877 protein-coding genes, 2 tRNA genes, 34 pseudogenes and 1 riboswitch (2 of these 914 running past the window's edge) are annotated in these 907898 nt (G+C 60.9%); of the genes and pseudogenes, 416 read left to right on the top strand and 497 right to left on the bottom strand.

Annotated elements, in window-relative coordinates; all coding sequences use genetic code 11:
* From REH59_RS14580 to REH59_RS14550, 7 genes and pseudogenes are all read left to right on the top strand, one after another.
* Window positions 1-303, top strand: the end of a protein-coding gene (locus REH59_RS14580; RefSeq protein WP_014861729.1) for a histidine phosphatase family protein. The gene continues 387 nt to the left of window position 1, outside the view; 303 of the gene's 690 nt are visible here — the last part of the coding sequence; its start codon lies off the left edge, out of view; its stop codon occupies window positions 301-303.
* A 2-nt stretch (window positions 304-305) separates the two neighbouring features.
* Window positions 306-1142, top strand: coding sequence for a phosphatase PAP2 family protein (locus tag REH59_RS14575; RefSeq protein ID WP_014861730.1), 837 nt, complete (start codon window positions 306-308; stop codon window positions 1140-1142).
* A gap of 217 nt (window positions 1143-1359) precedes the next feature.
* Window positions 1360-2206 (top strand): annotated as a pseudogene (icmH, locus tag REH59_RS14570) (type IVB secretion system protein IcmH/DotU).
* A 13-nt stretch (window positions 2207-2219) separates the two neighbouring features.
* Window positions 2220-4397 carry a type VI secretion system Vgr family protein gene (locus REH59_RS14565; protein WP_014861732.1) on the top strand — a complete coding sequence of 726 codons (2178 nt, stop codon included), beginning with the start codon at window positions 2220-2222 and terminating at the stop codon, window positions 4395-4397.
* The gene (locus REH59_RS14560) at window positions 4397-5275 is read left to right on the top strand and encodes a DUF4123 domain-containing protein (protein WP_014861733.1); all 879 of its coding nucleotides are present in this window, start codon (window positions 4397-4399) and stop codon (window positions 5273-5275) included. Before REH59_RS14565 ends, REH59_RS14560 begins: the two co-directional genes overlap by 1 nt.
* A 14-nt stretch (window positions 5276-5289) precedes the next feature.
* On the top strand, window positions 5290-7950 hold the full coding sequence (locus REH59_RS14555) for a T6SS effector BTH_I2691 family protein (RefSeq protein WP_265536650.1): 2661 nt from the start codon (window positions 5290-5292) through the stop codon (window positions 7948-7950).
* Window positions 7950-9098, top strand: a complete 1149-nt coding sequence (locus tag REH59_RS14550; RefSeq protein WP_128573873.1) for a DUF6708 domain-containing protein — start codon at window positions 7950-7952, stop codon at window positions 9096-9098. Before REH59_RS14555 ends, REH59_RS14550 begins: the two co-directional genes overlap by 1 nt.
* Before the next feature lie 12 nt (window positions 9099-9110).
* On the opposite strand, the gene REH59_RS14545 is transcribed toward REH59_RS14550, so the two are convergent.
* The 6 genes from REH59_RS14545 to REH59_RS14520 form a co-directional block, all read right to left on the bottom strand.
* Window positions 9111-10391 carry an OprD family porin gene (locus tag REH59_RS14545; protein ID WP_014861743.1) on the bottom strand — a complete coding sequence of 427 codons (1281 nt, stop codon included), beginning with the start codon at window positions 10389-10391 and terminating at the stop codon, window positions 9111-9113.
* Between the two features lie 49 nt (window positions 10392-10440).
* Entirely contained in the window at window positions 10441-11757 is a 1317-nt protein-coding gene (locus REH59_RS14540; protein WP_014756894.1) for an MFS transporter, read from the bottom strand.
* A gap of 68 nt (window positions 11758-11825) precedes the next feature.
* Window positions 11826-12350, bottom strand: a complete 525-nt coding sequence (locus REH59_RS14535) for a gamma carbonic anhydrase family protein (protein WP_014861744.1) — start codon at window positions 12348-12350, stop codon at window positions 11826-11828.
* A 12-nt stretch (window positions 12351-12362) separates the two neighbouring features.
* Window positions 12363-13553, bottom strand: coding sequence for a CaiB/BaiF CoA transferase family protein (locus REH59_RS14530; RefSeq protein ID WP_088512677.1), 1191 nt, complete (start codon window positions 13551-13553; stop codon window positions 12363-12365).
* 24 nt (window positions 13554-13577) lie between these two features.
* Complete coding sequence (locus REH59_RS14525; protein ID WP_014861746.1) at window positions 13578-14507, bottom strand: hydroxymethylglutaryl-CoA lyase; 930 nt, start codon at window positions 14505-14507, stop codon at window positions 13578-13580.
* A 98-nt stretch (window positions 14508-14605) separates the two neighbouring features.
* Window positions 14606-15517 carry a LysR family transcriptional regulator gene (locus REH59_RS14520; protein ID WP_014756898.1) on the bottom strand — a complete coding sequence of 304 codons (912 nt, stop codon included), beginning with the start codon at window positions 15515-15517 and terminating at the stop codon, window positions 14606-14608.
* 268 nt (window positions 15518-15785) lie between these two features.
* Here REH59_RS14520 and REH59_RS14515 point away from each other — a divergent pair, with 268 nt between their 5' ends.
* From REH59_RS14515 to REH59_RS14490, 6 genes are all read left to right on the top strand, one after another.
* Window positions 15786-17114 (top strand): hypothetical protein, encoded by a 1329-nt coding sequence (locus REH59_RS14515; RefSeq protein ID WP_014861747.1) that lies wholly within the window; start codon window positions 15786-15788, stop codon window positions 17112-17114.
* Between the two features lie 32 nt (window positions 17115-17146).
* Complete coding sequence (locus REH59_RS14510) at window positions 17147-19378, top strand: Ig-like domain-containing protein (RefSeq protein WP_014861748.1); 2232 nt, start codon at window positions 17147-17149, stop codon at window positions 19376-19378.
* Between the two features lie 15 nt (window positions 19379-19393).
* Window positions 19394-19867, top strand: coding sequence for a curlin (locus REH59_RS14505; RefSeq protein ID WP_014861749.1), 474 nt, complete (start codon window positions 19394-19396; stop codon window positions 19865-19867).
* 16 nt (window positions 19868-19883) lie between these two features.
* Window positions 19884-21329 carry a curlin gene (locus REH59_RS14500; RefSeq protein WP_003253796.1) on the top strand — a complete coding sequence of 482 codons (1446 nt, stop codon included), beginning with the start codon at window positions 19884-19886 and terminating at the stop codon, window positions 21327-21329.
* 146 nt (window positions 21330-21475) lie between these two features.
* On the top strand, window positions 21476-22135 hold the full coding sequence (alkB, locus tag REH59_RS14495) for a DNA oxidative demethylase AlkB (protein ID WP_019751428.1): 660 nt from the start codon (window positions 21476-21478) through the stop codon (window positions 22133-22135).
* 169 nt (window positions 22136-22304) lie between these two features.
* Window positions 22305-22592, top strand: a complete 288-nt coding sequence (locus tag REH59_RS14490; RefSeq protein WP_003253801.1) for a hypothetical protein — start codon at window positions 22305-22307, stop codon at window positions 22590-22592.
* A 105-nt stretch (window positions 22593-22697) separates the two neighbouring features.
* Here the strand turns inward: REH59_RS14490 and REH59_RS14485 are convergent, their stop codons facing one another.
* The 4 genes from REH59_RS14485 to REH59_RS14470 form a co-directional block, all read right to left on the bottom strand.
* Window positions 22698-22958: a DUF1652 domain-containing protein gene (locus REH59_RS14485; protein WP_033725899.1), complete on the bottom strand. Its 261-nt coding sequence runs from the start codon at window positions 22956-22958 to the stop codon at window positions 22698-22700.
* Between the two features lie 297 nt (window positions 22959-23255).
* Window positions 23256-24143 carry a pirin family protein gene (locus REH59_RS14480; RefSeq protein ID WP_014861752.1) on the bottom strand — a complete coding sequence of 296 codons (888 nt, stop codon included), beginning with the start codon at window positions 24141-24143 and terminating at the stop codon, window positions 23256-23258.
* A gap of 96 nt (window positions 24144-24239) precedes the next feature.
* Window positions 24240-25112, bottom strand: a complete 873-nt coding sequence (locus REH59_RS14475; RefSeq protein ID WP_014861753.1) for an alpha/beta fold hydrolase — start codon at window positions 25110-25112, stop codon at window positions 24240-24242.
* Window positions 25113-25133: 21 nt separating this feature from the next.
* Window positions 25134-25763 (bottom strand): LysE family translocator, encoded by a 630-nt coding sequence (locus REH59_RS14470; protein WP_012052198.1) that lies wholly within the window; start codon window positions 25761-25763, stop codon window positions 25134-25136.
* Between the two features lie 123 nt (window positions 25764-25886).
* Between REH59_RS14470 and REH59_RS14465 the strand changes: the two genes are divergently transcribed.
* From REH59_RS14465 to REH59_RS14430, 8 genes are all read left to right on the top strand, one after another.
* Window positions 25887-26366: a GNAT family N-acetyltransferase gene (locus tag REH59_RS14465; protein WP_003253811.1), complete on the top strand. Its 480-nt coding sequence runs from the start codon at window positions 25887-25889 to the stop codon at window positions 26364-26366.
* Window positions 26367-26485: 119 nt separating this feature from the next.
* Window positions 26486-26709: riboswitch (cobalamin riboswitch) on the top strand.
* Between the two features lie 92 nt (window positions 26710-26801).
* Complete coding sequence (locus REH59_RS14460; protein ID WP_003253813.1) at window positions 26802-26990, top strand: CbtB domain-containing protein; 189 nt, start codon at window positions 26802-26804, stop codon at window positions 26988-26990.
* Window positions 26991-26999: 9 nt separating this feature from the next.
* Complete coding sequence (locus REH59_RS14455; RefSeq protein WP_003253815.1) at window positions 27000-27686, top strand: CbtA family protein; 687 nt, start codon at window positions 27000-27002, stop codon at window positions 27684-27686.
* Window positions 27686-28072: a cobalamin biosynthesis protein gene (locus REH59_RS14450; RefSeq protein ID WP_014861754.1), complete on the top strand. Its 387-nt coding sequence runs from the start codon at window positions 27686-27688 to the stop codon at window positions 28070-28072. The genes REH59_RS14455 and REH59_RS14450 overlap by 1 nt, the downstream gene beginning before the upstream one ends.
* A 34-nt stretch (window positions 28073-28106) precedes the next feature.
* On the top strand, window positions 28107-28859 hold the full coding sequence (gene cobM, locus REH59_RS14445; protein ID WP_014590839.1) for a precorrin-4 C(11)-methyltransferase: 753 nt from the start codon (window positions 28107-28109) through the stop codon (window positions 28857-28859).
* 66 nt (window positions 28860-28925) lie between these two features.
* Window positions 28926-29168 (top strand): DUF1272 domain-containing protein, encoded by a 243-nt coding sequence (locus REH59_RS14440; protein WP_003253822.1) that lies wholly within the window; start codon window positions 28926-28928, stop codon window positions 29166-29168.
* 221 nt (window positions 29169-29389) lie between these two features.
* Window positions 29390-30004 (top strand): response regulator transcription factor, encoded by a 615-nt coding sequence (locus tag REH59_RS14435; protein ID WP_003253824.1) that lies wholly within the window; start codon window positions 29390-29392, stop codon window positions 30002-30004.
* Window positions 30005-30017: 13 nt separating this feature from the next.
* On the top strand, window positions 30018-33290 hold the full coding sequence (locus REH59_RS14430; protein ID WP_014861755.1) for a transporter substrate-binding domain-containing protein: 3273 nt from the start codon (window positions 30018-30020) through the stop codon (window positions 33288-33290).
* Here REH59_RS14430 and REH59_RS28790 read toward each other — a convergent pair.
* The 3 genes and pseudogenes from REH59_RS28790 to REH59_RS14420 form a co-directional block, all read right to left on the bottom strand.
* Window positions 33265-33696, bottom strand: a pseudogene (locus REH59_RS28790) (methyl-accepting chemotaxis protein); the annotation flags it as partial. The gene REH59_RS14430 and the pseudogene REH59_RS28790 overlap by 26 nt on opposite strands.
* A gap of 153 nt (window positions 33697-33849) precedes the next feature.
* Window positions 33850-34479, bottom strand: a pseudogene (locus REH59_RS28785) (PAS domain-containing protein); the annotation flags it as partial.
* A 317-nt stretch (window positions 34480-34796) separates the two neighbouring features.
* Window positions 34797-35816, bottom strand: coding sequence for a LacI family DNA-binding transcriptional regulator (locus REH59_RS14420; RefSeq protein WP_003253830.1), 1020 nt, complete (start codon window positions 35814-35816; stop codon window positions 34797-34799).
* Window positions 35817-36022: 206 nt separating this feature from the next.
* Here REH59_RS14420 and REH59_RS14415 point away from each other — a divergent pair, with 206 nt between their 5' ends.
* The 3 genes from REH59_RS14415 to REH59_RS14405 all read left to right on the top strand — a co-directional run bounded on the left by REH59_RS14415 (window position 36023) and on the right by REH59_RS14405 (window position 38415).
* On the top strand, window positions 36023-36562 hold the full coding sequence (locus tag REH59_RS14415) for a gluconokinase (protein ID WP_003253831.1): 540 nt from the start codon (window positions 36023-36025) through the stop codon (window positions 36560-36562).
* 111 nt (window positions 36563-36673) lie between these two features.
* Window positions 36674-38026 (top strand): GntP family permease, encoded by a 1353-nt coding sequence (locus REH59_RS14410; RefSeq protein ID WP_003253832.1) that lies wholly within the window; start codon window positions 36674-36676, stop codon window positions 38024-38026.
* A gap of 86 nt (window positions 38027-38112) precedes the next feature.
* Window positions 38113-38415 carry a hypothetical protein gene (locus REH59_RS14405; protein WP_012052189.1) on the top strand — a complete coding sequence of 101 codons (303 nt, stop codon included), beginning with the start codon at window positions 38113-38115 and terminating at the stop codon, window positions 38413-38415.
* Between the two features lie 14 nt (window positions 38416-38429).
* Here the strand turns inward: REH59_RS14405 and REH59_RS14400 are convergent, their stop codons facing one another.
* From REH59_RS14400 to REH59_RS14385, 4 genes are all read right to left on the bottom strand, one after another.
* Window positions 38430-39857, bottom strand: coding sequence for a sigma-54-dependent transcriptional regulator (locus tag REH59_RS14400; protein WP_014861758.1), 1428 nt, complete (start codon window positions 39855-39857; stop codon window positions 38430-38432).
* A complete protein-coding gene (locus REH59_RS14395) occupies window positions 39826-41319 on the bottom strand; it encodes a sensor histidine kinase (protein ID WP_014861759.1) in 1494 nt (497 codons plus the stop codon). Before REH59_RS14395 ends, REH59_RS14400 begins: the two co-directional genes overlap by 32 nt.
* Before the next feature lie 307 nt (window positions 41320-41626).
* Window positions 41627-43078, bottom strand: a complete 1452-nt coding sequence (locus REH59_RS14390) for a sensor histidine kinase (protein ID WP_014861761.1) — start codon at window positions 43076-43078, stop codon at window positions 41627-41629.
* Window positions 43079-43251: 173 nt separating this feature from the next.
* Complete coding sequence (locus tag REH59_RS14385; protein ID WP_004576566.1) at window positions 43252-43845, bottom strand: lytic transglycosylase domain-containing protein; 594 nt, start codon at window positions 43843-43845, stop codon at window positions 43252-43254.
* Window positions 43846-44030: 185 nt separating this feature from the next.
* Here REH59_RS14385 and gspG point away from each other — a divergent pair, with 185 nt between their 5' ends.
* The 7 genes from gspG (at window position 44031) to REH59_RS14350 (ending at window position 54669) form a co-directional block, all read left to right on the top strand.
* Window positions 44031-44456: a type II secretion system major pseudopilin GspG gene (gspG, locus tag REH59_RS14380; protein WP_014861762.1), complete on the top strand. Its 426-nt coding sequence runs from the start codon at window positions 44031-44033 to the stop codon at window positions 44454-44456.
* An 11-nt stretch (window positions 44457-44467) separates the two neighbouring features.
* Window positions 44468-45658 (top strand): type II secretion system F family protein, encoded by a 1191-nt coding sequence (locus tag REH59_RS14375; protein WP_014861763.1) that lies wholly within the window; start codon window positions 44468-44470, stop codon window positions 45656-45658.
* Between the two features lie 191 nt (window positions 45659-45849).
* Window positions 45850-47091, top strand: a complete 1242-nt coding sequence (gene mexE, locus REH59_RS14370) for a multidrug efflux RND transporter periplasmic adaptor subunit MexE (RefSeq protein WP_014861764.1) — start codon at window positions 45850-45852, stop codon at window positions 47089-47091.
* 12 nt (window positions 47092-47103) lie between these two features.
* Window positions 47104-50283, top strand: coding sequence for an efflux RND transporter permease subunit (locus REH59_RS14365; protein WP_014861765.1), 3180 nt, complete (start codon window positions 47104-47106; stop codon window positions 50281-50283).
* On the top strand, window positions 50280-51695 hold the full coding sequence (locus REH59_RS14360) for an efflux transporter outer membrane subunit (RefSeq protein WP_003253851.1): 1416 nt from the start codon (window positions 50280-50282) through the stop codon (window positions 51693-51695). Before REH59_RS14365 ends, REH59_RS14360 begins: the two co-directional genes overlap by 4 nt.
* Window positions 51696-51918: 223 nt before the next feature.
* The gene (locus tag REH59_RS14355) at window positions 51919-52974 is read left to right on the top strand and encodes a HEAT repeat domain-containing protein (RefSeq protein WP_004576565.1); all 1056 of its coding nucleotides are present in this window, start codon (window positions 51919-51921) and stop codon (window positions 52972-52974) included.
* A 78-nt stretch (window positions 52975-53052) separates the two neighbouring features.
* A complete protein-coding gene (locus REH59_RS14350; RefSeq protein ID WP_014859088.1) occupies window positions 53053-54669 on the top strand; it encodes a response regulator in 1617 nt (538 codons plus the stop codon).
* A gap of 6 nt (window positions 54670-54675) precedes the next feature.
* Here the strand turns inward: REH59_RS14350 and REH59_RS14345 are convergent, their stop codons facing one another.
* Window positions 54676-56739, bottom strand: a complete 2064-nt coding sequence (locus tag REH59_RS14345; protein WP_128573552.1) for a hybrid sensor histidine kinase/response regulator — start codon at window positions 56737-56739, stop codon at window positions 54676-54678.
* A 193-nt stretch (window positions 56740-56932) separates the two neighbouring features.
* Here REH59_RS14345 and REH59_RS14340 point away from each other — a divergent pair, with 193 nt between their 5' ends.
* Together REH59_RS14340 and REH59_RS14335 are read left to right on the top strand one after the other, a co-directional pair.
* Window positions 56933-57619, top strand: coding sequence for a type 1 glutamine amidotransferase domain-containing protein (locus REH59_RS14340; RefSeq protein WP_014859086.1), 687 nt, complete (start codon window positions 56933-56935; stop codon window positions 57617-57619).
* Window positions 57620-57748: 129 nt separating this feature from the next.
* Window positions 57749-58555, top strand: a complete 807-nt coding sequence (locus REH59_RS14335) for a CSS-motif domain-containing protein (RefSeq protein ID WP_003253863.1) — start codon at window positions 57749-57751, stop codon at window positions 58553-58555.
* Between the two features lie 23 nt (window positions 58556-58578).
* On the opposite strand, the gene hppD is transcribed toward REH59_RS14335, so the two are convergent.
* Window positions 58579-59655, bottom strand: a complete 1077-nt coding sequence (gene hppD, locus REH59_RS14330; RefSeq protein ID WP_003253865.1) for a 4-hydroxyphenylpyruvate dioxygenase — start codon at window positions 59653-59655, stop codon at window positions 58579-58581.
* Window positions 59656-59953: 298 nt separating this feature from the next.
* On the opposite strand from hppD, the gene REH59_RS14325 reads away from it, so the two are divergent.
* Together REH59_RS14325 and rarD are read left to right on the top strand one after the other, a co-directional pair.
* Window positions 59954-61540, top strand: coding sequence for an EAL domain-containing protein (locus REH59_RS14325; protein WP_014859085.1), 1587 nt, complete (start codon window positions 59954-59956; stop codon window positions 61538-61540).
* A gap of 33 nt (window positions 61541-61573) precedes the next feature.
* Window positions 61574-62461 carry an EamA family transporter RarD gene (gene rarD / locus REH59_RS14320; protein ID WP_047605198.1) on the top strand — a complete coding sequence of 296 codons (888 nt, stop codon included), beginning with the start codon at window positions 61574-61576 and terminating at the stop codon, window positions 62459-62461.
* Here the strand turns inward: rarD and REH59_RS14315 are convergent.
* Window positions 62424-63995 (bottom strand): TerC family protein, encoded by a 1572-nt coding sequence (locus REH59_RS14315; RefSeq protein WP_014859084.1) that lies wholly within the window; start codon window positions 63993-63995, stop codon window positions 62424-62426. The genes rarD and REH59_RS14315 overlap by 38 nt on opposite strands.
* Window positions 63996-64287: 292 nt before the next feature.
* Between REH59_RS14315 and REH59_RS14310 the strand changes: the two genes are divergently transcribed.
* Window positions 64288-64869 carry a LysE family translocator gene (locus REH59_RS14310; RefSeq protein WP_047605196.1) on the top strand — a complete coding sequence of 194 codons (582 nt, stop codon included), beginning with the start codon at window positions 64288-64290 and terminating at the stop codon, window positions 64867-64869.
* Here the strand turns inward: REH59_RS14310 and REH59_RS14305 are convergent.
* The 3 genes from REH59_RS14305 to REH59_RS14295 all read right to left on the bottom strand — a co-directional run bounded on the left by REH59_RS14305 (window position 64834) and on the right by REH59_RS14295 (window position 68232).
* Window positions 64834-65682 carry a helix-turn-helix transcriptional regulator gene (locus REH59_RS14305; RefSeq protein WP_003253877.1) on the bottom strand — a complete coding sequence of 283 codons (849 nt, stop codon included), beginning with the start codon at window positions 65680-65682 and terminating at the stop codon, window positions 64834-64836. The two genes, REH59_RS14310 and REH59_RS14305, sit on opposite strands and share 36 nt — an antisense overlap.
* A 47-nt stretch (window positions 65683-65729) precedes the next feature.
* Window positions 65730-66848, bottom strand: a complete 1119-nt coding sequence (locus tag REH59_RS14300) for a glycosyltransferase 61 family protein (RefSeq protein WP_014859082.1) — start codon at window positions 66846-66848, stop codon at window positions 65730-65732.
* A gap of 229 nt (window positions 66849-67077) precedes the next feature.
* Complete coding sequence (locus REH59_RS14295) at window positions 67078-68232, bottom strand: hypothetical protein (protein WP_003253880.1); 1155 nt, start codon at window positions 68230-68232, stop codon at window positions 67078-67080.
* Window positions 68233-68684: 452 nt separating this feature from the next.
* On the opposite strand from REH59_RS14295, the gene REH59_RS14290 reads away from it, so the two are divergent.
* The 3 genes from REH59_RS14290 to REH59_RS14280 all read left to right on the top strand — a co-directional run bounded on the left by REH59_RS14290 (window position 68685) and on the right by REH59_RS14280 (window position 72127).
* On the top strand, window positions 68685-70304 hold the full coding sequence (locus REH59_RS14290; RefSeq protein WP_014859081.1) for an NADP-dependent glyceraldehyde-3-phosphate dehydrogenase: 1620 nt from the start codon (window positions 68685-68687) through the stop codon (window positions 70302-70304).
* Window positions 70305-70414: 110 nt separating this feature from the next.
* Entirely contained in the window at window positions 70415-70894 is a 480-nt protein-coding gene (locus tag REH59_RS14285) for a VOC family protein (protein ID WP_003253883.1), read from the top strand.
* 51 nt (window positions 70895-70945) lie between these two features.
* Window positions 70946-72127: a hypothetical protein gene (locus REH59_RS14280; RefSeq protein WP_014859080.1), complete on the top strand. Its 1182-nt coding sequence runs from the start codon at window positions 70946-70948 to the stop codon at window positions 72125-72127.
* A 126-nt stretch (window positions 72128-72253) separates the two neighbouring features.
* Here REH59_RS14280 and ilvA read toward each other — a convergent pair whose 3' ends face one another.
* From ilvA to REH59_RS14260, 4 genes are all read right to left on the bottom strand, one after another.
* Window positions 72254-73813, bottom strand: coding sequence for a threonine ammonia-lyase, biosynthetic (gene ilvA / locus REH59_RS14275; RefSeq protein WP_003253886.1), 1560 nt, complete (start codon window positions 73811-73813; stop codon window positions 72254-72256).
* Between the two features lie 180 nt (window positions 73814-73993).
* Window positions 73994-74425, bottom strand: coding sequence for a PACE efflux transporter (locus REH59_RS14270; RefSeq protein WP_003253887.1), 432 nt, complete (start codon window positions 74423-74425; stop codon window positions 73994-73996).
* A 243-nt stretch (window positions 74426-74668) separates the two neighbouring features.
* Window positions 74669-75967, bottom strand: a complete 1299-nt coding sequence (locus REH59_RS14265; RefSeq protein ID WP_004577476.1) for an ATP-binding protein — start codon at window positions 75965-75967, stop codon at window positions 74669-74671.
* A 6-nt stretch (window positions 75968-75973) separates the two neighbouring features.
* On the bottom strand, window positions 75974-76675 hold the full coding sequence (locus REH59_RS14260) for a response regulator transcription factor (protein ID WP_019437505.1): 702 nt from the start codon (window positions 76673-76675) through the stop codon (window positions 75974-75976).
* A gap of 245 nt (window positions 76676-76920) precedes the next feature.
* On the opposite strand from REH59_RS14260, the gene REH59_RS14255 reads away from it, so the two are divergent.
* The 3 genes from REH59_RS14255 to mobA all read left to right on the top strand — a co-directional run bounded on the left by REH59_RS14255 (window position 76921) and on the right by mobA (window position 81873).
* A complete protein-coding gene (locus REH59_RS14255; RefSeq protein WP_128573550.1) occupies window positions 76921-78096 on the top strand; it encodes an efflux RND transporter periplasmic adaptor subunit in 1176 nt (391 codons plus the stop codon).
* Window positions 78097-78107: 11 nt separating this feature from the next.
* Window positions 78108-81236 (top strand): efflux RND transporter permease subunit, encoded by a 3129-nt coding sequence (locus tag REH59_RS14250; protein ID WP_121783386.1) that lies wholly within the window; start codon window positions 78108-78110, stop codon window positions 81234-81236.
* Window positions 81237-81297: 61 nt separating this feature from the next.
* The gene (mobA, locus tag REH59_RS14245) at window positions 81298-81873 is read left to right on the top strand and encodes a molybdenum cofactor guanylyltransferase MobA (RefSeq protein ID WP_004577474.1); all 576 of its coding nucleotides are present in this window, start codon (window positions 81298-81300) and stop codon (window positions 81871-81873) included.
* A 238-nt stretch (window positions 81874-82111) separates the two neighbouring features.
* On the opposite strand, the gene REH59_RS14240 is transcribed toward mobA, so the two are convergent.
* Entirely contained in the window at window positions 82112-83113 is a 1002-nt protein-coding gene (locus REH59_RS14240) for a bile acid:sodium symporter family protein (RefSeq protein WP_121783385.1), read from the bottom strand.
* A 107-nt stretch (window positions 83114-83220) separates the two neighbouring features.
* On the opposite strand from REH59_RS14240, the gene ampC reads away from it, so the two are divergent.
* Together ampC and REH59_RS14230 are read left to right on the top strand one after the other, a co-directional pair.
* Entirely contained in the window at window positions 83221-84363 is a 1143-nt protein-coding gene (ampC, locus tag REH59_RS14235) for a class C beta-lactamase (RefSeq protein WP_004577472.1), read from the top strand.
* 300 nt (window positions 84364-84663) lie between these two features.
* Window positions 84664-84996: a hypothetical protein gene (locus tag REH59_RS14230; RefSeq protein ID WP_003253895.1), complete on the top strand. Its 333-nt coding sequence runs from the start codon at window positions 84664-84666 to the stop codon at window positions 84994-84996.
* A 46-nt stretch (window positions 84997-85042) separates the two neighbouring features.
* Here the strand turns inward: REH59_RS14230 and REH59_RS14225 are convergent, their stop codons facing one another.
* The 6 genes from REH59_RS14225 to REH59_RS14200 all read right to left on the bottom strand — a co-directional run bounded on the left by REH59_RS14225 (window position 85043) and on the right by REH59_RS14200 (window position 89082).
* Complete coding sequence (locus REH59_RS14225) at window positions 85043-85354, bottom strand: hypothetical protein (RefSeq protein ID WP_014591259.1); 312 nt, start codon at window positions 85352-85354, stop codon at window positions 85043-85045.
* Window positions 85355-85495: 141 nt separating this feature from the next.
* Complete coding sequence (locus REH59_RS14220; protein ID WP_003253897.1) at window positions 85496-85684, bottom strand: hypothetical protein; 189 nt, start codon at window positions 85682-85684, stop codon at window positions 85496-85498.
* 138 nt (window positions 85685-85822) lie between these two features.
* Window positions 85823-86143 carry a YbjQ family protein gene (locus REH59_RS14215; RefSeq protein WP_003253898.1) on the bottom strand — a complete coding sequence of 107 codons (321 nt, stop codon included), beginning with the start codon at window positions 86141-86143 and terminating at the stop codon, window positions 85823-85825.
* 70 nt (window positions 86144-86213) lie between these two features.
* On the bottom strand, window positions 86214-87098 hold the full coding sequence (locus tag REH59_RS14210; RefSeq protein WP_003253899.1) for an EamA family transporter: 885 nt from the start codon (window positions 87096-87098) through the stop codon (window positions 86214-86216).
* Between the two features lie 162 nt (window positions 87099-87260).
* The gene (locus tag REH59_RS14205; RefSeq protein ID WP_014756422.1) at window positions 87261-88016 is read right to left on the bottom strand and encodes a class II aldolase/adducin family protein; all 756 of its coding nucleotides are present in this window, start codon (window positions 88014-88016) and stop codon (window positions 87261-87263) included.
* 22 nt (window positions 88017-88038) lie between these two features.
* Complete coding sequence (locus REH59_RS14200; protein ID WP_017147666.1) at window positions 88039-89082, bottom strand: ABC transporter substrate-binding protein; 1044 nt, start codon at window positions 89080-89082, stop codon at window positions 88039-88041.
* Between the two features lie 173 nt (window positions 89083-89255).
* Here REH59_RS14200 and REH59_RS14195 point away from each other — a divergent pair, with 173 nt between their 5' ends.
* From REH59_RS14195 to REH59_RS14185, 3 genes are all read left to right on the top strand, one after another.
* Window positions 89256-91208 (top strand): FAD-dependent oxidoreductase, encoded by a 1953-nt coding sequence (locus REH59_RS14195; RefSeq protein ID WP_320450585.1) that lies wholly within the window; start codon window positions 89256-89258, stop codon window positions 91206-91208.
* Window positions 91209-91247: 39 nt separating this feature from the next.
* Window positions 91248-91847, top strand: a complete 600-nt coding sequence (locus REH59_RS14190) for a helix-turn-helix domain-containing protein (RefSeq protein WP_014861425.1) — start codon at window positions 91248-91250, stop codon at window positions 91845-91847.
* Window positions 91848-91927: 80 nt separating this feature from the next.
* Entirely contained in the window at window positions 91928-93130 is a 1203-nt protein-coding gene (locus REH59_RS14185) for an NAD(P)/FAD-dependent oxidoreductase (protein WP_014861424.1), read from the top strand.
* 68 nt (window positions 93131-93198) lie between these two features.
* Here REH59_RS14185 and REH59_RS14180 read toward each other — a convergent pair whose 3' ends face one another.
* The gene (locus REH59_RS14180) at window positions 93199-93810 is read right to left on the bottom strand and encodes an FMN-dependent NADH-azoreductase (RefSeq protein ID WP_003253906.1); all 612 of its coding nucleotides are present in this window, start codon (window positions 93808-93810) and stop codon (window positions 93199-93201) included.
* A 133-nt stretch (window positions 93811-93943) separates the two neighbouring features.
* On the opposite strand from REH59_RS14180, the gene REH59_RS14175 reads away from it, so the two are divergent.
* Together REH59_RS14175 and REH59_RS14170 are read left to right on the top strand one after the other, a co-directional pair.
* Complete coding sequence (locus REH59_RS14175; protein WP_003253907.1) at window positions 93944-94846, top strand: LysR substrate-binding domain-containing protein; 903 nt, start codon at window positions 93944-93946, stop codon at window positions 94844-94846.
* Window positions 94839-95198: an MmcQ/YjbR family DNA-binding protein gene (locus tag REH59_RS14170; protein WP_012052560.1), complete on the top strand. Its 360-nt coding sequence runs from the start codon at window positions 94839-94841 to the stop codon at window positions 95196-95198. The genes REH59_RS14175 and REH59_RS14170 overlap by 8 nt, the downstream gene beginning before the upstream one ends.
* A 58-nt stretch (window positions 95199-95256) precedes the next feature.
* On the opposite strand, the gene REH59_RS14165 is transcribed toward REH59_RS14170, so the two are convergent.
* Entirely contained in the window at window positions 95257-95670 is a 414-nt protein-coding gene (locus tag REH59_RS14165; RefSeq protein WP_003253909.1) for a DUF1294 domain-containing protein, read from the bottom strand.
* Window positions 95663-96493: an undecaprenyl-diphosphate phosphatase gene (locus tag REH59_RS14160; protein WP_003253910.1), complete on the bottom strand. Its 831-nt coding sequence runs from the start codon at window positions 96491-96493 to the stop codon at window positions 95663-95665. The genes REH59_RS14165 and REH59_RS14160 overlap by 8 nt, the downstream gene beginning before the upstream one ends.
* A gap of 300 nt (window positions 96494-96793) precedes the next feature.
* On the opposite strand from REH59_RS14160, the pseudogene mcpP reads away from it, so the two are divergent.
* The 12 genes and pseudogenes from mcpP to REH59_RS14105 all read left to right on the top strand — a co-directional run.
* Window positions 96794-97507: pseudogene (gene mcpP, locus REH59_RS28780) on the top strand (methyl-accepting chemotaxis protein McpP); the annotation flags it as partial.
* 186 nt (window positions 97508-97693) lie between these two features.
* Complete coding sequence (locus tag REH59_RS28775; RefSeq protein ID WP_404940839.1) at window positions 97694-98428, top strand: methyl-accepting chemotaxis protein; 735 nt, start codon at window positions 97694-97696, stop codon at window positions 98426-98428.
* A gap of 548 nt (window positions 98429-98976) precedes the next feature.
* Window positions 98977-99543: a nicotinamide riboside transporter PnuC gene (pnuC, locus tag REH59_RS14150; protein WP_003253912.1), complete on the top strand. Its 567-nt coding sequence runs from the start codon at window positions 98977-98979 to the stop codon at window positions 99541-99543.
* Window positions 99540-100109 (top strand): AAA family ATPase, encoded by a 570-nt coding sequence (locus REH59_RS14145; protein ID WP_014861402.1) that lies wholly within the window; start codon window positions 99540-99542, stop codon window positions 100107-100109. Before pnuC ends, REH59_RS14145 begins: the two co-directional genes overlap by 4 nt.
* A gap of 297 nt (window positions 100110-100406) precedes the next feature.
* Window positions 100407-100844, top strand: coding sequence for a hypothetical protein (locus REH59_RS14140; protein WP_003253914.1), 438 nt, complete (start codon window positions 100407-100409; stop codon window positions 100842-100844).
* 1 nt (window position 100845) lies between these two features.
* Window positions 100846-101424, top strand: coding sequence for a hypothetical protein (locus REH59_RS14135; RefSeq protein WP_010953763.1), 579 nt, complete (start codon window positions 100846-100848; stop codon window positions 101422-101424).
* A gap of 49 nt (window positions 101425-101473) precedes the next feature.
* Window positions 101474-102925: a hypothetical protein gene (locus tag REH59_RS14130; RefSeq protein WP_014861401.1), complete on the top strand. Its 1452-nt coding sequence runs from the start codon at window positions 101474-101476 to the stop codon at window positions 102923-102925.
* Window positions 102926-102986: 61 nt separating this feature from the next.
* The gene (locus REH59_RS14125) at window positions 102987-103667 is read left to right on the top strand and encodes a C39 family peptidase (protein WP_003253917.1); all 681 of its coding nucleotides are present in this window, start codon (window positions 102987-102989) and stop codon (window positions 103665-103667) included.
* A 45-nt stretch (window positions 103668-103712) separates the two neighbouring features.
* Window positions 103713-104465 (top strand): hypothetical protein, encoded by a 753-nt coding sequence (locus REH59_RS14120; RefSeq protein ID WP_003253918.1) that lies wholly within the window; start codon window positions 103713-103715, stop codon window positions 104463-104465.
* 46 nt (window positions 104466-104511) lie between these two features.
* A complete protein-coding gene (locus tag REH59_RS14115) occupies window positions 104512-105792 on the top strand; it encodes a hypothetical protein (protein WP_004577464.1) in 1281 nt (426 codons plus the stop codon).
* 135 nt (window positions 105793-105927) lie between these two features.
* The gene (locus REH59_RS14110) at window positions 105928-108129 is read left to right on the top strand and encodes an LTA synthase family protein (RefSeq protein ID WP_014861399.1); all 2202 of its coding nucleotides are present in this window, start codon (window positions 105928-105930) and stop codon (window positions 108127-108129) included.
* Between the two features lie 94 nt (window positions 108130-108223).
* Window positions 108224-108952, top strand: a complete 729-nt coding sequence (locus REH59_RS14105; protein ID WP_014861398.1) for a DUF899 domain-containing protein — start codon at window positions 108224-108226, stop codon at window positions 108950-108952.
* 764 nt (window positions 108953-109716) lie between these two features.
* Here REH59_RS14105 and ureG read toward each other — a convergent pair.
* The 9 genes from ureG to REH59_RS14060 form a co-directional block, all read right to left on the bottom strand.
* Window positions 109717-110340, bottom strand: coding sequence for an urease accessory protein UreG (gene ureG, locus REH59_RS14100; protein ID WP_003253923.1), 624 nt, complete (start codon window positions 110338-110340; stop codon window positions 109717-109719).
* A gap of 11 nt (window positions 110341-110351) precedes the next feature.
* Complete coding sequence (locus REH59_RS14095) at window positions 110352-111026, bottom strand: urease accessory protein UreF (protein WP_014861316.1); 675 nt, start codon at window positions 111024-111026, stop codon at window positions 110352-110354.
* Window positions 111026-111571, bottom strand: coding sequence for a HupE/UreJ family protein (locus REH59_RS14090; RefSeq protein ID WP_003253925.1), 546 nt, complete (start codon window positions 111569-111571; stop codon window positions 111026-111028). The genes REH59_RS14095 and REH59_RS14090 overlap by 1 nt, the downstream gene beginning before the upstream one ends.
* A gap of 18 nt (window positions 111572-111589) precedes the next feature.
* Complete coding sequence (gene ureE / locus REH59_RS14085) at window positions 111590-112093, bottom strand: urease accessory protein UreE (RefSeq protein ID WP_003253926.1); 504 nt, start codon at window positions 112091-112093, stop codon at window positions 111590-111592.
* Between the two features lie 9 nt (window positions 112094-112102).
* Window positions 112103-113806: an urease subunit alpha gene (ureC, locus tag REH59_RS14080; RefSeq protein WP_014861315.1), complete on the bottom strand. Its 1704-nt coding sequence runs from the start codon at window positions 113804-113806 to the stop codon at window positions 112103-112105.
* A complete protein-coding gene (locus REH59_RS14075; protein ID WP_010953752.1) occupies window positions 113803-114120 on the bottom strand; it encodes an urease subunit beta in 318 nt (105 codons plus the stop codon). The genes ureC and REH59_RS14075 overlap by 4 nt, the downstream gene beginning before the upstream one ends.
* 19 nt (window positions 114121-114139) lie before the next feature.
* Window positions 114140-114442 (bottom strand): urease subunit gamma, encoded by a 303-nt coding sequence (locus REH59_RS14070; protein ID WP_003253929.1) that lies wholly within the window; start codon window positions 114440-114442, stop codon window positions 114140-114142.
* A gap of 9 nt (window positions 114443-114451) precedes the next feature.
* Window positions 114452-115285 (bottom strand): urease accessory protein UreD, encoded by an 834-nt coding sequence (locus REH59_RS14065; RefSeq protein WP_014861314.1) that lies wholly within the window; start codon window positions 115283-115285, stop codon window positions 114452-114454.
* 277 nt (window positions 115286-115562) lie between these two features.
* Entirely contained in the window at window positions 115563-116477 is a 915-nt protein-coding gene (locus REH59_RS14060; RefSeq protein WP_014861313.1) for a site-specific integrase, read from the bottom strand.
* 215 nt (window positions 116478-116692) lie between these two features.
* Between REH59_RS14060 and REH59_RS14055 the strand changes: the two genes are divergently transcribed.
* Window positions 116693-117874 carry an NnrS family protein gene (locus tag REH59_RS14055; protein WP_014861312.1) on the top strand — a complete coding sequence of 394 codons (1182 nt, stop codon included), beginning with the start codon at window positions 116693-116695 and terminating at the stop codon, window positions 117872-117874.
* 99 nt (window positions 117875-117973) lie between these two features.
* Here the strand turns inward: REH59_RS14055 and REH59_RS14050 are convergent, their stop codons facing one another.
* From REH59_RS14050 to REH59_RS14015, 8 genes are all read right to left on the bottom strand, one after another.
* Window positions 117974-120235 (bottom strand): ATP-dependent DNA helicase, encoded by a 2262-nt coding sequence (locus REH59_RS14050; protein WP_014861311.1) that lies wholly within the window; start codon window positions 120233-120235, stop codon window positions 117974-117976.
* Window positions 120232-121881: a VRR-NUC domain-containing protein gene (locus tag REH59_RS14045; protein WP_014861310.1), complete on the bottom strand. Its 1650-nt coding sequence runs from the start codon at window positions 121879-121881 to the stop codon at window positions 120232-120234. The genes REH59_RS14050 and REH59_RS14045 overlap by 4 nt, the downstream gene beginning before the upstream one ends.
* 125 nt (window positions 121882-122006) lie before the next feature.
* Complete coding sequence (locus REH59_RS14040) at window positions 122007-123314, bottom strand: MFS transporter (RefSeq protein WP_014861309.1); 1308 nt, start codon at window positions 123312-123314, stop codon at window positions 122007-122009.
* Window positions 123315-123413: 99 nt separating this feature from the next.
* Window positions 123414-124631, bottom strand: a complete 1218-nt coding sequence (locus REH59_RS14035) for a fumarylacetoacetate hydrolase family protein (RefSeq protein ID WP_014861308.1) — start codon at window positions 124629-124631, stop codon at window positions 123414-123416.
* A gap of 20 nt (window positions 124632-124651) precedes the next feature.
* Complete coding sequence (locus REH59_RS14030) at window positions 124652-125710, bottom strand: Ldh family oxidoreductase (RefSeq protein ID WP_012052581.1); 1059 nt, start codon at window positions 125708-125710, stop codon at window positions 124652-124654.
* Between the two features lie 35 nt (window positions 125711-125745).
* Entirely contained in the window at window positions 125746-127287 is a 1542-nt protein-coding gene (locus tag REH59_RS14025; protein WP_014861307.1) for a UxaA family hydrolase, read from the bottom strand.
* Between the two features lie 146 nt (window positions 127288-127433).
* Entirely contained in the window at window positions 127434-128405 is a 972-nt protein-coding gene (locus REH59_RS14020; RefSeq protein WP_014861306.1) for a LysR family transcriptional regulator, read from the bottom strand.
* A gap of 27 nt (window positions 128406-128432) precedes the next feature.
* Window positions 128433-129380: a LysR family transcriptional regulator gene (locus REH59_RS14015; RefSeq protein WP_014861305.1), complete on the bottom strand. Its 948-nt coding sequence runs from the start codon at window positions 129378-129380 to the stop codon at window positions 128433-128435.
* A 101-nt stretch (window positions 129381-129481) separates the two neighbouring features.
* On the opposite strand from REH59_RS14015, the gene REH59_RS14010 reads away from it, so the two are divergent.
* Together REH59_RS14010 and REH59_RS14005 are read left to right on the top strand one after the other, a co-directional pair.
* Window positions 129482-130795 carry an L-fuconate dehydratase gene (locus tag REH59_RS14010; protein ID WP_014861304.1) on the top strand — a complete coding sequence of 438 codons (1314 nt, stop codon included), beginning with the start codon at window positions 129482-129484 and terminating at the stop codon, window positions 130793-130795.
* A gap of 66 nt (window positions 130796-130861) precedes the next feature.
* A complete protein-coding gene (locus REH59_RS14005) occupies window positions 130862-132163 on the top strand; it encodes an MFS transporter (RefSeq protein ID WP_128573787.1) in 1302 nt (433 codons plus the stop codon).
* 127 nt (window positions 132164-132290) lie between these two features.
* Here REH59_RS14005 and REH59_RS14000 read toward each other — a convergent pair whose 3' ends face one another.
* From REH59_RS14000 to REH59_RS13990, 3 genes are all read right to left on the bottom strand, one after another.
* Window positions 132291-133646 carry a GntR family transcriptional regulator gene (locus REH59_RS14000; protein ID WP_003253943.1) on the bottom strand — a complete coding sequence of 452 codons (1356 nt, stop codon included), beginning with the start codon at window positions 133644-133646 and terminating at the stop codon, window positions 132291-132293.
* A complete protein-coding gene (locus REH59_RS13995; RefSeq protein WP_014861302.1) occupies window positions 133646-135031 on the bottom strand; it encodes a hypothetical protein in 1386 nt (461 codons plus the stop codon). The genes REH59_RS14000 and REH59_RS13995 overlap by 1 nt, the downstream gene beginning before the upstream one ends.
* Before the next feature lie 517 nt (window positions 135032-135548).
* Window positions 135549-136571, bottom strand: a complete 1023-nt coding sequence (locus tag REH59_RS13990; RefSeq protein WP_003253945.1) for a zinc-dependent alcohol dehydrogenase family protein — start codon at window positions 136569-136571, stop codon at window positions 135549-135551.
* A 206-nt stretch (window positions 136572-136777) separates the two neighbouring features.
* Between REH59_RS13990 and REH59_RS13985 the strand changes: the two genes are divergently transcribed.
* Window positions 136778-137692, top strand: a complete 915-nt coding sequence (locus REH59_RS13985) for a LysR family transcriptional regulator (protein ID WP_003253946.1) — start codon at window positions 136778-136780, stop codon at window positions 137690-137692.
* 153 nt (window positions 137693-137845) lie between these two features.
* The gene (locus REH59_RS13980; protein WP_014861300.1) at window positions 137846-139117 is read left to right on the top strand and encodes a tyrosine-type recombinase/integrase; all 1272 of its coding nucleotides are present in this window, start codon (window positions 137846-137848) and stop codon (window positions 139115-139117) included.
* A gap of 1107 nt (window positions 139118-140224) precedes the next feature.
* Here the strand turns inward: REH59_RS13980 and ttgT are convergent.
* Entirely contained in the window at window positions 140225-141007 is a 783-nt protein-coding gene (gene ttgT, locus REH59_RS13975) for an efflux transport transcriptional regulator TtgT (protein WP_012052586.1), read from the bottom strand.
* 242 nt (window positions 141008-141249) lie between these two features.
* Between ttgT and ttgD the strand changes: the two genes are divergently transcribed.
* The 4 genes from ttgD to REH59_RS13955 all read left to right on the top strand — a co-directional run bounded on the left by ttgD (window position 141250) and on the right by REH59_RS13955 (window position 147248).
* Entirely contained in the window at window positions 141250-142398 is a 1149-nt protein-coding gene (ttgD, locus tag REH59_RS13970; RefSeq protein WP_024086925.1) for a toluene efflux RND transporter periplasmic adaptor subunit TtgD, read from the top strand.
* A gap of 14 nt (window positions 142399-142412) precedes the next feature.
* Window positions 142413-145553 (top strand): multidrug efflux RND transporter permease subunit TtgE, encoded by a 3141-nt coding sequence (gene ttgE, locus REH59_RS13965; protein ID WP_012052588.1) that lies wholly within the window; start codon window positions 142413-142415, stop codon window positions 145551-145553.
* Window positions 145550-146992: an efflux transporter outer membrane subunit gene (locus tag REH59_RS13960; protein WP_012052589.1), complete on the top strand. Its 1443-nt coding sequence runs from the start codon at window positions 145550-145552 to the stop codon at window positions 146990-146992. The genes ttgE and REH59_RS13960 overlap by 4 nt, the downstream gene beginning before the upstream one ends.
* A 79-nt stretch (window positions 146993-147071) precedes the next feature.
* Window positions 147072-147248, top strand: a complete 177-nt coding sequence (locus REH59_RS13955; RefSeq protein ID WP_012052590.1) for a hypothetical protein — start codon at window positions 147072-147074, stop codon at window positions 147246-147248.
* A gap of 128 nt (window positions 147249-147376) precedes the next feature.
* Here the strand turns inward: REH59_RS13955 and REH59_RS13950 are convergent, their stop codons facing one another.
* The 13 genes from REH59_RS13950 to REH59_RS13890 all read right to left on the bottom strand — a co-directional run bounded on the left by REH59_RS13950 (window position 147377) and on the right by REH59_RS13890 (window position 161818).
* Window positions 147377-147997 carry a response regulator transcription factor gene (locus tag REH59_RS13950; RefSeq protein WP_012052591.1) on the bottom strand — a complete coding sequence of 207 codons (621 nt, stop codon included), beginning with the start codon at window positions 147995-147997 and terminating at the stop codon, window positions 147377-147379.
* The gene (locus REH59_RS13945) at window positions 147994-150921 is read right to left on the bottom strand and encodes an ATP-binding protein (protein ID WP_261755449.1); all 2928 of its coding nucleotides are present in this window, start codon (window positions 150919-150921) and stop codon (window positions 147994-147996) included. The genes REH59_RS13950 and REH59_RS13945 overlap by 4 nt, the downstream gene beginning before the upstream one ends.
* A 222-nt stretch (window positions 150922-151143) precedes the next feature.
* Window positions 151144-152202, bottom strand: a complete 1059-nt coding sequence (dmpG, locus tag REH59_RS13940) for a 4-hydroxy-2-oxovalerate aldolase (protein WP_012052593.1) — start codon at window positions 152200-152202, stop codon at window positions 151144-151146.
* Between the two features lie 10 nt (window positions 152203-152212).
* Complete coding sequence (locus REH59_RS13935) at window positions 152213-153163, bottom strand: acetaldehyde dehydrogenase (acetylating) (protein WP_012052594.1); 951 nt, start codon at window positions 153161-153163, stop codon at window positions 152213-152215.
* 107 nt (window positions 153164-153270) lie between these two features.
* Window positions 153271-154077: a toluene degradation hydratase TodJ gene (gene todJ, locus REH59_RS13930; RefSeq protein WP_012052595.1), complete on the bottom strand. Its 807-nt coding sequence runs from the start codon at window positions 154075-154077 to the stop codon at window positions 153271-153273.
* 121 nt (window positions 154078-154198) lie between these two features.
* Window positions 154199-155074: a biphenyl-2,3-diol 1,2-dioxygenase gene (gene bphC, locus REH59_RS13925; RefSeq protein WP_012052596.1), complete on the bottom strand. Its 876-nt coding sequence runs from the start codon at window positions 155072-155074 to the stop codon at window positions 154199-154201.
* A 15-nt stretch (window positions 155075-155089) separates the two neighbouring features.
* Complete coding sequence (bphB, locus tag REH59_RS13920) at window positions 155090-155917, bottom strand: cis-2,3-dihydrobiphenyl-2,3-diol dehydrogenase (protein ID WP_012052597.1); 828 nt, start codon at window positions 155915-155917, stop codon at window positions 155090-155092.
* Complete coding sequence (locus REH59_RS13915) at window positions 155914-157146, bottom strand: NAD(P)/FAD-dependent oxidoreductase (protein WP_012052598.1); 1233 nt, start codon at window positions 157144-157146, stop codon at window positions 155914-155916. The genes bphB and REH59_RS13915 overlap by 4 nt, the downstream gene beginning before the upstream one ends.
* Window positions 157146-157469 carry a non-heme iron oxygenase ferredoxin subunit gene (locus tag REH59_RS13910; RefSeq protein ID WP_012052599.1) on the bottom strand — a complete coding sequence of 108 codons (324 nt, stop codon included), beginning with the start codon at window positions 157467-157469 and terminating at the stop codon, window positions 157146-157148. Before REH59_RS13910 ends, REH59_RS13915 begins: the two co-directional genes overlap by 1 nt.
* Window positions 157470-157477: 8 nt before the next feature.
* Entirely contained in the window at window positions 157478-158041 is a 564-nt protein-coding gene (locus REH59_RS13905) for an aromatic-ring-hydroxylating dioxygenase subunit beta (RefSeq protein WP_012052600.1), read from the bottom strand.
* A gap of 110 nt (window positions 158042-158151) precedes the next feature.
* Window positions 158152-159504: an aromatic ring-hydroxylating dioxygenase subunit alpha gene (locus REH59_RS13900; RefSeq protein ID WP_012052601.1), complete on the bottom strand. Its 1353-nt coding sequence runs from the start codon at window positions 159502-159504 to the stop codon at window positions 158152-158154.
* A 96-nt stretch (window positions 159505-159600) separates the two neighbouring features.
* On the bottom strand, window positions 159601-160431 hold the full coding sequence (gene todF / locus REH59_RS13895) for a 2-hydroxy-6-oxo-2,4-heptadienoate hydrolase (RefSeq protein ID WP_012052602.1): 831 nt from the start codon (window positions 160429-160431) through the stop codon (window positions 159601-159603).
* A 25-nt stretch (window positions 160432-160456) separates the two neighbouring features.
* Window positions 160457-161818, bottom strand: coding sequence for an OmpP1/FadL family transporter (locus REH59_RS13890; protein ID WP_320450584.1), 1362 nt, complete (start codon window positions 161816-161818; stop codon window positions 160457-160459).
* Between the two features lie 314 nt (window positions 161819-162132).
* Here REH59_RS13890 and REH59_RS13885 point away from each other — a divergent pair, with 314 nt between their 5' ends.
* Together REH59_RS13885 and REH59_RS28770 are read left to right on the top strand one after the other, a co-directional pair.
* Window positions 162133-162435 carry a LysR family transcriptional regulator gene (locus REH59_RS13885; protein ID WP_012052604.1) on the top strand — a complete coding sequence of 101 codons (303 nt, stop codon included), beginning with the start codon at window positions 162133-162135 and terminating at the stop codon, window positions 162433-162435.
* A gap of 539 nt (window positions 162436-162974) precedes the next feature.
* A complete protein-coding gene (locus REH59_RS28770; RefSeq protein WP_014861288.1) occupies window positions 162975-163283 on the top strand; it encodes a hypothetical protein in 309 nt (102 codons plus the stop codon).
* 370 nt (window positions 163284-163653) lie between these two features.
* Here REH59_RS28770 and REH59_RS13875 read toward each other — a convergent pair whose 3' ends face one another.
* From REH59_RS13875 to REH59_RS13785, 19 genes are all read right to left on the bottom strand, one after another.
* Window positions 163654-164721 (bottom strand): enoyl-CoA hydratase/isomerase family protein, encoded by a 1068-nt coding sequence (locus REH59_RS13875; RefSeq protein ID WP_012052606.1) that lies wholly within the window; start codon window positions 164719-164721, stop codon window positions 163654-163656.
* A 391-nt stretch (window positions 164722-165112) separates the two neighbouring features.
* Window positions 165113-166165, bottom strand: coding sequence for a 4-hydroxy-2-oxovalerate aldolase (dmpG, locus tag REH59_RS13870; RefSeq protein WP_012052607.1), 1053 nt, complete (start codon window positions 166163-166165; stop codon window positions 165113-165115).
* A 12-nt stretch (window positions 166166-166177) separates the two neighbouring features.
* On the bottom strand, window positions 166178-167122 hold the full coding sequence (locus REH59_RS13865) for an acetaldehyde dehydrogenase (acetylating) (protein ID WP_012052608.1): 945 nt from the start codon (window positions 167120-167122) through the stop codon (window positions 166178-166180).
* A gap of 13 nt (window positions 167123-167135) precedes the next feature.
* On the bottom strand, window positions 167136-167924 hold the full coding sequence (locus REH59_RS13860) for a 2-keto-4-pentenoate hydratase (RefSeq protein ID WP_012052609.1): 789 nt from the start codon (window positions 167922-167924) through the stop codon (window positions 167136-167138).
* Between the two features lie 10 nt (window positions 167925-167934).
* Complete coding sequence (locus REH59_RS13855) at window positions 167935-168801, bottom strand: alpha/beta fold hydrolase (protein WP_012052610.1); 867 nt, start codon at window positions 168799-168801, stop codon at window positions 167935-167937.
* Window positions 168802-168918: 117 nt separating this feature from the next.
* The gene (locus REH59_RS13850) at window positions 168919-169542 is read right to left on the bottom strand and encodes a TetR/AcrR family transcriptional regulator (RefSeq protein WP_012052611.1); all 624 of its coding nucleotides are present in this window, start codon (window positions 169540-169542) and stop codon (window positions 168919-168921) included.
* Between the two features lie 120 nt (window positions 169543-169662).
* On the bottom strand, window positions 169663-170394 hold the full coding sequence (locus tag REH59_RS13845; RefSeq protein WP_012052612.1) for a class II aldolase/adducin family protein: 732 nt from the start codon (window positions 170392-170394) through the stop codon (window positions 169663-169665).
* A complete protein-coding gene (locus REH59_RS13840; RefSeq protein ID WP_012052613.1) occupies window positions 170391-170747 on the bottom strand; it encodes a non-heme iron oxygenase ferredoxin subunit in 357 nt (118 codons plus the stop codon). The genes REH59_RS13845 and REH59_RS13840 overlap by 4 nt, the downstream gene beginning before the upstream one ends.
* 10 nt (window positions 170748-170757) lie before the next feature.
* Window positions 170758-171537, bottom strand: a complete 780-nt coding sequence (locus REH59_RS13835; RefSeq protein ID WP_012052614.1) for an SDR family oxidoreductase — start codon at window positions 171535-171537, stop codon at window positions 170758-170760.
* Entirely contained in the window at window positions 171534-172472 is a 939-nt protein-coding gene (locus REH59_RS13830; protein WP_012052615.1) for a VOC family protein, read from the bottom strand. The genes REH59_RS13835 and REH59_RS13830 overlap by 4 nt, the downstream gene beginning before the upstream one ends.
* Before the next feature lie 12 nt (window positions 172473-172484).
* Window positions 172485-173027 (bottom strand): aromatic-ring-hydroxylating dioxygenase subunit beta, encoded by a 543-nt coding sequence (locus tag REH59_RS13825; RefSeq protein ID WP_012052616.1) that lies wholly within the window; start codon window positions 173025-173027, stop codon window positions 172485-172487.
* Window positions 173028-173037: 10 nt separating this feature from the next.
* Complete coding sequence (locus tag REH59_RS13820; protein WP_012052617.1) at window positions 173038-174342, bottom strand: aromatic ring-hydroxylating oxygenase subunit alpha; 1305 nt, start codon at window positions 174340-174342, stop codon at window positions 173038-173040.
* 32 nt (window positions 174343-174374) lie between these two features.
* Window positions 174375-175583 carry an NAD(P)/FAD-dependent oxidoreductase gene (locus tag REH59_RS13815; protein WP_012052618.1) on the bottom strand — a complete coding sequence of 403 codons (1209 nt, stop codon included), beginning with the start codon at window positions 175581-175583 and terminating at the stop codon, window positions 174375-174377.
* A gap of 206 nt (window positions 175584-175789) precedes the next feature.
* Complete coding sequence (gene prpE, locus REH59_RS13810; protein ID WP_012052619.1) at window positions 175790-177739, bottom strand: propionate--CoA ligase; 1950 nt, start codon at window positions 177737-177739, stop codon at window positions 175790-175792.
* 47 nt (window positions 177740-177786) lie between these two features.
* On the bottom strand, window positions 177787-179169 hold the full coding sequence (locus tag REH59_RS13805; RefSeq protein ID WP_012052620.1) for an OmpP1/FadL family transporter: 1383 nt from the start codon (window positions 179167-179169) through the stop codon (window positions 177787-177789).
* Window positions 179170-179205: 36 nt separating this feature from the next.
* Window positions 179206-180255 carry a 2Fe-2S iron-sulfur cluster-binding protein gene (locus REH59_RS13800; protein WP_012052621.1) on the bottom strand — a complete coding sequence of 350 codons (1050 nt, stop codon included), beginning with the start codon at window positions 180253-180255 and terminating at the stop codon, window positions 179206-179208.
* Window positions 180256-180598: 343 nt separating this feature from the next.
* Window positions 180599-181729, bottom strand: coding sequence for an alkane 1-monooxygenase (locus REH59_RS13795; protein WP_012052622.1), 1131 nt, complete (start codon window positions 181727-181729; stop codon window positions 180599-180601).
* Window positions 181730-181783: 54 nt separating this feature from the next.
* Window positions 181784-183268: an aldehyde dehydrogenase family protein gene (locus REH59_RS13790; protein ID WP_012052623.1), complete on the bottom strand. Its 1485-nt coding sequence runs from the start codon at window positions 183266-183268 to the stop codon at window positions 181784-181786.
* 50 nt (window positions 183269-183318) lie between these two features.
* Window positions 183319-184077: an SDR family NAD(P)-dependent oxidoreductase gene (locus REH59_RS13785; RefSeq protein WP_012052624.1), complete on the bottom strand. Its 759-nt coding sequence runs from the start codon at window positions 184075-184077 to the stop codon at window positions 183319-183321.
* Between the two features lie 269 nt (window positions 184078-184346).
* Between REH59_RS13785 and REH59_RS13780 the strand changes: the two genes are divergently transcribed.
* Together REH59_RS13780 and REH59_RS13775 are read left to right on the top strand one after the other, a co-directional pair.
* Window positions 184347-185009 carry a dienelactone hydrolase family protein gene (locus REH59_RS13780; protein WP_012052625.1) on the top strand — a complete coding sequence of 221 codons (663 nt, stop codon included), beginning with the start codon at window positions 184347-184349 and terminating at the stop codon, window positions 185007-185009.
* A gap of 273 nt (window positions 185010-185282) precedes the next feature.
* Window positions 185283-185553: pseudogene (locus tag REH59_RS13775) on the top strand (IS66 family transposase); the annotation flags it as partial.
* Between the two features lie 367 nt (window positions 185554-185920).
* Here REH59_RS13775 and REH59_RS13770 read toward each other — a convergent pair.
* Both REH59_RS13770 and REH59_RS13765 read right to left on the bottom strand, forming a co-directional pair.
* Complete coding sequence (locus REH59_RS13770; RefSeq protein WP_158491109.1) at window positions 185921-186532, bottom strand: TetR/AcrR family transcriptional regulator; 612 nt, start codon at window positions 186530-186532, stop codon at window positions 185921-185923.
* Window positions 186533-186748: 216 nt separating this feature from the next.
* Window positions 186749-186982: pseudogene (locus tag REH59_RS13765) on the bottom strand (ankyrin repeat domain-containing protein); the annotation flags it as partial.
* A 131-nt stretch (window positions 186983-187113) separates the two neighbouring features.
* On the opposite strand from REH59_RS13765, the pseudogene REH59_RS13760 reads away from it, so the two are divergent.
* From REH59_RS13760 to REH59_RS13710, 11 genes and pseudogenes are all read left to right on the top strand, one after another.
* Window positions 187114-187295, top strand: a pseudogene (locus REH59_RS13760) (hypothetical protein).
* A gap of 52 nt (window positions 187296-187347) precedes the next feature.
* Window positions 187348-187560 (top strand): hypothetical protein, encoded by a 213-nt coding sequence (locus tag REH59_RS13755; RefSeq protein ID WP_012052629.1) that lies wholly within the window; start codon window positions 187348-187350, stop codon window positions 187558-187560.
* Between the two features lie 501 nt (window positions 187561-188061).
* Complete coding sequence (locus tag REH59_RS13750; protein ID WP_012052630.1) at window positions 188062-188799, top strand: hypothetical protein; 738 nt, start codon at window positions 188062-188064, stop codon at window positions 188797-188799.
* Between the two features lie 113 nt (window positions 188800-188912).
* Entirely contained in the window at window positions 188913-189128 is a 216-nt protein-coding gene (locus REH59_RS13745; RefSeq protein ID WP_012052631.1) for an AlpA family transcriptional regulator, read from the top strand.
* Between the two features lie 3 nt (window positions 189129-189131).
* On the top strand, window positions 189132-190010 hold the full coding sequence (locus tag REH59_RS13740; protein ID WP_012052632.1) for a ParA family protein: 879 nt from the start codon (window positions 189132-189134) through the stop codon (window positions 190008-190010).
* A gap of 14 nt (window positions 190011-190024) precedes the next feature.
* Window positions 190025-191563, top strand: coding sequence for a ParB family protein (locus REH59_RS13735; protein ID WP_012052633.1), 1539 nt, complete (start codon window positions 190025-190027; stop codon window positions 191561-191563).
* 16 nt (window positions 191564-191579) lie between these two features.
* Window positions 191580-192131 carry a DUF2857 domain-containing protein gene (locus REH59_RS13730; RefSeq protein ID WP_012052634.1) on the top strand — a complete coding sequence of 184 codons (552 nt, stop codon included), beginning with the start codon at window positions 191580-191582 and terminating at the stop codon, window positions 192129-192131.
* Entirely contained in the window at window positions 192125-193342 is a 1218-nt protein-coding gene (locus REH59_RS13725; protein WP_012052635.1) for an STY4528 family pathogenicity island replication protein, read from the top strand. Before REH59_RS13730 ends, REH59_RS13725 begins: the two co-directional genes overlap by 7 nt.
* A 151-nt stretch (window positions 193343-193493) precedes the next feature.
* Window positions 193494-194249 carry a PFL_4669 family integrating conjugative element protein gene (locus REH59_RS13720; RefSeq protein WP_012052636.1) on the top strand — a complete coding sequence of 252 codons (756 nt, stop codon included), beginning with the start codon at window positions 193494-193496 and terminating at the stop codon, window positions 194247-194249.
* Complete coding sequence (locus REH59_RS13715; protein ID WP_012052637.1) at window positions 194246-194740, top strand: DUF3158 family protein; 495 nt, start codon at window positions 194246-194248, stop codon at window positions 194738-194740. The genes REH59_RS13720 and REH59_RS13715 overlap by 4 nt, the downstream gene beginning before the upstream one ends.
* 5 nt (window positions 194741-194745) lie before the next feature.
* Window positions 194746-195174 carry a single-stranded DNA-binding protein gene (locus REH59_RS13710; RefSeq protein ID WP_012052638.1) on the top strand — a complete coding sequence of 143 codons (429 nt, stop codon included), beginning with the start codon at window positions 194746-194748 and terminating at the stop codon, window positions 195172-195174.
* A gap of 94 nt (window positions 195175-195268) precedes the next feature.
* Here REH59_RS13710 and REH59_RS13705 read toward each other — a convergent pair whose 3' ends face one another.
* Entirely contained in the window at window positions 195269-195496 is a 228-nt protein-coding gene (locus tag REH59_RS13705) for a hypothetical protein (protein ID WP_014861283.1), read from the bottom strand.
* A 142-nt stretch (window positions 195497-195638) separates the two neighbouring features.
* On the opposite strand from REH59_RS13705, the gene REH59_RS13700 reads away from it, so the two are divergent.
* From REH59_RS13700 to REH59_RS13640, 13 genes are all read left to right on the top strand, one after another.
* Window positions 195639-195983: a helix-turn-helix domain-containing protein gene (locus REH59_RS13700; protein ID WP_012052640.1), complete on the top strand. Its 345-nt coding sequence runs from the start codon at window positions 195639-195641 to the stop codon at window positions 195981-195983.
* Window positions 195984-196080: 97 nt separating this feature from the next.
* Window positions 196081-198045 (top strand): DNA topoisomerase III, encoded by a 1965-nt coding sequence (locus REH59_RS13695; protein WP_012052641.1) that lies wholly within the window; start codon window positions 196081-196083, stop codon window positions 198043-198045.
* A gap of 741 nt (window positions 198046-198786) precedes the next feature.
* The gene (locus tag REH59_RS13690; protein WP_012052642.1) at window positions 198787-199320 is read left to right on the top strand and encodes an STY4534 family ICE replication protein; all 534 of its coding nucleotides are present in this window, start codon (window positions 198787-198789) and stop codon (window positions 199318-199320) included.
* A 67-nt stretch (window positions 199321-199387) separates the two neighbouring features.
* A complete protein-coding gene (locus REH59_RS13685; protein ID WP_012052643.1) occupies window positions 199388-199645 on the top strand; it encodes a hypothetical protein in 258 nt (85 codons plus the stop codon).
* A 66-nt stretch (window positions 199646-199711) separates the two neighbouring features.
* A complete protein-coding gene (locus tag REH59_RS13680; RefSeq protein ID WP_012052644.1) occupies window positions 199712-200206 on the top strand; it encodes a JAB domain-containing protein in 495 nt (164 codons plus the stop codon).
* 65 nt (window positions 200207-200271) lie between these two features.
* Window positions 200272-200988 (top strand): hypothetical protein, encoded by a 717-nt coding sequence (locus tag REH59_RS13675; protein ID WP_012052645.1) that lies wholly within the window; start codon window positions 200272-200274, stop codon window positions 200986-200988.
* Between the two features lie 130 nt (window positions 200989-201118).
* Window positions 201119-201634: a PilL N-terminal domain-containing protein gene (locus REH59_RS13670; protein ID WP_012052646.1), complete on the top strand. Its 516-nt coding sequence runs from the start codon at window positions 201119-201121 to the stop codon at window positions 201632-201634.
* Window positions 201631-202302, top strand: coding sequence for a hypothetical protein (locus REH59_RS13665; protein ID WP_012052647.1), 672 nt, complete (start codon window positions 201631-201633; stop codon window positions 202300-202302). The genes REH59_RS13670 and REH59_RS13665 overlap by 4 nt, the downstream gene beginning before the upstream one ends.
* Before the next feature lie 10 nt (window positions 202303-202312).
* Window positions 202313-203032, top strand: a complete 720-nt coding sequence (locus REH59_RS13660) for a TIGR03759 family integrating conjugative element protein (protein WP_012052648.1) — start codon at window positions 202313-202315, stop codon at window positions 203030-203032.
* On the top strand, window positions 203014-203568 hold the full coding sequence (locus tag REH59_RS13655; protein ID WP_012052649.1) for a lytic transglycosylase: 555 nt from the start codon (window positions 203014-203016) through the stop codon (window positions 203566-203568). Before REH59_RS13660 ends, REH59_RS13655 begins: the two co-directional genes overlap by 19 nt.
* Window positions 203565-203984 (top strand): integrating conjugative element protein, encoded by a 420-nt coding sequence (locus REH59_RS13650; protein ID WP_012052650.1) that lies wholly within the window; start codon window positions 203565-203567, stop codon window positions 203982-203984. Before REH59_RS13655 ends, REH59_RS13650 begins: the two co-directional genes overlap by 4 nt.
* A 9-nt stretch (window positions 203985-203993) precedes the next feature.
* Window positions 203994-206120 carry a type IV conjugative transfer system coupling protein TraD gene (gene traD, locus REH59_RS13645; protein WP_012052651.1) on the top strand — a complete coding sequence of 709 codons (2127 nt, stop codon included), beginning with the start codon at window positions 203994-203996 and terminating at the stop codon, window positions 206118-206120.
* A 34-nt stretch (window positions 206121-206154) separates the two neighbouring features.
* Window positions 206155-206883, top strand: a complete 729-nt coding sequence (locus REH59_RS13640; protein WP_012052652.1) for a TIGR03747 family integrating conjugative element membrane protein — start codon at window positions 206155-206157, stop codon at window positions 206881-206883.
* Window positions 206884-206974: 91 nt separating this feature from the next.
* Here REH59_RS13640 and REH59_RS13635 read toward each other — a convergent pair whose 3' ends face one another.
* Entirely contained in the window at window positions 206975-207406 is a 432-nt protein-coding gene (locus tag REH59_RS13635; protein ID WP_014861278.1) for a GFA family protein, read from the bottom strand.
* Window positions 207407-207447: 41 nt separating this feature from the next.
* Between REH59_RS13635 and REH59_RS13630 the strand changes: the two genes are divergently transcribed.
* Entirely contained in the window at window positions 207448-208404 is a 957-nt protein-coding gene (locus REH59_RS13630) for a LysR family transcriptional regulator (RefSeq protein ID WP_012052654.1), read from the top strand.
* Between the two features lie 232 nt (window positions 208405-208636).
* On the opposite strand, the gene REH59_RS13625 is transcribed toward REH59_RS13630, so the two are convergent.
* Window positions 208637-208927, bottom strand: a complete 291-nt coding sequence (locus REH59_RS13625) for a hypothetical protein (RefSeq protein ID WP_012052655.1) — start codon at window positions 208925-208927, stop codon at window positions 208637-208639.
* A gap of 290 nt (window positions 208928-209217) precedes the next feature.
* Here REH59_RS13625 and REH59_RS13620 point away from each other — a divergent pair, with 290 nt between their 5' ends.
* A complete protein-coding gene (locus REH59_RS13620; RefSeq protein ID WP_230491502.1) occupies window positions 209218-209631 on the top strand; it encodes a hypothetical protein in 414 nt (137 codons plus the stop codon).
* On the opposite strand, the pseudogene REH59_RS13615 reads toward REH59_RS13620, so the two are convergent.
* Window positions 209569-209853 (bottom strand): annotated as a pseudogene (locus tag REH59_RS13615) (NUDIX domain-containing protein); the annotation flags it as partial. The gene REH59_RS13620 and the pseudogene REH59_RS13615 overlap by 63 nt on opposite strands.
* Window positions 209854-210098: 245 nt before the next feature.
* Here REH59_RS13615 and REH59_RS13610 point away from each other — a divergent pair.
* The 9 genes from REH59_RS13610 to REH59_RS13570 are packed head-to-tail and all read left to right on the top strand — an operon-like array spanning window position 210099 to window position 217548.
* Window positions 210099-210458, top strand: coding sequence for an RAQPRD family integrative conjugative element protein (locus REH59_RS13610; protein ID WP_012052657.1), 360 nt, complete (start codon window positions 210099-210101; stop codon window positions 210456-210458).
* Window positions 210445-210684, top strand: coding sequence for a TIGR03758 family integrating conjugative element protein (locus tag REH59_RS13605; protein WP_012052658.1), 240 nt, complete (start codon window positions 210445-210447; stop codon window positions 210682-210684). Before REH59_RS13610 ends, REH59_RS13605 begins: the two co-directional genes overlap by 14 nt.
* 15 nt (window positions 210685-210699) lie before the next feature.
* Window positions 210700-211077, top strand: coding sequence for a TIGR03745 family integrating conjugative element membrane protein (locus tag REH59_RS13600; protein ID WP_012052659.1), 378 nt, complete (start codon window positions 210700-210702; stop codon window positions 211075-211077).
* A gap of 7 nt (window positions 211078-211084) precedes the next feature.
* Complete coding sequence (locus REH59_RS13595; RefSeq protein ID WP_012052660.1) at window positions 211085-211486, top strand: TIGR03750 family conjugal transfer protein; 402 nt, start codon at window positions 211085-211087, stop codon at window positions 211484-211486.
* Entirely contained in the window at window positions 211483-212124 is a 642-nt protein-coding gene (locus REH59_RS13590; protein ID WP_012052661.1) for a PFL_4703 family integrating conjugative element protein, read from the top strand. Before REH59_RS13595 ends, REH59_RS13590 begins: the two co-directional genes overlap by 4 nt.
* A complete protein-coding gene (locus tag REH59_RS13585; protein ID WP_012052662.1) occupies window positions 212121-212927 on the top strand; it encodes a TIGR03749 family integrating conjugative element protein in 807 nt (268 codons plus the stop codon). The genes REH59_RS13590 and REH59_RS13585 overlap by 4 nt, the downstream gene beginning before the upstream one ends.
* Window positions 212917-214425, top strand: a complete 1509-nt coding sequence (locus REH59_RS13580) for a TIGR03752 family integrating conjugative element protein (RefSeq protein WP_012052663.1) — start codon at window positions 212917-212919, stop codon at window positions 214423-214425. The genes REH59_RS13585 and REH59_RS13580 overlap by 11 nt, the downstream gene beginning before the upstream one ends.
* On the top strand, window positions 214388-214807 hold the full coding sequence (locus REH59_RS13575; protein WP_012052664.1) for a TIGR03751 family conjugal transfer lipoprotein: 420 nt from the start codon (window positions 214388-214390) through the stop codon (window positions 214805-214807). Before REH59_RS13580 ends, REH59_RS13575 begins: the two co-directional genes overlap by 38 nt.
* Window positions 214807-217548, top strand: coding sequence for a conjugative transfer ATPase (locus tag REH59_RS13570; protein WP_012052665.1), 2742 nt, complete (start codon window positions 214807-214809; stop codon window positions 217546-217548). Before REH59_RS13575 ends, REH59_RS13570 begins: the two co-directional genes overlap by 1 nt.
* 137 nt (window positions 217549-217685) lie before the next feature.
* Here REH59_RS13570 and REH59_RS13565 read toward each other — a convergent pair whose 3' ends face one another.
* The 3 genes from REH59_RS13565 to REH59_RS13555 are packed head-to-tail and all read right to left on the bottom strand — an operon-like array spanning window position 217686 to window position 219569.
* A complete protein-coding gene (locus REH59_RS13565; protein WP_014861272.1) occupies window positions 217686-217883 on the bottom strand; it encodes a hypothetical protein in 198 nt (65 codons plus the stop codon).
* The gene (locus tag REH59_RS13560; protein WP_012052667.1) at window positions 217877-219151 is read right to left on the bottom strand and encodes a Y-family DNA polymerase; all 1275 of its coding nucleotides are present in this window, start codon (window positions 219149-219151) and stop codon (window positions 217877-217879) included. The genes REH59_RS13565 and REH59_RS13560 overlap by 7 nt, the downstream gene beginning before the upstream one ends.
* Complete coding sequence (locus REH59_RS13555; RefSeq protein WP_014861271.1) at window positions 219141-219569, bottom strand: LexA family protein; 429 nt, start codon at window positions 219567-219569, stop codon at window positions 219141-219143. Before REH59_RS13555 ends, REH59_RS13560 begins: the two co-directional genes overlap by 11 nt.
* A gap of 102 nt (window positions 219570-219671) precedes the next feature.
* On the opposite strand from REH59_RS13555, the gene REH59_RS13550 reads away from it, so the two are divergent.
* Complete coding sequence (locus REH59_RS13550; RefSeq protein ID WP_012052669.1) at window positions 219672-220400, top strand: SOS response-associated peptidase family protein; 729 nt, start codon at window positions 219672-219674, stop codon at window positions 220398-220400.
* On the opposite strand, the gene REH59_RS13545 is transcribed toward REH59_RS13550, so the two are convergent.
* Window positions 220354-220569: a hypothetical protein gene (locus REH59_RS13545; RefSeq protein ID WP_024086918.1), complete on the bottom strand. Its 216-nt coding sequence runs from the start codon at window positions 220567-220569 to the stop codon at window positions 220354-220356. The two genes, REH59_RS13550 and REH59_RS13545, sit on opposite strands and share 47 nt — an antisense overlap.
* A gap of 478 nt (window positions 220570-221047) precedes the next feature.
* Here REH59_RS13545 and REH59_RS13540 point away from each other — a divergent pair, with 478 nt between their 5' ends.
* The 4 genes from REH59_RS13540 to REH59_RS13525 are packed head-to-tail and all read left to right on the top strand — an operon-like array spanning window position 221048 to window position 225230.
* Window positions 221048-222025, top strand: a complete 978-nt coding sequence (locus REH59_RS13540; RefSeq protein WP_024086916.1) for a TIGR03756 family integrating conjugative element protein — start codon at window positions 221048-221050, stop codon at window positions 222023-222025.
* A complete protein-coding gene (locus REH59_RS13535; protein WP_012052671.1) occupies window positions 222025-223380 on the top strand; it encodes an integrating conjugative element protein in 1356 nt (451 codons plus the stop codon). Before REH59_RS13540 ends, REH59_RS13535 begins: the two co-directional genes overlap by 1 nt.
* Window positions 223377-223682, top strand: a complete 306-nt coding sequence (locus REH59_RS13530; RefSeq protein WP_012052672.1) for a hypothetical protein — start codon at window positions 223377-223379, stop codon at window positions 223680-223682. Before REH59_RS13535 ends, REH59_RS13530 begins: the two co-directional genes overlap by 4 nt.
* Window positions 223683-223691: 9 nt before the next feature.
* Window positions 223692-225230, top strand: a complete 1539-nt coding sequence (locus tag REH59_RS13525; protein ID WP_012052673.1) for a conjugal transfer protein TraG N-terminal domain-containing protein — start codon at window positions 223692-223694, stop codon at window positions 225228-225230.
* A 4-nt stretch (window positions 225231-225234) separates the two neighbouring features.
* On the opposite strand, the gene REH59_RS13520 is transcribed toward REH59_RS13525, so the two are convergent.
* A complete protein-coding gene (locus REH59_RS13520; protein WP_041168446.1) occupies window positions 225235-225597 on the bottom strand; it encodes a hypothetical protein in 363 nt (120 codons plus the stop codon).
* A 465-nt stretch (window positions 225598-226062) separates the two neighbouring features.
* Here REH59_RS13520 and REH59_RS13515 point away from each other — a divergent pair, with 465 nt between their 5' ends.
* From REH59_RS13515 to REH59_RS13505, 3 genes are all read left to right on the top strand, one after another.
* Complete coding sequence (locus tag REH59_RS13515; RefSeq protein WP_012052674.1) at window positions 226063-226428, top strand: DUF3085 domain-containing protein; 366 nt, start codon at window positions 226063-226065, stop codon at window positions 226426-226428.
* Window positions 226429-226631: 203 nt separating this feature from the next.
* Window positions 226632-227048: a hypothetical protein gene (locus tag REH59_RS13510; protein ID WP_012052675.1), complete on the top strand. Its 417-nt coding sequence runs from the start codon at window positions 226632-226634 to the stop codon at window positions 227046-227048.
* A gap of 85 nt (window positions 227049-227133) precedes the next feature.
* Window positions 227134-228072 (top strand): ArdC family protein, encoded by a 939-nt coding sequence (locus tag REH59_RS13505; protein WP_012052676.1) that lies wholly within the window; start codon window positions 227134-227136, stop codon window positions 228070-228072.
* An 86-nt stretch (window positions 228073-228158) separates the two neighbouring features.
* Here the strand turns inward: REH59_RS13505 and REH59_RS13500 are convergent, their stop codons facing one another.
* A complete protein-coding gene (locus REH59_RS13500; protein ID WP_004575622.1) occupies window positions 228159-228524 on the bottom strand; it encodes a histone-like nucleoid-structuring protein, MvaT/MvaU family in 366 nt (121 codons plus the stop codon).
* A 124-nt stretch (window positions 228525-228648) separates the two neighbouring features.
* Window positions 228649-228843: a hypothetical protein gene (locus REH59_RS13495; protein ID WP_024086914.1), complete on the bottom strand. Its 195-nt coding sequence runs from the start codon at window positions 228841-228843 to the stop codon at window positions 228649-228651.
* 224 nt (window positions 228844-229067) lie between these two features.
* Between REH59_RS13495 and mobH the strand changes: the two genes are divergently transcribed.
* Window positions 229068-230780, top strand: a complete 1713-nt coding sequence (gene mobH, locus REH59_RS13490; protein WP_014861265.1) for a MobH family relaxase — start codon at window positions 229068-229070, stop codon at window positions 230778-230780.
* Between the two features lie 87 nt (window positions 230781-230867).
* Here mobH and REH59_RS13485 read toward each other — a convergent pair whose 3' ends face one another.
* From REH59_RS13485 to REH59_RS13475, 3 genes are read right to left on the bottom strand one after another with little or no spacing between them, the layout of a single operon-like run.
* Entirely contained in the window at window positions 230868-233657 is a 2790-nt protein-coding gene (locus REH59_RS13485) for an AAA family ATPase (protein WP_012052679.1), read from the bottom strand.
* A complete protein-coding gene (locus REH59_RS13480) occupies window positions 233650-234219 on the bottom strand; it encodes a hypothetical protein (protein ID WP_012052680.1) in 570 nt (189 codons plus the stop codon). The genes REH59_RS13485 and REH59_RS13480 overlap by 8 nt, the downstream gene beginning before the upstream one ends.
* Complete coding sequence (locus REH59_RS13475; RefSeq protein WP_014861263.1) at window positions 234209-236593, bottom strand: ABC-three component system protein; 2385 nt, start codon at window positions 236591-236593, stop codon at window positions 234209-234211. Before REH59_RS13475 ends, REH59_RS13480 begins: the two co-directional genes overlap by 11 nt.
* Before the next feature lie 1768 nt (window positions 236594-238361).
* Between REH59_RS13475 and REH59_RS13470 the strand changes: the two genes are divergently transcribed.
* The 3 genes and pseudogenes from REH59_RS13470 to REH59_RS13460 all read left to right on the top strand — a co-directional run.
* Window positions 238362-239342 carry an IS5-like element ISPa41 family transposase gene (locus tag REH59_RS13470; RefSeq protein WP_003117291.1) on the top strand — a complete coding sequence of 327 codons (981 nt, stop codon included), beginning with the start codon at window positions 238362-238364 and terminating at the stop codon, window positions 239340-239342.
* Between the two features lie 667 nt (window positions 239343-240009).
* On the top strand, window positions 240010-240225 hold the full coding sequence (locus REH59_RS13465; protein WP_080676043.1) for a hypothetical protein: 216 nt from the start codon (window positions 240010-240012) through the stop codon (window positions 240223-240225).
* Between the two features lie 62 nt (window positions 240226-240287).
* Window positions 240288-240413, top strand: a pseudogene (locus REH59_RS13460) (effector protein); the annotation flags it as partial.
* Window positions 240414-240498: 85 nt separating this feature from the next.
* On the opposite strand, the gene REH59_RS13455 reads toward REH59_RS13460, so the two are convergent.
* Both REH59_RS13455 and REH59_RS13450 read right to left on the bottom strand, forming a co-directional pair.
* Entirely contained in the window at window positions 240499-240789 is a 291-nt protein-coding gene (locus REH59_RS13455) for a hypothetical protein (protein WP_024086912.1), read from the bottom strand.
* A gap of 646 nt (window positions 240790-241435) precedes the next feature.
* Window positions 241436-241789: a hypothetical protein gene (locus tag REH59_RS13450; protein ID WP_080676042.1), complete on the bottom strand. Its 354-nt coding sequence runs from the start codon at window positions 241787-241789 to the stop codon at window positions 241436-241438.
* Window positions 241790-242551: 762 nt separating this feature from the next.
* On the opposite strand from REH59_RS13450, the gene REH59_RS13445 reads away from it, so the two are divergent.
* Window positions 242552-242932: a hypothetical protein gene (locus tag REH59_RS13445; protein WP_024086911.1), complete on the top strand. Its 381-nt coding sequence runs from the start codon at window positions 242552-242554 to the stop codon at window positions 242930-242932.
* Window positions 242933-242973: 41 nt separating this feature from the next.
* Here REH59_RS13445 and REH59_RS13440 read toward each other — a convergent pair whose 3' ends face one another.
* Window positions 242974-243498 (bottom strand): cupin domain-containing protein, encoded by a 525-nt coding sequence (locus REH59_RS13440; protein ID WP_014859173.1) that lies wholly within the window; start codon window positions 243496-243498, stop codon window positions 242974-242976.
* Between the two features lie 147 nt (window positions 243499-243645).
* Here REH59_RS13440 and REH59_RS13435 point away from each other — a divergent pair, with 147 nt between their 5' ends.
* The 4 genes from REH59_RS13435 (at window position 243646) to REH59_RS13420 (ending at window position 249252) form a co-directional block, all read left to right on the top strand.
* Entirely contained in the window at window positions 243646-245433 is a 1788-nt protein-coding gene (locus REH59_RS13435) for a thiamine pyrophosphate-requiring protein (protein WP_014859174.1), read from the top strand.
* 98 nt (window positions 245434-245531) lie between these two features.
* A complete protein-coding gene (locus REH59_RS13430; RefSeq protein ID WP_024086910.1) occupies window positions 245532-246059 on the top strand; it encodes a (2Fe-2S)-binding protein in 528 nt (175 codons plus the stop codon).
* Window positions 246056-247057 carry an FAD binding domain-containing protein gene (locus REH59_RS13425; RefSeq protein ID WP_014859176.1) on the top strand — a complete coding sequence of 334 codons (1002 nt, stop codon included), beginning with the start codon at window positions 246056-246058 and terminating at the stop codon, window positions 247055-247057. The genes REH59_RS13430 and REH59_RS13425 overlap by 4 nt, the downstream gene beginning before the upstream one ends.
* Complete coding sequence (locus tag REH59_RS13420) at window positions 247054-249252, top strand: xanthine dehydrogenase family protein molybdopterin-binding subunit (protein ID WP_024086909.1); 2199 nt, start codon at window positions 247054-247056, stop codon at window positions 249250-249252. The genes REH59_RS13425 and REH59_RS13420 overlap by 4 nt, the downstream gene beginning before the upstream one ends.
* Before the next feature lie 33 nt (window positions 249253-249285).
* Here REH59_RS13420 and cydB read toward each other — a convergent pair whose 3' ends face one another.
* From cydB to REH59_RS13405, 3 genes are all read right to left on the bottom strand, one after another.
* On the bottom strand, window positions 249286-250284 hold the full coding sequence (gene cydB, locus REH59_RS13415) for a cytochrome d ubiquinol oxidase subunit II (RefSeq protein WP_014859179.1): 999 nt from the start codon (window positions 250282-250284) through the stop codon (window positions 249286-249288).
* Window positions 250281-251657, bottom strand: coding sequence for a cytochrome ubiquinol oxidase subunit I (locus REH59_RS13410; protein WP_014859180.1), 1377 nt, complete (start codon window positions 251655-251657; stop codon window positions 250281-250283). Before REH59_RS13410 ends, cydB begins: the two co-directional genes overlap by 4 nt.
* A gap of 142 nt (window positions 251658-251799) precedes the next feature.
* The gene (locus tag REH59_RS13405) at window positions 251800-252189 is read right to left on the bottom strand and encodes an NUDIX hydrolase (protein ID WP_014859181.1); all 390 of its coding nucleotides are present in this window, start codon (window positions 252187-252189) and stop codon (window positions 251800-251802) included.
* Window positions 252190-252437: 248 nt separating this feature from the next.
* Between REH59_RS13405 and REH59_RS13400 the strand changes: the two genes are divergently transcribed.
* Genes REH59_RS13400 through REH59_RS13390 form a run of 3 tightly spaced genes read left to right on the top strand, consistent with a single transcriptional unit; the run spans window position 252438 to window position 255245 of the window.
* Window positions 252438-253640: a zinc-dependent alcohol dehydrogenase gene (locus REH59_RS13400; RefSeq protein ID WP_014859182.1), complete on the top strand. Its 1203-nt coding sequence runs from the start codon at window positions 252438-252440 to the stop codon at window positions 253638-253640.
* 13 nt (window positions 253641-253653) lie between these two features.
* Window positions 253654-253887 (top strand): PLD nuclease N-terminal domain-containing protein, encoded by a 234-nt coding sequence (locus REH59_RS13395; RefSeq protein WP_014859183.1) that lies wholly within the window; start codon window positions 253654-253656, stop codon window positions 253885-253887.
* 32 nt (window positions 253888-253919) lie between these two features.
* Window positions 253920-255245 (top strand): SDR family oxidoreductase, encoded by a 1326-nt coding sequence (locus REH59_RS13390; protein WP_014859184.1) that lies wholly within the window; start codon window positions 253920-253922, stop codon window positions 255243-255245.
* A 57-nt stretch (window positions 255246-255302) separates the two neighbouring features.
* Here the strand turns inward: REH59_RS13390 and REH59_RS13385 are convergent, their stop codons facing one another.
* A complete protein-coding gene (locus tag REH59_RS13385) occupies window positions 255303-255581 on the bottom strand; it encodes a hypothetical protein (RefSeq protein WP_024086907.1) in 279 nt (92 codons plus the stop codon).
* A gap of 268 nt (window positions 255582-255849) precedes the next feature.
* Between REH59_RS13385 and REH59_RS13380 the strand changes: the two genes are divergently transcribed.
* Window positions 255850-256194, top strand: coding sequence for a response regulator (locus REH59_RS13380; protein WP_230491501.1), 345 nt, complete (start codon window positions 255850-255852; stop codon window positions 256192-256194).
* 432 nt (window positions 256195-256626) lie between these two features.
* Here the strand turns inward: REH59_RS13380 and REH59_RS13375 are convergent, their stop codons facing one another.
* Window positions 256627-258174, bottom strand: a complete 1548-nt coding sequence (locus tag REH59_RS13375) for a sensor histidine kinase (protein ID WP_014859186.1) — start codon at window positions 258172-258174, stop codon at window positions 256627-256629.
* 182 nt (window positions 258175-258356) lie between these two features.
* Here REH59_RS13375 and REH59_RS13370 point away from each other — a divergent pair, with 182 nt between their 5' ends.
* Complete coding sequence (locus REH59_RS13370) at window positions 258357-258737, top strand: response regulator (protein WP_049866934.1); 381 nt, start codon at window positions 258357-258359, stop codon at window positions 258735-258737.
* A gap of 15 nt (window positions 258738-258752) precedes the next feature.
* Here REH59_RS13370 and REH59_RS13365 read toward each other — a convergent pair whose 3' ends face one another.
* Entirely contained in the window at window positions 258753-260087 is a 1335-nt protein-coding gene (locus REH59_RS13365) for a cation:proton antiporter (RefSeq protein ID WP_024086904.1), read from the bottom strand.
* A 165-nt stretch (window positions 260088-260252) separates the two neighbouring features.
* On the opposite strand from REH59_RS13365, the gene REH59_RS13360 reads away from it, so the two are divergent.
* Window positions 260253-260669 carry a low affinity iron permease family protein gene (locus tag REH59_RS13360; RefSeq protein WP_014859188.1) on the top strand — a complete coding sequence of 139 codons (417 nt, stop codon included), beginning with the start codon at window positions 260253-260255 and terminating at the stop codon, window positions 260667-260669.
* On the opposite strand, the gene REH59_RS13355 is transcribed toward REH59_RS13360, so the two are convergent.
* The 7 genes from REH59_RS13355 to REH59_RS13325 form a co-directional block, all read right to left on the bottom strand.
* Window positions 260666-261103 (bottom strand): response regulator, encoded by a 438-nt coding sequence (locus REH59_RS13355; RefSeq protein ID WP_014859189.1) that lies wholly within the window; start codon window positions 261101-261103, stop codon window positions 260666-260668. The two genes, REH59_RS13360 and REH59_RS13355, sit on opposite strands and share 4 nt — an antisense overlap.
* Window positions 261104-261186: 83 nt before the next feature.
* Window positions 261187-261621 (bottom strand): DNA methylase, encoded by a 435-nt coding sequence (locus tag REH59_RS13350; RefSeq protein WP_024086903.1) that lies wholly within the window; start codon window positions 261619-261621, stop codon window positions 261187-261189.
* The gene (locus REH59_RS13345; RefSeq protein ID WP_024086902.1) at window positions 261618-261842 is read right to left on the bottom strand and encodes a DUF2188 domain-containing protein; all 225 of its coding nucleotides are present in this window, start codon (window positions 261840-261842) and stop codon (window positions 261618-261620) included. The genes REH59_RS13350 and REH59_RS13345 overlap by 4 nt, the downstream gene beginning before the upstream one ends.
* Window positions 261843-261859: 17 nt before the next feature.
* Window positions 261860-262018: a hypothetical protein gene (locus REH59_RS13340; protein WP_014859190.1), complete on the bottom strand. Its 159-nt coding sequence runs from the start codon at window positions 262016-262018 to the stop codon at window positions 261860-261862.
* Between the two features lie 45 nt (window positions 262019-262063).
* The gene (locus REH59_RS13335; protein WP_014859191.1) at window positions 262064-262348 is read right to left on the bottom strand and encodes a DUF6555 family protein; all 285 of its coding nucleotides are present in this window, start codon (window positions 262346-262348) and stop codon (window positions 262064-262066) included.
* Between the two features lie 96 nt (window positions 262349-262444).
* Entirely contained in the window at window positions 262445-263500 is a 1056-nt protein-coding gene (locus tag REH59_RS13330; RefSeq protein WP_014859192.1) for a peptidase M42, read from the bottom strand.
* Window positions 263501-263532: 32 nt separating this feature from the next.
* Window positions 263533-264057, bottom strand: a complete 525-nt coding sequence (locus tag REH59_RS13325) for a hypothetical protein (protein ID WP_004573937.1) — start codon at window positions 264055-264057, stop codon at window positions 263533-263535.
* A 196-nt stretch (window positions 264058-264253) separates the two neighbouring features.
* On the opposite strand from REH59_RS13325, the gene REH59_RS13320 reads away from it, so the two are divergent.
* Window positions 264254-265111 carry an SDR family oxidoreductase gene (locus REH59_RS13320; protein WP_024086901.1) on the top strand — a complete coding sequence of 286 codons (858 nt, stop codon included), beginning with the start codon at window positions 264254-264256 and terminating at the stop codon, window positions 265109-265111.
* A gap of 52 nt (window positions 265112-265163) precedes the next feature.
* Here REH59_RS13320 and REH59_RS13315 read toward each other — a convergent pair whose 3' ends face one another.
* Entirely contained in the window at window positions 265164-265325 is a 162-nt protein-coding gene (locus tag REH59_RS13315) for a hypothetical protein (protein WP_167551131.1), read from the bottom strand.
* 153 nt (window positions 265326-265478) lie between these two features.
* Between REH59_RS13315 and REH59_RS13310 the strand changes: the two genes are divergently transcribed.
* The 6 genes from REH59_RS13310 (at window position 265479) to REH59_RS13285 (ending at window position 269824) form a co-directional block, all read left to right on the top strand.
* Window positions 265479-265982: a CinA family protein gene (locus REH59_RS13310; protein WP_320450583.1), complete on the top strand. Its 504-nt coding sequence runs from the start codon at window positions 265479-265481 to the stop codon at window positions 265980-265982.
* A gap of 11 nt (window positions 265983-265993) precedes the next feature.
* Window positions 265994-266500: a hypothetical protein gene (locus REH59_RS13305; RefSeq protein WP_014859195.1), complete on the top strand. Its 507-nt coding sequence runs from the start codon at window positions 265994-265996 to the stop codon at window positions 266498-266500.
* Window positions 266501-266509: 9 nt separating this feature from the next.
* On the top strand, window positions 266510-266953 hold the full coding sequence (locus REH59_RS13300; protein WP_014859196.1) for a DUF421 domain-containing protein: 444 nt from the start codon (window positions 266510-266512) through the stop codon (window positions 266951-266953).
* Between the two features lie 231 nt (window positions 266954-267184).
* Window positions 267185-268939 carry a glycoside hydrolase family 15 protein gene (locus tag REH59_RS13295; protein WP_014859197.1) on the top strand — a complete coding sequence of 585 codons (1755 nt, stop codon included), beginning with the start codon at window positions 267185-267187 and terminating at the stop codon, window positions 268937-268939.
* 93 nt (window positions 268940-269032) lie between these two features.
* Window positions 269033-269497, top strand: coding sequence for a hemerythrin domain-containing protein (locus tag REH59_RS13290; protein WP_014859198.1), 465 nt, complete (start codon window positions 269033-269035; stop codon window positions 269495-269497).
* 78 nt (window positions 269498-269575) lie between these two features.
* The gene (locus REH59_RS13285) at window positions 269576-269824 is read left to right on the top strand and encodes a hypothetical protein (RefSeq protein WP_014859199.1); all 249 of its coding nucleotides are present in this window, start codon (window positions 269576-269578) and stop codon (window positions 269822-269824) included.
* Window positions 269825-269915: 91 nt separating this feature from the next.
* Here REH59_RS13285 and REH59_RS13280 read toward each other — a convergent pair whose 3' ends face one another.
* The 3 genes from REH59_RS13280 to REH59_RS13270 all read right to left on the bottom strand — a co-directional run bounded on the left by REH59_RS13280 (window position 269916) and on the right by REH59_RS13270 (window position 272272).
* On the bottom strand, window positions 269916-271055 hold the full coding sequence (locus REH59_RS13280) for a glutathione-independent formaldehyde dehydrogenase (RefSeq protein ID WP_014859200.1): 1140 nt from the start codon (window positions 271053-271055) through the stop codon (window positions 269916-269918).
* Window positions 271056-271235: 180 nt separating this feature from the next.
* A complete protein-coding gene (gene xth, locus REH59_RS13275; protein WP_014859201.1) occupies window positions 271236-272033 on the bottom strand; it encodes an exodeoxyribonuclease III in 798 nt (265 codons plus the stop codon).
* Window positions 272030-272272, bottom strand: coding sequence for a hypothetical protein (locus tag REH59_RS13270; protein ID WP_014859202.1), 243 nt, complete (start codon window positions 272270-272272; stop codon window positions 272030-272032). The genes xth (REH59_RS13275) and REH59_RS13270 overlap by 4 nt, the downstream gene beginning before the upstream one ends.
* A gap of 166 nt (window positions 272273-272438) precedes the next feature.
* On the opposite strand from REH59_RS13270, the gene REH59_RS13265 reads away from it, so the two are divergent.
* Complete coding sequence (locus REH59_RS13265; RefSeq protein ID WP_014859203.1) at window positions 272439-272978, top strand: type 1 glutamine amidotransferase domain-containing protein; 540 nt, start codon at window positions 272439-272441, stop codon at window positions 272976-272978.
* 70 nt (window positions 272979-273048) lie between these two features.
* On the opposite strand, the gene REH59_RS13260 is transcribed toward REH59_RS13265, so the two are convergent.
* From REH59_RS13260 to REH59_RS13235, 6 genes are all read right to left on the bottom strand, one after another.
* Window positions 273049-273213, bottom strand: coding sequence for a DUF6021 family protein (locus tag REH59_RS13260; RefSeq protein ID WP_014859204.1), 165 nt, complete (start codon window positions 273211-273213; stop codon window positions 273049-273051).
* Window positions 273214-273487: 274 nt separating this feature from the next.
* The gene (locus REH59_RS13255; protein ID WP_024086900.1) at window positions 273488-273718 is read right to left on the bottom strand and encodes a metallothionein; all 231 of its coding nucleotides are present in this window, start codon (window positions 273716-273718) and stop codon (window positions 273488-273490) included.
* A gap of 186 nt (window positions 273719-273904) precedes the next feature.
* On the bottom strand, window positions 273905-275011 hold the full coding sequence (locus tag REH59_RS13250; RefSeq protein ID WP_024086899.1) for a carboxylate-amine ligase: 1107 nt from the start codon (window positions 275009-275011) through the stop codon (window positions 273905-273907).
* A gap of 7 nt (window positions 275012-275018) precedes the next feature.
* The gene (locus REH59_RS13245; protein ID WP_014861617.1) at window positions 275019-275972 is read right to left on the bottom strand and encodes a methyltransferase; all 954 of its coding nucleotides are present in this window, start codon (window positions 275970-275972) and stop codon (window positions 275019-275021) included.
* Window positions 275972-277297, bottom strand: a complete 1326-nt coding sequence (locus REH59_RS13240; protein ID WP_014861616.1) for an iron-containing redox enzyme family protein — start codon at window positions 277295-277297, stop codon at window positions 275972-275974. Before REH59_RS13240 ends, REH59_RS13245 begins: the two co-directional genes overlap by 1 nt.
* Before the next feature lie 14 nt (window positions 277298-277311).
* The gene (locus REH59_RS13235) at window positions 277312-277497 is read right to left on the bottom strand and encodes a hypothetical protein (protein WP_014861615.1); all 186 of its coding nucleotides are present in this window, start codon (window positions 277495-277497) and stop codon (window positions 277312-277314) included.
* Window positions 277498-277869: 372 nt separating this feature from the next.
* Between REH59_RS13235 and REH59_RS13230 the strand changes: the two genes are divergently transcribed.
* Window positions 277870-281979 carry a CheR family methyltransferase gene (locus REH59_RS13230; RefSeq protein ID WP_014861614.1) on the top strand — a complete coding sequence of 1370 codons (4110 nt, stop codon included), beginning with the start codon at window positions 277870-277872 and terminating at the stop codon, window positions 281977-281979.
* Window positions 281980-282016: 37 nt separating this feature from the next.
* On the opposite strand, the gene REH59_RS13225 is transcribed toward REH59_RS13230, so the two are convergent.
* Entirely contained in the window at window positions 282017-282532 is a 516-nt protein-coding gene (locus tag REH59_RS13225; protein ID WP_014861613.1) for an MgtC/SapB family protein, read from the bottom strand.
* Between the two features lie 556 nt (window positions 282533-283088).
* Here REH59_RS13225 and REH59_RS13220 point away from each other — a divergent pair.
* Window positions 283089-283523, top strand: a complete 435-nt coding sequence (locus REH59_RS13220) for a PRC-barrel domain-containing protein (RefSeq protein WP_014861612.1) — start codon at window positions 283089-283091, stop codon at window positions 283521-283523.
* A 176-nt stretch (window positions 283524-283699) separates the two neighbouring features.
* On the opposite strand, the gene REH59_RS13215 is transcribed toward REH59_RS13220, so the two are convergent.
* Together REH59_RS13215 and REH59_RS13210 are read right to left on the bottom strand one after the other, a co-directional pair.
* Window positions 283700-284419 (bottom strand): glutamine amidotransferase, encoded by a 720-nt coding sequence (locus tag REH59_RS13215; protein ID WP_054830797.1) that lies wholly within the window; start codon window positions 284417-284419, stop codon window positions 283700-283702.
* Between the two features lie 51 nt (window positions 284420-284470).
* Complete coding sequence (locus REH59_RS13210; protein WP_230491500.1) at window positions 284471-285298, bottom strand: aspartate/glutamate racemase family protein; 828 nt, start codon at window positions 285296-285298, stop codon at window positions 284471-284473.
* Between REH59_RS13210 and REH59_RS13205 the strand changes: the two genes are divergently transcribed.
* Window positions 285297-286163, top strand: coding sequence for a LysR family transcriptional regulator (locus REH59_RS13205; protein ID WP_014861609.1), 867 nt, complete (start codon window positions 285297-285299; stop codon window positions 286161-286163). The genes REH59_RS13210 and REH59_RS13205 overlap by 2 nt on opposite strands.
* A gap of 925 nt (window positions 286164-287088) precedes the next feature.
* Window positions 287089-288295, top strand: a pseudogene (locus tag REH59_RS13195) (DUF3422 domain-containing protein).
* A 147-nt stretch (window positions 288296-288442) separates the two neighbouring features.
* Here the strand turns inward: REH59_RS13195 and REH59_RS13190 are convergent.
* From REH59_RS13190 to REH59_RS13160, 7 genes are all read right to left on the bottom strand, one after another.
* Window positions 288443-289834: an amino acid permease gene (locus REH59_RS13190; protein WP_014861606.1), complete on the bottom strand. Its 1392-nt coding sequence runs from the start codon at window positions 289832-289834 to the stop codon at window positions 288443-288445.
* Window positions 289835-289897: 63 nt separating this feature from the next.
* Window positions 289898-290245 (bottom strand): RidA family protein, encoded by a 348-nt coding sequence (locus tag REH59_RS13185; protein WP_014861605.1) that lies wholly within the window; start codon window positions 290243-290245, stop codon window positions 289898-289900.
* Window positions 290246-290304: 59 nt separating this feature from the next.
* On the bottom strand, window positions 290305-291021 hold the full coding sequence (locus tag REH59_RS13180; RefSeq protein WP_014861604.1) for an ABC transporter ATP-binding protein: 717 nt from the start codon (window positions 291019-291021) through the stop codon (window positions 290305-290307).
* Window positions 291018-291791, bottom strand: coding sequence for an ABC transporter ATP-binding protein (locus REH59_RS13175; protein WP_014861603.1), 774 nt, complete (start codon window positions 291789-291791; stop codon window positions 291018-291020). The genes REH59_RS13180 and REH59_RS13175 overlap by 4 nt, the downstream gene beginning before the upstream one ends.
* A complete protein-coding gene (locus REH59_RS13170) occupies window positions 291788-293035 on the bottom strand; it encodes an ABC transporter permease subunit (protein ID WP_121783374.1) in 1248 nt (415 codons plus the stop codon). Before REH59_RS13170 ends, REH59_RS13175 begins: the two co-directional genes overlap by 4 nt.
* Window positions 293036-293046: 11 nt before the next feature.
* Window positions 293047-293985, bottom strand: coding sequence for a branched-chain amino acid ABC transporter permease (locus REH59_RS13165; RefSeq protein ID WP_014861600.1), 939 nt, complete (start codon window positions 293983-293985; stop codon window positions 293047-293049).
* 131 nt (window positions 293986-294116) lie between these two features.
* Window positions 294117-295265, bottom strand: a complete 1149-nt coding sequence (locus tag REH59_RS13160; RefSeq protein ID WP_014861599.1) for a branched-chain amino acid ABC transporter substrate-binding protein — start codon at window positions 295263-295265, stop codon at window positions 294117-294119.
* Between the two features lie 327 nt (window positions 295266-295592).
* Here REH59_RS13160 and REH59_RS13155 point away from each other — a divergent pair, with 327 nt between their 5' ends.
* Window positions 295593-296318 (top strand): FadR/GntR family transcriptional regulator, encoded by a 726-nt coding sequence (locus tag REH59_RS13155; RefSeq protein ID WP_014861598.1) that lies wholly within the window; start codon window positions 295593-295595, stop codon window positions 296316-296318.
* A gap of 109 nt (window positions 296319-296427) precedes the next feature.
* Here the strand turns inward: REH59_RS13155 and REH59_RS13150 are convergent, their stop codons facing one another.
* The 9 genes from REH59_RS13150 to REH59_RS13110 all read right to left on the bottom strand — a co-directional run bounded on the left by REH59_RS13150 (window position 296428) and on the right by REH59_RS13110 (window position 308364).
* Window positions 296428-297876 carry an NAD-dependent succinate-semialdehyde dehydrogenase gene (locus REH59_RS13150; RefSeq protein WP_320450582.1) on the bottom strand — a complete coding sequence of 483 codons (1449 nt, stop codon included), beginning with the start codon at window positions 297874-297876 and terminating at the stop codon, window positions 296428-296430.
* A gap of 65 nt (window positions 297877-297941) precedes the next feature.
* A complete protein-coding gene (locus REH59_RS13145) occupies window positions 297942-299627 on the bottom strand; it encodes a thiamine pyrophosphate-binding protein (protein WP_014861596.1) in 1686 nt (561 codons plus the stop codon).
* Window positions 299628-299652: 25 nt separating this feature from the next.
* Entirely contained in the window at window positions 299653-300849 is a 1197-nt protein-coding gene (locus REH59_RS13140; RefSeq protein WP_014861595.1) for an NAD(P)/FAD-dependent oxidoreductase, read from the bottom strand.
* A 24-nt stretch (window positions 300850-300873) separates the two neighbouring features.
* Entirely contained in the window at window positions 300874-301686 is an 813-nt protein-coding gene (locus tag REH59_RS13135; RefSeq protein ID WP_014861594.1) for an NAD-dependent epimerase/dehydratase family protein, read from the bottom strand.
* A gap of 26 nt (window positions 301687-301712) precedes the next feature.
* A complete protein-coding gene (locus tag REH59_RS13130; RefSeq protein WP_014861593.1) occupies window positions 301713-302915 on the bottom strand; it encodes a pyridoxal phosphate-dependent aminotransferase in 1203 nt (400 codons plus the stop codon).
* Between the two features lie 3 nt (window positions 302916-302918).
* Window positions 302919-304583 carry a hydantoinase B/oxoprolinase family protein gene (locus tag REH59_RS13125; protein ID WP_014861592.1) on the bottom strand — a complete coding sequence of 555 codons (1665 nt, stop codon included), beginning with the start codon at window positions 304581-304583 and terminating at the stop codon, window positions 302919-302921.
* A 24-nt stretch (window positions 304584-304607) separates the two neighbouring features.
* Window positions 304608-306683 (bottom strand): hydantoinase/oxoprolinase family protein, encoded by a 2076-nt coding sequence (locus REH59_RS13120; protein WP_014861591.1) that lies wholly within the window; start codon window positions 306681-306683, stop codon window positions 304608-304610.
* A gap of 183 nt (window positions 306684-306866) precedes the next feature.
* Window positions 306867-307622: an SDR family oxidoreductase gene (locus REH59_RS13115; RefSeq protein ID WP_014861590.1), complete on the bottom strand. Its 756-nt coding sequence runs from the start codon at window positions 307620-307622 to the stop codon at window positions 306867-306869.
* Complete coding sequence (locus tag REH59_RS13110; RefSeq protein WP_014861589.1) at window positions 307615-308364, bottom strand: SDR family NAD(P)-dependent oxidoreductase; 750 nt, start codon at window positions 308362-308364, stop codon at window positions 307615-307617. The genes REH59_RS13115 and REH59_RS13110 overlap by 8 nt, the downstream gene beginning before the upstream one ends.
* 84 nt (window positions 308365-308448) lie before the next feature.
* Between REH59_RS13110 and REH59_RS13105 the strand changes: the two genes are divergently transcribed.
* A complete protein-coding gene (locus REH59_RS13105; protein ID WP_014861588.1) occupies window positions 308449-309042 on the top strand; it encodes a TetR/AcrR family transcriptional regulator in 594 nt (197 codons plus the stop codon).
* 194 nt (window positions 309043-309236) lie between these two features.
* Window positions 309237-309703 (top strand): annotated as a pseudogene (locus REH59_RS13100) (transposase); the annotation flags it as partial.
* Between the two features lie 189 nt (window positions 309704-309892).
* On the opposite strand, the gene REH59_RS13095 reads toward REH59_RS13100, so the two are convergent.
* Window positions 309893-310525 carry a TetR/AcrR family transcriptional regulator gene (locus REH59_RS13095; RefSeq protein WP_014861586.1) on the bottom strand — a complete coding sequence of 211 codons (633 nt, stop codon included), beginning with the start codon at window positions 310523-310525 and terminating at the stop codon, window positions 309893-309895.
* 143 nt (window positions 310526-310668) lie between these two features.
* On the opposite strand from REH59_RS13095, the gene REH59_RS13090 reads away from it, so the two are divergent.
* The 9 genes and pseudogenes from REH59_RS13090 (at window position 310669) to REH59_RS13055 (ending at window position 317755) form a co-directional block, all read left to right on the top strand.
* Window positions 310669-311763 carry a polyamine ABC transporter substrate-binding protein gene (locus REH59_RS13090; RefSeq protein ID WP_121783370.1) on the top strand — a complete coding sequence of 365 codons (1095 nt, stop codon included), beginning with the start codon at window positions 310669-310671 and terminating at the stop codon, window positions 311761-311763.
* Between the two features lie 63 nt (window positions 311764-311826).
* Window positions 311827-313413: a carboxylesterase/lipase family protein gene (locus tag REH59_RS13085; RefSeq protein ID WP_014861584.1), complete on the top strand. Its 1587-nt coding sequence runs from the start codon at window positions 311827-311829 to the stop codon at window positions 313411-313413.
* Between the two features lie 104 nt (window positions 313414-313517).
* Window positions 313518-314171, top strand: a pseudogene (locus REH59_RS13080) (TorF family putative porin); the annotation flags it as partial.
* 151 nt (window positions 314172-314322) lie between these two features.
* Window positions 314323-314643 carry an IS66-like element accessory protein TnpA gene (gene tnpA / locus REH59_RS28765; RefSeq protein ID WP_209019160.1) on the top strand — a complete coding sequence of 107 codons (321 nt, stop codon included), beginning with the start codon at window positions 314323-314325 and terminating at the stop codon, window positions 314641-314643.
* Complete coding sequence (tnpB, locus tag REH59_RS13075; protein ID WP_014861582.1) at window positions 314640-314975, top strand: IS66 family insertion sequence element accessory protein TnpB; 336 nt, start codon at window positions 314640-314642, stop codon at window positions 314973-314975. Before tnpA ends, tnpB begins: the two co-directional genes overlap by 4 nt.
* Before the next feature lie 63 nt (window positions 314976-315038).
* Window positions 315039-316574 carry an IS66 family transposase gene (gene tnpC, locus REH59_RS13070; protein WP_014861581.1) on the top strand — a complete coding sequence of 512 codons (1536 nt, stop codon included), beginning with the start codon at window positions 315039-315041 and terminating at the stop codon, window positions 316572-316574.
* A gap of 21 nt (window positions 316575-316595) precedes the next feature.
* Complete coding sequence (locus tag REH59_RS13065; RefSeq protein WP_128573844.1) at window positions 316596-317180, top strand: nucleotidyltransferase family protein; 585 nt, start codon at window positions 316596-316598, stop codon at window positions 317178-317180.
* 33 nt (window positions 317181-317213) lie between these two features.
* Window positions 317214-317573: an ASCH domain-containing protein gene (locus REH59_RS13060; RefSeq protein WP_080580377.1), complete on the top strand. Its 360-nt coding sequence runs from the start codon at window positions 317214-317216 to the stop codon at window positions 317571-317573.
* A 35-nt stretch (window positions 317574-317608) separates the two neighbouring features.
* Window positions 317609-317755: a hypothetical protein gene (locus REH59_RS13055; protein WP_014861580.1), complete on the top strand. Its 147-nt coding sequence runs from the start codon at window positions 317609-317611 to the stop codon at window positions 317753-317755.
* A gap of 386 nt (window positions 317756-318141) precedes the next feature.
* Here the strand turns inward: REH59_RS13055 and REH59_RS13050 are convergent, their stop codons facing one another.
* Window positions 318142-319578 carry an IS1182 family transposase gene (locus tag REH59_RS13050; RefSeq protein ID WP_121784251.1) on the bottom strand — a complete coding sequence of 479 codons (1437 nt, stop codon included), beginning with the start codon at window positions 319576-319578 and terminating at the stop codon, window positions 318142-318144.
* 465 nt (window positions 319579-320043) lie between these two features.
* On the opposite strand from REH59_RS13050, the pseudogene REH59_RS13045 reads away from it, so the two are divergent.
* The 3 genes and pseudogenes from REH59_RS13045 to REH59_RS13035 all read left to right on the top strand — a co-directional run.
* Window positions 320044-320376: pseudogene (locus tag REH59_RS13045) on the top strand (Arm DNA-binding domain-containing protein); the annotation flags it as partial.
* A 171-nt stretch (window positions 320377-320547) separates the two neighbouring features.
* Window positions 320548-321318: an NAD(P)H-dependent oxidoreductase gene (locus REH59_RS13040; RefSeq protein WP_219912739.1), complete on the top strand. Its 771-nt coding sequence runs from the start codon at window positions 320548-320550 to the stop codon at window positions 321316-321318.
* Window positions 321319-321387: 69 nt separating this feature from the next.
* The gene (locus tag REH59_RS13035; RefSeq protein ID WP_014861576.1) at window positions 321388-322068 is read left to right on the top strand and encodes a hypothetical protein; all 681 of its coding nucleotides are present in this window, start codon (window positions 321388-321390) and stop codon (window positions 322066-322068) included.
* Between the two features lie 18 nt (window positions 322069-322086).
* On the opposite strand, the gene dapB is transcribed toward REH59_RS13035, so the two are convergent.
* The gene (gene dapB / locus REH59_RS13030) at window positions 322087-323007 is read right to left on the bottom strand and encodes a 4-hydroxy-tetrahydrodipicolinate reductase (RefSeq protein WP_014861575.1); all 921 of its coding nucleotides are present in this window, start codon (window positions 323005-323007) and stop codon (window positions 322087-322089) included.
* A gap of 495 nt (window positions 323008-323502) precedes the next feature.
* Here dapB and REH59_RS13025 point away from each other — a divergent pair.
* The 3 genes and pseudogenes from REH59_RS13025 to REH59_RS13015 all read left to right on the top strand — a co-directional run.
* Window positions 323503-323718: pseudogene (locus tag REH59_RS13025) on the top strand (LysR family transcriptional regulator); the annotation flags it as partial.
* A gap of 54 nt (window positions 323719-323772) precedes the next feature.
* On the top strand, window positions 323773-324351 hold the full coding sequence (locus REH59_RS13020) for an NAD(P)H-dependent oxidoreductase (protein ID WP_014861574.1): 579 nt from the start codon (window positions 323773-323775) through the stop codon (window positions 324349-324351).
* A gap of 166 nt (window positions 324352-324517) precedes the next feature.
* The gene (locus REH59_RS13015) at window positions 324518-324901 is read left to right on the top strand and encodes a MerR family transcriptional regulator (RefSeq protein ID WP_014861573.1); all 384 of its coding nucleotides are present in this window, start codon (window positions 324518-324520) and stop codon (window positions 324899-324901) included.
* Between the two features lie 129 nt (window positions 324902-325030).
* On the opposite strand, the pseudogene REH59_RS13010 reads toward REH59_RS13015, so the two are convergent.
* The 3 pseudogenes from REH59_RS13010 to REH59_RS13000 form a co-directional block, all read right to left on the bottom strand.
* Window positions 325031-325339, bottom strand: a pseudogene (locus tag REH59_RS13010) (beta-ketoacyl synthase); the annotation flags it as partial.
* 1 nt (window position 325340) lies between these two features.
* Window positions 325341-326456 (bottom strand): annotated as a pseudogene (locus tag REH59_RS13005) (beta-ketoacyl-[acyl-carrier-protein] synthase family protein); the annotation flags it as partial.
* Window positions 326457-326701: 245 nt separating this feature from the next.
* Window positions 326702-327211 (bottom strand): annotated as a pseudogene (locus REH59_RS13000) (ATP-binding cassette domain-containing protein); the annotation flags it as partial.
* 189 nt (window positions 327212-327400) lie between these two features.
* Between REH59_RS13000 and REH59_RS12995 the strand changes: the two are divergent.
* The 4 genes and pseudogenes from REH59_RS12995 to REH59_RS12980 all read left to right on the top strand — a co-directional run.
* Entirely contained in the window at window positions 327401-327796 is a 396-nt protein-coding gene (locus tag REH59_RS12995; protein ID WP_135007197.1) for a hypothetical protein, read from the top strand.
* A 46-nt stretch (window positions 327797-327842) separates the two neighbouring features.
* A complete protein-coding gene (locus REH59_RS12990; protein WP_004576530.1) occupies window positions 327843-329030 on the top strand; it encodes an acyl-CoA dehydrogenase family protein in 1188 nt (395 codons plus the stop codon).
* An 8-nt stretch (window positions 329031-329038) separates the two neighbouring features.
* Complete coding sequence (locus REH59_RS12985; RefSeq protein ID WP_003253968.1) at window positions 329039-330142, top strand: sigma-54 interaction domain-containing protein; 1104 nt, start codon at window positions 329039-329041, stop codon at window positions 330140-330142.
* Window positions 330143-330195: 53 nt separating this feature from the next.
* Window positions 330196-330264 (top strand): annotated as a pseudogene (locus tag REH59_RS12980) (hypothetical protein); the annotation flags it as partial.
* Window positions 330265-330354: 90 nt separating this feature from the next.
* Here the strand turns inward: REH59_RS12980 and REH59_RS12975 are convergent.
* The 7 genes from REH59_RS12975 to msuE form a co-directional block, all read right to left on the bottom strand.
* Window positions 330355-331680 carry an ABC transporter substrate-binding protein gene (locus tag REH59_RS12975; protein ID WP_004576529.1) on the bottom strand — a complete coding sequence of 442 codons (1326 nt, stop codon included), beginning with the start codon at window positions 331678-331680 and terminating at the stop codon, window positions 330355-330357.
* Between the two features lie 67 nt (window positions 331681-331747).
* Entirely contained in the window at window positions 331748-332815 is a 1068-nt protein-coding gene (locus REH59_RS12970; RefSeq protein ID WP_003253970.1) for a branched-chain amino acid ABC transporter permease, read from the bottom strand.
* Window positions 332816-332827: 12 nt separating this feature from the next.
* Window positions 332828-333709, bottom strand: coding sequence for a branched-chain amino acid ABC transporter permease (locus tag REH59_RS12965; RefSeq protein WP_014861567.1), 882 nt, complete (start codon window positions 333707-333709; stop codon window positions 332828-332830).
* Window positions 333685-334518, bottom strand: coding sequence for an ABC transporter ATP-binding protein (locus tag REH59_RS12960; RefSeq protein ID WP_014861566.1), 834 nt, complete (start codon window positions 334516-334518; stop codon window positions 333685-333687). The genes REH59_RS12965 and REH59_RS12960 overlap by 25 nt, the downstream gene beginning before the upstream one ends.
* A gap of 9 nt (window positions 334519-334527) precedes the next feature.
* Entirely contained in the window at window positions 334528-335658 is a 1131-nt protein-coding gene (locus tag REH59_RS12955) for an AMP-binding protein (protein ID WP_014861565.1), read from the bottom strand.
* Between the two features lie 11 nt (window positions 335659-335669).
* Window positions 335670-336761, bottom strand: coding sequence for a dimethylsulfone monooxygenase SfnG (sfnG, locus tag REH59_RS12950; protein WP_014861564.1), 1092 nt, complete (start codon window positions 336759-336761; stop codon window positions 335670-335672).
* Between the two features lie 26 nt (window positions 336762-336787).
* A complete protein-coding gene (msuE, locus tag REH59_RS12945) occupies window positions 336788-337348 on the bottom strand; it encodes an FMN reductase (RefSeq protein WP_003253975.1) in 561 nt (186 codons plus the stop codon).
* A 338-nt stretch (window positions 337349-337686) separates the two neighbouring features.
* Between msuE and REH59_RS12940 the strand changes: the two genes are divergently transcribed.
* Entirely contained in the window at window positions 337687-338925 is a 1239-nt protein-coding gene (locus tag REH59_RS12940) for an acyl-CoA dehydrogenase family protein (RefSeq protein ID WP_320450580.1), read from the top strand.
* Between the two features lie 66 nt (window positions 338926-338991).
* On the opposite strand, the gene REH59_RS12935 is transcribed toward REH59_RS12940, so the two are convergent.
* The 16 genes and pseudogenes from REH59_RS12935 to REH59_RS12860 form a co-directional block, all read right to left on the bottom strand.
* Window positions 338992-339978, bottom strand: a complete 987-nt coding sequence (locus REH59_RS12935; RefSeq protein ID WP_014861562.1) for an ABC transporter permease — start codon at window positions 339976-339978, stop codon at window positions 338992-338994.
* Window position 339979: 1 nt separating this feature from the next.
* Window positions 339980-340957 (bottom strand): ABC transporter permease, encoded by a 978-nt coding sequence (locus REH59_RS12930; RefSeq protein ID WP_128573841.1) that lies wholly within the window; start codon window positions 340955-340957, stop codon window positions 339980-339982.
* Entirely contained in the window at window positions 340941-342479 is a 1539-nt protein-coding gene (locus REH59_RS12925; RefSeq protein ID WP_014861560.1) for a sugar ABC transporter ATP-binding protein, read from the bottom strand. Before REH59_RS12925 ends, REH59_RS12930 begins: the two co-directional genes overlap by 17 nt.
* Window positions 342476-343504, bottom strand: a complete 1029-nt coding sequence (locus REH59_RS12920; protein ID WP_014861559.1) for a sugar ABC transporter substrate-binding protein — start codon at window positions 343502-343504, stop codon at window positions 342476-342478. Before REH59_RS12920 ends, REH59_RS12925 begins: the two co-directional genes overlap by 4 nt.
* On the bottom strand, window positions 343501-344472 hold the full coding sequence (locus tag REH59_RS12915; protein ID WP_003253981.1) for a sugar ABC transporter substrate-binding protein: 972 nt from the start codon (window positions 344470-344472) through the stop codon (window positions 343501-343503). The genes REH59_RS12920 and REH59_RS12915 overlap by 4 nt, the downstream gene beginning before the upstream one ends.
* Window positions 344469-344855 carry a hypothetical protein gene (locus tag REH59_RS12910; protein WP_003253982.1) on the bottom strand — a complete coding sequence of 129 codons (387 nt, stop codon included), beginning with the start codon at window positions 344853-344855 and terminating at the stop codon, window positions 344469-344471. The genes REH59_RS12915 and REH59_RS12910 overlap by 4 nt, the downstream gene beginning before the upstream one ends.
* A gap of 9 nt (window positions 344856-344864) precedes the next feature.
* The gene (locus REH59_RS12905) at window positions 344865-346097 is read right to left on the bottom strand and encodes an SfnB family sulfur acquisition oxidoreductase (RefSeq protein WP_014861557.1); all 1233 of its coding nucleotides are present in this window, start codon (window positions 346095-346097) and stop codon (window positions 344865-344867) included.
* 345 nt (window positions 346098-346442) lie between these two features.
* On the bottom strand, window positions 346443-347792 hold the full coding sequence (locus REH59_RS12900; RefSeq protein ID WP_004576521.1) for an OprD family porin: 1350 nt from the start codon (window positions 347790-347792) through the stop codon (window positions 346443-346445).
* A gap of 283 nt (window positions 347793-348075) precedes the next feature.
* Entirely contained in the window at window positions 348076-348852 is a 777-nt protein-coding gene (locus REH59_RS12895) for an ABC transporter ATP-binding protein (protein WP_320450579.1), read from the bottom strand.
* Between the two features lie 116 nt (window positions 348853-348968).
* Window positions 348969-350303, bottom strand: a complete 1335-nt coding sequence (locus tag REH59_RS12890; protein WP_014860493.1) for an ABC transporter substrate-binding protein — start codon at window positions 350301-350303, stop codon at window positions 348969-348971.
* A 59-nt stretch (window positions 350304-350362) separates the two neighbouring features.
* A pseudogene (locus tag REH59_RS12885) lies at window positions 350363-351703 on the bottom strand (ABC transporter substrate-binding protein).
* Between the two features lie 78 nt (window positions 351704-351781).
* The gene (locus REH59_RS12880) at window positions 351782-352846 is read right to left on the bottom strand and encodes a branched-chain amino acid ABC transporter permease (RefSeq protein ID WP_003253989.1); all 1065 of its coding nucleotides are present in this window, start codon (window positions 352844-352846) and stop codon (window positions 351782-351784) included.
* A 4-nt stretch (window positions 352847-352850) separates the two neighbouring features.
* A complete protein-coding gene (locus tag REH59_RS12875; RefSeq protein ID WP_003253990.1) occupies window positions 352851-353732 on the bottom strand; it encodes a branched-chain amino acid ABC transporter permease in 882 nt (293 codons plus the stop codon).
* Window positions 353729-354499, bottom strand: a complete 771-nt coding sequence (locus tag REH59_RS12870; protein WP_003253991.1) for an ABC transporter ATP-binding protein — start codon at window positions 354497-354499, stop codon at window positions 353729-353731. Before REH59_RS12870 ends, REH59_RS12875 begins: the two co-directional genes overlap by 4 nt.
* Window positions 354496-355467, bottom strand: coding sequence for an AMP-binding protein (locus REH59_RS12865; RefSeq protein WP_014860490.1), 972 nt, complete (start codon window positions 355465-355467; stop codon window positions 354496-354498). The genes REH59_RS12870 and REH59_RS12865 overlap by 4 nt, the downstream gene beginning before the upstream one ends.
* A 20-nt stretch (window positions 355468-355487) precedes the next feature.
* A complete protein-coding gene (locus REH59_RS12860) occupies window positions 355488-356897 on the bottom strand; it encodes an LLM class flavin-dependent oxidoreductase (RefSeq protein WP_003253993.1) in 1410 nt (469 codons plus the stop codon).
* A gap of 243 nt (window positions 356898-357140) precedes the next feature.
* Here REH59_RS12860 and REH59_RS12855 point away from each other — a divergent pair, with 243 nt between their 5' ends.
* The 5 genes and pseudogenes from REH59_RS12855 (at window position 357141) to REH59_RS12835 (ending at window position 362027) form a co-directional block, all read left to right on the top strand.
* Window positions 357141-358130, top strand: coding sequence for a universal stress protein (locus REH59_RS12855; RefSeq protein ID WP_014860489.1), 990 nt, complete (start codon window positions 357141-357143; stop codon window positions 358128-358130).
* Window positions 358131-358225: 95 nt separating this feature from the next.
* Window positions 358226-359185, top strand: coding sequence for a ribose-phosphate diphosphokinase (locus REH59_RS12850; protein ID WP_014860488.1), 960 nt, complete (start codon window positions 358226-358228; stop codon window positions 359183-359185).
* 188 nt (window positions 359186-359373) lie between these two features.
* Window positions 359374-359967 (top strand): GNAT family N-acetyltransferase, encoded by a 594-nt coding sequence (locus REH59_RS12845; protein ID WP_234410154.1) that lies wholly within the window; start codon window positions 359374-359376, stop codon window positions 359965-359967.
* Complete coding sequence (locus REH59_RS12840) at window positions 359964-360323, top strand: cupin domain-containing protein (protein ID WP_014860486.1); 360 nt, start codon at window positions 359964-359966, stop codon at window positions 360321-360323. Before REH59_RS12845 ends, REH59_RS12840 begins: the two co-directional genes overlap by 4 nt.
* 67 nt (window positions 360324-360390) lie before the next feature.
* Window positions 360391-362027: pseudogene (locus tag REH59_RS12835) on the top strand (mechanosensitive ion channel family protein).
* A gap of 165 nt (window positions 362028-362192) precedes the next feature.
* On the opposite strand, the gene REH59_RS12830 reads toward REH59_RS12835, so the two are convergent.
* The gene (locus tag REH59_RS12830) at window positions 362193-363080 is read right to left on the bottom strand and encodes a MerR family transcriptional regulator (protein WP_014860484.1); all 888 of its coding nucleotides are present in this window, start codon (window positions 363078-363080) and stop codon (window positions 362193-362195) included.
* Window positions 363081-363233: 153 nt separating this feature from the next.
* Between REH59_RS12830 and REH59_RS12825 the strand changes: the two genes are divergently transcribed.
* The 7 genes from REH59_RS12825 to REH59_RS12795 all read left to right on the top strand — a co-directional run bounded on the left by REH59_RS12825 (window position 363234) and on the right by REH59_RS12795 (window position 368740).
* On the top strand, window positions 363234-363680 hold the full coding sequence (locus tag REH59_RS12825) for a PAS domain S-box protein (protein WP_012052718.1): 447 nt from the start codon (window positions 363234-363236) through the stop codon (window positions 363678-363680).
* Window positions 363681-363783: 103 nt separating this feature from the next.
* Entirely contained in the window at window positions 363784-364206 is a 423-nt protein-coding gene (locus REH59_RS12820) for a nuclear transport factor 2 family protein (protein ID WP_003254001.1), read from the top strand.
* Window positions 364203-364955, top strand: coding sequence for an SDR family NAD(P)-dependent oxidoreductase (locus tag REH59_RS12815; protein ID WP_014860483.1), 753 nt, complete (start codon window positions 364203-364205; stop codon window positions 364953-364955). The genes REH59_RS12820 and REH59_RS12815 overlap by 4 nt, the downstream gene beginning before the upstream one ends.
* A gap of 6 nt (window positions 364956-364961) precedes the next feature.
* Entirely contained in the window at window positions 364962-366209 is a 1248-nt protein-coding gene (locus REH59_RS12810; protein WP_014860482.1) for an NAD(P)/FAD-dependent oxidoreductase, read from the top strand.
* Complete coding sequence (locus REH59_RS12805; RefSeq protein ID WP_014860481.1) at window positions 366206-367015, top strand: DUF1365 domain-containing protein; 810 nt, start codon at window positions 366206-366208, stop codon at window positions 367013-367015. Before REH59_RS12810 ends, REH59_RS12805 begins: the two co-directional genes overlap by 4 nt.
* Complete coding sequence (locus REH59_RS12800; RefSeq protein WP_003254005.1) at window positions 366990-368252, top strand: SAM-dependent methyltransferase; 1263 nt, start codon at window positions 366990-366992, stop codon at window positions 368250-368252. Before REH59_RS12805 ends, REH59_RS12800 begins: the two co-directional genes overlap by 26 nt.
* Window positions 368252-368740, top strand: coding sequence for a DUF2878 domain-containing protein (locus REH59_RS12795; protein ID WP_014860480.1), 489 nt, complete (start codon window positions 368252-368254; stop codon window positions 368738-368740). Before REH59_RS12800 ends, REH59_RS12795 begins: the two co-directional genes overlap by 1 nt.
* Here the strand turns inward: REH59_RS12795 and REH59_RS12790 are convergent.
* The 5 genes from REH59_RS12790 to REH59_RS12770 are packed head-to-tail and all read right to left on the bottom strand — an operon-like array spanning window position 368678 to window position 371769.
* Window positions 368678-368860 (bottom strand): DUF2256 domain-containing protein, encoded by a 183-nt coding sequence (locus tag REH59_RS12790; RefSeq protein WP_003254007.1) that lies wholly within the window; start codon window positions 368858-368860, stop codon window positions 368678-368680. The two genes, REH59_RS12795 and REH59_RS12790, sit on opposite strands and share 63 nt — an antisense overlap.
* A complete protein-coding gene (locus REH59_RS12785) occupies window positions 368857-370383 on the bottom strand; it encodes a cryptochrome/photolyase family protein (protein ID WP_014860479.1) in 1527 nt (508 codons plus the stop codon). Before REH59_RS12785 ends, REH59_RS12790 begins: the two co-directional genes overlap by 4 nt.
* An 8-nt stretch (window positions 370384-370391) precedes the next feature.
* Window positions 370392-370697, bottom strand: a complete 306-nt coding sequence (locus REH59_RS12780) for a DUF6482 family protein (protein ID WP_012052724.1) — start codon at window positions 370695-370697, stop codon at window positions 370392-370394.
* Window positions 370694-371230, bottom strand: a complete 537-nt coding sequence (locus REH59_RS12775) for a DUF3833 domain-containing protein (protein WP_003254010.1) — start codon at window positions 371228-371230, stop codon at window positions 370694-370696. Before REH59_RS12775 ends, REH59_RS12780 begins: the two co-directional genes overlap by 4 nt.
* 2 nt (window positions 371231-371232) lie before the next feature.
* Entirely contained in the window at window positions 371233-371769 is a 537-nt protein-coding gene (locus REH59_RS12770) for a chalcone isomerase family protein (RefSeq protein ID WP_014860478.1), read from the bottom strand.
* A gap of 158 nt (window positions 371770-371927) precedes the next feature.
* On the opposite strand from REH59_RS12770, the gene REH59_RS12765 reads away from it, so the two are divergent.
* From REH59_RS12765 to REH59_RS12750, 4 genes and pseudogenes are all read left to right on the top strand, one after another.
* On the top strand, window positions 371928-372419 hold the full coding sequence (locus tag REH59_RS12765) for a DUF1543 domain-containing protein (protein WP_014860477.1): 492 nt from the start codon (window positions 371928-371930) through the stop codon (window positions 372417-372419).
* A 78-nt stretch (window positions 372420-372497) separates the two neighbouring features.
* Window positions 372498-373268, top strand: a complete 771-nt coding sequence (locus tag REH59_RS12760) for an SDR family NAD(P)-dependent oxidoreductase (RefSeq protein ID WP_014860476.1) — start codon at window positions 372498-372500, stop codon at window positions 373266-373268.
* 95 nt (window positions 373269-373363) lie between these two features.
* Window positions 373364-374056 (top strand): DUF421 domain-containing protein, encoded by a 693-nt coding sequence (locus REH59_RS12755; RefSeq protein ID WP_320450578.1) that lies wholly within the window; start codon window positions 373364-373366, stop codon window positions 374054-374056.
* Window positions 374057-374149: 93 nt separating this feature from the next.
* A pseudogene (locus REH59_RS12750) lies at window positions 374150-374274 on the top strand (protease); the annotation flags it as partial.
* Between the two features lie 71 nt (window positions 374275-374345).
* Here REH59_RS12750 and REH59_RS12745 read toward each other — a convergent pair.
* A complete protein-coding gene (locus REH59_RS12745; protein WP_047602983.1) occupies window positions 374346-374870 on the bottom strand; it encodes a hypothetical protein in 525 nt (174 codons plus the stop codon).
* A gap of 194 nt (window positions 374871-375064) precedes the next feature.
* Here REH59_RS12745 and REH59_RS12740 point away from each other — a divergent pair, with 194 nt between their 5' ends.
* Complete coding sequence (locus REH59_RS12740; protein WP_014860473.1) at window positions 375065-375922, top strand: glucose 1-dehydrogenase; 858 nt, start codon at window positions 375065-375067, stop codon at window positions 375920-375922.
* Window positions 375923-376091: 169 nt separating this feature from the next.
* A pseudogene (locus tag REH59_RS12735) lies at window positions 376092-376190 on the top strand (hemerythrin domain-containing protein); the annotation flags it as partial.
* 19 nt (window positions 376191-376209) lie between these two features.
* Here the strand turns inward: REH59_RS12735 and REH59_RS12730 are convergent.
* Both REH59_RS12730 and REH59_RS12725 read right to left on the bottom strand, forming a co-directional pair.
* Window positions 376210-376437, bottom strand: a complete 228-nt coding sequence (locus REH59_RS12730) for a hypothetical protein (protein WP_003254020.1) — start codon at window positions 376435-376437, stop codon at window positions 376210-376212.
* A gap of 79 nt (window positions 376438-376516) precedes the next feature.
* Complete coding sequence (locus REH59_RS12725) at window positions 376517-376690, bottom strand: hypothetical protein (protein WP_019751183.1); 174 nt, start codon at window positions 376688-376690, stop codon at window positions 376517-376519.
* 212 nt (window positions 376691-376902) lie between these two features.
* Between REH59_RS12725 and REH59_RS12720 the strand changes: the two genes are divergently transcribed.
* From REH59_RS12720 to arsH, 4 genes are read left to right on the top strand one after another with little or no spacing between them, the layout of a single operon-like run.
* Window positions 376903-377250: a metalloregulator ArsR/SmtB family transcription factor gene (locus tag REH59_RS12720; protein ID WP_003254021.1), complete on the top strand. Its 348-nt coding sequence runs from the start codon at window positions 376903-376905 to the stop codon at window positions 377248-377250.
* 21 nt (window positions 377251-377271) lie between these two features.
* Window positions 377272-378555: an arsenic transporter gene (locus REH59_RS12715; protein WP_014860472.1), complete on the top strand. Its 1284-nt coding sequence runs from the start codon at window positions 377272-377274 to the stop codon at window positions 378553-378555.
* Window positions 378556-378583: 28 nt separating this feature from the next.
* Window positions 378584-379054, top strand: a complete 471-nt coding sequence (locus REH59_RS12710; RefSeq protein WP_003254026.1) for an arsenate reductase ArsC — start codon at window positions 378584-378586, stop codon at window positions 379052-379054.
* A gap of 13 nt (window positions 379055-379067) precedes the next feature.
* Entirely contained in the window at window positions 379068-379769 is a 702-nt protein-coding gene (gene arsH / locus REH59_RS12705) for an arsenical resistance protein ArsH (protein WP_003254027.1), read from the top strand.
* A 12-nt stretch (window positions 379770-379781) separates the two neighbouring features.
* Here arsH and REH59_RS12700 read toward each other — a convergent pair whose 3' ends face one another.
* The 12 genes from REH59_RS12700 to REH59_RS12645 form a co-directional block, all read right to left on the bottom strand.
* Complete coding sequence (locus REH59_RS12700; RefSeq protein WP_014860471.1) at window positions 379782-381146, bottom strand: sensor histidine kinase; 1365 nt, start codon at window positions 381144-381146, stop codon at window positions 379782-379784.
* Window positions 381143-381805: a response regulator gene (locus tag REH59_RS12695; RefSeq protein ID WP_014860470.1), complete on the bottom strand. Its 663-nt coding sequence runs from the start codon at window positions 381803-381805 to the stop codon at window positions 381143-381145. The genes REH59_RS12700 and REH59_RS12695 overlap by 4 nt, the downstream gene beginning before the upstream one ends.
* 2 nt (window positions 381806-381807) lie before the next feature.
* A complete protein-coding gene (locus tag REH59_RS12690; protein WP_003254032.1) occupies window positions 381808-382449 on the bottom strand; it encodes a hypothetical protein in 642 nt (213 codons plus the stop codon).
* Window positions 382446-383252: an SDR family oxidoreductase gene (locus REH59_RS12685; RefSeq protein ID WP_004576501.1), complete on the bottom strand. Its 807-nt coding sequence runs from the start codon at window positions 383250-383252 to the stop codon at window positions 382446-382448. The genes REH59_RS12690 and REH59_RS12685 overlap by 4 nt, the downstream gene beginning before the upstream one ends.
* Window positions 383239-383919 carry a TenA family transcriptional regulator gene (locus REH59_RS12680; protein ID WP_014860469.1) on the bottom strand — a complete coding sequence of 227 codons (681 nt, stop codon included), beginning with the start codon at window positions 383917-383919 and terminating at the stop codon, window positions 383239-383241. The genes REH59_RS12685 and REH59_RS12680 overlap by 14 nt, the downstream gene beginning before the upstream one ends.
* 8 nt (window positions 383920-383927) lie before the next feature.
* The gene (locus REH59_RS12675) at window positions 383928-385397 is read right to left on the bottom strand and encodes an AMP-binding protein (protein ID WP_014860468.1); all 1470 of its coding nucleotides are present in this window, start codon (window positions 385395-385397) and stop codon (window positions 383928-383930) included.
* Entirely contained in the window at window positions 385387-386067 is a 681-nt protein-coding gene (locus REH59_RS12670) for a thermostable hemolysin (protein ID WP_014860467.1), read from the bottom strand. Before REH59_RS12670 ends, REH59_RS12675 begins: the two co-directional genes overlap by 11 nt.
* A 116-nt stretch (window positions 386068-386183) precedes the next feature.
* The gene (gene xth / locus REH59_RS12665) at window positions 386184-386981 is read right to left on the bottom strand and encodes an exodeoxyribonuclease III (RefSeq protein ID WP_014860466.1); all 798 of its coding nucleotides are present in this window, start codon (window positions 386979-386981) and stop codon (window positions 386184-386186) included.
* Complete coding sequence (locus REH59_RS12660) at window positions 386978-387220, bottom strand: hypothetical protein (protein WP_003254042.1); 243 nt, start codon at window positions 387218-387220, stop codon at window positions 386978-386980. The genes xth (REH59_RS12665) and REH59_RS12660 overlap by 4 nt, the downstream gene beginning before the upstream one ends.
* 66 nt (window positions 387221-387286) lie before the next feature.
* Window positions 387287-387544, bottom strand: a complete 258-nt coding sequence (locus REH59_RS12655; RefSeq protein WP_014756338.1) for a hypothetical protein — start codon at window positions 387542-387544, stop codon at window positions 387287-387289.
* A gap of 268 nt (window positions 387545-387812) precedes the next feature.
* Window positions 387813-388997, bottom strand: a complete 1185-nt coding sequence (locus REH59_RS12650; RefSeq protein ID WP_014860465.1) for a M20 aminoacylase family protein — start codon at window positions 388995-388997, stop codon at window positions 387813-387815.
* Between the two features lies 1 nt (window position 388998).
* The gene (locus REH59_RS12645) at window positions 388999-390300 is read right to left on the bottom strand and encodes an MFS transporter (protein ID WP_014860464.1); all 1302 of its coding nucleotides are present in this window, start codon (window positions 390298-390300) and stop codon (window positions 388999-389001) included.
* A 373-nt stretch (window positions 390301-390673) separates the two neighbouring features.
* Here REH59_RS12645 and REH59_RS12640 point away from each other — a divergent pair, with 373 nt between their 5' ends.
* The gene (locus tag REH59_RS12640; protein WP_014860463.1) at window positions 390674-391804 is read left to right on the top strand and encodes a porin; all 1131 of its coding nucleotides are present in this window, start codon (window positions 390674-390676) and stop codon (window positions 391802-391804) included.
* Here the strand turns inward: REH59_RS12640 and REH59_RS12635 are convergent.
* Both REH59_RS12635 and REH59_RS12630 read right to left on the bottom strand, forming a co-directional pair.
* Complete coding sequence (locus REH59_RS12635; RefSeq protein WP_004576494.1) at window positions 391781-392719, bottom strand: LysR family transcriptional regulator; 939 nt, start codon at window positions 392717-392719, stop codon at window positions 391781-391783. The two genes, REH59_RS12640 and REH59_RS12635, sit on opposite strands and share 24 nt — an antisense overlap.
* 86 nt (window positions 392720-392805) lie before the next feature.
* Window positions 392806-393306: a peroxiredoxin gene (locus tag REH59_RS12630; RefSeq protein WP_004576493.1), complete on the bottom strand. Its 501-nt coding sequence runs from the start codon at window positions 393304-393306 to the stop codon at window positions 392806-392808.
* A 231-nt stretch (window positions 393307-393537) separates the two neighbouring features.
* On the opposite strand from REH59_RS12630, the gene REH59_RS12625 reads away from it, so the two are divergent.
* The 4 genes from REH59_RS12625 (at window position 393538) to REH59_RS12610 (ending at window position 397145) form a co-directional block, all read left to right on the top strand.
* Complete coding sequence (locus REH59_RS12625; RefSeq protein ID WP_014860462.1) at window positions 393538-394521, top strand: DUF1852 domain-containing protein; 984 nt, start codon at window positions 393538-393540, stop codon at window positions 394519-394521.
* 26 nt (window positions 394522-394547) lie between these two features.
* Complete coding sequence (locus REH59_RS12620) at window positions 394548-395582, top strand: methionine synthase (RefSeq protein WP_128573680.1); 1035 nt, start codon at window positions 394548-394550, stop codon at window positions 395580-395582.
* A 25-nt stretch (window positions 395583-395607) separates the two neighbouring features.
* Window positions 395608-396117, top strand: a complete 510-nt coding sequence (locus tag REH59_RS12615) for a flavin reductase family protein (protein ID WP_014860460.1) — start codon at window positions 395608-395610, stop codon at window positions 396115-396117.
* A 98-nt stretch (window positions 396118-396215) separates the two neighbouring features.
* A complete protein-coding gene (locus tag REH59_RS12610) occupies window positions 396216-397145 on the top strand; it encodes a LysR family transcriptional regulator (RefSeq protein ID WP_014860459.1) in 930 nt (309 codons plus the stop codon).
* Window positions 397146-397211: 66 nt separating this feature from the next.
* Here REH59_RS12610 and REH59_RS12605 read toward each other — a convergent pair whose 3' ends face one another.
* Window positions 397212-398099, bottom strand: coding sequence for a LysR substrate-binding domain-containing protein (locus REH59_RS12605; RefSeq protein ID WP_014860458.1), 888 nt, complete (start codon window positions 398097-398099; stop codon window positions 397212-397214).
* A 95-nt stretch (window positions 398100-398194) separates the two neighbouring features.
* Here REH59_RS12605 and REH59_RS12600 point away from each other — a divergent pair, with 95 nt between their 5' ends.
* From REH59_RS12600 to REH59_RS12550, 11 genes are all read left to right on the top strand, one after another.
* Entirely contained in the window at window positions 398195-399637 is a 1443-nt protein-coding gene (locus REH59_RS12600) for an aldehyde dehydrogenase family protein (RefSeq protein WP_012052756.1), read from the top strand.
* Window positions 399638-399650: 13 nt separating this feature from the next.
* Window positions 399651-400637, top strand: coding sequence for a dipeptidase (locus REH59_RS12595; RefSeq protein ID WP_003254063.1), 987 nt, complete (start codon window positions 399651-399653; stop codon window positions 400635-400637).
* 55 nt (window positions 400638-400692) lie between these two features.
* Window positions 400693-402243 (top strand): BCCT family transporter, encoded by a 1551-nt coding sequence (locus tag REH59_RS12590; protein WP_320450577.1) that lies wholly within the window; start codon window positions 400693-400695, stop codon window positions 402241-402243.
* A gap of 26 nt (window positions 402244-402269) precedes the next feature.
* Window positions 402270-403964 carry a hypothetical protein gene (locus REH59_RS12585; protein WP_014860456.1) on the top strand — a complete coding sequence of 565 codons (1695 nt, stop codon included), beginning with the start codon at window positions 402270-402272 and terminating at the stop codon, window positions 403962-403964.
* Between the two features lie 2 nt (window positions 403965-403966).
* A complete protein-coding gene (locus REH59_RS12580) occupies window positions 403967-404662 on the top strand; it encodes a DUF3726 domain-containing protein (protein ID WP_014860455.1) in 696 nt (231 codons plus the stop codon).
* A gap of 27 nt (window positions 404663-404689) precedes the next feature.
* A complete protein-coding gene (locus tag REH59_RS12575; protein WP_003254071.1) occupies window positions 404690-405061 on the top strand; it encodes a RidA family protein in 372 nt (123 codons plus the stop codon).
* Between the two features lie 433 nt (window positions 405062-405494).
* A complete protein-coding gene (locus REH59_RS12570) occupies window positions 405495-406904 on the top strand; it encodes a circularly permuted type 2 ATP-grasp protein (protein ID WP_010953605.1) in 1410 nt (469 codons plus the stop codon).
* A gap of 3 nt (window positions 406905-406907) precedes the next feature.
* Complete coding sequence (locus tag REH59_RS12565) at window positions 406908-407858, top strand: alpha-E domain-containing protein (protein WP_003254074.1); 951 nt, start codon at window positions 406908-406910, stop codon at window positions 407856-407858.
* The gene (locus tag REH59_RS12560; RefSeq protein ID WP_014860454.1) at window positions 407855-408634 is read left to right on the top strand and encodes a transglutaminase family protein; all 780 of its coding nucleotides are present in this window, start codon (window positions 407855-407857) and stop codon (window positions 408632-408634) included. The genes REH59_RS12565 and REH59_RS12560 overlap by 4 nt, the downstream gene beginning before the upstream one ends.
* A 73-nt stretch (window positions 408635-408707) precedes the next feature.
* Window positions 408708-409430 (top strand): proteasome-type protease, encoded by a 723-nt coding sequence (locus REH59_RS12555; RefSeq protein WP_014756324.1) that lies wholly within the window; start codon window positions 408708-408710, stop codon window positions 409428-409430.
* Between the two features lie 252 nt (window positions 409431-409682).
* Window positions 409683-411032 (top strand): D-serine ammonia-lyase, encoded by a 1350-nt coding sequence (locus tag REH59_RS12550; RefSeq protein ID WP_180688269.1) that lies wholly within the window; start codon window positions 409683-409685, stop codon window positions 411030-411032.
* Window positions 411033-411168: 136 nt separating this feature from the next.
* Here the strand turns inward: REH59_RS12550 and REH59_RS12545 are convergent, their stop codons facing one another.
* The 11 genes from REH59_RS12545 to pedF all read right to left on the bottom strand — a co-directional run bounded on the left by REH59_RS12545 (window position 411169) and on the right by pedF (window position 422692).
* Window positions 411169-411783 (bottom strand): hypothetical protein, encoded by a 615-nt coding sequence (locus REH59_RS12545; protein ID WP_121783333.1) that lies wholly within the window; start codon window positions 411781-411783, stop codon window positions 411169-411171.
* Between the two features lie 634 nt (window positions 411784-412417).
* Window positions 412418-414088: a PAS domain-containing hybrid sensor histidine kinase/response regulator gene (locus REH59_RS12540; RefSeq protein ID WP_014860452.1), complete on the bottom strand. Its 1671-nt coding sequence runs from the start codon at window positions 414086-414088 to the stop codon at window positions 412418-412420.
* Complete coding sequence (gene ercA / locus REH59_RS12535; RefSeq protein WP_004576476.1) at window positions 414072-415235, bottom strand: alcohol dehydrogenase-like regulatory protein ErcA; 1164 nt, start codon at window positions 415233-415235, stop codon at window positions 414072-414074. Before ercA ends, REH59_RS12540 begins: the two co-directional genes overlap by 17 nt.
* 89 nt (window positions 415236-415324) lie before the next feature.
* Window positions 415325-415597, bottom strand: a complete 273-nt coding sequence (gene pqqD, locus REH59_RS12530) for a pyrroloquinoline quinone biosynthesis peptide chaperone PqqD (RefSeq protein ID WP_003254087.1) — start codon at window positions 415595-415597, stop codon at window positions 415325-415327.
* 51 nt (window positions 415598-415648) lie between these two features.
* Complete coding sequence (pqqA, locus tag REH59_RS12525) at window positions 415649-415720, bottom strand: pyrroloquinoline quinone precursor peptide PqqA (RefSeq protein ID WP_003243383.1); 72 nt, start codon at window positions 415718-415720, stop codon at window positions 415649-415651.
* Between the two features lie 231 nt (window positions 415721-415951).
* On the bottom strand, window positions 415952-417472 hold the full coding sequence (locus tag REH59_RS12520; RefSeq protein ID WP_014860451.1) for an aldehyde dehydrogenase family protein: 1521 nt from the start codon (window positions 417470-417472) through the stop codon (window positions 415952-415954).
* Window positions 417473-417634: 162 nt separating this feature from the next.
* Window positions 417635-419422, bottom strand: coding sequence for a PQQ-dependent alcohol dehydrogenase PedH (gene pedH, locus REH59_RS12515; protein ID WP_004576475.1), 1788 nt, complete (start codon window positions 419420-419422; stop codon window positions 417635-417637).
* A 195-nt stretch (window positions 419423-419617) separates the two neighbouring features.
* Window positions 419618-420541: a quinoprotein relay system zinc metallohydrolase 1 gene (locus tag REH59_RS12510; RefSeq protein WP_128573679.1), complete on the bottom strand. Its 924-nt coding sequence runs from the start codon at window positions 420539-420541 to the stop codon at window positions 419618-419620.
* A 38-nt stretch (window positions 420542-420579) separates the two neighbouring features.
* Window positions 420580-421341 (bottom strand): quinoprotein dehydrogenase-associated SoxYZ-like carrier, encoded by a 762-nt coding sequence (locus REH59_RS12505; protein ID WP_014860449.1) that lies wholly within the window; start codon window positions 421339-421341, stop codon window positions 420580-420582.
* Between the two features lie 8 nt (window positions 421342-421349).
* On the bottom strand, window positions 421350-422225 hold the full coding sequence (locus tag REH59_RS12500; RefSeq protein WP_012052781.1) for a substrate-binding periplasmic protein: 876 nt from the start codon (window positions 422223-422225) through the stop codon (window positions 421350-421352).
* A 5-nt stretch (window positions 422226-422230) separates the two neighbouring features.
* Complete coding sequence (gene pedF / locus REH59_RS12495; protein WP_014860448.1) at window positions 422231-422692, bottom strand: cytochrome c-550 PedF; 462 nt, start codon at window positions 422690-422692, stop codon at window positions 422231-422233.
* A gap of 254 nt (window positions 422693-422946) precedes the next feature.
* Here pedF and exaA point away from each other — a divergent pair, with 254 nt between their 5' ends.
* Complete coding sequence (exaA, locus tag REH59_RS12490) at window positions 422947-424842, top strand: quinoprotein ethanol dehydrogenase (protein WP_012052783.1); 1896 nt, start codon at window positions 422947-422949, stop codon at window positions 424840-424842.
* A gap of 66 nt (window positions 424843-424908) precedes the next feature.
* Window positions 424909-425568 (top strand): pentapeptide repeat-containing protein, encoded by a 660-nt coding sequence (locus REH59_RS12485; RefSeq protein WP_003254096.1) that lies wholly within the window; start codon window positions 424909-424911, stop codon window positions 425566-425568.
* Between the two features lie 205 nt (window positions 425569-425773).
* Here REH59_RS12485 and REH59_RS12480 read toward each other — a convergent pair whose 3' ends face one another.
* Window positions 425774-426412 carry a response regulator gene (locus REH59_RS12480; RefSeq protein WP_003254098.1) on the bottom strand — a complete coding sequence of 213 codons (639 nt, stop codon included), beginning with the start codon at window positions 426410-426412 and terminating at the stop codon, window positions 425774-425776.
* On the bottom strand, window positions 426409-427686 hold the full coding sequence (locus REH59_RS12475) for a HAMP domain-containing sensor histidine kinase (RefSeq protein WP_014860447.1): 1278 nt from the start codon (window positions 427684-427686) through the stop codon (window positions 426409-426411). Before REH59_RS12475 ends, REH59_RS12480 begins: the two co-directional genes overlap by 4 nt.
* 150 nt (window positions 427687-427836) lie before the next feature.
* Here REH59_RS12475 and REH59_RS12470 point away from each other — a divergent pair, with 150 nt between their 5' ends.
* The 6 genes from REH59_RS12470 to REH59_RS12445 all read left to right on the top strand — a co-directional run bounded on the left by REH59_RS12470 (window position 427837) and on the right by REH59_RS12445 (window position 433123).
* Window positions 427837-429030: an ABC transporter substrate-binding protein gene (locus tag REH59_RS12470; RefSeq protein ID WP_014860446.1), complete on the top strand. Its 1194-nt coding sequence runs from the start codon at window positions 427837-427839 to the stop codon at window positions 429028-429030.
* Between the two features lie 30 nt (window positions 429031-429060).
* Window positions 429061-430050, top strand: coding sequence for a YVTN family beta-propeller repeat protein (locus REH59_RS12465; RefSeq protein WP_003254102.1), 990 nt, complete (start codon window positions 429061-429063; stop codon window positions 430048-430050).
* Window positions 430047-430787, top strand: a complete 741-nt coding sequence (locus tag REH59_RS12460; RefSeq protein WP_003254104.1) for an ABC transporter ATP-binding protein — start codon at window positions 430047-430049, stop codon at window positions 430785-430787. Before REH59_RS12465 ends, REH59_RS12460 begins: the two co-directional genes overlap by 4 nt.
* Window positions 430784-431575: an ABC transporter permease gene (locus REH59_RS12455; RefSeq protein ID WP_014860445.1), complete on the top strand. Its 792-nt coding sequence runs from the start codon at window positions 430784-430786 to the stop codon at window positions 431573-431575. The genes REH59_RS12460 and REH59_RS12455 overlap by 4 nt, the downstream gene beginning before the upstream one ends.
* Window positions 431576-431842: 267 nt before the next feature.
* Window positions 431843-432403, top strand: a complete 561-nt coding sequence (locus REH59_RS12450; protein ID WP_014860444.1) for a PQQ-dependent catabolism-associated CXXCW motif protein — start codon at window positions 431843-431845, stop codon at window positions 432401-432403.
* 54 nt (window positions 432404-432457) lie between these two features.
* Window positions 432458-433123: a response regulator gene (locus REH59_RS12445; protein ID WP_003254108.1), complete on the top strand. Its 666-nt coding sequence runs from the start codon at window positions 432458-432460 to the stop codon at window positions 433121-433123.
* Between the two features lie 45 nt (window positions 433124-433168).
* Here the strand turns inward: REH59_RS12445 and REH59_RS12440 are convergent, their stop codons facing one another.
* From REH59_RS12440 to REH59_RS12385, 12 genes are all read right to left on the bottom strand, one after another.
* Window positions 433169-435067: a PAS domain-containing hybrid sensor histidine kinase/response regulator gene (locus tag REH59_RS12440; RefSeq protein WP_014860443.1), complete on the bottom strand. Its 1899-nt coding sequence runs from the start codon at window positions 435065-435067 to the stop codon at window positions 433169-433171.
* Window positions 435036-436199 (bottom strand): nitric oxide-sensing protein NosP, encoded by a 1164-nt coding sequence (nosP, locus tag REH59_RS12435; protein WP_003254110.1) that lies wholly within the window; start codon window positions 436197-436199, stop codon window positions 435036-435038. The genes REH59_RS12440 and nosP overlap by 32 nt, the downstream gene beginning before the upstream one ends.
* Window positions 436200-436339: 140 nt before the next feature.
* Window positions 436340-437527: a porin gene (locus REH59_RS12430; protein WP_003254111.1), complete on the bottom strand. Its 1188-nt coding sequence runs from the start codon at window positions 437525-437527 to the stop codon at window positions 436340-436342.
* A 345-nt stretch (window positions 437528-437872) separates the two neighbouring features.
* Window positions 437873-438472 carry a hypothetical protein gene (locus tag REH59_RS12425; protein WP_003254112.1) on the bottom strand — a complete coding sequence of 200 codons (600 nt, stop codon included), beginning with the start codon at window positions 438470-438472 and terminating at the stop codon, window positions 437873-437875.
* A complete protein-coding gene (locus REH59_RS12420; protein ID WP_004574211.1) occupies window positions 438472-439170 on the bottom strand; it encodes a hypothetical protein in 699 nt (232 codons plus the stop codon). Before REH59_RS12420 ends, REH59_RS12425 begins: the two co-directional genes overlap by 1 nt.
* A gap of 94 nt (window positions 439171-439264) precedes the next feature.
* Entirely contained in the window at window positions 439265-440050 is a 786-nt protein-coding gene (pstB, locus tag REH59_RS12415) for a phosphate ABC transporter ATP-binding protein PstB (protein WP_003254117.1), read from the bottom strand.
* A gap of 50 nt (window positions 440051-440100) precedes the next feature.
* A complete protein-coding gene (gene pstA / locus REH59_RS12410) occupies window positions 440101-440994 on the bottom strand; it encodes a phosphate ABC transporter permease PstA (RefSeq protein ID WP_003254119.1) in 894 nt (297 codons plus the stop codon).
* Entirely contained in the window at window positions 440991-441959 is a 969-nt protein-coding gene (gene pstC, locus REH59_RS12405; protein ID WP_003254121.1) for a phosphate ABC transporter permease subunit PstC, read from the bottom strand. Before pstC ends, pstA begins: the two co-directional genes overlap by 4 nt.
* Window positions 441960-442029: 70 nt before the next feature.
* Complete coding sequence (gene pstS / locus REH59_RS12400) at window positions 442030-443061, bottom strand: phosphate ABC transporter substrate-binding protein PstS (RefSeq protein WP_003254123.1); 1032 nt, start codon at window positions 443059-443061, stop codon at window positions 442030-442032.
* Window positions 443062-443377: 316 nt separating this feature from the next.
* Entirely contained in the window at window positions 443378-443611 is a 234-nt protein-coding gene (locus REH59_RS12395; RefSeq protein WP_014753437.1) for a hypothetical protein, read from the bottom strand.
* Between the two features lie 71 nt (window positions 443612-443682).
* Entirely contained in the window at window positions 443683-444108 is a 426-nt protein-coding gene (locus REH59_RS12390; protein ID WP_014860442.1) for an MAPEG family protein, read from the bottom strand.
* Window positions 444105-444419 (bottom strand): hypothetical protein, encoded by a 315-nt coding sequence (locus tag REH59_RS12385; RefSeq protein ID WP_014860441.1) that lies wholly within the window; start codon window positions 444417-444419, stop codon window positions 444105-444107. Before REH59_RS12385 ends, REH59_RS12390 begins: the two co-directional genes overlap by 4 nt.
* Window positions 444420-444525: 106 nt before the next feature.
* Between REH59_RS12385 and REH59_RS12380 the strand changes: the two genes are divergently transcribed.
* Window positions 444526-445344, top strand: a complete 819-nt coding sequence (locus REH59_RS12380; protein ID WP_003254128.1) for a helix-turn-helix domain-containing protein — start codon at window positions 444526-444528, stop codon at window positions 445342-445344.
* On the opposite strand, the gene REH59_RS12375 is transcribed toward REH59_RS12380, so the two are convergent.
* The 3 genes from REH59_RS12375 to REH59_RS12365 all read right to left on the bottom strand — a co-directional run bounded on the left by REH59_RS12375 (window position 445334) and on the right by REH59_RS12365 (window position 448788).
* Window positions 445334-446119, bottom strand: coding sequence for a 2-keto-4-pentenoate hydratase (locus REH59_RS12375; RefSeq protein WP_003254129.1), 786 nt, complete (start codon window positions 446117-446119; stop codon window positions 445334-445336). The two genes, REH59_RS12380 and REH59_RS12375, sit on opposite strands and share 11 nt — an antisense overlap.
* A gap of 138 nt (window positions 446120-446257) precedes the next feature.
* A complete protein-coding gene (locus tag REH59_RS12370; protein WP_014860440.1) occupies window positions 446258-447601 on the bottom strand; it encodes an MFS transporter in 1344 nt (447 codons plus the stop codon).
* Window positions 447602-447645: 44 nt separating this feature from the next.
* A complete protein-coding gene (locus tag REH59_RS12365; protein WP_014860439.1) occupies window positions 447646-448788 on the bottom strand; it encodes an iron-containing alcohol dehydrogenase in 1143 nt (380 codons plus the stop codon).
* 142 nt (window positions 448789-448930) lie between these two features.
* On the opposite strand from REH59_RS12365, the gene REH59_RS12360 reads away from it, so the two are divergent.
* From REH59_RS12360 to REH59_RS12350, 3 genes are all read left to right on the top strand, one after another.
* Window positions 448931-449872 carry a LysR family transcriptional regulator gene (locus tag REH59_RS12360; RefSeq protein WP_014860438.1) on the top strand — a complete coding sequence of 314 codons (942 nt, stop codon included), beginning with the start codon at window positions 448931-448933 and terminating at the stop codon, window positions 449870-449872.
* A gap of 290 nt (window positions 449873-450162) precedes the next feature.
* Window positions 450163-451038, top strand: coding sequence for a universal stress protein (locus REH59_RS12355; protein ID WP_004574222.1), 876 nt, complete (start codon window positions 450163-450165; stop codon window positions 451036-451038).
* A 292-nt stretch (window positions 451039-451330) separates the two neighbouring features.
* Window positions 451331-452557 carry an MFS transporter gene (locus REH59_RS12350; protein WP_003254145.1) on the top strand — a complete coding sequence of 409 codons (1227 nt, stop codon included), beginning with the start codon at window positions 451331-451333 and terminating at the stop codon, window positions 452555-452557.
* A gap of 100 nt (window positions 452558-452657) precedes the next feature.
* Here the strand turns inward: REH59_RS12350 and REH59_RS12345 are convergent, their stop codons facing one another.
* The 4 genes from REH59_RS12345 to REH59_RS12330 form a co-directional block, all read right to left on the bottom strand.
* Entirely contained in the window at window positions 452658-453035 is a 378-nt protein-coding gene (locus REH59_RS12345) for a DUF2493 domain-containing protein (protein ID WP_014859235.1), read from the bottom strand.
* 21 nt (window positions 453036-453056) lie between these two features.
* Window positions 453057-455771 carry a magnesium-translocating P-type ATPase gene (mgtA, locus tag REH59_RS12340; RefSeq protein WP_014859236.1) on the bottom strand — a complete coding sequence of 905 codons (2715 nt, stop codon included), beginning with the start codon at window positions 455769-455771 and terminating at the stop codon, window positions 453057-453059.
* A gap of 742 nt (window positions 455772-456513) precedes the next feature.
* Entirely contained in the window at window positions 456514-458139 is a 1626-nt protein-coding gene (locus REH59_RS12335; protein ID WP_014859237.1) for a methyl-accepting chemotaxis protein, read from the bottom strand.
* A 270-nt stretch (window positions 458140-458409) separates the two neighbouring features.
* Entirely contained in the window at window positions 458410-459906 is a 1497-nt protein-coding gene (locus REH59_RS12330; protein ID WP_014859238.1) for a PLP-dependent aminotransferase family protein, read from the bottom strand.
* Between REH59_RS12330 and REH59_RS12325 the strand changes: the two genes are divergently transcribed.
* Both REH59_RS12325 and REH59_RS12320 read left to right on the top strand, forming a co-directional pair.
* On the top strand, window positions 459907-461673 hold the full coding sequence (locus tag REH59_RS12325) for an NAD(P)H dependent flavin oxidoreductase family protein (RefSeq protein WP_014859239.1): 1767 nt from the start codon (window positions 459907-459909) through the stop codon (window positions 461671-461673).
* A gap of 72 nt (window positions 461674-461745) precedes the next feature.
* Window positions 461746-462204, top strand: coding sequence for a GNAT family N-acetyltransferase (locus tag REH59_RS12320; RefSeq protein ID WP_014859240.1), 459 nt, complete (start codon window positions 461746-461748; stop codon window positions 462202-462204).
* A gap of 153 nt (window positions 462205-462357) precedes the next feature.
* Here the strand turns inward: REH59_RS12320 and dapA are convergent, their stop codons facing one another.
* From dapA to REH59_RS12265, 11 genes and pseudogenes are all read right to left on the bottom strand, one after another.
* On the bottom strand, window positions 462358-463224 hold the full coding sequence (gene dapA, locus REH59_RS12315; protein WP_014859241.1) for a 4-hydroxy-tetrahydrodipicolinate synthase: 867 nt from the start codon (window positions 463222-463224) through the stop codon (window positions 462358-462360).
* A 337-nt stretch (window positions 463225-463561) separates the two neighbouring features.
* Complete coding sequence (bcsC, locus tag REH59_RS12310; protein WP_014859242.1) at window positions 463562-467080, bottom strand: cellulose synthase complex outer membrane protein BcsC; 3519 nt, start codon at window positions 467078-467080, stop codon at window positions 463562-463564.
* The gene (gene bcsZ / locus REH59_RS12305; RefSeq protein ID WP_014859243.1) at window positions 467068-468183 is read right to left on the bottom strand and encodes a cellulose synthase complex periplasmic endoglucanase BcsZ; all 1116 of its coding nucleotides are present in this window, start codon (window positions 468181-468183) and stop codon (window positions 467068-467070) included. The genes bcsC and bcsZ overlap by 13 nt, the downstream gene beginning before the upstream one ends.
* The gene (gene bcsB, locus REH59_RS12300) at window positions 468183-470471 is read right to left on the bottom strand and encodes a cellulose biosynthesis cyclic di-GMP-binding regulatory protein BcsB (protein ID WP_014859244.1); all 2289 of its coding nucleotides are present in this window, start codon (window positions 470469-470471) and stop codon (window positions 468183-468185) included. Before bcsB ends, bcsZ begins: the two co-directional genes overlap by 1 nt.
* Window positions 470468-473077, bottom strand: a pseudogene (gene bcsA / locus REH59_RS12295) (UDP-forming cellulose synthase catalytic subunit). Before bcsA ends, bcsB begins: the two are co-directional and overlap by 4 nt.
* Window positions 473074-473781, bottom strand: a complete 708-nt coding sequence (gene bcsQ / locus REH59_RS12290; RefSeq protein WP_012052046.1) for a cellulose biosynthesis protein BcsQ — start codon at window positions 473779-473781, stop codon at window positions 473074-473076. Before bcsQ ends, bcsA begins: the two are co-directional and overlap by 4 nt.
* Entirely contained in the window at window positions 473778-473996 is a 219-nt protein-coding gene (bcsR, locus tag REH59_RS12285) for a cellulose biosynthesis protein BcsR (RefSeq protein ID WP_014859246.1), read from the bottom strand. Before bcsR ends, bcsQ begins: the two co-directional genes overlap by 4 nt.
* Window positions 473993-475606 (bottom strand): cellulose biosynthesis protein BcsG, encoded by a 1614-nt coding sequence (gene bcsG, locus REH59_RS12280; RefSeq protein ID WP_320450576.1) that lies wholly within the window; start codon window positions 475604-475606, stop codon window positions 473993-473995. The genes bcsR and bcsG overlap by 4 nt, the downstream gene beginning before the upstream one ends.
* On the bottom strand, window positions 475599-475784 hold the full coding sequence (gene bcsF, locus REH59_RS12275) for a cellulose biosynthesis protein BcsF (RefSeq protein WP_010953551.1): 186 nt from the start codon (window positions 475782-475784) through the stop codon (window positions 475599-475601). Before bcsF ends, bcsG begins: the two co-directional genes overlap by 8 nt.
* On the bottom strand, window positions 475781-477271 hold the full coding sequence (locus tag REH59_RS12270) for a BcsE family c-di-GMP-binding protein (protein WP_014859249.1): 1491 nt from the start codon (window positions 477269-477271) through the stop codon (window positions 475781-475783). Before REH59_RS12270 ends, bcsF begins: the two co-directional genes overlap by 4 nt.
* A 148-nt stretch (window positions 477272-477419) precedes the next feature.
* Window positions 477420-477575: a hypothetical protein gene (locus REH59_RS12265; protein WP_162996129.1), complete on the bottom strand. Its 156-nt coding sequence runs from the start codon at window positions 477573-477575 to the stop codon at window positions 477420-477422.
* On the opposite strand from REH59_RS12265, the gene REH59_RS12260 reads away from it, so the two are divergent.
* Window positions 477574-479427, top strand: coding sequence for an ABC transporter ATP-binding protein (locus tag REH59_RS12260; RefSeq protein ID WP_014859251.1), 1854 nt, complete (start codon window positions 477574-477576; stop codon window positions 479425-479427). The two genes, REH59_RS12265 and REH59_RS12260, sit on opposite strands and share 2 nt — an antisense overlap.
* Before the next feature lie 77 nt (window positions 479428-479504).
* Here the strand turns inward: REH59_RS12260 and tssM are convergent, their stop codons facing one another.
* The 3 genes from tssM to vasI are packed head-to-tail and all read right to left on the bottom strand — an operon-like array spanning window position 479505 to window position 485223.
* Window positions 479505-483125: a type VI secretion system membrane subunit TssM gene (gene tssM / locus REH59_RS12255; protein ID WP_014859252.1), complete on the bottom strand. Its 3621-nt coding sequence runs from the start codon at window positions 483123-483125 to the stop codon at window positions 479505-479507.
* Window positions 483122-484585, bottom strand: coding sequence for a type VI secretion system protein TssA (gene tssA, locus REH59_RS12250; RefSeq protein ID WP_014859253.1), 1464 nt, complete (start codon window positions 484583-484585; stop codon window positions 483122-483124). The genes tssM and tssA overlap by 4 nt, the downstream gene beginning before the upstream one ends.
* Window positions 484573-485223 carry a type VI secretion system-associated protein VasI gene (vasI, locus tag REH59_RS12245; RefSeq protein ID WP_175442706.1) on the bottom strand — a complete coding sequence of 217 codons (651 nt, stop codon included), beginning with the start codon at window positions 485221-485223 and terminating at the stop codon, window positions 484573-484575. Before vasI ends, tssA begins: the two co-directional genes overlap by 13 nt.
* 326 nt (window positions 485224-485549) lie before the next feature.
* Here vasI and tssB point away from each other — a divergent pair, with 326 nt between their 5' ends.
* From tssB to REH59_RS12160, 17 genes and pseudogenes are all read left to right on the top strand, one after another.
* Entirely contained in the window at window positions 485550-486053 is a 504-nt protein-coding gene (gene tssB, locus REH59_RS12240) for a type VI secretion system contractile sheath small subunit (RefSeq protein ID WP_014753478.1), read from the top strand.
* A gap of 17 nt (window positions 486054-486070) precedes the next feature.
* On the top strand, window positions 486071-487561 hold the full coding sequence (tssC, locus tag REH59_RS12235) for a type VI secretion system contractile sheath large subunit (protein ID WP_003254167.1): 1491 nt from the start codon (window positions 486071-486073) through the stop codon (window positions 487559-487561).
* Window positions 487558-487968, top strand: coding sequence for a type VI secretion system baseplate subunit TssE (gene tssE / locus REH59_RS12230; protein ID WP_014753480.1), 411 nt, complete (start codon window positions 487558-487560; stop codon window positions 487966-487968). Before tssC ends, tssE begins: the two co-directional genes overlap by 4 nt.
* 3 nt (window positions 487969-487971) lie before the next feature.
* Window positions 487972-489738 carry a type VI secretion system baseplate subunit TssF gene (tssF, locus tag REH59_RS12225; protein WP_014859254.1) on the top strand — a complete coding sequence of 589 codons (1767 nt, stop codon included), beginning with the start codon at window positions 487972-487974 and terminating at the stop codon, window positions 489736-489738.
* Window positions 489702-490718 (top strand): type VI secretion system baseplate subunit TssG, encoded by a 1017-nt coding sequence (gene tssG / locus REH59_RS12220; RefSeq protein WP_003254170.1) that lies wholly within the window; start codon window positions 489702-489704, stop codon window positions 490716-490718. Before tssF ends, tssG begins: the two co-directional genes overlap by 37 nt.
* A complete protein-coding gene (locus tag REH59_RS12215; RefSeq protein WP_003254171.1) occupies window positions 490715-491284 on the top strand; it encodes an FHA domain-containing protein in 570 nt (189 codons plus the stop codon). Before tssG ends, REH59_RS12215 begins: the two co-directional genes overlap by 4 nt.
* The gene (gene tssJ / locus REH59_RS12210) at window positions 491281-492078 is read left to right on the top strand and encodes a type VI secretion system lipoprotein TssJ (protein WP_014859256.1); all 798 of its coding nucleotides are present in this window, start codon (window positions 491281-491283) and stop codon (window positions 492076-492078) included. The genes REH59_RS12215 and tssJ overlap by 4 nt, the downstream gene beginning before the upstream one ends.
* 55 nt (window positions 492079-492133) lie before the next feature.
* Complete coding sequence (tssK, locus tag REH59_RS12205; protein WP_320450575.1) at window positions 492134-493471, top strand: type VI secretion system baseplate subunit TssK; 1338 nt, start codon at window positions 492134-492136, stop codon at window positions 493469-493471.
* Window position 493472: 1 nt separating this feature from the next.
* Window positions 493473-494342, top strand: coding sequence for a type IVB secretion system protein IcmH/DotU (gene icmH / locus REH59_RS12200; RefSeq protein ID WP_121783308.1), 870 nt, complete (start codon window positions 493473-493475; stop codon window positions 494340-494342).
* A gap of 133 nt (window positions 494343-494475) precedes the next feature.
* Window positions 494476-494991 carry an Hcp family type VI secretion system effector gene (locus REH59_RS12195; RefSeq protein ID WP_003251355.1) on the top strand — a complete coding sequence of 172 codons (516 nt, stop codon included), beginning with the start codon at window positions 494476-494478 and terminating at the stop codon, window positions 494989-494991.
* 74 nt (window positions 494992-495065) lie between these two features.
* The gene (locus tag REH59_RS12190) at window positions 495066-497234 is read left to right on the top strand and encodes a type VI secretion system Vgr family protein (RefSeq protein WP_320450574.1); all 2169 of its coding nucleotides are present in this window, start codon (window positions 495066-495068) and stop codon (window positions 497232-497234) included.
* Window positions 497231-498154 carry a DUF4123 domain-containing protein gene (locus REH59_RS12185; protein WP_014861428.1) on the top strand — a complete coding sequence of 308 codons (924 nt, stop codon included), beginning with the start codon at window positions 497231-497233 and terminating at the stop codon, window positions 498152-498154. Before REH59_RS12190 ends, REH59_RS12185 begins: the two co-directional genes overlap by 4 nt.
* Window positions 498147-501140 carry a T6SS effector BTH_I2691 family protein gene (locus REH59_RS12180; protein ID WP_265536639.1) on the top strand — a complete coding sequence of 998 codons (2994 nt, stop codon included), beginning with the start codon at window positions 498147-498149 and terminating at the stop codon, window positions 501138-501140. The genes REH59_RS12185 and REH59_RS12180 overlap by 8 nt, the downstream gene beginning before the upstream one ends.
* A complete protein-coding gene (locus REH59_RS12175) occupies window positions 501140-502036 on the top strand; it encodes a DUF6708 domain-containing protein (RefSeq protein ID WP_128573640.1) in 897 nt (298 codons plus the stop codon). The genes REH59_RS12180 and REH59_RS12175 overlap by 1 nt, the downstream gene beginning before the upstream one ends.
* Before the next feature lie 99 nt (window positions 502037-502135).
* Window positions 502136-503602, top strand: a pseudogene (locus REH59_RS12170) (T6SS effector BTH_I2691 family protein); the annotation flags it as partial.
* Window positions 503603-503606: 4 nt separating this feature from the next.
* Window positions 503607-504503, top strand: a complete 897-nt coding sequence (locus REH59_RS12165) for a DUF6708 domain-containing protein (protein ID WP_167551133.1) — start codon at window positions 503607-503609, stop codon at window positions 504501-504503.
* Window positions 504504-504652: 149 nt separating this feature from the next.
* Window positions 504653-505531 (top strand): DUF6708 domain-containing protein, encoded by an 879-nt coding sequence (locus REH59_RS12160; protein WP_128573638.1) that lies wholly within the window; start codon window positions 504653-504655, stop codon window positions 505529-505531.
* Window positions 505532-505738: 207 nt separating this feature from the next.
* Here REH59_RS12160 and REH59_RS12155 read toward each other — a convergent pair whose 3' ends face one another.
* On the bottom strand, window positions 505739-507925 hold the full coding sequence (locus REH59_RS12155; RefSeq protein ID WP_012052024.1) for an OsmC domain/YcaO domain-containing protein: 2187 nt from the start codon (window positions 507923-507925) through the stop codon (window positions 505739-505741).
* A gap of 270 nt (window positions 507926-508195) precedes the next feature.
* Here REH59_RS12155 and REH59_RS12150 point away from each other — a divergent pair, with 270 nt between their 5' ends.
* Genes REH59_RS12150 through REH59_RS12140 form a run of 3 tightly spaced genes read left to right on the top strand, consistent with a single transcriptional unit; the run spans window position 508196 to window position 512268 of the window.
* A complete protein-coding gene (locus REH59_RS12150) occupies window positions 508196-508651 on the top strand; it encodes a (2Fe-2S)-binding protein (RefSeq protein ID WP_003256023.1) in 456 nt (151 codons plus the stop codon).
* Entirely contained in the window at window positions 508651-510906 is a 2256-nt protein-coding gene (locus REH59_RS12145; protein ID WP_014860048.1) for a xanthine dehydrogenase family protein molybdopterin-binding subunit, read from the top strand. Before REH59_RS12150 ends, REH59_RS12145 begins: the two co-directional genes overlap by 1 nt.
* An 18-nt stretch (window positions 510907-510924) precedes the next feature.
* The gene (locus REH59_RS12140; RefSeq protein ID WP_003256026.1) at window positions 510925-512268 is read left to right on the top strand and encodes a c-type cytochrome; all 1344 of its coding nucleotides are present in this window, start codon (window positions 510925-510927) and stop codon (window positions 512266-512268) included.
* A gap of 69 nt (window positions 512269-512337) precedes the next feature.
* On the opposite strand, the gene REH59_RS12135 is transcribed toward REH59_RS12140, so the two are convergent.
* The 4 genes from REH59_RS12135 to REH59_RS12120 all read right to left on the bottom strand — a co-directional run bounded on the left by REH59_RS12135 (window position 512338) and on the right by REH59_RS12120 (window position 514551).
* Complete coding sequence (locus REH59_RS12135; protein ID WP_003256028.1) at window positions 512338-513126, bottom strand: substrate-binding periplasmic protein; 789 nt, start codon at window positions 513124-513126, stop codon at window positions 512338-512340.
* Between the two features lie 207 nt (window positions 513127-513333).
* Window positions 513334-513975, bottom strand: coding sequence for a LysE family translocator (locus REH59_RS12130; RefSeq protein ID WP_003256031.1), 642 nt, complete (start codon window positions 513973-513975; stop codon window positions 513334-513336).
* 49 nt (window positions 513976-514024) lie between these two features.
* Window positions 514025-514225, bottom strand: coding sequence for a DUF1289 domain-containing protein (locus REH59_RS12125; protein WP_003256032.1), 201 nt, complete (start codon window positions 514223-514225; stop codon window positions 514025-514027).
* 8 nt (window positions 514226-514233) lie between these two features.
* Window positions 514234-514551: a hypothetical protein gene (locus REH59_RS12120; RefSeq protein WP_003256033.1), complete on the bottom strand. Its 318-nt coding sequence runs from the start codon at window positions 514549-514551 to the stop codon at window positions 514234-514236.
* Between the two features lie 315 nt (window positions 514552-514866).
* Here REH59_RS12120 and REH59_RS12115 point away from each other — a divergent pair, with 315 nt between their 5' ends.
* The gene (locus tag REH59_RS12115) at window positions 514867-516612 is read left to right on the top strand and encodes a BCCT family transporter (RefSeq protein WP_003256034.1); all 1746 of its coding nucleotides are present in this window, start codon (window positions 514867-514869) and stop codon (window positions 516610-516612) included.
* 80 nt (window positions 516613-516692) lie between these two features.
* Here REH59_RS12115 and REH59_RS12110 read toward each other — a convergent pair whose 3' ends face one another.
* Together REH59_RS12110 and REH59_RS12105 are read right to left on the bottom strand one after the other, a co-directional pair.
* On the bottom strand, window positions 516693-517172 hold the full coding sequence (locus REH59_RS12110) for a VOC family protein (RefSeq protein WP_014860047.1): 480 nt from the start codon (window positions 517170-517172) through the stop codon (window positions 516693-516695).
* 185 nt (window positions 517173-517357) lie between these two features.
* Entirely contained in the window at window positions 517358-518701 is a 1344-nt protein-coding gene (locus REH59_RS12105) for an OprD family porin (protein WP_014860046.1), read from the bottom strand.
* A gap of 271 nt (window positions 518702-518972) precedes the next feature.
* On the opposite strand from REH59_RS12105, the gene REH59_RS12100 reads away from it, so the two are divergent.
* Complete coding sequence (locus tag REH59_RS12100; protein ID WP_014860045.1) at window positions 518973-519623, top strand: TIGR04211 family SH3 domain-containing protein; 651 nt, start codon at window positions 518973-518975, stop codon at window positions 519621-519623.
* A gap of 66 nt (window positions 519624-519689) precedes the next feature.
* Here the strand turns inward: REH59_RS12100 and REH59_RS12095 are convergent, their stop codons facing one another.
* Window positions 519690-520568 (bottom strand): LysR family transcriptional regulator, encoded by an 879-nt coding sequence (locus REH59_RS12095; RefSeq protein WP_003256039.1) that lies wholly within the window; start codon window positions 520566-520568, stop codon window positions 519690-519692.
* A 156-nt stretch (window positions 520569-520724) separates the two neighbouring features.
* Between REH59_RS12095 and argC the strand changes: the two genes are divergently transcribed.
* Window positions 520725-521666 carry an N-acetyl-gamma-glutamyl-phosphate reductase gene (gene argC / locus REH59_RS12090; RefSeq protein WP_014860043.1) on the top strand — a complete coding sequence of 314 codons (942 nt, stop codon included), beginning with the start codon at window positions 520725-520727 and terminating at the stop codon, window positions 521664-521666.
* A 75-nt stretch (window positions 521667-521741) separates the two neighbouring features.
* Window positions 521742-522428, top strand: a complete 687-nt coding sequence (locus REH59_RS12085; RefSeq protein WP_014860042.1) for a GNAT family N-acetyltransferase — start codon at window positions 521742-521744, stop codon at window positions 522426-522428.
* 111 nt (window positions 522429-522539) lie between these two features.
* Here REH59_RS12085 and REH59_RS12080 read toward each other — a convergent pair whose 3' ends face one another.
* From REH59_RS12080 to REH59_RS12060, 5 genes are all read right to left on the bottom strand, one after another.
* Window positions 522540-523295, bottom strand: a complete 756-nt coding sequence (locus REH59_RS12080; protein WP_014860041.1) for an ABC transporter permease — start codon at window positions 523293-523295, stop codon at window positions 522540-522542.
* Window positions 523295-524500, bottom strand: a complete 1206-nt coding sequence (locus REH59_RS12075; RefSeq protein ID WP_014860040.1) for an ABC transporter substrate-binding protein — start codon at window positions 524498-524500, stop codon at window positions 523295-523297. Before REH59_RS12075 ends, REH59_RS12080 begins: the two co-directional genes overlap by 1 nt.
* Window positions 524487-525308: an ABC transporter ATP-binding protein gene (locus REH59_RS12070; protein WP_014590651.1), complete on the bottom strand. Its 822-nt coding sequence runs from the start codon at window positions 525306-525308 to the stop codon at window positions 524487-524489. The genes REH59_RS12075 and REH59_RS12070 overlap by 14 nt, the downstream gene beginning before the upstream one ends.
* On the bottom strand, window positions 525305-526369 hold the full coding sequence (locus tag REH59_RS12065; RefSeq protein ID WP_014860039.1) for an acyl-CoA dehydrogenase family protein: 1065 nt from the start codon (window positions 526367-526369) through the stop codon (window positions 525305-525307). The genes REH59_RS12070 and REH59_RS12065 overlap by 4 nt, the downstream gene beginning before the upstream one ends.
* A gap of 99 nt (window positions 526370-526468) precedes the next feature.
* Window positions 526469-527029, bottom strand: a complete 561-nt coding sequence (locus REH59_RS12060; protein ID WP_003256052.1) for a carboxymuconolactone decarboxylase family protein — start codon at window positions 527027-527029, stop codon at window positions 526469-526471.
* A gap of 102 nt (window positions 527030-527131) precedes the next feature.
* Here REH59_RS12060 and REH59_RS12055 point away from each other — a divergent pair, with 102 nt between their 5' ends.
* Complete coding sequence (locus REH59_RS12055) at window positions 527132-528043, top strand: AraC family transcriptional regulator (protein ID WP_004577487.1); 912 nt, start codon at window positions 527132-527134, stop codon at window positions 528041-528043.
* A gap of 46 nt (window positions 528044-528089) precedes the next feature.
* On the opposite strand, the gene REH59_RS12050 is transcribed toward REH59_RS12055, so the two are convergent.
* Window positions 528090-528629, bottom strand: coding sequence for an RrF2 family transcriptional regulator (locus tag REH59_RS12050; RefSeq protein ID WP_011805352.1), 540 nt, complete (start codon window positions 528627-528629; stop codon window positions 528090-528092).
* Window positions 528630-528822: 193 nt separating this feature from the next.
* Between REH59_RS12050 and REH59_RS12045 the strand changes: the two genes are divergently transcribed.
* Both REH59_RS12045 and REH59_RS12040 read left to right on the top strand, forming a co-directional pair.
* Window positions 528823-530025, top strand: a complete 1203-nt coding sequence (locus tag REH59_RS12045; RefSeq protein ID WP_003256056.1) for an NAD(P)/FAD-dependent oxidoreductase — start codon at window positions 528823-528825, stop codon at window positions 530023-530025.
* A gap of 230 nt (window positions 530026-530255) precedes the next feature.
* Window positions 530256-531881: a methyl-accepting chemotaxis protein gene (locus REH59_RS12040; RefSeq protein ID WP_014860038.1), complete on the top strand. Its 1626-nt coding sequence runs from the start codon at window positions 530256-530258 to the stop codon at window positions 531879-531881.
* Between the two features lie 52 nt (window positions 531882-531933).
* Here the strand turns inward: REH59_RS12040 and REH59_RS12035 are convergent, their stop codons facing one another.
* Window positions 531934-533340, bottom strand: a complete 1407-nt coding sequence (locus REH59_RS12035; protein WP_003256059.1) for a purine-cytosine permease family protein — start codon at window positions 533338-533340, stop codon at window positions 531934-531936.
* A gap of 316 nt (window positions 533341-533656) precedes the next feature.
* On the opposite strand from REH59_RS12035, the gene REH59_RS12030 reads away from it, so the two are divergent.
* The 10 genes from REH59_RS12030 (at window position 533657) to REH59_RS11985 (ending at window position 543320) form a co-directional block, all read left to right on the top strand.
* The gene (locus REH59_RS12030; protein ID WP_003256061.1) at window positions 533657-534142 is read left to right on the top strand and encodes a flavin reductase family protein; all 486 of its coding nucleotides are present in this window, start codon (window positions 533657-533659) and stop codon (window positions 534140-534142) included.
* An 80-nt stretch (window positions 534143-534222) separates the two neighbouring features.
* Window positions 534223-535263 (top strand): LLM class flavin-dependent oxidoreductase, encoded by a 1041-nt coding sequence (locus REH59_RS12025; RefSeq protein WP_003256063.1) that lies wholly within the window; start codon window positions 534223-534225, stop codon window positions 535261-535263.
* A gap of 264 nt (window positions 535264-535527) precedes the next feature.
* Window positions 535528-536124, top strand: a complete 597-nt coding sequence (locus REH59_RS12020; RefSeq protein ID WP_003256068.1) for an amino acid synthesis family protein — start codon at window positions 535528-535530, stop codon at window positions 536122-536124.
* 68 nt (window positions 536125-536192) lie between these two features.
* A complete protein-coding gene (locus tag REH59_RS12015) occupies window positions 536193-537026 on the top strand; it encodes an alpha/beta fold hydrolase (protein ID WP_003256070.1) in 834 nt (277 codons plus the stop codon).
* The gene (locus tag REH59_RS12010; protein ID WP_003256071.1) at window positions 537023-538504 is read left to right on the top strand and encodes an aldehyde dehydrogenase; all 1482 of its coding nucleotides are present in this window, start codon (window positions 537023-537025) and stop codon (window positions 538502-538504) included. Before REH59_RS12015 ends, REH59_RS12010 begins: the two co-directional genes overlap by 4 nt.
* A 12-nt stretch (window positions 538505-538516) precedes the next feature.
* Entirely contained in the window at window positions 538517-539002 is a 486-nt protein-coding gene (locus REH59_RS12005) for a flavin reductase family protein (protein WP_003256072.1), read from the top strand.
* Between the two features lie 186 nt (window positions 539003-539188).
* A complete protein-coding gene (locus tag REH59_RS12000; RefSeq protein ID WP_003256073.1) occupies window positions 539189-539578 on the top strand; it encodes a carboxymuconolactone decarboxylase family protein in 390 nt (129 codons plus the stop codon).
* Between the two features lie 88 nt (window positions 539579-539666).
* On the top strand, window positions 539667-540419 hold the full coding sequence (locus tag REH59_RS11995; protein ID WP_012052005.1) for a GntR family transcriptional regulator: 753 nt from the start codon (window positions 539667-539669) through the stop codon (window positions 540417-540419).
* Window positions 540420-540421: 2 nt separating this feature from the next.
* Window positions 540422-540985: an NUDIX hydrolase gene (locus tag REH59_RS11990; RefSeq protein WP_010954491.1), complete on the top strand. Its 564-nt coding sequence runs from the start codon at window positions 540422-540424 to the stop codon at window positions 540983-540985.
* A gap of 151 nt (window positions 540986-541136) precedes the next feature.
* Window positions 541137-543320, top strand: a complete 2184-nt coding sequence (locus REH59_RS11985) for an ATP-binding protein (protein ID WP_128573637.1) — start codon at window positions 541137-541139, stop codon at window positions 543318-543320.
* Window positions 543321-543342: 22 nt separating this feature from the next.
* On the opposite strand, the gene REH59_RS11980 is transcribed toward REH59_RS11985, so the two are convergent.
* Both REH59_RS11980 and REH59_RS11975 read right to left on the bottom strand, forming a co-directional pair.
* Complete coding sequence (locus tag REH59_RS11980) at window positions 543343-543975, bottom strand: LysE family translocator (RefSeq protein WP_003256077.1); 633 nt, start codon at window positions 543973-543975, stop codon at window positions 543343-543345.
* A 66-nt stretch (window positions 543976-544041) separates the two neighbouring features.
* Window positions 544042-544656, bottom strand: a complete 615-nt coding sequence (locus REH59_RS11975; RefSeq protein ID WP_003256078.1) for a LysE family translocator — start codon at window positions 544654-544656, stop codon at window positions 544042-544044.
* A gap of 111 nt (window positions 544657-544767) precedes the next feature.
* On the opposite strand from REH59_RS11975, the gene REH59_RS11970 reads away from it, so the two are divergent.
* Together REH59_RS11970 and REH59_RS11965 are read left to right on the top strand one after the other, a co-directional pair.
* Complete coding sequence (locus REH59_RS11970) at window positions 544768-545220, top strand: Lrp/AsnC family transcriptional regulator (RefSeq protein ID WP_003256079.1); 453 nt, start codon at window positions 544768-544770, stop codon at window positions 545218-545220.
* A 378-nt stretch (window positions 545221-545598) separates the two neighbouring features.
* A complete protein-coding gene (locus REH59_RS11965) occupies window positions 545599-547011 on the top strand; it encodes a purine-cytosine permease family protein (RefSeq protein ID WP_014860036.1) in 1413 nt (470 codons plus the stop codon).
* A 150-nt stretch (window positions 547012-547161) separates the two neighbouring features.
* Here the strand turns inward: REH59_RS11965 and REH59_RS11960 are convergent, their stop codons facing one another.
* From REH59_RS11960 to REH59_RS11945, 4 genes are all read right to left on the bottom strand, one after another.
* Window positions 547162-548481, bottom strand: coding sequence for an OprD family porin (locus tag REH59_RS11960; RefSeq protein WP_014860035.1), 1320 nt, complete (start codon window positions 548479-548481; stop codon window positions 547162-547164).
* Between the two features lie 104 nt (window positions 548482-548585).
* Window positions 548586-549314: a nitroreductase gene (locus REH59_RS11955; RefSeq protein WP_012051997.1), complete on the bottom strand. Its 729-nt coding sequence runs from the start codon at window positions 549312-549314 to the stop codon at window positions 548586-548588.
* Window positions 549315-549342: 28 nt separating this feature from the next.
* The gene (locus REH59_RS11950; protein WP_265536638.1) at window positions 549343-550695 is read right to left on the bottom strand and encodes an MFS transporter; all 1353 of its coding nucleotides are present in this window, start codon (window positions 550693-550695) and stop codon (window positions 549343-549345) included.
* A gap of 266 nt (window positions 550696-550961) precedes the next feature.
* Complete coding sequence (locus tag REH59_RS11945; protein ID WP_128573636.1) at window positions 550962-551987, bottom strand: AraC family transcriptional regulator; 1026 nt, start codon at window positions 551985-551987, stop codon at window positions 550962-550964.
* A gap of 231 nt (window positions 551988-552218) precedes the next feature.
* On the opposite strand from REH59_RS11945, the gene REH59_RS11940 reads away from it, so the two are divergent.
* Window positions 552219-552674: a MaoC family dehydratase gene (locus REH59_RS11940; protein ID WP_004577493.1), complete on the top strand. Its 456-nt coding sequence runs from the start codon at window positions 552219-552221 to the stop codon at window positions 552672-552674.
* 217 nt (window positions 552675-552891) lie between these two features.
* Here the strand turns inward: REH59_RS11940 and REH59_RS11935 are convergent, their stop codons facing one another.
* The gene (locus tag REH59_RS11935; RefSeq protein ID WP_003256092.1) at window positions 552892-553779 is read right to left on the bottom strand and encodes a LysR family transcriptional regulator; all 888 of its coding nucleotides are present in this window, start codon (window positions 553777-553779) and stop codon (window positions 552892-552894) included.
* Between the two features lie 112 nt (window positions 553780-553891).
* On the opposite strand from REH59_RS11935, the gene REH59_RS11930 reads away from it, so the two are divergent.
* Both REH59_RS11930 and ppnN read left to right on the top strand, forming a co-directional pair.
* Complete coding sequence (locus REH59_RS11930) at window positions 553892-554953, top strand: YeiH family protein (RefSeq protein WP_003256093.1); 1062 nt, start codon at window positions 553892-553894, stop codon at window positions 554951-554953.
* A gap of 213 nt (window positions 554954-555166) precedes the next feature.
* The gene (gene ppnN, locus REH59_RS11925; protein WP_014590577.1) at window positions 555167-556540 is read left to right on the top strand and encodes a nucleotide 5'-monophosphate nucleosidase PpnN; all 1374 of its coding nucleotides are present in this window, start codon (window positions 555167-555169) and stop codon (window positions 556538-556540) included.
* Window positions 556541-556661: 121 nt separating this feature from the next.
* Here the strand turns inward: ppnN and REH59_RS11920 are convergent, their stop codons facing one another.
* Window positions 556662-557807, bottom strand: a complete 1146-nt coding sequence (locus REH59_RS11920; protein WP_014860030.1) for a GGDEF domain-containing protein — start codon at window positions 557805-557807, stop codon at window positions 556662-556664.
* 232 nt (window positions 557808-558039) lie between these two features.
* Complete coding sequence (gene pssA, locus REH59_RS11915) at window positions 558040-559368, bottom strand: CDP-diacylglycerol--serine O-phosphatidyltransferase (protein ID WP_014860029.1); 1329 nt, start codon at window positions 559366-559368, stop codon at window positions 558040-558042.
* Window positions 559369-559549: 181 nt separating this feature from the next.
* Between pssA and REH59_RS11910 the strand changes: the two genes are divergently transcribed.
* Window positions 559550-560557 (top strand): GlxA family transcriptional regulator, encoded by a 1008-nt coding sequence (locus REH59_RS11910; RefSeq protein WP_014860028.1) that lies wholly within the window; start codon window positions 559550-559552, stop codon window positions 560555-560557.
* 124 nt (window positions 560558-560681) lie between these two features.
* On the opposite strand, the gene REH59_RS11905 is transcribed toward REH59_RS11910, so the two are convergent.
* The 3 genes from REH59_RS11905 to katG form a co-directional block, all read right to left on the bottom strand.
* Window positions 560682-562016 carry an MFS transporter gene (locus REH59_RS11905; protein WP_003256101.1) on the bottom strand — a complete coding sequence of 445 codons (1335 nt, stop codon included), beginning with the start codon at window positions 562014-562016 and terminating at the stop codon, window positions 560682-560684.
* 162 nt (window positions 562017-562178) lie between these two features.
* Window positions 562179-563390 carry a M24 family metallopeptidase gene (locus REH59_RS11900; RefSeq protein WP_014860027.1) on the bottom strand — a complete coding sequence of 404 codons (1212 nt, stop codon included), beginning with the start codon at window positions 563388-563390 and terminating at the stop codon, window positions 562179-562181.
* Window positions 563391-563548: 158 nt separating this feature from the next.
* Window positions 563549-565804 (bottom strand): catalase/peroxidase HPI, encoded by a 2256-nt coding sequence (gene katG, locus REH59_RS11895; RefSeq protein ID WP_014860026.1) that lies wholly within the window; start codon window positions 565802-565804, stop codon window positions 563549-563551.
* Between the two features lie 387 nt (window positions 565805-566191).
* Here katG and REH59_RS11890 point away from each other — a divergent pair, with 387 nt between their 5' ends.
* Entirely contained in the window at window positions 566192-567097 is a 906-nt protein-coding gene (locus REH59_RS11890; RefSeq protein ID WP_003256105.1) for a LysR family transcriptional regulator, read from the top strand.
* Window positions 567098-567156: 59 nt separating this feature from the next.
* On the opposite strand, the gene REH59_RS11885 is transcribed toward REH59_RS11890, so the two are convergent.
* On the bottom strand, window positions 567157-568035 hold the full coding sequence (locus REH59_RS11885) for a DMT family transporter (RefSeq protein ID WP_003256106.1): 879 nt from the start codon (window positions 568033-568035) through the stop codon (window positions 567157-567159).
* A gap of 245 nt (window positions 568036-568280) precedes the next feature.
* On the opposite strand from REH59_RS11885, the gene REH59_RS11880 reads away from it, so the two are divergent.
* Window positions 568281-569105, top strand: a complete 825-nt coding sequence (locus REH59_RS11880) for an aldo/keto reductase (RefSeq protein WP_003256107.1) — start codon at window positions 568281-568283, stop codon at window positions 569103-569105.
* Window positions 569106-569135: 30 nt separating this feature from the next.
* Here REH59_RS11880 and REH59_RS11875 read toward each other — a convergent pair whose 3' ends face one another.
* From REH59_RS11875 to REH59_RS11855, 5 genes are all read right to left on the bottom strand, one after another.
* Window positions 569136-571232 carry a putative bifunctional diguanylate cyclase/phosphodiesterase gene (locus REH59_RS11875; RefSeq protein ID WP_014860024.1) on the bottom strand — a complete coding sequence of 699 codons (2097 nt, stop codon included), beginning with the start codon at window positions 571230-571232 and terminating at the stop codon, window positions 569136-569138.
* A 162-nt stretch (window positions 571233-571394) separates the two neighbouring features.
* Complete coding sequence (locus REH59_RS11870) at window positions 571395-571889, bottom strand: GNAT family N-acetyltransferase (RefSeq protein ID WP_014860023.1); 495 nt, start codon at window positions 571887-571889, stop codon at window positions 571395-571397.
* A gap of 117 nt (window positions 571890-572006) precedes the next feature.
* Window positions 572007-572942 (bottom strand): catechol 1,2-dioxygenase, encoded by a 936-nt coding sequence (catA, locus tag REH59_RS11865; RefSeq protein WP_014860022.1) that lies wholly within the window; start codon window positions 572940-572942, stop codon window positions 572007-572009.
* A gap of 43 nt (window positions 572943-572985) precedes the next feature.
* Window positions 572986-573276 carry a muconolactone Delta-isomerase gene (catC, locus tag REH59_RS11860; protein ID WP_003256111.1) on the bottom strand — a complete coding sequence of 97 codons (291 nt, stop codon included), beginning with the start codon at window positions 573274-573276 and terminating at the stop codon, window positions 572986-572988.
* A 17-nt stretch (window positions 573277-573293) separates the two neighbouring features.
* Window positions 573294-574415 carry a muconate cycloisomerase family protein gene (locus REH59_RS11855; protein ID WP_003256112.1) on the bottom strand — a complete coding sequence of 374 codons (1122 nt, stop codon included), beginning with the start codon at window positions 574413-574415 and terminating at the stop codon, window positions 573294-573296.
* A 135-nt stretch (window positions 574416-574550) separates the two neighbouring features.
* Here REH59_RS11855 and catR point away from each other — a divergent pair, with 135 nt between their 5' ends.
* The 3 genes from catR to REH59_RS11840 all read left to right on the top strand — a co-directional run bounded on the left by catR (window position 574551) and on the right by REH59_RS11840 (window position 577736).
* Window positions 574551-575423, top strand: coding sequence for an HTH-type transcriptional regulator CatR (gene catR / locus REH59_RS11850; protein WP_014860020.1), 873 nt, complete (start codon window positions 574551-574553; stop codon window positions 575421-575423).
* Between the two features lie 245 nt (window positions 575424-575668).
* Window positions 575669-576436 carry an SDR family NAD(P)-dependent oxidoreductase gene (locus REH59_RS11845; RefSeq protein ID WP_012051983.1) on the top strand — a complete coding sequence of 256 codons (768 nt, stop codon included), beginning with the start codon at window positions 575669-575671 and terminating at the stop codon, window positions 576434-576436.
* Between the two features lie 28 nt (window positions 576437-576464).
* Complete coding sequence (locus REH59_RS11840; protein ID WP_014860019.1) at window positions 576465-577736, top strand: D-arabinono-1,4-lactone oxidase; 1272 nt, start codon at window positions 576465-576467, stop codon at window positions 577734-577736.
* A 46-nt stretch (window positions 577737-577782) separates the two neighbouring features.
* Here the strand turns inward: REH59_RS11840 and REH59_RS11835 are convergent, their stop codons facing one another.
* From REH59_RS11835 to REH59_RS11750, 18 genes are all read right to left on the bottom strand, one after another.
* Window positions 577783-578580, bottom strand: coding sequence for a helix-turn-helix transcriptional regulator (locus REH59_RS11835; protein ID WP_004577507.1), 798 nt, complete (start codon window positions 578578-578580; stop codon window positions 577783-577785).
* A gap of 115 nt (window positions 578581-578695) precedes the next feature.
* Window positions 578696-579928, bottom strand: coding sequence for an ethanolamine utilization protein EutH (eutH, locus tag REH59_RS11830; protein ID WP_014860018.1), 1233 nt, complete (start codon window positions 579926-579928; stop codon window positions 578696-578698).
* Between the two features lie 153 nt (window positions 579929-580081).
* Entirely contained in the window at window positions 580082-580930 is an 849-nt protein-coding gene (locus REH59_RS11825; protein ID WP_004577509.1) for a helix-turn-helix domain-containing protein, read from the bottom strand.
* A gap of 53 nt (window positions 580931-580983) precedes the next feature.
* Window positions 580984-582396, bottom strand: coding sequence for an aminotransferase (locus REH59_RS11820; RefSeq protein ID WP_320450573.1), 1413 nt, complete (start codon window positions 582394-582396; stop codon window positions 580984-580986).
* Between the two features lie 34 nt (window positions 582397-582430).
* Window positions 582431-583534 (bottom strand): polyamine ABC transporter substrate-binding protein, encoded by a 1104-nt coding sequence (locus REH59_RS11815; RefSeq protein ID WP_014860015.1) that lies wholly within the window; start codon window positions 583532-583534, stop codon window positions 582431-582433.
* A 336-nt stretch (window positions 583535-583870) separates the two neighbouring features.
* Window positions 583871-584572 (bottom strand): NAD(P)H-dependent oxidoreductase, encoded by a 702-nt coding sequence (locus tag REH59_RS11810; RefSeq protein WP_004576441.1) that lies wholly within the window; start codon window positions 584570-584572, stop codon window positions 583871-583873.
* Between the two features lie 43 nt (window positions 584573-584615).
* Entirely contained in the window at window positions 584616-586028 is a 1413-nt protein-coding gene (locus REH59_RS11805) for an aldehyde dehydrogenase family protein (RefSeq protein ID WP_014860014.1), read from the bottom strand.
* On the bottom strand, window positions 586021-587211 hold the full coding sequence (locus REH59_RS11800) for a pyridoxal phosphate-dependent aminotransferase (RefSeq protein ID WP_014860013.1): 1191 nt from the start codon (window positions 587209-587211) through the stop codon (window positions 586021-586023). Before REH59_RS11800 ends, REH59_RS11805 begins: the two co-directional genes overlap by 8 nt.
* Window positions 587212-587235: 24 nt before the next feature.
* Window positions 587236-588465: an alanine racemase gene (alr, locus tag REH59_RS11795; RefSeq protein ID WP_014860012.1), complete on the bottom strand. Its 1230-nt coding sequence runs from the start codon at window positions 588463-588465 to the stop codon at window positions 587236-587238.
* A gap of 34 nt (window positions 588466-588499) precedes the next feature.
* The gene (locus tag REH59_RS11790) at window positions 588500-590107 is read right to left on the bottom strand and encodes a 5-guanidino-2-oxopentanoate decarboxylase (RefSeq protein WP_014860011.1); all 1608 of its coding nucleotides are present in this window, start codon (window positions 590105-590107) and stop codon (window positions 588500-588502) included.
* Window positions 590100-592217, bottom strand: a complete 2118-nt coding sequence (locus REH59_RS11785; protein WP_014860010.1) for an acetate--CoA ligase family protein — start codon at window positions 592215-592217, stop codon at window positions 590100-590102. Before REH59_RS11785 ends, REH59_RS11790 begins: the two co-directional genes overlap by 8 nt.
* Before the next feature lie 17 nt (window positions 592218-592234).
* Complete coding sequence (locus REH59_RS11780) at window positions 592235-593395, bottom strand: acyl-CoA dehydrogenase family protein (RefSeq protein ID WP_014860009.1); 1161 nt, start codon at window positions 593393-593395, stop codon at window positions 592235-592237.
* A gap of 33 nt (window positions 593396-593428) precedes the next feature.
* A complete protein-coding gene (locus tag REH59_RS11775; RefSeq protein WP_004576437.1) occupies window positions 593429-594223 on the bottom strand; it encodes an enoyl-CoA hydratase/isomerase family protein in 795 nt (264 codons plus the stop codon).
* A 238-nt stretch (window positions 594224-594461) separates the two neighbouring features.
* The gene (locus REH59_RS11770; RefSeq protein WP_003256132.1) at window positions 594462-595868 is read right to left on the bottom strand and encodes an amino acid permease; all 1407 of its coding nucleotides are present in this window, start codon (window positions 595866-595868) and stop codon (window positions 594462-594464) included.
* Between the two features lie 196 nt (window positions 595869-596064).
* Window positions 596065-598317 (bottom strand): hybrid sensor histidine kinase/response regulator, encoded by a 2253-nt coding sequence (locus REH59_RS11765; RefSeq protein ID WP_014860007.1) that lies wholly within the window; start codon window positions 598315-598317, stop codon window positions 596065-596067.
* Window positions 598314-599096: a substrate-binding periplasmic protein gene (locus tag REH59_RS11760; protein ID WP_108190630.1), complete on the bottom strand. Its 783-nt coding sequence runs from the start codon at window positions 599094-599096 to the stop codon at window positions 598314-598316. Before REH59_RS11760 ends, REH59_RS11765 begins: the two co-directional genes overlap by 4 nt.
* Window positions 599093-599809, bottom strand: coding sequence for a response regulator (locus tag REH59_RS11755; protein ID WP_003256139.1), 717 nt, complete (start codon window positions 599807-599809; stop codon window positions 599093-599095). The genes REH59_RS11760 and REH59_RS11755 overlap by 4 nt, the downstream gene beginning before the upstream one ends.
* Window positions 599810-599882: 73 nt before the next feature.
* On the bottom strand, window positions 599883-600527 hold the full coding sequence (locus REH59_RS11750) for a TetR family transcriptional regulator C-terminal domain-containing protein (RefSeq protein WP_010954566.1): 645 nt from the start codon (window positions 600525-600527) through the stop codon (window positions 599883-599885).
* A 116-nt stretch (window positions 600528-600643) separates the two neighbouring features.
* Here REH59_RS11750 and REH59_RS11745 point away from each other — a divergent pair, with 116 nt between their 5' ends.
* Window positions 600644-601390: an enoyl-CoA hydratase-related protein gene (locus tag REH59_RS11745; protein WP_003256141.1), complete on the top strand. Its 747-nt coding sequence runs from the start codon at window positions 600644-600646 to the stop codon at window positions 601388-601390.
* Between the two features lie 53 nt (window positions 601391-601443).
* On the opposite strand, the gene REH59_RS11740 is transcribed toward REH59_RS11745, so the two are convergent.
* Genes REH59_RS11740 through REH59_RS11730 form a run of 3 tightly spaced genes read right to left on the bottom strand, consistent with a single transcriptional unit; the run spans window position 601444 to window position 605613 of the window.
* Entirely contained in the window at window positions 601444-602499 is a 1056-nt protein-coding gene (locus tag REH59_RS11740) for a lipocalin-like domain-containing protein (RefSeq protein ID WP_014860005.1), read from the bottom strand.
* A complete protein-coding gene (locus tag REH59_RS11735; RefSeq protein ID WP_014860004.1) occupies window positions 602489-604948 on the bottom strand; it encodes an ABC transporter permease in 2460 nt (819 codons plus the stop codon). The genes REH59_RS11740 and REH59_RS11735 overlap by 11 nt, the downstream gene beginning before the upstream one ends.
* The gene (locus REH59_RS11730; RefSeq protein WP_320450572.1) at window positions 604948-605613 is read right to left on the bottom strand and encodes an ABC transporter ATP-binding protein; all 666 of its coding nucleotides are present in this window, start codon (window positions 605611-605613) and stop codon (window positions 604948-604950) included. The genes REH59_RS11735 and REH59_RS11730 overlap by 1 nt, the downstream gene beginning before the upstream one ends.
* Window positions 605614-605893: 280 nt before the next feature.
* On the opposite strand from REH59_RS11730, the gene REH59_RS11725 reads away from it, so the two are divergent.
* Entirely contained in the window at window positions 605894-606961 is a 1068-nt protein-coding gene (locus REH59_RS11725; RefSeq protein ID WP_014860002.1) for an aromatic ring-hydroxylating oxygenase subunit alpha, read from the top strand.
* A gap of 12 nt (window positions 606962-606973) precedes the next feature.
* Entirely contained in the window at window positions 606974-607924 is a 951-nt protein-coding gene (locus REH59_RS11720) for a PDR/VanB family oxidoreductase (protein ID WP_004576417.1), read from the top strand.
* A gap of 6 nt (window positions 607925-607930) precedes the next feature.
* On the opposite strand, the gene REH59_RS11715 is transcribed toward REH59_RS11720, so the two are convergent.
* From REH59_RS11715 to REH59_RS11700, 4 genes are all read right to left on the bottom strand, one after another.
* Complete coding sequence (locus REH59_RS11715; RefSeq protein ID WP_003256147.1) at window positions 607931-608644, bottom strand: GntR family transcriptional regulator; 714 nt, start codon at window positions 608642-608644, stop codon at window positions 607931-607933.
* Between the two features lie 129 nt (window positions 608645-608773).
* Window positions 608774-610143 (bottom strand): IS3 family transposase gene (locus REH59_RS11710; protein WP_128573916.1). Its coding sequence is split into 2 segments (ribosomal slippage): window positions 608774-609661 and window positions 609664-610143, totalling 1368 coding nucleotides; the frame shifts between segments, so codons are not numbered across the junction.
* Window positions 610144-610510: 367 nt separating this feature from the next.
* The gene (locus REH59_RS11705) at window positions 610511-611764 is read right to left on the bottom strand and encodes an OprD family porin (RefSeq protein ID WP_014859091.1); all 1254 of its coding nucleotides are present in this window, start codon (window positions 611762-611764) and stop codon (window positions 610511-610513) included.
* Window positions 611765-611866: 102 nt separating this feature from the next.
* Complete coding sequence (locus REH59_RS11700) at window positions 611867-613207, bottom strand: MFS transporter (RefSeq protein WP_014859092.1); 1341 nt, start codon at window positions 613205-613207, stop codon at window positions 611867-611869.
* A gap of 561 nt (window positions 613208-613768) precedes the next feature.
* Between REH59_RS11700 and mrdA the strand changes: the two genes are divergently transcribed.
* Complete coding sequence (mrdA, locus tag REH59_RS11695) at window positions 613769-615664, top strand: penicillin-binding protein 2 (protein ID WP_003256152.1); 1896 nt, start codon at window positions 613769-613771, stop codon at window positions 615662-615664.
* 42 nt (window positions 615665-615706) lie between these two features.
* On the opposite strand, the gene REH59_RS11690 is transcribed toward mrdA, so the two are convergent.
* Entirely contained in the window at window positions 615707-616333 is a 627-nt protein-coding gene (locus tag REH59_RS11690) for a glutathione S-transferase family protein (protein WP_014859093.1), read from the bottom strand.
* A 281-nt stretch (window positions 616334-616614) separates the two neighbouring features.
* On the opposite strand from REH59_RS11690, the gene REH59_RS11685 reads away from it, so the two are divergent.
* A complete protein-coding gene (locus REH59_RS11685; protein ID WP_003256154.1) occupies window positions 616615-616932 on the top strand; it encodes a DUF2388 domain-containing protein in 318 nt (105 codons plus the stop codon).
* A gap of 60 nt (window positions 616933-616992) precedes the next feature.
* Here the strand turns inward: REH59_RS11685 and glcC are convergent, their stop codons facing one another.
* Entirely contained in the window at window positions 616993-617757 is a 765-nt protein-coding gene (glcC, locus tag REH59_RS11680) for a transcriptional regulator GlcC (RefSeq protein ID WP_003256156.1), read from the bottom strand.
* Between the two features lie 194 nt (window positions 617758-617951).
* On the opposite strand from glcC, the gene glcD reads away from it, so the two are divergent.
* The 6 genes from glcD to REH59_RS11650 all read left to right on the top strand — a co-directional run bounded on the left by glcD (window position 617952) and on the right by REH59_RS11650 (window position 624142).
* Window positions 617952-619451, top strand: a complete 1500-nt coding sequence (gene glcD / locus REH59_RS11675; protein WP_003256158.1) for a glycolate oxidase subunit GlcD — start codon at window positions 617952-617954, stop codon at window positions 619449-619451.
* Window positions 619451-620503: a glycolate oxidase subunit GlcE gene (gene glcE, locus REH59_RS11670; RefSeq protein WP_014859094.1), complete on the top strand. Its 1053-nt coding sequence runs from the start codon at window positions 619451-619453 to the stop codon at window positions 620501-620503. Before glcD ends, glcE begins: the two co-directional genes overlap by 1 nt.
* Before the next feature lie 9 nt (window positions 620504-620512).
* On the top strand, window positions 620513-621748 hold the full coding sequence (gene glcF, locus REH59_RS11665; protein ID WP_014859095.1) for a glycolate oxidase subunit GlcF: 1236 nt from the start codon (window positions 620513-620515) through the stop codon (window positions 621746-621748).
* A complete protein-coding gene (locus REH59_RS11660) occupies window positions 621741-622139 on the top strand; it encodes a heme-binding protein (protein ID WP_012051956.1) in 399 nt (132 codons plus the stop codon). The genes glcF and REH59_RS11660 overlap by 8 nt, the downstream gene beginning before the upstream one ends.
* Before the next feature lie 139 nt (window positions 622140-622278).
* Window positions 622279-622617, top strand: a complete 339-nt coding sequence (locus tag REH59_RS11655; protein ID WP_004576022.1) for a hypothetical protein — start codon at window positions 622279-622281, stop codon at window positions 622615-622617.
* Between the two features lie 91 nt (window positions 622618-622708).
* Window positions 622709-624142: a PLP-dependent aminotransferase family protein gene (locus REH59_RS11650; protein ID WP_014756217.1), complete on the top strand. Its 1434-nt coding sequence runs from the start codon at window positions 622709-622711 to the stop codon at window positions 624140-624142.
* Here REH59_RS11650 and REH59_RS11645 read toward each other — a convergent pair.
* Window positions 624135-625331, bottom strand: a complete 1197-nt coding sequence (locus tag REH59_RS11645; RefSeq protein ID WP_014859096.1) for a CynX/NimT family MFS transporter — start codon at window positions 625329-625331, stop codon at window positions 624135-624137. The genes REH59_RS11650 and REH59_RS11645 overlap by 8 nt on opposite strands.
* A gap of 201 nt (window positions 625332-625532) precedes the next feature.
* Between REH59_RS11645 and REH59_RS11640 the strand changes: the two genes are divergently transcribed.
* Entirely contained in the window at window positions 625533-625970 is a 438-nt protein-coding gene (locus REH59_RS11640) for a carboxymuconolactone decarboxylase family protein (protein ID WP_014859097.1), read from the top strand.
* A 174-nt stretch (window positions 625971-626144) separates the two neighbouring features.
* Here REH59_RS11640 and REH59_RS11635 read toward each other — a convergent pair whose 3' ends face one another.
* Entirely contained in the window at window positions 626145-627233 is a 1089-nt protein-coding gene (locus REH59_RS11635) for an AraC family transcriptional regulator (protein WP_004576025.1), read from the bottom strand.
* Between the two features lie 168 nt (window positions 627234-627401).
* Here REH59_RS11635 and REH59_RS11630 point away from each other — a divergent pair, with 168 nt between their 5' ends.
* From REH59_RS11630 to REH59_RS11620, 3 genes are read left to right on the top strand one after another with little or no spacing between them, the layout of a single operon-like run.
* Entirely contained in the window at window positions 627402-628586 is a 1185-nt protein-coding gene (locus tag REH59_RS11630) for an acetyl-CoA C-acyltransferase family protein (RefSeq protein WP_014859098.1), read from the top strand.
* A gap of 13 nt (window positions 628587-628599) precedes the next feature.
* Window positions 628600-629448 (top strand): 3-hydroxybutyryl-CoA dehydrogenase, encoded by an 849-nt coding sequence (locus tag REH59_RS11625; RefSeq protein ID WP_003256174.1) that lies wholly within the window; start codon window positions 628600-628602, stop codon window positions 629446-629448.
* 12 nt (window positions 629449-629460) lie between these two features.
* Window positions 629461-630042 (top strand): TetR/AcrR family transcriptional regulator, encoded by a 582-nt coding sequence (locus tag REH59_RS11620; protein WP_014859099.1) that lies wholly within the window; start codon window positions 629461-629463, stop codon window positions 630040-630042.
* Window positions 630043-630090: 48 nt separating this feature from the next.
* Here the strand turns inward: REH59_RS11620 and REH59_RS11615 are convergent, their stop codons facing one another.
* The 5 genes from REH59_RS11615 to REH59_RS11595 are packed head-to-tail and all read right to left on the bottom strand — an operon-like array spanning window position 630091 to window position 636590.
* Entirely contained in the window at window positions 630091-630468 is a 378-nt protein-coding gene (locus tag REH59_RS11615) for a response regulator (protein WP_003256176.1), read from the bottom strand.
* A 44-nt stretch (window positions 630469-630512) separates the two neighbouring features.
* Window positions 630513-631739 (bottom strand): hybrid sensor histidine kinase/response regulator, encoded by a 1227-nt coding sequence (locus tag REH59_RS11610; protein WP_014859100.1) that lies wholly within the window; start codon window positions 631737-631739, stop codon window positions 630513-630515.
* On the bottom strand, window positions 631733-632308 hold the full coding sequence (locus REH59_RS11605) for a chemotaxis protein CheB (RefSeq protein WP_014859101.1): 576 nt from the start codon (window positions 632306-632308) through the stop codon (window positions 631733-631735). The genes REH59_RS11610 and REH59_RS11605 overlap by 7 nt, the downstream gene beginning before the upstream one ends.
* Entirely contained in the window at window positions 632305-633126 is an 822-nt protein-coding gene (locus tag REH59_RS11600; RefSeq protein ID WP_003256179.1) for a CheR family methyltransferase, read from the bottom strand. The genes REH59_RS11605 and REH59_RS11600 overlap by 4 nt, the downstream gene beginning before the upstream one ends.
* Window positions 633123-636590 (bottom strand): response regulator, encoded by a 3468-nt coding sequence (locus REH59_RS11595; RefSeq protein WP_265536636.1) that lies wholly within the window; start codon window positions 636588-636590, stop codon window positions 633123-633125. Before REH59_RS11595 ends, REH59_RS11600 begins: the two co-directional genes overlap by 4 nt.
* Before the next feature lie 248 nt (window positions 636591-636838).
* Between REH59_RS11595 and REH59_RS11590 the strand changes: the two genes are divergently transcribed.
* On the top strand, window positions 636839-637189 hold the full coding sequence (locus tag REH59_RS11590; protein ID WP_003256181.1) for a response regulator: 351 nt from the start codon (window positions 636839-636841) through the stop codon (window positions 637187-637189).
* Between the two features lie 69 nt (window positions 637190-637258).
* Here the strand turns inward: REH59_RS11590 and cobF are convergent, their stop codons facing one another.
* A complete protein-coding gene (gene cobF, locus REH59_RS11585) occupies window positions 637259-638008 on the bottom strand; it encodes a precorrin-6A synthase (deacetylating) (protein ID WP_014861146.1) in 750 nt (249 codons plus the stop codon).
* Window positions 638009-638075: 67 nt separating this feature from the next.
* The gene (locus tag REH59_RS11580) at window positions 638076-639365 is read right to left on the bottom strand and encodes an OprD family porin (RefSeq protein WP_014861145.1); all 1290 of its coding nucleotides are present in this window, start codon (window positions 639363-639365) and stop codon (window positions 638076-638078) included.
* Between the two features lie 361 nt (window positions 639366-639726).
* On the opposite strand from REH59_RS11580, the gene REH59_RS11575 reads away from it, so the two are divergent.
* From REH59_RS11575 to REH59_RS11565, 3 genes are all read left to right on the top strand, one after another.
* Entirely contained in the window at window positions 639727-640086 is a 360-nt protein-coding gene (locus REH59_RS11575) for a histone-like nucleoid-structuring protein, MvaT/MvaU family (protein WP_010954596.1), read from the top strand.
* Window positions 640087-640310: 224 nt separating this feature from the next.
* Entirely contained in the window at window positions 640311-640838 is a 528-nt protein-coding gene (gloA, locus tag REH59_RS11570) for a lactoylglutathione lyase (RefSeq protein WP_014861144.1), read from the top strand.
* A gap of 97 nt (window positions 640839-640935) precedes the next feature.
* The gene (locus tag REH59_RS11565; RefSeq protein WP_003256190.1) at window positions 640936-641178 is read left to right on the top strand and encodes a hypothetical protein; all 243 of its coding nucleotides are present in this window, start codon (window positions 640936-640938) and stop codon (window positions 641176-641178) included.
* Window positions 641179-641234: 56 nt separating this feature from the next.
* Here REH59_RS11565 and REH59_RS11560 read toward each other — a convergent pair whose 3' ends face one another.
* Window positions 641235-642056, bottom strand: coding sequence for a shikimate 5-dehydrogenase (locus tag REH59_RS11560; protein WP_128573775.1), 822 nt, complete (start codon window positions 642054-642056; stop codon window positions 641235-641237).
* A 161-nt stretch (window positions 642057-642217) separates the two neighbouring features.
* Between REH59_RS11560 and REH59_RS11555 the strand changes: the two genes are divergently transcribed.
* Both REH59_RS11555 and REH59_RS11550 read left to right on the top strand, forming a co-directional pair.
* Window positions 642218-642571, top strand: coding sequence for a hypothetical protein (locus REH59_RS11555; RefSeq protein WP_003256193.1), 354 nt, complete (start codon window positions 642218-642220; stop codon window positions 642569-642571).
* Between the two features lie 94 nt (window positions 642572-642665).
* Entirely contained in the window at window positions 642666-642848 is a 183-nt protein-coding gene (locus tag REH59_RS11550; RefSeq protein ID WP_003256194.1) for a hypothetical protein, read from the top strand.
* 89 nt (window positions 642849-642937) lie between these two features.
* Here the strand turns inward: REH59_RS11550 and REH59_RS11545 are convergent, their stop codons facing one another.
* Window positions 642938-643252 carry a hypothetical protein gene (locus tag REH59_RS11545; protein ID WP_014861142.1) on the bottom strand — a complete coding sequence of 105 codons (315 nt, stop codon included), beginning with the start codon at window positions 643250-643252 and terminating at the stop codon, window positions 642938-642940.
* Window positions 643253-643416: 164 nt separating this feature from the next.
* Between REH59_RS11545 and REH59_RS11540 the strand changes: the two genes are divergently transcribed.
* Entirely contained in the window at window positions 643417-644241 is an 825-nt protein-coding gene (locus REH59_RS11540; protein WP_014861141.1) for a S24 family peptidase, read from the top strand.
* A gap of 38 nt (window positions 644242-644279) precedes the next feature.
* Here REH59_RS11540 and REH59_RS11535 read toward each other — a convergent pair whose 3' ends face one another.
* The gene (locus tag REH59_RS11535) at window positions 644280-644603 is read right to left on the bottom strand and encodes a DUF1654 domain-containing protein (protein WP_014861140.1); all 324 of its coding nucleotides are present in this window, start codon (window positions 644601-644603) and stop codon (window positions 644280-644282) included.
* Window positions 644604-644837: 234 nt separating this feature from the next.
* Between REH59_RS11535 and REH59_RS11530 the strand changes: the two genes are divergently transcribed.
* Window positions 644838-645512 carry a polysaccharide lyase family 7 protein gene (locus tag REH59_RS11530; protein WP_320450571.1) on the top strand — a complete coding sequence of 225 codons (675 nt, stop codon included), beginning with the start codon at window positions 644838-644840 and terminating at the stop codon, window positions 645510-645512.
* Window positions 645513-646366: 854 nt separating this feature from the next.
* On the opposite strand, the pseudogene REH59_RS11525 reads toward REH59_RS11530, so the two are convergent.
* The 3 genes and pseudogenes from REH59_RS11525 to REH59_RS11515 form a co-directional block, all read right to left on the bottom strand.
* Window positions 646367-646608, bottom strand: a pseudogene (locus tag REH59_RS11525) (IS5/IS1182 family transposase); the annotation flags it as partial.
* 62 nt (window positions 646609-646670) lie between these two features.
* Entirely contained in the window at window positions 646671-647759 is a 1089-nt protein-coding gene (locus tag REH59_RS11520) for a hypothetical protein (protein ID WP_014861138.1), read from the bottom strand.
* 598 nt (window positions 647760-648357) lie between these two features.
* Window positions 648358-648789, bottom strand: a complete 432-nt coding sequence (locus REH59_RS11515) for a GFA family protein (protein ID WP_012051932.1) — start codon at window positions 648787-648789, stop codon at window positions 648358-648360.
* A 41-nt stretch (window positions 648790-648830) separates the two neighbouring features.
* On the opposite strand from REH59_RS11515, the gene REH59_RS11510 reads away from it, so the two are divergent.
* The gene (locus tag REH59_RS11510) at window positions 648831-649787 is read left to right on the top strand and encodes a LysR family transcriptional regulator (RefSeq protein ID WP_012051931.1); all 957 of its coding nucleotides are present in this window, start codon (window positions 648831-648833) and stop codon (window positions 649785-649787) included.
* 90 nt (window positions 649788-649877) lie between these two features.
* Here REH59_RS11510 and REH59_RS11505 read toward each other — a convergent pair whose 3' ends face one another.
* Entirely contained in the window at window positions 649878-650498 is a 621-nt protein-coding gene (locus tag REH59_RS11505) for a tyrosine-type recombinase/integrase (protein ID WP_047603503.1), read from the bottom strand.
* A 418-nt stretch (window positions 650499-650916) separates the two neighbouring features.
* Here REH59_RS11505 and REH59_RS11500 point away from each other — a divergent pair, with 418 nt between their 5' ends.
* Window positions 650917-651486 carry a DJ-1/PfpI family protein gene (locus tag REH59_RS11500; protein WP_128573774.1) on the top strand — a complete coding sequence of 190 codons (570 nt, stop codon included), beginning with the start codon at window positions 650917-650919 and terminating at the stop codon, window positions 651484-651486.
* 107 nt (window positions 651487-651593) lie between these two features.
* On the opposite strand, the pseudogene REH59_RS11495 reads toward REH59_RS11500, so the two are convergent.
* A pseudogene (locus REH59_RS11495) lies at window positions 651594-651749 on the bottom strand (DNA polymerase V subunit UmuC); the annotation flags it as partial.
* A gap of 17 nt (window positions 651750-651766) precedes the next feature.
* Here REH59_RS11495 and REH59_RS11490 point away from each other — a divergent pair.
* On the top strand, window positions 651767-652264 hold the full coding sequence (locus tag REH59_RS11490) for a hypothetical protein (RefSeq protein ID WP_245150101.1): 498 nt from the start codon (window positions 651767-651769) through the stop codon (window positions 652262-652264).
* 11 nt (window positions 652265-652275) lie between these two features.
* Window positions 652276-653202, top strand: coding sequence for a D-alanyl-D-alanine endopeptidase (gene pbpG / locus REH59_RS11485; RefSeq protein ID WP_012051929.1), 927 nt, complete (start codon window positions 652276-652278; stop codon window positions 653200-653202).
* Between the two features lie 418 nt (window positions 653203-653620).
* On the opposite strand, the gene REH59_RS11480 is transcribed toward pbpG, so the two are convergent.
* Window positions 653621-654067, bottom strand: coding sequence for a DUF4140 domain-containing protein (locus REH59_RS11480; protein WP_014859348.1), 447 nt, complete (start codon window positions 654065-654067; stop codon window positions 653621-653623).
* A 174-nt stretch (window positions 654068-654241) separates the two neighbouring features.
* Between REH59_RS11480 and REH59_RS11475 the strand changes: the two genes are divergently transcribed.
* The 10 genes from REH59_RS11475 to REH59_RS11430 all read left to right on the top strand — a co-directional run bounded on the left by REH59_RS11475 (window position 654242) and on the right by REH59_RS11430 (window position 662090).
* Entirely contained in the window at window positions 654242-655576 is a 1335-nt protein-coding gene (locus REH59_RS11475; protein WP_014859349.1) for a lysine N(6)-hydroxylase/L-ornithine N(5)-oxygenase family protein, read from the top strand.
* 177 nt (window positions 655577-655753) lie between these two features.
* Window positions 655754-656947 (top strand): PepSY-associated TM helix domain-containing protein, encoded by a 1194-nt coding sequence (locus REH59_RS11470; protein WP_014859350.1) that lies wholly within the window; start codon window positions 655754-655756, stop codon window positions 656945-656947.
* The gene (locus tag REH59_RS11465; RefSeq protein WP_014859351.1) at window positions 656944-657483 is read left to right on the top strand and encodes a hypothetical protein; all 540 of its coding nucleotides are present in this window, start codon (window positions 656944-656946) and stop codon (window positions 657481-657483) included. The genes REH59_RS11470 and REH59_RS11465 overlap by 4 nt, the downstream gene beginning before the upstream one ends.
* The gene (locus REH59_RS11460; RefSeq protein ID WP_003256211.1) at window positions 657480-657800 is read left to right on the top strand and encodes a hypothetical protein; all 321 of its coding nucleotides are present in this window, start codon (window positions 657480-657482) and stop codon (window positions 657798-657800) included. Before REH59_RS11465 ends, REH59_RS11460 begins: the two co-directional genes overlap by 4 nt.
* Complete coding sequence (locus REH59_RS11455; protein WP_003256212.1) at window positions 657797-658366, top strand: DUF6162 family protein; 570 nt, start codon at window positions 657797-657799, stop codon at window positions 658364-658366. Before REH59_RS11460 ends, REH59_RS11455 begins: the two co-directional genes overlap by 4 nt.
* Before the next feature lie 16 nt (window positions 658367-658382).
* Window positions 658383-659285 carry a metal ABC transporter substrate-binding protein gene (locus tag REH59_RS11450; protein ID WP_003256213.1) on the top strand — a complete coding sequence of 301 codons (903 nt, stop codon included), beginning with the start codon at window positions 658383-658385 and terminating at the stop codon, window positions 659283-659285.
* On the top strand, window positions 659282-660028 hold the full coding sequence (locus REH59_RS11445) for a metal ABC transporter ATP-binding protein (RefSeq protein ID WP_012051924.1): 747 nt from the start codon (window positions 659282-659284) through the stop codon (window positions 660026-660028). The genes REH59_RS11450 and REH59_RS11445 overlap by 4 nt, the downstream gene beginning before the upstream one ends.
* On the top strand, window positions 660028-660927 hold the full coding sequence (locus tag REH59_RS11440; RefSeq protein ID WP_003256215.1) for a metal ABC transporter permease: 900 nt from the start codon (window positions 660028-660030) through the stop codon (window positions 660925-660927). Before REH59_RS11445 ends, REH59_RS11440 begins: the two co-directional genes overlap by 1 nt.
* A complete protein-coding gene (locus REH59_RS11435) occupies window positions 660924-661787 on the top strand; it encodes a metal ABC transporter substrate-binding protein (protein WP_014860404.1) in 864 nt (287 codons plus the stop codon). The genes REH59_RS11440 and REH59_RS11435 overlap by 4 nt, the downstream gene beginning before the upstream one ends.
* Before the next feature lie 21 nt (window positions 661788-661808).
* Window positions 661809-662090 carry a hypothetical protein gene (locus REH59_RS11430; RefSeq protein WP_014860405.1) on the top strand — a complete coding sequence of 94 codons (282 nt, stop codon included), beginning with the start codon at window positions 661809-661811 and terminating at the stop codon, window positions 662088-662090.
* Here REH59_RS11430 and REH59_RS11425 read toward each other — a convergent pair.
* The 6 genes from REH59_RS11425 to REH59_RS11400 all read right to left on the bottom strand — a co-directional run bounded on the left by REH59_RS11425 (window position 662087) and on the right by REH59_RS11400 (window position 666159).
* Window positions 662087-663142, bottom strand: coding sequence for a DUF1615 domain-containing protein (locus REH59_RS11425; protein WP_014860406.1), 1056 nt, complete (start codon window positions 663140-663142; stop codon window positions 662087-662089). The genes REH59_RS11430 and REH59_RS11425 overlap by 4 nt on opposite strands.
* A 23-nt stretch (window positions 663143-663165) precedes the next feature.
* Window positions 663166-663717, bottom strand: a complete 552-nt coding sequence (locus REH59_RS11420; RefSeq protein ID WP_003256219.1) for an isochorismatase family protein — start codon at window positions 663715-663717, stop codon at window positions 663166-663168.
* 57 nt (window positions 663718-663774) lie between these two features.
* Window positions 663775-664494: a thioesterase II family protein gene (locus tag REH59_RS11415; protein WP_265536635.1), complete on the bottom strand. Its 720-nt coding sequence runs from the start codon at window positions 664492-664494 to the stop codon at window positions 663775-663777.
* A complete protein-coding gene (locus REH59_RS11410) occupies window positions 664491-664712 on the bottom strand; it encodes an MbtH family protein (protein ID WP_003256222.1) in 222 nt (73 codons plus the stop codon). Before REH59_RS11410 ends, REH59_RS11415 begins: the two co-directional genes overlap by 4 nt.
* Window positions 664713-664846: 134 nt before the next feature.
* Complete coding sequence (locus REH59_RS11405; protein ID WP_060538000.1) at window positions 664847-665248, bottom strand: hypothetical protein; 402 nt, start codon at window positions 665246-665248, stop codon at window positions 664847-664849.
* A gap of 26 nt (window positions 665249-665274) precedes the next feature.
* Window positions 665275-666159 (bottom strand): LysR family transcriptional regulator, encoded by an 885-nt coding sequence (locus tag REH59_RS11400; protein WP_014860410.1) that lies wholly within the window; start codon window positions 666157-666159, stop codon window positions 665275-665277.
* Between the two features lie 146 nt (window positions 666160-666305).
* Here REH59_RS11400 and REH59_RS11395 point away from each other — a divergent pair, with 146 nt between their 5' ends.
* Entirely contained in the window at window positions 666306-667325 is a 1020-nt protein-coding gene (locus REH59_RS11395) for an alpha/beta hydrolase (RefSeq protein ID WP_014860411.1), read from the top strand.
* Window positions 667326-667529: 204 nt separating this feature from the next.
* Here REH59_RS11395 and REH59_RS11390 read toward each other — a convergent pair whose 3' ends face one another.
* On the bottom strand, window positions 667530-667823 hold the full coding sequence (locus REH59_RS11390; protein WP_003256229.1) for a DUF1330 domain-containing protein: 294 nt from the start codon (window positions 667821-667823) through the stop codon (window positions 667530-667532).
* Window positions 667824-667901: 78 nt separating this feature from the next.
* Between REH59_RS11390 and ribBA the strand changes: the two genes are divergently transcribed.
* The 6 genes from ribBA to REH59_RS11360 all read left to right on the top strand — a co-directional run bounded on the left by ribBA (window position 667902) and on the right by REH59_RS11360 (window position 674774).
* The gene (gene ribBA / locus REH59_RS11385; protein ID WP_014859209.1) at window positions 667902-669023 is read left to right on the top strand and encodes a bifunctional 3,4-dihydroxy-2-butanone-4-phosphate synthase/GTP cyclohydrolase II; all 1122 of its coding nucleotides are present in this window, start codon (window positions 667902-667904) and stop codon (window positions 669021-669023) included.
* 369 nt (window positions 669024-669392) lie between these two features.
* Window positions 669393-670418, top strand: a complete 1026-nt coding sequence (locus tag REH59_RS11380) for a polyamine ABC transporter substrate-binding protein (RefSeq protein WP_014859208.1) — start codon at window positions 669393-669395, stop codon at window positions 670416-670418.
* Complete coding sequence (locus REH59_RS11375; RefSeq protein WP_014590488.1) at window positions 670415-671332, top strand: ABC transporter permease; 918 nt, start codon at window positions 670415-670417, stop codon at window positions 671330-671332. Before REH59_RS11380 ends, REH59_RS11375 begins: the two co-directional genes overlap by 4 nt.
* A 6-nt stretch (window positions 671333-671338) precedes the next feature.
* The gene (locus REH59_RS11370; RefSeq protein ID WP_003256236.1) at window positions 671339-672145 is read left to right on the top strand and encodes an ABC transporter permease; all 807 of its coding nucleotides are present in this window, start codon (window positions 671339-671341) and stop codon (window positions 672143-672145) included.
* A 17-nt stretch (window positions 672146-672162) separates the two neighbouring features.
* Entirely contained in the window at window positions 672163-673311 is a 1149-nt protein-coding gene (locus tag REH59_RS11365; protein ID WP_003256238.1) for an ABC transporter ATP-binding protein, read from the top strand.
* A gap of 155 nt (window positions 673312-673466) precedes the next feature.
* The gene (locus REH59_RS11360; protein ID WP_014859207.1) at window positions 673467-674774 is read left to right on the top strand and encodes a substrate-binding domain-containing protein; all 1308 of its coding nucleotides are present in this window, start codon (window positions 673467-673469) and stop codon (window positions 674772-674774) included.
* A gap of 134 nt (window positions 674775-674908) precedes the next feature.
* On the opposite strand, the gene gorA is transcribed toward REH59_RS11360, so the two are convergent.
* From gorA to REH59_RS11330, 6 genes are all read right to left on the bottom strand, one after another.
* Window positions 674909-676264, bottom strand: coding sequence for a glutathione-disulfide reductase (gene gorA / locus REH59_RS11355; protein WP_320450570.1), 1356 nt, complete (start codon window positions 676262-676264; stop codon window positions 674909-674911).
* A gap of 121 nt (window positions 676265-676385) precedes the next feature.
* Window positions 676386-677807, bottom strand: coding sequence for a group II intron reverse transcriptase/maturase (gene ltrA / locus REH59_RS11350; RefSeq protein WP_265536532.1), 1422 nt, complete (start codon window positions 677805-677807; stop codon window positions 676386-676388).
* A 473-nt stretch (window positions 677808-678280) separates the two neighbouring features.
* The gene (gene galU / locus REH59_RS11345) at window positions 678281-679120 is read right to left on the bottom strand and encodes a UTP--glucose-1-phosphate uridylyltransferase GalU (RefSeq protein WP_010954649.1); all 840 of its coding nucleotides are present in this window, start codon (window positions 679118-679120) and stop codon (window positions 678281-678283) included.
* 236 nt (window positions 679121-679356) lie between these two features.
* Window positions 679357-680271 carry a c-type cytochrome gene (locus tag REH59_RS11340; RefSeq protein ID WP_014859860.1) on the bottom strand — a complete coding sequence of 305 codons (915 nt, stop codon included), beginning with the start codon at window positions 680269-680271 and terminating at the stop codon, window positions 679357-679359.
* Window positions 680268-680918 (bottom strand): c-type cytochrome, encoded by a 651-nt coding sequence (locus REH59_RS11335; RefSeq protein ID WP_004576587.1) that lies wholly within the window; start codon window positions 680916-680918, stop codon window positions 680268-680270. Before REH59_RS11335 ends, REH59_RS11340 begins: the two co-directional genes overlap by 4 nt.
* A gap of 77 nt (window positions 680919-680995) precedes the next feature.
* A complete protein-coding gene (locus REH59_RS11330) occupies window positions 680996-681355 on the bottom strand; it encodes a hypothetical protein (protein WP_003250915.1) in 360 nt (119 codons plus the stop codon).
* A gap of 159 nt (window positions 681356-681514) precedes the next feature.
* On the opposite strand from REH59_RS11330, the gene REH59_RS11325 reads away from it, so the two are divergent.
* From REH59_RS11325 to csrA, 8 genes are all read left to right on the top strand, one after another.
* The gene (locus tag REH59_RS11325) at window positions 681515-681817 is read left to right on the top strand and encodes a DUF1883 domain-containing protein (protein WP_003250918.1); all 303 of its coding nucleotides are present in this window, start codon (window positions 681515-681517) and stop codon (window positions 681815-681817) included.
* Between the two features lie 7 nt (window positions 681818-681824).
* The gene (locus REH59_RS11320) at window positions 681825-681995 is read left to right on the top strand and encodes a hypothetical protein (protein WP_003250919.1); all 171 of its coding nucleotides are present in this window, start codon (window positions 681825-681827) and stop codon (window positions 681993-681995) included.
* Window positions 681996-682046: 51 nt separating this feature from the next.
* A complete protein-coding gene (locus tag REH59_RS11315) occupies window positions 682047-683132 on the top strand; it encodes an NAD(P)H-dependent flavin oxidoreductase (protein ID WP_012051909.1) in 1086 nt (361 codons plus the stop codon).
* 82 nt (window positions 683133-683214) lie between these two features.
* Window positions 683215-683973, top strand: a complete 759-nt coding sequence (gene modA / locus REH59_RS11310; protein ID WP_014859858.1) for a molybdate ABC transporter substrate-binding protein — start codon at window positions 683215-683217, stop codon at window positions 683971-683973.
* The gene (modB, locus tag REH59_RS11305; protein ID WP_003250923.1) at window positions 683973-684653 is read left to right on the top strand and encodes a molybdate ABC transporter permease subunit; all 681 of its coding nucleotides are present in this window, start codon (window positions 683973-683975) and stop codon (window positions 684651-684653) included. The genes modA and modB overlap by 1 nt, the downstream gene beginning before the upstream one ends.
* A 1-nt stretch (window position 684654) precedes the next feature.
* Window positions 684655-685746, top strand: coding sequence for a molybdenum ABC transporter ATP-binding protein (gene modC / locus REH59_RS11300; protein WP_014859857.1), 1092 nt, complete (start codon window positions 684655-684657; stop codon window positions 685744-685746).
* A 57-nt stretch (window positions 685747-685803) separates the two neighbouring features.
* On the top strand, window positions 685804-686826 hold the full coding sequence (locus REH59_RS11295; RefSeq protein ID WP_014859856.1) for a DNA topoisomerase IB: 1023 nt from the start codon (window positions 685804-685806) through the stop codon (window positions 686824-686826).
* A gap of 253 nt (window positions 686827-687079) precedes the next feature.
* Window positions 687080-687277 carry a carbon storage regulator CsrA gene (gene csrA, locus REH59_RS11290; protein WP_003250926.1) on the top strand — a complete coding sequence of 66 codons (198 nt, stop codon included), beginning with the start codon at window positions 687080-687082 and terminating at the stop codon, window positions 687275-687277.
* A 38-nt stretch (window positions 687278-687315) separates the two neighbouring features.
* Here csrA and REH59_RS11285 read toward each other — a convergent pair whose 3' ends face one another.
* The 3 genes from REH59_RS11285 to REH59_RS11275 are packed head-to-tail and all read right to left on the bottom strand — an operon-like array spanning window position 687316 to window position 690292.
* Window positions 687316-687669, bottom strand: a complete 354-nt coding sequence (locus tag REH59_RS11285) for a response regulator (RefSeq protein WP_003250927.1) — start codon at window positions 687667-687669, stop codon at window positions 687316-687318.
* A gap of 11 nt (window positions 687670-687680) precedes the next feature.
* Entirely contained in the window at window positions 687681-689126 is a 1446-nt protein-coding gene (locus REH59_RS11280) for an ATPase domain-containing protein (protein ID WP_003250928.1), read from the bottom strand.
* Window positions 689127-689131: 5 nt separating this feature from the next.
* Window positions 689132-690292, bottom strand: coding sequence for a two-component system sensor histidine kinase NtrB (locus REH59_RS11275; protein ID WP_014859855.1), 1161 nt, complete (start codon window positions 690290-690292; stop codon window positions 689132-689134).
* A 467-nt stretch (window positions 690293-690759) separates the two neighbouring features.
* Here REH59_RS11275 and REH59_RS11270 point away from each other — a divergent pair.
* Both REH59_RS11270 and REH59_RS11265 read left to right on the top strand, forming a co-directional pair.
* A tRNA-Leu gene (locus REH59_RS11270) sits at window positions 690760-690844 on the top strand.
* 104 nt (window positions 690845-690948) lie between these two features.
* The gene (locus tag REH59_RS11265; protein WP_014859854.1) at window positions 690949-691362 is read left to right on the top strand and encodes a DoxX family protein; all 414 of its coding nucleotides are present in this window, start codon (window positions 690949-690951) and stop codon (window positions 691360-691362) included.
* A 1-nt stretch (window position 691363) separates the two neighbouring features.
* Here REH59_RS11265 and REH59_RS11260 read toward each other — a convergent pair whose 3' ends face one another.
* Window positions 691364-691558, bottom strand: a complete 195-nt coding sequence (locus REH59_RS11260; RefSeq protein WP_014859853.1) for a hypothetical protein — start codon at window positions 691556-691558, stop codon at window positions 691364-691366.
* A 435-nt stretch (window positions 691559-691993) separates the two neighbouring features.
* On the opposite strand from REH59_RS11260, the gene adhP reads away from it, so the two are divergent.
* From adhP to REH59_RS11245, 3 genes are all read left to right on the top strand, one after another.
* The gene (gene adhP, locus REH59_RS11255; RefSeq protein ID WP_003250933.1) at window positions 691994-693004 is read left to right on the top strand and encodes an alcohol dehydrogenase AdhP; all 1011 of its coding nucleotides are present in this window, start codon (window positions 691994-691996) and stop codon (window positions 693002-693004) included.
* Between the two features lie 91 nt (window positions 693005-693095).
* The gene (locus REH59_RS11250) at window positions 693096-693302 is read left to right on the top strand and encodes a DUF6434 domain-containing protein (RefSeq protein WP_014859852.1); all 207 of its coding nucleotides are present in this window, start codon (window positions 693096-693098) and stop codon (window positions 693300-693302) included.
* A gap of 276 nt (window positions 693303-693578) precedes the next feature.
* Window positions 693579-693815 (top strand): hypothetical protein, encoded by a 237-nt coding sequence (locus REH59_RS11245; protein ID WP_047603475.1) that lies wholly within the window; start codon window positions 693579-693581, stop codon window positions 693813-693815.
* Window positions 693816-693846: 31 nt separating this feature from the next.
* Here REH59_RS11245 and REH59_RS11240 read toward each other — a convergent pair whose 3' ends face one another.
* The gene (locus REH59_RS11240; protein WP_003250937.1) at window positions 693847-694218 is read right to left on the bottom strand and encodes a MerR family transcriptional regulator; all 372 of its coding nucleotides are present in this window, start codon (window positions 694216-694218) and stop codon (window positions 693847-693849) included.
* 72 nt (window positions 694219-694290) lie between these two features.
* Between REH59_RS11240 and REH59_RS11235 the strand changes: the two genes are divergently transcribed.
* The gene (locus REH59_RS11235) at window positions 694291-695388 is read left to right on the top strand and encodes an SDR family oxidoreductase (protein ID WP_014859850.1); all 1098 of its coding nucleotides are present in this window, start codon (window positions 694291-694293) and stop codon (window positions 695386-695388) included.
* Window positions 695389-695518: 130 nt separating this feature from the next.
* Here the strand turns inward: REH59_RS11235 and REH59_RS11230 are convergent, their stop codons facing one another.
* Window positions 695519-695818 carry a hypothetical protein gene (locus REH59_RS11230; protein WP_012051896.1) on the bottom strand — a complete coding sequence of 100 codons (300 nt, stop codon included), beginning with the start codon at window positions 695816-695818 and terminating at the stop codon, window positions 695519-695521.
* 962 nt (window positions 695819-696780) lie between these two features.
* Here REH59_RS11230 and REH59_RS28760 point away from each other — a divergent pair.
* A complete protein-coding gene (locus REH59_RS28760) occupies window positions 696781-697233 on the top strand; it encodes a topoisomerase DNA-binding C4 zinc finger domain-containing protein (protein WP_128573619.1) in 453 nt (150 codons plus the stop codon).
* 162 nt (window positions 697234-697395) lie between these two features.
* Here the strand turns inward: REH59_RS28760 and REH59_RS11225 are convergent, their stop codons facing one another.
* The 6 genes from REH59_RS11225 to REH59_RS11200 form a co-directional block, all read right to left on the bottom strand.
* The gene (locus REH59_RS11225; RefSeq protein WP_014859848.1) at window positions 697396-697701 is read right to left on the bottom strand and encodes a hypothetical protein; all 306 of its coding nucleotides are present in this window, start codon (window positions 697699-697701) and stop codon (window positions 697396-697398) included.
* Window positions 697698-697991 carry a hypothetical protein gene (locus tag REH59_RS11220; RefSeq protein ID WP_012052974.1) on the bottom strand — a complete coding sequence of 98 codons (294 nt, stop codon included), beginning with the start codon at window positions 697989-697991 and terminating at the stop codon, window positions 697698-697700. The genes REH59_RS11225 and REH59_RS11220 overlap by 4 nt, the downstream gene beginning before the upstream one ends.
* Window positions 697992-698064: 73 nt before the next feature.
* Window positions 698065-698289, bottom strand: coding sequence for a hypothetical protein (locus REH59_RS11215; RefSeq protein WP_014859847.1), 225 nt, complete (start codon window positions 698287-698289; stop codon window positions 698065-698067).
* 141 nt (window positions 698290-698430) lie between these two features.
* Window positions 698431-699486, bottom strand: a complete 1056-nt coding sequence (locus REH59_RS11210) for an acyltransferase family protein (protein ID WP_128573618.1) — start codon at window positions 699484-699486, stop codon at window positions 698431-698433.
* Between the two features lie 95 nt (window positions 699487-699581).
* On the bottom strand, window positions 699582-700118 hold the full coding sequence (locus tag REH59_RS11205; RefSeq protein ID WP_014859846.1) for a DUF2514 domain-containing protein: 537 nt from the start codon (window positions 700116-700118) through the stop codon (window positions 699582-699584).
* A complete protein-coding gene (locus REH59_RS11200; protein ID WP_128573617.1) occupies window positions 700115-700603 on the bottom strand; it encodes a glycoside hydrolase family protein in 489 nt (162 codons plus the stop codon). Before REH59_RS11200 ends, REH59_RS11205 begins: the two co-directional genes overlap by 4 nt.
* Before the next feature lie 153 nt (window positions 700604-700756).
* Here REH59_RS11200 and REH59_RS11195 point away from each other — a divergent pair, with 153 nt between their 5' ends.
* Complete coding sequence (locus REH59_RS11195; protein ID WP_020189967.1) at window positions 700757-701110, top strand: YceK/YidQ family lipoprotein; 354 nt, start codon at window positions 700757-700759, stop codon at window positions 701108-701110.
* 81 nt (window positions 701111-701191) lie between these two features.
* On the opposite strand, the pseudogene REH59_RS11190 reads toward REH59_RS11195, so the two are convergent.
* The 21 genes and pseudogenes from REH59_RS11190 to REH59_RS11090 form a co-directional block, all read right to left on the bottom strand.
* A pseudogene (locus tag REH59_RS11190) lies at window positions 701192-701401 on the bottom strand (glycoside hydrolase); the annotation flags it as partial.
* 450 nt (window positions 701402-701851) lie between these two features.
* Entirely contained in the window at window positions 701852-702073 is a 222-nt protein-coding gene (locus REH59_RS11185) for a hypothetical protein (protein WP_014859842.1), read from the bottom strand.
* 60 nt (window positions 702074-702133) lie between these two features.
* The gene (locus REH59_RS11180; protein ID WP_014859841.1) at window positions 702134-702304 is read right to left on the bottom strand and encodes a hypothetical protein; all 171 of its coding nucleotides are present in this window, start codon (window positions 702302-702304) and stop codon (window positions 702134-702136) included.
* Window positions 702288-702668 carry a hypothetical protein gene (locus REH59_RS11175; protein WP_014859840.1) on the bottom strand — a complete coding sequence of 127 codons (381 nt, stop codon included), beginning with the start codon at window positions 702666-702668 and terminating at the stop codon, window positions 702288-702290. Before REH59_RS11175 ends, REH59_RS11180 begins: the two co-directional genes overlap by 17 nt.
* Window positions 702665-711484, bottom strand: coding sequence for a phage tail protein (locus tag REH59_RS11170; RefSeq protein ID WP_014859839.1), 8820 nt, complete (start codon window positions 711482-711484; stop codon window positions 702665-702667). The genes REH59_RS11175 and REH59_RS11170 overlap by 4 nt, the downstream gene beginning before the upstream one ends.
* 56 nt (window positions 711485-711540) lie before the next feature.
* Complete coding sequence (locus REH59_RS11165) at window positions 711541-712131, bottom strand: tail assembly protein (protein ID WP_114942659.1); 591 nt, start codon at window positions 712129-712131, stop codon at window positions 711541-711543.
* A 42-nt stretch (window positions 712132-712173) separates the two neighbouring features.
* On the bottom strand, window positions 712174-712596 hold the full coding sequence (locus tag REH59_RS11160; protein WP_128573616.1) for a hypothetical protein: 423 nt from the start codon (window positions 712594-712596) through the stop codon (window positions 712174-712176).
* 30 nt (window positions 712597-712626) lie between these two features.
* Window positions 712627-713382 carry a C40 family peptidase gene (locus REH59_RS11155; protein WP_014859836.1) on the bottom strand — a complete coding sequence of 252 codons (756 nt, stop codon included), beginning with the start codon at window positions 713380-713382 and terminating at the stop codon, window positions 712627-712629.
* 2 nt (window positions 713383-713384) lie between these two features.
* Window positions 713385-714134, bottom strand: a complete 750-nt coding sequence (locus REH59_RS11150; protein ID WP_014859835.1) for a phage minor tail protein L — start codon at window positions 714132-714134, stop codon at window positions 713385-713387.
* A gap of 9 nt (window positions 714135-714143) precedes the next feature.
* Window positions 714144-714482, bottom strand: a complete 339-nt coding sequence (locus REH59_RS11145; protein ID WP_014859834.1) for a phage tail protein — start codon at window positions 714480-714482, stop codon at window positions 714144-714146.
* Window positions 714482-717943 carry a phage tail tape measure protein gene (locus REH59_RS11140; RefSeq protein ID WP_014859833.1) on the bottom strand — a complete coding sequence of 1154 codons (3462 nt, stop codon included), beginning with the start codon at window positions 717941-717943 and terminating at the stop codon, window positions 714482-714484. Before REH59_RS11140 ends, REH59_RS11145 begins: the two co-directional genes overlap by 1 nt.
* A gap of 3 nt (window positions 717944-717946) precedes the next feature.
* Window positions 717947-718198 (bottom strand): DUF1799 domain-containing protein, encoded by a 252-nt coding sequence (locus REH59_RS11135; protein ID WP_128573615.1) that lies wholly within the window; start codon window positions 718196-718198, stop codon window positions 717947-717949.
* A gap of 62 nt (window positions 718199-718260) precedes the next feature.
* Window positions 718261-718644 carry a phage tail assembly chaperone gene (locus REH59_RS11130; RefSeq protein ID WP_014859831.1) on the bottom strand — a complete coding sequence of 128 codons (384 nt, stop codon included), beginning with the start codon at window positions 718642-718644 and terminating at the stop codon, window positions 718261-718263.
* A gap of 9 nt (window positions 718645-718653) precedes the next feature.
* Entirely contained in the window at window positions 718654-719313 is a 660-nt protein-coding gene (locus REH59_RS11125; RefSeq protein WP_014859830.1) for a phage tail protein, read from the bottom strand.
* Between the two features lie 39 nt (window positions 719314-719352).
* Window positions 719353-719781: a phage tail terminator-like protein gene (locus REH59_RS11120; RefSeq protein ID WP_014859829.1), complete on the bottom strand. Its 429-nt coding sequence runs from the start codon at window positions 719779-719781 to the stop codon at window positions 719353-719355.
* Window positions 719778-720452, bottom strand: coding sequence for a hypothetical protein (locus REH59_RS11115; protein WP_014859828.1), 675 nt, complete (start codon window positions 720450-720452; stop codon window positions 719778-719780). Before REH59_RS11115 ends, REH59_RS11120 begins: the two co-directional genes overlap by 4 nt.
* A gap of 1 nt (window position 720453) precedes the next feature.
* Window positions 720454-720846 (bottom strand): hypothetical protein, encoded by a 393-nt coding sequence (locus tag REH59_RS11110; protein WP_014859827.1) that lies wholly within the window; start codon window positions 720844-720846, stop codon window positions 720454-720456.
* 3 nt (window positions 720847-720849) lie between these two features.
* The gene (locus tag REH59_RS11105; RefSeq protein WP_014859826.1) at window positions 720850-721227 is read right to left on the bottom strand and encodes a hypothetical protein; all 378 of its coding nucleotides are present in this window, start codon (window positions 721225-721227) and stop codon (window positions 720850-720852) included.
* Window positions 721228-721230: 3 nt separating this feature from the next.
* The gene (locus REH59_RS11100) at window positions 721231-721671 is read right to left on the bottom strand and encodes a hypothetical protein (RefSeq protein WP_014859825.1); all 441 of its coding nucleotides are present in this window, start codon (window positions 721669-721671) and stop codon (window positions 721231-721233) included.
* 47 nt (window positions 721672-721718) lie between these two features.
* Window positions 721719-722696, bottom strand: a complete 978-nt coding sequence (locus tag REH59_RS11095; protein ID WP_014859824.1) for a major capsid protein — start codon at window positions 722694-722696, stop codon at window positions 721719-721721.
* 3 nt (window positions 722697-722699) lie between these two features.
* A complete protein-coding gene (locus REH59_RS11090) occupies window positions 722700-723473 on the bottom strand; it encodes a hypothetical protein (RefSeq protein WP_014859823.1) in 774 nt (257 codons plus the stop codon).
* Between the two features lie 152 nt (window positions 723474-723625).
* Here REH59_RS11090 and REH59_RS11085 point away from each other — a divergent pair, with 152 nt between their 5' ends.
* Window positions 723626-724216, top strand: a complete 591-nt coding sequence (locus REH59_RS11085) for a hypothetical protein (protein WP_014859821.1) — start codon at window positions 723626-723628, stop codon at window positions 724214-724216.
* Here the strand turns inward: REH59_RS11085 and REH59_RS11080 are convergent.
* The 7 genes and pseudogenes from REH59_RS11080 to REH59_RS11050 form a co-directional block, all read right to left on the bottom strand.
* Window positions 724213-725307, bottom strand: a complete 1095-nt coding sequence (locus REH59_RS11080; protein WP_128573614.1) for a minor capsid protein — start codon at window positions 725305-725307, stop codon at window positions 724213-724215. The genes REH59_RS11085 and REH59_RS11080 overlap by 4 nt on opposite strands.
* Entirely contained in the window at window positions 725234-726685 is a 1452-nt protein-coding gene (locus tag REH59_RS11075) for a DUF4055 domain-containing protein (protein ID WP_014859819.1), read from the bottom strand. The genes REH59_RS11080 and REH59_RS11075 overlap by 74 nt, the downstream gene beginning before the upstream one ends.
* The gene (locus REH59_RS11070) at window positions 726685-728175 is read right to left on the bottom strand and encodes a hypothetical protein (protein ID WP_014859818.1); all 1491 of its coding nucleotides are present in this window, start codon (window positions 728173-728175) and stop codon (window positions 726685-726687) included. Before REH59_RS11070 ends, REH59_RS11075 begins: the two co-directional genes overlap by 1 nt.
* A 2-nt stretch (window positions 728176-728177) precedes the next feature.
* Complete coding sequence (locus REH59_RS11065; RefSeq protein ID WP_014859817.1) at window positions 728178-728774, bottom strand: hypothetical protein; 597 nt, start codon at window positions 728772-728774, stop codon at window positions 728178-728180.
* A 532-nt stretch (window positions 728775-729306) separates the two neighbouring features.
* Window positions 729307-729735, bottom strand: a complete 429-nt coding sequence (locus REH59_RS11060) for a proteasome subunit beta (RefSeq protein ID WP_014859816.1) — start codon at window positions 729733-729735, stop codon at window positions 729307-729309.
* Window positions 729732-729971 carry a hypothetical protein gene (locus REH59_RS11055; protein WP_014859815.1) on the bottom strand — a complete coding sequence of 80 codons (240 nt, stop codon included), beginning with the start codon at window positions 729969-729971 and terminating at the stop codon, window positions 729732-729734. Before REH59_RS11055 ends, REH59_RS11060 begins: the two co-directional genes overlap by 4 nt.
* A 47-nt stretch (window positions 729972-730018) precedes the next feature.
* Window positions 730019-730249: pseudogene (locus REH59_RS11050) on the bottom strand (DUF7681 family protein).
* A gap of 196 nt (window positions 730250-730445) precedes the next feature.
* Here REH59_RS11050 and REH59_RS11045 point away from each other — a divergent pair.
* On the top strand, window positions 730446-730682 hold the full coding sequence (locus tag REH59_RS11045; protein ID WP_012053004.1) for a hypothetical protein: 237 nt from the start codon (window positions 730446-730448) through the stop codon (window positions 730680-730682).
* Window positions 730683-730688: 6 nt separating this feature from the next.
* Here REH59_RS11045 and REH59_RS11040 read toward each other — a convergent pair whose 3' ends face one another.
* From REH59_RS11040 to REH59_RS10975, 14 genes are all read right to left on the bottom strand, one after another.
* The gene (locus REH59_RS11040; protein ID WP_128573613.1) at window positions 730689-730958 is read right to left on the bottom strand and encodes a hypothetical protein; all 270 of its coding nucleotides are present in this window, start codon (window positions 730956-730958) and stop codon (window positions 730689-730691) included.
* Window positions 730958-731269, bottom strand: a complete 312-nt coding sequence (locus REH59_RS11035; protein WP_014859812.1) for a hypothetical protein — start codon at window positions 731267-731269, stop codon at window positions 730958-730960. Before REH59_RS11035 ends, REH59_RS11040 begins: the two co-directional genes overlap by 1 nt.
* A 1161-nt stretch (window positions 731270-732430) precedes the next feature.
* Entirely contained in the window at window positions 732431-733120 is a 690-nt protein-coding gene (locus tag REH59_RS11030) for a hypothetical protein (protein WP_014859811.1), read from the bottom strand.
* The gene (locus REH59_RS11025) at window positions 733117-733263 is read right to left on the bottom strand and encodes a hypothetical protein (protein WP_014859810.1); all 147 of its coding nucleotides are present in this window, start codon (window positions 733261-733263) and stop codon (window positions 733117-733119) included. Before REH59_RS11025 ends, REH59_RS11030 begins: the two co-directional genes overlap by 4 nt.
* Window positions 733260-733865, bottom strand: a complete 606-nt coding sequence (locus tag REH59_RS11020) for a recombination protein NinG (protein WP_014859809.1) — start codon at window positions 733863-733865, stop codon at window positions 733260-733262. Before REH59_RS11020 ends, REH59_RS11025 begins: the two co-directional genes overlap by 4 nt.
* Window positions 733862-734332, bottom strand: coding sequence for a hypothetical protein (locus REH59_RS11015; RefSeq protein ID WP_014859808.1), 471 nt, complete (start codon window positions 734330-734332; stop codon window positions 733862-733864). The genes REH59_RS11020 and REH59_RS11015 overlap by 4 nt, the downstream gene beginning before the upstream one ends.
* The gene (locus tag REH59_RS11010) at window positions 734329-734484 is read right to left on the bottom strand and encodes a hypothetical protein (RefSeq protein WP_014859807.1); all 156 of its coding nucleotides are present in this window, start codon (window positions 734482-734484) and stop codon (window positions 734329-734331) included. Before REH59_RS11010 ends, REH59_RS11015 begins: the two co-directional genes overlap by 4 nt.
* Window positions 734484-735290 carry a hypothetical protein gene (locus REH59_RS11005; RefSeq protein ID WP_014859806.1) on the bottom strand — a complete coding sequence of 269 codons (807 nt, stop codon included), beginning with the start codon at window positions 735288-735290 and terminating at the stop codon, window positions 734484-734486. The genes REH59_RS11010 and REH59_RS11005 overlap by 1 nt, the downstream gene beginning before the upstream one ends.
* Window positions 735274-736182, bottom strand: coding sequence for a helix-turn-helix domain-containing protein (locus REH59_RS11000; RefSeq protein WP_014859805.1), 909 nt, complete (start codon window positions 736180-736182; stop codon window positions 735274-735276). The genes REH59_RS11005 and REH59_RS11000 overlap by 17 nt, the downstream gene beginning before the upstream one ends.
* Window positions 736179-736379, bottom strand: coding sequence for a hypothetical protein (locus REH59_RS10995; RefSeq protein ID WP_014859804.1), 201 nt, complete (start codon window positions 736377-736379; stop codon window positions 736179-736181). The genes REH59_RS11000 and REH59_RS10995 overlap by 4 nt, the downstream gene beginning before the upstream one ends.
* Complete coding sequence (locus REH59_RS10990; RefSeq protein WP_014859803.1) at window positions 736376-737170, bottom strand: Rha family transcriptional regulator; 795 nt, start codon at window positions 737168-737170, stop codon at window positions 736376-736378. The genes REH59_RS10995 and REH59_RS10990 overlap by 4 nt, the downstream gene beginning before the upstream one ends.
* A 94-nt stretch (window positions 737171-737264) precedes the next feature.
* A complete protein-coding gene (locus tag REH59_RS10985; RefSeq protein ID WP_128573611.1) occupies window positions 737265-737444 on the bottom strand; it encodes a hypothetical protein in 180 nt (59 codons plus the stop codon).
* Window positions 737445-737462: 18 nt separating this feature from the next.
* A complete protein-coding gene (locus tag REH59_RS10980; protein WP_027919780.1) occupies window positions 737463-737651 on the bottom strand; it encodes a hypothetical protein in 189 nt (62 codons plus the stop codon).
* 30 nt (window positions 737652-737681) lie between these two features.
* Window positions 737682-737897, bottom strand: coding sequence for a helix-turn-helix transcriptional regulator (locus REH59_RS10975; RefSeq protein WP_004573831.1), 216 nt, complete (start codon window positions 737895-737897; stop codon window positions 737682-737684).
* Between the two features lie 104 nt (window positions 737898-738001).
* On the opposite strand from REH59_RS10975, the gene REH59_RS10970 reads away from it, so the two are divergent.
* From REH59_RS10970 to REH59_RS10920, 11 genes are all read left to right on the top strand, one after another.
* Window positions 738002-738808, top strand: a complete 807-nt coding sequence (locus REH59_RS10970; RefSeq protein ID WP_014859801.1) for an XRE family transcriptional regulator — start codon at window positions 738002-738004, stop codon at window positions 738806-738808.
* Window positions 738809-738810: 2 nt separating this feature from the next.
* Window positions 738811-739086 (top strand): hypothetical protein, encoded by a 276-nt coding sequence (locus tag REH59_RS10965; protein ID WP_128573610.1) that lies wholly within the window; start codon window positions 738811-738813, stop codon window positions 739084-739086.
* Window positions 739087-739362: 276 nt separating this feature from the next.
* A complete protein-coding gene (locus REH59_RS10960; RefSeq protein WP_245150117.1) occupies window positions 739363-740184 on the top strand; it encodes a lipopolysaccharide biosynthesis protein in 822 nt (273 codons plus the stop codon).
* Between the two features lie 1208 nt (window positions 740185-741392).
* Window positions 741393-741809, top strand: coding sequence for a hypothetical protein (locus REH59_RS10955; RefSeq protein ID WP_014859799.1), 417 nt, complete (start codon window positions 741393-741395; stop codon window positions 741807-741809).
* Window positions 741806-742000 (top strand): hypothetical protein, encoded by a 195-nt coding sequence (locus REH59_RS10950; RefSeq protein WP_014859727.1) that lies wholly within the window; start codon window positions 741806-741808, stop codon window positions 741998-742000. The genes REH59_RS10955 and REH59_RS10950 overlap by 4 nt, the downstream gene beginning before the upstream one ends.
* The gene (locus tag REH59_RS10945; protein WP_014859798.1) at window positions 741997-742218 is read left to right on the top strand and encodes a hypothetical protein; all 222 of its coding nucleotides are present in this window, start codon (window positions 741997-741999) and stop codon (window positions 742216-742218) included. Before REH59_RS10950 ends, REH59_RS10945 begins: the two co-directional genes overlap by 4 nt.
* Window positions 742219-742662: 444 nt before the next feature.
* Complete coding sequence (locus REH59_RS10940; RefSeq protein ID WP_014859797.1) at window positions 742663-743787, top strand: hypothetical protein; 1125 nt, start codon at window positions 742663-742665, stop codon at window positions 743785-743787.
* A gap of 7 nt (window positions 743788-743794) precedes the next feature.
* Complete coding sequence (locus tag REH59_RS10935; RefSeq protein ID WP_014859796.1) at window positions 743795-744553, top strand: ERF family protein; 759 nt, start codon at window positions 743795-743797, stop codon at window positions 744551-744553.
* A 3-nt stretch (window positions 744554-744556) separates the two neighbouring features.
* Window positions 744557-745174, top strand: coding sequence for a lambda exonuclease family protein (locus tag REH59_RS10930; protein WP_014859795.1), 618 nt, complete (start codon window positions 744557-744559; stop codon window positions 745172-745174).
* 7 nt (window positions 745175-745181) lie between these two features.
* Window positions 745182-745694 (top strand): hypothetical protein, encoded by a 513-nt coding sequence (locus REH59_RS10925; protein WP_014859794.1) that lies wholly within the window; start codon window positions 745182-745184, stop codon window positions 745692-745694.
* Between the two features lie 249 nt (window positions 745695-745943).
* Window positions 745944-746474 carry a hypothetical protein gene (locus REH59_RS10920; RefSeq protein WP_014859793.1) on the top strand — a complete coding sequence of 177 codons (531 nt, stop codon included), beginning with the start codon at window positions 745944-745946 and terminating at the stop codon, window positions 746472-746474.
* A 372-nt stretch (window positions 746475-746846) separates the two neighbouring features.
* Here REH59_RS10920 and REH59_RS10915 read toward each other — a convergent pair whose 3' ends face one another.
* Window positions 746847-747245 (bottom strand): hypothetical protein, encoded by a 399-nt coding sequence (locus tag REH59_RS10915; RefSeq protein WP_128573608.1) that lies wholly within the window; start codon window positions 747243-747245, stop codon window positions 746847-746849.
* Between the two features lie 104 nt (window positions 747246-747349).
* Here REH59_RS10915 and REH59_RS10910 point away from each other — a divergent pair, with 104 nt between their 5' ends.
* On the top strand, window positions 747350-747934 hold the full coding sequence (locus tag REH59_RS10910) for a hypothetical protein (protein WP_128573607.1): 585 nt from the start codon (window positions 747350-747352) through the stop codon (window positions 747932-747934).
* 55 nt (window positions 747935-747989) lie between these two features.
* Here REH59_RS10910 and REH59_RS10905 read toward each other — a convergent pair whose 3' ends face one another.
* The 4 genes from REH59_RS10905 to REH59_RS10890 all read right to left on the bottom strand — a co-directional run bounded on the left by REH59_RS10905 (window position 747990) and on the right by REH59_RS10890 (window position 749803).
* A complete protein-coding gene (locus REH59_RS10905; protein WP_128573606.1) occupies window positions 747990-748397 on the bottom strand; it encodes a hypothetical protein in 408 nt (135 codons plus the stop codon).
* A 196-nt stretch (window positions 748398-748593) separates the two neighbouring features.
* Window positions 748594-748848, bottom strand: coding sequence for a hypothetical protein (locus tag REH59_RS10900; protein WP_014859790.1), 255 nt, complete (start codon window positions 748846-748848; stop codon window positions 748594-748596).
* A gap of 308 nt (window positions 748849-749156) precedes the next feature.
* Window positions 749157-749354, bottom strand: coding sequence for a hypothetical protein (locus tag REH59_RS10895; protein ID WP_128573605.1), 198 nt, complete (start codon window positions 749352-749354; stop codon window positions 749157-749159).
* A gap of 65 nt (window positions 749355-749419) precedes the next feature.
* Window positions 749420-749803, bottom strand: coding sequence for a hypothetical protein (locus REH59_RS10890; RefSeq protein ID WP_014859789.1), 384 nt, complete (start codon window positions 749801-749803; stop codon window positions 749420-749422).
* Between the two features lie 89 nt (window positions 749804-749892).
* On the opposite strand from REH59_RS10890, the gene REH59_RS10885 reads away from it, so the two are divergent.
* The 3 genes from REH59_RS10885 to REH59_RS10875 all read left to right on the top strand — a co-directional run bounded on the left by REH59_RS10885 (window position 749893) and on the right by REH59_RS10875 (window position 752935).
* Window positions 749893-750843: a phosphoadenosine phosphosulfate reductase family protein gene (locus tag REH59_RS10885; protein ID WP_014859788.1), complete on the top strand. Its 951-nt coding sequence runs from the start codon at window positions 749893-749895 to the stop codon at window positions 750841-750843.
* Window positions 750844-750858: 15 nt separating this feature from the next.
* Window positions 750859-752205, top strand: a complete 1347-nt coding sequence (locus REH59_RS10880) for a DNA cytosine methyltransferase (protein WP_014859787.1) — start codon at window positions 750859-750861, stop codon at window positions 752203-752205.
* A gap of 370 nt (window positions 752206-752575) precedes the next feature.
* Window positions 752576-752935: a hypothetical protein gene (locus tag REH59_RS10875; RefSeq protein ID WP_014859786.1), complete on the top strand. Its 360-nt coding sequence runs from the start codon at window positions 752576-752578 to the stop codon at window positions 752933-752935.
* Here the strand turns inward: REH59_RS10875 and REH59_RS10870 are convergent.
* Window positions 752932-753093: a hypothetical protein gene (locus REH59_RS10870; protein ID WP_014859785.1), complete on the bottom strand. Its 162-nt coding sequence runs from the start codon at window positions 753091-753093 to the stop codon at window positions 752932-752934. The genes REH59_RS10875 and REH59_RS10870 overlap by 4 nt on opposite strands.
* A 160-nt stretch (window positions 753094-753253) precedes the next feature.
* Here REH59_RS10870 and REH59_RS10865 point away from each other — a divergent pair, with 160 nt between their 5' ends.
* The 9 genes from REH59_RS10865 to REH59_RS10825 all read left to right on the top strand — a co-directional run bounded on the left by REH59_RS10865 (window position 753254) and on the right by REH59_RS10825 (window position 757004).
* The gene (locus tag REH59_RS10865; protein ID WP_135007139.1) at window positions 753254-753676 is read left to right on the top strand and encodes a hypothetical protein; all 423 of its coding nucleotides are present in this window, start codon (window positions 753254-753256) and stop codon (window positions 753674-753676) included.
* On the top strand, window positions 753676-753927 hold the full coding sequence (locus REH59_RS10860) for a hypothetical protein (RefSeq protein ID WP_014859783.1): 252 nt from the start codon (window positions 753676-753678) through the stop codon (window positions 753925-753927). Before REH59_RS10865 ends, REH59_RS10860 begins: the two co-directional genes overlap by 1 nt.
* Window positions 753924-754316 (top strand): hypothetical protein, encoded by a 393-nt coding sequence (locus REH59_RS10855; RefSeq protein WP_135007138.1) that lies wholly within the window; start codon window positions 753924-753926, stop codon window positions 754314-754316. The genes REH59_RS10860 and REH59_RS10855 overlap by 4 nt, the downstream gene beginning before the upstream one ends.
* Window positions 754316-754711 carry a phage protein NinX family protein gene (locus tag REH59_RS10850; protein WP_128573604.1) on the top strand — a complete coding sequence of 132 codons (396 nt, stop codon included), beginning with the start codon at window positions 754316-754318 and terminating at the stop codon, window positions 754709-754711. Before REH59_RS10855 ends, REH59_RS10850 begins: the two co-directional genes overlap by 1 nt.
* Window positions 754708-754893 carry a hypothetical protein gene (locus REH59_RS10845; RefSeq protein WP_014859780.1) on the top strand — a complete coding sequence of 62 codons (186 nt, stop codon included), beginning with the start codon at window positions 754708-754710 and terminating at the stop codon, window positions 754891-754893. The genes REH59_RS10850 and REH59_RS10845 overlap by 4 nt, the downstream gene beginning before the upstream one ends.
* 46 nt (window positions 754894-754939) lie before the next feature.
* Window positions 754940-755281 (top strand): hypothetical protein, encoded by a 342-nt coding sequence (locus REH59_RS10840; RefSeq protein ID WP_014756060.1) that lies wholly within the window; start codon window positions 754940-754942, stop codon window positions 755279-755281.
* A 55-nt stretch (window positions 755282-755336) separates the two neighbouring features.
* Complete coding sequence (locus tag REH59_RS10835; RefSeq protein WP_014859778.1) at window positions 755337-755660, top strand: hypothetical protein; 324 nt, start codon at window positions 755337-755339, stop codon at window positions 755658-755660.
* Window positions 755661-755699: 39 nt separating this feature from the next.
* Entirely contained in the window at window positions 755700-755936 is a 237-nt protein-coding gene (locus REH59_RS10830; protein WP_128573603.1) for a DUF4224 domain-containing protein, read from the top strand.
* An 81-nt stretch (window positions 755937-756017) separates the two neighbouring features.
* Window positions 756018-757004 (top strand): tyrosine-type recombinase/integrase, encoded by a 987-nt coding sequence (locus REH59_RS10825; RefSeq protein WP_245150130.1) that lies wholly within the window; start codon window positions 756018-756020, stop codon window positions 757002-757004.
* A 444-nt stretch (window positions 757005-757448) separates the two neighbouring features.
* On the opposite strand, the gene REH59_RS10820 is transcribed toward REH59_RS10825, so the two are convergent.
* Window positions 757449-757742 carry a hypothetical protein gene (locus tag REH59_RS10820; RefSeq protein ID WP_320450569.1) on the bottom strand — a complete coding sequence of 98 codons (294 nt, stop codon included), beginning with the start codon at window positions 757740-757742 and terminating at the stop codon, window positions 757449-757451.
* Window positions 757743-757895: 153 nt separating this feature from the next.
* Here REH59_RS10820 and REH59_RS10815 point away from each other — a divergent pair, with 153 nt between their 5' ends.
* A complete protein-coding gene (locus tag REH59_RS10815; protein ID WP_320450568.1) occupies window positions 757896-758702 on the top strand; it encodes a toll/interleukin-1 receptor domain-containing protein in 807 nt (268 codons plus the stop codon).
* Between the two features lie 171 nt (window positions 758703-758873).
* Here the strand turns inward: REH59_RS10815 and REH59_RS10810 are convergent, their stop codons facing one another.
* From REH59_RS10810 to REH59_RS10620, 39 genes are all read right to left on the bottom strand, one after another.
* Window positions 758874-759407 carry a DUF2514 family protein gene (locus REH59_RS10810; RefSeq protein WP_320450567.1) on the bottom strand — a complete coding sequence of 178 codons (534 nt, stop codon included), beginning with the start codon at window positions 759405-759407 and terminating at the stop codon, window positions 758874-758876.
* The gene (locus REH59_RS10805) at window positions 759404-759892 is read right to left on the bottom strand and encodes a glycoside hydrolase family 104 protein (protein WP_320450566.1); all 489 of its coding nucleotides are present in this window, start codon (window positions 759890-759892) and stop codon (window positions 759404-759406) included. Before REH59_RS10805 ends, REH59_RS10810 begins: the two co-directional genes overlap by 4 nt.
* A gap of 64 nt (window positions 759893-759956) precedes the next feature.
* Window positions 759957-761597: a hypothetical protein gene (locus REH59_RS10800; RefSeq protein ID WP_320450565.1), complete on the bottom strand. Its 1641-nt coding sequence runs from the start codon at window positions 761595-761597 to the stop codon at window positions 759957-759959.
* A gap of 182 nt (window positions 761598-761779) precedes the next feature.
* Window positions 761780-764458 carry a hypothetical protein gene (locus REH59_RS10795; RefSeq protein ID WP_320450564.1) on the bottom strand — a complete coding sequence of 893 codons (2679 nt, stop codon included), beginning with the start codon at window positions 764456-764458 and terminating at the stop codon, window positions 761780-761782.
* A 674-nt stretch (window positions 764459-765132) separates the two neighbouring features.
* Window positions 765133-765861: a hypothetical protein gene (locus tag REH59_RS10790; protein ID WP_320450563.1), complete on the bottom strand. Its 729-nt coding sequence runs from the start codon at window positions 765859-765861 to the stop codon at window positions 765133-765135.
* Entirely contained in the window at window positions 765861-766832 is a 972-nt protein-coding gene (locus REH59_RS10785) for a hypothetical protein (protein WP_320450562.1), read from the bottom strand. The genes REH59_RS10790 and REH59_RS10785 overlap by 1 nt, the downstream gene beginning before the upstream one ends.
* Window positions 766829-772486, bottom strand: a complete 5658-nt coding sequence (locus REH59_RS10780) for a tape measure protein (RefSeq protein WP_320450561.1) — start codon at window positions 772484-772486, stop codon at window positions 766829-766831. Before REH59_RS10780 ends, REH59_RS10785 begins: the two co-directional genes overlap by 4 nt.
* A gap of 245 nt (window positions 772487-772731) precedes the next feature.
* Entirely contained in the window at window positions 772732-773121 is a 390-nt protein-coding gene (locus tag REH59_RS10775) for a hypothetical protein (RefSeq protein ID WP_320450560.1), read from the bottom strand.
* A 68-nt stretch (window positions 773122-773189) separates the two neighbouring features.
* Entirely contained in the window at window positions 773190-773663 is a 474-nt protein-coding gene (locus REH59_RS10770) for a phage tail tube protein (RefSeq protein WP_084966358.1), read from the bottom strand.
* Window positions 773664-773718: 55 nt separating this feature from the next.
* Window positions 773719-774102: a DUF3168 domain-containing protein gene (locus REH59_RS10765; protein WP_320450559.1), complete on the bottom strand. Its 384-nt coding sequence runs from the start codon at window positions 774100-774102 to the stop codon at window positions 773719-773721.
* Window positions 774103-774669 (bottom strand): HK97-gp10 family putative phage morphogenesis protein, encoded by a 567-nt coding sequence (locus REH59_RS10760; RefSeq protein ID WP_320450558.1) that lies wholly within the window; start codon window positions 774667-774669, stop codon window positions 774103-774105. It abuts the gene before it with no gap.
* Window position 774670: 1 nt separating this feature from the next.
* Entirely contained in the window at window positions 774671-774853 is a 183-nt protein-coding gene (locus REH59_RS10755; RefSeq protein ID WP_320450557.1) for a hypothetical protein, read from the bottom strand.
* A gap of 10 nt (window positions 774854-774863) precedes the next feature.
* Window positions 774864-775142 carry a head-tail adaptor protein gene (locus tag REH59_RS10750; protein ID WP_320450556.1) on the bottom strand — a complete coding sequence of 93 codons (279 nt, stop codon included), beginning with the start codon at window positions 775140-775142 and terminating at the stop codon, window positions 774864-774866.
* A gap of 47 nt (window positions 775143-775189) precedes the next feature.
* On the bottom strand, window positions 775190-775531 hold the full coding sequence (locus REH59_RS10745) for a head-tail connector protein (protein ID WP_320450555.1): 342 nt from the start codon (window positions 775529-775531) through the stop codon (window positions 775190-775192).
* 4 nt (window positions 775532-775535) lie between these two features.
* Window positions 775536-776036 (bottom strand): hypothetical protein, encoded by a 501-nt coding sequence (locus REH59_RS10740; RefSeq protein WP_320450554.1) that lies wholly within the window; start codon window positions 776034-776036, stop codon window positions 775536-775538.
* Window positions 776037-776084: 48 nt separating this feature from the next.
* Complete coding sequence (locus tag REH59_RS10735) at window positions 776085-777266, bottom strand: phage major capsid protein (RefSeq protein ID WP_320450553.1); 1182 nt, start codon at window positions 777264-777266, stop codon at window positions 776085-776087.
* Between the two features lie 2 nt (window positions 777267-777268).
* Complete coding sequence (locus REH59_RS10730) at window positions 777269-778126, bottom strand: head maturation protease, ClpP-related (protein WP_320450552.1); 858 nt, start codon at window positions 778124-778126, stop codon at window positions 777269-777271.
* 16 nt (window positions 778127-778142) lie between these two features.
* Entirely contained in the window at window positions 778143-779441 is a 1299-nt protein-coding gene (locus tag REH59_RS10725) for a phage portal protein (RefSeq protein WP_320450551.1), read from the bottom strand.
* A complete protein-coding gene (locus REH59_RS10720) occupies window positions 779434-779595 on the bottom strand; it encodes a hypothetical protein (protein WP_320450550.1) in 162 nt (53 codons plus the stop codon). Before REH59_RS10720 ends, REH59_RS10725 begins: the two co-directional genes overlap by 8 nt.
* Window positions 779592-781271: a terminase large subunit gene (locus tag REH59_RS10715; RefSeq protein WP_020190892.1), complete on the bottom strand. Its 1680-nt coding sequence runs from the start codon at window positions 781269-781271 to the stop codon at window positions 779592-779594. Before REH59_RS10715 ends, REH59_RS10720 begins: the two co-directional genes overlap by 4 nt.
* Window positions 781272-781274: 3 nt before the next feature.
* Window positions 781275-781775 (bottom strand): terminase small subunit, encoded by a 501-nt coding sequence (locus tag REH59_RS10710; protein WP_320450549.1) that lies wholly within the window; start codon window positions 781773-781775, stop codon window positions 781275-781277.
* 238 nt (window positions 781776-782013) lie between these two features.
* Window positions 782014-782349 (bottom strand): HNH endonuclease, encoded by a 336-nt coding sequence (locus REH59_RS10705; RefSeq protein ID WP_320450548.1) that lies wholly within the window; start codon window positions 782347-782349, stop codon window positions 782014-782016.
* On the bottom strand, window positions 782349-782507 hold the full coding sequence (locus REH59_RS10700; protein ID WP_172901748.1) for a hypothetical protein: 159 nt from the start codon (window positions 782505-782507) through the stop codon (window positions 782349-782351). Before REH59_RS10700 ends, REH59_RS10705 begins: the two co-directional genes overlap by 1 nt.
* Window positions 782508-782519: 12 nt before the next feature.
* A complete protein-coding gene (locus REH59_RS10695; protein WP_320450547.1) occupies window positions 782520-782744 on the bottom strand; it encodes a hypothetical protein in 225 nt (74 codons plus the stop codon).
* Window positions 782744-783160 carry a hypothetical protein gene (locus REH59_RS10690; protein ID WP_320450546.1) on the bottom strand — a complete coding sequence of 139 codons (417 nt, stop codon included), beginning with the start codon at window positions 783158-783160 and terminating at the stop codon, window positions 782744-782746. Before REH59_RS10690 ends, REH59_RS10695 begins: the two co-directional genes overlap by 1 nt.
* A gap of 27 nt (window positions 783161-783187) precedes the next feature.
* Window positions 783188-783406, bottom strand: a complete 219-nt coding sequence (locus tag REH59_RS10685; protein WP_320450545.1) for a hypothetical protein — start codon at window positions 783404-783406, stop codon at window positions 783188-783190.
* Window positions 783403-783594, bottom strand: coding sequence for a hypothetical protein (locus REH59_RS10680; protein WP_096426478.1), 192 nt, complete (start codon window positions 783592-783594; stop codon window positions 783403-783405). Before REH59_RS10680 ends, REH59_RS10685 begins: the two co-directional genes overlap by 4 nt.
* Window positions 783591-783920 carry a hypothetical protein gene (locus tag REH59_RS10675; protein ID WP_320450544.1) on the bottom strand — a complete coding sequence of 110 codons (330 nt, stop codon included), beginning with the start codon at window positions 783918-783920 and terminating at the stop codon, window positions 783591-783593. Before REH59_RS10675 ends, REH59_RS10680 begins: the two co-directional genes overlap by 4 nt.
* On the bottom strand, window positions 783920-784291 hold the full coding sequence (locus REH59_RS10670) for a hypothetical protein (protein ID WP_014756102.1): 372 nt from the start codon (window positions 784289-784291) through the stop codon (window positions 783920-783922). The genes REH59_RS10675 and REH59_RS10670 overlap by 1 nt, the downstream gene beginning before the upstream one ends.
* A gap of 339 nt (window positions 784292-784630) precedes the next feature.
* Entirely contained in the window at window positions 784631-784906 is a 276-nt protein-coding gene (locus REH59_RS10665) for a hypothetical protein (protein ID WP_320450543.1), read from the bottom strand.
* A gap of 158 nt (window positions 784907-785064) precedes the next feature.
* A complete protein-coding gene (locus REH59_RS10660; RefSeq protein ID WP_019471606.1) occupies window positions 785065-785454 on the bottom strand; it encodes an antiterminator Q family protein in 390 nt (129 codons plus the stop codon).
* A gap of 11 nt (window positions 785455-785465) precedes the next feature.
* Window positions 785466-785783: a hypothetical protein gene (locus REH59_RS10655; RefSeq protein ID WP_320450542.1), complete on the bottom strand. Its 318-nt coding sequence runs from the start codon at window positions 785781-785783 to the stop codon at window positions 785466-785468.
* Window positions 785780-786100: a hypothetical protein gene (locus REH59_RS10650; RefSeq protein WP_320450541.1), complete on the bottom strand. Its 321-nt coding sequence runs from the start codon at window positions 786098-786100 to the stop codon at window positions 785780-785782. Before REH59_RS10650 ends, REH59_RS10655 begins: the two co-directional genes overlap by 4 nt.
* Window positions 786097-787386 carry a site-specific integrase gene (locus REH59_RS10645; protein WP_320450540.1) on the bottom strand — a complete coding sequence of 430 codons (1290 nt, stop codon included), beginning with the start codon at window positions 787384-787386 and terminating at the stop codon, window positions 786097-786099. Before REH59_RS10645 ends, REH59_RS10650 begins: the two co-directional genes overlap by 4 nt.
* On the bottom strand, window positions 787383-787820 hold the full coding sequence (locus REH59_RS10640; protein ID WP_016487852.1) for a VRR-NUC domain-containing protein: 438 nt from the start codon (window positions 787818-787820) through the stop codon (window positions 787383-787385). The genes REH59_RS10645 and REH59_RS10640 overlap by 4 nt, the downstream gene beginning before the upstream one ends.
* The gene (locus tag REH59_RS10635; RefSeq protein ID WP_320450539.1) at window positions 787817-788113 is read right to left on the bottom strand and encodes a DUF1364 domain-containing protein; all 297 of its coding nucleotides are present in this window, start codon (window positions 788111-788113) and stop codon (window positions 787817-787819) included. Before REH59_RS10635 ends, REH59_RS10640 begins: the two co-directional genes overlap by 4 nt.
* 24 nt (window positions 788114-788137) lie before the next feature.
* A complete protein-coding gene (locus tag REH59_RS10630) occupies window positions 788138-788821 on the bottom strand; it encodes a replication protein P (RefSeq protein WP_320450538.1) in 684 nt (227 codons plus the stop codon).
* On the bottom strand, window positions 788818-789546 hold the full coding sequence (locus REH59_RS10625) for a helix-turn-helix domain-containing protein (protein ID WP_320450537.1): 729 nt from the start codon (window positions 789544-789546) through the stop codon (window positions 788818-788820). Before REH59_RS10625 ends, REH59_RS10630 begins: the two co-directional genes overlap by 4 nt.
* Window positions 789547-789557: 11 nt before the next feature.
* Window positions 789558-790223 carry a phage regulatory protein/antirepressor Ant gene (locus REH59_RS10620; RefSeq protein ID WP_320450591.1) on the bottom strand — a complete coding sequence of 222 codons (666 nt, stop codon included), beginning with the start codon at window positions 790221-790223 and terminating at the stop codon, window positions 789558-789560.
* A 516-nt stretch (window positions 790224-790739) separates the two neighbouring features.
* Here REH59_RS10620 and REH59_RS10615 point away from each other — a divergent pair.
* On the top strand, window positions 790740-791564 hold the full coding sequence (locus tag REH59_RS10615) for a S24 family peptidase (RefSeq protein ID WP_320450536.1): 825 nt from the start codon (window positions 790740-790742) through the stop codon (window positions 791562-791564).
* 50 nt (window positions 791565-791614) lie between these two features.
* On the opposite strand, the gene REH59_RS10610 is transcribed toward REH59_RS10615, so the two are convergent.
* On the bottom strand, window positions 791615-791932 hold the full coding sequence (locus REH59_RS10610) for a DUF1654 domain-containing protein (RefSeq protein ID WP_320450535.1): 318 nt from the start codon (window positions 791930-791932) through the stop codon (window positions 791615-791617).
* Window positions 791933-792429: 497 nt separating this feature from the next.
* Between REH59_RS10610 and REH59_RS10605 the strand changes: the two genes are divergently transcribed.
* The 7 genes from REH59_RS10605 (at window position 792430) to REH59_RS10575 (ending at window position 796458) form a co-directional block, all read left to right on the top strand.
* Entirely contained in the window at window positions 792430-792651 is a 222-nt protein-coding gene (locus REH59_RS10605) for a hypothetical protein (protein ID WP_320450534.1), read from the top strand.
* Window positions 792652-792714: 63 nt separating this feature from the next.
* On the top strand, window positions 792715-793359 hold the full coding sequence (locus REH59_RS10600) for a hypothetical protein (RefSeq protein WP_320450533.1): 645 nt from the start codon (window positions 792715-792717) through the stop codon (window positions 793357-793359).
* 422 nt (window positions 793360-793781) lie between these two features.
* Window positions 793782-794165, top strand: a complete 384-nt coding sequence (locus REH59_RS10595) for a response regulator transcription factor (RefSeq protein WP_102689478.1) — start codon at window positions 793782-793784, stop codon at window positions 794163-794165.
* Between the two features lie 19 nt (window positions 794166-794184).
* Window positions 794185-794523, top strand: coding sequence for a hypothetical protein (locus REH59_RS10590; protein WP_070086588.1), 339 nt, complete (start codon window positions 794185-794187; stop codon window positions 794521-794523).
* Window positions 794520-795017, top strand: coding sequence for a single-stranded DNA-binding protein (locus REH59_RS10585; protein WP_320450532.1), 498 nt, complete (start codon window positions 794520-794522; stop codon window positions 795015-795017). Before REH59_RS10590 ends, REH59_RS10585 begins: the two co-directional genes overlap by 4 nt.
* A 251-nt stretch (window positions 795018-795268) precedes the next feature.
* Entirely contained in the window at window positions 795269-795616 is a 348-nt protein-coding gene (locus tag REH59_RS10580) for a hypothetical protein (RefSeq protein ID WP_320450531.1), read from the top strand.
* Between the two features lie 26 nt (window positions 795617-795642).
* On the top strand, window positions 795643-796458 hold the full coding sequence (locus tag REH59_RS10575) for a DUF2303 family protein (protein ID WP_320450530.1): 816 nt from the start codon (window positions 795643-795645) through the stop codon (window positions 796456-796458).
* A gap of 94 nt (window positions 796459-796552) precedes the next feature.
* Here REH59_RS10575 and REH59_RS10570 read toward each other — a convergent pair whose 3' ends face one another.
* The gene (locus tag REH59_RS10570) at window positions 796553-796930 is read right to left on the bottom strand and encodes a hypothetical protein (protein WP_320450529.1); all 378 of its coding nucleotides are present in this window, start codon (window positions 796928-796930) and stop codon (window positions 796553-796555) included.
* A gap of 107 nt (window positions 796931-797037) precedes the next feature.
* Here REH59_RS10570 and REH59_RS10565 point away from each other — a divergent pair, with 107 nt between their 5' ends.
* The gene (locus tag REH59_RS10565) at window positions 797038-797583 is read left to right on the top strand and encodes a hypothetical protein (protein WP_320450528.1); all 546 of its coding nucleotides are present in this window, start codon (window positions 797038-797040) and stop codon (window positions 797581-797583) included.
* 22 nt (window positions 797584-797605) lie between these two features.
* On the opposite strand, the gene REH59_RS10560 is transcribed toward REH59_RS10565, so the two are convergent.
* Window positions 797606-797938 (bottom strand): hypothetical protein, encoded by a 333-nt coding sequence (locus REH59_RS10560; protein ID WP_320450527.1) that lies wholly within the window; start codon window positions 797936-797938, stop codon window positions 797606-797608.
* Between REH59_RS10560 and REH59_RS10555 the strand changes: the two are divergent.
* From REH59_RS10555 to REH59_RS10540, 4 genes and pseudogenes are all read left to right on the top strand, one after another.
* Window positions 797937-798948: pseudogene (locus REH59_RS10555) on the top strand (DNA-methyltransferase). The gene REH59_RS10560 and the pseudogene REH59_RS10555 overlap by 2 nt on opposite strands.
* Before the next feature lie 46 nt (window positions 798949-798994).
* The gene (locus REH59_RS10550) at window positions 798995-800938 is read left to right on the top strand and encodes a DNA cytosine methyltransferase (protein ID WP_320450526.1); all 1944 of its coding nucleotides are present in this window, start codon (window positions 798995-798997) and stop codon (window positions 800936-800938) included.
* A gap of 116 nt (window positions 800939-801054) precedes the next feature.
* Window positions 801055-801291 carry a hypothetical protein gene (locus tag REH59_RS10545; protein WP_252824943.1) on the top strand — a complete coding sequence of 79 codons (237 nt, stop codon included), beginning with the start codon at window positions 801055-801057 and terminating at the stop codon, window positions 801289-801291.
* 146 nt (window positions 801292-801437) lie between these two features.
* Window positions 801438-802172: a Lar family restriction alleviation protein gene (locus REH59_RS10540; RefSeq protein WP_320450525.1), complete on the top strand. Its 735-nt coding sequence runs from the start codon at window positions 801438-801440 to the stop codon at window positions 802170-802172.
* A gap of 43 nt (window positions 802173-802215) precedes the next feature.
* On the opposite strand, the gene REH59_RS10535 is transcribed toward REH59_RS10540, so the two are convergent.
* Entirely contained in the window at window positions 802216-802515 is a 300-nt protein-coding gene (locus tag REH59_RS10535) for a hypothetical protein (RefSeq protein ID WP_019471588.1), read from the bottom strand.
* 172 nt (window positions 802516-802687) lie between these two features.
* On the opposite strand from REH59_RS10535, the gene REH59_RS10530 reads away from it, so the two are divergent.
* Genes REH59_RS10530 through REH59_RS10515 form a run of 4 tightly spaced genes read left to right on the top strand, consistent with a single transcriptional unit; the run spans window position 802688 to window position 804190 of the window.
* Window positions 802688-803170: a hypothetical protein gene (locus tag REH59_RS10530; RefSeq protein ID WP_320450524.1), complete on the top strand. Its 483-nt coding sequence runs from the start codon at window positions 802688-802690 to the stop codon at window positions 803168-803170.
* Complete coding sequence (locus REH59_RS10525; protein ID WP_320450523.1) at window positions 803167-803493, top strand: hypothetical protein; 327 nt, start codon at window positions 803167-803169, stop codon at window positions 803491-803493. Before REH59_RS10530 ends, REH59_RS10525 begins: the two co-directional genes overlap by 4 nt.
* On the top strand, window positions 803490-803789 hold the full coding sequence (locus REH59_RS10520; protein WP_320450522.1) for a hypothetical protein: 300 nt from the start codon (window positions 803490-803492) through the stop codon (window positions 803787-803789). Before REH59_RS10525 ends, REH59_RS10520 begins: the two co-directional genes overlap by 4 nt.
* The gene (locus REH59_RS10515) at window positions 803786-804190 is read left to right on the top strand and encodes a DUF2591 domain-containing protein (protein WP_320450521.1); all 405 of its coding nucleotides are present in this window, start codon (window positions 803786-803788) and stop codon (window positions 804188-804190) included. The genes REH59_RS10520 and REH59_RS10515 overlap by 4 nt, the downstream gene beginning before the upstream one ends.
* Before the next feature lie 62 nt (window positions 804191-804252).
* On the opposite strand, the gene REH59_RS10510 is transcribed toward REH59_RS10515, so the two are convergent.
* Together REH59_RS10510 and REH59_RS10505 are read right to left on the bottom strand one after the other, a co-directional pair.
* Window positions 804253-804843 (bottom strand): hypothetical protein, encoded by a 591-nt coding sequence (locus REH59_RS10510; RefSeq protein WP_320450520.1) that lies wholly within the window; start codon window positions 804841-804843, stop codon window positions 804253-804255.
* 126 nt (window positions 804844-804969) lie between these two features.
* Window positions 804970-805155, bottom strand: coding sequence for a hypothetical protein (locus REH59_RS10505; RefSeq protein ID WP_320450519.1), 186 nt, complete (start codon window positions 805153-805155; stop codon window positions 804970-804972).
* A 73-nt stretch (window positions 805156-805228) separates the two neighbouring features.
* On the opposite strand from REH59_RS10505, the gene REH59_RS10500 reads away from it, so the two are divergent.
* Together REH59_RS10500 and REH59_RS10495 are read left to right on the top strand one after the other, a co-directional pair.
* Window positions 805229-806149, top strand: a complete 921-nt coding sequence (locus tag REH59_RS10500; RefSeq protein ID WP_320450518.1) for a phosphohydrolase — start codon at window positions 805229-805231, stop codon at window positions 806147-806149.
* A 53-nt stretch (window positions 806150-806202) separates the two neighbouring features.
* Window positions 806203-806700: a hypothetical protein gene (locus REH59_RS10495; RefSeq protein WP_320450517.1), complete on the top strand. Its 498-nt coding sequence runs from the start codon at window positions 806203-806205 to the stop codon at window positions 806698-806700.
* A gap of 241 nt (window positions 806701-806941) precedes the next feature.
* Here REH59_RS10495 and REH59_RS10490 read toward each other — a convergent pair whose 3' ends face one another.
* Complete coding sequence (locus REH59_RS10490; RefSeq protein ID WP_320450516.1) at window positions 806942-808729, bottom strand: type I secretion system permease/ATPase; 1788 nt, start codon at window positions 808727-808729, stop codon at window positions 806942-806944.
* Window positions 808730-808866: 137 nt separating this feature from the next.
* On the opposite strand from REH59_RS10490, the gene REH59_RS10485 reads away from it, so the two are divergent.
* Window positions 808867-809109, top strand: a complete 243-nt coding sequence (locus REH59_RS10485; RefSeq protein WP_320450515.1) for a hypothetical protein — start codon at window positions 808867-808869, stop codon at window positions 809107-809109.
* Between the two features lie 28 nt (window positions 809110-809137).
* A complete protein-coding gene (locus tag REH59_RS10480; protein ID WP_320450514.1) occupies window positions 809138-809383 on the top strand; it encodes a hypothetical protein in 246 nt (81 codons plus the stop codon).
* Here REH59_RS10480 and REH59_RS10475 read toward each other — a convergent pair.
* The 3 genes from REH59_RS10475 to sohB all read right to left on the bottom strand — a co-directional run bounded on the left by REH59_RS10475 (window position 809380) and on the right by sohB (window position 811743).
* Window positions 809380-810357, bottom strand: a complete 978-nt coding sequence (locus REH59_RS10475; protein ID WP_320450513.1) for a site-specific integrase — start codon at window positions 810355-810357, stop codon at window positions 809380-809382. The genes REH59_RS10480 and REH59_RS10475 overlap by 4 nt on opposite strands.
* 138 nt (window positions 810358-810495) lie before the next feature.
* Window positions 810496-810569: transfer RNA gene (locus tag REH59_RS10470), tRNA-Cys, on the bottom strand.
* Window positions 810570-810723: 154 nt separating this feature from the next.
* Window positions 810724-811743, bottom strand: coding sequence for a protease SohB (gene sohB / locus REH59_RS10465; RefSeq protein ID WP_004577258.1), 1020 nt, complete (start codon window positions 811741-811743; stop codon window positions 810724-810726).
* Between the two features lie 197 nt (window positions 811744-811940).
* Between sohB and REH59_RS10460 the strand changes: the two genes are divergently transcribed.
* The 4 genes from REH59_RS10460 to REH59_RS10445 all read left to right on the top strand — a co-directional run bounded on the left by REH59_RS10460 (window position 811941) and on the right by REH59_RS10445 (window position 815080).
* Window positions 811941-812651: a histidine phosphatase family protein gene (locus REH59_RS10460; RefSeq protein ID WP_014859701.1), complete on the top strand. Its 711-nt coding sequence runs from the start codon at window positions 811941-811943 to the stop codon at window positions 812649-812651.
* A 56-nt stretch (window positions 812652-812707) separates the two neighbouring features.
* Window positions 812708-813025, top strand: coding sequence for an SCP2 sterol-binding domain-containing protein (locus REH59_RS10455; protein WP_003251077.1), 318 nt, complete (start codon window positions 812708-812710; stop codon window positions 813023-813025).
* 183 nt (window positions 813026-813208) lie between these two features.
* The gene (locus REH59_RS10450) at window positions 813209-814276 is read left to right on the top strand and encodes a phosphotransferase family protein (protein ID WP_014859700.1); all 1068 of its coding nucleotides are present in this window, start codon (window positions 813209-813211) and stop codon (window positions 814274-814276) included.
* 36 nt (window positions 814277-814312) lie between these two features.
* Window positions 814313-815080: an SDR family oxidoreductase gene (locus tag REH59_RS10445; RefSeq protein WP_003251082.1), complete on the top strand. Its 768-nt coding sequence runs from the start codon at window positions 814313-814315 to the stop codon at window positions 815078-815080.
* Here REH59_RS10445 and REH59_RS10440 read toward each other — a convergent pair whose 3' ends face one another.
* The gene (locus REH59_RS10440) at window positions 815081-815902 is read right to left on the bottom strand and encodes a class I SAM-dependent methyltransferase (protein WP_012051883.1); all 822 of its coding nucleotides are present in this window, start codon (window positions 815900-815902) and stop codon (window positions 815081-815083) included. It abuts the gene before it with no gap.
* A 169-nt stretch (window positions 815903-816071) separates the two neighbouring features.
* Window positions 816072-816422, bottom strand: coding sequence for a hypothetical protein (locus REH59_RS10435; protein WP_012051882.1), 351 nt, complete (start codon window positions 816420-816422; stop codon window positions 816072-816074).
* A 117-nt stretch (window positions 816423-816539) separates the two neighbouring features.
* On the opposite strand from REH59_RS10435, the gene REH59_RS10430 reads away from it, so the two are divergent.
* From REH59_RS10430 to REH59_RS10410, 5 genes are all read left to right on the top strand, one after another.
* A complete protein-coding gene (locus REH59_RS10430; RefSeq protein ID WP_003251088.1) occupies window positions 816540-816830 on the top strand; it encodes an RcnB family protein in 291 nt (96 codons plus the stop codon).
* A 189-nt stretch (window positions 816831-817019) separates the two neighbouring features.
* On the top strand, window positions 817020-817211 hold the full coding sequence (locus REH59_RS10425) for a hypothetical protein (protein ID WP_080580367.1): 192 nt from the start codon (window positions 817020-817022) through the stop codon (window positions 817209-817211).
* A 73-nt stretch (window positions 817212-817284) separates the two neighbouring features.
* Window positions 817285-817677, top strand: coding sequence for a glycine zipper domain-containing protein (locus REH59_RS10420; protein ID WP_003251091.1), 393 nt, complete (start codon window positions 817285-817287; stop codon window positions 817675-817677).
* 124 nt (window positions 817678-817801) lie between these two features.
* A complete protein-coding gene (locus tag REH59_RS10415) occupies window positions 817802-819631 on the top strand; it encodes an SLC13 family permease (protein WP_014861713.1) in 1830 nt (609 codons plus the stop codon).
* Window positions 819632-819768: 137 nt separating this feature from the next.
* The gene (locus REH59_RS10410) at window positions 819769-821193 is read left to right on the top strand and encodes a GGDEF domain-containing protein (RefSeq protein ID WP_014861712.1); all 1425 of its coding nucleotides are present in this window, start codon (window positions 819769-819771) and stop codon (window positions 821191-821193) included.
* Between the two features lies 1 nt (window position 821194).
* Here the strand turns inward: REH59_RS10410 and REH59_RS10405 are convergent, their stop codons facing one another.
* The gene (locus REH59_RS10405; RefSeq protein WP_320450512.1) at window positions 821195-821956 is read right to left on the bottom strand and encodes a sulfite exporter TauE/SafE family protein; all 762 of its coding nucleotides are present in this window, start codon (window positions 821954-821956) and stop codon (window positions 821195-821197) included.
* 98 nt (window positions 821957-822054) lie between these two features.
* Between REH59_RS10405 and REH59_RS10400 the strand changes: the two genes are divergently transcribed.
* Together REH59_RS10400 and REH59_RS10395 are read left to right on the top strand one after the other, a co-directional pair.
* Window positions 822055-822960, top strand: coding sequence for a LysR family transcriptional regulator (locus REH59_RS10400; RefSeq protein ID WP_014861711.1), 906 nt, complete (start codon window positions 822055-822057; stop codon window positions 822958-822960).
* 911 nt (window positions 822961-823871) lie between these two features.
* A complete protein-coding gene (locus REH59_RS10395) occupies window positions 823872-824057 on the top strand; it encodes a hypothetical protein (protein WP_014861710.1) in 186 nt (61 codons plus the stop codon).
* A 170-nt stretch (window positions 824058-824227) separates the two neighbouring features.
* Here REH59_RS10395 and REH59_RS10390 read toward each other — a convergent pair whose 3' ends face one another.
* From REH59_RS10390 to nicC, 6 genes are all read right to left on the bottom strand, one after another.
* Entirely contained in the window at window positions 824228-825520 is a 1293-nt protein-coding gene (locus REH59_RS10390; RefSeq protein WP_014861709.1) for an OprD family porin, read from the bottom strand.
* Between the two features lie 137 nt (window positions 825521-825657).
* The gene (locus REH59_RS10385) at window positions 825658-826971 is read right to left on the bottom strand and encodes an MFS transporter (protein WP_003251108.1); all 1314 of its coding nucleotides are present in this window, start codon (window positions 826969-826971) and stop codon (window positions 825658-825660) included.
* 208 nt (window positions 826972-827179) lie between these two features.
* Window positions 827180-827821: an N-carbamoylsarcosine amidohydrolase gene (locus REH59_RS10380; RefSeq protein ID WP_003251109.1), complete on the bottom strand. Its 642-nt coding sequence runs from the start codon at window positions 827819-827821 to the stop codon at window positions 827180-827182.
* 15 nt (window positions 827822-827836) lie between these two features.
* Window positions 827837-828589 (bottom strand): maleate isomerase, encoded by a 753-nt coding sequence (locus REH59_RS10375; protein ID WP_003251112.1) that lies wholly within the window; start codon window positions 828587-828589, stop codon window positions 827837-827839.
* A gap of 13 nt (window positions 828590-828602) precedes the next feature.
* The gene (nicD, locus tag REH59_RS10370) at window positions 828603-829409 is read right to left on the bottom strand and encodes an N-formylmaleamate deformylase (protein WP_014861707.1); all 807 of its coding nucleotides are present in this window, start codon (window positions 829407-829409) and stop codon (window positions 828603-828605) included.
* Entirely contained in the window at window positions 829406-830554 is a 1149-nt protein-coding gene (gene nicC, locus REH59_RS10365) for a 6-hydroxynicotinate 3-monooxygenase (protein ID WP_014861706.1), read from the bottom strand. The genes nicD and nicC overlap by 4 nt, the downstream gene beginning before the upstream one ends.
* A gap of 320 nt (window positions 830555-830874) precedes the next feature.
* Between nicC and REH59_RS10360 the strand changes: the two genes are divergently transcribed.
* The 4 genes from REH59_RS10360 to REH59_RS10345 all read left to right on the top strand — a co-directional run bounded on the left by REH59_RS10360 (window position 830875) and on the right by REH59_RS10345 (window position 837497).
* Window positions 830875-831927, top strand: a complete 1053-nt coding sequence (locus REH59_RS10360) for a 2,5-dihydroxypyridine 5,6-dioxygenase (RefSeq protein WP_014861705.1) — start codon at window positions 830875-830877, stop codon at window positions 831925-831927.
* A 70-nt stretch (window positions 831928-831997) separates the two neighbouring features.
* Complete coding sequence (locus REH59_RS10355) at window positions 831998-832474, top strand: MarR family winged helix-turn-helix transcriptional regulator (protein ID WP_003251120.1); 477 nt, start codon at window positions 831998-832000, stop codon at window positions 832472-832474.
* A gap of 989 nt (window positions 832475-833463) precedes the next feature.
* Window positions 833464-833937 carry a (2Fe-2S)-binding protein gene (locus tag REH59_RS10350; protein ID WP_004577303.1) on the top strand — a complete coding sequence of 158 codons (474 nt, stop codon included), beginning with the start codon at window positions 833464-833466 and terminating at the stop codon, window positions 833935-833937.
* Window positions 833934-837497, top strand: coding sequence for a molybdopterin cofactor-binding domain-containing protein (locus tag REH59_RS10345; RefSeq protein WP_014860170.1), 3564 nt, complete (start codon window positions 833934-833936; stop codon window positions 837495-837497). Before REH59_RS10350 ends, REH59_RS10345 begins: the two co-directional genes overlap by 4 nt.
* A gap of 3 nt (window positions 837498-837500) precedes the next feature.
* Here the strand turns inward: REH59_RS10345 and REH59_RS10340 are convergent, their stop codons facing one another.
* The gene (locus REH59_RS10340; protein ID WP_014860169.1) at window positions 837501-838139 is read right to left on the bottom strand and encodes a TetR family transcriptional regulator; all 639 of its coding nucleotides are present in this window, start codon (window positions 838137-838139) and stop codon (window positions 837501-837503) included.
* A 71-nt stretch (window positions 838140-838210) separates the two neighbouring features.
* On the opposite strand from REH59_RS10340, the pseudogene REH59_RS10335 reads away from it, so the two are divergent.
* Window positions 838211-838618: pseudogene (locus REH59_RS10335) on the top strand (XdhC family protein); the annotation flags it as partial.
* Window positions 838619-838708: 90 nt separating this feature from the next.
* Window positions 838709-838834, top strand: a pseudogene (locus REH59_RS10330) (LysR family transcriptional regulator); the annotation flags it as partial.
* Here REH59_RS10330 and REH59_RS10325 read toward each other — a convergent pair.
* The gene (locus tag REH59_RS10325) at window positions 838794-839522 is read right to left on the bottom strand and encodes a FadR/GntR family transcriptional regulator (RefSeq protein WP_014860166.1); all 729 of its coding nucleotides are present in this window, start codon (window positions 839520-839522) and stop codon (window positions 838794-838796) included. The pseudogene REH59_RS10330 and the gene REH59_RS10325 overlap by 41 nt on opposite strands.
* 96 nt (window positions 839523-839618) lie before the next feature.
* On the opposite strand from REH59_RS10325, the gene REH59_RS10320 reads away from it, so the two are divergent.
* Window positions 839619-840365 carry a FadR/GntR family transcriptional regulator gene (locus REH59_RS10320; protein ID WP_012051868.1) on the top strand — a complete coding sequence of 249 codons (747 nt, stop codon included), beginning with the start codon at window positions 839619-839621 and terminating at the stop codon, window positions 840363-840365.
* Here the strand turns inward: REH59_RS10320 and REH59_RS10315 are convergent.
* From REH59_RS10315 to REH59_RS10280, 8 genes are all read right to left on the bottom strand, one after another.
* The gene (locus REH59_RS10315; RefSeq protein ID WP_014860165.1) at window positions 840350-842170 is read right to left on the bottom strand and encodes a glycosyl hydrolase family 28 protein; all 1821 of its coding nucleotides are present in this window, start codon (window positions 842168-842170) and stop codon (window positions 840350-840352) included. The two genes, REH59_RS10320 and REH59_RS10315, sit on opposite strands and share 16 nt — an antisense overlap.
* A gap of 28 nt (window positions 842171-842198) precedes the next feature.
* The gene (locus REH59_RS10310; RefSeq protein WP_014590407.1) at window positions 842199-842975 is read right to left on the bottom strand and encodes an ABC transporter ATP-binding protein; all 777 of its coding nucleotides are present in this window, start codon (window positions 842973-842975) and stop codon (window positions 842199-842201) included.
* A gap of 11 nt (window positions 842976-842986) precedes the next feature.
* The gene (locus tag REH59_RS10305; RefSeq protein ID WP_012051865.1) at window positions 842987-843826 is read right to left on the bottom strand and encodes an ABC transporter ATP-binding protein; all 840 of its coding nucleotides are present in this window, start codon (window positions 843824-843826) and stop codon (window positions 842987-842989) included.
* Between the two features lie 11 nt (window positions 843827-843837).
* A complete protein-coding gene (locus REH59_RS10300) occupies window positions 843838-844752 on the bottom strand; it encodes an ABC transporter permease (RefSeq protein WP_012051864.1) in 915 nt (304 codons plus the stop codon).
* A gap of 61 nt (window positions 844753-844813) precedes the next feature.
* Window positions 844814-846424 (bottom strand): ABC transporter substrate-binding protein, encoded by a 1611-nt coding sequence (locus tag REH59_RS10295; RefSeq protein WP_014860164.1) that lies wholly within the window; start codon window positions 846422-846424, stop codon window positions 844814-844816.
* Window positions 846425-846472: 48 nt separating this feature from the next.
* Window positions 846473-847486, bottom strand: coding sequence for an ABC transporter permease (locus REH59_RS10290; protein ID WP_017148229.1), 1014 nt, complete (start codon window positions 847484-847486; stop codon window positions 846473-846475).
* Window positions 847487-847554: 68 nt separating this feature from the next.
* Window positions 847555-849165, bottom strand: coding sequence for an ABC transporter substrate-binding protein (locus tag REH59_RS10285; protein ID WP_014860161.1), 1611 nt, complete (start codon window positions 849163-849165; stop codon window positions 847555-847557).
* 69 nt (window positions 849166-849234) lie between these two features.
* Window positions 849235-850389 (bottom strand): mandelate racemase family protein, encoded by a 1155-nt coding sequence (locus tag REH59_RS10280; RefSeq protein ID WP_014590404.1) that lies wholly within the window; start codon window positions 850387-850389, stop codon window positions 849235-849237.
* A 341-nt stretch (window positions 850390-850730) separates the two neighbouring features.
* Between REH59_RS10280 and REH59_RS10275 the strand changes: the two genes are divergently transcribed.
* The 3 genes from REH59_RS10275 (at window position 850731) to REH59_RS10265 (ending at window position 853270) form a co-directional block, all read left to right on the top strand.
* Entirely contained in the window at window positions 850731-851456 is a 726-nt protein-coding gene (locus tag REH59_RS10275; RefSeq protein ID WP_012051859.1) for an oligogalacturonate-specific porin KdgM family protein, read from the top strand.
* A gap of 75 nt (window positions 851457-851531) precedes the next feature.
* Complete coding sequence (locus REH59_RS10270; protein WP_014860160.1) at window positions 851532-852350, top strand: NAD-dependent epimerase/dehydratase family protein; 819 nt, start codon at window positions 851532-851534, stop codon at window positions 852348-852350.
* Between the two features lie 26 nt (window positions 852351-852376).
* Entirely contained in the window at window positions 852377-853270 is an 894-nt protein-coding gene (locus tag REH59_RS10265; RefSeq protein ID WP_014860159.1) for an SMP-30/gluconolactonase/LRE family protein, read from the top strand.
* 214 nt (window positions 853271-853484) lie between these two features.
* Here REH59_RS10265 and REH59_RS28755 read toward each other — a convergent pair whose 3' ends face one another.
* Window positions 853485-854135 (bottom strand): methyl-accepting chemotaxis protein, encoded by a 651-nt coding sequence (locus tag REH59_RS28755; RefSeq protein WP_370626975.1) that lies wholly within the window; start codon window positions 854133-854135, stop codon window positions 853485-853487.
* Between the two features lie 1906 nt (window positions 854136-856041).
* Between REH59_RS28755 and REH59_RS10255 the strand changes: the two genes are divergently transcribed.
* The 4 genes and pseudogenes from REH59_RS10255 to REH59_RS10240 form a co-directional block, all read left to right on the top strand.
* Window positions 856042-856737 carry a 3-oxoacid CoA-transferase subunit A gene (locus REH59_RS10255; protein ID WP_003251128.1) on the top strand — a complete coding sequence of 232 codons (696 nt, stop codon included), beginning with the start codon at window positions 856042-856044 and terminating at the stop codon, window positions 856735-856737.
* 8 nt (window positions 856738-856745) lie between these two features.
* A complete protein-coding gene (locus tag REH59_RS10250) occupies window positions 856746-857387 on the top strand; it encodes a 3-oxoacid CoA-transferase subunit B (RefSeq protein WP_003251131.1) in 642 nt (213 codons plus the stop codon).
* A 367-nt stretch (window positions 857388-857754) separates the two neighbouring features.
* Window positions 857755-859209: a TrkH family potassium uptake protein gene (locus REH59_RS10245; RefSeq protein ID WP_003251133.1), complete on the top strand. Its 1455-nt coding sequence runs from the start codon at window positions 857755-857757 to the stop codon at window positions 859207-859209.
* 48 nt (window positions 859210-859257) lie between these two features.
* Window positions 859258-859350, top strand: a pseudogene (locus tag REH59_RS10240) (DUF1850 domain-containing protein); the annotation flags it as partial.
* Between the two features lie 55 nt (window positions 859351-859405).
* Here REH59_RS10240 and REH59_RS28750 read toward each other — a convergent pair.
* Window positions 859406-859499 (bottom strand): annotated as a pseudogene (locus tag REH59_RS28750) (hypothetical protein); the annotation flags it as partial.
* Entirely contained in the window at window positions 859498-859647 is a 150-nt protein-coding gene (locus REH59_RS10235) for a hypothetical protein (RefSeq protein WP_014756020.1), read from the bottom strand. The pseudogene REH59_RS28750 and the gene REH59_RS10235, both read right to left, overlap by 2 nt.
* Window positions 859648-859756: 109 nt before the next feature.
* On the opposite strand from REH59_RS10235, the gene nhaA reads away from it, so the two are divergent.
* Window positions 859757-861118, top strand: a complete 1362-nt coding sequence (gene nhaA, locus REH59_RS10230; protein WP_003251136.1) for a Na+/H+ antiporter NhaA — start codon at window positions 859757-859759, stop codon at window positions 861116-861118.
* Between the two features lie 225 nt (window positions 861119-861343).
* Here nhaA and REH59_RS10225 read toward each other — a convergent pair whose 3' ends face one another.
* From REH59_RS10225 to glnT, 6 genes are all read right to left on the bottom strand, one after another.
* A complete protein-coding gene (locus tag REH59_RS10225) occupies window positions 861344-861700 on the bottom strand; it encodes a hypothetical protein (RefSeq protein WP_128573652.1) in 357 nt (118 codons plus the stop codon).
* Between the two features lie 71 nt (window positions 861701-861771).
* Window positions 861772-863097: an ammonium transporter gene (locus tag REH59_RS10220; protein WP_004577297.1), complete on the bottom strand. Its 1326-nt coding sequence runs from the start codon at window positions 863095-863097 to the stop codon at window positions 861772-861774.
* Window positions 863098-863303: 206 nt separating this feature from the next.
* Window positions 863304-864626: an FMN-binding glutamate synthase family protein gene (locus tag REH59_RS10215; RefSeq protein WP_003251143.1), complete on the bottom strand. Its 1323-nt coding sequence runs from the start codon at window positions 864624-864626 to the stop codon at window positions 863304-863306.
* Window positions 864627-864641: 15 nt separating this feature from the next.
* Entirely contained in the window at window positions 864642-865325 is a 684-nt protein-coding gene (locus REH59_RS10210) for a protein glxC (RefSeq protein WP_003251145.1), read from the bottom strand.
* An 11-nt stretch (window positions 865326-865336) separates the two neighbouring features.
* Window positions 865337-866242, bottom strand: a complete 906-nt coding sequence (locus REH59_RS10205) for a class II glutamine amidotransferase (protein ID WP_014860154.1) — start codon at window positions 866240-866242, stop codon at window positions 865337-865339.
* A gap of 73 nt (window positions 866243-866315) precedes the next feature.
* The gene (glnT, locus tag REH59_RS10200) at window positions 866316-867650 is read right to left on the bottom strand and encodes a type III glutamate--ammonia ligase (RefSeq protein WP_003251148.1); all 1335 of its coding nucleotides are present in this window, start codon (window positions 867648-867650) and stop codon (window positions 866316-866318) included.
* A 279-nt stretch (window positions 867651-867929) separates the two neighbouring features.
* On the opposite strand from glnT, the gene REH59_RS10195 reads away from it, so the two are divergent.
* The 8 genes from REH59_RS10195 (at window position 867930) to REH59_RS10160 (ending at window position 876447) form a co-directional block, all read left to right on the top strand.
* Window positions 867930-868532 (top strand): helix-turn-helix domain-containing protein, encoded by a 603-nt coding sequence (locus REH59_RS10195; RefSeq protein WP_003251150.1) that lies wholly within the window; start codon window positions 867930-867932, stop codon window positions 868530-868532.
* 247 nt (window positions 868533-868779) lie between these two features.
* Window positions 868780-869646 carry a formyltetrahydrofolate deformylase gene (purU, locus tag REH59_RS10190; RefSeq protein ID WP_014860152.1) on the top strand — a complete coding sequence of 289 codons (867 nt, stop codon included), beginning with the start codon at window positions 868780-868782 and terminating at the stop codon, window positions 869644-869646.
* On the top strand, window positions 869643-870548 hold the full coding sequence (folD, locus tag REH59_RS10185) for a bifunctional methylenetetrahydrofolate dehydrogenase/methenyltetrahydrofolate cyclohydrolase FolD (protein ID WP_003251154.1): 906 nt from the start codon (window positions 869643-869645) through the stop codon (window positions 870546-870548). Before purU ends, folD begins: the two co-directional genes overlap by 4 nt.
* Complete coding sequence (locus REH59_RS10180; protein ID WP_003251155.1) at window positions 870530-871771, top strand: FAD-dependent oxidoreductase; 1242 nt, start codon at window positions 870530-870532, stop codon at window positions 871769-871771. Before folD ends, REH59_RS10180 begins: the two co-directional genes overlap by 19 nt.
* A 10-nt stretch (window positions 871772-871781) precedes the next feature.
* The gene (locus tag REH59_RS10175; RefSeq protein ID WP_003251157.1) at window positions 871782-872081 is read left to right on the top strand and encodes a sarcosine oxidase subunit delta; all 300 of its coding nucleotides are present in this window, start codon (window positions 871782-871784) and stop codon (window positions 872079-872081) included.
* Window positions 872078-874975, top strand: coding sequence for a 2Fe-2S iron-sulfur cluster-binding protein (locus tag REH59_RS10170; RefSeq protein WP_014860151.1), 2898 nt, complete (start codon window positions 872078-872080; stop codon window positions 874973-874975). Before REH59_RS10175 ends, REH59_RS10170 begins: the two co-directional genes overlap by 4 nt.
* Before the next feature lies 1 nt (window position 874976).
* Entirely contained in the window at window positions 874977-875558 is a 582-nt protein-coding gene (locus tag REH59_RS10165) for a sarcosine oxidase subunit gamma (RefSeq protein WP_004577292.1), read from the top strand.
* A gap of 109 nt (window positions 875559-875667) precedes the next feature.
* On the top strand, window positions 875668-876447 hold the full coding sequence (locus REH59_RS10160) for an IclR family transcriptional regulator (RefSeq protein ID WP_265536673.1): 780 nt from the start codon (window positions 875668-875670) through the stop codon (window positions 876445-876447).
* Between the two features lie 116 nt (window positions 876448-876563).
* Here the strand turns inward: REH59_RS10160 and REH59_RS10155 are convergent, their stop codons facing one another.
* The 8 genes from REH59_RS10155 to REH59_RS10120 form a co-directional block, all read right to left on the bottom strand.
* Window positions 876564-877787, bottom strand: a complete 1224-nt coding sequence (locus REH59_RS10155; protein ID WP_003251164.1) for an ABC transporter substrate-binding protein — start codon at window positions 877785-877787, stop codon at window positions 876564-876566.
* Complete coding sequence (locus tag REH59_RS10150; protein WP_320450511.1) at window positions 877784-878773, bottom strand: GTP-binding protein; 990 nt, start codon at window positions 878771-878773, stop codon at window positions 877784-877786. Before REH59_RS10150 ends, REH59_RS10155 begins: the two co-directional genes overlap by 4 nt.
* Complete coding sequence (locus REH59_RS10145; RefSeq protein WP_003251167.1) at window positions 878770-879069, bottom strand: hypothetical protein; 300 nt, start codon at window positions 879067-879069, stop codon at window positions 878770-878772. Before REH59_RS10145 ends, REH59_RS10150 begins: the two co-directional genes overlap by 4 nt.
* A gap of 8 nt (window positions 879070-879077) precedes the next feature.
* Complete coding sequence (locus REH59_RS10140; protein WP_003251169.1) at window positions 879078-879827, bottom strand: SDR family NAD(P)-dependent oxidoreductase; 750 nt, start codon at window positions 879825-879827, stop codon at window positions 879078-879080.
* 49 nt (window positions 879828-879876) lie between these two features.
* Window positions 879877-880638: an SDR family NAD(P)-dependent oxidoreductase gene (locus tag REH59_RS10135; RefSeq protein WP_128573649.1), complete on the bottom strand. Its 762-nt coding sequence runs from the start codon at window positions 880636-880638 to the stop codon at window positions 879877-879879.
* A 15-nt stretch (window positions 880639-880653) separates the two neighbouring features.
* Entirely contained in the window at window positions 880654-882012 is a 1359-nt protein-coding gene (locus tag REH59_RS10130; RefSeq protein ID WP_004576120.1) for an MFS transporter, read from the bottom strand.
* A gap of 56 nt (window positions 882013-882068) precedes the next feature.
* On the bottom strand, window positions 882069-882950 hold the full coding sequence (locus tag REH59_RS10125) for a polysaccharide deacetylase family protein (RefSeq protein WP_003251175.1): 882 nt from the start codon (window positions 882948-882950) through the stop codon (window positions 882069-882071).
* Window positions 882951-883014: 64 nt separating this feature from the next.
* On the bottom strand, window positions 883015-884373 hold the full coding sequence (locus tag REH59_RS10120) for an amidase (RefSeq protein ID WP_014860147.1): 1359 nt from the start codon (window positions 884371-884373) through the stop codon (window positions 883015-883017).
* Between the two features lie 298 nt (window positions 884374-884671).
* Between REH59_RS10120 and REH59_RS10115 the strand changes: the two genes are divergently transcribed.
* From REH59_RS10115 to REH59_RS10105, 3 genes and pseudogenes are all read left to right on the top strand, one after another.
* On the top strand, window positions 884672-885676 hold the full coding sequence (locus tag REH59_RS10115; protein ID WP_003251179.1) for a GntR family transcriptional regulator: 1005 nt from the start codon (window positions 884672-884674) through the stop codon (window positions 885674-885676).
* A 276-nt stretch (window positions 885677-885952) separates the two neighbouring features.
* On the top strand, window positions 885953-886267 hold the full coding sequence (locus REH59_RS10110; RefSeq protein WP_014860145.1) for a hypothetical protein: 315 nt from the start codon (window positions 885953-885955) through the stop codon (window positions 886265-886267).
* A 662-nt stretch (window positions 886268-886929) separates the two neighbouring features.
* A pseudogene (locus REH59_RS10105) lies at window positions 886930-887899 on the top strand (IS5 family transposase).
* Between the two features lie 323 nt (window positions 887900-888222).
* Here the strand turns inward: REH59_RS10105 and REH59_RS10100 are convergent.
* On the bottom strand, window positions 888223-888765 hold the full coding sequence (locus REH59_RS10100) for a hypothetical protein (protein WP_320450510.1): 543 nt from the start codon (window positions 888763-888765) through the stop codon (window positions 888223-888225).
* Between the two features lie 144 nt (window positions 888766-888909).
* Window positions 888910-889407 carry a hypothetical protein gene (locus REH59_RS10095; RefSeq protein WP_320450509.1) on the bottom strand — a complete coding sequence of 166 codons (498 nt, stop codon included), beginning with the start codon at window positions 889405-889407 and terminating at the stop codon, window positions 888910-888912.
* A 101-nt stretch (window positions 889408-889508) separates the two neighbouring features.
* Here REH59_RS10095 and REH59_RS10090 point away from each other — a divergent pair, with 101 nt between their 5' ends.
* A complete protein-coding gene (locus REH59_RS10090; RefSeq protein WP_014851864.1) occupies window positions 889509-890489 on the top strand; it encodes an IS5-like element ISPst5 family transposase in 981 nt (326 codons plus the stop codon).
* A 134-nt stretch (window positions 890490-890623) separates the two neighbouring features.
* Here REH59_RS10090 and REH59_RS10085 read toward each other — a convergent pair whose 3' ends face one another.
* The gene (locus REH59_RS10085; RefSeq protein WP_320450508.1) at window positions 890624-893512 is read right to left on the bottom strand and encodes a hypothetical protein; all 2889 of its coding nucleotides are present in this window, start codon (window positions 893510-893512) and stop codon (window positions 890624-890626) included.
* Entirely contained in the window at window positions 893509-894960 is a 1452-nt protein-coding gene (locus REH59_RS10080; protein WP_320450507.1) for a site-specific integrase, read from the bottom strand. The genes REH59_RS10085 and REH59_RS10080 overlap by 4 nt, the downstream gene beginning before the upstream one ends.
* A gap of 415 nt (window positions 894961-895375) precedes the next feature.
* Here REH59_RS10080 and REH59_RS10075 point away from each other — a divergent pair, with 415 nt between their 5' ends.
* A complete protein-coding gene (locus tag REH59_RS10075; RefSeq protein WP_320450506.1) occupies window positions 895376-896359 on the top strand; it encodes an IS5 family transposase in 984 nt (327 codons plus the stop codon).
* Between the two features lie 721 nt (window positions 896360-897080).
* Window positions 897081-898094, top strand: a complete 1014-nt coding sequence (locus REH59_RS10070) for a DUF3800 domain-containing protein (RefSeq protein WP_320450505.1) — start codon at window positions 897081-897083, stop codon at window positions 898092-898094.
* A 397-nt stretch (window positions 898095-898491) separates the two neighbouring features.
* Here the strand turns inward: REH59_RS10070 and REH59_RS10065 are convergent, their stop codons facing one another.
* The 6 genes from REH59_RS10065 to REH59_RS10040 form a co-directional block, all read right to left on the bottom strand.
* Window positions 898492-899175, bottom strand: a complete 684-nt coding sequence (locus REH59_RS10065) for a metallophosphoesterase (protein ID WP_320450504.1) — start codon at window positions 899173-899175, stop codon at window positions 898492-898494.
* 58 nt (window positions 899176-899233) lie between these two features.
* On the bottom strand, window positions 899234-901417 hold the full coding sequence (locus REH59_RS10060; protein ID WP_320450503.1) for a DEAD/DEAH box helicase: 2184 nt from the start codon (window positions 901415-901417) through the stop codon (window positions 899234-899236).
* Window positions 901414-903030 (bottom strand): dsDNA nuclease domain-containing protein, encoded by a 1617-nt coding sequence (locus REH59_RS10055; RefSeq protein WP_320450502.1) that lies wholly within the window; start codon window positions 903028-903030, stop codon window positions 901414-901416. Before REH59_RS10055 ends, REH59_RS10060 begins: the two co-directional genes overlap by 4 nt.
* A gap of 238 nt (window positions 903031-903268) precedes the next feature.
* Entirely contained in the window at window positions 903269-906082 is a 2814-nt protein-coding gene (locus tag REH59_RS10050; RefSeq protein ID WP_320450501.1) for a metallophosphoesterase, read from the bottom strand.
* A gap of 680 nt (window positions 906083-906762) precedes the next feature.
* Window positions 906763-907584: a hypothetical protein gene (locus tag REH59_RS10045; protein ID WP_320450500.1), complete on the bottom strand. Its 822-nt coding sequence runs from the start codon at window positions 907582-907584 to the stop codon at window positions 906763-906765.
* Between the two features lie 115 nt (window positions 907585-907699).
* Window positions 907700-907898, bottom strand: the 3' end of a protein-coding gene (locus tag REH59_RS10040; RefSeq protein ID WP_320450499.1) for a restriction endonuclease. Its footprint extends 977 nt past the window's final position; the window shows 199 of its 1176 coding nt (coding positions 978-1176); its start codon lies beyond the right edge, outside the window — the gene reads right to left on this strand; its stop codon occupies window positions 907700-907702.

Raw genomic sequence — 907898 nt, 5'->3', positions numbered from 1 at the left:
CGGCAGACCGCACAAGCCATGTTCGGTAAAACCATTGCCACACAAGACTGGCTTAATCAGTGTGACGGCCACTTTGCCGAAAATGCCTTTGCCCTCAAGCGAAAAGGCCACAACCTCGTGCTGGTCAGCCACAGCGGCTGCATGGAGCAACTGGAGCAGGCACTCAAAGCGCCTTCTAGCGCAACAGCGAACAGCTATGCCAGCGCCCTGTTCATCACGCGTGGCAACGATGGCAAGACGAAGGTGCTGGGCCAAATGGCGGCCAGTGAATGGCACACACTCATTGATGCCAAGGAACTCTGAACATGCCCTCCCGCGCCACCTTCTACCGCAACAACCTGCTGCTGCCGCTATTGCTGGCCGCCATTGTGTTCATGGCCTTCGACCTCACAGACTTCGATCGCTGGATCAGCAACCTGCTGCTTGACCCGGCCACTGGCCAGTTCCCGCTGCTGCACAACCCGTTATTCGAGAAAGTCACTCACAAATGGCCACGCATCCTGCCGGACTGGACCGGTGAACTGGCCGTCATAGGCAGCTTGCTGTCGTTCATCTGGCCGCGCTTGGCCAACCGCCCCCAACTGGGCCTTGCCCGGGCGCTGGAAAAGGTCCGTATTGCACCGGTGCTGCGCTTTACCACCCAACACCGACGCGACCTGTTGTTCGTGGTGGTAGCGTTCGCGCTGAGCACCACCGTGATTCACTACCTGAAAAGCCATACCAGCGTGTATTGCCCTGTGGAAACCACGCTGTATGGCGGTTCGCAGCCCCGGGTCGAATGGTTCGAAAACTTCTCTTTATGGAGCAAGCCCGGCGATGGCCGTTGCTGGCCGGGTGGCCATGCATCCAGCGGGTTTACGCTGTTGGCGCTGTATTTCGTGGCCCTGCGCCATCGGTGGGCACATGCTCGCAAGTTGTTGGTGGCCATTCTGCTGATCGGGTTCGTGTACGGCACTACCCGAGTATTACAGGGCTGGCACTACATGTCTCATACGTTCTGGGCCGGGATCTTTGTCTGGCTTACAACCTGGGCAACAGCCTTGCTCTTCTATGGACGCATCGCGCTGCAGGCGGCTGAACTTAGCCCAGTCCTATCTGATGCTGCGCCGCAGCACGTGCAGACGTGGTCACAACAGTCATGAGAAAAATCCGCCCTCTATAAAACATCACTCATTTCTTGACAGAAATAATTAGACAACAACTTCCAAAGAAACTTCCTACAATGCTTTAGGAAGTTTCAATCTCCCACAAAAATTGATTCCTAGTTACTCTTCAGGCTTTCGCAACTGCTAATGCCCGACCGCATGGACGCGGGGGGCCACCGCGAGTGTTTGAGCTGCCAAGAGACGAGGATCAAGGATGCCCAAAGAGTCCGACCGCACTGGCAAACCAGTGCCCCCCCAAAAAGCCAATCCTGCTCGAAGACATAAACGAAACCCCACCGCCTCCTGACGGCGCGGGTCCTGAATACGCAACCGATCTACCCGGCTACCCGGCCGATCCAGACTTTCAGCTACGCGGCGGCTACGACAACCTCATGCTCGACGCGGCAAGTCAGCTGTTCGGCCTGGTCATTCGCCTGCGCACGCTGGATGACCTGCCCAACATCCAGTTCGTGCACAAGACCGTGCAAACACAGGTCAGTACTATTCGCGAAGAAATGCGACAGCACGGCTATTGCGCGGTCCATCAGGAAGTCTATTCCTACGCCCTGTGCCTGCACCTGGACGAGGCCGTGATGACCCGCCCCTGGGGCCAGAACTCGTGCTGGAGCCACGAACCGCTGCTGAGCATCTTCCACGACGAAACCCAGGGCGGCGAAAAGATCTTCGTGCTGCTCGAGCGCATCATGCAATCGCTAAAGGAATTCCAGGATGTGCTGGAGTTCCTGTACTTCTGCTTTTGCCTGGGCCTGCAAGGCAAATACGCCCTTGACCCCAAGGGCGATGAAATCCTCAGCGCGCTGATCAGCCGGATGCACAAGGTCATTCGCCAACTGCGTGGCCCCACGCCGCAAACAGTGAGCGACCCCTATAGCAACGTCGTCCATTGCCCCCACCGTATGCGCCGCTGGCAGTGGCCCTGGTGGACCCCGCTGGTCATTTCGGTCATCGCCATGGTCTGCGCGTACAGCTACTACAGCTACCGCCTCGACCTGCTAACCGCCGAAGTCCTCGAATCGCTCAACGCCATTCTGCAGCAGTAAAGGGGGACGCCACATGCCCAGCCAATCCGATTTGCGCTTCACTTTCCAGCCGCTGGTTGGCCGAAGCGAGTTTGAGGTGGTGTCGTTCGAACTGGACGAAGCCATCAGCTCACCGTTCCAGCTGCAGCTGGAGCTGATCAGTTTCGAAGACGATGTCGACTTCGGCCAGCTCCTCGACAAACCGGTGCTGTTCACCCTCTGGCAGGGTGAGCGCCCGGTGCGCTACGTGCACGGACTGATCAGCACCTTCAGCCAAGGTGAAACAGGCTTCCATCGCACCCGTTACCGCGCACTGGTCGAGCCCATGCTGGCCCGCGCCGGGCTGCGCTCGAACTGGCGCATCTTCCAGCAGAAAACCGTGCCGCAGATTCTCGAGATCATGCTCAAACGCCAGGGCGTGAATGCCTACGAGCTCAAGTGTCTCGACCCGCATCAGGTGCGCGAATTTTGCGTGCAGGCCGGTGAAACAGACCTCGACTTCATGGCCCGCCTGGCCGCCGAGGAAGGCATTGTCTACCGCTTCGAACACACGCCGAAACAGCACTTGCTGGTCATCACTGACCGGCTGCTGGCGCTGGGCCAGATCAGCCGGGGGGCCATCAAGACCGATGATGAGGATGAAGGGTTTCACAATGACGACGTGGGCCCCGATCAGGTGCTGTACCGATCCGTTGGAGGCGGCGATCAGGCCAGGCCTTGCCTGCGGCGCTTGCGTTACAGCGAACAGGTGCGAACAGCGCGGCAGGTGCAACGGGACTACACCTTCACTCATCCGCAATACCGTCAGGAACACCAGGCGTACGACAATAGCAACACCCATCAATCGCTGAACTATGAGCGCTTCGACTACCCCGGCCGATACAAGCGTGATGCGGTTGGGGTTCCGTTCACTGCCACCCGCCTTACGGCCCTGCGCCATGATGCGCGCATTGCCGAAGTGGAAGGCGACGATGTGCGCCTGCAACCGGGGCTGAGCTTCACCCTCATCGAGCACCCGCGTGAAGACCTCAACGTGCACTGGCGCACGGTCAGCGTGCATCACGAAGGCACCCAGTTCACCAGCCTGCAGGAAGAGGCCGCCGGCTCGCAGCAAGGCACCCGCTACAAACAGGACGCATTGCTGGTTCCCGGCAGGGCCGAATGGCGCCCGGCCCCCCTGCCCAAGCCACGCATTGACGGCCCGCACATGGCGACGGTGGTCGGGCCCAAGGGCGAGGAAATCTATTGCGACCAATGGGGCCGCGTGAAAGTGAGCTTTCCTTGGGACCGGGAAAGCGAAAACAACGAGTTCAGCTCCTGCTGGGTGCGCGTGTCGCAAGGTTGGGCGGGGGGCAGCTGGGGTTCGATGGCCATCCCGCGCATCGGCCAGGATGTGATCATCCAGTACGTCAACGCCGACCCGGACCAGCCGATGATCACCGGGCGCACCTATTGCGGTAACCAGTTGCCGCCCTATGACCTGCCCGAGCACAAGACGCGCATGACCATCAAGAGCCAGACCCATAAAGGCGAAGGCTTCAACGAGCTGCGCTTCGAGGATGAACTGGGTCGGCAGGAGGTGTTCATTCATGCCGAGCGGGACCAGAACAACATCGTCAAGCACGACGAAACCACACGCGTGGGTAACGATCGTACCGAACGCGTCGAACGAGACGAGACGATTTCGATCGGTCAGGACCGTCGCGAAGACATCGCCCGTGACGAATCTGTTGGCATCGGCCAGAACCGGGTACACGAAATCGGCAACGACGACAGCCTGAGGATTGGTCGCAACCACAGGATCACCACAGGCAAGGACCGAATCGAACAGGTAGGGAACCACCGGCAGGACATCACCAAGGCAAACCACACAGTAGAAATCGGCGGCCACCTCGAACAGGTCGTTGCCGGTCACAGCACGTTGCAAACGGGCGAAGCCATCCGGCACACCACCAAGGTTTATGACATCCAGGTCAGCGAAAGCCTGACGATCCGCAGCCCCGCGGGGCTTCTGAGGGTCGACGGCGCCGGTATCACGCTGGACGGCTTGGCGCTGGCCTTCAAAGGGCCTGTCAGCCAGCAGGCTACGGGTAGCAATCGCGTCACTTCAACGTCTGGCGTACCAGCGCCGGGCGAACCCATTTGCCTCAGCTGCCTGCTCAAAGCGATCGCCGACGGCCACACCATCATTCGCATGGAAGGAGCAAGCTGATGCCCAGCCCATTTGTCAGAGCAATGGTCGATGTGCTGCGGGCATCCGATCACTATCGCCTCAGCGCCATCGTGGAAATGGCCAACTTGACACCCAAGGTGCAGGAACAACTGACCGGGCACTACACGGGCCGCTGCTGGCCACTGCTGCAGCAAGCCCAGTTCAGCAACCTGCGGACAGCAGGCCCTTGGTTGTTCGGTTCGCGCCTCGGTTCCGATGTCTCGGCCCAGTACGACTTCCAATGGCAACTTGAACAAGGTGCTGCTGGCGCCGTGTGCGGCTGGATAGTCAGCGCGCTTCCCGCTGCCCGGCTCGCCGGACACCTGAGCCACGCCAACATCGTCACGGGCACGGACGGCCACTCGTACCTGTTGCGCTTCCACACCGCCGCGGCTCTGCTAGTGCTGGACAGGCACCGTGAGCTGCCTGGGGTTAGCGAATGGCTGGCCCCCATCCATCACTGGTGGGCACCCGTGGCACACCCGAGCAAGCGGTTGTGGATGCAGATATCCGGCGGTAATCAGCCTCAATCCACGCACTGTCCGCCAATCACGTTGAACGAAGCGTGTTGGGCCGAACTGGCGGGTGACCCGCTGAGCTATCAACTTGCCGAGTTGCTCAAGAACGAGCAGTCCTGCCCGACCTTGCACGCTGCCTGCCACGGCACACGGGTTGGCTTGATTCAGCACTATCTGGATCAGGCGCGCGCGCAAGGCCTGGGGCGTGAAGAAGACCTTATCAGCTATGTGCTGATGCTGGCTCGCGGTGGCGAACAGCTCAGTAACTCGCCAGCCTGGCAGGAGGCGATTGCCGCCACGCGCGAGCAGCAGACATCCCTGATGGACAACGTGCAGCGCTGCCTGCGCACCAAGGACTGAGGCACAACACAACCATGGACTCACTCAACGAAACCCTCGAACTGTGCAGGCGCATCACCTCCGGCTACCGCCCTGCCCTGCGCAACAGCCCCGTCGCCGACTGCACCCGCCGCTTCGAACTGCTGCCCCTGCGCTACGCCGCCGTCGGCGGCAACCCGGCACAACGTGCCCGCCTGCCCAAATTGCCAGGCTATCTCAGCCCGTTCCAGGAGGTCGGCGAGCTGACCCATTCCAGCTACGCCATCCGCCCTTTGCGCGAGGGCTTTCTCTACTTGCTGATCAAGCGCCATAGCGCGCCGGCCTACGAATGGCACAGCCAATACCGCGTGGCGCCCAATGGCTCGCTGCTGTACATCAGCAGCGACGCCCCCTGGGCGCCTGCCCCCAGCGCCGGCAATCTGGATGAGATCCTTCGCGGTTTCGGCTGGACCATCACCCTCTACGACCTGGATGACATCCAGGAGCTGCGCCCATTGTTCAGCCCTTCCCCGCTGACCCCGCGTATGCTCGACAACTACCGCCTGCTCGACGAGGAATACCGCAGCAGCCTGCCCACGATTGATATCGCCCGCTTCATCCAGCCTTCCGACGCCCCGCCACAGCCCCACGTCCTCAAGCATGACCAACTGAACTGGGTGGCCGACTTCAAGGCCCAAAACGATGCAGACCTGCAGGCACTGCTGGACCTGCAGCCGTTCAACAACGACCAGATCGTCTCGCCGCACGCATCACGCCAAGCGCTGGCACCGCTGGTGAACCACAGCAAACCCCGTGGCGCCGCCATCGTCATCGAAGACGCCATCGGGATCACCCAGGAGCTCAACGCCTGGCGCAACGCCGCTGTCGAGGATGTGAAGACCCAGTGGCTGGCGCGCACCGTGGAACCCGGGGTGGACAACGAACGCAAGCTGCTGGTCGCGCAGTCGTTCCTGGAAATCGAAAAACTCTACCCGCAGATGGTGGCCGAGCAGATCGTCAAGCGCGAAGTCATGGCCGAAAAAGTCCGCAACCAGCCCCACCTGCATCCCGAGATCTACTTGTTCTCCGAACGGGCCAATCAACAGGCCGATGCCCATGATGAACGCATGAAGCCCCACCTGGCGCAGTTCGAGCGCGAGGTCCGCAGCAAAGTCCAGGCCCGCCAGGATGCCGGCGAGTTCCGCAAGCGGTTCGACCAGAAATACGGCCACCTGGTCGACCGCCAGGCCATGCACGATCAGCTCGACGGTTTCGAGCAGGCCATGCAACACGCCCAGCAAGCCGCCGAGGACCGCGCCAAGGACCATACCCGCTGGGTGGTCAGCGAACGCTTGTTGCAGGCGCTGGACCGCTACGACAACGCCGACCTCATCAACGGCCTGGCCTTTGCCGAACAGACCGGCCAGTGCGTGATCGGCATGGAGTTGAGTGAAGGGGGTACGAAGGTGCTGGACCACTGGTGGCGAAGTGACGTGGCGGACCGGCGTAATCTGGCGATGCGCGGCATCAGCTACAACCAGGACGACATCCGGGAAGAGCTGGCGGCACTGATTGAGGCCGCCAAGGCCGAACCGCCCTCGGAATTCAACTACACGCTGGCCGAAGGCCTTGCCAAGCGAGCACATGCGGCAGCGAATGCCTTCGGGCGTATGAACGCGCTGTACGAGGAACTGCAGAAGCGGAACAACAGCGCCAGCATCGGCTTGTATGGATGGTTCGTCGCGCTTGGGCGACAGGTGCTGCGTAGCGGAGCCCCAAACAGTGCAGACCGAGCATTGCACCATGGACTGCGCCTGGCGTTGTTTGCTTCGGTACATGAAACAGCTGTCGACGTACGCCTGAGTGAAGCTGCACGTAGCGGGCAACCGGTTAATTCACTACGCAGTGGTGGCCAGATTGCGCGCTATCTGGATCAGGCGTGGGCTGAAGGCTTGATGCAGGCGGACAGTCAGAAGAGTGACTTCTATAAAGTGCGTGCCGCCGGTCTGGTCTGCCTGCTGGAAGGCATGCTGATGGCGTTCAAGGCGCGGGAGCTGCCCGACAGTGATGCGCGAGTGAAGACCGAACTCCTGGCAGCCGCGATGACCACGGCAGCGGCGGGCTTTGAAGTTGGCGCCAGCTATGTGGATCAGGTGGCAATCCGATATGGCGCGAAAAGTGTGACCGGCAGAGGGGCTGCGGCAACCTTGGGTAGGTTGAAGCTGTGGGGAGCTGCGTTAGCTGGTACGGGAGGATTCGTCTTGGCGTGGTGGGACTTCGCTGACGGAGCGGAAAACTTCAAAGCAGCAAGCGCTTCAACAAAATCATGGACATTGGCCGGAGCCTACCACACGCGCGCGATGGCAACATTGACGTTATCTATAGGCGAACTGGGAACTGCCATTGCCATAGCGAAGCCTTTTTTTGATTATCTATCCCATAACGCCAAGACTAAATTTGCAAGAATGTTGGCATCCTCTATGGGTGAGCTTGCAAAAAAATTAGGAACCCAAGCTGCGCGCCTTCTGCTCGCACGATTGGTAGTCGGAGCTTTCTGGATAGGGCTCATCCTGACGATCGCAATTTACCTCCTTGAAGATGATGCATTGGAAAAGTGGTGTAGGCGCTGCTGTTTCCGAATCAGAAAAACAGCTAAGCCTTATGAAGAACATGAAGAATTAAAGGAGCTTCATTCCGCTTTCAGCGAGGTCTTATAGTGCATCTAATCGAATGGGGTTTCTGGCGGATGGCAATCGAGTCCGAAGCTGCGCGCAAGGCGTACGTAGCCGAAATGACGCCAGCAGAAAATCGCGCAATGCGTGACTTTTACGAAGGTGACCTAGAAGAGGAAGTCCATTTTCGGAAGGTAAGCGAAAACCCTCGTGCACGCGCCCCTGTTTATTCCTTCAATGAAAATTTCCTAGAGATGCGATGCGGTGGCTCGGAAGAGAAGCGCGGCATCATCACCTTAATGACCTTGGGCAGCTTGGGACCAATGACCTACTCATGGCTAAACATAACCCTTGGCTCAATCTATATAAATGCAACCCAGCCTGAGTTCCTTTCCGTATTTTCAGTTTTATTTAGCACTTACATGATCTTGCTAGGGGGTGCCGCCTATTATATATATGCAAAATATGGATTCAGACTTTCAAGGCTGGAAATGCTAACCAGCCGCCATCTGCTCATTCGATTCAATCGAAAAACTCAACAGGTCCACCTCCACCGCCCCGGCTACTGCGGCGGCATCGTAACCTTCCCATGGAAAACAACAGGAAGTACAGCCATCGACCCAGAAGATGACCCACTCAGCGTGGGCATGCGACTCGGTCTTGTCTGGCACCCCAGCCGCACCGGCCTCCCACACATGGAAATGGCCCTGCTCGGCAAACAAGGCCAAGGCGGCAGCGAACTGCGTGATGAGTGGGAATTCATCCGCCGTTACATGGAAGAAGGCCCACACGCCGTCCCCCGCCCCCGCCTGAGCACCCAGCTACCCTCACCCATCCAGGCATTCAGCGCACAGTTCGAAGGCCTTGGGCGTTTCTTCCGCAAAAGCAGCTGGCTGTTCAAAGTTGCGCTGCTGTTTGTCTGGCCCGCGTTCGTCATCATCGGTACCGGCCACTGGCTCAGCCTGCTGCTGTGCTGGCGACCGCGCTGGCCGAAGGTCATCCGCGAGGCCGGCCTGCCCGGCAAGCCAGTCCCACCCGTGACAACCCTGAGCGACTACCCACCCGCAATCCAGGCACGCCTGCTCGCCAACGCCGACCGCTGGCAGCTCAAGCCCGGCAAGCGGCCGGCGAAAAAGCCACGCAAACCGCGCAGATCCAAAGCGCAAGAGAAACCGGCTGCGCCCAACGAATGATTGTGTCTGAATTCAGAATTCGAACGTGTACCCCACGATCACCCGGTTCTCATCCGCTGCATCGGCAAAATTCGAGCGCATGCTCGCATTGCGCCAACGCAGCGACACATTCCTGAGCGCCCCCGACTGCACCACATAGGTGATATCCGTAGTCCGCTCCCATTCCCGCCCCTCTCCGCCGCCAGCGGCCAATGTCCTGCCCTTGACGCTGGCAATGCGTTGCGGGTCCACCTGATCGCCCTTTACATAACGCACGTTGAACGTCAGCCCGGGGATGCCCACGGCAGCAAAGTTGAAGTCGTAGCGCAGCATCCACGCCCGTTCGTTGGCCAAGGCAAATGTGCTGACCTGCTGTTCGCTGAACAGGTAGGTATCGGTGCCCCCCACGTAGGCATAGGCCGTATCCCCACGCACTTTCTGATAGCCGCCACTGAACGTGTGGCCCTGAACGCTGTACCCGAAGTTGGTACTGAGGGTCTGATTGTCGACTCCGCCCAGCAATGCCCGGCCCTGCTCCCTTGCATTGAACCAGCGCCACTCGGTGAACACATCCCCCGGCCCAAGGCGGGTCTTGAACTTGAAACCGGCAAAATCACGCCGGAACAGGTCTTCGAGCACACTGGTGTGAAGGCTGAGGGTCAAGTTGTTCAACGGCTGGTAATCGACACCGGCGTAGCGCAGACGATCACTGGTGACCGTCGCCAAATAGGCCCCTTGCTGCGCCATGGCGGTCAGGTCCTCATAGTCGGTGGAGTCACGCAATTTGGTGGCATTCACCTGCAGCAGGGTGAACGTAAACCGGTCCAAGTCTTTGCTCACCAGTTGCACACCGTTGAACCACTGGGGGAACAAGCGACTGCTGTTGGACGCCAGCAATGGCAGTTGCGGGCTCAGGCCCCCCGCTTTCAATTCGCTCTGCGCCAGCCTGGCCTTGAAGGTAGCCACGGCCTTGGCGTAGTCATCCGCGGCGCGTTTGTCGCTGCCTCGCGGCAACAGGCCGGAACCGCTACGGTCAGGCGATGAGTCCAGCTTGAGCCCCAGCATGCCGGCTGCGTCCAGGCCAAAGCCAACCACGCCGTCGGTATAGCCAGACTGCAAGCGCAGCATGAAGCCTTGGGCCCATTCACTGCGCCGCGATTGCGTGGCGCTGTCACCGTGAAAGTCGCGGTCGAAATAGAAATTGCGTAGTTCCAGGTTGCCACTGCCGTCATGGATAAAGGCAGCCTGGGCGGTTTGACAGGCGCAGTAAAGCGCCGAGAGCACCAGCGATGCTCGCCGAAAGATCACGATCATTGGTATGCCTTGTGCTTATTCTTGTTGTTGTTCGAAGACTCAGCGCCAATCAGCTTTTGGGGTTGCGCACGCAACGCATCACCACCAGGCATGCGACCAGGATCAGCGGCGCGATTGACAGCATGCCCATGTAGGTGCTGTCGGTAAGGTCATTGATCTTGCCCACCATCACTGGTGCAACGATGCCGCTCAGCTGTCCCACCGAGTTGATCGCGGCGGTGCCGGTGGCAATGGCCAGCCCCGAGAACGTCGACTGTGGAATGGTCCAGAAGATCGGGATAGCGATAAAGGTGCCCGCGGTGGCCAGCACCAGCGCGGTCATCATCGCGAAGGGAGAGTCGGAGAACAGGCACGCCAGCAGGTAACCGGCGGCGGCCGCCAGCAGGCAGTACACCAGATAGCGCTTGCGCTCGCCGGTGCGGTCGGAGTGACGAGTCAGCAACACCATGCCGATGCACGCTACCGCATAGGGCAATGCCGACAGCACGCCAACCCAGAGCATGTCTTGCACCCCCGAGGACTTGATCAGGTGCGGCATCCAGAAATTAAGCCCGTAGGACGCGGTTTTTACCACGTAGTAGATAAACGCCATGATCGCCACTTCACGGGTCAGCAACACCCGCCAGATCGAGCCGAGTATCGGTTTTGCGGTGCGTTTGTCCTGGGCAAGGTTCTCCGCCAGCAGGTCCTTCTCCTCGCGGCTCAACCATTTCGCCGCCTCGATATCACGGTCCAGCTTCCATAGCACCAGCAGGCCCAGCAGCACACACGGCAGCCCGGACATCAGGAACAACCAGTGCCAGCCAGCGAGGCCCAGCACGCCGTCCATTGTCCCCAGCAAAAAGCCCGCAGCCGGGCCACCCACCGCACCGGCCAGCGGCACCGCCAGGAACCACAGGCCATTCATCTTCGCCAGGTGCTTGCGGGGGAACCAGCATGCCAGGTAAAACAGGATCGCCGGGCCGAAACCGGCCTCCATGACGCCGATCAGAAAGCGCAGGAAGTACAGCGTGTACTGGGTATAGGCAAATACCAGCGCAGCCGTCGCCAGGCCCCAGGACACCATGATCCGGCAGATCCAGGCCGGAGCCCCGTAGCGTTTCAGGCCAAGACTGCTGGGCACTTCGAACAGCACGTAGCCGACGAAGAACATGCTCGCGGCCAGGCCGTAGGCGGCATCGCTGAGGCCCAGTTCCTGCTGCATTTGTGTCTTCGCAAAACTGATGTTGATGCGGTCGAAGTAGGAGAACAGGAAGCAGATGATAGCCAGCGGCATGATGCGCCAGGCCACACGGCGGTATAGCAGTAGCTCATTGATGTGACTGTCGTTGCGCTCACGCGCCAGTTCGCCGGTCAAAGCAACCATGGTGAATCTCCATTCTTGTAATTATTGGAGAGCAGCGACGTCTCGAAGGGCGCCACCAGCAGGTTTTTTTAGCGAATACGGATCAGCTTTTCCTTGAAGCTCTGGCCTTTTGCGACGTACTCGGTCGCATTGCGCTGCATACTGGCGATGGCATCGGCAGTGAGCTCGCGCACTACCTTGGCAGGTGCGCCCAGAATCAACGAGTTGTCGGGAAACACCTTGCCTTCGGTGACGATGGCGCCGGCACCCACCAGGCAGTTGTTGCCGATGACCGCGCCATTGAGCACCACCGCCTGAATGCCGATCAGCGCGCCATCGCCGATGGTGCAGCCGTGCAGCATGGCCTGGTGGCCGATGGTGACACCTTGCCCCACTGTCAACGCAAAGCCGGGGTCGGCATGCAAGACAGCACCCTCCTGCACGTTGCTGTGCTGGCCGATACGGATCGCTTCGTTGTCGCCCCGTAGCACGGCCTGCGGCCATACACTGACGCCTTGTTCCAGGGTAACGTCGCCGATGACGCTGGCATCCTCGGCGATGAACGTTTCCGGGTGCAGGTTGGGCGCAAGGTTGTCATATTGGTAGATCGCCATCTCAAGCCCTCCTCACGCCGCGTCGTCTGTTTTCAGCACGCCCGCCGCACACAGCTGGGCAATGTGCGCGTCGCTGTAACCCAGTTCACGCATCACTTGGCGGGTGTGCTCACCAATCCGCGCGATCGCCCGCCGTGGCTGCAGGCGCTGGCCGTCCAGTGACAGCGGCAATAACGGCATCGGTGTGTGGCTGCCGTCTTCCAGTTGCAGCTCGGCCATGCCACCGCTCTGTAGCAGGTGGGGGTCCTCGAACAGCTCTTCAGGGCGGCGGATCGGCGCGAAAGGAATGCCGTTGGCTTCCAGCTGCACCGCCAACTGCCCGGCGTCCAGCGGCGCAAACACCTCGGCCAGGTGCGCCAGCAGCCGTGGCCGCTGCAACACGCGGTCGTTATTGCTACCAAGGGTCGGGTCATCAAGCAAAGCGGTTTGCCCCAGTACCCGGCATAACGCGTGCCACTGGCCTTCCCCTGTGGCGGCGACAAACATCTGCTCGCCACCGGCAAAAGTGAACACGTCATAGATGGCCCAGGCACTGATGCGGTTCGGCATCGGCGCTGCGGCTTCACCGGTGACCACGTACTGCTGCATATGCTGGGCAGCCAGCAGCACGCAATTCTCGTACAGGGCACTTTGCACCTCACGGCCCCTGCCGGTGCTGTGGCGCTCGTTGAGTGCGGCCAGCACGCCAATGGCGCCGAACATGCCACCCATGATGTCGTTCACCGAGCTGCCTGCGCGCAGCGGGCGCCCCACTGGCCCTGTCATGTAGGCCAGACCGGCCATCATCTGTACCACTTCATCCAGCGCCAGGCGGTTATCGTATGGCCCGCTGAGGAACCCCTTGTGCGAGGCATAGATCAGCCCTGGATTGCGCTGGCACAGTGCGTCGTAGCCCAGACCCAGCTTTTGCATACGCCCGGGCTTGAAGTTCTCGATGAAGACGTCGGCGGTGTCGATCAGTTGCAGCACCGCCTCACGGCCCTCGGGCGTTTCAACATCGACAGCGATGCATTGTTTGTTGCGGTTGAAGGTGCGGAAAAAGCCCGCCCCTGCGCCCAGCAAACGGCGTGTGCCGTCGCCGCGTACCGGCTCGATCTTGATGACCTCGGCGCCAAGGTCGCCGAGGATCATGCCGCACGTCGGGCCCATGACCATATGCGAAATCTCAACGACACGGATGCCGTCCAAGGGAAGTCTGGACATTGTGATGCTCCTCTTACGGGCAATTCAGGCGTGGCGGTGTGTGTTGGCGAAGTTGAGCGGCAATCCGGCCCGGGCGATGAAGCCGTAAAGTGGCTCGCCCGGTAGCGCTTCGCTTAGTACCTGCCGGGTTTCGATCAGTGCAGGCAAGTCGATGCCGGTGTCGTAACCCATGCTTTGCAGCATGAACACCAGGTCTTCGGTCACGGTATTTCCAGACGCGCCAGGGGCGAACGGGCATCCTCCCAGGCCCGCCAGGGAGGCATCCAGTTCCCCAATGCCCTGCTGCACCGCCACCAGGCTGTTGGCCAAGGCCAGGCCCCGGGTGTCATGGAAGTGCGCGGCCTTGAGACGGTCGCCTGCAATCTCCCGTACGGCCTGAAGCACCGTTGCCACCTGGCCCGGATTGGCATAGCCAGTGGTGTCTCCCAGGGAGACCAGGTCGCAACCGGCTTCGATCACCTGGCGGGTCAACGCACACAGGTCAGCCAGCGGCACCTCGCCCTGGCGGGTGCAGCCAAAGGCCACCGACATGCCGGCCACGACTTGCACCCCATGCAGGCCCATTTCAGTACGCAGCTGGCACATGCGCCCCAGTTCCTCGACCATCTCCACTGGCGTGCGGCGCACGTTGGCCAGGCTGTGCGCCGTGCTCACCGATACCGGGGCGACGATGCGGTGTGCACCCGATTCAAGTGCGTCCCTTGCGCCACGAAGGTTCGGAGCCAGCACGGTTACTTGCAGGTCCGGGTACGTGAGGGCGTGGGCCACCACTTCGCGGGCATCGGCCATCTGCGGTAGCAAGCGTGCCGGCACGAACGAAGCGACTTCCATATGACGCACACCGGCGCCGTAAGCGGCATCGATCCAGCGGCGTTTGGCTGCTGTCGGCATGATCACTTGCAGGCTCTGCAAGCCATCGCGCAGGCCGACTTCATTGATTGTTATTGTTGTCATCACGGTCTCTCTGTCTGAAGCGTTGCGCCAGACTAAGAGCTGGATGACGGGCAGAAAAGACGTGTTTCGCGGGCTGATCCATCGTCAGCCACGATGGATCAGCCCGCGACCTGCCAGGCCGGTGCACGCAGCAACAGGTGGTCAAGCAGGCGCCGAGCCGACAGCGAGAGCGTGTGCCGGTCGCGCATGCAGATGACGAATTCGCCAAGCGCCCAGTCGTCAGTCAGCGCAATGACCCGCAGGTCGAACAACGCCGCATAGCGGGACACGGCCTCTTGCGGAAACACCGCCAGGCCAAGGCCGAACTGCACCAGACGGTATGCCGCGTCGAACGACGACACGTACGAACGAAAATGCAGCGCCTTGCCTGACTGTTCGGCGCTTTTACGCATAAAAGCGTTCAATGTGGCAAAGGCCGAGAGCCCCAGGTGGTCGTAACCCAGGGTTTCCTCGAAGGCAATCTGGCTGCGGCCGGCCAACGGGTGGTCAGCAGCAACGACCACGGCCAGGTGATCCTGCCGATACGGTACGAAATCCAGGTCACCCACCGCCATGGATTTGCGGCAGATGCCGAGGTCTGCAGTGCCCTCGGCCACACCACGAACGACATCGGCGCTGAAGCGCTCTTCGATATCGGCCTGGATGAGTGGGTATTCCAGCATGAACGCTGACAGTTCTTCGGGCAGAAACTCCATGATCGACGATACATTGGCCAGCACCCGCACATGACCACGCGCGCCGTGTGCGTATTCGCTCAGCTCGCTGTCCAGGCGTTCCATGGCGCGGGTCATTTCCCTGGCATGGCGCAGCAGTGCAAGCCCCGCCGGGGTGGGCTCCACGCCGCGCTTGCTACGTTTGAGCAAGGCGGTGCCAAAGCGCGCCTCGATGTCTGAAATACGTTTGCTGACGGCGGACGGCGCCATGAACGCGCGCTCGCCTGCGCGGGCGATGGTGCCTTCTTCGCAGACGACGATGAACAGGTTCAGGGAAAGGTGGTCGAGGGGCTGCATCGCTTGGCTCGGCTTGGGGAAGGGACCGCCGTAGCACTTTAGCAAAAACCGCATTGGCTTCTAAAACCGGGTTTGAATTACCGGCCCCCAATCCCCAACCTTGGGGGAACGCTGCCCACCGCCAGCCGCTGGCATAAAGCCCTACTGAAAATCTGAACCCCCTGCCCCACAAGGCCTGCACAGCATTTTTCAGGGTTTGGCACAGGTCTTGCCGATCTCCTCCCAGACGCCCCAAGTCCATGGGCCCGTTTGCAGGAGGAATTGACTCATGCACCGACCGATACCCCACCCGCTGGCAGTGGCGATTTTCGCCGGCATGCTCCAGCTTCCCGCGCAAGCCGCCTTGAACGCTGTCGATCCAGGCGCTTACGTCCCAGCCAATGGCGGCTTCCCCGCCTGGTACCAGGACAGCCACGGTCGTACCCTCGACCTGTGCCTGACCAAGGCGGTCAGCTCCCGGGTCGCCGGCGCGCCCGGCGCACCTTCATACATGTGCACGCTGCTACCCACGCCTGGTGTGTTCGACGATACCCAACCCATCGTCTTCCCCACCAACTTCCCTGACGAAGCGTTCTGGTTCACTGCTGACGCTGCCATCGTCGACGCCGCCAGTGGCATCGACCTCAGCTACGGTACCGCGATCGAAGCGGCATTCGCCGCCGAAGAACCTGTCGAGGGTGACCAGGTCAGCTTCGCCCGGGTCCGTATCCGGGTCGACGTACCCACCGCGGGCACCTACGTGGTCACCCACCCCTATGGCGTTGAAGTGTTCGATGTGCCCGTTGCAGGGCGCCGGGCGATCAACATGACCCGTGACATCGGCATCGCCGGGGCAGGCGACTTCACCGGCGCACTCAAGGGTGATGTCGGGCCGTTTCTGCGCAGTGTCAACGGCCCCTACACCGAAGGCAACGAGCGCTTCATCGGCGACCCGAACCTGGAAGAGCGGGTCACCGGCAGCCCATTCAACACCAACTACGTACGCATTGAGGGCCCTGGTGGCATCGACCTGCGCACCGAGCTGTTCGCTGTCTCGGGCAAACTTTCCGAAGTGGCCCTGCCAACCCCGCTGATGCCACAACGCAGCACGTACTCACGCCATACCGAAAACGGCGACCTGATCGCCCAGCAAGACATCTTCGTGTTGGCCCCGCCGCCACCGGCAAGCGTCACCCTGACCAGTCAGACCCCCAACCTGAGCCTCACCGAGGCCAACGGCACCGGCGCCTGGTACGCCCAGTCAGCCCTCAACCCGGCGGCCGGAACCCTCGTGACGCTGTCCGCTGACAACAGCGTGGCAATCCCGACCAGCAGCCTGACCACCAGCAACGTTCCCCTGACCGACCTGGTCACCATCACGCAGGCCCAGTACCGCCTGTCCACTGGCGAGCTGACCCTGGTGGCCAGCACCAGTGACGAAACAACACCTCCAGTACTTACCGCACATACCGGCAACGGCACGCTGATCGGCAACCTGGGCGGTACCGGCGCCGTGAAGACGTTGAGCATGACCCTCTCGCCCATTCCGCCGGCCAAGGTGCAGGTCACCAGCGCCAACGGTGGTAGCGACTCCGAAGACGTGGTGCTGGTGCCATGAACAGACAAAGGCTCAGCCTTCAAGGAGGCAGCATGAACACTTGGTCGCGCCGTGCGCTGTTGGCCGCCGGTTTCTCTCTTACCGTTACCAGCGCCGCGTTCGCCGCGCTGTCTGATGTCGATCCGGGGCCCTACACCTTCGCCACAGGTGGCTATCCGATGTGGTACAAGGACAGCCTCGACCAATCCCTGGAGCTGTGCCAGTCGCGTGCCACCAGCACCCGTGCGCCAGGCGCACCAGGGGCGCCCGCCTACATGTGCACCTTGTTGCCCGAGCCCGGGATCTATGACGATGCCCTGCCGCTGGTATTTCCAGATAACTGGCCACCCGAGATGTTCTGGTTCCTGGCCGAAACCTCGATACCACAAGTGGGTAACAGCGGATATGAACTGGAGGTCTACGTTGCCGGTATAGAGGCAGCCTTCGCGGCTGAAAACCCGGTAGACGGTGATCAGCAAAGCTTCGCCCGCATCCGTATCCGCGCATCGGTCCCACGCACCGGTACCTACACCATCACGCACCCTTACGGGGTGGAGACGGTCAACGTCACCACGGCAGGTCGTCGCGCGATCAATATCACTCGGGACATAGGCATTGGCGCTCCGGGCAACTTCCAGGGGGCGCTGGGGGGGGCGATCGGCCCTTGGCTGAAGGGGGTTGGCGGGCCGTATACAGAGGTCAATCCTGACACTGGCACCACCGAAACCTACATCGGCGACCCCAATATCACCGAAGCGGTAACCGGTAGCCCCTTCAATACCAACTTCGTGCGCATCGAAGGGCCCGCGGGCGCCATTCAGACCAACACGTTCACAGTGTCTGGCAAGGTGCTGGACCCGCGAGCACAAACCCCGGTCACGCTGGAGCGCGCCACCTACTCGCGCAACGGCAGCGGTACCCGCGTGGAAGTGTTCGCCAAGGCCCCGAGTGAGGCCAGCCTGTGTATGCGCAATGGCCTGGCACTGATCGGCACGCCGCCTTCGCCTTGTCAGTTCACCCTGACTTCGGACAACAACGGTTTGTTCTTCAGCCAGCAGTTCAACCAGTCGGCGCCGCCAGAGGTGGTGGTTGTCACCGCCAGCAACGCAGTCGGCGGCACCCAGCCGACTGCGCTCTCGAGCAAGCTCAGCGACGTGGTCAAAGTCAGCACCGCACGCTACGACTGGGCCAACAAACGTCTGTTGATCGAGGCCAGTTCCAGCGACGAAGTAGCGGTCCCCGACCTGCTCGCCCAAGGCTACGGCCGCCTGTCGAAATCGGGCACACTGCAAAGCATCACGGTCAACGACTTGGCGCAACCGCCCGCCACCGTTACGGTCAAGTCTGCCCGCGGCGGTAGTGATGTAGAGCCAGTGATCGTGGTCGGCAACGCCCCGGTCGAGGCCGCCAACCAGCCACCGCTCGCCCAGGCCGATGTCGGCAGCACCAGTGTCGGTGTACCGATCACACTTAACCTGCTGCTGAACGACAGCGACCCGGATGGCAACGTGCCGCTGACCATCAGCGACCTGACCCAACCCGGGACCGGCCTTGGCGGCGTCGTGATGAATGGCACCACCTCGGTTACCTACACGCCGCCGACCGGGGCCACACAACCGCTGGTAGCCAACTTCAGCTACCGGGCGGTGGATGCCAAGGGGCTGAAATCGGAACCGGCCACGGTCACGATCAACGTCGCACCTAACCAGGCACCGACTGCCAACCCGGAAACCGTCGCCACCTTGGGCGTGCCATTGACCATCAACGTACTGGCCAACGACACCGATCCAGAAGGCAACGTACCGCTGAGCGTGACCAACATCACCCAGCCGGCCGCCGGCCGCGGCACGGTCAGCACCGACGGCACAACCGTCACCTATACCCCACCAGCCACTGTAACCACAGCCTTCACCACCACCTTCACCTACCAGGCACGTGACTCGCTGGGGGGGCTGTCCACCCCAGGTACGGTCACCGTCAACGTGTCGCCTCGGCCTGCCGCTGAAACCTTCGCCGTCACGGCAGCCACGGTCACGGCGCGCTCCAACAACCGTTACAACTGGGACATCAGTGGCACCTCGTCGGTGACCACCGGCAATACCGTAACCGTGCGGGTAACCACGACTACCGGCGTCCAGACCTTGGGTACGGCCACGGTAGCGCTGACCGGCCGCTGGCGCCTGGCGGTGAGCAATAGCACCACGATCATCCCGACTGCGGCACCGACGGCGACGATCACAACCAGCCAAGGCACCACGCGCACCGTCAACGTAGTCGTGCAGTAAAAGCCGGAGGCTTCGATGAAACGGCTGTACTCCCTGTTGCTCTGCCTGGCCCTGGCGGGCCAGGCCTGCTGGGCAGAGGACCTGATGGACAATGCCGACCTCGCACCCGGCAACGACCTCGGTGAACCCGTGATCATCCGCCTGCTGCCGGCCGGTGCCGGCCAGGCTGCGGTGATCGAGCAACAGGGGTCAGGCAACCGCGCCGCCCTCGACCAGAACGGTCAGGCCCTGCTGGGCCGTATCGTCCAGTCCGGCGGTGCCCAGGAAGCGTACATCTTGCAGGAAGGCAGTGACCTGATGGCCATCATCCGCCAACAGGGAAATGGCAACAGCGCGTCGATTCGCCAGAGTGGCAGCAGCAACAACGCTGCCATCGAGCAGATCGGCAACGACAACAGCGCCAGCATCGTGCAGTCCGGCTCAGGGCTCAACAGCTCCGTGACCCAGGCTGGCAATGGCCAGCATGTTCAGATCACCCAATACCGATAGACCTGGAGGCACCACCATGTACAAGCTCGCTCCGTTAAGTGCCGCTATCGTCCTGGCCCTCGCAGGTCAGGCCATGGCAGCTGACAGCACCTCGTCCCAGACCCAGGACGGCAAGGAAAACATCGCCGAAGTCTCTCAGACCCAGGCATCCTTCGCCTCGGCCACCCAGAACCAGACTGGCAAGGGCCACAACCACCTCGCCGTGCAGACCGAAAGCACCAGCGATATTCAGCAGAGCGCCACCGGCCAGTACAACGCCGGCTACGCTGAGCAACTGTTCGAGAACGGCAGCCAGATTACCCAGCACGCCGGAGGCAGCTACAACGATGCCTTCGCCAGCCAGTCGATAGGGTCGAACAACGAATCGCTGCAAACCCAACAAGGCGTCGGCAATAAATCCACCGTGTGGCAGGACAGCCAGGAAGGCAGCAAAGCCACCAGCTGGCAATCCGGCCAGCGCAACGAAGCGTTCATCGAGCAGACCTTCGGTGGCAGCAACAACCGCAGCACCGTCAACCAGACCGGCCAGGACAACTACGCCGCCGCCGAGCACCTGAACCATATCGATGGCGATATCCAGGTCTATCAGGATGGCCACGACAACTGGGCCTATGGCGACCAGCGCGAAGGCACCGGTGGCACCATTGCCATTGGCCAGTACGGGGGCGGCAACTCCGTGGAAGTGTGGCAGGACACACAGATCGGTAGCCAGGCCTCCGTAGTCCAGACCGGCCAGTCGAACGAAGGCTATATCGACCAGAGCTTCGGCGTCAGCAACAAGGTCAGCCTGTCGCAGCAAGGCAATGCCAACGCCAGTTGGTCGGACCAGTTCGAGACCAACAACTCGACCACCACCATTACCCAAACCGGCAACAACAACCTGCATTTCACCTATCAGAATGGTGAGAACCTCAACCTGACCATCAACACCCAAGGCAATGGCAACAGCATCACCGCCAGTAACTGGAAAGGCGCCAAGATGGGTGGCCAGTTCGGCACCAACCAGAACGCCACCATCAACCAGACGGGCAACGGCAACGGTGTCAATCTGACCCAGAAGGGCGCTGACCAGCAGGCCACGCTGACCCAGACGGGTAAAGGCAACCAGATGTCGACCAAGCAGGATGACGTCAGCAACGAGCTGTACTTCGAACAGAACGGCACTGACAACATTCTGATCGCCGACCAGCGTGGGACCGACAACTATGCCTACGGCAGCAGCCAGGGCACCGGCAACACCATCACGCTCGACCAGTCCGGCTATAGCAACCAGAGCTACACCAACCAACTCTACGGAAGCGGAAACGAAGCCACCATCAAACAGACTGACAGCATCAACGTCGCCTACGTGACCCAGGGAGGCCAAAGCAACAAGGCGTTCGTCGACCAAAGTGGCGTCGCCCAATCCGCCACCATCACCCAGCTGGGCAGCGCGAACCTGGCCACTGTGACCCAGCAGTAAACCGCTCCCCCTTGAACCGCGGTGCTCCTCTCCCTGGTGCCGCGGTTCCTTTTTCTGTTATCCCGCCCTCTGCAATCGTTCGATCCGATCGGCGTGTGCGATCCCTTGACGTGTATCGGTCGGGTACAATGGCAAACCGCTCGAAAATGTGCAGCCGCATGATCCAGTCCGACCTCGACCTGTTCGGCGCCCAGCCGCAACGCCTGGCCAGCCACACTGTGCTGCTGCCCGGCTTCGCCCTGGCCGAAACCGAGGCGCTGCTCGATGCCCTGCGTCCGGTGCTGCGTGCTGCGCCGTTCCGGCACATGTACACCCCAGGAGGCCTGCGCATGGCAGTGGGCCTGACCAACTGCGGTACGCTGGGGTGGGTGAGTGATCAACATGGCTACCGGTACAGCCCCAGCGACCCACTCAGTGGCCAGCCCTGGCCCGCCCTGCCCCCGGTTCTGCTCGCCTTGGCCTCCCGCGCGGCAGCCATGGCCGGGTTTGACGGTTTTGTGCCGGATGCCTGCCTGGTCAACCATTACCTGCCAGGCACACGCCTGAGTCTGCACCAGGACCGCGACGAGCAGGATTTCGGCCAGCCGATCGTGTCGGTGTCGTTGGGCTTACCGGCAGTGTTCCTGTTCGGCGGCCTGCAGCGTGCCGACAAGGCCCAGCGCATTGCGCTGAGCCACGGCGATGTGCTGGTTTGGGGCGGCGAAGACCGCTTGCGCTTCCACGGCGTGCTACCGATCAAACCCGGTGTGCATCCGCGCCTGGGCGAACGGCGGATCAACCTGACCTTGCGCAAGGCGGGTGCCTGAACAGGGGCCGTCATCTGCCACCCCGCGCAAAACAAGATGAACGCACATGAAACACATTGAACATCTTGGCCAGGCAAGCTTCGAATGATAAGCCGCCTTTCTTTTGTCTGGAGCCTGCCATGCCCAACCCGCCTGGTTCTTCGAGCCGTTGCAACGGAGCCATGTCCCGATGAAGATGCCTGGCCGCGCACCCAATGCTTCGCTGCAGCTCGATTACGTACGCGACACCCTGTTCGGCCCGGTGGCGCAACGCGTGGAATGCCAATGCCAGCTCGCCGCCCTCAACCTGCAGGGTCGCCCAGGGCTGCGCCTGCACGTTTGCCCCCCATTGCCTGACAAGATCGACCGAGCTCACAGTGTGGCCTTCGTCTGGGATGGGCGGAGTTACCACGGCGTGGTTCGCGAGAAGGGAAAGTGCGGCGACGGTGGATTGAACCTGCTGCTGGAACTGCAATAAGCCGATCAACGAGGGTTGTGGCTGCCTGGGCGCATGCCAGCGCGTTGCTTTCGGCCGCCACCTATGCCCGGCCAGCCTTGGCTGACCGGGGCACGACAGGCGCGCTCAGGCAATCGCCTTGAGTGGCGCCGGGTGGTTGTCACGCAGCGCATGCAGCTGCTCCACCAGGTTGACCAGGTCACGGCAACTGTTGAGGTTTTGCAGCGCGACCCCGCTGAGGGTCACGCCCTGATCGAGATCCTGGCCCTGGCCCAGGCGGATGGTCAGGTTGGCGCCGTCCGGGCAGCTGACTTCACAGCGGTCTGGCAAGCAGGCCTGCTCGATCAGTTGCCGCATCTCTAGTATCGAAACGCCTATCAACGACATGGTACGACCCTCTCTGTGGGATGGCCTGTTGTTTGGGAGTACGCCTTTGTCGGGCGGGGCGCCAATTGATATTGCGCATGCTCGGCCAGCTGTCCATGCGCCCGGGCAATGAGCTTGCGGGGGATCCTTTAGCACCTTAGTGGAAGATTCTCCGCGAGGGCCGAGTGTTCGACTGCATTAGCAGACTTGACGACGAGTGGTCTTGGTCAGCAACGCGCTGACCAATGTCCAGCCGGGTGGCCGTGGGAAGATGGCCTGCCAGCGACAGGGCCGGGACAGGCCACCCAATCAACAGGATCAGTGCGCGGCACCTCCCCTCTCATCCTGCATCTGCCCAAACCGCCCGGCATGGAAATCATCGAACGACTCGGCAATCTCCGCCTGGCTGTTCATCACGAACGGGCCGTAGCCGACGATCGGCTCATCGATTGGCTCACCGCTGAGCAGCAGCACACTTGCGCCGTCCAGCGCCTCGACAGCTACGTCTACACCCTCCCGGTCGAGCAGCACCAGGCTCGACGGGCCTGCTTCGCGCTCGCTATTGATTCGAACGTTACCACGCAACACCACCAGCGCTGCATTGCGCCCGGCAGCAACCGGCAACTGCAAGGCCGCGCCGGCGTTGAGCCGCAAATCCCACACGTCCATCGCGGTGAAGGTTCTGGCCGGCCCGTGGTGGCCATGGTAGTCACCGGCAATCACCCGCAAGCGCCCGGCATCACCGTCAAGCGCTACCACCGGAATGTCGCCGGCCAGCAGCGTCTGGTAGCCGGCCGCTGCACGCTTGTCCCGCGCCGGCAGGTTCACCCACAGCTGGACCATTTCCAGCGTGCCGCCACTGCGTGCAAAGTCCGGGGAATGAAACTCTTCATGAATGATGCCGTTGGCCGCCGTCATCCACTGCACGTCACCTGGACCGATCAAGCCTCCAGCACCGGTGGAATCACGGTGCTCCAGTTCACCTTGGTAGACGATGGTCACAGTCTCGAAGCCGCGATGCGGATGCTGGCCTACACCGCGTCGTGCTTGGGTCGGGGCGAAATCATGCGGGCCGGCGTAATCCAGCAGCAGGAACGGGCTGATCCGGCTGGCCAGGTTGTCGTAGGTGAACAGGCTGCGCACCGGGAAACCATCCCCCACCCAATGGGCGTGAGGGCTGCGGTGAATACCCAGAATTTTTTTCATGAGAAGGCTCCTCTCTTGGTTGAGGTAACCTTATCAATGATGCCAATCAAGCGGTAGACGGCTGAAATGGCATGCATCGTCCCATCTGCAGAACAGTCAATCTTGCAAAAAATCGAGCACTTGCTCGGCCGCCATGGCCGGGTCTTCCTGCATGAAACAGTGCCCACCGGGAACTTGCCGTGCGGTCACATTGCGGTTTAGCAGCGCCAGGCGATTTACCGAATGTGGCACGAAGGGATAGGTGTCTTCGCCATACAACACCCGTGTCGGCGTCGTGATTGCGGCCAGACTGGCCCACATGCGTTTAGGGAATGAGCTGAAGATCTCCACTTCACGGCTGGGCCGGCACTTGAGCACCACGGCCTCGCCACACTCACCGATGGCATGCTCGACATAGGCCTGCAGTGCCGCATGGGTCCAGCCTTTGAAGATACCGCGCCCTTCCAGCGAGGCCAACGCCGACTCGCGATCGGGCCAGTGGCTGCGGCGGCTGGCGGCCTTACGGGCCAGGGCGTGACGCTGATGCAGGCCGACCAGGGCTGCCGCCCCCATCACACCGATCATGCGTCGGCTGAACAGTACCGGGTCGAGCAACACGGCACGGGCGAACAGTTGCGGCTCACTGCCCAGGATCAGCCCCGTAAGCACGCCACCAAAGCTGTGGCCTACGGCAAACCGCTGTACGTCGCCATACTCGCCACGTCCGCCCTGAAAGGCCTCCACCGCCAAGGCAGCGGTGCGGTTCCAGCCGCGAAACACCCCACCATGGTCACTGTCCCCATGGCCCTGAACGTCGCAAAGCCACAGGTCGAAATGCTCGCCCAGGCGCATCAGCAACGGTTGGTAAGCCAGACAACAGAAGCCGTTGCCATGCAGGAAGTGCAGCAGCGGTTTGCCACTGGCCGGGGTTCGCCAGCCACGCAGGGTGAAACCTTCGGCGCATTCGTGGGACCAGGGAATCAACTGCATCGGCTTACTGTACTCTCGGGGTCAGGAAAACGCTGATTCTACAAACAGCAGCGGGTACAGTGAAATCACCAGCAACAAGGCCATCACGACATTGAACAGCATCAGCCAGCGCGAGTTTTGCAACAGGTTGCGCAGGGCGCTGCCGAACATCACCCATACCCCCACGCTGGGCAAGTTGACCAACGCGAACAAGGCCGCAATGACGATCACGTTGGTTACATAGCCTTGCGCTGGCGTGTAGGTGGTAATCGCCCCTACCGCCATCACCCAAGCCTTGGGGTTGACCCACTGGAACGCCGCCGCCCCCCAGAAGCCCAGCGGTTTACGGGCACTGGACGCGGCCGTGCCGACCGGCCCGGAAGTGGCGATCTTCCAGGCCAGGTACAGCAGATAGGCGGCGCCAGCGTAGCGCAGCACCGTGTACAGGGGTGGCCAGGCCTTGAATACTTCACCCAGCCCCAGGCCGACGGCCAGCACCATCATCATGAAACCAAAACTGATACCCAAGGCATGAGGGACCGAGCGGCGCACGCCGAAGTTCACCCCCGAGGCCAGCAACATGGTGTTGTTGGGACCCGGGGTGATGGAAGACACGAAGGCAAACAGCACAAAGGCGGTCAGCAGGTCGGCAGAGGCAAGCATGGCGGGCATTCCACTTTCTTTATGGGTGCTGTCACACTAACGGAGCGCCACTCCCAGCAACCGGTACAGTTCAATTAAATTACGCAGATACACATCACTGTACCGACAACCCGGATCAAGGAAGCCGTCACCATGAGCCTTACCATTCGCCCTGCCGTTCGTACCGATGCCGAGCAGATCCTCACCTTCATCACCGAACTGGCCGAGTACGAACGCGCGCGCCACGAGGTGGTCGCCACCCTTGCCGATATCGAGCACAGCCTGTTCGACGAAGGCAGCACTGTGCACACCCTGATGTGCGAGCGTGATGGCCGTGCAATTGGCTTTGCCGTGTACTTCTACAGCTACTCGACCTGGCTCGGGCGCAATGGCATCTATCTGGAAGACCTGTACGTAACCCCCGAGCAACGCGGCGATGGCGCCGGCCGGCAGTTGTTGCAGCACATTGCCCGCGAAGCGCTGGCGAACAACTGCGGGCGCCTGGAATGGAGCGTGCTGGACTGGAACGAGCCAGCGATCGGCTTCTACCAGAAGCTGGGGGCCGAGGCGCAGGATGAGTGGGTGCGCTACCGCCTGGATGGCGACAAGCTGGCGGCATTCGCCCGCGGGTGATCGCCCGGTTTCTGCACTTCTGCCTGCTGGAAGAACACGGCAGGCCTGAGCCTGTCCTACCTGCTGCTCGGCAGCCTCGCGCGCTGTATGACATTGACGCCAAGCCCGCCCCATGCTCTCCTTATGCCTCACGTTCAGGTGCCCCTCAGGGGGTGAAACGGGAAACCGGTGCGTCCCAGGCCCTTCAGCAGGACTGGACAATGCCGGTGCTGCCCCCGCAACGGTAAGCGAGTGAAGCGTCTGTACCACTGTGCCTTGTAGTGCGGCATGGGAAGGTGACGCGTTCCAGGAGCCCAGCTCTTCCTCGCAAGCCCGGAGACCGGCCTGGCGTTCATGAACACCCCGCGGTGGGCGGGCGCTGTTGCATTCCCTTGGGCGACCACGTCCGGGGCTGCCGCGCTCGCCCATTGCCCACAAAAAGCAGAGGATCGCGTCATGCCCGTCACAAGCGCCAAACAACACAGCCTTGCTACCCCCGTTACCCTCAGCCAGCGTGTAATCATCGCCGTCGGTGCCAGCTTGCTGGGTTTGTGCCTGGTGTACTTTGCCGGGTTCTCGCACATCGAGGCTGTGCACAACGCCGCCCACGACACCCGCCACAGCGCCGCCTTCCCCTGCCACTGAGTACGCCTGATGATCACGCGCATTGCCCGTACTGCGGGTTTCAGCGGGCTCCTTGCAGCCCTGTTGCTGACCTTGCTGCAAAGCTTCTGGGTGGCTCCGCTGATTCTGGAGGCGGAAACCTACGAGTCCTCGGCCCCGGCCGCACACCACGAACACGGTAGCGAAGTGGCCGCTCATGAACACAGCGCCGAAGCCTGGTCGCCGGAAGACGGCTGGCAGCGCGTGCTGTCCACCACAGGCGGCAACCTGGTGGTCGCAGTCGGCTTCGCCCTGATCCTCGCCGCCCTGTACAGCCTTCGCGAGCCCAAACGCGCTACCACTGGCGCATTGTGGGGGTTGGCTGGCTTCGCCGTGTTCTGCCTGGCTCCCACCCTGGGCTTGCCACCAGAACTGCCGGGGACTGCGGCCGCCGACCTGGGGCAACGCCAAACCTGGTGGGTTGGTACAGCCAGTGCCACAGCGCTGGGCCTGGCCTTGCTGGTGTTCGCCCGCCACTGGCTGCTGAAGGCGCTGGGCGCCGTGCTGCTGGTCATTCCCCATGTAATCGGTGCACCGCAACCCGAGGTGCACGAAAGCCTGGCCCCTGAAGCATTGGAAACCCAGTTCAAAGTCGCCTCCTGGCTGACCAACGCCGCCTTCTGGCTGGCCTTGGGCCTGCTCAGCGCCTGGCTGTTCCGCCGTTCCAGCCAGGCTTGATGCCTGCCTTCTATGCCGGTTTTGGCTGCCGCCGGGGTTGCCCGGCAGATGCCTTGCAACGCTTGCTGCGCCAGGCCCTGGACAACCAGGGCCTGGCGCTGGCCGACCTGCGCGGCATCGCAAGCATCAGCCTGAAGGCCGACGAGCCCGGCTTGCAGCAATTGGCAGAGCGCCTCGGTTTGCCCTTGGTGCTGTACCATGGCGCGCAACTGCAACCCTATGAACCACTGCTCAGCCACCGTTCCGCCGCTGCCCACCAGCACAGTGGCTGTTGGGGCGTAGCCGAGAGCGCGGCACTGGCCTTGGCCAGCCAGCGGCAGGGTAAGGCCAGGCTGCTGCTGACGCGCCAGGTACTGGGCCCGGCGACGCTCGCCCTGGCCTGCTGAGCGTTTCGTACCCTCTTTCTTGCCAGGACTTTGCATGACCATCTACTTTATCGGTGCCGGCCCCGGCGACCCGGAGCTGATCACGGTCAAGGGCCAACGGCTGATTCGTCAGTGCCCGGTGATCATTTATGCCGGTTCACTGGTACCCGCCGCCGTGCTCGAAGGCCACCAGGCCGAAACCGTGATCAACAGCGCCGAACTGCATCTGGAACAGATCATCGCTGCCATGCGCAGCGCACACGAAAAAGGTCAGGATGTGGCCCGGGTGCACAGCGGCGACCCCAGCCTGTACGGCGCCATCGGTGAACAGATTCGCCACCTGCAGGCGCTGGGCATCGATTACCAGATCATCCCCGGCGTTACCGCCACGGCAGCGAGCGCCGCCCTGCTCGGCTGCGAGCTGACCTTGCCTCAAGTGGCGCAGACGGTGATCCTTACTCGCTACGGCGACAGCTCGCCCATGCCGCCGGGTGAGCAGTTAGGGGACCTGGCGCGCCATGGCAGCACCCTGGCAATTCATCTGGGGGTCAAGCACCTGTCGCGCATTGTCGATGAGTTGATGCCGCACTACGGCGCGCACTGCCCGGTTGCGGTGGTGCATCGGGCCACCTGGCCAGACCAGGATTGGGTGCGCGGCAACCTCGGTGATATCGTCGAACGCGTAGCGGCCAAGGATTTCCGGCGCACGGCGCTGATCCTGGTAGGCCACGTACTGGGGGATACGCCGTTCGCCGAATCGGCCTTGTACCGTGCCGGGCATGCCCACCTGTACCGCCCTGGCGACTGAACATTGCCAGCCTTGCCTCGGGCGTAGCAGACTCCGGGTTCCCGCCTGCGAACAGGAGCCATGCCCATGCTGGAATTACGCCCCAACTGCGAGTGCTGTGATGCCGATCTGCCGGGTGACAGCCCCGACGTTATGATCTGCTCCTTCGAATGCACGTTCTGCCGTGCCTGTGCCGAAACCCGCTTCCAAGGCCGCTGCCCAAATTGTACCGGGCAGTTGGTAGCCCGCCCGACGCGGGTCGGCCAGGCATTGGCCAACAACCCTGCCTCCACACTGCGTATACACAAACCGCACGCTGCCTGCGCCTGAACAACTGCAAAGAAGCGGCATCACCGCTTTCTCAGGGTGATGTCTTTCCTGTTTCTTGTAGGACTTTTCAACAAAAAGCACTGGGGTTTTCAACACTTCTATACTCGGCATTACCAAACTTCGGGAATGGTCGTATCGTGCAGCGCTTCCGATAACCCCACTTGCAGACGTATTCCTGAGTGTTCCAGGAAGCGGACCACATCCCTACAGGAGTTTTCCTCATGACAACCGTGCTGATCGTCGACGACCACCCTATTGTCCGGCTGTCGTTGCGCCTACTGCTCGAGCGCGAGCGCTTCCATGTCATCGGCGAGGTCGGCAATGGCAGTGAAGTGGCTCAGGTAGCCCGCGAACTGCGCCCGGACGTAGTCATTCTCGACATCGGCCTGCCCGGCCTGGACGGCATGGAAGTCATCAAGCGATTGCAGAGCCTGGAGCCGGTACCGAAGATCATGGTGCTGACCGGCCAGGCCACTGACCTGTATGTACGCCGCTGCCTGGATGCCGGGATAGGTGCCTTCGTCACCAAGGAAGAGGACCACGAGGCCCTGCTGTTCGCCCTCAAGGCCCTGACCAAAGGTTATTCGACCTTTCCGCAAATGTCGGTCAACAGCAACTCGCTGGAGAGCGAGCCAGTGCGCCTGGCCAGTCTCTCCAACCGAGAAATGGAAGTGCTGCGGCGCCTTGCGCGCGGCGAGAACAACAAGAACATCGGCACGTGCATGAACCTCAGCGCCAAGACCATCAGCACCTACCGGGGCCGTATCATGGAAAAGCTCAAGACTGAGTCTCTCGTGGAAATGGTCGACCTGGCCAAGCGCAACAGCGTCTATTGAGCGCTCGGCTACCATGAAACAGTTGCTGGCGAGCGTCCTTCTGGCTATCGGTCTGGCCAACTCCACGGTGCTGCAGGCCAGCAGCGAACCACGCCATCTGCTGGCGCGCTCAATCAGTGCCGCTGCCCCACTGACGTTATCCGGCGATGATCGCCACTGGCTGAAAAATCGCCAACGCCTGATACTGGGTAGCGCGCGCCCCGACTACCCCCCGTTCGAAATCAATGTCAGTCAGCATGACTATGAGGGGTTAAGCGCAGACTACGCCGGCATCATCGGCGAACAGCTTGACATACCCATTGAAGTACGCCGTTTTGACAGCCGTCACGAGGCCATCACTGCCCTGCGTGATGGCCATATCGACTTGCTAGGTAGCTCCAACGCCTTCGAAGCGGCAGACGCCCAGCTTAGCCTGAGCACCCCCTATGCCGACGACCTGCCAGTGATCGTCACCCGTGAGGGGCACAGCTTGAAAAGCACGCCCGACCTCGCCGGCCTGCGCCTGGCGATGGTCGATCACTACCTGCCGGCCGTCAGCGTTCGCACCCTGTACCCGAAGGCGCAACTGAGCCTGTACCGCTCGACCCTGGCCGGGCTCGCCGCTGTGGTACTGGGCGAGGCAGACGCCTATCTGGGCGATGCGATCAGCACCGACTACATGATCGGCAAAAGTTTTCAGGGCACGTTGAAAATCGACCATTTCTCCCAACTGGCTCCAGAGGCTTTTGCCTTCGCCATCGCCAGCGACAACCCGCGCCTGCATCGGCTGGTGGACAAGGCGCTGTCACGCATTAGCGAAAGTGAACGCCTGAACATTCTGCGCCGCTGGAGCAGTGGTAACACCAGCCTGCTGCTGCAGCGCCACCTCACTGCCTTGAGCGAAGAAGAAGAAGCCTGGATCACCGCCCACCCCACTATCAGCGTACTGGTCAATACCTCGCTGGCACCTTTGACGTTCAACGATGCTCAGCACCGCCCTAGCGGTATCACCCTGGACCTGCTCAAGCAGATCTCGCTGCGCACGGGGCTGCAGTTCACACCCGTCGAGAGTGCTTCATCGCAGGCCATGATCGACCGCCTGGTGCACGGCGAGGCACAGATGATCGGGGCGCTGGGCTATGGTGCCGACCGCTTGAAGCAACTGCGCTACACCCGCCCCTACCTGGTCAGCCCGCGCGTGCTTGTCACCCGCAACGACGGTGAATCACCTGCACAGACCAAGGCCCTGGATGACAAGCGCATCGCCTTGGTGCGCGGCTCACCGCTGCAGGCCGTTTTGCAACAGCGATACCCGCAGGCCAAGATCGTCGAAGTTGACAACCCACTGGGCCAGATGGAGGCCGTGGCCAACGGTGTTGCCGACGTGGCCCTGAGCAGCCATATCAATGCGGCCTATTACATCAGCCATGTGTTCAAGGACCGTTTGCGCATTGCCAGCGTGCTCGACGACGCCCCGGCCATTGCCGCCTTTGCCGTAGCCGCCGACCAGCCACAGCTGCAGGCCATTCTCGACAAGGCGCTGCTAAGCATTCCACCTGAAGAACTGGACCAGTTGATCAACCGCTGGCGCACCAGCACACTGGTGAGCGACAGCCCATGGCGCGACTACCGCACCTTGGCTTTGCAGGTGCTGGTGCTGTCGGCCCTGCTGCTGGCCGGGGTGGTGTTCTGGAACAGCTACCTGCGCAAGCTGATCAACCAGCGAACCGAGGCACAGCACGCACTGCAGGCACAGCTCGCGCTGAGCCGTGGGCTGCTGGAACAGTTACGCCAGGCCAAAGACGATGCCGAACAGGCCAGCCAGACCAAAAGCACCTTCCTGGCCACCATGAGCCATGAGATCCGTACCCCGATGAATGCGGTGATCGGTCTGCTGGAACTGGCCCTGGAAGATAGCCGCAGCGGCCGCAGCGACGCCCAGACCTTGCAGACCGCCCATGATTCGGCCATTGGCCTGCTTGAGCTGATTGGCGATATTCTCGACATTTCCCGCATCGAATCCGGCCATATCAGCCTGCAACCGGTGCCTACCAATCTGGTCGAACTGGTGCGCGCCACGCTGCGGGTGTTCGAAGGCAATGCCCGGGCCAAAGGGTTGCATCTGCAGGGCGAGCTGCCTGCAGAGCCGGTATGGGTGCTGGCTGACCCACTGCGACTCAAGCAAATTCTGTCCAACCTGATCAGCAACGCCATCAAGTTCACCGACCGTGGTGAAGTGCAGGCATGCCTGCTGCTGCCCAAAGTTGCCGGCCACGGCGTTCTGGCTATCGAGCTGAATGTGCGTGACACCGGCATCGGCATCAGCCCCGCCGACCAGGCCAGGCTGTTCAGTGCCTTCGTTCAGGTCGATGGCCCAAGGGCACGTCAAGGGGCAGGCCTGGGGTTGGTCATCAGCCGTACCCTGGCCGAACTGATGGGCGGCGCCCTGAGCCTTCAGAGCGTCGAGGGCGTTGGTACCCGGGTACAAGTCAGCCTGCGGTTACCCGTCTGCGAAGCACCGGCACAAGCGGACCCTCAACTCACGACACATGAAAGCAACAGCGGCCCGCTCAATATTCTGGTGGTCGACGACTACCCAGCCAACCTGCTATTGCTGGAACGGCAACTGCAAACCCTGGGGCACCACGTGACACTGGCGGAGAATGGCGAGATCGCCCTTGCTCGCTGGCAGGAAGCACGCTTTGACCTGGTGATCACCGATTGCAGCATGCCGGTCATGGACGGGCATGAACTCACCCGACGCATTCGTAGCCTGGAGGGCGAACACGGCCTGCCAGCAGGCCGTATTCTTGGCGTGACCGCCAACGCCCAGGCCGAGGAGCGTACTCGCTGCCTGGCCAGCGGCATGGACGAATGCCTGTTCAAGCCGATTGGTCTGCGCACGCTCAAGACCCATCTGCCCCAGGTGCGCCCTCAGCAGCCGTCGCCGGAGCCTTCCCATGATGGGTTCGACCTGGCCGAATTGCGCCACCTGACCCAGGACGACGAACAGTTGACGCGGCATTTGCTGGAGCAGTTGTCGATAAGCGTCAGTGAAGACCTGGCCGCCCTGCGTGCCTTGGCCACAGACGCCCCTGATGAAGCGGTACGCGCCTTGGCCCACCGCATCAAGGGTGGCGCCAAAATGATCAGGGTGCGCGTCGTGGTCAAAGACTGTGAAGCCATCGAACACGCCCACGCACAAGGGCTGCCAACCGTTGAACAGCGCAGGCAACTGCAAGTCAGCCTGCAGGCACTGCTTGACGAGATGCGCGAGGCGCTCAATGCAATTGCAGCGTCGAGCTGATCTGGCTGATGGCGTCCACGACGTGCCGTGAACCTTGCTGAATTTCCATGATCACTGTCCCCGCCTCATTGGCCAGTGCCACGCCGTGACCGGTACGGTTGAGGCTCGATTGCATGCTGGCCACCGCCAATAGCGACAGGTCGTGGTTCTGCCGCACCACATCGACGATTTCCAGGGTGGCCTTGCTGGTTCGCGCGGCCAGGTTGCGCACCTCATCGGCCACCACGGCAAAGCCTCGCCCGTGCTCGCCGGCACGCGCGGCCTCGATGGCTGCATTAAGGGCCAACAGGTTGGTCTGGTCGGCGATGCCACGAATGGTCAGCACAATCTGCCCGATCACATCCGACTGCTTGTTTACCGCATCGATGCTGCGCGCTGCGTCGTTAAGCTCCTGGGAAATCTGCTCGATTACCTGCACGGTCTGCTGCACCACTTCGGTACCCTTGCGCGCGCAGGCATCGGTCTGCACCGAACTGGCATGGGCGGCATGTGCGGCGCTTTGCTGGGTGCAGACTTGATGGGTGATGTCGCTGGCAAACTTGACCACTTTGCACAGGCGGCCCTTGCTGTCGAAGATCGGGTTGTAGGAGGCCTCCAGGAAAACAGTCTGGCCTTGCTTGTTGACGCGTTCGAAGCGGTGCGAGTGGTATTCGCCACGGTTCAGCGAAGCCCAGAACTCCCGGTACTGGGCCGATTCGCGTTCAGGCGCCAGGCAGAACAGCCCGTGATGGCGGCCAACCACTTCATCAAGGCGGTAGCCCATGGTGTCGAGAAAGTTCTGGTTGGCCTTGATCACCCGGCCTTGCGGGGTGAACTCGATCACCGCCATGGAGCGGCTGATGGCCTTGAGCAGGCTTTCGCTCTCGTGCTCCAGCACCACCCGCTGGGTGATGTCCGAGGCCACCTTGATTACGCTGGTGACTTGCCGGTGCTCGTCCAGCACGGGCATGTAGCTGGCTTCCAGCCAGACCTCGCGCCCCGCCTTGTCGATACGCTCGAACGTACCGCTGATAGCCTTGCCCTGCCCCAACTCGCGCCACAGTTGCTGGTACTCGGCGCTTTTTGCATAGTCCGGCTCACAGAACAGCCGGTGGTGCTTGCCACGCAGCTCGTCGGCGCTGTAGCCCATGGCCTGGCAGAAGCGCTCGTTGGCGTCGAGGATAGTGCCGTCAGGGGCGAACTCGATCATCGCCATGGAACGGCCGATAGCGGCCAGTTTGGCTTGCGCATTGACTAACGCCTGGCGGCTGCGCTGGATTTCTGCCAAATCAGACTTGCGGTGGAAATCGAACATGACGCGGGGCTCCCTATGCGCGGTTTTCTGAGCATAGATCGCCGTTGGCAAGTCGTGGCATCGACAGCGCCTGTAGGAGCGGGTTCACCCGCGAACACCGGCGCAGCCGGTGCCATGCCCCCGTCGCCCGCTTCGCAGGTAAACCCGCTGCACATTCGTTTCGGGCCAATCATTCCTGTGGCATTCGCGCGAGAACGCCTTGGCGGGCACTCTCAGGTGCTCTCGCGCACCATCAGCTCAAAGCCCAGATCCTGCTGCGCATTCGTCACCCGCTTGCCATCCAGCAACGCCAGCAACGCCTGCGCTGCGCCCCGCCCCACCGCAGCCCGTGGTGTGCGAATCGAGGTCAGCCGTGGCACCATATGCGCCGAGGCCGGTAGATCGTTGAAACCGACCATCGCCACCTGGCGTGGCACCTCCACCCCTTGACGCAAGGCCTGCAGCACCGCGCCCTGAGCCAGGTCGTCGTTACAGAAGAAGATACCGTCGACATCCGGCGCCTGCTGCATCAGCTGGCTGAACAGCACACTGCCCAGGGCAATCGACGATGGCTCCGGGGCCAACACCTCCAGCTCGGCAGCCTGCAAACCGGCCTCTGCCAACGCCTGACGGAAACCCTCGGCACGCTGCATCACCCTCGGGTCCAGCTGCGCGGCAATGAATGCAAGGCGCTTGCGCCCGCGCTCGATCAGGTGCCGTGCAGCAGCACGCCCGGCCTGATGCTGCGAGAAGCCGACTGACAAAGCCCCTGGCTCACCATTGAGTTCCATCATGTGCACACACGGCACGCCGCTGGCAGCCAGCATCTGCCGCGCAGCATCGCTACGCTCGAAGCCGGTCAGCAAAATGCCGCAGGGCTGATAGGCCAGGTAATTGCGGATCAGGTTCTCTTCTTCGGCAAGGTCGTAGTGATAGTTGCCGATCAGCACCTCTAGCCCACGAGGGCGCATGACCTCATGAATGGCCTCCAAGGTGTCGATGAACAGTTGGTTGGACAACGACGGGATCAACACCACCACCGACTGACTGCGTGCCGAGGCCAGCGCCCGGGCGGCCGGGTTGGCCACATAGCCAAGGTTCGCCGCTGCGGCGATGACCTTTTCCACCAGGTCAGGCGCAACGGTGCTGACCCCACGCAAGGCGCGCGAAGCGGTAATCGGGGAAACCCCGGAAAGCCTGGCAACTTCAGCCAGGGTGGGACGACCTGTAGTTCGGGAGCCGGTGCGGGACATGAATGTTGTAATTTTACTACTTGCAAGGAGAGGGAACGGCCACTAAGGTAGCGCTGTCTCAGGATGCAGGCAATGTAATCTTTGGTAGCAGCCACCACGCGCTCGCCACCAGGCGTCCATACTGCGTAAGGACAAGACCAATAACACCGGGGAGGTGGCTGTTCGTCAACGGCGAGACAGCGCTATCTCACCCGCAGGAGGTACTGATGAATTCTCCCCTGTCCGCCATTGTGGTGATGGGCGTGGCCGGTTGCGGCAAAAGCTGCATCGGCGCTGCCATCGCTGCCAGAAGCGGCGGCCGCCTGATCGAAGGCGACGCTTTCCACCCTGCCGAAAACATCCGCAAGATGAGCGCTGGCATCCCGCTGGACGACAGCGACCGTGCCGGCTGGCTGGTCCGCCTTGGTGAAGAGTTGCAAGCCACCACCCAGGCCGGTGAACGCCCGATCCTGACCTGCTCGGCACTCAAGCGCCGCTACCGCGACACCCTGCGCGATGCCATGCCCGGGCTGGTGTTCGTGTTCCTCGAACTGTCGCCTGCCGAGGCCGAAAAACGCGTGCTGGCTCGCCCAGGGCACTTCATGCCGGCCAGCCTCATCGACAGCCAGTTCGCGGCCCTGGAATCGCCACGCGGCGAGCCATTGACGCTGGCACTGGACGCCACCCAACCGATCGAAGCACTGGCCGAAGCGGTGGACCACTGGCTAAAGCGCTGCGGTGAGCCGGGCCTGGCGCAAACCGCCTGACCTCGGCGGCTTTTCCGTCTCACCAAAGACAGCGCTACCCCAACCCGTAAACGCGGCAAAGACTCCAAAAAGCTACGCCCAAAACAACGATAAGACCGAGGCCTTCAAACCATGTTCGGACTGGCTACTGATACCTTCCTGCTGCTCGACGCGCTGGTTACCATCGTCGGGCTGATCCTGCTGATCACCCACTTCAAGGTTCACCCCTTCGTCGCCCTCACCCTCGCGGCCGGCTTCCTGGGCCTTACCTCCGGCATGCCGGTGGCCAAGGTCATGAAATCGTTCCAGGACGGTTTTGGCGGCGTACTCGGCTTCGTCGGTATCGTGCTCGCCCTGGGCACCATGCTCGGCAAGCTGATGGCCGACTCCGGGGGTGCCGACCAGATCGCGCAAACCCTCATCCGCGCCTTCGGCAAGAAGAACGTGCATTGGGCGATGATGTTCGCCGCCTTCCTGGTGGGCATCCCGCTGTTCTTCGAAATCGGCTTTGTGCTGCTGATTCCCCTGGTGTTCATCGTCGCCCGGCGCTCGGGCGTCTCGTTGGTGAAAATCGGCATTCCGCTGCTGGCCGGCCTGTCGGTGGTGCACGGTCTGGTGCCACCACACCCGGGCCCCTTGCTGGCGATCGGCATTTTCCACGCTGACATTGGCAAGACCATCTTCTACGGCCTGATCGTCGCACTGCCCACCGCGATCATCGCCGGCCCTCTGTTCGGTAACTTCATTTCCCGCTACATCCCGGGCAACCCGTCCCAGGAGCTGATGGACCAGATCGCCAAGGAGTCCGATCAGGGCAACCTGCCAAGTTTCAGCATCACCCTGATCACCGTACTGCTGCCGGTCGCGTTGATGCTGCTGAAAACGTTCGCCGACGTGGTGCTGCCTGCCGAGCACATCGTGCGCCAGTGGATGGACCTGATCGGCCACCCGATCACTGCCCTGCTCGCCGCCCTGCTACTGGCCTTCTACACCTTCGGTTCGGCCCGCGGCTTCAACCGCCAGCAGATCATGAAGATGCTCGACCAGAGCCTGGCACCGACTGCCGCCATCGTGCTGATCGTCGGCGCTGGCGGTGGCTTCAAGCAAATGCTGGTGGACACCGGCGTAGGCAACGTGATCGGGCAGATGGCTGTGCAGGCAGAAATTTCGCCGATCATGCTGGCATGGCTGGTGGCGGCGGTGATTCGCATCGCGACCGGCTCCGCCACGGTCGCCACCATCACCGGCGCGGGTATCGTGGCGCCGGTGATCGACCTGGTGCCGGGGGTGAACCGTGAGCTATTGGTACTGGCCACCGGTGCCGGCTCGCTGATCCTGTCGCATGTGAACGACGCCGGCTTCTGGCTGGTGAAGCAGTACTTCAACATGACCGTGGCAGAAACCTTCAAGACCTGGAGCATGATGGAGACGATCCTGTCCATCGTCGGCATCATTTTCATCATGTTGCTGTCGCTGGTGGTGTGACCGTTGATCGGGGTAATGGCACCTTGACGGTTCGGGTAAGGCCAAAGGGAAGTATGAGCCTTACCCGTACAGCAAAGGAGCCTGCCATGCCCCGCTCAATCATCCTGTCGATTGCCCTGCTCGCCTCGCCGCTGGCCTTTGCTGTCGGCACCGGTCCGACCTACCCCGACGACCCGCACAATACGGCGCCACAGCCAGGCGTGGACAGCACCCTCAACCCGATCGAGAAGCCTTTGCCGCGGGACACCGACCCGCGCATACAGGGCAACGAACCGCAAAGCCCACCGGCGCAGCAAAATGACAACCGCGATCTGCCGGGGATGGATGGCAGTGGGTCGGAAGGTACCGGCCGGCAAGGAGAAGGCAGCTCGGGCACAGGTAACCCCTGACGCCACGGTCTGTACTACCACTGACGCTTGTCAGGCCGGGTCAGCCCCAACTTCTCGATCCGGTAACGCAGCATATCCCGCGACAACCCAAGCATCCGCGCCGATTTGGTCACGTTCCAATCGGTGCGGTCCAGGGTCTTGCAGACAAGGTCACGCTCCATGTCAGGCAGGCTTGTACCCGGTTCTGGCTCGTGCCGCGGTATTTCGAACATGGCCGCCATCGGCTGTTGCACCAACGGCTCGTCAACCAAGGTCATGCACAGGTTCAACTGATGCGCTTGCACCACCTCGTTCGGCGCCAGCAACACCGTCTGCTCCAGCATGTTGCGCAATTCACGCACATTGCCAGGCCAGCTATAACCGAGCAGCAGGCTTTCGGCCTCGGCCGAAAAGCGCAGGTTCGGCTTGCCGTAACGCCGGCTATGGTGGGCAAGGAAATGCCGCGCCAGTAGCAGAATGTCCTGCCCACGCGAATACAGGCGCGGCACCTTCAGGGCGATAATGCGAAGGCGGAAGAACAGGTCACGCCTGAATTTGCCCTGCTGCACCATTTGCTCCAGGTTACAGTTGGTGGCGCTGATCACCCGCAGATCCACCTTGCGTTCCTTCACCGCACCAATCCGGCGGATGCTGCGGTCCTCCAGCAACTTGAGCAGCTTGGCCTGCAGCACCAGGTCCATTTCGCCGATCTCGTCAAGGAACAGGGTGCCGCCATCGGCAGCCTCCACCAGCCCCACCCGGCGCTCCTTGGCATCGGTGAACGCGCCCTTCTCGTGGCCAAACAGTTCAGCCTCAAGCAGGTTGGCAGGGATCGAAGCGCAATTGAACTCGATGAACGGCCCTTTACTGCGCGAACCATCAAAATGCAGGGCACGGGCCACCAGTTCCTTGCCCGTACCGGTCTCGCCTTCGATCAGCACCGGTGGCAGGTCGTCACTGGCCATGCGCCGCTCGGCATCGAGCACCTGGCGCAGGGTGTGCTTGAGGGTGAGCATCACCGGCGACTCGCCGATCAATGCCTGCAACCCGGACTTCTGCGCCTCACGCTCCTGGTAGAACGACAGCGTGCGCTCCATGCGCTCGGTAGCCAGGGCCTTGTCCAGGGTCAGTTTGAGCTCGGCCAGTACCACCGGCTTGGTCAGGTAATGAAAGGCGCCCTCCTTCATCGCCTGCACGGCATCTTCGACATTGCCGTAGCCGGTCATCATGATCACTTTAAGGTCTGGCGCCTGGGCCACCAGGGTACGTAGCAGGTCGTGCCCGCTCATGCCTGGCAACGAGTTGTCGGTCAGCACCGCGTCAGGTTGCGCCCGCTTGATCTGCTCCAGCGCCAGCTCCGCGCTGTGGCACACGATGACTTCGTAGCCCTTGAGGCTGAGGTAGGTGCGAATGTTGTCGGCAAGGATTTCATCATCCTCGACGACCAGGATGCTGTGCTCCATGTTCCCCTCCCGCTGCAATATTGAATGTAAGGCTGACGCGGGTTCCTTCCTCTTCGCGGCTGCTCAGGCTGACCGAGCCGCCAAAACGTTCCATGATGCGTTTGACCAGGGCCAGGCCTACACCGAGGCCTCCCTGCTTGGTCGTGAAGAACGGTTTGAACACCATCCGTTCCTGCTGTTGGCTCATGCCTTTGCCGGTGTCGGTCAGCACGAACTCGGCACGCACGCCTTCTTGCACATTGACCTGGGCATTGAGCAACCCGCCAGCGGGCATGGCCTCCAGGGCGTTGGAAAACAGGCTGTTGAGAATCTGCGTGAGCTGCAGCGGCTGGCTGACCACCCATTGCACGTCAGGTCCTTCGAAATGGAAGCGCACGCCGTTGCGTTCGATCTGCTGGGCAAAGGCCAGGTGGGTGTCCTCGATGGCCGCCACCAGGTCCACGGCCTCGGCTTCGTCACTGGCCGGACGCAACGACACCAGCAGGTCGCGCACCCAGCGCGACATGCGGTCGACCTGGCTGATGATGTCAGTGATGTTCTTCTGCGCAGCAGGGTTGGCGGTTTCCTGGGCCAGTTCGGCGCTGGAGCGTATGTTGGCCAGCGGGTTACGCATGCTGTGAGCCACTGCCGACGACATTTCACCCAGCGCCACGTAGGTTTCGCTAGCCACCAGCCTGTCCTGCTGCAGGTGCAGCATGTGTGCCGCCCGGCGCACGATCCAGAACAGGCCGAAGTAGATCAACGCCCCACCCACCAGTGTCGAGGCCCAGATCAGCACATAGCCGCGCTGGATGCGCCGGATGAGGTCTTGCGGCTCCTTGTAGATTTCCACCATGGCCAGTACCTGCTCACCCTGGCTGCCGAACAGCGGGATGTAGTTCTCGATGAACAGGTAGCGTGGTGCGCGCTGAAACTTCTGCTCCTCACGATCGTCCGCAACCTTGTGATAGCTGGCCGACACCGCCTTGCGCGAGCGGAAGGCGCGCTCAAGATCGCCATCAGCCTCTATCCGCTTGCCAATCAGCTCCACGTTGGTGGACCAGACAATGGTGCGGTCGCGGGCATAGACATTGGCCAGCAAGGTGTCCGGCAGGTGCTCGACATGATCGAGGAACTCGATGCGGGTCGATTCGGCCAGGGCCGGGGTGAACTGCAAGTGCTGCAGGTCCAGCCGCGGGTCCAGCAACTCGCCCATGGTGGTGCCAGGCGGCAATTGCGAATGCCGCACTTCTGCCTGGGCCATTGCCTGAATGAACTGCGCAGTAAGCATGGCATCGCGCTCCACGCTGTCGCGCACCACGAAGCGCGTCGAAACATAACCCAGCCCACCTGCCACCGAGGTAATGATCAACAGGCTGATCACCGAAAACCAGCGCAGCAGGTTGAATTCACGCAAGGGTACGGCCCGTCCGCTGGCGGTCGCATTGGCCTTGTCGGGCACTTCGTCTTCCAGCATCTGCATCCCGTGGTTCCCGCGCAGGGCGTACGTTCAGAACTGCATCAAGGCCAATGGCAGCAGCCACTGGGTAGCAATCCACCTGGGCAGTCGCAGCTGCCATTTGTCGCGTGTCGCGCTTCACAAACTTCGCTGCAAAAACTTGGCCAGCAGAAACATGCAAAATTAAAAATGTTATTTTTCAGTAGCTTGCCAGAACTTATTAAGAGTAATTAGAGGATTAACCCCCACATTTGGGTGATTATCACCCAAAAAACATAAATCCTTTTCATATCAACATCTTACTGAACCATCTTGATGTCATTTGACGAATTCACGCCAGTCGGAAACTTAGCGAAACCCTTGTGCCATGGCCTTCGCTGCTGCTGAGCCGGACCGTACCGCCGAAACGTTCCATGATGCGTTTCACCAGCACCAGCCCCACCCCCAGCCCACCCTGTTTGGTGGTGAAGAACGGCCGAAAAGCCATACGCTGCTGCTCTTCGTTCATGCCCTTACCATTGTCGGCCAGGCGCAAAGTCAGGCTGCGCCGGTTGTGACGTACCACCTCGATACGCAACCGCCCGCCCTGCTCCATCGACTCCAAGGCATTGGCAATCAGGCTACTGAATACCTGGCGCAGCAATACCGGGTGCCCCAACACCTGCACGGCCGGTAACGGTTGCAGGTCCAGGCTTACCCCGCTGCGCGCCAGCGGCACAGCGTAGGTCTGCAGGCTTTCCTGCAACGCCTGCGGCAAGTCCACCGCCAATACCTCGTCGTTCAGCGGGCGCAGTGACTGCAGCATCTGGCGGATCCACTGCGACATGCGATCGACCTGGCTGATGATATCGTTGACCTGGCGTTGCGCCGGGCCTTCGTCGAACGCCAGGGCCAGTTCCGCACTTGAGCGGATACTGGCCAGCGGGTTGCGCAAGCTATGGGCCACCGCCGAAGACACCTCACCCAGTGCCACGTAGGTTTCGCTGCTGATCAGGCGTTTCTGCTGTACCGCCAGCAGCCGTGCGGCGCGGTGCATGATGCCGTAAAGGCCGACATAGACCAGTGCAGCGCCGACCGTGATGGCCAACCAGATCAGGATCAGGCCACGCTCGATGCGTGCGATCAGGTCGTGGGGCTCCTTGTAAATCTCGACCATCGCTGTGACCCGATCGCCATCGGCATCGAACAGCGGAATGTAGTTCTCGATGAACAACTGCTTGGGCGGGGTGATGAACTTCTGCTCGGCGCGGGCCTGTTCGAAATTGTGGTAGCTGGCCGAGACCCGTATCTTGTACTCGAAAGCCTGATCCAGGTCTTCGTCGCCTTCGATCAGCTTGCCGATCAGCGCCGGGTTGCTGGACCAGATCACTGTGCGGTCCAAGGCGTAAATATTGGCCAGCAGCATATCGGGCAGGTGAGCGATATGGTCAAGGAACTCGCCACGGGCCTTGCGCCGGGCTTGCGGGTCGACGTCGGGCAAGTTATTGCGGTCGGTGCGCGGGTCGAGCAGTTCGCCCATGGTCCGCACATTGGGGATCGACACATGGCGCACTTCGGCATCGGCAATGGAGGTGATGAACTGTGCGGTGAGTAACGCATCACGCTCGACGCTCTCGTCGATGATGAAGCGGCTGGAAATCAGCCCCAGCCCGGCAGCCACCGAGAGAATGATGGCTAGACTGACCCAGGCATACCAGCGCAGCAGGTTGAATGGCTTGCGCGGGGCGGCCAGCTCGCTACCGGCTGGCACGTCAAGAGTGACGGAACGAGGGGCGGCGTCCATAACGGACTCCTCAGCTGGGCACCTTCAGAAGGTTATAGCCCAGACTTGGGGAAACTATAGTATTAAATTGATGGCATCCGCCGAAGGGTATTTATTCGCCCTGACTTCACCTACCCAAAACAGCTTGAGGGTGGCGCGGCCCCTGCGGGAATGCTTGAGCTGCACGCCCGCTGTTACAAAGACGAATCATCCGTCAACCCTTGCAACTTTCGATACTCGCGCAGCACCGTGGGCACATAGCGCCGGGTCTCGGCAAACGGCGGTACGGCACCGCGCCGCAGTACAGCATCCGGGCCAGCGTTGTAGGCCGCCACGGCCAAGGTGATGTCGTTGTCGAACAGGGTGAGCATCTGCTTGAGGTAGCGTGCCCCGCCCTGCACATTGTCTTCCGGGTCCAGGCGGTCTTGCACCCCCATCTCGCGGGCGGTGTCCGGCATCAGTTGCATCAACCCCACTGCACCCGCCCGCGAACGGGCTTTGGGGTTGTAGCCGGACTCGGCCTTGATCACCGCGTGCAGCAGCGCCGGCGGCAGGTTGTGGAGGCGCGCAGCCGTGGCGACTACCTCGGCGTAAGGGCGGCCGGTGATCATCTGCGCTTTGACCGGCCCGCCCTGGGCCAGCGGCTCGCTGATCACCTTCTCATAGTGTCGCCCTGGTCGATGGACATTGGTCAGTACGTAGCCACCCTTGGCATCGATTGAGATGTACACATCGGCCTGGGCAGCACCTGCCGCCAGCCAGATCAAACCGAGGATGAGTCCACGCATGCCGGTCGCCTCTTCGTCGTGGCCCCCGATGTGGGGGAAATGCCCCGGAAAACCCGAGTACATTCACCACGACGCAAGCACTGTGCCGCTTCCTGTGCCGCATGGCGCAAGGCCCCGAGGCAGACGTGCACGGCTGTTGCATGGCGCATGTCAACGCTTGTCCCCATGCAGTGGAGGGTTTCACCATGCAGCGCAGAACCAACCCGCAACGTGGCTTCACTCTGCTTGAACTCCTGGTGGTACTGGTAGTACTCGGCCTGCTGGCCGGCATCGTCGCCCCCAAATACTTCAGTCAGCTAGGCCGCTCCGAGGCCAAGGTAGCGCGGGCGCAGATCGAGGGGCTGAGCAAGGCCCTGGACTTGTACCGTCTGGAGGTCGGCCACTACCCCAACAGCGAACAAGGTTTGCAGGCGCTGGTGGTCGCGCCCAGTGGCGAGGCTCGCTGGACCGGTCCGTACCTGCAGAAGGCCGTGCCGCAAGACCCGTGGGGCCGCGCTTACATCTACCGGCAACCTGGCGAGAACGGCGGTGAGTACGACCTGCTGTCGATGGGCAAGGACGGCCAGCCGGGTGGTGATGGGGAAAACGCCGAAATCACCAGTTGGCAGTAAGGAGAGCGGCCATGCGCTACAGCCTCAAGGCCCTGGGTAGGCAGGGTGTGGTGCAGTTGCAGATCGACGCCGAGGACGCCGACCAGGCCCGCCGCCAGGCCGAAGACCAAGGCCTGCGTGTGCTCAGCCTGCGCAGCAGCGGCGGCACCCTGCGCGGCATGGCCTGGCGCCGTGAAGCGGCGTTCGACCTGGTGCTGTTCAGCCAGGAACTGTCAACCTTGCTCAATGCCGGCCTGCCGCTGATTGACGCACTGGAAAGCCTGGCGGAGAAGAGCCCCGCAGCGACAGCGCGCAAGGTGCTCGCCGAGCTGGTGCGCCAGCTGTACGAGGGCCGCTCGCTGTCCCAGGCGCTGGGCCAGCAACCGCGGGTATTCCCGCCGCTGTATGTAGCGCTGGTGCAGTCCAGCGAACGCACCGGTGCTCTGGGCGACGCCCTCACCCGCTACATCAGCTATCGCCAGCGCCTGGACCTGGTCCGGCAGAAGCTGGTGGGTGCCTCGGTCTACCCATTACTGCTGTTGCTGGTGGGAGGCGGTGTGGTGCTGTTCCTGCTCGGCTATGTGGTGCCGCGGTTCAGCCAGGTGTTCGAGGGCATGGGCACCGAGCTCCCCTGGCTGTCACGGGTGCTGATGCAGGTCGGCCTGTTTCTGCATGCCCAGCAAGCGCCACTGGCGCTGGGCACCATCGGTGGGGTCGCGGCGCTTTGGCTGCTGCGCCGGCACCCGCGTGTACGGTACTGGGCCTCCTGCCAACTGCGGCGCCTGCCCGCGCTGCACCAACGCCTGATGATGTACGAGCTGGCGCGTTTCTATCGCTCGCTGGGCATCCTGCTGCAAGGCGGCATCCCCATCCTCACCGCCATGGGCATGGCCCGCGGCCTGCTCGGCAACGCAGCAGCGCAGGGCCTGGAGCAGGCCAGCCAGCGGGTGGGCGAAGGGCTGCCCCTCTCCGATGCACTCGCGGCCGGGCACCTGGTGACACCGGTGTCACTGCGCCTGCTGCGCGCTGGCGAGCAGTCTGGCAACCTGGGCGAGATGCTGGAGCGCTGCGCCGACTTCCATGATCAGGAAATCGGCCGCTGGGTGGAATGGTTCGTCAAACTGTTCGAGCCGCTGTTGATGACCTTCATCGGCCTGCTGATCGGCCTGATCGTGATCCTCATGTACATGCCAATCTTCGAGCTGGCCTCAAGTATTCACTGAATGGCCAGGCCCAGGCTCTCGCGTAACGTGGTGCCCGCACAGGCGGTGCCCTGCGCCCAACCCTGGCAGCCATCGATAGTTGATCCCCACTTATCATTCAGCGTGATATTAACCTTCGTCCCGTTCGATTCGTGCCTCGCGCGCAACACACTCACACTCCGCCCACTACTAATACATTGGCGGAGTTCTCCATGGAACAATCACTCAAACCCTTGCGCTTCCCCCTCGCTGCCCTGGCAGTGGTGGTGATCAGCGCTTGCGGTCGAACCCCCGACGCCGTGCAGGCTCCCGCCGCGCCGAAGGTAAGTGTGGCCAAGGTGATCGAACAACCGATCACCGAATGGGACGAGTTCACCGGCCGCCTCGAAGCCCCGGAAACCGTCGAAGTGCGCCCGCGGGTCTCCGGCCAGATCGACCAGGTCGCCTTCACCGAAGGCGCCCAGGTCAAGAAAGGCGACCTGCTGTTCCAGATCGACCCGCGCCCGTTCCAGGCTGAAGTCCGCCGCCTTGAAGCCCAGCTGCAACAGGCCAAGGCCACCGCCATCCGCAGCGCCAACGAAGCCCGCCGTGGCGAGCGCCTGCGTGACAGCAACGCCATCTCCGCCGAACTGGCCGAATCGCGCAGCAGTGCCGCCGCCGAAGCCCGTGCCGGCGTCGATGCGATCCAGGCCCAGCTCGACCTGGCACGCCTGAACCTCAGCTTCACCCGCGTCACCGCGCCCATCAGTGGCCGTGTCAGCCGCGCCGAGTTCACCGCCGGCAACATCGTCACCGCCGATGTCACCCCGCTGACCAGTGTGGTGTCCACCGACAAGGTCTACGCCTACTTCGACGCCGACGAGCGCGTGTACCTCAAGTACACCCAGCTGGCCCGTGAAGGCCAGCGTAGCCAGAGCACCCCGGTATACCTGGGCCTGACCAACGAAAGCGGCAACCCGCACCTGGGCCAGATGAACTTCGTCGACAACCAGGTCAACCCGCGCACCGGCACCATCCGCGGCCGCGCGGTATTCGACAACAGCAACGGCCAGTTTACCCCGGGCCTGTATGCGCGCCTGAAGCTGGTCGGCAGCGCCCAGTACGACGCCATGCTCATCAACGACGAAGCCGTGGGCACCGACCTTGGCAAGAAGTTTGTGCTGGTCATGGACAAGGACAACAAAGCCACCTACCGCACCGTGGAACTGGGGCCAAAACTGGAAGGCTTGCGCATCGTGCGCAGCGGCCTGGGCAAGGACGACCGCATCGTGGTCAAGGGCTTGCAGCGCGTGCGCCCTGGTTCGCCGGTAACCCCGGAAGAAACACAGATGGCCAGCGAGCAAACCCTCGCCGCCCTCGCCCAGCAGCGGCAGGCCCTGGAGGCCAGCAACCCGGCGCCGAAGGTGGCGGGCAACAACGTGAAAGTCGCCAGCGCCCAGGCGCCACGCGGTTAAGGGACCCTACCGATGAACTTCTCGAAATTCTTCATTACCCGGCCGATCTTCGCCGCGGTGCTGTCGCTGGTGCTGCTGATCGCGGGTTCTATCTCGCTGTTCCAGCTGCCGATCAGCGAATACCCCGAAGTGGTGCCGCCCACCGTGGTGGTGCGCGCCAACTTCCCCGGCGCCAACCCCAAGGTCATCGGCGAAACCGTTGCCGCGCCGCTGGAGCAGGCCATTACCGGTGTCGAGAACATGCTGTACATGTCCTCCCAGTCCACTGCGGACGGCAAGCTGACGCTGACCATCACCTTCGCCCTGGGTACCGACCTGGACAACGCCCAGGTGCAGGTGCAGAACCGCGTCACCCGCACCCAGCCCAAGCTGCCCGAGGAAGTGACCCGTATCGGTATCACCGTCGACAAGGCCTCGCCTGACCTGACCATGGTCGTGCACCTGACCTCGCCGGACAACCGCTACGACATGCTCTATCTGTCCAACTACGCCATCCTCAACATCAAGGACGAGCTGGCGCGTCTGGGCGGCGTAGGCGATGTGCAGCTGTTTGGCATGGGCGACTACTCGCTGCGCGTCTGGCTGGACCCGAACAAGACCGCTTCGCGCAACCTGACGGCCAGTGATGTGGTCGCGGCAATCCGCGAGCAGAACCGCCAGGTGGCCGCCGGCCAGCTGGGCGCGCCGCCTGCCCCAGGCTCGACCAGCTTCCAACTGTCGATCAATACCCAAGGCCGTCTGGTCAACGAGGAAGAATTCGAGAACATCATCATCCGCGCCGGTGCCGATGGCGAGATCACCCGCCTGAAAGACATCGCCCGGGTTGAACTCGGCTCCAGCCAGTACGCCCTGCGCTCACTGCTGAACAACCAGCCGGCGGTGGCCATCCCGATTTTCCAGCGCCCAGGCTCCAACGCCATCGAGATCTCGGACGAAGTGCGGGCGAAAATGGCCGAGCTGAAAAAGGACTTCCCGGAGGGGATGGACTACAGCATCGTCTATGACCCGACCATCTTCGTGCGCGGCTCCATCGAAGCAGTGGTGCACACCCTGTTCGAAGCCCTGGTGCTGGTGGTGCTGGTGGTGATCCTGTTCCTGCAGACCTGGCGCGCCTCGATCATCCCGCTGCTGGCGGTGCCGGTCTCGCTGATCGGTACCTTCGCGGTCATGCACCTGTTCGGTTTTTCACTCAACGCGCTGTCGTTATTCGGGCTGGTGCTCGCCATCGGTATCGTGGTGGACGATGCCATCGTCGTGGTGGAGAACGTCGAACGTAACATCGGGCTGGGCCTGAAGCCGCTGGAAGCCACGCAAAAAGCCATGAGCGAAGTGACCGGGCCGATCATCGCCACCGCCCTGGTGCTGTGCGCGGTGTTCGTACCTGCAGCGTTCATTTCCGGCCTGACCGGGCAGTTCTACAAGCAGTTCGCCTTGACCATCGCCATCTCGACCGTCATTTCGGCGTTCAACTCGCTGACCCTGTCGCCAGCCTTGGCCGCGGTGCTGCTCAAGGACCATCACGCACCCAAGGACCGTTTCTCGCGGTTCCTCGACAAGCTGCTGAGCAGCTGGCTGTTCTCCCCTTTCAACCGGTTCTTCGACCGGGCCAGCCACAGCTACGTCGGTGGCGTGCGCCGGGTCATCCGCTCCAGCGGCATCGCCCTGTTCGTGTATGCCGGCCTGATGGGCCTGACCTACCTCGGCTTCTCGTCCACGCCGACCGGTTTCGTGCCGGCCCAGGACAAGCAGTACCTGGTGGCCTTCGCCCAACTGCCGGACGCGGCCAGCCTCGACCGTACCGAAGCGGTGATCAAGCGCATGAGCGAAATCGCCCTCAAGCAGCCTGGCGTGGCCGACTCGGTAGCCTTCCCGGGCCTGTCGATCAACGGTTTCACCAACAGCCCTAACAGCGGCATCGTGTTCACCCCGCTCAAGCCATTCGATGAGCGCAAGGACCCGAGCCAGTCAGCGGCGGCCATCGCAGCCGCGCTGAATGCCCAGTTCGCCGACATCCAGGACGCCTACATCGCCATCTTCCCACCGCCGCCGGTACAGGGCCTGGGCACGATTGGCGGCTTCCGTCTGCAAATCGAAGACCGTGGCAACCTGGGTTACGAAGCGCTGTACAAGGAAACCCAGAACATCATCGCCAAGAGCCACAATGTCCCAGAGCTGGCAGGCCTGTTCACCAGCTACCAGGTCAACGTGCCGCAAGTCGATGCCGCCATCGACCGGGAAAAGGCCAAGACCCACGGTGTGGCGATTACCGACATCTTCGACACCCTGCAGGTTTACCTGGGCTCGCTGTACACCAACGACTTCAACCGCTTTGGCCGCACTTACCAGGTCAACGTCCAGGCCGAGCAGCAGTTCCGCCTTGATGCCGAGCAGATCGGCCAACTGAAAGTGCGCAACAACCTTGGTGAGATGATCCCGCTGGCGACCTTCCTCAAGGTCAGCGACACCTCCGGGCCGGACCGGGTCATGCACTACAACGGCTTCATCACTGCCGAGATCAACGGCGCTGCTGCCCCGGGCTACAGCTCTGGTCAGGCGGAAGCTGCGATCGAGAAGCTGCTGAAAGAGGAACTGCCCAACGGCATGACCTTCGAGTGGACCGACCTGACCTACCAGCAGATCCTCTCGGGCAATACCGCATTGCTGGTGTTCCCGCTGTGCGTACTGCTGGCGTTCCTGGTGCTGGCCGCCCAGTACGAAAGCTGGAGCCTGCCGCTGGCGGTAATCCTGATCGTGCCGATGACCCTGCTGTCGGCCATCACCGGTGTGATCGTCTCGGGTGGCGACAACAACATCTTCACCCAGATCGGCCTGATCGTACTGGTGGGCCTGGCGTGCAAGAACGCGATCCTGATCGTCGAGTTCGCCAAGGACGAACAGGCCAAGGGCCTCGACCCGCTGGCTGCAGTGCTGGAAGCCTGCCGCCTGCGTCTGCGGCCGATCCTGATGACCTCGATCGCCTTCATCATGGGTGTGGTGCCCCTGGTGTTCAGCTCCGGTGCAGGTTCGGAAATGCGCCATGCCATGGGGGTGGCGGTGTTCTCGGGGATGATCGGCGTAACGGTGTTCGGCCTGTTCCTGACCCCGGTGTTCTTCTTCCTGATCCGCCGTTTCGTCGAGCGTCGCCAGGCCCGCAAGGCTGAACACGCTCAAGTGCTGGAGAACCACGCATGAACCTGCTCAAACCCTTGACCCCAAGCCTGCTGGCACTGGCCTTGGCGGCCTGTGCGGTAGGCCCGGACTATCAGGCGCCAGCCACCGAACCTGCTCAACTTGGCAGCGATGTGCAGGCCAAGGCCTACGACCGTAGCCGCTTCGAGAGCCTGTGGTGGAAGCAGTTCGACGACCCGGTGCTGAACCAGCTGGTGCAGGCTTCGCTGGACGGCAACCGTGACTTGCGCGTGGCTTTCGCCCGCCTGAAGTCTGCCCGCTCGATCCGCGAAGACGCCGAAAACGACCCGTTCCCGGTGGTCACCAGCCGTGCCAGCAGCGATCTCGGCAAAGGCCAGATCCCCGGCCAGACCACCGAGCGGGTGAACAGCGAGCGCTACGACCTGGGCCTGGACATGGCCTGGGAGCTTGACCTGTTCGGGCGCATCCAGCGCCAGATCGAAGCCAGCGAAGCCCAGGAAGCGGTAGCCGCCGCCGACCTGCAACAGCTGCAGGTCAGCCTGATCGCCGAGCTGGTGGATGCTTATGGGCAGCTGCGTGGCGCGCAATTGCGCGAGAAAATCGCCCTGGCCAACCTCAAGACCCAGCAGGAATCGCGCACCATCACCGAAACCCTGCGCGATGCCGGCGTGGGCAACGACCTCGACGTGGTGCGTGCCGATGCCCGCCTGGCCGGGGTCGAAGCCACCGTGCCGCAACTGCAAGCCGAACAGGCACGGGCGCGGCATCGCATCGCCACCCTGCTCGGCCAGCGCCCTGACGCGCTCAGCGTAGACCTGTCGCCCAAGGCCCTGCCGGCCATCGCCAAGGCGCTGCCGGTCGGTGACCCGGGTGAGCTGTTGCGCCGCCGCCCGGACATCCGCAGCGCCGAGCGCCAACTGGCGGCCGCCACCGCCAACGTTGGCGTGGCCACCGCCGACCTGTTCCCGCGCGTCAGCCTTAGTGGCTTCCTCGGCTTTACCGCCGCCCGCGGCTCGCAGATCGGCTCTTCGGCGGCAAACGCCTGGGCACTGGGCCCGAGCATTACCTGGGCGGCCTTCGACCTGGGCAGCGTGCGGGCCCGCCTGCGTGGCGCCAAGGCCGATGCCGAAGGGGCTCTGGCCAACTACGAACAGCAGGTGCTGCTGGCGCTTGAAGAGTCGGCCAACGCCTTCAGCGATTACGACAAGACCCAGCAGCGTCTGCTGTCGCTGATGCGCCAGAGCGACGCCAGCCGCAAGGCTGCAGAACTGGCCTCGATTCGCTATCGCGAGGGTACCGTGGACTACCTGGTACTGCTCGATGCCGAACGTGAGCGGCTAAGTGCTGAAGATGCACAAGCTCAGGGTGAAGTCGACCTTTATCGCGGCATCGTCTCGATCTACAAGGCCCTGGGTGGCGGCTGGCAACCGGAGACAGTGGCCAGCGCACACTGATTCCACTGCTCAACGACTCCTTTGGTTGGCTCCTCCCCCAACCGTTTGCCCCGCAGGCCTTGGCCCGCGGGGCTTTTTTATGTTTGCCATCGTATTCACCCCAATACGCAGTGCATGGAATGCCACCTCAGGCCTGGCGCCTGGCGAGCGGCGTGCCCGGTTCGGTTGCATTTACCCCCCGGCTGGCCCAAGCTCTGCCCTTCCCGCCGCCACGGATCGTCCGATGCCCAGACGCAACCGCTACCTGATCGCCCTGCTGTTGTCGATTCTGGTATCGGCCCTGTTCGGCTACCTGTGGCGCGACGCCCCGCCAACCCCGCCGACCTTGCCAGCACACAGCTACGCCAAGGCGCTGCGCCAGGCCCACGATGGCCAGCCCGGTGCCGCACGGGTGCTGTACCAGCAATTGCAACGTAACGACCTGCCTGCGATCCGCCGTGCGGCGCTCTACGATGAGTTGCCCAACTACCCCTCGCCGCAGGCATTGAAACTGGCCCGCCAGGACCTGGAAAATGCCGAGCCGCTGGTGCGTCGAGCGGCCATTGCCAGTATCCGCCGCCTGCTACCGCCAGCGCAGCGCAGCCTGGTACTCGGCCCGCTGCTGGACGACAGTGAGCAAAGCGTGCGTTTTGCCGCCGTGGATGCCCTGCTGGGCCTCGATCCCGACGCCATCGGCCTCTATTTCGGCCCCCTGCAGTCAGCCCTGGAGCAATACCAGCAAGCCCTGGAGCAACAGCCTGAAGATGCCGACGCCCAAGTGCACCTGGCGCGCCTGTACCTGCACGAAAACGACTACACGCAGGCCGCTGCGGCCTTGCAACGTGCGCTCGCGGTTGCCCCCGGCAACCTCGATGCCCTGGCAACTCAGGTACGCCTGCTCGAGCGCCAGGGCCACCACGACGCCTCCCGCCAGGTGCTGGGCAAAGCCCTGGCGCTGAGCCCCGACTCGGCCTTTCTGCAGTATGAGCTAGGGCTTTGGCTGAAGCGCCACGAACAGCACGAGTATGCCTTGCTGGCCCTGTCCCGCGCCGTGGAACTGGACCCGGACAACGCCGATTACCGCTATACCCTGGCGGTCACTCTGCATGAGCTGGACCAGCCCGACGCCGCCCAGAAGCAACTGGAAACCGTGCTCAATCGCCAGCCAGCCAATCGCCGGGTACGGGTGCTGCTGATCCAGTACTGGAAAGAGTCCGGCCAACTGCAGAACGTGCAAGTTTCGCTCGCCGAGCTGGAGCGCCAGAACCCGGACGACCCTGCGCTGCAACAGGGCCTGTAGGCAGTGCCTGAATTCAGTTGAACCCTGAGCCTGCGCCAGGGTCCAGTGGGTATCAGGCCACCCTAAAGGAGAGTCGTTTTGGCCAGTTCGTTGGCGCTGGATGAACGTGCCTTGATCCTCGCACCGCCACAACTGGCGGCGGATACCTCACGTCTGTTGACTTCCGCCGGCATCAACAGCCTCTGCGCGGTCGACCTGGCCAACCTGCAGGCGCGTCTGGCCGAAGGCGCAGGCTTGGCGATTATTGCCGAGCAAGTGTTCAGCCAAGGCCCAAGCGCCTTGCTGCAGGCATTCATCGACCAGCAACCGAGCTGGTCGGATTTGCCCATTGTGCTGCTGACCCAGAGCGCCTGGTCGGCCGCTGGCGTGAGTCATCATCCGGTGGGCAATCTGCTATGGCTGGGCGCGCCCTACGAAAATGCCCAGTTACTGCACATGACCCGGTCCGCGCTGCGCAACCGCCGGCGACAGTACGTTACACGTGATGAACTCTATGGTATGCAGCAGCGCCTGGACAGCCGGCCTTCAACGCCGGAAGAAGAGCAGGACCGCGGTGAATTCGCCCGCTGCCAGGCACGCAAGATGGAGGCCATCGGCCAACTGGCCGGCGGCGTCGCTCATGACTTCAACAACCTGCTCACCAGCATCAGCGGCAGCTTCGAACTCATCCAGCGGCGGCTGCGCCAAGGCCGCGGCGAGGGACTGGATGGCGTTCTGTGCATGGGCCGCGAGGCCGTTTCACGCGCCGCCCGCCTGACCCACCGCCTGCTTGCCTTCTCTTCCCGCCAATCGCTGCACAGCCAACGTATAGACCTGCCTACCTTGCTCAAGACAGAACGCCTGGAAGCTTGCCTGAGCCCGTCAATAACCCTGCAAGTGCACGCGGCCAAAGACCTGTGGCCCGTGGAGGCGGATGACCAGCAGTTGCAAGAGGCCCTCGACAACCTGCTGCTCAATGCCAGCGAGGCCATGCCCAACGGTGGCCTGCTACGCATCGAGGCGAACAATCATCACATCGCCACCGAGCAAGCTGCGGACGGCGCTTTGCGCACTGGCGACTATGTGCGCCTGCGAATCATCGACAGCGGCCAAGGCATGGCGCAAAGCACGCTGGAGCACGCCTTCGAACCCTTCTTCAGCACCAAGGCGACCGGCCAGGGCATTGGCCTGGGGTTGTCGATGGTGTACGGCTTCAGCAAGCAGTCCCATGGGCATATCACCCTCAGCAGCGAGATTGGCCAGGGAACCCAGGTGGAGCTGTATTTGCCACGCCATGTCGACCAGGCCCTGCCATCCAGCAAGCCTGTGCCGGCCAGACAAGACGGCTGCAGCCGACACGTGCTGATTGTCGAGGACGATCCCCATGTGCGCCAACTGCTTTGCCAGGCACTGGGCGAAAACGGCTTCCCCTGCCAAAGCGCAGCCGACGCCAACGAGGGACTGAAGGTGCTGCGCTCGGCACAACCGGTGGATTTGCTGATCACCGATGTGGGCTTGCCCGGCATGAACGGCCGGCAACTGGCAGAAATTGCCCGCAGCCTGCGGCCACAATTACCGGTGCTGTTCATCACTGGCTACGCGGAAACGGCCATGGCCCGCGAAGGCTTCCTGGGCGCAGGCATGCAGCTGATCTGCAAGCCGTTCGAGTTGCAGCAGTTACAGACGCGAGTGGCACAGATTCTAGGCAAGCCTTGAAGCGCCTTACACGTCAAGCATGCGTAGCGCCTCATCGGCAAGCAGCGCCAGCGAAAACGGCTTGTTCAACAATGCCGTGCCCGGCTGATCGAGCAATTGCGGTTCAATGGACTGATCCGCATATCCGGTAATAAACAGAATTTTCTGCTGTGCAAGCTGCATGCGCATGGCCTTGGCCACTTGCCGGCCACTGAACCCACCCGGCAAGCCGATATCGGTGATGACCAGATCGAAAGGGCCGCCATGGCGAAAGCGCTCCAGTGCACTATTGGCATCGCCCACATCCGTGACGTCAAAACCACGCTCAGTCAGGTATTCACGCATGACCGCGCGCAGATCAAGCTCGTCATCCACCAGCAGCAGGCGCTCGCCCCGGGCCATGCGCTGCGACAGCAGTACCGGCGCGGGCTCATCCGGAACCGGCTCATGGCACCTGGGGAAAAGCATGGAAACCCTGGTGCCCTGCTCCGGCGCCGACTCGATCCAGGCATACCCGCCCGACTGACGGACGAAGCCATACACCATCGACAGACCCAGCCCCGCCCCACGCCCGAGAGGTTTGGTTGTGTAAAACGGTTCAAAAGCCCTGGCGATATCCACCACTGCCATGCCATGGCCATCATCCTCGACATGCAACGCCACATAGTCGCCTGGCGGCAAGCCACTTTCATCCGGGAAAAACGCAGTCAGCCGTTCGTTGACGCTGCTGATGGTGACATTCCCTTGTTCCAGGCACGCTTCACGCGCATTGGCACACAAGTTGATCAAGGCATTCTCGAGCTGGGGCACGTCCAGGCTCACTGCCCAAGGTGCAACGTCCAGTTGCCAGTGCAAACGCATCTCTGCCCCCAACGCCTGCAGCAACAGGGGTTCGCTCAAACGTAACTGCCGCTTGAAGTCCAGTGGCCGAGGGACCAATGGCTGATGGCGGGAAAATGCGATCAACCGATGGGTCAGGTCCATGGCCCGCTGCACCGCGTCGCGCGCAACGTCCACGTAGGCCTCCACACGTTCCAGCCGCCCCTCCTGCAGGCGCCGCTGCAGCAGTTCGAGGCTGCCACCAATACCGGACAGCAAGTTGTTCATTTCATGGCCCATGCCGCCTGCCAACTGGCCAACCACCTCCATACGCTCGCTGTTGTGCATCAGCATCTCCGCCTGACGCGCAGCCTCTTCACGGTCTGCGGTGATGTCGCGGCCAACCGCAGTCAGCAGGCTGCCGTCAAACCGCGCACTCCAACGAAACCAGTGGTAGTGACCATCACGGTGTCGCAGGCGGATCTCCAACTGCTCCGCGTGGCTGCATTGCAGCAGCTCGGACACTGCCAATTGCACTTCGGCACGCTCTGTCGGGTGCACCAGCTGCATCACCGACTTCGCCTGCACTTGTTCTTCTGTCCAGCCCAGAATGCGGTACCAGGCCGGGTTGGCAGCATGCAGTTTCAATTCAGGGGTGAGCATCATCATCGCTTCGCGCGACAGCAACCAGAACTGCTCTCGCTCGGCCACATGCTGCTCAACCTGGCGTTCAAAGCTCTGCACCTGCTCACGCCAATGGCGGTGGGCCTCGACGCTGGCCGTGGTCTCGATCACCGTATGCAGAAACCCCGCCACATTACCGAGTTCGTCGTGCAGGGGGGCATAACCGAATGCGCACCATAGTGGTTCGGCGCCTTCACTGCGGACGATACGCAGGGGTGGGTCCTCGACAAAATTCGAGTGGCCTTCCAGTGCCTTGAACACCCAGGGTCCCACTGCAGGCCAGATATCACTCCACAGGGTATCGAACGCCATGCCCAGCGCATCCGGTAATGCCCGCAACGCACGGTAGCCATCGTTATGCACCACACACAGGTCCGCCCCCCAGACCACCGCACATGGGAAAGGTGACAAATGCATCATGTCCACGGCTATGCGCAACGAAGCCGGCCAGCGCGACAATGGCCCAAGCGAGGTACGCCACCAGTCGAACTGGGCTATCCGCTCCCCCATCGGCGCGATCAATGGCAAAACAGGCGACTGCAGGATGACCTGCGACGCAGGCTCGCGTGGCGTACCGTTTGCGACCAATACCGTGACTCCAGCAATGCTAAGGGTTGACCACAGCGCCGCCAAGCCTGGCAGGCTCGCCTGTGGATTTGTTCAAATTAGCACAGCATGTCCCGCACACCATGGCGCACTTGCAGGTGGCAGCTATGCTATTTAGGTTTTCCCTCGGGCCAGGGAGCACCGGCCCATTCAGGTTGGCGACGGGAGCAGGGTCATGAGCAAGAAAATTTTGGTGGTGTTGACCAATACAGCGAAGTATCCAACCCTCAAACGGGCGACCGGGTTGTGGCTGGGTGAAGCCGTTCACTTTGTCGAGAAAGTCGAAAAGGCCGGCTACACCGTCGACTATGTCAGCCCACAGGGCGGTTACGTTCCCGTCGACCCGAAAAGCCTGCATATGGCCCCTGACCTGGACTGGCAGTGGTACGACGACAAGCGCTTCATGACGCGCCTGGGCAGTACCTTGGCCCCAGGGCAGGTGAAGGCCGATGAATACAGCGTCATCTATTACACCGGTGGCCATGGGGTGATGTATGACTTCGCGGAAAACCAGGCTCTGCAAGAACTGGCACGCAAAATCTACGAAAAAGGTGGCATTGTCGCAGCAGTCTGTCACGGCGTTGTCGGCCTGCTGAACATCAAGCTGAGTAACAACTGCCTGCTCCTCAAAGACCGCAAGGTGACCGGCTTTTCCAACATAGAGGAAAAACTGGTCGAATTGAACGACGTAGTGCCTTTCTTGACGGAGATCGAGCTTGTAGGTCGCGGCGGTGATTACAGCAAACATGATGAGCCGTGGAAGCCGTACGTGGTCGACGATGATAGGCTGATCACCGGGCAGAACCCCGCTTCTACCGCCATGCTGGCCGAGGCAGTGCTGAAAAAACTCAAGGGCAGTTAGCTACATCAAGGCGCTCGATTTCCTACCGCTTCAACTGCAGCCGGACTACAGCAGCCCGGTCAGCAAATACATAGGCTCAGGGCTCAGCTGTTCACCACGGACAGTTTCAGAGCGGAGAACTATTAGCCTATGTCGAAAATCATGCACGCGGGGCGCAGCATGGTGGAGCTGCTGCTGCTCATTGCAGTGGCGCTGGTGCCTGTGGTTTCCGGTTTGCTGGTGATGGCTTTCCAGCTGGAAGCGAAACTTGCGGAAAACGCCAGCATTTCCGTTCAGGAGGCGGTTTTCAGCGTCGACAATGCACTGGACAGAATGCACGAGACGGCCCTGCGCACCCTGCCATTTGCAGGGGAATCTTGCGATAACGTCAAAAGTGCCTTGCAGGACCAGGTTGCCATTCGCTCAATGGTCAGGTCGCTGACCTTGCTCAAAGACAATCAACCCTACTGCAGCACGGCTTCAGGTTCGCTGGAGCATTATTCATCCTTCGCGTCGTCCGGCCAGCGAGTCGCACTGTCCTACGGCCCTCCTGATACGCGTCAGAAGCTGCTGGTCGACTTTCACCAGAAGGGCAAAAGCAATAGCGTAATCGTCACCGCCTATGCCATGCAGATTCGCAACGAGCTGGATGGCTTTCTGGATGGGCTGACACTGCTGGTCGAATTTGGCGACCGCTACATATGGAGCAACGGTGACAGCCGTGACCTTGAGCGCCCTTCACAGTCCGAGTTCTTTACAAGCGCAATGTCGGCCAAGTATGGATACACGGTCAAAGGTGGCTACCCAGAGGGTTTCACCGCTCAGGAAATCCGCCAGTCGGTGCTGCAGATCGTCCCCTCGCTGATGCTGGTGGGGATCGTGACCGGCTCGATCGTCTACCTGGCCCTGTTCAGGGCACGTGCAAACAGACGGGGTACCGCCGCCGAACGAACATGACGACGACGGTACTCCAGGGGCGATCAGTCTGTGCTCAGCACGCCACGGCGTACCTGGTCACGTTCGATGGATTCGAACAGCGCCTTGAAGTTGCCCTCACCGAAGCCATCGTCACCTTTGCGCTGGATGAACTCGAAGAAGACCGGGCCAAGCAGGGTTTCCGAGAAAATCTGCAGCAGCAGGCGCTTGTCTTCGGGCTGCGAGGCGCCATCGAGCAGGATGCCACGCGCTTGCAGTTGGTCGACCGGCTCACCATGGCCAGGCAGGCGCTCTTCCAGCATTTCGTAGTAGGTTTGCGGTGGCGCGGTCATGAAGCGCATGCCCAGCCCCTTCAGGGCATCCCAGGTCTTGAGCAGGTCATCGGTCAGGAAGGCCACGTGCTGGATACCTTCACCGTTGAACTGCATCAGGAACTCTTCGATCTGCCCTGCGCCCTTGGACGACTCTTCGTTGAGCGGGATGCGGATCATGCCATCAGGCGCAGTCATGGCCTTGGAGGTGAGGCCGGTGTATTCGCCCTTGATGTCGAAGTAGCGGATTTCACGGAAGTTGAACAGCTTCTCGTAGAACCCGGCCCAGTAGGCCATGCGCCCACGGTAGACGTTATGGGTGAGGTGGTCGATGATTTTCAGGCCAGCACCCACCGGGTTGCGATCCACGCCTTCGATGAAGTTGAAATCGATGTCGTAGATCGAACTGCCTTCCTCGAAGCGGTCGATCAGGTAGAGCGGTGCCCCCCCGATACCCTTGATCGCAGGCAGGCGCAATTCCATCGGGCCGGTTTCGATTTCTACCGGCTGGGCGCCCAGTTCCAGGGCGCGGGCATAAGCCTCATGGGCATTGCGCACGCGAAAGGCCATGCCACATACCGACGGGCCGTGTTCAGCGGCGAAGTACGAGGCGATGCTTTTGGGTTCATTGTTCAGGATCAGGTTGATGCCACCCTGGCGATACAGGTGCACATCCTTGGAGCGGTGGGTGGCCACTTTGGTGAAACCCAGTATCTGGAATACAGGCTCAAGTACGCCAGGGGTCGGCGAAGCCAGTTCGATGAACTCGAAGCCCATCAGGCCCATTGGATTGTCGAAGATATCAGCCATGTTCGTGTCCTCATCTGCTGCGAAAATTATAGATTGCGTAGGATGTGGAACAGAAACGGCGGTGAGCACGGGATACCGCGCACGCTGCGGGCGAGGAAGTCACCTATGATCAGCTTGAACCCATGGTATGTCATATGGACCCATTCTCGGCGGGCTTGATCCTTCGGAGGTGAAGGACCTTATTGTTGTATTCGTAAATCGATTCTACATTGCGTAAAATGGTTTGTCGCGTTTTAGTTGCTCGTACGCGGCGACAAACGGCTATCCTCTCGTTTTACGCCATGATAGTCAGGTCAGCATGCCCCTTACCGCCAAACGCCGCGCCGCACTCAGCTGGCGCACGCTCTTGCCTTGGGTCGTCGGCGTGCTGCCGGTCATGTGCGGCCTGGCCGTGATGAACTGGCAGGTCGAGCGTGAAATGCAGGCCAGCAGCCACGCCACCACCCGCCAGGCGTTGGAGCACGTCGAACACATCCTCGACAACCTGTCCCGTGCCGCCAATTCGCTACTTCCACTGACTGACAGCCCATGCGAGCAGGTCAAGCTTATGCTACGGGCCCAGGTTACCCGCAATGCCTTCGTGCGCTCGACCAACCTGTTCAGGCACAACAACCTTTATTGCACCTCGCTGTTCGGCGAGTTCGACGAACCGGTCAATCCTGGGGATTACGTCGACGGCAAGTTATGGCTGATGGACGGCAACTCGGTTACGCCGGGCCACCCGCTGCTGGTCTACCGTGCCAGCGACGGCGACCACGGCGCAATCACCACGGTGGACGGCGACCACCTGCTAACAGCACTGCGCCTGATCGGCCCCGATGAAGAACTGCAAATCCGCGTGGGCGACGCCTGGATGGGCAAGGACGGCGTGGTCCACAAAGGTGTCTCCCCTGCCGCCCCCAGTGCCAACGTGCTGATAGGCTCAACGCGTTACCCTTTCAGCGTGCAGGGCGGCTACAGTGCCGACAAGCAAGGCCAACTGTTGCGCAGCCACTACCCTGGCCTGCTCAGTCTGTTGCTGGTACTGGGTGCCCTGGCAGCGCTGGCGTGCCGCTGGCAGATTCGCCGCGCCACCTCACCGCGTGCCGAACTGGACCGTGCCCTGCAGGCCGATGAATTCCTGCCGTATTTTCAGCCGGTGGTGCGCAAGGGCGATTACCGCTGGGCCGGTGCGGAAGTGCTGATGCGCTGGCACCACCCACGAGAAGGCCTGGTTCGCCCCGACCTGTTCATCCCCTATGCCGAACACAGCGGGCAGATTGTCGCCATGACCCGCGCGCTGCTGACACATACCGCGCAAAGCCTGGCGCCCTATGCCGGCCTGTTGGAAGACGGCTTCCATATTGGTGTCAACATCACCGCTGACCACTGCCGCGATCTCAGCCTGCTGGATGACTGCCGCACGTTCCTGCAGCACTTTCCGCCCGGCCGGGTGGTGCTGACCCTGGAACTGACAGAGCGCAAGCTGATCGAGCCCACGCCGGTCACCCTTGAGTTGTTCGAAAAGCTGCATGCCATGGGCGTGATGATCGCCCTCGACGACTTCGGCACCGGCCAGTCGAGCCTCAACTACCTGCGGCAATTCAAGGTCGACTACCTGAAGATCGACCAGAGCTTCGTTGCCATGATCGGCGCCGATGCGCTGTCTGTGCACATACTCGAGACCATCATCGAGCTGTCGGGAAAGCTGGACCTGGGCATCGTCGCCGAGGGTGTGGAAACCGACCTGCAGCGCGACTACCTGGCCAAGCATGGGGTGGACTTCCAGCAGGGTTACCTGTTCGCCAGGCCCATGCCAGCCGCCCAGTTCCTCGCAGCCTTGGCCACCCGCCCGGGCGCAACGCAGTTGCCGCAAGATGCGCCCCCTGAGATCATGCGCGGCTGATCAACCCGCTCAATTCCCGTATTCGAGGCATTCGTGTCAAAAGGCATTGTTTCATCGGTCATGGCGTCCTGCCTGTTCGCTGTGATGTACTTCTATACCTCCCTGCTCAAGCCACTCGATGGCGAAGAAATCTTTGGCTGGCGTACCCTGCTGACACTGCCCTGCCTCACCTTGTTCATGCTTGTCTCGAAAGACTGGAAGCGGGTGGGCGAACTGATGGGCCGGGTAAAACGCACGCCGGTGCTGTTGCTCGGCATGGTCGGCACGTCCTGGCTGATGGGGGTGCAACTGTGGCTGTTTCTCTGGGCGCCCCTGCATGGGCGCAGCCTGGAAGTGTCGATGGGTTACTTCCTGCTGCCACTGGCCATGGTCCTGACCGGGCGGCTGGTCTATGGCGAGCGGCTGTCACGCCTGCAGACGGTAGCCGTGGCCTGCGCCGCACTGGGCGTAGGCCATGAGCTGTACCAAAACGGCAGTTTTGCCTGGGAAACCCTGCTGGTAACGATCGGCTACCCGATCTACTTCGTGCTGCGCCGACGCTGCCGCACCGACCACCTGGGCGGCCTGTGGTGCGACATGTGCCTGCTGCTACCGTGGGCGCTGTACTTCGTGATCCAGAGCCCACTTTCCAGCGCTGACCTGCAAGCACACCCCGGGCTGTATGTGTTGGTGCCGATCCTTGGCGCGATCAGCGCTTCGGCGCTTATCGCCTACGTGCTGGCCAGCCGCATGCTGCCATTCAGCCTGTTCGGCCTGCTCAGCTACGTCGAACCCGTGCTGCTGGTGGGCGTGGCGTTGCTGCTGGGCGAAACCATCGGCCCGGATCAGTGGCTGACCTACCTGCCAATCTGGGCCGCAGTACTGGTGCTGGTGCTAGAGGGCTTCAAGCACCTGCTACGTCAGCGTCGCCGTTCGGTGTAAGCCGAACCTGGCGTACCCGTCGCTCTTCAACCGCCTCCACGGTCAGCATCCAGCCATTCCAGGCTAGCCGGTCACCGACCATCGGCAGGCGGTCGAGCAAGCTCATCACCAGGCCCGCAAGGGTCTGGTAATCCTCGGTAGCACGGGCGCTGAAGCCAGTACGCGCCTGCACCTGGCTGAGGTTCAGCGCGCCGCTGACCACAAAGCCTTCGCCCTCCTGAACGATGCCCGGGCCTTCAACTTCACTGGCATCCGGCAGCTCACCGGCAATCGACTCAAGGATGTCGGTCATGGTCAACAGCCCGGTGAAGTCACCGAACTCGTTGACCACGAAGGCAATGTGGGTCGACTGACCGCGCATTTGCTCCAGGGCATTGAGGATGCTGAAGCTCTCCAGCAGGTTCAACGGCGCCCGGGCCATGCTTTCCAGATCGGGCTGGCTGCCCGAGAGCAGTTCCTTCAGCAGTTCCTTCTTGTGCACAAAGCCCAAGGGCTCGTCCACGCGACCATCGCGGATCAGCGGCAGGCGCGAGTACGGCGAATTGGCCAGGCCCTGGGCAATGGCGTCGGCCGGTTGCGCCAGGTCGATCACATCAACCTCGGCACGGGCAGTCATCACCGTACGAATCGGCCGCTCGGCCAGGTTCAGCACGCCGCTGATCATGACCCGCTCACGGCGGTCGAACAGCACCTGCTCGCCGCCACCTTCGACCAGATCGGCAATCTCCTCGCCGACCTCGTCAGCCTCGACCCGGCGGCCGCCCAGCAGGCGCAGCACGGCATGGGCAGTGCGTTCACGCAACGGCTTGTGCTGTTGCAGGCTGCGCTTGCGACGGGCGCGCGCCAGCTGGTTGAACAGCTCGATCAGGATCGAGAAGCCGATGGCCGCGTACAGGTAGCCTTTCGGGATATGGAAGCCCAGGCCTTCGGCGGTGAGGCTGAAACCGATCATCATCAGGAAGCCCAGACACAGCATGATCACCGTGGGGTGGGCGTTGACGAAGCGGGTCAGCGGCTTGCTGGCAACGATCATGATACCGATCGAGAAGATCACCGCGATCATCATCACGGACAGCTCATCGACCATGCCCACCGCCGTGATCACGGCATCCAGCGAGAATACCGCGTCCAGTACCACGATCTGGGCAACGATCGGCCAGAACGCGGCATGGCGCAGCGTGCCACTGGCCTGGCTCACGTGACCTTCCAGGCGTTCGTGCAGCTCCATGGTGGCCTTGAACAGCAGGAACACACCACCGAACAGCATGATCAGGTCACGGCCAGAGAAGCTCTTGCCGAACACTTCGAACAGCGGTGCGGTAAGGGTGACCATCCACGAAATGCTGGCCAACAGGCCCAGGCGCATGATGAGCGCCAGGCTCAGGCCAATGACCCGCGCGCGGTCGCGCTGATGGGGCGGCAACTTGTCGGCAAGGATGGCGATGAACACCAGGTTGTCGATACCCAGCACCAGCTCGAGGACGATAAGCGTCAACAGGCCTAGCCAGGCCGTGGGGTCGGCTAGCCATTCCATTAGCGGGTACTCACGTGGGACACGTCACAAGGACGGGAGAAGGATGGCCAGAAAGGCCGAAGACTGGGGGGCTCCGCGAAGGTGCTCATATAGACCTTGATAACAAATTGGGAGAACGATGCTACAAGCACAGCAGGTTTCTGTTGTAGCGCAAAACTATTACAAAACCTGTAACGACCCTGCAACGCCCTATCGCCCCGCGGGAGCGAGTCGTGCGCGGGTACTTTTGTTCAATACATCAGACCGTCGGCGACGCGAGGATGACGCCTCTCCAACCACGTGGATCTTCCTCATGAGCCTATCCCTGTCCATGGCCGCCTTCGCCCTTGCGGCCTCGATCTCTCCCGGCCCGGTCAACATCGTCGCCCTTGGTAGCGGTGCCCGCCATGGCCTGCGCGCCAGCGTTGCACATGTCGCCGGCGCCACGCTGGGGTTCTGCCTGTTGCTGGTGCTGGTCGGGCTGGGCCTGCATCAACTGCTGCTTCGCTGGCCTTTGCTGGGCCTGATGTTGCACTGGGGCGGTGTGGCGTTTCTGCTGTACATGGCGTGGAAGCTGGCCAGTGACGACGGTAACCTGAACAGCGCACAGCCTACCCAAGCCCCTTCAGCCTGGCACGGCGCAGCAATGCAGTGGCTGAACCCCAAAGCCTGGTTGGCAGCCGTTGCCGGGGTGGGTGCCTACACCGGTGGTGAACAGCACTTGCTGTGGCTGTTTACCTGGATCTACGGGCCGATCTGTTTCATCTCAGTGGCCTGCTGGGCCTGGGCCGGCAGCGTGATTCGCCGGTACCTGGACAACCCACGTCACCTGCGCATGCTCAATCGGAGCCTGGCCGTGTTACTGGTTGCCAGTGCGGTTTACCTGATCCTTTAAGGCATGCACGGCTCCTGCAGGAGCACCGAGGCTAGCGACAGCATTTCTGTAATGCCCCGGTGTCGCCGCCAGGTGCTGTTTGAATGCCCGCTGCAGGTGTGCCTGATCAGCGAACCCGGCCTCCTGTGCAACTTCAGCAATTGAGCGGCCCTGGCGCAACTGCGCCCGGGCCAGCTGTACACGCTGGTCTAGCAGGTAACCATGCGGCGTCAGGCCGAAGCGTTGGCGAAACGCACGAATCAGGTAGGAGCGGGACAGGCCGCAAGCCCCGCAGATGTCTTCGAGGCTGAGCGGGTCACTGCGGTGGGCGCGTATGAAAGCAGCCGCTGCATCCAGCCGTGGATTGCCCTGGTCAATCTCGCTGGCATTACGGGCAAGCATGCCCGGCAGCTCGCTGAACAGGGCCGCCAGGCGGGTTTCCCGATCAGGCAGCCTGGCGTCGAACAGGTCGGCAAAGGCCTGCAACAGCCGCCCGTACAACACAGGTGAGCGGCTCCAGGTCTGCGTTGGCAGGGTAAAACCCACTGCCTGCAACCAAGGCTGATCGACGAACAGCATCAGGTAAGACCAGGGTTCCCCGGCAACAGGGTTGCAGGTATGCACCACGCCCGGGTTCATCAACACCGTGGTACCCGCCCCCACCTCAACGCACTGGTCACTGTTGATGTAAGTGCTACGTCCCCCCGTGATCACCCCGATGGAGAAGCTCTCGTGAGAGTGCGCGGCGTAGCACACCTTGCGCCCGTCCCCTACCCGTCGGGCTTCGACGAACGGCAAGGCAGGGTCGCGCCAAAACCGTGATACCTCGATCATCCTCTACTGCCCTGCCCGCCGCGGATCCATGCACCGATACTACACACTTATCGTGGGAACAGATCCAACGTGCGCTCCACTTCGTCAATATCGATCCTGAAACCATCGCCTTCCGGCAGGCCCACCACAAAGCCAAAATGCTGCTGGTCACGATCCGTCAGGTATTTGTAGTAACTGACGAAACGGTTCGGCGGCTGCAAAGTCAGCAGGCAGCCTCCAGCCTGCAGCACATTCACGCCATGCACCAACTGGCTACCCTCCACCCCGATGACCACTTTAGCCCCGGCGCATGCCGCGATAATGCTCGGTACATCGGACTTCAGCGGGTTGACGATGCGAAAACCGCGGGTAGTACGCAAGTGTTCGGCAAGCTCCAGCTCGTTGCGCAACAGGCGCAGGTCACCATCACCGCCCCGCAACAGGAAAACCCCCGGGTGCTGCGTGTACGACACATGCGAGAGCAGCTTGTCACCCATGGCTCGGTAGCGAGCATGCCGGCTGCGGTTGTTGCTCTGGTCATCGAACAGCACCAGCTCACGGAAGAACGCACTGCGCAGGCGCAAAGGCTTCATGTCCAGCCAGTCTTCATAGGCCGGTGCCTGGGTAAACAGCGGATACCTGGCAGAGGGGGCGGTGGTCACCGGGATGCCCTCGTTGCAGGCCAGCGCATAGGTCGGACAATCTTCCATCAACCAGGTGCCGAACCAGGCGTTACCGTTTTGTGTGCAGTAGATTGCAGCGCGGTCGATTTCATTGTCGATGAGGATGGTCGGGAAGGTACTCGGCTTCTGTGACAGCCAATGGCTGGCCTTGCCCTTGTACAACGCCCCCTCGACCAGCCATACATCCTTGATCAAGTAGCCGCGGGTTGGCCCTTGCAATGTGTTGACGCCTCCCTGCATGGTCTGCGCCGGGTGCACGTAGGGGTAAAACCGCTTGCCTTCCCAGCCCGTTACCCGCTCCAGCTGGCCAGGCAGGAAAATGGCCGGTGGCGAAACCGTGGCTTCGCCCGGGGCGATGTCCCAGCACTTGGTGGCGACGCTCTTGAGATCGGTCGCCGCTTTTCCACCCAGCCGTTTGCGCGCCATGTGGCGGTAGGCGGCCAAGGTCCAGCTGTGTTGCCTGGCTGCGGGCGATGCACTGAACTGCGAGATGTCGCTTCCCATGAAGCGTCCTCCCTTGATGGCGAAGTGTGGAGCCCGGCGCTAGGCGCTGTACGAAAAGTCTTGAGACGCGGGTCAGGCAAGGCGAAAACAGCCGAGGAACGGCCGGGGTCGCGCCCGACTGTACTGGAGTACATGAGCATTCCGAGGCTGTTTTCAACGCAGCATGAACAAGTATCAAGGCTTTTCTTACAGCGCCTAGGCGCCAGATCAAAGCATCCCTGGCAGTTACTCAATTGCTCGTGACTCTTTCCATGGTGGGCGGTGATTGCAAGCTGGCGTAACGGCTGCGCAACGTTTGCACAAACGGTTCGCCTGCCCCGCTGCCGCCATAGAGATAAATCTTGTGCAGGCCACCAAACACCATTTCGTGATAGCGACTGGCAACTTCCTCATCGCTTGGGCCATCCGGGAGCCCCAGATGCAACGTCAGCTTGTCGCCTTCGACCGCGAACATCGGCGTATCCCACAAGAACTTTGCCGTACCGGTCTTGGGCAGGCGGACAAACAGGTACGCATGGTTACCCAGCGAATCGATATCACCACCGCGGCGGCGCTTCCACTTCAGCAGGCCGTCGTCCGGGCGCGCCAGACACAGGCCGATGTCGTAATAATCGAAGCCCTGCTCCAGTGCCCATTCAAGCGCCATGAAGGTGGTGATCGAATTCACCTCGCGCAGTTTCTTCGCATCGGAAAACACCGCCTCGCAATAGCCAAAGCGCAACGTGCTCCAGTAACGCTTGCCGCCGCGTACCACTTCACACCCCAGGTGACAGCCGATCACTTCATCGCCCAACATGATCAAGTCAAGCCGGCCGACACTCTTGGCAATACGGAACACCTCTTCGGTAGGAAACTGCGCGGCATGAATGCCCTGCCGGGCCGAAGCATAAGGGCGCAGCAGATCCCGGTCGGCCATGGCGATTTCTTCGTCCGAAAGAGCTTGGCGCATGTGATACAGCGGCCGGTTCTTGCGAATGCTGCGCCGCAGTTCGCTGTCGTAGCGGGCCGTGATGTCTTCCAGAGGGCGCCCCAAGGGCACCACGGCGCTCAGGTAGTGCGGCACTGACAGCGCCCCCGACGTGGGCATTTCGCTGATGACCACGACGTGGCTGGCAGCCGCCGTGGCACTTGCACCGTCCACGATCGATGCGCTGCCCTGGCCCTTGCCCCCAATCAGCAGCTTGGCCATTTCCCGTTGCTGCTTGCGGCCGATGTAGAGGATTTCGTACGGGCTCTCCTGTTGCGGGCGAAACCTGGCGACTTCCCAACGCCAGAGACAGGCACGCGCCATCATTTCTCGCATTTTGCTGGCCAGCAGCCTGATTTCGTAGCGCATGGAGGGCGACAGGAGCTTGCGCGCCACAGTCGTCAAGGTCTTTTTCATTTCTTCTTCGACGTCCTTTTGAAGTGCACTATTGGCCAATCGGAAAAAGAGAAAAATCCAGCAAAAACACTTAACACTTTGATTTTTATAGTATGGCTTGCAACTTTCTTATCACATTCAGTAACAATTTAAGATGCCTGCAACCGCTTTGGCAAGCGGCTTCTGGCTGACTTTAGATCAAGTTTCATGGCGTCAAATTCCCCGCATCAAACCGACGCTCAACAACACATTTGCTATAACCGTGCCCATCAAGCTCCGCTGGCCACTTCGCTATCCATGAATAACCTTTTACGACTTTGCATCAACGCCTCTCAGGCCGCTGTCTGCTTGCCGGGCGGGCATGGGCGGCCATGTTGAGCCAGACTGGTGTTTTTCCGACAGCCAGTGCATGCTCCCAGCTGAAACGATTCAACTGACTTGAAAACCGCCCTTTGATGTGAGGTGCAGTACCCATGGACCGTTTGCTCGATTCACTCTTCCCCAGCGCCGAGAACATCCCGGAAACCTGGCGCCTGGAAGCCCCACTGGAACAACGCGACTACCTGGTCAACGGTGAACTCAGGCGCTGGGACGGCCCGTTGGCCACGGTGCGCAGCCCGGTGTGGCTCAAGCAAGGCGACGAAGAGCATCAGGTCATACTGGGCAGCGCCCCGCTGCTGGATGCCGATACCGCGTTGACCGCCCTCGATGCCGCCGTGCAGGCCTATGACAAAGGTCGTGGCGCCTGGCCGAACATGCGCGTGGCCGAGCGTATCCAGCATGTCGAATCCTTCCTTGCCCGCATGCGTGAACAGCGCCAGGCCGTGGTCAAGCTGCTGATGTGGGAGATCGGCAAGAACCTGAAGGATTCGGAAAAGGAATTCGACCGCACCTGCGACTACATCGTCGACACCATCAACGCCCTCAAGGACCTGGACCGCCGCTCCAGCCGCTTCGAGCTGGAACAAGGCACCCTCGGCCAGATCCGTCGCGTCCCGCTGGGCGTGGCCCTGTGCATGGGGCCCTACAACTATCCGCTGAACGAGACCTTTACCACGCTGATCCCGGCGCTGATCATGGGCAACACCGTGGTGTTCAAGCCGGCCAAGTTCGGCGTACTGCTGATTCGCCCCTTGCTCGAAGCGTTCCGCGACAGCTTCCCGGCAGGTGTGATCAATGTCATCTATGGACGCGGCCGGGAAACGGTGAGCGCGCTGATGGCCAGCGGCAAGGTCGATGTATTCGCCTTCATCGGCACCCACAAGGCCGCCAGCGACCTGAAGAAACTGCACCCACGCCCGCATCGTCTGCGCGCCGCACTGGGCCTGGACGCCAAGAATCCGGGCATCGTGCTACCCCAGGTCGACCTCGACAACGCTGTCGAAGAGGCCGTCACCGGGGCGTTGTCGTTCAACGGCCAGCGCTGCACGGCACTGAAGATCCTGTTCGTGCACGAGGATGTGGTCGAGGCCTTCCTCGACAAGTTTCAGCGCAAGCTGGCAGCGCTCAAGCCCGGCATGCCGTGGGAACCTGGCGTGGCGCTGACACCGTTGCCCGAGCCTGGCAAGGTCGACTACCTCGATGGCCTGGTTGCCGATGCGACGGAAAAGGGCGCGCGCGTGCTCAACGAAAATGGTGGGCACAGCCGCGGTTCATTCTTCTACCCGGCCTTGCTGTACCCGGTCAGCCGGGAAATGCGCGTGTACCACGAGGAGCAGTTCGGCCCGCTGGTACCGGTGGTGCCCTACCGCGACCTGCAGACCGTGATCGACTATGTGCTGGACTCCGACTACGGCCAGCAACTGAGCCTGTTCGGCAACGACCCGGCCACCATCGGCAGCCTCGTCGACATCTTCGCCAACCAGGTCGGGCGCATCAACATCAATGCTCAGTGCCAACGCGGCCCTGACACCTACCCGTTCAACGGCCGCAAGAACAGCGCCGAGGGCACGCTCTCGGTGGATGACGCTTTGCGTGTGTTCTCCATCCGGACGCTGGTCGCCACCCGCTTCCAGGAGGCCAACAAAGCGCTGATCAGCGAGATCATTCGCAACCGCCAGTCGAGCTTCCTGACGACCGACTACATCTTCTGACCGCCGCGCTTATAGACAATCGATCTAGCGTCACTGTCGATTTTCCATCTGGGCGAACGACTCTAAGCAACAGGGCGCCTTTCGGCGCCCATTGCACAGGAGAGTCGAACATGGCAGTCAAACCCATCCCCGAAGGCCAGCACAGCATCACGCCCTACCTGGCCATCAACGACGCCGCCAAGGCCATCGAGTTCTACAAGCAAGCCTTTGGTGCGAAGGAAATGTTCCGCCTCGATGCCCCGGGCGGTCGCGTTGGCCATGCCGAACTGAGAATCGGCGATTCGTCGCTGATGCTGGGCGACCCCTGCGACATGGAAGGCGGCCTCACCGCCAGCCAGAAGCTCAGCGGTGCGGGTGTTGGCCTGCACTTGTATGTTGAAGACTGCGACAAGGTCTACGCCCAGGCCCTGGCCGCCGGGGGCATCCAGTTACATCCCTTGACCGACCAGTTTTACGGTGACCGCAGCGGCACCCTGAAAGATCCGTTTGGCAACATCTGGTTCGTGTCCACCCACAAAGAGGACCTGACCCCCGACGAGATTCGCGCCCGCGCCGCGAAGATGTTCGGCGGCAGCCAAGCGACGAGTTGAAAGCCGCGCGACTTTGCTTGAAGCTTGAGGCTCGTAGCTTGGAGCTGCTTCATGCGAATCATCGACAAAACCGCCACCCAGGTGCGCAGCCTGACCCCCGCTGAAGAGGAACTGCTGGTCGGCTTTGCCACCGGCAGCCTCGCCGGCCCGCGCCTGCTACAGGCCAACCAGCTACTGATGAAAGTGCGCAACGCCAACCAGTGGCTGGCTTGCGACTGCCGCAACGATGCCTTGCCGGTGCTCAACGTCACCCTCAACGGCAGCACCGGTACGCTCTTCCTCAAGAACAACCCGGGCACTGCCGAGCACGCGCCAGGCTGCCCGTTCACCAAGGACGAGCGGGAGGCCGCCGAACGCGAAAATGACCCTGTCCCCCCCGCCGCCTGGCTGCCACCCGACACACCCTTGCGCCTGATCAGCGACTTCCGTACTGGCACGGCCGGTGGCGCCGGCGACGGCAACGACAGACGCGAACAGCAGCGCCTGCTGTCACTGCTGCTAACCTGGATTGAAACCAGCGGGCTCAACCTCTACGCCACCCACTTGAAAAAAGACCTGACCACGCAGTTTGCCGAGTTGCGCAGCGTGGCCAGCCGCTATCCGCTGCTGGAGCGGGTGCCCGCCAGCAACTACCTGGAAACCCGCCTGGACATGAAGCACATGATGATGCTCAAGTCCCGCCTGCGCGAAGCCTCTGTGTTCGGCAACCATCGCCGCCATGGCCTGCTGCTGGACTGCGTCGACCAGATCAAAGGGCGCAAGTTGTTCAACAACCGCAGCGAAGACGGCTTCGACTTCCAGGGGCATCACCTGTACTGGGGCGGGAGCCGCACCACCGGGCCGTTGCTGGCGCTGATGATCTACTCGCCGACCAGCGCCGGTAGCCATTTCTATGAGCTGATTCATGTGGCCAGTGTGCCCGTGCTGTCGCGCGCGCACCTGTTCCCGGTGTACCGCGATGAAGAACGCGAGCCGCTCAAGGCATTGGTGTCGCTGATCGACTGGATGGCCAGTAAAGGGGTGAAAGTGCAGATGCGTCGCCCCGTGATCGGTGGGCAGGTGATGGATGAACTGGTGCTGACCTCGGACCAGGACCGGGTGTTGTCAGTGTCGCTGCTGGAACAGCCCATCGGCCCCGAGCCGGATACCGAGAACTTCAAGCGCTACGCCGACTTCAAAAGCCTGGAAACATTCCGCAAGTTCGTTGCCGGCTTTTTCATGCGCGAGCGTTGAAACCCACGCGTTGGCTCGCGCAGTTTCTTGCAGGAGATCGCCCTGCCCTTTGGACCGGGCGATCACGCTGCGAACAAAGGCGGCAAGCAAGCGGCTATACACGCCTGCATTGGCCACACAGGTGCCTCAGCCCAGGAACAGCTTGTACGCCGGGTTGTCAGTCTCGTCCCAATACCGGTACCCCATCTCGTCCAGCGTCAACGGCAAGCTCGCCAATTCGTCCGCTGGCACTTCCAAAGCAGCGAACACCCGCGCCTCCGCCGCACCATGGTTGCGGTAATGGAACAGGCTGATGTTCCAACGTTTGCCCAACCGCTCCAGAAATCCCAGCAACGCCCCTGGCCGTTCGGGAAACTCGAAGCGCAGTACCCGCTCATCAGCCCCCGACGCGGCATGCCCGCCCACGGTATGGCGCACATGCAGCTTGGCCAGCTCGTTGTCGGTCAGGTCCAGCACGCTGTACCCCTGCTCCCGCAAGCTGGCCAGCAACTGCTCACGCGGGTCGTGCACCGGGTGGGTCTGCACGCCCACGAACAGGCGCGCCTCCTTGCCAGGGTAGAAGCGGTAGTTGAATTCGGTGATCTGCCGCTTGCCCAGTGCCTGGCAAAAGGCCCGGAAGCTGCCCGGCTGTTCCGGAATTGTCACGGCAATGATCGCCTCACGCTGCTCACCCAGCTCGGCCCGCTCGGCCACGTGGCGCAAGCGGTCGAAATTGACGTTGGCCCCGGAGTCGATGGCCACCAGGGTCTGCCCCTGCACACCTTCACGCGCCACGTACTTCTTGATCCCGGCAACGGCCAAGGCCCCGGACGGCTCGGTGATCGAACGGGTGTCGTCGTAGATATCCTTGATCGCCGCGCACAGCTCGTCACTGCTCACCGTCACCACCTCGTCGACGAAGTGGCGGCACAGCTCGAAGCAATGGGCGCCGATCTGCGCCACCGCCACGCCATCGGCAAAGGTGCCGACCTGCGGCAGGATCACGCGTTCGCCGACGGCCATGGCAGCCTGCAGGCAGTTGGAATCCACCGGTTCGACGCCGATCACCTTCACGTCAGGGCGCAGGTACTTCACATAGGCGGCGATCCCGGCGATCAACCCACCACCGCCCACGGGCACAAAGATCGCGTCCAGCGCCCCCGGGCGCTGACGGAGGATTTCCATGGCCACGGTACCCTGCCCGGCGATCACATCCGGGTCATCGAACGGTGGCACGAAGGTGGCGCCTTCGCTGTCGGCCAGCTTCAGTGCATGGGCCAGCGCATGCGGGAAGCTCTCGCCATGCAGCACCACATGCCCGCCGCGCGAACGCACGCCTTCCACTTTCAACGATGGCGTGGTGGTGGGCATGACGATCGTTGCTTTGATACCCAGATGCGATGCCGCCAAGGCCACGCCCTGGGCATGGTTGCCCGCCGAAGCGGTGATCACCCCGCGCTCACGCTGCACATCGGTCAGACGCGACAGGCGGGTGTAGGCACCGCGGATCTTGAACGAAAACGTAGGCTGCAGGTCTTCGCGCTTGAGCAACACCTGGTTGCCCAGGGCGGCAGACAAGGCCGGGGCCGCTTGCAGGGGCGTTTCGATGGCCAGGTCGTACACCGGCGCGGCAAGAATGCGCCGCACCTGCTCCGACAGCAGTTGCTGGGGGGTGACGGTAGTACGAGGGACACTGAAGCTGGTCATCGATGACTCCTTGGCTGTTTTTACGTTGCCCAGGAGTCAGAGAGAAAAAACCCGCCTCCAGGGCGGGTTCGGTGCACGTACGCGCTAGCCCGCCAAGCTGATAATGGCGGTAATAATAATGGCGTTCACGTGCGGGAATGTGTTCATGGGTAGGAACTTAGCCTGCCTCGCAGCCAGAAGTCAACACTTGGCCTGCTGCGCCGAAAGCGGCACATCGAACACCTTGTCGAAGCCCCACTGGAAGACAAAGGCGTAAACGAAGAAGAACACGAACAGCGCCAGGTTGGTCAGCAGTGCCGCCCACAGGCTCACGTCCAGCCAGTACGCCACCAGCGGCAGCAGAATCACCACCAGCCCACCCTCGAAACCCAGCGCATGCAGCAGGCGCCGCAAGAAGGTGCGCTCACGCTTGTGCTGGCGCGCTTCCCAACGTTCGAACACCCAGTTGTAGCCCATGTTCCAGCTCATCGCGATACCCGACATCAGCACCGAGAGCACGGTCGACTGCGCCATGCCGGCGCCGAACGCCAGCTCCAGCGCAGGCGCCACACAGGCGACGGCGATGGCCTCATAGAGAATGGCCTGGACGATCTTGCGGGCCTTGCCTTGCATGTTCAGCTCCCTGAATAAACGACCTGTAAAGCTACAAGATGTAGCCCCCAAGAAAAAGCCCGAACGCTGGACAACTTCGCGCTTGGCTGCCCGGCTGTGAGGTGAAGCGTTCGCGATAGGCGTTGAAGGGCTGGACCCGCTGGGGCCGAGCAGCGCGTGGCGGCGCCGTCCCTGCCCAGGTGTTGCAGGAAGCCAAGACCGCTTTGCGTTGTGATCAAGCCAGCTGGCAGAACAGGCGAAACATCATCCGGCGGGCAAACGAATCCTGAACTGCGCCCCACCCAGCGCCGACTGCGCCAGGGTCAAGGTGCCACCCTGCCCCTCGATTGCCCGACGGCTGATGGCCAACCCCAGGCCAAAACCACCGGTGTTGCGATCGCGACTGCGGTCCAGACGGTAGAACGGCTGGAACACCCGCTCGCGCTCCTCCACAGGGACGCCAATCCCGTCATCCTCCACCGTCAGCAAGCAGGCGCCATCGGCTTCCAGGCGCAAGCGCAGCAACAGGCTTTCATCGCAATAGCGCATGGCATTGCGCACCAGGTTCTGCACCGCGCGCGCCGTCAGCCGCGGGTCCAGTACAAAGCGCGGCAACTCACCCTCGGCCCGCACTTCCCAATGGATACCCCGGCCATCGAGCTCCTCGGCAAAGCCGCCAAGCACACTGTCGACCAGCTCCAGCAGCGATACCTCCACCCGCTCCCGCGCCTGATCGGCGTTGTACAACCGGCTGTAGGACAGCAGCTCCAGCACCAGTTCATCCAGCTCGCGCACATGCCCGACCAGCTCCAGCAGGCGCTTGCGGCTGGCTGGCGGCACTTCGTCGAACAGCAGCACCAGGCCGAAGTCCAGCCGGGTCAGTGGCGTGCGTAACTCGTGCGATACCGCATTGAGCAGTTCACGCTGCTGGTTGACATGGCGTTCCAGGTCACTGGCCATGGTGTCGAATACCCCGGCCAGCTCACCAATATTGGAGTGAGGCGAAATGTGCGTACGCTCAGCCATCTGCCCCTGGCCCAGGCGCCGAGCGGTCTCCTTGAGGCGCTCCAGATCACGCCAGTGCGGCCATACCCACAGCAGCAGGCAGCCCAGCATGGCTGCACCAATCAATACGGTCACGCCCCACGACAGCACGTTGATGTCCAGCGGGTCCGGCGGGGAATGCAGGCGTACCAGCCACTCCTTGTCCAGCGGCGCCAGCACCGTCTCGTAATAGCCCCACTCGGCAATGCGCACTGCGTACAGCCCCTGCGCCAGGCGCGCCTGCTCCTCATCGCTCAAACCGGCCTGATCCCTGCGCAGCAGCTGCAGCTCCAGCGGCGCGAAATCACTGGCCAGTTCCTGCTCCACCGCTGGCCACTGCTCGCGCGGGGCCTGGCGGAACTGGCGCACGATCAACGCCTGTACGCCCTTGGCCTGGTCCAGGTTGTAGGCCATGAACCGGTCGCGGAACAGGCCGACAATGGTGTCAGGGATGAACAGCAATGCGCCGGCGTAGGCGACGATGATCACCAGGTACAACCGCACCAGGATCTTGAGCATGGCCGATCAGCACTCCCACTCGACACGGCTGAACAGGTAGCCCTTGCCCCATACGGTCTTGATCTTGCGCGCTTCGCCGGCGTTGTCGTCGAACTTGCGCCGCAGTTTGGAAATGGCCACGTCAACGGAGCGATCGGTGCCATTGAACTCGATGCCACGCAGTTGTTGCAGGATACGGTCGCGGTTCATCACCTCACCGGCATTGCGCGCCAACACCACCAGCAGGTTGTACTCGCCGCTGGACAGCTCCACCTCCTCGCCGCGCCAACTCACCGTGCGCTCGGCCAGGTCGATGCGCAGGCCACCAATCAGGATCAGGTCGTTGTCCAGGCGCGGTTCGTTGACACTGCTGCGGCGCAGCAGCGTGCGCACGCGGGCCAGCAGCACGCGTGGTTCACAGGGTTTGGTCACGTAGTCGTCGGCCCCCATTTCCAGGCCAAGCACCTGGTCATGGCTGTCGTCGCGGGCCGTCAGCATGAGGATTGGCAGGGTCTGCGACTCCTGGCGCAGCAGCCGGCACAGCTGCAGGCCATCGATGCCCGGCAGCATCAGGTCAAGGATGACCAGGTCAGGCCTTTGCCGACGGTACTCGTCCAGTACATGATCGCCCCGGGCGATCACCTGGACATGGAAGTCGTTACGTTGCAGGTAGCTGGCGATCAGCTCGGACAGGGCGCTGTCGTCCTCGACCAGGAAAATGTTCGGCATAGGTGCTTGGGCGTCTGGGTTGAAGTAAGCCTGTGGCGAGCACTTCGCGGGTAAACCCGCTGCTGCAGGTCCCCGTAGGAGCGGGTTCACCCGCGAAGAGGCCAGCACAGGCCCATGCAGAATATAGAACCCAACCACTCGACAGGATCATTCTTCACACTTTTTCACACTCGTCCTACAGGTATTAACAGCCGCCCAGCCAGCGTCTGCCTTAGCATATACACGGTCATCATCGGAAGATCCGCATGCCTACTACCCTCTCCCCGTGCCTGCGCCCGTTGGCGCTCATGGCATTGCTGAGCCTGTCCCTGGCCGGTTGCAGCGACAGCGCCGAGCCGGACGAACAGGCACCCACTGCGCAAGTGCGCGTGGAAACCCTGCAACTGCAGCCACTGGCCATCAGCAGCGAACTCAGCGGCCGTATCCTCGCGCCACGCACCGCCGAAGTGCGTGCGCGGGTCGCAGGCGTGGTGCTCAAGCGGGTGTACCGCGAAGGCAGCGACGTCAAGCAGGGTGATGTACTGTTCCTGATCGACCCGGCACCGTTCAAGGCCGACCACGACAGCGCCCGCGCCACGCTGGCCAAGGCCGAGGCCACCCGGTATCAGGCGCGCCTGCAAGAGCAGCGCTACCGCGAGCTGGTCGACGACAAAGCCGTCAGCCGCCAGGAATACGACAACGCCAAGGCCAGTTTCCTGCAGGCCGATGCCGAAGTGGCCGAAGCCAGGGCGGCGCTGGAGCGCGCCCGGCTGAACCTCGGCTATGCCACCGTGACCGCGCCGATCTCCGGCCGTATCGGCCGCGCCCAGGTCACCGAAGGCGCGCTGGTCGGGCAAAACGAAACCACCCCGCTGGCGACCATCCAGCAGCTGGACCCGATCCATGCCGATGTCACCCAGTCTACCCGTGAGCTCAACGCGCTGCGCCGCGCCCTGCGCGCTGGCGAATTGCACCAGGTGGGCGACGGCCAGGCACGCGCCACGCTGATCCAGGATGACGGCAGCGCCTACCCGCTGCCGGGCAAGCTGCTGTTCTCCGACATCAGCGTCGACCCCAGCACCAACCAGATCACCCTGCGCAGCGAGTTCCCCAACCCGGACCTCGACCTGTTGCCTGGCAGCTACGTGCGGGTACGCCTGGAGCAAGCGGTGCAACCCAAGGGCCTGAGCGTGCCGCAACGCGCCATCCTGCGTGACAGCGCCGGTGTGCCGAAGGTGCTGGTGGTAGACCAGCACGCCCGGGTCAGCGACCGCCAGGTTGTACTGGGCAGCGCCCAGGGCGACCGCTGGGTCGTCAGTGAGGGCCTGGCGGCCGGCGAGCGGGTGGTGGTCGAAGGGCTGCAGCACATCAAGGCCGGTGACCAGGTGCAGGTCGACAACGCACCCGCTGCCCCGCCCATCGCACAGCATACCCGCCAGTGAGGGCCTGATTCATGCCGCAATTCTTCATCGATCGCCCGGTATTCGCCTGGGTGGTCGCACTGTTCATCCTGCTGGCCGGCGCGCTGGCCATCCCGCAGCTGCCGGTGGCCCAGTACCCCAACGTGGCACCGCCGCAGGTGGAAATCTACGCCGTGTACCCAGGCGCCTCGGCGGCGACCATGGACGAAAGCGTGGTCAGCCTGATCGAGCAAGAGCTCAATGGCGCCGACAACCTGCTGTACTTCGAGTCGCAGAGCAGCCTGGGCAGCGCCACCATCACCGCCACCTTCGCCCCGGGCACCCACCCGGACCTGGCCCAGGTCGACGTGCAGAACCGCCTGAAGGTGGTCGAGTCGCGCCTGCCACGCCCGGTCACCCAGCAAGGCCTGCAGGTGGAGAAAGTGTCCACCGGCTTCCTGCTGTTGGCCACCCTCACTTCCGAAGACGGCAAGCTCGATGAAACCGCGCTGTCGGACATCCTTGCACGTAACGTGATGGACGAAATCCGCCGCCTCAAGGGCGTCGGCAAGGCCCAGTTGTATGGTTCCGAACGGGCCATGCGCATCTGGATCGACCCGCGCAAGCTGATCGGTTTCAACCTCACGCCCAACGATGTAGCCGAAGCCATCGCCGCGCAGAACGCCCAGGTCGCCCCTGGCAGCATCGGCGATCTGCCCAGCCGCAGCACCCAGGAAATCACCGCCAACGTGGTGGTCAAAGGCCAGTTGAGCAGCCCCGAAGCGTTTGCTGCCATTGTCCTGCGTGCCAACCCGGACGGCTCCACGGTCACCATCGGGGATGTCGCCCGGGTTGAAATCGGCGCCCAGGAATACCAGTACGGCACGCGCCTGAACGGCAAACCGGCCACGGCCTTCAGCGTGCAGTTGTCACCCGGCGCCAACGCCATGGAAACCGCTACCCTGGTGCGGGCTAAGATGCAGGACCTGGCGCGCTACTTCCCGGAAGGCGTCAAGTACGACATCCCCTACGACACCTCGCCGTTCGTCAAGGTGTCGATCGAGCAGGTCATCAACACCCTGTTCGAAGCCATGCTGCTGGTGTTCGCAGTCATGTTCCTGTTCCTGCAGAACCTGCGCTACACACTGATCCCGACCCTGGTCGTGCCAGTGGCATTGATGGGCACCTTCGCCGTGATGCTGGCCATGGGCTTCTCGGTCAATGTGCTGACGCTGTTCGGCATGGTACTGGCCATCGGCATTCTGGTCGACGATGCCATTGTGGTGGTGGAGAACGTCGAACGCATCATGGCCGAAGAAGGCTTGCCGCCCAAGGACGCCACACGCAAGGCCATGGGCCAGATCAGCGGTGCAATCGTCGGCATCACGCTGGTGCTGGTGGCGGTATTCCTGCCCATGGCCTTCATGCAAGGCTCGGTGGGGGTGATCTACCAGCAGTTCTCGCTGTCGATGGCGGTGTCGATCCTGTTCTCGGCGTTTCTCGCCCTCAGCCTGACCCCGGCATTGTGCGCCACCCTGCTCAAGCCCGTGGCCAAGGGCGAGCACCATGAACGCAAAGGCTTTTTCGGCTGGTTCAATCGCCGCTTCGAACGCATGAGCAACGGCTACCAGCGCTGGGTGGTGCAGGCGCTCAAGCGCAGCGGCCGCTACCTGCTGGTGTACGCGGTGCTGCTGGCGGTGCTGGGCTACGGTTTCAGCCAGCTGCCTACGGCGTTCCTGCCCACCGAAGACCAGGGCTACACCATTACCGACATTCAACTGCCGCCGGGCGCCAGCCGCATGCGCACCGAACAGGTAGCCGCGCAGATCGAGGCGCACAACGCCGAAGAACCAGGCGTGGGCAACACCACCTTGATCCTCGGCTTCAGCTTCTCCGGTAGCGGGCAGAACGCGGCGCTGGCCTTCACCACCCTCAAGGACTGGTCCGAGCGCAGCGCCGACGACAGCGCCCAGTCGATCGCCGACCGCGCGACCATGGCCTTCACCCAGCTCAAGGACGCGATAGCCTATTCGGTGCTGCCGCCCCCCATCGACGGGCTCGGTGAGTCTACCGGTTTCGAATTTCGCCTTCAGGACCGTGGCGGCATGGGCCACGCCGAGCTGATGGCAGCCCGTGACCAGTTGCTCGAAAGCGCCAGCAAAAGCAAGGTGCTGACCAACGTGCGCGAAGCCTCGCTGGCGGAAAGCCCGCAGGTGCAACTGGAAATCGACCGCCGCCAGGCTAATGCACTGGGCGTGTCGTTTGCCGATATCGGCACGGTGCTGGACGTGGCCGTAGGCTCCAGCTACGTCAACGATTTCCCCAACCAGGGCCGTATGCAGCGGGTGGTGGTGCAGGCCGAAGGTGACCAGCGCAGCCAGGTTGAAGACTTGCTGAACATTCACGTGCGCAACGACAGCGGCAAGATGGTGCCACTGGGTGCGTTCGTTCAGGCCAGGTGGGTCAGCGGCCCGGTGCAACTGACCCGCTACAACGGTTACCCGGCGGTGTCGATCTCTGGCGAGCCCGCCGCCGGCTACAGCTCGGGCGAAGCCATGGCCGAAGTCGAGCGGCTGGTGGCGCAGCTACCGGCCGGTACCGGCCTGGAATGGACCGGCCTGTCATTGCAGGAGCGGCTGTCCGGTAGCCAGGCCCCCCTGCTGATGGCGCTGTCGCTGCTGGTGGTGTTCCTGTGCCTGGCTGCGCTGTACGAAAGCTGGTCTATCCCGACTGCGGTGCTGCTGGTCGTTCCGCTCGGCGTGCTCGGTGCGGTGCTGGCGGTGACCTTGCGCGGCATGCCCAACGACGTGTTCTTCAAGGTTGGCCTGATCACGCTGATCGGCCTGTCGGCGAAGAACGCCATCCTGATCATCGAGTTTGCCAAGCATCTGGTAGACCAGGGCGTGGACGCCGTCGACGCCGCCGTGCAAGCGGCCCGCCTGCGCCTGCGGCCGATCGTGATGACTTCGCTGGCGTTCATTCTCGGCGTGGTTCCACTGGCCATCGCCAGCGGCGCAAGCTCTGCCAGCCAGCAGGCGATTGGCACCGGGGTGATCGGCGGCATGCTCAGCGCCACGCTGGCGGTGGTGTTCGTGCCGGTGTTCTTCGTGGTGGTGATGCGCCTGTCACAGCGACGCCAGGCGCATGACAGCGACGGGCAACCCGTGCCCCGCGAAAGCTGACTGGACAAGCCCCGCGTGAAATGGGAGGGTTCCCGGCAATGACTGCCCGGAACCCTTTTTCATGCCTGATGCACTCCCCCCCTGCTCAATCCTCGTTCTCGCGGGTGGCCGCGGCCAGCGCATGGGCGGCCGTGACAAGGGCCTGGTGGACTGGCAAGGCGAGCCGTTAATTGCACATGTTCATCGCGCGGTGCGGCCACTGAGCGACGACTTGGTGATTTCCTGCAATCGCAACCAGGCGGCTTACCGAGCATACGCCGACCAGTGGGTGGGCGATGCAGAAGCCGACTTCCCCGGGCCGCTGGCGGGGGTGATTGCCGGGCTCAAGGTGGCACGTCATGCGTGGGTGGTGTTGCTGGCCTGCGATGCACCCCTGGTTGATCGCGACTTGATCGAAGACCTGCTGCGGCTGGCAGTGGCCGGTAACAGCGCGGCAATGGTGCGTCAGGGTGGTTTTTGGCAGCCGATGTTCAGCGTGCTGCCCAAGCGGGTGTTGCCGGTGCTGGAGCAGGCCTGGGCAGCGGGTGAGCGGAGTTTGCAGAAGGCCTTGCTGCGCGAGGCGGTGCAAGGGCTGGAGTGCGCCGAGAGCGATCGCCGGCTAAGCAACTTCAACAGCCCGGAACGGCTGCAAGACTGAGGGCATGACACCGCCCCCACAGGTAAGCCACAACACTTCAGAACTGTGGTGACTTTGTAGGAGCGGGTTTACCCGCGAATACGGCGGCGGCTGCAACGGTGAACGGCGGGTGGAAACTGGCCAGCAGGCACGGCCTCTTCGCGGCCATCAACCATTTAATACGACCAAGCTTTTCAGCGCTGAGCTCCGCAGAAAAGCTTGACCGCCAACAGTGTATCTAATCGGAACGCAAAGGCGCTCACGACACCGCCGAAGCCTCCACCTCCTGCTCGCGGCTGGCATAACGCTGCGCCAGCACAGCACACACCATCAGCTGTATCTGGTGGAACAGCATTAGCGGCAAGATCATCGCGCCAATGCCACTGCCCACGAACAACACCTGGGCCATGGGCACCCCCGTGGCCAGGCTTTTCTTGGAGCCGGCAAACAGGATGGTGATGCGATCCTCAAGGTCGAAGCCCAGCGCCTTGCCAAGCATGCGTGTGCCAAACAGCACCACTGCCAGCAGAATTGCGCACACTACGAACAACCCCGCCAGGTGCTGCGGCGATACGGTGTGCCACAGCCCGGTAACCACGGCCTCACTGAAGGCGGTGTACACCACCAGCAGGATCGAACCCTGGTCCACCACCTTGAGCCAGCGCGCATTGCGCTTGACCCAGGCACCGATCCAGCGCCGCGCGATCTGCCCGGCAACGAACGGCACCAGCAGCTGCAACGTGATCTTCAACACCGCATCCAGGCCGGAACCTGTATCACCACTGGCACCCAGCAGCAGCATCACCAGCAACGGGGTGAGGAAGATACCCAGCAGGCTGGAGGCCGCCGCGCTGCAGATGGCGGCCGGCACGTTACCGCGGGCCAGCGAGGTAAAGGCAATGGCCGACTGCACGGTTGCAGGCAAGGCACACAGGTACAGGATGCCCAGGTAAAGCTCGTTACCCACCAGCGGTACGAACAGAGGTTTGAACGCCAGGCCCAGCAGTGGGAACAATACGAAAGTACAGGAGAACACCAGTAGGTGCAGGCGCCAGTGCCCGGCACCGGCAATGATGGCTTCACGGGACAGTTTGGCGCCATGCAGGAAGAACAACAGGCCGATGGCCAGGTTGGTCAGCCAGCCGAAATACACCGCGCCATCGCCCGCGCAAGGCAGCACGGTGGCGATGAGTACTACACCGAGCAAGGCCAAGGTGAAATTGTCAAATAACATGCGCAAATACTTCATCACTGTATCCATCTTGTCATGGTGGCTGGGCAGACGATAAGGTCTTTGGCTCTCCGTCGCTAACGCCGGAACCCCGAGCGGTATCGCTCAACGGACACGTTCCACAAAAAGGACTCACCATGCTCCGCCCACGTCTGGCTGCACTTGCAGCCGCCATTACCCTTGCCTTGGGCCATGCCAGCGTCCAGGCCGACGACCAGTTACAGGCCAAGGTCGACCAGATCATCCGCCCGCTCATGCAGGAACAAGGCATCACCGGCATGGCTGTGGCCATCTATGCACGCGACCACGCGCATTACTTCAGTTACGGTGTGGCCAGCAAGGCCGACAACGTACCGGTCAGCCGCGATACGCTGTTCGAAATCGGTTCGCTGAGCAAGACCTACACTGCCACCCTGGCCGCGCTTGCCAGCGCCGAGGGCAAGCTTGACCTCGAGGCCCCGGCCAAGCGCTATCACCCGGCACTGGCCGGCGTCCCCATCGGCGACGCGACGGTGCTGGAACTGGGCGCTTATAGCGCCGACTGCCTGCCACTGCAGTTCCCCGACACCGTGCAAACACCGCAGCAGGTAGTCGATTTCTTCCGCCACTGGCAACCTCGCGCCAAACCCGGCACCCAGCGCTGCTACTCCAACCCCAGCCTGGGGTTGTTCGGTGACCTGGCTGCCCGTGCGCAGCATGAACCGTTTTCCACGCTGATGAGTGAGGGCCTGCTGACGAAGATGGGCCTGAAAAATACCTACCTTCAGGTTCCGGCCAGCGCCCAGGGGCTTTATGCCCAAGGGTATGACGCCGACGACAAGCCGGTGCGTGTAGGGCCCGGCCCCTACGCCGATGAGGCCTACGGCATCAAAACCAGCGCCAGCGACCTGCTGCGCTATGTGCGGTTGCACATGCAGCCACAGGGCCTGCCACCGGCCCTGGTGAAAGCCACCGCCATTACCCAGCAGGGCTATTTCCAGGTTGGCGGCATGACGCAAGGCCTGGGCTGGGAACGCTACCCCTACCCGGTCACGCTGAGCACATTGATCGATGGCAACAGCCCACGGCTGATCCGCGAACCGCAGGCCACCACTCGCTTGCAGCCGGCCCTGCCCGCGCTACCGGCAGCCTGGTACAACAAGACCGGCGCCACCAACGGCTTCGGCGCGTACGCCGCGTTCGTGCCGGCAGAACAGCTGGCAGTCGTGCTGCTGGCCAATCGGAATTACCCCAACCAGGCGCGGGTGCAAGCCGCCTTCGACATCCTTTCCGGCTTATAACGCTCGCGTTGATTGTCGGACAAAACGACAGAATGTAGTGAGCAAAAATATTCACTACAAAATGGTTGACGCCGTTCATCGCGCTTGGGCATGATGAAGCCGTCTCCCCGATCGGGAGCGGTGGCAAGGGTGTTCCAGACGGCCTGCGCGGTAACGCAGGCCGTCCGTGGAGAGGGAAACTGTCCAAAAGGCAGCGTGAGAAAGCCCCTGTTGCGATGCTGCTGTAGCAGCCTTGGTAGTGCGCTACACCGTGATAGCGCCAACTGTGAAAATCACCTATGAATGGGTAATGGGGGCTTTATGATGAACTTGAACAACAATCCGACTATCGACCAATTGGCCCAGCTGTTCGCCGTGCGCAAGGACAGCCTTGACGACCATTTGCTGTGGGTTAGCCAAACCGGTGAAGTGCGCCTCGACCGCCTGCCACCGAACACCGTCGAAGATGAATTTGAAGAGCACCTGCCCAGCATGCGTGCCCGCTTCAAGGTCTACCGCCGTGGCCAAGGCTACGTCGGCAAGAAAGCCGCCGCCGACACCGAATTCGTTGGCCGCGTGCTGCAGACCCTGCAACAAGAATGGCCCGCTGCCCGTGAGCAGCAGGCAGTCAAGGTGATCGAACCGCTGAATTGAGGGTTCGCACCCTTACCAGAGCCCGGCCCGCATAGGCCGGGCTTTTTCATGCCTGGCGCCGCTGCAGACGGGTTTCCGGCAGAGGCAAGGCGCCTGTTGCCATCGCCCGGGCGCGGTCGACACCCCACACCAGCGCACGGGTCATGGTCTCGCCCGGCAGCGCGGGGTAATACTCTTCCAGCAACGCCCGCCCATCCCCGGCGTACAACCCCAGAAACAGCTGCGTCGCCCCCAGGCGCGACAAGCGCACCTGCACGTCCAGTGTGGTGCCGTCGCTGAGTGCTTCGTCGTGGCAGCGGCTGTGCAAATGTGCGTCGGCCCACTGCCAATAGGTTTCTTCCCTGACTCGCATGAGCATTCAATCCTCCGTTGCTGGAATGCCGCGTCAGAAAACCACAGGCCGGGCCATCCGGCGAGCGCTACCGGGCAATACCATGAGGCGGATCAACGAATGGCAATAAAAACCCCGCCGTTGGGCGGGGTGTGTGCAGACGCGGGATCACTTCTTGAGCGGTACCCGCGGCATGAAGCGGCCCTTTTTGCTGCGCTGCAAATGTGCAGGCTGGAGCTGTTCGGAATCATCCAGCGTCATGTGGGCGAAACCCAGGCGAAATGCCGCCTGGCCGCAACGCACCTGGCTGTTGATCGGGAACGCGTCGTTCAGGTCTTCGAAAAAGGATTCGCTCATGCCCAGTCTCCCTCCAGTGGCGGTCGCGTCGGCAACCAGACAAGTTGCCCAGGAAACGCGGCCTGTGAAAGTGAGACTAGCTGGTCATTTGCGGACCGACCGGACAAGAACCCTGCAGCCGACCAATGGCAAAAGGCTTTACTTCAGGCGTACTGCCGTGCCGGTGGCAAATACCACGACCATGCCGCCCTGTACCGACGGCATGCTGATCTCAAAATCCACCCCCACTACCGCATCGGCTTGCAACTGTCGTGCCCGGGCCTTGAGTTCTTCAGTGGCCTGCTCCCGGGCCTCGCGCAGCGCGCTTTCCAGGGTTTGTGAGCGGCCACCGAAAAAGTCGCGAAACCGTGTAAAGAAATCGCGCACGAAGTTGATGCCCTGCACCGATTCGGAACTGACCACGCCCAGGTATTCGGCAATCGGGCGGCCTTCGAGCTGGCTGGTGGTGGAAATGATCATGGATGCGCTCCGTTGGCCTGGCAGAAAGAGGCCGATTCTAACAGAGCGCAGATCGGCGGATTTAAGCGCTTTACGCGTTGGCAGCCCGCAAACGCTGACCGATGCGCGCACCGAATACATTCACCAGCAGGCCGGCCATCACCAGCAATGCGCCCCAGCCCTGCGTAGCGGTCAGGCGCTCTCCCAGCAGCAACGCCGACGAACTCAGGCCAATTACCGGTACCAGCAGCGAGAATGGCGCCACTTTGCCTGCCGGGTGACGCGACAGCAACTTGCTCCACAGGCTGTAGCCGAGCATGGTGGCCACAAAGGCCAAATACGCCAGGGCCAGCACCGAACTCCAACTGATATTGGCCAAGGCATGGCCAATGCGCTCGGGGCCTTCCAGCCACCAGGACAGTGCCAGGAATGGCAGTGGTGGGATCAGCCCACCCCAGATCACCAACGCGACCAAGTCGACCGAGCCGAACCGCCGGGTAATGATGTTGCCCAGGCCCCACATTGCCCCGCCACACAGGGTCAGCACCAACGCCAGCATGGGCACATGGCCGCCGTCTTCGCTGCCGATCAGTGCCAGGCCGCCGGCCGCCACCAGCAGCCCCAGCACGCTGGCCAGGCGCAGCCGCTCACCGAGAAACAACGCCGCAAAACCGAGGGTGAAGAAGGCTTGCGACTGCAGGATCAACGAAGCCAACCCTGGCGGCATGCCGCTGTACATGGCCTGAAACAGGAACGCGAACTGGCCCAGTGAAATGGTCGCACCGTAAGCGATCAGCCAGCGCCACGGCAGTTTGGGCCGCCTGACCAGCAAGATTGCCGGGAACGCCACCAGCAAGAAACGCAATGCCCCTAGCAACATCGGTGGCAGCCCGTCGAGGCCAACCTTGATGACCACAAAGTTGACGCCCCAGGCGACAATCACCACCAGGGCGATAAGCAGGTCCTTGAGTGGCATTGCGACTTCCTTCTGCAGGCTTTTTAGACATATTTCGTTACAGCATAACGGTATTCCTTGAGAAGGGACCAGCACAGTTGAAAGCAATGGTTGCACTACAGTGACTGTTCCGTCCGCCCGCTGTCGTTTGCACGACTAACTGCCAAATCAGCAAGCGCAGGTTCAATCCTGATAACCAGGCGCCACCTTTTCCAACATTCGCAACAATGCCGCCCACGCCAATTGCAGCGCATCCGGGTCGGTCAGTTCCCCTTGCTTCAACCCTCTCCCCGGCGCGTTGAACTGCCGTTCGGTACGCACGCACACTTCGGTCGTCGGCAATACCAGCTGCCCAGCACTTTGCGCCGCCAACTGGATCTCGCAAGCCTTCTCCAGGTAGTACATGCGCAAGAAGGCTTCAGCCACACTGCGCCCCGTGGTCAACAGGCCATGGTTGCGCAGCATCATCACCGGCTTGTTGCCCAGGTCGGCCACCAGCCGTTGCTGTTCATCCATGTCCAGCGCGACGCCCTCGTAGGCGTGGTAAGCCACATTGCCGTAAAACTCCATGGACATCTGGTTGACCGGCAGCAGGCCACATTCCAGTGCGGCCACCGCGCAGCCTGCGCGGGTGTGGGTGTGCAGCACGCACCGGGCATCCTCGCGGGCAGCGTGAATGGCACTGTGAATGACGAACCCGGCCGGGTTGACCGGGTGACGGGCAGCCCCCACCGGCCGCCCCTGCAGGTCGATCTTCACCAGGCTGGACGCTGTGATCTCCTCGAAGAGCAGGCCATACGGGTTGATCAGGAAATGGTGCTCCGGCCCAGGCAGGCGCAGGGAGATATGCGTGAAGATGAGATCGCTCATGCGAAAGTGCGCGATCAGCCGGTAGCAGGCAGCCAGCTCCCGACGCAGGCTTAGTTCCGTTGAAGTCATCTTGTTGCCCCTTTACTGAATGCTATTTGCTGGCCCAGGCGTTGAAGCGTTGCTCCAGTTCTTCGCCATGATCGACCCAGAATTCCACGTTCATGGCCAGCGCCCCTTGCAGGTTCTGTGGCGAAGTGGGTACCCAGTTGGCCAGCGCCGGGTCAAGCCTGGCCGCGGCTTGGGTATTGGTTGGCCCATAGGGGATCTGTTGTACATACCGCACCTGGGTATCCGGCTGATTGGCATAGGCAATCAGCCGCTTGGCCTGGTCGACATGCCGCGAGCCTTTGATGATCGCCCAATAGTCCATACCGTACAGGCTGCCAGGCCATACCACGGCCAACGGGCTGCCCTGCTGCGCCGCCACCGCAATTCGTCCGCTGTAGGTGGAGGTCATCACCACGTCACCGGCTGCCAGCCATTGCGCGGGTTGAGCGCCGGCGTCCCACCACTGGATATGGGGTTTGAGTTCGCTGAGTTTGGCGAAGGCCCGCTCGACACCTGCCGGCGTGGACAATACCCGGTATACGTCCTCGACCTTGACCCCGTCAGCCAACAGCGCGAATTCCAGGTTGTACACCGCACGTTTGCGCAGGCCGCGCTTGCCAGGGTACTTGTCGACGTCCCAGAAGTCGGCCCACGACGCCGGCGCCTGGGCCAGCTTGCTGCGGTCGTAGGCAATAGCCACGCTCCAGACCAGCGCGGCCGACCCACAATCCTGTGCGGCTGCCGGGATCAGTTCGGCGGCATGGCCCAGGCGCTGCCAGTCCAGGTGCTCGTAGATCCCCTCGTCGCAGCCGCGCATCAAGTCAGGGCCTTCGATCTGCACCACATCCCAATCGACGTTGCCGGTGTCTGCCATGACCTGGATCCGCGCCATTTCACCGTTGTATTCACTCTGGATCAGCTGGCTGCCGTCCTGGGCAATGAAGGGCTTGAAAATCGCCTCATCCTGGGCCTTCTGGCCCGCGCCGCCATAACCGACCACAACCATCTGCTGCGCAGCTTGCGCAGTGCCCAGGCCAAGGGCCAGCAAGGCTGCACAAAGGCCGGTCACACGTGGATATAGCTGCATCGTAGTTTCCTACTGGCGGTGCCCGACGGGCCCGTTTTCTTGTTGTTTTGAGGTCACACCCTCGCCATGCGAGTGAGGAAAACCTAGACAGACGCCAGTAAAAAAACAAGTTGATTTTTTACTATCGCTACACTTTGATAGAAAAATAACAACACCGTACCGGAGCCGCCTGTATGCAGACCGCCTTCCCACACTTGTTCGAGCCCTTGCAGATCCGCGGCAAACGTTTGAAAAACCGCATCATGTCCAGCGGGCACGACACCTGCCTGCCCACCGACAACCTGGTCAACGACAAACTGATCGCCTACCAGCGCGACCGCGCTGCCGGCGGCGTTGGCCTGATCGTGCTGCAGGTCGCCGGGGTGCACGACAGTGCCCGCTACACCTCGCATGTGCTAATGGCCACGGACGATGCCTGCATCGACGGCTACCGCCAGCTTGCCGAGGCCTGCCACGCGCACGGCACCGTGGTGCTGTCGCAACTGTTTCACCCCGGGCGGGAGATCATGGAATCGGCAGACGGCCTGTTGGCGGTAGCCTACTCGGCCTCTGCGGTGCCCAATGAGCGCTTCCGGGTGATGCCACGGGCGCTGGACCAGGCAATGATCGACGAAATCGTCCAGGGCTATGCCGGCGCCGCACGCCGCCTGCACCAGGCCGGCCTGGATGGCGTCGAGGTGGTGGCCAGCCATGGCTACCTGCCCGCGCAGTTTCTCAACCCCCGGGTGAACGTACGCAGTGATGGCTACAACGGTGGCCTGGATCAGCGCCTGAGGTTCTTGCGCGAAGTGCTGGCCGCGGTGCGCGCCGCCACCGATGAGCAGTTCATCATTGGCCTGCGCATCAGCGCTGACGAGCGCGACAGCCAGGGCCTGAGTGAAGACGAGTCACTGGCTGCTGCCGTGGCCTTGCAGGGCCAACTCGACTACCTGCATATCGTCGCCGGTACCTCGGCCTCGCTGGGTGGCGCGGTCCATATCGTGCCGCCGATGGCCATCGAACCGGCGTACCTGGCCCGCGAGGCTGGCACCTTCAAGCAACAGCTGGCTATCCCCCTGTTCGTCACCGGGCGCATCAACCAGCCCCAGGAAGCCGAGCTGATCCTGGCCCGCGGCCAGGCTGATGTGTGCGGCATGACCCGGGCGCTGATCTGCGATCCGTCGATGCCAGGCAAGACCGAACGCGGCCAGGTCGAAGACGTGCGCGCCTGCATCGCCTGCAACCAGGCATGCATCGGCCATTTCCATCGTGGCTTGGCCATTTCCTGCATCCAGCGCCCGGAAACCGGGCGTGAGTTGCAGTATGGGCACCTCACGCCCACTTCCTCGCCCAAGCGCATAATGGTCGCCGGCGGCGGGCCTGCCGGCATGAAGGCCGCCGCCGTGGCCGCCGCGCGCGGGCACCAGGTCACGCTGTACGAGGCGGGCCCGCAGCTCGGTGGGCAGGTGCTGCTGGCCCAGCTACTGCCACGGCGTAGCGAGTTCGGGGGTGCCAGCACCAACCTTCAACGGGAAATGGCCCTGGCAGGTGTAGAAGTGGTGCGCAGCACCCGGGTCGACCGCGCGCTGGTCGAACGTGAGCGCCCTGATCTGGTCATTGCTGCTACCGGCGCCACCCCCTACTGGCCGGCGTTCGAGCGTACCGGCGAGCTTCAGGTAGTGGACGCCTGGCAAGTGCTGCGCAATGAGGTGAAACCGGGGCGTTCGGTGCTGGTGATCGACTGGCGCTGTGACTGGATCGGCCCCGGTATCGCCGAACGCCTGGTGCGCGAAGGTCATCAGGTCCAGTTGGCGGTCAACGGTACTCATTGCGGCGAGAGCCTGCCGCTTTATGTACGTGACCAACTGGCCGGCGAGCTGCATCGCCTGGGTATCCCTGTCACCCCATACGCACGCCTGTATGGCAGCGACGACAACACGGTGTACCTGCAGCACACCGCCAGCGGCGATCCGATGATCTTCGAAGGCATCGACACCCTGGTGCTGTGCATGGGGCATCAACCGCAAGACCGCCTGGCCACTGAACTGGCAGGTGTGGTGGAGGTACGGCGGATTGGCGACTGCCTGGCGCCGCGCACAGCCGAAGAAGCGATTCACGATGGCCTGACGGTTGCCTGGGCACTCTGAGGCTGTACATACTGCGGCTTTTGCGATGGACCGACGCGCATGAGCCAACCCTCCCAGCCCACCGCCAGCGAACCCGGGGGCGCCGCGCCGCATTTCCTCGGCACCCGCATCCGCGGCCTGCGCAAGCGCCGCGGCATGACCTTGGCGGAGCTGGCCGCACACAGTGAACTGACCGCAGGCTACATCAGCCAGCTGGAGCGCAACCTCTCCTACCCGTCGATCCCGGCGCTGTTCAATATCGCCCGCAGCCTGGGCGTGACCATCCAGTGGTTCTTCGCCAGCGAAGCCACCACCGCGCCCGAAGACCAAGGCTATGTGGTGCGGCGCAACAGCCGCCTGAGCGTGCATTACGAAGATGGCATCGTTGATCAACTGCTCACTCCCCAGCCCAACCGCCAGCTGGAGATGCTGCACTCACGTTTCCCGCCAGGTACCTACAGCCAGCAAAGCTACAGCCATGACGGCGAAGAAGCCGGTTACCTGCTCAGCGGCACGTTTGAGCTGTGGGTAGGCGAGCGGCATTTCCAGCTGAGTGAAGGCGACAGCTTCAGCTTCTCGAGCCAGGAGCCCCATCGCTACGGCAACCCCGGTGAAGTGGATGCCGTGGTGATCTGGGTGATCACACCGCCAACATTCTGAAGCACTCCGGCAAGCACTGGTAACACCGTTGACCGGCGATACGGTCTACCTTGTCCACCGAACTTCAAAGGAGCACAACCATGAAGCAGATCCTGATCATTGGTGCGGGCTTTGCCGGCCTGTGGAGCGCACTCAGCGCCATCCGCCAGCTTGACCTCAACGGCAGCAAGGGCGTCGAGGTCACCTTGCTCGCGCCCCAGGCTGAACTGCATGTGCGTCCGCGCTTCTACGAGCCAGACGTGCATACCCTGGCGGCACCCCTGCAGGCGCTGTTCGACGCTGTCAATGTCCGTTTCGTGCAGGGCACGGCATACCACATCGATGAAGCGGCCCGCCGCGTGGGCTATCGCACCCGCAGCGGCACTCGCTGCACCCTGCCCTATGACCGTCTGATCATGGCCTGCGGCAGTGAGCTTGAGCGCCCTGACATGGACGGCATCGAGCATGCCTTCGACGTCGACAAGCTCGACAGCGCCGCACGCCTGGAAACCCACCTGAAGTCACTGGCCAGCCTGCCGAACACGCCGGCACGCAATACTGTGGTAGTAGCCGGGGGCGGTTTTACCGGCATCGAGACGGCCACCGAATTGCCGGCCCGCTTGCGCGCGATACTGGGTGAAGACGCCGCGTTGCGCGTAGTGGTAATCGACCGCGGCGCCAGGATTGGCGCAGCCCTGGGTGACGGCATCCGCCCAGCCATCGAGCAGGCATGCGAGGCCCTAGGCGTGGAGTGGGTTTGCGGTGCCACGGTGGTTTCGGTAGGCCCTGCCGGTGTGCAGCTGGACAACGGCCAGCGTATCGACGCCAGCACGGTGGTCTGGACGGTTGGCTTCAAGGCCAACCCGCTCACCGAACAGATCAGCGGCGAGCGCGACAACCGCGGCCGCTTGCATGTCGATGGCAACCTGAAGGTCAAGGGCAATGATGCCGTGTATGCCGCGGGAGACGTGGCTTACGCCACCTGTGACGCGCTTGGCAACCCTGCAATGATGTCGTGCCAGCATGCGATTCCGCTGGGGCGCCACGCAGGCAACAATGCCGCGGCCGAGCTGATTGGCGTGCCACCGATGGCTTACAGCCAGCCCAAGTACGTGACCTGCCTGGACCTGGGGGCTTGGGGTGCGGTGTATACCGAAGGATGGGACCGTGAGGTGTCGCCACCGGAGGACAAGGCCGAAGCCAAAGCGCTGAAGCGCCAGATCAATTCAGTGTGGATTTATCCGCCAGCGGCTGACCGTGCAGCAGCCTTGGCAGCCGCTGATCCGCTTATTCCGGTAGCCTGAACGCTTCTACGGGTTGGGGTGGCCTTGTCCCTCGACAGGGCCACGCTTGCAACCAACCGCTGCCTTGATCAGGCGGCCGCAAACAGCTCGTTGGCAATCTGCGCCTGTGCAGCATCGATCGCCTGGCTGCGCTGCTCCGGGCCATAGGCCAGGCCGTGGGCCCGGACAATTTCCAGGTCGGTAATACCAATGAAGCCCAGGAACACTTTCAGGAAGTCTTCATGCCCGGCGCCAGTCGGCTGGCCAGCGTGCAGGCCACCCGCAGTGGAAACCAGCACCACTTTCTTGTTGCCGCACAGGCCTTGCGGGCCGGCTTCGGTGTAGCTGAAGGTCTTGCCGGCGACGGCCACACGGTCAATCCAGGCTTTTAGCTGGGTCGGCACGGTGAAGTTGTACATTGGCGCGCCAATCACCACGGCATCGGCAGCCAGAAACTCTTCGAGCGTCTCGGCGCTCAGCTTGGCTTCGAAAGCCTGGGCCGCGTCGCGTACGTCTTCAGGGGTGCCTGCAGCGACCAGGGTGGCGGCGGAGAAGTGGGCAATGGCATCGGCAGCCAGGTCGCGGTAAACCACCTCAACGCTTGGGTCTGCAGCCTTCCAGGCTTCGACCACTTCGCGGCTCAGCTGACGCGAGGCGGAATTGTCGCCCAGGATGCTCGAATCGATGTGCAACAGTTTCATGGGACTCTCCTGTGAGTGAAGACCGCATCTGTGGGCGATCACGATGGGGAGAATCCTATCGAAGTGATCAATAGCTGATAAGTCAGCAAAAATGCGTTAGTTTGTCCCACAGATGGAACAGTGAGACATGCCCATGCAAGACCTCAACGACCTCTTCTACTTCGCGCGCGTCGTCGAAGCCGGCGGATTCGCCGCCGCCGGGCGCCAGCTGGGTATCCCCAAGTCGCGCCTGTCGCGGCGTATCGCCGAGCTTGAAGAACGCCTGGGCACACGCCTGTTGCAGCGCACCACACGGCAACTCAAGCTCACCGCAGTAGGTGAACGTTACTTGCATCATTGTCAGGCCATGCTGCTGGAGGCCGAAGCCGCCGACGAAACCGTGGCCAGCATGAGCAGTGAACCGCGCGGGCGTTTGCGGGTTTCCTGCCCGGTGGCACTGGCACACGCCTTCCTGCCGGATGTGATCAGCCGCTTTCTCGAGCAGTACCCGCTGGTGCAACTGGACATGGTATTGCTCAACCGCCGGGTCGACCTGATTTCCGAAGGCATTGACGTAGCGTTGCGCGTACGCGACCTGGGCGACGAAGACCCGGCCCTGGTCACCCGCCGCCTGCGCCAGGCACAAATGCAACTGGTGGCTGCACCCGGTTTTGCCGACCACATTCGCGAACCGGGCGAGCTGGCATCTTTGCCCGTGCTGGGCGCAGCCGAAGCGGACCGGCTGGTACACTTCCGCCTGTTCGGCCCCCATGGCAAGCAGCAGGAAATAGCGCTGGAGCCACGCTTGGCGATCGATGATTTCGTAGTACGTAACGCTGCTGTACGTGCCGGGCTGGGGTTCACTGCGCTGCCCAGCATGTTCTGTGAAGAGGAACTGGAACGCGGCGAACTGGTGCGCCTGCTGCCAGACTGGTCGCTGCCGGGTGGCTACCTGCAGGCGGTTTACCCACACCGGCGCGGCCTGCTGCCTGCGGTCCGAGTGTGGATCGATCACCTGGCGGCGTCATTCGAGGCTTGTGGAGAGCGGTATGTCTGAACGGAAGATGAGCGAGGCCCAGGTGGCGGCATTTTGCCTGAGCCTGCCGGGGGCGCGGGAAGACTACAAATGGGGCGGCATTCGAGTGTTTTCGGTGGCCGAAAACAAGATGTTCGCGGTGCTCGACCTGGCGGGTGCCGGGTTGTCGTTCAAGGTAGCCGACGAGCTGTTTCTGGGTTATTGCGATCGCCCCGGGATACGGCCGGCGCCTTACCTGGCGCGGGCGCGATGGGTCAGCATGGCGCCGCCCTACCCCATGGGGCGTGATGAACTGTGTGATGTGTTGCAGCGGTCGCACCAGCTGGTCGTGCGTCGGTTGCCCAAGCGGTTGCAGGTGGGGTTGGTCATGTGATCTACCTGTACCGGCCCTTTCGCGGCATTACCCGCAAAGAGGCCGGCACAACTGCACATCAACCAAGGGGCAGATAACGCCCGTCAAGAAACAGCCAGTCTGCCCAGAACACCTGGTGCAGCAGCACAATCCCCCAGCACACCAACTGGAACGACACCTTGCGGGTCTTGTGCCGAAACAGCTGCTGCGCCAACAGCGCCCCCGGCCAACCACCGAGCAACTCGCTGGCATGCAGCACTTTCTCGGGTGTACGCCAGGCCTGGTTACGTGCCTGCTGCTTGTCCTGCCAATACAGCAACAGGCTGATCAGGCTCATGGCCGGGTACAACGCCAACGGCCACCAGGCCTGATCGTTCCAGGCCATGCGTGCCGCCCCCAGGCCGGGCAACAGGCAAAGCACGCCCAACAGCAGCAGCTTCAGGCGCACATTGCGCACGCCTTCAGCCCGTTGCCCACGCAGCGCCTCAGCCATGTGCCGTGGACCAGTCGACCCAACCGAACTGCCAGGTCGCCAGAATGAACAGGCCGAACACAATGCGATACCAGGCAAATGCCGCGTAGCTATGGTTGGCAATGAACTTGAGCAACGCCCGTACGGCAATCATGGCGAAGATGAACGAAGTCACGAAGCCGAGCGCGAACACCGGCAGATCGCCGGGCTGGAACAAGTCACGGTATTTGTAGCCCGAATATACCGCCGCACCGACCATGGTCGGCATTGCCAGGAAGAACGAGAACTCGGTCGCTGCCTTGCGCGACAGGCCGAACAGCAGGCCACCGATAATGGTCGAACCGGAGCGCGACGTGCCCGGGATCATCGCCAGGCACTGGATGAAGCCTATTTTCAGCGCATGGCTCCAGCGCATGTCGTCCACATGGTCCACCTCCACACGGTGCTCACGGCGCTCGGCCCAGAGCATGATGACGCCCCCCACCACCAAAGCCGCCGCCACAGTGACGGGGTTGAACAGGTATTCGTGAATAAGGTCGGCGAACAGCACACCCAGGACCACCGCCGGCATGAACGCCAGCAGCAGGTTGCCCGTGAAGCGGCGCGCCTTGGGCTGGTGGGTCAGGCCGAAGACCACTTCGAAAATCTTGCTGCGAAACTCCCACACCACCGCCAGGATTGCCGCCAGCTGAATGATGATGTTGAAAGCCATGGCCCGTTCGCCGCCAAAACCGATCAGGTCGGCGACGATAATCTGGTGACCGGTACTGGAGATCGGCAGAAACTCCGTCAGCCCTTCGACCACGCCTAAGATGATTGCCTGGAAGGCAGTCCAAAAATCCATCATTCCCCCGGATGGAGCTCTGCTTGTCGCAGGCCCCTTGTTCTTGATTTGCTTGAAATTGCCTTACACGGCCCGGCTGTTTTACAGCGACTGTTGGGCGCAACGCCAGCGGAAAAGTTCATGCCTGTTAAAGGTTTCATCTTGCGCGGCCGAAATCCTGACAGAGCCCCTTGGCAATCGCTTTACCCGACCCGTTGCAGACTATCACCAACATAGCACTTAGCCATTAGTCGAGTGTGGGCTCGCTGCAAAGCATGCTTCGATGCACCTTAATAAAAAGAACAATGCGGGAGCTGATGGATGAACACTTTGAGATCGATGTCAATCAGTCAGCGCCTGTGGCTGATCCTTGTGGTGGCGGTGGCCATGCTTGTGGTACTGGGCCTGCTGATGCTGCGGCAGATCCATGGCGACCTGTACCAGGCCAAGGCAGAGAAAACCCGCCATGTGGTGCAAACCGCCGCGGGTGTGCTGGCCTATTACCAAGGCCTGGAAGCTGCCGGCACGCTCAGCCGCGAAGCCGCCCAGCAACAGGCGCTGCAAGTAGTGCGCGCGCTGCGCTACGACCATGACGACTATTTCTGGATCAATGACCTGGGGCCGAAGATGATCATGCATCCGGCCAACCCCAAGCTCGACGGCCAGGACCTTTCAGCCATCCGCGACCCCGATGGTTTCGCCGTGTTCAACGAAATGGTCGCCCTTGCCCGCCAGCAGGACGCCGGCCCGGTCAACTATCGCTGGCCCAAGCCCGGCGCCAGTGAGCCGGTAGCCAAGACCTCGTATATTCAGTTGTTCAAGCCGTGGGGCTGGATCATCGGTTCGGGCGTGTACGTCGATGACGTGCAGGCCGAATTCGCTCGCCAGTTGCGCGACGCTTCGCTGGTTGGTGTGGGCATTGCCCTGCTGATGGCGCTGGTGGTCATGCTGATCGCCCGCAGCATCGCCCGCCCGCTGCAGGAAGCGGTGCAGGCGATGGGCAACATCGCCAGCGGCGAAAGCGACCTGACCCGGCGCCTGGACACCCATGGCAGCGACGAGATCACCCACCTGGGCGAGCACTTCAACCGTTTCAACGGCAAACTGCAAGGTGTCGTCGGCCAGCTGCAAGGCGCGGCCCACGCATTGGCCCAGTCCGCCGGGCACGTCGGTGACAATGCGGGTGCCGCACAACAGCGCAGTGCCCAGCAATCGTTGCAGATGGACCAGGTGGCCACAGCAGTCAATGAGGTGACCTACGCCGTGCAGGACGTGGCCAAGACGGCTGAACAGGCCGCCGGAGAAATGCGGACGGCACAACAACAGGTGACGCACGGCCAGCAGGCCATCCACGGCAGCCTGGCGCAGATCGACCGCCTGTCGCTGACCATCGATGAGGCCGTACAGGTAATCCGCGACCTGGCCGGCCACAGCACGCGCATCGGCGGCGTGCTGGACGTGATTCGTTCCATTGCCGAACAGACCAACCTGCTGGCGCTGAATGCCGCCATCGAGGCTGCACGGGCTGGCGAGCAAGGCCGAGGCTTTGCCGTGGTCGCCGACGAGGTGCGCCTGCTGGCCCAGCGTACAGCACAATCGACGGCCGAGATTCATACCATGATCGAGCACCTGCAGAGTCAGTCGGACGCTGCGGTCAAGGCCATAGACACCAGCAGCGAGGCATCGCGCCAGACTGTCGAACAAGCCCGCGAGGCCGGCGCCAGCCTGGACGCCATCAACCAGGTGCTGAACAACCTCACCGCATTGAATGCCTCCATTGCCAGCGCCACCTTGCAGCAGTCGCATGTGGTCGAAGAGATCAACCGCAATGTGCTGGATACTGCCGGGTTGTCGCAGCAGACCGCCGATGCGGCGCGTCAGTCCAGCGATGCCGGGGTGGCATTGGGGCGGTTGAGCGAAGAGCTGGAGCAGTTGTTGCGGCAGTTCCGGGTCTGAGAACAAGCCCTTTGTGGGAGCGGGCATGCCTGCTCCTGCAGGTATCGCGTGACCTTGAAGCCTGCGCTGCACCTGTGAGAGCTCTGTCTTGCTCAATTTCTGAAAGCTGGCGTGATTGGAGTGGGAGCGGCCTTGTGTCGCGAAAGGGCCGCGTAGCGGCCCCCGACAATCTGCGCATCAAAGCCGAAATCCCGGGGCCGCTTTGCGGCCCAATCGCGACACAAGGCCGCTCCCACAGGGCGCGTGTAGCCCGCTGAAGGTCAGTGATGATACGCGTCATCTTCACCGGCAAAGCTGATTGACACACCACTGGATGGGTGGAGGGGAAGCAGAGTGACCAGGATGCGGCGGGGCGCTGGTAATCAAGGCGCCGCCGATCCTTTGTGGGCATGCCCGCGAAGGAAGCAACGCGGTGGATGGCACCGGCGCTGCCGGTGTTCGCGGGTAAACCCGCTCCTACAACCGGGTATCCCACCGCTGCGCCCTACACCTTCACCGGCTGACCCGCTACAATCTCGCCCCTTCCCCGTAGCCTCCAAGGATCGCCGATGTCCGGCCTTGAACTCATTGCCGCCCTCCTCGGCGTAACCGCTGTCTGGCTCACGGTCAAGCAGAACGCCTGGTGCTGGCCAATCGGCCTGGTCATGGTGCTGATTTATGGCTGGCTGTTCTACGAGGTAAAGCTGTACTCGGGCATGTTGCTGCAAGTGGCCTACGCCATCCTGCAACTGTACGGCTGGTGGCAATGGAAGCGCCCCGGCCACGCTGAAGACGCCCGTCAGGTCTCCCGCCTGCAACGCCCGGCACTGTTCACCGGCCTGGCCACCGGGGTGCTGCTGAGCGCCGCCCTGGGCGCGGCCATGGCCAACTGGACCGATGCCGCCCTGCCCTGGCTGGATGCCACCCTGACCGGATTCAGCCTGGTGGCGCAACTGTGGATGGCGCAGAAACGCCTGCAGTGCTGGCCCCTGTGGGTCGTGGTCGACATCATCTATGTGGGCCAATACCTGCATCAGCAGTTGTATTTCACCGCCGGCTTCTTCGCCGTGCTCACCCTGATTGCTGTACGCGGCTGGCTGGAATGGCGCCGCGACCCGGCGTTGGTACAGCCATGAGTGCGCCACAAGCAATGAAAGTGCTGGTACTGTGCGGCCCAGAATCCAGTGGCAAAAGCTGGCTTAGCGGGGTGATCCAGGCACATTTTGGTGGCGTGGTGGTGGGCGAGTACGTGCGCCATTTCATCGACCAGCAATGCCGTGACACCTGCTACGCCGATATTCCCGCCATCGCCCGCGGGCAACTGGCATGGGAGGACCGTGCGCGCGAGCTGGCGCCCCCACTGCTAATTCTGGACACCCACCTGCTGAGCAACATGCTCTGGAGCCAGGCACTGTTCGACGACTGCCCAACCTGGCTGGAAGAGGCACTGCTGACACGGCGTTACGACCTGCACCTGTTGCTCAGCCCGCAAGGGGTGGACTGGATTGCCGATGGTCAGCGTTGCCAACCCGATCTCAGCGATCGTCAGCGCTTTTTCGACGACAGCCAGGCGTGGCTGAGGCGGCACAAACAGCCGCACCGAATACTCGATGGCAATTGGCCGCAACGCCAATTGCTGGCCTTGCAATCGGTTGCTATGCTGCTTGGTAGCGATGCGCCATCATGCCCAACCGAGTGTTAAACCACTGACACACTCCGGTGGGGCAAAGCCCCCGAAATTGCGGGGCTTCCCCCTGTCCTGGGTGCAGTGTCAAGCCCGTGAAACACACTTGCAAAAACCCTTCCAATCAAGGCCACAGCTGACTTTGCCGGCAACGCGCAGGGCAAGCTGTTTCAAGCCTGAGACAACATGCGCCGCATTTTGTCAGCCTCTTGCCCTAACTATCTGATCTAAAAAAGATTCTAAAAAGCGGCACACCTTCTGCTCTGTCGTTCGCATCGCTGAACAGGGCCAGCGCTCAAAGAAGGAGTTGCCGTCGTGAGGAAACGTGACAAACGCCTCTATCACCTATTACTGGTGGGTTGTGTACTGGGGTCACTCAGCCTGACGGCTCAGGCGGACAAGGGGATCATCATCATCAAGCGCGATGTGCAGGTGCGCAACGCGACCATCCCCCCTCTGATCCCAGACCCGAGCCCTACCACCGTCAATGCCAACCCTTCTGCCCACGTGCTCAAGCAAACCAACGAGCTGAGCGATGGCGACTTCGCCGGCATCAGCAGCGGTGCAGGCATCAGCAACCTGGTCACCCAGCAGACCAACAACCTGGGTGGCAACCTCGGCAACCAGAACCAGCTTCCCAACTTGGCGGGCGGACGCGGCACGGGGTCGGGTAACGGTATCTCGAACATGGTCAACTCGAGCGTGCAGCGTGGCCTCGCGCCGCTGCAGATTCTGACCGGCGGGGGCAAGTGAGATGAAGCGCACACTGCTGATGCTGGCCGCCCTTTGCACTGCGCCGGCCTTTGCGCAATCCCTGGTTCCCGTCATCAACAACGCCGATATCGACAGTTCAGGCAGCCGCTATCAGGGCAACCTCTCTGTCAACCAGGCCGCTGGCGACAAACAGCAGCAAGTCAATGCGCGCGCCATCGCCGTCGGCCCCGAAGCCAATGCAAGCACCCAGATCCGGCAACGGCTCGACACGCCCGCCGACCCCGCGATGGACGCCCGCTCAACCATCCAAGGCAACGCTTTCAGCAACGGCAGCGGCGCCCTGGGGGTCAACCAGAGCGCAGGTGCCAACACCCAGCAAGCCAACGCACTGAGCATCAGCATTGGTGCACAACCGCAAAGCATCGACGACAGCGTCCTCATGCAGCAGAACGTGGCGCTGATCAACAACTCAGGAGCAACTGACATTCCAGCAGGCTATCGCCAGGTCACTACCAGTGACCAGGCCTTCACCGGTAGCCGAGGGGTGATCCAGTTGAACCAGAGTGCCGGGGTGGGAAACCGAATGGCCAACACCTTGAGCATCCGGGTCGCGGATTGACCCTGCAGTTAAGAACGACACTTAACCTAATAGCGTACGGAGAATCACCATGAAACCCTCGATGGCAATCAAGCCTCTGGTTTTCGCAATTGCTGCGGTCATGGCTGTTGCTGTACAAGCTGGGCAAAATGATCGGCGTAATGACCACCATAACGGCCACCACAACAATGGTCATCACACGCCTCCACCCACCAAGATCCCTGTGTATGCAACGGCCAATGCCTGGGACACCCAAACCAGCACTCGCAACCGCATCTCCAATGAAGGCACCATCAACGAAGCCGAGATGAGTGACTCTGGCACCGGCTCCAGCGGCAACGTTGGCATAAACGTGGCGGCCGGTAACGGCAACCAGCAAGATAACGCCGCTGCCATTGCCAACGCAGGCTCCGACTCGAGCCTGGACAACAGCTTCGTGTTCGGCATGGCCAGTGCCACGGCTGACGTTGTGCAAACCAGCAGAAACAACCGGGTCGACAACTATTCGACCCAGTCTTCGGCTGTGATGAGCGGCTCAGCCAGCGGGGCTGAGGGCAACATTGGCATCAACGTTGCCGGTGGCGACCTGAACCAGCAGAAAAACACCATGGCCATCGCCAACACCGGTGCCCCGCTGGGTAACGCCACTGCCACGGCTTCAGCCAATCAGGACGGCCCAGGCCTGATTGTAAACAACAGCGCCGACCGCACCTATCGGGTGGATACGATTACCATCACCAAATCGGCCAGCGGTTCAAGCTCGAAGGAAGGTAGCTTCAACTCGACCGACGACCGCAGCTCGTCTTCGAGCTTCAGCGTCGCCGGTGCGCAAAGCGCCAGTTCCAGCGGCTCCAGTGGCTGGAACTCCAGCGGCTCGCAATCCAGCAATGCCAGCGGCTCCCACAACTCGAGCGCAAGTGGCTCGTTCGGCTGGGATGCCAGTGGCTCTGCCAGCGGCAGCCACAGCGCGTCGAGCAGCGCCAGCCTGGCAGCTTCGCTGGACGCTGACGTTAGCGCCTCGCGTACCCGGACCACCGACTATGGCCGTCACGAGCGTACCGACTCCAGCTCCTTCGATGGCTCGCTGAGTGCGTCGCTGGATGTGTCGGTCGACAAGTCGCACGAAAGTGCATACGACTCGTCGTTCGAGAAAGCATTCGACTCCAACTACGACAAGGCGCATCAGTCGTCGTACGACAAGTCCAAAGAGTCTTCGTACACCAAGTCTCACGACTCTTCGTACGAGAATGCTTCGGCGTCTGAGTTCTCGAAGTCTGGCGAGCAATCAAAACAATCCTCGAACGACGTTTCGAAGAGCTACAGCGAAAGCAGCGCCTACGACTTGAGCAATACTGTGTCCTTCCAAGTGCTGACCCCGACCGGCTGGGCCAACCCAGTTACCAACACTGCAACCCTTAGCGGTTCGGTGAACGGTGGCAGCGGTAACCTGGGCGTGAACGTAGCAGCCGGTGTGGGCAACCAGCAAAGCAACTCGCTGGCCATCTCCAACACTTCGTTCTAACCGCTGTGCTTGAGGCCCCCTTCGGGGGGCCTTTCTTCAACACACCCTAAGGCATCCGATCATGCGTATTTTCGCCTTGGCGTTTTTGCTGTGCCTGGCCAGCGTGAGCGAAGCTGCACAAATGCCGCTGTCCGTCCTGCCGGGCGGCGCTGTGGTGTTCAAACCGATCCAGAGCTTGCGTGAACGCAAGTTCGCCGACCTGGTGCAACAAAAGACCGACTTCAGCTGCGGCGCCGCCGCGCTGGCGACCATCCTGCGCCAGGCGTACTGGCTGGATGTGGACGAACATCAGATCATCGAAGGCATGCTGGCCCACGCCGACCAGGACCTTGTGCGTACGCAAGGCTTCTCGATGCTCGACATGAAGCGCTACGTCGAAAGCCTCGGGATGCGTGCCCGCGGTTACCGGGTGGCGCCTGAAACCCTGCACAGCGTACGCATTCCTGTCGTGGTGCTGATGGATGTGCGCGGCTACAAGCACTTCGTGGTCATGCAGAAAGTCGACAAAGGTTGGGTGTACATCGGTGATCCGGTGCTGGGCCACAGGCGATACAAGGTCGACGATTTCCTCAAGGGTTGGAACGGCATCATCTTCGCGGTGATCGGCCAGGGTTACGACAAGAACAACATCCTGCTCGACCCGCCCCTGCCACTGACCGCCAAGGGCCGGGTGAACAACTTCACCCCCGTGCAGGACTCAGAGCTGCTGGACTTCGGCTTCATCAGAAGCGACTTCTTCTAACGACTGTTCTAATGACAAGGAGCATGAGGCTCCAGGGAGCATTTCATGAAGACTTCATTGTGGTTGGCCATCGCCTGCCTGGCAGCCAGCCTGCCCAGTCACGCAGAGGCGTTGAAACCCATCGAACTGAAGGACCAGGAGCTGGCCAACCTGCGGGGCCGCTATGTGATGCCCGGACGAATCGTGAGCTTCGGCATTGTCATGTCCAGCACCTGGCAAAATGCAAAAGGGGATGTGATCGGAGCAACGTCCACGCTGCAAGTTCAGCAATCGACCATCAAACCCCAGTTCTATGTATCGATGATCGATAGAAAAGGCGCAGGTACGGCGCCGAGCAGCGCGTCTGCGGCCGGGACTGGCGTGGTAACGGGCGGCAACGGCCTGACCACCACCGAAGGTGTGACCCAGGTGGTCCGTGCAGCCGGTGACAACAACGCCGCTTACAACAACGTCGACATCAACGTGACCAAAGCCAACCAGGCCCCCGCTGCACAACAGCAAGGCCAGGTACTGGCCGCCGGCCAGACCCTGGTCGGGGAAAATGGCGCCGGCGCGCTCAGTGTCTCCTCAAGCGGTGTGGGCGTGCAGCTCAACATCAATGCCAGCAATAACCAGGGCAGCAGCGTACAACGCCTGGCCCAAGGTGGCCTGTTGCAGAACTCGACGCTGCTTGGCAACGGCAACCTGGTCAACAACGTCACCACCCTGAACGTTGTCATGCGCGAGAGCGTGCCGACAGCGGCTTCCCTCAACGGTAGCCTCGACCAGCTCAAAGGTCTTCGCACCTTCGGATACTGATCTACGCTCAGTCTCATCAAAAGTAGTTGGAAGGGACGGCAACTCCATGTACCGATCTTTTACGCTCAGAGCTTTTGTGTGCTTGACTACCTTGGCCCCCGCCACCGCACTTTACGCAGCCGCCGACCCACAAGTCGAAGCGCTGAAACAGGAACTGATTGAACTCAAACGCCGCTATGAGGCACAGCAACAGGCACTGATGGTGCTGGAGCAACGTGTGCGCCAGGTCGAGGAGGCCCCTGCTGCCGCGCAACCCAAACGCTTGGTCAAGTCTCCGGCCGAAGGGGTGAAAGGTGCGCAGACCGTCGCCTCTGGCGCACCGGGCACTACAGGGAGCTCCTACGGCCAGGCGCTGACAGCCGATTCCGAGCCGGCGCAAAGCGTTTCCAACCTGTATGACGAAGCCAGCGGATTCTTTGGCGGGGGCAAGTTCAGCTTCGAAACCGGCGTTACCTATACCCATTACGATACCCGTGCGCTGACCCTCAATGGCTTTCTGGCACTGGACTCGATCTTCCTCGGCAGCATCAACCTTGACCGGATCAAGGCTGACAACTGGACCCTGGACATGACCGCGCGCTACAACCTGGCGCAGCGCTGGCAGTTCGATATCAACGTCCCCGTGGTTTACCGCGAGTCCACCTACTCGTCTGGCGGTGCGGGGGGAGCCGGGGCAACCACTTCCGATGCCAGCGTGACCCGCGACCCGGAAATCGGCGATATCAACGTCGGGGTGGCCTACAAGTTCCTCGACGAGGACGAAACCTGGCCTGACGCAGTGGCCACCCTGCGAATCAAGGCACCGACCGGCAAAGACCCCTATGGCATCAAACTGCGCGAGGTGGACGGCAACAACAACCTCGCGGTACCGGAAAGCCTACCGACCGGCAACGGTGTATGGTCGATCACACCGGGCATCTCGCTGGTCAAGACCTTCGACCCGGCCGTGCTGTTCGGCAGCCTGTCCTACACCTACAACATGCAAGACTCGTTCAGCGACATCAGTCCGCAGGTGAACAGCAAGGTGCCGGGTGACGTCAAGCTTGGCGACTCGTGGCAGATCGGCGGTGGCATCGCCTTTGCCCTTAACGAAAAGATGAGTATGTCGTTCTCGGTATCCGACCAGTTCGCCCGCAAGAGCAAGATCAAACCTGATGGCGGCGACTGGCAATCGATCTCCAACAGTGACTACAACGCCGCCAACTTCAACATTGGCCTGACCTTCGCCGCCACCGACAACCTGACCATCGTGCCCAACCTGTCCATTGGTCTGACCGATGACGCACCTGACTTTTCTTTCAGCCTGAAATTCCCTTATTACTTCTGATAGTTGCCATCGGCCGGGCCTGTGCGAACGGGCCCGGCTTTGGTTACAAGCCTTGTAACCGGCCGCCTTCCCTGCCCAGGCCTGATATCATCAATCACAGATGCATGACGATTTAATGGCAAAAGGGAAGTTTTTGTGAAGAACCTGTCCGACCACCCAAGCACCCGGCTTGCCGCTTTGGCGGCCCTGGTGCTGGTGATCCCACTGGGTACGCGCGCCATGCTGGGTTGGTCCAACCCGTTCGGTTACCTGTCCGATCTCGCCCTCGGCAGCCTGTTGATAGTGCTGCTACACCGCAGGCCGTGGTGGCTGGCGCTGCCCGTGCTGCTGGCCTGGGCGGCGCTGTGGGTGGCCTCGGCCGAGCTGGTAAGCGCAGTGGGCCGACTGCCCACCAGCGCCGACCTTAATTACCTGACCGACCCGCAATTCATGGAGAATTCGACCGGTGGCGGCCTGGCCCATGCCTGGCTGCCCTGGGCCCTGGGTGGCGGCCTGCTGGCCTGGCTGGCCTTTGCGTGGCGCAGCCGTGCACGGCGTAGCCAGCCACTGCCGCGCAAAGCCTGGGCCATACCCATACTGCTGTTCGGCGCGCATTGGGGCAGCCAGCAGTTGCTACCTTCCGATGCCGACCAGTGGCGGCAATACAACCTCCCCCACCAGTTGATGTCTGCCGGGGTCGGTAACCTGCAACGCCAGGTCGAAGGCTGGATGGGCCGCACGCAACCCTTCACCCCGCTGGCCAGCAGCGGCCTGACTCAATCCGACCTGCATGGGCAAAGGCTGCTTGCCGGCCCGGGAAGCGCCCGCAACTTGCTGGTGATTACCCTGGAAGGCATCCCGGGCGCCTACCTGCAGCCTAACCGCCAGGCGCTGAACAGCCGTTTCAACGACGACTTGATGCCCAAGCTCAGCAAGTGGGCCGAGCGCGGCATGAACACCCCAGACTACGTGCTGCACACCCACCAGACCATCCGTGGCCTGTATGCGATGCTGTGCGGCGATTACGACAAGCTGGCCAACGGCACGCCCAAAGGCGTAGAACTGCTGACCCAGAACGAACGCAACCAGGCCTGCCTGCCGGCGCAATTGCGCCAGGCCGGCTTCACCACCCACTATCTGCAAGGCGCGGGGCTGCGCTTCATGGCCAAGGACCGCATCATGCCGCACATCGGTTTCGATGCGGTGCATGGCCAGGAGTGGTTCGCCAACAAGAACTACCTGGACTTCCCGTGGGGCAAGGATGACCGCGCCTTCTTCGAAGGTGCCCTGGGCTATGTGGGCCAGTTGCAGAAGCAGGACAAGCCATGGATGCTGACGTTGCTCACCGTGGGCACCCACCAGCCCTATTCGGCGCCGGCCGAGTACCTCGAGCGCTTCGACACACCGAAACAGGCAGCGGTCGCCTACCTGGATGACGCAGTCGGGGCATTTCTTGACAATCTCGAGCACCAGGGCGTCCTCAAGGACACACTGGTGGTGGTGACTTCCGACGAGTCCCACGGCATCGATGGCGTGCGCCTGGCCTCGTCCTGGGGCTTCAACCTTACCCTGGCGCCAGAGCAGGCCCAGCTGCCAACCATCAAGCGCGGCACCTACGGCCATATCGACCTGGCCACCTCGCTGCTCGACTACTTCGCACTGCCCATTCCCGTCGCGCTTGGCGGTCGCTCGCTGTACCGCGACTACGACAGCGGCCGCGAGATGATCTCCTACACCAACGGCATGCTGCGCTACCACAACGGCCAGGGCCTGTTCACCGAATGTGACTTCCAACAGCGCTGCCGGCGTTATGCCAGTGAGGGCTTTATCGCCGACCAGGCCCGCTACCTCGGTCCGGCCGACAGCCTGCTGGGCCAACAGATCGGCGCCTTGGCCGGGGTGCTCGACCAATCCTTGCTGCAAACCCCGCTCAACCTGCGCTACCAGTTCGGCGGCCCTTCGCCGATCAAGTTGCGCAAGCGCATTGACGATGACTGGGCCGACAACCTCATTGGCGCCCAGTATCTGGAAATGCCCGGAGGCTCGCATACCCGCGTGCGGGTCAAGGTCCGCTCGCTGGACCCTGAACGTGCGGCTTATATCCGGCTCAAGGCCAAGCAGTTGGAACAGGACGTGCCGCTGGGCCTGCCAGAAGAGGTAAAGGTCACTGCCGACGCGCCACTGGAGATGGAGTTCAGCTTCGACAACCCGACCGAGCGCAAGGCGTTTTCCTTCCACTTGCTGGGCTATGGCGGCGGCAAGGTAGAAGTCAGCGACTTCAGCGTGATCACCGCCCTGCCGGGTGAGGATGACGGCGCCGATGAGCTGGCCGAGGGGCATATCGCTCATTCGGGCTAAGCAGGTACCGCTCATCGCCCGGTCACCGGTGCTTGTCGAATCGACCTGGTCGTACTCGACCAAGGTGTGAATCCCCCAGCGAGGAGACAGCACCATGAGCACCCGCGAAAGCAGGCACCCGGTGGTTTCCCGCAGCCAGTGGCTGGCAGCTCGCCAGCAACTGTGGCTGCACGAAAAGGCGTTTACCCACCACCGCGACGCGCTAGCTGCAGCCCGTCGCGCCCTGCCTTGGGTAAAGGTCGAGCAGGATTACCGCTTCTTCGGCCCGAACGGCGCGTTGAGCCTGGCCGACCTGTTCGCAGGCCGCAGCCAGTTGTTGCTTTACCACTTCATGTTCGCCGAGGGTTGGAGCGAGGGCTGCCCCGGCTGCTCTTTTCTGGCCGACCACTTTGACGGCGCCAACCTGCACTTGGCCCACCACGATGTGTCGCTGGTGACGGTGTCACGGGCCCCGTATGCTGAATTTCAGGCATTTCGCCAGCGCATGGGCTGGCAGTTCCCGTGGTATTCGTCGCATGGCAGCCCCTTCAACGAGGACTTTGGCGTCAGTGTCGGCAGTGAAGGCCAGCGGCAGTACAACTATGAGCCGTATGAGGGCAATGAAAGCGAGCTGCCCGGCTTGAGTGCGTTTTTCCGCGAAGGCGACGGCAGCGTGTACCACACCTACTCAACCTACGCCCGCGGGCTGGACATTCTGGTCAACACCTACAACTTCCTCGACATTGCGCCACTGGGGCGCAATGAAGGTGGGACCATGGACTGGGTGCGGCACCATGACCGCTATGAAGGGCAACCGGACAAGCCTCACTGTTGTCACAAATGATGCAGGCAACACACACCTGTGGGGCAACTGTCTTGATCAACATTCGAAGGCTTGCGCGGTCGCCCCGTAGGAGCGGGTTCACCCGCGAAAGGGCCGGGCCTGCTGGCCAATCTCCACCAGCCGTTCACCGTCGCCGCCGCTACCGTATTCGCGGGTAAACCCGCTCCTACACCTGATCGGGGTGGACACACATCGGTGATTGGACACAGCCCGTCGTGTAGGAGCGGGTTCACCCGCGAAAGGGCCGGGCCTGCTGGCCAATTTCGACCCGCCGTTCACCGTTGCCGCCGCTACCGTATTCGCGGGTAAACCCGCTCCTACACCTGATCGGGGGTGGACACACATCGGTGATTGGACACAGCCCGTCGTGTAGGAGCGGGTTCACCCGCGAAAGGGCCGGGCCTGCTGGCCAATCTCGACCCGCCGTTCACCGTTGCCGCCGCTACCGTATTCGCGGGTAAACCCGCTCCTACACCTGATCGGGGTGGACACACATCGGTGATTGGAAACAGCCCGTCGTGTAGGAGCGGGTTCACCCGCGAAAGGGCCGGGCCTGCTGGCCAATCTCCACCCACCGTTCACCGTTGCCGCCGCTACCGTATTCGCGGGTAAACCCGCTCCTACACCTGATCGGGGGTGGACACACCTCGGTGATTGGACACAGCCCGTCGTAGGAGCGGGTTCACCCGCGAACACCGGCAGAGCCGGTGCCATCCACCGCGTTGGTCTCTGTGCGGACATGCCCGCACAGAGACCTCGATCTGTCAGGCTCGCACACCCAGCATCCCGCGCTCGACGATAAAGTCGATCACCGCCTGCAACCCCTCGCCCTTCTTCAGGTTGCTGAAGGTCCAGGGCCGCTGCGGCCGCATGCGCTGGGTGTCGCGCTCCATCACCTCCAGTGAAGCCCCTACATAAGGCGCCAGGTCGGTCTTGTTGATCACCAGGAAGTCGGACTTGGTAATGCCTGGGCCGCCCTTGCGCGGGATCTTCTCGCCCTCAGCCACGTCGATCACATAAATGGTCAAGTCAGCCAGCTCCGGGCTGAACGTGGCGCTGAGGTTGTCACCGCCGCTTTCCACGAAAATGACTTCGAGGTTACCGAACTTGCGCGCCAGCGCTTCGACCGCCGCCAGGTTCATCGAGGCGTCTTCACGAATGGCCGTGTGCGGGCAGCCGCCGGTTTCAACGCCAACGATGCGCTCCGGCTCAAGGGCGCCGGCCTCGGTGAGGATGCGCTGGTCTTCCTTGGTATAGATGTCGTTGGTAACCACGGCAATCTGGTAGTGATCGCGCATGGCCTTGCACAGTGCTTCCAGCAGAGCGGTCTTGCCAGAGCCGACCGGGCCGCCGACACCGACGCGCAGGGGTTGTTGATAGCTTTGCATGCAGGCAGTCCTCAGGAACGGAACAAACGGGTGTATTGGGTTTCGTGACGCGATGAAGCGATGGCCAGCAGCGGCAGGCCGCCGCCAAGCTGGTCATCGCCCAGGGCCAGTGCCTGGTCCAGTGCAGCGGGCAAGTCGGCGCCAAGGTCGCGCAGCAAGGTCTGGGCAGCCTGCTGGCCGAACGGCACCAGCTTGACCCCGGCCATGACTGCACCCTCCAGCCAGGCAAAGCCATGGCCCAATGCCAGCTGGCGCAGCGGGATGGCCCAGTGTGCAGCCAGCCAGGCCATGCCGCCCAACTGGGTCAGCTCAAGGCTGGTGCGCCAGGCGGGTGCCTGGCCCAGTTGCCAGCCGTCGAGCAACCGCGCCAGCGCTGCGCCGCGCTGCTGTTCTTCCAGGCGCAGCTCGGCGGTTTCGCGGTTGGCCAGCAAGAACCGGCTCCAGTGACCGAACGCTTCGGCGTCCTCAGCCTGGCAGGCGTGGTACAGACGCGCCAGCACCGGCCAGTCGAGGCAGGCCAGGGTGTCGTGAACCTGCTCACGCTGCCAGCCGGCAAAACTGTCCACGCCCCGAACCCAGCCGGCCTCGACCGCCCACTCCAGGCCTTGCGAATAGGTAAAACCACCCACCGGCAAGCCGGGGCTGGCCAACTGCAGCAGGCGCAGCAGCGCCAGGTCGCTGTTCATCAACCGGCCAGCACCAGCGCGGCGCCGGCCAACAGGCCACCGCCAAAGGCCTTCTGCAGGCCGCTGTGGCGGCGCAGCAGGCAACCGACTGCAAAGCCCGCCGCCAGCAGCAAGCCGCTGACCACGACAAACCCCGCGCTGAATTGCCAGAACGCGCTCGGCGTGGCTTCTACGCCATGTGCCCAACCATGGAACAAGGCGAACACCGGCATGGCCATGGCCAGCAGCGACTGGCGGCTCGGCAGCAGCACCGCCCCGGCAGCCACCAGCAGCGACACGGCAATCAGGGTTTCCATGCCCAGCACATCGCCGAACAGGTGACCGCACACGGCGCCACCGAACATGGCCGCCAGGGTCGCCAGGGGCAATGTCAGGTTGCGCCGGGTCAACGCGGCGAGCACGCCGGTGCCCAGCAGCATCAGCAGGTGATCAAGCCCGGTCAGCGGGTGCAGCAGGCCGTCCTGCAGCGGGTTGCTGTCATGGCCCGGATGGGCGAAGGCTGGCAGTGCCAGCATCAACAGAAACAGGGCGAAAGTCTTTTTCATCGGTTGCTCCAGGGCAGTTCAGGAATGGGCAGGCAAGCGTACGAACGGGTGATCGTGGCCATGGGCATGGCTGTGGCTGTGGCCATGCGGTGCACTTTGGTAAGCGCCCGCTTCAGGCTCGAACGGGGCCTGTTCGGCCTCTACCGTCAGGCCCAGCCCCCGCAGCATGTCGTCCAGCACATGGTCGTGTTGGAAGCGCAACAGCCCGGGTTCGATCTGCAGCGGCACATGGCGGTTACCCAGGTGGTAGGCGGCGCGGGCCAACAGGTGTGGATCGGCACAGCGCACCGTCGACACCGCCTCGGGCGCCGCCAGCACGCGGATCAGCTGGGTGCCCTCGGCATCGGCCAGCAGTTCACCTCCGCGCAGCAGGTGGCCGCGCTCCAGCATCAGCCCGGCTTCGCGGCCATCGTCCAGGGTTACTCGCAGGCGGCTCTTGATACGGCTGTCCACGTCGAGGGTGACAGTGCCACTGACAACCCGCGTACCGGGTTCGGAGATACGGCGGCTCAAGACAATCATTTGTGCTCCTCAGAACAGGAAATAGCGCTGGGCCAGCGGCAGTTCGCTGGCCGGCTCGCAGACCAACAGCTCGCCATCAGCACGCACCTGATAGGTCTGCGCATCGACTTCGATCAGCGGCTGCAGGGTGTTGTGGACCATGTCCGGCTTGCGTACCCGCCGGCAGCCGTTGACCACGCCAATCAGGCTGCGCAGGTTAAGCTCCTCTGCCAGCCCGCGGTCCATTGCCGCCTGAGGCAGGAATGTCATGCGTGTGGCATGCCGCGCCGCGCCCAGCGCGCCGAACATCGGCCGATAGTGCACCGGCTGGGGGGTGGGTATGGAGCCGTTGATGTCGCCCATGGGCGCGGTGACGATCATCCCGCCCTTGAGCACCAAAGCCGGCTTGACCGCAAAGAACGCTGGCGACCACAGCACCAGGTCGGCCAGCTTGCCGACCTCCACCGAGCCCACTTCGTGACCGATGCCGTGGGTGAGTGCCGGGTTGATGGTGTACTTGGCGATGTAGCGCTTGACCCGGAAGTTGTCGCTGTACGGGGTGTCCGGTGCCAGCGGCCCGCGACGCAGCTTCATCTGGTGCGCCACCTGCCAGGTGCGCAGCACCACCTCGCCAACCCGGCCCATGGCCTGGGAGTCGGACGAGGTCATGGCAAAGGCGCCCATGTCGTGGAGGATGTCCTCGGCAGCGATGGTTTCGCGGCGAATGCGCGACTCGGCGAAGGCCACGTCCTCGGCGATGCTCGGGTCCAGGTGGTGGCAGACCATGAGCATGTCCAGGTGCTCGTCCACGGTGTTGATCGTGTACGGCAGGGTCGGGTTGGTCGAGGATGGCAGCACGTTGGCCTGCCCCGCCGCACGGATGATGTCCGGGGCATGGCCGCCACCGGCACCTTCGGTATGGAAGGTGTGGATGGTGCGGTCGCCGATGGCCGTCAACGTGTCTTCGATACAGCCCGACTCGTTGAGGGTGTCGGTGTGAATCGCCACCTGGATATCCATTTCCTCGGCCACGCCCAGGCAACAGTCGATGGCTGCTGGCGTAGAGCCCCAGTCTTCATGCAGTTTGAGCCCGACAGCACCTGCGGCAATCTGCTCGCGCAGCGCGTCCGGCCGCGAGGCATTGCCCTTGCCCAGCAGCCCGATGTTGATCGGCAAGCTGTCGGCGGCCTGCAACATGCGCGCAAGGTACCAAGGGCCGGGCGTGCAGGTGGTGGCATTGGTGCCAGTGGCCGGCCCGGTTCCACCGCCGATGAACGTGGTGACACCGCTGTTCAATGCCTCGTCCACCTGCTGCGGGCAAATGAAGTGGATATGCGAATCGACCCCCCCGGCGGTGACGATCTTGCCCTCGGCCGCGATCACCTCGGTCCCCGGCCCAACCGGCACGTTCACGCCCGGCTGCACATCGGGGTTGCCGGCCTTGCCGATCACCGCAATGCGTCCATGCTTGATGCCGATGTCGGCTTTGACGATGCCCCAGTGGTCGATGATCAGCGCATTGGTCAACACCAGGTCCATGGCCTCGGCCGCCAGCATCTGGCCCTGCCCCATGCCATCGCGAATGACCTTGCCGCCGCCGAACTTCACCTCTTCGCCGTAGATCGTGAAGTCTTTCTCGACCTCCACCCACAGCGCAGTGTCGGCCAGGCGCACGCGGTCGCCAACCGTGGGGCCGAACATGTCGGCATAGGCCTGACGGGAAATACGGCTCATGCCCTGCCCTCCAGCGCGCCCATCACCTTGCCCTGAAAACCATAGACCTCACGCTTGCCGGCGTAAGCCACCAGTTGCACGGTACGCGCCTGACCCGGCTCGAAGCGCACGGCAGTGCCGGCCGGGATGTCCAGGCGAAAGCCCAGGGTGGGCGCACGGTCGAATACCAGCGCGTCGTTGACCTCGTAGAAGTGGTAGTGCGAGCCGACCTGCACCGGCCGGTCGCCATGGTTGGCCACACTGACGCTGACCGTTTCTCGGCCACTGTTCAACTCGATGTCGCCCGCGGCGACCTGGATTTCACCTGGGATCATGCGACGCTCCTTGGCGGTTTCAGACGATGGGGTCATGCACGGTCACCAACTTGGTGCCATCCGGGAAGGTCGCTTCGACCTGCACGTCGTGAAGCATCTCAGCGATACCGGGCATCACTTGCTCACGGGTCAGCACTTCACGCCCCAGGCTCATCAGTTCGGCGACTGTGCGGCCATCGCGGGCGCCTTCGAGCACCGCGGCACTGATCAGCGCCACGGCCTCCGGGTAGTTGAGCTTCAGGCCACGGGCCAGCCGCCGCTCCGCCAGCAGCGCGGCAGTGAACAGCAGCAGTTTGTCTTTCTCTCTCGGGGTAAGCTCCATGGTGCTCTCTCAGGTAGCCCAGATACGCGGCGGGCAGGCTGGCAGGCCAAGGATGGCCGGGCGCAGCACATGCCACAGGCGTTGCAGGGTGCGTTGCAGGTGTTGGTTGTCATGGTCGAGCACGCGGATCACCAGCAACGACCCGAGCAGGGTCGCACCGGCCGGGTTGCCCAGTTCATCGAGTAGCGGGCGCACCTGCTCCAGCACGGCCTGATCGGCAGGTGCGGCGCAGAAGGTGGCGAGTAGCGGATGCCCACCCAGCTTGCCCAGGTGCCCGCCTGCGAGCCGCAGGCGCTCATGCAGGCCAACCTCGTCAGGCAGTTCGATGTGCAAAAGGCTGTCGAGGGCGCCGTGGTCGAAACGCTCGTTCATGACCGGACGGCCCAGGCACAGGGTTTCCCAGGCCAGCAGGCGGGCGCCCGGCTCGAGGGTAAAACGGCTGGCGAGGCTGGCGCGGGTGCCGGAGAAGAAGATGCTGTCCTGCGGCAGCCACTCCAGGGTGCTGCCCGCGGCCAGATGAAAGCGTTGGGTCAACCGCGCGGTCGGGCCAATGCTGCGGTAGAACTTGCTGGCGCCGGGCATGGTCAGCAGCGCGTGGCTACCCGGCTCCAGGTGAATGTCCAGTTCCAGGCGGTCGCCGGCGACGATACCGCCTGGCGGGTGCAGGACATAGACATGGCACGGCGCACCTTCAGGATAGAACGGCCGCTGCACCAAAAGAGGTCCGAAATGCTTCCACGCACCAAGGCGGGTCACGCCGTCACGCTGGACAAAGCGCAACTGCAGGTGAGCACTCCAGCCTGCATCGTCTTGCTGTTGTTCGATCTGCTCCGCGAGCGACATCCTGCGGCCCCTGAAATCCGTGGCCTGCTGGCCGTTTAGAGGGTCCGGCGCGGGCGCCTGCTAGCGCGCACGGCCTGACCACTCGATCAAATTCGCAGGCTGGATATAGCAGGTTGCGGGCCAACTTCGCAGGTGAACGATGATGAAACCTGTGCGGTGCCCGCTCTGGCATCGGGCATGCGGGGCAATGGCGCACAAAGCAGGGGCGTATGTCGGCCCTGTTTCGGTGCCGGCATACGTGAAAAGGGGGCTGCTTTGAGCCCCACAATTTCAAGCCTCAGTAATCGAAGCGGTCCACAGCACGCCGACGCTCGTTGTCATCACGCCGGTCATAGATGGCCGTGGTCTGTATATTGGCGTGGTGCGCCAGCTTCTGCGCAATCGACAGGTCGTGCTCTTCGATCACCCGGGTAATGAATGCCCGGCGAAAATCGTGCGGCATGATCTTCACCCCCACCTGCGCGCCGCGCTGGCGGGCAATGTAGTAGATCGCATGCTTGGTAATGCGCGCCCGGGTAATGTGGTTGCCGCGACGGATGCGGTTGAACAGGAACGGGTCATCTTCCGCCCCGGCAGGCAGCTCCTGGCGGCGCAGTTCAAGCCAGGCCTGCAGCTTCTCGAACGCCCACGGCGGTGCGTACTTGACCAGCTGGTGGTTGCCCTTGCCCACTACCTGCAGGCTGCGCGCCTCGAAGTCGACCTGGTCGAGGTCGATGTCGACCGACTCCGACTTGCGCATGCCGGTGCCGTACAGCAAGGCAATGATCGCCGCATCACGTACCCCCTGTGGCCGCGGGTCGGCGGCGCACACATCCATCAGCTCGCGGATCAGGCTGCGGCGCAGGTTGCGCCCTGGCGGCAGGCGGCTGCCCGTGGCGGGCTTGACCTCGCGAATACGCAACAGCTGCTCGTGGTCGATCAGGCCCTGACGCCAGGCCTCGTTCATCACCCCGCGAATCGCGTTGACGTACAGCGACGAGCTGTTGGGCGCGAAGCCATCGGCACGCAGGGCAGCCACCAGTGCAATCACATGGCCCGGCTCAAGCCGATGCCAAGGCACATCGACAATGTTGCAGTCGACAAAACCTAGCCGGTCGGCGGCGTCCTGAAGAATGTAGCGCATGGTTTGCTGACTGGATGGGGCCAGACGGGCCATGTACTGCAGCAGCGGATTTTTCGAGAGGTCGGACAAAACGTGAATCCTGTAGCGAAGCGTCAGCCGGCACTGAACCAGGCAAACCCTGAAGCAAGTCAAAACGACATACAAGCCAGTCTGAATGACCGCAACACACGCGTGTCATTCGGACCCTGAGAAGTGCCATCACCTTGATATTCAAGGGCTTTGCAACTGGCACGGATCGTGATCTTACCCCAATTGAAGCCTACTGAACGAACCAAGGACTGCCCATGCTCTTGCAACCCACTGCTTCACGCCCACGCCAAGCCGTCTGGAGCCTGGGTTTTCGCCCGTTCTTCCTGGGTGGCAGTTTGTTTGCGCTGACCGCCCTGCTGTTGTGGGCTGGCGTACTGGCTGGGGCACCGGCCCCTGCACCGCCCGGGGGTATGCTCGCCTGGCACCGCCACGAGATGCTTTTCGGCTTCGCCGCCGCCATTATCGCGGGTTTTCTGCTGACCGCCGTGCAGAACTGGAGCGGCATCCCAGGCTTGAGCGGGCGGGCGCTGCAGGGTGTGTTCCTGCTTTGGCTGCTGGGGCGGGTAAGCTGGTTTATGCCACTACCGGGTAGCTTGCTGGTACTGGTCGAGGGCAGCTTCCTGCCATTGGTGGCATTGAGCCTGGCACGACCGGTCCTGCAACGGCGCCTGCGCAACAACTACCCGATCGTCGTACTGGTGCTGTTGATTGCCGCCTGCCAGTGGCTGACCTTGGCCGGCTGGTTGCACCAGGACGAACTGTGGCAGCGTCGTGGAATATTTGCCGGGCTGTGGCTGGTGACGGCGATGATGACCGTACTCGGCGGCCGGGTCATACCATTCTTTACCCGCCGTGGTCTGGGTCACCTTGACGCGGCCCCTGCCCGCCCATGGCTGGACCGAGCCTGCCTGTTGCTCGGCGTCGCAGTACCGCTGGCGTTTGCCACCGGCCTGGCCGATACGCCGCAAGCAAGCCTGGCGGTGCTGTTTTTTGCCTTGTTCGCGCTGCATGCGACCCGACTGGTGCTGTGGCACGACCGTGGCCTGTGGCGCGTACCGTTGCTATGGTCGCTACACCTGGCCTACGCCTGGCTCGCCCTGGCCTGCCTGGGCATGGCGTTGTGGCATAGCCGGGTGGCCCTGAGCCCGAGCCTGGTGACCCACGCGCTGACCGTTGGCGCCATGACCGGGCTGATCCTGGCTATGATGGCGCGGGTCAGCCTGGGCCACACCGGCAGGCGATTGCAGGTGCCGACCAGCATTGCCTGGGCCTTTGCCCTGATGCAACTGGCGACCTTGGCCCGGGTGATTCTGCCGCTGTTCACATCGCTGGGGGTAAGCGTTTCGGCACTGTGCTGGAGCCTGGCGCTGTTGCTGTTCCTGCACCATTACCTGCCCATCCTGCTGCGGCCCCGGGCAGACGGAATGCCCGGTTGACGTGCTTGGGCCGCCGTGCGGCGGTGTGCCATGAGGGGAACTTGGTGGGTGGTTTGCTCACCCTCCTGATTGCGTCTGATCGCCAAAGGCGAAAGACCGCTAGACAATAGCCGCCGCCCACCACCCTGGAAACATCTGCTGCACCCGGGGCTCGGCGAAGCGTTCGTCAATCAGCACCAGTACGCCGCGGTCCTGGTCACCTCGAATAACCCGGCCCGCCGCCTGGACCACCTTGCGCACGCCCGGGTAGAGGTACGCGTAATCGAAACCCGCGCCAAATTGCCGCCCCAGGCGCTGTTTGAACTGCTCGTTGACCGGGTTGACCTGAGGCAGCCCCAGGGTAGCGACAAACGCACCAATCAGCCGCGTGCCGGGCAAATCCACCCCTTCGCCGAAAGCGCCGCCCAATACGGCAAAGCCCACACCTCGGCCATCGGCGACAAAGCGATCGAGAAATGCCTGGCGAGCTGCCTCGTCCATGCCCGGCTCCTGTGACCACAGCGGAATCTGCCCATGCTGCTCGGCCAACAGCCCTGCCACCTGTTGCAGGTATTCGAAGCTGCTGAAGAACGCCAGGTAGTTACCCGGCATGCGCTCATACTGCCGGGCAATCAGGTCAACGATCGGCGCCAGGGAGGCTTGGCGCTGCTGGTAACGGGTGGACACCTGGCTGGCAATGCGCACCTCCAGCTGTTCGGCACGGAACGGCGCGGCCACGTCCAGCCAGGCGGTATCGGCTGGCATGCCCAGCAGGTCGCTGTAGAAGTGCCGTGGGCTCAACGTGGCGGAAAACAGCGTCACACTGCGCGCCGCCTGCATGCGTGGTGCCAGCAGCCGCGCCGGGGTGACATTGCGCAGGCACAGCGTGGCCAGCCGCCGCTTGCGCGGGCCCTGGCGCTGGCTGATGTCGAACAGAAAGTGCTCGTCGAACAGCTCGGCAACCCGGCAGAACTGCAAGGCCTGATAGTAGAACTGCAACACCTGGGGGTCCATGTGCGTGGGGGCCTGGTTCATCTGCTCCTGAATCACCCCGACGCACTGCTGCAGGGCGCGCAGCAGGCCTTCAGGCAGCGACTCACTGGCCTGGTACGGCGCACGCTGCTCTTTATACAGCGCGTTCCACTGCCTGTTCAGGCGGTCCAGCGCACTGACCAGCCCAGGCGGTTTGCTCTGGCGCAACGCCAGCAGCTGGCCCTGGTCAAGGCTGGCGCTATACATGCCGCGCCCCCGCTCGACCAGGTTATGCGCTTCGTCCACCAGTACTGCCACTCGCCACTGGTTGAGCTGGGTCAGGCCGAACAGCAAAGCATGCGCATCGAAGTAGTAGTTGTAGTCGGCGACCAGCACGTCGGCCCAGCGCGCCATCTCCTGGCCCAGGTAGTACGGGCACACCTGGTGCGCCAAGGCTACTTCACGCAGGTTGGCGCGGTCGAGCAACGGCAGTGCTGCCGCAGCCTCGCGCGCAGCCGGCAAACGGTCGTAGAAACCTGCGGCCAATGGGCAGGACTCACCATGACAGGCCTTGTCCGGGTACTCACAGGCTTTGTCGCGGGCGATCAACTCCAATGTGCGCAGGGCAGGTTGGGCCGTGGCATCGGTGATCTGGCGCAGGGCATCCAGTGCGAGTGCCCGGCCTGGTGTCTTGGCGGTGAGAAAAAACAGCTTGTCCAGCTGCTGCGGCACCATGGCCTTCAGCAGCGGGAACAAGGTACCAAGGGTTTTGCCAATGCCGGTGCTGGCCTGGGCCATCAGGCAACGGCCGGTGCTCACCGCTTTGTACAAGGTTTCAGCCAACTGCCGCTGGCCCTTTCGGAACTGTGGGTAGGGGAAACTCAGCGCCAGCAGGCCTTGGTCACGGTCGGCCAGGCGTCGTTGCTGCGATCGGGCCCAGCCCAGAAAGCGCTGGCACTGGGTTTCGAAGAAGGCCTGCAACTCGGCAGCCGAACAGTGCTCCGTGAACAGCGTCTGGCTGTCGCTGTCCACGTCGAGGTACACCAGCGCCACCTCGATGGCGGGCAGTTGTCGTGCCTGGCACATCAACCAGCCATAGACCTTGGCCTGCGCCCAGTGCAACTGACGGTGATTGGCCGGTTGACGCGCCAGATCGCCACGGTGCGTCTTGATCTCTTCCAGGCGATTGCTGCCAGGGTCATAGCCATCGGCGCGGCCCCGCACCCTGAGGGTTTCGAACTGGCCTTCAAGGGCGATTTCCGACTCGTAGCCAGCAGCCCGCCGTGCCACCACCCGCTGATGCCCTTCGATACCCTCCTGGGCGGTGGGCGATGGCGTGAAGCGCAGGTCCAGGTCGCCGACCTTGGCGCTGAACTCACACAAGGCGCGCACCGCTACGCTGTAGCTCAAGGCGTTTCGCTCCAGCGCACGTGGCACACCGCGACCGGCAGGCCGTGCTGCCTGCAGAACTCCAGCCAGCGCAGCTGATTGTCCTGCAGGCGGTCACCGGGCCCCTTGACCTCGACCATGCGATAACGGCCCTGCTCGGGCCAGAACTGAATCAGGTCGGGCATGCCGGTACGGTTGTTGCGAATGTCCTGCAACAGGCGCAGGAAACATTGCTTGAGCGCCGCGGCCGGCAGGCAAGCCAAGGCCTGCTCCAGCAGTTCCTCGCTGAGCATGGACCAGAACACGAACGGCGACTGCAGCCCCTGTTTGGCCACGTAGCAGTCGAGAATCGCCTGCCGATGGCTACCCTCGTCGAGCCTCCCGAGGCAGCGTTCGAACAGTGCACTGCGCCGTTGCTGGAAGTCGCTGTCGTGCAGGTCCTGTGGCGCGGCCTGGAACGGGTTGAAGAATGCGCCGGGCACCGGGGCGAAGATGGCCTCCCAGCACAATAGGCCAAACAGGCTGTTGAACAGCGTGTTTTCCACGTAATGCGCCTGCCCCCCCTCTTGCATCAGGTGCTGACGCACGGCTTCTTCAACGCCCAGTGCAGCGTCCCCGCGGGGCAGTTCGAGCTCGATCAGTTCCAGCGGCGTGGTGCGCTGGCGCCGCTGTGGCGGGCCGCCGAGTTTGCGCGCCAGGCGTGGCAGCATGCGCTGCAGCGCCTGCACCTCCAGCGCGTTGGCAGGTGCCGCAGCCAGTTGCACCGCCAGTGCATGGGCCTGGTGCCACTGTTCGCTGCGCTCCAGCACCCTCACCTGGCGAATGCGCGCCTGGGGATGGTTGCATTGCGCATACACCGCCGTGGCCAGGTCCCATTCACCCAGGCGTTCGCATTGTTGGCCCACGGCGAATTGCAGCCGCGCATGGCGCCGGGCCAGCCAGGGGTTGCTGCTGTGCAGGCCCTGCAGGGTGGCAAGGATCGGCAGGGGGTCGCCGCCCTGCTCCAGGCGCTCGGCGCACTGGTGCAGCGCCATGGCCAGGTCGACATCGTCACGTTGCTGCAAGGCACGCGAATCGGAGCTGAACGGCACCTGCTCGTAACGCAGCAAGCCCAGGTCGGCAAGGACGAAGTCTGACCAGTCCTGGTACAGGTTGCCGAAGAACAGCAGGCGCATGCGGTCGCACAGAGGTTGCAGGCACCACTGGAGGATGCGCACCTCGCTGTCAGGAAACCACTCGACCAGTGACCGGGCCGCCAGCGCCAGGGGTTGCAGCTGTGCCAACAACTCATGCTTGGCCGCGCGCGGGCGGTTCAGTTGCCGGGCGAAGCAGCGGGCCAGTTCTTCCTTGCGCAGCAACGCGAACAGCTGTTCAAGGTCCAGTTGCTCGGGCTCCCGTACCCAGCCGAGGGCCAGCAACGGCTGCAGCGCCAGTGCAGTATCGCCGATTTCGGCGTAGTCGAGCCGATCGCTGCGAAACAACTCGCCTTTGCGCATCACCATGCGCACCATCAAGGCCTGGGCTGGCGCTTGCAGTTGACTGAAGGCACGGATGAAGGCCAGTTCCTGGTCATCGAGCAGGTCCTGGTAGCGCTGTTCGACCCACAGCACGACCTGGCGGAAGTTATGCAGGTAGTAGAACGGGTCGTCGACGGAATGGGCGATCACGGGCGGAAGTCAGATGGCGGCAACAGGTACTGTTTATACATACAGATACCCCTCCATGACAAGCGCCGCGGGTCGCGTCACAATCAACCAAGGGTTCAGGGGCTGCACTGCAGCCCCCGTAGCGTTCACGCCTGTTCAGTTGCGCCAGCCATCCCGCCCGCCTCGACCTTGGCACTGCCAATGGGTGCCTGTAGCAGCAGGAAATACGCCACCGCCGAGCACAGCGCCACCACCGCGCTGATCATGAACGCCGTGGTGAACGAGCCCGAGTACTGGATGCTGAAGCCCGTCGCGATCGGTGCCACCGAGCCTGCGATGTAACCGCCGAAGTTCTGGATCGAGCCAAACGAGGCCACGCGCTGGCTGTCGACAATGGTGTTGACGATCATCCAGGCGGTGGCACTGGCCATATTGATGCTGAACAGCGCCAGGCAAAGCAGCATGATGCACCCCGTCAGGCCGGTGACGAACGACAGTGGCAAGGTGAACAGCGCTGCCAGCACCAGGCCAGTGATGACACTGAACTTGCGGCTGCCCAGCACGCTCATGCCACGCCTTACCAGCCAGTCACAGAAGCGCCCGGCAACGATGGTACCTGCCGCACCGAAGCCATACGCCAGCGACACCACCCAGGCGGTCTTGTACAGGTCCAGGCCATGCTCGCGCTCGAAGTAGCCCGGCAGCCAGGTCAAGTGCAGCCAGAGCATGTAGATCACCCCCATGAAACCCAACACCGCGCCCCAGGTACTGCGGTGCTTGAACAGATCAAGCCAGCCGGCAAAGTACGAAGCCTTCGGCGCGGTTGCCGTGGCGGCCGCAGCCTGGCGCTCACTCGGCAGCGGTTTGCCCTCGGCGGCAAGCTCTGCCAGAAAACGGGCCTTGCTCTTGTAGAAGGTCAGCCAGCACAGCGCCAGCACCACGCCGATCACGCCGGTGATGATGAACATGCCGCGCCAGCCAAAGTTGACCATGAACAGCGTCAGCAACGGCGGCGCCAGGCAGGGGCCAAGACAGGTCGCCGACCAGACCACACCGGTCGGGGTGCCGCGCTCGTTGGCGTCGAACCACTCCGACAATGCCTTGGCCGCCGATGGGAACATCGGCGCTTCGCCAATCCCCAGCAACACCCGCAGGCCCATGAAACCGGCAAAACTGTTGACCATGCCAAACGCCGCCTGGGCAACCGACCAGCCCAGCAACGAGGCGCCGAGGGCGATCTTGCTGCCCAGGCGGTCGATGATCATGCCCATTGGCAACTGGGCAAAGGCATAGGCAATGGAAAACGCCGACAACAGGATGCCCATCTGCGACGGGCTGATCATCATGTCTTTCTGGATGGAGGTGTTGGCGATCGACAGCGCACTACGGTCCAGGTAGTTGACGATGCCGATCAGCAGCAGGAACACGACGGTAATGCGCTGGTACTTCTTCATTGGGTTCATGTGATGACCTTTATTATTATTGTTGCCGCGCTGTCAGCGCCTTGACGATCCCTCGATGATGCTGCGCCCCTCCCTGACGCAGCGAGCCGTTCAAAGCGGGCGGGCGGTGGCCGCAACCTCCAGCAGGCCACGCCGGCCGAGGTTGTCGATCAACGCGCGCAGACCGAAGTCCCACTGCGGTGCCAGATCGCTGGTGGTCACGCGGTTGCACAGGGTACCCAGTTGCGGGTTGCTGATGCTCACCACGTCACCCGGTTTGTGGGTAAAGCCGTTACCCGGCTGATCGCGGTCCTGCTTGGGGGCGAACAGGGTACCGAGGAACAGCACCAGGCCGTCAGGGTACTGGTGGTTTTCGTTGAGGGTTTGCTGCACCAGGTCTTGCGGGTCACGGCTGATCTGGCGCATGGAACTGCGCCCGGCGAGGATAAAGCCGTCCTCGCCTTCCACCCGCAGGTCCACCTCGGCAGCACGCACATCGTCCAGGCCGAAGCTTTCGTCAAACAACCGCAGCAGCGGGCCCAGTGCAGTGGAGGCGTTGTTGTCCTTGGCCTTGGACAGCAGCAACGCGCTACGCCCTTCGAAGTCACGCAGGTTGACGTCGTTGCCGAGCATGGCGCCCTTGATGCTGCCATTGCTCGACACGGCCAGCACCACTTCCGGTTCTGGATTGTTCCAGCTGGACTTGGGGTGGATGCCGATGTCGGCGCCGTGGCCAACCGCGGACAGCGGTTGGGCCTTGGTGAACACTTCGGCATCCGGGCCTATACCCACCTCCAGGTACTGCGACCACAGGCCCTGCTCTACCAGCACCTTGCGCAGCGCTTCGGCCTGAGCCGAGCCGGGCACGATCTGCGACAGGTCGGCGCCGATGCGGCTGGCCAGGGTGTCACGGATGGCGTCGGCCTTGGCCGGGTCGCCCTTGGCTTGTTCTTCTACCACACGCTCCAGCAGGCTGGTGGCGAAGGTCACACCAGCGGCCTTCACCGCTTGCAGGTCGATCGGCGCCAGCAGCCACGGCTGGTGCGGGGTGCGCCGTGCGGGATCGCTGTTGCCCAGCAATGCCGGCAGCGCAATCAAGGGTTCGGCCAGCGGCAAGGCACGCAGGTAGGCCACCGGATCGTCCACTTCCAGCAGCGCCGAGACGGTCGCCACGTGGGTGCTGATGTCGTAGACAGCGCCGGCTTTCACCAGCACCACCGCCGGCCCCTGCTCCGGCAACCAGACGCGCCCTACCCAGCTGCCGCTGTCAAAAACGCTGGCATCATGGTTCAGTGGCAGCGGTTGATTGGCGTTCGTTCGATCAGTCATCTGTGTTCCCTTGCTGTGCATCATTGGAAAAGTCCCGGCAGTTGCAACTGCCCAGCCACGCGCTCAAGGTCGGCTATCAACTGCGGCGAAAGGCTCACGCCCTGCTCCACGGCCTGGCGACGCAGGGCAAGGCCTGCTTGCCCGGGCAGGCGTACCGGGCGTTCGGGGTCGAGCGGGCGGCTTGCCAGAACCAATCCCCCCAGGAAGCTGGTTTCGTCGAGGAACGCCTCCAGGCCGCCGAACATGCGCGGGTCAATCACCAGCGCAGTGGCCGAGGCGCCCCACTGGTCCGGTGCATCCTTGCGCCCATGGCCGGCCAGCCCCGAGGTCAGGGCTTCGACCAACAGCGCAAGGGCAAACCCTTTATGGCCAAAGGCCTGGCCGCCGAGCGGCAGGATGCTACCTTGCGGGCGGGTAAAGAAATCGCCCGGGTCATCGCTGAGCTGCCCGTCATTGCTCACCAGCACCGGGTGCGGCAGACGTCGGCCGGCATCGCGGCATTGGCCGACCAGGCCGAGGGTGACGGTGGACATGCTGACGTCCAGCAGGATCGGCTCACCCTGGGTCGGGATACCGGCAGCAATCGGGTTGGGGGTGTACACCGGGTCGATGCCACCATGAGCACAGACCAACCCCACCGACGGATCCGACGAGTAGACGATGGCCAGCAACCCTTGGTCGGTGTATGGCTTGAGGTAGGCGGCCAGGCAACCGATATGGGCAGCGCGGCGTACTACCGCAATACCGATGCCCTGCTTGGTCGCGCCCGCGGCCGCGCAATCCAGTGCCCGGCTGACGCAATAGGGCCCCAACACGTAGTGGCCGTCGAACAGGCTGGAAACACCACTGTCGGCGACCTGTTCCAGCGCCTGCGCGCGGGCCTTGACCTGCCCGCTGAGCACACCGTCGATGTAGCGGCTGACCAGGTTGAGGCCATGGGTACGGTGGCCGAGCAGTTCGCCTTCGAGCAGCACCCGGGTCACCACCTGGGCGACCTCCACGTCGGCTCCGGCTTTCATGAACAGTTGCTCGACAAACGTGGTAAGCGTTTGCACGTTGTACCGTGTGGTTTGAATCATTGCAGTTGCCTCGCAAATGGGACGGGAGCGGTCAATCAGGTCACGGCGCCGATCTGCCACGGGACGAACTCGTTTTGCCCGTAGCCGTGCTGTTCGCTCTTGCTGCGTTCCCCGGAGGCAATGCGCAGCATCTGCTCGAAGATGAATGCGCCGCGCTCTTCGATGCTGGTGGAGCCATCGGCGATGCCGCCACAATTGACGTCCATGTCCTCTTGCTGGTGCTCGAACACCCGGTTGTTGGTTGCCAGCTTGATCGATGGCGCCGGGGCACAGCCGTAGGCCGAGCCGCGGCCGGTGGTGAAGGCGATCAGGTTGGCCCCGCCGGCCACCTGACCGGTGGCCGAGACCGGGTCGTAGCCGGGGGTGTCCATGAACACCAGGCCCTGGGCACGCACGGCTTGCGCGTACTGATACACATCGACCAGGTTGCTGGAACCTGCCTTGGCCGCTGCGCCCAGGGATTTCTCGAGGATAGTGGTCAGCCCCCCTGCCTTGTTGCCGGCCGAGGGGTTGTTGTTCAATTCGGCGTTCATACGCTGGCAGTAGTCTTCCCACCAGCGAATGCGCGCCACCAGCTTCTCCCCCACCTCACGGCTTACCGCGCGGCGCGTGAGCAAGTGCTCGGCACCATAGATTTCCGGGGTTTCGGAGAGAATGGCGGTACCACCGGCGGCCACCAGGCGGTCAACGGCATTGCCCAGTGCCGGGTTGGCGGTGATCCCCGAATAGCCATCTGAGCCGCCGCACTGCAGGCCGACCACCAGGTGGCGGGCACTGACCGGCTGGCGCCGTACCTGATTGGCCTCGGCCAACAGCGCCTTGACCTGGGCGATACCGGCAGCGATGGTTTTCGAGGTGCCCCCGATCCCTTGGATGGTAAAGGCGCGCAGTTGCGCACTCGCCTGCAGGCCCTGGGTTTCCAGCAGGGTTTCGATCTGGTTGGTTTCGCAGCCCAGGCCGATGATCAGCACGGCAGCGAAGTTGGGGTGGACGGCGTACCCGGCCAGGGTGCGGCGCAGCAGGCCCAAGGCTTCACCGCTCGGGTCCACTGCGCAGCCGGCACCGTGGGTCAGGGCGACCACACCGTCGACATTCGGGTAGTCGGCCAGCACCTCGGGGTGAATGTCACGGCGGAAATGGTCGGCCACGGCCCGGGCCACGGTTGCCGAACAGTTCACCGAGGTGAGAATGCCGATGTAGTTGCGGGTAGCGACACGGCCATCGGCGCGCACGATGCCCTGGAACTGCGCGGCGCAGCCTGGCAGGCTGCGGGTATCGACACCAAACGCGTAGTCGCGGGCAAAATCGCCCATCTGCACGTTGTGCACGTGCACATGGTCGCCAGCGTCGATCGCCTGGGACGCAAACCCGATGATCTGCCCGTAACGGCGCAACGGCTGGCCTTGCGCCACAGGCTCGGTGGCGAGCTTGTGGCCTGAAGGGATGGGCTGGCGCACGGTAATCGCCTCGGCATCCAGGCGCACGCCCGGCGCCAGGGCCTGGCGGGCGATGACGACGTTGTCCAAAGGGTTGAGGCGGATGACGGCGGGGTCACCGGATTTGGCAATCAGTTGCATGGGACCTCTCAGGGCGGAGCGGCTGACTTCTTGTTATGGCTGTCGCCACTGTAAGAAGCCTGGTGCCGCATTCCCAATGAGATGATCCGATCGAGCGATAACCTGGAGTTATCGCAAGGGTATTTGGGTGCGTGATCTTAAATCGGCTAGGGGTGGAACGCAGCATCTGCCGGAGATTGCCGCCGTCGCTGCGCGCCCTCCAGCAGAATCTCGACAAACGCCCTGGCGGAGGCGCTCAGCGGTTCATCCTTGCGGGTGACCACACCATACTCCAGCGCGGGCACCTGCAAAGGGCTGCGCAGCTCCTTGAACTGCCCGCTGGCCAACTGCGCGGCCACCATCGAGCGCGGCAGCATGGCAATCATCGGTGCCGATTGCAGCAACTGCAGGAACATGGGCATGGAGATGGTCTCCACGCAGTCGGCAGGCGTGGCGATTCCGGCCACTCGGAACGCCTGCTCCAGGCGGTTGCGGATCGGCGTACCCACCGGGTACAGCACCCACGGCCAATCGCCTAGTGCTTCCAGCGGTGTGTTGTCGAGCCGGTTGAGCGGATGCTCACTGTTCACCACCAGGCTGAAGGGTTCAGGCTCCAGCGGCTGGAAGTCGAACAGCTGACCGAAGCGTTCCTCGGTGAAGCGGCCAATCATGATGTCCAGCTTGTTCTGCTCGAGCATGGTCAGCAGGTGATCGCTGGAATGCTCCACCACTTCAATCGACAGTAACGGGCTTCGCGCCTTGATGGCGGCGATGGCCTGCGGCAATACCAATGCGGTCGCGGCAAAGATCCCGCCAACGCGGATGAAACCGTGCCCGCCGTTGCGCAGGCGGTTGACCTGGTCGACGAACTGTTGCGACTCGGCCAGGGCACCCTGGGCGTACCGCACCACGTATTCACCCAGCTCGGTGGGTGGCATGCTGCGCGGCAGGCGCTCGAACAGGGCGAAGCCGAACTGCTCCTCAAGGTCACGCAGCATTTTGCTGAGCGCCGGCTGGCTGAGGTTCATGCGCGTGGCGGTGGCGTGCATGTTGCGCGTGCGCGCCAGCGTGTCGATCAACACCAGGTGCTTGTAGCGGATCCAGTTGCAAAAGCTGGAATGGGTCATGTCCGGCGGCATAGACGCAGGGCCTCATGCAGGTGAAAGTTATTGTGCCCGCAGGTAACGCAGCAAGGTATCAAGGGCAACCGAGTTGGGCCGCGAGCGCAGGGTCAGCACGCCGAGGTTGGCCATCGCCAGTGGCAACTCCACCGGCAGGACGGCGACCATGCCATAGCGGGCATAATGCTGGGCCACGTCATTGGGCACCACCGCAATCATTTCGGACGCTTCGAGCATGGCAGTGGTCGCCAGGATCGAAGCGGTTTCGACGATATCCAGCGACTGCACCATGCCACCGGCCTGCAATGCGCTTTCGACGCGACGGCGCATCGGGCTGCCGATGGGGTGCAAGATCCACGTCAAGCTCACCAGGTCGGCCAGCTGCAGCCCTGTGGCTGTCGCCAAGGGATGACCTGCGCGAGCAATTACACGCATCTGCTCACCGCCGTCGAACAGCTCGATATTCAGTTCCTGGCTGTCGCTCTGGTCCGGCAGGCGCCCCACCACCATATCGAAATCACCGCGTAGCAAGGCCGGCAGCAAGGTGTCGCTGGTGCCCACCTCCAGCGAGATACGCACCTTGGGCTGGTCGCGCTTGTAGGCCAGCACCGCCTTGGTCAGCACGCCCGGTACCGGGCCCATGACGCTGCCCACCCGCACCAGGCCCAACGCCCCGCGCGCCAGTTCGGCGATTTGCGCCTGGGCATGATCGAACTCATGCAATGCGTTTTGCGCATAGCGAATCATCACCTCGCCATACAGCGTCGCTTGCATCCCCCGGGGCAGGCGCTCGAACAAACGTACCCCCAGGCGCTCCTCAAGCTGCTGTAGCAACAGGCTGGCGGCCGGTTGCGTGGTGTGCATCGCGGCGGCGGCGCGGCGCAGGTTGCCGAATTCGCCCAGGGCATTGAGCAACGTGATCTGACGGCTGGAAATCTTCAAGGCACCGAGGCCGGCAGGCGCCTGGGCCTTGTCAGGTGGCAAGCGAGACATATCGAATCCGGTATCACTGATTAAGATTTGGCGATTATGCCTGTATCGCTCGACAACCTACAGTCAGCTCTCCCTGTGCCTGAACACAACAAGAGTCGACCATGAGCATACGCATTACCCACCTGAGCGTTCGCGATATCCGTTTCCCCACTTCGCTGTCGCTGGATGGCTCCGACGCCATGAACAGTGCCCCCGACTATTCGGCGGCCTACGTGGTGCTGCACACCGGCGCTGCAGCCCTCGAAGGCCACGGCCTGACCTTCACCATTGGCCGTGGCAACGAGATATGCGCGGCAGCGGTGCAGTCGCTGGCCCCCTTGATCGTCGGCCTTACGCTCGAAGAAATCAGCGCCGACATGGGCGCTTTCTGGCATCGCTTTACCGTCAGCGACAGCCAGTTGCGCTGGCTGGGCCCGGAAAAGGGCGTGATCCACCTGGCCACCGCCGCCATCATCAACGCGGTGTGGGACCTGTGGGCCAAGCACGAGGGCAAGCCCGTGTGGAAACTGCTGGCCGACATGACGCCAGAGCAGCTGGTGCGCTGCCTGGACTTCAGCTACGTCACCGACGTGCTCACCCCCGAAGAGGCCATCGCCCTGCTGCGCCGCCAGGCGCCGGGCAAAGCCCAGCGCGAAGCACACATGCTGCGTGAAGGCTACCCCGGGTACACCACTGCCCCGGGCTGGCTGGGCTACAGCGAAGAGAAAATGCGCAAACTGGCCCGCAAGGCCGTGGCAGACGGCTGGACCCACATCAAACAGAAGATCGGGGCCGACCTGGAAGAAGACATCCGCCGCGCCAGCATCCTGCGCGACGAAATCGGCTGGGAACGCACCCTGATGATGGATGCCAACCAAGTGTGGGGCGTCGAAGAGTCGGTGGCCAACATGCGCCGCCTGGCCGCCTTCGAACCGCTTTGGATCGAAGAACCGACCAGCCCCGATGACATTCTCGGCCACGCCACCATTCGCCAGCGCATTGCGCCAATCGGTGTCGCCACCGGTGAGCACTGCCACAACCGGGTGATGTTCAAGCAGATGTTCCAGGCCGGTGCACTGGACTTCTGCCAGCTGGACGCAGCCCGCCTGGGCGGCCTTAACGAGGTCCTGATCGTGCTGCTGATGGCCGCCAAGTACGACGTGCCGGTCTGCCCGCACGGCGGTGGCGTCGGGCTGTGCGAGTATGTGCAGAACATCGCGCTTTTCGACTACATCGCGGTGTCTGCCTCGCTGCACAACCGGGTGCTGGAGTATGTCGACCACCTGCACGAGCACTTCATCGACCCGGTGGTGATCCATCGCGGGCGCTACATGCCGCCACAACGCCCTGGCTACAGCATCGAGATGCACGCTGAGACCCTGGAACGTTATCAGTACCCCAACGGCGCAGTGTGGCTCGACATCAACCGTTCCTGACCCACAGACCTGAGTGTGCCGCTGCTGCGCGGCACACCACCAGCACTTTTCACGGGGAAAAAAACAATGACAACCCTCACCCGCGCAGCGGCTTGCGCCCCTGCCACCACCCATGAGCAGCGCTTGAACGGCCTGCTGCTACGCAAATTGATGCCACTGCTCATCGTCGTCTACGTGATGAGCTTTCTTGACCGCACCAACATCGCCCTGGCGAAAGCCAGTATGGGCATTGACCTGGGCCTTTCGGCAGCCGCCTATGGCCTGGGCGCGGGCTTGTTCTTCCTTACCTATGCCTTGGCCGAAGTGCCCAGCAACCTGATCATGCACCGGGTGGGCGCGCGCTTCTGGATCACCCGTATCATGATTACCTGGGGTTTGCTCTCGGCAGGCATGGCCTTCGTTCAGGGTGAAACCTCGTTCTACATCATGCGCCTGCTGCTGGGGGTCGCCGAAGCTGGCCTGTTCCCCGGGGTAATGCTGTACCTGACCTACTGGTTCGACCGCGAACAACGCGCCCGTGCCACGGGGTACTTCCTGCTGGGTGTGTGCCTGGCCAACATCCTTAGCGGCCCGCTGGGCGGTGCCCTGCTGGAGCTGGACGGTGTACTGGGCTGGCATGGCTGGCAATGGCTGTTCGTGCTCGAAGGCCTGCCCGCCGTAGCCCTGGCCTATGTGGTGTGGAGGAAGCTGCCGGACGGTCCAGCCTCGGCGCCTTGGCTGACGGCTGCCGACGCCCAGGACATCGAGCGCCGCCTGGCCGCAGAGCAGGCGGCCGCACCGCAGCAGAGCAAGCTGGGGCAGATGTTCCGCGACCGGCAGATCTGGCTGGCGATCGTGGTCTACTTCGTGCACCAGATCACCATCTACACGGTGATTTTCTTCCTGCCGGGCATTATCGGCACCTACGCTGCGCTTTCGCCCTTCCAGGTCGGCCTGTTGACAGCAGTGCCGTGGATTGCAGCAGCCATGGGTGCAGCGACCTTCCCACGCCTGGCCACCTCGCCGCGCCGCTGCCGCACCCTGCTGTTCTTTGGCCTGCTCACCATGGCGGCCGGATTGCTGCTGGCATCGCTGGCCAACTCGTTCATCGGCCTGATCGGGTTTTCCCTGACCGCGCTGATGCTGTTCGTGGTGCAGTCGATCATCTTCGTCTTCCCCTCCAGCCGACTGAGCGGCAGCGCGTTGGCGGCGGGCCTGGCCTTCGTCACCACTTGCGGTCTGTTTGGCGGCTTCGTCGGGCCGTCGGTGATGGGCCTGATCGAGCAGACCACCGGCAGCACCCGCAACGGGTTGTGGATCATTGCAGCGTTGCTGGTATGTGCGGCGCTGGTCAGTACCCGTTTGCGTCAAGGGCAAGAGCAACCCTGAGGCGTACTCAATTTACACCCCCTGCAGGTGGCTCTTTGTGCTGCGAGTGAGCCTTGAGATCTTCAGGCCGTCATTTCACTTGTCGGCCCTCTCGCAGCACTTGGCGGCGCCTGCAAGCGTCTTGATTTCAACTTGAGAAGCGGGTGTTTCGCCCGCAGCGCACCTCAAGCGCCTGCGCCAGTCGCCTTACCGCCAGTTGCAGTTCATCCGGGCGCCCCCCCAGCCAGATCAGCGCAAGGTGTTGAGGGTAATGCCCCGGCAGGCCGAACTGCTCGCCCGGCAGTGCGTGCAATGCAGAGCCTGCCAACGCTGCGGCAATACCGTCCCACGCCAGCGGCTGGCAAAAGCTCACCCACAGCATTTGCCCACCTTGCGGCATGTCGAAGACCACCCGTTGGCCGAATTGCGACTGCAGTACATGCGCCAGGTATTGCGTACGCCTTTGCAAGTCTGTGCGTTGCTGTACCAGCTGCGTTTCGATTTCCCCCTTGCCGAGCATGTGAGCAAGCGCCTGCAAACGTAGCGGCGCAAGCCGAAACGCCCGTTCAGCGAATGCCTTGGCCAACACGGTGTCACGGCTCAGTAAATAGGCATACGGCGCCTCTGCCCCCACTGCGGCCTCGAACGTGCCCATCACCAGAAGCCAGCGCGGGTCGATCCAGTCACGCAGGCGTGTGCTCGGCGGCCCGTCGTAACAGAGCTCGCTGTCCAGGTCGTTTTCCAGCAGCCATACAGGGTGCTGGCCAAGCAAAAGACCAAGCTGCTGCTGGTAATACGGTGAAACCAGCCGACCTTGTGGCATGCCCAGGCAAGACGGCATGACCAGCAGGCTTACCGGCTCGCTACCCAGCAGCTTGGCCAACGCGTGCAGCTCGGGGTTGCCACGGGCATCCAGTGGTGTTTCCAGCACGCGCATGCCGGCACGCGCCAGGGCGCGCAACACTTGCCAGCAACAAGGCGAATGCACCAATGCGGTACCACCTTGCAGGGCCAGCGCCGCTAGCAGCGTCTCCAGCACCGCCAGCACATCGGGAGCTAGCTGGACATCATCGGCATGCCAGTACTGATTGGAGCAGCGGGTGTATCGCTCAGCCACAGCATTGCGCAAACGGGCGCTACCCAGCGCTTCCCAGGACGCAACGCTGCGATCACGCTGACGGGCCAAACGCCGTTCGTGACCAAGCAGCATGCGCTCCAACAGTGGCTGCGTCGGCAAGGGAGGCTGCCGGGCCACGGCCACGGCCTGATCTTTGCCACCGCTCTGTACGTAATAGCCCGACCTCGGCAGGCAGTGTACACGGCCCTCCTCTTCCAGCAGGCTGTAGGCACTTTGTACCGTGGCCAACGACACCCGCAGCCGCCGGGACAGCTCACGCAATGACGGCAACCGGCATGTGCCAACGCCTGCAGCTTGTTCGATCAACGCTTCCAGGTAGCGATACACCTTGCGATACGCGAACTCGCCTGGGGCCGCTCGCCCCATCAAGGCAGCCCCGCAACACCACGCCGCCGCCCCAACGCCAGCTGCGGCAGCAGCCTCAGGTGTACATCGCGGCGGGCCAGGTTGTTAAGCAGGCGCCATCCCGCCAGCGGCAACTGCCCATCATAAATTTGCCGCAGTTGCCCCAACGGCAAGCCACTGGTATTCACCAGCCAGGCTTTGACTGCATCGGGGCAGGGTTTGCCTTGCAAGGCCCTGTGCAGGTACGGCAACGCCACCACCATGTCGGCGTGCCGACACTGCAAGAACCGCTCGAGGTTTTTCCCCTGCCTGGCAAACGGGCTGAACAGCAGGCACACCAGTTGGGCCTGATTGATGCCGTAGGCTTTGCCCAATAGCAACGACGCGGCGTCACGCTGCTTGCTGCCGCCCGCCTGCCCTGCCAGCCTCAGCGCTGGGCGCCCGGCCAGCGGCTCCAGACTGCGGGCGCGCAGTTCATGCAGCTGGGCCGTGGCTAGCGAGTCAACGAATTCGGACAGCGGCAAAGCATCCGCAGCCGTCTCGAAGTGACAACCCAGCATCGCGTCAAGCTGCGGCTCTTCAAGCAAGTGCGGCAACAGGTCATCAATAGCAATCAGCCGCACCGGCGCGCGCTCCGGTACGGCGCCTGGAACCGGCTCGTGCTGACCACCCGGTGCGCCCCCAACAGCACCGTGCAATCGGCTCAGCCCTTGGGCCAGCGCCGCCAGGCACTGGTGCACTGCATGCGAGCCACGCACGCCGGCCAGGCGCAGGCTACGCCGGGCCCACGCCAGGTATCGGCGCCGCTGCAGCCCGGGCATGGCGGTGACCAACGCATCGGGAGGCACCGCTGCCTGCAGCGCCTGACCCACGGCCCCGGCCAGCTCCAGGTGCAGGCGGCAGCCCAGCAGGGCTTCAGGCCTGGCATCGATCATGTGGCCGAACATCAACATCGCGTCCCTCGCCAGCAGCCAGCGCTCAGGCATTACCGAGAGCCGACGACTGAACGGCACCACTGCGCGCCCCTCGATCATCTGCAATTGCACCCGCGGGTCATCCTGCATGAACAACGCGCTAAAACTGCGCTCGTGAGCTTCCAGCGTGGCGCTATCGGCAACCGGCAGGCTGACCACCAATACCCGCAACTGGAAGGTTACCGGCGAACGCAGGGCAATGCTCAGTTGCGCGGCACGCAACATGGCCAGCAGCCGGCTGCTATGGCGGTCGCTCCCTTGCAATACCTGCAAGCTGAAAGTACCGATGTACTCCGGCCCGCCTGCAGCGACCAACAGGCGTTGTATCAGCAACTGCAAGGAAGCGCGCTGGGCCTGGGACATGTGGTTCAACAAGCGCTCGAGTACTTGCTGGTAGACATAATGCATCGCCTGGTCGTGAATAGCAGTCACGCAATCACCTCATCAACTTCATGCAGCCAGCGCATGCGGTACCCAACACTTGAACGTGAACATGCGCCGAACTTACCTAGAAGAAATTTCTTACAACAAAATGAAAGTAATGACGTAACCCTTCACTGTCGCCAAGCCATCGAGAAGAAACCACCCCTGCGATGGCCTGTCGCTGTCACATGCTGCTCTATATCAGGCATAGCCATGCTCATCCCACGTTCCTTGCACAAACTATCATTGGGCCATTATCGAGAGGGAGGCAGCATGAATTGAAGATACAGTTCAGGGTAAAAAAACCATTCAGCATCCGTGTCAGTTCACAGTGACTCGCAAGGCAAAAGCGTTCAAGGCTGATTATTTGCCGGAATATTTCTGACAGCCCGAAAGCTACGGACTTATATGTAGTCCACATCTGGGTTTATTGTAGGAACAGTCCTACTTTAAGTGTTGAAACACTTTACTCCGCGCATAAAAAACCCGGGACATTGCCCGGGTTTTCTGCTTGCGCCATCCACCGTCAGTGTTGCGCCATGTCCAGCACGACGCGCCCGCCGCACGGGCATTGGTCCATGTAGCGATGCGCCTCGACCACCTGCTCGAACGGGTACACCTTGATGATCTGCGGTGTCAGCAGCTGATCGGCGGTGAACTGGTTGATATCGCGCAAGGCACGCTGCAGTGCCACCTGGTCCTGGCTGATGCCAAGCTCTGGCTTGCCGGTGAAATTACCGATGCAGTGCACATAGAACTGAATGTTCTTCTGGAATGCCGCGCAGGCCGGGAACGGCGTCTGGTTGCCGCCTTGCAGACCGTACAGCACCAGGCTGCCACGCGGCGCCAGCACATCACCCAACAGCGACATCTGCGGGCCGCCCATGCCGTCGAGCACCATGTCCACACCACGGCCATCGGTGTACTTGCCAATCTGCAGCAGCAGGTCCTGCTCTTCGGTGACGATCACTTTGTCTGCGCCCAAGCCCAGCAGGTAGTCACGCTGCGCCGCATCCTTGGTGGCGGCGAACACTTTCAGCCCCAGGGCCCTGCCCAGCTGCACGAAGGCAGGCCCGGCGCAATGGCTGGCATCGGTGACCAGTGCTGTCTGCCCGGCCTTGGCCCGTGCCAGGTCGACGTAGGCGAAGTAGGCGATCAGCAGCGGGGTGTAGTGCACGCTGGCCTCGATCGGGGTGAGCACATTCGGGTAGCGCGTGATGGCTGTACGGGGCAGTACGATGACATCGCCGTACACCGGGTGGTCGTTGGCACTGGTGGCCGGGAAGCTGGCGACCCGATCACCGACGGCAATGTCATCGACCCCTTCCCCGACCGCAGTCACCACCCCGGCCATTTCGTGACCGATCCCCGCTGGCAGACGCGCCTGGGACGGTGCCAGATTCTGGCGCCAAAGCACGTCATACCAGCTGACGCCAACCGCTTCGACGCGGATCTGCACCTCGTCGGCAGCGGGTGACGGTTCGGCCTGCTCTTCGCAACGGAGCACGTCGGCAGCACCGAACTTGTGGAAACGGATCATGCGGGACATCGCATACCTCGCCTTTGTGAACCTCTAATTACCACTGACTCTATCCGGGCTTTGCCCGTTAGACCATCAGTGGGCATTAATAGTCGACATGCTTGTCATCGATTGGGCACCTGACTTTCCCTGCGATTGGTCCCCCTAAACCCGTGCAGGGTAACAGCCTTTGGCCTTAAGATTCACCTCTGCCCCACATTAGGCGAAGCGCACCGATGAATCGAAACGACCTGCGTCGTGTAGACCTCAACCTGCTGATCGTGTTCGAAACGCTGATGCACGAGCGCAGCGTGACCCGTGCCGCAGAAAAACTGTTTCTCGGCCAACCGGCCATCAGCGCGGCGCTGTCGCGCCTGCGTAACCTGTTCGATGACCCGTTGTTCGTGCGCACAGGGCGCAGCATGGAGCCGTCGGCACGGGCCCACGAGATCTTCGCCCTGCTGTCACCGGCACTGGATTCGATTTCCACGGCAGTCAGCCGCGCCGCCGAATTCGACCCGGCCACCAGCAATGCGGTGTTCCGCATCGGCCTGTCGGACGACGCCGAGTTCGCCTTGCTGCCGCAACTGCTCAAGCGCATTCGCGCCGAGGCGCCCGGTATCGTGCTGGTGGTGCGACGGGTCAACTACTTGCTGATGCCAACCCTGCTGGCCTCGGGCGAGATTTCGGTGGGGGTCAGCTACACCAGCGAACTGCCGGCCAACGCCAAGCGCAAGGTGCTGCGCCGCAGCATGCCGAAACTGCTGCGCGCCGACAGCGTACCCGGCAGCATCACCCTGGATGACTTCTGCGCCCGCCCCCATGCGCTGGTGTCGTTTGCCGGGGACTTGTCCGGGTTCATCGACGAAGCCCTGGAAGAAATCGGCCGCAAGCGCCACGTGGTGCTGGCGGTACCGCAGTTCAACGGGCTGGGGAGCTTGCTGGCAGGTACCGATATCGTGGCGACGGTACCGGACTACACGGCGGATGCACTGACGGCCGCCGGCGGCTTGCGGGCCGAGGATCTGCCGATACCCGTGCGCAGTTTCGAACTGCACATGGCCTGGCGGGGGGCACAGGACAATGACCCGGCGGAGCGGTGGCTGCGGTCGCGGATACAGATGTTCTTCGGGGATCCCGATAGTCTTTGACTGAGTTCCACTGAGCACCACAAAACCTTTAAATACATAGAGTTAGCAAGATTTTTCGTCCATAACCGCCCGTCAGAATCCACTCAATTCCAGCTTGACTGGGGGTATCTTTGGGGTACATCAAGCCCAGATTAAAAAAGATACCCCCACACCATGCCCGCCGAAAAACCGCCACCCTTCCGCCAAAAGCTCAGCGATGCCTTCATACGTTCGCTAACCACATCAGGCAAGTACGCCGATGGCGACGTACCGGGTCTGTATCTACAGGTGCGTGCCTCACTTAAACCTGGCAAATCAGCCTCACGGTACTGGCGACTGAAATACCGTCTTCGCGGCAAGGAAAACGTGTTCGTGATCGGCAGGTATCCGGATGTGGGCTTGAAAGAAGCCCGTGAACTCGCCCGGGCAGCGCGCAATAGCGTGGCCAATCACATCGATCCACTCAAAGCAAAAAAGGCCAAGATCGAGGCGCAATGGCTCAACGAGGAACGTACATTCGCTTACGTGGCTGAAGAGTGGATGAATTTCAAATCTCCGGATTTGGTCAACAAGTCCATTGCAGGGTTTCGCGGTGCGCTGCGCAATCACATCTTGCCGGCCATCGGCGAAAAACCTGTCACAGAAATCAGACTTGAACACCTCACCTCGATCATCAGTACGCTGCGCCGTGCCCGCACGATGGCCATGGCCAAACGCGTGCGCACCATCATTCGCGCCGTGCTCGGCTTCGCTGAAGGCCGCGGCTGGGTAGAACGCAACGTGGCGCTGAGCAACATCGAGGAACTCAAAATCCGCCACGTGGTCACCAGCAATCCCGCGATCGAACGACCGGCCGACTTGGGTCAGTTCCTGTTGCGTCTGGATGAACTCGACGCGAGCAGCGTGACCACCGCAATGCGCCTGCTGGTGATGCTGCCGGTGCGCCCGGGCGAACTGGTGAAAATGCGCTGGGAGGATGTTGATCTGATCAGCGCCGACTGGCGTTACGTTGTCAGTAAAACTCGGTATCTGGACAAGAGCAAACACATCGTACCGCTGCCAGAGCAGGCACTCGTGCTGCTACGTGAACTGTACAAATGCCGGGTGGTGGATGAGGCCGGCAACGGCTGGGTGTTCGTCTCGCCGATCTATCCTGGCCGCCCAATCGACGCCACCTCTTTGGCCAAGTCCTACCAGCGGATCTGGCCGGAGTACGCCATTACTGCCCACGGCTTTCGCGCCACCTACCGCACCATAGCCCACGAGCATTTAGGGATCGATCCGATCGTGCTCGAGTTGTCACTTTCCCATCGCATGCCAGGAACGTTGGGCGCGGTATATGCGCGCGCACAGCTGCTGCCGCAGCGTCGGGAGGCCGCGCAGCAATGGACGGATTATTTGGATCGGTTACGTAAGAATGCAGCGCTGGCGATGCAGACTGACTGAATCAAACAAAGGAAGTGCTAACTTGTAAATCTAGGAAATAGAATCTGTGCTGTATGAACACACCAGGGTTTGTAACTACAACCTCCAGAACTCTTATTACAAGCAATCTAATTAACGACCAATAAGCCCAAAAAACCCTTAACCCCCCACAATTGCTAGAACCTGATAGTTAAATCTTATCCGACCTCACAAGATTAAACTCGAACTTATAATACGCTAAACGTAATAAATAATACAGTTTCATTTATACACCTCGCGAAGCGCCGTTTGCGCTCAGTTTTCTTGCGCAAAACACACCTGCCATCGCAGACCGCCTATTTATCTGCCTGGCTGCAACTGCGCTATGGTCCTGCGCTCAGTAAAGGCGTTCTAACGCCAAGAGTTGCCGTGCAGTTCATTGTCGAGCATTAGGCCCGCCCCAACGGCGCTGGCGGGTGAGCCATTCACTGCCAATTGAGGTTGATACCGCCCTGGTCGCCGCTGGCTACAAAGGCAAACCTGGTCAGCCATCGCCTCGCCGTCCTCGCCAAGTGGCATCGAATAGGTGGGCACCATCGCCCTTAATACAGGGACCAGGTAGATACCTTGCGGAACGCTTACCGATCCCCATCGGGATCGAGCGCTTGCGCGCCCGAGCGGCCAGAAAGTCCGCCACGTGATGACCAGCAACCCAACGATTGAACGCACCGCCGACTTCGGTCGGCTTCTGGAACCTGGACGACTGTCGCTTGGGCAGCGTGCCCGCCGCCATGCGCCAGCAAGCCCTCGTGCTGCTGTGCAAATTGCGCAAGAGCCACATCGTCGATGATAGCGGCGGCGGCAGGCTGTTCGTGTCGTCGGCATACCGGCCGACCGATCCACCCCGCTTCCAAATTCAAGTCCCTCCAGCGGATTTGACTGGAGTACAACATCACCGCTCACGGCTTTCACGCCACATACCGGACTATTACCACGAACACTTGGCCATCGACCCAATAGTCATTGAGCTGTCCTTGTCGCATTGCATTCCCGACCCCCTGAGCGTCCTGCCACCGCGACCAGAACGTCTGCGCGATAAGGAGAACTCTCACGGGATAGGTAGGCCTGCGCCGAGCAAAAGTCCTCTAATCAACCCGCAAACTCCCGAGGCGCTCGACCAATCGTCACCTCAATATTCTGCTTGCATGCCTGAAGCGCCTGCTGGAATTCCGCCACCCTAGTGGTTGCTCGTGAATTGGGGGCCACAATGGATACCGAGTAATGCCCAAGATATGTGTCCAATAGCACGGAGTAGGAGCACAGCCCTTCGATGTATTCGTCATGGTCGTCCGCCACACCACCGGACTTGATCGTCTTCAATTGTTCAAGCAAGGCCTCCCGCGCCACGCTTCTGGGCGTACACACAGGTAGAGGATCGGGCAACAAAGCTTGTTGCGCTTCTTCCGACAATTCGGCCAGTAATACCTTGCCGCCGGAAACGGCGGTCGCCGGGACATGAATACCAATGGGAAAGACGACGCGTAGTTCTCGTTCAGCAACAACACGATCCAGCACATAAATTTTTTCGCCAGACAGAGACAACAGGCAAGTCGACTCATACACCTGCTCCGAAAGCGCAATCAGGTGAGGCCTGACCAGGGAGATGATGTCCGTCTGCGCCTGAGTGATGAGCCGCCCGAATGCCGGCCCAAGACGAAACCCTCCACTGGGCCCCAGAGCCTCCACAAGGTGCTCCGCGCCCAACGCATTGATAATGCGTTGTACCGTCGAGCGCGGCAGATCGACGACCTGAGCGATGGCCGCAAGACTCAAGCCCTGCGGATGACTTCCCAAAGCCCGCATGATCGATGCAGCCCGCGCGATGACCTGTATACCGCCATGCCTGGCGCTGCTTTCTTCCGAATCGCTCATACCGTTTCCTTCTGATCCAGGCCACCGTGCCTGCTCATGATTGGCCACCACTCTAATGGCAAGTGAACGATCAGGCCAGCCGAGCGACTGATCTCTCTTGTCTCTGCATTTTCTGGGTGCAGGTCAGTCACGCATGGCATGAACGGCTGTTTCGCAAAAACCACATAGTGATACACTATTCTGCAATGCGGGCCATGCATTGTGATTCCCAAAAGATCAGTTCTACAACCAGGAGACGAACGGTGAGACTCGAGCGAGCTTTGCGTGCGAGACAGTTAATTCCGCTAGCAGCCATCTGGTTGCTGGTGGGTTGCGGTAAGCAGGAAACGGTGGAAAGCACTGCGGTGCCTCCCGAAGTTGGGGTCTATACCGTGAAGGCCCAAGCACTGACCCTGACCACGGACCTGCCCGGACGCACCTCGGCCTACCGAGTCTCCGAAGTGCGTCCTCAGGCCTCCGGCATTCTGCAGAAACGCATGTTCGTAGAGGGCGCAGAGGTGAAGCAGGGTGAGCAGTTGTACCAGATCGACCCGCGCACCTACGAGGCGCTGTTGGCCCGTGCCGAGGCGAGCCTGTTGACCGCGCAGAATCTCGCCCGCCGTTATGAGCGCCTGCTCGACACCAACGCGATCAGCCAGCAGCAGTACGACGACGCAATGGCCACCTGGAAGCAGGCGCAGGCCGAGGCCCAGATGGCGCGTATCAACATGCAGTACACCAAGGTGCTGGCACCGATTACCGGCCGCATCGGGCGTTCGGCCGTCACTGAAGGCGCACTGGTGACCAATGGGCAAGCGCAGGAGTTGGCCACCGTTACCCAACTCGATCCGATCTATGTTGACGTCAATCAGCCTATCACCAGGCTGCTGGGCCTCAAACGTGCCTTGGAGTCAGGACGCCTGCAGCGCGTTGGGGATAATCAGGCTCAAGTCAGCCTTACCCTCGATGACGGCACACCCTACCCGCTCAAAGGAGTACTCAAGTTCTCCGAGGTTAGCGTCGCCCCCTCCACCGGCTCGGTCACCCTGCGTGCCGAGTTCCCCAATCCTGATCACAAACTGCTACCGGGCATGTTCGTCCATGCACTGCTCAATGAGGGCGAGCAACAGGCAGCCATTCTGGTTCCCCATCAGGCCGTGGGCCGTGATGCGCGGGGAGTGCCTACCGTATGGGTGGTTAAGCCAGATAACACCGTGGAATCGCGTGAAGTGCAAACCTTGCAGACCGTAGGCAACGCCTGGTTACTAGGTGCGGGTATCAATGATGGCGAGCGGGTGATTACCGAGGGCGTCCAGCTGGCCCGCTCAGGTATCACGGTTAAGCCTGTTGCCGCCAAGAACGTCAAGCTGATGAGCGAATTCGGCTCACAGGTGCAAGCCCAGGCCCATTGAGGAGTTATTGATTCATGTCTCGCTTCTTCATTGACCGGCCAATATTCGCCTGGGTCTTAGCGATCATCGCAATGCTCGCCGGGGCACTGTCGCTGACCAAGATGCCGATCAGCCAGTATCCCAACATTGCTGCCCCCGCGGTTTCGATCCAGGTCGTCTACCCTGGGGCCTCGGCCAAGACCGTACAGGATACGGTGGTCCAGGTTATCGAGCAGCAACTCAACGGACTTGATGGTTTCCGTTACATGGCTGCGGAAAGTGCGTCCGATGGCAGCATGAATATCATCGTGACCTTCGAGCAAGGCACGAACCCAGATATTGCGCAGGTCCAGGTGCAGAACAAGCTGCAACTGGCCACTCCTCGTCTGCCCGAAGAGGTACAGCGCCAGGGACTGCGGGTGGTCAAGTACCAGATGAACTTCTTCATGGTCGTCGGTCTGGTGGACAAAACCGGCAAGATGACCAACTTCGACCTTGGCAACCTGATTGCCTCGCAGTTGCAGGATCCCATCTCACGGATCAACGGTGTGGGCGACTTCCTCTTGTTTGGCTCGCCCTACGCCATGCGTATCTGGCTTGATCCCGGCAAACTCAATAGTTATCAGCTGACCCCTGGTGATGTGGCCCAAGCTATCCGCGAGCAAAACGTGCAGGTCTCCTCTGGCCAGCTCGGCGGCCTGCCGACCCGCTCGGGTGTACAGCTAAACGCCACAGTAGTGGGCAAGACGCGCATGACCACCCCTGCCGAATTTGAGGAAATTCTCGTAAAGGTCAAGGCGGATGGTTCACAGGTGCGCGTCAAGGATCTTGGCCGCGTCGTCCTGGCTTCTGAAAACTTCGCGATTTCCGCCAAATACCGAGGTCAGGATTCAGCGGGCCTGGGCCTGCGTCTGGCCAGCGGTGGCAACCTGCTGGAGACGGTGAAAGCGGTCAAGGCAGAGCTTGAGAAACAGAAGGCCTACCTGCCAGAAGGCGTTGAAGTCATCTATCCATACGATACCTCGCCGGTAGTGGAAGCCTCGATCGACTCCGTGGTGCACACCATCCTAGAAGCCGTGGTCCTAGTGTTCCTGGTGATGTTCCTGTTCCTGCAGAGCCTACGTGCCACCATCATTCCAACCTTGGCAGTGCCGGTGGTCTTGCTGGCGGCGTTTGCATTGCTGCCGTACTTTGGTATCAGCATCAACGTACTGACCATGTATGCCATGGTGCTCGCGATCGGCCTGCTGGTGGATGATGCGATCGTAGTCGTGGAGAACGTCGAACGCCTGATGCATGACGAGGGGCTATCGCCTCTGGAGGCGACCCGCAAGTCGATGGGGCAGATCTCCGGGGCATTGGTCGGCATCGGTATGGTGCTCTCGGCAGTATTTGTGCCGATGGCATTCTTCGGCGGTTCCGCGGGCATCATCTACAAACAGTTCGCTGTCACCATCGTTATCTGCATGTCGCTGTCAGTATTGGTGGCGCTGATTTTCACGCCAGCGCTGTGCGCGACCATTCTCAAGGCACCAGAAAATGATGCTCACCACGAGAAGAAAGGCTTCTTCGGCTGGTTCAACCGTAGCTTTGACCGCAACAGCGCACGCTTCGAGCGGGGTGTGGGCGGCATACTCAAGCATCGCGGGCGCTACCTGCTGATCTTCGCACTGATCACCGCCGGTACTGGTTACCTGTTCACCCAAATTCCCAAGGCTTTCCTGCCAAGCGAAGACCAGGGGTTGATGATGACAGAGGTGCGCATGCCACTGAACGCATCCGCCGAGCGCACCGAGGTTGTTCTACAGGAGGTCAAGGACTACCTGCTCAAGGAGGAAGGGCAACTCGTCGACCACGTCATGACCGTCAACGGCTTCAACTTCGCCGGACGCGGACAGAACTCGGGCCTGGTGCTGGTGGTGCTCAAGGACTGGGCCGCCCGCCAGGCTGCCGGAGAGGACGTGCTCAGCGTGGCCGAGCGGGCCAACGCTCGCTTTGCCAGGATCAAGGACGCTACGGTTATGGCCTTCGTGCCACCCGCGGTCCTGGAAATGGGTAATGCGATGGGCTTCGACCTTTACTTGCAGGACAATTTGGGGCTTGGTCACGAATCACTCATGGCAGCGCGGAACCAGTTCCTGGAACTGGCTGCCGAGAACCCCAGTCTGCGTGCAGTACGCCCCAACGGCAAGGACGATGAACCGCAGTTTCAAGTCAAGATCGACGACGAGAAAGCGCGTGCGCTGCAAGTCAGCATCGCTTCGATCAACGACACCATGAGCGCTGCCTGGGGCTCGATGTATGTCAATGACTTCATTGACCTGGGTCGGGTCAAGCGTGTGTACATTCAGGGGGTGGACAGCTCGCGGATCGCTCCGGAAGATTTCGACAAATGGTACGTGCGCAATGCCTTGGGCGAGATGGTGCCGTTCTCCGCCTTCGCCACTGGCGAATGGATCCATGGCTCGCCAAAGCTTGAACGTTACGGCGGTATCTCGGCCGTGAATATCCTCGGTGAGCCTGCTCCTGGCTTCAGCACTGGCGACGCCATGATCGCGATCGCACAAATCATGCAGCAGCTACCATCCGGTATCGGCCTGAGCTACAACGGCCTGTCCTACGAGGAGATCCGAACAGGTGACCAGGCGCCAATGCTCTATGCCTTGACCGTCCTGATCGTGTTCCTGTGCCTAGCGGCGCTCTACGAAAGCTGGTCGGTACCGATGTCGGTGATACTCGTGGTCCCACTCGGTATCTTTGGTGCGGTGCTCGCCACCTTGTGGCGCGGCCTGGAAGCCGATGTGTACTTCCAGGTGGGCCTGATGACCACTGTCGGGTTGTCAGCGAAAAACGCGATCCTGATCATCGAGTTCGCCAAGGAACTGTACGAGAAAGAAGGCGTACCGCTGGTCAAGGCTGCCATCGAAGCGGCCAGGCTGCGTCTGCGTCCGATCATAATGACCTCTCTCGCTTTCACCTTTGGCGTACTGCCAATGGCCCGTGCCACCGGCGCAGGTGCAGGCAGTCAGCACTCGATTGCCACCGGCGTGGTAGGCGGCATGATCACCGCCACGGTACTTGCCGTGTTCTTCGTACCTTTGTTCTATGTAGTGGTTGTGAAAGTGTTCGAACGCAACAAGAAACCAGCTGCGCTCGCGGAAGAAGAATTGGCATGAAGACTCACTATCTTTCGATCGCACTGAGCGTAGCGCTAAGCGGCTGTAGTCTCATCCCTGACTACCAGCGCCCGCCTGCCCCCATCCAAGCCGGCTGGCCCCAGGGCGAAGCCTACGCCAAGCTCAAGGCAGGTACTCATCGTCCCTCTCAGACGCGCGATGCAGAGCTGAATTGGCAAGTATTCTTTCGCGATCCAGTCATGCGCGAACTGATCGCCACAGCCCTGAACAACAACCGTGACCTGCGCCAGACCGCACTCAACGTCGAGGCCTACCGCGCCCTGCACAGGATCGAGCGGTCTGCTCTGCTCCCGAGGGCCAATACCGGTGTTGGCGCTACGCGCCAGCGCTTGCCCGCCGATCTATCCCCCACAGGTGAGGCCGGTATCCAGAGTCAGTACGATACGACGCTGAGCATGTCCTACGAGCTGGATATGTTCGGTCGCCTGCGCAGCCTTGAACGTGCGGCATTGCAAGAATACCTAGCCGCCGCCGAAACCCAGCGCAGCATGCAGATCGCGTTGATCGCAGATGTCGCCATCGCCTATCTGAGCTGGCGCAGCGACCAGGCTCAACTCGATCTGGCGCGCTCGACGCTCGCCAGCTACGAGAACAGCCTGAACCTGATCAAGTCGAGTCGCGAGGTCGGTACTGCCTCGGCACTCGATGTACGCCAGGCACGCAGCCTTGTGGAAACCGCACGCGTGCAACAGACGCTGTATACCCGCCAGGTCGCGCAGGACATGAATGCCCTGCAATTGCTGCTCGGTACCAAGCTGCCGGCCGACTTGCCAATCAGCGACGTCCTCGACCAACCGCTGGCCGCACTCTCCACCGGCCTTCCGGCCGATCTGCTGTTGCACCGTCCAGACATCCGCGCTGCCGAACACCGACTGCTAGCCGCCAACGCCAATATCGGCGCGGCGCGGGCGGCCTTTTTCCCTAGCATCACGCTGACCGCAGCGGCTGGCACGGCCAGCCATGAATTGGATGGTTTGTTCGAGGGAGGCTCGGGGCTGTGGGCCTTCATGCCGCGGATCAATCTGCCGATCTTCACCGCAGGGCGCCTGCGCGGCAACCTCGACTACCGCAATGTCATCAAGGACATCAACGTAGCCGAGTACGAGAAAAGCATCCAGACCGCCTTCCGCGAGGTAGCCGATGGCCTGGCAGCGCGCGGCACTTTTGGCGAACAACTGCAGGCCCAGCGCGACTTGGTCGATAACAACCAAGCTTACTACAAATTGGCCTATCAACGCTACGACGAGGGCGTGGACAATTATCTGGCGGTGCTCGATGCACAGCGTGAGCTGTTCGCCGCACAACAACAGTTCCTTTCGGACCGCCTCAATCAGCTCAGCAGCGAGGTGAGACTGTTCAAGGCCCTGGGTGGTGGCTGGGATAACATTTCCTCCCAGCCACTTACCGCTCAGAACTGAGCAAAACAGGCCGCGTCTCTAGGACGCGGCCCTTCATCGCAACAGTGGAAACCACAGTCAGACCATAAGGAATGCTTTTTTGGAGACCCGTATTATCCGGGTCTCCGTCCACGGCAATTTCGGCGATCTGCTCAATTACCAGAATATCAAGAAATCGATCATGGAGGCCAAGTTCATGTCGCCGGGCCACATGCTATACACCACCAAGCAAGCGTTCGACGCCATCCACGACAACTTCCGCAAAAAGGATTTTTGAGCCTGAACGTGAAGGAGATAAGCAATCCAACATTTGGTTGACCACGAAACCATGCCAGAGTAGCCACTCTGGCATGGTATTGGCCTATTCTTCATGGCATGCTTTTCACATGCCATGAAGAACTACGACTATTCCAGGCTATCCTTGAGCCGCTCAGTTACTCGAACCAGATCCTGGATTGAAGATACTTTCATTTTCCTCATGATATTATGGCGGTGCACTTTCACTGTTGCTTCCGATATATCAAGCTCTAGAGCCGTCTGCTTGTTTAGATATCCTCGCAAGACGAACTTAAGCACCTGTTGCTCGCGTTTGCTGAGGCTTTCGTAATTCTCTTTAAGCTCGCTGACTCGGGGAGCGTTTGATCTCTGCTGGGGCGCCAACTTCAGCGCGGCGCGAATAGCGCCAAGCAGCTCCTCTTCTCGAAAAGGTTTAGTGAAGAAGTCTACCGCACCCGCCTTGATCGCTTTGACTGCCATCGGAATATCACCGTGGCCGCTGATAAAAATAATGGGGATTTGCTCGCCAAGCTCTTTCAGTTGTCGTTGCACATCCAACCCGCTCATCTCGGGCATACGGACATCCAAAATTAGACAGCCACAGGCAGAGCGATTGACATCGTTCAGGAATACGCTAGCGGATGAAAAACACTCGACACTCAGGCCGATTGAACGCACCAAGCTGCTCAGTGCTTCCAGTACTGCATTGTCGTCATCGAGGATATAGATAACAGATGCCCGATCACTCATGTGCCGGAGCCCTGTCTGGCAGGGATACTTACCAGGAAACAAGCACCCCCAGCGGGCGGGCACTCAACCCATATTTTACCGTTATGCACTTCCGTGATTGTAAGACAGATTGCCAATCCCATACCAAGCCCTTCTTTTTTTGTGGTGTAGAATGCGTTGAACAACTGCGCCATCTGCCTCTCTGAAATACCTGGACCTGTATCTTTCACTGAGATAACAAGCGCATCACCTGTATCATTGCCTGAGAATGACAGGGTTAGCTGCCTGGTTTCACAGTCGGCTTGGCTGATCGCTTCAATAGCGTTCATAGCCAGATTTATTATCAACTGCTGGATCTGTACACCATCCCCCCATATCTCAGGGAGTTCATCATCCGCAACAACATCCAAATTGACACTGTTATTCTGACTAGGGGCCTTAAGTATCAGGCTTGTATCAGTTACCAGTGCTTTTAGATCAATCGGTTTCAGCACCGTTTCTTGACGCTTCAGGAAGGAGCGTACCATACGGATAATTTCTGCAGCGCGGTCGGAATCTCGGATAATGCGAGCCAGTGCCTCTTTAGCCTCTGGGATGTTAGATGGCTCATTACCTAACCAACGTGTGCCAGCATTGGCATTGGTCATGATCGCCGAGAGCGGTTGGTTTATCTCGTGTGCAATATAGGCTGCAAATTCACCCATCGTAGCTGATCGGGAAACGTACACAAGTTGTTGCTGCAATTGGTTAAGATTTTCCTGTGCTTGTTTCTTCTCAGTGATGTCATCGATGATCTGCAGTATAACTGGAGATTCACCGACACGTTGAGGCATCAGCGAGACACTCGCATTGGCCCAAATCGTAGAACCATTTTTGCATAGATAGGAGCGCTCCACACTGTATTCCGCTCCCCCACCCTGAAGCAAATTGGCCAGACGCTGCTTTATCTGTGGGCTTTCGTCAGATGGAGTCAATTGCTCCATGGAAAGTCCCTCCAAATCCTTTTCCCCATATCCGGTAATGCGTTGAAATGCAGGATTGGCGTTGAGTATTCGGTTTTCCGGGTCGGTCAGTACAATACCGGCCGCAGAGTTTTCATACACTGCTTTCCAACGCGCTTCCGAGGCGGATAATGCGATGTTACTCTGCTGAAGACGATGGCGACTTTTGATCAGACGGTGAGTAAGTATCGCAATATCATCCCCCTGATCGGAAAGCTCCTTACGCAACGCATCGCCTGCCACCTTCATGGATACCAGATTGCTTACACGCGCTCGTAGCTCATGAGCAGAAAATGGCTTAAGAAGAAAGTCCTGCACCGACTCGGAGAGCAATTTCACACGCAGTTCTGCGTCTGACTTGGCCGACAGCACCATGATCGGGATATGTGAAAGTTCATTTTTCTTACGCACTTGGTGAACCAGCATATCGCCGCTCATAACAGGCATCATCAGGTCTGTAATCAACAGGTCTGGCGGCATGTTTGACATCAACTCCAATGCCTTTGCACCGTCGGGTGCAACATAAACTTGATAGTCGCTACTGAGACAGTCCTTTATAAAACCACGCATATCAGGGTTATCTTCAACGATTAGCACCCGAGGCTGGTCGGATTGAAATGGAAGCACCTCGGCTTCATTTTCCGCATTGGGCGCCAGCAAAAGGTACTCATCCGTATCCACGACCTGAGGATTATCTCTTCGCGGCGCGGTGTTACTCGCAACATAAGCACCTTCAGGAGCATTCAGCGGCAGCTTTACCTGAAAAAGCGCCCCCCCGCCCGGGGCATCACTTACAGAAATTGTTCCACGGTGCAATTCAACGAATTCTTTCACAATGGAAAGCCCCAAGCCTGTACCCCGCGTAGCTTGTTGACCTTCCTGGCTTAGCTGGTGGAAACGTTCAAATATTTCTTTACGCAGTGCAGGAGGAATACCCGGCCCGCTATCAGATACAGTAACCAAGGCATAATTTGGTCGACTCAAACTAAGACAGCAACGGATAAGCCCCCCGTCAGGGGTGAATTTAAACGCATTGGAAAGCAAGTTAAGGATAATGCGTTCGTATTTCTCACAATCCACCTCAGCGACCATCTGTACAGGCAGTTTTGTATCGAACGTTATTGATTTTTGCTGGGCTATTCCTTCAAAATTCGAGCTAATAGTACGGGTGAGCTGACTAAGATTGGCTCGCCGATAGGAAAGCCCCATCTGCCGGGCGTCCATTTTCGCCAAGTCAAGCAGCGTGTTAACCTGTTTCAACAGGGTCATTGCATTACGCTGAATGACCTCAAACTGCTTCCAATACGGCGATTCACGCCCAGCCTCTGCCGCCATAACGGCTTCCAGTGGCCCTAGAATCAAAGACAGCGGAGTGCGCAACTCATGGCTCACCTTGGCAAAGAAATCACTCTTCGCATTATCGAGTTTTCGGATACACTCAACCGACTGCTCCAATTCCTGGTTCTTCAACGCCAGCATGGCCTCGGCTTTCTTCTTATCGGTAATATTGCGCCCTTCCGCAAGAAGGTAAACAATGCTCCCTTCTTCATTGCAAATTGGCAGCAATGAAAAATCGACGGCTATTACCTCTCTTCCACCTGATTTTCCAAGAATCTCAACATCACAGCGAACAAATTCACCGGATGATGCAGTTTCAACAAGTCGCTTTTGGGTCGCCTCGGTTTTTTTTGAAATTTGCCACCAACGCGCCTTCCAGAATGGCTTCCCTCGTATTTCTTCCAGAGTAATCCCGGCCCCCTCCAATGCGACCTGGTTCACTTCAAGCACATTTCCATGAGCATCAAGAAGGCCCACAAACTCGTAGAGCCCATCAAATATGATGCGTGCATGTTCTTCACACGTCAGCTCTTCAGATCCTTTCTCCTTGAGGCAGATATTATAATAATTATTTTTCGATCTATTTTGAGGCTTTTTTCTATCCAAGGAGCTCATCTTTAATGACTCACAAGATTCTGACGGATTCATTATAGATCATACGCCCTCGTATCATCCTGAGAATACTTTTTTGATGAGCAACTACGGACGACCTGAAATAGTACTGGGCTCGTTTCTCGAGGGGGCGGTGAACGCGAAATAGGCAAGCCAATGGAGCTACGCTACATTGGCTTCGGGCTGATGCGTATCAATAGTGATGTGATGCTCCGTTCAGTTCGCCTCGCTGGATACCGGCTCGGAACGGATACGCTCGTGCTCCTGCTGCTTGAGCAGATCGAGTGCCACGTCAATGATCATGTCTTCCTGGCCGCCAACCATCCGCCGACGTCCGAGTTCGACAAGAATATCCACCGTCTTGAGCCCATATTTACTGGCCGCCATCTCGCTATGGCGCAGGAAGCTGCTGTAAACGCCCGCATACCCCAGGGCCAGCGTCTCGCGGTCCACGCGCACAGGGCGGTCCTGCAGCGGGCGCACCAAGTCGTCGGCCGCGTCCATTAGCTTGTACAGGTCGGTGCCGTGGTTCCATCCCATGCGCTCGGCCGCGGCAATGAACACCTCCAACGGTGCGTTGCCAGCGCCAGCGCCCATGCCGGCGAGGCTCGCGTCCACGCGGTCGCAGCCGTTCTCTACAGCAACGATGCTGTTGGCCACACCCAGGCTCAGGTTGTGGTGAGCATGCATTCCTGTTTGCGTCTCGGGCTTGAGCACGTCCTTGAAGGCGCGGAAGCGGTCACGCACGTCGTTCATGCTCAGCGCGCCACCGGAATCGACCACGTAACAGACAGTAGCACCGTAGCTTTCCATCAGCTTGGCCTGCTGGGCCAGGTGCTGCGGTGTAGTCATGTGGCTCATCATCAGGAAGCCTACGGCCTCCATGCCCAAATGGCGCGCGTACTCGATGTGTTGCCTGGAGATGTCGGCCTCGGTGCAGTGCGTAGCGACACGCACCACGCGCACGCCGGCCTCATAGACTGCCTTGAGGTCATGCACAGTACCGATGCCGGGCAAAAGCAGCGTGGCGATCTTCGCATGCTTGACCACGCTCGCGGCTGCTTCAATCCACTCCAGATCCGTATGCGCGCCAAAGCCGTAGTTGAAGCTGCCTCCCTGCAGGCCATCGCCGTGGGCAACCTCGATGGAGTCGACCTTGGCGTCATCTAGCGCCCGGGCAATCTGCTTTACCTGCTCCACCGTGTACTGGTGGCGGATCGCGTGGCTGCCGTCGCGCAGCGTCACATCAGAGATGTAGAGTTTCTGTTGAGTCATGGCTATGTCCTCAGGCGACCAGGGAGGCGAGCAAACGCTCAGCCAACTTCTCGGCGGTGCGCAGCGCGGCACTGGTCATGATGTCCAGGTTGCCGGCATAAGCTGGCAGGTAGTGTGCAGCGCCCTCGACTTCCAGGAAGATCGAAGTCTTGAGCCCGTTCATGCGGTCTCCGACGCCAGGAATGCGGATCGGACAATCGGCCTCGATGCGGTCGAACTGCACGCGCTGCTTCAGGCGATAGCCGGGTACGTATGCCTGCACTGCGTCGGCCATGCGCTGCACCGACTCTTCGATCTGGTCGATGTCAGCGAAGTCGCTCAGCGTGTAAACCGTATCTCGCATCATCAGCGGCGGCTCGGCCGGGTTCAGGACGATGATCGCCTTGCCCTTCGCCGCCCCGCCAACCACCTCGATGGCCTTGGACGTGGTCTCGGTGAACTCATCGATGTTGGCGCGCGTGCCGGGGCCGGCGCTCTTGCTGGAGATGCTGGCGATGATTTCGGCGTAATGCACCTTGGCTACGCGCGATACCGCAGCCACCATGGGGATGGTGGCCTGGCCGCCACAGGTGACCATATTGACGTTCGTCGCATCCAGGTGGTCGTCACCATTGACCACCGGGATGCAATAGGGGCCGATCGCGGCGGGTGTCAGGTCGATCATGCGCAGTCCTGGCTTGCGCTCACGCAGTAGGGCCTCGTTCTTCACATGCGCACCAGCACTAGTAGCGTCGAACACGACGTCGATCTCATTGAACACCGGCAGGCGCGTCAGCCCCTCGACACCTTCATGAGTGATAGCCACCCCCATGCGTTGGGCGCGTGCCAGACCGTCAGAAGCGGGGTCGATGCCGACCATCGCTCCCATTTCAATGTGTTGACCATGCCTGAGTATCTTGATCATCAGGTCGGTGCCGATATTACCGCTACCAATGATGGCAGCCTTGACTTTGCGGGTCATGGTGATACTCCTTGAATCAGTAGGCCATCGCGTCCGGTTGCATAACCGGCAGCTGTTCACGCAAGGCCCGGAAGGTTGCGACAGTGGATGGGATCGTTTTTACGGGCTTATGCCTTTGCAAAAGCGGCGGTCACCGATCCAAGCCCGGCTATCCGCACATCGAATACATCTCCTCCTGCCACTGGCACCATGGGGCCCAGCGCACCGGAAAGCACCGTGTCGCCAGTGCGCAACGGACGGCCCGCTCGAGCCATGACCCTGGCCAACCAAAGGACTGCGTTGAGAGGCGCTCCAAGGCAGGCGGCCCCTACCCCGGAAGACACCGGTATGCCTTGCCGCTCCATCACCATGCCTGCCTGGCGCGAGTCAAAATCGCACAAGCGCTTCGGCGTGGAGCCCAGCACATACAGGCCAGACGAAGCATTGTCAGCAATGGTGTCCGTGATACGGATATCCCAATTGGTTATCCGCGAACCCACGATCTCGATCGCCGGAACGGCGAACTCGATGGCGCGAAAGAGGTCGGCCACCGTCAATTGATCGCCATCGAGGTCACGTCCCAGGACAAAGGCGATCTCGGCTTCGACTTTAGGTTGGAGCACGTCATCAAGGGCGATTTCCTCCCCCTCGGTACGCGCCATGTCTGCGAACAACATGCCATAGTCGGGCTGTTCCACTCCGAGCTGCTTCTGTACAGCGACAGAGGTCAGCCCAATCTTGCGTCCAACCAGGCGCCGCCCGGCAACCAATGCTCTCTGTGTATTAACCTCCTGTACTGCATAGGCTGCCTCCAAATCCGTCTCGCCGATCAGATTGCGCACCGGCACCACGGCCACACCGGACCGGGTGGCTTCGTACAGCAGGTCGGCAGCTTTACGCACGGCACCTGTCCGCGCGGTATCTAGTTCGCTCATGCTGATATCTCTCCTCGATTAACACCTTCCAGGATTTTTGCGTGTGCTGCCCTGCCGTCCAGCACGTTCTGGCATATGGGCATGCAGGTAGAAGCAGGACTAGCACCGCCAGGCTGGCCGGTCAGGCGGGCGCCTGGAACTTGTGTCCCCAGATGCTGATACGGTCGTAGCGCACCACCGACCAGTGGCGGGTCACCTCACGTGCGCCCCAGCCGTACTCGACCGCGAAGCCCGAGGGCGTGGCACCGTAGAACGAAATCATGTGGTCGTTCGTGTGTCGACCAAGTGACATAACGACCGCACGCTCCGCATCAAATTTGTCGTATGCCAGGCCCACGTCATCCATGCCATTAGCTTGCAGCATGAAGTGATGGAGCCGCTTCGATCCCGGCAACTTGGCAAAGGCGAAGGAGTGGTGACGGCCATTGCAGTACAGGAAGTAGAGGGTCACGGATAACCCGTCACCAATGGTCCAGTCGATGACATCGGCAAGCTGAAAGCCCAATGCCTTGGTATAGAAGGCGAGCGCTGCGTCCACATCTGCGACGCTCAACACATAGTGACCTAAGCCCTGGTCTCCAGTTTGAAATCCAGAAACACCGGTGGGCGAAGCGAATGGTCGCTCGAACAGTTCGGTGGCACCGTAGTAGATCTCGACGCGATTGCCGAACGGATCGGTGCATGAAATCAACCCAAGCACACCGCGTTTGGCAATCAGCTCCCCTCCTTCGACCTTGACGGTAACGCCGTGGGCCTGCAGGCTTTCCTTGACCTCCTGTAGCCCCTGTTCACTATCCACCTCGAAACCGGCAAACAGGTAGTCGTCTGCGGGGCCTCTGCTGACCGACAGTCGCCAGGCACGTGAGTCGATTCGAAACGTCGCCTCCGTCTCGCTGGCTGAGGCTTCCATCATCCCCAGCCTGGTAGTGGCGAAGGTACGCCATGAACGCACATCTGCGACTTCGAAGCCGAGGTAGCCCAATCTTTGAATGCTCATGACACTTCTCCTGTCTCAACCGAAGTGCTTGTCGAGCTGTGCGCCTAGGCTGGCTTCGAACAAGCCACGCACGCCCATGCCGCCATCGAAGTTCAACACGCTACCGGTGAGCGGAACCGTGTCGCCGCGCGTCGCGAAGAAGACATAGGCGCCGGCGTATTCCTCGGCAGTGGCGGCCCGCCCGGTCGGAAGAACGGATTTCAGCATGTCGTCCAATGGAAAGGTCGAAATGCTCTTGTCTTGTAAATCAAGGCTCTTCAGCCCGCGCAGATCGCTCCCCAAAATGCCACCGGGGGCGATGCCGTTGACGCGGATACGCGGCCCCCATTCGTGCGCGAGCTGCTTGATCAATCCAATCACGGCATGTTTGCCAGCTGTATACAGAACACCGCCACCGCCCGGGTAGAAACCGGCATTCGACACAGTGAATATCGCGCTGCCTTTGCTCTGATAAAGCGCAGGTAGCGCAGCCTTTGCCGCCAGGATGTAGCCCTTGACATTGACCTCGAACATTTCCTCGAATGCCTCCGATATGAGGTCGTCGGGAATATCCACCAGTTGGGTCAGGTAGTCCCAAACGCCAGCATTGCCAACCAGGCAGTCCAGCTTGCCGAACGCTTCGACGCAGCGGGCCACAGCCTCACGATGGCTGTCGAGCGAGCGAACATCCCCCTCCACGCCCACGATTGCATCGCCATGGAGTTTCCTGAGCGCTTCCAGGCCTGCCGCGGATTTATCCAGCACCGCGACACGCGCACCTTCCGCGACATAACGATCCACGATCGCTCTGCCCAGGCCTGCGCCACCGCCTGTCACCAAGGCCACTTCGCCTTCAAGTCTCACGTTAGGTCTCCTTCATTCGCACGAACAAAATCGCGCATACTGTTTGAAAGATCTGCCAGCCGTGCTGGCTCGATTGCCGCGCGGGCTTCTACCAATCGGGTTGCAAGCGCGAAGTCACGGGGTGCATCGACCGCGACGACCGCCTGAATCCTTCGCTCCTGCAGGCGGAACAACAGGGCAGCGCCACTACCGGGCATGCCGCGCGAGACGAAATCACCAGGTCCTTCGATATCGCCCGCCATCTGCATGCGATGCCCAGCGATCTCCGTCCAGGACACGGGCAGTTGCGGTGCCGATACGTTTTTCCCCAGAATGGCCGCAGCCACCGCGGCGGCTTGGCGCTGCGCGTTCATATAGGTTTCGAGCGAACGCCGGCCGCCGGCGCGCAGCGGCCAACTGGCCACATCTCCGACGGCGAATACGCCTTTGGCAAGCGTCGCACCGCAGTGATCGACAATGACGCCGCGGTCACATGCCAAGCCCGCTTGACGCGCAAGTTGATCCGCGGGCTCCGCGCCGACGCAAATGAGTGCGCTATCGGCTACGAAGCTGCGCCCATCGCTGGCCATGACTTGTTCGAGCTGGCCCTCACCAGAAAAACCTACGACACCCGTTCCCAACTCGACCTGCACACCAAGTTCTGTCAGCAGGCCGCGCAGCCAGGCACCGATACGCCGCCCAAGTACTCGGACCAGCAGTTCATCACCTGCCTCCAGGATCGTGACCGACAGGCCGAGCTTGCGCGCCGTCGTCGCGACCTCGCAGCCGATCAATCCGCCACCCACAATCAGCAGCCGCGTCGCGGAAGTCCAACTATCGCGCAATACCTGCACGTCACCGTAGGTGCGCAGCGTTACGACGCCGGGCAGTTGGCTGCCGGGCAACGCCATCGTCCGCGCTCGACTGCCCGTCGCGATGACGATGGCGTCCGCAGAGAGCGTGGTGCCATCATCCAGACTGATCGTCCTTGTCTGCACATCAAGGGCAGTGACTTCCGGGCCGGTCAGCATGTCGATGCGGGCCTCGCCGTACCAATCGGCCTCGGCCAGTATGGGCGGCCGCTCAAGGCTGCCGTCGAGAACCGCCTTGGACAAGGATGGTCGGTCATAGGGGAGATGCGGTTCGTCCCCAATCAGCGAGATTCTCCCCTCGAAGCCCTCGGCACGTAGGGCCTGCGCGGTCGTGAAGCCACCCACGCCATTGCCGATGATCGCCACATGGGTAGCCATCACTTCAACTCCCCGTTGTCGAGATCGACGTGCACTTCATCGCCTTCGACCTTGATTGGGAATACCTTGATAGGTTTGCAAGCAGGCAGCGCCTTCACCTTCCCGGTCCGCACGCAGAACTTGCCGAAATGCAACGTGCATTCGACAATATCACCGTCCAGGTAACCATCCGACAACGCCCAGTCCCCATGCGTGCAGGTATCCTGCACCGCGAAGAACTCGCCATCGACGTTGCAGACCATCACAGGTTCCGGGCCGCCTTCGTAACGCTGCATCTCACCGGGTGGCAGGTCACCCTGCCGCAATATGTATGTCCAAGTCATGACATCACCTAGAAGAAGAAACTGAGGTTATTGGCCAGGATGGTGCTCTGGTCGATCAGGATGGTCCGATTGACGATCTCGAACCCGGCCTCGCTCGTGTTACGGCGCAACGTATCGCGACGCTCACCGGCAAAGATGTCGAGCTGCCGCTCCAGACGATTGCGGTACACAATGAAGGCGCTTGAGATTTCGTACTCCCCTTCTGCCTCTGCGCCGACGATCATCACGTTGCTCACGAGATGCCGGGTCCGCGATGCGGGGTTCTCGGACCAGCTCACGTCGGACGTGATCTTGCGCAAGCGTCCCTTCATCATCGTGGCGTCGTCATCGAAGTGCGCGTACTCTCGGGAGCCTGAGTATTCAAGGCGCGAGTCCCGCATGATCCGCGTGGTGCGAATGGGCATGAAGTAGTGAATGTCTTCCGCGAGCAGCGCGAACCACTCCTCGAAGCGGCGATCGTTGAGAAGCTTGGCCTCCCAATAGTAGAACTGCTCGACTTCGTGCTGCAGTTCGGGCGCTACGGGTGCCGGCTTGCGGAGAAAGACGTCGGCTCTGTTGGCTGAATCAATCATGGTCGTTCCTTGTAGATTTCAAATGGACAAGGTCCACCGCATCCAACCTGGGTCGAAGTCAAATGCGGCCTCTGGCCGGCGCCACTGCGTGGCGCAAGCTGTCTCTGGATTCAGCGTGTCGCCTTCAGCGCGTCCCAGTCGGGGGATGTCATCATCCGCAGCCAATGGGCATAGAGCCCGCGGGCAGCTTCCTCGCTGTAGACGTTGTTGCTGATCCGCCCGGGGTAAACCGGGTCGTTGTCGACGGTCTGGTCCATGCTCATCTCGGCATTGAAAGGGCGGCTCCGCGCCTTGTGGCCTCGCAGGATGTGCTGGATCTCGACCCAGTTCTCCCCGTCGTCCTGCTCGAACACGCCACCGGCAGAGAAGGTGCGCAGCGTCTGGCGCCGGAACTCTTCCTTGATATCGTCAGGAGCATCAGCATCGACCACCGTAAACGCCCATACCTCGACCTCGTTCGGCCCGCGCGGATGCCATGTCCGGACCGTATTGATACCTGGGAGGAAGGAACACGTGGGGAAGACGGTCATGTGCTCGACCATGAGTTTCGAGCCGCGCTCCACGCTACCCAGACGTTCGGCCGCCTTTTCCGACGCGGGGCCTTCGGTCCAGTAGCTGGTGACCTTTGGCCCCATGATGGCAAGCATCAGATTGGGGTCGCCGACATAGAAGCCACTTCCATGTCCGCCCCATGACGCACGGTACTGCTTGCCAACTGTCGGCGGAGCAAGGTCGGCCATTTCAAGGTCTTCTGGCAGGCCTGCCAGGATGCCAGACAGATGCGAGGTCGTCCCGGCATGGTACATGTCGCTGCAAAACTGCTCTGCGGCGAATTTCCAGTTACAGGGAATGACCCACTTCTGCACGCCCGGGATCGCTTCGGTGCCGGCCTCGGTGCGGTCGAGCATGTGGTCCATGTAGAACTTCGCCTCGCCCAGATACGTGTCGAGGTCTACAGCGTTCTCATCCCAGTTGGCGAAAATCAGGCCCTTGTAGGTTTCTACCCGGGCCTTCAGCGGGCTCCATTCCTTCTTGTTCAGGCACGCGAAGGATTCGGCCTCGTAAGGCACATTGACAAGATTGCCGGCGGTGTCGTAAGCCCACCCGTGGTAGCTGCAAGTGAACGCCTTCGCGTTTCCGGCATCCGCGCGGCAGATGCGCATGCCACGGTGGCGGCACTGGTTCAGGAACACGGCAATGCTGGCGTCTTTCTGCCGGACGACCACGACAGGGTCTTCACCCATGTAGGTCGTGATGTAATCGCCCGGCTTGCGAATCTGGGTTTCATGCCCCAACAGCAGCCAGGACCGGGCGAAGACACGCTCCAGTTCGAGTTGGTACAGATCCTCATCGGTATAAATGCGCGGATCGATACGTCCGGCATGCTCGTCAAAGAGCGCTTCTATCTCGCTGGTGTTCCAGCTCCTGCGCAGCCTGATAGGTGATGTGTCGGTCTGATTCATTGTCTTCTCACTTTTCAAGGTAGTGGATGGCGGGTACTTGGCAGGCAATTGCCGATGACGTGCTTTCAGAACGGATGGTCATTCCCGTTTTTGCGATCAGTCCTCCGCGGCAAGAAAATCGTTGACCAAGCGGATAAAGCCCCGGTTTTGCTCGATCTGCACCCAATGGCCACACCTGCCAAAGACATGTAACTGGGAGGGTTCGATCAGCTGGTTCAGCCGCAACGAGGTTTCGAGGGGAATCACGCGATCGTCGCGGCCATGCAGGATCAGCGTTTCATGCCGGATGTCCCGGATGTCCTGATCGGAACTGGCCAGCGCATCTACCCAGCGCTGCCGCGGAGCAGGGAACATGGAAGCGAAGGCCTCCTGAAAACCGGGCCGGGTGCTCGCCTTGTAGCGCAGTTCCGCCAGTTCGTCGGAAACGAGACTTCGGTCGTAGGCGAAGTAGTCCATGACCTTGCGCATGTTCGGCACGGACGGCTCATAACCCCAAACTGCATCCAGTCCATCCGTGAGCTCGAAGCTCACGCCAACGGCACCCATCAGCACCAGGCGGCGAACCCGATGCGGAAATCGGATAGCAAAGGCCAGAGACAAGGCACCGCCGAACGAATTCCCCACGAGATCGACACGGTCGAGTTCCAGGGCATCAAGGATCCCAGCCAGATGTGCAACCCAGGACTCGACGCCGTAGTGAATCCCGTGCGGCCGCTGTGTGAAACCGAAGCCCACCATGTCCGGCGCAATGACGCGGCGATGCCTGGATAACTCAGGCATGACCGTCCTCCAGTTCGCCCAGGCGGTCACACCTGGGCCTGAACCATGAACGAGTACCACAGGGTTGCCGGCGCCAACATCATGGAGATTGGTCTCGATTCCACCAGCCAGCACCATGCGGCCGATCTCTGCGTTTACATTCGTCATCACTTACGCTCCGTGCCCTTGGGATTTAAAAATTTTTGCTATAGGAAACCACTGCATTTATTTGACTGTGGCTTTGCCGCAACATCTCGGTGCCTGCCAAGTACGATGGCGTCTGCACGCGCTCTCTCAGGCCAAAAGAAATTGCCAAATTGATCCTGGAGTCCTTGTCAAAGTCATACTCGCCACCGAAAGTAACGTGCCGCTTCAAATAAGCAGGAATCACTGGCAATATCAGTTCGCTGTCTAGCGCCTGTTGTGCATAGCTATATCCAGCACGAAGCGTTAAATCATTGTTATATTTGTAAGCAGTGCCGATTGAGGCCACCGTTATATCCTGATAGCGGTGTGGCAATGCGACATCGATCCCGCCCAACTGCGAGATGAAAGCCACATTCATGCTATCCATTACATCACCCCAGTAGGCACGCTTGATATCAGCAGCAACTACCCAACGCTCATTGAACTGATGAGCGAGGCCAAGCGTCAGACTGGCGGGCATCTCAAAGTTTTTTACACGGATATCGCCATCCAATGGAAGCACCGCTCCATCACCACTGATAGCAGAAAGTGTCGCCTTCCCCTCGAGATCGCCCACCGAAGTCTTGAAGTTGTACATCGCACCTAGGACAGTGTTATCCGTGAGTTTGTAGGTAAGTCCCAAGCGCCCGCCCCAACCGACCGCATCCACGGCGCCACCAGCGGTACTGTTGCGACTTAGACTGAAATGGGCGGCACCACCTGTCCCGACGAATCCAGCCAGCGAGGGAACTAAACCGCCTGAAAGATTCCCCTGCGCAGTCAGGGCTCCCACCTGAGATGATGGAAGTAGAAGTTCAAGGTTGAGTGAAGTCCAGACCAGATCGACACTAGCGCCGAAGGTGAGCTTTGATGTGGCTTGATAACTAAAGCCAATAGGAGCGCGCAATACGATCAGACGGCTGGAATTATCAAAGCTGGTCTGGATTCCGTTTTCTGTCTGTGATAGAAAACTTTTACTTCCATACTCTGTACCCAACCCGCTACTGACAAACAATCCAGCACCGAAACGCCAGTCATCCAACTGAGCAACATAGCTCAATTGTGGACCCACATAGGGGCCTCGATTATTGGATCTCGTGCTGCTTTTTGCCTCTGCTCCGTGGCTGTCGTGAACCTTGATATCGGTAGTCACCACGTCCAGCCCGAGCTCAAACTGATTTCCGTCCGGAGCAAAACTCAATGTAGCGGGATTACTAATCAGCGCAGCATTACCGGTATAATACGATGAACTGGTGCCACCCATGGCACGAGAGATCGCTCCATAACCTTCCAGGTCGAAAACCTGTGTAGCATGCACACTGAAAGCATATCCACTCAAAGGCAGTCCGAGCACGCTGGCAATCTTCATAATTACAATCCTTCCACATCTTATTTTTTTTATAAAGTGAAGTAGGCAAACACCGCCTTACAGCACGCACAGTATTACAATCACGCCCTGGGAAATATTGTTTTTTGGCTTATGGGTTTATATGGCTATCGCAACTTAGAAAACCAAAGTTTAACTGTGATAAACGATGGTTTATGCCGCTTCTGATGGATATGCACCCAAACCTAAGCACTTTGCGGCTTTCGAACAGGCTGGTCGTATAGCGGGGGCTTACGCGCAAGCCCCGTCGCCGCCACGGCAGTTTCCCTCAGGTCCACGAGCAGGTTGATAACCTGATGTCGATGAAAACCTCAGACCTGAACATGCTGGTGGCGCTCAATGCGTTGATCGAGGAGCGTTCTGTCACGGGAGCCACGCGGCGCCTGCACCTGAGCTCCCCGGTGATGAGCCGGCCCCTCGCGCGCCTGCGCGAAACCCTGGACGACCCGATTCTGGTCCGTGCCTATCGGAGCATGGTGCCGACGCCAAAGGCCCTGCAGATGCAGGAGCAGGTGCGCGGCATCGTCGAGCTGGCCGAGGGCTACTTTGCCCAGCGCCAGGGCTTCGACCTTGACCGCCTAAGCAGGACGTTCAAATGATCTGTTCGTGGGTGCGTATGGCGTGAGGCTCGCCGAGATCCTGAAGAAGCATTCGCCGGATTCCGTACTGCGGTTCGTCCCGGAAAGCGACATCGACCTGAACGCCATGGCGGCAGGGCCGAAAACTCGCCCCTTCACCCTACCTGTCGCAACTGACGATGTAAGGCCTGGCACCTGCGGGGCGACCATGACGAGGCCCATCGCTGGCTCAGGCGGGTGTTGAAAGAGTTGACGTCGAACGCATGACTGCTAGAGCACGCCGTTGAGCGCTCCGCGGCACAGGCTGTCGACGCTGTTGCCCAAGGCGTCCCGGGCTTGCAGGTCAGCACCTGCCGCAGTTCGCCACACTTGAACAGCCCGCGTACATGGCCACGATCTGGCTGCTGGCGTTGCGTTATTCGGGGTTGTAGCGGACACCGGGCAATGCGCCGTCGCCCTTGAGGATCGCCTCCATCAGCACCGTACGTGTTACCACGCTGGTCCTGAGCGCAGGGATCCCCCACCGCCGCAAGCAACTGCTCCACCGTCTGGTCCTGGTCATGCTAAGCGGTAAGGATCAGGCCAGTGTAGCCCTTGGCGTCCTGCACGTTGAGGTCAAAGCCGGCCTGGATGAATTGTGCGAGCATGGCCTGATCGCCCTGGCGTGCCGCTTCGAAATACTAATCGCTCAGGCGTTGCTCGACCGGCAGTTCGTCCTCAGCGTGAGCCGTTATGGCCAACAGGCCCAGCACGGCCGCGAGCATCAATCTGTACATGACAGCCTCATAGAGAAAAATGACCAGACTGTGGAAGCCAGTCCTAGACACCGCGGTGCCTGGTACCGGCAAGGCCGGCTGCTACCGGGCTAATCCTGCCGCTTCGCCGCCAGCTGCTGGACGCGCTTCAGATCGGCCTTGGCCAAGAGCTCACAGCAGATACTCATCTGCCCTCCCAGGCGCGCGATGCAACACTGAGATGGCAAGTATTCTTTCGTAATCCAGACTGATCGCCACGGCCCTGAGCAGCAAGCGCGACCTGAGCTAGACGGCACTCAACATTCGAGACCTGCTGTGCCCTGCACAGAATCAAGCGGCCTGCCCTGTTCCCGAAGGTCGATGCAGGTATCGGCGTTAAGCGTCAACACTTACCTGCCGATCTACCTTCCACAGGATTCGCGCCTAAAATCGGAACAACACACCAGTATTGAAGCGGACTAAGGAATACCGAAGAGTCGGCTCTTCATGTAGCTGGCTGGAAACCATCAAAGAACTCATTCACGCGATTAGTATCCAACTGTTCCAAAGTCGGCGGATTCCAGCGTGGCGTCTTATCCTTGTCGATGAGGAGGGCACGCACGCCTTCTATGAGATCGCCTTTGGCGAACCACTGCCGCTCAAGGTGGAGCTCTAACTCGAAGCAGTTGGCCAGGGACAAAGTGCGGCCTAGACGTAGGAGTTTCAGGGTCGCACTCATGGCGAGCGGCGAGCGATTATTGAGCAACTCGACGGTCTGCTCTGCCCAATCTTGATATTCGGGGCGCCTTTCTGCCTGCAGTGAGGCGCGGATGGCCGACAAGTCGGGTTGCGTGAAATGTTCATCAATGGCGGGATGCAGGCTCTTGAGCTCCGCCCCCAGCAGCCGATTGCTGGCCAGGCTGGAAAGTAGGCCGGCTAGAATTTCGCGCGGCGCATAGCCCCAACTAATCTGGTCCAAGCGTCGATCGAACTCCGAGATCCTTTCGCTGGGTAAACACCAATCTGCTAGGCGTGCATATAAGGCGTCGGCAGCACGGATCTGGATACCGGTAATTCCGAGGTAGAGGCCCAGTTCACCTGGCAGACGAGGAAGGAAATAGCTACCACCGACATCCGGGAAATAGCCAATGCTGGTTTCAGGCATACCCATCTTCACGCGCTCAGTGACAACTCGCAGCGCTGTACCTTGAACCAGGCCCATGCCGCCACCGAGGACGAAGCCGTCCATCAGTGCAACGATAGGTTTTGGATAGCCGTGGATGTACTGATCGAGGGAATACTTCTCCTCAAGGAAGACGTGGTGTAGGTCGTCACCTGCCTGGTAACTGTCGTACAGTGAACGGATGTCACCACCGGCGCAGAATGCCTTTTCGCCATTGGCGCGCAGCACCACGGCGACGATCTCTGGATCACTCTCCCAAGCATGCAACTGTCGCCAAGTGATGCGAATCATTTGCAGTGTTAGCGCGTTAAGCCCGACCGGACGATTCAGTGCCAAGTGACCCACACGGTTGCGTACTTCGGCCAATACAGGTACTTCGGTATCACTCATGCTAAGACCTCTTACTTGCGATAGACGCAAGTGATTTAAAACGGAAATTTTTATCCGCCTTTTGGGCGCTACATAGGAGGCGACTGTAATAAAGGAAAACTGGAAATGACCATCAAAATTTAAAGGGCTATATGCTACCCCTTAGCGATATTGGGATCGCGCCTGCTTACTTCCATTGCAACGCAGATACAGTGCACATTTGTGGAGTGCTTGCACTAGACCGGGCGCATGATAAGCGCTCACCACAGAATAATTACAGAACCTAGCCACACTACCCAGTGCTTTCACCCCCACTAAACCCACACGAGAGACACATAAGCTCTTTGGTAATTAAGTCAGGTGCCTCGAAGAAGTATCCGCGAAGCACCAAACATCGAGAACGGCAATCGACCTAGTGGGAGATCACGTCACGCATAGTTCCCTGTGGTTTTCTAGACATCATATCCAGTGCAACATCCACGATCATGTCTTCCTGACCGCCGACCATGCGACGCCTACCCAGCTCAACCAGAATCTCGAAAGCATCCAAGCCATACTTATGTGCCGCCGCCTCGGTATGGCGGAGGAAGCTCGAATAGACCCCAGCATAACCCAGCGCAAGTGTTTCCCTGTCTACACGAACTGGCCGCTCCTGCAGGGGGCGCACAATTTCCTCGGCAGCATCGATCAATTTGCGCACATCACAACCGTGCTTCAGCCCCATACGGTCTACCGCGGCAATGAAGACCTCCAGAGGTGCGTTCCCTGCTCCCGCTCCCATACCCGTCAAACTGGCATCAATACGGTCGCAACCATACTCCAGGGCAACGATCGAGTTGGCTACGCCCAGACTCAGGTTATGGTGCGCGTGCATACCAGTTTGAGTCGAGGGATCCAGCACATCCTTGAGTGCTTTGAAGCGGTCAGCGATGTCGTACATGTTCATCGCACCACCGGAGTCGACCACATAGATGCACTGAGCGCCGTAGCTCTCCATCTTCTTTGCCTCGACAGCCAGTGCCGTCGGAGTTGTCATGTGGCTCATCATCAAAAAGCCCACCGTATCCATACCCAGCTTGCGGGCATACTCGATGTGCTGCTGGGAAATGTCGGCCTCGGTGCAATGCGTGGCTACGCGCACAACACTTGCCCCGGCCGCATTCGCGTTCTTCAGGTCATGGACAGTACCGATTCCAGGGAGCAATAGCGTGGCGATCTTCGCCCGCCTCACTGTAGCGGCAACGCGCTCAATCCATTCAAGATCAGTGTGTGCACCGAACCCATAGTTGAACGACGACCCTTGCAGCCCATCGCCATGAGCGACCTCAATGCTGTCCACGCCTGCCTCATCCAGCGCCCTGGCGATGCGTTCGGCATCGGCCAGGCTGTACTGATGGCGGACGGCATGCATGCCGTCACGTAGGGTCACGTCTGAGACATATATTTTCTTTCTGGTGTCGAACATATCGTTTCCTCCTTACGCAGCCACCGGCTGACGGGCAGCGATGCGCTCGGCCGTCGCCAGCGCAGCGCTGGTCATGATGTCCAGATTCCCGGCATAGCTCGGCAGGTAATGTCCGGCGCCCTCGACTTCGAGGAACACTGAGACCTTGAGACGGGGTGCTTGTGCGCTTCCAGTTTCCTGCGGCATGCGGCCCTTGAACTCATCGAACTGCACGGTCTGCTTGAGCCGATATCCAGGCACGTATGCCGCCACTGCGGAAGCCATACGCTCGACCGACTCGACGATCGCTTGCCGATCCGCATGGCCCGGCACCAGGCAGTAGACGGTGTCGCGCATGATCAGCGGAGGCTCTGCCGGATTGAGGATGATGATTGCCTTGCCACGCTGGGCCCCACCTACGCGAACGATGGCGTTGGAGGTGGTCTCGGTGAACTCGTCAATGTTCGCCCGCGTGCCCGGTCCGGCCGAACGACTGGAAATGGAAGCGACAATCTCGGCGTACTCGACTGGCACGACGCGCGAAACAGCAGCAACCATAGGAATCGTCGCCTGGCCACCACAGGTCACCATGTTGACGTTCGGCGCATCCAGATGCTGTTCGATATTCACTGCGGGCACCACGAACGGCCCGATCGCCGCCGGTGTCAGATCGATCACGCGTACGCCGTGCGGCCGCAGCAGTTGCTCGTGACGTGCATGCGCGCCGGCACTGGTGGCATCGAATACGAAGCCGATGGAGCCGAAATCGGGGTGGGACAATAATCCTTCGATGCCGGTGCTCACCGTGGGCACGCCCATCCGTTCGGCGCGCTTGAGACCATCGGACTCCGGATCGATGCCGACGAAGGCCCCCATTCTCAGGTGTTTGCCATGGCGAAGGATTTTCACCATTAGATCGGTGCCGATGTTGCCCGAACCGATAATGGCCACTGCGGTCTTACCATCATGTGTTTGCATGAGAGGAACTCCTTCAGGAGAAAATTGCTCGTACCGGGGCGAAGCCATCGATCCATGCCGTATAGGTGTGACCGGACTCGACCGCGACCATTGGCCCCAGAGCGCCGGTCAGAACCACATCGCCGGCACGCAATGGCGTGCCCACTTGGACCAACGTGTCAGCAAGCCAACGCGCTGCGTTCAACGGGTTGCCAAGGCAGGCAGCTCCAGCCCCTTGCGATACAAGCTCTTCGCCACGCGCCATGCGCATCGACATACCGGCCAGATCAAGCTTCGACAGGCCAACAGGCTGAGTACCGAGTACGAACAAGCCCGATGAGGCGTTGTCTGCCACGGTGTCAACAAAGCGGATGTTCCAACCGGTGATACGGCTATCCACCACCTCGATTGCAGCAAGTGCATACGCTGTCGCGTCGATCAGGTCGGCGACTGTATGACGCTCCCGATCGAGGTCACGCTCGAGTACCAGGGCGATCTCAGCTTCGACCTTGGGCTGCAGAAGACGCGCAGTGTTGATCGGCTCGCCATCGACGATCGCCATGTCGTCCAGCAACGTGCCGAAGTCCGGCCGATCTACACCCAATTGCTTCTGCACTGCCGGAGAGGTAAGGCCGATCTTGCGACCGACGATACGTCGGCCGCCCTCCACCTGGCGCTGAACATTCACCTGCTGTACGGCATAGGCCAATAGCGCCTGGTCAACCTCGCTCTTCCCCTCGAAATATTCCCGCACCGGTGCACAGGGCAGCTTTTGCCGCTGCGCATCCCATAACAGGTTCGCAATCACGTTGGCTTCATTCATGAGGTGCTCCTCACTCCACCTGGCCGGACTTGAAGAACCGCAGCGCCAGAGTGTTGAACTCGTCGATCGACTCGTACTGCGGCCAATGCGCCGATTCGCCCTTGACGAAGTAGAGACTGCTGCCCGGCACCCTGGCCTGCGCCGCCTTGACCGACTCGGTGTCATGGATTGGGTTGTCATGCGTCCACAGGAACAGCGTGCCGGCCGGAAGCTTTTCCAGCGGGATCAGGTAGTCATCGTGATGCACAAGGATTTCGTTCAGCTTCGGCAGCATCGCTCGACTCTCCGGCTGCAAGTAGATGCGCAGACGCAGATTGATGAGCTCATCGTTCACCAGATGACGATTGTTGGGATGAATCAGCCATTGCAAGCGTGCCTGCACCGATTCATAAGTTGGAGTGTTGTCGATGTTGCGCCTGTTCAACGCGATGAAGTGCTCCAGGTCCGCTCGCCCCTTTTCGGTCACGATCGGGATACCAGCAGAAGTATTCAGCATTAGCCGCCCCACGCGCTGCGGGTACCTGGCGGCGAAATGACCGGAGACCCAACCACCCAGCGACTCGCCCGACAGGTGCGCTTTCTCGATACCGAGCGCATCCATCAGCTCGCCGAGTTGCTCGGCCAGCATGAGCGGGTCGTAGTCACGAACGGGTTTGCTGGACAGACCGTGCCCCACATAGTCGTACGCAATGACATGGAAATCCTTCGACAGCGGAATCAGGTTCTTTGCGTAGGCCTCCAGGTGGCCGTTGATGCCATGCAGGAAAATGATAGTTTCGGGGTTCCCCTTGCCCGCCTCGGCAATCCGGATCGTGCCGAAGCTTTTGGTGTCGACGAAACGGATTTCCGCGCCAAGCAGATCAAGCCAAAGACTCATAAATACCTCTCTATAGAAATTAAACGCACGACGACACAGCCACTGCTGACGGCGCAGCAGCGGTGTGAATGGCTGTTGAGATGGAGTGCCGGCGTAGCCGGAAGGAGGGTGTAGCCGTTAACGTTTGAGGGAGTGCTGGTTCATGAACGCACGCGCTATCTTCGACCACTGCTCGAATGTAAAGCTCGCGTATTCCGGATCGTTGCGCAAGAAGCGCCGGGTGGTCATGCCGCGATAGACACTCTGAGTGATGCTCAACACTGTGCGTGCAGGCTCTTCGTCCAGACCGGAGCGAGTCAACGCATCCAGCCATGCCTTCTCGATGGGCAGGCGGTACTTGCGGGCCATGATGCGCACCTTCTTCCGCAGCTCGGGATTGCTGTCGCCCAAGTTCAAGAGTGACATGGCAATAGTAAAGTTCGGCCCCAGATAGAACTTGGCCGACTCCTGCATCAGCGCATCCAGCACATCCTCCGAAGCCAGGTTGTCGATGACCTTCATGCTGACCTCCGTCGAGGCCTGGTACAGCGTCTCCAGTGCCGCAAGGACGAGGCTTTCCTTGGTCGGAAAATGATGCGATTGAGCCCCGCGCGACACCTTGGCGGCAATCGCCACCTTGTCGACACGGATTCCTGCGTAGCCGTTGTGCAACAGCTCGCTGATGGCGGCTTCGATTATCCGGGAGCGTGTTTCTTCGCGTCTCTCGGCCTGGGTTCTGCGTTGCGCGGGATATTTTGCCATCGAAGCTCGAGATATCCAGGGAGATTGATGGAGTCACGATTCGCTCACCCTTAATTGCGCGGCAAGCACGAGTCTCCGCTCCAGTCCTCGCCATGATTGCGTAACAGCGCATACCGAAAGTCATGGCCGTCCCCACTGTGGAACTGGGAATGCGGCCCCGCTGCCCAGGCTCTCCGGGTCATCCGCCGTCAGGTAATCCCACAGTCGCTCGAAGACCGCGCCCGAACTGACTTGTCTCGCATCGATCTCTTCAGCAGTCAGGCAAGCATCATCACGCTCGGCCACATCGACCATGGAGCGCACCAGCGTTTCGATGCGGGCGGCATCCTCCAGGCACCAAGCGAACCCGGTGGCCAGTTCGATGTTAGGCCCAACGGTCACCGCGCCATTGGCGCGCATGACCAGGGATGGGGCTTGTCCAAGGTGCGCCGCCAGCTCCGCCGCCAAAGCGTCGTCCCGCAATAAACGCGGATCGTCCCAGAAGCGGCACGCCGCATTGAATGCACCTACACCATGACGCGGCTTCGGCACGCTGCGCAGTGTGGAGAGTGCTACGACATGTGGCGGCATGAAGCGACAAATACCGCCCACGTCCGGACGTCGCCGGTAGATTTGCTGGTGGATGCGAACCTCGCCCAGCACACCGGGCGGTAGCGCCCCTTCGATCGGCACTATCGTCCCCGGCTCACCGACTTCGATACGGCCCATGGGGCGGGCCGCGCAGACCACGAAGGACTCTGCATCGATCCGGGCGCTGCAGTGCCCCCAGGCCTGAACCAGGCCATGTCGGCCCAACGCGCGCGCAGCCACGCGCACGCGCTGTTCAAGAGTGGAAATATCGACGCCGCTCATACAGGGTGCGCCCCCACATCGACGAAGATCTGCCCACCCTCGACTGTGACCGGCCAGCTTCGCAACGGGTGCTCACATGGCATCGCGCAGGCATGCCCTGTACGAATGTCGAAACGTCCGAAGTGCCAACTGCACTCGACCTCGTAGCCATCGAGCGAACCATCCTCCGACAAGGATGCCTCGCCGTGGGAGCAGATGTCGTCGGTGGCGAAGAACTCCCCGTTGACGCAGTAGATTGCCAGAGCGTGACCGGATGGCAGCTTGACGCGAAGAATCTCACCCTCAGCTACGTCATCGGTCGCGCACAGGCCCACGAGGTCAGTCAGGTCAACTGTCTCGATGATGTTAGTCATATCACTGTCCTCACAGCATTGTGCTGCCGCCGTTGACGCTGATTACCTGACCGGTGACGAAGGCCGCCTCCGGCTGAGCCAGGTAGCCAACCATCGACGCAACCTCTTCGATCTCGCCCACCCGGCCCATCGGAATGACATCCAGAAATCGCTGGGCGAGCTCGGGGTTGGCGTTCTTGATTCTGACCCACACTTCGGTGTTCACCGCGCACGGCGCAACCGTGTTCACCGTAACGCCCTGGCGGGCGAACTCGCGCGCCAGGCCGGTGGTCAGTCCGTGCATACCGCCCTTGGCTGCGTTGTAGGCCGCATGGTCCGGCAGACCGTTGCGTACCGAGTCGGCGCCGATGTTGATGATCCGACCGTACTGCCGAGCAAGCATGTCCGGCAGGAATACCCGGCTGCACCACAACGCAGTCCACAGGTTACGATCGATGGTGGCCTTCAAGGTCTCGGGTGTATGCTCCAGGAAAGGCCGGATCACACCGCCCCCCGCGCAGTTCACCAGTATCTGTACCGAACCGAAGCGCTCGACCGCAGCCCGGTGCAGTCCCTGGGCACCTTGCTCTTCAGAGAGATCGGCGGCATGCACCGCTATAGCGTCCGCATGCTTGGCGGCCAGACGCTCGCAAAGCAACGAGAGGCCCGACTCATCGATATCCGAGGCGGTGACCCGGGCCCCCAACCCCAGCAGCCGCTCGACGATCCCCAGACCGATACCGTGGGCTCCGCCCGTAACTACTGCGACCTGTCCCTCCAAGGGCAAGGCGTTTCTGCTCAGCGTGCTCATGCCAGTACCCCCTTTGCATGGGGTGTGGGCATCCGCTCGCGTTCGATCGGTCCGCTGCGACCGAACTGGCCGTCCGGCACTGCTCCCCATGCATCCAGCGACTCGGGCACAGGTTCCATGTAGCGCGGCGGACGAGCGCCGTGCTCAGCGAACTCCTCCATGCCGAAGCTGTACTCCACGGTGATGCCGTCGGGGTCGAGGAAGTAGAAAAAGACGCTGTCCGACGGCGGATGCCGACCGGGACCGAAGACCACCTTGATATCGTGCTGCTTGATGCGATACAGCGCCTTGCCGATATCGTCGATGTCCGTGACCATGAAATTGACATGATGGAAATGACTGCTGCTCGCTGGACCAACTGCGAACGTGTGGTGGAACGGATTGGGATGGCAACGCATGAAGACGATGCGGTCTTCGATCAGGTCCGAAACCCGAAAGCCGAAGTCATCAACCAGGGAATCGCGAGATCCTTCGAAGTTCTCGCTGCCAATCACCACATGGCCGATACGCGCGATCTTGGCCACTGTCGGAACGAACGGATTGCTGAGGTGCATGTTCCCGACAAACAGTTCGAACAGCAGTCCGCTGTGGCGTTCACGCACGCGGAAACCTAGTCCCTGCCTAAGCTGCTTGGCCTCCTCCGCCGATACCCAAGTGGGTTGCATGCCGCGCTGGTCGAAATGCTCGAAGGCGGCGCGCACGTCACTCTCTTGCTCCAGCTCGAAGCCCACACGCTTGAGACCGTGTCCGGGCGCCTGGTAGAGAACAATGTTGTGGTGGTCGCGACTGCAGCGAAAATAGGCGATGTCGCCATCCTGCTTCACAAGGTCGAGCCCGACGATGTCACGATAGAACGGCACTGACCTGGACAGATCGGTCACGTTGATCGCGGCATAGGCCAACTTCTTGTAGCGGAAGGGAAGTGTGATATCCATCGTTGTGCTCCGTTACAGAATGATGCTGACCCGGCCATGCGGGCGCAGCGCTTCGAGGTCCAGGAAACAGCGCTTCTCAACGATGCGCAGTTGCCCATCGATTCGACGCAACCGATAGTGCGTGCTACCGACATAGGCATCACTGTTGCCGAGCTTCATGCGGTAGGTCACGAAGGCGGAGGCCACCTGAATCTCTTCGGCATTGGCAGCCAGAATGCGGATATTGCTGACCAAGTGGCGCGTCCGTGAGCGCGGGTACTCGGCGTGAGCCGTCTTCTTCATCAGCCGAATCACCCGCTCGCGCAAGCGCACGGCGTCATCGGCGATATAAAACAGGCTGTCGTCGGCGCTGGCGGTGCGCGGCAGGTCGGTCGACGGCACGAAGTAGCTGCAGTCCTCGGTGAACAGGGCCAGCCAGTCGTGCAAATGCCAGGTATCCAGCAGTTCAGCCTCGTGATAAAGCAGGTCCTCCACTTCGCTGCGGGTGACGAAGGCGGCGAAGTCCTGGGACGATGGGATACGCAGAGGTTCTTTTTCTAGGGCAACGGCACTCATCGGCTTATCCTCAGGCCAAAGCGATGGTAGGTATGTATTGAACGCCGGAGTCGGGCGTGGGCGCGCCACCGATGAATTGGTTCCATCGCGTCCAGAAAGCACGCATCTGCAGCTCATCGTCGTAGTTGGCCGTTTCCTTGCCCATTCCCTTGGAAATGTCGCTCCACGGCACCAGTCGGTAGTTGCTGAAGCCGTTCTGGCAGGACTCCAGCGCTTCGACATCGTCCGGCGTTGCGAAACCGCCTGGGCCAAGGAACTCCAGGAAGTTGCTGAGGCGGTACTTGCGCGCCCAGTCGGACTCCTCGTTCGGCGCCAATGACCAACCGTTGACATGCATGTAGTTCGGCGCCTGCGGATAGAAGGTCCGCACCGTAATTGCCATGATGTCGTTGATGATGAGATTCGGGAAAATCAGCAGGTTGCGGTTCTTGTACGCCATGCGGTCGGCCATCTCCGCACCATGCAGTTCGACCAACCGTGCATAGATCTGGTCGATCTCTTGCTTGCCCTCCTCCCCCCAGATCGGAACCCAGGAGGCAATCGGCCGTCCCCAAGGAGCACTGAATTCAATTACCGCATGACCATTACCGAGGTCAGTGCTCTTGCCTTCGAGCTTGGCGCCCGAAAAGCCATCATTGATGTTTTTCAGGTAGTCGAGATAACTCGCGTGGGTGCTGACAGCGTGATAGCCGTCAATACTGTTCTCAACGAGCAATTTCCAGTTTGCACGGATGGCGTATTCCTGGGTGCCGGTGGTGATACCCATGCCGCTCTCGGAATACTTGGAAACCAGTTCGAGGTACTCCTTGGCTCCTGCCAAATAGTCGGGCAGTGGTTCCACCTCGGCATTGAAGCTGACGAAGCAAAAGCCGGCGTAGATGTCGAAGCGCGGCACCGGCACTAGGTTGCCCGCGCCGCCAGTAATGAAGTCAGCGCAATAGCGCTCCTTGCCAGGCTGACTCTTCAGGTTGCCATCGCAACCGAATACCCAGCCATGGTAGAAGCACTGGAAGTTCTTGGAGTTGCCTGATCGCTCACGGCAAACAGTGGCGCCACGGTGCGGGCAGGTATTGAAGAAAGCATTGATCGTCCGATCCGTTCCCATTGTCACCAGCAGGTTGCGGCGCGCGACAGTGCGAGTGACGAAATCGCCAGGCTTTTTGAACTCGGATGTGTGGCCAACATAAAGCCAGCAGCGGTCGAAGATCTTCTCGTACTCCTCGGCCAGGACCTCTTCGCTCACGAACGACTCGCGAGCCACACGGAACAAGAGGTTTTCATCGTCGATCTCTACCAGATTCTTGTCATTATTCATGGTGGTTTCCTCGTAGTTCAGACTGCATGCATTCAGACGGCACAGTCGCGTAATGGGATGGTTGGGTCAGCCAGCCGTTGCGGATCGACGCTACTGCGTTGCTTCACCCAACGACGTGCCACAGCCATGTCTTTTGGTGAGTTGACCGTCGCGCAACCGATGACCTGCTGATTGGCGTCGAGTCGAAAAACGCTGAAGACGTCTCCATGCTCATCCCCGCGGACAATCCGCCGGCCATTAGCCGCGTCCCCAACGACCTGCAAGTTGATCGGTCCTTGGTCAGACCAGAACCACACCGGGGCTTCGTAGGGCACCGCTTCGCCCATCAGGTTCTTGACCAGATTCAGTGCATGGTCCTGGGCGTTGGCCCAGGTCTCGATGCGCCCGAAACCTCCGCCATTGGGCTGTGAGGCGATATCGCCGGTGGCAAAGATGCCGGGAACGACAGTCTGGCTGTACGCATCGACCCGCACCCCAGTGGCATCGGTGATATCCAGGTGTTCAAAGCCCTCGATGTTCGGCGTTACACCGATACCGACCAGCACAGCCTCTGCGGGCACGGTGCCGCCGTCGGAAAGCCTGAGACGCCCATCGTCCAGCAACTCGGTGGCCGCCACGCCGTAGCGAATGTCCACCCCGTTTCGCCGGTGCGCCCGATCCAGATAAGCGGAAACCACCTCGTCCACGCTGCGCGACATGAGCCGGTCAGCAGCTTCGATCAGGGTCACCGGACAGTTCAGCGCACGCGCTGCAGCGGCAACCTCGAGTCCAATCACGCCTCCGCCAACGATCGCTAGTGACTTCCCTGCTTCAAGGTCGGCGCGCAAGCGCGCTGCATCTTCGAGCGTGCGCAGGTAGTGGACCCGATGTGCACCCTGAAATGCCGAGGACAGTCGGCGTGGCTGCACACCCGTGGCGATCACCAGCCGGTCAAAGGCAAGCTGGCGACCGTCATCCAAGACGATGCTGTGCGCCTGAGCGTCAGCACGGACCACTTTGCAACCGAGCTCCAAGAGAATGCTCTGCTCCTCGTAGTCAGCCCGTGTCTTGATCGACTTGTGAGCGCTTGCCTCTGGCCGCAGCATTTCCTTGGATAGCTGCGGCCTTTCATACGGCAAGTGGCTCTCCTCTCCCACTAGGGTGATTTCACCGGCGAATCCGTTGCGGCGCAGGCCGAAGGCCACCGTCGCCCCGGCCTGACCGGCACCGATAATCACGATCTTGCTGATGTCTTCGCCCATCGGATTGACCATCCTCTCTCGCTTGTATCGCACCCACGTACGTGGGTGTTTTTACTTATAATACAAACAGACCAGATTGTCTGTTTGTTTTCAAAAAAAATCATCCGCCTCGAATTCACCTGTCAAGTTGCTAGGGCCTTCTTGCCGCTTGACGGCGATTTACAACCGGATCCCTCACTAATTTCGAGCTAGCAGAGCCGTACCTCTCAGTTCCCCGCGTCCGGTCCACGTCTCAGGGCATGGCGAATCTCATCGAGTGCACTAGGGTCGTCAAGGGTGGACAAGTCCCCTGGATCCGCCTGCAGCGCCAGGGCTTGCAATGACCGACGAAGTAATTTGCCTGAACGCGTTTTCGGCAGGAGATTGACGATATACACCCGAGCAGGTCGCGCCACCGCCCCCAGACGGCTCTCTACCGCCTGGCGTATCTCTGCCGCAGCCTCTCGGCGCTGGAGTTCATCGGAAGCAGTCTTACGGAGCGTGACAAAGGCAACTGGTACCTGCCCCTTGATCTCGTCGGGGACACCGATAACTGCCGCCTCGGCAACGCGGGAAGCTTCCGCAGCGGACTCCTCGATTTCGCGAGTCCCCAGACGATGCCCAGCAACGTTGATGACATCATCGGTACGCCCAAGAATGTAGGTGTAACCGTCCTCATCCTGGACCGCCCAATCAAGCGAGCTGTAGACCTGCTCCTTGAAGTGCCCAAAGTAGCTACTACAGAAGCGATCATCATCACGCCAGATCGTCGTCATGAAGCCCGGTGGTAACGGCGGCTCAACGACAAGCATGCCTTTTTGATGCGCCGCGACAGGCGCCCCGCTGAGCTCATCAATCACCTTGATCCTGTAGCCCAAATTCGGCAGGCCAGCCGAGCCTAACTTCACAGGTTTCATTTCCAAGCCAGGATGAAGGGTAATCGCCGGCCAGCCAGTCTCGGTCTGCCAGTAGTTGTCGATGACTGGCTTGCCGAGTGCCCGACTGATCCAGTTAGCTGTCGGCTCGTCCAGGGGTTCCCCGGCCAGGAAGAGGTAGCGCAAGGCATTCAAGTCGTGCCGAGCAATGGCGTCGGTATTGAACCTCTTCAACACACGGACGGCCGTCGGTGAGGAAAACATGGTACGCACGGCATACCTTTCACATAGCGACCACCAGATGCCGGCATCCGGATGGGTAGGCAAGCCCTCATACAACAACGAAGTCGCACCGACGATTAGCGGCCCATAGACATTGTAAGAATGCCCGACCGCCCAACCGACATCCGAGGTCGAGAACATCACCTGCCCAGGAGCAACGTCAAAAACCGTCTCCATTGACAGCGCCAGGGCAACCGCATAGCCACCGACATCGCGTTGTACCCCCTTGGGTTTTCCGGTAGTGCCCGATGTGTAAAGCAGGTAGCTGGGATCGTTCGACTCCAGCCACTCCACTGACACCTGCGCATCACCAACAGCGGCGCGCAAAGTCGCGTAGTCTTCGTCACGCCCCGGTACCCAGGTCAGCTCTGGCTGCAAACCACGAGACACTATCAGCACCTTGGGTGGCGGTGACTCCGACTCCGCACAGGCTTGGTCCACCAGTGGTTTGTACGGAATGACCCGGCCACCGCGCATCCCTGCATCGGCAGTAATCAGCAACTTAGGCTGCGAGTCGTCGATGCGCGCCGATAAGTTACGCGCAGCGAAGCCGCCAAAGACTACGGAGTGGATCGCCCCGATCCTCGCACAAGCAAGCATGGCGAAAACTGCCTCAGCCATGTTCGGCATGTAGATGACGACTCGGTCACCCTTTTCTACGTTGAGTCGCTTGAGTACTGCGGCGAAGGTATTAACTTCCCGATACAGCTGCGCATAGGTGATCTCCTGGGTAACTCCTGTTTCCGAGGAAACAGCTACCAACGCCAACTGTTCGGCACGCTCTGGCAAGTGGCGATCGAGGGCGTTGAAGCAGAGGTTGGTCTGACCACCAACAAACCATTGTCGGAAGGGTGGGTTCGACGCCTCAAGGATTCTCTGCGGCTGAACGTGCCAATGGATGCGCTGCGCTTGTTCGGCCCAGAAACTCTCAGGATCGTCCACGGAATGACGATAGAGATTAAGATAGCGATCCTCCTTCTTTGCTCCGTCCGGACGGATCAATCCACTCGAATAGCTCATATTCTTCTTTCCTTCACATGAATGAAGAGAGTTTCTATGGCTACGACCTAGAAACTCTTGGTATAGGAAATCGATGTAACTATCTGCGAATGCGATACTTCGATGGGCTTGTCGGTGATCGGCAGGCTGTCATTGGATACTTTCTTCTTGAATCCGTAGGCCAGAGAAAAATCGACTACATCCTCAGGGCTGAAGGCATATGAAAAGCCTCCCGAGAGACTGGTAGTCGGTGTCGAAGGAATGATTGGCATTGTACCACTTGAAGGGTTGGCCAGTTGGGCATAGTGCACGCCCGCTCGAAACACCCAGTTCGCACCGTAGCGGTATTGCGCTCCCAACGAATACACGTTGGTGTCCCGATAATTGAAAGGCAGTTTCAGATTGATAGTGTCGCCCGTGGCTTTCTGCTTGAAGTTGACTTCTATGTCATCCATGACATCGCTCCAGTAGACACGCTTGTAGTCGAACGCAACAGCAAACTGATCACTGAATTCGTGACTGATGCCCGCAACGAGAGATGCTGGCATCTCGAAGTTATGTAGCTTGAGTTCACCCGAGAGAGGGATATTACCCGCGACAGCGCTTACTGCCGTCAAATCGGCATTGCCAGACAGGTCTCCAACATGGGTCTTGAAGTTGTATACAATCCCCACCCGTGTTTTTGGGGTCAACTGATAGGTCAGACCAAGCCGGCCACCTATGCCCCAGGAGTCCACGCCACCACCGCTGGCACGGTGATTGTCCGCGGATAGATAACCTGCCGACAGCTCCGGCACGCTCAGCAACGCTGGCATCAATGAGCCGGACACCTGGCCTTGTCCAACCAATGTACCAATCTGTGTGGTATCCAGTAGGAGTCCCAAGTTCACCGACGTCCACACAGCATCCAACGATGCCCCGACGGACAACTTCTCGTTCACCTGGTAAGCCGCAGAGAACGGTATCCGCAAAACTATCAGACGGGAGTAGTTTTCCAGCCCTGTATTAAGATTATTGGTCGTGGTACGCGAGAGAAAGCTGGTGTCTCCAAACTGGGTTCCAACCCCATCGGAAGCAAAAGCACCGACTCCCAGCGCATATCGCTCACCACGCCACACCAAAGAAAGCTCAGGCGCCACGTAAGGCCCGTTGTTGCGCCCACGACTATGGGAGTCGGCTTTTTCGCCGGTAGCGGTATTCTTGACTTCCAATTCCGCAGTAATGATGTCCATTCCCAGCCCCAGATGCATACCTTCTTGCATCTGAGTAAGCGTTGCCGGGTTCAGCATCATACCTTGTGCCCCGATATTGAAGGCTGCACCAATCCCCCCCATACCTTGGGAAACCGGTCCAACCCCGACGAGGTTGAAAGCATCTGTTGCAGACGCAATACCACAGTACAAGCACGTCAAAATGCCGCAGGCACTTAAGCTGTATATTGTTTTTTTCATCAGCTAGTCCTTATTTTATTATATTGCAATTAGCCTTTAGGAGTTCCGGCCGTCCGTAAACTTGTCATAAAAGACTCTTTCCAACGGTATGCCTTGCTCCGCAAGACGAGAGATGGCGGCATCTATCATCGGTGGAGGTCCACAGAGATAACCCTCTGCCCCCTCGCAGAAATCAGCAGCAATATGCTCGGTCACAAGGCCACGTGCGCCGGTCCAGTTACTGCATTCCTGTTCATGCGAAAGCACCGGAATAAAACGAAAATCACCTTGCCAGTTGGCAGCGATATTGCTGATTATATCGAGTTGATATAGATCATCCTGAGTGCGTGCGCCAAACAACAACGTACAGTCTCGCTTGATACGATTTGCTCGCGCGTGCTGTAGGATACTTATCAGTGGTGCCAAACCACTGCCTCCAGCGATACACACCATCGGCGCATCACCGCCATGCAAGTGGAAGGTACCTTGGGGAGCCTCCATTTCCAGTGGCCGACCATCCAACTCGCCACGGAACAAGGCTTCGGTGAATTCGCCTCCTGGCACCTTGCGGATATAGAACTCAAGGGTGCTCTGCCCCTTGCGTTGCGGTGCATTGGCGAATGAATAAGAGCGGAAGCGAGAGGAACCCGGGACACGCAAGTTCGCATACTGGCCGGCCAGATAGTGCACTGGTCGATCCGACTGGATCACTACCTTGAGAATGTCGTGAGTGAGCGGCTCCGTCGCTACAATAGTGGCAGCGAACTGCTCGGTTGCCGGCTGATCGGCCGACGGCGGGTCAATCTCAACTACGGTGAGTTCATCACGCGGAAACGCTTGGCAGGCCAGAATGTAGCCCGCATCCAGCTCAGCCTTTGACAAGGTGTAACCAAACGGAGTTGCCTCTCGAACACGCCCCTGCTTCAGGCGCGTCTTGCAAGAGGCGCAGGTACCAACCGTACAGTCGTGAGGATAGGCAATACCATTGGCCAACACAGCCTCCAGCAGCGTTTGCCCCGGATTAAGCGAGATCGTTATGTCCTGAGGCAGGATTCGCAGTTGTTTCTGCACTGCCTTGCCGAAGATGGATTGAAAGAAACTTCTCATTGAAACCTCGCGAGAGAGACATCAGTCAAATTGGGCGGAAGAAGGTGTGCCTATACAGCCCCCATGAGGCTGCCAAGGCCGGTGCCACGCCGATTAACGATGCCAGGTTGGCGCCCTTTGGGCGCTTTCCGCCAAGATCAGTGCTCGACTCGGTGCAAACTGCACAACCGCGCAGCGCCAAGTGTTCACTCAACCGATCCCGATAACTCATCTACCTCGGAGACTGACACTCCAGGAGTCAGCCTCCAAGACCAACAGAGATGGGACATCAGACAGTCGACGGGCTGTGGCCAATCACTCATTTCTGGATTTTCCAGCGTGGGACAACACTTACTCCATGTGATCAGCCGCGAGCCAAGGAAGGACCATCAGGCTGACTGCCACGCCCTCCCTGATCATTGAACCAATCATCCCATCCCGCCTCACGATTCTGCTCCTGCGCAAGGCGCCGCTCGGCCGGTGATGCATATTCGTTGTCCCAGCGTTTGAGCGCAGGTTTGATGATCGCTCGATACCAAAGGGGTGGAATGAAGCCCGACAGGAAGCATGCGATGATGCTTGGTATGATGATCGCCTCACGATCCGGCACCAGCTTGTAATATGGGATGTAGGAGTTGAGATGGTGGTCTGCGTGGTTGGTGATTTCAAACGCATACAAGCGTGAGAGCGTTCCAAAGTGATTCCAGACGTGCCGCTTTTCGATGGGCATGCCGACCAAACGGACTTGGCCGTAATGCTGGTAGTAGTTGAATGCCTCAACCCAAAAACGAGCGATGATCATCGAGATCGAACAAAGACCCACCGCCATCCCACCGCCAATGGCATAGATGCACCCCAGGAACACTACAATGGCCAGCAGCGCGCGCCAGACCGAGTGACGGATCGAATAGCGACCGTAACCGCGTTTCTCCAGATTGTCTGCATCCAGCTTCAGCTCCCAGCGGACGGACTCCACCACTGCACGAACGACGAATCTGTACAGATTCATACCGCGTGCCGCAGTATCAATGTCCTCAGCCGTCCCCACGTCGCGGTGGTGGCCGACTACGTGCACTTCCATGCGCATGACATCGAGAAATACGATCTGGCCATAGCGCCCAACAAAGCGAGCCAACCGCCCGCGCGAGTGATACAACTCGTGGGTTGCAGGAACGCCAGGCACAACCGAAAGCCATGCCAACCCCAGCACACCGGCTGCCATTTGCAATCCGGTCAGATCGTTATTTGCTACCGACCACGCGAAGCCGAAGTACATGAACGGCAATAACAGCGTCGAAGCCCAGATCGGCAAGTAAGCCCAGAAATGGTTCTTCATTCGGCGCTCAGATAGATCGAGCGGCAGCAGCATGTCAAGGATGGCAATGGCCGGAAAAGCCCCAATTGCAATCCAAGTGTAATGACCACCCCAATAGAACCCCAGAATCGCAAAGACTTGTACCAGGGGTGCGAAGTAGTACTTGATGTATTCCCACATGATCGGTCTCCTTAAGCGGACGTGACGTCCTCGCACGCGAGGGCAGGATTTCGTTCAGTCATCGAGTAGTGCGCAGACCGTCTTAGTCTCTGTATAGGCAGACAGCCCTTCCTCCGAGACCTCGCGCCCCCAGCCTGACTGCTTGAATCCTCCAAATGGTGCAGCTGGATCGATCACACCGTGACAGTTGATCCACACCGAACCCGCCTGCAAGCGGTGCGCGACCCGGTGGGCCTTCTTGATGTCCCGCGTCCAAATATTGGCGGCCAAGCCATAAGCTGTGTCGTTGGCCATCCGGATCGCCTCGGCTTCATCTTTAAATCGGATGACACTGACTACAGGCCCGAAAATCTCTTCTTGAGCGATCCGCATTGATGGGGCTGCGTCGGCAAAAACAGTGGGCTGGAGGAAATAGCCTTTCTCTCCGACTGACTTCCCGCCACAGACCAGCCTTGCGCCCTGCTCTATCCCAGACTGCACATAGCCCATCACCCGCTCTTGCTGTTTGCGAGACACCAACGGCCCCAACAGAGTGTCCGGATCCAAGCCATTGCCGACCTTGAACTGTGCCGCCGCCGCCGCCACAGCTTCGACCACTTGGTCATACACGCTGTCCTGGACGAACAGCCGACTGGCGGCGAAACAGATCTGTCCCGAGTTGAAGAAGACTGCGAGTGCAGCCCCCAGACCGACTTGGTCCAGATCCGCGTCGGCAAATACGATGCTCGGCGATTTGCCGCCAAGCTCAAGGGTGACACGCTTCATATTGCCCAGCGCGTACTCGACAATCTTCTTGCCAACTACTGTCGAGCCTGTGAAGGTGATCTTGTCGACCCCCGGATGACGCGCCAACGCTTCGCCCGCTTCGTGCCCATGACCATTGACGATGTTGAGCGCGCCTTCTGGCAGCCCCGCCTCAAGGCACAGCTCTGCAAGCCGGAGAGTGCTCAGAGGCGTGAGTTCTGTGGGCTTCAGCACCATGGTGCAGCCGGCAGCCAGCGCCGAAGCGATCTTCCACGAGCCCAGCGCAAGCGGGTAGTTCCAAGGCGTAATGGCACCAACTACACCAATCGGCTCACGTCGGGTATAGGTGTGGTATTCACGCCCATCGAATGAAATTGGAGGGGTCGTCCCTCCAAGTTTGGAACACCAACCACCCATATAGCGGAAGACGTCGATTGTCGAAGGCAGGTCGATGGCCTTGGCGAACGTCAAGGCCTTGCCGGTATCCAGTGACTCCAGATACGCCAATTCGTCAGCATGCTCTTCAATCTTGCGTGCGACGTTCTCCAGGATCCGACCACGATCGATCGGACGAATTTTCCGCCAGGCTGGCGACTCGAATGTAGCGCGCGCGACCCGTACCGCTTCGTCGATATCTTCGTGTCGGCCCTGCGGAATATGGGCGATGATTTCCTCGGTAGCGGGATTTTCGACAGTAATGGTCTCGCCGGAAATCGAGCCCTTCCACTGCCCGCCGATAAGATTACGATTGCGGAACCCGGCCGGATCCACATTGAATTTCGAGCTAGCGCTCATAAGCTGACTCCCAAATCACAACTAAGGATGAATGTCGTGGCGAATGACGCTCAGAGGCTCATGTAAATGCCGCCATCCACCACAATGTTCTGCCCGTTTACGTAGGAGGCTTCGTCGCTAGCCAACCAAAGCGCCACTCCCGCAATATCTGCCGGCACTTGCGGTCGATCGATTGCCCGCATGGACGCAGAAACGCCCTCGAACTGCTCATGCTGCTGAGCGTTTGCGAGCGCATTTTCCGAATGGGTGTAGCCGGGAGAGATGGAGTTGACGCTGATCCCTGCCTTGGTCGTCGCAAATTCGCGCGCCATGGCACGTGTCATCGCCGCAACAGCGCCCTTGCTGGAAACGTAGTGCAACATGAAGGGCGCTCCGATGTGAGCGATTACTGAGGCGATGTTGATGATCTTGCCACCACCACCCTCGCGCATCGCGGCCGACACCGCACTGGCGCACAGCCAGGGCCCCTTGACATTGACACTGTAGAGCTTGTCCCAATCCGCAACCGAGATCGATTCCATCGGGACATAGTTGAGACCGGTGAAGATACCGGCATTGTTGACGAGCACGTCGATCTTGCCGAAGCGATCCAGTGCTGCCTTTGCCATCTGCTTGGTGCTATCAGGATCCGAAACGTCGGCAAAGACACCCAACGCTAGGTCTTCACCCAGTTCCGCCGCGGCTGCCTCAGCACCTTTCACATCAGCAATGACCACCTTCGCACCCTCAGCAAGGTAAGAGCGCACGATAGCGTTGCCAATCCCGGTTGCCGCACCAGTCACGATTGCGACTTTGTCTTTCAGTCTCATGGCAGTCTCCTTTGATTGTTTTTGTACCCTGCTGTGGAGATAATACAGACAGGTTGGTTTGTTTCTTTCTTGTCGCGATCATCCGGCTGAAAAACTCCTGAGTCAATGATTTTTTTTGGAGGACGGAGGTACCGTCCCTGCGAGGCACGAGACCCACTCCGTGTGCTAGGTAGTAGACAACCGGAAGGTAGAGCAACCCGGACGATGAACCGCCGCGATGGTCTGCGATTCATCAACGAAACCGTAATAGTCAAGAGAGCGAGGTTCCGATGAGTCACTGGATTACGATGGTAACTCCCCACGGCCCCATGAATGGATGGTCTGCCGAGCCTGACGACAAGCCCGTAGGTGGCGTGGTTCTGGTCCACGAATTCTTCGGCGTCAACGGCGACATGCGTCAAATTGCCGAACGATATGCCGAGGATGGCTACCTGACGGTGGTGCCCGCACTTTTCGATAAAATCCAACGTGAGGTCGAACTCGGCTACGCCCCAGAGGACATCCTGCTAGGCAGCAGGTTGGCAACTGAGATCGGTCTGGAGACAGCCGCAGAACTGGTTGCGACTACCGTCGACGCGATAGCTCACGCTGGAAATGTGGCGATCGTGGGCTACGGCTGGGGCGGAGCTGTAGCTCTGCGAGCAGCACAAACGCTATCAGCACCCTGTATCGTTTATGGCGGTGTACACGACGTCTTTTGGCCCTGCGAGCAATCGAGCATTCCGATACTCGTCCATTCCAGTAACGATGCCCTTGGTAGAGAGTCCCTTCTCCGCGAAAAAGTGCTGAATCTGAATGTGCTGACCTACCCTGTGGAGAGTGGTTTCTACCGAGTAAGCGATGCGCAGCGCCATCAATCCGAATGCGCAGATTTGGCGTTACGGAAATCACTGGAGTTTCTACGAGCCCACATCCGTGGAAAAGCACACTGATCGGCTGATCTGGAGTATCCGCCGGGGTAATGGCTCGCTGCCCAGCGATTGCTCCAAGGGGCCTCATCTGGCCGGGGCTCCAGCACGGAACTGAAATGGAGCTGGGCGCCGAGCAACCTCAGGCTTTGTACTGGGTCTCCCCTGTCAACGCGTGGATTCAGGTAGCGCGATCACAGTGCTGTAGCACCTGCAATTAGCCCATCGATGCGTCGCCTTTGCTTGCCCACCCAGGCACAATTACCAGCATGACTGCCTCGCCCTACCCCCGACCAGATGACTCCTGACCAAGTGCGGACACTAGCCGCGCTGTTGATGTCGCAAGGGCCAGCAGGTCGATACGATGGGCAAGAAGATCCAGCGCATCGAAGCGGTCAACGAACAGCTGCCACACGAGATCGCGCTGCTCAAGCGTCACAAGTTTGCCAAGCGCAGCAAACAGCTGAGCCTTGCCCTAGGCCGCTTGCTGAAAGACCTGATCGACACCAACATCGCCGCCATTGAAGCCGAGCTGAGGGCGTTCAACCCGCCGACAGCCCCGGCTGAGCTCTCAGGAGAAGAGATCAGTTGGGCGCCTTTGCGGAACGCACCATGTTCTCTTTAGACCATAGCGATAGCCAAAAAGAACATCAGGATTTGCATGCCCGCCTCGATCACGTGCGCTGACCGGAGAAAGAGGCCAGTCTCGGGCTGCTTCCAGAGAGTGCCACTCGTCTGCATGACACGTATCAAACAGGCCACTCATCCGCTTCATCAGCGAGCGGATTACCCGCTGGCACGAATAGTCTGAGATGATACTAAGCAGTGCTTCCACTGGGTGATATCGGCTCCGTGCATGGCAATCGAGAGTTCTCGTTAGCTGGAACTGATATCGTAAACCTCGCGCTGCCACACTAGACATTTCAACAAAGCTGCTAGCGCTTGAATTTCGCGTACCGCTCTCGCGCAATTTCGAGTGTCGAGTTCCTGACACGCTCAAAGCGTTCTTTGTCCTTCTGCCATAGGCTACGAACAGCAAGCCCACGCACCGAATTGAATATCAACCAAAGGATATCTTCTGCATCATCACGCGAAAGACCACGGCTCACCAGAACACCAAGCCACATATCCTCGACGACAAACCGATTCCTCTCTACCGTGCGCTGAATACCCTCGCGTAACGCTGGATCCCGGTCGGCAGCCACAATCAAATCAAGGCTGATAGAGAAGTCATCGTCGAGGAAAAATTCGGCGGCGTCGTCCAGCATTTGCTGGATGACGTCATCCTCTGGCTTCAATTTCGCTAATCGAGCCCGACTGCGTTCGGTGATCTGTTCGTAAAGCCATTCAAAAGTGGCAAGCAGAAGCTCAAGCTTTGTCGGGAAATGATGGCTCTGCGCTCCTCTCGAGACACCTGCAGCACCGGGCACATCTGCGATCCGGAATCCCGCGTAACCTTTTTCCCGTAAAACCCCCAGGGCCGCTGCAATCAACTTGCCCTGGGTCTCCATTGCGCGCTCTGCCTGTGTTCTTCTCTTTGGACTCATGATCACCATCTTTCTGTACTAATCGTCGTCGAGATTGAAGTCTGCTTGACACCCTCGACCTGAAAGCCCTCTGCCAAGCAAGGCACTACAATACTGCACTGGCTCAATTTATGCTCAAGACCTGCTCGTTGATAATGAGGATGCCGATCAGGTCACATCGATAACATGCTTCGCGAACGGCAGATCAATTTCCTGTTCCCCGCTCAAGTGCAGCGGTCTGGACAGGACAGCAGCATACCAATTCCGCACTAAGCCGCTGGCATTGCGTTGGCCAGGGTTGCAGTAGGCATCGAGCAAGCGCCGGGCAATGCGCAGCTCGCCCTTGAAGTTCTACCCCATTAGCGCAGTATTGCCCCGCTGGTCCTGAGCGCAGGGATCGGCGCCCGCCGTAAGCAGTTGCTCCACCGCCTAGCCCTGGCCATGATAGGCGGCAAGGATCAGGCTAACCCACATCAATTCCTATTCGATGTACTCAGGGCGTTTTCACACAGCCAGGGTCGATAGCGGCCGTTACAAATTCTCGATCTGCTCAAGTCTTGGCTCTAGCGACCTATAATGCGTCATCAACTGATCGGAGCATCGTGGTTGTAAAACGCACCTTCATTGGATTGGTCGAGGCTGGCGAGCCGCTGAGAGAGCTGAGGCTTCTGGTTTGCCCGAGCATGAAGTAGAACGTCTTCACCTATTGGCGGACTCGCTTTACCAAGCCGTCATTGACTTCCAGCTTGTCAAAGCCGGCAAGCCACCGTCGACCATTCACTGAGGCGCCGTCACTAAATGACGCACAAAACGGCAGTCCTTTACCCTGACCACCCATGTATACCGAGGCTGTGGACGCGTTGAAGCGGTACCACGAGGCGCAGGCTTCTGACTGTCCCGCCGAAGAGATCGAGCATCTGCCTCAAATTGCAGAATCACGGTTTCAAGCTGTGAACGAAATCAGCTCAACGCCCTGGGTTGCCATTCTCGAAGGCCCCATTGATGAACTCGGCAGACGGGTTTTCCCGAGGAGCCATCCGTTCATCTGAACCAATCACTGATCGAACAATGCGCCAGCGCGCTAATGATTGTCCGTCCCTGTTCCAAGCAGATCCGCTAACCGCCGACTGATCATCGCGCCCTGACACTGAGGGTGCCCCGCGAACTCGTCCGTTTCAGGAGGGCTTACCGTCACGGCCTGCCCTACACTACATTAGGTCAGATAAGCCACAGGTTATCCGACCCTATGATCGAACTGCATTGAGCGCGATGGTTGCAACAACGTTGCTGCAAATCCTCACTGATCTCTCAGACTTCCTCGCCCCCAGACACATCTGAATACATTTTATTGCGGAATGTTATTATTCCAGATTTCTCAGCGGCAAAACCTGTCGCGCCCAAAACAACCGCACTGAACATACCGAATGGTTGCAGGTCATCACCATTGGATCGTAAAACGATCCAATGAAATCAGGCTCGCTCGACAGGGCCCCCCAAACAGCAGCCCTCGCCAGCGATTCCAGGACGAACGCAGCAGGAGGCTGTGTGCCATGATCTCGATAAGAAGCTCTTACCATCCCATTGACGCCGCGATACTGTGGTGTGGCCTTTCCGAGCACGAAAACGAAATTCTTCAGATAGACCTCTCCCAGCCAGGCAGCCTGCGAAAGCATTTTCCGCAGTGGCCAAATCTACACGACCACGTCGAGTGCATCTGCGATGCCATTCTCAGCGGCGAATTGCCTGCGACTTACTTAGGACATCCGATTACGTCAGATAGCCACGTAAATCGAGTTTACTACTCCATTCGGCGAGCCGATCTCCTGGTCTGGTTCGTACGCAACCACCCCGATCAGAAGCCAGCCTTTTTGTTTTCGCAAAACGTGGATCACTCAGAATGCGTCAGCCTGGATGCGCATTTGGCCAAGCAAGCCGAGCTCGACTTTGCCATGCATACGCTTGAGCAACTGCAGCAAACCTATGCTGTCGCCGCTGATGAAATGGCTGCCCTCTCCACGCTCAACGACAAGCTGAAAGCGCGACTCGACTCACTTGGCATTCCGTCCGAGACTTCTGAAGCCATGCACGACAAGTTGATCGGCGCAATGCTCGCGACCACGCTCGGAAAAGACCAGTACGGCAAGATGCAATCGATCTATCCCAGCCAGGCTGCTCTGGTCCAAGCCATTCTGCTGCGATTTCCTGGGGTGGATGGCCTGAGCAAAAGTACCATTGATCGGCGATTTGCCGACGCACGCCGTCTTATAGCCCTGGTAGAACGGGGCTGACGCCGCATTGTCAGGCAATGCCCGGCATTGCCTGACAATGTTTTTCACCCTCTCTCGACCTTCACTAACTGTCACATCCCACCACGCGCCACTCGGCGCTACGGAGTGACATCATGCAAGCAACCACCGCTACCCCTCTGCCCACCGACCGCCACATCATGCGCCGCGATGAAGTGGAGCAGAAAACCGGCTTCAAGCGCTCGCACATCTACAACCTGATGAAAGCCGGCCAGTTCCCACAATGCCGACGCATCGGCACACGCGCCGTTGGCTGGGATTCACTGGAGATTGAACAGTGGGTCCAGGACCGACTGTCCACGGGGGACTAAGTCATGGACGTCCTCTCGTTGATTTCGACCAAGGGCGGCGCGGGCAAGACTACCGTCGCCGCCAATCTGGGCGGTGTGCTCGCCGATGCCGGCCTTCGCGTCCTGTTGCTGGACCTGGACAGCCAACCGACGCTGTCCAGCTATTACGCCTTGTGCGAGTCCCGTGAGGCCGGCAGCTATGAACTGATCGCGCATCGGCTCACGGAGCCCGAGCAGGTGGTCTCTACAACCGTCATCCAGCACCTCGATCTGATCGTCTCCAACGACCGCGCCGGGCACATCAGCACCCTGCTGCTGCACGCCGCCGATGGCCGTCTGCGCCTGCGCAACCTGCTGCCCGCCTTCGAGGATCACTACGATGTGCTGATCATCGACACCCAGGGCGCACGCAGCGTGGTCGTGGAGATGGTCATCCTCGCCTCCGCTTGCGCGCTGTGCCCGGTGCCGCCGGAAATGCTCGTCGCGCGCGAGCTGCGCCGGGGCACGTTGAGCCTGTTCGAAGAGCTGGAACCCTATCGCTACCTAGGCGTAGCCCTGCCATCGGTGAAGCTGCTGCTTAACCAGGTCAACACCAATCGCCGCGATACGCGCCTGATCATGCAAAGCCTGCAAGCCTCTTTTCAGTCTGATCCGCATGTCAGTGTCTGCAACACGGTAATCCCCGACCGTGTGGCGTATCCCAATGCCGCCTCGCTCGGCCTGCCTGTGCACCGCGTGGAGGCAACCTCTCCGCCCGGCAGTCGCAGCCCTTGCGCCGCTGAGGTCATGTGCGGCTTGGCCATAGAGCTGTTACCACAATGGGCCGAGCAGCTTGGTGCTCTCCCCACGCCTACGTCTCGGCTCTCGGGTGCTGCCGAACACCAACTAATTCGTCGCGGCTGAGCGGAGGGAGAGTGATGAAGCCGCCAACCTCCGAAGACATCACGCGTCGACTGCAGCAGGCGCACTTTCCGCAGAAACATGGCCGCGACCTCGCAGCAGCCCCCGCCGGCGACACACCGATGGTGGTCAGCCTTGAGCAACTGCGGCCCTACGAGCTTAACCCGCGAGTGGTGCGCAACCCGCTGTATGGCGACATAAAGGCCTCGATCCGCGAGCGCGGTCTGGATCAGCCGCCCGCCATCACCCGCAGGCCCGATGAATCGCATTTCATCATCCGTAACGGCGGTAACACCCGTCTGAGCATCCTCGGTGAGCTGTGGCAGGAAACGCGCGAAGAGCGGTTCTTCCGTATCCATTGCCTGTTCCGCCCTTGGCAGTCGGAGTCACATGCCTTGCTCGGGCATTTGGCCGAGAGTGATTTGCATGGCCAGTTGACGTTTATCGAGCGGGCTCTGGCCGTGGCGAAACTCCAGGAAATGTTCCAGTACGCGCATACCCATCTCACCCAGCGCGAGCTCGCGACGCGCTTGAGTGAGGGTGGCTATCCCATCTCGCAGTCACACATCAGCCGCATGTTCGACACGCTCGAGCACCTGCTTCCTGCCATCCCGCAGATGCTGTACGCCGGGCTGGGCAAATCTGCCATCGTGCGTCTCATTAGTCTGCGGCGGCGGGCGGAGTCGATTTGGAACCGGTACTTCGGTGCTCCCGAGCAGTTCCCGCTGTTGTGGTTCGAGGTTCTGTCAGCGTTCGACGGTGAAAAAGCGGATCTGGATTCGAGTGAGCTGCAGGACGAATTGATTGCCAAAATGGCGGTGAGCCTGAGGCAAACACCTCGTCTGTTGACGCTGGAGCTGCACCAGGAGCAACGTCCCTCATTGCCTCCAGCGGACAGTATGCATGCTCCTTCAAACAATCCAGCTGCCGAGCCTCCTGTACCTTCGTCATTACCGGAACATCCACCTGAGACGTCGACCGGGGTGTCCAACCCCGAGCCCGAGCACGCTGATGGAACGCTCCTGCCACCGCAAGCTCCACGCTTGCCCGATATACGCCAGGCGCTGGGTAACGAACCATTGCCAGATAAGCCCGTGGAAAAGCTCGAGGATGCTCCGAGCCCGGTCGGCGCGCCACCCTCACGCCCCGAGTTACTGGACGATATCAGCGACTTGCGCGCGAGCTGCGCCGCGCTGGCTGCCGACCTCGCCGCTTACGCAGACGCCAGCGGCATGATCAACCCGCTCGCAGACGACTTGGGTTTCACGCTTACACCGGATCATGGCGAGCACATTAGCCCGCGGCACACCGGTATCCAGCTACTGCTCTCCGCCGTTCTGCGCCTGCAGGACGACGTGAGCTGGAAGGAACGCCAGCAGTTGCCGGCTGCCCTGTTTGGTCAGCTGCTGATCGGCGTCTACGACCTGCCCTTCACCGACCGCCCAGCCCTGACGGTGGGCCTTGAACGCCTTCCTGATGCCCAGCTGGAGCAGCTGTTCACGCTGATCCGCCACGCCCGTCAGTTGATCGAACTGACGCTGTCGTCCACTCGATAACGTGAGGAACCACCTCATGAGCACGACTTTCAATCTGTTGAACCATGCCATGTTGAACCAGGTGCTGCATGAGCTGCGCCATGGCAGGTTACAGCGCTGCAAAGCCTTGGGCCTGGCCGATGAAGACATTGAGGTGCTGCAGTCGCTGCCGCCGACCACCTTGTCTCACCTGGCGCACTCTTCGATCGCCTGGGTCGAAGTGAAGGTCGACATCACCGTGTTGCGCCGTCTGATCGTTCAGGCCGAGCGCGACGAACAGAACGAGCGGTTGATCAACCGGGCGCTCAAGTTGGGCGCGAGCTCCAACATCATGTACCGCTGCTTCGGCCTGGACCATTCGGAGACAGCGTTGCGCCGCCGTGTGCTGAAGATCGAGACGCACCGCGGTCGGCCGGTCCAACTCAGTGAAGCGCAGGAGCATGCCGTGTGGAATCGCTGGAGCCAGCTGCGCACAGAGGATCCGGACAACGATCCGCTGGACACCATGATGATGCTGGCCGAGGAGCAACACATCAGTCTGACCCTGGTCTGGCAACAGGTCGAACTGTACGGAGGCACACCATGCTGAGCTTTTACGAGGTCGACTGGCAGGACGTGGTGCGTCAGTGCTACGACGCCCTTCGGCGCCGAAATGAGTGGTACGCGGCGAACGGCAAACTGGTTGTCCCCACCCAGGAGCCCGCGGTGCGGACGATCTACTACGGCGACAACAACCCGCTGCCGCAGACCTTGCTGCTGGATCGCCGGCTGACGCCACTGGAACGCAACACTTGGCAAGTGCTGCGCTGGCTGATCACCGAACGTAAGGTCAAGACGCCACGCTACCAGGACCTGCAGCCCTACCTGGCGACCAGTCCCTGCGGTAGCCAGGCCTCGCGGGAAACCATCGCCCGGGCGCTCAATGTCCTGCGCACCACCCGCTGGCTCAGTTTGGTGGAGCGCTCACGCGATGCCAACGGCTGCCTGCGTGGTTGCGTCTATGTGCTGCACGGCGATCCGTTGACCGCAGCCGAGCAGTTGGAACTGGACAGCGGCTACGCGGCGCTGCTGCAACAAAACCTCTCCCATGCCACCAAAGGCGTCCGTGACGTGGCGCAGCATGTGATCGCCGAGATCCAGGCCGACCCGCAGGTGGCCCAGCTCGACAAGGACAGGCTCGGCTCGCTGCCGCCAGCCCAACAGCAAACGCTGCCGCTGATGGGCGCAGAAGCAGACCCACAGAATTCCGAACCTGGCGCAGTCGACCTCGTTCGGAATTCTCCGGCTGGCGCAACAGATCCCGAACCCTGCGGCAATGCACCGGATTTGCCTGTGGTTCGGAATACCGACGCTGGCCGTACAGTACAGAAAGACAAAAGCAAAAAAAGTACGGTACTGGGTCAGGTGGAGTTTGGTCGAGCACGGTGGCCTGAGGATTTACCGCTGAACCCGAACGAGCGGCGCATGGCCTCCCAGGCGATGCGTCAGCTCGAGCCGGAACAGCAACAAGCGGTGATCAATGAAGCGGCGGTTCGCTGCGCCCGCGGTGAGATCCGAAAACCCGTCGCGTATTTGATGGGATTGATCAAGCGCGCCTGCCAGGGCGAGTTCACCCTCTGGGCCGCGCGTACCGAGGATGAAAAATCTTCAACCCATCCTTCACGCACAGCCAAGCCTGCGTCGGAAGATCCGCCCCGCGAGCGATCCAAGCGCAGCGGTCAGCGCACCGCGTCGCCACTTGCCCTCTCCTGCCTGGAGGAATTGAAACAACGCTGCCGAGGGATCACTACGGCTACATAGGGCTGGAACTCGGTGGATCTAATGTCGATGCCATCGTTTCCAGGGGGATCCACTCTCGGGAAAATGCGAGCAATCCATCTTCAGGTAGATCCGCATCGCCAGCCAAGGATCGGCCCATCGTCGGCGTCATTCCGACGGCGAGGTACTGGCGATGGTCGATCACTACCAACTCAACCTGGGCTCCCTGCGCAGCAGCATCACCCTAACCCTGCACACCCACCATGCGGCACGGCTGTGGCAGGGGCGCAGCGGTCGCGACGGTGTGCACCCGATCCTGGGCATGCCCGGTTACATCAGCGTCACCAACCTGCTCAAGCACGCCAGCAGCCAGGGTGATCCATATGCGGACTGGTTCATGCTGCAACTGGAGGAAAAGCTGCTGCAGGCCAGGTTAGATATGGCCACGCTGACGCAGCAAATGAGCCGAGTGGAACGGGCTCTGCCCACGCAAGTCGATGTCGGCGACAACCTGAACATCCACCCCGTCACCCTGCCGCTGTTCATCGGCAGCCAGCTGGGCTTTCTCGCGATCTACCTACTCACCGACTACGACACCCTGGTCAGGCGGGTGCTGCTTGCCCACCATACGGCGCTGATCGGCCGGGGCGACATGGAGTCCTGGATCGATGGCGGCGCGCATCTGCTGCGCAGCCTGTTTGGCCTGGCGCAGCGTTACCGCCTGGCCGGGGTGAGCCGCGACGACATGGCCGCCAACAACGCCCGTGCCCGCGAAGCCATCGACAAGTTCGGCACCCTGCCGCAGGACATTCTCGAAGGTACGCGCCGCTCCCAGTTCGCCCCGCCAATCGCCCGCAGTAACGCGCACGCCGAGATCGAAGGCCCGAATCCGGCCGAAGCCGAGGAACAGCCCACGGCTGACACCTCGAACGACGGGGGTGAGGCATGACCCTGGCCGAAGCCATTGCCCGGCGTTTGTCAGCCGATGCCTATCGCGAGTTCGCACAAGGTGCCTCCCTAAAAGGCCTTTTAAAGCCTTTTAAGGGTAAGGGGGAGCTGCAGCAGTTCGCCGAGACGATCCTGCGCCTGCGTGCACAGGTCGCCGAGTTGATGGCGGTGATGCTGGCGATCATGGCCCAGCCACCCTTCTCGTTGCTGGACCTGCGACTGGTCGTCCAGCACAGCGCGACGGGCACTGATTTCCTGCGCTGGCGCAGCCCGGACTTTCAGCGCATGGGCGTGCAGGTGTGGCAGGAGGCGGTGATTCAGCCGCGGCTGCACCCGGAGCTGCGGCAGGCGTTGTATCAGCTGGAGACCAACCGCGTGGTGCTGAACCTGCAGATGAGCAGCCTGCAGTCGCTGTATCGCCAGGCCATCACCGGTGCCAGCAAGCTCGAGGCCGCCGAGCTCGCCCTAACCCGTTCCCCCACCGAGGAGTAACCCGCATGAGTACTTTGTTTGTTGGTGAAGGCAACATCGGCAGCGTTCCGGAGTATCAGGAGTTCAACACCAACCCGGATGAGCCGCGGCGCCTGCTGCGGCTGAATGTCTACTTCGACAACCCGGTACCACGGGAAGGCGGCTACGAAGATCGCGGCGGCTACTGGGCGCCCGTCGAGCTCTGGAACCGCGACGCCGAACACTGGGCCACGCTGTACCAGAAAGGCATGCGCGTCCTGGTCGAGGGGCGCACGGTCAAGGAGGAATGGGAGGACAGCGAGGACAACGCGCGCGTGACGTTCAAGGTGGAGGCGCGGCGCATCGGTATTCTGCCGCACCGCCTGGCCTCGGTGACCATGCGCGAGAAAGCCAGCGACAACGCCAGCTCATCGCGCAAGGGGGGAGGCAAGAAAGCGCCACGCAAGTCCGGGTAAGTGGGTGGTACTCAGTGGAATTGCCGCCCGCAGCGCGATATCACTGGAACCATAAAGTCAGCTCAGCGGGCAACATTGGCTACTGTCGTTTGATTTACTCTCGCCGGGCGCTCTTACGCCGCTCACTTTCCAGCATTTGCTTCACTTCCGCCAAGTACTGGTCCAGGGCAAGGAATGCCCGCCAGTGCAGCGGACTCTCCTGAACCCAGGCAATCAGCCGGGCGCGAGCCTGCTCCTTGTCCGGTTCCAGATGGGTGGCCATGAACAGCTCATAGGCCTTGATCGCTAACGCATCTACCTCACTCTGGTGGGTTCCGTGCAAGTTTGTTGCCTCCGTGGTGACGGTCGAGTCATCCATCTTATTCTCGGTGATACGCCTCGTAAGTTTGTTAGTCAACCTTCTGAGTCGTTCATATCTTTGAGGTGCTGTTCGACCATATAGGTCGAATTGGAGAGCGCACCCATTGCCCGTGAAAGAGCCTAGCCCACATCACATTGGTCGCCAGTTGGCGAAGTATCGCCTTGCCCGGCACTTGACCCAGACACAGGTCGGCGAGCATCTGCAGATTTCTGGCGAAGCGGTGTCGCGCCTGGAGCGAGGCTTCGTTGAACTCTCGGTTTCCAAGCTGCTGCAATTGGCCGACTTGTACGGCTGCCCCGCCGATGAACTGCTGCTCGCGATCAGTCCTCGGCCGCAGGACTTAGGCGTGCAGATCAACTCCATTATCAAGGAGCTCGATGAGGCGGATAAGCAGTTCGCCCTGGAGTCGTTGAAAACGCTGGCGAACCACCTCGCACAGCGCAAGTAACACCCGCCCGCCGATATGAACCCGGCACCTTCGGATTTACCCTGGCGCCTCGCGACCATACCCCCACCCTGTCGGTACCCACCGAGAGGGCACGTTTATGCGCCTGTTCATCTGCGAGAAACCATCCCAAGCCCGCGATATCGCCCGGGTGCTGCAGGCCAGCCACCGCGCTGATGGCTGTCTGAAGGGGCAGAACGTCACCATCACCTGGTGCGTCGGCCATCTGCTGGAGACCGCTCCGCCTGAAACCTATGGCGACTACAAGCGCTGGTCGCTGGACGATCTGCCGATCATTCCCAGTCAATGGAAATTGGTGGCCAAGCCCAAGGTCGCTGGCCAGCTCAAGGTGATCAGTCAACTGCTGCGCACCTGCAGCGAGGTGGTCATCGCTACCGATGCCGACCGCGAAGGCGAGATGATCGCCAGGGAGATTCTCGAGCGCTGCCAGTATCAGGGGCCTATTTTGCGCCTGTGGCTCTCCGCGCTGGACGAGGCGTCGATCCGCCGAGCCCTGGGCGCCTTGCGTCCAGGGGAGGAAACCTTGCCGCTGTATCACTGTGCGCTGGCCCGCTCCCGTGCCGACTGGCTGGTCGGCATCAACCTGAGCCGGCTGTTCACGCTGCTCGGCCGCCGCTCCGGTTTCGATGGACTGCTGCCGGTGGGACGCGTACAGACGCCCACCCTGCGCTTGGTGGTCGAGCGCGACCGGGCGATCGCCAGCTTTGTGCCGCTACCGTTCTGGACCGTCGATGTGCACCTGGAGCAGGACGGGATCCGCTTTCAAGCGCGCTGGCAGGCCCCGACCGCGGTCAGCGATGCGGTTGGACGCTGTATTGACGAAACCGCCGCACAGCAGGCGCAGAGACGCTTCATTCAAGCCGGCACCGCCGAGATCGATAATGCCGAAGTCGAGCACGTGCGCGAAGGCCCGCCGCTACCGTTCGACCTGGGCACGTTGCAGGAAATCTGCTCGGCCAAGCTCGGATTGGGTGCACAGGAAACCTTGGCCACCGCCCAGGCCCTGTATGAAACCCACAAGGCGACGACGTACCCGCGGACCGATTGCGGCTATTTGCCGGAGAGTATGCTCGATGAGGTGCCTCGCGTGCTTCACGCCCTGGCCGCTGCACCATCGCTGGGGGCAGTGCTCAAGGAAGTCGACCCCAGCCGCCGCTCCCGTGCCTGGAACAGCAGCAAGATCACCGCGCACCACGGCATCATCCCCACCGCCGTCACGCTGGATCTGGCGCAGCTCTCCGAACGCGAGCGGGCGGTTTACACGCTGATCCGCGCACGCTACCTCGCGCAGTTCATGCCCGAGCACGAATACCTCAAAACCCAGGCGCTGCTGCACAGCCAGGCAGATCAACTGGTGGCGCGCGGCAAACAGATCCTGGTCCGCGGCTGGAAGGCAGTGATCAACGAGGCCGACGGTAACGAGCCGGCCGAACAGGCGCAGCGACTACCCACGTTGCGTGAATCCGCGACGGTGGCGCTGATCGACGCCACGCTCAATGCACAGCGCACACAACCGCCCAAGGCCTACACCGAAGGCACGCTGGTCAAAGCCATGAAAACCATCGCCAACCAGGTGGCCGATCCGCGGCTGAAGCAGAAGCTCAAGGACAGTTGCGGGCTCGGTACCGAGGCCACCCGCGCGGCCATCATCCAGGGCCTGATCGATCACGGTTACCTGACCAAGAAGAAACGCAGCCTGGCTGCCTCAGCGGCGGCGCATACCTTGATCGAAGCGGTGCCACCAGAGGTGGCCGACCCGGTCATGACTGCGCTGTGGGAGCAGGCGCTGGATCGCATCGAATCGGGCCAGCTGAGTGTCGATACCTTTCTCGCCAAGCAGGCAGAGTGGCTGACCCGCTTGGTGCGCAGTAACGCCACGCTCACCCTGCGCCCGCCCCCCAGCAAGGGGCCCTTCTGCCCGGTGTGCCGCAGCACCATGCGCCAGCGTAAAGGTCGCACCGGCAGCTTCTGGTCGTGCATCCGCTACCCCGAGTGCAAGGGCACCAAACCGGTGGCGAAAGCCAAGCGGGCGAAAAACGCATGACTTGACGGCACACCACAGCGCTGGTGTAGTGAGCTGGCCCCTCGCCGCTTGGCGACCAAGACCGATTCGCTCCGGGTAGCTCGGTCAGACTCCTAGAGTTCGGAGCCACACTTCAGCACATCTGCGGATGACTTCTCAGCGTTCCAAGTCTCCTAGGTGGATGACCCGTGCGGCTTGTACCAGGCCGTAGGGGTCATCCGCTTCGGCGACGATGCTCAGCTCCGGTGCCCGCCGGCGAAACACTGGGCACCTTTTGTGCGCGGATGCGTGCCAGTTGATTCCGACCCAGGCCACGACAAGGGTCGGTTGATCCAGGTGGATCGGCAGTGGAGCTCTGCGACGGACTCCGGTGCCACATCGCCGGGTCAAGGGTGGTCCAACTCCTCCTAGCCTGATGACCGTCGGGCTATTTTTTCGCCAACGACAATCCACCGAAAGCCACCCGATTCCGCGCGTTCAGACCGCCTGAAGACCATGGTTGACGGGCCTTTCGCGGCGTTCTATAGATGAGCTGCACACCGCTGTCGTTGACAGCACCCAGGTAGCCAGGACCTTCAAGGCTACGCCCGTTTCGGGTGGTTCTCCCCCAAAGTGCGACTCGCGCTCGGCAGCTCGCACGGTCACCGTCCCATCGGTGATGAGCGCCTTCTCGACCGATCAGGTGTTTGCACCTCCCCTTGCGGAACTCACCAGCCGCCAGGGCCGGTGGATGTCCGCGTTCTGCTGAACAGGAGCTCCATCATGACTACTGCAAGCAATAACGCCCCCACCACCTACTTCAACCTGCACACCCAAGGCATCGGTTACCTGAACCGTGTTCGCGAAGTCCCGGTTCGCCGCGGCCAAGCGTTCATGGCCTGTGACATCGCTGCCTTGCACGGTGCCTCGGACGACGTCGAGTACACCCGCTTCGACTGCAAGGTCGCCAGCGGTGAAGCCGACCGGCTGATCCGTGAACACCTGGAAGACGTCCGCGCGGAACGCAAGGTCCTTATCGCGTTTCGCATCGGCGACCTCTGGGTCGATCCGTTCATGTACGAGAAAGGCGAACGCAAGGGGCAACCCGGCGCCAGCCTCAAAGGCCGACTGATCTTCATCGAGTGGATCAAGGTCGACGGTCAGTTCAGCTACCGTGCGCCGGCTCGCACCGACGCTGCCGCCGCCCCTGAGGGTGCTGAAGCAGCAGAGCCGGAACAGGCGGACGATGACGCTGACCAAGGCCAGCCAACCCCACCCGCTGCACGTGAATCCACCGCCGCACGTCAATCTGCCTAAGCCAGTTTGGCCGCTCGCAGCAGGCGCTCTTAGGAGCGCCTGTTGTTCATTCACGTCGGAGGTTGCCATGGAAAGCTTCTGGCTCTGTGAGGACTGCCTGCAGGCGGTCGCCTACGACGACTTCAGTGCACTGTCGCTGTACTACAGCGAGGCTGAAGTCGAGCAACGCATCACCCACATGCGCGCCCAACTGCAGGCCCTGCTACCCCTGAGCGCCGACTTCGATCCGCAGACCGGCGTCGGTATCGAGGCCTTTTCCACGCAACCATGCGAGGGCTGCCAAAGCCCGCTGCACGGCACTCGACATCGCTTCACGCGCCTTTGATCACACACTTAAACCAGCCTGGGGCACGCCCTCAGGGGGCGCTCCATCTCTCACGAGGAATTGCCCATGAACACCGCCTTGAACCTGGTCGACCCGCTCGACTCCGTACTGGCCCAGCGCGCCCGTGAGGATGCGCTGATCTCCGAGGCCCTGCAGCTGCTGGACCAGCGTCACTTCCAGCGCGGCGAGGCGCTGATAACCCCCGCCGATGCCGCAGCCTACTTGAAACTGCAACTCGCCCCCTACCACCACGAAGTGTTTGCCCTGCTCTGCCTCGACTCGCGCCACCGTGTGCTGAGCTTCGACATCCTGTTCACCGGTAGCATTGACGGTGCCTCCGTGTATCCCCGCCAGGTGGTCATCAAGGCCCTCGAACACAATGCCGCCGCCGTGATCTTCAGCCACAACCACCCCTCAGGCTGCTCGGAACCGAGCGGCGCCGATCGGGTGCTCACCAACCGCCTGACCGAGGCTTTGGCCTTGGTCGAGGTATGCGTCCTGGACCACATCATCGTCGGCGAAGGCACTCCGCTTTCGTTGGCCGAGTACGGCTGGATCTAACAGCCCACCTTGCCCTGGAGGTCACCGCCCGTTCGGGGTGGCCTCGGCGTTTTCGGAGAACCACCATGCGCCCTTCTCTTACCAATCCGTTTCTTCGCGGCTTCCAAGGCCTGCGCTACGAGCGTGTCCTGCAAATCAGCTATGCCGACGATTGCCCACCGTGCTACCGCGCGCTGCACCCAGCTCAGAACGAGCTGTCCGATGAGGTCATTAGCCTGCAACCGTGCCTGTTCGATGACGACGTCGCGGTGATCACCGACGGTGTGTGCGTACCCGAGTTTCTGCGCATGCGCTGCCCGGCCAACGGCTTCGTGAACACGGTGCTCTACCAGATCATGGGCGATCAGCTCGGACGCCCGATGCATATCGGCGACCTCGGCAACGTCGAGGCTGCGCGTCACCTGATCGAGCAGTTGTCGTTTGCCACCGGACACTACAGCCGCAGTTGGGAGATCAGCAGCGCGCACCTGCCCGCAGACGAGTTCGAGTTCCTGCAGGTGTTCACCTGGTGCAACTCGCCAGCGGGCTTCTTCGAGTGCTTCGAGCTCAACAGCAACCATGCTGTGGGGTGCAAGCTGTACTCGACACCCTGGGTAGCGGCACATGAAGCCAGCAGGATCGGCTGGAGCGCCAGCGAAGTCTGTGCGCGCATGCGCGATGACCATGTCACGCCGGTGCTGCTCCAGCTGCTGATGCTGGCAGGCCAGGCAGGCACCCGCTTGCTGATCTTTGACCCTGACGCCGCACCACTGGCGGAGCTACCGCTGTTTACCGAAGACTGACCAAAGCGCCCTCCCGGGCGCCTTTTTTGTGGTAGCCGACTGAAAAGCTGGCTGGCCAGATTCGGTTTTCCAGTGGGGACTTGCCTCGCGCCTTCGCCATGGTATCGGCAACATTTGTCGAGACACGGTCATGCACACACCCACACTCTCCACCCTCGGACTGATGATCGCCCTGGCGGGCTGTAGCACGCCGCCACCGGCTCCGGCCCCGGCTCCCGCAGCGCCACCCGCGTTGCCGGCGGCATTGCCCAAGCCGAAAGCCCAGCTGCCGGCCTGGGTGCGCCAGGACCGTTACACCCTGGTCACGACCCGGCCCACGCTGGAGCAGCGCCAGCCGCTGTATCAATTGGTCAACGTACAAATTGCGCCAGCCCTGCATGCCACCGTCGGTGAAGCCCTGCGTCACCTGCTGCAACGCTCAGGCTACGCGTTGTGTGCCGATAGCGCAGCGGTGGATCGCTTGTTCCGTCGCCCTCTGCCTGCAGTACAGCACCAATTCGGCCCCATCTCACTGCTGGACGCCCTGACCATCATCGCCGGCCCGGCTTGGCGACTCGAGATCGATCCAGTTGATCGGACCGTGTGCTATGCCCTGCGCGTGCCGTCGCCTGCACCTCCTTTCTCGACACTGGAGATTGCGCCATGAAGGTTCTCCATTTTCAGGCCTTGGTGGTCGGTGCCCTGTGCCTGGGCGCCGCCGTGCTCGCCGCCGAAACGCACAACCATCATCAGCAACTGGCCGAACTTCAGGCTGCGGCCCGCAACGCCCCGGCCGACCCAGCGCCGGCCCTGCGCCGCGATATCGATGCATTGGCCGCCCGGCTCACGACGCCGCAGCCGCAGGTCGTGGCGTTGGACGAGGCACAAGGTAGACACACTGCGGCGCTGGCCGCCCTCGGCCAGCAGCAGGATGAGCTGGCCGTCTCGCTCAAGGCGCTCCAGGCAGCACCGCCAGGACCAAGCAGCAACGATCTGACGGCTTTGGGACAACGGTTGGCCACGGCAGAGGCCACGCTCGAGAAACTGTCGACCCGCCCTTCTGCGCCTGCAACCGCCAATACGCAACCGCAGGCCTCCAGCGGTGAGAAAGCCAAGGCCAAGCCTCTGGCCCCACCCTTCACCCTGCTGGGTATCGAGACCCGAGGAGACATCAGGTTCGTGGCTGCCCTGCCCGCCGGCGCCCATTCGCTCACGACCGTGCACCTGCTACAGCCTGGCGACAGCTTGAACAGCTGGCAGCTGCGCGCAATCCGCGCGGACCAGGTGGTGTTCCATGTCCCGGGGCATGGCGACTGCACACTGCCCCTGCCTTGACGAGGTGCTTATGGCTCGGTTCTCTATCCTCTCGCTTGTCCTGGTTCCCGGCTGCCTGTCCGCAGGAGTGGCGTGGACCGCGCCAAAACTGGTCGACTCGGCCCCGCAGTTCAGCGAACAGACACCGCTGGAATGGCAGGCATCCGATGCGACTCGGGCCAAGGCCTGGGGGCTGACGGAGGATGAGTGGGTTAAGTTCGAGCACCTGCAGGCTGGGCCCCGCCACTATTGGTCGCCGCAGCTCGACCCACTCACCACCCTCGGGGTGGAAGCCGACTCGGACCAGGAACGGCAACGCTACGCCGAGCTGCAGGTCCGTCTCGAGGCCAAGCGCGCCGAGCGCGAACTGGCCTACCAGAAGGCCTACACCTCCGCCTGGGCGCGGCTGTTCCCGGAAATGCTGCCCGTGCAGGGCATGGCCGATGATCCAGCAGCCACCCCTGCTAGCCGCTTTGCCCTGTTTGTGGAAGAACGCTGCCCGCGCTGCGTCATCAACACTCAGCAATGGCTGCATGGTGGCGCGCGCCTCGATGTGTACTTGGTCGGCAGCCAGGGTGACGATGGGCGTCTCCGCCAGTGGGCACAGGGCGCGGGCATTACCCCCACCCAGATCAGCAGTGGCCAAGTCACTCTCAACCATGACCGTGGCCGCTGGTTCGCTCTGGGCGCCAGCCGCCCCTTACCGGCGCGCTACCAGCAGATGGACGGCAAATGGCAGCGCATCGACTGATCCTCGCGCTGGCCTTGGCCTGCGCCACGGCCGTTCACGCCGACGCGCTGCCGCCTCCGGCGTATCAACTGGCCGCCGCACGCGCCGGCATCCCTGCCTCCGTGCTGTTCGCCATCGCCCTCCAAGAGAGCGGCACGCCGCTGCGAGGTCACCTCATGCCCTGGCCTTGGACCTTGAATGTTGCTGGTACGCCGCAGCGTTTCGCCCGCCGTGATGAAGCGTGTGCCGCACTCAAACAGGCCTTGATCCGTCACGATCCCAAGCGTATCGACGTCGGGCTGGGCCAGACCAACCTCGGCTACCACCCTGATCGGTACCGCAGCGCCTGCGAAGCTCTGGATCCGCGCGCCAACTTGGCTGTGACTGCCGAGCTGCTACGCGCCCACTATGCCGACAGCGGTGACTGGGTCGTGGCGGCGGGCCGCTATCATCGCCCTGCCGGCGGGAAGCCTGCAGCGCAGTACCGCCGCCAGTTCAGCCAGCACTGGCAGCGTGTCCAAGCGCTCGTGGCATCTCCGAGAGGGCCGCAGCCATGAACCGTCGGTGCTGGGTAACGCTGTGTATTTGTCTGTGGTGGACGGTTGGCACGCCCGCGCCCCCCAGCCAGCGGCCCGATCCCCGCGCGCTGACCTGGGCCCTGCCCGTACACAGCACACGCCTTTCACCCGGTGCCGTGTCGCCAAGGGCATTGAGCCTGCCAGGGTTCACGCCACTGTTCCTGGTCGGGCACGACGTCGCCTCTCTGGAATGGTTGGCCCAGCATGCACAGAGGCTGCAGGACCTGGGCGCCAGCGGCCTGGCGGTTGAAGTGGCCGACGCCCCGGCGTTGCGCCGCATCCAGGCGGCAGCCCCTGGAGTGGACATCTGGCCGGTGAGCGGCGACGACATCGCCGAGCGCCTGGAACTGCAGCACTACCCGGTGCTGATCACGCCCACCGGCCTGGAACAGTGAGGGTGCATCATGGGCGAACATGCGATGGAGTCCCTGCTGCGCCCTGCGGTGGAGCTGTACACCGTGGGCATCTGCGCCGGTGCCGGCGCCCTGTGTCTGCACTCACCTTGGGCGGTGGCGCTATCGCCAGAGGTGGGGGCAGGCATGGCCCTGGCCTATACCGCATTCGGCCTGAAGCGGCTCAACGAGGCACGGATCGTCCTGCGCTATCGGCGCAATATCCGCCGCCTGCCGCGCTACTCGCTGACCAGCCGACAGATTCCGGTGAGCGGCAAGCGCCTGTTCATGGGCCGTGGCTTTCGCTGGACCCGCCTGCACACCCAGCGTCTGCTCGAGGCGCAGGACCCGGCGTTGGCCCGCTACGTCAATCAGTCGGCCGCCCACCAGTGGGCGCGACGGATGGAACATCTGCTGGAGAAGGCCCCGCCAGGGTTGTCGCTGTTGCCCCGCCTGACCGCCTGGGACAGCCCATTTAACCCGGTACGGCCCCTGCCGCCGGTGGGCGGCTCGCCACTGCTGCACGGCGTCGAACCAAAGGAACAGGAAGCCAGCTTGCCGCTGGGCGAGCGCGTCGGCCACACCCTGGTGCTGGGCACCACGCGAGTCGGCAAGACACGCTTGGCCGAGGTGTACATCACCCAGGACATACACCGACCCAGCCAGGAAGTGGTGATCGTCTTCGACCCCAAGGGCGATGCCGACCTGCTCAAGCGTATGTACGTGGAAGCGCGGCGCGCCGGCCGTGAGCATGAATTCTATGTGTTCCACCTGGGCTGGCCGGAGATCTCCGCGCGCTACAACGCCATCGGCCGCTTCGGCCGCATCTCCGAAGTCGCCTCCCGCATCGCTGGCCAACTGAGCGGCGAAGGCAATTCGGCCGCATTTCGCGAGTTCGCTTGGCGCTTTGTCAACATCATCGCCCGGGCCCTGATCGAGCTCGGCCGGCGCCCCGACTACCTGCAAATCCAGCGGCATGTGGTGAACATCGATGCGCTGTTCATCGAGTACGCCCAGCACTTCTTCGCCCGCCATGATCCTCAGGCCTGGGAAGCGATCGTGCAAATCGAAGGCCGGCTGAACGAGAAGAACATCCCGCGCCACATGGTTGGCCGGGAAAAGCGCGTGGTCGCCATCGAGCAGTACCTGAGCGCCAAGCGCATCTTCGATCCGGTGATGGACGGCCTTCGCTCAGCCGTACGCTACGACCGTACCTACTTCGACAAGATCGTGGCTTCACTGCTGCCACTCCTGGAAAAACTCACCAGCGGCAAGACCGCACAACTGCTCGCCCCCAACTACACCGACCTCGACGATCCACGGCCGATCTTCGACTGGCTGCAGGTCATCCGCAAACGCGGCATCGTCTACGTCGGCCTGGATGCGCTGTGCGATGCTGAGGTCGCCGCCGCTGTCGGTAACTCGATGTTTGCCGACCTGGTCTCCGTCGCTGGCCATATCTACAAACACGGTATCGATCATGGCCTGCCAGGCTCCTCCAGCGCCGCGGACAAGGTGCCGATCAACCTGCACGCCGACGAGTTCAACGAACTGATGGGCGACGAGTTCATTCCACTGATCAACAAGGGTGGTGGCGCCGGTATCCAGGTCACCGCCTACACCCAGACCTTGAGCGACATTGAAGCGCGTATCGGCAACCGGGCCAAGGCCGGCCAGGTCATCGGCAACTTCAACACCCTGCAGATGCTACGGGTACGGGAGACCGCCACCGCCGAACTGCTGACCAACCAACTGCCCAAGGTCAACGTACAGACCCGCACCCTGGTCTCTGGCGCGACGGACACCGCCGATCCGGATGCCCGAACCGACTTCACCTCCTCCTCGCAGGATCGGGTTACCACCACTTCGGTACCGCTGATCGAGCCGGCGCACATTATCGCCTTGCCCAAGGGACAGATGTTCTCGTTCCAGGAAGGCGGACAATTGTGGAAGGTGCGCATGCCGCTACCGAAGCCGGCCAGCGACGACGCAATGCCGGCAGACCTGCAGACCCTAGCAGAGCGCATGCGCGATTCCTACAACGCCAATGCGGGGAGTTGGTGGAGCACCACCGGCGGCGCTCCGACGGTCGATTTCGATCCAGAGCAGCCTCCACCCGGGCGCAGACACACACCGTAAGCGCGCCGTCAGCAACCGAGTATGTGGAGCCCGTATGCCTACGACCCCAGCCAGCCCACCACCTCCACAACGAAGTTCGGGGCTCATCTTCGGCACGCTCGAGCTGTGTCTGCGGCTACTCGGCCTGCTGCTCGCTTCGCTGATTTTCTCAATCGCCCTGGAATTCGTGGGCATGCTGTGGTTCTGGCCCGAGCAGGGCTGGCATCACAGCCATGCGATGTGGCTGAGTGAGCTCGGCTGGCTCAGTAATCACTTCAAGAACTCTTTGCTCGTGCAAGAGCCGGCGCAAGCGACCGCCAAGATACTCGAACACTTGAACGACTGGGCCGCAGTGCGCTCTGGATGGGCGCAATCTGACACCCAGCTGAAACTGCTCAGTCGAGAAGCGTCATTCCAGGGGAAGTTCGCGCAGGTCTATGTTGTGATACAGGACTACCTGCTGGCGGCTCTGTTCACGGTCTTTACTTTCGTAGTGCGGCTGGCCGTTCTCACACTGGCGATGCCGTTGTTCCTGCTTGCGGTGGTCACCGGCGCCGTCGACGGCTTGATGCGTCGTGACCTCCGCAAGTTCGGGGCGGGTCGGGAGAGCAGCTTTGTCTACCATCGAGCGAAGCGGACGTTGCTGCCGCTGATGGTAAGCCCTTGGGTGATCTACCTCTCCCTTCCCTTAACGGTGAATCCCATTTGGGTCCTACTGCCATGCGCTGCAGTGCTTGGATGGATGGTTGCAGTCACGGCTGCGACTTTCAAAAAATACCTTTGACTGTACGCTGTCGACCCAAAGCGGACGAAGTCAGCCCTGACAATTTGCCGTTCGACAAGCCACACATTCACTCATGAAAGAGCAAACTCATTTACCCTAGCGCTGCGGCGAATGCTTCTGGCGTTGGGCCCTCCTGCCATTGCGCAATAGTCCTCGGCAGCACCAGCCATGGCTGCTTGCGCCGTGTCCAGATATGCGCAACCGGCTCGAAACGCTCAGCGCCTTCCAGGATGCCGGCCCGTACCACTCGCATTCCAGGCGCTGCCGTGGTCTCGTTGAACATCCGGGTATGACATTTACCGCAGGCATGTTGGGTAGACGTTTGACCTTGGTATTCATGGTCGAAGATGGCCGTTTCGCCACATACCTGAACAGCTGACGCCGCGCTCAGCATGTGCAGACCAAACGCACTGCCACTCCAGCGCTGGCAGTTCAAACAGTGGCAGGCATACAGCGGCGGCAATTGCTGCGCCACGATCTCGAGGGTGACTTGGCCACATCGGCACTGACCGGTGATTCTCATGCGTTGGTTCCTTACAATGACGCCCGGAAAAATGTGGGCGTATGATCGCCTTTCACGGGTTCGGGCAGAAGATCAAATTAGGAGCAACTGTTGGCCAAGAATGTATGAGCGGCATTGAATGGGAAAGCCAGCGTGTATTTCTCGCGGTGCTGCGCTCTGGCAGCCTAAGCGGCGCGGCGAAATTGCTAGGTATCGCTCAGGCCACTGCGCGCCGGCGCCTCGACCATCTTGAGCACGCTCTCGGTGTAAATCTGTTCACCCGCACACATCAAGGACTGACGCCTACTGCCGGAGCGCAGCGCCTGATCGAACATGTGGAGGTAATGGATCTGGCCGCGCAAACCTTCACTCGCATGGCCAGCTCTGAAGCGTCGATAGATCACGGTACAGTCCGGCTGACCTGTGGCGAGTTGCTTGGCGTCGAAGTATTGCCCGACCTGCTGCGCCCTTTCCATTACGAACACGCCGGGCTCAAACTTGAGTTGAGCATAAGCGATGACCTTGAAGACATCGCCAGGCTGCAATCGGATATTGCGGTGCGGCTGATGCGGCCCAATGAAGCGGATATCACCGTGCGGCGTGTCGGCAGTTTGCGGATTGGCATCCATGCCAGTGCCGGGTGCCTGGAGCGCTACGGTAACCCAGCCTCCCTGCTGTCGCTGCGCAATGGGCCGCTGATCGGGCCGGACAGACGCTCAGCGGATTTGCGTCGGTTTGTCGACGCCGGTCTGTGCAATGCCGATCAGCACTTCGCCATTGCCTCTGATCATCACCTCGCTCAGCTGGCCGCGCTGAAAGCGGGCTTGGGCTTCGGACTTTGCCCGACGCAAATCGCAAAATCGCACGGCCTGGTACATGTACTACCACACCATTTTGGCTTTGAGGTAGACGTGTGGATCGCAATGCACAATGACCTGCGCAAAATAAACAGGATCGCTCAAGTGTTCGAGGTTCTTGGAGAGCAGTTGCATCAATATCTATGCTTGGCCGATCAGTGAGCAGCGTAGGCCGTGGCATGAAGTGTTTGGGGAAAGCCATTCTCCTCCAATAGTCTTCACAGCTTTTTCACATGCAGCGTGGGAAAGTTAAACAATCCCTACGTGTGATAGATCTTGCCCGCCTAGCAGCGGCCTTTCTTTTGCCCGCAATTACCGTCACTGCAGGACATTCCAAGACTGCGTGATCGCTGGCATCTGAGCACAGCGACCACCAAAATGCTGATTTTGACGTCTATGCCACCCGCTGCACGGTAAGCCGCTGATCGGTCGCGAGGCGTCTTGCACATCCTACACCCCAAGCCAATGCCCTAGTCATTGACTCACCTGGTCGAGAATCGAAAGCTTCTTCGTGAAGGGCCATGCCACAGCCCGCGTACACGCCGATGAACATTTGCGTCTGACCGGTGCGCGAGAGCCTGACCTGAACATCGATGGTCGTGCCGTCATCGAGCTCCTCGTCATGGGTACGATGATGAAGCACTGGATCCGCCCAATTCCAAAAAACGTCACCTCGAATACGCATGCCGCCCTCCTACGACTTTAGTCTTATACGGAAACCTAACCATAGCAAAGCGAAGCGGCAGTTCAATGACAGCATGATGATCGCCCTGGAATATCAGACAGCTGGCTTTAATAGCGATACAGAACAGTTTTTTATATGAGCTTGAGGCCGAAATCGGTGTGTAACGAAGCTGAATCGCTTAGTTACCGGGAGTGGGATATGAAGCGTGGTGCGGATCGCCGATCACCTCTGAGTCTTACAGGCTATGCTGATTTCGGCTCAATGCCGGTGCTCGTCCAACGGAAAGGATTATGGTCTCGCGCATTCGAACCCACATGCTGTTGCTCGCCTGCTTTGCAGTGTTGTTCAACCTGCTGATGATGCCGCTCGAACGTGTTTTGCGTAACGCTCCAGTTGAAGAGTCTCTGATCCTCGGAAGCTTTTGCAGCGTTCATGGCCTGCAGAGCTTGCCGAAATCCTTCTTGGCGCAGAACAAGGCCGATCAGTCAGATGTAACCGGTCATGCGCTCGGCGGCGCCAGGCTAGGCCGGACGCTAAGCGATCAAGGCTGGCAGCTGAGTCGCTATCAAGCCTGCTGCCGTGGCCTTGAGAATGGAAGGGGTCAGCTTGTCGCGCGGCAACCATTTACAGGCCGCGATCTCATTGCAGGCTACGACCTTGTCGCCGTCGTGAAAGTGGGTGATGAAAATGTGGTGGATGGTTGATTCCACGGTGATGGTGGACAAGTAAAGTAAGCCATGGCCGTTGATGCTCGTTTCTTCCCGAAGCTCTCGCGCCGCAGCGGCAAGTGGAGTTTCGCCCGCCTCGATCGCCCCGCCTGGGAAATTCCACTTTCCCCCTTTCTTGCGCACCAGCAGCACCTTGCCGCTGTGCAGACAGATGATTGTGGCTCTCGCTTTTAACTTTCTTATGTTCCTGTCTGGCATCCGCAGGCTCAACTGTTCACATCAGGGTTTAGCCGACTCGCTGGGAAATTGAGAAGGCGTTCTTCCCAAGAGACTTATGGGTAAGACGACTCGTTCAACGAAATGGGCACAGGAGAGCCAGTTCGTAGCCGACCAATAGAGAGCTGCATCAGGCACACGACACATTCGCTATTGCCTCAGGTTTAAACCGAGGGCTCGCAGATCCCTTTAATCCATGTCAAAAACTGCCTGAGTCCTCAGGGTGGATGCCAGATACCCGTCTGGATTTCACCATGAACGCTTCTTTCGCCCTGTTACTTTCCTGTGTGGTGTCGCTCGGTGCCGTCGCCCAAGACGCGCCGGAGCGCTCAGATCTCGGCCTAGTGCAGCGGCAGCTCAAAGCCATCGAACTGTTGGCCGACCGCGCAAGCAGCGGCTCAGTCGATTCCGCAGGGGCCCGCTTTCGCTTCGATTATTCGAGGTTCGCTGCGGACCTCAAGCTTATGCGTCAAGGCATCCAACAATACCTGTCACCTTCGCGTGCGCAGCCAGCCGATCTGGTCGAGCTGACCGGTAATTACCGTGCTGAAGCGCCTCACTCGAGCCCAAACGATGAGCATGACTGACGCCCAACTCACCGCGTTTTCGGCCGTGGCCGGATTTACCCCGCAGCTCAGTTCGGTGCTGTGGCGGTCATTGGTGCTGGTGCTCGCTTTGCTCTGGTGTACCTGGGTCCTGTGGACCGGCTATCGCGGCTGGGCGGCCGGCAACCTCAATTTCGGTGCGCTCGGCGGCAGCACGCTGCGCCTGGCCCTCGCCGTGATCGTGTTGATGTTTTTCATGCTGTCGTAATCAGGAGAGCTTGCCATGAACCTTTCCCGTCGTTGCCATCGCCCGCTCGGTCTGTTGCGGGAGTCCTGTTCCCGAGGCCTGTTCGGTGGCCAGGTGCTGCTGAGCTCGACACTGGCCTGGGCTGACCTGCCGACCATGGAAGCGCCCTCCCGCGGTGAAGGTTCGGGGCTGATCGACACCATCAAGAACTATGCCTACGACGGCGGCATCCTGCTCGGCCTGCTGATCGCCACCCTCGCCTTCCTCGGCGTGGCCTGGCATTCGCTGACCGTCTACGCCGACGTGCAGAACCAGCGCAAGACCTGGAAGGACCTCGGCGCCGTGGTCGGCGTCGGCGCGCTGCTGGTGGTAGTGATCCTGTGGTTTCTCACCAAAGCCGCGACGATCCTGTGAGGTCACCATGTCCGACGCCCCTGCCACCCTGCCTGACGGCACGCTGACCTTTCTTCCTGAGCGCCTCAACCGTGACCCGGCCGTTCTTCGTGGGCTCACCAACGACGAGATGTGGGTCGCGCTGATCATCGGCGCAGGGCTAGGTGTGATTCTCGGCGCGCCGCTGGCCGTGGCCACCGTCTCCATCGCGACCCTCCCCACCTGCATGTTCATCTGCATGGCGCTGGTGCTGCTCGGTGGCGGCAAGCTACTGCGCCGAGCCAAGCGCGCCCGCCCCGAAACCTGGCTTTATCGGCGCCTGCAATGGCATCTGGCAGTGCACTGGAGTGTCGGCACTCACCAGTTGATCCTGCACTCGGGGCCTTGGACAGTGCGCCGCACGCGTCGACATGCGAGGGCGACGCCATGAGCCGCTTTCGCAACAAGGTGGATGCGCAGCAGGCGCATATCTTCAGTCTGCGTCTGGCCGTTTCGATCCTGGCACTGCTGTCCTGCGGGCTTTGGTACGGCTGGCAGTCCGCGCCTTCCGAGCTGACCATTCACGTGCCGCCCGATCTGCGCTCTGGCAGTACGCGCAAGTGGTGGGATGTACCCCCGGAAAACATCTACGCCTTCGCGCTGTACATCTTCGGCCAGCTCAACCGCTGGCCCACCGACGGCGAGGTCGACTACCACCGCGCCATCTTTGCCCTTCAACCCTACCTGACCCCGGCGTGCAAGACCTTCTTCGACGGAGACTTCGAGTACCGCAAGGCCGCCGGCGAACTGCGCGGTCGGGTGCGCGGCGTATACGAGGTGCTGGGCCGCGGCTACAGCGACGACCCCGACCTGCGGGTGAAGCAGCTGGATAGGCACAGCTGGCTGGTGAAGCTCGACCTCAACGCCGACGAGTACTACGCCGCTGAGCCGGTGAAGCGCGTGGTGGTGCGCTATCCGCTACGGGTGGTGCGCTTCGACGTCGATCCCGAGCACAACAAGTGGGGCTTGGCCCTGGACTGCTACGAAGGCACGCCGCAGAAGCTGACGCTGCCAGGAGGTGCGGGATGATGCGAGTCTTGATCATGATGCTGGCGGTAGCCGCAGGCTGGTGTTCTGCAGTCGGTGCGGTCGAGGTCAAATACTGGGATCGCCTGCCGCTGGCCGTTCCACTCACGGTGGGCCAAGAGCGCATCCTGATGCTGGATGAGGATGTTCGCGTGGGGGTACCGGGCACGATCGCCGGCAAGCTGCGTGTGCAGTCCGTCGGCGGCACCGTGTATCTGCGCGCCGCGGAAGCCCTTCCCCCTACCCGGCTGCAACTGCAGTCGGTGAAGTCAGGCGACATCATCCTGATCGACATCGAAGCGCTTGAGGGCAGTGAGGCCCTGGAGCCGGTCAAGATCGTGGCCCAGGCTTCGGCACCGGACGTGGAAGCGGCGAAAGATGCAGCACCTGCCGCGACGCCGGTACCGGTGGTGCTCACCCGCTATGCGGCGCAGAACCTCTATGCGCCCCTGCGCACCGTGGGACCGCTGCCCGGTGTGCGACGGGTGCCGCTGAGCGACGCCGTTGCGTTCAGTTCGTTGCTGCCCACCGAGCGGGTCTCGATCAAGGCACTCGCCGCCTGGCGGCTGGGCGACTACTGGGTGACCGCGGTGAAGATCGTGAACCGTGGCCCCGGCAAGATCACGCTTGACCCGCGTCACCTGCAGGCCACGCTGTACGCCGCAACCTTCCAGCACGCGGACCTCGGCCTTGCCGGTACGCCTGAAGACACCACCGTGGCCTATCTCGTCACCCGCGGCGGCGACCTGAGGCATGCGCTGCTGTTGCCCCCGCCAAAGCCGGAGGCTGACGCTCATGAAAGCTAACGGCCTGCTGAAATGGTTGGTGCCTGCGGTCCTGCTGGGCATCGTGCTGATCATCATCAAGTCCTGGGTGACCGCCCCGGATGGCCAGCCAACTCACGATCCGGAGAATGCCACGCTCAGCGCGGAACAGGCCAAAGCCTTGGGCATCGCCGGCGACACCCCGCGCGACACCGTGGCCACGCTGATCGGCCAGGTAAAAGCGATGCGCAGCGAAATGCAGACGTTGAAGAAAGGCAACGATACGCTGCAGACCGAAAACAACCGGCTGCGCACGCGCGAAGGAAACACCGACACGCGCATCCAGAGCACGCTGAGCAGCGTCACCCAACAGGTCACCGAGCAGCGCCAGCAGGCCAACGATGCTCGGCAGAAAGCTGAGCAGCAACACCGCGAGACCCAGGGACTGCTCTCCAGGCTCAAGGACCAGCTCACCGGCAAGCCAGCCGCGAAGTCAGATGTTCCCGCAGGCTTCGGTCTTGAACAAGGCGACGAGCAGCAATTGGCAGGGGCTCAAGCGCCGGCAGATGCGGTGCAGTGGATCGAACCGTCGAATGCACGCGCTGGGCAAGAGGATACCGACAAAGCTGATGGTCCCCTGTCGTCGTTGACCTCTAAGTTCAAGGACCTGCACGCCCTGGATAACAACGCCATTGATCGTGGCCAGGACCGCCTGCGTGCCGTCGCCAAAGGCGAGCGTGATCTGGAGAACGCCCAGGACCGTACCGAAGGTGCCCGTCCCGTCTACACCATCCCCGAGAATTCGACGCTGATGGGCTCGATCGCCATGACCGCGCTCATTGGCCGGGTGCCGGTGGACGGCACAGTGAACGATCCCTATCCGTTCAAGGTGCTGGTGGGGCCAGACAACCTCACTGCCAACGGCATCGACCTGCCGGACGTGGTCGGCGCGGTCATGAGCGGGACTGCCGCCGGTGACTGGACGTTGTCCTGCGTGCGCGGCCAGGTCGAGTCGATCACCTTCGTCTTCAGCGACGGTACCGTCCGCACGGTGCCGCAGCCGCAGAAGGTCGTCAGCCGCAATCGCAGTAGTAATCAAACCTCGGACACCGAGAAGATCCGCGGCGGCCTGGGCTACATCTCCGACCCGTACGGCATTCCGTGCATTTCCGGCGAGCGCCGCTCCAACGCCCAGCAGTACCTGGGCAGCCAGAGCCTGATCACCGCAGCCGGCGCCGGCTTTGCCGCGGCCTTGGGCAGCGAGCAGACCAACACCTCATTCATCAATTCGGCCAGCGGCAGCCTGGGCCTGTCCCAGAACAGCGGCAACAGCGCGCTCAACTCAGTGATCAGCGGGGGCATTGGCGACATTCGTGAGTGGATCAACAAGCTCTACGGTGAAGCCTTCGCCGCCATCTACGTGCCACCCGGGGCCAAGGTGGCTTTGCACCTGGACCACGAAATCAGCATCGACTACGAACCTAAAGGCCGGAGAGTGAACCATGAAAGCCCATCCGTCTCGGTACTGGATCTGGATTAGCCTGCTGCTCGGCCTGCACCTGGCCGGCTGCTCCACCAGCAAGGAAGAAATGCTGCCCCACGGCGATCACACCATGCTGGATATCTGGAACGGCGGTGGCTCGGTCGGTACGCAGCAACAGCTGTTGGAGGCGCGTGGCGAACTGCGTCGCCCGGTGCAGGACCCCGAGCGCCTGATCAACGCCCAGAGCGCCTACACTCGCACCGCCGCGAACGAGATCCGTGCCCAGTTCCCACGCCTGCCCAATCCAGACCTGGTCATGTACGTCTACCCGCATCTGGCAGGTACCCAACAAACGCCGGTGCCTGGCTACTCGACCGTGTTCCCGTTGTACGAGAAGGTCCAGTACGCCCTGCCCGGCGAGCGCCTGGACGATCTGTGATGGCTGATGACGCGAGTCGCGATCCGTCCCGCTGGAAGCCCTGGCGCGCGGCACAGCGCCGGCGCGCCACCCTGGCCGACGAAACCGCCCAGTACGCGCACAACCCCAGCTTCACCGACCACCTGCCCTGGGTCGAGTATCTGGAAGAGGGACAGTGCTTTCTGCTTGATGACAACCGTTCTGTGGGTGCCGTATTCGAGCTGCAACCGATCGGCACGGAGGGTCGCGAGCCCGAATGGTTGATGGCCGCACGCGACGCCCTGGAAGATGCGCTGCAGGACAGCTTCGACGAGCTCGATCAGGCGCCCTGGGTGGTGCAGTTCTTCTGCCAGGACGACAGTGATTTTGCCCCGTACCTTGAACGCCTGGAGCGCTACATCGCGCCGCGCGCGCGAGGTAGGCCGTTCACCGAGGCCTTCCTCGCCTCGATGCGCCGCCATCTTGAAGCCGTCGGCAAACCGGGTGGGCTGTTCGACGACCATGTGGTGTCTCACCTTCCGTGGCGCGGTAGCAATCGGCGTATTCGCCTGGTGGTCTACCGCTGGCTCGGGGAGCAGGCTGACGAGGATGGGCAGAGCCCGGTCCAGCTGTTGAACCGCACCTGCGACCGCTTGGTGGCCTCGCTGCAGGCCTGCGGGGTCAGCCCTCGGCGGCTGACCGGGCGCGACTTTTACGCCTGGTTGTTGCCTTGGTTCAACCCGGCACCAGCCCTCACTGGCGAATCCCCCGCCGCGTTCTATCGACGTGTGCCCTACCCGGAAGTGGATGACGGTGAGGAGCTGCCGCTGCCGTTCGACCACGATTTCGCCGAGCGGCTGTTCTTTCAGGAACCACGCTCAAATAGCGAGCAAGGTCTGTGGTACTTCGATCAGCAACCGCACGCCGTGATGGTGGTCGACAAGCTGCGCAGGCCGCCGCATATCGGCCAGCTGACCGGTGAAACGCGCAAAGGCGAAGCGTTGAACGCCTTGTTCGATCAGTTGCCCGAGCAGTCGGTCATGAGCCTGACCTTGGTGATCACGCCCCAGGATGTGCTCGAGGAGCAGCTCAATCGCCTGGCGCGCAAAGCCATCGGCGAGAACCTCGCCTCGACCCAGACCCGCCAGGACGTGGAGGAGGCCCGCGCGCTGATTGGCCGCCAACACAAACTGTACCGCGGCACGTTGGCGCTGTACCTGCGCGGTGCCGATGAGCAGCAGCTGCGCCAACGTTCGGTCCAGGCAGCTAACGTCCTGCTCGGCGCCGGCCTGCAGCCGGTGCGCGAGGGCGATGAAGTGGCCGCGTGCAACAGCTATCTGCGCTGGTTGCCGATGGTCTACAACCCGGCGCGGGACACACGCAACTGGTACACCCGGCTGCTGTTTGCTCAGCACGTCGCCAATCTGCTGCCCCTCTGGGGGCGCAGCATCGGTACCGGCAACCCGGGTATTACCTTCTTCAACCGCGGTGGTGCGCCGCTGTCATTCGACCCGCTGTCGCGCTTCGACCGCTCCATGAACGGCCACCTGCTGCTATTTGGCCCTACCGGCGCCGGCAAGTCGGCCACCCTGGTTTCAATCCTGATGCAGGTCATGGCCGTGTACCGACCGCGGCTGTTCATCGTCGAAGCGGGCAACTCCTTTGGCCTGCAGGGCGACTACTTCGCCACGCTCGGGCTAACCGTCAACAAGGTTCAGCTCAAACCAGGCAGCGATGTGAGCCTGGCGCCGTTCGCCCATGCCCGGCGCCTGATAGAGCATCCGGACCAGGTCGCCAGTCTGTCAACCGAAGAACTGGATGAGGCCGCGCCGGACAGTGGCGAGCAGCGCGATGTACTGGGCGAGCTGGAGATCACCGCGCGGCTGATGATCACCGGCGGCGAAGCCAAGGAAGAGGCGCGCCTGACTCGCGCAGACCGCAGTCTGATCCGCGAGTGCATCCTCGACGCCGCCCGGCACTGCGCGACGACTGAGCAGCAGGTGCTGACCCGCCATGTCCGCGATGCCCTGCGTAAGGTCGCCAGCGACACCCACCTGCCTGACAAACGCCGCGAGCGTGCGCAGGAGATGGCCGAGTCGATCGACCTGTTCTGCCAGGGCTTTGAAGGTGCCTTGTTCGACCGCGCCGGCACACCCTGGCCGGAGAGCGACGTGACGATCGTCGACCTCGCCACGTACGCCCGTGAGGGTTACGAGGCGCAGATGTCGATCAGCTACATCAGCCTGATGAACACCGTGAACAACATTGCCGAGCGCGACCAGTACCTCGGCCGCCCGATCATCATGGTCACCGACGAAGGCCACATCATCACCAAGAACCCGCTGCTGGCCCCCTTTGTGGTCAAGGGCACGAAGATGTGGCGCAAGCTCGGCGCCTGGTTCTGGCTGGCAACGCAGAACATGGCCGACTTGCCCGATGCCGCGCAGACCATGCTCAACATGATTGAGTGGTGGATCTGCTTGAACATGCCGCCAGCGGAAATCGAGGAGATCGCCCGCTTCAAGAAACTCACGCCGGCGCAGAAGGTACTGCTGCTCTCCGCGAGCAAGGCCTCGGGCAAGTACACCGAGGGCGTGGTCCTGTCGAAGAACCTGGAGACGCTGTTCCGCGCAGTGCCGCCGAGCCTGTACCTCGCTTTGGCCATGACCGAGCCCGAGGAGAAAGCCCAGCGCTGGCGATTGATGGAAGAGCACCAGCAGCCTGAGCTGGAAGCCGCCCTGCAGGTCGCGGCGGAGATTGATCGCCTGCGTGGCATGTCATAATTACTTCCGCACCACCAGTAAGATGATGGCCTGCGCCATGCATCTGAGTGCGAGTTCCACGCGCTGATATGAGCGCCCTCCTACCTTAATGCTGACTGCCACCTCCACTCTCCCCAGGCCGTCCCGAGCCAATCTTCCTAATCCTCGAGCAATGCCCACTCCCTGCCTGCGTCCGCAAGCTCGAGCATCTCCGTCAAATCCTCATCGCTGATCTCCTGCCGCCGATGGGCGGCATACGCCATCTCGTTCAGCACCAACGCACGGCCGTACGGATCAGCTTGAAGTTCCGTCTGATCATTCAGTTCGGCCAGCCACGCCGCAGGAAGGTTCAGCATTTGACCGTCCACAACTGATCGATCCTGGTCGTAAAGGATTGGCTCATCATTTCCCTTCTCATCCCCCACTCTGGCGCCACCGGTACACTACCGGCGCGCATCGTTCCCCTTCCCCAGCGCTCGTTGATGTCGTCCATCACCTGCATCAACCGGTCACATGCAACTGACTGCTTGAGCGCAAACAAATCCTCTGAAAACTCGCCGGGCTGCCGCAGATCCATCAGCAGGACCTCTGCTTTGCTGTACCGGAACCCTTGCCGAAAGACCCGCGCGACTGCGTCGGTGGCCAATCTGGTCATCAATAGCGTGTCGCAGGTTGGGTACGGCAGCTCCACCAGAGCGCCCTGGGCGTGGTGGGCCTCGTCCGGATTGAACATCCCCGTGCGGATGCTCACGCGCATGCGCTTGCATACCGAACCTTGGGAGCGGAGCTTCTCCGCCGCTCGCCCGACGTAGGTGGCCACGGCTTGCTTAATTGGCGCCAGCTCGGTTAGCCGCTTGCCAAACATCCGGCTGCAGCAGATCTCTTGTTTAGGCGGTTCGACCTCATCAAGTTCAAGGCAGGGCGTGCCGGCCAGCTCGCGGGCAGTCTTTTCCACCACGACGCTGAACTTCTGCCGAAGTGTCCAAGCGTCGGCCTTGGCCAAGTCCATGGCCGTCCGGATGCCCATCGCCTCGAGGTGAGCCGTCATCCGCCGGCCAATGCCCCACACCTCTTTCACCTCGGTATTGCGCAGCACCCAATCGCGCTTGAACGGAACAGTGATGTCCACCACTCCGCCGGTCTGCGCCTGGAGGCGTTTAGCCGTATGGTTAGCCAGCTTGGCGAGCGTCTTTGTGCTGGCGATACCTACACCGACCGGGATGCCCGTGCACTGGAAAATTCTCGATCGAACCTTGCGCCCGAACTCGGTTAGGTTTTCAGGAATGCCGGAGAGGTCAGCGAAGCATTCATCGATGCTATAGACCTCAGTCGCCGGCACCATTGATTCGATCAGCGTCATAACCCGTTCGCTCATGTCGCCGTACAAGGCGTAGTTGCTGCTGAACGCCACGACGCCATGCCGACTGAGCTTGTCCTTCGCCTGAAAATAAGGCTCCCCCATCTTCACGTAGGGCTTAGCGTCGTAAGACCTGGCGATCACACAGCCGTCGTTGTTGCTCAGTACGACAATCGGCGTTTTGGCCAGATCCGGCCGGAACACGCGCTCACAGCTTGCGTAAAAGCTGTTGCAATCAATGAGCGCGAACACCGGGTCACTGCGCATGATCACGGACGCTGTACCGGACCACACCCCAAACGACCAGGTCGTCACCTTCCATGATGTAGCGTGGGGGATACGCTGTGTTTTCCGACTTGAGGATTACCACCCCGTCACGACGGTGAAGCCGTTTGCATACCGGTTCGCTGTTGACGGCCGCAATGACGATATCGCCGTGCTCCGCTTCTCGCCCCCGGTCTACGATGACGATATCCCCGGAATAGATACCGGCGCCCTGCATGCTATCGCCCTCCACTTTCACCAGATACACATGCGGCGCGCGGAGGTCGAATAGCTCATCGAGGGAAATATGGCTTTCCAGGTGATCCGCTGCAGGCGACGGGAAGCCGGCAGGGACGTGAAACGAATACAGGGGTAAGGGTTCAGTGCCGCCGGTGGGCACGCCCAAGAATGTGATGGTCATGATGGAAGGTCCAATGCAAACTGTATGCATATACAGTAGATATGGCATTGGGTGCCCGGTCAATCCTGGGCGGTGAAAATTCTGACAAGCGAGAGGCGGGTTATGTGCGGACGGTACTCGATGTATGAGTCGATGGATCACTACCTGCGCCAGCTATCGCTGGACCTGGTGGTGATCAATGGATATGACCACGAGCCACTCAGCCGCTTCAACGTGGCGCCTTCGACGCGTGTCGAAATCATTCGCCAGATCGGAGAAGGCCTGAGTGTGGAACGCGTCAAATGGGGATGGTCGCCATTTTGGGCGAAGGGGAAGCGTCCCGACCCGATCAATGCTCGAGCAGAAACGGTGATGACGGGGAGGTTTTTCAAGGGGTTGTGGCCAGACGGCAGAGCGCTAGCCCCTGCAAATGGCTGGTTCGAGTGGATCCCGGACCCAGCAGACCCCAAGCGAAAGCAGCCGTACTACATCACGAGCGCCGACGGCGGCCCGCTTTTCTTCGGCGCACTTGCGCAGGTGCACCAGGGAATCGAACCGGACGACCGCGATGGATTCGTGGTTATCACTGCAGCTGCAGATCAAGGCTTGGTCGACATCCACGACAGAAAACCTCTGGTGCTTGCACCTGATGTGGCAAGGGAATGGTTGGACCCAGGCACATCGCCCGAACGCGCTGCGGCGATCATAGAGACGGGATGCCGCCCGGCAGAGAATTTTCGATGGTACCCGGTCGGCAAGGCTGTCGGTAACGTGCGCAATCAAGGGCCAGAGCTGATTGAGCCGGTTAGTGAGCAGGACCGCCACGGCCGCCAAGGCGACCTAGAGCTTTGAGTTGGTATTCATTTACAGCCTGATACTGCGACTCGGCGATCTGGCGGAGCCGTTCGACCTCAAGGGGCGGTTCGCCAGCGGCCAGGGCCTCGTGATAGTTCTTCAGCGCTTCTGCCGCATCGGTATACATTGGATGGTCTGGATACAGAATCGGCGGTCTATTCCCCATCACAAAGCATCCTCAGTTTTGGCTGTTCAATGAACGGTATGGACGGCTTGGCCTGACTTGATCAGCTGAAAGTCCACAGCTGCATGATAGAGGGTATCAGCCAATAATCGCTGCCGGACAACTTCCTCCTCAGATGCCGGGCCTACCTCAGCGGCGCGGAACTCTCGCCAAACGTCAACTGCCTGCGGGGTGAGCGCTCCACCGGCGTCTAGCATCCCCAAAGAGTGCGCTCGTCCATACCCTGCTCCTATTACTAACGCCAAACGACCACCTCGGCCCCATCGCGCACAACATTCGATAGCGCGACACATGAGTACATTTGTACTCCTGCCATACTGCCTTATCAGCCCCCTTTAGCCGGCTACCTCCTAAAACGATCGTCCTGGCCGCAGTTTGTCCGCCCACCAACTGCCTCGGATACGGGATGCTGAAACTTGGCGCATGGATGCACACCGCTGCCACCTGCCGAGCGTTGCCCATGAACGTCACCGTCTTCACTCGAAGCAAAGCGCCGAAATCCAGAAAGGCTCGCCGTGGCCGTGCCTTCACCGCCACTGCTCTGCTGGTGGCCGCCGAGCAGTGCCTAGCATTGACCACTCCTACCGTCATCGCCTCCGTCACTTCGCTGCAGTGCCTGGAGTACCGGGTCGTCGGCATCTGCTATTGGCTGCTGTGCACACCGTTCGGCTGCACGGTGCGAACCTCACCGAAGATCCGTCACTTCATTCCCGAGCTGGTGGTATCGAGCTATGCCGACACCGGCGCCAATCCCTGGAGCGAGATGTCGGCGCTGTCGACGCCGACGCCGGCGTCACAAGGGGGGGGCAACCTGATTACGCCTTCGCCGCAGCGCGATAACCTGCCCAGGTTCAAGAATGTCGACGGCATTGGCCATCCCGGCGGTGCAGCCCTCACAGCTCTCGCGCATACATTAGGTTATGCGTGCCCAAGCGGAGCCGTACCGTTTGCGCCCTACTACCTCAGCACGCTCGACCCGTTGGCGTGGCGCCAGGCGATCCCCGAGTCCGTCTACCCACAGGCACTGGTCCCGGGGATGCGCGAGATCGGCAACCAGGCACTCGGAGACATGTGGGGCAGCGTGTATCCGCGACACGGCTTTCTGGTGCAGCCCGATGATTTCAAGGCGGCTGCCGTGATGGCCCAGCGCGCCAGCGACTTCATTACCCGTGTCGGCCAGCCGCACGTTTATCTACCGCTGCAGCCGATGCCGGCTCCCGGCTACTGGCCGCCGCAGCCGGTGATGGAGAACAACGTCAACAACCACCGCTGGCAGTTGCTGGTCCCGGTAATCCAGAACACCTGCGCCATCTTCCCCAGCCCAACGATCCAGAGCGCCGACGGCGCCTATGCCTGGTCGCTGTGGCGGCCCTACCGCTGCTGCCAGCGCATGGGTCAGACGTTTCTGTTCAGCATTGACTTTGATGGAGGCCAGTGATGAAAAACCTCGCGCTCGGGTTGGTGTGCTTCCTTGTGTCTACCGCAGGCCATGCCGCAGAGAACGGCTACCACCTCGGTGACCAAGCCCAGGTCCTGGATGACCGCGTGATGTACACCATCGGCGGCGGCTCCGCGGCAGGAGCGCCCTCCTCGCTTTACCGTCCAAACGGCCTCGGCGTCGGCATGTCCTGGCGGGCCAACATGATGTGCGGAAACATGAACCTCTCGAACACCCTGCAGAACCAGCTCAATGGTGCCACCCAGGGCTTCCAGCAGATCATGGGCAACGTCATCCAGAACGCCACACAAGCGGTGATGTCGCTGCCGGCGATGATCATCCAGCGCGCCAACCCTGGGCTGTATGAGCTGCTGAGTAATGGCGTGCTGCAGGGACGCATCGACTTCGATCGTTCCAAGCTCACCTGCCAGGCGATGGCGGCAAAAATGGCCGACAAGGTCGACCAGGCCGGATGGGGTGCGCTGGCCCAGAACCAGGAGATGCAGCACAACCTTGAGCAGTCCGGCGGCGATGCCGTAATGGCGGTGAAGGATACCGAGTCGAACAACGGCAACAACGGCGTCAGCTGGGTCGGTGGGCAGAAAGCCGGGGGTAATGGACAGCAACCCATCCGGGTGACTTCGGATGTGGTAAAGGCCGGCTACAACCTGCTGCACAACCGATCCGTCGAGGACACCTCGGCCGTTGGTTCGGGCTGCCAGAATGGCGCCATCTGCCAAGCCTGGTCGAGCCCCGAGGAGGCCTCGGAATGGGCGACACGGGTGCTCGGTGAAACTGAGGTGGAGACCTGTGACGACTGCGAGACGCTGCGTGTAACCGCCGGTACGGGCCTGTCGCCGCTGATCCAGGAAACCTACACGGAACACCTGGAAGGCCTGCAGCACATGGTCTCGCGCGCCGACCAGCCTACCCCAGAGAACCTCAGCAAGGTCTCCAGCCCCTTGTTGCAGGTCTCCCGCGGCGTCATCGAGGGGCTGCGCGATGACCCCGACCAGAACTTGCTGGCCCGGCGCCTGGCCAGTGAGACCGCGCTGTCCAGCGTGATCTACAAGGCGATGCTGCTACAGCGCACGCTGTTCGCCGGCAGCCACGAACCGAACGTGGCATCGGCGCAGCCCGCCACTACCGCCCTCAACAGCAACGTCGAAACCCTGGAACGGGAGATCCGCTTGCTGCAAACCGAGCTGCAGGTACGCCAGTCGCTGGCCACTAATACCGCCAGCCTGGTCCTCGATCGCCACGCCGGTGGTGCCGACGCCTCGCGCAGCATCGATCAGCGCGACCCGATGCCGGACCGACTGCGCCGGGCTGAACAGGAGAGGAGCACGCCATGATCACGTCATCTATGAGATCACTGATCGTCCACATGCTGCTGATCATCGGCGCCATGCTGATCATGTTGCTGATTGCCTGGATGGCACTACAACTGCCCGCCGCCCAACTGGATTGGCTCGCACCAACCCGGGCAACTGCCGCCTACTTCGCGTGGTGGCGCGCCCTGCTGTACACCCTGATCTTCACCGGTTGGGCCGCAGCGTTGCGTATGCGAGCTACGCCTGTGGACCAGCAACGGCTAAAGCGTCTGGGGTTGATCGGCTTCAGTTCGATCATCCTGGTCGAGCTGTCTCGCCTGTGAGGTGCAGCCATGAACATGAGCACCAACAGCTACCTTGAGTACTACCTGTCGCTGCTGGCCTGGATCATCAACAACGGCATCTGGAATACGCTGGTGGATACCGGGCTGTTCGCCGCTCCCTTCGGTGCGGTCATCCTGCAGGAATGGCTGTCGGCCCGCCAACAGGGTGCTGACGAAGGCAACAAGGGCCTACTGTCGATCCCTCGCGTCGAGAACCGGCTGTGGATGAGCTACGTGGTCATTATGTTCGGCTGCATGCCGTTCTTCCCGCTGAACCTGTCCTCCGTGACGTTTGACGATGCCGCGAGCCAGCGCTGTGGGGTCACAATGGCCAGGCCCGCCGACACGGCCTGGGCCACGACTTTCAACACCATCGGCGAGAAGTCAGCGAACGTGCCGGTGTGGTGGTTCCTAGTGCATGCCATGAGCAAAGGCATCACCGCCGCTGCCACCGCGGCGATTCCCTGCGCGCCCGACATCCGGGCGATGCGCATGGAGATCGATAGTTCGCGGATCAACGACCAGGTGCTGCTACAGGAAGTCGCCGACTTCACCCGGGACTGCTACGGTTTTTCGCGCTCGCGGCTGTTCACCAATCGCCCCGAGCTGGACGAGTCGCAGAGCTACGACGCGTCCTGGATTGGCTCGACTTACCTACTCAACACACCGGGCTACTACGATACCGATCGCTCGCGAATGCCCAGAGTCGATTGGCCGTACGACGAGACCCGGGACACCTCTCTGCCTCAGCTCGACAGCGGCGCCGGCTACCCCACCTGCAAACAGTGGTGGAGCGACGGCACGATCGGACTGCGCGACCGCTTGGTGGCCGCTGTTGATCCTTCATTGCTATCGCAGCTGCGGGGCTGGCTCACCGGGCGCACCTCTACGGAGGTCGAAGACGCCACCTTGCGCGAGCTGGTGAGCCCACGGCAGCAATCATTGAGCATGGCACCTGGGCAGGTGTTCCAGGACTATGGCAGTAGCGCGAGGGGCGGATCGCTGACGCAAGGGCTAAACAACCTGGCCACCAATACCGGTTTGGCCCTAGGCTCGTTCAGTAACTTCCCGGCGATGAATGCGCTGCGCGCGGCCTTGCCGATGATCCAAGCCTTTCTGATCATGGGCACGATCATCAGTCTGCCACTGGTGCTGCTGATCAGCACCTACCAGCTCAAGGCGCTCATGACGATCACATTCGCGCTGTTCACCCTGCACATGCTCACCTTCTGGTGGGAGCTCGCACGCTGGATCGACTCAAGCATGCTGGAAACGCTGTACAATCAGGTATCGGTCTCAGACCAGGCGCTGTTGTCGTTGCCGACAGCAGGCTTCATGGACGGAACGGTCACCGCGCAGGTGATCGAGTACGTCATGGGCGCAATGTTTGTTTTGCTACCCATGATCTTTATCGGTGCAATGAGTTGGGCGGGATACAACGTGGGAAGTGCTATCCAGACCCTTCTTACTCGTGGAACAGAGGCCGCTCAGACACAAGCAGGAAGAGGCTCATCACAGCTAATGACAGGTGTCCAGAAACTCAAATAAGACTCTACTTGAGCGACCCGTACTCGTCATACAGCTCTGGATACTTGTGTTGATGTTGAGGGTGACTGACCTGATGCACGCCAGGTTCCTCATCATCGGACGTCGTAATGGGCAGTGCCGCCATAGCCCAGAGAGCGACCATTCCGATCGCAAGGAAAAGTGCAACTGACGCAACCGCAAGGACGAGGAGCAACTTGATAACCTGCAAGCCAAATCGCCGATACTCGCAAGGTACTGAAACCAATATGCGAGACTGCAGCACTTTCGTTTCGAGTCGTTGCATCATTCGACCAGCACCAACCGCAGTGCGAATGAGAAACCTGCCGAGACCGGTCCGGCCGGAATTGGCAGAAGCTGGAGTCGACATTTGATTACCTCCCTTACCCATCACCGCGCTTGCGGCCAAACCACTATCGTTAATTTGGATCCAAGCTTTAGCTTACTCCTCTGTCGCTGAATTCCATGACCGTTGATCACTTGGACAAACTGGATTATCGCCGGTGGTGCTCATTGGATAGGGAACATTGCCTCCACTGAAAAGCGCCATTGACGCAATATCGGTTCGCTTGGTAAACCACTTGTGCAATCGCTGGTTTTTCCGGCATCCCAGGTAGCCATAACCTTTGAGGCTACGTCACGCATGTGATGGTTACCCCGAAATGCGATTCGCGTTCGGCAGCTCGCATGGTCACCGTTCCCCGGTGATGAACGCTCTTTAATCCCCCAGGTTCACTGAACCTGCGTCTTCGTTGCACCCTACTCACATCCATTCCAGTGCTGGGAACTCTCCCACACGGGTGGCGTTCCTCCGCACCCTCTGGAGGATCTCATCATGCTGCGTTTCACAGGCACTGAACTTCACGCCGTGTTAGCCGAGGCCGGTATCAATGGTTGCAGACTGATACTGGTCAAGGACCACGGTGTTTACCTCATGTCCGAGATCGGCGAAAGCAAACCGGACGGTGGCGGCCGCAAACGCGTGGCCTATGCCACTGGCTGCAACCCCAACGTCGACGACTTCGACACCTGGTGGAATCGGGCCCACGAAGAATTCGGCGGCGATGATTTTGCCGAGTACTTCGACATCGATGATCCTGTCCTCGCCAGCCTTCGCGGCACTGCAGGATCGTTGGTGGTAGAGGCCACCTCCACCCACCTGTACCTCGCCGCCGAGGTTGATCCCGCAGGCAAATCTTGAACGCAGAGGCGAGTTCCACGCGGACCCAGGGCGGCACCTTAACCGGGCCTCTCTGGGCGCCCTTCGCATCATTCTTCAGTCGGTTGAAGATCACCGTTTGTCAGGAACACAAGGTCGGATGTCTTCGCTGGAACACCCTGGATAGAGAGCTCCATTGGAGGCACGGCCGGAAATTGACCTCACGTCCAAACGCGGTTTAATACATGGACACCCTGCTCAATGTCTTGTTCGGATTGAGCCAATCCATGCACAAACCTCACATGAGGTGGCGCGGGATCAGTTACGCGGAGGTCCCAATGTCCAGGATGAAGCACTTTTCCGATGCGGTGGTACTGAGCCCAGGCGTTTGGCAGCAGTTCATTGAACCTGCCACAGGGGAGGAACCGATTGGACAGTCAGGCCTGCGCCTGGCAGACCTGCTCAACAGCGTGCTGACTTCAGCACCGCGTGCTTCACACTGCCCCATCGAGCTGCAACTCGACCGCTTGCAGCACAACGGCACTTCAGTATCTGCTCACCTGCCGCAGTTTCAGCTGGCTCGCATCACGCCACACAGGGGCCCGGCTTTTCTGCTCATCCGGCTACCCGGTGAGATCGTAGTAGATATCGCAGCCCTCTAACCCTGTAGCACCGCTACTGCCTGACTACCCCACCGGGAACCCTTCCCGGCTGGGCAGCGTTCCCCCTACACGCCAGGAGAACGCCATGTCAGATGTCTATCTGGATGTCACCAACAAGATCGTCAGCGCCTTGAGCCAAGGCGTGATTCCCTGGATCAAACCCTGGACCACCACCGGTTCCAGTGCTGACTCCCCTTTTCCCATCAACGCCATCACCCGGCGGCCCTACGCCGGGATCAACATTCCACTGCTGTGGGCCGAGGCGCGCCTGCGAGGTTTCACCCAGGATCGCTGGCTGACCTTCAACCAGGCACGCAAAGCTGGTGGCCATGTACGCAAGGGGGAGCAATCCACCCTCGCGGTGCTGTACAAACCGATGAGCAAGGAGGCGCACGACGAGGACGGTCAGGTCGTTCGCGATGACCAGGGCAATATCAAGATGGTGCAATTCGCCCTCTTGCGCACGCACTGCCTGTTCAACATCGAGCAGACCGAAGGTCTGCCTGACGAGGAGCCAGGCCTCACTGAACACACCGAGCCGCTCGCATTTATCGACCATGCCCCAGCCGAGCAGTTGCTGCTAGCCAGTGGCGCACAGATCGAACATTGCTACGGCGACAGCGCATTCTATCAACCCCTGCGTGATCGCATCCAGCTGCCAACCAAGGCCCAGTTCGAAGACGTCGGCAGCTACTATGCGACGGCCCTGCATGAGCTGACTCACTGGTCGGGTCATCGATCGCGCCTGAACCGCGATGGCATCACCGGCGGGCACGCGTTTGGCTCCGCAGCCTATGCCTTCGAGGAACTGGTTGCAGAGATGGGGGCAGCGTTTCTCTGCGCGCTGACCGCCACCCAGGGAGAGTTACGCCACGAGGAGTACCTGGCCTCCTGGCTGAAGATCCTCAAGGAAGACAAGCGTGCGATCTTCCGCGCCAGTGGCCAGGCCCGTGAGGCCTCGGAGTTCCTGCTGGCACTGCAGGCCGAGCGCACCACAGAAGCGCCGGAGCGACTCACGGCGTAATTTCCATCAACTAGCAAAAAGGCCCCGATTTGGGGCCTTTGTTTTTCGGCAGCGCCGTGTATCGGCCGTTGCAAATGCGCAGTCGATTACTGCAGCCAGCTCTCGACGGTATCCGAGCCGTGTTCCTGCTTCCACTGCTTGAGGATCTTGTGATTGCCACCCTTGGTTTCCACGACCTCGCCGCTGTGCGGGTTCTTGTAGCGCTTGACCTCGCGTGGCTTGCGCTGAGCGCCACTCGACGCGCTTGCGGCGCTCACGCTTACGCCTTTGGACGGATCCAGAATGGTGATCACCTGACGCAGGCTCATGCCGTATTCTTCCAGCAAAGCCTTCAGCTTCTGTTCAAACTCAATTTCCTGCTTCAGGCCAGAATCGTTTTTCATCGCATCCAGCTGTTGAAGTTGCGCGGCCAGTTGCGCTTCCAGTGCTTTAAATTCGGCAAGTTTGGACATGAGAAATCTTTCCTAGGTATGAGACACGTGAAGGCATACTAACTGAGACACACTCAATATCCGAGTACTAATTCCCAATCTAAGAGTCACTTCAAGCTTATCAATTGCAAAACTCTGTGACAGATCAGTCAGCCAAGTTCTGGCAGAGATGCGCCACCACTTCGCGAGGCGCCGCGCTGTTGCCAACCTTGAACAAGATGTCGCGCTGGCTGCGCGGCAACTTTTTCGCACAGCGCTTGGCAGCAGACCGAATGGCAGCATCAGTGCCATGAATCCGGTCCGCCAGCAGCACGATCAATACAGCATCACTCAGCGTCATCAGCGCCACAGCTCAGAAAAATGATGCTGGGCAGTCTACCCCCACTCTAAAGTGGTCGGCCACGCCGATCGGCCGGCTAACCCGACGCGCCAGACTTCGGATTATCGCACTCGCGAAAAAGGCCAAGGCGGTAAAGGGTAATGGTGTCAATGGAAGGGGGCGCAAGGGTAAGAGGCTTATCCGAAAAGGCAAAAGGACCTTTTGAACGCAAGACAGGTACTGCGATGAAACGCTGGTGGTTCAAACCGCAAAAAGGCCTTCCCGAAGAGTCCACCCCCGCCGCCGTGGGCTTTCATCAACCACTGTCGGCGGAATCACTGCTCGCTGCCAGCCATCGAAAAAAGCTGCTTGCTCGCATCTGGCAGTACACGGCCCTCTCCCCGCCACAGTTCGAACAACTCTACCTCGAACCGATTCGTCGCTACGCCACCTATGTACAGCAACTACCGGCCAGTGAGAGCCATCACCATGCCTACCCAGGTGGCATGCTCGACCACGGCTTGGAGCTGGTGGCATGCAGCCTGAAGTTGCGCCAGTCCTACCTGCTCCCCGGTGGTGCCGCTCCGGAAGACCAGGCTGCGCAGGCTGATGCCTGGAGCGCCGCCATTGCCTATGGCGCCCTGCTCCATGACGTGGGTAAAATCGCCGTCGATCTCCAGGTGGAGTACCAGAATGGTGACCGCTGGCACCCCTGGCACGGCCCTTTGAATCAGCCCTACCGCTTCCGCTACGTCCCCGACCGGGATTACCAACTGCACGGTGCCGCCGCTGGGCTGCTGTATACGCAGATCTTGACGCCCACGCTGCTTGACTGGCTCAGCAGCTACCCAGAATTGTGGAGACAATTGCTGTCCTTGCTGGCCGACCACTACGAGCAGGCCGGCACACTCGGGGAGTTGGTGCTGCAAGCAGACCGGGTATCCACGGCACAGAACATTGGGGCCAACCCCACCAAAGCACTGCAGGCACCTAAACATTCGCTGCAGCATCACCTGCTCATGGGGCTACGCCACCTGGTCAAAAACGAGTTCAAGCTCAACCAGCCCGGTGCTGCCGGCTGGCTCACTGTTGACCACCTGTGGTTGGTCAGCAAAACCGCGACCGACAGGCTGCGTGCCTACCTGTTGGCCCAATCGGTGGACGGTATTCCCTCCTCCAACATCGCCATGTTCGATGAACTGCAATCACATGGATTGGTGGATGAGACAGATAAAGGGAAAGCGGTGTGGAGCGCCGCCGTCACAGACGGGGACTGGCAGCATCGCTTTACCTTTCTCCGCCTGAAACCGAGCCTGATTTGGGCCGATGAACCTCGGCCAGACTGCTTCAACGGAACGATTGAGTCGATGATGGGCGATTCCCTGCCACCTCATGAAGCCCGCGAGTCAGCCCCAGATCGGCCGCACGTAGCCCCGAAACCAAAACAGCACGACCCCGAGCTTTTGAATCAGGATTTCGACTACCTCGACGATTTGATGGAAATGTTGCAAGTGCCAGGCGAGCTCGAAACTGGATCAAGCACGGGAAGCCTGCAATCAACCGCTGCGCCACCTCAGAATTCCGTGGGCCTTGCCTTTCTCGAGTGGCTGCGCGACGGAATCCACACACATCGCTTACTGGTCAACGACAGCAAAGCAAAGGTCCACACCGTGGATGGCACTTTTTTCCTGGTCACTCCGGGCATTTTCCAGCGTTACGCAGCCGAGCATCTAGAGCAGCCTGACGGCGCGGCTCAGAAAGAACCTTGGCGACGTATTCAACGCGAATTTGAAAAGCTGGATGCTCATCTGAGAAAGCCCAATAGCCAGAACATTTGGACTTGCACTGTACGAGGCCCGCGGAAAACCACATCCCTTAATGGCTACATCCTGCAAAATGTCAATCTCGTTGGTCTGACGCCACCTCCAGACAACCCCTTCCTAAAGTTACAGTTTTGAAGATTGAGAGCGTGGCTAGGGCAAACCTACTCTATGACGAGGAAATCCTAAAGGTCACCACGCTTCATCGGCTTGGATCCGCTAAGGCTACTCCCTCAAGCTCTCGGTTTGACCGGGGTTATTTGGCACCGCCGCATTGCCCTGAACTGTCATTTTAACTCCGGTGCGGGGGTTCCCCTCCAAATGAATCATGTTCAACAGGTGCCGGTCGGTGATGCTCGAAAACTTCTGAGCCATGTGCCGGGCCAGCGAATCACTGGCAGTGGTCAAGATCAAGTTCATATCCGGCATCGAGGTGGCCACCAGCCGGAAAATGTCCAGCATTGCCACGCGATTCAGGTCATCCAAATGCGCGATTGGCTCATCGAGGAAGAAGCTTCCCCCGGTATTCCGAGCCCTGGCTAGGTATAGCGACAATGCCAGATCCTGGCGCTGGCCTTGGCTAAGCTTCCCTTCTGCGTCCAATGCAGGCTCATGGCCCTCGGCGAAGACTGTCCATTTCAATGCGTCTTCGCCTTCTGAAACGCCCAGCCCCTTGTAGACCTCGTTGGCATGCATCCTGGAAAACAGCTCAGCTGCAGGACTCAACAGGGGCTTCAGGCTAGAGGCAGTGAAGTCCTTTACATGCAAGGCATACTGCTCAATCGCCAGGTCTGCATCAGCAATATAGCCTGTGCCGATTCTGAGCTTGCTGGTCAATTGAACCAGTTCCTGCTCCAGCTTTTTCAACTTCGCCGAGTCGGCATCAACGCTCACCACAGCTTTGCATTGATCAAGCATGCTGGTGTATGTCGTTGCATCAATTCCTCGCTGACCCAGCTGCTGACGCATGATGTCGTAGGACTCTACTGACACGGGTTGATCACCAAAAAGCTCACGCCAATGGGAATCGAAGCTGCTGGAGATCTCTACCGCCGCAGCGATGTTCGCGTTGAGACCAGCGATCTCGCCTGCCTTGGACTGAACGGCCTGTAAAAGTCCTTGTACAGCCAGAACGAGGCGAGCTCTCGCCGGCTCGTATTGGTCGAATTGATCCTGAAAATGTTTCTTGTAGCTTCCCAAGCTTGCGACGGCGCTCGATACCCGTGTTGCCGCACCGCTCGCCGGAGTAATGGCGAAAAACTTCTCTACTTCGGAAAGCTTTTCAAAAATTCCGCTGATTTGAATTGCAGAGGTTACCCTGCGATTCATATTAGCAAGGCCGTCCATGTTCATTCCGGAGAAGTCTTGAACATTCATCGTTTCGAAGTACGTACTCCTGATTGCAAACGACTGCAGCTCTTGATACACGGAATTAGATCGAGCCAAATAAGTTTCATACGCCGATTTCTGCGACGTAGCTAACTCCAGGGCTTTAATGGCGTCCTGCTCATCTTTACGAGCCAACGTCAGTGCACTTGAGGCAGCTTCAAGAGCCGGTGCAAGCACTTCCATATTCGAGGATATTTCTTCCCGAAGCCTAGCAGTGGTGGGCCAATTATAATTACAGAGCGGACAGTGAGGGTCATCATGAGCATGAGCGAACTCACTGCCCATAACCTTTAACTTACCCAAAACGTTAGTATATGCGTCAAAGTCTGCTTCTGCTCGAATGCGTATATTCTTTGCCGCATCAGCCAGGCGTGCCTTTTCGTCGAAGTCGATAGCAGGCGCTACAGGATTCGCCTTCAGGTCACTTTTCTGACGCTCAAGCTCCATAATTTTTTGGAAGTTAGCGGACAGAAGAGCAATTGCCTTTTTCCACTCCGTTTGCCGATCAGAACTCCATCCCAGCTCTACAAAACCCGCCGCCTCAAGTTCCGCTTGGCTTCGGTCAATCTGCTCAAAATACCCTCCCACACCCTGAGCGCTAGTAGCTGTTTGCCACCCATGGAAGGTTAGCAGGCTGTCATCAGCCCATTTTAATGACCGCTGAGCGTCAGACACTTTCTGTTGGGCGTCGGACAATTCTGATGCTCGAACACTGTGATCTTCGCTCGCCTTTTTCTGCTCCTGCGTCAGGGCATCAACTGACTGACGAAGAGTTTCAATTTGCTGCAAAGAACCGTGGTACGGCGTCCACTGCTGATACACGGTGTTCAGCACTGCCATTTCTCGCTGTTGCTTCTGGCTGAACGAGTTAACACGCAGCTGAGCTGCCTCTAGCCGCTCAGGAATGGTTCCCTCGACTGCTGGTGGAAACGCCGTAAAAATAGCTTCAAGGTTGTCTAGCGCGGCCTCCTTGGCCGGAGAACTAAGGGCCAAGGAGGCTTTGAGCGTTTCAATTTCAGCCTTCACGCCCGAAACTTTGTCCGCTAGCCCTTTCGTATTGGGAAGTGCCTTCCTGTAATCGCGCAGATCTCGCAAGGTACTGGTGAGATGACCAAAACCAAGTATGTCAGCGAAGATTTGCTGACGCTCGTCGGCCTTATTATTATCAATCAACAATGCTAGCGAGTTCGAGTAAAGCCACCGACTATTGCGCAACCATCCACGCTTGGCCTTTCGCAATGCGATGGTACTTTTCCCCGAAACCGACGTAGGCGTGAGCATCCCCAGAAGAAACTCATCGTTAATTTTTTTCTTTTTCTCGCCGTCGGGGGTTATCCACAGGGAGGTATTGGTTCGGGTAAGTACGTGAAGCTTTCCGTCAATCAAACAGTTTGCCGAGACTGTAGTAGCACCCTTACCCCATTGACATTCCAGTGCTGCCCCGTTCAGATCATCGACCTTACCGGTAACCAACCACTCCAAGGCATAACAAATGGTGCTTTTACCTGTGCCGTTGGCCGCATGGATGACGGTTAAAGGTGCATCCAACGGCACCACCAACTCATCCGGAATGCCCCGAAAATTCTGGATGGTAACGGCAAGGAATTTGATGGGCAGGTTATTCATTGAGATTCCATTCTTTACCATGAATTTGGGCAAGCTCTTGACTGTCCACCTCCGCCAGTAACTCTACAAGCTGAAGATAGTCGGTATTCTCGGAAGAAAAGACTACCGCACCCCCTTGATCTTCAATACGCTCCAGGCCTAACGGAGTGATTCGCTCATAGCGTTCCCAACCTTCATCACCCCGGGTAACAACATGCTTTCTGACAAATCTGATATCTCTCTCGATATCAAGGATGAACGCCTTGAACTGATCATTCACCTCGGTAGCGGCGATCACCAGGTAGCCGTCAATAACGAGACCTGAGCGCTCGCGCTGGACAATCGCGGCATCCAAGAACGTCTCTGCAATCTTGGCCTGGCGCATCGCATCGACACCGGTCTCAGTGGTGATGTTGACCAATAAAATAGAGGCGAAGGACGACTCCCAATACCCGAGTTCATTCCCTATCGCACCATCCTGCCAGTTCTGATTACTGCCCGATAAGTACTGCTGAGTGGAGGCTCTGGAGAAGCCGGCATCCTCAGCTCGACGCCCTATGATTTCAGTCAATTCATTGAGCATCTAACTTCCCCTTCCGAACAAAAATATCTTGCATGAACTGATTGGGTGAAGGAGCTGACGGGTCGTCATACACCGATTCAATGTCGCCCAAACTGAACATATAAACGTTTCTTGCAATCGCGGGTTCAGTGATTGATCCCTTGGGGGCAGGCGGACTGGTGTAATCGTAACGCCCATCGCTGGGCTTTTTGTCCGCGACGTTCCCCCTACCCTGCGCGAAGACGATGAGGCTCGGATGCACAATCGGCTGTCGAGCCCAGTCGAACAGGTCACCTTCCATTTGTCTGACGGGATAGTTCCTGTTTGCCCAAGCCATAAGGTTGACCTCGCCATGCACAGGGTCGTCATGCCGGATATGTCCCTGCAGGTCGGGCGAGCAGACCCATTGGCTGGCGGGTGGTACATTGAGATAGCTCAGTGCCTGGACGGTTCTCATAACGCTTTCACCAGATGCGCAGAGCGCCTCCAGTGGAAAATCCTCCCCCGCTTTGACACCAAACCAAGTTCTGTAGGTGAAACCCGAGTAGTCAGGCAGGCCTGCGCCTTGCACCAACGTATCGAGCAGATCCAGCTCTGCTTTCACTGCAGGCAGGTAGCCTGGGTATGGGGGATACCGATTGAAGAGCTCATGAAATTCAAGCGACATCGGATGCATATCGTCTGTAACTATCCCCGCAACCAAGCGATGCGCCTTTACTGCAGCCAGGGTCACATCTGCATTCCAGTCGAGAGTGAATGTAAGAGCACCACTGGTGCTCCGACGCATAACACGTCCAGAGGGGTTAACGGTTGCAGGGGTTGGTCGGGTCGCGAACTCGACGTCGATCGCTGGAAAGATGCCAGTGGCACTGTACAGCTCTGTAGGACACGCTTCGACACGGTTACTGTTGGCAATCGCCGTGGCAATTGTCGAGTGTATGCGCTGGCCATAGTGATCTGAGGCCGAGGTCAATACTTTTTCGAGGCTGGTGACGCTAATGGATGCGAGGACAAGATTAGGCCGCTTCGAACTGTCCTCATTTTGGCTAGCCATTATCCGACGCAACTGAGACCTGGCATTGGATATCGGGTTCGTAAAATCGTTACCCAAGGTCGGCCAGACGACAACGTCGTCAAATGCTAGACGGAGCGACACTTTACCGTGCCCGTACTCAGCCAGGCCTGTCTCGTTTTCCACGAGCACATAGCAGTTGAAAATACCCTGTGTAGGATCTTTGACCCAACACCAACCGGCCCTGTAGTTCTGGAGCGGAGCCGGATCCCACTCTGGATCAATCCAAATCATGTCATCTGAATTTTTCCAGGCAGCAAGCTGAGCCCCAGTCACGCCACCGCAACCTACGAATACCACCGCTTGGCTATCGTATGTTTCGACAAGCTGGTGAAGTTCTGCCCAGTCGCCCGGATCTGCCGCCTCGGCTCCGCCGGTAAAAATCACGGGAAGCGAGCCAAAGTTATTGAACAGCGTGCCTGCCTTGGGCAAGAGCATGGTTCGCATGAAAGGCAGAAGCTCTACGCCTTGCAACAGCCCCAGATTGAAACGCTGATTGCGACCCAGCTTTAACTTGATGTATTCAGTCCGGATTCCGGAAATGAGCTCCTCGTCCTCCTGACTCACCATCAGATTCCGTGATTGGAGGAACGCTTTCAGCTCACCAACGACCTGTGCCGAATCGGACTCAAGCTTGAAATAGGTCGACTTGATGCGAGGATAGGCGCCTACCAACCGTGAAAGGTCATCTTTCTTGTGCAGGGTGGTTTGCAGGTTGTCGATCCTGGCCCAGACCAAATCACACAGCTGCTCCTGTGTCAGATCTTTCAGGTCAGGATGCTTTCTAAGGGTGGCGGATCCTTTGCGAGCGGCTAGCGCCTTCTCTTCGAATTCTGCTCTAAGGTCTACGAAACGTTGCCTGCCGCTCCCTTGCAGGAATTCGAAAAGCTTACCAGCTGCCCGATCAGATACTGCAACGTAATAGCGAAATGGCTCACCTGGAGCGGAGGCGATGCCAGGCTTAATGGTCGCATAAAGGAAGAATTTGCAAATTTCCTGAATGACCATGGGAAGAGAGACGATGCCGTTGTAGCGCTTGCACTGAATGACGCCAACCGGACGGCCATCCTCGAGCAGGATGACATCGCGCCCCTGATCGGCCCCGTCATTTAGGCGGCGGGCAGTGTCATACCAGTCCTCTGAACCATCGTCTGCTCGTGCAGCGTAGAGGTCTGCCAGGAGAAGCTCAAAATGGGCGTCCCCCATTCGCTCGAAAGGCAGCTGGCCGCAGTCAAACGCGAAGAGTTCAGGGGTACTTGGGTTTTCTTCCCGCAGCTTGCGGTCCTCTTCATCGCTATGAAATTGCACATCAATAGTCGTCAAACTCTTGCTCCTAGGAATGACTCGACCACACGGAAGCAGATGCCGGAGAGACGTAGCGATGCTTTCGCAAGCAACTCATTAGCGAATGGTAAGCCCGTTTCCTATAGGGCTAGGGCTGGCTAATCGCTTCTCCACGAAATCCTGCGGCGCAGGTATGCTTAAAGCGTGACCTCCTGCGATAGCGCAACCGGGCACATCTCACTGATAGCAAAAAAACATCATTTTAAAGGGACCACCTGTTCGCTGCCAACCACTAAAGTCCATGCGATCTGCGGAAAGCCACTAAGCACCACGCCTTCGCCAGCGTTATGTGCAAGAGGATGGCAAGTACGTATGGCGCCGCCTACAACATCCCTGGCTAGCTAATGATCAACCAAGCGCGATTTTCGGGCGGGCGTTCAACGGCTGCCAAGTAGGCAGCGTGACTTCAAGTAGGCCTATGCCGACTCGGCTCATAGGAAGATTGTGCCGCCCCCCGCTGTATGAGTTCAGCAGGACAACTGCACAGTAGACCTATGGGGGCCCATTAAGAGCAGAAGCAAATGGACCTCAGATAGCAACAGCACTACGCGTGAATTGGAATACTGCTCCCAACCTACGGATCTCATGAGCCCAGTAGCCTGAAACGTGCGGCTAAATCCACTGGATAAAGAAGACCGAGGACTAAATTTTCGCAAAAAACCAGCGCCCCTTATGTGGTCGGTTTTGCGATTTTTTGAAAGGACTGCATGATCGCACCCCCCCCCCTCCTGCACCTGATTCCAAAGCTTAGCCCTTGATGTTCGCCGGCTCATTTCCCCGGGAAGGGAAATGCACGGCGCAGCAGGTTCTTAACCGTTGGGCAGAAAATTCCGAGGAAGCCCAATGAAAGCCAGCGCCCAAAGTATGGGCTAGGGTATGGGCTAAAACCGATCAGACACAAAAAAGCCCTGAATAATCAGGGCTTTAATGAGGAATAATGGCGGAAGCGTAGGGATTCGAACTATCAAGTCGCTCCCCCGCTGTCGGCTAGAGGCCATTCTGCATGAGTAGGTGCGAGTGCCTAATTTTCTGCCGACTCAGAATCTTCGAAAAAGGGGCAACTGAAATTCGGTGGGGCAAAAAGTGGGGCAAAATTGCTAACCACAAAAAACGAACAGCCATAAAAAAATCCAGTCACCGCTAAGTGACTGGATTTTCTGGAGTATTTTGGTCGGGACGGAGTGATTCGAACATTCGACCCCTTGCACCCCATGCAAGGGGCGGTCCCTGAGAATAGAGTTCGACGCATTTTTCGATCAGCTGGTACAACGAGTCCGAAGGCTGCACACCAAAGCGCTGTCGAGCTGCACGGCCGACAGTCCAGCCAGCTTCAGCTTGTGCAAAGCAGGCATCAGGCTTTCCCGGGCGACCAATTTAATAGATAGAGCGGCCCGCGAAGGACGGACGCAGCTAAATCTCACGAGGCCCTTGGCGCACTGCCCAGGCAACCAATCATCCAGGCAACCTCCTAGTGAGTCGGGTCTGACGTACACTAAAAGCCGCCGACGACCATCCTGATCCGTGTCAGAAATCGCCATTCTCGATCGCGTATCCAGCTGGGGTATCGAGGGTATTTTTGGGGGTACATTTCTTCTTTTTCCACCCGCAAAACCCGCGCTAGAGCCCTATCCAAATGTTCTTTGGCGACTCTGAGAGTCTTTAGTGGCTTCGCGCATGCTTGTTAGGGAATCTCCGAACAAGCCTTCAGTTATGCGAGAATCCCCGCAACACCTGATCCGAGCCGCCCATGAGCCAGATGAGCTTTTCCGACTTTGAGTACGCCGGCAAGCGCAAGCAAACCCGCCGAGAGCGCTTCCTCGCCGAAATGGATCAGGTGGTGCCCTGGGCAGGCCTGCTGGAGCTGATCGAACCGTTCTACCCCAAGGCCGGCGGCGGTAGAAAACCCTATCCTCTGGAAACCATGCTGCGCATCCATCTGTTGCAGAACTGGTTCTCCCTGAGCGACCCGGCCATGGAGGAAGCGCTCTACGAAATCACGCCCATGCGCCAGTTCGCACGCCTGACGCTGAGCGCGCCAATCCCCGAAGACACCACGATCATGAACTTCCGGCACTTGCTGGAGAAGCATCAGCTCGCACCGGCAATCCTTGCGGTCATCAATGGTTATCTGCAGGAAAAAGGCCTGTCGCTGCGCCAAGGCACCATCGTCGATGCCACCATTATTCATGCCCCCAGCTCGACCAAAAATAAAGAAGGCAAGCGTGATCCCGAGATGCACCAGACCAAGAAAGGCGGTCAGTATTTCTTCGGGATGAAGGCGCACATCGGTGCCGATGTCGAGTCCGGCCTGGTGCATCACGTCCATGGCACCGCTGCCAATGTGGCCGATGTCACGCAGGTGGCTGAACTGCTGCATGGCGAAGAAAACGCCGTGTATGCAGATGCCGGTTACACCGGTGTCGAAAGGCGCGAAGAGCATGAAAATCGGGGGGTGATCTGGCAGATTGCAGCGCGTCGCAGCACCTATTCCAAGCTGAACCAGCGCAGCGTACTGTACAAAGCCAAGCGCAAGATCGAGTTCTGCAAGGCTCAGACACGGGCCAAGGTCGAGCATCCGTTTCGCGTGATCAAGCGGCAGTTTGGTTACGTGAAAATACGTTTTCGTGGGCTGATGAAAAACACGGCTCAGTTGACCACGCTGTTCGCCCTGGCAAACCTGTGGAGGGTTCGAAAACAGCTCATGGGTATGGGTGAGGTTCGCGTTTAACACGGAGAACCGGTCGAAAAAGCTCTCCGTACATGATTTTTCGGTCACTTTTCGTCCAATGACGCTGTAGGTGCCTGGAAAATTGCAACTTGCCGCGGCTGCACGACAAGTTGATCGGAGCATCCCTAGCGGATCATTTTTGCGTTTTTCCAGCCTCAAATTGCCATTTACTTCCAGCTAATTGTTACATTTGGGGCATATTTGAGGGCATGCTTTTGGTGGTTTGAAAAGGATGCCCCCAACCGAAGATGCCCAGCGCTTTCGGGGATCCCGATAGCTTGTGACTGCGGGAAGACAGTCGCGAACTCAGGCTGACATCGTTGGCAACTTCGTGCTCCACCTAGCTTCCCGCCGCAGCACTGCTCCCCACTGCAATTTGAAGTACCTTTCGATGGTCCCGTGCTAGCACTTAGGAGATAGCAGGTCGCCCATCAGGGTCCGCTATTGACCCTAAGATATCTTTCGTGGAAAAGCAGCCAATCTCAGAGCTGACGTTCAACACTGATAGCTGTTGCAATCACCCGATCGTTCTTCCCCGAGTGTGTTGGGCCCGCCCCTTGAGTAAGGCATTTTGTTGCCCATTCATCTGCTCGAGCGCACCGCGATGAATTAGGTAGTTTCCAAAGAGTACGGCCCGGAAAAACTGGACTCTATCGGAGAGGTCCCTATGTCTATTGACTCGAGTTTTCAAGATCAACCGCAAGGCTCAGATCCATCGATGCCTGGTCCTGATGTGAATAATCCTACCCTGAACCCCGATGACCCTAAGAAGTACGATCCGCTAAGGAAGCCAAGCCTGGATCGTCCAGAGGATTGGGAGGACCAAGAACGGTTGCCTCCGGAAGCGGATGAACAGACGCCACTTTCTGATGACCGCCGTTGAGCTGAAAAGCCCGGCTTCGGCCGGGCTGCAACACCACCCTTCTAATCCAGGCACTACTGATGCCTCGCATGTTTACGGTGGTAGGTTGCATGCTGCTGGCCATGGAGCGAATCGGCACCGACCTGCAAGCACCCTTCGGGCGTAGCCAATACAGCATTCGTACCGATGACCTCTGCCGAAATATCGACTCTCTCAAAGCGGGTTATGCCGCCTGGACGCATAAAGCCGTGGATCGCTGAACGGAAACTGCAACCCACGGTTTCCAGCGATGTTTTAAGCAATCCGTTGTTTAGGCTGGTGACGCTCGGTTGCGAGGCACCTCGCACGGCAAACGCCCCAGGCCAAGGCACGCGTCATCGATTCTCCGGGGCGCGTGTCGAAGGCTTCTTCGTGCAGTGCCATACCGGTGCCGGCATACACGCCTATGAACATCTGCGTGTCACCTGTGCGAGAAAGGCGCACTTGGATATCCATCATGGTGCCGTCATCCAGGGTCTCATCGTGCGTCCTGTGATGTAGCGCCGGGTCTGCCCATTTCCAGAAAATATCACCGCGTATCCGCATGCCGCCCTCCTACGACTTTAGTCTTATATATGGGTCTCTGCACCTTAGCGCAGCGAAGCAGAAGAGACAGCCCCGCCGAGCGGATTATGGACACTTACTGTGACGGGATGTGACGTGGGAGGTCTTCCAAATGCGTCAACGGAATTCAGGATGTCCCAGGATTCTAAAGGCCCTTTGAAGATTGCTTCTCAGCGCTGATCTGCACCAGCGGCCCATGGTCATGAATGCACAATGAGATTGAAGGCGAGCCCGATCCAGCACGACTTGCCGTCCGCGCTTCCTCATCACAACTCTCCAATCGGCGCCCGGATCTGCGATAGCTACCCTGTCGCTCGGAAGCTGGAACTCCAGCACTCCCACTTGACTGTGCACTGAGATGTGCCGAGAGCGAAGTGCTTCAAAGGCACAACGCAGTAAATGTCGTATAACATTGCGATCATTCGCTGAGCCTGCATCATTTTCGATGGCCAGGCAGGCCGCAGCGAGCACCTCAGCCACCAACTGCTCGGCTTGATCCTTGTTTTGATTTGGCATCTCGTCCTCGACCTGACCGACAAAAAATACCTTGCGTGGCTGGAATCAGCGTAGCGAGGGTCCCACGCCCGCAATCAGCGGGGAGGTTGGCTTCCCGGAATTTCCAGGCATGCTACGCCCCTGATTCAGGGTCGCTCGCCGGAACTCCAGGGGAACGCTGGCTTTCCTTGTCATTGCCAAGACCCGGGTTGGTACCCGGATCATCAGGTATGGGAGCCCCTTCCTTTAGTTGACTATCCCGGCGCACATCCCGCCGACTACTCGCACCGCTAGGGTTTGGGTGTTCACTGGATACTGAGTTCTTTGCATCCACATCATCCATCTCTTCTTCTACGGGTGACTCATCCTCAGGCGGCAATGGGACCTCAACCTCTTTGGTCCCGTGACGCTGCGATGTTTCATCACCGTGTTTATCGCAGATGACCTGCTGCGATACCTCACCGGGAGCATTGTCATCAATGACCATGTCCTTTCTCCGTTCAGAGGCAGATGGTATCTGCACCTAAACTTGAGAAGCGGGCGATGCTTGAGAGTGCCTGCAGCTAGACGAGTGGCGTAGCAGCCTGTCGAAGCCGGACCTTCGGTTGAACGCCTTTCCTCAGAAAAGGGCGTCGGTTCATCCACTTCGACAGGTAAGCGCTCTTGATCCTCCCAATGCCCTCGATCGCGATCGGCCAGACCGTGACAGCCGGCCTTTTTGCATCAAAACCTTCCGTCGCTCTGCGGGCACCCTTCGGTAAACAGCAGGCCGAACACAGGGTGAACAACCAGAGAGGGAGTTTCACCATGAAAGCAGAGAAACCGTGCGCGTTGCTGCTCGCAATGTGCTTGGGTTGCGCGGCGCCACTTGCCCTGGCCGCCACAGACCTGAACGATCAGCGCGCCCCGGGCACGCAACCTCACAGCAATGGGTCCATGAACGGCCAAGGCGATGCGACAGGCTCTGGAACACCAGCCGATGGAATGGGTACGGGTAATGGCGGTACCCATGACAATGGAACGGACAACACGGGAGGTGATGGCACCGATACTGACTCGGGCTCCGGCGATAATGGGGGGGATGGTAGCGGTGCAGGTCCGGCGAATGGTAGTGGTGGCTCAACCGGTAGTGGATCAGGTTCAGGATCGGGCAGCTAGGTGGAATGGCCAAATGGCGGAGGATCTCCCGTCCATGGCCCAGCGCTTCAGTTTCGCCATTGTTCAAGAAACACACTCAGGAGTGAATGCCATGCCACGCGGTGACAAGGACACATATACGGACAAGCAGAAACGCAAGGCCGAGCACATCGAGCAATCGTACGAGGACAAGGGCGTGGGCAAGGACGAAGCCGAAGCGCGCGCCTGGGCCACCGTGAACAAACAATCCGGTGGCGGTGAAAAGCCGGGGGGATCGGGCAGCAGAACGCCATCGCGCGAGAAGAAGACCGCACGCACTGATTCAGCCAAACGCGCCGCTGAGTCTCGCAAGGGGCATTCACGCACTTCGCACACGTCGCTGGAATCGCAAAGCAAGGAAAGCCTTATGAAGGAGGCGCGCAGCAAAGACATCAAGGGGCGCTCGAGCATGAACAAAGCTCAGTTGGTCGAAGCCCTGCAAAAACAGGGGTGATCGGAGAAGGTCGGCGCAGCGTAAGGCTCACTAACTCACACTCAACGCCATTGCGTCATCAACATGCCCCGAATACCGCAGACCGGGTCTTGTTCAGGGCATGGCACCTGGGCGATGCGCGCGAGATTGCGCGGGTGCGCTGCTCTGTCGGGCCGCTGAATGTCGTAGTCTTCCTGCCCATGAGGATAGGCGCCGACCACCAGGAAGTTATCGCTGCACTCGATGCAGCGATGGCCCGTGCCCGCTGGCAGCACCAGCACATCACCCCGCTCCACGCTCACGCTCTGCCCGTATTCACCGCCAAGCGTCAATCGCGCCCGCCCACAGGCAATGCCGAGCGCCTCGTGAGCGTTAGGGTGAAAGTGGTGATAGTCGAAGATCCCTGAGCGCCAGAGCGGGGTCCATTGGTGAGCCGCAAACATCGCTTCGAATGCGCTGGCATTGTCCCCCGACAGATCAAGCTTCAACCGGTAGAGCAGTACGGGAAAACGGCTGTTCGGCGTCGCGCCATCGTCTTCGAAATACAAGGCCCGCACGCTGGCATCTTGTGTATTCATGCGCGTCATGATGCGCTCCCTGAGGGGTTATCGGTTCAACTTCGAACCCGTCGGCTGTTGTCAGGTTCCAGCCGGCAGACGGGTGCACAGACTGTTGAAACTTTCCTGACACGTGCCAAGTCCAGAACCCTATCGATAACAGAACGGGAGCAGGCAATGACCGGCACGGTAGGCGACTTTCTGGTGGAGCGTTTGTATCAATGGGGCGTACGGCGCATTTTCGGTTACCCCGGCGACGGCATCAATGGCGTGTTCGGCGCGCTGAGCCGGGCCAACGGCAAGATTGAATTCATCCAGGCCCGCCATGAGGAAATGGCCGCCTTCATGGCCAGCGCCCATGCCAAGTTCACCGGCGAGCTCGGTGTTTGCATCGCGACCTCCGGCCCGGGCGCTTCGCACTTGCTGACCGGGCTGTACGATGCACGCATGGACCATCAGCCAGTGCTGGCCATCGTCGGTCAACAGGCCCGTGCAGCACTGGGCGGCCACTACCAGCAGGAGTTGGACCTGCTGTCGATGTTCAAGGATGTCGCCGGCGCGTTCGTCCAGCAGGCCTCTACGCCGGAGCAGGTGCGCCACCTGCTCGATCGTGCGGTGCGTACGGCCGTGGGCGAACGCCGGGTCACCGCTGTTATTCTGCCCAACGACTTGCAGGACCTGCCCTACAACGCCCCCCCGAGGGCTCACGGTACGGTGCATTCAGGCATCGGCTACAGCAAGCCGAGGGTGTTGCCGTTCGACGAAGACCTGCAGCGCGCCGCCGCTGTACTCAACGCCGGGCGCAAAGTGGCGATACTGGTGGGTGCCGGCGCCCTGCAGGCGACTGAGCAGGTAATGGCGGTCGCCGAACAACTCGGCGCTGGCGTGGCCAAAGCGTTGCTGGGCAAGGCTGTGCTACCGGATGATCTGCCGTGGGTCACCGGGTCGATCGGCCTGCTCGGCACCGAACCCAGTTATCAGCTGATGACCGAATGCGACACCTTGCTGATGATCGGCTCCGGCTTCCCCTATTCCGAGTTTCTGCCCAAGGAAGGCCAGGCACGGGGCGTGCAGATCGACCTGCAACCCGACATGCTCAGCCTGCGCTACCCGATGGAGGTCAACCTGGTCGGCGATGCCAGCGAAACATTGCGCGCACTGTTGCCGTTGCTTGAGCACAAGACCGACCGGCGCTGGCGCGACAAGGTAGAGACCTGGCGTGCGCAGTGGGACAAGACCGTGGCCAAGCGCGCGCTGGTCAAGGCCGACCCGATCAACCCGCAACGCGTGGTCCATGAGCTGTCCCCTCGCCTGCCCGACCACGCCATCATCACCAGCGACTCTGGCTCCTGTGCCAACTGGTTTGCCCGCGACCTGCAAATTCGCCAGGGTATGCAGTGTTCGCTGTCCGGTGGCCTGGCTTGCATGGGCGCAGCTGTGCCCTATGCGATTGCAGCCAAATTCGCCCATCCGCAACGGGCTGTGGTTGCCTTGGTGGGCGATGGGGCGATGCAGATGAACAACCTCGCCGAACTGATCACCGTGGCCAAATACTGGCAGCAGTGGGACAACCCACAATGGATCTGTGCCGTGTTCAACAATGAGGACCTTAACCAGGTAACGTGGGAGCAACGGGTGATGGAGGGTGACCCCAAGTTCGAAGCTTCGCAGTCGATCCCTGACGTGCCCTACCACCTGTTCGCCATTTCCATTGGCCTGCAAGGTATCTACGTAGATCGCGAAGAGGACGTTGCCGCTGCGTGGGAGCGCGCGCTGGCTGCTGATCGGCCAGTACTGATCGAGTTCAAGACCGACCCGAACGTGCCGCCTCTGCCACCCCACATCAAGCTGGAGCAGGCGAAGAAGTTTGCCAGTACCTTGCTAAAGGGCGACCCCGACCAAGCGGGCATCATCGTGCAGACAGCCAAGCAGGTGCTCAGCTCGGTGCTGCCTGGCAAGAAGTGATCGGCACCTCGGCGAGCCGGCTGAACGTTTGATCAGCCGGCCCGGTCGCACAACAGAGACGCAGCAGACTGCGCGAACCCTGACCGTGAGGACCTACCATGAGCGCGATCGCTTCCAACGGGGCTGCAGAGCACCCCATCTGTCTGACCCTCAATGGTCAGCCCCGCACACTGCAGGTGCATCCTTGGGTGACTTTGCTCGACCTGCTGCGTGAGCAATTGGACCTGGTCGGTACCAAGAACGGTTGCGACCATGGCCAGTGTGGCGCCTGCACGGTGCTGCGCGATGGTAAGCGCGTCAATGCCTGCCTGACCTTGGCCATCATGTGCGACGGGGCCGACTTGGTGACCATCGAAGGGCTGGCCAGCGGCGACGTTTTGCATCCCATGCAGCGCGCCTTCATAACCCACGATGCGTTCCAGTGCGGCTACTGCACCCCGGGGCAGATCTGCTCTGCGGTCGGGCTTGCTCACGAGGGACGTGCAGACACCCGGGAGGCTATTCGCGAGCAGATGAGCGGTAATCTTTGCCGCTGCGGTGCCTACGGCAACATCGTCGCAGCGGTGGAAGAAGCCTTACCGTTGATGACGGACGGGGCCCAGCCACAACGAGGGAAGAATCCATGACGCCCTTCAGCTACCACAAGCCCGCCTCAGTCAGCGAAGCGGTGAACCTAGCTGACGCCTGCTCGCACTTCATCGCCGGGGGCACCAACCTGGTCGACCTGATGAAGGAAAATGTGGTGCGCCCCCAGCGCCTGATCGACATCTCCGGCCTGGGGCTGAACGGTATTCACTCCACCCGGAACGGCGGCGTACTGATCGGTGCACGGGTGAGCAATGCCGACCTGGCCTGGCACCCGATGATCGAGCAGCATTATCCACTGCTGTCAGACGCGATCCTGGCGGGGGCATCGCCGCAGTTGAGGAATATGGCCAGTACCGGTGGCAACTTGCTGCAACGTACCCGCTGCTACTACTTCTACGACACAGGCACCCCGTGCAACAAGCGTGAACCGGGCAGCGGATGCCCTGCGCGTACAGGCATGAACCGCATCCATGCCATTCTCGGTGGCAGCGATGCCTGTGTCGCGACCCATCCCTCGGACATGTGCGTGGCATTGGCAGCGCTCGAAGCGGTGGTGCATCTAGAAGGGCCGTCGGGTAAACGGCAGATACCATTTGCGGATTTCCATCGCCTGCCCGGGGACACCCCCGAGCGCGACAATCAACTGGCAGTCGCTGAGCTGGTAACTGGCATCGAGCTGCCGCCCCCGGTGTTCGAACACCATTACCGATATCTGAAAATACGCGACCGCGCCTCCTATGCGTTCGCACTGGTGTCGGTCGCTGCCGCCTTGAACTTCGATGGCGAGGTGATCCAACAAGCGCGCTTGGCGCTGGGCGGCGTTGCCCACAAACCCTGGCGGGACCCGGTTGTGGAGCGCATGCTGGCCGGCCAGGTGCCTTGCGAAGCGCTCTTCACCCGCGCCGCGCAAACATTGCTGCAAGGTGCACAACCTCTGAGCCATAACGGTTTCAAGGTAACGCTCGCCCAGCGCGCAATCGTGCGTGCATTGGATGACGCGGCGCGCGGCGCCGCTGACAGAGGGCCGCGACCATGACCAACAGCACACCGGTAGTCGGCACACCCCTGGACCGCGTGGACGGTGTGGCGAAAGTCACCGGGCAGGCGCGCTATGCGGGCGAATACCCCCAGACGGGCCTGCTGCACGGCAGCGTCGTGTCCAGTACCATCGCCCGCGGTCGGGTTCTCGACATCGACAGCACGCAGGCCATGCGCGTGCCCGGGGTAATCGCCGTGCTCGACCATGGCCATCGTCCGCCTATCTCCAGTTATGACGACGACTACAGCGATGCCGACTCTGCCGAGGGCTCGCCGTTTCGGCCCTTGTTCAATGATCGAGTGCTCTACAGCGGGCAACCGTTGGCGCTGGTGATCGCCGAAACCCTGGAACTGGCCCGCTATGCAGGCTCGCTGATCAAAATCGACTATGCCGAGGAGGTTCACCAGACAGACCTGGGCGCATCCCAAAAATCGCATGCCGCCCCCGCCGAAACACCGGCGCCGCGTGGCGACTTCGCCGGGCAGTTTGCCGGGGCGCCTCTGCAGGTGGATGCCACCTACCTGACGGCCAACGAGCACCACAACCCGATGGAACCTCATGCGTCGACGGTGCACTACAAGGCCGACGGAACCCTGGAAATCCACGACAAGACCCAAGGCACGCAGAACTGCCAGGACTACCTGCACAAGGTGTTCGGCCTGCCCAAGGCAAACATTCGTGTGCACGCGGCGTTCGTCGGCGGTGCCTTCGGCTCGGCCTTGCGCCCGCAGTACCAGTTGCCGCTGGCAGTGATGGCGGCGTTGCACCTGAAGCGCTCGGTCCGCGTCACCCTGACCCGCCAGCAGATGTTCACCTTTGGCTACCGGCCCCGCACCGAGCAACGCTTGCGCCTGGGCGCAGACGCAGATGGGCGCTTGCTAGCGATCGCTCACGATGCGCTTGGCCAGACCTCCCGCTTCGAGGACTTCACCGAGCACCTGGTGGAATGGAGCGGCATGCTTTACCAGTGCGATAACGTTGCGCTCAGTTATCGCCTGGCCTCGCTCGATGTGTACACCCCGCTGGATATGCGGGCGCCTGGGGCCGCGTCCGGGATGATTGCACTGGAATGCGCCATGGATGAGCTCGCCTGTGCAGCGCAGGTCGACCCGGTAGACCTGCGCCTGCGCAACTTCGCCGCCCACAACGCCAACGAGGGCAAGCCCTACTCCAGCAAGGAGTTACTGGCGTGCTATCAGCAAGGTGCCGAACGCTTTGGCTGGCATGGCCGTAATCCGCAACCGCGCAGCATGCGCAGTGGCCACCGGTTAATCGGCTGGGGGATGGCTGGCGGCGTCTGGGAAGCCATGCAGATGAAGGCCAGCGCCAAAGCGCGCATCGATGGCCGGGGCCACCTTACCGTCAGCAGTGCCACCACCGATATCGGGACCGGCACCTATACCGTCATGACTCAGATCGCCGCCGACGCAGCTGGCGTCAAGGTGCAGGATGTCACCTTCATGCTGGGTGACTCCTCACTGCCCACCGCCCCGCTTCAGGGCGGATCGTTCACGGTGTCGTCGGTGGGCTCGGCCGTGCGCCAAGCCTGCCATGTCCTGCGCACCCAGGTGCTGGAACATGCGCGCACCCTGTACCCCCAGTTGGCCAACACACCCCGGCAGCAGATCGTTTTCACCGATGGCTACCTGCACGCAGGCAGCCATCGCTGGGCCTTGGCGGACATCGTGGCGAGCGCCCCCGACGGTAAGTTCGAAGTGCAGATCGACGCCGAGCCCGGCGCCAGGCGCCAACCGTTCTCCACCGCCACCCATTCGGCGGTATTCGTAGAAGTCCACGTCGACGAGGACCTTGGCACGATCAATGTAACCCGGGTGCTCAGCGCTGTGGCGGCAGGACGTGTGATCAACCCGAAAACCGCACGCAGTCAGATTCTGGGAGGCGTGGTCTGGGGGGTTGGCATGGCCCTGCACGAAGCGGCGTTGACCGACCACCGGCTGGGCCGCATCGTCAATCACAACCTTGCGGAGTACCACATCCCGGTCAATGCAGATTGTGGGGATATCGAGGTGATCTTCGTTGACGAGCACGATGACATTGTCAACGAACTGGGGTCCAAGGGTGTGGGTGAAATCGGCGTCGTCGGGGTGGCCGCGGCGGTGGCCAACGCGGTCTACCATGCCACGGGCAAGCGTGTAAGGGAGTTTCCGATCACGCTCGACAAAGTGCTCTGATCGGGCGGGGACCAATTCCCCACCCGCTTTGCGCTAACGACGACGCGCTCGGACCTTGCCGGCGAACACCCGGAAGCCCCAGGTGTTATAAGCCAGCGTCAGCGGCACCACGGCTGCAAAGCCGATCAGCATGAACAGCTGGGTGGCTCTTGAGGCGCTGGCCTCGACAAGGGTCAGTGCCGGCGGAACTGCCAAGGGGAAGAGCGCGATCAGCATGAGCGTGAACGCGAAGCAGATGACGCCCAGGGCAAACGACAACGGCAACCAATCCCGCGTCCTGCCCCAGGCCAGGGAGAATCCCGCGAGTAGCACTGCCAAGGCCGCCCCGGCCGTCAGCACAACCCAGCCCTGGCTCAGCCGCTGCCAGTAGAGTGCATCCAGCGCCATGGTCAGGAGCAGCACAGCGACCAGCATCAGTACGGCAACCCCGCATAACAGCCGAGCCTGGTGCTTTGCGCGCACTTGCAGTGTTCCATCAGTTCGCCAGTACAGCCAGCAAGCGCCCAGCCACAGATAGCCGACAACCAGCGCCAACGCGCAAAACAAAGGAAAAGGCGCCAGCCATTCTTTGCCGTCGCCACTGTATTGGCCCTGATAGTGTGGGACACCCTGAATCAACGTGCCCAACACCAGCCCCTGGCACAGCGTGGCAAGCAGCGAGCCACCCAGCGTTGCGGCATCCGACCAGCGTTTGTGGGTCAAGTGCTCACGAAACTCAAGGCCTGCCGCACGCAGGATCAAGCCCATGAACATCAACAGCAACGGCACATAAAGCGCTGGCAGCAACACCGCGTAGGCTGTCGGGAATAGCGCCAGCAGCCCTCCACCGCCCAATACCAGCCAAGTCTCATTGGCATCCCAGATCGGCAGAATCGTCAGCACCAGCACCTCGCGCTCTTCGGCGCGACGATGAGCAGCCATGAGCATGCCCACACCCAGATCGGTACCATCGAGCAACACATAGACAAGGACCGAGAACGCCAGCGCTGCGGCGCTCAACAGGGTCAGCAGGTCGACACCCAGGATGCTCATGATTGTTCCCCGACTCGCGGCTCAGGGCCCGCCTCGTCCAGCGCGGGCGCCCGGCGCAGCACATGCAACAACAACCACAACCCGATACCGAAGGTGATCACGTAGAACGCCAGGATCGCCACCGTGGCAGCCAAAACGGTCGAGGTGGCCACCGGCGACACGCTGTCGGCCGTGCGCAACAGGCCATAAACGGTAAACGGTTGACGGCCGACTTCGGTCACTACCCAGCCACTGAGCATGGCGACAAATCCCGCAGGCGCCAACCCTACACTGACGCGTTGCAGCCACCGTGCACTCGTTAGCCGCCCGCGCCAGCGCACCACCAAGCCAGCAATGCCCTGCATGACCATCAGCAACCCCAAGCCAACCATGATGCGAAAGGCAAAGAACACTACCGGGACCGGTGGCAGGTCTTCGCGTGCAAATTCATCGAGCGCCGCGATGGTGCCAACCAGGTCGTGAGTCAGGTACAGCGACCCCGCCCGCGGGATCGACACTTCAAGGCGGTTTTGTTGCAACGCCATGTCAGGCACGGCGAAGAGCCTCATCGGCTCACCGGCACCTTTCGCCGGACGGTGCCAAGAGCCCTCGATGGCCGCGACCTTGATCGGTTGCGTCTCGAGCGTGTGCTGTCCATGCAGGTCGCCAATCGCCACCTGCAAGGGCGCCAGCACTGCAATGGCCCACAGCGCCATCGAATACTGCTGCCGTGCGCGCAGGTTTGAAGGCGCGCGCAGCAGTTGCCAACCGCCCGCTCCCGCAACCATTGTGGCGGTACCCAGCAACGCGGCCACCAGCATATGCGCCAGACGGTAAGGAAATGACGGATTGAAAATGATCGCCCACCAGTCTTCGGCGACGAAGCGCCCGTGGGCATCGATCGAGTAGCCTGCGGGGGTCTGCATCCATGAGTTGGCACTGAGGATCCAGAAAGCGCTGACCAATGCCCCGACAGCCACTGCGCAGGTGGCCATGAAGTGCAGCCTCGGCCCGACCTTGTTGAGGCCGAACAGCATGACCCCAAGGAATCCCGCTTCCAGGAAAAACGCTACCAGTACTTCATAGAACATCAAGGGCCCGATCACCTCCCCGGCCGCCAAGGACAACCCCGACCAGTTGAGCCCGAACTGATACTCCATCACCAGCCCCGATGCGGTACCGACAGCCACCGTCAGCGCAAACACCTTCAGCCAGAAACCGTAGATGGCCATCAGCTGCTGATCACGACGGTACAACCATAGCGCTTCAAGCACCATCAGCCACTGGGCCAGCCCAATGCTGAACGCCGCCAGGACGATATGAAAGCTGATGGTGATGGCGAACTGAAGCCGCGCAGCCAGAAGCGCCGTCGTCGCATCGCCGAAGTCAACCAAGCTGACCTTCCGTCTGCACTTTACTGTGCGCGTCAGGGTGCAAGGACGGTCTCCACGGGTTGCATTGCAGGTAGCACGCCGCCGGGCAGCCTTCGGGGAGGATATCAATGTGCGGCATCTTCAAAAGCATAGCGTGGGCTGATCAGGCGCAGCGTTTCAGGATGGTCTTGATCGGGCGCCTTACTCGGCGCTTCGACACATCCCTCGCCTTGATCCAACGGCAAGCCTCGATCTCGTTTCGAGGGTGTGGCTTGTCGTCTGCCTTTCGGGCTTCGAACAGATAATGGATGACCTTGTCCTCCCGGTACATCGTGAGGTAACGAAGCTCGTCGAATGCGAGGCCAGTTTCCTCGGCCATCTCCCGCATAGCCGCCTCAAGCGGCGTTTCGTGCCGCTCGACACGTCCACCCGGCAGGTTCCACTTGGCGTTGCGCTTGCGAACGAACAAAACCTCACCAGCCTTGCGGTAGATGATGGTGGCGCGCAGCTTGATGCCTTTGCGTTTCGCTGTTGCAGTGTCCATTGCCTTCATGTGTTGCCCTTGAAGTTGGCTGGCCAGGATCCGGCAGGTTCCTTGCCGAGCGTAAATCGTCCGTGCATTTGTCAGATGACCGGCATAACGGTGGCAACGTTCAAGTTAAATCCCGATAAACACCTCCGAGGCTCCGGTTTGGGGCTGCAGCAAATCAGTACCGCCTGACATGTTGGTCTGAACTTTGCCATCTGTCCTGGCTTCCCCTGCATACCTATCACGGAAAAACGCCTGCAGGAGCTGACCTTATGCGAGCACTGACCTACCACGGAGCACACGACGTCAGGGTCGATAACGTCCCCGATCCCATTATTGAGCAGGAAGACGACATTATCCTCAGGGTCACCGCCACAGCCATCTGCGGCTCTGACCTGCACCTTTACCGAGGCAAAATTCCACAAACCGAAGCGGGCGATATCTTCGGCCATGAGTTCATGGGCATCGTCGAAGATACTGGCAGTGCCGTCACCAACCTGCAGATCGGCGACCGCGTAGTGATTCCCTTCGTGATCGCTTGCGGCAGCTGTTTCTTCTGCCAGCACGACCTGTTCGCTGCCTGTGAAACCACCAACACAGGTCGGGGTGCGATCATCAACAAGAAGGGTATTCCCCCAGGCGCCGCGCTGTTTGGATATAGCCATCTCTATGGCGGTATCCCTGGCGGCCAGGCGGATTACGTGAGGGTACCCAAGGGCAACGTCGGACCGTTCAAAGTGCCCACCGAGCTGGCCGATGACAAGGTACTGTTTCTCTCGGACATCCTGCCGACCGCTTGGCAGGCGGTCATCAATGCCGAAATAGGCCAGGGGTCATCTGTGGCGATCTACGGCGCCGGGCCGGTCGGCTTGCTGAGTGCCGCTTGTGCGCGAATGCTCGGCGCCCAGACCATTTTCATGGTTGATGACAACGACCACCGCCTGGCCTACGCAAAAGAGGCCTACGGCGCCGTAGCCATCAATTTTGAGCAGGACGACGACCCCGCTGATAGCATCATCCGCCAGTCACCAGGCATGCGCGGGGTCGATGCAGTGATCGATGCAGTCGGCTTTGAAGCCAAAGGCAGCACTGCCGAAACGGTGATGACGGCGCTGAAGATAGAAGGCAGCAGTGGCAAGGCACTGCGCCAGAGTATTGCTGCGGTGCGTCGCGGAGGCGTTGTCAGTGTCCCCGGTGTGTACGCCGGCTTCATCCATGCCTTCATGTTTGGCGATGCCTTCGACAAGGGCCTTACCTTCAAGATGGGCCAGACCCATGTGCAGAAATACCTGCCGGAACTCCTTGAGCACATCGAAGCAGGACGCCTGCAACCGGAACTGATCGTCACTCACCGCCTCGCCCTCGAGGAAGCGGCCATGGGCTACGAGATGTTCGATCAGAAGCAGGATAACTGCCGCAAGGTCATCCTCGTGCCAGGCGCTGCACCCGGCACCCTGGGCCCTGACTACGTATAAAGGAAGTAAAGTCATGAACGGGCTCGCCAGCTATTTCTGGATTGCCGTGGCGGCAATCCTTTTACTCATCGATCTGTGGGCCATCGTCAGCGTCTTCAGAAGCGACAAGTCAGATGCAGTCAAAGCGGCCTGGGCCCTGCTGATCGTCGCGCTACCGCTGGTTGGCCTCGGTATCTGGGGCGTTGCTGGCCCACGCGGCATCAAGCGAGGTACCGGGCCCACTTCCGACGAGCACAGCAAAGGCTGACATTTCCCAGCTCCACTTACAGAGGTTTCAACATGATCGATCAAGCGACAGGCATGAAATCAGGCGAACGCTATCGCGTGGAAAACGTGGAGCGCGCTCATCAGTTTCCAGGCTTCTTTCAAGACGGGAAATATTACCTGGGCCCTGAGCTTCTCACCGCCGTGGGCTGGCTCGAAGGTACGCGCTTCATCTACGACAGCCTGGATGCCGAAGGTGAGCCCGTATTTCCAAACCGAGCGGCAGGCACGGTCGAAGGGCTGACGTTGACCCTGGTCGATGGCACCTCCCTTGAGCTCTCGCGGATCGAGGCCTGCGACCCCATTGCACCCCTTGACCCCAGCGCCTCAGCTGCGAAACGAGAAGCGCCTGACCGTGGCGCTCCGCTGAAAGGGCCTCTGCGCGGCAAGGTCGTGGTCATCACCGGCGCATCCAGCGGCATAGGCCGAGCCGCCGCGCATGCCTTTGCGTGCAAAGGTGCTCGCCTGGTACTCGCCGCACGCGACGAAGAGGCGTTGTTCGACGTCCTGGATGAATGCACCGATTGCGGTACGGATGCCATAGCGATCACCACCGACGTCACCCACCGCGACCAGGTTCAAGCCCTGGCGGCGCAGGCCGCCGAATTTGGCCATGGCCGAATCGATGTTTGGGTCAACAACGCCGGAGTTGGCGCGGTCGGCCACTTCGAAGACACTCCACTGGAGGCACACGAACAGGTCATCCAGACCGACCTGATCGGTTACCTGCGGGGGGCCTACGTTGCCCTTCCCTTCTTCAAGGCACAGGGCAGCGGCATTCTGATCAACACGCTGTCGCTGGGCAGCTGGGTGGCCCAGCCCTACGCCGCCGCTTATTCGGCGAGCAAATTCGGCTTGCGTGGACTGACCGAGGCATTGCGGGGCGAATTGACTGAGTTTCCCAACATCCATGTTTGCGATATATATCCAGCAGTCATGGACACACCAGGCTTCCGAGACGGCGGCAACTATACCGGGCACGCGCTGACGCCGCCAGGCCCCGTATACGATCCCGAAATAGTGGCGAAGGCTATGGTGGCCTGCGCAATCTCGCCTCGTGCTCACACCACGGTTGGCGCTGCGGCGCGCCTCGCGCATTTGGCCAGCTACCTGATACCAGGGCTGCCTCTGTTGTCAGGAAGGCTGTCGCGCTGGGGGATAAATTGCAGCCCCATAGCCGAAACATCGTCAGGCAACCTCTTTGAGCCTCCGAGTGGCAGGAGGGGTATCGACGGAGGTTGGAGGAAGCCAAAAGATAAAACGCCCCTGCTGATCGGCGCAGCGGCGCTGGGAATCCTTTTGGGTTTTAGCCTCACACATTCACGACGCAGGGATAGATAGAGAAGGTCTGCTTACAGAGGAATGACCGTGGTTTCATTGCGAGATCACGTTCAATCCCTACTTGGCTAACGAGCTTGTGGGATTAACATGGCGATAGTCCTCCCCTGCTACCGCTCTCAGGTAAGCAGCGTCAGCCTCCAGACGAAGATCGCGCCACTCCTGCCAGCAGATAATCCCTCGACGATCCATCTCATCGGCCTGGCGAAGCAGTTCCTCGTGATAGTCGTCAGGCGAGTCCATGCGCAATGCCCTGTCTTCAAGCACCCGATACCAAACCGCCAAACAAGTAAGCTTCAGCAATTGGGCGGCAGACAGGTTTTTCTCGAGCGTTCGCATCAGGAGGCCTCATACGCTGATGGAGGGTTGAGTCACCCTTGCTCCCAGAGGTTCAGCAGAGCGGTGTCAGCGGCATGGATACGTCCCGAGGATCGCCCCCGCTAGGGATCCGCTCACGGATGCGAATTAATGGCACTGACTCAAGTTGGAGTGAATTTCTTGAACGCTGGCAATGTCGTAGTGATGGCGCGCTGCTACGGCTTGCTGGAAGAAAGCAAGCAGACCTGGATGTCCCTCCCTTCCTGCAGCCGCATGTCCGAGTACCCGTATGAAAGAGCTGCTTTCCGCTGCGAAGATAATTCGCCCAACTGTTCTCATCGTTGAGGACGAACCCATGATTCGAGAGCTTTTGACCCTGTACCTGGAAGAATGGGGGGCCATGGTGACAGCAGTGGCGACTGCCGATGGCGGCAATGAGGCGTTGAGGAAGCAAGATTGGACGCTGCTGATAACGGATGTACAAACGCCTGGTTTACTCAATGGGGTTGATCTTGCCTGGATGGCAAGCCAGCAAAAACCTCAGACGCGCATCATTGTCATGAGCGGATACTACGAATTTGCAGGGAGAGTGTTGCCGCCAGGTGCGGAGTTCCTTCCTAGCCGTGGCCAATAACCCAGCTCCAGGAACTGCTCTACGCTCAGCTTAACCACGCCGACGGTGCTGGAAGGTGTGGCCAGGGTGCGTGGCACTCTGGCCACTTGTGAGAAAATGACAAAGCGGTCTTAAGTAGACAGCGAAATGGGCAACAAGGGCTTGTGCCTCTAGCTCGAACACGACCACCGACGAACACCAGCGCCAATGATGCTGCCGCTAACAATAGGCTCACCCCTAGCATCTGGCGGTGAGGTTATGAAACCCTAAAGCCGCAGCGCCGATCATGGCCAACATTCCTGAAAGCCCAGCGTAGCCTACAGCAGTCATAAGCCATCCCAAGGTTCGCATCCCCGACTCCTCAAGTTTGATTTTCGAGATCAATTCGACTTGATACGAGACCATACCCATTTGGCAAAGTGCCATCGGCGCGTAGACGCGCCCCTCTCGCGTCTAGAGCTTAAAGCGGACATGGATGCAGCTTTTACTATCTTGGCGATCAACCACTACTGCCGCGCTGCCGTAACCGGAATAGCTTTTGACCAATCGCATTCCAAGCCCCGTTCCTGTCGGCTTAGGGTAATGATCAGGAAAGCCGTCGCCCTCATCCCTGACGGTGAGCTGAGCATGATCGCCGGCATGCTTGACGATCACGTCTATAGAGCCTTTGCCGTACTTAAGGGCGTTGGTGATCAACTCGGAGATCACTAATCCCAAAGGCGCCATTCTTTCAGGTGGTAGGACGAAGTCGTCAGCCTCCAACAGAATTTGTCGGTCGGCCAACGCCTTGCCTAGATCACCCAACAGGGCACTCAGATAATCGCGAGCGCGTACCTCTTGGTCTTCGGCGGCCTGGTATAGTCTCTCGTGAACACTGGCAATGGTCACCACTCGCCCTGCGGCAGTTTCGAGCTGCAACTTAACAGCCGCATCTGGCGTGAGATTGGCTTGAAGTAACAGCAGGGTGTTTACAAGGTGGAGGCTATTTTTGACGCGATGATGGATTTCTTCGAGATAAAGGTCGCTTCGATTTTGCCTGCTGTTCTGTGCCTCAATGAGAGAGAGCAGCTGAGCTTCGTAATGGTGCCGTTCAGTGATATCCCGTGATACCGCTATGATCCGTTCGACCTGGCCATCCGTGGCTATGATTGGCGCCACAGTCACGTCCCACCATTTGGGTTCGTCGGGAGCGATTGGGCAGTACGATTCGAACCTCATGGTTTCGCCAGCGCTAACTTTAGCTACCGCCTCCCAAACAAGTGATCGCGACTCCTCAGGCCACAAGTCATACCATCGCTGACCTTTAACACTGGTCAGTTGGGTATTTAGGAATGTCAGCCCGGCTTCATTCATGAACTCGATCTCGCCGCTCGGGGCCAGGATATCCACCCAGTCAGGGCTTGCGTTCAGGATAGTCTCGGAATAAGGGTCGGGAACTGGAACATCCACGCCTGCAGATATTCTTTCGACAGCCATGGAAATGACGTTCGAGATGCCTTCTAGAAATACCAGATCGCTCTCTACAAAATCGTCCCCGTTGCTGCTGTCGGCTTCCAGTACACCAAACGGGCTGAGCACACCCCGGATCGGGACATTGATGGCCCGCTCGATTCCATATTTTTTCAGCAGTTCCGGCGTTCGAAAGCGATTTTCCATACCCAAATGATTCGAGAGTACGGGCCTGTAGGTGGCCAATGCATAGCCAGCCGGACTAGCCACATCGCCGCCCACGGTTGCCCGCCCGATGTCAGAAGCATCCCAGCCAACGCCGTGGGTCAGAACAAACCCTTCCCCGTCCTCCGCTGGCTGGAGCACCTTGGAAAAACGAGTGCTCATCCCTTCAGCGACTACTTCACATGCACGGGTCAGCAACAGATCCAAGTCCGCAGCCTTCAGGGACATTACGCCAAACTCGACCACGAGCTCATGTTGGCGATGCAAGCGCGCATGAGTCTTCTTCAAGGCCGCTCGGATTGTTTCATCGACTGGTAGCTGCTGCATAGTCTTCCCTTCCGGATTAACGGGAAACGCCCAGAATCCTTTCAGGGCGTACAGGCGGTTCGCTTACCGCTTTCCTACCATAGCCGCTAATCCATGACGGCGCCTAGCGCACCACTCATCGCCCAGGAGCAACGGCGTAGAGGCCCAGAGCCCTAATACATATGACCCGCGAGCAACCCTACATGCCGAAAACCATCCTCATTGTGGAAGACGACGACCTCCTAAGAGACCTAACTGCCGAGAGCCTCTCGTCACTCTACGCCGTTGCTGTGACGTGCTGCGCAAATGCTGACGAGGCGTTGCATTACCTTTGCAATAAGGAAGTCCCTAGCTTGGTGATGACCGATATCCATATGCCTGGAAGCATGGACGGTTTAGGCCTTGCACACGAGATTTGGCGTCGATGGCCTACTCTGCCAGTGATTCTGACTTCGGGCGACGCAGTAATCGACACCGGTTTGCTGCCTGCTCGGACAGCATTTCTCCCCAAACCTTGGGAGATTTCTGATCTCGCCTCGCTGATCAACAAATTAGTAACGCTCCCGCCGCAAGTAGAAGCTTGATCCAAAGAACACTGCCTACCCCTTCCATGCTTCATATTTGGCTAGCAGCGGTTGAACGCTCAATCCATGTAGCAGAATGCTCAACGCCACCACCGACAGAACCAGGCTGATGCTCTGCGCGGCCAAGGCGGGAAGCAGCCCATGATTGAGGGCATAGAACAGGTAGTAGAAGCTGCCGATACCTCGGATGCCAAACCAACCCAAAAGCCCTCGCTGCCGGACATTAAGCATTCCCCGAACCGGAAACAGGAAGACACTCAAGGGTCGCATCAGCAGGAACAGCGCTCCGGCGACCGGCAATGCCCGCCAGTCCCAATGCTCAATCAGCACTACCCCTAGCATGGTGACGAGGAAAACTTCCATTGCCCGTTCGATCAAGCTGCCGAATGCCAACATGTCACCCAACATGATCCCCGCTGCCACCTGCGAGTCATCGAGCCCTTCCACATCACCTCTGACAGCCTGCTCCGGCGCGACATGCTGGTGTCCTACCACGGGCTGTACCAGATGTTCTGCAGCTGGATCCTCGGGGCTATTTGAGGTCTGAACCTCGGCCTGGCGCAAACCGAGGCCCGCAGCGAAAACCGCGAGAAACCCATAGGCCTGAATAGTCTCGGCGCTTACATAAGCCAGCGCGATTAGGGCAAGGGCGAGATAGTCGTTGGGCGACACGGTGCTGTCATCGTTGCGCAAACGCAAGAAAAGCGTGAGTTTGCCCAAGCCACGCCCCATCCAATAGCCCAGCAGCAGACCTGCAGTGACTGCCCACAGCATGTCCTTGGGGAGCCAGCTAGAGAACCAAGCTTGCCCGGTATCCTGTTGCAGGAACAGGCCGAGGATGACGAAGGGAAAAGCCACTCCATCGTTAAGCCCTGCCTCACCGGACAGGCTGAAACGTACAGGATCATCGTCCTGGGCATCAACCACCTGTACCAGGGTTGCCAGCACCGGGTCTGTGGGTGCCAGGATAGCTCCAATCAGAACGGACACTCCCCACCCCAGGCTGAGGCCGTAATGCAGCACCAGCGTTACCCCACCGATGCAGAGCAACATCACCGGCCCCGCCAGATAGAAAGCGCTCAACCAGCTGCGGTTGCGCAAGGGCAAGCGCAACTTCAGGCCACTGAAGAACAGCGAAAACAACACCGCGACTTCGGTGAGGTGCTCCATCCAGCCACTCGACTTGCTCAAGTCGAGCTGTAGGAAACCCAGGCCCGATGTTCCCAGAGCCATACCTAACCCAAGGCACACAACGGACGTTGTAACTGGAATCCAGCGCAGGTACGAGGATGAAAGCGAGAGCAGCAGGAGCACTGCACCCAGCATGGCGAACCAGACGATGAAGGTCATCTGCGCAGAAGCCTTGGGAGAATTTTCGATTACTTTTTGACTTTCTGGCTAAACACGTCGTTCCGCTGCACTTACTGCGTTCGTCCATCATCACGGCGAAATGTAAAAAAAGATTTCAGCGCTCCTCTGCTGTCAAAACCGATAGGTCGCATTGGAGTTATCGTCATGAAATTCGCCCACTTCTGCCAATTGCTCGCTGACCACGCCGGTAAACCGAGTACCTTCTTGATCGCCGTGGTACTGATTGCCACATGGGCTGCATCCGGGCCCTGGTTTCACTACAACGACACCTGGCAACTCATCGTTAATACGTCGACCACCATCATCACATTCCTGATGGTCTTCCTGATCCAGAATACCCAGAACCGGGACAACGACATCATCCACGTGAAGCTCGACGAGCTTATCCGTGCTACGAAATCCGCAGAGCAGTCGGTGCTCGATCTTGAAGCACTCGACAATCGAGAAATCCATAAACTTCGCAAGGAATATCAGGCGATGGGCAGCCACTGCGAGACGCCCCATCAAATGTCTAGCGAGCAGCGGGCGGACGATGCAGCTCGAGACAACCTGCAGCGCTAAAGAGCGTTACGGTCGGACGATGCGGGCAGAGCTGGCGGAACACTTGCAGAGCTGAGCGCTTGGTTAATAGCTTCAGCGAGCTCGTCAATTGACCATGGTTTGAACAGGTAAGTGACAGGTGGGGTGACCTGCGATGGATCAAGCTGGTAACCAGAGGTCAGGATGGCGGGCAGCCCAGGCCACCTTTCGTGGGCCATGGAGATGAACTCCATGCCTTTGATACTTCCAGGAACACCGTGATCGACAACGATCAACGAACAGTCGCTCTTGAGCGCCATCAAGTGAATCAAGGCGTCTTCGGCGTTATCGAACGCATCGCATACAGCGCCCAACTCGATCAGGATATCCACCAGCAGGGTTTGAAGCGTTGGATCATCTTCCACGACAACTACTGTCTTCCCTGACAGCGACAAACCCTCGATGTCGAGCTTCATCACCCTCTCCAGTCCATAATTGATTTTTCGAGTGTTCCACTCATCTGGACGCGTGTCGACGGAGGCTAATGGCCATTATTTGCTCAATGGCTGCCAGACACAGACAAATAGACAAGTGCCTCTCGCATGAAAATCTCCACCGTCTTAGGGCCTATACCCTCGAAGCTTAGCAGCCAGCGCTTGAAGCCCTCACAACCTGGATCGTCCCGCAGCGCCTCAAGTTGAACATCCAATTCCGCGTCGGCCTTCTTACCAAGGGAATGCAATCGTCGGGCAGTGGATTCATCGTATCGCGCATACCCAGCCTGCCCGAGCAGCCTGACAAGGGTCGCATGTGTAGCCTGCGAAAGCTTATACGGCGTATCTAGTCCCTGCTCATTGGCAAGTATCCGGTACGCCCTCAGGGCGACTGTAGATCGGATGCGCTTGCCCATGAGAAAGCTGGCCAGCAACCACCTAAACACTCCCCCGACATCCGTCACTTCGATGCCGAGGTCAGAGGCAGTTACGGTCTTCAACCTTCACTACGGCGCGGGTCAGCAGATCGGGGGTAAGTGCGCTCCTCTTCGATAGTGCCATCCGCCTTATGGATCTTCACCGATGCCGTCTTGCCATCAAAGAAATCTGCGAGGGCGCTGACCAATTCATGCTTAGTCGCTGCTCGCTTGGAGGCGGGTTCAGCACCGGCTTTCTTCAATTCCCATCCATTTGCTGTAGGGCTGAGCTGGTAGTTGTCCATCGTGTGCTCCTCCTAGCTTAAAGGGATTGGCCGTCATCCTCGATGTCTTCCTCTGCCTCGGCTGCCTCAGTGGCATCAGCGTCATTCAAAGGAGGCGACGTGGGCTTTTCCGGATCATTAATGAAAGGTAAGTCGCTTGGGCCTTTCTCTTCAGAGCCTTCGGTTTTAGGCTGCATGGCAACACCTCCAGGCACGTTGACGGAATGCAGGTCTCAGGCCCCTTAGGTAGCACCTGAGAATTTGCCGACATCGATAGGTTGCGGAACGAATTCGGGGCCCTCGCCAGCCAGCCTCCACTTCACCTTGGCAACGCCATAACGCTCAGCCATCGGGCGACTGACCAGCTTGATGTTCTGCTGACTGAATCGCGGGATGATGCCAACACCGGCATCGCAACTGGCCCAGTGCCACGCGACGCCGTTGTCCATCTTCTCCAGACGGATGATGAATGTCCGAGGCTCACCGTGAAGCTCGTACTCAATGACATAGAGTTGCTGTCCGACCACCAGAATTCCCTCCCTAGCTCATGCGTTATTGAGCAAGCACGGGAGAAAAAAATTCCATCGAAATCGCTCGTGGGTAAGGGATGCTTGCGATTCGGGCTATGTGTCTTGTGTACCTGTAAGGAATTCGAACAAGGTCTCAGCGCAGGCCGTAATCCCCTCCAGGAGCACCATCTCGAAGCCATGGGTATTTTCGGTCGGGATCGCAATGCAACCGGCCAGGGCATCGATCCCCGCACTCAATACCGCACTTGCATCCGACGCAAAATCGACGAGCAATGCCGACTGGGGCTTAAAACCGGCCTTTAGGCCAGCGGCGATCAGGCCCTGCACCACGGTGCGGCTGTAGTATCCCTTCTGGTCGCCGGTATTGATGATCGGGTTGGCCGAAAGCTCCGTGCCATACTCCTCAAGTACAGGGCCGACCTCGACCGCGATTGTGGTGTCGCCGGGCAGCCGGGAAGCTGCGTACATGGCGCCGGCATTCGACTCTTCCTCCAGCGTCGTAAGCACGAACCAAACGTCCTGCTTCAGTTTTTCTCGACGTTCACTCAGCAGCTTCGCACAGAGAATGACAGCGCTCAGCGGAGCTCGGTCGTCGAGGAAGTGAGCGGCAATACAGTCATGTACCTTGAAGGGCTTACGCCAGTGCTGACTGAGCACGACTCGAGTACCAGGCCGAACTCCAAGTTTCTGGAGCTCTGACTTGCTCTTGCGCGTGACGATATAGACATCTTTCCACTGAACATTTCCTGCCAGCACGTCTCTTCCCTTCGAAGTTCGACCGCTGTTGTGCATTGAACCGTAGGACAAAACACCCGGCAGGATGTGTTCATCACCCAGGATATCGACAGGGCAGACGCCGAAGCTTATCGGTTGCGAACCCCCTAGAGCGAGCACCTCCAGGGTGCCGTTCTCCAGCACATTTTTGACGATCATCGCGATCTCATCGAGGTGGGCCATAACGCGTATGGCTGCCTCTGGGCTACCAGTGCGGCCCCCACGAATCACCCCCACCACATTGCCAGCAGGGTCGGTGTGCGTGTCATCACAGAACAGGCGCAGCTCGCGCAGACAAATGGCCCGTACTTCATCTTCTTGTCCGCCCGGCCCTCGGGCGTTGAGGAGCTCGGTCAGTAATGCCTCAGTCTTCAAAATGTTACCTCCCTGTTTGCACGCAAACGTGTTCAGGCCAGCTGGATGTACACCGAGTAGCTACCCAATAGCACCCAGAACACCAGAAAGATCCACGGCGTCCGTAGCGAAAACAGCAATGACTTTCGATGCCCTGCACGCGAGGTTTCCGCCTCACAAAACAGCGGCGACTCGTCGTAAGCCAACCCCATCAACGGCTCGCTGCGCAGCAGGTGGCTCTGCTTGAGCTGCCAGTGATCGATGATGTTGTATGCCGCCCGGATGCCAGGCCAGGCGTTGAGCGAGCTCAGCACCCCGAGCAAGGCGAGGAACGCTGGCACGATCAGGGTGAACATCTCGCCCCATCCTTGATTGAGGTTGCCCATGGAGGAGACGAAGGCAATGACCAGGAATGACTGAGCCGCCAGGTAGGCGTCCGTGCGGTTCGCGAGGATGCTGGTTTCGTACTGGATCTCACGCCGGTAAAAATCCAGACGCTCCTTGGGAGAGCCAAACATCCTGGCATTGTGCTCGCTGATCTCATGCTCAGGGGTCGCAGGGGTAATGATTCGAGGCACTCGCTACTCCGGGAATTGGGCTCCGAGCGAAGAGATGAGACTGGAGCTGAATCCGGTAGAACAGGCGATGGGGCATGGAATTCAATTGGATTGATATCCCGCACCGCTCGTCGTACCAACCGCAGATTGAAACCAACACGAGGAGGCAGGGCCTTTCGAACCGGTATGAACGTTCTCAACTGCAGGAGTTTCTACCATGCGAGACTTCCCTACCCCGCCCTTCCCTTCGCAGCCTCAAAATGTCCCTGGCTCACAGCGCAAGATGGAGCCCTACCCGGATTGTGGTGAGCAGTCGTATACCGGCCACAATCGCCTCGAAGGCAAGGTTGCACTCATCACCGGAGCAGACAGCGGCATCGGGCGGGCAGTTGCGATTGCCTATGCCCGTGAAGGCGCCGACGTCGCCATCGCTTATCTGAATGAGCATGAGGACGCGCAGGAAACCGCGCGCTGGGTCGAGGCCGCAGGCCGCCAATGCCTGCTGTTGCCCGGAGACCTGGCGCAGAAACAGCACTGCTACGACATTGTCGAAAAGACCGTTAGCCAGTTCGGGCGTATCGACATCCTGGTCAACAACGCGGCGTTCCAGATGTCCCACGAGACCCTGGAAGAAATCGACGATGACGAATGGGTGAAGACTTTCGATACCAACATCACCGCGATCTTCCGGATTTGCCAGGCGGCGCTGCCTTCTATGCCCAAGGGCAGTTCGATTATCAATACGAGCTCGGTCAATTCCGACGATCCATCCCCCAGCCTGCTGGCCTATGCCACGACCAAGGGGGCCATTGCCAACTTCACTGCTGGCTTGGCTCAGTTGCTAGCCAAGAAAGGCATCAGGGTCAACAGCGTCGCGCCAGGCCCTATCTGGACGCCTTTGATTCCGGCAACCATGCCGGACGAGGCCGTCAAGAACTTTGGTTCCAGCTACCCGATGGGGCGCCCGGGGCAACCGGTCGAGGTCGCGCCAATCTACGTGCTGCTGGGCTCCGACGAAGCCAGTTACATCAGTGGCTCACGTTACGCAGTGACTGGCGGCAAACCGATCCTTTAGCGAAAAGAGGCTCGCCGAGTTGGCGAGCCTCAAACCCTTTTCGTGGGCAGTTTCAGCGTTTTTGCTGGTCGTAATCACGGGCTGTTTTTTGCGCCGTGGAGTCGTGGTCTGTCCCCGTTGATCCATCCGGACGATGAGCATCGTTATCTCGCTCCTCTTCCCCCTGCGGCCTCGTCTGCGCACCTGCCTTTTGCCTATCGCTCTCTTTCTTCATCTTGCTCTCCTACCCTTGCCTTTGAATAAAAGAAGCTAATGTACGAGGCAAAGTTCAGGTCAGGTTCACTCCTCGAGATAGCCGGGCGTTAGGTGCGATGAACCAAATACCCCAGCATCGCGTCCACCGCAAAACAAGCGAGTCGACTCTGAAATGGAAAACGACCCTGTACTGGCCGCCCTCGGCTACCTCAAAAACAACAAACTGATTTTGAGCACAGCAGAATCGTGCACTGCAGGCTGCCTTGTGGCTTTATTGGCGGCGGTACCGGGTACCGGAGAGGTGCTGGAAAGCGGCTATGTCGTCTACTCGCCCAGCGCCAAGAAGCGGCTGCTGGGGGTCAGCGCCGAAACCATCGAACGATACGGCCTGACCAGCGAAGCAGTAGCCTGGGAAATGGCCTTGGGTGCATTGAGAGACAGCTATGCGAGTGTGGTGATCGCCACCACCGGGGTAGCCGGGCCGGCGCCCGAATCAGGGATACCACCGGGGACGATGTGCTTTGCGTGGGCTTTCGCCGGCGAGCCAATTGCCGTTTTCACGCGCACTCAACGTTTCTTCGGCGAGCGGTCTGAAGTTATGCGCCAAGGCGCCCTGTTCGGGTTGACCCGGCTTTCCCACTATCACCAGCGCTGGTTACGCGGTGAGCGCGCCTGAGGGGTGTGATCATGTCGGAAGATGAACTGCTATCCAGGCGTCATCCTGTTCAAGAAGACATGCCGATGCAGCAGCGTGTTTGGCGCTTCGAGCGCGTGGGGTGGTACGTGCTTGTGGCCATCGTATTGCTTGCCTTGGCAGGCCTGTTCGGTAATGGCCCATTGAGCGATGCGGAGGTGGTGAGCCAGGATGGACGGGTACGGGTTGAGTACCAGCGTCTCAGCCGAAGCGGCACGACAGACAGCCTTTTCATCACCATTCAGGGTATCCCTGGTCGGCCGGTGGAGGTGCAACTCGAGGGATCATTGCTCCGTGACGCCAGTATCGAGACGTTACAGCCGCAGCCGCAACGGTCGATGTCGCATGGCCAGGCCATGCTGTTCCAATTGGGTACTGGGCAAGATGGCTTGGCCACCTTGTACTTGACCCTTCGAAGTGAGCACGTGGGGACTCTGAAGGGCAGCGTCAAGGCTGGCCCTGAAAGCGCCGTTCACTTCTCCACATTCCTTTACCCCTAGGAGTGCGTCATGGATTCGATCCTCCGCGCAGCCGGAATGTATGTCGCCCTCATGCTGCTGTTTCGCGTGGCCGGGCGGCGCTCGCTGGCCGATTTGACGACCTTCGACTTCGTGTTGTTGCTGATCATAGGGGAAGCCACCCAGCAGGCGCTTCTGGGTGACGATTTTTCATTCACCAACGCCATGTTGGTAATCGCCACGCTGATCGTACTGGACGTCGGCCTTTCACTCGCGAAGCTGAACTCCAAGCCCTTGGCCCGACTTCTGGACGGGCACGCTACCCTGGTTGTCGAGAATGGGCGCTTTCTGCACCACCGCATGCGTCGGGCACGACTCACGGAGGCCGATATCCTTGAATCAGCGCGGGACAGCCAAGGCATAGAGAGCATTGAGCAGGTGAAATTCGCTATCGTCGAACGCAATGGAAAGATTTCGATCATTCCTACCGAGTAAGGCACGGCGCTTCTCACCGTGGAGCCAAGGCCCGCTTAACGTGCCAATCTCGCCTGGCTATGGTCGATGGTAGGGAGAGGCATCAGTTCTTTTGCGCAGCGCTCACATAAGACGAACCAGACGCCAGATAGCCATGTCGGAATCAGAACACGTGATCTCGAAGGCATATCAATGGAAAGAGAACCGGTAGAAGCTCAACGGGGTGCACCTCAGCGAGATGAGGGTGGATGGTTGCCCCTGGAGCAGTATGGTGCGCTCGGCGATGGGCGCTCTGTGGCACTGATTGGTTTGGACGGTTCCATCGACTGGTGGTGTGTGCCGCACATGGATTCACCTCCCCTATTCGACAAGCTGCTGGCCCCTCAGACTGGAGGCTTCTTTTCCATTACCCCTAGCGAGCCATTCGTTGCTGAGCGCCGCTACCTGCCAGGCAGCAACATCCTTGAGACAATTTTCATCACCCGTCAGGGTCGTGCCCGGCTGACGGAATCCTTGAACAGTGGCCCTGCCGGGCGCCTGCCTTGGGCCGAACTTGGCAGACGCATCGAAGGTATCGAGGGTAAGGTCAATTTCGAGATTGCCATCGACTTCGGAACCCAAGCCGACACGGTAAGCCCCTACGTGGCGCCGAATGACAATGCCTGTGTTTTTCATGCGGGCCGAATTCTCGGCATGTTCCTGCACGACCATCATGTGCACATCGAACGCAAAGACGACATGGGCGTCCGTGCTGTCCTTAGCCTTGCAGCAGGACAACGCTCAGTGGTCGCAATCATCGCAGGGCGTGATGAGCCCCTGGTGGCACCGCCATTGGCCCTGATCGACGAACGCATCGACGGCTCGCACCGGGAGTGGTGCCAGTGGTCGAAAGGGCTCGTCTACGATGGCCCACACCAGACCCAGGTATTGCGCAATGCGCTGGCCCTCAAGCTACTGCTGTCCTCTCTAAGTGGCTCGATCATGGCGGCAGCGACCTCATCCCTGCCCGAACGGATTGGCGGCAGTAAGAACTACGACTACCGCTTCGCCTGGATACGCGATGCCGGCTACACCATCGAGGCGTTTCTGGGCATCGGCGCTCAGCCAGAGGCCAAGGCTGCATTTACCTGGCTACTGCGCCGGTTGGATGAATATGGGCCACGGGTGTTTTATACCCTGGACGGTGCAATCGGTGATTGCGTGCGCCCGGTCGATCTGCCTGGCTATAAGAACTCCCCTCCAGTCGTCGGCAATGATGCCCGCGACCAACTCCAACACGGGGTGTTCGGCGATATCTTCGAAACAGCGCGCTGCTTCATCGACAGCGGCAACATTCTTGATTCCCCGAGCGCCATGCTCCTCTCAGGCCTTGCCGACCAGTGCGCCGACTGTTGGCGCCAGCAAGATGCCGGTATCTGGGAGTTGCCGGAAAAACAGCACTACACGATGTCCAAGATCAGTTGCTGGCAAGCCTTGAGCCGAGCCATCGAACTGGCAGATGGTGGCCATCTTCCCACCACCTGCCGGGAACGCTGGGATCGCGAGCGGCAGCGCATCCAGGCATGGATCGAGGGGCACTGCTGGAGCGAGGAGCGCCAGGCCTACCTGTTCTATCCAGACAGCGACCGACTGGACGCTTCACTGACATTGGCCGTCAGGTTCGGCTACCCAAGCAAGAAACGTCTACGCAGCACGCTGGAAGCCATTGACCATGATCTGGGAGCCGGCGCTTTCCATTATCGCTACACCGATGCACAGGAAGAGGAAGGTTGCTTCTTAGCCTGCACATTCTGGTTAATCGAAGCCTGGGCCATTCTGGATAACCAGGATCGCGCCGAAGCCGCCTATGCAGATGCTTTGGAAGGGCTGTCACACGGTGTAGGCATCTACTCGGAGATGATCGATCCGCAAACGGGACACTATCTGGGCAACCTTCCGCAGGGCCTGACTCACCTGGCAGCCCTCAAAGCCGCGATGGCCATCGGGGGCTGCCATCCTGAACGATGAGGCCAGTCATCATCTGCGTTGAACCGTCTCGCTTGGCGGCTACTCAACCACAGGCAAGTTCTCCATTCTTTCAATCCGTGATGAGGTAACGCCATGAACGCTATCGACTTGCTGATTCAAGACCACAAGCTGGTAAAGAAGCTGCTTGAGGAGCTATCTACCACCACCGAAAGGGCTGTGAAAAAACGCGCTGAACTGCTGTACCGCATCGAGCAAGAGCTGCAGATACACACCGCGCTCGAAGAAGAAATTCTCTACCCGGCCATCAAGGAAGCGGGAGGCAAGGAAGAAGCGAAGATGTACTACGAGGCCAAGGAAGAACACCGGACTGTTGACGCCCTCGTCCTACCCGACCTTCTGCATACCGAAACTGGCACCGTCGAATTCGCCGGGCGGGTCAAGGTCATGAAAGAGTTGTTGGAGCATCACATCGAGGAAGAAGAAGGCGAGCTGTTCCCCACGGCGAAGAAGCTGCTCAGCAAGGACACCCTCGAGGAGCTGGGGCGAACGATGGAAGTGCAGAAAAAGATGCTCAAGGGCGAGCAGCGAGCGGCTTAGTCGAGCGATCACCTGCCAGCGCTCAGGACGCTTGCAGGTGATCAGCTTCAAATACCCCATCATCAGTTGGAAGGTTTCATGGAATATTGGATTGGATTACTTGAATGGCCCGCCATGGTGATGACCGTACTGGCAGCCTGGTGCATTGGTTCGCGCCGTCCGGGTAGAAGGAAGATAGGATTCTGCTGCTTCATCGCAAGCAACGTGCTGTGGGCTGTGTGGGGCTGGCAAGCACATGCCTGGGCTCTGATCATCCTGCAGTTCTGCCTCTGCGCCATGAATCTGCGAGGGTGGCGCAAGAACACGCAACTGGAAATTACCGGGTGATAACGCACTGACAAGCCGGTAAAGGTTGCTTCTAAAACATACAGGTTGCACTCTTCACCAAGCTTCCGTCCCTGGAAGCAGTGAGAGCGGATCAGGCCGCAGGCTTGAGCACCACTTTCGTCCAGCCATCATCCCGCGCATCAAAGTGCTTGTAGGCATCTGGGCCTTCGGCCAGTTTCAAACGATGGGAAATGATCTGCGAGGGCTTGGCGCGCCCATGATGGATAAGCTCTGCCAGGCGGCGATTGTAGGCTTTAACATTCGCTTGGCCTGTCCGGATCTGTTGGCCCTTGAACCAGAACGCACCGAAGTCGAAGGCCATCTTACCCTCCTTCGCCAGTTCGTTTTTCGCTCCAGGATCTTCTGGAACGAACACCCCAACCACGCCTATGCCGCCTGTGGCCTTGGTGGAAGCGACAAGGTTGTTCATGGTGAGGTAGTTCGCTTCATGGCCATGCTTGTCGCAACACTGGTAACCCACGCACTCACAGCCCCGGTCAGTACCTTTGCCATGGGTCAGGTTCATGATCTCTTCCACGGCCTTCTGCTCGACTGCATTGATAGGGGTTGCGCCAAGCTGCGCGGCGAGTTGCAGGCGATCCGGTTGGTTGTCGATGACAAACACCTGGGACGCGCCTTTGATGATTGCCGAATGGGCCGCCATCAGGCCGACAGGCCCTGCGCCGTAAATCGCAATGCTTTCACCCGGCAGCAAACCGGCAAGCTCTGTTGCATGCCAGCCTGTAGGGAAGATATCCGAGAGCATGACATAGTCATCCTCACGCTCCTGGGCATCTTCCGGCAGTACCAGGCAGTTGAAATCCGCATAGGGCACACGCAGCAGCTCGGCCTGCCCGCCCTGATACGGGCCCATCTCGGCAAAACCGTAAGCAGCGCCCGCAGCACCAGGATTCGCTGTAAGGCAGAATCCAGTGAGGCCTTTCTCACAGTTCTCACAGAACCCGCAGCCGATATTGAAAGGTAGACAGACTCGGTCACCGACTTTGACCCGGTCGACCCCTGCCCCTACCTCGATTACCTCACCGAGATTTTCGTGACCAAAAACTCTCCCGGCTTCGAACGAGGTTCGGCCCTCGTACATGTGCAAATCAGAACCGCAGATGTTGGTCGTAGTAATGCGTACCAGCACGTCCGTAGGCTTTTCAATTTTTGCGTCCGGTACATCCTTCACCGCGACGTCACGTGGGCCGTTGTACACGATTGCTTTCATGCTGAACTCCCGATAGTCAGGGGCGATTGAAATGCGCCCTACTCTGTTCAGGCGAACGCAGCGTCCGTACGTTCAGCGTGTTAACTGTAGAGGCAGACCGGTGGCGCTAATTGCTGTCGCTCCCACCGGAACAGGGATCGTGAGCCATGAGGTTGGAAGCGAGGGATTGCGCCCTGACAGCTAGCGTTGCTGTCGGCGCCCGCCCAACTGGATCCAGACCGGCGCATGATCACTGGCCTTGGCTTCGTTGCGCACCCAGGCATCCACGCCCGCCCCCTTCAGATAAGGGCTGAGACCCGGGTTGAGCAGCAGGTGATCGATACGAAGCCCGGCATTACGCGCCCAGTGATTGCGAAAATAGTCCCAGAACGTGTAAATGCGCTGCTCGGGATACAGGTGACGAACAGCATCCACCCAGCCCTGGGCCATCAACACTTCAAAACACGACCGCGACTCAGGCTGCAGCAGCGCGTCCTTGAGCCATGAGCGCGGGCTATAGATGTCCAGATCGGTCGGCACAACATTGAAATCCCCTGCTAACACCGTAGGATGGCTGCTGACATGAAGTGTTTGGGCGTGCTTGATCAGGCACTCGAACCAGCGCAGTTTGTAATCGAACTTCGGGCCGGGTTGCGGGTTGCCATTGGGCAAGTACAAACAGCCCACCAGCACGCCGTGCACCGCAGCTTCCAGATAGCGGCTTTGCTGATCGTCCTGCATGCCAGGCAGCCCACGACGTACCTCCAGCGGCTCGCTATCACGCGCCAGGATCGCCACGCCGTTCCATGAGGGTTGCCCCTGGTAAAGGCAACCATAACCTGCCGCTTCGATGGCCTCGCGAGGAAACCGCTGGTTGGCCGCCTTCAGTTCCTGCAAGCAGGCAATGTCCGGCTGCTCCCGTTCCAGCCAGGCCAACAGTGCGGGCAGCCGGCTGCGGATACCATTGATATTGAAGGTGGCGATCTTCAGCGCTTTCATGCGTCAGGGTCATTCACGTGGGCCTGCACGGCATCTTCCAGTGCCCAGATATGTGCTTGGTCGGCCAGTGACTTCAGCGCCAGCCAGTCATCCCAGTCAATGGCACCATCGTCCCTGAGCGCCTCAGCCGTGCGCACCAGCTCATGGTGGTAGGCGTCCGGCGCTTCACTCCGGTAACTGATGTCGTCGTACTGCGCGTACCAGGCTTCAAGTTGAGGAATGCTGCGTTCGATGCTCATGACGGCCGCCTCGTTCTATTCCTGCAAGTGAGAACCCAACCGCCTTGGAATGTTCAACCGCAATGGTCAGCCGGTCAGCACCCCTACCGCTGAAGTATTGCATTGGAACTTCCAACCCCGTCCGGGACGTCCCACATCCACACCTGACGAAAACGGAGATTGAACGATGAGTGCAAAATTGAGTGGTAAGCGGGTAGCCTTTCTGGTCACCGATGGCTTCGAACAATTCGAGTTGACGGGGCCTCGTGAAGCCTTGCAGAAAAACGGGGCCGTGGTCGACATCCTGAGTGACAAGGAAGGCACTGTCCGCGGCTGGAACCATGACAAGCCGGCCGACGAATTTGCGGTAGACGCGACGTTCGACAGCGCCCTCCTCGATCTTTACGATGCCATCGTGCTACCGGGCGGGGTACAAAATTCCGACACTATTCGCCTGATACCTGGCGCCCAGAAACTGGTGAAAAGCCACAACTCGGCCAGCAAGCCACTGGCGGTAATCTGCCACGGCGCCTGGCTGCTGGTATCGAGTGGATTGGCCAAGGGCAAACGCATGACCAGCTTCAAGACGTTGCAGGATGATATCCGCAATGCAGGTGGCCACTGGGTAGATGAAGAGGTGGTGGTGGACGGCAATCTGATCACCAGCCGCAAGCCGGATGATATCCCCGCCTTCAACGAGCAGTTGATCAGAGCCCTTGCTGGTTAATTTGCTGACCGTGGGCGAGCAAACACCTCAACCTCCTGTTCTGCTCAGGCAGGGTTCACGGTAGGCAAGCTCACGGTTTCTTCTCCACGTCCTTGGGCGCTTTCGCCGGGCCTTGTGGGTCCACCTGAGGATCGCTCAGGTCTGGAGAGTCCGGGTCGAACCCCAAGTCCTGATCAGTCGTTGCATGATCGGAAGAATGGGGGCCTTTCTGCTGCTGATCGTCGGGTTTGTTCATGTTTTGGTCTCCGAAGTGTGATGTATTCACCGTCACGGTCTGGCCGCTATCTGAATAGGCTGTTCATAAAATACCTCGGTAGAATGTTGGCGTCCGGTGGAGAATTGCAACACCGGTAAAGTTGCTTTTTTGCATGCCATCCACTCGTCAATCCTGCACTGACGCAGGAGACACTGACCAACCGTGACCTGAACCAGATGAGTGACGGGTGAGCTTGCACATGATCTCAACGACGTCCTGTCTCCCCCCGTCTTACATCTCAAAGCAACGGGCCTCACGGCGAAATCGGATCACTGGCCGGGAACGTTTCATCCAACGCATTACCGACGCTGCTCTCCTTCGGCTGACTCAACTGGCCGCATTTGCAGTCGTTCATACGACAAGGCTCCCCATTGCGGTGCCCCGTCGCACACGCTTCGCAGCAATAAGCCTTGCCATCCTGGAGCACAGCATTGGCATCCACGGTGCATGAACAGTGGTTGCAGGAACAGCGTTGCTCGCTCATCACGGTCTCTCCTGTCATCTTCTTCGGGCACCACTTCGTCACTCCACGGCTCACCGGCCAGTGACGCTAGATGGGTCCCTGACCCTCTGGGGTATCCGGGGCCGTACTGAAACTGACTGCGCAGGGCCGCGAAGGTTTATCCGGATTTTCCGGTCGGGCCATCAGGGCAGCGGCTTGCCACCGGCCCTAACGATGGTCGTTCATCACCTGCCCGGCCACTGCGCGCAACGCCTGGCGGTTATCCAGGCCCTGTTCACGGGCCAGCGCGAAGGCTTGGCGCTGGCGATCGGCACTGCTGCCCTCGCGCAGGATGTGCCGGGCCTGAATGAATGAACGCTCGGCATCAACGGTGTCAGCCGGGCACTGCTGCTGCAGCTGCGTCAACCAGCCCTCGGCGCTGACCGGCTGTTGACCGTGGACACCGATGAAGGTGGCCAGGCGCCCCTGACGCAGGGCGCGCCAGTAGTTTTCCTGGGTGACCCAGCGCAACTCGCGGCTGGCGGGGTCATCGTGGCGGGCCAGCGCCTGCTCGACCAGGTGGCGAAACAGGCCTGCGACAGCCAGGGCATCCTCCAGCCGCGGGCAGCCGTCGCAGATACGCAGCTCGACCGTTGGAAACCGCCGCGAGGGCCTGATCGCCCACCAGAAGTCGCCGTTCTCGGCCAGGCTGCCGGTGCGTTGCAGCAATGCCCGGTATCGCTGGTACGCGCTCCAGTCCGGCAACGGCTCTGGCAGCCCCATGTGCGGCCATTCCCCGCACACTGCGCGGCGATAGCTCATGTAGCCGGTATCCTCACCGCCCCAATACGCAGACGAGGTACTGAGCGCCAACAACAAAGGCAACCAGTACAACACCCGATTGATCACCCGCATGCGATCAATGCCCACCGGTACTCCGACGTGCACGTGCAGGCCATTCAACAGGCTGCGCCGCGCCACCAGTTGGTAATCGTTGAACAACTGGCGATAGTGCGGGGTGCCACGTGGGCGCTGGCGCAGCCACTGGGCGCTTGGGTGGCTCGCCGCGCCGTACAGGCCGGCGCCCTCGTCGGCCAGCGCCCGGGCCAGGCGCTGACGCCGCTCGCCAAAGAAATCACGCGCTTGGTGCAGTGCGTCGAATACGGGCGAAGCGATCTCTATCTGGCTGTGGAACATTTCCTCGGCGAACCACGGGCCCGCCGCGTCCCAACAACAGCGGGCCACGGCTGCTGACGGAACAGCCATGACCTGCCCGGTGGCCAGCTTCACCAGCAGGTATTCTTCCTCGATGCCAAACGTGCAATGCCGCGTCACGACGCTATCAGCCGCGACGGGTGACGGTCAGGGCCACGGCGGCAATGCGCTCGACCTGCTCGTAACCGGGGTCAAGCAATTGCTCGCCGAATACGTCCGGGTCCAGCTCGCGATAGAACCAACTGAACCCAGGCCCCGCCAGGCGCAACCGCATGGCTTCGAGCAGCGCGTCGCGCCCCTCGACGATGGCGACACCGGTGTACAGCAGCAACGTCCCCCCGGGCGACAGGCGCTCACGGGCTTGCTCGACGATGTGCAGCGACAGCTCGGCACCCAGTGCGCCGCCGCCATGGCGGTAGGCGCGCTGGCCGGCGTCGAGCATGTACGGCGGGTTGGCGACGATCAGGTCGAATGTACCCGCGATATCATCGAGCAGGTCACTGCGCTCTACCGAAACATTCGCCACACCGGCCAAGGCAGCATTGATGGCAGTATGGCGCAAGGCCATGGGGTTGATGTCCACCGCGCAGACCTGCGCATGCTGCACGGCGCGCGCGATCAGCAATGCCCCGACACCACTGCCGCAGCCTATGTCGACGGCATGCTGCACGCGCTCGGGCGTGCTGCTGAGGTGATCGTGGATCAACTGGGCGAACCGGTAACTGTCCGGGCCAAAGAACACGGCATCGCGGCTGTTCGTAGGCCAGGCGGAATGCAGCAGCAGCAGATCGTCCAGGCTGGACCAGCGCACGTTGCTGCGCCACAGCGCCCCTTGAGCCTCCAGCACGCCAGCGAGGCTAAGTTGCTCCAGTTCGTCGGGGCTGAGCAGTGAAGCGGCGAACGGCCTACTCCAGCCGAACACATCACGCAAGGTACGCGCCTGCTGCGCCTCGGCTCGGGCATTGACCGTGGCGTGGGTCGCCGGCGTCACGCAGGTGAAACGATAGCCGTCGGCACGCAAGCGGTTCCCCAATTGCAGCAAGGCCTCATCGGCGCGAATCTGGTCTTGGTCGAGCAGCATCAATGAAGCCCTCCGTGCATCAAACCGGTGGTCTGGATGAACGCACGCGTGGCGTGCAGGCCCTGAGGGGTGGCGTGCCGATTGCCGGCCATTGCATCGATCAGGGTCGGTATGTCCGATACCTGGGACGCGATGGAGACATCATTGTCCAGTTGCAAGGCGTGCTCCCACTGCCCTGGCGGCACCCGACGAATTCCCGCGCCTTGCCAGGAGCCGGCGATCCAGTCATGCCAAAGCTGCTTTTCATAGGCATCGAACACACCGAACATGGCAGCGACCGGGCCCTCGATCAGCGACCAGAAGCGGCTTTGCTTAGGATCGCTGTCACGCTTGATCCAGCCTTGGGCCTGTAATGCTTCAAGAAACCCGGGCATTGCGCCGGGCTCAGCTAGCCACTGGTTGATGGTGCGTCCTTGCAGGCGACAGCGGTCCGAATGCATGCACTGCCCGTAGATGCGCTTGCGTTCCAAGGTACCTAGCAACTCGGCCTGCAAGTCGAACGAAGCAATCAATGAGGGCGTGTCGCCCCCCAGGTCATTGAGCCGGTAACCGTGCCTCACGCGCTCATAGAACGCCGGCCCCTGATCGCGCACTAGCTCGGTGACGCTTTCCACAGCGCGTCGCGCATGGCCGCTGGCGGCATTGTCGATGGTCACATGCAGCTGGAAGTAATAGGCATCGATACCCAGCTCGGCCAGCTCATGGGTGGTGATCAGCAGGTGCAAAGGCGGTTGCTCGTAACCCAGGTTGTAACCGATTACTTCCGGCAAGAATCGCTGGCAGTGCTGCCCCAGAGCCAGTTGCAGCGTGCCCTGCAGGTAACGAGCGGGGTCAAGCGGCCGCTCCTGCGAGCAACCCAGACGGCTGAGCAAGCGCTGGTAGATCAACACGTGATTGCAGCGTGGGTCGCCGTCCCCGAGCTCTTCCAGGAAGGTGCGGATCAGCCCGTGGAATCGCGGGTCCTGCCAGTGCCACAGGGCCCCGTGAAGCCAGGCGCCGTCAACCGCCTTGGTCGGCGCGACTTGCTGCAGGAACCACAAGGCGTGGGAACGGTTGGCAAAATAACGACGCGCCCCGCCCTGACGCCGGTGCTCCAGATAGGCCGCATGCGCTTTGGCGACACAACCTGCATGGGCATCGGCCCATTGAGGGAGTAGCCTCGGGTCATCTGGCAGATCATCGCAAAGCAGACGGGCATGGCGCAATTGCTCCGTCAACCAGCCCTCACTGGTCGGCTCAGGGCCCTCAAGTAGCGCCCGATAGCGATGTTCCAGTCCTGCGTTGGTCTTTTGGGTCGCGGTACCTGCCTGTGTCATTGCCACCATGCCTTGTACCTCGCTCAGGGATTCTGCGGTTTGGTCTCAGGTGATGGGGTAGTTGCGGGAGGAATGGGTTGCTGCATCTGAAGCGAGGGTTTACTTGGGTCAGCATCCTTCGCCGGGTGATCCTTGTCGCGGTCGAAGCAACCTCCGAGCAGCGAGAAACTGGCAGTCAACAGCAGCACGACAAACTGGTTGTTTTTCATCTGATGGGCTCTCGTTTTCGTCAAGACCTACATCAACGAGTCCGACCGGTTGCCGTGAATTCGTTCTGATTCCGACATAGCGGATGAGCGGTGACCGAAACGCCGGTTTGCTCTCCATGAATGATCGAATTTCTGAGCATTTTGGACCTGCCCAAGCGCTGGTTGGGCCGGCCAGTAGCTTATGGTTCGTGATCGCCGCCTATCAAGGTCTGCGCGCTAACGCATTCACCCGCTGAGCCTCAGGCCCACTAACAACTAGCGGCACTTGGGCCAGCGAGGGCTGTCTACCTTTAACCCTGCTCGTCGTCTGAAGGATGTCGGGCCTATAATCGCTGGCTAAGCTCACTCCCGGTTCGCACAAGGCTCGTGCCCATGAAATCGTCCAGCAAGACTTCCCTCGCCTCGCCGCACAACCCTTCGCTCAGCCCCAGCCATCTGGACTTTCCAGTGGTGGGCATCGGGGCATCGGCCGGCGGGCTGGAGGCGGTGCAGGCGTTTTTCCAGCACGCCCCCGAAAACTGCGGCATGGCGTTCGTCGTGGTGCTGCACTTGTCGCCGGACCACCAGAGCCAGGCCGACCGCTTGATCCAGCGCGTCACGCGCATGCCGGTGCGCCAGGTAAGCGAGCCAGTACCGATCGAGCGTGACCACGTTTATGTCATTTCGCCGGCCAACCGCCTGTCCACCAATGACGGTTACCTGCGGGTCAGTCCGGCCAGACGCAGCCGCGGCGACCACGTCGCCATCGACCTGTTCTTCCGCGACCTTGCTGATGTGCACAAGGACCATGCGTTCTGCGTGATACTTTCGGGCAGCGGTAGCGATGGCGCAGTGGGCCTGTCGCGCATCAAGGAACAAGGTGGCGTGACCCTCGTGCAGTCGCCCGATGACGCCCAGTACCTCGACATGCCCAAGGCCGCCATCGCCACTGGCATGGTCGACCTGATCCTGCCGGTAACCGAGATCCCGGGCAAGCTGCTGGAACTGTGGCGCTCGGCAAAGAAGGTGAAACTTCCGGAAATAGAGGATGACAGCCTGCCCCCGCCCCTGGGCGAACGTTCAGGCGACCCAGCCCAATCCGACCCCCTGCTCGACGACATCCTCACCCGCCTGCATGCCGGTACCGGCCACGATTTCCAGCACTACAAGCGCGCGACGATCCTGCGCCGACTTGAACGGCGCCTGCATGTCACCGCACAGACCGACCTGGCCGGTTACCGCGATTACCTTGAGCGGCATCCTGAGGAATGCCGTGCATTGCTGGCTGACATGTTGATAGGGGTCACCAATTTCTTCCGGGACCGCGAAGCTTTCGAAGCATTGCAGCAGCATGTGATGCCGGGTCTTGCCAACGACGACAGCGAAGATCTTCAGCGCGAAGTACGCATCTGGTCGGCAGGTTGTTCATCCGGCGAGGAAGCCTACAGCCTGGCGATGATGGCGACCGAACAATTGGCAATGGAGCAGCGCAGTGCCAAAGTCCAAGTGTTCGCCACAGACCTCGACGAACGCGCGATCAATGTCGGCCGGCTAGGCGTCTATCCCGATGCCATCGCCACCGATGTGCCCACGGCCAGGTTGCGTCAGTTTTTCATCAAGGAAGACCAGCATTACCGGGTACGCAAGGACATTCGCGAAAAAGTCCTGTTCGCCCGACATAACCTGTTGTCCGATCCTCCGTTCTCACAGTTGGACCTGGTGGTCTGCCGTAATCTGCTCATCTACCTGGATCGGGAAGTGCAACGGGAAATATTGCGCCTGTTCCACTTCGCCCTGCGCAAAGGGGGTTATTTGTTCCTGGGCAGTTCGGAATCGGCGGACGTGGCTGCCGACCTGTTTATTGCCGTAGACAAGCACCATCGCATCTTCCGGGCTCGGGAAGTGGAGCCGGCACGCCGCCCGGGGCGGCTTCATACGCCCGACGCGCAAGCCATACGCGCTAAACCCAAACCCCTGCGCAAGCTGTCCTATGCTGAAATCCATCACCGTGCATTGTCCAGACGCACACCGCCCAGCCTGATCGTCGATGGTGATGGCAACATTTTGCACATGAGTGATAGCGTCGGCCGATTCCTACGCCACGCCGGTGGCGAAGTCAGCCCCAGCCTGCTGAACCTGGTACTCACACCGCTGCGCCCTGCCCTGCGCAGTAGCTTGTTGCAGGCTCATAACACCGGCCAGCCGGTCAGCTCGGGCGCCGTGATCACCACCATCGACGATCAGCGCGTCGAAGTCCAGGTACAGGTCCTGCCCCACCAGGACGAACCCAGTGGCAGCGAATGCCTGCTGGTGACGTTCCAGGTTCGCGAAGCTGATCCCCAGAGCCTGCCTGCTATCCAGCAAACCGAAGGCATGGTGTTGAACACCTTGGAGCGGGAACTGCAGCGGACCCGTCAGCAGTTACAGGAAACCATCGAGCAGTCGGATATCTCCAGCCAGGAGCTGATGGCCTCGAACGAAGAAATGCAAGCGATCAACGAGGAATTGCGCCTGGCCAGCGAAGAGCTGGAAACCAGCAAGGAAGAGCTGCAATCCATCAACGAAGAACTGCTGACGGTCAACTACGAGCTCAAGACCAAGGTTGATGAAACCGACAAGATAAACGACTACCTGAGCAATCTGATCGCCTCCACCCAGATCGCCACCGTGTTCGTCGACCGCAACTTGCACATTCGCTGGTTCACGCCCGGGGCCACCGCCATTTTCAGCATACTGCCGGTCGACACCGGCCGCTCACTGCTCGACATCACCCATCGCCTGGAGTATCCGGGGCTGGCAGACGATGCGCGCGCGGTGATCGAGCGCGAAACCACGATCGAGCGTGAAGTCATCGGGCAGGACCAACATTGGTACTTGGCACGTCTACTACCGTACCGGGCCAGTGAGCAGAACGTTGACGGCACGGTGCTAACGTTCATCGACATCACCGAGAGTCGTGCGGCCGAGGAACGCTTGCGCCAGGGTGAAGAGCGCATGCGCCTGGTTGCCGAGAGTACCCATGACTTCGCCATCATCCTGCTTGACGAACAAGGCCTGATCATCGACTGGAACACCGGCGCTGCGCTGGTATTCGGCTACGCCAAGGATGAAGTCATCGGCCAGCATTATGCGCTGATCTTCACCGAGCAAGACCGCGAAAATGACGAGCCGGCGCGCGAGCTGCGCGCTGCCCGTCTGCATGGCCGTGGCCAGGACGAACGCTGGCATGTGCGCAAGGACGGCAGCCGCTTCTATTGCAGTGGCGAAGTCTCGCGCCTCAAGGGCAGCAGCTTGCGGGGTTACGTGAAGATCGCCCGTGACCTGACCGGCCACAAGCGCTTGCAGGACGAACAAAGCAAGCGCCTGGCCGAGTCGCAAAGCTCCAGCCACATGAAGGACGAGTTCTTCGCGGTGATGTCCCACGAGCTCAAGCACCCGCTGAACCTGATCCAGCTCAATGCCGATATCTTGCGACGCATACCATCGGTCACAAGCACCGGCATGGCGAGCAAAGCGGTCAACGTCATTCGCGAAGCAGTCACCAGCCAGGCACGCATCATCGATGACTTGCTTGATGTGGCGCGCATCCGCACGGGCAAGCTCAAGCTGAAGACCCAACCCGTCGATTTGTGTGCCGTGCTGCAAGGTATCTACGCTGTAGCCTGCAATGAACAGCGCGGCCGCAGTGTTCGGCTGACGCTGCCGGCCGATGGCGAACCGGTCTATGTGGAGGCCGACAGCACCCGTGTCGAGCAGATCATCTGGAACCTGCTGAACAACGCACTGAAGTTCAGCCCTGCCGATGGCGAGATTCTGTTGAGACTTGCTCGCCAGGATGAGCAGGCGCGACTTGAAGTCATTGATCAGGGCATAGGCCTCGCCAAAAACTCCCTGGAAGATATTTTTGAGCTGTTCAACCAGGCTGCACCCACCGGCCATGGGCGAGAGGGGCTAGGTATTGGCCTTTCCCTGGTTCGTCAATTGGTAGAAGCCCATGGCGGAGCGGTCAGCGTAGAGTCTCCCGGCATAGGCCAGGGCTGTACGTTCATCATCACCCTGCCTTTGTGCGCGTACGCCCAGCAACCCCAGGTGCAGGGCGAAGTCCTGCTATCAGAAGGTCGGCTGAAAGGGGTTCGCATCCTGCTGGTGGATGACTCGGTCGATGTGCTGGAAGTGATGGAACAATTGCTGTTGATGGAAGATGCCGACGTCGATGCCTACAGCGACCCGAAACTGGCGCTGCAGTCGGCGGCAGATGCGCGTTACGACGTGATCATTTCCGACATCGGCATGCCTGGCATGGATGGCCATGCTCTGATCCGGGCGCTGCGCGGCCTGGAGCATCTGCGCTACATCCCTGCCATCGCGTTGACTGGCTATGGGGCAAGCGCGGACCAATACAAGTCTCGCCAGTCCGGTTTTGACCGCCACTTGAACAAGCCGGTGGGTTATGACGACTTGATTGACGCGATCGAGCGCCTGAATGGCTCAGCGTCGGTTTGAATAGAGGAGGTAGGCTTTGCGGGGCGACCCACGCCCCTCAGTGCTTCCTGCCCTCCTCCTTCTGTTTTTCTTCGTCCTGCCCTTCAACCTTGTCCATCAGCAAAGGCATCGTGCCCAGCACCAACAGCGCCAGCACCGTGCTGACCAGCGCCGTGGCTTCGCGTCCCATCCCCGCTGCCGTACCGATGGCAGCCGTCATCCATAACCCGGCAGCTGTGGTCAGACCTTTGACATGACTGGTGTCCTGGCCATTTCCTTTGAGAATGGTGCCCGCGCCCAGAAATCCGATACCGGCAACGATGCCCTGAATCACCCGGCTGAGCGCCTGCGCATCGGCACCTGCCATGCTCGGTGCCAGCACGAACAGCGCCGCGCCCAACGAAACCAGCATGTGCGTGCGCACCCCGGCGGACTTGCCCTTGTGCTCTCGCTCGAAGCCTAGAACAGCGCCCAGTACGGCAGCCATCACCAGCCGTACGAGGATTCGCACGATCTCGCGCTCATCGCCAATATCGGCGAATTCGGCCTGGATTGTTTGCCAGATCAGATCCATGGAGGGGGCCCGGGCCGTTTACACGTTCGGCCTCTGCTGGCGCGTACGCGGATAGGCGTTTTTATGATCTCGATGGGCATGGCCGGGACCTCCGGAGGCAGTTACAGTGTATGACTGCGAGCACTGCACGTTTGCTGCATCGCACGCTCAAGTGGTCGCCTCTGCAATTGACAGTCAGCATCAAATTTTCGCCGTAGATGCTCTCGGCGCTTGCTGTGTTGTCGGTAAGGCGTCCAGACCCAATTGACGGCCATCCGCAGCCGCTTCAGTCGACTCCATGTCCCGCCGCTGGTCGCAAATAGCGAACGGCTGGTTATGCTGACCACTCTCCTATTCTGAGCGCCGCAGAACACATCCAGGCTGTCGTAGCTTAGTGTCCTATTCCGTCGCTCGCTGTACCGCCCGTTTCTCGTACGAGCCTTGCTGAATGCTCGAGGGATATCGCGCGGTTAAAAAACGTCTGATTACGCCGACATTCCCGCCGGCGTCGCCCGAGCAGCCTTGAACCAATAGTCGAGATGCTCTACTGCCTGTGGCCTCTTGCCAGGAGCGTACTATGAACTTCGAAGAACGCGACAAGTACGGTATGTACAAGGGACGGACCGATTTCACTGCCGAGGGAGACCGCGGCCCGGGGCCGCGGCTGATGGGCGCGGATACCCTCATCGGCAACGACGTGTATAACACGCAAAACGAAGACTTGGGTGACATCAAGGAAATCATGCTGGACACCGCCAGCGGCAAGGTGGCCTACGCTGTACTGTCGTTCGGCGGTTTCCTGGGGATGGGTGAAAAATTGTTCGCCGTGCCGTGGGCTGCTTTGCGCCTGGATACGGTGAACAAGCGCTTCGTCCTTGATGCCGACAAGGACCGCCTGAAGAACGCCCCAGGCTTCGATAAGGACAACTGGCCAAACATGAGCGATCCGACTTGGGGCAGAGGTATCCACGACTACTATGGCACCACGTGGGAAAGCGATCCCCGGCTGTGATGTGCCAACCTGCTTGGCCGGGCTCCCGGCCAAGCCTATCCTGAGCAAGAGGGTCGTGACAGGCGGCTTTGGGTCGGTAGGTGCCCTTCGCGAGTGACCGCTTTCGACCCATAGCGGCCTGTCGGCATGACGTAAGACCCAGAAGGGAATTCTGGTCTATGGCGCATGCTCGGCGGTTACTCCAAACGGCTCCATACGAAGTGGCACATTACCGCTTGGGCACTTGGTGTCTTCTGAAGAGCATTGAGCATTTGGGCGGGGTCGTGTTGCTCAGCGACCAGTAGGGCATGACGTCGTCGGATCATGGCTTCAAGGTGACCAGGCGTGAACTCCGGATGATACTGGGTGGAGATCGCGTGGCGGCCATATCGGATGATCTGGTGAGGATCATGAGTCGAGCGGGCCAACGCGACAGCGCCTTCAGGGAGCGTGATAACTGTCTGTTCATGCGTGAGATGGGCCGGGAACTGAGCAGGCCACTGCTTCAGCATTTCATCGGCTATGGCCGCAGGTAGCAGTTGGATCATCTCGCAGCCCACTTCACGCCCGGCAGGGTGGTAGTCGACAACCCCACCTAGCGCGTGAGCCATGAGCTGATGCCCATAGCACACGCCGAACAGTGGCATCTCGATCCTCATGGCTTCACGAATCCACTGCGCTACGTACTCGCTCCAGGGCTCGCGGTCGGTAACCATTGCCCATGAACCAGTAATGATGGCAACAAGATCCTTGGACGGATCAGGCAGCAGTTCTCCCCCGAAAGCTCGTACAACGGTCATCTCACTGGGTGAAAGCTCCAAGGCCGCTGCAAACCATGACGGCAGGTCCCCAAGTTGATCGCGAATGTCTGCCGGTGGCGTACCTACCTGAACGATGAGGAGCGTGGGTGAGTTCAATGACGTGTATCGCTATTTCAAAGGAACATGGCTGGGACGACTGTGGAGCGATCAGCTACCCAGCGCAAAATTGATTCCAGCCTCGATATGAATCGCGGTTGAATCGAAACCAGGTAGAGCAAGCTTGTCACTCTCCAGGATCAGGCAGATTTCCGTACAACCAAAAATGACAGAGTCCGCGCCTTCGGCTTTGGCCTGCTCGATCAGAGATAAAAGCACTGCCCGCGATTCGTCGCGTACGATCCCCAGGCTGAGTTCGTTGAAAATGATGTCGTGTATCTGACTCCGACCCGCACTGTCGGGAACGAGCACATCAATACCATGATTCTGCATGCGGGCTGGGTAGAAGCCATTCTCCATGGTGTATCGGGTCGCGATCAGCAACGGTTTCTTGTGCCCGACGAGCTTGAGGCGATCCGCTACGACATCAACGATGTGGATGAAGGGGAGCGAGGTGGCTGCCATGACAGCATCCGCTACCAGATGCATGGTCACAGCACAGATCATCACGCAGTCAGCGCCTGCGTTTTCCAAGCTCTGAGCCACTTCAGCAAGTTGGCTCCCGGCCTGCGCCCATTCGCCAGCTTTCTGCTTGTCGACAATGGTCTGAAAATCTACCGAGTGCAGCAGTATCTGAGCCGAGTGCAGACCGCCCAGGCGTTGGTTGATACCTCGATTCAGCTCCCGGTAGTACACCGCAGAGCCCTCGTAGCTCATTCCACCGATAAGACCAATCTTGCGCACATTACACCTCTCAGGAAGCTGCTCTCGACGACCAGATGGCAGGCACTGCCCGCTCGGATCATCTGGAGTGTATGCTGCGTGCAAATTCTTCAATAATGAATAATCAGCATAGTTGAATCTCAAAATGAGAAACATGGACCTCGATTCACTGCAAATATTCAAAGCCGTGGTGGACTACGGCAGCATCACGAACGCGGCAGCCCAGCTTCATCGCGTGCAATCGAATATCACCACCAGGGTAAAGAACCTAGAGGAGCGCTTGGGTGTGGCGCTCTTCCATCGCCAGGGTGGGAAGCTGACGCCTTCCGATGAAGGGCTACTGCTGTATCAATATGCTGAGAAGTTGCTTCGCCTTTCCATAGAAGCAGAAACCGCTCTCAAGCGCGGCACCCTGCAAGGCGTGCTTCGGATCGGTACGCTTGAAAGTACCGCTGCCGCCAGGCTTGCTCCGCTGCTGTCCAGCTATCACGAACGCTTTCCGGATGTTCAAATCGAGTTGATATCCGGCTCAACGGACGCACTGATTGCACAGGTTCATCGCGGTGATATCGAGGCTGCATTTATCTCGGACCCATTCACCGTTGCCGGGCTAGATTGCCAAGAGGTCTTCGTTGAGGAACTGGCACTCGTCGTGGCCAAGAACAGCCCCATCGCTAATGCGCGTGCACTCCAAGGAGCGACCATCATCGCGTTTTCCAGGGGCTGTTCGTTCAGGCGCATTCTGGAAAGCTGGCTTCAGACCTGCGAAATCGTGCCCACCAGGGTGCTGGAACTTGCGTCCTATCATGCGATAGCAGTCTGCGTTGCAGCCGGAACTGGGGTGGCAATCATGCCGCAGTCCGTGCTCAAGGCTGTAAACGTGGAAAGCTTGGTCAGATCGCTCCCCTTGCCCCCAAAGGTTGCTCGGGTTCGCACTCACCTGGTCTGGCGCAACGGGCATGAATCGCGCGTATTGCAGTCTGTTCGGGATGAGTTGGCCAGGCACCGCAGGGCCTCATAGCAGGAAACCGTTTCACTCCGGTCGAATGCCCTTCGATCAGTGTCAGCTTTGGGTCGATAGCGGCCATCCAGGATCCACAATTCGCAAAGCAGTTGGATGCGGACATCTGGCGATTAGTCAGCCGCTTGACGAGCAGTAGTGCGAACCTGGCCTAATTCGGACGCGGTGAAGTCCTACCACGCGCTTGGCGCCGTGCACTAGGCAACCAATCATCAGGCATGCTCCGAAAAAGCCGAGACTGGCGTACACTGAGGGCCGCTGAAGATCACCCTGGTCCGTGTCAGAAATCGCCAGTCGCGATCGCCTACGCTCCCGCTGAGACTGGGGGCAAAATTGGGGGCATAGCTTTAAAATCCCATCCTGTAACTACCGTCCTAGAGCCTAGTCAAAATGTTTTTCGGGGATCCTGATAGCTTGTGACTGAGCTGCACTGACATCCACAAATATCAATACAATCAGTATTTTACTTGATTTTTTAGTGCAGGACCGTCCGTCGCATATAGTTGAGTATCCGGGAGCTACATCGCACGACATGCTGACGCTGTTTGCACAGACCATGATGGGAACCGTTGAAACCGCCGACCCTGCCACCCGGTTAAAGGCGTAATCCTGAAAAACCAACCACCCGATCCCATGAAAGCACCCATCCGTTTTTTAACACGATGAACAGCAAAGTCGTATTTACAGTGAATGGGAAGCGAGAACCAGAGCGTGGCGCATCGACTACACAGTTTGGGGCTCTGTCATGTCCTGAGTGGACTCTGCGTCATGGGGTAGCCCGGTGTCGCGATGCGCTAAGCAGCAGCACCGAATAAAGCCCTGCGTTTTTTAAGCCGGCCGCACTGCAAGCAATGTGACTTCCCGCTTCTACAGCAAAGTCCCACTACCTGGCACTCCAACAATCACAACGCCAAAGCGGACGACCATGCACCCTCAACGCACTGTCTTGCACAACGAATTGCACACCCGCCCGTCGCTGTACTTCGACGGCCCGGCCCATGTCCATCACCTGGCCGTGCTCGGCGGCGATGCAGCCTGCGCGGCGCTGCTGCCCGGATGCACTCGATGCGCAGCAGGCTCAGGGCATCACGCTGCTGGAAGGGCACCCGTTCAAGTGGGAACGGCACACTGAATTCTTCACCCTGACGCTGGTGGTGCCTTGCAGCGTTGCCGACAGCGATTGGCAGCCGCTGCCCAAAGTGCTGGCTGACGCGTTAGCGCCACAGACTGCCGAGATCATCAACGCCGTGCAGATTCTGGTGCGCGACGAGACAGACCTCGAGCTGCCCCGCTACGGCTTCAAAGACCCCTGTGGCTACTGCGTGGGCGGTGGCGATGCGGTGGTCTGGAGCGACTTTCGCCTGGACAGCGAAGGCACCAACCGCTTCCTGTTCATCAACCGTCGCCTTAATGCCTACCGCCAGGGACGCATGATCCGCCGCCTGCTGGAAATCGAAACCTACCGCATGATGGCATCGCTGGCCCTGAGCACCGCCAAGGCCTTGAGCCAAGAACTGGACGCCTTCGACAAGACGCTGGTGCAGTTGTCCGAACGCAGCGCCAGCGGCGATGGCCATGACTCCAAGGCCTTGCTCGAAGCCATCGCCCACTTGTCGCGCCAGGTGGTCAGCCGCACGGTGAAAAACCGCCACCGTTTCGGCGCCACCCAGGCCTATGCGCAGCTGGTGTTCGAGCGCCTTGGAGAGCTGCGCGAAAGCCATGTGGGCGACTGCCAGCGGCTGGGGGTGTTCATCGAGCGGCGTTTCAAACCCACCGTGCGCTACTGCGCCGCCACCGAGCAACGCCTCGACCAGTTGGCCAAGAACGTGGCCAACCTCGGCGACCTGCTGCAGGCGCGGGTACAGGTGGAAATGGAGGAGCAGAACGCCGGTATCCTGCGCAGCCTCAACACCCGCGCCGATGCCCAGGTGAAGATTTAGCGGGCGGTCGAGGGGCTGTCGATCATCGCCATCACCTATTACCTGCTGAACCTGTTCAAGCTGCTGTATGGCGGGTTGAATGTGCTGGGTGCGGGGCTGGCGCCGCGCGATGCACTGCTGGCGATGGCGCCGCCGGTGCTGCTGGCCTTGCTGGTGATTCTGCTGCGCATTCACCGGGCCAAGCAGCATTGAGGGCCGGATAACCTGCAGGAGCGGCCTTGTGCCGCGAAAGGGCCGCAACGCGGCCCCAGGATATCCATGCGAATGCAAATATCGCCGGGGCTGCTCTGCAGCCCTTTTGCGGCACAAGGCCGCTCCAAAGAGCGCGGCAATCCTGAGCTAACGTTGCCCAACCGCCCGCAACAACCTCGGCACGCGCTGACGGGTAAAGCAGACCAGCAGGATGAACAGCGTCACCCCTGCTGTCATCAGTGCCTCGTACCGATAGGCATCGTTGACCAGCATGTACCCCAACACCAGCAAAATGGCGCCGATCACCAACCAGGTGAGCCACGGGAACAGCCACATTTTGAAAGCAAGCTCGGCACCCTCGCGCTCAGCCCGGGCGCGCATGCGCAGCTGCGAAATGGCAATCACCAGGTACACCAACAACGCAATGGACCCCGTGGTCGACAGTAAAAAACTGAACACCTGCCCCGGGAACCAGTAATTGACCACGCAGCCGGCAAACCCGGCCAGGGTCGACAGCAGCACCGCCACCACCGGCACGCCACTGCGCGACACCCGCCGGGTAACGGGCAGTGCCTCGCCGCGCGCTCCCAGTGAATAGAGCATGCGCGAGGCTGTATACAGCCCCGAGTTCATGCAACTGGTCACCGCCACCAGCACCACGATGTCCACAACAAGCTTCGCACCCGGCACGTTGAGTACGTCCAGCACCCGCTGGAACGAGCCCACCGCCTTAAGCGCCGGGTCGTTCCAGGCCACCAGCGACACCACCAGGAAAATCGACACCAGGTAGAAGATTGCAATGCGGTACACCACCAGATTGGTGGCACGGCGGATCTTCTCCTTGGGCTTGTCGGTCTCTCCCGCCGCAATGGTCACCACTTCGGCGCCAAAGAAGCAGAAGATGGTGATCAACACGCCGCCAAGCACCGCACCCCAACCGTTGGGCGCGAACCCGCCGTTGGCCCAGAGGTGGCTCACGCCCGACGTTTCGGTCAACGGCCAGACCCCGGCCACCGCCATACCCCCGACCACGATGAAGGCAATGATCGCCACCACCTTGACCAGTGCGAACCAGAATTCGAACTCACCGAAGTTCTTCACGCTGACCAGGTTGCTGCACGCCAGCAAGCCCATGATCAAAAAGGCGAACAGCGACGACGGCACTGAAGGAAACCAGGCGTGCAGGATATCGGCACCGGCAATCGCCTCGACCGGAATGATCAGCACCCAGAACCACCAGTACAGCCAGCCGATGGTAAAGCCTGCCCACGGCCCGATGGCCTGGCCGGCATAGGTGGAAAACGACCCGCTGTCGGGGTTGGCCACCGCCATCTCGCCGAGCATGCGCATCACCAGCAGCACCAGCAGGCCGGTCATTGCGTAGGACACCAGAATGGCCGGACCTGCCGAGGCGATGGCGTTTGAGGAACCAATGAACAGCCCGGCGCCAATGATGCCGGCAATGGAGATCATCGAGACCTGACGCGAGGTCAGGCCATGTTGCAGTGAACGCTGTTGTTCTTGTTGAATCGACGTCATCTGAAACCTTCGTGCGGCTTCGCCGTCGCGCAGGCAACGGCGAGATTAAGCAGGCACTGCCCGTCAGGTAGCGGCAGTGATGATCAGTTCAACCAGCATGCCGGGCTTGGCCATGCGAGCCTGGCCGGTGGAGCGTGCCGGGGCGTGCTCTTTGTCCACCCAGGCATCCCATACGCTGTTCACTTCGTCGAAGTCGCGCAGGTCGTCCAGCCACAGGATCACGTTGAGGATCTTGCGCTTGTCGGTGCCGGCCAGGGCCAGCAAGTGGTCAACCTTGGCCAGCACTTCGCGGGTCTGCTCGGCGGCAGAGGTGCCGGGGGTGCCGACCTGGCCGGTGAGGTACACCACACCGTTGTGTTTCACGGCGTGGTGAACACGGGTATCGAATTGGTAACGCTGAATATCAGTCACAGCACACACTCTTTTGATGGAAAACACGATGATTGGGGCTGCTTTGCAGCCCCCAGGCGTCACTCGCCCAGGTAGGCCTTCTGCACCTGCTTGTCGTGCAACAGGTCCTGGCAACTGCCGGTCAGGGCGATACGCCCGGAGTCGATCACGTAGGCGCGGTCGCAAGTCTGCAGGGCCAGCCGGGCGTTCTGCTCCACCAGCAGCAGGGTCACCCCGCCCTTGACCACATCACGGATGGTTTCGAAGATTTTCTGCACGATGATCGGCGCCAGGCCCATTGACGGCTCGTCCAGCAGCAGCAGCTTGGGCTTGCCCATCAGCGCCCGGGAAATCGCCAGCATTTGCTGCTCACCGCCGGACATGGTTCCGGCCAGCTGGAACGCACGCTCCTTGAGCCGCGGAAACACCCCGTACATGCGCTCGATGTCGGCATCGATGGCGTCCTTTCCGTCACGCCGCGAATACGCGCCCATTTCCAGGTTTTCGTGCACAGTCAGCTTGGGGAAAATGCCGCGCCCCTCCGGTACCAGCGCCAGCCCTTCGCGGATCAAATTGAAACCCTTGATCGCCGCGTGGGCCTTGCCGTCAAAAGTGATCTGCCCGGCAGTGGGCTTGAGCAGCCCGGCCAGGGTCTTGAGGGTGGTGGTCTTGCCGGCGCCGTTGGCACCTATCAGCGCCACCATCTCGCCCTGGGCCACGTTCAGGTCGATGCCCTTGATCGCCTGGATGGCGCCATAGGCCACCTGCAGGTCTTGCACTTGCAGAATGTTGTTCATGCCACTGCCTCCGAGCCCAGATACGCCTCGATCACCTTGGGGTCCTTGCGCACGTCGGCAGGCAACCCGTCGGCGATCTTGCGGCCGAATTCCAGCACGGTGATGTGGTCGCACAGTCCCATCACCAGCTTTACGTCATGTTCGATCAACAGCACCGTCTTGCCGTCCGCCTGCATCTTGCACATCAGTTGGCGCAGGCCTTCGGTTTCTGAGGCATTCATGCCCGCCGCCGGCTCGTCGAGGGCGATCAGCTTGGGCTCGGTGGCTAGCGCGCGGGCGATTTCCAGGCGGCGCTGGTCGCCATAGGAGAGGTTCTTGGCCAACTCCCCGGCCAGGTGGCCAACGCCCACATATTCCAGCCAATGCCGCGCGGCCTGGCGGATTTCGCGCTCTTCACGCACGCAGGCCGGGGTACGCAGGATGGCGCCGAACACGCCGCTGCGGGTACGTACATGGCGGCCAATCATCACGTTTTCCAGGGCGGTCATGTTGTGGAACAGGCGGATGTTCTGGAAGGTGCGGGAGATCCCGGCCTCCACCACCTTGTGCGGTTTGCTGATCAGCAGCGGCTTGCCGTCGAACACCACCCGCCCCTGCTCCGCCTGGTACAGCCCGGTGAGCACGTTGAACAAGGTGGTCTTGCCGGCGCCGTTGGGCCCCAGCAGGCCCCGGATTTCGCCGCGACGGATGCTCAGGTCGATGCCATGCAGCGCCTGCAGGCCGCCAAAGAACTTGCTGACCTGGTGCAGCTCAAGAAGGACGTCGCTCATGCCTTGTCTGCCTCTTTGATCGGAAGGTCGAAGGATGCTTCGCTGGCTGGTGAGTGCACCGTGGTGGCCAGGGCCGCCCCTGGCCGTGCAGGCTCCGGGTCGCCGTCGTGCAGTTCGGCGCGGCGGCGGTTGGACGGCCACAGGCCCTCGGGGCGAAAACGCATCACCAGAATCAGCGCCAGGCCAAACACCAGCATGCGCAGGGTGGAGGCATCCAGCACGTTGCGCAGGATGTCGCGACTGATGAAGGTGACGTTGTCCATCACCCACGGCTGAATCCAGTTGACCAGGTCGCGGAACAGCTCAGGCATCACCGACAGGATCAGCGCACCCAGCACCACGCCACGGATCGAACCCATGCCGCCAAGTACCACCATGGCCAGCACCATGATTGATTCCATCAAGGTGAACGACTCGGGGCTGACAAAGCCCTGGTAGCTGGAGAACAGCACCCCCGATACGCCGCCAAAGGTGGCGCCCATGGCAAACGCCAGCAGCTTGAGGTTGCGCTTGTTCAGGCCCATGGCCTCAGCGGCCACTTCGTCCTCGCGCAGCGCCATCCAGGCGCGGCCGATGCGTGATACTTCAAGGCGCTTGGACAGCACGATGCACAGGATCACGATGAGCAGGAAGAACAGGTAGTAGCTGATCACCGGCGACACCTGCAGGCCGAACAGGCTCCAGCTCTGCTGCAGTGACAGCACCGGCACCGCGCCCTCGCCTGCCGCGTGCATCCACGGCCCACCGTCGATGTGAAGTGGGGCGATGTTGCTGATGCCCTGCGGCCCGTTGGTGAGGTTCACCGGCTGGTCGAGGTTGTTCATGAAGATGCGGATGATCTCGCCAAAGCCCAGGGTGACGATGGCCAGGTAGTCGCCGCGCAGCTTGAGCACCGGCGCGCCGATCAGCACCCCGCAGATCGCCGCAGCCACCGCCGCCAGCGGGATGATCACCCACAGCGGCCAGTCCATCACCCCGCTGGCAAGCCCTGCCAGGTTCAGGTGCGGCGAGGCGAGCAAGGCGTAGAGGTAGGCGCCGATGGCGTAGAAACCGATGTAGCCCATGTCCAGCAGGCCGGCATAACCGATGACGATGTTCAGGCCCAGTGCCAGCAGTACGTAGAGCATGGCAAAGCCAAGGATGCGCACCCAGGTGGGGCCAAGCATCGGGATGGCTTCGATCAGGAACGGCAAGGCAATGAAGGCAACAATCAGCAACAGGTACTGCGTCTTGAGGTTTTTCATGACGGTTTACCTCAGGCCCGGTCGGCCTGGCGTTCGCCAAGCAGGCCGTTGGGACGGAACAACAGCACCAGGATCAGCACTGCGAAGGCAAAGATGTCCTGGTAGTTGGCCCCCAGGAAACCGCCAGTGAGCTGCCCGGTGTAACCGGCGGCCAGCGACTCGATCAGCCCCAGCAGCAAACCGCCGGCCATGGCCCCGAACAGGTTGCCGATACCACCCAGCACCGCAGCGGAGAACGCCTTTAGGCCAAGCAACAGGCCCATGTAGGCGTCGGCCTGGCCGTAGTTGACCGCGCGCATCACCCCGGCGATGGCGCCCAGGCTTGCGCCGATCAGAAAGGTGGCGCTGATGACGCGATTGATGTTGATGCCCATCAGCCCCGCCACTTCCTGGTTTTGCGCCGTTGCGCGCATGGCTTTGCCCAGGCGGGTCTTGTCCACCAGCAGCCACAGGCCAAACATGATCACCACGGCAATCAACATGATCGACAGCTGCACGTTGGTGATGGTGGCGCCAAATACGTCCACCGGCTGGGTTTCAACCACTTCCGGGAAGGTTTTGTAGCCACGGCCCCAAATCATCATCGCCAGGTTCTGCAGGGCAATGGAAATACCGATGGCCAGAATCAGCGGGGTCAGCCGCGGCGCCTTGCGCAGCGGCCGGTAGGCGTATTTTTCCATGCCCTGGGCCAGCAGCATGCACACCACCACTGCGGCCATGATCGCCAGCAGCAAGGTGATGATGCCGGGAGCAAAACCTGCGCCGGCAAGCATCGTCAGTACCGAAATAGTCACCATAGCGCCGACCATGACGATTTCGCCGTGGGCGAAGTTGATCAGGCCGATGATGCCGTAAACCATGGTGTAGCCCAGAGCGACCAGGGCATAGATGCTGCCCAGTACCAGGCCATTGAGCACCTGTTGCAACAAGATATCGAATGTACCGTCCACGCGCTGAATCCTCGAAACTGCATTGCGTCGCCGCGCGGCGCCAAGGCGCCACGCGGCCGACTGGCTTGGCAGGTGGGAAAAGTCTTCTTGTTATGTGCAGGCTCAAGCCTGCTTGTTATGGGTGCTGCGGGTCAGTCGCGCTCGACCGACAGGGTCTTCCAGCCCCCATCGGCGAACTGGAATACGGTCGCGGCCGGGCTTTTCAGGTTGCCCTGGTCGTCAAAGGCGATGGTGCCGGTGACACCTTCATAGCTCTCTTTCTTGAGAACCGGCAGGTAGACCTTGGGGTCGTCGGAGCCGGCCTTGACCATGGCGTTGATCGCAGCCCAGGTGGCGTCGTAGGCTGCCGGCGAAGACTGCACCACGCCAACCCCGAACTTGTCCTTGAGCTTTTGCTCGAAGGCCGCGCCCTTGGGCATCTCCAGCAGCGGCGTGCCGTAGTTCCAGGCGTAGGTGCCTTCGGCGGCGCTGCCGGCCATCTGCTTGAATGAATCGTTGGGCAGGTTGCCGATGTTCATGAAGCGGGCTTTCAGGCCCAGGTTCTTCATTTGCTTGGCCATTGGTGCGGCCTGGTAGTCCAGGGCTGCAAAGAACACCGCGTCGGCCTTTTGCGCCTTGGCGGTGGTGAGGATGGCGTTGAAATCGGTGGACTTGTCGTTGGTGTACTCGCGCACTACTACGTTGCCGCCGGCGGCCTTGACGGCCTTGGTGACTTCATCGGCCAGGCCTTGGCCATAGGCGGTGCGGTCATCGAAGATGGCGATGCGCTTGGCTTCAAGCTTGCCGACCAGGTAATTGCCGGCATAGCGGCCCAGGGTGGCGTCGTCGTTGACCACGCGGAACACAGACGGGATGCCCTGACGGGTCAGCGCGGGGTTGGTGGCCGACGGCGAGATTTGCGGAATACCCGCTGCGGCGTAGATTTTCGACGCTGGGATGCTGGTGCCGGAGTTGTAATGGCCGATCACCACGGCCACTTTCGAGTCCACCAGGCGCTGCGCTACGGCGGTGCCGGTGCGCGGGTCGGCAACGTCATCTTCGGACACCAGTTTAAACTGCACCACTTTGTCGCCGATCTTCAGTTGTTGCTGGTTGGCCTCTTCCACGGCAATCTGAATGCCATGTTCAACGTCCTGTCCCTGGTGTGCCGAAGGCCCGGTCAGGGGGCCTGCGAAACCGATCTTGACGGTTTCGGTCTCTGCTGCCTGAGCCGTCCCCATGGCCATCAGCAAGGTTACCGCGGTGGCGAGGGCTGTACGCCCTCCATTGTTCTTATACATGCTCAGCTCCCAGTATGATTGGACGAACCTCGACATCACTTACCGCATACGAACTGGCAGGATCGCCGTCGCACTTGTAAGATAACAGTCAGCAGGCAACTGTCAATGGGTGTATGCTGTGAGTGTCGTTAAAAAACCGGCGAGCGACGAAAGGAGTCCCAGCAAAAAACAGGTCGTCATACAAGCTGTGTCAGATGTTTGATAACCTATGCCGACAACATCACCGCTGGTTGGCTACGGATCCCGCCGCAAAGGGGCTTACGGGCTGCGCACAACCTGCCGGAGAACAACCGTGATGAGCCAATCAGTTTCAGGAGCCACTTTTCTATGAATGCGTCCATAGGCACGCGCCGCGCCAACCTGGCGGAAACCGTCATCCAGGAGCTGTCCAGCCGGATCGACAACGGCACCTACGGGCCCGGCGACAAGCTGCCGTCCGAGCAGGAGCTGTGCAAGGAGTTCAGCGTCAGCCGCCCGGTCATCCGTGAGGCCGTGGCTTCCCTGCGCCTGGGCGGGCGCCTGATCGCCCGCCAGGGCGTGGGCGTGTTCGTGGTCGAGCAGGACGTCAAGCGCATCGGCTTTGCCATCGATAGCGTGGTCGACGATGTGCGCGCTGCGGCGCAGATCCTCGAATTGCGCCTGGGCATCGAAGCCGAGTCGGTGGCCCGCGCCGCCGAACGCCGCAGCCCTGCCAGCATGGCGGCGATCACCGAAGCCTTCGACCGCTTCAACTCCCTCGATGGCGCCACCCAGGAAGAAGAAGCCAAGGCCGATTTCGAATTTCACCTGGCCATTGCCCGCGCCACCAACAACCCGCACTTCACCCAACTGCTCGAAGCACTTGGGCCGGACATCATCCTTGACCTGAACCTCAAGCACGGCCAGGTGACCGGCAAGAACCGCCAGGCGCACATCAAGAAGATCGGCCGCGAGCACGGGGCGATCCTCTCGGCGATCAGCATGGGCGATGTGAGCAGTGCGCGTACCGCGCTGCGCAAGCACCTGGAAGAGAGCCTGTCGCGGTATCAGCGGTTGCTGGACAGCAAGGCCTGAAAACGGCGCAGGCGCTGGCGAGGGCTTTGCCCTCGATCGCGACACAAGGCCCACACAGGTGATGCAGTCTCCTGTGGGCCTTGTGTCGCGATAGGCCGCAAAGCGCCCCCTAGAGGCCCAGGCACACGTACTTGATCTCTAGGTAATCCTCGATCCCGTACCGCGACCCTTCCCGACCCAACCCGGACGCCTTCACCCCACCAAACGGCGCCACTTCGGTGGCCACAACGCCAACGTTGATGCCCACCATGCCGTACTCCAGCGCCTCGGACACCCGCCACACGCGCCCCACATCCTGGGTATAGGCGTAGCACGCCAGGCCGAATTCGGTGTCGTTGGCCTGGGCGATCACTTCCTGCTCGGTGCTGAAGCGGAAAATCGGCGCCACCGGCCCGAAAATCTCTTCACGCGCCACGCGCATGCCTGCCGTCACATCGGCCAGCAAGGTCGGTTCGAAGAACGCCTCCCCCAGCGCATGCCGACGCCCACCACTCACCACTCGCGCACCGGCCTCAATCGCCTCACCCACCAACTGCTCGACGCCACGCGCAGCACGCCCGTCGATCATCGGCCCAACCTGGGTGCCAGCAGCATCGCCCTGCCCCACCACCAACTCGTTCACCCGCTCGGCAAAGCGCGCCACAAAGCGCTCATAGATACCGTCCTGGATGTAGAAGCGGTTGGCGCACACGCAGGTTTGCCCACTGTTGCGAAACTTCGCGATCAGCGCACCGTCCACGGCCTTTTCCAGGTCGGCGTCGTCGAACACGATGAACGGCGCGTTGCCGCCCAGCTCCATGGTCACCTTCTTTACCGTGGCCGCCGACTGCTGCAGCAGCTGGATACCGATGGGCGTGGATCCAGTGAACGACAGCTTGCGCACCACCAGGCTTGCGGTCAGCTCGCCGCCGATTGCTGCCGAATCGCCGGTCACCACGCTCAGCACGCCCGCAGGAATGCCTGCGCGCTCTGCCAGCACACACAGTGCCAGGGCGCTGAACGGCGTCTGCGAAGCCGGCTTGAGCACCAGGGTGCAGCCTGCGGCCAGTGCCGGCGCGGCCTTGCGGGTGATCATCGCCGCCGGGAAGTTCCACGGCGTGATCGCCGCGCACACGCCAATCGGCTCTTTGGTTACCAGCAGGCGGCGGTCGGCGTTCGGCGACGGGATCACATCCCCGTAAATGCGCTTGCCTTCCTCTGCGTAGAACTCCACGTAGGCTGCGGCAAAGGCGATTTCGCCACGGGACTCGGCCAGCGGCTTGCCCTGCTCGGCGGTCATGATGCGCGCCAGGTCTTCCTGGTGGGCAAGGATCTCACGGAACCAGGCTTGCAGCTTCGCGGCGCGCTCCTTGGCGGTAAGCGCACGCCAGGCCGGCAAAGCGCGCTCGGCGGCAGCGATGGCACGGCGGGTTTCCTCGGCGCCCATGCGCGGAACATGGCCCAGCACCTCACCGGTGGCTGGGTCTGTCACGGCAATGCGCTGGCCGCTGTCGGCCTGCTGCCATTTACCGTCGATGTAGCAAACTTCACGCAGCAGATCGTGATCGGCAAGATTCATGTCGATTGGCTCGTCTGAAGAAATGAAAAAAGGTGGGGCCAGACCGCGCCCCACCTGAGGTGAAATCAGCGCTGGGCCTGCAAGGCCTTGTCGCGGATCTGGCTGAGGGTCATGCGCGGGGTCAGGGCTTCGGGGTCGACCTGGATTTCGATCAGCGCCGGCCTGCCGGACGCCTGGCAGCGCTCGAAGGCCGCGACGAAGTCCTCGGTACGGGTGACCGTTTCACCGTGCAGCCCATAGGCACGAGCCAGGGCGGCGAAATCCGGGTTGTGCAGCTCGGTGCCCGAGACACGACCTGGGTAGGTCTTTTCCTGGTGCATGCGAATGGTGCCGTACATGCCATTGTTGACCACGATGGTGATCAGCCGGGCATCGTAGTGTGCGGCGGTGGCCAGCTCCTGGCCATTCATCATGAAGCAGCCGTCACCGGCAAACGCCACCACGGTACGTTGCGGGTAGGTGAGTTTGGCCGCCACCGCCGCTGGCACGCCGTAGCCCATCGAGCCGTTGGTCGGGCCCAACAGGGTGCGGAACACCCGATGCTGGTAACCACGGTGCACCCAGCCGGTGTAGTTGCCGGCGCCGCAGGTGAGGATGCTGTCGGCCGGCAGGTTGCTGTTCAGCCAGGCGATCACTTCGCTCATCTGCACGTCACCCGGCGAGCGCGGGATGTCGAAGTTGCCGCGGTAGCCACTGTTCAGGCTGGCAGTCCAGTCTTCGAAGGCCTGCGGGCGCACCGGACCGAGGATGTTGGCCTGGCGCAGGAAGCTGCCGGGGCCGGCGTTGATGCCCAGGGCCGGCTGATAGACGCGGCCGATTTCCTCGGCGCTGGCATGCACATGCACCAGGGCCTGTTTCGGCGTCGGGATGTCGACCAGGGCATAACCACCGGTGGTCATTTCACCCAGCCGCGCGCCCACCACGACCAGCAGATCGGACTGCTTCACCGCATCCACCAATACCGGGCCGGCCGCCAGGCCAAGGTCGCCGGCGTAGTGCGGATCGGTGTTGTCGAACAGGTCCTGGCAGCGGAACGAGGCCGCCAGCGGCAGGTTCTGGGTGTGCACGAAGGTTTTCAGGTCGGCCACCGCCTCGGCGGTCCAGCCGCCGCCACCGACGATCACCAGCGGGCGCTGAGCCCCGGCCAGCAGCTGCTGCAGCTCGCCCAGCGCTTCCGGCGCTGGCGCCGCTTCCACACGCTTGGCCGGGCGGGCATCGGCCACACTCACCAAGTCGGTGAGCATGTCTTCGGGCAGCGCCACCACCACCGGGCCCGGGCGGCCACTGATGGCACGCTGGAAGGCCTGATTGACCAGTTCAGGGATGCGCGCGGCATCGTCGATCTGCACCACCCACTTGGCCATCTGGCCGAACATGCGGCGGTAGTCCACTTCCTGGAAGGCTTCGCGCTCGATCTGGTCGCGCGCCACCTGGCCGATGAACAGAATCATTGGCGTGGAGTCCTGGAACGCGGTGTGCACGCCCACCGAGGCGTTGGTCGCGCCCGGGCCGCGGGTGACCATGCAGATGCCCGGCTTGCCGGTGAGCTTGCCATAGGCTTCGGCCATGTAGGCCGCGCCGCCTTCCTGGCGGCAGACGATCAGGTCGATCTCATCCTGCACATCGTGCAGGGCATCTAGGACTGCCAGGTAGCTTTCGCCCGGCACGCAGAAGGCACGGTCGACACCATTGACCCGCAGGGCATCGACCAGTACCTGGCCGCCGCTGCGTTTGATTTCGGAGTTGCTCATTGTTGTTCTCCCTCAGGCCGTGCGATCAGATGACCGAATCTTCCAGGAACGGCTTGTTGTCGATGACGCGCTGATAGGACAGCGCGCCCAGATCCAGCGAGCGGTAGCCGCCGTAAGTGATCAGTTCGGACAGGCCACGGCCGATGGCCGGCGCCTGCTGCAGGCCGTGGCCGCTGAAGCCGTTGCAGAACAGGAAGTTCTTGACCTCGTTGTGCGGGCCGACGATAGCGTTGTGGTCGAGCACGCAGAAGTCATAGTGCCCGGCCCAGAAGTTGACCACCTTGATACCCTCGAACGCCGGCACGCGCTCGGCGAGGATCGGCCATACCTCTTCGTCGAACTCGTCGTGCATCACGTCGAAGTCCTCGAAGTCCACTTCCGGGTCGTGCTTGGGGTAAGTGCCGCCCAGGTAGAACTTGCCCTCGGGGCGGAAGAACACGCCGGTCGGGTCGATGGTCAGCGGCACGGTGCCTTCCAGCGGCGTGCGGCAGTCGAACACGAACAGCGAACGGCGGCGTGGCTCGACCGGGATGTCCAGGCCACCCATGCGCGCGACCTTGGTACCGCGGGTACCGGCGCAGTTAACCAGCAGGCCACAGCCGATACGCTCGCCACTGGCCAGTTGCACGCCGGTGATGCGATCGCCTTCACGCTGGATGCTGACCACTTCGTTTTCGATGTACTCGATGCCCATCGAGCGTGCCTTGCGGCGGAAACCGTTGAGCATGCCGAGGCTGTCGAACCACCCTTCGCCGGTCTGGCCATAGCTGGCACCGGCCAGGGTGTCGATGTTCACCCAGGGGAACTTGCGCTGCAGTTGCTCGGGGTCGAGCAGGTGCACGTCGGCGCCGTGGGACACCTGGGTGTCGTGCAGGCGGCGCAGCACTTCATAGCCCTTGGTGTCCCCCAGGAACAGGTAGCCATTCTCGTGGAATGCCAGGTCCGGGCGGTCGCCGTCGACTTCCATCAGGTCGGGGAAGTTGCGCACGAATTCGGCGCCGAACTTCGAGATCTCGATGTTGATGGGGTTGGAGAACTGCTGGCGGATCGAGCTGCTCGACAGCGCCGTGGCCGACTTGTTGTAGGTCCAGTCGCGCTCGATGACCAGCAGCGAGCCTTTGAAATCCGGGTTGCTGGCCAGAAAATAGGCCGTGGCGCTGCCGTTGACCGCGCCGCCGACGATCACCACATCGTAGTTCTGTTGTTTTGCCGTAGAAGCCATGTTGAGCGCTCTCGTGATGTGGATTTATTTCGGGTCTTCAAAGTGGCCAGCGCCGGCAAAGTTGCCGCCGTGGTAGCGTGCGGCAGGCTCGTTCGGGTCCAGCGGCGGGTGCTCGGCCAATACCTTTTTCCGGTAGTCGTCGGCACTGTCCTGCGGCACATAGCCAATCGACGAAGCCAGGCGGTTGTCCCACAGGCTTTCGCGGTTATCGGACATGCCGTACACCACCATGTGCCCGACCCGCGGCGCCAGCAGTGAGCGCTCGGTGAGCTGGGCGAAGTCGTCGAACGACAGCCAGGTGGCGAGCATGCGCCGGTCCAGCGGCTCGGGGAACGACGAACCGATGCGCAGGTTCACCGACTCGATGGCGAACTTGTCCCAGTAGTAACGGCCCAGGTCCTCGGCAAAGCACTTGCTCACGCCGTACAGGCTATCCGGGCGATGGGCGGCGGTGGCATCGATGGTCTCGGTACGGTCGTAGAAGCCGATGGCGTGGTTGGAGCTGGTGTACACCACCCGCTTCACGCCGTTGCGACGGGCTGCTTCGTAGATGTTGTAGGTGCCGACGATGTTGCCGTTGAGGATCTTCTGGAAGGTGTCTTCAACCGGCACGCCACCGGCATGCACGATGGCGTCGACGCCCTCGGTCAGCGGCAGCACGTCATCGAAGTTGCCCAGGTCGCAACGAATCAGCTCTTCGTGCGGCGCGGCATGGCCCAGGTCGACGATGTCGGTCAGGCGCAATTCGTCGGCGAACTGCGCCAGGTGCTTGCGCAGCACGCTACCCAGGCGCCCGGCGGCGCCGGTGATCAGCAGACGTTTGAATGGCTTGCTCATGGTTTACCTCTGTTCGATTCGTGTGTTCAGGCCAGCGCCGCGAAGGCTTCGCGCAACTGCCCCAGCGCCTGTTCCAGCTCCTGGCGCGAAGTGGCGAAGGACAGGCGCACATAAGGCTCCACGCCAAAGGCCGAACCCGGCACCGTGGCCACCTTGCCGACCCGCAGCAGGTAGGCCGACAGCTCGGTGTCGTTGTTGATCACCTGGCCGTCCGGTGTGCGCTTACCAATGAAGGCGCTGACTTCAGGGAAGGCGTAGAACGCGCCCTGGGGCATCTGCAGCTTGAGCCCGGGGATCTGCGCCAGGCCCTCGACCACCAGCGCGCCACGCGCCTTGTACTCGCGGTTTGCGTCGCGCACGAAGTCCTGCGGGCCGTTCAGCGCTGCCACCGCTGCCAGCTGCGAGATGCTCGACGGGCAGGTGGTGGTCTGTGACTGGGTCTTGTTCATCGCAACCACCAGGCCCTTTGGCCCGGCCGCGTAGCCCAGGCGGTAGCCGGTCATGGCGTAGGCCTTGGACACCCCGTTGATCAACAGGGTGCGCTCGCGCAGTTGCGGGCAGGCAGTGACGAACGAAACGAACGGCTGGTCGCCCAGCACGATGTGCTCATAGATCTCGTCAGAGATGATCAGTACCTTCGGGTGGCGCTCCAGCACCTTGCCCAAGGCGGCGAACTCTTCACGGGTAAAGATCGCCCCGCTAGGGTTGTTCGGCGAGTTGAGCATCACCCAGCGGGTACGCGGGGTAATGGCCGCTTCCAGCTGCTCGGCAGTGACCTTGAAGCCCTGCTCGGCACCGCACGGGATGACCACCGGCACACCGCCGTTGAGCATCGCCATGTCGGTGTACGACACCCAGTACGGCGCCGGGGTGATGACTTCATCGCCCTCTTCCAGGGTAGCCAGGAAGGCGTTGAACAACAGCTGCTTGGCGCCGTTGCCCACACAGATTTCGTCCAGGCCGTAGTGCAGGTCGTTTTCCCGGGCGAACTTGTCTACGATCGCCTGGCGCAGGCTGTCCATGCCATTGGGCGGCGTGTAGTGGTTGTTGCCGGCCAGCATCGCCTGGTGTGCCGCCTCGATCACGTGGGCCGGGACGTTGTAGTCCGGCTCGCCGAGGGCCAGGTTGATCACAGGCTCCCCTTTGGCCAGCATTTGCTTGGCCAGCACCGACACGGCCATGCTCGGCGAGCTTTTTACCGCTTTGACGCGGCTGCTTTGCATGTCCATTGCTCAACGCTCCTTGGCGGCTTCGAAGCCGTAGTCGTCACGCGCCTGCTCGGCACTGATGTAGCCGTAGCGCAGGTCGCGCTCGACCAACTGGCGGTCACGCTGACGCGGGTCGCCATAACCACCGCCGCCCGGCAAACGCAACACCAGGCGACGGTCCGCCGGCACAAACTGCTGGCCCTTGCCGCGCAGCAGGCTGCCGTCATCCAGGCCAACGAAGCCTTGTGCACCCTCCTGGCCGCCTTCGAGGCCGCGAGCCGGGTACTGGATACGGTCGAACATGGCGCTGAAGCGGAAGCTGTAGCCTTCGCTGGCCGACACTTCGATTTCCTGGCCCAGGCCACCGCGCAGTTGGCCGGCACCGCCAGAGCCTTCACGCAGTTCTTTGCGCCAGACCACCACGGGGCCGGCGTGCTCGGTGGCTTCCACCGGCATGGTGTGCACGCCGCTTGGGAAGGCGGTGGCACTCAGGCCGTCCATCGCCGAACGGGCGCCCATGCCGCCGCTGTTGAACATCAGCATTTCGGCGTTGCGGCCATTGCGGTTGCTTTCCAGCGGGCGAACGCTCAGGTGCAGATTCCACAGGGCGCTGGCGCCCTCGGCTGGCACTTTGCCTGGCAGGCATTTGTGCAGCGCACCGAGTACCAGGTCAGGCACGAAGTGACCGAGCACATGGCGCACAGACACCGGCGCCGGGTGCTTGGCATTGAGGATGCAGCCTTCAGGCGCAGTCACTTCGAACGGTGCCAGCGACGCAGTGTTGTTCGGGATCTCTGGCGCAACGATGCACTTGAGGCCGTAGCAGGCATAGGCCTTGGCGTAGCCCAACGGCACGTTGATGCCGAACTGGCTCATGCCCGACGTACCGGTGAAGTCGCTCTGGATGCCGTCCGGGCCAACGGTGATGGTCACCGCCAGGGTGACCGGGACGTCGTAGCCGTCGAGGGTCATGCTGTTGCTGTAGGTGCCGTGCGGCAGCGACTTGAAGCATTCCAGGGTGGCGCGGCGGCTGTGCTCGAGGATGAACCCGCCGATGTGCTCCAGGTCGTCCAGCTGGAACTCTTCTAGCATGTCCAACAGGCGCTTGTGGCCGGTTTCATTGCAGGCCGACAGGGCATAGAAGTCACCCACTACCCGGTCATTCTCGCGCACGTTGTTGCGCAGGATGTTGATCAGGTCGCGGTTGACGTTGCCACGCTCGAACAGCTTCATGATCGGGATGAACAGGCCTTCTTCGTACACTTCACGAGCGTCGGGGCCAAAGCCGCGGCCGCCGATGTCGACCACGTGGGCGGTACTGGCGAAGTAGCCGATCAGCTTGCCCTTGTAGAAGGACGGCGAAACGATGGTGATGTCGTGCAGGTGGCCGGTACCCTTCCACGGGTCGTTGGTCACGTACACATCGCCTTCGAAGATGTTGTCTTCGCCGATGTCCTTGATGAAGTGCACCACCGCTTCAGCCATGGTGTTGACGTGGCCAGGGGTGCCGGTGACCGCCTGGGCGAGCATGTTGCCGGCACGGTCGAAGACGCCGGCCGACAGGTCGCCGGCCTCGCGCACGCTTGTGGAGAACGCGGTGCGGATCAGGGTCAGGGCCTGCTCTTCGACCACCGAAACCAGGCGGTTCCACATCACCTGCATTTGAATGTCGATCAAGGTATCGCTCATGTTCAGGTCTTCCGAATTCAGGCGTTAGCGGCGCACAACCAGCAGGCAGCCGTCTGGCTGGACCGTGGCGGTGAAGTTGGAGGTGACGAAGGTCGAGGTCTCGCGCTCGACGATGATTGCCGGGCCGTCGACCCGGGCACCGACCTGCAGCTCTTCGCGCGGATGGATGCCAGCTTCGACGAAGCCACCGGCGGCCACATCGAACACCTGACGGCGATCGACTTCCTGGGCACGGTAGGAGGCGCCCACGGTCTCGATGCGCTCCACGGGCGGCAGCGGCGAGCTGGCGCGTACCGACCAGCTGACGATCTCGATGTCCGGGCCGTCGATCGGGCGACCGAAGAAGCGCGTGTAGGCTTCTTCGAACAGCGTCTTGAACTGCACGGTATCGGCAGCGCTGAACGCCTTGAACGGCAGCGCCACGGGGATTTCCCATCCCTGGCCGACATAACGCATGAACGCCGTGCATTCCATTTCCGGCTCACCCTCGGGCATGCCCTGGCGCAGGAAGCCCAGCGATTCGGTTTTCATTTCCGCGATCAGGCCATTGATGGCGACTACATCGAATTCGGACAGGCGCACAAACGAACTGCGTACCGCTTCGTAGCCAAAGGGTGCGCGCAGGAAGCCGATGGCCGAGCCCACGCCGGCACCGGCCGGAACGATGAAACGGGCAACGCCCATTTTTTCGCACAGGCGCGCGGCATGTAGCGGGCCGCCGCCGCCGAAGGTGATCATGGTGTAGTCGGCGATGTCTTTGCCGCTTTCCACTGCGTGCACGCGGCCGGCGTTTGCCATGTTCTCGTCGACCACTTCGCAGACGCCGAAGGCGGCGGTTTCGGGCTTCATCCCCAAGGGCTGACCAATCACCCGCGCCATGGCGTTACCGGCAGCCAAGGTAGACAAGCGCAAGGCGCCACCGGCGAAGTTGTCGGCGTCCAGGCGGCCAAGCAGCAGGTTGGCGTCGGTGATGGTCGGCTCCAGGCCGCCACGGCCGTAGCACGCCGGGCCCGGCTCGGAAGCGGCGCTGTGCGGGCCGACGCGGATCTGGCGCATGCTGTCGATGCTGGCGATGGAACCGCCGCCGGCGCCAATTTCAACCATTTCCACCACCGGAATGGAAATCGGCATGCCGCTGCCCTTCTTGAAGCGGTAGGTACGCGCCACTTCGAAGGTTTTGGCGGTTTTCGGCACCTGGTCTTCGATCAGGCAAATCTTGGCCGTGGTGCCGCCCATGTCAAACGACAGCACATTCTCAAGCGCATAACGGCGGGCGATGTCGGCGGCAAAGATCGCACCGCCGGCCGGGCCCGATTCAACCAGGCGCACCGGAAACTCGGCAGCGCTCTGCACCGAAATGATGCCGCCACCTGAGTGAATCATGAACACCGGGCAGTCGGCGCCTTCCTGCTTGAGGGTGACCACCAGGCGGTCCAGGTAGGACTTGATCAGTGGTTTTACGTAGGCGTTGGCGCAAACGGTGTTGAAGCGTTCGAACTCGCGCATCTGCGGCGAGACTTCGCTGGAAATCGAGATCGACAGCTGCGGCAGGCGCGACTGCAGGGCATCGCGCAGTTGGCGCTCGTGGGCGCCGTTGACATAGCTGTGGATGAAGCCAATGGCGACGCTGTCGTAGTTGCCTTCGGCGATGCGCTCGACCAGCGCGTCGATCTCTGCCTGTACCGGGGCGATCAGCACCTGGCCTTTGACGCCCAGGCGCTCGCGCAGGGTGTAGCGGTGTTCACGGTCGATCAGCGGTGGCGGCAGGACGATGTTGATGTCGTACTGCTCGAAGCGGTTTTCGGTGCGCATTTCGAGGGTGTCACGGAAACCCTCGGTGGTGATGAAGGCCGTGCGCGCACCGCGGCGCTCAATCAGGGCATTGGTAGCCAGGGTGGTGCCGTGGATCAACTGGTCAATATCCGAAAGTGCAAGGCCGGCCTGCTCCACCACCTGGCGCACGCCGGTGAGGATGGCCCGCTCGGGCAGCTCGTAGTCGGTCAGGATCTTGGTCGAATGCAGCACGCCGTCCACGTCCAGCGCGATATCGGTGAAGGTCCCGCCTATGTCCACGCCGACCCGGCATGATGTCGCAGTCATCGTCATATCCCCTGCTGTTGCTTTGTAGTTGTATCGATCCGCTTAAGCGGTCTTCATGTAAGTTATATGTTGTCTTACATGTGGTCAAGCAGTGATTCGTCTGTTTTCAGTGTTGTGGCACTATCGCCGGCAAGCCGGCACCTACAGGGGTTTTCTGTAGGCGCCGGCGACAGGGCCAGCGGCTCAGGCGCTGGTCTTGACCATCCGCCCGCCACCCACTGCCTGGGCGGTAGGGAACACTTCAAGGCGCGACACATCCACCTGGCGCGGCATTCTCAGCGCGGCAAGCAGCAGCTCGGCGATGTCTTCAGGCTGGATCGATTCATAGCCTTCGTACAGCTCGTTGCCCGCCGCCTGCATGCCCATGGCCGTTTTGTACAGCTGGGTCTGCACCCGGCCCGGGGCGATCTCGGTCACGCGCACGCCGCTGCCCAGCAGGTCGCAGCGCAAGGCATCGCAAAACAGGCTGACGCCAGCCTTGGACGCACCGTACACCGCAGCACCCGGGTGCGGGGCGCGGCCGGCGCTGGAGCCGATGAAGAACAGGTGCCCCCTGCCCCGCCCGACCATGCCCGGCAATACCTGGCGCGCCAGGTGCAGCGGCGCCTTGAGGTTGATATCGAGCATGTTGTCGATTTCGGCCTCGTCGATTTCCTGGAACGCCGCGCGGGTGGACAGAATGCCGGCGTTATTGACCAGTACATCCACCGAGCGGCCCTCCAGCGCCCGGCTCAACCCGCGGTAGTCGCGCACGTCGGCCTGCAAGGTGCTCACCCCTGGCTCGCGTGCCAGCTCCGCCAACGCCTCGGCGCTGCGACCAACGGCAATCACTTCAAGGCCAGCATCGCGCAGCGCCAGCACGATGGCCTTGCCGATACCGCTGGTGGCCCCGGTCACCAGCGCGCGCTGGTAGCCCTCGGGAAATGCGACTTCAGGCATAGATGTAGCCTCCGCTGACAATGACGTTTTCACCCGTGGCATAGCTGTTGCGGCTGCTGCCCATCATCACGATCCACTCGGCGATTTCGGCAGGTTCTGCGGCGCGGCCCAGCGGGTTGGCTGCCGCCAGTTCGCCAAGGAAGCCCAGTTGCTTGGCGCGCTCGGTGGCAAAGCCGGCAGGCGCTACCGAGTTGACCAGGATCTGGTCCTTGGCGCAGGCCTGGGCGAAGGATTTGGTCAGGCTGACAACCGCAGCTTTGGTGGCAGCGTAGTGGGCATTCTGCGGGTGGGCTTTGAAAGCGTCCACGGAGGTGACGTTGACGATGCGACCGGTCACCGCAGGCGCCGCGACAAACTGCTGCATGTGTCGCACTGCCGCCACCATCATGTGATAGGTACCTTTGATGTTGACGGCGTTTTCCAGGTCCCACTCTTCGTCGCTGATCTCGAAGATGTCCTGGCGCGGGTAGATGGCCGCGCTGTTGACCAGGCAGTGAACCCGACCCAGTGCGCTGACGATTTCGCCAAAGGCGGCATGGGCGGTATCTTTGCGAGCGATGTCGCCGACCGCGATGGCCACCTCTGCACCTTGTGTGCGCAGCACTTCGGCAGCTTGTACCAACAATTGCTCGTTACGGTCGATCAGGCCAATCTTGCCAGCCCCACGCTTGACCATCAGGCGAGCTGTTTCCAGCCCCAGACCCGACGCGCCACCTACGATCACCACTGTCTGATTTTCCACAACACACCTCCGTGATTGAGTCTTTACGTAAGATGCCTGTTGTCTTACATTTGGTCAAACATCAAATCACTGACAGGTCCCATTATGCCCGCCGCCAACCGCCTGCCTGTTCCCTCCCCCGATGCCCGAGACCGCTTGCTGGAGACCGCCAGCAACCTATTCGCCCGGCGTGGCTACCAAGCCATCGGCCTGCGTGACCTGGCTAGCCATCTAGGCCTGCATCCAGGCTCGCTGTACCACCATATCGAAAGCAAGCAGGGGCTGCTGTTCGAACTAATCGAGTCAAGCCTGACCGACCTGCTGTATGAAACCCGCAAATCGCTCAAGGCTAGCCGCTCCACCGACGAGCGCCTGCGTTGTTTCGTGCAGGCATTTATCGCCTTCAGCCAGGCCCACCCCGACCGCCTGGTACTGCTGACCCGCGAGGCGATGAACCTGACCGACGACCAGGCGCTGCAGGTCGAGCAGCTCAAGGCGGTCTATAGTGCGTTGCTGGCCGAAATCATCATCGCCGACTGCAACTTGTGTGGACCCGCGTCCGGATCACGGGCGCACGCCATCGCGCAAGCAGTGCTGAGCCTGCTGTGCGGACGGGCACACTGGGGCAATGTCGAGGTCGCCAACGAACAGATCGTGGCGTATGTGCAAGGTATCGTGCGCACCGGCAAAATGGAATGAAAGCAAAATGCGGGGCATCAGGGCCGGCGACCCTGCCAGGGAGGTTCACTGATGTCCAGCGTGCACCACCTGGCAGCGCTGCGGTGTGCATTTCATGCGCGATGCCATGGCCCACGTCGGCTGTGTGAAAACCTGGCAGTCCAGGGCCGAGCTGAAGACAATGCCCGTATCGATCAATATGGGCATTGTCGTTTATGGGCTACATTCAGGGAGAGGGGCGCCAGCAGAGCAGCCTGTTTCCACCGACGCTGGACGAACTGGTTCCGGAAGACCATCTGGTGCGGGTGATTGAGGCCTACGTGGCCCGACTGGATCCACAGGTCTTGGGCTTCAGCAAAGCCCAGCCGCAGAGGACGGGGCGGCCAGCCTACGATCCGGCGGACCTGCTCAAGCTTTACCTGTATGGCTACTTCCAGCGCATCCGCTCCTCGCGCCGGCTGGAGGCCGAGTGCCAGCGCAATGTCGAGGTGATGTGGCCGCTCGGTCGCCTGGCACCGGACTTCAAGACTATCGCCGACTTCCGCAAGGACAATGGCGCGGCCTTCCAGGCGACCTGCCGGGCCTTCGTGCAGTTCTGCCGCCAGGTGGGGTGATCAGTGGCCAGTTGGCGGCCATCGATGGCAGCAAGTTCCAGGCGGTGGCCTCGCAGCGCACTTACTTGACCACTTGGTTGCATTCTACTTGACCAAGTATTTGCATCGGATTTGACCAACCACTGCATGGCTATGACCGGTAGAGAACGACCCAAAGCTGCCGGTGGGAACTGGCAGAAACCGGCCAAAAGCTGCCTCTCAGGGATAGCAACTACTCGGCCAGAAGCAGGCCAATATTATAGTGCAGTAAAGCGACGTCATTTCAGCGTATCGACAAACAACAAGCTGATGTCGCGCTGAACGAGCTGTAGTACGCCCGCTGTGAGGGAGCCCTGCGAGCACACCAGGTTGCGAAAGTGGAATGCGTAAATCGCATAGATGATGTCGACTAGGGCATCTGGGTCATGACTACCTTGCAGCGTGCCATTTCCTGCATACACCTCAATGGCCCGCTTCAATGACGTACGGAAACGACGCCGGGCCTGCTCAATGTCAGGCTGCTCATCCACCGCCAGCACCATCACCGCTAAAAGCTCGCGCCAGAAGCGTTTGTCCTCGACGGTATCGATGTCCCCGTAGTCTGCGGCAATCATCGCGAGGATGCCCTGCTGAGGGTCTGTCGGCAGATCTCTGAGCACCTCATGCACCCGTTCCTGCGCCAATAACACTTGGTTCTCAATGATTGCTATCAGCAGCGAATGCTTGTTCGGGAAATAGTTGTAAACCGTCGTCACCGCAGCCTCAGCCTGCGCCGCAATGTCCTCCATGCGCGTACTACTGACCGTGCCTTCGCGGAACAGCTTGGTCGCGGTATTCACGAGGTTCTGGCGAAACTTCTCCTTCTTCCGTTCGCGAAGCGATGGCGTCTGCTGTGGCTGGCTAACGGGCATATTCATTCCATAGGTGGTGGCACAACGAGGCATTCTAGCGGCTGACAGCCATTCTGTGTAGTCGGCAGTTAAAATGTAGTTGACTACATAAATGACATTGAATAGCTTTTTCCCCACAAGAAAAAAACGAGGGCATCAGCGCCATGAGCAGGCTCGGTTTGGTTATCGGATTCACCGCGTCAGTCGCAGCGTCCATCGGCGCGGCAATCGCGGCTCCCCAGCAAGTTCGGGTCTACAACTGGTCGGATCTGATCGGTGAACACACCATCAAAGACTTTCAGGACAGGACCGGCATCCAGGTGCTGTACGACACCTTCGACAGTGAGGCGACGCTTCAAGTGAAGCTGCTCACAGGTAACAGTGGATACGACGTCGCAGCACCCTCGAATACCTCGCTGAGTCAACTGATCAAGGCTGGCGCATTGACTGAGCTGGATCGCAGCAAGATTCCCAACTGGAAGAATCTTGATCCGGAGCTGATGAAGTTCGTAGAGAGCAAAGACCCTGACAATCGCCATGCACTCATCTACGACTGGGGCACCACCGGCATAGGAATGAATCGGAGCCTGCTTGAGGCAAAAATGCCCGATGCGCCATTCGACTCGCTCGATCTGCTGTTCAAGCCGGAGATCGTTAGTCGATTTAAATCTTGCGGTGTCGCAATGCTCGACAGCCCAGAGGACGTGTATCCCATCGTCCTGAACTACCTTGGGCTTGATCCGCAGCAGCCGACACCGCAGAACTTGGAGAAGGCCAACGAGCTTCTAAAAGCAGTCCTTCCCAATCTGCGTTATATCGCATCGGGCACCTACATTAACGACTTAGCCAACGGCAACGTCTGCCTCGTGCTGGGCTGGTCAGGCGATGTGGAGATCGCACGAGCACGGGCTCAAGAAGCAGGCATCACCGACAAGATCCAATACGTTGCACCGCGTGAAGGCGCTCTAGCCTGGTTTGGATTCCTTGTCATCCCCCAAGGCGCTCCTAACTTGGATGCGGCATATCGCTTCCTAAACGAAACCCTGGAGCCAAAGGTTAGCGCGGATTTCACGGCAACCGTTGGCTATGCCAATGCTGTGCCAGCCAGCCTTGCCTTGCTTCCTGAAGAGGTCACCAAAAACCCAGCAATTTTCCCGCCTGAGGATGTCCGCAAGAAGATGTTCTGGCAAACCGATCCAAGCCCCAGGCAGCTACGTGACATGAGCCGAGCGTGGAACCGATTCAAGAACTCCATGTGATCACCAAACCCCTTCTATTTGTTATTGGGGCTGCATCAGGCCCCATCGCTCAAGGATTTCGCAATGTGTTCTAAATCCACTCAATCTGCGGTTGTTCAGACTGAGCAAGGCGCTATCCGCGGTACTTTCGATATCGCCGCTGGCCTGCACACTTTCTTCGGTATTCCCTACGCTAAAGCCCCGGTGGGTGCTCTGCGCTTCCGGCCACCACAGCCGTACGAAGGTTGGAGCGGCGTTCGTGACGCTAGCCGGTTTGGCTCTGCCTCTGCGCAGTTGTTCGACTCTACTGAGGGCGAGTTTTCAGAGTTCACTGATGAGCCTCAGGTTGAAGGACAACCCTGGGTCGGGTCAGAAGACTGCCTGACTCTTAACGTGTGGACTCCAGCTGTTGCGCCACACAAGAAGCCTGTAGTCATCTGGATTCACGGAGGCGCGAACTGGTTAGAGAGCAGTCGGCTGGAGGGTTACCACGGTGATCAGTTGGCAAAGAACGGCGACTTGGTCTTTGTCTCTATCAACTATCGCCTTGGAGTGTTCGGCTTCCTTGATGTCAGCGTTTTGGGAGGCACGGAATACTCTGGCTCGCACTCTCACGGACTGCTTGATCAACTCCAAGCCGTACGTTGGGTGTGCAGTAACATCGCACAGTTCGGTGGTGACCCAGAGAACATCACGCTCATGGGAGAGTCTGCCGGCAGCATCGATATCAGCTGGCATCTGGCAGGCGGGCATCTGAACGGCCTGGTCAGGCGCGTAGTGATGATGAGCGGTTACGCAGGGCTGCCCGGCCTGAGTGGCGATCTAACTTATGGGCTATCCGATGCGTCAGCAGGCGATGTGGCTCGTGAGTTTTTTGCTGACTGCGGTATCGACAGCTTCCAGCAGCTAAATGAGATGACAACCGCCGACCTGATGATGAAGGTTCACCAGCTCAGCGAAAGCAGGGACATGCTTTTCCATATGGATTCGCTGTTCTGGCCAAAATCCCATGCCAAGAGTTCTCTCGTAGACCCTATCGCTTTTGCTGCCAAAGGGGAGGCTACAGGCATAGACATCATCATCGGATTCACCAACTACGAGATGGGATTGTGGTTGAACTGGGATGAGCAAATTGACCAGCTGGGAATGGACTCCGTCATCGAGAACATTGGCATTCCGGCAAGGTTGGCGGAGTCGGTTAAAAACCTGTACTGCGAGACATTCCCCGATGAAAACGACGGACAGCGGGCAATGCATCTGCTCGGTGACAGCGCTTTTGTAATGCCTTCGCTATGGGCTGCCGAGGGGCTGGCTCGAAACAATCGGGTAAAGGTCTATCGATTTGATCGTGAAACCGACCCGCGTCGCCGCGCTCAGCACGCTGCGGATCAGGTGTACTTCTTCGACAAGCTGGACACCTATGTAGGTAAGCGCCTTGCTGGGTTGCCCGCCAACAGTACCGACAGCAAGGAGCGTGAGTCCCTGGTAAGGCTGATGCAGGGCTTGATCTTCAACTACGCAGAGACCAGTCAACCGGATTATCCCGCCTGGGCTGATTACGACACGGAAAATCGTCCGCTGCTCGCTCTGGATGCCGACCCCAGCATCAAATCAGACCCATACGGCAAACGCCGAGAATGGTGGTTCCAGAACATCTACCCCAGGCCATGAGCAACAGGATATAGGGCCCACGCGGAACGATGTCGAGCTGAGGCAACACCTGATCCAGCCCCACAGTCATCAAGGAAAAGCCCAACAAGAGCAGGCAGGTACTCATGCCTGCCCTGGTTTCTCTCGCCCTGAATTTCGTCGGAGCTATCAGTTTGCGCAGGCGAGATCAGTTGAGCTTCTACCACTCCAAAACACAAGAAAGAAACGAGGAGTTAATGATGAAACGTGCGCTGCAAATGGCCCTTATGGGTGCGACACTCGCCCCTTGGATGGTGTGCCAGGCCATCACGCTAAACGACGATTTCAGTCTCGATCTAACTGTTGGTGCCTACAGCGACTACCACTCGCGAGGCATGTCTCAAACTCAGGGCGACCCGGCCATCCAGGGCTCCGCCAGGTTGTCCCACTCCAGTGGGCTGTACGCAGGCATCTGGAGTTCAAACGTGGACTACGGCTATGACAGCAAGACCCGACAGGAGATTGATTACTACGTCGGCTACTTCTGGCAGGCCACCGATGACATCAGCCTGGATCTGACGTACTACCAGTACGAGTACCCCAAAGAAGGGGCACTGAACAACAGTGAAACCTACGCCAAGCTGACCGCCTACGGCGCCTATGTCGGCGGCTACTACTCCAACGACCTGTATGGCGATCAGAGCTACTTCTACAGCTTCGTGGGCTATGAGACCACGCTCCCAATGGAGGTGGGCTTGGATCTTCGCTATGGCAAGGTGGACTTCAAGGACGACACCTTCTTCAGCCGCGACGAGAAGGCTCGATCCAGCTACAACGAGTGGCAAGTGACCGTAAGCGTCCGGCGAATTCACCTTCCGAACTCCAGCTTTAAGGGCGATGGTGTCCGCGTATTTTTAAGCGGACGCAATCACCCTTATCGCCAGGATTTCCATGCGCCAACGAAGCTCTTATCCGAAACCCTTCAAAGCCCAGGTCGTTCAGGAATGCCTGCAACCTGGGGCGACCGTATCCAGTGTCGCCATCGGCCACGGCATCAACGCCAATGTCATCCGCAAATGGATGCCGCTCTATCGAGACCAGCCTGCAACAACCTCGCTGCCAGCCTTCGTCCCGTTAAAAGCCGCACCTAAACGGCCAGCCGAAGCGTCAGCGATCATCGAGTTGCCCATGGCCGGGCAAGTGATGACCGTCAAATGGCCAACCTCAGATCCCGAGGGCTGCGCGCAATTTATCCGGGCTGTCGCTCGATGATCCGCATCGATGCGATCTGGCTGGCCACCGAGCCGATGGACATGCGCGCCGGCACCGAAACGGCATTGGCCCGGGTGATTGCGGTGTTCGGTGCGGCGAAGCCGCACTGCGCTTATCTGTTCGCCAATCGCCGGGCTAACCGGATGAAAGTGCTGGTGCACGATGGCGTCGGCGTCTGGCTTGCCGCGCGTCGACTGAATCAAGGCAAGTTTCACTGGCCCAGCATTCGCCATGGTTGCGAGGTCGAACTCGACAGTGAACAACTCCAGGCGTTGGTACTGGGCCTGCCGTGGCAACGAGTCGGCGCAGGTGGTGTGATCAGCATGCTGTAATCGCCGGCCATTTGACTGGTCTGCTTGTCGTCGTCCTGCGCCTGCTCTGGCACAATCGGCAGCATGACTTTCTCGCCCAATCTCGATCAGATGACCCCGGAACAGCTTCGTGCCTTGGCGGCACAGGCGTTGCAGTTGCAGTCTCAGGTCGAGGCGATGAGCAGGAAGATCCAGAACGATGAAATCCTCATCGAACAGTTCAAGTTCGAAATCGCCCTGCTCAAACGCCACAAGTTTGCCAAGCGCAGCGAGCAAATCAGCCCGGCACAAGGCAGCTTGCTGGATGACCTGCTCGATACAGACCTTGAAGCTATCGAGGCAGAACTAAAACAGCTTCTTCCCGCTTCGTCACAGGCCGAGCCACGGCAATCACCCAAACGTGCACTATTGCCGCCGCAATTTCCGCGTACCGTGATTCGCCACGAGCCAGAAAACACTCTGTGCGCCTGTGGCTGCCAACTTCAGCGTATTGGGGAAGACGTCAGCGAGAAGCTGGATTACACGCCGGGCGTGTTTGCCGTCGAGCAACATGTGCGTGGCAAATGGGCCTGCCGTCAGTGCGAAACTCTGATTCAGGCGCCGGTGCCCGCGCAGGTCATCGACAAAGGTATTCCAACCGCAGGCCTGTTGGCCCATGTGATGGTGGCCAAGTTTTCCGATCACTTGCCGCTCTACCGGCAGGAGAAAATCTTTGGCCGCGCCGGGCTGGCGATTGCTCGCTCGACTTTGGCCCAGTGGGTTGGACAGACCGGCGTGCGACTCCAGCCGCTGGTCGATGCGCTGCGTGAAGCTGTCCTGAAACAGGGTGTGATTCACGCTGACGAAACACCGGTGCAAATGCTTGCGCCGGGCGAGAAGAAAACCCACCGGGCTTACGTCTGGGCCTACAGCACTACGCCGTTTTCGGCACTCAAAGCTGTGGTTTACGATTTCAGCCCCAGTCGTGCAGGCGAACATGCGCGCAACTTCCTGGGCGACTGGAACGGCAAGTTGGTCTGCGATGACTTCGCTGGCTACAAAGCTGGTTTTGAGCAAGGCATCACTGAAATCGGCTGCATGGCCCACGCCCGTCGCAAGTTTTTCGATCTGCATGTTGCGAACAAAAGCCAGTTAGCCGAACAAGCGCTGCACTCGATCAGCGGCTTGTACGAGATCGAACGCCAGGCGCGGGACATGAGTGATGAAGATCGCTGGCGAATACGTCAGGAACTGGCGGTACCGATCAGCAAAACACTGCATGACTGGATGTTGGCCCAGCGCGACCTGGTGCCCAACGGATCAGCCACAGCTAAAGCCCTCGATTACAGCCTGAAACGCTGGGTAGCGCTGACGCGCTACCTGGACGATGGGGCTGTGCCCATCGACAACAACCAGGTCGAGAACCAGATACGGCCGTGGGCACTCGGACGCTCGAACTGGCTGTTTGCCGGGTCACTGCGCAGTGGCAAGCGGGCGGCTGCAATCATGAGCCTGATCCAGTCAGCGCGCATGAATGGGCATGATCCGTATGCCTACCTTAAAGATGTGCTGACGCGGTTGCCGACGCAACGGGCCAGTGAGATCGGGCAGCTACTTCCGCATCAGTGGGTATCGGCCTAGCTGCAACAAGGTGATTTCTGAATGGACAATAGTTCGAAAATCCAAACGATTATCTCAGATGACCCCATTCGGTGGCGGTTACTCGAAATAGTGCGCTCCTTGGGATTGCCAGACTGCTGGATCGGAGCAGGCTTTGTACGAAACGCGGTTTGGGATTATCTGCACGGGCGCGATTCATCCCCGATTTCAACAGACGTTGATGTCATCTGGTTTGATGCACAACGCTGCACACCAGAGCAAGATGAAGCCCTGGAAGCAGTTCTCAGAGGTCTAGAGCCGAACGTATTATGGTCTGTGAAAAATCAAGCGAGAATGCATGCTCAGAACGGCGATAAGCCATATCTCTCAGCGACCGACGCAATGCGCTACTGGCCAGAAACCGCAACGGCGGTAGCCGTAGCACTGCGAGAGAAAGGCTCATGCGAGGTCGCGGCGCCCTTGGGGCTTGATGATCTTTTTGACTTGATTATCAGGCCAGCGGGGAGGTTCGCCACGGAGAAAACTGCGATCTATCAAAGCCGCCTCAATTCCAAAAATTGGGTGAAAATCTGGCCGCAGCTCAAGCTTGCGCTCGTAGCGGTACCTCCCATCCCTCCGACAAAGTAACTTAGCCGGACGCATATCTTTTAGGAGAGAACCATCAAGGCTTTATCAATTGTACGGCCCAGTGGCAGTCGAATCGCTTCTGGCCAGAAAACACTCGAAGTCCGTCGTTGGCATCCAGACTTACAACCTACCGAGGATCTTCTGATTGTCGAAAATGGGCGTTTTCTTCATGCCGACGGGGAGGAAGATGATGACGGTATTGCGGTCGCGATTGTGCGCGTAAAAGCCGTGCGTCCGTTCATCCTGGCTGACATGGAAGCAGCCTGCGCAAGTTATTTTGAAGACGGCTGGCTCGCATGGGAGTTGAGTGACATAAGACCAATATCCCCTGTTACCATCCGCGCGGCGCGGGGTATCTACGAGGTAGATTTCCTGCATACAGAAGAACCCTGAACATTGAGCAAGATGTGTTGGGCAGACGCTTACAAGTGACCCTCAGCAAGACCCTGTTCACTGCCGACTGGTCACTGTCGTATGCAGATAGCGATTTGTCTGACTCCGAGTGCTACAGCTACAACGGCTTCGACGATGTCTGCGCACCAACCGTGATTGCAGGGGTCAGCAAGTCGTTTTGAGGCCTGAGCCTATTACAGGCCCTGATATCGACAACAACCCGGCCAACACTCGGCCTTTAGGTCGGCTGAATGCCTGGGCAGGCTGATAGTTGCTCCAGAGGTATTTCATTGGTGTTTGGGCGGGTAACCGCACTTTTTTAAAAGTCACTGACCGAGCGAATGGCCGCTTCTGGCCGGTTTCTGCCGATCCCCAACGGCGGCTTCGGGTCCAGGCTGTGTGAAAACGCAAGTAAGTACCTCGAGTAGCGAAAGAAGCTGGGGCAGCCTGTAAATTCAACAGATGTAAGTGCAGATCTACCTCAGTCGGACGCCAGGCGCGACATGGGCTATCTGGGCCGCGGCAGCGGCCCAGATAGCCGTATACGGACGCAAAGAAACGGTTGGACTCAAGTCCTGATCGCTTCAATCAGTCCAGCCATGCCAAGGATGCTCATCATTCGTTTGAGATTGTAGGCAAGCACGTGAAAGCTCATCTCGGTGCTTACCCTCGGTAGGGTTTTGGTCAGGAAGTAAGTGCTTCCCATCCAGTATTTGAGCGTTCCGAAGGGATGCTCCACCGTCTGCCGGCGAACCTTCATCTTTCCTGGGTCATGCTCCAATCGGATCTGCACGGCTTCGACTACCGTTTCATGCTCCCAGCGCTTCAACCGGCGTTCCTTACCCGTCGTACACTGCTTCTGCATGGAGCAACTTTGGCAGCCTGAGAACCAGTAGGAGTGCAGCAACATGCCGTCCTCCATCGAAGAGTGCCTGCGGATCAGTAGCCGACCCGCAGGGCATCGGTATTCATCCGATGCAGCAATGTAGATGAAGTCCTGCTTACCGAATCGGCCTTCCGCTTTGCTGCTTGATGTCAGCGGCTTCGGGACAAAAGTGGTGATCCCGGCCTGCTCGCAAGCAAGGATTTCCGGACCTTTGTAATAGCCTCGGTCGGCAACCACTGTCAGCGACTCAGCGCCGATCTCTTCGCGTGCCAGGTTCGCCATATTGCTTAGCTGCGTTCGGTCATTGCCAACATTGGTGACTTCATGGGCAATGATCAGATGGTGCTTGTCATCGACTGCTGTTTGTACGTTGTAACCAACCGTGCCAGTACCTCGGCCACTCGTGGCCATTGAGCGCGCATCAGGATCGGTAAGAGAGATTTGCTGATCTGGGCTGGCGTGAAGCTGCGCTTCAATCTCCTTGAGCTTCGTCATCTGCTGTTTCAGCTTTTCTATTTTTTCGCTCAGCCGTTCAGCCTTGGCCTCGGCGACCTCGGGCGCTGCCCGATCCGCCGAATCCATCGCCGCAAGATAGCGGTCAATGCTCTGCTCGATCTGCTGCATGCGCGCCTTGATCTTGCCCTGGGTGAAGTTGCGGTCGCGGTTATTCACGGCTTTGAATTTGCTGCCGTCAATGGCGATGATCGACTGGGTGAAGAGATTGAGGTTGCGGCAAAGCACTAGGAATTGCCGGCAGACGCTGCGAATGGCTTTACCGTTGTCTCGGCGAAAGTCGGCAATCGTTTTGAAGTCAGGAGCCAACCGGCCCGTTAACCACATCAGCTCGACATTGCGCTCTGCCTCGCGCTCAAGCCGGCGGCTGGACTGAACCCGGTTGAGATAGCCGTAGATGTAGATTTTCAGCAGCACTGCTGGATGGTACGCCGGACGACCCGTTGCCGCAGGATCGACACCCTCGAAACCGAGTGTTCCAAGGTCAAGTTCATCGACAAAAACATCGACTACCCGAACTGGGTTTTCTTCGGTGATGTAGTCGTCCAGGCACTCCGGCAGCAACGTGACTTGCGTCCGAGACTCACCTTCTATGAATCGCTTCATGATCGTCCCCGCCACGATCTCGACGATCAGAAGGTTAGACAATCGCAGGCGTTTTCACACAGCCTGGGTCGAAAGCTGCCATTCGTGACATACGACCCATGTAGATGCAGCCCCGCCCTGCTTACGTCGATCCGGCCATGGAGATACAGTCCAGAGTGCGCCACCCCGACAGCTATCAGAAATCGCCATTCGCGATCGCGCATCCTGCTGGGGGTATCGAGGGCATTTTTTGGGGGACATTTCTGCTTTTGCACGCCAGAAATGCCGCGCTAGAGGCCCTTCCAAATGTTCTTCGACGACCTGACAGTCTTGACTGAGTTCCACTAAGCGCCACAAAACCTTTAAATACATAGCGTTATAAAGACTTTCCGTCCATTGCGTCCGTAGGAATCCACTAAATTCCAGCTTGACTGGGGGTATCTTGGGGGTACATCGAGCCCAGATCAAAAAAGCTACCCCCACACCATGTCCCCCGAAAAACCACCTCCATTCCGCTCAAAGCTCAGCGATGCCTTCATACGTTCGCTGACCCCATCAGGTAAGTACGCCGATGGCGACGTGCCGGGTCTGTATCTACAGGTACGTGCCTCGCTCAAGCCTGGCAAATCACCCTCCCGGCACTGGCGACTGAAGTACCGTCTTCGCGGCAAGGAAAACGTGTTCGTGATTGGCAGGTATCCGGATGTAGGCTTGAAAGAAGCCCGTGAGCTCGCACGGACAGCGCGCAATAGCGTGACCAATCACATCGACCCACTCAAAGCCAAAAAAGCCAAGATCGAGGCTCAATGGCGCAACGAAGCTGGCGAAGTCATCACCCTGCATGGGGTGCACGATCCGGCGCAGAAACCCACTGACGCACCGCTGGGCGCCCCCCTACCTGAGATAGTTCGCAGCTAGCCGAAATGCCCCCGTTTGGCCAGAGTTTGCGGGCGAACGGCGTGAGCCTGCCCTGCATGAGATGGGCTGAGTATGCACCGTTCGTTTACTTCCATCAGCGAACGACTCCCGGGAACACACATGAAAGTACACATCGTCCATGCCCACCCTGAAGCCAAGAGCTTCAACGCTGCACTCACAGCCCAAGCCCGCAGTCACCTCACTCAGCAAGGTCATGAAGTCACGGTTTCAGACCTCTACGCGATGAACTGGCAGGCACTGTCCGGGCGTGGCAACTTCACAACCTGTGCCGACCCTGACTATTTCAAGCAACAGGTCGAGGAGGCGCACGCTACCGAAAACTCAGGCTTTGCCCCGGACATTCAAGCAGAGATCGACAAGCTCTTTGCTTGCGACGCGCTGATTCTGCAGTTCCCACTTTGGTGGTTCTCGATGCCTGCGATTCTGAAGGGCTGGGTAGATCGCGTGCTGGCTTACGGTGCGGTCTATGGCGCCGGGGCCTGGTATGACAACGGCAAGTTCGCCGGCAAGAAAGCCATGGTTTCGCTTACCACCGGGGGTGGCGCCTCGATGTACGGCCATGACGGCATCAACGGCAACATCAATACGCTGCTGTTTCCCATTCAGCACGGTGTACTGCGTCTGACCGGCTTCGATGTGCTCGAACCCTTCATCTGCTGGCAACCAGCAAGTGTCTCCGCCGAGGTTCGTGCGGACTACCTACAAGCCTACCGTGATCGCCTGGACCATTTGTTCACAGCCGAAGCGCTGCCTTTCGCCAGCCTCCACGACTATGACCCCAGCACGTTCCGCCTTCGCCAAGCCGCGACGCAAAACACCTAATCCCCCGCGTTGAGAAGCAGCCCGCGCTGCTTCTCGTCGGCTATGCGCCCATTTGAGATGGAATCCAGAATGAACAAGCTCGAAAAAATTCGCCATTTCGCGATAGACACCAATGGTGTATTGCTGAGCGATGTCTATAGCACTCCAATTCGTACCTTCGTCGAACGCCATGGCGGCCACTACACGGCCGATCTAGAACGCCAGATACTAGGCTCGCCGCATATGGCCGGGGGGCACATCATGGCGCTGGCCTGCAACCTGCCCTGGACAGCCATGGAAACCATAGATGCCTTCCTCGCAGAACAAGCCCAGTACGCCGCACGCCACCCTGTACAGCTGGCACCGGGAGCCGTTGCCTTGCTCGCCCGGCTCAAAGAAACAGGCGCTCGTATCACCGCATATGGGGGAAGCACCAAGGCAGCGATCTTCGACCGCTACCTGGCGCCGGTAAGTGAGTACTTCGATGCCGACCTGCCTTACATCGACATGGGCCACGCACGCCCGGGCATGGCTGAAATCCACCGTCAAACAGCTACCAGTGCCGGCGAGCTGGTGTTCATCGATGACCTGAACCGGGTCGCCCAAGTGAGCAAAACGCTCGGTTGTGGCTTTATCGGCAAACCCGCAACCCTGTACCAGAAACAGCAGATGCAGGCATCGGGTGTGCGGTTCATCTGCAAGGATCTGGACGAGATCGACCAGACACTCTTGCAAGCGCTGGACCAATCCTTGCGACTAGAGCACCACTAGCCCGCATCGCACGCACGCTCAACTCACTGCCAAGCCAAGCACCGCCTGCATGGAATATACCCCGGCAGGCTGATGCCAAGCCCAGCGTGCCGCCCGCAGCGCCCCTCGGGTGAATACCTGCCGATCTAGTGCCTGGTGGCTAAGGGTAAATACTTCTCCTTCGCCCGCAAAGATGAGTGAGTGATCCCCCACCACTGAGCCCCCCCGAAGGGTGGCGAAACCAATGGTGCCCACTTCACGCGGGCCGGTCAGCCCATCCCGCACGCGCACCGCCTGGCTGCCTAGGTCCACCTGCCGGCCCTTGGCGACCGCTTCCCCCATCATCAACGCCGTGCCGGACGGTGCATCTACCTTATGACGGTGATGCATTTCCAGCACCTCAGCATCCCAATCCTCCGCAGGTAGCACTCGACCGGCAATTTCAGCGAGGACACTGAGCAACTGCACCCCTACGCTCATGTTGCCAGACTTGACAATGCGCGCCCCTTGGCTGCCAGCAATCGCCGCTTCCTGCTCGGGGTTGAAACCAGTCGTACCAATAATGTGAACCAACCCTCGGGCCGAGGTGTACTCCAAGCATTGCAACGTGACTTCGGGCTGGGTGAAATCAAGCACGCCATCAGCCCCGTCGAGCGATCGCAACATATCGTCAGTGAAATGCACCCCAGTCGGGTCACTCCCCACCACTTCAGCGCAGTCCTTGCCAACCAAGCTGGAACCGGGCCGTACCACCGCAGCATGCAGGCACGCACCCTGGGCATGAAGCAAGCTTCGCACCAGTCTCTGACCCATGCGCCCCGACGCGCCCAATACCACCAGTCTTATTGGTCTATCCATAGGTATCAAAACGTCTCCTTTAAAAAAAGCGGCCGCCGTCATGCTTATGGCAACCGCGAATTGAAAGCTGCCGACCACGTTGGTATCGAGAATCTGTTCCACGGTTGCCAGTGCCGGCTATAACTTTGAAAACACTGTTCACGCGGCAAGATCGAACGGTGACAACGTAGAGGGTTGTGCGCAAACGCCTGGCAGGCACTTTCACGCTATGAATGCCATTGAGCCGGGCCCACCTGATCCAGCAACAGCCGCACGCACTCGACCCTCTGTATAGACAGCGGTTCGAGTAAGCCCATCGCTGTTTCCGAAAGAGCCATGGTGACCTCCTGAACCTGCCAGAAGCCAAATGCTCATCTGTCCACGATCCCGCTCCATCGAAAAACCGAACTGGGGTCTATCCCATTCTGGTCTCAAATCTGGCCTTGAATGACTTTCCCGGCAATCCGTGAAGAACCCCAAAAAAACGGTCTGCACGACCGGTATGAGGTACGAGACCTCTAAACGCACACCCTCAACGGAACCTGTGCGGCCGGCTCATCTCGCGCCGGTAAGGCTTCATAGACGCTTTGGCTGTAGGTCGGCATGCCCCCAGCGCGATCGCGACCCCTCAGCCACGCTTATGTCGCCCTCAACGCCAACAGTGCCCTCGCCGTCTATCTGGAGGCGCAAGCCCTTCAAGCCGGTTGGCGCTTGCAGGTGCGAGTGCGGGCTCAACGCACATTGCGTTTCTGCGCCCGCTCATTCGACGGTTTACCGGGCTCCACCCGAGCGCTGCTGGACTGTTTGTCTCTACCGCTAACCGGCAAGGCTTGACTCTACCGTAAGGGGCAGACTTTACCCTTGGCACTTCATTACCTGGAGTTTGTCATGAAGCGCAAACGCATGCTCGTAATCCTCGGCCACCCTTCGAACGACACCTTTTGCGGCGCTGTGTCCGAACGTTATGTCGAGGCTGCCACGCAAGCAGGCCATGAGGTGCGCCTGCTGCGCCTGGACACCCTGGATTTCGATCCGGTCTTGCACGATGGCTATAACCAGATCCAGTTGCTTGAGCCCGACTTGATCAACGCACAGAACGACATTACCTGGGCCGAACACCTGACATTGGTGTACCCGATCTGGTGGGGCGGCATTCCGGCGTTGCTCAAGGGGTTCTTCGACCGCGTGTTTCTGCCCGGTTTTGCCTTCAAGTACCGCAAGGGCTCGCCCTTCCCGGATAAGCTGCTCAAGGGCCGCACGGCTCACCTTTTGGTGACCATGGACACGCCGCCGTGGTACTACCGGTGGGTGTATCGCATGCCGGGCCTGCACCAGATGCGCAAGACCACCCTGGAGTTCTGCGGCATAAAACCCCTGAAAACCCTGACCTTCGGTCCGGTATTGGGCTCCAAGCCGGAACAGCGTGAAGCCTGGCTCAAACAAGTCCAGGCAGTCGCCAGCCGCTGATCGGCCCCGGTCGGGCCGTGCCCCTGCGCCGCCCAGCCGGGCCTCCCTGCTGTGACACCTTGTCCAACTTGGCTTCCCACACCCTGACGCTTGTGCAAAGATGTCGCGCGCCTGTACGAGCACGCGACATCTTTTTGCTTCTGATGCGTCATAAAAAGGGATTTTCATGTACATCGGCAAAGCTGCCCAGCTGTCGGGCACCACCGTCAAAAGCATTCGACATTACGAAGAAATCGGCCTGTTGCCACCCCCGCAACGCGAAGGCAAGTACCGCATCTACAGCCAGCAAAGCGTAGAGCTGCTGACCTTCATCAAATGCGCTCAGCAACTCGGCTTCAAGCTCAAGGAAATGCAGGCCATTCTGCAGGATCATCGCGGCCAGGAGCTGCCCTGGGATCTGGCCATGCAGGCCATCGATAACAAAAAGCAGGAATTGATGGGGCAGATCCAGGCCTTGCAGCAAGTGCATGACGGCTTGGTTGAGTTTGAGCTGAGCCTCAAATATGCTCAGATGCAATGCCAGTTCGAACACCTGGAAAAGGCCCGCTGAATCCGCTCCGCCGCCCCTGACCGGCCATGGCGCCCCGTGCCGTTTTCAGCACGCAGGCGCCCCGGCGATTTAGCCTGGCACAGCCCCACCCCCCGGCTGCTCGCCCTCTTGCACGGCTGGCTGCGGCACAATCGAGGCAAAGGCAGCGGTCAATGCGATCCGCTCGTCGGGCAGTTCCAGCCCACGCAAGGTCTCGGCGAGACGGCCGGCGCAATACAGCAGGCGCGCGCCCTGAGGCTCGAGGCTGCGGGACAGTCTGCGGTCGTACACACCCGCCGGCAAGGCGGGCGCTGCCACACAATGGGCCAGACGTGCCGGGTCGAAATCCAGCGGTTGCGCGGCCTGAGGTTGACTGTCACGAGGCGCACATTCAGTACCGGCGGCGTTGAGTACCGACGCCGCAGTGATATAAACAGCGGTTGAATTGGATCTGGTCATGTCATGCCCTGCCCAGCACCAACGAACTGTTCACGCCACCAAACCCGAAGGAGTTGGAGAGCACGACATTGATCGGTTGCTGCAACGGTTCGCAAAGGAATTTCAACGCCGGAAATTCGGATTTTTCCGGCTGAAAATTGAGGGTCGGCAAGGCCACGCCCAACTGAATGCTCATCAACGACAGCACCGCCTCAATGGCACCACTGCCGGCCAACGAATGCCCTACGGCAGACTTGTTGGCGGTGAACGTCATCTGCTCCAGGGTTTCGCCGAAGACCTGCGCCAGGCCCAGGGCCTCGCAACGGTCATTGGCCTGTGTCGACGTACCGTGAACATTCACATGGTCCACAGCCGCACTGGTCAGTTCGGCATCGGCCAGGGCGGCCGTCATGCAGGCGGCATACTTGCTGCCGTCGCGGCTGCTGGAGGTAATTTTCTCTGCCTCGCACAGATTCGCGTAACCCAGCACCCGGCCCAGCGAACAGGCCTGACGACGCTCGGCATGCTCGCGGGATTCCAGCACCAACAGCGCCGCCCCTTCACTCAGCACAAAGCCGCAGCGGTCCGGCATGAACGGCCGGCTCTGTTCTTGTGGGGAAAAGTCCACGCGCTGGCAGAGTGCGCCCAGCCCATCAAAGCTGTAGTAGGACAATTCATGGGCCATCAACTCCACCGCGCCACACAACGCCAGGTCGATCTCGCCACGGGCGATCGCTCGATAGGCGCTGCCGATGGCCATGGTGCCGGCGGCACAGGCATCGGAATGTGTGGAGATATGGTCACGGACGCCCAGCCATTCGGCGAGATGGCGGGTTTGCTGATCAACCCGCCGGACAAACGCCCCACCGCTGAGGGTGTGGTTATCCAGGAACTGGTCGAGATCGACCCGCCCCTGATCGTCCATGTAACGGCTGGCGTCCCGCAAATCACCGCTCACGCAATGTTTGTTGGCCCCGACGAAAATACCGCTGGCGACTCGGGCAAATGCGCCGTCGGCCAAGCCGGCATGGGCCAGCGCCTGACGGGCCACGTAATGCGCCAGCCATTCCTGGCGGGAGGTGGTCTGCAGGTCGCCCGGAAAGGCCGCCGCGATGACCTGCCATTGTTGCTCATCGATAAGGAGAGGAATCGTAAGATGACAAAATCGATGGCTTGAAACAGCACGAGAGTTCCAGAAATGGGGTGTCACCGTACCCGCAAGCACCAGAGGTACCCTGCGCAGCGGAACGGTTTTCGTCGGGCCGTGAATCTCGTTGATCAGTAGGTTATTGCCGCGTTCACCGGCTTGCCGATCAGGTGATAAACCAGCCCCGCCGCAAAGCCGGCCATAGGCAACAGCCAGATGACCCAGCGGTGGGTGGTTGCCCGCGCAAGCCCGACACGTTGCTGCATGCCACCAGACAACTCGTGGGGAAAACACTCGCCCCACGCTTTCAGCCCCACCGCCTGCAACTGCCGTTGTGCCGCTGCGCGTCGTGTACGCTCCGGCTCACCGCGCAATCCCAGGGGCAAGGCCACGTTGTCGAGCACGCTTCGATGCGGCAGCAAACCGAAATGCTGGAACACCATGCCGATGCGCTGCGACCGCAGTTGGCGCAGCGCAGGCTGCGTCAAGTCGCTCAGGGCCTCACCGTCGATGAGCACCTCGCCGCTGCTCGGTTCTATCAACCGGTTGACGTGGCGCAGCAAAGTCGACTTGCCGCTGCCGGATGTACCCATCAAGCAAAGCACTTCGCCACGCCGCACCGCGAGGTTCACTTGCTCAACCGCGTTGCTGGAGCCTGACCGGCTCCCCTCGTAGCGTTTGGTGACCGCGCGAAATTCCAGCGCGACAGCAGGAATCGATGCAGAGCCAAGGGAGTCTGCGCTGATCCGCGCAGGGGTTTCCAAAGGGTCGTTGGCAATCAGTGGATATTTATCAGCGATCACGTCGCCCCCTGGAGTTCAGTGGATTCCAGGGCAACGACGCAGACGCCATGCCAATCGGCCAAACCCCGCGTACTCAAGCGCGAGAAGGGTTTTTGTCATGCCGGCATGGTGTTGAAGAGGCAGCAACGTTGCATGGCTGCTGTTGTGTGGGAAACAGCGAGGAACACGCCTGCGGTCTTAGTTGAACGAAAGCTTTGGCAGCCTTGTGCTGCCATTGCATTTGCAATGACTAAGTATTCCATGTGGGAATATAAATATTATTTTTTATTATTTTTAGAGATATTAATCGACTTTTATACTTTCATCAGGCCTGCGATGAATCGGGGTAACCGTGCTGGAGGGTTGAAGTTTCTGATGCCAACGTCATTGCCTACCTCCGGCCAATCCCAGGTGCTGTTGCAGCTGCACCCGCTGTTCAGTTTCTTCCAGCCTCTGCAGGCCCGCATCCCGCTAGCCGCAGAACGCACCGCAGCCCTCTTCCACCGCCAAGCGCATGTGCTGAGCAAATTGCCTGAGGAGCCGCTATGAAACGCCCCCCAATCCGCCCTCCCCACCCGCCAGCGAGGAATGCCGAGTGACAACCCCTCTACGACCTGCCGTGCTCAGCCCCTTGCAGACTGCACGTCGCCTAGCGACGGCGTTCGCCGAAACCGCCGTCGAGCGCGACGAGGCCGGCGGCACACCCAAGGCCCAGCGCGACGCTATCCGCCAGAGCGGCTTGTTGGCGCTGAGCATACCCACCCAGTTCGGCGGCCTCGGCGCTAGCTGGAGCGAAACCCTGGAGGTGGTGCGCGAATTCGCCCGGGTCGACAGTTCCATCGCCCACGTCTTCGGCTTTCAGCACCTGATGCTGGCTACCGTACGCCTGTTCTCCCGCCGCGATCAGTGGCAACCCTGGTTCGAGCAGACCGCGCGCAAGAACTGGTTCTGGGGCAATGCGCTCAACCCCCTGGACAGCCGCACCGTACTCACACGCTTCGACGGTTGGTACGAGTTTTCCGGCAAGAAGAGTTTCTGCTCAGGCGCCAGCGACTCGGAAATGCTGATTGCCTCGGCGGTCGATGAAAGTGCTGGCGGCAAGCTGCTGATCGCTGCCATCCCCAGCGGCCGGACCGGTATCACACTGCATGATGACTGGAACAACATGGGCCAGCGCCAGACCGACAGCGGCAGCGCTACTTTCGAGCGCGTGCGCGTCGAAGAGAACGAGATGCTTCTCGACCCCGGCCCGCTGAGCACACCCTTCGCCAGCCTGCGCCCGCTGATCGCCCAGTTGCATTTCGCCAACGTATTCCTTGGTATCACCGAAGGCGCTCTGGAAGAGGCTCGCCATTACACGTTGAAGGAAGGCCGCCCGTGGTTCCGCTCCAAAGCCCGACATGTCAGCGAAGACCCTTACATCCTGCGCCACTACGGCGAGTTCTGGGTCGGTCTGGAAGGCGTGCGCCTGCTGGTGGAGCGCGCCGCTACGCAACTCGACGCGGCCTGGCACAAGGAGCACGCGCTCGGCGCCGAAGAGCGTGCGCAACTGGCGCTGGCCATCGCCACGGCCAAGGTGGCGGCGGCACGCACTGGCCTGGACATCTGCAACCGCCTGTTCGAGGTCACTGGCGCACGCGCGACCCACGCCTCGCTACGCCTCGATCGCTACTGGCGCAACCTGCGTACCCAGAGCCTGCACGACCCGCTGGACTACAAACTCCACGAGCTGGGTGAGTGGGCACTGAGCCAGACGCGACCCACCCCATCTTTCTACTCATAGGAATCGCCATGCAGTTGCTGACCCTCCCCCCTTCGCCGTCACTGGCCACCTCGATCCGGGCGACCGCACAGGTCTTCGAAGACGCTAGATCGCAGGCGCTGCTCGCCCACCTGCAACAGGTCGCCCCCAGCGAGGCCAGCGTCCTGATCATCGGCGAGACCGGCACGGGCAAGGAGCTGGTCGCACGCCACATACACAACCTCAGCGGACGGCGCAACGGCCCCTTCGTCGCGGTGAACTGTGGCGCCTTTTCGGAGTCGCTGGTGGAAGCCGAGCTGTTCGGCCACGAGAAAGGCGCCTTCACCGGCGCCCTGGCGGCCAAGGCCGGCTGGTTCGAGGAGGGCAACGGCGGCACACTGTTCCTCGACGAAATCGGCGACCTGCCCATGGCCATCCAGGTCAAGCTGTTGCGCGTGCTGCAAGAGCGTGAAGTGGTGCGCCTGGGCTCGCGCAAGAGCATCCCCATCGACGTGCGCGTGGTCGCCGCCACCAACGTGCAACTGGACAAGGCCATCGCTGCCGGCAACTTCCGCGAAGACCTGTACTACCGCCTCAACGTGGTCAGCCTGCAACTCTACCCGCTGCGAGAACGCCCGGGCGACATCCTGCCGCTGACCCGACACTTCATCAAGACCTACTGCAACCGCCTGGGTTACGGCGAAGTGCGCCTGTCCCCCGAGGCCGAACGCAAGCTGGTGAGCTACGACTGGCCCGGCAACATCCGCGAGCTGGAAAACGTCATCCACCACACCCTGCTGGTGTGCCGCAATGGCCTGGTGCAGGACGACGACCTGCGCCTGTCGCACCTGCGTATCGAGCGCCAGGACAAGTCGCCGGTGAGCACCGCCGAAAGCGCCGAAGAGCAGTTGCTGCGTGCCTTTCAGCGCCTGTTCGAGGAGCAGGCCGGCAGCCTGCACGAGAAGGTCGAGGACACCCTGCTACGCAGTGCCTATCGTTTCTGCCACTGCAACCAGGTGCACACGGCCAGCCTGCTGGGTCTGAGCCGCAACATCACCCGCGCCCGACTGATCGCCATCGGCGAACTGGTGGTCAATCGGCGCCGGCCAGAGCCCCAGATGCGCCCTGAGCGGGCGATACAACTATCAATCTGAGAGGCCGCCACGAACGATTGCGCCCCCCTTGCCAACTGCGCGAGGAGGGTTGCGAAGGACAGAAGCGCATGGCCGCGACAAATGGCGGCAATCGCAACAGACTGGAAGCAGCCCCCAACCTTTGAGCCGGTGTGGGCCTGGTGCGCGGCGGCGCCCGAACTGCGCAGGGCTGAAGACAGGCCGGGGGGACGCCACCGGCCCTGCCCGCGCGATCAGCCTTCCTGGCTGCAATCACGCGGGGTGATACCCTTCTCTTTGGCATATTGATGCGACGAGGCCTCGATGATCGGCCGCAAAAACGCGCGGTCGGCCTGTACCCAGTCGCTGATCAGTTTCCACTTCTGCCCGTCCCACTGCTGGAAGCGCACCGCGCCACCGCCTTCATGGTCGGAGCAGGACAGTTTAAGCGGCTGCACCAGCCCCTTGGCACCGAGTGCCTGCAGGCGGGTATCGTCCAGGTTCAGGTGTTCGAAGCCCCAACGCACCTGCTCGCCACTCAGCGGTTGCCTGCCGAACTTCTCCTGAGCCAGACGCAATGCCTCGACGTTGAGGATGCCGTTGACCACGCCGAGGTTGTAGTACACGGTGCCAAAGCGCTTCGGATCGGCCAGGTCGCCTTGGCCCTTGTCCACCACCGCCTGTTCGATGCCCTGCAGCACCGGGAACTCGGTACCGGACGGATGCGTGGTGATGGCGATGAAGCCCTTGGCCGCGGCACCGGCAGGCGCCGCGTCTTCCTCGGAATTGCTCCAGATATTGCCGATGATGCGGTCGGCAGGGAAACCGACCTTTTGCGCGGTCTTCAGCGCCACCGGGTTCATCACGCCCCAGCCGCGCAGGATGACCCAGTCCGGCTTCAGGCGGCGGATGTTCAGCCATTGCGATTGTTGCTCGTTACCGGGGTGCGGCACCTCCAGCAGGGTCAACTCGAAACCGTACTTGTCCGCCAGGGCCTGCAGCACCCCGTTGGTTTCCTTGCCATAGGGCGAACCGTGAAAGAGCGTGACGATCTTCTTGCCCTTGAGGCCCTGCTCGCCGCCTGCCTGCTGAGCGATCCAGTTGACGATGGCCGATACCTCGGAATAGGGATTGAGCTGTAGCGGGAAGACGTAAGGGAACACGCTGCCATCGGTGGAGTCGGTACGCCCGTGGTTGATGGTGATCAGCGGCAGCTTGTCGGCCGTGGAGCGTTCCAGGGTGGCATACGCGATACCCACCGACAGCGGATTGGTGGCGGCAGCCGGTGCGCCGTTGAGCCCACCCTTGAGGCGCTCGTAGCACTCCACCCCCTTCTCCACGACGTATTCAGTCTCGCACTCGCTCCAGGTCAGCTTGACACCATTCACGCCGCCTTGGGCGTTGACGTACTTGAGGTAATCGATAAAACCACCGAAGAAACCAGTACCACCTGCGGCATAGGGGCCAACGCGGTAGCTCTGCAGGGGGAAATACTGTTCATTGGCCGCGTGCACGTTGAGTGCACCGGCCGCTAGGCTCACGGCCAGCGCCAGGCGGCCGAGGACGGATCGGGTCGACATCGTGGTTATCCTTTACAAATCAGTGGGCAGTGGCATAAGGCGGGCGAAGCCCGGTGCGAAGGTTCGCTCAGTGGCGCAACGGCCAACGCCGAGTGCGCTCGCGAAAGCGTTGCCAGAGGCGCGCCAGGCCCTCCGGTTCCTTGATCAGGAAGATGATGATCAGCGTGCCGAAGGCCATCTTCTGCAGGTTCTCTATCTGTCCGGCATCGATCAGCCCGGTCGGCAGCAACCCGGCCAGGTTCGACAGCAGCACCGGGAACAGCACGATGAAGGCGGCGCCGAGGAAGTTCCCGAGGATGCTGCCCAGGCCGCCGATAATGATGATGAACAGGATCTGGAACGAGCGGTTCAGGTCGAAGCCGTGTGGCTCCACCGTGCCCAGGTAGGTGAAGGCCCAGAGCGAACCGGCCACGCCGAGGTAGAAGCCGCTGATGGCAAAAGCCAGCAGTTTGGTCTTCAACAGGGGGATGCCGATCACTGCGGCGGCGGTGTCCATGTCGCGCACCGCCATCCAGTTGCGCCCCAGTTCGCTGCGCACCAGGTTGGCGCCCAGCCAGAACAGCGCGCTGACCACCGCCAGGGTCAGCAGGTAGCGCCCGGCCGGCGACGAAAAGTCATACCCGGCCATCAGCAGCGGCGGCGCGCTGATCACCCCCGAGGCACTGTCGTTGCTGAACCAACTGAAGCGGGTCAGCGCCCATGGCACGAAGAACTGCGCCGCCAGTGTCGACACCAGCAGATAGAAGCCCTTGATGCGCAGGCTTGGCAGGCCGAACACCACGGCCACCAGCGCCGCCACCAGGCCGCCGAGCAGCAGGCTGGCCAGCAGCGGCAGCCACGCCACGCGCAGCTCGAAATTATAGGCCGCGAAGGCACCTACTGCCATGAACGCCGCCGAACCCAGGGACAGTTGCCCGGCATAACCGGTCAGCAGGTTCAGCCCTAGGCCGGCCAGCGACAGCAGTAGAAATGGGATCAGGATGGCACTGAACCAGTAATCGTTGCCCAGCAGTGGCACGCCGATGAAGGCGAACAGGACCAAGGCCGCCAGGCCCAGCCGATCCTGGCGCAGGCGGAAGAATCGTCGGTCGTCGGCGTAACGCACGCTGAACTGACCCGCTTCTCGATACAGCATGATCGACGCTCCTCAGACTCGCTCGATGGCGCGCTCGCCGAACAGCCCAGCCGGACGCACCAGCAGGAACAGCAGGGCCAGCACATAGGGAAACCAGTTTTCGATGCCGCCGCCGATGAGCGGCCCGAGGTACACCTCGGCGAGCTTCTCCGAAGCGCCGATGATCAGGCCGCCGACGATCGCCCCGCTGATCGAGGTGAAGCCGCCGATGATCAGCACCGGCAGGGCCTTGAGCACCACCAGCGAGAGCGAGAACTGCACCCCCAGGCGCGCGCCCCAGAGCAGCCCGGCGACCAGCCCGACGAACCCGGCCACCGCCCAGACCACCGCCCACACCCTCGGCAGGCGGATACCGACGCTCATCGCCGCGCGGGGATCGTCGGCCACCGCACGCAGCGCCAGGCCGATGCGCGTGCGGTTGAACAGCAAGGACAGTAGCACCACCAGGGCCGCCGCCGTTGCGGCGGCGAACAGGTCGAACTGCGACAGCAGCAAGCCACCCAGTTCCAGCGGCGCGTCGCTGATGGCCAGCTCCAGGCCGTGAACCTGGGCGCCCCACAGGGCCTGGGCGGCGCCCTCGATGATGTAGGCCAGGCCGAGCGTGGCCATGAACAGGGTAATCGGCGAACGCCCGACCAATGGCCGCAGTACCGCCCGTTCGATCAGCAGCGCCAGGGCGATCATCGTCGCCAGGGTGACGAGAAAGGACAGCCAGAACGGCACGCCGCGCTGCAGCAGGCTGACGAAGGTCAGCGCGGCGAACAGTACCATCGCCCCCTGGGCGAAGTTGAACACACCGCTGGCTTTGTAGATCAGTACGAAACCGATGGCCACCAGGGAGTACATCACCCCGGCCAGCAGGCCACCGATCAGCACTTCGAAAAAGAATGCCATGTCGCGCTCCTGTGTGGGAACAGCCCCGAAGCCGCCGCCGGGCGGACACCCAGATAGGCCGCGATCACGTCGGGGTTGCGGCGAACCTGCTCGGGGGAGCCGTCGCCGATCTTGCGGCCGTAATCGAGCACCACCACATGGTGGGAAATGCCCATGACCACGCCGATGTCGTGCTCGATCAGCACCACCGTCGTGCCGAACTCGCGGTTGATCTCGACGATGAAGCGGCTCATTTCGCGCTTCTCCTCGGCATTCATCCCGGCCATCGGCTCGTCGAGCAGCAGCAAGCGAGGCTCGGCGGCCAGCGCACGGGCCAGCTCGACCCGCTTCTGCAGGCCATAGGGCAAGGTGCCAACGATTTCGTCACGCCACGGCTGGATGCGCAGAAACTCGATGACCCGCTCGGCGGCGGCGCGTTGGCGATCGTCCTCGCCCGGCGCGCGGCCGATGCGCAACGCCTGCTCCAGCCAGGAACTGCGGCGCTTGAGGTTGCGCCCGGTGAGCACGTTGTCGAGCACGCTCATGCCCTTGAACAGCGCGATGTTCTGGAAGGTGCGAGCGATGCCGTCGCGTGCCGCTGCATGTGGGTGCATCACCCGACGCTGCTGCCCGGCAAAACGAATACGCCCCTGCTGCGCCCGGTAGACGCCATTGATGATGTTCAGCAGCGAGCTCTTGCCCGCGCCATTGGGCCCGATCAGCGCACAGATCTCGCCTTCGGCGACGCTGAAGCCGATGTCGCTGATGGCCTTCACACCCTTGAACGACAGGCTGATGCCCTCCAGTTCCAGCAACGGGGAATTCGACATGAACACTCCTCAGACGGGCTGAACCCGGCTTTGCGACCGAGCAGCGAGGGATGAACGGGGGCTGCGCACGGCCTGCCAGCGGGGCGCCTCCCGCCAGATACGCGGCGCCACCCCAAGGGCGGCGAAGAACGCCTGCACCTCGCCCGGCAGGGCCTCACCGACCAGTAGCGGCACCCGGGTGCGGCTCAGGCCCAGCACATCGCCCAGCGGCCGACGCAGCAACACGTGGCCAAGGCCGTTGCGCAGCAACCCACCGCGCGCGTCAAGCGCCCAGTCCAGCCAGCGCCGCAGCAGGCTGCCCGGCAGCGGTAGACGCTGCTGCGCCAGTGCATACAGGCGGCCGTAGCTGTCGTGGGTGCCGAGTACCAGGGTCGGGCCGAGTTCACGGCGGTCGGTGTCGCGGGTCGCCAGGCTCTCCGGAAAATTCATCCGAAAGCCTGCCAGCAGCCAAGGCGCCAGCAGGTAGCGGGCCTGGCCGCTGGTGGCGAAGTTGCGGGAGGCCAAGGCTTCCTCGGCCGCCGTCAGGCGCTCCTGTTCGACCAGCCGACGCCCCTCGCCCAGCACCTCGGCATGGCTGAGCCCGTGCTGCTGAAGTTGGCCATCGGCATCCAGCCGGTGAAAGCTGAACGCTGGGCGCTCGCTCTGCGCCTGCACCGCCAAGGCAGGATCGGGCAGCTGCGCGGCCAGGCGAGCGTAATTCGGCAACCCGGAATCCGCCAGGCCACGGCCATCGGCGTAGAACAGCAATGCCGGTACATGACCGCTCGCCAGCACCCGCTCGACCTCCTCCTGACCTTCGGCAAAGACGAAACCGGCCTGCAGTTCACGCAACAGCGTCAGTTGCTCCGCGTCGGGCATCAGCGGATCGAGCAGTGCCGCGACGCCGCCCAGCCACTGCGCCGCCAGGCTTGCCAGCAGCGCCTCAGGGCGCGGCCGGCTGACGATCAGCAGACTGTCGCCGGCCGCGAAGCCGGCCTCGCGCAGCCCGGTGGCCAGGCTCTGCACCTCGGCCAGCAGTTGCACCCAGCTGCGCGCCTGCCACAGGCCTAGACGCTTGTGGCGCAACGCAACGTTCGCCCCACGTTGATGTGCCCGGGCCAGCAAGCTGGCCGGCAGGTTGTCCGCGAGCGCCTCATGCATGGCCACGCACCTCAGGCCACAGCGAGGGAGGCATGCTTCTCCTGCTCCAGTTCGCGCACCAGCGGCAACACATGCTTGCCGAAGTACTCGACCTCTTCCTGGAAGTGCAGGAAGCCGGAGAGGATCAGGTCGACGCCGACCGCCTTGAGCGCGACGATGCGTTCGGCGATCTGCCGTGGCGTACCGATCAGGTTGGTCTTGAAGCCGTCGTTGTACTGCACCAGGTCTTCGAAGGTCGACTTGGCCCAGTTGCCCTCGCCTTCCGGGCTGGCCGCACCGGCGTTCTTCACTTCACTGCCAAAGCCGTTGACCGCCTCCGGGTCGGCCTTGGCGATGATCTCTGCCAGCACCGCGCGGGCCTCTTCCTCGGTGTCGCGGGCGATGATGAAAGCGTTTACCCCGACCTTCACCGAATGCCCGTTGGCCGCTGCCTTGGTGCGGATATCGTCGACCTGGGTCTTGATGCCCTCGACACTGTTGCCATTGGTGAAGTACCAGTCGGAGACCCTCGAGGCCATGTCGCGCGCGGCCCGCGAGCTCCCGCCCTGGAAGATTTCCGGGTGCGGGTGCTGCAGCGGCTTGGGCTTGAGGGTGTAGTCGTTGAAACGGTAGAAATCGCCGTGGAAGCTGAAATTGTCCTGCGTCCAGATGCCCTTCAGGGCACGAATGAACTCCTCGGATCGGCGATAGCGCTCATCATGGTCCAGCCATGGCTCGCCGATGGCGCGAAACTCGCCCTTGAACCAGCCGGACACCACGTTGATGGCGATGCGGCCCGCGGTGAACTGGTCGATGCTTGCCAATTGCTTGGCTGCCAATACCGGCGTCCAGGGTCCGGGCAGGATCGCGGCGATCACCTTGAGTTTTTCGGTGGCGGCCAGCAGCGCGTGGCTGATGGTTACCGACTCGTGCTGGTTGTCAGCGCCATAGCCGGCGGTGAAGCGGATCTGCGAAAGCGCGTACTCGAACCCGGAACGCTCGGCAATCTGCGCCAGCTTGCGGTTGTAATCGATGTCCCAGCTGGTGCGTTGTTCGATCTTGCTGACAACGAGGCCACCGCTGACGTTAGGAACCCAGTAGGCGAATTTGATCGGTTGGCTCATGGCGATGTCTCCTGTAACTCGGAAAGTCAGGCCGCGCGGGCGACCGGGATATGAAAGAAGGCGCCGACGGTATCGAGTACCCGCTCGATCCGTTCGAACTGCGCAGGGTCAGCCAGGCGCTGATCGTCGAAAGACTCGACACTGGCGTACAGGCCGTACGGCAGGGTGTGGGCCTGGAAGAAAGCGAATAGCGGGCGCAACTGGTGATCGATCATCAAGGCATGTCGCTCGCTACCACCGGTGGCGGCAAGCACCACGGGCACGCCCTTGAGCGACTGGTAATCGACCAGGTCGAACAGGTGCTTGAACAAACCGGTGTAGGACGCGCGATACACCGGGCTGCCGACCAGTAGCAGGTCGGCTTGCTCGATGGCCTGCAAATGCGGTTGCAGGTCAGCCGAGGCGCTATCGCGCTCCAGCGAACCGGCCAGGCTGGCGGACAACTCGGCGATGCGCACCCAGTGCACCTCCAGCTTCGGCAACACGGCCGGCAGCCGCTCCACCAGGGCCTGCAGCAGACCATGGGTGCGTGATGGAGCCCGCAGGCTGCCGGACACCACCACGACCCTGATAACACGTGCGTTCATGCTCATCCTTCCTTGCCCAGCGGGCATTACCTGAGGGAGCTTGAGCAGCAACCGTGCCAACCCATTAAAACCTTTAAATTCAAGTACTTGAACGCTAGCGCTAGCAGCCTGAACTGTCTTTTGGCCAACAAGCTGTTGAACCACTGACCCTCGGCCAACAGTTGCCCCGGAAAACGCAATTGACCGCCCACCAACAGTCATTCAGCAAGCTGTCGGCGAGCGAACAGCCCGCCCCACCAGAATGATCACAACCCGTTGATTTAAAAGGCATTCACTGCAAGGCACGAAGTTTGCGAGAGCGTCACCGTCAGCAATCGCATCAATCGAGGAGAACTGCGATGACCGCCCAAGCCCCACTGCCCCACCTGTCTACCGGTACCCACTACGAATCCCTTGCCGCCCGCTTCCGCCCCATCTTTGCCCGCATCGCCGAATCCAGCGTGGCACGCGAGCGCAACCGCACCCTGCCCCATGAGCCCATCCAGTGGCTCAAGGAAGCCGGCTTCGGCGCCGCGCGTGTACCCGTCGAACAGGGCGGTGCCGGCGCTTCCCTGCCACAGTTGTTCCAGCTGCTGATCGAACTGGCCGAAGCCGACTCCAATGTGCCGCAGGCACTGCGCGGGCATTTTGCTTTTGTCGAGGACCGCCTCAACGCCCATGCCAGCACCCCACAGGACGTCTGGTTCAAACGCTTCGTCGACGGCGATCTGGTGGGCTGCGCCTGGACGGAGGTGGGCGCAGTGAAGATCGGCGACGTCAGCACCCGGGTGTCGCGCCAGGGTGATCAGTGGGTGGTCAATGGCACCAAGTACTACAGCACCGGCAGCCTCTTCTCCGACTGGATCGACCTGTTCGCCCGCCGAGACGACACCGGTGGCGACGTGATCGCAGCGATCCGTACCCACCAACCCGGGATCACCCAGAGCGACGACTGGGATGGTTTTGGCCAGCGCACCACCGGCAGCGGCACCTCGGTGTTCGAGAACGCGGTGGTCGAGGAAGAGAACATCATCGACTTCGCCACCCGCTTCAAATACCAGACGGCCTTCTACCAACTGGTGCTGCTCGCCGTCATCGTCGGTTCCGGCCGCGCCGCCGTGCGTGACTTCAGCCAGGAAACCAGCAAGCGCACGCGCGTGTTCAGCCATGGCAATGGCGCAGCGGTAAGCGAGGATCCACAGGTATTGCAGGTTATCGGCAAGGCCTCCGGCCTGATCTACGCCGCCGAGGCAGGTACCCTGCGCGCCAGCGAGGCCGCGCAGCAAGCCTACCTGGCGCGTTTCGGCAATGACGAGAACGCCGAGCGCAAGGCCAACATCGCCGCCGAACTGGAATCGGCCCAGGCCCAGGTGGCGGCCATCGAATGGGTGCTGCGTGCCACCAGCGACCTGTTCAACACCCTCGGCGCCTCCGGTACCAGCACCACCAAACAGCTCGATCGCCACTGGCGCAACGCCCGTACTGCCGCCTCGCACAACCCGGTGATCTACAAGGAACGCATCATCGGCGACTGGCACGTCAATGGCAGCGAACCGCCCTATGTCTGGCAGATCGGTGGCGGTGCCAAGCAGTCCTGAAAGCATGGCCTGGGGCACACCCCCAGGCCTCGTCACGGCACTGGCGTTTCGCCCGAAACGCCAGAACTAGCCAGCGCCGAGCCGCCGACTGGCAAAACTGAACAGCAGAACCGAGAGAATCAGAACGCCGGTGGCCACCTGCTGCCAGAAGAAATTCCAGCCGATCAGCAGCAGACCGTTGGCCGTGACGTTGAGAAATAGCACACCGAGCAGTGTACCGGGTACGTTGACCCGGTTGTGCAGGCTCAGCGTGGCACCGATGAAGACCGCACCGATGGCATTCATCAGGAAGGCATTGCCGGACATCGGCGCGTAGGCGTTCACCGTGGCCGGCAGCAGGATGCCCGCCAGCGCGCTGGCAAAGGCACTGGCGATGAACACCAGGGCAGCGATACGTCGCTGCGCCAGGCCCGAATAACGCGCCACCAGTGGCTGGCTGCCAAGGACGATGATCTCCCGGCCTAAGCGGCCACGCGCCAATACCACGCCATACATCAGCGCCAACAGTGCCACCAGCAGCAAGGGTAGCGGCACGCCGAGCAAGCGCTCACTGGCCAAGCCGCTGCGCACCTGCGCCTCCAGGTAGATCGGTTGTCCGCCATCGGAAAGCAGCTTTTGCACGCTGCTGCCAATGAATAGCGTGCCAAGGGTGGCCAGAAAAGGGGAAATACGCAGCCCGGCGATCAGCCCGGCATTGAACAACCCGGCCAGGCTGCCAGCCAGCAGCCCACCGGGAATCGCGACATAGAGCCCGAAGCCGGCATTGAGCAGCAGGACGAAGGTCAGCGCCGAGAAGTCCAGCGCAGTGCCGACTGACAGGTCGATGCCACCCGCGGCGATGGCGTAGGTCATGCCGATGGAGACGATGGCCAGCAACACAAAATTGTTCAATAACAGGCTGGACAGGTTGCCGACGGTGAGAAAGCCGGGTGCCTTCAACGCGAAGAACAGTAGAACGGCGGCGAACAGCGTCGGCATGACCAGGCGCAGCAACGCCTGGCCAGAGAGCCCGGTCAGACCGGCAGGCTGCGGGGCGGATAACGAATCGGACATCTCAGGCCTCCTTGTTGCGCAAACCGGACAGGGCCACCACCAGCAGGATCAGGACACCCTGCACGCCGTCGACCCAGAAGCTGGAAATATTCAGAAGCTGGAAGCCGTTGATCAGCACCCCGACCAGCATCGTTGCCAGCAGCGTGCCGCCGATGCTCGGCTGCAGACGCTGGGAGAAGATCACCCCAAGAAAAGCGATGGCCACCACCGACAACAGCATCTCGCCGGAACCGGTGGTGCTGCCGCTGAACCAGGCCGCTGAACAAAACGCGGCCAGGCTGCCGCACAGACCGCTGATCAGGTAGCTGGCGAACACGTAGCCACGCACCGACAGGCCAGCGGCATTAGCCGCCTCCGGGTATTCGCCGATGGCGTACAGGCGCAGGCCGAATGGCGTGTACTGCATCAACATGATCAGCACGCCACCGACCGCCAGCAGCACCCAGGCCAGGGCTGGCACGCCGAGCCAACTACCGAAGGCCAGCCCTTCCAGCAACGGCGAAGTGCTGGGCAGCACGGTGTTTTCGGTCAGCACCAGTTCCAGCCCGGCCACCAGGTTCATCGTGGCCAGGGTTGCCAGCAGCGGCGGCAAACGGAAACCGACCACCACCAGCGCATTCAGCGTGCCGATGGCCAGGCCAGTGCCAAGCGTCGCGGCGATGCTGACAACATCGCCGAAACCGGCGTTGTTCAGGCTGGCATAGACCGCAGCGGACAACCCGAGGTTGGCCGCCAGCGACAGATCAAGCCCACCGGACACCACGTTCGAGCCGCCGCCGATGATCACCGTGGTCAGGCCGAAGGCAAGGCTGCCGAGGATCGCCGACTGGGCCAGCACATTGACCAGGTTGCTCGGGGTGAGGAAGTTCGGCGCACTGAGGGCGAAGGCCAACAGGATCGCGGCGAAGGCCAGCAGCGCGCCACGGCGCAGCAGCCACTGCGCGAATCGCGGGTGGAAGGCATCAGATAGCAATGGCATAGGCATAAAAAGGTCGTTCCTCGTTCTGCGCGCGTTGCGCGCCGGTAGCCACCGCCAGCAGGCGGTCACTGTTCGCCTCGCCAGCGGCGAAACGTGCGGCGATGGCGCCGCGGTGCATGACATGAATGCGGTCGCAGAGGCCGATCAACTCCGGCAGGTCGGACGAGAGGATCAACACCCCGGCGCCCTCCTTCACCAGTTCACCGATCAGCCGATAGATCTCCACCTTGGCGCCAACATCGATGCCAACGCTGGGCTCGTCCAGCAGGTACAGGCTGGAACACCGCGCGAACCACTTGGCCAGCGCCACCTTCTGCTGATTGCCGCCGCTGAGCTGACGCACCTTGGCATGCGCGCCAGGGGCCTTGATCCTCAGGCGCTCGATCAGCTCCAGGGTGGTATGCCGCTCGCGCGCCAGCGACAGCAGCCCCAGGCGGACGAAGCGCGACAGTGCCGCCAGGGTGGTGTTCTCCTGCACGCTCAGGTCGAGCGCCACGCCTTGCCGACGGCGCTCCTCGGGCATCAGCGCGACGCCCTGGGCGACAGCCTCGCGCGGGCTGCGCAAGGACAACGGTTGCCCGTCCAGGCGCACCTCGCCGCTGTCCGGTGGCGCCAGGCCGAACAGGCTGCGTAGCAACTCCTTGGCGCCCGAGCCCACCAGCCCGGTGAGGCCGACGATCTCGCCACGGCGCACCTGCAGGTCGATGCCCTGGTAGGCCCGTGCCCGACCCAGCCCGCGCACGTCGAGCAACAGCGCACCGGCAGGCACCGCTACCTTGGGGTACAGCTCGCCGACTTCGCGGTTGACCATCAGCCGGGTGATCTGCTCCAGCGACGTGTTGCGCGGGGAGACTTCAGCGACATCGCGACCGTTGCGCAGTACCGTCACGCGGTCGCACAGGGCCTCGATTTCCTGCAGGTAATGGGAGATGTAGACGATCGCCAGGCCATCGTCACGCAGGCGCTGGACGATCCGCAGCAAACGCTCCACCTCACGCTGCACCAGGGCCACGCTGGGTTCGTCGAACACCAGCACACGCGGTTTGATCAGCAGCGCGCGGACGATCTGCACCATCTGTTGCTCGGCGCTGCTCAGTTCACCGATCAGCGCATTCGCCGGCAGTCGCAGGCCGAAGTAGTCGTCCAGCAGACGCGCGGCCTCGCGCTGCTGGGAGCGGCGATCGAGCAAGGGCCCGAATCGCCGTTCGTGGCCGAAGAACAAGGCTTCACCCACGGTGAAACGGGCCGGCAACAAGCGTTCCTGGTGGATGAAGCCAATGCCCAGGCGCTCCACCTGGCGCGGGCTGAAATGCCCGTGCGGCTGGCCGTCGAGCAGCAGGCTGCCGGCGTCCGGGCGGTGGATGCCGGCCAGCACCTTGATCAGCGTAGACTTGCCGGCGCCGTTCTCGCCCACCAGACCGTGCACGCTGCCCGCCGCCACCCGCAGGCTGGCGCCGTCGAGCGCCCGGGTGGCACCGAAGGTCTTGACGATGCCACGCAGCTCCAGCACCGGCGTACTCATGCGTCGCCTCGGATGCGTTTGACGTCATCGACGTTGCCCGCCGTGGTCAGCAGGGTCTCGACGAAGGTTTCGGGCGGCAGATCGTGCTCGCCGGCCAGGTAGCGGGCGACGTTATGCACCGCCGTCCGGCCAATCAACGCAGGCTGCTGCGCCACCACTGCAGCCACCGGGCTGCCGGGCTGGCGCAGCAGTTCCAGCACCTCGGGCGTACCGTCGACGCCATAGGTGCGCACTTCATTGCGCCCGGCTTCGATCAGCGCCTGGCTGGCACCGAGCTGCGGCAGATCCCAGGCCGCCCAGATCGCGTCGAGCTCACCCTTGGGGTACTTGTTGAGCAAGGCGGCAACCTGACTGCGGGCATCCTGCACGGTGTTGGGAATCACGTCGCGCAACTCCGGCTGGATGAACTCGATCTGCGGGTAGAACTTGCTCACCAGCTTCAACTGGTCATAGCGAATGCCGCAGCTCGGCACGCCATAGAAGCCATTGAACAGCAGCACCCTGCCCTTGCCGCGCAGATCGGCCACCAACTGCTTGGCCAGCAGCAAACCCGTGCTCCAGTTGTCTGCGGAAATCGTATTGACCGCGTACTGCGACGGCACCTCGATGGTGAACAGCGGGATGCCGGCGGCGCTGATGCGCTTGAACCAGGGCTCGATGATGCTCAGCGTGCCGAGGGTGTGAATCACTGCATCGGGCTTCTGCGTCACCAGATTCTGCAACTGGGTCACCATGGCCTTGTCGTTGCGCCCGGCATCCAGGGTGATCGGCGTGCCGCCCAGGCGCTGTACCTCCTCGACCTGCGCCTTGAAGGCCCGGCTGTCGAAGTAGATGCTGGTGCCCACGGTGCTGATGGCGATGCGCTTGCCCTTGAGCGAAGGCACTGTGGCACTGGCCTCGGCACCGCTGTCGGCTCCAGCCGCCATGGTGCGGGTCAATGGTGCGGCAAGCCCGAGAGCGAGCATCGCCGAAGACGCGCCGAGCAGGCCGCGCCGGGAAATGCCGGAGCAGTCGTTGTCACTCATTGGTCACCTCGCAGGTGCTTGACCTGAGCCAGGTTGTCGCGGGTCGTCAATAGCGCGGCGACATGGGTTTCCTTCGGCAGATCACGCTGGCCGGCCAGGTAGCGGGCAACGTTGCGCACGGCGGTGCGGCCGATCAGGTCGGGCTGCTGCGCAACCACCGCGCCGATGGGCGAGTTGTCAGGGGCGAGCAGCTCCAGTACCTCCGGCGTGCCGTCCACACCATAGGTGCGGATCTCACTGCGCCCGGCGTCGATCAGCGCCTGGCTGGCGCCGAGCTGAGGGATGTCCCAGGCCGACCAGATGGCAGCGATATCGCCCTTGGGGTACTTGTTCAGGAGCGCGGCGATCTGGCTGCGGGCGTCCTGCACGGTGTTGGGAATCACGTCACGCAGCTCCGGCTGGACGATCTGCAATTGCGGATGATCGGCCAGTACCTTCTTCAACTCGTCGTAGCGGATCGCACAGACCGGCACCCCGTAGAAGCCGTTGAACACCAGGATGCGGCCCTTGCCGCCGGTGTCGCGCACCAGCTGTTCGGCCAACGCGCGGCCGGCCGCAACGTTGTCCGAGGTGGTGTTGTTGAGGCTGTACTGCGATGGCACATCAATGGTGAACAGCGGGATGCCTGCTGCCTGGATGCGCTTGAGCCAGGGGTCGATCACGCTCAGGGTGCCGAGGGTCTGAATCACCGCATCGGGCTTTTGCGTGACCACCGTGTTCAGTTGTGTGACCAGATTGCGGTCGTTGCGCCCGGCGTCGAGGGTGATCGGCGTGCCGCCCAGGCGCTTGATCTCATTGACCTGCGCCTGGAACGCCTTGATGTCGAAGTAATGACTGGTGCCAGTCATGCTCACGGCAATGCGCTTGCCGGCCAGCGACGGCACGGCCTCGCCCTCCTCCTCGGCTTGTGTCAGGCCGCCCGCCAATGCCAGCACCAGGGCGGTGAGCAACGTCAGGATTCGACTCATGCTTGCACCCTTTGCTGATCTGCCAAGGCGGCGCCGTTGAGGTAGTGGTCGCCAAGCAGTCGCCGTTGAGTGGGCAGTGCCGGTTCGGCGCTGCCCGGCTGCGGACGCGGCAGACTACTGCCCACCAGTTCGAAATGCGTCTGCGCGGCCAGGCGCGCGGCCTCGGCGGCGCCCAAACGAAAAGCGATGGCGGCCGACTGCGAGGCGTCGGCGCGTGCCAGCAACGCGTCGGCGGCGTCGATACGGATGCGCAACTCGCCGACTGCAGCGATGACCAGCGCTTCATGGCGAGCACTCTGCCCGCGCAGGTAGTCAAGCAGAGCTGCCTCGACATGACGGGCGTGGGCCAGGTCACCCCGGCCTTGGGAATGGGTGTTGGACATGGCGTGACCTCAGTTCCAGGAATGACGTTGCGGCTTGATGCCGTTGAGCAGTTGATTGCCGACCAGGTGGTACTTCCAGCGCACCGGGTCATGCAGCGTGTGGGTGCGCGCATTGCGCCAGAAGCGGTCCAGCCCCTGGCTGGCCGAGACGCTGCGCGTGCCGCCCAGCTCCAGCAGGCGACTGGACGCCTCAAGGGAAATCTCGGTAGACAGCACCTTGGCCTGGCCGACCACCACTGAGGCTTCAGCAACGTGCTCTTCGCCAGGCTCGGCGATGGCGCGATCGACCGCCTCGGCAGCGCGCTGCAAGATCGCCTCGGCCGCCTGCAGGCGCCAGGCCAGCTCGCCGATTAGCGCCTGGCCAAGTGGATCCTGCCAGCCGTGCTGCAAGCCGCTGTCGACCCAGGGGCGTGCCTGACGCGCCACGCGCAGGGTTTCGGCAAAGGCGCCACGGGCGATGCCGGTGTCCACGGCGGCCTGGATGATCTGCGAGATCGGGCCATCAGCGGTTGGCTGGTCGTAGGCCTTCCAGGCCGGTATCACCTCGCTCGCTGGCACTCGCACGCCTTCGATACGCACCTGGCCGCTGGCTGTGATGCGCTGGCCGAAGCCATCCCAACTGTCGATCACCGTCAGGCCAGCTGCATCGCGTGGCACGAAGGCGATGTGCGGGCGGCCCTCCTCGTCGACACCCGCGACCGGGACGATGTGGGCGAACAGTGCCCCCGTGCAGTAGGCCTTCTCGCCATTGAGCACGGCGCTGTCGCCGTCGAAGCGGATCTGCGTCTGGAAGGTGGTGACGTACTGGCTGCGCGCTTCGGAAAAGGCGTTACCGAAACGGTAGCCTTGCAGCACCTTGGCGTAGTAGCGGCGCTTCTGCGCCTCGCTGCCGGTCAGGCCGAGGTTGCTGAGCACACCAAAGTGGTTCTGCGGCAACTGGCCGAGCGATGAATCGGCGGCGGAGATGGTCGCGATCACCTCGCTGAGGGTGACATAAGATACCCCGGCGCCGCCGTGCGCCTTGGGCACGCTGATTGCCCACAGACCGCTTTCGGAGAAGCGATCCAGTTCCTCCCAGGGCAGGCGCCGCTCGCGATCACGCCAGGCTGCCTCACGGGCAAAATCCTCGGCCAAGCGCTGCGCCACCTCGATGGCTTCGGCGTCGCTACGGATGATCTGTGCCGGGCGCCGAGGCGCCGAGCTGACCTGCTCGCGCAGATCGGCGGGTTCTGACTGAGTCATGTGTTGCTCCAAGCGTGATGGATTCTCCAGGGCTACTGCACAGCCCGTACCAACCTGGAAAATCCTTTATATTCAATGACTTGATTCGCAATCCAGATAATTGGAAAAGCACCTGTGGCGGCAAACTGTGGATTGGCTGTTGCCGGGCGGACACTTGCCTCAGACCTGTTCACGACCTGCTGCGCGTCGGCCCTCCTGCGTTAAAAAAGGCTGGAGCGCCAGCGTGGTCGGACTGCTCATTTACAGCGGATGAAGTCGAGCGCGACTCCGACCGCGCCGCGCCTGTTTTTGCGGGGCCGCCATCGGTGTTGCATGGCGTTATCTCGCGAGATCGTGAGCAGGTTCTCAGAGGCTGATATCCAGCGGGTACTGGACGATCAGGCGCAGTTCGTCGACGTTGGACTCGGCGACGTGATCGCCACCGACGCGGTGGGTGGCCTGCATCAGGTTGAACGAGAGGTCCTTGGCCGGCCCACTCTGCAGCACGTACTTCAGCCACAGGTTGCGCTCCCAGTGGCGGCCGTCCTCGGTACCATTGAAGTAGCTGTAAGCGCCCCCCGCGCGCGTACCGTCGATGTCGGTACCGCGCACGTAGCGGGCCGTCAGGCTCAGCCCAGGCACGCCAAGCGTGGCGAAGTCATAGTCGTAACGGGCTTCCCAGGCTCGCTCATTGGGGTTGTTGAAGTCGGAAACCTGCGAGGCGGCATCCAGTTGCAGGTCATAGGTGTTCCACACGTAGTCGAACGGCGTGTCGCCATCGATGCGTGTGTAGGACAGCTTGAAGCCATGAGCGCCGGCAGCCACACCGGCATGCACGCTCCATGAGTCGTTGTCGATCTGGCCGGCCAGCGCCTGGCCGCTGTCACGGGTGCGGTAATAATTGAGGCCGGTCTTCAGGCTCAGCTCGCTACCCAGCGGCTGCACATGGTCGACGCTGAAGAACGACTGGTTCCAAACGTCGTCGAGGCGGCTGCTGTGCAGGCGCAAGGTGAGCTGGTCGTTGAACAGGTAATCGCCACCCAGGTACACCACATCGTTGGCGCCCTTGATACGCCCGGCATAGACGGTGCCGAGATCACCACGGTGGTTGCTGGCGTTGCGGTCACTGCTCGACTCCAGCTTGCCGCCCTGCAGGCTCAGGCCATCCAGCGAGTTGTTGTTGAAGATGAAGCCGCGCAGTGTCTGCGGCAGCAGGCGAATGTCGCTGGCGTGCAGCACCGGGCTGGTCGGGCTGACGTCGCCATAGCGCAGTTCGGTGTCGAAGGCGCGCACCTTGAGCGCGGCGCCAACCTTGCCGTAGCTGTCCTTGGGCTCGCCATCGAAGTTGCTCCCCGAGCGCGACACGATGCCGGGCACGCCGACACCATTGCCGACTGCCCCATTGCCGCCATCGAGCTTGAGCCCGACCAGCCCCTGCACATCCACGCCGAAGCCGACAGTGCCACGGGTGAAACCGGATTGCAGATTGGCGATGATGCCGTGGCCCCATTCACGATGCAGGCTCTGCCGCTCACCCTTGTTGGGGTTGAGGGTGAAGTCGCCGTTGCGATAGTCCTGGCTGAAGAAGAAGTTGCGGTTGAGCACATGGATCTGCGTGCCGTCGATGAAGCCTTCATCATCGCTGTCGGCAAACGCGGGGCCGGCCAGCAGGATGGCCAGAGAAAGAGCTGTTCTGTAGCAAGCGGTAGAGCGCATGGCAGTGATCCTTGGAATGACGAGGTAGGCGCCTTTCCAGGCGCTGCAAATCCAGTTGTTCCAACAACCATGCCAACAGAAATAATCATTGTTATTCAATCACTTGAACAATCTACTCAACAATATGATGCACCGTCTGCGGAGCAATCTGCACAACTGCTGTTGCCGGCGCCACAGCGCTTTCGTCAGGACAAAAAAACGCGGCCTGGGCCGCGTTGAATGGAACATCACCTACTCAGTAAAAGGCGGTATGACCACAGCGTCCCACAGCCGTCGCCACCGCTCAGTCAGCCTTGCCGCCCAGGTAGAAATGCTGAATATCTTCCCGCGCGGCCAGCTCGGCAGCACTGCCCTCACCCACCACCCGGCCGTTCTCCAGGATGTAGGCATGGCTAGCATGGCGCAGGGCAACGTTGATGTTCTGCTCGGCCACCAGAAAGCTCACGCCCTCCTGCGCATTGAGCTGGGCGACGATGGCGAAGATCTCCTCGACGAGGATCGGCGCCAAGCCCATTGAGGGCTCGTCGAGCAGCACCAGGCGCGGTTTGGTCATCAGCGCGCGGCCGATGGCGAGCATCTGCTGCTCACCGCCGGAAGTCAGCCCAGCCTGAGTCTTGCGCTTGGTCTTCAAGCGCGGGAACCAGGCATAGATGCGCTCCAGATCCTGCTCCAGTTGGCGCCGCGTCGGGTTACGCAGGAAGCCGCCACTGCGCAGGTTTTCCTCGATGGTCAGGTGGGCGAACACATGCCGTCCTTCCAACACATGGACGATACCCTGGCGTGCCAGCAGGTTGGCCGCGACACCGGCGGTGTCCTGCCCCTGGAAGCGGATATGGCCACGGCTGACCTGCGCCCGGTCGGCCTGCACCAGGCCGGAAATAGCCTTGAGTGTGGTGCTCTTGCCAGCACCGTTGGCGCCTAGCAAGGCGACGATATCGCCCTGCCCGACCCGCAGGGATACACGGGCCACGGCGAGGATTGCGCCGTCGTAGATCACTTCGATGTCCTCCACTGCCAGCAGCTCGCTGCTGACGGCGGCTGGAAGAGTCGCACTGGTCATGGATTGTTGCCCTCTGGTCGTCGTTCAGCGGGCGGCGCCTGCCGCCCCAAAGCCTTGAAATGCGTTGCCCGTGCCGGTCGCGGTTAAAGCCCCTGCCACAGGTGAAAAGCGAGCGCTCACGGCGCGTCACACGCACGGGGGGTCACGCCTTTCTCTTTCGCGTACTCGGCAGCCTTGGCGTCAATCAGGGGGCGCAGGGTGACATGATCGGCCTGCACCCAATCGGTGATCAGCTTCCACTGCTGGCCATCCCACTGCTGCACCTTGACGGCACCGCCCCCCTCGTGGTCGCTGCACGACAGCTTCAGCGGCTGCATCAGCCCCAGGAAACCGATCGCCTTGAGCCGCGCATCGTCGAGATCGAGGTGTTCCAAGCCCCAGCGACCTTCCTCGCCATTGAGCGGCCGCGCTCCGAAGTGCTTCTGCGCGGCGCGGATCGCCTCGACGGCGATGGCGGCATTCACCAGGCCGGAGTTGTAGTAGACGCTGCCGAAGCTCTTCGGATCCTTGAGGTCGCTCTTGCCCTTGTCGAGGATGTGTGCCTTGATGCGCTGGTGGATGTCGAAGTCGGCACCGCCCGGATAGGGCGTCAGGGCCAGATAACCCTTGCCCGCCTCGCCGGCCGGCAGCACGTCTTCATTGGAGCTGGCCCAGATGTCGCCAACGATGCGATCGACCGGAAAGCCGAAGCGCGCCGCAGTCTTGATCGCCACCGGGGTGGACACGCCCCAGGTGCGCAGGAATACCCAGTCCGGCTTGAGCTGGCGCACCTGGCGCCACTGCGAGGCCTGCTCGTTACCCGGGTCGGCGACGGGAATCTGGATGTTCTCGAAGCCGTACTTCTCCGCCAGTAGCTTCAGCGGCCCCTGGGTTTCCCGGCCATAGGCGGAGTCGTGGTAGACGGTTGCGATCTTCTTGCCCTTGAGCTTGTCCAGCCCACCCTCGCGCTCGGCCACGTAGTTGATGAATGCCGAAGCCTCGCTGTAGAAGGTCAGCATCACCGGGAAGTTGTAGGGAAAGACGCGGCCATCGGTGGCCTCGGTACGACCATAGCCGAGGGTGATCAGCGGGATCCGGTCGGCCTCGGCCTTGTCCGCCAGGGCATAGGCAGCCGGCGCACCATTGGGCTGGTAGACCGCTACCGGAGCGCCATTGAGGCCGTTCTTGAAGCGCTCGTAGCACTCGATGCCCTTCTCCGCCGTCCACTCGGTCTCACACTCCTGCCAGACCAGCTTGACGCCATTGATGCCGCCTTCGACGTCGTTGATGTAGCGCAGGTAGTCGATCATCCCGGCCCACACCGGAATGCCGCTGGAGGCATAGGCACCGACTCGGTAGGTGGCTAGCGGGAAGAATTGTTCATTGGCCGCCTGGGCCGCCGACGGCATCGCGGCGTAGCTCGCGAGCGCCAGGCCAAAGGCGGCGACACCGCGTTTCAGCGTTGCATACATGGTCTTTCTCCTCAGGCGCCCGGCCCACGCGACGGTGGCCGGGCGCAGGTCATGGGGGTTTATTGCTCGTTGGCGCAATTACGCGGGGTGATGCCCTTCTCCTGGGCATAGGCGGCGGACTTGGCCTCGATCAGCGGACGCAAGGTGGTGCGGTCAGCCTGGATCCAGTCGGTCACCAGCACCCATTTCTCGCCGTCCCACTGCTGAACGCGGGCCGCACCACCGCCCTCGTGATCAGAGCAGGACAGCTGCAGCGGTGGCAGCAGCCCTTCGAAGCCACTGGCCTTGAGGCGCGCGGCGTCGATATTCAGGTGCTCGAAGCCCCAGCGCGCTTCCTCACCATTGAGCGGGCGGTTGCCAAATTTGCCCTGGGCGGTGCGCAGCGCCTCGACGGCAATCGCGGCATTGATCAGGCCGATGTTTTAGTACACCTTGCCGAAGTAGCGCTTATCCTTCAGGTCGCTCTTGCCAACATCGAGGATGTGCTGGCGTAGGCGCTGGTGAATCTCGAAACCGTCGCCACCGGGGAACGGCGCCAGGGCCTGGTAGCCCTTGGCCGCCGTGCCGGCAGGGAGCACGTCGGCCTCGGAGCCGGCCCAGACGTCGCCGATGATGCGCTCCACCGGGATGCCGAAGCGTGCGGCCGTCTTTATGCCAACCGGAGTGGACACCCCCCAGGTACGCAGGAACACCCAATCTGGCTTGATCTGCCGCACCTGGCGCCACTGCGCCGACTGCTCATTGCCCGGATCGGCCACCGGGATCTGGATGTTCTCGAAGCCGTATGTTTCCGCCAGTAGCTTCATCGGCGCTTGGGTTTCCCGGCCATACGCCGAGTCGTGGTAGACGGTGACGATCTTTTTGCCCTTGAGCTTGTCGAAGCCGCCCTCGCGCTCGGCGATGTAGTTGATGCCCACCGAGGCCTGCCCGTAGTAGTTCAGCAGCAGTGGGAAGGCATAGGGGAACACGCTGCCGTCGGTAGACTCGGTGCGCCCGCCGGCACCATCGATCAGCGGGATGCGGTCGGCCGCGCCCTTCTCCATCAGCGCATAGGAGCCCGGAGTGCTGTGGGTGAAGAAGAACGCCGTCGGCGCGCCATCCTTGCCATCTTTGTAGCGCTCGTAGCACTCGACGATACGGTCGACGTTCCACTCGGTCTCGCACTCCTGCCAGACCAGCTTGACGCCGTTGATGCCGCCTTCCACCTCGTTGATGTAACGGAAGTAGTCGATCTCTCCGGCCCACCAGGGAATCCCGCTGGAGGCATAGGCGCCGACCCGGTAGGTGGCCATGGGAATGAACTGCTGGTTGTCGGCGGCCTGGGTGACGACCGGAGACAGGGCCTGGGCGCCGAGCACAAAGAGGCTGACGAGCAGGTGACGATGCAAGGGTTTGCGCATGGTGTGAACTTCTTGTGCTGGGGTGAAAACCTCCTTTCCCGCGGTCGGGTCAAGGTTCATGGAAAGAGGCGGTCGTGCTCAGAATCGCAGCGGCCAGACCCTGATGCGTTCGCGCAGGTCGCCGAGCAGGCGTACCAGGCCTTCCGGCTCCTTGATCAGGAACCAGATGATCAGGCTGCCGAAGAGGATCTTCTGCAGGTTCTGCAATTGCCCGGCATCGACGTTGCCGCCGAACAGCCACTGCCCGGCATGGCTGAGCAGAATCGGTGTGAGGCTGATGAAAGCCGCGCCGATGAAATTGCCGGCGATGCTGCCCATGCCACCGATGATGATGATGAAGAGGATCTGGAACGAGCGGTTGATATCGAAGCTGCCGGCACTGGACGTGCCCAGGTAGGCGAAGGCCCAGAGCGCCCCGGCGATGCCCAGGTAGAAAGAGCTGACGGCAAAGGCCAGGCGTTTGTAGCGCTCCACCGGAATGCCGATCACCGAGGCGGCGGTGTCCATGTCGCGGATCGCCATCCAGTTGCGCCCGACCTGGCTGCGCACCAGGTTGACCGCGACCCAGGTCAGCAGCACCACGCAGCTCAGGGTCAGCAGGTAGCGACCTACCGGCGAGGCCAGGCTGTGGCCGAACAACTCCAGGCGCGGTGCGCTTATGGTGCCGGACGAGGCATGGTTGTAGAACCAGGGAAACTTGGCGAACACCCATTCGAGGAAGAACTGCGCAGCCAGGGTGGTGACCATCAGGTAGAAACCCTTGATCCGCGAACTGGGTATGCCGAACAGCAAGCCGACCAGGCCGGCAATCAGCCCGCCGCCGATCAGCGCCAGCGGCAACGGGAGCCCAGGCACACGCAGCAGCAGGCCGTAGGTGGCGAAGGCGCCCACCGCCATAAAGCCGGCGGCACCGACCGAGGTCTGCCCGGTGTAGCCGGTCAGCAAGTTCAGCCCCAGCCCGGCCAGCGACAGCACCAGGAAGGGAATCAGGATCGCGTTGAGCCAGTAGTCGTTGCCCAGCCAGGGCAAGCCGACGAAGGCCACCAGCAGCAACAACGGCAGGCCCACTGGCCAGCGACGGCGCACCAGGGTCAGCGGCGCCTCGTCGAAGCCGGCGCCCAGGCGTGAAACGGTAGCGGTCATTGCGTCATACCCGTTCGGTGGCCCGGTCGCCGAACAGGCCGGCCGGACGGATGTAGAGGAAGATCAGGGCAAGGAAATAAGCGAACCAGGGCGTGATGCCGCCGCCGATCAGCGGGCCTATGTAGGCTTCGGCGAGGTTCTCGGCGGCACCGACGATCAGCCCGCCGACGATGGCTCCGCCAATCGAGGTGAAGCCGCCGATGATCAGCACCGGCAGCGCCTTGAGCACGACCAGCGAGAGCGAGAACTGCACGCCCTGACGCGCCCCCCAGAGCAGCCCGGCCACCAGCCCGACCATTCCGGCCACGGCCCAGACGATCTGCCAGATGCGGTTGAGGTTGATGCCCAGCGACAGCGCCGCGCGGGTATCGTCGGCCACCGCCCGCAAGGCCACACCGATGCGGGTCTTGTTGAACAGCAGCGCCAGCACCGCCACCAACAAGGCGGAAACGCCGGAGGCAACCAGGTCGAACTGGCTGATCATCAGTTCGCCGACGAACAGCGGGACGTCCTCGATGCCCAGATCCAGCGCGCGTACCTGGGCGCCCATCAAGCCCTGGGCCAGGCCCTCGATGATGAACGACAGGCCAAGGGTGGCCATGAACAGGGTGATCTGCGAGCGATTGACCAGGGGCCGCAGCACCAGGCGCTCGATCAGCAGCGCGCCGACGATCATCACCAGTACGGTCAGGGCCAACGCCAGGGCGAACGGCAGGCCCTGCTCGTGCAGGCTGACGAAGGTCAGCGCAGCAAACAGCAGCATCGCGCCCTGGGCGAAGTTGAACACGCCGCTGGCCTTGTAGATCAGCACGAAGCCGATGGCCACCAGCGAATACAGGGTGCCGGCGAGCAAGCCGCCGATCAAGGTTTCCAGGAAGAAGTTCATCCGTGTGGCGCTCCCAGGTAGGCGGCGATCACATCGGGATTGGCCTGCACTTCGGCCGGTGTGCCATCGCCGACCTTGCGCCCGTAGTCCAGCACCACCACGTGGCTGGACAGCCCCATGACCACCTGAATGTCGTGTTCGATGAGAATCACCGTGGTGCCGAGATCACGGTTGATATCGGCGATGAAGCGGCTCATGTCCTGTTTCTCTTCGGCGTTCATCCCCGCCATCGGCTCGTCGAGCAGCAGCAGGGTCGGCTGCGCGATCAGCGCACGCCCCAGCTCCACGCGTTTCTGCAGGCCATAGGCCAGGCTGCCCACGGCAACGTCGCGCCAGGGCTGCAGCTCGAGGAACTCCAGCACCTGCTCGGCGCGCTCGGCGAAAGCCCGGGCCTCGCGCCGGGCACGTGGCAGGCCCAGTGCCTGTTCGAGAAAGAAACTGCGCTGGAAACGCGACAGACCGGTAAGCAGGTTGTCCAGCACACTCATCTTCTTGAACAGCGCATTGTTCTGGAAGGTACGGCCGATCCCCAGCCGCGCCGCCTGCAGCGGGTGCGGCCGGCGCAACGGCTCGGTGGCGAAGAACAGCTGGCCGGCATCGGCCCGGTAGACGCCATTGAGGATGTTCAGCAGCGAGCTCTTGCCGGCGCCATTCGGCCCGATCAGGGCGCAGATCTCGCCGCGCCTGACGCTGAAGGACAAGTCGGAAATCGCCTTCACGCCCTTGAACGACAGCGACACGTTGCGCACCTCCAGCAAAGCACTCATGCCGCGCGCTCCAGATATTCGTGCAGCCATGACAAGCGTGCCGGGCCTTGTAGCGCCACGCTGGCAGACGCACTTGGCACCTCGATCCGGCGCAAGCGATGGAAGCCGAGCAGACGCCGCACCCGCTGCTTCAGCCAGCGACGCAAGCCCTGGTGTGGATTCTCCAGCGTCCAGTCACACAGACGCCGTCGCCAACTGTCTGGTGGCGCCAGGCGGGCATCGATTTCGCCCGCCAGCGCCTCGACCCCCGCAGCGGACAACAACAACCCGGTCGGGGCGATTTCGCGACGGTCGCGACCAGCAGACTCGCTCGTTTCCGGGAAGGCTAGACTTTCGCCATGGTGCAACCAACGGCTCAGCAAATGCCCCAGTCCCTCACGCCATTCGGTGCCCTCATCGACCCACAGCACGTCATCTTCGGCGCCCTGCGCCCAACCCTGGCGCTGCGCCACCGGCGCCTCGCCGACAAACACCGTCGACAGCGGCTGCACCTGCCACAAGCCGTTGCTCACGACAGTGGCCTGGGCGGAAAACAAACGCAGTGGCCACAGCTCGGCAAGGCCGCTGCCCAACCAGTGCGACACGTCTTCACGGCGTTGGACGAAGGCGAACGTCGGACGCGCCTGGCGCAGTTGCCGTTGCAGCTCATCGCCACGGCTGTCGCGGCCAATCACCAGACTGTGGCCGCCAAGCGGGTGGGCAGCCAACGCCAGAATCAGCAGGCTCGGCTCGAAGGCGCCACTCAATGCCAGGCGCTGCCCGGGGCCGAACCCCTGCTGGCGCAAGCCGTTGGCAACCCGCTCGACCTCGTGCTGCACATCGATCCAGCGCCAGGCCTTCCACGCACCAAGACGGCGATGACGCAGGGCGATTTGTGTCGGCCGTTCTCTGGCCCAACGCTGCAGCGCCGTCAGGGCGCTGTCGGCCACTACGTCGGGCAACGGCGGATAGCGTTCATGAATGCTCATGCGATGACTCCTCTGCCGATTCAGGCCGGCTCGGCCAGGTTGACATCGACGTTTTCGCGCTGCTGGCTGAGGTCGCGATAGCCAGCGCCAGGATGGTTGGCGGGCAGTCGCGGGCCATCGCCGAACAGCTTCTCGCGCAGGGTTCCGGAACGATATTCGGTCTTGTACACACCGCGTTTCTGCAACTCGGGCACCAACAGCTCGACCACATCGCGAAAGGTTTCGTGGGCCAGGACGTAAGCCAGGTTGAAGCCGTCCACGTCGGTTTCCTCGACCCAGGCCTGCAGCTCGTCGGCGACGGTCTGCGCACTGCCGACGATCAGCGGGCCGAAGCCGCCAATACCAACCCAATCGGCCAGTTCCTGCACCGTCCATTGCTTATTGGGGTCGGCGGTGGAAAAGGTTTCCACTGCCGACTGAATGGCATTGGTATGGATATGCTTGAGCACCTGGTCGGGCCGGTACTGGCCGAAGTCGATACCCGTCCATCCCGAGATCAGCGCCAGCGCACCTTCGTAGCTGGTATATGACGTGAGCTCCTGCCACTTGGCCTGAGCCTTGGCGTCGGTCTCGTCGACGATCACTGTCTGCAGGTTGAAGATCAGCACCTTGCGTGGATCACGCCCGGCCTCGGCAGCGCGACGGCGGATGTCGGCCACGGTTTTCTTCAGGATCACCTTGGACGGTGCGGCGACGAACACGCACTCGGCGTGTCCGGCTGCGAAGTCCTTGCCACGGCTCGACGCCCCCGCCTGATAGAGCACCGGCGTGCGCTGCGGCGAAGGCTCGCAGAGGTGGATGCCGGGCACCTGGAAGTGCTTGCCCTGGTGGCGGATCTCATGAACCTTGCTGGGATCGCTGAAAATGCCGCGCTCGCGATCACGCAGCACAGCGCCCTCTTCCCAGCTCCCCTCGAACAGCTTGTAGAGCACTTCAAGATATTCGTCGGCGTAGTCGTAGCGCGCATCGTGGTCGCTCAGCGCCTTCTGCCCGAGGTTGCGCGCGCCGCTGTCGAGGTACGAGGTAACGATGTTCCAGCCGATGCGCCCCTTGGTCAGGTGATCCAGGGTCGACAGGCGCCGGGCGAAAGGATACGGGTGCTCGAACGTCAGCGAGGCGGTGAGGCCAAAACCGAGGTGTTCGGTAACCAGCGCCATCGGGGTGATCAGCGCCAGCGGATCATTGACCGGAACCTGGGTCGCCTGGCGGATGGCCGCATCGCCATTGCCACCCAGCACGTCGTAGATGCCGATCACGTCGGCGATGAAGATGCCGTCAAACTTACCGCGCTCAAGCAACTTGGCCAGATCCGTCCAGTACTCCAGATCCTTGTATTGCCAGGCGCGATCCTTGGGGTGCCTCCAGAGTCCGGGCGACTGATGGCCGACACAGTTCATCTCGAAGGCGTTCAAACGAATTTCACGTGGCATGGGGGCTCCTGATCGATAGGCTCGGCACCCTGTTTCGGCGCCTCTCAATGCTCTCTCAACACAATCCATGCCAATAAATATTTTCTTTATTTACAATTACATAGAGATTACTCGAAGCAGCTTTAATGCCTGCAGGACGACATCACTGCTGATCAGCTGTACAACAGCGAACAGTGTTGATGCGCAGCGAGAAACATGCCGAGCTCTGCGACCCGGTCATGAGTACACCGCATTCAGCCAATCTTGATAAATATCAAGGTCATCGAGCCCCACTGCGTCACGCTTGGCCTGAACCGGTGGGCCTTCATCGAGGCTGCCACCGCGGTGGAGGCCATCATGAATACTTACTCAAGACTGCTGCTGATCTGCCATCCAGACCTGCACCCTTCGCCTGCCCTGACGCGTGCTCAAGCGCTGAGCAGTGCGGCAGGTGCTACCTTGCACCTGGTGGCGCTCAGTCAATTGCCCTCGCGCCTGGCAACCCTGGACCAGGTGCTACGCAAAAACGCCCGCAAGCAGGACGCCGAGCATCGCAAGGCTTGGCTCGCTGAGCAGGTCAAGGCGCTGGGCGAGCTGGGCATTACCGCCTACGCCGAGACACTGGACGATCAAGACCCGCTCAAGGACTTGATCCGGCTGGCCCAACTGCACCGGGTCGGGATGGTGATCAAGGACATCCAGCACGAAACCGCCTTGAGCCGTGCCCTGCTCACGCCATTGGACTGGCAATTGCTACGCCGCTGCCCGATCCCGCTGCACCTGGTAGCCCAGGCTGAAACGACGCTGCCAGCGCGCATACTGGTCGCCGTTGATCTGGTCGAGCACGACCCGGTGATCGACAAGCTCAACGACCACATCCTGCAATCGGCACAGGCACTGGCACAACGCTGCAAGGCGCAGCTGCATTTGCTGCAGGCCTACGAACCCAGCGCCAGTTTCGTCGCCTATGCCGCCGCACCCGTGGCCTGGACAGACAAACTGGTCGAGGAAATGTCCGGTCGTGCGCGCGAGCGCATGGCGACGTTCGGCGGCCACTATGGCATCAAGCCAGACCACCTGCACCTGGTGCGGGGCGCTGCCCGTAACGTGGTCAGCGAGTACGCGAACCAGCAAGGCTTCGATGTGGTGGTGATGGGCACGCTCTACCACGAGGGGGTGAGCAAGGTCGTCGGCAGTACTACCGAGCAAACCCTGTACAAGGTTCACTCCAGTATTCTGGCGATTCACGGTTGAACGGTCGCCCACTGGCTATGCTCGACTGGATACTCATCAAACCGCACAGTGCCATGCAGCTCATGTCGCTGTGAACGACCTCTGGAGCGCAGGGCATGAATGACACACCGCCGTTGCTGTTCGCCCTGCAAGGCAGCCAGGCCTATGGGAATGCCGTGGCGCAACGCCTGGGCAGGACACTGTCTGCACATGAAGAGCGCGACTACGAGGACGGAGAGCACAAGTGCTGGCCCGGCGAATCGGTGGACGGTCGATCGGTCATCGTCTTCCACTCGCTGTATGGTGACGCGCACCACAGCGCGCATGACAAGCTATGCCGGTTGTTGTTCTTCTGTGGCGCGCTCAAGGACGCTGCTGCCCGCCAGGTGACGGCAGTCACGCCTTACCTCTGTTATGGTCGCAAGGACCGCAAGGTGGAGTTTCAGGACGCTATCATCACTCGCCATGTGGCTCGGCTGATGGAAAGCTGCGGCGTGGACCGCATTGTGGCGCTGGACGTGCACAACCCCAGCGCCTTCGACAACGCCTACCGAATCCCGAGCTGGAACCTGCAATGCACCCCACTGTTCGCCCAACGCCTGGCCCCGCTCCTCGGTGAGCAGGCGGTCACGGTGGTGTCGCCGGATATCGGTGGCGTCAAACGCGCGGAGCAGTTTCGCCAGGTCCTGGCGCACCTGCTGGCGCGCCCGGTCTCGGTGGCCATGATGGAAAAACACCGCCAGCAGGCAGGCCTGAGCGGCGAACACCTGGTCGGTAACGTGGCAGGCAGCACCGTCATTGTGTTCGACGACCTGATCAGCACGGGGCAGACGCTGCTGCGCGCTGCCCAGGCCTGCCGGCAGGCCGGAGCCAGCCGCCTACTGGCCGCGGCCACCCACGGCCTGTTCACCACCGGTGGCGAGCTGTTCGACAGCGGCGCGTTCGAACGGGTACTGGTGGCCGACAGCATCGCCCCCTTTCGCCTGCCCGTGCGATGCCTGGAGCAACTGGATATCGTCGATACCAGCGCCTTGGTCGCCGAGTTGCTTGCCAACCGCCCGGGCACTGGCGCATGACCCCGGCGCAGGTGGCGACGGCGGAGCGTCCCTGCTCCTGAAATCGGTCGGGCCATGAGGCGTGTCGCAGGCCATGCTGATGGTGTTCGCGCAGAGCATCATGGGAACCGCTATAACCGTCTACCCTGCCTCCCTGCCAAAGGCGTAGCCCTTGAAAACTGACCCCCGGCACCATGGGAGCACTGTGCATGCCTATCGACTTCAGACCCGCTCGAGTCTCGGACGCGCATGATATTGCGCGCTTCTTTCAACTGACATCGGAGGGCATGGCCGATTACATATGGAGCAAGCTCGCCGCACCTGGAGAAGCCTTGCTGAGTGTCGGTGCGTCTCGCTATGCCAGAGAACAGGGCGACTTTTCATACAAGAACTGCCTGATGGCCACTTTTGAAGGGCGCGTCATCGGCATGATGCATAGCTATGCCTTGCGCGCAACGCCTGACAGGCCAGTCGAGACCGACCCCGTCCTCGCGCCTTATTCCGACATGGAAATACCCGATACCTTGTACATATCCAGCCTGGCGCTGGATGAGGACTGGCGGAGCCAGGGGCTGGGCGCCCAGTTTCTTCGCCACGCCCAGCAGCGCGCTGACGACGCGGGCCTTGATGGGTTGTGCCTGATCGATTACGCAGAAAACCACGGTGCACGCCGCTTCTACGAACGTCATGGTTTTCAAATTGTTAAAACCTGCCAGATCGTTCCGCACCCGATGCTGGGCGTCACCGGTGAAGCCTATTTAATGTATCGCCCTACTCATAACGTGCTCGAGAAACAGCCATGAACCAGAAACTGACCGTGTTCCGCGAACTGGATATCCAACCGCTGCGCGACCTTCCGTTCTTTGAAGAAGTCCTGGAAGGCAGCCCTCACACGCTGACGTCCAAGTACTATCACGATGAACAGCAAGGTCGCATTTCCGGAGAATGGGAAGCCAGCACCGGGGCGTGGCGCATTGACTACAAAGTCTGGGAGTTCTGCCATGTCCTGAGTGGATGCTGCGTCATCGAGCTTGAGGGTTGCGCCCCGGTCACACTGGCCGCTGGCGACACGTTCATTATCGAACCGGGCGCCAAGGGCAAATGGACCGTAGTGGAAGACATGAAGAAGAACTTCGTGATCCTCGTGCCCGCGAACTAAGCCACTGAATGCTGGCTGAAGCCGACTATGCTGGTAGCAATCCACACGCCGGCACAGGGGCTGTTAAATGGGCAACAAGCGCAGGTTCGGACGGGCTGCTGGGCTGATGCTACTGATCCACTTGCTGTTCTCGCCCCTGCTCCATGCCGACACCCCTCAGCCTGGGCCAGAGATAGAGGGTGTGATTGCCGAACCCGCACCGTTGACCGTCATCAACCGCACGGTGCTGGTCTTTCGTGCGACGCTGCTGGGCGAAACACCCACGGTGCGTGCCCAGCGCGCCAAGAAGGTCATCGAGGATACGCTTCAGGAAACAAACGATCTGGAGGTTCGCGTCGACCCTATCCTGCACAGCTACCTGGTGCTGCTGGGCGGGCGCCGGGCATTCATCGTGACGCCACTGGATGCTGCGGCCGATACCATTACAACAGGCGAAGCCGCCGAGCAGGCCGCCGAGAACCTGCGCCTTGTCGTCGAGGAAACCCGCCAGGCGCGAAGCCTGCGGTTCTTGCTCACCGCGGTAGGCTACAGCGCTGCTGCAACCTTGGTCTTTTTCATGCTGGTAAAGGCCGCAGGCTACTGTCGACGCAAGCTCCTGGGACTGCTGCCTAAACTGATGGGCAAACACTCCGAGCGCCTCAAGGTCGGCCACACGCAACTGTTCGACCTGCAGAACCTGTACTACCTGATCGACCGCTCTCTCTGGCTGCTGTACTGGTTGCTCGTGTTGTTGTTCTGCTACCAGTGGCTGGGCTTCGTGCTGTCTCAGTTCCCCTACACAAGGTCTTGGGGGGAAAGCCTCAATATCCACCTGATGGCGCTGCTCAACTACCTGATCAGCGGTATTTTGCGTGCCATGCCCGGCCTGGCCGTTGCATTGTCGATCTTCTTCATCGCCCGGGGCATCAGCGCTTTCTCCAAACGTGTGCTAAGGCGCATGGCACGCCCGGGCACATTGAAATGGCTGACCGCCGAAACCTTGCAACCGACCATGCGCCTGACGTCGCTGGCGATCTGGCTCTTCGCCCTGGTGATGGCCTACCCCTATCTACCCGGCTCGGGTACCGATGCCTTCAAGGGGTTGTCAGTGTTGCTCGGTCTGATGGTTTCACTGGGGGCGACCAGTGTCATCGGCCAAGGCGCCGCCGGACTGATTCTCACCTACACGCGCACGCTGCGCGTCGGTGAATTTGTACGTGTGGGTGATTACGAGGGCACGGTGACCGAAGTGGGTATGTTCACCACGACCATTCGCACCGGGCTTGGCGAGGTGCTGACACTTCCCAACTCGATGATTACCGGCTCGGTGACCAAGAACTACTCACGAATCGTGCAAGGGCCAGGCTATGTGGTCGACACCGTGGTGACCATTGGCTACGACACCCCGTGGCGTCAGGTCGAGGCGATGTTGCTGGAAGCGGCTCGGCGCACCGACGGCGTGCTGCAAACGCCCATGCCCCAGGTATTCCAGACGGCACTGTCGGACTTCTACCCCGAGTATCGATTAGTGGCCCAGGCCATTCCGTCAGAGCCCAGGCCACGCGCGCAGCTTTGAGCCTGTTGCACGCCAATATCCAGGACGTGTTCAACGAGTATGGAGTGCAAATCATGTCGCCTCACTACCTGGGCGATCCCGAGCAACCTAAATGGGTGCCCAAGGAGCAGTGGCACGCGGCCCCGTCCAAACCTGAAAACACCGCGTGAGCAATGAGGCCTCAGGTGCCGGTCAGCGCAATGATCACCGGCCCACAGACCGCCAGCAGGACATTGGAGACGGTGAGGCCGATTGGGTCCAAAGCATGCCGAGCAGCGCCCCCATCCCCAACCCGCTATGCACCCAACCACTTTGAGTACGGCGCAGAACCAAGCTCAAACGTCCAGCGCCCCCCTGAGCAAGGCCTCAAGCACACGCGCGACGTCAGCACCCTGCTCGTCCAGCAGGCATACCGGCAGCCCGTGCAAGGCCGCTTGCACACCGGCCAGCCCCTCGCCCGTCAAGGCCAGCGGACAATCAATTTCCATCTGCAGCGAGCGCAGGCGCTTGGCCAAGGCAGGGCTCACCGGCGGCTGCAGCGCGATCACCAGTGCCGCAGGCTGCATCGCCGCACACAGCAGCGGGAGCTCTTCCAGCGGCTGCCCGCAGCCGAGCACTTCGATGCGTTGTTGCTCACTGCTCAACAGCAGCCCGGCGCACAATACCTGGCACTCGGCTTGCCCCTCGGTACCCGCCAGCAGCACCCGTGGCGCATCGGCCTGGTTCATCTGCAAGCGCAGCAACAGCCGGGCGCGCAAGAACGTATCGAGAAACAACCATTGGCTACGCTGGCCTGGTGCAGTGCCTGAAGCCAGCTCATGCCAAACCGGCATCAGCACGTCCCGCAGCACCGTGGCCTTTGGCAAGAGTGTGAACAGCTGCCCATGGATAGCTTCCAGCGCCTGCGCATCGAATGCCCTGGAGGCGCGTGCAACGGCGGCGCGCCAATCGTCAAAGGCCGAGGGCTGCTGCACAGGCACCTCAGGCTGGCCGGCGAGCCTGTCGCTAACCTTGCTGATGGGCAGGCCGTTGGCGGTCCAGCGCAAGATGTCGCGTATGCGCTGCACATCCTGGGCCGTGTACAAGCGATGGCCGCCCTCGGTGCGCTGCGGGCGTATCAACCCATGACGCCGCTCCCAGGCACGCAAGGTCACCGGATTGATGCCGGTCAGGCTGACCACATCGCGCATGGGTAGCAATTCGGGTGGGGTGGCGTCGGTCATAACGAGGTGTCATTCAAGGGGTGATACATTCTAAACCCAGATGCACCTTCTGCGGCGAGCCTCCTTGGTTCATCATGCAACAAACGGCGCCAAAAGCTTCTGCACGGAAGCCTTCGGTGCACATCGCATACGAAGTGTCTGTAGGTGAGCCCCATGATCAACGCAAAACTCCTGCAACTGATGGTCGAACATTCCAACGATGGCATCGTTGTCGCCGAGCAGGAAGGCAATGAGAGCATCCTTATCTACGTCAACCCGGCCTTCGAGCGCCTGACCGGCTATTGCGCCGACGATATCCTCTATCAGGACTGCCGTTTTCTTCAGGGCGAGGATCACGACCAGCCGGGCATCGCAATTATCCGCGAGGCGATCCGCGAAGGCCGCCCTTGCTGCCAGGTGCTGCGCAACTACCGCAAGGACGGCAGCCTGTTCTGGAACGAGTTGTCCATCACACCCGTGCACAACGAGGCGGACCAGCTAACCTACTACATCGGCATCCAGCGCGATGTCACAGCGCAGATATTCGCCGAGGAAAGGGTTCGCGAGCTGGAGGCTGAAGTGGCAGAACTGCGCCGGCAGCAGGGCCAGGCCAAGCGCTGACAAAAAACCTATACAAGGACGTTGACTTGTATAGATAAAAGCTTAGGCTTCAGTTATACCTGTACAACAATTCAATGTTGTACAGGATTGCCTGGAGCCCAGTATGTCAGCGTACCTACAGCAGTTCGCCGAGCGCTTCGCCCGCCTTGATGGGGCGAGCCTCGACACGCTGGATAAACTGTACAGCGACGATGTCACCTTCCGTGATCCCCTGCACCAGATACAGGGGCTGCAGGCCCTGCGCGCCTACTTCGAGCAGTTGTACGCCAACGCCACCGATATCCGCTACGCCTTCACCAGCGCCGACGAGGTAAAGCCCGGGCAAGGTTACCTGCGTTGGACACTGCAGTTTTGCCACCCGCGCCTGGCGGGGGGCCAGCCGATCACGTTGCAAGGGTGCAGCTGCCTGCATTGGCGCGACCGTGTGCATTTTCACCAGGACTATTTCGACGCCGGTGCCCTGCTTTATGAGCACCTTCCCGTCATGGGCACTGCGATCCGCTGGCTCAAAGGCAGGCTGGCATGAGCCGCTGTTGGCTGACCGGCGCCAGCAGCGGTATCGGTGCCGCGCTCGCGCAAATCCTCCTGGAACAAGGTCACCAGGTCGCCTTGGGCGGGCGCCACGCCGACCGCCTTGCCCCGCTGGCCGAACGGTTTCCTGGGCAGGTATTGCTGGCCATTGGCGATCTTGACAACCCGGAGCAGGTCGCCGGCATCGCTGCGCATATCGAGCAGGCCTGGGGGGGCCTGGACATGGCCATTTTCAATGCCGGCACCTGCGAATACCTGGAGCCGGGGCATTTCGACCCGGCGTTGGTCGAGCGCGTCATGCGCACCAACCTGCTGGGCGTCAGCTACTGCCTGGCGGCGGCACTGCCCTTGCTTCGCGCAGGCAAACGCCCCCACCTGGTGGTGATGGGCAGTTCGGTGACCTGGCTGGCCTTGCCCCGCGCTGGCGCCTATGGCGCGTCCAAGGCCGCAGTGCGCTATCTGGTGGAGTCACAGCGAATCGACCTGGCTCGCGAAGGCATCGCGGTCACCCTGGTGAGCCCAGGCTTCGTGGACACGCCACTGACCCGTCGCAACGATTTCCCCATGCCACAGCTGTGGTCTGCGCAGCGTGCCGCCCGGCATATCGCCAAGCGCCTGCCCGGCCGCCCCCTGGAAATCAACTTCCCCGGTCTTTTCACCTGGGTGTTGCGCCTGCTCGGGGCGCTGCCCGCGCGCCTGCGCCTGGCGCTGGGCCAACGCCTCGCCCGTCATGAACAGGAATGATGATCCATGCGTATAGCAATCATCGGCAGTGGCATCGCGGGGCTGACCTGCGCCCATTTGCTGTCACGCAAACACGAAGTCACGGTTTTCGAGGCCGAGCAATGGGTCGGGGGCCACACGCACACCCTTGATGTGGTCTGGAAAGGCCAGCGCCATGCAATAGATACCGGTTTCATCGTCTTCAACGACTGGACGTACCCGAACTTCATCCGCTTGCTCGACCAGCTCAAGGTCCCTTCACAGCCGACCGAGATGAGTTTTTCCGTGCATGACCCGATGACGGGCCTGGAATATAACGGCCACGACCTGAACACCCTGTTCGCCCAACGCAGCAACCTGGTGTCCCCAGGGTTCTGGGGGATGATCCGGGACATTCTGCGTTTCAACCGTCAGGCACTGGCCGACCTGGACAACCGGCGTATCGATGCCAGCACCACGCTGGGCGACTACCTTCAAGCGAACCGCTATGGGCAACGCTTCATCGATCATTACATCGTGCCAATGGGGTCGGCGATCTGGTCGATGTCTCGCGCAGACATGCTCCACTTCCCGCTTGAGTTCTTTGTGCGCTTCTGTCGCAACCACGGCTTGCTATCGGTCAACCAACGCCCACAGTGGCGGGTGATCAAAGGCGGCTCGCGCAGCTATGTCGCGCCGCTGTGCCGACCGTTTGCTGAGCGCATCCGCCTCAACTGCAAGGTTTACCGCGTCAGCCGCGACGAAGGTGGCGTTACCCTCGTGAGCGCGGCCGGCACCGAACGCTTCGACAATGTGGTGTTCGCTTGCCACAGCGATCAGGCCCTGGCGCTGCTGGAAAGCCCCAGCAACCAGGAGCGCGCCGTACTCAGCGCCATCGATTACGCCAGCAACGACGTGGTGCTGCACACCGATACCCGCCTGCTGCCACGCCGCCAGCGCGCCTGGGCCAGTTGGAACTACCGCCTGGGCGGCCCTGAGCGGGCTCCCGCCGCGCTGACCTACAACATGAACATTCTGCAGGGTATCCAGGCACCGACAACCTTCTGCGTGAGCCTCAACCAGACCGCACTGATAGACCCGGCGCAGGTCATCGCCCGCTTCCAGTACGCCCATCCCCAGTACAGCGTTGCAGCGTCCGCCGCGCAAGCGTGCCAAGAGCAACTGCAAGGGCAACAGCACAGTTACTTCTGCGGCGCCTACTGGGGCAATGGCTTTCATGAAGACGGGGTGGTCAGCGCACTGAAGGTGGCCGCGCACTTCGGAGAGCAACTGTGAACAGCAGCCTCTGCCTGGGCTGGATCAGCCACCGACGGCTGACGCCGCGGGTCCACGCGTTCCGCTACCGGATCGGCATGTTCTACCTGGACCTGGACGAACAAACCTGGCTGATGGGCCTGTCACGCTGGCTGGGGCGCTGGCGCCTGGCGCCGTTGTGCTGGCGCGAGACCGACTACCTGCCCGCCCAAACCCGCCAAGGCGAATCGCTGGCCCAGGCTGCACGCTTGCTGGTCCGGCAGGCGACAGGGCATCTGCCCGAAGGCCGGGTACAGCTGCTCACGCAACTGCGTTGCTGGGGGCTGTCGTTCAACCCGGTGAGCTTCTATTTCTGCCATGACCGCGACGGGTGCCTGAGCGCGATCCTGATGGAAGTGCGCAACACGCCCTGGCGTGAACGCTTTCATTACGTGCTCCCGGTGCAAGGCAACCTTGCCAGGCCCTTCAGCGTCGGAAAGGCCTTCCATGTGTCACCGTTCATGCCGCTGGACATGGACTATCGCCTGCGCTTCTTCCTGGACACGGACCATGTACGCATTCAGATGCAGAACTGGCAAGGCGGCACAAAGGTGTTCGAGGCCGACCTCGCCCTGCGCCGCACGCCACTGGATGGAGCAGCGCTACGGCGGTATGTCCTGAACTTCCCATGGATGAGCCTGCGCACCGTCTCGGCCATCTACTGGCAAGCGCTTCGCCTGTTACTCAAACGCACCCCCGTGCACGACCACACCACCTGCCAGGGTGACCTGGCACTCGGCCAACCTTGCGAGGACCTTGATGATGTCAAATCCCACCCTGAGCGTTAGCAAGTTCGCAGGCCTTGCGCCCCTGCTCGGCGGGCTGGCACGAAGCGCCGTGCTCGCCCAGTTGGGCAAGCTGCGTCACGGCCACCTGCGCCTGCTCAGCCACGGGCAGCAGTGGAGTTTCGGTGATGCCGACAGCCCGTTGCAGGCCGAGGTGGAGATCCTCGATGACGCCACCTGGAGCCTGATCGCCGGCAATGGCTCGATCGGTGCTGGCGAAGCCTACATTCACGGCTATTGGCGCAGCCCCGACCTGGCGCTGGTGACCCGCCTGTTCGTCGCCAACCTCGAAGTGCTCGACGCGCTCGAGGGCGGCCTGGCCCGCCTGGGCCGCCCTGCCCTGCGCCTGCTGCACCGGCTCAACCGCAACGACAAGCGTGGAGCCCGGCGCAACATTCTGGCCCACTACGACCTGGGCAATGCCCTGTTCGAGCGGCTGCTGGACCCCACCATGATGTATTCGGCTGCGCAATTCGAACACCCGGGGCAAACACTGGAGCAGGCCCAGCTGCACAAGCTGGAGCGCATCTGCCAGAAGCTCGAACTGAGCCCTGACGATCACCTGCTGGAAATTGGCAGCGGCTGGGGCAGCCTCGCTATCCACGCAGCCACCCGTTACGGCTGCAGGGTCACCACCACGACGCTCTCCGAGGCGCAGTACAGCCATACCCTGGAGCGCGTCAAGGCCTTGGGGCTGGGGCAGCGCGTGCAAGTGCTCCGCGAAGACTACCGCGACCTTCAAGGCACGTTCGACAAACTGGTTTCGATCGAGATGATCGAAGCGGTTGGCCATCGCTACCTGCCGGTGTATTTCCGCCAGTGTGCTTCGCTCATCAAACCTGAAGGCCTGATGCTATTGCAGGCGATCACCATCCGCGACCAGCGCTATGCCCAGGCGCAGCGCTCGGTCGACTTTATCCAGCGGTACATCTTCCCCGGTGGCGCCCTGCCTTCGCTGAGCGTGTTGCTCGACACCGCCAGCCGGCACACTGGCCTCAACCTTGTGCACATGGAAGATTTTGGCCTGGACTACGCCCACACCCTGCGACACTGGCGCGAAAACCTGCGTCAGGCACGCACTGCGCTGACGGACCTTGGCTACGATGACATGTTCCAGCGCTTGTGGGAGTTTTACCTCTGCTACTGCCAAGGCGGTTTCGAGGAACGCGCCATCGGTGTTGCGCACCTGCTCTGGGCAGCACCCCAGGCACGCCGCGCGCCCTTGCCTGGCAGTGCCTGATGCGCAGCCGCTGGCTGATCGCCAATGCCCTCTGGCTGCAAGCCGGCTGGTGGGTCTGCGTGCTGGGGGCCGAGCGGCCTTTGCTGTTGCTGCTGGTGATTCCGGGCGTGGCAGTGCACCTGCGCCTGTGCCCGGACATCCATGCCGAGGTCAAGGCGCTGTTGCGCGTCACCTTTATCGGCTGTGTGCTCGACAGCGTGCTGGGAGCACTGGGGGTGTTCGGTTTCGACGCCTGGCCCCTGCCACTGTGGCTAGCGCTGCTGTGGTTGGTGCTGGCCAGCGGGATGCGTCACAGCCTGGCATGGGCCGGCAGGCACTGGCGAATCGGCGCACTGCTGGGGGCGATTGGCGGCCCTCTGGCCTACGTAGGCGGCGCCAGGCTGGCAGGTGTCGCCTTGCCCTTGGGCGCGCTGGAAACCGGCCTGCTACTGATGCCGATATGGGCGTTGGCCCTGCCCCTGCTGGCGCGCATCGCGGCGCGGCGCTGACCGGCGACATCGCTCGGAACAGTAGCGCACCTGCTCCCAACAGCGTGCCCAGCGCTTGCGCCAGGTGAACGGCCGGCCACACACCACGCAAACCTTGCTGGGCAGAAGGCTCTTTTTCATAACGCCTGCCCCGCATCGAGCCGCGCCAGCAATGACTGGCCACGTTGCCACACAGCATCGCGACGGCCAGCGGGCATGCCATCGAGGCTGCGATAGACCAGGGCCAGGCGCGGGTTAGCCGAGAGCTGGGGGCGATGGCGAATGAGAAAATGCCAATACAAGGCATTGAACGGGCAGGCCTCCTCTTCGGTTACCTGGTCGACCCTGTAACTGCAAGCCTTGCAATGATCGGACATGCGCTGGATATAACGACCACTGGCGCAGTACGGCTTGGACCCCAGGTAGCCGCCATCGGCGTGCATCACCATGCCAAGCGTGTTGGGCAGTTCGACCCACTCGAAGGCATCCATGTAGACCGCCAGGTACCACTCACAAATCGCGGTTGGCACGATACCGGCCAGCAAGGCGAAGTTGCCGGTAACCATCAAGCGCTGGATATGGTGAGCGTAGCCCAACCGCAGGGTCTGCCCGATGGCTTGGGCCATGCAGCGCATGCGGGTGTGCCCGGTCCAGTAGAATTCTGGCAGCGCCCGGTCGTTGTTCAGGTGATTGAGCCCGGCATACGCCGGCATGCGCTGCCAATAGATGCCACGCACATATTCACGCCAGCCGATCAACTGGCGAATGAAGCCTTCGGCTGCATTGAGCGGCACCCGCCCCTCGCGCCAGGCTTTGTCGACGTCGTCGCACAAACGACGCACATCCAGAAGCCCGATGTTGAGCGCCGCACTGATGCGCGCATGAAACAGGTACGGCTCGCCTTCGGCCATCGCATCCTGGTAGTCACCGAAAGCCGCCAGGCCGAAATCCAGAAAATGCTGCCACAGCTGTTGTGCCTCGGCGTGGGTCACGGGGTAGTCGAAACCGTCGACGCCCCCGTAGTGGTCGCTGAAGCGCTGACGCACCAAGGCCACCACCGCTGCCGTGATGTCGTCTTGCGCGAAATGCGCAGCGAACGGGCCACGCAGCTGCCGTGGCAATGGCTTGCGATTGTCGCCATCGAAATTCCAGGCCCCACCTGCCGGGCTGCCGTCAGGCTCCATGAGCAGGCCGGTTCGCTTGCGCATGCCACGGTAGAAGTGCTCCATACGCAGTTGGCGAGGTTCTGTGGCCCAGCGCCCGAAGGCTTCACGGGAGCACAGAAAACGCGTGTCGCGAAACCATACAAGCGGCAGCTCGGCATCACGCAAGGCCTGCTCCAGGCGCCACTCACCGCACTCGGTCAAGTGAATGTGGGTAGCGCCCAAGGCTTGTTGCCATCGACGCAACTCCCCCACGATGCTGCCGCTGTTACCCTCGGCATCCAGCTCGACATAGTGCACCTGCCAACCCCGTTCACGCAGGGCCTGGGCAAAATGCCGCATGGCGCTGAAGATGAGAATGATCTTCAGCGGATGATGCGGTACGTATCGGGCCTCCCCCTCCACTTCCGCCATCAGGACCGCATCGCGAGCAGGGTCAAGGGACGCCAGACTTGCCAGGTCGAACGACAGTTGGTCACCCAGCACCAGGCCCAGGCGCATCGTCCGGGCTACCACTGGCTGGTGAGCGTTACCGGTACGCGCAGCGGCGCGATGGGGCCGTCGCGTTGCCCGCACATCTCATCATGCACCACCTGCTGCACCAGCATGCAGGGCACCGGCGGCAGGTCGACCAGCAACTGCCGCAGTTCGGTCGTGGAGCGCACGCGCACGGGCTGCCCCTGGGCATCGCTCAATGTCACAGGGCCGGCGTCGGTCAGGGCGCGCAGGAGGTAGAAGCCCCCCTCCAGCGACAGCAGTTCAAGTTCCTTGGCTTCGCCGGTCGAAACCAGCTGGGTCAGCGCGATCAGGTTCATGGTGTGCCCTCTGGCAGGCGGCGGAAGAACAAGGTGATCTGGCCAATCTCAACGCCCAGCTTGCTCATGCTCGAGCGGTTGATCAGGGTGTCGTCATCCATGAGGTACATCCAGTCGTCCAGGTCTACCTGCCAGTGCCGCCCATCGACCGGCAGGTCCAGTTGGTAACGCCATCGCAGCGCGTTGCCCGCCACTTCGCCACGCGCCTCGCCGATCACGTCCCCCGCGGTTCCCCGCCAGCGCCCGGGGCCGTCCGGCACCAGCGTCCAGGTACGCTGCTGGCGTGTGCCATCGCTATAAAGAAAATGTTCGTCGAGGATCAGCCGTTCACCTTCGCGGCGGCTGTCGATGCGCACGTGGAAGCGCTTGACCACCTCCCCGGAACGCTTCTGGAACATCCCCCACGCCTGAACCGGGCGCGAGAAGAACGCCGCCAGGTCCAGCTTCGGCTGCTCCTGGGCATAGTGCTCGATACCGACATTGCCACAACTGCCCAGAAGCAGGCAGGCAGCCAGCAACAGCGCTTTGTACATGTTCAGGCTCCTCGGTCATCGCCAGCCAGCCCAAGCAGCCGCTGACGCAATTGGGGGTCTCTGGCCCGCGGGTCAAGCCAGATGGCGAAGAAGGCCCGGGCGAACACCGGATCGTCGATCGCGTGGCTCAGTTTGCCGTCGACGTAAAAGCGGCAACCCTGCCCCGGCAGGTACAAGCCCGTGATGCGCATGCCAGGGCTCACGTCCACGAATGCCTGCTCAATCGCCCTGGTCCATGCCGCGCGTTGCTGTGCCGTCATGCTGCCGCCACCCAGGCGTTGCATTTCCTCGAGGCTGGCATTGACCAGCGTGTCCCTGGACAATGAACGGTGATAAAGCAGCTCAAGGGCGAACGGCTGGCTCCAGTCCTGAACCGGGCCAACTGCCCATAACCGGGCGGTATACAGCCGCAGGCCGAACCAGGTGAAATCACCGGCGCCCAGCCGTTGCGCCGCAGGCAGCTCCGCGCGCCAGTCTGCCGCCGACGACATGGCGGCTAGCAGCAGGCACAGACAGGTCCAACGTGCAGGGTGCGCCATTCTGACCTCGAGCACTTTGTTAAATACTATACAATAGTAGACTCTTGTACAGATATTTGACGAGCCATGTATAGTTTTTAATGCCCAGCATGCACATTCTGCAAGCCTCGCGCCCCGTTATCGAACACCCATGAAAGTCGAGATAGAAGGAATTGCCCATGCTGTACGTCGTCATGCTCGGTGGACGCCACCCACGGGCCAATATCGAGGTCCACGACGTGTTGTTCGCGCAGGCGGACTCACTTGAACAGGCCTACCCACATCTGCGCCAAGCCTGGTTCGGAAGCCGAACGGGCCTGCACATCGACGCATGGATGGAAGTCGACGGTATTGACCGCTACCGCGTCGCGTTCAGTCAGGTAGCGCCTGGCCCACACGATCCCAGGTTGTTCTTCATCAACCTTGGCGGCTACGAGCCCGGGGTGTTTGGCGAGGCACACCGCTACCTGCTGGTGGTGGCCAGGGACAAGGCCGAGGCCAGGCAACTGGGCAAGCAGCGCTTGCAGGCAGACTGGCTCAAGCCGCATACCGACGCGGTACTGGACGTCGACGATTGCCTGCCGATCGACTGGGTGAACGGCCATTACGTGCACTTGATCGAAGGGCCCCATGACGGCTTACGGCAGTACAGCGACTATATCCTGCTGTGAGCTCACCCCTGCCAGGTGCAAGAACGTTGGCAGGCATCACAGGACGAAGCACCAGCGCCCAGCCAAGAGGACACTCCGATGAGCCTGATAAACGACCTTCACACACCCGCCAACGTGCTGGTCTGCGGGGCCAGTGAAGGGATTGGCCTGGCATTGTGCACGCAGTTGCTGGCGCGCGATGACATCGGGCTGGTGTTCGCCGTTTCGCGACGAGCCACCACCAGCCCTGCGCTGGATACCTTGTTCACAGAGCACGGGCGACGGTTGGTTCGCCTCGACTGCGACGCCCGGTCCGAGCAGGCACTGAACACTCTGGCAGCACAGGTGGGCGCCTGCTGCGACCAGCTGAACCTGGTCTTCAGCACGCTTGGCGTGCTGCAAGAAGGCCCGGCACGGGCTGAAAAAGCGCTGAACCAGCTTGATATGGCGGGGTTGCTGAGCAGTTTCACAACCAACTGTTTCGCCCCTGTTCTGCTGCTCAAGCATTTGCTGCCGCTGCTGCGTCGGCAACCGATGGCCTTCGTCGCCTTGTCGGCGCGGGTCGGGTCGATCGGCGACAATCACCTGGGTGGGTGGTACAGCTACCGTGCCAGCAAAGCCGCGCTCAATCAGCTTCTGCGCACTGCAAGCATCGAGCTGAAGCGACTGAACCCCGCGTCAACGGTACTTGCACTGCATCCCGGCACCACCGACACCCAGCTTTCCCGCCCCTTTCAGGGCAATGTGCCGCCGGGCAAACTGTTCTCGCCCGCGTTTGCCGCCACCTGCATCCTGGCACTTGTGAGCCGTCACGGCCCGGCGCAGAGCGGAACGTTCTGGGCGTGGGATGGCACGCCGATTCCCTGGTGACGCGGGCGGAGAGCTCCAGGCCAAGTCGATGAACCAGCCCTGAGCGAGAACGGTCAACCCTTTATCTGACAACGGCAGAAGGAAGGGTGGAGCGAATGGTTTCGTTTGATCTGCAACGGATGCTGATAGGCGACTTTCCTTTTACCTTTCTGCTGGAAGTTGCTGTGCGTGTTTCAGCGGCCTTCCTGGCCGTGTTCTTCTTTCTGAAATTCAGTGGCCGGCGCGGTATCAGACAGCTGTCCCGGTTCGAGCTCGTGGTCATTCTCACCCTGGGCTCAGCGGCCGGCGATGTAACCTTTTATGAAGATGTACCGCTGCTGCCGGTGGCCTTGGTTTTCCTCACGCTGTTCATGCTTTACCGAGGAACGGTCTACCTCATGAGGCGAGACAGAACCTGCGAGGCCTGGATCGACGGGCTGCCGGTTACGGTAGTGAAAGAGGGCATGTACGAAGTCCATTCGCTGCGTCACATGAACATTTCACCGAATGAGCTGTTCATGGAGCTACGCCAGCAAGGTGTCGAGCACCTGGGCCAGGTTCGACTGGGCCTTCTGGAAACCGATGGCGATCTCAGTTTGTATTTCTATGACCAGCAAGACACACGCCCCGGCCTGTCAGTGCTGCCGGTCGAGCATCGCCCAGAGTACACATCGCCGCCCGGCGCAGGTTTGCATTGCTGCGTGGGCTGTGGTTGTCCGGCCTACCATGAGCCTCACGACACCCTGGCGTGTTCACGTTGCGGTCATACGGTGTGGTCGCCTGCATTGGAGACTGTACGCAACCGTTAGCCTGTTTTCCCTCTACCGCCAAGCATCGAGCAGGAACTCTGCTTGCTGTTTGCAGGCCCTTATGAGAGTCCTGTCAGTACGAGGAGCACAATGATGAGTGCACAATTGAACGGCAATCGCGTGCCTTTCTGGTCACCAATGGCTTTGAACAGGTGGAACTGACCGGCCCGCGTGATGCCTTGGAAAACAGCGGCGCGGTGGTCGATATCCTGAGCGAGGCACTGGCAGACTGACCCTGCTTCTGTTCAGCGCGTGCTGGTCGCCCATGGTGCCGACCAGCACGCACTGATCACGCCAGCTGGATGAAAACTGAATAGCCGCCCAGCAACACCCAGAAGCACAGGAAAATCCAGGGCGTGCGCAAGGAAAACAGCAGCGATTTGCGGTGCCCCGCCTGAGAGGTTTCGGCCTCGCAGAACAGCGGCGACTCGTCATAGGCCAGGCCCATCATCGGCTCGCTGCGCAGCAGGTGGCTCTGCTTCATCTGCCAGTGCTCGATAATCCGGAAGGCCGCGCGGATGCCAGGCCAGGCATTCAGTGTACTGAGCACGCCGAGCAGTGCGAGAAAAGCCGGGACCATCAGGGTGAACATTTCGCCCCAGCTTTGGTTCAGGTTACCCATCGATGACACGTAGGCGATCACCAGGAACGACTGGGCCGCAAGATAAGCGTCGGTACGGTTGGCCAGGATGGTGGTCTCATACTGAATTTCGCGTCGATAGAAATCCAGCCTCTCCTTGGGCGTACCGAACATCCTCTCGTTCGTCTGATCGATCTCATGTTCCGGCGTGGAAGGCGTGATGATTCGAGGCACCGCAGACTCCTTGATAACGTGGGCCTCACCCATGCCAGCAAGCCCCGTCAGCGGTAGAGCCATGCGGTGGGTAAAAATTCACTGGGAATGGGTGCATCAACCGCTCGTCGCTCAGCACGAAGATCCACTTCAACACCGGCCTGGCGCGCCTTTCGAATGGGAATGAGCGTTCCAAACCTGCAGGAGCTTCCAGCATGAGCGACTACCCTACCCCGCCATTCCCTTCCCAACCGCAAAGCGTTCCCGGTTCCCAGCGCAGGATGGATCCTTATCCGGACTGCGGTGAGCAGAGCTACACCGGCAACAATCGCCTCGCAGGCAAGATCGCCTTGATAACCGGTGCTGACAGCGGCATCGGGCGTGCGGTGGCCATTGCCTATGCCCGAGAAGGCGCTGACGTTGCCATTGCCTATCTGAATGAACACGACGATGCGCAGGAAACCGCGCGCTGGGTCAAAGCGGCGGGCCGCCAGTGCCTGCTGCTACCCGGCGACCTGGCACAGAAACAGCACTGCCATGACATCGTCGACAAGACCGTGGCGCAGTTTGGTCGCATCGATATCCTGGTCAACAACGCCGCGTTCCAGATGGCCCATGAAAGCCTGGACGACATTGACGACGATGAATGGGTGAAGACCTTCGATACCAACATCACCGCCATTTTCCGCATTTGCCAGCGCGCTTTGCCCTCGATGCCAAAAGGCGGTTCGATCATCAACACCAGCTCGGTCAACTCGGACGACCCGTCACCCAGCCTGTTGGCCTATGCCGCGACCAAAGGTGCCATTGCCAATTTCACTGCAGGCCTTGCGCAATTGCTGGGCAAGCAGGGCATTCGCGTCAACAGCGTCGCACCCGGCCCGATCTGGACCCCGCTGATCCCGGCCACCATGCCTGATGAGGCCGTGAGGAACTTCGGTTCCGGTTACCCGATGGGGCGGCCGGGTCAACCTGTGGAGGTGGCGCCAATCTATGTCTTGCTGGGGTCCGATGAAGCCAGCTACATCTCGGGTTCGCGGTACGCCGTGACGGGGGGCAAACCTATCCTTTGAATGTGCTGCCGAGGCCTGCATACGCGGGCTTTGGGGCTTCTGGCAGCGCGTAATCGCAGCGTGACCTCGAAGCGCGCTTTGCCAGCCATCATCGACGTTGAACCCTGCCGCCCACTGTCACTCAATTCCATGCAAGCCATTGTTCATTCGCCCGCGACGAGGTGACACCATGAATGCTATCGATTTGCTGATTCAAGACCATAAGTTGGTCAAGAAACTGCTGGAAGAGCTCTGCGCGACCACCCAGGGTTCAGCAGTGAAAACGCGCAGGCACCCCGCTACGCTGTTCAAGCTTCATCGGTCCAACGAGCGTCACCGAACGCTCGCGGGGCTTTCAACAACAATGTGAAGCTGCCGGTCAGTTGCTGACGCAGCTCTTTGGGCATGGAGAACGCGAAATGCACAAGCCATGAACCATCACCTAAATGGAACGTTTCACGGCGGTACAACGTGACTTGCTGTTCGGAAATACCGATGCACACGGCTACCGAAAAATCGCTTGGTTCTTCGTCCACGGGAGAGCCCCTGGCAAGCAAGCGCGCGCGGCGCTCTGATGGTGTGGCCCCTACTGGCAGATAAACACTGCCGGCATCCTCAAGGCTTGGCCGTTCGCTCTTTTTTCCACTGCGCCCTGGAGACACCATCAGCGTAGCCGGTGACACCGATCGCTACCTGCTGAATGCGGCCGCCATGCTGAAGGAAAGCTTCGACCTGCTCGCAGATGCGCACATGGGCTTTTTGGGCCGCGCTGGGGTACGTCTGGGACATGTTGGCCTCTCGGTTATGAGCCACTGAACGACAGTCACCCGAGCAGGCACTATACACCCTGCAGTGCCATCAGCGTCTGAAGCCTGCCAAAACCCTGCTTTTGTCGACCGAAGGGCGTGGCCATGGTGAGCTGCAAGCGCACAAGCCCAGGAATGCTTGCTCGAACATATGGAAATACGTATATTCGGCTTTCCGTATGTACAGGCACCCCCATGATCACACCGCCCGATGTCTTCAAGAGCCTCTCTGACGAAACCCGCGCTCGCGCCACGCTGCTTATCGCCAGCCTGGGCGAACTGTGCGTCTGCGAACTGATGTGCGCGCTGGACGACAGCCAACCCAAGATCAGTCGCCATCTGGCACAACTGCGCAGCACTGGCATGCTGCTGGACCGCCGTCAGGGCCAATGGGTGTATTACCGCCTGAATCCGGAACTGCCTTCCTGGGTTCACGAAATGCTTCAGGTCACCTTGCACGCCAATTCGCAATGGCTGGCTGACAATGCCCTTCGGCTGAAGAACATGGACGGTCGCCCCGTGCGTGATTCCGTCTGCTGCTGATCATCACCAAGCGAGATTTTCATGCTGCCCGCCATTGCTGTCTTCGTCTTCACCCTCATACTGGTCATCTGGCAGCCCAAGGGGCTCGGTGTTGGCTGGAGCGCCGCGCTAGGCGCCATCATCGCCCTGGCTACAGGCGCCGTTTCACTGCATGACATCCCTGCCGTATGGGCCATTGTCTGGAACGCCACCGCCACGTTCATCGCGGTCATCATCATCAGCTTGCTGCTGGATGAGGCCGGTTTCTTCGAATGGGCCGCATTGCATGTGGCGCGTTGGGCAAACGGCAGCGGCTACCGCCTGTTCGCCTTCTGCATACTGCTCGGCGCCGCTGTATCGGCGCTGTTCGCCAACGACGGTGCGGCGCTGATCCTCACCCCCATCGTCATGTCGATGCTGCTCGCGCTGCGCTTCTCACCTGCAGCGACACTGGCCTTTGTCATGGCCGCAGGCTTCATTGCCGACACGGCCAGCCTGCCGCTGGTGGTCTCCAACCTGGTCAATATCGTCTCGGCCGACTACTTCGGCCTGGGCTTCGCCGAATACGCATCGGTGATGGTGCCGGTGAATATCGCCAGCGTGGCGGCCACCCTGCTGGTGCTGTTTCTGTACTTCCGTCGTGATATCCCCAGGCAGTACGCGCTCGATGCGCTGAAGGCGCCAAGCGAGGCAATTCATGACCACGCCACCTTCAAAGTCGGTGGGTGGGTGCTGCTGGTGTTGCTTGCAGGCCTGTTCGTACTGGAACCTCTGGGCATCCCGATCAGTGCGGTGGCCGCCGTCTGTGCCGCAATCCTCTTTGCCGTGGCCGCTCGCGGTCACCGCATCTCAACCCGTCGCGTGCTGCGGGAAGCGCCGTGGCAGGTGGTGATTTTTTCTCTGGGCATGTATCTGGTGGTGTACGGCCTGAAGAACGCCGGCCTCACGGACATGCTCACCCACCTGCTGGACAGGCTTGCCGAGCAGGGCCTGTGGAGCGCGGCCATTGGCACCGGGTTGATCTCCGCGCTGCTGTCCTCAGTCATGAACAACATGCCCAGCGTGCTGATCGGCGCCTTGTCGATCCAGGCCAGCGGCGCAGAGGGCGTGGTACGTGAGGCGATGATCTACGCCAACGTCATCGGCTGCGACCTCGGCCCGAAGATCACCCCGATTGGCAGCCTCGCCACACTGCTTTGGCTGCATGTGCTGGCGCGTAAAGGCATGCGCATCACCTGGGGTTACTACTTCAAGGTCGGCCTGCTGCTCACCGTACCGGTTTTGCTGATCACCCTTTCTGCTCTGGCAATGCGCCTGAGTCTCTGACATTCGCCCCCCAGCGGAGGAGCCCTCCATGCGAGTCCTGTTCATGTGCACGGCCAACAGCTGCCGCAGCATCCTTTCCGAAGCAATGTTCAACCACCTGGCACCGCCCGGTTTCGAGGCAGTCAGCGCTGGCAGTTTCCCCAAGGGCCAGGTGTTGCCACGCAGCCTGAGCACGTTGCAGCAGGCCAATATCTCGACCCAGGGCTTGAGCAGCAAAGGCAACAATGCGTTCGAGGGCAACCCACCCGACATCGTCATCACCGTCTGCGACAAGGCTGCGGGCGAAGCCTGCCCGGTGTATTTCGGCCCTGCGCTGAAGTCGCATTGGGGGCTGGAAGACCCGTCCGATGTCGTGGGTGACGAAGCTTCGGTCGATGCGGCGTTCCGCGCCACACTGGCCCGCATCGAATCTCGCTGCCAGGCCTTCTTCGCACTGCCGTTCGATCAACTCGACCGCGAGCAGCTCAAGCACGCGCTGGATCGCATCGGCTCGCTTTGAACAGGAAGAAAACATGTCCGAGCAACTGCCTAACCTCGACCTCACGCTGTTCGACCTGCCGCCTTCGGCAACCCCGACCAGCGAACACAAACCACGCATCCTGCTGCTGTACGGGTCTACCCGAGAACGCTCCTTCAGTCGCTTGCTGGTAGAAGAAGCCGCGCGCCTCCTGGAGCACTTCGGTGCCGAAACCCGCACCTTCGACCCGTCGGGCCTGCCGCTGCCTGACGATGTCCCCGTGGAGCATCCCAAGGTGCAGGAGCTGCGAGAACTGGTGCAATGGTCAGAAGGCCAGGTGTGGTGCTCGCCGGAGCGCCATGGGGCGATGTCTGCGGTGTTCAAGGCACAGATCGACTGGATTCCGTTGGCGCTGGGGGCATTGCGCCCCACCCAAGGCAAGACCCTGGCCGTGATGCAGGTATGCGGCGGATCGCAGTCGTTCAACGTGGTCAACCAGTTGCGTGTGCTGGGCCGCTGGATGCGGATGTTCACCATCCCGAACCAGTCTTCGGTACCCAAGGCTTATCTGGAGTTCGACGACACCGGGCGGATGAAGCCATCGCCGTACTACGATCGCGTGGTTGATGTCATGGAGGAGCTGGTGAAGTTCACCGTGCTGCTGCGCGACCGCCAGGCATTCCTGGTGGATCGCTATTCGGAGCGCAAGGAAAGCGCCGAGCAGCTGTCTGAGCGGGTCAATCAGCGATCCATCTGACGCAAACGTGATTCAAGACAGTGGAAACGACAGGGTAGCGGCCAGCCCGCCACCCGCTCTGTTTTCAAGGCGTACCTGCCCCCCCATACGGTCGATGATGGTCGTGACGATGGAGAGCCCGAGGCCAGCACCATTTGGGCTGTTTCGGCTATAGAAGCGTTCGAATACACGGGATAGGCTCTCCTCGTCGATACCCGTCCCTTCATCCTCGACGACCAGTTCGATACGGCTGGCCAGGCGCCTCAGTGACACGGCTATGCGCCCCCCAGGCGGTGAATGTTCTACCGCGTTGGACACAAGATTTTGTAGCGCAATGCCCAGCGCGCCAGCGTCGACCTGCAGATGAAGGCCCCCTTCGCCTATGTCCAGCGAGGGTTCCAGGCCACGGTCCAGTATCCATGGGGTCAATTCAGCCAGGGTTTCGGTGACGACCTCGGCCAGGTCGATACGGGCGCTGGCTCGCTGCCCCAGTTTTGGCTCAACGCGGGCCAATGTCAGCAACTGGTTGACCACCCGTGTCAGCCGATCGACCCCGCCCACAAGAAAGCCCAGGGCTTTCTCGCGCTCGGCATCATTGCTGGCGGCCAGCGCGTTCTGCGCGTGCAGCCGCAGTACGGCCAGAGGCGTACGCATTTCGTGGGCAGCATCGGCAATGAAGCGATGCTCACGCCGCAGCAGATCGTCGATCTGCGCCAGCAAGCGATTGATGGCCGCCTGCATGGGCTCCAGTTCAGTGGGAAGCGGTACCAGTTGCAGCGGCTCCAGCGAATCGGCATGGCGCCTGCGGATGACATTGGCCATGTTCTGCAGTGGCCGCAGCCCCCAGCCGATCGCAGCCCACACCAGCAGTGCCAACGCCAGGCTGCCAAGCAGGAACGGGAACAGCGTGTGGCGAACGATGCGGTCGATCAGGTCGTAGCGCACATCATCACGCTCACCCACCCAGATAAGCCAGTGCTTTTCCGGCACCGGCAAAACGAAACCGCGCCATTGTTCACCGCCACTGGAAAAGTCGTAGAACCCTGGAGCAGTGGGTGGTGGGTCGATGGGTGGCGCACTGGGTGTATGCACCAGCAACGCCATGCCTTCTCCCCAGACCTGGAACGCCAGCTTGCTTTCGTAAGGGTGGCCCACCTGATGCCGCCCTGCTTTGCCCAAGGCATCGTTGAAGGCCTGATACAGCGCCTCACGCGAGCCCTCTTGTACCGGCATGCTCATGACGCCTTGCAGCAAACGCGCGTTCTGGGCCAGGTGCGCGTCATACACCTCGTTAATTTCGTGGCTGCTGTCGTGGTAGTTATAGAGCGCGAGCAAGCCGGTACCGAGTAGCAGCAAGAGCATCACGCGCCACAGCGTGCGCTGGCGAAGCGAGGTCATGCCTTGACCTCGACCAGATAGCCAATGCCACGCACCGTGCGAATCAGGCCGTTGAACAGCTTCTTGCGCAGGTGGTAGATGTTCACCTCCAGCGTGTTGCTCTCCGGTTCTTCATCCCAGCCATACAGCAGTTGAGTGAGGCGCTCACGCGTGAATACCTTGCCGGGATGTGCCAGCAACTCATGCAACAGCACATACTCTTTGGGGGTGAGCACAACTTCGACGCCATTGTAGTGCACTTGCTGGGTGGCCGGGTCCAGGCTGACCCCGGCATGCTCGATCAGCACCTTGGCGCGCCCTACGCTGCGCCGCAGCAAGGCGCGCAAGCGCGCCTTGAGCTCGTTGAGGTCGAAAGGCTTGACCAGGTAATCATCGGCGCCGGCATCCAGGCCGGCAATGCGATCATCAAGGGCATCCCGCGCGGTGAGGATCAGCACCGGCAAGCTGTCGCCGCCGGCGCGTAATCGCCTGAGTAGCTCGAGGCCATCCATACGGGGCAATCCAAGATCCAGGATCAGCAGGTCGAAGGTCTCGTGTTGCAGCGCATGCAAGCCACTGACACCGTCACACAACCAGTCGAGGGTGTACCCCTCCTGGCGCAAGCCGTCGCAGATCCCTTCCCCCAGTGCAATGTCATCCTCAACCAGCAACAGCCGCATGTTCAGTCCTGTTTGTCCTTGATGGCCTTGAGTAAAGCATCGATATCGGCACGCCGGCCCTGGTCAGCCAACTCACGCCCCGGCCGGGGCGGTGCCTGCAAGGCTTTCTGCAGGGCGGCGGTAGCTTCAGGGTAGCGCTTTTGCCGATACAGATGATCAGCCCAGAAATAGTTGCTGTCGATACCGTTGGGGTTGATCTGCAAGGCTTTGCGCAGCATCTTGTCGGCCATTTCGGCATCACCGAAACCGATAGGCCAGCCGGGCACCTGGTCATACAGCGTGCCCAGGCTGGTGTAGGCCGAACCTTGCAGGGCGTTGGGGTCCAGCTTCATGGCCTGCTCCAGGCTGGCTTTCGCCGCCTTGACCTTGCCCAGTGCACCGAGGCCACCCGTCGCCCCCGCCCAACTGCTGTTGATGATGCCCTCCCAGATCAAGGGTTCAGGTGTGCCCGGATACTGATGAACAAACGTTGCTGCATCGCCTGCCAGCTTTTCGAAGGCGTCGGCACGCGTGTCCTTGGGCATTTGGTACTGAATCTGCGCCCAGCGCTGCTGCAGATCACTCAGGCGCTGGCTGCCTGCCTGGTCCAATGCCCAGGTGAAGGGTGCAAATGCCAGCAAGCTGGCAATGAACAGACGCTTCATTTGTTCGACTCCTTGGAGTGGCTACCGATATAGCGGCGAATGACTGGCAGTTGCTTGCGCAGTGCGCGATCGACTATGCCCGGCAACATCCCGTTGATACGCACGAAGAGCTTTTCCGGCCACCCCAGATAAAGCTCGGTGCGCTCGGATTGCACCGCCTCGAGCACAGCACGGGCGACGTCCGCAGGGTCGTCCATGCCAACTTTCAGCGCTTGATTGAGCGCAGTCGCAGCACTGCTGTTCATCGTTGTGCGGGTCGCCCGGGGGGCGGCATACAGCACGTTCACCGTGGTGTCGGCCAACTCGCGGCGCAGCGCTTCCGAAAAACCACGCAGCGCAAACTTGCTGGCGCAGTAGGTGGCGTAGCCGGGGTAGCCGATCGAGCCATAGGTCGACCCGACATTGACCACCAACGCCTTGGGCTGAGCACGCAGCAACGGCAGGCAGGCCCGGGTCAGTTGCAAGGGTGCCTTCAGGTTGATGTCCAATAGCTCGTCCAGCGCATACTCATCCAGCTGGTCGAGCAGAGCGAAGCGATTCACGCCAGCCGCGTTGATCAGCACATTGACAGCCCCCATCTCGCGTGCCCGCTCGATGACATGTTCGCGCCCTGACGGGCTGCGCAGGTCGGCCTCCTGCCAGCGCAGACGATCAGGGTACCGGTTCATCAGGCCAGCCAGCTTGCCCATATGCCGACTGACGGCCAACACCTGGGCACCGGCAGCACAGAGCTGTTCAGCCAGCTCCAGGCCTATGCCCCCACTGGCGCCGGTGAGGATCACCACGGACTCAGCCAAACGCATGGTGCACCTCTTGCTGCCCGGCATGCGGCAAGCCCTGGAACATCTCGGTGTACAAGCGGTAGACGACCTTGGCCGCGTGGAGGACGGCCTGCTGGTCACCGGCATCGTCGAGGCGGTCCATCAACTGTTTGTAGGTCACCATGTGCTCCTGGTCGAGCGCACCGTGCGAGCTGAGGTAGCTGAACGCCTGGTCTGGCAGTGCCAATGTGTTCTGGATAACGCCCGCCGCCTGGGTGGCCAGGGCGATGCTGGTGCCTTCAAGCACGTTGACCATGCCGAACAACCCAACCGGGTTGCCACGGGCGATAAGGTCGTACAGGTAGGCGACCATCAGCTCGATGGATTGCACCGGCTGGCCATCGCGCACGGCCTCCCAGTCACCGCCGCACGCTTTGATGTCGTTGAGGATCCACTGCTCGTGGCCGTATTCCTCTTCAATGTATTCGCAGACCGCGCCGCGCAGCCACTCCAGCCGCAGCGGCAATCGAGCCCCACAGGCCATCATCAGCGGCACGGTATGGCGCACGTGGTAATAGGCCTGGGTCAGGAAGGCGACGTAGCTGTCCAGGCTGACCTGGCCGGCCAGCGCTTCGCGGATCACCGGTACGGCGAACAGCGCCTGACGCTCTTGGGCGGTTTGTACTTGCAGGGTGTCGAAAAAGGACATTGTGAACCTCACAACGAGATGTCGGACAACAGGGTGTGGTAACGCTGCAAGATCGCCTCACGTCGCGGGCGGCCATTGGCAGTCAGGGTTTCGTCAAGCGTGCTCAGAGGCACTGGCAAGCGGCGCCAGGTGTGCACCCTGGCGTAATCGGGCAATCGCGCGTTGCATTGCTGTACGGCCTGTTCGATGGCCTCGTCGCTGATGCCGGGATCCAGCGGCCAGAGCAAGGCAAGGTTGCGTGGCAAGGCCTCGCCATGCACGAAAGCCTGGGCGATCACGCCACTTTGGCTCAGCTCGGCTTCTACCCACTCCGGGTTGACGTTGCGCCCGAAGCTGGTGATGAACTGATGCTTCTTGCGGCCATCCAGGTAGAGGTAGCCCTCCTCATCGAGGTGCCCTACATCGCCTGTTGCCCACCACTGCCCGGTTACCGGCGGCTCTCCCAGGTAGCCCAGCAATATCGAGCCGGCCACCAAAACTTCGCCATCGTCGGCAATGCGCACCTGCACATGCGGCAATGGCTTGCCGACGCTCCCAGGGCGCACAGCCCCTGTGCGGTTGAGCGCCACTACCGAGGCGCACTCAGACAAGCCGTAACCTTCGAACACCGGCAAACCGACCGCCTCGGCCCGCGCGAGCAGGCTTGGCGATACCCGAGCGCCGCCTACCGCCACCAAACGCAGAGGGCCGACCCGCATCAGCCCGCGTTCGATCGCTGTCACCAGCCCCATCAGCAGTTGCGGCACAAGGATCAGGCTCTGCGCACCACTGAGGGCGATTGCGCCCAGCAGGCGCTTGAAATCGACCTGGCTCGCGCCTCCCATCCCCAACTGCTGCTGCGGATAGAGCTGCACACAAGCGCCAGCCATGAGCGCGGCGTAGACGCCCAGGTTTTCCAGCAGAACACCCAGTGGCAGTACCGCCAGGTATCGCTGCGGCTCGGTTGGGCGGCTGGCGGCCTCCAGCTCATGCGCCACACGCAGCAGGGTTTCAGCGCTCAGGCACACGCCTTTGGGCGTGCCGGTGCTACCGGAGGTGTAAGTGATCTTGGCAGTGCCCTCAGGCAGCGCCGGGGCGACAAAACTGTCACGCTGCCACACGCCAGCTGGCGCCTGCCGGGCAAAGCCAAGCGCAACGAGCTGTTCGGCCCACTGCGCCTCGCACACGACCGCCGTGACCCCGCTTTGCTGCAAGCAGTGCTGGAACTGGGTCGCGCTGAAAAACGACGGCACTGTCACAGTGGCGCGTTCGGCGAACAGCGCCGCCAAATCCCAGAATAGCGCCTCGGGCCCGTTATCCAGCACCACGGCGAAGGTTCCCGGTGGTTGGCTACGCAGGCAGCCCGCACGAGATTCGACTTCGTCGAGCAGTTGCCGGTAGGTGTAACGCTGCGCATCGCCCTGGACGGCCACGGCGTCAGGATGTTCCAGGGCATGCTGGCGCAACAGTGCCTGAAAGGCAGTCAGTTCATGCCGCATGGCCGGTCTCCAGGGTTAGCATGGGAAACCCAAGCCGCTCGAACATGCCCGCCTGCTTCAGGGCATCGAAGCCAAAGCCTATGTTGCCGGCAAATACCTGGGGTCGCTGGTCGTAGTAGGTCCCCCATTGGTCCACTTGGCCCTGCAAGCGCGCAGGATCCGCTGAGGCCAGCACAGTGGGCACCAGCCCCAGTCGCTGGAAACTGTTGAACAGTGTCGCGGCGCCCGTGAATGCGACCCACTCCAAACCGCGCATGGCCAGCAACCACGTCACGGCAATGATCATTATTCGAGCGCTGCCGGCGCTGAGCGAGGCCAGGTTGCCTACTTCTACTATGCAGTTGCGATCCGGTGAGGCACCGGTTACCCGTGAAACAGCGGATTCCAGAGGCTCGTCCAGGTACCGCTCAAGAAAGAGCGGCCCTTCGCTGGCCGGTCGCATGCCCGCCGCCGCGATCAGGCGACCGTGGCTACCCTGCAAGGCAAGCAGTTCCGGCAGGTAATGCTGCACATCCGCCTGGTGCACGCAGGCAAAGCGCTCGTGTATGAAGTGCTCCAGCTCGCCTCGCCCATGATCGCCGCTGAGGTGAAGAGAAAGATGCGCCTGATGATCGGCATGGCTACCGATGGGTAACGGAAGCAAACTGTGCCATTGATGAGTCTGAGTCATGAAATTTCCCCGCCTGGGTGCGACGGAGGGAATTATCGGGGCCGAATCTGAATGCAATCTGAAGTCGGCTACTGTCGGAGCGCCTCAGCCCGGTGCTCGTTCATGTGCTGAATTGACTATGACCGGGCACGACGCGTGCCCAGCTCGATCCAGACGGGTGCATGGTCGCTGGCCTTGGCCTCGTTACGCACCCACGCATCGACACCCGCCCGCTTCAGATAAGGCGCAAGCTCGAGGTTGAGCAACAGATGATCGATCCGCAACCCGGCATTGCGGACCCAGTGGTTACGGAAATAGTCCCAGAAGGTGTAGACACGCTCGTCCGGGTACAAATGGCGTATGGCATCGAGCCAGCCCTGATCAAGCAGTCGTTGGTAACACGCTCGCGACTCAGGCTGCAGCAGTGCATCCTTCAGCCAGGAACGCGGGTTATAGATGTCCATGTCGGTGGGCACGACATTGAAATCCCCTGCCAGCAGCGTGGGGTGGCCACTTCCATAGAGGCTGCGCGCATGCTGGATCAGGCATTCGAACCAGTGCAGCTTGTAATCGAACTTGGGCCCGGGCTGCGGGTTGCCGTTCGGCAGGTAGAGGCAAGCGACCAACACCCCGTGTGCCGCAGCTTCCAGATAGCGGCTCTGGCTGTCCTCTTCCAGGCCGGGCAAGCCGCGGCGAACCTCGAGCGGATCGCTGCCCCGCACCAGAATGGCCACGCCGTTCCATGACGGTTGCCCATGATGAAGGCTGCCATAGCCTGCTGCCTCCAGCTCCGCGCGAGGGAACTGCTGATCGGCCGCCTTCAGCTCCTGCAGGCAGGCAATGTCGGGCTGCTCCCGCTCCAGCCAGGCCAGCAGCGCCGGCAAACGGCTGCGGATGCCATTGATGTTGAAGGTGGCAATCTTCAGCGCTTTCATGCGTCCGGGTCGCTCACATGGGCCTGCACTGCATCTTCCAGCGCGCGGATATGCGCCTCATCGGCCAGCGCCTTGAGCGCCAACCAGTCGTCCCAGTCGATGGCACCGTCGTCGCGCAGGGCCTCGGCTGTGCGAAGCAGTTCATGGTGGTAGGCATCCGGTGACGCGCGCCGGTAACTGATGTCGTCGTACTGGGCGTACCAGGCTTCAAGCTCGGGAATGTTGCGTTCGATGCTCATGAAAGCGTCCTCGCTGTACCCTTTGCTTGTCAGAACCCGGGCACAGCGCGACGTTCAATCAGGGCGTCACTGAAAGTAATGGGGATACCGTGCCATGTCGCTCTCCAGCTTGTCCGCATCCGCGGCCCTCTTGCGCACTTCGGCATAAAAAAGCTGGCACTGGTTCTGAAACCTGGTGAAATCACGGTTGGCTGTTTCAATGGCACTGCTCAGGTCGCACCCTTCAAGGCCCTCAATAAGTCGCTGTGAGGAGGTATACGCCTGCCAGCAGGCTTCAACCTGCTGCAGCCCCTTTGCAAGGTTCTCGGTGTCGATAGTCGCCATTGCAGCACCCTCTTTGGACCAAGCCTGGTCCGTCGGTGTGAATCGCCAGAGCGACGATAACGGGATGAAGCCTGTCACGACGCGCTTCGGCTGGAAGCGTAGACTATTTCGACGCAGATGCCCCAGGGTCAAAAGGCAGTCCAGCCTGCAGCCGTGGGCTTGCCCGCGAACACCGGCGAAGCCGGTGCCCTGCACCGCAGGGCATTCTCCACGGCAAAGGCGGCACTTGCCGGAGCTGTGCAAGCCCCGGCAAGCCCCGACAAAGGGGTCAACGCAGATAGTCCTGAACCCACTTCACCCAACAATCAGCGCCAATTTTCACCAACGCATCATTGAAATCGTAGTGGGGGTTATGCACCGAGCACCCATGGAACTCGCCCGTGCCATTGCCCAGCATGAAGTAACAGCCAGGCCGCGCCTGTAACATGTAGGCAAAGTCTTCGGTGCCCATGACCTTCTTCGGCATCTTGTCCAGCAGCGCGCCGTCGGCGAACAACGGCCTCAGGCTGTCACGCAGCAACGCGCTTTCGTGATCGCTGTTGCACAAGGCGGGCGCCAGTTGGGTGAATTGCACCTCGATCTCCACGCCATAGCTTTCTGCGTGCCCCTTGGCCAGGGCGTCAATGCGGCTGTTGATCTTCTGCTGGGTCTGGGCCGTGTCGGTGCGCACGCTCAGCAACATGCAGGCCTCGTCAGGGATGATGTTGTAGACGGTGCCGGCCTGGATCATGCCGATGCTGATCACGGCGTAGTCCTCGACGCTCAGGTTGCGCGACTTGATGGTCTGGATGCCACTGATCAGGCTGTTCAACGCCATCACCGGGTCTACCGACAGCTCCGGCATCGCACCGTGCCCGCCTTTGCCGGTAATCCGAATGCTGACGCGTTCGGAAGACGCCATGGTGGGCCCCGCCTGCACCACGCACGTGCCCACCGGCAGGCCGGGCATGTTATGCAGCGCATACACCGAGTCGCACGGAAAACGCTCGAACAGGCCGTCGTCGATCATCGCCTTGGCCCCCGCCAGGCCTTCCTCGTCGGGCTGGAATATCACGTTCAACGTCCCGTTGAACTGGCGTGTAGCCGCCAGTTGCGCAGCGGCTGCCAGCAGGATCGCGGTATGCCCGTCATGGCCACAGGCATGCATCCGGCCGGGGATCTTGCTGGCATGCGCAAACGCATTCTTTTCGCCCATGGGCAGTGCGTCCATGTCTGCACGCAAACCGATGCTGCGCGGGCTGTCCCCCACTTTCAGCACGCCGACCACACCATGCCCACCTACATTGCGATGCACTTCATAGCCCAACGCTTGCAGCTTGTCGGCTACCAGGGCCGCTGTATCGGGGGTGTCGCCGCCAATTTCCGGCGCAGCGTGGATCTGCCGGCGCAGCATGACGAACTCATCCAGCTCGGCAGCTGAGCTCGGTGTTTGATTGCTCTGCAAAATACCCATATCACTCGCATCCTTTGTTTTCGGGGAAGTACCTGAGGCAGGCTAGGCTGACGATGCCGCCGGCCAGCAGGAAGTAAGCTGGCGCCAACGGCGTGTCCAGCGCTGCAATCAGCCAGGTGGCCACCAATGGCGAGAAACCACCGAACAGGGTCACCCCCAGGCTGTAGCTGACCGAGGTGCCGAACGAGCGCCTGGCCTTCGGAAAGCCCTCCATGATCAGCGCGAAGAACGCACCGGCACCGATACAGGTCGGCAAGATCAGGATCGCCACGCCCATCATGGCCAGGCCCATGTGCTGCACTTGCCCAAGCAGATAGAACACGGGCAGGGTCAACACCACCGGTGCGGCGACCGTCCACACCAGCAGGCGTTTTCTGAGCTGATACTTGTCGGCGAATTTGCCGGCCAACGGGCAGATGACGGCCATGCAACCGCTACTGATGCAGGCAATCGCCATCGCGCTGCCGGGTGGATAATGCAAGGCGGTGGTCAGGTAGGTCGGCATGTAGAACACGAACAGGTACATGCCAATGGTCGAGCTGGCCATCAGGCCGATGCCTTGGGCGATGCGTTTGAGCAGTTCGGCATCCAGCCCCTGCTCTGCCTTCTGCGCCGGTGCCGCCTCATGGGTCTCCGGCAACCGCGTGCGTATGTACCAACCGACCGGCCCGATCAGCAGGCCAAAAATGAACGGTATGCGCCATCCCCAGCTTTCCAGCGCGGAAGGGTCGAGCAACTGGCTGAGGGCCAGGCCAAAGCCGGCCCCCACCAAGGCGGCATAGCCTTGGCTGGCGGCCTGCCAGCTGACGCTCTGGCAGCGATTGCCGACTGCACTGGATTCCATCAGGAACACCGACGCGGTACCGACCTCCCCGCCTGCCGACATGCCCTGGATGAGCCGGCCGGTCACCAGCAGCAAGGTGGCGAAAATCCCGATCTGTGAATACGTGGGCGCAAAGGCAATCATTGCGGTGCCCAGGGTCATCAGCCCGATGGTCAGGCTCAAAGCGGCCTTGCGTCCATGCCGGTCAGCATAGCGGCCGATGACCATCGCCCCGACCGGGCGCATCAGGAAACCGACGCCAAAGGTGGCCAGCGACATCAACAACGACGCCATGGCCGAGTCAGAGGGGAAGAAGTGCTTGCCGATCAGTACAGCGAAGAAGCTGTAGATCGTGAAGTCGTACATTTCCAGCGCATTGCCCAACGAGCAGGCGACCAAGGTTTTACGGGAGGACGATACCTGCGCGGCTGAATGCGCACCTTTTTGCAGGCTCGGCGATGTGGGTAGCGGTCTGATCATTGTTGTCTCCGTTGGCAAATCGCGGCGTGCAGCGAATATCAGCCAATCGGGCACCCAATACACTTGCAGTTTCGGCATAGGGATAACCAATGATTAATTAGCTGGCGCGATCGTTGGCCAAATTGCCCTGAGCTGGCGCACAGTCCGCCCTCGCTCCGCGCGCGGCCCCAATAACGCCCACAGATCAGCATCCGTAGCGCAGCGTTGACGCGGGTACCAAGCCTGTCTAACGCGGATGCGCTCGCCAATCCACACGCCGCGCCAGCCCTTGATTAACCAAACGGCATGACCTGACCGAATAAGCAATCACGCTGCAACGTTCTGTTCACCGACGCTAAAGCCACCCCATCACCGTGCTGGCCTGGAGTCGTGAATGAACACTCGCATTACGTCGTTGCTGTTGATGATCCAAGGGGCTTGCCTTGCTGCGCAGGCACAGGCAGAGGGTTTTCCGACGCTCGCGCGGATTGCGCCGGGTTTTGGTTATTACGGGCTGGATTACGGCTTCGATGACACGCTCAAGGTGTACGGCACCGTGGATGCATTCGCCAGCTATCACGACTCACAGCACCACTCGGGTTTCAGGCTGGCCGGTGGCGGCGCCTGGACCAACAAGCTCGGGCTGTACGCACGCAAGGCGCTTGACCCCGATACCGTGGTGGAGCTTGACGTCGAGGAGGGTTTCAACCTCAATGGCGAGGCCCTGGAGGGCACCTGGGACACCGTCGGTACCCTGCGCCTGGCGACAGTCGCGCTGCGCTCGCGCACCCTGGGCAAGCTCGAGTTCGGCAAGACCTACGGCATGGCCACGCCCACCTACGCCGACCCGTTCCTGGCCACCTATGGCTCGCCCTACACCTACCTGGCCCTGCCTGCCGCCGGCAAGGGGGCCTATTACCTTGACCTGCGCCCCAAGCACACCCTGGCCTACACCAGCCCGACCTTCAGCGGCTTCAGCCTCGGTACCGCGCTGAGCTTCGGCTTCGACGATGCCGCCAGCGCTGGGCGCACCGTGCGTGGCGGTGGCGCCCGGCTGCAGTACCACAACAGCCGGGTGATGTTGCTGGCCTCCTACAACCGTTACTACAGCGACCCATGGGACGACGGCGGCGTTTCACGCCAGACCGCCAACGATTTCAAGAGCCTGTCGGCGTTCTACGATTTCGGCCCGCTGGCCACCAGCCTCACCTGGCAGCGTCAGGATGTGGACCAGGCCGGCACGCCCAGCACCACGCTGTACACTTTCGGCATGATGGCGCCAGTGGGCGAACTGGACGTGCTGCGCCTGGCGGTGATGCAACGCCAGGTCAGCGCCCGCGACAAGGACGCGTGGGGTGTGATGATCGGCTATGACCATTTCATCAACCCCCGCTGGGCCCTCTATGGACGCCTCGGCATGATCGCCAACCAGCGCGCCTCGTCGGTCACCTACGCCGGGACCCCGGTGGACCAGGCGGGCGATAACCCAAGCAACGTCTCGCTAGGCATGTACTACCACTTCTGACCCCACGGGGCGGGTCTGCTTGAGCACCTGCCCGCGCAAGCTGTGGAACAGCTCCTGGGCAGGCGCCGTGAGGCTGTGGCGGTCAATGCAGACCAGGTTGATGGGGTAATCCGGAATCAACTCCTGCACCGCCATGGCTACGAACTCGCAATCGATACCGTAGGTAGACCCTTGGTCCACCGCCAGCTCGCTGATGGTCATCAACGATTCCGTGTTCTTCAACAGCTTCAGCGCCATCATCACTGAAGTGCATTCAACAGTGTTCTGTGGCACTCGAAGGCCATTGGCTTCGAACAGTTGGTGAAACTGCGAAGCCTGGTCCGACAACTCGTCCAGGCTGATCCAGGGGGCGTATTGCAAGGTGCGCAGTGACTGGCTGAACTTCTGCCGATTCGAGGCGTGGCAAATCACCCTGCCCTTGATACTGCCCAGCGCCTCCCAGTCCAGGCTCAGCCGACTCAGCGGTTGCTGCGAAGTAATGGCAAAGTCCAGGCTGCCATCGCGCAAGCGCTGCAGGATCTGGCTGGGACGCAGGTCGGTGATGGTGATCTTCACCCGCGGGTACTTGCGCCGAAAGGCCAGGATACTTTCATCGACGCCATCGAGCATCGCCGTCAACGACGTAACCCCGATCGACACGGCGCCCAGCGCCGCATCCTGAATGCTCGCCGCTTCGATCTGCAGGCGGCGTATGCTCTCTACCACGAGGTTGGCATGGCGGATGACACGCTTGCCTTCCTCGGTAAGGGCCATGCCTTTGTGCGACCGCTGCAACAGGGTAAACCCCACCTCCCGCTCCAGCTCCTTGATCGAACGGCTCAGCGCGGGCTGAGTAATGTGCATGAGCTTGGAGGCTTCGAGGATGCTGCCTGCGTTATGAATGGCGACCAGCGCCCTGAGTTGGTGAAGTTTCAACCGTTTATACCTTGTTGTTAGCGGCCGGTTCGAAAAGTGTTCTGGCAGCCCTGACAGCCGTTGTCGGCAAGGCCTGAAAGGTATGGCTAGCGCAACACAGCCAGCAGGCTGGCCGCATCGCTGACCTCGAACTTGCCGGGGCTTTCAACCGCGATGTACTGGACTACCTGATCGTCGACCAACATTGCATACCGCTGCGAGCGCCGCCCCAAACCGCGTGCCGAAAGGTCCTGGGTCAGGCCCAGCGCCTCGCTGAATTCGCCATTGCCATCGCCGATCATCTTGACCGCATCCCCGACCTGCATGCTGTTGCCCCAGGCGTTCATGACAAAGGCATCGTTCACCGAGACGCACAGGATTTCGTCAATGCCAGCCGCACACAACGCAGGGGCCGCCGCGACATAACCGGGAACGTGACGTTCAGAGCACGTCGGCGTGAATGCGCCCGGCAACGCGAAGATCAGCACCTTCTTGTGCTTGCAACGCTCGCGAATGGAAAAGGCCATCGGGCCGATCGCGCAGGCGCCTGCGTCGCTGTTGTATTGATAAAGGGTAACGTCGGGCAGTTGATCGCCGGTTTTGATCATCGCTGTCTCCTGGGTGAGGTGAGGGCCAGGCGGCCATGATGCCGCAGTCGTCCAGGCAACGCATCATGAACAGGGCTAAAAAACCTGTGAAATAACTTCAATATCATTCATGCAGCGCCCCGCCTAGGATACGCCTCAATCAAACACATCAAGATTACGGTGTGAACGACTCAGCCTACGCAACTGACCAGCACTGAGTTGCTCACACTCAGGCATCTGGAAGCCGTCACCATGAATAAAGCGCCAACATTCACCGTCAAGCGCATTGCGTTCGACGAACATTATCACCCCGCCGAAAACACCCGCATCACGACCAATTTCGCCAATTTGGCACGGGGTGCAAACCGCCAGCAAAACCTGCGCAATACCTTGACGATGATCAATAACCGTTTCAATGCGCTGGCGCACTGGGACAACCCCGAACATGATCGCTACCGCGTAGAGCTGGACATCATATCGGTGGAAATGAATATTGAAAATGCGCAGCACGGCCATGCACTGCCGCTGATCGAAATATTGAAAACCCATATTGTCGACCGCCAAAACAATACGCGCCTCGAAGGCATGGTAGGCAACAACTTCTCTTCGTACGTGCGCGATTACGACTTCAGCGTGCTGTTACTGGAGCATAACAAGCATCGGTCGACCTTCAGCACACCCGATCATTTCGGCGAGCTGCATGGCAACCTGTTCAAATGCTTCGTCAACTCGCACACCTACCAGGAGCATTTCAGCAAACCACCGGTTATCTGCCTGAGCGTATCCAGCAGCAGGACTTACCTGCGCACCGAAAATCAGCACCCTGTGCTAGGGGTTGAGTACCAGCAGGATGAATACTCCCTGACGGATGAATACTTCAAGAAAATGGGCTTGAAGGTGCGCTATTTCATGCCGCCGAACAGCGTCGCCCCGTTGGCGTTTTATTTTGCCGGCGACTTGCTGGCTGACTACACCGACCTTGAACTGATCAGCACCATCAGCACCATGGACACCTTTCAGAAAATCTACCGACCCGAGATCTACAACGCCAATTCTCCCGCAGGCAAGGCCTACCAGCCCAGCCTGCAAAACCAGGATTACTCGCTCACGCGCATTGTCTACGACCGGGAAGAGCGCAGCCGCCTGGCGATCGAGCAGGGCAAGTTTGCCGAGGAGCAATTTGTCAAACCCTACCAGGCCACGCTAGCGCAATGGTCCGCTCAATACGCACGTTGAACATTCAAAGCACAAGGTCACTGTTCATGAACACATTGCTACCCACCTCCACGGCCGGCAGCCTGCCTAAACCCGCCTGGCTTGCTCAACCCGAAACACTCTGGTCACCGTGGAAGTTGCAAGACGCGCAACTGGTCGAAGGCAAACAGGATGCCTTGCGCCTGGCCTTGCAAGAACAACAACACGCCGGTATCGACATCGTCAGTGACGGCGAGCAAACCCGGCAGCACTTTGTCACCACGTTTATCGAGCACCTCAGCGGCGTTGATTTCGAACAACGGAAAACTGTTAGAATCCGTGATCGCTACGATGCGAGCGTACCGACGGTGGTGGGTGCTGTCGCTCGACAAAAACCGGTGTTTGTCGAAGATGCCAAGTTCCTCCGCCAGCACACCACACAGCCGATAAAGTGGGCGCTACCCGGCCCCATGACCATGATCGACACACTGTATGACAACCACTACAAAAGCCGCGAGAAACTGGCCTGGGAATTCGCCAAGATTCTCAACCAGGAAGCCAGAGAACTGGAAGCCGCGGGCGTGGACATCATTCAGTTCGACGAACCGGCATTCAATGTTTTCTTTGACGACGTGAATGACTGGGGCGTGGCTACCCTGGAAAGGGCCATCGAGGGCCTCAAGTGCGAAACGGCCATCCATATTTGCTATGGCTATGGCATCAAAGCCAACACCGACTGGAAAAAGACCCTCGGTTCAGAATGGCGGCAATATGAACAGGCCTTCCCCAAACTGCAGCAGTCCAGCATCGATATCATTTCGCTGGAATGCCATAACTCGCATGTTCCGATGGACCTGCTCGAGCTGATTCGCGGCAAGAAAGTCATGGTCGGCGCCATCGATGTGGCCACCCATGTCATTGAAACACCCGAACAGGTCGCCGCCACCCTGCGCAAGGCACTGCAATTCGTCGATGCCGACAAGCTCTACCCTTGCACCAATTGCGGCATGGCACCCCTGCCTCGCCAGGTAGCCAGCGGCAAGCTCAAGGCGTTGAGTGCAGGCGCAGCCATCGTCCGTCAGGAACTCGCTAACGCACGCTGAAATGAATGCAGCCACAGGACCTACCATGTTGCTTTCCGGTACGGCGATCGAGCCGTCGACTTTTCGCCAGGCACTCGGGCACTACGCCTCCGGCATCACGGTGATTACATCGCACCACGAAGGTGAGCCGATCGGCTTCACCTGCCAGTCGTTCTACAGCGTATCGATGAGCCCGCCGCTGGTGTCATTCAGTGTGATGTCCCGTTCGGCCAGCTACCCGAAAATTCGCCAGGCTGGGCGCTTCACGGTCAACATCCTGTCAGGTGAACAGGTCGGCATTTCCAACCAGTTTGCCCGGCGCGGCGCCAACAAGTGGCAGGGCGTCGAATGGCAAGCATCGCCGTTGGGCAACCCGATCATTGCCGGCAGCCTGCATTGGCTTGATTGCGAAATTCACGCCGAACATGCCGCCGGGGACCACCTGATCGTGATTGGCGAAGTCAAAGCGTTGAACCTGCAGGCCACTGCTGCCACGCAGCCGCTGCTGTATTTCAAGGGGCAGTACTGCAACCTCGCCGCGCCTCACGCGGTTTGAGCCTCACCCCACTCACGGAAAACCCAGCAAAGGAATTGTCAGGATCACGCAGCAGTGAAGAAAACCCGCCATTACTGCGTTGATCCGCCATTTAACTCATGATCGATTTACGCCACCTGCGAACCCTCCACGCGCTGCGTGAAACCGACAGCCTGCACGAGGCCGCCGAGCGCCTGCACCTGACACAATCAGCCCTGTCGCACCAGTTCCGCGATATGGAAGAGCGCATCGGCATGCCACTGTTCGTGCGCAAATCCAGGCCGGTGCGCTTCACCAGCGCCGGGCTGAAGCTGCTGCAGCTGGCCGATCAGGTGCTGCCTCAGATCCGCAATACCGAACGGGACCTGGGCAAGCTGGCCGGGGGCTGCGCCGGACGGTTGCACATCGCCATCGAGTGCCACAGCTGCTACCAGTGGCTGATGCCTTCAGTGGATGAGTTCCGCGGCGCCTGGCCTGAGGTGGAACTGGACCTCGCCTCGGGTTTTTCCTTCGCGCCACTGCCAGCCCTGGAGCGCGGCGACCTGGACCTGGTGGTGACCTCCGACCCGGTGACATTGCCGGGTATCAGCTACGTGCCTCTGTTCAGCTACGAGGCGCTGCTGGCCATCGACAACCACCACGCCATGCGCCACAAGCCGTACCTGGAGCCCGCCGATATCGCCAGCCAGACACTGATCACCTACCCGATCGAACGCACCCGCCTGGACATCTTCACCCGCTTCTTAGACCCCGCCGACGTCGAGCCCGCACAGGTCCGCACCTCAGAACTTACCGTGATGATGATGCAACTGGTTGCGTCCGGGCGCGGCGTCTGTTGCCTGCCCAACTGGGCCGTGCACGAATACAGTTCGCGCGGCTATGTAACCGCCAAGCGCCTTGGCGAACACGGCCTGCAGGCAAACCTCTATGCGGCACTGCGCAGTGACATGCTGGAGGTGCCGTACGTGCGTGATTTTCTGCTGACGGCCAAGGATATTTCGTTCACCACGCTGGCAGGTGTCAGCGTGCCTTCAGGCCCGGTTATCTGAAAGCCGGGCGTGCGTTTGCGAACCTCAGTGCCGGCGATGGCGCGCCATGCCCCTACCGCCAACGAATCAGCCAGCCTTCGCCAACTGCACTTGCAGAAACGCCATCAGTGCCCCCGCGACAGGTGACAAGCTGCGCCCTTTGCGGGTGAGCATGCCGATGTGCCGTTCTACCTTGGGCTCCACAAGGGGTACGAACGCCAGTTTTTCGTTCTCCTGCGGAAAAGCGAGGTACGGCAAGGTACTGATCCCTACCCCCTCCTCCAGCATGGCGATCAACGAAATCATGTTGGAAATGAACAGCCGGCTATCGGCCAGCAAACCCTCGGCCTCGGTACCCGCCAGTAATTGCGAGGTACCGTTGCGGATCATCGGCACGCCCAGCAACTGCGCCCAATGCAGCTGCCCCCCCGCCTGCGCCAGCGGGTGGTCGCTGCGGCACACCACGCCAACCTGATCATTCACGATGGGGGCGAATTCGAGCTGGTCATCGTCCACCCACAGGCTGCTGATGCCGAAATCCACTTGCCCTTGAGCGAGCAACTGCTGCACGCGTTCGGCCGTGCCGTCCTGAATGCTGACCTGCACATTGGGGTGCGCGGCCACAAAGCGGGCCAGCGGCCCTGGCAGCATTCGGCTGGCCACAGAAGGCACGGTGGCGATGCTGACCTGGCCGATTTCATGCCGGGCAAACAGCATGGCTTCACGGGCAATACGGTCATGGTGCTCAATCAAGCCCCGAAACAACGGGAGGCAATGCTCGCCATATGGCGTCAGCTCCACCCGGCCACCGCCCTTTTCGACCAGTGCCTGCCCCAGCTTCTGCTCCAGTTCACGCAGGGCCAGGGATATCGCAGGCTGGGTGCGAAAGGCCTGGCGGGCGGCCGCGTGGAAGCTCTTGTGTTCGGCGACCAGTACGAAGTAACGCAACTGCGCGATTTTCAGCTCGGGCAACATGGTTAGCATTCCTTATCAAAGCATTTTTTTTATTAATTTTTATTTGCTGCATATTGCTCGCATGATGAATGCCATGCAAACGGAGGCGTTCATCCATGTCACACAAGACCTACAACAACTACATCGATGGCCAGTGGTGTGAAGGCCACGCCACTTTGGGCAACTACAGCCCCTCGGACACTGGCGACCTGATCGGCCAGTACCATCAGGCCAGCGCCGAACAGGCCCGCCAGGCCATCCAGGCCGCCCGCGCCGCTCAACCCCTGTGGGCCGCCAGTGGCCTGGAAAGCCGCCAACAAGTGCTGATGGCCATCGGCGACGAGCTGATCGCCCGCAAGGAAGAACTCGGCGAACTGCTGTCGCGAGAAGAAGGCAAACCCTTGGCCGAAGGCATCGGCGAGGTCAACCGCAGTGGCCAGTTCTTCCATTACTACGCCGCCGAAGTGCTGCGTCAGATGGGCGAGACTGCCGCCTCGGTGCGCCCAGGGGTCGACATCGAAGTGCATCGCGAACCGGTGGGTGTGGTGGGCATCATTACCCCATGGAACTTCCCCATGGCCACCGCCGCCTGGAAAATCGCCCCGGCCTTGGCCTTCGGCAACGCCGTGGTGTTCAAGCCGGCCAACCTGGTGCCGGCCAGTGCCTGGGCGCTCACCGAGATCATCAGCCGCCAGGGCCTGCCCAGCGGTACCTTCAACCTGGTGATGGGCAGCGGTGCCGACGTCGGCGAGGCCCTGATCCAGTCCGCCGAGATCGATGCCCTGACGTTCACCGGTTCTCTGCAGACGGGCCGACGCGTAGCGGTGGCCACCGCCGGTAACCTGGTGCGCTGCCAGCTGGAAATGGGTAGCAAGAATGCCTTGGTGGTCATGGACGACGCCGACCTCGAACTGGCCGTGGAATGCGCGCTCAACGGGGCCTTCTTTGGCACTGGGCAGAAATGCACTGCGTCATCACGGCTGATCGTCTGCGACGGCATCCACGACCGCTTCGTCGAGGCGCTGCGCCTGCGCATGCGCCAGCTCAAGGTCGGCCATGCACTGGAGGCTGGCGTCCAGATCGGCCCGGTCGCTGACGCGCGCCAGCTGGAACAGAACCTGGCCTACCTGCAACTGGCCCAGGCCGAAGGCGCCACCCTGATAGAAGGCGGCGAGCGCCTGCAATTGGCCTCCGATGGCTACTACATGCGCCCGGCCTTGTTCATCAACAGCCGCAACGACATGCGCATCAATCGCGAGGAAGTGTTCGGCCCCATCGCCTGCGTGATCCGCGTGCGCGATTTTGAAGAGGCGCTGGCCACGCTCAATGATACCGAGTACGGCCTCACAGCCGGGATCATCACCCAGTCGCTGCGCCACGCCAGCCACTTCAAGCGCCGCGCCCAGACCGGCTGCGTGATGGTCAATCTGCCCACCGCCGGGACCGACTACCACGTGCCATTCGGGGGCCGCAAAGCCTCGAGTTTCGGCCCCCGGGAACAGGGGCAATACGCTCGCGACTTCTACACCGTGGTCAAGACCACCTACCTGCGGCCCTGAAGGAATACATGCCATGCACGACCTCTTGATGATCGACGGCCTGCAGTACTCCAACTGGAGCCAGGAAATATTCCAGCAGATGCAGGCCGGTGGCCTGAGCGCGGTGCACGCCACCATCGCCTACCACGAAAACGCCCGCGAAACCCTGTCGCGCCTGGGCGAGTGGAACCGCCGCTTCGAGACATGGCCCGAGCTGATCCGCCCGGTGCGCACGGCCAGCGACATCCGCCTGGCCCACGAGGAGGGCCGGGTGGGTATCTTCTTCGGCTTCCAGAACTGCTCGCCGATCGAGGACGACATTGCCCTGGTGGAGGTTTTCCGCCAGCTCGGGGTGTTCGTCATGCAGCTGACCTACAACAACCAAAGCCTGCTGGCCAGCGGCTGCTACGAGCGCGAGGACAACGGCATCAGCCGCTTTGGCCGCCAGGTGATCGCCGAAATGAACCGCGTCGGCATGCTCATCGACATGTCTCACAGCGCCGAGCGAAGCACGCTTGAGGCCATCGAACTGTCGAGCCGACCGGTGATCATCTCCCATGCCAACCCTGCCAGCTTCCACGCCGCCAAGCGCAACAAATCCGATGCGGTGCTACGCGGGATTGCAGAGTCCGGCGGGCTACTGGGGTTCAGCACCTACCCGTTCCACCTCAAGGGTGCCTCGGACTGTAGCCTGGAAAGTTTCTGCGACATGGTCGCGCGCACCGCCGACCTGATGGGTGTGGAGCACATCGGCATCGGCACCGACCTGTGCCAGGCGCAACCCTTGTCTGTGCTGGAATGGATGCGCAACGGCCGCTGGAGCAAGGACAAGGACTACGGCGAAGGCTCCAGGGACAACGCCAACTGGCCGGCGCCCTTGCAGTGGTTCCGCGACAGCCGCGACTTCCGCAACATTGCCCAGGGCCTGCGCGCCCGCGGCTTTGCCGAGCACGACGTGGGCAACATCATGGGGCTGAACTGGTTGCGCTTGCTGGAGACCGCCACCACGGCACAGGCCTGAACCCCTTGCACGGACAGCATCAACAATAAAAAGAATCGCAGGTTCCGGAGGTTTCATGAAAAACCCAACTACCTTGCAGGCCGACGGCCAGGCCATGGGCCTGCCTATGGCACGCGATATCGACTGGCCGTTGTTCCTGATCAGCGGCGGATTCCTCGGCGCCTTCCTGCTGGCGGCGCTGATCGACATCGACACCGTGTCGGCGCTGGTCAATACCCTGTTCGCCTGGTCGACAAAGGCCTTTGGCCTCTATTGGCAAGTGCTGATGCTGGCAACCTTCGCCGTCAGCCTGTTCATCGGTTTTTCCAAGTGCGGGCGTGTACGCCTGGGCGGGGTCACCCAGCGCCCGGACGTCAGCACCTTCAACTGGATCGCCGTGATCATGTGCGCCCTGCTGGCAGGTGGTGGCGCCTTCTGGGCCGCTGCCGAACCCTTGATGCACTTTGCCAGCCCACCGCCCTTCTTCGCCGGCCTGCAACCGCACAGCGAAGCGGCGGCCACCGCGGCACTGGCGCAATCGTTCGTGCACTGGGGCTTCCTGGCCTGGGCCGTGCTGGGCAGCCTGCTGGCGATCGTGCTGATGCACCTGCATTACGATAAAGGCCTTCTGCTGGCGCCGCGCACCCTGCTTTACCCCCTGTTCGGCCAGCGAGCGCTCAAGGGCCCGATCGGCACCTTGGCCGACGCTGCCTCGATCATCGCGGTAGTGGCCGGCACCATCGGTCCGATCGGTTTCCTTGGCCTGCAGATCAGCAGCGCCATGCACGCCGTGTGGGGGTTGCCCAACACTATCGTCACCCAGTCGCTGACCATTGTCCTGGTGACCGCGATGTACACTGTCTCGTGTCTGGTGGGCCTCAAAGGCATCCGCTTTGTCAGCGAGATCAACGTCTGGTTGATGATCGGCCTGGCCCTGTTCATGGTGGTATTCGGACCGACGCTGTTCATCCTCGGCGGTTTCCCGGCGGCCTTTGCCCTGCACGTGCAGCACTTCATCCCCCTGACGATGTTCCGCGCCGACCCCAAATGGCTCGACTGGTGGACGGTGTTCTACTGGGGCTGGTTCATCGGCTACGCGCCCATGGTGGCTCTGTATGTCGCGCGGATCTCGCGGGGCCGCACCATCCGCGAGATCATCATGACGCTGTCGATCATCGCACCGCTGGTGACCATGTTCTGGTTCACTGTGGTGGGCGGTACCGGGATCGGCCTGGAGCTGCAAACGCCAGGCATCGTCACCGCCCATGGCGCCAAGCCTGAAGACCTGTTGCTGGGAGTGACGCAGAACCTGCCACTGGGTGGCCTTGTCAGCGCGCTGTTCCTGTTCCTGAGTTTCATCTCGGTGGCCACCAATGGCGACGCCATGGCCTTCACCGTGGCGCTGGCGATGTCCAGCGACGATAAACCGAAGAAGTGGTTGCGCGGTTTCTGGGCAATCGGCATGGGCCTGGCGGCGGTGGTGCTGATCACCATTGGCGCAGGCGGTGTGACGGCCCTGCAATCCTTCATTGTCATCACCGCGGTGCCGGTGTCGCTGGTGATCCTGCCAGCGCTGTGGGATGCCGTGCGCATCGCTCGACACATGGCCCGTGAACAAGGCGTCTGAACATGATCCATCCAGGTACAACAACAATGCCCAACAGCGTGCCTGCAATACCCGCGTTGCGCCCTGCCAGCCAAGTCATGGACCTGGCCCGGCTGGGTAGCCACTTCCAGAGCCCGCTAAGCTTCGTGCGCAGCAGCATGCGGCGGATGATGCAGCAGCGCTGGCAAATCCGGCGCAGCTGTTTCGACCTCGATGGCCAAGGCTTCGGCACTGCGATCTACCGCATCGAAACGCCAAACGGCCATTACCACTGCGTGATCTTCTCGGCCTACCTGCCGCCGGAAAAGCGCAGCGATCGGGTCATCGCCGACCAGTGGGACGTCAGCTTCGTGCTGGTGGCCGGCGATGTCGACTCGGCACAACTGGCCGACCTGCAACGCAACGTGCCGCTGCAGGAAGCCGGCCGCTTCGATGCACGCGTGCTGGTGTTGTCGCGGGCCAACCGTAGCTTGCGCAATTTCGACCGGTTTCTGGCGGCGCTGGCAGAAGGACGCCAGCCCGATCCACAGCAACTGGCTGAAGTCGGCTACCTGTATCGCACCACCGCGGTTTACGGTAACGGCAAGTTTGGCATCGCCGATTTTGGTTGCCTGCAAGATAACCCGGACTTCAACCAGCCGTTCAGCGCGCAGATGTTCACCGTCTACCTGCTGCGTCACTTCAGCATCGAGCAGATCAACCACATGGCCCGGGCACTCGCCCCGCAGCGGGCAGTGCAACTGGCCCCGGCGCTACAGCGCTACCTGGGGGTAGGCAACGCGACCGGGCTGGGAATGGCCCCTTTTCTGATCAACCACCCTCAACTGGTGGAGCACTGGATCAGTACGCGGGAAACGGCCCTGGCACTGGTACTGGCGCAGTCGGCGGAGCCCGACCAATTGGCACGCCTGCAGCAATTGCTGGCGCGCGCCCAGTTGCACCTGAGCCAGTCCCGGACCGAAGACCAGCGCCAGCATGAGCAGAACCTGCAAACCTTGGCCGAGCTTGCTTTACTGGCCACCTGGCTTGGCACGCAAGCCGACGGCGCGGGCCTTTGGCCGCGCCTGCTGGCCTGGGCGCAATTACACACGGGGGTGGGCTGCCAGGAGCTTCTGGTCAGCCTGCTGCTGGAGCTGTACCCCGAGCAGGTCACGCCCCTGGCCGAGCACATGGGGGTCAACGAAAGCTGGCAGCTGGACGCCCAGATGCCCCTTGGGCAACTGCGCCAGCTCATCGAGCAGCAATATGGCTGGGCGTTGCGCTACGACTTCAGTGCTGTCGATGCGGAGCACTTCTTCTGGTACCGCTCAGCTGAAAAAGAAGAGCCGCGCCTGGGCATTCGCGCAGAGGAGCCAGGGGCCGAAAAAGAAATGCAACTGGGTATTGCCCGCAATATCCAGCAGTGCCATAGCGCGCTACTGGAGCACCTGCAACTGCAGCCTCAGGCGCTGACCGCTCACTTCCTGATCGCCCAACCGAGGTTCAAGGGCGCGGTACGCCGCCTGCAAGGCATGGCAAAAACAAACTACGGTGAAATCCGTGCCAATCTGCTGGCCCGGGACATGCTGCCGATTCACCTGCTGCGCTGCAAACTGGCATTTTTCGGCGCGGGGAAATTCGACCCCAAGTCAAGCCGCTGGGTGCGTATCACGCTGTTCCAGGGCGCGCCGCTGGTCAGCGACATCGGTCAGCCGTTCGCAGACGACTGGAATTTCGCAGTCATGCCGCAAAGGGAGCTTTGACCATGCGCGTATCGCTTAACGAAATACAGGTGATGTGCCGCAAGGCATTCGAAGGCATGGGCTTCGCCCCGGGCGACTGCGAGGATGCCGCCGAACTCGTGGGCTGGTTGCAACTGCAGGGGCTCGATGGCGTCGGTGCACTGGAAAAGGCGTTGCGTTATCTGCAAGCCGAAGCTGCACGGCCATACGCCTTGTGCCATGAGGATAACGCCCTGCTGGTGATCGACGCCAAGGGCCAGAGCGTGTTGCGCTGCGCCGCCACGGTGGTGGAACTGGCGGCAGCCAAGGCCATGCGCTGTGGTCAGGCTGAACTGCGCATACGCCACTGCCACAACCGTTTGCTGTTGCTGGGCTACCTGAGCCGGGCAGCGGTGCAGGGGCTGCACGTGCAAGCCCGCTGGGAGGACGCCCGCCAATGCCACCTGGCCGATTTTACCGCCGGCATGCCGCGCCCGGAACTGAGCAGTGAAACCCGGCCCCAGGCCATTGAAGCGGCCGCGCAAGACGTAACGGTGCTGTTCACCCGAGCAGGCCAGACCGCCCAGGCAATAAGCGACCCGCAGCGCCCACTGCAGCAAGGTTTTACCGTCAACGAACATACCTGGCAAAGGCTCAGGCAGCTGGCCGAACACATCCTTGTCGAGAGCACCGATGCCTCACGCCGCCACGGTGCAGGCGGCGGCAGCGACGCCGACTGAACACCCTTGCCACTGAGGAAAAAACCCATGAAGCATGCGATAAAGACCGAGCTGTTCGCCTCCAGGGCGCCACTGGAATGGGCGGTCGTCGGCAACGGTACGTTGTACACGGCCCAGATCCCAATCGATACGCAGGGCCAGGTGGTTGCCGGCGGCATCGAGGCCCAGGCCCGCCAGACACTGGACAACCTGCGCCACACCCTGGAAGCCGCTGGCAGCTCGCTGGATGCCGTGACCCAGGTACTGATCTACGTGACCGACCGCCGTTATCTGGCGACTGTGAATGCCGTGTACGCCGAGTATTTCCAGGCACCCTACCCCAACCGTGCGGCCGTAGTGGTGGCTGGCCTCGCCCGGGAAGAAATGCTGGTGGAGCTGGTGGTCTACGCCTGCCTCTGACGCCCTGAAGGCGCCCGTCTCACGATATTCAGCGTTCGCGCAATCGAGTGCCGCCCGCGCGGCGCTCGATGCATGCACCCTCCACCCCACGTCATGCACCCGGAATACTCCCTTTTTCTCCCGCCAGGCACCGGCCTGCGCCCCATTTCGGTTCAAAACCCGCGCCCGGATCAAAAGCGCCCTTTTTTGATGCGCCGGCCCTTGCGGCCAGGCAGCACACATCGGGTGTGCCCCTCACATTTCCTGCATCGCCAGAACCGCCAGGCGTATTCGGCACTTTTATTGCACAGACTGGTTGTACTCAACGCACAGGCAATCTACCGAAACCGAGGTTAACGCGAGACACAGCTCCCACTTACCCCAGCAAGGCAGCACCCTGAAAGACGCAGATGAACCGCAATGAAGCTGCCGGCAACGGCGGCAAGGAGTGGGTATGTCCCGGGCTTTTTTCAATGAAATGTACGAAGCGGACGGCAACTGCCGCCCGCATTACCAGGAGTTCGCCCGCTGGCTGGCCAACACCCCGCTGGAGTTGCTGGAACAGCGCCGGCGCGAGGCCGACCTGCTGTTTCACCGCGCAGGCATCACCTTCACTTTGTATGGCGACAAGCAGGATACCGAGCGCCTGATCCCCTTCGATATCATCCCGCGCAGCATCCGCGCCAGCGAATGGCGCACGGTCGAGCGTGGCTGCATTCAACGGGTACAGGCGCTGAACCTGTTCCTGGAGGACATCTACCACGACCAGCGCATTCTCAAGGCCGGCATCATCCCGCCAGAGCAAGTGCTGGCCAACGAGGGCTACCAGATCGCCATGCAGGGCCTGGACCTTCACCGTGGGCTGTATGCGCATATTGCCGGTGTCGACCTGGTACGTGACGGCGATGGCAGCTACTTCGTGCTGGAAGACAACCTGCGTACCCCCAGCGGCGTCAGCTACATGCTCGAAGACCGCAAGATGATGATGCGCCTGTTCCCCGAACTGTTTGCCGCCCAGCGCATCGCGCCCATCGATCACTACCCCAACCTGCTGCTGGACACGCTCAAGAGCGCCAGCCCACTGGACAACCCCACCGCGGTGCTGCTCACGCCCGGCCGTTTCAACAGCGCCTATTTCGAGCATGCCTTCCTGGCCCGGGAAATGGGCATCGAGTTGGTCGAAGGCGCCGACCTGTTCGTACGTGATGAGCATGTCTACATGCGCACCACGGCCGGCCCCCAACAGGTGGACGTGATCTATCGTCGCCTGGACGACGACTACCTCGACCCGCTGTCCTTCAACCCTGACTCCATGCTGGGCGTGCCGGGGCTGATCTCGGTTTACCGCGCCGGCAATGTGGTACTGGCCAACGCCGTCGGCACTGGCGTGGCCGATGACAAATCCATCTACCCCTTCGTCGACGACATGATCCGCTTTTACCTGAGCGAAGAACCGATCCTGAACAACGTGCCGACCTGGCAGTGCCGCAAGCCGGCGGACCTGTCCCATGTACTGGCCCACCTGCCCGAACTGGTGGTCAAGGAAACCCAGGGCTCCGGCGGTTATGGCATGTTGGTCGGGCCCGCCTCGACCAAAGCCCAGATCGAGGACTTCCGCGCGCGCATCAAAGCCCGCCCGCACGCCTATATCGCTCAACCGACGCTGTGCCTGTCAACCTGCCCGACCTTCGTCGACAGCGGCATCGCACCGCGTCACATCGACCTGCGCCCGTTCGTGTTGTCGGGCAGTGAAACCCGCCTGGTGCCCGGTGGCCTGACGCGCGTGGCGCTCAAGGAAGGCTCGCTGGTGGTCAACTCGTCGCAAGGCGGCGGTACCAAGGACACCTGGGTGGTGGAGGACTGAGCCATGCTTTCGCGAACCGCTTCCGACCTGTACTGGATGTCCCGCTACCTGGAGCGTGCAGAAAACCTCGCGCGCATGCTCGAGGTCAGCTACTCGCTGTCGCTGATGCCCCAGGCCGGGCGCAGCGACGGCCATGCCGAACTGGCAATGTCGCTGATGGCCTCGGGCATGCTGGACGACTACCTGCGTCGGCACAAGGAACTCGACACCGAGCGCATGCTGCACTTCTTCGCCCTCGACGCCACCAACCCCAGCAGCATCTACTGCTGCCTGCAGGCCGCCAGGACCAATGCCCATGCAGTGCGCGGCCGTATCACCGCCGACATGTGGGAGAACATCAACGCCACCTGGATCGAAATGCGCAACATTGCCAGCAATGGCCTGGGTCGCTATGGCATCAGCCAGTTCTGCGACTGGGTCAAGGAACGATCGCACCTGTTCCGCGGTGCGACCTCCGGCACCATCATGCGCAACGATGCCTACAGCTTCATTCGCCTGGGGACCTTTCTGGAGCGGGCGGACAACACCCTGCGCCTGCTCGATTCGCGCTATGAAATGTTCGGCGAGGCCTCCGAAGAGGTCAGCGACGACTCCGCCCGCGGCTATTACCAATGGAGCGCCCTGCTGCGCGCGCTGACCTCGTACGAGGCCTTCAACGAGCTCTATCGCGCCGCGCCCAGCGCCCGGCCGGTGTCCGAGCTGTTGCTGTTGCGGGTGGACGTGCCGCGCTCGCTGCATGCCTGCATCGAGGAACTGGACCTGATCCTGGCAGGCCTGCCGGGCAGTACCGGGCGTGCCGCCCAGCGCATGGCCGCCGAACTGAACGCGCGCCTGCGCTACACCGCCATCGACGAAATCCTTGATGCAGGGTTGCATCCCTGGCTAAGCGACTTCATCGGCCGCATCAACCAACTGGGCCAGGCCGTCCATCACTCCTACCTGGAGGTTGTATGAAACTGTCCATTCGCCACGACACAACCTATAGCTACGCCAGCGACGTGTGCAACAGTATCCAGTTCCTGCGCCTGACGCCGCGCAGCAGCGAACGCCAGCGTATCAATCAATGGCAACTGGACCTGCCCTGCAAGGTCAAGGGCCAGATCGACCCTTACGGCAACATCCTGCATGTGCTGACACTGGACAAACCCCATGGCCACCTGGCGCTTACCGCACACGGCCAGGTCGAGATCGACCCGGATTGCGAGCACGAAACCGAGAGCCAGTCGCCCCTGCCGTTTCTGCGCGGTAGCCACCTGACGCTGGCCGACAACACCCTGACTGCTTTCGCCGCCCGGCAATGTGGCAGTCACCGCGACCGGGCAGCACTGATCGGGCTGATGCAAGGCCTGGCCGAGCACATGCCCTACAGCCCTGGGGCCACGTCGGTGGGCACCACGGCCATCGAAGCCTTCAACGGTGGCGCAGGCGTGTGTCAGGACCACACCCACGCCTTCCTGGCCTGCGCACGCAGCCTGGGGGTGCCGGCACGCTATGTGTCCGGCTACCTGTGCACCGAGGACGAACAACACCTGGCCAGCCACGCCTGGGCCGAAGCCTGGGTCGACGATGCCTGGTACAGCTTCGACATTACCAACCGCCTGACCCGGCCAGAGCGTCACCTGAAGCTGGCGGTGGGCCTGGACTACCTCGATGCCTGTCCGGTCAGGGGCGTACGCCGCGGCGGCGGCGCCGAATCGATGCAGGCCAGCGTCCACGTGCATCGCCAGTGACAGGCTGGCTTCAGACCGGTCTTGCCGCGCGAGTGCGGCAAGACCCTTCCACACGCAACACAAGGGAAACCGCATGACTTACTGTGTCGCCATGCACCTGGAGGACGGGCTTGTCTTCATCAGCGACTCACGCACCAACGCCGGCATCGACCAGATCTCCACGTTCACCAAGTTGTTCGTCTTCAGCGTACCGGGCGAGCGGCTGATCGTGCTGCAGACCGCCGGCAATCTGGCGACCTCGCAGTCGGTGGTAAACCTGCTGCAGCAACGCACCCAGGGCAACGGCCCCCACCTGCTGAACGTTGCCACGCTCTACGATGCAACGGTGCTGGTCGCCGACACCCTGCGCGAGGTGGTCAAAAGAGACCGCAGCAAGCTCACGGCCGATATCGACCTTAGCAGTTCATTCATCGTCGGCGGCCAGATAGCCGGCGGCCCCATGGCCATCTACAACGTGTATGCACAAGGCAATTTCTTCCAGGCCACACCGGACACCCCGTTTCTGCAACTGGGTGAAAGCAAGTACGGCAGGCCAATACTCGACCGCAACCTGGATTACCGCACACCGCTCGATGAAGCGCTGCGCTGCGGCCTGATCTCGTTCGACTCCACCATCCGCAGCAACCTGTCGGTGGGCATGCCGCTGGACTTGCTGGTGTACCGCAATAACAGCCTGGAAAGCATGACGCGCAAGCGCATTACCAGCGACGATGCCTATTACCAGCAGATTCGCAGGCAGTGGAGCGACGGCTTGAAAACCCTGCTGGCCGAACTGCCAGCGCCGCCTTATGGCTGAGTCAGCGAACTGTCCAGATCCTTTGGTGCCTGGACAGGCACTTTCGCGGTCTGGCCCGCGCCCACAGGTACTGTGCAAGCCTTGAAGGCTGTGATGGCCTGTGGGAGCGGGCGAGCCCGCGAACAGGCCGGTACAGGCAACACCTCAGTAAAACCAATGTGTAATGTTCGAAACTCCGTGGGTTATCCTGCGCCTTCCCCCCTGTCACGAGACTGCTGCTGGCGGCCTACAGACTGCACTGCAGGTGAAATCATGATTCACGGAAAAACCCTGGAAGCCTGGCAACAAAGCCACCCGATCATCGCCGAGCTGGTTGCCCTGAAGCAGACCAGCTGGTTCAACCCTGGTATCGCCAAGGCTGCAGAAGCCCTGCACGACGTGGGCCTGACGGCGGCCGACGTGCAAGCGGCCAGCGCGCGGCTGCAGCGGTTCGCGCCTTACCTGGCCACTGTGTTCCCCGAAACAGCCGCTGCCGGCGGGGTCATCGAGTCGCCTGTCATCCCGCTGCCACAGCTGCGCCGGGTGCTTGTCGAAGAAGGATCACTGCAGAACGCAGGCAGCCTGTGGCTCAAGGCGGACAGTGACCTACCCATCTCCGGTTCGATCAAGGCCCGGGGCGGTATCCATGAAGTGCTCAAGCATGCCGAAGACCTGGCCCTGGCGGCCGGATTGATCACGCCAACGGATGACTACACCAAACTGGCGAGCGACCAGGCCCGCGCATTCTTCAGCCAGTACACGATCGCCGTGGGTTCAACCGGCAACCTGGGGCTGTCGATTGGCATCATGAGCGCCAAGCTGGGTTTTAAGGTGAGCGTGCACATGTCGTCAGACGCCCGGCAATGGAAGAAGGACAAGCTGCGGGCCAACGGCGTGACCGTGGTAGAACACGCGTGCGACTACAGCGTAGCGGTCGAGCAGGGTCGCCAGCAGGCGGCTTCAGACCCCAATTGTTATTTTGTCGACGACGAAAACTCCCCACAGCTGTTTCTCGGCTATGCCGTCGCCGCCGAACGGTTGGCGCGGCAATTCGACCAGGCTGGCATCCAGGTGAACGCAGATCACCCGTTGTTCGTCTACCTGCCGTGCGGCGTAGGGGGCGGCCCGGGCGGTGTCGCATTCGGGCTGAAGCTGGTGTTCGGCGATGCGGTGCACTGCATCTTTGCCGAACCCACCCACTCCCCCTGCATGCTGCTGGGTGTCTATACCGGCCTGCATGATGAAACCTGCGTGCAGGACTTCGGCATCGACAACATCACCGCAGCAGACGGCCTGGCGGTCGGCCGCCCATCAGGGTTTGTCGGCAAAGCCATGCAGCGGCTGATCGATGGTTACTACACCGTGACCGACGAAGAGCTGTACCGCTTGATGGTCATCGCCCATGAGCAGGACAAGGTCAAACTGGAACCCTCTGCCCTGGCCGGCGTACCCGGTATGCTACGGGTGCTGCAAGCCGGCGAGTACCTGGCTCGCCAGGGCTTCACCCCAACCCAGCTGCAGCAGGCTACACACCTCGTCTGGGGAACGGGGGGCAGCATGGTGCCGGAAGATGAGTTCAACGCCTATCTGGCCAAAGGGCGCAGCGTGCAGGCAAACCTGTAACCGCGATCGCCGGTTCGCAGTCATGCAACGGATCATGGAAGCGTTGCACGCTTGCCGTGCTGAATCACATCAGGCACTGCAACGGCGCCGCAAACCAGGTTTGCGGTTCGTGGCGCCGTCGCAGTGCCTCAGGCCATCAGCAAGGAATGCCCGCCAGCGGCCAGACAGGTGCTGGCGTCGCTTTGGCCATGGTGCGTTTTCGCGCCCACTGGGTCAGTGCGGCCATCAGGGCAAAGCCAAGCAGGATCATCACCGGATAGGCCAACAGCAACTCGGTCAGCGAATACTTCCAGGCCAGTGGCCGACCGACGCCCAGCATCGCTGCATATAACCAGGAAACACCTGACAGTGCACCAGAAAACAGGGCAAACATCCGCACGCCTATATTCAGGTCAAGCAAAGAACCGGCCTTGAGCAAGGCAGGTAATACATAACGATGCAACAACATGCCATTGAAGGTCAGGAGCAAGACAATAATGACCTTGGCGTGAAGTTTGGGATTGGCAAAATAACTCATGCCCTTTTCAAGGTAATCGATACCAATGACCGCGGCACCGGTAAGCCACAAGAATATCAAGGCATTGGCAACAGACGCCTGCAATCGCGCCATGTGCTTACCGTCATGGCAGGCCTTTTGATGCCCCTTCAACAAGTCCCTGACCATCTCGGCATCACTGGTAAATACCAGGCCGATGGCGATACAACAGGCCAGTAAATGAACATAAATGACCGACAACCGCACCAACTCCATGGATTCTTTCTGCCCGAACAGGCTAATAATTGTATTAAACTCCACGTCGAATTCTCCACGTAATGCATCAGCGCTAGATGGCCTTGCAACAAGCATGCGTACGGCCTGATCGCACTGGGAAGACCAAATTCATATCGTTAATTGAAACAGCGAATGGTTACTCGATTGCGCACAGTGGCTCAACCGTTGAGCCCCGGTTGGGCATGGCGTTACTCCATTGTCAGAGGTAAGAAGCCCCGTGAGCATCCCTGCCATGCAGATCAAGTTGAACGTCCATACGTTCTGGGGAGAGGTGCGAAGTGCGGTGCTGGAAGAACACACTTGCTGGCAAATAGGAACGACTCGCTGGCAAATCGTTCATTTCTTGAGCAAAAGCACCGACCAGCGGTATTTAAAGCCGTATTAGTTAGTTTGCTAACTGCTTGCATTCTGACCGAATGGTAAGTTTTAAAGGCCCGTGGATCCAAACTTCGCGACAGGCCATTTAAGTGCTCTATTTCAATGTTCGCAGTTTGTTGGCTGCCACCCCCGAGGCCATTCGGCAGCTAAAGAGGGTGGTTAAAACAGGACCATCGCACAGTCGATGCTCATCGACTAGCTGGCATTGTCTGTTCAGCGGTGAACCGCTACCCAATCAATGCACCAAGAGCAACTGGCTCAACACCGCCCGCAGTTTCCCGGGTTTCACAGGTTTGTTCAGTAGCGGCGCCCCCAATTTCTGCAAGCCCCGCCGGCATTGATCGCTGCGGTCGGCGGTGATGATCACCGCCGGTATGGCAACCGCAAAATGCTCACGCAAATACCTGACCACCTCGCAACCCACCACGCCATGGTCCAGGTGGTAGTCGGCCAGGATCAGTTCCGGGGCCTGCCCCTGCAAGGCCAGCAAGGCACCTGCCTGGTCGGTCGCGGTCACCACTTCGCAGCCCCACTGCCCAAGCAGCGCGCCCATGCTCTCGAGGATGCTCACTTCGTTGTCCAGTACCAATAGGCGGCGGCCCGGTAGCGGGTTGCCGACGCTTGGCAGCGGCACAACCTGGTGAGCGGCCAGCGGCACCTCTTTACCCAGCGGGACCTCGATGCTGAACACCGAACCACGCCCCGGCCACGAACGTACCTCAATCCGGTAACCGAGAATCTTGGCGATCCGCTCGACGATGGCCAGCCCCAGGCCAACGCCCTTGCGATCCGCTGCGCGGCCAACGTCCAGCTGGTTGAACTCGAGAAATATGGCCTGCAGCCGATCCTGCGCTATGCCCCGCCCGGTATCCCACACCTCCAGCCGCAAATGACCACCGCGGCGCCTCGCCCCCAGCAAGATCCGGCCTTCGTCGGTGTAGCGGCAGGCGTTGCTGAGGAAGTTGCGCAGGATACGTGTCATCAGTCGCAGGTCAGTGCTGATGGCACAGTCCGGGATGCGCGCATGCAGCTTCAGGCCCGCCGCATCGGCCACTGAGCTGAACTCCGAGACCAGCGGCGCGAACAGCTCGTCCAGGCGGTACACGGCCACATCCGGCTTTACCGCCGCCTGGTCGAGCCGGGAAATGTCCAGCAGGTCGGTCAGCAGGTCTTCCGCGCCCTCCAGGGCCTGGTGGGTCCGCTCCACCAGCACATGCTCGGCCTCTGGCAATGGCCGCTCGCGCAAGGTCGAGATCAGCAAGCGGGCGGCGTTCAGCGGTTGCAGCAGGTCATGGCTGGCGGCGGCGAGGTATTTGTCCTTGCTGCGGTTGGCAGCTTCAGCAGCATCGCGCGCCTCCAGCAATTCATCGGTACGCGCAGCGACCCGTTGCTCCAGTTCGTCATTGAGCTGTTGCAGGCGTTGCTGGGCCAGCTTGCGTTCGGTGATGTCGGCAACGAACCCCTCCACCAGCCCTTCATGGCCGGGTTTTAGCAGCAGGTTCATGAGCACATCGAGATGGCTGCCGTCCTTGCGCCGCAAACGGGTTTCGTAGCCGTGCAGGCTGTGCTCACGGGCAAGCACTGCGGTAATGGCCTGTAACTCCTCGGCACCGCCGTCAAACAGGTTGGCGGCCAGGTCCGTCAGGGAAAACAGCACCGATTGCGGGTCGTCATAGCCGAGCATGCGCGCCAACGCCGGGTTGGCGGCACGCATGCCGTCCTGAAGGCTGGCCTGGAAAATACCGTGCACGGCGTTTTCGAACAGCCATTTGTAACGGTTGCGTTCGGCTTCCAGTTCGTCCAGGCGGGCGGACAGCTCCGGGTAATGGCTTTTGCGCGCCGAGTGGTCACCCAGCCCCAGCAGCCCGGCCAACGCCCGCTGCTGCTCGTCAGAGGGCCTCGCCATAAACGACCTCGACATCACGCTGGCTCGACGCACGGGGGTTGGTGAGGATGCACGGGTCATCCATCGCGTGTTGCGACAGGAACGGGATATCGGACGTGCGCACCCCGTGCAGGCCCAGGGTTTCATGGAAGCCGATGGCACGCTTCAGGGCAATCAGGTGCTCTACCAACCGACCGCAGATCTGCCGGTGATTGAGACCGCGGCAGTCGATACCAAACACTTCGGCGATCACTTTGAAACGCTCCGGCGCCGAGCTGTAGTTGAACGCCACCACGTGCTCCACCAGCACCGCGTTGCACAAGCCATGGGGCAAGTCGAGGAAGCCGCCCAGGCTGTGCGACATGGCGTGCACTGCGCCCAGGATCGCATTGGAGAACGCCAGCCCCGCCTGCATGCTGCCGAGCATGATCTTTTCACGCAGTGCAATATCGGTGGGGTTGGCGATCATCTCCACCAGGTTGCCATTGATAAGGCGCATGGCTTCCAGCGCATGGGGATCGGTCAGCGGCCCGTGGCCGGTAGACACGAAGGCCTCGATGGCATGCACCAACGCATCGATGCCGGTACAGGCCGACAGGAACGGGTCCATGCTCAGGGTGGTCTGCGGGTCGATCAGCGACACGTCCGGCACCACCGCCTTGCTGACGATGGAGAACTTCATGCGTTCCTGCTGGTTGGAAATGATCACGAACTGCGACACGTCCGCCGAGGTGCCGGCGGTGGTCGGGATCAGGATCAGCGGCGGGCTGGGCACGCGGATCATGTCCACGCCCTCGAATTCGAGGATGCTGCGCCCATGGGCCACCACGATGCCGATGGCCTTGCCGCAATCCATCGGGCTGCCGCCACCGACGGCGACGATCACGTCACAGTGGTTCTGCCGATAGATTTCGGCGCCGAGCATCACCTCTTCGACCCGCGGGTTGGGTGACACCGCTGTGTACAGGCAGTAGTCGATACCCTGGGCCTGCAGGCTGGCCTCCACATCCGCCACCCAGCCGGCCGCGATCACGCCAGGGTCGCTGACCACCAGTACCTTGCGCGCACCGAAGGTTTTGGCGTAATTGGCCACATTGTGCCGGCAGCCGGCACCAAAGATGATTTCAGGCGATACGAACTTGCGAAGGGGGCTGAAACTCTGGCTCATCGGTAAGCCTGTTCTTATTGTTCTGGAAGATAACCGCCAGCGTAAAGCATCCCACCACGAAAGCAACCAGACCAAAGCGGGGCTACCGGTCATTCTATCCAGGATTTGGCGCGGGCCACCTCCAGAAACGCCAGTACGTCCTCCTCGAGCCCCGGTACATCGGGGAAGCGTTGTGCCAGGCGGTCGATGACCGTTGCCACGGTACTGTGGCCGTCCAGCAGCGCCAGGACCCAGCCGGCACTGGCATTGAGCTCGATGATGCCCCCGGCGTACAACAGCACGTGGCAAGCCTTCTGTGGCTCCCAGTCCAGGCGCAAGCCTCGCCCCAAGGCAAGGGCTTGCTGGCGATCAATCAGGTTCACAGGCACATGCTCCAGGAGGATCCGGCCACCGTGGCGATGGCCGGGCCGTCATCAACGGTTGGCGAAATACATCGTCACTTCGAAGCCAATGCGCAGGTCGGTATAGGCGGGTTTAGTCCACATAGGGCAAGTCCTCTTCTTGTGCCGGAGGATTCCGGTAGAAGCATTAATGCACGGGGGCGGACCGGACCGAATGCTACTTTGGAACGAGCTGGCGGGGTGCGTTGGTACGGGTAGGCCGTTACGTGTGCCGGCCTCTTCGCGGGCAAACCCGCGCCCACAGGCTCTGCACCGGTTCTGGAACCAGCGGTGAACCTGTGGGAGCGGGCGAGTCCGCGAAGGCCGCGACGCGGTTTAGAAGAAGCCCAGCGGATTGATGTCGTAGCTCACCAGCAAGTTCTTGGTCTGCTGATAATGGTCAAGCATCATCTTGTGGGTCTCACGGCCAACACCGGACTTCTTGTACCCCCCGAACGCCGCATGCGCCGGGTACAGGTGGTAGCAGTTGGTCCACACGCGCCCGGCCTTGATCCCGCGGCCCATGCGGTAAGCGCGGTTGATGTCGCGGGTCCACAGGCCGGCGCCCAGGCCGAATTCACTGTCGTTGGCGATCGCCAACGCTTCGGCTTCGTCCTTGAAGGTGGTCACGCCCACCACTGGCCCGAAGATTTCTTCCTGGAACACGCGCATCTTGTTGTTGCCCTTGAGCAGGGTTGGCTGAATGTAGTAACCGCTGGCCAGGTCACCCTGCAGCCGCTCGGCACCACCGCCGGTGAGCAGCTGCGCGCCCTCCTCCCGGGCAATCTCCAGGTACGAAAGGATCTTGTCGTACTGTTGCTCGGACGCCTGGGCACCCACCATGGTTTCGGTATCCAGCGGGTTGCCGCGGGTGATCTTGGCGATCTTCTTCATCACCTCGGCCATGAACGGTTCGTAGATCGACTCCTGGATCAGCGCCCGTGACGGGCAGGTGCACACCTCGCCCTGGTTGAAGAACGCCAGCACCAGGCCTTCGGCAGCCTTCTCGATAAATGCCGGCTCGGCCTGCATGATGTCTTCGAAGAAAATGTTCGGCGACTTGCCACCCAGTTCGACGGTGGACGGGATGATGTTCTCGGCCGCGCACTTCATGATGTGCGAGCCCACCGGGGTGGACCCGGTGAACGCGATCTTGGCAATGCGCTTGCTGGTGGCCAGCGCCTCGCCGGCCTCACGGCCAAAGCCCTGGACGATGTTCAGTACGCCTGCCGGCAACAGGTCGGCGATCAGTTCGGCAAAGACGGTAATCGACAGCGGCGTCTGTTCCGCGGGCTTGAGCACCACGCAGTTGCCAGCGGCCAAGGCCGGGGCGAGCTTCCAGGCGGCCATCAGCAGCGGGAAGTTCCACGGGATGATCTGCCCCACCACACCCAGCGGCTCGTGGATGTGATAAGCCACGGTACCTTCGTTGATTTCGCCTACGCTACCCTCCTGGGCGCGGATGCAACCGGCAAAATAGCGGAAGTGGTCCGCTGCCAGCGGCACGTCGGCATTCAAGGTTTCGCGTATGGCCTTGCCGTTGTCCCAGCTTTCGGTAACCGCCAGCACTTCCAGGTTCTGTTCGATGCGGTCGGCAATTTTGAGCAGTACCCGCGCACGGTCTTGCACCGAGGTCTTGCCCCAGGCTTCGGCGGCGGCATGCGCGGCGTCCAGGGCGCGCTCGACGTCCTGGGCCGTGGAGCGCGGGAATTCGGCAATCGGCTGGCCATTGACCGGCGAGCTGTTGGTGAAGTACTGGCCAGCCAACGGCTGCACGAACTCGCCACCGATGAAGTTGCCATAACGGGGTTTGAAGGATACGACGGCGCCTGGAGTTCCGGGTTGTGCGTAGATCATGCTGAGCCTCTGCGGGTCGGTGCCTGTCCCACGACAGGCGATGCACCGATGGTAAGAAGCCCCGCGTGCCGGGCGAATGCATCGTTGGCAGCGGGGCTCTCGTCATTTGGTAGTAGGGCCGCTTGCCACCGATCAGCGGCAGCAAGCGGCAGTAGGCAGGCGTTATGGCTTGGCGCTTGCCGTTTGTTGCAACTGCTTGGGCAACTTGAAGGTCCAGAGCATGCCGCCCTGGTTGAAGTCCTTGACCCGTTTGGCCACTTCGCCGCCCCACAGCGGCACCGCGCCGCCCCAGCCGGAGACCACCGAAACGTATTGCTCACCGTCCATTTCCCAGGTGACGGGCGAGCCAAGCACGCCTGAGCCGGTCTGGAATTCCCAGACCTTGTCGCCGGTCTTGGCGTTGAATGCCTGCAGGAAGCCCTCTGGCGTGCCCGTGAACACCAGGTTGCCCTTGGTGGTCAGCACACCGCCCCACAGCGGCGCGTAGTTCTTGTGGCGCCACACTTCCTTGCCGCTGATCGGGTCGATGGCGCGCAGCACGCCGATGTAGTCTTCATTGAGCGGCTTGATGGTGAAACCGGCGCCGAGGAACGCCGCACCTTTCTTGTAGGCGATGCCTTCGTTCCAGATGTCCATGCCCCACTCGTTGGACGGCACGTAGAACAGCCCTGTGTCCTTGTTGTAGGCCATCGGCATCCAGTTCTTGGCGCCGAGGAAGGCCGGCGCGACAAACACCGAGCTGCCCTTGGCCTCGCTGCCGGGTGCGCCCGGGCGGCTGGCGTCGTTGTAGATCGGCCGGCCGTCCTTGTCCAGGCCCGTGGCCCAGGTGATCTTGTCAACGAAGGGGAAGCCGCGGATGAACTTGCCGTTGGTGCGATCGAGCACGTAGAAGAAACCGTTGCGGTCGGCCGTGGCGGCAGCCTTGATCTCCTTGCCGCCGTCCTTGTAGTTGAACGAGATCAGCTCGTTGACGCCGTCGAAGTCCCAGCCGTCATGCGGCGTGCTCTGGAAGTGCCACTTGATGGTGCCGTCGTCCGGGTTCAGTGCCAGGCGTGAGGAGGAGTACAGGTTGTCACCGGGGCGCAGGTGCGAGTTCCACGGGGCCGGGTTACCGGTACCAAACAGGATCAGGTTGGTTTCAGGGTCGTAGTAACCGCCCAGCCACGGCGCGGCGCCGCCGGTCTTCCACAGGTCGCCAGGCCAGGTCTTGCCCGCCTCACCGCCGGAAATACCGTTCTCGATCGCCTTGCCGTCCTTGTACACATAGCCCATGTGCCCTTCCACGGTGGGGCGCATCCACAGCAGCTCGCCGTTCTCCGGGTTGTACGCCTGGATCTTGCCCACCACGCCGAACTCGCCGCCGGCAACGCCGGTAATCAGCTTGCCATTGACGATCATCGGCGCGGCACTGATGGAGTAGCCTTCTTTGTGGTCGGCGACCTTCTTGCTCCAGACCACCTTGCCGGTGTCCTTGTTCAGGGCCACCAGCTTGGCGTCCAGCGTGCCGAAGAACACCAGGTTGCCGTACAGTGCGACGCCGCGGTTGATCACGTCGCAGCAAGGGCGGATGTCATCCGGCAGACGTGCATCGTATTGCCACAGTTTCTTGCCGGTGCGGGCGTCCACGGCGAACACCCGCGAGTAGGAGCCGGTCAGGTACATCACCCCGTCCTTGATCAGCGGCTGGGCCTGCTGGCCGCGCTGCTTCTCCCCGCCGAAGGAAAACGCCCAGACCGGGCGCAGCTCCTTGACGTTATTGACGTTGAGCAGATCCAGCGGGCTGTAGCGCTGGCCCTGGACGCCCAGGCCATTGGTCACGATCTGCTGCGGGTTCTTCGGGTCCTGGAGGATTTCTTCATTGCTGACAGCGGCGTGCGCCGCGCCGGCAAGCAGCATGGCGCTGAGCACCAGGCTCACGGCGAACAAGGGGCGACGTGGGGATCGGGTCATGACGGCTACCTTTGGTTTTTTTGTTGTGCCCGGGAAAATTTCCCGGTGTGCCGGGAATTCTTGGTCCCGACCCGATTGCCAACAATTGCCCGCAGTGCGGAGTTTTCTAGTTCCTTGGTAGGGGCCTGAGCGATGGACGGGGGCAGCCATAGAGCGCGGCACGGACGGCGCAGGGGCTCACAGGCACCGTAAATGTCATGGCAAGCGCTGCAACTGCTGGCGCTCGTAACGCGGGTACAGGTGGCTGACACTGCGGATCAGCTCATAACGCGTCAGGCTGATCCCGGCAAACCGTTCGGGAATGGGGCTGCGGATCATCTCAGCCATGTCGTCACCGCGCGCCGCGCCATCACGCATCAGGCCATCGAGCCAGCCCAGGTAGTCACGCATCTGCACGAACGGCTGCGCATCACTGGCCAAGGGGCCATGCCCGGGTACAAGCTGTTTCCAGGGCAGTGCCTGCAGGGTATCCAGGTCCTTGAGCCACACGTCCAGCCCCGGGCTGTTGGGCGTGGTCAGGGCGCGTTCGTAGAACACCAGATCGCCGGCAAACAGCACGCCGGTCTTTTCATCGAAAATCGCCAGGTCGGCCCCCGTATGCCCGCCCAGGCCCAGCAACCTCAGGCGGTGCCCACCCACCTCATGCACGCCCGGCTGCAGCACCTGGGTCGGCAGCACCACCTCGGTACCGCGCATCCAGTCGCCGACCAGGCGATACATGTTCTCGGCCATGGCATCGCCTTGCTGGCGCAGCAGGTCGCGGGTGCCGGCCAGGGCACCGATCGGCACATCGGCAAAGGCTTGGTTGCCCAGCACATGGTCAGGATGATGATGGGTCAGCAGCACCTCCACTACCGGCTTGTCGGTGAGGGTGGCAATTGCCTTGCGCAATGCCTCGCCATAGCCCTTCGACGGCCCGCTGTCGATCACCACCACACCGCTGTCGGTGACGATGAACGCGGTGTTGACCACATTGCCGCCATTGGCCTTGGCGAAATTGTCGGTGCTGCCTTCCAGCAACCAGGTGCCCTCGGCGATCTGCCGGGGGGTAAGCCGGTACGCCAGATCAGCCTGGGCCGGCAGCCCCAGGCACAGCAGCAACAGCAGGATCCAACGCATGGCGGTGCCTCGGGTCAGGGTGAAATCAGACAACGCGCTCAGGGCAGCGCCGCCTCGAACTGGTTGCCGCTGTTGTCCTGCAACAGCAGCCGTGTTGGCCCGGGGCCCTGAATGTCAAAGCCCAGGTTGGGGTTTTCGCTGACCGCCGGGTACAGCTCCAGGCTGGCCAGGCGCTGGCCATCTGCACCTTGCAACTCGGCATGGTTGAGAAAGAACTCAGGAATGCCGCTGACCAGGCCGTTATCCATGGGGTGGGCCACCTGCAGGCGCAGGCGGCTGCTGTCGCCACGCGGGTAGCGCCCGCCCAGCACCTCCCCGAGGTGCTCCTCCCAGCCGGGCTGGGTGCGCACCACGCTGGGTGCGGTACAACCGCCGCCGGCAGCATCGATCAGGGTTGAACCGACGTGCCACAGGCCATCGCGTGTCAGTACGGCGGCGCGCAACGGTGTGGCCTGTTCGATGCGGATGCGGATCGACAACCAGGGCAATACGCGCTCGCCGGGCTGAAAGTCGACGATGCGCGGCAGAGGGTTGAGTTCGGCCCAGGCGATTATCCGCACCACCTCGCCAGCGAATGCCCGGGCGTCGATCTCCAGCGGCACCTGCCGTGCGTCCTCGGCAAAGGGCGGCGCCAGCAGCTTCACACGGTCATCGAACACGAACGCCGCCTGCCCCAGCAACTGCTTGTGGTAGAAGTCCCACATCACAGAAGGCACCGGGTCTGTGTGGGTGCCTTGTGTCGCAGCCTGGGCGGCCCAGGGCATCCAGCAGGCCAGCAGGAAAGTTGCTCGCCAGTTCATGGCCACTCCTATTGATACATCTCCGGGACCTCGTAACGCAGGCCGTATGCGGCATACATCGCCTTGAGCCGGCCATCGCGAATCATCGCTTCCATGGCCTCCTCCACGGCATAGGCCAGCTGCCGGTTGCTTTCATGCACAGCCATGCCGATTTCCCAGGCCTGTTTGCCAAGGTTCGGGTAGGCGTTTTCTGCCAAGGCCAGTTGCGGGTCGGCGGCCTGGTGCAGCTGCCAGTCAACCTCGCCGCGCATCGCCATCACTGCGTCCACCTGGCCGGCCTGCATGGCAGCGAAAGCTTGCTGCACGCTGGGGTAATGGTGGGTCCTGGCGCTGAGCATGCCGTTGAACACCGATGTCAGGTAAAACGACGGCACGCTGTCCACCTCGACCCCGATAGGATGCTGCTGGAATACCGCGACACTGGCCACCGAGGCCAGGCGACGGCGATCGTAGGCCACCTGCCAACGCTCCTGCTGATAGGGGCCGAACATCACCACCTGGGCGTTTTCCAGCTCCCCCAGCTCGTTGCGCCGCTGGGCGTAGGCGCGATCGTAAGGCACCCGCATCATCAGGTCGGCCAATTGCTGATGACGCAGCGGGCTGCCACGCCAGATGTAGTCGCGCAGGTCATCGTCGAGCTTTTCTCCGGGTGGCGCCCAGATCAGTTGCAGGCGTACCCCCAAGGCCGTGGCCAGGGCCTGCGCCAGCTCCACATCGACACCACGCGGCTGGCCGTGGTCCTGGAAACTGTAGGGGGCGAAATCCTTGTACACTGCCACCTTGAGCTCGCCGGCGGCGATGATCGCGTCATAGTTGCGCACCTGCGCCTGGGCCGCCGCGCAACACAGCAGCAGGCCACTCAACAGCACCGCCCACAGACGCATGGCCGTCACTCCTCGACGTGCACGCTGTCGAGGTAGGTGCGCACCGCCCACAGGGCTTCCTGGCTGAGGTAGTCGGCCATCTTCGGCATGTACACGCGGCCGTCGCGAACCGCGCCGTGGCGTACCCGCTCGACGAACCATTCATCGCCAGCATCACCCGCATCGAGCATGCGCAAGTCAGGGGCGATACCACCCGACTTGGCCTCCAGGCCATGACAGGCAGCGCAGTTCTGGTTGTAGGCCGAGGCGCCGATTTCCACGGCCTTTTCGTGCTCGGGCGAGCTGCGGTACGGATTGACCGCGGCCCAGCCGTCGCCGTCCAGGCTCACGCCAGTGTCCTTGATCGGGGTCAGGCCCTTGGTCTCCACTGCCTGGGGCACCACGTTGCCATGGGCCCAGGCTGTACCGGTCAGCACGGCTGCGGCCAGCAACCCAGCAGCCAGCAACACATTGCATTTTGTTGTCATTGTTATGCCCTCACCATTGCACACAAAGCCTCAACCACAGAGGCCGTGCCGCCATCTTAGAAACAGCCCGCGGGCGGCCGAATGCTGCTTTGGTGGCCGGGCCTTAATCCCTTGGTAGTAGGGCTTGTGGCGAAGGGCCAATTGAGGTGCCGTGCGGGAACTATTCCCGGCAAGGGCGGGACTTTTTCCGTATCCCGCGATGGCCGCTGCGCCCCACCCTGTGCAGGCCAAAACCTCCACTGGGAACTGCAACCATGACAATAAGATCGCTACCCGCCCTTTCCCCTCTGGCCCTGAGCGTGCGCGTCCTGCTGATAGCCGGTAGCCTGGCCCTGGGCAATGTGGCAACAGCGGCCAGCACACCCGCTGCACCTGCCGGCAAGAACGTCACCTGGGAAGACATCGCCAATGACCACCTGACCACCCAGGACGTGCTGCAGTACGGCATGGGCACCAATGCCCAGCGCTGGAGCCCGCTGGCCCAGGTCAATGACAAGAACGTGTTCAAGCTGACCCCGGCCTGGTCCTACTCCTTCGGCGACGAGAAGCAGCGCGGCCAGGAATCCCAGGCCATCGTCAGCGATGGCGTGGTCTACGTCACCGGCTCGTACTCACGGGTATTCGCCCTCGATGCCAAGACCGGCAAACGCCTGTGGACCTACAACCACCGCCTGCCCGACAACATTCGTCCCTGCTGCGACGTGGTCAACCGCGGGGCGGCGATCTACGGCGACAAGATCTACTTCGGCACCCTCGATGCGCGTGTCATCGCCCTCGACAAGCGCACCGGCAAAGTGGTGTGGAACAAGAAGTTCGGCGACCACAGCGCCGGCTACACCATGACCGGTGCGCCAGTGCTGATCAAGGACAAGACCAGCGGCAAGGTGCTGCTGATCCACGGCAGCTCCGGCGATGAATTCGGCGTGGTCGGCCAGCTGTTCGCACGCGACCCGGACACCGGCGAAGAAGTGTGGATGCGGCCCTTCGTCGAGGGCCACATGGGCCGCCTGAACGGCAAGGACAGCACCCCGACCGGTGACGTCAAGGCGCCGTCCTGGCCAGACGACCCTACCACCGAAACCGGCAAGGTCGAAGCCTGGAGCCACGGCGGCGGAGCCCCTTGGCAAAGCGCGAGCTTCGACCCCGAAACCAACACCATCATTGTCGGCGCTGGCAACCCCGGCCCTTGGAATACCTGGGCGCGCACGTCGAAAGACGGCAACCCGCATGACTTCGACAGCCTGTACACCTCCGGCCAGGTCGGCGTCGACCCGAGTACCGGCGAGGTCAAGTGGTTCTACCAGCACACCCCCAACGATGCCTGGGACTTCTCCGGCAACAACGAGCTGGTGCTGTTCGACTACAAGGACAAGAACGGCAACGTGGTCAAGGCCACCGCCCACGCCGACCGCAACGGCTTCTTCTATGTGGTCGACCGCAACAACGGCAAGCTGCAGAACGCCTTCCCCTTCGTCGACAACATCACCTGGGCCAGCCATATCGACCTGAAGACCGGCCGCCCGGTGGAAAACCCCGGCCAACGCCCGGCCAAGCCGCTGCCGGGTGAAACCAAGGGCAAGCCGGTGGAAGTCTCGCCACCGTTCCTGGGCGGCAAGAACTGGAACCCCATGGCCTACAGCCAGGACACCGGGCTGTTCTACATCCCCGGCAACCAGTGGAAAGAGGAATACTGGACCGAGGAAGTGAACTACAAGAAGGGCTCGGCTTATCTGGGCATGGGCTTCCGTATCAAGCGCATGTACGACGACCACGTCGGCACGTTGCGCGCCATGGACCCGACCACCGGCAAGCTGGTCTGGGAACACAAGGAGCACCTGCCGTTATGGGCCGGGGTGTTGGCGACCAAGGGCAACCTGGTGTTCACCGGTACCGGCGACGGCTTCTTCAAGGCCTTCGACGCCAAGACGGGCAAAGAGCTGTGGAAGTTCCAGACCGGCAGCGGCATCGTCTCGCCGCCCATCACCTGGGAGCAGGACGGCGAGCAGTACATCGGCGTGACCGTGGGCTACGGCGGTGCAGTACCGCTGTGGGGCGGCGACATGGCCGAGCTGACCAAACCGGTGGCTCAGGGTGGCTCGTTCTGGGTGTTCAAGATCCCGAGCTGGGACAACAAGACTGCACAGCGTTGACCTGCAGCGGGGAGCGGCCTGCGCCCCTCCCCGTTTCTGCCCTTCTCCTGCCCAGAGGCTTTTGCCATGAATTACCTGCCCTTTACCTTGCTGCTGGCGCTATCCCCTGCCTTGGCAGTGAGCGCCGACGACGCCGGCAACGATACCCCCTTGACCATCAACGGCTGTGTGATTGCCGAAGCCAGCCAGTGCCCGGGGGCCAACCTGCGCGGCGCCAACCTGGCCAACCAGGACCTGCGCAAGATGAACCTGGCCGGTGCCGACCTGCGCGATGCCGACCTGCGTCATGCCCAGCTGGACCTGGCAAATCTGGAAAAAGCCCGCCTGCAAGGTGCCAACCTGACCCGCGCCAGCCTGCAACAGAGCAATCTGCGCCTGGCTGACCTGAGCAACAGCAGGCTGGTGGCCATTCAAGGCTGGGGCTTGTTCGCCCAGGGTGCACAGTTTGAAAAGGCGGACCTGCGCGCAGCCTACCTGCAGTTCGCCAGGCTGTCCGGGGCAAAGCTGCAGCAGGCCAACTTGCAGGCGGCGGACCTGGAGATGGCCTGGTTGAGCAAGGCCGACCTGCAAGCGGCCAACCTGGGCGATGCCAACCTGCAGGAGGCCAAGTTTGGCCAGAGCAACCTGGCACACGCCGATTTGCGCGGGGCGCGGCAGCATTACGGGAATTTTCAGGAGGCTAACATGGAGGGGTGCAAGGGGTGCCCTGAAACCTGGGACAAATGAGCGGCCTGTAGGCGCGGGTTCACCCGTGAAAAGGCCGGGCCTGCTGGCCAATTTCCACCTGCCGTTCACTGTTGCTGCCGCTACCGTATTCGCGGGTAAACCCGCTCCTACGCCTGATTCGGGGGTGGACACATGTCGGGGGCTGGACACATTCCGTTGTGCGCGGAGGGCTGCGACGCAGCCCCAACAGGTGCAATGAAATACCTCACCCCGCCACCCGCACCACCCCCAGGTCAATCCCCAGATGCACCAGCTCGGCATGCGAGCTGACCTGCAACTTGCTCTTGAGCAAGGTCAGGTGGTTGGACACGGTCTTGGCACTGATACACAACTGCTCGGCAATCACCCGCGCCGGGGTGCCCTTGGCCAGCATCGTGAATATCTCCAGTTCGCGCTGGGTCATGCGCTGCAACCGGGGGTCACTGGTGCTTTGCTGTGACAGGCAAGCCAGCTGGGTGGCCAGGGGCTGCTCGATGTAGGCATGCCCGGCCAACACCCGCTGCACCGCCTCGATCAGCACCTCGGGCGCCGAGTTCTTGGTCAGATAGCCCGAGGCCCCCGCATCCAGCGCCTGGCGCACCAGCGGCAGCTCATCGTGCATGCTGAAAAACAGCACTCGCAACTGCGGCAGGCGCTGGCGCAGGCGGCGGGTGGTTTCCAGGCCACTGATACCGGGCAGGCCAAAGTCCATGATCACCAGGTTGGGCACCTGCTCCTGTACCCTGGCCAGCGCCTCTTCACCACTGGCGGCCTCACGCACCTGCACCAATGGCAGCACCGCCCGCAGCAAGCTGGCGTAGCCTTGGCGGACCACGGCGTGGTCATCGACCAACACGATATTCATCGCACCTCCTCGGGAATGTTAAGGGCCAGCGCCCAGCCACCGCCCGGGCGACTGAAAATGCGTAACTCCCCCCCAAGGCTGCGGGCGCGCTCGGCCATCGAGTGCAGGCCTACCCCTGGGCGCTGGGGCTGGCACCCGCCGCAGCCGTTGTCGCGAATGAACAGGCGCAAGCCCTTGGTACTGCGCTGCAGGCGCACCCGCACCTGGCTGGCACCGGCATGCCGGGCGACGTTGGTCAACGCCTCCTGCAGCAAGCGGTACAAATGCGTTCTGCTCGCCCCAGGCAGCGCCGGCAAGTGCTCGCCAACCCGCAGCCGGCATTCGATGCCCTGGCTGGCCTGCCACTGGCTCACCAACAGCCCGAAGGCCTCGGCCAACGGCATGTAGTGCAGCGCCACCGGATACAAGTTGTGCACCAGCGCGCGAAAACCCTGCTGCAGGCGCTCGCAATTGAATTCAAGGGCCTGCGCCGTCTGCGTCACCACTTCAGGCTGTTCGGCCACCATACGCAGCAGGCATAGCTGGGCACGCATGCCTGCCAGGTATTGCCCCAGATCATCGTGCAGGGTCTGCGCCAGCTGGGTACGTTCCTGCTCCTGCACCGCCAGCAGGGCCTGGGTCAGGTGGGCATTGTCGGCCTGGGCCTGCTCCAGGGCTGCGGCCATGCGGTTGAAGTGTTTGGCCAGCTGGCGCGCTTCCGGCAGGCCGGCTTCGCGCAGGCGTGCCGTCAATTGCCCGCCTGAAACCTGATGCAAGGCGCCCAGCAGCTCATCCAGCAGGCCCATGGCCCGCCGTACCGCCCAGCGGATGGTCAACAAGCTCAGCAACAACGCCAGGCCACAAACGACAAGCAGTTGTTGCAGGGAGTCCCAGACTTCATCGATTTCATCCCGCGCATCCACGGCAATCAACACGCGGCGGCCATCACTCAAGTCCAGCAGCCGGCTGCTGTGGTAGCGCTCGCCGAACAACTGGCGGCCGAGCCAGGCATCCATACCGGCCTCTTGCGGCAGCCTTGGCACCTCACCCGCTGCCAGCCAATGCACCCGCACATGGCGCAGGTTCTTGGTCAAGCCGGGCTGCAGGTTTGCCGGGTCGCGTTCGGCGGTGTCGCCCAGGTATGCCACCACGGCTTCGGCTGACTGCAACTCACGCTCGACGTCGGCCACCGCCTGGTGCAACAGCACCCCGGCACAAGCCAGCGTCACCAAGGCGAAGCATAACGTGACCCAGAGGTTGACTCGCCACAGGGCCGACAAGTTGACAAGGCGCACAAGCGGTTCTCCTCAGGCCGTTGTGGACCATCGTAAAACTGCGGCCCCCGCACTGAATTACTACCTTGGTACCGGCCGAGCGCTACTTTCTGCATATTCCCCCCTCCCGGCGGGCTTCCTATGCTGGCGCCATCTGCCGTGGAGTGTGTTATGCGCCAGCCTGCCCACCTTGCCTTGACCTGCCTGCTGGCCTTGGCCGCAACGCTGGCTACGCCCCAGGCGCCCGCCGCTCAGGGCCAGGCCGCAGCCCCGTTGCACATACGCATCGGCTACCTGGGCTATCGCCCCGCCGCTGGCCCGCTGCTGTCCAACGTCATCCCCGAACCCGGCGATGCCGGGCTCCAAGGTGCCGAACTGGCCATTGTCGACAGCAACAGCACCGGGCGCTTCCTGAAGCAGCAGTTTCAGCTGACCAGCGCCAATGTCGACAGCCCCGAGGCCCTGCTGCAAGCCGCCAGGGCCCAGCATGAACAAGGCCTGCGCCTGTTCGTGGTGAATGCCCCGGCCGCCAGCCTGCGCGCGCTGTCTGCCGCCCTGCCCGACAGCCTGTTGTTCAACGCCGGCAGCCCCGACGACAGCCTGCGCAGCAGCCAGTGCCTGGGCAATGTCCTGCACAGCCTGCCGAGCCGGGCCATGCTGGCCGATGCCTTGGCGCAGTTTCTGGTGCTGCGCAAATGGCAACGGGCATTGCTGGTGGTCGGCCAGACCCCGGACGATCAGGCGTACGCCGCTGCCCTGCGGCGGTCGGTGAAGCGTTTTGGCGTGCAACTGGTCGCGGAAAAAACCTGGACGTTCGACAACGACCAGCGCCGCAGCGCCCAGGCCGACATGCCGCTGTTCACCCAGACTGCCGAATACGACGTGGTACTGGTGGCCGACGAGCGCGGTGACTTCGGCGAGTACCTGCCCTACCAGACGTGGTATCCACGCCCGGTGGCCGGTACCCAGGGCCTGACCCCCACGGGCTGGCACAAGACGGTGGAAACCTTCGGGGCGGCGCAGTTGCAAAAACGCTTCGAGGCCCAGGCCGGGCGCTGGATGAATGACCGTGACTTCGCCGCCTGGATGGCTGTGCGCAGTGTCGCCAGTGCGGCCAGCAAGCTGCGCCTGGCCGAACCTCGCGCGCTGCAGCAACTGCTGCTCAGCGAGCAGTTGCCGCTGGACGGCTTCAAGGGGCGCAAGCTCAGTTACCGCCCGTGGAACGGCGAACTGCGCCAGCCGATCCCGTTGGTTCAGCCCCGCGCCCTGGTCAGCACCTCGCCGCAGGAGGGCTTCCTGCATCCCTTCAACGAAATGGACAGCCTGGGCTATGACAAGCCCGAAGTGACGTGTAGCTACCCCTGACCCGACAACCACAACAATAAGGAATCCGCCATGCGCCGCCCCCTCTTCCACCGGGCCCTGCTTTACCCCAGCCTGCTGTCGGGCGCCCTGGCGCTGGCCAGCAGTCACGCCATGGCTGCCACCGCCTGGGTCTCCAACGAGAAGGACAACAGCCTCAGCCTGATCGACCTGCAAACGCTGGAAGTCACCGAAACCCTGCCGGTGGGCCAGCGCCCGCGTGGCTTGCTGCTGTCACACGACAGCAAGCTGCTGTACATCTGCGCCAGCGATTCGGACCGGGTGCAGGTGATGGACGTGGCCACACGCAAGATCATCAAGGAGCTGCCTTCCGGCAAGGACCCCGAGCAGTTCGCCCTGCACCCCAACGACCGCTGGCTGTATGTGTCCAACGAGGACGATGCGCTGGTGACAGTGATCGACACCGTCACCGACAAGGTGCTCGGGCAGATCGAAGTCGGCATCGAACCCGAAGGCATGGCGGTCAGCCCTGACGGCAAGTGGGCGGTCAACACCAGTGAAACCACCAACATGCTGCACTGGATCGACACCAGCACCCAGACCCTGGCCGACAGCACGCTGGTCGACCAGCGCCCGCGCTTCGTCGAGTTCAGCAAAGACGGTTCGCGCCTGTGGGCCTCGGCAGAAATCGGCGGCACGGTGACCATACTTGACGTGGCCACGCGCCAGGTGCTGAAAACCCTGAACTTCCAGATCAAGGGCGTGCACCCGGACAAAGTCCAGCCAGTGGGCATCAAGCTCAGCGCCGATGGCAAGTACGCCTTCGTCGCCTTGGGCCCGGCCAACCACGTGGCGGTGATCGATGCCAAGACCTTTGATGTGCTCGACTACCTGCTGGTCGGGCGGCGGGTCTGGCAGCTGGCATTCACCCCGGACCAGCGCCAGTTGCTGGCCACCAACGGTGTCAGCGGTGACGTTTCGGTCATCGATGTGAAGCAGCTCAAAGTGCTCAAGTCGGTGAAGGTCGGGCGCTACCCCTGGGGCGTGGTGGTGACACCATGAATGCCCTCGACGTCAGTGACGTGAGCTTTGCCTATGGCCAGCGCGAGGCACTCAGGCAGGTCGGTTTCAGCCTGGCACCTGGGCGCTTCGCCGCATTGCTGGGCCCCAATGGTGCCGGCAAATCGACCTTGATCGCCCTGCTCACGCGCCTGTACGACCTGCAGCATGGCGACATCCGCGTGTGTGGCTGCTCGCTACGCAACGCTGCACGCCCGGCCTTGCGCCAACTGGGCGTGGTGTTTCAGCAAAGCACCCTGGACCTGGACCTGAGCGTTGAGCAGAACCTGCGCTACCACGCCGCCTTGCATGGCCTGTCGCGGCGTCAGAGCCACCTGCGGGTCGAAGCCGAACTGGCCCGCCAAGGCCTTGGTGAACGCCGGCGCGATCGTGTGCGTGAGCTGAACATCGGCCATCGGCGGCGGGTGGAAATTGCCCGCGCGCTGCTGCATGAACCGCGCCTGCTGCTGCTGGACGAAGCCAGCGTCGGCCTCGATCCGGCCAGCCGCCTGGCGCTTAACCAGCACCTGCGCCGGTTGTGCCGCGAGCAGCAGCTCAGTGTGCTGTGGGCCACTCATCTGCTGGACGAAGTGCAGCCCAGCGATGATTTGTTGATTCTGCATCAGGGGCGCCTGGTGGCCAGTGGCACCGCCGATGCGCTGAGCCTTGAGCACGGCGGTGACCTCGATCACGCCTTTGCCCGCTTGACCAACGCCCCCTCAGGAGCCAACGCCCGATGAACGCTTACTGGCAATGTTTCAACGGCATCATGCTGCGCGAATGGCTGCGCTTCGTGCTGCAGCGTACACGTCTGCTCAGCGCGCTGGTACGCCCGCTGCTGTGGTTGCTGGTGTTCGCTGCCGGCTTTCGCGCAGCGCTGGGCATTGCCATCATCGAGCCCTACGACACCTACATCCCCTACGAGGTGTACATCATCCCCGGCCTGGCCTGCATGATTCTGCTGTTCAACGGCATGCAGGGCTCATTGTCGATGGTCTACGACCGCGAGATGGGCAGCATGCGCGTGTTGCTGACCAGCCCGCTGCCACGCCCGTTCCTGCTGGGCAGCAAACTGCTGGCAACTTCATTGATTTCCCTGCTGCAAGTCTATGCCTTCCTCGCCATCGCCTGGTTATACGGGGTACAGCCACCGGCTGCAGGCCTGCTGATGGCGCTGCCAGCGTTGCTGCTGGTGGCCTTCATGCTCAGTGCCTTGGGGCTATTGCTGTCGAACGCCATCCGCCAGCTGGAGAACTTCGCCGGGGTGATGAACTTCGTGATCTTCCCGCTGTTCTTCCTGTCGTCGGCGCTGTACCCGTTGTGGAAAATGCGCGAGGCCAGCCAGTGGTTGTACTGGCTGTGTGCTGGGAACCCGTTCACCCATGCCGTAGAGCTGGTGCGGTTTGCACTTTATGAACGGCTGAACCTGCTGGCGCTGGCGGTGTGCCTGGGCTTGACCGGGCTGTTCACCCTGCTGGCGATCCTCACCTTCAACCCCCAGCATGCAGCGCTGCGCAAGCCGCGCTGAAAACCTGGCGTGTAACGCGTGTGGGAGCGGCCTTGTGTCGCGATTGGGCCGCAAAGCGACCCCTAGATTTCAGCTGCACCGCACCCATTGCCGGGGCTGCTGCGCAGCCCTTTCGCGACACAAGGCCGCTCCCACACCTTGGGCGTCTCCCTGCCTTCAGGCGCCCGGTCATCTACTACTTTAGTACTGCATTTACTGTCTATCGTCGCATTCACAAAGCACCGCCACTGGCATGTAATGAGTCCATAACAAAAAGGAAAAACCTCCATGCCACGTGCCCTGCCCCGGCTGCCACGCCCTTTGCTGGCGGTACTTTCGCTGAGCCTGACGCTAGGCATTGCCCAGGCTGACACGGCGCCGCTGTTCTCCGCCGACGGCTATCGCAGCATGCACTATCGCAGCCCGACCCCGCAACAGGTCGAAGGCGGCCAGGTCGTCGACACCGCCACTTTGCAAAGCCTGCTGGGCCAGACGCCCAGACCGGTGCTGATCGACGTCTATCGCCGCCAATGGCTGCAAGGTCGTTTCATCGAAGACGAACCACACAGCAACCTCCCCGGCAGCCTGTGGCTGGCCAACACCGGCGACGGCGAACTGAGCCCGGCATGGCAGGACTACTTCGTGCGTAACCTGCAAAAAGCCACGGCCGGGCACCCGGACCAACCACTGGTCTTTTACTGCCGCTCCGATTGCTGGTTAAGCTGGAACGCGGTAAAACGCGCGAAAGCCTTGGGCTATAACAACCTGTATTGGTACCGCGACGGCCTGGATGCCTGGCAGCAAGCCAACCTGCCATTGCAGCCGGCACAACCGGTGCCGTTCCCCTGAAATGCCTGTGTATGCGTGCCCCGCTCCATCCAATAAAAACAAGGTGAAAAGGCCATGTACAAAATTCTGATTGCCGACGATCACCCCCTGTTTCGCGAAGCCATCCACAATGTCATCAGCGATGGTTTCCAGGGCAGCGAGGTCATGGAGACCGCCGACCTTGAAAGCGCCCTGGCCCTGACCCAGGCGCATGACGACCTCGACCTGATCCTGCTCGACCTGAACATGCCCGGCATGCACGGCCTCAATGGCCTGATCACCCTGCGCAACGAGGCGCCGACCACGCCGGTGGTCATCGTTTCGGCCGAGCAGGAAAAGCAGATCGTGCTGCAGGCCATTACCTACGGTGCCGTGGGCTTCATCACCAAGTCGTCGCCACGCTCACAGATGATCGAAGCGATCGAGCAGATCCTCAATGGCAATGTCTACCTGCCGCCAGACATCATCCGCGCGCAAAAAAGCAGTACCAGCCGGCGCCATAACGATGCCCCGAGCTTCCCGCCGGAAATGCTCCAGGCCCTGACCCGCAAGCAACTGCTGGTGCTCGAGCGCATGACCAAAGGTGAATCGAACAAGCAGATCGCCTACACGCTGGACATCGCCGAAACCACAGTCAAGGCCCACGTTTCGGCGATCTTGCGCAAACTCAATGTGCACAACCGGGTACAAGCCATCCTCAGTGCTGGCGATATCGATTTTGCTGACTATCTGCGCCGTTGACCTGTTCCGGCCGCTTCGCGGGTAAACCCGCGAAGCGGCCAACCGCTATGCCACGCCACTGGCCAGCAGATGGCTCATCGCCGTCTTGAGTTTCATCGGCCTTACGGGCTTGTGCATCAGCGTGTGACCCAGCTCGCGGATCTGCTGCTTGAGATCGTTGCTGTAGTTGGCCGTGATCATCAGCGCCGGTAGCGGCTGGGCGCGGCGGGCATTGATCCGCGCTACGGCGTCGACACCATTGCAGTCATTGTCCAGGTGGTAGTCGGCAATCAGCAGGTCGGCCTCGGCGTGGTAGTTGTCCACCTGGCGCGCCAGGTCTTCCTCCGACAGCGCAGTGACCACCCGGCAGCCCCAACCTTCCAGCAAGGTGCGCATGCCCGCGCAAATCGCCGCATCGTTATCCAGCACCCATACCCGTGCCCCGCGCAGGCGTTCGAGCATTGGCTCGCAGATCGCCTGGCTCGGCTGGGCCTTGGGTGCAGTGGCGCTCAGCGGCACCTCGACAGCGAACACCGAGCCTTTGCCCAGCCATGAACGCACGCGGATCCGGTGGCCGAGGATGCCGGCGATCTTCTCCACGATTGCCAGGCCCAGGCCCAGCCCGCGGTCCTGGTCCGGGCGCTGCACATCACCCCGTTTGAACTCCAGGAACATGTCTTCCAGGTGTTCTTCGGCAATGCCGATGCCGCTGTCCCACACTTCAATCCGCACGCCACCGCGCTGGCGCCGACACCCCAGCACCACGCGCCCGCTGCGGGTGTAGCGGATAGCATTGCTGAGCAGGTTGCGCAGGATGCGCGCCAGCAGCTGGATGTCACTGCGCACGACGGCAGAACACCCCACAAAATGCAGCTCTAACCCTTCGCTACGCGCCACCTGGGCGTATTCGGCAGCCAGGTTGTCCATCAGTTCGTGGAGGGCAAACGGGGCGACATCGGCCTTGATCACCCCGGCATCGAGCTTGGAAATATCCACCAGGGTACCCAACAGGTTTTCCACATCCTCCAGTGAATTGCTGACATTTCGCACCAGGTGGGCAGCGTTTTGCGGCTCGTCGCGCTCAAGCAATGCACTGGTGAACAGCCGCGCCGCGTTCAGCGGTTGCAGCAGGTCATGGCTGACCGCAGCCAGGAACTTGGTTTTCGACAGGTTGGCCTGCTCGGCCTCGCGCTTGGCCTCGCGCAGACGCGACTCGGCCTGGCTGCGCTCTTCGATCTCGCGCAGCAACTGGTCGTTGAGGCTGGTCAGTTCGGCAGTGCGCTCGCGCACCCGTTGCTCCAGGTGCTGATACGCCTGGTGCAACGCCTGTGCGGTGTTGCGGCGCTCGGTGATGTCGCGGATCAGCACGAAGATACCCACTACTTCGCCACTGGCCAGGCGGTTCGGCACGTAGGAACGCAGCATGTAGCGTTCCTGGCCGTTGATATTGGTCTCGGCGAACTCGAACGTTACGCTCTCCCCCGCCAGCGCCCGCGCCACGTAGCCTTCCAGGCGCTGGTAATGCTGCTCGCTGTGGGCCTCGCGCAGGCTCTGGCCCAGCATCACGCCATGCGGCCAGCAATACCACTCCTCGTAAACCTTGTTGGTGAATTCGTAGACCAGATCGGCGTTCAGGTAGGCGATCAGCGCCGGGACGTTGTCGGTAATCAGGCGAATCTGGTGCTGATGGGCCGTCTCAGCCCGCTGCCGGGCCTCGCTGAGCAGGCGGTTGACGGCCTTGAGCTCGGCCATGGCCTGGTTCAACGCATCGGTGCGTTCGCGCACCTGCTCGGCCAGCACCACTGAATGCTGGAACGCGGCGTATGGGTCGTTGCCCCGGGTCACGCCCGATTCGATGCGCTCGATCAGTGCGTCATTGATGCGCTGCAGCTTGTGGTTCTGGTGCTGCAGCCGGGTCAGCTCGGCCTGCAGTTCAGCGACCGACAGGAGGCCGGTTGCGGGCAATGGCGACCCCGGTGAAGGTCTGGTTGATGTGCATGCCATTGAACTGTTCTCCGTAGGTGTTGAAGCCGATCACCCGTTGCTCGCGCAGGAACGCGCCGACCGGCTCCAGGCCGTGGTGGGCTTCCAGTTCCAGCCGCCGCAGGAAACAATCACAACCGATGGTCAGCAGCAACGGTCCGAGACGCTGGTGCAGGCCATCGAACAGCTGGTGCAGGTTCGGCAGCAGCGGGCCCGGGGTCATGGCCGTGAGCACGATGCCGTTCTCCACCGCGCAGTAGAAGCTCAAGCTGAGGTCAGGGTGCATTTGCTGAATCGCCCGCACGTAGTACTGATCATGAATGCGCACGGCCAGCGGGTGGGCGGCGAACACCCGGTGATCGAGCGCAGCCACAGGCACACCGATGTGGCGGGCATATTCCTCGGCCGCCGGCTCGGCATTCAGTTCGAAAACCCGGCGCTGGGCGCTGTCGGCACCGGTGACCACCAGCTTTTCCTGGCGCGGCAGTATGTGATGCGTGGTGAACACTTCGAAGTCGAGCCAGGTGTTGACCAGCACCACCACGGCTGCACCGTTGTGGAATGTACCGCCGTAATACACATGGGTGCGGTTCAGGTAGTTGTCGTCACCGGCCGAGCCGCCGAAGTGCGGGATATCCCCCAGTGCTGCGCTGAGTGCGGCAAGCACCATCTCCTCGCGGCTGGACAAGCCATCGAGCAGCGTGAGTGCAAAGCTGTGGCCCTTGATTGGCGCCAGGGTATTGCTGCGGCAGGTGCCGACCAGCCGCTCGACCATCTGCTGCGCGTCGATCAGGCTGAAGCGCTCCATCTCATCGATCAACGCGGTGGCGATCGAAAAGTGCCGGTGATCGAAGCCCACCGCCGTCACGCAATTGCGGCCGTAGCCCAGCGGGGTGATTTCACCGGCGCTGGTGCAGCCGACCAGGCGTATACCGCCAAAGTCTTGTTCCAACGCTTCGCCCAAAGCCTGCAAGTCGTATTCGGCGGAGCAGAAGAACAGCACGAACCCCAGGTGCGGGTGCAGCAACTGCCGCGCCAGGTCCTGAGCGGCCAGCCGTGCGTCGGTAGCCTGCGACATGGCACTGACCACACCGTCGTTATGAGCCTGCTGCATCGTGGTCTCCGGCACGGGGTGGCTGAGTGATCAGTTTAAGGAGGTGGAGGTGGGTGACGAATGCTACTTGGGTAGCGGGTGGGCGGTTCCATGGGCGTAAAAGACCGTGTCATTCGGGGCCGCCTTGCGGCCCCGGCCGCTTACCAGGTCAACACCGCGCCCACCGCAAAGGTATCGGTGTCTTCGTTCTGCGCACTGGTGTCATGCCCGTCGATGGAAAACTGGTTGTACTCGGCCACCAGTTTCAGGTTGTCGTTGATGTCATGGAACAGCGCCACACCCCGGGTCTCGTAGTCCGCGCCGCTGCCAACCGCACCGTTGCCATCGTCCTTGGTCTTGCCATAGGACAGCGCCACGCGGTTCTTGCCGAACTTGTACGAGCCCTGCAGCAGGTAGCCATCACTGTCGACATTGCGCAAAACCGGTTCGCCGGCATTGTTGGTGAAGAACGGGTTGATGCCTTTGGCCTGGAACCCCGAGCCGGTCAGCGACCAGCCGCCCATCTTTGCCTGCACCCCGTAACCCACCCCCTTGGAAGTGATCGTTTCTACCGTGGAGTCAGTATTGTCCGAGGTCTGGTAACTGCCGTTGACCCAGCTGTAGATCTGCGCCCCACCCAGGTCGAACTGGTAGGTGATCTCGCTCTCGGTGCGTGGGTTTTCCTGGTAGGCCTTTCCGGTCGGGCTGCTGTCGTTGGTGTCCACCGGGTCCATGATGCCCACCGCCACCCGCAGGCCCTCCATCACGGGCGTACGGTAGGTGATCTGTGAGGTAGGGAACGGGTATGGGTAACCGCTGCCAATGTTGCCGAACGACACCCCGCCGCCGTCCACCAGCCCCAGGGTGTCGCTGACCTGGCCATAGCCGGCCAGCAGTTCGTCGAGCAGGATGTTGGAGCGGGCGAACAGCCCGAAGTCCTTGCCGATCAGCACCTCGCCCCACTCGGGGTTGGCCACCGTGCCGTAAAACTGGCGCACGTCGATGGCGGTGTCGGTGCCGTTGGTTTCACTGTCGTTGATGGTTACCCAGAACGAGGCACGCGCGCCGAGCTTCAGGTCATCCACCTGCTTGCCCATGTTGAAGCCAAGGTAGTTGGGCAAGAAGCCCATCTTCACCCGCGACTGGCGGCGGTCAAACTGCTCGCCCTCGCGGTCGACCTTGCTGTTGACGTAGAAGGCGTTGATATAGCCATCGGTGGAAAACGTCGTCTGGTCCTTGTCGTACAGCATGATCTCGGCTTCGGCGACGCTGCTCAGGCCAAGCGCAGAAAAGCTGGCGATGGCGGCTGCGAGAAAACGAGGCGGCAGGTGCTTATTGTTGTTGTGCATGGCGCGCTCCAAACGGGGACGGGATGTCGGAGGCGATTATCAGAAGTGGGCAAATTGCCAGAAACGCTGCTTTGGCGTGGGGTGGCGAGTGCTTTGGGGCGGGAGGGTGTGGCCCGGTGATTTGGTCCCGGTACCTGCTTGGGTCTGGGTTCGAGACTTATGGCTTAGGCAGGAGTGGCAGGCGGGCATCCATACGATTGAATGAACCGGGGCCGCCTTGCGGCCCTTCGCGGGCTCGCCCGCTCCCACAATCTTTGGATATCCAAGATCCCTGTGGGAGCGGGCGAGCCCGCGAAGGGCTGCAAAGCAGCCCCAATTACATTGTCTGAGCGGAATCTCCTGGCTTCAGGAAGCCAGTGCCTGCGAACGCTGGCAAGCGGGCATCTCATAGCGATGCGGTTGCTGCCAGGCCAGCCGTGCCTGCACATCCACCACCGCGTCCTTCACCTTCTGCGCCCAGTGCTCATCCTTCGGGCACACCACCACCACGCGGAAACCGTGGTCGACACCTTCCAGGCGCACACCTTCGGAATCATCTACGTGCAGATCGATATCAAAAGCCGAAGGCAGCTTGGAGGGTGAGTTTTCCAGCCCGTTCTGGGCCAGGATGTGCTGGTGCCGATCGCTGTTGACCACGCCATCGACATGAATGCCGTAAAGCATCAGCCAGCGGCGGATGTAAGCCGGGGTACGCCCCGAGGAGGTGTAGATCCAGATGCTGCAGCCCTGGCGGCGCAGGTCGCGGATCAGCTCGCGGGTGCCGCTGCGCAGGGGCTCACCCAGCCAGCGATGGACGAAACCCGGCAGCTTGCTGTCCTCGGCGGCGGCGTGTTCGGGCAGGCAGGCCAGCGTGTCGTCGATATCGAACGAAATGCGTACCTGGCCACGCTTGAGCTTGCGTTCGATGGCTTGCCGCCCTCGTGCAAACAGGGATGAACCTTGCATCAGCGGCTCCCCTCACAGGCAGGCACGGGCGTGCCGTTCAGGAAGAACTTGCCGGGCTCAGGCGCCTTCGCTTCCAGGAACGCGGCGTATTTTTTCTTGATCTTGGGGAGTTCGTACAAAGCCTTGACACCGTGTTTGGCGGAGTTGCGTATGACCGAGGACGGGTTGAAGTAACCCTCGGCGTTGTCCAGCGACAGCACGAATGGCGGCAGCCCGGCACGCATCAACAAATAGCTGACAATAAGCGAACCCGTGCGGTTGTTGCCTTCGATGAACAGCTGCGGCTTGCTGAGGATCCGTACATACACACCCGCTGCCCGCTTCCAGATGGAATCGCTGCGGTACGCGCAGTACCAGTTGTACAAATCCTTGATGCCACCTTCCACGTTGTTGAAAAAGTGCGCTTCGGTTGCCGCAAGGTGCGGGGCGAATTCCAGGCGACGGGCCGGATCGCTGCCGCATAGCACGGTGGCATTGATTTCCAGCATCAGGTTCAGCTGTTGCAGGTCGAACAGGTCGATACCGCGAGCGACATAGTCGTCAATCAGCGCATAGCCTTCAACCACATTCAGCAGCACCTCGTCGGTAAACGGGTCCCGCGGTTCGGTGAAATGCTGGCTGAGTTCGGCAAAACGGCCCTGCACCTCGCGCAGTGCGCGCTCTACCGCTGACAGATCAAGACGACGCGTCGCTCGCATTGGTAATCCCGGGTAACACTTTAACGGAAGGTAACGCGGCCGGGTGTTGCAACCTTCCTGGCTGCAACACCCGCCCACCTTGAGCTTGCATGGTTTAGCTGAACTTGCCGCTGATGTAGTCGCTGGTCAGCTGCTCGCGCGGGTTCTGGAAAATCTGCGCGGTCGGGCCCATCTCGACCAGGTAGCCGGTGCGGGTGCCCTGGGAAATATCCACCGAGAAGAACGCGGTGGTGTCGGCCACACGAATCGCCTGCTGCATGTTATGGGTCACCAGGGCGATGGTGTAGTCCTTTTTCAGCTCGACCATCAGCTCCTCCACGCGGCGGGTGGCAATCGGGTCGAGTGCCGAGCAGGGCTCGTCCAGCAACAGCACTTCCGGCTCGGTGGCGATGGCACGGGCGATACACAGGCGCTGCTGCTGGCCACCGGACAGTGACAGCCCGCTGACCTTGAGCTTGTCCTTCACTTCGTCCCACAATGCGGCGCCTTGCAAGGCGTGCTTCACGCGATCGCCCAAGTCGCCTTTGTAGCGGTTCAGGCGCAGGCCGAAGGCCACATTGTCGAAGATGCTCATCGAGAACGGGTTGGGCTGCTGGAACACCATGCCGATATAGCGGCGCACTACAACAGGGTCGACGCCCTTGCCGTAGACATCCTGCCCAAGAAAGTGCACATGGCCTTCGAAACGGAAGCCCTTCACCAGGTCATTCATACGGTTCAAGCTACGCAGCACGGTACTCTTGCCGCAGCCCGAAGGGCCGATGAAACCGGTGATCTCGTTTTTCCTGATCGGCACATGGCTGTCACGCACGGCCATGAAGTTACCGTAGAAAATCTTGTCGAGCTTGCAGTCCATGACGATGGGGGCTTCGCTGACCATGGGAGCGGCTCTTTGCGCAGTGGATACGTTCAAGTTGGATGCTCCCTTTCTCAATACTTGGGCTTGCCGAAGACTCGGCTCAAAATGTTGATGACCAGCACGATCATTACCAGCACCAGCGAGGCCGCCCAGGCGAGCTCCAGCTGGTTGTCGAACGGCATGCCGGAGAAGTTGTAGATCAGTACCGCAAGCGAGGCTGTGGGGTTCATCACCGCCAGGTCGCCGTCGTGGTAGATCCAGTAGTTGCTGAACAACGCGGTGAACAGCAGTGGCGCGGTTTCGCCAGCGGCGCGGGCCACGGCCAGCATGACGCCGGTGAGGATGGCCGGCAGGCCGGTAGGCAGCACGATCTTCCAGATGACCTGGGCACGGGTGCAGCCCATGCCGTAGGCAGCATCCTTCATGATCTTGGGCACCATCTTCATCGACTCTTCAGCGGTGAGCACCACGATCGGCAGCATCAATACCGCCAGCGCCACGCCGCCTGCCGGTGCCGAGTAGGTACCGGTGGTCATCACCACCAGGGCGTAGGCAAACACCCCGGCCAGGATCGAGGGCAGGCCAGTGAGCATCTTGGCGGCAAAGCGCGCGGCATTGGCCAGCTTGCTGTCCGGGCCGAGCTCGGCGAGGAACACCGCTGCCAGGATACCGACCGGCACAGCGATGGCGGCGGCAATGCCGACCATGACGAAGGTACCGGCCATGGCGTTACCGAAACCACCGCCCATCTCGAAGCCGGTCGGCGGCAGCTCGGTGAACACTTCCAGGTTAAGGCGTGCCCCGCCGCGAGTGATCAGCATGTACAGCACGGAAATCAGCGGCACGCTGGCCACCAGTGCCGCGAACCATGCCAGGGTGGTCAATACCAGGCTGCGCAGGGCGCGGCCTTCCAGCTTGCGCTGCAGGCTGGGCAGCGCGGCAACAGGGGTCGTCAGGTCAGTCATTGTTTGTTACCCCGCTGGGCGTAGAGCATGATCATCGAGCCGAGGACGTTCACCAGCAGGGTGATGAACATCAGTACCAGTGCCGCGTACATCAGCACTTCGACCTCGTTCGGGCCGGCTTCCGGGAAGTTCAGCGCCAGCAGCGCCGCCAGGGTGTTGGCCGGTGCGAACAAGGACAGGGAAATGGTGTTGGCGTTGCCGACCAGCATGGCCAGCGCCATGGTTTCGCCGAGTGCACGGCCCAGGCCGAGCACCAACGAGCCGAAGATGCCGGTAGCCGCCGAGGGCACCATCACCTTGAGGATGGCTTCCCAGTGGGTGGTCCCCATGCCGTAGGCAGCCTGCTTGGTTTTCATCGGTACGCTGGTCAGCGCATCCTGGGAAACCGCCGCGATGGTCGGCAGGATCATGATCGCCAGTACCAACGCCGCAGGCAGCAGGCCTGGGCCACTCAGGGAAGTGCCGAAAAACGGGATCCAGCCCAGCTCGCTGTTCAGCCAGGCGGTCAGCGGGCGAATCGCCGGAATGACCACATAGATGCCCCACAGGCCATACACCACGCTGGGGATGGCGGCAAGCAACTCGACGATGGTGCGAAACACCGCGGCAAGCTTGGCCGGAAGGAAATCCTGGGTCAGGAAAATGGCCATGCTGACGCCGAAGAAACCGGCGATCAACAGGGCGATCAAGGCGCTGTACAGCGTCCCCCAGATCGCTGGCAGAATACCGTACTTGCCTTGGTTAACGTCCCAGACGCTGCCGAACAACACGTCAAAACCGTGCTTTTCAATGCCGGGCAGTGCCTTGCGGCCGACTTCGTAGACCAGCGCGAAGACCAGCGCCAGTACCAGCACCACGCCAATGCGCGCAAGCGCACGGAAGGTGCGATCGACCAGAAAGTCTTTCGTAGACGGTGGCTGGCACGCGGAGTCGGGGTTATCCGGTATGGCAAAAGGAGTGTTCATTGGCGAGTTCCGGGACAAGGGACAAACACCCCCGGCATGGCTTCATGCCGATACCGGGAGCGCCTGGGTATTACTGGATGTTGGCGGACGCTTTACGCACCTGGTCGACTACCGACGGCGGCAGCGGGATGTACCCCATCGAGTCGGCGATGGTCTGGCCTTTGGTCAGGCTGTACTCGACCATTTCACGCATGGCCTTGGCTTTTTCCGGGTTGCCGTTGTCCTTGCGGAAAATCATCCAGGTATAGGAAGTGATCGGGTAGGACTTGGCACCGTCCGGGTCAGGCAGCCAGGCCACCAGGTTTTCCGGCATGTTCACCGCAGCCAGTGCTTCGGCACCGCTCTCGGCATTCGGCACGACGTATTGGCCAGCCTTGTTCTGCAACATGGCGAAGTCGACCTTGGCCAGCTTGGCGAAGCCGTACTCGATGTAGCCGATGGCGCCCGGGGTCTGGCGGACGGTGGCGGTTACGCCGTCGTTCTTCGGCGACTTGATGAACTTGTCGGTGGCCGGCCAGTTGACGGTGTTGCCTTCGCCCAGCCCTTGCTTGAAGTCAGCGTTGATGGCCGACAGGTGCTTGGTGAAGACGGCAGTGGTGCCGCTGGAGTCGGCACGCACGACCACGGTGATCGGGGTGGCAGGCAGCTTCAGGTCAGGGTTGGCCGCCGCGATTTGCGGGTCGTTCCACTGGGTGATCTTGCCGAGGAAGATATTGGAGTAGACGTCGCGCGGCAGCTTCAGCCCTTTAGGGTTACCCGGCAGGTTGTAAGCCAGGACGATTTCACCGGCGGTCATTGGCAGCAACTGCACGCCTTCGCCAACCTTGGCAATGTCTGCTTCGCTCATGGCCGAGTCGCTGGCGGCGAAGTCGACGGTCTTGTTCAGGAAGTCCTGAACGCCCGCGCCGCTGCCCTTGGACTGGTAATCGACGGTGACGCCAGCCGTGTTCTTGCTGAAGTCCTTGAACCAGGTCAGGTAGATCGGTGCAGGGAAGCTGGCGCCCGAACCGGTCAACCGAACGTTTTCTGCAGCAAAGGCTGCCGAGGTGGCGCAAAGGGAAACGGCAACGGCGAGTGCAGCAGACTTCATCAGGCGTTTCATCAAAATGTGCTCCATGTGATGGCCGGCACACTTTGCATCAGCTGTGTTACAACTTTGTGACTATTGAATGGCAGGCCGCGCGGTAGAGCTTATTGACTGTGCCATCAGGCGCCGAGCTGGAACCCCGAAACGGCTCCGGCCTCAACGCTAACGCTTGAATGTGCCGATTGGATGACGGCCGTACGAGGCCAAAGCACCGCTCGCCCATTAGCCGGCACTTTTTAGACGCGCAGGGTTTCAACCGTTCAGGCAAACCGGCAAGCGCGAAGACCCTGTAACGCAGCACCAGGAACAGGAACCTGGCCACTGCAGTCGATCAACCAATGCCGGCAAGACCTGCATCACCGGCATCCGCACAGCGGTTGCGGCATGCACATTCGAACTCGGCTTGGGCACGGGTGGAAAAGTTCAGGCTCAGACGCATCTTGTCTTGGGTGTCGTAGAGGTCGTAACCCTCCCCCAGTGCGGCGGGAAAGCCAAGCCGCCGAGGATAAGCCTCTTTCTTGAGTGGCACTGCGGGAACCACAACGAAGCGTGTCTGCATGATCATCCCCTTCGGCAGTGCTTAAGTATTAGTACTGCTATGTGAAAGCATCAAGATGACTCATGCAATATTTTGGTTCAGCCGCCTATTCTCGCGGTGATGAGTGAGCAGAATCCCAGCAGGCAAATGACCCCGATGCCATAGAACAACGTTCTCCAAGGCTGCAAACCGCGCAGGTAGGCCAGCGTGTGCAGGATCCTGGCAACCGTGAACACCACACTCAGCCACAACACCGGTAGCGTGGCGGCTTCCAGCGCAACAGCCAGCCCGCCGAGGGCAAAGAACAGGGGAATGTTCTCCAGGTCGTTGGCCCATACCTTGGCAGCCCGTATCACCTGCGGGCGTTCTGCGGCCTGGGCGACGCGCCCGAACACGGCAGCGTCCTCCGGGTTGGTGAACGCGACGAAGCGCAAGCGGTGATAGCCCTGATAGCAGGAAACCAGGAACATCTTGAGGAACAGCACCACCACACACAGCGCATAGGCCTGCAAGGCACTGCTCATGGCTGGCGCCCCTCGGCAACGCCTCTGATCACCAGGTACAGCAACGGCCCCAGCGAAACGAACACGACGGTCAGCAGCAGGTAAGGCAGCACCGCGATCCCGGCGCTGCCGCGCATGCGGTTGTCTCTCACCATCCAGCAACCGGCCAGCCCGGCCATCAGGTACAGGTCGATGAGCACCTGGGCCGTGTCCGGCTGTGCCAGCAGTGCCAGCCCGAATGCCAGCAGCGATTGCTCGGCAATCAGCATGGTCCAGCCGGTATACAGCGAAAACAGCACCAGTATTGCCAGCGCGCAGATACGCAAGCCCATATAGCTCTCCTTGATAGGGTTTGCCGGCACAGTAGTGATAGGGTTGCTTGCACTCAATGACCCGTGAGGTCATGGACATTGCACTCAAGGACGATCAGGGCAACGCATGAATCAGCATCTGTTCCATCGCAGCACCCCTGCCCCGCACATCTCAGCGGGCCAGCATCTTCGCGAACTGCGCCGTCAGGCCAACCTCAGCCAGCTGGAGCTGGCGCTGCTGACGGGGCTGTCGCAGCGTCATCTGAGCTGTGTGGAAACAGGACGCGCCAAGGCCAGCCCAGGCACGTTGCATGCCCTCCTCTCGGCCCTGGATGCGCCGCTGGAGCGGTGCAACGAAGTGTTCGTTGCTGCAGGATACGCGCCCCGCTACGCCGCCACGCCACTCGATGCGCCTGAACTGGCCTTGGTGAATACTGCCATCGAGCATATTCTGCAGGTGAACAACCCCGCTCCGGCGATCGTCATCGACAGCCACTGGGACGTCATCGCCGCCAACGCCAGTACCGGGCTGCTGCTGGCGATGGCCGGTGTCAGCGCACAGCCGGCAACCGGCCTCAACCTGCTGCAGACATTGCTGTGCCCCGGTGGCCTGGGTGATCACTTGGTCAACGCGCCGGAAATCCGCGCTGCAGCCTGGCAACGTGCCTCCCGGGAGGCCGCAGGCAATCCGGCACTGGCAGCGCGCTTGCGCGACTTGCCGGCACCGGCAAGCCCGTGCCAGATGACGACAGCCACCCCTCTGCTGCTGACCCGCGTGAACACCCCGTATGGTGAGCTGCGGTTCCTGTCCACGTTCACCACCTTTGGCATGCCGCAGGATGTCACCGTGCAGTCACTGCGCATCGAACACCTGATCCCCGCCGACCCACAGACCCGGCAAAGAATGCAGGCAGCGTTCGAGCAATGGTCGGCCGTTACAGCGTGAACGTCAGGGCCTGGCCAAGGAACCTGGCGCTGACCTGGTGGCCTGTTTCATGCAGGTCGAACGGCTGGCACATGGCCCCGGTGGTCACGATATCCCCGGCCTTCAAGGTCTGGCCACGCTCGGCAGCGTGCGCGTACAGGTGAGCCAGCGACACCAGCGGGTCGGTGGCCGCATCGCCAGACAAGCCACCGGCGCGCCATTGACCATCCACATGCACCTCGGTGGTTTCGGCCAGGTCGGCGAGCAACGGCACATTGATACCGGCGCCCAGGCTATTGCCGACCACCAATGCTTCAAACCCCACGTTGTCAGCCACAAAACTTGGCCAGCCGACAGCCTTGCGGTCGACAAAGCGCGAACGCACCACTTCAAAGGTGACGCACGTGGCGCGAATATCCTCACTCACCGGTACGCGCCCGGCTTGCGGAGGAATATCCCGGTCCAGCACGAAGGCAATTTCGCATTCGATGGTCACCGGCGTAACCGCTGGCAGCGGGATATGTGCGCCATCGGCATGGCAACGCCCCGCTTCCAGTTGGCCAATCAAGGGCCGCGACAACTTGCCTGCACGCATGCCAGCCGGGCTGCCGACGCCCAGCTTCCACCCGGCGCGCTGGCCTGCGGCAGCGGCAAACAACTGGTCCTGGCTGTCATAGCCTTGTTTCAACGTCTCGGGCTTGAGGCTGGCGGGCAGTTCCGTCAGCAGGTCACCGCTGCGCCAGTGTTGCAGTAGCAAGGCTGCAGTGCGTTGGTGTACGAAAAGCGAACGGTTCATCAAGACCTCATTGAGATAGGCGATGGCAGGCAACAGATGCTATGACCTGAAATTGATAATGATAAATATATTGTCATGATGCCAATCATCACAAATTGTTATTGAATTGCCTGATGAAATCCGCCTGCAGGTACATGCTCAGCGATCAGTGGAAACCGGCTGCTTCAACAACAACACATAAGCCATCGCAGCAACCGCGGCCACGGCGGCACTGATCAGGAATGCAGAAGCGAAGGACCCGGTCTGCTGAATGCTGAACCCGGTCACGATGGGCGCCACAGAGCCTGCCAGGTAGCCGCCGAAGTTCTGGATCGAGCCAAACGAGGCCACGCGCTGGCTATCGACCACGGTGTTGGCGATCATCCATGCGGTAGAGCTGGCCATGTTCACGCTGAACAGTGCGCAACACAGCAGCGCCACACTGAGCAGAAAGCCGCTACCGAACGACAGGGGAACGGTGAATGCGGCCGCCGCGAGCAACGCAGTCACGACAACCCGCTTGCGGCTACCCAGCACACTGGCACCGTGCTTCACCAGGCGGTCGCAGATGCGGCCCGCGACAATGGTGCCCAACGCGCCGAACACATAGGCCAGTGAAACCACCCAGGCGGTCTGGTACAGGCTCAAGCCATGCTCGCGCTCGAAGTAGCCCGGCAGCCAGGTCAGGTGCAGCCACAGCATGTAGATCACCCCCATGAAGCCCAATACTGCGCCCCAGGTGCTCTTGTGGCGGAACAGTTCGGCCCACGCCGCCAGTTGTGCCTGCACACTGGGCCTGGCGCTTGGCACCGCCTGTTTATGCGCCTGGGCCGCCAGCAGTTGCTCACGCGCCTCGGCAGGCAGTTCAGCCAGGTACCGCGCCTTGCTTTTGTAGAAGGCGAACCAGCAGGCGGCAACCAGAATGCCGAACACTCCGGTGACGATGAACATGCCGCGCCAGCCCCAGGTGACCATCAGCAGCGTCAGCAACGGCGGCGCCAGACACGGCCCGATGCAGGTCGATGACAGCACGATGCCGGTCGGCGTCCCCCGCTTCTCGGCCTCGAACCACTCCGCCAGCGCCTTGGCCGCCGACGGGAACATCGGCGCCTCGCCAATTCCCAGCACCACCCTGAGCCCGATGAATGCAGAAAAACTGTTGATCAGGCCTGAAGCCGTCTGTGCCACCGACCAGCCCAGCAGGGCCGCCCCCAGCGAAATCTTGCTGCCCAGGCGGTCGATGATCATGCCCAAGGGCAGTTGCGAAAAGGCATACGCCAGGGAAAACGCCGACAGCAGAATGCCCATCTGTGACGGCGTGATGCCCATGTCGCGCTGGATGGACGTATTGGCAATCGACAACGCACTGCGGTCGACGTAGTTGATGATGCCGATCACCAGCAACAGGCTGACGGTGATGACCTGGTACTTTCTGAACGGGTTCGAGCTGGCGACCGCTTCAGGTTCGCGGGCAAGCCCGGGTTGCGCATATTTGGTATTCATGGGCGTTCACTTTTGTTGTTATTGGTTGAACAGCAGGTAACGGCTTACATGGACGCTTCAAGCAGCCACTGGTAGTCCTCGGCAGATGCCTCACGTGGGTTGGTGCGGTGGCTGTGATCGGCCAACGCGCCCTGGACGATGCGCGGGAACAGGTCCGGGTTGACATCCAGTTCGCCAAGGCCGGTCGGCAGGCCCAGCGTACGGGTCATGTGGCGAATGGCATCTTCGATCTGGCTGTCATCGGCCAGCCCCATCGCCTGGGCGATGCGTTGCATCTTGTGTTCACTCACCACCGTTTCGGCCGTGCGGTTGAAGCGGATGACGGCAGGCAGGAAGATCGCATTGAGGGTGCCGTGGTGCAGGCGCGGGTTGATCCCGCCCAGCGCGTGGCTAAGGCTGTGCACGCAGCCCAGGCCTTTCTGGAAGGCCAGCGCACCTTGCAGCGATGCGCTCATCATGTTGATGCGCCCGTCCAGGTCGCCCGGCGCGCGGGTGGCTCGTTCGATGAAGCGCCAGGCCCGCCACAGGCCGTCCAGGGCAATGCCGTCGGCAGGCGGGTTGAACGCAGGTGCCATGAAGGTTTCCAGGCAGTGGGCAATCGCGTCCATGCCGGTGGCAGCCGTGAGTTGTGCCGGCAGCCCGAGGGTCAATGCCGGGTCACAGATGGCGGCCTTGGGCACCACATGGGGCGAGATCACCCCCACCTTGCGCCCGTCATCGAGTATCAGGATGGCACCGCGCCCGACCTCGCTCCCCGTGCCGGCCGTGGTCGGCACCGCAATCACCGGCGCGGTTGCCGGGGTGATCCGGGCCAGGCCGCCCTCGATCACCGCAAAGCCCTTCAACGGGCCGTCGTGCCGGGCACACACAGCCACCCCCTTGGCCAGGTCAATTGCCGAGCCACCGCCAATGGCGATGATGCCATCACAGCCATATGCCTTGAACATGGCCACGGCCTCACGCACGGCATGCTCGTTGGGATTGGGTGGCGTACCGTCGTAGATCGGCAGTTGTGCCATGTCGCTGGAGAAGGTGTTCAACGCCGTATCGACGATACCGGCGGCACGCACGCCACGGTCGGTCACGATCAAAGGCCTGGTTATACCAATGCGCTCACATTCGGCGGGCAGGCAGGCAATGGCACCGATATCGAATTGGATCTGGGTGATGTAGTTGATCAGGGACATAAGGCTTGGCAGGCTCCTGGCTTTATTGTTCTGGGCGTTTCAGCCGCACTGGATGCGACACTGTGCAGCGCCAGTATAGGAATGCGCGGCTGGCCATGGTATTGAGAACAATCCATATCGGTATAACCAGGACGAATACCAGATGACCCCATCGCTCAATTCGATCATGTCCCGCCTGCACGCCCGCCACCTGCGCTTGTTGATCGAGTTGGACGAGCACCGCTCGCTGCTCGGTGCAGCAAGCAGCGTCGGGCTTACCCAGCCTGGTGCCAGCAAGGCCTTGCAGGAAATCGAAACCACCTTCGGCACTGTGCTGTTCAACCGCACCAACCGAGGCCTGGAGCCCACGGCCGCCGGACACTGCGCCATCCGCTACGCACGCCTGTTGCAGACCGATATCGCCAACCTGCGGCACGATCTGGATGCGATCCTGCGTGGGGTCGGCGGCCGGCTGGCTGTGGGGGCGATCATGGGCGCGGTGCCGTTGCTGATGAAGGCGGTGTCACAGCTGGCCAGCATCCAGCCGCAGATGTCGTTCGAAATCATCGAAGACACCAGCCAGTCGCTGCTGACGCAGATCGAGAGCGGCCGCCTGGACATCGCCCTGTGCCGCACCAGTGTCAGCAATACGCCGCAGCTGTTCGCCAGCACCTTTGTCCAGGATGAGACACTGGCGGTCATCGCCAACATCGACCACCCGCTCAAGCATGCGCCAAGCCTGAGCCTTGCCGACCTGGCCGAGAGCCGCTGGATCGTCTACCGGGCCAACATGCCCATGCGCGTGCAACTGGAGCGCGAATTTCACGATGCCGGGCTGCGCTTCCCGCTGCACCTGGTTGAAACCACTTCGATCCTGGCGACCTTGTCGCTGTTGCAAAACCGTCCTGACTTCGTTGCGCTGGTGTCGATCGACGTGGCCCAGCTATGTGCAATGAATCAACAGGTCAGCATACTGCCCTTGAGCATGGGCTCGGTCAGCGACCCCTACGAGTTGGTGACCCGTAAAGGCAGCCAGGCAACACCGGCCATGGACACGCTCACCGAACTGCTGCTGTTGCAGGGCCGACAGCGCTGCGACAGTTAATGCGGTTTCATGGCAGAAGCCACTGGGACATCCGGGCTGAGAGGCTGAGGGTCAAGACAGTAATGAGGCGGCCCGCCAGCCCTGGGTAATCAGCCTTGCAGCTACACCGGCAGTGCTGTTGGCGGCACGACCTGCCGCTACACCTACACGCCATTGACCCAGATCAAGCCCTCGCGCCGGGTTCGCGCGACGATGGCTGCACGCAAGGAATGACTCAAGCACCGCCAGACGCACAGTGCTCAAGGTTTACCGCTTGATCGCTGTGCGCGGCCTTGGCCAAGGAGCCCCACATGAACCCGATGAAACACATACTGGTTGCCACCGACCTTTCCCCACATGCCCGCAACGCCGCTGAGCGCGCTGCCTACCTGAGCGATGCGCAACAGGCCTCGCTGGACCTGCTCTACGTTGCCAACCCGGCACCCTTCGAGCGCCTCAAACAGTTGGTGACGCCTGATGACGATCTGTTGAAACGCGTACTGGATAGCGCAGGCGAGAAAACCCACGCACTGGCAGCGCTGCTGTTCCAGCGTTACGGTATCTCCGCTGGCGTGCAGGTCGCCAGTGGCTCGGTGATCACGGAGATCAACCGGGTGGTGCAGGACAAGCACAGCGACCTGCTGGTGTGTGGGGCCAGGGGCCAGAGCGTGGCGCGGCGCCTGCTGCTGGGCTCGACCGTGCAGAAACTGCTCAACCGCATGCCCTGCCCTTTGCTAGTGGTCAAGCCGGCCCCTCGTGATGCCTACCGCACCGTGCTGGTGCCAGTCGACTTTTCGTCCGTTTCACTGCGCACCCTCGAATTGGCCAAGGCCATTGCCCCGCAAGCAGAGATCATTCTGCTGCACGTGTACGAAGCCCCGTTCGAAGCCAGCGTGCGCTTCGCCCATCTCGACCACGACACCCTCACCCACTACCGCAATGTCATCCGCAAGGATGCACAAGTACAGCTCGCGGCGCTGAGTGAGGCTGCCGGCCTGGCCGATGCACGGCAGATCCTCGTGCACGGCGACCCTGGCTGGCGCATTGCCGAGCAGGAACAGGAGCTGGAGTGCGACCTGATCGTTGTCGGCAAGCAGGGGGCAAGCGCGCTGGAGGAACTGCTGGTGGGCAGCGTCACCAAGCATGTATTGAACGAATCGCAGTGTGATGTGCTGGTAACACCCTAGGCTGCATGAATGTTCTGCACTGCCGCCTGTTGCGCCTATCTGGGTCAAACCACCGTGGCTGGCCTTGCCTGCTGACGTGCGGGCTTGGGAAGAGCTCCTCCCGCCCACAGCATTCGCGAGTGGGGCGTCATTGCTGAGAGCAGCAGCTCTACGCAAGACGTTTCATCGATTGCACTGATGATGACTATCGAGCGGCCTGCCTGTCGGCCAGGCAAGGCCGCCTCTACAATCCCCTGCAAATCCCCCCGCTCCTGCGCCTGCTACAGGCGAGATCCCTCATGGAACCTAACCCATGCCAAGCAACAGCCAGGCCCCTCGCGGCCTTCCCGAACACAGCCAACAAAGCGTGACCCAGCAATGGCTGGCAATCCTCTCGGTAGCCGTGGGTGCTTTCGCCCTGGTCACCAGTGAGTTCCTCCCGGTGGGGGTGCTGAACGATGTGGCCAGCGACCTGGGCATCAGTGCAGGCCTTGCCGGCCTGATGGTGACCCTGCCCGGCATCATGGCTGCGTTAGCCGCCCCGTTGATTTCCGTAGGCGTCGGCGCGCTGGACCGGCGCTACCTGCTGATCGGCCTGACGCTGATCATGATCATCGCCAACGCCATCGTGGCCTATGCCGGTGACTTCAACCTGCTATTGGTCGGCCGTGTGCTACTGGGTATCAGTATTGGCGGCTTCTGGGCGACAGCCATCGCCCTCAGCGGCCGCCTGGCACCTGACGGGATGGGCGTAGCCAAAGCCAACTCCATCATCATGGCGGGCGTAACCCTGGCGACGGTAGTGGGCGTGCCTGTCGGCACCTGGCTGAGTGGCCTGATGGGCTGGCGCATGACGTTCCTGGTCACTGCACTGGTAGGCGTACCGGTGCTGCTGGCACAGGTCTTCCTGCTGCCGCGGCTGATGCCGGAAAAGGCCATTCGCATCCGCGACCTGCCGGCGTTGTTCATCAACCCGCAAGCACGGGTCGGTTTGATCGCCGTGTTGCTGATCGGCTTGGCGCACTTTGCGGCGTACACCTACGTCGCACCGTTCTTCAAACAGAATGCCGGCTTTGACGGGCCTACGATCGGTTCATTGTTGCTGCTGTATGGTGTGGCCGGCTTCATGGGCAACATCTTCGCCGGCTTTGCGGCCAACCGCAGCGTGCGGCATACCCTAATGCTGGTCGCGCTCATGATCGCAGTCAGCACCGCCCTGTTCCCGCACTTCGCCACCGGCATGACGGGTGCCGCGATGCTGATCGCACTGTGGGGCTTTGCCTTCGGTGCGTTCCCGGCTTGTGCCAATATCTGGATGTTTGTCGTGGCGCCCAAGGATGTCGAACGTGGCATGCCGCTGTTCGTGGCCCTGTTCCAGGTGATCATTGCCGTGGGCTCGTTCTTCGGCGGGCAAGTCGTGGACCATATGGGCACTGCGGTACTGCTGAGCCTGGCCACGGCGCTGGTGGGCTGTGGCTTTGTGACCGTGCTGGTGCTGGGGCGCAACGTCAGTAACGATCTGGCGGCGCAGCCAGGTTAAGCAGCCGCCCAGGGCGGCTGCGCAAAGCTTGAGGCCGTGAAACCGAGGCGCCTGCTTCGCGGGCAAGCCCGCAGGTACCGTACGGCCCCAGGCGCTTGCATTAGCTGCAATCGCCCCGCTCGGGCTGGCGTGGTTGCCTGGCGCACATCACCTGAACCTCGGCGCCACGGGCCCTGGCCAGCAGCTCCTCGGTGTCATCGCCACCGGGCAAGGCAAGCAACAGGTCAGGGCGGCTGTCATTGAGCATGAACAGGTTGCGCAAGCGTTCGGCCTGCTTGCCGTGCAGCTGCCAGTTTGGCGGGTAGCGCACCAGATCGGCGCCATGCTCGCGCGCCCAGCTTTCGATTTCCCCTCCAATGAACTGGCTGCCGCCGTGGATCAATACCCGGATCGGCCGCTGGCGCTGGACGTCGTCCAGGGCCTGGCGGCAGCGTCGGGTGTCGGCGTAGTTGCGCCCTGCACAAATCAGTACTCGCATGGTCTGCTCTCCTTGCATCGCTCAGAACCACTGGCCGAAACGGCGGATATAGAGGGTCTTCATGGCCTGGGCGACCACGCAGTAGCCCAGCAGTGTGGCGGCCAGCCAAGGGAAGTACTCCCACGGCAGCGGCACCAGGCCAACCATCGCGCCCACCGGGGAGAACGGGATGTAGATACCCAATGCCATGACCAGCCCCGTTGCCAATACCACCGGCAATGCAGCGGTGCTCTGGAAGAACGGTACCTTGCGAGTGCGCAGCATGTGCACTACCAGCGTCTGTGACAGCAAGCCCTCGATGAACCAGCCCGACTGGAACAGCGCCTGCATTTCGACGCTGTTGGCGGCGAACACGTACCACATCAGGGCGAACGTGGTGATGTCGAAGATCGACGACGTAGGACCTATCCACAACATGAAGCGGCCGATGTTGCGGGCATCCCATTTGCGTGGCTTGCTGAGGAACGCCTTGTCCATGCGGTCCCAGGGCAGCGACAGCTGGGAAAAGTCATACATCAGGTTCTGCAGCAACAAGTGGATCGCCAGCATGGGCAGGAACGGAATGAACGCACTGGCCACCAGGACCGAGAACACGTTGCCGAAATTGGAACTGGCAGTCATGCACAGGTACTTCATGATGTTGCCGAAGGTTTCGCGGCCTTTGAGCACACCCTCCTCGAGCACCATCAGGCTCTTTTCCAGCAAAATGATGTCGGCCGATTCCTTGGCGATGTCGGTGCCGCCGTCCACCGAGATACCGACGTCAGCATCGCGCAGGGCGGCGGCGTCGTTGATGCCGTCGCCAAGGAAGCCCACGGTGTGACCATTGGCCTGCAGGGCCTTGAGCACCCGTGATTTCTGCAGCGGGGTGAGCTTGGCGAAGACGGTGCGCTCCTCCACCTGAAGCTTCAGGGTGGGGTCGTCCATGCCCTCGATGTCCTGGCCGAGCAACGGCTGACCTGGCGCCAGGCCCACTTCACGGCAGACCTTGGACGTGACCACCGGGTTGTCGCCGGTCAGTACCTTTACCTGCACGCCCATGTCGCGCAAAGCGGTGATGGCCGGGCCGGCCGTTTCCTTGGGCGGGTCGAGAAAGGTCAGCAAGCCCTGGATGACCAGATCGCGCTCATCTTCAGTGTGATACTGCGCCTTGCCTTCGGCCGCCGGGATCTCCCGGGTGGCAACCACCAGCACGCGGAAGCCGTCCTGGCTGAAGGTATCGACACTGGCCAGAAGCTGCTGGCGGCGGCACGGATCGAGGGCAACCACCTTGTCGCCTTCCTGCACATGAGTGGCGATGGCGAGCATTTCCTCAACCGCCCCTTTGCTTACCAGCAGGTGATCGCCCAAGGCATTCTTCACCACCACTGACAGGCGGCGGCGGATGAAGTCGAACGGCAGTTCGTCGACCTTTGCGTAGGCGTAAGGCGCCTGGAACTGGCGGTCCTGGCCGGCGAAATGCAGCACGGCCTGGTCCATCAGGTTGCGGATGCCGCTTTGGTGATGGCTGTTGAGCCAGGCCAGCTCAAGGATGTGCTTGTCGGTTTGGCCGTCGAAGCGCACAGAGTGCTCGAGGATGATCCGATCCTGGGTGAGCGTACCGGTCTTGTCGGTGCACAGCACGTCCATGGAGCCCAGGTTCTGGATGGCGTTCAGGCGTTTGACCACCACCTTGCGCCGGGCCATGGCCACGGCGCCCTTGGCCAGGTTGGCGCTGACGATCATCGGCAGCATTTCCGGGGTCAGGCCCACTGCCACGGCAAGCGCGAAGAGGAAGGCATCACCCCAGTCGCCTTTCACCACACCGTTGATCATGAACACCACCGGCACCATCACCAGCATGAAGCGGATCAGCAGGCTGCTGACGCTGTTCACGCCGCGGTCAAAAGCGGTCTGGCTGCGCGAACCGGCAATGGCCTTGGCCAGCGAGCCAAAATAGGTGCGTCGGCCGGTGGCGACCACCACGGCGCGGGCGCGGCCACTGACCACATTGGTACCCATGAAGCAGATGTTCGGCAACTCGAGCAGGTTGTCCTGATGTGCGCCATGCTCGGCCGCCGACTTCTGCGCGACATTACCCAAGGTGTCGTACTTTTCGACCGGCAACGCTTCGCCGGTGAGCACGGCCTGGCTGATAAACAGGTCGCGCGCTTCGAGCAGGCGGATATCGGCGGGAATCATGTCACCTGCAGAAAGCTGCACGATGTCGCCGGCCACCAGTTCGTCCATGGGCACTTCGCGCAGGCGCGGGGCTTGCCCGATCTGCTCGCGGCGCAACACCGTGGCAGTACTGCGCACCATTGCCTTGAGCGCGTCGGCAGCCTTGTTCGAGCGGTACTCCTGCCAGAAGCGCAGCAGGCTGCTGAGGCTGACCATGGTCATGATGATGATGACCTTGGTCAGGTCGGCATCGTCTGCTTCGCCTGCGCTGACCGGCAGCCAGTAGTCGGTGACAAAGCTGATCCCGGCCAGGGTCAGCAGTACATAGATGAACGGGTTGTTCAGGGCCTTGAGCAGCTGCACCAGGGCGTGGGGTTGCGGGTCGTGGGCAACCTGGTTGGCCCCATCGCGCGCCAGGCGCTTGGCGGCTTCGTGCTCGGTCAGGCCCTGTTCGCTGGCATCGAGGTTGGCGAGGGTGACCGCCAGGCCATTGCGCGCTTCACGGGCGGCGCGGGTGGACAGGCGGGTTTCGCGTTCGGCCTTGGCCGATGAGGTGTTACGGTATTTGACAGTCATGTTGCTGTGCTCCTGCCGCTGCGGCGGCACGACACACAGACGTTTCACTCAGGCGGTGAACGAAGGCATGTCGGGTCGCTGAATAATGCTGGTTCTTTCCGACAGTTGTCTGTCCGCTGTCGAGAGTCGGAAGTTGTGTCGGCAGCGAACTTTCTACTCGCGCAATCCATGGTTTGATTCCTTTTCATAAACACAGGGCAATAGTTATCCCGCGAACTTTTAAGGTAAAAAGTTCGAGCACAAAGATACCGTTCAATATTTTTTTATTCAGTGAGAAGTGCGGGGGCTCAAGCGTGCATGAACACGCACCAGCACCCCGCAACTACTTGGGGGGTGCTGGTGGTGGTCAAGGTAGCCGTGCAGACGCCGCGGCCAGGCGCGGGCCTGCCGCGGTGCAAGGCACGCAGGCTGGCGATGTGAAACGAATGAAGTGAGGTTCATGAGCTTGCCTCCAACCGGCCAACACCGGCGGCGGCAAGTCACGGCGGAGCATCAGGCTCTGGCGCGGCTTGCCCGACCAGGGTGTCGGGACCGGTGTTCCGGTTCAAGTGCCTGACCAGGCCATTTGGCAAAGGTCAGGCAGCGACGAGATACTGTGTCCATTGAATTCTTCAGTGAAGGGAAAAAAGGCCCCGTGCTCGGGGCGGTCGAACTTTATTCAAGCGTAGTATCGAAGTCAACCCGCAAGGGGAACTTTAAATAAGTTTAACCTTATCTTAATGTTCCACGCAGGCGCAGCGCCTCAAACCTTGAACCGCCCCACCAACGCCGTCATCTCCCCCACCAGCCCCGACAACGCCTTGCTCGCCTCGCTGGTCTGCTGCGCACCCGCCGCGGAATGGTTCGACAGTTCGCGGATGTTCAGCAAGTTGCGGTCTACTTCCCGCGCCACCTGAGCCTGCTCTTCGGCCGCACTGGCAATGACCAGATTGCGCTCGTTGATTTCGCCGATCGCACTGTAGATGCCCTCCAGCACTTGCCCCGAGGCCAGGGTCACGTCCAGTGTCGACTGGGCGCGGTTGGTGCTGGCCTGCATGGATGCTACCGCAGCTTCGGTCCCCGCCTGCACGCTGCCGATCATCTGCTCGATTTCCTGGGTCGATTGTTGCGTGCGGTAGGCCAGTGTGCGCACCTCATCCGCCACCACCGCAAAGCCGCGCCCGGCCTCACCGGCACGGGCCGCCTCGATGGCAGCATTGAGCGCCAGCAGGTTGGTCTGCTCGGACACCGAGCGGATCACTTCCAGCACCTTGCCGATGTCCCGCACCTGCCCCACCAACTGCTGCAGGTGCGCACTGCTGGTCTGGATCTCGCGGGTCATGGCTTCGGTGCCGTCGATGTTTTCGCTGACTTGCCGGCGGCTTTGCGCGGCCAGCTGGTTGGATTCACTGGTGGTTTGCGAGGTGGTGATCGCGTTGCGCGCAACCTCCTCCACTGCCGTGGTCATTTCGGTCACGGCGGTGGCGGCCTGCTCCAGCTCCTGCCCCTGCTGACGCAGGTTGTTGGCGCTTTCCTCGGTGACCGCGTTCAACGCCGTGGCGGCGGCGTCCAGCTGCCGGGCACAGTTGTTGATCTGCCCAAGGGTGTCGCGCTGGCTCTGCTGCATGCGCTGCAGCTCATGGAACAGTTGGCCGATTTCGTTGTTACCCTGCCCTTGCACCGGCACACTCAGGTCGCCACTGGCAATGCGCTGGAAATGCCCACCGGCTTCACGCAGGGGGTGCAACACACGCTGGGCAATGAACGCCCAGCACAGCACCGCCAGCACCACGGTCATGCCCAGCAGGCACAGGCTCAGCAATTGCGCCCGGGCCAGACGCCGGTCGGACTCGAGCATGATTTGCTGGCCACGTTCGCTCAGTGTGGTCACCAGCTGCTGGCGCAGGGTTTGCAACCGCCCCATGGCATTACCGGCATCGCTGTTGACCTTGAAATACTGCTCCAGCGAACGCTGGCGGGTCGCTTCACGCTGCCCCGCCACCGCCTTGGCGTATTCGGCAAAGGTAGCCTGCAGCTCGGTTGCCAGCACGCGAAGGGCGGGTTCACGGGCGTTTTCGACAAATTCGTCGACCAGCGCCTGGCTCTTGTTGTTCAGCTCCACCGACAGCGCCATGCGCTTGCCTGCACTCTCGTCATGGCCACCCAACTGCTCGATAAAGCCCGAAGACACGTTGGCGCTGGAGCGAATCGCCATCAGCAACGCATTGTTCAACCGGTCCGACTGGTGCGCAGTCTGGTCCAGTTCAGTGATCTGCTGGTCGCTACCCACGGCAGCCCACCAGGCACTGGCCGTCGAAAACAGCAGGGTCAGGCTGAACAGCGACAACACCCAGAACATTCCGGTGCGAATTTTCAGGTTGGCAAGCATGCGGGCAGTACTCCTTCTTGGCACCACTTCTGATCGAAGATTCGAGGGTGGGTGTGCTGCTATCGGAGGTGCTGGCGCAGGCTTGAGGCGCCGAGATGCGGTTATGTGCGGTAACCGAACGGAATGCGTTGAGGCCCAGAGGCCTCGCGCCCCTTGGGGGCGTAACCCTCCTGCACAAATCCTGAGCCCACCGCGATCACTGTGGGAGCGGGCTTGCCCGCGAACACGGGCGAAGCCCGTGCCATCCCCTGTCGCGACACAAGGCCATGCCTACAGCCACCGCGCCTTGCCAATCGCTTTCGCGGCGTCTGCCAGGCGTTGGGTCGCCTGCCGAATCTCATCCGCATCCAGCGAAGCAAACCCCAGGCGCAAGGCATTCTCGGCATGGCCAAACGGTGAAAACTGTCGCCCACTGCGCACCACCAGGTCCCGTTCCAGCGCTTTGTCGACCAACTGATCCACATTGATCTCATCGGCAAACCTCACCCACAGCGCCAGGCCACCTTCTGGCGCCTGCACGCTGATCTGTTCGCCAAACGCATCGCGCAAGCACCCCAACAAGGTTTCGCGCCGGCGCCGGTACTCGCGGTTGACACGGCGCAAGTGCTTCTTCAGTTCGCCATCATTGATCAGGTCCGCCAACATCTGCTGCATGACTGCATCGCCCTGCCCCAGGGTCAACATCGCCCTGCGTTCCAGCACGGTTGTCACTTCCACCGGTGCCACGATATAGCTGCAACGGAACGTGCTGCCCAAAGGCTTGGACAGTGAGCCAATGTAAATCACGTGCCGCTGCTGGCGGTCGCTGGCCAACGGCAGATAAGGCCGCCCGGCAAAGTGGTATTCGTAGTCGTAATCTTCTTCGACCACGCAAAAGGCATGCTGGCGCGCCAGCTCCAGCAGCTGTTGCCTGCGCCCGGCTGGCAGGCTGACCGTGGTCGGGAACTGGTGATGGGGTGTTATGTACATCATCCGCACCTTGTGCTGCCGGCACAGGGCCTCGAGCTGATCGACTCGGCAGCCCTCATGGTCCAGCTCCACGGTCACCAGGCGGGCACCCAGCTGACGGAAGATCTCCCAGGCAGGGGGGTAACTCAGGCGCTCGACCAGCACAACGTCACCCGGCTTGAGCAACACACTGGCCACCAGGGACAGCGACGTCTGCACCCCCTGGGTCAGGCAGATATGCTCGGCGCCAACGTTCAGGCTGCGATTGTGCCGCAACATGTCGGCCAGGGCGCTGCGCAGATTGCGGCTGCTGCACTCGCTGCCGTGGCGCACACTATTGCTGCTGAAGCTGCTGCGCAAGGCATTGCGGTAATAGCGGTGCAGTACAGCCTGCGGTAGCAGGCGGTGGTCACAGGCGCCGTTGTCGAAGAACAAGGCCCCTGGCCGGCCTTGTTGGGCTACAGCCTGTTCGTTCGCCTTGAAGTAGGCAACGGCAGGTTCCTCTGGCAGCGCCAGGGCAAAAGGCCGCACGGCACCGCAAACGGCCGCTGTGCCAGGCGCCAGCTGCTGGCTGACAAAGGTGCCCCGGCGTTGCACGCTTTGCAGCCAGCCTTTGGTTTCGGCTTCCTCATAAGCAAGGATCACGGTCTTGCGATTGACGTTCAGCAGTTGCGCCATCTCCCGCGTGCCCGGCAACGGCGTGCCAGGGCGCAGGCGACCCTCGCTGATTGCGGCCACCAACCCTTCGACGATCTGCCGGTACGAAGCTTGTGCCCCATCGAGTTTGAGCAGTGGCTGCCATTTACGAAGCTGGACCATATGAAATATCCAAAACTGGAGGTTCTGCTGGTCCTGGACTATAGCAACAATCGAACCTCCATTTGCCCCGAGGTGCTCATGCAAAGCCGCCACGTCATTGAAATTTCGCCCACGGGCAAAACCTTCGAAGCCAGCCAGGAGCTGCTGCTCGACGCCATGCTCGCCAGCGGCCTGCCGGTACCCTTCTCCTGCCGCCGCGGCGCCTGCGGCTCGTGCAAGGTCAAGGTGGTGTCGGGGCAGCATCAGGACAAGCAGCGGGATGCGGACACGCCGCCGCCTTCCTACCCCTTGGCCGCCGACGAGATGTTGCTGTGCCAGAGCCACGCCTGCAGCGACATGCGCCTGGAAATACCCGGCTGGTCACTGGACGCACCCGCACTGGAAACCCAGGCACAGGTGGTTGGCAAGCGCGCGCTGAGCGCAGATATCGTCGAGCTGGTGTTGCAACCTGCTCAGCCGCTGGAGGTGCGGGCGGGCCAGTACATGCGGTTTCAGTTGGACAACGGCGACAGCCGCTGTTTCTCCATTGCCAACCTGCCTGCCCAGGAACAAGGGCAACTGGTGTTTCACATCCGCAAGGTCAGCGGCGGCCTGTTCACTGAAGGTTTGCTGCCCACCCTGCAAGCAGGTGCAACGGTAAAGCTCGAGGGCCCGCTGGGCGCCTGTACCTGGCAGCACGATGATCAACGCCCGCTGATCCTTTTCGCCACCGGCACAGGTTACGCCGGCATCAAGCCGCTGTTGCTGACAGCCTTGGCCGGCGATGCCGACGTCACGCTGTATTGGGGCGGCTCTTCGCCGGCGGATTTCTATGACCGCGAATTTCTCGATTTGTCTAGCCGTGTGCACCCGCACTTTCGCTGGCAACCGGTGCTCTCGGCCCAGGCACGTATACAGCAGGTGGCGCTCAGCCAGACGCATCGCTGGGGCGAAACCCAGGTCTATGCCTGTGGCAATGCCACGATGATCAGCCAGGCCCGCGAGCAATGCCTTGCAGCAGGGGTACAGCCCCATCGTTTTGTGGCCGAGGCCTTTGTCGCCAGCGGTGCACTGACAACGCAGGCTTCCTCAACCAACCCGCTGCACCCTGAGCTGGAAAAGGTCGGCCCACGTTATTCGCTGGACGGCATGCTCGCAGCTCGCGAACAGTCGGTACGGGCCGTGGCCGCCATTGCCAGCCAACTGCAGGTCGGCATGACCACCGCCCAGGCACTGGAGATGGCCGCGCATACCCTGCAGGCGATGGGCGCCTCACACACCTGGCACCCCACCTACATCCGTTTTGGTGACGATACCGTGCGTACGCCACGGCAAGGCATTGACCTTCAACGCGTGCTACGTACCACGGACATCGTCGTGGTCGACGTTGGGCCGGTATGGGATGGCTATGAAGGTGACTATGGCGATACCTTCGTGTTTGGCCAGCACGCTTTGCACCACGCCTGCGTGAAGGCACTGCATGAAGTGTTCGACGAGACCCGTCAGGCCTGGGGCCGCGGGTTGACCGGACGTGAACTGTATGACTTCGCCGAGCGCAGTGCCCAGGCCAAAGGTTGGCAGCTGGAGCGCAACCTGGCCGGGCATCGCATCGCCGACTTCCCGCATGTGTTGTATAGCCAGGACAAGCTGGCCGAGGTGGAGATTGTCCCGAGCGAGGTGGTGTGGGTGCTGGAGATACAGCTGTGCCACCCTACCGAACCTGTTGGGGCATTCTTCGAAGACATCCTGATTGGCGAACGCAAGCCGGGCGCTGCCAGGGCAGCTTGATACCGCATCAGCCCTTGAACCCGTAACAGGTTAAAGTGGGCAGCAGAAGGACACCCGACAAGGACGATTACCATGCAAGTACGCACGCTCACCCCTGACGAGCTCCCCCAGGCCTGCGCCTTGTGCATGGATGCCTTCATGCAGGCTGTCGCGCCCACGCTGTCGGCGCAAGGTATCGAGACCTTTACCCAGGTGTCAGCACCCCTGGCGTTTGCCGAGCGCATGCAAGGTGACAACCTCATGCTGGCCTGTTTTGTCGAAGGCGCTATCGCGGGGCTGATCGAGCTCAAGGAAGGCCGCCACGTTGCGATGCTGTTCATTGCACCAGGCCTGCAACGTCAGGGCATAGGCAAGCGGTTGATGAACGCAGCACTGGAGCATGCCAGCGCTGAGGTGGTGACGATAAAGGCATCACTGTCTTCTGTACCCGCCTACCAACGCTACGGATTCAGCCTGGCAGGCGACGTGGGTGAGTTTGCCGGGCTGGTGTATCAGCCGATGGAAAAGCGCCTGCCGACCCAGCCAGCGTAGGAGCAACCTGGAGTCGCGACAGGGCCGCAAAGCGGCCCTGGCAATACTCTGTCTCAGCGCGTAGCTGGCAGAAATCCGCTCGCGAGGCACCCGCCGACCCCGAACCGACCAAGGGTGTGGCGGCTTGTCAACCCGCCATCAACCGTTGCCGCTTCAGGCGCCGAGCGAACACAGCACGCTTTGCAGCTTGTCTCGGGTGGTATTCGTGCACGCCTGCATGGGCTCGCGCAGCTCGTCTGCAATCAGGCTTTGCAGCTGCAATGCCGCCTTGACCACGGCCGGGTTGGGCTCGGCAAAGGCCACTTTGATCCAGGGCAGCAACTGGTAGAACGTACCACGCGCGGCGGCCCAATCACCGCTGTCAACCTGCTGCACCATGCGTACGTAAAGGTCGGCGCGCACATGTGCGGAGGCTGAAATGGCCCCTGCCCCACCCAGGCACAGGTTATTGAAGATCTGCAGGTCTTCACCGGCCAGCACCTGGGCGTGGCCGTCCTCGATCAGGGCCATGGTCGTCTCGCTGTCACCACCACAGTCTTTCACCGCTGCAATGCGTGGATGGCGCACGATACGGCGCAGGGTTTCACGTTCGATGCGTACGCCAGTGCGGTAGGGAATGTCGTAGACGATCACTGGCACGCTGGCGGCATCGGCCACGGTGGCGAAGAAGGCTTCGATGCCAGCCTGCGAAGGGCGGATATAGCAAGGTGCGGGAACCAGCAGTCCGCCAATGTCACGCTGCTGGATTTCAGCCTGGAAGGCCAGCAACTCACGCAGGTTGTAACCTGACAGGCCCATCACCACCCTGCCAGGCTCCACCCAGGCCAGCACGGCATCCAGCACTGCCAGTTGCTCGGCCTTGGACAACGCCGCTGCCTCACCCGTGGTACCGCACACCACAAAACCGGCCACACCGTCTTCGAGCAGCTTCTTCACCAGCTTTTCCAGGCCTGGGAAGTCGATTTCATTGGCGCGCATTGGCGTGACGAGAGCGATCCAGATACCACGGAAATTCGACATGCAAAAACTCCTGATGTTGACCGAAAGTCAGCGTCAGCAGGGCGAAGAGTGGAAGTGGTGGCAGGGATACCTGGCGCCTTCTGTCTCGTCAGCCCACCTGACGAGACAGCGCGCCTCGGTCAGATGAGCGGCTGTTTCTTGGATTTCTTGGCAACGGCAACGCACGCGTCTGCCTGAGCGATGAAGCCCGAAGCGGAAATGGCGTGGTTGGATGTGGACATGCTGGCAAGCCCGTTGCGTAGGTATGGCTGGATAATGGTGGGGCGGCGTGCCTGGTGTCAACCCTTGGCCCGCATCGCCCCGTGCAGGCGCGCCCCTTGCAACGCAGCGATTGCCGTCACCGCCACTCGCTGTAAGGCTCCAGCGGTGTCACCGGCAGGGCCAGGTTGCCTCGCCACGGTTCGAACAGGTAGCGCAGGTAGAGCATGCCATGGCTAGGCGCATAGTCATCGCTGTGCTGCCAGTCGAAGCCGCCGCCCAGTACCCACTGGTCACTCAGGCGCCGTTCGAACAGACCGCGCAGGCGGTAGCCCAACCCGCTGCTGTCGCTGGCTTCGGTCATCGCATCGATGTTGGAGTCGACGCCATAATTCGCCAGTACCTTGCGGTTGATGTGCGCGTCCGGGTACAAGCGGCTACTGCCACTATGAGCCTGAGACCAGCTGACGGAACCTTCCAGCAGCAGCGACCAGTCGTAGTTGCGCCAGGCATAACTGACCGGCACGCCCACCGAACTGTAGCGCTGCGGGCTGTAGTAACCGCCCTGCCCCAGGCTGTAGCCGCCCAGGTCCTTGTCATGGCGCCAGTGCATCAGCGTCACGCCAACACGGACACGCTCGTCGGCCTTTTCCACCACGCGGTGGTAAAAGCCGGCCATGGCCCGGGTCCGCTGGTTGTCGGCCACGTTCTCGCCGTACAGCCAATGGTGCCCCAGGCTGGCCCACACCCCGTTGTCGCCACCTTGGTCCCAGCTCAGGCCGAGCGTGGCGCCATTGGCAGTGACCCCGCCCCAGCGCACGCCCGTCGGGCGGTCGCGTGCGCCGGCGAACGACAGCAATGAATTGCTCATCGGCCGGCGCGAGGCGGTCAGCGACCAGCCAACCTGCCCGAGGTCACCGTTGACCGTTGCGCCGCCCAGCCAGTTGTTGATTGCATAGCCCTGGGTGGTGCCCAGGTCGAACGCCCAGCGGCTGCCCTGCCAACCCAACGCCAACAGGCTACCGTTTGCAGTCTGCGATCCCCCCGTGCACGCGGGCAGTGTTTTGCCGTCAGCGGTCTGGCCAACAAACTGGCAGCTGCCGAAGTCGGGGGTGTAGCTTCCCTGATCGTTCGGCTCGAACGACCCCGCATCCATGCCAATGCGCTCTACTCGCGCAAACGCGGTGCCCTCCTGCCAAGGAGTGTCGGCATGCAACAAGGTCGACTGGGTACTCAGCTCCGACGTGCCGGGCGTACCGTCATCCTCGCGCCAGCCGTAGTCATGCATCAGCGTCACATGGGTATTGCGCTGGCGATACAGGGCGTCCACATCACTGCGCAGGCTGCGGGCCAGCCAGTCGTCGCCATCCCGCTCGCGGCTGGCCAGGGTCAATGCACGGTCATCCCGTGGCGCTACGGCAGCACGGTCCAGCAACTGCGCATCAGCCATCGCTGCCGCGTAAAGGTCCAGTGCTCGTTGAGGATCATCCTGCGCCACCAGGCGGGCTGCGTCGCGCCGCAACAACGGATCGGGTCGCGTCTGCTGCGCGGCAATCCGGTCAAGCAGCCTGGCCGCCTGATCGTGTTCACCCAGCGCGGTCCACACCGCCGCCAGGCGCCGCTGGGCGTTGCCGTCATCAGCGGCAAATTGTGGCACCTTCACGCCCAGCATGTGCCGGGCCTGCTGCAGGTTGCCTTCGGCCACGGCGCTTTCCATCACCCCAAGGCGTGCATCAGGACGCCCAGGCTGCGCGACCAGCACACGCTGGTAATAGCTGCGCGCCTTGCCATGTTCACCACGCGCGGCTGCCCAGTCAGCCAACAGCATCAAGTCGTCCGGGCTACCTTCACCACGCGCCAGGCCGGCTTCAAGCAAGGCTGTCGCCTCGGCACTGCGGCCTTGTGCCTGCAACTGCTGCGCAGAGGCCAGGGTCATACGCCGCTGAACACGCTGCTCCAGCGCGTGCATGTCCGCGCTCCAGGTCGCCTGAGGTACCGCCCTCAGACTGTCCAGAGCCAAGGCATCACGGTCGCTGGACTCCAGGAACAGGCCGTGGGCATAGCGCGTTGCCGGATCACGTGGCTGGTGCTGCACCAGCCTGGCAAATGCCGCGTCGGCCTCGCCAGTGCGCCCTTGGTGACGCAGACTGTTGGCCAGCTGATACACCAGCCAAGGCTCATCGGGAGCCAGGGCTGAAGCCTGGCCCAGCACATGGCTGGCCGTCGACCAGTCCTCGCGCTGCAGGGCTTCGTCCCCTTGCTGGCGCAGGCGCGCAAGTTCCAGGCTGCGTCGCAGGCTGGCGAACTGCGCCTGCTGCCGTGGTGGCAGGCTGTCCAGGTATGACTGCGCCTTGCCTGGCGACTGCGCCTGGTAAACGCGCATCAAGCCACGCACGGCACTTTCGTTATCCGGCGCCATACGCCGTACCTGCAGGTACTGCCGCTCGGCAGCCGCCACATCGCCCTCGGCCAGCGAGACATCTGCCAAGCCCAGCAACGCGTATTCATCCTTTGGCCGTTGCTGGCGAGCCTGCTGGTAAAGTGCGCGCGCACCGCGCACGTCTTTCACCTCCAGGGCCCGCTCGGCTTTCTTCAGCAGGGCCCAATACTGGCTGGACGACTCCAGGTCCTTCCATTGGCTGATCCAGTAGGTGTCCTGCTCCTTGGCGCTCGCCGCGCGGAACGCCGCATGGGCGTCTTCATGGCGGCCCTGGCGCATCAACGCATAACCCAGGGCCCCATGCAGGCTGGCATCGCCCGGGTACTGGCGCAGGGCGCGGCGCAGCTGCGTTTCCGCTTCGGCATTACGGCCCTTGTCGAGCAATGCCTTACCCCGTTGACCGGCCTGCCATGCCGGGTCGGCCAGCAGCTTGCGCTGCTGTTGCAAGGTCTCGCTGGCCTGTGCCAACAACGGCGAAGCCGGGTAACGCTGAAGAAAGGCTTGCCAGGCTGCCGCGCTGGTGGCACTCACGGCTTGCCCGGACAGGTAGTCGAACTCGCGCTGGGCAGCGGCATCCCGTGCACCGGGGTCTCGCGCCAGCTGATCGAGCAGGGCCAAGGCCTCGCGGTCACGCTTTTCGGCGAACAACCAACCGGCCAGGGTCTGGCGCAGCCCGGCGCTGCCTGGGTACTGCTGATCCAACCGCTGCAACTGGCGGATCGCCTCAGGGCGTTGACCTGGCAGGTTGCCGCGCACGCGCCAGTAGTCCAGGGCCAATTCAAGGCTGGGTGGTTCGCCGGCAAACAACTGTTCGTACACCGCCAGCGCCTCTTCATTACGGCCGGTAACCGCCAGCAGACGCGCCTGCTGCAAGCGCCGCGCAGGCGCCGGTTGTTGAAGTTCAAGCAGGCGTGCGGCCTGACGTGCTTGCAGGCTGCCAGGCGCCACGGCACTGATCCGCGCACTCAACTGCTCGGCTTCACTGCTGTTCTTCTCGCGCAATGCCAGGCTCAAGGCCGCCAGCAATACCTCCGGGTTGCGCGGCTCAAGCAACTGCAAACGGCCCAGCGCATCGCGCACCAGGTCGTCACGGTGCAGCGCTTCGCCACGGCGTACCTGGTCCAGCAGCCATTGGCGCTGTTCATCGATATCCTTGGGTTGTGCATCTGCCTGGCAGGTTATTGCCGCCAGCATCAACACGCCGATCATTCGCTGCATGGCGCACTCCAGGCCGGCAACAGGCGGCCGTGCGGGTCAAAACGGTAACGGGCCTCGTCGAAGCCCTGGCCGAACAGCGCCAGCACCTGGCTGTAATACGCCTTGGCCTCGACCGGTTGTTCGCGCAAGCGCTGGCGCTGGGCCGCCAGGCCGGCCACGTGCTCTGGCGAGGCAGCAAGCAATGGCAGCAAGGCCGCAGAGAAACCTGCCGGGCCATGGCCGCGGGCTTCACCGCTGCGTGCATCCAGGTGCTCAGGAGGTAGCCCCTGGCGCTGGGTCAATGCCGCCATCGGCGCATAATGGGCGACCAGTTCGCGGCGTTGCGCCGCCCCCTCGGCCAACATGCCGACCCACAGGTACACACGAATGGCGTCATAATCACCGGCATTGCCATGTTTCGTGTCTGCCGCTGGCTTTCCGGCCGGCGTCCACAGCAACCAGTCCGGTGCAAAGCCCTTTGGCGACGATGCCAACCACAAACGCCGCGTGTTGGCCGCCAGCTCACCCCACAAGGGGTCCACCTCGCTGAAGCGGTCGAGCAGCTGCAGCGGCAGGTAGCTGGGGTTCAGGCGGGTACCCTGGGCGTCTTCGAAGCCGTAGTCACCTGGCAGCAACATCACGCCAAGGCCTGGAAGCTTGCGCACGGTCTGCGCGGCGATACGCCACAGCAGGTGCTGGCCCAGTTGCGTGTAGGCCGGCTGGTCCCACAACCGCCCTGCTTCCAGCAGGCTGTAGGCGATCCACAGATCGGCATCGCTAGCGTTGTTGGCGTCCAGCACCTGCCACTGCTGCTGCCCGTCACGGCCCCACAGCCAGGCAGGCAGATGCCGGGCCAGGTCACCCTCGGCGAGGTTGTTGCTGGTCCAACGCAGCAACTGCGCGAAGGTTTGCCGGTCGTTACCTACCAGGGCGAAGAACAACGCGTAACTCTGCCCTTCCGAGGTGGTGATCAGGCGCTCGTCACTCGGGTCGATGACCCGCCCATCCACACTCACCAGCTCGGCCTTGAACCGCTCCCAGGCAGGCCATGGGCAAACCGACCCGGCATTGGCGAAGACGGGCAGGCCTAAGGCGACCAGCCCTACCAGCATCTGACGCATCATCACCCCGCCTCACCCAAGCGGCGCTTGCCTGCCCAGCGCAGTGCCCGCCACAACAAGAAGGCGAACAGCACCACGCAAACAGCCGCGATCACCGCCAGCAACACAGGGTGCTCGGACAAGTGGAACCACAGCAGCAGCCACCACGGCAGCGCGCCCACGAAGTAGTGCTCGCCGACGAACTGGCTGCTCACGCCACTGCTGCGTACCAGCGTTACCGAACCCGCCACCGCATCGAGCTTGCCTACATCGCCAAGCACGTCGCGCAGCAATGCGTAATCGCTGTCGCTGTTGGCCAGCAAGGCCACAACACTGCGCTGCTCGTGGAACGGCGACTTCAGCCCGGTGATGGCCGCAATCGGCGCCTGGGCGCTGACCGCCACGCGGCTGCTTGCAGCCACCGGCTCAGTATCGAAACGCTGGCCACCGGGCAGCGATGCGCTGCGGCCCTGCAGCAACCAGTCACGCTGGGCGCTGAGCAACAGGCCAAGGTCGGGCGCGTCGCGCAGGGCCTCGGGCAGGCTGCCGATCAGCAGCAAGTCGGCGTCTGCCGCTGCGACCTGTTGCCAGTCGTCGATCAATTGCAGGCCAAGCGCCGGGTAACCGATCTGTCCGGCCAACCCGCCAACCGTGTCGAGCAAAGTGCCGACCTGCATCGCCGTAGGTTTGGCCGGCATGATGACCAGCGTCTCGGACAGGTCGGCCATGCGGCTGAACGGGAAGCCACTGCGGGCGAATGCACGCAGATCGGGCATGGCGATGTAATGGTGGTAACCGGAAAGGTCGATGGTGGAGTTGTCGTCGATTGCTGCACGCACGTCCACCGGCAGCGAGGTCTGGCAGCGATCGCGCTGGGCGCTGCCCAGGGTACTGGCAAAGCTGAAGTCGAAGCGCAGGCGGTTACGGTCGCCAATCTTCAGCGCCGGCACCAGCGAGTTCTCGGTCAATGCAGTGTTGTCACCGGACAGCACTGCCAGGCGCATTTCTTCAAGGGTACCGCCGCGCCGGTCATTGCCCACCAGCGGCATGCTGGTGATGTACTGATCGTTGACGCTGATGCTCAGGCGCGATTCGTCGGTCACCGCTGGCGCTGTATAGCGGTACAGGGTGCGCAGCGGAATACCCTGGTTGCGCCAGACGAACAAGTCGGGCGGCAGGTTCAGTTCCAGTGTCACCGGCCGCGGTTGCAGGCCGCTGACTTGCAGTTGCTCGGGGTAATCCAGCAGCTCGGCAAATCGAACCGGCCGGTCGGTGCGCGTCCAGTTCGGCGCATCGTAGGGCTGACGCGGTTGCAGCGCGGTCATCTGTTCCACTTTGACGCGCGCGCCGCGGAACAGATTGTTGCCGACCGCCAGCGCCGAGGCGGCCTTGATCAGGTCGTCGTCGTTACGGCCCAGCACCAGCAGCACTTTGCTGAAGCGGTCGTCCGGGTGATCGATCACCTGCAGCACGGGGCCGTCGACTGGCGGGAACTGCTGCAGATCGGCGAGGAACGCCGGGCGACGGTCGTTGCTGGCAAACACGATGCTCGGTGCAGGTTTTTCGCCACGGGCCGGCAGGTGGTTGTACAGCACAGGGAAGCTGGCCTTGCGCCAACCGGCCTGGCTACCGAAGTAGGATGCCAGGATTGCCGCCGCACGCTGCTCGCCCAGGCTCGGCACGCCGCTGAACACCACCGGCAGCACTACCTTGCCGGTGTCGCGGGTATCGAAGAACGGCAACGGGAAATACGCCAGGTCGTTTTCCAGCACCAGCGCCTGCTCGTGCAACTGTACCTGGCTCTTGCGGTTAAGGTTAAGCCACAGGCCGCTGTGCGCCGGGTCTTCGCAGACATCGGTATAGTGCCCGACAAACTCCAGACGTACCCGGTTGAAGTCGCCGAGCAGTTTCGGGTCCAACGGCAGCTGGCGACGCACACGCTGGCCCAACTGCTCTTTTTCCACCGGAACTACGCCCATCAGCTCGTCGTTGAGGTAGACGCGCAGGTGCGACAGGTTCGGCAGCAAGGCTGGCGAAGGCGTGTAGTCCAGTTGCAAGCTGGCATCGGTGGCCAGGCGATCGCGACGCAGGCCGAACTCAATATGCTCGCTGTTGCGTACCCCCAGCAGCAGGCTGTCGGACGCATGTCCAAGCTGCTCGAAGGTTTTCGCAACCTGCCAGTTTGGTACCGTGGGTGTGGGTACCGCAGGCTCGGCAAGCGGAGCTACAGAAGCAGCAGCGGCGCTCTGCGACAAGGCGGTAAACAGCGCCATCGCCAGGCCCCAGGTACGCGCGGGATAACCAGTCATCATGCGTCTCGATCAACAGGGTTCATGGAAGGGATTGCCCGCGGTGTGCGGGGCCAGTAGCTGGCCAGCCACAGCGCCAGCGAACGCAACGGGCGCAACCACGCCCGCAGCCATGGCGGCATGTGCTCGACCAGGCGCACGTAACCGACGCCACCCAGCTTCAACACATCGATCAGGCTGCGCAGCGGGCGCTCGACCTCGTGCTGCTCGTTCCAGCCAAGCCAGGCATCGGCGCGGGCAAAGGTGCAGTGGACCAGGTCGATACGCTGCTACAGGGCGAGGTCGCGGAACACCAGGCCCACGTGTTGCCCGACGGTACGGGTGACGCACGCCTGGAAGGCGAACTCGCGCTGGCCGCGGTTGAGCAGCAGGCGTACCTGCTCCCCCGGTTTCAACGCCAGACCGGGCTGTACCTGCAGGCCGATACCGCCGTCGGAGTAGTCGACCAGGGTGCAGGGGTAGGCATGACCGCTGGCCAGCATCAGCCCCGCCGGCAAGCGCATCTGCACCCGATGGGCGCGGCGCACCTGGCGCACTTCGGCGGCCACCGCAACTGCGGCACCGATGATCAGCAGGTTGTAGATCACCCACAGCGAGCTGACGATCACCGTGCCGATTTCTGCCGTTGGGCCAGTGACCAGGCGCCACACCGCAAAGCCCAGACCCACCACGTTGAGCGCCGCCAGCCACAGGTAAGGCTGGGCGATACGCCAGTCGAACTGTTCCTGCTCCATCAGGCCGCCCTTGGCGGTGACGTTGAACGTGCCTTTTTTCGGCGCGAACAGCGCCACCGTGGTCGGGCGGGCGATGTACCAGGCCAGTACGGTCTCGTAGACCTCGCCCCAGAAGGTTTGTCGGTACTTGCCCTGCATGCGCGAGTTGGTCAGGCTGGCGTGGATCATGTGTGGCAGCACGTACAGCATAATCATCAATGCCGGTGCGTAGATGATGTAGGCATGCAGCAACAGGAACGCCAGTGGCGCCGTCAGGAACACCAGCCGCGGCAGGCCGGCCAGGAAGTGCAGCATCGCGTTGGCGTAGCACACCCGCTGGAACAGGCTAAGGCCACGCCCGAACAGCGGGTTGTCGGTGCGGAAGATCTGCACCATCCCACGGGCCCAGCGAATGCGCTGGCCGATGTGCGCCGACAGGCTTTCAGTGGCCAGGCCCGCAGCCTGCGGAATGCTCAGGTAGGCTGACGTCCACCCTTGGCGATGCAGGCGCAGGGCGGTGTGGGCATCTTCGGTCACGGTCTCGACGGCAAAACCACCGATGCTTTCCAGCGCAGTGCGGCGCAGCACAGCACACGAGCCGCAGAAAAACGCCGCGTTCCACATATCGTTGCCGTCCTGGATCAGGCCGTAGAACAGCTCCCCTTCGTTGGGGCGGCGGCGGAACGAGCCGAGATTGCGCTCGAACGGGTCAGGCGAGAAGAAATGGTGCGGTGTCTGCACCAGCGCCAGTTTAGCGTCCTTGAGGAACCAGCCCACGGTCAGTTGCAGGAAGGAGCGCACCGGCACATGGTCGCAATCGAAGATGGCGATCAACTCGCTGTCGGTGACGCCCAGCGCATGGTTGAGGTTGCCGGCCTTGGCATGCTTGCTGTCGGGCCGCACGATATACCCTACCCCGACTTCGTCGGCAAAGGCACGAAACGCGTCGCGGCGGCCATCATCGAGGATATAGATGCGCAGGCACTCGCGTGGCCAGTCCAGGCCCAGCGCGGCCATTACCGTGGTGCGCACCACTGACAGGTCTTCGTTGTAGGTAGGGATCAGCAAATCGACGGTTGGCCAGTGCCTGACGTTGGCCGGGAGGTTTGCCGGCTTGCGCTGCAATGGCCAGCTGGTCTGGATGTAACCCAGGATCAGCACGAACCACGAATAGGTTTCTGCCGCCAACAGGATCACCCCGAATACCAAGTCGGTGGTGTCGTTCCAGTTCAGGGTCGAGGTGTAGCGCCACCACAGATAGCGGCACGAGATGATGGTCGACAGCACGATCAGCATCAGGGTCGGGAAACGCCCCGGCATGTGTCGCACCAGCAGGGCGATGACCAGCAGCAGGCAGATGAACATCAGTTGCGCCAGATAGCCGAACGGTTCCGTCACGCACAGCAGGGCGAGGCTGAGGGCGAATACCGTCAGCACGCTATAGAACGCCCGCCGGGCAAACACGCTCAGGCCGCGCAGGCGTGCCGAGGCCTGGTGCTTGAAAGCACTGGCGCGGTAGCGCGCGGGTACCTGTTGCAATGCATCGATCAGCAGGCCGCGGTAGTGGCGCGCCACCCCGCCTGCCGCCCGCAGGTGCATGCGCACCGCGCCCAACGCGCGGCGGCCAGGCCCTGCTGTACGTGCCTGCGGTTGGCGCCGCAGCAACAACCACAGGCTCTGGATCAACAGACGCAGCGGGTCACCCAGGGTTGGGCGCTTGCCCGCCAGCTGCGGGTACAGGCGTTGGCGCTCGGCCAGCAGCGCCTGCCAGGCGGGTGACTCCAGGCGCAGAAACAGGAAGGCCAACCACACGCCGAGGGTGAACAGCCACGCGACCGGCAGACGCGCGCCACGGACAGTGAACCAGGTATAGGCCGACAGAGGGGTCAGGGTCACGGCTGGCGCCTCGTCAGACAGCGCACCGCCAGGCTTTGCACATCCCGGCAGGCCAGGCTCTGCGGTGCGTAAAGACCCAGGGGAGCCTTGTACGCCAGCGCTTCGAGGAAGGCTTCGTCGCGATGGACCACCTGGATCGGCAAGCGATCACGAAACAGGTCACGCCACACCATCAACAGGTCGCTCTGCAAGCGGCTGGCCGGGTCGTAGCGGTTGACCAGCAGCATGTCGAAGTGCTCGAGCGGGCGTCGCCCGAGCAGCAGGTGGCTGGCCATTTCGGCTTCTGCCACCAGTACCCGTACATCAGTCTCGATGCCATTGCCGGTGGTATCGCCCGGCAGTTGCGGCAGGTCGTACAACAGCCAGTCGAAATGCTCGGCCAGCTCGACCTGGCGAGCGCGCCATGACTGCGCATCGGGCACACGGTGCTGCGCACCGCCAGGCAGGTTGCCGTACGGCAGCAGGCACAGGCCATCGAGCACCTCGTACACGGCATCACTGAACGGCCGCCCTTCCCGCTCGGCCAGCGCCCAGCCCTCGGACGTATCCAGCGGCAGGTTGAAGTGCAGCCCGAGCAAGTTGCTTGGGCACAGGTCAATCAGCAGCACCCGCTCGCCCACGCCCTGCAGCGCGTAGCCCAATGCAGCCAGCAAGGCGCTGCGCCCCAGGCCTCCGCGTACCCCATGCAATGCCAGGCTGGTCATGGCGCGACCCTCTCGCGCAGGGTGACAGCTGCGTACAGCGCTTCGTCGCTGCTGGCCTTGCAGCTTTCACCCAGCAATGGCCAGCGCTGCAGGGCCTGCTGAACGCCCACCAGCATCGAGATGTCCTGGTAGTTCAGCTCTGGCATGTCCAGGTGCTGACGCAACTGGGCAATATCGTCGCTGCGGTCGGACGGGTCTGACTTGCCAGTGATCATGGGCGCTCCTTCGGAATGGGCTGCCAGTCAGGCTGGCCTTGCAGGCGCATGTAGGCACGCCCCTGGTAATTCAGCACCTGTGCGCCAGAGGTTTCGGCAACCTGCTCGGTGGTTGGCAGGTCGGTCAGCAGGCCGGGCACATCCAGCACCTGCTGCTGGCCGAGGCCCGCATACACACGCGAGATCAGCTCGGACAGCGCCAGGTAGCTGGTGGCAGCTGTGACCCGCAGCGGCTCGTTGCGGGCAGGCTGGCCCATGCCGATGAACTTCAGGCCGACCGGCACATGGGTAATCGACGGCGTGGGAATTTCGCGCATGCCAGACAACTGCATGCGGTCACCATGCAACGCGGCCCCATGCTCAGGGACAATGGCCACCACTACCCGGCGGCCACTGCGCTCCAGTTCGTCAAGGAAGGTGCCAAGCTCGCCAAACAGGCGATTGGCGCGGGTGGCATAGTCGGCCACGCGGGTACCGCCGTCGGCAGTGACGATACGGTTGCCGTCATGCAGGCTGATGCTGTTGTAGAACAGTGACACATGCTCGTCCGGGGTACCTTTGCGTTGCCCCCACCAACGGCGCAGGACATCCAGGTCACTGGCAATCGGCGAGCCGTCGAAGCCCACCAGCGCCCGTGGGAAGTCGGTATTGCGCATGCCGGGTTGCGGCATGTGCTGTTGGGTAATGTCGCCGATGAAGTTGTCGAACCGGCCGCTGTGGTTGAGCAAGGTGTTGCTCTGGAAACCCAGCCGGGCCAGGTTCTGGAACAACAGGCACTGCTCCGGAGCCGGTTGGTACAGGCCAGTGTGCGACGACTGTCCGCAGCTGGCACGCAGCACACGGATGGCGGCCGGGCCGCTGTAGGAGGTCGCCGAGTTGAACTGGTCGAAGATCACGTCCATGCGCGACAACAGCGGGTTGTCCCGCAGCCCCACGGCAGACAGATCCTCCCAGGCCAGCGAGCAGATGTTGATTACCAGCAGGTCGAACGGTTGCTCATCGGCATTCACGGCAGGGAATGCCGTCACCCGCTCGCGCTCACTGGCGAAGAAGCGCTCAAGCCAGCTGTCGAGCGTGGCATTGTCGGCTACTGCAGTGGCTGGCGCGGGTTCGGCTGCGGTGCGCGCCGCCACGCCGGGCGCCTGGCTTGCACCCAGCGACGGCAAGCCGCCGACCGACAGCCATGCCAACCCCAGCAGGCTCAGGGTGCTCAGGCGCAGCCAATGGCGTAGGTACAGGTAACCCACCAGCAACATTGCCAGCGCCCCCAGCAGGTTCCAGTTGATGAAGCGGCCCAGCAGCTCGAGCAGATAGTCCCACGAGAAGTCCAGCACCCCCGGCTGCGCCAGCAGGCGGCTGAAGGGTGGCAGCCAGGTGTCCTGGTAGAAAAGCGCGATAGCGATTGGCACCGCCAGCAGTTGCCGGGCAATACGCAGCCACTTGCCCGGCAAAGGGACAAGCAGAAACGCAGCGAACAACAGGTTCGGCAGCGCCTGGAAGTCGAGCATGCCAAGTGCGACCAGCAGAAACTTTGCAAAAAAATAGAGGTTCCACCCTCCCAGTCCAGGCCAGCGGGCCAGTACCGGGAGGGTGATGGTGGTATTAGTCATTCTGGGGTTCCTGGCGTGCAGCGCGGCGGCGTACGCCCAGCGGTTTCAGGTAACGGGGGGGAAGGCGACGGCGCAACACGCCACGTAATGCCGAACACAGGCGCACGAGCAACAAGGCCAGGCCCAGCGTGACGAGTGCGGTAATGCCGACCACCTGCAGCAGTTGCACGAAGTTCATGCGCCACCCCGCTTGGCCAGGCCAACCTTGCGCGGTGCCAGTGCCGACCATGCCTGTGCAGGCAGTTGCGCCGCCGTGTCGCTGCGGGGTGGCTGCGGTAGGTTGCTGTCGAGGAAAGCCGGAGTGGCCAGGCTGTCGACACCGGCAAGCACCTCCTGGCTGATGAACAGCTCTTTCCATGACAGCTGGAAGATGTGGTCAAGCGCCTGCTCGACCCCTTCCGAGCGGCAAGCGAACAGGAACAGGAACAGCACCTCGCCAACCACGCAGGCAATGTCGCCATCACGGCGGAATACCGTACGCGAGCAAGCCTGCAGCGGGGTCAGGCCGGGCGCCGGACGCAACACCAGCAACTGGTGGACGATTTCGCCGTTGCGCACCCCGTGCCACATGCTTTGCACAGCCTCGGCGAACGCCCGTGGCGCTACCAACCCACAGATGGCCAGCGGCCGCAGGCGTGCCAGCAAGGCATCGAAGTCGGTTGGCAGGTGTCGACGCCAGACGTAACCCTGGATGCTCTCGACCATGGTCAGGAAGCGTGACAAGCTGGCACCGAACGGCACGATCTGGCTGGCACCACAAGCCAGCAGCAACTGTTCGTCTTGATAACGCAGGGTCGGCGCCATTTCGCGCACCACCAGCTTCAAGGCGTTGCCACGCGACTGCCGCAGGTGGTGCAGTTGGCGCGCCAGGCTATCCAGACGCTGCCCACCGTCCATGGCAAAGATCACCGTGGCAGACACCGCCCGGCTGGCTTTGCCCCCCAGTTCCTCAAAGCTTTCGCAGACCTGCCAGTGTTCAGAGAAGGCTGGCGCGCCTTCCAGTACTGGGCGCTGGGCCAGGCACAGCAACTCGTCGCCACCGGTGTCGCTGGGTGCCTGAGGCGTGGCAGCAACGGCAAACCCCGCGCTCAGCCGAGTCAGCTCCATGTCCCGGGTGGCTGCTTTGCCAAGCGGGTTGCTCCAGAAATGCTGCAGGTAGCGCACCCCACCTTTGCCGCGGTACACCTGCCCCAGGCCGTCGAGGCACTGGTTGAAAACGCGCAGGCGCTCGACCAAGGCGGTGCTCTGTCCCCCACTGACGACCAGCAGCAACGCCGCTTCAGCCAACAACGCCGGGCGCAGCGCATTGCACCAGTGCTCGACTTCGGTATCCGCCCAGGCGTGTGCCGGTGCCAGCAGCACCAGCACACGCCCACGGGCATCAAGACGAGGCAGGTCTTCAACCAGATAACGGGTGGCTTGCGAGTTGGCCTCATACAACGCGAGCTCGGCCGGGCCGCGCGCTGCGTCGAGCGCACCCAGCACGTCATCCATGGCTTGCGCATCGGCGATCAGGGCTGCCCTGGCATTATCGGGCATGCCTTCGACCACCTGGCGGCATAGCAAGGAGGCGTCTTCGGCGGCGTCACAGGCTAACCAGTACAGTCCTTGTTGATGAAGCTGGCTGCTCTCGACGCTCAGGCCGGAAATCGCCAACAACTGCATTCCATTAGTCAAAACACTGGCTCTACAAAAGGTAAATTGAAACGGTTTGAAGGCGGAATGTGTCACATCCTCTGCTGACGCCTTATGACTCATGTCAAAAAAACGACGAAAAGGATACCGAGCACAAAGTCGCGTCAATTATACAGCATCAGGGCAGAATGAAATCAATCTGAAATGTAATGAGTTGCAAAGGTTTGTTAACAAACACCCCAAGGCCGACCTTTTCCGGGTTAAAAACAAAAGTCGGCAAAGGCAAGCCGGCAGGGCATTGGCCAGGCAAAAACCGTTTTCCGGAGACAAGCATGCTGCGTATCTTTGAACGTCGGCTCGACCCCTTCCCACCCGACGAGGTACCACCGCCGCCCGTTGGCCTGTTGCGCTTCATGTGGGCTTGTACCCGCGGCGCCCGTGGCTACATTCTGGCGCTGGCACTGCTCAGTGCCGGGGTGTCGATATACGAAGCCTGGCTGTTCGCGTTCCTCGGCCAGGTGGTCGACCTGCTCGCGTCCTGGCAGGCAGGCGGTACTGTTGGCCCCGAGGAAAGCCGTGTGCTGTGGGGTATCGGCATCGTCCTGCTGGTCAGCATCGGGCTGGTGGCGCTGCGCACCATGGTTCAGCACCAGGTGCTGGCGATCAACCTGCCGCTGCGGCTGCGTTGGGACTTTCACCGCCTGATGTTGCGCCAAAGCTTGTCGTTCTTTTCTGACGAGTTTTCTGGCCGGGTCACAACCAAGGTGATGCAGACGGCACTGGCAGTGCGCGATGTGCTGTTCACCCTTATCGAAATCCTGCCGGGGATTGGCGTGTATTTCATCGCGATCATTGCCCTGGCCGGCGGCTTTGACCTGAAACTGATGCTGCCCTTCATTGCCTGGGTCGTGCTGTTCGGCTTGGCCATGCTGTACTTCGTACCCCGGCTGGGCAAAGTCGGGCAGGAGCAGGCCAATGCCCGGTCGTCGATGACCGGGCGGGTTTCTGACGCTTACACCAACATCACCACGGTGAAACTGTTTTCGCACTCCAACCGCGAAGCGCACTTTGCGCGCGCAGCCATGGAAGACTTCAAGCAGACCGGTTTTCGCCAGATGCGCCTGGTGAGCCAGTTCGAAATCGTCAACCAGGCGCTGGTGGTGGGCTTGATCTTTGGTGCCGGTGGCTATGCACTGTGGCTGTGGCACCAGGGCCAGGTCGGCACCGGGGCCGTGGCGGCAATCACCGCCATGGCCTTGCGCGTCAACGGCATGTCGCACTGGATCATGTGGGAAATTACCTCGCTGTTCGAAAACATCGGCACCGTGCAGGACGGTATGGCCACCCTCACCCGCGGCCCCAAGGTACAGGATGCGCCGGGTGCTGCAGAGCTGGTCACCACGGGTGGCGCGGTGAGTTTCGACAAGGTCAGCTTCAACTACAACGGCGAGCGCCAGGTGCTCAATGAGCTGACGCTACACATTCGTCCAGGCGAAAAAGTCGGCTTGGTCGGCCGCTCCGGCGCCGGTAAATCCACCTTGATCAACCTGCTGCTGCGCTTCTACGACGTGGATAAGGGGGAAATACGCATCGACGGGCAGAACGTCGCCAAGGTCACGCAAGACAGCCTGCGCAGCGCCATCGGCATGGTCACTCAGGACACCTCGCTGTTGCACCGTTCGATTCGCGACAACATTGCCTATGGCCGCCCCGATGCTACCGAAGCACAGATCCGTGCTGCTGCGGCCAATGCCCAGGCCGACGGTTTCATCAGCCAGCTCAGCGACCGCCAGGGCAACAGCGGTTATGACACCCTGGTGGGTGAACGCGGTATCAAGCTGTCTGGCGGCCAACGCCAGCGCATTGCAATTGCCCGGGTGATGCTGAAGAACGCACCGATCCTGCTGCTTGACGAAGCCACCAGCGCGCTGGACTCGGAGGTGGAAGTGGCCATTCAGGAGAGCCTGGATGAGATGATGCAGGGCAAGACCGTTATCGCCATCGCCCACCGGTTGTCGACGATCGCCGCCATGGACCGGCTGATCGTGATGGATGAAGGGCGCATCATCGAGCAAGGCACCCATGCCGAACTGTTGGCAAAACAGGGTACCTATGCACGGTTGTGGCAGCACCAGAGTGGCTGGTTCCTGGGTGAGGATCGGGGCGTGGCCGAGGCTGTGGAGTAAGCAGAGGCCGGGGGCAGCCAGCGCATACCCAGGCTTCGAAAGCCTGCCCAGTCAATGCATTGCGCCCCTGACGATGTTCATAGTCGCTGCTCATACGATAGCGCCGCCTGCACCCCATTGGCTGGCTGTTGCAATAAGCCTCGGGGCAAGCGGAAGCCTTTGAACGGTTGCTGGGTAATAGGATTGAAGGCTTTTTCAGCGTTAAGCCGATAGCGCATCACGCCATCTCCGGTCCGGAAGCTCAGGTCCACGCTGGTCGCCGTCCGGCCATTGAGCGCGCCGCGGCTGAGCAAGCGGAACATCGACCACGGGCCACGGTACTCCAGGCTGCTGCTGTTGCCATTTTGCCTTAGCAAGGTGAGATTGCTACGGACCTGCTGCCCCAGGGTATTGGGCCAGACAATACCCGTGATATGGCTTGGGCCATGGGTGTAGGCAATCAACTGGCCATCCAGGTCCAGCAGGCTGGTACGCTGGTTCGCACTGAGCCCCAAGGGCTCGATGCTGAACTGCACACTCAGCTGGCCACGCTGATCGAAGAAGGTTTCGCGGATGCGCTCCGCCAGCTCGAGCTGCTCGATCACGTCGGCACGAATCAGGGATTGCCCGTGCTGAGCGGACTGCAAAGCCTCAAGGTTGTCCTTCAGGAAAACCTTGAGATACCGATCATTAAACTGCTGCAGGCGCCCTTTCGGCCCGAAGAACGCCTCGAAGTCATCCAAAGAAGCATCGGGTGCCTTCACCACAAAGGGGTAGCGGCCTGCCAGGCGTTGCTGGAAAAAACTGTACACGTCAGCATCCCAACGTCGCTCCAGTTCGCGCAGTGCTTCGACGTTCAGCACCTGGGCAGTCTGGTCGGCGAGCTTTCTGACCTGGTGGCTGATAGGCTCCGGTAAACCTGTGGCAACACGTTGCAGGGTGCCGATCGGGTCCTGCCCTGTCATCGCAAAGCGCTGATGCACGGCTTGCAACGCGGCCTTGCCGCGGTCCGGGCTGTCCTGTACGGCCTTGGCGTAGTCCAGCACGGCCGCAACAGCGCCGAGGGTTTCATCGTAGTAGCTCGGCTTTTCTCCTGTCGCCTGCAGCATGGCGCCCAGGCCTGCAAACGCCCGCTGGATAGCCAACGCTTGCTGTTGCTCGGGTTTTCCGGTTGCTACCCGCAGCGTACTCAGCTCACCCGGTGATTCAACAACTGCTGGAGACGCAAGCGAGGTGTTATCCCTGACCGTATCCAGCAGCCGTTGCAACGGTGCTGCGGGGCCGGTCAACTGCTCCAGGATCGCGACACCATGGTCCAGATCACGGAAGTCAGCCACCGTAAACGCGTTCAGGGCGCGCCGCCAGCTGTCAATGTAATCGGCGCTGTAGAGGTTATACAGCCGCTCGGTCAACGCATCGCGGTCGACGTCCGAATAGTCGAGTTGACTGCGCTCCCCCAATGCCCATTGATCAACCATCGCCATTTCAGCGAAGCGTTGGCTGTGCGGCTCGAAGTAATCCCTGAAGCCCTTGGCGGTGAGCATGCCGGCCAGCCTTACATCCTCCCCCCCTTGCCTTGACCCGGAAGACGGCTGGTACACCACATCGAACGCAGGCCCTACCTGGTGGCGCAGGTCCAGCCCGGCGTGCACCTGCTCGTACGATTGTTGTTTCAGCCCAGCGTAGACCCGCTGTGGCAACGGCAATTTGCGCAACGCCTGCTGCACTTCGCTGACCCGCTGGCGGTACTGCGGCAAATCGGTATCGGCATAGGCCAAGGCGTACTTCAGGTGCTGCATGAGGTCACGCTGCAACTGACCCTGGCCAGGAAAGGCCCGTTGCCACTGACGGGCCATCCAGTCCTCGACCCATTCTGGCCGGCGGCTATTGCGGTCCTCGATCATCCGGTAAACCCTGAGCGCGGCCATTTGTTGCTCACTGCCAGGTGGTGCAGCGTTCATGGCATCGATCACACCACTGGCCAAGGCCGGCAAGAAACGTTTCGACAACAAGCTGAGGTACGCCTCATCAACCAAGGGACCAATGTTGCGCCCTTGATACAAGCCAAAATCGGCAACCACCGGCCAGGCCGCACGATAGTCTCCAAACACCGCCACCGCATCGCGAATCTGGTCCAGTGGCGCCAGCAGGTTGCGCCCGGTCGGATCAAGACGCATATCGACTTCGTGACCGCCGTACTCCTGGCTTTTGGCGAGCACACTGGCAGCCTTGGCGCCATTGATCTCGGCGTAACGCTGCCAGCTGGCAATGGCGATACTGAACGCCAGGATGCCTACACCAGAGCCCACCCACAACAAGTGGCGCTTGCTGCGCGCTACCCGAACATTGTCGCCCGCCAGCCCGGCTTCCTGGTAAATAACCCGCCTGAATGCTTGCTGGATGAAATAGACCAACGCCTTCCCCTGTGCTTTACCTTCACGCAGGGGTAGCTTCGTCGTGTAGGGCTGAGCCGCTTCACGGACAAAGGCATTGCGCATGTCGCCTTGCTGTACCACAGACGACCAGTACACACCACGCACCAAGGGTGGCGTGGTGAACCGGTCACTCGCCAGGGTTTCGCGCAAGAATGCCTGCAGTATGGGGCGCAACCCGATCAGCTGTGCATGCAGTGAGAACAGGCGCACGCACGGTGCTGTCTTGCCCAGTACATCCAGCCGATCGATGACCTGCTCATGCAATTGGGTGAGAAGCCGCCCGTAGTGCTCGTCATACTCATCCAGCCAGGCGTCGAACGCGTCAACCGCATCCAGCTTGAAGGTGAACCCCAACAGGCTTTCACGCTTGGCGGCCGGAAGCTGGCTGTAGAACTGGTCGAAGCCGTCCAGCAGATCGAATTTGGTCAGTACCACGTACAGCGGCAGGCGCGCGCCCAATTGACTGCTCACTTCGTACAGGCGTGTGCGCAACCCATGGGCCAGCGCGACGCGCTGCTCGGGCTTGCCATGCAGCAGCGCCGGCAGGTCGACCACCAGCAACACACCATTGAGCGCCCGCTGGCTTCGCTTACGCTGCAGCCAGCCCAACAGGTGCTCCCATAACCGGGCCTGGATGCCGGGCGGCGCGGAGGCATTGGTGGGGTCGTTGGCCGCCGAGCCCACCGGTGGTTTTTGACTGATGAAAACGCCGGGCGGGTCGATGATCACGGCATCGTCGCTGACCCACCAGCCTACCGGATAGGCCAGTGCTTCAGCCTGTCGGCCCCGTGCCTGGGCCTGGTCGATACGCGTCAGGGTAAAGCGCTGATCGGTGCGGTCGATGAAGCTGCTTTTACCGGACTGTTCGTCGCCCAACACCAGGTACCAAGGCAGCCGGTACAACGCGCGTCGCCCACCGGCATTGTCGAGATACCGCTCAAGCCCCTGGCTCAAGGCCCGCTCTTGCGCCTGCACGAACGGTAGCGCGACATCCTGTTCGGCGGCCAGTACCTGCCGGCGCTCCGCTTGCAGGCGGCGAAAGCGCGTGCGCAGCACCCCAAGCCAGCACAGAAGCGGCACCAGCACGAGCACCAGGCTTGCCACGCTGCGATGAGCCACACTTGCCAGCGGCTGCTGCTCCCGCCACGTCCATTGCGGGCCAAGCCACCAGATAGCGACCAGCATCAGCAAGGCGCCAAGCCCTAGCAGCAGCGGCAGCGCCAGGCCAATGCGCGTTACCCACGGCCAGCCCCAACGTTTGAGTTGCGTCCATATTTGATTCATCGAGGCTCCTGATCCTTGTCTTGAACTGCCAGCACTGGGGATGCCGCATACTGCTGAAGCCGCTGAAACACCTCGGGCTCCCACGCACTGGCGGTGGTTTGCTGCATGGTTCGGGCAACGTTGGCGCACAGGTCTTGGGCCAGCCAGGACACACCCCGCGCGGCCAGCAGATCAGCTGCAATCACGGTGGTGTGGCAGCGCTCACGGGGAGCACGAAAGCCCGCTTGCAGCCCTTGCAGCCGAAGGAGCAGCGGTTCTACGCCACCGGTTTCCAGCTGGCTGACCAACTCCTCGCGCAGGCCGCTGAATTCCTGGGGGGTTGCACCTTGGCCAGACGGCCCTTGCGTGCCCTTGAGCCAGGCCAGGCACTGGTCGTCGACAAATACCAGCCCGTCGCTGAAGCACAACTGCTGCAGCGACGGCATGCGCTGTACAAACCGGGCGGTGGCACAACGGATGGCTTCGGCCACCTCGCACATCGCCAGCTGTGTGGCGACGGTCGCAGCCAGAAAGCTGCCACGAATCCAGAAGGGGCAAGCCGTCAGGCTCTTTTCAATACGCTGCAGCAAGGCGGGGTCAACCGCCTTACTGGCAATGGCCTCTTCATAGACCCGCGTGATGTCCAGCGGCACCGCCATCAATTCCGTACGGTTGCCCTGCCTGACCTGGGGAGCAATCTGAATGTGCGCCCACAAACCGAAACGCCGTAACTGATAGCCGGTAGCGTCGTAAGGGTCCTGCTGGTTGATGAGCTCGGCCATGGACAGCACGGCCCGCCGTGTCTCACGCTCATTGCCCATCGACATGCGTGACACGGGTGTGGCGATGACATCGGCCAACGGCGCAGGCTTCTCGGTTGCAGCCGGCGCTTTGGGCACAGCAGCCTCGCCAACACCGTTGGCAAGTTCCGAGTACTTGCCTAGCAGGCGCTCAAGTTCGCCCAGTGCTGCCGTGTCCAGCTGCACCGTTTCCTGTTGTTGCAGGCGTTTCAAGGCAGCCTGCGCTGCCGCTGCGTGGGTCGGGGTGTAGGTAAAACGATCAAGACGCGGTAGCGCCTCGGCCAAGCGATCGATCACCAGGGCAACCAGCTTGCGTTTGCCCAGGAAGCCTTTCGGTCCCGGCTTGGGATGAGCGGCTTCCCAATAGCACTCGAGCATGCCGGCCAGCAACGCCAAGGTGCATCCCCACTGCTCCCAGCAGCCGCTACGCAACCATGCGGCACTCAGGTGCGCAACGATTCGCAAGTGCTTGCATTGCTGGCTCAGGTACTGACGGGACGCGTCTTCGATGTAGACCCAGTCGATCGAGGCTTCCTGCAGCCCACCCAGCTTGACCATCTCCTGATCAATGGCCTGATAGGTTTCGTCCTCGACATCGAACAGGCCAGCCGGAACTGCCGGATCAATCGGCGCGAGCAACCGAGTGACCTCTTCCCTGGATACCTGCGCTACCACCGACATGTGCTTCGCGCCCGGCTGATCAAGGGGTCCAGGCCTTGCGCATCGAAGGTCAGCCCGTCGACCTCGCCGTGATCACTCACAACCTCGATACGCTGGGCACCGATCAGCTTCCTGATCTGCTCGATGGCGGGCAGGCCCCGCCCGGCATCGAGCACTTGGCCGTTCTCCATCACTTGCCAGGGCGTCTCACGGGTAGACCAGCCCTCCCCGCTCAGGCGTACCTTGACCCAGCTTGCTTCGATCGGACGCCTGGCAATCAGCTGCAGCCGGGAGATGGCCTGTATGCAACTGATTGCCATGTAGGCACGTTCATCACCCGATGCGATGGCGGGCGCCGAAATCACAAGCGCTGGTGCGCCTGCCCCGTCCTGAGGCTGGCTCCCGATGCGAAACGTCAGGTCATCCGGTGCCCGTTCAGCTTCATTTGCCATCACACGCAACACCGTGGGGGCCTGCTGCTCCGGTGCAGACCACTGCCGTTTTGGCGTGTACGCCGGGGTGCCAGCAGCCTGATCGAAACAGGCCAGTCGCTCGACGTTGGACACGATCCGGGGACATTCCCGCGTGGAGCCTGCCAGCACCGGCTGCAGACAAAACAGCAACGAGAGACCAGCGCCATATGCACAGCGGTTAATCATCCTGAATTTACTCTCTGAATAGTACAAATGGCCTATATGACGCAAAGAACTTTCCTACAAATAGATAGCAATGCCCATGCACCCGCGCGACCAATTAAAACAAATCCAGCAGAAGCCTATTACACAGTACCGAATGCACACAAACAAATATTTCTTTACATCTTAAAGCTCGACCAAAGAGCACGCTTCCGTGCATCGTTTTCATAGGGAACGGACAAACAACCCAACCCATTAATCATATGTGGGAATCTTCCTACAAGACCGAGACAACAATAAACACAACTAGCACCTGAACATCCTACAGCCCAACAGGGAGTTGCGTACCGATGTCTAAAAATACGGGATCCGTTGCGCCGAAAGAACGCGTCAATATCAAGTATGTCCCCGCTACCAGCGATGAGCAGGCTGAGGTGGAGCTGCCGCACAAGATGCTGGTGCTGGGCGACTTCGGCCTGGATGACAACCGTGCGCTTGAGGACCGTCAGGTCATGCGCATCGATAAACATACATTCAACAGCGTGTTGAACGACGCCAACGTAAGCCTGGACGTGACGGTACCGTCCAGGCTTGGCACCGCCCCGGATACCGAGCTGGCCGTCCGCCTGCAGTTCAGGTCCATCAACGATTTCGGGCCGGACCGGATCGCGCGCCAGGTGCCCGAGCTGAACAAGCTGCTGGCGCTGCGCGAAGCACTGGTCGCCCTGAAAGGCCCGCTGGGTAACGTCCCGGCCTTCCGCAAGCAATTGCAGCACCTGCTTAACAACGAGCAGGCGCGTAAGCAGCTCGCCCAAGAACTGGACCTGGTGCTCGAGGCGCCAGAACAAGATTGAGACAACGGAGCGTCCACATGCCCAAGCCAAGCAGCACCGCCATCACCACAGACGCAACGGCCGACACATTGAGCAATGCCACCCTGCTCGACCAGATCATGGCAGAAACCAAACTGGTACCTGCCCAGGAGGGCTACCAGATTGCCAGGCAGGGCGTATCTGCCTTCATCACCGAAATACTCAAAAGCAATGACCCAGATCAACTGATCAACAAGCACCGAGCCGACCAGATGATTGCCGAGATCGACCGAATGCTCGGCAATCAGATGGATGCCATTCTGCATCAGCCTGAGTTCCAGCAGCTTGAATCATCATGGCGCAGCCTTAAACTTCTGGTCGACCGCACGGACTTCAGGGAGAACATCAAGCTTGAAGTCTTGCATGTCACGAAAGAGGACCTGCTCGACGACTTCGAAAATGCTGCTGACATTACCTGCAGCGGTATCTACAAGCATGTTTACACCGCGGGTTATGGCCAATTCGGGGGAGAGCCGGTTGCGGCCATGGTAGGCAACTACAACTTCGGCCCCTCTTCCCCTGACATCAAGTTGCTAAGTTACATGGCCTCCGTTGGCGCCATGTCCCATGCCCCTTTTCTTGCTGCACCTGCCCCCGAATTTTTCAATTTGAACAGCTTCGAGGAGCTGCCTAACCTCAAGGAAATAAAAGACCTCTTCGCCGGCCCTCGGCATGCCAAGTGGCGCGCTTTTCGTGAAAGCGAAGACGCCCGCCACGTCGCCCTGACCGGGCCGCGCTTCATGCTTCGCTCCGCTTACCACCCGCAGGAACAACCGATCGAGAGCTTCAACTACAACGAAGGCATCGCCGGGCAGCACGACAACTACCTGTGGGGCAATTCTGCTTTTCTGTTAGCCAGTTGCATCAACGACAGCTTCGCCCGCTACCGCTGGTGCCCGAATATCATCGGCCCCCAATCCGGCGGTGCTGTCGAAGACTTGCCGGTCCACCTGTACGAATCCCTGGGCCAGTTGCAGGCCAAGATTCCTACCGAGGTGCTGATATCCGACCGCAAGGAATTCGAACTGGCCGAAGAGGGCTTCATCGCCCTGACCATGCGCAAAGACAGCGACAACGCCGCGTTCTTCTCCGCCAACTCGGTACAAAAGCCCAAGCACTTCCCAAAAACCCCTGAGGGGCTTCAGGCACAGACCAACTACAAGCTGGGTACCCAGTTGCCCTACCTGTTCATCGTCAACCGGCTCGCCCACTACATCAAGGTGCTGCAGCGCGAGCAGATCGGCAGTTGGAAAGAGCGCCGTGACCTTGAGTCCGAGCTGAACAAATGGATCAAGCAGTACGTCGCCGACCAGGAGAACCCGTCTGCCGACGTTCGCAGCCGCCGGCCGCTGCGTGCCGCCCGTATTGAGGTCTCGGATGTTGCGGGTGACCCGGGCTGGTACCAGGTTTCGCTCGCCGTACGTCCGCACTTCAAGTACATGGGCGCGAACTTCGAGATTTCCCTGGTCGGGCGGCTCGATACGCAATGAGTGGTCTTTTTGATCGCCTGATGGTGGACCAGTGCATCTGCCGAGAGGCCTCCCGACGCGAGAGCGCTTCCCACAAGTTCGCCGCCATCAAGCGCCACCTCGAAACGCTACTGAATGCCCGCCAGGGGTGCTCCCAGAGCAGCCCTGAGCTGGGCCTGCGCGACTTCAACGGGCATGACGTGAGCAACGGCGACTTGCTTGTGCAGGTGAGCGCGGATATCCGCCGCACACTCCAGCGCTTCGAGCCGCGCATACAGGTACGCACGCTCAACGCAGTGCCCGATACCCTTGCCCCGCTGGAGCTGCATTTCAGGCTGGATTGCCTGGTACAGGTCAACAACCACGCAGAGCAGCTGCAACTCGAGCTGCTGGTCGATGGGCACAACCGCTACACGCGCGTGAGGTGACCCATGTCACTGAGAGACCGTTTCAGCGAAGAACTGCGTTACCTGCACGAACTGGGGAACGACTTTGCCAAGGACAACCCACAACTCGCGCGGTTGCTTGGCAAAGGTGCCAGCGACCCCGATGTCGAACGCCTGATGGAAGCCTTTGCGTTCCTGACCGCCAAGCTACGGCTGAAGCTGGAAGACGACTTGCCAGAGCTGACCCATCCCATGCTGCAGTTGCTCTGGCCGAACTACCTGCGGCCGCTGCCCAGCGCGACGATCATCAAGTTCAGCCCGGTGAGGCAATCCCTCAGCCAGTCACAGCGCATCCCAAAGGGGTCGCGGCTGTTCTCGAAACCGGTAGACGGCGTGGCCTGCGAGTTCCGCACCTGTACAGCGGTCAACATTCATCCGTTCGAGATCGACACGGTGGCAGCCACCCAGACATCCGACAGTTCTGTGATCTGCATCGGCCTTCAATCACTGGCCGAGCGGCCGTTGAACAGCCTGGGCTGTACCAGCCTCGACTTTTACCTCAGCGGCGATACTCGTACCGCCCGCACGCTTTACCTGTGGGTTTCCCAATACCTCAAGCATGTCAGCGTGACCATCAATGACGTGGTTCGTCGGCTGCCGGCAAACAGCATCGCATTCCCAGGGTTCAGCCCCAACGACGCCTTGCTGCCTTACCCACAGAACGTCTTTGATGGCTACCGGATCCTGCAGGAATACTTCGCATTCCCCCAACGCTTCCACTTTTTCAGCGTTACTGGGCTTGAAAAGATCTGGCCAGCTCATGACAGCCAGCAGGTAAACCTCGAATTTCACTTCACGCGCCAGCTACCCGACTCGCTGCGTGTCGACAAAGCAGATTTCAACCTGTTCTGCGCACCTGCGGTCAACCTGTTCCAGCACAGCGCCGAGCCCATCGACCTGTCCGGCAAGGACGCCATGGTTCCACTGAAGCCCAAGGGCACAGCGCCGTACGGCTACGAAATCTTCAGTGTCGACCAGGTGATCAGCACCCGAACGACGACTGACGGGAACACCGGTGAGCACCTTCGGACCTTCCGTCCCTTCGAGTCATTCGCCCATGAAATCGAGCACGTCCAGGGGCGCACGGCGCTGTATTACCGCTGCCAGCTGGAAGAGTGCCTGCACGGCAATGGCGTCATGCATCGAATCGCCTTCGTCCGCGCCGACGCCAACAGCTACATAGGCGAGCTGGAAACCGCGTCCATCGACCTCACTTGCACTAATCGGGACCTCCCGCTGGCGCTGGGCATCGATGACATCAACGTTCTGACCGAACTTACGCCGCCTCTGGCCACCTACACCAATCTCTGTACACCCACCCGCCCCTGTCGCCCGGTGCTGGACGGCCAGTTGCAGTGGGCATTGATCTCCAACATGTCGCTCAACTACCTGTCCTTGCTCTCGGTAGAGCCGCTGAAAGCGGTGATCCGCGCCTACGACTTCATGGCACTGCACGACATCCAGCAGGCCCGCACCACCCGTAAACGCCTGGAAGGTATGCGCGACATTCATACGCAGCCCATGGATTGGCTGATCAAGGGGCAACCCATTCGCGGCCTGCACACCCGGCTGAAACTGGACCAGACCGCCTTCCTCTGCGAAGGCGACTTGTACCTGTTCAGCTGTGTGCTCGCTCATTTCTTCGCCCTGTACGCCAGCATCAATTCCTTCCACCAGCTGGAAGTGATCAACACCACCAATAACGAGCACTACACATGGCCAATACAGACCGGCAAGCAACCGCTGATCTAGCCGACAAGCTGCTTTGCGAAGCGCACCAGTACAACTTCTTCCAGTTGCTGGAGCGGTTGCACGGGCTGCATGGCGATGACCTGGAACCCCGTTGGCCGGACAAGGCCACCCGGCGGCGCGTGCGCCTGGCCTGCGACCCACGGCTGACCTTCCCTGTTTCGGACGTGTACAAAGCCCAGCGGATGCCCGCTGAGGAAGCGCGCTACCGCATCATTGCCACATTCCTGGGGTTGCACGGCACCGATTCGCCATTGCCCACCTATTACCTGGAACAGGTGGCGTATGAACATGCGCATGGCATCGGTGTACGGCCGGCCTTCTTCGACTTTTTCAACCATTACCTGCTCAGCCTGTTGCACCGTATCTGGCGCAAGTACCGCTATTACATCCGCTTCCAGCCAGGTGCCAGTGACGGGTTCTCGCAGTACGTGTTTGCCCTGCTTGGGCTTAACGACAAGCAGTTGCGAGGGGACACGGCGCTGCCCTGGAGCCGCCTGCTCAGTTTTGCCGGCGTGATCGCCAGCCGCAGCCGTGCGCCGGGCACTGTGGCCGGCATCATTGCGCACTGCTTCGACCTCAAGCAGGTGCACATCCGCGAGTTCGAGACGCGATCAGTCGTCACGCCGTCCAGGCAGCTTGCAAGGCTGGGGCGGACCAACGGCCAGCTGGGCAGCACGTTCATGATCGGCAGCCGCACGCGCACTCGCAGCAGCAAGTTCACCATCGTGATCAGCGAACTCGACCAGACACAGCTGCGGGACTTGCTGCCCAGCGGCATCAACTTCGGCCGTTTGCGTGCACTGATCGACTTTCTGCTGCGTGACGGGCTGGCCTACGACCTGGAACTGCGCCTTAAGCAGAGCGCGTTGTCCCCCTTCTGCTTGCACCGCAGCCAGGGCGCATACCTGGGCTGGACCAGCTTCGTCGACGACCGGCATGGCCAGATCAGCCCGGTTGTACGCATCCGGGGGCGCTCATGAACACAGTCACCTTGAGCATCACCAACCTCGACCAACTGCAGCACGGCGTTACTGCTCGGCACCTGTTCGATTGCAAGGGCGGCACCATCGGCAGCGGGCGAGCAAACTGGCAGATCAATGACCGCGATCAGACCGTTGCGCCCATCCACTGCGAAATCCGCTGGATCGAAGGCAGCTTCTGCGTGATCGACCACTGCCACCGCACCTACCTCAATGGCAGTGCCAACAGCCTGGGGCCGCTTCCACCCAGACGCCTGGTTGAGGGTGACCAGCTTCTCATTGGTACCTATCGGCTACAGGTTCAGTACACCCAGGATCAGGCCTGCACGCGCTCGCTGGAGGACCTGTTCAACCCGGACCCGAGGGTGCTCGACCGCCTGATAGCGGAAGCGCCTGCACCCGCTTGGCCGGCACAGCCTTCTGCCCCCCAACCAGCCGTCGAGATCTCCTCGGTCTTCAAAGCAGCCATGGGGAATGACCCTCTGGCAGCGCTGGACGCAGCAGACGGTGAAGGGGCACTCCGAGAAAGCCCGCTGCAGCGCCTGATTGCCGGAGCATACCCATGAAGCCTCATCCACTTCTGCTCGCCAGCCTGCTGCTTGCGCTGGTCGTGCCCACCGGCTGTACCTCTTTGAGCAGAATGAGCCAGGTGGCCATGGACCACTCGTTGCCCATCGGGCCGCCCAAGGATCACCCGACCGAGGTCGCATTCAGCATCAATGCCAGCCCTACCCTCAACGGCAATCCGAACAGCCTTGACGTCGCAGCCGAACAGGATAGCGCCCTGGAGCCCAGCCCCTACGCTGTAACCCTGAGTGCTGGCGACCCCTATGCGTTGACCGAAAAAATCGGGGTTCTGTTCGAATACCTGCAAGCGCAATTCCCGGCCATGTCTCCCGTCGAGCTGGACGAAGGAGACGAAAGCGACCCGGCGCGCTCGCCCCTGGAAGAAAGCGGCCCCGGCAGCTACGACGCCCCTCAAGTGGCGTTGACCTTGCCGCGCACCACAAGCGTTGCCTCAGCGCTGGTCGCTACGCCCATTGCCATCACGATCCTGCAACTGCGCGACGACTCACTGCTGCGCAACACCGTGTACCAGCTACTGGAGCAGGACCCGGCCAAAGCGCTGCGCAGTACCTACATCCGCAGTGACGATTACCTGCTGCGCCCTGGCCAGTTCAAGTACATCCCGTTCGAGCCTATCCACGCCGAAACCCGCTTCGTCGCGGTGATTGCCGATTACCGAGGGCATGAAAACGCCAGTTGGCGGCAAGTTCTGCGCATTCCACCGCGTGGCCGCCAGATCATGCTGTCGGTGCTGGTCAACGACACGCACATCGTGCTCAAGGAAGAAGACTGATGGCGCCTCAACACCCTTTGCCCTTCCTGCTTACTCACGCTGACACGGAGCGCCCATGAGTTCACGCAATCCCGTTCTCTGGCCCGAAGGCCTGTTCGTCAAACCACAGCATTTCCAGCAGGCGACCAGGGCCAGCGAAGCAGCCCTGCACCAGCGCCTCGCCAGCCTCAACGCAGCCTTCTGCGGCTTCAGCGAACTTCAGTTGAGCGACGAATACCTGAGCCTGGGCAAAGTCGCCATCACCCGGGCGCGCGGTGTGATGCCGGACGGCACGGTGTTCGACATTCCCGCCGACCTGCCGCCACCGCCGCCGCTGGAAATCGGCGACGACGCGTGCAAAGACAGTGAGGTGTATCTGTGCCTGCCGCTGCGTACCGATGGCGGCCGCGAAGTGAGCTGGCCCGACAATGCAGCCAATTTCCGCTATACCGCCCAGGCACAGGAAATCAAGGATACCCACACCGCTGACGGTGACCTGGTGCAGGTAGACCTTGCGGTGCCCAACCTGCAGCTCAAACGCAAGACCGAAGACAGCAGCGCCTACACCCGCCTGGCCCTGGCACGTATTCTGGAACGGCGCCCCGACGGCAGCCTGCAACTGGACGAAGCGTTCTACCCCACCAGCGTTTCGGTGCGGGCGGTGCCAGCGCTGCAGCGGTTTCTTGAAGAAATCACCCATACCTTGCGCGAGCGGGCGCGCGGCCTCGCCACGCGGATTGGTGCCTCGGGCCAGTCCGGGATCGCCGACATTCGCGACTTCAACCTGCTGCAGGCCATGAACCGTTGGTGGCCATGCTTCCAGCATCTGGCCAGGCAAGCGCAAACGCACCCCGAGCAGCTGTACCTGTGCATGAGCCAGGCCTGCGGCGAATTCGTCACCTTCACCGACCAGAACAGGCTGCCGCAGGAGTACCCCGCCTATCACCACACCGCGCTGCGCACCTCTTTCAAACCACTGGAAGACACCTTGCGTCGGTCTCTGAGCACCGTCTTGCGGCCACGCGCTGTTTCACTACCGCTGGAGAGCGAACAATTCGGCGTGATGACGACCACGCTGGAAGACCGCCGGCTGATCGACGAAGCCGACTTCATCCTCGCCGTGCGCGCCAGCATGCCACCACAGGCGTTGCGCCAGATGTTCATCCAGAAAGCCAAGATCACCTCGCTTGAGTCACTGAATGACCTGGTGCCGCTGCAATTGCCGGGCATCCCTTTGTTGCCATTACCCGTGGCGCCCCGCGACCTGCCCTTCCATGCGGGCTTCAGCTACTTCGAGCTGGACCGACGAGACCCGGCCTGGGCGTGCATGAGCAAGGCGAATGGCTTCGGCATCCACATTGCGGGCGACTTCCCAGGGCTTGAACTGCAGTTCTGGGCGATCAGGAGTGAGTGACATGGGAAAAGACAACAATACGCCCACCGATGAAAACAACGCTGCAGTCAACGCGCTTGATTCAACCCTTGAACAGCCAGTACCCGCCCCCCGGGCTGCGGCAACCAATGCGCAAGTATCCACGGACAAACCTGAGCCTGAGCCCGTTTCCGAAGGCTACCCCGCTGACCCGGAATTTCAGCTGCGGGGCGGCTTCGCCAACCTGATGCTGGATGCCGCATCGCCGTTGTTCGGCTTGGTTATACGCCTGCGTACGCTGGACGAGCTGCCAAACATCCAGGACGTGCACCAGCAAGTGCGCGGCCAGATCGACAACATCCAGGAAGAAATGCGCCAGCACGGTTACGAGCCGGCTCAGTTGCTGGCGTACTCCTACGGTCTGTGCCTGTTCATAGACGAGGCCGTTATGGAGCGCCCCTGGGGCAAGAGCAGCTGCTGGAGCCAGGAGCCGCTGCTCAGCATCTTCCACGACGAGACCTGGGGTGGAGAAAAAATCTTCACGGTGATTACCCGCCTGATGCAGGAGCCCAAGCGTTACCAGGACGTACTGGAGTTCATGTACTACGCCCTGTGCCTTGGGCTGAAGGGCAAGTACGCGCTCGCGCCGAAAGGCGAAGAAACACTCAACGCATTGATTCACCAACTGCACGGGATCATCCGCGAACTGCGCGGCCCTACCCCCGAAGAAGTCTGCGACCCCTACGCCAATGTGGCCCCACGCAACTTCCGCATAAGCCGGCAATGGCCCTGGTGGAGCCCCTTGGTGATTTCCGCCATCGCCATGGCGGTGGCCTACGGGATCTACAGCTACCGCCTGCACCTGATCACAACCGAGGTGCTGGAGTCGCTGAACGGCATCTTGCAGCAATAGCCAACCGTGACACAGCACCACTGAATTCAACGAATTCGCGAGGTTTTTGCCTCGCTGACAAGCCCATCGCTCCCGATGGCCACGCCACCCGTGGTGCGCGTGCTTTACCCACATGGACGCAGGAGTAACTGCCATGCCAACACCCGCTTACATCAAGATCATAGGCCAGACCCAAGGCAACATCACCGCGGGCGCCTTCACCGCTGACTCCGTCGGCAACGTGTTCCAACAAGGCCATGAAGATCAGATTCTGGTTCAGGAAATCAAGCATGAGGTGACTACGCCCACTGACCCCCAGAGCGGTCAACCGAGTGGCCAGCGCGTGCATAAGCCTTTCATATTCACCAGTTCACTGAACAAAGCTACCCCCCTGATGTATCAGGCACTTGCCACCGGCGAAATGCTGCCAACGGTCGAGGTCAGCTGGTATCGCACCTCGTCGGAAGGCAAACAAGAGCATTTTTTCACCACCACGCTCGAAGACGCCACCATCGTCAGCATCAATACCGTGCTTCCCCACGCACTCGACAAAGACAATGAAAACTACACCCAGCTGGTTGAAGTATCGCTGGCGTATCGAAAGATCACGTGGGCTCACGATGTAGCCAATACCGAAGGCTCTGACGACTGGCGCGCACCCGCCGCCTGACCTGTGCAAATGCCCCGGGCAGGCCATGCCCGCCCGGGCTTTGTGTTGATTCAGACGGCGGACAAGGATCTTTTATGCCTAGCCAATCTGATTTGCGCTACAGCTTTGAGGCACTCGTTGGCAACGCTGAGTTCGAAGTGGTGTCGTTCGAACTACGAGAAGGGATCAGCACACCCTTCGAACTGGAGCTGAAATTGATCAGCTTCGAGAACGATATCGACTTCGGCCACCTGCTCGACAAACCGGTGCTCTTCACCATCTGGGAAGGCGGACGCCCAGTACGCTACGTGCACGGTCTGGTCAGTCGTTTCAGCCAAGCGGAAAGTGGCTTCTACCGCACCTACTATGACGCGCTGATCGAGCCACAGCTGGCCCGTGCCAGCCTGCGTTCGAACTGGCGCATCTTCCAGCAGAAGACCGTGCCGCAAATTCTTGAACTGATGCTCAAGCGCCAGGGCATCGACCAGTACGCACTACGCGCCAGCCTGGACCACCAGGTGCGCGAATTCTGCGTTCAGGCCGGCGAAACCGACCTCGACTTCATCGCCCGCCTGGCGGCCGAAGAAGGCTTTGTCTACCGCTTCGAGCACAATGAAAAACGCCATAAGCTGATCATCACCGACAGACTGCAGTCACTCGGTCTGATAAGTCACGGTGTCATCAAACACGAGGACGACGCCGAAGGCTTCTACCGTGAGCGTGAACCGTCAGCCCCAGACACCGTGCTGTACCATTCCAACCACGGCGGCGACCAGCCTCAACCGTGCCTACGGCGCTTGCGCTACAGCGAACAGGTGCGTACTGCACGGCAGGTTCAACGCGACTACACCTTCACCCACCCGGCCTATCGTCAGGAACACAGGGCCTCGGGCCCGTATCTTGAGCACCAGTCCACGGACTATGAGTGCTTCGACTACCCCGGCCGTTACAAACGCGATGCCGTTGGCAAGCCGTTCACCGAAAACCGCATCACCGGCTTGCGCCATGACGTGCGTATTGCCCAAGTGCAAGGCGACGATGTGCGCTTGCAACCAGGCCTGAGCTTCACCCTGACAGGCCACCCGCGCGAAGACCTGAATGTGCATTGGCGGGTCAGCACGGTTCGCCACGAAGGCAGCCAGTTCACCAGCCTGCAGGAAGAAGCTGCCGGGGCCGACCAGGGCACACGTTACGAGCAAAAGGCGGTACTGGTGCCAGGCAGAGCCGAGTGGCGCCCAGCCCCGTTGCCCAAACCACGCGTTGACGGCCCGCACATGGCCACCGTGGTGGGGCCGCCCGGTGAAGAGATCTACTGCGACGAATGGGGCCGGGTCAAGGTCAGCTTCCCCTGGGACAGAGAAAGCCAGGACAACGCGTTCAGTTCCTGCTGGGTACGCGTATCCCAAGGCTGGGCCGGCGGCAGCTGGGGCTCGATGGCCATCCCACGGATTGGCCAGGACGTGATCATCCACTACGTCAACGGCGACCCCGATCAGCCGATGATCACCGGCCGTACTTACTGCGGTAACCAGCTGCCACCGTACGACCTTCCCCGTCACAAGACCCGCATGACCATCAAGAGCCAGACCCACAAGGGCGATGGCTTCAACGAGCTGCGCTTCGAGGACGAACTGGGCCAGGAGGAAGTGTTCATTCATGCCCAGAGGGACCAGAACAATGTGGTCAAGCACGATGAGACTACGCAGGTCGGCAATGACCGCAAAGAGCAGGTCGATCACGACGAATCGATCCTGATCGGCCACGACCGTACGGAAACGGTTGGCAATGACGAGCACATCACCATCGGGCAGGACGCCGCGCTCGACATCGGCAGAAACCACACGATCAGGATCGCCAAGGACCGTGTCGAAAACATCGGCAATCACCGTCACGACCAGATCGCCGCCAATCACCACACCCGTATCGGTGGCAACTTCGAGCAACGGGTCGAAGGGCATGCCGAGCTGGAAGCCCGTGGGGATATCCGCAGACGTACTCGCCGTTATGAACTTCGAGCATCGGAAGCCGTGGTCATCCAAGGCCCTGGGGGCTCCATTCGAATCGACGAAACAGGCATCACCCTGGACAGCCCGACGATTCGCATCACCGGCCAGATGCTCAAGTCGGCAAATGGGACGACAAGCCCCTTTTCCATCAGCAGTGCCCCGAACACCGGCAAGCCTCTGGAGCGCTTGTGTGGGCGCCGCCCTGATGGTTCCTGCCCCCTGCCCGATTGCCGCTGTGTCCGAGGGCCAGTCCAATGACTACACCGTCATCAGCTGCTCCGCGCAGCGAAGACTTCGCTCACAACTGCCGCTTTCTGCTGCTCATGACCAGAGCAATCGAGTACTGGGCCTATCGGCCCATCCCGCAGGAAGGTGAACTGGTTCCTGCTTATGCCCCATCGGTACTCGACCTTATCAACGCTGTCAGCCGGAATACTCAAAAGGCATGGTTATGGAAGAACAGCGCCCTGGATGACCGTCATGAGTTTGGGCCTTTGCTGGTGGACGTTGCAGACGCTCACGAGCTGCTTGCCCATGCAATCACGACCTGGATGCCTATCGGTGGAGCCATCGCGCTGGATGCCGAGGTTGGCCTGGCAGCGCTGGCAGACCACTTCACCAGCCTGGTGCAGGTCGTGCTCCCTGACCAGAGCGTTGCCACTCACCATGTCACACCGGACCATCTTGCAGCCTGGCTGAATGCGCTGGACGACGACCATCGCAAGGCCTGGCTTGGCCCGGTGTCTCGGTTGGCATGGCGAGCCAACTGGGGGCCGGCTCATGAGTGGAAAACACACGAAAACAAGCCGATTGCTGCCCGCTCAAAATCAGAACTGCCTTTGACCCTCCAGCAGCTTGAACTTGATCGGCTGCAAGCAGGCATGCACGAGCACTTTGTCCTCTCATTGGCTCATGAGGTCTTGGCCATGCCGCCCCATGCCAACCATACCTTGGCGGACATACGCCTATGGATAGAAACACTCCTGCCGCAACTGACAGCCCTCAATTTCCGGAGCGAGGAAGTTGCGGGCCAATTCATTCGGCTGATAGCCGGGCACATGTGGCTGATGAGCAATGACAAGGCGGGAAAAATCTACACCAACCTCGAAGAGTCGCCCCAGGCCCGCCTTCGCGAGCTCCAGGCACTGGTCGAAAGCAAGGAGCCTGCCCATGACTAACGCCTCCGTCAGTAGCGCCACCTCCGGCCCTGCCTGCAGCGCACGCGTGCCCATCCTGCCATTGCGCTACGCCATCGTGCCCCGCACCGCGGACGCCCCCGCCTGCCGCTATGCCGATGCAGGCTTCAACCTGGAACAAGGCTTCCCCACGCTGCAGCACTCGGCCTACACCCTCCGCGCTTTGCGCCCAGGCTATGTCTACGTGTTCATGAAAGGCCCTCTGGGCGAAAAGCTGGTCATTCATGAGCACGTCGGCGCGGGCCTCTACAAGGAGCTGCGCTACCAAGGGCTGGAGGGCTACCACCGCCGTGAGCGCTACCTGTCCGGCCAGAGCACCGGCTGGGTGTGGGCCGACACCTGCCAGGACACCGCAGAGGAAGTGTGGATCGGCTACAGCCCGCACCTGTGGACCAACGCCATCACCGCCCGTATCACCGGTTCGGCAGCCCTGCGCAAACGGCACATGCGCCAGCTGGACATGGCCGAGCTGGTGAGCGGCAACCAGGCGCCGTCCACCCAGCCCCATGTGTTGCCAGTCAGTGCCCTGCAAACCTGGGTCGAAGACTTCAAGCCAACCGAGCGGCGCATGCCACTGACCTGGAGCAGCGACCCGATCACCGAAACCTTGCCCATCGGCAACCTCAATGCCATCGCCCGCCACTACCCCTGGACCCAGCCGAAAGTGCCAGTGGTGGTGGCGCTCGCCGACGCCGAAGGCATGGCCCTGGACCTGAGCCTGTCGGTCTCGGCCTACCAGCATCAACTGCGTGACCTGATGCCGGCCGAGCAACTGGAGCACACAAAACCCGCCCAACCTCCCGAGCAGGAGCGCGTGCCGGCATGCTACCGGCTGGATGCCGAACAGCTCAGCCCGCAGAGCCGGGACTTTCACCATCGCAACCTGGTCGCCATGCTGCTGAACAAGACGCTGGAAAGCCTGTACCCGGCGGATGCACCTTCACCGGAACTGGCCGCGTTCAGGCTGGGCACGTCACGCCGGGGGCCTGCCCTGTCGCCGGCCGAGTCCCATTTCCAGGCCCTCACCCATGAAGATTACTCCCCCAATGGCGCGCGCCTGGCACAGCGCCTCGATGTCGACAAATACCGGCGCTTCCTCGCCGAACGCGACGCGCTGGAACGACGGATTGCCGCCCTGCGCAACCTGGCCTTGCAAGCCAGCAACGATCATGACGCCTGGCTGGCGACGGCCGAATCCCAACACATTGATAATCCCTACAGCCTGGCTGCGGCACTGGCCTGTTACGACCGCGACGAACGCACCTCCGCCCGCGGTCTGGAAATCTCACTGGCGTTGCTGATCCACCCGATGGGCCAGCCGACACCTGGCACCGAAGATCATGACCGGCGTTTCAAACGCCTGGAGCAATGGCTGGACCAGCACGACAGCCCGCTTTACACCGCCTTGGCGCCGTTCAACCCATTCAAGGATAAAGCCGATTCGATCGGCTCCATGTTCGGCGCCAGCGACAACGTGATCGAAGGGCTGGCCGGTCGCTTCCCGGCCATGGCTGACATCACCGACCTCACCGCCCAGTCGGTCAATACCGTGGTGCTCAAGCGCCTGCGTGGCCAGACCCGTTGGGATGCCAGCCATGGCCTGCGCCAGCAAGTGTTGCTGGCAGCGCGCGAGGCCAATGCCGAGAAAGCGCTGGGGTTGTTGGCGGCGCGCTATCGCATCACCGAGCAGGCCGTTACGGAAAATCCCTTTAGCCAGGAGGTGCAGCGGTATTTGAAGAGCGGCATGGCGCAGGTTGAAGAGATGAAAGCGTTGCGCATATCAGGAAGCCGCACGGTATCCATCGAGCTGACCACCACTGCGCGCGTGAAACCCAACTTCCTTGGGTTGCTCACTTCCGGCGGTGGGGGTGGTTTAAACGCGGGGATGCTGTGGTTCAACATCTTATCGCTCAAGACGGCTTACAACAGCCTGCAAAAGAGCGACGCACCGGAATACACCCTGGGGTTCGCTTCATCTGTTTTCGGGGTGATTGGTGCAGCGGCGGCGACGTTGGTCAGCGTACGGGCGACGCAAAAGGCCGTCATGCTGAGACTAAGTGCCACAGCGCCGGGCATGGCCTTTGGTAACGGTCTAATCAAGCTCCTAGGAAGCAATTTGTTCGCAAGGTTGTCCGGCTACCCGGCTATTTTCCTAGGATTCGCCTCTGACTATAAAAAATCCCAAAGGCAGAAGATGCACGGTAATACTGCCGCTTCTGATTTAACTTTCTATGGTGGGGGCGCGGTCGCAATAGGCTCCGTCTTGGTATTAGAAGGTGGATTAGCTATTGCAGGCGCCACAACACTTATCCCTTTTGCAGGGTGGACTGCAGCTGCAGTAGTCCTATTAGGTACTGCGATCATAGCTGGAGGCATCTACCTCCATGCGAAAGCCACCGAACACCTTCACAACCCTATAGAGCTATGGGCCAGTCGAAGTATATTTGGGAACCGTCTCAATGACGGCGAAAGCCGACCAGACATAATTTTAGATACCGACAAGAAACTTCCAAACTTCGTCAACATTAAAGACGAAATCAACGCTTGGCATCAGGTATTTTACTCACCCTCGCTGCTTTCAAAAAAAGAGACAAAACTGTTTGACCTAGGGCATCTGGACAGCAAATGGACTGACTTAAACACATGGACTACTCCGAACTGGACTGCTATCACACACAATCAAGTTTCTAGCATCCCCCCCACTGCTGAATTTACAGTCCTCCTACGAGGGTTTCTATTGGGCCAGAGCGAATGGCAAGCCAGCCTTAGTAGCCAACTCGAGAACAATGGCATATCTGTATTCCCAGCCACACCAGACTGCTATGAAATCAGGGGAGGACTGATACTCCACTTCAAGAATCAAATTCGAAACCACCGCCACATTAAACTGAACATCAAATATCTGCCAAATCTAGGCTTAGATGAACAAGCAGGCTCCTCCCAGACCTTCAAGCTTGGGGAACGATAATGGCCATTTCATGGATTTTCACACCCTCCGCACGCTCTCAGTTCACTCCACATATCTCAAGCCAACTATCAACCATAAACAAACATCACTTATCCCTCGTGAACCCATGGGTATCCGACTCCGTATTCATGGGAAAACTATATACCGCCATGACATTCGGGTTAGCAGCTTATATCTACCCGGATATCATAGATGCGGATTTTAGAAAGTCCGCGCTAGCGGACCTTCACTCACTCGCACAATACATTGTTGCACCACTAATATTTACACCATTCATCGCCTACAGGATATTCTTCATAAAAAATCTTTCAAACATCTACCTCAATCGCGCAACTGGAAAAATCCTATATCAACGTAACAAAAAGCTTATCTCGTTCGATTGGACCAATATCAAGGGAGGGGTATTTAAGCGCACAGAGTTCGGTGGTTCATCCATCAGCACTAGCTATGCACTTGCCTTTGCCCCGCCTAGGAAGGACGGTAGCCTCCACAAAAAAGACTGCCTCTGGGTCGACAGCAACGAACCCACCGAACCCGGCGTCAAGCATGTGGCCGAAGTGTGGGAATACCTGCGCCACTTCATGGACCACGGCCCGGACAAACTCCCCCCGCCCGGTGAACCCAACTGGTGGCACAAGCCACTCCACGCCATCTGCCTGACACCGGCAGAAGCCTGGCGCCACTACGCCCCCTGGCGAACCGGCGAGCCCGGTGAAATGCAGGGCAAAAAGAACTGGCAATTGCCGTTCTGGGCCGTGCTGTTTCCCTACAACCTCTCCGTCGCCCTCTGCTGGTATGGCATCTGCCGCCTGTTCAACGTCCGAGCAGCGCCACCGCCACCCGAAGCATTTGAAGAGGCCCCAGCGCATTCAACCCAAAAAAGGAAGCGTACATGAGCGACACCTCCGTCAGCAGCGCGACCTCCAGGCCCTGCCTGCAGTTCACGCGTCCCCATCCTGACGGTGCACTACACCAACGTGCCAGGCACCCGTGACTTCCCGGCCATGGCTGACATCACCGACCTCACCGCCCAGTCGGTCAATGCCGTGGTGCTCAAGCGCCTGCGTGGCCAAACCCGTTGGGATGCCAGCCATGGCCTGCGCCAGCAAGTGTTGCTGGCAGCGCGCGAGGCCAATGCCGAGAAAGCGCTGGGGTTGTTGGCGGCGCGCTATCGAATCACCGAACAGGCCATTACGGAAAATCCCTTTAGCCAGGAGGTACAGCGGTATTTGAAGAGCGGCATGGCGCAGGTTGAAGAGATGAAAGCGTTGCGCATTTCGGGTAGCCGCACGGTGTCCATCGAGCTGACCACCACTGCGCGTGCGAAACCTAACTTTCTGGGGCTGCTCACCTCGGGCGGTGGTGGTGGTTTAAACGCGGGGATGCTGTGGTTCAATATCTTATCGCTCAAGACGGCCTACAACAGCTTGCAAAAGAGCGATGCACCGGAATACACCCTGGGGTTCGCTTCATCTGTTTTCGGGGTGATCGGTGCAGCGGCGGCGACATTGGTCAGCGTGCGGGCGACGCAAAAGGCCATGATGTTGAAGTGGATCTCAACGGCGCCAGGCATGGCCTTTGGTAACGGCATCATCAACTTTCTGACGAGTAATCTTTTCGCGCGGGCATCAGGCTACCCGGCGATAATAATTGGGTTTTCCTCAGATATCTTTAAGGCAGTACGTCAATGGCAGAACGGCAATCTTATTCCAGGCTTATATACAGCGGCCGCCAGCGCGACTACTGCTTTAGGTTCGATTCTTGTTCTAGAAGGAAGCCTTGCCATCGCGGGCACGACAGTCCTCATTCCTTTTGCAGGCTGGACAGCAGCTGGAATCGCCTTGATCGGAGCAACTTTGATCGGTGGAGGTCTATTCCTCTACTCAAAAGCTCACTCCCGCCTTCACAGCCCTTTAGAATTATGGGCCAGCAGAAGCATATTCGGGACAAGGGAAAATGATGGAGAAATACGGGAGAATATAGAGTTAGACTTTGATAAAAAATTGCCACCCTTTCGCCACATCCACGAAGAAATCAAGTCATGGCAGATTGAATTTCTCTCACCGAAAGCATTGTTGGCACCGTATTCTGAGCAGCTCGGCTTAGGCGCCCTAACGACACATTTGGATATAAATAACAAATGGCCAACACCTGACTGGGCAATAATTATCCATACCCAGGTCATTAAACAAAACGCAACACTCGAGCTAACTATACTTTTACCAGAATTCGGATTAGGTCAAAGCGAATGGTCAGGGAGTTTAGTGAGCCAGAATCTCGACAGGCAGACAACCCCACTCCAAATAACCCCTGACTGCCATATCACCCCAGCAGGCTTATTACTTCATTACAAAGCTGATGCTAGACAAATCAGGTCTGCCACGCTAACGATTAATTACTATGCCAACCAAGGACTGGATGACGACACCCCTTCTACTACCACTATTCATCTGGAACGCTAAACCTATGGCGACTATCTGGTTTTTTAATCAAGCCCACAATTCAGGATTCAAGCCAAAAATTTCCGGACAACTTATTCAAACAACCAGTTCACACTTATGCCTGCAAAACCCTTGGGTGTCCGACTCTGTATTCATGGGAAAAATCTACACTGCCATGTTTCTATTTGCCTGGATACTCTCATGTTACAATCTTATTAACGAAAATATAGACTACTCAATCAACGGCGGCGACATTTTCATTGCCATCCTGATCTCACTCCCCTTTATTTTTACCCCATTCTTAGCCTACAGAATACTTTTCATAAAAAACTTATCGAACATATATTTAAATCGACACACAAAGAAAATCTACTATAATCGATTCAAAAAACTCATAATATTTGACTGGAGCCAAGTCGCAGGCGGTCTTTTCAGTCGCACAGAATTCAGTGGTTCCTCCTTCACCACCAGCTATGCCCTCGCCTTCGCCCCCCGCCGGGAAGACGGCAGCCTGCACCAAAAAGACTGTCTGTGGGTGGACAGCAACGAACCCACCGAACCCGGCGTCAAACATGTCGCCGAAGTGTGGGAATACCTGCGCCACTTCATGGACCACGGCCCGGACAAACTCCCCCCGCCCGGTGAACCCAACTGGTGGCACAAGCCACTCCACGCCATCTGCCTGACCCCGGCAGAAGCCTGGCGCCACTATGCCCCTTGGCGAACCGGCGAGCCCGGTGAAATGCAGGGCAAAAAGAACTGGCAATTGCCGTTCTGGGCCGTGCTGTTTCCCTACAACCTCTCCGTCGCCCTCTGCTGGTATGGCATCTGCCGCCTGTTCAACGTCCGAGCAGCGCCACCGCCACCCGAAGCATTTGAGGAGGCCCCAGCGCATTCAACCCAAAAAAGGAAGCGTACATGAGCGACACCTCCGTCAGCAGCGCTACCTCCAGGCCCTGTCTGCAGTTCACGCGTCCCCATCCTGACGGTGCACTACACCAACGTGCCAGGCACCCGCGACTTCCCGGCCATGGCTGAGACCCTGTCAATTTTTCCTCTGGAGCGCTGATCATGGCAACCATCTGGATATTCAATTCAACGTCAGTTTCAGGGCATAAGCCCGCTATTGGCGGGCAAGTATCAAACTTATCAAAAAACACTTTATGCCTGCGAAATCCTTGGGTATCAGATTCTGTATTCATGGGGAAACTGTACTGCACAATGACTCTATCATTAATAATCGGCTTATACCCAAATCTATTTGGTCGAGAATTCCTGGGCTACTTTAATTCCAACCCCATATTAATGTCCGGCTTCACACTCGCCCCCTTCACCTTCCTTCCTTTCCTTATTTATCGAATATATTTCATAAAACGCTTATCAAGTTTCTGCTTCAATCGGTCAACCCAAAAAATCTATTACCAACGTTTGAGCAAGGTACTCGTATTCGAATGGGCTAACACCGGAGGTGGCATCTTCAAACGCACCGAATACGGCGGTTCATCATTCAGCACCAGTTATGCCCTCGCCTTCGCCCCCCGCCGGGAAGACGGCAGCCTGCACCAAAAAGACTGCCTGTGGGTGGACAGCAACGAACCCACCGAACCCGGCGTCAAACATGTCGCCGAAGTGTGGGAATACCTGCGCCACTTCATGGATCACGGCCCGGACAAACTCCCCCCGCCCGGTGAACCCAACTGGTGGCACAAGCCACTGCACGCCATCTGCCTGACCCCGGCAGAAGCCTGGCGCCACTACGCCCCTTGGCGAACCGGTGAGCCCGGTGAAATGCAGGGCAAAAAGAACTGGCAATTGCCGTTCTGGGCCGTGCTGTTTCCCTACAACCTGACCGTCGCCCTCTGTTGGTACTGTGTCTGCAAGCTTTTCAATGTCCGTGCAGCGCCACCACCGGCGGAGGCTTTCGAAGGGGGGCCTGCTAAGCCCGAATAGTCACCACCTGAAGTGGATAGGAAGAGAACGCTAAGCGCCTGGATAGCAACGCGGCAAGACAGAATGGGGATGGCGCCCAGATCAAAGGGCTGTAGGACGGCGCCTGACTTATCGCAGGCAACCCAGCGTCCACAGGTTCGGCACAAATCTCAAGAGGTGCAATACCTGTGGCGCTGGGTTGCCGGCGATGATTGGGCGCAGTGCCTGTCAGGCGAACTTGGCCCGGGCCGCGTGCAGTTTCTTGTAGCTGTCGATCAGGCGCAGGTGGCGATCAAGGCCTTCGAGCTTCATGCTGGTCGGGGTCAGGCCATGGAAGCGCACACTGCCGTCCACCGAACCCAATACCGCGTCCATGCGCGCATTGCCGAACATACGGCGGAAGTTGGCTTCGTAGTCATCCATCTCCAGTTCGTCATCCAACTGCACTTCCAGCACCACGTTCAGCGCCTGGTAGAACAGGCCGCGGTCTACGGTGTTGTCGTTGAACTGCAAGAATGCCTCAACCAGTTCCTTGGCGTCCTCAAAACGCTGTACCGCCAGGCAAATCAGCAGCTTCAGCTCCAGAATGGTCAGTTGGCCCCACACTGTGTTTTCATCGAACTCCACGCCGATCAGCGTGGTGATGGTGGTGTAGTCATCCACATCGCAATTGTCCAGGCGCTTGAGCAGCAGCTTGAGCGAGCGGCTGTCGAGGCTGTGCAGGTTGAGGATGTCTGCACGGAACGACAAGGCGCGGTTGGTGTTGTCCCAGATCAGGTCCTCGACCGGGTAGATTTCCGAATAGCCCGGCACCAGTATGCGGCACGCGGTGGCGCCAAGGTTGTCGTATACCGCCATGTACACTTCCTTGCCCAGGTCTTCGAGGATGCCGAACAGGGTCGCGGCCTCCTGCTGGTTGGAGTCCTCGCCGTGCCCGGAGAAGTCCCACTCGACGAATTCGAAGTCGGCCTTGGCGCTGAAGAAGCGCCACGACACCACGCCGCTGGAGTCGATGAAATGCTCGACGAAGTTGTTCGGCTCAGTCAGTGCATGGCTTTCGAAGGTGGGTTGCGGCAGGTCGTTCAGGCCTTCGAAGCTGCGGCCCTGCAGCAGCTCGGTGAGGCTGCGCTCCAGCGCCACTTCCAGGCTCGGGTGGGCACCGAACGAGGCAAACACGCCACCCGTGCGCGGGTTCATCAAGGTCACGCACATGACCGGGAACTCGCCCCCCAGCGACGCATCCTTGACCAGCACCGGGAAGCCCTGCTCTTCCAGGCCCTGGATGCCGGCGACGATCGCCGGGTATTTGGCCAGCACCTCTTGCGGCACGTCCGGCAGGCACAACTCGCCCTCGAGGATTTCGCGCTTCACTGCCCGCTCGAAGATTTCCGACAGGCACTGCACCTGCGCCTCGGCCAAGGTGTTGCCCGCGCTCATGCCATTGCTGAGGAACAGGTTTTCGATCAGGTTGGACGGGAAGTACACCACCTGCTGGTCGGACTGGCGCACGAACGGCAGCGAACAGATGCCCCGCGCCGTGTTACCCGAGTTGGTGTCATACAGGTGCGAACCACGCAGCTCCCCGTCAGGGTTGTAGATCGCCAGGCAGTGCTCATCGAGGATCTCGGCCGGCAACGCGTCGCGCGGGCCCGGCTTGAACCACTGCTCGTTCGGGTAGTGCACGAACGGGGCGTTGGCCAGGTCTTCGCCCCAGAACTGGTCGTTGTAGAAGAAGTTGCAGTTGAGGCGCTCGATGAACTCGCCCAGCGCCGAGGCCAGCGCAGCCTCCTTGGTGGCGCCTTTACCGTTGGTAAAGCACATGGGTGACTGCGCATCGCGTACGTGCAGCGACCAGACGTTGGGGACAATGTTGCGCCACGAGGCGATCTCGATCTTCATCCCCAGCCCGGCGAGGATGCCCGACATGTTGGCAATGGTCTGCTCCAGCGGCAGGTCCTTGCCGGGGATATAGGTGCTGGTGTCCGACACCGGCATCAGCAGCCCCTGGGCATCGGCATCGAGGTTGTCGACCACCTCGATCACGAACTCAGGGCCGGTCTGCACCACCTTTTTTACCGTGCAGCGGTCGATGGAGCGCAGGATGCCTTGACGGTCCTTGTCGGAGATGTCTTCGGGCAGTTCGACCTGGATCTTGAAGATCTGGTTGTAGCGGTTTTCCGGGTCGACGATGTTGTTCTGCGACAGGCGGATATTTTCGGTGGGGATATCGCGGGTCTGGCAGTACAGCTTGACGAAGTAAGCCGCGCACAAGGCCGAAGACGCCAGGAAATAGTCGAACGGGCCGGGGGCCGAACCATCGCCTTTGTAGCGGATAGGTTGGTCGGCGATCACCGTGAAGTCATCGAATTTGGCTTCGAGACGGAGATTGTCGAGAAAATTGACCTTGATTTCCATGCGGGATTACCGTGATTTAAGCGTGCAAAACGAAATTGGCCGGCATTATCCGGGTTTTCGTTGCGCAAGTCCTGTTCAACGCCGACTGCAGGCTTGATTTTTCGAAGCTGGCTTGCGTATTCCGCCGGATTACTTGCCTGATCCTCTGAAGCCACCCCCGCCACCAGACCAGCGGTCATCCTGCTGTGCTAGCGTTTCTGCACCGGGGGACAACGTATTCCCCATGCAGATAAAACACAGCGACAACAACCGTGACGGGCAGGTGAAACCATGGAACTACGCATCAACCAGAAGACCTATCAGGTCGAGGCGGACGCCGACACGCCCCTGCTGTGGGTAATCCGCGATGACTTGGGGCTGACCGGCACCAAGTATGGCTGCGGCTTGGCCCAGTGCGGCGCCTGTTCGGTGCTGGTGGACGGCAATGTGGTGCGCGCCTGCGTTACCCCGGTGGCCGGTGTGGTGGGGCGTGAGGTCACCACCATCGAGGCGATCGAAGCCGACCCCGTCGGCAAACGGGTGGTCGCCGCCTGGGTCGAGCACCAGGTGGCTCAATGCGGCTATTGCCAGTCTGGCCAGGTCATGGCAGCCACGGCGCTGCTCAAGCACACGCCCAAACCCAGCGATGCGCAGATCGATGCAGCCATGGTCAACCTGTGCCGCTGCGGCACCTACAACGCCATCCATGCCGCCGTGCATGACCTGGCCCAGGGGGAGCAGGCCTGATGAACACGCCAGTCGATACACCCGCCGAACTGCTCAGGCTGCAGCGGGGCGAAACGGTCAACCTGTCACGTCGGCGCTTTCTTGCCGGCACCGCAGTCGGTGCCCTGGTGCTAGGTTTCGGCCTGCCCATGGGCTCGGCCCGCGTGCAGGCAGCCGCCGCCGCTGCGGCAACCGCGGAACGCGGCACCCAGGTGCCTGCATTTCTGGAGATTCGCCCGGACGGCACGGTGCGCCTGCTGAGCCCCTTCATGGAAGGCGGACAAGGCCCTTTCACCGCCATGGCGCAGATTGTGGGTGAAGAGCTGGATGTCGACCCGGCCCATTTCGTGGTCGATAGCGCGCCACCGGGCGAAGCCTACGTGGTGATGGAGAACGGCATGCGCATCACCGGTGGCAGCATGTCGGTACGCATGAGCTACCCGACCATGCGCCGCCTGGGCGCGCTCGCTCGGGGCATGCTGCTGCAGGCGGGCGCCGAACACCTGGGTGTACCGGTCGATGAGCTTTCAACCACGCCGGGTAACGTAGTACATACCACGACCGGACGTTCCGTACCCTACGGTGAGCTGGCCGGTCGCGCCATGGACCTGCCGGTGCCCGACCCGGCCAGCGTCAAGCTGCGCGACCCCAGCCAGTTTCGCTGGATTGGAAAGCCCGTACGCCGCCTGGATGCCTACGACAAGTCCACCGGCAAGGCCCAGTACTGCATCGACATCAAAGTCGACGGCATGCTCCACGCTGCCGTGCAACATGCGCCGCGCCTGGGCATGACGGTTGGCAGCCTGCGCAACGAAGACCAGGTCAAGGCCATGAAAGGCGTACATTCTGTGCATCAGCTGCCAGGCGCCGTGGCCGTGGTCGCCGAGCGCTGGTGGCACGCCAAGCGTGCAGTGGAAGCGATTCAGGTGGACTGGAAAGAACCGGCCGCCGACAGCAAAGTGCGACCGATGCCGGCCGATTTTTCCAGCGACGCCTGGCGCGAACACCTCGCGACGGTGCAAGGGCCATCCCGTGATGAAGAGAACGAAGGGGATATTGCCGGCGCCTTGGCCAACGCCAAGACCCAGGTCGAGGCCAGCTACCACAACCAGTACCTGAACCATGCCCAGCTGGAGCCACCGTCCGCCCTCGCCCGCTTCAACCCGGACGGCAGCCTCGACGTCTGGCTGCCCAACCAGGCCCCGGACATGTTCCGTGACGACATTGCCAGACGCACCGGCCTGGAGCCTGCACAAATCAACCTGCACTCGCCGCTGCTGGGCGGCTTCTTTGGCCGCCACTTCCTGTACGACTCTGCCAACCCCTACCCGCAGGCCATTGCCCTGGCCAAAGCGGTTGGCCGGCCCGTGAAGCTTATCTGGAGCCGCGAGGAGGAGTTTTTGCGCGATGTACTGCGCCCCGTCGCAGTGGTGAAGTTCCGCGCCGGGCTGGACGCAGACGGTATGCCAGTGGCGCTCGAAGCGGTCAGCGCCACCGAGGGCCCAACCGAGGCCCTTGCTGGAAAACAAGGGGAGAAGATCGACCCGACCGCGCTTGAGGGGCTGTCAGGCAAGTCCTACGCCATCGCCAACAAGCGCATTGCCCAGATCTATGTCAAAGGCCCGGCCATGCTCGGTTACTGGCGCTCGGTAGGTAACTCGCTGAACGACTTCTTCTACGAATCATTCCTGGACGAACTGGCTGACAAAGGTGGCAAGGACCCGTTTGAACTGCGCCTGCACCTGCTGCGCGACAACCCGAGACTGACCAACCTGCTGAACGCAGTGGCCGACTTGTCCGGCGGCTGGAAGCGCGGACCGTTCACCGCCGAGGATGGCAGCAAGCGCGCACGCGGCGTGGCCATGGCCTCACCGTTCGGCTCGGAGGCTGCGGTCATTGCCGAGGTTTCCATCGACAACGGCCAGGTCAGGGTGCACGACATCTGGCAAGCCATCGACCCAGGCAGCATCGTCAACCCGGCGATCATCGAGCATCAGGTCAACGGCGCTGTCGCCCTGGGCCTGTCGCAGACGCTGGTGGAAGAAGCGGTGTACGTGGATGGCAAGCCGCGCGCGCGCAATTATGACCTGTACCCGATTCTGCCGCCTTCGCGCATGGCCCGGGTGCATGTGCGCATCATCGAAAGCGGGGCGAAGATGGGCGGCATCGGCGAACCACCGCTGCCCGCCGTTGCCCCGGCGGTGGCCAATGCGGTCGCGCAGCTCACTGGCCAGCGCGTGCGCAGTTTGCCATTGAGCCGCCACACCTTCAGCTGATCGCACAAGGGACGCCTCATGACCCATCGTTTCGCAAGAACCGCTGGCTGGCTGGCGCTGCCGTGCCTGGTCGCGGCGGGCCTGCTGGCCTGGTATGTCACCCGTGAACCCGCATCGCCGTTTGCCGATGCACAGGCCACTGCTGCCGACCCGGCGCTGGTCAGCCGAGGCGAATACGTAGCCCGGCTCAGTGACTGCGTGGCCTGCCATAGCCTGCCGGATGGCAAACCGTTCGCCGGCGGGCTGGAAATGGCCACCCCGCTGGGGGCAATCCACGCCACCAACATCACCCCCGACCGCGACAGCGGTATCGGTAACTATACCCTGGCTGACTTCGACCGCGCCGTGCGCCAGGGTGTCGCGCCGGGTGGCCGACGCCTGTACCCGGCTATGCCTTACCCGTCCTACGCCAAGCTCAGCGATGATGATGTCAAGGCGCTGTATGCATTCTTCATGCACGGCGTGCAACCGGCGCGGCAGGCCAACCTGGCCAGCGACATCCCCTGGCCGCTGAACCTGCGCTGGCCCATCGCCTTGTGGAACGGCCTGTTCGCCGCCACCACGCCTTACACCGCCAAGGCCGGGCAGGATGCACAGTGGAACCGTGGCGCCTATATCGTCCAGGGCCCCGGGCACTGCGGCAGTTGCCATACGCCACGCGGCCTGGCCTTCAATGAAAAGGCGCTGGATGACAGCGGCAAGCCGTTCCTGTCCGGCGCACTGCTCGACGGCTGGTATGCACCCAGCCTGCGTGCCGACCACAACACCGGGCTGGGGCGCTGGAGCGAGGCCGAGATCGCGCAGTTCCTGAAGACCGGGCGCAACCGGCATGCAGTGGTATATGGTTCGATGACCGAGGCGTTCAACAACTCCACGCAATTCATGCGTGACGACGACCTGGCCGCCATCGCCCACTACCTGAAGTCGCTGCCCGGCGACCCTCAACGTGACGGCGCACCCTGGCAATACCAGGCCGAATCGCTAGCGACGCGGTTGGACAGCCCAGGAGCGCGCACCTACGTGACACGCTGTGCGTCATGCCACGGCCTGGACGGCAAGGGCCAGGCCGAATGGATGCCGCCCTTGGCAGGGGCAACCTCGGCACTGGCCAAGGAGAGCGCCTCGGCAATCAATATCACGCTCAATGGTTCGCAGCGGGTGGTGGCTGCAGGGGTGCCGGACGCCTATCGCATGCCGGCTTTGCGCGAACAGCTGAGTGATCAGGAGATTGCCGACGTGCTCAGCTTTGTGCGTACGGCCTGGGGCAACCAGGGTGGTGCGGTGGATGCGCAGGCGGTAGGCAAGCTGCGTGGGCATACCGACCCGGCCAGCAGCAGCCCCATCATCTTGCATATGCGTTGAATTGGAGTGGCACATGTACCGACGCGAGGCTGCCCCCAACAAAGACCGCGCAGCACATGAGCCACTCTGTCACTGCCACCGCTCCAGATTCTGTTTCAACCACTGTTCGGGCAAGGCCCCGCCAACGATCTTCGCCATCTCCCGCGCCAGCGCCTCACGCAGCGGTGGCCGGTTGCAGGGCGACTCACGTGAGATTGCCAGGTACAACCCTTCGCTGGACACCGGTGGCTGCAACACCTGCACAGTGGCTGCGATGCCCAATGTGCGTGCCAGCGCCATGCCAGGATACTGCTCGTACACCACATAATCGCTGCGCTTGTGCATCAGCTTCTCGAACGCCTGCCTGGCACTGGGCACCGCTTCGAGGGTGAGATTGGCCTGGGCGTATTCATCGAACTGCTGGCCGTGGCTGTTGTTGACCAGAGTGCCACCCTTGCGGCCTTTGAGGTCGGCCCATTGCTGGTAGGCAAAAGCATTGTCCTGGCGCACCCAGATGACGCTGGGGGTGCGCAAAAATGGCGGGGCGATGAAGTCCACATGCTGCCGGCGCGCCTCGGTCAGGAAATACCCGGCCATCAAGTCGATCCGCCCAGTGCGCACGGCTTCCTGGGCTCGCGACCACGGCCCGGCGTAAACCACCTCTATGTCCAGCCCCAACTGCTTGCCCACGTATTTGAGCAGGTCGGCATTGGCACCGATCAATCGTTGAGGGTTTAGCGGGTCGCGCCACAGGTAGGGGGGGTACTCCGGATTTCCTGTGGCGGTCAGCCGTAAGCATGCATCATCCGCCACCGCAGCCAGGGGCAGCAGTGACAGGCACACCAGGAGCAAGACGTGGCGAAAGCAACGCTCGATCATCTACAACCCTCGGCACATGAAACACCCGGCGACCCGGCGTGATAGCCAAAGGCTGCCACCCACTGTGGTCGCCTGCAGCTATCATCTGCGCGCTGTGGACAGTCTGGACCATCAGCAACCCGCAGACGAGCCTTTCATCGTTCAGTTGAAAAATCTGCCGAAGGACAGACAGTAAGGGCCTGCACAGCAGGCGACAACGTGGGCTTTTCAGGCACCCTGCCGTCGCATCGCCAGGATCGCCGCGCCGAAACCGATAAAGGTGGTGCCCACCACCCGGTTCACCCAGCGCGACAGCGACGGCCGGGTCAGCACCCCTTTGGCCCGCGCAGCCAGGGCGGCATACGCGCTCAGCGAAGTGAGCGACAAGGCCACGAAAATCCCGGTCAAGGTCAGGAACTGCGGCAACAACGCAGCCCCCTGGTCGATGAACTGCGGGAACAGCGCAGTAAAGAACATGGTCGCCTTGGGGTTGGTGACTGCAGTGAGGAAGGCCGATTTGAACAGTTTCAGCGGCGCGGGTCGCACCTTGGCCGCACGCTCTGCGGCCCCCTGCTCCAGCATCGGGCTCTTCTTCAGCAGTTGTCGCACGCCCAGGTAGAACAGGTAGCCCGCCCCCAGGATCTTCACGGCATTGAACAGTACTTCAGAACTGGCCAGCAGTGCGCCTAGCCCCAGCATGGCCGCAGCCGACAAGCAGAACAGGCCCGTGCCATTGCCCAGCGACGACCAGATCGCGCTGCGCTGGCCATGGGCAAGGCTGTTGTTGATAGCCATCAAGGTGGCAGGGCCGGGGCTGGCGATCGCGATGGCGGCGACCAGGGTGAACGCGAACAGCGAGTGAGAATCCATTTCAGGCTCGGCAGACAATCAGGAAAGGCTGCGTGAATTGCACGCAGGTTCAGCTGGCATTCTGCCGCTTGGCCGCCTTCTTGGCGATAGCCTTCATTCGCGTCGCCGCCCGCTGCACAGTGGCCATTTTCTCGGGCCGCTTCATGCCCCGCCACTTGCGGATTTCGTCACGGGTACGGCCGCAGCTCACGCACAGTTCGCTGTTGAGCTGGCATAACGAGACGCAGGGGTTGTCGATGTCTTTGGCCATGCAACTGCTCAGCCAGGCAGCTCTGCACGCGCACGTTCGCCTGCGCTGTGGAACACCTGGCGCACTTCCTCGGCCTTGACCTTGGTTACCGACCTGGCTGCCAGCAACTCTTCGACTACGCGCAAGCCCTGCTCGAGGGCTGTGGCCAGTTGCTCGGCGTCGGAGGCGTCAGCGATATCACCCAGATAGGGAGCAATGAGATACACGTAACGGTCCTGCAGCTTGAGCGCTTCCAGCGCGTCGAGGGCTTTCTGGAACCGATCGGCAGCGGCAGGGCTCATGCTCAATTTATCGAAATGAATCAGGCTCACACGGTCAGTGGCCATTATGACGAATCTCCGTTTCCTGGTGCGGCCAGGCCCACAAGCAGCAGCGCTTCTACGATGCTCGTATGTGCGGGCCCGGGTTATGCCCATCAGGGTACCAGAAGCCGAGGCAGAAAGGGCCACTGCCCCCAGAACTAAAAGTATTTGCCAAGTCGCGTAATGGACGCCCCAGGACGTTATGGGGACATGAGCCGCCATTTGCTGCGCAGGATAATCCCGCCAGCAATCCACCCCGCCGAGGCCGTCATCGCGCTCGGCAGCCCACACAACAACAAGCCTGCGCGCTCAGGCAGACACAATGGGGCCTCATCATACATGGCAAAGGAACACATCCCCGAAACACTCGATCTTGGCGTCACAGACCCCTCGAAAACCGCAGAAGCCCGCCAGGACCGGCATTTCGAGGGCAAGCTTGACTGGATTGTCTTTGGTTTCACCAGCCTTCTGGCCATCGCCTTCGTGCTCTGGGGCTTCCTCAACCAGGTCAGCCTGGCCAGCAGCGCCTCCAGCGCGCAATCCTGGGTCATTCTCAATTTCGGCTGGTTCTTCGTGCTCACCTCCTCCCTGTTCGTGGTGTTCGTGCTGTGGCTGGCCGCCAGCCGTTACGGGCGAGTGCCGCTGGGCCGCGATGGCGAACAGCCAGAATTTCGCACGGTGTCCTGGGTAGCAATGATGTTCAGCGCCGGTATGGGCATCGGCCTGATGTTCTTCGGCGTGGCTGAGCCGCTGTCGCACTACATATCGCCGCCGCCCGGCTCGGCCAGCGGGCAGACCAGCGAAGCGATGCAGGTGGCAATGGCCACCACCTTGTTCCACTGGACCCTGCACCCTTGGGCCATGTACGCCATCGTCGGCCTGGTAATCGCCTACGGCACCTTCCGCCGTGGCCGCTCGCAGCTGATTTCCGCCGCCTTCCGACCACTGATCGGCAAGCACGCAAACGGCCCTCTCGGCCGCCTGATCGACATGATGGCAATCTTCGCCACGCTGTTCGGCTCGGCCGCCTCGCTGGGCCTTGGGGCGCTGCAGATTGCCGGCGGCCTGGAATACAACGGCTGGATCGAAAGCCCCGGTAAACTGTTCTACATCTCGATCATCACCCTGCTGACCATTGCCTTCGTAACCTCGGCGGTGTCGGGCATCGGCAAGGGTATCCAGTGGCTGTCCAACACCAACATGGTGCTGGCACTGGTGCTGGCGGTGTTCGTGTTCATGGTCGGGCCGACGCTGCTGATGCTCAACCTGCTGCCGACCTCGCTCGGCATCTACATCAAGATGCTGCCGGAAATGATGGCCCGCACCAACGCCAGCGGCGGCGAGCAGATGAACAGCTGGCTGGCCGGCTGGACCGTGTTTTACTGGGCCTGGTGGATCTCCTGGACGCCTTTCGTGGGCATGTTCATCGCCCGTATCAGCCGCGGTCGCACCATTCGCCAGTTCGTTACCGGGGTGCTGCTGGTGCCAAGCCTGGTCAGCCTGGTGTGGTTCACCATCTTCGGTGGCGCCGCCATCGAGGCCGTGCGCGAGGGCGCCTTCCAGCTGGCCAACGGGGCGGTCAACAGTAACCACGCGCTGTACCAGTTGCTGGACAGCTACCCGCTGGCCTCGGCAACCTCGGTGCTGGTGATGATCCTGGTGGGCATCTTTTTTGTTTCGGGCGCCGACGCCGCTTCGCTGGTGATGGGCACGCTGTCGGAACACGGCACCACCGCGCCATCGCGACGCACAGTGATTTTCTGGGGGACGCTGACTGGTACGGTGGCGGCGATCATGCTGGCGATCGGCGACCCAGGCAACCCTGGCGAGGCGCTGACCGGGCTGCAGAACCTGACCATCGTCGTGGCCTTGCCATTCGTGGTGGTGATGGTGCTGCTATGCCTGGCGCTGTACCGCGACCTGCGCAAGGACCCGATGATGCTGCGCCACCTGCGCGGCAACGAGCTGATCGAGAAGGCCGTACTGTATGGGGCGGTGAAGCATGGGGAGGAGTTCTACATTGTGGTGCAGGAGAAGAAGGCATCGGCCAAGACAGCGGCAGAGGCCGAAGTAACCAGCAACTGACGGCGCCAACCCGAAAACCACGGGCTGCCACGCAGCCCGTTCGCGATTCGAGGCCGCGCCTGCTGAAACACAGACCCGCTTCAACCTTTTAGCGCCGCCGCTATCTTCGCCACATCAATCTTGCCCATCTGCATCATGGCCTCGAACGCACGCTTGGCCGCCGCACGGTCGGAATGGCCGATGGCTTCGATGAGGATGCGTGGAGTGATCTGCCACGAAATCCCCCATTTGTCCTTGCACCAGCCGCAAACGCTGGCCTCGCCGTCGTTGCCGACAATGGCCTCCCACAAGCGGTCGGTCTCTGCCTGGTCCACGGTACTGACCTGGAACGAAAATGCCTCACAGTGCTTGAAGGCCGATCCACCATTGAGCCCCACGCACGGGATACCCATTACCGTGAATTCCACGGTGATCACATCGCCCTGCTTGCCTGAAGGGTAATCGGCGGGTGCCTGGTGCACAGCGACCACCCGGCTATCGGGGAAAGTTCGGGCATAGAAGTTCGCCGCCTCTTCGGCAGCGTGGTCATACCACAGGCAGACGGTGTTCTTGGCAGTCATGGTCTTGCTCCAAGATCGAAGGTGAGCCTTGAGTCTAGCCCCATAGCCCCGGCGTACCGGTAGCACCTGACCACCTGATGCAAATGCAGGTTTGATAGGCGATCAAGCCGATAAAAAAAGCGCCCCAAGCGGAGCGCCAGAAAATCCACCCAAACCAAAGGAGCAACAAGGTTGCCAAGGTGGAATCACAGAATCGACAACGGGTACTCCACGATCAGCCGCACTTCGTCCAGGTCCGACTCGAACGCCGTGGCCCGGGTGGTGGCCTGGCGAACCCGCAACGACAGGTCCTTGGCCGCGCCCGTCTGCACCACATACTTCACCTCGATGTCACGCTCCCAGCGTTTCTGGTCGGTCAGCGGGTTGCCCGCAACGTCACGGCGCATGTAGGTGGCGTTGGCATTGGAGTAGTCAGCATCGGTACCCTTGCCGTAGCGTGTCATGAACGACAACCCGGGTACGCCGTAGGCAGCCATGTTCAGGTCATAACGCAGCATCCACGAACGCTCCTTGGGCGCGTTGAAGTCGCTGTACTGGATGGAGTTGTCGAGGAAGATCGAGTCGGACTGACGCAGGTAGTCGAAGTCGTCGTCGCCGTTGTTGCGCTGGTGCGTCAGGGCCAGGGTGTGAGCACCAAAGCGCACACCCAGCTTGGCGCTCCAGATGTCGTTGTCAAAGGCGCCCAGGCGCTGCTGCCCTTCATCCACAGCCTTGTAATAGTTGAAACCGCCAATCAGCGCCAGCGCCTCGCTCAGTGGCCAGCTCAGGCTGGTGCCGGCGTAGTACTGGTTCCACGCGTCCTTGAGCCGGCTACTGAACAGGCTGACGCTGACATGCTCATTGAGGCTGTAGTCCCCCCCACCATAGGCGATCCAGGGCGAATCGACCGGGCCGCCATAAAAGGTCACGAAGTTCTCCCGCAGGTCGCTGGACATCGGCTGGCTCATGGCATGCAGGCGCCCGGCTTGCAGGGTGAGGTCCTGGATGCTGGTGTTCTCCAGGGTCACCCCACGGAAGCTTTCCGGCAGCAGCCGCGAGTCGCCAGCCGCCACCACCGGGTTGGCCGGGAACACATCACCCACCTTCAGTACCGTGTCGAACAGTCGTAGCTTGGCCGCGCCCCCCACCTTGGTGTATTCGTCACGTGCCTGGCCGTCGCGGTCAACCGGCAATACGTCGAAAGAACTGCGCCCGCCGTTGCGGCCGCCGCCCGTGTCGAGCTTAAGGCCAAGCATGGCAAACGCATCCAGGCCAACACCTACGATGCCCTGGGTGAAGCCCGACTCGAATCGGGTAATCACGGCATGCCCCCAGGCCTCGGAGTAGCCGTTGTCAGGTTGTTTGCTCGGGTTGTGTGTGGGGGCCACAGAATCGCGATTATCGCGGTTGAAGTAGAAGTTGCGGTTAAGCACGCTGAGGGTGCTGCCCTCCATGAAGCCATCCGCACTTTTTTCTGCAGCAACAACCTGGCTGCCAACGCCGGCCAGCGCCAGGCAAGCAGCCAGTGTCAGGGGTGATCTGCACGTCATCCGATGCTCCTTGAACGTCGCATTTGTTGTTATGTCGGCGGGCCAAGATTGACGGCCGGCAGATAACGCCAAGGTGATCGGCGCATTACAATTGCGTCATCGGCAACGCAGCGCTCTGGGGCGGGCACTGCAACATTCTGCAGACATTTCCGACACTAGGCAGTGAACCTGCTGACAAAAAAACGGTCTTTCGCTGACGGTCAACTCACCGACCGGTTCATCGGCCCAGTCACCGGGCCTACTTTTTGTCCTGTTTCAGCGAAGACCCAACATGCCCGATTCCCGCCCAAATGCTTCCGCCCTCCCTGCCCTGCGCATCGGCCTGATTGCCGCCCTGGTGGGCCTGGCCGCCCCCGTGCACGCCGAAGAGCCTGCCAGCGACGCACGCTGGGTCAGTGACAGCCTGAGCACCTACGTGCGCAGCGGCCCGACCGACGGGCACCGCATTGTCGGCACGCTCAAGTCCGGGCAGAAGCTGACCCTGCTCGGCAGCCAGGGCAATTACAGCCAGGTGCGCGGGCAGAACGGCGATGTGGTGTGGATCCTCAGCAACGACCTGCAGACAGTGCCCGGGCAGAACGAGCGCCTGCCATTGCTCGATGCCCAGGTCGCCGAACTGACCGGGCAGTTGAAGACCATCGACGACAGCTGGAAGAACCGCGTACAGGGCATGCAGGAAACGCTTGATTCGCGCAAGCAACTGATTGACGAGTTGGAGGCACGCAACAAGGCACTGAACGAGCAGCTCGATCAGAGCCAATCGGACCTGCGCGATACCCAGGCCCGCCTGGGGGATGAGAACAAGCAGGTGATGATGCGCTACATGGTGTATGGCGGTAGCATTGCCGGTGCAGGCTTGCTGGCGGGGCTGATCCTGCCGGCACTGACCCGTGGGCGCAAGAAGAACGATCGCTGGTTCTGAGTTTGGCAAGGCGTCGGGGCTGGAACGTGCGTACCTGCCACAGGTCTTGCCGCAGCGCAATCGCCCCTACAGCAACCGTTCCAGCGCCTCCAGCACATACCCCGTGGCCCGCTCCACCTGCCCTTCCCGACACGCAATACCCAGCTGCCGCCACAACCCCGGCCGCAGCGGTCGGCGGGCAATGCGCCGGTCCAGTTCGGTCGCCTCCCCCTCCTGCGGCAACAAGGTCGCTCCATACCCGGCGCCGACCAGGCTTTTGATCGCATCGTTGTAGTTCAGCTCGATCCGTGGTTCGGGGTACAACCCCGCCGCTGCAAACCATTCGCCGGTAACCCGCGACAGCTGGGTGGTGCTGTCGTTGAGAATCAACGCCCGTTGCGCCAGCCAGGCCGGGGTGATCCTGGCCGGTGGCTGCCAGTCGGCCGGCACATACGCCAGGATCGGGTCGCGCCGCCAGGGGGTAACCGTCAGCCCTTTGCCGGCCACCTGCGGCAAGGCCACAAGGCCGATATCCAGTGTGCCCTCACGCAAGCGCGCGAGCGACGCCTGGGAGGTCAGCACCTGGACCTGCACATCGATCCCCGGGTGCTCCACACGCAGGCGCGCCAGCGCCTGCGGCAGCAAATGGGCGATGGCACCGGTGGAGGCGCCCAGCCGCACACGCCCGGTCAACCCTTCGACCTGCCGGCGTACTTCGTCCAGCGCCAAGTCAGCGTCCGCCAGCAGGCGTCGGGCACGCCCCAGCAGTGTTTCACCGATGACGGTAGGCCGCACCTGGCCGCGGGTGCGGGTGAGCAACGGGGCGCCGATACGCGCCTCCAACTCGGCCACGTGCAAGCTGATGGTGGGCGGCGCCAGGTTAAGCTGGCGGGCGGCCTCGGCAAAGGAGCCCAGGTCGGTGATGACCACCAATGTGCGGAGGCGGTCGAGGCTGATTTCGCGCATTGTTCAGAGCCGGCCCTTTTGCGGGTAAACCCACAGGTTCACCACGGGTTTCAAAACTGATTCAGAAAACCTGAATGTATCGATCATCATATTCAAATTTTCATTACCAACGCTACGGGCGAGCATAGGCTATCTTTCCCCAACCGGACCCCGAGCATGCACACCCCTGTTGTTTTCATCGACGGCGACCAAGGCACCACAGGCCTGCAGATCCATGCCCGCCTGCAGGGCCGTAGCGATCTTCGCCTGCTGACCCTCCCCGAGGCCGAGCGCAAGGACCCGCAACGCCGCCGCGAAGCGATCAACAGCGCCGACATCGCCCTGCTGTGCCTGCCCGACGACGCCGCCCGCGAGGCCGTGGCCGCAATCCACAACCCACAGGTGCGGGTGATCGACGCCAGCTCGGCGCACCGCACCACACCAGGCTGGGTGTATGGCCTGCCGGAGCTTGACGAACAGCAAGCCGAGCGCATCGCGCAAAGCACGCGTGTCAGCAATCCCGGCTGCTATCCCACCGGCGCCATCGCGCTGCTGCACCCACTGGTCAAGGCTGGCTTGCTGCCTGCGGACTACCCCCTGAACATCCACGCCGTGTCTGGCTACTCCGGCGGTGGTCGCGCGGCGGTCGAGCGGCACGAACAGCCCGGCGCCGCCAAAGCGCCGGCGCTACAGCTGTATGGCCTGGAGCTGGCGCACAAGCACGTACCGGAGATCCAGCAGCACGCGGGGTTGTCGGCGCGGCCGATGTTCATGCCCGGCTATGGCGCCTACCGCCAAGGCATCGTGCTGAGCATTCCGCTGCAGCTTCGCCTGCTGCCTGGACAGGTCAGCGCCGCGCAGCTGCAAGGCTGCCTGGAACGGCATTACCAGGGTGCCCGCCATGTTCAGGTGATGCCTCTGCATCAGGGCGGCGCTGCGGCAAACCTCGACCCCGAGGCATTGAACGGCAGCAATGACCTGCGCCTGGCGCTGTACGCCAACCCCGAGCATGGCCAGGTACTGCTCACCGCAGTGTTCGACAACCTGGGCAAAGGTGCCTCTGGTGCTGCCGTGCAAAACCTCGACCTGATGCTCGGTGCCTTACAGGCACACGGCTGATGCGGCAAAACCAGTTAGACTGTACACCCGCGCCAACACAGCGCGGGTCGTATTCTCATCCGCCGGAGCCCCCAGATGTTCATCCTGAGCCGCCTCGACAGCGTGCCACCCGAATCTTTCCAGAACCAGATCCGCGAGCTGGTCATTCACAATGTCGGCGAATTGAGCAGTGTCGCCATCGCTGTCGACAACCCGCTGTACCCGCTGTACCAGTACGGCGTCGGCATGGAAGTCCACCAGTACCTGCAAGCGCTGGACGGCGCCCGCGGTCTGGCGGTGGCACTTACCTTGGCGCTGGATGCCGAAGCACCGGACCAGTTGCTGGGCTTTGCGCTGTCGCTGCCAGCCCAGGACGATGGGCGGGCCTGTTCATTGGCCTTTCTGGCCGTGTGCGCCAGCCATCGCCGCCAGGGCATCGCCCGTGCTCTGCTGGGCGACCTGCGGTCGCGCCATGCCTGCGTGGAGCTGAACGCCTTTGCCAACCAGGTGCCGTGGTTCGAGGCGATGGGCATGCAAGTGGTGGCCGCCAATGGACCGCAGGTGCTGATGAGCAGTACCGGCCAGCCCAGTGGTGCGCTGATCGGGCGCCTGGACATTGCGCCGATTTATCAGACGGCTGAAGTGCTGCAGATTCACACCTATCTGCTTAACCAGCAGGGTGAGGATGCAATGATCGAAGCGGAGCAGATGCGCGATGAGCGGCTGGATGAGCTGACCGCTCAGGCCCAGGAATGTGTGCGCCAGCGCAAGACCGTGCATTGATCCGATGGCCTGTTCGCGGGCTTGCCCGCGCCCACAGGAATACCGTAAGGCCCAAGGCCGGTGATGTACCTGTGGGAGCGGGCGAGCCCGCGAAGAAGCCCCATTGGCCTTTCAGCCATGCCCCCAGCGCCGATGCAGCCCACGCGCCAGGGCATCCAGCACAAACCCCAGCACGCCAATCAGCAGCACCATCGCCATCAGTTCGGAATAAGCCAGCCGGTCGCGGGTATCAAGAATGAAATACCCAAGCCCCGCACTCACCCCAAGCATTTCGCACGGCACCAGCACAATCCACAGAATACCGATGGCCAGGCGCACGCCCGTCAGCACGTGACCGATCACCCCCGGCACAATCACCTTGCACAAGGTTTCCCAGCGCGTTGCACTCAAGCTGCGGCTAAGTTGCAGCCAGCGCGGGTCCAGTTGACGCACCCCTGCCGCCGTATTCAGCAAGATCGGCCACAACGCGGCAAACGCCAGCAGGAAGTAGATCGGCTGGTCACCCACGCCCATCAGCATCACCACCACAGGCATCCACGACAATGGCGATATCATTCGCAGAAACTGGAATGCTGGCGTGGTCGCCGCCTCCAGGTGCCGGTAGCTGCCTACCAGCAAGCCCAGCGGCACACCCATCAGCAGCGCCAGCAGCAGCCCAATCAGGATGCGCTTGAGGCTGACCCAGATATGCCCATAGACCTCGCCCTGCCCCAGCAGCTCGACCAGGCTGGCCAGGGTTGCCGCCGGCGAAAAGCGCGCCGACAGGCCGTCGGCCTGGCCGAACAGTGCTACACCGGCCCACCATAACAGCAACAAGGCCAGCAACCCGACCAGCCCAAGGCCGGCATGTACGACATGGGTGCGCATCAGACCGCAAACTCCTCGCTACGCTCGAAGTTGTCGGCAATGCCGAACACAGACGGGCCACCCACTGTCGCGATGGCATTACGCACGAAGCGATCGTCGACCAGGTCGCGGGCGGCATACGCCGGATCCAGCCCGGCAAGGAACGCATTGTCGCCTTCGATCAGGGTGGTTTTCAGGCGCTTGACCAGCTCTTCGGTGTAACTCGGGAACGGGTATGGCTGGAAGTCGATGCGCTTTTCGTCCCACTGCTGATGGCGAATGGCACCACTGGCAATGTAGCCAGCACGGTCTTCGGCGGCGGGCGCCAGGACCTTGGTCAGTACCGCAGGCTCGTGCGGGGTGTACTTGTTGGGGCCCGCCCGGGACAGCAGTGCGGCGGCTTCGGTGCGATGGTCACGGGTCCATTGCTGGGCCTTGACGATGGCGTTGACCACTTTCTGCGACCACGCCGGGCGGTTATTCAGGTCATGCTCGTGCATGAACACCACGCAGCACGCATGGTTGCGCCATACATCGCCGGTAAAGCGCTGCACGCGGCCTACCTTGAGGTTCTCGGCCAGCGCGTTGAACGGCTCGGCAACGATGTAGCCGGCAATACGCTTGCTGGCCAGAGCGGGTGGCATGTCGGACGGTGGCAGCACCAGCAGGTTGACTTCGTTGGCGGCCAGTTGCGCATTGGCGGGCTTCGACACGGGCGTCAGGCCGTTGTCGTTGAGCAACTGTTGCAGTACCACATTGTGGATCGAGTACCAGAACGGAATGGCCACTGTCTTGCCACCAAGCTGTTTCACGTCGGATATATCCGGCGCTACAGTCAGGCCCGAACCGCCCACGTGGTTCCAGGCCACCACCTTGGCTGGCACCTTGCTGCCATAGCGCGCCCATACTGTCATCGGCGAAAGCAGGTGGATGACATTGACCTGGCCGGAAATGAATGCCTCGATCACCTGCGCCCAGCTGCGCAGCAGCACCGGGCGCTCGGCCTGGATGCCTTCGGCCTCGAACAGGCCGTTGTTATGTGCCACCAGCAGCGGCGTGGCATCGGTGATCGGCAGGTAGCCGATACGCACCGGCGCGTCCGGCTCGGCAGCGGCACGCGCCTGCAAGCTCGACAGCAACGGCAATGCACCGGCAGCAGTGAGCATGGCGCCGAGCTTGAGAAAGTCACGACGCGAAGAAGAGGAACAGCAGTCATCCATGCACATGGACAGCCTCCGAGGGCAACGAGGTTGGGGTAGGTTCGACTGTGCGGCTTGCCCGCCGAAGGGTTTTGAGGATTTCGATACGCAAGGCGCCCAGTTCTTCGACCCGCTGCGTCCTTGGTTGCGGCAGGTCGATGTGCCACTGGCCGAGGATGTGCGCTGGGTGGTTGCCCAGTAGCAGAACCCGGTCTGACAGCAGCAGGGCTTCGTCGATATCGTGAGTGATCAGCACGGCCGCGGTCTTGTGCGTGGCGATCAGTTGCAGCAGCAGCTGCTGCATGTCGGCGCGGGTCACCTCATCCAACGCACCGAAGGGTTCATCCAGCAGCAAGACTTCGGGCTGGCGTGCCAGGCAGCGGGCCAGCGCGGTGCGCTGGGCCATGCCGCCAGACAACTGCGCCGGGTACTGGCCACGCGCGTGGGCCAGGCCCACAGCCGCAATCGCATGGTCGATGCGTGCACGGCGTTCGGCATCCGCCAGCTTGGGCTGACGGGCGAAGTCCAGGCCGAAGGCGACGTTTTTCTCCAGGCTCAGCCATGGCAGCAGGCTGGGGTCCTGAAAGGCCACCGCCAGACGCGGGTGCGGCCCCTGCAGCGGCTGGCCGTGCAAGCTCACGCTACCGCCGCCAGGCTGCTGCAGGCCTGCCAGCACCCGCAGCAGGCTTGACTTGCCCACACCACTGGGGCCAAGAATGCTCACGACTTCACCTGGCGCCAGCTGCAGGTCGAACTGCGCCAGCACCTGCTGCCACCCCCCCTCACGCGGGTAGCCCAGGCGGATGTCACGGGCCTCCAGCAACACTGCGCTCATGCAACGCCCGCCTGGCGCTGCAGTTCGGTGCGCAATTGCACCAGGCTGGGCGTGACGATCGGCACGAAGGCCGACTCCCGCCAGCGGCGGGCAAACCCTTCGCCGTATTCGCTGAGGTAAGCCTTGCCGCCACTGGCCTGCAATTCCAGTTGTACTGCGTCGGCAGCACTTTCAGCCAGGATGATGCGCAGCTTGAACAAGGCCGCCGGCTGCTGCTGGAAGCGACCGTCGAGCAAGCCCTGCTTGAGTTCGCTGACGGTGTTTTCCAGGCGTTCGCTAAGCACCTGACAGGCTTCGTCGAGGAACGACGCTCGGCCATGCAGGTGCGCGTGAACCTCTTCCAGCGCCCGTCGCGCCAGGCCGATGGCCATGCCACATTGCAGCGCCAGGAATGCCGGGCGTACCCGTGGCAGGAATTCGCGTGCATTTTCATGCAGCAGCCAGTCGCGTGCCAGCGATACCTGGTGAAAAGCCAGTGCTGCCGTGTTGCTCGACTGCAGGCCCATCAGTTGTAGATCATCAGAACGCTCCAGGCCTTGAGCGTCGGAAGGAATGGCCAGCACAAACGGCGCGCCGCCGGCTTCATCCTCGATGGCCGCCGCCACCACGAAGCCGCTTTTACGCAAGTTGGTCACCCAATGCAGTCGCCCTTCCAGGTGCCAGCCATCGGCTGCCGGGCGGCCACGCACCTGCAGCGCTTCGATACCGGACAGGAACTTCATGGCGTTGGACAGCCCGGTGGCACCGGCCAATTCACCGGTCAACAGCCGCGGCAGCAGGCGCTCACGCAGGGGCAGGTTGGGGCTGTGCAGCAGGTATTCGATGAAGGCACGCTGGCCCCAGCAGACGAAAGCCGCAGCCAATGAGCGGCTGGCAATGGCGGCGATGGCCTCGACCGCGTCGGTCACCTGCCCGCCCGTACCGCCCAGCGCTGGGTCGACCCCCGTGCGCAGCAGCTGCGATTCTGCGATCTGCGCCAGTACCTGCTGCGGCTCGCACAGGCCCCGGTCGATGGCCTCGGCATTGGCATCCAGCCAGTGTCGAAATGCACAATCTTGCATGGTCTTGCTCCTTTGATAACGCCGGGGCCGCTCTGCGGCCCGTTCACGGCACAAGGCCGCTCCTACAACGGCCTGGTAATGGCCATTATCACAGGTGGGCTACGCAGAAGGCTGCCAGCGGTATTTGCCAAGCTCTTCGTTGAGTGGCGTCTGGGCGAAAACATTAGCAAAGTTGCACAGGGTTGCGAGGCTTACGCCCAGAATCACCTCCAAGGCGTTGCCTTCACTGAAGCCGGCCTCACGGAAGGCCTGGTAGGTGGCTTCGCTGACATTGCCACGGGTGGCGATCACTTCGCGGGCAAAGGCGGCCAGGGTTTCGTAGCGGGCGTTCGGGAGTTCGCCACGGGCACGCAGAGCATCGACCACCTCCTGCGGCAGCTTGGCCTTGTTCAGCGCGACGGCCGTATGGCCGGCCACGCAAAAGTCGCAGCCATGCTGGGTGGCCGCGATCAGTTGCACCACTTCACGCTCGGCCAGGCCAAGCTCAGACTTGCCATTGAGTGCCGAAACGGTCACGTAGGTTTCAAGCGCCGCCGGGGCGTTGGCCAGCACGCCGAGCAGGTTGGGGATGAAGCCGGAATTCTTCTGGGCATTCTCAAGAAACGGCCGTGCCGCTTCCGGGGCGCTCTGCAGCGTGTGTAAAGTAATGCGCGAGGACATGCAGTGATCTCCTTTGATGAGTGTCACTACAGTCTGTTGGTTATAAGAACTACCCTCCATATTCATCAGTCGCCTTTCCTTGTTCCTGAGTCTTTGTATTAGATGATTTCGTCCAGCCACCTTGTCGATTGGTTATTAGAGGGCCTGGAGCTCGATGCCAGCCTGTTTCATGTCGGGCGCTATTGCGGTGGCTGGCATGCCAGCACCCAGGGCATGGGCCGCGCCAGCTTTCACCTGGTGGTGCAAGGGCATTGCTGGCTGCACATTGACGGCCAGCCGCAACCGGTGCGCCTGGAGAAGGGAGATGCCGTATTCCTGTTGCGCGACCTTGCCTATCGCTTGTCCAGCGATCAGGACCCGGTCGACGCCTGTGCCCAACCGCGCCAGGCCATGCAGTCGCTGGATAGCGAAGCCAGCGACGGCGTCGGGCTGGTTTGCGGCTTCTTCCATTTCCAGTCCGGCCTGTCTTCACTGATTGTCGAAGGCCTGGCCGACTGGATCCTGCTGCGCGCCGAAGACCCCGCCGGCAGTGCGGCGCGGGCGCTGTTCGAGCTCATTCTGGAAGAATGCCGGCGGGCCGCCGGCCCGTCGCAGGCGTTGCTGGAGCGCCTGACGCACCTGTTGTTCCTGTACGTGCTGCGCCAGCAGGTCATTGCCGGGCAGTCACTGGGCGGGCTTGTCGCCCTCGCTCGCCAGCCAGCGTTTACCGGGCTGCTGGAGCAGTTGATCGAACAACCGGGGCAAGCCTGGACGCTGGAGAGCATGGCCGCCTGCACCGGCTTATCGCGGTCTGCGTTTTTCAAGCGCTTCAACGAACTGGCGGGGCAATCGCCAGGGCAGGTGCTGCTGGCACTGCGCATGCGCCATGCCAGCCAGTTGCTGCGGGCGGGTAATACCGTGGAGCAAGTGGGTGCGCAGGTGGGGTATCAGTCGGTGGCGGCGTTTACCCGGGCATTTGCCAAGGCCATGGGGGTGCAGCCTGGGGCCTATCGGCGCCAACACGAAGGGCGCTGATCGGCGTACTTCCCTGCTCGCGCAAAGGCCGGTTCGGGCAAGCCCTTCACACCTGGTCTACCGGAATATCCCCAGCCCCCTTGGCCTCCCGCCGCTCACCCATCCAGGCATCGACCTGCTGGCCAAATTCAGCCGGGGCCTTGCGCCCGAAGCGCATGGCCAGGTCCAGCACAGTCTGCTGTGCCAATGACTCTTCCATGCGCTTCTGCGCCCCCAGCATCACTGCGTGGATCGCACAGGTACCCTCGGTCGCCCAACGCGGCGGCGAGCCGTCGAACAAGGTGCAACGCTCGCGCACCTCGCGGCAATCGAAGATCTTCTTCGGTCCATCAATGGCATGGACGATATCCAGCACGCTGATCTGCGCCGCCGGCCGCGCCAGGCGGAAGCCGCCGCGCACGCCTTCGGTGGCCGCCACCAGCCCGGCACGGGCCAGCTTGGTGAAGACCTTGGCCAGGTATTCCTGCGGCACGCCTTGCAACTCGGCCAGGTCGCGCACGCTGGAATCACGAGTTTCACCGCGCTCGTCGACTAAAAACAACAGGCAATGGATACCGTATTCCACGCCAGCACTGTAAAGCGACATTCAAATCTCCGACCGATTTTGTCGTACATGTTACGCCGATACCCCGGCACTGACAAAACAAGGTGTCAAAAGGTAGCTCCACTGCAAAGGGAAAAGCCCTTGCCGAAGGCAACTACGACCGATATAGTCGTAGTTACTCGAAGGCCATACAGCTGGCCCCCGATGCCCTCTTCGAACCTTGCGGAGCACCTTCATGAAATCCAACATCCTGATCATCGGTGCCGGCTTTGCCGGTGTCTGGAGCGCCCTGAGCGCTGCCCGCCTACTCGACCAGGCGCAACGTGCCGACCTCAGCATCAGCGTGCTGGCGCCACAGCCGGAACTGCGCATTCGTCCGCGCTTTTACGAGGCCGACGTGCATGGCATGAAGGCGCCTCTGGGTGATCTGTTCGAGGCTGTGGGCATTCACTTCTTCCCGGGCAACGCCGACAGCATCGACACCGAAGGTCGCAGCGTCAGCTATACCGATACCCACGGCCAGCCACAGCGCATCGCCTACGACCGCCTGATCCTGGCCGCAGGCAGCCAGGTTGCCCGCCCGGCAGTACCAGGCCTGGCGGAGCATGCGTTCGATGTCGACCAGATGGAATCGGCCATGCGCCTGGAGCAGCATCTGGTCGATCTGGCCGCCCTGCCCGCTTCGCCAACTCGCAATACCGTGGTGGTGTGCGGCGGCGGCTTCACCGGCATCGAGACCGCAACCGAAATGCCTACTCGCCTGCGCTCGATCTTCGGGGCCGACGCGGCATTGCGGGTAGTGGTGGTCGACCGTGGTGCGCAAGTGGGGGCGGCATTGGGTGAAGGGATCACACCGTCGATTGTTGCCGCGTGTGAACAGGCCGGGGTCGAATGGCTGGCCGGCGCTTCCGTGGTGGCTGTCGATGCTGCGGGAGTCACCCTGGACAACGGCGAGCACATCGCCAGCAACACGGTAATCTGGACCGTTGGCGTCAAGGCCAGCCCGTTGACGGCGCACGTTGCCGGCGAGCGCGATACCTTCGGCCGGCTGAAAGTGGATGGCCATTTGAAAGTGCTGGGCCAGGAGCACGTTTACGCCACCGGCGACACCGCCTGGGCTGCGGTGGATGACCTGGGCAACCATGCCCTGATGACGTGCCAGCACGCCATCCCCATGGGCCGCCACGCCGGCAACAACGCCGCCGCCGACCTGCTCGGCCTGCAGCCGGTGCTGTATCGCCAGCCCAAATACGTCACCTGCCTGGACCTGGGAGACTGGGGCGCCGCTTTCAGCGAAGGCTGGGAGCGCGAACTGAAGCTGCACGGCCAGGAAGGCAAGGCCCTCAAGCGCCAGATCAACTCGGTATGGATTTATCCGCCAGCGGCTGACCGCGCCTTGGCGCTGGCTGCGGCGGACCCAATGATCGCCATCGTTTAACGGCATTTTTCTGACAAAACCGTCAACAATTGGCGCTTTTGTCAGTTTTGGCCGTTACATTGAATGGCTGTTCAATAATGATGGCCATATGGCATCATTGAAATCAAAAAAGTCACGAGGGTGAGACACACAAACAACTCCGCAGCGCATCAAGAGCCTGGCGCCATACCGGTGACCCGGCCATCCACCCAAGCTCCTGAGGCCTGCACGCCACCGTCAAGGAGCATTCCATGCAGTTACGGAATTTGAAGATCGGCATTCGCGCTGCAAGCGTGTTCGCCCTGTTGGGCATCCTGGTCCTGTTCATGGGCTTGATCGCACTTTACGAAACCCGGCAGATGGACAAGGCCACGGATGAAATCCGGGTGACCTGGATGCCGGCCGTAATAGCCCTCGGTGACATCAGCTCCAACCTCGGGCGTGCCCGCGCCGTCACCTTGCGTGCCGCCCTGGACGACAACCCCAGTGACCGCGAGCGCAACCTGCAGATGCTCAACGGCATCAATACCGAGCTGAATAATGCGCTGAAGGATTATGCCGACACGATCATCGCTGCCGATGACCGCGCCCTGTTCAATGCCTTCAGCGCTGCTTATCAGCACTATTTCGAATTACAGACCCGTGTGCTGCAAGGCATTCAAGCTGGGCACATGGACGATGCCAAGCAGCAGATCAGCGGCCCGCTGACTCAGCGCGCCGACAGCATGATGCAGGCCATGGCAGCGTTGATCGCCTATAACGGCACAGGTGCCGAACAAGCCTCGCAGCGCAGCAGCGACGTAGCGGACGAAGCGTTCACCGCGCTGGTTGCCTCACTGGTGGTGATCATGCTGGCCCTTGCCACCATCGCTACCGTGCTCACCCGCAGTATCGTCGTGCCGCTGGCCGATGCGCTGGCTGTGGCCGAGCGCGTGGCGACCGGCGACCTGACCCGGGAGATACGGGTAACCGGCCGCGATGAGCCGGCCATGCTATTGCGCGCCCTGAGCCGGATGCAGGGCAGCCTGCGCGATACCATTCGCCAGATCGCCGCGTCTTCCGACCAACTGGCCTCGGCCTCGGAAGAACTGCACACCGTCACTGAAGACACCAGCCGCGGCCTGCATCAGCAGAGTGCAGAAATCGACCAGGCCGCCACGGCGGTGAACCAGATGACTGCGGCAGTCGAGGAAGTGGCGAACAACGCGGTCAGCACTGCTGATGCTTCCAAAGGCGCTGACCAGACAACCCGCGATGGCCGCGACCAGGTCAACCAGGCGTTGGCATCCATCCAGCATCTGGTAGCGGATGTGACCGGCACATCGGTTGAGATCGAGCAGCTGGCCAGCAACGCCAACGAGATCAGCCGGGTGCTGGACGTGATTGGTGCAATTGCCGGGCAGACCAACCTGCTGGCACTGAACGCCGCCATCGAGGCGGCACGGGCCGGAGAGGCAGGACGTGGGTTTGCCGTGGTGGCTGACGAGGTACGCGCCCTCGCCCACCGTACCCAGCAATCGACGGCAGAGATCGAGCAGATGATTGCCGGGATTCAGAACGGCACCGAGCGGGCAGTGACAGCAATGCACAGCAGCCAGGGTCGCGCCACGGGTACGCTGGAAGTGGCACAAAGCGCAGGGCAGGCGTTGGAGGTGATTGCCGAGGCCATTGCTTCGATCAACCAGCGCAACCTGGTGATTGCCAGTGCCTCGGAGGAGCAGGCGCAGGTCGCACGCGAGGTGGACCGGAACCTGGTGAATATTCGTGACCTGGCGATGCAAACGTCGGCGGGCGCGAACCAGACCAGTGCGGCGGCGCAGGATCTGTCGCGGTTGGCGGTGGACCTGAACGGGATGGTGGCGCAGTTCAAGGTTTGATCCAAAACAGCCGGGGCCGCATTGCGGCCCCGGCTACAGCAACAGCGGTCTATCAGTCGTTGACGCTTACCACCCGCCCCGCCTTCTCGACAGCCTTGCCGCGCGTCGCCAGGCAGTAGTAAAGCGGCACGGTCACCAGCAAGCCGAACAGCCACGACAGGTCAGCCCCTTCGACAATGTTCGAGTACGGCCCCACATACAGCGAAGTATTGGCAAACGGCAGCTGCACCAGGATGCCGCAGGCATAGGCAATGATCGCGTGGTGGTTGAAGCGGCCATAGATGCCGCCGTCGGCACTGAAGATCGAGGCGATGTCGTACTGGCCCTTCTTGATCAGGTAGAAGTCGATCAGGTTGATCGAAGCCCACGGCACCAGCACCAGCAGCAGCGCCAGGATCAGGCCGATGAACTGGCCGATGAAGTCCGCCGAGGCATTCAGTGCCACCATCCCGCAGCCCACCAGAATGATCGAGGCCAGGATCACCCGTACCCTGATGCTCGGCGTCCACTCGGCCATGAAGGTCTGGATCGCGGTCACGATCGACAGCACGGCGCCGTAGAGGTTGAGGGCGTTGTGGCTGATGATGTTAAGCAGGAACAGCACCATCAGGATCGGGCCCAGCCAGCCGGTGGCCTGCTTCACCGCATCCATTGCGTCGGTGCCTTCCGGCACGCACAGCACCGCCACCGTACCAAAGCTGAAGCACAGGATGGTGCCCAGGGTGGCGCCGAAGTAAGTGGCCCAGAACGGCTTGGCAATGCCCACTTCACGGGGCAGGTAGCGCGAGTAGTCAGAGGTGTACGGCGAGAAGCTGATCTGCCAGATCACACCCAGCGACACGGTGGCAATGAAGCCCGACAGGTTGAACGCGCCACGGCTGAAAAAGTCAGCCGGCAGATCCTGGACGAACATCATGATGAAACCGGCCAGCAACGCCGAGCCCATCACCCAGGTACCGATGCGGTTGAGGATATGGATAAAGCGGTAGCCGATCACGCCAATGGCAGTCGCACTCAGGGCACCGATCACGATCGCGCCGGGCATCGGCACGCTCGGCGCGATGCCGTGAATGGTCTTGCCCGCCAGGACGATATTGGAAATGAAGAAGCCGACATAGATCAGCGCGGTGAAGAACACGATCAGCAAGGCACCGTAGCGGCCAAACTGGCCACGGCTCTGCACCATTTGCGGAATGCCCAGCTGCGGCCCCTGTGCAGAGGCCAGGGCGATGACCACGCCCCCGACCAGATGGCCCAGCACGATGGCGATCAGGCCCCACAACAGGTTCAGGTGGAACACCTGGACCACCATGGCGCCGGTCACGATAGGCAATGGCGCAATGTTGGTACTGAACCAGAGGGTGAACAGGTCGCGCGCCTTCCCATGGCGCTCGGCAGGTGGAACGTAATCGACCGTGTGATTCTCGACAAACTGGTGCTGCGACGACGGTTGGGACATGGTTTTCAGCTCGAAAGGTCGTTTTTATCTTTGTAAGGAAACCGCATCAAGGCGGCCTCTCAGCTGCGGACCATATTATGGTATTCCAAACTTTTGACAACACTGATCCGCATGAAAAAACGGCCACTGATCCGCTTGCGAAACCCCTGCGACAAACCGCCTCACCGCTCAAGGCCACGGTTTTCGTGGCTTTGGGCCGTTCATCGCGAAAACTCAGGGTTGAAAATTCCGCTTGCAAAATAGGTATTACGGTATACCATCAGACACATCAACGATAAAAACCGCGGACCACCGCAGCCCTTCAGAGGTACTCCCGATGATCGACGCAACTGTCTACAAGAACGTTCTGGGCTCCTTCCCGTCCGGCGTTACCGTCATCACCACCCAGGACGACGACGGCTCGGTCGTCGGCCTGACCGCCAGCGCCTTCTCCTCCCTGTCGATGGACCCGCCGCTGGTGCTGTTCTGCCCCAACTACACCTCCGACTCCTACCCGGTACTGATCAAGCAGAAGCGCTTTGCCATTCACCTGCTGTCCGGTGAACAGCAGGCTGAAGCCTACGCGTTCGCCAAGAAGGGCAAGGACAAGGCCAGCGGCATCGAGTGGACCCTGAGCGAACTGGGCAACCCGATCCTGGCCGGTGCCACCGCCGTCATCGAATGCGAACTGTGGCGTGAATATGAAGGTGGCGACCACGCCATCATGGTGGGCAAGGTACACAACCTGATCGTCCCTGCCGAAGCGCCACGGCCGATGGTGTACTGCCGCGGCAAGATGGCCAGCCTGCCGGCCTTTGCCTGAAGCCTGCAGTTGGACGCAGCCCGCTCCCACACTGAAGCCCGATTGACTGACGGGCAATAACAAGCGTTGAGGAAAAACCCATGAAATTTTCGTTGTTCGTACACATGGAACGTTGGGATGAACAGGTCAGCCACCGCCAGCTGTTCGAAGACCTGACCGAACTGACCCTGATGGCCGAAGACGGCGGTTTCAGCACCGTGTGGATCGGCGAACACCACGCCATGGAATACACCATTTCGCCAAGCCCGATGCCGCTGCTGGCCTACCTGGCCGCGCGCACCGAGAAGATCCGCCTGGGCGCTGGCACCATCATCGCGCCGTTCTGGAACCCGATCCGCGTCGCTGGCGAATGCGCCCTGCTCGACGTGATCAGCAACGGCCGCATGGAAGTGGGCCTGGCCCGCGGCGCCTACCAGTTCGAGTTCGACCGCATGGCAGGTGGCATGCCGGCCACCGACGGCGGCAAGGCGCTGCGCGAGATGGTACCGGTGGTGCGTAAGCTGTGGGAAGGCGACTACGCCCACGACGGTGAAATCTACAAGTTCCCGACCTCCACCAGCGTACCGAAGCCGTTCAACGCCACGCCGCCCATGTGGATCGCCGCCCGCGACCCGGACTCGCACAACTTCGCCGTTGCCAATGGTTGCAATGTCATGGTCACCCCGCTGATGAAGGGGGACGAAGAAGTGCTGGACCTGAAGAACAAGTTCCAGGCCGCCCTGGACAACAACCCAGACGTGCCGCGCCCGCAACTGATGGTGCTGCGCCACACCCATGTGCACAGCCCGGCTGATCCGGAAGGCTGGAAGGTCGGCGCCCAGGCGATCTCGCGCTTCTACCGCACCTTCGATGCCTGGTTCGGCAACAAGACCACCCCGGTGAATGGCTTTCTGGAGCCGAGCCCGGAGTCAAAATTCGCCGAAGTGCCGGCGTTCCAGCTGGAGAACATCCGCAAGAACACCATGATCGGCACGCCGGAAGAGATCATCGCGCGCATCAAGTACTACCAGGAACTGGGCGTCGACGAGTTCAGCTTCTGGTGCGACAACAGCTTGCCCCACGCCGAGAAGAAGAAGTCGCTCGAGCTGTTCATCAAGGAAGTGGTGCCGGCGTTCGCCTGAATTCCCATTGCCTGAATCATTGCGGGACGCGCCCGCTCCCGTGGGCCCCTTCGGCCTGCGTGAGCGGGCTTTTTTTTGAAACCTGTGCAGTCCTTGTGGGAGCGGGCAAGCCCGCGAAGAGGCCAGTACAGACAACAGAGAAATCAAGGCATCAGGCCACCTTTCGTCCCCCGACAAGAGAAATTTCCTGACACCTCTTGCACAACAAATATTATGGTATACCATCAGACAACAAGAGCTGATAACCCTCACCAGGAGCCATCCATGAGTTTCGAAATCCGCAAGATCGTCACCTACTCCGAAGAGACCCGCATCGAAGGCGGCAAAGCCACCGACAAGCCGGTGACCATGGTCGGCCTGGCCGTCGTGATCAAGAACCCATGGGCCGGTCGCGGTTTCGTTGAAGATCTGAAGCCGGAAATTCGCGCCAACTGCTCGGAGCTGGGTGCCCTGATGGTCGAGCGCCTGACTGCTGCCATTGGCGGCGCCGACAAGATCGAGGCCTACGGTAAGGCCGCCGTCGTCGGCGCCGATGGCGAAATCGAGCACGCCTCGGCCGTCATCCATACCCTGCGCTTCGGCAACCACTACCGCGAGGCGGTACAGGCCAAGAGCTACCTGAGCTTCACCAACAAGCGCGGCGGCCCAGGCACTTCGATCCAGATCCCGATGATGCAGAAGGACGACGAAGGCCTGCGTTCGCACTACATCACCCTGGAAATGCAGATCGAAGATGCCCCGCGTGCCGATGAAATCGTCGTGGTCCTGGGCGCAGCCGATGGCGGCCGCCTGCACCCGCGCATCGGCAACCGTTACATCGACCTGGAAGAACTGGCTGCCGAAAAAGCCAACGCTCAATAACAACAACCAAGACGGGCCGGGGCGTGGCGTGCTTACCCGCCGCGCCCGACCTTCAAGGAGCGCCCTCCATGATTCAGCCTGTCGCTGAACGCACACCTGCCGGCACCAGCTATCTGGATGTCGGCCAGGGCCAACCCGTGGTGCTGATCCACGGCGTGGGCCTGAACAAGGAAATGTGGGGCGGTCAGTTCGTTGGCCTGGCCAACGACTACCGCGTCATCGCCTACGACATGCTCGGCCACGGTCAAAGCCGCGTACCGGCCGCCGACACACCGCTGGAAGGCTATGCCGACCAGCTCGCCGAACTGCTTGACCACCTGCAAATTGCACAAGCCACCGTAATCGGCTTCTCCATGGGCGGCCTGGTTGCCCGTGCGTTCGCCCTCAATTACCCGCAGCGCCTGGCTGCACTGGTCGTGCTCAACAGCGTGTTCAACCGCACCCCCGAGCAAAGTGCCGGGGTGATCGCCCGCGCTGCCCAGGCGGCGGAGCTGGGCCCAGACGCCAACGTCGATGCTGCCCTGGACCGCTGGTTCAGCCGTGAATACAAGGCTGCCAACCCGGCGCAGGTCGCCGCCATTCGCCAGGTGCTGGCGAGCAACGACCCGCAGGGTTACCACACCACTTATTCGCTGTTCGCCACTCAGGACATGTACCGCGCCGACGACCTGGGCAGTATCCAGGTGCCGACGCTGATCGCCACCGGCGAACTCGACTCGGGCTCCACCCCGGCCATGACCCGCCAGCTCGCCGCCAGCATTCCTGGCGCACGCAGTGTGGTCCTCGCCGAGCAACGGCATATGATGCCAGTGGAAGCACCGCGTGAAGTCAACAAGATGCTGCTGGACTTCCTCACCCAAGCCCGCACCCTCACCGAATCCGCCAAGGGGATTGTTGCATGACCCTCGTTCGTTTCCAGATGTGCATCGACGGCCAATGGCGCGATGCCCAGAGCGGCAAGACCTTCGACAGCCTCAACCCGGCCACCGCCCAGGCCTGGGCGCAACTGCCCGACGCCGATGAAGCCGATGTGGAGCTGGCCGTTCAGGCCGCCCAGCGTGCCTTCGACAGCAAGGCGTGGCGCAGCATTACCGCCACCGCGCGCGGCAAGCTGTTGCGTCGTCTGGGTGACCTGATTGCCGAGAACAAGGAGCACCTGGCCCAGCTGGAAAGCCGTGACAACGGCAAGCTGATCCGCGAAACCCGCGGTCAGGTCGGCTATCTGCCGGAGTTCTTCCACTACACTGCGGGCCTGGCCGACAAGCTCGAAGGCGGCACCCTGCCGTTGGACAAACCCGACCTGTTCGCCTACACCGTGCACGAGCCAATCGGCGTGGTTGCCGGGATCATCCCGTGGAACAGCCCGCTGTACCTCACCGCGATCAAGCTGGCGCCGGCCTTGGCTGCCGGCAACACCATCGTGCTCAAACCGTCCGAGCACGCCTCGGCAACCATCCTCGAGCTGGCCCGACTGGCCCTTGAGGCCGGCTTCCCGGCCGGTGTGGTCAACGTGGTCACCGGCTACGGCCCCAGCACCGGCGCGGCGCTGACCCGCCACCCGCTGGTGCGCAAGATCGCCTTCACCGGCGGTGCCGCCACCGCCCGCCACGTGGTGCGCAGCAGTGCCGAAAACTTCGCCAAGCTGTCGCTGGAACTGGGTGGCAAGTCGCCGAACATCATCTTCGCCGACGCCGACCTGGACAGCGCCATCAATGGCGCCGTGGCCGGCATCTACGCCGCGTCCGGGCAAAGCTGCGTGGCCGGTTCGCGCCTGCTGGTGCAGGATGAAATCTTCGACGTGTTCGTCGAGCGCCTGATTGCCCGCGCCAAGCGCATCCGCATCGGCAACCCGCAGGACGACGCCAGCGAAATGGGCCCGATGGCCACCGCGCAACAGCTGGCAGTCGTCGAAGGCCTGGTGGCAGCAGCCAAGGCCGAAGGCGCAAAACTGCACATGGGCGGAAAGCGTGCCGACGTTGAAGGTGACGGCTGGTTCTACGAGCCGACCCTGTTCGAGTGCGACAGCAACGCGATGACCATCATGCAGGAAGAAGTGTTCGGCCCGGTCGCCGCGGTGATCCGCTTCAAGACCGAAGAAGAAGCACTGGCCATAGCCAACGACTCGCAATTCGGCCTGGCTGCCGGCATCTGGACGCGCGATCTGGGCCGTGCCCACCGCCTGGCCCGCGACGTGCGTTCGGGGATCATCTGGGTCAACACCTACCGTGCCGTGTCGGCCATGGCACCGATAGGTGGTTTCAAGAACAGCGGCTACGGCCGTGAGAGCGGCATCGATTCGGTGCTGGCCTATACCGAGCTGAAGACCGTGTGGATCAACTTGTCCACCGCGCCGATGCCCGACCCGTTCGTGATGCGCTAGGAGGAACACGAGATGATCGAACCCGGCATCTACAAAGACGTGATGGGCTCCTTCCCATCCGGCGTCACGGTAGTGACCACACTGGACGCCGACGGCGGCATCGTCGGCATCACCGCCAGTGCATTCAGCGCGCTGTCGATCGACCCGGCGCTGGTGCTGTTCTGCCCCAACTACGCCTCCGACACCTACCCGATCCTGCGCGACAGCAAGCAGTTCGCCATCCACCTGCTGTCCGCCGACCAGACCGCCGAAGCCTATGCCTTCGCAGGCAAGGGCAAGGACAAGGCCAAGGGCGTGGAGTGGCACCTGAGCGAGCTGGGCAACCCCCTGCTGGCCAAGGCTACGGCGATCATCGAGTGCGAGTTGTGGCGCGAGTACGACGGCGGTGACCACGCGATCATTGTCGGCGCGGTGAAGAACCTGGTGTTGCCGGCCGAGCCGGTGACCCCGATGGTCTACCACAAAGGCAAGCTCGGCGCCCTGCCGCCGCTTGGCTGATACATCTTGAAGTCGGTGTTGGCTTTTTCGCGGGCTCGCCCGCTCCCACAGGTATCGCACAGATCCTGGAACCCGTGGGAGCGGGCAAGCCCGCGAAAAAGCCAACACCGATGACCCTGTTTTCAGGGGTCGCGCTAATCGTCTCACCCTCGGTTGCGGCCCCTGTTTTATGCCGGAGTACTGCACATGAGCAATGAAAAGTACGAAAAGGGTCTGAAAATCCGCACCCAGGTGCTGGGCGAGGACTACGTCAACCGCTCGATCCAGAACGCAGATGAGTTCACCAAACCGTTGCAGGAGCTGGTCACCGAGTATTGCTGGGGTCACGTCTGGGGCCGTGAAGGCTTGTCGCTGAAAGAGCGCAGCATGATAAACTTGGCCATGATTTCCGCGCTCAACAGGCCCCACGAGCTCAAATTGCACATTCGCGGTGCCCTGCGCAATGGCCTGAGCCGTGAACAGATTCGCGAAATCCTGCTCCAGGTCGGCATTTATTGCGGCGTACCCGCGGCGGTGGACAGTTTCCGCCTGGCCCGTGAAGCCTTTGCCGAAGCCGATGCGGAGCCAACCCGTTAACAACGGGCTGTTCGAACCACTGCATGGAAAGCCTCGGTTCGAGGCATTCCGCGATGTTGGCGCAACAGCCTCATAAAGAGCGCACCTGATGAAACGCCAGCCACTCGACGACAGCTTCAAGGTCAACCGCAATCCCGTTACTCTGCGCGAAATCGTGCTCGACAAGCTGCGCGCCGCTATCATGAACTTTCACCTGCTGCCCGGCGACCGCTTGGTCGAACGCGACCTGTGCGACCGCCTCGGCGTCAGCCGCACTTCGGTACGTGAAGCGCTGCGTCACCTGGAGTCCGAAGGCCTGGTGGAGTTCGCCGACGCCAAAGGCCCGCGCGTGGCCATCATCACCCTGGAAGACGCACGTGACATCTATGAGCTGCGCTGTGTGCTCGAAGGCCTGATCGTGCAACTGTTCACCCTCAACGCCAAGGCCAAGGACATCCGTGCGCTGGAACGCGCGCTGGAAGTGAACCGCGAGGCACTGGAAGAAGGTGAGCTGCAACAGGTACTGGATTCAGTACAAGGTTTCTACGATGTGCTGCTGGAAGGCTCCGGCAACCAGGTGGCGGCCCAGCAGTTGCGCCAGTTGCAAGCACGCATCAGCTACCTGCGCGCCACCTCGGTATCGCAGGAAAACCGCCGCGGCGCCAGCAACCGCGAAATGGAAAAGATCGTCGAGGCAATCAAGAGCGGTGACCCGCTGGTAGCCCACCAGGCCTCGGTCGACCACGTCCGCGCCGCCGCCAAGGTGGCCTTGGACTACCTGCGCCAGAAGCAGGATGACAACGCCAAAGTGCGCGACATTGTCGAACCCTTGGCCCTGAAGGAACCCCGCATAGGTCGCTGATCATGCCCAATGCCCCGCGCTACTGCCCGCACTGCACCAAGGAACTGGCCCGGGGCGTTCCCACAGGCGATACCCACGAACGCCTGCATTGCACCGGCTGCGGCTACATCCATTACATCAACCCCAAGATCATCGCCGGCTGCATCATCGAGCGCGATGGAAAGTACCTGCTGTGCCAGCGCGCCATCCCCCCTCGCCCCGGCACCTGGACCTTGCCTGCCGGGTTCATGGAGGCTGGCGAAACCACCGAACAGGCGGCGCTGCGCGAGGTATGGGAAGAAAGCGGCGTACGTGCGGACATCGTCTCGCCGTATTCGATCTTCAGCGTGCCAAAGATCAGCGAGGTGTACATCATCTTCCGTGCCATCGTCACCGAAGAGACCGGGCAGTACGGGCCTGAGACGCTGGCGTACAAGTTCTTCGAACCGGATGAAATCCCCTGGGATGAGATCTACTACCCGGCCATCCGGCAAATTCTCGAGCGCTACATCCTCGAGCGGCAGGCAGGGGTGTATGGCATTTACATGGGCAATGATGACACCGGCAAGGTGCACTTCATGCGCTAGCCTGCCCGGCCTCTTCGCGGGTGAATCTGCACGCACCCGGATCGCGCAATGGCAGAGGCTCGTGCAGTGGCACAGCCCCTCACAAAACCCTCGCCAACGGTCTATTCTCGGTGCACCCTAAGGGCCTTGAGAAAGAGGACCGGCAAAGCACATGGCTAGATGGCTAGATGGCGGCGGGCTAATGGCCGAACGCATCCGCAACCACGACTGGGCCACCACCCCCCTGGGCCCGCTGGAACATTGGCCCGATGCCCTGAAAACCACGATAGCTCTGTGCCTGGCCTCGCGCTTTCCGCAAGCCGTGCTCTGGGGCCCGGACTTGATCACCCTGTACAACGATGCCTTCACACCGATTCTCGGTCGCAAGCCCCTGGCCTTGGGCATCCCCTTCCGCGACGTGTGGCACGAAGCCTGGGATGAAATCAGCAGCATGGCGGCCCGCGCGTTGGCCGGCGAAGCGGTTTACATCGAAGACTTCCCGCTGATGATCGACCGCAACGGCGGCCTGGAGCGGGCCTATTTTACCTTCTGCTACAGCCCGATTCGCGGCCATGATGGCGAGATACTGGGCATGCTCGACACGGTCACCGAAACCACCGCCAGCGTGGTCACCAACCAGCGCCTGAACTTTCTCGATACCCTCGGGCGAGCCGTGACCGAGGCGACCGACCCTGACCAGATCATGGCCATCACCACCCGCATGCTGGTCGAGCACCTTGGCTTGTCCAGCTGCGCCTATGCAATGATGGACCCCGACGAGGACGGTTTCACCATTTGCGGCGATGCGGTGACACCCGGCTCACCACGCCTGGTGGGCCACTATCACCTGCATGACTTCGGCCGCCTGGCGGTCAGCCGCCTGCGCAGCGGCCAGGCCCTGGTGATCAACGACAACCTGCGCGAACTGGCCACTGACGAGGCGGCGACTTTTCAGGCCATCGGCATTACGGCCACCATCTGCATGCCACTGATCAAGGGTGGCAAGCTGACCGCGCTGATGGCGATTCACGACCGCGTACCCCGAGTATGGACCGACTACGAGCAAGCACTGATCAGCGAAGTGACCGAGCGATGCTGGGCGCACATACAGCGGGTCCAGGCCCATGCCGAAGTGCGCGAAGCGATGGCGGCCCTGGAAGCGCTCAACACCACCTTGGAACATCGCGTCGAAGAACGCACCACTCAGTTGCTGCACACCGAGGCCGTGCTGCGCCAGGCCCAAAAGCTGGAAGCCATTGGCCAGCTGACCGGCGGGGTAGCCCACGACTTCAATAACCTGCTGACCATCATCCGCTCGTCGCTGCACTTCCTGCAGCGCCCCAACCTGGCCGAGGAGCGCCGCGAGCGCTACCTCAAGACCATGTCCGACACGGTTGACCGTGGTGCCAAACTGACCGGCCAGCTACTGGCCTTCGCCCGACGCCAGGCCCTCAGCCCACAGGTGTTCGAAGCCGGGCCACGGCTGGAAGCCATGGCCGACATGCTCGACACCGTCACTGGCGCGCGCATCCGGGTCGAGCTGCAGCTACCGCAAGCGCCCTGCCACATCCGCGCCGACCTCAGCCAGTTGGAAACCGCGGTAATCAACCTGATGCTCAACGGCCGCGATGCCATGGCTGGCGAAGGTGCCTTGCAGCTGCGCCTGCAGGCCGACCAGTGCCTGCCGGCCTTGCGCGGTCAGCCTTCACAGCCAGGCCCGTTCGCGGCGATATCGGTGAGCGACAACGGAGTCGGTATTGCCACCGAGTTGCTGGAGCGCATCTTCGACCCGTTCTTCACCACCAAGGCCCCAGGTGAAGGTACCGGGCTCGGGTTGTCGCAGGTGTTTGGTTTCGCCAAGCAATCCGGGGGCGATGTACAGGTGAACAGCATCCCCGGCCAGGGCACCACCTTTACCCTGTATCTGCCGCAGGAGGCACCAACTGCGGCCTCGCCCGAAGACGCCTCGGCCGGCAGCCAGCCACAGGTACAGGGCGAGCGGCGACGAATACTGGTGGTAGAAGACAATCCCGACCTGGGCAGTTTCACAGCTCAGCTCCTCGAGGACCACGGCTACCAAATCAGCTATGCACGGTCGGCAGAAGAAGCGCTGGCGCAGTTGACTGGCCCGGCAGGTGATTTTGATGCGGTGTTTTCCGATGTGGTCATGCCCGGCATGGGTGGCTTGGCACTGGCCCGCGAACTTCGCCGCCAGCGCCCGCAGTTGCCGGTGATCCTGACTTCGGGCTATAGCGAGGCGATTGCCGAAGGCGGGCACCAAGGGTTCACCTTCCTGGCCAAACCCTACTCGGCAGAACAGGTGTGCCAGATACTCGGCAAAGTATTCGGCCACTGATACCTTGCATCGCAATAGGCGATCAACGGCGCCCTTCTGCCAGCATGCGCACCGCAAGCCCCGCCAGCACCGTTCCCATCAACCAACGCTGAACCTGTTGCCACAGCGGCCTGCCAGCCAGGAACACGGCGATGGAACCGGCCATGATCGCAATCAGCGCGTTGACCGTAACGCTGATGGCGATCTGCGTCGAACCCAGCACCAGCGACTGCAACAGCACGCTGCCGTGGCCCGGTTCGATGAATTGCGGCATGAGCGACAGGTACATGACGGCAATCTTGGGGTTGAGCAGGCTGGTGGCAAACCCCATGGTGAATAGCCGCCGCGGGCTGTCGGCGGGCAGTTCACGGAGCTGGAACGGCGATTGGCCACCCGGCCGCAGCGCCTGCCAGGCCAGGTACAACAGGTACAGCGCGCCACCGATGCGCAGCGCGTCGTAGGCAAAGGGTACCGCCATCACCAGCGCCGTGATGCCCATTGCCGCGCAGAACATGTAGATGACGAAGCCCAGAGCCACACCGCCAAGCGAAATCAAGCCGGCTTGGCGGCCCTGGCAGATCGAGCGGGAAATCAGGTAGATCATGTTCGGCCCTGGGGTCAGGACCATGCCGAGGCAAATCAAGGCGAACGTGAGCAGTTGCGTGGTTTCGGGCACGGGGCACATCCTGGTTGTGCATTAGGTTGCAGCGAGTTTATCTGAAGTCATGCTGAACCGGTAAATTCAGGTCATTTGCCCAGCTATCAAGCCCAGGGCCACGGTAATCATCGCCATCCCAGACACCCGCCCGACCAGCTTTGCCGCACCCGGCCGAGTGCTCAGCACAGCTTTGGCGCCATAGCCGACCAGCGTGTAGATCACCAGCGAACTGCACAGGTGGACCAGCCCCAGCAACAAGATCTGCAATGGCACAGGCCAGCTCGACTGCGGGTCGGTGAACTGCGGCAGCAGGGCCAGGAACAGCAGGAATACCTTGGGGTTCAGGCCGCTGACGCAAAAACCCTTCAACGCCCAGCGTGAGCCCGACTCCCCCGCTCCGCCCTGCCCGGCCGCCGGCAATGCCGGGCTGAGCAACAGGTTGCCGCCCAGCCACAGCAAGTAACTGCACCCCGCCAGGGTCAGCAAGGTCAGCGCCAACGGGTGACCTGCCAGCAAACTGCCGACCCCGGCCGCCACCACCAGCGTGGCCAGGAAATGCCCCGACAACATCCCCGCCACCGCTGGCATCACCCAGCGCCCACGCATGCCGGCCGAGATGGCATAGGCCCAGTCTGCACCGGGGGTAATCACGAACAGCATCGACACAGCCCAGAACGCCGTCAGCACACTGATAGCCACTTGAATCTTCCTTATCTACTGCATTGGGATGTCGATAGATTACGGATTCCGTCCGGGGATTTTCTTTCGTATATTCCCCCTCGGCATTCATGTACTGGAAGATTCTTCCCAATGGATAGAACTGATCGAAAAATCCTTGCCGAGCTGCAAAAAGACGGGCGGCTGTCGGTAACCGAGCTGGCCGACCGCGTGGGGCTCAGCCTGTCACCCTGTCATCGGCGCTTGAAGGCACTGGAAGAGTCCGGCGCCATTCTGGGCTATCACGCACGGCTGGCACCGAGCGCCCTTGGGCTGAACTTTGCCGCGTTGGTGTTCGTGACGCTACGCGAGGTGACCCGCCAGCCGGTGGCGGACTTTGAAACGGCACTGGCGCAGATCCCGCAGATTGTCGAAGCGCAGCGGCTGTTTGGCGACCCGGATTACCTGCTGCATGTGGTAGCCAAGGACCTGCCGGCGTTTCAGAAGCTGTATGACGAGCATCTGACCAGTATTCCCAATGTGAAACGCTTGAGCTCGACCTTGGTGATGAAGGAAGTGATTCAGGATCGGTTGCTCCCCATGTAGCTGTTTCCTCTTGTGCCGGCCCCTTCGCGGGTAAACCCGCGCCTGCTGTAGGAGCGGGTTTACCCGCAAAAAGGCCGGCCCAGGCAACCTTTCATCTGCCCTGAAAACGCGCACATCGCACCAACCCAGCCCACCGTGATCCGGGTTGCCAACCCGCCGCCCCTCTACCCCACGGCCTTCAGCCAGCTGGCACTCTCCTTGCTACCGTCACCCGCTTAAGCTTTTGTCAGCCTTAGTTTTTTTAACGCTTATGGGCACATATTTACTAATTTCTCGTTACCCCCGCGCCCCTCATCATCGCTCCAACAAGAACGCGTCGCCCACCGCCGGCACGCCCCCGGGCAGTTCCCAATGCCCTACCTTGCCTTGGAGTCAGTCATGACCAGTGCAGCCAATTCGGCACCCCTGATAGAAAAACACACGATCGGCTACGTGCCCCCGCAAGACCGCCATGGAAAGGTAAGGGATCTGTTCACACTCTGGTTCGGCGGCAACATCGCGCCGTTGCCCATCGTCACCGGCGCGCTGGGTGTGCAGCTGTTCCACCTGAACCTGGTATGGGGCATCGTCGCCATCCTCGTCGGTCACCTGGTCGGCGGGGTGCTGATGGCCCTGCACTCGGCCCAGGGCCCGCAAATGGGCATTCCGCAGATGATCCAGAGCCGCGCCCAGTTCGGCACCCTCGGCGCGCTGCTGGTGGTGGTGATCGCCGGCGTCATGTACATCGGTTTCTTCGCTTCCAACATCGTCCTTGCCGGCAAGTCACTGCATGGCGTGGTCGACGCCGTTCCGGTACCGGTGGGCATCGTCATCGGTGCGTTGGGTTCAGGCATCATCGGCATCATCGGCTACCGCTTCATCCACGTGCTCAATCGCATTGGCACCTGGGTACTGGGTATCGGTATCGTGGTTGGCTTCGCCTACATCTTCACCCATGTGCAGAGCGACGATTTCCTCACCCGCGGCGGCTTCAACCTGGCCGGCTGGCTGGCCACCGTGTCGCTGGCGGCGTTGTGGCAAATCGCCTTTGCGCCCTATGTGTCGGACTACTCGCGCTACCTGCCGGCAGATGTCAAAGTCAGCTCGACCTTCTGGACCACCTACCTGGGCTCGGCCCTGGGTTCAAGCCTGTCGTTCATCTTCGGCGCCGTGGCCGTGCTGGCGATCCCGGCCGGCATGGACACCATGGACGCGGTCAAGCTGGCCACCGGCACGCTCGGCCCGATCATGCTGGTGCTGTTCCTGCTCAGTGTGATCAGCCATAACGCCCTCAACCTGTATGGCGCGGTGCTGTCGATCATCACCCTGGTGCAAACGTTCGCCTACCGCTGGATCCCCACCGCCAAAAGCCGTGCAGTGCTGTCGCTGATCGTGCTGTCGGCCTGCTGCGTGGTAGCGGTGTTCGCTTCGGCAGACTTCATCGGCCACTTCGTTGACATGGTGCTGGTACTGCTGGTGGTGCTGGTGCCGTGGACGGCGATCAACCTGATCGACTTCTACGCCATTCACAAAGGTGATTACGACATCCAGTCGATCTTCCAGGTCGATGGTGGGATCTATGGGCGCTACAACCCGCAGGCCCTGATCGCCTACGCTGTGGGTATCGTGGTGCAGATACCGTTCATGAACACCCCGCTGTACGTCGGGCCGATTTCCGAGCATATCAACGGGGCTGACCTGTCGTGGCTGGTAGGGTTGGCGATCACCTCGCCGCTGTACTGGTGGCTGGCGAGCCGTGACAGTGCCTACCGTCGTCGGCAGACCAGCGCCAAGCTGGCAGCAGTGGCTTGATCGGTACTGGCCTTTCGCAGCAAAAGATGAAACGGCTGGGTGCAGGCGTCCGAACGCCTGGTGCAATTCAGGCGGGAAACAGCGAACCCGTCGATTGGGAATGAATGGCAAAAAAGGGGCCGGCGCCAGAAGGCCGGCCCATTTCGCTATTCAGAAGTTGAAGGTGTAACGCATGATCAAGCGATTTTCATTAGCGCTGTCAGCGTAGGTCGAGCGGTTCGTGGAGTTTCGCCATTGGAACGAAACACCCTTCGCCGGCCCACTCTGAATGACATAAGAGATATCAGTGACCCGCTCCCATTCTTTGCCCTCCTCCCCGTTAAGGCGGAGTGAAGCGGCTTGGCGGCTCTTCAGCAGATCAGGATCAACATCATCACCTTTCATGTACCGGGTGGTGAACAGCAAGCCTGGTACACCCAACGCAGCGAAATCAAAGTCGTACCTTGCGAACCACACCCGCTCCTCAGGGGCAGTGAATGTACTGACCAGCGATTCGCCGAACAGGTAGGTATCCGTGCCGTTCACGAACGCAAACGAGGTGTCGCCCCAAGCCTTCTGGTAACCGCCACCGAGGGTGTGTCCCTTGATGCTGTAGGCGAAGTAGCTACTCAGCGTTCTGTTGTCCACCTCACCCAGTTTTTTGGAGCCTGTCTCGCTGGCATCGAACACGCGAACATCCGCGATCACATTGCCTTCCCACAACGGCTTGATGACTTTAATGCCGGCGAAGTAGGATTTATAGAGATCTTCAAGTTCGGCGGCGTGCAAACTGAAGGTCATGTCCTTCGCAGGTTTGAAGTCAAATGCCAGGTAGTTGTAGTGATCCGCCTCAACCGGGGCATAGCCAGTGGCTGTGAGTGATTCGAAATCGGTGGAATTACGCTGCTTCACGGCGTTGACCCTTATAGCCGTTACCGTCAATTTATCGATGTCGTTGACGGTCAGCGAACCACCGCGAAAGACCTGAGGCAGCAGGCGGCTGTTATTACTCCAGAGCAGAGGCATCAGAGGGTTTACCCCTCCTATCCTCAACTCCGTCTTACCCATCCTTGCTTTGGCGGTGGCTACGAACTTACCGTATTCATCCTCAACCTGCCTGTCGGAATCGTAGGCCAGCAGCCCTGATCCCGTTCTGTCCGGGCTGGAATCAAGCTTCACCCCCAGCAAGCCCATCGCATCAATACCGAAGCCCACGGGCCCTTCTGTAAAACCCGATTGCAAGTTCAAAATAAAGCCTTGCGCCCACTCATCGCGCTTGGACTGAGTGGCGCCATCATTGCGAAAATCGCGATTATAGTAGAAGTTACGGAGTTCGAGACTGCCTTTGAAGTCTTCCACGAACGCGGCAGAAGCATAAGGCGCGACCAGCAATGCTGCTGAACAAGCCAACGATTTTTTTAAAGCAATAGACATCACAGGCACCTTGTTCTTGTTGTGTGCTTGAACATGGAGCGCAGCGAAGCGCCCCATGCAATGCCAATCCTACAAATGGGTTAAGGCCCGCTTTAGCGGAATGATCGAAACAGTATCACCCTGCCCGGCGCTAAACTTGGACAGGGCGCACGCCAGGTTTTTTATTCTGAGTGAAAGGTCGTGAATGCACGCACGGGTTCACGGCCAGTAACCAACGTGTTCTCAATGCTGCCATCATCGGCATAACCCAAGCTCATCCCACAGACGAGCATTTGGCTCTTCGGTATTGCCAGCATTTCAGTGATGATGCTGTGATATTTAAGGAATGCTGCCTGCGGGCAGGTGTGCAAGCCTCTTCCCCGTGCGGCAATCATGAGGCTTTGCAGGAACATGCCATAGTCCAGCAGGCTCCCTTCCTGAAGCACGCGGTCAATCGTGAAGAACAGGCCAACAGGCGCCCCGAAGAAGCGATAATTCCGGCCGTGTTGCTCGTGCATCCTTTGTTTATCGCTTCGACTGATGCCCAACAAGCTATAGAGCCCCCACCCTACCTCCCTGCGCCGTTCGATGTAGGGAGATGTCCACTCCCTGGGGTAATACGCGTAGGGATCAGAAAAGCGTTGGTCATCAGCCGGATGGTCATCAACCTCAGTCAGTGCTGCGGACAACCGTGCCTTCATATCGCCGGTAACAACATGCACGTTCCAGGGCTGCAGGTTGACGCCTGTTGCGCTATAGCGCGCAACGTTCAGAACCGCTTCAATTTCCTCTCGCGGAACTGGGGTTGGGAGGAACGACCTGATGCTCCGACGTGAGACGATTGCCCAGTCGATCAAACGGGCAGTTTCGTCCGAACCTACCGGTGATTTGCGCAAGCGATCAATAAGCATACCTGGCACCTGTCTCTCAGCATTATGGTCAGGTCAGCTCGTGGGCAACCGTGGCCTTCTTCCTCACTACAGCCGAGTCCGAGCGAGATTGGTTGATCATGGTCACTGCAACAGCCCCTACCAGGCCGGCGAGCGCGATTGCCATGAAGTTCTGCTCCAGCGGCAACGCCATCGACACCAAGGCACCAATCAAAACAGGCGCGACAATCGCCCCGACGCGACCGACGCCCGAGGCAAAACCGACGCCAGTTGAGCGGATGGTGGAGGGATAGAAATCGCCGGCGTATGCATAGGCCAGAAGCTGGGTGCCAAGGGTCGAGGCACCCACGATGAACACGACGACAAAGAGCAGTTCGGTGGAGCGGGTATATCCCAGCAACGTGAGTGCGACCGCGCCCACTACATAGAACACCACCAAGACGTGCTTGATGCTGAATTTGTCGCTAAGCCATCCACCCAGAATTGCACCGAAGATCGAACCGAGGTTGAACACGATGACGAAATTCAGGGCTGAACCGAGGCTGAAGCCAGCCATGGCCATCAACTTGGTGAGCCACGAATTGAGCGCATACACCATGAACAGCCCGGTCATGAATGCCATCCAGATCATGACCGTGCTGTATCCACGGCCTTCCAGGAAAAGGCTTCGTACCGGCTTGTCTTGAGCAGAGATAACCTGCGGATTGCCGACGAGCTGCGTGTCATCCGTGATCACAAGGTCAGGACGAAGGCGACGCGCGATGATTTTCAACTCGTCTTGTCGACCCTGCTTCAACATAAAGCCGATAGAGTCGGGCATTGACTTGAGAATGAAAGGAATCAAAACCACTGGCAGGACGGCCACGTAAAACACATATTGCCAACCGTAGCTTTCGATCAGTTGTTTACCGGTCAGCGCTACCAGAATTCCGCCCACCGAATAGCCTGCGAAAACGATGGTCACCAGCCGGGTGCGAACTTTCAAGGGCGAGAACTCACCCATCTGCGCCGTACAGATGGGCAACACACCGCCGATGCCCAAGCCGGCGATAAAGCGCATGATACTGAAGGTCAGCGGGCTGTCAGTGAACCCTGAAGCAGCGGTGAAAACGCTGAACAGCGCCACACAGATCGCGATCATTTTCGGCCGGCCAATTCGATCTGCCAATGTGCCTAAAAAAATGGCGCCCAGCATTGTCCCAAACAATGCTGAGCCAGCCATTACCCCGGCGCTGGTTGCGTCAATTTGCATATCGGCCATGATGGCCGGTAAGGCAGCCCCCACCACTGCCAAGTCGTAGCCATCGATAATCAGAATTAACACACACCAGAACAGAATAATCCCATGAAAGCGGTTAAACTTCGACTCTTCGGTCAACGTGTACATATTCAAAGAACTCATACCGTGTCTCCTTCAATCTTATTGTTGTGTTTTTGAAGTCCACATACGTATAGCGATCTGGCACAACTCGACCACACGCACAGGTACGCATGGTTCCGCGTGTAAGTCGGGAGAGTTGAGAGACCCTAGAAGGCGCCCGAGAAAAATCGTAGGCCTAATGGCAAGGCCCAACCATGCCCAATGGCATCATTCTGCTTGACCGGAACGGGCAGTTTTGGAAAACCAGATGGCTTCAATCAGCGGGTGATCAGCCCAAGCGCAGAGGACTAGCCCCCTCGAGGGCTACGCAACGAGCGTCGGTAAGCACCAGGGGTGATACCCGTCCATTTTTTGAATGCCCTGTGGAACGCACTGGTCTCAATGAAGCCAACCTCTGACGCAACGCCATCCACCGTCATACCTGCCCGGCAGAGCAGACTGATGGAAATATCCCGCCTTAGATTATCTTTGAGCCGTTGGTAGGTGAAACCCTCAGCGTAGAGCCTTCGCTGTAGGGTGGAACTGGACATGCTCAAGTCACGTGCGAGTTCATCGAGTTCAGGCCATGTGTGTGGAGAGAGCAGTTTTAGTCGCCGCCGGATCGTAATGCTCGTGCTGTCGTCGTTACGGTATTTCACAAGGAAGTTACTTGGCGTTCCCTTCAAAAACAAAGGCAGTGTGCTGAGCGTTTGGCAAACCTTGTACTCCAGAACATTCTTCTCGAAAACAGCGGAGGTTCTCTCGGCCCGCCACTCGATTTCCTCACAAAAACGCATTCGATAGTCGCTGTCGTCCTCTGGCTGAGGAGGACGCATCGATAACTTCACAATAGGAATGCGCCTGTCGCACAGCCAGCAAAGCAGGCCGTGCACGAGGACCAGCCAGGCACCATAACAAAACGCCCTTCGCGACTCACCATGATCATGGATGACAATTGCAGCATACTCTCCGTCGCACTCCACCGACCCATAGATGTCATCAAGGGCAGTCCTGAGAAACGCCAGAATCCGCTTGAGCGCCTGTCCAATGGTGTCGCAGCCGAGGGCCAACTGCGCCATCAGCTTGAAGCTACCTCTGCGAAGAGGGTGACTGTCTGCCGCAAAAAACTCATCGTCGAGCAAATCCGCTAACGCAATCCACAATCTGGAGAACGTACCAGCAGGTACCCTGGCATAGCGCTGGTCCAGCAGGCGTGGATCAATATGCGCGTGGCTGAGCACAGTAGCAACATCCAGGCCACGCAGTTCTGCTCCTTGAAGTGCGTCCCGCACGAGGCTGATCGACGTAGTGCCTTTGTGGGCAGAAAACTCCATCTGGGGCTCCGTTGCTAACTCGATACCAAAGGCTGCCTTGCAAAGCAGACACACCCGTAGAAGATCTACCGTACCAATATCACTGTGCCAGGTGTCAACGCCCCTTGTTTTTTATTGCAACACGTTTTGGATTACCGCCCAGAGAGGTCACAACACCTGAGGTAAGCGGGCATTGCTTCATTCTCGCCCCTGCATCCAGGATAGTCACCCCACCTGTTTAAGGCCCTTTCCATGAGTGCCAGCGAGATGTTCTGGGAGCAGTTTTCTGTCGGCCAGGCGTGGACACACCATCGAGATGAAGCGTTGGCGCAAGACGAAATCATCGCCTTCGCAAAGCAATACGATCCGCTATACATGCACACTGATCCTGTTCAGGCGCTTTCCAGCCCCCTGGGCGTACATTGTGCAAGCGGCGTGCATACCTTCGCACTGGCTCAGCGAATGCTGTGTGATGCGCTGTTTTCGGTGACGCATGTCGTGGCCGGGCACCGCATTGAAAACTTCATCATGCATCGACCTGTGAAGCCGAGAGATAGGCTCAGCCTGACGGCAAAGGTGATGAATGTCTCACAGCACGCTCGTCGAGACGATTGCGGCTGGGTCACGCTCGCGATTGCTGTGCAGGTAGCCGGCACCGGTTCGGTGTTGACTTACGACCTGACCGTGCTAATCGCACGAGCAAAATGACCCCGACGCCGATCCATTTGGCCAATCCTCATTGCTCAGAAGCCCCCAAACATCTCTCTCAAGTACCGCCGTCAGAGGGTCGCAATTGCGCGAAGCGGCTGAGCAAGCGCAGCGCGCAGGCTTTCAAATTTTGGCGGGCAGTCCAGGTACAGCACAGTCTTCAACATCTGTGCTGTAACCTGTGGGACCGGGCACGCCCGCGAAGAGGCCAGCACAGTCAACCCACCTCTTGCATGGCAACACACAATTCAAGAAACCGCGAGGCAGCCCGCGAAGGCGTAGCCCCATGCGGCAACAGAATGGAAAAACGCCGCACCAGCGCCTGCGGCGCAACCTGCAGCCGGTGCAGCGCCCCATCTTCATGACGAATGGACATCGCCGACACAAAGCCAACCCCCATCCCGGCCCGGACCGCCTCTTTTACCCCTTCAACGCCAGCGATCTCCAGCGCCACTCGCATTGCCACGCCATCACGGGCAAACGCCCGCTCGACGATCTGCCGCACACCCGAGCCGCTTTCACGCAGTACCAAGGGGTAGGTGCCGAGCGCCGCCAGTGTCTGCTGGTCACTGCTTGCCAGGGGATGCCCACGGGGCACAATCGCCACGATCTCGTCCTCGCGCCACGGCGTCACTTGCGTACCCAACGGCAACTCCTGCCCGGGCGGCCCCTCGATCAGGGCAATATCAACACTGTCCAGGGCGGCGACGATCTCCGCCGTGTTGCCATGCGAGGTGCTGACCAGCACATCCGGATGACGCCCGTGAAAATCGGCGATCAGGTAAGGCAGCAGGTAACTGGCGGGCGTGGTACTGGCGCCGATGCGCAAGGTGCCGCGCTCCAGCCCGCGCATGGCCTCGCGCAATGCTTGCGCCTGTCGGAAGGTTTCGCGCAGGCGCTCGGCATGCGCCAGCAACTGCTCACCGGCCGCTGTCAGCCGCACGCCGCGGCCGGCACGTTGGTAAAGGGGTTCGCCAAACGCCTCTTGCAAGAGCTTGAGCTGGCCGGACACCGCCGGCTGCGACAGGTGCAGGGCTTGAGCGGCATGGCTGATGTTGCCGTGTTCGGCAACCGTGGCGAATGTTATCAGCTGTTCTGGGGTCATTTTTGAAAATTATCAGCTTTTCGGATATTTGCCATCCTAAATTACGATTTTTTATAAGCTTATAACCAGATTAACGTAGGCCTTGTCGAAACAGCTTTTCCGGAGGACTCACATGGCCACGGTTCCGTCCAACCCTGCCTTTGCCCCTACCCTCTCCACCCGAGGGCGGCTCAATGGCATTCTTTTCGTCGCGCTGTTCGCGGTCGCAGTCACTCAACTGGCGGCCCTGCCCGCTATCGCCAACCTGGGCATCAGCCCGCTGATCGTGGGTATCGTCGCAGGTGCCTTGTATGGCAACGCGCTGCGTGACGGCGTACCGGCAAGCTGGGCGGCGGGCATCAATTTTTCCGCTCGCGGCCTGTTACGCATTGCGGTGGCATTTTTTGGCCTGCGGGTAAGCCTGCAGGAAATTGCCGAAGTCGGCTGGTCGGGGCTTATCGTGTCGGTGCTGGTAGTCACCAGTACCCTGCTGATCGGCCTGTGGTGTGGCATGAAAGTGTTCAAGCTCGACCGCGATACCGCCTTGCTCACCGCCGCCGGCAGCGCTATCTGCGGCGCTGCCGCCGTGCTGGCATTTGAATCGGCGCTGCGCAGCGCCCCCCATAAAAGCGCCATGGCAGTCGGAAGCGTGGTGCTGTTCGGTACCTTGTCGATGTTCCTTTACCCGCTGGCGATCAATGCCGGCTGGCTGCATCTGGATACCATGGGCGCCGGGCTGTTGCTGGGCGGCACAGTCCACGAAGTGGCGCAGGTGGTAGGCGCGGCCAGTAATGTCAGCCCCGAAGCCACGCATATCGCCACCATCGTCAAGATGACCCGGGTCATGCTGCTGGTGCCGGTACTGCTGGTGGTGGGCCTGTGGATCAGCCGTTCGCGCAAGGCTGGCCAGGCGCAGGGCAACGGGCGCATTGCCATGCCCTGGTTCGCTTTCGGCTTCCTGGCACTGGTACTGGTGAATTCACTGCAAGTGCTGCCTGGCAGCGTGACCCAGGCCGTGAACAGCCTGGACACCTTTGCCTTGACCATGGCCATGACGGCGTTGGGTATGGAGACCCGCTTCAGCCAGATTCGCCAGGCCGGGCCACGGGCGCTGGCGACCGGGGCGATCCTCAACCTGTGGCTGGTTGGCGGGGGGTTGGCGATTACCCTGGGGGTGCAGAAGCTGTTGGGCTGACTGGAGACCGGGTTGGCTGCTTCGCGGGTAAACCCGCTCCTACACAGGTCCGCACCGCCATCAAGGCTTGCGCTGTACCTGTATAGGAGCGGGTTTACTCGCGAAGCAGGCCGCCCGGTCTCAAGGTTTTTCACAGCCCCCCTCGTTGCCGTCCACATTTCTCGGTATGGTGGTGTCAAAGAAGGATGTTTTACCCGCACAGGAAAGACTTAGATGCCTCAACGCCATGTCATCAATGCATCCGTCAGCCCCAAAGGCAGCCTGGAGACGCTGTCACAACGTGAAGTGCAGCAACTGAGTGAAGTCGGTACCGGTAGCCTTTACACACTGTTCCGCCAGTGCGCCCTGGCAATCCTCAACACTGGCGCCCATGTCGACAATGCCAAGACTATCCTTGAGGCCTACAAAGACTTCGAGGTGCGTATCCACCAACAGGACCGTGGCGTGCGCCTGGAGCTGCTGAACGCGCCGGCCGACGCCTTCGTCGATGGCGAAATGATCGCCAGCACCCGTGAAATGCTGTTCAGTGCCTTGCGCGACATCGTCTACACCGAAAGCGAGCTGGCCAGCCAGCGCATCGACCTGGAAAGCTCCCAGGGCATCACCGACTACGTGTTCCACCTGCTGCGCAACGCGCGTACCTTGCGCCCGGGCGTGGAGCCGAAGATGGTGGTGTGTTGGGGCGGCCACTCGATCAGCACCGAGGAATACCAGTACACCAAGAAGGTCGGCCACGAACTGGGCCTGCGCAAGCTGGATGTCTGCACCGGCTGCGGCCCGGGCGTGATGAAAGGCCCGATGAAGGGCGCCACCATCGCCCACGCCAAGCAACGCATGCATGGCAGCCGCTACCTGGGCCTCACCGAGCCCGGCATCATCGCCGCCGAGGCGCCCAACCCGATCGTCAACGAACTGGTGATCCTGCCAGACATCGAGAAGCGCCTGGAGGCCTTCGTGCGTGTCGGCCACGGCATCATCATCTTCCCAGGCGGTGCCGGCACGGCGGAGGAGTTCCTGTACCTGCTGGGCATCCTCATGCACCCGGACAACCACGACCTGCCGTTCCCGGTGGTGCTCACCGGCCCGCGCAGCGCCGAGCCTTATCTGCAACAGTTGCACGCTTTCGTCGGCGCCACGCTGGGTGAAGCGGCCCATCGCCTGTACGAAATCATCATTGATGACCCGGCGGAAGTCGCCCGGCACATGGTCGAAGGCCTCAAAGCGGTCAAGCAGTTCCGCCGCGAGCGCAACGATGCCTTCCACTTCAACTGGCTGCTGAAGATCGAGGAGAGCTTCCAGCGACCGTTCGACCCGACCCACCAGGCCATGGCCGACCTGGACTTGCGCCGCGAGCTGCCGCCCCATGAACTGGCGGCCAACCTGCGCCGGGCGTTTTCCGGGATTGTCGCAGGCAACGTCAAGGACAAAGGCATCCGCCTGATCGAGGAACACGGGCCGTATCAGATCCACGGTGACAGCGCCGTACTGGACCCGCTGGGCCGGCTGTTGCAGGCATTCGTCGACCAGCACCGGATGAAGCTGCCCGGCGGCGCGGAGTATGTGCCGTGCTATCAGGTAGCGACCTGACCACGCTGTTTTGCTGATGACGGGCATGGATGCCCGTCAAACGCGGGGGCCGGGTGACGGGAGCGCCTGTACGGATCACCCACATGGGTTACATGAGAGCTCACCCACCTAGGTGATTCGCTCACTGCCGGAGTTCAACCATCGCCCGCTCGAAAAACCGAATGCTGTCGCGCCCCCCACGTTTGGACTGGTACAACGCCACATCCCCCTGCTCGATCAACGCCGCCAGGCTCGCCGGCGGCTGATCGAACACGTTGGCACCAATGCTCAAGGTCACCGCCTGGGGCGTAGGCACGGTCTTGTCGGCGTACTGCTGGAACTGCTCGCGCAGCCCACTACCCAGTTCCATGACCCGTTCACTGCTCGCGCCACTGAGCAAGATGACGAATTCATCCCCGCCCAACCGCGCCGCCAGCGAACGCTCGGGCAGCGCCGTACGGATCATCTCGCTCAAGGCAATCAGCAAACGGTCGCCGGCGATATGCCCGTGCAGGTCGTTGACCAGTTTGAAGTTGTCGATGTCGATCAGTAGCAATGCCCCAGGTTGCGCCGGGCTCACGTCCTTGAAGAAATGCCCCGCCCGTACCTCCAGTGCACGCCGGTTGTACAGCGCAGTCAGCGGGTCACGGGCTGCCAGCCGGGCAATCCGCTCTTCACGCCGGTAACGCACGGTGCCGGTCATCGACAAGGCAATCAGCATGATCGCCATCGCGCCTTCCACCAGCGAAACCTGAATGATCAGCCCGCCAAAGGTCGCCAGGTCAATCAGCGTGCCTGGCGTGATCGCGATGGCCGCCTTGGCCACATAGAACAGCCCATGGATCAGCAACACATAGCGCAGCTGCACGGCCCCGACACTCAGCGATTTGCCATGTGGCCGCAGCAGGAAACTGGCCTTGAGCGTCAGCGAGGCCACCAACAACGAGTTGACCATCAGCATCACCTTCGACCACTGCGGGCCCACGGGCAGCAGCAGCAAGGCGAACCAGACCAGCACGATCATCAACCAGGCACGTGACAAGCGCTCCTGGGTGAAGCGCAGCACGCCGATCAGGAAAAAAACGTGGGCCACCACCAGCAAGCCATTGGCGAACCAGATACCGATGAACAGCAAGCCGATCCCGCGCAACAATGCCAGGGTGCTACCAACCGTAATCGTGGCGAAACCCGCACTCCAGTAAAGCAATGAGGTTTCGCGCACACTGCGCCATTCAATCGCCAGGTACAAGGCGGCCGCAGCGGCCAAAGCGACTGAAATAGTCAGCATCGTGGGTGGATCTAACGCCATATACGCATTGGCCTGTCTGGTTAACGGGAAAAGGCCCGACTGTATGCGATCGTGATCACGTTCAGAGGGGCCTTGCACGGTTGCCTGCACATTGTAATCCAGCCCCTGACAAAGGGCCGTGGGCAGCAATATCATAATGACATCAATGCGCGGTGCGCACCACTCTGGCCCTGTCGCTGGCTTGCCGGCGACAGGGCCATTACAGGCGACGTCAGAGCACCCGTTTGATCAACGGTTCCAGCCGGCTATAGCGCAACCGACGCAGAAACTTGCGCACTTGCTTGGGATGTTCGGCCTTCTCCCCCAGCGCCTCTGCCGAACCGATTCTCGGCGCAAAGCGCCGCAGTTCGCTCAACTCCGCTTCCCGTGGCGCCAGCCATTGACCCTGCGGGTCGTCGATCAGCAGGCCGTTCTCCAGGTCCAGGTTGAACCCGCGCGGGTTCAGGTTGTTGCCGGTCAGCAGCGAATAACGCTGGTCGATCCACACGCCCTTGGCATGGAAGGTATGCCCGGGATCGTTCCAGATGCGTACTTGCAGCTGGCCACTGGCAATCGCAGCGTGGCGGCGGCGGGCGAAGGCGCGCAGGTTGTCCTCATACAGATAGGGCAATGCACCACTGGCACTGAACGGTTCGCCAGGGGCGATGTAGAAGTCGTTGGCGGTGCGGTCACCGACGATCAGTTCCACCCCAACCCCCCGCGCCAGGGCATGGTCAAGTTCGCGCATCACGACCTGCGGCGGGTTGAAATACGGCGTACTGATGATGATCTGCGTGCGCGCCACTGCCAGCAAGGCGCACAGCGCCCGATTCAGTGGATTGCCACGGCCCACACCCAGCAGCGGGATCACCTGCAAGCCCTGCCCCGTCATGCTGGCAGGTACCTCGTAGGCCATGCGTCGCAGCCGTGCGCGCAAACGCCGAATGTCGCCGCGCAGGCTGCGGGTGGAAGGTGGCGCCGGCAGGTCGAGGCGCGGTGTGGCGGTGTGGTGCAGCAAACGCTGCACCAGGCCGACCATGGCATCAGCCAGTGCCGGTGACTGGAACACGTGGTAGCGATCCAGGCGATAGCGGTCGAAACGATGCAGGTAGACGTTGTTCAGACTGGCGCCGGTGTAGATCACGCAATCGTCGATGATGCTGCCTTTAAGGTGCAACACCCCGAACAGTTCGCGGGTCTGCACTGGCACGCCATGGATCGCGATGTCCAGCCCGCGCAACTGGCGCTGGGCCTGATACCAGGCGGCATTGCCCGGCTGACGCCCGGCCCCCAGCAGCCCGCGCCTGGCGCGGAACCAGTCGACCACGATGGTGATCTTCAGGCCTGGCCGCTCGGCCTTGGCCTGGTACAAGGCATCCAGGACTTCCTGGCCAGCCTCATCCTCCTGCAGGTACAGCGCGACGATAACGATGCGCCGAGTCGCCGTACGGATGCGCTCGAACAGGCAGGCGCGGTAAGCCCTGGCATCGGGCAGCACCTGGATCGCTTCGGGGGCCATGGCATAGCCTGGCAAGCCCGCCAGCATGGTTTCGGGGTTCACTGACGCTCACCTTCTCTGTGCAATCACTGTCGGCCCTGCCAGCCGGCGGGGCCATTCCTGGCCGCTGCATCCGGGGTGTATGATCGACCCGGCAACGACCCATAACAACAAGAACCACGCGAGGCTCTGCTTTCTCACTGCCCCTGACCAACCAGGCCTCAGCTTGCACAGGAACAGCGCAATGGTCCACCCCGCTTCTGCAAACCTATCGCCGTCTAGTGTAAAGAATTGTTCGGCAAAGACCTTTGGCTTCCTGATTTTGCCCAATTTCACCACCATCGGCCTTGCGTCGGCGGTTGAGACCCTGCGCATGGCCAACCTGGCCGCGCGCAAGCCGCTGTATCGCAGTGTGCTGATCGCCGCAGACGACGCGCCGGTGGTGGCCAGCAACGGCATGCGCGTACTGCCCGACTACAACATCGCCAACGCCCCCGCGCTGGATGCCTTGCTGGTGGTCGGCGCCAACCCGATCGACCGAAGCCGTAGCAACCGCCCATTGATCGACTGGTTGCGCCAACTGGCCCGCCAGCGCTTGCCGCTAGGCGGTATCTGCACCGGTAGCTACCTGCTGGCCAAGGCCGAATTGCTCAAGGGTTACCGCTGCACCATCCACTGGGAAGACCTGCCGACGTTGCAGGCACACTTCCCCGGTATCGTGATCTCCAGCCAGCTGTTCGAACTGGACCGCGACCGTTACACCTGCTCAGGCGGCGTGGCAGCCATGGACATGATGTTGCAACTGGTGGCCCGCGACACGGGCGGCCAGGACATCGCGGCCAAGGCCGCCGAGCTGTTGCTGTGCGACCGCGTACGCGGTGAGCGTGAGCGGCAGCGTGTGCCGCTGCGTACCCTGCTCGGCAGCGCCCAGCCCAAACTGAGCCAGGTGGTGGCGATCATGGAGGCCAATCTGGAGGAGCCGCTGGGGCTGGAGGAACTGGCCAGCCTCAACGACGTGACCGTGCGCCAATTGGAGCGGCTGTTCCACAAGTACCTGCAGCGCACGCCCAGCCAGTATTACCTGGAGCTGCGGCTGTCGCGGGCGCGGGAGTTACTGCTGCGCAGCGACGTGCAAGTGCGTGAGGTAGCGCTGGCCTGCGGCTTCAGTTCGCCTGCGCATTTTTCCAAGAGTTATAGCCGGTTCTTCGGGCTGTCGCCTTTAGGGGAGCGGCGGCAGGCCTCTCTCCACTGACGGGGGTCAGGTATTGGCATTGCTGGCCTCTTCGCGGGCAAGCCCGCGCCTACACGCACATCGGTGGTCCGCCACAGGCCGTTGTAGGAGCGGGCTTGCCCGCGAAGAGGCCAGTGCAGGTCAACTAATCTTCAAGGGCCCCGTGCGCCGTCTCCCGACACATCAGCATGGCCACCAGCGCCACCAGTGCTGCCGCCAGCAGGTATCCTGCCGGGGCCAGCTTGCTGCCCGTCACCTGAATCAGCCAGGTGGCAATGAACGGCGCAGTCCCGCCAAACAGCGAATTGGCCACATTGAAGCTCAGGGCAAACCCGCTGAAGCGCACCCGGGTCGGAAAGATTTCGGCCAGCAGGCACGGCAAGGTCCCATCGTTCATCGCCAGCATCGCACCGAAAAGGATCTGGATGGCCAGAATCACCAGCAGCGGCTGGCCGTCCAGCAGGCGAAACAACGGCACGGTCAACCCCAGGAACAACAGCGAGGCCACCACCAGCATGGTCTTGCGACCAAACTGGTCGGACAGCCGCCCCATCAGGAAGATCAAGCCGATATAGGTGGCCAGCGACACCGTCGAGGCGATGAACGAATCCCGCTCGCTCATGCCCATTTCACTGGACAGGTAGGTCGGCATGTAACTGAGCAACAGGTAGAACGCAACCGCATTCAGGCAGGTGACACCTATGCCGATCGCCAGACTGCGCCGGTGCTGGCCCAGCAGTTCGCGCAGCGGCGTCGTGGCCATGCCGGCCTTGGTTTCCAGGCGCTGCTCCATCTCCAGGAACTTGGGCGTGTCCTGCAAGCTCATGCGGATATAGCGCCCTACCAGGCCGAACGGCGCCGCCAGCAGGAACGGCAGGCGCCAGCCCCATTCATGCAGGGCTTCACTGCTGAGCAGCTCATGCAGCACCGCAACGAACGCCGCACCGAACAACAACCCCGCCGCCGTGCTGGCCGGCACGATGCTGGTGTACAAGCCACGCCGCCCAGGCGGCGCGTACTCGGCCAGGAACGCAGCGGCCCCGGCGTACTCACCCGAGGCGGAAAACCCCTGTACCAGGCGGATCAGCAACAGCAGGGCCGGTGCCCACAGCCCGATCTGCGCATAGCCCGGCAACAAGCCGATGCAGAAGGTGGATACCGACATGATCAGGATCGACCAGGACAACGCGTTGCGCCGACCGTGTCGATCGCCGAAATGGCCCCAGACGATGCCGCCCAGCGGGCGCACCAGGAACGACAGGGCGAATACCGCGAAGGTGGCCAGCAAACCGGTGGTCTTGTCAGTTTGCGGGAAGAAGGTGGCGGCGATGATGGTGGCCAGATAGCCGTAGGCGGCGTAGTCGAACCACTCGACGAAGTTGCCCATGAAGCTGGCCCGGGCGGCCTTGCGCAGCGCCTGGCGTTCGGCGTTGTGTGCGGGGCCGGCGATGGCGGATGGGTCTAGGGTGGTGCTGGACATGACGGGTACCCTCTGGTTCTTTTAATTGGAGGCAGGGTCTGGTGGTCATACGGGGATCTTGTTGTTGTCTGGGCCAGCCTATTCGCGGGTGAACCCGCGCCTGCGAAAACGGTGAAATCCCCGCAGGAGCGGGCTTGCCCGCGAAGCAGCCGACGCCGATGCTTATTTGCGAATGATGTTGTGCTCCGGCCCATACGGGAACCTGGTGATGTTCTCGGCGCCGCTGTCGTTGACGATCAGGATGTCATGCTCGCGATAACCGCCCGCCCCCGGCCGCCCTTCAGGCAGCATGATCATCGGCTCGATCGACACCACCATGCCCGGTTCCAGCACGGTATCGATGTCCTCGCGCAGCTCCAGCCCCGCCTCGCGGCCGTAGTAATGGCTGAGCGTGCCGAACGAATGGCCATACCCGAAGGTGCGGTACTGCAGCAGGTCGTGGCGCAGGAAGATCTCGTTCAGTTCGCGGGCGATATCGCTGCAGCGCATGCCTGGGCGCACCAGTTGCAGCCCGGCTTCGTGCACTTCGACGTTGGCCTGCCACAGGCGCAGGTACTCGTCCGGGCAGTGGTCAAGGAACAGGGTGCGCTCCAGCGCGGTGTAATAACCGGCGATCATGGGGAAACAGTTGAGGCTGAGGATCTCGCCCTTGCCCACACGGCGGCTGGTTACCGGGTTGTGTGCGCCATCGGTGTTGAGCCCGGACTGGAACCAGGTCCAGGTGTCCATCAGCTCGGCGTCCGGGAAGCGTTTGGCAATTTCGCGCACCATCGCCTGGGTGGCATGCAGTGCCACCTCGTACTCGGGCACCTGCTCACGCAGGGCCTCGACCACTGCCGCTCCGCCGATGTCGGCCACCTGTGCACCGTGACGGATAAGCGCCTGCTCCTCGGCCGACTTGATCATGCGCATACGCATGCACGGCGCAGCGATGTCTACCAGCTCGGCCTTGGGGTAGCAGGCGGCGAATTTGCCGTGGTTCTGCAGGTTCAGGTGGTCGTACTCCACGCCGATGCGCGAGGCCAGCGGCAACGCCTGCTGGATGGCGACGAAATAGTTGTCGCGCTGCCAGTCGGTGTAGACGATGTTGTCAGTGCCCACCGTGCGCCGCCAGGGTTGCCCGCCGTCGATATTGGCGCTGATCGAGACCACCTTGTCCTGGGTGATCACCAGCGCATAAGGGCGGCCGAACGAGCAGTAGAGGAAATCGCTGTAGTAGTTGACGTTATGGTACGAGGTGAAGATTGCCGCCTCGATGTCCTGCTCGGCCATATAGGCCCGCAGCCGGGCGTGGCGAGCAGCGTATTCCTGAGCGGAGAAGGTTGGCTGCACCTTGTCGCCATTGCGGATTTTCAGGGTCTTGGGCATTTGCATGGTCGGGGTTCCTTGTCGTTGTGAGCACGCTGTTCAGGCCGGCCGCCTGAGAAGCATTGCAACAGAACCGACGAGGACACTTTTGTATCTATCCGACCTGGAATTGGCGGGATAACCACTGGCCAAGGGGGCGCTGAGCGCCCCCCCGCCAGGCAACGCTATTTCAAATCAAAGCGGTCCAGCTCCATGACCTTCTGCCAGGCGGCCACAAAGTCGCGGACAAACTTGTCCCCCCCATCACTGCTGCCATACACCTCGCTCAACGCCCGCAACTGGGCATGCGAACCGAACACCAGATCGACCCGGCTACCGCTCCACTTCACCTGCCCGGTCTTGCGGTCGCGGCCTTCAAAAGTTTCGTTGTCCGCCGAGGTCGGTTTCCACTCCACGCTCATATCCAGCAAGTTGCGGAAGAAGTCGTTGCTCAGCGTCCCCGGCTTGTCGGTGAACACGCCGAGGTTGCTGCCACCATGGTTGGCGCCGAGCACCCGCAGGCCACCGATCAGCACGGTCAGTTCCGGCGCGGTCAAGGTCAGCAACTGCGCCTTGTCCAGCAACAGTTTCTCGGCCTTGACGCTGTAGCGTGCCTTGGTGAAGTTGCGGAAGCCGTCGGCCAGCGGTTCCAGCACGGCGAACGACTCGACGTCGGTCTGCTCCTGGGACGCATCGACTCGGCCTGGGCGGAACCCTACGCTGCCGCTGTAGCCCGCATCCTTGGCAGCTTTTTCGACTGCCGCGGTACCGGCCAGCACGATCAGGTCGGCCAGGGAAACCTTTTTGCCGCCGTTGTTGAACTCGCCCTGGATCTTCTCCAATGCCGCCAGCACCTTGTCCACGCCCTGGTTTGCAGCCCAGTCCTTCTGTGGCGCCAAGCGCAAACGTGCGCCGTTGGCACCACCGCGCTTGTCGGAGCCGCGGAAGGTCGACGCGGATGCCCAGGCGGTGGAGACCAGTTCGCCCACGCTCAAACCCGAGGCCAGGATCCTGGCCTTGAGGGCCGCGATGTCTTGCTCGCTGATCGTGGATGGGTCAGCTTTGGGCAACGGGTCTTGCCACAGCAACTCTTCATTGGGCATTTCCGGGCCCAGGTAGCGCGACAGCGGGCCCATGTCGCGGTGGATCAGCTTGTACCATGCACGGGCAAAAGCATCCGCCAGTTGCTCAGGGTTGTCTTTGAAACGGCGGGCGATCGGCGCGTAGATCGGATCGAAACGCAATGCCAGGTCGGAGGTCAACATCGACGGTGCATGCCTTTTACCGGGATCGTGTGCATCGGGCACTGTTCCGGCGCCTTTGCCGTCTTTTGGCCGCCACTGGTGCGCGCCGGCCGGGCTTTTGGTCAGCTCCCACTCAAAGTCGAACAGGTTATTCAGGTATTCGTTGCTCCATCGGGTCGGGGTGGAGGTCCAGGTCACTTCCAGGCCACTGGTGATGGTATCCCCGCCTTTGCCGGAGCCAAACGTGTTGTGCCAGCCCAGGCCCTGCATTTCCAGGCCTGCCGCTTCCGGCTCGGGGCCGACGTTGTCGGCGGGGCCGGCACCATGGGTCTTGCCGAACGCGTGGCCACCGGCGATCAAGGCCACGGTTTCTTCATCGTTCATGGCCATGCGGCCAAAGGTTTCACGGATGTCCTTGCCCGAAGCCACGGGGTCGGGGTTACCTTCCGGGCCTTCCGGGTTCACGTAGATCAGGCCCATCTGCACGGCGGCCAGCGGGTTTTCCAGGTTACGCTCGGCCGACAGGTCGCGATTCTGCTCTTCACCATGCTTGGCCGGCTCGGCCACCAGGTCACCCTGCCCCGGCGGCTGCGCCTTGACCTGATCCTTGCCGTAACGGGTATCGCCGCCCAGCCAGACCTTTTCCGACCCCCAGTACACGTCTTCGTCCGGCTCCCACACATCGGCACGCCCGCCGGAGAAGCCGAAGGTCTTGAAGCCCATGGACTCGAGGGCAACATTACCGGTGAGTACGATCAGGTCGGCCCAGGAAATCTTGTTGCCGTACTTCTGCTTGATCGGCCACAGCAGGCGCCGGGCCTTGTCCAGGCTGACGTTGTCCGGCCAGCTGTTGAGCGGGGCGAAGCGTTGCTGGCCAGAGCCCGCACCACCGCGGCCATCACCAATGCGGTAGGTGCCCGCGCTGTGCCAGGCCATGCGGATGAACAACGGGCCGTAGTGGCCAAAGTCGGCCGGCCACCAATCCTGCGAGTCGGTCATCAGGGCGGTCAGGTCTTTCTTCAGGGCCTGAAAGTCGAGGCTCTTGAACGCCTTGGCATAGTCGAAGTCCGGGTCGGGGCTGGACTTGGAGGAATGCTGGTGAAGAATTCTCAGGTTGAGCTGGTCAGGCCACCAGTCACGGTTGGTGGTGCCGCCACCTGCGGTTTGATGGAACGGGCATTTCGATTCGTTCGACATCTGCGGGTACCTTTGGGTCGGTTATCCAGATTTCCGGTCTATGCCAGTGTTCTTTCAGCCGAGCGGGTGGGCTCGTACTACCCCTCATCAGGTGTACACGGGGCTTGCGAAGCTGTCACGGCGGGGGGGGCACGGTCTTGCACGCAGGTGCTGACGCGCTGCCCTGTCGCGGAATTCGCGGGGCCACGAGAAAGACTAGCCGAGCTTGGGCAGAGTTCTAATAGAGTGGCTGTTGGAGCCTGATAGGCTGGCTCTGTCAGGCGCAGGCCTGTATCGGCCTCATCGCGGTCAAGCCCGCGATGAGGCCGGCACATCCATACAAGGCACAGGGCCCTGCACCATGCTTCAATACAAAGCCATACCCTTTGCCCAGGACGCCGAGCCCTCATGAACCGCAACGACCTGCGCCACGTCGACATGAACCTGCTGGTGCTGTTCGAAGCCCTGATGATCGAGCGCAACCTGACCCGCGTGGGTGAAAAGCTGTTTATCACCCAATCCACCGTCAGCGCCGCCCTCGCCCGCCTGCGCGAGCTGTTCGACGACCCGCTGCTGATCCGCAGCGGCCGGGCCATGGAACCCACCCCACGGGCCATGCAGATCTTTGCCGAACTGGGCCCGGCCATGGACGTGATTTCCGCCGCCATCAGCCGCGCCCGCCAGTTCGACCCGGCCAACAGCTGCAACGTGTTCCGCCTGGGCCTTTCTGACGATGCCGAGTTCGGCCTGTTTCCGGCCCTGCTGCAGGCCCTGCGTGAAGAAGCCCCCGCCATTAGCGTGGTAGTGCGGCGGGCCAATTTCCTGCTGATGCCGGGCCTGCTGGCCAGCGGCGAGATCTCGGTAGGTGTGAGCTATACCACCGACCTGCCGGCCACCGCCAAGCGCCGCAAGCTGCGCGACATCGGTGTACGGGTGCTGCGCGCCGACGACCGCCCAGGGCCGCTGACCCTCGACGAATACTGCGCCCGCCCGCACGTAATGGTGTCGTTTTCCGGTGACATGAGCGGCAACATCGACCTCGACCTGGCACGCATCGGTCGCTGCCGCAAGGTGGTGCTGGCGGTGCCGCAGTTCGGTAGCCTGCGCGCCCTGCTGCGCAACACCGAGCTGATCGCCACGGTGCCGGACTATGCCGCTTGTGCCCTCGCCGACGACGGCAGCCTGCGCGCCGACCCAGCGCCGTTCGACATCACCGAGGCCGAGCTGTCGATGGTCTGGAGCGGCGCCCAGGACAACGACCCCGCCGAGCGCTGGCTGCGCGACCGCATCCTGCAGTTCATGGCCACGCCGTGATGCCCTCTTCGCAGCACAACGCTGTTGCTACCGGCCGTAAAGCCTGAAGTACGCAACTGCTATTTGCTGCGCTGCATCCACGCTGCGCCAAGCCCACTGAGGCAGATCACCAAAATCCCCACCAGGCTCAGGGTATCCGGCACCTGGCTGTACACCACGAAGCCAAGCAACCCGGCAAACACGATCTGGCAATAGCTGAACGGCGCCAGCAACGCCGGCGCCGCATGGCGGAAGGCCTGGGTCAGCAGCAGGTGCGCAGTCATGCCAAAGCCGCCCAGTGCCAGCATCAACAGGGCATGGTCCCAGCGCGGCACTTCCCAGAAGAACGGCACCAGCGCACTCATTGCCAAGGTGTTGCACAGCCCCGCGTAGAAGTTGCTGGTGGTCGGGCTGTCATGCGCCGCCAGAATGCGCGTCAGCAACTGATAGAAGCAGAAGCCCAACGCCGAGCCGAACGGATACAGAATGGCCGGGGTAAACATCGCCCCACCCGGGTGCACCACCACCAGCACGCCGATAAAGCCCATGACCACCGCCACCCACTGCCCCACTGTCACTCGCTCTTTGAGCAGCGGCGCCGACAGCGCGGTGACCAGCACTGGGGCAAGGAAGTTGACGGCCGTGGCCTCGGCCAGTGGCAGGTATTGCAAACCGGTCGTGAACAGCAGGCTGGTGCTCAGCAGGCTCAGGGCCCGCAAGGTCTGCAGTACCGGCCGACGTGTGCGCAATACATTGAGCCCAGACTTGGGCAGGAAGATACCGGCCATCAGCAGCGTGTGCACCACATAACGCGCCCATACCACCATGACTATCGGGTACAGGCCACCCAGGAATTTGGACAAGGCATCGTGGCTGGCAAACAGGAACGTCGCCACCACCACCAAAGCGATGCCACGCAGGGGTTGGTTGACGCCGGACAGCGGTGTGCTGGAACTCATGGCTCTCTCGATGACGGCGCGGCAACATGCCCCGCCCAAGGAAGACCGCGCAGGCATTGCCTCGCGGATGTAACAGCTGGGATTCTAGAAGAGATGCCGCAGCATAAGGAAGTTCATTTGCCGCTTGCCCCGGCCAAGTGCAATTTCTGTTCGGTGATCGACCACTTTTCACCTTGTAAGCATGGCCCGTGCACTGTCGATCGCCGACCATCGACCGACCCCTGCCCACCCTACAAGGAATTTACATGCAAAGGCTCAGCACCCGCACCGGCCTGGACCTGCCCGCCATCGGCCTGGGCACCTGGCCAATGACCGGCAGTGAATGCACCCAGGCCGTGCGCCAGGCACTGGACGTGGGTTACCGGCACATCGACACTGCCACCGCCTACGAAAACGAAGCAGCCGTTGGCCAGGCGCTGCGCGACAGCGACGTGCCACGCGAGCAGATCCACCTGACCACGAAGGTCTGGTGGGACCGCCTGGAGCCCAACGCCATGCGTCAGTCGCTGGAAGACAGCCTGCGTGCGCTGGGTACCGAACAGGTCGACCTGTTCCACATCCACTGGCCAGGCAAAGACTGGGACCTGGCCCGCAGCATCGACACCTTGGTAGCCCTGCGTGACGAAGGCAAGGCGCGGCACATTGGCGTGGCCAACTTCCCGTTGGGGTTACTGCGCCAGGTGGTGGAAACCCTGGGCGCGCCGTTGTCGGCGATCCAGGTGGAATACCATGTTCTGCTCAGCCAGCAACCGCTACTCGACTTCGCTCGCAGCCATGACCTGTTGCTCACCGCCTACACCCCGCTGGCACGCGGCCAGGCAGCGGCGCAGCCGGTGATCCAGGCGATTGCCCGCAAGCATGGCGTACTGCCCAGCCAGGTCGCGCTGAAATGGCTGCTGGACCAGGACGGCGTGGCGGCGATCCCCAAAGCCAGCAGCCGCGAAAACCAGCTGGCCAACCTGGCTGCGTTGACCGTGCAGCTGGATGACGAAGACCGCGCAGCCATTGCCGGGCTGCCGAAAGACCAGCGCGTGGTTAGCCCGCCGTTTGCCCCGGACTGGAACAGCTGAGGCCGCGCCTGCCAGGGGCCGCGCAACTCATTATTCTTGCGTGATGACCTGCTTCAACCGCTCGCTCGCCGGTGCCGGCCGCCCGTAAAAGTAGCCCTGGAAGTGCGAACAGCCTTCCGCCGCGAGCCGGCGCATCTGCTCCTCCGACTCCACGCCTTCGGCCGTGGTCTTGATCATCAGGCTGTTGGACAGCTCGGTAATGGCGCGAATGATCGACATGGCCTCGCGGCTGTCGCACATGTCATGCACGAACGACTTGTCGATCTTGATCCGGTCGAACGGGAACGAACGCAGGTAGCCCAACGATGAGTAGCCGGTACCAAAGTCATCCAGTGAAATGGACACGCCCAGGTCTTTCAGCGCACGCAAGGTGCGCACGTTTTCCTCGCTGTTGCCCAGCAGTACCGACTCGGTAATTTCCAGCTCCAGCCGCTGCGGCGGCAGGCCCGAGTCGGCCAGCGCGAGGGCGACGGTATGCACCAGATCGCCGTTCTTGAACTGCACCGCCGACAGGTTGACCGACACCGTCTGCTCACTGTCCCAACTGGCCGCCTCCTGGCAGGCCAGATTCAGCGCACGGTTGCCCAACTCGTGGATCAACCCGGTTTCTTCGGCAATGGGGATGAAGTCCATCGGCATGACCATGCCACGGGTCGGGTGTTCCCAGCGCAGCAGCGCCTCATAGCCGGTAACGCTGCTGGTCTGATGATCGACTACCGGCTGGTAGTGCAACTGCAACTGCCCCAGGTGCAGCGCTGTGCGCAGGTCGGTTTCCACCAGGCGGCGCTGACGGGCGGCAACGTCCAGTTCGACATCAAAGCATTCATAACGATTACGGCCGTTACGCTTGGCTTGGTACAGGGCCATGTCGGCGTAACCCAACAGTTGCTCTGCCTGGTCATTGTCATCAGGCGCGATGGCGATGCCGATGCTCACCCCCACCACGAACTGATGCCCTTCGATCTGGAATGGCGGGCTGATGGCCTTGATCAGGCGCTGCGCGGTGTTACACGCGGCATCCCGCCCCTCCAGGCCCGTCAGCACCACGGCAAACTCGTCGCCCCCCAGGCGGGCCAAGGTGTCGTGCTCACGCAGTTCGCGGCGCAGACGCTTGCCCAACTCGCGTAGCAACTTGTCACCAAACGCATGGCCAAGGGAGTCGTTGATGTTCTTGAAGTTGTCCAGGTCCAGGCACAGGGCAGCCGTCAGCTTGGCGTTTTCGCTGCCGCGCAACAGGGCCTGGCGTAGCCGTTCGTGGAACAGCGTACGGTTGGGCAACCCGGTGAGCGCGTCATGGTGCGCCATGTGATGGATCTGCGCATGGGCGGCCAGCTCTTCGGTGGCGTCTTCAGCCACGAACAACACGTAATCGGCCTGCCCCTCGCGGCTCTGGCTGAGCAGGGTACGGCTGCGCAGGGTGCGAGGGCCACGGGCGGTCTCGACGCGCGTTTCGGCGGCGTGTCCCTTGGTGCTGCGGGCACCCCGCACGAATTGCTGCTCCAGGTAGTCACCGGCAGCCGGCGCCAGGCATTCCTTGGGCAACTGGCCGATCATGCTGCGCTGCGGCCCGCCGAACAGGCGTTCGGCCTGCTGGTTGGCCAACAGGATGCGCTGGCTTTCCAGGTCCTGGACGATGACGCTCGCGGGAATGTTGGCAATCACCGAATCGAGAAACTGCGAAAGCTTGGCCATTTCCTGGCTGTACTGCTCGGCCAGCTCTTTGGCCTGCAGCAGTTCGAGCTCCTGGCGGTGGCGTTCGGAAATGTCGCGGGTGACCTTGGCGTAACCCACCAGTTGCCCGGCATCGTCGTACACCGCTTCGATGACCACATGGGCGTGGAAGACCGTCCCATCCTTGCGCAGGCGTGCGCCCGTTTCTTCAAAGCGTCCGGTGCTGCGCGCCTGCTCCAGGTTTAACGCCGGCAACCCGGCTACGCGCTCGGCATCGGTGTAGAACAACGAGTAATGCTGGCCGACGATTTCCTCGGCACGGTACCCCTTGGCGCGCTGGGCGCCGGGGTTCCAGTTGGCGACGATACCTTCAGGGGTGAGCAGGTAGATGGCATAATCCACCACGCTCTGGATCAACAGCCGGTACATGATGTCGGGGTTTGCTGCGAGCGACATGAACTTTACCTGAACCTTCGAAGCGCATGAAAAGGGACCCCGGCAAGCGGCGGCCGGGTCTTGGAAAGCGATGATGGCATTATGCCGCTCGCGAGCATTTTGTGAAGCACATCACAAAAATGGCGCTATCCCTTATCCACACCAACGAACAGGCGCCCCCCCTCAATGGCGGGTACCGGTCACCAGGAAATTGAGCAAGTCCGGCTCATCCCCCAAGGGGATAGCCTGCGCCGGCCGCGGCAGGCTCGCCAGCACGGCATTGCAGAAAGCCACGGCGGGCAGATCCTGCGCGTAGCAACGCAGCAGCCAGTCACCCTCGCCACTCAGCAACTGCAACGCCACCGCTTGGCCGATGCCCTGGCGACGATACTTCTTCAAAATAAACAGGTCGGCAAGTTCCTGCGCATCGATGCCAGGCAGTTCGCTACGCTCGACCAGGACGAAGCCGGCGATGAATCCGTCCACCAGCACCAGATACGCGCCCCAGCCGTCGTCCTGCCAGTAGCGTTGCAGGTGCTCCTCGTGGATGTAGAAACGGCCATCCGCCTCGACGTCTTCCTGCTCCCAGTCGGAGGACTCGTAGCAATAGAACTGGTAGAGATTGCGGATCAGCGAAGCCTGGTCGAGGGTGGTTGGCAGCAGCGCGATGGGGAGCATGGTGTAGGAGGCCTGAACAAAAAGACGATTCTAGATCACCCGCCCCTGACGACAAAAAGCCCGGGACCTCCCCGCACGGAAAGCCCCAGGCAAAATCACAGTGACATAACCTTGAACTCAGCCCTCCTGCAACGCCCGCGGCCGATGGTTTCGCGCCTCGGCGTCAGGCGACTTGGCACCCTGTAAGCGGAAGTCGAATGACAACTCGGCAAAGCGCTCTGCTTGCACGCCGCGGTCGCGCGCCGCCGCCGCATCCTCGACAAAACGCAGTTCGCCGATCAGCCCGTCACGGGTGGCATAGGCAAAGTCGTCCCACAGGTACTTGTCGCCCGCAAAGTTGATCTGCGTAGTCAGGTGGCGGTGCCCCGGTGCCGAGATGAAGAAGTGCACGTGCGCCGGGCGCTGGCCATGGCGGCCGAGCAGGTCCAGGCATTCCTGGGTTGGCCCCTGCGGGTCGCAGCCATACCCCGACGGTACGATCGAGCGCGCGCGATAACGGCCCTCGGCATCGGTAATGATACGCCGACGCAGGTTGAACTCGGACTGTGTCGAATCGAAGTACGAATAGGTGCCCTGGGTGTTGGCGTGCCACAGGTCGACGGTGGCACCGGCCAACGGTTTGCCGTCGGCATCGAACACCTGGCCCTGAAGGAACATCACCACGCCTGGGTCAGTGCCGTCGTCCATGCGCACTTCGCCCTCTGCCAGCGGCGCCCCGGCAACGTACAACGGGCCTTCGATGGTGCGCGGGGTGCCGCCGCCAAGGCCGGCTTCGGCATCCTTGGCATCCTGCAGCAGGTCGAGGAAGTGCTCGATGCCCAGGCCAGCAGCCAGCAGGCCTGCCTCGTTACGGCCGCCCAGGCGGTTGAGGTAGTCCACGGCGTGCCAGAACTCGTCCTCGGTGATTTCCAGGTCTTCGACCAGGCGAGCGGTGTCTTGCAGCACACGCAGAATGATCTGCTTGAAGCGCGGGTTTCCTTCGGCATGGTCCAGGCCAGCCACCCGGTTGAAGAAGGCTTGAATGTCGGCAGTGTGGGAAATTTTCACGGTCATCGTGCTTACCTCGTATTGTTCTTGTCAGGCATACAGGTGCGAATCAGCGATCGTCGCTGTGAATAGACGAGGGATGCCGACACAGGCCGTCGACCTCAATGTCCATGTACGGGAACAGCGGCAGCTGCATCAGCGTGTCATGCAACGCCTCGACGCTGGGCACATCGAACACGCTGTAGTTGGCGTAATGCCCGGCAATGCGCCACAGGTGGCGCCAGGTGCCTTCGCGCTGCAGGCGCTGGGCCAGTTCCTTTTCATCGGCCTTGAGCTGGGCGGCCTTGGCCGGGTCCATGTCGACCGGCAGCTTCACGGTCATCTTCACGTGGAACAACATGGTTATCTCCTTGCTTGTCAGCGACGAGCGAAGCGCGCCAGGCGCTGTTCGTCCAACGTCAGGCCCAGGCCTGGGGTATGGGGGATGTGCAGCTGGAAGTCGCGGTATTGCGGCGGCTCGTTGACGATCTCCTCGGTCAGCAGCAGCGGCCCGAACAGCTCTGTACCCCAGGTGAGCTGGCGCAGGGTGAGGAATGCGTGGGCCGAAGCCAGGGTGCCGATCGAACCTTCGAGCATGGTGCCGCCGTACAAGGCGATGCCTGCGGCCTCGGCGATCTGTGCAGTGCGCAGCACCGCGCGCGGGCCACCATTCTTGGCGATTTTCAGGGCGAAGATGCTGGCGGCGCCGTCGGCGGCCAGGCTGAAGGCGTCCTCGACGCTTTCGATCGACTCATCGGCCATGATCGGTGCCGGGCTGCGCTGGTTCAGGCGCACCTGGCCACCACGGTTGATGCGCGAAATCGGCTGCTCGATCAGGTCGATGCCGTTGTCGCCCAATACCTGGCAGGCGCGGAGGGCCTGGGACTCGTCCCAGTACTGGTTGACGTCGACCCGCACGCTGGCGCTGTCACCCAGCTCGCGCTTGATCGCGACCACGTGCTTGAGGTCCTGGGCCACCGGGTTGGCGCCGATTTTCAGCTTGAACACGCGGTGCCGGCGAATGTCCAGCATGTGCTGGGCTTCGGCGATGTCGCGGGCGGTGTCGCCGCTGGCCAGGGTCCAGGCCACCTCCAGGCTGTCACGCACGCGGCCCCCCAGCAGTTCGCTGACCGGCAGGCCCAGGCGTTTGCCCTGGGCGTCGAGCAAGGCGCTTTCGATGCCGGACTTGGCGAAGGTGTTGCCCTTGGCCAGCTTGTCCAGCTTGAGCATGGCGGCATTGATGTTGTCTGCCGGTAGGCCGATCAGCGCCGGGGCGAGGTACGCGTCGATGTTCGCCTTGATGCCTTCGGGGCTTTCGTAGCCATACGCCAGGCCACCGATGGTGGTGGCTTCACCGATGCCTTCCACGCCATCACTGCAGCGCAGTCGCAATACCACCAGGGTCTGCTGCTGCATGGTGTGCATCGCCAGCTTGTGCGGGCGAATGGTCGGGAGATCGACGATAATTGCATCTATGTGTTCAATCAGCGCGCTTGTCATTGTTGCCAGGTCCCGTCAGGTCGGGCTTACAGTCGTAGGCCCGAGCGATGCGTTTACTTGATTGTTGAAGGATTGCGCGAGACCCTGACGACCGTCCAATATCAAATGAATCTCCCACCATACCCTGGAGGTCTGATGGAGCTGCGCCACCTGCGTTACTTCAAAGTCTTGGCCGAGACCCTGAACTTCACCCGCGCCGCCGAGCTGCTGCACATCGCCCAGCCACCCCTGAGCCGGCAGATCAGCCAGCTGGAGGACCAGCTCGGCACCCTGCTGGTGGTGCGCGAACGTCCGCTGCGGCTGACCGAAGCCGGCCGCTTCTTCTACGAGCAGACCTGCACCGTGCTGCAGCAGTTGCAGAACATCAGCGACAACACCCGCCGCATCGGCCAGGGCCAGCGCCAGTGGCTGGGCATCGGTTTTGCGCCCTCTACCCTGTACACCGTGCTGCCGGAGCTGATCCGCGAACTTCGCCAGGACAGCGAGCTGGAACTGGGCCTGAACGAGATGACCACACTGCAACAGGTGGAGGCGCTGAAAAGCGGGCGTATCGACATTGGCTTCGGCCGCATTCGCATCGACGACCCGGTGATTCACCAGCAGGTGCTGTGCGAGGACCCGCTGGTGGCCGTGCTGCCCAAGGGCCACCCCCTGGCGGGCAGCCCGCTCAGTCTGGCCCAGCTGGCTGGCGAAGCGTTCATCCTCTACCCGGCCAATCCCCGGCCCAGCTATGCCGACCACGTGCTGGCGCTGTTCGCCCACCACGGCATGAGCATTCGTGTCAGCCAGTGGGCCAACGAACTGCAGACCGCCATCGGCCTGGTAGCGGTTGGCGTCGGGGTGACCCTGGTGCCAGCATCGGTACAGCAGCAGCACCGTCCCGATATAGAGTATGTCGGCCTGCTTGATAGCGGCGCCGTCAGCCCCATCATCCTCAGCCGGCGCAAGGGTGATGTAAGCCCGATCGTGAAGCGGTGCCTGGCGTTGATCGAGCAACAGGCACTCTGAACACACCATGCACCTTGTGGGAGCGGACGCGCCGGCGAACACGGGCAAAGCCCGTGCTATGCACCGGTTCTCCTGCTTCGCGGGCAGGCCCCACAGGGACTCTATAGCCCTGCCCCATTGCCTATGCGTGCCCCGTATACCCATCGGTATATGGATGTTCCCGATGATCTGTTTCATGCTCCGGCACGCGAATCGCGAAACGCCCGGGCTCAAGACAGTCAATCAAAAAACATCGGGAGTCGAACATGGCTGGACGTCTTAACGGCAAGGTGGCGCTGATCACTGGCGGTGCGGGTGGCTGCGGGCTGGCCGCATCGGAGCTGTTCGCGGCAGAAGGGGCAAGGGTAGGCATTGTCGACCTGCCCGGCAGCAAGGGCGCCGAAGTTGCAAGGCGATTGCGTGATGCAGGTTACCAGGCCATCTTCGCCGCCGCCGATGTCTCGGACGCACAACAAGTGAAGGCCGCGGTGGCGGCCGTAGAAGAGGCATTCGGCCACATCACCGTGCTGATGAACCACGCGGGCATCCTGTCGGCCATGCCCTTCCTGGAAACCAGTGAAGAAGAATGGGACCGGATCATGGCCGTGAACGTGAAGAGCATGTTCCTGGTCACCGGCGCGGTGTTGCCGGGCATGCTCGCGGCCGGCGGCGGCAGTATCGTCTGCACTTCATCCATCTCGGCAGTGGTGGGCACGCCGATGGAGGTGCTGTATTGCACCAGCAAGGGTGCCACCCATATGTTCGCCCGGGCTATCGCTGTGGAGTTTCGCGACCGAGGCATTCGCGCCAATGCCATCTGCCCGGGCTTCATCGCCACCGCCCACGGCCTGCGCGAGATCGATATGTTGCGCAAACATGGCGTGGACGTCAGCGAACAGGCCATCGCTGCCGCCCAGGGGCGCTTGTGCCAACCCTCGGAAGTCGCCAGCGCAGCCTTGTTCCTGGCCAGTGACGACGCCAGTTTCGTAAACGGTGCGCACCTGTTTGCCGACAATGGCTACACCGCCCTCTGATTACAAGAACAACCGGCAGGAGAACGATGTGAGCACCTCTTCCAACAACATGCATATCAACGAATTCGGCCTTGAACACGCGCACTGGCGCAACTGGGCCGGTAACCAGTCCTGCATCCGTACAGCACGCGGGGCACCGGCCAGCGAGGACGAACTGTGCTCAATGGTCAGCCAGGCCAGCAGCAATGGCATGAACGTGCGCGTGGCCGGCTCGGGGCATTCCTTCACCCCGGTGGCACTGACCAATGGCCTGCACCTGACCCTGGCCAACATGAGCGGCGTACGCCATATCGACCACGAGAGGAAGCGCGTCACCGCTGCCGCCGGCACCACCATCAATGCCTTGGGCAAGACATTGCGTGCCGCCGGGTTATCAATGGTCAACCAGGGCGACATCGACAGCCAGTCGATTGCAGGCGCATTGACTACCGGTACCCACGGCACCGGTCTGACCCTCGGCAACCTGGCCTCGTCGATTGTCGGCATGAAGCTGGTGCAACCCAATGGCGAAATACTCGTGGTCGACGAAAGCACCCCTGACCTGCTACAAGCGGGTCGGGTGTCGCTGGGCGTACTGGGCATTGTTTCCGAACTGACCTTGCAGGTGACCGACAGCTTCAACCTGCACGAGCGCATCTGGCGCGAAGACTTCGAAAGCGTGATGGAAAAGCACGACGAACTGGCACGCGAACACCGCCACTTCAGCTTCTTCTGGTGCCCCTACGAGCAAAGCCGGCATTGCTATTGCCTACCCGATACCGCCGCCACCTCTACAAGCGGGCGCACCACCGATGTCTGCGAAGTGAAGGTCATGGACATCACCGGCCACCCGATCTGGGAAAGCGAGTTCGAGAAAGTGGCCTACAGCTCGGATGTGTACCCGATCGAGTACCTGCCCAACTTTCACGAGCTGGAATACGCTGTGCCGTTGCGCCACAGCAAGGAAGCGTTGCGGGCCGTGCGCAAGCTGATGCTGGAGGACTTCCCCAAGGCCATCTACCCCATCGAGTACCGCTTTACTGCCGGTGACGGGGCGTGGATGAGCCCATTCTTCGAGCAGGACAGCGTGACCATTTCGGTGTCCGGCCAGCCGGGTACCGACTACTGGGACTATCTGCGGGCGGTGGATCAGATCCTGCGTTCCTATGGCGCCAGACCGCACTGGGGCAAGCTGCATTTCCTGACGGGTGAAGATGTGAGTGCAATATACCCGCGGGCCGAGGACTTCCGTAAGCTGCGCCGCCAGCTCGATCCGCAAGGGATCTACCTCAGCGAGCACCTGAGTCCGCTGTTCAGGTGACCTGTACCTGATACAGCAAGGGGCTGCTTTGCAGCCCCTTGCTGTATCAGCCCTTGGCCAGATAATCGATAAACAGGCGAAACAGTTCGGCGTTGGATGAAATTTCCAGGCGCTGATAGATGTTGTGCTTGTGCACCTTTACCGTCCCATCGGAAATATTCAGCTGCCGCGCAATCGACGCATTGCTGTGCCCCTGTAACAACAACTTGGCGATAAGGCGCTGGGTTTCAGTCAGTTGCCCTTGCAAGATCTCTACGAAGGCGTCCTCCAGCACCACCCCCTCTGGTGCTGCGCGCAGGATATCAGCGTAACGCAATCGACAGTGCTGACCAAAAACCGAAGCCAGCAGCGGCGACATTGCAGCCAACAGGTCCATTTCTCCTGCACCGAAATCCCCGCTGCCGTGGTTGCGCATCAGCGAATAGACGATCGCCAACCGGGGCCGAAGGGGAATGATGAAGCCCACCTCATCCACCGCCGTCCCATAGTCGGACGACACGCAGGGGTGGATGTCCTTGGAAATGGCAAACCCTGAAGAGAAGAAGCAGTCAGGTGCCAGTTCGCTCATGCGCCATAGCCCGGATGGGTGCTCGTTGACGCAAGCAACGTAGAACGGGTCAAGCAGGTAGCCGCCGCGCACGTAGGCGTTCAACGTACGCTCCGTGACCGTACGGTTGTACCCGTTATGCACCAGCAGTGCTGGTTGATTGAACTGGAACAGGTAGGCGCAACTCATGTCGAACGTCAGCTTGCTGCGCAGCCACGCATCCAGCGCCGGTCCCAGCTGTTCGCTGCCGATCGCCTCGATCACCGCTGCCAACTCGTTTGCCTCATCTTTTGTCATTGCTCACCACACGCTCATGCACCGAAGGCCTGCATGACCTTACCGCCTTGATCGGTTAAAAACACAAAATCCGGAGCGCCCAGGACGCTCCGGATCATGCGCATGACGCTTTTGCTCAGGACGGCTCGGCCACCCCCTTGCAGACACCTGCGGCAGCGTCCTGACGCCCCAACTCCTGCGCCTTGGGCACCGCCAGCCAACTGGCCAGCAGCATGGCGATCAGGCCGCCACTGAGTTTGCCTATCATCAACGGCAGTATCAGCGAGGGCTGGAAGTTGGCGGAGAAGGCCATGTGGTCGCCAAAGGTGAACGCGGCGCACACAGAGAAAGCGATCACCAATACCTTGTCCTTGGGCGGCATTTCGCTGACCAAGCGAAACATGGCCAGGATATTCGCCGAGGCCGCCAATACCCCGGCCGCACCGACACCAGACATGCCAAAGCGCGAGGCCACCCGTTCGATTGGCTGCGCCAGGAAGCGCTTGAGCAAGTGCACCATGGGGAACGCCCCGCACAGCATCAGGCCGATGTAGCCAGCAATTTCCAAGGCGCGAAACTGATCATCGGCATCGGCGATGATCGGCGCAAAACCCCAGCTGCCGAACAGGTGGCTGAACAGGCCGGTGAAGTACTGCACGATGGACGCTACCAGCACCAGAACCACGGCGATGTACATGAACTGGCCGAGCTTGAGGAACAGGTACACCATCAGTGTGGGGAAGTAGCGCAATGCTGCTGCCAGGGCAATGCAAAACAGGATCAACGGCATCAGGTTGCGCAGCAGCATTGCCCAGGTGAAGTGCAGTGCCTGGGTAGCGGCGCCAGTGGTAGCGATGTCCGGACGCACGCTCAGGCCAAGCGCCTGCATGGTCATGGCAATGATCATGATGCTCAGCGGAATGGTCAGCAGCCCGGCCATGATCCCCAGTGCCATGTACTTGTGGTCGGCCTTGCGCAGCATGGCCAACCCGACCGGAATGACGAAGATGATGGTGGCGCCGCACTGAAAGCCGGTGATCAGGCCGAGGATCCAGCCTTCCTGGCTTTGCGCCAGCGCTTTGGCTAACTGGTAGCCGCCCATGTCCGAGGCGATGAAGATGGGACCGGCGATGCCAGGGTCGGCCCCGATGGCCTGGAACAGTGGCGCGATCACATGACTGATACCAGCTGAAATGTACGGGATCGCCGCCATGATGCCGGCTACCGGGATAAAGATGGGGCCGATGCTGTGCAGGCCGGCGATGAACTCCTGGCCCAGTTCGCCTTCGGGGTTGTAGATGGATGCCACGGCACCCAGTACCGCGCACACCATGATGACGTAGATGACATAGGTGCCGATGCTTTCCATTTGCCGCCTCATTTTTAGAGTTTTGGGTTGGCAGGACTGAAATGTAACGGGGCATCGTTGTTGTTATGGCTTGAGCATGGCGCGCCCCGTCGAGGGTTAAGCTATGCGGCAAGGTGCAGGGCTGTCCATATACCGGGAGGTATAGAAAATTGATCACCGCGTTACGCTAAGGATTTCCAGCTGATCACCGCGTAACCAGTCGATAAACCGTGCAAACAACTCCGATTGCGAGTTGATCCCGAGCTTCATGTACAGGTTCTTGCGGTGCATGCGCACGGTCTCCGGCGAGATACCCAGCTCCTGCGCAGTAGATTTCACCGAGTGCCCGCGCAGGATCATGTGCGCCACTTCCCGTTCGCGGTCGGTCAGCACCTGACAGCCAAAGCTGTCGAACGCTGCCTGCAGGCTGCCGCGTTCGGTTGATGCAGCGCCCGGTTCCAGGTTGTGCCGGGCATAGCGCCCCAGCAGTTCGCGCACCATCGGCTCCAGCGCACGCAACAGGTCGACCTGCCCGGCATTCAGGCGCGTGCCGCTGCAGCCCTGGAACAGGCTCAGCGACAGCTTGCGGCCTGCGCTGAGGTCGACGATGTAGTAGCTGTCTTCACTGCAACCTGTACCCAGGTAATAAGCCTTGTAGTAGTCGCTGTCGAAGAAGTTGTCGGGGGCGATTTCCTGCAGGTGGTAGAAGCCTTCGGCCAGGCCGCTTTGCACGGCAAGGCAGAAAGGGTCCAGCAGGTAGCCGGCGCTGAAATAGCGCTCCAGCACGGCAGCCCGGTGCAGTTCAGGAATGCCTTGCTGGTACAGCAACTGCGGTGCCCGCCCCTGGCACTCAAGGCTGATCATCATCGACTCCACCTGCACCAACTGGCCGATGGCAGCGGCCACATACTCCAGCGCCTCGGGGGTTTCGCCATGGGCCAGGGCGCGCTGCAACGCCACGTGCCACTGCTGCAGCGCGCCCATTGTGAGGGTAAGCGGGGTATCGGGGGAGGCCTGGGTCATGCCCGGCAGTCTAGCCTGCCAGGCACGCCCGCGCACAGCCCTTTGCGCCAGGTTCATCGGCCTTGGTACAGGCCAAGCGCCGTGAGTTCACGCGCGGTTTCGAGGATGCACTGGCGCAGGGTCTCGACGATCTCGTCCACCTGCGCATGGGTGATGATCAACGGTGGCGACATCACGTTCAGGTGCATGATCGGGCGCACCAGCAACCCTTTTTCCTGCGCCTTGCTGTGGATGCGCTCGCCGATGTTCACCTCATCGGCGAACAGTGCCTTGCTGGCCTTGTTGGCGACGAACTCGACACAGGCCATCAGCTTCATGCAGCGCACATCCCCCACCAGCGGCAGATCGCGCAGGCTCTGCAAGCGTTGCTCAAGGTAACCCCCCACGTCCCTGACATGATCGAGCAGTTGCTCGCGCTCGATGATCTCGATGTTCTTCAGCGCCGCCGTGCAGCACACCGCGTGGCCGCTGTAGGTAAACCCGTGGGTGAAGCAACGGCCCTTGCCTGGCTCGGCAATCACTTGCCAGATGCGCTCGGAAAAAATACACGCGCCCAGCGGCAGGTACGCCGAGGTCAGGCCTTTGGCGGTGGTGATGATGTCTGGGATCACGCCAAACAGTTCCTCGCTGGCGAAGAAGGTGCCCAGGCGCCCGAAGGAGGTCACCACTTCGTCGGCGACGAACAGGATGTCGTAGGTCTGGCACAGCTGCCACATGCGCTGGAAGTAGCCCTCGGGCGGAATGATCACCCCGCCCGAGCCCATGATCGGCTCGGCGAAGAACGCCGCCACGTTGTCGGCACCCAGCGACAGGATCTTGTCCTCGAACTCGGCCACCAGGTAGTCGAGGAATTCGGCCTCGTCCATGTCGTGCGGGGCACGGTACGGGTTGGGGTTGGAGACGTGGTGGATCAGGTCGTGGTGATAGTCGAACTCCGGCACCCGGTCGGCGGCCTTGTTGCCGATCGACATGGTCAGGGTGGTGGAGCCGTGGTAGGCGTTGTAGCGGGCGATGATGTGCTTTTTGTGTGGCTTGCCGCGGCAGTTCTGGTAGTACTGGATCAGCCGGTAGGCGGTGTCGACAGCGGTCGAGCCGCCGGTGGTGAGGAACACATGGTTCAAGTCGCCCGGCGCCAGCTGCGCAAGCTTCTGGCACAGTTCGATGGCCACGTCGTTGGCCATGTCGGAGAACGGGTTGGAATACGCCAGCTGGCGCACCTGGTCTGCGATGGCCAGGGCCATTTCCTCGCGGCCCAGGCCGATGTTGGTGCACCACATGCCGCCGACGGCATCAAGGAAGCGGTTGCCGTGGGTGTCACGAATGTAGGCGCCCTCGCCGGCGACGATGTTCAGCGCGCCTTGCTCGCGGTGCTCGTCGAACACATGGTAGCCGTGCATGTAGTGGGCCTTGTCGGCCTCCACCAGCGGGTCGTGGGCGATAGCGAATGCTTTGCTTGGGGTGGCCATGGGCAGCTCCTTGGCGAGAATGTTTGGGCAGTGTTCAGAAACCGGTCTTGACCGTGCTCCAGACCCGGGTGATGGCGCGCATGTCCTTGGGGCTCTGGGTTTTCTGCGCGAACAGGCGCTCACGGGTTTGTGCGTCGGGGTAGATGGTCGGGTCCTGGCGGATGTCGTCACGCACCAGCGCGGTGGCGGCGGCGTTGCTGTTGGCGTAGTGGATGTAGTCAGTGACCTTGGCCATGGTCTGCGGCTGCAGCAGAAACTCGATGAAGCGGTGGGCGTTGGCCGCGTGCGGCGCATCCTTGGGGATGTACAGGTTGTCGAACCAGATCAGCGAACCTTCCTGGGGGATGAAGAACGACAGTTTGATGTCCTTCTTCGCTTCCACCGCGCGGGCCTGGGCGGTGGCGTAGTCACCGGACCAGGTCAGCGCCAGGCAGACATCGCCGTTGGGCAGGCTGGTGAGGTAGTTGACCGAGTCGAACTTGCGAATGTAGGGGCGGATGCCCAGCAGCAGTTGCTCGGCCGCCTTGAGGTCGGCAGGCGACGCGCTGCGTGGGTCCTTGCCCAGGTACTGCAGGGCCAGCGGAATGACCTCGGTGGGCGCGTCCATCAGGGTGACGCCGCAGTCGGCGAAGCGCGAGACGATCTTGGGGTCGAACAGCATGGCCAGCGAACCGATCGGCGCGTCGGGCATGCGCGCGGTGATCTTGTCGACGTTGTAGGTTACCCCCGAGCTGCCCCAGGTATAGGGCGCCGAGTACTTCAGGCCAGGGTCGTAGCCCTGCAGGTTGTTGACCACCTGCTGATCGAGGTTTTGCCAGCTAGGCAGTTGCTGCTTATCCAGTGCCTGGAACACGCCGGCGCTGATCAGCGGGGGGACCAGCGAGGCGTTGAGCATGACCAGATCGTAGCCGGAACGGCCGGTGAGCAGTTTGGTCTGCACGGTTTCGTAGCCATCAAAGGTGTCGTAGATGACCTTGATGCCGGTGGCCTTCTCGAAGTCGGCCAGGGTGGTTTCACCGATGTAGTCGGTCCAGTTGTACAACCGTAACGTGTTACCACTGTCCACCTCTGCCGCCTGGGCCAGGCTGGCGCCAGACGCCAGCAGCAGACCGCCAATCACCTTCAGTACCTTGCGCATGGCAACTCCATCGTGTGAGTGCTCCGGATCGAGCCGATGGGTTCACTATCGGTGGATTCGTCCAGGGGTGACATACCCCGAATGTGTGGGTGGTCGTTTTTTGGCAGGTGGCGCTGGGAGGTTCGCAGAACATCGTATGCCGACAAAATGTTGGGGCTGCTTTGCAGCCCTTTCGCGACACAAGGCCGCTCCCACAAGGACGGCGCAGCCTTCGAAGCTGGTGGTAATCCTGTGGGAGGACGGCGCAGCCTTCGAAGCTGGCGGTAATCCTGTGGGAGCGGCCTTGTGTCGCGAAAGGGCCGCAACGCGGCCCCAGTGCTCAGTACAGGAGAAAGGTCACGTCAGCGGGTACAACGCTTCATCGAACTGCGCCAGGCGCGGGAACACCAGTGGCTGGTCGTCCGAGAGCTGCTCCAGACGCTGCCGGTATTGCTGCAGAAAGTCCTGCCGCGCAGCAGCACTGATGTAAGGCACATGCCAAGCCACGAACGGCGGCAGCACCTCGAACCCGACGTAGGCCAGCGTGCCCCGCAGGATCGGCCGCAGCATGTCTTCCAGCGGCCCGTGAATCGCGCCATCGCCAAACATGTGCTCGCGCCCGCCCAGGGTCACGGTCACCAGCGCCTTCTTGCCCGCCAACCCGCCCTGGTCGTAGAAGCGCTTGCCGCCATAGCACACCCCCGACACCAGCACCCGGTCGATCCAGCCCTTGAGCATGGCCGGAGCCGAGAACCAGAAAATCGGGAAGTTCAACACCAGCAAGTCGGCCCACAACAGCTTGTCCAGCTCCTGCTGGATATCGGCGGCAATGGCACCGCGCTTGACGCCCTGACGCTGCTCCAGCGCATACACGAGGTACTCGGGGTTCTCGCGCTGGGTAAAGTCATCGGCACTGGCCACCGGGTTCCAGCCCATGGCGTACAAGTCACTGACCTGCACCTGATGACCTTGGGCACGGAAGGTTTCCACAGCCTGGTCACGCAGGGCTGCCGTGAACGATTGCGGTTCGGGGTGAGCGTGGACGATCAGTACATTCACAAGCATTCTCCTTACACAAAACAGGTTGTCTTCCAGCGGTGGCTCAGCACTGTACGGCTTTCACCTCGACGAACTCGGCCAGGCCCTCTTCGCCCCACTCGCGACCGTTGCCCGACTGCTTGTAGCCACCGAACGGCGCCCGGTAGTTGAACCCGCCCCCGTTGATGAAGCACTGCCCGGCCCGTATCTGCCGCGCCAGCGCCAGGCCGTGCTCGCGGCTGCCCGCCCACACCGCGCTGGACAGGCCGAACGGCGAGTCATTGGCCAGCGCCAGCGCCTGGGCCTCGTCGGCGTAGGGGATCAGGCACAGCACCGGACCGAAGATTTCTTCCTGGGCAATGCGCATGCGGTTGTCGACGTCGGCGAACAACGTGGGCGCCACGTAGAAGCCGCGCTCGAAGCCGCCGTGATTACCACCGCACAACAAGCGCGCGCCCTCCTCCTGGCCCTGGCGAATGTAGTCGAGCACCGTGCGCCGCTGGCCTGCCGAACACATCGGCCCGAGGAAACTGGCGGGGTCACGCGGGTCGCCCATGACCAGTGCGCGGGTCTCGGCCTGGGCAATGTCCAGCGCCTCGGCATAGCGGCTGGCCGGCAGCAGCATGCGGGTCAGTGCCGTGCAGGTCTGCCCCGAGTTGATCATCACGTCCTGCACGCCATAGCGCACCGCAGCGTGCAGGTCGGCATCGGCGGTAATCAGCAACGGTGACTTGCCTCCCAGTTCCAGGCATACCCGCTTCACCGTCGGCGCAGCCGCTTGTGCCACCCGCACCCCGGCACCGGTTGAGCCGGTGAACGACACCATGTCCACCTGCGGGTGCCGGGCCAGGGCTTCACCGACCTTGGCACCTGGGCCGCTGACCAGGTTGAACACCCCTGCCGGCAGGCCGATGGCGTCGATCATTTCGGCCAGCACAAATGCGTGTAGCGGCGTTTCCTGGCTGGGTTTGACCACCACCGTGCACCCGGCAGCCAGGGCCGGCGCCAGCTTGCCGATCATCTGGTGCAGCGGGTAGTTCCACGGGTTGATGAATGCGCACACGCCAACGGCCTCACGGTACACCAACGAGTTGCCGACTTCGCGCACCTCGTCCATCAGCCCGGCCAGTTCGGCGTATTGCTCCAACCCGGCAATCGGGCCTTCGACCTGCACCGCCTGGCACCACTGCACCGGCATGCCCAACTCGTCGGTGATGACCTCGGCCATTTGCGCCGCACGGTTTTTCAGCTGTGCGACCAATGCCCGGATGTACCCGGCGCGCACGCTGGACGGTGTGCGCGACCAGCCATCGAAGGCCCGCCGCGCCGCCATCACCGCCCGCTCGACATCGGCCTCGGCGCCCAAGGGTACCCGGCCAATGGCCTGCTCGGTGGCCGGGTCGATCACCTCAGCCATGCCCTGCCCGCTCGGCACCTGCCAGGCGCCATCAATGTACAGCCGCGCGTACTCACGCATGGCCGTACTCCCGTTTCAGTTCGTCGGCACAGCGGGCGATGCGCTGGCAGGCATCGACCAGCGCCGCATTGCCCAGCACCAGGCCCAGGCGGATATGCCCGGCAGCACTGGGGCCGAACGCTTCGCCGGCAAGCACCGACACGCCCTGGCTGTCCAGCAGGTAGTCGGCAAAGGCCTGGGCACTTACGCCGGTCTCACGAATATCGACCATCACGAACATGCCACCATCGGGCTTCAATGCCTTGAGGCCCGGGCAGCCGGCCAGCTGCTCGCACACCAGATCGCGCCGCTCGCGGTAGGCTTCGCGCATGGCGTCCAGCTCTGGCAACGGCTGCTCCAGCGCCACCACGGCGGCATCCTGGACGAAGTCCGGCAAGCCGTAGAGCATGCACAGGGCGAGGTTTTCCAGGTGCGTGGCCAGTGCTGTCGAGCTGACCACCCACCCCATGCGCCAGCCGGTCATGGCATGCGACTTGGACAGGCTGTTCAACGTTGCAGTGCGCTCGGCCATGCCCGGCAGGCTGCCGGGGCTGACATGCTCGCCTTCATACAGCAGCTCGCTGTAGACCTCGTCAGAGATCAGCCACAGATCATGGGCAATGCACAGTTCGGCCAGCGCCTCCCAGGTGGCGCGCGGCAGGCTCGCCCCCGAAGGGTTGTGCGGGCTGTTCAGCGCCAAAGCGCGGGTGCGCGGGGTAATGCGCTCGGCGACGTCACGCGGGCACACGCGAAAGCCATTCTCGGGCTTGACCGGTACCGGTACCACCTTGGCGCCACAGGCGCCGAACACGGCCTCGTAAGTGACATACATCGGTTCGGCAACGATCACCTCATCGCCTGGGTCGAGTATGCACTGGGCCACGCAGAACAGCGCGCACTGGGCACCCGCCAGCACGGTCACCTGGTCGACGCTCACCGCCTGGCCACTGCGCTGCCGGTGACGGTTGGCGATGGCCTGGCGCAGCGCCAGCTTGCCGCGTACATCGGCGTAATGGGTATGGCCAGCGCGCAGGCTGTCGATGGCCGCCTCGACGATAGGCGCGGGGGTGTCGAAGTCCGGGTCACCCACCGACAGCAGCAGGATGTCCTTACCCTCGGCCTGCAGCGCAAGGGCGCGGTAGTGGATGTCCCAGGCCGCAGCCCCGTCGCCGGCGATGCGTTGGGTAAGCTTGGCGTAGCGCATGGCAATCTCCCTTCTTTGGCGGTTTCAGTCGACGAGGATCTTCGGGTTGGAACTGCCCCACACGGTGTACAGGTCGGCCAGCAACGCGCCGTTGATTTCTTCCATCTCGGCCTGGGTGATTTCGCCCCCGGCCTGCTTGCCGAACAGCACCACTTCGTTGCCCCCCTTCACGTCCGGGAAGTCGGTGACATCGACCATCAGCGTGTTCATCGACACCTTGCCCACCACCGGCACACGGTGGCCGTTGATCAGCACATGGCCCTTGTTGGTGAATACCCGGCGGTAGCCATCGGAGTACCCGACCGTAATGTTGGCCAGGCGCGATTCACGGGCCAGGGTGAAGGTGCGGTCATAGCCCACGGTGTTGCCAGCCGGATAGCTGTGCACCGCAGCCACGTGCGATTTGAACTGCATCGCACGCTTGTACTCGGTGCGCGCCGGCACGGTGTCACCGAACAGCGCGCCCCCTGTTCGTACCATGTCCAGGCGCGCTTCCGGCACCTCCAGCGTAGCGAACGAGTTGGCGGCGTGCAGGGTGAGCTTGCTGCGGTCGAGCTTCGCGTGCTTGATCAACCAGTCAGTCTGCTCGTTGAAGGCCGCCAGGCCCTTGCGGACATCGTCCTTGTCTTCCACGGCGAAGTGGGTCATCAGCGCGACCAGCTTGAGGTGCTTCTGGTCGGTGATCTGCAGCGCTTCGCCACGGCCGGACCAGGTGGCCATCTCCACCCCGTTGCGGCTCATGCCGCTGGAGTTGAGCGCCATGTGAATGCGCAAGGTCTTGCCATGGCGCGCGGCGATGGCATCGGCCTGGCGGGCAAATTCCGCGCTGCCCACCAGCTCTTCCATGTCGTACTGCAAGCCATCTTCCAGCTCGCTGAGGCTGGCCAGGCGTACCCGCACCAGTTGCCCGGTGAAGCCACTGGCGCGGACCACGCGGGCCTCCTCGTTGCTGGCCACCGCCACGCAGGGCACGCCCTGGGCGATGATCGATGGCATTACCAGGCCGATACCGTGGCCATAGGCATCGGCCTTGAGCACGGCGCACAGCTTGGACTTGCCGGCCAGCTCGGCCTGCAGCGTGCGGATGTTGTGCTGCAGGGCGCTGGCGCTGACTTCGACCCAGGCATTGCTGTTTTGCACGGTCAGGGCATTGGTACCGTTGTCCATCGACAGCGGGGGGGCGGCATACAGTGGGGCTTGGCCGGTGATCAGCAGGGCCAGGGATGCGGCCAGAAGTGTACGGCGAAATGGCATGTGGGTTTCTCTTGTTCTTTTGGTTGTTCGCGGCTTAACAGACGCAGGTGTGTTTGAGTTCGATGAAGGTCACGCCGGGTGTGGCGAAACCGCTGGCCAGGTCGGCCTGCAGCGCGTCCAGATCACGCGGCTGGCGCACCGCGCAACCAAAGGCACGGGCCAGGCCGATGAAGTCCGGATTACGCGGCAGCACGCCGACCGGCTCGATGTTCAGGCCGAGCATGTCATCGCGGATCTGCCCGAGGGCGTCGTTGTTCCACAGCAGCACCACCAACGGCCGGTCCAGTTCCTCTACAGCCGTGGCCAGCTCCTGGGCGGTATAAAGGAAACCGCCGTCGCCCACCAGCACCAGGCCTGGGCGATGGTCGGTGGCAAGCATGCCGCCAATACCGGCTGGCAGGCCGTAGCCGAGTGTGCCGTAGCCGGTCGGATGCAGCCAGCTGCGCGGCGCCCGGCTGGCGAAGGCGTAGTTGCCGGTGTAGGCCAGTTGGGTCATGTCGCTGCTGATGAACGCATCGTCAGGCAGCACGGCGGCAATGCGGTCAAGAATCGCCTGATGGGTGGCCTGCAACGGTGCATGCCCATGACGAATGGCCTGGCGCAGGTTGCTCACCGCTTCGCTCGCCTGAGCAGGGTCTCGGTCGAGTGCAGGCAGGTGTTCGAGCAAACCGTCCACGGTTTGCCGGGCATCGCCCTGCAGGGCAATGGCACAGGGGTAGAAGTCGTTGAACTTGCGCGGGTCGATGTCCACGCGCAGCAGCTCGCCAGTGATCGGCAGGCGCTCGCGCCAGAAGTCGGTGTCGGCCATTTCGGTGCCTACGGCAAGCACCACATCAGCCTGGCTGATCAGCTGCCAGCCGGGTTCCACGCACAGGCTGGAACCGGCATTCAGGGGCGCCTGCGGCGGCAGCAGGCCCTTGCCGGCCACGCTGGTGAACAGTGGCGCTGCCAGCCGTGTACTGAGTTGCTGCAACTGCTCAGCCGCGTGCAACGCGCCACCCCCGGCAATGATCATCGGCCGCTGGGCGGCGGCAAGCTTCAGGGCAGCCTGCTCGAGGGTTTCGCGGCACGGCTGGCCACGCCCAGGACGGCGTACCACCTCGTCGCTCCAGTCCCGGCTGACCGATGCCGCCAGCACGTCCAGCGGCACCGAAATGTGCACCGGGCGCGGCCGTTCGCTGTCGAACACTGCCCAGGCGCGAGCGATCAGCTCGGGCAAGTCGTCGCCCTGCAGGGCCACCGCAGAAAACGCCGTGATGGGCGCAGTCATGGCGCGCTGGTCCTGGGTTTCATGCAGGCAGCCCCAGCCCTTGCCCAGGCTGGCGGTGTGGTTGACGCTGGAAATCACCAGCATCGGCACCGAGTCGGCATAGGCTTGGCCGATGGGGGTGGCGACGTTGGTCACGCCTGGGCCGGTAATGACGAAACACACCCCAGGCTTGCCACTGACCCGCGCATAGCCGTCGGCCATGAAGCCGGCGCCCTGCTCGTGGCGGGTCAGTACATGGCGAATGCCACTGCCCGGCAGGCCACGGTACAGCTCCAGGGTGTGCACCCCAGGGATGCCGAACACGGTCTCCACACCGTAGTTGGCCAACAACCGCACCAGCGCCTGGCCGGCTGTCAGGGTAAGGTCATTCATGTCGTTCTCCTTGCGCCTGGCCGAGGCGGATCAGCGCGTCGACCGCGGTGGTGCCATGGGCACCGACCATCAATGGGTTCACATCCAGCTCCAACAGCTGCCCGGCGTTTTCGCAGGCGTAGTCGGCCACCGCACGGATAGCTGCGACCAAGGCGTCGAGGTCGGCAGCCGGGCGGCCACGGAAGCCTTGCAGCAGGCTGGCACTGCGCAGCTTCAGCAGTGCGGCGCGGATGGCGCTGTCGGTGGTGGGCAACAACAGGCTGACACTGTCCTTGAGCAGTTCGACCAGCACGCCGCCGGCACCGATCACCAAGGCCAGGGCAAAGTCGTGTTCACGTTTGATGCCCACTATCAGCTCGGCCAGCGGCGGCTCGGCCATGGGTTCGAGCAGTACCTGGTCGAACGCGACGTGCGGGGCGTAGGCAGCGATGCGCTGGCGCATCTGCAACAGTGCAGCTTCCAGGGCGCGGGCATCGCGCAGGTTCAACGCCACAGCACCAGCTTCGGTCTTGTGCGGCAGCTGCGCGCTGACCGCCTTCAGTACCAAGGGGTAACCGACGCGGGCGGCGTCTGCCACGGCGCGTTCGGGCGTACTCAGCACGCCCGAAGGCACCGGCAGACCGAAGGCGCGCAGGGCCTGCTTGGATTGCCATTCGTCCAACAGTCGGCTTTCGCCCGTGAGGGCCTGGGGGCACAGCGGTACCCGCGCAGCCTCGCCCTGGTCCAGTAACCGCTGGCGGTTCCTTTGGTAAGCGACGATGCGCCCCCAGGCCGCCAGGCCGTCTTCCACGCCCTGCAGGGCAGCGATGCCCCGCGCATGCAGGCGCTCACGCGCACTGGCAGGCAACAGTTCCGGGAAAGCCGAGGTGACGAAGCCGATCTTGCCGTGGCGTTCAACGGCATCGCAGTACAGCCCCAGCAGCAGGTCACATTCCTTGCGCTCGCCGGTGAACGCCGCCGGGTAGTCCAGCACCAGCATCGCCGCGCCCGCGGCGCCGCTCAGGGTACTGTCGAGCATGCGTTGCAGGGCGGCCTCATCGCCCCAGATGGCTGTGGTGAAGTCCAGTGGGTTGACCAGGTTGGCATAGCCCGGCAACACCTCGGCCAGTGCCGCCACCTGCCCTTGCTCGAGCTTCGGCAGTTGCAGATCGTGGCGTTCGGCATAGTCGGCAATCAGGCCGGCATCGCCGCCTGAGCAGGCCAGCGCAATCAGCTCGCCATCTGCCGGCAAGCGTCCGCAGGCTGCGGCCTTGAGCGTTTCGACAAAGCTCACCGGGCCGCTGACGCGGATCACGCCCAGGCGCTGGAACAGGCTGTCGTACAACGCATCGGAGCCGGACAACGAGCTGGTGTGGCTGAGCGCCAGTTCAGCGCCGATCTGCGAAACGCCCGTCTTCAATGCAATGATCGGCGTACCCTGCTGCAATGCCTTGTAGGCGGCGCGTGCAAAGCCCGGCACGTTCTTCAAGCCTTCCAGGTGCAACCCGATGGCGGTTACCCGTGGGTCGTCGAGCAGCACATCCATCAGCTCGGCCACACCCAGTTGCGCCTGGTTGCCGACCGAGGCCATGTAGGCCACCGGCAGCGAGCGGTCGCTCATGGACAGGTTGTAGGCAAAGTTGCCGCTCTGGGTGAGGATCGCCACGCCCTTCTCCACCTGCTGGCCGCCATGGGCCACCGGCCAAAGGGCTGCACCGTGCAGGTAGTCGAGCAGGCCATAGCAGTTGGGGCCGAGCAGGGCCATGTTGCCGGCCGCAGCGAGCAGGCGCTGTTGCAACTGGCAGCCCTCTTCGCCGCTTTCGGCAAAGCCGGAGGCATAGCAGATGGCACCCCCGGCGCCACGCGCGGCCAGCTCGGCAACGCACTGCAACGTCAGCTCACGGTTGGTGGCGATGAACACCGCGTCCGGGGCGTAAGGCAAGTCGGCCACGCGGGCCACGCAAGGGATGCCTTCCAGGCTTTCATGCTGCGGGTTGACCAGCCACAGCTCACCGGCAAAGCCGCCTTCGGCGCAGCGCTTGAGCGCCCGCGCCATGCTGCGCCCGCCAACGAAGGCCAGGTGCCGGGGCGCCAGCAGGCGCTTGAGGTTGTCACGAATCGATTGCGACATGGGTGTTCTCCTGGCGCTCAGCGCAGCAGCGGGCGCAGCAGTTCGCGGGCGATGATGTGCCGCTGGATTTCCGAAGTGCCCTCCCAGATGCGCTCGATACGCGCGTTGCGCCAAATGCGCTCAACCGGCCCTTCGTCCATCAGGCCCATGCCGCCGAAGATCTGCACGGCTTCGTCGGCGACCTTGCCCAGCACTTCGCTGGCAAACAGCTTGGCCATGCCGGCCTCACCGTCGGTCATGTTGCCCTGGTCCATCTTCCAGGCGGTGTGCAGGGTGAGCATCTCGGCCGCGCGGATCTGCGTGGCCATGTCGGCCAGCTTGAACGACACCCCCTGGTAGCTGCCGATGGCCTGGCCGAACTGCTTGCGGTCGGCGGCCCATTGCAGTGACAGGTCGAGGGCGCGCTGGGCCTGGCCCACGCAGTTGGCGGCGACCATCACCCGGCCGGCGGTAAGCCAGGCATTGGCCACTTCCCAACCTTTGCCCACTTCGCCCAGCACCTTGCTGGCCGGCACCCGGCAGTCGTCGAAGAACAGCTCGTAGGTGTGATAACCACGGTTGCTCACGCACTTGGGACCACGGCGGATGGTCATGCCCGGCGTACCCCGGTCGACCAGCAAGGCGGTGACCGCATTGCGCTTGCGCCCGTTGTGCTCGTAGGTGTCGGTGACCGCGAAGACGATGGCAAAATCGGCGTGGCCGGCGTGGCTGATGAAGTGCTTGCTGCCGTTGATGACAAAGTCATCGCCGTGGCGCACGGCGCGGGTCTTGATGGCGTTGGCATCCGAACCGGCACCCGGTTCGGTGAGGGCAAAGCAGTCGGTTTTCTCGCCCTGCACACAAGGCAGCAAGTAGTCGTTGATCTGCTCGTCCTTGCAGGCCATGAGGATTTTCGACGGCCGTGCAACGAAGACATGCAGCGCCCAGGACACCTTGGACAGCTCACGTTCGATCAGCGCCTGGGACAGGTAGTCCAGACCGCCCCCTCCCACTTCCTCGGGCATGTTGAAGGCATAGAAGCCAGCACCGATGGCTTTGCCACGGATCTGCGCGGCCAGTTCGGGTGACACAGCGTCGGCGCGGTCCACCGCTTCCTCATGGGGCAGCAGCTCCTTGGCAACAAAGCTGCGTACCGCTTCCACCAACATTTCTTGTTCTTGGGTCAGTTGGAAATTCATCTGCGAAGGTCCTGATGAGGGTCGGGTATCGGATTACTGGCCGGTAAAACGGGGGGCGCGGCGTTCAACCGAGGCTTGCAGGGCCTCGGCGCCATCCTGGCTGCGGCCGCACAGCAGGCCGGCGTGGCGCTCAGCCTCCAGCTGCTCGGCGAGGGTGCGCCGGGCGCCGTCGCGGATCAGCTGCTTGGTCTGCGCATAGGCGAACGTCGGGCCATTGGCCAGGCGCCCGGCCAACTCGGCCGCCACGGCGGGCAGTTGCTCGTCGGCGCAGACTTCGCTGACCAGCCCAGCCGCCAGGGCACGCTCGGCGCCCCACAGTTCATCGAGGAACAACAAGCGCTTGGCCTGCTCGCTGCCGATCAGCCGTGGCAGGTGCCAGCTGGCGCCGGCATCGGGGCTGTAGCCCATGCTGGTGTAGCCGGCCTTGAAGCGCGCCGAGGCGGCGGCGATGCGCAGGTCGCAGCACAGGCTAAGGTCCATGCCACCGCCCACGGCGGTGCCGTTGATGGCGGCGATGGTGGGTTTGTCGAGGCTGTGCAGGCGCAACATCAGGGCATGGGCAGTTTCGGTCCAGCCATAGCTTTCCAGGGTGCCGGCAGCTTCGGCGGCAGCCCATTCGGCCAGGTCGGCGCCAGCGCAGAAGCTGCGGCCGCTGCCGGTCAGCACCACCACGCGTACGGCGGGGTCGTCGGCATGGCTGTCGAGCAAGGCGTGCAGTTGCTTGAGGGTGGGAATGTCCAGCGCGTTGCGCTGCTCGGGGCGGTTGAGGGTGATCCAGGCAACGCCAGCTTCGACCTTGCTCAACAGTGGCGACGACGGGGTAGTCATGGGGGCCTCGGTGTTGTTGTGATGGTTTTGGAGGGCTTGACGAGGAAGATACTAAACGAGTGTTCAACAAGACGGGATGGGCTGTTACAACTTCGCACAACTCGGTGTTTGGCGTTACACAAGGGCGTTCGTCGTGACGGCTTTATGGCCTGTGAGATCGCGCGCCGCGCGGGCGGTGCTCGATCTCACAGGTGCTGAACATGCAGCGATTGACACCCGCCGGCGACGAGCTGCGGCGTCAAACCCCTGGTGCGCTGGGTGCGAAGGCCCCCTGCCGGCGGCGGTTGACGAAGAAGTACGCCGCATAGCACAGGGCAATGAAGCCAAAGCCCCAATACAGCGACGGTCGTTGGGTTTCATCCAGCGCCAGGAACACGAACAGCGAGCTGCACAGGGTGATGCACAGCAGCGGCACCAGCGGGTACAGCGGCGCCTTGTACTTCAGGTCCTGCAGTTGCCCGCCGTCGCGCAGCCAGGCCTTGCGGAAGCGGTACTGCGCCAGGGCGATGACGATCCAGGTCACGGTGCCGGACATACCGCTTACCGCCATCAGCACCATGAACAGCGTGTCAGCCGCAACGAAGCTGGTCATCAGCGAAATCAGCGCAAAGCACAGGGTGATGCTGAGCGCCCGCAGCGGCACGCCACGCTTGCTCAGCGGCGACAGGCTTTTCGGTGCCATGCCAGTCTTGGACATGGCCCAGAGGATGCGCGTGGAGGCATACAACCCAGAGTTACCCACCGAAAGGATGGCCGTGAGGATGACGAAGTTCATCAAGTCGGCGGCGTAAGGGATGCCGACCATGTCGAACACCTGCACGAACGGGCTTTCCATCAGCCCGGCCTGCTCGTGCGGCACAATGGCCGACAGCACGGCAATCGCCAGCACATAGAAGATCAGCACGCGGAACACCACATTGCGCACCGCCCGCGGGATGCTTTTTTCCGGGTGCTCGGTCTCACCGGCAGCCACCCCCATGATTTCGCAGCCCTGGAAGGCATAGACCACGGTCATCATCACCGCGAACACTGCCGACAGGCCATGGGGGAACAGCGACTCGCCCACCAGGTTGTTCAGCATCGGTGCGGGTGCCCCGCTGCTCAGGGGGATGGCACCGAAGATCACCAGCAGGCCAATGACGATGAAGCCGAGGATGGTTGCCACCTTGATGCCCGAGAACCAGTACTCGGCCTCGCCAAAGGCACGCGTGGCCAGGGCGTTGAGGCCGAACAGCACCACCACGAACAGCGCCGACCAGTACCAGATCGGCACCTCCGGGAACCAGCGGGTCATCAGCATGCCGGCAGCGGTGAACTCCAGGCCTACGGTGGTGGCCCAGCTCATCCAGTACACCCAGCCGATCATGAAGCCGGTGGCCGGGCCAATGTACTTAGTGGCGTGGGCCTGGAACGAACCGGACACCGGCATCTGCACCGACAGCTCACCCAGGCAGACCATCACCAGGTACATCAGCAAGCCCGCGACCAGGTAAGCCAGGATCGCGCCCACCGGCCCACCCTGATTGATGGTTACGCCCGAGCCCATGAACAGGCCGGTTCCAATAACCCCACCCAGCGACAGCATGAAGATGTGTCGGCTTTTCAGGGCGCGGGTGAGCTGGATCTTTTCAACGTTGTCAGTCATGGCACACCTCGCCTTTGCGGCCGGTGCGTGGGAGGGTTCGAATGAGGGGCTGAGCGCTACGGCATGTCATTATTCTTGTCTCCAATAAGCCTCATGGACCGTGTGCAACACGGTTGCCATGGATTATTGGAAACGGATGTAAGACGCCGTTGTACGAACGGATCGAAGATGTAAAAAGTCGTAAGTTTTTTGTACGTCAGCTCTGGATCAACTGTTCCAGGGTCGCACGGGCCTGGCCGAGCTGGCTTGCCAGTGGCTCGGCAAGTGCGTTCAGCGCCTGCCCATCATGCTGGCGGGCGGCGTCTTCCAGGCGTCGCAACAGCGCAGCCAGGCCAGAAAAACCCAGGGAGTCGCAACTGCCGGCCAGGCGATGGGCCAGGTGCAGCACCTCGGTAAAGTCCTGGGCTGGCAGCGCCTCGGCCAACGCCGTGGCGTGCTGCTCCAGTGACTGGCGCAACACATTCAGCAGGCCCTGCAGCTTCTGCTCGCCCAGCAGCGAGCGGTGGGTGGCCAGCAGCGACCAGTCCATGTTTGCGTCAATACCGGCCTCTTCAGTCGGCGTTGCGTCGGCCAGCGCCTGGCGCAGGTTGGCCAGCCGCAGGGGCTTGGCCAGCACACCTTGCATGCCGGCTTCCAGGTAATCCGACAGTTGCCCCGGTTGCACGCCAGCGGTCAGCGCCACTATCCGGCTGTGGTGGTTAGGCCCGGGGGTGGCGCGAAGCTGCCGGCACAGTTCCACCCCGCTCATGCCGGGCAGGTGAACGTCCAGCAGGATCAGGTCGAAGCGCCGCTGTGCGCACAACTGCAGGGCCTGCCCGGCATCCTCGGCAAAGCTCACCCGGTGGCCATCGCGCACCAGCAGGCCGCTCGCCACCTCACGGTTCAGCGCGACGTCCTCGACCACCAGGATATCCAGGCTGGCGCTGACCGACTGGGCCGGGGTATTGGCCGCAACCGGCTGCCCAAGGGCGATGTCGAGTTCGAACCAGAAGCAACTGCCCTGCCCTTGTACACTGTCCAGGCCAATGCAGCCCCCCAGCTTTTCCACCAGGTGCTTGCAGATCGCCAGTCCCAGACCGGTGCCGCCGTAGCGGCGTGCCACGGCCTCGCTGGCCTGGACGAAGCGGTCGAAGATTTTTGCCTGTACGGCCGGCTCGATGCCGATGCCGTTGTCACTGACCGACAGCCGCAGGCGCTGCGTGGTCGCCTCGCTGACCAGCACCTGCACCTTGAGCCGCACCTGGCCGTGCTCGGTGAATTTGATGGCATTGGCCAGCAGGTTGCTGAGCACCTGACGCAGGTACTGCTCGGCGCCGTGCTGGTAACCGGCTAATTGCTCATCAATCTCCAGATGCAGTGTGTCGCCGTTGTCCGCGGCCATGGGTTCGAGCAGCGCCAGCACTTCCTGGCACAACTGGCGCAGCGAAAAGCCGACCAGCTCGGCGCGGCTCTCACCTTCTTCGAGCCGGGCGAAATACAGCACTTCGTTGAGAATCGCCAACAGCCCCTCGCCGGCCTTGTACAAGGCTTCCAGGCGCTGACGGTCGGCCGCTTCCAGCCGGCCACCGCGTAGCAGCTCGGCCATGCCCAGGATACCGTTGAGCGGGGTGCGCAGTTCGTGGCTCATGGTCGCCAGGAAGCGTGACTTGGCCAGGTTGGCGGCCTCGGCGTCATCCTTGGCCCGGGCCAGGCTGGCGGTACGTCGTTCGACCATGGCCTGCAGTTCGTCGCGCTTGTCTTGCAACGCCAGGCGGTCGCGTTCGCGGCGTTCAATGTCGCTGAGGATGGCGCGGCGCATATCGTCCAGGGCATTGGCCACCGTGTCGATCTCGTCAGGGCGCGATGAACGGCGGCGCCCCAGGCGCAACGGTTCCTGCCATTGGCCGGCGCCAATACGCCGGGCGAACTCGGCCATCACTTGCAGATGGCGGGTGACCAGGCGATAGAACAGCCCCGACAGCGCCACTGCCAGGCCACACAGGAACACGCCCATCCACAGCAGGCTGGCAAGGCCGGTGGCATACAACCGATGGTGCACCGCACCCAAGTCGATACTCACTTCAAGCTCACCCAGGTGCCTGGCGGGGCCCGAGGGGGGCTGATAATCCAGGGGGAAGCGCTCGATGCGCAGCGGCCCCTTGGGTTCGGCCTCCCCTCGCAGCAGTTGAAAATCATCGCTAACCAAGCGCACCCGGGCCACGTCGGAAAAATCCACCAGGCCGCGCAATTGCGTATCCAGCTGCGCCTCGTCCAAGTCCCACAGGCTGCGCTCCAGGCTGGCGAGGTAGCCTGCGCGGATCAACGCCATGCGCGCCTCGATGTCGCGCATCTCGCGGCGGTATTCGAAATACAGCTGCACGCTACTGGCCAGTACGGTAAAGCACAGGCTGAACAACAGGATGAACCGCAGCAGGCGGCGCAGCAGGCCATCGGTGTGCAGGCGAATCATCGGGCATCTGCCGGCAGGTTGATCATGTCGCGGTAGGTGACCTCGCTCTGCTCCAGCCAGCGCGCGATCTCGCCAGCCTGGTTCATGCGCCGCAACTGCGCGTCGATTTCGTCCATGTGCTGGCTCAGGGGTGATTGCCGCGATACGGCTACCCGCAGGTAGTCCACGCTCAGCGCGCTGGGCAATACGCGGATGTCCTGCGCGCCGGGCAGGTGCTCAATGAACAGTTGGCCGGTGCGCCGCTCCTGGATCACGTAGTCGATGCGCCCGCGGATCAGCTTGCCGAAATTCTGCTGACTGGACGATACCCGCTCGATGTTCTGGTGGCGGGCGACGAAGCGGTCGAATTCGGCGCCGTAGCTTTCGCCGTACAACAGGCCGCCACGGTAACCCGCCAGGTCCTCCAGCTGCTGGAACTGCACCGGTCGCTTGCGGTTGTAGAACACGGCCACTTCCTCGCGCACCACCGGCTCCGTGGAAAAACGCATGCGCTGGTCACGCTGGTCGCTGTTGTAGGCCAGGACCACGTCCACCCGCCCGGCGGCGGCGTCCATCAGGCAGCGCTTCCAGTTGCCCAGCACCACGGTTTGCACCTCGTAGCCCATGCGCGCGAACAGTTCACGCACCACGGTTGGGGCCAGGCCGCGCACCTGGTGGCCGTCGCTCCAGGAAATGGGCGGGTACACCGGGTAGTCACAGTAACGCACGGGCTCACTGGCACTGGCGTGCAGGGTGGGCAACGTCAAGGCCAGCGCCAATCTCCAGGCGCGATGAATCATGCTGCCACGCTGGCAGTGAACAGGTAGCCGGTGCCGTGAATGGTGATGATCAACTGCGGTTCGGCCGGGTCGTCATGCAACTTGCGCCGCAGGCGGCCGACCAGCACGTCGATGGAGCGGTCGTTGGGCACCCACTCGCGGTTGCGAATCTGGTCCATCAACTGGTCGCGGCTGAGGGTGTGGCCGCTGTTGCGCAGGAACACGCTGAGCAACTGGAACTCGCCGTGGGTCAGCAGGGTTTGCCCGCCACGGGCGTCGATCAGGCGCCGGCGGTCGGTATCCAGCGCCCAGTCGGCGAACTGCTTCAGCGATTGCGCGCAGGCCGGGGCGGGGTGCGCCTCGCGGGCATGGCGCACGCGGCGGATCAGGTTTTTCGCCCGGGACACCAGCTCGCGGGGGTTGAGTGGTTTGATCACGTAGTCATCTGCACCGCATTCCAGGCCAACGATGCGGTCTATGTCGTCATTGCGCCCGGTGACGAGGATGATGCCAACCTCCGAGCGCACCCGCAGTTCGCGGGTCAGGGTGAGGCCGTCCTTGCCGGGCAGGCGGATGTCCAGCAGCACCAGGTCGACATCCTGGCTGGCAAGCAGGGCTTCGGCCCTTTCCGCGGTGTCGGCGCAGTGTACGTCGTAGCCCTCCTGGGACAGGTAGGCCTGCAGCAAGTCACGAATAAGCGGATCGTCATCGACGATCAATACCCGAGGCGTCATTGCGTGTTGTCTCTTTTTATTGGTGTTGTTCTACACACTCGCGACAGCAGCGTACTCGTTACTGAACAGGTGATCAACAGCCCTCGGACAGGCTGAAGCGCCTCCGGCCACCGGCCTGCAGGCCGTCGACCCAGGCCTCGCAGATGATCACGCCCTGCTCGGGGGTGAAGGTGCCGGGGTTCAGGCCCGACTCCAGCCACAGGCCGTCGAGCAAGGCGCTCAGGCTGATGGCCGCCAGGTCGGCATCGAAGCCCTGCCAGCCCTCCTCTTCGGCCAGTCTGGCCAGCAGCTGGCCAAGTTCGTTGCGGTACTCGCCATAGGAGTGGTCGTGCACCTGGTTGATCGCGTCGGCGGTCTTCACCGCGCCCCAGAAGGCCAGCCAGGCATCGAGCAATTGCGGGTCGAGCAGCTCGGCGCAGAACGAGGCACGGAAGAACGCCGACAACCGCTCGCGGGCATTGGGCGCAGCTTGGGCCATGGCCTCGCGCAACAAACCCATCACCCGACCGGTGACGGCCATGTAAGCCTCTGCCACCAGTTCGTCCTTGCCCGCGTAATGGTGGCTGATCAGCCCGACGGAGACCCCGGCCTCAGCCGAGATCTTGCGGATCGAAGCCCCTTGGAAACCATGGCGTTTGAGGCACACCAGGGTCGCCTCGACCAGGTTGGCTTTGCGCAGTTCCGGCAGCATGCGGTGGTAGCGGGCTTCCTGAGTCATCGGTGGGTCTCTGGTTAGGGGCTGGACTGAACGACTGTACAACAAGCCGGACTGCGTGATAAACCCTAAGCGCCACTGCCCGGCAGGGCCCCCTCACAACAACAAAAGCGGCTGCCATGAACGACCTGATCACACGCGAGCTGGACCAAGGCCTGCTGACCCTGGCCTTCAACCGCCCCGACAAGCTCAATGCCCTGAACACTGCCATGTACCAGCTGCTGGGCGACCTGTTGCTGGCGGCAGGTGAAGACCCCGCTGTCGATGCCATCATCATCACCGGTGGGCCGCACTGCTTCAGCGCTGGCAACGACCTTCGCGACTTCCTCGACAACCCGCCCAGCGACCTGGACAGCCCGGTGTTCCGCCTGATGCGGGTGGTCATGGGCCTGGACAAGCCGCTGATCGCAGCGGTCAGTGGTGCGGCGATCGGCATCGGGGCCACCCTGTTGCTGCACTGCGACCAGGTGCTGGTCAGCCGCTCGACCAAGCTGCGCATGCCTTTCGCGCCGCTGGGTGTGTGCCCGGAGTTTGGTTCCAGCCTGCTGTTGCCGCGTGTGCTTGGCCAGGCCCGGGCGGCACGCTTGCTGCTGACCAATGCATTGCTGGATGGCGAACAGATGCTGGCCTGGGGGCTGGCCAATGAGCTGCATGAAAACGGCGAACAGTGCCTGGACGCTGCCCGCACGCTGGCGCGGCAGCTGCAAGGCTACCCGCAGGCTGCACTGCGGATCAGCAAGCGGCTGCTCAAGGACAGCCAGCGGGCGGAGCTGGAGGCCACGGTGGCGCGGGAAAGCCGACTGTTCATCGAGTGCTTGCGTACTGAAGAAGCGCGGGCAGTGCTGCGAGGGCTGATCAAGGGTTGAAGGGGCTGGCGCGATCTTCATGGGCGCAACTGTCCTGCGCAAACGTTGTTGCACTAGTACCCGGTCATCTCCAGATACCCGCGCCCGCCCGCACTCCCGTTCAAGCGTACCGGCCCTTCCCAATACGGGAACCGTGTCTGCATCCACGCCTGCGGCTCCACGGCATCGACCTGCACATCCACGCCATGCTCCGGCACTTGCACCCGCCAACGCGTGGGCACCTGCTTGCCGTTTTTCTGCGCAGACCAGGCCAGGGCCTGCAGCTGGAACTGTGCCGCGTCCAGCGCCATCACCTCCCCGTGTGGCCCTACCCAGGTCCCGGCGCGATACGGTTCCCCGTGGGTCTCCCGAACCTGGAACAGCATCAGCTTGGCGCCACTGTCCAGGTGCAGGGAAAACCAGTCCCAGCCGGTCTGCCCGGGCGCCAGCGGCTGACTGCTCCATTCCCGGTCCAGCCAGGCCTGCCCGGTAACCGCGATGCACAGGCTGCCACGCTGGACCTGCCCCTGGACCTGGTAGAACGGCTGGCTGTAATAGTACGAAGCCTGGCCCTTGCCTGATTTTTCGCTGTAGCCCTGCTCACCATGCAGCACCAAGGGAAGATCGCTGTGCAACTGCAAGTCATAGCGAAAACCTTCGCCACTTGCGACCATCTGCAGGTCTTCAATGCCGCCCCGGCCCTGTAACATCCAGTCATTGATCCATGCGCGAAACGGCTGGGCCTGCGCGCCGGCCTGGCCGATCCCCCCTCGCGCCAGGGTTTCAGCAGCCTGATGGCCACCCGGCCCGGTCAGTGCTGCATGCCCCATCCAGAGGTTCGGGCTGTTCCAGCCGGTGGTCTCCGGGCCGGGGCGCAGGGCTGAGCGGAACAGTGTCCACTGGGCGCCCCAATCTCGGCCCTGGGCGTCCTTGAGGTTGGCGGTGACATACCACCACTCGATACGAAAGCCGTCGTGGGGACCGTGGTCATGCGGGAAGACCAGACGATGATCGCGGGTCACCTGGCTGAATTCGCCAGCCTGCTGCCCGAGCCCGGCATAGCTTTGCGGTGCTGGCTGATCACAGCCGCACAACAACCCGGTCAGCAACAGCCACGCATTAAGCTTCATCGGCCAGCGGCCTCAACAGTTCGCGCGGCTGGCGGCGCGCCAGCTGCCACAGCGGCCAGGCACAGGCGATCAGGCTGGTGAGCATGCCCAGCACGGTCAGCTGCAGCAGTTGCATGGGGAACACATACAGCGGTAAACGCCAGCCGAATGCCTGCACGTTCACCACCGCGACCAGACACCAGGCCAGCAGCAACCCAAGCGGGATTGCCAGCAGCACGGTGAAGCTGCTTAGCATGAGTGTCTGCCCCAGGCTCAGCCAGACCAGTTGCATGCGCCGCACCCCCAGCGCCCACAGCGGTGCCAACTGGCCCAGCCGGGCCTGGCCCAGGGTCAGCAGGTTGATGAACAACGCCACACCGGCCACGCCAAGGGTAAGGCTGTTGAGGGCTGCGGTGGCGGCAAAGGTGCGGTTGAAGACGTCGGTTGACCAGCGTTTCAGGCGCGCCTGCTCGACCACCCGGCTGTCATCCAGGGCAAAGTGCCGTTGCAGCGCGGCCTTGAGCGATGCCACCCCTTCAGCGCTCAGGTCGACACTCAAGCCGGCCAGGGTTGCCTGTGGCCAGTGGGCGCGCAACCAGTCGGCATTGACCAGTACATGCCCCTTGGGGTTGCCGTAATCGGCATAGATCCCCACCACGGGCATGGCTGACGTGCCTGCGGGCAGCTTCAGGCTGTCGCCCAGTTGCAGGTTCAATCGCCTGGCCAACTGCTCACTGAGCATCACGGCTTGTCCACTGGCCAGTCGCTGCCAGGCGCGCGAATGCTGTTCCAGTAATGGCCAGCGCGTTCGATAGGCGGGGTGATCGACAATGCCCTGCACTTGCACCGACCAACCTTGCAGCTGCATGTCTGCACGCCAGCCGGGCAGGACCACGCTGGCCACAGGTTGCTGCTTGAGCCACTCGACTATCTGCAAGCCTTGGGCCGTGTCCCGCGGGGTGACATACAGGTCGGCAGAGAGGCGCAGGTCAAGCCAACCGACAAACGTCTTGCGAAAACCCTCGGTCATGCTACCCACGCCAACACTGGCAGCCAGCGCCAGCAAGAGGGCGACCAACGCCAGGCTCAAGGCTGGCAGCTGCTGGCGGCTGTCAGCCACGAACCATTGCGCCAAGAGCCGGTGGCAACGACGCGCCAGCCACGCCAGTACCCGATCGAGCAAGGCCGGCAACAGCAGCGCCGCCGCCAGCAACAACCCTGCCAGCATGCCGAACGCGCTAAGCAGGCCAGCCCCGAAGACACCACAGCCCAAGGCCAGCAACAGCAGCAGGCCCGCTAGCAAAGCCTGCCGTTGCAACCATGGCCCCTGCGCCAGTCGCCAGGCCTGGGGTTGCGCCAGCGCCAGCAAAGGCAACCGGGCAGCACGCATTACACTCTCCAGCCCTGCCAGCAATGCCCCGAGTACACTTACCAGCACACCCAGCAGCCACCACCCCGCCGGCAGGCTCAATGTGCCGGCGACCTGGGCGCCATACAGACCACGCAGGCTGGCGGCCACGTCGGGCAACAGCCACGCGGCCAATGCGTAACCACTGGCCACCCCGGCCAGCCCGCCCACTGCCGCGAACAGGCCCAGCTCCAGCACCAGGGCACCCAGCAGGGTCTTCAGGCTGATGCCGCACGCGCGCAGGTTGCGGATCAGCCCACGGCGCTGCTCCAGCGCCAGACCGATCGCGGCGTGGGCGATGAACAAGCCGACAACGAACGCCAGCAGGCCGAGGGCGGTCAGGTTGAGGTGGAAACTGTCGGTGAGGCGCTGCAAGCCGCCATCGTCCTGCCGCGGCTGCAGTTCAAGGTGGCGGGCAATATCCGCAGGCAACGGCCCGGGCGTATCAGCCAGCAGCAGACGAGACAACTGCCCCGGTGCGTTCAGCAACGCCTGCGCGTGGCCGATGTCCACCACGATGACCCCGGGTGCCAACGCAGGCTGCAAAACCATAGGCGGCAGCAACTGCCCTTCACTGTCGCGGGTCGGCTGCCCAGGGCTGGTGTCCAGCTGACGCAAGGTGTCTGGCCCAACCCAGGCTTGCCCGGGCGTGCCGATGAACGCTTGCAGGTCGAATGCCTGCACCTGCACCCCGGCAATGCTGCCGGCAGGCGGCAGGCTCAACGGTTCGATGCCGATCAGCCGCACACTGCGTGCGGGCTCGCCCGGCAAGCGCAAGCGCCCTTCCAGTACCGGCGAAACAGCCCAGCCCTGCCTGCGCAGTTGCACGTACAACGCCTGATCGAAGCGCTCGCCATTGCGCGCGATCAGTTGCGCCTGCAACGGCCCGGTCAATACCGCGCTGGCCCGGGCATAGTCGCTGCGTGCCTGGCTGTTCAATGCCTGCACACCGGTCCACAGCGCCGTGGCCAGCCACAGGCCAGTGAAGATGCTGAAGCACTGCACACGATGGCGCCGCCAGTGGCTGAGCAGCGCCAACAGGGCCAGCGACAAAAGCTTCATCAGCCCTGCTCGGGCCGCACACGGCCGGCCTGCAGGTAGCAACGGCGCTGCAAACGCGCCGCCAGCCGCGGGCTGTGGGTCACCATCAGTACCCCGCTGCCGGCTTCGGCGACCAACTGCAACAACAAACTCAGCACCTCGTCACTGCTGGCCTCGTCAAGGCTGCCGGTCGGTTCGTCAGCCAACAGCCAGGCCGGGCGCCCGGCAAGCGCACGGCCGATGGCGACCCGCTGCTGCTGGCCGCCAGACAGTTGTTCCGGGTAACGCTCAAGCAGGTCCGCCAGGCCCAGGCGCTGCGCCAGGTAAGCCGCCCAATGCGGGTCATGCCGCCCGGCGAGGCGGGCCTGGAACGTAAGGTTCAGGCCCACGTCCAGGCTGCTGATCAGGTTGTACTGCTGAAACACCAGGCCGATCCCCTCCCGCCGCCACTGCGCCAGCGACGCTTCCGAACGGCCATCGAGCGGAACATCGTCGATCAGAATACGGCCGCTGTCCGCTCGGTCCAGGCCAGCCACCAGGTGCAGCAAAGTGCTCTTGCCGCTGCCCGACTCGCCCATCAGCGCCAGTCTGCTGCCCCGCGCCAGGCGCATGTCCACCCCCTGCAATATGGGGAGCGGGCCTTGGGGGGTGGGGAATGATTTGTAGAGTTGTTCGATGGCTAGCATCGAGTGGCCTTGATGGGTGGGGTGTCCCTTTAGGCATAGCAGGTTCGGCCAAGCCTGCTCCTGCACTGGCCGCTTTGATCGATCTCGCCGGTGCCTTCCTGTTCAGACGACGTGCTGCTGCGGCCGCCCCTTCGAATCTCAGGGCGCCCATCAATGGATCCACTAAAAACCGATAATCGCACAGAATTCGCATTCATCAAGCAAAATGCATTGACCATGCCCGCCAGTCGCAGCCTTAATGGATCCATTAAATAAAAACAAAACCCCCGGAGAGCCTCCCATGTACCCTAAAAACACCTGGTACGTCGCCTGCACCCCCGACGAAATCGCCACCAAACCCCTGGGCCGGCAGATCTGCGGGGAAAAAATCGTGTTCTACCGCGCCCGAGAGAACCAAGTCGCCGCCGTCGAGGACTTCTGCCCGCACCGCGGCGCACCGTTGTCGCTGGGCTATGTCGAGGACGGCAACCTGGTGTGCGGCTACCACGGCCTGGTGATGGGTTGCGACGGCAAGACCGTGTCGATGCCGGGCCAACGGGTGCGTGGCTTCCCCTGCAACAAGACCTTTGCGGCCGTCGAGCGCTATGGCTTCATCTGGGTCTGGCCCGGTGACCAGGCGCAGGCCGACCCGGCGCTGATTCCGCATCTGGAATGGGCGGTGAATGATGAGTGGGCCTACGGCGGCGGGCTGTTCCACATCGGTTGCGACTACCGCCTGATGATCGACAACCTCATGGACCTCACCCATGAAACCTATGTGCACGCGTCCAGCATCGGCCAGAAGGAGATCGACGAGGCACCGCCGGTCACCACCGTCACCGGCGACGAAGTGGTCACCGCCCGGCACATGGAAAACATCATGGCGCCGCCGTTCTGGCGCATGGCCTTGCGTGGCAACGGCCTGGCCGACGATGTACCGGTGGACCGCTGGCAGATCTGCCGTTTCACCCCACCTAGCCATGTGCTGATCGAAGTGGGTGTAGCGCATGCCGGCAAGGGCGGCTACCACGCCGAGGCACAGCACAAGGCATCGAGCATCGTCGTCGACTTCATCACCCCGGAAAGCGATACCTCGATCTGGTACTTCTGGGGCATGGCACGCAATTTCGCTGCGCACGACCAGACCCTGACCGACAACATTCGTGAGGGCCAGGGCAAGATTTTCAGCGAAGACCTGGAAATGCTCGAACGCCAGCAGCAGAACCTGCTGGCCCACCCCGAGCGCAACTTGCTGAAGCTGAACATCGATGCCGGCGGCGTGCAGTCACGCAAAGTGCTGGAGCGGATCATCGCCAAAGAGCGTGCGCCGCAGCCGCAACTGATCGCCACCAGCGCCACCCCTGCCTGAGGAACAGCCGACATGATCGATGCCGTAGTGGTATCCCGTAACGATGAAGCCCAGGGAATCTGCAGCTTCGAGCTGGCCGCGGCAGATGGCAGCCTGCTGCCGGCGTTCAGCGCCGGCGCCCATATCGACGTGCACCTGCCCGACGGGCTGGTGCGCCAGTATTCGCTGTGCAACCACCCCGAAGAACGCCATCGCTATCTGATAGGCGTGCTCAACGACCCGGCTTCGCGGGGCGGCTCACGTAGCCTGCACGAGCAGGTGCAGGCCGGTGCCCGGCTGCGTATCAGTGCGCCGCGCAACCTGTTCCCGCTGGCCGAGGGGGCGCAGCGCAGTGTGCTGTTTGCCGGCGGCATCGGCATTACCCCAATCCTGTGCATGGCCGAGCAGCTGTCCCACTGCGGCCAGGCCTTCGAGCTGCACTACTGTGCCCGCTCCAGCGAGCGGGCGGCGTTTGTCGAGCGGATTCGCAGCGCGCCGTTCGCTGATCGGCTGTTCGTGCATTTTGACGAGCAGCCGGAAACGGCGCTGGACATCGCCCAGGTGCTGGGCAACCCGCAAGCTGATGTGCACCTGTATGTATGCGGGCCAGGCGGGTTCATGCAGCATGTGCTGGACAGCGCGAAGGGCTTGGGCTGGCAGGAGGCCAACCTGCACCGCGAGTACTTCGCCGCAGCACCGGTGGATGCCAGCAACGATGGCAGTTTCTCGGTGCAGGTGGGCAGCACGGGCCAGGTGTTCGAGGTGCCAGCCGACCGGACCGTGGTGCAGGTGCTGGAAGAGAACGGTATCGAGATCGCCATGTCGTGCGAGCAGGGTATTTGCGGCACCTGCCTGACACGCGTGCTGCAGGGCACACCGGACCATCGCGATCTGTTTCTCACCGAAGAGGAACAAGCCCTGAACGATCAGTTCACGCCTTGCTGCTCGCGCTCGAAGACGCCGCTGCTGGTGCTGGATATCTGACCCGGCTTACGACGAGGGCAGGATGACTTTCATGCCCGCGTCCGCCGCTGCCCCGCCAAAGGTTTCGGCATAGCGCAAGGTGGCATTGGCGTGCTCGCGCATGATCGCTTCGGCGCGGGCACCCTGGCGGTTGACCAGGGCGTCGAACACGGCGTGGTGCTGCATATGGGCGAAGTTGAAGCGCCGGTACTCGCGAGCCAGGTCATGGCGGTCCACCGCCAGTGCGGTGACCGAGGCGAATGGCAGGTGGTCGTTGCGCGCCAGGGCAACGGCAATGGCCGGGTTGTGGCTGGCGTCGATGATCACCTGATGAAAGCGCATGTTCAGGTCGTGATAGACCTGCAAGTCGTCTTCGCTCACAAAGCCCTTGTCGAACAGCTGATCGCCGTCGACCAGGCACTGTTGCAGCGCAGCGCGTGCTTGCACCGACAAGCCACGTTCTGCAGCCTGACGCGCCGCCAACCCCTCCAGCACACCGCGCACCTCGACCGCACCCGCGATGTCATCGGCGCTGACCGAACGCACCTGAAACCCCCGGCCACCAAAGCGCACCAGCAGGCCTTCCTGTTCGAGGGTGCGAAATGCCATGCGCACCGGCATGCGTGAAACGCCGAACAGTTCGGCGGTTGGGACTTCCATCAAGCGCTCGCCGGCCGCCAGCTCGCCCGAAGCGATCATCTTGCGCAACGCAACCAGCACCATTTGACCGGGTTTGCTCATCCAGGCGACTTCCAAAGACATGAGCGGGCATCTTAGCGCAAGCCGTGGGGTTGCTGCTGACCTGTTGTAGGAGCGGGTTTACCCGCGAAGCAGGCAATGAGCTGCGCCCCAGATGTTGGACGGTCGGTGCTAGGCTACCTCAGCTTGAGTTCTGTAAGCCACAGGACTCAGGCCGTTGAGTTTCATTTTAATGCGGTCATGGTTGTAGTAGTGGATGTACTCATCCAGTCCCGCCTGTAGCTCTGCGACGCTTTTGAAGCGCTCACGGTAGAAGTATTCCGACTTCAGCGTGCCGAAAAAACTCTCCATCGCGGCGTTGTCCAGGCAGTTACCTTTGCGTGACATGCTTTGCTCAAGCCCTGCTTCCTTCACACGTGCACAGTAATCAGGGTATCGGTAGTGCCATCCTTGGTCCGAGTGCAGCAGTGGTTTGTTGCCCGCCGGAAGCAGTTGAATCGCGCGCTCCAGCATTTCGCCGACCAAGGTGAAGCGCGGTCTGGTGTCGGTGCGATACGTCACGATTTCGCCGTTGTACAGATCCATTACAGGCGAGAGGTACAGCTTTTCACCCGCCACTTTGAACTCAGTGACATCGGTAACCCACTTCTGGTTAGGCTGATCAGCCTGGAAATTACGCTTGAGAATGTTAGGCGCGGCTTCTCCCATCAGGCCCCGATACGCCTTGTACTTCTTCGGGCGGACCGTGCACTTGAGGTCTAGAGCAGCCATCAGCCGGCGCACCTTTTTACTGTTAACCAACTGCCCAGAACTGCGCAGCGCAGAGGTAACCCGCCGATAACCATAACGACCGCGATGTCGGTCGCAGATCTCCTGGATCGAGATTTTGAGAGAGGCACACTTATCCCCGGCCTCAAGCAGCCCTAGCTGGTAATAGTAAGTACTGCGTGGCAGGCCGGCAGCCTTGAGCAGATCGGCAAACGGGTAGTGTTCGCGCAAAGCCCTTACTAGCCGGGTTTTTTCCTGGCTTTCTTCAGCCTCGCCTTCTCCTCGTCGAGCTCCTCGAGCTTTTTTAGGTAGGCGTTCTCCGCTTCAAGCTGGCGAAGTCTCTTGAGCAGCTCCGCATGGGTAAGCTCCTCGATAGGTTTGGGAGCGGTCTCTTCGGGCTTGCGCGGGGCTTTAGGCATAGGGGTGACCAATATCTTTTTGCTTGAGGACAGGGCCTGGAAGCCGCCACTGTAATACTGTTCCTCCCAGCGCCGCACCTGAGATGAGTTACCCAGGTTGAACAACGCTGCGGTGGCCCGGAGCGACAGCTTCTCGCGCCACATACGGTAGAGCACAGAAAGCTTGAACTCACTGCTGTAATGACCGCCAGGCTTCTCGAAGCTGGCCTCACCATGTAACTGATAGGACATGACCCAACGGCGCAGCAAAGTCGGATCGATTTGAAACAGCGCCGCGATGTGGCGAAAGCCTCGGCCACGCTTGAGGAAAGCCTGGATGGCTGACTGCTTGAATTGTGTTGAGTACTTGCTCATAAAAACCCCAGATGATGGACAGATGTCCAACATCTGGGGCGCAGCTCACAACACGGAACATGGCACCGGCGTTGCCGGTGTTCGCGGGTGAACCCGCTCCTACGGGCAGAGCGCGCGCCAAGAAACCAACCTGGCGCAAGACATGCGCCGTAAATGTAGGAGCGGGTTTACCCGCGAAGCAGGCAACGCGGAACATGGCACCGGCTTTGCCGGTGTTCGCGGGTGAACCCGCTCCTACGGGGGGCGCGCGCCAAGAAACCAACCGGGCGCAAGACATGCGCCGTAAATGTAGGAGCGGGTTTACCCGCGAAGCAGGCAACACGGAACATGGCACCGGCTGCGCCGGTGTTCGCGGCTGAACCCGTTCCTACAAGGTCAGCGGGTAGCTGACGATCAGTCGCGTCTGGTCGAAATCGCTGTTGAAGCTGCGCCGGTTGGTCGCGTTGTTCAGCCGGATGTTGAGGTTCTTCAAAGCCCCACTCTGGAAGGTGTAGTTCACCTCGGTATCGCGCTCCCACTCCTTGCCATTGCTGCCCGCCGCCGTGGTGGCGTTCTCGCCATGCCCGTACCGCACCATGGCCAGCAGCCCTGGCACACCGAGCGCGGCAAAGTTGTAGTCGTAACGCACTTGCCACGAACGCTCGTCAGCATTGCTGAAGTTGCCGTTGAACATGTCGTTGCCCAAGGTTCGCCCACTGCTGCCGTACACCGACATCCACTGGCTGTCACCACTGACCTTCTGCAACCCCAGGTACAGCGTGTGCCCACTGTACGAAGCTGACAACAAGGCGTAGCCGGTGCGGCTCTGGATGTCGCCGATGCGCGCCTGTCCGTCATCCCGGTCGATGAAGTAGCCAAGGTTGGCCCCCAACGTCCACTCCCCTACCCGCTGACTGTGCAGCAGGTTGAAGTAGCTTTGCTGGTAGATGTCCTCCAACTGCGAGTGCCAGGCGCCGATCAGTGTTCGCTGCTGGTTGAAGCGGTACTCGGCGCCGGCGTAGTTGAAGCCGTCCGAGGTGACCCCGGGCGCGGCCCAGGCAGACAGGTCCTGCATGTCCGAAGAGTGGCGCAGGCTCACCTCGCGGTACTGGCCGGCCTGCAGGCTCAGGCCTTCGATTTCCCGCGAGTCGAGCATGGCACCACGGAAGGTCTGCGGCAGCAGGCGGCCATCGTCGTAACGCAGCAGTGGAATATCCGGCAACAACTCCCCGACCTTCAGCTCGGTCGCGGACATACGCAGCTTCGCCGCCAGCCCGGCTCGACCGTAGTCGTCGGCCGCCCGCCCGTCATCGTGCACCGGCAACAGTTCTGAGCCGCTGGTACCGCCGCCGCTGTCCAGCTTCACGCCGAACAGGGCGATACCGTCCAGGCCAAAACCGATCAGCCCCGGGGTGTAGCCAGAGCTGAACTTGAAGATGAAACCCTGGGCCCATTCTTCAACCTTGCCCTTGGCGGCCCCCGGGTCGCGGAAATCCCGGTTGAAGTAGTAGTTGCGCAGTGTCAGCCCACCCTTGGCATCTTCAAAGAAGCCCCCCTCTTGCGCCCAGGCCGGCAAACCAAGGCCAAACGCCAGCGAAACTGCCAGGGCCGAACGGGCCAGCGTGCAAGTTGTGTCCATCATTATTATTGTTCTCCGCGTTCAATAGGCGCAGCAGACCACCCCAGGCCAGCATGACCCGGAGCAGTAAGTTGCATTCAGATACCCGGCAAGGCCGGGTTGCACTCAGTGACTCAGTGCATCAGCAGGCAAGGCGGACGCAGGCTTGGTCGTTGGGCGCAACAGCAGCAGGCAACCCGCGGCAAGCACGAACACGCTGGCAAACACGCCATACAGATGCAGGGGTTGCCAGCCACCATCGAGCAGCACGCCAGCCACGGTCGGCGACAGGATCGCGCCCATGCGGCCGATGCCGATCCCCCAACCCACACCGGTGGCGCGTACCGATGCGTCATAGACCACCGGCGACAAGGCATACAGCCCCGCCACGCAGCCGTTGGAAAACAGCCCGATCAGCAGGCCCAACGCCAGCGCCGCAGTGACCGAGGCGCCATTGGCCACGAACAGCACCAGCAGCGCGGCGGTAATGAGCATGAACAACGCCAGCACGCGCGTCAGTGGCCAGCGCGAAGCCAGGCCGCCGATCAGCGCCGCGCCAAGGATGCCGCCCACGCTCAACAGCACCCCGCCGGTGATGCCTTGCTGGGCCGACAAGCCGGCGGCCACCAACAGTTTCGGCGTCCAGCTCATGACGAAGTAGAAGCCGAACATGACCAGGAAGAACAGCAACCAGATCACCAGCGTGGTGCGGCGCATGGCCGGCGCCAGCAGCTGCTTGAAACCGCTGCTGGCACCTTCTGCCCGTGCGGCAACAGCCGGCAGTTGCGCCAATGCCGGCTGGCCGAGGCGCACGGCCAGGCGGTTGACCCGGGCCAGCGCATTGGCCGGCCGGCGTGCCAGCAGAAAGTCCAGCGACTCTGGCAACCACAGCAGTACCAGCGGGATCACCAGTACGGTGACGATGCCGCCAAACAGAAATACCGAGCGCCAGCCCCAATGCCCCAGCAGCCATACCGCCAGCAAACCGCCCAGGGTCGCACCCAGCGCATAGCCAGTGGACTGCAGGCTCACCGCCAAGCCGCGCCAGCGTTTGCTGGCATATTCACTGGCAATCACATTGCTGCTGGCCAGGATGCCACCGATGCCCAGCCCGGTCAGGCCACGCAGCAGCGCCAGTTGCAACGGGCTCTGGCTCAGTGCCGAGAGCAGCATGCCGATACCGGACAGCGCCAGGCACAACAGGATCAGCGGGCGTCGGCCAAAGCGGTCAGCCCACGGCGCGATGAACAATGACCCGGCCGCCATACCGAACAAGCCGGCACTGAGCAGAAGCCCAACCTGCGCCCCATTCAGGTTCCACTCGGCAGACACCGAGGCGGCGGTGAAGGCCATGACCAGCACGTCAAAGCCATCGATCATGTTGAGGATGATGCAAATACCAATGGCCAGGCACTGAAAGCGCCCCATCGGGTCGTTGTCCAGACGTTGCTTGAGATCGGTATTCATGGGGTCACCTGCCGGCCAGGCTTGGCCACAGGCGAGAGGAACGATGCGCACGCGCAGGCGCAACGGGAGGAACCTTGACGGTTCAGTGCCGCTGGATAGCCATTCATGACTGGACCCTTTTTGTAATTGTTATCGCATACGGCAGGAGGGCTCCGGCCGTTGTCAGGCGCTAATCAACCAGATAATGGATCCACAGACAACGTTACGAAAGCACTGCCTATCAATCAGGCGCGACCAACCTCAGCTCTTCGTTAGGCAAATTCATATTTTTTATTATTAAATTCAATAGTTTATAAATTTACAACCAAAGAAACTTGATGTTCGATTAACGAACACAATCGAATTATGGATCCACAAACCATCAAAAATCACCCTTTGACTCACCACCATGACTACGCAATGAACAAATCTTCATGTTCCCCCTCAGCGCCCTGATCATGGGGCGCACAGCCGATGCCAGCCAGCCGGCAGCCGGGACTCGCCTTGAGGGTGCGGTACGGGTTGCGTAGCATCCGCGGCCCGATCGCGCGCGTATTGCCACCCCTCAGGATCGATTCACAGATGCCGCAACCCATCCCGTTAAAGGACCACGAAAAGGAAAAACACCTGGTCAACCGTCGGCTTCTGGCCTGCGCTGCCATGGTGTTCAGCCTGTGTGCTGTCCTGGTGGGCCGGCTCTATGTGCTGCAAGTGCTGCAGCACGACCAACAAACGGCCGTGTCGGAAAACAACCGCGTGCACGTGCTGCCCATCGCCCCCGAACGCGGGCTGATCTATGACCGCAACGGCGTGGTACTGGCCGACAACAAGCCCAGCTTCGACCTGACCATGACCCGCGAGCGATCAGGCGGCGACTCGGCCAAGGTGCTCGACACCCTGACGCAGGTGCTGGGCCTGACCGAAGACGACCGTAAGCAGTTCGACAAGGACCTGCGCCGTGGCCGCAAACCGTTCGAGCCCGTAACCCTTATGGTGGGCCTGAGCGAGGAGCAGATCGCCCTGGTAGCGGTGAACCAGTTCCGCCTGCCGGGCCTGGAGGTGGAGCCGCAGTTCATCCGCGAGTACCCACTGGCCGGGCATTTCGCGCATTCAGTGGGCTATGTGGGACGCATCAACGAGAAAGAAGCCAAGACGCTCGACAGCACGGAGTACCGCGGCACCCAATCGATTGGCAAGACCGGCATCGAGCGCTTTTACGAAAGCCAGCTGCATGGCCATGTGGGCTACGAAGAGGTCGAGACCAACGCTCAGGGGCGGGTGATGCGCGTGCTCAACCACAAGGACCCGACCCCTGGGCAGGATATAGTCCTCACCCTGGACGCCCATTTGCAGATAGCCGCAGAAAAAGCGCTGGGTGACCGCCGTGGCTCGGTGGTGGTATTGGACCCGGCCAATGGTGACGTACTGGCGATGGTCAGCAACCCCAGCTTCGACCCCAACCTGTTCGTCAAGGGCATCAGCTTCAAGCAGTATGCCGCGCTGCGCGACTCCATCGACCGCCCACTGTTCAACCGCGTCCTGCGCGGCCTGTATGCGCCTGGCTCGACCGTGAAGCCTGAAGTGGCCATCGCTGGCCTCGACAGCGGGGTGATCACCCCTGGCAGCCGGGTGTTCGACCCGGGCTACTACGAACTGCCCAACTATGACCACAAGTACCGCAACTGGAACCGCAGCGGCGACGGCTGGGTGGACATGTACACCGCCATCATGCGCTCCAACGACACCTACTTCTACGACCTGGCGCACAAGCTGGGTATCGACCGCCTGCACGACTACATGGCCGAGTTCGGCCTGGGCCAGAAGGTGTCGCTGGACATGTTCGAGGAAGCCTCCGGGCTGATGCCCTCGGCCGAGTGGAAGCGCGCCACACGACGCCAGGCCTGGTTCCCGGGCGAGACGCTGATCCTTGGCATTGGCCAGGGTTACATGCAGGTCACCCCCCTGCAGCTGGCCCAGGCCACCAGCCTGCTGGCAAGCAAGGGCGTGTGGCACCGCCCGCACCTGGCCATGACCGTGGGTGGCGATACACCGATCGACCCAAACCCCATGCCCGACATCGTGCTGCACGACAAGCATGCCTGGGACCAGGTCAGCCAGGGCATGCAGATGGTCATGCACGACCCGCGCGGTATTGCCCGCGCCGCAGCAGCAGGCGCGCAGTATCGGATCGCCGGCAAGAGTGGTACCGCGCAGGTGGTGGCGATCAAACAGGGTGAGCGTTACAACCGCAACAAGACCCTGGAGCGCCACCGCGACAACGCCCTGTTTGTCGGCTTTGCTCCGGCTGAGCACCCCAGTGTGGTGGTGGCGGTAATGATCGAGAACGGTGAGGCTGGAGGCCGGGTCGCAGGGCCGGTGGTGCGGGAGGTGATGGATGCTTATCTGCTGGATGAGCAAGGGCACCTGAAGCCGGAGTATGCGGGCGGCGCACCCACTCGGGGTGTGCCACACACATGATTTGGCGTAGCCGCTGTGCAGGCGGCTTTAGTCGCGAATGAGTCAGGATGCCGTGCGCGGCATCAGCTCATACGGGTGTTTCCACCCCGGCAGCGCCTGGATCCGGGCTTTCCAGGCCTCGATGTGCGTGAACGTTGCCAACGGGATACCGGTGTCTTCTGGCATGAACACATACCCCGCCAACGACAGGTCGGCAATGGTCAACCGGCCACCGACCATGAATGGCGTCTTCGCCAGGTGAGCATCGACAATACGGTAAGCCGCCGTGGCACGCTCGCGCAGGAACCGCGTGACATCGGTTTCGCCGGTGTTCTTCAGGCAGAACAGAAAGCGCAGCGCAGCGTAATAGCTGGTGAACTTATGGTTGTCGAACAGCATCCAGCGCCAGATCTCACGCTTTTCATCTTCATCACGGGGCCCGAACTGGCCGGTCTGTTCGGCAAGGTATTCCAGAATCAGCGCAGACTGGGTGAAGCGCTTGCCAGCATGCTCCATCACCGGCACCTCGCCCTGCTCGTTCACCTCATCGCGCCAGGTTTGCTCACGCGTCTGGCCATGGAAGAAGTCGACGAACACCGGCTGCCAGTTCTGGCCGGTGAGTTCAAGCATGAGCGCAGCCTTGTAGGCGTTACCGGATTCGGCGAAGCAATGCAGCCTGTAGTCGGACATGGGCGAACCTTCAGTTTCCTTTGAATGATCGGCAGGGCGCTCTGCGGGTTTGCCCGCGAAGCCCCTCCACCCAAGCAAATCACGCGCGTCCCGACGCGGTCAATCCATGACGCGCTCCGTCGACACCTTGAGAACCGTGCGTTCAGCCATATCGTCAGCGGCAGGTTCACCTTCATCCCCGCCACGCTCCTGCCAGCAGAAGGGAACTACCCGAACGCCTCAACCGTCTTAGACACTGAGTGGTTTATTTCCCTGTGCTTCACGTTACTGGAGAACACGACATGCGCCACCTACTGCTCGCCCCTGCGCTGCTGCTCCTGATGCCTGCCGGTGCTGCCCTGGCCCGCGTCGATGCGGGCGACGTCGCCACCTCGGCCGGTATTTCCGCTTCGCTGTATTCGACCTTCAAGGATGACAAACGGATCATCCCGGCCCGTGACGAACTTTCAGCGTTCGTCGCCAGCGGCGGTGCCATCCGCGGCGCCTATGTGGAGTCGGCGCTTGAACAGGCCCGCAAGGACCATCCTGGGCTGCAGGCCAACGATGAAGAACTGGCCCGGGCCATCTTGTCGCAAGATGACCCCGTGGCTGACCATTGAGTAAACCTGTACCGGCCCTTTCGCGGCGGTTCGACGCGAGAGGGCCGGTACAGGGCCGCTTCACCCCCAGCCATCCATACGCATGGTCGCCCTGACCAGGCGCTGTTCTTCCTGCTCGATCTCCCGCAAACTGTCGCGTATGCCGTTGATATGCTCACGCGCCGCCCGCTGCGCCTGCTCGGGCAGTTGCTCCATGACTGCGCGGTACAACCGCGCATGCTGCCGATCAATCTGGCGTTTCTGCGCTGGCCGGCAGTACAAGTTGTTGACCGACGCAAACACCGTGCTCAACGTCAGGTCACTGAGCGATTGCAGGGTATGCACCAGCACCGGGTTATGCGACGCCTCACTGATCGCCCGGTGAAAGGCATGGTCACGGCGGGCATGCTCACGGGCATCGAGCGCCTGCGCAGCCTCGTGCGCAGCCAGCATTTCTTCGTAGCGCCGGCGGATCAGCAGGCGGTCGACGTCGGTAGCCCGCAACGCTGCCAGCCGCGCCGACTCAGCCTCCAGCAACGCCCTGACCTCCAGCAGGTCGAACAGCGTGCGCGGTTGCGAACTGAACAGGTGCATCAAAGGCGTAGCACCCGCCTGCCCGGTGAGATCGGCGACGAACGAACCCCGCCCCTGTTCAGTGTCGATGATGCCGCGCCCACGCAGAATGCGCAGGCCCTCGCGCAAGGCCGAACGTGAACAGCCGAGCTTTTCCACCAGCCGCCGCTCCGACGGCAGCGCCTGGCCCACCTTGAGCACGCCTTCGACGATAAGCCGCTCGACCCGTTCGGCCACCTGGTCGGCAACCTTGGCCTTGCCTTCAGTACCCACTGCGCACACCCCTGCTGGTAGGACCACTTTGACTTATAGCGCCAATCTAGCCAGACAGAACCGTGAATAAACAGTACTGCCCGAAGAAACTGGTAGGACCAGTCAACATCTCACTCGACCCCAAACGCTAGCACGCGCACGCTGCATCGGTGACCGCTTCGCCAACAACAACAAAAACCGTTGCGAGTGAGCCAATGAATATCCTGTACGACGAACGCGTCGATGGCGCGCTGCCCAACGTGGACCTGGCCGCCCTGTTGCAGGCGCTGCGCGATGCCCTGCCGGATCTTGAAATCCTGCACCGCGATGAAGACCTCAAACCGTACGAATGCGACGGCCTGTCGGCCTACCGCACCGTGCCACTGCTGGTGGCGCTGCCCGAGCGCCTGGAGCAGGTGCAGACGCTGTTGAAGCTTTGCCACCAGCGCGGCGTACCGGTGGTTGCGCGTGGCGCCGGTACCGGCCTGTCTGGTGGTGCCCTGCCGCTGGCCAAGGGCATCCTGCTGGTGATGGCGCGCTTCAACCGTATCCTCGAGGTCAACCCGCAGGGGCGTTACGCCCGCGTGCAACCGGGTGTACGCAACCTGGCCATCTCCCAGGCCGCCGCACCCCATGGTATGTACTACGCACCCGACCCTTCCTCGCAAATTGCCTGCTCGATCGGTGGCAACGTCGCCGAAAACGCCGGTGGCGTGCACTGCCTCAAGTACGGCCTGACCGTACACAATGTGCTCAAGGTGGACATCCTTACGGTCGAGGGCGAACGCCTGAGCCTCGGCAGCGATGCCTTGGACAGCCCCGGCTTCGACCTGCTGGCATTGTTCACCGGCTCCGAAGGCATGCTCGGTATCGTCACCGAAGTCACTGTCAAGCTGCTGCCCAAGCCCCAGGTGGCGCGGGTGATACTGGCCAGTTTCGACAGCGTCGAGGACGCCGGCCGGGCAGTCGCCGACATCATCGCTGCCGGCATCATTCCTGGCGGCCTGGAGATGATGGACAACCTGGCGATCCGCGCCGCTGAAGACTTCATCCATGCCGGCTACCCGGTGGACGCGGCGGCGATCCTGCTGTGCGAACTGGATGGCGTGGAAGCCGATGTTCACGACGACTGCGCGCGCGTCGCCGCCGTGCTGACCCAAGCCGGGGCCCGCGAGGTGCGCCTGGCCTGCGACGAAGCCGAGCGCGTTCGCTTCTGGGCCGGGCGCAAGAACGCCTTCCCGGCCGTGGGGCGCATCTCCCCGGACTACTACTGCATGGACGGCACCATCCCGCGCCGCGAGTTACCACGGGTGCTCAAGGGCATCAGCGACCTGTCCGCGGAGTACGGCCTGCGGGTGGCCAATGTGTTCCATGCCGGCGACGGCAACATGCACCCTTTGATCCTGTTCGATGCCAACCTGCCCGGCGAGCTGGCGCGTGCCGAAGCGATCGGCGGCAAGATTCTGGAACTGTGTGTGAAGGTGGGCGGCAGCATCACCGGTGAACACGGCGTGGGGCGCGAGAAGATCAACCAGATGTGCGCGCAGTTCAACAGCGACGAAATTACCCTGTTCCACGCGGTGAAGGCCGCCTTCGACCCCCAGGGCCTGCTCAACCCCGGCAAGAACATTCCCACCCTGCACCGCTGCGCCGAATTCGGCGCCCTGCACGTGCACCAAGGGCAACTGCCCTTCCCCGAGCTGGAGCGCTTCTGATGAGCATGGAGCGCGACATGAGCCAGACGCTGTTGGAGCAGGTCAACCAGGCGCTGAACGAAGGTACGCCGCTGCGTATCCAGGGCAGCAACAGCAAAGCGATGCTCGGCAACCCGGTGGCCGGCGAAGTACTCGACACCCGCAACCACCGCGGCATTGTCAGCTACGACCCCACCGAGCTGGTACTCACGGCCCGCGCCGGTACCCCCCTGCGCGAGATCGAGGCCGCCCTGCACGAGGCCGGCCAGATGCTGCCCTGCGAACCACCCCACCTGGGCCCCGAGGCCACCTTGGGCGGCATGGTCGCGGCCGGGTTGTCTGGCCCGCGACGGCCGTGGGCCGGGTCGGTGCGCGACTTTGTACTGGGTACACGGGTGATCACCGGCCACGGCAAGCTGCTGCGCTTTGGTGGCGAGGTGATGAAGAACGTCGCCGGCTACGATGTGTCACGCCTGATGGCGGGCAGCTTCGGATGCCTGGGGCTGCTGACCGAGGTTTCTTTGAAAGTGCTGCCACGGCCGCGCCTGTGCCTGAGCCTGCGCCTGCCGATGGGCCGCAATGAAGCGCTGGCCGAGCTGGCCGAATGGGGCCAGCAACCGCTACCGATCAGCGCCGCCTGCCATGACGGCGAAACGTTGTACCTGCGCCTGGAAGGCGGCGAAGGGTCGGTGCAATCGGCACGCCAGCGGTTGGGGGGCGAAACGCTCGATAACCGCTTCTGGAGCGACCTGCGCGAGCAGCGCCTGGCGTTCTTTGCCGACGCCGCCCCCCTGTGGCGCCTGTCCGTACCCACCGTCACCGGCGAGCTGGACCTGCCCGGCCAGCAACTGATCGACTGGGGGGGTGCCCAGCGCTGGCTCAAGACCTGCGCACCGGCGCAGGCCATTCGCGACCAGGTCGCCAGGGTGGGCGGCCACGCCACCTGCTACGCCCCCGGTGCAGCCAGCAGCCCGCCGCTGCCGGTTGCACTGATGCGCTATCACCGCGCCCTCAAGCAGCAGCTCGATCCCCAGGGGGTGTTCAACCCTGGTCGCCTGTACCCGGACCTGTGAGGCCAGCCCATGCAAACCAACCTTAGCGAAACCTCGCGCCGCCTGGCCCGCGCCGACGAAGCCGAGCGCATTCTGCGCACCTGCGTACATTGCGGCTTCTGCACCGCCACCTGCCCCACTTACCAGTTGCTGGGCGACGAACTCGACGGCCCTCGCGGGCGCATCTACCTGATCAAGCAGATGCTCGAAGGCGAGCCGGTCACCGCCAGCACCCAATTGCACCTGGACCGCTGCCTGACCTGCCGCAACTGCGAAACCACCTGCCCATCGGGGGTGAAGTACCACGACCTGCTGGACATCGGCCGCGCAGTGGTCGAGCAGCAGGTGCCACGCCCACTCGGCCAGCGCCTGTTGCGCCTGGGCCTGCGTGCGGTGGTGCCGCGCCCGGCACTGTTCAAGGCCCTGACCCGCAGCGGCCAGGCGCTGCGCCCGCTGCTACCGGCCTCACTCAAACGCAAGTTGCCGGCGCAGGTAACCACACCCGGCCAGCGTCCGGCAGTGCGCCATGCGCGCCGGGTACTGATGCTGGAAGGTTGCGTGCAGCCAGCCCTGTCACCCAATACCAATGCCGCGGCTGCGCGGCTGCTCGACCGCCTGGGCATCAGTGTGCAACCCATCCTGCAGGCCGGATGCTGTGGCGCGGTGGACTATCACCTGAATGCCCAGGAGCAAGGCCTGCAGCGGGCGCGGCGCAATATCGACGCCTGGTGGCCCGCCATCGAAGCGGGTGCCGAGGCTATCGTGCAGACCGCCAGCGGCTGCGGCGCGTTTGTCCGCGACTATGGCCACCTGCTGGAGAAAGACCCCCATTACGCTGCCAAGGCCGCACGGGTCAGTGCACTTTCCCGCGATCTGGTGGAAATCCTGCGCGATGAGCCGATCGAACAATTGGCCCTGTGCGCCGAACAGCGCCTGGCCTTCCACTGCCCATGCACCCTGCAGCACGCACTGAAGCTGGGCGGCGCGGTAGAGGCGTTGCTGACACGGCTTGGCTTTACCCTGACCTCGGTGCCCGATGGCCACCTGTGCTGCGGCTCGGCAGGCACCTATTCGCTGACCCAACCTGAACTGTCACTGCAACTTCGCGACAATCGTCTGAATGCGCTGGAAAGCGGTAAACCGCACCTCATTGCCACAGCCAACATAGGCTGCCAGGCCCACCTCGACGGAGCTGGACGCACGCCCGTGCGCCACTGGATCGAAATCGTCGAAGCCGCCTTGAACCCGGAGCCCGCCCATGCTTAGCAAGTTCGTTATCGGCCAGACCGAAATCGCCCGCGTACTGACCGCCGCCCGCCAGGAAGCCCAGGCCCGCCAATGGAGCGTGACCATCGCCGTGGTCGACGACGGCGGCCACCCACTGGCCCTGGAACGCCTGGACGGCTGCGCACCGGCCAGTGCCTACATTGCGATGGAAAAGGCCCGCACCGCCGCACTGGGGCGCAAAGAGACGCGGGATTATGAAGACATGGTCAATGGCGGCCGCACGGCCTTCGTGACCGCCCCCCTGCTGACCAGCCTTGAAGGTGGCGTGCCGCTGCGGGTGGAAGGCCAGGTGGTGGGCGCCATTGGTGTATCCGGCGTCAAATCCGAACAGGATGCCCAGGTGGCCAAGGCGGGGGCTGCTGCCTTGTAGACCCTGGGGTTCGACCACCGCCCAGCATCTTAAGACGTTTCCTACGCCGCCCTCAGAAGCGCCCTACTTGCTGCCTCTGCCCACAGAAAACATGATCGGCACTGGAGGACGCAAGGTCGCGCCCCAGAGGAGGCTCCGCATGCACCCGTACGCCCGCCCCATCGCCGAACTGCGCAGCAGCCTGCGCGAAATGCTGGCCCATGACATGACCAACCCCGACAACGACCCGCACTTGTCGGGGGTCATGTTCTTCTGCGCCACCGATGAACATTCCCGGCAACTGATCGAACGCATCGAGTTGCTGGCCAGCGAGGTGTTCTTCGACGCGAACGGGCGGGCCATTTCAGAGCATATGAAAGCTTCGGCGGTTGAAGGCGTGCGCATCAAGCGCAACCGCAACGCGCCGGAGGATGAAACCGTGATACGCATTGCCCTGGCAGAAAAAGGCTATATCACTGTCAGCACCGCCCGGCTCTGAGCGGTTTGCTTGGCATCATCGTAGCCTGTGACAAGCACCTGAGTAGCAGCCGATCCGCTATCCTGAGCAATCCTCCGCTCCGGACCCGCCCATGGAACTGCACATTCGCCTGGAGGGCCGCAAAGGCCTGGCCGATCAGCTTTACCAGCAACTGCGCGACGGTATCGACAGCGGCCACCTGGCCGCCGGTACCCAACTGCCGCCCACCCGTCTGCTGGCTGAACAACTGGGCGTATCGCGCAAGACAGTGGCCGAGGCCTATTCGCGGCTGACCTACGATAACCTGCTCAGCGGCGTGGTCGGCCGTGGCACGTTCGTCACCCCACGCCATCCGCTGCGCAGTAACGAATCAGCCACCATACCCCTGGCCGGCGCCGCCTCCCTCGAGCGCTGGCAGCAGCGCGCCACCGTGCTCAGCCAACGCCAGGTGCAGGCGCCATCGCGCTATGACTTCGTCGGGGGTGCTTCGAGCAAGGCACAGTTCCCCTTCGACCAGTGGCGCAGTTGCCTGAACTACGCACTGCGCCGTAGCCAGCGCCACCCCGAGCGACAATTCCCGGCCCAGGGCTTGCCGGAACTGCGCGAAGCCATTGCCCACCACATCGCCTACTCGCGCGGGGTGCACTGCAGCGCAGCCGACCTGCTGGTGTGCAACGGCGCCCAGCAGGCGCTGGACCTGATCGCCCGGGTGCTGGTCGAACCGGGCTGCCAGGTGGCCATGGAAGATCCTGGCTACCCGCCGGCACGGCAATTGTTCCTGGCCCTGGGGGCACGCCTGCAATCGGTGCCGGTGGACGATGAGGGCCTGTGCGTGGAACAGATCGCCGATGGCACCCGGCTGATCTACGTCACACCCTCGCACCAGTTCCCGCTGGGCATGCCGATGAGCGAGCCACGCCGGCATGCCCTGCTTGCGCGGGCCGCCGAGCTGGGTGCACTGATCATCGAAGACGACTACGACTGTGAGTTCCGCTACCACGGGCCAGCCTCGGACGCGCTGCAGCGTCTGGACCGGCATGGGCTGGTCGCCTATGTCGGGACCTTCTCCAAGACTTTGCTGCCCGAGCTGCGCCTGGGCTATGCCGTATTACCACCTGCCGTACTGCAGGCCGCTTGCGTGGCCAAGCACCTTAGCGATTGGCACAGCCCGACCCTGCTGCAGTGGGCGCTGGCGCGCTTCCTTGGCGAAGGCCACCTGAACAAGCACATCCGCCGCTGCCACGAGGTCTACAGTGCACGCCGCGAGCGCATCCTGGCGCGCCTTGGCGGCGATCTGGCACCGTGGTTCAGCGCCATCCCCGCCAGCGCAGGCTTCCACCTCAGTGCCTTGGCTACGCCCGCAGTGGATGTGGAACTGTTGGCCAACCTCGCGCGCAAGGTAGAGGTCGGCCTGTATTCACTGGCACCCTTCTTCAGCGAGGCGCCGGTCCGCCCGGGGTTATTGATGGGCTTCGGCGCCATCGAACTGCTGGATATCGACCCGGCGCTGGACCGGGTACGCGATACCCTGCAACGCCTCAGTTGACCGGTGCGGCCTTGCCGGTTGCGGCCGGCCGGGCGATAGCCGTCGCATAGCCGCGCGGGTTGAAGCACGCCGTCACCAGCAGCATTGCCATCACGGTCACGGTCAACAGCGTCCACGAAGCCTGGAAGTCGCCACTGACATCCCGCAGCCAACCCGTGATATACGGCACGATGCCGGTGATGATAAAGCCGATACCCTGTACGAACGCCGCCAGGCTGCCGGCCTCGGCAGGCGTTTTCAGGTGTTCCAGGGTCAACGTCAGGCACTGGCTGAAGCAGGCACCCAAGCCAAACCCGATCATGGCTACCCAAAGCCCGGAAGCCGCCGCAGGTGCCAGCAAAAGCCCCAGGAAGCCCGCCAGCTGGATCGCCAGCGCCAGCCACAAACCCGGGCGCCTGTCGGCCCAACGTCGCAGCAGCAGCGGCAGGCCAAGCGCACCGAGCACCTGAAAGACGGTCATCAGGCCCACCAGATCGGCACCGCCCTGAGCGCTGCCGCCGTGCTCAATGTGGTAAGCCGGCAACCAGGCCACCATGCTGGTGTAGCCGCCGTTGATCAGGCCGAAGTACAGGGCCAGCAACCACGCCCGGCGGGTGCCGAACCAGTGCCCGCCTGCGGCCCCAGACAGCTTTGGCGCCTCCTGCCTTGGCCGCAGCACGGCCCAGGCCAGCACCGCCAGCACGGCCGGGATCGCCCAAACGCCCAGGCCCGCCTGCCAGTAACCGAAATGGCCGCTGATGTGTGGACCGAGTACTGCCGCCAAGCCGCCGCCGCTCATCAGCGCCGCCGAGTACAGCCCCATCGCCCCGGCCAGACGGCCAGGGAACCAGCGGTTGACCAGCCCCGGCATCATGCCCTGCACCACCGCCACGCCCAGGCCGGCGACCAGCGCACTGGCGATCAGCGCCCAGGCACTGTCCAGTTGCAGGCGCCACAGGCAGGCCAAGGCAATGGCGGTCAGGCCCCCAAGCATGCCGCCGTGCTCGCTGACCCAGCGTCGCAGCCACGGTTGCAACAGGGGCACCAGGCCCATGCACAGCACCGGTAGCGCCGTCAGCAAGGCGGCCTGCTGGTAACCCAGGCCGGTGCTGGCGCGCATCGGTTCGAGTAACGGGCCGATACTGGTCAGGATCGGCCGCAGGTTCAACGCCAGCAGGATCACCAGCAACAGGTTCAGTACAGCGCTCATTGTGAGTCGGTTCTCTTTTAGCAGGAGCTGGCCATTATCCCGGCTCGGCTGGCTTGGCAGAAATGAAGAGATTGGATGCAGGTCAGTGGCCACCTGAATGGACGATTGGCCTCCCGCTTATGCGCAAAATTGGCTATCGGGGTGGCCAATGAGCGGCGCTACAGTAGCGCCATATCCACCCCCACACGCCTGGAGACTGACATGCACAACCGTATCGAATGGGCCAAACACGCGCAGCAAGCCTACAAAGCCATGGTCGGCCTGGAGCAGGCGCTGGCTAACAGCGGCCTTGAAAACTCGCTGCTGGAGCTGATACGCCTGCGCGCTTCGCAGATCAACGGCTGCGCCTACTGCGTCAACCTGCATGCCAACGATGCGCGCAAGGCCGGTGAGACCGAAGCACGCCTGCAGACCTTGTGCGTGTGGCAGGACACCAGCTACTTCACGCCGCGTGAACGTGCTGCGCTGGCCTGGGTCGAGAGCCTGACCCGCTTGCCAGAACAGGGTGCGCCGCAGGGGCAATATGAAGCCCTGCAGGAACACTTCGAGCCGGCCGAGGTGGCCAACCTGACCTTGGCAATTGCCACCATCAATGCCTGGAACCGGTTCGGCGTCGGCTTTGCCATGGTGCCGGCCTGATCCTTTCGGGTGGCCTGTGCAGGCCTATTCGCGGGCAAGCCCGCTCCTACAATTCTACGCCCTGTAGGAGCGGGTTTACCCGCGAACACCGGCAGAGCCGGTGCCATCCACCGCGTTGGTTCTTCGCGGGCATGCCCGCTCCCACAATTCTGTGCGTGCCCTGTAGGAGCGGGTTTACCCGCGAACACCGGCAGAGCCGGTGCCATCCACCGCGTTGGTTTCTTCGCGGGCATGCCCGCTCCCACAGGTAGAACGCAGGCCGGCCAGCCGCGCCCGGTAGCTTCCAGGGCTCTGCCCGGTCCACTTCTTGAACGCCCGGTGGAAGGCACTCGGTTCCTGAAACCCCGCCTGCTCGGCAATTTCGGCAATGCTCAACGCGCCTTCGCGCAGCCGCTCGAAGGCCATGGCCCGGCGCACTTCATCCTTGATCTGCTGGTACGAACGCCCCTCCCGCTCCAACTGCCGGCGAAAGGTACTGGCACTGACCCCCTGCTGCTGCGCCAGCGCGGCCAATGTCGGCCACTGTCCATAGCGCAATGCCCGCAGGTGCCGATACACCTCAGCCACCAGCCCGTTCTGATTGCGAAAGCGGATCACCAGGCCCTGTGGCGCACTGCGCAGGAAGGTCTGCAAAGCCGCCCGGTCCTGCACCACCGGCAGGCGCAGGTAAGCGCTGTCGAACTCCACCTCGGTGCGTCCGCTGCCCAGGCGCAGGTCCGGCCCCCACAGCAGCAAGTCGTCCTCCTGGGCCGGGCGCGACACCGCGAGCTCCGTGCGGTCGATGGCAATCCGCCGCCCGGCCAGCCAGCACAGCATGCCGATCATCAGCACCAGGTAGGTTTCCTCGGCATAGACCCGGGTCAATGGGTCGGCAATGTTCGACTGCACGCTGATCAGCGCCCGCCCGCCACGTACCGTCAGGCTGCCACGCAGGTCACGCAGGAACAGGCCGAAGCCCCCCATGCACTGGCGCAAGGCCTTTTCCAGGTTCGGCTCGAGGATCAAACCCCGGCAGATCAGGGCAAAACTGCCCAGCGGCATGCCGTGGCTGTCGAGGCCAAAGAACTCATCGTCCAGGCGCTGGATCAACGCCAGCCACAGCTGGGCGAACGCCTTGGCCGGCACCCGCGCCTGAGGCTGATCGAGCAGCTGCGGGGCAATGCCCACCGCACGCAGCTGGGCATCACGCTCGGCGGGCGTGTCGCGCAGGGCGTGGAGCATGGCGTTGAGGAAGTACACGGCGACTGAATCGCTTTCGCGCATGGCGGTTTTCGCTGTCTATGCTGAGTGGCAAAAAGTGCCAGGTTGTTTGAACAGATCCGGCATAGGCGGCAACAGAGCCTTTGCCTAGACTCGATCCCACTCCGGGGCCGCCCACCATTCTCGCAGAGCCTGGCCCGGTCCCGCCACGCCTTCGCAATCGGAGCCCTCATGAGCAGCGCAGAAATCTACGTCGTCAGTGCCGTCCGTTCAGCCATTGGTGGCTTCGGCGGTTCCCTCAAGGACCTGCCACTGGCCGACCTGGCCAGCGCCGTGACCCGCGCCGCCATCGAGCGTTCGGGCCTGGCCGCCGAGCAAGTCGGCCACCTGGTGATGGGCACGGTGATCCCCACCGAACCGCGTGACGCCTACCTGGCACGGGTAGCGGCAATGAACGCTGGCATCCCCAAGGAAACGCCGGCATTCAACGTCAACCGCCTGTGCGGGTCTGGCCTGCAGGCTATTGTCTCTGCGGCCCAGGGCCTGTTGCTGGGCGACACCGATGTGGCCGTCGCAGCCGGCGCCGAATCCATGAGCCGTGGCCCTTACCTGCTGCCACAGGCGCGCTGGGGTGCACGCATGGGTGACCTGCAAGGCATCGACTATACCGTCGGCGTGCTGCAGGACCCGTTCCAGCACTTCCACATGGGCATCACCGCCGAGAACGTTTCGGCCAAGCACGGCATTACCCGCGAAATGCAGGACGAACTGGCCCTGACCAGCCAGCGCCGTGCCGCGCGTGCCATTGCCGAGGGCCGCTTCGCCAGCCAGATCGCTGCGCTGGAGCTGAAAACCCGCAAAGGCAGCGTGCAGTTCAGTGTCGACGAGCATGTGCGTGCTGATGTGACCGCCGAACAACTGGCCGGTATGAAGCCGGTATTCAAGAAAGACGGCACCGTCACCGCCGGCAACGCCAGCGGTATCAACGATGGCGCCGCCGGCCTGGTGTTGGCCACCGGTGACGCGGTGCGCCGCCTGGGCCTGAAACCGTTGGCACGCCTGGTGGGCTATGCCCACGCCGGGGTGGAGCCCGAGCTGATGGGCCTGGGGCCGATTCCGGCCACCCGCAAAGTGCTGGAAAAAACCGGCCTGAACCTACAAGACCTGGATGTGATCGAGTCCAACGAGGCCTTCGCTGCCCAGGCCTGCGCCGTGGCCCGCGAGCTGGGCTTCGACCCGGAAAAGGTCAACCCCAACGGTTCGGGCATTTCCCTGGGCCACCCGGTGGGTGCCACCGGTGCGATCATCGCCACCAAGGCCATCCATGAGCTGCAGCGCATCCAGGGCCGCTACGCCCTGGCCACGATGTGTATCGGCGGTGGCCAAGGCATCGCCGTCGTGTTCGAGCGCGTCTGAGGGAGACTGACACATGAGCATTGAACAGATCGCCGTGATCGGCGCGGGCACCATGGGCAACGGCATTGCCCAGGTGTGCGCCATTGCCGGCTACCAGGTGCTGCTGGTGGATGTTTCCGACGCAGCGCTCGAGCGCGGCGTGGCCACCTTGAGCAAGAACCTCGAGCGCCAGGTCAGCAAAGGCACCCTCGACGCCGACAAGGCCGCAGCCGCCAAAGCACGCATTCGCACCAGCACCGACTACACCCAGCTCAGCGCTGCACACCTGGTGATCGAAGCGGCTACCGAGAACCTGCAGCTCAAGCAGCGCATCCTGCAGCAGGTGGCAGCCAACGTTGCCGCCGACTGCCTGATCGCCACCAACACCTCGTCGCTGTCGGTGACTCAACTGGCCGCCAGCATCGAGCACCCCGAGCGCTTCATTGGTGTGCACTTCTTCAACCCAGTACCGATGATGGCGCTGGTCGAAATCATTCGTGGCCTGCAGACCAGCGACAACACCTACGCCCAGGCGCTGGTGGTGACCGAAAAAGTCGGCAAGACCCCGATCACCGCCGGCAACCGTCCGGGCTTCGTGGTCAACCGCATCCTGGTGCCAATGATCAACGAGGCGATCTTCGTGCGCCAGGAAGGCCTGGCCAGTGCCGAGGACATCGACACCGGCATGCGCCTGGGCTGCAACCAGCCGATCGGCCCGCTGGCGTTGGCCGACCTGATCGGCCTGGACACCCTGCTGGCGATCATGGAGGCCTTCCATGAAGGCTTCAACGACAGCAAGTACCGCCCTGCTCCGCTGCTCAAGGAAATGGTCGCGGCCGGCTGGCTGGGGCGCAAGAGCGGTCGCGGTTTCTTCACCTACTGAGGACCAAGCGCCATGCCCCCGGTCAATGCCGCAATGCGCTGTGCCAACTTTGAGGAGCGACGTGACCGGGCCATGGCATTGTTTGCCGAAAAGGGCTTTGGCCAGGTCAGCATGCGCGAGCTGGCGGCCCATGTGGGGCTGACCGCCGGCTCGCTGTACCATCACTTTCCCAGCAAGCAGGACCTGCTGTACGACTTGATCGAAGAGTTGTATGAAGAGCTGCAGGCCACCCTGGACCAGGCCCGCCGGGCCATGGCCCGGGGGACATCGGCATTGAGCTGCCTGATTGCTGCGCACTGGCAGTTGCATGCCGAACGGCCGCTGCAGTTTCGGCTGGCCGAGCGGGATTTGTGTTGTTTGAGTGAGGCGCAACAGGCGCACCTGGCATCGTTGCGCAAGCGCTATGAGGCGGGTTTGCTGCGCTTGATCGCACCGCAAGCGAAACTGCCGGGGCAAGCGTTGGACGCTACAGCGCATGTACTGGCGACGTTTCTCAACCAGCTGCCGGGGTTGCTCAAAGCACTGCCTGAAGCGCAAGGGTTGGAGCTGATGGAAAACTTGCTGGTCGGCGGGATTGAGCGGACGCTGCGATAGCCTGCAACGGCCTCCTCGCGGGTTTGCCCCGCGAAAAGGCCGGATGCCTCAGCGCAACAGCGACTGGATCTGCTCGTGCAAGGTATCCAGGTCAAACGGCTTGGCCAGGATAGGTGCCTTGCGGGTGATCGGGCTGCCAGATTCGAGAATCTCCGCCGGGTAGCCGCTGATGAAAATCACCTTCAGGTCGGGCCGCAATTTCACCGCGGGCTCGGCAATATCCACCCCCGAGATCCCCCCCGGCAAACGGAAGTCTGTCACCATCAGGTCCAGGTGCGGTTTGCTGGCCAGGATGGCAAACGCCTGCTCGCCATCCTCAGCCACCAGGACGTGGTACCCCTCACCCGCCAGGTAATCGCGCAAAATCATGCGAATCGCCGGTTCATCCTCGACGACCAGAACCACATCTTGTGCATCTTCACTCATGTTAACGCCTTGAAATACTTACAGTTGGCCATCAGACCCCAGGCTTACACAGAGGTTGCCCGCGCCTGGTCGTTTTGTTCTTTGAATATTGCCATCGGCAATTGCAGGGTGAATGTGGCACCCTTGCCCTCCTCGCTTTCAACCTGTATCCGGCCACCGTGTGCCTGGACGATCTGCTCGGAGATGTACAACCCCAGGCCCAACCCTCCGCTGGCCTGCTGGGCAGAGACCCGCTCGAACTGCTGGAAGATCCGCTGCTGGTTGACGGCGCTGATACCGATGCCGTGGTCCTGTACCTGCACCCAGGCCATGCCGCCCTGCTCGAACACCCGTACCTGCACCGGATTGCGCTCGCCGTAACGCATTGCATTGGACAACAGGTTCGCCACTACTTGTTCAATCCGGAATTCGTCCCACTCCCCCTTCAGCGCTTCGCAACGCTGCAATTCGATGTGTGTGTCCAGGGCCATGGCCTGCGCCGTGAAGTTTTCCACCAGCCCACGCACCAGTTGGCCCAGGTCAAACAGTTTGGGCCGCAGCGACAGTTTACCGGTACGGATGCGCGAAACATCGAGCATGTCCTCGACCAACCGGATCAGGCTGTTGATCTGCCGTTCGTCGCGCTCGACCATGGCCTGCAGCTTGTCGACACTGAAGGCGTCCAGGTTGCCCCGTGCCAGGTGCATCTTGCGCAACTGGGTTTCCAGGATCAGGCCATTGAGCGGCGTGCGCACCTCGTGGGAGACGATCGACATGAAGTCGTCCCGCATGCGCACGGCGTGCTCCAGCTCACACCGTGCCACCTGCAGCTGGCTGAGCAACAGCTCCTGTTCCTGGCGGCTCTGCTCCAGGGCTTCCAGCTGCCGGCCAAGCACCTTGCGCTGGCGGAACAGGTCGACGAACACCGAGACCTTGCTTTTCACCGCCAGGGTGTCGAGCGGCTTGTGCAGAAAGTCCACGGCCCCGCTCTCGTAGCCCTTGAAGGCATAATTCATCTCGCGACCCGCCGCGCTGACGAAGACGATCGGGATGTGCTTGGTCTTGTCGGTACCGCGCATCAGCTCGGCCAGTTCAAAACCGTTCATGCCCGGCATCTGCACATCGAGAATGGCCAGTGCGAACTCGTGCTCGAGCAGCAACGACAAGGCAGCCTCGGCAGACTGTGCCTGGTGCACCTCGCGGTCCTCGCCCTGGATCAGGGCATCGAGCGCCAGCAGGTTTTCCGGCAAGTCGTCGACAATCAGCAGTTTGGCGATGGTGTGGCTTAGCATGCGCTGTATTCCAGGGTCGCGAGCAACTGCCCGATACCGCTCAGAGTAAGAATATGGTCGGGCTGGTGCAGGGCCAGGGCGGCCTCCGGCATCAGGGCAACCTGTGCGTCACGAGGGTCCTGGACAATCGTGCGCCCCCCATTGTTCTTGATGTAGGCAAGGCCCCTGGCGCCGTCTTCGTTGGCGCCGGTAAGCAGCACACCCAGCAGGCTGTCGCCATAGGCATCGGCCGCCGAGATGAACAGGAAGTCGATCGCTGGGCGCGAGAAATGCACCGGTTCTTCCTGGCTCAGCGACAGCGTCAGGTCGCGCTCTACCGACAAGTGGTAACCCGGCCCTGCCACATAGATCTGCCCGCCGCTGATCCTCTCCTTGTCACGTGCCTCGCACACCGGCCGATGCAGCCGCCGCTGCAGCACGCCAGCCAGTTGGCTGTGGCGGTCGTCCGGCAAGTGCAGCACGCAGAGCACCGGTATGGCGAACGTCGATGGCAGCGCGCCGAGCACCTGGAACAATGCCGCCACGCCACCGGCCGAGGCGCCGACCACCACTGCACGTACACCGCTCATGATTTACGGAAGATCCGTTGGGGCTTGACCAGCGGCTCGAAACGATCGCTGTAGGCCGAAAAATCCACCGATTCCTTGCTACCCAGCACCAGGAAACCGCGGTGGCAGAGCGACTCATGGAACAGGCCCAGCGCCCGATCCTGCAGGTCCTTGTTGAAGTAGATCAGCACATTGCGGCACGACACCAACTGGGTCTCGGAGAACACGCTGTCGGTGGCCAGGCTGTGGTCGGCGAAGGTGACATTGTCGCGCAGGCTGCTATCCATGATGGCGTTGCCATAGGCGGCGGTGTAGTACTCGGCGAAGTCTCGGCGGCCACCGGCCAGGCGGTAGTTTTCCTCGTATTCGCGCATGCTCTGCATCGAGTAGATGCCCTGCTTGGCCTTGTCCAGCGAATGCGGGTTGATGTCGGTGGCGTAGATGATGGTGCGCTCAAGCAGCCCTTCCTCACGCAACAGGATGGCCATGGAATACACCTCTTCCCCCGTGCTGCAGCCCGCGATCCAGACCTTGATCGAGGGCCAGGTACGCAGCAGCGGCACCACTTCGTTGCGCACGGCAAGGAAGTGGTCAGGGTCACGGAACATCTCGCTGACCGGGATCGTCAGGTACTGCAGCAGTTGCATGAACATGCCCGGGTCGTGCAGCACACGCTCCTGCAGCGCAGACACCGTCAGGCAATCGAACTGACGCAGCGCGTGGAGGATCCGACGCTTGATCGAAGCGCCGGAATAATTGCGGAAATCGTAGCTGTACTTGAGGTAGATCGCCTCGATCAGCAGTCGGATCTCGATGTCGGTGTTGCGTTCGCTAGTCAAATTCGCTCCAGTTGCGGCAGCCAGACACGGATCAACGAGAACAGGCGGTCCAGGTCGATCGGCTTGGCCAGGTAATCATTGGCACCGGCTTGCAGGCAACGCTGCTGGTCATCCTTCATGGCCTTGGCGGTCACGGCGATGATCGGCAGTTTGCGCCAGCGCGGTTGCTGACGGATCAGGCGGGTGGCCTCGAAGCCGTCCATCTCCGGCATCATCACGTCCATCAGCACCAGGTCGATGTCGTCGTGCTGCTCCAGGCGCTCGATGGCTTCGCGCCCGTTGCGGCCGATTTCGACAATGGCGCCCTTGTGCTCCAGGGCACTGGTCAGGGCGAAGATATTACGCACATCGTCATCCACCAGCAGCACCTTGCGGCCCTCGAACACCTTGTCGCGGCTGCGCGCGGTCTTGAGCATGCGCTGACGCTCGTTGGACAGCTGCGATTCGACCTTGTGCAGGAACAGCGTCACTTCGTCGAGCAGGCGCTCCGGCGAACGTGCGCCCTTGATGATGATCGAGCGTGAGTACTTGAGCAGATCGGCTTCTTCCTCGCGGGTGAGGTTGCGGCCGGTATACACGATCACCGGCGGGAAGGCGCGGATATCCTCGGCGGTCATGCGCTTGAGCAGCTCGTTGCCGAGCATGTCTGGCAGCTTGAGGTCGATGATCATGCAGTCGTAGATGTTCTGGCGCAACAGCGCCAGGGCATCCTGGGCCATGGCCACGGCCGTGATCTCGACATCGTCGTCGCCGATCAGCCGGGCGATGCTCTCGCGCTGCAGGTCGTCGTCTTCCACCAGCAGGATGTGCTTGAGCTTTTGCGTAAGCTTGGCTTCAAGGCGAGCGAACACCTCCTTGAGCTCCTCGCGGCTGGTGGGCTTGACCGCATACCCCACCGCCCCCATGTGCATGGCCGCCTCGACACGGTCTTCCACCGAAATGATGTGCACCGGGATATGGCGGGTGCTGGCCTGCTCCTTGAGGCGCTGAAGGACGGTGAGGCCCGAGTGGTCGGGCAGGCGCATGTCCAGCAGGATCGCATCCGGAATGTACTGGGCTGCCAGCTCGAAGCCTTCGTCGGCGCCATGGGCCACCAGGCAGCTATAGCCCAGCTCATGGGCCAGGTCGAAGAGGATGCGGGCAAAGTTGGGCTCGTCTTCGATCACCAGAATGCAACGGGTATCGAAAGGGGCCCGCTCGCGGTCGTCGGCAAAGGCCGGCGCCGGGCGCATGACAGCGGCGGCCAACGGCGCTTGCGGTGCGGGCGGCAACGCATCGACGGCCGGGCGCAGGCTTTGCGGCTCGACGTCTTCGGCCTCGGCGGCGTAGCGCTCCGGCAGAATCAGGCTGAACACGCTGCCTTGCCCAGGGCTGCTGTCGACATTGATCTGGCCACCGAGCAAATGCGCCAGGTCACGGGAGATCGACAGCCCCAGGCCAGTACCACCATAGCGGCGATTGCTGGTGCCATCGACCTGGTGGAAGGCGCCGAAGATCGCCTGCTGCTGATCGGCCGCAATGCCGATGCCGGTGTCACGGACTGCGAACACGATACCGCTGCCAGCCTGGAAGCTGACGTTCATGCTGACCTGGCCACGCTCGGTGAACTTGATGGCGTTGGACAACAGGTTCTTGAGGATCTGCTCCAGGCGCTGACGGTCGGTGAACAGCGTGACCGGTACCTGCGGCTCGACCTTGACCTCGAAGGCAAGCCCCTTGTGACCGGCAAGCGGCTGGAACATGCCGCGCAAGCCTTCTACCAGGCGCTCGACCTGGGTGGTCTCGGGCCGTACTTCGAGCTTGCCGGCCTCGACCTTGGCGATATCGAGAATGTCGTTGATCAGGTTGAGCAGATCGTTACCGGCCGAGTAGATGGATTCGGCGAACTTGACCTGCTCCTCACTGAGGTTGCCTTCACCGTTCTCAGCCAACAACTTGGCCAGGATCAGCGAGCTGTTGAGCGGCGTGCGCAGCTCATGGGACATGTTGGCGAGGAATTCGGACTTGTACTTGCTCGATCGCTGCAGGTCGTCGGCACGGGCCTGCAGCTCCAGCTGCGCCTGGCTCAGCTCATCGTTCTTGCGGTCCAGCGCTTCGGTGCGATCCGACAACTGCTCGTTGGTCTGCTCGAGTTCGGCCTGCTGGGTTTCCAGATGGGCCTGAGACTCCTTGAGCACCCGTGACTGCTCTTCGAGCTCTTCGTTGGCAGTCTTGAGTTCTTCCTGCTGCACCTGCAGCTCTTCATTGAGTTGCTGGGTTTCGGCCAGCACTTCCTGCAGGCGCTGGCGATAACGGGCGCTCTCGATCGACATGCCCAGGTTGCCGCCGACCCGCTCCAGCAGCTCTTCATCCCGTTCTTGCAAAGGGCGCAGGAAACCCAGCTCGATCACCCCGTTGATCTGCCCGTCTTCGGTCGCCGGCATCAGCAATGCACTGCGCGGCAAGCCACTGCCCAGGCCGGAACTGAGGCGGTAGTAGTCTTCGGGCAGATCGTCCAGGCGCAGCAAGCGGCCTTCGCGGACCGCCTGGGCCAACAGGCCATGGTGGTCCGACTCAACCTGCTCGCGGGCCTGCGCTTCGGTACTCAGGCCATAACAGGCCACACGCACCAGCCGGCCATGCTCGTCGCGCACGTACACGGCGCCCACCACGCTGCCCAGATAAGAGGCAAAGAAGCGCAGGATGTTCTCGCCGAGCATGGGCAAGGTCAGCTGCCCGAGCACCTGCTGCGCCAGCTGGGTCTGGCCGTTGCGTAGCCAGGCCTGGTGCTCCAGGCGCTGCGCCGAACGCTGCTGGGCCTGCAGGTTTTCAGCGTAGTTGGCCGAAAGTGCCAGCAGGTCACGACGGCCCAGGTAGGCCAGCAATGCACTGAGACCGACAATGAACAGCACGAAAGCCGAAATCGCCGTCACGGTGACGGTACTGACTTTTTCGGTACGGGCCATGCGCAGTTGTTGTTCGGTAATGATCAGGTCATCGAACTCCTTGCGGATTTCATCGGTGATGCGCTTGCCCCGGCCATTGCCGATCGAGGCCTGGTAATCGCCCTGGCTGCGGCGCAGGCTGATCATCTCGTTACCGAAGTCGTTCCAGGCCCGCTGCAAGGCCATCAGCCGGTCAATACGGTCAACCTGCTGCGGGTTGTCCTCGACCATGCTGCGCAGGCTTTGCAGGCTGCCGAGAATGCGTGGCTTGGCCACCTCGTAAGGGTCAAGGAAGCGCTCGTCGCCCGTGATCAGGAAGCCGCGCATGCCCGTTTCCATGTCGATCGAGAGCTTGACCGTTTCGTTGGCGTTGCCGATCACCCGGTCGGTGTGCTCGACCCACTGCATGGCCGAAAGCAGGTAGTTGATCACCGCGACGAAGGCCACGGCCCCGAGCAGGCCAACCCCCAGGGGGAGACCGATGTTACGGCTCAACAGCTTGCGAAAGCTTCGCTGGTCCATCGAGGCTGCTTGAATCATGAGAAAACGCCCGAGCTAGAAAAGTCCATTGAAAAGAGTGGCCGATCAGTCGTTATTGTTATCTGCCACTGCGCTGTCCTGATAAGCGAGTCTAACCAGCTTTCACGGGTCTGGCAGGGCATTTAGCCAGTATTTGAAGGTTGCATTCGGCAATCGTTCCATCTATTTGCATGGAGCGGTATCCTCGGGAACTTCTGATGCCGCGCGGTGCACAGATTAAAGACACTCATTTGTACAGGATTTGAACCATGCACCTTCTGGTAGTCGAAGACGACGACATCGTACGTATGCTGACGGTCGAAGTGCTCGACGAGTTGGGCTACAAGGTCATCGAGGCAGAAGACGCCGCAGCCGCCCTGCGTGTACTTGAAGACCCAAGCCAGACGCTGGCACTGATGATGACCGATGTGGGGCTGCCGGACATGCGAGGTGAGGTGCTGGCGGGCAAAGCGCGCGAACTGCGGCCGCTATTACCGGTGCTGTTCGCCAGCGGCTACGCCGACAGCCTCACGGTACCGGAGGGCATGCACCTGATCGGCAAGCCGTTCAGCATCGATCAGTTGCGGGACACGGTGGTGGGCATTCTGGGTAACCCTTGAGCACGGCGTTGCCTGTTTCGCTTGCCGGAGCGGGCCTGCCCGCGAAGAGGCCGACACAGGCAACCCACCTCACAGCTCTCTGCGCAGCAGATAGGTATCCATGATCCACCCTTTGCGCGCCCGCTCCCGCTCGCGCACTTCCAGTATCCGTGCCTTCACCGCCTGCAACGGCCCGGCGATCAGCACTTCATCCTCGGTCCCCAGGTACGCGCCCCAATAGATGGTCAACGCCGGGTCATCGAGCCCGGCAAAGACGCACTGCCCGTCGAGCATCACCACCACATTGTCGATAGGCCCCTGCCCGGCCAGGCGTCGCCCCGGCAGCACGGTCAGGGGCTCGCCGATGCGGTTGAGCGGCACCTGGTGCCGCGCCGCCAGCGCCTGCACACTGCTGATGCCAGGGATGACCTGCAAGCGCAACGTCACGCCCTGTTCGCGGACCAGGTCGAGAATGCGCAGGGTGCTGTCGTACAGGGTGGGCTCGCCCCACAGCAGGAAGGCCCCCGTTTCCCCGTCGCCAATTTCCTCCTCGATCAGGCGCGCATACAGCGCAGCACGCTGCCGGTGCCAGTGCTGCACCGCGCCCAGGTAGTCATCCGCCTGCCCATCGCGCAAAGGGTCGACCACCGGCACCAGGCGATAGCCACCTTCGGGGCGGTAGCGCTGCAGAATGGCCTTGCGCAGGCGTACCAGTTCATCTTTGTCGTCGCCCTTGTCGAGCACGAAGAACACGCTAGCGCTACGCAGCGCATCGACTGCTTCATAGGTGACCTGGCGCGGGTCACCCGCGCCGATGCCGATCAACAACAGGTCTTTCATTGCCCTGCCCTTTGCGGGAACCCGCCACCATTGTCAGGCGGCTACCGGTATTTGGCAAAGCAGCCGCTTAGAAGATCGAGAAGTTGTAGCTGACAATGACCCGCGTCTCATCCATGTCACGCGCCCACTGTTCATAGTTGCTGCGGTAAGTGGAATTACGCAGGCGTACGCTGACATCCTTGAAAGAGCCACTTTGCACCTGGTATTTGAACTCGGTGTCGCGTTCCCACTCCTTGCCTTCGGCACCGCTGCCCGGCACCTTGATATTGTCGCCGTTGATATAACGGGTAAAGAAGGTCAGGCCGGGTACACCCAGCGCCTTGAAGTCGTAGTCATAGCGCACTTGCCAGGAGCGCTCCTGTGCAGCGGCAAAATCATTGACCTGGGCGTAGTTGACCAAGTACGGGTTGCTGCCATCCAGGTACGGCATGGCACTGTTGCCATACATGCGCTGCCAGCCGGCGCTGAGCTTGTGGCCACCGAGGCTGTAGCCAAGCATGCCGCTGAAGGCGCGATGGTCGATTTCGCCCGCACGGGCATTGCCGATGTCATCACTCTTGATCAGGCGCATGTCAGCCGACAGGCTGCCCACCGGCAGCGGCTGACTGGCCACCAGGCCGAGGAAGTGCTGGCGGTAGATATTCTCCAGCTTGGCCACTTGGTACTGCGCGCTGAAACGCTCGTTGAAACGGTAGTCGACACCGGCCAGGTCGAAGTGGTCGGCTTCTGTATCGCAGGCATAACGCTTGTTCTTGCAGTGCACGCGGATGTCCTGGCGGTCGGTGGAATCCCGAGCGGTGTATTTGTCCAGGCGAGCCAAGGTGAACTTCAGGTCGTGCAGTTCTTCAGAGGTGAGCATGGCCCCATGGAACAGGGTCGGCAGCAGACGGCCATCGTTGTACTTGAGCAACGGCACATCCGGCATCATCGAACCGTACTTGAGCACGGTATTGGACACCTTGACCTTGGCCGCCAGGCCCATCTTCGCATACTGGTCGGCCGAGTGCCGGGGGTCGTGGCCAGACGAGGGCAGCAATCCACTGTTGCTGTCGGCCGGGCTGGAATCCAGTTTGAAGCCGAACATGCCCAGCGCATCCACACCAACACCTACCGGGCCTTGCGTATAACCCGATTGCACATTGAGGATAAAGCCTTGTGCCCACTCTTCGCGCTTGGATGCGCCCTGGCTGGAACTGCTGTAACCGTCCCGGAAGTCGCGGTTGAAATAGACATTGCGTGCTTCGACCTTGGCACTGGCGTCTTCAAGAAACCCGGCAGCCTGGGCGTTGACACCGGCACACAATAGAAACAGGCCGGTAACACGGCGCCCAGGGGCGAGGGGGAAAGGGGAAAACATGCGAGGAAACATCCAGAATGAAGACGAGTTAACAACCTGTGGCACGTGTTGGCCACGGTACTGCGGCAGGTCCGAACATGAGTCGGCCATCATCTGAAATGATCGCGCAAAGGCTCTGGCGCGGGCCATTGGACCATGGTCTAGGCCCCCTGTCGTGCAACCGCAGAAAAAACGCCAAATACCGTGCGCAAAACTAGGAAAGTTCCCGTCTTACTTGCAAAAAGTTAGCAGTTTACCCAGTAGCCATGAATGACTACACTCGATATCAGCGAACAGTGAAACCCAACTGCGTGGCCGGCGTTTTTACGCGTCTTCAATGTTCGTCACGCCCTGCCACGACCGACGTACAGGAGTGATTACAGTGTCCAGACTTGCAGAGTTTCGTGCTGCCGAAAAAGCGCTCCAGGAACAGATGGCGCAACTGGAAGCGTTGAAAAAGGATGCCGGCCTCAAACGCGAAATCGAATTCGAGCAGAAACTAGTCGGCCTGATGAAAAGCTATGACAAGAGCCTGCGCGATATCATCGCCATCCTCGACCCGAAGGCTGTGGCCCGCGCTTCCAGCACGCCCCCCAAGCAACAACGCCGCCCGCGGGTGGTCAAGGTCTATCAGAACCCGCACACCGGCGAACGCATCGAGACCAAAGGCGGCAACCACCGTGGCCTCAAGGCCTGGAAAGAACAGTATGGGGCCGCCACGGTAGAAAGCTGGGTACGCTGATGAAATGCCCACATAGGCTTCACACTTTTTTCACAAGGACTGGCTCAGTATCGAAACAGCTAAAGGACTAGCGACCCCATCACGCGCCCGCACATGCGGGCCTCTAATTTCAGCGCCCTGCCTTTGCAGGGCGCTTTCATTTGCGCAATCGGCGCACTGCCGTATCATGGCCAGCCTGTCTGTTTTGCCGGCGCCCTGTGCCCGGCCCCGTCTCAGGAGTTCCCATGAGCCTGCACGATCTGCAAACCCTGCCTGGCGTCACCGCGCAACCTGACGCCGCCACCGCCCAGTTCGTCTTCAACCACACCATGCTGCGGGTCAAGGACATCGAGAAGTCGCTGGACTTCTACACCCGCGTGCTGGGCTTCCGCCTGGTGGACAAGCGTGACTTCCCTGAAGCCGCTTTCAGCCTGTACTTCCTGGCCCTGGTCGACCCTGCCCAGATCCCCGCTGATGACACCGCCCGCCACCAGTGGATGAAGGCGATCCCTGGCGTGCTGGAGCTGACCCACAACCATGGCACCGAAAACGATGCCGATTTCGCCTACCACAATGGCAACACCGACCCGCGCGGCTTTGGCCACATCTGCATTTCGGTACCCGACGTACGCGCCGCTTGCGCGCGCTTCGAGGAACTGGAAGTACCGTTCCAGAAACGCCTGCAGGACGGCCGCATGAACCACCTGGCCTTCGTCAAGGACCCGGACGGTTATTGGGTCGAAGTGATCCAGCCAACCGAGCTCGAAGGCTAAGCGTTCGTCGCGGCGCGCTCGTCGGGCCGGGAACTCCCGGCCTCTTGCTGTGGTATATGAAGGTAACTGCTTCACATGCCACAGCGAGGTAAGGACGATGCAATCTCTTCACTGTGAATACCGCGAGCACACCATCACTGCCAGCGTGATGCCCCATCCCGACTCCCCCCTGCCCTATGCCGCCGGCTGCCTGATCACGGCACCTGACGGGCACACCAGCAAGCGCATGTCGATGCCAATGCAGTTCTTCTCCGACCTTGAGAACGCGCAGCGTGTGTCGCTGGCCCATGGCCGGGCACTGGTCGACAAACAGCTGGATAACGGGCACGAAGTGTTCTGATCCGGGTTTCGCCTGTACCCCCTTCGCCGCCGAAGCTGCGAAGGGGGTAGCCTTAACTAGCTAGCCCGCGCATATGCCACCGCCGCATCCACCTGCTCCTGCGTCGGCCTCACCCCGGTGTACAACACGAACTGTTCCAGCGCCTGCAGCGCAATGACCTCCAGCCCAGTGATCACCGGCTTGCCCAACGCCTGAGCCCGGCGAATCAACGGCGTCTGCGCCGGCATCGCCACCACATCGAACACCCGCTCCGCCGCCGCGATGGCGTGCTCGGGAAACGCCAGCTCTTCTGCCTCCTGCCCGCCCGCCATACCGATCGGCGTCACGTTCACCAGCATGGGCGGGCAAATGTCGCCTGGCTCAGGTACCCAGCGATAACCACAGACATCCGCCAACTGACGCCCGGCCTGCTCGTTGCGTGCAACGATGATGCCTTCGGCAAACCCGGCATCGCGCAAGGCGCTGGCCACGGCCTTGGCCATGCCACCGCTGCCTCGCAGGGCAAAGGCCGTGCCCGGATCGACCTGATGCTGAGCCAGCAATTGGCGCACAGCCAGGTAATCGGTGTTGTACGCCTTCAGGTGGCCATTACAATTGACAAGGGTATTGACCGAGTCGATGGCCGCCGCCGAAGGATCGATTTCGTCGACCAAGGCCATGCAGGCTTCCTTGTACGGCATCGACACCCCGCAGCCGCGAATACCCAAGGCGCGGATCCCTGCCACTGCCGCCGGCAGGTCATCGGTGCGCATAGCCTTGTAGTAGAAGTCCAGGCCCAACTGCTGATACAGGTGGTTGTGAAAGCGCACGCCGAAGGTGCCGGGACGACCGGCCAGAGAGATGCAAAGCACGGTGTCCCGGCTTGGAGTTGTCGGCATAACAGGCCCCTTAGTCATGACTGAAACGTTTATTCAGCGTAACAGAGTCAACCACTGGTCGCCCCTTACACAACCTTTACCGTTCCCCTGTGCTCAGCTGACAGAGACCGGAGTCATAGTAACAGGGCCCCGGACGTGGGGTTTTCCTGCGAGGTTGTTTTATGAACCGTCTCATTCCCGGAATCGTCCTGCTGGTCGGTGCCCTGGCCATCAGCGGGCCTGCAGCAGCGCACGGCGGCTATGGCGGCCATGGGCACGGTGGTTGGTATGGGCCGGGTCCACTGCTGGGTGCGGCAGTGGTCGGCGCCGTGGTTGGGGCGACGGTTTATGGCGGCCATGACCGTACAGTGTATGTCGAACGCCAGCCGGTCTATTACGCGCCGCCGCCGGTGTACGTACAACCGCCACCACAGCCGGTGTACTACCAGCCCTACTACGCACCACCCCCACCGCCACCGGGCTACCGCACCTATTATGGGCCGCCACCGGTGTACTACGGGCCACCGCGCTGGTAATGGTTGATAGGAGCAATGATCACTATCGAGGAAGTTGATTTCAAACAACCCCGGCTGCTGCGTATGGTAGGGCCATGTTTCACAGGAGGTCCCCATGGCCACTATCCAGATCATGTCCGTTGTCGGTAGCGCCGTTCCCGCCTCACTGCGTGAGCAGGGCCTGCTGGCGTGCTGGTACCTGGTTCGCAACGGTGAAGCCGTGAGCGGCCCGATGCCGACGCTCGCTTCAGCCCAGGCACTGGCCGAACAATTGCAACCAGGTACTTTGGCTGCCTGAACCGAATTTGTTGTGCGTTGCTCCCTACGCCCTTGTCGCCCGCCAATTTGGCGGGCTTTTTTTCTTCACAGATCGCCCGGGCTGCCACCTCATGTTTGGCCGCTACTGCCCAGCTTGCTGGTCAGCACCATGACCTTGCCTTGCAGCTGGCCTACGGTCATCACCAGCTCGTTTCGTTCCTTGGCGAGCAGTTCAGCTTTTGCCTGCGCCTCCTTTCGGGCATCCCGTTCGATGTCCAGCAGCTCTGTCAGGTGGCGGATGACGGCAATTTCAGCGTTGTCCATCGCGCGGTCGACTGCATCCCTCGACAACCATTTACGCAGCCACAGAAACGCACCCAGCAATACAGTCCCCGTACCGCCCAGCCAAGTGACGGTACCCGGGCCGAGGTCGGTCGGATCCATGTGAACCTCATTACAGATGATGATGTGATCAGCCCTGGAGAAAAATGTCTCGTCAGCTTTCCTTGTTCGCGCGCTTAATTTAGCCTACAGCTAACAACACGACAAGAGCAGATTTAGCCATGCGCACATTTAGCAGCAAGCTAAACACTGGCATGCTTCACCCCATGGACATCTACCAAATTCGCAAGCACAACCTGGTGAAACTGATCGGCAGCCAGAGAAAGGGCACCTGCGCAGAGCGCTGGGGGATGGCGCCTGCACACCTTAGCCAGATCCTTTCCGACAAGACCGTGAAAAACCTGGGCGATGACGTGGCCCGCCGCATCGAGGGCATCGAAGGTTTGCCACGGGGCTGGTTCGACGCGCTGTCGCCAGGCGAACACGCACAAGCGGCTGCCGAGCCAGGTGACAACAAGCTCTCTGCAGCCGACCTGGTCAAACAGATGCTTGCCCGAAGCGGCAAAGGTATCGCTGAAGAAACCCGGCAAAGGCTGCTGGCTGCGGCGCAAGAGCCTGCAGATGCCACGCTGCTGGAAGCCGAGCCGCTGCGCCCCGGCCTGGTCGGTGACGAAGTGTGGATTGCCCACTATGACGTGCGGGCAGCCATGGGCGGCGGCCAGATCCCCCACGACTACCCCGAGATGTTCAAGGACGTTCGCGTCAGCCCCAGCCACCTGCGCGAACTGGGCGTGACGTTCAGCGAGCACCATCACCTGAAGATGGTGACCGGCTGGGGCCAGTCGATGGAGCCGACCATCAGGCACCGCGACCCGCTGATCGTCGACGTCAGCATCCGAGAGTTCGTCGGCGATGGCATCTACTTCTTTTCCTGGGGCGACCACATCTACATCAAGCGGCTACAGATCGCAGACGAGGACCACTTCGAGATGATCTCCGACAACTCGCGGCACAAAGACCGCATGATTCGTCGGGAAGAGACCTACATACAGGCCAGGGTCCTGCTGGTGTGGAATGCCCACCTTGTATAAACCGAAGCCCGCCCTGACCGGCGGGCTTTTGCTGAAGCTCAGAACGGTGCAGCTTCCTCGACCTGAGCCTCGCAGTCGCGCTCGACGATAAAATCATCACGCTCTTCCACGCTACTGCGCGCCCATCGCACCGTCACGCTAGCGTCATCATTGAACGTCAGCTGCAACTCTGGCGTTTCCAGCAGTTGGCCCATCACCTCCTCCCATTCCGCTTCACCGTCGGTATCCAGACGGTGCACCACTACCCAGCGCTGCGTCTGTGCGAGCGGGTGGTTGATCATTGACGATACCCGCAGGCTAAGCCGCTCTATTCCGGTCATTTCCTGGCGCTGTTGAGGTTCCGACTTCATGTGGCTTGCCATATTCTCATCCTGATAGCTGTATATTCGTACAGTACTCGGCAAAAGCTTAGCTCACCGTCAAATCCTGCGTAAAGCCCCCCACTGCGGAAAATTTCGCCTGTAGGTAATTTCCCGTGAAGCGAAATTAATTTAGCCATCAGCTATTGACCGCTCTTTAGCCTGAGGCTAACTTTGTGTTCGGCCGTCGCTTGTACGGCGGCTATGCCACTCAAACCTTTTCACCAGGAGTTCCCCATGGCCGTAGATATCAGCCACCTCACCATCGCCACGCCGGTAGCCGTCTCCTCAACCAACCCCGTTGCTCTGGAGCTGAACGGTGCTGAAGCGATTGCCCGCTTTCCCGGCATCGTGACAGTGCTCAGCGATGGCTCGATCCAGTTCTCAGCCCCAACCAAAGGTGCTTCGAGCAAAAGCACCCATAGGACACGCTGCGAATGGACAGAAACGCAAGACTGGACGCTGGCCAGCGCCCAGGATCACTGGAATCGGCAGACCATGACGCTGACCAAGGTCAACTCGGCGCAGAAGGTGGTCATCGCCCAGATGCACGTACGCGGGGATGACGGCCCGCCAGTAAAGGTGTTCTGGAACAAGGGCAACATCACACTGGGGTTTCGACGCACCTTCAACCAGACCGACCCGGTGAATTCCACAGTCCTGAAGGGGGTGCCACTGGGTGCGACGTTCCACATCAGCATTCACACGACGTCTGAAGGCGTGGTAACCGTGACGGCCGAATGCAACGGGGTATCCGCCTCGTCGGGCGATTTGCAGCTCGACAGTACCTGGGCTTCGTACCTGTTCGAGTTCCACGGCGGGGTTTACAACCAGGTCGACTACACCGACGCAACGCCCGCCGAGGACGGCTCGATCTGCATCATCAGCGAGCTCTCGCTTATCCACCGCTGAACGTCGATGCCCAGCCCTGCTATCACAAGCCCTCATGGCGTCTCATGAATGCAAAAAGCCCAGCGCGGGGCTGGGCTTCTATCAGCTGGGCTGAACAGTACTTCCGCCAGCCTTTACACACTGTACTGGCAGTTACTCCAGTGGGCGCTTGTGATAACTATAACGCTCGGCATTGGATGCCCGCGATGGGTCCGGCGGGCTTGATCTCTGCCTGCCTCGAAAGGGCCGATTATGTGCGGAATCGTCGCGATCCTCGGGCTGCTCCCGTTTACCTTCCGAGTCTTGACCGCCTGGCGGACCATTGTTTTCAGCCGGCCTGCTAACCTGCTGATCACAATCCATTCCATCCCTATCTATGGTCATACGCACCTCTCAATGCTCAGAAGCTCTGAGCTACATCAAGTGTGCGCTTACCCTGTCCAGAAAGGTTTTATATCAGATCACCGGACACGGGCGAGAACCTCAATACCAGGACCTTTCGCTGAACTGCATCCCACTATTGGTACAAAAATTGGTACGCGCCGGCTGTACGCCCATCCAGCACATCCCGGCAATGCAGCAGTAGCGTGGGAATCTAGCCTCAGACCGCACCGCAAGCGGCCTGAGCATCTGGCCTGTCTAATAGGGTTCAGCCAGTTTCAGCGACTTTGGCCCAATAAAACCGAGACGCTTTCGGGCGGTTTTAGACAGCTTTATTCCCCCATCCAGGCGTTCAGCCAACCAAGATCCGTCCTGGGTCGTCAGCTACACCCACCTCCCACAGTCCGCTGTCGACCCGTAGCTGCCCTTCAGCCGTTAGAGTCCTCGTCACCTCGTGTATGGCATGTCCAAAGTCTTTGCGATTCGTGTCAACATGCGGGGCTGATATCACTGGCTTGACCGCCAGAAAGGAGGAAACGCAACGGTGTCCCGTTGGCCTCGCAGAGCGGTGGTCAGGCCACTGCGACTGCGGCCTAGAGCGTGATCGGCAGGCTCGTCAGCCCCTTTTTTCGAGCGCCAGATGAGCCTCGGGTTGCGCGTACTTCGGTTGAATCGATCATTCAGGTTTGCAAATAGCACTCAATCTCAGGTGCAAGTGTTTGAGCATCTGATCGAACCAAGGACCGACATTACCGCTCCCGGAAAATCAATAGTACTCAGCAAGCGAAGTTTATCGATTTACTCCTCCGCTATTCTTTGAAGTAACGTGTCTCTAACGTCCGTCAACGCTGCCTGCAGTATTTTTTGCTGCGCTAAATTAGCCATCAATTGATAAATTGCAATACGATCAGTGTTGAATGTATTGACCTGAGCATATTCGCTTTGATTGAAGATTGGAATAATCGGTACAGAGACGTCACCTTCCAGCTCATAAACAGTTCCAGACACGATGTCCAGGCTGTAACCTTTATGAAAATCCCTAAGGCTCATGAACTGAGATCCATGAGGTTCCCTGATAGGACGGAAGCGACAACGCTCCTTTCCATACTCGTAACGCACTCGACCGGTATAGCCGTTATCAAAATCACCGTCTACTGTGATATATTTATATTTCTCCTGGCTGCAATGTTCCTCAATGTCTGGACTCCAGTACGAAACAGTAGTGTCAACGTGGTAATCCCTAGGTCGGTCGTCCAGATCAGCTCTTTTTGTTTTTATCAAGTCTTCTGTCTGCGACACTAAGCAAACTATAGATTTGTTGTTATCAGGCGACAACCAATTATTTATTTGATCAAGGAAGCTTCGCGCAGCTGAAATCGAACTGTCTTTATCGCTGCGTTTGTTGTAACAAATGAAACAAATTGTCATCCCCGCAACATAAGACACGAATCCCGCCACGCCCATTTGCCCAAGATTCACCGTTTCATTGAAACAGAAAAAAGCAAGCTCACGATATTCTTCAGCAGTTGTTTTTATTGCAGCAGGGTCGAGCGATTCGTCCTTAGCCAAGTACATTTCCAATTGCTCCCAGCGAGACTGTAGCGATCTACCATAAGATTTCTCCCATGACTGATCAGCGACAACCTCAATATGTAAGCCGAGGTTCTTTAGCTCATTTATTATTGCAACTTGACCAGCGATAATCGCGTCCAGCTTGTCATTTATCTCGTTGATTTTTTTATTAAGTTCAGCCTGCGAAAAAAAACCAGAAATCCCGGTGACTATTCCAACGACCGCAGCTGCGACGCCCAGCGCCGCGGCAACTTCGAACGCATAGAGCTTCGCATTGGAATAATCAACTTGCTTCGATAGTTTCTCAATCTTCATGGCATTCTCCGTTTCGGTATGCAGGACGACCCCGAGGACTGGCCAATTGAAGCGTAGCTTGGTGTTACCAAAAACCTAACATTATCAAAAAGCGAAACGAAATAACAATATCAGACTTTATTTTGAAAGGTTATTTATAACAGTTTGCCACTCCACGCTTCACATACGACACCAGAATGAGCCCCCGTAGATAAGCGCTGCCTTTAGGACGCTGCGATCACTCGCCTTCAGTTTTTTTAGAGAATCGAGATCGATTTGTTTCTTTGAATCGACCCTAGTTTCGTAGACACATCCGAGCGGCTGATTCTGGCCTGTGTGAAAACCTCCGGCGCGATTTGATTGGTCAAAACAACTCAGAATTCGCGCTTCTACCTGAACTCTGGGTCAGTTGAGTAGCCAAGCCTTTTCAGATTTCACGTAGGACCGCGCTTTCTAAAGAGCTATTGGGGTTTTCACACAGCCTGGCCCTTCGCGAGAGGCCGCTATGGGTCGATAGCGGTCAGTCGTGAGCGGCTGCAATCGACCCAAAGCGGACGTAGTCAACCCTGATAATTTGCCGCTCGGCGAGCGACATCTTCACTTATGGAAGAGCAAGCTCTTACCCTAATGCGGCGGCAAATGCTTCTGGCGTGGGGCTCTCCTGCCATTGTGCGATTGCTCCCGGCAGCACCAGCCATGGCTGCTTGCGCCGAGTCCAGATATGCGCAACCGGCTCGAAGCGCTCAGCCCCTTCCAGGATGCCGGCCCGTACCACTCGCATGCCGGGTGCTGCCGTCGTCTCGTTGAACAGCCGGGTATGACATGTACCGCAGGCATGTTGGGTAGACGTTTGACCTTGGTGTTCATGCTCAAAGATCGCCGTTTCGCCAGACACCTGAACAGCCGAAGCCGCGCTCAGCATGTGCAGACCAAACGCACTGCCGCTCCAGCGCTGGCAGTTCAAACAGTGGCAGGCATACAGCGGCGGCAATTGCCGCGCCACGATCTCAAGGGTGACTTGCCCACATCGGCACTGACCGGTGATTCTCATGCGTTAGTTCCTTACAATGACGCCCGGAAAAATGTGGGCGAATGATCGCTTTTCACGGGCTCGGGCAGAAGATCAAATTAGGAGCAACTGTTGGCCAAGAATGTATGAGCGGTATTGAATGGGAAAGCCAGCGTGTATTTCTCGCCGTGTTGCGCTCTGGTAGCCTGAGCGGCGCGGCGAAGCTGCTGGGTATCGCCCAGGCCACTGCGCGCCGGCGCCTCGACTGTCTTGAACACGCTCTCGGTGTGAGTCTGTTCACCCGCACACCTCAAGGACTGACGCCTACTGCCGGAGCGCAGCGCCTGATCGAACATGTGGAGGCCATGGATCTGGCCGCGCAAACCTTCAACCGCATGGCCAGCTCTGAAGCGTCGATGGATCACGGTACAGTCCGGCTGACCTGTGGCGAGTTGCTTGGCGTCGAAGTCTTGCCCGACCTGCTGCGCCCTTTCCATTACGAACACGTCGGACTCAAACTTGAGCTGAGCATAAGCGATGCCCTTGAAGACATCGCCAGGCTGCAATCGGATATTGCGGTGCGGCTGATGCGGCCCAATGAAGCGGATATCACGGTGCGGCGTGTCGGCAGTTTGCAGATTGGCATCCATGCCAGTGCCGGGTGCCTGGAGCGCTACGGTAACCCAACCTCCCTGCTGTCGCTGCGCCAGCGACCGCTGATCGGGCCAGACAGACGCTCAGCGGATTTGCGTCGGTTTATCGACTCTGGTCTGTGCGATGCCGACCAGCATTTCGCCATTGCCTCTGATCATCACCTTGCTCAGCTGGCCGCTCTGAGAGCGGGCTTAGGCTTCGGGCTCTGCCCGACTCAAATCGCAAAATCGCACGGACTGGTACATGTGCTACCACACGATTTTGGCTTTGAGGTTGAGGTGTGGATCGCAATGCACAATGACCTGCGCAAAATTAACAGGATCGCTCAGGCGTTCGAGGTTCTTGGAGAGCAGTTACATCAGTATCTATGCTTAGCCGATCAGTGAGCAGCGTAGGTCGTGGCATCCACTGCTTTGTCTAAACGGCTGCAATGGGTCGAATCGCGACGGTCATACCTCGACCGTCGCTGGACGCTGTCAGACCTCCGTCTGCTCTGCCATCTCCAATGCGTCATCGACTTCAATGCCCAGGTATCGCACCGTGCTTTCAAGCTTTGTATGGCCGAGCAGGAGCTGAACTGCTCTCAAGTTCTTTGTCCTGCGATAGATCAGCGATGCCTTTGTACGTCTCATCGTGTGGGTGCCGTACATAGCAGGATCTAGCCCAATAGACTTTATCCACGCTTTGACGATTCGGGCGTACTGCCGGGTGGAGAGATGCACTGAGGCGTGTAGCCGGCTTGGGAAAAGACAATCCTCGCTGTGGAGTTGGGCTTGATGTATCCAGGCCTGTAGGGCCAGCCGCGTTTGCTCTGTAATTTCAAACTGTACGGGACGTTGGGTTTTCTGCTGCATCACTATCGCCCGCGATGACACGTGCTCCCCATGAGCAACGTCGCGTACGCGAAGCTTGGTCAGATCGCAGGCTCGTAGCTTGCTATCGATGGCCAGATCGAAAAGGGCTAAATCACGAGTTTCCTCCGCGATTTGGAGCCTTACCCGAATGGCCCAGATATCTTTCAGTCGGAGCGAAGCTTTCTGCCCGACCAATTTTCCTTTGTTCCAAGGCTGATGGCTGCTGGTCGTAATGGCGTTCATGGCTTGTCCTCCATGTGAGGTAGGACAAGGATGATCAACCCAATCCAGAGGCGCTAACCGACCCATTGTTGTCCTTCGTGGAGAACAGTTATCGGCCAAAAGCGGTCACTGACTGAAGACAAAGTCTGAGGAGCTCACTAAATGCCCCCGGCGGTCTGGAGTCAATTGCGTGTTATCTAAGATGCGTCAGCTTCGCTTTCGCCCTCATAATCGTAGTCAATCAAGCTTGCCGACACTTGACAAATTTCAAATTGCCCTAAGGCCCTGGTGCCAGCAGCACAGTATTCTTAATTTCGATATTGAATCCAATATCGCGACCGGGAACATCATCCTCCCTTCCTATGAGCACCGCTAGCTGAACCTTGATGTCTGTTTGAAGCCGCCGTACGCTATCGGCATTCATGGAGGAATCTGGCTGATGGCACGCGTGGGTTTGATACTGACACCGGGTTTTGCTGACTGGGAATACGCATTCATTGCTGGAACTGCGTCTCCATTTTATGGGATCGACGTCAGGTTTTTCGCACATACTACAGGGCCGCTCCACTCGCAGGGCGGATTGGCTGTAACTGTCGATAGTGGCTTGCAACAATGCCTGGACTGGAAACCGGACGTTGTTGTCGTGATTGGAGGAATGGTCTGGGAGCGTACAGAAGCTCCGGATATTCGAGACTTTCTTCATGCTAGTCGTTCAAGTGGAGCGACAATTGCTGGCATCTGTGGTGGAACGCTGGCACTTGCGAGAGCCGGGCTACTCGACACGGTTCCTCATACCTCGAACAGCGCTGACTTTCTGCAAAAAAATGCCGTAGGTTATGACGGGCGCACGCGCTATCGAAGCAGTGCAGTAGCTGTGGTTGCAGACCGCATCATAACTGCTCCAGGCCCTGCACCCGTTAGCTTCACCTGCGCAGTGTTCGAAGGTGCCGGATTATCTTCAGCGCTCATTTCTCAGTTCAGATCAATGCTAGCAGCGGAACATGGATGACCGCCTCGTTCCACAAATCAGCCCATCAGGTAATGTCTTCGACGGTCCTCTTCTGGCCGTTAGCTGTCCTTTTTTAAAGGCAGATGTAGGTCGAATGCAGCCACTCATTGCTTGAGCGCAAACAAGTCCTCTGCCAACTCACCGGGTTGCCGCAAGTCCATCAGCAGCACCTCTGCCTTGCTGTACCGAAAACCGGGCCTGAAGATACGGTCGACCGCCTTTGAGGCAAATCGGGTCATCCGCAGCGTGCCGCAGGTTGGGTATGCGCACGGGCGAGATTATGTCGCTGCGCCGGGATGAGGTCGACGTCGAGAAAAAGACGGCTCACATCTGCCGGATCGTGGTTGAAAAGCAAGGCAGTCGAGCGGACCAAGACGAAATACACCCGCACCGTAATGTTGAACAGCCGGGCTCTTGGCGCACTGGCAAGGGCCAGAGAGATCGCGCAATACCGCTCGAAGCAGAAGCGCCGCGTCTCGACGGAGTCGCCATTCATCTTCCAGCCTTCTGGCTCGTCACCACGAATCCAGCGTTCATTGCTGGGCAGCTTGGGCGCTCGGTGCAGGTGCTTCTCTCGACCTACGCCAAGTGGTTGAATTCTGCCAACGATTGGACGGAACTGGCGAAGCTGGAAAAGAACGTAATGGGTACAGGATTAAATATCGTTCACTTTGCGCCCTTTAGGCATAAGGCATTCGACAGCAATTCAGCCATACTCCAAAATGCATCGGTTTTAGGGGGAAAACCCTTGCACAGCCAACGACATACCAACTTTTAGTGAGCCTCAACGTGAAAACATCCCTGTCCATCCTCAGCCTGCTGCTGTTGCTCACAGGTACCGCGACCCTTCCGTCGACTGCTGCTGCACAACCCCCGGCCCAGGTTCAACGTGACCCCTCCAAACTGCATCTGGCTTCAGGCAGCGCTCTGCTGATCGACCTGAACAGCAACCAGGAGCTGTATTCAAGCCATGCCGACCGCGTGGTGCCGATCGCTTCGGTGACCAAACTGATGACGGCGATGGTGGTGCTGGATGCCAAGTTGCCCATGGATGAAATGCTCACCATGACCATTGCCAACAACCCGGAGATGAAAGGCGTGTACTCGCGCGTGCGCCTGGGCAGCCAGCTGGACCGCCGCGAAACCCTGCTGATTACCCTGATGTCGTCGGAAAACCGTGCGGCCAATAGCCTGGCCAACGCCTACCCCGGCGGCTATCCGGCGTTCATCAAGGCAATGAATGCCAAAGCCCGCAGCCTGGGAATGGCCCACACCCGCTATGTTGAGCCGACTGGCCTGTCGACGCAGAACGTATCCACTGCCCGCGACCTGGCCAAGCTGCTGATGGCCTCGCGCAAGTACCCCATGCTGAGTGAGCTGTCGACCACCCGCGAAAAGACCGTCGCCTTCCGCAAGCCCAACTACACCCTGGGCTTCCGTAACACCGACCACCTGGTGAACAAAAGCAACTGGGATATCAAGCTGACCAAGACCGGCTTCACCAACGAGGCCGGGCACTGCCTGGTATTGCTGACCCGCATGGATAACCGCCCGGTGGCCATGGTCATTCTCGATGCCTTCGGTAAGTACACCCACTTCGCCGATGCCAGCCGCATGCGTCAATGGCTGGAAACCGGTGCCGCCAAGCCGGCACCGGCAGTGGCCATGCAGTACAAGGCCGACCGGCAGAACAAGGGGCGGTTGGCGGCCGAATGACCGCCATTTCCTGGCGCGTGCGGGCTTGTCCGCGAAACAGACAACGCGGTGGATAGCACGGGCTTCGCCCGTGTTCGCGGGTAAACCCGCGCCTACACGACGGCCTGCGCCCAATCACCAATGTGTGTCCACCCTCGATAGGCGTAGGAGCGGGTTTACCCGCGAATACGGTAGCGGCGGCAACGGTGAACGGCGGGTGGAAATTGGCCAGCAGGCCCGGCCCTTTCGCGGGTAAACCCGCTCCTACACGACGGCCTGTGCCCAATCACCAATGTATGTCCACCCTCGATAGGTGTAGGAGCGGGTTTACCCGCGAATACGGTAGAGGCGGCGACGGTGAACGGCGGGTGGAAATTGGCCAGCAGGGCCGGCCCATTCGCGGGTAAACCCGCTCCTACAGCGGCCTGTGCATGTCCAGTCAGGCCGTAGCGCTGACCATCCCGCCCGCACTGCTGCCGCCCTCTTGCTGCAACAGTTCCAGCAACTGCGCCGTGGCCGCCATGATCTGCCCATTGAGGGTAGCAATGCTCGCCTGCTTGGCACCAACCGCTGCTGCTTTCGCAGCCTCGTCCATCTTGCTGTTCTGCAATGCAGCCAACTGTTTCTGTTCCTCTGCCAATTGCTTCTGCAGATCCTTGATCAATTGACGCAGCTCGCTCACAGCCTCCGACTCGCCACTGCCTTCTGTGTCGGTGGATTGCGCCGGGCTACCCGCCGACACCTTCATGCTGTCACTGCTGATGCTCAAGGGCCCCATCGCCTCACCGGCCTGTTTCGCCTGCTCACGCTCGGTTGCTGCGTTCGCGCTCAGCGTCTGCGCTGAAACACCATTGATCATCAGGTTGCTTGCCGTGATACCGCTCATGTTGATTCCCTGCCTGAAAAATTGGTCCTTGCCGTAACCAACACATCGGCCGCCTCACGCTGTTCTTTAGCCCGCTTAAATTCCCCCTCGGCTGGCTCGTTCCAACTCATGTACTTGCGCAGGAGCCGGAGCCCCGGCGGGCGTCCATATTCGACCATTCAGGGAATCGCAGCCATGAGCCAGTCTTCACAGCAGGAAACCATCAAAGACATGATCGGCGTGGGCTTCGGCCCCTCCAACCTGGCCTTGGCCATCGCCCTGGAAGAACTCGCCGAATCCCGGGGCCATGCACTCGACGCACTGTTCATCGACAAGCAGCAAGACTACCACTGGCACGGCGAGACCTTGGCTACCCAGAGCGAGTTGCAGATCTCGTTCCTCAAGGACCTGGTGTCGCTGCGTACCCCAACCAGCCCTTACAGCTTCGTCAACTACCTGCACCAGAAGCAGCGCCTGGCCGACTTCATCAACCTCGGCACCTTTTACCCCTGCCGCCTGGAGTACAACGACTACCTGCGCTGGGCCGCCGAGCATTTCGCCTCCCAGGCGTTGTATGGGCAGGAAGTGTTGCGCATCGAACCGCACATGCATGCAGGCCGGGTCCAACACCTCTGCGTGATCACGCGTGACAAACAAGGCCGCGAATACAGCCGCGCCACCCGCTCAGTGGTGGTGGGCAGCGGTGGCACGCCGAAAATCCCGGAAAACTTCGGCGCCTTCAAGGATGACCCGCGAGTCTTCCACCACTCGCAGTACCTGAGCAGCCTGACCAAACTGCCGTGCACGGCTGGCAAACCCATGCGCATTGCCGTGATCGGCTCAGGCCAGAGCGCCGCCGAGGCGTTCATCGACCTCAACGACAGCTACCCGTCAGTCAAGGTCGACATGATTCTGCGCGGCTCGGCCCTCAAGCCCGCCGACGACAGCCCCTTCGTCAACGAGATCTTCTCGCCCGACTATACCGACCTGGTCTACAACGAACCGGCCGAACAGCGCAGCAAACTGCTGGGCGAATACCACAACACCAACTACTCGGTGGTCGACCTCAACCTGATCGAGCGCATCTACGGCATCCTCTACCGGCAGAAGGTTGCCCATCAGCACCGCCACAACGTGCTGTGCCGGCGCCAGGTGGAAGCGGTGGTGGCCACCCGCGAAGGCCTGGAACTGACCCTGCGCGACCTCGCCACCGGCCAGCAGCAAACCCACCGCTACGATGCCGTTATCCTCGCCACCGGTTACGAGCGCCGCTCGCACCGTGAATTGCTCGCGCCGCTGGCCGATTACCTGGAGGACTTCAGCGTCGACCGCAACTACCGCGTACTGGCCAGCCCGGACCTGCAAGCCTCGGTGTACCTGCAGGGCTTCTGCGAAAACAGCCACGGCCTGAGTGACACCCTGCTTTCGGTCCTGCCGGCACGCGCTGCGGAAATTGGCCGAGCGCTGTACCAGGACTTGGAGCAGTTGCACGAAAAGCCCCAAGCAGCCGTGGCACTGACCCGCGCCTGACCCCTCTCTACAACCAGCCATCAAGGCCGGACTGGTGCCTCGTGCGCAGTCCGGTGTTTGTGCTTTGAAACATTTGCTTTCATTTTAACCTGCAGGTTTTCGATTCTCATTCGTCCTTATCAGTACAGCACTCTTTGGTTGGCACACGCTCGACCACCCATAGCAGAAGACCGTCTGATGGCCCAATCACCGAAAAAATCCAAATCCAAGCTGTGGTTCCTGGTCCACAGCTGGCTCGCCTTGCCGATCTGGTTCTTTGTCCTGATCGTCTGCTTCACCGGCATGCTCGCCGTGGTCAGCCAGGAAATCGTCTGGCTCGCCGATCCGGCTGTGCGCGCCAACAAGCCAGACGCGGACACCGAGCGCATGAGCTTTCAGCGGGTACTGGAGGCCTTGAACAAGGCCGAGCCGGACATGGTGGTGGAGCGGCTGAGCCAGCCAGATGGTTCGCACTTCGCGGTGAAAGCCAATGTCACCCTGCCTGACGGCACCCGCCCGACGCTGTATGTAAACCCCTACACCGGAACCATTCAGGGCAAGACCCCGGACTTCAACTTCGAAGCCTTCACCCGCGCCCTGCACGGCTGGTGGCTGGTGCCGTTCACCAACGGTTTCAGCTGGGGCTGGTACCTGGTCTCGCTGCTCGGCCTGCCGATGCTGGCCTCGCTGGTCACCGGCCTGGTGGTTTACAAGAAGTTCTGGAAAGGCTTTTTCAAACCCGTGCGTACCGGCCATGGTTCGCGAATTTTCTGGGGTGACCTGCACCGTCTGTCCGGGGTGTGGTCAATCTGGTTCATTGCAGTCATTTCCATCACCGGCACCTGGTTCCTGATCCAGGCGATCCTGTCTGACAACCACATCACCCTTTCCAGCCAGCCCATCGTGCCGGTGATCGCCCGTGAGGAAGTGCCACAAACGCCAGATGGCAGCCCCGCCTCGCGCATCGACCTGGATGAGGCGGCACGCCTTGCCGGTCTGGCGATCCCGGGGCTGGAAGTGACCTCCATCTCGCTCCCCGCCACTGCCTACAGCCACGTCATGCTGTCTGGCCCGGGCTGGTACCCGTTGATGTTCCAGAGTGCGTCGGTCAATCCGTACACACGCAATGTCGACAGCCAGTTCCTGATCAGCGACCGTTCGGCCCTGGAGTTCGTCACCGAGTCCATGCGCCCGCTGCACACCGGCGACTTTGGCGGTTTGCCGATCAAGCTGGTGTGGTTCTTCTTCGGCCTGATCCTCACCCTGATGGTGCTCAGCGGCCTGCTGATCTGGACCAAGCGCACCGCCCAGGCCACCGCCGCGGCCCTCAAGCGCAGCGAGCGCGCTCCGCGTGCAGCTCACAGTGAAACAACCGTGGAGATCCATTCATGAGCCAGGCCCAGGCCCTGCCCGCCAGCCCGCTGAAGCAGCTTTGGCTGAAGTGGCGTTTTCACCTGAACATCCTGCTGATCCTGATCCCGCTGGGCTTCATGCCCAAGTACTTCGCCGACGCCAGGCTGTTCCGCGGCGACGCCGGCCTTGGCGCCAACGTGATCAGTGACATCCAGGTCGGCCCTTACAGCCTCGACCTTGCTGAACTGCGTGACGAGGCGCCACGCGCCGACGGCCCCGCCGGCTACTTCAAATCGTTCAATGCATCGCTGTGCAAGGCCTGCATAAAAAACGTCAAGGCAGCCTACCTGCGCATCGGCAAGCCAAGAAGCCTGCGCGCCGCCGGCACCATTTTCTTCGGTGCACCTTACAACATGGGCACCTCGTTGCCGATTCCGCCGCGTACCAAACCCGACGCGCACATCTGGATCACCCTGGAAGGCTGGGACGGCAGCATGCACCAGGCGTCGATCCCCCTGGCCAAGGCATCGCCAGCCACTGTGGCATGGCTCGAGAAACAAGGAGAAAACAAATGAATCACCGGATGCGCACCCTGGCGCTGCCCTTGCTGGTACTGGTCGCCGGCCCTGCGCTGGCGCACAACCCGATGTGCGAATGCGAAGAACTGGCCAGCGGTCAGGTCAAGTGCACCGGCGGTTTCTCGGACGGCAGCGGTGCCCCCGGAGTGACCCTGGACGTGATTGGTTATGACGAACAGGTGCTGGTCGGCGGCAAGCTTGGCGACGACTCGACGCTGACCTTCAAACGCCCGGACGGCGAATTCTACGTGCTGTTCGATGCTGGCCCCGGGCACGTGGTGGAAGTGGACTACGCCGATATCGCCCAGCCATGAGCCGCGCCCACGTCATTCGCCCGGCCGGTGCCGGGCACGAAACCCTGTACGTGCTGCTGGCAAGCTTGCTGATCGTGGTGCTCGCCGCCAGCGTGGTGCTGCTGCGCGGTGAGCGCGAGGACGAACAGGCCATCGCCAGCCACCAGATCGACGCCCGCCGCGACCTCACCGCCGCCGAGCAAGGCCTTTACACCGACCTGCGGGTAGCCTTCGACGAGATCCAGCTCCTGCGCGAAGAAAACGCCGTCACGCCCAGCGTAAAGGCCCTGGCCGAAGAAGGCCTGCCGCCGTTCGTGGTCGATGCCGGCAGCCAAAGCCGTGGCGGCCACCAATGGTCATGGCTGGAACCCGGCGCCTACCTGGGCCGCAGCCAGGCCCCGGAAGTGGCCGGCAGCCTGCTGCTGATCCTGCCACCCGACAGCACAGGCCAAGCCGATATCTGGCTGCGCCGCGACAGCGCCGCCGTGATCCCGGACGACCTCGGCCAGGCCGCCCTGATCGCGGCTGGCTGGCAACAAGTGGTCAGCCACTACGACGCCGGGGTCACCCGCGAACACCGTCACTGAACCCAAGGACCCGCCCATGTTTCGCTCCGCCCTCGCCCTGCTCCTGTCCCTTGCCCTGCCGGCAATGGCCCTGGCCGATAACAGCAAGCCGCTGCGAATCGGCATCACCCTGCACCCCTACTACAGCTACGTGAGCAATATTGTCGGCGACAAGGCCGAGGTGGTTCCCCTGATTCCGGCGGGCTTCAACCCGCACGCCTACGAGCCGCGGGCCGAGGACATCAAGCGCATCGGCACGCTGGACGTGGTGGTGCTCAACGGTGTTGGCCATGACGATTTCGCAGACCGCATGATCGCCACCAGCGAAAAACCCGACATTGCCACTATCGAAGCCAATCAGAACGTGCCGCTGTTGGCGGCCACTGGCATCGCCGCGCGCGGTGCCGGCAAGGTGGTCAACCCGCACACCTTTCTGTCGATCAGCACCACCATCGCCCAGGTGAACAACATCGCCCGTGAACTGGGCAAGCTCGACCCGGACAACGCCAAGTTGTACACGCAAAACGCCCGTGCCTACGCCAAGCGCCTGCGCGCCCTGCGCGCCGAGGCCCTGGCCAAGGTCACCGAAGCCCCTGGCGCAACGTTCCGGGTCGCCACCATCCATGCTGCCTATGACTACCTGGTGCGCGACTTCGGTCTGGAGGTGACCGCCGTTGTCGAGCCGGCCCATGGCATCGAGCCCAGCCCGGCGCAGCTGAAAAAAACCATCGACCAGCTCAAGGCACTGGACGTGCGGGTGATCTTCTCGGAAATGGACTTCCCGTCGGCCTATGTCGAAACCATTCAGCGTGAGTCCGGCGTACGCCTGTATCCGTTGACGCATATCTCCTACGGCGATTACACCAAGGACAAGTACGAGGTGGAAATGAAGCGCAACCTGGACACCGTGGTCCGCGCCATTCAGGAGAACCGCGCATGACCGCTGCCGCCAACCTGGCGACAGCCTGCGGGCCGCGCATCGAGTTCACTGGCATCGACCTGACCTTGGGGCGCACGCGTATCCTCGAACAGGTCAGTTTCAGCGTGGCAGCAGGCAGCGTGCACGCCATCGTCGGCCCCAACGGCGGCGGCAAGAGCTCGTTGATCAAGACCCTGCTCGGGCAGATGCCACACCAGGGCCAGCTGACCTTGCATTGGCCTGGTGAGCGCGAAGTGATTGGCTACGTGCCGCAGGCACTGGAGTTCGACCGCGGCCTGCCCATGACCGTGGACGACTTCATGGCCGCCATGTGCCAGCGCCGCCCGGCCTTCCTCGGCCTGTCGCGGCGCGTGAAGCCAGCCATTGATGCAGCCTTGGTTCAGGTTGGCATGCTCGACAAGCGCACGCGGCGCATGGGTGCACTGTCCGGCGGTGAGCGCCAGCGCGTGCTGCTGGCCCAGGGCCTGATCCCCGAGCCGCAGTTGCTGGTGCTGGACGAACCGATGTCGGCCCTCGATGAAGCCGGAATCCAGGTGTTCGAACAGTTATTGCAGGGCTGGCGCCAGGCCGGCACTACCGTTCTGTGGATCGAGCACGACCTGGAAGCCGTGTTGCGCCTGGCGGACCGGGTAACAGGCCTGAACCGCCAGGTGCTGTTCGATGCGCCGCCTGCCCAGGCCCTGACCCCGGAGCGCCTGCTCGGCCTGTTCTCCGTTCACCCGCGTAGCGAGAGCCTTGCCTGATGAGTTTTGAAATCTTTCGCCAAACGGTCCAGGACTGGGCCACTGCCGGCTATCTGCCCGAGGCGCTGGCCTACGGCTTCGTGGTCAACGCCCTGTTGGCCGGCCTGATGATCGGCCCGGTGTTGGGCGGCCTGGGTACCTTGGTGGTGGTCAAGCGCTTTGCCTTCTTCTCCGAAGCGGTCGGCCATGCGGCGCTGACCGGCGTGGCCATCGGTATCCTGCTGGGTGAGCCCTATACCGGCCCGTACGGCAGCCTGTTCGGCTACTGCCTGCTGTTCGGCATCCTGCTCAACTTCCTGCGCAACCGTACCGGGCTGTCGCCGGACACACTGATTGGCGTGTTCCTGTCGGTGTCGCTGGCGCTGGGCGCCAGCCTGCTGCTGATGCTGGCAGGCAAGATCAACGTGCACATCCTCGAGAACGTGCTGTTCGGCTCGGTGCTGACCGTTAGCGCCCAGGACTTGCTCGTGCTGGGCATCGTCGCGGCGCTGGTGCTGGCCTTGGCGCTGCCGCTGTACAACCGCATCATGCTGGCCAGTTTCAACCCGCAGCTGGCGGCTGTACGCGGGGTAGCGGTGAAGACCCTGGACTATCTGTTCGTGGTGCTGGTGACGTTGGTGACCGTGGCTGCGGTGAAGGTGATCGGGGCCATCCTGGTCGGTGCGCTGCTGGTCATCCCGGCCGCCGCCGCTCGCCTGGTCAGTCAGTCGCTCAAGGGCTTTTTCTTCCTGTCGGTGCTGATTGCCACTATCAGTACCCTGCTCGGTATTTTGCTGCCGATCGTTTTCGACCTGCCGGTGCCGTCAGGGGCCGCGATCATCCTGGTCGCCGGCATCTGCTTTGCCCTGGCCGCCCTGGCCCGCGCCCTCGTTCCCCGCCTGCAAGGAAATCCGGCATGAACTTCAAACACCTGACCCTGGCGCTGGCACTGGCCGGCCTGCCGTCCCTGTCTTTCGCCATGCAAGTGCTGACGACCCTGCCCGTCACCCACAGCCTGGCCAGCGCCCTGCTCGACGGCACTGCGGTGCGGCTTCAGCAGGCAGCACCGGCCAACCTGCCTGCCAGCCGCCAACCGTCGTATTTCAGCGGGCGTGGTGGCGCAGGCCTGCACAAGGCCGCCCAGCAGGCAGATGCGGTGATCGGGGTGCGTTCGATCTGGCGTGACGACCCGCTGTACCCGATGGCCCGACGCAGCAATATCCGCATTGTCGAGATCGATGCCGCGCGACCGGTGGATGGCGCACTGCCGGGCATTGCGGTGAACGGTGACGATGCCTATGGTGCTTACCCCTGGCTCAACCCGACCAACCTCGGACGCATGGCCGACGTGGTGGCCAATGACCTGGAGCGCCTGGCGCCGGACGACAAGGCAAAGATCCAGGGCAACCTGGCAGGGCTCAAACGCCAATTGCTGGAGCTTTCGGCCAACAGCCAGACGCGGCTGGCCAAAGTCGACAACCTGACGGTGGTGAGCCTGTCGGAGAGGCTGGGATATCTGGTCAACGGGTTGAACCTGGATGCGGTCGAGCAGCCACTGCCGGCCGAATGGGATGCGGCCGCCCTCAAGGCGCTGGGAGAGAACCTGAAGGCGCAGGACGTGGCGCTGGTGCTGGACCATCGTCAGCCGGACGCGGCAGTGGCCGAGGTGATCAAGGCGGCTGGGGCCAAGCTGGTGGTGGTGGAGAGTGACCCTGAAGATGCGATTGCGGGGCTCAAAGCCAGCGTTGACCAAGTGGTTGGGGCATTGGGCGGGCGCTGATCGGACAGGCCCGCGCGGTGGATGGCACGGGCCGTCGTAGGCGCGGGTTCACCCGAGAAAGGGCCGAGCCTGCTGGCCAAGTTCCACCCGCCGTTCGCCGTTGCTGCCACTACCGTATTCGCGGGCAAGCCCGCTCCTACATTGGACACGCGTCAGTGGTTGAGCGCAGGCCGTCGTGTAGAAGCGGGTTTAACCGCGAAGAGGCCGGCCCTGCTGGCCAATTTCCACCCGCCGATCACCGTTGCCGCCACCACCGTATTCGCGGGTAAACCCGCTCAAGGATCGCGGTTGCTGCCAAGCTAACGCTTCATGCACCGCTGATAGCGCTCATCCACCCGCCCGGCAAACCAGGCCGTGGTCAGCTTGCGGGTAATCTTCGGGCTCTTCAGCTCGATGCCCGGTAGCACTGCACGGGGCACCGGTTTGCCGGCTTTGGCATCCGCCAGGGCGAACACCCCGCTGTACAGCTTGCTGTCCTCGAACGCCAGGCTGTCGGCCTCCTCCAGCTGGCTTCGGATCTGCGGGTTACGCAGCCCCAGCTTCACCCCCAGCTTGCGCGCGGCCAGTTCAGTCGTCCCCGGCATGATCGCCCCTGGCGCCACCAGGTCGCCGTCCAGTGCCAACTTCACCCCCGTGACCTTGCTCAATGCCGCCTGGAATGCCGCATTGCGGCTGGCGTACCAGCCTGCGTTGAAATCGGCGAAACGGTAAAGCTGGCGCTCGTAGTTGGCCGGGTAGCCCAACAGGTGGGCAATACCGAAGTACATGCCGCCGCGCCGGCTGAACACTTCCTGGCGAATCGTGCCTTCATGGCTGTAGGGGTAATCCCTCGCATGCTTTTCGGCAAAATCGATGCTGACTTGCATCGGCCCGCCGGTGTGCACCGGATTCAGCCCGCCCAGCAAGGTCTTGCCCAGCGGCACGCGAGCAACGACTTCGTCGTACAGTTCGCTCAACTGCTTTTCGCTGCGCACCGTCTGCAACCGCTGCTGGTAGCTCTTGCCGTTGCCCGACGGCGTCTTCAGCGCACCGTCGACCAGCAGTTTGGGAATATGCAGGCGCGCAGCGCGGCGGTCGATCTCCTGGCGGGCGATACGCCCAAGGTTGGGCACCTGGGGGTCCGCAGTGAAGGTCGACTCCTGTTCGGTCACCGCCAGCACTGCGCACAGGTTACTTTTACTGGGCGCTATGCGCTGGGCTTCGAAGGCTGCCTGGATATCGTTGGCCCAACCCTCGCGGTCCTTGACCTGGGCGGGTAACAGCCGCAGGAGCTGCGCACGGATTTTGGCCGGGTCCGCTTCGGGCGCGTCTTCCCGGCGCCCGGCACAGCCTTGCAACAGCGCCAGGGCCATCATCGAAATGGCCAGTAACCGGCCGTTCAGGGCTGTTCACCGACCAGATAGGTTTTGCTGATGTGGCGGAACTGCGGGTGCCCGGCACTGCCCATCAATTCGAACAGCACCATCTCGCGGGTCACTACCTGCGCGCCGGCGGCACGCATGCGCGCCAGGCCTGCGGCCTTGCTGGCCGGCGTGCGGCTGTCGCAGGCATCCTCGACCACGAACACTTGCTTGCCCAGTGCCAGCAGGCCGAGCACGGTCTGCAGCACACAAACATGGGTTTCCATGCCGCAAACGATCACCTGCTCGCGCGCCATCAAACTGGCCGGCAGGCACTCGGCAGCCACGCAGGAAAAGTGACTTTTTTCCACCACTTCAGCTGCCGGCGCTGCGGCCAGCAGTTCGGCCAGGGTATGGCCCAGGCCTTTGGGGTACTGCTCGGAAATCACCGTCGGCAGCGCCAGCTCGGCAGTCGCCGCCAGCAACCAGCGGGCCCGCGCCCGAGTGCCTTCGGGGTCGCTCATGGCACCGATCAGTTTTTCCTGGATGTCGACGACCAGCAGCGTGGCCTTGAGTGGATCGATCAGCATTGTCTGCCTCTTGCCTGGGAAAAACCCTAGCCTCCCCCAGGCAAGCGGTGACGTCAATCAGGCGGACAGCCGAAGCGGTTGCAGCGACGCGGTCAGCGCAGCGAGCACACGGTCTTCCTGCTCATGGATGAAGAAATGGCCACCCGGGAACATCTGCAGCGAGAACGCGCCGTGGGTTTCACTGCGCCATGCCCGCAGTTGCTCATCGCTGGCCCGGTCTTCCACGCCACCCAGCACATGCAGTGGGCACTGCAACGCCGGTCGCTGCCGGTATGTGTAAGTGCCGCACAGCAGAAAATCGGCGCGCAAGGTCGGCAAGGTCAGGCTCATCAGCTCAGCGTTGACCAGCACTTCCTCAGGCGTGCCCTGCAGCGCGCGCAACTCGCTGATCAGCTCGGCGTCGCTCTTGGGCTCGCGCCAGTTGTTGCCGTCGTAGTCCTCACGCCGGGTAGGTGCCGCGGTGCCGCAGGCGAACAAGGCCAGCGGCGCCGGGCAGCCCAATGCCTGCAGCTCATGGGCCAGCTCGAAGGCCAGCAGCGCACCCAGGCTGTGACCGAGCAACGCATAAGGAGCGCTTGCCGTCAGGCGCTGCTCGCTGGCCAATTGCCGAGCCAGCACTTGCATGTCGGTGTGCAGCGACTCTGCCATGCGCGCCCCCCGCCCAGGCAATTCCACCGGGCGCACCTGCAACCAGGCCGGCAGCTTGCGCCGCCAGCGGCTGTAGACCATGGCGCTGGCCCCGGAGTACGGCAGGCACAGCAGGTTCAGCACGGTCACTGGGCGGCAGCTTCGGCCATTTTCTGGCGCAGGCTCAGCGGGCGCATGTCGGTCCAGACTTCATCGATGTAGGCCAGGCAGTCCTTCTTCAGGCCGCTTTTGCCCACGGCTCGCCAGCCGTTGGGGATGGCTTTGTAGTCGGGCCAGATCGAGTATTGCTCTTCGTGGTTGACCACTACCTGGAACTGGATATCGTCGCGGTCGAAAACGGAAGTCATTGCCTGTCTCCTTAAATGATGATGCCGCTGCGCGCCTGGCGCAGGGTGGCTTTCAAGTAGACGTAGCAAGCGCTGTAAAAATTAACGGAATTGACGCGCCCCCAGGTGGGATCGACCGGTACAGGTATCAACGCTCAGGTATCGCGCAACAGGTCGTGCGTATCGAGCAACCGGAACGCAACCTGCGGATTACGCTCCAGCCCGCGCCGGATCGCCGCCGGGATAGACTGCCGGGTCTTGCGGCACAACCCGGGTTGCTCGTCCAGTTCGATGACGATGCCGCGCATGGTCCGTACCTCGTTGTAACCGGGGGCGATGTGCACGCGGATGCCGAGGTTTTCGTACAGGCGCTGCTGCAGACGTTGAAGGTCTTCCAGGTCCTTCAGGTTTTCCAGCCGTTCGAGCAGGCGTTTTTCTTCCTGCCGGGTCAGCAAGAGGATGCGCTGGGCGGCCTGCGGATGGTCGGCCAATTGCTCGCGGCCGCAGACGCAGGCGCCAGGGGGGCAAGGTTGGCGTAAAGGAACGGGCGTACTCATAGGGCAAGCATAGCCTGTACCGACGGTCAGAGCTGCGCCAGCCGCGCACGCAGGAAGCTGACAAAACCCTGCACCGGCCGCGCCACCTGCCGGTGCTGCGGATACACCGCCGACAGCTGCAGCGCAGGCGGGCGCCACTCATCCAGAACGGTCACCAACTGCCCCTCCGCCAACGCCTGCCCAACGATAAAGGTCGGCAGGTAAGTGACCCCCATCCCAGCAATCGCAGCCCCCCGCAGCAACTCGCCATTGTTCGCCCGCATGCGCCCGGTCACCTGAATTGCCTGGGTTTTGCCACCTTTGTGGAATTGCCACTGCACCTGCCGCGAATGCCCATAGGGCAGACAATCATGCGCGGCGAGCTCATCCGGTTTTCCCGGCGCTCCTCGTGCTTGCAAATACGCCGGGCTCGCACAGTAGACCCGCTCGACACTGGCGATACGCCGGGCAATCAGGCTGGAGTCCTCCAGTGCACCAATCCGCAGCGCCAGGTCATAGCCTTCACCAATCAGGTCCACGGCGCGGTCGCTCAGGTCTACTTCTACATCAACCTGGGGGTGCAACTGCAGAAACTCGGTCAGCAGGCAACCCAGGTGCGCCATGGCAAACGACAGCGGCGCACTGAGGCGCAAGGTGCCGCGCAGGACCTGGGCCTGGCCGCTGATGTCGTGCTCGACCTGCTGCACTTCACCCAGCAGGCGCAGGGCCGACTGGTAGTAGTGCTGCCCCAGTGGCGTGGCATCGAGGCGCCGGGTGGAGCGGTTGAGCAGGCGCACGCCCAGGCGCTCTTCAAGCTGCATCAGACGCCGGCTGACCGATTGCTTGGACATGCCCAGACGGTCGGCGGCAGCGGTGAAACTACCGGCCTCCATCACCTGGGCAAAGATCCGCATGTCTTCGTAAGGGTTCATTGTCTCGCTCTTGCTGACAGTCAAACACTTTATAGCGGCTTTTTCCCACGAGTGCATCTGCCTAATCTACGCACAAGTCGCAGCGACGGCCCCTCAGGCCAGGCAAGACGCCCACTACCAACACTTGCACAGAAAAGGATTCGCTTATGAACATTGTCCACAAAGCCCTCACCGCCTCCCTCCTGGCCCTGTCCGTTTCCAGTGCCTTCGCCGCAGGCAGCCCTGGTGTCGAACAACACACCCAGGCCTTCCTCGAAGCCCTGGAGAAAGGGGGTGGCAAGCCGCTGGAACAGCTCTCACCAAACGACGCCCGCGCGGTACTGACCGGCGCCCAGGCCTCGGTAAAGGTCGACCTCTCGGGGATCGAAGTGAAGGAACGCACGATTCAGGTCAATGGCCAGTCGATCAAGCTGCAAGTGGTACGCCCGACTAATGTCAAAGGTGATCTGCCGGTGTTCATGTTCTTCCACGGCGGCGGCTGGGTGCTGGGCGACTTCCCGACCCACCAGCGACTGATCCGCGACCTGGTGGTCGGCTCGGGTGCGGTGGCGGTCTATGTGGACTACACCCCGTCACCGGAAGCGCACTACCCGACGGCGATCAACCAGGCGTACGCCGCGACTCGCTGGGTGGCCGAGCATGGCAAGGAGATCGGCGTGGATGGCAAGCGCCTGGCTGTAGCCGGCAACAGCGTTGGCGGTAACATGGCGGCGGTGGTTGCACTCAAGGCCAAAGAGGCCGGCACCCCTGCCCTGCGCTTCCAGCTGCTGCTGTGGCCGGTGACCGATGCCAGCTTCGAGACAGCATCGTACAAGCAGTTTGCCGAAGGACACTTCCTGACCACCGGGATGATGAAGTGGTTCTGGAACAACTACACCGTTGATGCAAAGGCGCGGGCGCAGATCTACGCCTCGCCGCTGCGGGCGTCCGCCGAACAGCTGAAGGGCTTGCCACCGGCCCTGGTGCAAACGGCTGAGTTCGATGTGCTTCGGGATGAAGGTGAGGCGTATGCCCGCAAGTTGAATGCGGCGGGCGTGACAGTAACCTCGGTGCGCTACAACGGAATGATTCATGACTATGGGCTGCTCAACCCGTTGAGCCAAGTGCCGGCAGTAAAGGCGGCGCTGCGGCAGGCGGGCAACGAACTTAAAGTGCATCTGCAGTGAGGCAATGAGCAATAGACCCGCCTGGGCGGGTCTTTTGCTTCTATTTGCGGAAACGGCCCGCAGGCTTCAATGAATCTGCCATCGGTGCGGCAGGTCCGGCCCTTTCGCGGGTAAACCCGCTCCTACACAGGCCACCACAAACGTCAAATTCTGTGGTGGCCTGTGTAGGAGCGGGTTACCCGCGAAAGGGCCGGCAAATCCTGCTCAGGGCTCAAACCCTTCCACAATGATCACCTCAGCCTTCGCCACCCCTTGGCGATGACTGCATGCCTCTTGGTACAGCGCGGAGCGGTAACAGGCGACGGCCTGCGCGTACGAATCGAACTCGATCACCACACTACGCTGAGGCGTAGCCCTCCCTTCCATCGCCTCGCTGCGCCCGCCACGGGCCAGGAAGCGCCCGCCGAATGCCTTGAAGGCAGCCGGGGCGCGCTGGGTGTATTGCTGGTACTGCTCGGGGTCGGTCACGTCCACATGGGCGATCCAGTAGGCCTTCATGTGCAGCTCTCCTGTTACGGCGATATTTGTGTATGATGGTATACCATAAAATTCACCCCACCACAGTGAGCGTGCACCATGGCTTTCAACACCATCGAGGAACTTCTCGAGGACTACCGGCAAGGCAAGATGGTCCTGCTGGTGGATGACGAGGACCGGGAAAACGAAGGCGACCTGTTGATCGCCGCCGAGCGCTGCGACGCCCAGGCCATCAACTTCATGGCCCGCGAGGCGCGCGGGCTGATCTGCCTGACCTTGACCGACGATCACTGCCAGCGCCTGGGCCTGGAGCAGATGGTTCCGGCCAACGGTAGCGTGTTCAGCACCGCGTTCACCGTGTCGATCGAGGCGGCCACCGGGGTCACCACCGGCATTTCCGCCGCTGACCGGGCACGCACCGTGGCAGCGGCCATGGCCCCCAACGCCCGCCCCGAAGACGTGGTACAACCTGGCCACATTTTCCCCCTGCGGGCACGCGAAGGCGGCGTGCTGACCCGTGCCGGCCACACCGAAGCCGGCTGCGACCTGGCACGCCTGGCCGGCTTCAGCCCGGCCTCGGTCATCGTTGAAGTGCTGAACGACGACGGCACCATGGCCCGTCGCCCCGACCTGGAAGTGTTCGCCGCCCGGCATGGCATCAAGATTGGCACCATCGCCGACCTGATCCACTACCGCCTGAGCACCGAGCAGACCATCAAGCGCATCGGCGAGCGCGAGCTACCGACCGTGCATGGCACCTTCCGCCTGGTCACCTATGAAGACCGCATCGAAGGTGGCGTGCACATGGCCATGGTCATGGGCGACATTCGCCGCGAACAGCCGACCCTGGTGCGGGTGCATGTGATTGACCCGCTGCGCGACCTGGTGGGCGCCGAGTACGCCGGCCCCGCCAACTGGACGCTGTGGGCGGCGCTGCAGAAGGTGGCTGAGGAAGGTACTGGCGTGGTGGTGATCCTGGCCAACCACGAATCCTCCCAGGCCTTGCTTGAGCGTGTGCCACAACTGACCCACCCTGTGCGGCCCTATCAACGTGGCCAGTCCAAGGTGTATTCCGAAGTGGGTACCGGGGCGCAAATTCTGCAGGACCTTGGCGTGGGCAAGCTGCGTCACCTGGGGCCACCGCTGAAATACGCGGGGCTGGCGGGCTATGAGCTGGAGGTGGTGCAGAGCATCCCGTTCGAGCCCGGGATTGCAGGTTGATATACGGTCCCTGTGGAAACGGGCAAGCCCACGAAGCAGACACCGCGGGGCATGGCACGGGCTTCGCCCGTGTTCGCGGGCCCGCCCGCTCCCACAGAGACCGCGCAAGCTTTTAGACCCTGTTCAAATCAATTTCCCCGATCAGCAACGGGCCCGTGCCTGAAGGCAGAGTGATGGCCGGTCGCCCCATACCTCTTGCTAAAATCTTGGAATACCATAATATGATATCCCGTAGACCTTAAACCTGCAGGCCGGCACCTACAATTAAAAACGGCCATCAGAACACTTTGTTTTAGCTGCTCCCCGAACATTATTGGCGGGCGCACCACAAGCCCCGCCTCGAATAACAAAAGCAACGAGGGCGTAACCATGCTGTTAAGCAAACGTGTAACCGCAGTGCTGTCCGCCAGCCTGCTGACCCTGGCATGTCAGGCCGCCCAGGCCGCCGACAGCCTCAACTTCGTCAGCTGGGGCGGTACGACCCAGGACGCCCAGAAAGAAGCGTGGGCAGTACCGTTCACCAAAGCCACGAACATCAAGGTCGTGCAGGACGGTCCCACCGACTACGGCAAGCTCAAGGCCATGGTCGAGAGCGGAAACGTGCAGTGGGACGTGGTCGACGTCGAGGCCGACTTTGCCCTGCGTGCCGCCAGCGAAGGCCTGCTCGAACCCCTCGACTTCAACCAGATCAAGCGCGACAAGATCGACCCACGCTTCGTCTCCGACCATGGCGTCGGCTCATTCTTCTTCTCCTTCGTGCTCGGCTACAACGAAGGCAAGCTCGGGGCCAACAAGCCGCTGGACTGGACCGCGCTGTTCGACACCAAGGCCTACCCCGGCAAGCGAGCCCTGTACAAATGGCCCAGCCCCGGCGTGCTGGAACTGGCCCTGCTGGCCGACGGCGTAGCCCCCGACAAGCTGTACCCGCTGGACCTGGACCGCGCCTTCAAGAAGCTCGACACCATCAAGAAAGACATCGTCTGGTGGGGCGGTGGCGCCCAGTCACAGCAGTTGCTGGCCTCAGGTGAAGCCTCGCTCGGCCAGTTCTGGAATGGCCGTGTCTACGCCCTGCAGCAAGACGGTGCACCGGTGGGTGTGAGCTGGAAGCAGAACCTGGTCATGGCCGACTTCCTGGTCATCCCCAAAGGCGCCAAGAACAAGGAAGCGGCCATGAAATTCCTGGCCAACGCCAGCAGCGCCGAAGGCCAGGCCGAATTCGCCAACAAAACCGCCTATGCGCCGGTCAACGTCGACAGCGTGGCCAAGCTGGACAAGGACCTCGCGCCAAACCTGCCGACTGCTTACGCCCAGGACCAGGTCACCCTCGACTTCGCCTACTGGGCCAAGAACGGTCAAGCCATCGCCGCGCGCTGGAATGAGTGGTTGGTCAAATGAAAGTCGCCATCAACGCCCTGCACAATGCGCAAGGCACCCCCACGGGTGCTGGCGCCCCGGGCACCGCCCCGCGCCGCGCAAGCCTGAGCCAGCGCTGGAAAGGCAGCCGCAACCTGCTGCCCGCCCTGCTGTTCCTTGGCGTGTTCTTCTTCGCCCCGCTGGTCGGCCTGCTGCTGCGCGGGGTGCTGGAACCCACCCCGGGGCTAGGTAACTACGAGCAGCTGTTTGCCAACTCGGCCTATGCACGGGTGCTGTTCAACACCTTCTCGGTGGCCGGCGTGGTTACCCTGATCAGCGTGCTGCTGGGCTTCCCGCTGGCCTGGGCGATCACCCTGGTGCCCAAGGGGTGGGGCCGCTGGCTGCTGAACATCGTGCTGCTGTCGATGTGGACCAGTCTGCTGGCGCGCACCTACTCGTGGCTGGTGCTGCTGCAGAGCTCGGGCGTGATCAACAAGGCGTTGATGGCCATGGGCATCATCGATGCCCCGCTGGAAATGGTGCACAACCTCACCGGCGTGGTAATCGGCATGAGCTACATCATGATCCCGTTCATCGTGCTGCCACTGCAGGCGACCATGCACGCCATCGACCCGATGGTGCTGCAGGCAGGTTCGATCTGTGGTGCCAGCCCGTGGACCAACTTCTGGAAGGTGTTCCTGCCGCTGTGCCGCTCGGGGCTGTTCTCCGGGGCGCTGATGGTGTTCGTGATGTCGCTCGGTTACTACGTCACCCCGGCGCTGCTGGGGGGCGCGCAGAACATGATGCTGCCTGAATTCATCATCCAGCAGGTGCAGTCGTTCCTCAACTGGGGCCTGGCCAGCGCCGCTGCCGCACTGCTGGTGGCGATCACCCTGGTGCTCTTCTACCTGTACCTGAAGCTGCAGCCGGAATCCCCGGTTGGCAACGCGAGGTAAACCGCCATGCTCCTGTCTCCCAATGCCATGGGCCGCCCGCTGCGTACGGGCCTGTACCTGACCACCGGGGTCATCGCGGCCTTCCTGCTGCTGCCGGTGGTCTTCATTGTGTTGCTGTCATTCGGCTCGTCACAGTGGCTGGTGTTCCCGCCACCGGGCTGGACCTTCAAGTGGTACGGCCAGTTCTTCTCCAACCCGGAGTGGATGGACGCCGCACTGGCCAGCCTGAAGGTGGCCGTGCTGACCACCATCGCCGCCGTGCTGCTGGGCCTGCCCAGCGCATTCGCCCTGGTGCGTGGCCGCTTCCCGGGCCGCGAGCTGCTGTACGGGCTGTTTACCATGCCGATGATCGTGCCGCTGGTGATCATTGCCGTGGCGGTATACGCACTGTTCCTCAAGCTAGGTTACACCGGCACGCTGTTCGCCTTCGTGGTCAGCCACGTGATCGTCGCCCTGCCGTTCACGATCATCTCGATCATCAACTCGCTGAAGCTGTTCGACCAGTCGATCGAAGATGCTGCGGTGATCTGTGGTGCCTCACGCCTGCAGGCCATTTTCAAGGTCACGTTCCCGGCCATCCGCCCCGGCATGATCGCCGGTGGCCTGTTCGCTTTCCTGGTGTCCTGGGATGAAGTGGTGCTGAGCGTGATGATGGCCAGCCCCGACCTGCAGACCCTGCCAGTGAAGATGTGGACCACCTTGCGCCAGGACCTTAGCCCGGTCATCGCCGTGGCTTCGACCTTGCTGATCGGCCTGTCGTTGCTGGTCATGTTCATTGCCGCCGCCTTGCGCCGGCGCACCGAAAACGCCTGAGCGCGGAGAAAACAACAATGAGTGCAGTGATCAAAGACAACGCGCACGGCAAAACCCTGGTCAGCCTGCGCGGCCTGAACAAGCACTACGGCGACTTCACCGCCGTGGACAACCTCGACCTGGAGATCCAGGACGGCGAGTTTCTGACCTTTCTTGGTTCCAGCGGCTCGGGCAAGTCCACCACCCTGTCGATGCTGGCCGGCTTCGAAACACCCAGCAGCGGCGAGATCCTGGTCGACGGCCAGTCGCTGGTCAACGTGCCGCCGCACAAGCGTGACATCGGCATGGTGTTCCAGCGCTATTCGCTGTTCCCGCACCTGAACGTGCGCGACAACATCGCCTTCCCGCTGGCCATCCGCAAGCTCAATGCTGCCGAAACCAGCAAGCGCGTCGAGGCCATGCTCAAGCTGGTGCAACTGGAGAAGTTCGCCCACCGCAAGCCGTCACAGATGTCTGGCGGCCAACAGCAGCGCGTGGCGATTGCCCGGGCGCTCGTGTACGAGCCACGCATCCTGCTGATGGACGAGCCGCTTGGCGCGCTGGACAAGAAGCTGCGTGAAGACCTGCAAGACGAACTGCGCCAGCTGCACCGCCGCCTGGGCATTACCATTGTCTACGTGACCCACGACCAGGAAGAGGCGATGCGCCTGTCGCAGCGCATCGCCATCTTCAGCCACGGCAAGATCGTCGGCCTGGGCACCGGGTACGACTTGTACCAGAATCCGCCGAATGCCTTTGTTGCGTCGTTCCTGGGCAACTCCAACTTCCTGCGGATCAAGGCCAGCAGCAATGGCGCAGGCAGCTTCGAGGGCCAACCAGTGGCCATCCGCCTCACCCCAGGCCTGGCCGCCGAGCAGGATGCGCTGATCATGGTGCGTCCGGAAAAAGCCCTGGCCCTGACCGCCGAACAAGCGGCGCGCGAGCCATTGCCGGCAGGCTGGAACGAGGTCAGTGCCAAGGTGGGCGAAGTGCTGTTCCTGGGTGAAAGCCAGACCTGTCATGTGGTGACTGCAGGGGGTACCGAGCTGACGGTGAAGGCCCTGTCGGCCGCGGGCATGCCCATGCAGCCGGGCGACAGCGTGAAGGTGCGTTGGGCAGTGGCAGACGCTTGCATTTATACCGAATGGGCCGAGAGCGACCTGAGCAAGTCGGCCGGGGCGCATTAACCTCTTCAGCGTTGCAGCGCCTGCCAGATCGAGCGCCGCCCGCGCGGCGCACGATCTGGCAGGCGCTGCACGCTGGAAGGTGTACGCTCCCGTCACATTATCATCACGCCACTGTCGTAATCTGCCGGCCAACACTGTGCCATAGGCCACCCGGCATGCTCCGCCTGCTTGTCTTGCTGCTCACCCTGCTTCCACTAGCGACCTTGTCTGATCCCCTGCATCTGCGTGTCCAAGGCTCCAACACCATCGGCGCGGCCTTGATACCGGCGCTGGTGCAGGGGCAATTGCGCGCGCAGCAGGCCACCGCCATCGCACAACAGCCAGGCAAGGTCGCCAACGAGCGGGTGATTACCGCCCGCGACGTGCATGGTCAGCCCTTGCGCATCGACATTGCCGCCCACGGTTCAAGCACAGGCTTTGTCGCGCTGGGCCGTGGCGAGGCTGACCTGGCCGCCGCCTCGCGACCGATCAACGACAGTGAAGTGCGCCAGTTGCAGGCGCTGGGCGACCTGCGCGCAGCCGGCGCAGAACAAGTGATCGGCCTCGACGGCGTCGCGATCATCGTCCACCCCGACAACCCGATACCCCAACTGGACACCCGGCAACTGGCGCAGATTTTCTCCGGGCAGATCCAGCGCTGGGAACAACTGGGCATACCTGGCGGGGCCATTCATCTGTATGCCCGTGACGACCGTTCCGGCACTTTCGAGACCTTCAAGGCGCTGGTGCTGGAACCTCAGCACGGCGAACTTTCGGCCAAGGCCAGGCGCTTCGAGTCCAGCGACGAACTGGCGCAACGCGTGGGTACCGACCGCCAGGCCATCGGTTTCAGCAGCCTGGCCGCCGTACACGGGGCCAAGGTGCTGGCGGTGGCCGAAGGCGACGCGCCGGCCATGCTGCCAGAGCGCGCACGTGTGGCCAGCGAGGACTACCCGCTCTCACGGCGCCTGTACTTTTACCTGCCGGCCAACCCCAAGCCCCAGGCCAAGGCCCTGGTCGATTTCGCTCAGAGCCCGGCCGGCCAGGCGATCATCGCCCAGCAGGGTTTCGTTTCGCAGCAGATCAAGGCCCTGTCTGTCGCCCCCCAAAGCGACATGCCACCGCGCTATCGCATCCTGGCCCTGCAGGCGCAGCGGCTGAGTGTGAACTTCCGCTTCCAGGAAGGAAGCGCCAGGCTGGACAACAAGGCCTTGCGCGATGTGCAGCGGGTGGCAGAGTACCTGCGCCAGGCCGGGAAGCTGCAGGGCAAGGCAGTGCTGGTGGGGTTCGGCGACCCCAAGGAAACGCCTGGGCGCGCAGCCCTGCTCTCCCGCCTGCGTGCGCAAGCAGTGCGCCGCGAACTGGCGCGCGGTGGCGTGGAGGTGCTGCAGGTGACCGGGATGGGCGATGAATTGCCAGTGGCCGGCAATGAACAGGAGCAAGGCCGGCTGCGCAACCGGCGGGTCGAGGTGTGGGTGTATTGATCCGGCCTTGTACACACCCCTGAAGCAGCCTTGTGCTGCAACGAGGCCCGAATGACAGAAACATTCCGGTGTCAGCAAGGACCTCGTCGCAGCACAAGGCTGCGTCTACAGGCTGTAGAGCAGGCTCCACGTCATCAGCGGGTGACGGTGCGCATGGTCACGAACTCTTCGGCCGCCGTCGGGTGCACGCCGATGGTTTCGTCGAACTGCTGCTTGGTCGCACCGGCTTTAAGTGCAATGCCCAGGCCCTGAATGATCTCGCCAGCGTCAGGACCGACCATGTGGCAGCCCAGCACCTTGTCGGTCTGGGCATCGACCACCAACTTCATCAGGGTCTTTTCCTGAATGTCGGTCAGGGTCAGCTTCATGGCCCGGAAGCGGCTTTCGAATACCTGCACCTTGTGCCCGGCCTCCAGCGCCTGCTCTTCGGTCAAGCCTACGGTACCGATGGGTGGCTGGCTGAACACCGCAGTGGGGATGTTCTGGTAATCCACTGGGCGGTATTGCTCGGGTTTGAACAAGCGCCGCGCCACGGCCATGCCTTCAGCCAAGGCCACTGGGGTCAACTGCACACGGCCGATCACATCACCAATGGCGAGAATCGAGGGCGCGGTGGTCTGGTACTGCTCATCAACCCGGATGTAGCCGCGCGCATCCAGCTCGACGCCGGTGTTCTCCAGGCCCAGATTGTCCAGCATCGGGCGCCGGCCAGTGGCATAGAACACACAATCGGCGACCAGCTCGCGGCCGTCCTTGAGCGTGGCTTTCAGGCGGCCATCTTCAAGCTTGTCGATGCGCTGGATGTCGGCGTTGAACTGCAGGTCGAGGCCGCGTTTTTCCAGCTCTTCCTTCAGGTGGGTGCGCACCGAGCCATCGAAGCCGCGCAGGAACAGGTCGCCACGGTACAGCAGTGTGGTGTCGGCCCCCAGGCCTTGGAAGATGCCGGCGAATTCGACGGCGATATATCCCCCACCCACCACCAGCACGCGGCGCGGCAAGTTCTTGAGGTAGAAGGCTTCGTTGGAGGTGATGGCCAGTTCCTTGCCGGGGATGTCCGGTACCTGCGGCCAGCCTCCGGTAGCGATGAGGATATGCTCGGCGGTGTAGCGCTGACCGTCCACTTCCACTTCGTTGGCACCCGTCAGACGCGCGTGGCCCTGCAACAGGGTCACCCCGCTGTTGACCAGCAGGTTACGGTAGATGCCGTTAAGGCGCTCGATTTCCCGATTCTTGTTGGCAATCAGGGTGCTCCAGTCGAAATGCCCCTCTTCCAACGTCCAGCCGAAACCCGCGGCTTGCTCCAGCTCGTCGGCAACGTGCGCGCCGTATACCAGCAGTTTTTTCGGCACACAACCGACGTTGACGCAGGTCCCCCCCAGGTAGCGGCTTTCCGCCACTGCCACTTTTGCACCAAAACCGGCAGCAAAACGCGCTGCGCGCACACCACCGGACCCGGCGCCAATCACGAACAGATCAAAATCGAAGGCCATGTATTCACTCTCCCAGGCAGGCGTCCAGCATACCGCCGTTGGCCGCCGCAATCGAGTAGGAGGCGGGCTCACACCCGCCGTCCTCTCACACCACCGTGCGTACGGTTCCGTACACGGCGGTTCAAGCTATGCGGCTAAGCCGGTTGATCGTATCCAGTATCGAGACCAGTCCGAGTCGATCCCATAGCTTCTTCGGCAGCGCCTGATTCATATGTGGCGCCCCCGAGTTCCACCACGGGCCTCGGCCGTTACAGACCGATTTACAGGCACGCTCTTCGCTTAAGCCCAGACGCATCAGGTTGCGCGCCCTCGTAGAGGGCTGCTTCCATTGGCGCCAGATGGCACAGCGGAGTTTGTGCCTGATCCAGCCATCCAGTTCCTCAAGTGGCCGTTTGCTCTGGCTAAGCTTGAAGTAACCCGCCCAGCCTCGCAGGACAGGGTTTATCCGCTCGATGGTATTCGTCATCTTGCGACCCCGTGCACCGCGTAGCAGCTCTGCGAGCCGGTCGCGCAGGCGACCCAGGCTCGTCGTTGCCACCCGCAGCCTTGGCTGCTGATGCCAGCTCATCCCATAGCCCAAGTAGTCACACTTCCAGGCTCTCGCGACTCGACTCTTCTTCTGATTCACCGTCAGTTTCAAACGTTGATTCAGGAAGCGTTCGACACTGGCCAGTACCCGTTCGCCAGCTCGAGGACTGCGTACATAGATGTTCGCATCATCGGCATAACGTACGAAGCGATGGCCCCGTCGCTCCAGCTCGCGGTCGAGTTCGTCGAGCAGGATATTCGACAGCAACGGCGAAAGCGGGCCGCCTTGCGGCGTCCCCTCCTGCCGTGGGCTGACGACACCGCCCGACATGATCCCGGCTTCAAGGTAGCGGCGGATAAGCCTGAGTACGCACTTGTCTTTGATCCGACGTTCGATGCAGGCCATGAGGATGTCGTGATTGACCCGATCGAAAAACTTCTCCAGATCGAGTTCCACGCACCAGCGGTGTCCCGCTGTCACATGAGCACGAGCCATCTCGATGGCTTGATGCGTACTTCTGCCCGGACGAAAACCATAGCTGTAGTCCGAGAACAGTGGGTCGAAGATAGGTGTGAGCTGCTGCTGCAGTGCTTGCTGGATCAGGCGATCCACGACGCTGGGGATTCCCAGTTGCCGTGTGCCGCCCTGCGGCTTGGGAATTTCAACCGCTCGCACTGCTTGGGGCTGGTATTCACCGGCCAGTAACCTGGCCTTGAGGGTTGGCCAATACTGTCTCACGTAGCCCGCCAAGTCAGCGACCGTCATGCCATCAGCACCCGGAGCCCCCTTGTTGCTAACCACGCGTTGATACGCACGCCTGAGGTTGGCCGGTGCAAGCACCCGCTCCATCAGCGTGTCCAGCTCCGCGTTCGTCCACGTCGCTGACGCCGCCGGCACCTTTGCACTGTCAGGCATCACCCTCGGCTTCTGGCCGGGATTCGGAGTGACAGATTCCGTTGAAGGAAATTTCTGCATTACGGCTACCAACGAGACAGTGACGCCTACTAGCGGCATAACCTGTTCGGCCCTTGGTGGCGCGGTTAACCGCCACTTACTACGGCTTCGGCTGACTTCTGCACGCTCATCCCGTCGCCTCTCGACGCTCGGTAGCACTATGGCAAGCGTGCAGATCTCCCAGGGTAATTCGCGCGACCTTCCTGCTTATACCTGTCGGATTTACGTCACAGCGCTCCGTGCAAGTATTGGGCTTTGGCGATTGTTGCCGCCTGACCCCGCTGTGCCGCCTGATCCGCTTCCTGTTCGTCAGGCCAGCATTTTGCCTCGGGCTTCCTTCAGATTCGCAGTCGCCCGCGACACCCTTGCCTCCGGCTAACACTTCCCCTTGCCGGGTGTGTAGAGGACTTTCACCTCCAAGTCACCCGCTCGGCCACCACAGCCAAGCAGGTTGCGCTTACGCGCAACGCGCCATGCCTGGCGCACAACAAAAAAGCCATCCCGAAGGATGGCTTTGAGGCCAGCAGGGCTTATCAGTAAGCCTTGCCAGTCTTGTAGTAGTTCTCGAAGCAGAAGTTGGTCGCGTCGATGTAGCCTTCGGCGCCACCGCAGTCGAAACGCTTGCCCTTGAACTTGTAGGCAATCACGCAGCCATCCTTCGCCTGCTGCAACAGGGCATCAGTGATCTGGATTTCACCGCCTTTGCCTGGCTTGGTATTGGCGATGATGTCGAAGATATCCGGGGTCAGGATGTAACGGCCAATGATCGCCAGGTTCGAAGGCGCGTCTTCCGGGGCCGGTTTTTCGACCATGTTGGTCACACGGAAGATGTCGTCGCGGATCATCTCACCGGCGATCACACCATACTTGTTGGTTTCCTGCGGGTCGACTTCCTGGATGGCGACGATCGAGCAGCGGTACTGTTTGTACAGCTTGACCATCTGGGTCAGCACGCCGTCACCTTCCGGGTTGACGCACAGGTCGTCCGCCAGCACCACCGCGAACGGCTCGTCGCCGATCAATGGGCGGCCAGTGAGAATGGCGTGGCCGAGGCCCTTCATTTCGGTCTGGCGCGTGTACGAGAACGAGCACTCGTTGAGCAGACGACGAATACCGACCAGGTATTTTTCCTTGTCGGTGCCCTTGATCTGGTTTTCCAGCTCGTAGCTGATGTCGAAGTGATCTTCCAGGGCGCGCTTGCCGCGCCCGGTAACGATGGAGATCTCGTTCAGACCCGCATCCAATGCTTCTTCAACGCCATACTGGATCAGTGGCTTGTTGACCACCGGCAGCATTTCCTTGGGCATGGCTTTGGTAGCAGGCAAGAAGCGCGTGCCGTAGCCGGCTGCCGGGAACAAGCATTTTTTGATCATATACGTCCTTACAAAAGGCTAGGCCTGTGGAATTCGGCGCAGTCTAATCAGGCGGCAGTCACCTTACAATGCCCCCGTTAACGACCGTTGCCATCATAGAGATATCCCAGTGTAGATAGTTCCGGGGGATCGTAAATATTGCTGTCATACATGACCGTTGGATGACAGGAAAACCAGCGTGCCAGTGGCGGCCTTTTCAACGGGCTCACCCGCGAAGAGACGGCCACTGGCTGACCTCAGCTACCCGTTCCTTGTCCGATCAGCACCCCATCAACCTGCTGACCATACAGGTTCACCCCATCATTGGCATGAAATTTCACCCGCGTTTTCTCGATGGATCCCTCTACCAACCGCGGGTCCTGTGGCCGCTCGTGGCGGTTGATCCACGCCGCCACGTCCCAGGCCTGCTGATCGCTGAGGCTGCCCGGCTTGCCAAGCGGCATGTTGTACTTGATGAACGACGCAGCGGTATTGATGCGGTGCATGCCGGCCCCCCAGTTGTAGGAGTCCTTGCCCCAAAGCGGCGGCATTACGTACTCGCCGGCGACCTTTTGCCCTTCACCGTTATCGCCATGGCAAATCGCGCATTGTTCACGGTAAACCTGCTGGCCGCGCTTGAAGTCATAACCACCCTTGGGTTGTGCCACCTCCGGATAACCACGTCCGGCAATCTCCACGCCGGTTGGCGCCTTGGTCGACAGCCAGTATGAATACACCGCCAAGGCCGTCATCTGCGGGCTGTCAGCGGCCGGTGGCTTGCCGTTCATGCTGAACTGAAAACACCCTTGGATGCGCTCGGCGAAGGTGTTGACCTTGTCATTCTTCTTGCGATAGGCAGGGTACATCGGGTAGGCACCCCACAGCGGCGCCGAATGCGCCAACCGCCCCTGATCGAGGTGGCAGTTACTGCAGTTCATGCCGTTGCCCACCGCCTCGGGCATCAGTCGGCGGGTGTCGACGAACAAAGCGTGGCCTTCACGCACCATTTTGCCAAAGGCATTATCGGGCAACTCACGCTCAGCAGGCGGCACGAACTGCGGTGCAGCCTGCACACCGGGCACCTTCAACTGCGACTGGTCTTCCATGGCGATCGGCGTGGCCTGGGCGCTGCCCACGGCCAGCAGCAACAAGACGGGAGTCAAGGTTTTCATGGCGTGACCTCCTGACTGGCGGGGCGGGCGAAGAACTCGGCAACGGCCTTGATCTCCTCATCGGTCATGGCCTTGGCCACGCCGACCATCAGCTGGTTAGGGTCATTGCTGCGGCTGCCGTCGCGCCAGGCATTGAGCTGTGCCACCAGGTAACTGGCGGGCTGGCCGGCCAAGGGCGGGAAGTGTTCGCCCACCCCGCCGCCACCCGGCCCGTGGCATTGCACGCAACCTGGAATCTGCCGGCTCCAGTCGCCGTACAGGGCCATGCGGGTGGTCGGGTCATCGGCAATCTGCTGGCGGTGCAGGTCGCCAGCGGGCGCTGCTGGCAGGCTGGCCAGGTAGGTACTGACGGCCTTGATTTCGTCGTCGCTCAGGGCCTTGGCCAAAGGTTCCATCACTGGCTGCTTGCGGCTGCCGTTGCGCCAGTCCTGCAACTGCTTGGCAAGGTAACCGGCCGGTAGCCCGGCCAAACGTGGAAAGCCGGCAGCCGCAATGCCATTGCCGTCCGGGCCATGGCAACCCAGGCAGGCCATGGCGGCGGGGTTGGCCCCACCCTGGGTGAAGACCTTCTGACCCTCAGCGGCATGTGCCGTGGGCCAGATCAGGATCAGCAAGCTGCCGATCATCACGCGTCTCAACGGTGTCATCACGAATCTCCTTTTCTTTTGTTATATGTTTAGGCTTAAAACATATAAGCAGAGAAAGGAGGAACCGTTGCTTCAGATCAACTTCCGGAGATGCACTGCGTTGCCGCAGTGCGCACATCCCCAAGGCGCAGCGGGAAGTTATTCAGCCGCTCGTGCAGTTTGATGCTGCTGCCGCTGCCGCGCTTGTCGATATCCACCAGCGCCGCCGGGCCGGCACCTGAGGTGATTTTCTGCGGTACGATCAGCCGCAGGCCGTCGCCACGCTGCTCTTCGGTCAGCGGGTCACGCGTATCGGCAAGCTTTTCCTTTACGCAATCGGCATAGGCGCGTGGGCTCTTGCCAGAGATCACATCCATCGTTTCACGCGATTGCTCCAGCTCCGCGACGCTCACGCAGCCACCGAGCGCAACCGACAACGCCGCCACCATCCACTTCATTTGCTGCACCTCTGCCTTCAGGAATTCGCTTCGACCACATCCAGGCGGTTTTGCTCCCTGCTTTGGCAGAATTATCTACGCCTGGCGATCAACGCGGCAGTGTAACGGCACATCGTGGTATCTTTTGCTTTTGCAGATCCAAACCTTGCGGAGCATCACATGAAATTCGTACACCAGCGCGAGCACCTCAACGAGGACGATATCGTCGTCATCGAGTGCTCCCAGCGCTGCAATATCCGCCTGATGAACGACGCCAACTTCCGCAGCTTCAAGAACGGCGGCCGTCATACTTACCACGGCGGCCATTTCGAGAAGTTTCCGGCGAAGATCACCGTACCCAGCACCGGCTTCTGGAACATCACCATCGATACCGTCACCACTCGCCCGATCTCGGTCACCCGCAAGCCAACGCTGACCCACAAGATCAAGATCATCCGTCGCTCGTCGTCGAAACTCAGATAAGGCCACCATGACCCAGACCATCAAGTACGTCATCAAATACAAGCTCGACGGCCAGCGTCGCTGGGATTTCGCGCTGATGCCCGATGCCTCGCAAGAGCAAGCCCTTGAGGCCCTGCGCAAGATCCACGGCGACGACGCCGAGAAAATCAGCGACATCCAGGTCAGCAAGGCCCTCTAAGGCTTGCCGCAAGCCCCCGCCGCATCGCTCGCCCCACGCAAGGAGAATCGCATGAGCCATTGGCCCGACCGCCGTATCCTCGACCTGTTGGGCATCGAGCTGCCCATTCTGCAGGCACCCATGGCGGGGGCGACCGGCTCGGCCATGGCCATCGCCGTGGGCCTGGCAGGTGGCTTGGGCGCCCTGCCCTGCGCCATGCTCAGCGGCGAACAGGTGCGCGCCGAGATCGCTGCATTCCGCGCCGGCTGCCCGGGGCGCCCGCTGAACCTGAACTTCTTCTGCCACCAGCCGCCAGCGCCCGATGCCGAGCGCGATGCGCGCTGGAAGCAGGCACTTGAGCCTTATTACAGCGAAGTGGGCGCCGACTTCGCGGCGCCCACGCCGGTGTCCAACCGTGCGCCTTTCGACGAGCAGAGCTGCCTGCTGGTCGAAGCGTTGCGCCCGGAGGTGGTGAGCTTCCACTTCGGCCTGCCGCAGGCCGAACTGCTGCAGCGGGTAAAGGCCAGCGGTGCCAAGGTACTGTCGAGCGCCACGACCGTGGAAGAAGCGGCCTGGCTGGAGCGCAATGGCTGCGATGCGATCATCGCCATGGGCTATGAAGCCGGTGGCCATCGCGGCATGTTCCTAAGCGATGACATCACCAGCCAGATAGGCACCTTCGCGCTCGTACCGCAGGTGGCCGATGCCGTCGGCGTGCCGGTGATTGCCGCCGGTGGTATCGGCGACCACCGCGGGCTGTTGGCGGCACTGGCCCTGGGTGCCTCGGCAGTGCAGATCGGCACGGCTTACCTGTTCTGCCCCGAGGCCAAGGTGTCGCCAGCGCATCGCCGGGCGCTGGACAGCGCACCTGCCAGCGACACCGCGCTGACCAACCTGTTCACCGGCCGACCGGCGCGCGGCATCAACAATCGCCTCATGCGCGAGCTGGGGCCGATGAGCGAGCTAGCACCGCGCTTCCCGCTGGCGGGCGGGGCATTGATGCCTTTACGGGCGATCACCGATCCGCAGGGTAAGAGTGATTTCAGCAATCTGTGGTCGGGGCAGGCGTTACGGCTGGGCCGGCACATGCCGGCGGGTGAGCTGACCCGGGAGATTGCCGGTAAGGCACTGGCAGTGATCGGTCACCAGGCATTCTGACAGGCAGGCCTGGCCTCTTCCCGGCCAATGGCTTATCGCTATATAGTCAAGGCTATAACGATAACCTCAAGGAGCTGTCTTCATGCGTATCCGCTCGCCCCAGCTGGCCGTCACTGCCCTGGCCAGCCTGTTCGCCTTCAACACTGCCTGGGCCGACGAAGTCCAGGTCGCGGTCGCAGCCAACTTCACAGCCCCTATCCAGGCCATCGCCAAGGACTTCGAAAAAGACACCGGCCACAAACTGGTCGCGGCCTATGGCGCCACCGGGCAGTTCTACGCGCAGATCAAGAACGGTGCACCGTTCGAGGTGTTCCTCGCCGCTGACGACACCACCCCCAAGAAGCTTGAAGCAGAAAAGGAAACCGTACCCGGCTCGCGCTTTACCTACGCCATCGGCACCCTGGCCCTGTGGTCTGCGAAGGAAGGCTACGTAGATGCCAAGGGTGAAGTGCTGAAAAAGAACGAATACAAACACCTGTCCATAGCCAACCCGAAAGCGGCACCTTACGGCCTGGCCGCCACCCAGGTACTGGACAGGCTGAAGCTAACCGAAGCCACCAAAGGCAAGATCGTCGAAGGCCAGAGCATCACCCAGGCCTTCCAGTTCGTCTCCACCGGCAACGCCGAACTGGGCTTCGTCGCCCTGTCGCAGATCTACATGGACGGCAAGGTGACCCATGGCTCGGCCTGGATCGTGCCGTCCAACCTGCACGACCCGATCCGCCAGGACGCCGTCATCCTCAACAAAGGCAAGGACAATGCGGCCGCCAAGGCACTGGTCGAATACCTCAAAGGCCCGAAAGCCGCAGCGGTGATCAAATCCTATGGTTATGAACGCTGATGCCACTCGATGCCAGTGACCTGGGCGCTATCTGGCTGACCGTAAAACTGGCCAGCCTGACCACCCTGATCCTGCTGGTCATCGGCACCCCGGTCGCCTGGTGGCTCGCGCGCACGCGCTCATGGCTGCGCGGGCCGGTGGGTGCGGTGGTGGCACTGCCGCTGGTACTGCCACCGACGGTGATCGGCTTTTACCTGTTGATCGCCCTTGGCCCGCACGGCTGGCTTGGTCAGGCCACCCAGGCGCTAGGCCTGGGCAGTGTGGTGTTCAGCTTCACAGGCCTGGTGATTGGCTCGACGGTGTATTCCATGCCGTTCGTGGTGCAACCCCTGCAGAATGCCTTTGGCGCGATCGGCCAACGGCCCCTGGAAGTCGCCGCCACCCTGCGCGCCAGCCCATGGGACACTTTCGTTCATGTGGTGCTGCCGCTGGCCCGCCCTGGCTTCGTCACTGCCAGCATCCTCGGCTTTGCCCACACGGTGGGCGAGTTTGGCGTCGTGCTGATGATCGGTGGCAACATCCCCGACAAGACTCGCGTGGTTTCGGTACAAATTTTCGATCACGTCGAAGCCATGGAGTATTCGCAAGCCCACTGGCTGGCCGGTGCCATGCTGGTGTTCTCTTTCCTGGTGCTGCTCCTGCTGTACGCTGGACGCCGTGGCAAAGCTGGCTGGAGCTGAAATGACCGCATCGATTGTGGCGCGCCTGAAACTGGCGCGCGACGACTTCACCCTGGACGTCAACCTGCACCTGCCCGGGCGCGGCATCAGCGCGCTGTTCGGCCACTCTGGCTCCGGCAAGACCAGCTGCCTGCGCTGCCTGGCCGGGCTGGAACGGGCCGCCAGCGCCTATATCGAGGTCAACGGCGAAGTCTGGGAAGACAGCAACCGTGGCTACTTCCAGGCACCGCACCTGCGCCCGGTGGGCTACGTGTTCCAGGAAGCCAGCCTGTTCCCGCACCTGTCGGTGCGCGGCAACCTGACATTCGGCTGGCGCCGGGTAGCGCCCGCTGAACGCAAGGTCAGCCTCGACCAGGCGTGCCAACTGCTGGGTATCGGCCACTTGCTGGAGCGCCGCCCGGCAACCCTGTCGGGTGGCGAGGCGCAGCGGGTAGGTATTGCCCGCGCCCTGCTCAGCAGCCCGCGGCTGTTGTTGATGGACGAGCCGCTGGCAGCCCTCGACGGCCCGCGCAAGCGCGAGATACTGCCCTTCCTGGAGCGCCTGCACGACGAACTGGACATCCCCCTGATATATGTCAGCCACGCCCAGGATGAAGTCGCGCGGCTGGCCGACCACCTGGTGTTGCTGGAACAAGGCCAGGCGATCGCCAGCGGCCCGATCGGCGAAACCCTGGCTCGCCTTGACCTGTCGCTGGCCCAGGGCGACGACGCCGGCGTCGTGTTCGAGGGTAAGGTGGTAGGGCACGACCCGCACTACGGCCTGCTTGACCTGCGCCTGCCCGGCAGCGACGGGCCGCTGCTGCGCATCACCCACGCGGCGCAGGTGATGGGCAGCACCCTGCGCGTCAAGGTTCAGGCCCGGGATGTCAGCCTGGCCCTGGCGGCGGACAGCGCATCGAGCATCCTCAACCGCCTGCCGGTGCGTGTGCGCGAAAGCCGTCCGGCGGCTAACCCGGCGCATGTGCTGGTCAGCCTGGATGCTGGCGGCAATGCCCTGCTTGCACGCATCACCCGCTTCTCGGCAGACCAGCTCGGCTTGCACACAGGGCAGATACTGTTCGCCCAGATCAAGTCGGTGGCCCTTTTGGGTTGAGCATCCTTAGCGCGCGTATTGTCCATTGATCAGTGACCTGATCGAGGCCTGCTGCCCATGCTTGACTGCCCCCTGCCGCGCACCCTGCATTACGTTGACGACAGTCAGCCGGGCCTGACCCGTCGGCGCTGGCGCGACCGTTTCATCTATCTGGATGCCGATGGCCAACGGGTACGTGACAGCGACACCCTCTCGCGCATCGCCGCACTGGTGATTCCCCCGGCCTACACGGATGTGTGGATCTGCGCCGACCCGCAAGGCCACCTGCAAGCCACCGGCCGCGATGCCCGCGGCCGCAAGCAGTACCGCTACCACGCGCAGTGGCGCGAACTGCGCGACCAGCACAAGTATGGGCGCATGCTTGCGTTCGCCCAGGCCCTGCCAAAGCTGCGCACACAGCTGGAAGCCCACCTGGCGCGGCCAGGGCTGGACCGGGAAAAGGTCATGGCACTGGTGGTGAGCCTGCTGGATCACACCCTGATCCGCATTGGCAACCAGCGCTACCTGCGCGATAACCGGTCGTACGGGTTGACCACCCTGCGCAATCGCCATGTGCAGGTCAAAGGCAGCACTATCCGCTTCCAGTTCCGCGGCAAGCGCGGCGTCGAACACAATGTCACCCTCAACGACCGGCGCTTGGCCAACCTGCTCAAACGCTGCTTGGAACTGCCTGGGCAGGCGCTGTTTCAATACCTGGATGAAGATGGCCAGCGCCATAGTGTCGGCTCCAGCGAGGTCAATCAGTTTCTGCAGCAACTGACCGGCGCCGACTTCACCGCCAAGGATTATCGCACCTGGGCCGGCAGCAGCCTGGCATTAAACCTGCTGAAGCCCTTGGCCTGGGAGCCGGAAAGTGAAGCCAAACGCCAGGTGGCCGCGATAGTCCGCCAGGTGGCCACACGCCTGGGCAATACACCGGCCGTGTGCCGGCGCTGTTACATCCACCCGGCAGTCCTGGAGCACTATGCCTTGGGGCGCCTGGCCAATTTACCGAAAAACCGTGTGCGCAAAGGCCTGGACCCGGAGGAAGTGGCCTTGCTGCTGTTTCTTCAGGCACTCGAGGAACAGGAGGACCATTGAGCTTGTCTATTCAGTCCATGATGCGAAGAAATTTCCCATTAGTCGCCAAGCCCCCTATTCTTGCCAGCGAGCACCTTGGCCGACAAACCGTTGACGGTTTGCTTTGGCACCTGCAACTGAAGACACGCAACAGAATTTGTCTTTCGGGGAATTACTATCCGCCGAAAGCGTCTTTAATGAGAAGGAAGAGGGACAAGCTCCCGCCGCAGCGGCAACTAGCCCTGCGGACTTTTACATCACCAAGGAGAATTACATGCTGATACTCACCCGTAAGGTTGGCGAAAGCATCGTCATCAACGATGACATCAAAGTCACCATTCTGGGCGTCAAAGGGATGCAGGTGAGAATCGGTATCGATGCACCGAAAGATGTTCAGGTCCATCGAGAAGAGATCTTCAAACGCATCCAGGCCGGCAACCCGGCTCCGGAGAAACACGAAGACTCACACTAGCGCCACCCGAGGGGCATGGATGCGCTCGACCGCCAGCCTCAGGTGCCCATCAACTGATGCACCGTGGCGATCATCTCATCCATGTCGAACGGCTTGTCGAATATTGCGGCAAACAGGGCCGGGCATCCTTGGCTGGCCTGTGCGCCGCTCATGAGGATGACCGGCAACTCGCTTAACGCCGGGTCCTGGCGTATGGCACGTGCCAACTCCTCACCGTTGAGTAGCGGCATCATGTAGTCAGTAATCACCAGCTGCACGCGTTTTTCCTTCAACGCCTCCAGTGCTTTGCAGCCATTGCTCGCCTTTTCCACCACGAAACCTTCGTCCTCCAGGGCAAAACCGAGGATATCGGCGATCAGGTACTCGTCATCGACAATCAGGATGGTGTTCATCGGCTCGTCCGTCACCCGCTCCCCTGCGGCGTCGGCGTTCCCGAAAGCACACCGCAGGCACCTTCGAATGCCTTGCGCAAGGTAATGCCTTGCGGCCCGATCAGCAGCTCGTGCAAGGCCGGGTCATGGTGGCTGTCACGCACCTTGAGGACCGACAGCATGCGCCGCAGTTGCGAGTCCAGTTCGACAAAGCGCATCAGCATAAGGTTGTCGACGATACTCGACAGGTCCGGCGCGGGGGCGCTGATTTCCGCGCCGAAAATGTCGCGCATCTCCCAGGTCAGGACCACGCTGACATCGCGCGCGCGCAACTCACCCGCCAGCGCGCGGAAAAACGCATTCAGCCGCGTCGGGTCAATAGCCAGGCGGCTGAATGCGCCAAGGCTGTCGATCACCACGCGCTTGCTGCCCTGCGCCGCTACACGCTCCAGTAGCCGCGCGCCAACCTGGTCCAGCAAGCCCTCGGTGGTCGGCTGCCAGCACAGCTGCAAGCTACCGCCCTGCTCCATCGCGGCAAAATCGTAGCCGAGCGAAGCGGCCTTGCTGCGCAGGCGTTCGGGCGTTTCGTAAAAACCGAAATGCAACCCCGGCGCCTGCGGCGTGCTGGCACCCAGAAAGGCCAGGCCCAATGACGTCTTGCCAATCCCCGAAGGCCCCATCAAGAGGCTGACTGACCCGGTGGCCAAGCCACCGCCAAGCATTTCATCGAAGGTTGGGACACCGCTGCTGATACGCGCCAAGGTGCCGCTGCCCAACTGGCTAGGGTGGCTGAACAACGCTTCCAGGCGAGGATAGACCTGCATGCCGGACTCATCGATAAGGCATTCGTGACGCCCCGACAACGCACCACTGCCGCGGGTCTTGCGCAACTGGACGTGGCGCACGGCGCGGCTGCCCACCAGTTGCTCACCCAGTTCGATCACGCCATCGACCATGGTGTGTTCCGGGCTGCCCTCGTCCAGCCGGGCACTGGTCAGCAACAGTACGGTGCAACCGGCGAAGGCCGCATGCCCCTGCAGCTCAGAAACGAACTTCTTGGTGTCCAGCGCGGTTTCCGCGCGTACCCGGGCATTGAGCACACCGTCGACGATCAGCAGGCTGGCCTGTTGCCGGGCAATTTCCTGGCGCAGCAACCGCACCACCGCATCCAGCCCGTCCTGCTCAAGGGTATCAAAGGCGCTGACGAACTGGATCTTGTCACCGACCAGCGCCGGGTCGAAGAAGTCCAGCGTGGACAGGTACTGGAACAAGCGTTCATGCGACTCGCTCAGCAAGGTGGCCACCAGCACCCGACCACCGCCACGCACGTGGCCGCAGGCCAGCTGATTGGCGAGGATGGTCTTACCGGCCCCCGGCGGCCCCTGGATAATGTAGGAGGCGCCAGCTATCAGGCCACCCTTGAGCAACGCGTCGAGCCCGTCGATCCCCGTTACCAGCCGCTTCAGTGCCTGTGCCATGTTGTCTACCTGTCGAGTGGGCTATCCGTCTGGTCCTGATACATTGGCAAGTACAGTCGCATGCAAGTTCCCCGGCCAGGCTCGCTGTCGACACAAATGGCACCACCACTTTGCCGGGCGAAACCATAGACCTGGCTAAGCCCCAGGCCGGTACCCTTGCCGAAAGGCTTGGTGGTGAAAAACGGCTCGAAGATACGCGGCAGTACCTCTGTGGGTATGCCTGCGCCGTTGTCTTCCACCTCGAAGCGCACGAAGCTGCCCTTCAGCCCTTCAACTTCGCCGAACAACTCGACCACATCGACAGTCAGGCTGATGCGGCCATGCCCGTCGATGGCATCACGGGCATTGAACAACAGGTTGAGCAACACCATCTGCAGTTGCCCGGCATCCACCTCGATCCGCGGCAGGTCCGGTTGCAGCAACACCTTCAAGTCAATTGAGCCTGGCAATGCATGTTCAAGCAGGCCACGCGTAGCGTTAACCAGCTCTGCCGGGGCAACGCTGGCCACATCGAACTTGCGGTGACGGGCAAAACTGAGCAGTTGCTGGGTCAGTTCGGTGCCACGCTGGCTGGCATCGAGGATGTGCTGCAACATGCGCTGGGTGCGTGCCGGGTCCTGGGTGGCCAGCGCCAGGCGCGCCGAGCTGATGATAATGGTCAACATGTTGTTGAAGTCGTGCGCCAGACCACCGGTCAACTGGCCGAGGGCTTCAAGCTTCTGCGCCTGGAACAGCTGGGCGCGCACTGCGTCGAGCTGCTGCGCCGTCTCGCGACGGTCAGTGATATCACGTGTCACCTTGGCCAGGCCAATGATCTGGCCATTCTCATCACGGATCACATCCAGTGCCGCCAAGGCCCAGAACTGCGTGCCGTCCTTGCGCACCCGCCAGCCTTCGTCCTGCGCCACACCCTGCTCCAGCGCCTGACGCAGCAGGCACTCGGGGCGGCCCTGCGCACAATCCTGTGGGGTGAAGAACAACGAAAAATGCTTGCCGATCACTTCATCCCTACGGTAACCCTTGATCCGTTGCGCGCCTGCGTTCCAAGACACCACATGGCCGGAAGGGTCGAGCATGTAGATGGCATAATCCACCACCGACTGAACCAGCTGTTCATAACGATGGGCGGGCATGAGGGAAGCGTCGAGGCAGTCGGCTGAAACCATGCAAACTCCACTGGCACAGCAGGAGGGAGAAAATGAACGTAGCCTGGAGTGTCTGCCAGTAGACAGCTGAACGACTACAGGCTGTCAGCGGTCCGGCTCGACCAGCGCCGGGCTGATGCGCCGCGGCATGGCCTCTTTCAGCAATCACAGGCTGAGCCGCATGATCATACCACCGCCGGCAGAGGCCAACACGAGCACCTGCGCGAACAACAGCCGCCAGAATAACCGTGGACGCACCACACCGTCGCCAACTCGGCCCCATGTCATTGCGGAACACGCTTGGATCCAATCATGGGCAACAGTGGCGTAACGACAGCAAGGTGTCAATTGCCCGTTCGATCGCCTCTTCTATCTGTTGATCATAGGTGCTGCAGTTGACTCAACTATAACAATGGGTTATAAAGCGCGCTTGATTGCGAAGCCCTTCTGCTTAGAAGCGAGCTGGTCGTTGCGACCCCTTCAAACGTGCGAGTGTGGTGGAATTGGTATACACAGCAGACTTAAAATCTGTCGGCGTGAGCCTTGCGGGTTCGAGTCCCGCCACTCGCACCAAACTTCGTTGAAAAGGCGCCCCTGCGGCGCCTTTTTGCTGCCTGGCAGCAATGTCTGGCGTAGCTGCTAAAGTGGAGCTTGTCCCCGTCCACTGGAACGCCGCCATGCGCTACTCCCTGTTCGATGGTCAACGCGACATCATTATCCTGTTCGCCCGCGTACTGCTGATGGTCCTCTTCGTCTTGTCTGGCTGGGCCAAGCTGACCGGCTTCGATGGCACGGTAGGCTACATGACCTCGCTCGGCGCCCCTGCCCCGATGCTGGCAGCAGGGATCGCCGTCATCATGGAGTTCGTCGTCGCAATCCTGTTGATCCTCGGTTTCTACACGCGGCCATTGGCCTTTCTTTTTGCGCTGTTCGTACTGGGCACGGCGCTGCTGGGCCACCCGTTCTGGAACATGGTCGACCCCGAGCGCAGCGCCAACATGACTCAGTTTCTGAAAAACCTCAGCATCATGGGCGGCCTGCTGTTGCTGGCGGTAAGCGGGCCCGGGCGGTTCTCGGTGGATGGTCGCTGAGTCAGTCGTCGCAGTCGTCGAACCAGGCTGGGTGATCGCGCTCTTCGTCATCGAGGTCATCCAGCGTTTCCTCGTCTTCCTCCACTTCATCCTCGGCGCCTTGGGCATCTGCCTCGTGCTCCACGTCGTCGTAGAGAAATTCGTGGTCAAGCAGGTGATCGTGCTCGGGTTCGTGCAGGTCGTCTTCGTCGCGCATGCTGGCTCCTGGGATAATGGCAGGCCTGTATAGGCTGATCAGGGTGCGGGGTCAATGCGTGGTCGCTTAATCCTGGGTTAACCGGACCGGCGCAACCTGCAGGCTCTCCCTTCAAACGTCTTTTGCCCGCCTTCCATGGCGGGCTTTTTTATGACCCTGCGCACTTCGTTGCAGATGATGACAGCCTCATGACCTGACCTTCACGAAATGTCGACATCCGGATGGGCACACTGGCCCTGCTCCGTATGTTCTTGCAGCCCGCCGCATCCTTGCCGCGGGCTTTTCTTTTTTCCGCAAAGGCCAGTCAGGCATACGCAGGTATTTTGTGGAAGCGCCCACCATGACCATGACCTGAAGCAGTTTTGCCTGCCCAGACGAGGTCTATGCTGTCCCAGCGATAACCCAAGCTCATATCGGATAGACACGGAGGCTCTCATGAAAGCTGCTGTCGTTGCACCAGGCCGTCGCGTGGACGTGGTAGAGAAAACCCTGCGCCCTCTCGAACACGGCGAAGCGCTGCTGAAGATGCAGTGCTGCGGTGTGTGCCACACCGACCTGCACGTGAAAAATGGCGACTTTGGTGACAAGACCGGTGTAGTACTGGGCCACGAAGGTATTGGCGTGGTTCAGGAAGTTGGCCCGGGCGTCACCTCGCTCAAGCCAGGCGACCGTGCCAGCGTTGCCTGGTTCTACCAGGGTTGCGGACATTGCGAATATTGCAACAGCGGCAACGAGACCCTGTGCCGCGACGTGAAGAATTCCGGTTACACCGTGGACGGCGGCATGGCCGAGGCCTGCATCGTCAAGGCCGACTACTCGGTTAAAGTGCCCGACGGCCTCGACTCCGCTGCCGCCAGCAGCATCACCTGCGCCGGCGTCACGACCTACAAGGCAGTGAAGATCTCCAACGTCCGCCCCGGCCAATGGGTCGCGATCTACGGCCTCGGCGGCCTGGGCAACCTGGCCCTGCAATATGCCAAGAATGTGTTCAACGCCAAAGTCATCGCCATCGACGTCAACGAAGAGCAACTGCGCTTCGCCAGCGAGATGGGCGCGGACCTGGTGGTCAACCCGCTCAACGAAGATGCCGCGAAGGTCATCCAGGCTAAAACCGGCGGTGCACATGCTGCCGTCGTTACTGCCGTTGCCAAAGGCGCGTTCAACTCGGCTGTCGATGCCTTGCGCGCTGGCGGGCGACTGGTGGCCGTCGGGCTTCCGTCGGAGTCCATGGACCTGAATATTCCCCGCCTGGTGCTTGATGGGATCGAAGTGGTGGGCTCGCTGGTAGGTACACGCCAGGACCTGCAGGAAGCCTTCCAGTTTGCCGCTGAAGGCAAAGTGGTGCCCAAGGTAACGCTGCGACCGATCGAGGATATCAACCAGATCTTTGACGAGATGCTGGAGGGCAAGATCAAAGGCCGGATGGTGATACAGTTCGAAGGCTGACAGTCCGAGCCTGGTCATGTGGAACCACAGCAAAGCCCGTAGATGACCCTCTACGGGCTTTTTGCCTTCTCAATTGTCAAAGGAACAGACCATGACCGTCGACTGGCACGCCGGGCCGATTAGCCGTACGACTCCACTGGACAAGCATTACCGCAACACGCAGAAGGTTCGTCAGTTTCTGCTCAGCGAGTGCGGCGCGGCATTCAAGTTCGACCGAGGATTCATGCTTTGGATCAAGAGTGGCACCCCATCAACCATGGGTGACGTCGCGGACGAATGGCTACGGAGGTGTGGTTGACGCTCTGTATCTGACGGCTGCAGGCAGGCCTTGGCTGCAGCCGTTGCTTTCAGCATCTTGTCCAACGATTCAACCATGCTGGAATAATCCATTTCCTGACTCCCTCGATGGTGGAATTGGCTTGAGTTCAACCCTAGACTGCGAACATTTCAATATTTGAAGAGGAAACCTGGAATTATCACTCATCCTTCATGCTGAAGACCGGCGCCCGCGAGGTGTGGTTCAAGAAAAGTGCTCAACCTGCAAGGGCGAGCCTGTGCATATGAGGAGATCGGTATGTCCATTCGAAGCTTGGCGAAGAACCTGCCGCCAGACCCTTCGCGGGAAGGCTGGGTCATCGGATGGGGGGTCCTGAGAGACCGACATCCATGGCATTTTGTCGACGTTTATGCCGACCAGAAAACGGCCATGGCAGAGGCGCAGCGCAGAGGAGACGGCTACGTGGTGGAATTCGGCTCGCACCGCTTGGGGACGCAGGAATTTATCTGCGGTGTCACCTTACCTGAAGGCTGACGCTCGATCGAAAAGGGTCATGGACAGGACTTCAAGGCATTATCTGCCCGTTGGCAATAGCACTGGCTTCAAGCTTGGCGCGCTCCGCGTCCAGAAAAACATAAGCGGCCTGTAGCGTGGTGATCTTCGTTTGAATCTCGGCCATCTTGGCGGCGACCAAGACGGCGCCTTGCGCGCAATCGATCGTGTTTCCCCGCCTGGCCACAAGAATGTCCCTAATCTCAGCAAGTGAAAAGCCCCCGCCCTGGGCGCTCTGTATGAAGGCCAAGTCAGCTACGGTCTGTTCACTGTAACTGCGATAGTTGTTGGCTTGTCGGTGTGGCTCGATAAGCCCGAGCTGTTCGTAATAGCGCAATGCATGGCGGCTGAGCCCACTCCGGCGCTCCAACTCTCCAATATTCACGTTAAAAACCCTTGACTGTAGAGCAGGCTCTACACCTTAGCCTGCGCCCATTATCCAAACAAGGGTTCAAACATGAGTGTGGAATGCTTTGTCACCGGCGGCAGCGGCTTTGTGGGGCAACATTTGCTGGCCGCTCTTACTGCGCAAGGGCACAAGACCTGGGTGCTGATGCGCTGCCCCGGTAACATCGAACGCCTCAAGGAGCAGGTAGGCCAACTGGGGGGTAACCCGGAGTATCTCCATGCCGTTGAAGGCGATATCAGCCAGGAGGGGCTTGGCCTCAGCGAAGCAGACAAAGAACGCGTCACTTCGGCCGCTGTATTTTTCCATCTCGCGGCGCAATTTTCCTGGGGGCTGACACCGGAGCGCGCCCGCACAGTCAATGTCCAAGGTGCTCTGAGCGTGGCCAGGCTTGCGGCCAGCCAGCGTATCCGATTGCTCATGGTAGGCGGCTTCATGCTGCAAAACCTCAACCACCTTGCCCGTATCGGGGTTGATATTCAGTGCCCTGAAAACACAAACTGGCCGGCGGTCTACGCCCGTGTAGGCGGCTACGAAGGCAGCAAACTCGAGTCCCATTTTGCAGTCATCCGCTATATGCAAGACGCAGATGCGGATTACACGATTGTTCACCCTGCTACGGTGTGCGGCCACAGCGAGAACGGGCATATCCTGGACGGACAACCGCTTGCCGAACTCATTCGCAATCTGGCACAAGGCCGGTTCAAAGCTGTTCCCGGTTCCGCCAGTCACTGGTTGCCATTGGTCAGCGTCGATTATCTGGTGAACATGATAACTTGCGTGGCGTTCGACCCCGCCATGGCCAACCGGCAAGTGCTGGCGCTGTATGAGCGAACACCAAACTTGCAGGGAATGCTTGTGCAGATCGCAGACACGCTAAAGGTCAAGGCACCCCGCCGCCATATACCCATAGGGTTGCTCAGGTCGATATTGACAATTCCGGGAATGGCGACCCGACTGGCGATCAGCGCCGAGTCCTTGAACTTTATTCAGACACAGCGCTTCGACATGGGTAACAGCAGGCAATTGGAGCGCAAGTACGCGTTTACCCATCCCGACATGACGCAGGCCTTGGAAAACACGGTGCGCTATGTCAACGGCTCCTTGATGAAAAAATCCAAAAGTGAGGGCGCAGGCCAGCGAGGATGACGGGCCAGGCTGATGATGCCCACTCTGTCGGATAGCTGGAAGTGTGGCGACGCAGGGATTTCATGCACTGCGTCTTCGCTGATGACAGTAAGTCGCCGGTGGTCGACCTCCGGCGCTGCGCGCCTGGCCGCTATTTCGAGGCAGCCATAAAGCCCGCAGCAGGCGCACCTTCAGCGGCGACACGTCGGGCCCGGCCAACGCCCCACGCCAGCGCCCGGGTCATCGACTCGCCAGGGCGAGAATCGAAGGCCTCTTCAAGGATAGCCATGCCACCAGGGGCGTACACCCCGATGAACATCTGCGTTTTGCCTGTCCGCGACAGCCGCGTCTGAACATCAATGTATGTCCCATCGTCGAGTGTCTCGTCGTGAGTTCGGTGATGAAGCGTCGGGTCAGCCCAGGCCCAGAAAACATCACCGCGTATTCTCATGAGGCGCTCCTACGACTTTAGTTGTAGTCAGGTGGTTTATTGCCACCATAGCGAACGTGCAGTTTTACGCAAATTCGTCTGACTCATCTGTGAGCTGAATCGGACAATCGGCTATTCAGCAGCCCCGCCAAAGACTCAACGCTTGTCGTGAAACTCGGGCGGCCAAGCGCTGAAGAACCACATGACTCCTGGCGTCAATACATAGATCCAGTGCTGGCCAGGGTAGATGAAGATGCCGACAGCCCAGATGGCGAGTAAGGTTCCGCCCGCTCGCCTACGCCGCCTCGGCGTGAACCATTCCTGAAACGCCTTGTGCCTCTCCCGCAGTTTCATTACCACCCTCCCTGTTTGGTAAGCGGCGAAGCATATCACCTCTAATTCAACGATAACGCGTTCCCGGCAAGGGCGGCGCCTGCACGCAAGAACCACGAAATGACCGAACAACAGCACGACGAGCGCAAGCTGGTCCTCCACCAACATCTAAGAGCTCAAGCAGCTGCGCTCAGTGTTTGACTAGACATAATGACCCCCAGCACGCCGGCCCTGATCGCGCAGGACCGCGACTCAAGGTTGGCCAAGAGATTTCGGAACTCCATGCCAAAAGTTACCGAACTCGTGGCGTTTTTGGACCCATAAAGAAAAACCCCGCAGACGTTAATCTGCGGGGCTTTCGAATGGTGGAGGCCGAGGTCGGAATCGAACCGGCGTAGACGGATTTGCAATCCGAGCTGCATTTCCTTTTTTTTCAGTAACTTACAGACATTTCGATTCCGCATTCAAGCAATTTTAATCACGCTGTAAGCCAAGAAAATCAAGGGGTATGGAGTCAGTTGCGGAATTGATTTTCAGCCACCCCAGCTATCGCCCGAAACGGTGAGGTCTGCCGGACACTTTCTACATTGCGGGAGTGGGGGCCAATCTAAGATGATGGCGCTTAGCCAATATCAGCTTGGTATCTCACGATGGATCGAAATGAGTTCTCGCGCCGCGCGCTCCTATTGTTGACCGTGGCTTTGGTAAGTGACCGAGCGGCCGCTCGAGGTGGTGGGCGGGGCGGCGGACGATCGCGTGGGGGCGGTCGAGGGAGTGGCTCAGGTGGAATGGGCGTGCTGCTATTTATTGCTGCTGTTTGGGGAGCCATATGGGGCTTCAGCAAATTATTCGGTCGCAAGCCTGGTCCCATCGGGAGTAAGTCGGTATCACTGACTCCTCGGCCCTCGGCAGGTACGCCGCCGCTCGAGCCCACTTCCATCGCTGTTAACAGGCCTTCTCGTGAAAAATGGGGTGAACTGGGCCTTTGTCCACTCTGTGGTAGCACGATGCGCATCCGAACCGCAAAGAAAGGGCGATACTCCGGTAGTACTTTCAAAGGGTGCTCAACTTATCCGCGCTGCAGAGGGATACGAGAAACATGAAGCTTTGCATGCTGAACCCAGTACTGCAGCAGTATCGTGAGATTCGACGCTTAGGCCGCGCCACAAGCGGCCTGCGCATCCGACCTGTCTAATATGGTTCGTCCAGTTTCAGCGACTTTCACCCAGTAAAACCGAGAAGCTTTCGAGCAGTTTTAGACAGCATCAGCACCCCCACCCTGGCGCTCTACCAACGATGATCCGGCCCGGCTCATCACTCCCTATCCCCTCCCACGATTCGTATTTGAACAGGCCGATGTGATAGGCCTCTTCGAACTCCATCAGCGCCCAGTAACGAGCGGCCTCGGACAGCTCCAGCATATCGACCAGGTTCTCCGAACTCACTTCACGCCGGCGGTGAGCGGCATAGGCCATTTCATCCAGCACAGCGGCGCGCCCATCTGGATCGGTTACCAGAGAGAACTGGTCGTTCAGCTCATCCAACCAAGCTTTCGGTATCCCCTCCATCATTCTGCCCTGCACCACCAGGACTGCGCGTAGAGCACGCCGTCGACCTCCTCCACCCCGTTGATGTTGATCCCGAGCTGGGCCATGCCGTTGACCTTGGCGTCGTGCAGCCGCGGGATGATGTCCGGACCAGGCGAAGGGTTGAACACCCAGGCCTGTGTCGATACCCGGCCCAGCGGCTCGCTGTGGTGATCGCCGATGTGGATGTCGGCCCGGATGGGTGTGATCTTGCCGAGCTGGTTCGTAGGGATGGCCACGCCATTCACACGGCGGCGAACGAGGAGGAAGTACATAGGGCACCAATACTGTATGGATAAACAGTATCGTATAGGCGGGATCCGTCGCGGGCAATTGCCGATCAGCGGATCAGTGAAGAGGTGGCAAATCCTTGCCTCGGGCCTTGGCGATGACGCGGAGCTGGTAGTCGGACACAACCTGGAATAGCGACTCGGCCAGTAGGCGCAACCGCTCGATCTCCTCCGTCGGCGCGCCATAGTCCTGAGCCACGTGGTAACGGCGCATGGCGTCGATCGCCTGCTGAATCAGCGGCTCGCCTGCCTCGACCATCCCGATGAAAGTCCGCTCATCCATTCCTAAGCTCCAAGCAGGAATGATATTGAAAGGTTTGGTGAGCAACCAACGTTGAAGCCCCATTCAAGAGTGAAACCTCCAGAGCTAAGATTAGGCTGCTTCAAAGAATAAACTAGCAAGCAGCCTAATGGCGTGATCACTCTAGCGCTGCACTTCAATAACAGGACCGGCATTAAGGGATGAGCGTGAAATAATTTTTGCCAGCTTCAGCAGATATCTTTCTACAAGAAGGTAGCATACAATTCCGCCTAGCAAGCCAGCAGTCACGGCGCCTACCGCATACCAGACTGCCATCGCAAGGCTGGTTATCTGCCCAAAAGTCGTTACAAATAGCACATACCAGATTCGTTGAGAAATCGGATGCGACAAATACAGTGAATAAGATGCCTCCCCAAACAACAGAGCGAGTTTATTAATATTTGACCGAATGTACTTCTCAACCGAAACAAATCCTGCAACCAAGAAAAACGCCGGGACGCCATATACTAAAGACCGAGTGAATATGGTGAAATCAGCTAATACTAACGCCACACTACTAGTGCCAACCAATAGGATTGTCGGCAACAACCCGATACTTACCCAGCGCTGCCTGGTGACCCCTAGCAAGACGCCAAGCAGAAATTCAATGATGATCGGGCTTGTGTAGGTTTTGCCCAATGGACCTTCTGGAGCCAAAGCAGAGCCAACGATAGCAAGCGTAACTATAACTGCAGCTATGAACAAAAGCTTCATTCTTAGGTTTTGCAATGCTAAGGAGAGACCGAATATCGCGTAAAAGAACATCTCATATGTTAGGGTCCACCCAATGGTGTATACAGGTGTGATATCACCAACATCGGGGTTTTGGGCGGGAATGAAAAATAGTGACTTAAGCAGGAATACTGGATCGACTCCGCGAGAGTTGAAAAACAAGCTTGGCATTAATAGCGCAGCAGCGACAAGCACAAAGGTGAACAACCAGTATAAAGGCGCCACTCTCAATATCCGCGAAACCCAAAACTCTCTTATACCTTTATTCTTACCTTCTGTGGTTACCCACATTACGAAACCGGATATGACAAAGAATATATCTACGCCAAAATCACCCACCGGGTTATCGAAGTATGGTGCTACAGCAATCATCACCATGGAATGGTAGATGATAACTAGCCCAGCTGCGATGCCTCTCAAGTATTGTATTCCGTAGAATTTTTCCACGCGTACAGTCCATTGCAAATTTGTGAGATTAATTTGCCATTATCGCTGGGTACGTGGCATTTCTCAATATCTTGAGAGGATGAAGTCTGAGATGACTATTTTCGCCCGAGTGCGTCATAGGACGCTTCGCACTGATGACCGGCTATTCGTGCCCGGTCATAAGCCTGCGCCAACTCTCCCGCTCGTTCATCAGCCCGTGAGAGCAGCTCGGAGAGCACCATGGCGGCGCGGGTGGCTGCCTCGCGTCGGTCGATAGCGGCGGTATCCGGGCCGGGGCAACTGACGGTGGAGGCGAGCTTGGCGGCGTCACTGCGCAGCCGCTGGCCAGCAGCATCGGCACCAACAGCGCCAGCATCAGCAATCGTCCGTTCTTCTTGGGCATGGGCTCTCGCCTCCTCCTGCGCCTCGGCGCGTCGTTGTTCTTCCTGCCTGGCCTGGGCTGCGGCGCGGCGGTCGCGCTCGGAAACCTCCAGGCGGTAATCGGCCAGGGTCTTTTCGGTCTTGGCGGTTTCCGCACGTGCACCAGACGCAGCCCCTTCAGCAACCACCAACCGGTACTGCTGGCCACCGGCAACCAGCATCAGGGCGATCAGACACCAGCACCAGGTCGGTACCGCGCCGAGCCAGTTCATGCGAGCCCCCCTCCGAGCTTCTGCCACTGAGCCAGCAGCGCGCCCAAGGCTTTGGGATTCTGGTCATAGTTGTTGCCCGGGAAACTGGCCCATTCGTTGGCGCACTTGGCTATTGCCTCGCGGATCTTTCCATCCTTGATCAACTGCAGCGCACCACGCTCGCCCAATCGCTTGATGGCTGCCAAGTCCTGCGCCTCTGGCGTGAAGCGCCCCTTGAATCCGTAGCGCTTCACCAGTTCGTCCCACGTACCGGCAAGAAACTGGTAGCGGCCTGCCGCGCTACTGGTGATCGGCTTGCCATTGGAGAGCCGGGTGATCTTCTGGCGAGGGTGATCGACATACCCCTGAAACAGGCCTTTGCCGAACAGAACGTTGTAACCGTCGTCGCTACCTTTCACGGCTTGGGTGCCCTCGGCGAAGGCGATCAGGTCCAAAAACCGGAGGACGTTCGCACCTCCGGCCTGGGATTCGGTGAGTCTGGCCATGTTGTCTCCAGGCAAAAAGAAGCCCGCACGAGGCGGGCATGGATGTGTCTTCTGTGATACTTAGTCGTCCAATCTGTATTAACCGATGCACGTTGATGGCTGCTCTAGCCTTCACAGTGATGGGCTTCGAGGTCAGCGAGACAGGAGGCTGATATGAGGTTGTGGATAGGATGTGCGCTGGCGGTAGCACTGAGCGGGTGCGGGACGATGCGCACTGTGTCTAATGAAGAAAAGGCCGTGGACGACCTAGCGAAATGGGATTCCTACTGCCCAGAGATCCCTCGGATGTATAGCGGCGTTGCGTATCAGTTCTGCAACTTAACTGGGCCGGAAAGAACGGGAGTACATTCAGATCCATACGCAATCCTGATCGACATGGCAGCGTCTGGCATTGCTGATACCGTTGTGCTGCCCTACACCAGTTATCAGCAATACAAGCACGGCAATATGGTAATACCAAGCTTCAGCCCGCAGATGCCTCAGGCACCGGCTCAGTCGGATCTTTAGACGTAATCGAGACCCTGGCGCTGCAATCCTTCAGCGCCTGCGTGGTGAATACCTGAGCGGCGAAAACTGGTTCAGGATCGCATAGCCGCGAGCGTAACTCTCGAGCAACCGGTATCGGCCGGCAGCGGTGCTGGTGACCGGCTTGCCGATGAGGAAAGTCACCCTGCAACGTGGCTGATCGGCATAGCCTTGGAACAGGCCACCGCCGTACAGCACGCTGTAGCCATCATCGCCGCCCTTGACGGTCGAGGTGCCCTCTGAAAAGGCGATCAGGTCAAGGAACCGGAGCACATTCCCACCTCCGGCCTAGGATTCGGTGGATCTGGCCATAGCTTCTCCAGGCGAAAAAAACCTGCATAAAGCAGGCTGTGATGAGCGGGGCTATACCCTCCGCCACCGCTAAGCGATACGATGCTGCGGTCTATAGAAGGGATTTCTTATGAAGCGTGTTTCGGCATTACTCATGTTTTCCGCGCTGGCGGCCTGCTCTCACTATGGCTCGAGCGGCGATATCAAGGAGGTAGGCTCAAAGGGATACACCGTTCGGTGTGATGCCTCGCCTGCTAACCAGCCCGGCTGTTATGAGCCACCTCCGTCTTTCAACTGGTGGCCAACCGAGAAACTGAAGTTTCAAATCGGCAGGAAATGAGAGACACCGCCACTTACGCATGAGGCTCTTTAGAAAGGAGCTCGACAGGCGAAAAAAACCGCGCGGGGCGGTCTGGCGCTGGACTAGGTCGGTTAAGCTGCCGGGGCTTCCGGCTCCGGCGCTGCTGCTGGCTCCCTCGCAGTGATCGATACCTTGGCGCTGTAGTCCTTCAGCACCTGAGCCACGCTGACCTGGGCAGTCGGGAACTGGTTCAGGATCTCTCGGGTGCGGGCGTCAGCTTCCTCCTGAGTGGCATAGCGGGTCTTGTTGGCAACGTCGTAGTCATTGCTCAGATTGATGGCAACAAATGGCATGGGTTTTCTCCAGACAAAAAGAAACCCGCTCGATGGCGGGCATTGGGTAGTGGCTTGGGTTCAAGCCTTGGGGTATTGCTGCTTGATCTGCTGCAGGGTCGAGAAGAACGGCTCAGCCTTGGGCATATGCCCTTCATTCATGGCATGCCACAGCATGTCCAGTTGTTCCTCCACCGGCGGATACTCGGCCGCACGGCGCTTGGAGTGGTCGCACTTATGCTGAATTTTCAACGGTGAACTCCTGATCGCGGTAGGGCCAAAGGCTGATCGTGACGGTGTAGGTGCCCGGCGCCGAGAACCCCAGCTCGATATCACTGCCGTCAGCGGTGTAGGTTTCGCTCTCGATGTTGACGGCGGCACCTTCGTGGACCCCCTTCAACCAGCGCCCTTGGAGAACCGCGCCCATCTGAGGGCGCTCCTTGAGCATTTGCCCCATCACCAGGTGGTCAGCAGTCCTTGCCGGGGTGGGCACTTGGATGTAGGGCCGGTCGGTGTTGAGCCTGATGATTTTCTTCCCGTGTTCGGGCGGGCAACTGACGGCAAACACGATTCGTCCGTCTGTCTCATAGGCTGCATAGTGCTCAATGCTGCTCATCGTTTGGTTCCCATTGCATAGAGGGTATGTTTTTTAACGCTCACACCCGAGTTTTCCCCCCACCACTTCACGGTGATGACGAAGTAACCCGGTCCTACACCGATTGAGCCCATTAGGTTGGGGAAGCCATCAGCCCAATCCCCGCCACCCTCAGCGATTACCAGGCCATTTAATTCCATCCGGAACTGGTACTTACGGGTACCGCCGCCAAATCCTTGATAGCAGCTGTACTGCGCCGTGATGTAACCCGCCTCATCCATCTGCACACCAATGGCAATCAAGTCTCGCCATTGCCCTTCACCGGCACCGTACACGACCCCTGCGCTGGAGGCAGAGACCGGAACCGTGACCGCATTGCCACGGATGCGCAGGGTGTCGATCTCTGCAACCCCGATCTTTGCAGACGTGATCGCGGCATTGGCGATTTTGGCATTCGTGATGCTTGCGTCACGAATGAACGCATCGCTCATGAACACCTGGCCGCCCTGAATCGCGAACGGACTGACGTAACCATTTCCGGCGGCGTTGATTACCGCGAACTGGTCCGCCAGTACGGCCACTACCGACTGCAGCACACCACTCTGGTTCTGGATGCCGACCCCAATCCCGCCGAGGGCATACACTCCGTTTTGCGTAACTGCCACCTTGACCGAGTACTGAGCGTTGACCCGATTATTCAATCCGGTCTGCGCCGTACTGATCTGCTGCACCGAAGCATTGGTAGTACCCAAAGACGACTGCGTGGTTTGAATCTGCTGGCTAAGTGCGTCGTCAGCATTGGCCCGCGCCGTGGCTTCGTTCTGAATCGCCGCGTTGGCATCGCCTACGGCGGTGTACAACCCGTCGATTCGCTTGCCCTCGGCGGTGAGCTTGTCGCCCTGCTGGGTAACGTTGCTCTCCAGGCTAGCCACCGCCTGCGCAGAAGCCGCTGCCGAGCGGCGACCGACCGCTATGTAAGCAATGTCGATTTCGCCCGACGTATCCACCGAGTTCATCATGTCCAGGCGAATGGCGATGATGCTTTTGCCGTTCCAACCCGTGTGGCCAGACAGGTCAAACTCAATGTCTTGCCAATCGTTAGTGGTCAGACTGATGGTCCACGCCATGCGGCGCGCCTCGGCCAAGCCGCCATCCTCGTTCGCCCAATACATCTGGGCGCCCGCGCGGGTGGTGTTGCGTCGACGCAGCCGGATGCGCAGGTAAGGGTTCTCGGTGCCGGCAATCGCCGGGGTGAAGTTGCACTGTAGGTTCGGGCATTTGCCCGCCGTGGCGAACAGCGGGCCAGCGGTAAAGGTTGAGCCGGCGATGGTGCCTGCCCATCCTTGGGTAGAGCCGATGAACTCCCAGGACTTGCCCGCCACGAAGGGTTGGGCCGTGCCGATGCTGTTTTTCAGCTGGGTGATATCGCTGCTGTTGCTGCTGAGCGTACCTTCTGCGCTGTTCACCCGGTTGGTCAGCGAGTTCACGGCCGACGCCTCGGCCTTGGTGGCCACCTGATTCAGCGCACTGGCGGCAGCGGCGGCCGCGTCCGTGGCCACCTTGTCGCTCACCGCTACCCAGGCGCTGCCGTTCCAGCGTTTCGGCGTGTTGGCATTGCCGGTGGTATCGATCCACAGGTTCTGGGCAAGCCGCTTGTCAGCCGCCGGCGCGGTAGCCCCATAGATAACCTCACCTTTGGCGCCCGCCGCTGTAGCGGCCGCCTGGGCGGCCTGCTGGGCCGTGGTCACGTTCTGGTTGGTAGTGGTAAGGCTGTTCTCCAGGCTTGTGGTCCTCCCGGCCACACTGCTCAAGCTGCTACCTTGCTGGTTCACCGCCGAGGTCAGATTCTCGACGGCTGCCGAGGTGGCCGCGTTGTTCGCCGCATTCACCTGGCCACTGTCGCGCCAACCGGAAGCACGGGAGCCGTACTCAACCTGTGGCCGGGCCAGCTCAAACGTACCGTTGGCTGCCGCCGAGGTGGCCCCGTGAATGCGGTAGTACACCACGACCAAAACCGCATCGGCCGGGGTCGTGGCCGTTACGGTAACGCGACCACCCTCCACGCTGATGGCCTGCAGGCCAGACGACACAGTCGAGACAACGGCACCTGATGCGTTCAGGCACTGGATGTACAGCCGGATCGACAGCAGACCTGAGGTTCCAGCACGCCGGGCATAGATCGATGACGTGATGGCCTGCGAACCACCGACCTTGACGCGCTTCGACACGGCCGGAATCAGCGACAGATAGGGCGATACGTTGGTCACGCCAGTGACTGCCGACCTGAATGCGCGCTCCCCAGCGTTCAGCCAGGACTCAACCATGCTGGAATTGTTCTGCGCCGCCCCTTCACGCATCCAACCGTCAGGAAACGTCGCATCCGCTGCGTTGACCTGATTAAACGTCGGGTTGTACAGCAGGTTCTCGCCGCCGGCGTCGCCAATGGCGTTATCCAGCTGGGTCAGCTGGCTCGATGCCGAGGTCAGGCCATCTTCCACCGCCGACATCCGGCCGCTCAAGGCGGTGGTAGCCGACGCGTTGCCACTGATTTCAGCCGCGTTGACCCGGCCATTGTCTCGCCACCCGCTGACCCGTGCCCCTTCTTCCAGTTGAGCCCGGTCCCACTCCACGAAGCCTGCCGTCAGTGTACTGCCCGGCGCCGAACGCACGCGGTACAGCACATCAACTGCCACGGTACCGGCCGGCGCCGGTGCTGAGGTCAGCACCACCCGCTGCCAAGCATCGGTCAGGATGGTGTCACCCGGCCCCGTGGTGGCAATGGTATTGCCGGAGGTGTTCTTAAACTGGATGAACAACTGGACCTGTATGCCAGGTGTTCCCCGAACAAAAGCCGACGCGGTAACGACCTGCCCGGGCGCAGTGGCAGGGCGATCGCCAATGCCCGGCGCCAAGTCCAGATACACAGAACCAGAGCCGGCGACCAAGCCGCTAACATCAAATCGTTGCGCCTTCCCTTGCGGGTCCAGCGTAGAGAGAATCAGGGTGGCGGTATACGTGGCACCGCCGCCATTACCCACCCGCCAGCGTTCAGCGAGACTCGCCGCGCCCTTGTCGAACGAAGGGTTGTACAGCAGATTCTCGCCGCCGATCTGTGCAATCGACGTATTGATGTCGACGATGGCCGAGCCGTTGGCGGAAATGTCCGCACCTTGTCGGGACACCTCGTTGGTCAACGCACTGACGGTCTGCGCATCGGCCTTTGTCTGTGCCACCGACAGGGCATTGGCCGCCGCTGCTGCGGCGTCCGTGGCCACCTTGTCGCTCACCGCCAACCAGGCGCTGCCGTTCCAGCGTTTCGGCGTGTTCGCATTGCCGGTGGTGTCGATCCACAGGTTTTGCGCCAAACGCTTGTCGGCTGCAGGTGCGGTCGATCCGTAGATGACCTCACCCTTGGCGCCGGCGGCCGTCGCCGCCGCCTGGGCGGCCTGCTGCGCGGCTGTCACGTTCTGCTTGGTGGTGGTCAGCCCACCTTCAAGCGAAACGATCGACTGCCCCTGCGACACCAGCCCCTGCTCGGTCTGACTAACCCGGCCGCTCAGCAGGTTGGTGGCCGCGACGTTCGCCGCGACCTCACCTGCCGTGACCTGCCCATTGTCCCGCCAACCGGTGGCACGGGAACCGTACTCAGCTTGCGGCCTGGCCAGCTCCAAAGTTCCGTTTACAGACGCTGCCGTCTGGCTGTGAACACGGAAATAGACGTTGAATCGAACAGCCTCCTCAGGTGCCACCGATGTGAACGAGTGCCGGCTACCTTCAACCGTGATCGGCATGAACCCGTTGGCCGGCGCCGAGATTACCGCGCCGGCTTCGTTGATCCACTGGTAGATGATGCGCAGGGCCAGCAAGCCCGCCTCGGCCATGCGGCGAACGTTGACCGATGTGGTGACGCTCTGCCCGCTCGCTACTCTTGGCCGCTGGATCGACTGGGTGACCAGCGAAAAATAGGGGCTCGCGTTCGTGACGCCGGTGACCGCGACCCGAAACGCCCGCTCTCCGGCGTTCAACCAGGACGGCACCATGCTTGGGTTTCGGGGTGCACTACCCTCCAGCACCCAACCATCTGGCACGTTGGCATCGGCCGCGCTGGCACGATTGAACGTTGGGTTATACAGCAGGTTCTCCCCACCCACCTCGGCGATCGCGGCGCCAATCGCCGTCATCGCCTGACCTTGGGCGGTAATGTCCTGGCCATGCTGGACGACCGTGTTGGACAGGCTCTGCACGGTCGACGCATCGGCCTTCTTGGCCACCTCGGTCAGCGCCGATTGCGCCGCTGCTGCGGCGTCCGTAGCCACCTTGTCGGTGACGGCCACCCAGGCGCTGCCGTTCCAGCGTTTCGGCGTATTGGCGTTGCCGGTGGTGTCGATCCACAGGTTTTGCGCCAAACGCTTATCCGCTGCAGGCGCGGTCGATCCATAGATGACTTCGCCTTTCGCCCCTGCGGCTGTCGCCGCCGCCTGCGCTGCTTGCTGGGCAGCGCTCACGCCCTGATTGGTCGTGGTGAGGCCGTTCTGCAGGCCGATGATCGACTGACCCTGCGTGGTCAGCTTGCCATCCGCATCGCTAACGGCACTGCTCAAGCTGGATACGGCTTCCGCCGACGCCGCAATCGAACGCCGCCCTACCGCGATATAGGCAATGTCGATTTCGCCGGTGGTATCCGACGAGGACATCATGTCCAGGCGGATGGCATAGATGTTTTTACCGCTCCAGCCCGCGTGGCCAGACAGGTCAATCTCGATATCCTGCCAGTCGGTCGTGGTGGTGTTGATCGTCCAGGGCATGCGCCGGGCTTCGGCCAGCCCGCCATCTTCGTTCGCCCAGTACATCTGCGCGCCGGCGCGGGCGGTGTTGCGCCGACGCAGCCGGATGCGCAGGAAAGGGTTCTCGGCGCCCGGGAACGTCGGCGTGAAGTTGCACTGCAGGTTCGGGCAGTTGCCGGACGTGGCGAACAGCGGGCCGGCTACAAAGGTCGAACCGCTGATGGTACCGAACCAACCCCGCGTCGAACCGGTGAACTCCCACGCCTTACCGGCCACAAACGACTGCGCAGCACTCAGGCTGTTCTTGAGCTGGATGATATCGCTGCTGTAGCTGGTGAGTACGCCTTCGGCACTGCTGACACGGTTGGTCAGCAGGTTCACCGCCGACGCATCCGCCTTGGTCGCGGCCAGCGCATTGGCGGCGGCCGCGGCGGCGGCAGCATCAGTGGCCACCTTGTCGCTTACCGCCACCCAGGCGCTATTGTTCCAGCGCTTAGGCGTGTTGGCGTTGCCGGTGGTGTCGATCCATAGGTTCTGTGCCAGACGCTTATCAGCCGCCGGCGCGGTCGCCCCGTAGATCACCTCGCCCTTGGCACCGGCCGCCGTGGCCGCCGCTTGCGCGGCTTGCTGGGCAGCCGTGACGTTCTGGTTGGTCGTGGTAAGGCTACCCTGCAGGCCCGTGATCGACTGGCCCTGCGTGGTCAACTTGCCTTCGGCATCGCTGACCTTGGTGCTCAGGCTCTGCACCACCGAGGCATCGGCTTTGCTCTGGGCAGCCGTCAGGGCATTGGCCGCAGCGGCCGCAGCGTCCGAGGCCACCTTGTCCGTTACCGTAACCCACGCACTGCCATTCCAGCGCTTGGGCGTGTTGGCATTGCCCGTGGTATCGATCCACAGGTTTTGCGCCAAGCGCTTGTCGGCTGCAGGTGCGGTCGATCCGTAGATGACCTCACCCTTGGCGCCGGCTGCCGTAGCGGCCGCCTGGGCGGCCTGCTGGGCGGTCGTCACATTGCCATTGGTGGTGGTCAGGCCAGACAGCAGGCCCTCGATCTGGCTGGCCTGCGCCGTGCTCGTACCGTTGAGCGTGGAAACATCCGTTTCAACCTTGCCCACGCGGGCGGCGGTGCCGGCCGCCGTGACGATCGCCTGGCCAACATCGGTCCAGTAGGTCGCATTGGGCGGCGGGTTGTTCTTCGGTACCGCTTTCAGGGCCTGGTACAGCTTGCCGTCGGCGCCCAGTACACCCTGATTCAGGGTGTAGGTCTTGTCCTTGTTGTACGGCAACGATCCGGCCAACGCGGAGACGGTATTGATCTGCTGCTGCAGCTCGGATCGGGCCGCATCGACTTCCTGATCAACTGCTGCAAGCTGCTGCTGCAACTCATCACGGGCCGCCACCACCGACGACTTGACCATCTCGATCGCGTTGTTGACCCCGGCCACCTGCTCATTCAGCTCGCTGCGGACTTCCCCAACGCGCTCGTTCACCGAGCCAGGGCCATTCTTGTCGACCAGGTCGATACGGCTGGTCAGTTCTTTGCCCAGTTCGCTCTCGGTGATCTGATCCTTAATCTGCTCAAGAATCGCTCCAGCGTCTGCGCTGGCCATCCCGGCAACCACCGTCGGTGCTACCGGAAAGAATGGGCCAAGGTTACCGGAACGATCGACCAGGCGAGCCCAGAAATAGAACTGTTGGCCCGCGCGCAAGCCCTGCATGACGTACTCGTTCTGCGGGTAGGCCAGGTCGGCCAGCTTGGTGGCCTGGTCCAAGTCTGTACCTTCGCTGTACCACAACTCGGTACGCTGGGTGTCACTGGAGCCAGCAGGGAAGCCCCACTTGATGCCGATGCCGAACAGCAGGCTTTCGGTATCCAGAAAGGTAACGGCCGGCGGCAGGCCTTCCTTGCCATTCAGCTGAGTCAGGGTCGAGCTTTTCCAGATCGACGTAATCTCGAACGAGCTCACAGCGCGTACGCGTGCAAGGTAGGCACCCGCGTAAATGCCGACCACGTCTACCGATGTTGCGCCGGTGCGCTGCAGACGAACCCAGTTGCCGTTGTCCTTGCGCCACTCCACGTCATAGGCGACAGCGCCCTCCACCGCCGGCCAGGCGATAGTCATCGTGCTGACCGCGATACCCTGGTCGATCATGTGGGCGGAAGACAAGGTCACGCTTGCGGGGGGCTGCACGGTGGTTACCGGAATAACGCTGATCGGACGCTCGTCCAGCTTGGCACCGGTATCGATCGCAGCGAATTTGCTCGGGTTGAACTCGAGCGCGGTGATCTCGTACTCGCCCTCTTGGGTGCGCGTTGTTTTCAGCACCCGGAACAGCTGCACCGCCAGGTCGTGGTAATCGATTGCCCACTGCAGTTCCGGCTCGGGCTGCACGCCATACGCGGTGGTTACCGTCACCGCGCGGCCGGCGACCGACTGCACCGTGCGTGCCTGGGCGGTGCCGTTCGGCAAGTTCAAGATCAGCCGGTCGCCAGCCTTGATCGGCGTGTCACGGTCCAAGGTCACGACTCGGCCGGCAGCCGCCGAAATCCGACCGCCGTTTGGACGGCCGGCAACCAGTTCGTCTGCGACGGGAATGACGTAGCCAGGCAGCGGAATGCGCCCTTCCATACCGGTCTTGAAAGTGACGGTGCGGTCCTGGCTGTTACTCAGCAGCGCCCACTTGCCGCGGCGCTGAGCCTCGGACGCTCGAGTGCAGCCGATGGCCGAAATCTCCACCGGACGGTCCCGGTACCGGCGCTGGAGAGCGTTGTCGGTGACCGGGATGACATCGGTGTCGTAGTTGTTGGCCGGATTGTCGTAGCTGACCAGGGCCCGGCTGTAATGGGTGTTCCGCTCGGCGCCGCCGTACACGAACTCACCGTCGATGACGTTGGCCCGTGTGAACACGTAGTCGATATCTTGGGCGCGCGGCATGTCTGCCTGCATGAACAGAGAGCCGTGAGCCCAGTACACCATGCCCCGGTAAATCGCCGAGAGGTCGCGCAGCAAGGTCCAGGCTTCGGCGCGGCCCTGGAGATTCATGTCGCACAGGAAACGCGGCTCCTGACCGCCCTGCCCGTTCGGCACCAGCTGGTCGCAGTACTGGGCGATGCGGTACATCTCCCACTTGTCGACCATCCACGGCTTGATGCGCTTACCCAGGCCGAAACGATCCTCGACGCACAGGCCGTAGGTCACAAAGGCCGGGTTGTTGGTCCAGGCCTGCTTGAAGGTGCCATCCCATACGCCGGTATATGTGCGTGCAACGGGATCGTAGTTGGTCGGCACCGGCCAGCGCTTGGCCTTGCACTTCACGGTTACCGCAGGGATGTTCTGGAACTGCTGGGCGTCAAACTCGATGTACAACAGCGCAGTGTTCGGGTAGCGCAGTTTCTGGTCGATGATCTCGGTGTAGCCAGCGATGGTCATCGTGTCGGCCACGGTGCCGCTGTTGGCATTCGGAGTGATACGGCGCACGCGCAGCATCCAGCCGGAGGTTGCTTTGGGCAGGTTCACGCGCACCGAGCGCTGGTAGCCGTTGGTGGTCTTGCCGTCCACCGCCCCCAGGTGCGCCTCGACGTATGCGCCACCATCGGTGGCGATATCGATGGCGTACTCAATGCGGTAGCCATTGGTATTGCCGCTGCTGTCCTGCTGCGCCAGGCGCGGCCAGACCATTCGCACGCGGACAGCCGAGAGCTGGGTGTTGCTCAGAGCACGGGCAAATGGATTGTCGTTGCGCAGTTCGACATTGACGGTGGTCTCGTTCTCGATCGCAGGGATCCCCTGGATGTAGTCCTGCTCCACCGAGCCAGGACGCCACTCCCACCGCACCCCAGGGAAATTCACGCTGCCGTTGGCATCCATGATCGGGGTGTTATCAAGGTAGATGTCACGATCCGTCGGCTCACCGTCGAACTCACCCTCCCCCACCGCAATCAGAATCTTGCCGATGTTGGTCGACTGCAGGCTATCGGGCGCCTCTACAGGCGTTTTCGGCTTGCTGCTGCCGCCCTTGGCGCCAGTGATATCCACGTGATCTGCTGGACCCATGCTTTCCTCCGGGCAATAAAAAACCGCCCGGAGGCGGTCTGCTTGCTGAATCGGCCCTAGGCCTTGTCTTGCGCCTCGATCGAGGCTGAGATGATCGCCCCGCCCCAGCGGCGTTCGCCTATACAAATCGGAACTGGGTTGCCACTTGCGGTGGTGTTTTTGGCGCTGCCGAAGGCGTACGACGGCAGGTTTTCAGGGGCGGCGCTCTGGGATAGGCCCTTGGCTTGGGGGCTAAGCATCTGGATGACACCACCAATGGCGAGAGCAACCCCGGTCTGAACCAACCAATACTGCTGCGTGACCACGCCAACCACTATCAAGACTGCGGCAAGTACGGTCTGCAATATTCCCCCTCGCTTACTGCCCTCTACTACTGGCACGATACGTACTTCCTGAGTACCTCGGCGCCCAAGGTCGTCGATCCCTACATTTCGGCGGTTGCGGAAAATGGCGAACCGCATGCCTAGCCGATCCAGACGCCTGATCTCCGTTTCGAAACCTTCGAGCGTGGCCTTGAGAGCCTTGAAGACTTCCCATGTCTGACCGCTGTCTATGTGTCGGCGGTGTGTGCGACCAAATTTTTGGGCTAGAGACCCAGACAGTTTGATCAGTGTCAAAGGCTGTTTTTGTGCTGCTGTGCCAGCCATACTCTTCTCCGAGCAATAAAAAACCGCCCGGAGGCGGTCTATTCATTTGTAATCGATGTACGGTCCTATGTAGATGCCGTTCATGTCTCCCGAAATGCTGTACGTACTCTCTGCGCCAGACGTTACGCTGCCTGTGATAGTCCGAATTGCGACCCCCATACATAGGCCCTGGCCTGCGAATCCGACCCCGAGGTTAGGATTACCTACAGGAAGAAAGAAGGTTGCCCGCTGCCCCGTACCGATTTTCGCTGCCTTCACGCCATCGATATAGACGACCGCATCGCATCCAGATCCCACGAACCCAGCGTCTCGAACGACAGTGAGCGTTCCGCTGTCTCCTACAGGCTTTGCCTGGTAGGCGTAAAGCTCGTCGGCCGGTACCGGTTCCGCTTTATTGACCGAGATTGCAGAAGATGCGCACCCAGCCAGCAAAGCCAGGCCCAATGCCCCGATCAGAATTCGCATGTGATCCCTCCCTGAAAAGCGCTGAATGTATCACTTGGCGTCTCGGTGACGCAGCACAAGCCGAGCCCGGGCTAGCCAAGGGCCGCCGAACACGATGATTTCTGATGGCCGCCCCAGCAGGTGGTGCAGCATGAAGGGCCCATGACCGAAGACCTGGGCGTGCTCCTCAGGCAGTTGCGCATCCACGCCCAGATAAATGCCGGCGTGATTGGGATGGGCGGTGCGCCCCACAGCCATGACGACCATGTCGCCTCGCTGCGCCTGGCTCACCTTGTAAAAGCCGGCCGCTTCGTATGCCTGCTCATAGAGGCTCGGGCCGTCCATCTGTTCCCACCACCCTTCTTCCCGGGCATAGGTTGGGAATTCCAGTCCCCACTCGCGGTTGTACCAGTCCGCGCAGACTTGCCAGCAATCCCAGGCGCCGTGCACGAAAGGACGCCCCAGCAGCGGCGTGTGACCGGTTGGCGTGATAGTGCGCAGATCACCTTCAGGCCACGACAGGATGTGCCAGGGCAAGCCGGTGGCCTCACACATGGCCAGATCCCGCGGCGACGGTCTGCTGGTGGCGTCCGGATGTGAGTGCACGATGCCGATCACCTCGCCCTTGTCCTCGGCCGCCGCGTAGTCTTCCGGCGAGATACGAAACTCCTCTGCGGGATCGGTCGCGGTGTTACCGCATGGGATGTAGCGGTGGGAGCGGCCGACGGCGATGATCAGCCCGCAGCACTCGCGTGGGTAATCTGCCGCAGCGTGGGCTTGCATGGCGGCGAGGATGTGTTTGCGCATGATCAACTCCGTGCGATCAGGGATACAGCCGGGAACCCGCCAAACGGCAGTTGGTTGCCCTGCCCGTGGCGAGCAGTGCACCCCGTGTCGAGGCAGCCATTGCAGTTGTCCTTGGCGGGGTCGTCGGTGGGATTGCCGTCAAGGTCGAAGTAGGGGCCGGTGTAGCCGCAATTCGGGCCTCGGTAGCCGGCGGTCATTGCCCAATGGCAAAGCTGGGTCATCTGACGCCCGATTGTCTCGCCGCCCACATCCCCCGGGCTAGCCAACTCCCAGGCAACCGTGGTGCCGTTCTCCGATACTTTCTGGTCGATGTACCAGACTTCGATCGCTTCCTCGGTCGGATCGGCCTCAGGGTTGCCTGCAGGGAAGTTTACCGCGTCCAAGTAACGCGCCATGGTGTGGCGCATGGTCAGCTTAAACTCGAGCAGGTTGTCGAACGCCAGGCACAGCGCCGTGATCCTGCCGTTGACGTTGCCGACAGTCAGCGTCGGGCGTACGGCCGTACCATCCGAGTTCGCTTCAATGCCATCGATCTGCATGGGCCAGGCACCGTACTCATTGCCCTGCCACCAGATTGACTTCGCCAGCAACTGGTCGGCATTCGCGCCGGCCGCCGCCAGTTCTTCGGGGGTATGCGGAATTGCATGGCCATGGAAGCGCAGCATGTCGGCACCGAAGTCCGAGCCATCCAGCTCGAACAGCAATACCTCGCTGCCAGGTTCCAGGGTCTGGATGTCCTTGATCAGTGACATGGTGGTTCCTTACGGATGAAATGCCCGCTCGAAAGTGGCGGCAACCTTGAATCGCCCGCCACCCACCGGGGTAGGCTTTGGATCCTTGCAGGTAAACAGCCCCAGATCACCGAGCGGCGTAGACCAAAGAAAGGCCTTGGCGCCACCGTGCCGGTCGAAGAACTCCATTACCTTGCGGACCTGAGCCTTCGTGCCGGTAACCGTGATGGGGTAGCTGTCTTCCTTGTTATTGGGTCCGTCGCCGACAACCTGTCGATACCCGCCGCCGAAGCGTGACTCGCGGGTTCGGTAGCTGATCTCCGGCGTTTCCCCGCGCTGGGTTGGCCAGCTGAATTTTTCGATGGCCATCAGCGCCTCCCGCTGGTATTGCGATGGCTGACGCCACCTGGACGCCATGAGTCAGCGACCGCTTTCTCGGCAGCCATCTGCATTTGCTTCTGCATGTTCTGCTGGAGTAGCGCTTGATCGAGTTGCATGCCCTCGCTACTCCTGTCCTCCACCACTATGCTAACCGGCGCGGACACGCTGATCGCCGTTCCACCGCTACCGCCACCAACCGCCATCACTCCAAGCTGGCCGCCTGCCGTTCTCGTAAGGGGCATGACAGCCTCGTCACCAGCCTCTCCCATCACTCCCAACTTGCTACCGGCTATGCCGAAAGCGGTCGGAGTGCTCACGATGGAGTTGGTGAAGGCGCCACCATTGGCGAATAGTTGAACGCCGTTCGACCAGGCGCCACCCAACGCCTGCGGGAAGTAGGCGCTGGAATAGCCGGCCTGCGACGCGCCAAGGTTGGACGACACCGCACCTGCAGAGCCTGCCTCCATGCCGTTACCGGTGCCGCCGCCGAAATAGGCAGAAGCAGCCGATACGCCCCAGCTCACTAGACTTCCCAGCAGGCCAGAAGCAGCCTGCTGTGTCGCGATACGAGCCATATCTGCCAGCACCGACTTGGTGAAGTCCGCGAACGAGAACTTGCCGGTCATGGCGAAGTTCACAACCGCATCCTCCATCGAGTTGAACGCATTCGTGAACAGGGACCTCGTCTGCCCGGCGACATCCCGGGCCTGGTCCAGGTAATTCTGGAAGGCCGAAGACGCCCCCTTGCGCCAGTCGCCTTGGGCGGCGGTCATCTGGTAGTAGTTGGCGATGGTGGATTCCTGCAGGTCCTTCTCGGTCTTGTTCAGGGCCGCCAACTTCTGGTTGTACTCATCAAGGCTCATGCCACGAGAGCCATCACCGTACTGATTGGCCAGATCCAGTCGCTGCTGGTTCATCCGATCAGTGATGCCGTTCTGCTGATCCTGCAAGCCGCGCTGGCGGTCGCCGAGCCCAAGGCCATCAGCGGAGCGCTGACCCTGTAGCCTCAGCGCCAGGGCCTGCTGGTCAAGGGCGTCGGTGTAAGTCTGCACTGCTCTAGCCTGCTGGGCCAGCCGGCCCTGCTCATTGGTCGCCAGCACTGATAGCTCTGTATCGGCGCCCTTCTGAGCCTTGACCATAGCGGCCCGGGCATCGGCGATCTTCTGGTCCAGCTGGATACGCTGCTGGGCGCTGGTACTGCTTCGCCCCTTGGCCTCCTCCAGCGCCTTGATCTCTGCCTCGTAGGCGTTCGTGACCTCGGCCTTCTGCTGCTCGATGATCGCAGCGCGTTGGGCGGTATACGACTCCTGTGAGATAAGCCCGGCCTTCTGCGCCGCATCCAGCTCTTTCTGATGATTCTTGTACTCGGCCAGGATGGCGCTCAGCGCGTTCTTCTGGTCGTTGAAACCTGAGAGGTCGACCGATCCTGTCCGGCCGGTCGTATCCTTGAACTGCTTGGCGATGTCGGCCTGCACCCGGGTGATATTCTCGGGCTTCAGCCGCTCATCATTTGGGTTGACCTTGCGGATGGCGTCTAGGGACTTGCTGTATTCCTTCAGCGCATCGGCCCGCTTCTCGGCGTTTGTCCTAGCGGACTTCTCCAAAGCGTCGATCTTGCCGATTGCAACTACAGCTGCCTGTTGCTGCTGGGCGTCCAAGGCGCGGGCGCTGGCGATTGCTGCAAGCGTGTCACGTTGCTGGATAAGCCCCTTCAGCTCAAGGCTAGCGTTGGTCAGCTTTTTCTGAGCATCGCTGTCATCTGCATCGGCATTCACAGCGCTCTGTGCCGCAGCGACCTGGCGCTGCAGGTCGACGATCCGACTCGCGATGTCCTGGTCTCGACCAATGTTCTTGACCGAATCGACCGTGGCAGCAACCTCGCCACGTAGCGCCTTCCAGCCGCGCTCCCAGATGGAAAGGTTCTCAGTGACCTCCTTGCTGCGGTTCTTGATGGTGTCGACGTAGGTGTCGGTGAGCAGCTTGGCGGCCCCGATGGTGTCGCCCTGCTCCTTCAGCGCAACGATCTGCGAATAGGTCGAAGCCGTCAGGAAGTTGTACTGCTCGTTGAGGTCTTTGGCGGCGGCCACCGGGTCTTTGCCGATCTTCACGAACTCGGCAACGGTCTCCTCGACTGCCTTGCCGGTCGCCGAGCGCCACTCTAGGGCAGCCTCAGTGATCTCGACGAAACTCTCGGAAGCGACCTTGCCGCTACTGGCCAACTGGGTAAGCACTTCTGCTGCGGCGCCAGTGGTCCCAACAGTGGCCGCTACCTCGCGCGCCATGCCGGAAAGCCGGTCCGACGTCGTGCCGGCCGCGTTGCCAGTGGTGATCAGCGCTTTCTGAAAACCGACCGCCTCTTCGCTGCCCGAGTAGTAGGCATATCCGAGCACGCCGACCGCCGCCGCTGCGACGGTGAACGGGTTCACCAAGCCAAGGACGTAGCCGCCCAGCGCCTGAATGGCTGGGCCCACGCCGCCGAACATGTCCTTGAGCTGCCCGCCCTGCTGCAGTAAGACTTGGAGCGGAGCCTGGCCACCCTGCAAGGACACCATGATATCGGTGAACTGGGCCGGTACGCCGCGCAGTGCTGCTGCAGTGGCCTTGGCCGTCATACCCGTCTTGTTCAGTGCAATATCGGCGCCGCCCAATGCGGTGCGCGCCTGGTCGATCTTCGCCTGGTACTCGCCGAAGGTCTCCGAATCGAGAGCGCCGCTGGTGCGGAAGCCCTTCAGCTTTTGCTCCATCTGATCCAGCCGGCTCATAGCTGCGACGGTCGGGTCGATCTTGCCCAGCAGCTCTTCCAGCACCTGGCCTTCTTCCCGATGCGCGCCGGCTGCCTTCTTCGCCGCCTCCGCCTGGCGCTTTTCTGTGGCAATGAGGGCCTGGGCCCGGCTGTTGATGGCAGCCTGCCGACTTGCGCTGTCGGACAGGACAGCGTTCGCCTGGGAAGTGACCTCGGCTGTATGCTCGGTGGCCCGGTTGAGCGACTGAATGTACTGGCTGGCCTCCATCGAGGCTTTGGCCACGGCCAGAATCCTGGCCTGCTGCTCGTCGGCGGATTCGGCAGCGCGCCGGCCGGCTTGGGCACCGGCATCTGTGGCACTGGTCAGCGTTTCCTGAACCTTACCCGCCTGAGCGGCTTCGGCTCGGAACGCCCCCATATTCGCTGCGGCACTGCTAAACGCCGTTGAGGCACTGGTAACAGCGCGCCCCACGGTGGCCATCTGCTGCGCCAGCTCGGCCTGCTTGGCGTTGAGTGACTGCAGCTCCTGGACGATCTGGCGGGTGTCACCTTGCAGGCTGCCCAGGGCAGTCTCCCAGGCGCGCCCAGTTCGCCCTGCCGACTCCTCGCTGCGCTTGCCGGCGTCCGTCAGCTGGTCGAGGTTATCCTTGGCCTCGACAGCATCGCCGGAGTCGATCTGAAGACCGAGAGAGGCAATGGTGGTCATGATCTACTCCATGGATTCGGCCATGACGGCCAAGGCCTCAACCTCCATGACGCGGAGGTCGGGAAAAATGTCGGTGAGGTCGCGGCGCTTGATGCCGAGCATCGAGGCTGTTGCGGGGATGGCGGTGTAGTCCAGGCCAGACGGGCCGCCCGCTCCAACCCGCCACTGCGTGCCCATCGCGTCGAAAAGCCGAAAGGCTGGCCAAGCGTCAGGCCAAACCTCCACTTCCTCTTCAGGAATGTCAGCCAGGGTCAGCCCCAGCGGGGCCAGTTGCTCGGCAGATGGCCCACGCTCATAACAGGCCCGGGCCGCCGCCCTCAGTTTCCCAATCGGGCCGGGCTGTAAGCAGCTTGGAAGGCGTCGATGACGGCCTTAGGTGCACCCGTGCAGGTACGGACCAGCTCGAGGATCGCCTTCTGACTGAACTTGTCCTCCAAGTCCCACCCTGTGACGATTTCGCCCAGTTGCTCGGCCTGCAGAGCGATTTCGCCAGCGGTCACCTCTTCCCACGTAGCGTTGTCGGCCCTGGCCTGCTCCGCCCAAGCGTCGCGAGCCTTGTTCCAGCGATCAAACATGCCGGCCAGCGTCACGCGATCCATATAGCGGAACTCGAATTCCACCGGCACTGGCTCTCCACCGATTCGAGGAACCTGCACCTCGGCAATGAACGTCGGGTCTTGCGCGATTTTGATCTTCGCCATGGGGGCTCCTTATGCGCCAGCCAAGTAACGGACCGGACGCGCCGACAGCGCGATGCTGATGGTGCGGGTCATGAGGTTGTTACGCTCCATCGTCGGGGTGGTGGTGATACTCACGTAACCCGGGTAAAGGATCTGGTCGCCATTTGGCAACTTCAGGCGCACCACGGTCAGTTCCTTGCTATCGCCATAGGCCTCGACCAGGCCCACGTAGGCAGCCGCAGGCTGATCCTCGACAGTGATCGACAGCGTGATCGGGTTGCGATTGGTGGGGAACTGGCGATCGTCGTCGTCCTCCAGGTACCCGACCGTGAGGTACTGCTGCTCGCCGCCCGAAGAGGTGAAAGCGGTTACCTTCGAGATCTGAGCCCAGTTGGTCACCGGGATAACAGAGCCCACACCCGACCCGGCGGTGTATTTATCGGTGTTGGTTGTGTTCAGTCCAGCGAGCGAGAATTTGTCGGCGGCAACACTGGCCGCCCGGACAGCGCGGTCGTTGATCAGCGACCAACCTGAGCTGACGACTAGAACATCGCCGTTCTTAATGGTGTGTCCTGCCGCGCTGGCCACAGGCGGCGCAGCGTTGGTTAGAGCGGTGTAGGCGACGGCAGCGGCGAGTACGCTAGCGATTTCCAGCACGGAGCCGTTCGGCAGCGGGAAGCGTGCGGCCATGGGTTGTTTCCTCTTGAAAGCCCGCCAGGCGGCGGTTGGTTATGCCCCAGCGGGCGATTGGTCCGCGACACCGCGGTAGGTGAAGCTGGCCGGCACCGTGTAGGTCGCCGACTCGGGGATGCTTGGGCCTTGGTCAACTGGCTCGGTGACCATTCCCTCGAAACCGTTGCGGCTGAGCTTAGAATTGACATGAAACAGGGCGCTGAGCTCATCTACCAGCGATTCGGCGGTCACCAAGGCCTGGCCCGCCGGGCAGGTGATGCTGACTTGGTAGATTCCGGTGTACTCGTAGGCCTCGCCACCCAAGTAACGGCAGATGGTTGCCCCAGGCAGCTGGTAAGCCTGCAGGTATGTTTCTCCCGGCAAGGCCTCGAAACCCTGCTCGAAGTTCGCGACCCGGATCGGGCGCCCCGCAGCCCAGGCCATCAGCTTGATCTCGATGGCCTGGCGGGCTCGTGCATGGCTCATACGCTGTTGTTCCTGATGGCTTCGTCGACGATGCGCTGGAAGTTGGCCAGGGTGACCCGGACCATACCGGCCGGTGCCTGCATTGAGTGGCCGTATTCCAGCGGGATGGCGTACGCCAGGTTGTTCACGATGTAGGCCGTCTGGCCGATGGTCAGCGCGTGCACCTGGGTGATGAGCGCGGTAATGGCTTCGCTGCCCGACGGGTCGATGCGGTCGAGTTCTTCGGTAGCTGGTGAATCGATGGAGAACTGCCAGTTACCCCGGAACCGCCCGCCAACGTATCCCTGGCCGACAACCAGGCCGTTCACAGCGAAGTTCTGCTCGCGCTCGGTCTTGGTGAGGGGCTTGGCGTACTTCACACCCTTGCGCAGCCTGCCGGCCTTGGTGAAATTGTCCTGATTCAAGTTGATCAGCGTGTTCCGCACCGCGACCTTGAAGTCATAGTCGTCAGCAGCCCTGTTGGCCTTGGCCCGGTGAGCCACGTTGGCTGCCCATAGCTCCGGGTTGCCTACCGGTGACATGCGGATGACGCTGCTGCCGATCTCGATCACGATTTCGCGGAAGGTCGCGTCCAGGGCTTGCTCCGCCTGTTCTGCGAAGGCCCGTATGGCCTCAGCGAAACCGCCCTGCTGCCCGCCGTATCGCTGGGCCATGTGTGAGCCGCGCGCCATGTCACTTCCTCAGCTGAAGGGTCCAAGTCGCCCGGGCTGGGTCCTCGGACACATTAAGTACGCGGTAGCCGCTTACCTGGTCGCCGATCTTGGGCGCCGCCGGGACATCGGTGACAGCGCCGGCCTGCCCCTCGAGCAATTCGTTCTGGAGCACCAGCAGCTTCACGTCCTCAGTCTGTATGCGCGAGCCGTCGATTTCCTTGGCCAGGTAGCTACCGAACACACCGCGCCCGGCGTAATGGAAGGTTGAGGCCGGGACGGTGCCGCCGATCTCTGGGTCATATCCGCCCTTGACTGTGCGACTCCCTGCAACAGGCTTCACCGTGTCTGCTAGGCCGTCCGGATCATCGAACGCTTCCGACAGCTCCGCCTGGAGTTCTTCACGCATGCCCATGGGTCATATCCTCTTGAGCACAACGGTGCCGGCGCGGCGGGCCCAGGGGGCGATGAGGTCGAGAGCGAAGTTCTCACCAGTCGAGCGATCGACAGACCCCGCGACGTAGGTCTTGCTGATCGATGTGCCAGCCTGGGCCGACACGGTCTTGCTCTGCACCTCGCGTTGGGTGTCCTTGTATAGCCGGCCTGCCGCAGCCAGCTTGGCCACCTGCGCGCCGGCACTCACGATGGCGTCAGGCACCGGATCTGGCACCGCCCGCTTGATCTTGGCCGTCAGCCAGGCGTTGGCCATGGCCACGGCAAGGACCGCATCACCAGTGCCAGCCCAGTCCTGCCCGAGATTCTCGTCTACGTCGGCAACGGTGATGAAATCGGTCATGGCTTATTCCTTCGGCGGAATGAGGGCCTGCAGTTCTGGCTTGTTGAGAGCGGGATCGAAGGTAATGCCCTGAGCCGTCAGCCATTCCTTCAGCTCCGGGACCTTCATCTTGTGAGGATCGGTCTCGGGATCGCCGCCACCCTCCTCCTCAATCGCCTTGTCGATCTCCGCTTGGCTGCTGACCGAGGCGTAGCCGTTCGGTGGGTATGCCGACGCCTTGTAACCCTCTCCCACCCACTGAGCCACGGTAGGGCCATCCAGGCGCAGACCTTCCTCGATCTCGCTCACGCTGATGCCCTGGCGCTGGTAGGCCTCGCCGATGTGCGGGGCATCGCCCTGCACGGACACCGAGGTAGCGCCGTCGATCACGCCGAAGAACTGGTCCAGGCGGCGATAGCAAGTGCCGCGCTCGCTGCCCGGGGTGTTGGTGTAGATGACTTTCATGCTGGTCTCCTGCGCAGGGCCCCAGGACGGCGCCCCGCATCATGCGGTCAAGGGGTCGCGGTGCCGCTGATGACCGCGGCGAACGGAACCTGCTTGCGGTCGAACACTCGCTTCCAGTTGGCCGCTGAAGCGTACTGGACGGCGCTCGGGCTGAGGTTGCGGTTCTCGCTGCCCTGCCAGCTGAAGCCAGCCGGTTGCAGGATGAAGGTCTTCCGCTCCCACAGGACTTCGGCGCCCCCGCCATTACCGCCGCCAGGCTTGCGCTCCAGCTCGACCGGTTTGGTCGGATCGCCTTCGCCGTAGCCGAATGCGCCCTGGCCCAAGAACAGCGACAGATACTGGCCCGGCGCGTAGGTCAGAGCGTCGTCCATGAATACCGGCTTGCCCAGGTAGGTGGCCAGGATGATCTTGCCCTGCGAATCGCGCAGGTACTCGATCATGTCCTGCTTAACCATCTGGTTCATGACGACCGAGTGCACGCCGATAGCGGCGAACATGTCGGCGGCGTCACCGGCGGTAAACGCGGCGTCTTGGAAGGCGTTGGCGCTGATCGAGGCGCCCGCGTCTTTGACCATGTCGCCGCCGTTCTGGGCGATGTTGGCAGCGATGATGCCGCGGCCGGCGCCCATCAGGTAACGCTGCCATTGGCGAGTCCAGTAGGTACCGAAACGGTTGCGGATGTGCTGCATCGGCTCGGAGTTGGCCAGCTCTGCAGCCAGGTCGGAGACACCGTAGCCTTTGTTGAGGTACAAGGTCCGGGCGCGCATGCTGCCCTGCTCGGCCTTGCCAACCTCGCCCTGGTCATCCGGATTGTCGTTGGAAATGTTCGGCGCTTCGTCGGCGTCCAGATCCTGCCAGTAGCTGATCTCGGACGTGCCCTGGCCGTTCTTTGCGATGTCGTCGAGCGTGGCCGAGCGAGTGATGATGCCCGACTCAAAGACGGCGGTTTTCTCTGGGGAATTCACCGCTTCCAGAGTGCCGTAGTAGTCGGAAACGAAGATGTCCGACAGTTGGGTAGATGCCATGGGTTAGGTTCCTCGGGTGGCTTGGAGTTTTTTGAATGCGTCGGGGTTGTCACGAGCCATCGCAGCGCGCTCGGTCTCGGTGTACTCGCCCCATTTCTTCGTGGCCTTGCCACCGTTGTCGCCGGTCTGCCCGGCGCCCTGAGCCCTTGGCCACAGGTGGGTTGCGGTTTCGCGCAGCGATTCCGCCCATTCGAGGGGAGACAGCGGGGTCTTGCCGTCCTTCCCGTACACGACTTCGCCGGCACGGTCAGTGGCAATGGGCTCGCCGTCTTCGCTCAGTTTGAAGGTGCCGCGGGCGCGGAGGATGATGTCCTCGGCAGCCTCGGGCAGCGCGCCGGCCTTGATGGCGGCTGCGCGGATGGAGTCAGCCAGCACCTTGTCGCTGTACTTGGCAGCAAAGGCTTCGGCCTTGTCCGCACGCTCGTTGGCAGCCTTGACCTGCTTATCCAGGTCAGTGCGCAGGCGCTCAGTGCGGCGGCTGATGACTTCGTCCAGCTTGCCCTCGGCGATCAGCTTGGTCTCTTCGTCCTGCCCGGCCTTTGCCAGCAGGTCCTTGACCGCCTCGATGTCCAGGCCGTCGAACTGACCTTTCAGTTTGTCCAGCTCGGCCTTGATAGTCTTGTTGGAGCCGATCAACTCGGTGTTTTTGGACTTGAGGCCCGAGACCTCACCGTCCAGGAATTTCTGAACCTCTCCGCCCAGCGCTGCCTTCAGCGCGGCGGTTTGGGTTTCGTCGAGGGTGAGACCGTGGGCGGCCGGGTCGAAGTCAAAAGGCATGTGGCTATCCCCTGGGGATTGATTGGCCCACCTGGCGGGCATGAAAAAGCCCCGCGAGTGCGAGGCCAAGTTTTAGATCTGTGATGTGAGTTCAGATATCGGGCAAATAGTGATGGCAGAATGCCTCCCATCACTTCATTTAGGATCAACACATGAAGATCGAAACGCTGAAGAATCTAGCTCGCACGAGTTATGCCAAAGCTCTAGCCGCTCTCGGAGTAGTAGCGACCATCGCCACGATTTACAGCGCGGTGCATGAGTCTGGCCCCGAGCACAACCCAGCATTCTTCGGACGCTGGGACAGCACGTACGAATATCCCGTACCTGGCGGCAAGTTCACATTCAGCGGCATCACGGAATTCTTCCGAAACGGCCATTACAACGTAAATGGCACATTCAAGTTTTCAGGTGAAACCGGCGGGAAAGAGTTCGCCGCAGTGATGCCCGCTCGGGGCGTTGGCACATGGACTGCTGACGATGATTTCCTCACCTTCACTTTGAGCGGAATGAAAACGGAGCCAGGTCGATACAAGTTCGGTGATATGGAGTTACCAATTCCTACGCTAGAGCAGATCACCGGTCGTTACCTTCCCGACCTGAATCAACAGTACCTGTCGGGAACCACAGGAGAGGTGAAGATCATCTCTCAAGAAGAAGGGAAGATGGTTCTCCAAGGAAAGGATCCGGCGGGAAATCCGTTTACCTATATCAGTTCACGTCGTGACGGCCTGTTGACGAACTAGTCGATGCCCGCCCTCGCAAAGGCCAATGGCTCGAACTCCTTGAGCTGGTCGAGCGTCAGCGGCTTGAAGTTCTTGTCCAACTGGAGCGCGGCGAAGCGTTCAGCTGTCAGGCCGCCATTGCGGAACAGCTTGCCGCGCACAGGGCCCAGCGCGGCGTCCTGAAACGCCGCTGGCTGCGTTTTGAGCCACTGGTAGTAGCTGAGGCTTGCCGACACCTGCCCGCCGCCGTCAGCGCCCACTGCTGCCCTCGTCGCGCCTTGCCCGAATAACGCCGACAACCGGGTGATCGGCGTGATGGTGGTACGGCAGTGAATGTGGAACGGAGGCACAGGCCCCTTGCCCATCTCGTATTCGCGCCCATCCAGGCTGCGGCACTGCACGCTGGTCTTCCGATCAAGGGTGGCGACGATCCGATAGCCAGGCACCACCTCGGCGTTGGCCTTGAGTGTCTCCATGCGCGCCGTGGTGGCTACATGCTGAACTGCGGTCTGCACCACAGCCCGGGCGCTTCGGTTTGTGACCGCCAGCACGCCGTCTGTGAAGTTCTGCGCGGCTGTGCCTCGTATAGCTTGGGTGATTTCGGCGTTGGTCTGGCCCTGGATGACACCCATCCGGATGGCGTTGGTGATCCTGTCCGCCTCGGCGCGCGTCCAGCCGTTCAGGAAGGGCTTCAGCAGCTTGCCGCCGTCAACCCCGGCAACTTGCAGGGGCTGTGTGTTGATCGCCGCCCTGAGCAGCGAGTCTGCAGGCATGACCGCATCGATCAACAGCGCCTTGGCCAGGCTGCGGCCTTCGAATGCCGCCTCGTACTGGGCAATGTCCACCAGATCGGACTGCATCCGGTCGCTGAAGGCCTTGTAGATCCCCAACAGCTTGCCGCTCACCCGGCCCAGAAACTCCTCCAGCCGGCTCCGGGCATAGGAGCTCAGCTCGTTGCGGGTTAGCTGGTCGCGGACATGGCTGTCAGCTCTACGAAGGTAGGTTTCGAACTTCTTGACCTCGCCCGCCTTGAGACGCTCAAGCAGTACCGAGTGGCGGCTTACCTGCTCCAGCAGCTTCTCGTCCGCTGCCTGCTCCGGTTTCTTCGCCATCGTCTTTGTCCAAGTTGACGCCGCCCGCGCCGTGGTCGTCGCCGATTAGTTCGGCCTCTTCGGCGTAGGGGTGCTCAGGCAGCTTTCCAGTGGTGAGGTACTGCCAGTAGGTTTCGGCGCTGATGGTGCCGGCCATGACACTCTTCTGCAGCTCAGCCAGCACTTGGGCGTCGATCTCTGGGATCACGAACTCAGGCTTGACGGTGAAGACCACGTCATCAGGGTTGTACCCAGTCCACTCCGCTGCATACCGGAGGGCTTGCTCGATGGCATCCGCCGCAGTGATGACGATGCTGTGCAACGTGGCGTGTTGGTCGTTCTGGCGAGTCTTGCGGGCCTCGCCCGACTCAGTGCCCGACACGTCCATGACCTTCGCACCGGCTTCGAGCGCGGCGTTTTTCTGGTCCTCCATCGCCGTACGCACGGCCTGGATGCCGGCGCCCTGGAACTCCAGATAGCCGCACGAGCCGCTTGGCCCCAGATCCCAAGCCGCCGACGGACCGGTCACGCTGAGCTCAACGCTCTCGTCCAGGCCGGACACCCATGGCTGCGGGTGGCTGGTCTGGTGCAGCGCGGTGAAGTAGTCGGCGCTGAGCTGATAGGACTTGAGCGCGGCTCGGGCCATGGTCAGTAGCGGGATCTCGTCGACGTCCGGCGAGTTGTCGGTGGAGCCGCAATAGATGACTGGGATATAGTCCAGGCCGCGCACCAGGTTGTTACTGCCATCGACAGTGCCCAGCGGGCGGTCGTCCTCGATCAGCTCGCCGGCCTCGTTGCGCACGCCAGTACGACAGACCGCACCGTCCATGTAGAACTCGCGGTAGACCGTCTCGCACTCATGGCTGTAGCGGTCCTGCTCCTTGCGCCTGAATTCGCGGAACACGGACAACACTAGGTCCTGGCGGCCGCCTTGGTCGGCAGTGTCCCAGTTGATGGCGTTGCGCACCGCGTAGGTGGCGAAGTACGGTTGGCCCTTGTCATCGATGTTGACCACTAACGGCACCCGGCCATGGGAAATTGCCTGGCGCACTATCCGCAGGAACAGCTGGGTTAGGCCGAAGCCGTCAGCCGTGGCGTTGTCCTCCAGCCCCTTCAGCCCCGCTGGCAGCTTCACCTCGGGTATCAGCCGCGAGACCAGGCCCATCATCGACCGCAGAGAATCCCGCACCCAGTGTTCGTACTGAGCCCGGGCGGTGTAGTTTTGGTAGAGATAGGCATTGCCGGCGCCGTCCAGCTTCTCGGCCTCGTTCATGCCACTGGGCTTGGGCAGGTTACGCGGGCTGCGCTTGATGGCGCCCTCGCCCTCCAGGGCATCGTCCATCATCCGCCACTCTTCGATGTGAGCGTCGTAGTCTGGGTTGGTGGATTGAACAGGCATTACGCCAAACCTCCGATGCGGCGGACACCGCCTGTGCGTTTACGTCGCGCCATGGCAACGGCGAAATAGCGGAACCCGTCAGCCGGGTGGGATGACCAGTCGTGAAGCGGTTTGTCCTTCCAGCACCCGCGCTTGTCGTCCCACTCCTTGCGGTAGCTCTCCAGGGCGGCGATGCCCTCGCTGCACTTGGCCTCGTCGAAGGCGCAGTTGGGCAGGATTTCCCGTGCCTGCTCGATGCCCTCGTCCACGCCGAGCTTCGGAACCACCTGGAAGGTCATGCGGTACTTCTCTCCGTCGATCTCGTAGCCCTCGCGCGCGAGCTCGCGCCGAGTCTTGCCGTCGCTACCAAATTCGCGGTTGTCGATGTCGTGGGGCCCCCAGTGCTCGCCGTAGGTATAGCCACGATCCTTGAGCACCTTCATGTAGTGCCGCAGACCCTCGCCGCTGTTCTGGTAGAAATCGACAACGTGGTACTCCTCACCGACGATCCGGATGAACCAGACGGCCGTGGAGTCGCCCACGCCGATATCCCAGAAGGTGTGCACCGGCAGGTGGCTGTTGTCTGGCAACTTGCCGATGCGCTGGGCGGCGTAGAGCTTGGTGAACTGCTTGGCGTAGTAGGCGCCCTCGATCGTCTGCTGGAATGCCTCGGCAGGGATCGACGGGTATTCCCGCTTCATGTCGTCGCCGAGGGTCTTTTCCTTGGCGCTGTACCAGGCGCGCTGGCCTGGATTGGTGACGATTCCGTGCTTTGCGCTCAGGTCGTCGAAGTACTTGGCCAGGCGATCCGGGATCGTGACGTCGGTAGGGTCCAGCCAGTACAGCGGATTGCGCCACCAGCTGAAGAAGAAGAACTTCCAGTCCAGCAGGCCCAGAGGCACACCGGCCAGCTGCTGCTTCTCTGCGCTCTGCGAGTAATCGAAGAAGTAGCCCGCCCGCCCCTCCGCCGTCGACTCGATCGTAACGAAACACTCTGCGGCGACAGCCTCGAAGGCGCCGGTGACGATCTCTCGGGCTTTGTGGGGAAACTTGGCGCAGATCTTCCCGAACTCGGATACGTGCAGATACCGTAGAGTCCCGCCCCGAAAGGATGTGGACACGTAAAGCGATCCGCCTTTGCTGAACACAAGCTCACCAGCAGCATCGTTGCGAGCAGGGTTAGCAGCGCGTATTTCCTTGGGAAGGTTGTCGTACGCATACTTGACCTTCTCTCGGAACAGCCGCTTGGCGTCGTTCAGTGTGTGGGCGATCAAGGCGCACTTGGCGGCCTCAAATAGCGCGGCATCCAGCTGAACGATGCAGACCAGCGTGGTGAAGCCCAACTGCCGAGCCTTGAGGATGATGTTGCGGGTGTGCATCCCCTGGAAGTAATCGACCTGCTCCTGCGTCATGCGGAAGCGGACCTTTTTGCCCTGCTTGTCCGTAATGAAGTACAGGTTGTTCAGCCGCCAGAACCGGTCCCGTAGCAGTTTCATGTGCTCGGGCTTCATGGTCAGGCATCCTTCGATAGTTCATCCATCAGCTGCGACAGCTCGTCGGCGTCTTTCGACTGCTCCTTGTCGTCCAGGCCGAATGCAGTGCGCTCAAGCACCTGCAGATTCTTCATGGCCGAGGACAGCTGGAAAAGGGTTTTGGCGTTACTTGGCAAGGCGACCGCGGCGAGCATTGAGCTACGACGGAAACCGCTCTCATCGTCGGCAGTCTCGCGCTCGATCTCATCCTCGATGTCCTCGCGGCGCTTGATGGTGGTCAGCAGATCATCCATCAGCAGATTCGCAAGGTTCGCGGCTTTACGAATGTCGCGGCGGTGGCTGCGAACAACCGTCGCACCCTCTTCTGCCGCCTCCTCGATGATCTCGGCGTCACGCTCAGGGTTCGCGCATTGGTCTTCGCGAACCTCGCCGCGAACCAGCTTGTTGCGAACCTCTTTGCGGACCTGCTCGGAAAGGTCCCGCTCCCAGCCCAAGGCCTTGGCCTTCTTCCGGATAGCTGTGTCGCTCACCCCGTTGCGGTCAGCGATGGTACGGATGGAAAGCGCCCCGGCCCGGAAGGCTCGTTCGATCGCCTCCCAGTCGGGTTGCTTTGTCATGGAAAACCTACTGCTTGTAATGGTGGCTGGTTGCCGGTATTGGTGGGTGTCAATTCATTTAACCGCACGGAGAGCAAGATGCAGAAGAGATATCGAGTCGTACACGTTCCTCACGTGGAGCTGGTCGCCCTTCAGCCGGGGCAGCGCCCACCAAACATTCCAGTTGAACAGTTTTGCTTCCGCGTAGAGGACTCGCTGGCAGATGGAGATTACGTAGTAGGGGGTCCTTACTTCGATGAAGCGGAAGCTAAGGCCGCTTGCGACCTACTCAACGAGGACGACTAAATGCTGAACCTCGAACGCTCGACTCGAAAACTACTTGGGCTCCAGAGCGCACTCTGCTCGGACTCCGCCGGACAAGAGGTTTTCGTCGGGCTCAGTCGCCAGGAGTCAGAGAGGTACATTGAACTTTGGAGCGAAGCGACCGATGAGTTCATTGAGTTAGATAGAAAGCACAAACGAACGCTACACAAAATGGATGACCTATAGAAGGCTACGCGCTGCAGCGTGCCGCACTTACCCTGCGGCACAGCTACCCGCTTATCCGAAGCGCCCGAATCTTCCCACCGGTGCTGGTATCGCGCCTGGCTGCCATCTCAACGGCCTGCTCAGCGCTCGCCCCCATATCCATCGCAGCGAATGCGTATGGCGTGCCGCTGCCGATGGCGTAAGGACGATCAGGCTTGATTGGTGACTTCCACAGACCGGTATCGTCATCCACCGCCACCATCATCAGCTTGCCGCCATCAACGACGATTGCCGAGGCGTCGACCTTCCCCGATGGCGCGGTGCCGAAGTAGGCCCCGACCAATGCGTCATAGTCACAGAGGGCGCCCGACATGAAGAACTTCACCCCATCGCGCTCAATGCACTTGTCGCAGTCATCGTCGGTGATGAGGTCACCTCGGGTAACGCGGGAATCGTAGGCGATCACACCGTCCTTGTAGGCGATGGTCGTCATTCTGCCTGCTCCAGTCGCTGCCCAGAGATAACCTCGCCCAGGCTCAGCCCGTGACGGGTGCGGCCGGACTCGATTCCATCAGCCCGATCCTTTGCCACCATCGCGTCAGCAACCAGGTCGGCCTGCTGGCCGCTGGGGAACTCTCCAATCATCGAGGATGAGGCGCTGTCAGCGTCGGTGGCGTAGCGGCTCACGATGTAGCGGGAAACGGGACGAACCTGGTATTCGGTCTTCATGGGATATCTCCGGCCTGCGCACAGGCTGAGCGTGATGGGCAGGTGAATCAGGCGAACGGATTAGCCGGCTTGGCGATCGAGCGCACAAACCACATGAAGCCTTGCTGCAGGTTGGTCTTGGCCAGGGCCAAGGTACGCTGGTCCACGCCTTCGATCTGGCCGATTTGCTTGAACAGCTCACCGGCATCGGCCTCCAGGGCCTAGATTGAGTTCATACCGTCGATCTCGCTCTGAGTGAGGTCGCGGTAACCGGTGATCTTCTTGTGCTGGTTGTCCATGGTGGATCCTCTGGTGGTCGCGCCACGAAACGGCGCATCTTCATTTTGTGGCGGGGGGTTCAACCATTTGGCTCTAGCAAACCTGATAACCACTGGCGCTAGTGACACGGCACGCCATCGAATCGTCTCGATGAGTCATATTGTTGCTTCCACCTGCCGGACTAATACTTAGGCTTCTGCCTGGGGAGGCCGACACATGCAACCAAGATTCGTTATCGTTCCGGCTGTGCCTATCGAAGGTGAATCCTTCCGCATCGGCAACCGGTTCTACGCCGCCACAACTTCCGGCGGCTTCGATATCTACGACAATCAAGAGAAGGAGCGCCTTAAGCGCGGGTTTACCAATAAGTCGGACGCCGCGTCTGAATGCGAAAAAATGAACGCCGCGTCACGCAATCCCGAGGAACTGTTCCCGTTGCTGCGGACTGACTGAGCCGCCCTACCCCGGCTGGAACACATGGCCGCGCCGGGCAACGGCATACAGGATGATCCCCAGCTTGAGGATCACGCCGTACAGGGTGGGCACTTGCCCGCCCATGGCCAGGACGAACGAGCCAAACGCTCCAATGGCCACTAGGTAGAACGCGACGGCTAGCAGCGGATGGTCCATGGGCCGAATCCGGCGCAGGTAGTCGCATGCTGCGATCACCACCAGCACGCTCAGGAACGCATTCGTGCCGACCAGGACTGGAATCAGGGAAGAGCTCATCAGTTAGCCCCCTTGGCTCCGAACTGACTCACCACCGACTTCAGGACTGGGATGATGTTCATTGCCAGTAGGCCTATGAGAAAGGCCACGCCGTATTGGGTTTCTCCGCTGGCGCCAAGACTGAAGTAGCTGATGGCGAGAGGGGTGCAGAAGACTGCCGAAGCGAAGCCGGTGAAGAAGGCGGCGACCGCCTGACCGCGGGTGAGACCCCGCAGGAAGGTCAGCGAGAGGATCGCGCCCGCGAAGCCACCAATGATCACGCCGTACTTCACCAGCAGGACGCCGGCAGTCGTGCTTGCTGGTTCGGCCATGTTTTGTTCCTAAAAAAAGACCCGCTTGAGGCCCCGATCAGGCACAGGCTCTCGTGGAAAGCAGCGCTCAAAATTGGGGGCGGAACGAAAAAGCCCAGGTCATGGCCTGGGCTTTGAGATGACTAGTTTCAACGCTTTAGTGACGGGATAGAGGCCGCGTCTCACTTGCGTTGCAGCGGAAGCATTCCATTCTTTTGTGGGTATCAGTTCTCGACACCTCAGTCCAAGTGTGGCTTTCCTTCTTCACTTGGCTGAAACCACACCTAATGCACTTCTCCTTAATTTTGCAGAAGTCATCCATCCCCATCTCGGCAAAGCCTTCATGCTTCACCTTATTGTCTTCGTGCGCGCAGTGGACGCAATGGCGAATCATCGTGCATGTGTGGTGGTTCTTGTACGAGAAATCACCGTATTCATGCTTATGCTTGGTCAGGTGATCGAAACAATCGGGGCATGTTTTTTCGTACAAGCAAGCCGGGCCGCCGCTCGCCTTGGTGTAATCACCTCCGTGAATACCAACTCCGCATTTTGCCTTGAGCGCAAGCTCCTTGACCTTGTCGAAAAACCCCATCCTAGACTCCGAAAATTGTGGATCCATCTCCGGTGTGTCGTCAGGGATAGCAAAAACTTTAATCGGACAAGGCAAAATGCTATCGCACTTTTTGACAAGCTTTTTTAGGCCCTACTGAAGGGCCGGGCGAAGGTGCGGAGCAGCACATAACGAAATTGGAGCGGGCAGAGGGAATCGAACCCTTCTCTGCTCAGCTTGGAAGGCGGGCGGCAAACCTGCTGCTTGCCCGCTTTGTGTGGGTCTTTCCCCACCTGTCCGCCGAAGACCCTCCGACGCCAGCGCCCTACTGCACTGGTCTCGCCGGTCAGATCTCGCGCCACCCCGGAGCATGTGAGGTAAGGGTGCGCGGGCTGCCGGTGTTTTCCTGCATCGCGGCACTACCGGCTTATCCGCGTCCAGTTATCCCTTTCGGGCCACGCTGGCAGTGGGTCCCTGCACCAGAAACAGAAATCCCGGCACTGGGCCGGGACTCTTGAGGCCCTCATGGGGCCAATAAAAAACCCGGCGCAATGGCCGGGTTCTGCGTGTCACTCCTCAACACGCGCAGGAATGACAGGATGCAAGAATTTTGTTGCACCGTTGCAGAGTTGTCAAGCGGCATCTGCCATCAAAACGCCTTCCTCCTCCAAGATCTTGCTGGAGGCAGCCAAAGCCTCGGCGACCATATCGTCCAGCACCTTCTCAATCCCCTTCTTCCAGCGCCAGTACGTGGTCCGATTCAGGCCCTGGCCATCCCAGGTGTTGATGTCGTAGAACTCGGCCGGCAGCACGATCATGTCAGTGGAGCGCTTCACGTACTGCTCACGGCGCGCCTGGCCGGCATCCTCTGGCATCTCGCCTCCCTCCAGGCGCTTGACCACGCCTGCATGCAGCGAGTCGAATTCTGCACGCTCGCGGGCAGCACGCCTGGCCACCTCATTCCCCGAATACGCTTGCATTCCTTTCACGGGCGGGATGGCCCAGGCAGTGACCGCTTTGTAACGGAACAGGTTCGGCGCCTGGGTGGCGATCAGCGGGACCAGCTTTCCGATCGCATCCACCTTCTTGGCCTTGTGGGTGGAGAACCTTGCCGTCAGTGCATTCCAGTGCCGCGGGATCAGCTTGCTGTGTAGACGGGCGTGCACCCAACAATCCACCAGCAGGGCCGCATCCTTCCCGGTGATCTCACCCTTCAGCTTTGATGCCTGGACCTTCGGCTCGAAGTCCCCGCCACCCACGCCGCTCATGGTCTCTGCCGCAAGGGCGCGAACCACTGCCGCCAACACGCTCTGGTATTTCATGGTTTACCCCCTGCCTGCTTGGCCTTGCTCAAAATGAATTCTTCGTAACTGCGCTTGCGGCGCACTGCGCCAGCCCAAGACAACGCCACACCACCCACCACCATGAGGGTGGCCAAAATCAGGAATCCCCATGCTGGTGTCATGCTGCAGCCCTCCTCAGGTCTTTGAGCTTCTGCCTGTACAGGGCCTTGATGGCCTGCAGGTCTTCGATGGTCAGGCGCTGGGGCTTATGAGGCCCTTCCAGCCATTCAACCTGGTCGGCACCAATGCGCTTCACGAGACAGATCCGGTACTCGACAGCGTTGCCCGACAGGTTCCGGTTGCATTTCACACACTGGCGGTGCACGTTGAGCGGCTCGAAGCGCAGCTCTGGGCAGGCGCCGACCGACCGATAGTGGCCGGCGTCCCAGCGGCTACCGGTGATGAGGTCGTGGTCACTCGGGTTCGAATCGCAGCTGATGCACGGCAGACCGGCGTCGCGCTCGCGAATGTAGGCATTGAACGCGGTCTGCGCCTCGGCCATGTGCTCGCGGCGGGTCTTCAGCTTCTCCCGGCGCTCCTGCAGGTCCTGGCGGGCCTGCTTCGTGATTGCCTTGGCCGCAACCTTCTGCAGCTTCGGATCTTTGGCCATGACCTTGGCACATGCGATGCCGCACACCTTCTGCGTGGTCATTGTCGGCTTGAAGAGCTTGCCGCAACCTGGTGCCTTGCACTTCTTCGGCTTGATCTCCTTGGCCAATGTCATGCCGCCTCCTCACTCAGCAGGTCACCAAAGAACACGCCCTGCGGCGCGAACTCGGCCACGATCCGGTCGGTGTACTGGCAGCCCTGGGCGCGGTCGAACAACCGAGTCACCGGGAACCCATCCGGCCCGAACATGGCGCACGGCCCCATCAGGCGCAGCTTCACGTCGTAATCCAGGTGGATGAACGACTCAGCCCAGCCGGTGCGGAACTCGGCGCAACCGGCGCGCATGATCGGCACTCCCAGGTGCAGCTTGCAGTAGCGGCGCACGTCCTCGATGTCGCCCATCTCGGTGCTCTTGGCGATGCGTTCGTACATGGCAAACCACAGGGCGTTCTGGTCCAGGGTGCGGTCCTTACCCGGGCGTATGCTCACAACGACGAACTTCTTCTCGCGAAACAGCCGGGTCATCATGGTGATGGCCTCGGAGAGCTTGGCCTGGCTGTTGACGCTGATCTTCTCGGTCATGGCCTGGCTCTCCCGATGGTGCAGTTGTAGGTGGTGTTGCCGATGTAGAAGCCGCCGATACGATCGCAGTCGTTCTTGATGCTCTCGTGGGCGCCAACCCATCCGCCCAGTGCGCACAGCGCGAAGACGAAAGCCAGCCACAGGGAATTCATCACACCCCCTCCCCGGCCGGCTGCCCGGCGCGCTTGATGTTCAACTGAGCGACTGCGGCGCGTGTCTGCCGCTTGCGCAGGTAAGTATCGACTCGGCGGCGCTGGGATTCCTTGGCGCGCTCGCGATCCTTCTTGGCCTTGGCGGCGATGAGGATGCAGCGTACTTCGGCCAGCTTCTCGCGAACCTTGGGGCTGACCTTAGCGCGCACTTCGCCAGTGAGTAGGCCGGCGATGGCCTGGCCGTCATCGGTGATCGGTGCGATGCGCAGGTCGGCCAGGTACTTGGCACCCGTCTCGTGGGTAATGAGCTGGGCGCGGACGGCGGATTCAATAGCCGTTACCCGGCGGCCAGCGTCGTAGCCCAGCGACACCTCCCACTTGGCCGGCTGGTCCTCGGCGCGGGCGAAGCTGACCAAGCGCTCGTAGGCGCTCATGAACGCCATGCGGGCGCCGACCTTGTCGCCAGCCTCAAGGATCGGCCCGGAGGCGATCATCGCCTGGCGGACTTCAGTGGTGAGCACCACGGTCACGTGCTCATCACTGGCCGCCAGGGCGATCGACCAAGCCTCATCTTTCCCGGGGCGGCTATCAGCCGCGTGGACGTGCTTGAGGACCATGCCAAGCGAGAGGCGCCCGGCTGGCTCTCTGCGGCATGAACGCAGCGCGCCGATGATGGTGGCAGGGTCATAGGCCGAAAGGTCTTCAGCGATGAGCTGAGCGCCTCCGCCACTGATGGTCTGCCCCATTGCTTCAGCAGTTGCGCAGATTGCCTTTGCAAGATCAGCAATTTCAGCCAAGGAAAGCATTCCGCTGTCCTCCCTTGCCGTTCAGGATCGAATCAGCCGCTTCCTGGGCCGCGTTGATGTTGGCCTGGGTCTGCTCCAACTGCCGGGCAGTCGTGGCGTTCATCTGGCGATTGGTCACCCACTGTGTGTGGTAGGCCTCGGCCTTGGCCAGCAGGTCGCCCAGGTTGTGGCAGCCGTTGATCAAGCGCGCGTCGTTGACAGTCAGGAAGTACGCGGCCACATGGTGGGCAACGTCGATGCCGAGACGACTGATGAGTTGCCCAACCTGCCCGCCTGACTTGGCGTTCCACACTGGCCAGGCGTGGTAGCGCTTACGGTAAGCCATGGCGTAGTTCGCCCAGGCCTTGAACGTTTTGCAGTTCGAATCCTTCGGTCCTGGCATGTCAGCAGGAATTTCGCAGCGGGGTTGCTGAGCCGCGAACGGAATCACGATACCCTCCGCGACCATGGCTTCAGCCTGGGTCGAAACTGGTTCAATGACTGGTTCCTTTACTGATTCAAAAGAGTGACTGGTTCTGGGTGCAGCTCCTGCGCTACCCCCTAGTGAATCTGCTGCACTAGGGGGTGAACCTGCTGCACTACCCTGGTGAATCTGCTGCACTACCCCTAGTGAATCTGCTGCACCACTCAAGGTGAGGTAGTAGACGTTAGAGGAGTTACCCTTTGGCCCGCCCTTGCGAATCTCCTTGCGCAACAGGCCAGCACCGCACAGGGTGTTGATGTGGTTCATCACAGAGCGCTTGCTGATCTCGCACTGATCGGCGATGTGCTGATACGACGGCCAGCATTCGCCCTGGTCGCTCGCGTTGTCGGCCAGCTTGATTAGCACCAGCTTGCGCAGCGGATTACCGACCTTGGTCTTCATGGCCTTGACCATCAATTCCATGCTCATGACGGCTCGTTCCCTTCACGCATGGCATGCAGCTTGTCGCGCTTGATGATTTCGGTGCACTGCTGGTTCTTGTGAAAACACTCATCTGCCATCCCGCCTGGGTCCGACATGCAGCAATCGGCACACACCCAGCCACATTCGCCGCGGGCGGCTTGGTCGGTGCATTCGCGCAACGAAACCTTCACGAAGTCGCTCATGCTGCACCTCGCACGGCCTTGTCATGGGTGTGCAGGCCGTCCCAGTTCTTCTTCATGGGTAGCTCCCCGGCCAGGTACAGGTCGTAGAGGCGTGCTGCGCCTTTTCGGAGGAGAATCGGCGTATAGGCGATGAACGCCTCTTTGCCATGCGGCGTGATCTCGTTGTGGTGCTCGGTCATGTAGCGGTCGCGAGCATACGAAGTTACCCGCCAGCGGGTACCGGACCGCCCCTCAGTGAAAAGCCAGTTCTTATCCTTGAGGTAGCCGTTCACCTGCATGACGTTGACACCATTCAGCTGCTTGCAGAACTGCGCTGCCGTCTCGCCTTCCTTGAACAGGCTCTCCAGGTGGTCGATCTTTTTGGCCTGGGCCTCGACCTGGACCGTGAGCAGCACGCGGGCCTGCTCCGACTCCAGGGCCATCTGGAGGATTTCCAGCTTGCTCAAGTCGGCCGGTGCCGCCGGCGTGGCTTGGTCTTCGAGTTCGCGCCAGCGTTTAATAACCGCCATGCGCATAGCGGCGCTGTAGCCGGTAAGCAGGCAGTCGGTGTGCTCACGGTCCAGGCAATACTCGCGCCGAGCCCGGTTTTGCGAGTCGAAATAGATCTGTCCAAAGTTGGACGCATCTTCTTTCAGGTCGCCAAGCATCTTCTCGATGTCGCGCTTTACGTGCTGATGCTGCTTTCCAGTCAGTTCAGCGATTTCGCGCGACGACATCGTGCGCGCTACGAAATCGTGGTTCGCATTTTGTGGCGCGACCCTTTGCAAGGCCTGTACAATTTGGGTCTGCATATGCATAATCCCCTTCAAAGATTTGTGTTTCGCAGAGAGCCGGGCCGCGAACCCGGCTTTTTTGTGCCCGCGATTCGGGCTTATCAGGGCCTGTTCAGGCCTTTCGATGAAACGGGGTCACGACTCCTCGCGGGTTGCGAGGCTTGGTTCGGTTGGCCAGTTCTCGACGGATCAGCTCAGCTGCCAGCGCCTCAGGGCTTACACCCCTTCTCATCGCCTCTTTCTCCAACTGCTCCATCTGCCTCTGGTCCAATCCGATTTCTTCAATCGGCATGGGGCCTCCTAAGGGCCTTCAGGCCACGTGCTGATCGCCGGTATTCTCCGAAGCCAAGGCAGCCAGCTGAGCCTCAAGCAGCTCACGGCAGAGCACAGCGCGCTGAGTGCGATGAAACTTTGCCAGCGCCTGGATCAGTTCAAAGGTGTCCTCATCGACCCGGACCTTGATCTCACGGTCATGCAGATGCTTGGGGTTGGCGTACATGCGGTGATGGCTCCTTGCAATTGGAAATGGTTAGGCGGCGACTTGCGCAGGCGGAAACGCATCGTCCAGGGCACAACTGGCACCGAGGACGTTCAGCGCTTCCACAATGAGTCGCGCCTCTTGCAGCCCTGGGTTACGCAGGCCTGATTCGTAGTTGGCCAGGCGGGACTGATTCCAGCCGAGCTGACGGCGCAGCGCTGCCTGGGTAACGCCAGCCCTTTCGCGAATCGTTCGGACTTGGTTCATACGGTCTTCCTCCACTGATGACCGAAGGATAAAACACGTTTCGTGTTAATTGCAAACACAATAAGTGAAAGCCGGTCATTTCATTTCGTGATGAAATCCCGCGCATGAATGAATCATTGAGCCAGCGCATCAAGCGTCTGAGAAAAGCGACGGGAATGTCCCAGGCCCAACTGGCAGAGGCCTGTGGCTGGAAGTCGCAATCTCGGGTCGGGAATTACGAGGCAGGTACGAGAGAGCCGACCTTGGCGGACATCGCGGCCATGGCATCAGCCCTGGGCGTCGACCAGTCCGAGCTACTGCTTAATCAGCCTGTCGTCGAGGCTCTTGCCACAACAGCACGAAGCACGACCGACTTGGTTAAGCTGATGCTTGCCAAAAGTGGCAAGGGCATTCCGGAAGAAGCCCGCCAGCGCTTGATAGCCGCGGCTGAGGATTTTTCCTCCTCTGGCGTCGTGCCTGAGGACATAAAGCGCCCTGGCCTAGTCGGAGATGAGGTCCGGATCGCCCACTACGATATCCGCGCAGCAATGGGTGGCGGCCAGCTCCCGCACGACTATCCGGAAATGCTCAAGGACATTCGCGTCAGCCCCAGCCACCTGCGGGAAATCGGCGTTGAGTTTGAGGAGCACTACCACCTGAAAGTGGTCACCGGCTGGGGCCAGTCGATGGAGCCCACCATCAAACACCGCGACCCGCTAATCGTGAACATCAACGTACGCGAGTTCGTTGGCGACGGGATCTACCTCTTCGTCTGGGATGACCTGCTCTACATCAAGCGCCTGCAGGTTGCTGATGAGGAACACTATGAAATGATTTCGGACAACCCGCGGCACAAGGATCGGATGATCCGCCGGGACATGACCTACATCCAAGCCCGCGTTCTGTTGGTTTGGAATGCTCATCTGGTGTAGCCATGTCACTAACCAAGCCCAACCAAGAACTCCGCCGCGACCTCCAAGGGTTGGCCTCTGATCTCAAGTGGTCAGTGGTTGAGCTAAAACGGATTGCTGAGCGTATCAGCCTGTCCGGTAATGATGCTGATGCTCAAGCCTTACTGAGGATGTGCCGATCTTTTAAGGACGGCGAGGAAAGGCTCACCGGATATGCAGAGGAAACCCATCTGGGGCTTATCGTCCGCGTCAAGAATCCTTGCGAGGCGTTAGGATCGACCGAAATAGTAACGAGGTAAAGAAAGTAAGCGTCAGTCTAGTCCCCCGCACGAAAAATGAGAGCGGTGGCGACGGTAGTCGCCAAGATGTCACCAACACATGGAGTGCACTATGAGACTCACTAGTATCAACTCGGCCGCAAGTCTCGCGGCCCCCTATCTAAAAACGCCGCCCAAATCTGGCTCTTTTAATTAAGCTGCGCCCACACACCGAGAATCCACACTAAAATTATTGGATTCATGGAATAATAATGCCTAAATTGGTCAGTTTACCGTCAACAGGATGTATGAGTCACAATGGAAATGGCAATTGCTAATCAAGAGGGTACTAGTCCCCGGGTTAAAAATTTCGAATCGTGCCGTAAAATAGCGCAAGGCCCGGTTTTTATAATTGCATCCGGAAAATCAGCAAAGGACTTTCCCTTAGAGCAATTTTCAGATATACCAATTATAACAATGAACGGCGCCATTGCAATGTTCGCAGGCTCCGATATTAAGCCTTTTTTCTATGTCTGCTCGGATACTAGTTTTCGCCTGCAACAACCTCACCTCTATGAAATGGCGATCCAGCGCTCAAAGCGAATAGCCATATGGAAAACCGAGGCGGAAAAGCTAGCAAAGCCTCCATCAGGAGAAATTTTTTTTCTTGAGAAAGCACCTGAGCTTCCGCTCATGCAAGCAATTTTTAAACGCGAAAATCATCATGCGCGTAGCTGGGCACTCTGGAGTAAACGAGGACGCTCCATAGGCTTCAGCAAAAATATGGAGTACGGCTATTTTGATGCGAGAACCATTGCATATGTAGCACTCCAGATTGCATATCATTTAGGATTCTCAAAGGTTTTTCTTGTTGGTGTTGATCTGAACCAGTCCGCCGGAAGATTCTACGAGAATGGTGCATCAGTCATATCACCTTGCGGCTTAGACAAGCACTTTGAACAGCGAATTTTACCGTCATTAAAGTTGATGTCCTCTGACGTGGTAAACGAAGAATTCAAGGTGTACAACCTTTCGCCAACTTCAAGAATCCCAAAGTCTATCATCCCGAAACTTTCTATCTCACAGGCTCGCGAAATGATAGACACTGACCTAACATCAGCATCTAAGCAGATACTTTAGGACAAATTCGCAAGGTTGAACATGCCCGATACTGCATGATCGAAAGGTAAAAGTCGAAGCTTGATCGCTCTGCACCCTCTCAGCGAAATTTACTAAAGCTTCCAGCAAGCCCGCACAGTGCGGGCTTTTTTGTACCATTTAGAATAGCGCTTCTTATTCCAGTACTTCGAATTCGTCAAAAGGAAGCTTGTAGTAATCATCGCGCTGCATTTCCCACTCGATTTGACGCCAACATCGTCATCTCAAGGCCGCCAGTTACGGTCAGCAGTCCAACCACCTCCTCCCACTCCATGTGTCGTCAAGGCAATAAATTATGACTCCCCGGTGAGCTTGGGCGCTCGGGTGGTTGATTGTCGACTAGACGCGTAGGCCCTGCCGGCCTCGAGAAAATAAACACATTTTGTGTTGACGCATAAAACACGATGCGTGATATTTGCCTCAACACGCAGTCACTCACCAGGGACTGCAGAGGCCCACACCGGCCGCCGCTCTTTCACATTATGAGAACCTCGCGGATCGATCCCGGCAACGGCACAGCGCGAGCAATAAATTCGATCCCCATGCCAGCTCTGGAACTGGCCAGCTCGAAGCCATGCGGCGCGCTCCCTCACTGAAAGCGTCAAGCGGGCCAAGGGTTGCGCTGCAACCGCTCCCTGCCGGGATGCCCTCAGAACGGGCGTCGGTGCCTGGCACAGTGCGAGCAGCGAGGAAACACAGATTTCACTGGCTGGCCTTGGCGACAGGGCCAGACGGGAAATCGAGTGCTCACGCGGCGTCGCGAAGGTAAGTGAGTCAAAAATATTGAATCCAACAGTTGCCTACTGGGTCAGGATTTATGAACGCAGTAAATCTGACGAGGTAACAGCAATGACTATCGAAGCAGAGACACTCGCTCAACTTACCGAAGCGCTCCAGAAGCGCGGTATGTTCCTAGTTTCAGACGTCGCATTTACCAGAGCGCCGTACCGACATAACCACCGCTGGATCTGCATCGTAGAGTGAAAATTCTTATTGCCGGCGGCTCAGAGTAGGCCTCTACCGCCGGCTCCTCTTCTGATTCATCCCACATTCAGCAAGACCCGTTTCTTTCCTATCCCCTTCCCAACATTCGACCGCACTGGCAGGCGCCAGGCCACCTTTCACGGTGAGTTTGGTCACCCGCGCCTGGCTCCTGGCCAATGCGGCCGCATTACCACCAGGAGGACGCCATGGGCGCACTTCGAGCAGCTCAGTTTGAGTACGACAACCGGATGCCGCCAGCAGTGAGCGAAGTAGCTGACGCGGAATCCACTTGGATCGACGACGGCATCGCCGAGCTGATGGCGCGCCGCGACGTAGTGTTCCAGCGCCGGATGCGCCCGAAGCAGGGTGTCACCTATGAGCGCTTCGCCCAGGCGGTGGATGAGTTCGTTATGGGGCAGCTGGGCCAGTCGGATATCAGCAACTCAGTGTTGGGCCGCTTGGTCTTAGCGGCGTGCTGCAAGGTCATCAGCGATGCCGCAGCGGCAGCCGACGAGATCCTGAGCGTAGCCAACCCTGAGTCGGCGCTGGAAGAGATCGCCCGCCAGCTGCTCACCCCCTTCGCCAAAGAAGGAGTGCTGGCCCAGGCCGAGGAGGCTCAATGAAAAGCCCTCACGTACTGATCGACGAAGAGCTTGAGGCCATGGCTCACCCGGAGACGCCACTGTCCTGGCAGGCCATGGTCCTCAAGCTCCTCACTGAAATGCTGGCCGACCAGCGCATCACCATCGAAGAGTTCAACCACTACTGCGGGCGCCTCAACAAGATCGTTGATGGGCGCAAGGAGGTTGCATGACCACGCAAATCGTTCAAACGCTCATCGACGAGCAGATCGCCGAACTGCCCGAGGCTCAGGCCATGCCGGCCGACCGGGTGCTGATGCTGTTCAAGGGCCCGACTCTGTTCGACGCCAAGAAAGCCGCTGCCGACGCTTTCATCGAAAACCCCGAGGCAGTAAGCCGCAGCTGGTGGATGTGTGGCGAGTGGACCGTAGGATATGAGGTCCGCGTATGAGGAACCGATTCCAAGGCACCTGCTACCGCTGCGGCGGTCACGTGGCCAAGGGCGCCGGCCACTTCGAGCGCTATCAAGGCGGCTGACGAACCCAGCATGCTGACTGCGCAATCAAGGCGCGCGAGGAAAAGCTGAGGGCTCTTCAACAATGACCAGCTACCAGCGGGCCCGCCGCATCGCGGCTTGGCGCGGCTCCTTCTCCATGCTCTTCGCCTGCACATTCTTCATGCTCGCCAGCGCCCTCGCTGGCTGCATTACCTGCTGACGCAAGACGCCCGAGTACGGCGGGCCCCTTCGGGGGATAACCGTGCCCGCAAGGGAGCGTAAGCCGGCAAGAGCGCGCAACCATCACCGACAGCCAGGGCGTTCGGCCTTACATCACGGGCGTGACCTGGCATTTCCCCTATTCCTACTGACGGCGCCGGCCTGGCGCGAGGTGTACCAATGTCCGCACAACAGAAACTGATCAAGATCGAAGAGATCAGCGAGGCGAACGCCCCGGCCATCTACGTGGCCGGCGGCCTTCAGCAATTCATCAACCTGGTAAAGGGTGAGGTCGAAGGCGAAGTGCCCGATCTGACCACCCGCAAGGGCCGCGAGCGCATCGCCAGCCTGGCCGCGAAGGTCAGCAAGTCGAAGACCGCTGTCGAGAAGCCTGGCCGCGACTACCTGCGCCGGCTCAAGGAAATGCCGAAGGTCGTTGAGGCCGAGCTGCGCGAGTTCGTGACCAAAATGGACGCGCTACGGGACGAGACGCGCCGGCCGCTCACCGAGTGGGAAACCGCCGAGGATGCTCGGATCGACCGCCACAACGACGCAATCAACCGTATGAAGGACCTGGCCGCCGAGCTTGGCACCTTGGATGCCGAGCAACTGCAGGCGCGCCTCAGCGAGCTCTCCGCGTTCCAGTTGGGCGAAGCGTGGGAGGAATTCGAGGCTGAGGCAGCTCGGACCAAAGAGGCTTCTCTGAATGCATTGCAGGCCGCCCTGGTCGCCCGCCAGAAGCACGACGCCGAACAGGCCGAACTGGCCCGCCTGCGCCGCGAGGCAGAAGAGCGCGCCGAGCAGGACCGCATCCGAGCGGCACAGGAGGCCGCAGTAGAGGCCGAGCGTCAGCGTGTGGCCCAAGAGCAGCAGGCAGCGCGTGAAGCCGCAGCCCGCCGCGAGCAGGAACTGCTCGACCAGGCTGCCGCACAAGAGCGCGAAGCCGAGAACCAGCGCCTGCAACTCAAGCTGCAGGCCGAGCAAGCCGAGCGCGCTCGCATTCAGGCCGAGGCCGACCGCGTTGCGGCCGAGCAGCGAATGGAGCAGGAGCGCCAGGACGCCGCTCGACGGCAAGAGGAGGCAGCCGAGCAGGCGCGCCTGGAAGAACGCCGCCGGGCCGATGCTGCGGCCGCTGAGATCCTCCGCCAGCAAGAGGCCCGCGAGCGCGACCAAGCCCACAAGGCAAAGGTCATGGGCGAGGCCAAAACAGCGTTGATGTCACTGAACATCACCGAGGAGCTGGCCAGGGCCATCGTTCTCAAGATCGCCCGCCGCGAAGTCCCGAACATCACCATCAACTTCTGAGGTCGCCATGAGCCAAGTAGCCAGGGTCGAAACCCATTCCCAGCCACAGGCTGTAGCCGCCGAGTCGGCGACCATCCTGCAGATCATCCAGCAAGTCGCAATGTCCCCCAATGCAGACATCGACAAGATGGAGCGATTGATGGCGATGCACCGCCAGCACCAAGCACAACAGGCGCAGCAAGCGTTCGATGCCGCGCTAGCCGCCATGCAGGAAGAGCTTCCGGTTATCCGTGAGCGCGGCGCAATCAAGGACAAGTACAAGAACGTCCAATCTACCTACGCCCTATGGGAGGACATCAACGAAGAGTTGAAGCCCATCCTGGCGAAGCACGGCTTTGCTCTCACCTTCCGAATTCCACGCACCGACAAAGGCATCGAGGTTGAGGGCGTGCTTAGTCATCGAGACGGCCACAGGGAAACCACATCAATCCTCCTGCCAGCCGATGCTACCGGCAGCAAGAATGCCGTCCAGGCCGTTGCCAGTTCTGTCAGCTACGGGAAGCGCTACACGGCCGGCGCTCTTCTGAACTTCACCACTACTGGCGAAGACGATGACGGCCAAGGAGCCGTACCGATGCAAGTGCCTGATGAGCCGGTCATCACACCGCGCCAAGCCGCCCAACTCGATGGGCTGCTGAAAAAATGCAGCCAAGTCCTGGTCGACAACTTCACCGCCAAGTACGGCTGCGCTGCCAACGTCTACAAATCCGAGTTCGACGTTGTGCTCGCTCGCCTCACCAAGTCGGCCAGCCGGCCGCAGGAGTAAACCATGCAGATCATCTCAGATGTCGAACAAGGCACTCAGGCCTGGCTAGACCTGCGCCTGGGCATCATCACCTGCAGTGAACTGGACTGCCTGCTCGTGAACGGCAAGGGTGAAGCCGGCTTCGGCGCCGGCGCATTCACCTACATGAACACGCTGATCGGCGAACGTATCACCGGCGAAGCGGCCGATCCGTTCAGTGGCAATCGGCATACCGAGCGAGGCCATGAGCTGGAAGGCGTTGCTCGCAACCTCTACCGCGACAGCGAGGAGGTCGAAACGACCGAGGTCGGAATAATACTCAACCACGGAATGGGCTACTCGCCGGACGCCCTGGTAGGCGACAAGGGCCTGACCGAGATCAAGACCAAGCTGCCGAAGCTGCAGGTGGACGTGATCCTGGGCGGCGAGATCCCGAAAGAGCACGTTGCCCAGTGCCAGGGCGGCCTGTGGGTATCGGAGCGCGAGTGGATCGACTTTATCTGCTACTGGCCGGGCATGCCTCTGTTCGTGAAGCGCGCCTACCGTGACGAGGCGATGATCCGCAAGCTGTCCGAGCGCGTGAAGACCTTCTACGAAATCCTCGACGAGCGCATGAATCGCGTGCTCGGAATCGCTGCATGAGGTGACCATGAACCAATCAATCGACCTGGAGGCCGCTAAAGCGGCCTTCTTCTCGTCTGGCGGCCGGATCATTGTGCTGGAGGGGTTCCAGTACGTGCCATTCCGGCAGCGCCATCACCCTGAGCCGAAGCCGAAGCGGGTCAAGCCAGTCAAGCAGGAGCGCGGCGGCGAGCGTAAAAGCCGCGCCAAGGCGCGCACAGCTCAGGTAGAAGAGCTCGCCAAGACCATGACCTGTGGCGAGGTCGCAAAGCTCCTGGGCGAAACCAAGACCGCTCTCTGGGGCGTAGCAGCGCGGGGAGGATTCAGGTTCTTCACTCCACCGAAGCCGGACAGACCGACGAAGGTAAAGGCCGAACCGAGCCAGGAGGATCGTGAACTCGCCGACAAGATCATTGCCCTGCGTGATGCCGGCAAGTCCCGGTGGGGCGTGACTTTGGAGCTGGGCATCGGTAACTGCAGGTTCGCGCGCATCATTGCCGAGTTCGACATTGACTTCCCGCTCCAGCGGAATCGAGGGTAGGCCATGATCGCCACGATGTCGCAACCTGTGCCCGCCGTGAAGTACGCGGCGGCCATGGCCAGATCCACTGGTCAGCCTTGGGGCGTATACCGAGGAAACAAGCGTCTACTGGTGGTTATGCCGTCTGGCTCGACGAAGAAAACGCCCATTGAGGTGTGCCACCCATGAGACGCATCCAGAAGCTAACGCAGCAGCGTCGCCGCCAGCTGCACATACACATCCCGCCCAGCGGATTGAAGGAGGTGCCGTATGGCGATGACATCGCAAGAGCGCGACAAGCGACGGCGCGAGAAGGCCGAGCGCCTGCAGGAAGAAGACCTGCGCTTGAAGGTTCGACCAGGGACTAAGCAGGCCCTGCTGGAGCTGATGGAGTGGGCCGGGATCGAGGAACAGGGCGAGGCGATGACGCTGATGATTCATCACATCGAAGCGCTCGGGCATCACGCGCTGTTCCGGATTGCGCGCCACGAAATCGAGGCTCACCGTTCTGTGGCGCGGAATGAGCCGCTGCGGCTGTCAGCCCGGAAGAGAACCGGACAGCACCTGAGAGCTATCTGCGGCTGGGCCGACGCCACATACAGCCAGATGATCGAGGCGCTGATCAACGGCATTCACGCCCTGGGCGCGCTGCACGCGGCGAAGTTTCTCACCCCGCCGCGGCATAAGATCAGCATCTCGCCAAAGTTGGCCCGGGCCTTCGACCAGAAGAGCATGCTGATGATTCAGCAGGATCCAGGGGACGAGATTCTTAGGCCCGAGCTCAGGCCTTGTCTTTTCTGACTCGATCCATGAGATCCACAAAAACATCGATTGACACGGAAACTATTCCCGATAGGGGGTACTTCGGCAGCCGCCATGGGTCAATCAATGCCAAGGCTATCAGCAGATGGTTAACGATCCCAATTTGATTATCTATGAACCCTTTAACGTCCCCAACAGGTTTCGGAATGCCTGTAGGAGTTGCATATAAGAGCGTGTTCCTGAAATTCGCTCGTTGATCTATTAGCCGTCTGATCTCGTGGGTCTTCTCAAGCCCTAGGAGATACTTCATCTCATCCTGAAATTCTTCCGCTAGCGTCCTCGCCCCTTGCACCACGAGATGCAAAGGGGGTGTCGGATGAACCGCCGTATTCGAGCGGCCGAGTTGTATAGCTAAACGTAGGCCGTTGCGGCCATCAATGTCATCAAAAAAATTCGGTGCTGGCCAAACTGATCGCCTGCCTGCGCCTTACGGTTTTGAAACCACTGCATGACCGTACCTACAAATAGAACTACGGCATGCTTATCTTCGTGTTTTCGGAAGTAGAGTTTTTCTGCGCCCTCATAGCCCACCTCTTTCAGTGAGTTTATCAATGCAGTCGCGGCCTCTTCTTCCGCGCACACGGCTCGAAACGCAGCCATAGCCGGGTCAATGCTCGAAATTTCTACGGACTTTCGAAGGTGGGAAATTGCGTTAACTGAGGCCCACTTTGTCCGGCCAGAGCACCCCTCCAAAAAGCCTTGGAACTGCTGGAAGGATTCGACATCTAGGCTCCGCGCAGCGTTATTCATGCTTTACCAGTCCCGATTTAAATAGATACCAATACCCCATCCCAAACCAAATTGCCACCATGCCGCATCCGGCCACGGAGGGCGGCGCATGCATGGAGAAAGTCATGATCGAAGCCACCGAGAAGCAGCTCAACCTGCTCTGGCACACCCTGGGACTAAATCCAAGCTGCCGAACTGGCGGAAGAAACCACTTCCTCACCAGCCCAGGCTATGACGACGCCAATAACCTGGATGTACTCGTAGAGGCTGGACTGATGACGCGCGGCAAGGCGCCGGCCTTCTGTGATGCTAATGACGTGGTGTACCGGGCAACGCCTGAAGGGAAGCAGTTTGCGCTGGCCAAGCTTCCCCCGCCGCCGCCTCCGCGAAAGTACACCAAGTTCGATGCCTATCTCGACGAGTGCGAATGCTATGACGGCTTCGCCCACTTCCTCGGGATCAACCAGCCCCAGATCCAGCAGCGCGGCACCTGGGGAGACTATGAATACCGGATGGTGCGCTACCCACGCGGCAGCGCCTACTGCGAGCATCGCAGGCCTACCCGTTTCGCGCACTGGTCGCCCTACGAGACTGTTGAGGTCGCAGGCGAGTGGGCTCGTACCATGAAAGCGGCCAAGGCCAGCTACAAGGAAGCGCTTCGACTCAAGCTGGCTGAGCGCCGCGCCGAAAAAATTCGACGCGCGGCCTGACCCTCCTGCGCTGCCCGCCAGCGACTAATCTGCTCAGGCATTGGCCTATCTGATCTCAGTTCCGTTTATCGTCATCCGTTGGAGAGCTGTACATCCCTCTATCCTGGCTGAGTCGGTGAAACGGCGACCGCTTCAGCCGAGGGATTGCGAAATGGTAGACAATCAACAGCGTTGCCCATCCAGCAAGGCAGAAAATCGAACGCTCGCTTGTGCTCAATGACAGGGCGAAAGAGATTGCCACTATCGCAAACATTATGCTGACAAAGAAGAATCCAGTCGCCAGGGCATTGACGAGGAAATTAAGCCTGTGCCAACGATCTGGGATCAGTTCGAGGGGGCCTGTGGCGATCAGAGCAATTCCAAACGGCACAGAATAGCTGATCAACGACGCAGATGGCTTTCCCAGCCAAAGAAACGCTATCCAAATCGCGAGCCCTATGAATGATGCCGTTCGGGTCTTCATCGCGGCAGCTCCTGATCTTGGCGATCTTCCTCGATCTCGCAACCCCATTACCACCATCCTTGTTTGGTGAGCGGCGAAGCATATCACCTGCCTGCCACATTCACCCAGACGGCGCCGCCCGTCAGCGCCTGCCCATATTCAACGACAACGCTTCTCCGTAGGTGGCAGGATTGGAACACTCCAGCACACGCCAATGTCACCAGTTGAGATGCTGTCCTAGCAGATCAATCGCGACATCCTGAGCCTGCACGCTCACCTCAGCATTCCAGCCTTTGGTCGCGTTCCAGTAATTACATGATCCCGTAGAGGATCGATCACGCCAGCACATGACATCGCCCTGCTCGATCTGGGCAGTCGACTGCAACGCAATGACGGTGTAGGCGCTCTGCTCCTCCACCCAGATTGCGATACGATCCTGGTTAATCCTTTCAACCACGCCAATAGTCAGCACTCCGGTTCTCTCCATAGAAGGCCTGTGCAGCATCAAACACGATACGACATCAAAATGCCACCACCCGAAAGAGGGGCGCCCTCATCTTGGATAACTCCAGGGGCTTAAGCGCCTCGGTTCCAATGGTATGCGACTGCCAGCACGGTGAATGCCAATACCGATTCGGCAACCAGGAACACGCCGTAGAAGTCTTCCGAAAACATGACTGAATCTCTGAGAGGCCGCCTTGCCCTGTGCTTAGCGGGACTGGCTCAGAGCCATCAGGCTTCTCAGAAGTTCAAAGTTCTCGTACTTCAGCTATCGGTGCCTTAGCGCTTGCCGCCAAGTACTGGTGGTAAAGCCGTGAAGAACCAATAGATCCCTGTTCCTAACACCACGGTCCACCGGCTTTCCGGGTTGAGAAACATCCCGACCACCCCAAGCGCGATCAGCATCACGCCAGTCCACCGTCTGCGCTTCGGATTGAACCATAGCTGGAACGTTCGAAGCCCCTCACGCAAAAGCATCACCACTCTCCTTCTGGTAAGCGGCGAAGCATATCACCCCTATTCAACGATAACGCCTCCCGGCATCAGCTCAGGTCGAGGATCAGAAGCAACAGCAAAGCATCCTCGATCGTGTTGACCCGCACCGCCCAGTGCTCATCCTGGGGGAGTGTGAAGCTGTCCGGGAATTGTGCACGAACATGAGCCGCGCTGTACCTTTTTGCCCTAGTCACAGGCGGTCGCCATTGGAATGTCAGCCAACCCTGGGTCGGCATGAGTGCAAACCAGCACTCTCCATCAACTTCGATTCCTACTGAGCGCACTTCACCCTGACGCTTCCGGTAGCAGGTGACCGATTTCATGCAGACGAGGGTTCCGATCAGCAATGCGTACGCCTCTTTTGCGCACCCGTCACGGATGTAGTCGTAGTAATCGCCTATCCAGGCTGTGTCTTCACCGATTTTCAGCATCAGCTGCCCTCCAATCAACAGCTCAACTGTAGCCCAATCAGAATTGCGCCTCCTCGGCGAGAGCGGCGCCTGCACGCAAGGACCACACGATGGCCGAATACAACATCGTCAGCATGAGTGGCGGTAAAGACAGCACGGCCACCCTACTGGTCGCCCGCGAGCTGGAGGTGCCGAACCTCAGCGCCGTGTTTGCAGATACCGGGCACGAACACCCTGCCACCTATGACTACGTGCACTACCTGGCCGAGGCCGTCGGTGTGCCCATCCGCTGGGTAAAGGCCGACTTTGCCCGGCAGATCGCCAGCAAGCGCAAGTTCATCGAAACCAAGTGGCGCGAAAAGGGAGTGCCAGAGCCGGTGGTTCTGGCCGCCCTGGAAGTGCTGCACCCCACGGGCAACCCGTTCCTCGACATGTGCCTCTGGAAAGGCCGGTTCCCCAGCACCAAGGCCCGATTTTGCACGGACGAGCTGAAGCGAAACCCGATCATTGAGGACGTTTTCATGCCGCTGATGACCGGCGAGAACCTTGTGCTGTCTTGGCAGGGCGTGCGAGCTGATGAGTCGCTGAGCAGGAGATACCTGCCTGAGTGCGATGAGGTCGGCGGCGGCCTGTTCAACTACCGCCCCATTCTGAAATGGCCGGTGGAAGCAGTATTCGAGGCGCACCGTGCAGCCGGCATCAAGCCAAATCCGCTTTATCTACAGGGCTGCAATCGAGTCGGCTGCATGCCCTGCATCATGTGCGCGAAGGATGAGCTGCGAGAGATCGCCGCCAGGTGGCCAGAAGAAGTCGCTAGGGTGCGGGAGTGGGAACGATTGGTCAGCATCGCATGTAAGCGAGGATCGGCCACGTTCTTCACTTCTACCAACGATCCCACCGTTCGCGCCAACGACAACATAACCGCCGACACCCACGGCATTGACCGAATGGTCGACTGGGCCAACACCGCTCGCGGCGGGCGCCAGTTCGACATGGTCGACTTGATCGCCCGCACCGATAACCAGAACAGTTGCTCCTCATCCTACGGGCTGTGCGAGTAGCTCGAGAGGATCATCATGCCCATCACCTACGGAAGCGTCTGCAGCGGAATTGAAGCTGCGACCGTAGCCTGGCACCCGCTGGGCTGGCGTGCCGATTGGTACGCCGAGATCGAACCATTCCCCTGCGCCGTGCTGGCCTACCACTACCCGGAGACGCCGAACCACGGCGACATGACCCGCCTGGCGGCCATGGTGCTGTCCGGCAAGATCCCGGCGCCCGAAGTTCTGGTCGGCGGCACACCCTGCCAAGCCTTCAGCGTGGCCGGCATGCGCGAAGGCCTGGCCGATCCCCGCGGCGCCCTCACCATCAAATACGTGGAGCTCCTCGATGCAATTGACCATGTTCGAACCATGCGCGGCGAGCCCGAAGCCATCTGCACCTGGGAAAACGTCCCCGGCGTCCTCTCCGACAAAGGCAACGCGTTTGGCTGCTTCCTCGGCGCCCTGGTGGGCGAATCCGAAGAACTCCAACCGCCAGGGGGCAAATGGAAGGACGCTGGTTGTGTGTATGGACCCACGCGAACAGCCGCATGGCGGATTCTGGATGCCCAATATTTCGGCCTGGCCCAACGACGCCGCCGTGTGTTCGTTGTCGCAAGTGCTAGAGCTGGGTTCGATCCCCTCGAAGTACTTTTTGAGCGCGAAGGCCTGCGTCGGGATACTCCGCCGCGCCGAGGCGAGGGGCAAGATATTGCCGGAACCCTTGCTTCTCGCACTGAAGGCGGAGGCTTTCCCGGCACAGACGAAGCCCTAGCCGGATACCTTCAAACATCTGCATTTGGCGGGGGGAGGACCGGAGGCTCGATTGATGTCGCAGCGACTCTGGTTGCCAAAGGTCAGAAGTGTGATTTCGAGGTCGAAAGCTTCGTTGTCCATGGCACGCAGGATCCATGCGTCCTTGATGATCAGGCCTTCGCCCTAGGCCGGAACAGCGGCCAAGAAAACGCCCTGCTCGCCTTCAGCTGCAAGGACCACGGCGCCGACGCTGGAGATGTGGCGCCAACGTTACGCGCAATGGGCCATGGCGCCAGCTATCCCAATGCCGGTGGCCAGGTAGCAGTGTGCATCACTGGCGATATCACGCACACGCTGAAGGCCGAGGGCTTTGACGCCAGCGAGGACGGCACCGGCCGGGGCCAGCCAATGGTTCAGGCCTCCACCGGCGTTCGGCGACTCACCCCGCGAGAGTGCGAATGGCTTCAGGGTTTTCCCGGCGACCACACCCGCATCCCCTATCGCGGCAAGTCCGCCGATGAATGCCCGGACGGCCCGCGCTACAAGGCGATCGGCAACAGCAAGGCCGTCTTTGTGGTCCGCTGGATTGGCCTTCGCATCCAACAACAACTTGAACGCATCGCTTGAGGTGCCAATGCTCATAGAGAAGCGCTTCCCCAGAAGCAAGCCATGGCGCATCTCACTGTGAAGTTACTTGCAGTAGAGCGCTCTAGGGTCTGGGTTATAACCTGAGGTGTTTGCTCCCATTACGGTTACACATTGCAACGCTCCGCAGGTGCAGTTCGAGATCATTGCGGACCTGTCTGCAATCGTTGACGTCGTGCATGAACATGCTGGGGGCGCTACAAGTTGTGCCTCAGCATCACAGCCAGACAGCCAAATAGTGAAGATAACGACACTCAAGCTGAGCAGCATTCTCATAGTAATCCCCCAACTTATTTGACCCCAAAACAATAATAGCAGTCACCACATTTACTGAATCAGGAAAAGCTTTCCCATGCCCACAGAAAACCGATCCAGCACCATCGAGCAGCATGACCATATCGAGGGGATCATCGATATGGTCAGCGTACCGCGCGTGTTGACGCGTGAAATGCTCAATGGGGTATGCATGCACCCGGACCTCGCAAGGTCTCTTTGGAGTGCACTGCTGAAGAATGCACCGCAGTCAGCCCCTCAGCCCCACCCCGACCCTATAGCCTGGATGGTTGGTACTGCCTTCTGGTGGACCAAAGAAGAGGCAGAGCGGGATGCGGCGGCGACTGTGCAGCCATTGATTCCTATAGGACCGCTACTGGATCTTGGGTGGCCGGCCGACCAACGACAAGCCGAGCTGGTCGGCGGCCAACATGTCTAGATGGTGCCCTTGGCGCGTATTGATTGGATCTGCGCTTCGGTAAAGCGCCACAGGGAAATGAGCTGACAAACGCTGACTCTTCCTTCTTGCTTCACGCATTCGACGTATTCGACGGTTACGTCGTTATCCAGCTTCAACTCTTTGATTCGATATTTCATAACCACCTCTCTTTGATTGGTGACAACCGAGAATACCGGATCTAGAACATAGCCCGCATGATTTTGTACGTTTTTTAATCAGATCACATTTGTACTCCACCCCGCTGTAACCCCTCTCCCCTCTATTCACTGCCGCGAAATGGCAGCCAAGGACGAAGTCATGCCCACAGAAAAGCAACCGGCTTGGCCGGACCACTTCCGTTATATCGATTCCATCGGACCCGAAGGCGTCACGATCGTGTGCCGGCGCTACGTGGTGATCCGCGAAAGCGAGCACTGCTACTGGCTTGTGCCCGAAGGCAGCGAGGGTTACGCCGTGGCGCGTCAGGAAGCCACCGGGAAAGTCTGGGGCAACGCCAAGCGTGTATCGAAAAGCTCTTGGCGCCGGTTCGCCTACCCCGACAAAGAGGAAGCGCTGCGCAGCTACAAAGCCCGCAAACGCCACCAGCTAAGCCATGCCGAGCTGGCATTGGAACGCGCAAAGGCCGCCCTGGCAGATATAAAGGATCTGGAGGCGATCAACGACGAGCACCTGTGCGCCGGCGGTGATTACATCAAAGAGCTCAACTGGGTGGACTGCTGATGACCCGCCTCGCCCTCTGCCTCCTGCTGCTGGCCACCAGCGCCAGCGCAACCGAGAACGTCATCGACGTGCAGCACGACAGCCAGCGCGGCGTCACCTGCTACCTGCTCAACGGAGTCGGCATCAGCTGCATCCCCGACAGCCAGCTGCAGGCCGGCAACCAGCGCCAGCTCTTCCCGCACGAAACACAACCCGAACCTACACCCGCACTGGCGCCTGGGCGCTGGATTGATGAGAGGTATCAGCTGTGAGCAAAGCCGCCCGGAAAGATATGCTCGACGAGATGACCAAGGAAGACTTGGTGGAGTGGATCAGATCTCAGCACTTTTTCATGAAGCCCAAGAAGAGCGATGTGCTGTATCTGCGCTGGAAGCGGCAATCGGCAGACGTTCTGGCCGAAATGGAGAAGGAGAACCGCGCGATTGACCATCTGGACTTCAGCGAGCGGGATCGACTGGCTCGACAGTTCAACGCGTCAAAAGATCCAAGTGAGCGGCTTCGACTGGTCGAGAAGATCGAGCCTTATGACAAGGCCCTGAGAGAACACCTGAACCGCTCCGAGGCGATCAACCGCAAGCAAAAGCGAGTGGATGCACTCTACGACCAGATCGAGGTCGAGCGGAAAAAGGAGCGCCGATGATGACCGACCTGATCGAGGTAAGGGTATCCAACCTGGTCGGCGCCCCGCTGGACTGGGCCGTGGCAAGGGCCGAGGGTTTCGAAGCAGATCCTGTATGCCGAACGACGGTATGGCTTACGCCAACTGACCCCATCAGCATCAGCATCCGCGGCGTAACTGAAGGTTTCGGCTATCGCCCTTCTTCTCACTGGGGCCACGGCGGTGTGCTGATCGACAAGCACCAAGGCACCGCTCAGCACATACCCGGCCTGCCCGAAGATACCTGCTATGCAGGCGGCCCGGCCGGTGCCGGGGTCTGGTGCTATGGCCCCACCGCTCTGGTCGCGTTCTGCCGGGGCCTGGTCCACTACAAGCTCAGCGATACCATCCAGGTGCCGAAGGAGCTGATGCCATGAGCATTTCTGAAGAGCACTTCCAGCGCGCATGCGAGTTCGCAGATCAGCTGATCACGGAGAAGTCCGAATGGCTGCGCAGGGCCTTGAAGGCTGAGCGTGAGCGAATCGTTTACCGAGCCCTAGCCATCGCCGGATGGCTTGGGGTGATCACGATGGCAATCACCTGGAGCATTCAGCCATGATCCTGCCACTGATGTACATGGCCTACCTGATCTACAGGGGGCCGCGATGAGCACACCGCCACTCATCAGCAGCCAGCGATACTTGAACCGCGATGTTATCGCCAAGAAGGTAGCCAAGTTCAAGGTATTCGTGGTTCGAACAATCGATCTGGAGATGCGCGGAAAGCTCTATCGCATCATCCTTGATGGCCATCACAACTTGGCGGCAGCCCGACTCATCGGCGCCGAGCCAACCTGGAAAGGACCTCCGCCGAAGCTCGAGCGCTTGATGAAGGGAATGACGACCGAAAGATTCGCCGCCTTCATGATCAACAACCTCACCGACAGCGACTGGTACTTCCACGACACCGGTCAGGTAGTCGAAGAGCTACTTGCACCGCAGCTGTAACCCCTCCCATTCCACTCAAGCCCGCCGACATGCACGGGCATGGAGAGCTATTGCCATGACGAAAGAAGAACTGGCCAGCCTGCCGGCGAAAGTGCGCATCGCCACGGAGGCTGGCAAGGCTGCAGCAGCTGCCTGCACCGATGATGGTGGCAGCGCCAACCTTGATCGAGTCGTGATTCCGGTACCGGGCCTACGCCCTAACCAGTTGCCAACTCTGCCGGGCTATGTCCAGAAGAAAAGCCGCTATCACCAGCAGGGCATTCATCTAGACACGCCTTGGCCAGGCCAGGGAAATATGCACAGCGCCGGCGTGCAAGCCATGCACAAGTCGCTGAAGGACCAAGGCGTCAATTGCTACGTCTACTACCAGGTCGACTGACCACCAACCTGCCGCCATCGGCGGCGTGGAGACCATCCCATGGAACATACAAGCGAGATCCTCGAGGAGGAGGAAGTGGTGCGGCTGACTGGGTACCAGATCCCGAGCAAGCAAATCGCCTGGCTTGCCAACAATGGCTGGCAGTACACGCTTACCCGGGCCAGGCGCCCCATCATTGGCCGGATGTACTTCCGGATGAAGATGGCAGGAGTGAAGCCGACGGCAACGAATGCCACGGCCGAGACATGGACATTGGACTTATCGCGCGTGGGGTAACAGATGCGCACCAGGAAGGCATCGAACAAGGACCTGCCGCCGCGGATGTTGCGGCGGGTCCGCAAGTTGTAAAGCGGGAAGCTGTGGGTTGGTTATTACTACGACGGGAGGGATGCAGACGGGAAGCGGCAAGAGGTACCGCTGGGGACTGATCTCGCAGAGGCCAAGCTGGAATGGGCCCGCCTGGAACATAAGGCGAAGCCGAAGGTGATGGCGACGATGGGCGAACTGTTTGACCGGTACGAGCGGGACATCATACCAACCAAGTCGCCACGCACTCAGAAGGACAACAAATATGAGCTGGAGCGCCTGCGCAAGGCGTTCGCTGATGCGCCGATCGAGGCTATCAACCCGCCGGTCATTGCCCAGTACCGGGATGCCCGCACTGCCAAGACTCGGGCAAACCGGGAGATCGCCCTGCTCTCGCACGTTTTCACCATGGCAATGGAATGGGGCTTTGCCGAACGCAACCCCTGCCTGGCGGTGCGTCGCAACAAAGAGAAAGTGCGCGATTTCTACGCGGCTGACGAAATCTGGGATGCGGTTTATGCCGAGGGCGACCAGGGGCTCAAGGATGCCATGGACCTGGCCTACCTGGCTGGCCAGCGCCCTGCGGACACCCTGAAATTCAGCACCGTCGACCTGGACGAGGACTATCTGTGGGTCGATCAGAACAAGACCGACAAGAAACTCCGCATCCGCCGGCACGTCAATGGCGAACTGACCGGCCTTGGGCTGTTCATCGAGGCGCTACTCGAGCGCCGCAAGCTGCAGGGAGTGCGCAACACGCGACTGATCACCAACGACTCGGGTCTGCGAATGAGCTGGGAGATGTTAAGGAACCGCTTCAGCGAGGCGCGTGACAAGGCTGCTCGGAAGCTCATCGCCGACGGCAACACTGACCTGGCCACCAAGGTGCGGCAGTTCCAGTTCCGTGATATCCGACCCAAGGCGGCCTCGGAAATAGAGGACATCAGTCACGCCAGCCGGCTGCTGGGCCACTCCAAGGAGGAGATCACCAAGCGGGTTTATCGCCGAGTCGGCGAGGTGGTTTCCCCTACCAAGTAAATCGCTGATGCGGAAACGAAGCCTCAGGATGCGGAAACTATCCGGTTTTTCTGCGCGCAAAGAAAAACCCCGCAGACGTTAATCTGCGGGGCTTTCGAATGGTGGAGGCCGAGGTCGGAATCGAACCGGCGTAGACGGATTTGCAATCCGGTACGAAACTGCTATTTTGCTAGGTGCAATCGCTCAAGCCCCTGTATTTATTAGCTTTAGCGTCATTTTCCTGCATCTTGATTCATCATCATTTGGGACATTCAATGTCCCAGTTTTGTCCCACGCCTCCTGCCCCCTCTATCGGCGTTCTGCTGACCGTTTCCCTTCCTTTATACAGCTACTCATGAGCGGCATAGGCCATTTCACTGAGCACAGCCGCGCGACCATCCGGATCAGCGATCAGGGCCACCTAGTCGTCCAGTTCCGCCACCCAGGCCTGTGGTAATCCCACCATCATTCTGCCCTGCACCACCAGGACTGCGCGTAGAGCACGCCGTCGACCTCCTCCACCCCGTTGATGTTTATGCTGAGCTGGGCCATTCCGTTGACCTTGGCATCGTGCAGCCGCGGGATGATGTCCGGACCAGACGACGGGTTGAACACCCAGGCCTGGGTCGATACCCGACCCAGCGGCTCACTGTGGTGGTCGCCGATGTGGATGTCGGCCCGGATGGGTGTGATCTTGCCGAGCTGATTCGTAGGGATGGCCACGCCATTCACACGGCGGCGAACGAGGAGGAAGTACATAAGAGACCTTGCTGTATGTATAACCAGCATATTAAAAGAGACAGATCCTGCAGGCCGGTTCTGGAACTCCTTGATCCAGAACGCTAGAGTTCACTTTAATGGCCTCTCGTGATATCAATAGGCCACGCTTTCTTAACCACGGATGATCCTGAAATGACCGCTAAATTAATATTCTTATCCCACATACATGAGGAAAAGCAGCTAGCCATACTTATAAAGAACTCTCTAGAGGAAGAGTTCAGTGGATTTGTCGATGTATTTGTTTCTTCAGACGGAGTTAGCATACCTGCAGGCTCGAACTTCCTTAAGAAGATCGAGAACGGACTAAAAAACTGTAGCTCAGCCATCTACCTAATCAGCCCAAACTCTGTAAAAAGAAACTGGATAAACTTCGAGCTTGGCGCCATATGGCTAAGAAGCCTGATAAGCGATGAACAGGGAGGTCCAGATATACCATTGATACCTATTTGTCATTCAGGTTCAACTCCTGGTACGCTGCCACCTCCGCTTAACAATCTAAACGCAATTATTGGCACTGAATCAAGCCAACTTGAATTCGCTTTTAAGTCAATACAATCTGCCCTAGGAGGGAAAGGAAAGCTAAGAACTGACTTCGATGATTTGGCAAAAAAAATCAACGACTTCCAACAAATATATACCATTGGCGACAAATTCAACAAGCTTTTGAAGCTTCTATTAAACAAAGATCAAGCCACAGAGCTAGTAAATAAAGCGCCATCCGTATCAATAGACGGGTTCGATGTAGAGCTTCACGGAGTGCCCAAAAATTCAGCTGATGAAGCCAGGCAATTAGTTAAAGAACTAAAAAACCCTCACATTACGATGACCACACTTTCGTCTCGCATAGGTGTAGGCTCAAACGGCTCAGTCTCAAATGAAAACATAAAAATCACAATACCAACATACATGCTAATAGAGTACCGCGGCATTATCTTATAGAAACAGGGTCATTTTGAGCCAGTATTATTTCGGCCAACCGTGGCGAATTGAGCAATTCACGAGCGCAAAACCACGATTATTGTGTTAACGCTCCGCACGAACTGCCAAGAACCTGAGTTATGGCGCCCTGGATGCTGCAAATTCCAGGGCCTACCACAAAAGATCCACACCCTAGTTCGACTGACGGGCGTCGACAGTCCTCTGCATTGCGGCGCTGATATTCTCGCAAGCCTTTCCAGCTATTTGACTTCGCTCAAGCGCTTTCGCGAGGTCTCCCGCCATTCGGTCAGACTCTTCAAGCAATCCCCTGAGCACCACGACGGCAGAGGCTCCTGCCTGGCGCTGCTGGGTAGCGATGGCACCACAGGTGGCTGCTCGGCCGGCGCGCAGTCGATCGATTTCACCCCGCAGCCCGCCAGCAGCAGACTCAGCGGCAGTAGCGCGGCTGGTAACCTCTTCCAGTTTCTTGCGTGCATGCTCACCCTCCTCGTCTGCCAACTTCTGGCGCCGTTGCTCCTCAGCGCGCGCTTGTGCTGCTACTCGCCGGCTGTTCTCCGCGACCGCCAAGCGGTAGTCGGCCAGCTCGGTACGAGCCTCGGCTGTCTCGCCCTGAGCGACCACCACCCGGTACTGCTGTCCACCAGCGACCAGCACCAGAGCGACCAGCCACCAGCACCAGGCCGGTACCGCGGCCAGCCAGTTCATGCCAGCGCCCCGCCGAGCTCAACCCACCGCCCGAGCAGCTTGTCCAGGCGGTGCGGGTTCTGTTTGTAGTTGTTCCCGGGAAAACTGGCCCAGATGTTCGAGCACTTGGCGATTGCCTGCTGAATGCGGCCAGCATTTATGTCGTCCAGGGCGTTACGTTCCCGGATCTGCTGCAGCGCGATGCGGTCCTGATTCTCTGGCGTGAATCCACCCGCCAGGCGCAGGCTGGCCCGGTAGGCGTCCCAGTAACGCTCGAGCAGTTGGTACCGGCCGGCGGCGGTGCTGGTGACCGCCTTGCCGTTAATGGGGAAGGTGAGCTTGCGTCGCGGGTGATCGGCATAGCCCTGAAACAGGCTGCCGCCGTACAGCACGTTGTAGCCGTCGTCGCTGGCTTTGATGGTAGAAGTGCCTTCCGATAAGGCGATCAGATCCAGAAACCGGAGCACGTTGGCGTTTCCGGCCTGGGTTTCGGTGAGTCTGGCCATGTTTTCTCCAGGCGAAAAAAAGCCCGCGCTGGGCGGGCTGAGGCATTTGAAGAACGCTGATGTCTCAGTCACCAACTGAGCTGGTGAACCTGAGGATTTCCGAAAGGTGCAAGAGGCTATTTTTTGTTCGAGGATCCAATTTGCCTGCCGTCATACCCTCGCTCAGATCCTGCAGAAACTTCTGGGATAGAATACCCATTGAAGAAATCGACCCGACAACATTTTTAATATCTTCGTCGATCATTGACTCGTAGCTCAGGCCTTTGCCTTCATAGCGCAAGCTCTCATCCGCCCACTTCGGTAAAACTTCCCTCTGGCTAACTGAGCCAAAAGCCAATGACTGTGGCGTGATGTTGATTCCTGACCTGTCAAATGTCGCGGCGATTCCTTGGATGCGCCGGATATCCTCAAGCCTAAAGTTTTTCTTATCCTCATCAAACCGGATGATGGCTAACGCTGGATCTAAAATATAAAGAATGAAAAGGATTATTAGGTTTCTATCAAGTATTTCATCCAAATCGCATCCGAAAACCTTTTCCAGATCTGGAGACTCGCACAACTCACCAAAGCATTTGCTGGCCATTGGCGAATAGACTAGTCCCAAAAGAGAGTAGTACCAAGCGCGACCAGCAAAATATCTTTGCCTGAATCCCTTGTAAATGCTCACCATGGCTTGCTGAGGTGATTCCGCATACCCATGTTTTTCAAGAGTATCGCACAGATCCTTCTTTAGGATGCTTTTATAGGCCTCATCCAAAGGGGCGCGATCTATGACATTGTAGTATGCCTGTGAGTTTGTATTATAATAAACCCTGTTACTCTCACCGCCACCGCCATTGAGCCGAACAACGCAAGAATACTTTATGCCTGAGCCAGAGTTAGGCTTTAAGTTAGTGCGAGACACCCCAATGCATCCGAGCTTAAAAAGAGACCACTTACTGACTAGATCAGTAGATCCATAGCTTTTAGGCCTTGGCGGACTCATTTTGATTTTATAGTTTTCAGACAACAAGGTAGCAATTAGGAAGTCATCTGCTCGCTCCTTCCTGGAATTATCAGAGGTTATTTTAACCCCGTCCGAATAGGGTAACGCGAGCCCCAGAACCACCCTTGAGTCAATGCCGCCAGAAAGTTCAAGATCAACCTCGAAAGACCCGGAAAGTCCAGCTATAGCCGAGCGCGATTCATTGATGAAATTAGTTACCCGATCAAAAAATCCAGAGCTTCCTCGTGTAGATGGCGACTCGCATGCGCAAACATTAAAGACTCCACCAGAAATCACTATTTTACAGTTCGCCTCAAGCAATTGGATTTCAGATATCGCAAGGCTTTCACTATACGGCTGCTCAAACAAAGATGTGCTAACAAATAACTTTGCAAGCTCTTTTTTAGAGGCTGTCAGCTGACAGCCCCTTTTACTCAGATAGTTCGCCATTCCGAAAAATGAAGTTGAAACACACCAAAAATCGGCAGTGGAATAATAAAAAACCAGTTCATTACCGTCTTCATCAGTTCTGATAACGGTGTCATTGCCGTCAAGATATTTAAGAAAGAACTTACCTTTCACAATCTTGTCTAGACTGCCACCGCCTGCCTTGAATGATCCAAGCCCATGCGTATAACATATGACATCTGAATCGATGTAAGCAACTCCTTCAAGGATGTCGCCTACATCATCAACCATATCAGAGCTAATAAGAATCATGAAACTCACCTTGTTATTCCAGCACTTAACCTGTTGATATTATCTCTAGGCTCATACCAACCCTGGTAGGCGTGATTTACTAACCATCACACAGGCATTAGGCTGTGAATTCTAATGCATTTCGACCGCGAAGCACAAGCGCGGCAGGCATATCTCGGCTTTGCTGCTAACCGACTCTAACTCTATATATTGTTTTGCAGAGTTGGAGTTGCTGCAGTATTAATGTACGCAGTGCTTACCGTCATCCCCGCGCTTATACAGTTGGAGATTACACCACGAGCTACCAAAGGCCCAATCTGAATTGGTCGAAGACCGTTAAATACATCACAACTGCTCACTATAACCACGGGACAATTCGAGTTCACATATATACACTGGTTCGCCGCCGTGCCATCTACAGTGACATCCTTAATTAGGATGAAATCCCAATCACCCTCGACCCTCAACGGCCTGGCATTGCCAGACAGTACAGGCACGCCACCAACAATCCTGGTATTTGTTATATATAGTTTTCCCTTATTTCCTGCTAGCGGCACCAAGCTAATACCGATAGATGGGTTATAGAACTTGCATCCATCAATCTGAATAACGCCCCCGACTTGTTGAGCCCCGTCAAGCATAGAGAGCACTGCACCGCCACCATACGTTCTGCAGTTTTCAATTAGGATATTTGCTGGCAGGGTTGAAAGCAGGAACGACGTATTGCAATTCCTGACTACGCACCCCGAAATGACGACATTCCTATTTCTAGGATTGAAACCGGCCATGCCTGAGTTTTCCGCAGCGCAGCCAATGAATTCGATGAACTCCGAATCATTATGCGTACTGTAGCAAGCGTGCCATGTATTCTTAGAATGGCAATTCACTACTTTAATGCATCGCGACAGGCCAAATAGGTACCCGACTTGCTGGGAGGATGTTCCATCCTCCTTCCTGAAGGAATGACCAGTATTGAAGAAATGCCTAGAGCCATCTCCAACGCAGTTTGAGATTATTCCGTATTGGCAGCAATCCGAAACGCGCACCTGGTATTGGACTGGCCCCCTTGGCGTCATTGCCACTGGCTGGGACTCTCCGGGGGTCAGGCCGGATGTGGTGTATTTAGAGTGATAGAAGTAACAGCTATCAACATGAAAATCATAACAAGAGCGAAATTCCAACTGATACATGTCAATCTTGTTGAACTTACAGCTACTAACCCTAATGTGTTTCCCATAGATAAACCCAAGCCCAAGATCACCTTCCGCCGGATCCAGCCTTCCTTGGCCATCAAACTGTATATTCTCAACATACACGTTCTCAACTGGGTTAACCTTGTGGACGCGGGCATTCTGCAAGGTGCTATAAGCTGAGAATGTTGAGTTGTTAGCTCTGAATTTTGTAGGAGAAATTATTTCATCGACGATTAAGTATTCTCCTACTTGACCTGGGGTGGTATCTCCCGGCTCGGTTTCATCGGAAGTGACAATTACCAAATCGCCCTCTGCCAGCGATGCGGTGCTGACGTTGATGACCCAAGCCCCCTTCGCTATGTTTGCGGTCGCTGAGATACCCGCATTGAACGATCCTCTTGCCTCCACCAAGAACTTATAGGTGGATGTGTAACCGCCGGATCTGTTGGTAAAATCAAATACTGTGCCGGCGGCGCCTATGAGACGAGTATTAGAGTAGATGTTCAACGTTGTCACGCCAGGAAAAACCCACCTTCCGGATGCGACGGCCAAAGTTCCACCACCCACTGCGTTCAGGTAGTCAGCAGCCTTCTGTATCGCCGACCAGTCGCCGACCGGGCCGAAATCTGTGGCGTGCACGGTCTGGCTCAGTTTGGCGTACACCGTGCTTGCAAAGGCTGTCGGCCAGTTGCGGCGAAAACCTACAAGTGCAGAGCCTTTTGCTGGGTCAGAGTCACCGGACAAATCTTCCGACCTTACTATCCCTGCCGGTAGCCAACCGATGTCTATTGTGCCGTCATCCCCGGCACGGACGATGCCTCCTGGAGCAGGTGATACGGAGATCTCATGCCTGAGATCTTCAATAGCTTGCTGGCTATCATTCGCAGACCAGCCTGAGTCTGTGTAGATGTACTCCGCTTGATCAATCGTATTGGTATATCGATCCCCTATTTGCAGAGGGGCACCATCATCTCGTATCAGGGGATCCTCTGGCGACGGCAGCAGGAAACCGGACACTCGGGACCTAGCTTCAGCAGCTGCATCAGCGGCACTTGCTGCACTATCAGCGACGGCCTGCAGCGCCTCGGTCCGGGCTATATCGCTCGGAATCCAGTCGACATCTATGTGTCCCTGAGCGTCGGCCAGCGGGATTAACCCTGGCCCAGGCGTGACTGATGCCGTACCACCGGTCACGACCGCCTCGGCATTCTGCGCACTGGCTGCCGCACTGGCGGCGCTGGCCGCCGCTGCAGCACGGTCGGCTGCTACTTGTTCCGCGGCAGATGCAGCCTCGGCAGCGCTCTCGGCCGATATCTGCTCGGAGAGACCCGCCGCCAACTGACTTTGCGCAGCTGCCTGTTCGCTAACACTCGCAGCGCCCAGGCTTTCCAGAGCAGAGGCGGCCGAAGCCGCCGCCGCGTCTTTAGCCCCCTCCGCAATCACGGTAGCACCCGCAACCTCGGCACGCGCGTGTTCCACTGCGACTGCATCGCCGGCAACCTGCAAAGCCTTGGCTATAACGATTTCGGTTTGGGACGAAACTTGGCCAGCGTCAATCTTCACCTGAGATGCAAGGTCCCTCACCTCGATCAAGTCTTGGCTGGTGGAGTCTCGTGCGTCCTGAATCTGCCCCAACAGCTGTACAGCTGCGTCGATTTCTGGACCGGTGTGGGCGCTGTTGTAAGCCATGGACTTTTCTCCGGGCACAAAAAAACCGGCTTGTGCCGGCTTGAATAGTTGAATGGTTCAGGAAACTGTGAGGATTAGGTTTCGCTCAGCGCCCGATAACGCATCTACCGCGACCCCTGTGACTTGCAGCGGGAAACCGACATTCGCGGAATACACCTGCAGCGCCGGAGCATTCACCCGCTCGACCCTTGCTGTCGGGTCGGCACCCGCCATCGAAACCGCCCACCCTCGCGTTGTTTTAGGCGTCAGGCCGATCGCCAAGAGCAGTACGTTCTGCAGCTGAGTGGTTACGTTGATGGGACTCGCTGGGGAAACATGGGCCTCCAGCTTTACCGTCGACCACCCCTGCGCTCTAAATACTAAAACGGAAACGAAAATCGAGTTGGAACCTGACCGTGCGTATGCAGGAGGGGCAAGTCCATCAACGTAGCGCGCGGTGCACACGTAATCCTGGTTACCCTGGGCCCAATGTTGCCACCCCGCTGCCGTCAGCGTGGTCCGGATGGTTTCGTTGAGTGGAGACATGATCGTGACGACCAAGTCGCCTGGCTGAATGCCAGCCGGAAACTTAGCCTCAACCATCGCAGGCCCGCTTGCAAGCAGGCTAGTCGAGCCAACGAACTCCCACGCAGACCATGGCCCTGGGAGTGATCCCCCCATCAAAGCGGCCTCGATCATGCGCGAGCTCCCACAGAGCCGACCCAACCATCGCCGATCCAAATGAGGATTACAGTGGTCCAGTTGTTGCCCAGCACCGGCACTTGACTATTGTTCCACAGAATTCCGGCCGGCCAGGTGATGTTCGCTTTACCGGTGATATGCAGCACCACCGACATCGCCCTGCTTGCGGCAGGCGGGTTAGCAAAGCTCAGGGTTCGCTGTTGGGTTGCGTTGACCTTGAACACCTGGCTAAGCGCCAAGTCGAGCACTGCAGTTGAGGTGGCAACATCAAGGTCGTATCGCCTGAGGCTGCCAGAGTATTCGACGCCCGTCCCGTCAGGCTTAGCTACCAGCGGCAGGCCACCTTTGCCAGATAACGCCGGAAGACCAGCTGCTCCTTGAGCTGCAGATGCTGCGGCCTGCGCTGTGTCCCGGTAGCCCTTGGCTGCATCAGCCTGGACCTTCGCAGCCGATGCCTGTTGAGTAGCGGACTGGGCGCTCTGCCCTGCAGAGGCGGCCCGCTGGGCCGCGAGATCAACCTGTGCCGCGCCGTTGCTGCTGGCACGCTGGGCGCTTTCGGCCGCCGATTCTGCCTGCCCCCCGATGTAGTCAATTGCCTGGTTCATCTGGTCCGCAAACTGCGGCAGGGCGGACATGAAGTTGTCAGCTAGCGTGGCGAAGGTGCCGGCCGAGTTCTGCCGGCTGGGCGCCTCCGGCAAAGGCGTGATAGTAGGTGTAGCCATCAGATGAGTCCTTCGACTGAAATGGAGCAGTCCGACGCCGTCGGCCCGCTGATAACCAGATTGAATTCCTTGTAGTAGCCGTACAGGATTGTCGACTGGAGGCTAGCCTCACCAATCCAAACGAGTGGTTTCGCACGGTACTTGCTGAGCAGGCGCTGCACTTGCGAAACCATGTTGGTCTGCACAATCACGTCGAATTCAGCGCGCTTCGAATACCCGCGCTCCACGATGATCATGTTCCCGAAGGTGTCGCGCTCCTTCCGGCTGTAGTCGGTGATGCCAACTGAGGTGCCGTAGAGCGCCTCACCCAAGACAGCAGCTTTGCCCAGGATCAGGGCGCCAACCTTGGCAACTCCACCTGGCTTGGCAATCTTGATCTCGATAGAGCCGTAGCTCCCCGCCGGCAAGCCGAGCAGCACGAAGTCTTCATTCACCTCTACGGGTGAGAAAAAGTAGTCGTACCAATCGTTGATCCCGTCCGTAGAGACCGGCGAGACCACCGACTCGTACACGATGCCTTGGTAGGGGTCGACTACCCGTACGTAGATAGACGCCGCATCCAGCCCGAAGAAAGCCATCGAATCGACCGCTCTCGCCGGGGCGATGGTCAGCGCGATGCTTTCAGGATTGCTGGTCACCGTCCCGATCTTGTCATCGAACATCCGCCATCGATTAGTCGGCCCTAGATCCAGCCAAGTTGGCGGGTCGGTCGCGGTGCCAATAGGGTTTTTGTTGGTATTCGCCACGAGGGCTTCGTAGTTCCGGTGCTCAAGCATGACAACGTCGCCGACCGCGTACGCCGTGGTAGACACCCAAAGGGGGTAGTCTGCCTCCGGCACATTAGTCAGCATGGATGCCACCTGGAAAGATTGCCCAACCTGAACCACCAACGGCTCAGCATTGGGCTCCACCAAAAACGCCTCCATCACCGACATGCTTGGGGTGATTTCGACGGGCTCAATGATCCTCACGGGTACAGCTCCTGTTCCAGCTTCAGTGGTAGAAGATCAGTGTTCTTGGCGGTTTTCTGGGTGTACTTGGCAATGGCGAACAGCGCCGATTTCAATTCGGCCCGGAGCTCGCGCACCTCGGTAGCGGTCACATCGCCCTGCCCACCGTTAAGCATCGCAGCGGTCTGGTTGGCGCTGTAGATCCGGCTTGGACCGGTAACCTCCAACTCTGGACCTCGCTCGCCTACCAGGCGCAAGCCACCACCAAAACTGCCACCACTGGCGAAACCAGGAATTCTCACGGCCTCACCATTTGCAGCGCCGCCACGGGCGATCGTCTCCATCAAGTTGGCGTATGTAACCGAACCGTCTGCCAGTGCAGCCGTCCAGGTTGCCTGGCCTGATGCGTCGAGATCACGCCCGAGAACCGTTTGGTACACCGCCCGCAGCAGTGCTACGTTGTTGTCGTAGGTGTTCTGCTGAGCACTGCCCGCCGCTTTCACTGCCAGTGCAGCCGTAACGGCTTGGCTGAGGCTATCGACTGCCTCGGCCACTGATACAACTGAATTGTCCACGCCGTTCAGCGCATCGATCTGCGCCTGAGCCAGGCTGAGCTGTGCGTCGTACTGCGCTATCTGCAGGTCGTAGGACTTCTTGGCCTGCTCGATACGGGTCTGCAAGCTCTGCGCAGACTTCTCAGCAGCGGTGAGCTGTTTGCCGTTGGCGGCTTCCAGCTGGCTGACGATGTTGGCTGTACGCCCCTGGTCACGGTTGTAAGCCTCCAGCGAAGCGTAGGCATCACTGGTGTTCTGGCTGACAACTGCCAGAGCGTCGTCAAGACCGGTAATGCCAGCCAAAGACTTGCCGGCCCGCACCGTAGCCAGCGCGCTGTTCAGCGTGGCCAGCGCTTGGGCCCGGAGCATCTTCACGGCCTCATCGGTATCGCCGCGCAGTGATTTCAGGGCGCTGCTGAGGCTAGAACCAACGGAAGTCAGATCGCTGACGCTCTGCTGTGCCGTCTGCGACATGTCGTTCAGCGATGCGATCTGAGCATTGTATGCCTCGGTGACCGCTGACTTTTGCGCGCTGACGGCCCGCTGAACCGAGCTCAAGGCGGCGTTTACTGCTGTCGTCACCTTTTCCTGCATCGCCTGGGCCGCGGCTGCCGACCTGGCTTCCAGAATATCGTAGGCTTGGGCGGCAGCGCCGGCCGCGCCGATCAAGGTCAGGTACATCTGGTGACCGGTTTCGGTGGTGAGATCCAGCGCCTCCACAACCTTGCGATAGCCTTCGCGCGTGTCCGGCAGCGTGACATTCATATCCTTGAACTGCTGCTGCACCAGCGCGAGCGCGGTATCGGCCTTTTCCGCTTCGCTGAAGAACGAGCCGAGGTAGTTGCCAAGGCTTTCTGTGAACGCCTGAGCCGCTGCGTTGGCCCTTGCCTCAAGGATGTCATACGCCTCTGCCGCAGCGCCGGCCGCGCCGATCAGGGTCAGATACATCTGCTGACCAGTCTCGGTGGTGAGGTCGAGCGCTTCGATGACCTTACGGTAACCCTCCCGGGTTTCCGGCAGGGCCACGTTCATATCCTTGAACTGCTGCCGTACCGCCTCAAGCGTTTTGTCAGCCCTTTCCGACTCGCTGAAGAACGCGCCAAAGTAGGTGTTCAGATTCTGGGTATAGGTTTCCAAGCCGCCTGCTGCAGCAACCATGGCATTCGCCAGCTCCATCGACTGCGCAGACAGCCCCAGCATCGTCACGTCGATCAGCCCAAGCGACTTGTTGAAGCTCTCGAAAACTGCGACGCGCTCACCCAACTCAGCGAAGCTGTAGCCGAAACCACCGATACCCTGGTCGATGAAGGTGATCATCTGGTCAGCGAACCCACTGAACAGCTTTGCGATCTCCTCCTGGATCTCAGCCTCGGACTTGCCCTTGGTCGAGATCTGCTGCTTGGCGATGTTGAGCCCAGCGAAGGCGCCATCCCCCACCGACACGCCGATACGCCCAAGCAGATCGACCACCGAGTCTTCGGTGGCGTCATAGGTGGCTTGCAGAGCTGAAGCGACTTCAGGATCCAGATCCGAATAGCGGGTGCGCTTCTTGTTCTTCCCGAACAGGCCGCCCTTCTTCTTCTGGTACTCATACTGCTGCCCGGTGAACTCGCCCCCAGTTACGCCCAACGCCAGACCAGTGTCCTTGGTTTGCCAGCTACCGCCGAAGAGCGAGCCGCCCACAAAACTCCCAAGGGCCGAGCCGATGACGCCGCCAATCACGGTGCCCAACGGCCCAACGAGAGAACCAATCGCAGCGCCCGCATAGTACCCGCCGACCCCGCCCGCAGCACCTGTAGCAGCGCCCTTGAGACCCGACTGACCATACCCATACAGCGCGCCGCCGATGCCGGCAAGAGCCCCGCCAAGGGCGGTCGCTCCACCGGCTCCAGTGGCATAGCTCGCGCCTGACCCGGCCGCGGCTCCGGTAGAACCGACACCACCGGAAACCAGTGACTGCCCGAGGCCGAAACCAACGTTGCTGGCACCGGCAGCCGCCCCGGCGCCACTGAAGAGTCCGCTGATACTGTTGCTGAGGAAACTGTAGCCACCACTGATAGCCCCCTGCAGGCCGCCAAGGAATCCTTCGCCAGCGGTCCAGCCGGCGGAGATCGCAGCACCGAAGCCGGAAGTGACCGCACTGTAAGCGCTGTTTCCCATCGACCACAGGTTAGAAAGGCTCAGCCCCCCACCACCGGCCGATCCACCAAATAGACCGCTCGTTTGAGCCGACAGGCCGCCAACCCCCAGCGCGGCCCCGATCTGCATCACGATCGGTCGCGTGATAGCCATATGCGCCAGTTCTGCCAGCAGCTGCTTGAAACCCTCCTTCAGGCTCGTCGCGAAACCGTCAAACCCATTTCCGATGTTCTTCCAAGCATTTGCAAACGCATCATCTACCCGGTCGACTGCACCCTCCGTGAACTTGCCCCAGGCAGTGGCGGCGCTCTTATTTTGCTCATACTCAAGCCCAAGAAGACGCAAGGCTTCCTGGTACTCGGAAGTTCTTTCTGGGGCCAATTCCATGGCCTTGTTCAAGGCCTCCTGCCCCTCGGTGTACTCGCGCAGCAGCTTTTGCTCGGGATACAGCCGATCCATAACGCCGCCCGCGTCGGCCGCTTGTTTTGCCACCTTCACCGCGGTTTGCTGGGCCCGGGTTGCGGCCAGCAACTGCTCATACTCCTTGCTGCCCACAGCAATGTTCTTGCCCGCCAGAGCAACCTGCATGGCCTTCTGGACATTGTAGGCTTCGAGCGCATCGGCACCCTGAAGCGTTGCTTTGGCCAGCGCTACCTGGTCAGCGGCTTCTTTCCCCAGATCGAAAGCTTGCTTACTGATGGCCAGGCTGTCCTCGGCGTCCATCTGCTTCTGGATCGCAGCAGTAACGGCGTCACGAACGCTGGCACCAGTTCTGAGGATCGCCTCCTCCACTTTCTGTTGAAGCGCGAACTCGCGAGTGCGGTCAGTCCCAGACTGATAGGCGGCCGCCAGGCCCTCGGCCGACTTGATTGCGATGTCTGCTTGGGACTTGAGATCCGTTAACGCCTTGGCATAGTTCTTCGCTTGAGTGGCAGCCTCTTTGGCAGCACTAGCGCCATCTTGGGTCGCCTTGGTTGACGCAGCGTCGGCGGCTTTTTGGGCATCTTTTGCCGCGGCCGCCGAACGAATCGCAGCCACCATTTCATCAGTGAGCAGCGTGTTCTCTGCGATAAACCGGTTTGCAGCCTGGAGAGCGGTCTTATCCTGCGAAGTGGCGAGCTGCTTTTGCAGCTGCTCAAGGTACTTCTGCCCCTCTCCGGCTGCGGCTGCCTTGGCAGCAGCATTTTCACGCTCTGCACGGGTGTTATCGTCCGTCGCACCAGTGAGCTCGGCGAATGCCAGCTTCTGATTTTGAAGCAGCGAAGAAAGCTCGGTGACCGGTTGCTGGCTGGACTCAAGAGCCCGCGCCATCTGCTCTGTCACCCCGGGCATCACCCGCAATTGGTCGGCGACCGCCTTCCAATCTACAGCGATACCGGCGGCCTGGTCCCGGGAGGCCTTCCGCACCAGATCCAGTGCAGATTGCGCTTCGGCCGGCAGCGGGATCAGCCCGGCCATCAAGCCGTCAGCGCCGGCGGCGCCCATGTTTCGAAGATCGGACTCGAACTTATCCGCCATCGCCCCAGACATCTGGGACAGCTTGTCCTGCGTATCTTCAATGCTCGCCTGGAGCTCGCGCAGTGTGACGGACTGCGTCGCCCTGTTGAGCTTGTTGAAGCGCTCGGCGAGCTTGTCTACCGGATCGGCCAGATCCCCGAGCTTCTTTTCCAGGGAGCCAGTGTTGTCTCGCAGCGTCAGAAATGCTGTGGCGGCACCAACAGCCAGCATCGCAATACCTGCAGGGCCACCTAGCAGCCCGAGCAAGGTACGGCCAGTACCGACGATGGCACCCTGGGCAACACCGACGGCAGCAGTAGCGCGCGCCTCAACCATCCGCGCTTCTGCAAGCTGTATTGCCAGCTGCTTTTCAACTGCCATCCCGCTGATGCGCGTCTTCGATGCGGCCAGTTCTTTTTCAGCCAGAAAAACTGCGGTCTGCGCTTTCCTTTGATCCGCCTGAGCGGCCAGCAGAACGGTAGCCGCTTGAGCGCGACGGGCCATGGCATCTTCAATGGCGGCCTTGGTAGCCAGCACAGAGCCTGCTGCAGACGTAGCAAGCGATCGCGCATAAACGGCCAATGCACCCGCGGCAGCAATTCCTGCTACTTCGGCAATAGTGCCGAAGTTCTCTGCCAGCGCCGAGATGCCCGACGCGAGCACCCCAGTCAGGTCCGTGGATTCATTCAGCTGGCCCACGTACACGGTGAAAGCGTTGTTGAGGGCGGTCAGGGCGTCGCGAACCGCCACCCCCATGCTGTCAGCCAAAAGCCCATTGGCCACCGCGCTCTTCTGTAGGCCTTCGGTGAGGGTGTCGAGACTGAGTTTGCCCTGAGCGCCCAGGCTACGGATTTCCTCAGCACTTTTCCCTGTAGCCTCTGCGATGGTGTCCACTACGGTTGGCATCGCCGCGAGGATGGACTGCCAGCCGTCGGCTTCGATCTTCCCGGTCTGAAGCGCCTTGGAGTACGCGTCAATTGCCGAGCTGGCCTTATCGACAGACGCAGAGTTGGTCACCAGCAGATAGCTGAAGCTATCCATGACGTCCATTGACTCATCAGCGCTGAGCCCCATCGAACGTAGGCTGTCAGCCGTACGAATGTAGAGTTCTTGAGCCTCCTCCAACGGGCGGTAGGTTCGATTCGCCGTGGCCAAAAGCCTGTCTTGAACCGCGCTGTATTCCCCAAAGCTCTTCGTTGCCAGGCCAATACGATCCGACATCTGGGAATAGGAGTCAGCAGCCTTGAGGATGGTACCGACAGATACAGCGCCCACAGCTGCCGCTAGCGCGCTTTTCAGCAAGCCGCCAGCGTTTTCCGCGCTAGCACCCACCCGATCAAACGCGTCATCGACCCGGGAAAGGCTCGCATCCATTTTCTTCGAGGTCGACGCCACCGCTGATTCGCCACGCGCAATCTCTTGCCGAAGCTGGGCCGTGGTGGCCTCGATGCGGACCAGCATGCCCTGAACGTCAGTATCTGCCATGTTTCCCCCAGGCGATAAAAAACCCGCCTGGGCGGGTCAATGGTTAGCTGCCGGACGAGATGCGGCAGCCCCCCGCAGGCCACGCCGAAGGTCTTTGGCTACGGCCGCCTTGGAGGGCTTCGTCTCCGACTGGCCGAATGGATTGGTTTTTTTCAGGAAGTCAGCTTTCGCTTCCCAAGCCAGGATGATCTCGACTACCGGGGTATCCCAGGCGTCACGCGGCGACCACCCCAGCCACCCAGTGGCTATTCCGAAGAGTTCGTCGACGTAGCTGCCGTTGCCGGATCGCTCTGTTCGTTTCCCTGCGACTCTTCGAGCTCTTCATCAGTCTTGCCGCCGGGGTTAAGCAGCGCCCGTACAAACGGCAGCACCTGGCTGCCAACCTTGTTCACGCCGCCTTCGAACACGGCCTCTTCCACCGCTTCGAGCTCTTTGCGCTTGTTGGTGTCGATGCCAGCACCGGCTGCGATGATGAAGGCAGTGGCAGTGACGTTGCCGGCGCCCAGCTGTTGCATGGCTGGGAGAATACCGCCGAAGCGGTTCTCCAGGGCGCGCACGGCTCGCAGCGTGGCCTTCAGGGTGAAGCTGTCGCTGCCGGCCTCGACGATGACGGTGCCGTGATTGGTCTTGGACATTGGAGTTTCCTTGGTATTGGGTACTGAGCAAAAAAGGCGCGACCAGCCGGAGGCGCCTCAGGTCGACTTCACGGAGTTGGTTCGACTTCGATGATCTCGGAGTTGATGCCGATGGTGACTGCCCGCTTGAGCACATCTTCTGCACCACCAACCTGCTTGCGAGACGACATCACCTTGGCGGCGAAGTAGTCCACGTATCCGCTTTCGTACTCGACCTTGATCGGGTAATCGAAGCGGCTGCGATCCTTCTGGGCAGCCTGCAGCGCAATCTGACCGGCGTCGTCGTCCAGCAGACCGATAGAAAGATCGACCGATCCGGCATCGGCCAGGCCTTTCAAGTGACGGGTTCGCGAGTCGGCAAGGGCGGCAAAGGTAACGTCGCCCACCTCGTCGCCGTAGTCGCCGATATTCTCGACTTCCCCGATTTGGGTGTAGGTAATACCTACCAGCAGGGTCTTGGCGGCAGCCAAGTCCTTGGGTAGGTCGGCGGTAAGGCGCGGCCCGATGTAGATTCGAGTGCCGGCTGCGGTAGTAACAGGCATGGGTAGTCCTCCTGGGACAGGTGAAATGCCGCAACGCGGCGGATTCAAGGGTGAATCAGTGCTGGGTGATGATGCTAAGGGTTACGGCGCCTTGGTAAGTGACGCAGTCAGGCTCGCGCTTGGTCTGCTTGCGCCTCACCTGCATAGACACGACGTGACCGGTGGCCATCGGCAGTGGCTGGTTATGCAGCAGCGAATCGATGGCAGACATGATCTCGTGCACTTCCTTCTGCCCCCGGTGCTGGCTCCAGACAGAGAGGTACAAGAAACGCTGATCTTTTCGGCTAGCCAGGAAGTCTGCCTCGTCGGCGATCGAACTATCGATGGTGACGTATGGGAAAGGGCTGTTGTCTGGAACGCCGTCATGTACTGGACACGACAACCCAGAAGACAGCCTTTCATGAAGAGCCACCTGCAGCGCAAATGATGGATCGGACATTCAACCTCCCTTAGCTGCCTTCGACAGTGATCGGCCGACGGCAGCACGAATGTTCGCCAAAACGAATTCACGGTTTACATCCATCGCTGGACGAAGCCACGGATGCGCAGGGCGCGCCGGAATGTCAGGGTATTTGCCGAAGAAGTTGGTGCCGTCAGCCTTGTTCTTAACATCACGCTGCCGCAACCCGTTGCGACGCCCTCGTAGCTGCGTGGTGTCGCGATTCTTGGTGTGCACACCACCAATTGCGTTGCTGTCAGCTCGTCGGTAGATTTTGCCCGAGTAGCCCTTGGTGCCGTACTCGATGAATCGCATGTAGAAATACCGCCTATTGGCTTTCTTACCCCTGATCCCGATTTGAGCATCAAGGCCGCTTTTCGATACGAATGCGGTAACGGCATTCGCCGCAGCGCCTGTATCTCGCGGGATGAACTGGCGCATGCTATCAAGTATTCGTTCAGCGCCCTCCTGCATTGAAGTCCTGACCTCGTTGTCCACCGTCTGGTGAATAGTCCGAAGCAGGCGACGCAGCTTGAAGTCGCCGGACATCCGAGAGCGGCGAGTCATGTTAGGCCTCCTGGTCGGAACCTGCGCGCTTAGGCGCGGACGAAGGTTTTTCAGGTGACGACACCTCCTCTGCCTGCCGATTCTCGATCAGCACGCGGCCTTCCTCTGCCTTCACATCGAAGGTTTCGCCAATGGTCTTGCGACCCATCGGGCCAGAAATATTAGCCAGGGCTCTTACTTTCATGGGGTTTTCCTCAGGGGTTGATGACGTTGGAGCACAGCAGGCGGAGCATGTCGCGCTCGTTAGCCGGGAGAGCAGCCTCAATCAGGTAGGTATCACCAGTGGATTTGTGAACCAGGCGCATGCCTGCCGCAAAAATTCGCGAGTAGCGTACTTTGACCTCGACCGTAACTACGGCCTGCACCTGGTCAGCAATCGGCTGGAGCCGTCCGGTGGGTAGTCCGATCTCGGCCCATACGGATTCACGAAGAACGCCCCACTGTTCGGCCTTGCCGCCCCCCGGTTCAGGCACCAGAGTGCAACTCTGAAGAGTGCACTTATGGCGCAGAGGTCCGGCCCTCATACGCCCCACCCAATCCGGTGAGATGTCAGGAGGGACACCGAACCTGTGGGAAGCTCGGTGGCAATTGTCCCGATCACAACGTCCTCACGGTTCGCGTAAAGGTGGCCGAGGATCAGCAAGCAAGCAGCTTTGATCTGCTTGTTGCAGACCATGGGGGACTCGCCGGCATCTCCGGCGGCCACAGCCTCATCCAGTTTCTCCTGGTCGGCATAAAATCGGCGGTTCAGATAGTCCATAGCCTGCCCTTCTGCCGCCTCGATCAGCAGCTCCAGGTATTCGTCATCATCGTCGGGATCTCGGAGATGATGCCGGGCAATGGTCAAGCTAATGACCGACATACCCTTACTCCTTCAGCGGTTCGAGCGATGCCAGATTCCGCTGCACCAGTTCCTCCGCATGCCGGCGCGGGACCGTATAAGCAGGCCCGCCACGACGACGAAGCTCGCCTTCATCCATGTAGGACCGCATCGGATAGATCTGCAGGGTCACAGGATTGGGGCTAGCCTGCCCCTGCTCCTCGGCCGCCGGGTGATTGATGCCATCCTCGGTATTACCTTCCGCCAAGACGGGCTGGACAGAGTCAACAGGCTCGCCCGTGACCACGGCAGTACCAGAGGAGTCTGTTCCCAACCCCTCCTGCAGCACCGGAACCGCGCTATCTTCCGGGCCTGGAGCAGTTACAGGGGTGCCCGAATCGCCGGAGCCTCCAACGTCTGGAACGAGCGCGCCGCCAGGCGAAAGAGGCAACCCGGCAGCGTCAGACGGGCCGATGCTGGAATCACTGGTCGCTGCCGGATCCTTCGCATCAGCCGTGAATGCTGGTGTTTCCTGTTTACGTGCCATTGGATTACTCCATTGGGGCGCCATTTCTGGCGCCGCGTTGCGGATGGGTTAAGGCGTGACCAGGGGACCAGTAACGAACGCTTCGTCGCGGTAGATCGCGAACGCCAGGCGCTCCTCGGCGCGGATCGTCGCCATGTTGTTTTCGAAGTCCTTGTCGTTCTCGGTCGAAATCAACACTTCGATTTCCATGCGATCGAAGATCTGTGCGCCGAGCTTGAAGGCACCTACCAGGAAGTCGTTCTGGGTCATGGCCTGAGTCGAAACAACCGGGCGATTCCAGAGTTTCGCGTTGGTGCCTTCCTGAGGCTGGCCAATGATGTACCGGCCCTCGCCGTCCTTGGTCAGCTCAATGGCCGCCCAGTCGATCGGGTTGAGCACGATGCCATCCGACGGGAAATCAGCCAGTTCAGCTTGCAGCAGCGCCAGGCGCAGGCGGTCGATACGTTGCTCGCCCACCACCGTCAGGCCGGCCTGCGGGGCATACAGCTGAGCAACCGTCACGAGACCCTGCAGGTTGGCACCGGTGCCGTTGCCGTAAAGCAGTTGCGCTTCTTCCGCCATGTTCAGGCCGTAACGAGCGCGCCCATCAATGTAGCTCTGCAGCGCCTTGGCATCGTCGAGCATCTGCCGGCTAGCCTTGAACAGGTGAGCAATGGTGCGGACGTTCGCGGTGGCCAGCGCGAAGGTGATGTCGGAGTAAGGCTTGGCGGTGTTCTCCGCAACGGTACGCGCGTTGTTGGTGAATCCAGTCTCGCGGATGTACTCGATGGAGTTCGACTCAGTCTGGCCCGGCGCCACCAGGTCGCGAATGGTCAGCCGACGCTGAGGCGGAGCAACTACGCCAGCCAAACGCTGAGCAGGCACCAGGTCGCCGCCGGTTGCAGTGGTGATGGCCGCACGCGGGACGGACACACGACGCGATCCGCGGAAGGAGGAGCTTACGTCCTGCATTTCTTCGCTGCCGACCACCAGGGCGCCGACCGACTTCTGCGGCTCATCCTGGTTGCCGCGGTCCCGGCTGGCGTTCACCAGCTTCTGCTCAGCTTCGCCCAAGCGGGCATTCAGCTCGCCCTGCTTGGTCAACAATTCATCGACCTTTGCGCGCGTCTCGGCAGACATTTCACCGGAAGCCTTGAGCTGCTTGTCGGTCGCCTCAGCCTGCGCTTTGATCTGATCACCAATGCCCTTCAGGCTGGCATTGAGTTCTTTGACTTGAGCTTCAAAGTCCATGGTCATTTTCCTTTCAGAGAATTGAGGATATTGGTTGCCGCGCTCAGAGAGGCGGAGAGGTCTGGCGCGACAGCGCGGGGCTTATCGGTCGAGGCAGCGTTATGCGTGCCCCCGCCGGCAGCGCGAGGCATACCGGACTTGAAACTGGCGAACAGCTCGCGGCGCTCGGACCGAGGCATACCGCCCTTGGCCAGGGCAACATCCATGGCCTTGAGCGCATTGGCTTGGGCGGCATCTTCGGTTTCGCGCTCGGTGACCTCGGTGGACGACAGCAGCCCGGTGGCCAGGCCGAGCTCCACGGCACGCTTGCCGCGGATGTAGGTTTCGTCGTCCATCAGCTCGGCCATGTCAGCCGCCGACTGCCCGCTGGTCTCGGCATAGAGGTCGGCCATCGCGGCGTCGAACTCTTCCATGTCGTCGGCAATGTCACGCAGGTAGTTGCGATTGCCGGCGAGGTAAGTCCAGCAGTTGTGAATCATGAGGAAGGCGCTGCTGGCCACCTCTCGCTTCTTCCCCGCCAGAAAGACAACCGAAGCAGCGCTGGCAGCCATGCCGAGGACCTTGGTGGTGACTTGGTGGCTGTGCTCTTGGAGACGGTTGTAAATGGCGATGCCTTCGAACATGTCGCCACCTGGCGAGTTGATGTAGACGGTCACATCACGTTCGCCGATTGCCCGCAACGCAGCGTCAATTCGTTTCAGCGTGACACCCTCGCCATACCAGTCCTCGCCGATCACGCCGTACACGGTGATGGTGTCCGAGGTGTTCTCAACGGCCGCCTGGATCGCGGGGTTCCATTTATCGAGCGCGCGCGGGCTCATCTCGCTGCGAAGGCCGCGAGACTGGATTTTGTGCTTCATGGATTGCTCCCGAGATTTACTTTTCCGGCTGTTTCAGCCAGTTCATCAGTGCGGCCCTTGCGGCCTGACCATCATCTTGCTTGCCCAACTGGTCCAGCGGCACCAGGTTTGACTGAACCGTCAGGACATCACCGCCAGGCATGTGCGGCATGTTGTCTTTGCGACGACCTTCGTTCCGAGTGATAAAGCCGTTCTGGGCCATAGTGCTGAGGTACGCGGCGCGTCCGGAGCTGTCAGCCCTCAAGAACGCCTCGAGGGAGAACTCCGAATAGAAATTGATGCGGTCCACCGCCGTCATGCACCACTTGTTCACGCACTGCTCGATCGGCGCCGTGAAGGACATGATGCAGTAGGTGAGAAACGCGATCTGCTGTTGCTCCAGGCCTGTGCCCCAGTTACTGCCCTTGTCCGTCTTCATGACCATCCAGGGCGGCACACCGAACCAGCGGCAGATCTCTTCGATGCTGTGCCCTCTCGACTCCAGCAGCTGAGCGTCAGCAGGATTGATGCCGATCATTTCCGGCTTCACGCCTTGCTCAAGCACTGGGCTCTTGCCAGCGTTCAAGGCCCCAGAGATCGTCTTGACGTACTCGCGGAATTCAACGCGCTGCGCAGGGTTCAGCGTCTTGTCCACCGAAAACGCGACTGTAGGCATCATGCCGTTGCGGAAGGTGCTATTGGCGGCATCGTCAGCTGACATCGCCGAACCGAATACATCCGCGCCATACCGAATGGCGGAAAGGCCGACCCGACCATCCAGGGTGAAGGCCGGGATGTGCAGCATGTTCTGCCGTGCGATCTCTCGACGCGCGCCCTTTCGCGGCCTGAAGAAGTACCTAAGCCGACCGTCATCATCGAACTCCAGGTCAACCCGGGACGGCATCAGGAAGTCCAGCGCGATGACGCGGCCAGCAGAGCGATGGATCTCGCAGTAAGCATTCCCCCACAGCAGCATCGAGGCAACGACTGCTTGCCAAAAGTGGAAGGCGGCCATGTCCTCGTTGGGACTGGTGTGCACAACGTCGTAGAGCGGAAAGTCCCGAGCACTCTCGCGGCTACCATCTGGCATTCGCTTGTAGATGCTCAACGGCAACCCCGCCACCGAGGTGGAAATGATGCGGACGCAGGCCCACACGGTAGAAAGGCGCATCGCCTTGTCCACGCTGACCGACTTGCCGCTGCTGGACTGACCGCCCGAGAAGGCGCTCCAGAATCCGCCATCCGACAGCTTGATGGTCCTGCCCAGCCATTCACCAACACTGGCTGAAGGCTTGGTGGCTGCAGCACCCAATGCCTGGGATAAGGTTTTAATCACTGGTCAGCCCTCGGCGAAGGAAGCCGGCGATGCAGAAGAAGCTCATCGACCCCGCCAGAAGGGCCCAGCCAGTGCCGACCAGAACCCATACCCCGGCACATGCCAGGCAGAAAGCCACCAGAGCGCAGGCGATGAAAATATGAAGTGCGTTCATGCGATCAGTGGGTCCCGAATGCCAGCCATGAAATTGTCCATTCCTCCGCGACCCTCAGGATTGAGGCTGATCAGAGAAACGGCGTTGAATGTAGCCATCAGCGGGTCGATCTTTGCCGTGCCCGAGGCTTGCTTGGTGATCAAGAAGGCGTTGGCCGAAGGCACCCCTTTGGCGTTGCCGCAGGACCAGGCCATGAGCGGCTGGCCGCAGTGCAGCAACGTGCCCTCGGCAAGCTTGCGCTCGGTCGTCTTAATCGCGCCGGTGAGCTTCCAGCCCTGGGAAATGCCAACAATCTTGTCTTCCTCGACACCGGCATCAGCCAGGGCGTCGAGAACAGAACCGATTCCCGCGGGGTCGAGGCCGACCTTGTCCAGCAGCCCCGTCTCGTTGATGCGCTTGACGATGGCTGCGAACTCCTCGACGTCATCGCCTATCCGCTTGACGATGGTCAAATCGCCAATCGATTCGAGATCCTTGAGCCTGGGTGCTTCGGACTTGCGCCGCTCAAGCACCGAGGGGTGGGCCCAGGCATGAGCCCAGTGGAACCACCGTCGCGTACCTGTCTCTCGGCCTATGACGGCAAGCCCGAGCAAGTCGTCCAGGCCGCCGCCGTCACCGCCCACATCAATGACCTCGCACCGCTCAAGGATCTGCTCCAGGTTGAGCCAGGTAACCGCCTGTGGCTCCCAGAACTCTGCGCCTACCCAAGCGTCCGACATCAGGGCCAGGCCGATCTCGATGTTGAGGTGCTTGGCCAGGAAACCACGCAGCTCCGCTTCGCCGTCGATCTCAGCCTGCATGAACAAACGCTCAAGCGTGGGGCGATCTACCGAGAACCCCATGTTGGGGTTCACCAGGTGGAAGTTCTCGGGCTTGCGCGCGGCGCCACTGTCGATCATCTCTTTCGAGAATTCGTAGATGATCGGCAGGAAGCGATTGTCGTTGATGCGGCCATCACGCACGCCGCGGGCATAATTCAGTTTCGACCGGAACACCCCGGCCGGTGGCTCGTTCGATTGGGTGGTCAACCAAATGACGAAGCCTTCAGGTCGGGACAGCAGGCCACCGGTGGCCTCCCGAATCATGTCAGCGGCTTTCGGGTTCTTGCCGAACAGCCAGGCCTCGTCGATCAGCACGCCAACGGCCTTCTTGCCGCCCACCACATCGCTATCAGCAGCGACGACCTTCAGCGTGGCACCCGTCTCGCGATGGGTGATCAGCCGAAGGTGTGGCTGCACGTGCAGCAGGTCCTTCAGCTCTTCGTCGTTGTTGACCATGTCCTTGGCCGGGACGAAGGCGTTGTCGGCAATCTCTTTGGTCGGCGCGAGGATGATGAACTCAGCCGACTTACGCCAGTTGCGGACCAGCGCAGTCAACATGATCGCAGCAGCAATGGTCGACTTGCTGTTCTTCTTCGGGATGCAGAGCATGAATTCCCGAATCAGGCGTTCGCCTGTCTCGCTGTTATAGCTGCCGAAAACAGCCCCTGCGAAAGCCAGTACCCATGGAGCACATGCACTTTCAATGGTTGGGCTACCTGGGGCATCGACAATGCGCAGCCCCTTGAAAACCTCAAGACTCTCCTCTGCTTCCTGGGGGAATAGCGGTTCGGGGATGATTGATTCGCTGGCAGCCAGGCGCCGCCACCAGTCAGGGCAGGCCGTGGTCCAAAGCATGCGTCACCCCTTGACGACAGTAAGGGGCGGCTTGCTTTGGGAATACTTGCCCTTGCCGGCCTCTTTCGCGGCCTCCGCCTTCTGGTCTTTCTTGCCCGCCTCGGCCTTCTTCCCGTGGATATACGGCACGGCGGTCTGCGCAGCGTTGCGCCGGTCGAAGACTTTCGCCCGGGGTTCGTTCATCAGCGCGAGCAGCCAGACCAATGGATCATTGGTTGAAGGCAGGCAGCTAAGGAACTCTCCGTCGGCCTCGTTCATCTCGACGGGGGCTTCATTGGCTTCATCGGCTTTCGCTTTGCTGCGCCGTTGTTTCGGCTCAGGGTTAACACTGAGCTCTGCTCTACGAGCCAGAATTGCGGATGCGATCTTCGGATCATTGGCCCAGCGCGAACCAGCTGCGGCAGCCGTCGAGGGCTTACTGCCCGCGGCTTCCGCTGCTTCTTTGTTGGACGCGCCCCGGGCCTTAGCGTCAACAAACTGTCGCTGTTTGTCTGTTAACACCATTAACAAAAACCTTTAGGGGGGAGAAAAATGTCTACGTGGGGTCGGAGGCGGTCTAGCTAGAGGAGAATCCTTAGCTTTTGACCCCCCTACCCCTTTTTGATGAGAATTCGTCTCATTAGTGACGATTCGGACGCTTCAGCGGCCCTTTCGAGGCCGGTCGCACCAATCCGGGGCGAAATGCGGATTTCTACAGCCCTCTTCATCCAATTTTTCTTATAAAAATAAGATTTTTATAGCGCTATAAGATTCCAGCCGCTTCCTCAGACTGCTTGACAGAGTCGTGGCAGAGCTTGCAGAGGCTCTGCCAGTTGGTCTGATTCCAGAAGAGAACCATGTCACCGCGGTGCGCCACGATGTGGTCAACCACCTTTGCGGCAGAAGTTCGGCCGTTCCGCTCGCAGAACACGCAGAGCGGGTGCTCACTGAGGTAATGCTCTCGCGCCTTCTGCCATCGGTAGTCGTAGCCACGCTGGGAGCTGGTCATGCCGCTACGCCAGCTACCAGGCGTGACCACCTTGACCCGCGAACTTGCGCTCTCCTTGATGCGCGCCCCCAAAATCTTGAGCCTTCCCATCAGCGCAACTCGACCTTAATGCCGCGCTCTATCCATCGAGAGACGCGACCCATGTCCGGCTCACGGCCGGTGATACGGGACACGACGAGAACGCCGGCCATGTAGTACTTCAACCACCAGCTATGGCGGTAGACGATCGTGACATACACCTTGTCCATGACCGGTGCTCCTCATCTCTTGTACCAAGTCAGCTGGTAGCGCCGCGCATCAGGCGGCACCTCAGCAATAGGCCAGCGCAGGCACTGCATGTGCTTGCGCTCAGGCTTGGCGCGGCTTACTCGAAGCGTCTGCACCAAGTATGCAGACCCGGCTGCGGTGGTGATGAAGTCGCCAACCGCTATGCCATCAGCGCCGTCAATGTATAGCTTGCAGGGAGTGTATGGCGCCTTAGCCATCACCCTGGCCGAACGGCGTCAAGCTGGATGCTAAGCAGCTGATTCAAATGGCTATTTAGTTTCTCACTGAGAAACCGATGGCCTGTACGCTGAGCGTCGGTAAAGTTGCTCTCAGCTAGGAATATCGCCTGGTCGTTTAGCAGGCCTACCACATCCCGAATTGCGGACTCCAGGGGGTTTAGACCGGAGCCAATTAACTCGGCCGGCGCAACTTCTGGATGGTCAACTTCCGCAGCTTTGCGAGAAGGATGGAACATCAACCGGCCGCCCATATACCGGTCCGGCCGAAGAACAAGATCCCCGGAATTGAGCAGTGGCTCCAGCAGCAGCATGGCTCGGCGAGCATCCTCGCTGAACTCCACTGCGCGGCCGCGCCAGTCGCGGCTAACAATGTGGTCGTTATTTTGTTGGCTCATGGCGCCCTCCTCTCGATTTGTGAATCACTACTCATCTGCAAGACGGACATAGGAACCGTCGCAATTGAACTCAACGAGGATCCGAATAACCTCTCCGGCCTCCTGAATGATCTGAACCTTTGACTGGCCTGCTAGAACCTCACCACTGAAGGCGTCATGAAGGCACAGATATGGGCCATCGCGCTTCACGATCAGGGGCTGGGACAACAACAGGTACTTAAGCTTCGATTGAGCCGCGCTCTTCATCGCGCCTCCTTGATCTGCCGCACAATGTCATCAGCACGATCACGCACCTCAAGCACCTGGCCGTCAAACGTACGGACGATTGCGCAGATGCCGTGCCATTGGCTGCTGGACCCCGCTTCAGTAACCGAAGCGATGGCAGCTGGGGCCAAGTGAATCGCGTTGCGGTTGATGCCGGTAAGCTGGATCATGGCCAAGCCTCCGATTGGGTGCGGCTCAGAGCCTCGTCAGCCTTGTCTACCGCCTGGTTTGCAGTGGTTGCCGCCCTGGATGCCTTGGTTGCGGCGCTCTCGGCCTTGATTGTCAGTTCGGCCAAGCGCTTGTCGCGCTCAGCCATGGCTGCGTCGTAGGCTTCCCGGATCTGGGTTACCTGGTTGGCCTGGGCGCTGGTCATGGCCCAATAGGCCGACTGCCAGCCCAGCACCGCCCCGCCGGCGATCAGCACCAGTGCAATGACCCAGATCTCAGCTCGGCGCCACCAGCGACGAGCAATGAATTCAAGTGCGCATCTATCCATTACGCATCACCTCCAAGCTGAGCACGTAGCCGTGCGATCTCGGCGCTCTGGCTCGTCACCTTGTCGGTGAGTTGGGACACCTGCCCGGTTAGCGCTTCGATCTTCCCCTCCATTCGGCCAACCGCTGCAGCGAGTTCGTTTCGCTCCTTGGCAAATTGGTCGGCGCGGGCCTCTGCAAGTTTGCGGGCCTCGCGCTCGGAATCGAGTAGTTCGTTCAATCGGCGGACGGTGCCGATATCGGCGTTGTCCATGGCGCGGTCGGCGGCATCCTTCGAGAGAAACTTGCGCAGCCATAAAAAGCCGCCCAGCAATACAGTGCCCGTTCCGCCCAGCCAGGTGGCTGTGCCTGGGCCGAGATCGGTCGGGTCCATTGATGCTCCAAAAATAAAAAGGCCCACCGACCTGGCAAGCCTTCAGATAGATCGGCCCCGACAGCACTCCCAGCTCGGAGCGATGGGCGTGGTGGAGCCGAAAACCAAAAAGCCCCGGCGAATGCCGAGGCTTGAAATGGGTGCGGGGGTCCGGTGCATAACCCGGCTTGGTGGTCTGGATCGCTGGGTCACTTACCCCAGACTCTCATCGCGTTGTCCATCAGTGTCCGCACGGGTTTGACTGAACGCCGCTACCGACTTAGCCCAGCTGCCTGGGCGTGTCATCCGCATTAACGAAAAAAGCCCCACGCAATGGCGGGGCTTAAAAGTTAGAAAGTCTCAGCGTTTCTCGAGATGATCGTGCCCGCTCCAGGTAAGCGTGAAGATGTCATGCTCACGCCCTGAGGGCTCTTCGATGAGCTTCACAAAATTCGCAGAAACCAACAAATCAAGGTGGTACTCAACCAGATTAACAGAGCCCTCCCCGCTGTACTGACGGTGGTGCTCATCATAGAAAATCTGTTGTAACTGAACCCGGAAGAGGCCGGCACCTTCAACATCGTACTCCTCGATGTACTCGAGCAGTCTGGTGGCAATGGACTTGTTACGCTTCATGCGTTTCCCCGATTGATGACAGTAAGCCATATCGAGAATAACTGAACCACGAATAACGCAAAACCCCGACGCAATGACCGGGGTTCGTCTGTGTCGCGTTGCTTGCAAGCTGGACACGCTGCTATGAAAACAGGTGTTTATCCGCGCGGAAAGCCTTTTTATGCAGCCTCGCGCAATTGCTCCAGAGCGCAATCGATCCAGGCCACTCCCGTGTTGATCAGCTCGCGTGCTTTGGCTTCACCCATTTTGTGCTCACGGGCGATCCGGAGCGCCGGCCACTTAGCGCCGAAGTAGAGCCAGACGAAGCCGCCCATCTGCGGGTTTCGCTTGTTCAGCCTGGCCACGGCACCGTCCACCGCAAGTGCTAGGTCATCCGTGATCACGTATTGCTTAAGCCCTCCTTCCGCTGGAGCGTGCTCCTTCATGAGCGCATACAGCGGGCATACATACTGAGGCACGCCCATACCATCCATGCGCCACCACCCCCATTGCTCGAGCATGTAGGCGGTGTCACCAAGAGCCTTGTCTACGTAGGTGCGCTTTTTCATGTCCTTCCCCCTCAATCCCCGGTGTAGTTGGTGCCGCCGACGCCGCGCCGGTTGCTTCCCTGATATGTCGCCTCAGGCCCGGATGCCTGAGGATTCTTCAACTGCTCGATCTGCCGTGTCGCGGCCTGCAGTCTCATGCTGAGCTGGGTCACCAGTTCATCCAGGGCAAGGGCCTCGCCGGTTGCAGCCGCTACCCAGCCCGAGGCGTTGCAGTGGCCGCATGGCAGTTCGTGAAACACGCCCTGAGTGACCGCTCTCCCACGGCACAAAGGGCACTCGCCCAACTCAATCACGGCCTTCTTGAAGGCTGGGCCGTGGTTTCTCCTCATGCAGGCACCTTGAACAAGTGACACATCTCCTCAGCGTCAAGCTGAGGCACCTCATCGCCGCGGAGTGGGCGCAGGTGCTGCGGATCACAGCCGGCTAAGTTGCTGTTCACCTTGCCGCCCTCGGCGTTACGCACCAGGTCTCCGCCGGTGACGATCCAAAGGCCAGGGGCATCCGCGTCGAAGTAACCGTCCTGGCGGAATACGGAGCCGAACGGCGGCACGAACTCCACCAGCTCGACCGATCGACCGATGTTCTCGGTCACGCTGAACGCTCCGGTGATCAAGGCGAGGTCGCCCGCTTTGAGGTTTTGAGTCATTTCGAATCCTCGCTTATGGTGGATACCGGAAGTCCGTCGAAACCCGCACGCTCTGCGGCCTTGCAGAGAATCCATGAATCCGTTGATCTATCACCGGTCAAGCCGTGAACCGAGGCGAAACCCTTCTGATCAAGGTGGGCGTGCCACTCCTCCAGCGCCTCACGCTTGCGAGCCATGACGTCGGACTGGATGTACACCTTCACGTTGTGGCCCATGGCATGGTTGATCAGCAGCTCACCCACCAGGTGGTCGACGCCCAGGTCAGCCCAACCGGTGCGGGCCAGCTTGCGCAGGTCGTGGCTGGTCCACTCGCCCTGCCCCATAACGGTGAACACGGCGGATGCCTTGGCCTCGCTCATGGGCTTGCCCTTGCGCCCCGGGAACAGGAACTCGCCGTCGTAGCCCTCGTTGCGCTGGATCTCGCGGTAGGCCATCAGTAGGAAACGCACCTGGTCGGTCAGCGGCAGGCGATGCTGCACGCTGGTCTTGGTGTGCTCGGCCGGAATGAACCACTCCCGTTCGGCCAGGCTGATATGGCTCCAGCGGGCCATGCGGGTTTCGCCCAAGCGGGTGCCGTGGCACAGCATCATCAGGGCCAGCACGCCATGCTGCGGACGGTGCGCCAGGGTGCTCTTCATGCGCGCCATCAGGTCTTCCAGGTGCACACCGCGCAGCCGCGACGGCTTGACCGTGACCTTGGCCCTGGAGAAGTCGCCAAAACGGATGCCGGCCATGGGGTTGGAGCTGATCAGGCCGAGCTTGGTGGCTTGCCTGAAGGCCAGTGCCAGCAGCTGGAACACCAGACGCACGTAGTCGATCGACAGCGACTCTTGCAGTGGCCACATCAGTTCGCGATCGAGCAGCGCCTTGTCGATTTGGGCCAGCGGGATTTCGCCCAAGCGAGGCACCAGGTGCTGCTTGATCGCCGACGCCGCCGTGCTCTTGCGCTTGCCCGACAGGTTGCGGTCACGGGACATGCGCTCAGCGAACCAGGACAGCAGCTCACCAGTCAGCACCCAGCTCGATAAGCTCGACCCTTCGCCGGCCTCCAGTCGCAGACGGATATCCGGCAGCGCTGCGGCCACCTTGGCGGCGCTCAGTTCTGGGTACGAGCCGATCAGGTTCCACTTGCCCTTGTGGATCAGGTACCAGGACCCGCGCTCACGGGACCGGTGAAACCGGAAATACAGGCCGTGATTGCCCAGGGCGCGCAGGTCACGCACCTGGCCGGCGGCCTGCCGGCGAATCTCTGCATCGCTGATTTTCACAGCGGCGGTGTTGGTCATGCTGCAACCTCCGTTTTAGGCAGGGCCAGGTACGCCCTCAGGCACTCCATGGCGTCGAAATGCCCCTGACACACAACGGCCAGGTAGCCTTGGTCGTTCAGCCGGCGAATGCACGCTTGTTGGCTGGAAGAGACAGGCGCCGGATCAACAGTCGCCTTGAATTCGATGTACAGACCGAAGTAGCCGCCGCGCGCCATGGTCAGCACCAGATCAGGGATACCTGCCTTCACGCCCTGGGCCTTGAGTTTGATCGCCACGCCCTTGTGCCGGTGGCCACCATTCGGGACGTGGTAGATCAGCTCGTACACCTCGGGATAGCGCAGTTGGATCTCTTCGAGCAGGGCAGCCTGCTCCTGCCCTTCCCTGTCGACGGGCTTGGTGCGGGCGGACTTGGGTCGGGCCGGATTGCGGAATGGGGGAATTTGGGTATTCATGCCGCGACGATTCCCTCGCTGATCAGCTGAGCCTGAGTGCGCATGACGCCCTCAGCGTGGTACTGGCGAGCAGTGTCACGATCGACAACTCGGCTGCGGCCGTCACAGGCGTCATGGCAGGCGCTGCAGGCCCAGGCTCCCTGCAGATCGTTCGGCTTGATCCCAGCGCCACAGGTGCCGGCCATGCGGTAGTGCGCCAGGACTGTGGTTTCCGGGTTGCCGTTGCACACGCCCGGAATGCGCACCTGGCACTCCCGGCCGCGTGCGGCCTTGGTCAACTTCGTTTGGCGCATAGATCAAGCTCCTAGCTGATGTGTTCAACGGCCTGCAAGGCGGGCGCGCATGGCCGACAGGGCGTTGTTGCCGACCTCTGGCGTCCGGCTACCGGCAACTTCAGCGGGAAGCGCCAGCGGCATCTTCTGCAGTGGTTCTCCGGCCATGATTCGGCGGACGGCGATGGTGTAGTTGCGCTCGAACAGTTTCGAGCAGGCATCGGTTGGCAGTTTGTTGAGGTTCTCGAAACCGCACTCCTTGGCCGCATGCCACACAGCATCGTGGCTCCAGCTGCCCCGGCCAGCCATCGCAGGATGGGCGTTCCGAGTAGCCTCGCGAAATGCGACCGCCAAGGTCGGAAGGCCGAGCATCTCCGGCGATGGCTGGCACCACTCGATGAACTTGCCAGGCGCGGGAATGAACTCACGTCCTGACTGGCGGCAGCGCATCAGGCCAAACTGCAGCTGCTCGGGGGTGTTGATGCCTGCCTCAAGGAACGCCGTCAGCCACTGCTGCTTGGCGGCCTTGTACGTGCTCATATCCGGCCAGGCCTGTTTCCAGGCGCTGAAGATGGTCCGCAGATCACGGAACAGCCGATTGATCACCGCAGCAGTTTTGCGATCGAGCTCGGCCTTGATCTCGGCGGGAAGCGTGTCCCCAGCAGGGATGTACTGGCCGTTTTGAACTTTGGCCCAAAGACCATGGGCGATGGTGGCTACCTGGTTCACTGGTCATTCCCCCCGTTGAGCCATGAGGTGTCGTCGTCATCGAAAGCGCTCGATTGCTGCCCGCTCGGTTTGCCGGTAGCGGATCGAGCTGCCCGAGCCAGGTCCGATTTGACCCAGTTGACCAGAGCGGCGAGCCACTGCTTCTCGGTTTGCACCAAGCCCTTCGCGTCGTGGTGCAACACGAACCCGGCGATTGCCTTGGAGCCGAAGTTATCCAAGGTGAGCCCCGAACGGAGTGCATACGCTTTGAGCAGGTCCTGATCCGGCACCCACTCCAGGAACATTTCGAATGGCTCGCGCAGAGAGTGTGTAGATTGGTTAACTGACGGATTGGGTGCAGCTGCTGCACCCCGTTCTGCGTTTTCCTGCACCCCGTTCTGCTGCGAGCTGCACCCCGTGCGGTTTCCTGCACCCCGTTCTCTACGAGGTGCAGCAGATGCACCTCGTTTAAGTTGAAGGTCGTACACAATGGGACGGCGATCACGGCGGTCAATGTAAGCTGCCGCGATAGCCTGGTTTCCTGCCACGATCCAGCCAGCTGCTTCCAGCTCGTCGAGCTTTAGGCGGATGGTGCGCTCGGACAGGCCGGTGTCCTCGGATAGCGTTGCAGCCGACGGGAAGGCGCCGCGGCCATCGGTACCGGCATAGTTGGCGAGGCAGAGCAGGACGTGACGAGCTGCAGGGTTCTCCAGGGAGGACTTCGGAATAGCCAGGGCCCAGGTCATGGCTTGTACACTCACAGCGACCCCCCCGCCTTCAGTTCAGCGAGACGCGCCAATCCTTTCGGGGTGACCAGAGGATCAAACGCGGCGCGCTCGATACCGGTTTCCGGGTCAGGCTTCAAGGCTGTCACCTTGTGCTTCATCAAGCCCGAGGTGATGCGAGGCTGGTAAGCGATCCATCGCTTGGAGCCCTTGCGGCGGAAGATCCAGCGGTTCTGCTCCAGCCAGTCGAACAACTTCGATGGGGCAACCTGAAGCTGCTTGGCCGCATCGGTGATGCAGATGGCCCCACAAGCAGCAGCCAAACGCTGGATCGCCGCGACCTTCGGAGCTTGCTTCTGGATGACCTGCTGCAGTTGATGGTTTTGCTCTGCTTGATCGGCGGCCAGTCGCAGCGCCTCAGCGAAGGTTTGGGGGATCTGGACCTGCGCCAATACCCGTGCCTCAAGTTCCTGCCAGCGGTCGATAATCCTGGCGCGCAGCTGGGCGTTGTAACCGGACACCAGCACTAAGGTATCGCGCTGGCCGAGCAGGAACTCTGGATAGGCTTGGCCGTTTTGTGGGTGGGTGTATGGGGTCTCCTCAGATTTGAGGACACCCTCTGCAACCAGGCGCCGGGCATCTCGCAGCACATTGTCATGGCTCTTGCCAGTGAGCTGCGCGATTTCGCGGGTGGACATCACCTGACGCGCTAGTTTTGGCGAATTGCCAACATCTGACGCAACAGGCTTGGTATTGCTCGCATCGATTGCGGCGTGCATAATCGACCTCGATGTGTTGTAGAAGAAGCCGGGCTGCCACCCGGTTTTTTTATGCCTGCTATTCAGGTACTGGATGGATCAGCAGGTGTTTCGGTCATCTACTGGCGCAATGCCAGATCCCTCATAATTCCTTTCATCAACCGGCGCTTTTCAAAGGGCCGCTGCCTGGAACGTCCTGGCGTCGAGCAACGAGCTCCCCGCCTGACTCCTTCTCCAAAACGCACTGCAGTGGGTAAGAGAAACCACCAGCCGCGCGGCACTGGGAAACGCGACTACTTGACACGCCGAGAGCGTCACCGATGGCGCGGCCGGTTCGAAAATGGTTCAGGGCTTCGTCAAAGGTCATTGATGTCTCTCCGATGTCTTCCGCGAGTTTAGAGTTCTTAACAGCTCAAGGCAAGTTATCTAAACACCCAAAGGTTTAGAATCCTAAATATGGAATTCAAAGACCGCGTCATCGCGCGCATGAAGGAGCTCAATCTGAGCTCAACCGACCTCAGCAAATTGTCTGGCGTGTCCAAGGCAACCGTGAGTTTCTGGATCAACGGAACGAACGGAGCCAAGGGTAAGAACCTGCTCGCCCTAGCAAAAGCTCTGGACTGCTCGCCGCAATGGCTTTCGGATGGCACTGGCACTTCAAGCGAGGCTACGGCCCATTCGGACGCGCCCGCGTCCAGCACAGCTGAGCTCGTCGCCCAGATGCTCGCCTCACGAGCAGGTAAGAATCTGTCCGAAAAGGCCCGCGAAGTGATGCTTGCTGCTGCAGCAGAAGCCGATAGCCCTGCTCCGGCGCAGGAATATCTCCCCGCCGCCTACTCCAGTCTCCGTCCAAAGCAGGACGAGATCCTGATCCCCCAGTACGATGTGCGCGCCGCTATGGGTCATGGCCAGGTCCCTGCCGACTACAACGAGGCAGTGAGAAACCTGGTAGTTCGGGAAGAGACTCTGCGCGAGAAAGGCGTCACCTACACCTCCCCGACTGCCCTTGCGATGATTACTGGCTGGGGCCAGAGCATGGAGGGGACCATCAACGACAAGGACCTGGTGATTGTCGACCGGGGAATCAACGAGTTCATCGGCGAGGGCATCTATGTCGTCACTTGGCACCAGGAGCTCTACATCAAGCGCATGATGCGCCTTGATGAGGATCATTTCCGGCTGATCTCGGATAACCCCCACTACGAGAACCAAACCGCGCGCATGGACGATGTGACGATCCATGCCAAGGTTCTGCTGATCTGGAACGCCAAGAAGGCCTGATCGCCCCTTCGCCCCCGAAAGCCCGCGCGTTGCGGGCTTTTTTGTGGATGTCAGAACGGCGCCGGCTCTTCCATCGCGACGAATTCGTCTAAACCTTCAACCCTTGGGTCATCGTCTGATGATGCTTCCCATGCAAGCGTTACAGATTCGTCCTCACCATTGAAGATCATCTCAATCCCATCGGTTTCGGCAATAACCCCCATCACCTCTTCCCACTCACGATCGCCGTCGGTATCCAGTCGGTGAATCGTTACCCACCGCTGCTGCTGGGCGACCGGGTGGTTGATCATTGATGACACACGCAGGCCCAGGCGCTCCACGCCTGACATAACGAATTTTTCCTGCTGCTGCTTTTGCGCCCTTGCCATGTGACCCTCCAATTACTGTATATGCATACAGGGACCACAGCAGATTATCCCATCTCCTACAAAACCGTAAGCATTGACATCTCTTGCTGTGCAGGAAATTTCGTTCGCCTGCTCTGTTAAGTTTTCTAAAATAAATCTTGACGCATTCTGTTTAGTTTTCTAAATTTGCCTCAACGCAGCGACTTAACCAGTCCTGTTGAGGCCCTCAAGCCTCACCGCTCTTTAGCGACACACTTTGCCGGATCGATACCGGCCCAAATTCGAAGGCAGCGATGGACAGGCCTCAACAGTCCAGAGGGGTGGCAACTGCCCCGGGCGTGCAGCGTAAAGCGCCGAGACCAGTTATCCAGCGGGAAGAAGTGCCGAAAGGCCCGCGGCTGGAGGAACAACCAGGAGATTGCCGCGCAACTGACGCCAGTAGCGGGTCGCGGCAGGTTTCACTCGCAGCCATTCCCACGAGTGGCTGCTGGGAAACCAACCGACCGGAGGGCACCGCAATGTTCAACATGGCAACTATGGCGGCTGATGAATGCCGCATCGACGCTGAAGAGCGCGCCTACTACCGCTGGATCGACAAGGCATCCCAGCTGCTCGGCCACCAGGTCGCCCTGAGCTCGCAAGAAGAAAGCGATCTGCACGACCTCTACGCCGATGACTGCACCCCGGCTGAGGCTGTAACTGAGCTGCTGGCCCAGGCGGAACTGGCTCGCGCTGCATGACCGGCGATTCACTGAAGCACCTGGGCGACCGGGTGCTTTGGGAATCCACTGGAGGAACACGAAATGCCAAATTGGGTAACCAACAAGGTCAAGGCGCCGCAGGAAGTCATTCAGGCGATGCTGAATGAGGAAGGCCGGATCGACTTCGGAAAGATCATCAGGTTCGAGGGCGAGTTTCCATGGAATGGTGTGATTGGGGATGCTGAAACAGCTGCTGAGCATGTGCTTCGCGTGCCGGTCAGCGACCACCCGCTTGTTGGCGCCATGCAGTTGGAAAGCCGGAACCGCGTTGATCTGTCGAAGCTGAGCGATGAAAGCTTCGAACAGTTCGTGCAGATGCTGCGCAATCACCGGAAGACCGGCTTCATGCACAGCATGGACTTCGCCAGATCCGCCTGGGGCACCAAGTGGAATGCTTGCGAGCCGAAGGTCGATGGCCCTGAGTCGGCGAGCTTTGAAACCGCCTGGTCCTTCCCTGAGCCGATCTTCCTCAAGCTGAGCTCAATGTTCCCTGAGGCCACCATCGTGCTCGCCTATGCCGACGAAGATATCGGCAGCAACTGCGGGACTGTGACCTTCAAGGGTGGCGAAGCGGTTTCTCGCGATGAGTCGGCTGGCTGGAACAGCATGTCAGAAGCTGACCAGCAGAAGTGGCAAGCCTTCGCTTACGAGGTGAAGGGCTGGGAGCCTGAGCCAGACGAAGACTGACCAACCAGCGCCACGTCAGCCTGACGTTAACTGCCCGATGTCCTGCTCCCCATCGCAGGCTGCATCGGAGTGTGAACTGAATCCTGCCGCCAAGCAGCACAGCTTCTATCCAGCGAGATCGAGAGAAACGAACACCGGTCGATGCAGAGATTGGCTCCTGCCAGTTCACACCCCGATGCAGAGAAGCGCCCAGCTAAGGGCGCGGTTACCGAAGCACCTGTGGACGTCCCTTCCCTCGCACTGAGGGTAAACGAATTGCGCCGCTGGATGGGTCCACGCCAAGCCAGCTGCCGGGGTAGCGCCCGGCCTCTGCATCCCCTTCCCTTCACATACGACCGCATCGGCAGGCGCCAGGCCACCTTTCACGGTGGGTTTGGTCACCCGCGCCTGGCGCCTGACCAATGCGGTTGCTGAGGACAATCATGGAAACGATCACTTGCGGCTCATGGATTGGCCAGCTCGGCAAGGCGCTGGCTCCCCGTGAGCTCGAAGCACTGCTGTGGGTGGCTCAAGGCCTCACTACCAAGGAAATCGCCCGCCAGATGTCGGTCAGCCCGGGCACCGTGGCCAACCGGATCGAGGCTGCGCTGTTCAAGCTGGAAGCCGGCCGGCGCATAGAGGCGGTCACTAAGGCCATGCGCCAACAGATCATCAGCCCGCTCTGCATCGCCCTCGCCTGCCTCATCGCCATGCATGCGGTGATCAACGACAGCGACCCCATGCGCCGAGACCGCCGCGCGCCGGAGCGCCGCACAGCCCAAGTTCGAATCGTTCGCAAGGCCGAGGCCTTCGAGCTCCACGCCTGACCACAATGAGGAATACACCATGCAAACAGCCATCGAACAGAGCAAGGCCGGGCTCGAAACGCTCCGCCAGGAAGTCATCACCGCGACCGAGGCATTCCACGCCAAGTCGCGTTTCACCGTAACCAAGGCCGGGAACGGCTGGATGGTGGTCTCGTCCCGCGACAATCGGGTCTACGGCCGCAACACCAGCTATCCACAGGCAGTTCGCTATGCGGAAAGTCTGGAGCGCGCCATCGAGGCCAAAGCCCTGCCTGTTGTTGCCCTGGTGAGGGCCCGCCAGGTCGGCGAGAGCGCGACGCGCTGGTGCTCACTCATGGCCCTGCTGTTCATCGTTGCGGCAGCGGTTGCTCAGTCATGAGCCGCGGGGTCAACAAGGTCATCTTGGTCGGAATCTGCGGCCAAGACCCGGACGTGCGCTACTTGCCGAACGGCAACGCCGTGACCAAGCTCAGCCTGGCCACCAGCGAGCATTGGACAGACAAGCGCTCGGGGGAAAAGGTCGAGCGCACCGAGTGGCACCGGGTATCGCTGTTCGGGAAAGTCGCCGAGATCGCCGGCGAGTACCTGCGCAAAGGCTCCCAGTGCTACATCGAGGGCAAGCTGCAGACCCGCGAGTGGGAGAAGGACGGCATCAAGCGCTACACCACTGAGGTGCACGTCGACATGCGCGGAACGATGCAGCTGCTCGGCAGCCGGCCGCAGGGTCAGCAGCCCGGGCAAGTGCCAGATCGGCAGCCGCAGCAGCGCCGGCCAACGCCTCAGCAGCAGAACCAGCAGGCCGCGCCGCCGGATCACGACAGCTTCGACGACGAAATACCGTTCGCGCCCCTTCCGTACCTCGCCGGTGCGTAGCGATGAAGCGCAGGCAACAGGTTCACCCCACCGCTTACTACCTCGGCCGCGCCTGCCGCGACAACAGCCAGTCACGCGATGCCAGCCCTACGGCTGGATGACAGTGAACTGCGGCTGGTGGCTTGCCGGCTGGCATGACCGAGACATGGTGCTTTCCGCTTGAAACGCATCACCGCGCGCGTCCGGCACGGCCGGCGCCAGCAGCACATCACTCTGCCGCCCAGCGGCATACCTCCCGAGGGAACGAAGAAATGCCTAAGCCAACCGACACAAGCGAATTTCTCAACGAACTCAATGGCGGCGCCTTCGCCAGCCAGATTGGCCACGCCCTGTCCGAAGTAGCTGCGGGCGTCGTCGATCACGGTAAGCCAGGGAAGATCACCATTACCCTGGACTTCAGCCAAATCGGCGACTCCCACCAGGTGAAGATCAAGCACAAGCTCGCCTACAAGGTGCCGACTAAACGCGGCGACCGCAGCGAGAACACCAGCCTGGACACCCCTATGTACGTCGGAACAGGCGGCAACATTTCGCTGTTCCCAGAAAAACATGGCCAGCTCTTCACCCGTGAAGAAGCACCAGTTCACCCACGCTCGTAACTCACCGCATCTACAAGGAAAAGCGCATGTCCCTCAGCAAAGAAGCTCTCGAACTGATCCAAGAAAACACCATTGCCGCAGTTGGCCGGGATCTGCCGGCCTTAGGCCCGGTAGTGGTAGTACCGCAAAACTTCAACGTGGTTGATCTCGAGCGTTATCAGGAAGGCCGCAACCGCTTCCGTGGCACCTACTCCACCCACTCGCTGGCTGACTACAGCGCCTACGTTGTCGAGCGCGCCGCACCAGCAGCCCGCGGCTTCATCGACCAGGACAACATGAGCTGCATCGTGCTGTTCAACATCGGTACCGCCGAAGAGCCGGGCCACGCTGATGATCGCGCCGTGCTGCGCCTCAAGGCCTCCGCTGCGTTGGCAGCCGTCCAGGCGGTGTGCGGCCAGAGTCTGGTCCAGAAGGCCATGAGTGACTGGATCGAAGACTGGAACCAGCACTTGTCGGCCACCGATGAGAATGGCCAGACCATGACCATTGCCAAAGCAATCGCTGCGGTTCGCACCATCACCGTGAAGGCCTCGTCGGAGAGCGATCACGCAGTTGGTGAAACTCGCGCCAGCCGCAGTACCATGGACCAGATCGAAGCCAGCAGCAAAGAAACCCTGCCGGCCTGGCTGGACTTCAAGGTAATTCCGTTCGAAGGCTTGGGCGAGCAAGTGATCCGCCTACGTGTGTCAGTCATCACCGGCGGCTCGCAACCGGTGCTCAAACTGCGCTGGATCGGCGAAGAAGCCCAGCGCGAGGCCATCGCCCAAGAGTTCAAGGCCGTGCTCGACGCCAAGGTCGGTACCGCCGCGAAGCTGTCCCTGGGTACCTTCGACGCTAAGTGACAAGAGCCAGCGCCACAGCCTGCGAGTAACACATGTGGCGCTCGGTTCAACCGGAAGAGCAAGCTGATGATTCAGCAGGACCCTGGGGACGAGGTCATTTCCCCTTCCCATTAGCTGCCTGTTCAATTTCTGCAGCGGATGCCCACTTTGAGTCAAGATGAAGAAGCCTCTCAGAATCACGCAGATGCTGTGCAAATGCCTTTTCCACGTCGGGGCCTGATAGCTCGCCAGACTCGGCCAGCTTGTTCATGGTTTGCTGATGCAAGATGTACGCGGCCATAGGCGCCACTTTCTTCATCTCGCCCCTACCAAGAATTGCGTTGATGTCTTGAGCCCTGTTTTGAATGGCTGCGTCGAGTAGCAATTTTTGCTTCTCTCTTTTCGAATTGTAGTGAGCTTGAATCCATTGGCCTGCAATGGTGGCTAACGCACCGATTCCGACACCCACCAGACCAGCAATTGCAGCGTCCATAGCTATCCCCTCCGGCCCCATGCCGGTCACCCGTAATACCCCATCCCAAACCAAATTGCCACCATGCCGCCATCAGCACGGAGGGCGGCGCATGCATGGAGAAAGCCATGAACGTCGAGACATCGACCGTCACCAAGCTGCTGATCACCGAGGTTCAGGGCCTGGACCCGATCAGCGTCTACCTGGAGGACCTCGGGCCCTGCAAAGGCAAGATCACCGTCAGCTGCTACGACAAGACCTGGCACGCCTACTGGGGCGGCATGTGGGACGGCCTGACCATTGGCCAGTTTTTCTGCAAGCTGCACGACGCCTACATCATCGGCTACTTTGAACGTTCGCTGAGCTCTCGCCGGTTCAGCGGTGAAGCGCTAGCCGACAAAGCACGGAAGGTGATCGTGCAAATGCGGCGTGACCGGGATCTGGACGCAGAAGATGCCCGGAGCCTGCTCGACGAGGCCGAGGACGTCAGACACACCAGCTCCCTGGATGAGTGCGGAGGCGCCCACCGCGAGTTCATGCACCGCGTGTTCGGTGACGATTGGTGGAACCTGCCGTCCGACGCCATGGAGCCTAACCCTGACTGGGCCTACCTCTGCCGCATCATAGCGACAGTTCAGCAGGCCCTGGCCAAGCAGTTCCCAATCGCCGCCTGACTCTGCGGCCCAGTAGCCTGATTCAGTCGACTGAGCGAGCGTCAACACAAGATGCCACGCATTCGACGATCGCCGTGAAGCTACCAGTGAAGCTGTGCCGCAGCTCTCGCGGCATGTCGTATGAGAAGTGGATCAGCCAGGATCCGTCGCCCAATAGCACAGCCTCCTGACGATACTTATCAACCTGGTCCTCATCAATTCCGAGAACTGCTGCGACTTCCTGGTTTGTTGGCTCGCGGTCCATCGGGGATTCAACTCGCTGGTCTGGAATCACAACCAATAGACCAAACGACATCAAATTGCCACTAATAAACTCCCCGGCGAGGGCGGCGCCTGCACGCAAGGACAACGACATGATCCAGCAGCACCGCATCCTGGTGGGCGACTGCATCGATATGATGCGGACGCTGCCGGATCAGTCAGTGCATACATGCATCACCAGTCCGCCCTACTTCGGACTGCGGGATTACGGCGTCGACGGACAGATCGGGCTGGAGCCCTCTCCGCGTGAGTTCATCGACAGCCTTGTCGCCGTGTTCCGCGAAGTGCGCCGCGTGCTGCGTGACAACGGCACGATCTGGGTGAACATGGGCGACAGCTACGCGGGCAGCTGGGGGTTCGCATGGAAGGGGCGATATGGGCCTGGGCGGCCAGTCGCTATCCGCGCGACAGATAGCGGCAAGCGCCAGGAAGCTCAAGAAGCCAAACCACATAGGGTTCAAGCCCAAGGACCTAGTGGGCCTACCCTGGCGCCTAGCAATCGCACTGCAGGATGACGGTTGGTACCTGCGCCAGGACATCATCTGGCACAAGCCAAACCCGATGCCCGAATCGATCAAGGACCGGTGCACCAAAGCGCATGAATACCTATTCCTGCTGAGCAAGAGCCCACGCTACTACTTCGACCAGGGCGCCATTCGAGAGCCGGCCCGCGCCCAGTCTGCACCGGATGGAGCCAGCAGGCGCAACAGCTTCGCCAGGGAAACGAAGTACACCGAAGGCGAACACGGTCAGACCGCCCAGCACCGCGCCGGACGCGATGACATCGACTATGACGAGACGCGGAACAAGCGCAGCGTCTGGACGGTGGCCACCGCCAGCTTCAAGGGCGCGCACTTCGCCACCTTCCCCCCGGACCTAATCCGCCCTTGCGTTCTGGCTGGCTCACCGCGGGGCGGGATGGTGCTCGACCCGTTCGGCGGCGCCGGCACCACCGCGCTCGTAGCCATGCAGGAAGGCCGGCAATCGGTCATCTGCGAGCTGAACCCCGAATACGCCGCCCTCGCGCGCCAGCGCTTAGATACAGCCTGGATTGAGGGTGCCGCACAGATGGACTTCCTGCTGGATCAATCGCCAGCTGCTTAACCCACCGCCAATTCCACTTTTCACGCCCCACCGGCGAGGACCGCCCATGTCTGCATTTCAGAAAAAGAACCCGCTCGACTTCAAAACCCAGTACGGCCTTGGCTTCGATCCGCAAGACGACGAGATCGTTGTCGACTTCTTCTGTGGCGGCGGCGGCGCCGGTACCGGGCTGGAGATGGGTCTGGGCCGTCCGGTGACGGTCGCCAAGAACCACAGCCCAGCGGCCATCAGCATGCACACCGCCAACCACCCGGCGGCGCGCCACTTCACCACCGACGTTTTCGAGGGCGACCCGGACGAGGAGTGCCAAGGCCGCGCCGTGGGATGGTTCCACATGAGCCCCGACTGCACCCACCACAGCCAGGCCGCTGGCGGGCAGCCGCGCAAGCGCGAGATCCGCAACCTGTCGTGGATTGGCCTGAAGTGGGCCGGCAAGAAGCGGCCGCGGGTGATCAGCCTAGAGAACGTAAAGCAAATTCTGCAATGGGGTGGGCTAATCGCCAAGCGGTGCAAGGTCACTGGCCGGGTGGTTAAGTTGGACGGTTCAGTAGCTGAGCCAGCGGAGCGGGTGCCGGTACAGGAACAGTTCCTCATCCCGAACCCGAAGCGACGCGGAAGTACCTGGCGCCGTTTCGTTCAATTGCTGGAGGGCCTTGGCTATGTCGTCGAGTGGCGCATCATCAAAGCCTGCGACTTCGGCGCGCCGACCAGCCGCGAGCGGTTATTCATGATCGCCAGGTGCGATGGCCAGCCAATCGTGTGGCCGGAGCCTACACACGCCAAGAACCCAGCCAAGGGCCAGCAGAAATGGCGCACCGCCGCCGACTGCATTGACTGGACCGTGCAGAGCAAGAGCATCTTCGGCCGGAAGAAGCCGCTGGCCGACGCAACATTGCGCCGGGTCGCCAAGGGCATGAAGAAATTCGTGCTGGACAACCCGCAGCCCTTCATCGTGCCGATTGCGAACTGGTCGGGCGAATTGGCCCAGTCGGCGCATGAGCCACTTCGCACGGTGACCTCCTGGCCGCGCGGTGGATCCTTCGCCATGGCAAGCCCGGTGATTCTTCCAGCAACACACCAGGGCGCCGACCGAGTGAACAACCCGGGCGATCCACTACCAACAGTTACTGCGGCCAACCGTGGCGAGCTGATGATGGCCAGCCCCGTGATGGTCGGGGCCGGCGGCCCGATGTATGCCGGTAAGCCAGTAGCAGCTGACCAGCCCATGGGAACGCTGATGACACAAAGCCACCGGGCGCTGGCATCGGCGCATCTGGTCAAATTCAGGTTCAACAGTGAAGGAGCAGCCATCACCGATCCGGTGCCGACCATCACGAGCGGCGGCAACTACAAGAGGCCCGCAGGTGCGGCCCATGCCATGGGCGTGTGCACAGCCTTCATCGAGCAGGCAAACGGCGGATTCAACGCCACGCCAGCGAAGGGCGCGGACGAGCCGCTGACCACGGTCACCAACACCGGCAGCCAGCAGCGCCTCGTGACCGCCAGCCTGGCCACGCTCCGGCGCAACTGCGTAGGCCGTGCAGTAGATGACCTGGTGCCGACAATGACCGCCGGCGCCGAGCATCACGCCCTGGTCGAATACAGGTTGTCACCAGAACATGAGGAAGGCGCCCTGCGCGTCGCGGCATTCCTGATCAGCTACTACGGCACAGAGAACATCAGCGCCTGCGACGCTCCAGCGCCAACGGTGACCACCAAGGACCGCCTGGGCTTGGTCACCGTCTTCGTGAAGGGCACGCCCTATGTGATCGTCGACATCTGCCTGCGCATGCTGCAGCCCCACGAGCTGTACCGCGCTCAGGGCTTTCCGGCCAGCTACATCATCGACAAGGGTGCCGACGGCAAGCCGTTCACCAAGACCGAGCAGGTGCACATGTGTGGGAACAGTGTCAGTCCGCCGCCGATGGCCGCGCTGGCCAAGGCAAACGACCCATGGAACAGCGCTAAAAATGTCTTACGCGTTGCTTAGCGACAACGTACAAAATAGAAATAAAAACCTTAGGATATATTTACAGCCAGCTTAGGAGGCGCTATAAATCTCACCGCAGAGCGCCATGGGGGTCGCTCTGCATCGGGGGATAGGACATGCCAAAGGCAGCCAGCGCAATCGCAGCAGACATTCAGACAACCCTGCAACAGAGCGGTAAAGATGTGATCACCATACCCTGGGATCGCTTCTATGCCGTAGCAGACCGGGATCGCATCAAGGAAGCCTTTCAGCAATCGCTGGCTAGCGAACTGAAGAAGCGCTCGTTGCTGATCAATTACGGCAACGCGGTTGTTTTGGTCGGCAAGGACTACAACTTCGCGCCAGGCAACTGAAAACCTGCAGGCCGCAACGGCAAGCAGCAAGCGGGCTCACCCCCTAAGGTAAGCCCGCTTTTTTGTTTACCTCTTTTTCTCCCTGCATCGCACACAGCTAGCGAGGTATCCCCATGCCCACAGAAAACCGACCCAGCAACACAGAGATGGTTAGCGAACTACTGCCATGCCCCTTTTGTAGCCAGCAGGACTTCCTCATCGAGCGCCTAGACAGCGATGCCTCAGTGGTGATCTGCCAAGGCCTGACCGGACCGCATGAAGCCTGTCTGGCCCGTGGGCCAGTGGGCGTGGCGCAGAATGAAGGTGAGGAGCAGCCAGGCCGCGACAAGGCGGTCGATTTGTGGAATGCGAGAGCCGAGCAGCACCAGGGCAAACCGGTGGCGGTGCTGTATGCCAATGGCACAGTGCTGACCAAGGCAGACTGCGGCGATGCCTTCGATATTTGCTGCAAGGTCGAAACACCGCTCTACACCCATGCCGATGCTGGCGAGGTTGAGCGGCTGCACACCGTTATAGAGCAGCAGAAGAACTTGATCGCATCGTTGCGCGCAGAAGTGGTCGAGTCGCACAGTATTGACGCCAGCGCAAAGCCGAGCGCGCCGGCTGAATCGATCCCCGAAGGCTACTGCATCATGCCTAGGCGGCTCACTGCCGAGAACGGTGCCAAAGCACTGCTGCTCGGCGAGTTCAAGCTGGAGGTCACGCGCGAGTGCCCAGAATGCCTGGAACTGGACGAGCCAGCAGATGGCTGCGAGATCTGCGATGGCGAGGGTGAGTACGCACAGCGCCACACGATCCCGTGGGACATGATCAAGTTCATCTACAGCGAGGCCGTGAAGGGTCTTGCTTTCCAGCCGAACGTCACCTGCAAGCCATCATGACATTCGGAGTACATAAGTACTCCACCCGGCTCCCCTCTCCCCTCTACTTTGAGGCGGCGAGACGATTGGCAGTTGGAGCACCGTCAATAGCAATCCGGCGGGCCCGGCCGACGCCCCATGCCAGCGCTCTAGTCATCGACTCACCCGGGCGCGACTCGAAAGCCTCCTCATGAAGCGCAGAGCCGCTCGGGGCGTATACACCGATGAACATCTGCGTGTTACCCGTTCGCGACAGTCGCACCTGGACATCTATGAACGTTCCATCGTCGAGTGTTTCGTCATGAGTCCTATGATGAAGCGTCGGGTCAGCCCAAGACCAAAAAACATCACCGCGAATTCTCATGCCGTCCTCCTTCGACTTCGGTTGTATGCATCAACCCACCATAGCCAAACCGAAGCGGTTCGCAACCGCACCTGCCTGTTTCGTGATCTGAATCAGACTATTGGCCATCACCAATGCTCCTAACCCCTCTCCCCTCTATTCACTGCCGCGATATGGCGGCCAAGGAACGACCGTGCCTGTAGAAAAAAATGCTCTCGACTCCATCGATCTGGACGCCTTGCAAGTCGCCGCCAAGGCCGCTGCCGAGGATGTGATCCGCTCCCACGGCTGGAAGGGAATGGTCGAAGACGCCGACCTGCTGGGAACCGATGAGCGTTACCTGATACTGGCCGACCCGGCCGTAGCTCTGGCTTTGATCGAAGAGGTACGCAACTTGCGACAAATGCTGCAGCAGCCCCGCGTGCCGGACGGCTTCGCTTTGGTTCCGCAAAGCATGTTGCTCAGCAAGGACCTCATCGGCGTCATCAATTTCCACTGCGGCGACACCGACCAGGAAGAAGGTGGCCAATTTGGGCAGTACACCGATGGCCGGCTGTGGGTCGGCTACGTGCTGGACGACGATGGGAACAAAGTCCACGGGCTGCACATCGCGACCGATGAATACCCGGAGGAAGGAAGCACGACGTTGATTGAGTTCCCGGCGGTGCGGCCATGACCCGCCTCGCTCTCTGCCTCCTGCTGCTGGCCACCCTGGCCGGCTGCATTGAACAACCAGGTCATCTGGAAGTGAAGGAAGACACGACGCGCGCCGTTACCTGCTGGCAGTCGGATAGCGGCATGTCCTGCCTGCCCAACTGGATGCTCAGGAAGCCTGAGCCAGAACGCTGCCTGACCCATGACCTCAAGTCCGAAGCCTGCCGCAAGCTCTTCAGAGAGAACACGGGCAACCAGCGCCAGCTCTCCCCGCACGAAGCACAACCCGAACCTACACCCGCACTGGCGCCTGGGCGCTGGATTGATGAGAGGTATCAGCTGTGAGCGAGAAAATGCGTGAGCAGTTCGAGGCGTGGCATCTCGACCGTTACTGCGGCGGTGTTGAGCGCCTGAGGAAGTGCGTGAATGCCGAAGATGTTTACTACTACGCCGACACCCAAACGAGATGGGTGTCCTGGAAGGCCTCCCGCGAAGCCGTGGTCATCCAAATGCCTGACATGAAGAGCGAGCAGTACTGGGAGCAGTTCGAAGATGTAGAAGGTGAGTCATTCATCTTCCCGAAGTACCTCGACCACCTCGATGCTGCGATCAAGGCTCAAGGCCTGAAGGTACTGTCATGACCGACCTGATCGAAGTGAAGACGGCCGATCTGAGCGGCGAGGCGCTGGGGTGGGCCGTTGGCAAAGCCGAAGGGCTGAATCTGTTCCTTGAACCGCCCGGATACAACGGCGTGCCTTGGCGGGTGTTCGCCCGGTACCGGGGCCAGGCCATCGAGCACACCAAACGCTTCAACCCTTGGGAAGACTGGGCACTTGGTGGCCAGCTGATCGACAAACACCATGGAAGCACCCAGCACTTCCACGGACTGGCCGAGGACGCCTGCTACAGCGGCGGGCCAGCGGGGGCAGAGGCCTGGAGCTACGGACCTACCGCACTGGTCGCCTTCTGCCGCGGGTTCGTCCACTACAAGCTCGGCGATACCGTCCAGGTGCCGAGGGAGCTGAAGCCACAATCTGTATGACTGCACCAGTGCTGATAATCCAGGTAGCTAAGTGCGCCGTATGGGAACATATAAAGAACAGATTAAGACCTCGAGCAATTCCCTTCCTGAAGCTCGCTTCTCAGCTTCGCTTCCTCTGCAGTCGCTTCTTCTATTCCAGAACTCATTTGCTGTGCGCGGACAATGTTCTCCACCCTGATGGCGTAAGCAAATGCCTTCATACGGCAATCCTTAGGCATGTAGGTTAGGCGCATTTCCGCGTCTGAAAGTTTTCTGGATTTCTGTATCCAGTCAAAGGCGTTTTTCAGCGCTTCTTTCTTTGCAATCTCTACTTTCCCATTAATAGCAACTGCTTCATCGTTGCAGTTGAAATCGTGCCCCTCCATCTTCACGACCGTCCAAGCGTCTGCGTCATGCATCAATTCGGCTGTGGACCAACCTCCATAGCCCCCAAAACCATTTTTTGCATTCCAGTTTACGCACGCTCGAGTGCCGTCCTTGCTGACGAAAAGCCTTTCAAACTTTGCAGAGTCGGGGTCTTTCAGATTGTTGCGCACAGCATCCTGGACTTTTGATTCTTCATTGCAGCCGTAAAGGGCCAAAGAAAAGAGCACAAATATCGCGGTTTTATTCATATTTCCCCAGATGCAATCGATGTGCAAAGTGTCATCCATATCGTCTAAGCGTATGAGATGGCATGTCGAAAAGCCATAGCAATCCACGATCTGATCTTCAGCACGCGTTGGATATGCACCACGACTTCCATGCCCTCTCTCACCAGCCACCGCTACCCCTTCTATTCAAACCCGTCGACGAGTCGTCCAGAAGTGCGTCGCGGCTAGCAGCGCCCCAGGTATAGCCATGCCCAGGCCGCTGTAGATGAATGCCGGCTGGTCTGACAGCAGCCCGCCCATAACGAACGCGATGCCCGTAGGTATGAGCGTGACCGCTACGTAGCCAAACGGCTTCCTGGCTTCCTTTGCCATTTCAAATGCTCCTTGTTTTGGGGGCACTATTTAAACATGCATGCCCGCCGCTGTGCGCGGGCGAGGATCCCCTATGTCTGAACGCAAAACGATGTGCATCTACCATGGCAACTGTGCTGACGGCTTTGGCGCCGCCTGGGTTGTCCGCAAAGCCCTGGGCGAGCAGGTCGAGTTCGTCGCCGGGGTGTACGGCCAAGAGCCGCCAGACGTTGATGGCAAGGATGTGATCATCGTCGACTTCAGTTACAAGTACGAAGTCATGGCCAGGCTGAGCTGGAAGGCCAACAGCATCATCATCCTGGACCACCACAAATCGGCGGCCGAGGACCTTGGCAAGTTCCCGCCCTTCCACGCCGGCGTTCGGGTCGACGGTCGGCACCCCGACGGGTCGGTCGCACTGGGCTGGGAAAGCGCCCACATCTTCATGAATTCGCAGAACTCCCCCGCTATCGCCTGCTGCTTCGACATGAACCGCAGCGGCGCCATGCTCGCCTGGGACCACTTCTTCCCCGGCCAAGAACCCCCAATGCTGCTGCGCCACATCGAGGACCGAGACCTGTGGCTGTTCCAGCTGGATGGCACCCGCGAGATTCAGGCCAACCTCTTCAGCTACCCCTACGACTTCGAAGTCTGGGACACACTCATGGCGACTGATGTGCAGTCCCTGCGCTCGGACGGCGCCGCGATTGAACGAAAGCACCAGAAGGACGTTGCCGAACTGGTGGCCGTGACCAAGCGCCGCCTGGTCATCGGAGGTCACGATGTGCCGGTGGCCAGCCTGCCGTACACGCTCACCAGCGATGCGGGTCACCTCATGGCACAGGGCGAACCTTTCGCCGCCTGCTACTGGGACACCCCTGAGGGCCGCGTATTCAGCCTGCGCAGCACCGACGATGGCATGGATGTGTCGGAGATCGCCAAGCAATACGGCGGTGGTGGCCACCGCAACGCTTCCGGCTTCCGCGTGCCGTTCGGCCACGAACTGACCAAGTAACTCACCTCTTCAACTCAAGGCCGGCGGCAATGGCTGCCGGTCGAGGATCACCTATGTCCGCAATAAACCGTTTCCACGAAGTAGCCAACGATGCCCTGGTACAGATCAGCGACCATCTGGTGCCAGGAGCCAAGCTCACCTTGGCGATCTACGTACCAGGCGAACCAGAGCAAGACATCGTCCTGATGGGCCCTGGTGTTGCTACTGATGAGGTCGTGAACACCCTGCGCCGGCGTGCCGCCCTGAGCCTTGATGGCGACAACGCCTACAAGCGCGGGGTATGCGATGTAGCCGTAGGGGCTATGGCGGCCGGGAAACAGAACCATAACCAGCCGCCCGAAGGGCACTGGGGCCAGCGGTTCTGGGATATCGGCCGGGCCGAGGGCGCACTGCAGGAACAATTGATTCAGGCACTCCGCCTCGCCCGCAAAGAGCTGGACGCCTGCCAGCGGGTGATCCACTACGCCGGCGGATTCGATCCGGCCTACGTCAATGATGCCCAGGCGGCGCTCAAGGTCGCCGACGCGGTGCTCGAGAAAATCCCCGCCTGACCACCAACCTGCCGCCACCGGCGGCGTGGAGAATAACCATATTCATCACACCTGATGCGGAAGCCGAAACGACTGGAGGGCTCCGCCCCAAGAGCCAGACGTATTGGCTCGAGGAACGGAAATGTTGCGATTTTCTTGGCTCAGAGGGAAAGCCGAAATTGCTGAGAGAAAGCAGAGGCCTCGCCAACACACTGCGCTAGGTGAGCGATGGCACTGCACACTTACATTCTACAAATCCACACTACACCGGAGAGACATTGCCAGGCATGGATGGACCGCTAGTGACCGAGGACGGTCCAGTGTGTCCATCAACTACAGCAAGTGGGGCGGCGCGCTTCTGGGTTGCTGCGTTCTGCCGTGCCAATTGGCCAATAACCGCGTCGCGGTCGCCGTAAAGCGAGACCTTTCCGTCTGCCATCACCAAAATCCGATCGACTACAGTAAGAACGCTCGGCCTGTGCGATACGACGAAGATTGTGGAGCCCGCCTCTTTAAGCTTACGCAAAGCCACGCTCAAAGCGCGCTCCCCGATTTCATCCAAGTTGGAATTAGGCTCGTCGAGCACGATCAATTTCGGATTCCGGTAGATGGCACGGGCTAGCCCGATGCGCTGACGCTGACCGCCTGAAAGATTGATTCCTTCGCTTCCAATTATCGTGTCATAGCCTTCTGGCAGCAGAAGGATCATTTCGTGCACGCCGGCTGTCTTAGCGGCCTCCACTACCTTTTCCGAGTCAACTTCCTCAAAGCGTGAAATATTTTCACTGATGGAACCCTCAAATAGCTCGATATCCTGCGGCAGATAGCCAAGATATGGTCCAAGTGCGCGCTTATCCCACGAGCTTATTTCAGTTCCATCGAGCAATATCTCACCGCTCTGCTTGGGCCAGATATTCAGAAGCGCCCGCGCCAGTGAAGATTTACCTGCGGCACTAGGGCCGATTATGCCTACTATGGAGCCTGCGGGGACCTCGAAGCTCACTTCATGCAGAACAGGAAGCTTGCCACCAGGGGGGGTGACCACAAGATCTCTCACCTCGATGTTACCTACTGGGGCGGGGTGCATAGTGCCCTTCGGTTTTTCTCCAAGCTCTGCCATCACCGAAGTCAGTCGCTTATACTGGACTTTTGCCTGAACAAAACCCTTCCAGCTTCCAATAATCTGATCAACTGGCGCCAGCGCCCTTGCCAGTAGAAGCGAGCCGGCTATGAGCAATCCTGGGTTGATTTCATGCATGACCACAAGGTATGCAGTAATTGCTAGCGCTATCGACTGGGACCAAATGCGAAATGCCTTTGAAATCGAGCTTATTGTTGTGCCCTGATCGCTAACATCAGATTGAAGTTTCAGGATGCCCTGCTGCCTGCTGGCCCAACGATTCATCAGTTTCTCAAGCATCCCCATAGACTCGATCACTTCTGCATTTCGCAGAGTCTTCTGGGTTGTGACATTAGTTGCAACGATATCCTTATTTACATCAGCATGGGCCTTACCGGTGATCCGATTATTAACAAACGCCAATACGACAAGCACTGCGCCGCAAAAAATTGTAAACCAACCCAGCCACGGATGAAAATAGAACATTACCGCGGTATATATCGGAAACCATGGCGCATCAAAGAATGAGAAAAGGCCGTGACCAGTAATAAATTGCCTAAGCGATGTTAAGTCATTCAAAGACTGAGCAGTAGCATCACTACCCCCGCTCTTCAATGCCCGATTGAAGCTCGCACGGTATACGTGCGGACTCAAAATTACATCCATTCGATTACTAGCGCGGACCATAATTTTAGATCTAACCCACTGAAGCAAGCCCTGCGTAATTACGAGCCAAGTCATAACAGCAGTAATTACAATCAAAGTGGAGGTGCTATTGGAGGGCACCACTCTCCCGGAAATTTGAATCATGTAGAAAGTCGGCACAAGCATCAAGGCATTCACGAAGATACTGAAAAAACCAACTGACAGAAAGCTGCTCTTGCAGGCGGCGAGAGCAACCTGCAATTGATTTTCCTGAATATCAGCCATGGCATCCCTACTATTTCGAAGGCAAAAAACGGCTGACAGTATATCACCTAAAGGCGTGACGCCCGACGATCTTCCGCACTGTGGAAAACGCATCGGCGGTGCAGGTCGGGCACCATTTCTAAGCTAGAGGACCAGACATGACCATCCCATTCAAGGCCTACACCCTGGGCGAAGACTTCGCTGTCAGAGAGGTCACCATTGTGCGTAAAGGCCTGTTCTGCGTGGACAGCAAAGGCATGAAGCACCCCAAGCCGAAGCTGTTCTCCAGCGCAAAGGCGGCTCAAGAAAAAGCCATTAAGTGGCTGGCCGACCGCGAGGCACAGCTAGCTAAAGAAAACGCGCTGCACGAGCAGCGGAAGAAGATCGTCGCATCCTACTGATCGCCGCCGGGTGCGGCAGGAGCCCTATATGGAACCAGAGATCATCCACATCCCCGAACTGGCCAAGTTGTTGGGTCGTTCCGAATCAGCCATACGCAGTGCCCGGCAGGCCGGCGCAGCGTGGCTGCCACCTTTTTTCAAGCAAGGCGCACGCGTGTGCTGGAGGGTCAGCACTGTGCGCGAGTTTCTACAGGAGTTCGAACAGGGTCTGCACGCGCCAGCCAAGCCAGGCAGAAAGCGCCAAGCGCCGCCGACGCTGGCCAGTGTCCGCTAACCCAGCTTGTCTGCCAACGCGTCCGGGCAAAGGTGGGTGTATCGCTTGAGCATGCTCATGGTTTTGTGGCCGGTGATGGAGGCCACCTCCATGATTGACAGGCCCTTCTCGAAAAGCCTGGATGTACCTTCGTGACGCAGGTCATGGAAGTGCAGGTCTTCCACCTTGGCCGCTTTGCAGGCCCGATTGAAGTACTGGCTCACCGAATGGGGTGCAAGCGAGAACACCTTGCCGTCCAGACGCGCCGGCAACCCGTCAAGGAGCGCCCGCGCCTTGGTGGAAAGTGGCACCAGGCGCCGGGTACCGTTCTTGGTGTCCTCGAGCAGCACATGCTTCGCCTTCACATTCTCCCGGCGCAGGCCCAGCAGCTCGCTTCGCCGCATCGCCGTCTCTACCGCAATCTGGATGATCGCCGGCATCTCGGCGTGAATCGCTCCCGCCTTCTCGATAACGCCGGCCAGCTCGAAGCTCTTCGGCCGGCGATCCCTCTCCTTTGCCCCCTTGGGCATGCGCAGTTTCATCATCGGGTTGCTCAGCCCCTCAATACCCCAGTCCTTGATGGCTACCGTGAACAGGTGGCTGATGATCGCCAGGTCGAGCCTGACCGTGGCCGTGGACCTGCCCGCCTTGAGCTCTTCATCCCTGTACGACGCAAAATCACTTGATCGCAAAGCAGCCAGGCCTTTCCCAGCAAATGGATGCTTCTTCCACTTGTTGATCCGGGTCTGCTCCTGCTTCGCGCCTTTCTTGGTCGAGCTGACTTCCCTGGAGTACCGATCCAAGGCTTCAGTAAGGGTGGTTCGCTCCGCCTCTCGCATATCGACGAAACGGGCGCGCGACATGTCGCCCTCGATCTCCGCTGCCCAGCGCTGGGCCTCGGCCTTGGTATCGAAGGTCGCAGAGAGTGACGGGTATCCTTTCCGGCGGATCTTTGCCCGCCATGCGCCGCCTGGGCGCTGCTCATAAGTTGCCATGCACCGGATTTTGCCGGGGACAACTGGGACACGCAATTTTCTTCGGTGTCCCAAATTTGTCCCAAACCGAGCGCGGGACAAAATCCGCAGGCATTAAAAAAGCCCCGCAACCTCAATGGCTGCGGGGCTTTCGAATGGTGGAGGCCGAGGTCGGAATCGAACCGGCGTAGACGGATTTGCAATCCGGAGCATAACCACTTTGCTACTCGGCCTCAAAGGTCGGATCTAGCTGCTTGCGCTTTGCTATCTCCTTGAAACGCTGAACCTTTTTCAAAGTTTGCTGCGTTTCGATGGGCGCCATTATGTCTTCATTCTTTTAACCTTGCAACCCCCTGAACGAAAAAAAATTTCAACGGGTTCAAGGTGTTAGCGCAGGCGGCTGAGTTTACTCCACAAGCCCACCACCGCGTTCTCCACTGTACCGCTGGCGGCCATGCCAATCCGCTCCTGCAGGCTCTTGCGTTCGGCATAGTGCAGGTGGAACAGGTTGGCGTTGCGCGCGCGCTCGCTCAGGTACTCGTCACTGGTCTGCAGCTCGTCCACCAGCTTGCGATTCAAGGCGGCCACGCCCAGCCAGACTTCGCCAGTGGCCACTTCATCGATGTGCAACTGCGGACGATAGCGGGAGACGAAATCCTTGAACAACTGGTGAGTGATGTCCAGGTCTTCCTGGAACTTCTCCCGGCCCTTCTCGGTGTTTTCGCCAAAGACGGTCAGGGTGCGCTTGTACTCGCCAGCAGTCAGCACTTCGAAGTCGATGTCGTGCTTTTTCAGCAGGCGGTTGACGTTGGGCAACTGCGCCACCACACCAATAGACCCCAGTACGGCGAATGGGGCACTGACGATCTTCTCGCCGATGCAGGCCATCATGTACCCACCGCTGGCAGCCACCTTGTCGATGCACACGGTCAACGGGATGCCTGCCTGACGAATACGCGCCAGTTGCGACGCAGCCAAGCCGTAACTGTGCACCAGGCCACCGCCGCTTTCCAGGCGCAGTACCACTTCGTCACGCGCGGTGGCGAGCGTCAGCAGCGCGGTGATTTCATTGCGCAGGCTTTCGGTGGCCGAGGCTTTGATGTCGCCATCGAAGTCCAGTACGAATACCCGGCTCTTGTCCTCGGCCTTGCCCTTCTTCTGCTGTTTTTCCGCCTTGGCCTGCTGCTTGCGCAGGGCCTTGAGCTGGGCCTTGTCGAGCAGGCCGGACTCCAGGCGCTCACGCAGGTCCTTGTAAAAATCGTTCAGTCGGGTGACCTGTAATTGTCCGCCCGATTTGCGCCGACCTTTGCCACGCAGCCCGGCGATGGCCGACAGCACCACCAGTATGGCGATGACCAGGGTGGCGGTTTTGGCGAGAAAGCTTGCGTATTCGGCAAGAAACTCCACGTTGACTCCTTAAATACCTGCGCCACTACGGCGCGTCACTGTTGCAAGCATACCGTTGCGTCTGTGGTGCTGCCAGCGGGTGTAAACGCTGGCAACACCTTTCAAACAACCTTTTCAAACGCTTGTATGTTTTTTCGTTGACAGCCCGTGAGCCGCATCCTAACCTCGCAGCAACCTCCAACAGGCCGGAACCTTTCGTGGGCAATCTCTACCTGATTCGACATGGCCAAGCCTCCTTCGGTGCCGATGACTACGACGTCCTCTCGCCCGTGGGCGTGCGCCAGAGCCAGGCCCTGGGTGAACACCTGGCCCAGTTGGGCGTGCGGCTGGACCGCTGCGTGGCTGGCGACCTGCGCCGCCAGCAGGATACCGCACGGCTGGCGCTGCAGGCGCTGCACGCCAACGGCTGCCCGGTGCCGGCGGTTGAGACCGACGCCGCATTCAATGAGTTCGATGCCGACGGTGTGATCCGCGCCCTGTTGCCCGACCTGCTGCCGGAAGAGCCCGATGCCCTGCATGTGCTGCGCAATGCTGCGCAGCACCGCAGCGAGTTTCAGCGTCTGTTCGCGTTGATGGTGCAGCGCTGGCACGATGGCGAGCATGCCGATAATGGCCTGGAAACCTGGCATTCGTTTACGTCACGCGTACGAGGGGGCTTGCAACGCGTGCTGGACACCGCTGGCAGCGGCGATCATGTTGCTATCTTCACCTCGGGTGGCACCATTGCCGCCCTGCTCCACCTGGTTACCGGTATTACCCCCAGCCAGGCGTTCGCGCTGAACTGGCAGATCATCAACACGTCGCTCAGCCAGCTGAAGTTTCGCGGCCGCGACGTGGCACTGGCCTCCTTCAACAGCCAGGCCCATGTGCAGCTGTTGAGGGCGCCGGAGCTTGTCACTTACCGATAAGCCCGGCTTGTTGTGTCCCTGCGGGGACGTGTAAATCACTCTATAAGGAATGCGCCATGACCTCCGTAGCTGATGCCGTCAAAAAGATGCAAGAGAAATTCAACCCATCCGCTGCCGCCGGCCTGGACCTGGTGTTCGGCTTCAACATCACCGACGAAGACAAGCACTACGCGCTGATCGTCAAGGACGGCACCTGCGACCTGCAGGAAGGCGAGAACCCGGATGCCAACTGCACCCTGGTGATGGACGCCGAAACCCTGAAAGGTATCGTCAGCGGCGAAACCGACGGCATGCAGGCCTTCATGGGCGGCAAGCTGCGGGTTGAGGGCGACATGATGCTGTCGATGAAACTCAGCGAGCTGTTCCCGTCCTGAGGGCTGGGAATACCGGATGATCGAAAAACCGAAGCCTGACGGCTTCGGTTTTTTTTGCCCTGCATTCGGTGCAGTGATCCACCAGCAACACCCTCACCTATTTGGCACATGGGACGATTGTTCCAATCCTGACGGACCATTAAATTACCCAATAGTACTTGCTATCGAGAATAAGGAAGACGCATGACGCTCACCGACCAGTCCACCCAGGTACGCCCCGGCGAAGAACTCGACGCGGCCGTCATCGACCCTTACTTCAAAGCCAATATCCCCGGCCTGCACGGCCTGCCGAGCATCAGCCAGTTTCCTGGCGGCGCCTCCAACCTCACCTACCTGGTCAGCTACCCGGGCCGCGACTTCGTGCTGCGCCGCCCCCCCTTCGGTCAAAAGGCCAAGTCGGCCCACGACATGGGCCGCGAGTTCCGCATCCTCAACCAGCTGAACAGCGGCTTCCCCTACTGCCCCAAGGCCTACGCACACTGTACCGACACCGGCCTGATCGGCGGCGAGTTCTATGTGATGGAACGGGTCAAGGGCATCATCCTGCGCTCGGACATCCCGGCCGAACTGAACCTGGACGCCAGCCGGACCGAAGCCCTGTGCAAAAGCTTCATCGACCGCCTGGTCGAGCTGCACCAGGTGGACTACACCGCCTGCGGCCTAGCCGACCTGGGCAAGCCTGAGGGCTACGTGCAGCGCCAGATCGAGGGCTGGACCAGCCGTTATGAAAAAGCCCTGACACCGGATGCGCCACGCTGGGAAACGGTAACCGCCTGGCTGCACGAAAAAATGCCCGCCGACCACCCGCGCCCTAGCATCGTGCACAACGACTACCGGTTCGACAACGTCATCCTGGACGCGGACAACCCCATGCGCATCATCGGTGTGCTGGACTGGGAAATGGCCACCCTGGGCGACCCACTCATGGACCTGGGCAACTGCCTGGCCTACTGGATCGAAGCCGGCGACCCGGCGCCAGTGCAGTTGATGCGCCGCCAGCCAAGCAACGCGCCGGGCATGCTCAGCCGTCGCCAGTTCGTCGATTACTACGCCGAGCGCGCCGGCATCCGCCTGGACAACTTCGATTACTACTATTGCTATGGCCTGTTCCGCCTGGCAGGGATCGTTCAGCAGATCTACTACCGCTACTACCACGGCCAGACCCAGGACAAGCGTTTCGCCCAGTTCATTCACATGAACCGCTTGCTGGAACAAATGACCTTGCAGGTCATTTCCAAGTCCAGCCTCTGAGCACAGCCCACGACGACGGATAACAAGGAAAACAGCATGTCCAAGACCCACCTGTTCGACCTCGACGGCAAGATTGCCTTTGTTTCCGGCGCCAGCCGAGGCATCGGCGAGGCCATCGCCCACTTGCTCGCACAGCAAGGGGCCCATGTGATCGTTTCCAGCCGCAAGCTTGACGGGTGCCAGCAGGTGGCCGACGCCATCATTGCCGCCGGCGGCAAGGCCACGGCTGTGGCCTGCCACATTGGTGAGCTGGAACAGATTCAGCAGGTGTTCGCCGGCATTCGCGAACAGTTCGGGCGACTGGACGTGCTGGTCAACAATGCAGCCACCAACCCGCAATTCTGCAATGTGCTGGACACCGACCCAGGGGCGTTCCAGAAGACCGTGGACGTGAACATCCGTGGTTACTTCTTCATGTCGGTGGAGGCTGGCAAGCTGATGCGCGAGAACGGCGGCGGCAGCATCATCAATGTGGCGTCGATCAACGGTGTTTCACCTGGGCTGTTCCAAGGCATCTATTCGGTGACCAAGGCGGCGGTCATCAACATGACCAAGGTGTTCGCCAAAGAGTGTGCACCCTTCGGTATTCGCTGCAACGCGCTACTGCCGGGGCTGACCGACACCAAGTTCGCTTCGGCACTGGTGAAGAACGAAGCCATCCTCAACGCCGCCTTGCAGCAGATCCCCCTCAAACGCGTGGCCGACCCCAAGGAAATGGCGGGCGCGGTGCTGTACCTGGCCAGCGATGCCTCCAGCTACACCACCGGCACCACGCTCAATGTCGACGGTGGCTTCCTGTCCTGATCAGGCTTTGACGGCGACCAAGGTGTAACTCAGGGGCAGGCGTGCAGGCTGCTCGCGCAGGCGATATTCGCCGTCTTCGCCCTTGACCATCTGCCCCGGCAGCGCCTCCCAGGGGATGCTCTGGTGCTCGACCAGCGCTGTCAGCTGCAGGCCCTGGGCCAACAAGGCAGTGATCACTTCTCCCAGGCCGTGGTTCCATTCATGGGTTTCGGTGTGGGCCAGGCGCTGATCGGTTTCGACGTAGGTCTGGTCGGTGTGCCACACCGTCGGCGCTTCGTGCTCGAAATACGGATATTCGAGCTGCAGGCGGTCCTGATGATCTTCGTTGACAGCCATCAGCATCGGATGCCCGTCGCGCAGGAACAGCCGCCCGCCCGGTTTCAGCAGTGCTGCGACGGTGCGTGCCCATGGCTCGATGCGGGGCAACCAGCAGAGCGCGCCAATACCGGTGTAGACCAGGTCGAACGTACCCGCCGGCAGTACCTTGTCGGCGGCATAGACGTCAGACTCGACATACTGGATGGGCAGCGCGCATCGCTCGGCCAATGCCCGTGCCTCGGCCAGCGAAGCCTTGGAATAATCCAGGCCGCAAACCTTGGCGCCAAGGCGCGCCAGCGACAGGGTGTCGGTGCCGATGTGGCACTGCAAGTGGACCGTATCAAGCCCGTCGATGTCACCGAGCAATGGCAGGTCGAAGCGTACGGTTTCGGACAAGTGCCCGTGTTGCTGGACCAGGCGCTCGACCTCGTAGTCCTTTGAAGCGGCGTGCAACGGGGCACGCTCATCCCAGCTTATACGGTTGAGTTGCAGTGAACGGTCCATGGTGTCGTCCTTGCGTGGAAGCACCTTATGCTAGCCGTCACCCCGCGCCCTGAGACACAACTGACTTGATAAAAATTGTAAAGCCCGCGCGCCTCTGCTGTGGCAACAACTGCCTTGCTCAGTACCCTGAATGCACGGGCCCTTACAGGAGCGGCGATAGCGCCAGCCGTTACAGGCAGGTTGCAGCAGCCGCTCGGCGCTGCAGGGCCACGCCGTCGTTCTGCTTCGCGTAGTAATCCACACGCGTCCCGCCCGACTGCGGGTAAACGTCCACGAACGCTTCGGCCTCACGGGTAAACACGGTGAACCCGCCCTGCTTGCGCGGTTCCAGGTAGCCGCTGGCGTCATCACCGAACACCTTCTCTTCCTGCCAGCTGAACTGGATGCACTGGGCCACCAGCTCTGGCGCCTTGTGCGAGTCGAGCTGCGCAGTCGGCTTGCCGCCACGCGCCGTTTCCATGGTCGCAGAAGCACAACCGGCCAGCATCAGCACCGCAGCCAACGGCAGAATCGCACGCATGTTCCATCCTCGGGGTCGCGAAAAAGAAGGCGACTCTAGCACTGGCAGGCATCCCGAGTGAATTGCCACGCACTTGCCGCTGTCGCAGATAAGACATGCCATCACGAGGAACGCATCATGAAACTGCACTACCTGCTACTCGCCGCCCTGCCTTGCCTGCCCCTGAGCGTCAGCGCCGCCCCCTCGAGCGAAGAAAGCATCACCGCCCCCGAAACCCACAACCGTGAACTGAACGTCGGCGACAAGGCTCCGGACCAGTACAAACGCGATGACCAGGCCGTCAAGGACTGGAAAGCCAAAGGCCTGCCCGAACCGGAAAAGGAAAGCCACTGGGTGCGCATGGGCAAGCATTACGTGCTGGTGCAGATCACCAATGGCGTGGTGCTGGCGATTCAACCGGCATCCTGATTCAACATGCCCTGGCCAAGGCGACCCATTGCAGGGCACCTCGCCGCCGGCCAAGTGCGCTTGGAACGCGTCGATACGCCAGGGCTGATCGCGGGACGCACAATTTTTTTGCCCACCCAGGAAACCAAATCGATCGGCCCCAGTCTTAAAAGGTGCCCCGTAAACCTATGCGGATCAAGGACCTATATCGTGCTCACGCGTCTTGCAAGCCTTTCTCTGGTTGCTGTTGTTCTGCTGACCGCAGGTTGCCATAGCCATCGCTACCATGATGACGACGGCTGGCGTGACCGCGATCGTGACCGTGACCATCGCCACCACCACCGCCATGACCGCGACGACGATGACGATCGGCAATACCGCGGTGACCGCTACTACCGCTGAAGCGTCCTTTCAGCCCTGACCTGCCGCTCGTTGCGCGGCAACTTATCCTGATGATTCCTTTGAGGTTCGTATCATGCGTCTGACTCTGCCTTCCCTTGCCCTCGGCCTGCTGCTGTGCCAGGGCGCTTTCGCCGGTGACGGTACTGCCGCCATTGGCGGTGGCCTGGGGGGTGTCCTGGGCAACGTTGTTGGTCAACAGCTCGGCGGCAAGACCGGCGCAGCCATCGGTGCCGGCGTTGGCGGCGCAGCCGGCAGCGCTGTCGGTGCGCGCAAGGGCAACCGTACCGAAGCCGCCATTGGCGGTGGCCTGGGCTCGGCTGGCGGCTCGCTGCTGGGCGGCGCAGTAGGCGGCAAGACCGGTTCGACCGTGGGTGCCGGCCTGGGCGGCGCGGCCGGTGGTGCCCTCGGCAACCATCTGGGCGACGACAACCGCGGCAGCAAGAAGCACCACCGCCACCGTCACTGACCCCGTGACCGGAGGGCCGCATAGCGGCCCTTTTTGTTGCAGCACATCAACACCCCCTTCACGACAAGCTGGCACACTGACTGCTACTGTCTATCGTGCCCGTGTGAAGGAACACCCCCTCCCCATGAACCATGAGTTGCTCTGGGTCCTCGGCCTGCTGGCCATCGTGATTACCCTGTTCGTCATCAACCGCCCACGCATGGACGTGGTCGCGCTGCTGGTGATTCTCGCCCTGCCACTACTCGGCATCCTTACCGTGGAACAGGCCCTGGCCGGGTTCAGCGACCCCAACGTGGTGCTGATCGCCGCCCTGTTCGTGATTGGTGAAGGCTTGGTGCGCACCGGCATTGCCTATCGCATCGGCGAATGGATGAGCGAGCGGGCCGGCAATAGCGAGGCGCGCCTGCTGGTACTGCTGATGGTGGCGGTGGCCGGGCTGGGATCGATAATGAGCTCCACCGGCGTGGTGGCCATTTTTATCCCGGTGGTGCTGAGCATCGCTGCGCGCCTGCAGCTCTCACCCAGCCGCCTGATGATGCCACTGGCTTTTGCCGGCCTCATCAGTGGCATGCTCAGCCTGGTCGCCACACCGCCCAACGTGGTGGTGCACAGCGAACTGGTACGCCATGGCAAAGCAGGGTTCAGCTTCTTCAGCTTTACCCCGTTTGGCCTGGTGGTGCTGGTGCTGGGTATCGGGTACATGCTGCTGACCCGCCACTGGCTCAACGGTGAAGTGCGCAAGGACGGCCGGGTGGAAAGCCGCCGCACCTTGCTGGACCTGGTCCTGGACTACAAGCTCAACGGCCGTGAACGACGCCTGCGCATCCGCCCTCAGTCGCCGCTAATCGGCCACAACCTTGGCGAGCTGAAACTGCGCACCAGACACGGCGCCAACGTGATCGGTATCGAGCGCCAACACAAGTTCACCACGCGCGTGATCGCGGCCGACTCGGGCACCGTACTGCATCAGGGCGACGTGCTGCTGCTCGACCTGTTCGCCAAGCATGACGACCTGCGCAGCCTGTGCCAAACCATGCACCTGGAGCCGCTGCACTTCAAGGCCGCCTACTTCATCGATCAATCCCAGGATTTGGGAATGGCTGAGGTCTCGCTGCCACCCGGCTCGCAGTTGATCGGCAAGAGCATCCTCGAACTGGCGTTTCGCACCCGCTATGGCCTTAACGTGGTCGGCCTGCGCCGCGATCAGGCCGCTATCGAAGAGCAACTGGTGGAAGAAAAGCTGCGCCTTGGCGACACCCTGCTGGTGGTCGGCCCGTGGAAGGCGGTACGCCAGTTGCAGAGCAAGCCCAAAGACTTCCTGGTCCTGAGCCTTCCCGCCGAGATCGACCTGGTCGCACCAGCCCGCACCCGCGCGCCGCAAGCGTTGCTTAGCCTGGCGGTAATGGTCGGGCTAATGGTCAGCGGCGCCGTACCCAATGTCATTGCAGCGCTGATCGGCTGCCTGCTGATGGGCGCAGGCCGTTGCATCGACATGAACAGTGCCTACCGCGCCATCCACTGGCAAAGCCTGGTGCTGATCGTGGGCATGCTGCCCTTCGCCCAGGCGCTGCAGAAAACCGGCGGCATCGACCTGGCGGTGGGTGGGCTGGTGAACGTGCTGGGGGATGCCGGCCCCAGCGCCATTCTTGCCTGCCTGTTCGCCGTCACCGCAGTGATCGGGCTGTTCATTTCCAACACCGCCACCGCCGTTCTGATGGCACCGGTGGCTGTGAGCACTGCGGCGCAGCTGGGCATGTCGCCCTACCCGTTCGCCATGACCGTCGCGCTGGCCGCGTCGGCGGCATTCATGACGCCGGTGTCATCGCCGGTCAACACGCTGGTGCTTGGGCCGGGGCAATACCGCTTTGCTGACTTCGTCAAGATTGGCGTGCCGTTCACCGTGCTGGTGATGCTGGTTACCGTCGTGATGGTGCCGTGGTTCTTCGGGTTGTGAGGAAAGCAGCCAGGAGTAGAGGCTATTTGACATTATCGCAACCGATCGCGGCAGATTGACATCAACCACCCTGACCCAACACACTGCGGGTAATTGTCCCAGGTGCTCTATCGCGTTGTCCTGGATTTCGTTTCCGCTTGCCGGTCGAGTTCATGGTTTTTCCAGCCCAATCGCGCGTGTTGCCTTATGTCGTTGTACTTGGCGTGACCTTCGCCCTCACCCTGGGCGGCATCCTGGCACGCCCGATCGAATCGCTGTCGCTGTTCTGGCCAGTGAATGCGGTACTGGCCGGCGTACTCCTGCGCTACCCCCGTCAAGCCACGTTTACGGGCTTTTGCCTGGTGTGGCTGGCCATGGTGGGGGCCGACCTGCTGTGTGGCAGCGCCTGGGGGCCGGCTCTGTGGTTCAACCTGTGCAATCTTGGCGTGGTGGTCACCCTCTGGCAGCTGATGTCGCGCTTGCCTCGCATGCACCGGCGCATGCGCAGCCCGCGTGGCGTGCTTAGCGTGTTCGCTGCCTGCGCCGCCGCTGCCATGGTGGCGGCCAGCATGGCAGCGGTAATGGCCGCACCGTGGTTCGAACAGTCGTTGCGCGCCACCTGGCTAGCCTGGTTCAGCGAACAGTTCTCGACCGGTGTGCTGGTACTGCCGGTGCTGCTTACAGCGCCCTCGGTGCGGGCCTTGGTGCGCGGCGGCGCGCAACCCATCCGCCTGGCGCCGTTGCTGGTACTGCTGGCCTCGCTGGCGTTCAGCATCGCCTTTGGTGGCCCTGGGGCCATTGCCTTCCCGATTGCCGCGTTACTGTGGTGTGCCTGGACCTACTCACCGTTCCTGGTTTCATTGCTGACGCTCACGGCCGGCAGTACGCTGATTGTGGCTGTGGCGCAAAACCTCATGCATTTCAGCGTGCCGCAGAGCGAACCTGGGGTTACCACGCTGATGTCGGCGCGCCTGGGCATCGCCATGCTGGTGCTCGGGCCGCTGGTGGTGGCCTGCGTCAGCCAGGCCAACCGTAGCCTCATGGCCCGCCTGGCGCACCAGGCCACCGTCGATCACCTCACCGGTGTGCTCACCCGCAGCGCCTTCACACGCCGCGCCAACGCGCTGCTGGAGAGCCGTCAACAGCACGCCCAGGCGCTGCCGCTGACCCTGATGATGCTGGACATCGACCACTTCAAGTCAATCAACGATGCCCATGGCCATGCAGTCGGTGACCAGGTGCTGCGCCAATTCGCCAGCACCCTCCAGGACCAGCTGCAAAACGATGAGCTGATCGCACGCCTGGGTGGCGAAGAATTCGTTGTCATCCTGCCCGGACTTGCACCAGAGCGGGCCAACTTCATCGCCGAACGCCTGCGCCGCGCCATCCAAGACCTGCACGTGGCACAGGCCGACCAGCGCCTGCAGATTACCGTGAGTATCGGTGTGGCAGGCTGCGACGCAGACATGCCGGCCCCCAGCCTCGACGAACTGCTGGCGAGTGCCGACCAGGCGCTGTACCGGGCCAAGGCCCGGGGCCGCAACCGCGTCGAACAGGCCGAAGCACAGCGCCTGGTGATCTGAACTAGCCGGCCAGCAGGTCCCACGAAAGCTTGGCGATCAGCACACACAACAGCACCAGGAACAGCCCGCGGACAAACCCGGCACCCTTGCGTACCGCCAGCCAGGTACCGGTCAGCGCGCCGAGAATGTTGCACGCCGCCATGGGCAAGGCTATGGCGTACAGCACGTTGCCTGTCGGTACGAAGAACACCAGTGCCGCCAGGTTGGTGGCAATGTTCACCACCTTGGCCGAAGCCGAGGCGTGCAGGAAGTCCAGGGCGAAGAAGCGGATGAACAGGAAGATCAGGAAGCTACCGGTACCCGGGCCGAACAGGCCATCGTAGAAGCCGATAGCGCCGCCGATCAGCACTGCCAGGCACTGCTCCTTGCGGCCGACCTGGGCAGGTGTGTGCAAGGTGCCGAAGTCCTTCTTGCAGAAAATGTAGACAGCCATCAGCACGATCAGCACCAGCACCGCCGGGCGCATGACGCTGGGGGGTACCAGCGACACCGTGGCGGCCCCCGCGAACGACATGACAAAGGCACTGAGTGCCGCCGGTACGATCAACCCCCAATCCAGCGTCACTTTACGGATGAACGAGCGGGCCGCGAAGGCCGTGCCGCACACGGACGCCAATTTGTTGCTGCCGAGCAATGCGGCCGGTTGCGCGGAGGGCAATACGTTGAACAAGGCCGGGATCTGGATCAGCCCGCCGCCACCCACCGCGGCGTCGATCAACCCAGCGGCGAAGGCGAACACAGAAAGCACAGCAATATCCATCATGACGCGGTTCCAGGCAGTGAAGACGCCTGCAAGGCTAATCAAAGTGGCACACTTGTGTTGAAATGCCATATTGCGATAACTGCAACGAGGAGCAGGCCATGGCACTGGACATGCTGCGGGAAATCCAGGCGTTCGTCAGCGTGGCGCACAAGCGCAGCTTCGTTGCTGCCGCCCGCGCCCTGGGGCGTTCACCCAGCGCAGTTACACGCGCGGTACAAACCCTGGAAGACAATGCGGGAAGCAAACTGCTCAACCGCAACGCCAACGCCGTCACCCTGACCGAGGCCGGCGAGCGCTTGCTGCCGCATGCCGAACGCTTGCTGGATGTGCAACGCGATGCTGCCGACGAACTGGCCGCGCTCAGCGGCAGCGCCCAAGGCTGGATTCGCTTTGCCGCGCCGCAACTGCTGGGAGAGCATGTGCTACCGCAAGTGCTTGCCGAGTTTTCCCGCCGCCACCCTCAGGTGACCCTGGACGTGCAGTACAGCGACGAAGCCCTTGACCCGCTGCAAGGTAAATTCGATTTCGTGGTGCGCGGTGCCTTCCCGCAATCGAGCGAGCTGATCGGCTACCCGCTTTGGCCCTACCAGCGCCACCTGTATGCCAGCCCGGCATATCTGGCCCTGGCTGGTACACCGCAACACCCGGAAGACCTGGAGGGACACACCTTGATCCTGCATACCGCGCCACGCATCCTCAAGGCCTGGCACTTTTGCCACGATGACCAGATCACCAGCCTGCGCCCCAGGCCCAGGCTTCGCTTGGGCTCAGGAGGCGCGGTATACCACAGCACCCTGGCTGGCGCCGGCATCGCCCGCCTTGCCGCCTGGGTCGGCGAAGCACAGGTCAAGGCCGGCCGCCTGGTGCGGGTGTGTCCGCAGTACCGCCTGACGTCCAGCAGCGGCCAGGACCCACAGATGCATGCTGTATACCCTGCCGGCGAGTTGCCGACGCGGGTGCGTGACTTGCTGGCAGCCATACGCCGAGCCGGCCCGCTCCACTGAAACAGGCCATAAAACAACTGTTCAATTTCTGCTCAATTTAACAGAGCCCGCCGCGGGTCTGGCTTGCAGCACTTTATCCACAGACCTACCCACGTTTTTTGTGGACAGATTTCCCAGCGTAAAGAACGACTTATCGCACAAGCAGACACGCCGAATTGGCCAATTTGACCAGCTCGATCCACGCCTGCGTACCGCGCGTATCGACGCCAAAGCCAAACGCCACCGAATGCGCGGCGACGGGAGGCTACACGAGGACTTTGCACTTGAGAATGACTTGCACCTACTGCTGATCCAGCAGTGCAATCAAAGAGATTACCGGCCATTTGCCGATGGATTGGGCCCGTCGCTTGAAGTGGACGGGCCGCGCAGGGGAAAAAGCAGTGAACTCAGCTTGGCGGAATGGTGCCAAGAATACCAATCAGAATGGTCAGCAGCAGAAAACCACCCAGGAACAGCGCCAGCTTGCCCATTGGAACCTCTACAGTTGTGATGCGGGAATGGGCACATTGTCGAGCTTGGGCTGATACGGTTACAGATTCAGGTTTATGGAAAAAAAGCGGATCAGATGTGATGCGCAGATGCCGCTGGGGTAAATTCAGCCGCAGTGGTTGACGCTGAGCACCTGTCGCTCGCGGGCCGGGAATTGATACATGAAGTTTCTAAACACGCCTGCAGTACCTGCGTTAAGTGCGCTGCCCCTCGAAAGCGCCTGAACCCAGCCAATACGGTAGATTGAGCTTGTTTGGGGGACACGATCTGAAACACGGCTTGTAGGATTGTTTACCGCACGCCGTAGGAAATGGCGTGGCAATGAGTCTTGCCTGTATGAAACATCAGTTTCTCCGGCAAATTCGAGCTGCTACGGTCCATTTTTCCTACAACGGTACGGAAGCCTACAGCGTGAGAAAAGCATGGACTCGTTCAAAACCTCTGCACTCAAGTTGCAGAAAAATCTGCTTAACCTGCGCGTTGAGCGTGATCGCTTAAGAGGTGAAGGCAAGGACAAGGAAGCGGATCAACTCACTGGGCCGATCGCTCGGCTTGAGGAGGCCCTTCGGCAACTGCCAGATAGCCTGAAGCCCGACACCTTGCAGTGACCTGCAAGAGCCATTGTCATGCTCCACAGCTCAAACCTACCCAGCACGTGCAGGAGCAGCCTTGCGCTGCGAAGAGCGCGGTAAGGCAAACGACTGCCTTAGGCAGTTATTGCTTCTTCGCAGCACAAGGTTGCTTCGGGAACCGAGCTGGCGCCGGGTCACCTACCCCCTCAGAACACCTTGATCGTGTAACTCAGAATCAAGCGGTTCTCATCGATATCTGTCCGGTAGTTGGAGCGCGCCATCACGTTGCGCACCCGTATCCCAAGCCCGGCCAACGGCCCGCTTTGCACCACGTAGGCCAGGTCCAGGTCACGCTCGCGGTCACGCCCTTCAAAGCCCAGCCCTGTTTCCACGTCTCGCCCCTTTACATAACGCAGGGTCGACGTCAGCCCCGGAAGCCCCAACGCGACAAAATTGTAATCATGGCGCACCTGCCACGAGCGTTCACCCGGCGCCGAGAACTCATAGGTCGGCAGTGTATTACCCATCGGGTTGGTGTTGGCGCCTACCTGGATAAAGCCGTCATCGCCGCCGATCTGCTGATAGCCCACATAGAAGGTATGCCCGCCGGTCTTGGCCGAGAACAGGCTGAACAGCGCATGGTTATCGTAGTCGCCAGCCACCTTGCTCCCGTCCTCGCGGGCATCGAAGTAGCCGGCATTGACCCCCAGCGTCCAGCCCCCGATCGGCTCGGCATGCTTGAAGCTGTAGAAGCGCTGCTGGTAGATATCCTCCAGCTGCGCCTGCCAGACACCGACGCTGGTACGGTTGTCGTTGAAGACATAGTCGGCCCCCACGTAGTTGAACCGGTCGCTGGTAAAGCGCGCCAGCCGCGCCGGGTTGATCGGGTCGTTGACCAGCGCGTACATCTTCTGGCTGTTGGACGAGTCGCGCAGGCTGGTGGAGCGGAACTGGCCGGCGTTCAGGGTCAACCCGGCGAACTCGCGCGACTCCAGCATCGCGCCCTGGTAAGTCGGCGGCAACAGGCGCAAATCGCTGAACAGCAGCACCGGCAGGTTGGGCATCAACTCGCCCACCTTCAGCTCGGTTTGCGACACCTTGAACTTGATCGCCGCACCCAGGCGGCTGTATTCGTCCGCCGACTTGCCGCTGTCCAGACTGGGCAGCAACCCGGACCGGGCATGTTCCGGGCTGCTGTCGAGCTTGAAACCCAGCAGGCCGGTAACATCCACACCCACGCCAAGGGTGCCCTGGGTATAACCGGAGCTGGCATTGAGGATAAACCCCTGCGCCCATTCCTGGGTGCGCGACTGGGTGCTGGCGCCTTTGATATCGGCATAGTCGCGGCTGAAGAAGTAATTGCGCACCTGCAGCGTGGCGCGGGCACCTTCGATGAAACCGGCCTCTTCTGCCGTGGCCTCTGCACACAAAGCGGCGGCAATACAACCGCCGGCCAGGCGTGCAGACGAAGAAAAACGCGGCGCAGTGAAACCTTGCATAGGGCTACTCCTGGATTTGGGCAACAGCAACCCGGCGCGGCGGCACTGCATGGCCACCGGCGTGCGGGTTGCATCGAGAGAGGTCGGCAGGCGGGCCCCGGCCCGCCTGCCCTGCCGTTGCGTGAAGCGCTGGGCCGCTAGCGGTTGACCAGCTTGGCCGGCAAGGCGATGACCAGGAAGCAGCTGAGGATCAGGCAGCCGGCAAACACCCACAGCGCAGCGTGCGAGGTGCCGGTGAGGTCGGTGACCACGCCCATCAGTGAGTTGCTCACCAGGCCAGCGATGTTGGCTACCGAACAGGCCAGGGCAAAGCCGGTGGCGGCTGCGGTGCCTTTGAGGAAGGTCGCCGGCAGGCTGAAGAACACCGGCACCGCGCCGATGATCGCCGCCGAGGCAATGGCGAACAGCACCACGGTCATCACCAGGTTCTGGCTGAACAAGGTGCTGCTGGCCATGGCGATTGCACCAATGATGAACGGCACGATGATGTGCCAGCGGCGCTCGCGGTGGCGGTCGGAGCTGGCCCCGATCATGAGCATACCAGCCAGCGCGGCCAGGCTTGGAATGGCCGTGAGCAGGCCGATATGGAAGGTGTCGCTGACGCCCGCATCGCGGATGAAGGTCGGCATCCAGAAGCCCATCGCATAGGCGCTGAGCAGGATCGAAAAGTCGATACCACCAAGCATCCACACCTTAAGGTTGAAGAAGCCATCGCGGAAGCTGTGTTTGCTGTCCTTGCCCTCGGCATCGTCGGCGGCCAGGTCTGCCGCCAGTTGTGCCTTGTCGTCAGCCGACAGCCACTTGGCCTGCTGAAAATGGTTAGGCAATGCCCAGAACGTGAGGATGCCGAGCAAAACGCTGGGGATCGCCTCCAGTAGGAACAGCCACTGCCACCCATGCAAACCTTGAACCTGGTCGAAATGCCCCATGATCCAGCCAGAAATCGGCCCGCCAATCACGCTCGACAACGGCAGCCCGATCATGAACAGGGCAATGATGCGCCCGCGGCGATAGGTGGGGTACCACATGGTCAGGTAGTACAACACGCCTGGCAGGAAGCCGGCCTCGGCCGCACCCAGCAGGAAACGCAGGATATAGAACTGGGTGGTGCTGGTGACGAACATGGTGCAGGCCGACAGCAGGCCCCAGGTGATCATGATGCGGGCGATCCACAGCTTGGCGCCAACGCGCTGCAGGATCAGGTTGCTCGGCACTTCGAAGATGATGTAGCCGACGAAGAACAGCCCTGCACCCAGGCCATAGGCCGCTGTGCTGAACTGCAGGTCTTCGAGCATCTGCAGCTTGGCGAAGCCGACATTGATGCGGTCCAGATAAGCTGCGAGGTAGCAGAAACACAAGAAGGGGATGAGCCTCCAGGTGATCTTGCTGTACAGCGCTTTCGTGCCATGGTCGATGTCACTGTGGACCGTGGTTGCATTCGCAATTGGCATTTCCTGTCTCCTGGCGGGCGACTTTGTGGTTGTTTTAAGGCCAGCAGTTTTCGACGCGCCGGGCACGCCGCGCATTCTACGCGGCGGGCCTGGACAGCGCCTGAAGACCCCGAGTGCTCCTGCGGGGCGACCACCCGGACAGCAGGCGGTCATGGACGGGCTTCCCGCACCGGTCCTTGATTGTTATTGGATAGGCGCTGCCCGGCGTTCAGCCGGCCAGGTGCCTGAGTTGCTGCATGGCATCCTGCCGGGTGACGACATCACCGTACTTGCTGTCGATGTCGAACAGGTTGGCTTCGTGCGGGTCGCTGTGGCGGTCACCGACACACTCGCGCACCACGATGGTTCGAAACCCGTGCTGCATGGCATCCACCGCACTGGCGCGGATGCAGCCGCTGGTCGAGCAGCCAGCCAGCACCACGGTATCCACCCCCTGTGCATGCAGCAGCGGGGCCAGGCTGGTGGCGAAGAAAGCGCTGGCGTACTGCTTGCTCAGCACCACCTCCCCTGCCTGTGGCGCAACGGCCTCGCAAAAGGCTGCCAGCGGGTTGCCTTCGACCATGTCCTTCATCACCGGCGCCTTGCGCACCCACACGCCGCCGTCAGCAAAATGCGGCGGCTGGTAACGGATGTTGGTATGCACCACCAAGGTACCGCAGTCGCGGGCCAGCGCCAGCAGGCCGGCGGCCTGCTCGACCGCTGCGACCACGCCCGGGGCGTACAGCGGTGCGCCCGGGGTGGTGTAGCCCTGCATGAAGTCGATCATCAGCAGGGCCGGCTTGCGGCCAAAGCCGATGCGCTGGCCCCACACACCCTGGTAGTTGTCACGGGCGCTTTGTGCGTCGCTCATGTCCGTCTCCCGATTTCAGTAGGCGCCCGACAGCAAGGCACCGGCGCCCGGCACGATCGGCTCCAGGTCCAGCGCCTTGAGCATGGCGTAGGTGGTAGCGATTGCAGCGGTGACCACCGGCTTGCCGGTTTGCGCCTCGACCTTGGCCACTGCCGGCAGCGATTGCATCTGCACGCACGCCGACAGCACCACCACATCGACGCCTTCAAGGTCCATGCCGGCGACGATGCCCGGCAGGTTGGCCGGGTCGTGACGGGCCACGGCGAGGTTGTCGGGGATTTCCAGCGCCCGCCAGTCCTGCACCTCGAAGCCTTCCTCGCGGATGTAGTTCACCACCAGCTCGGTCAGCGGCTTCATGTACGGCGCGACGATGGCAATGCGCTTGGCCTTCATCACATGCAAGGCCTCGACCAGCGCCCCGGCGCTGGTGATCACCGGTGCCAGCGCATCATTGTCGGCGGTGGCCTGCTGCAGGCGCTTTTCAGATTGGCGGTGATAGCCCAGCCCCATGGCCATGATCGCCACAAGGCAGGCATAGCCCAGCACATCGACCTTGGCGTCGGACAGCTCCACTGCGCAGCGGTCGGACTCGGCGTCCATCGCGGCCAGTTCTTCCTTCTTCACCTGCTTCATGCGCATGCGGCTGGAATGGAAGGTGAACCGCTCGGGGCGGATCGCCTGGCGCGCGTTGAGCATCGCCGGAATTTCGGTTTCCATGGTGGTGTTCGAACTCGGCACGATCTGGCCGATGCGGTATAGCTGGGTCATGTCTCGTGCTCCGTCAGACGAGGGGGTGGTCGAGGAAGTCGCCAAAGGCGGCGAAGAAACCGTCCAGGTCATCCCAGGGGATCATGTGGCCGGCGTTGTCCACGTACGCGACCTGGATATCCGGCTTTAGCTCGCGCATTTCAGCAATGTCACGGGGCTCGATCACTCCCCCCCGCCCAGCCACCATCAGCAATGCCGGCTGGCGCACTGCGGGCAGGTACTGGTGGATATCGACCTCGTGGAAATCGTCGAAGGCCCGCACGATCGCCGGCTCGTAGCAGGTGTGCAGCCACTCGGCACGCAGGGCCAGCTGCGCGTCGCTCCAGGTGGCGCAGAAGGCGCGCATGTCATCGCCGCTCATGCCAACCGTGGCTTGGCGGATCGAATCGACGTACCACGGCAACTTGCTCGGGTAGGCGCGGCGGCCCGGACCGGACACCGGTGGGTCGACCAGCACCAGCCGCTGCAGTCCCGGTGCCCCTTGGGCGGCAGCGCGGATGGCAAAACGCGCCCCCATCGAGTGCCCGACCAGATGGTAGCCATCCAGGCCTAGCGCGGCGGCAAAGGCGGGAATATCCGCAGCACAAGCGTCGGTGCCGTAGTCCAGTCCGGGGCCGCTTGAAGACAAGCCGCGCCCGCGCACATCCAGCACATAGGTGTCGAAATACTGCCCAAGGCGCTCGGCAACAAAGCCCCAGGTGATCGCTGGGCTGGTGATGCCCGGCACCAGGATCAGCGCATGGCCCTTGCCGCCATAGCGCAGGTAATGCTGGCGGATGCCATTCGCGCTCACGTTACCGCCAGCGACGAAGGTGCTCATGCCGCCTCCCCGCTTTTAAGCTGCTGCCCATAGAGGTCGTAGCCGTAAACCCAGGCTGGGTCTTCCTGGGTGTAGAGCCAGGTGTTGGCGTTGGATACCGATTGCACCTGCGATGCCCGCTCTTTACGGTTGGCCTCGTAGAGGTCGAACGCCGTGCGGTGGTCGGACAACCCGGTCTCCTGCAGGCAGCGGGTCAGCATGGCCGCGTCCTCGATGGCCATGCACGCGCCCTGGGCCATGTGCGGCTTCATCGGGTGGCAGGCGTCGCCCAGCAGCACCAGGCGGCCACGGCTCCACAACGGCAACGGGTTGCGGTTGCGCAGCGGCCACTTGGTAATCGATTCGGTAGCGTCGATCAGCTTCTGTACGGTGGGGTGGTAGCCTTCGAAGGCTGCGCGCATTTCTTCCTGGCTGCTGTCGACGAACGCACCCTGGAAGTCCCAGGCTTCATGTGGCACGCCGGTGACGAAGTAATACTCGTCGCGCTTGCCGGTGGTGTAGTAGACCATCATGTGGCGGTCTTCGGACCACCATTTGACGCAGGGCTCGAACACATCGGCATGCGGTGCCAGGTTCACCCCGCGAATCAGTGCACGGTGCGCGACCCAGCCGCTGTAGATCGGCGCTTCAGCCCCCAGCAACTCTTCACGGATCTTCGAATGGATGCCGTCGGCCCCGATGACGATGTCGGCCACGGTGTGGGTGCCGTCGGCAAAGTCCAGGCGCACTTGGTCACCTTCGTCGACGATCTTTTCCAGGCGCTTGCCGAAGTGCACGGTGCCCGGCTTGATGGCCTCGATCTGCAGGGCGTGCAGGTCGCCACGGTGGATGGTGATGTAAGCGGCGCCGTATTCGCGGCGGGCAAACTCGCCCAGCGGAATGCGCGACAGGTAATCACCGGTATTGCCGTCGCGGCTGAACCAGAAGTCCGGGTGCGAGCCCATCAGCTCCAGCTTCTGCTCCAGCCCCATGCGGCGGAAGATTTTCATCACGTTAGGGCCGATATGAATGCCCGCGCCCAGGCGGGTGAACGCCGGAGCCTGTTCGAATACCTCGACATCGAACCCGGCCTGTTGCAGCAACGTGGCGGCGGCTGCCCCACCCAGACCTGCACCGACGATTGCGATTTTCTGCCTACCCCGCATGGGTATGTCTCCTCTTGTTCTGATAGGTGGCCAGCGGTTCAACCGCCTGACGATTTAGAGCGTATACGCTACAAATGACCTTTGAAAAGAGCCCGCTGAAAATATTTTTCAAACAGCTGATCGAAACAGCACCCGGCTTACTGTTACCGTAAATACTGGATAATGTGTGGATATGTAACGTTTGAACAGATAACTTGCGCTCGCTGGCAGGATGCGTTTTCATCTGCAAAATAGGGTGTACACACTATTATTTTGCACCGAGATGAAGCACCAGGCACTGCCATGGTGCGCCCCTGTCAACGCCACCCAGGAGAACCCCGATGCCGGTGAGCAATGCACAACTGACCCAGATGTTCGAGCACGTACTGAAGCTGTCTCGCGTGGACGAAACGCAGAGCGTGGCCGTGCTCAAGAGCCACTACTCCGACCCGCGCACGGTCAACGCCGCCATGGAGGCCGCCCAGCGTTTGAAGGCCAAGGTGTATGCGGTAGAGCTGCCGGCGTTCAACCACCCGACCGCCATGGGCAACGACATGACGGCCTACTGCGGCGACACCGCGCTGACCGGCAACCTGGCGGCGCAGCGGGCGCTGGAAGCAGCCGACCTGGTCGTCGACACCATGATGCTGCTGCACTCACCCGAGCAGGAGCAGATTCTCAAGACCGGCACGCGCATCCTGCTGGCCGTGGAGCCACCCGAGGTGCTGGCGCGCATGCTGCCGACCGAAGACGACAAACGCCGGGTGCTGGCTGCCGAAACCCTGTTGAAACAGGCGCGCAGCCTGCATGTGCGGTCCAAGGCCGGTAGCGACTTCTACGCCCCGCTCGGCCAGTACCCGGCCGTGACTGAGTACGGCTATGCCGACGAACCGGGGCGCTGGGACCACTGGCCCAGCGGCTTTCTGTTCACCTGGCCGAACGAGGACAGCGCCGAGGGCACGCTGGTGCTGGACGTGGGCGACATCATCCTGCCGTTCAAGAACTATTGCCGCGAGCGCATCACCCTGGAAATCGAAAAAGGCTTCATCACCGGCATACATGGCGGCTTCGAGGCCGAGTACCTGCGTGACTACATGAAGTACTTCAACGACCCCGAGGTATACGGCATCTCACACATAGGCTGGGGCCTGCAGCCGCGCGCGCAATGGACGGCCATGGGCCTGCACGACCGCAACGACGGCATGTGCATGGATGCCCGTGCGTTCTACGGCAACTTCCTGTTCTCCACTGGCCCCAACACCGAGGTCGGCGGCAAGCGCAAGACCCCGTGCCACCTGGACATCCCGCTGCGCAACTGCGATATCTACCTGGATGACAAGGCGGTAGTGCTGGCCGGCGACGTGGTTGCACCAGAGGAGTCGCGAGCGCGATAGGGGTTATACTGGCCGGGCGCTCCGCTATTGGCGGCCGGCCAGCCTCTTTCCACCCAGCCCAAGCCATCCTATGTCGAAAAAAACCACCCCCAGCAGCGCCCCGCTCGACAACACCCCCTACGACGTTACCGAACAGGTCGGGCACTTGCTGCGCAAGGCCTACCAGCGGCACACGGCGATTTTCCAGCAGCAGGCCTGCGACCCGCAGCTTACCTCGATCCAGTTCGTCACGCTGTGCGCCCTGCGCGACCACGGCCCCAGCTCCCAGGCTGAACTAATCAAGGCCACCGCAGTGGACCAGGCAACCATCCGCGGCATCGTCGAGCGCCTGAAGGCCCGTGAGCTGGTGCAGCTTTCGCCAGACCCAGGCGACCGGCGCAAGGTCATCGTCGAACTCACCGAAAGCGGCGCGGCATTGCTCGATGCAATGATCCCCTGCGCCCGGCAGATCAGCGAACTGAGCATGGGCAGCTTGAATGCCGGCGAACGTGTAGCCATTTTGTACTTGCTGCGCAAGATGATCGACAGCGACGAAAACGCGGGCTGAAATTTGTTGTGACTGCCGCGGTGGCCGTCACAGATACGCGGCCTGAGAGATCGAGCGCCGCCCGCGCGGCGCATCGCGAGCAAGCTCGCTCACATTGGACACGCATCGGGGGTTGGGCGCAGGCCTTCGTAGGCGCAGGTTCACCCACGAATGGGCCGGGCCTGCTGGCCAATTTCCACCCGCCCTTCGCCGTTTCCGCCGCCACCGTATTCGCGGGTAAACCCGCTCCTACACACGCATCGGGGGTTCGGCACAGGCCGTCGTAAGCGCGGGTTCACCCGCGAATGGGCCGGGCCTGCTGGCCAATTTACACTTGCCGTTCACCGTTGCCGTCGCCACCGTATTCGCGGGTAAACCCGCTCCTACACACGCATCGGGGGTTGGGCGCAGGCCGTCGTAGACGCGGGTTCACCCGCGAATGGGCCGGGCCTGCTGGCCAATTTACACTTGCCGTTCACCGTTGCCGTCGCCACCGTATTCGCGGGTAAACCCGCTCCTACACACACATCGGTGGTTGGGCACAGGTCGTCGTAGGCGCGGGTTCACCCGCGAATGGGCCGGGCCTGCTGGCCAATTTACACTTGCCGTTCACCGTTGCCGTCGCCACCGTATTCGCGGGTAAACCCGCTCCTACACACACATCGGTGGTTGGGTAAAGGTCGTCGTAGGAGCGGGTTTACCCGCGAATGGGCCGGGCCTGCTGGCCAATCTCCACCCGCCGATCACCGTTGCCGCCGCTACCGTATTCGCGGGTAAACCCGCTCCTACACACACGCATCGGGGGTTCGGCACAGCGCGATGCGCCGCGCGGGCGGCGCTCGATTTCCCAGACGCCGACAATCTTCCTCCCTGCCCCCCACCACAGCGCTCTGCAAATTCATCCCTGGCCTGCTTCTTGCTCACTCATTTCATGTAGTGAGTACTTACCGAAACGCTCGCGTCATTTGAGTCCTTTGGTAGCGCAAGCAACCTCCAGAGATGAGCCAATAATGCAAACAACCATCTCCCTGCAGGTCAACGGCCAGCCCGTCGAAGTCAGCGCCATGCCTGACACCCCGCTGCTGCTGATCCTGCGCAACGACCTGTGCCTGAACGGCCCCAAGTACGGCTGCGGCCTGGGCGAGTGTGGGGCGTGTACGGTGATCATCGATGGCGTGGCCGCCCGCTCCTGCGTCATCCCCTTGGCCGGCGCCGCCGGCCGCGATATCACCACCCTCGAAGGGCTGGGCTGCAAGGCCGCGCCGCACCCGGTGCAACAGGCGTTCATCGACGAGCAAGCGGCCCAGTGTGGTTACTGCATGAACGGCATGATCATGACCGCCAAGGCCCTGCTCGATCGCATTCCCGAGCCCAGCGACGAACAGATTCGCAATGAGCTGTCCGGCAACCTGTGCCGCTGCGGCACCCACGTCGAAATCCTGCGCGCCGTGCGCCGCGCTGCCGAGACCCGGAGAAAGCCATGAACCACTCACAACAGGTGCCCAGCCGCGACCAACTGCTGGCCAAGACCGGCGTGTTGCTGATCGTCGACCAGATCACCCCACCCTCAGGCCCTGTGGCCAAGGGCGTGACACCTGCAGTCAAGGAACGTGAGCTGGCGCTGTTCATCGCGGTCAGCGACGACGGCATGGTCTACGCCTTCAATGGCCATGTCGACCTGGGCACTGGTATCCGCACCTCGCTGGCGCAGATCGTCGCCGAAGAGCTGGACGTGCGCATGGACCAGGTGCACATGGTGCTGGGCGACACCGAGCGGGCACCCAACCAGGGCGCGACCATTGCCAGCGCCACCCTGCAGATTTCCGCGGTACCGCTGCGCAAGGCCGCAGCCACAGCGCGACGCTATCTGTTGCAACAGGCCGCCCTACGCCTTGGCTGCCCGCCCGAAATGCTGCGCATTGAAGACGGCACGGTTATCGCCAGTAACGGCAGCACGCTGAGCTTTGCCGAACTGGTGCAAGGTGAGAACCTCCGGCTGCACATTGCCGACGACGCCCCGCTCAAGGCCATCGAGGACTACCGCCTGGTCGGGCGTAGCGCCGCACGGGTAGACATCCCTGGCAAGGCCACCGGCGAGCTGACCTATGTGCACGACATGCGCCTGCCCGACATGCTTCACGGTCGGGTCATCCGCCCGCCCTATGCCGGCCATGACAGCGGCGACTTTGTCGGCAACAGCCTGCTGGCGGTGGATGAATCCTCCATCGCCCATCTACCCGGCGTGGTCGCCGTGGTGGTCATCCGCGACTTCGTCGGCGTGGTGGCAGAGCGCGAAGAGCAAGCCATCCGTGCAGCCCATGAGCTGAAAATCAGCTGGAAGCCATTCACAGGCAAGCTGCCTGACCTTAGCGATGTCGCCCAGGCCATCCGCGACAACCCGCGCGTGCAGCGCACCGTGCTGGACCAGGGCGATGTCGACAGCGGCATCGCCAATGCCAGCCAGCGCCTGAGCCGCAGCTACCTGTGGCCGTACCAGCTGCACGCATCGATCGGCCCATCATGTGCGCTGGCCGACTTCACCGCAGGGCAGATCCGCGTGTGGTCAGGTACGCAGAACCCGCACCTGCTGCGCGCAGACCTGGCCTGGCTGCTGGCGTGCGACGAAGCACGCATCGAGATCATTCGCATGGAGGCAGCCGGCTGTTATGGTCGCAACTGCGCCGATGACGTGTGCGCCGACGCGGTGCTGCTGTCGCGTGCGGTGCAGCGCCCGGTGCGGGTGCAGCTGACCCGCGAACAGGAACACGTGTGGGAGCCCAAGGGCACCGCGCAGTTGATGGAAATCGACGGTGGCCTGAACGCCGATGGCAGCGTGGCCGCCTATGACTTCCAGACCAGCTACCCGTCCAATGGCGCGCCCACCCTGGCCCTGCTGCTGACCGGTGCCGTGGAACCGGTGCCGGCGCTGTTCGAGATGGGCGATCGCACGTCGATCCCGCCTTACGATTACGAACACATGCGCGTCACCATCAATGACATGACGCCACTGGTGCGTGCCTCATGGATGCGGGGTGTGTCGGCCATGCCCAACAGCTTCGCCCACGAGTCGTACATTGATGAGCTGGCCTTCGCCGCTGGCGTCGACCCGGTCGAATATCGCCTCAAGCACCTGTCCGACCCGCGCGCCATCGACCTGGTCAAAGCCACCGCTGAACGCGCGCAATGGCAGCCACATACCCGGCCCATGCAGACACAGGCCGAAGGTGATGTGCTGCGCGGCCGGGGTTTTGCCTATGCGCGCTATATCCACAGTAAATTCCCCGGCTTCGGCGCGGCCTGGGCAGCCTGGGTGGCTGATGTCGCAGTCGACCGGCGCACAGGCGAAGTGGCCGTCACTCGCGTGGTGATCGGCCACGATGCCGGCATGATGGTCAACCCCGAGGGCGTGCGTCACCAGATCCACGGCAACGTCATCCAGTCCACCAGCCGGGCGCTCAAGGAGCAGGTCAGCTTCGAAGAGTCGACGGTGGCGAGCAAGGAATGGGGCGGCTACCCGATCCTGACCTTCCCCGAGGTGCCAGCTATCGACGTAATGATGCTGCCGCGCCAGCACGAGCCGCCAATGGGCAGTGGCGAGTCAGCCTCGGTACCCAGCGCAGCGGCCATCGCCAATGCCATTTTCGACGCCACCGGCATTCGTTTTCGCGAGCTGCCGATCACTGCCGAACGCGTGCGCGCTGCGCTCGGTGGCGAAGGCCAAGGGCCAGATGCACCCGCGCCAGCGCAGCCGTCAACCAAGCGTTCGAAGTGGTGGTTCGGCTCGCTGGCCGGGGTGTTCGGCGCCGCATTGGGCATGCTTGCCACCGCCTTGCCCTGGCGCGCCGAAATCGCCCCGGTAACGCCACCTGGCGTCGGCAGCTGGAGCGCCGCCATGCTCGAGCGCGGGCGCCAGGTGGCGGCGGCCGGCGACTGCGCCGTGTGCCATACGGTCGGCGGCGGCAAGGTCAATGCCGGGGGGCTGGCAATGGATACGCCTTTTGGCACGTTGTACAGCACCAATATTACCCCCGACCCAGAAACCGGTATCGGCCGCTGGTCCTTCGCTGCCTTCGAGCGGGCCATGCGCGAAGGTATCAGCCGCGATGGCCGGCACCTGTACCCGGCGTTTCCCTACACCTCGTTTCGCAACATCAACGACGCCGACCTGCAAGCGCTGTATGCCTACCTGATGTCGCAAACCCCGGTACGCCAGGAAGCGCCCGCCAACCAGATGCGCTTCCCGTTCAACCAGCGGCCGCTGATGGCCGGTTGGAATGCGCTGTTTCTGCAACGCGGCGAATACCAGCCCGACCCGCAGCGCAGCGCGCAGTGGAACCGCGGTGCCTACCTGGTCGACGGCCTGGGCCACTGCACGGCCTGCCATTCGCCGCGCAACCTGATGGGCGCAGAAAAAGGCGGTAGCAGCTACCTTGCTGGCGGCATGGTCGATGGCTGGGAGGCCCCCGCCTTGAATGCCCTGGGCAAGTCATCGACGCCGTGGAGCGAAGACGAGTTGTTCAACTACCTCAGCACTGGCTTCTCCGAAAAACATGGCGTGGCGGCCGGCCCCATGGGCCCGGTGGTCAGTGAGCTTGCCACCCTGCCAAAAAGCGACGTGCGCGCCATCGCCCACTACCTCAGTTCCCTGGAGGGCGAGCCGCAGGCACTGGCCGCCAATGCCGCGCCCCAGGTGGACACGCACGTGTCGCTGAGCAACGGCGAGCGGGTATTCAAAGGTGCGTGCCTGGCCTGCCACAGTGATGGGCTGGGGCCGAAGCTGTTTGGCGTCAGCCCGTCGATGGCAGTCAACAGCAACGTCCATAGTGACCTGCCGGACAACCTGCTGCGCGTGGTGCTGCACGGCATTCCGACCCCGGCAACCCGCGACCTGGGCTACATGCCCGGTTTCAAGGACAGCCTGTCGGACCGCCAGGTAGCCGACCTCGCGGCCTACCTGCGCCATCGTTTTGCCGCCGACAAACCGGCCTGGCAAGGGCTGGCGTCCAAGGCTGCGCAGGTACGCGCCAACCCTGGCAGCCACTGAGGCTCAGCGGCGCAAGCCGCGCAGCGCAAGGTCACTGATGAAGGCCAGCCAATCGGCCTTGGCCTGCTTGTCGGCCAGGTCCACGGCCAGGAACGAGCTGAGCGTATGGCGGTTGGAGTTATAGAAGTAGCAGAGCGAGGCAATCATCAGGTAGGCGTGGGTAATGCAGATATCGTCGCGGAACAGGCCCTTTACTTGTCCGGCCTCGATGATCGGCCGCAGCACGCCGACCGCCTCGCCGGACAGCGCCCTGAGGTTTTGCGACTTGCGCGCGTGCAAGCCCTGGTGAAGGTTTTCGGTGGCGAGGATGGTGACGAATTCGGGGTGGCGCACATAATAGTCCCAGATGAATGCCACCAGTTCGCGCAGGGCCTGCTCAGGGTCGGCGAGGTCGAGGCGCAGCTTCGCTTCGGCCTGGTTGAAGCTGGCATAGATGTGCTCCAGCACACTGATGAACAGCTTTTCCTTGCTGCCGAAGTAGTAATAGATCATCCGGTCGTTGGACTTGGCCAGTGTGGAGATCTGCTCGATGCGCCCCCCAGTGAAGCCTTCCTTGCTGAAGACCCTCACTGCGGCCTTGAGAATATTGTCCCGGGTGCGGTCGGCCTGCTGGGCGCGAACACCGGTTTTGCGAGTTTGCATGTCGGTCCCTGTGGGGCTGGCCAGATACCCAACACTGCCACAGACATTGAGCCATTGCGCGGCTTTTTCGACTGGGCTGCGAGGTCATCGCCTGCGACCCGCGCGAGGAGATGGCGCACGTCGTAATCGAGGGCGCACAGATGCATCGGGTGCTGCCTTCTCTGTTCATTGCTGCGGGTGGTTGCCATGCGGCTACCGCCATTGTGGCGCTGACGCATGATCCGAAAATCGATGACCTGGCATTGATGGAGGCGGTGAATACCCCAGCGTTCTATATAGGCGCCATGGGTTCGGCGGCCACGTCAGCCCGTCGCGCCGAGCGGCTGCAGCGGATTGGCGGGCTGACCGACAAGCAGATAGAACGGCTGCACATGCCTATTGGGCTGGACCTGGGCAGCAAGGCGCCAGCGGAGATCGCGCTGGCGGTGATGGCGGATGTGCTGCGGGTTTATCGGGGCAAGGCGCGGGATGCGCTGTGAGGTCAGCCACCGCCCCAAGCCATCAAGCAGCCTGCGCCTGCCCCGCCAGCTGCCGGGCACGGTTCAGGTCGCCCTGCAAATCATCGCTTACTGCCGCCACCCGTGAAGTTGCCGAACATCGAGATCAACCTGTTCTGGCACAGACGGTACATCAAGGACCCGGCCAACCGCTGGCTCAGGCAATTGATGTTCGATCTGTTTTCGGACACTCGCTGACCGCGCGCTGGGCACGTGTCAGGCAGTTGACCAAGTGCAGCCGCATGGCAGCGCGGGCAGCACCGGCATCCTTGCGGGTAATCGCGGCATGCACTTGCTCACGCTCCCGCGCCTCCAGTGCCCGTTGCTCGGCATCGCCACCTGGCACTGCTTGCTGGGCCGCAGCCAACAAGGTATGCCCAAGATGGGTCATGGTGTCGATGAAAAAGCTGTTGCCCGTGCATTGGGCTATCTGCAGGTGAAACTCGAAGTCGGTACGCATGCAGGGTGCAGACTGCGTAGCGACACTCCCATCCAGCGCCGCCCGCATGGCAGCCAGTTGCTCTGGGGTGGCACGCTGGGCAGCAATGGCAGCCGCCTCGACTTCAAGGCAAAGCCGCAGCTCGATGATCGCCACCTCGTTGTATGCGCCCCCCATTACAGGGTTGGCACTCTGGAAGTCACCTGCCGGGATGGCGTCTACAACGAAGGTGCCGATACCACGACGGGTTTCTACCAGGCCTTCGGCCTGCAACCGTGACATGGCTTCGCGCACCACGGTACGGCTTACGCCACGCGCTTTGGTCACGGCTTCTTCAGTGGGCAATTTGCTTCCCGCTGGCAATTCGCCCGAGAGAATCTGCTGCGACAGGTCATGCACCAGTTGCTGGGCGAGATTCAGGCGTTTTTCCGGGGTGGCAGAAGCCATTGGGCGAACCTTTGCTAAGCGGAAGATCCCGGAGTATACCCGCTGCCCGGGGCCAAAACGCACTATACTGCCCGCTGCCAACACAAGAGCACAGTAATGCCGAACCCGACCGCCAGCCCCCCTCAACAGCCTCGCCGCCTGGCCGAAGCACTGGTCGAGCGCTTCGCCCAACGCATGCGTGAGGGCACGCTCAAGCGTGGTGACAAGCTGCCGACCGAAGCCACACTGATCGAAACCGAAGGCGTCAGCCGCTCGGTAGTACGCGAAGCGTTGTCGCGCATGCAGGCAGCGGGCCTGGTCGAGACCCGCCACGGCGTGGGCACCTTCGTGCTGGACATGCCGGCACCGGAGAGCTTCAACGTGGGGCCGGCAACCATCAGCCTGCTGTCCGATGTGCTCGACCTGCTGGAATACCGCCTAAGCCTTGAAGTGCAAGCCGCCGGCATGGCCGCCGAACGGGCCACGCCACAGGCACTCGAAGAACTGCAGCAAGCCTTGGAAGCCCTGATGCAAGGCCCGGAAAAATCCGGCAGCACGACCAACGCCGACTTCCAGTTCCACCTGAAAATTGCCAAGGCCGCGGGTAACCAGTACCTGATCGATATCATGAAGCACCTGGGCACCAAGATGATCCCCCGCACGCGCATGAACTCTGCCTATACCGGGCAGAGCAACCGCAGTACCTACCTGGCCGGTATCAATGCCGAACATCAGCAGATCTACGACGCCATCGCCAGCCGCCAGGTGGATGCGGCGCGCGCCGCCATGTACCTGCACCTGAGCAACAGCCGTATGCGCCTGCGTGAGGCGCAACGGCTACAGGCATTCTACAGCGAGGCCTGAGGCCCCGGCGCGGGCTCTACGTCCGTATAGACAAGCCCTTGGCTTCCCTGCACCTGCCAAGGGTTGGCACCCCCGGTGTCGGTGAAGCGAAGCCCGTCGAAACGCGAATCCTTGAGGCCATCGATCTTCACCAGGGCTGGCCCGCGAAAGCGCACTCGTTCAAACACCAAGCCCTGATGCCAGGCGCCATGGCTGCTATCGCCCTTGACCTCGATGGCAGCGGTGCGGGCGTTTTCAACGCTTACGTCGCTGACCGTGATATCCCGGAACTGCCCCGCCACCGCCGAGCGCTTGTAATCGAGCTTGGCATTCGGGTCGTTGTAATCCAGGGTGAAGATGAAGGCCTGTTTTGCCGTGTTGCGGATGGCCGAATCACGGAAAGTGACGTGGCGTGCGCCGCCGCCCATGAAGTTGGTGCTTTTCATGCGCAGCCCGGCATCGGTGCCATCGGAGACGTTGTCCTCGGCCAGGATGTTCTGAATCCACGCGCCGGTATGGCTGCCCGCCACGACCATCCCATGGCCTTTGCGGAAATAGTTGTTGAAGATCCAGGCCTCCTCCTGCGCCTTCTGGTGGACCGCATCCGCCCCGGTGCCGGCGGCGAAGTTGACGCAGTCGTCTCCGGTGTCGAAGAAGTTGTTGAACACCAGGGCGCCGCGGCTGTTGGCAAACTCGATACCGTCGCCGTTGTTGGCGTCGTAGGTACGGTGCGTGGTGTTAGCCAGCACCACATTCTGCGTCTCCAGGTTCATGATGCCGTGGTAGGCCGGGTTGACCACCGTGAAGCCACCATAGAACACGTTTTTCACATTGCGCAGGGTAATCAGCGAGGAACGCATCTGACCGTAGGCGTCCTTGACGTTCATGCCCTCGGCCACCGCCCGCTCCACCTGAGCCTTGGCCAGCACGCCATCGTGCATGTAGCGGCTGTTGTCGCTGGGCAGGTAGAAGGGCAAGGCTTGCCCGCGCTCGTCGAGCACATCCGGGTTACGCTTCCAGCCATTGCCGTCGATGGTGCCCTTGCCGACGATGCGGATATTCTCGAAGGCCTGATGCGCACGCGGGTCGCGCGGCAAGGCATTGATCAGCGAGGCCGGACGCACGGTGGTGGAATACGGGTACTGGATATAGCCCTGGCGCGGGTAGTCCTCGGCACGCTCGGAACCTAACAGGGTAGCGCCCTCGGCGATTTCCAGGGTCATGTCGCTCTTGAGGTAAAGCGCCCCGCTCTTGTACGTGCCGGCAGGCAGCAACACCTTGCAGCCCTTGCTGCAAGCATCGATGGCACGCTGAATGGCAGCCGTGTCGAGCGCCTTGCCATCGCCCTTGGCACCGTAGCGCTGCACGTTGAACAGCGCCGGTATGGCCGTGGTTCGCTGCACAACCACGGGGCTGTCAGCAGACTCCTTGCCATTGCGATCGACCGAGCGCACGGTGAAGTGGTACTCGGTATCGGGGGCAAGCCCTTGGGCGGTGAAGCTGTGAATGGCGATGCGGTGGTGGAAGTTGTGCAGGTCCTGCTCGTAAAACCGGTCGATGTACGGTTTGGCCGGTGACACCTGCTCGTTGTTGGCGTTGCTTGCACCCAGCAACCGGCCATTGGCGTACACGTGGTAGTCGACGATCTCGGCATGGCTGGCGGGCTTTTCCCATACCAGGATGATCTGCCGGTCGTCGTAGGCCAGCGTCGGCACCTGGACCTTTGCAGGTGCCTCTACGGCCCACAGCGGCAAGCTGCTGCCCATGGCCAGGGCAACCACGGCAGCACGCACCCGCGAAGCGGGCGCAAGGTTGGCATTCGGCATCTTCTTATCTTCCTTGTAATTGCCGGGTTCAGGCCGACATGGCCGGGGCACGATCTGCGCTGAAGTCACGGCTGGCTTGCACCAGCATTCGTGTGTAATCGTGGGTGGCCTGGTCCTGGCTCAGTGCCCGGCAGTCCAGTTGCTCGACGATACGCCCCTGCTGCATCACCGCGACCTTGTCACACAGATGGCTGACCACACCCAGGTCGTGCGTCACCATCAGGTAGGTGAGCTTCTCGCGCTGACGCAGGTCGGACAACAGGTTGAGAATTTCTGCCTGCACCGACACATCCAGCGCCGACGTGGGCTCATCGAGCAACAGCACCCTAGGCTCAAGAATCAACGCCCGGGCGATAGCCACGCGCTGACGCTGGCCACCGGACAGCTGGTGCGGGTAGCGGTAACGGTAGCTGTCGTTGAGACCTACCTTGACGAGGATGTCGTTGATGCGATCGTTGCGCTCATCCATGCCGTGGATCACCAGCGGCTCGCGCAGTGCAGTGTCGATGGTATGGCGCGGGTGCAGCGAACCATAGGGGTCCTGGAACACCATCTGCACCTTGCGAAAGTGCTCCTTGGGGAGCTTGTGTTGCAACGGCACGCCGTCAATGCTCAGGGCTCCGCTCCAGTGCCGGTACTGGCCGGCCAGGCAGCGCAATACCGTGGTCTTGCCAGAGCCGGACTCCCCCACCAGGCCAAATGACTCGCCATCTTCGACACTCAGGTCGACATTGTGCAGCACCTGGTTGAGCGTGGCGCCAACGCCAAAGCTAAGGTTCAATGCGTGTGCTTGGATCATGGACATGGTCAGTTACCTCAGCAGGAGAGCCACAGTGGGTCGCGTTGCAACACGGGCAAACGCGGGCGGCGGTTGTCCATGCTTGGCAAAGCGGCCAGCAGGCCTCGGGTGTAGGGATGTTCGGCACGGTGCAGGTCACTGGCAGCCAGCGACTCCACCACGCGCCCGGCATACATCACCAGCACCCGGTCACAGTAATTGCGCACCAGGTTCAGGTCGTGGCTAACGAAGATCAGCCCCATCTGCTGCTCCACCACAAGCTCTTCGAGCACGTTGAGCACCTGCTGTCGCACCGAAACATCCAGCGCCGAGGTCGGCTCGTCAGCGATGATCACTTCCGGGCTGGTGATGACCATCATCGCGATCATGATGCGCTGGCCCATGCCGCCGCTGACCTCATGCGGATAAAGATCGTAGACGCGCTTCGGGTCGCGGATATGCACCTTGTCGAGCATCTGCAGCACCCGCTCACGGGCGTCGTTGCGGCTGGCCTTGTGGTGCGCCAGGTACGCCTCGGCAATCTGGTCACCCACCCGCACCACCGGGTTGAGCGAATACTTGGGGTCTTGCATGATCATCGAGATGCGCTGGCCGCGAATTTTCTGCATGGTCTTTTCGCTGGCACTGAGCAGGTCGACATCGCCGAACTGCAGGGCCTTTGCGGTGATCTGCGCGCTGCCGGGGTGCAGCTTGAGCAAGCTGCGGCCCACGGTGGACTTGCCCGAACCGGACTCACCCACGATGGCGAGCTTTTCCCGGCCCAGGGTGAAGGACACATCACGCACCGCGTGCATCACTTTCTTGCCGTTGACGAAGCGCACATTGAGCGATTCGACATTGAGTTTGACTGCTGACATAAAGCCTCCGGTTACTCGCTACGCGGGTCGAGAATGTCCCGCAGGCCATCGCCCAGCAGGTTGAACGCCAGGCTCACCAGCATGATTGCCGCACCGGGTACGGCTACCAGCCACCAGCACTCGAGCATGTAGCGCCTCCCCGTGGAGATCATCGCCCCCCACTCCGGCAAAGGCGCCTGCGCCCCTAGCCCGAGGAAGCCCAGCGCCGCCGCGGTAAGGATGATGCCGGCCATGTTCATGGTCAGGCGGATGATCACCGACGACAGGCACATCGGCACGATATGGCGCAGGATGATGCGTGTCGAAGACGCGCCCTGCAGTTCGACCGCCACCACGAAGTCGGCCTTGCGCAGCGACAGGGTTTCGGCCCGGGCCAGCCGTGCGATCGGTGGCCAGGAGGTTAACGCAATAGCCACCACCGCATGCTCAAGGCCAGGGCCCAATGCGGCGATGAAGGCCAGCGCCAGCACCAGGCTGGGGAACGAAATGAAAATGTCGGTGACGCGCATGAACACGGTATCGACAATGCCGCCGAAGTAGCCCGATACCGTGCCGATGAACAGGCCGATCGGGCCGACGATGACCGTCACCAGGGCGATGATGTAGAGGGTGATACGCGCGCCATAGACCAGCCGGCTAAAGATATCCCGGCCGTATTCGTCGGTACCGAACCAGTGCGCGGCACTGGGTGCCTGCAAGGCGTTGGCGAGGTTCTGGATGACCGGGTCGTGGGTGGCGATCCACGGCGCGAACGCCGCTACCACGACCAGCAGCAAGGCCACCAGCAAGCCCGCCAGGGTCATAGGGTTGCGGACCAGCAGGCGCAACACCCGCAGGCTGCTTTTGCCAAGGGCCTCAAGGCTGGACGCCGGGGCATCGGCCTGCCGCTTGGCGGTAGATTCGGTAGAAGATATGTTGGCAATCATCGGCAAGTTCTCGATGTGGAGTCATGGCCGCTCGGGGTACCCGTGAGCCCCCGGACGGTACTCAACGTTGCTTGTAGACGCCCAGGTAGCGGGTGGCTTCGGCGTCGTCGCCAGTGAAACCCTTGACGTCGGCTGCGCTTACGGCGGTGTCGGTCATCTGCGAAATCATCATGATCGGCCCCACCTCGTCGTCGTACAGTTTCTGCGCCTGCTGGTACATGGCCAGGCGTTTGGCCGCATCGCGCTCGCCCCCCACCCGGTCGATCAGGTCATTCAGCGGGGGGCTGAAGAACGACGCTCGCCAGCCCTGGAAGTTGGGCAGGCCAGCACTGTCACTGTTGTCGGGGTTGTAGACGAAGGTGCGCAGGCTGAAATACGGGTGCGGATAACGCTCGGCGCCCCGCGCCACGATCATCTCAAAGTTGCGCGCGCGCATGGCGCCATACACCTGGTTGCCGGTACCGGTGACGATAGTGGCCTTGATGCCACCTTCAGCCAGGGTCGACTGCATACGTGCAGCGATATCAATGAAGGGAGGTTCGGACAGCGTGCGAATGGTTGTATTGAAACCTTGTGGGTAGCCCGCCTCTGCCAGCAGTGCCTTGGCTTTGGCGACATCCAGCTTGTAGCCCGGGTCGGGCAACCGGGCCTCGAGCCCAAGCTGCATCGGCTGCTGGTTGAGCTTGCCGTAATGCGGCATCACCTGCTGGTCCAGGCCCTGGTAGTCGATCAGGTTACGCACCGCTTCGCGGACTTTGCGGTTGGCAAACTCCGGCTGCTTCATGCTCATCGCCACGTAGTACAGGGTGCCGCGCTGCAACGCTTGCACCTGGAGTGTGTCGGAACTCTCGATGGCCTTGATATCCGGCGCAGCCATACCGTAGGCCAGGTCCAGGTCACCGCGTTCGAGCATCAGGCGCAGTGACTGCGACTCGGTCATGTGGCGGACCAGCACTCGCTTCATCTTCGCCGGGCCTGCCCAGTACCCGTCGAAACGGGTCATCACCAGCGCATCGTTGGCGCTCCACTTGGTCAGGGTGAACGGCCCGCTGCCTGCCTCATTGGTGACCAGCCAGGCCGCGCCCAGGTCACCGTTCTTCTCATGCTTGAGCACTTGCTGGCGGTCGACCACGACAGCGCTGGGGGACACAGCCAGCGAGTCGATCACCAGCAACGGGTCGGTCGGCTGCGGCAGGTCGATCACCAAGGTATGGCTATCGGTCGCACGGATCAGCTTTTGAATGTTTTCGACACTGTAGCCGTAGGCCTTCCAGGTGGTAGCCAGGCCATAGTTGAGCTTCATCACCCGGTACAGTGACCAGGCCACATCTTCGGCAGTGAGCGGGTTGCCGGAATGGAACAGGACATCACCGCGCAGGTGGAAGGTGATCTGCTTGCCGTCTTCGCTGACGTCCCAGCGTTCAGCCAGTTGTGGCAGGTGCTTGTCCGGGTTGCCCTGGTCGCGCTTGATGAGCGTGTCGTAAAGGTTGGCATTGATGCCAGAGGCATCCAGGCCGGGCGCGTTGGCCGGGTCGATGGAGAACAGGTTGACCATGCTCATGCCGACGATCAACTGGTCGCCAGGGGTTTTCGCCTGCACCACAGCGAGCGGGCCGAGCAGCAGCGCTGCGCCCAGCAAAGCCATACGCAGCGGCGGGAATACAGTCTTCATGGCGCATCCTTTTTTATAGTTATTCAATGTGTTCACGCTGAGCGGGAATTAGCGGGTCCTTGGGTCGAACACCTTGTACAGGGCGTCGCTTATCAGGTTGAGCGCAACGAAAATCAGGCCGATGATCAACACGCAGCCCATCACTGCATTCATGTCACCGAGCATCAGGCTGCTGGTGAGGTATTGGCCGAAGCCAGGCCAGGCAAACACGGTTTCGATCAGCACCGCCCCCTCCAGCAACGAGCCATAGGCCAGGGCGACCACCGTGAGCAACTGCACGAGGATATTGCGGAACGCGTGGTTCCAGACCACCTGGCGCCGCGACAGCCCCTTGACCCTGGCAGTGATGATGTATTCCTGCGACAGTTGCTCGAGCATGAAGCTACGGGTCATGCGGCTGATGTAGGCCACCGAGTTCAGGCCCAGGATCAACGCCGGCAGAACGATATGGCGCAACGCGCTGGTGAAGGCCTCCCAGTCACGCGCCAGCGCCGTGTCGATCAGCAGCAGGCCGGTAACCTCATCGACCATGCCGTCATAGGCCAGGTCGATGCGCCCTGCGCCACCCGCCCAACCCAGCCAGGCGTAGAACACCAGCAGGCCCATCATGCCGACCCAGAAAATAGGCGTGGAATAGCCGAACAAGGTAATGACCCGTGCGACATGGTCGCCGACCCGCCCCTGATTGCTGGCAGCCACCACGCCCAGTGGCAGACCGATCAGCACGCCAAACAGAATGGCCAGCGTTGCCAGCTCGATGGTGGCCGGGAACACCCGCTTGATGTCATCGAGTACCGGGTGACCGGTGAGCAGTGCATTGCCGAAATCACCGTGCAGCAAGTCGTTCAAGTACAGCCCGAACTGGGCCCAGATCGGTTTGTCCAGGCCCATCGCCCGGTATACCTGGTCGTAGGTGGAGCTGTCGGCATCCGGGCCAACTACCGCCAGCACGGGGTCCAGCGGCATGACCCGGCCGATGAAGAACGTCAGCGCCAGCAGGCCAAGCAAGGTCACCAGCACCGTGCTGGCCCGGCGGGCAGTACCCGATACACGGGCACCCATTACAGAGGCAGTCGAAGCAAACATAACAGGCTCCTGAAAAAGCAATCACCAATCACGCAGGCTTGACCTCAGCGCGACTTGTAGACGTCTTTGTAACGGGTGGTGGCCGCGGTATGGCCTTGGTAGTCCTGCACATCGTGGTAGAGCACCACGGTGTCGGTCATCTGCGACACAGGCAGGATGGCCCCCACCTGCTCGTCCAGGGTTTTCTGGATTTGCTGGTACTGGGCCAGTTGCTGCGCCTTGTCGGGTTCGACTTCCGCCTGCTCGATCAGGTTGTTCAGCTCGGGGCTGTAGAACGAGGTACGCCAGCCCTGGAAGTTGCTCAGCTTGGCTTCGTCGCGGTTGTCCGGGTTGTACACCAGGGTGCGCAGGCTTGAATGCGGATGCCGTTCAGCACCACCGCCGCCGCGCCCGACCAGGATGTCGAAGCTGCGCTCACGCATGGCACCGTAGATCTGGTTGCCGGTACCGGTGACGATGGTGGCCTTGATACCGGCCTGGGCCAAGGTCGACTGCAGGCTGGACGCAATGTTGATGAAAGGTGGCTCGGTGAGCACGCGGATGGTGGTCTTGAAGCCCTCGGGGTAGCCCGCTTCGGCCAGCAGTTTTTTCGCTTCGGCCACGTTCAGGGCATAGCCCGGATCATCCAGCCTTGCTGGCAGGCCAAGCGGTAGCGGGCGCTGATTGAGCTGGCCATAGTGCGGCATCACGGTCTGGTTGATGCCTTGATAGTCGATCAGCGAACGAACCGCCCGGCGTACGCGCACATCGTCGTAGGGTTTGCTCTTCACGCTCAGGGCAACGTAGTACAACGTTCCGCGCTGCACGGTCTGGGTACGAACGTTGTCAGACTTCTCCAGCGCCTCGATGTCTGGCGCGGACATGCCCTTGGCCAGGTCCAGGTCGCCCCGCTCCACCATCAACCGCAGTGACTGCGACTCGGTCATGTTGCGCATGACGATGCGTTTGAGCTTGGCTGGGCCACCCCAGTACCCGTCAAAACGGTTCATCAGGATGACATCGTTGGCGCGCCACTCCTTGAGCACGAACGGCCCGCTACCAGCCGCGTGGGTGGCCAGCCAGGCACTGCCCATGTCATCGCCCTTCTGGTGCTGCTGCACCACCTTGCGGTCGAGGATGAATGCGCTGGGCGAAGTTGCCAGGGTATTCAGCACCAGCAACGGGTCAGTCGGCCGCGGTAGCTCGATGACGAAGGTTGAGTCATCAACAGCGCGCATGTGCTGATCGACATTGCCCGCAGAAAACCCGTAGGCCTTCCAGGTCGACGCCAAGGCCAGGTTAAGTTTGAGTACGCGCTGCAGCGACCAGGCGACATCCTCGGCACTTAGCGGGTTACCGGACTGGAACGTTACGCCCTGGCGCAGGTTGAACGTGAGGGTCTTGCGGTCATCGCTGACCTGCCAGCTTTCTGCCAGCGCTGGCAGCAGCCGGTCCGGCTGACGCACGTCCTGCACCAGCAGCATGTCGTAGAGGTTGGCATTGACCTCGGACACATCCAGCCCGGTGGCCGCCGCCGGGTCGAGGGACAGCAGGTTGATCATGCTCATACCGACGATCAACTGATCCGCCGGGGTTTTCGCTAAAGCAGCAGGTACCGAGGTCAGCGCCAGAGACGCAGCAAAGACCCCCGCCCAGAGTGTGGGGATAACGCTCATGTGAGATCGCCTTCTTATAGTTATTGGACGCTCGGGCGGCACGCAGCGACGCGTGCCGCCATGCACGAATCAGAAGCTTTGCAGCGTATTGGTTTCGACGTAGTCGAAGTCGATGTCTTCCCCAAGGCCAGGCAAGTTCGACAGGTGCACATAGCCGTCTTCGTCCATCGGGTCGACCAGACGCTTGAGATAGGCAGGTACCTCGTCGTAGTCAAGGAATGGGTGCAGCAGACCGCGCTCGTACCAGGTGCAGTTCTTGATTGCCCCCACGACCGCCAGGTTGGCGGCGCCGTTGCCATGGATCTCGCAATCCATGCCGAACGATTCGGCCATGTGCGCAACCTTCAGACACGGTGCAATGCCACCCACACCGGCAACCCCCGCACGCAGGATGTCGCACACATCGTTCTTGACCCAGCTCGCCCGGCTCAGGTGCTTGCCGCCGAGGCTTTCCGGGCCTAGCACCGGGATATCCAGCTGCCCGGAAAGCCAGGCGTAGGACTCGGCGGAGTCTTCCATCATTGGCTCTTCGAACCAGGCAAAGTCGAGCTTCTCCAGGGCACGGCCGATAGTGAGGGCCTCGGTGCGGCTGTACCAGTGATAGCCATCGATCATCAGCGCAATGTCCGGCCCCACGGCTTCGCGCACGGCGGCGCATGCCTTGATGTCCATGCTCACGCTGGGCGCGAACGACACCGGCGGCATCCAGGTGTGCAGCTTGATCGCCTTGTAGCCACGCTTGACCAGGGTTTCGGCGAAGCGACCGTACTCTTCCGGAGTGGACAGACCGCCGGGCAGCTCATCGCCGCACATGGTCGAGCCATAGGCCGGCACCTTGTCGCGGTAGCCGCCGATCAGCTTATGCACCGGCAGGTTCAGCTTGCGACCGGCCCAATCCCACAGCGCCTGCTCGACCAGCGCCAGGGCACGGTCGGTCAGCTGGCTGGCGCTACCGCGCTGCCAGTGCGCCAGGTCGTGCCAGATTTTTTCGCGGTCAAAGGCATTGGCGCCAACCAGCACCTTGCGCACGAAATTATCCAGCACATAAGGGCGAATGAGCTCGGGTGCGCCCAGCGCATAGCCTTCGCTGCCGCACTCGGTCCTGATGCGCAGCAGGGCCATCCTGGCCTGGGTCACATCACCTGGGTGGGCATGGCCGGCGCTGTCTACGGCGCGGCGCGTGGGGTAGGAAAATACCTGGACGGTTACAGCAGTAATGATCATGGACGTCTGAGCCTTCTTATTGGATTTGTGGCGAGTGAGTCACGCTCTGGGGCCATCCTACGTCATCATACAACATTTGAAAAGCGCCAGTTAAAACCCGATAAAACCTCCGATTCATGATGCCTGCAGCAATCATGAGACCCCGAAAGAAAAGCAAACACACCCTTGAAACACGCCTAATAGAGCCATCAAGCAATGTGATCAGACAACATTTCAATAATTCGTAGACAGCTCCACAGTCGTACGATAACTTATTTTAAAAATCACGGAGCGCTGACCACCTCGACCACCTTGCTCACCCGCCTCATCACGTCCTCAACAAAAACAAAAAAAGAGATCGCATGAACATCACACTTCGCCGCCTCATCGCCGCCAGTACGCTCGGCCTGTCGTTCTACGCCTGCGCAGACTCCGCCAGCATCAACTACCGGCACACGTTCACCGAAGATGACAGCATTCATTCCGACCGGATAAAGCTGAGTTACCGCAAGGACAGCGGCCTGGGGTTTGCCGCAGAAATCAAATACAAGACTGCCGGCGACCGCGAAGACGTCGCCTACGACAACATGGTCAACAACGGCCATGAGTTCACCGTGGACTACAACTACAAGATGAGCCCCCGGTCGACCTGGACCCCAGCCTTCCAGATGGACAGCACCAAGGATGCGACCACCTACAAGTTCGGCTTGAAGTACAACTACAAGCTCAGCGACACCTGGTACGTCGCCACCCGCGTGCGCCACGACGCACGCAACCTCGACCGCGACCAGATTGACCACAGCAAGCCGGACCGCGCCAAGGACAACCAGAACACCACCCGCCTTGAAGGCTGGCTCGGCTATACCCCCAGCGGCCCGTGGGCATTCGAATACCAGTACATCCACTTCACCACCGACTACATCCGCTACGACAACAAGAAGCGCGACTACGAGCAGAACCTGATCATCAAGTACAAGCTCAACAAACAGTGGGCACCGTTCATGGAGGTGGGCGACATCAAGGTCAACAGTTACACGGACGATCGCCAGGCCCGTTGGCGCCTGGGTATCCAGTACAACTTCCTGTAAGGGCTATCGCCCGCCCATGCCGGTGTCGTTCCTGCACGGCACCTTCATGCAATTTCAGTAAAAGGCCCCAGTACAATGACCACGACCACCCGCAAACCCTTCAACCGCCTGCTGCTCACCGGTGCTGCCGGCGGGCTCGGACACGTGCTTCGCGAAGCACTGCAAGCGCACGCCGACATCGTGCGCGTATCGGACATCAGCCCAATGACACCGGCCGAGGACGAGCATGAAGAAGTTATCCATTGCGACCTGGCGGACAAGGCCGGCGTACTGGCCCTGGCCAACGGTGTAGACGCTATCGTGCACCTGGGTGGGATCTCTACCGAACGCGCTTTCGAAGAAATCCTGCAAGCGAACATCATCGGCACCTTCCACATCTACGAGGCTGCCCGCAAGCACGGGATCAAACGTGTGGTCTTTGCCAGTTCCAACCACGTCACCGGCTTTTACCCCCAGGGCGAAAAAGTGGATGCGCATTCGCCGCGCCGGCCGGACTGCTATTACGGGCTGTCGAAGGCCTACGGCGAAGACCTGGCAACGTTCTATTTCCACCGCTACGGCATCGCAACCGTCAGCCTGCGTATCGGCTCCTCCTTCCCCGAACCCCGCAATGTGCGCATGTTGTCCACCTGGCTGAGCTATGGCGACCTGGCACACCTGGTGGAGCGCGCATTGCTGGCCGAGAACGTTGGCCACACCGTTGTGTATGGCGTCTCCGCCAACCGCGACCTGTGGTGGAGCAACCGCTACGCCGCGCACCTGGGTTTCAACCCGAAGGACAGTGCCGAACGCTTCCGCCCGGCACTGGAGCAGCAGCCGAAACCCGCCGCGAATGACCCGACTGCTCATCTGCAAGGTGGCGCCTTCACCGCTGCCGGACCTTTTGGCGACTGACCCCCGATAGAGTGCAGAATGCTTCCATGACAGCCGAACTGATTATCGATGCACGCAATGTCACGGGCGAGAGCCCGGTCTGGCACCCGCAGGAAAATGCCTTGTACTGGGTGGACATTCCGGTAGGCCGCCTGCACCGCTGGCAACCGGACGGCCAGACCCACCACTGGACCGCAGACGAAATGCTAGGCTGCATTGCCCGCAGCCACCAAGGCCATTGGCTGGGGGCCCAGGAGAGCGGGATCTTCCACCTCACCCCCCAGGCGGACGGCCGTCTGCTGGCCGGCAAGCGTGCCAGTGTCGAACACGCCAGGCCCGGCATGCGCTTCAATGACGGGCGCTGTGACCGCCAGGGGCGCTTCTGGGCCGGTACGATGCAAACCAGCATGGCCGCCGAGCCGGTGGGTGCCTTGTACCGGTATGACGCGATGGCAGATGGCACGGCAGGGCCATTGCAGGCACGGCTGGGCACATTGTCCGTTCCCAACGGCATGGCGTTCAGCCCGGACGGCAAAACCATGTACGTCTCCGACTCACACCCGAGCGTGCAGATGATCTGGGCTTTCGACTACGACATCGACAGCGGCAGCCCGCACAACCGCCGGGTCTTCGTCGACATGAACCAGCACCCCGGCCGGCCGGATGGGGCTGCGGTAGATGCCGAAGGTTGCTACTGGATCTGTGCGATCGATGCCGGCCAGGTACTGCGCTTTACTCCCGACGGGAAGCTGGACCGCGCCCTGCCGCTACCGGTGAAGAAACCTACCATGTGCGCATTCGGTGGCCCGCAACTGGAAACGTTGTTCGTGACGTCGATTCGCCCGCAAGGCATCGACCTGAGCGACCAGCCCCTGGCCGGTGGCGTATTCGCATTGAACCCAGGCGTCAAAGGCTTGCCGGAGCCCATCGCCAAGGGCTGAATGAAGCCAGGCAGCGGCTGTTTCAGGGGCAATGCGCCCATCGACGAGATGCTGATCAGCGGCGTGAGCTTGCACCCAGCCAACGTTGATCAGCAGCAACGCCACGCACAACTGCATCGGCGTGCGGGTATGCCCGGCGAGCATGGCGACGGATGAACACCGCCACCAGCCCCACGGCGATCATCAACTGGCGATGACCGGACAGGTGCGTTACTCAAGCAGCGACGCCTCGTTCGCCATCATCGCTGACTTCGAACTGCCCCACCAGCTTCTGCAACTTGCCAGCATCCACCTTCACCTTCTGCGCACTGCTTTGCAGCACCAGAGCGGTCTGGCGCATCTCGCTGGAGGACTGGTTGACCTGCTCGATCGTCTTGCCGTATTCCACGCTGCGACGGTTGAGCTGCTGGATGATGGCGAACATGCCCTCCACCGCCTGGTGCAGTTGCACATTTTCGGAAGACGCGTCCTCCGCCAGGCGCAGGCTGTTGTCGACATCCTGCACGCCCTGCTCCATGAAGCTTACCGCCTGCCGGGTTTCGCCCTGCAGGCTCTCGACCATATGGCGAATGTCGTCGGCGGCACGCGAGGTGCGTGCGGCCAGGCTGCGTACCTCGTCGGCCACCACCGCGAAGCCACGACCATGCTCCCCGGCCCGCGCCGCCTCGATAGCGGCATTGAGCGCCAGCAGGTTGGTCTGGTTGGTGATTTCGCTGATCAACCCGGTGATGTTGTCGATCTCGACCATGCGGCTGTCGAGCCGCTGCACGCTGGATGATGAGCGCGCCACCACATCGCGGATCGACTGGGTGCCCGCCTGCACCGCCTGGTACTGCGCGCGTGCGCGGCTGACCACTTCGTCCATGGCCTGTTTCATCTGCTCGGCGCTGACCGAGGCCTGCTGCAGTTCGCCGAGTTGCTCTTCCATGATGATCATCATCTGGTGCACGGCGTCGGCCACGTCGGCGGAGCTTACGCTGGCCTCCTGGCTGCGCCCGAGCATCATCTGGTTGGTGCTGCCAACCGTGCGACTGGCCTTGACCACCTGCCCGACCACCGTGTCCAGGCGGTCGATGAAGCTGTTGATCCAGCGCGCCATGTCGCCGCTCTCATCATTGGCCAAGGTACTGGTATCCAGGCGCTGGCGCAGGTTGCCTTCACCCTCGGCGATGGTGCACAGCACACTGCTCATGCCCTTCAACCTGGCGGCCAGGCGCTTGGGCCCGAGCACGCCGAACAACAAGGTGGCGCCCAGCATGCTCAAGGCCTCGATCGCGTCAGTCAGCCCTTGCGGCAGGCCTGCATAGTGCTGCACCCAGTAATTGCAGCCGAACAGCCCCGTCATGATCGCTACATAGGGTTTCATCAACCCGTAGCTCAGCGAACGCCGGCGATAGACCTCCTCCAGGTCTGCCTCGCACATCATGCCCCAGCGGTCGGGTGAGCCTGGCAACTGGAAGGTCACGCCCTTGCCCACCACTGGCACATGACGGTAGTCGGAATAGCCGGGGTAGGTCACGAACAGGTTGGCACCCCGCCTGATCGTCTCCCTCACGCCTGGGTGCAGTTCCCGCGTGGAAGGGTCGGTGAAACGAAGCTCCAGCTCGGTATGACGCTGGACCTGCACGGTGGTCCAGGGGGTGTGCACACCGTTCTTGAGGTTTTCGCCATGGGTGAAGGTGGCGTCCTCGAAGCGCGAGCGGGACAACGCGGTACCGGGCTGTATGCCAGGGTCGAAGCGCGATTGCGCCATGAACAGGTAGTTGTCGCCCGACTCGGGGTAAATGTGCCCTGCCTCGCGCTGGATCAGGTCACCCAGCACATCGTTGGGCACCCGCCCACACAAACAACCTAGCACTTTGCCCTCGTGCATCAGGGGCTGGTAGAACATCAACGTGACTTCGTCGTGGAAGCGCGAGGAAGACGGGCCGACCTGCAAGGTCAGCGGGTCGCTGTAGGGCCCGTGCAGAAACGGTGCTTTCAGCCCTTGCGCCAGGGCTGCCAAGTGCTCGATGCGTGGCGTGCCACGCTGGGGCCAGGTCGAAGCGATGACGATGCCGTGGGCATCGACGACAAACAGCTCGGAAAAGTCCTCAGCCTGGGCCAGCGTGTTGCGCAACATTGCGCTATCGACTTGAGCGAGCCCGGGCGCCACCTGCTCGGCCAGGTCGGCCAGGTGTTCCCACTGCTCGCGCACCCACTCATGCAGCAACTGCACGCGGGTCTGGGCGATGGCTTCGAACGTTTGCTCGACCTGCGGGTAACTGGCCCGATTAAGGCGGCACGCCCAGCCCATGCTGAATTTGCCGGTTTTGCCAAACCACGGCAGCCAACCCTTTTCACTCGACGATAACTGCATCGAACCACTGGAAAGCGACATTATCTTCACCATACGCGACATCGAATGGCAATCTGATAGCAAGTCGCACGCCAACGGCGGAAGGCGTGATTAATCGGCCGTCCCGCGGAGTGGATGCACTTCATCAGTGCAAGGTGCCGGCAGGTAAACCCCGGAGCGCACCAGACAGGGGCAAAAATGAGGGGTTTAAGCATTCAACTGAAATGAGACAAATAGCCTCCAGAACTGCTCGCAGATCGCACAACAGTTCGATAATCGCACAAATTCAGCCAAACCCTCTCTACTGTTGCCCTATCTTGCGGCACGCTATAGCGAAAGTCAGCAAGCCATTTCAAGTGCTGACAGGCCCCATCGCTTCACGCGCTCCGGCCAGCCCGACAACCACAACTCCAGGAACAACCAGGAGCTCGCCTTGATCAATAAAACGTACGAGTCCATCGCCAGCGCGGTGGAAGGGATCACCGACGGTTCGACCATCATGGTCGGTGGCTTCGGCACGGCTGGCATGCCGTCCGAGCTGATCGATGGCCTCATTGCCACCGGTGCCCGCGACCTGACCATCATCAGCAACAACGCCGGCAACGGCGAGATCGGCCTGGCCGCCCTGCTCATGGCAGGCAGCGTGCGCAAGGTGATCTGCTCGTTCCCGCGCCAGTCCGACTCCTACGTGTTCGACGAACTGTACCGCGCCGGCAAGATCGAACTGGAAGTGGTCCCGCAGGGCAACCTGGCCGAGCGTATCCGCGCCGCAGGCTCCGGCATTGGTGCGTTCTTCTCACCGACCGGCTACGGCACCCTGTTGGCCGAGGGCAAGGAAACCCGTGAGATCGACGGCCGCATGTACGTGCTGGAAATGCCGCTGCACGCCGACTTCGCACTGATCAAGGCGCACAAGGGTGACCGTTGGGGCAACCTGACCTACCGCAAGGCCGCCCGCAACTTCGGCCCGATCATGGCCATGGCTGCCAAGACCGCCATCGCCCAGGTCGACCAAGTCGTCGAACTTGGTGAACTGGACCCGGAACACATCATCACCCCGGGTATCTTCGTCCAGCGCGTGGTCGCCGTCACCGGTGCTGCCGCTTCTTCGATTGCCAAAGCTGTCTGAGGCCTGCCATGACCATCACCAAAAAGCTCTCCCGCACCGAGATGGCCCAACGCGTGGCCGCAGACATCCAGGAAGGCGCGTATGTAAACCTGGGTATCGGCGCACCAACCCTGGTGGCCAACTACCTGGGCGACAAGGAAGTGTTCCTGCACAGCGAAAACGGCCTGCTGGGCATGGGCCCAAGCCCTGCGCCGGGCGAGGAAGACGATGACCTGATCAACGCCGGCAAGCAGCACGTCACCCTGCTGACCGGTGGTGCCTTCTTCCACCATGCCGATTCGTTCTCGATGATGCGTGGCGGCCACCTGGACATCGCCGTACTGGGTGCCTTCCAGGTGTCGGTCAAGGGCGACCTGGCCAACTGGCACACGGGTGCCGAAGGTTCGATCCCGGCCGTAGGCGGCGCAATGGACCTGGCCACCGGCGCCCGCCAGGTGTTCGTGATGATGGACCACCTGACCAAGACCGGCGAAAGCAAGCTGGTGCCCGAGTGCACCTACCCGCTGACCGGTATCGCGTGCGTCAGCCGCATCTACACCGACCTGGCCGTGCTGGAAGTGACACCGGAAGGGCTGAAAGTGGTCGAAATCTGCGCGGACATCGACTTTGACGAACTGCAGAAACTCAGTGGCGTGCCGCTGATCAAGTAATCCAGAAAGCCCGCGGGCTTTCCATGCCCACTGCGGCACTCTCAACAGTGCCGCACTAGCGCTGCACGGCAGCCCCGGCAATTCGTGTATCCACGCTGAAATCCAGGGGCTGCTCCGCAGCCCTTTCGCGACACAAGGCTTGCGCTGTTTTCGCCAACCCGCGAAGGGGGCGCGCGGCGTTGAGGCCTCTCTTCCAACCGTTTGGGAGCTGACAGACGGGAACACGCGTAGAGATCAGCCCAATAAGCCATCGAGCGAGAGCCAGAAAGCGGCGTGCAAAATCCCCGACCGCGACTTTACGCCTTTTTTACTCGACATTACCGTAAAGCAAGCAATACTGCCGGCACTGTCCCAACGAGCTCCCTCAATGCCGCTGCCTGCATTGCGTTTCATTGCCTTCATTATTGGCGTATTCCTGATCACATTGGCCGTCAGCATGGTGATTCCGATGCTGACGTTGCTGTGGTACGACCGCAGCGACGACCTCGGCGCATTCGTCTGGTCGAGCCTGATCGTTCTGTGCGTCGGCCTGCTTCCGGTAGCCCGGGGCGTCCCCGACATACCGCAACTGCGGACCAGGGACATGTATTTCCTCACGACGGCAAGCTGGGTCATCGTGTGTGCATTTGCGGCGCTGCCGATGGTGTTAATTCGCGACATCAGTTACACGGACGCGTTCTTCGAAACCATGTCGGGAATTACCACCACCGGCTCGACCGTGCTGACAGGCCTGGACAGTGCATCACCGGGGCTACTGATATGGCGTTCCCTGCTGCACTGGCTGGGAGGCATTGGATTTATCGGCATGGCCGTGGCGATCCTGCCACTGCTGCGCGTGGGCGGCATGCGCCTGTTCCAGACCGAGTCTTCGGATTGGTCTGACAAAGTGACGCCACGTTCGCATGTGGCTGCCAAGATGATACTGCTGGTCTACCTGGCCCTGACAGCATTGGGAACAGGGGCGTTGTGGGCTGCCGGCATGACCCCGTTCGAAGCCATCAATCATTCGATGTCGCTGATTTCAACCGGTGGTTACTCGACCTCGGATGCCTCGCTGGCTCATTGGCCACAGCCTGCGGTGCATTGGGTAGCTGTGGTCATCATGATACTCGGCAGCCTGCCCTTCACACTCTATGTCGCCACGCTGCGCGGCCATCGACGCATCCTGCTCACGGACCATCAAGTTCGCGGTTTCATTGGTTTTCTCGTCTTCGTCTGGCTCACCGTCGGAACCTGGCTCTGCCTGCACAGCGATCTGGCCTGGTGGGATGCGTTTCGTATCGTTGCGGTCAATGTGACCTCGGTGGTGACCACCACAGGCGTTGCCTTGGGTGATTACACGCTCTGGGGCAGCTTCGCCATCATGCTGTTCTTTTACCTGACGTTCGTCGGCGGGTGCTCAGGCTCCACCGCCGGCGGTTTGAAAATATTCCGTTTCCAGGTGGCCGCTGCCTTGCTTGTCAGCAGCCTGAAGCAGTTGATCCATCCACGGGCAACGATCTCGAAGAAATACAATGGGCACCCCATCGATGAAGAGATCGTACGGTCACTGCTGACGTTCTCCTTCTTCTTCTCCGTCACCATCGCAGTCATCGCCCTTGGCCTCTCTCTGATAGGGCTCGACTGGATGACGGCGTTGAGCGGGGCGGCCACCGCGGTGTGCAACGTCGGCCCAGGCCTGGGGACGATTATCGGGCCTGTAGGTAATTTCGCCTCGTTGCCGGACGCAGCGAAATGGTTGCTGACGGTTGGCATGCTGCTTGGACGGCTCGAGATCCTCACCGTACTGGTACTTGTCTCGCCGGCCTTCTGGCGATTCTAGGCCTGAGGTCATACAACCAATCAGCCAGAAGACCTCTGGACTCCCCGCATGCCCCGCCTTTGCGGTGGGCTAGGCGGTGTAGCCTGGGCCAGCCTGCCACTGCTCGATTTTACCCTCGCGTGGCAGCACGGTGTCGAACGCTGGGCGAAGGCATTACCGAACCCCAAAGTCGCAGCGTGCACAGCACCTTGAGACAGAACACGACCACCCTAAGTACCGCGCCCAACGACAATGATGCTGAAGAACGGAAAATGCTCCAGGAAAGCAAACAAGGCGAGCGCACTGTCTTCACAATGTGCAGGTGGCGGTGATCAGTTGGATAAATTGCCGTTCGCCAAGCCCCGCGTGCTCGGAAATCACCATAAACCGTAACGTCCGCAGGGAAAAATCCCAGACCGACGCCCCATGGGAGTGAATGGTTTGGCGCTTGTTGTTCATCTGAGAGTGGTTATTCGGTAGACTACCGGACGGGTGCCAGCTGCACGGTGCAGTGGGGCAGGTTAAAGAACAGCGCAGGTCGGGCCGCCATGCGGGAGTACCTGTGCCTATGCATAAAGTAGAATTACCTCGCGCCCAGAAACTGGCTGAGCGTGCCTTCGCCAACCTTGAACGCTTTTTGCACATTGAAGCGGTCAGCGGCATCGTTCTGTTGATTGCCGCAGTCGCTGCATTGATTTGGGCGAATTCCCCGGCTGCCGACAGTTATGAAGCCCTTTGGCATACGCCGTTGACGTTCGGCGTAGGCTCGCATGTCTATTCGCAGTCTCTGCATTTCTGGATCAATGATGGCTTGATGACCATCTTTTTCCTGGTCGTGGGCATGGAGATCCGCCGCGAAATCCACGAGGGTGCACTGTCCAGCCTGCGCCAAGCCACACTCCCCATGGCAGCCGCTGTCGGCGGCGTAGCGGTACCCGCACTCCTCTACCTGAGTTTTGGTCACGCGTCGGCAGACCAGCAAGGCTGGGCCGTGCCAACGGCGACGGATATCGCCTTTGCGGTGGGCGTATTGGCCCTGCTCGGCAAGTCGATCCCGTCCAACGTACGTGTGTTCCTCCTCGCCCTGGCAATCATCGATGACATCATCGCAGTCCTGATCATCGCGTTCTTCTACTCAGGCGGCCTTGATTACACCGGTTTCGGCGTTGCACTGATCGGCCTGCTAATGGTGATCGGGCTTCAAAAGATCGGTGTGGGTTCAGCCTACGCCTACGTCCTTCCCGGTGCGATCGTCTGGCTGGGCATCTTGTTGACCGGCGCCCACCCGACCCTCGCAGGCGTCGTGCTGGGCCTGATGACACCTGTGACCGCGATGCCGATGCGTGAGCGCCCACTGGATGCCATTACCCGCTTCACCGGCGAATTGCTGGGGCGCGCCAAGGCGCCTGAGCAAGATGCCAGCGACCTCATGGACCCGTTGAAACGACTGCGCCTGGCCCAGCGCGAACTGCTACCGCCGGTGGTGCGCATGCAAGGTACCCTGCACCCCTGGGTAGCCTTCGGCATCATGCCGGTGTTTGCCTTGGCCAACGCCGGGGTCAGCCTTTCGGGTGTCGACCTGTCCGTTGAAGGCCCCCAGTGGGTCATGATCGCCGTCGCTGTCGCCCTGGTAGCAGGAAAGCCGTTGGGCATCGTCAGCGTCAGCTGGCTGATGGTCCGCCTGGGCTGGTGCGTGCTTCCCGCCGAGGTCAACTGGCGTAGCATTGTCCTGGTCGGGCTGCTGGCCGGCATCGGTTTCACCATGTCGATCTTCATCGCCAACCTCGCGTTCGTCGACCCTGGCTCACTTGGGGCAGCGAAACTCGGCGTGCTATCTGCATCGTTGATCGCGGCCGTGCTGGGTTTGACCTGGGGGGTGTGGAGCCTACGTAGCGCAGCGTCTGCTACCAAAGCAGGTTCGCCCACCTAGCTACATCCGGACTGGCGATCCCTTGCAGTTGGGCAAGCGGATCGCCACTCCCGACGCGGCTGTTCCGATTTTCAAATGGCGTTCAGCCCTGGAAATACTCAACTGCGCTCATCGACGAACTTCGCTCGGAATTGAGAAACTGGAGCCTGACGTTGGCTTACCAGGGCCATGCCCTGAGGCACAGAAAAAAGGCACACACTTGCTGAAATTTGAGCATTGAGGGCATCAGAGCCAGCACTCATCCGGATCTGAGAGAGGAAGAATACCTTGGTCAATCAAATTGCCGATTTGGACGCGTATTTGGCGCTTTTGGAACCAATAGCCGACGAGCTTGAACAGCAAGTCGCACCCTGCAACGCTACCCGACCGATGCTGATCGCATGGCTGACGGAATGGATTCGAAGCCCCAATGCGCTGAGTGAGATCAGACATGATCTGCCTCGGCTTCCCCAAGGTCTGACGTCGGCGTACAGCGAATGGAATCACCTGGGTGGCGGCCAATAATTGCCGCCACCTCCCGGCATGATCCTTATGCTGCTTGCCGCTCAGCAGGCTGCTGATCAGGTGCAAGGCATCGTACACGTCCTACGCCCCATGCCAGGGCCCCAGTTGTCGACTCTCCTGGGCGCAAACTGCCGGTGCGCACTCCTCACTTAGTGGTTGTAAGCCCGCTCGTTATGCTCACCGAGGTCAAGCCCCATTTCCTCAACAGCGTCATGTGCCCGCAACCCGACGACGGCCTTTAACACTCTGAGAATGATCCAGCTCGCAATGAAGCAGTAGGCCGTTGTGAATGCCACCCCTTTGACCTGCGCGATCACCTGGTCAGCCATGGTGACGTTCTCGACCAACCCGCCCAACGACGGCACGCAGAAAACGCCCGTCAACACGGCGCCAATCATTCCGCCGATACCGTGCAAGCCGAATACATCCAGGCTGTCGTCATAGCCCAGGCGCGTCTTGAGCACCGTCACGCTGAGATAACAGAACACGCCACAAAGCAGGCCGATTGCCAGCGCGCCGCCAACCCCTACATACGCACAGGCTGGGGTAATCCCGACCAGGCCGGCCAAGGCGCCACTGGCTAGCCCCAACGCACTCGGTTTACCTACCCTGAGCCACTCGGTGAACATCCAGCCCAGAATACCGGCACACGCACCGAGCTGAGTGTTGAGCATCACGATGCCTGAAAGGCCAGTGAGGCCGCCGCCGGAGCCGATGTTGAATCCAAACCAGCCGACCCAGAGCATCGCCGCGCCGACCATCGTGAGGCTCAGGTTATGTGCAGGCATTGGAGCGTTTTCGTAACCCTTACGCTTGCCAAGCAGCAAACAGGCGGCAAGCGCAGCTACACCGGCGTTGATGTGAACTGCAGTACCACCAGCGAAATCCAGCACGCCCCAGTTGTGCATCAATGCCCCTGCTCCACCCCATACCATGTGGGCCACTGGCGCGTAGACAAGGGTGAACCAGATGGCCATGAACAGCAGCGCCGACGAGAACTTCATACGTTCGGCAAAAGCCCCGGCAATGAGCGCCGGAGTGATGATGGCAAAGGTCATTTGGAAGGTAACAAACACCCCTTCCGGAATGTCGCCAACCAGGCTTTCAGACGTCATGCCTGCCAAAAATGCGCGGTTCAGCCCGCCGACAAAGCTATTGAAGCTAACCTCGCCCTCAACCATGTTGGTGGTATCGACCACCATGCTGTAGCCATAAACCACCCACAGCACCCCCACCAGTCCGGCGATACCAAAACATTGGGTGAACAGTGACAGCATGTTCTTGGCTCGCACGAGACCGCCGTAAAACAGCGCAAGGCCTGGCAGACACATGAACAGCACCAGAACCGCCGCCGTTACCATCCAGGCGGTGCTGCCGGTGTTCAATGTTGGGGCATCAGCCGCCTGTGCCAGCGGTATACATGCACTGAGCGCGAGCAACGCAAGAAGTGATTTGCCGGGTAGACGATTAACCATTGTGGAAGCTCCTGCGATGAATGGAAAAGTGTCTGGCAGAAAGCGAGGTGGTGAAACGCTGGGCCGTTGAGGCCTCTTGGATGGGTCAAATCAAGAATGGCCTGAACGCAAGAGCGCACTTGCCCTTGGCGGCGGCGTGTCAGACAACAATTCAGTTGCAGACAGATCGCCGCCACGGGCACACGCGCTCCTGCATCAGGTAATGCTCAGTACTGGCTGCCTGGAATCCACGAAGTCCCTGCCAATGGCACGCGAGCCATAGCGGCGGATTCTACGGTCAAGGCCACCAGATCCTCAGGGTCGAGGTTGTGCAGGTGGGATTTGCCGCAGGCTCGAGCCATGGTTTGCGCCTCCAGCACCAGAACACGCAAATAGTTGGCCAACCTGCGCCCGCCTTCGATCGGATCAAGACGTTTTGACAGCTCCGGATCCTGCGTGGTGATACCTGCCGGGTCACGACCGTTCTGCCAGTCATCGTAGAAGCCAGCCGCAGAGCCGATCTTCTTGAGCTCATCGTCCAGGCGTGGATGGTTGTCACCCAGAGCAATCAATGCGGCCGTACCGATGGCCACGGCATCGGCACCCAGCGCCATTGCCTTGGCAACGTCTGCACCGTTACGGATGCCGCCGGAGACAATCAGTTGCACCTTGCGGTGCATGCCCATCTCCTGCAACGCCTGAACCGCCTGTGGAATGGCTGGCAGGATGGGGATACCGACGTGCTCGATGAACACTTCCTGAGTCGCAGCGGTACCGCCTTGCATGCCATCAAGCACGATCACATCGGCGCCGGCCTTCACTGCCAGCTTGACGTCGTAGTAAGGACGGCTGGCCCCGATTTTCACGTAAATCGGTTTTTCCCAATCGGTGATCTCACGGATCTCGGCAATCTTGATCGCCAAGTCGTCAGGCCCAGTCCAGTCCGGATGACGGCATGCCGAGCGCTGGTCAACGCCGATGGGCAAGGTACGCATACCGGCAACACGCTCGGTCACCTTCATGCCCAGCAGCATACCGCCGCCACCGGGCTTGGCGCCCTGCCCCAAGACGATTTCGATGGCATCGGCCTTGCGCAGGTCATCAGGGTTCATGCCATAACGCGAAGGCAGGTACTGGTAAACCAGGTGCTGGGATTGGCCGCGTTCTTCCGGCGTCATGCCACCGTCGCCCGTGGTGGTACTGGTGCCTGCAATAGTGGCGCCGCGCCCCAGGGCTTCTTTCGCATTGGCCGACAATGCACCGAAGCTCATGCCGGCGATTGTCACCGGAATTTTCAGGTGGATCGGCTTCTTGGCGAACCGGTTACCGAGGATTACATCCGTTCCGCATTTCTCACGGTAGCCTTCCAGCGGGTAGCGCGAGACGCTTGCACCGAGCAGCAGCAGGTCGTCGAAGTGCGGCAGCTTGCGCTTGGTACCACCGCCGCGAATGTCATAGATGCCGGTCTCGGCGGCACGCTGGATTTCCTGGATAGTCAGACGATCAAAGGTGGCCGACTCGCGCAGGACTGGAGGGGTTTTTTCGCTCATTTTCTTGCTCCTGAATCAGTACGCGGAGGCGTTGTCGACTTTGAAGTTGTACAGCTGGCGAGCCGAGCCGTAGCGCTTGAAGTCACTGGCTTTCTCGTTGAAGCCGGCTTTGTTCAGAAGCGCTTGCAACTCTTCAATGTGCTCCGGGCGCATCTCTTTTTCGATGCAGTCAGAACCCAGCGACTCGACCTTTCCTTTGACGAAAATCTTCGTCTCGTACAGGGAGTCACCCAGCGCATCGCCGGCGTCACCGCATACCACAAGGCGTCCCGCCTGCCCCATGAAGCAGCTCATGTGGCCGATGCTGCCGCCGACCACGATATCGATCCCTTTCATCGAGATCCCGCAACGGGCGCCGGCGTCGCCTTCGATCACCAGCAGACCGCCATGCGCCGTAGCGCCCGCTGCTTGCGAAGCGCTGCCTTTTACTCGGACGTAGCCAGACATCATGTTCTCGGCGCAACCAACGCCGACGTTCCCGTGCACAGTGATGGAAGCCTTCTGGTTCATACCTGCGCAGTAGTAGCCGGCATGCCCCTGGATATCCACGGAAACCGCTTCGTTTACGCCGACCGCGATGTTGTGCGCGCCGTCAGGGTGAGTGACGACCCATTCTCTTTCCTCAAGCGTCTTTGCTTGATCGTGCAGCGCCTGGTTAAGGTCACGCACGGTGGTGTTGCCAAGATCAATGGTTTTCATGTGCGTGCTCCTTAAGCCGACTCGCGTTCCCAGATGTACATGGTGGCCGGAACAGGTTCCCAGACCTTGGCTTTCTCGATGCCCGGCAGGCTCGACAGCGCCTGATACTCCGAAGCCATCGCGACGTAGTCCTCGGTTTCGGCAAGAATTGCGGGCTTACAAGCAATCGGATCTCGGATCACGGCGAATCCATTGCGGGTGCCGATTGCGAAGGTGAAAAAGCCGTCCAGTGCATCGAGCGAACTGTCCAAGGCGGTCTTCAGACTGTCGCCTTGCTGCAGACGCCAGGCCAGGTAACCGGCCGCGACTTCAGTGTCATTCTCGGTGTCGAACTGGATGCCTTCGCGGCGCAGTTCCTGACGCAGACGGAAGTGGTTGGACAGCGAGCCGTTGTGCACCAGGCACAAGTCGGCGCCGGTAGAGAACGGGTGGCTGCCTTCCATGGTTACGGCGCTTTCAGTCGCCATCCGGGTATGGCCGATGATGTGGCTGCCTTTCATCGAACCCAAGCCGAAGCGCTCGGAGATCTCTTTAGGCAAGCCCATGCCCTTGAGGATCTCGATGCTTTTGCCGGCGCTCATGATGCGCACGTCCGGGGCCAGCTCGGCCAAAGCGGAACGTATGGCAGCTTCCTCAGCCTTGATCTTCAACACGATGGCGCTCGCATTCTGGAACCAGTCCAAAGACGCTGCGAGCTTGACTTCAAGCGCGCCTACCAGCGCTTTGAAGTCGTAGTCATCGGTTGCTGCTTGCAAGGTCAACTTCACCCAGCCATCAGCGACTTCATCGCCGTAAATGGCGAAGCCTGCGCTGTCGGGGCCGCGATCCGTCATGGCTTCCAGCATGGGTTCGAAGAGTTTGCCGAGCTGGGGCTCCAGCGCCGGATTTTTCAGGTATAGCCCCACAATTCCACACATATCGTTAACTCCTGGGCAGAAGACCCCCTACCCATTGGCAGGGTGTCAGAAAGGGTTGTTTAAACTGGCTAGATCAGAAGAACTCGGTGTAGCGCTTCACTTCCCAGTCCGAGACGTGGCGGCTGTACTCCACCCACTCCATGCGCTTGAGCTTGATGAACTCACCCACGATTTCGCTGCCAAGTACCTCGGCGAACAGTGGGTCAGCCTCAAGGGCATCACAGGCTTCCTTGAGCGACTGAGGTAAGGTCTTGATGCCGCGCGCGGCGATTTCTTCAAGACTCAACTTGTAGAGGTTCTCGTTGCACACCTGGTCGATTTCCAGCTTGCGGTCGATGCCGTCCAGTCCCGCCGCGATGATTGCTGCGCTGACCAGGTAAGGGTTGCAGCCAGCATCCGGCAGGCGGAACTCCAGGCGGCCATACGGAACACGAACCATGGCCGAGCGGTTATTGGCGCCAAACGCGATAAAGGCTGGTGCCCAGGTCGCCCCGGACAAGGAATTGCCCACAACAAGGCGCTTGTAGGAGTTGACCGTCGGCGCTGCGAAGGCGCACAAGGCTGGGCCATGCGCCAGAAGGCCTGCGGCGAAGTGGTAGGCCATTTTCGACAGGCCCATGCCGCTCGGATCGCTCGCATCGTGGAACAAGTTTTTGTTGGTCGCGCTGCTGATCGACAGGTGAAAGTGCATGCCGTTGCCCGCCCGCTTGGGATCAGGCTTTGGCATGAATGAGCAAATGATGCCCATGTCGTTGGCAATCTCACCGGCAGCCATGCGGAAAAAGGTGAACCGATCAGCTGATTCCATGGCATTGCTGTAGGTGTAATTGATCTCGAACTGGCCGTTGGCGTCTTCGTGATCGATCTGGTAAATGTCGAAACCCACTGGCTGCAAGGCTTCGGTCAGCCGCTCAAGAAACTCACGCGAGCGGGACAGGCCTTTGTAGTCGTAGCACGGCTTGTCCAGATCATCGCTGGCGTCGACCATCTGCAGCTTGCCCTGTCCGTCGCGCTTGAACAGGCTAAATTCTGGCTCCAGTCCGGTATTCAGCGTCCAGCCACGATCGCTCAATCGCTCCACCTGCTTCTGCAGGACGTAGCGGCTGTCGTATGGCCAAGGCTTGTTCTCAACATGACCAATGCATACCACGCGGCCGTAACCTGGCTGCCATGGCACTGGCGTGAGTGAAGCCAGGTCACCCTTGGCCATGAAATCGGGGCCATGCGGTTCCATGCCCATACCGCAGATCGCGAACCCTGCGAACCCCGCCCCGGCTTCGGCGACCATCTCCAGACCCGATACGGGTACCGATTTGGTCTTGGCCGAACCATGGATATCTACGAACTGGGCCAGGACATACTTGATCCCGTGTGTCTCGATCAGGCGCTGTGTTTCTTGTGGCAACATGGACATGACTCCTGGCTGTAGCAATTCGTGGTGGGGAGGTCGATTAGTCGCCCGATCTGATTATTACGAACAGGAAACTTAATTTCCCATCAGGAATGCAATGAGCTTGCCAACTCGCTGCTGTCGCGGAAAAACTCGATTCGAGGGGAGCCTTTCTGCTTTGTTTATGGGAAAATATTTTTCCCTTGATGAATAACGCCAAGCGACCCTATCCGGCGCGGCCACATTTGCACATTCTCAGTGCGAAAATAAATTTACTGTGCGGAATTAGTGCAAGCCATGAACACACACGAAAGCCAACCCAAGCTCAAGCTTGAGCAGTACCTGGGCATCCAGATAAAACGTCAGCGCCAAGCGCAGGATCTGAAGCTTGCGGACGTGGCGCGCATAGCTGGAATCAGTCAGGGCATGCTTAGCAAGATTGAAAACGCTCAGGTGTCGACCAGCCTTGAAAACCTGAGCCGTCTTTGCGATGTGCTCGGCATGCCGATGTCAAAACTGTTCAGCCAGTATGACCAGCAAGGCAGCAGCGCGATTCTGGTCAAACGCGATGAAGGGCTGGAAGTCGTTCGCCGTGGCACGGAAAAAGGCCATACCTACCACCTGCTGAACCACACCCGTGGGCCCAAGAAAAGCTTCGAGGCGTACATGGTGAGCATGGATGACGCTAGCGAGGAATTTCCGACCTTCTCCCACCCAGGCACTGAGTTCCTTCACTTGCTGGAGGGCGAGATGGTCTACCGCCACGGGAACCAGCTCTATCACCTGGAAGCAGGTGACAGCCTGACATTCGATGCTGACATTCCCCACGGCCCGGAAAAACTGATAAGCGTCCCGATCCGCCTCCTGTCGATCATGAACTACGCCCCCGCAGAGGCCTGACCACTCAGGTTGCCACGAGTCCGGGCTGAACCTGGACTCGCCTTCCCCTCCTCCCCACGCCCACGCCCCACATTTCCTTTCAGTAAAAAATCTTTCCCATACGTGTAGACGTGTCGGCTGAATTCGCCTATAAATTCGCCATCCGGAATATTTAATTCCCTAAGAGAATATTTATTCACGGGCGAATCTGCATTTCACCGATGAATCACTTGCCGGAAATCACGCCGCGCACCTCTGAGGACTGACCATGCAACATGAAAAAAACCATTTCATTCTCAAAATCAGCTGTCCTGCGACTTCCGGCATCGTTGCAGCAGTTACCTCCTACCTCGCAGGCAACGCTTGCTACATCGGTGAGATGGCGCAGTTCGACGATGAGTTGAGCGGCAAATTTTTTATGCGGGCGGTGTTTCGTTTCAACGATGGCCACGAAGGCGACATCGCTCGGCTGAAAGCCGGCTTCGAAGACGTCGCTCAAGCTTTCGGCATGCAGTGGGAGCTTTACGATACTCGCCAGCCGATGCGCGTACTGCTGATGGTCAGCAAATTCGACCACTGCCTCACCGACCTGCTCTATCGCTACCACAAGGGCGAAATGGACATGACCATCACGGCCATCGTGTCCAACCACCTTGATCTACGTCCTATGGCCGAGCGCGAAGGCATTCGTTTTATCTACTTGCCGGTGACCAGGGAGACCAAAGCTCAGCAGGAAGCAGCGCTGATGAAGGTTGTGGATGAGACCGGGACTGACCTCGTCGTCCTCGCCCGCTACATGCAGATCCTTTCTGATGATCTCTGCAAGCAGATATCGGGCCGTGCGATCAATATTCATCACTCATTCCTGCCCGGGTTCAAGGGCGCCAAGCCTTATCACCAGGCCTATGCGCGCGGCGTGAAACTGATTGGGGCGACGGCTCACTACGTCACCAGCGATCTGGACGAGGGCCCGATCATCGAGCAGGAAGTCCAGCGCGTCGATCATGCCTACCTGCCAGACGACCTGGTTGCCATCGGACGCGACACTGAAACCGTGGCGCTTTCCAAAGCGGTCAAATATCACCTGGAGCATCGGGTATTCCTCAACGAAGACAGAACGGTGATCTTCCGATGAGTACTTCCAAACTGATTGACGGCAAAGCGGCATCAGCCCGTGTGCTGAAGCAGGTTCAAGACGAGGTCGCCCGACTGAGCGCCGACGGCGTCTTCCCTGCGCTCGCTGTAATACTCGTCGGGCAAGATCCTGCCAGCCAGGTCTATGTGCGCAACAAGATCCTCCGTGCAGAAGAAGCGGGAATCAAATCGCTCGAGTACCGCCTGAGTGCGGAAACCTCGCAGGGTGAACTGCTCCAGCTGATCGCAGACTTGAATGCAGACAACGCCGTGAACGGCATTCTGCTGCAGCTCCCATTGCCTGAGCACATCGAGGAAGCGCGTGCGTTACAGGCCATTGCCCCGGGCAAAGACGTCGATGGGTTTCACAGTGAAAATGTCGGCGGCTTAAGCCAGGGTCGCGATGTGCTGACGCCGTGCACCCCCAGCGGCTGCATGCAACTGCTTGAAGAGGCTTGCGGCGACCTGAGCGGCAAGCACGCCGTTGTCATCGGGCGATCCAACATCGTCGGCAAACCCATGGCCGCTCTGCTGCTGCGGGCGCATTGCTCGGTCACTGTGGTGCATTCGCGCAGCGTCGATGCCAAGGCCCTGTGCCGGCAGGCAGACATTGTCGTTGCCGCCGTCGGACGACCACGGATGATCGATGCAAGTTGGCTCAAGCCAGGAGCGGTGGTGATCGACGTCGGCATTAATCGCATTGAAGAGGATGGCCGCAGCAAGCTTGTTGGGGATGTCGACTTCAACAGCGCCCTGCCCCAAGTTTCAGCTATCACACCAGTTCCTGGTGGTGTTGGGCCGATGACCATTGCCTTTCTGATGAAGAACACCGTTACCGCTGCGGTTCAGCAGGCCCATGCACAACGCGTTTCCTCGGAGGCCGCATGCCTTTCAATCTCCTGAAATACGGGCTCAGCTCTGAATACCCGGTCGAAGTGGATTTGCCTGCTCCCAAGGCGCTCAAACCTTCCTACGATGTGGTAATCATCGGCGGCGGTGGCCATGGCCTGGCAACCGCCTACTACCTGTCCAAGTACCACGGCATCACCAATATCGCGGTGCTGGAGAAGGGGTATCTGGGCGGCGGCAACACGGCGCGCAACACAGCGGTCATCCGCTCCAATTACCTCACCAGCGAGGGGGTGCGCTTTTACGCCGAGTCAGTACGGATGTTTGAAGGGCTGTCCAATGAATTCGACTTCAACATCATGTATTCCCATCGTGGCCAACTGACGCTCGCCCACACCGACGCCACCGTGCGCTCGTTCCGTCAGCGTGCAGAGGTCAACAAACACTTCGGCGGGCGCACCGAAATGCTTGACCGTCAGCAGATTCGTGAGCTCGTGCCGACACTCAACCTCGACCCTGGGCATCTCCCGGTGATCGCAGGTCTCTGGCACATAGACGGCGCAACTGCCCGGCATGACGCAGTGGCTTGGGGTTACGCCAAACAGGCGGCTAAGCGTGGCGTGGAAATCCATCAGCTCACTGAAGTCCAAGAGTTGGTGATCGAGAACGGCACCATCAAGGCGGTGAAAACCAATCGCGGCACCATCCAGTGCGGCTGCGCGGTGCAGGCAGTGGCGGGCATGAGTTCGCAGTTGATGAAGAAAGCGGGTATCCGCTCGCCGATCCAGACCTTCCCTCTGCAAGCCATGGTGACCCAGCCGTTCAAGCCGTTCCTCGACCCGTTGGTGAGCTCCTCTGCCCTGCACTGCTACGTGCAACAGACCAGCCGTGGCGAAGTGGTGTTTGGCGGTGGCTCGGATCCGTACCCGCTGTTCAACACCCGCTCAACTTTGGACCTGAAAGAAAGCCTGCTGGCACACGCGATCGAGATGTTCCCGTTCTTGGCCAATGCCAAGCTGATGCGTCAGTGGGCCGGGATCACCGACATGACTCCGGATTACAGCCCGATCATGGGGTTGTCCCCGGTGAAGAACTATTACCTGGATGCCGGCTGGGGCACGTGGGGCTTCAAGGCTACGCCCATTTGCGGCAAGACCATGGCCGAACTCGTCGCCAGCGGGGGCAAGGTACCTGAACTGATCAAGCCGTTCGGCCTCGAGCGTTTCTCAACCTTCCAGCAAGTCAACGAGATGGGCGCGACAGCGGCCAGCCACTGAGGAGCAAGACATGAAAGTGATGAATTGCCCACTCAACGGGCCGCGCAACATCAGTGAGTTCACCTATGGCGGTGAGTTCAAGCAGATGCCCGATCCGCAGACGTGTACCGATGCCGAATGGGCCGACTACGTGTTCAACAGCGATGACACGTTGGGCGTGGTTTGCGAGTGGTGGATGCACAACCCCTCCAGCTATTGGTTCCTGGCCGAACGCCACACTGGCAGCGATGAAATTCTGCGCACCTTCGATCCCAAAGAGCTGTTCACCACCCGTGTTGAATTCACGACCGCCAAGGAGACCGCGCAATGAGCCGCCTACCCGCTCCCATGGGCTTGTTGATCGACCGCAATCAGCCGCTTCATTTCAGCTTTGATGGCAAAGCGTATCAAGGGTTTGCAGGTGACAGCATCGCAAGTGCCCTGCTCGCCAATGGTCGCTTCCTGCTCTCCCGCTCGTTCAAGTATCACCGCCCGCGCGGCCCGCTGACCATGGCAGGTCAAGACGCCAATACCCTGGTACAGCTACCGAGCGAGCCCAACGTCCTGGCGGACACTCACCTGCTGGAAAGTGGTGCGCAGGTGACCGGGCAAAACTTCAACGGCTCTCTGGACAACGACAAAGACGCCTATCTTGGCAAGTTCTCCAAATTCATGCCGGTTGGTTTCTACTACCGCTCTTTCTACAAGCCTAAGGGTGCATGGAAACTATGGGAGCCCATCATTCGCAAAAAGGCCGGACTCGGCGTCTTGGATCTCAAATTCCAGCCCGAGTACTACGACAAGGCCTACCTGTTCGCTGACCTCGCGGTTGTCGGCGCTGGCCCTGCTGGACTGCAGGCGGCACTGACTGCGGCCAATGCAGGCGCAAAGGTGTTGTTGATTGAGCAACAACCCATTCTGGGCGGCTCACTGACCTATGCCCGTTTCGATGTCGAAAACAATCGTGCCGATAGCCTACGCCGCGAGCTGATCAACGCTGTTGAAGGCCACGCCAACATTCAAGTGCTGAAGAAAGCTACGTGCAATGCATGGTTCACCGATAACTATCTGCCGGTGATTCAGGGTAAACGCATGTACAAGGTGCGCGCCACCCAATGCCTGATCGCCAGCGGCTCGTTTGATCAGCCAGTGATTTTCCGCAACAACGATTTGCCTGGGGTGATGCTTAGCAGCGCAGCCCAACGCCTGATGAAACTCTACGCCGTAAAGCCTGGCAAACGCGCAGTGGTACTCACGGGGAACGACGACGGTTACTACGCAGCGCTCGATCTGCACGAGCAAGGTGTTCAGGTTGCAGCGCTGGTGGACATGCGTACCAATCCCGCTGATCGCGCGTTGCTGATCGCGCTGGAAAAGCGCGGAATCCCCTGTCATCTGAACAGCACGGTGTTTGAAGCGCTGCATGAAAAAGGCATGCGCCATGTCAGCGGCGTCGACATCCGAAAAATCACCGGCCTCGGCCAGGTCGCGAATAGCAGCTTGCACCTGGATTGCGATTTGCTCTGCATGTCCGGCGGCTACATGCCGGTCTATCAATTGCTGTGCCAAGCCGGCGGCAAGCTGTCTTATGACGATCAACTGGCTGAGTTCACCCTTAGCGGCCTGCCGAAGAATCTCAGCGTTGCAGGTTCCGCCCATGGTTTCCACGCACTGGACAACGTGCTCGCTGATGCCACTCGCACAGCCACCGAAATCATTACAGCGCTAGGCCTGGTCATCAACGTCAAGCCCCTGCCGCTGCGCCCAGAAGCGCAAGTCAATTTTCCATGGCCGATTTTCCCGCACCCCAAAGGCAAGGACTTTGTCGACTTCGACGAAGATTTGCAGGTGCGCGATATCATTAACGCCACGAAGATCGGCTATCGAGATGTGCAACTGGTCAAGCGCTACTCCACCGTGGGCATGGGGCCTTCTCAAGGGCGCCACTCAGCCCTGCCAACAGCTCGACTGGTGGCAGCGTCCACTCAGCGCAGCGTCAGCGAAACAGGCGTAACCACAGCGCGCCCTCCCTTTGAGGCGGAGAAGCTGGCCCATGTCGCGGGGCGAGCGTTTGATCCGTACCGCCAGACACCCATGCACCGCCGTCATCTGGAAGCCGGCGCAAAAATGATGCCTGCCGGTATCTGGCAGCGCCCTGCCTATTACGGCAAACCGAGCGAGCGGGATAAATGCATGCAGGCCGAGGCGCTGCACGTGCGCCGGAAGGTCGGCATCATCGACGTTTCGACGCTGGGCGGTCTGGACGTGCGCGGCCCTGACGCTGCCGAACTTCTCAACCGCATGTACACCTTCGCATTTCTCAAGCAGCCCGTGGGTCGCTCACGCTACGCGCTGATGACCAACGAACATGGCGTGGTGATCGACGATGGCGTCTGCGCGCGCTTTGCCGAAAACCACTTCTACGTCACTGCCACCACCAGCGGCGTGGATCGAATCTATCAGCAGATGCTCAAGTGGAACGCGCAATGGCGCCTGAACGTCGACATCGCTAACGTCACTGCCGCGATCTCGGCTGTCAACGTAGCGGGGCCCGACTCACGCAAGGTGCTGGAGAAGGTGTGCGCGGATCTTGATCTGTCCGCTGAAGGATTCCCATACCTGGGCGTTCGCCTGGGCACCGTGGCCGGGATCAAGGCACGGCTCCTGCGCGTAGGCTTCGTAGGGGAATTGGGTTACGAAATCCACGTACCTGCACGTTATGCGTTGAAGCTTTGGGATGCACTGATAGAGGCCGGCAAGGAATTCGACATTCGCCCGTTTGGTGTCGAGACCCAGCGCCTGCTGCGCCTGGAAAAAGGCCATGTGATCATCAGCCAGGACACCGACGGCATGACCCATCCTGGCGAAATCGACATGGGGTGGGCGGTCAGCCGTAACAAGCCGTTCTTTGTCGGTCGTCGCTCCGTCGACATCCTTGAAGCGCAGCCACAGAAACGCAAGCTGGTGGGCTTCACGCTGCCCAAGACCAGCCCGCAACCGCTCGAGGGCCATCTGGTTCTCAAGGGGCCGGACATCAGCGGTAATGTGACGTCCTGTGAGTATTCGCAAAGCCTTGATCAGATCATCGGCCTGGCCTACGCCGCCTTTGATCAGAGCACTCCGGGGCAGCAGATTCCGATCCGAGTTGAAGATGGTGTGGTCGTCCAGGCAACCGTCGTAAAGCTCCCCTTCTTCGATCCAGACAACCAGCGCCAGGAGCTTTGACATGTCCAATCTCAATGACATCGGGCCGGGCCCACTTCAGCAATGTGCGGTGGTCGACCTGACGGGGCTTCCAAGGGTTGGTTTTCGCGGCGCTCAGAGTGGCGAATACCTGCAGTCCCGCGGCTTCAGCCTTCCTGATAAGCCAAACCAGGCCATTACCCAACCGGACGGTAGCCACGTGGCGCGTCTGTCGCAGACAGAGTATTTGCTCCTGGGCAGCCTGCGAGACAGAGGTGAGCGCATCGCCGATGAAGAAGCTCGCTGGGAGATGGATCATTTGGCCAACTACCTTTTGCCTCGCGAAGACAGCCATGCGTGGATGCAGCTGAGCGGCGCTCACGCGGCTGAAGTCATGGCCAAACTGTGTGGGGTTGATCTACGCAGCGCTGCATTTGCGCATGGCGCCGTTGCACAAACATCGGCTGCAAGGATCAACGTGATCGTCATCAACATCAGTGCTGAATCGCACCCGATCTTTCACATCCTGTGTGATCGCGCTTCGCTCGAGTATTTCAAGGGCGCACTAATGGATGCGATGGCCGAGTTTGATGGACGAGCCCTACAGATCGACGCGCTGTATTAAGTGATACAGATCATGCTGTGCTGACTACGCGCTGAAGCAGACCATGTCCACTGCGGTCGTGGCCGGCACACATGATATCGCTTCCCAGATCCCGGATGAGCAACGAACGATGATCGACGCCCCCATTAAGGATGCCGACTACAGCGTACCTGCCCTAGCCCGAGGGCTCGCGGTGCTTGGCCTGTTCAACGCTCGAACGCGTAGTCTGAGCATGCAGGAGATCGCCGAGCGATTGAACGTCAGCACCTCGGCGCTGTACCGGATAGTGTTCACGTTGACCGATATGGGTTACTTGAACAAACACAACAGTCAATACGAGCTCGGAGCCCGAGTCATCAGCGATGGCTTCAGTTACCTCGCCAGCCGCGACATTGTCGATGTCGCCATGCCTCACCTGAATCAATTGCGAGATCGCACTTCTCTCTCCTGCCATTTGGCCGTGCGGGAGAATACGGAAAGCCTGTATGTCTACCGAGCGTTTGCGGCTCAGCGGCTGTCCGTCAACATTCCGGTTGGCACCCGCATCGCATGCCACTGCACGGCGATTGGCCGCATGCTACTCACCGGCCTTGACCAGGTAGAACTTGCCGCACTTTACCAACACATCCGTTTAGACGATTACCCAGCCCCTGCCCCACGGACTCAGCTTGAGCTGCAAGATATGATCGAGGGTGACAGAGCGCGAGGATGGGTGCTGCATCGTTCGGATTACTCCACTGCGATTGCGATGGCTATCAAAGACCACAGGGGAGAAGTGACGGCTGCAATCAATCTGTCAGGCCCGGATGCCGTGATGGATCCCGAGGGTGCTACGGAGAAGTTTGAGGCGCTGCTGCGGGAGTGCAGCACAAAGATTAGCGCCGACCTTGGATACGTTGAAGATCGATGACTGGAATGACACCTCCTGCAGATCACAGTCGGTCACCCTATAGCGTGTTTGCATCAGAACAGTCTGCGTAGAAATCCCTCAGGTCGACACTTTGCTTGTCTTACACGAAACAGGAGCTAAGGAATGCCCAAGCTTCCAGCTGTGGATGACAGCTCCTTCGAGCGGCCCGCTCTAAGAAATGCAGCCCATTTGCGGACAAGGTAGTTATGCTCATCCATCACCGAGTTCCAGACGCTGATTCGGCTCACTCGCTCGGCGTAGGAGCCCCCTTCCCTTATTTCTCCAGGCCCAATGAGTGGTTCACCATCACTCCCAAGCAACTGTTCGCTGGCTGGCTTGCCTTCGTACCAGTAATCCCATTCCGCAGCGGACAGGTGATCTCGAGCTCGCAGTGGATTGGAAATGTAGAAGCCCTGTCGCGCCATCATCGCGCCTGGCCAACCTGCCAACCACCAGTTCAGATAGGCGTAAGCCACATCTTTCACTGCACCATCAACAGCCCGAGACAACGATAAGCCGCCGAACCAGCCCCGGTAGCCTTCTTTAGGAACTGCCTGGCGATACTGAATGCCTTCGCGATGCAGCTGCATCAGCGCTGGAGACCAGACACTCTCAATGTGAACGTTTGGGCCAAGCATTAGCTTACTGGCATCACGATCATCCGACCAGAAAGCCGCAAAATGCCCTTGGCGTTGGAGCTTGATGAGCACATCCGCGAGCTCATCGATCTCATCCAGCCGAAGGTTGCCAATTACGTCGAACTTGGCCAGGCCCTTAGCCTGCACTGCCAGCGCCGCGTCCAGCGCCCCGATAGCTGCATCGCTCTGCAAAGCCACATGACCGCACCAGCCAGGATCAACAAGCCAGGACCAACTTTCGTTTTCGATACCAAACCCAGGGGGAAGCAGGTCTGGCCTGTAGGCAAAGCTGTCCGCATTGTGCGTGAGCGGCAACATACTGATTGAGTCAGTTGGGTGATTGGCCAAGCTACGATCATGCTGAACATACAAACGGTCGCAAGGCAGGCTACCGCCCGCTAGCTTATCGCCAGCATGAAGTCGGCCGCGCTTGGCCAGGTCATTGATCTCATCCCACAAAGCAACTCGCCTGATATCAATGGGCTGGATTGCGCCTGCGGGCCAGACAAAATCCATGCTATGGAACCATTGATCGTAAAGGTCATAGCTCTCGGGGTGCATCAACGCAATGCGCTGAACCGTTTGAACGTCATGGACTTGGTACTCAATTCGAATGCCCAGCTCTCGCTCCGCGCGCAAGCGAATAGACTCGAGCAAGGTCACAGAGGTACCCAGTACTCTCAACGTGACAGGGCCGCTCATACAGCACGCCCCAGACGGTTCAAGAAGGCTTCGAACGATCTACTTAGAAGCTTGGTGTCCAAATCGCGCACGATAATCACCAGACGTGATCGCCGCTGCCCATCAGGCCAACTGGCAAGATGCACTGGTGAATGAAGGCAGTGCTGCACACCGTGAATCACGATAGGTTGCTCAGAGTCGATCACGCTCAAGATACCTTTGACCCGAAGAATACGTTCTCCGTGGCATCTTAACAGCATCGATAGCCAAACCCCGAAGGCAAGCCAATCCAGCGGCGTTTCATACTCAAGCACGCAAACTTGTGCTCCCCCGTGCCGAGGTTGCTTCGTAGGTGCAAAGAGCTGCCACACCGCGACCTCATCATCAGGCTCCAAGCTTCTGAGCCCTTCGCCAAGCATCTGCTCATCGCCTTCCCCAATGGCACTTGCCAGCGCGACCGAGGCAGACGGGTTAAGGGTTTTCAGGTGATCCACTAGCAGATCAAGAATCTCTGAGCTAACCAGATCTCCCTTACTCACTAAAAGGCGATCAGCAGCTGTTACCTGGCCCAGCCACTCGGGGTGGATTCGTTCCTGAAGAGCGGCGTGCTGGGCGTCGACAACGGTCACCATAAGCCCAACATGGTATCGACCTCGAAGTTGTGGATCCCGCTGCAAAGTGGCAGGAATCGGTGCAGGATCCGCAAGGCCAGTCGTTTCCAAAAGCACTCGACGGAAAGCAGGGATCTCCCCGCGATTTCGCTTGTCATGCAGATCGATGAGCGCTTGTTTCAGATCCCCACGCACCGAACAGCAGACGCACCCACTTGGCAGCAGCACCGTGTTGGGCGCGATTTCCTGCACGAGAAGATTATCGATGCCAACCTCGCCGAATTCATTGATGAGCAGAGCCGTCTCGCCCATCTCTTCATTGGCCAGCACCCGCTGCAACAAAGTAGTTTTCCCACTGCCCAGAAAACCGGTCAGGACATTGATCTGAAGGCTCATGCCTGCATCTCCAAGTGATCGAGAATTCTTGGATCAAGGGGGTCAAGCTTGCGCCCCAGAATCTCCTCGGCTGTTTGCCAGAGCTGCTCCAAACCGGAGGCAATACCTTGCTTTCCCGTGGGGCCCTGGACCAGATAAGAAGCGCCCTGGACGTCACTGACTTTGAGCCTGAAGGGGGCTATCACCTGGTTAATTGAGGCAATTCGACGTAAGCGCTCGCGGCGACCGGGAAGGCTTGTGTCTATAGGATCGCTCCAGTGAACATCCTCACCGATCAGGCCACAAAGTCCACACATAGCTCACCTCAAGGCATTACGTCGCCGGCATTCGGGTTAAGGGTTTGGCCGACGAACAAGTTTCCGCCAGGCTCAGAGGCAAGCAGCACCGCGATCGGTGCCACCTCTTCAACCTTACCGAACCGACCCAATGGCAACTCTCTGGCCTTTGCAGCCTTCCACTCCTGACTGATCCCTTCAACGAGCGGGGTTTCAATCGGCCCAGGAGCAACAGAATTGACCAAGACGTTGTCCTTGCTCACTTCCAAAGCCAGGGACTTGGTGAATCCGATTACACCTGCTTTCGCGGCAGCATAGTGAGTCAGTTGAGCGCCACCTTTGATGCCGAGCTGAGAGGCGATGTTTATGATGCGGCCCCATTTCTGTTCCAGCATATGAGGTAGAGCACGCTGGCTTGCGACGAATACGCTGGTCAGATCGACCCGCAGCATCTCATCCCACATTTCCTGAGTGAGATCCACACAGGAAGCCTGAGTCAGCATACCGGCATTATTCACCAGAACATCGATGCCACCGAGCGCATCTACGCAGGCATCTACGCCAGCTTGAGCCCCTTCCCTGCTACCGACATCAGCAACACACTCAATCACCAAGACGCCACGGTCACGACAGTGGTTGGCAACGACAGCCAAGCGCTCGGCGTCTCGATCACACAACACAAGCTTGGCGCCTGCATCGGCATACGCATAGGCGATCGCCGCACCGATACCGCTAGCTGCACCGGTAATGACGGCACGTCGGTTTTGCAATGGCTTCATTGTCATTTCTCCTCGCAGCCGCAAGGAAACCTTGCGGTGTTGTTATTTTTTACTCAGGCCAGCGTACGGTCAGACCGCCATCGATGATGATGCTCTGTCCCGTGATGTAGCTCGACTCACGACCGGTCAAGTAGCAAACCAGGTCAGCCACTTCACTTGCTCGCCCTACCCGTCCCAGAGGAATCGCTTTGCCCGCCTTGGCCAGACCGTCAGCCCCTAGCGAATTCTTGCTGTCCAGCGATTGAGGCGTCTCAATCAAACCGGGAATGATGGTGTTGCAGCGAATTCCTTTCGGCGCAAATTCCACCGCAAGAGAGCGGCAGAGCCCTGGAAGGCCGGCCTTGGCAGCTGCGTAATGAGAATGGTCTTGCCATCCGTATACACCACCTGCAATCGACGAAATGGCAACCATGGCTCCGCCTTCACTGATGTAACGGCTCGCGCTTCGGAAAGTGCGCATCACGCCCGTAAGGTCGACGTTGAGCATTTCATTCCACTGCTCATCCGACATCTCAAGTAGCGGAGCTTTGCGCAAAAGCCCAGCGTTCGCGACGGCATAGTCGAGCCGACCGAAGTGTTCGACTGCCACTGCGGCGATGGCGTCCATCGAGGCGCTGCTGGTCACGTCCATCGCCACCATTAAACACTCGCCACCTGCCTCCTCTACGAGTCGCTGAGTCTGAGAGGGGTCATGTGGGTCACCTGCCAAATAGCCACCAATCACGCGCACACCTTTCTTCGCGTACGCAATTGCAACCGCCAGGCCAATGCCACTGGCAGCCCCGGTAACCAACGCTACGGGTTGAGACATAGTTACAAATCCCTGTTATTTGACTGAATGGGGTTCGACGTGCCGGGCGGCGAACATAATCAAGCCCGAAAGGAAGCAAGGCAGCGCTCCAAACCAAAGGGCAGCACTGTGCCATTCACCACCGGTGGACAGCACGCTGGTGATTCCCAGACCAGCAACAATGGCGCCGATAGGGCCCATGGCATGGACAATTGCGCCCCCTGTTGCACGGATACTGGTGGGGAAGCTTTCGCCCATGAAGAACAACATCGCGGAATACGGGCCGGTCAGGAAGAACAGGCCCAAACTGTACAAGGCAACAACCGTGATCAGATCACTTGGCGCTTGAATCATGGCGAAGAATGCCAATCCACCACACATCCAACCGAGAGCCACTGTGTTGCGGCGTCCAATCCGATCGCCCAGCCAACCGTGAACCAGGTAACCGATGAACCCAACCAGGTTGGAGAGAACAAGGATCCACAACGAGTTCTCGAACGACAACTTGTGAACGCTCACGATGACTGACGTGCCCAGAACGCTGAAGACTTGAATGGCCGACCAGTTGAGGAGAATCGCCAAGCTCAGAACCAATGTAGGCCGCAGTGCTGCACCACGAAATGCTGCTGCAACGCCTGCCTTGGCATGCTCGTCATAGTCAACGTGGTATTCACGAGCCAGGCTGCGTGCGGCGGAATCATCTCCCGCCTTGCGCAATTGGTTGATCCGCTGATGCACCTGGAACTGAGGGCTTTCTTTGAGTTTTCGAGCCAGAATCGCCACAACCAGCGCAGGCACCGCAGCAAAAATGAAACAACCCTGCCAACCAATGTGGGGCAGCAGCAGTGCAGTAAGGCCTGCAGCAATCAAAGCCCCTACCGGCCAACCACTTTGCACCAAGCTGTAGACAAACCCCCGGCGCTTGATCAGCTTTGGATCGGTCGAGGCTGCATACACCTCGGTAAGGTACGTCGCGTTGACCCCTTCCTCGGCATAACCGAGGCCTGCGACCGAGCGAACAGCTATCAACGGCCCCTTCCCCATACCGGCACACACAGCGGTGAGCGCCGAGCAGAGCGCTGTACCGCCGATTGTGAAGATGATCCCGCCACGTCGACCGATCTTATCTACGAGAGGGCCGACGACGAACGCAACGACAGCACCGCCAACCGCTACCCACGTGGCGATTTCCGCCTGTTCAGTTTCGCTCCAAGTGAAATGCCCGCCCATGACCGGCAGCAGGGTGCCAAACAAGATGAAGTCGTAAACTGCAAAAACCCAAGCAAAGAAGGCAATCCAAGTCGCATATTTGACATCTTTGGATTCCAGTTGTACCGGCTTCCATGTACCAGACTCGGTAACTGGCGTCGTGGTGGTGGCTGGCGTAGTGGTCATATCGGCATTTCTCTTGTTGTTGATCCGCTTATAAACGTGCGAACCGAAGTATTTAATCAACCCTTACGCGGTTGACGCCGGATAAAGTCGTCAGCGATTTCGTCCATCGTGACGAAGTTCACACCTTCATGACTCTTCATATGCTCGATAAAGCGCTCAAGCATAAGTAGTACTTGAGGTCGACCGGACACATCAGGGTGAATCGTGATTGGGAACACTGCGTAGTCATGTTCGCGGTAAACCCAGTCAAATTGATCGCGCCACATTTCTTCCAAGTGGCGAGGATTGACAAAGCCGTGGCTATTAGGCGACTTCTTGATAAACATCATCGGCGGAAGATCATCAAGGTACCAGTTGGCTGGAATCTCAACCAAATCGGTTTCTTCGCCACGAACTAACGGTTTCATCCATGTATCGGGATGTTGGCTGTAGTCAATCTTGCTCCAGCTGTCCTTCACCCGAACGTAGTAAGGGTGGAAGTCGTTGTGCATCAAGCTGTGGTCGTACTTGATACCCTTCTTCAGAAGCAGCTCATTGGTGACATTGCTGAATTCCCACCAAGGTGCCACGTAGCCGGTCGGCCGTTTGCCTGAAAGCTGGGTGATGACTTCAATCGATTTGTCCAGGACGATTTCTTCTTGCTCAGGCGTCATCGCGATCGGGTTCTCATGGCTGTAACCATGAATGCCAATTTCATGGCCTGCCTGAACCACAGCTTTCATTTGCTCGGGAAAGGTCTCTACCGAGTGGCCAGGGATGAACCACGTTGTGCGCAGGTCATATTTTTCAAAAAGCTTCAGAAGGCGGGGGGCGCCAACTTCGCCAGCAAAAAGACCGCGAGAGATATCGTCAGGCGAATCCTCCCCCCCATAGGAACCGAGCCAACCGGCTACCGCATCGACATCAACGCCAATTGATACAAAAATTTCTTTCTTCATGGTCAATACCTCTTTGTTATTCAACTATTCACAGGCAAACATTGCCCGCACTCCGGTTGACCTGTTAATTCACGCCTCGAACATAAGGCTCGATTGCCAGGCCTGCTCGGAGCAGTTCCTTATCATTTCCACTCACACTTGAAAGAAGGAGACTCGTGGGAAGCCCTGCCTCCCCAGTTCCACTTGGCAACGCAATGCCAGGCATGTCCAGCATGCTGCCGGGCATTGTCAGCCTCAGTGTTGCCAGGTTAGTAGCAACGAAAAGGTTGGCGTCTTCTTCAAGCGGTGCCAGAAGCGGAGCTACGTGACCTACTGTCGGGGTCACCAGGAATGCGCCATCTAACTCACGCGCAATCTGTGCTTTCAGTGCGTCGGCAGCTTGGTACAAGCGAACCTGCTTACTGGCTGGAAACGCTCGCGCGGCCTCAAGCCGCTTGCGAACACGCGGGTCTAGCTGCTCAGCATCCGTGCTATCGAGAAGCGCTTGGTAGTAGGCAAAAGCCTCCGCACTCCCGAGCCATCCGATCTGCTCGATGACGTCCAGCGCTTGTTCAAATGCATTAACTTTTTTTCGCTCGACCACTGCTCCCGCCGCAGCCAATCGATCAAGCGCCGCGAGAAGGTTTGCGCGTACTTCAGGCTGAATGCGCGAGTCATCAAGCAGATCAATATCTACGCACAGCTTTAGCCCTGCAGCGGGAAGGCCTGAGGTGTCCAGCGGCATGCCATTCTGATCACCTAACAGGAGGTTATCGACAACGATGGCATCACGAACGCTATGGGTGATCGGCCCAAGCGAATCAAGAGAACTTGCAAGGGGCGTGACACCTTCGAACGAGTAACGCTTTGCACTGCTGCGGTAACCCACAAGTCCATTGAAAGCTGCTGGCACTCGAATGGAGCCAGCGGTATCAGTCGACATACCGATAGGCGCGCACCCCTGCGCAACGGCTATAGCCGAACCGGAGGACGACCCTCCCGGTGCACGTACTTCGCCGACAAAGCTAATGTTGGCTGGCGTTCCGAAATGGGGATTAAGGCCCAGCCCCGAGTATGCCAGTTCGCTGAGGTTGGTCTTTCCGATGCTCACCATGCCCGCCCGGCTGAGCATTGTCGCCAGTGAGCAATCGCGTGATGCCGGTTGGTCGTGCAAACGTACTTTCGCACCAGCCGTTGTTACACAGCCGGCCAGGTCGTAGAGGTCTTTCCACGCTACTGGTACGCCATCAAAAGGTGACAAGGGTTGACCTGCTTGCCAGCGCGCCTTAGCCGCAGCCGCTTCGCGTAGCGCTCGCTCCTCGCATAAGGTGATAAATGCTTCGGGCACCCGCTCCGCCCTTAGAAGCGCATTTTCAAGGGCGGCGACAGGGTCGGTCGTTCCGTCGGCGAATTGCTGAGCTAAGGAATGGGCATCGGCAAGCATGGCACACCTCTAAAATGTACATTTTAATAATACATACATTTCACAAAGCATCGAACGTGCCAAGTTTTCGTAGCGAGTATTCTACGACCTCCTGAAAGCTCTGGGCCTTGAGGGAGACGGGTGAGAGGACCCCACACGTCAGGTCGGCCCAGAAAATGTATGTTTTAATAAATGATCCATTTTGGGTTTTTCGGTAACAGCCTGCCCCAAAATCGTTCATAGAAGTGTTACCGGTGTTCGATCACATCTCGCTTCGCTTGTGAGAAACTTACCCTCCACGCTTCATGAGAACCCTTTGATGTCTGCCACACAGCCAACGGAAGACCGTCCAGCCTCTCGCTACGAGACAATCCGCAATACGCTGCGCGATGCGATCCTTGGCGGGCAGACGGTTCCTGGACTCGTGTTGGTAGAGGGGCCGTTAGCGGAGCTCTTCGGCACAAGCCGCGTGCCGGTTCGTCAGGCCCTCAATCTTCTCCATGAGGAAGGACTGATACGGCGATTTGATGGGCGGGGTTTTCTGATCGACCCTGAAGGCACCACCGAAACACCGCTCCGAGTCCCCCTGACTCGCAAGCTCTTGGGAATCGAGCCGCAAGAAGACCTTATCGATTACCGTCCGCTGGGTGAGCGCATTTACGACCACCTTGCCCAGGCGGTCATACGTTTCATGGTCTTCGGCCACTACCGGATCGATGAACAGAGCGCAGCCGAAGAATTGAACGTAAGCCGGAACGTAGTCAGAGAGGCATTGATGCGACTGCGGGACAAAGGGCTAGTAGAAAAAGAACCGTACTCACATTGGTTGGCCGGGCCATTAACAGCCCAGGCCGTGAAGCATGACTACGAGCTACGGATGCTCCTGGAGCCCGATGCTCTGCGCCAAGGTGTCGATCAGATGCCTCGGAGCGATCTTGAAGCAATGTTGAGCCGCATCGTCAAAGCCCAGGAAGCCGGTCGCCTGGTTCAGCGCGCAGACATCGAACAGCTTGAGCAGGATCTGCACGTCACCTGCATAGCCGGGGTGAGTAATACCCGTATGGCAGCAGTGATTCGCCAATGTCAGATCCCGATGAATGTCGGACGCGTACTGCATGAAGCACTGCAGTCCAGCAACGACGAAGCCATGCTGATGGAACATCGCTTGATCTTCGAAGCATTGTTGTATGGAACGGTTGAATCTGCCTGTTCATGCCTGCGCGATCATCTATCCAAAGCCCGCGAGCGCACGCTCCAGCGACTCAAGGTGCTCTCAGTCCTTCCAGAGCCTGATGCACCTAGCTACCTGGAAAGACTTGCCTGAACAAAAGCGGCCTGGGAGCAAATCGACCCTGGCATGATGGCTTCCCACCTAGCTTCTCTTGGCTTTGCGCTAGCAGTCGAATCCGCGACGAGGGCAGCTTCAGTTGATTATCATCCGGGGATTGCCACTCGGCACCGACTTGAGCTTGGCGAGGCTGAAGTGGGCAGAACTGGAGGCGAAAGAGAAACCCAAGGATCTGATCACGCAGGGAGCGATCTTCGACCGGTACGAACGCGACATCATCTCGACAAAGCGCCTCGCACCCAGAGGGACAACTTGGCCGAGTTCCGGCAGCTGCGCAACTACTTCGACAAAGCGCCAAACGACGGGATTACCCCTGCACACATGGCGAAGTATCGCGACGTCAGGGCGAACCGCGAGATCGCCAAGGCCCTCCGCGTGAAGCAGAAGAGGCCCCACAAGAAGCTGCGGACCCTGCTTGAGGTCAGTGACGTGGAGAGCAGCCTGGGCGCCGTCATCAGGAAGATTCAGGACGTCGACCATGCCAGCCTGCTTCTCGGCCACAACAAGGGCGACATTACCGAGAGGGTTTACCAACGCGTCGGGGCGCTCGCCAAACCGACCAAATAAGCAGATTATTAGGACGCGTCCCAATTCCATTACATCAAGAGCATTCCCAAGGGTGTTCCCATGGGTAGATTTTCTATGCCCCAAAAACGCAAAAAGCCCTGAATAATCAGGGCTTTGAATATGGCGGAAGCGTAGAGATTCGAACTCTTATCTAAGGCTCCCTCGCTTTCGGAGATCTCACCGTTCTTGATCTCCTACCACTCATCTGCATTAAGCCCAACAAAACCGGGGGGTTGCCGCAAGCGCTCAATGGCTTGCCAAGCGTGCATCTGAATGCACGCTTGGCCTATTACACCTTGAGAGACACTCACTACACAGGCTTCGTAGACGCAGTAGCCCTGATCACATGCAATGAGGACGAGTAGCGCAGACAGGTATACATTTGGCAAGAAATGTTTTCACAAAGACAGCATCGGCTCGAGAGCTCTTGTAGGAATCGGTTTGCTGCGAGGTTTGGCTCCGGGAAGACATCGCCTCACCGCTCAGTAAACATAAATTGCCAATTTCCATGATTATGGAGGCCAAGATCTCACCTCTCCTCCTGAGCTGCGACCATCACTCTTCCGAGCAACTGCCACCTCTAGGGATTCCCCGATCAGGTCAGCACAGGCCGTCTGAGCTGTGCTGAAATCGCTCTCCATGCAGCCCTGCATGCCCTGCCCATGAGCCATATGAATTTCTCCAATTTCGACTACAGCGGTCTGCACAAGCAGACCCACCGTGAGCCTTTCCTGGCCAAGATGGAACTGGGCATGAGCGGATTGGTCGCATTGATCGAGCCGCACTTCCCAAAGGCCGGTGGTGGTCGTAAGCCTCACCCTATGGAAACGCTGATGCGCATTCACTTGCTGCAAAACATGTTTTCGCTGAGCGATTCGGCGATGGAAGAATCATTGTAGGAGATCCCCTCAATGCGCGAGTTTGCCCAGCTGACGGTCAGCGCTGCGATTCCTGAAGGCAAGACGATCATGAACTTTCCGCATTTGCTGGTGAAACACCTGTAGGCGGCAGGCCTCTTGGAAACCATCAATGCCTACCTAATAGCCAAGCTGACGCTGCTCTAGGGCCCATTGTCGATGACACGTTAATCCTTGCGCTCGACTCAACCAAGAAAGGCAAGCGCGATCCAGGGGGGAATCACACGAATGAGAGTAACCGGTACTATTTCGGGCATAAAACGCTATTTCGGCACGGATGCTGAATCAGATCTGGTGCATCACGTTTACTGAATAGCTGCGAATATGGCCGACGTAACGGAAAATGTGCAGTTGCTTCATGACAGAGAGAACGTCGTCTGTGCCAATGCAGGCCATACCGGTGTTGAGAAATGACCAGCGCATGACGAGCGGCCAGTGGTATGGCAAATCGTTTCGCGATGCAGCACTAACAATTACTTAGGCAAATTCAGGTGCTCTGCCAAGCCAAGCGCAAGATCGAAAATGCGAAGGCGCACGGCCGTGCGAACGTGGAGCACCCGTTCCGGATGACCAAGAGAGCCAGTTCGGCTATGTGAAGACCCGCTTTCGCGGCTTGGACAAAAATACACCGCAACTGACGACGCTTTTTGCGTTGTCGAATCAATGGATGGTGCACCGTCAGTTATTGAACGCTGCGGGAAAGATGCGCCTGTAGCGCGTAAGAAAAAGCGCGAAGCCCTGATTTGAGGCCATTAACGCCGGGAGAAGCGTCTTCGTGAAGTCTGGACATCGCGGATTATGGGCTCCAGGAGGCTTGGTAGGTAACTCCAAGCGCGGGGATTGACCACTAAGCTAGCGAATACTCAGTCTCTTGACTATGTCGTTACGATCATCCTGCTAAACGCCTGCCGTAGCTTCCAACGACTCAACATGAGACAAGCTCAGTTATTGATCATGCTAGCGAGGAGAAAAACAAGGAGGCAACGATCTTATTGCAAATGGACAGGTGATATCCTCTTAAGCCGCACCAAAACGGAGCTACCGCAATTTCGAAAGGGCATTTTCAAGTTCGGACTTCTGTTTATCCGTCAAATCTTTAAAAGCATTATTTATCTCCTTAAGCTCAGCACCATCCACAATAAGTCCATAGATACCAAATAATCCTAAAGCATTTGAATTCAGTTCATCATCGTACCTCTCATCTACTACCCCCCTACAACTAAGCCTTACTCCCTTGTACGCTTTAAGTAGCACCATGACTTGGCGCTGTAGCTTTACCACAGACTGATCTTCTAAAACCGACTCAGGCGAGGGAAAATTCGCGGCATCAAACTGTGCAATCTTATTCACAAGAAGATTATTTTCTGCTTGCAAACGCGTGAGTTCCCAGTGCAGCTCTTCCAAATCATCTTTCGAAGTCTGGATTGCTACCTCGTTCCTCTTAGCAAATCGATCCTGAATAGCTGATCTATAGATGGGATTTCGTAGAAGCGTCGTATAAGACTGAGGCTTTGATTGCCGCTTATAATAAGGAGAGCCAGCCGCATTGGCTTTCGCCGACCGGAGCTCGGATATCAACATACTCAACCCCTTACAATATGATGTAATATCGTTATATTTCTTGGGGTCTAATAATCGCAGGGCTCCTTGGAGGAGCTCTTCGTTATGACGTGTCCGCCAGGCAATGTATGCAGAAAATTTTGAACCACTCTCAATTTTCATTTCTTACGCGCAACTCGATACGTTAATAGAGAGAAAGTCAGACATAACCATCACTGGTTGCGTATCGATCTGATAGAGATCTTCAGCGGTGGCGCAAACTTTATAAACTTCCATAGTAGTCATCACCTCACTTCTTACAAGGCTTGAAATCAAGGCTGCAGCTTTTGAGGCAGGAGTAAATGTAGCCCGACCGTCAACCTTAAGATGCGCTCGAACGTCACCTTTATGCATGAGTAAGCTACCACGAAGCAGTGACAACCTACAGTCAAGATCCGGGCTGGTTAGATCCGGAAAATTCTGTACATCGATAATTCGCTTAAGGATTTTACAATGCGAATCGAGCTCTACCTTTTTATAATGACCGATGATTTCTTCTCTATTTTTTGCTATCAATGCATTATGCTGACCACTACCAGCCATCTCTATAAGTTGTAGCTCTAGAGCTTCCAGCATAACCGCCTGCCGAGCATAGTGATCATGCTCGCGTTCCAACCTCTCCATCTCTGATTCACTCCGCTGCTCCGGCTTTCTACTTAGGGATGGTCTGAAAAAGACTTCCCGAATCTGGTGAAATACGCCGATCCCGTTGCCCGAGTTTCCCGATGAAGCAAATGACCTTCGCCGACGCCGAGTACGCCGGCAAGCGCAAGCAGACCCGCAAAGAGTTGTTCCTGATCGAGATGGATCAGGTGGTGCCGTGGAAGGGTTTGATTGCCCTGATCGAGCCGCACTACCCCAAGGGTGAAGGTGGTCGTCCGGCGTATCAGCTGATGGCGATGCTGCGCGTACATTTGATGCAGAACTGGTTCGGCTACAGCGATCCGGCGATGGAGGAGGCGCTGTACGAGACCACAATCTTGCGCCAGTTTGCCGGGCTGAACCTAGAGCGTATTCCCGACGAAACCACCATCCTCAATTTCCGTCGCCTGCTGGAGAAGCACGAGTTGGCGGCCGGGATTCTGGCGGTGATCAATGGTTACCTGGGCGATCGGGGCCTGTCGCTGCGCCAGGGCACCATCGTCGATGCCACGCTGATCCATGCGCCGAGTTCGACCAAGAACAAGGACGGTAAGCGTGACCCGCAAATGCACCAGACCAAGAAGGGCAATCAGTATTACTTCGGGATGAAGGCCCACATCGGCGCGGATGCTGAGTCTGGCCTGGTGCACAGCGTGGTGGGGACGGCAGCCAACGTTGCTGACGTTACCCAGGTCGACAAACTGCTGCATGGAAAGGAAAACATGGTCGGCGCCGACGCGGGTTACACCGGCGTAGAGAAACGCCCGGAACATGAAGGCCGGGAGGTGATCTGGCAGATTGCGGCCCGCCGCAGTACGTACAAGAAGCTGAGTAAGCGCAGTGCGCTGTACAAAGCCAAGCGCAAGATCGAGAAATCCAAGGCCCAGGTGCGCGCCAAAGTCGAGCACCCGTTCCGGGTGATCAAGCGCCAATTCGGCTACGTGAAGACACGCTTCCGTGGCCTGGCGAAGAACACCGCGCAGTTGGTGACACTGTTCGCGCTGTCGAACCTGTGGATGGCGCGCCGACATTTGCTGACGAATGCAGGAGAGGTGCGTCTGTAATGCGGGAAATGGCCGGCGCGAGGTGCTCGCGCCGGCTATAAATCCGGAAAGAGGGGATGATTTGATCGTTTTTTAGCCGAATCACCGTTTTGAAATCGGCAAGGGCTGGAGTCAGCCAGAAATACCTGACTACTTCAGATCATCCTTAGCAGTTCCTGAATCATCATTAGGACACCAACCATTTGCTCTTTATATTTATCCTTCTGCGCACAAATCGCAGGAATATGGTCTACACCGCGAATTGCATATGGGCAAAGCGCACAAGCATTGACCCCACCCAGCATATGCACCACTTCCTTAGGGCAAATGTTATTAAACGGACAAATATGTGTAGCATTGAACGCAAATTCCGTCACATCCTTAGCCCTAATTAAGTCCAGTCCATCTGGGCCATTCTTGATACGAGACAAGCTCATAAGCCGATGCGTACTGATAGCTCTCTCAGGGTCAACCACTATAGATTCGCGCAAACGACTATTTAGCTTGATAATAGCTTCAGCCATTAGCGGAGCAACTCCATCAGTCAACCTCTTTTGATTGCGCATTAGCATTTCGCAAAGTAGCTCATCATGACTCAGCTCATCTTCATCATGAAGCAACCAATAATAATATACTTGGCTTTCACTTTGCCCAGTCATATATTTACCAACCAGCGACGGAGGCAAAAATTTAATTGCTTCTGACACAAAGGCAGCACGCAGCCCATGCGGAGTGATATCACTGATAAGTTTTTGCTGAGGAACATTTGACAGCTCCGTAATATCGAACCCCCCAATAGGAGCATTCGGAATACCTTTACCGCGCGCGTAGAAAACTAGTTCACGAGTTTTAAAATCTCCCAGTTGCTTGCGAATGAAATACTGCATCATGACGAGCAGCAATCGAAAACTACGATAGTTTGCCCAGGAGCCAATTGATTGCGGAGTTCTGAAAAGAGGCTTCATTTCGCCAAAACCAGAACCCTGTTGCCCTCCATACCAAAGTGGTTGCTTATAGGAAGGGTCTGCGCAGCAGTCATACCAATCTCGCTGTCGTTTCAATAGAGCCATAACATGCCGAGAGACGATCGCACTCCACGGCCCATGCGCCTTATCAGTACTTACGTACAGTGGCGCGAGTGGCCGACGACTGTCTTCATCAAAATACTTATCGTATGCATCTCTATCAAGCCAGATCAAATGCTGCTGTCTAATACCCGTCTCGCACATTAGCTGCGTAAGACGAATGTCATTGGTTATTACTCTCTGCTCATTAACAACAGCTTTCAATCCGGATGATTCTTTCGTCATAACCATATCTATGACCCGGTAGAATCTCGGAATGTATTCAAAAGAAATAATTTCGTTATTATGATAAAAAATGGGGCAATAGTTCAACAAACCTTGCTCTAAAGGCTCACAAGATAATTCCCTCCGCCCCCATATACCTGACCAAAATGGATCGTTTGCTAGTTCTGACGCACTTACAATGATTGGCTCGCCTCCTTTGACCCCTGGAGTTCTACCATCCGCCATGTCATTGAGGTGCATTACCAAATATTCTAACGAATACAGCATATCTATAAAGGTAGCGAAATAAGCTCTCGGAATAGACTTTTTAACCGTCCCGCTGCGCCCCTTACTCCTAGCATAGTGAGTCTTATTGAATGAGTTCCGCACATTATCCGCATCTGGCAGGGCTCGATTATTCGTCTCAATATATTCGTGAAGATCTTCAATGACACGCACTCTCTGATTGCGGGTATCTGCACTCCACTTATTAATTTCCGCCACAACATCAAAATACTGAAGAAAAGTTTGAGGCGGCTTAATACAATACGTTGCTACGCCATCTAGCAATTCCTCATCAGCTGTGAAATGAGCAGCATCAAATATCTCGTTCAAATTTTTGGGATAGCTATCTAGATTCCCATCCCTGAGCTTATAAAACGCCGGCAAATATAATGCAAAATAGCAAAGAGCATAATTCAATGCCACTTTTCGATTTTTTTGATTTTGAAGAGGATTTGCTCGTGAAAACTTACTAAACACCCACTTAAGGTGCAGACACAGCTTCTTGACTTCCGTACCTGCGTACTCATAACCTGGCGGCATCTCGACCTGATCATCTTCAATAATGTCTGGCAATGCAAAGCTGTTTCTCACCAACGCAGAATTGTTATAATGCTCCGCAAGTTGCTCTACCGTGCAATTGCTACTTTGTAGAAAATGCAAAGTATGATCAGAAAGTGCGACCTCGCGAGAAGCTTCTTGTAACTGGCTAAAGAACTGACTCTCCATTGCTTTGGCCGCTATTTTCGAACCATATTCAGATTCGAAAAAGCATCTAACCTCAGAAGCTTTGTTACCTAGCTGACTCAGGGCAGTCAAAAAATCTTTTATATAGTAACGTTGCAGCAGTGACCCTCTGACACCAACGCTGGCCCAATAAAGCTCCCTAATATCATCACTTATCAAATCATCGGGCTGATAGATAGTTGTAGACAGCAATACACGATACCATGAGTTAGCTCGGAGCAATCTCTCCTGCTTCCCCATAGTACCCAGATAGACAATCTCAGATGTCAAACTTACACTACGCGCGAACTCTAATGCTTTTGACCCACATATTTCAGTGACCCTATCAAGCACAACATCTTGATTAACGGGCAGAGTGAAGTCCAGTGGCAGGAGTATCTGCTTTCTCCCCCATAGCAAAATGAAAACAGCCTTAAAAAAACTGGTGAGCGCATTCGACGCATACTTATGATTACTAAATTCAGGAATAGAAGCCTTAATTTTTTTTCCATTCCAATAGCAGCACTCAAGAACATTATTTATATCTTGCTCACACCAATTTCGAATCGTCATTGGCCCAAGAGAGTCTAAGGCGTTAGATATCTTCTTAAAAGAAGTAGATCGACTTGCCTGAGGATAAGAGTTTTTGAAAATAGCCTTAACCTCTATAACGGCTTCGCTAAATACCTGCCCGACTTGAGCTGTATGCACCAGCCATTTTGGAGTCGTATGAGACATATTGATCATGCTGCATTCTCCATTTGCTCTAGCCGTAGCAGTTCTCGTTTAAGAAACGCGATCTGCGTCTGCCTGACGTTCTGCGGCCCTCCACTCATTCTTATAAGATTAGATGCGGCCACTGTCGCATGAAGCATTTGTACGTCTTCTCTGGCGTACTTACGAGTGCTATTAATATCAATGTGACCCATGTATTGCTTAACCAATTGCAGATCCAGACCAAAAGCTCTTCTGCTATTAGCATTTGGATTCGGGCAATGATTAGCAAGATAATATCCATACATGTGCCTGAGGCTGTGAAACCCATAGGAATTTCCAGTAGCTTTAAAAGCCGCCTTTTGAAATCGCTCTAGCAATGCCTGGTATGAAAGACACATTGGCTCACCAGTTAACAGGTTCCGAATAAGAAATCCGTGATGCCCGCCACCTCCTCGGAGAGTATCTTTTTTCTTCTCTTCTCTCAAATACTCTACCAAATACTTCCAAAATAACGAGGCAAAGGGCTCAATGAGAAATGTCTGCGGCTTATCTCTACCTTTATAGGGGAGCTGGTTTATTGTGGCTTCAGGGATAAACTCAATCAGTTTATCTCTGCGCGCGCTAGGATCGACAATGTAAATTCTTTTCTTATCCAGCGTGCGAGGCATCAAATCAATATCTTCTTTAAGCATTGTCAAAGCTTCAGATATCCTACATCCGCTTGCCGAGAGTAGACTCCATAATACCTTGTCCCTAAGCGAAGTGGCTGACTCTATCAGCTCTACACATTTATCAATCGGAAAAGTCTTTTCATCCCCGCCAAACTCATCCATATAGGCGATTTCAGATTGCTTGGATACTGGACGCAAACCCGCTCTTTTTATACGGTGCGCACCTCCGGCTATACATGCTCCGAGCCAAGTATTCCGCTTTAGCGCAGCTCTGACGATGCTAGTTACAGCTGTACCCACAGACGCTTCAAGAGTGAAACCAGTCAAATTTCGCGACAATATCGCTCCCTTCGACTCAAGCTCTTCAAGAGCGCGATGAAGCTGCTCGCTAGCGTCAATAAACTTGTTAACTGCGGCCAGATGAGAAATCACCGACCCAGCAGTTAGATTGGGGCTACCAATTTGAATTGCTATTTTCTTTGCGATTTCATTGTCGCTTTTAACACCAAAGACCAGATAACTTTCATAAGCATGCAAAGCTTCCTGCAGCCTCTGACTGCTTATGCCCCCTTCCAATTCGATCAGAGCGAATATATAAGATAGGAACCTCTTCACTGCATAACAGTAAGCCTTAACTGTTCTGTAAGAATACTCACGAGCGAGTTTATAGGCCCAATTATCCAAGAATTTATCCTGCATATCATTAAGAGTCGAAAATCTGAAAGTTTTCAACCCATTGCGCACCGTAGGAACAAGCTTAAGCCAAACTCCACAATGCTTTTTATGTAGGTGCTCTTGATTAGCCATTGCTCACCCCGCCGCGAAAAAGGACGGGATAATTTCATCTGCTTGCAAGGAATTCAACTATTTTTTTTATTTTCGAAGATAGTGCATCTGATGTACTTTGCAACTTCCTGGATTTTCGAGCAACTCCAAATTGCACGCTTTCTCAATAGTACGTCTGACGTACCGTCCCAAGCCCTACAGATTACTAAGGTTTCACATTTTTCGTGGGTCTAATAGTACATGTGATGTACTATGCAAGTTCGCGACATTTTTCAAGATTTTTGCAGATGGCCCAATCTAATAGTACACGTGATGTACTAACTCAGCTTAGGGCCACTCTATGGCGCTAGGGATTCTCCGATCAAGTCAGCACAGGCCGTCTGACCTGTGCTGAAATAGCCCTCCGTCCGACAGCCCTCTACAAGCCCTCCATCCCATGAGTCAGATGAGCTTTTCCGATTTCGAGTACGCCGGTAAGCGCAAGCAAACCCGTCGCGAGCGTTTCCTGGCCGAGATGGAGCAGGTGGTACCGTGGAGCGGTTTGCTGGCATTTTTCGAGCCGCATTACCCAAAGGCCGGCGGTGGTCGCAAGCCGTACCCACTGGAAACCATGCTGCGTATCCACCTGTTGCAAAACTGGTTTTCGCTGAGCGATCCGGCCATGGAAGAGGCACTGTACGAAATCACTTCGATGCGCCAGTTTGCTCGCCTGACGCTCAGCGCGCCGATTCCCGAAGACACGACGATCATGAATTTCCGGCACCTGCTGGAGAAGCATCAGTTGGCAGCGGGAATTTTGGAGACCATCAACAATTACCTGCGAGACCAGGGCCTGTCGTTGCGCCAGAGCACGATTGTCGACGCCACCATCATCCACGCGCCCAACTCGACCAAGAACAAAGAAGGCAAGCGCGATCCGGAGATGCATCAGACGAAGAAGGGAAACCAATACTTCTTCGGCATGAAAGCGCATATCGGCGCCGACGCTGAGTCGGGTCTGGTGCATCACGTCCACGGCACCGCCGCCAACGTGGCTGACGTGACGGAGGTCGCTCATCTGTTGCACGGTGACGAAAATATTGTCTGCGCTGACGCGGGTTACACCGGCGTAGAGAAGCGGCCTGAGCACGACGGTCGGCAAGTGATCTGGCAGATCGCTGCGCGACGCAGCACCTACAAGCACTTGAGCAAACGCAGTGTTCTCTACAAAGCCAAACGTCAGGTCGAGAAGGTCAAAGCGCAGACACGGGCGAAAGTCGAACATCCCTTTCGCGTGATCAAGCGCCAGTTCGGTTATGTGAAAACCCGCTTCCGTGGCTTGGCCAAGAACACGGCGCAACTGACCACGCTGTTTGCGCTGTCGAATCTGTGGATGGTACGCCGGCAATTATTGACTGCTACGGGAGAGGTGCGCCCGTAAGGCCTGATGACCAGGGTTTATCCTGGTTTTTCAACAATCAGCGCCTGTAAATCGAGCTTTCCTGAGGCCAAAAGTCGTACATTGTCGGTTGCTGGGCGACTTGTTCGGAGCTTCCCTAAAGCGGGTTGGGGAATCTGAGGGATAGCCAGGAGTCTAGGGGGCACTTGATTCGGCGCCCCCTACCGCCTCATTAGTCGCGCCTCCCGATCATGCGGCTTCCTCAGACTCGTTATTCGCCTTCGCTCGATTTACTTCCCAAGGCAAAGCAGGCTGAGAGCGGATTTTTTTTTGTTTTTGCCCTTTGCAAACATGTAGATCTGAAGCTCCTTGAAGCGTCGCTTCCTCCCGGATATCTCATAGGTGATCAGGAACGCTATCAGCGGCTTGTTGGCGGTCTGCCAGCGCTTGCAGATCTGTTCAATTGTGACCTTGAGCTTTCCCTACCCTACGAGTCTGGATAAAGGCCTTGGCAGCGATTCAGCCGGCTTCTTCGAGCCCGAAGTTTCAATAGACTCGGCTCAACCTCCCTCGTCAATGTTCCTGGTAACGGGCCGAGTTTGCGCATAGAAGCCCTTTAGCGATGCGCCCCACTTGAACCCTCCCCTCTCGATCTGGCAATGTAATTTCGCGCTCGTTCTTGGCCACTTATGATGAGTAGGGTCTGCCCGGAGAACTCGGCGCACGCCACTCGTTGCCCCATTAGTCGAAGCATGGAGAAGTGATGCGAATTTTTATCGACGAGTCAGGATCGTTCGCCTACGCAACCGAGAATAACGCCTGGAGCACCATCGGAGCAGTGGTCATCCTCGACGAGGCGATGGGCGCTGCTGAAAGTGCGCTCCAACAGTTCAAAGTAGAGAATGGGTTTACAGTAACTGACGAGGTAAAGCTCGGAATGGCTGGCAACGAGCTGAGCTACTTCCGGCTGCTAAATCGGCTCGCACAGCTAAATTGCACATTTTATGGACTGGCGACAAACGCTCACCTTAATACCCCCGAAGCTGCGCGCCGACACAAAAATCAAGCTGCTGAGGCGCTGGTGAAGCATATCGACAAAATGGTTCACCAAAGCATGAAGGACAGTATTCTGATCCTCTCCCAAAAAGTGCTAGGCCTGTCAGATCAGCTCTACATTCAGTTCGCAAATCAAATCCAATTGATGCACTACATAATTTCTCAGGCGGTAATTTACTACGTACAAAGGAGCCCGGAGTCATTGGGTTCATTTGCATGGCGCGTGGATCAAAAAGAGCCTACACGAAAAACTGAGTTTGAAACCGTATTCGAAGAGCTCAGCGCACCGTATCTACAGACGCTGTCTTTAGATGACCCACTCATAATGATCGAAGGTTTCGATTACAGCCACATGGCGAAGTATAATTTTGAAGAGCGCCCAACCTATCTCCAAGAGCAATACGGAATTGATGTTGACCTGAGCGATGTGTTGGATATCGGTAAATTAATTAGAGAGGATTTCCAATTCGTCGATTCTCAGAGTGATTTCGGTATCCAATTGGCGGATTTACTAGCCTCAGGGTTGAGACGGTGTCTGAAAAAAGGATTCAAAGACAACCTCAGAGCGGCGGCTTTTTTAGGGCGGCTAATGGTTGCTCGCGGACGCGGTCGGCATCCCTTGCTGCTGCTATCGATGGGCGAGGAAAAGGTGCTCGACAAGCCCACCGAAAGGCTGGTCAAAATGATGAAGCGACAGCAACGACCTATGATTCGTGGATGAGTCATCGGTAGGAGCTCGCACATGTCGATGACAACCACTTTGTCAGCAGTGGTTGCGTCTGCGCCCTTTGACTGAACGTACTCATCGAGCTGGTCATACCCGGCAACCCGCCCTTCGCAAACCAGGTGGTCATAGCACGCGACAACGTCCTCCAGGCCCGTATCTGAACGTGTCATCAGCACTTTCATCTCAGTATCAAACGCTTGCAGGTGCTGAATCAAATCACCGACCTTCATGTACTCACCCCACTCCGCGACGATCACCTGACGCAACTGCTCGCCCTCTCTCCTGCAAGCTCAGGATAGAAGACCTAGCGACGACTCAGCCGGGCCTCTTCGAGCCCGAAACGCCGATGTCTATGACCAAGCAGCTTGCCGCACCGTGAAGACACCAAGCCTTAACAGATGACAGAGCCGTCGATGGCCATGATGGATCTGAACGCTACACCATGAGCCTCAAAACCAAGCTTCGGCCAGTCAGACCTGTAATCTAGGCAATCATGATGATGTCCATGCACGACCATTTTTGCGCCCATTGCCTGGGCCAGTTCATCGATCTCCGAATAGCCGAGAGGATGGCAACTGGGAGCCTCGTGAGAGACTAGGATGTCCGTCTTCTCCATAGCCACCGAGAAGTAGTCGTCCGGGTAGATTGCAGAAAGCGCGTGCTGCTTCTTCGTCGCTACGATGTCTTCGTGCTGAGGTCTGAGCGCCAGGCAGTCGAGGTAGTCTGCGTAATTCTGGATGCCGGTATCAGGGCTGCCTGGTAGCCAGACTTGCGACTCGAAGGTGCCGCCCAACCCTGCTATACGATGACCAGCGATCTCTACCACTCGGGCATGCAAACTCTGCTCAGCGAGGCTGTTTCCATGAAGGTTGTGCCAGTAGGCTGGCCTGTCGCCGTCGTGGTTTCCATGGATGAACCAGACCTCTGTCAGCCCCAGGATCGGGCGCAGTATCATGTCCAAAGGCAAGCTGCATTCGAGATCGCCGAGAAAAATCACAGCTTCGGGTCGATGAAGCTTCACCAGTCGGAGCACATGATCAAAACGCCCATGGACGTCGCCGAGAAACCAAATCATTTCTTAGATCCTGCTGCAATAGTGCGATTGGATAGCGATGCAGCGTGCTGAGCTGAGGTCATCCGATACGGAGCGCGCGCTGGATGAACGTCCGATCCACATAGCCAACGGATCGTACCCAGGCGTGCTGATTGTCTCGAATGAATTGACCAAGCTGATCCACGTCCGCCTTCTCAGGGAAATCCATTAGATCAGCCAAGCGATGCAGGGTCTGAATAGGGATACCCATTTCCTCCAGGGCATTTACACCGGGAGGCAGGTGGAAGCTTTCAAATACCATTCTGACGTGCGTGTAATCGACCTTGCTGTGGATGCCACGCTTAAGCGCATAGTGTTTGACTACATCCTCCATAAGCGCGAGAAGCTTGGGCAAGGTGAATCCGTAGGTATTGGTGATGATTTTCAGGTCGTTGTTCAGCGCTTCGGAGAGTGTGCGCTTCGTCCCCTCGGTCACCCATTGCCGAGCGTATTCAATCTGGCTCTTCAAGTAATTCGAATAGCTGGGCGCGTTGACGTAGCCAGCCAGCTTGGCGATGAGAAGATCTGGCGGATTGACGCTGACGCCGTTGCGGCTGAACGTATGAGGCACCAGCCTGGCGATGATTTTCGCGAATGTCTTGAGGAAATTGGTTGCCGGGCCCCAGTGGAACACGAGCGTGGCGAATTCCGTATCGTCCATCATCTCGACCATACTCTGCAGCTCTTCGAACTGCTCGAAGCGGAAGTAGGAATGCTTTTTCACAAGGTCGAAGGAGACACGATCGCTCGCAAAGACTGCCTCGAAGCGATCCTGAGAAAACTCAGAAAGGTGATCCGGCTGAACGCTAGCGAGCAGGTTAAGCGGCGTTTCGACGTCCTGAGTACCAAGCGGAATTTCAACCTCCTGGTTGAGGTTGTCTTCCGGGATCTCCTCCAGGCAGTAAATCGTACCAACGAAATGCACACCCATCCGCCCAGCGCGCCCTTTGATATTGCCGTGGGTGAATTTGTCGATGCTGCGAGTGCCGTCACGGTTGTCGTAGATCACCACGTTCTTGGCAATGGTGTTTACGCCTTCGATGATGGTCGAGGTACAGATGAGAAAGCGCAGATTGCCAGCGTTGAACTGGTCAGCGGTGTACTGCTGCAGCGCTCTGGGCAGTGCGCCGAAGTGCAAGCCGATACCGTTCTTCAATGCCACGGCGTAGTCCCACTCGGGATCGAATTCCTGGCTCACCCAATCGATATATGGATTGCTGGTCGGGGTGCCATAGCCATACCGGATCAATTCACGCGCCACGGTGCCGGCGACCGTTGGCGACTTGCAGTAGATGATTGTCGCTTCGTCGCAGTGTTGGGCGATCTTTCCAAGCGCCTTGAGCTTGCTTTTTTGATCGTTGGGTTTGATGCCGAACGTGTGAACGTCGAGTGCTACAGTGTTGAAGTCACTGGAGACGAAGGTGTGTGGGTAGCCTAGGTTTTCCAGGCCGCGAATGCTGTTGATAAACGGCCCAGTGAGGTAGAACTGCTTGGAGACTTTAAGTAGTTTACTCAGCGCGATATTGAGCTCGATGACGCGCTCGTCTTTGTAGTCCGTGGTGCCGTTCTTGAGCTCCCGGAACGCCAGCTTGTAAAACTCATCAATTACGAACAGATCGATGTTGACGATGTCGTTTCGCTCGTTCACGCGCTCCTGGGTGAGCACGTACACAGCCCGGTCGGAATGACACTCCTGCGAGCTGTGGTGAATTATCTGGTACCGCTCACCGAACCTGACCTGGAGTCGACGCCGTGTCTCGTCTGCAAGCGCCACGGTCGGCACCACCAGGACAAGCCGCTTCAGCTCACCCAGGCCCAGCAACGAGTCGACGATTGCACTCTTGCCCATGCTGGTAGGTGCGCTGAGCACCACATTGCGCCCTGCTTTGAGCAGATCAAAAATGTGGAACTGCATCGAGTGGAAAACAAAGTTGTCCGAGAAGGGGGTACGGTACAGATCCAGCACCCTCAGCTCATCCGATGTCAGGTCGGAGAACTCCTTTTTCAGGTAAGGGAACAACCCGGACTTTCTCACCATATTTTTGAGCAAGGTGGTGTGTTCAGAGAAGCGTTCACGTGCATCGAGAGCTCGGACGATCAAGTCACGTCCCAGGTCATACGACACTGGGTTGGACAGCAGCTTGTTGATCACAGCCAAGTATTTGAAAGACGAGAAGTCCTTGCTTTGAAGGCTGTGTTTCGCTTGCTCATACACCTGCGTCATACCACTTCCCTCACCTTGTCTTCGACCATCCTGGCTAGCTGCTTAAGGCTTGGTGCGGGGTAAATGAAGATGTGGATGCCTAACTGCCCAAACGGCGAACCCTCTACAAGATCGGCGGCGAACTCTTCAAACAAGGCTGCCGTTTCCCGCTGTAGCTCGTCTTCATGCCCTGGGGTTTCAGGGTCGGTTACCAAGCAGGAGTCATAACCAACAAACAGTACGAACCTGAAGCGATCGAGGTGTGCGTCCAAAGGACGACTGCCGTCCAGGATTTCGTCGATGTCATGTCGCAGTAGATACTCATCGTCCTTGACGTCCAGTATTTTGCTACGCGCCGAATCGAAGCATTCCTCGATGACCTCATAGAGCTCATTCCGGATTTCCGGCAACCGCACAGAGATGTCAGTTTCGGTCACCAGTTCGCTGAAGCCGATCCAAAGCTGATCACCTTCCGATTCGCGACGAACAATGTGCACGTTTTCGAGAATTCTCTCTTCCCCAGGGTTTTCAACGTGCAGCATGCAGGGTATTGGCTGGCTTTCATGATGTTGCCGAATGGTCGCGTGGAGCAGCACTCGCCCCAGGAACTCTCGGACATCGTTAAGCGACTTGAAGACAGATGTACGCAGCCGCTCGCGTTTCTCCACGAGCGTGAGCTTGTGCATATCGGCAATCTCCCTGGGGCGGAGAAAGACCTCGTCGAGCCATTTGCACACGTTCTCGACAATATGTTTGTAGCGGTATTGGCTCAGAAAATATTCTTGGTGCAGTACCTGTCCTTGACGCTTGTCGCAGACCGAAGCCATCGGGGCTCTGAAGGGAGTGAGGATGTGAGGCAACTTACGTTTGACGTAGATTTTGCGGCCTGCCTTGGTCTGGTCATCCACCACCCGTTGGTTAAACCACTCAAAAAGGTCTGACCTGACATAGGACTTGTCGTCTGCACTGTGGATACGGCGAGAACGCTCGCCCTTGCGGGTCACCGTATCGAGGATCAAACACCAAATATCCTCAGCAGCAGCCTCAGAGCTGAGGGTAACCCCGTGCAGATCCTCGGACGACCTTCGAATGTTGGCTATCCCCAATAGCTCCAGCTCGCGAATGGTGTGATACACCTCCCAGGTAGCCGCATCAACCCAATCAGCGACGGTAACGCCAGAGGGCGTCTGGTAGTCCCTGGTTCGCTCGTTGAGGTCGTCGATCAGCTCTTGCCTGCCAGGCTTGCCCTTCCGAGCCGAGGACTTGATCGTCAGATACTCCAGGGTCTTGTTGACCTTGTCTTCAGTGACGATCGAGTATCGCCGTGCCAGGCCTGGGTCTGACTCGCATTGCATCGACTTGTGCAGGATCGAACTGCTAGGAATGGTTTTCTTGTCGGCACCCTTCCCGTTTTTGACAATGTCCGAAATGTTCCAGCGGGTCTTCTCGGTACTTTTGACCTGTACAAAATCGACGTAGCCGTCGGAGACGATATCGATATCGTCCGTGACCTCGCAGCGGACACTGCGGATGGTCTTGTCGCGGAGCATCCGGGTGACATGGAAAGCGGCAACGCAGTCCTGGAACAGGAAACCGTGCTTGGCGGCTACACCACCCGAATCATTAAAATCCATCTCGACGTCCGTGACATTTTGCAGAGAATCTAGGGGATTCTACTGCCTTAGTCCATCAAATGGTGGCATTTAGCCCTCTAGCAGCAGCGTTGCACCTCACCGTATGGAAATAGCTTGCCGGTTGTCTTGATGGCAAAGCGGCACTAGCTTGGGCTTTTTTCAACGGGGCCCACATGATGATTCGAGCGATGGAGCTGAGATTTGGCCGGCCACCGCTCTTCATATCAGTCCAAACTCACTAAGCTTTTGACTTGTTACGAGCTAAAGTCGCGACGCCTATGAAAGAAAGATTCCCTTTCAGCGAAACTGCTTCGGCTACTGCCGAATTAGCCCCGACTTCCATTGCAACTCTTAGTCCTAAGCAGAGAAGATTTAGAGCTTCGTCGAGAGCGTACTCAGTCGCTCGCCGCTTATCAACCTTTTCTCTAAACTGCCTAAGCTCCGCACTAAGCCTAACAGGTGCGAATATCAACCTAAGAGACATGATTGCTTCTTCGGCATCTTTGAAGCAGTTATCAAGATAAGCATTATATAGCTGCCTGAAGCCTTTACCTATTGTAGCAATACAGCCTTTCACATCGTCTACTGTTGGCCTGCTAGAGGCGCATTGATCGCTAAGCGTGTAGGCTGACAGTATCGTACTCTCGATAAAGTTTCGACATTCCGCCTCTGACAGTGACCATTCATGGTAGAAGGGGCGGTTTTCAGTTATCAAATTAGCTTCTCGATAAATGCGCACAGCGTCCTGAGGCTCATTGGATACACGATGAAGATACGCCAAGTTTGTAATAACCCTCGGTTCTTCTGGCTCAAAATCAAAAACCGTCTGCGCAAGATCGATAGCAAGCAAAGGCCTATTGGTTTTATGAAAATGCTCAGCCAAATCATATCGCCAAGAGTGCAGACCCTTAATAAAAGCTCCATCCAGGTGCGCTGACAACGCTGCTTTAACTAGACTCTGGAAGTGCTCGGCAATATTCTCAAGATATCCATTCTCCAAAACCTGAACGATCGCTTGGGCAATATACTTGTGTCGTGTGTAAACGCATGTTGAGGTCGTTGTTGCAGCAGCCTCCTGCCCAAGTGGGCGAATAACTGAAGCGTGGAACTTCCCTACATCACAGCCCAGTACACGCGCCAGCACGGGGATAGAGAGATAGTCTTGCCCTTCGGCATGCATTATAGAAATAAATGCCATAGCATCTTTCAATGTGCCTCCAGACGGGATTTCAATAGTACCTAATTTATCTAGCATAACTCTAGCATGATCAATCAAGTCAGAGCCATGCCGCACACCAAGCAATGCTCCAAAGAACGCACCCGAGTCCCCCGCAGAATTTGCCTTAGCTTCTTCACGAGCTAGCTTAGTAAAGCGTTCAGCGCGTGCTTGCTCGTCGACGTTAGCTAACTCGCCAAGGCCCGCATCGCCAAAATTAGCCCATGCATCAACAATTTTAGTTGCGTCGTTAAGACTAAGGCCAAAAAGCAGCTCGTGCTTAAAACTACACACTGATTTCCAAGCAAGTTTGTCCGCGTCGCACGCCAGCCAATCTGAATCTCTACTCCCTAGCAAAAACGAAACCTTCCCGCGCGCTAATTCCTGACCACTCGCAACAAAGTTAAATACTGCTTGCGCGGACTGATCAGCACCGTCCAACAAGACAAGCCACTTCCCATTGCCAGCCAGAAGTGGAACCAGCTCTTGGATATTGAATGGCCGAAGGTCGTTTTTCCTTCGAAGTACTGACCATTCTGAATTGTCCTTAACAATTTCGTACGCAGCTTGAAGTAACGCGGTGGTCTTCCCTTCGCATCCGGCCGCAGTCAATAGGGTAACCGTTGCCGTGTCAGTTTCATTTTTCGCTCTAAACGGCGAAACTATCCGCTCCACAATTTCGCGCCGAGGTATAGACCTGGACAACGCTGTTGACCATCCTGGCACGGCTCCATCAAAAAAAGCGAGTGCTTGTGCAGAATCAAGTGCAGCCAGATGCGGCTCGAGATCACTTCCTCTGAGTATCTCCCATCCTCCCGGGGGATGACTCACGGTAGGCTTTCCGCCGACTATCGGCTTCAGAGACGAAGGGAGACGATATTCCCACCAGTCCCCTTTACGATTCAGATCAGAGAACGGGTCGGTATTCAGCACCCAACTTTGATGATTAGTATTCCAATGATAGGATTGCAACGATACAGTACCAGCCTCTATATCCGCACGCCCCCAGAGCAAACCGTTACGCCATGGATCTCCTTCTCTTGATTGAAATGCAGCACCAGACTGAATTGCTAGAAAAAAATCTCCATCTCCATAGCTGGGCTCACTCCATGCATCATGTAAATGACCATGCAGATAAATGCAATTTTGATGCGCAAGCATAGATTTTATAGGGCGCTGCTGTTCTTTCGTAAACCATGATATTGGATGGTGTCCCAAGACGAATGTCAGGCTAGCGCCCTCGACATTACTTAACGCAGCTTCAAGCAGAGGTTTCCCGAGAGTTAAGAGGCCTTCATCTTGGTCATCCTTACAAAGCCAGGCAGTATTAACCCCAACGATACCGACATCTACACCATTGACCGAGGCTCTCGTACTAAAAGCACCCTGCGACGCTTCAAAGTTCGCAGCGTTATTCGTCAAGTCGTGATCAATGTAATTTCTAAAGCGTTCAACAAGCATTTTCCGCTCCCGAGCCCCGCTTTCCGTAGGGTCAAAATAGGGCTCGCGCAGCTTGGAAAATTCAATACGATCAAATGCCTTATTTACTCTACGATCGAGATCATGATTTCCAGGCACCATGAAGGTTTTAGCCTGAATGTCTCCACCGAAAATTTCTAGCAGAGGATGCAGAAATTCATCGCAGAATTTTTCGTATTGATCAGAGGCACCTTTATCAGCTACATCTCCTGTGATGAACACGAAGTCTGGCTTAAATCCATCGGCCACTTTTTTTCTGGCATGACTTAATATCCGAGTAAACATCTGAGACTCTGCATAACCGTCCTTGCCTGTATGGAAGTCAGACAAATGTAACCAGTTGACAATAGGCGACACCGCAAGATACTCCTTGGCATAGATATCATTTGGCCATTATCCACAAATTCAAAGAAAAGTCTACGATTGACATCTGTTATTTTCACTCGCGAGATAACTGCCGTCACAACTGCATCCAGAATCTATTTAAAATCTATAATTGCCTGCATCGAATAGTTTATCTATGAGAGCCGAGACTGCTACGTGCAAGTTTACCATTGCGTGCCAGGACAGATCCCTAGAGGGTATCACGCCAGGAAACAGATTCGTTCAGCCTCCCCTAGCCTTAAATGAAAATTGGAGCCCCTGCGGGGATATGCGACAGCTCTCGGCATCTTTCCGCATAGCACCAGCGCAGATACAAGCTTCAGCTGATGACCGAGCGATTATGGTCATAATGGATTTTAAACGCAGCACCGAAGGCCTCAAAACCCAGCTTCGGCGGTAATGGCTTAACCCTGACGAGCTTCCCGGCGCTATGTGTTGATAGTCAGTAGCGGCTTGAAAACTACATTTAGCAATAAGACGCAGACGCTAAAGATCGGCACCGGAGATAACTGCAGCTTGAGCTTGGTAATATTGCTTAAGCGCCTCCACCGCATCGTAGTATATGGGATGGTCGGGGGAAGAATTTTGAACGGGGAAGACTCAATACCACTCGACGGTAAATCATTAATCGGCGTGTGAGTCTACTACTGAGCTCAAGGCTTCTTAACGGCTCGATGAGCAGATTTAATTTTTTCCTTCTCCTCTTGCGCCTTCTTGAAAGCTAGGGCCATGGTGGTTTTGCCGAGCTGTTGAGAGTGGCGGCTTGGTTTACGGCCGAGGGCTTTCGGTCGTTTTTTCGAGTGAGCCGCAGCGGTGGTATGAGCGCCGCCCCTTTTGGCTGCTTTCGCCTTGATCCGCTGAGTCAGATCGTTTCGGGCATCCGCTAACAGCAGGAAGGCGGTAAGTGTGATCGGCGTGGCATTGGGCAACAGGATTGAGAACTCATGGCTGGTGTCGGGGTTGGCTTTAACCTGGGCTAGGTTTCTCTCTGAAAATGCCTGAGTGTGGAGATGGTGTTCGACTAGCCGTCGGATGTAGAGGCAAATGCTCCGGTCGCCCCAGATGCCCGTGATCTTGAGAAAATCTTTGTCGATGCCGATGATCGACTTCATATAAAACGGCTTCCAGCCTGTTTGTTGCCAAGAATAGCTGGAAGCTTCGGTGGTGACACACGGGATAGAAGGGAGTCTACCGGGGCGACTGCTGTTGTCTGTACACGGGTGCTTGGGCCATGGCGGGCCGAGTTCGTCGAAGAAGACCCGGCCACCACTGGAAGATTGGTAAAAGAATACCGCCGCACCACACACGGGGCAGCTGGCATTGGGATTGACGAAGCTGTCGTATGTGCTGGTCAGCGCACGTGGCCACCAACCTTGTGCAGCGGGAACGACATTTGAAAAGGTCGAACGCCCCGACTGCCCATCCCCACCCCAGCCGCAGGTGCAGTTCAGTGGATGATTCCATGCGTTGCACATAACCACCTCCATACGGCCATGAAAACTAAACGCCTAAACTTACAGTGCATTGCAGCGTAGCATCCTTCAGCTACGCAGCACTTCGGAAGCAGGATCGGAGGGCCGGCCTGTCAGCCTACACCCCTTCTGCCTCGGCTTCGGCCTGGAACACCTCAATGATCTTTTGGTTGTAGTCGTCGAGGTAAGTCTGGAGACCTTCGCGATCGACCACTCGCACCGCCGCCGTAGCAGCCAATTCCTTAGCTGACTTGGTGAAGTAGGAGTTGGTGACAACCATCGCTTCATCGCAGCCGTAGAAAGCTTTGGCAGAGATG

Origin of the sequence: Pseudomonas sp. BO3-4, assembly GCF_034044115.1 — a bacterium.
Lineage (GTDB): Bacteria > Pseudomonadota > Gammaproteobacteria > Pseudomonadales > Pseudomonadaceae > Aquipseudomonas > Aquipseudomonas alloputida.
Note: the sequence above shows the minus strand (reverse complement) of the source record. Positions and strands in the feature narration are given on the sequence as shown.

Bases quoted from the DNA above. Each gene is read 5' to 3' on its own strand.
- REH59_RS14575 (WP_014861730.1), top strand. From the start codon at position 306: ATGCCCTCCCGCGCCACCTTCTACCGCAACAACCTGCTGCTGCCGCTA.
- REH59_RS14565 (WP_014861732.1), top strand. From the start codon at position 2,220: ATGCCCAGCCAATCCGATTTGCGCTTCACTTTCCAGCCGCTGGTTGGC.
- REH59_RS14560 (WP_014861733.1), top strand. From the start codon at position 4,397: ATGCCCAGCCCATTTGTCAGAGCAATGGTCGATGTGCTGCGGGCATCC.
- REH59_RS14555 (WP_265536650.1), top strand. From the start codon at position 5,290: ATGGACTCACTCAACGAAACCCTCGAACTGTGCAGGCGCATCACCTCC.
- REH59_RS14545 (WP_014861743.1), bottom strand. From the start codon at position 10,391: ATGATCGTGATCTTTCGGCGAGCATCGCTGGTGCTCTCGGCGCTTTAC.
- REH59_RS14540 (WP_014756894.1), bottom strand. From the start codon at position 11,757: ATGGTTGCTTTGACCGGCGAACTGGCGCGTGAGCGCAACGACAGTCAC.
- REH59_RS14535 (WP_014861744.1), bottom strand. From the start codon at position 12,350: ATGGCGATCTACCAATATGACAACCTTGCGCCCAACCTGCACCCGGAA.
- REH59_RS14530 (WP_088512677.1), bottom strand. From the start codon at position 13,553: ATGTCCAGACTTCCCTTGGACGGCATCCGTGTCGTTGAGATTTCGCAT.
- REH59_RS14525 (WP_014861746.1), bottom strand. From the start codon at position 14,507: ATGACAACAATAACAATCAATGAAGTCGGCCTGCGCGATGGCTTGCAG.
- REH59_RS14520 (WP_014756898.1), bottom strand. From the start codon at position 15,517: ATGCAGCCCCTCGACCACCTTTCCCTGAACCTGTTCATCGTCGTCTGC.
- REH59_RS14515 (WP_014861747.1), top strand. From the start codon at position 15,786: ATGCACCGACCGATACCCCACCCGCTGGCAGTGGCGATTTTCGCCGGC.
- REH59_RS14510 (WP_014861748.1), top strand. From the start codon at position 17,147: ATGAACACTTGGTCGCGCCGTGCGCTGTTGGCCGCCGGTTTCTCTCTT.
- REH59_RS14505 (WP_014861749.1), top strand. From the start codon at position 19,394: ATGAAACGGCTGTACTCCCTGTTGCTCTGCCTGGCCCTGGCGGGCCAG.
- REH59_RS14500 (WP_003253796.1), top strand. From the start codon at position 19,884: ATGTACAAGCTCGCTCCGTTAAGTGCCGCTATCGTCCTGGCCCTCGCA.
- alkB (WP_019751428.1), top strand. From the start codon at position 21,476: ATGTGCAGCCGCATGATCCAGTCCGACCTCGACCTGTTCGGCGCCCAG.
- REH59_RS14490 (WP_003253801.1), top strand. From the start codon at position 22,305: ATGAAGATGCCTGGCCGCGCACCCAATGCTTCGCTGCAGCTCGATTAC.
- REH59_RS14485 (WP_033725899.1), bottom strand. From the start codon at position 22,958: ATGTCGTTGATAGGCGTTTCGATACTAGAGATGCGGCAACTGATCGAG.
- REH59_RS14480 (WP_014861752.1), bottom strand. From the start codon at position 24,143: ATGAAAAAAATTCTGGGTATTCACCGCAGCCCTCACGCCCATTGGGTG.
- REH59_RS14475 (WP_014861753.1), bottom strand. From the start codon at position 25,112: ATGCAGTTGATTCCCTGGTCCCACGAATGCGCCGAAGGTTTCACCCTG.
- REH59_RS14470 (WP_012052198.1), bottom strand. From the start codon at position 25,763: ATGCCCGCCATGCTTGCCTCTGCCGACCTGCTGACCGCCTTTGTGCTG.
- REH59_RS14465 (WP_003253811.1), top strand. From the start codon at position 25,887: ATGAGCCTTACCATTCGCCCTGCCGTTCGTACCGATGCCGAGCAGATC.
- REH59_RS14460 (WP_003253813.1), top strand. From the start codon at position 26,802: ATGCCCGTCACAAGCGCCAAACAACACAGCCTTGCTACCCCCGTTACC.
- REH59_RS14455 (WP_003253815.1), top strand. From the start codon at position 27,000: ATGATCACGCGCATTGCCCGTACTGCGGGTTTCAGCGGGCTCCTTGCA.
- REH59_RS14450 (WP_014861754.1), top strand. From the start codon at position 27,686: ATGCCTGCCTTCTATGCCGGTTTTGGCTGCCGCCGGGGTTGCCCGGCA.
- cobM (WP_014590839.1), top strand. From the start codon at position 28,107: ATGACCATCTACTTTATCGGTGCCGGCCCCGGCGACCCGGAGCTGATC.
- REH59_RS14440 (WP_003253822.1), top strand. From the start codon at position 28,926: ATGCTGGAATTACGCCCCAACTGCGAGTGCTGTGATGCCGATCTGCCG.
- REH59_RS14435 (WP_003253824.1), top strand. From the start codon at position 29,390: ATGACAACCGTGCTGATCGTCGACGACCACCCTATTGTCCGGCTGTCG.
- REH59_RS14430 (WP_014861755.1), top strand. From the start codon at position 30,018: ATGAAACAGTTGCTGGCGAGCGTCCTTCTGGCTATCGGTCTGGCCAAC.
- REH59_RS14420 (WP_003253830.1), bottom strand. From the start codon at position 35,816: ATGTCCCGCACCGGCTCCCGAACTACAGGTCGTCCCACCCTGGCTGAA.
- REH59_RS14415 (WP_003253831.1), top strand. From the start codon at position 36,023: ATGAATTCTCCCCTGTCCGCCATTGTGGTGATGGGCGTGGCCGGTTGC.
- REH59_RS14410 (WP_003253832.1), top strand. From the start codon at position 36,674: ATGTTCGGACTGGCTACTGATACCTTCCTGCTGCTCGACGCGCTGGTT.
- REH59_RS14405 (WP_012052189.1), top strand. From the start codon at position 38,113: ATGCCCCGCTCAATCATCCTGTCGATTGCCCTGCTCGCCTCGCCGCTG.
- REH59_RS14400 (WP_014861758.1), bottom strand. From the start codon at position 39,857: ATGGAGCACAGCATCCTGGTCGTCGAGGATGATGAAATCCTTGCCGAC.
- REH59_RS14395 (WP_014861759.1), bottom strand. From the start codon at position 41,319: ATGCAGATGCTGGAAGACGAAGTGCCCGACAAGGCCAATGCGACCGCC.
- REH59_RS14390 (WP_014861761.1), bottom strand. From the start codon at position 43,078: ATGGACGCCGCCCCTCGTTCCGTCACTCTTGACGTGCCAGCCGGTAGC.
- REH59_RS14385 (WP_004576566.1), bottom strand. From the start codon at position 43,845: ATGCGTGGACTCATCCTCGGTTTGATCTGGCTGGCGGCAGGTGCTGCC.
- gspG (WP_014861762.1), top strand. From the start codon at position 44,031: ATGCAGCGCAGAACCAACCCGCAACGTGGCTTCACTCTGCTTGAACTC.
- REH59_RS14375 (WP_014861763.1), top strand. From the start codon at position 44,468: ATGCGCTACAGCCTCAAGGCCCTGGGTAGGCAGGGTGTGGTGCAGTTG.
- mexE (WP_014861764.1), top strand. From the start codon at position 45,850: ATGGAACAATCACTCAAACCCTTGCGCTTCCCCCTCGCTGCCCTGGCA.
- REH59_RS14365 (WP_014861765.1), top strand. From the start codon at position 47,104: ATGAACTTCTCGAAATTCTTCATTACCCGGCCGATCTTCGCCGCGGTG.
- REH59_RS14360 (WP_003253851.1), top strand. From the start codon at position 50,280: ATGAACCTGCTCAAACCCTTGACCCCAAGCCTGCTGGCACTGGCCTTG.
- REH59_RS14355 (WP_004576565.1), top strand. From the start codon at position 51,919: ATGCCCAGACGCAACCGCTACCTGATCGCCCTGCTGTTGTCGATTCTG.
- REH59_RS14340 (WP_014859086.1), top strand. From the start codon at position 56,933: ATGAGCAAGAAAATTTTGGTGGTGTTGACCAATACAGCGAAGTATCCA.
- REH59_RS14335 (WP_003253863.1), top strand. From the start codon at position 57,749: ATGTCGAAAATCATGCACGCGGGGCGCAGCATGGTGGAGCTGCTGCTG.
- hppD (WP_003253865.1), bottom strand. From the start codon at position 59,655: ATGGCTGATATCTTCGACAATCCAATGGGCCTGATGGGCTTCGAGTTC.
- REH59_RS14325 (WP_014859085.1), top strand. From the start codon at position 59,954: ATGCCCCTTACCGCCAAACGCCGCGCCGCACTCAGCTGGCGCACGCTC.
- REH59_RS14315 (WP_014859084.1), bottom strand. From the start codon at position 63,995: ATGGAATGGCTAGCCGACCCCACGGCCTGGCTAGGCCTGTTGACGCTT.
- REH59_RS14310 (WP_047605196.1), top strand. From the start codon at position 64,288: ATGAGCCTATCCCTGTCCATGGCCGCCTTCGCCCTTGCGGCCTCGATC.
- REH59_RS14305 (WP_003253877.1), bottom strand. From the start codon at position 65,682: ATGATCGAGGTATCACGGTTTTGGCGCGACCCTGCCTTGCCGTTCGTC.
- REH59_RS14300 (WP_014859082.1), bottom strand. From the start codon at position 66,848: ATGGGAAGCGACATCTCGCAGTTCAGTGCATCGCCCGCAGCCAGGCAA.
- REH59_RS14295 (WP_003253880.1), bottom strand. From the start codon at position 68,232: ATGAAAAAGACCTTGACGACTGTGGCGCGCAAGCTCCTGTCGCCCTCC.
- REH59_RS14290 (WP_014859081.1), top strand. From the start codon at position 68,685: ATGGACCGTTTGCTCGATTCACTCTTCCCCAGCGCCGAGAACATCCCG.
- REH59_RS14285 (WP_003253883.1), top strand. From the start codon at position 70,415: ATGGCAGTCAAACCCATCCCCGAAGGCCAGCACAGCATCACGCCCTAC.
- REH59_RS14280 (WP_014859080.1), top strand. From the start codon at position 70,946: ATGCGAATCATCGACAAAACCGCCACCCAGGTGCGCAGCCTGACCCCC.
- ilvA (WP_003253886.1), bottom strand. From the start codon at position 73,813: ATGACCAGCTTCAGTGTCCCTCGTACTACCGTCACCCCCCAGCAACTG.
- REH59_RS14270 (WP_003253887.1), bottom strand. From the start codon at position 74,425: ATGCAAGGCAAGGCCCGCAAGATCGTCCAGGCCATTCTCTATGAGGCC.
- REH59_RS14265 (WP_004577476.1), bottom strand. From the start codon at position 75,967: ATGCTCAAGATCCTGGTGCGGTTGTACCTGGTGATCATCGTCGCCTAC.
- REH59_RS14260 (WP_019437505.1), bottom strand. From the start codon at position 76,675: ATGCCGAACATTTTCCTGGTCGAGGACGACAGCGCCCTGTCCGAGCTG.
- REH59_RS14255 (WP_128573550.1), top strand. From the start codon at position 76,921: ATGCCTACTACCCTCTCCCCGTGCCTGCGCCCGTTGGCGCTCATGGCA.
- REH59_RS14250 (WP_121783386.1), top strand. From the start codon at position 78,108: ATGCCGCAATTCTTCATCGATCGCCCGGTATTCGCCTGGGTGGTCGCA.
- mobA (WP_004577474.1), top strand. From the start codon at position 81,298: ATGCCTGATGCACTCCCCCCCTGCTCAATCCTCGTTCTCGCGGGTGGC.
- REH59_RS14240 (WP_121783385.1), bottom strand. From the start codon at position 83,113: ATGGATACAGTGATGAAGTATTTGCGCATGTTATTTGACAATTTCACC.
- ampC (WP_004577472.1), top strand. From the start codon at position 83,221: ATGCTCCGCCCACGTCTGGCTGCACTTGCAGCCGCCATTACCCTTGCC.
- REH59_RS14230 (WP_003253895.1), top strand. From the start codon at position 84,664: ATGATGAACTTGAACAACAATCCGACTATCGACCAATTGGCCCAGCTG.
- REH59_RS14225 (WP_014591259.1), bottom strand. From the start codon at position 85,354: ATGCTCATGCGAGTCAGGGAAGAAACCTATTGGCAGTGGGCCGACGCA.
- REH59_RS14220 (WP_003253897.1), bottom strand. From the start codon at position 85,684: ATGAGCGAATCCTTTTTCGAAGACCTGAACGACGCGTTCCCGATCAAC.
- REH59_RS14215 (WP_003253898.1), bottom strand. From the start codon at position 86,143: ATGATCATTTCCACCACCAGCCAGCTCGAAGGCCGCCCGATTGCCGAA.
- REH59_RS14210 (WP_003253899.1), bottom strand. From the start codon at position 87,098: ATGCCACTCAAGGACCTGCTTATCGCCCTGGTGGTGATTGTCGCCTGG.
- REH59_RS14205 (WP_014756422.1), bottom strand. From the start codon at position 88,016: ATGACTTCAACGGAACTAAGCCTGCGTCGGGAGCTGGCTGCCTGCTAC.
- REH59_RS14200 (WP_017147666.1), bottom strand. From the start codon at position 89,082: ATGCAGCTATATCCACGTGTGACCGGCCTTTGTGCAGCCTTGCTGGCC.
- REH59_RS14195 (WP_320450585.1), top strand. From the start codon at position 89,256: ATGCAGACCGCCTTCCCACACTTGTTCGAGCCCTTGCAGATCCGCGGC.
- REH59_RS14190 (WP_014861425.1), top strand. From the start codon at position 91,248: ATGAGCCAACCCTCCCAGCCCACCGCCAGCGAACCCGGGGGCGCCGCG.
- REH59_RS14185 (WP_014861424.1), top strand. From the start codon at position 91,928: ATGAAGCAGATCCTGATCATTGGTGCGGGCTTTGCCGGCCTGTGGAGC.
- REH59_RS14180 (WP_003253906.1), bottom strand. From the start codon at position 93,810: ATGAAACTGTTGCACATCGATTCGAGCATCCTGGGCGACAATTCCGCC.
- REH59_RS14175 (WP_003253907.1), top strand. From the start codon at position 93,944: ATGCAAGACCTCAACGACCTCTTCTACTTCGCGCGCGTCGTCGAAGCC.
- REH59_RS14170 (WP_012052560.1), top strand. From the start codon at position 94,839: ATGTCTGAACGGAAGATGAGCGAGGCCCAGGTGGCGGCATTTTGCCTG.
- REH59_RS14165 (WP_003253909.1), bottom strand. From the start codon at position 95,670: ATGGCTGAGGCGCTGCGTGGGCAACGGGCTGAAGGCGTGCGCAATGTG.
- REH59_RS14160 (WP_003253910.1), bottom strand. From the start codon at position 96,493: ATGGATTTTTGGACTGCCTTCCAGGCAATCATCTTAGGCGTGGTCGAA.
- REH59_RS28775 (WP_404940839.1), top strand. From the start codon at position 97,694: ATGGACCAGGTGGCCACAGCAGTCAATGAGGTGACCTACGCCGTGCAG.
- pnuC (WP_003253912.1), top strand. From the start codon at position 98,977: ATGTCCGGCCTTGAACTCATTGCCGCCCTCCTCGGCGTAACCGCTGTC.
- REH59_RS14145 (WP_014861402.1), top strand. From the start codon at position 99,540: ATGAGTGCGCCACAAGCAATGAAAGTGCTGGTACTGTGCGGCCCAGAA.
- REH59_RS14135 (WP_010953763.1), top strand. From the start codon at position 100,846: ATGAAGCGCACACTGCTGATGCTGGCCGCCCTTTGCACTGCGCCGGCC.
- REH59_RS14130 (WP_014861401.1), top strand. From the start codon at position 101,474: ATGAAACCCTCGATGGCAATCAAGCCTCTGGTTTTCGCAATTGCTGCG.
- REH59_RS14125 (WP_003253917.1), top strand. From the start codon at position 102,987: ATGCGTATTTTCGCCTTGGCGTTTTTGCTGTGCCTGGCCAGCGTGAGC.
- REH59_RS14120 (WP_003253918.1), top strand. From the start codon at position 103,713: ATGAAGACTTCATTGTGGTTGGCCATCGCCTGCCTGGCAGCCAGCCTG.
- REH59_RS14115 (WP_004577464.1), top strand. From the start codon at position 104,512: ATGTACCGATCTTTTACGCTCAGAGCTTTTGTGTGCTTGACTACCTTG.
- REH59_RS14105 (WP_014861398.1), top strand. From the start codon at position 108,224: ATGAGCACCCGCGAAAGCAGGCACCCGGTGGTTTCCCGCAGCCAGTGG.
- ureG (WP_003253923.1), bottom strand. From the start codon at position 110,340: ATGCAAAGCTATCAACAACCCCTGCGCGTCGGTGTCGGCGGCCCGGTC.
- REH59_RS14095 (WP_014861316.1), bottom strand. From the start codon at position 111,026: ATGAACAGCGACCTGGCGCTGCTGCGCCTGCTGCAGTTGGCCAGCCCC.
- REH59_RS14090 (WP_003253925.1), bottom strand. From the start codon at position 111,571: ATGAAAAAGACTTTCGCCCTGTTTCTGTTGATGCTGGCACTGCCAGCC.
- ureE (WP_003253926.1), bottom strand. From the start codon at position 112,093: ATGATTGTCTTGAGCCGCCGTATCTCCGAACCCGGTACGCGGGTTGTC.
- ureC (WP_014861315.1), bottom strand. From the start codon at position 113,806: ATGAGCCGTATTTCCCGTCAGGCCTATGCCGACATGTTCGGCCCCACG.
- REH59_RS14075 (WP_010953752.1), bottom strand. From the start codon at position 114,120: ATGATCCCAGGTGAAATCCAGGTCGCCGCGGGCGACATCGAGTTGAAC.
- REH59_RS14070 (WP_003253929.1), bottom strand. From the start codon at position 114,442: ATGGAGCTTACCCCGAGAGAGAAAGACAAACTGCTGCTGTTCACTGCC.
- REH59_RS14065 (WP_014861314.1), bottom strand. From the start codon at position 115,285: ATGTCGCTCGCGGAGCAGATCGAACAACAGCAAGACGATGCAGGCTGG.
- REH59_RS14055 (WP_014861312.1), top strand. From the start codon at position 116,693: ATGCTCTTGCAACCCACTGCTTCACGCCCACGCCAAGCCGTCTGGAGC.
- REH59_RS14040 (WP_014861309.1), bottom strand. From the start codon at position 123,314: ATGAAGAAGTACCAGCGCATTACCGTCGTGTTCCTGCTGCTGATCGGC.
- REH59_RS14035 (WP_014861308.1), bottom strand. From the start codon at position 124,631: ATGACTGATCGAACGAACGCCAATCAACCGCTGCCACTGAACCATGAT.
- REH59_RS14030 (WP_012052581.1), bottom strand. From the start codon at position 125,710: ATGATTCAAACCACACGGTACAACGTGCAAACGCTTACCACGTTTGTC.
- REH59_RS14025 (WP_014861307.1), bottom strand. From the start codon at position 127,287: ATGCAACTGATTGCCAAATCCGGTGACCCCGCCGTCATCCGCCTCAAC.
- REH59_RS14020 (WP_014861306.1), bottom strand. From the start codon at position 128,405: ATGCCGCCGGACATGACCCATTCCAGCTTTTGCAACTGGATCCGCTAC.
- REH59_RS14015 (WP_014861305.1), bottom strand. From the start codon at position 129,380: ATGTCTCGCTTGCCACCTGACAAGGCCCAGGCGCCTGCCGGCCTCGGT.
- REH59_RS14010 (WP_014861304.1), top strand. From the start codon at position 129,482: ATGAGCATACGCATTACCCACCTGAGCGTTCGCGATATCCGTTTCCCC.
- REH59_RS14005 (WP_128573787.1), top strand. From the start codon at position 130,862: ATGACAACCCTCACCCGCGCAGCGGCTTGCGCCCCTGCCACCACCCAT.
- REH59_RS14000 (WP_003253943.1), bottom strand. From the start codon at position 133,646: ATGGGGCGAGCGGCCCCAGGCGAGTTCGCGTATCGCAAGGTGTATCGC.
- REH59_RS13990 (WP_003253945.1), bottom strand. From the start codon at position 136,571: ATGTCCCGCATGATCCGTTTCCACAAGTTCGGTGCTGCCGACGTGCTC.
- REH59_RS13985 (WP_003253946.1), top strand. From the start codon at position 136,778: ATGAATCGAAACGACCTGCGTCGTGTAGACCTCAACCTGCTGATCGTG.
- REH59_RS13980 (WP_014861300.1), top strand. From the start codon at position 137,846: ATGCCCGCCGAAAAACCGCCACCCTTCCGCCAAAAGCTCAGCGATGCC.
- ttgT (WP_012052586.1), bottom strand. From the start codon at position 141,007: ATGAGCGATTCGGAAGAAAGCAGCGCCAGGCATGGCGGTATACAGGTC.
- ttgE (WP_012052588.1), top strand. From the start codon at position 142,413: ATGTCTCGCTTCTTCATTGACCGGCCAATATTCGCCTGGGTCTTAGCG.
- REH59_RS13960 (WP_012052589.1), top strand. From the start codon at position 145,550: ATGAAGACTCACTATCTTTCGATCGCACTGAGCGTAGCGCTAAGCGGC.
- REH59_RS13950 (WP_012052591.1), bottom strand. From the start codon at position 147,997: ATGAGTGATCGGGCATCTGTTATCTATATCCTCGATGACGACAATGCA.
- dmpG (WP_012052593.1), bottom strand. From the start codon at position 152,202: ATGACTCAACAGAAACTCTACATCTCTGATGTGACGCTGCGCGACGGC.
- REH59_RS13935 (WP_012052594.1), bottom strand. From the start codon at position 153,163: ATGACCCGCAAAGTCAAGGCTGCCATCATTGGTAGCGGTAATATCGGC.
- todJ (WP_012052595.1), bottom strand. From the start codon at position 154,077: ATGAGCGAACTAGATACCGCGCGGACAGGTGCCGTGCGTAAAGCTGCC.
- bphC (WP_012052596.1), bottom strand. From the start codon at position 155,074: ATGAGCATTCAAAGATTGGGCTACCTCGGCTTCGAAGTCGCAGATGTG.
- REH59_RS13915 (WP_012052598.1), bottom strand. From the start codon at position 157,146: ATGGCTACCCATGTGGCGATCATCGGCAATGGCGTGGGTGGCTTCACG.
- REH59_RS13910 (WP_012052599.1), bottom strand. From the start codon at position 157,469: ATGACTTGGACATACATATTGCGGCAGGGTGACCTGCCACCCGGTGAG.
- REH59_RS13905 (WP_012052600.1), bottom strand. From the start codon at position 158,041: ATGATTGATTCAGCCAACAGAGCCGACGTCTTTCTCCGCAAGCCGGCA.
- REH59_RS13900 (WP_012052601.1), bottom strand. From the start codon at position 159,504: ATGAATCAGACCGACACATCACCTATCAGGCTGCGCAGGAGCTGGAAC.
- todF (WP_012052602.1), bottom strand. From the start codon at position 160,431: ATGACGAATGTAAACGCAGAGATCGGCCGCATGGTGCTGGCTGGTGGA.
- REH59_RS13890 (WP_320450584.1), bottom strand. From the start codon at position 161,818: ATGAAGATTGCCAGCGTGCTCGGACTGCCTTTGAGTGGATATGCTTTC.
- REH59_RS13885 (WP_012052604.1), top strand. From the start codon at position 162,133: ATGTCGATGAAAACCTCAGACCTGAACATGCTGGTGGCGCTCAATGCG.
- REH59_RS28770 (WP_014861288.1), top strand. From the start codon at position 162,975: ATGCTAAGCGGTAAGGATCAGGCCAGTGTAGCCCTTGGCGTCCTGCAC.
- REH59_RS13875 (WP_012052606.1), bottom strand. From the start codon at position 164,721: ATGAGTGATACCGAAGTACCTGTATTGGCCGAAGTACGCAACCGTGTG.
- dmpG (WP_012052607.1), bottom strand. From the start codon at position 166,165: ATGTTCGACACCAGAAAGAAAATATATGTCTCAGACGTGACCCTACGT.
- REH59_RS13865 (WP_012052608.1), bottom strand. From the start codon at position 167,122: ATGCAAACACATGATGGTAAGACCGCAGTGGCCATTATCGGTTCGGGC.
- REH59_RS13860 (WP_012052609.1), bottom strand. From the start codon at position 167,924: ATGAATGAAGCCAACGTGATTGCGAACCTGTTATGGGATGCGCAGCGG.
- REH59_RS13855 (WP_012052610.1), bottom strand. From the start codon at position 168,801: ATGAGTCTTTGGCTTGATCTGCTTGGCGCGGAAATCCGTTTCGTCGAC.
- REH59_RS13850 (WP_012052611.1), bottom strand. From the start codon at position 169,542: ATGGCAAAATATCCCGCGCAACGCAGAACCCAGGCCGAGAGACGCGAA.
- REH59_RS13845 (WP_012052612.1), bottom strand. From the start codon at position 170,394: ATGAGCGGCGTCGATATTTCCACTCTTGAACAGCGCGTGCGCGTGGCT.
- REH59_RS13840 (WP_012052613.1), bottom strand. From the start codon at position 170,747: ATGACTAACATCATCGAGACAGTTGACCTGACTGACCTCGTGGGCCTG.
- REH59_RS13835 (WP_012052614.1), bottom strand. From the start codon at position 171,537: ATGAGCACGCTGAGCAGAAACGCCTTGCCCTTGGAGGGACAGGTCGCA.
- REH59_RS13830 (WP_012052615.1), bottom strand. From the start codon at position 172,472: ATGGATATCACACTTCCCTTCCGCTACAAGAAGTTGGCCTATGCCGCG.
- REH59_RS13825 (WP_012052616.1), bottom strand. From the start codon at position 173,027: ATGAGTGCCGTTGCCCTAGAAAAAGAACCTCTGCGTATCCCATCGTCC.
- REH59_RS13820 (WP_012052617.1), bottom strand. From the start codon at position 174,342: ATGAATAATGACAAGAATCTGGTAGAGATCGACGATGAAAACCTCTTG.
- REH59_RS13815 (WP_012052618.1), bottom strand. From the start codon at position 175,583: ATGGGCGAAGACATCAGCAAGATCGTGATTATCGGTGCCGGTCAGGCC.
- prpE (WP_012052619.1), bottom strand. From the start codon at position 177,739: ATGAGCTATTCGAGTGGATTGATCCGTCCGGACGGAGCAAAGAAGGAG.
- REH59_RS13805 (WP_012052620.1), bottom strand. From the start codon at position 179,169: ATGAAAAAAACAATATACAGCTTAAGTGCCTGCGGCATTTTGACGTGC.
- REH59_RS13800 (WP_012052621.1), bottom strand. From the start codon at position 180,255: ATGAGAAGTTTCTTTCAATCCATCTTCGGCAAGGCAGTGCAGAAACAA.
- REH59_RS13795 (WP_012052622.1), bottom strand. From the start codon at position 181,729: ATGTGGGAATACATCAAGTACTACTTCGCACCCCTGGTACAAGTCTTT.
- REH59_RS13790 (WP_012052623.1), bottom strand. From the start codon at position 183,268: ATGAGCGCTAGCTCGAAATTCAATGTGGATCCGGCCGGGTTCCGCAAT.
- REH59_RS13785 (WP_012052624.1), bottom strand. From the start codon at position 184,077: ATGAGACTGAAAGACAAAGTCGCAATCGTGACTGGTGCGGCAACCGGG.
- REH59_RS13780 (WP_012052625.1), top strand. From the start codon at position 184,347: ATGAGTCACTGGATTACGATGGTAACTCCCCACGGCCCCATGAATGGA.
- REH59_RS13770 (WP_158491109.1), bottom strand. From the start codon at position 186,532: ATGAGTCCAAAGAGAAGAACACAGGCAGAGCGCGCAATGGAGACCCAG.
- REH59_RS13755 (WP_012052629.1), top strand. From the start codon at position 187,348: ATGTATACCGAGGCTGTGGACGCGTTGAAGCGGTACCACGAGGCGCAG.
- REH59_RS13750 (WP_012052630.1), top strand. From the start codon at position 188,062: ATGATCTCGATAAGAAGCTCTTACCATCCCATTGACGCCGCGATACTG.
- REH59_RS13745 (WP_012052631.1), top strand. From the start codon at position 188,913: ATGCAAGCAACCACCGCTACCCCTCTGCCCACCGACCGCCACATCATG.
- REH59_RS13740 (WP_012052632.1), top strand. From the start codon at position 189,132: ATGGACGTCCTCTCGTTGATTTCGACCAAGGGCGGCGCGGGCAAGACT.
- REH59_RS13735 (WP_012052633.1), top strand. From the start codon at position 190,025: ATGAAGCCGCCAACCTCCGAAGACATCACGCGTCGACTGCAGCAGGCG.
- REH59_RS13730 (WP_012052634.1), top strand. From the start codon at position 191,580: ATGAGCACGACTTTCAATCTGTTGAACCATGCCATGTTGAACCAGGTG.
- REH59_RS13725 (WP_012052635.1), top strand. From the start codon at position 192,125: ATGCTGAGCTTTTACGAGGTCGACTGGCAGGACGTGGTGCGTCAGTGC.
- REH59_RS13720 (WP_012052636.1), top strand. From the start codon at position 193,494: ATGGTCGATCACTACCAACTCAACCTGGGCTCCCTGCGCAGCAGCATC.
- REH59_RS13715 (WP_012052637.1), top strand. From the start codon at position 194,246: ATGACCCTGGCCGAAGCCATTGCCCGGCGTTTGTCAGCCGATGCCTAT.
- REH59_RS13710 (WP_012052638.1), top strand. From the start codon at position 194,746: ATGAGTACTTTGTTTGTTGGTGAAGGCAACATCGGCAGCGTTCCGGAG.
- REH59_RS13695 (WP_012052641.1), top strand. From the start codon at position 196,081: ATGCGCCTGTTCATCTGCGAGAAACCATCCCAAGCCCGCGATATCGCC.
- REH59_RS13690 (WP_012052642.1), top strand. From the start codon at position 198,787: ATGACTACTGCAAGCAATAACGCCCCCACCACCTACTTCAACCTGCAC.
- REH59_RS13685 (WP_012052643.1), top strand. From the start codon at position 199,388: ATGGAAAGCTTCTGGCTCTGTGAGGACTGCCTGCAGGCGGTCGCCTAC.
- REH59_RS13680 (WP_012052644.1), top strand. From the start codon at position 199,712: ATGAACACCGCCTTGAACCTGGTCGACCCGCTCGACTCCGTACTGGCC.
- REH59_RS13675 (WP_012052645.1), top strand. From the start codon at position 200,272: ATGCGCCCTTCTCTTACCAATCCGTTTCTTCGCGGCTTCCAAGGCCTG.
- REH59_RS13670 (WP_012052646.1), top strand. From the start codon at position 201,119: ATGCACACACCCACACTCTCCACCCTCGGACTGATGATCGCCCTGGCG.
- REH59_RS13665 (WP_012052647.1), top strand. From the start codon at position 201,631: ATGAAGGTTCTCCATTTTCAGGCCTTGGTGGTCGGTGCCCTGTGCCTG.
- REH59_RS13660 (WP_012052648.1), top strand. From the start codon at position 202,313: ATGGCTCGGTTCTCTATCCTCTCGCTTGTCCTGGTTCCCGGCTGCCTG.
- REH59_RS13655 (WP_012052649.1), top strand. From the start codon at position 203,014: ATGGCAGCGCATCGACTGATCCTCGCGCTGGCCTTGGCCTGCGCCACG.
- REH59_RS13650 (WP_012052650.1), top strand. From the start codon at position 203,565: ATGAACCGTCGGTGCTGGGTAACGCTGTGTATTTGTCTGTGGTGGACG.
- traD (WP_012052651.1), top strand. From the start codon at position 203,994: ATGGGCGAACATGCGATGGAGTCCCTGCTGCGCCCTGCGGTGGAGCTG.
- REH59_RS13640 (WP_012052652.1), top strand. From the start codon at position 206,155: ATGCCTACGACCCCAGCCAGCCCACCACCTCCACAACGAAGTTCGGGG.
- REH59_RS13635 (WP_014861278.1), bottom strand. From the start codon at position 207,406: ATGAGAATCACCGGTCAGTGCCGATGTGGCCAAGTCACCCTCGAGATC.
- REH59_RS13630 (WP_012052654.1), top strand. From the start codon at position 207,448: ATGATCGCCTTTCACGGGTTCGGGCAGAAGATCAAATTAGGAGCAACT.
- REH59_RS13625 (WP_012052655.1), bottom strand. From the start codon at position 208,927: ATGCGTATTCGAGGTGACGTTTTTTGGAATTGGGCGGATCCAGTGCTT.
- REH59_RS13620 (WP_230491502.1), top strand. From the start codon at position 209,218: ATGGTCTCGCGCATTCGAACCCACATGCTGTTGCTCGCCTGCTTTGCA.
- REH59_RS13610 (WP_012052657.1), top strand. From the start codon at position 210,099: ATGCCAGATACCCGTCTGGATTTCACCATGAACGCTTCTTTCGCCCTG.
- REH59_RS13605 (WP_012052658.1), top strand. From the start codon at position 210,445: ATGAGCATGACTGACGCCCAACTCACCGCGTTTTCGGCCGTGGCCGGA.
- REH59_RS13600 (WP_012052659.1), top strand. From the start codon at position 210,700: ATGAACCTTTCCCGTCGTTGCCATCGCCCGCTCGGTCTGTTGCGGGAG.
- REH59_RS13595 (WP_012052660.1), top strand. From the start codon at position 211,085: ATGTCCGACGCCCCTGCCACCCTGCCTGACGGCACGCTGACCTTTCTT.
- REH59_RS13590 (WP_012052661.1), top strand. From the start codon at position 211,483: ATGAGCCGCTTTCGCAACAAGGTGGATGCGCAGCAGGCGCATATCTTC.
- REH59_RS13585 (WP_012052662.1), top strand. From the start codon at position 212,121: ATGATGCGAGTCTTGATCATGATGCTGGCGGTAGCCGCAGGCTGGTGT.
- REH59_RS13580 (WP_012052663.1), top strand. From the start codon at position 212,917: ATGAAAGCTAACGGCCTGCTGAAATGGTTGGTGCCTGCGGTCCTGCTG.
- REH59_RS13575 (WP_012052664.1), top strand. From the start codon at position 214,388: ATGAAAGCCCATCCGTCTCGGTACTGGATCTGGATTAGCCTGCTGCTC.
- REH59_RS13570 (WP_012052665.1), top strand. From the start codon at position 214,807: ATGGCTGATGACGCGAGTCGCGATCCGTCCCGCTGGAAGCCCTGGCGC.
- REH59_RS13565 (WP_014861272.1), bottom strand. From the start codon at position 217,883: ATGCTGAACCTTCCTGCGGCGTGGCTGGCCGAACTGAATGATCAGACG.
- REH59_RS13560 (WP_012052667.1), bottom strand. From the start codon at position 219,151: ATGCGCAGTGACCCGGTGTTCGCGCTCATTGATTGCAACAGCTTTTAC.
- REH59_RS13555 (WP_014861271.1), bottom strand. From the start codon at position 219,569: ATGACCATCACATTCTTGGGCGTGCCCACCGGCGGCACTGAACCCTTA.
- REH59_RS13550 (WP_012052669.1), top strand. From the start codon at position 219,672: ATGTGCGGACGGTACTCGATGTATGAGTCGATGGATCACTACCTGCGC.
- REH59_RS13545 (WP_024086918.1), bottom strand. From the start codon at position 220,569: ATGGGGAATAGACCGCCGATTCTGTATCCAGACCATCCAATGTATACC.
- REH59_RS13540 (WP_024086916.1), top strand. From the start codon at position 221,048: ATGAACGTCACCGTCTTCACTCGAAGCAAAGCGCCGAAATCCAGAAAG.
- REH59_RS13535 (WP_012052671.1), top strand. From the start codon at position 222,025: ATGAAAAACCTCGCGCTCGGGTTGGTGTGCTTCCTTGTGTCTACCGCA.
- REH59_RS13530 (WP_012052672.1), top strand. From the start codon at position 223,377: ATGATCACGTCATCTATGAGATCACTGATCGTCCACATGCTGCTGATC.
- REH59_RS13525 (WP_012052673.1), top strand. From the start codon at position 223,692: ATGAACATGAGCACCAACAGCTACCTTGAGTACTACCTGTCGCTGCTG.
- REH59_RS13520 (WP_041168446.1), bottom strand. From the start codon at position 225,597: ATGTCGACTCCAGCTTCTGCCAATTCCGGCCGGACCGGTCTCGGCAGG.
- REH59_RS13515 (WP_012052674.1), top strand. From the start codon at position 226,063: ATGCTGCGTTTCACAGGCACTGAACTTCACGCCGTGTTAGCCGAGGCC.
- REH59_RS13510 (WP_012052675.1), top strand. From the start codon at position 226,632: ATGGACACCCTGCTCAATGTCTTGTTCGGATTGAGCCAATCCATGCAC.
- REH59_RS13505 (WP_012052676.1), top strand. From the start codon at position 227,134: ATGTCAGATGTCTATCTGGATGTCACCAACAAGATCGTCAGCGCCTTG.
- REH59_RS13500 (WP_004575622.1), bottom strand. From the start codon at position 228,524: ATGTCCAAACTTGCCGAATTTAAAGCACTGGAAGCGCAACTGGCCGCG.
- REH59_RS13495 (WP_024086914.1), bottom strand. From the start codon at position 228,843: ATGACGCTGAGTGATGCTGTATTGATCGTGCTGCTGGCGGACCGGATT.
- mobH (WP_014861265.1), top strand. From the start codon at position 229,068: ATGAAACGCTGGTGGTTCAAACCGCAAAAAGGCCTTCCCGAAGAGTCC.
- REH59_RS13485 (WP_012052679.1), bottom strand. From the start codon at position 233,657: ATGAATAACCTGCCCATCAAATTCCTTGCCGTTACCATCCAGAATTTT.
- REH59_RS13480 (WP_012052680.1), bottom strand. From the start codon at position 234,219: ATGCTCAATGAATTGACTGAAATCATAGGGCGTCGAGCTGAGGATGCC.
- REH59_RS13470 (WP_003117291.1), top strand. From the start codon at position 238,362: ATGAGCCAGATGAGCTTTTCCGACTTTGAGTACGCCGGCAAGCGCAAG.
- REH59_RS13465 (WP_080676043.1), top strand. From the start codon at position 240,010: ATGTCTATTGACTCGAGTTTTCAAGATCAACCGCAAGGCTCAGATCCA.
- REH59_RS13455 (WP_024086912.1), bottom strand. From the start codon at position 240,789: ATGCGGATACGCGGTGATATTTTCTGGAAATGGGCAGACCCGGCGCTA.
- REH59_RS13450 (WP_080676042.1), bottom strand. From the start codon at position 241,789: ATGGTCATTGATGACAATGCTCCCGGTGAGGTATCGCAGCAGGTCATC.
- REH59_RS13445 (WP_024086911.1), top strand. From the start codon at position 242,552: ATGCCACGCGGTGACAAGGACACATATACGGACAAGCAGAAACGCAAG.
- REH59_RS13440 (WP_014859173.1), bottom strand. From the start codon at position 243,498: ATGACGCGCATGAATACACAAGATGCCAGCGTGCGGGCCTTGTATTTC.
- REH59_RS13435 (WP_014859174.1), top strand. From the start codon at position 243,646: ATGACCGGCACGGTAGGCGACTTTCTGGTGGAGCGTTTGTATCAATGG.
- REH59_RS13430 (WP_024086910.1), top strand. From the start codon at position 245,532: ATGAGCGCGATCGCTTCCAACGGGGCTGCAGAGCACCCCATCTGTCTG.
- REH59_RS13425 (WP_014859176.1), top strand. From the start codon at position 246,056: ATGACGCCCTTCAGCTACCACAAGCCCGCCTCAGTCAGCGAAGCGGTG.
- REH59_RS13420 (WP_024086909.1), top strand. From the start codon at position 247,054: ATGACCAACAGCACACCGGTAGTCGGCACACCCCTGGACCGCGTGGAC.
- cydB (WP_014859179.1), bottom strand. From the start codon at position 250,284: ATGAGCATCCTGGGTGTCGACCTGCTGACCCTGTTGAGCGCCGCAGCG.
- REH59_RS13405 (WP_014859181.1), bottom strand. From the start codon at position 252,189: ATGAAGGCAATGGACACTGCAACAGCGAAACGCAAAGGCATCAAGCTG.
- REH59_RS13400 (WP_014859182.1), top strand. From the start codon at position 252,438: ATGCGAGCACTGACCTACCACGGAGCACACGACGTCAGGGTCGATAAC.
- REH59_RS13395 (WP_014859183.1), top strand. From the start codon at position 253,654: ATGAACGGGCTCGCCAGCTATTTCTGGATTGCCGTGGCGGCAATCCTT.
- REH59_RS13390 (WP_014859184.1), top strand. From the start codon at position 253,920: ATGATCGATCAAGCGACAGGCATGAAATCAGGCGAACGCTATCGCGTG.
- REH59_RS13385 (WP_024086907.1), bottom strand. From the start codon at position 255,581: ATGCGAACGCTCGAGAAAAACCTGTCTGCCGCCCAATTGCTGAAGCTT.
- REH59_RS13380 (WP_230491501.1), top strand. From the start codon at position 255,850: ATGAAAGAGCTGCTTTCCGCTGCGAAGATAATTCGCCCAACTGTTCTC.
- REH59_RS13375 (WP_014859186.1), bottom strand. From the start codon at position 258,174: ATGCAGCAGCTACCAGTCGATGAAACAATCCGAGCGGCCTTGAAGAAG.
- REH59_RS13370 (WP_049866934.1), top strand. From the start codon at position 258,357: ATGCCGAAAACCATCCTCATTGTGGAAGACGACGACCTCCTAAGAGAC.
- REH59_RS13365 (WP_024086904.1), bottom strand. From the start codon at position 260,087: ATGACCTTCATCGTCTGGTTCGCCATGCTGGGTGCAGTGCTCCTGCTG.
- REH59_RS13360 (WP_014859188.1), top strand. From the start codon at position 260,253: ATGAAATTCGCCCACTTCTGCCAATTGCTCGCTGACCACGCCGGTAAA.
- REH59_RS13355 (WP_014859189.1), bottom strand. From the start codon at position 261,103: ATGAAGCTCGACATCGAGGGTTTGTCGCTGTCAGGGAAGACAGTAGTT.
- REH59_RS13345 (WP_024086902.1), bottom strand. From the start codon at position 261,842: ATGGACAACTACCAGCTCAGCCCTACAGCAAATGGATGGGAATTGAAG.
- REH59_RS13340 (WP_014859190.1), bottom strand. From the start codon at position 262,018: ATGCAGCCTAAAACCGAAGGCTCTGAAGAGAAAGGCCCAAGCGACTTA.
- REH59_RS13320 (WP_024086901.1), top strand. From the start codon at position 264,254: ATGCGAGACTTCCCTACCCCGCCCTTCCCTTCGCAGCCTCAAAATGTC.
- REH59_RS13315 (WP_167551131.1), bottom strand. From the start codon at position 265,325: ATGAAGAAAGAGAGCGATAGGCAAAAGGCAGGTGCGCAGACGAGGCCG.
- REH59_RS13310 (WP_320450583.1), top strand. From the start codon at position 265,479: ATGGAAAACGACCCTGTACTGGCCGCCCTCGGCTACCTCAAAAACAAC.
- REH59_RS13305 (WP_014859195.1), top strand. From the start codon at position 265,994: ATGTCGGAAGATGAACTGCTATCCAGGCGTCATCCTGTTCAAGAAGAC.
- REH59_RS13300 (WP_014859196.1), top strand. From the start codon at position 266,510: ATGGATTCGATCCTCCGCGCAGCCGGAATGTATGTCGCCCTCATGCTG.
- REH59_RS13290 (WP_014859198.1), top strand. From the start codon at position 269,033: ATGAACGCTATCGACTTGCTGATTCAAGACCACAAGCTGGTAAAGAAG.
- REH59_RS13285 (WP_014859199.1), top strand. From the start codon at position 269,576: ATGGAATATTGGATTGGATTACTTGAATGGCCCGCCATGGTGATGACC.
- REH59_RS13280 (WP_014859200.1), bottom strand. From the start codon at position 271,055: ATGAAAGCAATCGTGTACAACGGCCCACGTGACGTCGCGGTGAAGGAT.
- xth (WP_014859201.1), bottom strand. From the start codon at position 272,033: ATGAAAGCGCTGAAGATCGCCACCTTCAATATCAATGGTATCCGCAGC.
- REH59_RS13270 (WP_014859202.1), bottom strand. From the start codon at position 272,272: ATGAGCATCGAACGCAGCATTCCTCAACTTGAAGCCTGGTACGCGCAG.
- REH59_RS13265 (WP_014859203.1), top strand. From the start codon at position 272,439: ATGAGTGCAAAATTGAGTGGTAAGCGGGTAGCCTTTCTGGTCACCGAT.
- REH59_RS13260 (WP_014859204.1), bottom strand. From the start codon at position 273,213: ATGAACAAACCCGACGATCAGCAGCAGAAAGGCCCCCATTCTTCCGAT.
- REH59_RS13255 (WP_024086900.1), bottom strand. From the start codon at position 273,718: ATGAGCGAGCAACGCTGTTCCTGCAACCACTGTTCATGCACCGTGGAT.
- REH59_RS13245 (WP_014861617.1), bottom strand. From the start codon at position 275,972: ATGCTGCTCGACCAAGACCAGATTCGCGCCGATGAGGCCTTGCTGCAA.
- REH59_RS13240 (WP_014861616.1), bottom strand. From the start codon at position 277,297: ATGGTGGCAATGACACAGGCAGGTACCGCGACCCAAAAGACCAACGCA.
- REH59_RS13235 (WP_014861615.1), bottom strand. From the start codon at position 277,497: ATGAAAAACAACCAGTTTGTCGTGCTGCTGTTGACTGCCAGTTTCTCG.
- REH59_RS13230 (WP_014861614.1), top strand. From the start codon at position 277,870: ATGAAATCGTCCAGCAAGACTTCCCTCGCCTCGCCGCACAACCCTTCG.
- REH59_RS13225 (WP_014861613.1), bottom strand. From the start codon at position 282,532: ATGGATCTGATCTGGCAAACAATCCAGGCCGAATTCGCCGATATTGGC.
- REH59_RS13220 (WP_014861612.1), top strand. From the start codon at position 283,089: ATGAACTTCGAAGAACGCGACAAGTACGGTATGTACAAGGGACGGACC.
- REH59_RS13205 (WP_014861609.1), top strand. From the start codon at position 285,297: ATGGACCTCGATTCACTGCAAATATTCAAAGCCGTGGTGGACTACGGC.
- REH59_RS13210 (WP_230491500.1), bottom strand. From the start codon at position 285,298: ATGTTTCTCATTTTGAGATTCAACTATGCTGATTATTCATTATTGAAG.
- REH59_RS13190 (WP_014861606.1), bottom strand. From the start codon at position 289,834: ATGACGTCGATTCAACAAGAACAACAGCGTTCACTGCAACATGGCCTG.
- REH59_RS13180 (WP_014861604.1), bottom strand. From the start codon at position 291,021: ATGAACAACATTCTGCAAGTGCAAGACCTGCAGGTGGCCTATGGCGCC.
- REH59_RS13175 (WP_014861603.1), bottom strand. From the start codon at position 291,791: ATGAGCGACGTCCTTCTTGAGCTGCACCAGGTCAGCAAGTTCTTTGGC.
- REH59_RS13170 (WP_121783374.1), bottom strand. From the start codon at position 293,035: ATGAAAAACCTCAAGACGCAGTACCTGTTGCTGATTGTTGCCTTCATT.
- REH59_RS13160 (WP_014861599.1), bottom strand. From the start codon at position 295,265: ATGTATAAGAACAATGGAGGGCGTACAGCCCTCGCCACCGCGGTAACC.
- REH59_RS13155 (WP_014861598.1), top strand. From the start codon at position 295,593: ATGAATGCGTCCATAGGCACGCGCCGCGCCAACCTGGCGGAAACCGTC.
- REH59_RS13150 (WP_320450582.1), bottom strand. From the start codon at position 297,876: ATGAATCTTGCCGATCACGATCTGCTGCGTGAAGTTTGCTACATCGAC.
- REH59_RS13145 (WP_014861596.1), bottom strand. From the start codon at position 299,627: ATGAGCAACTCCGAAATCAAACGCAGCGGCGGCCAGGTACTGGTCGAT.
- REH59_RS13140 (WP_014861595.1), bottom strand. From the start codon at position 300,849: ATGGCTTCTACGGCAAAACAACAGAACTACGATGTGGTGATCGTCGGC.
- REH59_RS13135 (WP_014861594.1), bottom strand. From the start codon at position 301,686: ATGAGCAAGCCATTCAAACGTCTGCTGATCACCGGCGCCGCCGGGCGC.
- REH59_RS13130 (WP_014861593.1), bottom strand. From the start codon at position 302,915: ATGGACATGCAAAGCAGCCGCGTCAAAGCGGTAAAAAGCTCGCCGAGC.
- REH59_RS13125 (WP_014861592.1), bottom strand. From the start codon at position 304,583: ATGAGCGATACCTTGATCGACATTCAAATGCAGGTGATGTGGAACCGC.
- REH59_RS13120 (WP_014861591.1), bottom strand. From the start codon at position 306,683: ATGACTGCGACATCATGCCGGGTCGGCGTGGACATAGGCGGGACCTTC.
- REH59_RS13115 (WP_014861590.1), bottom strand. From the start codon at position 307,622: ATGCCTGAAGTCGCATTTCCCGAGGGCTACCAGCGCGCGCTGGTGACC.
- REH59_RS13105 (WP_014861588.1), top strand. From the start codon at position 308,449: ATGCCCGCCGCCAACCGCCTGCCTGTTCCCTCCCCCGATGCCCGAGAC.
- REH59_RS13095 (WP_014861586.1), bottom strand. From the start codon at position 310,525: ATGCCCGTTAGCCAGCCACAGCAGACGCCATCGCTTCGCGAACGGAAG.
- REH59_RS13090 (WP_121783370.1), top strand. From the start codon at position 310,669: ATGAGCAGGCTCGGTTTGGTTATCGGATTCACCGCGTCAGTCGCAGCG.
- REH59_RS13085 (WP_014861584.1), top strand. From the start codon at position 311,827: ATGTGTTCTAAATCCACTCAATCTGCGGTTGTTCAGACTGAGCAAGGC.
- tnpA (WP_209019160.1), top strand. From the start codon at position 314,323: ATGCGCCAACGAAGCTCTTATCCGAAACCCTTCAAAGCCCAGGTCGTT.
- tnpB (WP_014861582.1), top strand. From the start codon at position 314,640: ATGATCCGCATCGATGCGATCTGGCTGGCCACCGAGCCGATGGACATG.
- tnpC (WP_014861581.1), top strand. From the start codon at position 315,039: ATGACTTTCTCGCCCAATCTCGATCAGATGACCCCGGAACAGCTTCGT.
- REH59_RS13065 (WP_128573844.1), top strand. From the start codon at position 316,596: ATGGACAATAGTTCGAAAATCCAAACGATTATCTCAGATGACCCCATT.
- REH59_RS13050 (WP_121784251.1), bottom strand. From the start codon at position 319,578: ATGAAGCGATTCATAGAAGGTGAGTCTCGGACGCAAGTCACGTTGCTG.
- REH59_RS13040 (WP_219912739.1), top strand. From the start codon at position 320,548: ATGCACCGTTCGTTTACTTCCATCAGCGAACGACTCCCGGGAACACAC.
- REH59_RS13035 (WP_014861576.1), top strand. From the start codon at position 321,388: ATGAACAAGCTCGAAAAAATTCGCCATTTCGCGATAGACACCAATGGT.
- REH59_RS13020 (WP_014861574.1), top strand. From the start codon at position 323,773: ATGAAGCGCAAACGCATGCTCGTAATCCTCGGCCACCCTTCGAACGAC.
- REH59_RS13015 (WP_014861573.1), top strand. From the start codon at position 324,518: ATGTACATCGGCAAAGCTGCCCAGCTGTCGGGCACCACCGTCAAAAGC.
- REH59_RS12995 (WP_135007197.1), top strand. From the start codon at position 327,401: ATGGCTGCTGTTGTGTGGGAAACAGCGAGGAACACGCCTGCGGTCTTA.
- REH59_RS12985 (WP_003253968.1), top strand. From the start codon at position 329,039: ATGCAGTTGCTGACCCTCCCCCCTTCGCCGTCACTGGCCACCTCGATC.
- REH59_RS12975 (WP_004576529.1), bottom strand. From the start codon at position 331,680: ATGTCGACCCGATCCGTCCTCGGCCGCCTGGCGCTGGCCGTGAGCCTA.
- REH59_RS12970 (WP_003253970.1), bottom strand. From the start codon at position 332,815: ATGCTGTATCGAGAAGCGGGTCAGTTCAGCGTGCGTTACGCCGACGAC.
- REH59_RS12965 (WP_014861567.1), bottom strand. From the start codon at position 333,709: ATGGCATTCTTTTTCGAAGTGCTGATCGGTGGCCTGCTGGCCGGGGTG.
- REH59_RS12960 (WP_014861566.1), bottom strand. From the start codon at position 334,518: ATGTCGAATTCCCCGTTGCTGGAACTGGAGGGCATCAGCCTGTCGTTC.
- REH59_RS12955 (WP_014861565.1), bottom strand. From the start codon at position 335,658: ATGCATGAGGCGCTCGCGGACAACCTGCCGGCCAGCTTGCTGGCCCGG.
- sfnG (WP_014861564.1), bottom strand. From the start codon at position 336,761: ATGAGCCAACCGATCAAATTCGCCTACTGGGTTCCTAACGTCAGCGGT.
- msuE (WP_003253975.1), bottom strand. From the start codon at position 337,348: ATGAACGCACGTGTTATCAGGGTCGTGGTGGTGTCCGGCAGCCTGCGG.
- REH59_RS12940 (WP_320450580.1), top strand. From the start codon at position 337,687: ATGACCGCCCAAGCCCCACTGCCCCACCTGTCTACCGGTACCCACTAC.
- REH59_RS12935 (WP_014861562.1), bottom strand. From the start codon at position 339,978: ATGTCCGATTCGTTATCCGCCCCGCAGCCTGCCGGTCTGACCGGGCTC.
- REH59_RS12930 (WP_128573841.1), bottom strand. From the start codon at position 340,957: ATGCCATTGCTATCTGATGCCTTCCACCCGCGATTCGCGCAGTGGCTG.
- REH59_RS12925 (WP_014861560.1), bottom strand. From the start codon at position 342,479: ATGAGTACGCCGGTGCTGGAGCTGCGTGGCATCGTCAAGACCTTCGGT.
- REH59_RS12920 (WP_014861559.1), bottom strand. From the start codon at position 343,504: ATGAGTGACAACGACTGCTCCGGCATTTCCCGGCGCGGCCTGCTCGGC.
- REH59_RS12915 (WP_003253981.1), bottom strand. From the start codon at position 344,472: ATGAGTCGAATCCTGACGTTGCTCACCGCCCTGGTGCTGGCATTGGCG.
- REH59_RS12910 (WP_003253982.1), bottom strand. From the start codon at position 344,855: ATGTCCAACACCCATTCCCAAGGCCGGGGTGACCTGGCCCACGCCCGT.
- REH59_RS12905 (WP_014861557.1), bottom strand. From the start codon at position 346,097: ATGACTCAGTCAGAACCCGCCGATCTGCGCGAGCAGGTCAGCTCGGCG.
- REH59_RS12900 (WP_004576521.1), bottom strand. From the start codon at position 347,792: ATGCGCTCTACCGCTTGCTACAGAACAGCTCTTTCTCTGGCCATCCTG.
- REH59_RS12895 (WP_320450579.1), bottom strand. From the start codon at position 348,852: ATGACCAGTGCGACTCTTCCAGCCGCCGTCAGCAGCGAGCTGCTGGCA.
- REH59_RS12890 (WP_014860493.1), bottom strand. From the start codon at position 350,303: ATGTATGCAACGCTGAAACGCGGTGTCGCCGCCTTTGGCCTGGCGCTC.
- REH59_RS12880 (WP_003253989.1), bottom strand. From the start codon at position 352,846: ATGACCGCTACCGTTTCACGCCTGGGCGCCGGCTTCGACGAGGCGCCG.
- REH59_RS12875 (WP_003253990.1), bottom strand. From the start codon at position 353,732: ATGAACTTCTTCCTGGAAACCTTGATCGGCGGCTTGCTCGCCGGCACC.
- REH59_RS12870 (WP_003253991.1), bottom strand. From the start codon at position 354,499: ATGAGTGCTTTGCTGGAGGTGCGCAACGTGTCGCTGTCGTTCAAGGGC.
- REH59_RS12865 (WP_014860490.1), bottom strand. From the start codon at position 355,467: ATGAGCATTCATGAACGCTATCCGCCGTTGCCCGACGTAGTGGCCGAC.
- REH59_RS12860 (WP_003253993.1), bottom strand. From the start codon at position 356,897: ATGCCACGTGAAATTCGTTTGAACGCCTTCGAGATGAACTGTGTCGGC.
- REH59_RS12850 (WP_014860488.1), top strand. From the start codon at position 358,226: ATGAATGACACACCGCCGTTGCTGTTCGCCCTGCAAGGCAGCCAGGCC.
- REH59_RS12845 (WP_234410154.1), top strand. From the start codon at position 359,374: ATGCCTATCGACTTCAGACCCGCTCGAGTCTCGGACGCGCATGATATT.
- REH59_RS12840 (WP_014860486.1), top strand. From the start codon at position 359,964: ATGAACCAGAAACTGACCGTGTTCCGCGAACTGGATATCCAACCGCTG.
- REH59_RS12830 (WP_014860484.1), bottom strand. From the start codon at position 363,080: ATGACCGACGCCACCCCACCCGAATTGCTACCCATGCGCGATGTGGTC.
- REH59_RS12825 (WP_012052718.1), top strand. From the start codon at position 363,234: ATGATCAACGCAAAACTCCTGCAACTGATGGTCGAACATTCCAACGAT.
- REH59_RS12820 (WP_003254001.1), top strand. From the start codon at position 363,784: ATGTCAGCGTACCTACAGCAGTTCGCCGAGCGCTTCGCCCGCCTTGAT.
- REH59_RS12815 (WP_014860483.1), top strand. From the start codon at position 364,203: ATGAGCCGCTGTTGGCTGACCGGCGCCAGCAGCGGTATCGGTGCCGCG.
- REH59_RS12810 (WP_014860482.1), top strand. From the start codon at position 364,962: ATGCGTATAGCAATCATCGGCAGTGGCATCGCGGGGCTGACCTGCGCC.
- REH59_RS12800 (WP_003254005.1), top strand. From the start codon at position 366,990: ATGTCAAATCCCACCCTGAGCGTTAGCAAGTTCGCAGGCCTTGCGCCC.
- REH59_RS12795 (WP_014860480.1), top strand. From the start codon at position 368,252: ATGCGCAGCCGCTGGCTGATCGCCAATGCCCTCTGGCTGCAAGCCGGC.
- REH59_RS12790 (WP_003254007.1), bottom strand. From the start codon at position 368,860: ATGAAAAAGAGCCTTCTGCCCAGCAAGGTTTGCGTGGTGTGTGGCCGG.
- REH59_RS12785 (WP_014860479.1), bottom strand. From the start codon at position 370,383: ATGCGCCTGGGCCTGGTGCTGGGTGACCAACTGTCGTTCGACCTGGCA.
- REH59_RS12780 (WP_012052724.1), bottom strand. From the start codon at position 370,697: ATGAACCTGATCGCGCTGACCCAGCTGGTTTCGACCGGCGAAGCCAAG.
- REH59_RS12775 (WP_003254010.1), bottom strand. From the start codon at position 371,230: ATGTACAAAGCGCTGTTGCTGGCTGCCTGCCTGCTTCTGGGCAGTTGT.
- REH59_RS12770 (WP_014860478.1), bottom strand. From the start codon at position 371,769: ATGGCGCACCCTGCACGTTGGACCTGTCTGTGCCTGCTGCTAGCCGCC.
- REH59_RS12765 (WP_014860477.1), top strand. From the start codon at position 371,928: ATGCTGTACGTCGTCATGCTCGGTGGACGCCACCCACGGGCCAATATC.
- REH59_RS12760 (WP_014860476.1), top strand. From the start codon at position 372,498: ATGAGCCTGATAAACGACCTTCACACACCCGCCAACGTGCTGGTCTGC.
- REH59_RS12755 (WP_320450578.1), top strand. From the start codon at position 373,364: ATGGTTTCGTTTGATCTGCAACGGATGCTGATAGGCGACTTTCCTTTT.
- REH59_RS12740 (WP_014860473.1), top strand. From the start codon at position 375,065: ATGAGCGACTACCCTACCCCGCCATTCCCTTCCCAACCGCAAAGCGTT.
- REH59_RS12725 (WP_019751183.1), bottom strand. From the start codon at position 376,690: ATGTCCCAGACGTACCCCAGCGCGGCCCAAAAAGCCCATGTGCGCATC.
- REH59_RS12720 (WP_003254021.1), top strand. From the start codon at position 376,903: ATGATCACACCGCCCGATGTCTTCAAGAGCCTCTCTGACGAAACCCGC.
- REH59_RS12715 (WP_014860472.1), top strand. From the start codon at position 377,272: ATGCTGCCCGCCATTGCTGTCTTCGTCTTCACCCTCATACTGGTCATC.
- REH59_RS12710 (WP_003254026.1), top strand. From the start codon at position 378,584: ATGCGAGTCCTGTTCATGTGCACGGCCAACAGCTGCCGCAGCATCCTT.
- arsH (WP_003254027.1), top strand. From the start codon at position 379,068: ATGTCCGAGCAACTGCCTAACCTCGACCTCACGCTGTTCGACCTGCCG.
- REH59_RS12700 (WP_014860471.1), bottom strand. From the start codon at position 381,146: ATGACCTCGCTTCGCCAGCGCACGCTGTGGCGCGTGATGCTCTTGCTG.
- REH59_RS12695 (WP_014860470.1), bottom strand. From the start codon at position 381,805: ATGCGGCTGTTGCTGGTTGAGGATGACATTGCACTGGGGGAAGGGATC.
- REH59_RS12690 (WP_003254032.1), bottom strand. From the start codon at position 382,449: ATGAAGCGTCTGTTCATTGCCAGCTTGCTGGCATTTGCACCCTTCACC.
- REH59_RS12685 (WP_004576501.1), bottom strand. From the start codon at position 383,252: ATGCGTTTGGCTGAGTCCGTGGTGATCCTCACCGGCGCCAGTGGGGGC.
- REH59_RS12680 (WP_014860469.1), bottom strand. From the start codon at position 383,919: ATGTCCTTTTTCGACACCCTGCAAGTACAAACCGCCCAAGAGCGTCAG.
- REH59_RS12675 (WP_014860468.1), bottom strand. From the start codon at position 385,397: ATGCGGCATGAACTGACTGCCTTTCAGGCACTGTTGCGCCAGCATGCC.
- REH59_RS12670 (WP_014860467.1), bottom strand. From the start codon at position 386,067: ATGACTCAGACTCATCAATGGCACAGTTTGCTTCCGTTACCCATCGGT.
- xth (WP_014860466.1), bottom strand. From the start codon at position 386,981: ATGAAAGCGCTGAAGATTGCCACCTTCAACATCAATGGCATCCGCAGC.
- REH59_RS12660 (WP_003254042.1), bottom strand. From the start codon at position 387,220: ATGAGCATCGAACGCAACATTCCCGAGCTTGAAGCCTGGTACGCCCAG.
- REH59_RS12655 (WP_014756338.1), bottom strand. From the start codon at position 387,544: ATGGCGACTATCGACACCGAGAACCTTGCAAAGGGGCTGCAGCAGGTT.
- REH59_RS12650 (WP_014860465.1), bottom strand. From the start codon at position 388,997: ATGGGTATTTTGCAGAGCAATCAAACACCGAGCTCAGCTGCCGAGCTG.
- REH59_RS12645 (WP_014860464.1), bottom strand. From the start codon at position 390,300: ATGATCAGACCGCTACCCACATCGCCGAGCCTGCAAAAAGGTGCGCAT.
- REH59_RS12640 (WP_014860463.1), top strand. From the start codon at position 390,674: ATGAACACTCGCATTACGTCGTTGCTGTTGATGATCCAAGGGGCTTGC.
- REH59_RS12630 (WP_004576493.1), bottom strand. From the start codon at position 393,306: ATGATCAAAACCGGCGATCAACTGCCCGACGTTACCCTTTATCAATAC.
- REH59_RS12625 (WP_014860462.1), top strand. From the start codon at position 393,538: ATGAATAAAGCGCCAACATTCACCGTCAAGCGCATTGCGTTCGACGAA.
- REH59_RS12620 (WP_128573680.1), top strand. From the start codon at position 394,548: ATGAACACATTGCTACCCACCTCCACGGCCGGCAGCCTGCCTAAACCC.
- REH59_RS12615 (WP_014860460.1), top strand. From the start codon at position 395,608: ATGTTGCTTTCCGGTACGGCGATCGAGCCGTCGACTTTTCGCCAGGCA.
- REH59_RS12610 (WP_014860459.1), top strand. From the start codon at position 396,216: ATGATCGATTTACGCCACCTGCGAACCCTCCACGCGCTGCGTGAAACC.
- REH59_RS12605 (WP_014860458.1), bottom strand. From the start codon at position 398,099: ATGTTGCCCGAGCTGAAAATCGCGCAGTTGCGTTACTTCGTACTGGTC.
- REH59_RS12600 (WP_012052756.1), top strand. From the start codon at position 398,195: ATGTCACACAAGACCTACAACAACTACATCGATGGCCAGTGGTGTGAA.
- REH59_RS12595 (WP_003254063.1), top strand. From the start codon at position 399,651: ATGCACGACCTCTTGATGATCGACGGCCTGCAGTACTCCAACTGGAGC.
- REH59_RS12590 (WP_320450577.1), top strand. From the start codon at position 400,693: ATGAAAAACCCAACTACCTTGCAGGCCGACGGCCAGGCCATGGGCCTG.
- REH59_RS12585 (WP_014860456.1), top strand. From the start codon at position 402,270: ATGCCCAACAGCGTGCCTGCAATACCCGCGTTGCGCCCTGCCAGCCAA.
- REH59_RS12580 (WP_014860455.1), top strand. From the start codon at position 403,967: ATGCGCGTATCGCTTAACGAAATACAGGTGATGTGCCGCAAGGCATTC.
- REH59_RS12575 (WP_003254071.1), top strand. From the start codon at position 404,690: ATGAAGCATGCGATAAAGACCGAGCTGTTCGCCTCCAGGGCGCCACTG.
- REH59_RS12570 (WP_010953605.1), top strand. From the start codon at position 405,495: ATGTCCCGGGCTTTTTTCAATGAAATGTACGAAGCGGACGGCAACTGC.
- REH59_RS12565 (WP_003254074.1), top strand. From the start codon at position 406,908: ATGCTTTCGCGAACCGCTTCCGACCTGTACTGGATGTCCCGCTACCTG.
- REH59_RS12560 (WP_014860454.1), top strand. From the start codon at position 407,855: ATGAAACTGTCCATTCGCCACGACACAACCTATAGCTACGCCAGCGAC.
- REH59_RS12555 (WP_014756324.1), top strand. From the start codon at position 408,708: ATGACTTACTGTGTCGCCATGCACCTGGAGGACGGGCTTGTCTTCATC.
- REH59_RS12550 (WP_180688269.1), top strand. From the start codon at position 409,683: ATGATTCACGGAAAAACCCTGGAAGCCTGGCAACAAAGCCACCCGATC.
- REH59_RS12545 (WP_121783333.1), bottom strand. From the start codon at position 411,783: ATGGAGTTGGTGCGGTTGTCGGTCATTTATGTTCATTTACTGGCCTGT.
- REH59_RS12540 (WP_014860452.1), bottom strand. From the start codon at position 414,088: ATGGCGAGGCCCTCTGACGAGCAGCAGCGGGCGTTGGCCGGGCTGCTG.
- ercA (WP_004576476.1), bottom strand. From the start codon at position 415,235: ATGAGCCAGAGTTTCAGCCCCCTTCGCAAGTTCGTATCGCCTGAAATC.
- REH59_RS12520 (WP_014860451.1), bottom strand. From the start codon at position 417,472: ATGATCTACGCACAACCCGGAACTCCAGGCGCCGTCGTATCCTTCAAA.
- pedH (WP_004576475.1), bottom strand. From the start codon at position 419,422: ATGACCCGATCCCCACGTCGCCCCTTGTTCGCCGTGAGCCTGGTGCTC.
- REH59_RS12510 (WP_128573679.1), bottom strand. From the start codon at position 420,541: ATGCGTTGGATCCTGCTGTTGCTGCTGTGCCTGGGGCTGCCGGCCCAG.
- REH59_RS12505 (WP_014860449.1), bottom strand. From the start codon at position 421,341: ATGAACTGGCGAGCAACTTTCCTGCTGGCCTGCTGGATGCCCTGGGCC.
- REH59_RS12500 (WP_012052781.1), bottom strand. From the start codon at position 422,225: ATGCGTCTGTGGGCGGTGCTGTTGAGTGGCCTGCTGCTGTGTTGCGCG.
- pedF (WP_014860448.1), bottom strand. From the start codon at position 422,692: ATGACAACAAAATGCAATGTGTTGCTGGCTGCTGGGTTGCTGGCCGCA.
- exaA (WP_012052783.1), top strand. From the start codon at position 422,947: ATGACAATAAGATCGCTACCCGCCCTTTCCCCTCTGGCCCTGAGCGTG.
- REH59_RS12485 (WP_003254096.1), top strand. From the start codon at position 424,909: ATGAATTACCTGCCCTTTACCTTGCTGCTGGCGCTATCCCCTGCCTTG.
- REH59_RS12480 (WP_003254098.1), bottom strand. From the start codon at position 426,412: ATGAATATCGTGTTGGTCGATGACCACGCCGTGGTCCGCCAAGGCTAC.
- REH59_RS12470 (WP_014860446.1), top strand. From the start codon at position 427,837: ATGCGCCAGCCTGCCCACCTTGCCTTGACCTGCCTGCTGGCCTTGGCC.
- REH59_RS12465 (WP_003254102.1), top strand. From the start codon at position 429,061: ATGCGCCGCCCCCTCTTCCACCGGGCCCTGCTTTACCCCAGCCTGCTG.
- REH59_RS12460 (WP_003254104.1), top strand. From the start codon at position 430,047: ATGAATGCCCTCGACGTCAGTGACGTGAGCTTTGCCTATGGCCAGCGC.
- REH59_RS12455 (WP_014860445.1), top strand. From the start codon at position 430,784: ATGAACGCTTACTGGCAATGTTTCAACGGCATCATGCTGCGCGAATGG.
- REH59_RS12450 (WP_014860444.1), top strand. From the start codon at position 431,843: ATGCCACGTGCCCTGCCCCGGCTGCCACGCCCTTTGCTGGCGGTACTT.
- REH59_RS12445 (WP_003254108.1), top strand. From the start codon at position 432,458: ATGTACAAAATTCTGATTGCCGACGATCACCCCCTGTTTCGCGAAGCC.
- nosP (WP_003254110.1), bottom strand. From the start codon at position 436,199: ATGCAGCAGGCTCATAACGACGGTGTGGTCAGTGCCATGTCGCAGGCT.
- REH59_RS12430 (WP_003254111.1), bottom strand. From the start codon at position 437,527: ATGCACAACAACAATAAGCACCTGCCGCCTCGTTTTCTCGCAGCCGCC.
- REH59_RS12425 (WP_003254112.1), bottom strand. From the start codon at position 438,472: ATGCAAGGTTCATCCCTGTTTGCACGAGGGCGGCAAGCCATCGAACGC.
- REH59_RS12420 (WP_004574211.1), bottom strand. From the start codon at position 439,170: ATGCGAGCGACGCGTCGTCTTGATCTGTCAGCGGTAGAGCGCGCACTG.
- pstB (WP_003254117.1), bottom strand. From the start codon at position 440,050: ATGGTCAGCGAAGCCCCCATCGTCATGGACTGCAAGCTCGACAAGATT.
- pstA (WP_003254119.1), bottom strand. From the start codon at position 440,994: ATGACTGACCTGACGACCCCTGTTGCCGCGCTGCCCAGCCTGCAGCGC.
- pstC (WP_003254121.1), bottom strand. From the start codon at position 441,959: ATGAACACTCCTTTTGCCATACCGGATAACCCCGACTCCGCGTGCCAG.
- pstS (WP_003254123.1), bottom strand. From the start codon at position 443,061: ATGAAACGCCTGATGAAGTCTGCTGCACTCGCCGTTGCCGTTTCCCTT.
- REH59_RS12395 (WP_014753437.1), bottom strand. From the start codon at position 443,611: ATGATCATGCAGACACGCTTCGTTGTGGTTCCCGCAGTGCCACTCAAG.
- REH59_RS12390 (WP_014860442.1), bottom strand. From the start codon at position 444,108: ATGAGCAGTGCCTTGCAGGCCTATGCGCTGTGTGTGGTGGTGCTGTTC.
- REH59_RS12385 (WP_014860441.1), bottom strand. From the start codon at position 444,419: ATGGGCTTGCGTATCTGCGCGCTGGCAATACTGGTGCTGTTTTCGCTG.
- REH59_RS12380 (WP_003254128.1), top strand. From the start codon at position 444,526: ATGAATCAGCATCTGTTCCATCGCAGCACCCCTGCCCCGCACATCTCA.
- REH59_RS12375 (WP_003254129.1), bottom strand. From the start codon at position 446,119: ATGAACCGTTCGCTTTTCGTACACCAACGCACTGCAGCCTTGCTACTG.
- REH59_RS12370 (WP_014860440.1), bottom strand. From the start codon at position 447,601: ATGAATACCAAATATGCGCAACCCGGGCTTGCCCGCGAACCTGAAGCG.
- REH59_RS12365 (WP_014860439.1), bottom strand. From the start codon at position 448,788: ATGTCCCTGATCAACTACATCACCCAGATCCAATTCGATATCGGTGCC.
- REH59_RS12360 (WP_014860438.1), top strand. From the start codon at position 448,931: ATGACCCCATCGCTCAATTCGATCATGTCCCGCCTGCACGCCCGCCAC.
- REH59_RS12355 (WP_004574222.1), top strand. From the start codon at position 450,163: ATGAACCCGATGAAACACATACTGGTTGCCACCGACCTTTCCCCACAT.
- REH59_RS12350 (WP_003254145.1), top strand. From the start codon at position 451,331: ATGCCAAGCAACAGCCAGGCCCCTCGCGGCCTTCCCGAACACAGCCAA.
- REH59_RS12345 (WP_014859235.1), bottom strand. From the start codon at position 453,035: ATGCGAGTACTGATTTGTGCAGGGCGCAACTACGCCGACACCCGACGC.
- mgtA (WP_014859236.1), bottom strand. From the start codon at position 455,771: ATGACTGTCAAATACCGTAACACCTCATCGGCCAAGGCCGAACGCGAA.
- REH59_RS12335 (WP_014859237.1), bottom strand. From the start codon at position 458,139: ATGCTTGCCAACCTGAAAATTCGCACCGGAATGTTCTGGGTGTTGTCG.
- REH59_RS12330 (WP_014859238.1), bottom strand. From the start codon at position 459,906: ATGGTCCAGCTTCGTAAATGGCAGCCACTGCTCAAACTCGATGGGGCA.
- REH59_RS12325 (WP_014859239.1), top strand. From the start codon at position 459,907: ATGAAATATCCAAAACTGGAGGTTCTGCTGGTCCTGGACTATAGCAAC.
- REH59_RS12320 (WP_014859240.1), top strand. From the start codon at position 461,746: ATGCAAGTACGCACGCTCACCCCTGACGAGCTCCCCCAGGCCTGCGCC.
- dapA (WP_014859241.1), bottom strand. From the start codon at position 463,224: ATGTCGAATTTCCGTGGTATCTGGATCGCTCTCGTCACGCCAATGCGC.
- bcsC (WP_014859242.1), bottom strand. From the start codon at position 467,080: ATGCAGCGAATGATCGGCGTGTTGATGCTGGCGGCAATAACCTGCCAG.
- bcsZ (WP_014859243.1), bottom strand. From the start codon at position 468,183: ATGATGCGTCAGATGCTGGTAGGGCTGGTCGCCTTAGGCCTGCCCGTC.
- bcsB (WP_014859244.1), bottom strand. From the start codon at position 470,471: ATGATGACTGGTTATCCCGCGCGTACCTGGGGCCTGGCGATGGCGCTG.
- bcsQ (WP_012052046.1), bottom strand. From the start codon at position 473,781: ATGACCAGCCTGGCATTGCATGGGGTACGCGGAGGCCTGGGGCGCAGC.
- bcsR (WP_014859246.1), bottom strand. From the start codon at position 473,996: ATGATCACTGGCAAGTCAGACCCGTCCGACCGCAGCGACGATATTGCC.
- bcsG (WP_320450576.1), bottom strand. From the start codon at position 475,606: ATGACTAATACCACCATCACCCTCCCGGTACTGGCCCGCTGGCCTGGA.
- bcsF (WP_010953551.1), bottom strand. From the start codon at position 475,784: ATGAACTTCGTGCAACTGCTGCAGGTGGTCGGCATTACCGCACTCGTC.
- REH59_RS12270 (WP_014859249.1), bottom strand. From the start codon at position 477,271: ATGCAGTTGTTGGCGATTTCCGGCCTGAGCGTCGAGAGCAGCCAGCTT.
- REH59_RS12260 (WP_014859251.1), top strand. From the start codon at position 477,574: ATGCTGCGTATCTTTGAACGTCGGCTCGACCCCTTCCCACCCGACGAG.
- REH59_RS12265 (WP_162996129.1), bottom strand. From the start codon at position 477,575: ATGCTTGTCTCCGGAAAACGGTTTTTGCCTGGCCAATGCCCTGCCGGC.
- tssM (WP_014859252.1), bottom strand. From the start codon at position 483,125: ATGAATCAAATATGGACGCAACTCAAACGTTGGGGCTGGCCGTGGGTA.
- tssA (WP_014859253.1), bottom strand. From the start codon at position 484,585: ATGTCGGTGGTAGCGCAGGTATCCAGGGAAGAGGTCACTCGGTTGCTC.
- vasI (WP_175442706.1), bottom strand. From the start codon at position 485,223: ATGATTAACCGCTGTGCATATGGCGCTGGTCTCTCGTTGCTGTTTTGT.
- tssB (WP_014753478.1), top strand. From the start codon at position 485,550: ATGTCTAAAAATACGGGATCCGTTGCGCCGAAAGAACGCGTCAATATC.
- tssC (WP_003254167.1), top strand. From the start codon at position 486,071: ATGCCCAAGCCAAGCAGCACCGCCATCACCACAGACGCAACGGCCGAC.
- tssE (WP_014753480.1), top strand. From the start codon at position 487,558: ATGAGTGGTCTTTTTGATCGCCTGATGGTGGACCAGTGCATCTGCCGA.
- tssF (WP_014859254.1), top strand. From the start codon at position 487,972: ATGTCACTGAGAGACCGTTTCAGCGAAGAACTGCGTTACCTGCACGAA.
- tssG (WP_003254170.1), top strand. From the start codon at position 489,702: ATGGCCAATACAGACCGGCAAGCAACCGCTGATCTAGCCGACAAGCTG.
- REH59_RS12215 (WP_003254171.1), top strand. From the start codon at position 490,715: ATGAACACAGTCACCTTGAGCATCACCAACCTCGACCAACTGCAGCAC.
- tssJ (WP_014859256.1), top strand. From the start codon at position 491,281: ATGAAGCCTCATCCACTTCTGCTCGCCAGCCTGCTGCTTGCGCTGGTC.
- tssK (WP_320450575.1), top strand. From the start codon at position 492,134: ATGAGTTCACGCAATCCCGTTCTCTGGCCCGAAGGCCTGTTCGTCAAA.
- icmH (WP_121783308.1), top strand. From the start codon at position 493,473: ATGGGAAAAGACAACAATACGCCCACCGATGAAAACAACGCTGCAGTC.
- REH59_RS12195 (WP_003251355.1), top strand. From the start codon at position 494,476: ATGCCAACACCCGCTTACATCAAGATCATAGGCCAGACCCAAGGCAAC.
- REH59_RS12190 (WP_320450574.1), top strand. From the start codon at position 495,066: ATGCCTAGCCAATCTGATTTGCGCTACAGCTTTGAGGCACTCGTTGGC.
- REH59_RS12185 (WP_014861428.1), top strand. From the start codon at position 497,231: ATGACTACACCGTCATCAGCTGCTCCGCGCAGCGAAGACTTCGCTCAC.
- REH59_RS12180 (WP_265536639.1), top strand. From the start codon at position 498,147: ATGACTAACGCCTCCGTCAGTAGCGCCACCTCCGGCCCTGCCTGCAGC.
- REH59_RS12175 (WP_128573640.1), top strand. From the start codon at position 501,140: ATGGCCATTTCATGGATTTTCACACCCTCCGCACGCTCTCAGTTCACT.
- REH59_RS12165 (WP_167551133.1), top strand. From the start codon at position 503,607: ATGGCGACTATCTGGTTTTTTAATCAAGCCCACAATTCAGGATTCAAG.
- REH59_RS12160 (WP_128573638.1), top strand. From the start codon at position 504,653: ATGGCAACCATCTGGATATTCAATTCAACGTCAGTTTCAGGGCATAAG.
- REH59_RS12155 (WP_012052024.1), bottom strand. From the start codon at position 507,925: ATGGAAATCAAGGTCAATTTTCTCGACAATCTCCGTCTCGAAGCCAAA.
- REH59_RS12150 (WP_003256023.1), top strand. From the start codon at position 508,196: ATGGAACTACGCATCAACCAGAAGACCTATCAGGTCGAGGCGGACGCC.
- REH59_RS12145 (WP_014860048.1), top strand. From the start codon at position 508,651: ATGAACACGCCAGTCGATACACCCGCCGAACTGCTCAGGCTGCAGCGG.
- REH59_RS12140 (WP_003256026.1), top strand. From the start codon at position 510,925: ATGACCCATCGTTTCGCAAGAACCGCTGGCTGGCTGGCGCTGCCGTGC.
- REH59_RS12135 (WP_003256028.1), bottom strand. From the start codon at position 513,126: ATGATCGAGCGTTGCTTTCGCCACGTCTTGCTCCTGGTGTGCCTGTCA.
- REH59_RS12130 (WP_003256031.1), bottom strand. From the start codon at position 513,975: ATGGATTCTCACTCGCTGTTCGCGTTCACCCTGGTCGCCGCCATCGCG.
- REH59_RS12125 (WP_003256032.1), bottom strand. From the start codon at position 514,225: ATGGCCAAAGACATCGACAACCCCTGCGTCTCGTTATGCCAGCTCAAC.
- REH59_RS12120 (WP_003256033.1), bottom strand. From the start codon at position 514,551: ATGGCCACTGACCGTGTGAGCCTGATTCATTTCGATAAATTGAGCATG.
- REH59_RS12115 (WP_003256034.1), top strand. From the start codon at position 514,867: ATGGCAAAGGAACACATCCCCGAAACACTCGATCTTGGCGTCACAGAC.
- REH59_RS12110 (WP_014860047.1), bottom strand. From the start codon at position 517,172: ATGACTGCCAAGAACACCGTCTGCCTGTGGTATGACCACGCTGCCGAA.
- REH59_RS12105 (WP_014860046.1), bottom strand. From the start codon at position 518,701: ATGACGTGCAGATCACCCCTGACACTGGCTGCTTGCCTGGCGCTGGCC.
- REH59_RS12100 (WP_014860045.1), top strand. From the start codon at position 518,973: ATGCCCGATTCCCGCCCAAATGCTTCCGCCCTCCCTGCCCTGCGCATC.
- REH59_RS12095 (WP_003256039.1), bottom strand. From the start codon at position 520,568: ATGCGCGAAATCAGCCTCGACCGCCTCCGCACATTGGTGGTCATCACC.
- argC (WP_014860043.1), top strand. From the start codon at position 520,725: ATGCACACCCCTGTTGTTTTCATCGACGGCGACCAAGGCACCACAGGC.
- REH59_RS12085 (WP_014860042.1), top strand. From the start codon at position 521,742: ATGTTCATCCTGAGCCGCCTCGACAGCGTGCCACCCGAATCTTTCCAG.
- REH59_RS12080 (WP_014860041.1), bottom strand. From the start codon at position 523,295: ATGCGCACCCATGTCGTACATGCCGGCCTTGGGCTGGTCGGGTTGCTG.
- REH59_RS12075 (WP_014860040.1), bottom strand. From the start codon at position 524,500: ATGTGCATGGATGACTGCTGTTCCTCTTCTTCGCGTCGTGACTTTCTC.
- REH59_RS12070 (WP_014590651.1), bottom strand. From the start codon at position 525,308: ATGAGCGCAGTGTTGCTGGAGGCCCGTGACATCCGCCTGGGCTACCCG.
- REH59_RS12065 (WP_014860039.1), bottom strand. From the start codon at position 526,369: ATGCAAGATTGTGCATTTCGACACTGGCTGGATGCCAATGCCGAGGCC.
- REH59_RS12060 (WP_003256052.1), bottom strand. From the start codon at position 527,029: ATGTCCTCGCGCATTACTTTACACACGCTGCAGAGCGCCCCGGAAGCG.
- REH59_RS12055 (WP_004577487.1), top strand. From the start codon at position 527,132: ATGATTTCGTCCAGCCACCTTGTCGATTGGTTATTAGAGGGCCTGGAG.
- REH59_RS12050 (WP_011805352.1), bottom strand. From the start codon at position 528,629: ATGTCGCTTTACAGTGCTGGCGTGGAATACGGTATCCATTGCCTGTTG.
- REH59_RS12045 (WP_003256056.1), top strand. From the start codon at position 528,823: ATGAAATCCAACATCCTGATCATCGGTGCCGGCTTTGCCGGTGTCTGG.
- REH59_RS12040 (WP_014860038.1), top strand. From the start codon at position 530,256: ATGCAGTTACGGAATTTGAAGATCGGCATTCGCGCTGCAAGCGTGTTC.
- REH59_RS12035 (WP_003256059.1), bottom strand. From the start codon at position 533,340: ATGTCCCAACCGTCGTCGCAGCACCAGTTTGTCGAGAATCACACGGTC.
- REH59_RS12030 (WP_003256061.1), top strand. From the start codon at position 533,657: ATGATCGACGCAACTGTCTACAAGAACGTTCTGGGCTCCTTCCCGTCC.
- REH59_RS12025 (WP_003256063.1), top strand. From the start codon at position 534,223: ATGAAATTTTCGTTGTTCGTACACATGGAACGTTGGGATGAACAGGTC.
- REH59_RS12020 (WP_003256068.1), top strand. From the start codon at position 535,528: ATGAGTTTCGAAATCCGCAAGATCGTCACCTACTCCGAAGAGACCCGC.
- REH59_RS12015 (WP_003256070.1), top strand. From the start codon at position 536,193: ATGATTCAGCCTGTCGCTGAACGCACACCTGCCGGCACCAGCTATCTG.
- REH59_RS12010 (WP_003256071.1), top strand. From the start codon at position 537,023: ATGACCCTCGTTCGTTTCCAGATGTGCATCGACGGCCAATGGCGCGAT.
- REH59_RS12005 (WP_003256072.1), top strand. From the start codon at position 538,517: ATGATCGAACCCGGCATCTACAAAGACGTGATGGGCTCCTTCCCATCC.
- REH59_RS12000 (WP_003256073.1), top strand. From the start codon at position 539,189: ATGAGCAATGAAAAGTACGAAAAGGGTCTGAAAATCCGCACCCAGGTG.
- REH59_RS11995 (WP_012052005.1), top strand. From the start codon at position 539,667: ATGAAACGCCAGCCACTCGACGACAGCTTCAAGGTCAACCGCAATCCC.
- REH59_RS11990 (WP_010954491.1), top strand. From the start codon at position 540,422: ATGCCCAATGCCCCGCGCTACTGCCCGCACTGCACCAAGGAACTGGCC.
- REH59_RS11985 (WP_128573637.1), top strand. From the start codon at position 541,137: ATGGCTAGATGGCTAGATGGCGGCGGGCTAATGGCCGAACGCATCCGC.
- REH59_RS11970 (WP_003256079.1), top strand. From the start codon at position 544,768: ATGGATAGAACTGATCGAAAAATCCTTGCCGAGCTGCAAAAAGACGGG.
- REH59_RS11965 (WP_014860036.1), top strand. From the start codon at position 545,599: ATGACCAGTGCAGCCAATTCGGCACCCCTGATAGAAAAACACACGATC.
- REH59_RS11960 (WP_014860035.1), bottom strand. From the start codon at position 548,481: ATGGGGCGCTTCGCTGCGCTCCATGTTCAAGCACACAACAAGAACAAG.
- REH59_RS11955 (WP_012051997.1), bottom strand. From the start codon at position 549,314: ATGCTTATTGATCGCTTGCGCAAATCACCGGTAGGTTCGGACGAAACT.
- REH59_RS11950 (WP_265536638.1), bottom strand. From the start codon at position 550,695: ATGAGTTCTTTGAATATGTACACGTTGACCGAAGAGTCGAAGTTTAAC.
- REH59_RS11945 (WP_128573636.1), bottom strand. From the start codon at position 551,987: ATGGAGTTTTCTGCCCACAAAGGCACTACGTCGATCAGCCTCGTGCGG.
- REH59_RS11940 (WP_004577493.1), top strand. From the start codon at position 552,219: ATGAGTGCCAGCGAGATGTTCTGGGAGCAGTTTTCTGTCGGCCAGGCG.
- REH59_RS11935 (WP_003256092.1), bottom strand. From the start codon at position 553,779: ATGACCCCAGAACAGCTGATAACATTCGCCACGGTTGCCGAACACGGC.
- REH59_RS11930 (WP_003256093.1), top strand. From the start codon at position 553,892: ATGGCCACGGTTCCGTCCAACCCTGCCTTTGCCCCTACCCTCTCCACC.
- ppnN (WP_014590577.1), top strand. From the start codon at position 555,167: ATGCCTCAACGCCATGTCATCAATGCATCCGTCAGCCCCAAAGGCAGC.
- REH59_RS11920 (WP_014860030.1), bottom strand. From the start codon at position 557,807: ATGCTGACTATTTCAGTCGCTTTGGCCGCTGCGGCCGCCTTGTACCTG.
- REH59_RS11910 (WP_014860028.1), top strand. From the start codon at position 559,550: ATGGTCCACCCCGCTTCTGCAAACCTATCGCCGTCTAGTGTAAAGAAT.
- REH59_RS11905 (WP_003256101.1), bottom strand. From the start codon at position 562,016: ATGTCCAGCACCACCCTAGACCCATCCGCCATCGCCGGCCCCGCACAC.
- REH59_RS11900 (WP_014860027.1), bottom strand. From the start codon at position 563,390: ATGCAAATGCCCAAGACCCTGAAAATCCGCAATGGCGACAAGGTGCAG.
- katG (WP_014860026.1), bottom strand. From the start codon at position 565,804: ATGTCGAACGAATCGAAATGCCCGTTCCATCAAACCGCAGGTGGCGGC.
- REH59_RS11890 (WP_003256105.1), top strand. From the start codon at position 566,192: ATGAACCGCAACGACCTGCGCCACGTCGACATGAACCTGCTGGTGCTG.
- REH59_RS11885 (WP_003256106.1), bottom strand. From the start codon at position 568,035: ATGAGTTCCAGCACACCGCTGTCCGGCGTCAACCAACCCCTGCGTGGC.
- REH59_RS11880 (WP_003256107.1), top strand. From the start codon at position 568,281: ATGCAAAGGCTCAGCACCCGCACCGGCCTGGACCTGCCCGCCATCGGC.
- REH59_RS11875 (WP_014860024.1), bottom strand. From the start codon at position 571,232: ATGTCGCTCGCAGCAAACCCCGACATCATGTACCGGCTGTTGATCCAG.
- REH59_RS11870 (WP_014860023.1), bottom strand. From the start codon at position 571,889: ATGCTCCCCATCGCGCTGCTGCCAACCACCCTCGACCAGGCTTCGCTG.
- catA (WP_014860022.1), bottom strand. From the start codon at position 572,942: ATGACCGTGAAAATTTCCCACACTGCCGACATTCAAGCCTTCTTCAAC.
- catC (WP_003256111.1), bottom strand. From the start codon at position 573,276: ATGTTGTTCCACGTGAAGATGACCGTGAAGCTGCCGGTCGACATGGAC.
- REH59_RS11855 (WP_003256112.1), bottom strand. From the start codon at position 574,415: ATGACAAGCGCGCTGATTGAACACATAGATGCAATTATCGTCGATCTC.
- catR (WP_014860020.1), top strand. From the start codon at position 574,551: ATGGAGCTGCGCCACCTGCGTTACTTCAAAGTCTTGGCCGAGACCCTG.
- REH59_RS11845 (WP_012051983.1), top strand. From the start codon at position 575,669: ATGGCTGGACGTCTTAACGGCAAGGTGGCGCTGATCACTGGCGGTGCG.
- REH59_RS11835 (WP_004577507.1), bottom strand. From the start codon at position 578,580: ATGACAAAAGATGAGGCAAACGAGTTGGCAGCGGTGATCGAGGCGATC.
- eutH (WP_014860018.1), bottom strand. From the start codon at position 579,928: ATGGAAAGCATCGGCACCTATGTCATCTACGTCATCATGGTGTGCGCG.
- REH59_RS11825 (WP_004577509.1), bottom strand. From the start codon at position 580,930: ATGACCCAGGCCTCCCCCGATACCCCGCTTACCCTCACAATGGGCGCG.
- REH59_RS11820 (WP_320450573.1), bottom strand. From the start codon at position 582,396: ATGGCCACCCCAAGCAAAGCATTCGCTATCGCCCACGACCCGCTGGTG.
- REH59_RS11815 (WP_014860015.1), bottom strand. From the start codon at position 583,534: ATGCGCAAGGTACTGAAGGTGATTGGCGGTCTGCTGCTGGCGTCTGGC.
- REH59_RS11805 (WP_014860014.1), bottom strand. From the start codon at position 586,028: ATGCGTGAGTACGCGCGGCTGTACATTGATGGCGCCTGGCAGGTGCCG.
- REH59_RS11800 (WP_014860013.1), bottom strand. From the start codon at position 587,211: ATGCGCTACGCCAAGCTTACCCAACGCATCGCCGGCGACGGGGCTGCG.
- alr (WP_014860012.1), bottom strand. From the start codon at position 588,465: ATGCCATTTCGCCGTACACTTCTGGCCGCATCCCTGGCCCTGCTGATC.
- REH59_RS11790 (WP_014860011.1), bottom strand. From the start codon at position 590,107: ATGAATGACCTTACCCTGACAGCCGGCCAGGCGCTGGTGCGGTTGTTG.
- REH59_RS11785 (WP_014860010.1), bottom strand. From the start codon at position 592,217: ATGTCGCAATCGATTCGTGACAACCTCAAGCGCCTGCTGGCGCCCCGG.
- REH59_RS11780 (WP_014860009.1), bottom strand. From the start codon at position 593,395: ATGAATTTCCAACTGACCCAAGAACAAGAAATGTTGGTGGAAGCGGTA.
- REH59_RS11775 (WP_004576437.1), bottom strand. From the start codon at position 594,223: ATGACTACCCCGTCGTCGCCACTGTTGAGCAAGGTCGAAGCTGGCGTT.
- REH59_RS11770 (WP_003256132.1), bottom strand. From the start codon at position 595,868: ATGACTGACAACGTTGAAAAGATCCAGCTCACCCGCGCCCTGAAAAGC.
- REH59_RS11765 (WP_014860007.1), bottom strand. From the start codon at position 598,317: ATGATTCGCCTGCACACCGATGGCCTGCTGCGCCGCCTGCTGCGGTTC.
- REH59_RS11760 (WP_108190630.1), bottom strand. From the start codon at position 599,096: ATGATTCATCGCGCCTGGAGATTGGCGCTGGCCTTGACGTTGCCCACC.
- REH59_RS11755 (WP_003256139.1), bottom strand. From the start codon at position 599,809: ATGACGCCTCGGGTATTGATCGTCGATGACGATCCGCTTATTCGTGAC.
- REH59_RS11750 (WP_010954566.1), bottom strand. From the start codon at position 600,527: ATGACTCAGGAAGCCCGCTACCACCGCATGCTGCCGGAACTGCGCAAA.
- REH59_RS11745 (WP_003256141.1), top strand. From the start codon at position 600,644: ATGAACGACCTGATCACACGCGAGCTGGACCAAGGCCTGCTGACCCTG.
- REH59_RS11740 (WP_014860005.1), bottom strand. From the start codon at position 602,499: ATGAAGCTTAATGCGTGGCTGTTGCTGACCGGGTTGTTGTGCGGCTGT.
- REH59_RS11735 (WP_014860004.1), bottom strand. From the start codon at position 604,948: ATGAAGCTTTTGTCGCTGGCCCTGTTGGCGCTGCTCAGCCACTGGCGG.
- REH59_RS11730 (WP_320450572.1), bottom strand. From the start codon at position 605,613: ATGCTAGCCATCGAACAACTCTACAAATCATTCCCCACCCCCCAAGGC.
- REH59_RS11725 (WP_014860002.1), top strand. From the start codon at position 605,894: ATGTACCCTAAAAACACCTGGTACGTCGCCTGCACCCCCGACGAAATC.
- REH59_RS11720 (WP_004576417.1), top strand. From the start codon at position 606,974: ATGATCGATGCCGTAGTGGTATCCCGTAACGATGAAGCCCAGGGAATC.
- REH59_RS11715 (WP_003256147.1), bottom strand. From the start codon at position 608,644: ATGAGCAAACCCGGTCAAATGGTGCTGGTTGCGTTGCGCAAGATGATC.
- REH59_RS11705 (WP_014859091.1), bottom strand. From the start codon at position 611,764: ATGATGGACACAACTTGCACGCTGGCCCGTTCGGCCCTGGCAGTTTCG.
- REH59_RS11700 (WP_014859092.1), bottom strand. From the start codon at position 613,207: ATGAATACCGATCTCAAGCAACGTCTGGACAACGACCCGATGGGGCGC.
- mrdA (WP_003256152.1), top strand. From the start codon at position 613,769: ATGCCGCAACCCATCCCGTTAAAGGACCACGAAAAGGAAAAACACCTG.
- REH59_RS11690 (WP_014859093.1), bottom strand. From the start codon at position 616,333: ATGTCCGACTACAGGCTGCATTGCTTCGCCGAATCCGGTAACGCCTAC.
- REH59_RS11685 (WP_003256154.1), top strand. From the start codon at position 616,615: ATGCGCCACCTACTGCTCGCCCCTGCGCTGCTGCTCCTGATGCCTGCC.
- glcD (WP_003256158.1), top strand. From the start codon at position 617,952: ATGAATATCCTGTACGACGAACGCGTCGATGGCGCGCTGCCCAACGTG.
- glcE (WP_014859094.1), top strand. From the start codon at position 619,451: ATGAGCATGGAGCGCGACATGAGCCAGACGCTGTTGGAGCAGGTCAAC.
- glcF (WP_014859095.1), top strand. From the start codon at position 620,513: ATGCAAACCAACCTTAGCGAAACCTCGCGCCGCCTGGCCCGCGCCGAC.
- REH59_RS11660 (WP_012051956.1), top strand. From the start codon at position 621,741: ATGCTTAGCAAGTTCGTTATCGGCCAGACCGAAATCGCCCGCGTACTG.
- REH59_RS11655 (WP_004576022.1), top strand. From the start codon at position 622,279: ATGCACCCGTACGCCCGCCCCATCGCCGAACTGCGCAGCAGCCTGCGC.
- REH59_RS11650 (WP_014756217.1), top strand. From the start codon at position 622,709: ATGGAACTGCACATTCGCCTGGAGGGCCGCAAAGGCCTGGCCGATCAG.
- REH59_RS11645 (WP_014859096.1), bottom strand. From the start codon at position 625,331: ATGAGCGCTGTACTGAACCTGTTGCTGGTGATCCTGCTGGCGTTGAAC.
- REH59_RS11640 (WP_014859097.1), top strand. From the start codon at position 625,533: ATGCACAACCGTATCGAATGGGCCAAACACGCGCAGCAAGCCTACAAA.
- REH59_RS11635 (WP_004576025.1), bottom strand. From the start codon at position 627,233: ATGCGCGAAAGCGATTCAGTCGCCGTGTACTTCCTCAACGCCATGCTC.
- REH59_RS11630 (WP_014859098.1), top strand. From the start codon at position 627,402: ATGAGCAGCGCAGAAATCTACGTCGTCAGTGCCGTCCGTTCAGCCATT.
- REH59_RS11625 (WP_003256174.1), top strand. From the start codon at position 628,600: ATGAGCATTGAACAGATCGCCGTGATCGGCGCGGGCACCATGGGCAAC.
- REH59_RS11620 (WP_014859099.1), top strand. From the start codon at position 629,461: ATGCCCCCGGTCAATGCCGCAATGCGCTGTGCCAACTTTGAGGAGCGA.
- REH59_RS11615 (WP_003256176.1), bottom strand. From the start codon at position 630,468: ATGAGTGAAGATGCACAAGATGTGGTTCTGGTCGTCGAGGATGAACCG.
- REH59_RS11610 (WP_014859100.1), bottom strand. From the start codon at position 631,739: ATGCTAAGCCACACCATCGCCAAACTGCTGATTGTCGACGACTTGCCG.
- REH59_RS11605 (WP_014859101.1), bottom strand. From the start codon at position 632,308: ATGAGCGGTGTACGTGCAGTGGTGGTCGGCGCCTCGGCCGGTGGCGTG.
- REH59_RS11595 (WP_265536636.1), bottom strand. From the start codon at position 636,590: ATGATTCAAGCAGCCTCGATGGACCAGCGAAGCTTTCGCAAGCTGTTG.
- REH59_RS11590 (WP_003256181.1), top strand. From the start codon at position 636,839: ATGCACCTTCTGGTAGTCGAAGACGACGACATCGTACGTATGCTGACG.
- cobF (WP_014861146.1), bottom strand. From the start codon at position 638,008: ATGAAAGACCTGTTGTTGATCGGCATCGGCGCGGGTGACCCGCGCCAG.
- REH59_RS11580 (WP_014861145.1), bottom strand. From the start codon at position 639,365: ATGTTTTCCCCTTTCCCCCTCGCCCCTGGGCGCCGTGTTACCGGCCTG.
- gloA (WP_014861144.1), top strand. From the start codon at position 640,311: ATGAGCCTGCACGATCTGCAAACCCTGCCTGGCGTCACCGCGCAACCT.
- REH59_RS11565 (WP_003256190.1), top strand. From the start codon at position 640,936: ATGCAATCTCTTCACTGTGAATACCGCGAGCACACCATCACTGCCAGC.
- REH59_RS11560 (WP_128573775.1), bottom strand. From the start codon at position 642,056: ATGCCGACAACTCCAAGCCGGGACACCGTGCTTTGCATCTCTCTGGCC.
- REH59_RS11555 (WP_003256193.1), top strand. From the start codon at position 642,218: ATGAACCGTCTCATTCCCGGAATCGTCCTGCTGGTCGGTGCCCTGGCC.
- REH59_RS11550 (WP_003256194.1), top strand. From the start codon at position 642,666: ATGGCCACTATCCAGATCATGTCCGTTGTCGGTAGCGCCGTTCCCGCC.
- REH59_RS11545 (WP_014861142.1), bottom strand. From the start codon at position 643,252: ATGGATCCGACCGACCTCGGCCCGGGTACCGTCACTTGGCTGGGCGGT.
- REH59_RS11540 (WP_014861141.1), top strand. From the start codon at position 643,417: ATGGACATCTACCAAATTCGCAAGCACAACCTGGTGAAACTGATCGGC.
- REH59_RS11535 (WP_014861140.1), bottom strand. From the start codon at position 644,603: ATGGCAAGCCACATGAAGTCGGAACCTCAACAGCGCCAGGAAATGACC.
- REH59_RS11530 (WP_320450571.1), top strand. From the start codon at position 644,838: ATGGCCGTAGATATCAGCCACCTCACCATCGCCACGCCGGTAGCCGTC.
- REH59_RS11520 (WP_014861138.1), bottom strand. From the start codon at position 647,759: ATGAAGATTGAGAAACTATCGAAGCAAGTTGATTATTCCAATGCGAAG.
- REH59_RS11515 (WP_012051932.1), bottom strand. From the start codon at position 648,789: ATGAGAATCACCGGTCAGTGCCGATGTGGGCAAGTCACCCTTGAGATC.
- REH59_RS11510 (WP_012051931.1), top strand. From the start codon at position 648,831: ATGATCGCTTTTCACGGGCTCGGGCAGAAGATCAAATTAGGAGCAACT.
- REH59_RS11505 (WP_047603503.1), bottom strand. From the start codon at position 650,498: ATGAACGCCATTACGACCAGCAGCCATCAGCCTTGGAACAAAGGAAAA.
- REH59_RS11500 (WP_128573774.1), top strand. From the start codon at position 650,917: ATGGCACGCGTGGGTTTGATACTGACACCGGGTTTTGCTGACTGGGAA.
- REH59_RS11490 (WP_245150101.1), top strand. From the start codon at position 651,767: ATGTCGCTGCGCCGGGATGAGGTCGACGTCGAGAAAAAGACGGCTCAC.
- REH59_RS11480 (WP_014859348.1), bottom strand. From the start codon at position 654,067: ATGAGCGGTATCACGGCAAGCAACCTGATGATCAATGGTGTTTCAGCG.
- REH59_RS11475 (WP_014859349.1), top strand. From the start codon at position 654,242: ATGAGCCAGTCTTCACAGCAGGAAACCATCAAAGACATGATCGGCGTG.
- REH59_RS11470 (WP_014859350.1), top strand. From the start codon at position 655,754: ATGGCCCAATCACCGAAAAAATCCAAATCCAAGCTGTGGTTCCTGGTC.
- REH59_RS11465 (WP_014859351.1), top strand. From the start codon at position 656,944: ATGAGCCAGGCCCAGGCCCTGCCCGCCAGCCCGCTGAAGCAGCTTTGG.
- REH59_RS11460 (WP_003256211.1), top strand. From the start codon at position 657,480: ATGAATCACCGGATGCGCACCCTGGCGCTGCCCTTGCTGGTACTGGTC.
- REH59_RS11455 (WP_003256212.1), top strand. From the start codon at position 657,797: ATGAGCCGCGCCCACGTCATTCGCCCGGCCGGTGCCGGGCACGAAACC.
- REH59_RS11450 (WP_003256213.1), top strand. From the start codon at position 658,383: ATGTTTCGCTCCGCCCTCGCCCTGCTCCTGTCCCTTGCCCTGCCGGCA.
- REH59_RS11445 (WP_012051924.1), top strand. From the start codon at position 659,282: ATGACCGCTGCCGCCAACCTGGCGACAGCCTGCGGGCCGCGCATCGAG.
- REH59_RS11440 (WP_003256215.1), top strand. From the start codon at position 660,028: ATGAGTTTTGAAATCTTTCGCCAAACGGTCCAGGACTGGGCCACTGCC.
- REH59_RS11435 (WP_014860404.1), top strand. From the start codon at position 660,924: ATGAACTTCAAACACCTGACCCTGGCGCTGGCACTGGCCGGCCTGCCG.
- REH59_RS11430 (WP_014860405.1), top strand. From the start codon at position 661,809: ATGGCACGGGCCGTCGTAGGCGCGGGTTCACCCGAGAAAGGGCCGAGC.
- REH59_RS11425 (WP_014860406.1), bottom strand. From the start codon at position 663,142: ATGATGGCCCTGGCGCTGTTGCAAGGCTGTGCCGGGCGCCGGGAAGAC.
- REH59_RS11420 (WP_003256219.1), bottom strand. From the start codon at position 663,717: ATGCTGATCGATCCACTCAAGGCCACGCTGCTGGTCGTCGACATCCAG.
- REH59_RS11410 (WP_003256222.1), bottom strand. From the start codon at position 664,712: ATGACTTCCGTTTTCGACCGCGACGATATCCAGTTCCAGGTAGTGGTC.
- REH59_RS11405 (WP_060538000.1), bottom strand. From the start codon at position 665,248: ATGAGTACGCCCGTTCCTTTACGCCAACCTTGCCCCCCTGGCGCCTGC.
- REH59_RS11400 (WP_014860410.1), bottom strand. From the start codon at position 666,159: ATGAACCCTTACGAAGACATGCGGATCTTTGCCCAGGTGATGGAGGCC.
- REH59_RS11395 (WP_014860411.1), top strand. From the start codon at position 666,306: ATGAACATTGTCCACAAAGCCCTCACCGCCTCCCTCCTGGCCCTGTCC.
- REH59_RS11390 (WP_003256229.1), bottom strand. From the start codon at position 667,823: ATGAAGGCCTACTGGATCGCCCATGTGGACGTGACCGACCCCGAGCAG.
- ribBA (WP_014859209.1), top strand. From the start codon at position 667,902: ATGGCTTTCAACACCATCGAGGAACTTCTCGAGGACTACCGGCAAGGC.
- REH59_RS11380 (WP_014859208.1), top strand. From the start codon at position 669,393: ATGCTGTTAAGCAAACGTGTAACCGCAGTGCTGTCCGCCAGCCTGCTG.
- REH59_RS11375 (WP_014590488.1), top strand. From the start codon at position 670,415: ATGAAAGTCGCCATCAACGCCCTGCACAATGCGCAAGGCACCCCCACG.
- REH59_RS11370 (WP_003256236.1), top strand. From the start codon at position 671,339: ATGCTCCTGTCTCCCAATGCCATGGGCCGCCCGCTGCGTACGGGCCTG.
- REH59_RS11365 (WP_003256238.1), top strand. From the start codon at position 672,163: ATGAGTGCAGTGATCAAAGACAACGCGCACGGCAAAACCCTGGTCAGC.
- REH59_RS11360 (WP_014859207.1), top strand. From the start codon at position 673,467: ATGCTCCGCCTGCTTGTCTTGCTGCTCACCCTGCTTCCACTAGCGACC.
- gorA (WP_320450570.1), bottom strand. From the start codon at position 676,264: ATGGCCTTCGATTTTGATCTGTTCGTGATTGGCGCCGGGTCCGGTGGT.
- ltrA (WP_265536532.1), bottom strand. From the start codon at position 677,807: ATGCCGCTAGTAGGCGTCACTGTCTCGTTGGTAGCCGTAATGCAGAAA.
- galU (WP_010954649.1), bottom strand. From the start codon at position 679,120: ATGATCAAAAAATGCTTGTTCCCGGCAGCCGGCTACGGCACGCGCTTC.
- REH59_RS11340 (WP_014859860.1), bottom strand. From the start codon at position 680,271: ATGAAAACCTTGACTCCCGTCTTGTTGCTGCTGGCCGTGGGCAGCGCC.
- REH59_RS11335 (WP_004576587.1), bottom strand. From the start codon at position 680,918: ATGACACCGTTGAGACGCGTGATGATCGGCAGCTTGCTGATCCTGATC.
- REH59_RS11330 (WP_003250915.1), bottom strand. From the start codon at position 681,355: ATGAAGTGGATGGTGGCGGCGTTGTCGGTTGCGCTCGGTGGCTGCGTG.
- REH59_RS11325 (WP_003250918.1), top strand. From the start codon at position 681,515: ATGAAATTCGTACACCAGCGCGAGCACCTCAACGAGGACGATATCGTC.
- REH59_RS11320 (WP_003250919.1), top strand. From the start codon at position 681,825: ATGACCCAGACCATCAAGTACGTCATCAAATACAAGCTCGACGGCCAG.
- REH59_RS11315 (WP_012051909.1), top strand. From the start codon at position 682,047: ATGAGCCATTGGCCCGACCGCCGTATCCTCGACCTGTTGGGCATCGAG.
- modA (WP_014859858.1), top strand. From the start codon at position 683,215: ATGCGTATCCGCTCGCCCCAGCTGGCCGTCACTGCCCTGGCCAGCCTG.
- modB (WP_003250923.1), top strand. From the start codon at position 683,973: ATGCCACTCGATGCCAGTGACCTGGGCGCTATCTGGCTGACCGTAAAA.
- modC (WP_014859857.1), top strand. From the start codon at position 684,655: ATGACCGCATCGATTGTGGCGCGCCTGAAACTGGCGCGCGACGACTTC.
- REH59_RS11295 (WP_014859856.1), top strand. From the start codon at position 685,804: ATGCTTGACTGCCCCCTGCCGCGCACCCTGCATTACGTTGACGACAGT.
- csrA (WP_003250926.1), top strand. From the start codon at position 687,080: ATGCTGATACTCACCCGTAAGGTTGGCGAAAGCATCGTCATCAACGAT.
- REH59_RS11285 (WP_003250927.1), bottom strand. From the start codon at position 687,669: ATGAACACCATCCTGATTGTCGATGACGAGTACCTGATCGCCGATATC.
- REH59_RS11280 (WP_003250928.1), bottom strand. From the start codon at position 689,126: ATGGCACAGGCACTGAAGCGGCTGGTAACGGGGATCGACGGGCTCGAC.
- REH59_RS11275 (WP_014859855.1), bottom strand. From the start codon at position 690,292: ATGGTTTCAGCCGACTGCCTCGACGCTTCCCTCATGCCCGCCCATCGT.
- REH59_RS11265 (WP_014859854.1), top strand. From the start codon at position 690,949: ATGCGCTACTCCCTGTTCGATGGTCAACGCGACATCATTATCCTGTTC.
- REH59_RS11260 (WP_014859853.1), bottom strand. From the start codon at position 691,558: ATGCGCGACGAAGACGACCTGCACGAACCCGAGCACGATCACCTGCTT.
- adhP (WP_003250933.1), top strand. From the start codon at position 691,994: ATGAAAGCTGCTGTCGTTGCACCAGGCCGTCGCGTGGACGTGGTAGAG.
- REH59_RS11250 (WP_014859852.1), top strand. From the start codon at position 693,096: ATGACCGTCGACTGGCACGCCGGGCCGATTAGCCGTACGACTCCACTG.
- REH59_RS11245 (WP_047603475.1), top strand. From the start codon at position 693,579: ATGTCCATTCGAAGCTTGGCGAAGAACCTGCCGCCAGACCCTTCGCGG.
- REH59_RS11235 (WP_014859850.1), top strand. From the start codon at position 694,291: ATGAGTGTGGAATGCTTTGTCACCGGCGGCAGCGGCTTTGTGGGGCAA.
- REH59_RS11230 (WP_012051896.1), bottom strand. From the start codon at position 695,818: ATGAGAATACGCGGTGATGTTTTCTGGGCCTGGGCTGACCCGACGCTT.
- REH59_RS28760 (WP_128573619.1), top strand. From the start codon at position 696,781: ATGGATCGAAATGAGTTCTCGCGCCGCGCGCTCCTATTGTTGACCGTG.
- REH59_RS11225 (WP_014859848.1), bottom strand. From the start codon at position 697,701: ATGATGGAGGGGATACCGAAAGCTTGGTTGGATGAGCTGAACGACCAG.
- REH59_RS11220 (WP_012052974.1), bottom strand. From the start codon at position 697,991: ATGTACTTCCTCCTCGTTCGCCGCCGTGTGAATGGCGTGGCCATCCCT.
- REH59_RS11215 (WP_014859847.1), bottom strand. From the start codon at position 698,289: ATGGATGAGCGGACTTTCATCGGGATGGTCGAGGCAGGCGAGCCGCTG.
- REH59_RS11205 (WP_014859846.1), bottom strand. From the start codon at position 700,118: ATGAACTGGCTCGGCGCGGTACCGACCTGGTGCTGGTGTCTGATCGCC.
- REH59_RS11200 (WP_128573617.1), bottom strand. From the start codon at position 700,603: ATGGCCAGACTCACCGAATCCCAGGCCGGAGGTGCGAACGTCCTCCGG.
- REH59_RS11195 (WP_020189967.1), top strand. From the start codon at position 700,757: ATGAGGTTGTGGATAGGATGTGCGCTGGCGGTAGCACTGAGCGGGTGC.
- REH59_RS11185 (WP_014859842.1), bottom strand. From the start codon at position 702,073: ATGCCATTTGTTGCCATCAATCTGAGCAATGACTACGACGTTGCCAAC.
- REH59_RS11175 (WP_014859840.1), bottom strand. From the start codon at position 702,668: ATGAGCAGCATTGAGCACTATGCAGCCTATGAGACAGACGGACGAATC.
- REH59_RS11170 (WP_014859839.1), bottom strand. From the start codon at position 711,484: ATGGGTCCAGCAGATCACGTGGATATCACTGGCGCCAAGGGCGGCAGC.
- REH59_RS11165 (WP_114942659.1), bottom strand. From the start codon at position 712,131: ATGGCTGGCACAGCAGCACAAAAACAGCCTTTGACACTGATCAAACTG.
- REH59_RS11160 (WP_128573616.1), bottom strand. From the start codon at position 712,596: ATGCGAATTCTGATCGGGGCATTGGGCCTGGCTTTGCTGGCTGGGTGC.
- REH59_RS11155 (WP_014859836.1), bottom strand. From the start codon at position 713,382: ATGCGCAAACACATCCTCGCCGCCATGCAAGCCCACGCTGCGGCAGAT.
- REH59_RS11150 (WP_014859835.1), bottom strand. From the start codon at position 714,134: ATGTCACTGATCAAGGACATCCAGACCCTGGAACCTGGCAGCGAGGTA.
- REH59_RS11145 (WP_014859834.1), bottom strand. From the start codon at position 714,482: ATGGCCATCGAAAAATTCAGCTGGCCAACCCAGCGCGGGGAAACGCCG.
- REH59_RS11140 (WP_014859833.1), bottom strand. From the start codon at position 717,943: ATGACCACCATTGCCTCTCTCGGTCTTCAGATCGACTCCGGCGATGCT.
- REH59_RS11130 (WP_014859831.1), bottom strand. From the start codon at position 718,644: ATGGCGAAGATCAAAATCGCGCAAGACCCGACGTTCATTGCCGAGGTG.
- REH59_RS11125 (WP_014859830.1), bottom strand. From the start codon at position 719,313: ATGGCCGCACGCTTCCCGCTGCCGAACGGCTCCGTGCTGGAAATCGCT.
- REH59_RS11120 (WP_014859829.1), bottom strand. From the start codon at position 719,781: ATGAGCCATGCACGAGCCCGCCAGGCCATCGAGATCAAGCTGATGGCC.
- REH59_RS11115 (WP_014859828.1), bottom strand. From the start codon at position 720,452: ATGGCGCGCGGCTCACACATGGCCCAGCGATACGGCGGGCAGCAGGGC.
- REH59_RS11110 (WP_014859827.1), bottom strand. From the start codon at position 720,846: ATGGGCATGCGTGAAGAACTCCAGGCGGAGCTGTCGGAAGCGTTCGAT.
- REH59_RS11105 (WP_014859826.1), bottom strand. From the start codon at position 721,227: ATGACCGATTTCATCACCGTTGCCGACGTAGACGAGAATCTCGGGCAG.
- REH59_RS11100 (WP_014859825.1), bottom strand. From the start codon at position 721,671: ATGAAAGTCATCTACACCAACACCCCGGGCAGCGAGCGCGGCACTTGC.
- REH59_RS11095 (WP_014859824.1), bottom strand. From the start codon at position 722,696: ATGGCATCTACCCAACTGTCGGACATCTTCGTTTCCGACTACTACGGC.
- REH59_RS11090 (WP_014859823.1), bottom strand. From the start codon at position 723,473: ATGCCTTTTGACTTCGACCCGGCCGCCCACGGTCTCACCCTCGACGAA.
- REH59_RS11085 (WP_014859821.1), top strand. From the start codon at position 723,626: ATGAAGATCGAAACGCTGAAGAATCTAGCTCGCACGAGTTATGCCAAA.
- REH59_RS11080 (WP_128573614.1), bottom strand. From the start codon at position 725,307: ATGGCGAAGAAACCGGAGCAGGCAGCGGACGAGAAGCTGCTGGAGCAG.
- REH59_RS11075 (WP_014859819.1), bottom strand. From the start codon at position 726,685: ATGCCTGTTCAATCCACCAACCCAGACTACGACGCTCACATCGAAGAG.
- REH59_RS11070 (WP_014859818.1), bottom strand. From the start codon at position 728,175: ATGAAGCCCGAGCACATGAAACTGCTACGGGACCGGTTCTGGCGGCTG.
- REH59_RS11065 (WP_014859817.1), bottom strand. From the start codon at position 728,774: ATGACAAAGCAACCCGACTGGGAGGCGATCGAACGAGCCTTCCGGGCC.
- REH59_RS11060 (WP_014859816.1), bottom strand. From the start codon at position 729,735: ATGACGACCATCGCCTACAAGGACGGTGTGATCGCCTACGATTCCCGC.
- REH59_RS11055 (WP_014859815.1), bottom strand. From the start codon at position 729,971: ATGAAGACCGAATACCAGGTTCGTCCCGTTTCCCGCTACATCGTGAGC.
- REH59_RS11045 (WP_012053004.1), top strand. From the start codon at position 730,446: ATGCAACCAAGATTCGTTATCGTTCCGGCTGTGCCTATCGAAGGTGAA.
- REH59_RS11040 (WP_128573613.1), bottom strand. From the start codon at position 730,958: ATGAGCTCTTCCCTGATTCCAGTCCTGGTCGGCACGAATGCGTTCCTG.
- REH59_RS11035 (WP_014859812.1), bottom strand. From the start codon at position 731,269: ATGGCCGAACCAGCAAGCACGACTGCCGGCGTCCTGCTGGTGAAGTAC.
- REH59_RS11030 (WP_014859811.1), bottom strand. From the start codon at position 733,120: ATGAAATACCAGAGCGTGTTGGCGGCAGTGGTTCGCGCCCTTGCGGCA.
- REH59_RS11025 (WP_014859810.1), bottom strand. From the start codon at position 733,263: ATGACACCAGCATGGGGATTCCTGATTTTGGCCACCCTCATGGTGGTG.
- REH59_RS11020 (WP_014859809.1), bottom strand. From the start codon at position 733,865: ATGACATTGGCCAAGGAGATCAAGCCGAAGAAGTGCAAGGCACCAGGT.
- REH59_RS11015 (WP_014859808.1), bottom strand. From the start codon at position 734,332: ATGACCGAGAAGATCAGCGTCAACAGCCAGGCCAAGCTCTCCGAGGCC.
- REH59_RS11010 (WP_014859807.1), bottom strand. From the start codon at position 734,484: ATGAATTCCCTGTGGCTGGCTTTCGTCTTCGCGCTGTGCGCACTGGGC.
- REH59_RS11005 (WP_014859806.1), bottom strand. From the start codon at position 735,290: ATGCTTTCCTTGGCTGAAATTGCTGATCTTGCAAAGGCAATCTGCGCA.
- REH59_RS11000 (WP_014859805.1), bottom strand. From the start codon at position 736,182: ATGAGCATGGAATTGATGGTCAAGGCCATGAAGACCAAGGTCGGTAAT.
- REH59_RS10995 (WP_014859804.1), bottom strand. From the start codon at position 736,379: ATGAGCGACTTCGTGAAGGTTTCGTTGCGCGAATGCACCGACCAAGCC.
- REH59_RS10990 (WP_014859803.1), bottom strand. From the start codon at position 737,170: ATGCAGACCCAAATTGTACAGGCCTTGCAAAGGGTCGCGCCACAAAAT.
- REH59_RS10985 (WP_128573611.1), bottom strand. From the start codon at position 737,444: ATGCCGATTGAAGAAATCGGATTGGACCAGAGGCAGATGGAGCAGTTG.
- REH59_RS10980 (WP_027919780.1), bottom strand. From the start codon at position 737,651: ATGTACGCCAACCCCAAGCATCTGCATGACCGTGAGATCAAGGTCCGG.
- REH59_RS10975 (WP_004573831.1), bottom strand. From the start codon at position 737,897: ATGAACCAAGTCCGAACGATTCGCGAAAGGGCTGGCGTTACCCAGGCA.
- REH59_RS10970 (WP_014859801.1), top strand. From the start codon at position 738,002: ATGAATGAATCATTGAGCCAGCGCATCAAGCGTCTGAGAAAAGCGACG.
- REH59_RS10965 (WP_128573610.1), top strand. From the start codon at position 738,811: ATGTCACTAACCAAGCCCAACCAAGAACTCCGCCGCGACCTCCAAGGG.
- REH59_RS10960 (WP_245150117.1), top strand. From the start codon at position 739,363: ATGGAAATGGCAATTGCTAATCAAGAGGGTACTAGTCCCCGGGTTAAA.
- REH59_RS10955 (WP_014859799.1), top strand. From the start codon at position 741,393: ATGGGCGCACTTCGAGCAGCTCAGTTTGAGTACGACAACCGGATGCCG.
- REH59_RS10950 (WP_014859727.1), top strand. From the start codon at position 741,806: ATGAAAAGCCCTCACGTACTGATCGACGAAGAGCTTGAGGCCATGGCT.
- REH59_RS10945 (WP_014859798.1), top strand. From the start codon at position 741,997: ATGACCACGCAAATCGTTCAAACGCTCATCGACGAGCAGATCGCCGAA.
- REH59_RS10940 (WP_014859797.1), top strand. From the start codon at position 742,663: ATGTCCGCACAACAGAAACTGATCAAGATCGAAGAGATCAGCGAGGCG.
- REH59_RS10935 (WP_014859796.1), top strand. From the start codon at position 743,795: ATGAGCCAAGTAGCCAGGGTCGAAACCCATTCCCAGCCACAGGCTGTA.
- REH59_RS10930 (WP_014859795.1), top strand. From the start codon at position 744,557: ATGCAGATCATCTCAGATGTCGAACAAGGCACTCAGGCCTGGCTAGAC.
- REH59_RS10925 (WP_014859794.1), top strand. From the start codon at position 745,182: ATGAACCAATCAATCGACCTGGAGGCCGCTAAAGCGGCCTTCTTCTCG.
- REH59_RS10920 (WP_014859793.1), top strand. From the start codon at position 745,944: ATGGCGATGACATCGCAAGAGCGCGACAAGCGACGGCGCGAGAAGGCC.
- REH59_RS10915 (WP_128573608.1), bottom strand. From the start codon at position 747,245: ATGAATAACGCTGCGCGGAGCCTAGATGTCGAATCCTTCCAGCAGTTC.
- REH59_RS10910 (WP_128573607.1), top strand. From the start codon at position 747,350: ATGATCGAAGCCACCGAGAAGCAGCTCAACCTGCTCTGGCACACCCTG.
- REH59_RS10905 (WP_128573606.1), bottom strand. From the start codon at position 748,397: ATGAAGACCCGAACGGCATCATTCATAGGGCTCGCGATTTGGATAGCG.
- REH59_RS10895 (WP_128573605.1), bottom strand. From the start codon at position 749,354: ATGCTTTTGCGTGAGGGGCTTCGAACGTTCCAGCTATGGTTCAATCCG.
- REH59_RS10890 (WP_014859789.1), bottom strand. From the start codon at position 749,803: ATGCTGAAAATCGGTGAAGACACAGCCTGGATAGGCGATTACTACGAC.
- REH59_RS10885 (WP_014859788.1), top strand. From the start codon at position 749,893: ATGGCCGAATACAACATCGTCAGCATGAGTGGCGGTAAAGACAGCACG.
- REH59_RS10880 (WP_014859787.1), top strand. From the start codon at position 750,859: ATGCCCATCACCTACGGAAGCGTCTGCAGCGGAATTGAAGCTGCGACC.
- REH59_RS10875 (WP_014859786.1), top strand. From the start codon at position 752,576: ATGCCCACAGAAAACCGATCCAGCACCATCGAGCAGCATGACCATATC.
- REH59_RS10870 (WP_014859785.1), bottom strand. From the start codon at position 753,093: ATGAAATATCGAATCAAAGAGTTGAAGCTGGATAACGACGTAACCGTC.
- REH59_RS10865 (WP_135007139.1), top strand. From the start codon at position 753,254: ATGCCCACAGAAAAGCAACCGGCTTGGCCGGACCACTTCCGTTATATC.
- REH59_RS10860 (WP_014859783.1), top strand. From the start codon at position 753,676: ATGACCCGCCTCGCCCTCTGCCTCCTGCTGCTGGCCACCAGCGCCAGC.
- REH59_RS10850 (WP_128573604.1), top strand. From the start codon at position 754,316: ATGACCGACCTGATCGAGGTAAGGGTATCCAACCTGGTCGGCGCCCCG.
- REH59_RS10845 (WP_014859780.1), top strand. From the start codon at position 754,708: ATGAGCATTTCTGAAGAGCACTTCCAGCGCGCATGCGAGTTCGCAGAT.
- REH59_RS10840 (WP_014756060.1), top strand. From the start codon at position 754,940: ATGAGCACACCGCCACTCATCAGCAGCCAGCGATACTTGAACCGCGAT.
- REH59_RS10835 (WP_014859778.1), top strand. From the start codon at position 755,337: ATGACGAAAGAAGAACTGGCCAGCCTGCCGGCGAAAGTGCGCATCGCC.
- REH59_RS10830 (WP_128573603.1), top strand. From the start codon at position 755,700: ATGGAACATACAAGCGAGATCCTCGAGGAGGAGGAAGTGGTGCGGCTG.
- REH59_RS10820 (WP_320450569.1), bottom strand. From the start codon at position 757,742: ATGTACTTCCTCCTCGTTCGCCGCCGTGTGAATGGCGTGGCCATCCCT.
- REH59_RS10815 (WP_320450568.1), top strand. From the start codon at position 757,896: ATGACCGCTAAATTAATATTCTTATCCCACATACATGAGGAAAAGCAG.
- REH59_RS10810 (WP_320450567.1), bottom strand. From the start codon at position 759,407: ATGAACTGGCTGGCCGCGGTACCGGCCTGGTGCTGGTGGCTGGTCGCT.
- REH59_RS10805 (WP_320450566.1), bottom strand. From the start codon at position 759,892: ATGGCCAGACTCACCGAAACCCAGGCCGGAAACGCCAACGTGCTCCGG.
- REH59_RS10800 (WP_320450565.1), bottom strand. From the start codon at position 761,597: ATGATTCTTATTAGCTCTGATATGGTTGATGATGTAGGCGACATCCTT.
- REH59_RS10795 (WP_320450564.1), bottom strand. From the start codon at position 764,458: ATGGCTTACAACAGCGCCCACACCGGTCCAGAAATCGACGCAGCTGTA.
- REH59_RS10790 (WP_320450563.1), bottom strand. From the start codon at position 765,861: ATGGCTACACCTACTATCACGCCTTTGCCGGAGGCGCCCAGCCGGCAG.
- REH59_RS10780 (WP_320450561.1), bottom strand. From the start codon at position 772,486: ATGGCAGATACTGACGTTCAGGGCATGCTGGTCCGCATCGAGGCCACC.
- REH59_RS10775 (WP_320450560.1), bottom strand. From the start codon at position 773,121: ATGTCCAAGACCAATCACGGCACCGTCATCGTCGAGGCCGGCAGCGAC.
- REH59_RS10770 (WP_084966358.1), bottom strand. From the start codon at position 773,663: ATGCCTGTTACTACCGCAGCCGGCACTCGAATCTACATCGGGCCGCGC.
- REH59_RS10765 (WP_320450559.1), bottom strand. From the start codon at position 774,102: ATGTCCGATCCATCATTTGCGCTGCAGGTGGCTCTTCATGAAAGGCTG.
- REH59_RS10760 (WP_320450558.1), bottom strand. From the start codon at position 774,669: ATGACTCGCCGCTCTCGGATGTCCGGCGACTTCAAGCTGCGTCGCCTG.
- REH59_RS10755 (WP_320450557.1), bottom strand. From the start codon at position 774,853: ATGAAAGTAAGAGCCCTGGCTAATATTTCTGGCCCGATGGGTCGCAAG.
- REH59_RS10745 (WP_320450555.1), bottom strand. From the start codon at position 775,531: ATGTCGGTCATTAGCTTGACCATTGCCCGGCATCATCTCCGAGATCCC.
- REH59_RS10740 (WP_320450554.1), bottom strand. From the start codon at position 776,036: ATGGCACGTAAACAGGAAACACCAGCATTCACGGCTGATGCGAAGGAT.
- REH59_RS10735 (WP_320450553.1), bottom strand. From the start codon at position 777,266: ATGGACTTTGAAGCTCAAGTCAAAGAACTCAATGCCAGCCTGAAGGGC.
- REH59_RS10730 (WP_320450552.1), bottom strand. From the start codon at position 778,126: ATGAAGCACAAAATCCAGTCTCGCGGCCTTCGCAGCGAGATGAGCCCG.
- REH59_RS10720 (WP_320450550.1), bottom strand. From the start codon at position 779,595: ATGAACGCACTTCATATTTTCATCGCCTGCGCTCTGGTGGCTTTCTGC.
- REH59_RS10715 (WP_020190892.1), bottom strand. From the start codon at position 781,271: ATGCTTTGGACCACGGCCTGCCCTGACTGGTGGCGGCGCCTGGCTGCC.
- REH59_RS10710 (WP_320450549.1), bottom strand. From the start codon at position 781,775: ATGGTGTTAACAGACAAACAGCGACAGTTTGTTGACGCTAAGGCCCGG.
- REH59_RS10705 (WP_320450548.1), bottom strand. From the start codon at position 782,349: ATGGGAAGGCTCAAGATTTTGGGGGCGCGCATCAAGGAGAGCGCAAGT.
- REH59_RS10700 (WP_172901748.1), bottom strand. From the start codon at position 782,507: ATGGACAAGGTGTATGTCACGATCGTCTACCGCCATAGCTGGTGGTTG.
- REH59_RS10695 (WP_320450547.1), bottom strand. From the start codon at position 782,744: ATGGCTAAGGCGCCATACACTCCCTGCAAGCTATACATTGACGGCGCT.
- REH59_RS10690 (WP_320450546.1), bottom strand. From the start codon at position 783,160: ATGAGCCAACAAAATAACGACCACATTGTTAGCCGCGACTGGCGCGGC.
- REH59_RS10685 (WP_320450545.1), bottom strand. From the start codon at position 783,406: ATGAAGAGCGCGGCTCAATCGAAGCTTAAGTACCTGTTGTTGTCCCAG.
- REH59_RS10680 (WP_096426478.1), bottom strand. From the start codon at position 783,594: ATGATCCAGCTTACCGGCATCAACCGCAACGCGATTCACTTGGCCCCA.
- REH59_RS10675 (WP_320450544.1), bottom strand. From the start codon at position 783,920: ATGGATAGATGCGCACTTGAATTCATTGCTCGTCGCTGGTGGCGCCGA.
- REH59_RS10670 (WP_014756102.1), bottom strand. From the start codon at position 784,291: ATGGACCCGACCGATCTCGGCCCAGGCACAGCCACCTGGCTGGGCGGA.
- REH59_RS10665 (WP_320450543.1), bottom strand. From the start codon at position 784,906: ATGAAGCGTAACAAGTCCATTGCCACCAGACTGCTCGAGTACATCGAG.
- REH59_RS10660 (WP_019471606.1), bottom strand. From the start codon at position 785,454: ATGAAAAAGCGCACCTACGTAGACAAGGCTCTTGGTGACACCGCCTAC.
- REH59_RS10655 (WP_320450542.1), bottom strand. From the start codon at position 785,783: ATGAGGAGAAACCACGGCCCAGCCTTCAAGAAGGCCGTGATTGAGTTG.
- REH59_RS10650 (WP_320450541.1), bottom strand. From the start codon at position 786,100: ATGACTCAAAACCTCAAAGCGGGCGACCTCGCCTTGATCACCGGAGCG.
- REH59_RS10645 (WP_320450540.1), bottom strand. From the start codon at position 787,386: ATGACCAACACCGCCGCTGTGAAAATCAGCGATGCAGAGATTCGCCGG.
- REH59_RS10640 (WP_016487852.1), bottom strand. From the start codon at position 787,820: ATGAATACCCAAATTCCCCCATTCCGCAATCCGGCCCGACCCAAGTCC.
- REH59_RS10635 (WP_320450539.1), bottom strand. From the start codon at position 788,113: ATGCGCCAAACGAAGTTGACCAAGGCCGCACGCGGCCGGGAGTGCCAG.
- REH59_RS10625 (WP_320450537.1), bottom strand. From the start codon at position 789,546: ATGACCTGGGCCCTGGCTATTCCGAAGTCCTCCCTGGAGAACCCTGCA.
- REH59_RS10620 (WP_320450591.1), bottom strand. From the start codon at position 790,223: ATGTCCACCCGCGAAATCGCGCAGCTCACTGGCAAGAGCCATGACAAT.
- REH59_RS10615 (WP_320450536.1), top strand. From the start codon at position 790,740: ATGGAATTCAAAGACCGCGTCATCGCGCGCATGAAGGAGCTCAATCTG.
- REH59_RS10610 (WP_320450535.1), bottom strand. From the start codon at position 791,932: ATGGCAAGGGCGCAAAAGCAGCAGCAGGAAAAATTCGTTATGTCAGGC.
- REH59_RS10605 (WP_320450534.1), top strand. From the start codon at position 792,430: ATGTTCAACATGGCAACTATGGCGGCTGATGAATGCCGCATCGACGCT.
- REH59_RS10600 (WP_320450533.1), top strand. From the start codon at position 792,715: ATGCCAAATTGGGTAACCAACAAGGTCAAGGCGCCGCAGGAAGTCATT.
- REH59_RS10595 (WP_102689478.1), top strand. From the start codon at position 793,782: ATGGAAACGATCACTTGCGGCTCATGGATTGGCCAGCTCGGCAAGGCG.
- REH59_RS10590 (WP_070086588.1), top strand. From the start codon at position 794,185: ATGCAAACAGCCATCGAACAGAGCAAGGCCGGGCTCGAAACGCTCCGC.
- REH59_RS10585 (WP_320450532.1), top strand. From the start codon at position 794,520: ATGAGCCGCGGGGTCAACAAGGTCATCTTGGTCGGAATCTGCGGCCAA.
- REH59_RS10580 (WP_320450531.1), top strand. From the start codon at position 795,269: ATGCCTAAGCCAACCGACACAAGCGAATTTCTCAACGAACTCAATGGC.
- REH59_RS10575 (WP_320450530.1), top strand. From the start codon at position 795,643: ATGTCCCTCAGCAAAGAAGCTCTCGAACTGATCCAAGAAAACACCATT.
- REH59_RS10570 (WP_320450529.1), bottom strand. From the start codon at position 796,930: ATGGACGCTGCAATTGCTGGTCTGGTGGGTGTCGGAATCGGTGCGTTA.
- REH59_RS10565 (WP_320450528.1), top strand. From the start codon at position 797,038: ATGAACGTCGAGACATCGACCGTCACCAAGCTGCTGATCACCGAGGTT.
- REH59_RS10560 (WP_320450527.1), bottom strand. From the start codon at position 797,938: ATGTCGTTGTCCTTGCGTGCAGGCGCCGCCCTCGCCGGGGAGTTTATT.
- REH59_RS10550 (WP_320450526.1), top strand. From the start codon at position 798,995: ATGTCTGCATTTCAGAAAAAGAACCCGCTCGACTTCAAAACCCAGTAC.
- REH59_RS10545 (WP_252824943.1), top strand. From the start codon at position 801,055: ATGCCAAAGGCAGCCAGCGCAATCGCAGCAGACATTCAGACAACCCTG.
- REH59_RS10540 (WP_320450525.1), top strand. From the start codon at position 801,438: ATGGTTAGCGAACTACTGCCATGCCCCTTTTGTAGCCAGCAGGACTTC.
- REH59_RS10535 (WP_019471588.1), bottom strand. From the start codon at position 802,515: ATGAGAATTCGCGGTGATGTTTTTTGGTCTTGGGCTGACCCGACGCTT.
- REH59_RS10525 (WP_320450523.1), top strand. From the start codon at position 803,167: ATGACCCGCCTCGCTCTCTGCCTCCTGCTGCTGGCCACCCTGGCCGGC.
- REH59_RS10515 (WP_320450521.1), top strand. From the start codon at position 803,786: ATGACCGACCTGATCGAAGTGAAGACGGCCGATCTGAGCGGCGAGGCG.
- REH59_RS10510 (WP_320450520.1), bottom strand. From the start codon at position 804,843: ATGGATGACACTTTGCACATCGATTGCATCTGGGGAAATATGAATAAA.
- REH59_RS10505 (WP_320450519.1), bottom strand. From the start codon at position 805,155: ATGGCAAAGGAAGCCAGGAAGCCGTTTGGCTACGTAGCGGTCACGCTC.
- REH59_RS10500 (WP_320450518.1), top strand. From the start codon at position 805,229: ATGTCTGAACGCAAAACGATGTGCATCTACCATGGCAACTGTGCTGAC.
- REH59_RS10495 (WP_320450517.1), top strand. From the start codon at position 806,203: ATGTCCGCAATAAACCGTTTCCACGAAGTAGCCAACGATGCCCTGGTA.
- REH59_RS10490 (WP_320450516.1), bottom strand. From the start codon at position 808,729: ATGGCTGATATTCAGGAAAATCAATTGCAGGTTGCTCTCGCCGCCTGC.
- REH59_RS10485 (WP_320450515.1), top strand. From the start codon at position 808,867: ATGACCATCCCATTCAAGGCCTACACCCTGGGCGAAGACTTCGCTGTC.
- REH59_RS10480 (WP_320450514.1), top strand. From the start codon at position 809,138: ATGGAACCAGAGATCATCCACATCCCCGAACTGGCCAAGTTGTTGGGT.
- REH59_RS10475 (WP_320450513.1), bottom strand. From the start codon at position 810,357: ATGGCAACTTATGAGCAGCGCCCAGGCGGCGCATGGCGGGCAAAGATC.
- REH59_RS10455 (WP_003251077.1), top strand. From the start codon at position 812,708: ATGACCTCCGTAGCTGATGCCGTCAAAAAGATGCAAGAGAAATTCAAC.
- REH59_RS10450 (WP_014859700.1), top strand. From the start codon at position 813,209: ATGACGCTCACCGACCAGTCCACCCAGGTACGCCCCGGCGAAGAACTC.
- REH59_RS10445 (WP_003251082.1), top strand. From the start codon at position 814,313: ATGTCCAAGACCCACCTGTTCGACCTCGACGGCAAGATTGCCTTTGTT.
- REH59_RS10440 (WP_012051883.1), bottom strand. From the start codon at position 815,902: ATGGACCGTTCACTGCAACTCAACCGTATAAGCTGGGATGAGCGTGCC.
- REH59_RS10435 (WP_012051882.1), bottom strand. From the start codon at position 816,422: ATGCGTGCGATTCTGCCGTTGGCTGCGGTGCTGATGCTGGCCGGTTGT.
- REH59_RS10430 (WP_003251088.1), top strand. From the start codon at position 816,540: ATGAAACTGCACTACCTGCTACTCGCCGCCCTGCCTTGCCTGCCCCTG.
- REH59_RS10420 (WP_003251091.1), top strand. From the start codon at position 817,285: ATGCGTCTGACTCTGCCTTCCCTTGCCCTCGGCCTGCTGCTGTGCCAG.
- REH59_RS10415 (WP_014861713.1), top strand. From the start codon at position 817,802: ATGAACCATGAGTTGCTCTGGGTCCTCGGCCTGCTGGCCATCGTGATT.
- REH59_RS10405 (WP_320450512.1), bottom strand. From the start codon at position 821,956: ATGATGGATATTGCTGTGCTTTCTGTGTTCGCCTTCGCCGCTGGGTTG.
- REH59_RS10400 (WP_014861711.1), top strand. From the start codon at position 822,055: ATGGCACTGGACATGCTGCGGGAAATCCAGGCGTTCGTCAGCGTGGCG.
- REH59_RS10395 (WP_014861710.1), top strand. From the start codon at position 823,872: ATGGACTCGTTCAAAACCTCTGCACTCAAGTTGCAGAAAAATCTGCTT.
- REH59_RS10390 (WP_014861709.1), bottom strand. From the start codon at position 825,520: ATGCAAGGTTTCACTGCGCCGCGTTTTTCTTCGTCTGCACGCCTGGCC.
- REH59_RS10385 (WP_003251108.1), bottom strand. From the start codon at position 826,971: ATGCCAATTGCGAATGCAACCACGGTCCACAGTGACATCGACCATGGC.
- REH59_RS10380 (WP_003251109.1), bottom strand. From the start codon at position 827,821: ATGAGCGACGCACAAAGCGCCCGTGACAACTACCAGGGTGTGTGGGGC.
- REH59_RS10375 (WP_003251112.1), bottom strand. From the start codon at position 828,589: ATGACCCAGCTATACCGCATCGGCCAGATCGTGCCGAGTTCGAACACC.
- nicD (WP_014861707.1), bottom strand. From the start codon at position 829,409: ATGAGCACCTTCGTCGCTGGCGGTAACGTGAGCGCGAATGGCATCCGC.
- nicC (WP_014861706.1), bottom strand. From the start codon at position 830,554: ATGCGGGGTAGGCAGAAAATCGCAATCGTCGGTGCAGGTCTGGGTGGG.
- REH59_RS10360 (WP_014861705.1), top strand. From the start codon at position 830,875: ATGCCGGTGAGCAATGCACAACTGACCCAGATGTTCGAGCACGTACTG.
- REH59_RS10355 (WP_003251120.1), top strand. From the start codon at position 831,998: ATGTCGAAAAAAACCACCCCCAGCAGCGCCCCGCTCGACAACACCCCC.
- REH59_RS10350 (WP_004577303.1), top strand. From the start codon at position 833,464: ATGCAAACAACCATCTCCCTGCAGGTCAACGGCCAGCCCGTCGAAGTC.
- REH59_RS10345 (WP_014860170.1), top strand. From the start codon at position 833,934: ATGAACCACTCACAACAGGTGCCCAGCCGCGACCAACTGCTGGCCAAG.
- REH59_RS10340 (WP_014860169.1), bottom strand. From the start codon at position 838,139: ATGCAAACTCGCAAAACCGGTGTTCGCGCCCAGCAGGCCGACCGCACC.
- REH59_RS10325 (WP_014860166.1), bottom strand. From the start codon at position 839,522: ATGGCTTCTGCCACCCCGGAAAAACGCCTGAATCTCGCCCAGCAACTG.
- REH59_RS10320 (WP_012051868.1), top strand. From the start codon at position 839,619: ATGCCGAACCCGACCGCCAGCCCCCCTCAACAGCCTCGCCGCCTGGCC.
- REH59_RS10315 (WP_014860165.1), bottom strand. From the start codon at position 842,170: ATGCCGAATGCCAACCTTGCGCCCGCTTCGCGGGTGCGTGCTGCCGTG.
- REH59_RS10310 (WP_014590407.1), bottom strand. From the start codon at position 842,975: ATGTCCATGATCCAAGCACACGCATTGAACCTTAGCTTTGGCGTTGGC.
- REH59_RS10305 (WP_012051865.1), bottom strand. From the start codon at position 843,826: ATGTCAGCAGTCAAACTCAATGTCGAATCGCTCAATGTGCGCTTCGTC.
- REH59_RS10300 (WP_012051864.1), bottom strand. From the start codon at position 844,752: ATGATTGCCAACATATCTTCTACCGAATCTACCGCCAAGCGGCAGGCC.
- REH59_RS10295 (WP_014860164.1), bottom strand. From the start codon at position 846,424: ATGAAGACTGTATTCCCGCCGCTGCGTATGGCTTTGCTGGGCGCAGCG.
- REH59_RS10290 (WP_017148229.1), bottom strand. From the start codon at position 847,486: ATGGGTGCCCGTGTATCGGGTACTGCCCGCCGGGCCAGCACGGTGCTG.
- REH59_RS10285 (WP_014860161.1), bottom strand. From the start codon at position 849,165: ATGAGCGTTATCCCCACACTCTGGGCGGGGGTCTTTGCTGCGTCTCTG.
- REH59_RS10280 (WP_014590404.1), bottom strand. From the start codon at position 850,389: ATGATCATTACTGCTGTAACCGTCCAGGTATTTTCCTACCCCACGCGC.
- REH59_RS10275 (WP_012051859.1), top strand. From the start codon at position 850,731: ATGAACATCACACTTCGCCGCCTCATCGCCGCCAGTACGCTCGGCCTG.
- REH59_RS10270 (WP_014860160.1), top strand. From the start codon at position 851,532: ATGACCACGACCACCCGCAAACCCTTCAACCGCCTGCTGCTCACCGGT.
- REH59_RS10265 (WP_014860159.1), top strand. From the start codon at position 852,377: ATGACAGCCGAACTGATTATCGATGCACGCAATGTCACGGGCGAGAGC.
- REH59_RS28755 (WP_370626975.1), bottom strand. From the start codon at position 854,135: ATGGACGAAGTGGTCAGCCGCGCACGCGCGCAGTACCAGGCGGTGCAG.
- REH59_RS10250 (WP_003251131.1), top strand. From the start codon at position 856,746: ATGACCATCACCAAAAAGCTCTCCCGCACCGAGATGGCCCAACGCGTG.
- REH59_RS10245 (WP_003251133.1), top strand. From the start codon at position 857,755: ATGCCGCTGCCTGCATTGCGTTTCATTGCCTTCATTATTGGCGTATTC.
- REH59_RS10235 (WP_014756020.1), bottom strand. From the start codon at position 859,647: ATGAACAACAAGCGCCAAACCATTCACTCCCATGGGGCGTCGGTCTGG.
- nhaA (WP_003251136.1), top strand. From the start codon at position 859,757: ATGCATAAAGTAGAATTACCTCGCGCCCAGAAACTGGCTGAGCGTGCC.
- REH59_RS10220 (WP_004577297.1), bottom strand. From the start codon at position 863,097: ATGGTTAATCGTCTACCCGGCAAATCACTTCTTGCGTTGCTCGCGCTC.
- REH59_RS10215 (WP_003251143.1), bottom strand. From the start codon at position 864,626: ATGAGCGAAAAAACCCCTCCAGTCCTGCGCGAGTCGGCCACCTTTGAT.
- REH59_RS10210 (WP_003251145.1), bottom strand. From the start codon at position 865,325: ATGAAAACCATTGATCTTGGCAACACCACCGTGCGTGACCTTAACCAG.
- REH59_RS10205 (WP_014860154.1), bottom strand. From the start codon at position 866,242: ATGTGTGGAATTGTGGGGCTATACCTGAAAAATCCGGCGCTGGAGCCC.
- glnT (WP_003251148.1), bottom strand. From the start codon at position 867,650: ATGTTGCCACAAGAAACACAGCGCCTGATCGAGACACACGGGATCAAG.
- REH59_RS10195 (WP_003251150.1), top strand. From the start codon at position 867,930: ATGAACACACACGAAAGCCAACCCAAGCTCAAGCTTGAGCAGTACCTG.
- purU (WP_014860152.1), top strand. From the start codon at position 868,780: ATGCAACATGAAAAAAACCATTTCATTCTCAAAATCAGCTGTCCTGCG.
- folD (WP_003251154.1), top strand. From the start codon at position 869,643: ATGAGTACTTCCAAACTGATTGACGGCAAAGCGGCATCAGCCCGTGTG.
- REH59_RS10180 (WP_003251155.1), top strand. From the start codon at position 870,530: ATGCCTTTCAATCTCCTGAAATACGGGCTCAGCTCTGAATACCCGGTC.
- REH59_RS10175 (WP_003251157.1), top strand. From the start codon at position 871,782: ATGAAAGTGATGAATTGCCCACTCAACGGGCCGCGCAACATCAGTGAG.
- REH59_RS10170 (WP_014860151.1), top strand. From the start codon at position 872,078: ATGAGCCGCCTACCCGCTCCCATGGGCTTGTTGATCGACCGCAATCAG.
- REH59_RS10165 (WP_004577292.1), top strand. From the start codon at position 874,977: ATGTCCAATCTCAATGACATCGGGCCGGGCCCACTTCAGCAATGTGCG.
- REH59_RS10160 (WP_265536673.1), top strand. From the start codon at position 875,668: ATGATCGACGCCCCCATTAAGGATGCCGACTACAGCGTACCTGCCCTA.
- REH59_RS10155 (WP_003251164.1), bottom strand. From the start codon at position 877,787: ATGAGCGGCCCTGTCACGTTGAGAGTACTGGGTACCTCTGTGACCTTG.
- REH59_RS10150 (WP_320450511.1), bottom strand. From the start codon at position 878,773: ATGAGCCTTCAGATCAATGTCCTGACCGGTTTTCTGGGCAGTGGGAAA.
- REH59_RS10145 (WP_003251167.1), bottom strand. From the start codon at position 879,069: ATGTGTGGACTTTGTGGCCTGATCGGTGAGGATGTTCACTGGAGCGAT.
- REH59_RS10140 (WP_003251169.1), bottom strand. From the start codon at position 879,827: ATGAAGCCATTGCAAAACCGACGTGCCGTCATTACCGGTGCAGCTAGC.
- REH59_RS10135 (WP_128573649.1), bottom strand. From the start codon at position 880,638: ATGTCTCAACCCGTAGCGTTGGTTACCGGGGCTGCCAGTGGCATTGGC.
- REH59_RS10130 (WP_004576120.1), bottom strand. From the start codon at position 882,012: ATGACCACTACGCCAGCCACCACCACGACGCCAGTTACCGAGTCTGGT.
- REH59_RS10125 (WP_003251175.1), bottom strand. From the start codon at position 882,950: ATGAAGAAAGAAATTTTTGTATCAATTGGCGTTGATGTCGATGCGGTA.
- REH59_RS10120 (WP_014860147.1), bottom strand. From the start codon at position 884,373: ATGCTTGCCGATGCCCATTCCTTAGCTCAGCAATTCGCCGACGGAACG.
- REH59_RS10115 (WP_003251179.1), top strand. From the start codon at position 884,672: ATGTCTGCCACACAGCCAACGGAAGACCGTCCAGCCTCTCGCTACGAG.
- REH59_RS10100 (WP_320450510.1), bottom strand. From the start codon at position 888,765: ATGTTGATATCCGAGCTCCGGTCGGCGAAAGCCAATGCGGCTGGCTCT.
- REH59_RS10095 (WP_320450509.1), bottom strand. From the start codon at position 889,407: ATGGAGAGGTTGGAACGCGAGCATGATCACTATGCTCGGCAGGCGGTT.
- REH59_RS10090 (WP_014851864.1), top strand. From the start codon at position 889,509: ATGAAGCAAATGACCTTCGCCGACGCCGAGTACGCCGGCAAGCGCAAG.
- REH59_RS10085 (WP_320450508.1), bottom strand. From the start codon at position 893,512: ATGATCAATATGTCTCATACGACTCCAAAATGGCTGGTGCATACAGCT.
- REH59_RS10080 (WP_320450507.1), bottom strand. From the start codon at position 894,960: ATGGCTAATCAAGAGCACCTACATAAAAAGCATTGTGGAGTTTGGCTT.
- REH59_RS10075 (WP_320450506.1), top strand. From the start codon at position 895,376: ATGAGTCAGATGAGCTTTTCCGATTTCGAGTACGCCGGTAAGCGCAAG.
- REH59_RS10070 (WP_320450505.1), top strand. From the start codon at position 897,081: ATGCGAATTTTTATCGACGAGTCAGGATCGTTCGCCTACGCAACCGAG.
- REH59_RS10065 (WP_320450504.1), bottom strand. From the start codon at position 899,175: ATGATTTGGTTTCTCGGCGACGTCCATGGGCGTTTTGATCATGTGCTC.
- REH59_RS10060 (WP_320450503.1), bottom strand. From the start codon at position 901,417: ATGACGCAGGTGTATGAGCAAGCGAAACACAGCCTTCAAAGCAAGGAC.
- REH59_RS10055 (WP_320450502.1), bottom strand. From the start codon at position 903,030: ATGGATTTTAATGATTCGGGTGGTGTAGCCGCCAAGCACGGTTTCCTG.
- REH59_RS10045 (WP_320450500.1), bottom strand. From the start codon at position 907,584: ATGTGCAACGCATGGAATCATCCACTGAACTGCACCTGCGGCTGGGGT.